The sequence below is a fragment of the Serratia bockelmannii genome (assembly GCF_051803255.1).
In the GTDB taxonomy this organism is placed as follows: Bacteria; Pseudomonadota; Gammaproteobacteria; order Enterobacterales; family Enterobacteriaceae; genus Serratia; species Serratia bockelmannii.
The window spans coordinates 4,142,737-5,065,482 of the sequence record NZ_CP196512.1 but is presented as its reverse complement, the minus strand read 5'-3'; the positions used below and the strand labels follow the sequence as shown (position 1 = coordinate 5,065,482).

Annotated in this window: 830 protein-coding genes, 11 tRNA genes, 7 rRNA genes, 2 other RNA genes, 1 pseudogene and 3 riboswitches (2 of these 854 cut by a window edge); of the genes and pseudogenes, 492 read left to right on the top strand and 359 right to left on the bottom strand. The window is 59.8% G+C overall.

The annotated features are described in order from the left end of the window. Together ACSJLU_RS23995 and metF are read left to right on the top strand one after the other, a co-directional pair. Positions 1-1,654, top strand: the 3' portion of a protein-coding gene (locus tag ACSJLU_RS23995; protein ID WP_043140969.1) for a bifunctional aspartate kinase/homoserine dehydrogenase II. 782 nt of this gene lie to the left of the window's left edge; the window shows 1,654 of its 2,436 coding nt (coding positions 783-2,436); the start codon falls outside the window, past its left edge; its stop codon occupies positions 1,652-1,654. A gap of 229 nt (positions 1,655-1,883) precedes the next feature. Next, positions 1,884-2,780: a methylenetetrahydrofolate reductase gene (metF, locus tag ACSJLU_RS23990; RefSeq protein ID WP_004931071.1), complete on the top strand. Its 897-nt coding sequence runs from the start codon at positions 1,884-1,886 to the stop codon at positions 2,778-2,780. Positions 2,781-2,886: 106 nt separating this feature from the next. Here the strand turns inward: metF and ppc are convergent, their stop codons facing one another. Both ppc and argE read right to left on the bottom strand, forming a co-directional pair. Then, on the bottom strand, positions 2,887-5,523 hold the full coding sequence (gene ppc, locus ACSJLU_RS23985; RefSeq protein WP_025304657.1) for a phosphoenolpyruvate carboxylase: 2,637 nt from the start codon (positions 5,521-5,523) through the stop codon (positions 2,887-2,889). A 257-nt stretch (positions 5,524-5,780) separates the two neighbouring features. Next, complete coding sequence (argE, locus tag ACSJLU_RS23980) at positions 5,781-6,926, bottom strand: acetylornithine deacetylase (protein ID WP_342096783.1); 1,146 nt, start codon at positions 6,924-6,926, stop codon at positions 5,781-5,783. Positions 6,927-7,142: 216 nt separating this feature from the next. On the opposite strand from argE, the gene argC reads away from it, so the two are divergent. From argC to argH, 4 genes are all read left to right on the top strand, one after another. Beyond that, the gene (gene argC, locus ACSJLU_RS23975; protein WP_025304655.1) at positions 7,143-8,147 is read left to right on the top strand and encodes an N-acetyl-gamma-glutamyl-phosphate reductase; all 1,005 of its coding nucleotides are present in this window, start codon (positions 7,143-7,145) and stop codon (positions 8,145-8,147) included. Positions 8,148-8,167: 20 nt separating this feature from the next. Continuing rightward, positions 8,168-8,941, top strand: a complete 774-nt coding sequence (gene argB / locus ACSJLU_RS23970) for an acetylglutamate kinase (protein WP_016929723.1) — start codon at positions 8,168-8,170, stop codon at positions 8,939-8,941. 25 nt (positions 8,942-8,966) lie between these two features. Then, positions 8,967-10,187, top strand: a complete 1,221-nt coding sequence (locus tag ACSJLU_RS23965) for an argininosuccinate synthase (RefSeq protein ID WP_019452247.1) — start codon at positions 8,967-8,969, stop codon at positions 10,185-10,187. A gap of 69 nt (positions 10,188-10,256) precedes the next feature. Then, positions 10,257-11,630, top strand: a complete 1,374-nt coding sequence (gene argH / locus ACSJLU_RS23960; protein WP_342096782.1) for an argininosuccinate lyase — start codon at positions 10,257-10,259, stop codon at positions 11,628-11,630. Between the two features lie 36 nt (positions 11,631-11,666). Here the strand turns inward: argH and ACSJLU_RS23955 are convergent, their stop codons facing one another. The 3 genes from ACSJLU_RS23955 to ACSJLU_RS23945 all read right to left on the bottom strand — a co-directional run bounded on the left by ACSJLU_RS23955 (position 11,667) and on the right by ACSJLU_RS23945 (position 14,655). Beyond that, positions 11,667-11,993, bottom strand: coding sequence for a type II toxin-antitoxin system HicB family antitoxin (locus tag ACSJLU_RS23955; protein WP_019452249.1), 327 nt, complete (start codon positions 11,991-11,993; stop codon positions 11,667-11,669). Positions 11,994-12,402: 409 nt separating this feature from the next. Continuing rightward, positions 12,403-13,851, bottom strand: a complete 1,449-nt coding sequence (locus tag ACSJLU_RS23950) for a dihydrolipoyl dehydrogenase (RefSeq protein ID WP_049294990.1) — start codon at positions 13,849-13,851, stop codon at positions 12,403-12,405. Between the two features lie 72 nt (positions 13,852-13,923). Then, entirely contained in the window at positions 13,924-14,655 is a 732-nt protein-coding gene (locus ACSJLU_RS23945) for a glutathione peroxidase (RefSeq protein ID WP_015379403.1), read from the bottom strand. 151 nt (positions 14,656-14,806) lie between these two features. Between ACSJLU_RS23945 and oxyR the strand changes: the two genes are divergently transcribed. Beyond that, positions 14,807-15,724 (top strand): DNA-binding transcriptional regulator OxyR, encoded by a 918-nt coding sequence (gene oxyR / locus ACSJLU_RS23940; protein ID WP_025304651.1) that lies wholly within the window; start codon positions 14,807-14,809, stop codon positions 15,722-15,724. On the opposite strand, the gene sthA is transcribed toward oxyR, so the two are convergent. After that, a complete protein-coding gene (gene sthA / locus ACSJLU_RS23935) occupies positions 15,707-17,104 on the bottom strand; it encodes a Si-specific NAD(P)(+) transhydrogenase (protein WP_004931047.1) in 1,398 nt (465 codons plus the stop codon). The two genes, oxyR and sthA, sit on opposite strands and share 18 nt — an antisense overlap. Before the next feature lie 218 nt (positions 17,105-17,322). Here sthA and fabR point away from each other — a divergent pair, with 218 nt between their 5' ends. Together fabR and ACSJLU_RS23925 are read left to right on the top strand one after the other, a co-directional pair. Further along, positions 17,323-17,955: an HTH-type transcriptional repressor FabR gene (fabR, locus tag ACSJLU_RS23930; RefSeq protein ID WP_004931044.1), complete on the top strand. Its 633-nt coding sequence runs from the start codon at positions 17,323-17,325 to the stop codon at positions 17,953-17,955. A gap of 15 nt (positions 17,956-17,970) precedes the next feature. Next, positions 17,971-18,342, top strand: coding sequence for a YijD family membrane protein (locus tag ACSJLU_RS23925; RefSeq protein ID WP_025304650.1), 372 nt, complete (start codon positions 17,971-17,973; stop codon positions 18,340-18,342). 34 nt (positions 18,343-18,376) lie between these two features. Here the strand turns inward: ACSJLU_RS23925 and trmA are convergent, their stop codons facing one another. Then, positions 18,377-19,480, bottom strand: coding sequence for a tRNA (uridine(54)-C5)-methyltransferase TrmA (trmA, locus tag ACSJLU_RS23920; RefSeq protein WP_342094093.1), 1,104 nt, complete (start codon positions 19,478-19,480; stop codon positions 18,377-18,379). Positions 19,481-19,595: 115 nt separating this feature from the next. Next, positions 19,596-19,815, top strand: a riboswitch (cobalamin riboswitch). Between the two features lie 69 nt (positions 19,816-19,884). Between trmA and btuB the strand changes: the two genes are divergently transcribed. From btuB to ACSJLU_RS23875, 9 genes are all read left to right on the top strand, one after another. Then, positions 19,885-21,762, top strand: a complete 1,878-nt coding sequence (gene btuB / locus ACSJLU_RS23915) for a TonB-dependent vitamin B12 receptor BtuB (protein ID WP_169541030.1) — start codon at positions 19,885-19,887, stop codon at positions 21,760-21,762. Further along, on the top strand, positions 21,707-22,570 hold the full coding sequence (gene murI, locus ACSJLU_RS23910) for a glutamate racemase (protein ID WP_025921004.1): 864 nt from the start codon (positions 21,707-21,709) through the stop codon (positions 22,568-22,570). The genes btuB and murI overlap by 56 nt, the downstream gene beginning before the upstream one ends. 373 nt (positions 22,571-22,943) lie before the next feature. Beyond that, positions 22,944-24,485, top strand: a 16S ribosomal RNA gene (locus ACSJLU_RS23905). 75 nt (positions 24,486-24,560) lie between these two features. Beyond that, a tRNA-Ile gene (locus ACSJLU_RS23900) sits at positions 24,561-24,637 on the top strand. 38 nt (positions 24,638-24,675) lie between these two features. Further along, positions 24,676-24,751: transfer RNA gene (locus ACSJLU_RS23895), tRNA-Ala, on the top strand. A 206-nt stretch (positions 24,752-24,957) separates the two neighbouring features. Beyond that, positions 24,958-27,865, top strand: a 23S ribosomal RNA gene (locus ACSJLU_RS23890). A 99-nt stretch (positions 27,866-27,964) separates the two neighbouring features. Beyond that, positions 27,965-28,080, top strand: a 5S ribosomal RNA gene (gene rrf, locus ACSJLU_RS23885). Together the 16S, 23S and 5S rRNA genes with 4 tRNA genes alongside form the textbook arrangement of a ribosomal RNA operon. A gap of 94 nt (positions 28,081-28,174) precedes the next feature. Continuing rightward, positions 28,175-28,251, top strand: a tRNA-Asp gene (locus ACSJLU_RS23880). 51 nt (positions 28,252-28,302) lie between these two features. Continuing rightward, positions 28,303-28,378 (top strand) — tRNA-Trp (locus ACSJLU_RS23875). A 268-nt stretch (positions 28,379-28,646) separates the two neighbouring features. On the opposite strand, the gene hdfR is transcribed toward ACSJLU_RS23875, so the two are convergent. Beyond that, positions 28,647-29,474, bottom strand: coding sequence for an HTH-type transcriptional regulator HdfR (gene hdfR, locus ACSJLU_RS23870; RefSeq protein WP_025304646.1), 828 nt, complete (start codon positions 29,472-29,474; stop codon positions 28,647-28,649). 119 nt (positions 29,475-29,593) lie between these two features. Here hdfR and ACSJLU_RS23865 point away from each other — a divergent pair, with 119 nt between their 5' ends. Next, entirely contained in the window at positions 29,594-29,932 is a 339-nt protein-coding gene (locus ACSJLU_RS23865) for a DUF413 domain-containing protein (protein ID WP_004929946.1), read from the top strand. A gap of 27 nt (positions 29,933-29,959) precedes the next feature. Here the strand turns inward: ACSJLU_RS23865 and ACSJLU_RS23860 are convergent, their stop codons facing one another. Further along, complete coding sequence (locus tag ACSJLU_RS23860) at positions 29,960-31,483, bottom strand: YifB family Mg chelatase-like AAA ATPase (protein ID WP_164068708.1); 1,524 nt, start codon at positions 31,481-31,483, stop codon at positions 29,960-29,962. 341 nt (positions 31,484-31,824) lie between these two features. On the opposite strand from ACSJLU_RS23860, the gene ACSJLU_RS23855 reads away from it, so the two are divergent. The 10 genes from ACSJLU_RS23855 (at position 31,825) to ACSJLU_RS23810 (ending at position 42,198) form a co-directional block, all read left to right on the top strand. Next, the gene (locus ACSJLU_RS23855) at positions 31,825-33,057 is read left to right on the top strand and encodes an MFS transporter (protein WP_060435232.1); all 1,233 of its coding nucleotides are present in this window, start codon (positions 31,825-31,827) and stop codon (positions 33,055-33,057) included. Positions 33,058-33,190: 133 nt separating this feature from the next. After that, the gene (gene ilvL / locus ACSJLU_RS23850) at positions 33,191-33,289 is read left to right on the top strand and encodes an ilv operon leader peptide (protein ID WP_013814970.1); all 99 of its coding nucleotides are present in this window, start codon (positions 33,191-33,193) and stop codon (positions 33,287-33,289) included. A 142-nt stretch (positions 33,290-33,431) separates the two neighbouring features. Continuing rightward, positions 33,432-35,078, top strand: a complete 1,647-nt coding sequence (ilvG, locus tag ACSJLU_RS23845) for an acetolactate synthase 2 catalytic subunit (protein WP_049209496.1) — start codon at positions 33,432-33,434, stop codon at positions 35,076-35,078. Further along, positions 35,075-35,332, top strand: coding sequence for an acetolactate synthase 2 small subunit (ilvM, locus tag ACSJLU_RS23840; protein WP_004929955.1), 258 nt, complete (start codon positions 35,075-35,077; stop codon positions 35,330-35,332). The genes ilvG and ilvM overlap by 4 nt, the downstream gene beginning before the upstream one ends. A gap of 23 nt (positions 35,333-35,355) precedes the next feature. Beyond that, positions 35,356-36,282, top strand: coding sequence for a branched-chain amino acid transaminase (locus ACSJLU_RS23835; RefSeq protein WP_016930475.1), 927 nt, complete (start codon positions 35,356-35,358; stop codon positions 36,280-36,282). 106 nt (positions 36,283-36,388) lie between these two features. After that, complete coding sequence (ilvD, locus tag ACSJLU_RS23830; RefSeq protein ID WP_015379395.1) at positions 36,389-38,239, top strand: dihydroxy-acid dehydratase; 1,851 nt, start codon at positions 36,389-36,391, stop codon at positions 38,237-38,239. A 5-nt stretch (positions 38,240-38,244) separates the two neighbouring features. Then, positions 38,245-39,789: a threonine ammonia-lyase, biosynthetic gene (gene ilvA, locus ACSJLU_RS23825; protein WP_049294983.1), complete on the top strand. Its 1,545-nt coding sequence runs from the start codon at positions 38,245-38,247 to the stop codon at positions 39,787-39,789. 112 nt (positions 39,790-39,901) lie between these two features. Beyond that, positions 39,902-40,897 (top strand): hypothetical protein, encoded by a 996-nt coding sequence (locus ACSJLU_RS23820; protein ID WP_025304642.1) that lies wholly within the window; start codon positions 39,902-39,904, stop codon positions 40,895-40,897. Beyond that, on the top strand, positions 40,897-41,475 hold the full coding sequence (locus ACSJLU_RS23815; RefSeq protein ID WP_342094104.1) for a hypothetical protein: 579 nt from the start codon (positions 40,897-40,899) through the stop codon (positions 41,473-41,475). The genes ACSJLU_RS23820 and ACSJLU_RS23815 overlap by 1 nt, the downstream gene beginning before the upstream one ends. A 21-nt stretch (positions 41,476-41,496) precedes the next feature. Continuing rightward, the gene (locus ACSJLU_RS23810) at positions 41,497-42,198 is read left to right on the top strand and encodes a DUF2461 domain-containing protein (protein ID WP_048326462.1); all 702 of its coding nucleotides are present in this window, start codon (positions 41,497-41,499) and stop codon (positions 42,196-42,198) included. 9 nt (positions 42,199-42,207) lie between these two features. Here ACSJLU_RS23810 and ilvY read toward each other — a convergent pair whose 3' ends face one another. Continuing rightward, positions 42,208-43,098 (bottom strand): HTH-type transcriptional activator IlvY, encoded by an 891-nt coding sequence (gene ilvY, locus ACSJLU_RS23805; RefSeq protein WP_004929971.1) that lies wholly within the window; start codon positions 43,096-43,098, stop codon positions 42,208-42,210. 168 nt (positions 43,099-43,266) lie between these two features. Here ilvY and ilvC point away from each other — a divergent pair, with 168 nt between their 5' ends. Further along, positions 43,267-44,742: a ketol-acid reductoisomerase gene (gene ilvC / locus ACSJLU_RS23800; protein WP_025304638.1), complete on the top strand. Its 1,476-nt coding sequence runs from the start codon at positions 43,267-43,269 to the stop codon at positions 44,740-44,742. A 47-nt stretch (positions 44,743-44,789) separates the two neighbouring features. Here ilvC and ACSJLU_RS23795 read toward each other — a convergent pair whose 3' ends face one another. Together ACSJLU_RS23795 and ACSJLU_RS23790 are read right to left on the bottom strand one after the other, a co-directional pair. After that, positions 44,790-45,491 (bottom strand): LuxR family transcriptional regulator, encoded by a 702-nt coding sequence (locus tag ACSJLU_RS23795; RefSeq protein WP_099817033.1) that lies wholly within the window; start codon positions 45,489-45,491, stop codon positions 44,790-44,792. Between the two features lie 235 nt (positions 45,492-45,726). Continuing rightward, positions 45,727-46,662, bottom strand: coding sequence for a sugar kinase (locus ACSJLU_RS23790; protein ID WP_167324677.1), 936 nt, complete (start codon positions 46,660-46,662; stop codon positions 45,727-45,729). 238 nt (positions 46,663-46,900) lie between these two features. Between ACSJLU_RS23790 and pdeH the strand changes: the two genes are divergently transcribed. Both pdeH and ACSJLU_RS23780 read left to right on the top strand, forming a co-directional pair. Next, positions 46,901-47,692: a cyclic-guanylate-specific phosphodiesterase gene (pdeH, locus tag ACSJLU_RS23785; RefSeq protein ID WP_025304635.1), complete on the top strand. Its 792-nt coding sequence runs from the start codon at positions 46,901-46,903 to the stop codon at positions 47,690-47,692. Between the two features lie 90 nt (positions 47,693-47,782). Then, on the top strand, positions 47,783-49,822 hold the full coding sequence (locus tag ACSJLU_RS23780) for an AsmA family protein (RefSeq protein WP_049205996.1): 2,040 nt from the start codon (positions 47,783-47,785) through the stop codon (positions 49,820-49,822). On the opposite strand, the gene ACSJLU_RS23775 is transcribed toward ACSJLU_RS23780, so the two are convergent. The 3 genes from ACSJLU_RS23775 to yhjD form a co-directional block, all read right to left on the bottom strand. Then, a complete protein-coding gene (locus tag ACSJLU_RS23775) occupies positions 49,823-50,590 on the bottom strand; it encodes a CDP-diacylglycerol diphosphatase (RefSeq protein ID WP_025304633.1) in 768 nt (255 codons plus the stop codon). 100 nt (positions 50,591-50,690) lie between these two features. Next, positions 50,691-52,013 (bottom strand): MFS transporter, encoded by a 1,323-nt coding sequence (locus ACSJLU_RS23770; RefSeq protein WP_016930463.1) that lies wholly within the window; start codon positions 52,011-52,013, stop codon positions 50,691-50,693. Between the two features lie 328 nt (positions 52,014-52,341). Further along, the gene (gene yhjD / locus ACSJLU_RS23765) at positions 52,342-53,361 is read right to left on the bottom strand and encodes an inner membrane protein YhjD (protein ID WP_025304632.1); all 1,020 of its coding nucleotides are present in this window, start codon (positions 53,359-53,361) and stop codon (positions 52,342-52,344) included. Between the two features lie 341 nt (positions 53,362-53,702). Between yhjD and ACSJLU_RS23760 the strand changes: the two genes are divergently transcribed. Continuing rightward, positions 53,703-54,569, top strand: coding sequence for a crotonase/enoyl-CoA hydratase family protein (locus ACSJLU_RS23760; RefSeq protein ID WP_025304631.1), 867 nt, complete (start codon positions 53,703-53,705; stop codon positions 54,567-54,569). A 16-nt stretch (positions 54,570-54,585) separates the two neighbouring features. On the opposite strand, the gene pdeR is transcribed toward ACSJLU_RS23760, so the two are convergent. Continuing rightward, on the bottom strand, positions 54,586-56,580 hold the full coding sequence (gene pdeR / locus ACSJLU_RS23755) for a cyclic di-GMP phosphodiesterase (protein WP_025304630.1): 1,995 nt from the start codon (positions 56,578-56,580) through the stop codon (positions 54,586-54,588). A 536-nt stretch (positions 56,581-57,116) separates the two neighbouring features. Here pdeR and spy point away from each other — a divergent pair. Continuing rightward, on the top strand, positions 57,117-57,608 hold the full coding sequence (gene spy, locus ACSJLU_RS23750) for an ATP-independent periplasmic protein-refolding chaperone Spy (protein ID WP_025304629.1): 492 nt from the start codon (positions 57,117-57,119) through the stop codon (positions 57,606-57,608). Between the two features lie 94 nt (positions 57,609-57,702). On the opposite strand, the gene ACSJLU_RS23745 is transcribed toward spy, so the two are convergent. Continuing rightward, entirely contained in the window at positions 57,703-58,920 is a 1,218-nt protein-coding gene (locus ACSJLU_RS23745) for a Tm-1-like ATP-binding domain-containing protein (protein WP_089196345.1), read from the bottom strand. Positions 58,921-59,271: 351 nt separating this feature from the next. Between ACSJLU_RS23745 and ACSJLU_RS23740 the strand changes: the two genes are divergently transcribed. The 4 genes from ACSJLU_RS23740 to ACSJLU_RS23725 all read left to right on the top strand — a co-directional run bounded on the left by ACSJLU_RS23740 (position 59,272) and on the right by ACSJLU_RS23725 (position 67,855). Further along, positions 59,272-59,823 carry a TetR/AcrR family transcriptional regulator gene (locus ACSJLU_RS23740; protein WP_439041091.1) on the top strand — a complete coding sequence of 184 codons (552 nt, stop codon included), beginning with the start codon at positions 59,272-59,274 and terminating at the stop codon, positions 59,821-59,823. 478 nt (positions 59,824-60,301) lie between these two features. Next, positions 60,302-63,325 (top strand): autotransporter outer membrane beta-barrel domain-containing protein, encoded by a 3,024-nt coding sequence (locus tag ACSJLU_RS23735; protein WP_439041047.1) that lies wholly within the window; start codon positions 60,302-60,304, stop codon positions 63,323-63,325. Between the two features lie 118 nt (positions 63,326-63,443). Beyond that, positions 63,444-66,548, top strand: a complete 3,105-nt coding sequence (locus ACSJLU_RS23730; RefSeq protein WP_439041046.1) for an autotransporter outer membrane beta-barrel domain-containing protein — start codon at positions 63,444-63,446, stop codon at positions 66,546-66,548. Positions 66,549-67,003: 455 nt separating this feature from the next. Then, on the top strand, positions 67,004-67,855 hold the full coding sequence (locus ACSJLU_RS23725) for a helix-turn-helix domain-containing protein (protein WP_025304624.1): 852 nt from the start codon (positions 67,004-67,006) through the stop codon (positions 67,853-67,855). Here the strand turns inward: ACSJLU_RS23725 and ACSJLU_RS23720 are convergent. The 3 genes from ACSJLU_RS23720 to ACSJLU_RS23710 form a co-directional block, all read right to left on the bottom strand. Then, positions 67,845-69,629 (bottom strand): ATP-binding response regulator, encoded by a 1,785-nt coding sequence (locus ACSJLU_RS23720; protein ID WP_025304623.1) that lies wholly within the window; start codon positions 69,627-69,629, stop codon positions 67,845-67,847. The genes ACSJLU_RS23725 and ACSJLU_RS23720 overlap by 11 nt on opposite strands. Next, positions 69,626-70,120, bottom strand: a complete 495-nt coding sequence (locus ACSJLU_RS23715) for a molybdopterin-dependent oxidoreductase (protein WP_049205620.1) — start codon at positions 70,118-70,120, stop codon at positions 69,626-69,628. The genes ACSJLU_RS23720 and ACSJLU_RS23715 overlap by 4 nt, the downstream gene beginning before the upstream one ends. 161 nt (positions 70,121-70,281) lie before the next feature. After that, positions 70,282-71,631 (bottom strand): PLP-dependent aminotransferase family protein, encoded by a 1,350-nt coding sequence (locus ACSJLU_RS23710; protein ID WP_301481143.1) that lies wholly within the window; start codon positions 71,629-71,631, stop codon positions 70,282-70,284. Between the two features lie 138 nt (positions 71,632-71,769). Here ACSJLU_RS23710 and ACSJLU_RS23705 point away from each other — a divergent pair, with 138 nt between their 5' ends. The 3 genes from ACSJLU_RS23705 to ACSJLU_RS23695 all read left to right on the top strand — a co-directional run bounded on the left by ACSJLU_RS23705 (position 71,770) and on the right by ACSJLU_RS23695 (position 73,869). Beyond that, positions 71,770-72,399 (top strand): LysE family translocator, encoded by a 630-nt coding sequence (locus ACSJLU_RS23705; protein WP_127146856.1) that lies wholly within the window; start codon positions 71,770-71,772, stop codon positions 72,397-72,399. A 33-nt stretch (positions 72,400-72,432) separates the two neighbouring features. Beyond that, the gene (locus tag ACSJLU_RS23700) at positions 72,433-73,284 is read left to right on the top strand and encodes a PhzF family phenazine biosynthesis protein (RefSeq protein ID WP_127146857.1); all 852 of its coding nucleotides are present in this window, start codon (positions 72,433-72,435) and stop codon (positions 73,282-73,284) included. A 66-nt stretch (positions 73,285-73,350) separates the two neighbouring features. Next, complete coding sequence (locus tag ACSJLU_RS23695) at positions 73,351-73,869, top strand: DinB family protein (RefSeq protein WP_127146858.1); 519 nt, start codon at positions 73,351-73,353, stop codon at positions 73,867-73,869. A gap of 77 nt (positions 73,870-73,946) precedes the next feature. On the opposite strand, the gene gorA is transcribed toward ACSJLU_RS23695, so the two are convergent. Both gorA and ACSJLU_RS23685 read right to left on the bottom strand, forming a co-directional pair. Beyond that, positions 73,947-75,299 (bottom strand): glutathione-disulfide reductase, encoded by a 1,353-nt coding sequence (gene gorA, locus ACSJLU_RS23690; protein ID WP_025304617.1) that lies wholly within the window; start codon positions 75,297-75,299, stop codon positions 73,947-73,949. A gap of 130 nt (positions 75,300-75,429) precedes the next feature. Next, positions 75,430-76,272, bottom strand: coding sequence for a 23S rRNA (adenine(2030)-N(6))-methyltransferase RlmJ (locus tag ACSJLU_RS23685; RefSeq protein ID WP_004931012.1), 843 nt, complete (start codon positions 76,270-76,272; stop codon positions 75,430-75,432). Between the two features lie 135 nt (positions 76,273-76,407). On the opposite strand from ACSJLU_RS23685, the gene ACSJLU_RS23680 reads away from it, so the two are divergent. From ACSJLU_RS23680 to rsmJ, 4 genes are all read left to right on the top strand, one after another. Next, positions 76,408-76,812 carry an ASCH domain-containing protein gene (locus ACSJLU_RS23680; RefSeq protein WP_025304616.1) on the top strand — a complete coding sequence of 135 codons (405 nt, stop codon included), beginning with the start codon at positions 76,408-76,410 and terminating at the stop codon, positions 76,810-76,812. Positions 76,813-76,828: 16 nt separating this feature from the next. Beyond that, entirely contained in the window at positions 76,829-77,290 is a 462-nt protein-coding gene (locus tag ACSJLU_RS23675) for an HIT family protein (RefSeq protein ID WP_049209146.1), read from the top strand. A 118-nt stretch (positions 77,291-77,408) separates the two neighbouring features. Beyond that, positions 77,409-79,451: an oligopeptidase A gene (prlC, locus tag ACSJLU_RS23670; RefSeq protein ID WP_193402973.1), complete on the top strand. Its 2,043-nt coding sequence runs from the start codon at positions 77,409-77,411 to the stop codon at positions 79,449-79,451. Between the two features lie 8 nt (positions 79,452-79,459). Next, positions 79,460-80,206, top strand: coding sequence for a 16S rRNA (guanine(1516)-N(2))-methyltransferase RsmJ (rsmJ, locus tag ACSJLU_RS23665; RefSeq protein ID WP_049209145.1), 747 nt, complete (start codon positions 79,460-79,462; stop codon positions 80,204-80,206). A 28-nt stretch (positions 80,207-80,234) separates the two neighbouring features. Here the strand turns inward: rsmJ and ACSJLU_RS23660 are convergent, their stop codons facing one another. The 10 genes from ACSJLU_RS23660 to ACSJLU_RS23615 form a co-directional block, all read right to left on the bottom strand. After that, positions 80,235-80,834 (bottom strand): KpsF/GutQ family sugar-phosphate isomerase, encoded by a 600-nt coding sequence (locus ACSJLU_RS23660; protein WP_049294970.1) that lies wholly within the window; start codon positions 80,832-80,834, stop codon positions 80,235-80,237. Then, positions 80,834-82,471 carry an FGGY-family carbohydrate kinase gene (locus ACSJLU_RS23655; RefSeq protein WP_025304611.1) on the bottom strand — a complete coding sequence of 546 codons (1,638 nt, stop codon included), beginning with the start codon at positions 82,469-82,471 and terminating at the stop codon, positions 80,834-80,836. Before ACSJLU_RS23655 ends, ACSJLU_RS23660 begins: the two co-directional genes overlap by 1 nt. A gap of 10 nt (positions 82,472-82,481) precedes the next feature. Further along, positions 82,482-83,435 carry an ABC transporter permease gene (locus ACSJLU_RS23650; RefSeq protein WP_049294968.1) on the bottom strand — a complete coding sequence of 318 codons (954 nt, stop codon included), beginning with the start codon at positions 83,433-83,435 and terminating at the stop codon, positions 82,482-82,484. Position 83,436: 1 nt separating this feature from the next. Continuing rightward, positions 83,437-84,426 carry an ABC transporter permease gene (locus ACSJLU_RS23645; protein ID WP_015379367.1) on the bottom strand — a complete coding sequence of 330 codons (990 nt, stop codon included), beginning with the start codon at positions 84,424-84,426 and terminating at the stop codon, positions 83,437-83,439. After that, positions 84,419-85,918, bottom strand: coding sequence for a sugar ABC transporter ATP-binding protein (locus ACSJLU_RS23640; protein WP_025304609.1), 1,500 nt, complete (start codon positions 85,916-85,918; stop codon positions 84,419-84,421). Before ACSJLU_RS23640 ends, ACSJLU_RS23645 begins: the two co-directional genes overlap by 8 nt. 105 nt (positions 85,919-86,023) lie before the next feature. Beyond that, positions 86,024-87,010 (bottom strand): autoinducer 2 ABC transporter substrate-binding protein, encoded by a 987-nt coding sequence (locus ACSJLU_RS23635; protein ID WP_025304608.1) that lies wholly within the window; start codon positions 87,008-87,010, stop codon positions 86,024-86,026. 329 nt (positions 87,011-87,339) lie between these two features. Beyond that, positions 87,340-88,683 carry an NADP-specific glutamate dehydrogenase gene (gene gdhA, locus ACSJLU_RS23630; protein ID WP_021505207.1) on the bottom strand — a complete coding sequence of 448 codons (1,344 nt, stop codon included), beginning with the start codon at positions 88,681-88,683 and terminating at the stop codon, positions 87,340-87,342. 199 nt (positions 88,684-88,882) lie between these two features. Beyond that, entirely contained in the window at positions 88,883-89,320 is a 438-nt protein-coding gene (gene uspA, locus ACSJLU_RS23625) for a universal stress protein UspA (protein ID WP_004930988.1), read from the bottom strand. Positions 89,321-89,587: 267 nt separating this feature from the next. After that, the gene (locus ACSJLU_RS23620) at positions 89,588-90,496 is read right to left on the bottom strand and encodes a LysR family transcriptional regulator (protein WP_025304607.1); all 909 of its coding nucleotides are present in this window, start codon (positions 90,494-90,496) and stop codon (positions 89,588-89,590) included. A 103-nt stretch (positions 90,497-90,599) separates the two neighbouring features. Next, positions 90,600-91,373, bottom strand: coding sequence for an SDR family oxidoreductase (locus tag ACSJLU_RS23615; RefSeq protein ID WP_103774473.1), 774 nt, complete (start codon positions 91,371-91,373; stop codon positions 90,600-90,602). Positions 91,374-91,807: 434 nt separating this feature from the next. Here ACSJLU_RS23615 and uspB point away from each other — a divergent pair, with 434 nt between their 5' ends. Then, on the top strand, positions 91,808-92,143 hold the full coding sequence (gene uspB / locus ACSJLU_RS23610) for a universal stress protein UspB (RefSeq protein WP_016930435.1): 336 nt from the start codon (positions 91,808-91,810) through the stop codon (positions 92,141-92,143). Positions 92,144-92,216: 73 nt separating this feature from the next. Here the strand turns inward: uspB and pitA are convergent, their stop codons facing one another. Continuing rightward, complete coding sequence (pitA, locus tag ACSJLU_RS23605) at positions 92,217-93,719, bottom strand: inorganic phosphate transporter PitA (protein WP_025304605.1); 1,503 nt, start codon at positions 93,717-93,719, stop codon at positions 92,217-92,219. A gap of 300 nt (positions 93,720-94,019) precedes the next feature. Here pitA and ACSJLU_RS23600 point away from each other — a divergent pair, with 300 nt between their 5' ends. After that, complete coding sequence (locus tag ACSJLU_RS23600; RefSeq protein WP_043139059.1) at positions 94,020-95,219, top strand: NAD(P)/FAD-dependent oxidoreductase; 1,200 nt, start codon at positions 94,020-94,022, stop codon at positions 95,217-95,219. A 17-nt stretch (positions 95,220-95,236) separates the two neighbouring features. On the opposite strand, the gene ACSJLU_RS23595 is transcribed toward ACSJLU_RS23600, so the two are convergent. The 5 genes from ACSJLU_RS23595 to ACSJLU_RS23575 form a co-directional block, all read right to left on the bottom strand. Continuing rightward, positions 95,237-95,464, bottom strand: a complete 228-nt coding sequence (locus ACSJLU_RS23595; RefSeq protein WP_197770977.1) for a hypothetical protein — start codon at positions 95,462-95,464, stop codon at positions 95,237-95,239. A 361-nt stretch (positions 95,465-95,825) separates the two neighbouring features. Then, the gene (locus tag ACSJLU_RS23590) at positions 95,826-96,242 is read right to left on the bottom strand and encodes a VOC family protein (RefSeq protein ID WP_038629998.1); all 417 of its coding nucleotides are present in this window, start codon (positions 96,240-96,242) and stop codon (positions 95,826-95,828) included. A gap of 143 nt (positions 96,243-96,385) precedes the next feature. Further along, positions 96,386-96,802 carry an SRPBCC family protein gene (locus tag ACSJLU_RS23585; protein WP_025304601.1) on the bottom strand — a complete coding sequence of 139 codons (417 nt, stop codon included), beginning with the start codon at positions 96,800-96,802 and terminating at the stop codon, positions 96,386-96,388. Positions 96,803-96,838: 36 nt separating this feature from the next. Then, positions 96,839-97,636: an SDR family NAD(P)-dependent oxidoreductase gene (locus ACSJLU_RS23580; protein WP_043139048.1), complete on the bottom strand. Its 798-nt coding sequence runs from the start codon at positions 97,634-97,636 to the stop codon at positions 96,839-96,841. Positions 97,637-97,689: 53 nt separating this feature from the next. Then, on the bottom strand, positions 97,690-98,700 hold the full coding sequence (locus tag ACSJLU_RS23575) for an aldo/keto reductase (RefSeq protein ID WP_025304599.1): 1,011 nt from the start codon (positions 98,698-98,700) through the stop codon (positions 97,690-97,692). 141 nt (positions 98,701-98,841) lie between these two features. Here ACSJLU_RS23575 and ACSJLU_RS23570 point away from each other — a divergent pair, with 141 nt between their 5' ends. Next, complete coding sequence (locus ACSJLU_RS23570) at positions 98,842-99,741, top strand: LysR substrate-binding domain-containing protein (protein WP_025304598.1); 900 nt, start codon at positions 98,842-98,844, stop codon at positions 99,739-99,741. 32 nt (positions 99,742-99,773) lie between these two features. Here the strand turns inward: ACSJLU_RS23570 and ACSJLU_RS23565 are convergent, their stop codons facing one another. From ACSJLU_RS23565 to ACSJLU_RS23555, 3 genes are read right to left on the bottom strand one after another with little or no spacing between them, the layout of a single operon-like run. Then, entirely contained in the window at positions 99,774-101,966 is a 2,193-nt protein-coding gene (locus ACSJLU_RS23565; RefSeq protein WP_148123813.1) for a virulence factor SrfC family protein, read from the bottom strand. Beyond that, entirely contained in the window at positions 101,963-104,908 is a 2,946-nt protein-coding gene (locus ACSJLU_RS23560) for a virulence factor SrfB (RefSeq protein WP_380827200.1), read from the bottom strand. The genes ACSJLU_RS23565 and ACSJLU_RS23560 overlap by 4 nt, the downstream gene beginning before the upstream one ends. After that, positions 104,908-106,146: an SrfA family protein gene (locus ACSJLU_RS23555; RefSeq protein ID WP_380827176.1), complete on the bottom strand. Its 1,239-nt coding sequence runs from the start codon at positions 106,144-106,146 to the stop codon at positions 104,908-104,910. The genes ACSJLU_RS23560 and ACSJLU_RS23555 overlap by 1 nt, the downstream gene beginning before the upstream one ends. Before the next feature lie 297 nt (positions 106,147-106,443). Between ACSJLU_RS23555 and ACSJLU_RS23550 the strand changes: the two genes are divergently transcribed. Then, the gene (locus ACSJLU_RS23550; protein ID WP_049205608.1) at positions 106,444-107,358 is read left to right on the top strand and encodes a DMT family transporter; all 915 of its coding nucleotides are present in this window, start codon (positions 106,444-106,446) and stop codon (positions 107,356-107,358) included. Here the strand turns inward: ACSJLU_RS23550 and ACSJLU_RS23545 are convergent. The 9 genes from ACSJLU_RS23545 to ACSJLU_RS23505 form a co-directional block, all read right to left on the bottom strand. Beyond that, entirely contained in the window at positions 107,355-108,848 is a 1,494-nt protein-coding gene (locus tag ACSJLU_RS23545) for a PLP-dependent aminotransferase family protein (protein WP_197813141.1), read from the bottom strand. The genes ACSJLU_RS23550 and ACSJLU_RS23545 overlap by 4 nt on opposite strands. A 79-nt stretch (positions 108,849-108,927) precedes the next feature. Then, entirely contained in the window at positions 108,928-109,551 is a 624-nt protein-coding gene (locus ACSJLU_RS23540; RefSeq protein WP_043139025.1) for a helix-turn-helix transcriptional regulator, read from the bottom strand. A gap of 109 nt (positions 109,552-109,660) precedes the next feature. Next, positions 109,661-110,197, bottom strand: a complete 537-nt coding sequence (locus ACSJLU_RS23535; RefSeq protein ID WP_025304591.1) for a fimbrial protein — start codon at positions 110,195-110,197, stop codon at positions 109,661-109,663. Positions 110,198-110,215: 18 nt separating this feature from the next. Beyond that, positions 110,216-111,220 carry a fimbrial protein gene (locus ACSJLU_RS23530; protein WP_043139022.1) on the bottom strand — a complete coding sequence of 335 codons (1,005 nt, stop codon included), beginning with the start codon at positions 111,218-111,220 and terminating at the stop codon, positions 110,216-110,218. A 14-nt stretch (positions 111,221-111,234) separates the two neighbouring features. Next, positions 111,235-111,846, bottom strand: a complete 612-nt coding sequence (locus ACSJLU_RS23525; protein WP_043139018.1) for a fimbrial protein — start codon at positions 111,844-111,846, stop codon at positions 111,235-111,237. Positions 111,847-111,857: 11 nt separating this feature from the next. Continuing rightward, positions 111,858-112,604, bottom strand: a complete 747-nt coding sequence (locus ACSJLU_RS23520; RefSeq protein WP_261464618.1) for a fimbrial biogenesis chaperone — start codon at positions 112,602-112,604, stop codon at positions 111,858-111,860. 24 nt (positions 112,605-112,628) lie between these two features. Next, on the bottom strand, positions 112,629-115,130 hold the full coding sequence (locus ACSJLU_RS23515; RefSeq protein WP_380827171.1) for a fimbria/pilus outer membrane usher protein: 2,502 nt from the start codon (positions 115,128-115,130) through the stop codon (positions 112,629-112,631). Between the two features lie 71 nt (positions 115,131-115,201). Continuing rightward, a complete protein-coding gene (locus ACSJLU_RS23510) occupies positions 115,202-115,753 on the bottom strand; it encodes a fimbrial protein (protein WP_025304586.1) in 552 nt (183 codons plus the stop codon). Positions 115,754-115,844: 91 nt separating this feature from the next. Continuing rightward, the gene (locus ACSJLU_RS23505; RefSeq protein WP_015379342.1) at positions 115,845-116,375 is read right to left on the bottom strand and encodes a fimbrial protein; all 531 of its coding nucleotides are present in this window, start codon (positions 116,373-116,375) and stop codon (positions 115,845-115,847) included. Positions 116,376-117,170: 795 nt separating this feature from the next. Between ACSJLU_RS23505 and ACSJLU_RS23500 the strand changes: the two genes are divergently transcribed. The 5 genes from ACSJLU_RS23500 (at position 117,171) to fetB (ending at position 120,650) form a co-directional block, all read left to right on the top strand. Next, complete coding sequence (locus ACSJLU_RS23500; RefSeq protein WP_373275267.1) at positions 117,171-117,545, top strand: hypothetical protein; 375 nt, start codon at positions 117,171-117,173, stop codon at positions 117,543-117,545. A 29-nt stretch (positions 117,546-117,574) separates the two neighbouring features. After that, positions 117,575-118,696: an FKBP-type peptidyl-prolyl cis-trans isomerase N-terminal domain-containing protein gene (locus ACSJLU_RS23495; protein WP_439041045.1), complete on the top strand. Its 1,122-nt coding sequence runs from the start codon at positions 117,575-117,577 to the stop codon at positions 118,694-118,696. Positions 118,697-118,733: 37 nt separating this feature from the next. Beyond that, on the top strand, positions 118,734-119,021 hold the full coding sequence (locus tag ACSJLU_RS23490; protein ID WP_004930885.1) for a FaeA/PapI family transcriptional regulator: 288 nt from the start codon (positions 118,734-118,736) through the stop codon (positions 119,019-119,021). A gap of 191 nt (positions 119,022-119,212) precedes the next feature. After that, a complete protein-coding gene (gene fetA / locus ACSJLU_RS23485) occupies positions 119,213-119,890 on the top strand; it encodes an iron efflux ABC transporter ATP-binding subunit FetA (RefSeq protein ID WP_049205592.1) in 678 nt (225 codons plus the stop codon). Further along, complete coding sequence (gene fetB, locus ACSJLU_RS23480) at positions 119,877-120,650, top strand: iron efflux ABC transporter permease subunit FetB (protein ID WP_025304582.1); 774 nt, start codon at positions 119,877-119,879, stop codon at positions 120,648-120,650. Before fetA ends, fetB begins: the two co-directional genes overlap by 14 nt. A gap of 35 nt (positions 120,651-120,685) precedes the next feature. On the opposite strand, the gene ACSJLU_RS23475 is transcribed toward fetB, so the two are convergent. Further along, complete coding sequence (locus tag ACSJLU_RS23475; RefSeq protein ID WP_025304581.1) at positions 120,686-121,522, bottom strand: TIM barrel protein; 837 nt, start codon at positions 121,520-121,522, stop codon at positions 120,686-120,688. Positions 121,523-121,553: 31 nt separating this feature from the next. Beyond that, complete coding sequence (locus ACSJLU_RS23470) at positions 121,554-122,996, bottom strand: sugar porter family MFS transporter (protein ID WP_025304580.1); 1,443 nt, start codon at positions 122,994-122,996, stop codon at positions 121,554-121,556. A gap of 556 nt (positions 122,997-123,552) precedes the next feature. Between ACSJLU_RS23470 and ACSJLU_RS23465 the strand changes: the two genes are divergently transcribed. Beyond that, positions 123,553-125,058, top strand: coding sequence for a CoA-acylating methylmalonate-semialdehyde dehydrogenase (locus ACSJLU_RS23465; RefSeq protein WP_380827163.1), 1,506 nt, complete (start codon positions 123,553-123,555; stop codon positions 125,056-125,058). Between the two features lie 77 nt (positions 125,059-125,135). Further along, positions 125,136-125,957: a 5-deoxy-glucuronate isomerase gene (gene iolB / locus ACSJLU_RS23460; protein ID WP_025304578.1), complete on the top strand. Its 822-nt coding sequence runs from the start codon at positions 125,136-125,138 to the stop codon at positions 125,955-125,957. A gap of 38 nt (positions 125,958-125,995) precedes the next feature. On the opposite strand, the gene ACSJLU_RS23455 is transcribed toward iolB, so the two are convergent. Together ACSJLU_RS23455 and ACSJLU_RS23450 are read right to left on the bottom strand one after the other, a co-directional pair. Further along, positions 125,996-126,832, bottom strand: coding sequence for a MurR/RpiR family transcriptional regulator (locus ACSJLU_RS23455; protein WP_004930856.1), 837 nt, complete (start codon positions 126,830-126,832; stop codon positions 125,996-125,998). Positions 126,833-127,035: 203 nt separating this feature from the next. Beyond that, entirely contained in the window at positions 127,036-128,967 is a 1,932-nt protein-coding gene (locus ACSJLU_RS23450; protein WP_025304577.1) for a bifunctional 5-dehydro-2-deoxygluconokinase/5-dehydro-2-deoxyphosphogluconate aldolase, read from the bottom strand. A gap of 545 nt (positions 128,968-129,512) precedes the next feature. On the opposite strand from ACSJLU_RS23450, the gene iolD reads away from it, so the two are divergent. The 4 genes from iolD to iolE are packed head-to-tail and all read left to right on the top strand — an operon-like array spanning position 129,513 to position 134,389. Then, complete coding sequence (iolD, locus tag ACSJLU_RS23445) at positions 129,513-131,453, top strand: 3D-(3,5/4)-trihydroxycyclohexane-1,2-dione acylhydrolase (decyclizing) (protein ID WP_342096662.1); 1,941 nt, start codon at positions 129,513-129,515, stop codon at positions 131,451-131,453. A 41-nt stretch (positions 131,454-131,494) separates the two neighbouring features. Continuing rightward, positions 131,495-132,517 (top strand): Gfo/Idh/MocA family protein, encoded by a 1,023-nt coding sequence (locus ACSJLU_RS23440; RefSeq protein ID WP_342096663.1) that lies wholly within the window; start codon positions 131,495-131,497, stop codon positions 132,515-132,517. Positions 132,518-132,548: 31 nt separating this feature from the next. Further along, positions 132,549-133,433, top strand: a complete 885-nt coding sequence (locus tag ACSJLU_RS23435; protein ID WP_049205585.1) for a sugar phosphate isomerase/epimerase family protein — start codon at positions 132,549-132,551, stop codon at positions 133,431-133,433. A 59-nt stretch (positions 133,434-133,492) separates the two neighbouring features. Beyond that, complete coding sequence (iolE, locus tag ACSJLU_RS23430) at positions 133,493-134,389, top strand: myo-inosose-2 dehydratase (RefSeq protein WP_019455194.1); 897 nt, start codon at positions 133,493-133,495, stop codon at positions 134,387-134,389. Between the two features lie 61 nt (positions 134,390-134,450). On the opposite strand, the gene ACSJLU_RS23425 is transcribed toward iolE, so the two are convergent. Together ACSJLU_RS23425 and ACSJLU_RS23420 are read right to left on the bottom strand one after the other, a co-directional pair. Continuing rightward, positions 134,451-135,632 (bottom strand): P1 family peptidase, encoded by a 1,182-nt coding sequence (locus ACSJLU_RS23425; RefSeq protein WP_049205584.1) that lies wholly within the window; start codon positions 135,630-135,632, stop codon positions 134,451-134,453. Beyond that, positions 135,625-136,140, bottom strand: coding sequence for a GNAT family N-acetyltransferase (locus tag ACSJLU_RS23420; protein ID WP_049209126.1), 516 nt, complete (start codon positions 136,138-136,140; stop codon positions 135,625-135,627). Before ACSJLU_RS23420 ends, ACSJLU_RS23425 begins: the two co-directional genes overlap by 8 nt. Before the next feature lie 390 nt (positions 136,141-136,530). On the opposite strand from ACSJLU_RS23420, the gene ACSJLU_RS23415 reads away from it, so the two are divergent. The 4 genes from ACSJLU_RS23415 (at position 136,531) to gntK (ACSJLU_RS23400) (ending at position 140,801) form a co-directional block, all read left to right on the top strand. Next, positions 136,531-137,226, top strand: coding sequence for a pirin family protein (locus ACSJLU_RS23415; RefSeq protein WP_025304570.1), 696 nt, complete (start codon positions 136,531-136,533; stop codon positions 137,224-137,226). A gap of 293 nt (positions 137,227-137,519) precedes the next feature. Next, on the top strand, positions 137,520-138,515 hold the full coding sequence (gene gntR, locus ACSJLU_RS23410) for a gluconate operon transcriptional repressor GntR (protein WP_025304569.1): 996 nt from the start codon (positions 137,520-137,522) through the stop codon (positions 138,513-138,515). Between the two features lie 340 nt (positions 138,516-138,855). Further along, the gene (gene gntT, locus ACSJLU_RS23405; RefSeq protein WP_016930400.1) at positions 138,856-140,172 is read left to right on the top strand and encodes a gluconate transporter; all 1,317 of its coding nucleotides are present in this window, start codon (positions 138,856-138,858) and stop codon (positions 140,170-140,172) included. Positions 140,173-140,273: 101 nt separating this feature from the next. Next, complete coding sequence (gntK, locus tag ACSJLU_RS23400) at positions 140,274-140,801, top strand: gluconokinase (protein WP_016930399.1); 528 nt, start codon at positions 140,274-140,276, stop codon at positions 140,799-140,801. A 30-nt stretch (positions 140,802-140,831) separates the two neighbouring features. Here the strand turns inward: gntK (ACSJLU_RS23400) and ACSJLU_RS23395 are convergent, their stop codons facing one another. Then, complete coding sequence (locus ACSJLU_RS23395; RefSeq protein ID WP_004930825.1) at positions 140,832-141,425, bottom strand: YhgN family NAAT transporter; 594 nt, start codon at positions 141,423-141,425, stop codon at positions 140,832-140,834. Between the two features lie 318 nt (positions 141,426-141,743). Between ACSJLU_RS23395 and asd the strand changes: the two genes are divergently transcribed. From asd to glgP, 6 genes are all read left to right on the top strand, one after another. After that, on the top strand, positions 141,744-142,847 hold the full coding sequence (gene asd / locus ACSJLU_RS23390; RefSeq protein ID WP_016930397.1) for an aspartate-semialdehyde dehydrogenase: 1,104 nt from the start codon (positions 141,744-141,746) through the stop codon (positions 142,845-142,847). A 443-nt stretch (positions 142,848-143,290) separates the two neighbouring features. Then, positions 143,291-145,477, top strand: coding sequence for a 1,4-alpha-glucan branching enzyme (gene glgB / locus ACSJLU_RS23385; protein ID WP_025304568.1), 2,187 nt, complete (start codon positions 143,291-143,293; stop codon positions 145,475-145,477). Further along, the gene (glgX, locus tag ACSJLU_RS23380; protein WP_342096664.1) at positions 145,474-147,456 is read left to right on the top strand and encodes a glycogen debranching protein GlgX; all 1,983 of its coding nucleotides are present in this window, start codon (positions 145,474-145,476) and stop codon (positions 147,454-147,456) included. Before glgB ends, glgX begins: the two co-directional genes overlap by 4 nt. A gap of 15 nt (positions 147,457-147,471) precedes the next feature. After that, positions 147,472-148,749 (top strand): glucose-1-phosphate adenylyltransferase, encoded by a 1,278-nt coding sequence (glgC, locus tag ACSJLU_RS23375; protein WP_025304566.1) that lies wholly within the window; start codon positions 147,472-147,474, stop codon positions 148,747-148,749. Between the two features lie 135 nt (positions 148,750-148,884). Then, positions 148,885-150,315, top strand: a complete 1,431-nt coding sequence (gene glgA, locus ACSJLU_RS23370) for a glycogen synthase GlgA (protein WP_025304565.1) — start codon at positions 148,885-148,887, stop codon at positions 150,313-150,315. Positions 150,316-150,456: 141 nt separating this feature from the next. Then, on the top strand, positions 150,457-152,904 hold the full coding sequence (gene glgP, locus ACSJLU_RS23365) for a glycogen phosphorylase (RefSeq protein ID WP_025304564.1): 2,448 nt from the start codon (positions 150,457-150,459) through the stop codon (positions 152,902-152,904). Positions 152,905-152,971: 67 nt separating this feature from the next. On the opposite strand, the gene glpD is transcribed toward glgP, so the two are convergent. The 5 genes from glpD to malT form a co-directional block, all read right to left on the bottom strand. Further along, on the bottom strand, positions 152,972-154,480 hold the full coding sequence (gene glpD / locus ACSJLU_RS23360) for a glycerol-3-phosphate dehydrogenase (protein ID WP_043138961.1): 1,509 nt from the start codon (positions 154,478-154,480) through the stop codon (positions 152,972-152,974). Between the two features lie 245 nt (positions 154,481-154,725). Continuing rightward, complete coding sequence (locus tag ACSJLU_RS23355; protein WP_004930797.1) at positions 154,726-155,484, bottom strand: DeoR/GlpR family transcriptional regulator; 759 nt, start codon at positions 155,482-155,484, stop codon at positions 154,726-154,728. A 50-nt stretch (positions 155,485-155,534) separates the two neighbouring features. Then, positions 155,535-156,371, bottom strand: coding sequence for a rhomboid family intramembrane serine protease GlpG (gene glpG / locus ACSJLU_RS23350; RefSeq protein WP_043138958.1), 837 nt, complete (start codon positions 156,369-156,371; stop codon positions 155,535-155,537). A gap of 172 nt (positions 156,372-156,543) precedes the next feature. Continuing rightward, positions 156,544-156,870 carry a thiosulfate sulfurtransferase GlpE gene (gene glpE / locus ACSJLU_RS23345; protein ID WP_004930790.1) on the bottom strand — a complete coding sequence of 109 codons (327 nt, stop codon included), beginning with the start codon at positions 156,868-156,870 and terminating at the stop codon, positions 156,544-156,546. Positions 156,871-156,952: 82 nt separating this feature from the next. Then, entirely contained in the window at positions 156,953-159,667 is a 2,715-nt protein-coding gene (gene malT / locus ACSJLU_RS23340) for an HTH-type transcriptional regulator MalT (protein ID WP_060435144.1), read from the bottom strand. 460 nt (positions 159,668-160,127) lie between these two features. Here malT and malP point away from each other — a divergent pair, with 460 nt between their 5' ends. Together malP and malQ are read left to right on the top strand one after the other, a co-directional pair. Further along, positions 160,128-162,533 (top strand): maltodextrin phosphorylase, encoded by a 2,406-nt coding sequence (malP, locus tag ACSJLU_RS23335; RefSeq protein ID WP_380827147.1) that lies wholly within the window; start codon positions 160,128-160,130, stop codon positions 162,531-162,533. 9 nt (positions 162,534-162,542) lie between these two features. Continuing rightward, on the top strand, positions 162,543-164,633 hold the full coding sequence (gene malQ, locus ACSJLU_RS23330) for a 4-alpha-glucanotransferase (protein WP_151429168.1): 2,091 nt from the start codon (positions 162,543-162,545) through the stop codon (positions 164,631-164,633). A gap of 184 nt (positions 164,634-164,817) precedes the next feature. Here malQ and nfuA read toward each other — a convergent pair whose 3' ends face one another. Together nfuA and gntX are read right to left on the bottom strand one after the other, a co-directional pair. Further along, positions 164,818-165,393: a Fe-S biogenesis protein NfuA gene (gene nfuA, locus ACSJLU_RS23325; protein WP_025304558.1), complete on the bottom strand. Its 576-nt coding sequence runs from the start codon at positions 165,391-165,393 to the stop codon at positions 164,818-164,820. 58 nt (positions 165,394-165,451) lie between these two features. Next, positions 165,452-166,135 carry a DNA utilization protein GntX gene (gntX, locus tag ACSJLU_RS23320; RefSeq protein ID WP_380827143.1) on the bottom strand — a complete coding sequence of 228 codons (684 nt, stop codon included), beginning with the start codon at positions 166,133-166,135 and terminating at the stop codon, positions 165,452-165,454. A gap of 40 nt (positions 166,136-166,175) precedes the next feature. Here gntX and bioH point away from each other — a divergent pair, with 40 nt between their 5' ends. Next, a complete protein-coding gene (gene bioH / locus ACSJLU_RS23315; RefSeq protein ID WP_025304556.1) occupies positions 166,176-166,946 on the top strand; it encodes a pimeloyl-ACP methyl ester esterase BioH in 771 nt (256 codons plus the stop codon). A gap of 270 nt (positions 166,947-167,216) precedes the next feature. After that, positions 167,217-167,501 (top strand): YdgH/BhsA/McbA-like domain containing protein, encoded by a 285-nt coding sequence (locus ACSJLU_RS23310; RefSeq protein ID WP_004930765.1) that lies wholly within the window; start codon positions 167,217-167,219, stop codon positions 167,499-167,501. Positions 167,502-167,542: 41 nt separating this feature from the next. Here ACSJLU_RS23310 and ACSJLU_RS23305 read toward each other — a convergent pair whose 3' ends face one another. The 5 genes from ACSJLU_RS23305 to greB form a co-directional block, all read right to left on the bottom strand. Next, entirely contained in the window at positions 167,543-167,782 is a 240-nt protein-coding gene (locus ACSJLU_RS23305; protein ID WP_025304555.1) for a FeoC-like transcriptional regulator, read from the bottom strand. Beyond that, entirely contained in the window at positions 167,782-170,097 is a 2,316-nt protein-coding gene (gene feoB, locus ACSJLU_RS23300) for a Fe(2+) transporter permease subunit FeoB (RefSeq protein ID WP_049208839.1), read from the bottom strand. Before feoB ends, ACSJLU_RS23305 begins: the two co-directional genes overlap by 1 nt. A gap of 62 nt (positions 170,098-170,159) precedes the next feature. Next, positions 170,160-170,384 carry a ferrous iron transporter A gene (gene feoA / locus ACSJLU_RS23295; protein WP_043139125.1) on the bottom strand — a complete coding sequence of 75 codons (225 nt, stop codon included), beginning with the start codon at positions 170,382-170,384 and terminating at the stop codon, positions 170,160-170,162. A gap of 606 nt (positions 170,385-170,990) precedes the next feature. Next, the gene (locus ACSJLU_RS23290; protein WP_043138931.1) at positions 170,991-173,324 is read right to left on the bottom strand and encodes a Tex family protein; all 2,334 of its coding nucleotides are present in this window, start codon (positions 173,322-173,324) and stop codon (positions 170,991-170,993) included. A gap of 157 nt (positions 173,325-173,481) precedes the next feature. Further along, complete coding sequence (gene greB, locus ACSJLU_RS23285; RefSeq protein ID WP_025304551.1) at positions 173,482-173,955, bottom strand: transcription elongation factor GreB; 474 nt, start codon at positions 173,953-173,955, stop codon at positions 173,482-173,484. Between the two features lie 230 nt (positions 173,956-174,185). Between greB and cbpA the strand changes: the two genes are divergently transcribed. The 4 genes from cbpA to envZ all read left to right on the top strand — a co-directional run bounded on the left by cbpA (position 174,186) and on the right by envZ (position 177,803). Next, a complete protein-coding gene (gene cbpA / locus ACSJLU_RS23280) occupies positions 174,186-175,148 on the top strand; it encodes a curved DNA-binding protein (protein ID WP_025304550.1) in 963 nt (320 codons plus the stop codon). Between the two features lie 5 nt (positions 175,149-175,153). Then, positions 175,154-175,459: a chaperone modulator CbpM gene (locus tag ACSJLU_RS23275; protein ID WP_004930739.1), complete on the top strand. Its 306-nt coding sequence runs from the start codon at positions 175,154-175,156 to the stop codon at positions 175,457-175,459. A gap of 257 nt (positions 175,460-175,716) precedes the next feature. Continuing rightward, entirely contained in the window at positions 175,717-176,436 is a 720-nt protein-coding gene (gene ompR, locus ACSJLU_RS23270; RefSeq protein WP_004709363.1) for an osmolarity response regulator transcription factor OmpR, read from the top strand. After that, positions 176,433-177,803, top strand: coding sequence for a two-component system sensor histidine kinase EnvZ (gene envZ, locus ACSJLU_RS23265; protein WP_015379311.1), 1,371 nt, complete (start codon positions 176,433-176,435; stop codon positions 177,801-177,803). Before ompR ends, envZ begins: the two co-directional genes overlap by 4 nt. Before the next feature lie 32 nt (positions 177,804-177,835). On the opposite strand, the gene ACSJLU_RS23260 is transcribed toward envZ, so the two are convergent. From ACSJLU_RS23260 to ACSJLU_RS23230, 7 genes are all read right to left on the bottom strand, one after another. Next, positions 177,836-178,315, bottom strand: a complete 480-nt coding sequence (locus tag ACSJLU_RS23260) for a type II toxin-antitoxin system VapC family toxin (protein ID WP_016930378.1) — start codon at positions 178,313-178,315, stop codon at positions 177,836-177,838. Continuing rightward, on the bottom strand, positions 178,312-178,575 hold the full coding sequence (locus ACSJLU_RS23255) for a FitA-like ribbon-helix-helix domain-containing protein (protein WP_004930730.1): 264 nt from the start codon (positions 178,573-178,575) through the stop codon (positions 178,312-178,314). Before ACSJLU_RS23255 ends, ACSJLU_RS23260 begins: the two co-directional genes overlap by 4 nt. Positions 178,576-178,701: 126 nt before the next feature. Next, positions 178,702-180,321: a phosphoenolpyruvate carboxykinase (ATP) gene (pckA, locus tag ACSJLU_RS23250; protein ID WP_043138920.1), complete on the bottom strand. Its 1,620-nt coding sequence runs from the start codon at positions 180,319-180,321 to the stop codon at positions 178,702-178,704. Positions 180,322-180,515: 194 nt separating this feature from the next. Then, positions 180,516-181,394: an Hsp33 family molecular chaperone HslO gene (gene hslO, locus ACSJLU_RS23245; RefSeq protein WP_025304548.1), complete on the bottom strand. Its 879-nt coding sequence runs from the start codon at positions 181,392-181,394 to the stop codon at positions 180,516-180,518. 25 nt (positions 181,395-181,419) lie between these two features. Further along, positions 181,420-181,827 (bottom strand): ribosome-associated heat shock protein Hsp15, encoded by a 408-nt coding sequence (hslR, locus tag ACSJLU_RS23240; protein ID WP_025304547.1) that lies wholly within the window; start codon positions 181,825-181,827, stop codon positions 181,420-181,422. Then, complete coding sequence (gene yrfG, locus ACSJLU_RS23235) at positions 181,824-182,504, bottom strand: GMP/IMP nucleotidase (RefSeq protein ID WP_025304546.1); 681 nt, start codon at positions 182,502-182,504, stop codon at positions 181,824-181,826. Before yrfG ends, hslR begins: the two co-directional genes overlap by 4 nt. A gap of 99 nt (positions 182,505-182,603) precedes the next feature. Then, positions 182,604-184,739, bottom strand: a complete 2,136-nt coding sequence (locus tag ACSJLU_RS23230; RefSeq protein WP_261456855.1) for an intracellular growth attenuator family protein — start codon at positions 184,737-184,739, stop codon at positions 182,604-182,606. 445 nt (positions 184,740-185,184) lie between these two features. On the opposite strand from ACSJLU_RS23230, the gene nudE reads away from it, so the two are divergent. Continuing rightward, positions 185,185-185,739, top strand: a complete 555-nt coding sequence (nudE, locus tag ACSJLU_RS23225) for an ADP compounds hydrolase NudE (protein WP_015379304.1) — start codon at positions 185,185-185,187, stop codon at positions 185,737-185,739. 51 nt (positions 185,740-185,790) lie between these two features. Here nudE and mrcA read toward each other — a convergent pair whose 3' ends face one another. Continuing rightward, positions 185,791-188,349, bottom strand: a complete 2,559-nt coding sequence (gene mrcA / locus ACSJLU_RS23220; RefSeq protein ID WP_025304544.1) for a peptidoglycan glycosyltransferase/peptidoglycan DD-transpeptidase MrcA — start codon at positions 188,347-188,349, stop codon at positions 185,791-185,793. 121 nt (positions 188,350-188,470) lie between these two features. Between mrcA and pilM the strand changes: the two genes are divergently transcribed. From pilM to trpS, 12 genes are all read left to right on the top strand, one after another. Beyond that, positions 188,471-189,304 carry a type IV pilus biogenesis protein PilM gene (pilM, locus tag ACSJLU_RS23215; protein ID WP_060435129.1) on the top strand — a complete coding sequence of 278 codons (834 nt, stop codon included), beginning with the start codon at positions 188,471-188,473 and terminating at the stop codon, positions 189,302-189,304. Then, complete coding sequence (locus ACSJLU_RS23210) at positions 189,304-189,843, top strand: PilN domain-containing protein (RefSeq protein WP_049208842.1); 540 nt, start codon at positions 189,304-189,306, stop codon at positions 189,841-189,843. The genes pilM and ACSJLU_RS23210 overlap by 1 nt, the downstream gene beginning before the upstream one ends. After that, positions 189,836-190,330 (top strand): hypothetical protein, encoded by a 495-nt coding sequence (locus ACSJLU_RS23205; protein WP_060435126.1) that lies wholly within the window; start codon positions 189,836-189,838, stop codon positions 190,328-190,330. The genes ACSJLU_RS23210 and ACSJLU_RS23205 overlap by 8 nt, the downstream gene beginning before the upstream one ends. Continuing rightward, on the top strand, positions 190,323-190,685 hold the full coding sequence (locus tag ACSJLU_RS23200) for a HofP DNA utilization family protein (protein WP_060435124.1): 363 nt from the start codon (positions 190,323-190,325) through the stop codon (positions 190,683-190,685). The genes ACSJLU_RS23205 and ACSJLU_RS23200 overlap by 8 nt, the downstream gene beginning before the upstream one ends. Further along, positions 190,682-191,926: a DNA uptake porin HofQ gene (gene hofQ, locus ACSJLU_RS23195; RefSeq protein WP_380827125.1), complete on the top strand. Its 1,245-nt coding sequence runs from the start codon at positions 190,682-190,684 to the stop codon at positions 191,924-191,926. The genes ACSJLU_RS23200 and hofQ overlap by 4 nt, the downstream gene beginning before the upstream one ends. A gap of 349 nt (positions 191,927-192,275) precedes the next feature. Next, entirely contained in the window at positions 192,276-192,797 is a 522-nt protein-coding gene (gene aroK / locus ACSJLU_RS23190; protein WP_004391482.1) for a shikimate kinase AroK, read from the top strand. Between the two features lie 106 nt (positions 192,798-192,903). After that, positions 192,904-194,004 carry a 3-dehydroquinate synthase gene (aroB, locus tag ACSJLU_RS23185; protein ID WP_380827123.1) on the top strand — a complete coding sequence of 367 codons (1,101 nt, stop codon included), beginning with the start codon at positions 192,904-192,906 and terminating at the stop codon, positions 194,002-194,004. A 156-nt stretch (positions 194,005-194,160) separates the two neighbouring features. Further along, positions 194,161-195,174: an SPOR domain-containing protein gene (locus ACSJLU_RS23180; RefSeq protein WP_049206049.1), complete on the top strand. Its 1,014-nt coding sequence runs from the start codon at positions 194,161-194,163 to the stop codon at positions 195,172-195,174. 84 nt (positions 195,175-195,258) lie between these two features. After that, complete coding sequence (gene dam / locus ACSJLU_RS23175) at positions 195,259-196,071, top strand: adenine-specific DNA-methyltransferase (protein WP_025304536.1); 813 nt, start codon at positions 195,259-195,261, stop codon at positions 196,069-196,071. Positions 196,072-196,121: 50 nt separating this feature from the next. Continuing rightward, complete coding sequence (gene rpe, locus ACSJLU_RS23170) at positions 196,122-196,799, top strand: ribulose-phosphate 3-epimerase (protein WP_004930320.1); 678 nt, start codon at positions 196,122-196,124, stop codon at positions 196,797-196,799. Beyond that, the gene (locus tag ACSJLU_RS23165; protein ID WP_043138894.1) at positions 196,792-197,490 is read left to right on the top strand and encodes a phosphoglycolate phosphatase; all 699 of its coding nucleotides are present in this window, start codon (positions 196,792-196,794) and stop codon (positions 197,488-197,490) included. The genes rpe and ACSJLU_RS23165 overlap by 8 nt, the downstream gene beginning before the upstream one ends. Before the next feature lie 2 nt (positions 197,491-197,492). After that, positions 197,493-198,500 carry a tryptophan--tRNA ligase gene (gene trpS / locus ACSJLU_RS23160; RefSeq protein ID WP_025304534.1) on the top strand — a complete coding sequence of 336 codons (1,008 nt, stop codon included), beginning with the start codon at positions 197,493-197,495 and terminating at the stop codon, positions 198,498-198,500. Positions 198,501-198,551: 51 nt separating this feature from the next. Here the strand turns inward: trpS and cysG are convergent, their stop codons facing one another. The 4 genes from cysG to nirB are packed head-to-tail and all read right to left on the bottom strand — an operon-like array spanning position 198,552 to position 203,696. Next, entirely contained in the window at positions 198,552-199,955 is a 1,404-nt protein-coding gene (cysG, locus tag ACSJLU_RS23155) for a siroheme synthase CysG (RefSeq protein ID WP_342095315.1), read from the bottom strand. A 51-nt stretch (positions 199,956-200,006) separates the two neighbouring features. Further along, positions 200,007-200,807, bottom strand: a complete 801-nt coding sequence (gene nirC / locus ACSJLU_RS23150; protein WP_043138885.1) for a nitrite transporter NirC — start codon at positions 200,805-200,807, stop codon at positions 200,007-200,009. 16 nt (positions 200,808-200,823) lie between these two features. Further along, positions 200,824-201,150, bottom strand: coding sequence for a nitrite reductase small subunit NirD (gene nirD / locus ACSJLU_RS23145; protein WP_038878129.1), 327 nt, complete (start codon positions 201,148-201,150; stop codon positions 200,824-200,826). Further along, the gene (gene nirB / locus ACSJLU_RS23140; RefSeq protein ID WP_380827112.1) at positions 201,147-203,696 is read right to left on the bottom strand and encodes a nitrite reductase large subunit NirB; all 2,550 of its coding nucleotides are present in this window, start codon (positions 203,694-203,696) and stop codon (positions 201,147-201,149) included. Before nirB ends, nirD begins: the two co-directional genes overlap by 4 nt. A 303-nt stretch (positions 203,697-203,999) precedes the next feature. Here nirB and ACSJLU_RS23135 point away from each other — a divergent pair, with 303 nt between their 5' ends. After that, complete coding sequence (locus ACSJLU_RS23135; protein WP_038629982.1) at positions 204,000-205,268, top strand: cytosine deaminase; 1,269 nt, start codon at positions 204,000-204,002, stop codon at positions 205,266-205,268. A gap of 54 nt (positions 205,269-205,322) precedes the next feature. Here the strand turns inward: ACSJLU_RS23135 and tsgA are convergent, their stop codons facing one another. From tsgA to ACSJLU_RS23115, 4 genes are all read right to left on the bottom strand, one after another. Continuing rightward, complete coding sequence (gene tsgA, locus ACSJLU_RS23130) at positions 205,323-206,507, bottom strand: MFS transporter TsgA (RefSeq protein ID WP_025304528.1); 1,185 nt, start codon at positions 206,505-206,507, stop codon at positions 205,323-205,325. 191 nt (positions 206,508-206,698) lie between these two features. After that, the gene (locus ACSJLU_RS23125) at positions 206,699-207,679 is read right to left on the bottom strand and encodes a LacI family DNA-binding transcriptional regulator (protein WP_049294942.1); all 981 of its coding nucleotides are present in this window, start codon (positions 207,677-207,679) and stop codon (positions 206,699-206,701) included. A gap of 70 nt (positions 207,680-207,749) precedes the next feature. Continuing rightward, complete coding sequence (locus ACSJLU_RS23120) at positions 207,750-209,057, bottom strand: 6-phospho-beta-glucosidase (RefSeq protein ID WP_025304526.1); 1,308 nt, start codon at positions 209,055-209,057, stop codon at positions 207,750-207,752. Next, positions 209,054-209,392, bottom strand: coding sequence for a PTS lactose/cellobiose transporter subunit IIA (locus ACSJLU_RS23115; RefSeq protein WP_025304525.1), 339 nt, complete (start codon positions 209,390-209,392; stop codon positions 209,054-209,056). Before ACSJLU_RS23115 ends, ACSJLU_RS23120 begins: the two co-directional genes overlap by 4 nt. Before the next feature lie 353 nt (positions 209,393-209,745). On the opposite strand from ACSJLU_RS23115, the gene ppiA reads away from it, so the two are divergent. From ppiA to argD, 6 genes are all read left to right on the top strand, one after another. Then, a complete protein-coding gene (gene ppiA, locus ACSJLU_RS23110; RefSeq protein WP_025304524.1) occupies positions 209,746-210,315 on the top strand; it encodes a peptidylprolyl isomerase A in 570 nt (189 codons plus the stop codon). A 155-nt stretch (positions 210,316-210,470) separates the two neighbouring features. Beyond that, positions 210,471-212,156: a sensor histidine kinase gene (locus tag ACSJLU_RS23105; protein WP_043138870.1), complete on the top strand. Its 1,686-nt coding sequence runs from the start codon at positions 210,471-210,473 to the stop codon at positions 212,154-212,156. Next, positions 212,156-212,881, top strand: a complete 726-nt coding sequence (gene btsR, locus ACSJLU_RS23100) for a two-component system response regulator BtsR (RefSeq protein WP_025304522.1) — start codon at positions 212,156-212,158, stop codon at positions 212,879-212,881. Before ACSJLU_RS23105 ends, btsR begins: the two co-directional genes overlap by 1 nt. 151 nt (positions 212,882-213,032) lie before the next feature. Beyond that, entirely contained in the window at positions 213,033-214,556 is a 1,524-nt protein-coding gene (locus tag ACSJLU_RS23095) for a helicase HerA-like domain-containing protein (protein WP_033645261.1), read from the top strand. A gap of 72 nt (positions 214,557-214,628) precedes the next feature. Next, entirely contained in the window at positions 214,629-215,204 is a 576-nt protein-coding gene (locus ACSJLU_RS23090) for an aminodeoxychorismate synthase component II (protein WP_025304520.1), read from the top strand. Positions 215,205-215,335: 131 nt separating this feature from the next. Then, positions 215,336-216,553: a bifunctional acetylornithine/succinyldiaminopimelate transaminase gene (gene argD / locus ACSJLU_RS23085; protein ID WP_148123793.1), complete on the top strand. Its 1,218-nt coding sequence runs from the start codon at positions 215,336-215,338 to the stop codon at positions 216,551-216,553. Positions 216,554-216,593: 40 nt separating this feature from the next. Here the strand turns inward: argD and ACSJLU_RS23080 are convergent, their stop codons facing one another. Together ACSJLU_RS23080 and crp are read right to left on the bottom strand one after the other, a co-directional pair. Beyond that, positions 216,594-218,672 carry a YccS/YhfK family putative transporter gene (locus ACSJLU_RS23080; RefSeq protein ID WP_380827095.1) on the bottom strand — a complete coding sequence of 693 codons (2,079 nt, stop codon included), beginning with the start codon at positions 218,670-218,672 and terminating at the stop codon, positions 216,594-216,596. Between the two features lie 50 nt (positions 218,673-218,722). After that, positions 218,723-219,355 carry a cAMP-activated global transcriptional regulator CRP gene (gene crp / locus ACSJLU_RS23075; RefSeq protein ID WP_004090925.1) on the bottom strand — a complete coding sequence of 211 codons (633 nt, stop codon included), beginning with the start codon at positions 219,353-219,355 and terminating at the stop codon, positions 218,723-218,725. 382 nt (positions 219,356-219,737) lie between these two features. Here crp and ACSJLU_RS23070 point away from each other — a divergent pair, with 382 nt between their 5' ends. Further along, positions 219,738-220,145: an OsmC family protein gene (locus tag ACSJLU_RS23070; RefSeq protein ID WP_025304517.1), complete on the top strand. Its 408-nt coding sequence runs from the start codon at positions 219,738-219,740 to the stop codon at positions 220,143-220,145. Between the two features lie 38 nt (positions 220,146-220,183). Here the strand turns inward: ACSJLU_RS23070 and ACSJLU_RS23065 are convergent, their stop codons facing one another. The 3 genes from ACSJLU_RS23065 to ACSJLU_RS23055 form a co-directional block, all read right to left on the bottom strand. Continuing rightward, positions 220,184-221,053 carry a phosphoribulokinase gene (locus ACSJLU_RS23065; RefSeq protein ID WP_025304516.1) on the bottom strand — a complete coding sequence of 290 codons (870 nt, stop codon included), beginning with the start codon at positions 221,051-221,053 and terminating at the stop codon, positions 220,184-220,186. A gap of 151 nt (positions 221,054-221,204) precedes the next feature. Further along, positions 221,205-221,438: a YheU family protein gene (locus tag ACSJLU_RS23060; protein ID WP_004930376.1), complete on the bottom strand. Its 234-nt coding sequence runs from the start codon at positions 221,436-221,438 to the stop codon at positions 221,205-221,207. Beyond that, positions 221,435-222,415 (bottom strand): hydrolase, encoded by a 981-nt coding sequence (locus ACSJLU_RS23055; protein WP_025304515.1) that lies wholly within the window; start codon positions 222,413-222,415, stop codon positions 221,435-221,437. The genes ACSJLU_RS23060 and ACSJLU_RS23055 overlap by 4 nt, the downstream gene beginning before the upstream one ends. Positions 222,416-222,533: 118 nt before the next feature. Here ACSJLU_RS23055 and ACSJLU_RS23050 point away from each other — a divergent pair, with 118 nt between their 5' ends. From ACSJLU_RS23050 to tauD, 6 genes are all read left to right on the top strand, one after another. Further along, the gene (locus tag ACSJLU_RS23050) at positions 222,534-223,136 is read left to right on the top strand and encodes a LysE family translocator (RefSeq protein ID WP_025304514.1); all 603 of its coding nucleotides are present in this window, start codon (positions 222,534-222,536) and stop codon (positions 223,134-223,136) included. A 10-nt stretch (positions 223,137-223,146) separates the two neighbouring features. Then, on the top strand, positions 223,147-223,929 hold the full coding sequence (locus tag ACSJLU_RS23045; RefSeq protein ID WP_025304513.1) for a PhzF family phenazine biosynthesis protein: 783 nt from the start codon (positions 223,147-223,149) through the stop codon (positions 223,927-223,929). 114 nt (positions 223,930-224,043) lie between these two features. Continuing rightward, positions 224,044-225,039: a taurine ABC transporter substrate-binding protein gene (tauA, locus tag ACSJLU_RS23040; protein ID WP_049208851.1), complete on the top strand. Its 996-nt coding sequence runs from the start codon at positions 224,044-224,046 to the stop codon at positions 225,037-225,039. 9 nt (positions 225,040-225,048) lie between these two features. Beyond that, entirely contained in the window at positions 225,049-225,816 is a 768-nt protein-coding gene (gene tauB, locus ACSJLU_RS23035) for a taurine ABC transporter ATP-binding subunit (RefSeq protein ID WP_025304511.1), read from the top strand. Continuing rightward, complete coding sequence (gene tauC / locus ACSJLU_RS23030) at positions 225,813-226,649, top strand: taurine ABC transporter permease TauC (RefSeq protein WP_033631937.1); 837 nt, start codon at positions 225,813-225,815, stop codon at positions 226,647-226,649. Before tauB ends, tauC begins: the two co-directional genes overlap by 4 nt. Continuing rightward, positions 226,646-227,494, top strand: coding sequence for a taurine dioxygenase (tauD, locus tag ACSJLU_RS23025; protein WP_043138862.1), 849 nt, complete (start codon positions 226,646-226,648; stop codon positions 227,492-227,494). Before tauC ends, tauD begins: the two co-directional genes overlap by 4 nt. A 3-nt stretch (positions 227,495-227,497) precedes the next feature. Here the strand turns inward: tauD and ACSJLU_RS23020 are convergent, their stop codons facing one another. Then, positions 227,498-229,411, bottom strand: a complete 1,914-nt coding sequence (locus ACSJLU_RS23020) for an ABC transporter ATP-binding protein (protein ID WP_043138860.1) — start codon at positions 229,409-229,411, stop codon at positions 227,498-227,500. Between the two features lie 129 nt (positions 229,412-229,540). Here ACSJLU_RS23020 and kefG point away from each other — a divergent pair, with 129 nt between their 5' ends. The 7 genes from kefG (at position 229,541) to ACSJLU_RS22985 (ending at position 236,678) form a co-directional block, all read left to right on the top strand. After that, positions 229,541-230,092, top strand: coding sequence for a glutathione-regulated potassium-efflux system ancillary protein KefG (gene kefG / locus ACSJLU_RS23015; protein ID WP_025159909.1), 552 nt, complete (start codon positions 229,541-229,543; stop codon positions 230,090-230,092). Between the two features lie 2 nt (positions 230,093-230,094). After that, positions 230,095-231,903 carry a glutathione-regulated potassium-efflux system protein KefB gene (gene kefB / locus ACSJLU_RS23010; protein WP_049206069.1) on the top strand — a complete coding sequence of 603 codons (1,809 nt, stop codon included), beginning with the start codon at positions 230,095-230,097 and terminating at the stop codon, positions 231,901-231,903. 14 nt (positions 231,904-231,917) lie between these two features. Continuing rightward, a complete protein-coding gene (locus tag ACSJLU_RS23005; protein ID WP_015379274.1) occupies positions 231,918-232,121 on the top strand; it encodes a YheV family putative zinc ribbon protein in 204 nt (67 codons plus the stop codon). 112 nt (positions 232,122-232,233) lie between these two features. Beyond that, positions 232,234-232,821, top strand: a complete 588-nt coding sequence (gene slyD, locus ACSJLU_RS23000) for a peptidylprolyl isomerase (protein ID WP_439041044.1) — start codon at positions 232,234-232,236, stop codon at positions 232,819-232,821. A 92-nt stretch (positions 232,822-232,913) separates the two neighbouring features. Then, entirely contained in the window at positions 232,914-233,942 is a 1,029-nt protein-coding gene (locus ACSJLU_RS22995; protein WP_380827086.1) for a LacI family DNA-binding transcriptional regulator, read from the top strand. A gap of 122 nt (positions 233,943-234,064) precedes the next feature. Beyond that, the gene (nhaC, locus tag ACSJLU_RS22990; protein ID WP_025304505.1) at positions 234,065-235,504 is read left to right on the top strand and encodes a Na+/H+ antiporter NhaC; all 1,440 of its coding nucleotides are present in this window, start codon (positions 234,065-234,067) and stop codon (positions 235,502-235,504) included. 1 nt (position 235,505) lies between these two features. Beyond that, complete coding sequence (locus ACSJLU_RS22985; protein ID WP_025304504.1) at positions 235,506-236,678, top strand: MalY/PatB family protein; 1,173 nt, start codon at positions 235,506-235,508, stop codon at positions 236,676-236,678. A gap of 15 nt (positions 236,679-236,693) precedes the next feature. Here the strand turns inward: ACSJLU_RS22985 and ACSJLU_RS22980 are convergent, their stop codons facing one another. Continuing rightward, positions 236,694-236,921, bottom strand: coding sequence for a SlyX family protein (locus ACSJLU_RS22980; RefSeq protein WP_025304503.1), 228 nt, complete (start codon positions 236,919-236,921; stop codon positions 236,694-236,696). A 356-nt stretch (positions 236,922-237,277) separates the two neighbouring features. On the opposite strand from ACSJLU_RS22980, the gene fkpA reads away from it, so the two are divergent. From fkpA to ACSJLU_RS22770, 42 genes are all read left to right on the top strand, one after another. Beyond that, entirely contained in the window at positions 237,278-238,117 is an 840-nt protein-coding gene (fkpA, locus tag ACSJLU_RS22975; RefSeq protein WP_025304502.1) for an FKBP-type peptidyl-prolyl cis-trans isomerase, read from the top strand. Between the two features lie 373 nt (positions 238,118-238,490). Then, positions 238,491-239,213, top strand: a complete 723-nt coding sequence (locus ACSJLU_RS22970) for a helix-turn-helix transcriptional regulator (RefSeq protein WP_004930418.1) — start codon at positions 238,491-238,493, stop codon at positions 239,211-239,213. After that, positions 239,213-239,602 (top strand): sulfurtransferase complex subunit TusD, encoded by a 390-nt coding sequence (gene tusD / locus ACSJLU_RS22965; protein ID WP_033636259.1) that lies wholly within the window; start codon positions 239,213-239,215, stop codon positions 239,600-239,602. Before ACSJLU_RS22970 ends, tusD begins: the two co-directional genes overlap by 1 nt. A 7-nt stretch (positions 239,603-239,609) precedes the next feature. Then, entirely contained in the window at positions 239,610-239,969 is a 360-nt protein-coding gene (gene tusC, locus ACSJLU_RS22960; RefSeq protein WP_025304500.1) for a sulfurtransferase complex subunit TusC, read from the top strand. Positions 239,970-239,978: 9 nt separating this feature from the next. Next, entirely contained in the window at positions 239,979-240,266 is a 288-nt protein-coding gene (gene tusB, locus ACSJLU_RS22955) for a sulfurtransferase complex subunit TusB (protein ID WP_025304499.1), read from the top strand. Between the two features lie 143 nt (positions 240,267-240,409). Further along, the gene (rpsL, locus tag ACSJLU_RS22950) at positions 240,410-240,784 is read left to right on the top strand and encodes a 30S ribosomal protein S12 (RefSeq protein WP_004930426.1); all 375 of its coding nucleotides are present in this window, start codon (positions 240,410-240,412) and stop codon (positions 240,782-240,784) included. A gap of 96 nt (positions 240,785-240,880) precedes the next feature. Beyond that, positions 240,881-241,351: a 30S ribosomal protein S7 gene (rpsG, locus tag ACSJLU_RS22945; protein WP_004956203.1), complete on the top strand. Its 471-nt coding sequence runs from the start codon at positions 240,881-240,883 to the stop codon at positions 241,349-241,351. A gap of 93 nt (positions 241,352-241,444) precedes the next feature. After that, on the top strand, positions 241,445-243,559 hold the full coding sequence (gene fusA / locus ACSJLU_RS22940; protein ID WP_025304497.1) for an elongation factor G: 2,115 nt from the start codon (positions 241,445-241,447) through the stop codon (positions 243,557-243,559). A gap of 70 nt (positions 243,560-243,629) precedes the next feature. Beyond that, positions 243,630-244,814 (top strand): elongation factor Tu, encoded by a 1,185-nt coding sequence (gene tuf / locus ACSJLU_RS22935; protein ID WP_015376315.1) that lies wholly within the window; start codon positions 243,630-243,632, stop codon positions 244,812-244,814. Between the two features lie 132 nt (positions 244,815-244,946). Next, positions 244,947-245,141 carry a bacterioferritin-associated ferredoxin gene (bfd, locus tag ACSJLU_RS22930; RefSeq protein ID WP_015379266.1) on the top strand — a complete coding sequence of 65 codons (195 nt, stop codon included), beginning with the start codon at positions 244,947-244,949 and terminating at the stop codon, positions 245,139-245,141. A gap of 73 nt (positions 245,142-245,214) precedes the next feature. Further along, positions 245,215-245,694: a bacterioferritin gene (gene bfr, locus ACSJLU_RS22925; RefSeq protein WP_060424586.1), complete on the top strand. Its 480-nt coding sequence runs from the start codon at positions 245,215-245,217 to the stop codon at positions 245,692-245,694. 385 nt (positions 245,695-246,079) lie between these two features. Continuing rightward, the gene (gene rpsJ / locus ACSJLU_RS22920) at positions 246,080-246,391 is read left to right on the top strand and encodes a 30S ribosomal protein S10 (RefSeq protein ID WP_001181005.1); all 312 of its coding nucleotides are present in this window, start codon (positions 246,080-246,082) and stop codon (positions 246,389-246,391) included. Positions 246,392-246,423: 32 nt separating this feature from the next. Next, positions 246,424-247,053 (top strand): 50S ribosomal protein L3, encoded by a 630-nt coding sequence (gene rplC, locus ACSJLU_RS22915; RefSeq protein WP_015379265.1) that lies wholly within the window; start codon positions 246,424-246,426, stop codon positions 247,051-247,053. Between the two features lie 10 nt (positions 247,054-247,063). Continuing rightward, positions 247,064-247,669, top strand: coding sequence for a 50S ribosomal protein L4 (gene rplD, locus ACSJLU_RS22910; protein ID WP_004929779.1), 606 nt, complete (start codon positions 247,064-247,066; stop codon positions 247,667-247,669). Next, positions 247,666-247,968: a 50S ribosomal protein L23 gene (rplW, locus tag ACSJLU_RS22905; RefSeq protein ID WP_004951179.1), complete on the top strand. Its 303-nt coding sequence runs from the start codon at positions 247,666-247,668 to the stop codon at positions 247,966-247,968. The genes rplD and rplW overlap by 4 nt, the downstream gene beginning before the upstream one ends. An 18-nt stretch (positions 247,969-247,986) precedes the next feature. Then, on the top strand, positions 247,987-248,811 hold the full coding sequence (gene rplB, locus ACSJLU_RS22900) for a 50S ribosomal protein L2 (protein ID WP_004929775.1): 825 nt from the start codon (positions 247,987-247,989) through the stop codon (positions 248,809-248,811). 14 nt (positions 248,812-248,825) lie between these two features. Beyond that, the gene (gene rpsS, locus ACSJLU_RS22895; RefSeq protein ID WP_004929772.1) at positions 248,826-249,104 is read left to right on the top strand and encodes a 30S ribosomal protein S19; all 279 of its coding nucleotides are present in this window, start codon (positions 248,826-248,828) and stop codon (positions 249,102-249,104) included. A gap of 14 nt (positions 249,105-249,118) precedes the next feature. After that, positions 249,119-249,451, top strand: a complete 333-nt coding sequence (gene rplV / locus ACSJLU_RS22890) for a 50S ribosomal protein L22 (RefSeq protein WP_002223844.1) — start codon at positions 249,119-249,121, stop codon at positions 249,449-249,451. A 17-nt stretch (positions 249,452-249,468) separates the two neighbouring features. After that, complete coding sequence (gene rpsC, locus ACSJLU_RS22885) at positions 249,469-250,167, top strand: 30S ribosomal protein S3 (protein WP_004929766.1); 699 nt, start codon at positions 249,469-249,471, stop codon at positions 250,165-250,167. A gap of 12 nt (positions 250,168-250,179) precedes the next feature. Further along, positions 250,180-250,590 carry a 50S ribosomal protein L16 gene (gene rplP / locus ACSJLU_RS22880; protein ID WP_004929764.1) on the top strand — a complete coding sequence of 137 codons (411 nt, stop codon included), beginning with the start codon at positions 250,180-250,182 and terminating at the stop codon, positions 250,588-250,590. Further along, on the top strand, positions 250,590-250,781 hold the full coding sequence (gene rpmC, locus ACSJLU_RS22875; protein ID WP_004929762.1) for a 50S ribosomal protein L29: 192 nt from the start codon (positions 250,590-250,592) through the stop codon (positions 250,779-250,781). The genes rplP and rpmC overlap by 1 nt, the downstream gene beginning before the upstream one ends. Then, positions 250,782-251,036: a 30S ribosomal protein S17 gene (gene rpsQ / locus ACSJLU_RS22870; protein WP_004929760.1), complete on the top strand. Its 255-nt coding sequence runs from the start codon at positions 250,782-250,784 to the stop codon at positions 251,034-251,036. Positions 251,037-251,208: 172 nt separating this feature from the next. After that, the gene (gene rplN / locus ACSJLU_RS22865) at positions 251,209-251,580 is read left to right on the top strand and encodes a 50S ribosomal protein L14 (protein ID WP_000613954.1); all 372 of its coding nucleotides are present in this window, start codon (positions 251,209-251,211) and stop codon (positions 251,578-251,580) included. A gap of 9 nt (positions 251,581-251,589) precedes the next feature. Continuing rightward, positions 251,590-251,904 (top strand): 50S ribosomal protein L24, encoded by a 315-nt coding sequence (gene rplX, locus ACSJLU_RS22860; RefSeq protein ID WP_004929758.1) that lies wholly within the window; start codon positions 251,590-251,592, stop codon positions 251,902-251,904. A 14-nt stretch (positions 251,905-251,918) separates the two neighbouring features. Next, positions 251,919-252,458 (top strand): 50S ribosomal protein L5, encoded by a 540-nt coding sequence (gene rplE, locus ACSJLU_RS22855; RefSeq protein ID WP_004929756.1) that lies wholly within the window; start codon positions 251,919-251,921, stop codon positions 252,456-252,458. Between the two features lie 13 nt (positions 252,459-252,471). Continuing rightward, positions 252,472-252,777 carry a 30S ribosomal protein S14 gene (gene rpsN, locus ACSJLU_RS22850; protein ID WP_004929754.1) on the top strand — a complete coding sequence of 102 codons (306 nt, stop codon included), beginning with the start codon at positions 252,472-252,474 and terminating at the stop codon, positions 252,775-252,777. Between the two features lie 30 nt (positions 252,778-252,807). After that, the gene (gene rpsH, locus ACSJLU_RS22845; protein WP_004929753.1) at positions 252,808-253,200 is read left to right on the top strand and encodes a 30S ribosomal protein S8; all 393 of its coding nucleotides are present in this window, start codon (positions 252,808-252,810) and stop codon (positions 253,198-253,200) included. 14 nt (positions 253,201-253,214) lie between these two features. Beyond that, complete coding sequence (gene rplF, locus ACSJLU_RS22840) at positions 253,215-253,748, top strand: 50S ribosomal protein L6 (RefSeq protein ID WP_004929751.1); 534 nt, start codon at positions 253,215-253,217, stop codon at positions 253,746-253,748. 9 nt (positions 253,749-253,757) lie between these two features. After that, positions 253,758-254,111: a 50S ribosomal protein L18 gene (gene rplR / locus ACSJLU_RS22835; protein WP_004929748.1), complete on the top strand. Its 354-nt coding sequence runs from the start codon at positions 253,758-253,760 to the stop codon at positions 254,109-254,111. 14 nt (positions 254,112-254,125) lie between these two features. Further along, entirely contained in the window at positions 254,126-254,626 is a 501-nt protein-coding gene (gene rpsE, locus ACSJLU_RS22830; RefSeq protein WP_004929747.1) for a 30S ribosomal protein S5, read from the top strand. Positions 254,627-254,632: 6 nt separating this feature from the next. Beyond that, complete coding sequence (rpmD, locus tag ACSJLU_RS22825) at positions 254,633-254,812, top strand: 50S ribosomal protein L30 (RefSeq protein WP_048232028.1); 180 nt, start codon at positions 254,633-254,635, stop codon at positions 254,810-254,812. Positions 254,813-254,815: 3 nt separating this feature from the next. Then, positions 254,816-255,250 (top strand): 50S ribosomal protein L15, encoded by a 435-nt coding sequence (rplO, locus tag ACSJLU_RS22820; RefSeq protein WP_004929742.1) that lies wholly within the window; start codon positions 254,816-254,818, stop codon positions 255,248-255,250. 7 nt (positions 255,251-255,257) lie between these two features. Continuing rightward, on the top strand, positions 255,258-256,589 hold the full coding sequence (gene secY, locus ACSJLU_RS22815) for a preprotein translocase subunit SecY (protein ID WP_004929740.1): 1,332 nt from the start codon (positions 255,258-255,260) through the stop codon (positions 256,587-256,589). Between the two features lie 33 nt (positions 256,590-256,622). Continuing rightward, positions 256,623-256,739 carry a 50S ribosomal protein L36 gene (rpmJ, locus tag ACSJLU_RS22810; RefSeq protein WP_002227352.1) on the top strand — a complete coding sequence of 39 codons (117 nt, stop codon included), beginning with the start codon at positions 256,623-256,625 and terminating at the stop codon, positions 256,737-256,739. A gap of 148 nt (positions 256,740-256,887) precedes the next feature. Next, positions 256,888-257,244, top strand: a complete 357-nt coding sequence (gene rpsM, locus ACSJLU_RS22805) for a 30S ribosomal protein S13 (protein WP_004929734.1) — start codon at positions 256,888-256,890, stop codon at positions 257,242-257,244. 16 nt (positions 257,245-257,260) lie between these two features. Then, positions 257,261-257,650: a 30S ribosomal protein S11 gene (rpsK, locus tag ACSJLU_RS22800; protein ID WP_004929731.1), complete on the top strand. Its 390-nt coding sequence runs from the start codon at positions 257,261-257,263 to the stop codon at positions 257,648-257,650. Between the two features lie 30 nt (positions 257,651-257,680). Then, a complete protein-coding gene (rpsD, locus tag ACSJLU_RS22795; protein WP_025304496.1) occupies positions 257,681-258,301 on the top strand; it encodes a 30S ribosomal protein S4 in 621 nt (206 codons plus the stop codon). 25 nt (positions 258,302-258,326) lie between these two features. Next, entirely contained in the window at positions 258,327-259,316 is a 990-nt protein-coding gene (locus ACSJLU_RS22790) for a DNA-directed RNA polymerase subunit alpha (RefSeq protein ID WP_002919219.1), read from the top strand. Positions 259,317-259,356: 40 nt separating this feature from the next. Continuing rightward, a complete protein-coding gene (rplQ, locus tag ACSJLU_RS22785) occupies positions 259,357-259,746 on the top strand; it encodes a 50S ribosomal protein L17 (protein WP_004929726.1) in 390 nt (129 codons plus the stop codon). A 148-nt stretch (positions 259,747-259,894) separates the two neighbouring features. Further along, on the top strand, positions 259,895-260,269 hold the full coding sequence (locus ACSJLU_RS22780; protein WP_049208531.1) for a DUF1992 domain-containing protein: 375 nt from the start codon (positions 259,895-259,897) through the stop codon (positions 260,267-260,269). After that, complete coding sequence (gene zntR / locus ACSJLU_RS22775; RefSeq protein WP_016930321.1) at positions 260,269-260,700, top strand: Zn(2+)-responsive transcriptional regulator; 432 nt, start codon at positions 260,269-260,271, stop codon at positions 260,698-260,700. Before ACSJLU_RS22780 ends, zntR begins: the two co-directional genes overlap by 1 nt. 74 nt (positions 260,701-260,774) lie before the next feature. Further along, positions 260,775-260,981, top strand: a complete 207-nt coding sequence (locus tag ACSJLU_RS22770) for an alternative ribosome-rescue factor A (protein WP_025304494.1) — start codon at positions 260,775-260,777, stop codon at positions 260,979-260,981. Between the two features lie 57 nt (positions 260,982-261,038). On the opposite strand, the gene mscL is transcribed toward ACSJLU_RS22770, so the two are convergent. From mscL to def, 5 genes are all read right to left on the bottom strand, one after another. Further along, positions 261,039-261,455 (bottom strand): large-conductance mechanosensitive channel protein MscL, encoded by a 417-nt coding sequence (gene mscL, locus ACSJLU_RS22765; RefSeq protein ID WP_049208534.1) that lies wholly within the window; start codon positions 261,453-261,455, stop codon positions 261,039-261,041. Between the two features lie 137 nt (positions 261,456-261,592). Further along, positions 261,593-262,969: a Trk system potassium transporter TrkA gene (trkA, locus tag ACSJLU_RS22760; protein ID WP_004929716.1), complete on the bottom strand. Its 1,377-nt coding sequence runs from the start codon at positions 262,967-262,969 to the stop codon at positions 261,593-261,595. Between the two features lie 55 nt (positions 262,970-263,024). After that, positions 263,025-264,314, bottom strand: coding sequence for a 16S rRNA (cytosine(967)-C(5))-methyltransferase RsmB (gene rsmB / locus ACSJLU_RS22755; RefSeq protein ID WP_099817689.1), 1,290 nt, complete (start codon positions 264,312-264,314; stop codon positions 263,025-263,027). Positions 264,315-264,386: 72 nt separating this feature from the next. Beyond that, a complete protein-coding gene (gene fmt / locus ACSJLU_RS22750; RefSeq protein ID WP_025304491.1) occupies positions 264,387-265,331 on the bottom strand; it encodes a methionyl-tRNA formyltransferase in 945 nt (314 codons plus the stop codon). Positions 265,332-265,348: 17 nt separating this feature from the next. Continuing rightward, a complete protein-coding gene (def, locus tag ACSJLU_RS22745; protein WP_015379260.1) occupies positions 265,349-265,858 on the bottom strand; it encodes a peptide deformylase in 510 nt (169 codons plus the stop codon). A 133-nt stretch (positions 265,859-265,991) separates the two neighbouring features. Between def and dprA the strand changes: the two genes are divergently transcribed. From dprA to aroE, 5 genes are read left to right on the top strand one after another with little or no spacing between them, the layout of a single operon-like run. Continuing rightward, complete coding sequence (gene dprA / locus ACSJLU_RS22740; RefSeq protein ID WP_043138824.1) at positions 265,992-267,113, top strand: DNA-protecting protein DprA; 1,122 nt, start codon at positions 265,992-265,994, stop codon at positions 267,111-267,113. Further along, entirely contained in the window at positions 267,085-267,558 is a 474-nt protein-coding gene (gene smg / locus ACSJLU_RS22735) for a DUF494 family protein Smg (RefSeq protein ID WP_025160381.1), read from the top strand. The genes dprA and smg overlap by 29 nt, the downstream gene beginning before the upstream one ends. A gap of 25 nt (positions 267,559-267,583) precedes the next feature. Beyond that, complete coding sequence (locus ACSJLU_RS22730; protein ID WP_025304489.1) at positions 267,584-268,129, top strand: DNA topoisomerase family protein; 546 nt, start codon at positions 267,584-267,586, stop codon at positions 268,127-268,129. A gap of 7 nt (positions 268,130-268,136) precedes the next feature. Next, a complete protein-coding gene (tsaC, locus tag ACSJLU_RS22725) occupies positions 268,137-268,706 on the top strand; it encodes an L-threonylcarbamoyladenylate synthase type 1 TsaC (protein ID WP_043138821.1) in 570 nt (189 codons plus the stop codon). Positions 268,707-268,717: 11 nt separating this feature from the next. Continuing rightward, the gene (gene aroE / locus ACSJLU_RS22720) at positions 268,718-269,536 is read left to right on the top strand and encodes a shikimate dehydrogenase (RefSeq protein WP_089181393.1); all 819 of its coding nucleotides are present in this window, start codon (positions 268,718-268,720) and stop codon (positions 269,534-269,536) included. A gap of 36 nt (positions 269,537-269,572) precedes the next feature. Here aroE and ACSJLU_RS22715 read toward each other — a convergent pair whose 3' ends face one another. After that, on the bottom strand, positions 269,573-270,115 hold the full coding sequence (locus ACSJLU_RS22715; RefSeq protein WP_025304486.1) for a gamma carbonic anhydrase family protein: 543 nt from the start codon (positions 270,113-270,115) through the stop codon (positions 269,573-269,575). Between the two features lie 506 nt (positions 270,116-270,621). Here ACSJLU_RS22715 and ACSJLU_RS22710 point away from each other — a divergent pair. The 9 genes from ACSJLU_RS22710 (at position 270,622) to aceK (ending at position 282,374) form a co-directional block, all read left to right on the top strand. Continuing rightward, a 16S ribosomal RNA gene (locus ACSJLU_RS22710) occupies positions 270,622-272,163 on the top strand. Positions 272,164-272,369: 206 nt separating this feature from the next. Then, positions 272,370-272,445: transfer RNA gene (locus ACSJLU_RS22705), tRNA-Glu, on the top strand. Positions 272,446-272,679: 234 nt separating this feature from the next. Further along, positions 272,680-275,587 (top strand): 23S ribosomal RNA (locus ACSJLU_RS22700). A gap of 99 nt (positions 275,588-275,686) precedes the next feature. Beyond that, positions 275,687-275,802 (top strand): 5S ribosomal RNA (gene rrf, locus ACSJLU_RS22695). 4 nt (positions 275,803-275,806) lie between these two features. Beyond that, positions 275,807-275,916, top strand: a 5S ribosomal RNA gene (rrf, locus tag ACSJLU_RS22690). Between the two features lie 382 nt (positions 275,917-276,298). Beyond that, positions 276,299-277,228 carry a homoserine O-acetyltransferase MetA gene (metA, locus tag ACSJLU_RS22685; RefSeq protein WP_063988506.1) on the top strand — a complete coding sequence of 310 codons (930 nt, stop codon included), beginning with the start codon at positions 276,299-276,301 and terminating at the stop codon, positions 277,226-277,228. Between the two features lie 374 nt (positions 277,229-277,602). Next, positions 277,603-279,201, top strand: a complete 1,599-nt coding sequence (gene aceB, locus ACSJLU_RS22680; RefSeq protein WP_049296303.1) for a malate synthase A — start codon at positions 277,603-277,605, stop codon at positions 279,199-279,201. A gap of 41 nt (positions 279,202-279,242) precedes the next feature. Beyond that, positions 279,243-280,550: an isocitrate lyase gene (gene aceA, locus ACSJLU_RS22675; RefSeq protein ID WP_025304483.1), complete on the top strand. Its 1,308-nt coding sequence runs from the start codon at positions 279,243-279,245 to the stop codon at positions 280,548-280,550. 69 nt (positions 280,551-280,619) lie between these two features. Then, positions 280,620-282,374: a bifunctional isocitrate dehydrogenase kinase/phosphatase gene (aceK, locus tag ACSJLU_RS22670; protein WP_142591247.1), complete on the top strand. Its 1,755-nt coding sequence runs from the start codon at positions 280,620-280,622 to the stop codon at positions 282,372-282,374. Between the two features lies 1 nt (position 282,375). Here the strand turns inward: aceK and ACSJLU_RS22665 are convergent, their stop codons facing one another. The 5 genes from ACSJLU_RS22665 to iclR all read right to left on the bottom strand — a co-directional run bounded on the left by ACSJLU_RS22665 (position 282,376) and on the right by iclR (position 287,941). Beyond that, positions 282,376-283,017: a bifunctional 4-hydroxy-2-oxoglutarate aldolase/2-dehydro-3-deoxy-phosphogluconate aldolase gene (locus tag ACSJLU_RS22665; protein WP_049296301.1), complete on the bottom strand. Its 642-nt coding sequence runs from the start codon at positions 283,015-283,017 to the stop codon at positions 282,376-282,378. Between the two features lie 54 nt (positions 283,018-283,071). Continuing rightward, on the bottom strand, positions 283,072-284,886 hold the full coding sequence (gene edd, locus ACSJLU_RS22660) for a phosphogluconate dehydratase (RefSeq protein WP_380826476.1): 1,815 nt from the start codon (positions 284,884-284,886) through the stop codon (positions 283,072-283,074). A 98-nt stretch (positions 284,887-284,984) separates the two neighbouring features. Continuing rightward, positions 284,985-286,322 carry a gluconate transporter gene (gntU, locus tag ACSJLU_RS22655; RefSeq protein WP_099816678.1) on the bottom strand — a complete coding sequence of 446 codons (1,338 nt, stop codon included), beginning with the start codon at positions 286,320-286,322 and terminating at the stop codon, positions 284,985-284,987. Then, on the bottom strand, positions 286,319-286,858 hold the full coding sequence (gene gntK, locus ACSJLU_RS22650) for a gluconokinase (RefSeq protein ID WP_004936645.1): 540 nt from the start codon (positions 286,856-286,858) through the stop codon (positions 286,319-286,321). The genes gntU and gntK (ACSJLU_RS22650) overlap by 4 nt, the downstream gene beginning before the upstream one ends. A 252-nt stretch (positions 286,859-287,110) precedes the next feature. Continuing rightward, complete coding sequence (gene iclR, locus ACSJLU_RS22645) at positions 287,111-287,941, bottom strand: glyoxylate bypass operon transcriptional repressor IclR (protein WP_380826473.1); 831 nt, start codon at positions 287,939-287,941, stop codon at positions 287,111-287,113. Positions 287,942-288,137: 196 nt separating this feature from the next. Here iclR and metH point away from each other — a divergent pair, with 196 nt between their 5' ends. Further along, complete coding sequence (gene metH, locus ACSJLU_RS22640) at positions 288,138-291,833, top strand: methionine synthase (protein WP_380826470.1); 3,696 nt, start codon at positions 288,138-288,140, stop codon at positions 291,831-291,833. Positions 291,834-291,871: 38 nt separating this feature from the next. On the opposite strand, the gene ACSJLU_RS22635 is transcribed toward metH, so the two are convergent. Next, positions 291,872-292,582, bottom strand: coding sequence for a UTRA domain-containing protein (locus ACSJLU_RS22635; protein ID WP_025304477.1), 711 nt, complete (start codon positions 292,580-292,582; stop codon positions 291,872-291,874). Between the two features lie 193 nt (positions 292,583-292,775). Here ACSJLU_RS22635 and ACSJLU_RS22630 point away from each other — a divergent pair, with 193 nt between their 5' ends. The 6 genes from ACSJLU_RS22630 (at position 292,776) to ACSJLU_RS22605 (ending at position 299,157) form a co-directional block, all read left to right on the top strand. Then, positions 292,776-293,837, top strand: a complete 1,062-nt coding sequence (locus ACSJLU_RS22630; protein ID WP_164099895.1) for an ABC transporter substrate-binding protein — start codon at positions 292,776-292,778, stop codon at positions 293,835-293,837. Positions 293,838-293,848: 11 nt separating this feature from the next. Continuing rightward, positions 293,849-294,658, top strand: coding sequence for an alkaline phosphatase family protein (locus tag ACSJLU_RS22625; protein WP_025304476.1), 810 nt, complete (start codon positions 293,849-293,851; stop codon positions 294,656-294,658). After that, complete coding sequence (locus tag ACSJLU_RS22620; RefSeq protein WP_380826466.1) at positions 294,655-295,500, top strand: ABC transporter permease; 846 nt, start codon at positions 294,655-294,657, stop codon at positions 295,498-295,500. The genes ACSJLU_RS22625 and ACSJLU_RS22620 overlap by 4 nt, the downstream gene beginning before the upstream one ends. Before the next feature lie 17 nt (positions 295,501-295,517). After that, a complete protein-coding gene (locus ACSJLU_RS22615; RefSeq protein WP_025304475.1) occupies positions 295,518-296,303 on the top strand; it encodes an ABC transporter permease in 786 nt (261 codons plus the stop codon). A gap of 4 nt (positions 296,304-296,307) precedes the next feature. Then, positions 296,308-297,300, top strand: coding sequence for an ABC transporter ATP-binding protein (locus tag ACSJLU_RS22610; RefSeq protein ID WP_025304474.1), 993 nt, complete (start codon positions 296,308-296,310; stop codon positions 297,298-297,300). A gap of 207 nt (positions 297,301-297,507) precedes the next feature. Then, positions 297,508-299,157, top strand: coding sequence for a Na/Pi cotransporter family protein (locus tag ACSJLU_RS22605; protein ID WP_380826463.1), 1,650 nt, complete (start codon positions 297,508-297,510; stop codon positions 299,155-299,157). A 47-nt stretch (positions 299,158-299,204) separates the two neighbouring features. Here ACSJLU_RS22605 and ACSJLU_RS22600 read toward each other — a convergent pair whose 3' ends face one another. The 5 genes from ACSJLU_RS22600 to ACSJLU_RS22580 all read right to left on the bottom strand — a co-directional run bounded on the left by ACSJLU_RS22600 (position 299,205) and on the right by ACSJLU_RS22580 (position 310,733). Beyond that, entirely contained in the window at positions 299,205-304,031 is a 4,827-nt protein-coding gene (locus ACSJLU_RS22600) for a hemagglutinin repeat-containing protein (RefSeq protein WP_380826456.1), read from the bottom strand. 45 nt (positions 304,032-304,076) lie between these two features. Beyond that, entirely contained in the window at positions 304,077-305,756 is a 1,680-nt protein-coding gene (locus ACSJLU_RS22595) for a ShlB/FhaC/HecB family hemolysin secretion/activation protein (protein ID WP_043139641.1), read from the bottom strand. A 385-nt stretch (positions 305,757-306,141) separates the two neighbouring features. Continuing rightward, positions 306,142-307,059 (bottom strand): ketopantoate/pantoate/pantothenate transporter PanS, encoded by a 918-nt coding sequence (gene panS / locus ACSJLU_RS22590; protein WP_025304471.1) that lies wholly within the window; start codon positions 307,057-307,059, stop codon positions 306,142-306,144. Positions 307,060-307,201: 142 nt separating this feature from the next. After that, entirely contained in the window at positions 307,202-308,569 is a 1,368-nt protein-coding gene (lysC, locus tag ACSJLU_RS22585; protein ID WP_164067762.1) for a lysine-sensitive aspartokinase 3, read from the bottom strand. Between the two features lie 108 nt (positions 308,570-308,677). Continuing rightward, positions 308,678-308,872: riboswitch (Lysine riboswitch) on the bottom strand. Positions 308,873-308,924: 52 nt separating this feature from the next. Continuing rightward, positions 308,925-310,733: a cation:proton antiporter gene (locus ACSJLU_RS22580; protein WP_025304469.1), complete on the bottom strand. Its 1,809-nt coding sequence runs from the start codon at positions 310,731-310,733 to the stop codon at positions 308,925-308,927. Positions 310,734-310,962: 229 nt separating this feature from the next. Here ACSJLU_RS22580 and pgi point away from each other — a divergent pair, with 229 nt between their 5' ends. Next, the gene (gene pgi / locus ACSJLU_RS22575) at positions 310,963-312,609 is read left to right on the top strand and encodes a glucose-6-phosphate isomerase (protein WP_004936690.1); all 1,647 of its coding nucleotides are present in this window, start codon (positions 310,963-310,965) and stop codon (positions 312,607-312,609) included. Positions 312,610-312,669: 60 nt separating this feature from the next. On the opposite strand, the gene ACSJLU_RS22570 is transcribed toward pgi, so the two are convergent. Further along, positions 312,670-314,106, bottom strand: coding sequence for a capsule assembly Wzi family protein (locus ACSJLU_RS22570; protein ID WP_025304467.1), 1,437 nt, complete (start codon positions 314,104-314,106; stop codon positions 312,670-312,672). Between the two features lie 225 nt (positions 314,107-314,331). Between ACSJLU_RS22570 and psiE the strand changes: the two genes are divergently transcribed. Further along, complete coding sequence (gene psiE, locus ACSJLU_RS22565) at positions 314,332-314,739, top strand: phosphate-starvation-inducible protein PsiE (RefSeq protein WP_015379238.1); 408 nt, start codon at positions 314,332-314,334, stop codon at positions 314,737-314,739. A gap of 208 nt (positions 314,740-314,947) precedes the next feature. Here the strand turns inward: psiE and malG are convergent, their stop codons facing one another. The 3 genes from malG to malE are packed head-to-tail and all read right to left on the bottom strand — an operon-like array spanning position 314,948 to position 318,678. After that, positions 314,948-315,838 (bottom strand): maltose ABC transporter permease MalG, encoded by an 891-nt coding sequence (gene malG, locus ACSJLU_RS22560; RefSeq protein ID WP_025304466.1) that lies wholly within the window; start codon positions 315,836-315,838, stop codon positions 314,948-314,950. An 11-nt stretch (positions 315,839-315,849) separates the two neighbouring features. Then, complete coding sequence (malF, locus tag ACSJLU_RS22555; protein WP_025304465.1) at positions 315,850-317,427, bottom strand: maltose ABC transporter permease MalF; 1,578 nt, start codon at positions 317,425-317,427, stop codon at positions 315,850-315,852. Between the two features lie 57 nt (positions 317,428-317,484). After that, entirely contained in the window at positions 317,485-318,678 is a 1,194-nt protein-coding gene (malE, locus tag ACSJLU_RS22550) for a maltose/maltodextrin ABC transporter substrate-binding protein MalE (protein ID WP_025304464.1), read from the bottom strand. 357 nt (positions 318,679-319,035) lie between these two features. Here malE and ACSJLU_RS22545 point away from each other — a divergent pair, with 357 nt between their 5' ends. From ACSJLU_RS22545 to malM, 4 genes are all read left to right on the top strand, one after another. Beyond that, positions 319,036-320,007 carry an alpha-amylase family glycosyl hydrolase gene (locus ACSJLU_RS22545; RefSeq protein ID WP_049296322.1) on the top strand — a complete coding sequence of 324 codons (972 nt, stop codon included), beginning with the start codon at positions 319,036-319,038 and terminating at the stop codon, positions 320,005-320,007. Next, positions 320,000-321,109, top strand: coding sequence for a maltose/maltodextrin ABC transporter ATP-binding protein MalK (gene malK, locus ACSJLU_RS22540; RefSeq protein ID WP_025304462.1), 1,110 nt, complete (start codon positions 320,000-320,002; stop codon positions 321,107-321,109). The genes ACSJLU_RS22545 and malK overlap by 8 nt, the downstream gene beginning before the upstream one ends. 32 nt (positions 321,110-321,141) lie before the next feature. Beyond that, a complete protein-coding gene (locus ACSJLU_RS22535) occupies positions 321,142-322,431 on the top strand; it encodes a maltoporin (protein WP_025304461.1) in 1,290 nt (429 codons plus the stop codon). Positions 322,432-322,531: 100 nt separating this feature from the next. After that, positions 322,532-323,437, top strand: a complete 906-nt coding sequence (gene malM / locus ACSJLU_RS22530) for a maltose operon protein MalM (RefSeq protein ID WP_025304460.1) — start codon at positions 322,532-322,534, stop codon at positions 323,435-323,437. A 55-nt stretch (positions 323,438-323,492) separates the two neighbouring features. On the opposite strand, the gene ACSJLU_RS22525 is transcribed toward malM, so the two are convergent. From ACSJLU_RS22525 to ACSJLU_RS22515, 3 genes are read right to left on the bottom strand one after another with little or no spacing between them, the layout of a single operon-like run. Then, positions 323,493-324,476 (bottom strand): nucleoside hydrolase, encoded by a 984-nt coding sequence (locus ACSJLU_RS22525; protein WP_043139664.1) that lies wholly within the window; start codon positions 324,474-324,476, stop codon positions 323,493-323,495. A gap of 21 nt (positions 324,477-324,497) precedes the next feature. Beyond that, positions 324,498-325,499 (bottom strand): LacI family DNA-binding transcriptional regulator, encoded by a 1,002-nt coding sequence (locus ACSJLU_RS22520; protein WP_025304458.1) that lies wholly within the window; start codon positions 325,497-325,499, stop codon positions 324,498-324,500. Between the two features lie 24 nt (positions 325,500-325,523). Further along, the gene (locus ACSJLU_RS22515; protein WP_025304457.1) at positions 325,524-326,906 is read right to left on the bottom strand and encodes an MFS transporter; all 1,383 of its coding nucleotides are present in this window, start codon (positions 326,904-326,906) and stop codon (positions 325,524-325,526) included. A 392-nt stretch (positions 326,907-327,298) separates the two neighbouring features. Here ACSJLU_RS22515 and ubiC point away from each other — a divergent pair, with 392 nt between their 5' ends. Next, complete coding sequence (gene ubiC / locus ACSJLU_RS22510) at positions 327,299-327,814, top strand: chorismate lyase (protein ID WP_033651214.1); 516 nt, start codon at positions 327,299-327,301, stop codon at positions 327,812-327,814. Positions 327,815-327,832: 18 nt separating this feature from the next. Next, positions 327,833-328,705 carry a 4-hydroxybenzoate octaprenyltransferase gene (ubiA, locus tag ACSJLU_RS22505; protein ID WP_025304455.1) on the top strand — a complete coding sequence of 291 codons (873 nt, stop codon included), beginning with the start codon at positions 327,833-327,835 and terminating at the stop codon, positions 328,703-328,705. A 66-nt stretch (positions 328,706-328,771) separates the two neighbouring features. On the opposite strand, the gene plsB is transcribed toward ubiA, so the two are convergent. After that, a complete protein-coding gene (plsB, locus tag ACSJLU_RS22500) occupies positions 328,772-331,237 on the bottom strand; it encodes a glycerol-3-phosphate 1-O-acyltransferase PlsB (RefSeq protein ID WP_049208287.1) in 2,466 nt (821 codons plus the stop codon). 148 nt (positions 331,238-331,385) lie between these two features. Here plsB and ACSJLU_RS22495 point away from each other — a divergent pair, with 148 nt between their 5' ends. From ACSJLU_RS22495 to ACSJLU_RS22480, 4 genes are all read left to right on the top strand, one after another. Then, entirely contained in the window at positions 331,386-331,754 is a 369-nt protein-coding gene (locus tag ACSJLU_RS22495; protein ID WP_015379225.1) for a diacylglycerol kinase, read from the top strand. A gap of 102 nt (positions 331,755-331,856) precedes the next feature. Beyond that, complete coding sequence (gene lexA, locus ACSJLU_RS22490) at positions 331,857-332,465, top strand: transcriptional repressor LexA (protein ID WP_025160136.1); 609 nt, start codon at positions 331,857-331,859, stop codon at positions 332,463-332,465. 103 nt (positions 332,466-332,568) lie between these two features. After that, on the top strand, positions 332,569-333,906 hold the full coding sequence (gene dinF / locus ACSJLU_RS22485; protein WP_025304452.1) for an MATE family efflux transporter DinF: 1,338 nt from the start codon (positions 332,569-332,571) through the stop codon (positions 333,904-333,906). 315 nt (positions 333,907-334,221) lie between these two features. Then, positions 334,222-334,431, top strand: coding sequence for a CsbD family protein (locus ACSJLU_RS22480; RefSeq protein WP_380826433.1), 210 nt, complete (start codon positions 334,222-334,224; stop codon positions 334,429-334,431). A gap of 102 nt (positions 334,432-334,533) precedes the next feature. On the opposite strand, the gene zur is transcribed toward ACSJLU_RS22480, so the two are convergent. After that, on the bottom strand, positions 334,534-335,046 hold the full coding sequence (gene zur, locus ACSJLU_RS22475; RefSeq protein WP_015379223.1) for a zinc uptake transcriptional repressor Zur: 513 nt from the start codon (positions 335,044-335,046) through the stop codon (positions 334,534-334,536). Between the two features lie 245 nt (positions 335,047-335,291). Here zur and ACSJLU_RS22470 point away from each other — a divergent pair, with 245 nt between their 5' ends. Then, positions 335,292-335,864, top strand: a complete 573-nt coding sequence (locus ACSJLU_RS22470) for a sugar O-acetyltransferase (protein ID WP_049296288.1) — start codon at positions 335,292-335,294, stop codon at positions 335,862-335,864. Between the two features lie 4 nt (positions 335,865-335,868). Here ACSJLU_RS22470 and ACSJLU_RS22465 read toward each other — a convergent pair whose 3' ends face one another. Then, positions 335,869-336,414 carry an RNA polymerase sigma factor gene (locus ACSJLU_RS22465; RefSeq protein WP_197813173.1) on the bottom strand — a complete coding sequence of 182 codons (546 nt, stop codon included), beginning with the start codon at positions 336,412-336,414 and terminating at the stop codon, positions 335,869-335,871. Positions 336,415-336,432: 18 nt separating this feature from the next. Beyond that, positions 336,433-336,966 (bottom strand): tetratricopeptide repeat protein, encoded by a 534-nt coding sequence (locus tag ACSJLU_RS22460; protein WP_043139672.1) that lies wholly within the window; start codon positions 336,964-336,966, stop codon positions 336,433-336,435. 202 nt (positions 336,967-337,168) lie between these two features. Here ACSJLU_RS22460 and dusA point away from each other — a divergent pair, with 202 nt between their 5' ends. Together dusA and pspG are read left to right on the top strand one after the other, a co-directional pair. Then, complete coding sequence (gene dusA, locus ACSJLU_RS22455; protein ID WP_019453217.1) at positions 337,169-338,179, top strand: tRNA dihydrouridine(20/20a) synthase DusA; 1,011 nt, start codon at positions 337,169-337,171, stop codon at positions 338,177-338,179. A gap of 157 nt (positions 338,180-338,336) precedes the next feature. Beyond that, positions 338,337-338,555 carry an envelope stress response protein PspG gene (gene pspG / locus ACSJLU_RS22450; protein ID WP_025304448.1) on the top strand — a complete coding sequence of 73 codons (219 nt, stop codon included), beginning with the start codon at positions 338,337-338,339 and terminating at the stop codon, positions 338,553-338,555. 299 nt (positions 338,556-338,854) lie between these two features. Here pspG and ACSJLU_RS22445 read toward each other — a convergent pair whose 3' ends face one another. Next, positions 338,855-339,838, bottom strand: coding sequence for a quinone oxidoreductase (locus ACSJLU_RS22445; protein WP_049296286.1), 984 nt, complete (start codon positions 339,836-339,838; stop codon positions 338,855-338,857). Positions 339,839-340,011: 173 nt separating this feature from the next. Between ACSJLU_RS22445 and dnaB the strand changes: the two genes are divergently transcribed. Beyond that, positions 340,012-341,436, top strand: a complete 1,425-nt coding sequence (gene dnaB, locus ACSJLU_RS22440) for a replicative DNA helicase (protein ID WP_025160134.1) — start codon at positions 340,012-340,014, stop codon at positions 341,434-341,436. A 17-nt stretch (positions 341,437-341,453) separates the two neighbouring features. Next, positions 341,454-342,533: an alanine racemase gene (gene alr / locus ACSJLU_RS22435; RefSeq protein WP_025304446.1), complete on the top strand. Its 1,080-nt coding sequence runs from the start codon at positions 341,454-341,456 to the stop codon at positions 342,531-342,533. A gap of 44 nt (positions 342,534-342,577) precedes the next feature. On the opposite strand, the gene ACSJLU_RS22430 is transcribed toward alr, so the two are convergent. Further along, positions 342,578-343,345, bottom strand: a complete 768-nt coding sequence (locus ACSJLU_RS22430) for a transporter substrate-binding domain-containing protein (RefSeq protein ID WP_025304445.1) — start codon at positions 343,343-343,345, stop codon at positions 342,578-342,580. Positions 343,346-343,560: 215 nt separating this feature from the next. Between ACSJLU_RS22430 and ACSJLU_RS22425 the strand changes: the two genes are divergently transcribed. The 5 genes from ACSJLU_RS22425 (at position 343,561) to maa (ending at position 346,918) form a co-directional block, all read left to right on the top strand. Then, positions 343,561-344,034, top strand: coding sequence for an Lrp/AsnC family transcriptional regulator (locus ACSJLU_RS22425; RefSeq protein ID WP_038874314.1), 474 nt, complete (start codon positions 343,561-343,563; stop codon positions 344,032-344,034). 80 nt (positions 344,035-344,114) lie between these two features. Next, positions 344,115-345,308, top strand: a complete 1,194-nt coding sequence (locus ACSJLU_RS22420; protein ID WP_089181383.1) for an amino acid aminotransferase — start codon at positions 344,115-344,117, stop codon at positions 345,306-345,308. A gap of 126 nt (positions 345,309-345,434) precedes the next feature. Then, positions 345,435-345,851 carry a secondary thiamine-phosphate synthase enzyme YjbQ gene (locus ACSJLU_RS22415; protein ID WP_004936779.1) on the top strand — a complete coding sequence of 139 codons (417 nt, stop codon included), beginning with the start codon at positions 345,435-345,437 and terminating at the stop codon, positions 345,849-345,851. Positions 345,852-345,855: 4 nt separating this feature from the next. Further along, positions 345,856-346,209, top strand: a complete 354-nt coding sequence (locus tag ACSJLU_RS22410) for an MmcQ/YjbR family DNA-binding protein (RefSeq protein ID WP_025304442.1) — start codon at positions 345,856-345,858, stop codon at positions 346,207-346,209. 151 nt (positions 346,210-346,360) lie between these two features. Further along, the gene (maa, locus tag ACSJLU_RS22405) at positions 346,361-346,918 is read left to right on the top strand and encodes a maltose O-acetyltransferase (RefSeq protein WP_025304441.1); all 558 of its coding nucleotides are present in this window, start codon (positions 346,361-346,363) and stop codon (positions 346,916-346,918) included. Positions 346,919-346,949: 31 nt separating this feature from the next. On the opposite strand, the gene ACSJLU_RS22400 is transcribed toward maa, so the two are convergent. Continuing rightward, complete coding sequence (locus ACSJLU_RS22400) at positions 346,950-348,002, bottom strand: NAD(P)-dependent alcohol dehydrogenase (RefSeq protein ID WP_043139692.1); 1,053 nt, start codon at positions 348,000-348,002, stop codon at positions 346,950-346,952. Positions 348,003-348,231: 229 nt separating this feature from the next. Next, positions 348,232-351,060: an excinuclease ABC subunit UvrA gene (gene uvrA, locus ACSJLU_RS22395; protein WP_049208298.1), complete on the bottom strand. Its 2,829-nt coding sequence runs from the start codon at positions 351,058-351,060 to the stop codon at positions 348,232-348,234. Positions 351,061-351,337: 277 nt separating this feature from the next. On the opposite strand from uvrA, the gene ssb1 reads away from it, so the two are divergent. Further along, a complete protein-coding gene (ssb1, locus tag ACSJLU_RS22390) occupies positions 351,338-351,871 on the top strand; it encodes a single-stranded DNA-binding protein SSB1 (protein ID WP_025304438.1) in 534 nt (177 codons plus the stop codon). Positions 351,872-351,956: 85 nt separating this feature from the next. On the opposite strand, the gene ACSJLU_RS22385 is transcribed toward ssb1, so the two are convergent. The 4 genes from ACSJLU_RS22385 to bhsA all read right to left on the bottom strand — a co-directional run bounded on the left by ACSJLU_RS22385 (position 351,957) and on the right by bhsA (position 354,770). After that, positions 351,957-353,021 (bottom strand): cyclase family protein, encoded by a 1,065-nt coding sequence (locus ACSJLU_RS22385; RefSeq protein WP_225735543.1) that lies wholly within the window; start codon positions 353,019-353,021, stop codon positions 351,957-351,959. Between the two features lie 113 nt (positions 353,022-353,134). After that, complete coding sequence (locus ACSJLU_RS22380; RefSeq protein ID WP_004936800.1) at positions 353,135-353,347, bottom strand: DUF1471 domain-containing protein; 213 nt, start codon at positions 353,345-353,347, stop codon at positions 353,135-353,137. Positions 353,348-353,610: 263 nt separating this feature from the next. Continuing rightward, positions 353,611-354,360, bottom strand: a complete 750-nt coding sequence (locus ACSJLU_RS22375; RefSeq protein WP_043139701.1) for a 3-oxoacyl-ACP reductase family protein — start codon at positions 354,358-354,360, stop codon at positions 353,611-353,613. A 149-nt stretch (positions 354,361-354,509) separates the two neighbouring features. Then, complete coding sequence (bhsA, locus tag ACSJLU_RS22370) at positions 354,510-354,770, bottom strand: multiple stress resistance protein BhsA (RefSeq protein ID WP_025304435.1); 261 nt, start codon at positions 354,768-354,770, stop codon at positions 354,510-354,512. 195 nt (positions 354,771-354,965) lie between these two features. Here bhsA and ACSJLU_RS22365 point away from each other — a divergent pair, with 195 nt between their 5' ends. The 5 genes from ACSJLU_RS22365 (at position 354,966) to ACSJLU_RS22345 (ending at position 360,055) form a co-directional block, all read left to right on the top strand. Further along, the gene (locus tag ACSJLU_RS22365) at positions 354,966-355,409 is read left to right on the top strand and encodes a lipocalin-like domain-containing protein (RefSeq protein ID WP_025304434.1); all 444 of its coding nucleotides are present in this window, start codon (positions 354,966-354,968) and stop codon (positions 355,407-355,409) included. Beyond that, entirely contained in the window at positions 355,406-356,074 is a 669-nt protein-coding gene (locus ACSJLU_RS22360) for a glutathione S-transferase family protein (RefSeq protein WP_043139706.1), read from the top strand. The genes ACSJLU_RS22365 and ACSJLU_RS22360 overlap by 4 nt, the downstream gene beginning before the upstream one ends. A gap of 47 nt (positions 356,075-356,121) precedes the next feature. Then, positions 356,122-356,529, top strand: coding sequence for a VOC family protein (locus tag ACSJLU_RS22355; RefSeq protein WP_025304432.1), 408 nt, complete (start codon positions 356,122-356,124; stop codon positions 356,527-356,529). A 317-nt stretch (positions 356,530-356,846) separates the two neighbouring features. Further along, positions 356,847-358,208: an NCS2 family permease gene (locus tag ACSJLU_RS22350; protein WP_025304431.1), complete on the top strand. Its 1,362-nt coding sequence runs from the start codon at positions 356,847-356,849 to the stop codon at positions 358,206-358,208. Between the two features lie 197 nt (positions 358,209-358,405). After that, positions 358,406-360,055: a Na+/H+ antiporter gene (locus ACSJLU_RS22345; protein ID WP_033636184.1), complete on the top strand. Its 1,650-nt coding sequence runs from the start codon at positions 358,406-358,408 to the stop codon at positions 360,053-360,055. 76 nt (positions 360,056-360,131) lie between these two features. Here ACSJLU_RS22345 and ACSJLU_RS22340 read toward each other — a convergent pair whose 3' ends face one another. Beyond that, entirely contained in the window at positions 360,132-361,019 is an 888-nt protein-coding gene (locus ACSJLU_RS22340; RefSeq protein ID WP_025304429.1) for a LysR family transcriptional regulator, read from the bottom strand. Between the two features lie 140 nt (positions 361,020-361,159). On the opposite strand from ACSJLU_RS22340, the gene ACSJLU_RS22335 reads away from it, so the two are divergent. The 3 genes from ACSJLU_RS22335 (at position 361,160) to ACSJLU_RS22325 (ending at position 380,655) form a co-directional block, all read left to right on the top strand. Next, the gene (locus tag ACSJLU_RS22335) at positions 361,160-361,582 is read left to right on the top strand and encodes a CidA/LrgA family protein (RefSeq protein WP_004936830.1); all 423 of its coding nucleotides are present in this window, start codon (positions 361,160-361,162) and stop codon (positions 361,580-361,582) included. After that, positions 361,575-362,264 (top strand): LrgB family protein, encoded by a 690-nt coding sequence (locus ACSJLU_RS22330; protein WP_004936833.1) that lies wholly within the window; start codon positions 361,575-361,577, stop codon positions 362,262-362,264. Before ACSJLU_RS22335 ends, ACSJLU_RS22330 begins: the two co-directional genes overlap by 8 nt. Positions 362,265-362,874: 610 nt before the next feature. Next, the gene (locus ACSJLU_RS22325) at positions 362,875-380,655 is read left to right on the top strand and encodes an amino acid adenylation domain-containing protein (RefSeq protein ID WP_380826400.1); all 17,781 of its coding nucleotides are present in this window, start codon (positions 362,875-362,877) and stop codon (positions 380,653-380,655) included. A 42-nt stretch (positions 380,656-380,697) separates the two neighbouring features. On the opposite strand, the gene ACSJLU_RS22320 is transcribed toward ACSJLU_RS22325, so the two are convergent. From ACSJLU_RS22320 to lpxO, 3 genes are all read right to left on the bottom strand, one after another. After that, positions 380,698-381,396, bottom strand: a complete 699-nt coding sequence (locus tag ACSJLU_RS22320; RefSeq protein WP_380826396.1) for a CTP synthase C-terminal region-related (seleno)protein — start codon at positions 381,394-381,396, stop codon at positions 380,698-380,700. A gap of 113 nt (positions 381,397-381,509) precedes the next feature. Further along, positions 381,510-382,430: a kdo(2)-lipid IV(A) palmitoleoyltransferase gene (lpxP, locus tag ACSJLU_RS22315; protein ID WP_016930250.1), complete on the bottom strand. Its 921-nt coding sequence runs from the start codon at positions 382,428-382,430 to the stop codon at positions 381,510-381,512. 303 nt (positions 382,431-382,733) lie between these two features. Then, a complete protein-coding gene (gene lpxO, locus ACSJLU_RS22310; RefSeq protein ID WP_025304427.1) occupies positions 382,734-383,639 on the bottom strand; it encodes a lipid A hydroxylase LpxO in 906 nt (301 codons plus the stop codon). 248 nt (positions 383,640-383,887) lie between these two features. Here lpxO and ACSJLU_RS22305 point away from each other — a divergent pair, with 248 nt between their 5' ends. Next, entirely contained in the window at positions 383,888-384,229 is a 342-nt protein-coding gene (locus ACSJLU_RS22305) for a hypothetical protein (protein ID WP_016930249.1), read from the top strand. Between the two features lie 451 nt (positions 384,230-384,680). Here the strand turns inward: ACSJLU_RS22305 and fis are convergent, their stop codons facing one another. From fis to acuI, 11 genes are all read right to left on the bottom strand, one after another. Then, complete coding sequence (gene fis, locus ACSJLU_RS22300) at positions 384,681-384,977, bottom strand: DNA-binding transcriptional regulator Fis (RefSeq protein WP_000462905.1); 297 nt, start codon at positions 384,975-384,977, stop codon at positions 384,681-384,683. Beyond that, entirely contained in the window at positions 384,959-385,963 is a 1,005-nt protein-coding gene (gene dusB, locus ACSJLU_RS22295; RefSeq protein WP_025304426.1) for a tRNA dihydrouridine synthase DusB, read from the bottom strand. The genes fis and dusB overlap by 19 nt, the downstream gene beginning before the upstream one ends. Positions 385,964-386,356: 393 nt before the next feature. After that, complete coding sequence (prmA, locus tag ACSJLU_RS22290) at positions 386,357-387,238, bottom strand: 50S ribosomal protein L11 methyltransferase (RefSeq protein ID WP_016930246.1); 882 nt, start codon at positions 387,236-387,238, stop codon at positions 386,357-386,359. A gap of 11 nt (positions 387,239-387,249) precedes the next feature. After that, positions 387,250-388,695: a sodium/pantothenate symporter gene (panF, locus tag ACSJLU_RS22285; protein ID WP_084827484.1), complete on the bottom strand. Its 1,446-nt coding sequence runs from the start codon at positions 388,693-388,695 to the stop codon at positions 387,250-387,252. Beyond that, on the bottom strand, positions 388,685-388,927 hold the full coding sequence (locus tag ACSJLU_RS22280) for a YhdT family protein (RefSeq protein ID WP_025304424.1): 243 nt from the start codon (positions 388,925-388,927) through the stop codon (positions 388,685-388,687). The genes panF and ACSJLU_RS22280 overlap by 11 nt, the downstream gene beginning before the upstream one ends. Before the next feature lie 151 nt (positions 388,928-389,078). Next, entirely contained in the window at positions 389,079-390,428 is a 1,350-nt protein-coding gene (gene accC / locus ACSJLU_RS22275; protein ID WP_019453177.1) for an acetyl-CoA carboxylase biotin carboxylase subunit, read from the bottom strand. Between the two features lie 12 nt (positions 390,429-390,440). After that, positions 390,441-390,908 carry an acetyl-CoA carboxylase biotin carboxyl carrier protein gene (gene accB / locus ACSJLU_RS22270; RefSeq protein WP_004936889.1) on the bottom strand — a complete coding sequence of 156 codons (468 nt, stop codon included), beginning with the start codon at positions 390,906-390,908 and terminating at the stop codon, positions 390,441-390,443. 32 nt (positions 390,909-390,940) lie between these two features. Then, positions 390,941-391,393: a type II 3-dehydroquinate dehydratase gene (aroQ, locus tag ACSJLU_RS22265; RefSeq protein ID WP_004936891.1), complete on the bottom strand. Its 453-nt coding sequence runs from the start codon at positions 391,391-391,393 to the stop codon at positions 390,941-390,943. A 287-nt stretch (positions 391,394-391,680) separates the two neighbouring features. Beyond that, a complete protein-coding gene (gene msrQ, locus ACSJLU_RS22260) occupies positions 391,681-392,280 on the bottom strand; it encodes a protein-methionine-sulfoxide reductase heme-binding subunit MsrQ (protein WP_016930241.1) in 600 nt (199 codons plus the stop codon). Beyond that, positions 392,281-393,282, bottom strand: coding sequence for a protein-methionine-sulfoxide reductase catalytic subunit MsrP (gene msrP / locus ACSJLU_RS22255; RefSeq protein ID WP_151428192.1), 1,002 nt, complete (start codon positions 393,280-393,282; stop codon positions 392,281-392,283). It abuts the gene before it with no gap. 156 nt (positions 393,283-393,438) lie between these two features. After that, positions 393,439-394,416, bottom strand: a complete 978-nt coding sequence (gene acuI, locus ACSJLU_RS22250; RefSeq protein ID WP_004936902.1) for an acrylyl-CoA reductase (NADPH) — start codon at positions 394,414-394,416, stop codon at positions 393,439-393,441. A gap of 204 nt (positions 394,417-394,620) precedes the next feature. On the opposite strand from acuI, the gene csrD reads away from it, so the two are divergent. From csrD to ACSJLU_RS22200, 10 genes are all read left to right on the top strand, one after another. Then, entirely contained in the window at positions 394,621-396,555 is a 1,935-nt protein-coding gene (gene csrD, locus ACSJLU_RS22245) for an RNase E specificity factor CsrD (RefSeq protein WP_025304421.1), read from the top strand. A 413-nt stretch (positions 396,556-396,968) separates the two neighbouring features. Next, positions 396,969-398,012, top strand: coding sequence for a rod shape-determining protein MreB (gene mreB, locus ACSJLU_RS22240; RefSeq protein WP_003855260.1), 1,044 nt, complete (start codon positions 396,969-396,971; stop codon positions 398,010-398,012). Positions 398,013-398,106: 94 nt separating this feature from the next. Further along, positions 398,107-399,123 carry a rod shape-determining protein MreC gene (gene mreC / locus ACSJLU_RS22235; protein ID WP_025304420.1) on the top strand — a complete coding sequence of 339 codons (1,017 nt, stop codon included), beginning with the start codon at positions 398,107-398,109 and terminating at the stop codon, positions 399,121-399,123. Continuing rightward, positions 399,120-399,608 carry a rod shape-determining protein MreD gene (gene mreD / locus ACSJLU_RS22230; protein WP_004936918.1) on the top strand — a complete coding sequence of 163 codons (489 nt, stop codon included), beginning with the start codon at positions 399,120-399,122 and terminating at the stop codon, positions 399,606-399,608. Before mreC ends, mreD begins: the two co-directional genes overlap by 4 nt. A 10-nt stretch (positions 399,609-399,618) precedes the next feature. After that, on the top strand, positions 399,619-400,203 hold the full coding sequence (locus ACSJLU_RS22225; RefSeq protein WP_004936921.1) for a Maf family protein: 585 nt from the start codon (positions 399,619-399,621) through the stop codon (positions 400,201-400,203). A 38-nt stretch (positions 400,204-400,241) separates the two neighbouring features. Continuing rightward, positions 400,242-401,711, top strand: a complete 1,470-nt coding sequence (gene rng, locus ACSJLU_RS22220) for a ribonuclease G (protein WP_342096550.1) — start codon at positions 400,242-400,244, stop codon at positions 401,709-401,711. 88 nt (positions 401,712-401,799) lie between these two features. Next, complete coding sequence (yhdP, locus tag ACSJLU_RS22215; protein WP_281041842.1) at positions 401,800-405,603, top strand: AsmA2 domain-containing protein YhdP; 3,804 nt, start codon at positions 401,800-401,802, stop codon at positions 405,601-405,603. Continuing rightward, entirely contained in the window at positions 405,600-406,442 is an 843-nt protein-coding gene (nit1, locus tag ACSJLU_RS22210) for a deaminated glutathione amidase (protein ID WP_038629939.1), read from the top strand. Before yhdP ends, nit1 begins: the two co-directional genes overlap by 4 nt. A gap of 25 nt (positions 406,443-406,467) precedes the next feature. Further along, positions 406,468-407,913, top strand: a complete 1,446-nt coding sequence (tldD, locus tag ACSJLU_RS22205; protein ID WP_169540443.1) for a metalloprotease TldD — start codon at positions 406,468-406,470, stop codon at positions 407,911-407,913. A 105-nt stretch (positions 407,914-408,018) separates the two neighbouring features. Continuing rightward, complete coding sequence (locus ACSJLU_RS22200; protein ID WP_043142154.1) at positions 408,019-408,783, top strand: CDP-diacylglycerol diphosphatase; 765 nt, start codon at positions 408,019-408,021, stop codon at positions 408,781-408,783. A gap of 60 nt (positions 408,784-408,843) precedes the next feature. Here ACSJLU_RS22200 and ACSJLU_RS22195 read toward each other — a convergent pair whose 3' ends face one another. Together ACSJLU_RS22195 and uriH are read right to left on the bottom strand one after the other, a co-directional pair. Further along, complete coding sequence (locus ACSJLU_RS22195; protein WP_313244118.1) at positions 408,844-410,526, bottom strand: PglL family O-oligosaccharyltransferase; 1,683 nt, start codon at positions 410,524-410,526, stop codon at positions 408,844-408,846. A 694-nt stretch (positions 410,527-411,220) separates the two neighbouring features. After that, positions 411,221-412,162, bottom strand: a complete 942-nt coding sequence (uriH, locus tag ACSJLU_RS22190; RefSeq protein WP_025304397.1) for a uridine-preferring nucleoside hydrolase UriH — start codon at positions 412,160-412,162, stop codon at positions 411,221-411,223. Between the two features lie 207 nt (positions 412,163-412,369). Here uriH and ACSJLU_RS22185 point away from each other — a divergent pair, with 207 nt between their 5' ends. Together ACSJLU_RS22185 and ACSJLU_RS22180 are read left to right on the top strand one after the other, a co-directional pair. Then, complete coding sequence (locus tag ACSJLU_RS22185; protein ID WP_025304396.1) at positions 412,370-412,645, top strand: zinc ribbon domain-containing protein; 276 nt, start codon at positions 412,370-412,372, stop codon at positions 412,643-412,645. Next, positions 412,642-412,986 (top strand): hypothetical protein, encoded by a 345-nt coding sequence (locus tag ACSJLU_RS22180; protein WP_342096551.1) that lies wholly within the window; start codon positions 412,642-412,644, stop codon positions 412,984-412,986. The genes ACSJLU_RS22185 and ACSJLU_RS22180 overlap by 4 nt, the downstream gene beginning before the upstream one ends. On the opposite strand, the gene aaeR is transcribed toward ACSJLU_RS22180, so the two are convergent. Further along, entirely contained in the window at positions 412,977-413,888 is a 912-nt protein-coding gene (aaeR, locus tag ACSJLU_RS22175; protein ID WP_025304394.1) for an HTH-type transcriptional activator AaeR, read from the bottom strand. The genes ACSJLU_RS22180 and aaeR overlap by 10 nt on opposite strands. A 314-nt stretch (positions 413,889-414,202) precedes the next feature. Here aaeR and aaeX point away from each other — a divergent pair, with 314 nt between their 5' ends. The 5 genes from aaeX to ACSJLU_RS22150 all read left to right on the top strand — a co-directional run bounded on the left by aaeX (position 414,203) and on the right by ACSJLU_RS22150 (position 418,369). Further along, positions 414,203-414,406, top strand: a complete 204-nt coding sequence (aaeX, locus tag ACSJLU_RS22170) for a p-hydroxybenzoic acid efflux pump operon protein AaeX (RefSeq protein ID WP_004936952.1) — start codon at positions 414,203-414,205, stop codon at positions 414,404-414,406. A 7-nt stretch (positions 414,407-414,413) separates the two neighbouring features. Further along, positions 414,414-415,349, top strand: a complete 936-nt coding sequence (gene aaeA, locus ACSJLU_RS22165; RefSeq protein ID WP_033644462.1) for a p-hydroxybenzoic acid efflux pump subunit AaeA — start codon at positions 414,414-414,416, stop codon at positions 415,347-415,349. Next, positions 415,349-417,316 (top strand): p-hydroxybenzoic acid efflux pump subunit AaeB, encoded by a 1,968-nt coding sequence (gene aaeB / locus ACSJLU_RS22160; protein ID WP_342096552.1) that lies wholly within the window; start codon positions 415,349-415,351, stop codon positions 417,314-417,316. The genes aaeA and aaeB overlap by 1 nt, the downstream gene beginning before the upstream one ends. Positions 417,317-417,596: 280 nt before the next feature. Next, positions 417,597-418,064, top strand: a complete 468-nt coding sequence (locus ACSJLU_RS22155; protein ID WP_025304391.1) for a ribonuclease — start codon at positions 417,597-417,599, stop codon at positions 418,062-418,064. A 5-nt stretch (positions 418,065-418,069) separates the two neighbouring features. Further along, positions 418,070-418,369, top strand: coding sequence for a barstar family protein (locus tag ACSJLU_RS22150; RefSeq protein ID WP_004936963.1), 300 nt, complete (start codon positions 418,070-418,072; stop codon positions 418,367-418,369). 30 nt (positions 418,370-418,399) lie between these two features. On the opposite strand, the gene yjgA is transcribed toward ACSJLU_RS22150, so the two are convergent. After that, on the bottom strand, positions 418,400-418,948 hold the full coding sequence (gene yjgA / locus ACSJLU_RS22145) for a ribosome biogenesis factor YjgA (RefSeq protein WP_004936968.1): 549 nt from the start codon (positions 418,946-418,948) through the stop codon (positions 418,400-418,402). 179 nt (positions 418,949-419,127) lie between these two features. Between yjgA and pmbA the strand changes: the two genes are divergently transcribed. Together pmbA and cybC are read left to right on the top strand one after the other, a co-directional pair. Next, entirely contained in the window at positions 419,128-420,468 is a 1,341-nt protein-coding gene (gene pmbA, locus ACSJLU_RS22140) for a metalloprotease PmbA (protein WP_151428194.1), read from the top strand. Positions 420,469-420,606: 138 nt separating this feature from the next. Then, positions 420,607-420,993: a cytochrome b562 gene (gene cybC / locus ACSJLU_RS22135; protein ID WP_016930224.1), complete on the top strand. Its 387-nt coding sequence runs from the start codon at positions 420,607-420,609 to the stop codon at positions 420,991-420,993. Between the two features lie 4 nt (positions 420,994-420,997). Here cybC and ACSJLU_RS22130 read toward each other — a convergent pair whose 3' ends face one another. Beyond that, positions 420,998-421,780: an AraC family transcriptional regulator gene (locus ACSJLU_RS22130; protein ID WP_025304388.1), complete on the bottom strand. Its 783-nt coding sequence runs from the start codon at positions 421,778-421,780 to the stop codon at positions 420,998-421,000. Between the two features lie 283 nt (positions 421,781-422,063). Here ACSJLU_RS22130 and ACSJLU_RS22125 point away from each other — a divergent pair, with 283 nt between their 5' ends. From ACSJLU_RS22125 to ACSJLU_RS22115, 3 genes are read left to right on the top strand one after another with little or no spacing between them, the layout of a single operon-like run. Beyond that, positions 422,064-423,518 (top strand): FAD/NAD(P)-binding protein, encoded by a 1,455-nt coding sequence (locus tag ACSJLU_RS22125; RefSeq protein ID WP_025304387.1) that lies wholly within the window; start codon positions 422,064-422,066, stop codon positions 423,516-423,518. Continuing rightward, complete coding sequence (locus ACSJLU_RS22120; protein ID WP_043141942.1) at positions 423,515-424,396, top strand: formyltransferase family protein; 882 nt, start codon at positions 423,515-423,517, stop codon at positions 424,394-424,396. Before ACSJLU_RS22125 ends, ACSJLU_RS22120 begins: the two co-directional genes overlap by 4 nt. After that, positions 424,389-425,177 (top strand): sulfite exporter TauE/SafE family protein, encoded by a 789-nt coding sequence (locus tag ACSJLU_RS22115; RefSeq protein ID WP_151428195.1) that lies wholly within the window; start codon positions 424,389-424,391, stop codon positions 425,175-425,177. Before ACSJLU_RS22120 ends, ACSJLU_RS22115 begins: the two co-directional genes overlap by 8 nt. A gap of 37 nt (positions 425,178-425,214) precedes the next feature. On the opposite strand, the gene rnk is transcribed toward ACSJLU_RS22115, so the two are convergent. Continuing rightward, positions 425,215-425,625 (bottom strand): nucleoside diphosphate kinase regulator, encoded by a 411-nt coding sequence (gene rnk / locus ACSJLU_RS22110; protein ID WP_004936993.1) that lies wholly within the window; start codon positions 425,623-425,625, stop codon positions 425,215-425,217. 423 nt (positions 425,626-426,048) lie between these two features. Here rnk and ACSJLU_RS22105 point away from each other — a divergent pair, with 423 nt between their 5' ends. The 10 genes from ACSJLU_RS22105 to ACSJLU_RS22060 all read left to right on the top strand — a co-directional run bounded on the left by ACSJLU_RS22105 (position 426,049) and on the right by ACSJLU_RS22060 (position 434,875). Beyond that, positions 426,049-426,396, top strand: coding sequence for a glycine dehydrogenase (locus ACSJLU_RS22105; RefSeq protein ID WP_025304384.1), 348 nt, complete (start codon positions 426,049-426,051; stop codon positions 426,394-426,396). 36 nt (positions 426,397-426,432) lie between these two features. Continuing rightward, positions 426,433-426,798 (top strand): glycine-rich SFCGS family protein, encoded by a 366-nt coding sequence (locus ACSJLU_RS22100; protein WP_004937000.1) that lies wholly within the window; start codon positions 426,433-426,435, stop codon positions 426,796-426,798. Beyond that, entirely contained in the window at positions 426,798-427,094 is a 297-nt protein-coding gene (locus tag ACSJLU_RS22095) for a DUF4312 family protein (RefSeq protein ID WP_004937003.1), read from the top strand. The genes ACSJLU_RS22100 and ACSJLU_RS22095 overlap by 1 nt, the downstream gene beginning before the upstream one ends. A gap of 30 nt (positions 427,095-427,124) precedes the next feature. Next, positions 427,125-427,901 (top strand): DUF4311 domain-containing protein, encoded by a 777-nt coding sequence (locus ACSJLU_RS22090; protein WP_049296278.1) that lies wholly within the window; start codon positions 427,125-427,127, stop codon positions 427,899-427,901. 11 nt (positions 427,902-427,912) lie between these two features. After that, positions 427,913-428,563: a DUF4310 family protein gene (locus tag ACSJLU_RS22085; RefSeq protein ID WP_004937013.1), complete on the top strand. Its 651-nt coding sequence runs from the start codon at positions 427,913-427,915 to the stop codon at positions 428,561-428,563. 63 nt (positions 428,564-428,626) lie between these two features. Beyond that, positions 428,627-429,766 carry an amidohydrolase/deacetylase family metallohydrolase gene (locus ACSJLU_RS22080; protein ID WP_342096553.1) on the top strand — a complete coding sequence of 380 codons (1,140 nt, stop codon included), beginning with the start codon at positions 428,627-428,629 and terminating at the stop codon, positions 429,764-429,766. Further along, a complete protein-coding gene (locus ACSJLU_RS22075) occupies positions 429,750-430,868 on the top strand; it encodes a DgaE family pyridoxal phosphate-dependent ammonia lyase (RefSeq protein ID WP_261464290.1) in 1,119 nt (372 codons plus the stop codon). Before ACSJLU_RS22080 ends, ACSJLU_RS22075 begins: the two co-directional genes overlap by 17 nt. Further along, complete coding sequence (gene dagF / locus ACSJLU_RS22070) at positions 430,865-431,605, top strand: 2-dehydro-3-deoxy-phosphogluconate aldolase (protein WP_025304381.1); 741 nt, start codon at positions 430,865-430,867, stop codon at positions 431,603-431,605. Before ACSJLU_RS22075 ends, dagF begins: the two co-directional genes overlap by 4 nt. An 87-nt stretch (positions 431,606-431,692) precedes the next feature. Next, complete coding sequence (locus tag ACSJLU_RS22065; protein WP_342096554.1) at positions 431,693-432,907, top strand: lactonase family protein; 1,215 nt, start codon at positions 431,693-431,695, stop codon at positions 432,905-432,907. A gap of 51 nt (positions 432,908-432,958) precedes the next feature. Beyond that, positions 432,959-434,875: a BglG family transcription antiterminator gene (locus ACSJLU_RS22060; protein ID WP_342096555.1), complete on the top strand. Its 1,917-nt coding sequence runs from the start codon at positions 432,959-432,961 to the stop codon at positions 434,873-434,875. Positions 434,876-434,915: 40 nt separating this feature from the next. Here ACSJLU_RS22060 and npr read toward each other — a convergent pair whose 3' ends face one another. The 11 genes from npr to ACSJLU_RS22005 form a co-directional block, all read right to left on the bottom strand. Next, positions 434,916-435,188 (bottom strand): PTS phosphocarrier protein NPr, encoded by a 273-nt coding sequence (npr, locus tag ACSJLU_RS22055; RefSeq protein WP_004937034.1) that lies wholly within the window; start codon positions 435,186-435,188, stop codon positions 434,916-434,918. Next, positions 435,185-436,039 (bottom strand): RNase adapter RapZ, encoded by an 855-nt coding sequence (rapZ, locus tag ACSJLU_RS22050; RefSeq protein ID WP_015379177.1) that lies wholly within the window; start codon positions 436,037-436,039, stop codon positions 435,185-435,187. Before rapZ ends, npr begins: the two co-directional genes overlap by 4 nt. Positions 436,040-436,168: 129 nt before the next feature. Then, on the bottom strand, positions 436,169-436,630 hold the full coding sequence (ptsN, locus tag ACSJLU_RS22045; protein WP_016930212.1) for a PTS IIA-like nitrogen regulatory protein PtsN: 462 nt from the start codon (positions 436,628-436,630) through the stop codon (positions 436,169-436,171). A gap of 155 nt (positions 436,631-436,785) precedes the next feature. After that, positions 436,786-437,073 (bottom strand): ribosome hibernation promoting factor, encoded by a 288-nt coding sequence (gene hpf / locus ACSJLU_RS22040; protein WP_004937038.1) that lies wholly within the window; start codon positions 437,071-437,073, stop codon positions 436,786-436,788. Positions 437,074-437,096: 23 nt separating this feature from the next. Further along, positions 437,097-438,530, bottom strand: coding sequence for an RNA polymerase factor sigma-54 (rpoN, locus tag ACSJLU_RS22035; RefSeq protein ID WP_043141961.1), 1,434 nt, complete (start codon positions 438,528-438,530; stop codon positions 437,097-437,099). A 52-nt stretch (positions 438,531-438,582) separates the two neighbouring features. Further along, entirely contained in the window at positions 438,583-439,308 is a 726-nt protein-coding gene (lptB, locus tag ACSJLU_RS22030) for an LPS export ABC transporter ATP-binding protein (protein WP_004937040.1), read from the bottom strand. Between the two features lie 6 nt (positions 439,309-439,314). Then, positions 439,315-439,854 (bottom strand): lipopolysaccharide ABC transporter substrate-binding protein LptA, encoded by a 540-nt coding sequence (gene lptA / locus ACSJLU_RS22025; protein WP_025304377.1) that lies wholly within the window; start codon positions 439,852-439,854, stop codon positions 439,315-439,317. Further along, positions 439,823-440,401, bottom strand: a complete 579-nt coding sequence (lptC, locus tag ACSJLU_RS22020; RefSeq protein ID WP_004937047.1) for an LPS export ABC transporter periplasmic protein LptC — start codon at positions 440,399-440,401, stop codon at positions 439,823-439,825. The genes lptA and lptC overlap by 32 nt, the downstream gene beginning before the upstream one ends. Beyond that, entirely contained in the window at positions 440,398-440,952 is a 555-nt protein-coding gene (gene kdsC / locus ACSJLU_RS22015; protein ID WP_141999028.1) for a 3-deoxy-manno-octulosonate-8-phosphatase KdsC, read from the bottom strand. The genes lptC and kdsC overlap by 4 nt, the downstream gene beginning before the upstream one ends. Positions 440,953-440,969: 17 nt before the next feature. Then, entirely contained in the window at positions 440,970-441,956 is a 987-nt protein-coding gene (kdsD, locus tag ACSJLU_RS22010; RefSeq protein WP_141999026.1) for an arabinose-5-phosphate isomerase KdsD, read from the bottom strand. Positions 441,957-441,972: 16 nt separating this feature from the next. Continuing rightward, positions 441,973-442,950: a calcium/sodium antiporter gene (locus tag ACSJLU_RS22005; protein ID WP_033644493.1), complete on the bottom strand. Its 978-nt coding sequence runs from the start codon at positions 442,948-442,950 to the stop codon at positions 441,973-441,975. Positions 442,951-443,253: 303 nt separating this feature from the next. Between ACSJLU_RS22005 and mlaF the strand changes: the two genes are divergently transcribed. From mlaF to murA, 7 genes are all read left to right on the top strand, one after another. Next, the gene (gene mlaF, locus ACSJLU_RS22000; protein ID WP_043141965.1) at positions 443,254-444,069 is read left to right on the top strand and encodes a phospholipid ABC transporter ATP-binding protein MlaF; all 816 of its coding nucleotides are present in this window, start codon (positions 443,254-443,256) and stop codon (positions 444,067-444,069) included. A gap of 4 nt (positions 444,070-444,073) precedes the next feature. Beyond that, positions 444,074-444,856 (top strand): lipid asymmetry maintenance ABC transporter permease subunit MlaE, encoded by a 783-nt coding sequence (gene mlaE / locus ACSJLU_RS21995; protein ID WP_004937059.1) that lies wholly within the window; start codon positions 444,074-444,076, stop codon positions 444,854-444,856. A 4-nt stretch (positions 444,857-444,860) separates the two neighbouring features. After that, complete coding sequence (gene mlaD, locus ACSJLU_RS21990; protein WP_025304373.1) at positions 444,861-445,409, top strand: outer membrane lipid asymmetry maintenance protein MlaD; 549 nt, start codon at positions 444,861-444,863, stop codon at positions 445,407-445,409. A 14-nt stretch (positions 445,410-445,423) separates the two neighbouring features. After that, positions 445,424-446,053, top strand: coding sequence for a phospholipid-binding protein MlaC (gene mlaC, locus ACSJLU_RS21985; protein ID WP_380826353.1), 630 nt, complete (start codon positions 445,424-445,426; stop codon positions 446,051-446,053). After that, positions 446,053-446,355 (top strand): lipid asymmetry maintenance protein MlaB, encoded by a 303-nt coding sequence (gene mlaB / locus ACSJLU_RS21980; RefSeq protein ID WP_025304371.1) that lies wholly within the window; start codon positions 446,053-446,055, stop codon positions 446,353-446,355. Before mlaC ends, mlaB begins: the two co-directional genes overlap by 1 nt. 140 nt (positions 446,356-446,495) lie before the next feature. Continuing rightward, a complete protein-coding gene (ibaG, locus tag ACSJLU_RS21975) occupies positions 446,496-446,750 on the top strand; it encodes a BolA family iron metabolism protein IbaG (RefSeq protein WP_025304370.1) in 255 nt (84 codons plus the stop codon). A 55-nt stretch (positions 446,751-446,805) separates the two neighbouring features. Further along, positions 446,806-448,065: a UDP-N-acetylglucosamine 1-carboxyvinyltransferase gene (murA, locus tag ACSJLU_RS21970; RefSeq protein ID WP_004937068.1), complete on the top strand. Its 1,260-nt coding sequence runs from the start codon at positions 446,806-446,808 to the stop codon at positions 448,063-448,065. 71 nt (positions 448,066-448,136) lie between these two features. Here the strand turns inward: murA and degS are convergent, their stop codons facing one another. The 3 genes from degS to zapG form a co-directional block, all read right to left on the bottom strand. Then, positions 448,137-449,195 (bottom strand): outer membrane-stress sensor serine endopeptidase DegS, encoded by a 1,059-nt coding sequence (gene degS, locus ACSJLU_RS21965; RefSeq protein WP_025304369.1) that lies wholly within the window; start codon positions 449,193-449,195, stop codon positions 448,137-448,139. Between the two features lie 88 nt (positions 449,196-449,283). Further along, complete coding sequence (gene degQ / locus ACSJLU_RS21960) at positions 449,284-450,654, bottom strand: serine endoprotease DegQ (RefSeq protein ID WP_025304368.1); 1,371 nt, start codon at positions 450,652-450,654, stop codon at positions 449,284-449,286. Positions 450,655-450,828: 174 nt separating this feature from the next. Next, positions 450,829-451,230 carry a Z-ring associated protein ZapG gene (gene zapG, locus ACSJLU_RS21955; RefSeq protein WP_004937074.1) on the bottom strand — a complete coding sequence of 134 codons (402 nt, stop codon included), beginning with the start codon at positions 451,228-451,230 and terminating at the stop codon, positions 450,829-450,831. Between the two features lie 231 nt (positions 451,231-451,461). Between zapG and zapE the strand changes: the two genes are divergently transcribed. From zapE to sspB, 5 genes are all read left to right on the top strand, one after another. Next, positions 451,462-452,589, top strand: a complete 1,128-nt coding sequence (zapE, locus tag ACSJLU_RS21950) for a cell division protein ZapE (RefSeq protein WP_439041043.1) — start codon at positions 451,462-451,464, stop codon at positions 452,587-452,589. A 275-nt stretch (positions 452,590-452,864) separates the two neighbouring features. After that, a complete protein-coding gene (gene rplM / locus ACSJLU_RS21945; RefSeq protein WP_004937079.1) occupies positions 452,865-453,293 on the top strand; it encodes a 50S ribosomal protein L13 in 429 nt (142 codons plus the stop codon). 15 nt (positions 453,294-453,308) lie between these two features. Continuing rightward, positions 453,309-453,701 carry a 30S ribosomal protein S9 gene (gene rpsI, locus ACSJLU_RS21940; protein ID WP_004937080.1) on the top strand — a complete coding sequence of 131 codons (393 nt, stop codon included), beginning with the start codon at positions 453,309-453,311 and terminating at the stop codon, positions 453,699-453,701. 325 nt (positions 453,702-454,026) lie between these two features. Beyond that, positions 454,027-454,668, top strand: a complete 642-nt coding sequence (sspA, locus tag ACSJLU_RS21935; RefSeq protein ID WP_025304366.1) for a stringent starvation protein SspA — start codon at positions 454,027-454,029, stop codon at positions 454,666-454,668. 5 nt (positions 454,669-454,673) lie between these two features. Further along, the gene (gene sspB, locus ACSJLU_RS21930) at positions 454,674-455,174 is read left to right on the top strand and encodes a ClpXP protease specificity-enhancing factor (RefSeq protein ID WP_025304365.1); all 501 of its coding nucleotides are present in this window, start codon (positions 454,674-454,676) and stop codon (positions 455,172-455,174) included. A gap of 61 nt (positions 455,175-455,235) precedes the next feature. Here the strand turns inward: sspB and ACSJLU_RS21925 are convergent, their stop codons facing one another. From ACSJLU_RS21925 to gltB, 3 genes are all read right to left on the bottom strand, one after another. Beyond that, positions 455,236-455,715 carry a hypothetical protein gene (locus ACSJLU_RS21925; RefSeq protein WP_380826347.1) on the bottom strand — a complete coding sequence of 160 codons (480 nt, stop codon included), beginning with the start codon at positions 455,713-455,715 and terminating at the stop codon, positions 455,236-455,238. Between the two features lie 164 nt (positions 455,716-455,879). Further along, positions 455,880-457,298 carry a glutamate synthase small subunit gene (locus tag ACSJLU_RS21920; protein ID WP_043141970.1) on the bottom strand — a complete coding sequence of 473 codons (1,419 nt, stop codon included), beginning with the start codon at positions 457,296-457,298 and terminating at the stop codon, positions 455,880-455,882. 14 nt (positions 457,299-457,312) lie between these two features. Continuing rightward, complete coding sequence (gltB, locus tag ACSJLU_RS21915; protein WP_380826343.1) at positions 457,313-461,773, bottom strand: glutamate synthase large subunit; 4,461 nt, start codon at positions 461,771-461,773, stop codon at positions 457,313-457,315. Positions 461,774-462,464: 691 nt separating this feature from the next. Here gltB and ACSJLU_RS21910 point away from each other — a divergent pair. The 4 genes from ACSJLU_RS21910 (at position 462,465) to mtgA (ending at position 467,454) form a co-directional block, all read left to right on the top strand. Then, positions 462,465-463,403: a TIGR01212 family radical SAM protein gene (locus ACSJLU_RS21910; protein ID WP_060448033.1), complete on the top strand. Its 939-nt coding sequence runs from the start codon at positions 462,465-462,467 to the stop codon at positions 463,401-463,403. A 92-nt stretch (positions 463,404-463,495) separates the two neighbouring features. Continuing rightward, positions 463,496-465,835, top strand: a complete 2,340-nt coding sequence (arcB, locus tag ACSJLU_RS21905) for an aerobic respiration two-component sensor histidine kinase ArcB (RefSeq protein ID WP_025304360.1) — start codon at positions 463,496-463,498, stop codon at positions 465,833-465,835. A gap of 237 nt (positions 465,836-466,072) precedes the next feature. Next, positions 466,073-466,726 (top strand): isoprenoid biosynthesis glyoxalase ElbB, encoded by a 654-nt coding sequence (gene elbB / locus ACSJLU_RS21900; protein ID WP_043141979.1) that lies wholly within the window; start codon positions 466,073-466,075, stop codon positions 466,724-466,726. After that, positions 466,723-467,454, top strand: a complete 732-nt coding sequence (mtgA, locus tag ACSJLU_RS21895; protein WP_025304358.1) for a monofunctional biosynthetic peptidoglycan transglycosylase — start codon at positions 466,723-466,725, stop codon at positions 467,452-467,454. The genes elbB and mtgA overlap by 4 nt, the downstream gene beginning before the upstream one ends. A 39-nt stretch (positions 467,455-467,493) precedes the next feature. Here the strand turns inward: mtgA and dolP are convergent, their stop codons facing one another. Genes dolP through ACSJLU_RS21875 form a run of 4 tightly spaced genes read right to left on the bottom strand, consistent with a single transcriptional unit; the run spans position 467,494 to position 471,110 of the window. After that, on the bottom strand, positions 467,494-468,069 hold the full coding sequence (dolP, locus tag ACSJLU_RS21890; RefSeq protein WP_004937101.1) for a division/outer membrane stress-associated lipid-binding lipoprotein: 576 nt from the start codon (positions 468,067-468,069) through the stop codon (positions 467,494-467,496). Between the two features lie 9 nt (positions 468,070-468,078). Then, a complete protein-coding gene (diaA, locus tag ACSJLU_RS21885; protein WP_004937103.1) occupies positions 468,079-468,669 on the bottom strand; it encodes a DnaA initiator-associating protein DiaA in 591 nt (196 codons plus the stop codon). 51 nt (positions 468,670-468,720) lie between these two features. Continuing rightward, positions 468,721-469,074 (bottom strand): YraN family protein, encoded by a 354-nt coding sequence (locus tag ACSJLU_RS21880; RefSeq protein ID WP_015379164.1) that lies wholly within the window; start codon positions 469,072-469,074, stop codon positions 468,721-468,723. After that, a complete protein-coding gene (locus tag ACSJLU_RS21875; RefSeq protein ID WP_043141990.1) occupies positions 469,071-471,110 on the bottom strand; it encodes a penicillin-binding protein activator in 2,040 nt (679 codons plus the stop codon). The genes ACSJLU_RS21880 and ACSJLU_RS21875 overlap by 4 nt, the downstream gene beginning before the upstream one ends. A gap of 62 nt (positions 471,111-471,172) precedes the next feature. Between ACSJLU_RS21875 and rsmI the strand changes: the two genes are divergently transcribed. Together rsmI and rnpB are read left to right on the top strand one after the other, a co-directional pair. After that, positions 471,173-472,036 (top strand): 16S rRNA (cytidine(1402)-2'-O)-methyltransferase, encoded by an 864-nt coding sequence (gene rsmI, locus ACSJLU_RS21870; protein ID WP_004937108.1) that lies wholly within the window; start codon positions 471,173-471,175, stop codon positions 472,034-472,036. 41 nt (positions 472,037-472,077) lie between these two features. Continuing rightward, positions 472,078-472,455: RNase P RNA component class A (gene rnpB, locus ACSJLU_RS21865), an RNA gene on the top strand. A 58-nt stretch (positions 472,456-472,513) separates the two neighbouring features. Here rnpB and ACSJLU_RS21860 read toward each other — a convergent pair. Further along, entirely contained in the window at positions 472,514-473,215 is a 702-nt protein-coding gene (locus tag ACSJLU_RS21860; protein ID WP_025304356.1) for a pirin family protein, read from the bottom strand. 107 nt (positions 473,216-473,322) lie between these two features. Here ACSJLU_RS21860 and ACSJLU_RS21855 point away from each other — a divergent pair, with 107 nt between their 5' ends. Further along, positions 473,323-474,219, top strand: a complete 897-nt coding sequence (locus ACSJLU_RS21855; protein WP_025304355.1) for a LysR family transcriptional regulator — start codon at positions 473,323-473,325, stop codon at positions 474,217-474,219. Positions 474,220-474,269: 50 nt separating this feature from the next. On the opposite strand, the gene ACSJLU_RS21850 is transcribed toward ACSJLU_RS21855, so the two are convergent. The 11 genes from ACSJLU_RS21850 to ACSJLU_RS21800 all read right to left on the bottom strand — a co-directional run bounded on the left by ACSJLU_RS21850 (position 474,270) and on the right by ACSJLU_RS21800 (position 481,804). Beyond that, a complete protein-coding gene (locus ACSJLU_RS21850) occupies positions 474,270-475,256 on the bottom strand; it encodes a glutathione S-transferase family protein (protein ID WP_049208330.1) in 987 nt (328 codons plus the stop codon). A gap of 70 nt (positions 475,257-475,326) precedes the next feature. Beyond that, entirely contained in the window at positions 475,327-475,722 is a 396-nt protein-coding gene (locus tag ACSJLU_RS21845) for a DoxX family protein (RefSeq protein ID WP_004937119.1), read from the bottom strand. A 295-nt stretch (positions 475,723-476,017) separates the two neighbouring features. Further along, positions 476,018-476,305: a YqjK-like family protein gene (locus ACSJLU_RS21840; RefSeq protein ID WP_004937121.1), complete on the bottom strand. Its 288-nt coding sequence runs from the start codon at positions 476,303-476,305 to the stop codon at positions 476,018-476,020. Then, complete coding sequence (locus tag ACSJLU_RS21835; protein ID WP_015379160.1) at positions 476,302-476,703, bottom strand: phage holin family protein; 402 nt, start codon at positions 476,701-476,703, stop codon at positions 476,302-476,304. Before ACSJLU_RS21835 ends, ACSJLU_RS21840 begins: the two co-directional genes overlap by 4 nt. Positions 476,704-476,705: 2 nt before the next feature. Continuing rightward, the gene (locus ACSJLU_RS21830) at positions 476,706-477,011 is read right to left on the bottom strand and encodes a DUF883 family protein (protein ID WP_004937125.1); all 306 of its coding nucleotides are present in this window, start codon (positions 477,009-477,011) and stop codon (positions 476,706-476,708) included. A gap of 164 nt (positions 477,012-477,175) precedes the next feature. Then, positions 477,176-477,547, bottom strand: coding sequence for a DUF1090 domain-containing protein (locus tag ACSJLU_RS21825; RefSeq protein WP_025304353.1), 372 nt, complete (start codon positions 477,545-477,547; stop codon positions 477,176-477,178). Positions 477,548-477,789: 242 nt separating this feature from the next. Further along, positions 477,790-478,164 carry an EnvZ/OmpR regulon moderator MzrA gene (gene mzrA / locus ACSJLU_RS21820; RefSeq protein ID WP_094460793.1) on the bottom strand — a complete coding sequence of 125 codons (375 nt, stop codon included), beginning with the start codon at positions 478,162-478,164 and terminating at the stop codon, positions 477,790-477,792. Next, positions 478,161-478,841 carry a DedA family protein gene (locus ACSJLU_RS21815; protein ID WP_025304352.1) on the bottom strand — a complete coding sequence of 227 codons (681 nt, stop codon included), beginning with the start codon at positions 478,839-478,841 and terminating at the stop codon, positions 478,161-478,163. Before ACSJLU_RS21815 ends, mzrA begins: the two co-directional genes overlap by 4 nt. Positions 478,842-478,977: 136 nt before the next feature. Further along, positions 478,978-479,424, bottom strand: coding sequence for a hypothetical protein (locus ACSJLU_RS21810; protein WP_025304351.1), 447 nt, complete (start codon positions 479,422-479,424; stop codon positions 478,978-478,980). Between the two features lie 186 nt (positions 479,425-479,610). Further along, positions 479,611-480,387, bottom strand: coding sequence for a transcriptional regulator ExuR (gene exuR, locus ACSJLU_RS21805; RefSeq protein ID WP_033636102.1), 777 nt, complete (start codon positions 480,385-480,387; stop codon positions 479,611-479,613). Positions 480,388-480,505: 118 nt separating this feature from the next. Further along, complete coding sequence (locus ACSJLU_RS21800; protein WP_336064588.1) at positions 480,506-481,804, bottom strand: MFS transporter; 1,299 nt, start codon at positions 481,802-481,804, stop codon at positions 480,506-480,508. 284 nt (positions 481,805-482,088) lie between these two features. Here ACSJLU_RS21800 and uxaC point away from each other — a divergent pair, with 284 nt between their 5' ends. Both uxaC and ACSJLU_RS21790 read left to right on the top strand, forming a co-directional pair. Next, a complete protein-coding gene (gene uxaC / locus ACSJLU_RS21795) occupies positions 482,089-483,501 on the top strand; it encodes a glucuronate isomerase (RefSeq protein WP_336064589.1) in 1,413 nt (470 codons plus the stop codon). 20 nt (positions 483,502-483,521) lie between these two features. Then, positions 483,522-485,009, top strand: a complete 1,488-nt coding sequence (locus tag ACSJLU_RS21790) for a UxaA family hydrolase (RefSeq protein ID WP_342096562.1) — start codon at positions 483,522-483,524, stop codon at positions 485,007-485,009. A gap of 52 nt (positions 485,010-485,061) precedes the next feature. Here ACSJLU_RS21790 and sstT read toward each other — a convergent pair whose 3' ends face one another. From sstT to ACSJLU_RS21765, 5 genes are all read right to left on the bottom strand, one after another. Further along, the gene (gene sstT, locus ACSJLU_RS21785) at positions 485,062-486,297 is read right to left on the bottom strand and encodes a serine/threonine transporter SstT (RefSeq protein WP_025304346.1); all 1,236 of its coding nucleotides are present in this window, start codon (positions 486,295-486,297) and stop codon (positions 485,062-485,064) included. Positions 486,298-486,559: 262 nt separating this feature from the next. Next, on the bottom strand, positions 486,560-487,528 hold the full coding sequence (locus ACSJLU_RS21780) for a TerC family protein (RefSeq protein ID WP_025304345.1): 969 nt from the start codon (positions 487,526-487,528) through the stop codon (positions 486,560-486,562). Positions 487,529-487,780: 252 nt separating this feature from the next. Next, a complete protein-coding gene (locus tag ACSJLU_RS21775; RefSeq protein WP_380826323.1) occupies positions 487,781-488,512 on the bottom strand; it encodes a glutamine amidotransferase in 732 nt (243 codons plus the stop codon). Position 488,513: 1 nt separating this feature from the next. Further along, positions 488,514-489,494, bottom strand: a complete 981-nt coding sequence (locus ACSJLU_RS21770; protein ID WP_439041041.1) for a Gfo/Idh/MocA family protein — start codon at positions 489,492-489,494, stop codon at positions 488,514-488,516. A gap of 50 nt (positions 489,495-489,544) precedes the next feature. Further along, the gene (locus ACSJLU_RS21765) at positions 489,545-490,051 is read right to left on the bottom strand and encodes a M48 metallopeptidase family protein (protein ID WP_004937154.1); all 507 of its coding nucleotides are present in this window, start codon (positions 490,049-490,051) and stop codon (positions 489,545-489,547) included. 149 nt (positions 490,052-490,200) lie between these two features. On the opposite strand from ACSJLU_RS21765, the gene rlmG reads away from it, so the two are divergent. Next, positions 490,201-491,340 (top strand): 23S rRNA (guanine(1835)-N(2))-methyltransferase RlmG, encoded by a 1,140-nt coding sequence (rlmG, locus tag ACSJLU_RS21760; protein WP_043142033.1) that lies wholly within the window; start codon positions 490,201-490,203, stop codon positions 491,338-491,340. 34 nt (positions 491,341-491,374) lie between these two features. On the opposite strand, the gene ACSJLU_RS21755 is transcribed toward rlmG, so the two are convergent. Continuing rightward, the gene (locus ACSJLU_RS21755) at positions 491,375-493,396 is read right to left on the bottom strand and encodes an NADPH-dependent 2,4-dienoyl-CoA reductase (RefSeq protein WP_342096565.1); all 2,022 of its coding nucleotides are present in this window, start codon (positions 493,394-493,396) and stop codon (positions 491,375-491,377) included. Between the two features lie 424 nt (positions 493,397-493,820). Here ACSJLU_RS21755 and ACSJLU_RS21750 point away from each other — a divergent pair, with 424 nt between their 5' ends. Continuing rightward, complete coding sequence (locus ACSJLU_RS21750) at positions 493,821-495,440, top strand: ABC-F family ATP-binding cassette domain-containing protein (protein WP_238968727.1); 1,620 nt, start codon at positions 493,821-493,823, stop codon at positions 495,438-495,440. Between the two features lie 13 nt (positions 495,441-495,453). Here ACSJLU_RS21750 and ACSJLU_RS21745 read toward each other — a convergent pair whose 3' ends face one another. Further along, positions 495,454-496,944: a PLP-dependent aminotransferase family protein gene (locus ACSJLU_RS21745; RefSeq protein ID WP_049204393.1), complete on the bottom strand. Its 1,491-nt coding sequence runs from the start codon at positions 496,942-496,944 to the stop codon at positions 495,454-495,456. Positions 496,945-497,065: 121 nt separating this feature from the next. On the opposite strand from ACSJLU_RS21745, the gene ACSJLU_RS21740 reads away from it, so the two are divergent. The 3 genes from ACSJLU_RS21740 to ACSJLU_RS21730 are packed head-to-tail and all read left to right on the top strand — an operon-like array spanning position 497,066 to position 501,098. Beyond that, positions 497,066-498,331, top strand: a complete 1,266-nt coding sequence (locus ACSJLU_RS21740; RefSeq protein WP_049208350.1) for a 4-aminobutyrate--2-oxoglutarate transaminase — start codon at positions 497,066-497,068, stop codon at positions 498,329-498,331. Positions 498,332-498,343: 12 nt separating this feature from the next. Further along, a complete protein-coding gene (locus tag ACSJLU_RS21735) occupies positions 498,344-499,798 on the top strand; it encodes an NAD-dependent succinate-semialdehyde dehydrogenase (RefSeq protein WP_342096566.1) in 1,455 nt (484 codons plus the stop codon). A gap of 58 nt (positions 499,799-499,856) precedes the next feature. Beyond that, positions 499,857-501,098 carry an aromatic amino acid transport family protein gene (locus tag ACSJLU_RS21730; RefSeq protein ID WP_042785408.1) on the top strand — a complete coding sequence of 414 codons (1,242 nt, stop codon included), beginning with the start codon at positions 499,857-499,859 and terminating at the stop codon, positions 501,096-501,098. Positions 501,099-501,170: 72 nt separating this feature from the next. Here ACSJLU_RS21730 and yfcF read toward each other — a convergent pair whose 3' ends face one another. Then, positions 501,171-501,806 (bottom strand): glutathione transferase, encoded by a 636-nt coding sequence (gene yfcF, locus ACSJLU_RS21725; protein WP_127146322.1) that lies wholly within the window; start codon positions 501,804-501,806, stop codon positions 501,171-501,173. Between the two features lie 170 nt (positions 501,807-501,976). Between yfcF and ACSJLU_RS21720 the strand changes: the two genes are divergently transcribed. Further along, complete coding sequence (locus ACSJLU_RS21720) at positions 501,977-502,693, top strand: HPP family protein (RefSeq protein WP_025304335.1); 717 nt, start codon at positions 501,977-501,979, stop codon at positions 502,691-502,693. A gap of 13 nt (positions 502,694-502,706) precedes the next feature. Here ACSJLU_RS21720 and ACSJLU_RS21715 read toward each other — a convergent pair whose 3' ends face one another. The 5 genes from ACSJLU_RS21715 to ACSJLU_RS21695 form a co-directional block, all read right to left on the bottom strand. Then, positions 502,707-503,456, bottom strand: coding sequence for a helix-turn-helix transcriptional regulator (locus ACSJLU_RS21715; protein WP_197538603.1), 750 nt, complete (start codon positions 503,454-503,456; stop codon positions 502,707-502,709). A gap of 148 nt (positions 503,457-503,604) precedes the next feature. Continuing rightward, positions 503,605-504,246, bottom strand: coding sequence for a YbhB/YbcL family Raf kinase inhibitor-like protein (locus ACSJLU_RS21710; RefSeq protein WP_025304333.1), 642 nt, complete (start codon positions 504,244-504,246; stop codon positions 503,605-503,607). Between the two features lie 289 nt (positions 504,247-504,535). Next, the gene (gene aac(6'), locus ACSJLU_RS21705) at positions 504,536-504,976 is read right to left on the bottom strand and encodes an aminoglycoside 6'-N-acetyltransferase (protein ID WP_147823201.1); all 441 of its coding nucleotides are present in this window, start codon (positions 504,974-504,976) and stop codon (positions 504,536-504,538) included. A gap of 138 nt (positions 504,977-505,114) precedes the next feature. Beyond that, positions 505,115-506,017, bottom strand: a complete 903-nt coding sequence (locus tag ACSJLU_RS21700; RefSeq protein WP_049208357.1) for a pirin family protein — start codon at positions 506,015-506,017, stop codon at positions 505,115-505,117. 148 nt (positions 506,018-506,165) lie between these two features. Next, positions 506,166-506,774: an FMN-dependent NADH-azoreductase gene (locus tag ACSJLU_RS21695; protein ID WP_049204404.1), complete on the bottom strand. Its 609-nt coding sequence runs from the start codon at positions 506,772-506,774 to the stop codon at positions 506,166-506,168. Between the two features lie 96 nt (positions 506,775-506,870). Between ACSJLU_RS21695 and ACSJLU_RS21690 the strand changes: the two genes are divergently transcribed. After that, positions 506,871-507,275 (top strand): winged helix-turn-helix transcriptional regulator, encoded by a 405-nt coding sequence (locus ACSJLU_RS21690; protein ID WP_025304329.1) that lies wholly within the window; start codon positions 506,871-506,873, stop codon positions 507,273-507,275. Between the two features lie 272 nt (positions 507,276-507,547). On the opposite strand, the gene ACSJLU_RS21685 is transcribed toward ACSJLU_RS21690, so the two are convergent. Next, positions 507,548-508,582, bottom strand: coding sequence for a phage integrase (locus ACSJLU_RS21685; protein ID WP_273890118.1), 1,035 nt, complete (start codon positions 508,580-508,582; stop codon positions 507,548-507,550). Between the two features lie 3 nt (positions 508,583-508,585). Then, positions 508,586-509,170, bottom strand: a complete 585-nt coding sequence (locus ACSJLU_RS21680; protein ID WP_048321973.1) for a phage repressor protein CI — start codon at positions 509,168-509,170, stop codon at positions 508,586-508,588. A 109-nt stretch (positions 509,171-509,279) separates the two neighbouring features. Between ACSJLU_RS21680 and ACSJLU_RS21675 the strand changes: the two genes are divergently transcribed. From ACSJLU_RS21675 to ACSJLU_RS21630, 10 genes are all read left to right on the top strand, one after another. Next, on the top strand, positions 509,280-509,501 hold the full coding sequence (locus ACSJLU_RS21675) for a hypothetical protein (RefSeq protein ID WP_048321972.1): 222 nt from the start codon (positions 509,280-509,282) through the stop codon (positions 509,499-509,501). Positions 509,502-509,531: 30 nt separating this feature from the next. After that, complete coding sequence (locus ACSJLU_RS21670) at positions 509,532-510,041, top strand: phage regulatory CII family protein (protein WP_208060609.1); 510 nt, start codon at positions 509,532-509,534, stop codon at positions 510,039-510,041. A gap of 10 nt (positions 510,042-510,051) precedes the next feature. Continuing rightward, entirely contained in the window at positions 510,052-510,231 is a 180-nt protein-coding gene (locus ACSJLU_RS21665) for a phage filamentation protein Fil family protein (protein WP_208060608.1), read from the top strand. Positions 510,232-510,242: 11 nt separating this feature from the next. After that, positions 510,243-510,545, top strand: coding sequence for a hypothetical protein (locus ACSJLU_RS21660; RefSeq protein ID WP_197774275.1), 303 nt, complete (start codon positions 510,243-510,245; stop codon positions 510,543-510,545). Positions 510,546-510,609: 64 nt separating this feature from the next. Then, complete coding sequence (locus tag ACSJLU_RS21655) at positions 510,610-510,903, top strand: DUF2732 family protein (protein ID WP_208060607.1); 294 nt, start codon at positions 510,610-510,612, stop codon at positions 510,901-510,903. After that, on the top strand, positions 510,903-511,127 hold the full coding sequence (locus ACSJLU_RS21650) for a TraR/DksA C4-type zinc finger protein (protein ID WP_208060606.1): 225 nt from the start codon (positions 510,903-510,905) through the stop codon (positions 511,125-511,127). The genes ACSJLU_RS21655 and ACSJLU_RS21650 overlap by 1 nt, the downstream gene beginning before the upstream one ends. 121 nt (positions 511,128-511,248) lie before the next feature. Beyond that, a complete protein-coding gene (locus tag ACSJLU_RS21645) occupies positions 511,249-512,010 on the top strand; it encodes a DNA cytosine methyltransferase (RefSeq protein ID WP_197749932.1) in 762 nt (253 codons plus the stop codon). Further along, a complete protein-coding gene (locus ACSJLU_RS21640) occupies positions 512,007-514,223 on the top strand; it encodes a replication endonuclease (protein ID WP_439041038.1) in 2,217 nt (738 codons plus the stop codon). The genes ACSJLU_RS21645 and ACSJLU_RS21640 overlap by 4 nt, the downstream gene beginning before the upstream one ends. Positions 514,224-514,303: 80 nt before the next feature. Further along, on the top strand, positions 514,304-514,483 hold the full coding sequence (locus ACSJLU_RS21635) for a hypothetical protein (RefSeq protein ID WP_164095384.1): 180 nt from the start codon (positions 514,304-514,306) through the stop codon (positions 514,481-514,483). Between the two features lie 283 nt (positions 514,484-514,766). Continuing rightward, entirely contained in the window at positions 514,767-515,822 is a 1,056-nt protein-coding gene (locus ACSJLU_RS21630; RefSeq protein ID WP_164095383.1) for a DNA cytosine methyltransferase, read from the top strand. A 72-nt stretch (positions 515,823-515,894) separates the two neighbouring features. Here the strand turns inward: ACSJLU_RS21630 and ACSJLU_RS21625 are convergent, their stop codons facing one another. Then, positions 515,895-517,853, bottom strand: coding sequence for a BbrUII/HgiDII family restriction enzyme (locus ACSJLU_RS21625; protein WP_439041037.1), 1,959 nt, complete (start codon positions 517,851-517,853; stop codon positions 515,895-515,897). A 477-nt stretch (positions 517,854-518,330) separates the two neighbouring features. On the opposite strand from ACSJLU_RS21625, the gene ACSJLU_RS21620 reads away from it, so the two are divergent. Then, a complete protein-coding gene (locus ACSJLU_RS21620; protein ID WP_439041035.1) occupies positions 518,331-518,585 on the top strand; it encodes a type II toxin-antitoxin system HicA family toxin in 255 nt (84 codons plus the stop codon). Then, positions 518,582-518,926: a type II toxin-antitoxin system HicB family antitoxin gene (locus tag ACSJLU_RS21615; protein WP_439041034.1), complete on the top strand. Its 345-nt coding sequence runs from the start codon at positions 518,582-518,584 to the stop codon at positions 518,924-518,926. The genes ACSJLU_RS21620 and ACSJLU_RS21615 overlap by 4 nt, the downstream gene beginning before the upstream one ends. 44 nt (positions 518,927-518,970) lie before the next feature. Here ACSJLU_RS21615 and ACSJLU_RS21610 read toward each other — a convergent pair whose 3' ends face one another. Beyond that, entirely contained in the window at positions 518,971-520,005 is a 1,035-nt protein-coding gene (locus tag ACSJLU_RS21610) for a phage portal protein (RefSeq protein ID WP_164095380.1), read from the bottom strand. Further along, complete coding sequence (locus ACSJLU_RS21605) at positions 520,005-521,777, bottom strand: terminase ATPase subunit family protein (protein ID WP_164095379.1); 1,773 nt, start codon at positions 521,775-521,777, stop codon at positions 520,005-520,007. The genes ACSJLU_RS21610 and ACSJLU_RS21605 overlap by 1 nt, the downstream gene beginning before the upstream one ends. A gap of 142 nt (positions 521,778-521,919) precedes the next feature. On the opposite strand from ACSJLU_RS21605, the gene ACSJLU_RS21600 reads away from it, so the two are divergent. From ACSJLU_RS21600 to ACSJLU_RS21515, 18 genes are all read left to right on the top strand, one after another. Then, positions 521,920-522,735, top strand: coding sequence for a GPO family capsid scaffolding protein (locus tag ACSJLU_RS21600; protein ID WP_273890126.1), 816 nt, complete (start codon positions 521,920-521,922; stop codon positions 522,733-522,735). A 42-nt stretch (positions 522,736-522,777) separates the two neighbouring features. After that, on the top strand, positions 522,778-523,956 hold the full coding sequence (locus ACSJLU_RS21595) for a phage major capsid protein, P2 family (RefSeq protein ID WP_439041033.1): 1,179 nt from the start codon (positions 522,778-522,780) through the stop codon (positions 523,954-523,956). Positions 523,957-523,958: 2 nt separating this feature from the next. Continuing rightward, positions 523,959-524,618: a terminase endonuclease subunit gene (locus tag ACSJLU_RS21590; RefSeq protein ID WP_439041032.1), complete on the top strand. Its 660-nt coding sequence runs from the start codon at positions 523,959-523,961 to the stop codon at positions 524,616-524,618. A 93-nt stretch (positions 524,619-524,711) separates the two neighbouring features. Continuing rightward, a complete protein-coding gene (locus ACSJLU_RS21585) occupies positions 524,712-525,200 on the top strand; it encodes a head completion/stabilization protein (protein WP_273890129.1) in 489 nt (162 codons plus the stop codon). Next, positions 525,200-525,403 carry a tail protein X gene (locus tag ACSJLU_RS21580; protein WP_015379118.1) on the top strand — a complete coding sequence of 68 codons (204 nt, stop codon included), beginning with the start codon at positions 525,200-525,202 and terminating at the stop codon, positions 525,401-525,403. The genes ACSJLU_RS21585 and ACSJLU_RS21580 overlap by 1 nt, the downstream gene beginning before the upstream one ends. Positions 525,404-525,407: 4 nt before the next feature. After that, the gene (locus tag ACSJLU_RS21575) at positions 525,408-525,617 is read left to right on the top strand and encodes an HP1 family phage holin (protein WP_273890130.1); all 210 of its coding nucleotides are present in this window, start codon (positions 525,408-525,410) and stop codon (positions 525,615-525,617) included. Beyond that, positions 525,601-526,113: a lysozyme gene (locus tag ACSJLU_RS21570; protein WP_439041031.1), complete on the top strand. Its 513-nt coding sequence runs from the start codon at positions 525,601-525,603 to the stop codon at positions 526,111-526,113. The genes ACSJLU_RS21575 and ACSJLU_RS21570 overlap by 17 nt, the downstream gene beginning before the upstream one ends. After that, positions 526,110-526,538 carry an Rz-like lysis system protein LysB gene (lysB, locus tag ACSJLU_RS21565; protein ID WP_273890132.1) on the top strand — a complete coding sequence of 143 codons (429 nt, stop codon included), beginning with the start codon at positions 526,110-526,112 and terminating at the stop codon, positions 526,536-526,538. Before ACSJLU_RS21570 ends, lysB begins: the two co-directional genes overlap by 4 nt. After that, positions 526,432-526,662, top strand: coding sequence for an Rz1-like lysis system protein LysC (gene lysC, locus ACSJLU_RS21560; protein ID WP_273890133.1), 231 nt, complete (start codon positions 526,432-526,434; stop codon positions 526,660-526,662). The genes lysB and lysC (ACSJLU_RS21560) overlap by 107 nt, the downstream gene beginning before the upstream one ends. Continuing rightward, entirely contained in the window at positions 526,634-527,110 is a 477-nt protein-coding gene (locus tag ACSJLU_RS21555) for a phage tail protein (RefSeq protein WP_337061427.1), read from the top strand. Before lysC (ACSJLU_RS21560) ends, ACSJLU_RS21555 begins: the two co-directional genes overlap by 29 nt. Then, a complete protein-coding gene (locus ACSJLU_RS21550) occupies positions 527,097-527,543 on the top strand; it encodes a phage virion morphogenesis protein (RefSeq protein WP_273890135.1) in 447 nt (148 codons plus the stop codon). The genes ACSJLU_RS21555 and ACSJLU_RS21550 overlap by 14 nt, the downstream gene beginning before the upstream one ends. Before the next feature lie 72 nt (positions 527,544-527,615). Continuing rightward, on the top strand, positions 527,616-528,245 hold the full coding sequence (locus ACSJLU_RS21545) for a phage baseplate assembly protein V (RefSeq protein ID WP_060453228.1): 630 nt from the start codon (positions 527,616-527,618) through the stop codon (positions 528,243-528,245). Positions 528,246-528,260: 15 nt separating this feature from the next. Further along, positions 528,261-528,527, top strand: coding sequence for a hypothetical protein (locus ACSJLU_RS21540; RefSeq protein ID WP_273890136.1), 267 nt, complete (start codon positions 528,261-528,263; stop codon positions 528,525-528,527). Next, positions 528,524-528,874, top strand: coding sequence for a GPW/gp25 family protein (locus ACSJLU_RS21535; protein ID WP_048321956.1), 351 nt, complete (start codon positions 528,524-528,526; stop codon positions 528,872-528,874). Before ACSJLU_RS21540 ends, ACSJLU_RS21535 begins: the two co-directional genes overlap by 4 nt. A gap of 4 nt (positions 528,875-528,878) precedes the next feature. Beyond that, positions 528,879-529,787, top strand: coding sequence for a baseplate assembly protein (locus tag ACSJLU_RS21530; protein WP_273890137.1), 909 nt, complete (start codon positions 528,879-528,881; stop codon positions 529,785-529,787). Then, the gene (locus ACSJLU_RS21525; RefSeq protein WP_439041030.1) at positions 529,780-530,313 is read left to right on the top strand and encodes a phage tail protein I; all 534 of its coding nucleotides are present in this window, start codon (positions 529,780-529,782) and stop codon (positions 530,311-530,313) included. The genes ACSJLU_RS21530 and ACSJLU_RS21525 overlap by 8 nt, the downstream gene beginning before the upstream one ends. 9 nt (positions 530,314-530,322) lie before the next feature. Further along, the gene (locus tag ACSJLU_RS21520; RefSeq protein ID WP_439041029.1) at positions 530,323-532,857 is read left to right on the top strand and encodes a phage tail-collar fiber domain-containing protein; all 2,535 of its coding nucleotides are present in this window, start codon (positions 530,323-530,325) and stop codon (positions 532,855-532,857) included. 1 nt (position 532,858) lies between these two features. Beyond that, positions 532,859-533,383, top strand: coding sequence for a tail fiber assembly protein (locus tag ACSJLU_RS21515; RefSeq protein ID WP_060418390.1), 525 nt, complete (start codon positions 532,859-532,861; stop codon positions 533,381-533,383). Between the two features lie 168 nt (positions 533,384-533,551). Here ACSJLU_RS21515 and ACSJLU_RS21510 read toward each other — a convergent pair whose 3' ends face one another. After that, the gene (locus ACSJLU_RS21510; RefSeq protein ID WP_049278484.1) at positions 533,552-533,836 is read right to left on the bottom strand and encodes a biofilm development regulator YmgB/AriR family protein; all 285 of its coding nucleotides are present in this window, start codon (positions 533,834-533,836) and stop codon (positions 533,552-533,554) included. A 660-nt stretch (positions 533,837-534,496) separates the two neighbouring features. On the opposite strand from ACSJLU_RS21510, the gene ACSJLU_RS21505 reads away from it, so the two are divergent. The 8 genes from ACSJLU_RS21505 (at position 534,497) to ACSJLU_RS21470 (ending at position 541,480) form a co-directional block, all read left to right on the top strand. Continuing rightward, positions 534,497-535,666, top strand: coding sequence for a phage tail sheath protein (locus tag ACSJLU_RS21505; protein ID WP_439041028.1), 1,170 nt, complete (start codon positions 534,497-534,499; stop codon positions 535,664-535,666). Between the two features lie 15 nt (positions 535,667-535,681). Next, positions 535,682-536,191, top strand: a complete 510-nt coding sequence (locus tag ACSJLU_RS21500) for a phage major tail tube protein (RefSeq protein WP_023447563.1) — start codon at positions 535,682-535,684, stop codon at positions 536,189-536,191. A 54-nt stretch (positions 536,192-536,245) separates the two neighbouring features. Further along, positions 536,246-536,527: a phage tail assembly protein gene (locus ACSJLU_RS21495; protein ID WP_015379104.1), complete on the top strand. Its 282-nt coding sequence runs from the start codon at positions 536,246-536,248 to the stop codon at positions 536,525-536,527. 32 nt (positions 536,528-536,559) lie between these two features. Then, positions 536,560-536,682 (top strand): GpE family phage tail protein, encoded by a 123-nt coding sequence (locus tag ACSJLU_RS21490; protein ID WP_026142543.1) that lies wholly within the window; start codon positions 536,560-536,562, stop codon positions 536,680-536,682. Further along, positions 536,675-539,524: a phage tail tape measure protein gene (locus ACSJLU_RS21485; RefSeq protein ID WP_439041027.1), complete on the top strand. Its 2,850-nt coding sequence runs from the start codon at positions 536,675-536,677 to the stop codon at positions 539,522-539,524. Before ACSJLU_RS21490 ends, ACSJLU_RS21485 begins: the two co-directional genes overlap by 8 nt. Beyond that, positions 539,524-540,009, top strand: a complete 486-nt coding sequence (locus tag ACSJLU_RS21480; protein WP_015379102.1) for a phage tail protein — start codon at positions 539,524-539,526, stop codon at positions 540,007-540,009. The genes ACSJLU_RS21485 and ACSJLU_RS21480 overlap by 1 nt, the downstream gene beginning before the upstream one ends. After that, on the top strand, positions 540,006-541,166 hold the full coding sequence (locus ACSJLU_RS21475) for a phage late control D family protein (RefSeq protein ID WP_439041026.1): 1,161 nt from the start codon (positions 540,006-540,008) through the stop codon (positions 541,164-541,166). Before ACSJLU_RS21480 ends, ACSJLU_RS21475 begins: the two co-directional genes overlap by 4 nt. Before the next feature lie 83 nt (positions 541,167-541,249). After that, on the top strand, positions 541,250-541,480 hold the full coding sequence (locus ACSJLU_RS21470; protein WP_033644586.1) for a DNA-binding transcriptional regulator: 231 nt from the start codon (positions 541,250-541,252) through the stop codon (positions 541,478-541,480). 201 nt (positions 541,481-541,681) lie between these two features. Here ACSJLU_RS21470 and ACSJLU_RS21465 read toward each other — a convergent pair. After that, positions 541,682-541,757: transfer RNA gene (locus tag ACSJLU_RS21465), tRNA-Ile, on the bottom strand. A gap of 146 nt (positions 541,758-541,903) precedes the next feature. Between ACSJLU_RS21465 and mug the strand changes: the two genes are divergently transcribed. Then, on the top strand, positions 541,904-542,392 hold the full coding sequence (gene mug, locus ACSJLU_RS21460; protein WP_260515689.1) for a G/U mismatch-specific DNA glycosylase: 489 nt from the start codon (positions 541,904-541,906) through the stop codon (positions 542,390-542,392). A 74-nt stretch (positions 542,393-542,466) separates the two neighbouring features. Here mug and rpoD read toward each other — a convergent pair whose 3' ends face one another. The 3 genes from rpoD to rpsU form a co-directional block, all read right to left on the bottom strand. Then, entirely contained in the window at positions 542,467-544,308 is a 1,842-nt protein-coding gene (gene rpoD, locus ACSJLU_RS21455) for an RNA polymerase sigma factor RpoD (protein WP_043142056.1), read from the bottom strand. 157 nt (positions 544,309-544,465) lie between these two features. Beyond that, on the bottom strand, positions 544,466-546,214 hold the full coding sequence (gene dnaG, locus ACSJLU_RS21450) for a DNA primase (RefSeq protein ID WP_025304325.1): 1,749 nt from the start codon (positions 546,212-546,214) through the stop codon (positions 544,466-544,468). Positions 546,215-546,350: 136 nt separating this feature from the next. Continuing rightward, on the bottom strand, positions 546,351-546,566 hold the full coding sequence (gene rpsU / locus ACSJLU_RS21445) for a 30S ribosomal protein S21 (RefSeq protein WP_001144069.1): 216 nt from the start codon (positions 546,564-546,566) through the stop codon (positions 546,351-546,353). Between the two features lie 325 nt (positions 546,567-546,891). Here rpsU and tsaD point away from each other — a divergent pair, with 325 nt between their 5' ends. Then, a complete protein-coding gene (gene tsaD, locus ACSJLU_RS21440; protein WP_025304324.1) occupies positions 546,892-547,905 on the top strand; it encodes a tRNA (adenosine(37)-N6)-threonylcarbamoyltransferase complex transferase subunit TsaD in 1,014 nt (337 codons plus the stop codon). 30 nt (positions 547,906-547,935) lie between these two features. On the opposite strand, the gene plsY is transcribed toward tsaD, so the two are convergent. Continuing rightward, positions 547,936-548,580, bottom strand: a complete 645-nt coding sequence (plsY, locus tag ACSJLU_RS21435; protein ID WP_144334731.1) for a glycerol-3-phosphate 1-O-acyltransferase PlsY — start codon at positions 548,578-548,580, stop codon at positions 547,936-547,938. Between the two features lie 107 nt (positions 548,581-548,687). Between plsY and folB the strand changes: the two genes are divergently transcribed. Both folB and bacA read left to right on the top strand, forming a co-directional pair. Continuing rightward, positions 548,688-549,047, top strand: a complete 360-nt coding sequence (gene folB / locus ACSJLU_RS21430; RefSeq protein WP_004937203.1) for a bifunctional dihydroneopterin aldolase/7,8-dihydroneopterin epimerase — start codon at positions 548,688-548,690, stop codon at positions 549,045-549,047. 132 nt (positions 549,048-549,179) lie between these two features. Beyond that, positions 549,180-550,004 carry an undecaprenyl-diphosphate phosphatase gene (gene bacA, locus ACSJLU_RS21425; RefSeq protein WP_004937204.1) on the top strand — a complete coding sequence of 275 codons (825 nt, stop codon included), beginning with the start codon at positions 549,180-549,182 and terminating at the stop codon, positions 550,002-550,004. 39 nt (positions 550,005-550,043) lie between these two features. Here the strand turns inward: bacA and ACSJLU_RS21420 are convergent, their stop codons facing one another. Together ACSJLU_RS21420 and ACSJLU_RS21415 are read right to left on the bottom strand one after the other, a co-directional pair. Further along, positions 550,044-551,288, bottom strand: coding sequence for a multifunctional CCA addition/repair protein (locus tag ACSJLU_RS21420; protein WP_089181360.1), 1,245 nt, complete (start codon positions 551,286-551,288; stop codon positions 550,044-550,046). Positions 551,289-551,410: 122 nt separating this feature from the next. Continuing rightward, positions 551,411-552,031 carry a TIGR04211 family SH3 domain-containing protein gene (locus ACSJLU_RS21415; protein ID WP_016930153.1) on the bottom strand — a complete coding sequence of 207 codons (621 nt, stop codon included), beginning with the start codon at positions 552,029-552,031 and terminating at the stop codon, positions 551,411-551,413. A 278-nt stretch (positions 552,032-552,309) separates the two neighbouring features. Here ACSJLU_RS21415 and ACSJLU_RS21410 point away from each other — a divergent pair, with 278 nt between their 5' ends. The 3 genes from ACSJLU_RS21410 (at position 552,310) to hldE (ending at position 558,008) form a co-directional block, all read left to right on the top strand. Next, positions 552,310-553,617, top strand: coding sequence for a CYTH domain-containing protein (locus ACSJLU_RS21410; RefSeq protein WP_025304321.1), 1,308 nt, complete (start codon positions 552,310-552,312; stop codon positions 553,615-553,617). 45 nt (positions 553,618-553,662) lie between these two features. Next, entirely contained in the window at positions 553,663-556,500 is a 2,838-nt protein-coding gene (gene glnE / locus ACSJLU_RS21405; protein ID WP_049208361.1) for a bifunctional [glutamate--ammonia ligase]-adenylyl-L-tyrosine phosphorylase/[glutamate--ammonia-ligase] adenylyltransferase, read from the top strand. Positions 556,501-556,577: 77 nt separating this feature from the next. After that, positions 556,578-558,008 carry a bifunctional D-glycero-beta-D-manno-heptose-7-phosphate kinase/D-glycero-beta-D-manno-heptose 1-phosphate adenylyltransferase HldE gene (gene hldE / locus ACSJLU_RS21400; protein ID WP_019453075.1) on the top strand — a complete coding sequence of 477 codons (1,431 nt, stop codon included), beginning with the start codon at positions 556,578-556,580 and terminating at the stop codon, positions 558,006-558,008. A gap of 61 nt (positions 558,009-558,069) precedes the next feature. Here hldE and ubiK read toward each other — a convergent pair whose 3' ends face one another. Further along, positions 558,070-558,345, bottom strand: a complete 276-nt coding sequence (gene ubiK, locus ACSJLU_RS21395; protein WP_025304319.1) for a ubiquinone biosynthesis accessory factor UbiK — start codon at positions 558,343-558,345, stop codon at positions 558,070-558,072. A gap of 147 nt (positions 558,346-558,492) precedes the next feature. Beyond that, positions 558,493-558,653, top strand: a riboswitch (FMN riboswitch). A gap of 109 nt (positions 558,654-558,762) precedes the next feature. Between ubiK and ribB the strand changes: the two genes are divergently transcribed. Further along, complete coding sequence (gene ribB / locus ACSJLU_RS21390) at positions 558,763-559,416, top strand: 3,4-dihydroxy-2-butanone-4-phosphate synthase (protein WP_004937218.1); 654 nt, start codon at positions 558,763-558,765, stop codon at positions 559,414-559,416. Positions 559,417-559,469: 53 nt separating this feature from the next. On the opposite strand, the gene ACSJLU_RS21385 is transcribed toward ribB, so the two are convergent. Next, a complete protein-coding gene (locus tag ACSJLU_RS21385; protein ID WP_197822514.1) occupies positions 559,470-561,002 on the bottom strand; it encodes an alkaline phosphatase in 1,533 nt (510 codons plus the stop codon). A 325-nt stretch (positions 561,003-561,327) separates the two neighbouring features. Here ACSJLU_RS21385 and ygiD point away from each other — a divergent pair, with 325 nt between their 5' ends. Then, positions 561,328-562,110 (top strand): 4,5-DOPA dioxygenase extradiol, encoded by a 783-nt coding sequence (gene ygiD, locus ACSJLU_RS21380; RefSeq protein ID WP_025304317.1) that lies wholly within the window; start codon positions 561,328-561,330, stop codon positions 562,108-562,110. Between the two features lie 47 nt (positions 562,111-562,157). Here ygiD and ACSJLU_RS21375 read toward each other — a convergent pair whose 3' ends face one another. Beyond that, the gene (locus ACSJLU_RS21375) at positions 562,158-563,318 is read right to left on the bottom strand and encodes a glutathionylspermidine synthase family protein (RefSeq protein ID WP_025304316.1); all 1,161 of its coding nucleotides are present in this window, start codon (positions 563,316-563,318) and stop codon (positions 562,158-562,160) included. 3 nt (positions 563,319-563,321) lie between these two features. Then, positions 563,322-563,984, bottom strand: a complete 663-nt coding sequence (locus ACSJLU_RS21370; RefSeq protein ID WP_025304315.1) for a DUF1190 family protein — start codon at positions 563,982-563,984, stop codon at positions 563,322-563,324. Between the two features lie 353 nt (positions 563,985-564,337). Between ACSJLU_RS21370 and ACSJLU_RS21365 the strand changes: the two genes are divergently transcribed. Genes ACSJLU_RS21365 through dhaM form a run of 4 tightly spaced genes read left to right on the top strand, consistent with a single transcriptional unit; the run spans position 564,338 to position 568,644 of the window. Then, entirely contained in the window at positions 564,338-565,438 is a 1,101-nt protein-coding gene (locus ACSJLU_RS21365; RefSeq protein ID WP_049296259.1) for a glycerol dehydrogenase, read from the top strand. Positions 565,439-565,489: 51 nt separating this feature from the next. Then, entirely contained in the window at positions 565,490-566,560 is a 1,071-nt protein-coding gene (dhaK, locus tag ACSJLU_RS21360) for a dihydroxyacetone kinase subunit DhaK (protein WP_025304313.1), read from the top strand. Between the two features lie 9 nt (positions 566,561-566,569). After that, positions 566,570-567,202: a dihydroxyacetone kinase subunit DhaL gene (dhaL, locus tag ACSJLU_RS21355; RefSeq protein ID WP_043142078.1), complete on the top strand. Its 633-nt coding sequence runs from the start codon at positions 566,570-566,572 to the stop codon at positions 567,200-567,202. An 11-nt stretch (positions 567,203-567,213) separates the two neighbouring features. After that, positions 567,214-568,644 (top strand): dihydroxyacetone kinase phosphoryl donor subunit DhaM, encoded by a 1,431-nt coding sequence (dhaM, locus tag ACSJLU_RS21350; RefSeq protein ID WP_167324616.1) that lies wholly within the window; start codon positions 567,214-567,216, stop codon positions 568,642-568,644. Here dhaM and dhaR read toward each other — a convergent pair. Then, complete coding sequence (dhaR, locus tag ACSJLU_RS21345) at positions 568,641-570,590, bottom strand: dihydroxyacetone kinase operon transcriptional regulator DhaR (RefSeq protein WP_049208371.1); 1,950 nt, start codon at positions 570,588-570,590, stop codon at positions 568,641-568,643. The genes dhaM and dhaR overlap by 4 nt on opposite strands. Before the next feature lie 150 nt (positions 570,591-570,740). Further along, positions 570,741-572,258, bottom strand: a complete 1,518-nt coding sequence (gene hasF, locus ACSJLU_RS21340) for a multidrug efflux transporter outer membrane subunit HasF (RefSeq protein ID WP_089181357.1) — start codon at positions 572,256-572,258, stop codon at positions 570,741-570,743. 347 nt (positions 572,259-572,605) lie between these two features. Here hasF and nudF point away from each other — a divergent pair, with 347 nt between their 5' ends. The 6 genes from nudF (at position 572,606) to ACSJLU_RS21310 (ending at position 578,022) form a co-directional block, all read left to right on the top strand. Next, positions 572,606-573,238, top strand: coding sequence for an ADP-ribose diphosphatase (nudF, locus tag ACSJLU_RS21335; protein WP_043142088.1), 633 nt, complete (start codon positions 572,606-572,608; stop codon positions 573,236-573,238). Next, complete coding sequence (locus ACSJLU_RS21330) at positions 573,238-573,663, top strand: DUF1249 family protein (protein ID WP_380826290.1); 426 nt, start codon at positions 573,238-573,240, stop codon at positions 573,661-573,663. The genes nudF and ACSJLU_RS21330 overlap by 1 nt, the downstream gene beginning before the upstream one ends. 27 nt (positions 573,664-573,690) lie before the next feature. Further along, complete coding sequence (cpdA, locus tag ACSJLU_RS21325; protein WP_060434581.1) at positions 573,691-574,518, top strand: 3',5'-cyclic-AMP phosphodiesterase; 828 nt, start codon at positions 573,691-573,693, stop codon at positions 574,516-574,518. Continuing rightward, positions 574,518-575,102, top strand: a complete 585-nt coding sequence (gene yqiA / locus ACSJLU_RS21320; RefSeq protein ID WP_025304306.1) for an esterase YqiA — start codon at positions 574,518-574,520, stop codon at positions 575,100-575,102. Before cpdA ends, yqiA begins: the two co-directional genes overlap by 1 nt. Before the next feature lie 46 nt (positions 575,103-575,148). Beyond that, entirely contained in the window at positions 575,149-577,044 is a 1,896-nt protein-coding gene (parE, locus tag ACSJLU_RS21315) for a DNA topoisomerase IV subunit B (protein WP_025304305.1), read from the top strand. 81 nt (positions 577,045-577,125) lie between these two features. Next, positions 577,126-578,022 (top strand): LysR substrate-binding domain-containing protein, encoded by an 897-nt coding sequence (locus ACSJLU_RS21310; RefSeq protein ID WP_025304304.1) that lies wholly within the window; start codon positions 577,126-577,128, stop codon positions 578,020-578,022. A gap of 8 nt (positions 578,023-578,030) precedes the next feature. On the opposite strand, the gene ACSJLU_RS21305 is transcribed toward ACSJLU_RS21310, so the two are convergent. Both ACSJLU_RS21305 and ACSJLU_RS21300 read right to left on the bottom strand, forming a co-directional pair. After that, positions 578,031-578,339 (bottom strand): putative quinol monooxygenase, encoded by a 309-nt coding sequence (locus ACSJLU_RS21305; protein ID WP_439041025.1) that lies wholly within the window; start codon positions 578,337-578,339, stop codon positions 578,031-578,033. Positions 578,340-578,372: 33 nt separating this feature from the next. Further along, entirely contained in the window at positions 578,373-578,954 is a 582-nt protein-coding gene (locus ACSJLU_RS21300; protein WP_049204421.1) for an NAD(P)H-dependent oxidoreductase, read from the bottom strand. 325 nt (positions 578,955-579,279) lie between these two features. Between ACSJLU_RS21300 and parC the strand changes: the two genes are divergently transcribed. The 3 genes from parC (at position 579,280) to ftsP (ending at position 584,082) form a co-directional block, all read left to right on the top strand. Beyond that, positions 579,280-581,553 carry a DNA topoisomerase IV subunit A gene (parC, locus tag ACSJLU_RS21295; RefSeq protein ID WP_025304301.1) on the top strand — a complete coding sequence of 758 codons (2,274 nt, stop codon included), beginning with the start codon at positions 579,280-579,282 and terminating at the stop codon, positions 581,551-581,553. A 246-nt stretch (positions 581,554-581,799) separates the two neighbouring features. After that, on the top strand, positions 581,800-582,534 hold the full coding sequence (locus tag ACSJLU_RS21290; RefSeq protein WP_025304300.1) for a 1-acylglycerol-3-phosphate O-acyltransferase: 735 nt from the start codon (positions 581,800-581,802) through the stop codon (positions 582,532-582,534). Positions 582,535-582,666: 132 nt separating this feature from the next. Continuing rightward, positions 582,667-584,082: a cell division protein FtsP gene (gene ftsP / locus ACSJLU_RS21285; protein ID WP_025304299.1), complete on the top strand. Its 1,416-nt coding sequence runs from the start codon at positions 582,667-582,669 to the stop codon at positions 584,080-584,082. Positions 584,083-584,099: 17 nt separating this feature from the next. Here ftsP and ACSJLU_RS21280 read toward each other — a convergent pair whose 3' ends face one another. Continuing rightward, positions 584,100-585,011, bottom strand: coding sequence for a LysR family transcriptional regulator (locus ACSJLU_RS21280; protein WP_043142098.1), 912 nt, complete (start codon positions 585,009-585,011; stop codon positions 584,100-584,102). Positions 585,012-585,147: 136 nt separating this feature from the next. Between ACSJLU_RS21280 and xapA the strand changes: the two genes are divergently transcribed. Both xapA and ACSJLU_RS21270 read left to right on the top strand, forming a co-directional pair. Then, complete coding sequence (xapA, locus tag ACSJLU_RS21275; RefSeq protein ID WP_049204424.1) at positions 585,148-585,969, top strand: xanthosine phosphorylase; 822 nt, start codon at positions 585,148-585,150, stop codon at positions 585,967-585,969. An 81-nt stretch (positions 585,970-586,050) separates the two neighbouring features. Further along, complete coding sequence (locus tag ACSJLU_RS21270) at positions 586,051-587,301, top strand: nucleoside permease (protein ID WP_025304296.1); 1,251 nt, start codon at positions 586,051-586,053, stop codon at positions 587,299-587,301. A gap of 34 nt (positions 587,302-587,335) precedes the next feature. On the opposite strand, the gene ACSJLU_RS21265 is transcribed toward ACSJLU_RS21270, so the two are convergent. Together ACSJLU_RS21265 and ACSJLU_RS21260 are read right to left on the bottom strand one after the other, a co-directional pair. Next, a complete protein-coding gene (locus tag ACSJLU_RS21265; protein ID WP_164099827.1) occupies positions 587,336-588,268 on the bottom strand; it encodes a PfkB family carbohydrate kinase in 933 nt (310 codons plus the stop codon). Continuing rightward, positions 588,265-589,662, bottom strand: a complete 1,398-nt coding sequence (locus tag ACSJLU_RS21260; RefSeq protein WP_147823214.1) for a purine-cytosine permease family protein — start codon at positions 589,660-589,662, stop codon at positions 588,265-588,267. Before ACSJLU_RS21260 ends, ACSJLU_RS21265 begins: the two co-directional genes overlap by 4 nt. 657 nt (positions 589,663-590,319) lie before the next feature. Here ACSJLU_RS21260 and ACSJLU_RS21255 point away from each other — a divergent pair. Together ACSJLU_RS21255 and ACSJLU_RS21250 are read left to right on the top strand one after the other, a co-directional pair. Continuing rightward, on the top strand, positions 590,320-591,054 hold the full coding sequence (locus ACSJLU_RS21255; RefSeq protein ID WP_043142111.1) for a GntR family transcriptional regulator: 735 nt from the start codon (positions 590,320-590,322) through the stop codon (positions 591,052-591,054). An 80-nt stretch (positions 591,055-591,134) separates the two neighbouring features. Next, positions 591,135-593,303, top strand: a complete 2,169-nt coding sequence (locus tag ACSJLU_RS21250; RefSeq protein WP_025304292.1) for a YgiQ family radical SAM protein — start codon at positions 591,135-591,137, stop codon at positions 593,301-593,303. Positions 593,304-593,366: 63 nt separating this feature from the next. Here the strand turns inward: ACSJLU_RS21250 and ACSJLU_RS21245 are convergent, their stop codons facing one another. The 3 genes from ACSJLU_RS21245 to yqhD all read right to left on the bottom strand — a co-directional run bounded on the left by ACSJLU_RS21245 (position 593,367) and on the right by yqhD (position 596,390). Beyond that, positions 593,367-593,972 (bottom strand): transglycosylase SLT domain-containing protein, encoded by a 606-nt coding sequence (locus ACSJLU_RS21245; RefSeq protein ID WP_025304291.1) that lies wholly within the window; start codon positions 593,970-593,972, stop codon positions 593,367-593,369. Positions 593,973-594,115: 143 nt separating this feature from the next. Further along, positions 594,116-594,940, bottom strand: a complete 825-nt coding sequence (dkgA, locus tag ACSJLU_RS21240; RefSeq protein ID WP_016930128.1) for a 2,5-didehydrogluconate reductase DkgA — start codon at positions 594,938-594,940, stop codon at positions 594,116-594,118. A gap of 286 nt (positions 594,941-595,226) precedes the next feature. After that, positions 595,227-596,390 (bottom strand): alcohol dehydrogenase, encoded by a 1,164-nt coding sequence (gene yqhD / locus ACSJLU_RS21235; protein ID WP_089181352.1) that lies wholly within the window; start codon positions 596,388-596,390, stop codon positions 595,227-595,229. Between the two features lie 226 nt (positions 596,391-596,616). On the opposite strand from yqhD, the gene ACSJLU_RS21230 reads away from it, so the two are divergent. Beyond that, positions 596,617-597,504, top strand: a complete 888-nt coding sequence (locus ACSJLU_RS21230; RefSeq protein ID WP_227255625.1) for an AraC family transcriptional regulator — start codon at positions 596,617-596,619, stop codon at positions 597,502-597,504. 7 nt (positions 597,505-597,511) lie between these two features. Here the strand turns inward: ACSJLU_RS21230 and ACSJLU_RS21225 are convergent, their stop codons facing one another. Beyond that, positions 597,512-598,540 carry a zinc-dependent alcohol dehydrogenase family protein gene (locus tag ACSJLU_RS21225; RefSeq protein ID WP_043142117.1) on the bottom strand — a complete coding sequence of 343 codons (1,029 nt, stop codon included), beginning with the start codon at positions 598,538-598,540 and terminating at the stop codon, positions 597,512-597,514. Positions 598,541-598,647: 107 nt separating this feature from the next. Between ACSJLU_RS21225 and ACSJLU_RS21220 the strand changes: the two genes are divergently transcribed. After that, positions 598,648-599,568: a LysR family transcriptional regulator gene (locus tag ACSJLU_RS21220; RefSeq protein WP_025304286.1), complete on the top strand. Its 921-nt coding sequence runs from the start codon at positions 598,648-598,650 to the stop codon at positions 599,566-599,568. A 10-nt stretch (positions 599,569-599,578) separates the two neighbouring features. Here ACSJLU_RS21220 and ACSJLU_RS21215 read toward each other — a convergent pair whose 3' ends face one another. Together ACSJLU_RS21215 and metC are read right to left on the bottom strand one after the other, a co-directional pair. Next, on the bottom strand, positions 599,579-600,241 hold the full coding sequence (locus ACSJLU_RS21215; protein ID WP_025304285.1) for a DedA family protein: 663 nt from the start codon (positions 600,239-600,241) through the stop codon (positions 599,579-599,581). A 145-nt stretch (positions 600,242-600,386) separates the two neighbouring features. Continuing rightward, entirely contained in the window at positions 600,387-601,583 is a 1,197-nt protein-coding gene (metC, locus tag ACSJLU_RS21210; protein WP_380826269.1) for a cystathionine beta-lyase, read from the bottom strand. A gap of 431 nt (positions 601,584-602,014) precedes the next feature. Here metC and exbB point away from each other — a divergent pair, with 431 nt between their 5' ends. Then, positions 602,015-602,992: a tol-pal system-associated acyl-CoA thioesterase gene (exbB, locus tag ACSJLU_RS21205; protein ID WP_072269874.1), complete on the top strand. Its 978-nt coding sequence runs from the start codon at positions 602,015-602,017 to the stop codon at positions 602,990-602,992. A gap of 3 nt (positions 602,993-602,995) precedes the next feature. Further along, positions 602,996-603,418 carry a TonB system transport protein ExbD gene (gene exbD / locus ACSJLU_RS21200; RefSeq protein ID WP_004937307.1) on the top strand — a complete coding sequence of 141 codons (423 nt, stop codon included), beginning with the start codon at positions 602,996-602,998 and terminating at the stop codon, positions 603,416-603,418. Between the two features lie 55 nt (positions 603,419-603,473). Here exbD and ACSJLU_RS21195 read toward each other — a convergent pair whose 3' ends face one another. The 8 genes from ACSJLU_RS21195 to ACSJLU_RS21160 all read right to left on the bottom strand — a co-directional run bounded on the left by ACSJLU_RS21195 (position 603,474) and on the right by ACSJLU_RS21160 (position 614,484). Continuing rightward, complete coding sequence (locus ACSJLU_RS21195) at positions 603,474-604,517, bottom strand: substrate-binding domain-containing protein (RefSeq protein WP_025304281.1); 1,044 nt, start codon at positions 604,515-604,517, stop codon at positions 603,474-603,476. A gap of 21 nt (positions 604,518-604,538) precedes the next feature. Continuing rightward, positions 604,539-605,948 (bottom strand): glycoside hydrolase family 32 protein, encoded by a 1,410-nt coding sequence (locus ACSJLU_RS21190; protein ID WP_127146379.1) that lies wholly within the window; start codon positions 605,946-605,948, stop codon positions 604,539-604,541. Then, the gene (locus tag ACSJLU_RS21185; RefSeq protein ID WP_043142125.1) at positions 605,948-607,318 is read right to left on the bottom strand and encodes a sucrose-specific PTS transporter subunit IIBC; all 1,371 of its coding nucleotides are present in this window, start codon (positions 607,316-607,318) and stop codon (positions 605,948-605,950) included. Before ACSJLU_RS21185 ends, ACSJLU_RS21190 begins: the two co-directional genes overlap by 1 nt. 63 nt (positions 607,319-607,381) lie before the next feature. After that, positions 607,382-608,791, bottom strand: a complete 1,410-nt coding sequence (locus ACSJLU_RS21180; RefSeq protein WP_025304278.1) for a carbohydrate porin — start codon at positions 608,789-608,791, stop codon at positions 607,382-607,384. Positions 608,792-608,988: 197 nt separating this feature from the next. Beyond that, complete coding sequence (locus tag ACSJLU_RS21175; RefSeq protein WP_025304277.1) at positions 608,989-609,915, bottom strand: aminoimidazole riboside kinase; 927 nt, start codon at positions 609,913-609,915, stop codon at positions 608,989-608,991. 177 nt (positions 609,916-610,092) lie between these two features. Continuing rightward, complete coding sequence (abgT, locus tag ACSJLU_RS21170; protein WP_025304276.1) at positions 610,093-611,619, bottom strand: p-aminobenzoyl-glutamate transporter; 1,527 nt, start codon at positions 611,617-611,619, stop codon at positions 610,093-610,095. A 100-nt stretch (positions 611,620-611,719) separates the two neighbouring features. Then, positions 611,720-613,171, bottom strand: a complete 1,452-nt coding sequence (locus tag ACSJLU_RS21165) for a M20 family metallopeptidase (protein WP_025304275.1) — start codon at positions 613,169-613,171, stop codon at positions 611,720-611,722. Beyond that, a complete protein-coding gene (locus tag ACSJLU_RS21160; RefSeq protein WP_197836178.1) occupies positions 613,168-614,484 on the bottom strand; it encodes a M20 family metallo-hydrolase in 1,317 nt (438 codons plus the stop codon). The genes ACSJLU_RS21165 and ACSJLU_RS21160 overlap by 4 nt, the downstream gene beginning before the upstream one ends. Before the next feature lie 272 nt (positions 614,485-614,756). On the opposite strand from ACSJLU_RS21160, the gene ACSJLU_RS21155 reads away from it, so the two are divergent. Further along, positions 614,757-615,653: a LysR family transcriptional regulator gene (locus ACSJLU_RS21155; protein ID WP_025304273.1), complete on the top strand. Its 897-nt coding sequence runs from the start codon at positions 614,757-614,759 to the stop codon at positions 615,651-615,653. Between the two features lie 28 nt (positions 615,654-615,681). Here ACSJLU_RS21155 and ACSJLU_RS21150 read toward each other — a convergent pair whose 3' ends face one another. The 16 genes from ACSJLU_RS21150 to ACSJLU_RS21075 form a co-directional block, all read right to left on the bottom strand. Then, entirely contained in the window at positions 615,682-617,805 is a 2,124-nt protein-coding gene (locus ACSJLU_RS21150) for a TonB-dependent receptor family protein (RefSeq protein ID WP_380826260.1), read from the bottom strand. Between the two features lie 160 nt (positions 617,806-617,965). Next, a complete protein-coding gene (locus ACSJLU_RS21145; protein WP_025304271.1) occupies positions 617,966-619,102 on the bottom strand; it encodes an ABC transporter substrate-binding protein in 1,137 nt (378 codons plus the stop codon). Between the two features lie 86 nt (positions 619,103-619,188). Beyond that, positions 619,189-621,333 carry a phosphocholine-specific phospholipase C gene (locus tag ACSJLU_RS21140; protein ID WP_261438990.1) on the bottom strand — a complete coding sequence of 715 codons (2,145 nt, stop codon included), beginning with the start codon at positions 621,331-621,333 and terminating at the stop codon, positions 619,189-619,191. A gap of 122 nt (positions 621,334-621,455) precedes the next feature. Continuing rightward, positions 621,456-622,295, bottom strand: coding sequence for an NADPH-dependent 7-cyano-7-deazaguanine reductase QueF (queF, locus tag ACSJLU_RS21135; RefSeq protein WP_043142166.1), 840 nt, complete (start codon positions 622,293-622,295; stop codon positions 621,456-621,458). Further along, positions 622,273-623,169, bottom strand: a complete 897-nt coding sequence (locus tag ACSJLU_RS21130; RefSeq protein WP_004937338.1) for a queuosine precursor transporter — start codon at positions 623,167-623,169, stop codon at positions 622,273-622,275. Before ACSJLU_RS21130 ends, queF begins: the two co-directional genes overlap by 23 nt. Next, the gene (locus tag ACSJLU_RS21125) at positions 623,170-623,784 is read right to left on the bottom strand and encodes a helix-turn-helix domain-containing protein (RefSeq protein ID WP_025304268.1); all 615 of its coding nucleotides are present in this window, start codon (positions 623,782-623,784) and stop codon (positions 623,170-623,172) included. 530 nt (positions 623,785-624,314) lie between these two features. Continuing rightward, positions 624,315-625,616: a cytosine permease gene (locus ACSJLU_RS21120; RefSeq protein ID WP_025304267.1), complete on the bottom strand. Its 1,302-nt coding sequence runs from the start codon at positions 625,614-625,616 to the stop codon at positions 624,315-624,317. A 20-nt stretch (positions 625,617-625,636) separates the two neighbouring features. Next, positions 625,637-626,326: a helix-turn-helix transcriptional regulator gene (locus ACSJLU_RS21115; RefSeq protein ID WP_025304266.1), complete on the bottom strand. Its 690-nt coding sequence runs from the start codon at positions 626,324-626,326 to the stop codon at positions 625,637-625,639. 27 nt (positions 626,327-626,353) lie between these two features. Next, the gene (locus ACSJLU_RS21110) at positions 626,354-626,764 is read right to left on the bottom strand and encodes a GNAT family N-acetyltransferase (protein ID WP_019453029.1); all 411 of its coding nucleotides are present in this window, start codon (positions 626,762-626,764) and stop codon (positions 626,354-626,356) included. 427 nt (positions 626,765-627,191) lie between these two features. Then, positions 627,192-628,106: an alpha/beta hydrolase gene (locus tag ACSJLU_RS21105; protein WP_025304265.1), complete on the bottom strand. Its 915-nt coding sequence runs from the start codon at positions 628,104-628,106 to the stop codon at positions 627,192-627,194. A 617-nt stretch (positions 628,107-628,723) separates the two neighbouring features. Further along, positions 628,724-629,608: an ATP-grasp fold amidoligase family protein gene (locus ACSJLU_RS21100; RefSeq protein ID WP_025304264.1), complete on the bottom strand. Its 885-nt coding sequence runs from the start codon at positions 629,606-629,608 to the stop codon at positions 628,724-628,726. Between the two features lie 50 nt (positions 629,609-629,658). Then, positions 629,659-630,954, bottom strand: coding sequence for a lysine N(6)-hydroxylase/L-ornithine N(5)-oxygenase family protein (locus tag ACSJLU_RS21095; RefSeq protein ID WP_380826255.1), 1,296 nt, complete (start codon positions 630,952-630,954; stop codon positions 629,659-629,661). A 929-nt stretch (positions 630,955-631,883) separates the two neighbouring features. Then, the gene (locus tag ACSJLU_RS21090) at positions 631,884-632,744 is read right to left on the bottom strand and encodes a hypothetical protein (RefSeq protein ID WP_225735547.1); all 861 of its coding nucleotides are present in this window, start codon (positions 632,742-632,744) and stop codon (positions 631,884-631,886) included. Between the two features lie 36 nt (positions 632,745-632,780). Continuing rightward, positions 632,781-633,263, bottom strand: coding sequence for an Hcp family type VI secretion system effector (locus tag ACSJLU_RS21085; protein WP_025304261.1), 483 nt, complete (start codon positions 633,261-633,263; stop codon positions 632,781-632,783). Between the two features lie 47 nt (positions 633,264-633,310). Next, on the bottom strand, positions 633,311-633,793 hold the full coding sequence (locus tag ACSJLU_RS21080; RefSeq protein ID WP_025304260.1) for an Hcp family type VI secretion system effector: 483 nt from the start codon (positions 633,791-633,793) through the stop codon (positions 633,311-633,313). 1,032 nt (positions 633,794-634,825) lie between these two features. Next, positions 634,826-634,901: transfer RNA gene (locus tag ACSJLU_RS21075), tRNA-Phe, on the bottom strand. A gap of 706 nt (positions 634,902-635,607) precedes the next feature. On the opposite strand from ACSJLU_RS21075, the gene speF reads away from it, so the two are divergent. After that, positions 635,608-637,791: an ornithine decarboxylase SpeF gene (gene speF / locus ACSJLU_RS21070; RefSeq protein WP_342096863.1), complete on the top strand. Its 2,184-nt coding sequence runs from the start codon at positions 635,608-635,610 to the stop codon at positions 637,789-637,791. On the opposite strand, the pseudogene ACSJLU_RS21065 reads toward speF, so the two are convergent. The 4 genes and pseudogenes from ACSJLU_RS21065 to mutY all read right to left on the bottom strand — a co-directional run bounded on the left by ACSJLU_RS21065 (position 637,772) and on the right by mutY (position 641,639). After that, a pseudogene (locus ACSJLU_RS21065) lies at positions 637,772-639,017 on the bottom strand (IS3 family transposase). The gene speF and the pseudogene ACSJLU_RS21065 overlap by 20 nt on opposite strands. Positions 639,018-639,129: 112 nt before the next feature. Further along, a complete protein-coding gene (gene mltC, locus ACSJLU_RS21060) occupies positions 639,130-640,206 on the bottom strand; it encodes a membrane-bound lytic murein transglycosylase MltC (protein WP_380826942.1) in 1,077 nt (358 codons plus the stop codon). Between the two features lie 63 nt (positions 640,207-640,269). Beyond that, the gene (locus ACSJLU_RS21055; protein WP_004937404.1) at positions 640,270-640,542 is read right to left on the bottom strand and encodes an oxidative damage protection protein; all 273 of its coding nucleotides are present in this window, start codon (positions 640,540-640,542) and stop codon (positions 640,270-640,272) included. Continuing rightward, positions 640,539-641,639 carry an A/G-specific adenine glycosylase gene (mutY, locus tag ACSJLU_RS21050; RefSeq protein WP_197832256.1) on the bottom strand — a complete coding sequence of 367 codons (1,101 nt, stop codon included), beginning with the start codon at positions 641,637-641,639 and terminating at the stop codon, positions 640,539-640,541. Before mutY ends, ACSJLU_RS21055 begins: the two co-directional genes overlap by 4 nt. Before the next feature lie 177 nt (positions 641,640-641,816). Here mutY and trmB point away from each other — a divergent pair, with 177 nt between their 5' ends. From trmB to ACSJLU_RS21020, 6 genes are all read left to right on the top strand, one after another. Next, the gene (gene trmB, locus ACSJLU_RS21045) at positions 641,817-642,536 is read left to right on the top strand and encodes a tRNA (guanosine(46)-N7)-methyltransferase TrmB (protein WP_049204213.1); all 720 of its coding nucleotides are present in this window, start codon (positions 641,817-641,819) and stop codon (positions 642,534-642,536) included. Next, positions 642,536-642,862 carry a YggL family protein gene (locus ACSJLU_RS21040; RefSeq protein WP_004937412.1) on the top strand — a complete coding sequence of 109 codons (327 nt, stop codon included), beginning with the start codon at positions 642,536-642,538 and terminating at the stop codon, positions 642,860-642,862. Before trmB ends, ACSJLU_RS21040 begins: the two co-directional genes overlap by 1 nt. Before the next feature lie 215 nt (positions 642,863-643,077). After that, positions 643,078-644,001 (top strand): glutaminase B, encoded by a 924-nt coding sequence (gene glsB, locus ACSJLU_RS21035; RefSeq protein ID WP_004937414.1) that lies wholly within the window; start codon positions 643,078-643,080, stop codon positions 643,999-644,001. 30 nt (positions 644,002-644,031) lie between these two features. Further along, the gene (locus ACSJLU_RS21030; RefSeq protein ID WP_025304254.1) at positions 644,032-644,754 is read left to right on the top strand and encodes a DUF2884 domain-containing protein; all 723 of its coding nucleotides are present in this window, start codon (positions 644,032-644,034) and stop codon (positions 644,752-644,754) included. Between the two features lie 95 nt (positions 644,755-644,849). After that, positions 644,850-645,092, top strand: coding sequence for a DUF4160 domain-containing protein (locus ACSJLU_RS21025; protein ID WP_004937418.1), 243 nt, complete (start codon positions 644,850-644,852; stop codon positions 645,090-645,092). Beyond that, on the top strand, positions 645,076-645,324 hold the full coding sequence (locus ACSJLU_RS21020; protein ID WP_025304253.1) for a DUF2442 domain-containing protein: 249 nt from the start codon (positions 645,076-645,078) through the stop codon (positions 645,322-645,324). The genes ACSJLU_RS21025 and ACSJLU_RS21020 overlap by 17 nt, the downstream gene beginning before the upstream one ends. Positions 645,325-645,360: 36 nt before the next feature. Here the strand turns inward: ACSJLU_RS21020 and hemW are convergent, their stop codons facing one another. Genes hemW through ACSJLU_RS20990 form a run of 6 tightly spaced genes read right to left on the bottom strand, consistent with a single transcriptional unit; the run spans position 645,361 to position 649,528 of the window. Continuing rightward, positions 645,361-646,503 (bottom strand): radical SAM family heme chaperone HemW, encoded by a 1,143-nt coding sequence (gene hemW, locus ACSJLU_RS21015; RefSeq protein ID WP_380826946.1) that lies wholly within the window; start codon positions 646,501-646,503, stop codon positions 645,361-645,363. Next, positions 646,496-647,089, bottom strand: coding sequence for an XTP/dITP diphosphatase (locus tag ACSJLU_RS21010; RefSeq protein WP_043141349.1), 594 nt, complete (start codon positions 647,087-647,089; stop codon positions 646,496-646,498). Before ACSJLU_RS21010 ends, hemW begins: the two co-directional genes overlap by 8 nt. A gap of 17 nt (positions 647,090-647,106) precedes the next feature. After that, entirely contained in the window at positions 647,107-647,397 is a 291-nt protein-coding gene (gene yggU, locus ACSJLU_RS21005; protein WP_004948014.1) for a DUF167 family protein YggU, read from the bottom strand. Next, positions 647,394-647,948, bottom strand: a complete 555-nt coding sequence (locus ACSJLU_RS21000) for a YggT family protein (protein WP_025304250.1) — start codon at positions 647,946-647,948, stop codon at positions 647,394-647,396. The genes yggU and ACSJLU_RS21000 overlap by 4 nt, the downstream gene beginning before the upstream one ends. A 31-nt stretch (positions 647,949-647,979) precedes the next feature. Beyond that, positions 647,980-648,801, bottom strand: coding sequence for a pyrroline-5-carboxylate reductase (proC, locus tag ACSJLU_RS20995; protein ID WP_025304249.1), 822 nt, complete (start codon positions 648,799-648,801; stop codon positions 647,980-647,982). 19 nt (positions 648,802-648,820) lie between these two features. Beyond that, complete coding sequence (locus ACSJLU_RS20990) at positions 648,821-649,528, bottom strand: YggS family pyridoxal phosphate-dependent enzyme (RefSeq protein WP_025304248.1); 708 nt, start codon at positions 649,526-649,528, stop codon at positions 648,821-648,823. 20 nt (positions 649,529-649,548) lie between these two features. Here ACSJLU_RS20990 and ACSJLU_RS20985 point away from each other — a divergent pair, with 20 nt between their 5' ends. Continuing rightward, entirely contained in the window at positions 649,549-650,571 is a 1,023-nt protein-coding gene (locus ACSJLU_RS20985; protein ID WP_380826950.1) for a type IV pilus twitching motility protein PilT, read from the top strand. On the opposite strand, the gene ruvX is transcribed toward ACSJLU_RS20985, so the two are convergent. From ruvX to ACSJLU_RS20955, 6 genes are all read right to left on the bottom strand, one after another. Next, entirely contained in the window at positions 650,568-650,990 is a 423-nt protein-coding gene (gene ruvX, locus ACSJLU_RS20980) for a Holliday junction resolvase RuvX (protein WP_025304246.1), read from the bottom strand. The two genes, ACSJLU_RS20985 and ruvX, sit on opposite strands and share 4 nt — an antisense overlap. Then, the gene (locus ACSJLU_RS20975; RefSeq protein WP_004937452.1) at positions 650,990-651,553 is read right to left on the bottom strand and encodes a YqgE/AlgH family protein; all 564 of its coding nucleotides are present in this window, start codon (positions 651,551-651,553) and stop codon (positions 650,990-650,992) included. The genes ruvX and ACSJLU_RS20975 overlap by 1 nt, the downstream gene beginning before the upstream one ends. 146 nt (positions 651,554-651,699) lie before the next feature. After that, positions 651,700-652,650, bottom strand: coding sequence for a glutathione synthase (gene gshB / locus ACSJLU_RS20970; protein ID WP_043141334.1), 951 nt, complete (start codon positions 652,648-652,650; stop codon positions 651,700-651,702). Positions 652,651-652,660: 10 nt separating this feature from the next. Next, positions 652,661-653,392, bottom strand: a complete 732-nt coding sequence (gene rsmE / locus ACSJLU_RS20965; protein ID WP_380826954.1) for a 16S rRNA (uracil(1498)-N(3))-methyltransferase — start codon at positions 653,390-653,392, stop codon at positions 652,661-652,663. Positions 653,393-653,461: 69 nt separating this feature from the next. Further along, a complete protein-coding gene (gene endA / locus ACSJLU_RS20960; protein ID WP_193402431.1) occupies positions 653,462-654,157 on the bottom strand; it encodes a deoxyribonuclease I in 696 nt (231 codons plus the stop codon). A gap of 101 nt (positions 654,158-654,258) precedes the next feature. Further along, positions 654,259-654,771 (bottom strand): SprT family zinc-dependent metalloprotease, encoded by a 513-nt coding sequence (locus ACSJLU_RS20955; protein WP_004937462.1) that lies wholly within the window; start codon positions 654,769-654,771, stop codon positions 654,259-654,261. Positions 654,772-655,120: 349 nt separating this feature from the next. On the opposite strand from ACSJLU_RS20955, the gene fumA reads away from it, so the two are divergent. Both fumA and ACSJLU_RS20945 read left to right on the top strand, forming a co-directional pair. Beyond that, positions 655,121-656,767 (top strand): class I fumarate hydratase FumA, encoded by a 1,647-nt coding sequence (gene fumA / locus ACSJLU_RS20950; RefSeq protein ID WP_025304241.1) that lies wholly within the window; start codon positions 655,121-655,123, stop codon positions 656,765-656,767. Positions 656,768-656,917: 150 nt separating this feature from the next. Beyond that, positions 656,918-657,784, top strand: a complete 867-nt coding sequence (locus ACSJLU_RS20945) for a helix-turn-helix domain-containing protein (protein ID WP_043141326.1) — start codon at positions 656,918-656,920, stop codon at positions 657,782-657,784. On the opposite strand, the gene ACSJLU_RS20940 is transcribed toward ACSJLU_RS20945, so the two are convergent. Both ACSJLU_RS20940 and ACSJLU_RS20935 read right to left on the bottom strand, forming a co-directional pair. After that, a complete protein-coding gene (locus ACSJLU_RS20940) occupies positions 657,708-658,760 on the bottom strand; it encodes an XdhC family protein (RefSeq protein ID WP_043141323.1) in 1,053 nt (350 codons plus the stop codon). The two genes, ACSJLU_RS20945 and ACSJLU_RS20940, sit on opposite strands and share 77 nt — an antisense overlap. 8 nt (positions 658,761-658,768) lie before the next feature. Beyond that, positions 658,769-659,353 carry a nucleotidyltransferase family protein gene (locus ACSJLU_RS20935; RefSeq protein ID WP_380826960.1) on the bottom strand — a complete coding sequence of 195 codons (585 nt, stop codon included), beginning with the start codon at positions 659,351-659,353 and terminating at the stop codon, positions 658,769-658,771. Between the two features lie 208 nt (positions 659,354-659,561). Here ACSJLU_RS20935 and ACSJLU_RS20930 point away from each other — a divergent pair, with 208 nt between their 5' ends. The 3 genes from ACSJLU_RS20930 to ACSJLU_RS20920 are packed head-to-tail and all read left to right on the top strand — an operon-like array spanning position 659,562 to position 664,134. Continuing rightward, the gene (locus tag ACSJLU_RS20930) at positions 659,562-662,351 is read left to right on the top strand and encodes a xanthine dehydrogenase family protein molybdopterin-binding subunit (RefSeq protein WP_380826962.1); all 2,790 of its coding nucleotides are present in this window, start codon (positions 659,562-659,564) and stop codon (positions 662,349-662,351) included. After that, the gene (locus ACSJLU_RS20925) at positions 662,348-662,902 is read left to right on the top strand and encodes a (2Fe-2S)-binding protein (protein ID WP_025304236.1); all 555 of its coding nucleotides are present in this window, start codon (positions 662,348-662,350) and stop codon (positions 662,900-662,902) included. The genes ACSJLU_RS20930 and ACSJLU_RS20925 overlap by 4 nt, the downstream gene beginning before the upstream one ends. Further along, positions 662,899-664,134, top strand: coding sequence for a c-type cytochrome (locus tag ACSJLU_RS20920; RefSeq protein WP_060448065.1), 1,236 nt, complete (start codon positions 662,899-662,901; stop codon positions 664,132-664,134). Before ACSJLU_RS20925 ends, ACSJLU_RS20920 begins: the two co-directional genes overlap by 4 nt. Positions 664,135-664,196: 62 nt before the next feature. Here ACSJLU_RS20920 and ACSJLU_RS20915 read toward each other — a convergent pair whose 3' ends face one another. After that, complete coding sequence (locus ACSJLU_RS20915; protein WP_025304234.1) at positions 664,197-665,573, bottom strand: amino acid permease; 1,377 nt, start codon at positions 665,571-665,573, stop codon at positions 664,197-664,199. 630 nt (positions 665,574-666,203) lie between these two features. Here ACSJLU_RS20915 and pdhR point away from each other — a divergent pair. From pdhR to yacL, 6 genes are all read left to right on the top strand, one after another. Further along, a complete protein-coding gene (gene pdhR, locus ACSJLU_RS20910) occupies positions 666,204-666,968 on the top strand; it encodes a pyruvate dehydrogenase complex transcriptional repressor PdhR (protein WP_004937490.1) in 765 nt (254 codons plus the stop codon). A 165-nt stretch (positions 666,969-667,133) separates the two neighbouring features. After that, positions 667,134-669,797: a pyruvate dehydrogenase (acetyl-transferring), homodimeric type gene (aceE, locus tag ACSJLU_RS20905; protein WP_025304233.1), complete on the top strand. Its 2,664-nt coding sequence runs from the start codon at positions 667,134-667,136 to the stop codon at positions 669,795-669,797. Between the two features lie 13 nt (positions 669,798-669,810). Beyond that, a complete protein-coding gene (gene aceF / locus ACSJLU_RS20900) occupies positions 669,811-671,694 on the top strand; it encodes a pyruvate dehydrogenase complex dihydrolipoyllysine-residue acetyltransferase (protein WP_043141312.1) in 1,884 nt (627 codons plus the stop codon). A 233-nt stretch (positions 671,695-671,927) separates the two neighbouring features. Further along, positions 671,928-673,352, top strand: a complete 1,425-nt coding sequence (lpdA, locus tag ACSJLU_RS20895; protein WP_004937500.1) for a dihydrolipoyl dehydrogenase — start codon at positions 671,928-671,930, stop codon at positions 673,350-673,352. Between the two features lie 515 nt (positions 673,353-673,867). After that, positions 673,868-676,465, top strand: a complete 2,598-nt coding sequence (gene acnB, locus ACSJLU_RS20890; protein WP_038872455.1) for a bifunctional aconitate hydratase 2/2-methylisocitrate dehydratase — start codon at positions 673,868-673,870, stop codon at positions 676,463-676,465. A gap of 139 nt (positions 676,466-676,604) precedes the next feature. Next, positions 676,605-676,967, top strand: coding sequence for a protein YacL (yacL, locus tag ACSJLU_RS20885; protein ID WP_004937507.1), 363 nt, complete (start codon positions 676,605-676,607; stop codon positions 676,965-676,967). A gap of 32 nt (positions 676,968-676,999) precedes the next feature. On the opposite strand, the gene speD is transcribed toward yacL, so the two are convergent. The 3 genes from speD to ACSJLU_RS20870 all read right to left on the bottom strand — a co-directional run bounded on the left by speD (position 677,000) and on the right by ACSJLU_RS20870 (position 679,158). Then, on the bottom strand, positions 677,000-677,794 hold the full coding sequence (gene speD, locus ACSJLU_RS20880; RefSeq protein WP_004937510.1) for an adenosylmethionine decarboxylase: 795 nt from the start codon (positions 677,792-677,794) through the stop codon (positions 677,000-677,002). A gap of 27 nt (positions 677,795-677,821) precedes the next feature. Beyond that, positions 677,822-678,685: a polyamine aminopropyltransferase gene (gene speE / locus ACSJLU_RS20875; protein ID WP_089181282.1), complete on the bottom strand. Its 864-nt coding sequence runs from the start codon at positions 678,683-678,685 to the stop codon at positions 677,822-677,824. 125 nt (positions 678,686-678,810) lie between these two features. Continuing rightward, positions 678,811-679,158 (bottom strand): YacC family pilotin-like protein, encoded by a 348-nt coding sequence (locus tag ACSJLU_RS20870; protein WP_004937515.1) that lies wholly within the window; start codon positions 679,156-679,158, stop codon positions 678,811-678,813. A 217-nt stretch (positions 679,159-679,375) separates the two neighbouring features. Here ACSJLU_RS20870 and cueO point away from each other — a divergent pair, with 217 nt between their 5' ends. Next, positions 679,376-681,019, top strand: a complete 1,644-nt coding sequence (cueO, locus tag ACSJLU_RS20865) for a multicopper oxidase CueO (RefSeq protein ID WP_049208399.1) — start codon at positions 679,376-679,378, stop codon at positions 681,017-681,019. A gap of 98 nt (positions 681,020-681,117) precedes the next feature. Next, complete coding sequence (hpt, locus tag ACSJLU_RS20860) at positions 681,118-681,654, top strand: hypoxanthine phosphoribosyltransferase (RefSeq protein ID WP_141966685.1); 537 nt, start codon at positions 681,118-681,120, stop codon at positions 681,652-681,654. A 37-nt stretch (positions 681,655-681,691) separates the two neighbouring features. Here hpt and can read toward each other — a convergent pair whose 3' ends face one another. Beyond that, on the bottom strand, positions 681,692-682,348 hold the full coding sequence (gene can, locus ACSJLU_RS20855; protein WP_380826970.1) for a carbonate dehydratase: 657 nt from the start codon (positions 682,346-682,348) through the stop codon (positions 681,692-681,694). Positions 682,349-682,558: 210 nt separating this feature from the next. Here can and ACSJLU_RS20850 point away from each other — a divergent pair, with 210 nt between their 5' ends. The 3 genes from ACSJLU_RS20850 (at position 682,559) to ACSJLU_RS20840 (ending at position 685,707) form a co-directional block, all read left to right on the top strand. Then, positions 682,559-683,482 carry an ABC transporter ATP-binding protein gene (locus ACSJLU_RS20850; RefSeq protein WP_015379030.1) on the top strand — a complete coding sequence of 308 codons (924 nt, stop codon included), beginning with the start codon at positions 682,559-682,561 and terminating at the stop codon, positions 683,480-683,482. Beyond that, positions 683,479-684,249, top strand: coding sequence for an ABC transporter permease (locus ACSJLU_RS20845; protein WP_004937535.1), 771 nt, complete (start codon positions 683,479-683,481; stop codon positions 684,247-684,249). The genes ACSJLU_RS20850 and ACSJLU_RS20845 overlap by 4 nt, the downstream gene beginning before the upstream one ends. A gap of 177 nt (positions 684,250-684,426) precedes the next feature. Further along, complete coding sequence (locus ACSJLU_RS20840) at positions 684,427-685,707, top strand: polysaccharide deacetylase family protein (RefSeq protein ID WP_049208402.1); 1,281 nt, start codon at positions 684,427-684,429, stop codon at positions 685,705-685,707. Positions 685,708-685,741: 34 nt separating this feature from the next. Here ACSJLU_RS20840 and panD read toward each other — a convergent pair whose 3' ends face one another. From panD to panB, 3 genes are all read right to left on the bottom strand, one after another. Next, positions 685,742-686,122: an aspartate 1-decarboxylase gene (gene panD / locus ACSJLU_RS20835; protein ID WP_004937544.1), complete on the bottom strand. Its 381-nt coding sequence runs from the start codon at positions 686,120-686,122 to the stop codon at positions 685,742-685,744. A 145-nt stretch (positions 686,123-686,267) separates the two neighbouring features. Next, positions 686,268-687,122, bottom strand: a complete 855-nt coding sequence (panC, locus tag ACSJLU_RS20830) for a pantoate--beta-alanine ligase (RefSeq protein ID WP_049296228.1) — start codon at positions 687,120-687,122, stop codon at positions 686,268-686,270. 23 nt (positions 687,123-687,145) lie between these two features. After that, a complete protein-coding gene (panB, locus tag ACSJLU_RS20825; RefSeq protein WP_025304226.1) occupies positions 687,146-687,940 on the bottom strand; it encodes a 3-methyl-2-oxobutanoate hydroxymethyltransferase in 795 nt (264 codons plus the stop codon). A gap of 166 nt (positions 687,941-688,106) precedes the next feature. Between panB and qseB the strand changes: the two genes are divergently transcribed. Both qseB and qseC read left to right on the top strand, forming a co-directional pair. After that, positions 688,107-688,769, top strand: coding sequence for a quorum sensing response regulator transcription factor QseB (gene qseB, locus ACSJLU_RS20820; RefSeq protein ID WP_004937550.1), 663 nt, complete (start codon positions 688,107-688,109; stop codon positions 688,767-688,769). Then, positions 688,766-690,124, top strand: a complete 1,359-nt coding sequence (qseC, locus tag ACSJLU_RS20815; RefSeq protein ID WP_380826974.1) for a quorum sensing histidine kinase QseC — start codon at positions 688,766-688,768, stop codon at positions 690,122-690,124. Before qseB ends, qseC begins: the two co-directional genes overlap by 4 nt. Positions 690,125-690,129: 5 nt before the next feature. On the opposite strand, the gene folK is transcribed toward qseC, so the two are convergent. The 6 genes from folK to thpR all read right to left on the bottom strand — a co-directional run bounded on the left by folK (position 690,130) and on the right by thpR (position 695,108). Next, entirely contained in the window at positions 690,130-690,630 is a 501-nt protein-coding gene (gene folK, locus ACSJLU_RS20810) for a 2-amino-4-hydroxy-6-hydroxymethyldihydropteridine diphosphokinase (protein WP_025304224.1), read from the bottom strand. Next, entirely contained in the window at positions 690,630-692,177 is a 1,548-nt protein-coding gene (gene pcnB / locus ACSJLU_RS20805; RefSeq protein WP_071826146.1) for a polynucleotide adenylyltransferase PcnB, read from the bottom strand. The genes folK and pcnB overlap by 1 nt, the downstream gene beginning before the upstream one ends. Positions 692,178-692,238: 61 nt before the next feature. Then, positions 692,239-693,150: a tRNA glutamyl-Q(34) synthetase GluQRS gene (gluQRS, locus tag ACSJLU_RS20800; RefSeq protein ID WP_025304222.1), complete on the bottom strand. Its 912-nt coding sequence runs from the start codon at positions 693,148-693,150 to the stop codon at positions 692,239-692,241. Between the two features lie 72 nt (positions 693,151-693,222). Beyond that, a complete protein-coding gene (dksA, locus tag ACSJLU_RS20795) occupies positions 693,223-693,678 on the bottom strand; it encodes an RNA polymerase-binding protein DksA (RefSeq protein WP_004937569.1) in 456 nt (151 codons plus the stop codon). 183 nt (positions 693,679-693,861) lie between these two features. Then, entirely contained in the window at positions 693,862-694,569 is a 708-nt protein-coding gene (sfsA, locus tag ACSJLU_RS20790) for a DNA/RNA nuclease SfsA (protein ID WP_004937572.1), read from the bottom strand. Then, positions 694,566-695,108, bottom strand: coding sequence for an RNA 2',3'-cyclic phosphodiesterase (gene thpR / locus ACSJLU_RS20785; RefSeq protein WP_025304220.1), 543 nt, complete (start codon positions 695,106-695,108; stop codon positions 694,566-694,568). The genes sfsA and thpR overlap by 4 nt, the downstream gene beginning before the upstream one ends. A 189-nt stretch (positions 695,109-695,297) precedes the next feature. On the opposite strand from thpR, the gene hrpB reads away from it, so the two are divergent. From hrpB to ACSJLU_RS20750, 7 genes are all read left to right on the top strand, one after another. Beyond that, a complete protein-coding gene (gene hrpB, locus ACSJLU_RS20780) occupies positions 695,298-697,736 on the top strand; it encodes an ATP-dependent helicase HrpB (RefSeq protein WP_351165743.1) in 2,439 nt (812 codons plus the stop codon). A 118-nt stretch (positions 697,737-697,854) separates the two neighbouring features. Beyond that, positions 697,855-700,347, top strand: coding sequence for a bifunctional glycosyl transferase/transpeptidase (gene mrcB, locus ACSJLU_RS20775; RefSeq protein WP_025304218.1), 2,493 nt, complete (start codon positions 697,855-697,857; stop codon positions 700,345-700,347). 251 nt (positions 700,348-700,598) lie between these two features. After that, positions 700,599-702,791, top strand: a complete 2,193-nt coding sequence (gene fhuA / locus ACSJLU_RS20770; RefSeq protein WP_043141280.1) for a ferrichrome porin FhuA — start codon at positions 700,599-700,601, stop codon at positions 702,789-702,791. Positions 702,792-702,838: 47 nt separating this feature from the next. Then, positions 702,839-703,636, top strand: a complete 798-nt coding sequence (gene fhuC, locus ACSJLU_RS20765; RefSeq protein ID WP_099817512.1) for a Fe3+-hydroxamate ABC transporter ATP-binding protein FhuC — start codon at positions 702,839-702,841, stop codon at positions 703,634-703,636. Then, positions 703,636-704,544 (top strand): Fe(3+)-hydroxamate ABC transporter substrate-binding protein FhuD, encoded by a 909-nt coding sequence (gene fhuD / locus ACSJLU_RS20760; RefSeq protein ID WP_049296224.1) that lies wholly within the window; start codon positions 703,636-703,638, stop codon positions 704,542-704,544. Before fhuC ends, fhuD begins: the two co-directional genes overlap by 1 nt. Further along, on the top strand, positions 704,541-706,529 hold the full coding sequence (gene fhuB, locus ACSJLU_RS20755) for a Fe(3+)-hydroxamate ABC transporter permease FhuB (protein ID WP_025304214.1): 1,989 nt from the start codon (positions 704,541-704,543) through the stop codon (positions 706,527-706,529). The genes fhuD and fhuB overlap by 4 nt, the downstream gene beginning before the upstream one ends. Positions 706,530-706,834: 305 nt before the next feature. Further along, positions 706,835-706,987 (top strand): Hok/Gef family protein, encoded by a 153-nt coding sequence (locus tag ACSJLU_RS20750; RefSeq protein ID WP_004937610.1) that lies wholly within the window; start codon positions 706,835-706,837, stop codon positions 706,985-706,987. 123 nt (positions 706,988-707,110) lie between these two features. Here the strand turns inward: ACSJLU_RS20750 and metK are convergent, their stop codons facing one another. Beyond that, on the bottom strand, positions 707,111-708,265 hold the full coding sequence (metK, locus tag ACSJLU_RS20745; protein ID WP_016926681.1) for a methionine adenosyltransferase: 1,155 nt from the start codon (positions 708,263-708,265) through the stop codon (positions 707,111-707,113). A 907-nt stretch (positions 708,266-709,172) separates the two neighbouring features. Between metK and speA the strand changes: the two genes are divergently transcribed. The 12 genes from speA to ACSJLU_RS20685 all read left to right on the top strand — a co-directional run bounded on the left by speA (position 709,173) and on the right by ACSJLU_RS20685 (position 721,395). After that, the gene (gene speA / locus ACSJLU_RS20740) at positions 709,173-711,149 is read left to right on the top strand and encodes a biosynthetic arginine decarboxylase (RefSeq protein WP_004937600.1); all 1,977 of its coding nucleotides are present in this window, start codon (positions 709,173-709,175) and stop codon (positions 711,147-711,149) included. 818 nt (positions 711,150-711,967) lie between these two features. After that, entirely contained in the window at positions 711,968-712,459 is a 492-nt protein-coding gene (locus tag ACSJLU_RS20735) for a fimbrial protein (RefSeq protein WP_049208784.1), read from the top strand. Between the two features lie 133 nt (positions 712,460-712,592). Continuing rightward, the gene (locus tag ACSJLU_RS20730) at positions 712,593-713,105 is read left to right on the top strand and encodes a fimbrial protein (protein ID WP_197837559.1); all 513 of its coding nucleotides are present in this window, start codon (positions 712,593-712,595) and stop codon (positions 713,103-713,105) included. A gap of 99 nt (positions 713,106-713,204) precedes the next feature. Next, on the top strand, positions 713,205-713,879 hold the full coding sequence (locus tag ACSJLU_RS20725) for a fimbrial biogenesis chaperone (RefSeq protein WP_025304211.1): 675 nt from the start codon (positions 713,205-713,207) through the stop codon (positions 713,877-713,879). Positions 713,880-713,926: 47 nt separating this feature from the next. Further along, on the top strand, positions 713,927-716,455 hold the full coding sequence (locus tag ACSJLU_RS20720) for a fimbria/pilus outer membrane usher protein (RefSeq protein ID WP_025304210.1): 2,529 nt from the start codon (positions 713,927-713,929) through the stop codon (positions 716,453-716,455). A 10-nt stretch (positions 716,456-716,465) separates the two neighbouring features. Beyond that, positions 716,466-717,386 carry a fimbrial protein gene (locus ACSJLU_RS20715; protein ID WP_080271271.1) on the top strand — a complete coding sequence of 307 codons (921 nt, stop codon included), beginning with the start codon at positions 716,466-716,468 and terminating at the stop codon, positions 717,384-717,386. A gap of 11 nt (positions 717,387-717,397) precedes the next feature. After that, the gene (locus tag ACSJLU_RS20710; RefSeq protein WP_197826615.1) at positions 717,398-717,931 is read left to right on the top strand and encodes a fimbrial protein; all 534 of its coding nucleotides are present in this window, start codon (positions 717,398-717,400) and stop codon (positions 717,929-717,931) included. Positions 717,932-717,971: 40 nt separating this feature from the next. Continuing rightward, positions 717,972-718,511, top strand: a complete 540-nt coding sequence (locus ACSJLU_RS20705) for a fimbrial protein (protein ID WP_197826614.1) — start codon at positions 717,972-717,974, stop codon at positions 718,509-718,511. Positions 718,512-718,859: 348 nt separating this feature from the next. Beyond that, positions 718,860-719,255, top strand: a complete 396-nt coding sequence (gene relB, locus ACSJLU_RS20700; protein WP_380826986.1) for a type II toxin-antitoxin system RelB family antitoxin — start codon at positions 718,860-718,862, stop codon at positions 719,253-719,255. Further along, complete coding sequence (locus tag ACSJLU_RS20695; RefSeq protein WP_380826988.1) at positions 719,252-719,590, top strand: hypothetical protein; 339 nt, start codon at positions 719,252-719,254, stop codon at positions 719,588-719,590. The genes relB and ACSJLU_RS20695 overlap by 4 nt, the downstream gene beginning before the upstream one ends. 396 nt (positions 719,591-719,986) lie before the next feature. Further along, a complete protein-coding gene (speB, locus tag ACSJLU_RS20690; protein ID WP_004937606.1) occupies positions 719,987-720,907 on the top strand; it encodes an agmatinase in 921 nt (306 codons plus the stop codon). A 335-nt stretch (positions 720,908-721,242) separates the two neighbouring features. Next, positions 721,243-721,395, top strand: a complete 153-nt coding sequence (locus ACSJLU_RS20685; RefSeq protein ID WP_004937610.1) for a Hok/Gef family protein — start codon at positions 721,243-721,245, stop codon at positions 721,393-721,395. 110 nt (positions 721,396-721,505) lie between these two features. Here the strand turns inward: ACSJLU_RS20685 and ACSJLU_RS20680 are convergent, their stop codons facing one another. Then, positions 721,506-722,747 carry an MFS transporter gene (locus ACSJLU_RS20680; RefSeq protein ID WP_380826990.1) on the bottom strand — a complete coding sequence of 414 codons (1,242 nt, stop codon included), beginning with the start codon at positions 722,745-722,747 and terminating at the stop codon, positions 721,506-721,508. 398 nt (positions 722,748-723,145) lie between these two features. Between ACSJLU_RS20680 and ACSJLU_RS20675 the strand changes: the two genes are divergently transcribed. The 14 genes from ACSJLU_RS20675 (at position 723,146) to ACSJLU_RS20610 (ending at position 736,251) form a co-directional block, all read left to right on the top strand. After that, positions 723,146-723,463 carry a non-heme iron oxygenase ferredoxin subunit gene (locus ACSJLU_RS20675; protein WP_004937614.1) on the top strand — a complete coding sequence of 106 codons (318 nt, stop codon included), beginning with the start codon at positions 723,146-723,148 and terminating at the stop codon, positions 723,461-723,463. A 2-nt stretch (positions 723,464-723,465) separates the two neighbouring features. Next, positions 723,466-723,774, top strand: coding sequence for a recombinase-like helix-turn-helix domain-containing protein (locus tag ACSJLU_RS20670; protein WP_004937617.1), 309 nt, complete (start codon positions 723,466-723,468; stop codon positions 723,772-723,774). A 20-nt stretch (positions 723,775-723,794) separates the two neighbouring features. Then, positions 723,795-724,838: an aromatic ring-hydroxylating dioxygenase subunit alpha gene (locus tag ACSJLU_RS20665; RefSeq protein WP_336843799.1), complete on the top strand. Its 1,044-nt coding sequence runs from the start codon at positions 723,795-723,797 to the stop codon at positions 724,836-724,838. Further along, a complete protein-coding gene (locus ACSJLU_RS20660; RefSeq protein WP_025304203.1) occupies positions 724,835-725,590 on the top strand; it encodes an SDR family oxidoreductase in 756 nt (251 codons plus the stop codon). The genes ACSJLU_RS20665 and ACSJLU_RS20660 overlap by 4 nt, the downstream gene beginning before the upstream one ends. Positions 725,591-725,626: 36 nt before the next feature. Then, on the top strand, positions 725,627-726,421 hold the full coding sequence (locus tag ACSJLU_RS20655) for an IclR family transcriptional regulator (RefSeq protein WP_025304202.1): 795 nt from the start codon (positions 725,627-725,629) through the stop codon (positions 726,419-726,421). A 109-nt stretch (positions 726,422-726,530) separates the two neighbouring features. Further along, positions 726,531-727,472 carry a VOC family protein gene (locus tag ACSJLU_RS20650; RefSeq protein WP_197759595.1) on the top strand — a complete coding sequence of 314 codons (942 nt, stop codon included), beginning with the start codon at positions 726,531-726,533 and terminating at the stop codon, positions 727,470-727,472. After that, the gene (locus ACSJLU_RS20645) at positions 727,469-728,680 is read left to right on the top strand and encodes an NAD(P)/FAD-dependent oxidoreductase (protein WP_060434493.1); all 1,212 of its coding nucleotides are present in this window, start codon (positions 727,469-727,471) and stop codon (positions 728,678-728,680) included. Before ACSJLU_RS20650 ends, ACSJLU_RS20645 begins: the two co-directional genes overlap by 4 nt. Positions 728,681-728,703: 23 nt before the next feature. Further along, complete coding sequence (locus ACSJLU_RS20640) at positions 728,704-729,960, top strand: MFS transporter (protein WP_049208796.1); 1,257 nt, start codon at positions 728,704-728,706, stop codon at positions 729,958-729,960. A 168-nt stretch (positions 729,961-730,128) separates the two neighbouring features. Then, positions 730,129-730,653: a cupin domain-containing protein gene (locus ACSJLU_RS20635; RefSeq protein WP_004937634.1), complete on the top strand. Its 525-nt coding sequence runs from the start codon at positions 730,129-730,131 to the stop codon at positions 730,651-730,653. Next, complete coding sequence (locus ACSJLU_RS20630; protein ID WP_046687779.1) at positions 730,653-731,471, top strand: alpha/beta fold hydrolase; 819 nt, start codon at positions 730,653-730,655, stop codon at positions 731,469-731,471. Before ACSJLU_RS20635 ends, ACSJLU_RS20630 begins: the two co-directional genes overlap by 1 nt. After that, on the top strand, positions 731,468-732,262 hold the full coding sequence (locus ACSJLU_RS20625) for an SDR family oxidoreductase (RefSeq protein WP_043141245.1): 795 nt from the start codon (positions 731,468-731,470) through the stop codon (positions 732,260-732,262). Before ACSJLU_RS20630 ends, ACSJLU_RS20625 begins: the two co-directional genes overlap by 4 nt. 15 nt (positions 732,263-732,277) lie before the next feature. Next, on the top strand, positions 732,278-733,072 hold the full coding sequence (locus ACSJLU_RS20620; protein WP_043141242.1) for an aspartate dehydrogenase: 795 nt from the start codon (positions 732,278-732,280) through the stop codon (positions 733,070-733,072). A gap of 16 nt (positions 733,073-733,088) precedes the next feature. Beyond that, positions 733,089-734,558 carry an aldehyde dehydrogenase gene (locus ACSJLU_RS20615; RefSeq protein WP_025304195.1) on the top strand — a complete coding sequence of 490 codons (1,470 nt, stop codon included), beginning with the start codon at positions 733,089-733,091 and terminating at the stop codon, positions 734,556-734,558. A gap of 52 nt (positions 734,559-734,610) precedes the next feature. Continuing rightward, the gene (locus tag ACSJLU_RS20610) at positions 734,611-736,251 is read left to right on the top strand and encodes a thiamine pyrophosphate-binding protein (protein WP_193402448.1); all 1,641 of its coding nucleotides are present in this window, start codon (positions 734,611-734,613) and stop codon (positions 736,249-736,251) included. Between the two features lie 41 nt (positions 736,252-736,292). Here ACSJLU_RS20610 and ACSJLU_RS20605 read toward each other — a convergent pair whose 3' ends face one another. Beyond that, entirely contained in the window at positions 736,293-737,045 is a 753-nt protein-coding gene (locus ACSJLU_RS20605) for a M48 family metallopeptidase (RefSeq protein WP_016930039.1), read from the bottom strand. Positions 737,046-737,283: 238 nt separating this feature from the next. Between ACSJLU_RS20605 and tkt the strand changes: the two genes are divergently transcribed. Continuing rightward, the gene (tkt, locus tag ACSJLU_RS20600) at positions 737,284-739,278 is read left to right on the top strand and encodes a transketolase (RefSeq protein WP_089180484.1); all 1,995 of its coding nucleotides are present in this window, start codon (positions 737,284-737,286) and stop codon (positions 739,276-739,278) included. A gap of 69 nt (positions 739,279-739,347) precedes the next feature. On the opposite strand, the gene brnQ is transcribed toward tkt, so the two are convergent. From brnQ to ACSJLU_RS20585, 3 genes are all read right to left on the bottom strand, one after another. Then, positions 739,348-740,670 carry a branched-chain amino acid transport system II carrier protein gene (gene brnQ / locus ACSJLU_RS20595; protein ID WP_025304192.1) on the bottom strand — a complete coding sequence of 441 codons (1,323 nt, stop codon included), beginning with the start codon at positions 740,668-740,670 and terminating at the stop codon, positions 739,348-739,350. Between the two features lie 213 nt (positions 740,671-740,883). Beyond that, a complete protein-coding gene (locus ACSJLU_RS20590) occupies positions 740,884-741,765 on the bottom strand; it encodes a 2OG-Fe dioxygenase family protein (RefSeq protein ID WP_025304191.1) in 882 nt (293 codons plus the stop codon). Between the two features lie 30 nt (positions 741,766-741,795). Further along, positions 741,796-742,128, bottom strand: a complete 333-nt coding sequence (locus tag ACSJLU_RS20585; RefSeq protein WP_025304190.1) for a tRNA-binding protein — start codon at positions 742,126-742,128, stop codon at positions 741,796-741,798. A 290-nt stretch (positions 742,129-742,418) separates the two neighbouring features. On the opposite strand from ACSJLU_RS20585, the gene ACSJLU_RS20580 reads away from it, so the two are divergent. The 4 genes from ACSJLU_RS20580 (at position 742,419) to ACSJLU_RS20565 (ending at position 747,506) form a co-directional block, all read left to right on the top strand. Continuing rightward, on the top strand, positions 742,419-743,336 hold the full coding sequence (locus ACSJLU_RS20580; protein ID WP_380826998.1) for a DMT family transporter: 918 nt from the start codon (positions 742,419-742,421) through the stop codon (positions 743,334-743,336). A gap of 164 nt (positions 743,337-743,500) precedes the next feature. Next, a complete protein-coding gene (locus ACSJLU_RS20575; RefSeq protein WP_043142713.1) occupies positions 743,501-744,589 on the top strand; it encodes an ABC transporter substrate-binding protein in 1,089 nt (362 codons plus the stop codon). An 84-nt stretch (positions 744,590-744,673) separates the two neighbouring features. Continuing rightward, positions 744,674-746,443: an ABC transporter permease gene (locus ACSJLU_RS20570; protein ID WP_025304187.1), complete on the top strand. Its 1,770-nt coding sequence runs from the start codon at positions 744,674-744,676 to the stop codon at positions 746,441-746,443. Then, positions 746,436-747,506, top strand: a complete 1,071-nt coding sequence (locus tag ACSJLU_RS20565; RefSeq protein ID WP_025304186.1) for an ABC transporter ATP-binding protein — start codon at positions 746,436-746,438, stop codon at positions 747,504-747,506. Before ACSJLU_RS20570 ends, ACSJLU_RS20565 begins: the two co-directional genes overlap by 8 nt. 30 nt (positions 747,507-747,536) lie before the next feature. Here the strand turns inward: ACSJLU_RS20565 and ACSJLU_RS20560 are convergent, their stop codons facing one another. The 5 genes from ACSJLU_RS20560 to ACSJLU_RS20540 form a co-directional block, all read right to left on the bottom strand. Continuing rightward, on the bottom strand, positions 747,537-748,502 hold the full coding sequence (locus tag ACSJLU_RS20560) for a PDR/VanB family oxidoreductase (RefSeq protein WP_164064143.1): 966 nt from the start codon (positions 748,500-748,502) through the stop codon (positions 747,537-747,539). Positions 748,503-748,543: 41 nt separating this feature from the next. Beyond that, positions 748,544-749,992, bottom strand: coding sequence for an NAD-dependent succinate-semialdehyde dehydrogenase (locus ACSJLU_RS20555; RefSeq protein ID WP_380827002.1), 1,449 nt, complete (start codon positions 749,990-749,992; stop codon positions 748,544-748,546). A 46-nt stretch (positions 749,993-750,038) separates the two neighbouring features. Further along, positions 750,039-751,163, bottom strand: coding sequence for an aromatic ring-hydroxylating oxygenase subunit alpha (locus ACSJLU_RS20550; protein ID WP_025304183.1), 1,125 nt, complete (start codon positions 751,161-751,163; stop codon positions 750,039-750,041). Positions 751,164-751,189: 26 nt separating this feature from the next. Continuing rightward, on the bottom strand, positions 751,190-752,800 hold the full coding sequence (locus tag ACSJLU_RS20545) for a BCCT family transporter (RefSeq protein WP_380827006.1): 1,611 nt from the start codon (positions 752,798-752,800) through the stop codon (positions 751,190-751,192). A 364-nt stretch (positions 752,801-753,164) separates the two neighbouring features. Then, complete coding sequence (locus ACSJLU_RS20540) at positions 753,165-754,250, bottom strand: tartrate dehydrogenase (protein ID WP_049296204.1); 1,086 nt, start codon at positions 754,248-754,250, stop codon at positions 753,165-753,167. Between the two features lie 82 nt (positions 754,251-754,332). Between ACSJLU_RS20540 and ACSJLU_RS20535 the strand changes: the two genes are divergently transcribed. From ACSJLU_RS20535 to fbaA, 4 genes are all read left to right on the top strand, one after another. Then, positions 754,333-755,292 (top strand): LysR substrate-binding domain-containing protein, encoded by a 960-nt coding sequence (locus ACSJLU_RS20535; RefSeq protein ID WP_269149643.1) that lies wholly within the window; start codon positions 754,333-754,335, stop codon positions 755,290-755,292. A gap of 311 nt (positions 755,293-755,603) precedes the next feature. Continuing rightward, the gene (gene epd / locus ACSJLU_RS20530; protein WP_004931582.1) at positions 755,604-756,620 is read left to right on the top strand and encodes an erythrose-4-phosphate dehydrogenase; all 1,017 of its coding nucleotides are present in this window, start codon (positions 755,604-755,606) and stop codon (positions 756,618-756,620) included. Between the two features lie 70 nt (positions 756,621-756,690). Then, entirely contained in the window at positions 756,691-757,854 is a 1,164-nt protein-coding gene (pgk, locus tag ACSJLU_RS20525) for a phosphoglycerate kinase (protein WP_439041023.1), read from the top strand. 116 nt (positions 757,855-757,970) lie between these two features. Then, positions 757,971-759,050: a class II fructose-bisphosphate aldolase gene (fbaA, locus tag ACSJLU_RS20520; protein ID WP_025304179.1), complete on the top strand. Its 1,080-nt coding sequence runs from the start codon at positions 757,971-757,973 to the stop codon at positions 759,048-759,050. A gap of 55 nt (positions 759,051-759,105) precedes the next feature. Here fbaA and ACSJLU_RS20515 read toward each other — a convergent pair whose 3' ends face one another. Beyond that, on the bottom strand, positions 759,106-759,774 hold the full coding sequence (locus tag ACSJLU_RS20515; protein WP_025304178.1) for a DUF1345 domain-containing protein: 669 nt from the start codon (positions 759,772-759,774) through the stop codon (positions 759,106-759,108). A gap of 205 nt (positions 759,775-759,979) precedes the next feature. Between ACSJLU_RS20515 and mscS the strand changes: the two genes are divergently transcribed. Beyond that, entirely contained in the window at positions 759,980-760,846 is an 867-nt protein-coding gene (gene mscS, locus ACSJLU_RS20510; RefSeq protein ID WP_342096829.1) for a small-conductance mechanosensitive channel MscS, read from the top strand. Positions 760,847-760,928: 82 nt separating this feature from the next. Here the strand turns inward: mscS and ACSJLU_RS20505 are convergent, their stop codons facing one another. From ACSJLU_RS20505 to ACSJLU_RS20495, 3 genes are all read right to left on the bottom strand, one after another. Continuing rightward, a complete protein-coding gene (locus tag ACSJLU_RS20505; protein WP_049206153.1) occupies positions 760,929-762,278 on the bottom strand; it encodes an MFS transporter in 1,350 nt (449 codons plus the stop codon). A gap of 187 nt (positions 762,279-762,465) precedes the next feature. Then, a complete protein-coding gene (locus ACSJLU_RS20500; protein WP_025304175.1) occupies positions 762,466-763,497 on the bottom strand; it encodes a methionine synthase in 1,032 nt (343 codons plus the stop codon). A gap of 25 nt (positions 763,498-763,522) precedes the next feature. Continuing rightward, positions 763,523-764,500 carry a DUF1852 domain-containing protein gene (locus tag ACSJLU_RS20495; RefSeq protein WP_025304174.1) on the bottom strand — a complete coding sequence of 326 codons (978 nt, stop codon included), beginning with the start codon at positions 764,498-764,500 and terminating at the stop codon, positions 763,523-763,525. A 317-nt stretch (positions 764,501-764,817) separates the two neighbouring features. Between ACSJLU_RS20495 and ACSJLU_RS20490 the strand changes: the two genes are divergently transcribed. After that, a complete protein-coding gene (locus tag ACSJLU_RS20490; RefSeq protein ID WP_033635867.1) occupies positions 764,818-765,357 on the top strand; it encodes a DUF2058 domain-containing protein in 540 nt (179 codons plus the stop codon). Positions 765,358-765,364: 7 nt separating this feature from the next. Here the strand turns inward: ACSJLU_RS20490 and ACSJLU_RS20485 are convergent, their stop codons facing one another. The 12 genes from ACSJLU_RS20485 to ACSJLU_RS20430 form a co-directional block, all read right to left on the bottom strand. Continuing rightward, positions 765,365-766,063, bottom strand: a complete 699-nt coding sequence (locus ACSJLU_RS20485; RefSeq protein ID WP_060434966.1) for an RluA family pseudouridine synthase — start codon at positions 766,061-766,063, stop codon at positions 765,365-765,367. A 142-nt stretch (positions 766,064-766,205) separates the two neighbouring features. Then, the gene (gene araD / locus ACSJLU_RS20480) at positions 766,206-766,901 is read right to left on the bottom strand and encodes an L-ribulose-5-phosphate 4-epimerase (RefSeq protein WP_342096828.1); all 696 of its coding nucleotides are present in this window, start codon (positions 766,899-766,901) and stop codon (positions 766,206-766,208) included. Beyond that, complete coding sequence (locus tag ACSJLU_RS20475) at positions 766,895-767,755, bottom strand: L-ribulose-5-phosphate 3-epimerase (protein WP_043142677.1); 861 nt, start codon at positions 767,753-767,755, stop codon at positions 766,895-766,897. The genes araD and ACSJLU_RS20475 overlap by 7 nt, the downstream gene beginning before the upstream one ends. A gap of 1 nt (position 767,756) precedes the next feature. Then, positions 767,757-768,413: a 3-keto-L-gulonate-6-phosphate decarboxylase UlaD gene (gene ulaD / locus ACSJLU_RS20470; protein ID WP_025304169.1), complete on the bottom strand. Its 657-nt coding sequence runs from the start codon at positions 768,411-768,413 to the stop codon at positions 767,757-767,759. Continuing rightward, positions 768,410-769,900: an FGGY-family carbohydrate kinase gene (locus tag ACSJLU_RS20465; RefSeq protein WP_301480051.1), complete on the bottom strand. Its 1,491-nt coding sequence runs from the start codon at positions 769,898-769,900 to the stop codon at positions 768,410-768,412. Before ACSJLU_RS20465 ends, ulaD begins: the two co-directional genes overlap by 4 nt. Next, positions 769,900-771,195, bottom strand: coding sequence for an MFS transporter (locus ACSJLU_RS20460; RefSeq protein WP_141966750.1), 1,296 nt, complete (start codon positions 771,193-771,195; stop codon positions 769,900-769,902). The genes ACSJLU_RS20465 and ACSJLU_RS20460 overlap by 1 nt, the downstream gene beginning before the upstream one ends. 125 nt (positions 771,196-771,320) lie before the next feature. Beyond that, positions 771,321-771,791: a YhcH/YjgK/YiaL family protein gene (locus ACSJLU_RS20455; protein WP_342096827.1), complete on the bottom strand. Its 471-nt coding sequence runs from the start codon at positions 771,789-771,791 to the stop codon at positions 771,321-771,323. A 13-nt stretch (positions 771,792-771,804) separates the two neighbouring features. Beyond that, positions 771,805-772,803, bottom strand: coding sequence for a 3-dehydro-L-gulonate 2-dehydrogenase (gene yiaK / locus ACSJLU_RS20450; protein ID WP_025304165.1), 999 nt, complete (start codon positions 772,801-772,803; stop codon positions 771,805-771,807). A gap of 256 nt (positions 772,804-773,059) precedes the next feature. Further along, the gene (locus ACSJLU_RS20445; RefSeq protein ID WP_173888423.1) at positions 773,060-773,935 is read right to left on the bottom strand and encodes an SMP-30/gluconolactonase/LRE family protein; all 876 of its coding nucleotides are present in this window, start codon (positions 773,933-773,935) and stop codon (positions 773,060-773,062) included. Beyond that, the gene (locus tag ACSJLU_RS20440) at positions 773,932-775,032 is read right to left on the bottom strand and encodes an ABC transporter substrate-binding protein (protein ID WP_025304163.1); all 1,101 of its coding nucleotides are present in this window, start codon (positions 775,030-775,032) and stop codon (positions 773,932-773,934) included. The genes ACSJLU_RS20445 and ACSJLU_RS20440 overlap by 4 nt, the downstream gene beginning before the upstream one ends. A 14-nt stretch (positions 775,033-775,046) precedes the next feature. Next, the gene (locus ACSJLU_RS20435; protein WP_016930014.1) at positions 775,047-776,129 is read right to left on the bottom strand and encodes an ABC transporter permease; all 1,083 of its coding nucleotides are present in this window, start codon (positions 776,127-776,129) and stop codon (positions 775,047-775,049) included. Then, positions 776,122-777,675 (bottom strand): sugar ABC transporter ATP-binding protein, encoded by a 1,554-nt coding sequence (locus ACSJLU_RS20430; protein WP_342096826.1) that lies wholly within the window; start codon positions 777,673-777,675, stop codon positions 776,122-776,124. The genes ACSJLU_RS20435 and ACSJLU_RS20430 overlap by 8 nt, the downstream gene beginning before the upstream one ends. A 374-nt stretch (positions 777,676-778,049) precedes the next feature. On the opposite strand from ACSJLU_RS20430, the gene ACSJLU_RS20425 reads away from it, so the two are divergent. The 3 genes from ACSJLU_RS20425 to ACSJLU_RS20415 all read left to right on the top strand — a co-directional run bounded on the left by ACSJLU_RS20425 (position 778,050) and on the right by ACSJLU_RS20415 (position 780,463). Then, positions 778,050-778,868, top strand: a complete 819-nt coding sequence (locus ACSJLU_RS20425) for an IclR family transcriptional regulator (protein ID WP_025304160.1) — start codon at positions 778,050-778,052, stop codon at positions 778,866-778,868. Between the two features lie 124 nt (positions 778,869-778,992). Beyond that, positions 778,993-779,610 (top strand): arginine exporter ArgO, encoded by a 618-nt coding sequence (gene argO, locus ACSJLU_RS20420; RefSeq protein ID WP_025304159.1) that lies wholly within the window; start codon positions 778,993-778,995, stop codon positions 779,608-779,610. Positions 779,611-779,731: 121 nt separating this feature from the next. Then, a complete protein-coding gene (locus ACSJLU_RS20415) occupies positions 779,732-780,463 on the top strand; it encodes an oxidative stress defense protein (protein WP_025160209.1) in 732 nt (243 codons plus the stop codon). A 48-nt stretch (positions 780,464-780,511) separates the two neighbouring features. Here ACSJLU_RS20415 and ACSJLU_RS20410 read toward each other — a convergent pair whose 3' ends face one another. Beyond that, a complete protein-coding gene (locus ACSJLU_RS20410; RefSeq protein ID WP_025304158.1) occupies positions 780,512-781,405 on the bottom strand; it encodes a LysR family transcriptional regulator ArgP in 894 nt (297 codons plus the stop codon). 204 nt (positions 781,406-781,609) lie between these two features. On the opposite strand from ACSJLU_RS20410, the gene rpiA reads away from it, so the two are divergent. Then, a complete protein-coding gene (gene rpiA / locus ACSJLU_RS20405; RefSeq protein ID WP_025304157.1) occupies positions 781,610-782,266 on the top strand; it encodes a ribose-5-phosphate isomerase RpiA in 657 nt (218 codons plus the stop codon). 292 nt (positions 782,267-782,558) lie between these two features. Beyond that, positions 782,559-783,797, top strand: coding sequence for a phosphoglycerate dehydrogenase (serA, locus tag ACSJLU_RS20400; RefSeq protein ID WP_025304156.1), 1,239 nt, complete (start codon positions 782,559-782,561; stop codon positions 783,795-783,797). A gap of 47 nt (positions 783,798-783,844) precedes the next feature. Here the strand turns inward: serA and ACSJLU_RS20395 are convergent, their stop codons facing one another. From ACSJLU_RS20395 to zapA, 3 genes are all read right to left on the bottom strand, one after another. After that, positions 783,845-784,453 (bottom strand): 5-formyltetrahydrofolate cyclo-ligase, encoded by a 609-nt coding sequence (locus tag ACSJLU_RS20395; RefSeq protein WP_261127876.1) that lies wholly within the window; start codon positions 784,451-784,453, stop codon positions 783,845-783,847. A gap of 52 nt (positions 784,454-784,505) precedes the next feature. Next, positions 784,506-784,688: non-coding RNA, 6S RNA (gene ssrS, locus ACSJLU_RS20390), on the bottom strand. A gap of 40 nt (positions 784,689-784,728) precedes the next feature. Next, a complete protein-coding gene (zapA, locus tag ACSJLU_RS20385) occupies positions 784,729-785,058 on the bottom strand; it encodes a cell division protein ZapA (protein WP_004931621.1) in 330 nt (109 codons plus the stop codon). A 319-nt stretch (positions 785,059-785,377) separates the two neighbouring features. On the opposite strand from zapA, the gene ACSJLU_RS20380 reads away from it, so the two are divergent. From ACSJLU_RS20380 to ACSJLU_RS20345, 8 genes are all read left to right on the top strand, one after another. Beyond that, positions 785,378-785,956, top strand: coding sequence for a YecA/YgfB family protein (locus ACSJLU_RS20380; protein ID WP_025304154.1), 579 nt, complete (start codon positions 785,378-785,380; stop codon positions 785,954-785,956). Positions 785,957-786,011: 55 nt separating this feature from the next. Next, positions 786,012-787,328, top strand: coding sequence for a Xaa-Pro aminopeptidase (gene pepP, locus ACSJLU_RS20375; protein ID WP_025304153.1), 1,317 nt, complete (start codon positions 786,012-786,014; stop codon positions 787,326-787,328). Position 787,329: 1 nt separating this feature from the next. Then, positions 787,330-788,508, top strand: a complete 1,179-nt coding sequence (ubiH, locus tag ACSJLU_RS20370) for a 2-octaprenyl-6-methoxyphenyl hydroxylase (protein ID WP_049206143.1) — start codon at positions 787,330-787,332, stop codon at positions 788,506-788,508. A 78-nt stretch (positions 788,509-788,586) separates the two neighbouring features. After that, entirely contained in the window at positions 788,587-789,789 is a 1,203-nt protein-coding gene (gene ubiI / locus ACSJLU_RS20365; RefSeq protein ID WP_025304151.1) for an FAD-dependent 2-octaprenylphenol hydroxylase, read from the top strand. Between the two features lie 506 nt (positions 789,790-790,295). Then, on the top strand, positions 790,296-791,393 hold the full coding sequence (gene gcvT / locus ACSJLU_RS20360) for a glycine cleavage system aminomethyltransferase GcvT (protein WP_004931631.1): 1,098 nt from the start codon (positions 790,296-790,298) through the stop codon (positions 791,391-791,393). Positions 791,394-791,439: 46 nt separating this feature from the next. Then, the gene (gene gcvH, locus ACSJLU_RS20355) at positions 791,440-791,826 is read left to right on the top strand and encodes a glycine cleavage system protein GcvH (protein WP_025304150.1); all 387 of its coding nucleotides are present in this window, start codon (positions 791,440-791,442) and stop codon (positions 791,824-791,826) included. 92 nt (positions 791,827-791,918) lie between these two features. Next, positions 791,919-794,798 carry an aminomethyl-transferring glycine dehydrogenase gene (gcvP, locus tag ACSJLU_RS20350; RefSeq protein WP_043142647.1) on the top strand — a complete coding sequence of 960 codons (2,880 nt, stop codon included), beginning with the start codon at positions 791,919-791,921 and terminating at the stop codon, positions 794,796-794,798. Positions 794,799-794,906: 108 nt separating this feature from the next. Beyond that, positions 794,907-795,872: a quinone oxidoreductase family protein gene (locus ACSJLU_RS20345; protein ID WP_025304148.1), complete on the top strand. Its 966-nt coding sequence runs from the start codon at positions 794,907-794,909 to the stop codon at positions 795,870-795,872. 9 nt (positions 795,873-795,881) lie between these two features. Here the strand turns inward: ACSJLU_RS20345 and ACSJLU_RS20340 are convergent, their stop codons facing one another. Genes ACSJLU_RS20340 through ACSJLU_RS20330 form a run of 3 tightly spaced genes read right to left on the bottom strand, consistent with a single transcriptional unit; the run spans position 795,882 to position 798,491 of the window. Beyond that, positions 795,882-796,409 carry a GNAT family N-acetyltransferase gene (locus tag ACSJLU_RS20340; RefSeq protein WP_342117223.1) on the bottom strand — a complete coding sequence of 176 codons (528 nt, stop codon included), beginning with the start codon at positions 796,407-796,409 and terminating at the stop codon, positions 795,882-795,884. Further along, a complete protein-coding gene (locus tag ACSJLU_RS20335) occupies positions 796,409-797,827 on the bottom strand; it encodes an ATP-binding protein (RefSeq protein ID WP_342094623.1) in 1,419 nt (472 codons plus the stop codon). The genes ACSJLU_RS20340 and ACSJLU_RS20335 overlap by 1 nt, the downstream gene beginning before the upstream one ends. Positions 797,828-797,831: 4 nt before the next feature. Continuing rightward, positions 797,832-798,491: a response regulator gene (locus ACSJLU_RS20330; RefSeq protein WP_025304145.1), complete on the bottom strand. Its 660-nt coding sequence runs from the start codon at positions 798,489-798,491 to the stop codon at positions 797,832-797,834. 189 nt (positions 798,492-798,680) lie between these two features. Between ACSJLU_RS20330 and ACSJLU_RS20325 the strand changes: the two genes are divergently transcribed. The 4 genes from ACSJLU_RS20325 (at position 798,681) to ACSJLU_RS20310 (ending at position 800,437) form a co-directional block, all read left to right on the top strand. Beyond that, positions 798,681-798,914 (top strand): hypothetical protein, encoded by a 234-nt coding sequence (locus ACSJLU_RS20325; protein ID WP_025304144.1) that lies wholly within the window; start codon positions 798,681-798,683, stop codon positions 798,912-798,914. Between the two features lie 96 nt (positions 798,915-799,010). Continuing rightward, positions 799,011-799,757, top strand: a complete 747-nt coding sequence (locus tag ACSJLU_RS20320) for an SDR family oxidoreductase (protein WP_025304143.1) — start codon at positions 799,011-799,013, stop codon at positions 799,755-799,757. A 76-nt stretch (positions 799,758-799,833) separates the two neighbouring features. Beyond that, a complete protein-coding gene (locus ACSJLU_RS20315; protein ID WP_071883578.1) occupies positions 799,834-800,157 on the top strand; it encodes a BrnT family toxin in 324 nt (107 codons plus the stop codon). Next, positions 800,120-800,437, top strand: a complete 318-nt coding sequence (locus ACSJLU_RS20310) for a BrnA antitoxin family protein (RefSeq protein ID WP_033639455.1) — start codon at positions 800,120-800,122, stop codon at positions 800,435-800,437. Before ACSJLU_RS20315 ends, ACSJLU_RS20310 begins: the two co-directional genes overlap by 38 nt. 224 nt (positions 800,438-800,661) lie before the next feature. Here the strand turns inward: ACSJLU_RS20310 and ACSJLU_RS20305 are convergent, their stop codons facing one another. Continuing rightward, entirely contained in the window at positions 800,662-801,306 is a 645-nt protein-coding gene (locus ACSJLU_RS20305) for a GntR family transcriptional regulator (RefSeq protein WP_169540627.1), read from the bottom strand. Positions 801,307-801,468: 162 nt separating this feature from the next. Here ACSJLU_RS20305 and ACSJLU_RS20300 point away from each other — a divergent pair, with 162 nt between their 5' ends. The 12 genes from ACSJLU_RS20300 to rbsK all read left to right on the top strand — a co-directional run bounded on the left by ACSJLU_RS20300 (position 801,469) and on the right by rbsK (position 813,804). After that, the gene (locus ACSJLU_RS20300) at positions 801,469-802,182 is read left to right on the top strand and encodes a DUF2848 domain-containing protein (protein WP_025304139.1); all 714 of its coding nucleotides are present in this window, start codon (positions 801,469-801,471) and stop codon (positions 802,180-802,182) included. Beyond that, positions 802,182-803,528 (top strand): amidase, encoded by a 1,347-nt coding sequence (locus ACSJLU_RS20295; RefSeq protein WP_197770960.1) that lies wholly within the window; start codon positions 802,182-802,184, stop codon positions 803,526-803,528. Before ACSJLU_RS20300 ends, ACSJLU_RS20295 begins: the two co-directional genes overlap by 1 nt. Positions 803,529-803,577: 49 nt before the next feature. Continuing rightward, a complete protein-coding gene (locus ACSJLU_RS20290; RefSeq protein WP_043142626.1) occupies positions 803,578-804,231 on the top strand; it encodes a DUF4286 family protein in 654 nt (217 codons plus the stop codon). Next, positions 804,228-805,553, top strand: a complete 1,326-nt coding sequence (locus tag ACSJLU_RS20285; protein ID WP_380827049.1) for an MFS transporter — start codon at positions 804,228-804,230, stop codon at positions 805,551-805,553. Before ACSJLU_RS20290 ends, ACSJLU_RS20285 begins: the two co-directional genes overlap by 4 nt. 311 nt (positions 805,554-805,864) lie before the next feature. Continuing rightward, positions 805,865-806,683, top strand: a complete 819-nt coding sequence (locus tag ACSJLU_RS20280; RefSeq protein WP_033644759.1) for a DeoR/GlpR family DNA-binding transcription regulator — start codon at positions 805,865-805,867, stop codon at positions 806,681-806,683. A 48-nt stretch (positions 806,684-806,731) separates the two neighbouring features. Next, positions 806,732-807,715, top strand: a complete 984-nt coding sequence (locus tag ACSJLU_RS20275) for a substrate-binding domain-containing protein (RefSeq protein ID WP_025304134.1) — start codon at positions 806,732-806,734, stop codon at positions 807,713-807,715. 2 nt (positions 807,716-807,717) lie between these two features. Further along, on the top strand, positions 807,718-809,235 hold the full coding sequence (locus ACSJLU_RS20270) for a sugar ABC transporter ATP-binding protein (protein ID WP_043142616.1): 1,518 nt from the start codon (positions 807,718-807,720) through the stop codon (positions 809,233-809,235). Beyond that, a complete protein-coding gene (locus ACSJLU_RS20265) occupies positions 809,228-810,214 on the top strand; it encodes an ABC transporter permease (protein ID WP_049208215.1) in 987 nt (328 codons plus the stop codon). Before ACSJLU_RS20270 ends, ACSJLU_RS20265 begins: the two co-directional genes overlap by 8 nt. Before the next feature lie 10 nt (positions 810,215-810,224). Further along, positions 810,225-811,259: an ABC transporter permease gene (locus tag ACSJLU_RS20260; protein WP_380827054.1), complete on the top strand. Its 1,035-nt coding sequence runs from the start codon at positions 810,225-810,227 to the stop codon at positions 811,257-811,259. A gap of 31 nt (positions 811,260-811,290) precedes the next feature. After that, positions 811,291-811,962: a D-allulose 6-phosphate 3-epimerase gene (alsE, locus tag ACSJLU_RS20255; protein ID WP_380827056.1), complete on the top strand. Its 672-nt coding sequence runs from the start codon at positions 811,291-811,293 to the stop codon at positions 811,960-811,962. Between the two features lie 10 nt (positions 811,963-811,972). Further along, positions 811,973-812,881 (top strand): allose kinase, encoded by a 909-nt coding sequence (alsK, locus tag ACSJLU_RS20250; protein ID WP_089196234.1) that lies wholly within the window; start codon positions 811,973-811,975, stop codon positions 812,879-812,881. Next, on the top strand, positions 812,878-813,804 hold the full coding sequence (gene rbsK, locus ACSJLU_RS20245; protein WP_025304128.1) for a ribokinase: 927 nt from the start codon (positions 812,878-812,880) through the stop codon (positions 813,802-813,804). The genes alsK and rbsK overlap by 4 nt, the downstream gene beginning before the upstream one ends. Positions 813,805-813,843: 39 nt before the next feature. Here rbsK and ACSJLU_RS20240 read toward each other — a convergent pair whose 3' ends face one another. Then, complete coding sequence (locus ACSJLU_RS20240; RefSeq protein WP_025304127.1) at positions 813,844-814,452, bottom strand: HD domain-containing protein; 609 nt, start codon at positions 814,450-814,452, stop codon at positions 813,844-813,846. A 183-nt stretch (positions 814,453-814,635) separates the two neighbouring features. Here ACSJLU_RS20240 and trhA point away from each other — a divergent pair, with 183 nt between their 5' ends. Both trhA and ACSJLU_RS20230 read left to right on the top strand, forming a co-directional pair. Next, positions 814,636-815,310, top strand: a complete 675-nt coding sequence (gene trhA / locus ACSJLU_RS20235; RefSeq protein WP_033639467.1) for a PAQR family membrane homeostasis protein TrhA — start codon at positions 814,636-814,638, stop codon at positions 815,308-815,310. Between the two features lie 150 nt (positions 815,311-815,460). Further along, positions 815,461-815,958 (top strand): DUF2165 family protein, encoded by a 498-nt coding sequence (locus tag ACSJLU_RS20230; protein WP_025304125.1) that lies wholly within the window; start codon positions 815,461-815,463, stop codon positions 815,956-815,958. A 38-nt stretch (positions 815,959-815,996) separates the two neighbouring features. Here ACSJLU_RS20230 and ygfZ read toward each other — a convergent pair whose 3' ends face one another. Beyond that, complete coding sequence (gene ygfZ / locus ACSJLU_RS20225; protein ID WP_025304124.1) at positions 815,997-816,989, bottom strand: tRNA-modifying protein YgfZ; 993 nt, start codon at positions 816,987-816,989, stop codon at positions 815,997-815,999. 320 nt (positions 816,990-817,309) lie between these two features. On the opposite strand from ygfZ, the gene sdhE reads away from it, so the two are divergent. From sdhE to creD, 5 genes are all read left to right on the top strand, one after another. Continuing rightward, positions 817,310-817,576 carry an FAD assembly factor SdhE gene (gene sdhE / locus ACSJLU_RS20220; RefSeq protein WP_004931679.1) on the top strand — a complete coding sequence of 89 codons (267 nt, stop codon included), beginning with the start codon at positions 817,310-817,312 and terminating at the stop codon, positions 817,574-817,576. Next, positions 817,557-817,979 carry a protein YgfX gene (locus tag ACSJLU_RS20215; protein ID WP_025304123.1) on the top strand — a complete coding sequence of 141 codons (423 nt, stop codon included), beginning with the start codon at positions 817,557-817,559 and terminating at the stop codon, positions 817,977-817,979. Before sdhE ends, ACSJLU_RS20215 begins: the two co-directional genes overlap by 20 nt. Further along, positions 817,979-818,674 carry a two-component system response regulator CreB gene (gene creB / locus ACSJLU_RS20210; protein ID WP_025304122.1) on the top strand — a complete coding sequence of 232 codons (696 nt, stop codon included), beginning with the start codon at positions 817,979-817,981 and terminating at the stop codon, positions 818,672-818,674. Before ACSJLU_RS20215 ends, creB begins: the two co-directional genes overlap by 1 nt. Then, positions 818,671-820,089 carry a two-component system sensor histidine kinase CreC gene (gene creC / locus ACSJLU_RS20205; protein ID WP_025304121.1) on the top strand — a complete coding sequence of 473 codons (1,419 nt, stop codon included), beginning with the start codon at positions 818,671-818,673 and terminating at the stop codon, positions 820,087-820,089. Before creB ends, creC begins: the two co-directional genes overlap by 4 nt. A gap of 80 nt (positions 820,090-820,169) precedes the next feature. Continuing rightward, positions 820,170-821,534 carry a cell envelope integrity protein CreD gene (gene creD, locus ACSJLU_RS20200; RefSeq protein ID WP_025304120.1) on the top strand — a complete coding sequence of 455 codons (1,365 nt, stop codon included), beginning with the start codon at positions 820,170-820,172 and terminating at the stop codon, positions 821,532-821,534. Between the two features lie 37 nt (positions 821,535-821,571). Here creD and fldB read toward each other — a convergent pair whose 3' ends face one another. Continuing rightward, complete coding sequence (gene fldB, locus ACSJLU_RS20195) at positions 821,572-822,090, bottom strand: flavodoxin FldB (protein ID WP_025304119.1); 519 nt, start codon at positions 822,088-822,090, stop codon at positions 821,572-821,574. Between the two features lie 85 nt (positions 822,091-822,175). Between fldB and xerD the strand changes: the two genes are divergently transcribed. From xerD to ACSJLU_RS20155, 8 genes are all read left to right on the top strand, one after another. Then, positions 822,176-823,096, top strand: coding sequence for a site-specific tyrosine recombinase XerD (gene xerD, locus ACSJLU_RS20190; protein WP_154747450.1), 921 nt, complete (start codon positions 822,176-822,178; stop codon positions 823,094-823,096). 26 nt (positions 823,097-823,122) lie between these two features. Further along, positions 823,123-823,839, top strand: a complete 717-nt coding sequence (gene dsbC, locus ACSJLU_RS20185; RefSeq protein WP_025304118.1) for a bifunctional protein-disulfide isomerase/oxidoreductase DsbC — start codon at positions 823,123-823,125, stop codon at positions 823,837-823,839. Between the two features lie 6 nt (positions 823,840-823,845). Further along, positions 823,846-825,579 carry a single-stranded-DNA-specific exonuclease RecJ gene (gene recJ / locus ACSJLU_RS20180; protein WP_016929971.1) on the top strand — a complete coding sequence of 578 codons (1,734 nt, stop codon included), beginning with the start codon at positions 823,846-823,848 and terminating at the stop codon, positions 825,577-825,579. Between the two features lie 166 nt (positions 825,580-825,745). After that, positions 825,746-826,844 (top strand): peptide chain release factor 2 gene (gene prfB / locus ACSJLU_RS20175; RefSeq protein WP_096242572.1). Its coding sequence is split into 2 segments (ribosomal slippage): positions 825,746-825,820 and positions 825,822-826,844, totalling 1,098 coding nucleotides; the frame shifts between segments, so codons are not numbered across the junction. Between the two features lie 9 nt (positions 826,845-826,853). Beyond that, the gene (gene lysS, locus ACSJLU_RS20170) at positions 826,854-828,371 is read left to right on the top strand and encodes a lysine--tRNA ligase (RefSeq protein ID WP_004931697.1); all 1,518 of its coding nucleotides are present in this window, start codon (positions 826,854-826,856) and stop codon (positions 828,369-828,371) included. Positions 828,372-828,518: 147 nt separating this feature from the next. After that, positions 828,519-828,592, top strand: a tRNA-Gly gene (locus ACSJLU_RS20165). Between the two features lie 174 nt (positions 828,593-828,766). After that, a protein-coding gene (locus ACSJLU_RS20160) for an IS3 family transposase (protein ID WP_103682169.1) occupies positions 828,767-829,887 on the top strand; the annotation gives its coding sequence in 2 pieces (ribosomal slippage) (positions 828,767-829,025 and positions 829,025-829,887; 1,122 coding nt in all). A gap of 134 nt (positions 829,888-830,021) precedes the next feature. After that, on the top strand, positions 830,022-830,483 hold the full coding sequence (locus ACSJLU_RS20155; protein WP_342096821.1) for a hypothetical protein: 462 nt from the start codon (positions 830,022-830,024) through the stop codon (positions 830,481-830,483). A 23-nt stretch (positions 830,484-830,506) separates the two neighbouring features. Here the strand turns inward: ACSJLU_RS20155 and ACSJLU_RS20150 are convergent, their stop codons facing one another. From ACSJLU_RS20150 to ACSJLU_RS20125, 6 genes are all read right to left on the bottom strand, one after another. Next, entirely contained in the window at positions 830,507-831,004 is a 498-nt protein-coding gene (locus ACSJLU_RS20150) for a hypothetical protein (protein ID WP_342096820.1), read from the bottom strand. A gap of 17 nt (positions 831,005-831,021) precedes the next feature. After that, a complete protein-coding gene (locus ACSJLU_RS20145; protein ID WP_342096819.1) occupies positions 831,022-831,567 on the bottom strand; it encodes a hypothetical protein in 546 nt (181 codons plus the stop codon). A gap of 51 nt (positions 831,568-831,618) precedes the next feature. Then, entirely contained in the window at positions 831,619-832,158 is a 540-nt protein-coding gene (locus tag ACSJLU_RS20140) for a DUF4760 domain-containing protein (RefSeq protein WP_342096818.1), read from the bottom strand. A 377-nt stretch (positions 832,159-832,535) separates the two neighbouring features. Further along, positions 832,536-832,775 carry a helix-turn-helix transcriptional regulator gene (locus ACSJLU_RS20135; RefSeq protein ID WP_115116517.1) on the bottom strand — a complete coding sequence of 80 codons (240 nt, stop codon included), beginning with the start codon at positions 832,773-832,775 and terminating at the stop codon, positions 832,536-832,538. A gap of 611 nt (positions 832,776-833,386) precedes the next feature. Next, the gene (locus ACSJLU_RS20130) at positions 833,387-834,697 is read right to left on the bottom strand and encodes an MFS transporter (RefSeq protein ID WP_197769869.1); all 1,311 of its coding nucleotides are present in this window, start codon (positions 834,695-834,697) and stop codon (positions 833,387-833,389) included. A gap of 87 nt (positions 834,698-834,784) precedes the next feature. After that, positions 834,785-835,735, bottom strand: coding sequence for a 2-hydroxyacid dehydrogenase (locus tag ACSJLU_RS20125; protein ID WP_342096817.1), 951 nt, complete (start codon positions 835,733-835,735; stop codon positions 834,785-834,787). Between the two features lie 582 nt (positions 835,736-836,317). Between ACSJLU_RS20125 and tnpA the strand changes: the two genes are divergently transcribed. The 5 genes from tnpA to ACSJLU_RS20100 all read left to right on the top strand — a co-directional run bounded on the left by tnpA (position 836,318) and on the right by ACSJLU_RS20100 (position 841,495). Then, positions 836,318-836,776 carry an IS200/IS605-like element IS1541B family transposase gene (gene tnpA, locus ACSJLU_RS20120; RefSeq protein ID WP_141997679.1) on the top strand — a complete coding sequence of 153 codons (459 nt, stop codon included), beginning with the start codon at positions 836,318-836,320 and terminating at the stop codon, positions 836,774-836,776. Positions 836,777-837,017: 241 nt separating this feature from the next. Then, on the top strand, positions 837,018-837,488 hold the full coding sequence (locus ACSJLU_RS20115; protein ID WP_380827935.1) for a YhcH/YjgK/YiaL family protein: 471 nt from the start codon (positions 837,018-837,020) through the stop codon (positions 837,486-837,488). Between the two features lie 376 nt (positions 837,489-837,864). Then, on the top strand, positions 837,865-838,452 hold the full coding sequence (locus tag ACSJLU_RS20110; protein WP_043142578.1) for a sugar dehydrogenase complex small subunit: 588 nt from the start codon (positions 837,865-837,867) through the stop codon (positions 838,450-838,452). Continuing rightward, positions 838,449-840,101, top strand: a complete 1,653-nt coding sequence (locus ACSJLU_RS20105; protein ID WP_049208193.1) for a GMC family oxidoreductase — start codon at positions 838,449-838,451, stop codon at positions 840,099-840,101. Before ACSJLU_RS20110 ends, ACSJLU_RS20105 begins: the two co-directional genes overlap by 4 nt. Continuing rightward, positions 840,098-841,495, top strand: a complete 1,398-nt coding sequence (locus tag ACSJLU_RS20100; RefSeq protein WP_141998899.1) for a c-type cytochrome — start codon at positions 840,098-840,100, stop codon at positions 841,493-841,495. Before ACSJLU_RS20105 ends, ACSJLU_RS20100 begins: the two co-directional genes overlap by 4 nt. A 120-nt stretch (positions 841,496-841,615) precedes the next feature. Here the strand turns inward: ACSJLU_RS20100 and ACSJLU_RS20095 are convergent, their stop codons facing one another. The 3 genes from ACSJLU_RS20095 to ACSJLU_RS20085 form a co-directional block, all read right to left on the bottom strand. Then, entirely contained in the window at positions 841,616-842,608 is a 993-nt protein-coding gene (locus ACSJLU_RS20095; RefSeq protein WP_025304110.1) for a LacI family DNA-binding transcriptional regulator, read from the bottom strand. A gap of 295 nt (positions 842,609-842,903) precedes the next feature. Beyond that, positions 842,904-844,136 (bottom strand): cysteine desulfurase-like protein, encoded by a 1,233-nt coding sequence (locus tag ACSJLU_RS20090; RefSeq protein WP_089196227.1) that lies wholly within the window; start codon positions 844,134-844,136, stop codon positions 842,904-842,906. After that, the gene (locus ACSJLU_RS20085) at positions 844,133-844,747 is read right to left on the bottom strand and encodes a 2OG-Fe dioxygenase family protein (RefSeq protein ID WP_225735536.1); all 615 of its coding nucleotides are present in this window, start codon (positions 844,745-844,747) and stop codon (positions 844,133-844,135) included. Before ACSJLU_RS20085 ends, ACSJLU_RS20090 begins: the two co-directional genes overlap by 4 nt. 607 nt (positions 844,748-845,354) lie before the next feature. Here ACSJLU_RS20085 and ACSJLU_RS20080 point away from each other — a divergent pair. Both ACSJLU_RS20080 and ACSJLU_RS20075 read left to right on the top strand, forming a co-directional pair. Continuing rightward, the gene (locus ACSJLU_RS20080) at positions 845,355-846,080 is read left to right on the top strand and encodes a hypothetical protein (protein WP_141998895.1); all 726 of its coding nucleotides are present in this window, start codon (positions 845,355-845,357) and stop codon (positions 846,078-846,080) included. A gap of 73 nt (positions 846,081-846,153) precedes the next feature. Next, entirely contained in the window at positions 846,154-847,413 is a 1,260-nt protein-coding gene (locus tag ACSJLU_RS20075; protein ID WP_141998893.1) for a glycoside hydrolase family 75 protein, read from the top strand. Positions 847,414-847,471: 58 nt separating this feature from the next. Here ACSJLU_RS20075 and ACSJLU_RS20070 read toward each other — a convergent pair whose 3' ends face one another. Next, the gene (locus tag ACSJLU_RS20070) at positions 847,472-848,041 is read right to left on the bottom strand and encodes an HdeD family acid-resistance protein (protein ID WP_141998891.1); all 570 of its coding nucleotides are present in this window, start codon (positions 848,039-848,041) and stop codon (positions 847,472-847,474) included. A gap of 127 nt (positions 848,042-848,168) precedes the next feature. Beyond that, positions 848,169-849,035 (bottom strand): LysR substrate-binding domain-containing protein, encoded by an 867-nt coding sequence (locus tag ACSJLU_RS20065; RefSeq protein WP_161781787.1) that lies wholly within the window; start codon positions 849,033-849,035, stop codon positions 848,169-848,171. Between the two features lie 189 nt (positions 849,036-849,224). On the opposite strand from ACSJLU_RS20065, the gene ycaC reads away from it, so the two are divergent. Next, the gene (gene ycaC, locus ACSJLU_RS20060; RefSeq protein WP_025304103.1) at positions 849,225-849,854 is read left to right on the top strand and encodes an isochorismate family cysteine hydrolase YcaC; all 630 of its coding nucleotides are present in this window, start codon (positions 849,225-849,227) and stop codon (positions 849,852-849,854) included. A gap of 188 nt (positions 849,855-850,042) precedes the next feature. Next, positions 850,043-850,792 carry an amidase activator ActS gene (actS, locus tag ACSJLU_RS20055; RefSeq protein WP_049206129.1) on the top strand — a complete coding sequence of 250 codons (750 nt, stop codon included), beginning with the start codon at positions 850,043-850,045 and terminating at the stop codon, positions 850,790-850,792. 34 nt (positions 850,793-850,826) lie between these two features. Here actS and ACSJLU_RS20050 read toward each other — a convergent pair whose 3' ends face one another. Beyond that, complete coding sequence (locus ACSJLU_RS20050) at positions 850,827-851,684, bottom strand: AraC family transcriptional regulator (protein ID WP_043142553.1); 858 nt, start codon at positions 851,682-851,684, stop codon at positions 850,827-850,829. 181 nt (positions 851,685-851,865) lie between these two features. On the opposite strand from ACSJLU_RS20050, the gene ACSJLU_RS20045 reads away from it, so the two are divergent. Further along, a complete protein-coding gene (locus ACSJLU_RS20045) occupies positions 851,866-853,635 on the top strand; it encodes an ABCB family ABC transporter ATP-binding protein/permease (protein ID WP_060448450.1) in 1,770 nt (589 codons plus the stop codon). 9 nt (positions 853,636-853,644) lie between these two features. Here ACSJLU_RS20045 and betI read toward each other — a convergent pair whose 3' ends face one another. Further along, a complete protein-coding gene (gene betI / locus ACSJLU_RS20040; protein WP_025304099.1) occupies positions 853,645-854,241 on the bottom strand; it encodes a transcriptional regulator BetI in 597 nt (198 codons plus the stop codon). Between the two features lie 158 nt (positions 854,242-854,399). Between betI and ACSJLU_RS20035 the strand changes: the two genes are divergently transcribed. Then, positions 854,400-855,944, top strand: coding sequence for a BCCT family transporter (locus tag ACSJLU_RS20035; RefSeq protein ID WP_049208178.1), 1,545 nt, complete (start codon positions 854,400-854,402; stop codon positions 855,942-855,944). Between the two features lie 6 nt (positions 855,945-855,950). Here ACSJLU_RS20035 and ACSJLU_RS20030 read toward each other — a convergent pair whose 3' ends face one another. Together ACSJLU_RS20030 and ACSJLU_RS20025 are read right to left on the bottom strand one after the other, a co-directional pair. Next, positions 855,951-856,382, bottom strand: coding sequence for a VOC family protein (locus tag ACSJLU_RS20030; protein WP_049296182.1), 432 nt, complete (start codon positions 856,380-856,382; stop codon positions 855,951-855,953). A gap of 158 nt (positions 856,383-856,540) precedes the next feature. After that, entirely contained in the window at positions 856,541-857,458 is a 918-nt protein-coding gene (locus tag ACSJLU_RS20025) for a TIGR03571 family LLM class oxidoreductase (RefSeq protein WP_025304096.1), read from the bottom strand. A 717-nt stretch (positions 857,459-858,175) separates the two neighbouring features. Here ACSJLU_RS20025 and ACSJLU_RS20020 point away from each other — a divergent pair. Next, positions 858,176-859,393, top strand: a complete 1,218-nt coding sequence (locus ACSJLU_RS20020; RefSeq protein WP_043139766.1) for an MFS transporter — start codon at positions 858,176-858,178, stop codon at positions 859,391-859,393. Positions 859,394-859,428: 35 nt separating this feature from the next. After that, complete coding sequence (locus ACSJLU_RS20015; RefSeq protein WP_038629879.1) at positions 859,429-860,238, top strand: MoaF C-terminal domain-containing protein; 810 nt, start codon at positions 859,429-859,431, stop codon at positions 860,236-860,238. Between the two features lies 1 nt (position 860,239). On the opposite strand, the gene lldD is transcribed toward ACSJLU_RS20015, so the two are convergent. The 3 genes from lldD to ACSJLU_RS20000 all read right to left on the bottom strand — a co-directional run bounded on the left by lldD (position 860,240) and on the right by ACSJLU_RS20000 (position 864,249). Next, on the bottom strand, positions 860,240-861,379 hold the full coding sequence (gene lldD, locus ACSJLU_RS20010; protein ID WP_380827947.1) for an FMN-dependent L-lactate dehydrogenase LldD: 1,140 nt from the start codon (positions 861,377-861,379) through the stop codon (positions 860,240-860,242). A 42-nt stretch (positions 861,380-861,421) separates the two neighbouring features. Then, positions 861,422-863,005: an L-lactate permease gene (locus tag ACSJLU_RS20005; RefSeq protein ID WP_380827949.1), complete on the bottom strand. Its 1,584-nt coding sequence runs from the start codon at positions 863,003-863,005 to the stop codon at positions 861,422-861,424. Positions 863,006-863,328: 323 nt separating this feature from the next. Further along, the gene (locus ACSJLU_RS20000; RefSeq protein ID WP_049208175.1) at positions 863,329-864,249 is read right to left on the bottom strand and encodes a LysR family transcriptional regulator; all 921 of its coding nucleotides are present in this window, start codon (positions 864,247-864,249) and stop codon (positions 863,329-863,331) included. Between the two features lie 178 nt (positions 864,250-864,427). On the opposite strand from ACSJLU_RS20000, the gene ACSJLU_RS19995 reads away from it, so the two are divergent. Together ACSJLU_RS19995 and ACSJLU_RS19990 are read left to right on the top strand one after the other, a co-directional pair. Continuing rightward, entirely contained in the window at positions 864,428-866,080 is a 1,653-nt protein-coding gene (locus ACSJLU_RS19995; protein WP_025304090.1) for a multidrug ABC transporter permease/ATP-binding protein, read from the top strand. Between the two features lie 388 nt (positions 866,081-866,468). Further along, entirely contained in the window at positions 866,469-866,582 is a 114-nt protein-coding gene (locus ACSJLU_RS19990; protein WP_049232362.1) for a YmiA family putative membrane protein, read from the top strand. A 183-nt stretch (positions 866,583-866,765) separates the two neighbouring features. Here ACSJLU_RS19990 and ACSJLU_RS19985 read toward each other — a convergent pair whose 3' ends face one another. Then, on the bottom strand, positions 866,766-867,986 hold the full coding sequence (locus tag ACSJLU_RS19985; RefSeq protein WP_342096778.1) for a CynX/NimT family MFS transporter: 1,221 nt from the start codon (positions 867,984-867,986) through the stop codon (positions 866,766-866,768). Between the two features lie 503 nt (positions 867,987-868,489). On the opposite strand from ACSJLU_RS19985, the gene agaR reads away from it, so the two are divergent. From agaR to agaF, 6 genes are read left to right on the top strand one after another with little or no spacing between them, the layout of a single operon-like run. Further along, positions 868,490-869,263, top strand: a complete 774-nt coding sequence (agaR, locus tag ACSJLU_RS19980; RefSeq protein WP_004931804.1) for a transcriptional repressor AgaR — start codon at positions 868,490-868,492, stop codon at positions 869,261-869,263. Positions 869,264-869,286: 23 nt separating this feature from the next. Next, positions 869,287-870,570, top strand: a complete 1,284-nt coding sequence (locus tag ACSJLU_RS19975; protein ID WP_043139785.1) for a D-tagatose-bisphosphate aldolase, class II, non-catalytic subunit — start codon at positions 869,287-869,289, stop codon at positions 870,568-870,570. A gap of 1 nt (position 870,571) precedes the next feature. Next, positions 870,572-871,048 carry a PTS N-acetylgalactosamine transporter subunit IIB gene (gene agaV, locus ACSJLU_RS19970; protein ID WP_019455696.1) on the top strand — a complete coding sequence of 159 codons (477 nt, stop codon included), beginning with the start codon at positions 870,572-870,574 and terminating at the stop codon, positions 871,046-871,048. Between the two features lie 14 nt (positions 871,049-871,062). Then, positions 871,063-871,842 (top strand): PTS N-acetylgalactosamine transporter subunit IIC, encoded by a 780-nt coding sequence (gene agaW / locus ACSJLU_RS19965; protein WP_019455697.1) that lies wholly within the window; start codon positions 871,063-871,065, stop codon positions 871,840-871,842. Then, positions 871,832-872,725 carry a PTS system mannose/fructose/sorbose family transporter subunit IID gene (locus ACSJLU_RS19960; protein ID WP_025304087.1) on the top strand — a complete coding sequence of 298 codons (894 nt, stop codon included), beginning with the start codon at positions 871,832-871,834 and terminating at the stop codon, positions 872,723-872,725. The genes agaW and ACSJLU_RS19960 overlap by 11 nt, the downstream gene beginning before the upstream one ends. A gap of 10 nt (positions 872,726-872,735) precedes the next feature. Then, positions 872,736-873,170 (top strand): PTS galactosamine/N-acetylgalactosamine transporter subunit IIA, encoded by a 435-nt coding sequence (agaF, locus tag ACSJLU_RS19955; protein ID WP_025304086.1) that lies wholly within the window; start codon positions 872,736-872,738, stop codon positions 873,168-873,170. A gap of 36 nt (positions 873,171-873,206) precedes the next feature. Here agaF and ACSJLU_RS19950 read toward each other — a convergent pair whose 3' ends face one another. Beyond that, a complete protein-coding gene (locus ACSJLU_RS19950; RefSeq protein WP_025304085.1) occupies positions 873,207-874,934 on the bottom strand; it encodes an ABC transporter ATP-binding protein/permease in 1,728 nt (575 codons plus the stop codon). Positions 874,935-875,139: 205 nt separating this feature from the next. Here ACSJLU_RS19950 and ACSJLU_RS19945 point away from each other — a divergent pair, with 205 nt between their 5' ends. Then, positions 875,140-875,847, top strand: a complete 708-nt coding sequence (locus ACSJLU_RS19945) for a tetratricopeptide repeat protein (protein ID WP_261456824.1) — start codon at positions 875,140-875,142, stop codon at positions 875,845-875,847. 28 nt (positions 875,848-875,875) lie between these two features. Here the strand turns inward: ACSJLU_RS19945 and ACSJLU_RS19940 are convergent, their stop codons facing one another. Both ACSJLU_RS19940 and ACSJLU_RS19935 read right to left on the bottom strand, forming a co-directional pair. After that, complete coding sequence (locus tag ACSJLU_RS19940) at positions 875,876-876,523, bottom strand: DsbA family protein (RefSeq protein ID WP_043139796.1); 648 nt, start codon at positions 876,521-876,523, stop codon at positions 875,876-875,878. Between the two features lie 68 nt (positions 876,524-876,591). After that, positions 876,592-877,476 carry an MBL fold metallo-hydrolase gene (locus ACSJLU_RS19935; protein WP_049296175.1) on the bottom strand — a complete coding sequence of 295 codons (885 nt, stop codon included), beginning with the start codon at positions 877,474-877,476 and terminating at the stop codon, positions 876,592-876,594. Positions 877,477-877,584: 108 nt separating this feature from the next. Between ACSJLU_RS19935 and ACSJLU_RS19930 the strand changes: the two genes are divergently transcribed. Then, positions 877,585-878,493, top strand: a complete 909-nt coding sequence (locus ACSJLU_RS19930; protein WP_025304081.1) for a LysR family transcriptional regulator — start codon at positions 877,585-877,587, stop codon at positions 878,491-878,493. Positions 878,494-878,520: 27 nt separating this feature from the next. On the opposite strand, the gene ACSJLU_RS19925 is transcribed toward ACSJLU_RS19930, so the two are convergent. Then, on the bottom strand, positions 878,521-879,444 hold the full coding sequence (locus ACSJLU_RS19925; RefSeq protein ID WP_049208169.1) for a LysR family transcriptional regulator: 924 nt from the start codon (positions 879,442-879,444) through the stop codon (positions 878,521-878,523). A gap of 133 nt (positions 879,445-879,577) precedes the next feature. Here ACSJLU_RS19925 and lysA point away from each other — a divergent pair, with 133 nt between their 5' ends. Further along, complete coding sequence (lysA, locus tag ACSJLU_RS19920; RefSeq protein ID WP_089196221.1) at positions 879,578-880,840, top strand: diaminopimelate decarboxylase; 1,263 nt, start codon at positions 879,578-879,580, stop codon at positions 880,838-880,840. A gap of 27 nt (positions 880,841-880,867) precedes the next feature. On the opposite strand, the gene ACSJLU_RS19915 is transcribed toward lysA, so the two are convergent. The 3 genes from ACSJLU_RS19915 to galR form a co-directional block, all read right to left on the bottom strand. Next, positions 880,868-881,170: a helix-turn-helix domain-containing protein gene (locus tag ACSJLU_RS19915; protein WP_025304078.1), complete on the bottom strand. Its 303-nt coding sequence runs from the start codon at positions 881,168-881,170 to the stop codon at positions 880,868-880,870. Positions 881,171-881,175: 5 nt separating this feature from the next. After that, positions 881,176-881,520 (bottom strand): type II toxin-antitoxin system RelE/ParE family toxin, encoded by a 345-nt coding sequence (locus ACSJLU_RS19910; RefSeq protein WP_049206122.1) that lies wholly within the window; start codon positions 881,518-881,520, stop codon positions 881,176-881,178. Between the two features lie 158 nt (positions 881,521-881,678). Beyond that, on the bottom strand, positions 881,679-882,698 hold the full coding sequence (gene galR, locus ACSJLU_RS19905; protein WP_028127674.1) for an HTH-type transcriptional regulator GalR: 1,020 nt from the start codon (positions 882,696-882,698) through the stop codon (positions 881,679-881,681). Between the two features lie 220 nt (positions 882,699-882,918). Here galR and ACSJLU_RS19900 point away from each other — a divergent pair, with 220 nt between their 5' ends. Further along, positions 882,919-885,201: a molybdopterin guanine dinucleotide-containing S/N-oxide reductase gene (locus ACSJLU_RS19900; RefSeq protein ID WP_380827961.1), complete on the top strand. Its 2,283-nt coding sequence runs from the start codon at positions 882,919-882,921 to the stop codon at positions 885,199-885,201. Here the strand turns inward: ACSJLU_RS19900 and ACSJLU_RS19895 are convergent. From ACSJLU_RS19895 to ACSJLU_RS19880, 4 genes are all read right to left on the bottom strand, one after another. Next, the gene (locus tag ACSJLU_RS19895; protein ID WP_025304075.1) at positions 885,173-885,727 is read right to left on the bottom strand and encodes a hypothetical protein; all 555 of its coding nucleotides are present in this window, start codon (positions 885,725-885,727) and stop codon (positions 885,173-885,175) included. The two genes, ACSJLU_RS19900 and ACSJLU_RS19895, sit on opposite strands and share 29 nt — an antisense overlap. Before the next feature lie 25 nt (positions 885,728-885,752). Further along, complete coding sequence (locus ACSJLU_RS19890; protein WP_380827963.1) at positions 885,753-888,164, bottom strand: fimbria/pilus outer membrane usher protein; 2,412 nt, start codon at positions 888,162-888,164, stop codon at positions 885,753-885,755. Between the two features lie 8 nt (positions 888,165-888,172). Next, entirely contained in the window at positions 888,173-888,883 is a 711-nt protein-coding gene (locus tag ACSJLU_RS19885; RefSeq protein WP_167324571.1) for a fimbria/pilus periplasmic chaperone, read from the bottom strand. Between the two features lie 112 nt (positions 888,884-888,995). Then, positions 888,996-889,685, bottom strand: a complete 690-nt coding sequence (locus ACSJLU_RS19880; RefSeq protein WP_154219762.1) for a hypothetical protein — start codon at positions 889,683-889,685, stop codon at positions 888,996-888,998. Between the two features lie 929 nt (positions 889,686-890,614). Here ACSJLU_RS19880 and aas point away from each other — a divergent pair. Together aas and lplT are read left to right on the top strand one after the other, a co-directional pair. Continuing rightward, entirely contained in the window at positions 890,615-892,768 is a 2,154-nt protein-coding gene (aas, locus tag ACSJLU_RS19875) for a bifunctional acyl-ACP--phospholipid O-acyltransferase/long-chain-fatty-acid--ACP ligase (RefSeq protein WP_151428124.1), read from the top strand. Next, entirely contained in the window at positions 892,768-893,952 is a 1,185-nt protein-coding gene (gene lplT / locus ACSJLU_RS19870) for a lysophospholipid transporter LplT (protein WP_025304070.1), read from the top strand. Before aas ends, lplT begins: the two co-directional genes overlap by 1 nt. A gap of 33 nt (positions 893,953-893,985) precedes the next feature. Here lplT and ACSJLU_RS19865 read toward each other — a convergent pair whose 3' ends face one another. The 4 genes from ACSJLU_RS19865 to mutH form a co-directional block, all read right to left on the bottom strand. Further along, a complete protein-coding gene (locus ACSJLU_RS19865) occupies positions 893,986-895,026 on the bottom strand; it encodes an NADP(H)-dependent aldo-keto reductase (protein ID WP_025304069.1) in 1,041 nt (346 codons plus the stop codon). Between the two features lie 205 nt (positions 895,027-895,231). Beyond that, on the bottom strand, positions 895,232-895,450 hold the full coding sequence (locus ACSJLU_RS19860) for a YgdI/YgdR family lipoprotein (protein ID WP_016929923.1): 219 nt from the start codon (positions 895,448-895,450) through the stop codon (positions 895,232-895,234). 155 nt (positions 895,451-895,605) lie between these two features. After that, positions 895,606-896,322 carry a TerC family protein gene (locus tag ACSJLU_RS19855; protein WP_025304068.1) on the bottom strand — a complete coding sequence of 239 codons (717 nt, stop codon included), beginning with the start codon at positions 896,320-896,322 and terminating at the stop codon, positions 895,606-895,608. Between the two features lie 100 nt (positions 896,323-896,422). Next, positions 896,423-897,109 carry a DNA mismatch repair endonuclease MutH gene (mutH, locus tag ACSJLU_RS19850; RefSeq protein ID WP_025304067.1) on the bottom strand — a complete coding sequence of 229 codons (687 nt, stop codon included), beginning with the start codon at positions 897,107-897,109 and terminating at the stop codon, positions 896,423-896,425. Positions 897,110-897,805: 696 nt separating this feature from the next. On the opposite strand from mutH, the gene rppH reads away from it, so the two are divergent. From rppH to recD, 12 genes are all read left to right on the top strand, one after another. Then, entirely contained in the window at positions 897,806-898,333 is a 528-nt protein-coding gene (rppH, locus tag ACSJLU_RS19845; protein ID WP_004931849.1) for an RNA pyrophosphohydrolase, read from the top strand. Positions 898,334-898,345: 12 nt separating this feature from the next. Beyond that, positions 898,346-900,592 (top strand): phosphoenolpyruvate--protein phosphotransferase, encoded by a 2,247-nt coding sequence (ptsP, locus tag ACSJLU_RS19840; RefSeq protein ID WP_043139841.1) that lies wholly within the window; start codon positions 898,346-898,348, stop codon positions 900,590-900,592. 223 nt (positions 900,593-900,815) lie between these two features. Then, on the top strand, positions 900,816-901,688 hold the full coding sequence (gene lgt / locus ACSJLU_RS19835; protein WP_016929919.1) for a prolipoprotein diacylglyceryl transferase: 873 nt from the start codon (positions 900,816-900,818) through the stop codon (positions 901,686-901,688). A 7-nt stretch (positions 901,689-901,695) separates the two neighbouring features. Beyond that, positions 901,696-902,490, top strand: coding sequence for a thymidylate synthase (thyA, locus tag ACSJLU_RS19830; RefSeq protein ID WP_025304065.1), 795 nt, complete (start codon positions 901,696-901,698; stop codon positions 902,488-902,490). Positions 902,491-902,664: 174 nt separating this feature from the next. Beyond that, the gene (locus ACSJLU_RS19825; RefSeq protein ID WP_380827971.1) at positions 902,665-903,168 is read left to right on the top strand and encodes a prepilin peptidase-dependent protein; all 504 of its coding nucleotides are present in this window, start codon (positions 902,665-902,667) and stop codon (positions 903,166-903,168) included. Then, positions 903,162-903,740 (top strand): prepilin peptidase-dependent protein, encoded by a 579-nt coding sequence (locus tag ACSJLU_RS19820; protein WP_043139850.1) that lies wholly within the window; start codon positions 903,162-903,164, stop codon positions 903,738-903,740. Before ACSJLU_RS19825 ends, ACSJLU_RS19820 begins: the two co-directional genes overlap by 7 nt. Next, on the top strand, positions 903,737-904,183 hold the full coding sequence (locus ACSJLU_RS19815; RefSeq protein ID WP_043139853.1) for a YgdB family protein: 447 nt from the start codon (positions 903,737-903,739) through the stop codon (positions 904,181-904,183). The genes ACSJLU_RS19820 and ACSJLU_RS19815 overlap by 4 nt, the downstream gene beginning before the upstream one ends. Then, positions 904,176-904,529 carry a prepilin-type N-terminal cleavage/methylation domain-containing protein gene (locus ACSJLU_RS19810; protein WP_043139856.1) on the top strand — a complete coding sequence of 118 codons (354 nt, stop codon included), beginning with the start codon at positions 904,176-904,178 and terminating at the stop codon, positions 904,527-904,529. Before ACSJLU_RS19815 ends, ACSJLU_RS19810 begins: the two co-directional genes overlap by 8 nt. Before the next feature lie 32 nt (positions 904,530-904,561). Further along, positions 904,562-907,933 (top strand): exodeoxyribonuclease V subunit gamma, encoded by a 3,372-nt coding sequence (recC, locus tag ACSJLU_RS19805; RefSeq protein ID WP_346421841.1) that lies wholly within the window; start codon positions 904,562-904,564, stop codon positions 907,931-907,933. Between the two features lie 231 nt (positions 907,934-908,164). Beyond that, positions 908,165-911,053 (top strand): pitrilysin, encoded by a 2,889-nt coding sequence (gene ptrA, locus ACSJLU_RS19800; RefSeq protein WP_197769888.1) that lies wholly within the window; start codon positions 908,165-908,167, stop codon positions 911,051-911,053. After that, positions 911,050-914,601 (top strand): exodeoxyribonuclease V subunit beta, encoded by a 3,552-nt coding sequence (gene recB / locus ACSJLU_RS19795; protein ID WP_380827975.1) that lies wholly within the window; start codon positions 911,050-911,052, stop codon positions 914,599-914,601. The genes ptrA and recB overlap by 4 nt, the downstream gene beginning before the upstream one ends. Continuing rightward, positions 914,598-916,448 carry an exodeoxyribonuclease V subunit alpha gene (recD, locus tag ACSJLU_RS19790; protein ID WP_261464564.1) on the top strand — a complete coding sequence of 617 codons (1,851 nt, stop codon included), beginning with the start codon at positions 914,598-914,600 and terminating at the stop codon, positions 916,446-916,448. Before recB ends, recD begins: the two co-directional genes overlap by 4 nt. A 38-nt stretch (positions 916,449-916,486) precedes the next feature. On the opposite strand, the gene argA is transcribed toward recD, so the two are convergent. Then, complete coding sequence (argA, locus tag ACSJLU_RS19785) at positions 916,487-917,812, bottom strand: amino-acid N-acetyltransferase (protein ID WP_025304056.1); 1,326 nt, start codon at positions 917,810-917,812, stop codon at positions 916,487-916,489. A 241-nt stretch (positions 917,813-918,053) separates the two neighbouring features. On the opposite strand from argA, the gene amiC reads away from it, so the two are divergent. Beyond that, entirely contained in the window at positions 918,054-919,307 is a 1,254-nt protein-coding gene (gene amiC / locus ACSJLU_RS19780) for an N-acetylmuramoyl-L-alanine amidase AmiC (RefSeq protein WP_004931882.1), read from the top strand. Between the two features lie 90 nt (positions 919,308-919,397). Here amiC and ACSJLU_RS19775 read toward each other — a convergent pair. The 3 genes from ACSJLU_RS19775 to ACSJLU_RS19765 form a co-directional block, all read right to left on the bottom strand. Next, positions 919,398-919,474: transfer RNA gene (locus ACSJLU_RS19775), tRNA-Met, on the bottom strand. A gap of 65 nt (positions 919,475-919,539) precedes the next feature. Continuing rightward, positions 919,540-919,616, bottom strand: a tRNA-Met gene (locus ACSJLU_RS19770). Between the two features lie 57 nt (positions 919,617-919,673). Beyond that, a tRNA-Met gene (locus tag ACSJLU_RS19765) sits at positions 919,674-919,750 on the bottom strand. A gap of 216 nt (positions 919,751-919,966) precedes the next feature. On the opposite strand from ACSJLU_RS19765, the gene mltA reads away from it, so the two are divergent. Both mltA and tcdA read left to right on the top strand, forming a co-directional pair. Beyond that, positions 919,967-921,103 (top strand): murein transglycosylase A, encoded by a 1,137-nt coding sequence (mltA, locus tag ACSJLU_RS19760; protein ID WP_025304054.1) that lies wholly within the window; start codon positions 919,967-919,969, stop codon positions 921,101-921,103. Positions 921,104-921,187: 84 nt separating this feature from the next. After that, entirely contained in the window at positions 921,188-921,994 is an 807-nt protein-coding gene (gene tcdA / locus ACSJLU_RS19755) for a tRNA cyclic N6-threonylcarbamoyladenosine(37) synthase TcdA (protein ID WP_025304053.1), read from the top strand. On the opposite strand, the gene csdE is transcribed toward tcdA, so the two are convergent. Next, on the bottom strand, positions 921,985-922,419 hold the full coding sequence (gene csdE / locus ACSJLU_RS19750) for a cysteine desulfurase sulfur acceptor subunit CsdE (protein ID WP_049206161.1): 435 nt from the start codon (positions 922,417-922,419) through the stop codon (positions 921,985-921,987). The genes tcdA and csdE overlap by 10 nt on opposite strands. A gap of 19 nt (positions 922,420-922,438) precedes the next feature. Next, positions 922,439-922,746, bottom strand: partial view of a cysteine desulfurase CsdA gene (gene csdA, locus ACSJLU_RS19745; RefSeq protein ID WP_025304051.1) — the end only. The gene runs 898 nt beyond the window's last position; 308 of the gene's 1,206 nt are visible here — the last part of the coding sequence; its start codon lies beyond the right edge, outside the window; it ends in the stop codon at positions 922,439-922,441.

Below are 922,746 nucleotides of genomic sequence, written 5' to 3'. Positions count from 1 at the left end.
GGCGCGTCTGGCTGCGCCGGTGTTGCACACCCGTACCCTGCAGCCGGTCTCCGGCAGCGATATCGATCTTCAGCTGCGCTGCAGCTACCAGCCGGAGCAGGGCTCGACGCGCATCGAGCGCGTATTGGCGTCCGGCACCGGCGCCAAGATTGTCACCAGCCACGATGACGTGTGCCTGATTGAGCTGCACGTCGCCGCTCAGCATGACTTCAAACTGGCGCAGAAAGAGTTGGATCTGGTGCTCAAACGCGCGCAGATCAAACCGCTGGCGGTGGGCATCCATCCTGACCGCAATCGGGTGCAGCTGTGCTACACCTCCGAGGTGGTCAACAGCGCACTGGCGATCCTGCAGGCCTCGGCGCTGCCGGGTGAACTGCATCTGCGTGAAGGGTTGGCGCTGGTGGCGATGGTCGGCGCCGGGGTATGCAAGAACCCGCTGCACAGCCACCGTTTCTATCAGCAACTGAAAGATCAGCCGGTCGAATTTATCTGGCAGGCGGAAGATGGCATCAGCCTGGTGGCGGTATTGCGCCAGGGGCCGACCGCGCTACTGATTCAGGGGCTGCACCAAAGCCTGTTCCGCGCCGAGAAGCGCATCGGTCTGGTGCTGTTCGGCAAGGGCAACATCGGGTCGCGCTGGCTGGAGCTGTTCGCCCGTGAACAGACCAATATCTCCGCGCGCAGCGGCTTCGAATTTATCCTGGCGGGGGTGGTGGACAGCCGCCGCAGCCTGCTGAACTATGACGGGCTGGACGCCAGCCGCGCGCTGGCATTCTTTGAGGACGAAGCGCAGGAGCTGGATGAAGAATCGCTGTTCCTGTGGATGCGCGCGCACCCGTTCGACGATCTGGTGGTGCTCGACGTGACCGCCAGCGAAGAGCTGGCTGGGCAGTATCTGGATTTCGCCAGCTACGGTTTTCACGTGATCAGCGCCAACAAGTTGGCGGGGGCCTCGTGCAGCGACAGCTATCGCCAAATACGCGACGCCTTCGCCAAAACCGGCCGCCACTGGCTGTATAACGCCACCGTCGGCGCCGGGCTGCCGGTCAACCATACGGTGCGCGATCTGCGCGACAGCGGCGACAGCATTCTGGCGATCAGCGGCATCTTCTCCGGCACGCTTTCCTGGCTGTTCCTGCAATATGACGGCACGGTGCCGTTCACCGAGCTGGTGGATCAGGCCTGGCAGCAGGGGCTAACCGAACCGGATCCGCGGGTCGATCTCTCCGGCCAGGACGTGATGCGCAAGCTGGTGATCCTGGCGCGCGAGGCGGGCTACGACATCGAACCGAACCAGGTGCGGGTCGAGTCGCTGGTGCCGGCGGGCTGCGAGCTGGGCTCCGTCGATCAGTTCTTCGAGAACGGTGAGGCGCTGAATCAGCAGATGCAGCAGCGCTTTGAGGCCGCCAGCGAAATGGGCCTGGTGCTGCGTCACGTGGCGCGTTTCGACGCCAACGGCAAGGCGCGGGTCGGTGTGGAGGCGGTGCGCCCTGAGCACCCGCTGGCCTCGCTGCTGCCGTGCGACAACGTGTTTGCCATCGAAAGCCGCTGGTATCGCGATAATCCGCTGGTGATCCGCGGGCCGGGCGCCGGCCGCGACGTGACCGCCGGCGCTATCCAGTCAGACCTTAACCGTTTGGCGCAGCTGCTTTAATCCTCTGCGGGCGCGGGCTCACCGCGCCCCTTTGCTTTTCCTGCCATACTTATCTTTGCCGCGATCATGAAATTCCCTCGTTGAGCGGGTGAGGATTAATCATCTTATTCCCCTCATTTTCCTGTTGACTCTTTAGCCAACATGCGGCATTTTCTATCTAGACGTCTAAACGTATAGACGCTCATCAAGATGAAATAAAAACAGTGATCGATAAAGAGGTGAGCAGGGTATGAGTTTTTTCCACGCAAACCAGCGGGAAGCGCTGAATCAGAGTCTGGCGGAGTTGAACGGCCAGATTAACGTATCATTCGAGTTCTTCCCGCCACGCACCAGCGAGATGGAAGAGACCCTGTGGCAGTCGATCGATCGTCTGAGCATCCTCAAACCTAAATTCGTTTCCGTCACCTACGGCGCCAATTCCGGCGAGCGCGATCGCACCCACAGCATCATCAAGGGGATCAAGGAGCGCACCGGCCTGGAGGCGGCGCCGCACCTGACCTGCATCGACGCCAGCCCGGCGCAGCTGCGCGACATTGCGACCGATTACTGGAACAGCGGCATCCGCCATATCGTGGCGCTGCGCGGCGATCTGCCGCCGGGCGGCGGCAAGCCGGACATGTACGCGACCGATCTGGTGGCGTTGCTGAAAGACGTGGGTGACTTCGACATTTCCGTCGCCGCCTACCCGGAAGTGCACCCGGAGGCGAAAAGCGCCCAGGCCGATTTGATTAACCTGAAACGCAAGATCGATGCCGGCGCCAGTCGCGCCATTACCCAGTTCTTCTTCGACGTTGAGAGCTACCTGCGCTTTCGCGACCGCTGCGTTGCCGCCGGCATCGACGTGGAAATCGTGCCGGGCATTCTGCCGGTGTCCAACTTCAAGCAGCTGCAGCGCTTCGCCACCATGACCAACGTGCGGGTGCCAAGCTGGATGACCAGCATGTTCGAAGGGCTGGACGACGATGCGGAGACCCGCAAAATGGTCGGCGCCAACATCGCCATGGACATGGTGAAGATCCTGAGCCGCGAAGGGGTGAAAGATTTCCACTTCTATACGCTGAACCGTGCAGAGATGAGCTACGCGATCTGCCACACGCTGGGCGTGCGCCCGGTGGCCGCCGCCTGACAGGCTTGTTCCATTGAAAAGGGCGTCGCTTTACCGCGGCGCCCTTTTTTTGTGGGGGAAAGGCATAAAAAAACGGCCCCGATAAACGGGGCCGCGATGAGGCTCACTAGCCGGTGTTGCGCATCCCGGCGGCGACGCCGGCGATGGTGACCATCAGCGCCTGCTCCACTCGGGCGTCCGGCTGCTCCTGCTGACGCGAACGGTGCAGCAATTCGGCCTGCAAGACGTTCAGCGGGTCGGTGTAAACGTTGCGCAGCGCGATGGATTCAGCGATCCACGGCAGGTCTTCCATCAGGTGCGCATCGTTGGCGATGGTCAGCACCACCTTGATGTCGCTTTCCAGCTGATCGCGCAGCTGTTGACCCAGCGGCCACAGTGCTTTATCCACCAGGCGCTGATCGTAGTATTCCGCCAGCCACAGGTCGGCTTTGGCGAACACCATTTCCAGCATGGCGATACGGGTGGAGAAGAACGGCCAGTCGCGACACATCGCTTCCAGCTCCGCCTGTTTGCCGGCTTTCACCGCTTCCTGCAATCCGGCGCCGGCGCCGAGCCAGGCCGGCAGCATCAGGCGGTTCTGCGTCCAGGCGAAGATCCACGGAATGGCGCGCAGGCTCTCTACGCCGCCGTTCGGCTTGCGCTTGGCCGGGCGTGAACCCAGCGGCAGTTTGCCCAGCTCCAGCTCCGGCGTGGCCGCGCGGAAGTAAGGCACAAAGTCCGGGTTTTCACGCACGTAGCCGCGATACATCCGGCAAGAGGTCTCGGACAGATCGTCCATCAGCGCCCGCCATTCTTTCTTCGGTTCCGGCGGCGGCAGCAGGTTGGCCTCGAGGATCGCGCCGGCATACAGCGCCAGGCTGCTGATGGTGACTTCCGGCAGGCCGAACTTGAAGCGGATCATCTCGCCCTGTTCGGTGACGCGCAGGCCGCCCTTCAAGCTGCCCGGCGGCTGAGACAGCAGAGCCGCATGCGCCGGTGCGCCGCCGCGGCCGATGGAGCCGCCGCGGCCGTGGAACAGCGTCAGCGCTACGCCGGCCTTTTCACAGGTTTTGATCAGCGCGTCCTGCGCGCGGTACTGCGCCCAGGAAGCGGCCATCACGCCGGCGTCTTTCGCCGAGTCGGAGTAACCGATCATCACCATCTGTTTGCCCTGGATGAAGCCGCGATACCAGTCGATGTTCAGCAACTGGGTCATCACGTCGTCGGCGTTGTTCAGGTCGTCGAGGGTTTCGAACAGCGGGGCGACCGGCAGCGCGAACGGGCAGCCGGCCTCCTTCAGCAGCAGGTGCACCGCCAACACGTCGGAAGGCGTGCGCGCCATCGAAATCACGTAGGCGGCGATCGAACCCTGCGGCGCTTCGGCGATCACCCGGCAGGTTTCCAGCACTTCCTGCGTATCGGCGCTCGGTTGCCATTTCAGCGGCACCAGCGGGCGTTTGGAGTTCAGTTCGCGGATCAGGAACGCCTGCTTATCGGCTTCCGACCAGCTTTCATAATCGCCCAGCCCCAGATAGCGGGTCAGCTCGGCGATGGCTTCGGTATGGCGGGTGCTTTCCTGGCGCACGTCGATACGCACCAGCGGCACGCCGAAGCAGCGCACGCGGCGCAGGGTATCCAGCAGTTGACCATTGGCGATGATGCCCATGCCGCAGGCCTGCAGCGACTGGTAGCAGGCATACAGCGGCTCCCACAGCTGCTCGTTGTTCACCAGCAGGTCGTGCGGTTTCAGCACGCGCTCGCCCTTCAGGCGACCTTCCAGATAGGCCTGGGAGCTCATCAGCTGGCTGCGCAGCTGCTTCATGATTTCGCGGTAAGGCTCCTGCACCTCATCGCCGCCGGCGCGGGCGCGCAGCTCAGGGGTGCACTCGGTCATCGACAGCTCGGAGACCAGCACTTGGATATCGCGGGTAAACAGGTCGCAGGCTTTCCAGCGGCTGAGCAGCAGCACATGGCGGGTAATTTCGGCGGTGACGTTCGGGTTGCCGTCGCGATCGCCGCCCATCCAGGAAGTGAAGCGCACCGGCACCGCTTCTACCGGCAGGCTGTAATCGATGGAGTTTTCCAGCTGTTCGTTGAATTCGCGCAGGAACGCCGGCACGCCTTCCCACAGGCTGTTTTCCACGACGGCAAAACCCCATTTGGCTTCGTCGATCGGAGAAGGGCGGTGTTTGCGAATTTCATCGGTGTGCCACGACTGGGCTACCAGCTGACGCAGGCGGCGCATGATCTTGTTGCGCTCGTAGTCGGCCAGATCGTTGTGATCGAGCTGGCTGAGGCAGGTGTTGACCTCCACCAGCTTGTGGATCAGGGTGCGGCGGGTGATCTCCGTCGGGTGTGCCGTCAGCACCAGCTCGATGGAGAGTTGCGACACCGCGTGCTGCAGCTCTTTGTCGCTGAGCTTTTTGTCTTTGAGGCGGCTGAACAGTTGAGCCAGCGCTTCCGGATTGCTGGCGGCTTCGCCGTTGGGCGAAATGCTGTGGTACTGCTCGGCGACGTTGGTCAGGTTGAGGAACTGGCTGAAGGCGCGCGCCACCGGCAGCAGCTCGTCGTTGGACAGGTTCTGCAGGGTGGAGAGCAGCTCCTGGCGATGCGCTTCGTTGCCGGCGCGTGAGGATTTGGAAAGCTTACGGATGGTCTCAACGCGATCGAGAATATGCTCGCCCAGCGCTTCTTTGATGGTATCGCCGAGCAATTTGCCGAGCATACTGACATTACTGCGCATTGCCGAATATTGTTCGTTCATATAACCCCTGACCCAGTTCTGTATGATTTTTATCTTGTAAATAAATTTCACGCGTCAGGCGCAGACCGCCTGCCTGATCACATCGCGTTCCTGTCCAATCGTCAATTGACACTATTTTTAGCAAAAAAACATCAAAATCGGCGCATTTTCTGAAATTTAATTACGCCTCGTGGGTTATCAGCGTGGCTTATTTCGCTGCCTTCTACTTATTTTGAGTTAGGGGAAGCATAAAGCATTTCCCCTGCTAAATGTCGGGTTTATTGCTGGCAAAAGTGATTGAGCAGCTGGCCCAACAGTTTGCGCGTCGGTTCGATAAACGCGGTGTCGATGTATTCGTCCGGCTGGTGGGCCTGATCGATGGAACCGGGGCCGAGCACCAACGTCGGGCAGACCTGCTGAACGAACGGCGCTTCGGTGCAGTAGTTGACCACCTGCGTGCGGGTGCCCAGCAGTTCCTCGATCACTGCCACCATGCGGTGGTCGGTCGGGCATTCGTAGCCCGGTACCGACGCGTGCAGCTCTTCGATGGTCAGGCGGCCTGGCCAGCGTTGGCTCATCGGCTCCAATGCCTGATGCATCAGTTCGTTGATGTTGTCGAGCGTCATGCCGGGCAGCGGGCGGATATCCAGGTGCAGCTCGCAGCAGGCGCAGATGCGGTTGGCCGCGTCGCCGCCGCTGATATGGCCGAAGTTCATGGTGGGATAAGGCACGGCGAACGCCGGGTTGTTGTAGCGCTCCTGCAGGGTTTTGCGCAGCTCCATCAGGCGGCCGATGGATTCGTGCATCAGATCGATGGCGTTGACGCCGCGTGCCGGATCGCTGGAGTGACCGGACTGGCCGACGATGCGAATGGCGTTGGCCATGTGGCCCTTGTGCGCGCGCACCGGCTGCAGCGAGGTCGGCTCACCGATGATGGCGAAATCTGGACGAATGGCGGTAGAGGCGGCGAAGTAACGCGCGCCGGCCATCGTCGTTTCTTCATCTGCGGTGGCTAAAATGTATAGCGGCTTGGTCAATTTGCTCGCGTCGATATCGCGCACCGCATCCAGAATAAAGGCGAAGAAGCCTTTCATGTCGGCGGTGCCTAGCCCGTAGAGCTTGTTGTCGTGCTCGGTCAGGGTGAAGGGATCGCGCGTCCAGCGGCCTTCGTCGTAAGGCACCGTATCGGTGTGGCCGGCCAGCAACAGGCCACCGCTGCCTTCGCCGATGCTGGCCAGCAGGTTGAATTTGTGGCGCGACTCCGGCACCGGCTGTACGTCGACGCGAAAGCCCAGGTCGGCAAACCATCCGGCCAGCAAGTTGATTAACGCCTCATTGCTCTGATCGAGGCCGGCATCGGTGGCGCTGATTGACGGAGTGGCGATCAACGCCCGGTACAGCTCAATAAATGGAGGTAATTTCATCTTCACTGTTGACAGCCTTTGGTTAGGATAGTATCAATATTCATGCATTTATTTTGAATAAAAATACAGTAAGCCGACGCGTAAGGGAACCCGATACCCGGATGTTTATAAAAGCATCAACGCCTGGCTCCGTGGGTGAACGGCGCAACAACGCTGGCTAGCCCTGTTACCTGGGTCGCAAGCGACCGCACGTCAGTTTAGAAGGTGAAAGGCCACATGTTGAATACGCTGATCGTTGGTGCCAGCGGTTACGCCGGAGCGGAGCTCACGGCTTACCTGAATCGCCACCCACACATGAACATAACCGCTTTAGCGGTTTCAGCGCAAAGTGCAGATGCAGGAAAGTTGCTTTCCGATCTCCATCCCCAGTTGAAAGGCATCGTCGATCTGCCGCTGCAACCGTTGACCGACGTTGCCAAGGCGGCGCAGGGCATCGACGTGGTGTTCCTCGCCACCGCCCATGAAGTCAGCCACGATATCGCACCGGCCTTCCTGGCGGCGGGCTGCGTGGTGTTCGATCTGTCCGGCGCCTTTCGCGTGCAGGACGCCGGTTTTTATAGCCAGTACTACGGTTTCGAGCATCAGCATGGCGCCCTGCTGGAGCAGGCGGTGTACGGCCTGGCGGAGTGGCAGAGCGACAAGATCAAACAGGCGCAGCTGATTGCCGTGCCGGGCTGTTACCCGACGGCGGCGCAGCTGGCGCTGAAACCGTTAATCGAAAAACAGCTGCTGAACCTCGACCAGTGGCCGGTGATCAACGCCACCAGCGGCGTTAGCGGCGCCGGTCGCAAGGCCAGCATGACCACCAGCTTCTGCGAAGTGAGCCTGCAGCCGTACGGTATTTTCACTCACCGGCACCAGCCGGAGATCGCCGCGCACCTGGGCGTGCCGGTTATCTTTACGCCGCACCTGGGCAACTTCCCGCGCGGCATCCTTGAAACCATCACCTGCCGCCTGAAGGCCGGCGTGACCGCGCAGGACGTCGCGGCCGCCTATCATGCCGCCTATGACGACAAGCCGCTGGTGCGGTTGTACGACCAGGGCGTGCCGGCGCTGAAAGCGGTGGTGGGGTTGCCGTTCTGCGATATCGGTTTTGCGGTGCAGGGCGAGCATCTGATCGCCGTCGCGGTGGAAGACAACCTGCTGAAAGGCGCGGCGGCGCAGGCGGTGCAATGCCTGAATATCCGTTTCGGCTTCCCGGAAACCCAGTCACTCCTTTAAACCAGCGTGAGTAAACAGCAATGAACCCGTTAATTATCAAGTTAGGTGGCGTGTTATTAGACAGTGAAGAAGCGCTGGAGCGTCTGTTTACCGCGCTGGACAGCTACCGCCAGCAGCATCAGCGTCCGCTGGTGATCGTGCACGGCGGCGGCTGCGTGGTGGACGAACTGATGAAGCAGCTTGCTTTGCCGGTGGTGAAAAAGAACGGCCTGCGGGTCACGCCGGCCGATCAGATCGACATCATCACTGGGGCGCTGGCCGGCACCGCCAACAAAACGCTGCTGGCGTGGGCGATTAAACACCAAATCAACGCCGTCGGCCTGAGCCTGGCGGACGGCGGCAGCGCGGTCGTGACCCCGCTCGATCCGGCATTGGGCCACGTCGGCAACGCGCAGCCCGGTTCGCCCGCGCTGCTCAATACCCTGCTGGGCGCCGGCTACCTGCCGGTTATCAGCTCCATCGGCATCACCGCCGAAGGGCAGTTAATGAACGTGAACGCCGATCAGGCGGCGACGGCGCTGGCGGCGACGCTGGGGGCGGACCTGATCCTGCTGTCGGACGTCAGCGGCATCCTCGACGGCAAGGGGCAACGCATTGCGGAAATGACGGCGCAAAAAGCGGAACAACTGATCGCGCAAGGCATCATCACCGATGGTATGGTGGTGAAGGTGAATGCGGCGCTCGACGCCGCCCGCACCCTCGGCCGCCCGGTGGATATCGCCAGCTGGCGCCATGCCGATCAGCTTCCTGCTTTGTTTAACGGCGTGTCGATTGGCACCCGGATCCTCGCTTAATTTTAGAATTAGAAAGGAATAGATCATGCAAAACCAAGGCATCAAAAAAATCGTTCTGGCGTACTCCGGCGGCCTGGATACCTCGGCCATCATTCCATGGCTGAAAGAGAACTACGGCGGCTGTGAAGTGGTGGCGTTCGTGGCGGACATCGGCCAGGAGCGCAGCGATCTGGAAGGCGTGGAGCAAAAAGCCCTGCAGTCCGGTGCCTCTGAATGTCACGTGGTCGATCTGCGTGAAGAATTTATCCGCGATTACGTTTATCCGGTGCTGCAGACCGGCGCCCTGTACGAGGGCAGCTACCTGCTGGGTACCTCGATGGCGCGGCCGATCATCGCCAAGGCGCAGGTCGAGCTGGCGTTGAAAGTGGGCGCCGATGCGCTGTGCCACGGCGCGACCGGCAAAGGCAACGACCAGGTGCGTTTCGAGACCACCTACACCGCGCTGGCGCCGCAGCTGAAAGTGGTGGCGCCGTGGCGCGAGTGGAACCTGCGTTCCCGTGAAGCGCTGCTGGATTACCTGAAAGAGCGCAACATCCCGACCACCGCGTCGCTGGAAAAAATCTATAGCCGCGATGAGAACGCCTGGCACATCTCCACCGAAGGCGGCGTGCTGGAAAGCCCGTGGAACGCGCCAAACAAGGATTGCTGGGTATGGACCGTCGATCCGCAGGAAGCGCCGGATCAGCCTGAGCAGGTGACCGTTACCGTTGAGAAAGGCCGCGTCGTGGCGGTTAACGGTAAAGCGCTGTCGCCGTACCAGTGCCTGGAAACCCTGAACGCGCTGGGCGCCAAGCACGGCGTCGGCCGGATCGACATCGTGGAAAACCGCCTGGTGGGCATCAAATCCCGCGGCTGTTATGAAACCCCAGGGGGCACCATCATGGTGGCGGCGCTGCGCGCCGTCGAGCAGCTGGTGCTGGATCGCGACAGCTTCAAATGGCGCGAGCAGCTGGGCCTGGAGATGTCCTATGTGGTGTACGACGGCCGTTGGTTCGCGCCGCTGCGCCGCTCGCTGCAGGCCTCTGCCGAAGCATTGGCTGAAGAGGTGAACGGCGAAGTCGTGCTGCAGCTGTACAAAGGTCAGGTGACGGCGACTCAGAAGAAATCCGCCAACAGCCTGTACTCCGAAGAGTTCGCCACCTTCGGCGAAGACGAAGTTTACGATCATAGCCACGCGGGCGGCTTTATCCGCCTGTTCTCTCTGTCTTCACGCATCCGCGCGTTGAACGAGAAAAAGAATAAATAACCGATTGGCGTGACTCTGCAAGGGCGCAGCATGCTGCGCCCTTTCGCATAAAAATTCAGGAGTAAAGGTATGGCACTTTGGGGCGGACGGTTCACTCAGGCGGCGGATCAGCGGTTCAAGCAACTCAACGATTCGCTGCGGTTCGATTATCGCCTGGCGGAGCAAGATATCGTGGGCTCGGTGGCCTGGTCGAAGGCGCTGGTGACCGTTAACGTGTTGACGGCAACGGAGCAACAGCAGCTGGAGCAGGCGCTGAATGCCTTGCTGACGGAAGTCCAGGCCGATCCTTTGGCGATCGTCCAAAGCGATGCCGAAGACATCCACAGCTGGGTGGAGCAGAAGCTGATCGAGAAGGTCGGTGACTTGGGCAAGAAGCTGCACACCGGCCGCAGCCGCAACGATCAGGTCGCGACCGATCTGAAGCTGTGGTGCAAACAGCAGATCGGCGATCTGCATCAGGCGATCGTCCAGCTGCAGCAGGCGCTGGTGGAGACCGCCGAAGCCAATCAGGATGCGGTGATGCCGGGGTATACCCACCTGCAACGCGCGCAGCCGGTGACTTTCGCGCACTGGTGCCTGGCCTATGTCGAGATGCTGGCGCGCGATGAGAGCCGACTGCAGGATACCCTGAAACGGCTGGACGTCAGCCCGCTGGGCAGCGGCGCGCTGGCCGGCACTGCGTATCCTATCGATCGCGAGCAACTGGCCGGCTGGCTGGGCTTCGCCTCGGCGACCTGCAACAGCCTGGACAGCGTATCCGATCGCGATCACGTGCTGGAGTTGCTGTCCAACGCCGCCATCAGCATGGTGCACCTGTCACGCTTCGCCGAAGATCTGATCTTCTTCAACAGCGGCGAAGCGGCGTTTGTCGAGCTGTCTGACCGCGTGACCTCCGGCTCTTCGCTGATGCCGCAGAAGAAAAACCCGGACGCGCTGGAGCTGATCCGCGGCAAGTGCGGCCGCGTACAGGGCGCGCTGACCGGCATGATGGTGACGCTGAAAGGCCTGCCGCTGGCGTACAACAAAGACATGCAGGAAGACAAAGAAGGGCTGTTCGACGCGCTCGACACCTGGATGGACTGCCTGCAGATGGCGGCGCTGGTGCTGGACGGCATTCAGGTGAAGCGCCCGCGCTGTCAGGAAGCGGCGGAGCAGGGCTATGCCAACGCCACCGAGCTGGCGGATTACCTGGTCGCCAAGGGCGTGCCGTTCCGCGAAGCGCACCATATCGTCGGTGAGGCGGTGGTAGAGGCGATTCGCCAGGGCAAACCGCTGGAAGCGCTGCCGCTGGCGGATTTGCAGCAGTTCAGCGCGACGATTGGCGACGACGTCTATCCGATCCTGGCGTTGCAATCCTGCCTGGACAAACGTGCGGCCAAAGGCGGCGTCGCGCCGCAGCAGGTGGCCGCGGCAATCGCCGCAGCGAAACAGCGTTTAGCTTGAGGACGATAAGGGCGGCCTGGTGCCGCCCTTGCACCTCTACCCCGCCAGGCGTGCGCACAGATAACGGTTCAGGCTCACGCCTTCCTCCATCGCGCCGATCGCCAGCCGGCGATGCTGTTCCGGCGTCATGCGTAACACCAGTTTTCCGCTGAAGTTCTTTTCCGCCAGCGCCTGCGGCGGCGTTTCACCTTGCGCCAGCATGTCGGCGATCGTTTCGCTCACGACTTTTTCGATACCCTCCAGTGCGCCGGTACGCGTGGCGGCCAGCCAGGACAGCGAGGGGAATTCGGCGCACAGCCCGACATATTCACGATCTTCCGCTGACCAGGTGATGCGATAGGTATAGTGTTCATGCTTTTCCATGTTCTTCCTCCATTCTGGCCAGTGCGGCGATGACCTGCTTAACCTGATATGCCTTGACCGCGCCGTTGTTGCCGCGTTGGATATTGATGCGCGGATCGCCTGGCCAGGGCATGCGATAAACGTGATGGCTGCTACCGTTTATGCGCGGCGGCCCAAACCATCACACGCAGACTTTCGCTAACTCGGCGAATTTGATGCTGTTCTGCCGCTGTTGCAAATCAGCGATGTCATCCCTGATCTCGTTCATGCTGCCTCCATTTTAGTATCGTTATTGGTATCACTTCAATGCCAAAGCATAAAAAATGAGCGCGGGCGGGCCGTGAGGCAAGCGGAGGGAGGAAATTGTGGAAAGTGCTGCGCAAAAAAACCGGGCCTGAAGGCCCGGTGGATATAAACGGAGAATAAGAGGTTACTCACCCGGACAGCGCTGGCAGCGCTCGATTTCGGCCGTGCCGAGTTTGAGCTTCGCCTGCAGATCGCGCAGCGCGGTGCGCAAGCCTTCTTCGATCACCGGATGATAGAACGGCATGTCCAGCATCTGATCGACGGTCATCTGCTGTTGGTGCGCCCAGGCTAACAGGTGCGCAATGTGTTCGGCGTCGGGGCCGATCATTTCCGCGCCGAGGAAACGGCCGGTGCCTTGCTCGCCGTAGACGTGCAAAATGCCCTTATTGCGCAGCATCACCCGCGAGCGGCCCTGATTCTCAAACGAGACTTTGCCCACTTCAAAGCAGCCGCAGGCGCTGAACTTCTCGCTCAGCTCGCGGAAAGTCGAGCCGACCATGGCGATCTGCGGATCGGAGAACACCACCGAAATCGCGCTGCGGCGCAGACCTGGATTGATCTCCGGGAAGCTGCCGGCGTTGGCGCCGGCGATGCGCGCCTGATCGCTGGCCTCGTGCAACAGCGGCAGCTGGTTGCTGGCGTCGCCGGCGATAAAGATATGCGGCACGCTGGTTTGCATCGTCAGGCGGTCGGCCAGCGGCACGCCTCGAGCGTCGAGCTGCAGGTCGGTGTTTTCGAGACCCAGCCGATCGACGTTGGGGCGGCGGCCGGTGGCGGCCAGCACGTAGTCCACCAGGATCTCCTGCGACTGGCCCTGCAGATCCTGATAGCGGATAAATACGCGGTCGCCTTCGCGCTGCATCATCTCCACTTTCACGTCGGCGTCGAGGTAGAACTCTTCTCCCAACGCCTTCGCAGCGTAATCGCGCACGGCGCTGTCGGTCAGCGGCCCGACGGCGCCGCCGATGCCGAAGACCTTGGTGTCGACGCCGAGGCGGTGCAGCGCTTGCCCCAGCTCCAGCCCGATGACGCCGGGGCCGAATACCGCCACGGACTGCGGCAAGTCATCCCAGTTGAACAGATCGTCGTTGACGATCAGGCGATCGCCCAGTTCGTTCCACGGCGCCGGCCAGCTGGGGCGAGAGCCGGTGGCGATCACGATGCGCTGCGCCACGATGCGCGTATGGTCATCGACCTGCAGCGTGTTGTCGTCGATAAAGCGGGCATAGCCCTGAATTTTGTCGGCGGCCGGGATCTCGTCCACGCCTTCCAGCACGAAGCCGACGAAACGATCGCGTTCGCGTTTGACGCGCGCCATCACCTCGCGTCCGTCGATGCGGGTTTTACCGGCTGGGTGCACGCCAAAGCCCGGCGCGCGTTCGATTTGATGCACCGCTTCGGCGGCGGCGATCAATAATTTGGATGGCATGCAGCCAACGCGCGCACAGGTGGTGCCGTAAGGCCCGCCTTCAATCATCACCACGCTGGGGGTAGACAGTTTGGCCGCGCGATAGGCGCCGAGCCCTGCGGTGCCGCCGCCGATGACCGCAACATCAACGTTCAACAGTTTCATATCCGCTCCTGAAAGGTAAAAAAAGGGCGGGCCGTAGCCCGCCAAAGTTCACGTTGGCTTTGTTATTACTTATTAAGCTGACAGGAAAGTTTCCAGATCGTCGCTGCCGCCAATGTGACGGCCGCCGATGAACACCTGCGGCACCGTGGCGCGGCCGCTGACGGCGCGCAGGCTGACGGTGGTGGCGTCTTTGCCCAGGACGATCTCTTCATACTGAATGCCGCGCTCTTGCAGCATCTGTTTGGCTTTGGCGCAGAATGGGCAACCCGGTTTGGTGAACAGGGAGACCGATTCCTGCACTTTGAATTCCGGCGCCAGGTATTTCAGCATGGTGTCGGCGTCGGACACTTCAAACGGGTCGCCCGGCTTGTTCGGCTCGACAAACATTTTCTCGACCACGCCGTTGCGCACCAGCATCGAGTAGCGCCATGAACGAGGGCCAAAGCCCAGGTCCGCTTTCTCGACCAGCATGTTCATGCCTTTGGTGAATTCACCGTTGCCGTCCGGTACGAAGGTGATGTTTTCCGCATGTTGGTCAGCTTTCCAGGCGTTCATCACGAAGGTGTCGTTCACGGAGACGCAAAGAATGCTGTCGACGCCGTGCTGCTTGAATACGCTGGACAGTTCGTTGTAGCGCGGCAGGTGGCTCGAAGAACAGGTCGGCGTGAACGCGCCCGGCAGCGAGAAAACAATGACGGTTTTGTTTTTGAACAGGTCATCAGTGGTCACATCAATCCATTGGTCGCCCTGACGGGTGTGGAAAGTAACCTGAGGAACTTTCTTGCCTTCTTGACTGGTAAACATTGATTAACCCCTTAATTAGGAAAAGTAATTTTTAGCATTTAGCGCGATATCGCTTCGTTGGGACACATTATTGTCGCTGGGGCTTGATAGATCTAATCGCTCATTGCTATCTTATCTATCGCCATGAGCTATCATGGAATGGAGGGAAACAATGAATATTCGTGATTTAGAGTATCTGGTCGCCTTGGCCGAGCACCGGCACTTCCGCCGCGCGGCCGATTCATGCCATGTAAGCCAACCCACGCTGAGCGGGCAGATCCGCAAGCTGGAAGACGAGTTGGGCGTCATGCTGCTCGAACGCACCAGCCGCAAGGTACTGTTCACCCAGGCGGGTCTGTTGCTGGTGGAGCAGGCGCGCACCGTGCTGCGAGAAGTGAAAGTATTGAAGGAGATGGCCAGCCAGCAGGGCGAGGCCATGTCCGGGCCGCTGCACATCGGTCTGATCCCGACCGTGGGGCCTTATCTGCTGCCGCAGATCATCCCGACGCTGCACAAAACCTTCCCGAAACTGGAAATGTACCTGCACGAAGCGCAAACCCACCAACTGCTGGCGCAACTCGACAGCGGCAAGCTGGACTGCGCCATTCTGGCGCTGGTGAAGGAAACCGAGGCGTTTATCGAAGTGCCTCTGTTCGATGAACCGATGAAGCTGGCGGTGTATTCCGATCACCCGTGGGCGCAGCGCGAGCGCGTGGCGATGCCGGATTTGGCGGGAGAAAAGCTGCTGATGCTGGAAGATGGCCACTGCCTGCGCGATCAGGCGATGGGCTTCTGCTTCCAGGCGGGCGCGGACGAGGATACCCACTTCCGCGCCACCAGTCTGGAAACGCTGCGCAATATGGTCGCGGCCGGCAGCGGCATTACCCTGCTGCCGTCCCTGGCGGTGCCGCCGCAGCGCGAGCGCGATGGCGTCTGCTATCTGGATTGCTACAAGCCGGAGCCGAAGCGCACCATCGCGTTGGTGTATCGCCCCGGTTCCCCACTGCGCAGCCGTTATGAGCAGTTGGCCGAAGCGATCCGCGAGCACATGCAGGGCTACATCGACAACGCGTTAAAACAGGCGGTTTAAGCCGTTAAGCGCTGCCACCCGGTAGGCTTCGGCCATGGTCGGATAGTTGAAGGTCGTATTAACGAAATACTCGATAGTATTGCCTTCACCTTTCTGTTCCATGATCGCCTGACCGATGTGGATGATCTCCGCCGCACGTTCGCCGAAGCAGTGGATCCCGAGGATCTGCAGGGTGTCGCGATGGAACAGGATCTTCAGGCTGCCGACGTTCATCCCGGCGATCTGCGCACGCGCCAGATGTTTGAACTGGGCGCGGCCCACTTCATACGGCACCTTCATCGCCGTCAGTTCCTGCTCGGTTTTGCCGACGGAGCTGATTTCCGGAATGGTGTAGATGCCGGTCGGGATATCTTCGATTAAGTGACCGCTGGCTTCACCGGAGGCGATCGCCTGCGCGGCGATGCGGCCCTGATCGTAGGCGGCGGAAGCCAGACTCGGATAGCCGATGACGTCACCGACCGCATAAATGTGCGACAGCGCGGTTTGATACATGCTGTTCACTTTCAGCAGCCCGCGGCTGTCCGACTCCAGGCCGACGTTCTCCAACCCTAACGAATCGGTATTACCGGTACGGCCGTTGGCGTACAGCAGGCAGTCCGCTTTCACCTTCTTGCCGGACTTTAGGTGCACGATCACGCCGTCTTCGGTGCCTTCGATCTTCTCGAACTCTTCGTTGTGGCGGATCACCACCCCGTTGTTCCAGAAGTGGTAAGAGAGCGAATCCGACATCTCCTGATCGAGGAACGCCAGCAGACGGTCGCGGGTGTTGATCAGATCCACCTTGACGTTCAGGCCGCGGAAGATAGACGCATATTCGCAGCCGATCACCCCGGCGCCGTAAATGATCACGTGGCGCGGTTCATGGCTCAGCTCGAGAATGGAATCGCTGTCGTAGATGCGCGGGTGATTGAAATCGACGCTGGCCGGATGGTAAGGGCGCGAGCCGCAGGCGATCACGATGTGATCGGCGCGGATGGTGTCCTGGGTGCCGTCCATGTAGCTGACGCTGACGGTGTTGGCGTCGATGAAGCGCGCGTCGCCGGCGAACAGTTTGCACTGGTTCCGCTCATAGAACCCTTGGCGCATGCGGGTCTGCTGGCTGATGACGTTATCGGCGTGGCGTAAAATGTCAGGGAAGGTCGCGCTGAGCGTGCGCGAGTTGTTGTAAAGCGGGTTCTGGTTGAATTCGATAATGCGGCTGACGGCGTGGCGGAGGGCTTTGGAAGGGATGGTGCCCCAGTGGGTACATCCGCCGCCTACGTTGTTGTACCGCTCGATAACGGCCACGCGGGCGCCCTGTTTCACCAGCCCCATGGCGGCACCTTCACCACCAGGGCCCGAGCCAATCACAATGGCATCAAATTGATAGTGCTGTTGCATGTAGGAGAGACCTGTTTTTTTATACAAGATTACAACGGTATCTTAACATCATAGCGCTGCTCACCCAATCACCATTAGGCTTTTTGAGTCAAAGCACAATCGGCTCAGGGCGGAAGTGTGATAGAGCGCGTTAGTATAAATGCTGTTGCAATAAAATTTGCTATATTGCCGAGTCTAGGGCGTTAGACTGAGAAAATGGAACCTATCCGGATATGCATATGGGCGTCAGAGCACAACAAAAAGAACGGACTCGTCGTTCCCTGATCGAAGCCGCTTTCAGCCAGCTGAGCGCCGAACGCAGCTTCGCCAGCCTGAGCCTGCGGGAAGTTTCACGCGAGGCGGGCATTGCGCCCACGTCGTTTTATCGCCATTTCCGCGATGTGGACGAGTTGGGGCTGACCATGGTGGACGAAAGCGGCCTGATGTTGCGTCAGTTGATGCGTCAGGCGCGCCAACGCATCGCCAAAGGTGGCAGCGTGATCCGCACCTCGGTATCCACCTTTATGGAATTTATCGGCAACAACCCGAACGCCTTCCGCCTGCTGCTGCGTGAGCGCTCTGGCACGTCGGCGGCATTCCGTGCGGCAGTGGCGCGCGAGATCCAGCATTTCATCGCTGAACTGGCGGACTACCTCGAATTGGAAAACCACATGCCGCGCAGTTTTACCGAAGCGCAGGCGGAAGCGATGGTCACCATCGTGTTCAGCGCCGGCGCGGAAGCGCTGGATATCGACGTCGAGCAGCGGCAGCAGCTGGAAGAACGGCTGGTGCTGCAGCTACGGATGATCTCCAAAGGGGCGTATTACTGGTATCGTCGCGAACAAGAAAAAGCTTCTGTGTCCCACGTATAAAAAAGGTAAAAAATGATGGAAAAACCAGGCCGTGAAAATGGCACCTTACTGCTGGCGTTAATTGCCGGCCTTTCGATCAACGGTTCCTTTGCTGCGCTGTTCAGCTCGGTGGTGCCGTTTTCGATCTTCCCGCTGATCGCGTTGGTGCTGGCGGTGTACTGCCTGCATCAGCGTTACCTGAACCGCGCCATGCCGGACGGTATGCCGAAGCTGGCGGCGGCCTGTTTCCTGCTGGGGCTGCTGCTGTACAGCGCCATCGTGCGCGCCGAATATCCGCAGATCGGCTCCAACTTCCTGCCGTCGGTGATCTGCGTGGCGCTGGTGCTGTGGATCGGGATGAAACTGAAGGCGCGCAAGGCGCCGGATGCGCCGACTCAAGAATCGTAATGAAACGGGGCGCCATCATGGCGCCCCTGTCGTATCAGCGATGCTTTTCCAGCAACACACCGCATTCCATGTGATGGGTATACGGGAACTGATCGAACAGCGCCAGGCGGCTGACCCGGTGGGTGGCCTGCAGCGTTTCCAGGTTGGCATACAGCGTTTCCGGATTGCATGAAATATACAGAATGCGCGGGTAAGCCTGCACCATCTTCACCGTTTCCTCGTCCAGCCCGCTGCGCGGCGGATCGACGAAAATCGTCTCGCAGTTGTAGCCGCTCAGATCGATGCCTTTCAACCGGTTGAATTCGCGTACTCCGTTCATCGCCTGAGTGAAGTCTTCTGCCGCCATGCGGATGATTTGCACGTTGTCGATATGGTTGGCGGCGATGTTGTACTGCGCCGCCGCCACCGACGGCTTGGCGATCTCGGTCGCCAGCACGCGCTCGAAATTGCGCGCCAGCGCCAGCGAGAAGTTGCCGTTGCCGCAGTACAGCTCCAGCAAATCGCCTTTGGAACCGGCGGTAACCGCCAACGCCCACTCCAGCATCTGCACGTTCATGGCCGCGTTGGGCTGCGTGAAGCTGTTTTCCACCTGACGATAGATCATGTCGCGGCCGGCGACCGGCAGCACTTCGTCAACATAATCCTGGTCGAGCATGATCTTGGTCTTCGACGCCCGGCCGATCAGCTGCAGGTCGAAACCCTGAGCGCGCAGCTCGTCGCGCAGCTGCTCGGCTCGCTGTTGCCAAACGTCATCCAGCTTGCGGTGATACAGCAGCGAAGCGATGATTTTGCCGCTTCGCGTCGACAGATAATCGATCTGGAACAGCTTGTGGCGCAGGATCGGCTCCGGTTTCAGCGCGGCGATCAGGGCGGTCATCAGGCGGTTGATCAGCTCGCTGGCCGCCGGGAACTGGTCGACGCGAATACGCTGCTTGGTCTGTTGATCGAACATGATGTGATACATGTCATCCGCGTCGTGCCAGATGCGGAATTCGGCGCGCATGCGGTAGTGGTCGACTGGCGAGCGGAACACTTCCGGCTCGGGCGCCGCGAACGGTGACATCAACGTCTTCAGGCGGGCGACTTTCTCCGCCAGTTGGTCATCGTAACGTTCAATAGGCAAATTCTCGGGCGTCATGTGTGTCTTCTCGTCAGGCAAATTTGATCAGCGGGGATTGTAGGGAATCAGCCCGTGAAGTCCAGTTTTGTCGCGTTTATTATTTGTAACATTAGTAGCAGTCTAGACATCTATTTTCATTGATCGTAGCATTGCCGTCCGGCCTCAAGCAGCGAGTGAAAAGGGAATCCGGTGTGAATCCGGAGCTGACGCGCAGCGGTAAGGGGAAGTCACGGCGATAGCGTTTCGACGCAGACACTGTCCACTGCAGGATGGGAAGTCATCGCCCGTTGCTGGTCGCGCCCCGCGGCCCGCAAATCCCAAGCCCGAAGACCTGCCGGTGTTACGTCGCAATGTCCGTGGCCGTCGCGAACTACCGGCCATGATCCTGCGGCATCCGCCAATTAAGTTTGGATGCTTTTCTCATGACAATTACAAAAAATACGCTGCTGGCGGTGGTCTCCTCCGTCACGGCTTTTTCTGGATGGGCGCAAGACAACACCACAGCCACGTATGGCGATAACCTGGTGGTGACCGCCAACCGTTTCCCGCAGCCGGTTTCTTCCGTGCTGGCGTCGACCTCCGTCGTCACCCGCAACGATATCGATCGCTGGCAGGCCAAGAGCCTGACCGACGTGATGCGCCGTTTGCCAGGCGTGGACGTTGGCCAAAACGGTGGATTGGGACAAAAGAGCTCGCTGTTTATTCGCGGCACCAATTCCAGCCATGTGCTGGTGTTAATTGACGGTATTCGCCTTAATCAGGCGGGCGTCAGCGGCTCTTCCGATCTCAGCCAAATCCCGATTTCGCTGGTGCAGAAAGTCGAATACATTCGCGGCCCGCGCTCGGCGGTGTACGGTTCCGACGCCATCGGCGGCGTGGTCAACATCATCACCACGCGTGAAAAGAACGGCACGACGCTGGCTGCCGGCGTCGGCTCCAACGGCTATCAATCCTATGACGCGTCGACCCAACAACAACTGGGTGACAGCACCGTGGCGACGGTGGCGGGGAATTACACCTATACCAAAGGGTATGACGTGGTGGCTGAAGGTAATACCAGTATTCCTCAGCCCGATCGCGACGGCTTTATGAGCAAATTGCTCTACGGCGCATTGCAGCACCAATTTAACGAGCAAATCAGCGGTTTTGTGCGTGGTTATGGTTACGATAATCGTACAGGCTACGATGGATTCTATTCTTACGATAAAGACTTCAATATTACCGGCCTGCCCGATACCCGTAAGCTGTACAGCCAAACATGGGACACGGGGTTGCGCTATCAGGAAGGGATTTACGCCACGCAGCTAGTGGGGAGTTACAGCCACAGCAAAGACTACAATTACGATCCGCGCAAAGGCCAGTATGCGATCTCCTCCAGTTTGGATGATTCGGAACAGTACAATCTGCAGTGGGGCAACACGTTCAAGGTTGCCCAAGGCACCATTAGTGCGGGCGCAGATTGGCAGGATCAACAAATCAAACCGGGTACCGCGTCCGTCAGCAGCGAGAGAAGCCAGCGCAATACTGGCATCTATCTGACTGGGCAACAGTTGGTGGGACCGGTGACGCTGGAGGCTGCTGCGCGTGGCGACGACAACTCGGAGTTCGGTTGGCACGGCACCTGGCAAACCAGTGCAGCCTGGGAATTCATCGAGGGGTATCGTTTCATTGCCTCTTACGGTACCGCGTTCAAAGCGCCAAACATGAACCAGTTGTTTAGTACCACTTACGGCAACAATAATTTGAAACCGGAAGAAAGCAAGCAATGGGAAGGCGGTTTTGAAGGCTTGACCGGGCCTGTGACCTGGCGTATTTCCGGTTATCGCAATGACATTGATAATCTTATCGACAGCGATCCGGTGAGTTACCGCTATTATAATATCGGTAAGGCGACCATTAAAGGTGTAGAGGCCACGGCTTCTTTTGAAACCGGCCCGCTGACGCATCAGATTGGTTACGATTATGTCGACCCGCGCAATGCTAAAACCAACGAAGTGCTGCTGCGCCGCGCTAAACAGCAGGTGAAATACGAGCTGGATTGGCAACTGTACGACTTTGATTGGGCAGTGACCTATCAATACCTGGGTGAGCGCTACGACAAGGATTATGGCGTTTATCCTAGCCCGACGGTTAAACTCGGCGGCGTGAGCCTGTGGGATCTCGCAGTTTCGTATCCGGTCACATCTCATCTGACAGTTCGTGGTAGAATTGCCAACCTGTTTGATAAAGATTATGAGACGGCCTATGGCTACGCTACTCCAGGAAGAGAATACTACCTCACTGGAAGCTATACCTTCTAACAGCACCGCCACACCTCGCCCGACGGTGCTGGTTTTCGATTCCGGCGTCGGCGGGCTGTCGGTGTATCAGGAGATTCGGCAGTTGCTGCCGGATCTCCACTATATATACGCTTTCGACAACGTGGCGTTCCCCTACGGCGAGAAGTCCGAAGAGTTTATCGTTGAGCGCGTGCTGGAAATTGTCGGCGCGGTACAGCAACGTCATCCTCTGGCGATTGTCGTCATTGCCTGCAACACCGCCAGCACCGTTTCCTTGCCGGCCTTGCGCGAGCGTTTCAGTTTCCCTGTCGTGGGCGTGGTGCCCGCCATCAAACCGGCGGCCCGTCTTACCGTTAATGGCATTGTCGGCCTGTTGGCGACCCGCGGTACCGTACAGCGCAGCTACACCCACGAACTGATTTCCCGTTTCGCCACCGACTGCAAGATTGAACTGCTGGGCTCTTCAGAGCTGGTGGAGCTGGCGGAGGCCAAGCTCCATGGCGAAGCCGTGCCGCTGCCGGTGCTGAAGAAGATCCTGCATCCGTGGCTGAGCATGCGCGAGCCGCCGGATACCGTCGTGCTGGGCTGCACCCATTTCCCTCTATTAGCTGAAGAGTTGATGCAGGTGTTGCCGGAAGGCACCCGGCTGGTGGATTCCGGCGCGGCGATTGCCCGCCGCACCGCCTGGCTCATCTCAACGCAGGAAAATCTGGTCTCGAGCCAGGAAGAGAATCTGGCGTATTGCATGGCGTTAAATGAAGATACTGACGCTTTATTGCCCGTTTTGCAGGGTTATGGCTTTAAATCGTTGAAAAAACTGCCGCTTTAACGGTGTTTTGGTTAAACATTCAACGGTCGGAAAAAATATTGAAAATAGGGGTTGCGGCCTGCCGAGAACTCCCTATAATGCGCCTCCACTGACCGGGAACAACGACTGACAAGCCGCCGGGTCAGCGAGAAGAAAGCGAAATAAACGCTTGACTCTCAGGGCGAAAAGCGTAATATACGCAGCCCGCGCCGATGAGTTTCTCGGCACTGCTCTTTAACAATTTATCAGACAATCTGTGTGGGCACTCCACAAGACGATATCCAGCATCTTCGGATGCAAAAAAATATCAAGTCTTGAAGAGTGACTAACTGAAGTAAAATTCATGCAGTAAATCTTTGAGCATCGCTTCTCGAGTGGAAGCAAATCAAGCTTTTAATTGAAGAGTTTGATCATGGCTCAGATTGAACGCTGGCGGCAGGCTTAACACATGCAAGTCGAGCGGTAGCACAAGGGAGCTTGCTCCCTGGGTGACGAGCGGCGGACGGGTGAGTAATGTCTGGGAAACTGCCTGATGGAGGGGGATAACTACTGGAAACGGTAGCTAATACCGCATAACGTCGCAAGACCAAAGAGGGGGACCTTCGGGCCTCTTGCCATCAGATGTGCCCAGATGGGATTAGCTAGTAGGTGGGGTAATGGCTCACCTAGGCGACGATCCCTAGCTGGTCTGAGAGGATGACCAGCCACACTGGAACTGAGACACGGTCCAGACTCCTACGGGAGGCAGCAGTGGGGAATATTGCACAATGGGCGCAAGCCTGATGCAGCCATGCCGCGTGTGTGAAGAAGGCCTTCGGGTTGTAAAGCACTTTCAGCGAGGAGGAAGGTGGTGAGCTTAATACGCTCATCAATTGACGTTACTCGCAGAAGAAGCACCGGCTAACTCCGTGCCAGCAGCCGCGGTAATACGGAGGGTGCAAGCGTTAATCGGAATTACTGGGCGTAAAGCGCACGCAGGCGGTTTGTTAAGTCAGATGTGAAATCCCCGGGCTCAACCTGGGAACTGCATTTGAAACTGGCAAGCTAGAGTCTCGTAGAGGGGGGTAGAATTCCAGGTGTAGCGGTGAAATGCGTAGAGATCTGGAGGAATACCGGTGGCGAAGGCGGCCCCCTGGACGAAGACTGACGCTCAGGTGCGAAAGCGTGGGGAGCAAACAGGATTAGATACCCTGGTAGTCCACGCTGTAAACGATGTCGATTTGGAGGTTGTGCCCTTGAGGCGTGGCTTCCGGAGCTAACGCGTTAAATCGACCGCCTGGGGAGTACGGCCGCAAGGTTAAAACTCAAATGAATTGACGGGGGCCCGCACAAGCGGTGGAGCATGTGGTTTAATTCGATGCAACGCGAAGAACCTTACCTACTCTTGACATCCAGAGAACTTTCCAGAGATGGATTGGTGCCTTCGGGAACTCTGAGACAGGTGCTGCATGGCTGTCGTCAGCTCGTGTTGTGAAATGTTGGGTTAAGTCCCGCAACGAGCGCAACCCTTATCCTTTGTTGCCAGCGGTTCGGCCGGGAACTCAAAGGAGACTGCCAGTGATAAACTGGAGGAAGGTGGGGATGACGTCAAGTCATCATGGCCCTTACGAGTAGGGCTACACACGTGCTACAATGGCATATACAAAGAGAAGCGACCTCGCGAGAGCAAGCGGACCTCATAAAGTATGTCGTAGTCCGGATTGGAGTCTGCAACTCGACTCCATGAAGTCGGAATCGCTAGTAATCGTAGATCAGAATGCTACGGTGAATACGTTCCCGGGCCTTGTACACACCGCCCGTCACACCATGGGAGTGGGTTGCAAAAGAAGTAGGTAGCTTAACCTTCGGGAGGGCGCTTACCACTTTGTGATTCATGACTGGGGTGAAGTCGTAACAAGGTAACCGTAGGGGAACCTGCGGTTGGATCACCTCCTTAACCTAAAGATATTAGTTCGAGTGGCGTGCTCACACAGATTGTCTGATAGAAAGTAACGAGCAGAAATACCTTTATAGGCTTGTAGCTCAGGTGGTTAGAGCGCACCCCTGATAAGGGTGAGGTCGGTGGTTCAAGTCCACTCAGGCCTACCACTTCTTCGAAGTGGAAAAGGTACTGCACGTGACTGTATGGGGCTATAGCTCAGCTGGGAGAGCGCCTGCCTTGCACGCAGGAGGTCAGCGGTTCGATCCCGCTTAGCTCCACCATATAGTCCGGTATTTAATACTTCAGAGTATATTGGCGACAGTATGCTGCGAAGTATTTTGCTCTTTAACAATCTGGAACAAGCTGAAAATTGAAACATGACGGCTGAAATTTATCCCTCCGTAGACGTATTGGGATGAAGAGTAACCTGTCATAGAGTCTCTCAAATGTTTGCAGCACGAACGATGGAAACATCTTCGGGTTGTGAGGTTAAGTGACTAAGCGTACACGGTGGATGCCTAGGCAGTCAGAGGCGATGAAGGGCGTGCTAATCTGCGAAAAGCGTCGGTAAGGTGATATGAACCGTTATAACCGGCGATACCCGAATGGGGAAACCCAGTGTGTTTCGACACACTATCATGTCATGAATACATAGTGGCATGAGGCGAACCGGGGGAACTGAAACATCTAAGTACCCCGAGGAAAAGAAATCAACCGAGATTCCCCCAGTAGCGGCGAGCGAACGGGGAGGAGCCCAGAACCTGAATCGGCTTGTGTGTTAGTGGAAGCGTCTGGAAAGTCGCGCAGCAAAGGGTGATAGCCCCGTACACTAAAATGCACAGGTCGTGAGTTCGATGAGTAGGGCGGGACACGTGACATCCTGTCTGAATATGGGGGGACCATCCTCCAAGGCTAAATACTCCTGACTGACCGATAGTGAACCAGTACCGTGAGGGAAAGGCGAAAAGAACCCCGGCGAGGGGAGTGAAATAGAACCTGAAACCGTGTACGTACAAGCAGTGGGAGCACCTTCGTGGTGTGACTGCGTACCTTTTGTATAATGGGTCAGCGACTTATATTTTGTAGCAAGGTTAACCGTATAGGGGAGCCGTAGGGAAACCGAGTCTTAACTGGGCGATTAGTTGCAAGGTATAGACCCGAAACCCGGTGATCTAGCCATGGGCAGGTTGAAGGTTGGGTAACACTAACTGGAGGACCGAACCGACTAATGTTGAAAAATTAGCGGATGACTTGTGGCTGGGGGTGAAAGGCCAATCAAACCGGGAGATAGCTGGTTCTCCCCGAAAGCTATTTAGGTAGCGCCTCGTGAACTCATCTTCGGGGGTAGAGCACTGTTTCGGCTAGGGGGCCATCCCGGCTTACCAAACCGATGCAAACTCCGAATACCGAAGAATGTTATCACGGGAGACACACGGCGGGTGCTAACGTCCGTCGTGAAGAGGGAAACAACCCAGACCGCCAGCTAAGGTCCCAAAGTCATGGTTAAGTGGGAAACGATGTGGGAAGGCATAGACAGCCAGGATGTTGGCTTAGAAGCAGCCATCATTTAAAGAAAGCGTAATAGCTCACTGGTCGAGTCGGCCTGCGCGGAAGATGTAACGGGGCTAAACCATGCACCGAAGCTGCGGCAGCGACGCTTAGGCGTTGTTGGGTAGGGGAGCGTTCTGTAAGCCGTTGAAGGTGGCCTGTGAGGGTTGCTGGAGGTATCAGAAGTGCGAATGCTGACATAAGTAACGATAAAGCGGGTGAAAAGCCCGCTCGCCGGAAGACCAAGGGTTCCTGTCCAACGTTAATCGGGGCAGGGTGAGTCGACCCCTAAGGCGAGGCTGAAAAGCGTAGTCGATGGGAAACAGGTTAATATTCCTGTACTTGGTGTTACTGCGAAGGGGGGACGGAGAAGGCTAGGCTAGCCGGGCGACGGTTGTCCCGGTTTAAGCGTGTAGGGGGTGTGACCTGGTAAATCCGGTTGCATATTAACCCTGAGGCGTGATGACGATGCACTACGGTGCAGAAGTAGTTGATGCCCTGCTTCCAGGAAAATCCTCTAAGCATCAGGTAACATTAAATCGTACCCCAAACCGACACAGGTGGTCAGGTAGAGAATACCAAGGCGCTTGAGAGAACTCGGGTGAAGGAACTAGGCAAAATGGTGCCGTAACTTCGGGAGAAGGCACGCTGGCATGTAGGTGAAGTCCCTCGCGGATGGAGCTGAAGCCAGTCGAAGATACCAGCTGGCTGCAACTGTTTAATAAAAACACAGCACTGTGCAAACACGAAAGTGGACGTATACGGTGTGACGCCTGCCCGGTGCTGGAAGGTTAATTGATGGGGTCAGCCGCAAGGCGAAGCTCTTGATCGAAGCCCCAGTAAACGGCGGCCGTAACTATAACGGTCCTAAGGTAGCGAAATTCCTTGTCGGGTAAGTTCCGACCTGCACGAATGGCGTAATGATGGCCAGGCTGTCTCCACCCGAGACTCAGTGAAATTGAACTCGCTGTGAAGATGCAGTGTACCCGCGGCAAGACGGAAAGACCCCGTGAACCTTTACTATAGCTTGACACTGAACATTGAGCCTTGATGTGTAGGATAGGTGGGAGGCTTTGAAGCGTGGACGCCAGTCTGCGTGGAGCCATCCTTGAAATACCACCCTTTAATGTTTGATGTTCTAACTCGGCCCCATAATCTGGGGTGAGGACAGTGTCTGGTGGGTAGTTTGACTGGGGCGGTCTCCTCCCAAAGAGTAACGGAGGAGCACGAAGGTTAGCTAATCACGGTCGGACATCGTGAGGTTAGTGCAAAGGCATAAGCTAGCTTGACTGCGAGAGTGACGGCTCGAGCAGGTACGAAAGTAGGTCTTAGTGATCCGGTGGTTCTGAATGGAAGGGCCATCGCTCAACGGATAAAAGGTACTCCGGGGATAACAGGCTGATACCGCCCAAGAGTTCATATCGACGGCGGTGTTTGGCACCTCGATGTCGGCTCATCACATCCTGGGGCTGAAGTAGGTCCCAAGGGTATGGCTGTTCGCCATTTAAAGTGGTACGCGAGCTGGGTTTAGAACGTCGTGAGACAGTTCGGTCCCTATCTGCCGTGGGCGTTGGAAGATTGAGAGGGGTTGCTCCTAGTACGAGAGGACCGGAGTGAACGCACCACTGGTGTTCGGGTTGTCATGCCAATGGCATTGCCCGGTAGCTAAGTGCGGAAAAGATAAGCGCTGAAAGCATCTAAGCGCGAAACTTGCCTCAAGATGAGTCTTCCCTGGGCCTTTAAGGCCCCTGAAGGAACGTTTAAGACTAAGACGTTGATAGGCTGGGTGTGTAAGTGCAGCGATGCATTGAGCTAACCAGTACTAATGATCCGTGAGGCTTAACCTTACAACACCGAAGGTGTTTTTAGAGAGATTTTCAGCGAAGTTCCGAGATTGGTTCTGATGGCTTCATGGAAGTGAGGCGGTTGGAATGAAACAGAATTTGCCTGGCGGCAATAGCGCGGTGGTCCCACCTGACCCCATGCCGAACTCAGAAGTGAAACGCCGTAGCGCCGATGGTAGTGTGGGGTCTCCCCATGCGAGAGTAGGACACTGCCAGGCATCAAATAAACGTTATCAGTGTGACGACTGGTAATGCGCAAATCGCAAAGCGCGAATTTGCCGGCATCGAGAGATGCAACGTAAAAGAATCGGTGGAGCGGTAGTTCAGTTGGTTAGAATACCTGCCTGTCACGCAGGGGGTCGCGGGTTCGAGCCCCGTCCGTTCCGCCACTTATTTAATTATGCCTGCTTTATTAGCAGGCATAATGTTAAGCGAGATTTAGGGGCGTAGCTCAGTTGGTAGAGCACCGGTCTCCAAAACCGGGTGTCGCGAGTTCGAGTCTCTCCGCCCCTGCCATATTAAGAACCCTTTGCGAAAGCAAAGGGTTTTTTTTTACCTATTATCCCTTCCCTTAGTGCATTCCCGCTTTGGAAAAGAGCGCTTTTGACGCTATATGCCGAGGTTTGCCCGATCCTGGCTGCTTCATGTTCTTCCGAGCTTTACCCTGCACGCCTCCGGATTCTCTTATCGTTTTGCATTATCTTCTCTCAGAAGGCGATGGGCGGCTTTTGGCATGATAGACAGTCATTACCACGATGACGGCATTTAAGGCCGCCATAATGCTTTAGGCTGCGGTATTTAAAGGTATTTTAAGTAATTGCCGAATCAAAGGCTGTTGATCGCTGTTTTGCAACCAGACGGCATACAGTGGGCGGATAATCGGCGGGATCTCAGTAGTGGCCACCAGCTGCGGATACTCCTTTTCCCACTGGCTGGGCAGGAAAGCGCATCCGCCCGTGGTTTCCAGCAACTGACGCGTCAGATGAGCGGAGGTAGTCGTGAGGACTGGCACGTTATCACCTTCCAACATGCGGCTTTCCTGTTGGTGGAAGTCGGCTCCCCATTCCAGCTTGATGTAGGGCATTGGGGCCTGTTTGTCACGATACGCGGATGAGAACAGGCGTAATGAGAAATTGCTCAGCTGTTGGCTGGCCAATTCGTCCATCTTCGGCGGTTCGGTGGTGATCAGTAAATCGAGCTGCCTTTCATGCAGTTGTTTTACCAAAGAGTGCCTTAATGCCACCCTGGCTTCGAGCTGCAGCGCCTCGCGTTGTTGATAGAGCGCCTGCAACCAAGGGGTCAGATAGGCCTCCCACAGCGAAGCGGTAGCGCCGATCGACAACTCGGTGTGTTGCAGCGAACGCACGACCTCCTTCTTCGCCAACTGCCAGGTGTTCATCAGGCTTTCGGCATAGGGCAGAAGCCGCTCACCGGCAGGCGTCAGGCGGATATTATTGCGATGACGGGTAAATAAATTTGCGCCCAGCTGGTTTTCTAACTGACGGATGCGGAAACTGACCGCGGACTGCGTTAAGTACAAAGATTCTGCGGCTCTGCCAAAGTGACGCGTTCTACTGACCTCCAAAAAGGTTTTCAGTAATTCGGTATCCACACCTATCTCCAAAAAAATTTGTCGTTAAGATTTAAATGTTTTGTTTTACACGCTGTCAAGCCTATCTAATACTCCGCGCCATAAACAGCACGGCCATAAGAGAATTAGGAGCGTGTCAGATGGCGGATAGCTTCACCACGACCAATCGTTTTTTTGATAATAAACATTACCCTCGCGGGTTCTCCCGTCACGGCGATTTCACCATTAAAGAGGCGCAATTGCTAGAGCGTTTCGGCTACGCGTTTAACGAGCTGGACTCGGGTAAACGCCAGCCAGCGACTGAAGAAGAACAGCTGTTCGTCGCAGTGTGCCGAGGTGAGCGCGAAGCGGCTACCGAGCAGGAAAAAGTATGGGCTAAATATCTGGCGCGCACACGTCGCCCGAAGAAATTCCATACTCTGTCCGGCGGTAAACCGCAGGCTGACGCAGTGGAAGATTACAGCGACAGCGAAGACTAAAGACGATGGGGCCTGCGGGCCCCATTTTCATTCCAGACTACGATGCAGCTGTAACAACAGACGGTCCATACTGCGATAGCCCAGCGCTTCGCTGAGGTGGCGCCTGTCGAGCTCAGTATCTCCCGCCAAATCCGCCAGCGTGCGAGCCACTTTCAGGATGCGCTGCCAGGCGCGTACCGATAGCCCTAACGCGTTTAATGTCGCTTCCAGAAACTCGGCGTCTGCCGGCTGCAACACGCAATCCCGTTCTACTTCGCGGTTGCTCAACAGCGCATTGACTTTACCGGCGCGTTCGAGCTGGCGGGCGCGTGCCAGTTGCACTCTTTCCTGAACCAGCTCACTGCTTTCTCCCTGCGTTTGCCGCTTACTGAGCGTACCCGGCGGCAACAGCGGCACTTCGATAGACAGATCGAAACGGTCGAGAAAAGGCCCTGACAGCCGAGCCAGATAGCGCAACACCTGCTGCGGCGAGGCGCGGTTGTGCAACCCCTGATAATGCCCTGTCGGGCTGGGGTTCATTGCCGCGATCAACTGTACTCTGGCAGGGAAACAGACCTTGGCGTTGGCGCGTGAAATCACGATCTCGCCGGATTCCAACGGCTCGCGCAGCGCATCCAGGACCTTACGCTCGAATTCCGGTAGCTCATCCAGAAACAGCACGCCGTTATGCGCCATCGAGATCTCGCCCGGACGCGGCAGTGAGCCGCCGCCGACCAATGCCGCCATCGATGCGCTGTGATGCGGCGCGCGAAACGGCCTCTGGCGCCATGGCAGAGCGCTAAGAACAGGGTGTTGCAAGCTGGCGATCGCCAGGCTTTCCAGCGCCTCAGGCTCCGTCAGCGGCGGCAGTAAGCCCGTCAGTCGGCTGGCCAGCATGGTTTTGCCTGTGCCCGGCGGCCCAATCAGCAGCAGGTTATGCCCGCCGGCGGCGGCGATCTCCAGCGCCCGCTTGGCCTGCTCCTGGCCGATGATGTCGCGCAGATCGGCGTTTTCGTACGCATTGCCGGCTGCGGGGGGTGTGACGGCCACCGGCAGTTCGCCCTGGCCGAGTAAAAAAGCACAGACCTCCAACAGGTGTTGGGCGGTATGGGATTGTGACTGTGCGATCAGGCCGACCTCGGCGGCGTTGTCCGTCGACAGGATCAATTGTCGCCCGGCGTCAGCCGCCGCCAGTGCCGCCGGGATGGCGCCTCTGACCGCACGCAGTGCGCCGGACAGCGCGAGCTCGCCAAGAAACTCGTAGCGTGCCAACGGTGCGAGGGGCAGTTGCTCGGAGGCGGCGAGGATCGCCAGCGCTATCGGCAGATCGTAACGCCCGCCTTCTTTCGGCAGATCGGCCGGTGCCAAATTGACGGTGATGCGCCGGGCGGGAAAGGTGAAACCGTTGTTGATCAGGGCGCTGCGCACCCGATCGCGCGCCTCTTTTACCGTGGTTTCCGGCAGACCGACCAGCGTCAGGCCGGGCAGACCATTGCTGATATGCACCTCCACCGTCACGGAAGGGGCCTGAACGCCGATGATGGCGCGGCTATAGATTACCGCCAGTGACATATCGCTCTCCTTGCTGAGGGCGGCATGATGCGCGATTTATCCAGGTACCGCGCGGCGTTCTTGGCATTTTTTCCATGAGACTCGCAGCATAATCACTGATTTTCATCGAATTGAACGAGATTGTGCGAACCACCTCGCAACCTGCGGCAATACCCATTAACAATTCGCTGAAGGCTGCAACACATTAGCGGCCCATACGCATTGCAACCATAGGGTTAACGGGTGTATTTAACAATTGATTAAAAGAAAAATCACTTCTTTAACACACTCCGACCGCCGCCGCAGTCTGCCCGGCAGCCGCTAAACCTCCTGACTTCGTACTCTACGGTAGGGATAACACTATGTTTGGTTGGACCCCGCTGCAACGCAACGCGGCAATTGCCAGTTTTTCAAGCTGGACGCTCGACGCTTTCGATTTTTTCGTGCTGGTATTTTTACTCAGCGACATCGCGCAATCTTTTCACGTCGGTCTGGAACAGGTCACGTTGGCTATTCTGCTCACGCTGGCGGTGCGGCCGATCGGCGCGCTGATCTTCGGGCGTGCGGCGGAAAAATATGGCCGCAAACCGATCCTGATGCTGAATATCGTCTTCTTTTCGGTGTTTGAGCTGCTCTCCGCCGCCGCGCCCTCGTTGACGGTCTTCTTGCTGTTACGAGTGTTGTACGGCGTTGCGATGGGCGGTATCTGGGGTGTGGCGTCGTCATTGGCGATGGAAACCATACCGGACCGCTCGCGCGGCCTGATGTCGGGCATTTTCCAGGCCGGCTATCCGTTCGGTTATCTGCTGGCGGCGGTGGTGTACGGCCTGCTGTTCGAAACGGTCGGCTGGCGCGGAATGTTCGTTATCGGCGCGGCGCCGATCCTGCTGCTGCCGTTTATTTATTATTGCGTGCAGGAGTCGCCGGTGTGGCTGGCGGCACGTGAGCGCAAAGAAAGTACGGCTTTATTGCCGGTGTTGAAGAGCCACTGGAAGCTATGCTGCTATCTGGTGCTGCTGATGGCGGCGTTCAATTTCTTCTCTCACGGCACGCAGGATCTGTATCCGGTGTTTCTGAAAGTTCAGCACGGTTTCGACCCTAAAACCGTCAGTATCATCGCCATTAGCTACAATATTGCGTCAATTATCGGTGGCGTTTTCTTCGGTTCATTATCGGAAAAAATCGGTCGTAAAAAAGCGATCATTATCGCCGCGTTGCTGGCCTTACCGGTGATCCCATTGTGGGCATTTTCCAGCGGTTCGCTAATGTTGGGGATCGGCGCTTTCCTGATGCAGTTCATGGTGCAGGGTGCCTGGGGCGTGATACCGACCTACCTGACCGAACTGGTGCCGGCCAACACCCGCGCGGTGCTGCCGGGGTTCGTGTATCAGCTGGGCAACCTGATCGCCTCGGTCAACGCTACGCTGCAAGCCACCATCGCCGAGCATCATGGGCATAATTACGGCTTGGCGATGGCGATCGTTGCCGGTACGGTGGCGGTGGCGATCGCCCTGTTGGTGTTCTTCGGCAAGGATACGCGCGGCAAGGCGATCACCGACGCGGTGAGAAATCCGGGCGTGCGCGCCAACGTGTGAAAGAGAGGCGATTCGCGTGAGGTATGACCAGATTGCGCCGAATAATAACGCAAAAAAAGTGTTGTCATGTCGCGCGCGGCTGTGGTACCTCTGTAAGCATTAGTTCTGAATGAGCACAGTGAACAAACCCATTATGAAAGCCTTTGCCCAAGTGATTAGCCTAGTCGTGATTAGCGTGGTGGTGATTATTATCCCACCGTGCGGGGCTGCACTTGGACGAAGAAAGGCTTAGTAAACAAGCCGGAATCGCAAGAGAACCCCCGCACCGTCAGGTCCGGGGGTTTTTTATTGGCAAGAGAAAAGTGGAGCAAGGGGCAGAGCATGAAAAACAGAACAAAATCCTGCAGTTGTCGAAGTAAGGCGGGGAAATAACCATGAATGGCGCTCAGTGGGTAGTTCAAGCGTTGCGTACGCAGGGGGTGGATACCGTATTCGGCTATCCGGGCGGGGCAATCATGCCGGTGTACGATGCGCTGTACGACGGCGGCGTGGAACACCTGCTGTGCCGCCATGAACAGGGCGCCGCCATGGCCGCCATCGGCTACGCCCGCGCCACCGGCAAAGTCGGTGTCTGTATCGCCACTTCCGGCCCCGGCGCCACCAACCTGATCACCGGCCTGGCTGATGCGCTGCTCGATTCCGTTCCCGTTGTCGCCATCACCGGTCAGGTGGGGTCCGCGCTGATCGGCACCGATGCCTTTCAGGAGATCGATGTTCTCGGCCTGTCTCTGGCCTGCACCAAGCACAGCTTCCTGGTGGAATCGCTGGACGCCTTGCCGGGCATCATGGCGGAAGCGTTCGCCATCGCTGCCGGTGGCCGCCCTGGCCCGGTGCTGATCGATATCCCGAAAGACATCCAGCTGGCGCAGGGCGACTTGCACCCGCACCTGATGCCGGTCGACGAAGCGCCGGCGTTCCCGGCGGCGGCGTTGGCAGAGGCGGCTGAGCTGCTGGCGCAGGCGCACAAACCGATGCTGTACGTCGGCGGAGGCGTGGGCATGGCGCAGGCGGTGCCGGCGCTGCGTGAATTTATCGCCGTGACCCGCATGCCGAACGTCGCCACCCTGAAGGGGCTGGGCGCGCCGGATGCGCAAGATCCGCTGTACCTCGGTATGCTGGGCATGCACGGCACCAAGGCTGCCAACCTGGCGGTGCAGGAGTGCGATCTGTTGATCGCCGTCGGCGCGCGTTTCGATGACCGCGTGACCGGCAAGCTGAACGCCTTCGCGCCGCACGCCAAAGTGATCCACATGGATATCGACCCGGCGGAGATGAGCAAGCTGCGCCAGGCGCATGTCGCCCTGCAAGGCGATTTGAAAACGTTGCTGCCGGCGTTGCAGCGCCCGCTGAACATCGCCGCCTGGCAGCAGCAGGTGATAGCGCTGAAAGCCGAGCACGTCTGCCGCTACGATCACCCCGGCCAGCCGATCTACGCGCCGCTGTTCTTGCGCCAGCTGTCCGCCCGCAAGCCGGCCAACAGCGTGGTGACCACCGACGTCGGCCAGCACCAGATGTGGAGCGCGCAGCACATGACGTTCGAGCGCCCGGAGAATTTCATCACCTCCAGCGGCCTCGGCACCATGGGGTTCGGCGTGCCGGCGGCGGTCGGGGCCCAGATCGCGCGTCCGCAAGATACGGTGATCTGCGTCTCGGGCGATGGTTCCTTCATGATGAACGTGCAGGAACTGGGCACTATCAAGCGCAAACGGCTGCCGCTGAAGATCGTGCTGCTGGACAACCAGCGTCTCGGAATGGTGCGCCAATGGCAGCAGCTGTTCTTCGACGGCCGCTACAGCGAAACCAACCTGTCTGATAACCCCGACTTCCTGATGCTGGCCGCCGCCTTCGGCATTCCCGGCCAGCGCATCAGCCGCAAGGATCAGGTGGAGGGCGCGCTCGAGGCGCTGTTCAATACCGAAGGCCCTTATCTGCTGCAGGTCTCTATCGACGAACTCGAAAACGTCTGGCCGCTGGTGCCGCCGGGCGCCGGTAACGAAACCATGTTGGAGGAAATATCATGATGCAGCATCAACTCTCGATCCAGGCGCGTTTTCGCCCCGAAATGTTAGAGCGCGTATTGCGGGTCGTGCGTCATCGCGGCTTTCAGGTTTGTGCTATGAATATGGTTTCCCCGGCCAACGCCGACAGCATCAATATCGAATTGACCGTTGCCAGCCCGCGCCCGGTCGCCCTGTTGTCATCTCAATTAAGCAAACTGATGGACGTCTCCTGCGTCGAGATCCAGCAGCCAACATCACAACAAATACGCGCCTGAGGCGCTGAGAAGGATAAATAACAATGACTAAGAAAGCCGATTACATTTGGTTCAATGGTGAGATGGTGCCTTGGGCCGAGGCCAAAGTGCACGTGATGTCGCACGCGTTGCATTACGGCACGTCGGTGTTTGAAGGCGTACGCTGCTATGACTCGCACTTGGGGCCAGTGGTATTCCGTCATCGCGAGCATATGCAGCGCCTGCACGATTCGGCGAAAATCTACCGCATGCCGGTGTCGCAAAGCGTCGACGAGCTGATGGAAGCCTGCCGCGCCACGCTGCGCAAGAACAACCTGGTCAGCGCGTACATTCGCCCGCTGGTGTTCGTCGGCGATGTCGGCATGGGCGTCAACCCGCCGGCCGGTTACAAAACGGACGTGATTATCGCGGCGTTTCCTTGGGGCGCTTATTTGGGTGAAGAAGCGCTGGATCAAGGCATCGATGCGATGGTCTCCTCCTGGCACCGCGTCGCACCAAACACGATCCCCACTGCGGCCAAGGCCGGCGGCAACTATCTTTCTTCCCTGCTGGTGGGCAGCGAGGCGCGCCGCCACGGCTATCAGGAAGGCATTGCGCTCGACGTGCACGGTTACATTTCCGAAGGGGCGGGCGAGAACCTGTTTGAAGTGAAAGACGGCGTGCTCTATACCCCGCCGTTCACCTCGTCGGCGCTGCCGGGCATCACCCGCGACGCGATCATCAAGCTGGCGAAAGACATGGGCTTCGAGGTGCGCGAGCAGGTGCTGTCGCGCGAATCGCTGTACCTGGCCGACGAAGTGTTCATGTCTGGCACCGCGGCGGAAATCACGCCGGTGCGCAGCGTGGACGGCATTCAGGTCGGCATCGGCAAATGCGGCCCGGTGACCAAACAGATCCAACAGGCGTTCTTCGGCCTGTTCAGCGGCAAGACCGAAGACAAATACGGTTGGCTGGATCCGGTAAACCCGTAACGACAAGGCTCGCCGCGCCGCGTGGCGGACGACAAGACAGACAAGATAAGAATATCCAGGCGGTTCGTTCGCCGCCTGTCATAAATACATTTGGAGTGAAAAGAGCATGCCTAAGTACCGTTCCGCCACCACCACCCATGGCCGCAATATGGCGGGTGCCCGCGCATTGTGGCGCGCGACCGGGATGACCGACGCCGATTTCGGCAAGCCGATCATCGCCGTGGTCAACTCCTTTACCCAGTTCGTGCCGGGCCACGTGCATCTGCGCGATCTGGGCAAACTGGTCGCCGAACAGATCGAAGCCTCCGGCGGCGTGGCCAAAGAGTTCAACACCATCGCGGTGGATGACGGCATCGCCATGGGCCACGGCGGCATGCTCTATTCCTTGCCGTCGCGCGAGCTGATCGCCGACTCGGTCGAATACATGGTGAACGCCCACTGCGCCGACGCGATGGTGTGCATCTCCAACTGTGACAAAATCACCCCAGGCATGCTGATGGCGGCGTTGCGCCTGAACATTCCGGTGATCTTCGTTTCCGGCGGCCCGATGGAAGCCGGCAAAACCAAACTCTCCAACCAGATCATCAAGCTGGATCTGGTGGACGCGATGATCCAGGGCGCGAACCCGAACGTCAGCGACGCCGACAGCGAGCAGATCGAGCGTTCCGCCTGCCCGACTTGCGGCTCCTGCTCCGGCATGTTTACCGCCAACTCGATGAACTGCCTGACCGAAGCGCTGGGCCTGTCGCAGCCGGGCAACGGCTCGCTGCTGGCCACCCACGCCGATCGCAAGGAACTGTTCCTCAACGCCGGCAAGCGCATCGTCGAGCTGACCAAACGCTATTACGAGCAGGATGACGAAAGCGCGCTGCCGCGCAATATCGCCAACAAGGCGGCGTTTGAAAACGCCATGACGCTGGACATCGCCATGGGCGGCTCGACCAACACCGTGCTGCACCTGCTGGCTTCGGCGCAGGAAGGCGAGGTGGACTTCACCATGGAAGACATCGATCGCCTGTCGCGCAAAGTGCCGCACCTGTGCAAGGTGGCGCCGAGCACGCAGAAATATCACATGGAAGACGTGCACCGCGCCGGCGGCGTGATCGGCATCCTTGGCGAGTTGGATCGCGCCGGCTTGCTGAACCGCGAGGTGAACAACGTGTTGGGGCTGACCCTGCCGCAGACGCTGGAAGCTTACGACGTGATGCTGACCCGCGACGAAAGCGTCAAGAAAATGTACTCCGCCGGGCCGGCCGGTATCCGCACCACGCAGGCATTCTCTCAGGATTGCCGCTGGGATTCGCTGGACACCGACCGCAAGGAAGGCTGCATCCGCACCCGTGAGCACGCCTACAGTCAGGACGGCGGGTTGGCGGTACTGTACGGCAACCTGGCGGAAAACGGCTGCATCGTCAAAACCGCCGGCGTGGACAAAGAAATCCTCACCTTCCGCGGCCCGGCCAAAGTGTATGAAAGCCAGGACGACGCGGTAGAAGCGATCCTCGGCGGCAAAGTGGTGGCGGGCGACGTAGTGGTGATTCGCTACGAAGGGCCGAAAGGCGGGCCGGGCATGCAGGAAATGCTTTACCCAACCACCTACCTGAAATCGATGGGGCTGGGCAAGGCGTGTGCGCTGATCACCGACGGGCGTTTCTCCGGCGGCACCTCCGGGTTGTCCATCGGCCACGCTTCGCCGGAAGCGGCTAACGGCGGCCTGATCGCCCTGGTGCAGGACGGCGACATGATCGCGATCGACATTCCTCATCGCGGTATCCAGCTGGATGTCAGCGAGCAGGAGTTGGCGGCGCGGCATGAGGCGGAACTGGCGCGCGGCGACGCGGCCTGGACGCCGAAAAATCGTGAACGTCAGGTGTCCTTCGCGCTGCGCGCTTACGCCTCGTTGGCCACCAGCGCCGACAAAGGCGCGGTGCGCGACAAGAGCAAACTGGGGGGATAAGCAGCATGGCGGTCTCTCAACCCCTACCCAGCGCCCCCTGCGGCGCGGAATATCTGCGAGCTGTACTGCGCTCGCCGGTTTACGAGGTGGCGCAAGTCACCCCGTTGCAGGCCATGAGCAAAATCTCTTCGCGCCTCGGCAACACCATTTTGGTGAAGCGCGAAGATCGCCAGCCGGTGCACAGCTTCAAGCTGCGCGGGGCCTATGCGATGATCGCCGGGCTGGATGAAGAGCAGAAGGCGCGCGGCGTCGTGACGGCTTCGGCCGGCAACCACGCGCAGGGCGTCGCCTTCTCCGGTAAACGGCTGGGGATCAAAACGCTGATCGTGATGCCGGTGTCCACCGCGGACATCAAGGTGGATGCGGTGCGCGGCTTCGGCGGCGAAGTGTTGCTGCACGGCGCCAATTTCGACGAGGCCAAAGCGAAGGCAATCGAGCTTTCCCATCAGCAAGGCATGACTTTCGTGCCGCCGTTCGATCACCCGACGGTGATCGCCGGGCAGGGCACGCTGGCGATGGAGCTGTTGCAGCAAGACGCGCATTTGGATCGGGTCTTCGTACCGGTCGGCGGCGGCGGCTTGGCCGCCGGGGTGGCCGTGCTGATCAAACAGCTGATGCCGCAGATCAAAGTGATCGGCGTCGAAGCGGAAGACTCCGCCTGCCTGCGCGCGGCGCTGGATGCCGGCCATCCGGTGGATCTGGCGCGCGTCGGGCTGTTCGCCGAAGGCGTGGCGGTGAAGCGCATCGGCGACGAAACCTTCCGCCTGTGCCGTGAGTATCTGGACGACGTGATCACCGTGGACAGCGACGCCATCTGCGCGGCGGTCAAAGATCTGTTCGAGGACGTGCGCGCCATTGCCGAACCTTCCGGCGCGCTGGCTTTGGCGGGGCTGAAAAAGTACGTCCAGCAGCACAATATTCAGGGCGAGCGTCTGGCGCACGTGCTGTCCGGCGCCAACCTCAACTTCCACGGGCTGCGCTACGTTTCCGAGCGCTGCGAACTGGGCGAACAGCGCGAAGCGCTGCTGGCGGTGACCATTCCGGAACAGCAGGGCAGCTTCCTCAAGTTCTGCCAACTGCTGGGCGGCCGCTCGGTGACCGAATTCAACTACCGGTACGCCGATGCCGACAACGCCTGCATTTTCGTCGGCGTGCGGCTGACGCGCGGCCACGCCGAACGGCGGGAGATCATCGACGAACTCAACGCCGACGGTTACCAGGTGGTGGATCTGTCGGACGACGAGATGGCCAAGCTGCACGTGCGCTACATGGTGGGCGGGCGTCCGTCGAAGCCGCTGCGCGAACGGCTGTACAGCTTTGAGTTTCCGGAGTCGCCGGGCGCGCTGCTGAAGTTCCTGCAAACGCTGGGCACGCACTGGAACATTTCGCTGTTCCACTATCGCAGCCACGGTACCGACTTCGGCCGGGTGCTGGCGGCCTTCGAACTGGCGCAATCCGAGCCGGAATTCGAGCGGCACCTGCAGGCGCTGGGCTACGATTGCCACGATGAAACCGACAACCCGGCGTTCCGCTTCTTTTTGCAGGGGTGAGTCGGATTGATAAGTAACCGTGACGCATGAGTCAGTTTATGGGTTGCGCGGTTGTGATTTTGTCGTGCATTTTTATACTGCCAAAACTTCTGACGTATAGGGATGCACGACAATGAAAACTGCTTTTTCTACGCCGTTCGGTTCTCCCGAAGACGATTTGACCAACGCCGAGTTTGCCCGCCTGTTGGGCAATACCGGCGTACAAGAATTCTATCGCGATATTAATCTGCAAGCCTTGCAGGACTCGCTGGACTGCAGCCTCGCCTTTCATGGCGTGGGAATTATTTTTTCCGACGGGCAAAACTCATTTTTAGTCCGCCCGACGCAGCACACCGGTTACTCGAACGCTTCGCAGGTTACCCACGTGGTCATCAGCAAAACGGTGGCTCATACCTCGCGCGTTGCCGCGACCAATACGCTGTCGGAAGCGTTGAGCAAACCCAGCGTCAGCAAAGAGCTGGCCTCGGCCGCGCTGTCGTGTGGAACGCTGCTGGTATCGGTCTTTTTACTGGCGTCGGGCAGCGTCGCCGTGCCATTTACCGGCGGTACCAGCTCAGCGGTGGCTTATCTGGGCTATGCCGGCATGGCCGCCAGCGCGTTGCAGTGCGGTAATGGGCTGTACCGCGTCAACAAGCTTTATGACGGGAAAGGCGATGAATTGGCTCAGCTCGATTCAGAGCAGTGGTATATCGCCACCAGTACCGTGCTCGATGTGATCTCGCTGGCCAGCGCCGGGGCTGCCCTGAAGGAAGCGACGATGACCTATCGCGCCATGCGCCGCATTTCGGCGCGCAAGGCGACGGAGTGGCTGAAAAGCATGCCCCGCAGCGAAAGGAAGCGACTGACCGAAAACATCATTCGGGCGGAAAATCCGGGAATTTCCAACAACGTCTTGAAAGAGATGGTGAAGAACGGCCTGTACCCGAAACGCTACCCGACGGAAGCGATCCAAAACGGGCTGCGCCAGCAATTGCACTCGGCGCTCAATAACGCGTTGACGTTTGTCGGCAGCGGCATCAGCGGCACCCTGTCGGCGCCGGTGAATGTGAAAACCACCGGGCAGTATTTTGTGGGCATTATGCAGAAATTGCCGCAGATGGTGAGGTAATGGCGGAGTGGATGATTAAACGCCTGATCGTGCAGGGTCGGGAGATGGAAAGCCAAATCGCGGCGCGCGATCGCGCACTTTTCGCCGGTGTGGATGCGCAGCTCGAGCAGCATTTCATGACGCCGGGCCAGCGGCTGTCGCCGCCGGGCGTCGGCAATGTCATGTTGCTGATGGTGTGCCTGACGCTGGGGCTGGCGGGCGTGATGGGTCTGGTCACGGATGTGGCGGCCGCCTGGAGCGGCAAGACCTCCGCCGCCGTGTTGATGGGCTGCGGCGCGATCGTGGCGGTGTGGATGACGTTGATCCTGTTCCAACTGGTGCAGGGTAAAAACAGCGGGGTGGTATTGTTGCAATATTACCTTGGCATGCTCGGTCTGTGTTGCCTCGGCGCCGCGGCGGCGTGGGCGGCGGGCATGACCGGGATCGCCACCGGCGCCCTGCTGCTGGGGGGCGTGGTTGGCGGTGCGCTGTTCAGCAACCGGGCGGCGTTCTACCTGTATGTCGCCTATTTCCGCACGCGTCGGCGCGTGTTTATCAAACGCCGTTGGCAGAGGGAAGATCTGCGCAACACCCGATAAACCGTCAGAACGGAAAAACTTATGACGCAACCTTTCTCCGGCTTTAGCCAGCAGGGCCTGAATTTCCTGCAGCAGGTGCGGATCGAGAACGATAAGGCGTGGTTCGACGGCAATCGCGACATCTACGATCGCGAGCTGCTGGCGCCGTTTCGCGCGCTGGTGGAGCAACTGGCTCCCGGCATGCTGGCGATCGACCCGCAGTTCGAGACCCGCCCGGCGATCGGCAAAACGCTGTCGCGCATTCATCGCGATACGCGGTTTTCTCACGATAAATCGCGCTACCGCAGCCGCATGTGGCTGACGTTCAAGCGCCCGAGTAAAGACTGGAAAGACGCGCCGGTCTACTTTTTCGAACTGGGGCCGGACATGCTGCGCTATGGGCTCGGCTACTACAGCGCCAACAAGCCGACCATGGATCTGTTCCGCCATACGCTGAGGCAGCGGCCGCAGCCTTTCCTGGAGGTGGCCGCCTGCTGCCGGCCGCCGTTCGAGCTGGTGGGCGAGAGCTACAAGCGCCCGCTGGTGAAGGAACAGGCGGCTGAGATCGCCACCTGGTACAACCGCAAGTCGTTTGCGGTGATGGTGACGGACAGCGAAGTGGAAAAGCTGTTCAACGCCGATCTGGCGCCGCTGCTGGCCGGGGCATTTTTGCAGCTTGAGCCGCTCTACCACTGGTTGATGCAGGTAGAGACGATGAAGCAGATCGATCCGGCGGACCTTTGAAACCCCGCGTCAGCGAGGATGCAGCAACCGCCAAAAGGCGTCGATCAACGGATCGCTGAGGCGCTTTTTCTGAACGCAGACCCCCAGTTCAAACGGTTCGACCATCGAGATGTTATCCAGCTGCGAGATGCGGTTACGTACCGGCTCCGGGCTGTTGTCCACCACCACGCTTGGGATCAGCGCGATGCCGCAGCCCAGGGCCACCATCGACACGATGGCCTCGTGGCCGCCGACGGTAGCGTAAATCAGCGGATTGCTGATGCGATGGCGGCGGAACCACAGCTCGATGCGTTTTCGCGAGGGGCCGTGCTCCGGCAGGATGAACGGGATCTCGGCCCAGTCGGGCTTGTCGGCGAACGCCTGGCTGCGCACCGCACAGGGCAGCGCCGGCGCGATCAGCACTAGCGGAATTTCGCCGATTTTGGTGAACGCCACGCTGGCGGGCAGCGTTTCCGGCCGGCCGGCGATGCCGAGATCGGCCTCGTTGGATTGCACCTTGTCGACCGCGTCGGCGGCGTCGCCGGTGGTCAGCTTGATCTCTACCAGCGGGTGCTGCGCGCGGAAGCGGTCGAGGATCGGCGGCAGGTGGCTGTACGCCGCGGTCACCGAGCAGAACAGCCGCAGTTCGCCGCTCAGCGAAGGGCCGTGCTGGCCGAGCGAGTGCTTCAGCTGCTGATACTGCAGCAGCGTTTGCTGGGCGAATTCTTTCAGCTGTTCGCCGGCGTCGGTGAGCTGCACGGTGCGGTTATCGCGCAGGAACAGCGGCTGCCCGAGGATCTCTTCCAGCCGCTGGATCTGGCGGGAGAGCGTCGACGGGCTGACGTGCATCGCCTTGGCGGTGCGCCCGAAGTGATGGCTTTCGGCCAGATGCAGGAACAGCTTTAAATCACGTAAATCCATATCGATACGCTCGCAGTGAGAGTGTTGCAAAAATTGCAATGTCACGTTCTCAATATATCAATTTAAGCAACGCATTTCCTGTTATACATTGAGTTTAACGAATCTCCGCACAGACAGGGCGGGGAATGAAAATAACAATGCAAGACAACATCAAACCGGAGTACCACCATGGCTAACTATTTCAACACATTGAACCTGCGTCAGCAGTTGGCGCAATTGGGTAAATGCCGCTTTATGGCGCGCGACGAATTTGCTGACGAAGCCGGCTACCTGAAAGGTAAAAAAGTGGTGATTGTCGGCTGTGGCGCCCAGGGCCTGAACCAGGGGCTGAACATGCGCGATTCCGGTCTGGATGTCGCCTATGCCCTGCGCAAAGAAGCGATCGACGAGAAGCGCGCTTCCTGGCGCAAGGCGACCGAAAACGGCTTTAAGGTCGGCACCTACGAAGACCTGATCCCGCAGGCGGATCTGGTGGTCAACCTGACGCCGGACAAGCAGCACTCTTCCGTAGTGCGTGCGGTGCAGCCACTGATGAAAGACGGCGCGGCGTTGGGTTACTCCCACGGCTTCAACATCGTTGAAGTGGGCGAGCAGGTGCGCAAAGACATCACCGTGGTGATGGTCGCGCCGAAGTGTCCGGGCACCGAAGTGCGTGAAGAGTACAAGCGCGGCTTCGGCGTGCCGACCCTGATTGCGGTTCACCCGGAAAACGATCCGAAAGGCGAAGGCATGGCGATCGCCAAGGCCTGGGCGGCGGCGACCGGCGGCCACCGCGCCGGCGTGCTGGAGTCTTCCTTCGTCGCTGAAGTGAAATCCGATTTGATGGGCGAGCAGACTATTCTGTGCGGCATGCTGCAGGCGGGTTCGCTGCTGTGCTTCGACAAGCTGGTTGCTGAGGGCACCGATCCGGCTTACGCCGAGAAACTGATTCAGTTCGGCTGGGAAACCATCACCGAAGCGCTGAAGCAGGGCGGTATCACCCTGATGATGGATCGCCTGTCCAACCCGGCCAAGCTGCGTGCCTATGCGCTGTCCGAACAGCTGAAAACCATCATGGCACCGCTGTTCCAGAAGCATATGGACGACATCATCTCCGGCGCTTTCTCCAGCGGCATGATGGCCGACTGGGCGGAAGACGACGTGAAACTGCTGACCTGGCGCGAAGAGACCGGCAAAACCGCGTTCGAGAATGCGCCGCAGTTTGAAGGCAAGATCGGTGAACAAGAGTACTTCGATCATGGCGTGCTGATGGTGGCGATGGTGAAAGCAGGCGTCGAGCTGGCGTTCGAAACCATGGTCGATGCCGGTATCATCGAAGAGTCGGCTTACTACGAGTCACTGCACGAGCTGCCGTTGATCGCCAACACCATTGCGCGTAAGCGTCTGTATGAAATGAACGTGGTCATCTCCGATACCGCGGAGTACGGCAACTACCTGTTCGCCAACGCGGCGGTGCCGTTGCTGAAAGACTTCATGACCACTCTGCAGGCGGGCGATTTGGGCAAAGCCGTGGCGGGTACGGCGGTGGACAACGCGCAACTGCGCGACGTGAATGAAGCGGTGCGCAGCCACCCTATCGAAACCGTTGGCCGTAAACTGCGTGGCTACATGACTGACATGAAACGCATCGCCGTCGCGGGCTGATTTTCCGCAAGGCAAAGCACAAAGAGCCGGCAGCGATGCCGGCTTTTTTATGCTTCCGGCGGTGCGATAAGCTGCCGCTCGAGACAGCGCCGGATCGCGTGTTTGGCGTTCGTGACCCCCAGCTTACGCACCGCATTGCCGATGTGAAACTTCACCGTACGGGTTTTGATCCCCAGGATCAGTGCGATCTCATGGTAGGTTTTGCCCTGGCTGGCCCAGTAGAGGATCTCCCCTTCGCGCGGCGAGAGCCGGTCTGTCCGGCTCGCCTCGGCGCTGGCCAAGGCCAGGGCGTGCTGGTGGGTATCGACCAATACCATCTGCAGGCTGGCCCTCTCGTCTTCCATCAGCTGCCGCAGATCGGCGTCATCGGCCGCCGTGGCGCTGATCGACAGGATCGCCAGGTTGTTGTCGTGATCGTGCAAAACAAAGCTGCAGCCGTGCACGATGTCGTATTCCCGCGCCTGGCTGAAGATCTTCCGGTAATGCCGATCCTCGGTGGTGACGGGGGTGTCGTGCCACATGAAGGGCGCGCAGCGGCTATGGGCGGCGCGCACGACGGGATCGATGCGCTGATAACGATTGGCGCTGTAGATGTCCAGCCATTCTTGCGGGTAGCTTGAGACCAGCAGATGGCGATCGGGACGGTGTTTATTGAAGGTCAAATAAGCGTATTTGAATTGGCTGAAGGCGTGCAGTCGGCCGTCAAGATGCAGTCTTGCGGCGACGGCGTTGGCGAATGCGACGGCCATCGGTAACCTCCCTGTCGTTCGGCGATTCAGCCCGACCTGCACCAAAGTCCAGCTAGTCAGTGCGGCGGATTGAAATTTATACTCGGCTAATAAATTCAAAAAGTCGGCAATGCCAAGACCTGAGCTTAGCAGTTCTGGGTATCAATAAGCCAACGCCAGGGAAATTCTTCAATCATCCTCTCATCAATACGTCTGGGAGCCATCGCGCCGGCGGCGAGGTCACCTCGCCGTCGTCTTATTGGTTGGGCATCGCTGCTGCGGGAATGATGGCGCCGCGATGTTGGATCACCGATGCGGCGAGCAGATGGCCGCGCTGCGCCGCCTGCTGGGCGCTGCCGCCGTTCAGGCGTACCGCCAGGTAACCGGCGCTGAAAGAGTCGCCTGCTGCGGTGGTATCCACCACGCGCTCCGGCGGCAGTGCGATCGCCGGTACCTCAAGCCGCTCTCCCTCCACGCTGAACACCAGACAGGCATCCGCGCCGCGTTTGATAACGATCTCGCCGACGCCGAGCGCCTGTGTGCGTGCCACCACCTGTTCAACCGGCTGTGCTCCCCACAGCAACGCTTCGTCATCCAGCGTCAGGAAGGCGATGTCGGTGCAGGCCAGCACCTCGCGGTAGGCCAGCTGCGTTTCCTCACGGCTTTGCCACAGGCGCGGACGGTAGTTGTTGTCGAAGATAACCTGGCCGCCGTTGGCGCGGCAGCGGCGCAACAGCGCCAGCAGCTTCGTGCGGTCGGCAGGCGCGAGGATCGCCAGGCTAATGCCGCTGAGATACAGGTAATCGAACTGCGCCAGCCGGGCACACAGTGCGTCGGCCTGCGGTCCCGCAAGCCAATACCGGGCGGCGGCGTCGTTGCGCCAGTAGTAAAAGGTGCGTTCGCCGGCGGCGTCGGTTTCGATCACGTACAGGCCCGGCAGTTTGTTGTCCAACTGCTGAATCAACCCGGTTTCGATGTTCTCCTGCCGCCAGGCCAGCAGCATCTCGCCGCTGAAGCTGTCGGTGCCGAGTGCGGTGACGTAATGTACCTGCAGCGTCTGTTCCGGCATTTGGCGGGCAAGGTAGACGGCGGTGTTGAGGGTATCGCCGCCAAAGCCGCGCGTCAGCTGTGCGCCCTGCTGTGACAGCTCGATCATGCATTCGCCGATCACGGCGAGATTTCGGATAGTCATCGTCAATAAGCCCTGGCTAAAGAAGAAGCAACAGCCGCCAGTCTCCACGTAAGGCGGTCAGGGAGTCAATAAATTAAAACAGTGTTTTAATTTTTTATGATCGCGATCGACCAACGCCAACAGGGTGAAGAGGAAAGCCTGCGGTAATTCGTGCTTAAAGTTTTACGCGGCGCGGCCGATAAGCTGGGTAAAGAAACAGCGGCAGCGCTCTCACTTCCCCGCCACGGCGATAGTACCGATGATAACCAACCTGATCTCGGGTCTGCTGGCGCCCTGTTTTGCCCTCTATGCCTGCGCCAAATCGCGGCGCTACTGGCGGCAATGCCGGCGCTTGTATACCTTCCAGCCGATTTATCGCACCAGCGGCGCGTTGCTGGCGGTGGAACTGCTGACGGCGGTGTATCACCCAAATGAGCCGGGCAAACGGCAATCCCCGGAACAGTATTTTGCCTCGCTCGGCGTCGCCCAGCGTTTGCGGGTGATCCAGGAGCAGTTGGCGCTGTTGCAGCGCTGGCAGGCGTTGTTCATTCGCCACGCGGTGATGGTGTCGGTCAATATCGATGGTATGGCGCTGCAAGCGTTGCAGCGTCATGACGCGTTGCAACGGCAGATCGCCGAGATGCCCTACCTGCGCTTCGAGCTGGTGGAGCAAGCCGCAACGGCGTCAAACCGCCCGTTACAGCAGATCGTCGGCGGCGAACGGTTGTGGCTGGACGATTTCGGCAGCGGGCTGGCCAACTTCTCCGCCGTCGGCGCCTGGCGCTATCAATACATCAAGGTGGCGCGCGAATTGTTCACCTTGCTCAAACAGTCGGAAGAGGGCGTACAGCTGCTCGGCACCCTGATCAAGATGATGAACCAGCACAGCGACGGGGTGATCGTCGAAGGCGTGGAAACCGAGCAGGAATGGCGGCTGGTGCAGCGTTCCGGCGCGTTGGCCGCGCAGGGCTACTATCTTTCCCGCCCGGCGTGCTTTGAAACTTTACACAGCGTACCGACGCTGTTTGCCGCGCCCGGCGCGCCGGCGTGAACTCCGGCCTATCCTCAGCTAGGCTTAAACGGGGCTGCTCATTCCTTTTCCTTTCATTCGGCAGCCCGGTTTATGTGCTGAGGGAGCCCTATGACAAGAACAGGAAAGGTTTTCAGCTGGCTGGGCGGCATTGTGCTGCTGGTGCTCGCCGCGCTGGCGATCTTCATCGCCACCTTCGACTGGAATCGACTCAAGCCTACCATCAACGACAAGGTGTCGGCCGAACTGCGGCGGCCCTTCGCCATCCGCGGCGATCTGGGCGTCGACTGGTCGCGTAACCCGGATGAGGGCGGCTGGCGCGCCTGGGTGCCCTGGCCGCATATTCACGCCGAAGACGTGTGGTTGGGTAATCCGAAAAACATCCCCGGCGACAGCATGGTGACGCTGCAGCGCGTCGACGCCAGCATCGCACCGCTGGCGCTGCTGAGGAAAGAACTGCTGATCCCGCGCATCTGGCTCAAGCAGCCGAATGCGTCGTTGCAACGCCTGGCCAACGGCGACAACAACTGGACGTTTGACCTGGCCGGCGGCCAGGATCCCAAGCAGCCGCCTTCCGCCTGGTCGTTCACTGTGCACGATATCGTGTTCGACAAGGGACAGATCGCCTTTAAAGACGCCACGCTGAAGGCGGATTTCCGCGCCGTTATCGATCCGCTCGGCAAACCGCTGCCGTTCAGTGAAGTGACCGGCAAACAGAGCGGCGGCAAGGTCGCTACACCCGATTATGTTTTCGGCTGGCAAGTGAAAGGCAAATATAACGGCGAACCGCTGAGCGGCAGCGGCAAGATCGGCGGCATGCTGTCACTGCAGAGCGCCGATCTGCCGTTCCCGCTGCAGGCCGACGTGCGCTCCGGCAGCACCCGGGTGGCGGTGGCGGGCACCTTGTCCGATCCGCTGAACCTCGGCGGCCTGGACGTGCAGCTGAAATTTTCCGGTGAAAGCCTGGGCAATCTCTATGGCCTGACCGGCGTGCTGCTGCCGAACACGCCGCCGTATGCGACCGATGGCCATCTGATTGCCCGCCTGCACCAGCCGGGCGGCGCCGTGTTCGAATATCAGAAATTCGACGGCAAAATCGGCGACAGCGACATTCATGGCGACTTGAAATACGTTGCCGCTAAACCGCGGCCGACGCTGAGTGGCGCGGTGAGCTCCCGGCAGCTGAGGCTGGCGGATCTGGCGCCGCTGATCGGCGCGGATTCCAACGCTGCCAAAGCCGGCCGCGGCGAGAAGAGCCGCCAGCCGGCGGATAAGGTGCTGCCGGTTGAACAGTTCGATACGCAAAGCTGGAGCAAGATGGATGCGGACGTGAAGTTTGCCGCCGCGCGCATCGAGCGCGGCAGCGATTTACCGCTGAGCGATCTGGCCACGCACCTGAAGCTGAACAATGGCGAGTTGCGTCTGGATCCGCTGCGCTTCGGCATGGCGGGCGGCAGCCTGAACGCCGTGGTGCGCCTCGACGGCGGCAAAAAGCCGATGCGCGGCCAGGTAGATATGCACGCGCGCAAACTCCAGCTCAAACAGCTATTGCCTAACGTGGCGGCGATGAAGCGCAGCCTCGGGCAGATGAACGGCGACGCGAGGCTGACGGGCAGCGGTAATTCAGTGGCCGAGCTGCTGGCGACCAGCAACGGCGATCTGCGCCTGCTGATCAATAACGGGGTGATCAGCCGTAGCCTGATGGAGATCCTCGGTCTGAACGTCGGCAACTATCTGGTGGCGCAATTGTTCGGTGACGACGTGGTAGGCATCAACTGCGCGGCGGCGGACGTCGGCATCCGCAGCGGCGTCGCCGCGCCGCGGCTGTTCGTGTTCGACACCGAGAACGCGGTGATCAACATCACCGGTAACACTAACCTCGCCACAGAGCGGCTGGATTTATCCATCGATCCGGAAAGCAAGGGGATGCGCGTGCTGACCCTGCGATCGCCGCTGTACGTGAAAGGCACCTTCAAGCACCCGGACGCCGGGGTGAAAGCCGGGCCGCTGATCGCGCGCGGCGCGGCGGCGGTGGCGTTGGGGGCGGTGCTGACGCCGGCGGCGGCGCTGCTGGCGCTGGTCTCGCCCAGTGAAGGCGGCGAGGAGAACCAGTGCGGGCAGATCCTGCGGGAGATGAAAGGCAAAAAATAATCAGGCGCGCGGCGGTGGCGTAAGCAGCCGGCAGTCGTGATCCTGGATCTCTTCCGCCGAGGCCAGGGTGAACGGCAGCAGGCTGCGCTCGGTCGCCAGCAGCAGGAAATCGCCGTCCGGCAGCGCGGTCATCGCCAGGCCGAAGCTGCCCATGCGCCCGTCGGCGCGCGGCAGGCCGGCAGCCAACAGGCGGAAGGCGCCCTGTTGCTCCAGCTCGGCAGGGGTTACCCGCCGCCCCAGATAGTCATGTCCCAACAGGCCGCCGGGCAGCGGTTGCCATTGCTCGATGAAATCGGGGCCGATCTGCGCCAAGCGCTGTTTTACCGCCGGCAACAGGCAGGAGATATGAATGTGCAGCTGGTTTTGCGTGCGGCCATATTCCGAATTGATGGCCAGTGAAATATCACCGTCGTCGATGGGTTTGCCATAGCGTTCCGCCATCACGTGGCGCGCGCGCCAGGCCTGGGCGAAGAAATTCGGCGTGGCGGCATCCAGCACCGCCGGGCTTTCTATCCCGGTGATTTTGGCGCTGGGCATCAGCAGGTATTGCAGCGGTCCGTTGCGATCTTTAAACACCACGAAGCCGGCCTGCACATCCACCTGCTTGCAGGGCGCCGGGTTGTCATGCGCTTGCTGATTGGGCAGACATTGCTGGCTGACGATGCGCCACAGCGCATCGGGATGGTCGGGCTTCAACCCGTAATAGAGCGCGATGGCGAGAGCCGCCAGCAGCGCAACGCAGACAAATACCCCACGACGCAGAGACATCGGCCGATCCTGTTACCGAGATAAACATCCAGCATAGCCCGGTTTTATGACAGGAAACGAACAACGCGTGCGGCCCCCGCAGTGAGGGGGCCGCAGGGGATCACAGCGACTGGTGGCGGGTTTCTTTCATCAACAGCAGAGCCAGTAGCGTCAACCCGGCCATTGCCGCCAGGTACATGCCGACGTAGAACAGCCCGTAGTGGGCCGCTAGCCAGGTGGCGATATAAGGCGCCACGGACGCGCCGAGAATAGACGCGACGTTGTAGGAGAACGATGCGCCGGTATAGCGCACTTCGGTCGGGAACAGCTCCGGCAGCAGCGCGCCCATCGGGCCAAAGGTCAGCCCCATGATGCTCAGGCCGCACAGCAGGAAGCCCATCACCAGCGCCTGGTTGCCGGAACCCAGCAGGGTCGGGAACAGGAACGCGAAGCCGATCATCAGCAGGGTAATGGCGATCATGGTCTTGCGACGGCCGAACGCGTCCGCCAGCAGGCCGGCGATGGGCACCATCACGCCGAAACCGATCACCGCCACCATCAGCATCCACAGGAAGCTGTTGCGGGAGTAACCGAGCCCCAGCGGCTGCGGCGCAGTGCCGTAGGTCATCGAATAGACCGTCATCAGATAAAACAGCGTGTAGGTCGCCAGCATGATGAAGGTGCCGAGGATGGTGGCTTTCAGATGCTTGCTCAGCAGCGTGCCGAGCGGCACTTTCACCTGTTTGCCGGCCTTGGCCGCTTTGGCGAACACCGGCGTTTCATGCAATGACACCCGGACGTACAGGCCAATCAGCACCAATGCGGCGGAGAGGATGAACGGCACGCGCCAGCCCCATTCCATAAATTGCTGGTCGCTCAGCAGCCACGAGAGCAGCAGGAAGGTGCCGTTGGCGAAGAAGAAGCCGATCGGGGCGCCCAACTGGGGGAAGGAGCCGTACAGCGCACGTTTTTTGGCCGGCGCGTTCTCCGTCGCCAGCAAGGCGGCGCCGCCCCATTCGCCGCCCAGCCCCAGGCCCTGCCCGAAGCGCGCCAGCGCCAGCAGGATAGGGGCGAAGATGCCGATGGTTTCATAGCTCGGCAGCAGGCCGATCAGCACGGTGGAAATCCCCATGGTCAGCAGCGAGGCGACCAGCGTCACCTTGCGCCCCACGCGATCGCCGAAGTGGCCGAACAGCGCAGAGCCGATAGGGCGCGCGACAAAGGCGACGGCGAAGGTGGCCAGCGACTGCAGCGTCGCGGTGGTCGGGTCGCCCTGCGGGAAGAAGATGTGCGGGAACACGATCACCGCGGCGGTGGCGTAGATGTAAAAGTCGAAGAACTCGATGGCGGTGCCGACCAGCGAGGCGACGATGACTTTCCCGCGGGAATTCACCGGTGTAGACGCGTCGTCGGCGTCGAGTGGGGGTGCGATGGTGGCTTGCATAATATTTCTTATTGTTGGAAGGGGTAAAAATCCATCTTAGTGACAGCATTCGGCCTTTTCAACGCGGGAACTTTGGGCTGCGCCGCCACTAACCGGTTAAAAAGACTAATGTTTTACCGGGCTTCTTTTCTGCAGCGTTAAACGTTGAGAAATGGGTTTCATACAGAGGGAATGGCTGTAAAAACGGGAAAGAAAAGTGAATGGGTAGTTTGTTATGCTGGTTTTCCGAATGCCATGCCGCATGATTTAGAGGGATTGACTGGATTTTTGCTTATTAACCAGAGGAAAGTGCCGGCGTGTGCGATAACACCGGCACGATTGCATGGCTTCAGGGGGCCGGTGGCTCGCGTTCCGGCAAGGCTTTGTCGCCTTTGTAGTCGGCGGTAGCGATCCAGGCGGCACAAAACAGCGTCAAACGGGCGAAGAAGTAGAAGAACGCCATCAGCCCGATCACCGAGCCGAAGGCCGCGCCGGAAGGCGATTTCGCCACCTGCGGCAGCGTCATCGTCATCACGAACTTGATCACCTCAAATCCGATGGCGGCGAGCAAGGTACCGCGCAGCAGCGCTTTTTTCTTCGGTTTGTGGCGCGGCAGCATCCAGAAAATCCACAGGAACAGCAGATAGTTGGCGAAAATCGAGATCGACAGCGCGATCGTCGTCAACGCCGGCCGCAGCCATTCGATGCCGTCCAACCCCAGCGCGTTGACGATCGCCGCCTGTGCCGATCCGGCGACCGAGGTCAGCGACAGCGTAATGATCAGCGCGACCACCAGGCCGGTCAGCGAGATGAAGTCGCGGGTGTACTTGAAATAGATTTTCTCCTGATCCTGCGGATTGCGCTCCCAGACGTCACGCGACTGTGCGCGGATCGCCTCGCGCAGGTTGCCCATCCAACTGATGCCGGAATAGAGCGCCAGCGCCAGACCGGTCAACCCCACGGTGGTACGCTGCTGAATGGCGGTGTTGACGGTGTTCTTCAGCGTGCTGGCCAGCGTCGGATCGCTGATGCTGCCGACGATCCGGTTGATCAATCGGGCCAGCAGATCCGGGTTGGAGGCCAGCACGAAACCGGCGGCGGCGAATGACACCATCAGGATCGGGATCAGCGAGAGGAATGAAAAATAGGTGATGGCGGCGCCGAACTGGCTACCCAGCCGATCGTTAAAGCGTTCGGCCGCGCGCAGCAGGTGCGCAACGCTCGGCCAGGCTTTGATGCGTTCAATCAGACGTGAAAAACCACCAATGCGGCGGTCGAGGGTCTCATGGCCGGTCTTGATGGCGATAAGCGGCTTCGGCGGCGTGTCTTGTGCGGGCTGGCGGCGTTCCTGGTCTGGTCCTGTAGGCATTACTTCACGATTTCCTTAACGTTAAACGGCATGTATCCGTATTGATTATAGCCAAAGCCTCGCGGCGTTTTGAGCGCCGGGACGGCAAACGGTCAATTTCCGAGCTTAACGCGTTAGCGCCTGGCATGAAATGCCGACGATGGCGCGATAGGTAAAATTCCTATGAAAAGCCCGTGGCGCCTCGGTTTTTTTCACTTCCCTACCTCCAATTTTTATCTGTTTCGTCGGCGAGAAAGCGTTTACTCATGATGTGGCGTCGCGCTTTACCGACCGCCGCTCCGCTGCAGCCGTAGGGGCTGGAACGGTCTCATCCGTCATCAACAGAAAAACTGGAAGGTCTTATGAAATTGCTTAATCACCCCACCTGCCGTCCGTTTACCGAAGCGGGCAATCTGTCGCAGCTTTCCGCCTACTATGAAGAGGAGAGGCATATCATGTGGATGCTGCTGCGCGCTGCGCCGCGCCCCTGCTTCAACCAGGCGCTGATCGAAGACATCATGACGCTGGCGCAGGCGGCGAAGGAGTCTTCGCTGCGATTCGATTTCTGGGTCACCGGCTCGCTGGTGCCGAACATGTTCAACGTCGGCGGCGATCTGCAGTTCTTCGCCGAAGCGATCAAAAACCGCAGGCGCGAGGCGATGATGGCCTACGCACGGGCCTGCATCGACTGTGTGCATGCCGCTGCGCGCGGTTTCGACACCGGCGCGGTCAGCATTGCCATGGTTGAAGGTAGCGCGCTGGGCGGTGGCTTTGAAGCAGCGCTGGCGCACCATTTCGTGTTGGCGCAGAACAATGCGCGCATGGGGTTCCCGGAGATCGCGTTCAACCTGTTTCCCGGCATGGGCGGTTACTCGCTGGTGGCGCGCAAGGCGGGCATGCGCTTGGCTGAGGAGCTGATTTGGGGCGGCGAGTCGCACACCGCAGAGTGGTTCGAGAGCCGCGGGCTGGTGGATCAGCTGTTCCAGCCCGGCGATGCCTATATGGCGACGCGCACTTTCATCGATACCATCCGGCCGAAGCTCAACGGCATGCGCGCCATGCTGCGGGCGCGTCAGCGCGTATTGCAACTGACGCGTTCCGAGCTGATGGATATTACCGAGGATTGGGTCCACTCGGCCTTCACCATTGAGGAAAAAGATCGCGCCTACATCGAGCGGCTGGTGATGTTGCAGGATCGCCACACCCTGAACCTGCGTCGTGCCGGCTAACGTTAACGCGCCCGACTCACGCGGAAGGTGAGCGCGGGCGATAGGACTGCAGCCAATGCTCCAGCTGTTCCGGGAGCATTGGCCGCGCAAACAGAAAGCCCTGCTTTTCGTCCACGCCGACCTCGTCGAGGAAGTGGTTTTCGCTCTCGGTCTCCACCCCTTCGGCGATCACCCGGAAGGCCAGCGCCTCCGCCGCCGCGACGATCGCGCGTACCAGGGATTGCGATACCGGATTGAAATTCACCCCGCGCACGAAGCTTTTATCCAGCTTGATGGCGTCCAGAGGTATACGCGCCAGCTGCGCCAGTGACGAATAGCCGGTGCCGAAGTCGTCGAGATGCACCTGCGCGCCCAGTTCGCGTAGCCGGGTGATCAGCGCGCGCGCGCGGTTCTCGTCTTCAATCAGACTGCTTTCGGTCAGCTCGAAGTCCAGCAGACAGGGGGCCATGCGATGGTGGCGCAGCACCCCGAGCAGGTCGTTGACGATGCCGTCGTCGGCCAACTGCCGGGCGGAGAGGTTGACCGCTACCCGCAGGTTCAATCCCTGTTCTTGCCACTGCGCTGCCTGGCTGGCGGCGGTCTGCAGCACCCATTGGCCCAGCGGGCCGATCAGGCCGGACTCCTCGGCGTAGGAGATGAACTGCAGCGGCGGGATCAGGCCGCGCTCCGGCGAATCCCAGCGCACCAGCGCTTCCACGCTGTGCACTTCGCCGCTGCGCGCGTCGATTTTAGGCTGGTAATACAACACCAGCTGATTTTGCTCCAGCCCTTTACGCAGATTGGTGTCCAGCCACATGTATTCGGCGACGCGTTTGTTCATCTCCGGCGAGAAGACGGTATAGGTGCGTTTGCCGTGCTCCTTGGCGACGTACATGGCGGTATCGGCGCTGCGGATCAGGCTGTCGAGATCGTTGCCGTGCTCCGGGCACAGCGCGATGCCGATCGAACAGCCGGTATACACCTCAATCAGGCCGATGCGGAAAGGGGTTTTCAGCCTGTCGATAATGCGCTGCGCCAGCGTTTGCAGGCGCTCGCGATCGGTTTGCGGCGCCAGCACCAGAAATTCGTCGCCGCCGAGGCGGGCGAGCACCTGATCCGGGCTCAGGCAGCCGAGGATCGCCAGCGCGACTTCGACCAGCAGCCGATCGCCGAACATATGGCCGTAGGCGTCGTTGACCTTTTTGAAGTTGTCGAGATCGAGGTACACCAGGCCGAAGCTCTCTTCGCTGCGCGTAGCGATGGCGTGGTTGATCTTATCCTGGATAGCGTTACGGTTAGGCAGGCCGGTGATAAGATCGGTGTTGGCCAGCACCCGCAGCCGTTCCTGCGCACGGCGTTCTTCGGTGATGTCGGTGCCGGAGCAGATCAAAAACACCTCGTTCTTGCCGCTGCCGCTGTGCACGAACTTATTGCGGAACAGAAACAGCCGTTCGCCCTTGACCGTCTTTACCCAACGCTCCACCTCATAAGACGATCCGTTGCGGAAGAAGCCGGCGATGTTGCGCCGCGAGGCGGCGGCTTCTTCCGGGCTCATAAACAGCTGGAAAACGTTTTTGCCGATCACCTCGTGTTCGTGCAGCCCGGTGTACTCCTCGCTCAGCCGGTTGAAACGCTGAATGCGGCCGTGCTGATCGACGATCACGATCACCGAGTTGGCTTCGGACACCACCTGCTCGGCAAAGGAGAGGCCGTGCACCAGATCGCGCGCCACGGATGGGGTGTCGCTGAAGGCGGAAGCGGTGCCCGCCCATTCGAGGTTGTTGACGCGGCGCCCGACCAGATGCAGATGCAGCGGTTCGCCGGCCAGCGTAATGGTCAGCTCAAGGCTGGCGGTTACGCCGGTTAGACGGCGAATTTTCGCCGCGTCCATGGCGCTGAGTGCCACCGCGACGTGGGCTTTGCCCTTAACGGCGGACAGCTCCAGGGCATTGCTGTCAAACGCCAGCCGCCAGTGGGGGCTTTGGGTGCCGAAGTGGGCGTTAAGAAGCTCAGGGCCTTGGTCTGCGGGCATGATGATTCCTCAAAAGAGCACGGGCGGCCGGTCGGCGCAGCTCCGGGCAGCCTGTTGGCCCGAAAGCGATCGCCGTACGCATCTGTGCATCATATAACAGGTTTTTGCAGGCGGGACGGGTGATGGAAACTATTATATAAGCAATGATTAGTTTTGCGGTGTAAACGTCGCCCGGCGGCCGCTTGCCTTAAAGTGTAGGAGAACATCGGATCCTATGATGCTTGTACTGACTTCCCCCTGCTATCGGAAAACGGTTGAGGCAAGATTGCCGTGCTGGCGAGTAAATTATAGCGGTGAGGGGAAAGCGGAAAAATAACTCCACCGGGGGGATTTTTGCCGAGAAATTAAAATTTCCATCAAATAAACGCCATCTTCATAGTTTTCTCATAATTGGTGAATAAATCCGAGACGGGTTTTAAAAAGTTTACACACCCTCGCATTACTTGAATTTTATCAGCCTATTATTATCTCCGACGACGAATGAGCCTGTTAACGTACAGCGCTCCTGATGAAGAAAAACTTTTAAGGAAATGATTATGCGTAAATTGACGGCTTTATTTATTGCTTCCACGCTGGCTCTGGGTTCTGCTTCCGCGGCGTTCGCCGCCGATACGGTGGCTGCCCCGGCGGCGGATGCCGCGCCGATGAAAATGATGCATCACAAGGGTGAAGGTAAAGGCGGCCCGTTCGCCGGGTTGAACCTGACCGAGCAGCAGCGCCAGCAGATGCGCGATATCATGAAAGAGTCGCACCAGAAGCGCGGGCCGGGCATGAAAGAAGAACGCCAGGCGCTGCACAATCTGGTCGCTTCCGACAGCTTTGATGAAGCGAAGGCGAAGGCGCAAATTGACGCGATCGGCAAAGCACAATCCGAACGCATGCTGGAACGCGCCAAAGCGGAAAATAAAATGTATAACCTGCTGACGCCTGAGCAGAAAAAACAATACAATGAGAATTATCAGAAACGCGAGCAAAAGATGATGGACCACATGAATAAAATGAAGGAGCAGATGTCCTCCGGTCAGTAATATCCGCTCGCGGTGAGTAAAAAAGGGCCAGGCTATTTGTCTGGCCCTTTTTCTATTTGGCGTTATCGCCGGCAGACTTTGTCGTGAGTGATAATCATTCTCCGCCGACAATGTGCTGGAAATGTTCGGCAACGGCCTGCGCAAAGCACGGGTCGTTAATATGATAAGGCGTTTTTATCAACCGGCGTTTGTCGGTGGCGTGCACCGTTTCTTCCAGCGCCTGCGTAAAGGCGGCCAGCGCCGCCGGATCCCAGAACGGTTGCCCGGGCGCATCCAAAGCCGATACGCCGCCCGTCGGGATAACGAAACGCACTTCGCCCGCGCAGGCGTTGATTTTTTCGCCCATCCAACGCCCCATTAACGCATTCTCCCGCGCGCTGGTACGCACCAGCGTCACTTGCGGGTTGTGATGGTGACGCAGACGGTTGGCATAGCGAGCCGGCACCGTATTCGGCGCGCCGAAGTTGATCATGTCTATCGCGCCACAGGAGAGCACGCACGGGATGCCGGTACGCGCGATGGCACCGAAACGATCCATATCGCAGGGCAGCACACCGCCAAACAGGTAATCGGCCATTTCGGTGGTGGTCAAATCGATGGCGCCGTGCAGTTGGCGGTTATCGATCAGTTTTTCCAACGACCTGCCGCCGCTGCCGGTCGCATGAAACGTCAGACAATCCCATTGTGTTCCCAGTTCGGCCACCAACGCCTGAACGCAGGGCGTGGTGACGCCAAACGTCGTCAGGCCGATCGCGGGTTTGTTGTCGTGATAGTCGACGGCGGCGAAGTGCACTGCGCCGGCTATCTGGCGTGCCGCGTTGCCTAGCACCTGTCGCGAGATGCGGTTAAGACCGGCGAGATCGGTGACCGAATACAGCATGTTGATATCGCTGGCGCCGACATAGGCGGAAACGTCTCCTGCCGCCATGCTTGAGACCATTATTTTCGGCAGGCCAATCGGCAGCTGCTGCATGGCCGGCGTGATGATGGCGGTGCCGCCGGAGCCGCCCAGACCCAGCAAGGCGGCGATATCGCGGCGCGTCAGGATAAAACGTTCGAAAGCGGTCGCCATAGCGGCGATCGCCTGGCCGCGACTGGCGCAAAAGACCGCACCGGCGCCTGCCGGATGGTGGCGAGCAACGTCCTCTGGACCGATATCGGCCGGGGAGTCAAACGGCAAGCGACGAGTGGAAAGATCGACGGTTCGCGTGGGTAAATTCAGGGCAGCGATTAGCCGCCGTACATACTCCAACTCTTGTCCTTTCGTATCTGCTGTGGTAGCAATATAGACAAAATTTGAAGTTTCTTTCATGTGTCTTCCTGGGGTGTTTCTAATTTTTATTTAAAAATCATTTTATTATATTTTTTAGGGTGCCCTGGTGTTGGCATTTAAATTAAATTGATTAATGTATTTATATAATGAGACGGTAGTATCATTTTTGCAAGGGCAGCTCAGTGCAAAATGGGACTCCTGTCTCATTTTTGAGCTTTTCAACGTGGCCGGCGCTTTGCCGGCAGCCAGTCGACAGAGGCGCATCCTCTGTTGCGCAAGCGTGTGCAGATGTATGAGGTTTAAGTGCCGATAAATGCTTTTCCCACCCCGTTCGATCCTTCACTGACTTCCACACGGGCAAAAACCTACCGTTTGTTGCTGGCCAGCGCGATGGCGCTGTATGACGAAGGGGCGTTTCCTTCGATCACCGAGCTGGCGGCGCATGCCCAGGTATCGCGCGCGACCGCCTACCGTTATTTTCCGACCCAGAGTGCGCTGATTAGCGCCGTGGTGGCGGAAAGCCTGGGGCCTATTCTGGAATGGCGCCCGCAGGACGACGATGCCCTGAAGCGTATCCAGCAGTTGCTGACCTTCGCCTATCCTCAGATGGAACGGCACGAGGGAGCATTGCGTGCGGCACTGCAGCTCTCTTTGCAGCAGTGGGCGCACGCCACGCCGGGCGAAAAATTCGTGCGCGGCAACCGCAAGCGTCTGTTGGCGCTGGCGGTAGAACCGTTGCAGGGCAAACTGCCGCCGGATTCTCTACAGAGAGTGATTCATGCTTTCTCGCTGATTTACGGCTCGGAGGTATTCCTGGTGTTGAAAGATATCTGGGGGCTGGAACTTGAGGGCATTCAGGACGTCACGCAATGGATGGCCAAAGCCATCCTGCGTCAGGCGAAAGAGGACGCGACGAACCGCAAAAAAACATCAGCAGGATAATCCAATTTTTGCCGATGACCGAGTGAAAAACCAGCATAATTCACTGAGTGAATATTGGCAAAATTTATAATTAAAAGTGATAAAAGACGCCTGTTAAGCACTTTTCAGGCGGCCATCTCCTTCATTCGATCTTTGTTTATATTTTTATTTATCAGCGTATTAAGGTTTTTCCTCTCACTTTTTATCGCCGCTTCGCTACCGGCAAACGTCATTGCCATTTCTTATTGGCGTTGGCCTGATTCACCCCTGAAACGTTCTCTCCCCCCGCCGAACTGCCGAGTGACACATTAAGCGCACTTGAGATTGTTGTGCTTTATTTATTTGGTGTTACCAAACTGTTACACAAAAAATCTTATAAAACATTTGCAAACAACAACGGACGGTATCTGGGATGGAGAAGAAACTTAGAGGAGTCAAATCCGCTCGGGCGGCCTTCGGCTGGCCTGAAATCGGAGTTCATCGCGCACAATGGAGCGCGATGCTGATCTGCCTGACGGCGATCGGCGGGGCGCAGGCCTCCAGCTATATAGAGAACGGCAAAGCGGGCGATCCGGCCAGTTGGCGCAGCAGTGAGTTCAACGCGGAATGGGGGCTGGGAGCGATCCACGCCGACCAGGCCTACGCCGCCGGTTATACCGGAAAAGGCATCAAACTCGGTATTTTCGATCAGCCAGTCTACGCCAAGCACCCCGAATTTTCCGGCCCAGATAAGGTGATCAATCTGGTTACCCATGGCACTCGCGAATACACCGATCCCTATATTCCAGTGAAAAAAGGCGATGATTTCCGCTATGACGGTACGCCAAGCACCGACTCCAGCGGCAAATTAGGCTCGCACGGCACCCACGTGGGCGGCATCGCCGCCGGCAGCCGCGACGGTGGCGCCATGCATGGGGTGGCATTCAACGCGCAGATCATCAGCGCAGAAAACGGCGACCCCGGCCCGGAGGACGGCATTGTGCTCGGTAACGACGGCGCGGTTTACCAGGCCGGCTGGGAGGCGCTGGTGGCCAGCGGCGCGCGCATCATCAATAACAGTTGGGGCATCGGCATCACCGAGAAATTCGATGAAGGCGGGTATGACCCGGCTTATCCGCACTTCACGGTGAACGATGCGCAAAAGCAGTTCGATCAGATCAAAACGATCCTGGGCACCAAGCCCGGCGGCGCCTATCAGGGCGCGATCGACGCGGCGCGCAGCGGCGTGGTCACCATCTTCGCCGCCGGCAACGACGGTAACCTCAACAACCCGGATGCCATGGCCGGCCTGGCCTATTTCGTGCCGGACATCGCGCCGAACTGGCTGTCGGTCGCCAGCCTGCAGGATCCCAACAATACCGGCGATTACAGCATCAGCACCTTCTCTTCCCGTTGCGGCTATACCGCCAGTTTGTGCGTCTCGGCACCGGGTACCCGGGTGTACAGCTCGGTGATCGCGGGCACCGGTGTGGACGACCTGACGACCGGCTATGCCAATAAAAGCGGTACCTCGATGGCGGCGCCGCACGTGGCCGGCAGCGTTGCGGTGCTGATGGAGCGTTTCCCGTATTTGAATGGCGCGCAGGTGGCGGAAGTGCTGAAAACCACCGCCACCGACATGGGCGCGCCGGGCATCGACGCGCTCTACGGCTGGGGGATGATCAACCTGGGCAAGGCCATCAACGGCCCGGGCATGTTGGTGACCGCTGAGGATATTCCCGAAGAGTTCCGCATCCCGGATCCGACGGGCGTGGCTTATGGCCCGACCCAGTTCGTGGTCGATCTGCCGGGCGTCGGCGCGGTGCTGGACAAGGGTAAACCGACCGAGCGCGTCTGCAGCAGCGATCTTTGCGGCCTGGACTTCTGGAGCAACGACATCTCCGGCCACGGCGGCCTGACCAAGCAGGGCATCGGCACCCTGGTGCTGACCGGTAACAACACCTATGCCGGCCCGACGCTGGTCAATCAGGGGCGGCTGGCGATCAACGGCTCGGTCACCTCGGCCGTCAGCGTGCAGAGCGGCGGTATTGTCGGCGGCAGTGGCACGGTCGGTTCGCTGACCGCCCGTGATGGCGGCACCGTGGCGCCGGGCAACTCGATCGGCACCCTGAACGTGGCCGGCAACGTCAGCTTCGAGCCGGGCTCGCGCTACGCGGTGGAAGTGGGCCCGAACGGCCAGAGCGATCGGATCCAGAGCAGCGGATCGGCGACGATCGGCGGCGGTGAGGTGGCGGTGACGCTGGAGAACAGCCCCAACCTGCTGACGCAAAGCGAGGTGCGCAGCCTGCTGGGCCAGCAGTACACCGTCCTGAGCGCGCAGCAGGGGGTCAGCGGGCAGTTTGACGCGGTGGTGCCGAACTACCTGTTCCTCGGCACCGGGCTGAGCTACCAGCCGACCGGGGTGACGCTGAGCGTCGGGCGCAACGGCACGAGCTTCGCCAGCGTGGCGCAGACCTCGAACGAGCGGGCGGTGGCGGCGGCGGCGGATGCGCTGGCGGCGGGCAACCCGGTGTACGAGAGCCTGCTCAACAGCGGCACGGCGGGCGAAGCGCGGCAGGCGTTCCGTCAGCTGTCGGGGCAAATCCATGCGGATATCGCCTCGGCGCTGGTGAACGACAGCCGCTACCTGCGTGAGGCGCTGAACGGGCGTCTGCGTCAGGCGGAAGGGCTGGCGAGCTCGTCGGCCATCAAGGCGGACGAGGACGGCGCCTGGGCGCAGCTGCTGGGGGCGTGGGACCACGCGTCGGGCGACGCCAACGCCACCGGCTATCAGGCCTCGACCTACGGGGTGCTGGTGGGGCTGGACTCGGCGGTTGCGGGCGACGGGCGACTGGGGGTGGCGACCGGCTACACCCGCACCTCGCTGCACGGCGGTTACGGGTCGAAGGCGGACAGCGACAACTACCACCTGGCGGCGTACGGCGACAAGCAGTTCGGGGCGCTGGCGCTGCGCGGCGGGGCGGGCTACACCTGGCACCGCATCGACACCAAGCGGTCGGTGAACTACGGGATGCAGTCGGACCGTGACACGGCGAAGTACAGCGCGCGCACCGAACAGCTGTTCGCGGAAGCGGGCTACGGCGTGCAGGGTGAATGGCTGAACCTGGAGCCGTTCGTCAACCTGGCGTACGTGAACTTCGAAAACAACGGCATCGCGGAAAGCGGCGGCGCGGCGGCACTGCGCGGCGACAAGCAGCATACCGACGCGACGGTGTCGACGCTGGGGCTGCGTGCAGACACCGCGTGGCAGGTGAGCCCGGGCACGACGGTGGCGCTGCGCAGCGAGCTGGGGTGGCAGCACCAGTACGGTGGGCTGGACCGTGGCACCGGGCTGCGGTTCAACGGCGGCAATGCGCCGTTCGTGGTGGACAGCGTGCCGGTGTCGCGTGACGGCATGGTGTTGAAGGCAGGGGCGGAAGTGGCGGTGAACGAGAACGCCACGCTGTCGCTGGGCTACGGCGGACTGCTGTCGCAAAACCATCAGGACAACAGCGTCAACGCCGGTTTCACCTGGCGCTTCTAAGCAACATCGACTCAATCCTTGTACGGGAACCGTCTGCGGGCGGTTCCTTTTTCACATCCTGCTAATGAGAACCCGGCGCACCTGGGGCGTCGGCCAATAACAAGCAAAAGGTAAGGAAATGACAACAACAATGGGTTTTGATAGCAAAGGAAACGCTCGCCGCTCGCCGTGGCGGCTGAACGCGTTGGTCTGCTGCATGGCGCTGGCGGGGTATGCACAGGCGGCGCCGCACGAGGTGAACGGCCAACCCGGCGATCCGGCCAGCTGGCGCAGCGCCGAATTCAACGCCAACTGGGGGCTGGGGGCGATCCACGCCGATGAGGCCTACGCCGCCGGCTACACCGGCAAAGGGCAGAAGGTGGGCATTTTCGACACTCCGGTCAACCGTCATCCCGAGTTCGCCGGTGACGGCAAACTGATCAACGTCGTCACCGAGGGCTACCGCGCCTATACCGATCCACACCGGCCGGGGATTAACGCCGGCGATCGTTTTTACTTCGACGGCACCTTCCACTTCTACAGCGGTTCGCAGGGCATGCTGAGCAATCACGGGGTGCACGTCGCGGGGATCAGCGCGGCGAACCGCGACGGCATCGGCATGCACGGCGTGGCCTTCGATTCGCAGGTGATTAGCGTCGATAACGATAACGACGGCCCGGCCTACGGCGAATTCCTCGGCCTGGACGGCGCCGTCACCAATGCCGGCTGGCAGGCGATGATCAACAGCGGTGCACGGGTGATCAACAACAGCTGGGGCGTCAGTATTCCCGATTTCCTGTCCGACGGCGGCCGCGATCCTAACGCGCTGCACTTTGAGCTGAAGGATGCGCAGGAACAATTCGATCAGGTCAAACCGCTGCTCGGCAGCCTGGCCGGCGCAGGCTATCAGGGCGCGATCGATGCGGCGCGCAAAAACATTCTGGTGCTGTTCGCCGCTGGCAACGACGGCAACTACAACCAGCCGGATGTGATCAGCGGGCTGGCCTACTTCGTGCCGGACATCGCGCCGAACTGGCTGTCGGTCGCCAGCGTGGCGCAGGATGCGGCATCGACCAACAGCGTGCCTTACACCATCAGCAGCTTCTCTTCCCGCTGCGGCTATACTGCCAGCTTCTGCGTCTCGTCGCCGGGCAGCAAAATCTACAGCACCGTGGCCAACGGTTCCGATCCGGCCAATCTGGTGTCGGACTACGGCAATAAAAACGGCACCTCGATGGCGACCCCGCACGTGACCGGCGCGGTGGCGGTGTTGCTGCAGCGCTTCCCGTACATGAACTCGGCGCAGATTGCCGACGTGCTGAAAACCACTGCCACCGACATGGGCGCGCCGGGCATCGACGCGCTCTACGGCTGGGGGATGATCAACCTGGGCAAGGCCATCAACGGCCCGGGCATGTTCTATACCGTCGAAGATATTCCTGCGGAGTTCCGCATCCCGGATCCGACGGGCGTGGCCTACGGCCCGACCCAGTTTGTCGCCAATATTCCGGGGATGGGCGCCGAGGTGGATGCCGGCACGCTACACGCCAGGAAATGTGATGATGTCCACTGTGGATGGGAAATCTACTCCAACAACATTTCCGGTCACGGCGGCCTGACCAAAGAGGGCGCGGGAATCCTGGAACTGACCGGTGCCAACACCTATGCCGGCCCGACGCTGGTCAATCAGGGGCTGCTGGCCGTCAACGGCTCGGTCACCTCGGCCGTCAGCGTGCAGAACGGCGGCATCGTCGGCGGCAGCGGCACGGTCGGTTCGCTGATCGCCCGTCAGGGCGGCACCGTGGCGCCGGGCAACTCGATCGGCACCCTGAACGTGGCGGGTAACGTCAGCTTCGAAACGGGCTCGCGCTACGCGGTGGAAGTGGGGCCGAACGGCCAGAGCGATCGGATCCAGAGCAGCGGAGCGGCGACGATCGGCGGCGGTGAGGTGGCGGTGACGCTGGAGAACAGCGCCAACCTGCTGACGCAAAGCGAGGTGCGCAGCCTGCTGGGCCAGCAGTACACCATCCTGAGCGCGCAGCAGGGGGTGAGCGGGCAGTTTGACGCGGTGGCGCCGAACTACCTGTTCCTTGGCACCGGGCTGAGCTACCAGCCGACCGGGGTGACGCTGAGCGTCGGGCGCAACGGCACGAGCTTCGCCAGCGTGGCGCAGACCTCGAACGAGCGGGCGGTGGCGGCGGCGGCGGATGCGCTGGCGGCGGGCAACCCGGTGTACGAGAGCCTGCTCAACAGCGGCACGGCGGGCGAAGCGCGGCAGGCGTTCCGTCAGCTGTCGGGGCAAATCCATGCGGATATCGCCTCGGCGCTGGTGAACGACAGCCGCTACCTGCGTGAGGCGCTGAACGGGCGTCTGCGTCAGGCGGAAGGGCTGGCGAGCTCGTCGGCCATCAAGGCGGACGAGGACGGCGCCTGGGCGCAGCTGCTGGGGGCGTGGGACCACGCGTCGGGCGACGCCAACGCCACCGGCTATCAGGCCTCGACCTACGGGGTGCTGGTGGGGCTGGACTCGGCGGTTGCGGGCGACGGGCGACTGGGGGTGGCGACCGGCTACACCCGCACCTCGCTGCACGGCGGTTACGGGTCGAAGGCGGACAGCGACAACTACCACCTGGCGGCGTACGGCGACAAGCAGTTCGGGGCGCTGGCGCTGCGTGGCGGGGCGGGCTACACCTGGCACCGCATCGACACCAAGCGGTCGGTGAACTACGGGATGCAGTCGGACCGTGACACGGCGAAGTACAGCGCGCGCACCGAACAGCTGTTCGCGGAAGCGGGCTACGGCGTGCAGGGTGAATGGCTGAACCTGGAGCCGTTCGTGAACCTGGCGTACGTGAACTTCGAGAACAACGGCATCGCGGAAAGCGGCGGCGCGGCGGCATTGCGCGGCGACAAGCAGCACACGGATGCGACGGTGTCGACGCTGGGCCTGCGTGCGGACACCGAATGGCAGGTGAGCGCGGGCACGACGGTGGCGCTGCGCAGTGAGCTGGGGTGGCAACACCAGTACGGCGGGCTGGAGCGAGGCACCGGGCTGCGGTTCAACGGCGGCAACGCGCCGTTCGTGGTGGACAGCGTGCCGGTCTCGCGTGACGGGATGGTGCTGAAGGCGGGAGCGGAAGTGGCGGTGAACGAAAACGCCACGCTGTCGCTGGGCTACGGCGGGCTGCTGTCGCAGAACCATCAGGACAACAGCGTCAACGCCGGTTTCACCTGGCGCTTCTGACCTTCAACGGTCATCACAATGACAACGGAGCCGGCATGCCGGCTCCGTTTTTATTTGCGGCTGCGAGGTGAGTCCGTATGATGGCGCGGCGCCAGGGCAATAAAAAACCGGGACCCTGACGGATCCCGGCTCAAAAGTGGGTAAAACAGATTAGCGCTAAAGGCTCAAGCCCCGTTTTGCTTGTGCAGTCCGAGCGATGTGATCATCGTCTCAGTAGCGGCAACGGAACAAATTTTCCCTGGTGTTACTATGGTTATTATTAAAAAACGTGCTGGTGTTATTTTTTATAGTGTATTGCTGTATGTCTCTTTTGATACCATGTTTGACGATGCAACATGGTATGTCAAGCAACGTTTTTAACGCATAATTGCATCAGATGCTAGTTTTAGATGTGGCTTTTTCAGCGGAAATAATCAAAACGACTGATAAATCAGTAAAAAAAATCGAAGGAACAAATGGATAACAATCACCAAAAATTCGATTCACAGTCGATTGCCAATCGGGTCAGGGAGCTGTTTTTACATTACGGGATTGGAAAACGTCAGCATGCCCGCGAGCTCAGCCGCATCTTGGATCTGAGTTTTTCACATGCGCACCGCAAACTGAAAGGGCAAAGCCCCTGGACGCTGGAACAGATCAACAGCGTCGCGGCCGCGCTCGGAGAAACGCCGGCGGCGATCGCCGATTTGAGCGCCGAACACGAGACTCCCGAGCCAAACATGGCGCGCGATGCCATCTTTGTCGTGGCGGGGGTGGCGATACCTTGCGTCGGGCACATCGGCGACGAGCTTCCTGCCGGGCGGCCGGCGGAATTTGTGGCGCTGCGCGTGGAAGGGCAGTGGCATATCTATCGCACCGATGAGGCGCCGGCAGGCCCGCGTTACGGCGTCGATCTGATCGAAATCCGGCCCGGCTTCGGCGACGACGAGCGGCTGAGCATCGCGGTATTGGACGATTCGCATCAGGCGGCCGATGAACTGGCCAAGTATCTGGGTGGCTGCGGGTTCAACGCGGTGGCGTTTTACGACGTCGACAGTTTCTGTCAGGCGTTGCAGCAAAGCCTGTTCGACGGTTACGTGGTGGACTGGTTGATCGGTGAGGAAACGGCGGATCGCTGTATCGCTACCATCCGCGCCTCCGACAATCCGGACGCGCCGGTACTGGTGCTGACCGGTGAACTGGGCACCGACCGACGCGAATCGGAAATCGCTCAGGCGATGCGCGAGTACGACGTGCTCGGCCCTTATGAAAAACCGGTGCGGCTCCATGTGATCGAAGCCGCACTGCAACGCTGTTTTAATCTTTAGCGGGGAACACCTCGGCCAGCGCGCTCGACAGCGCATCCAGTCGAACCGGCTTCATCAGGTAGTTATCGAACAGGGCGCGCTGATCCGCCGTTAACTGCTCCGGCGTGTAGGCGCTGATGCCGATGATCGGCACATGGCGGTTGGGGCCGCGACGGTTGCGCAACTGCCTGGCCAGAGCAGCGCCGTCGATGCCCGGCATCTGCAAATCCAGCAACAGCGCATCGTAAGGACGTCTGAGCAGCTTCTGCAGCGCGCGTTCCGGCGAGTCGCACAGTTCGTGCTGGTAACCCAGCTTGTCCAGCAGCGCCGCAAAGGCGTCACCCACCGACTTGTTGTCATCCACCACCAGAACCTGCTGCGGCTTATGCTGCAGAGAGGCATTGGCAGCGGCGGGCTCGTCGGCACGTTCGTCTTCACTGATCTGCACCGGAATGCTGACGATAAAGGTGCTGCCCTTCTTGATTTCGCTGTACACCGTGATGGTGCCGTTGAGCAACGTCACCAGGCCGTGCACGATCGCCAACCCCATCCCCACGCCGGCATACTGCTTGGTATGCGACTGATCCAACTGGGTAAAGGGCTTGAAGATCTGATCGAGCTGGTCTTTTTCGATACCGATGCCGGTGTCAGTCACTTCGATAATCAACGAACTGCCGCCCGGTTGGCGGCGCAGGCAGCTGTGCAGCGTAATGCTGCCGCTTTCGGTGTACTTGTAGGCGTTGGTCAGCAGGTTGACGATAATCTGCCGGATGCGCAGCGGATCGGAGTGCACCAGCAGGTGGCTGCATTCCACTTCACAGCTGAGTTTGACCTGTTCTTTGCGGGTCAGGGTGGCGATTTCGTTGGCGGTCTCCGCGATCAGCTTCTGCGCGTCGAACGGTACGATGCGCAATTCCATCATGCCGCTGTCGAGGTGCGCGTAGTCGGTCAGATCTTTCATCTGGCTTTCGATTTGCTGCGCGGCGGTCTCCAGCCGCTGGAAGGTGTCCGCATGCTCTGCCGACACCCGGGTATTCACCAGCACGTCGATGGCCGACATCACGCTCTGCAATGAGGTGCGCAGCTCGTGGCCAATAGCGCCGAGGAAGGCGTTTTTGGTGCGCGTCGCTTTCTCCGCCTCAATCGCCTTGGCCTGTTGGCGAATGGTCAGCCGCTGCTGGCGGAACACGATCAGGGTGATGGCGATCAGCGCGATCACCGAGAACATGACGATCACCAGCCCATAGAAAATAATGTGCCGCTTCTCGATGTAGTCCTCATAGGCGGCGGTGCGCTGCTTCACCTCGGCATGGTCGGTCAGGTTGGCCATTTCGATGGAGTAAGGCTTGATGGCCTTCATGGCTGCGAAAACCTGGTCGAAGTCGATTTTCGGGCTGTCCAGCAGCTTATCGATGCGATCCATCTGCAGGCGCATCTGTTTGACCACTTCCGGGTAGCCCGGCTCGGCGTACAGCGGCTGGGTCGATTCGGAGACGGTTTCCAGCACGTAAAAACGCGAATAGAGGATTTCGAACCGCAGCCGCAGGTTGTCGTTGTCCACCTGCGGCGCGTGACTTTGCTGTTCGACCAGCGTGTCGAACTCCGCCAGCTTGATGGAGAACTTGGCGATCGACCAGGAGTAGTTCTCCTGCGTGCCGGCGATGGCATACAGCCCTTTCTTCGACAGGGTGGCGCTGTAGTAATAGAGCGTGACGGTTGAAGCCACTAAAAACAGCGCGGCAAAGATGGCCGGGATCGCCAGCCTGCTGCCGTTCTTAAAGGTCGTCAGCTTCATTTGATCACGATCCTGTCGACTTGCCAGATAAAGCGTGAATTGTACAACGGCGAGTTCAGTTCAGGCCCGGCGGCGTCACGCGGGTACACCAGGAACAGCGGGCCGAAGTTTCTGAGCTTCAGCATTTCCCCGTCCATCTTGTAGGCCAGGATCATGTTGTATTTCGTGACGTCGGACAGCGGCACGTCGATGTAATAATCGTTCAGCGCGTAGAAGGTCAGCGTCTCGCCCTTGGCGCCGACGCGCTCCAGGATATCGGCCACCGAAATCCCTTCGAATTTTCTCTGCGGCGTCCAGGACGTGGAGGTGGTGATGCTGCGCACCGGCATCGCCAACAGTTGTTTATCGGTGAACAGATAGCTTTTGTTGACCGGGTCGGTCACGTTGTCGATCTTGCCCGCCACTTCCAGGGTAAAGCTGAGGGCGCTGCTCTGGGCGATAATCAGGGCCACGCAGGCTATCGCAAGGGTTTTGCATAGTTTGAACAGCATCGGTGTTCTCCAGAGGCGCGGGGAGGTTGTATCAGTCCCGCTAATTTATCAGGCAGAATAATGGCAGAAAAAGCAGGCGGGTGCGAAGGGAATAGTAAACCGCACAAAAAGAACAGGTCTGGGTCGGTCGGCCCGTGCGCGTAACCTTTCCCTTCCGTTTGTCAGCCGTTCCGATGTGCTTTCAACAGCTGGGCCAGCTGCGTCAGGCCTGCCGTTAGCTCGTCCAGTGAGGGGGAACCCAGGCACAGGCGAATGCCCGATTCACTTTCGCCGTCATTGACCATGACCGCGGCCGGCGGCGTGACTTTAACGCCCGCCAACGCGGCGGCGGCGGCCACAGACTCGGCGGTTTCGCGCGGCATCGGCAGCCAGACATGGTAAGCGTCGGGATGCGATACGCATTCGTCGGCATCGAATATCGAGGTAGCCAGATGCACTCTTCGCTGAGCCTCATGGCGCAACGCTTGCGGTATCGCCTCGATCGCGCCGCTGGACAACCACTCCCCCACCACGACGCAAGACAGTGGCGAAGGTGCGAAGGGAATATCTTGCAAGGCTTCTTCCGCCGCGGTTTGCATGTCGGGCGGTAGAGTCAGCATACCGATCCGCAACCCCGGGCCGAGCGTTTTCGACAGGCCATTGACATGGAACACCCGCTCGGGTGCCAACGTCGCGAGCGCAGGCACTGCTGAATGCCCTAGGGCATACACGCCATCCTCGATGATCCAGACATTCGCCTGCCGGCATATCTCGACGATAGCCCGCCTGCGCTCGGCGCTCATGGTGGCGGTCGTCGGGTTATGCAGCGTCGGTGTCAGATAGACCGCAAGATGGCCGGAGGAGACACGCTCGAGCGCGCTCGCCAGCGCCTGCGGCACCATGCCTTGCGCATCGATCTCCACGCCGATCAGGCGATGGCCTTTACGTCGGGCCAGCGCGATCGCGCCGGGGTAGGTCAGCCTCTCGGTCAGTATCGTCCCGCGTGGCCCGCAGGCCAGGTCAAATGCCAACGAAATCGCCTGACGGGCATTGCTGGTCAGCGCCAGGTGCGACGGTTCGATCGTGACGCCGGCGTTTTCCAGCCAGCGGGCCAACAGACGCCGATGTTCCAAGTGCCCGGTCGGAGGGGAATAGAGGTTCAGATGATCTGCATCCATTTTCCGTGCGATGCCGGCCAGCGTGCGTGCCAGCAAACGGTCAGTCAGCATCGCCGGCGGCGCATTGGACGAGAGATCGATTTCACGTTCTTCACGGGCGCGGCGGATCGCCACGAACATCCCGCGCCCCTTCACGCTGCGGACCAGCCCGCGTCGTTCCAGGATGGCGTAGGCTTTGGTCACCGTGCCCAGACCGATCGCCAATTGCCAGGCGAGGGGGCGGTGTGCCGGCAAACGATCGCCTCCTTGCAGCTTGCCCTCGATAATGTCGTCAGCCAACGCCAGCACCAGCCGTTCGACGGTAGTGGCTTCCACGTTGGCCAGGCGGGGTTGCCAGGGGGATTGAAGCCGCATGGTCGCTCTCGGAGAAAGAATATAGTGTCACGTGACACTATTTAAATAGGCGAAAAGTGTAACACATACTATGTTGGTGAGGAGTCCCGGCGTTTTCAACAACGGCTCGGCCGTAAGGCGGGCCAGCGGAGTTTTTCCATGATGGTCAGTCAGCTTGCGTTGGTTTACGGCGCCTATCTCCTCGCTACCGCCAGCCCCGGCCCCAGCAACATGGCGATCATGGGCGTGGCGATGCGTGACGGCCGCAGGCCCGCATTGGTGCTGGCCGCCGGCGTGGTGACCGGATCGCTGTGCTGGGCGATGTTGGCCGCGACCGGCCTTTCCGCCGTGTTGGCCACGTATGCGCAAGCGCTGTGGACCATCAAAATCGTTGGCGGCGTGTATATGCTGTATCTGGCGCTGCGCGCCGGAAAGTCCGCGTTACAGACGTCCGCCGCGACGCCGGGCATGGCCGCGGGGCGCGATGCGCGGCCTTATCGGGCGCTTTATCGGCAGGGTGTGCTGATGCATCTCGGCAATCCCAAGGCCATCATGTCCTGGATGGCGATCATGTCGCTGGGATTGCGGCAAGGCGCGCCTGAGCAGGTTTTACCGGCAATTATTGGCGGTTGCGCGCTGCTCGGCGTGACGATTTTCGGGGGGTATGCCCTGCTGTTCTCAACGGCGCCGATGATCGCGTTTTACACCCGGGTGAGGCGCTGGATTGAAGGAACGCTTGCGCTGCTGTTCGCTTTGGCGGGCCTGGAGCTGTTGATATCGCGGGGGTAATGAACGCCCGGCGTTAACCTGAGGAGAGAAGCGATGGTTTTTGGCATGCAGATGGTGGATGTCTTTGGCGCCGGGCCGCTCGCCGGCAATCCGTTGGCGGTGATCACGGGCGCCGAAGCGTTGTCGACGGAGGACATGCAGCGTTTGACGCGTTGGTTCAACCTGTCGGAGACGGCCTTTTTGCTGCCGCCGACGCACCCCCAGGCGGATTACCGGGTGCGGATATTCACCCTGGATCGTGAAATGCCATTTGCCGGACACCCGACGCTGGGCAGTTGTCATGCCTGGCTCACTGCGGAGGGGATGCCGCGCAATAGGGCGGAGATCATCCAGGAATGCGGGGCGGGCTTGGTGAGCATTCGCCGCGAGGCAGGACGGCTGTGTTTTGCCGCGCCGCCGTTGATTCGCTCCGGGGCGCCCTCAGAAGAGACGTTGGCCGACGCGCTGCAGTTTTTAGGTATCGCGCCTGAGGAGGCGCTCGATGCCGCCTGGATCGATAACGGTCCGGGGTGGCTGGGGATCCGGCTGGCCAGCGCTGAGCGGGTACTTTCCCTGACGCCGGCGAGAAGCTGGCCGCGCAGAGTGGACATTGGCGTCGTCGGCCCACATGCCGATGGTGACGCAGCCTTCGAAGTTCGCGCCTTTTTGAGCGATCATCTTGGCGCTATCGTCGAAGATCCGGTCACCGGCAGCCTCAATGCCTCGCTGGCCCAGTGGTTGTTCGCAAGCGGCGTGGTCAGCGGTGGCTATATCGCCGCCCAGGGCCGCTGCCGTGGGCGCAACGGGCGCGTGCATATCACCCACGACGAGAGCGGCCGGATTTGGGTGGGCGGCAATACGCGCACTCAGGTCGAAGGGCGGCTGCAAGGGATTGGCACGGCGTAGAAAGCGTCGCCGCACTGTGTGCGGCTGAACGGAATATCGATTTTCATCCGATAAGGAGTGAGCAGTATGTCTGCAACGGCCATCGATACCTTGAAAATGCTGGTGCGTTACAAAGCCTGGGCGAACGCCTTGACCTTTGACACCGTGATGTCCTTGCCGGCCGGTGAAGCCTTACGGCAGCGGCCGACCCGTTTTGGCAATATGGTGCATACCTTAAATCATGTGTATGTGGTGGACGATATCTTCAGGCACCATCTGCAAGGTCGCAAGCATGGCTACCTCGCGCGCAACACCGAGCAAACGCCTGCGCTTGACGACTTGCGGTGTGCGGTGGAGGAAATGGACCGCTGGTATATCGAACAGGTGGACAACTGGTCACCCGAGGCGCTGGCGCAGGTGGTACATTTCGAGTTCGTCGGCGGGGGGGAAGGCCGGATGACGCGCCAGGAAATCGTGCTGCATGTCGTCAACCACGCTACCTATCATCGCGGTTTTGTCGGCGATATGCTCTATCAAGTACCCTTCGCCTCGCCGGCGAACGATTTGCCGGTGTTTCTTCGCGATCATTACCGCCAGGCGCGGTGAGGCGAGCGAGAGAAATAAAAAAGCCAGACGCTTTCGCGCCTGGCCTGTTACGCGCCGAAACCCGGCGAAGTTGCGCCTCAGCGCATGGTGACGAACTCTTCCGCCGCGGTCGGGTGGATCGCCACGGTGTTGTCGAAGTCCTTCTTGGTGGCGCCCATCTTCACTGCCACCGCGAAGCCCTGCAGGATTTCATCCATGCCGAAGCCGATGCCGTGCAGGCCGACGATCTTCTCTTCTTTACCCGCGCACACCAGCTTCATGCGGCACGGCTGGCGGTGCTGCGTCACGGCGCTGTACATGGCGGTGAAGGAGGATTTGTACACCTTCACGTTGTCCGCGCCGAATTTCTCGATGGCTTCCGGCTCGGTCAGGCCGACGGTGCCGATCGGCGGGTGGCTGAATACCACGGTGGCGATGTTGCTGTAATCCAGGTGCTCGTCCGGCTTGTTGTTGAACAGGCGCTCGGACAGGCGGCGGCCGGCGGCCACGGCGACCGGGGTCAGCTCTACCGCGCCGGTGTTGTCGCCCACCGCGTAGATGCCTTTGACGTTGGTGTTCTGGAACTTATCGACGTCAATGTAGCCTTGCTCGTTGGTTTTCACTCCGGTGACGCCGAGGTTCAGGTTGTCGGTCGCCGGTTCGCGGCCGATGGCCCAAATCAGGCAGTCGACGGTGAATGCTTTGCCGTTTTCCAGCTGCAGCGTCAGGCTGCCGTCGGCGTTCTTGACGATCGCTTTCGGCACCGATTCGGTGTGCAGGCTCGGCCCCTCGGTGTTCATTACTTCCACCAGGGTTTCGACGATCATCGGATCGAAGCTGCGCAGCGGCGCGTGCTTGCGCACGAACAGGTGCGTTTCCGCGCCGAGCGCGTTCAGCACGCCGGCGATCTCCACGGCGATATAGCCGGCGCCGACTACGGCGACGCGTTTCGGCATGGCGTCCAGCTCAAAGAAGCCGTCGGAGTCGATGCCGTATTCCGCACCCGGAATAGCCGGATGGCTCGGGCGGCCGCCGGTGGCGATCAGGATGTGGTCGGCGGTGATGGTCTCGCCGTTCACCTCCACGGTGTGCGCATCCACGAAGCGCGCGAAGCCTTTGATCACGTCGACCTTGTTCTTGCCCAGCACGTTATCGTAGGAGTTGTGAATGCGGTCGATATAGGCGGTGCGGTTGGCGACCAGCTTCTTCCAGTCGAAGGCGTTGACGGTGGTGTCGAAGCCGTAGTCCGGGCCGTACTGATGGATGGCCTCGGCGATCTGCGCCGCGTGCCACATGACTTTTTTCGGTACACAACCCACGTTTACACAGGTGCCGCCCAGCTCTTTGGCTTCAATCAGCGCACACTTTTGGCCATACATGGCTGCCCGGTTGATCGATGCGATACCGCCGCTGCCGCCGCCAATTGCTAGATAATCGTAATGTTTCGTCATCTGGGATTTCCATGAGTTGTGAATTTGAAGAGGGTAAGAGTTTAACGCCTGACCGGGGTTTGTCGCAAAGATTGCGTCGATGGCTGCGATAGGTGGACGCAGGGCGCGGCAAACCGCGCCCTGATGGGGATTATTCCGGTACCACCCAGTTCACCAGATGGTGACCGATGCCCGACGGCACCAGCACCTTGTGCAGCCACGGCAGCACGTTTTTCATCTGCTGTTCCAGCTTCCACGGCGGATTGATGACGATCATGCCGGAGGCGGTCATACCGCGCTGATCGCTGTCGGGTTTCACCGCCAGCTCGATCTGCAGGATGCGGCGAATGCCGGTGGCTTCCAGATCGCGCAGCATGCGTTTGATCTGCTGGCGCATCACCACCGGGTACCACAGCGCATAGGTGCCGGTGGCGAAACGCTTGTAGCCTTCCTGAATGCCTTTGACCACGTCCTGGTAATCGGTCTTCATTTCATACGGCGGGTCCATCAGGATCAGGCCGCGGCGCGACAGGGGCGGCAGCTGGGATTTCAGCTGCTGATAGCCGTCGGCGCGCTGCACTTTGGCGCGCTCGTCTTTCTGGAACTCGCTGCGCAACAGCGGGTAGTCGCTCGGGTGCAGCTCGGTCAGGTGAATTTTGTCCTGTGGGCGCAGCAGCTGGCGGGCGATCAGCGGCGAGCCGGGATAGTAGCGCAGCGTGCCGGAACGGTTAAAGTTGTGCACCACGCTCATGTAGGCCGCCAGCTCTTCCGGCAGATCGTCGCGTTGCCACAGCAAGCCGATGCCTTCCAGGTATTCGCCGGTGCGCTCGGCGTGTTCGCCGCTGAGCTGATAACGGCCCGCGCCCGAGTGGGTATCCAGGTACAGGAACGGCTTCTCTTTTTCCTTCAGCGACTCGATGATCAGGCTCTGAACGGTGTGTTTGAGCACGTCGGCGTGGTTGCCGGCGTGGAAACTGTGGCGATAACTTAACATGACGGGTGGCGGTTCCTTGTGCTCCGCAGACGGAGCATTCAATGCAATAAGGCTTATAATCTGCACAGTATAAACTGTCTGGCCGGGAAAAACCGGACTCCGTTGCCGCAGACGTTAACAGAAAGGGACAGGACGATGAGCAAACAGGCGATTTTGGCGAATTACCCCGACGCGGCGCGCTGGGCGTTCGGCGACGGCCCGGCGTTAGCCGACGAACTGCTGGGATTGGTGCTGAGCGGGGATAAAACCGCCACCTGCAGTTCCTATGCGAGCTATCGTCGGGAACAAACCCCGCGGATCGGCGATTACAGCATCGTTCTCGATGGCCGCGGCGAACCGGCCTGCGTGATCAGAACCCTGGCGCTGCGCCTGGTGCGCTACGACCAAGTGACCGCCGAGATGGCGGCCAAAGAGGGCGAAGGCGACAAAAGCCTGGCGTTTTGGCGCGAGGGGCATCAGGCATTCTTTACCCGCGAGGGGAGCTTTGCGCCGGACATGTGGCTGGTGTTCGAAGAATTCGAACGGGTTGAAACGCTGTGAATCACAAGGAGAAAGGATGAGCTGCATTTTTTGCGACATCGTGGCGGGCAAGGCGCCGTGCCATAAAATCTGGGAAGACGACGACCATCTGGCGTTCCTGTCCATCTTTCCCAACACCGACGGCTTCAGCGTGGTGATCCCCAAGGCGCACCACCCGAGCTACGCCTTTGACCTGCCGGACGAGGTGCTGAGCGCGTTGATGCTGGCGACCAAGCGTGTGGCAAAGCAGCTGGATCGCGCGTTCGACGACGTCGGCCGCTGCGGCATGGTCTTCGAGGGCTACGGCGTTGACCATGTGCATGCCAAACTGATCCCGCTGCACGGCACCGCGTCGCTGGATCAGTGGCGGCCGATCGAATCGACCTCGCCGAAGTTTTTCGAACATTACGAGGGCTACATTTCCTCCCACGACGCCGCGCGCGCCGACGACGAACAGCTGGCGGCGCTGGCCGCACGCATTCGCCAACGCGCCGTTTAAGGCACGAACGATCAACGCCGGGCATTGATTTTCCTGTTGCCTGGCTCCATGTTAGAGATTCATACGCATTTTAAGGCTCGCCCCCGTGGCGGGCCCCAACGCTAATCAGGACTGCCCTATGACAAATCCGTTGCTGACCCCGTTTTCCCTGCCGCCGTTCTCGGCGATCCGCCCTGAAGATATCGTGCCTGCGGTGCAATCCGCGCTGGCGGACTGCCGCGCCGCGGTAGAGCGCGTGGTCGCGCAGCCGGGGCCGTTCACCTGGGACAATTTGTGTCAGCCGTTGGCGGAGTCGGACGATCGCCTGTCGCGCATCTGGTCGCCGATCGGGCACCTGAACTCGGTGAAAAACAGCCCGGAGCTGCGCGCCGCCTATGAGCAGGCGCTGCCGCTGCTGTCCGAGTACGGCACCTGGGTCGGCCAGCACGAAGGGCTGTACCAGGCCTACCGCAGCCTGAAAGAGGGCGCGGCGTTCGAGGCGCTGAGCGTGCCGCAGCGCAAGGCGGTGGACAACGCGCTGCGCGACTTCGAGCTGTCGGGCATCGGCCTGTCGGCGGACAAACAGCAGCGCTACGGCGAGATCGTCGCGCGCCTGTCCGAGCTGGGTTCCACCTACAGCAACAACGTGCTCGACGCCACCATGGGCTGGAGCAAACTGATTACCGACGAAGCCGAGCTGAGCGGCCTGCCGGAAAGCGCGCTGGCGCAGGCCCAGGCGATGGCGCAGGCCAAAGAGCAAGACGGCTGGCTACTGACGCTGGACATGCCGAGCTACCTACCGGTGCTGACCTACGCCGACAACCGCGCGCTGCGCGAAGAGATGTACCGCGCCTTCGCCACCCGCGCCTCCGATCAGGGGCCGAATGCCGGCAAATGGGACAACAGCGAAGTGATGGCGGAAACGCTGGCGCTGCGCCATGAGCTGGCTCAGCTGCTGGGCTTTGACACCTACGCCGACAAGTCGCTGGCGACCAAGATGGCGGAAAGCCCGGAGCAGGTGATCGGCTTCCTGAGCGATCTGGCCAAGCGCGCCCGCCCGCAGGCCGAGCAGGAGCTGGCACAGCTGCGCGCCTTCGCCAAACAGCACTATGGCGTGGACGAGCTCGACGCCTGGGACATCACCTACTACGGCGAAAAACAGAAGCAGCACCTGTTCTCCATCAGCGACGAGCAGCTGCGCCCGTACTTCCCGGAACAGCGTGTGGTGGAAGGGCTGTTCGAAGTGGTGAAACGCATCTACGGCATCACCGCCAAAGAGCGTAAAGACGTGGAGACCTGGCATCCGGACGTGCGCTTCTTCGATCTGTTCGACGCCGACGGCGAGCTGCGCGGCAGTTTCTACCTCGATCTGTACGCCCGCGAAAACAAACGCGGCGGCGCCTGGATGGACGACTGCGTCGGCAGCCTGCGCAAGGCTGACGGCACGCTGCAAAAACCGGTCGCTTACCTGACCTGCAACTTCAACCGTCCGCTGGGCGACCAGCCGGCGCTGTTCACCCATAACGAAGTGACCACGCTGTTCCACGAGTTCGGCCACGGTCTGCACCATATGCTGACGCAGATCGATACCGCCGGCGTCTCAGGCATCAACGGGGTGCCGTGGGATGCGGTCGAACTGCCGAGCCAGTTTATGGAAAACTGGTGCTGGGAGCCGGAAGCGCTGGCGTTTATCTCGGGCCATTACCAGAGCGGCGAGCCGCTGCCAAAGGCCATGCTCGACAAGCTGCTGGCGGCCAAGAATTACCAGGCGGCGCTGTTCATCCTGCGCCAGCTCGAGTTCGGCCTGTTCGATTTCCGCATGCATTTCGAATACAGCCCGGAAAAAGGCGCGCAGATCCTGCCGACGCTGGCGGAAGTGAAGAAAATGGTGGCGGTGGTGCCTTCGCCGAGCTGGGGCCGCTTCCCGCACGCCTTCAGCCACATCTTCGCCGGCGGCTACGCGGCGGGTTACTACAGCTACCTGTGGGCGGAAGTGCTGTCGGCCGACGCCTACTCGCGCTTCGAAGAAGAGGGGATTTTCAACGCCGAGACCGGCAAATCCTTCCTCGACAACATCCTGTCGCGCGGCGGTTCGGAAGAGCCGATGACGCTGTTCAAACGCTTCCGTGGCCGCGAGCCGCAGCTGGATGCTATGCTGCGCCATTACGGCATTAAAGGATAACCCGACACGTGAGCGTGTGTTTATTGTGTGAAGCAGGCGCCGATCCCGGCGCCTTGTCTGTTTTGGCGCAGCGCTGGCAGCTGGTGTCCGATGACGATGCGCCGATGGCGCTGGTACTGACGCCGGAACGGCTGGAGCTGCGTAAGCGCGACGAGCCGAAGCTCGGCGGGATCTATGTCGACTTCGTCACCGGCACCATGGCGCACCGGCGCCGTTTCGGCGGCGGCCGCGGCGAGGCGGTGGCCAAGGCGGTCGGCATCAAGGGCAGCTACCTGCCGGACGTGGTGGACGCTACTGCCGGGCTGGGGCGCGACGCCTTCGTGCTGGCGGCGCTGGGCTGCCGGGTGCGGATGCTGGAGCGCAATCCGGTGGTGGCGGCGTTGCTGGACGACGGACTGCAGCGCGGCTATCAGGATGCGGAAATCGGCCCGTGGCTGCGCGAGCGCCTGACGCTGTTGCACGCCTCCAGCCTGACGGCGCTGGCGGATCTCAGCCCGCGCCCCGAGGTGGTGTATCTCGATCCGATGTTCCCGCACAAGCAAAAAAGCGCGCTGGTGAAGAAAGAGATGCGGGTGTTTCAATCGCTGGTGGGCAGCGACGATGACGCCGACGGCCTGCTGGAGCCGGCGCGCCGCCTGGCGACCAAGCGCGTGGTGGTGAAACGCCCGGACTACGCGCCGCCGCTGGCCGACGTGCCGGCGCACGCCGCCACGCTGACCAAAAGCCACCGTTTCGATATCTACATGCCGCTGTAATGTCAGCCGGGCCCGCCGTGTCGGGCCCTCAGTTTTCCTCCCGCAAACTTTTCCCCACGCCGCCGCCCGGATGCACCGCCAGCAGGGTCTCCTTGTCGTAACCGCTGCGCGCCATCAGGCAGGCGCAGGCGGCGTCGAAGATCGCCAGCACCAGCACAATTGAGGTGGTGGCCAGCATGTTCAGCGGATCTATCTCCTTTTGCACCCCGGTGGCGATCGTTAGCTGCGCCGCCTGCGCGATGGCGGAGTGCGGGTTTTCCGTCACCGCGATCAGCGTCACCCCCTTGGCCTGCAGCGTCGGCAGCAGGCGGGTCAGCTCGTCGGAATTGCCGCCGCGCGAGATCAGGATCAGCAGATCGTCGGCGCGCAGAAAACCCAGATCGCCGTGCGCCGCGCCGGTGGCGTCGAGGTAGACCGCCGGCCGTTCCACGCAGGCCAGCATGTGGGCTATCTTGCGCGCCGCAATCCCCGAGGTGCCGACGCCGGTGACGGCGATTTTACCGCGGCAGTCGGTCAGCAGCGCCAGCAGCCGTTGCCAGGTGCGCGCGTCGAGACGCTCGCCCAGCTGCGCCAGCTCCTGGCTGTAGGTTTGCCAACCCTGCACGGCCTGCCGCCATTCCTGCTGCATCACGCCTCCTCCTGCATCAGCTGGCGGTATTTCATGTGGTCGTTGTACAGCTCATGGAACACCCGGTATTTGCGGTCGTAGTAGCTTTTTATCTGGTTGGTCTGCGGCGTCACCGTCTTGCCGATGCGGCTCATGGCGCTCATCGCCTCCGGCAAGGTGTCGAACACGCCCGCCGCCACGGTGCCCATCATCGCACCGCCGAGCAGCATCGCTTCGCTTTCCTCCGGCAGCAGCATGGCGCAGCCGGTGGCGTTGGCGTGCTCCTGCACGAAGATCGGGTTCTTGGTGCCGCCGCCGCTGGCCATGATGGTGTCGATGCTGTAGCCGCTGTGGTTCATGGTTTCGATGATGTGGCGGGTGCCGAGCGCGATGGCCTGAATGGTGGCCAGGTAGTGCAGCGCCATATCCTCCGGCGTGCGCGACAGCTTCAGCCCGGTCAGGATGCCGGTCAGCGTCGGGTTGGCGCGCGGCGAGCGGTTGCCGTGGAAGTACGGCAGCATGTGAATGTCCTGCGTCAGGAAGGCGATATTCTCCGGCTCGCCGGCCATGCGGCGCAGAATGGCGTTCAGCACCTCATAGATGGTCTGCCCCTGGGTTTTCGCCTGCGCCAGCAGCTCCGGGTAGCACGGGTGCGACTGGATGACGTGGTCGATCAGCGCGCCGGTGGCAGACTGGCCGCCCTCGTTCAGCCAGTATTCCGGCAGGATCGCCGAGTAATACGGCCCCCAGACGCCGCCGATAAAGCGCGCGGTGCGCGACATCGCCATATGACCGGTGGAGGTGCCGCCGATCAGCGCGACGCGGCGGTTGAAGTCGGCCACCTCACCGGAGACGCCGGTGGCGCCCAGCGTGCCGAGGGTGCCGGCGTGGGCATCGATTATCGATACGCTCACCGCCGTGCCGGCGATAAGCCCCATCTCGCTGGCGGCGCGCTGAGTCAGGCCGTGGCCCAGCGGCTCGCCCATCATTTTAACGTCGCTGCCGATCTTGGCCGCGTCGTGTTCCAGCACGTCTTCCAGCCCGATCTGCTGGAAGTAGCTCTTGTCCCAACGCTGCTCGTGGCCGAGATAGGTCCACTTGCACACCGTCGAGCACAGCGAACGGGTGGCGTCCTGGGTGGCGCGCCAGGTGAGGAAGTCCGGCAGATCGAACAGGTAGCCGGCGTTGGCCCAGGTGGTGGGCATGTGCTGTTTCAGCCACAGCAGTTTCGGCGTCTGCATCTCCGGCGAGATAATGCCGCCGACGAAGTCCAGCACCCGGTGTTTGGTGGCGTTGATGCGCTCGGCCTGGGCGATCGCCCGGTGATCCATCCACACGATGATGTTCTGTTCGGTACGGCCGGAGGGGCTGACGGTCAGCGGCTTGCCCTCTTTATCCAGCACCACCAGCGAACAGGTGGCGTCGAAGCCCAACCCCTTGACCTGGATCGGGTTGATGTCGGCCTGGTTGACCGCGTCGCGCACCGCATTGCACACCGCCTGCCAGATGTTATCCGACGACTGCTCGACGAAATCCGCCTTCGGCCGGTACAGATCGATGGCCCGGCTGGCCTGGCCGACCATGCGGCCGTTGAGATCGAATACGCCTGCGCGCGCGCTTCCGGTGCCCACATCTACGCCAATAAAATAGCTTGCCATTATTTTCTCCTCAGGCTTTTCGATTCTGTAACGCGATAAACAGGATCAGCACGCCGCCCCACAGGGCCATGGTCAGGTAGCTGCTGACCCCCAGCAGATTGAGGCCGCTTTCCAACATTTGCAGCACGATCAGCGCCAGCACCAGCCCCAGAATACGGCCGAAACCGCCGTCCGGGTTAATGCCGCCCAGCACCGAGGCCAGAATGGTCACCAGCAGATAAGATTCGCCGTAGCCGGCCTTGGCCGAGTTGAACTTGGCCATCATCAGCAGCGCGGCGCCCCAGCCGAGCAGCGCCGACAGGATATACACCGCGATCTGCACCCGCGCGGTGTTCACGCCGCTGAAGCGGGTGGCCTGCTCGTTGGAGCCGATCAGGTACAGGCTGCGGCCCAGCGTGGTGTGCTCCAGCAGCAGCCACAGCCCGACCGCTACCAGCAGGAACAGGATCAGCGCCACCGGCACGCCGAGTACGGCGCCATTGCCAAGAAATTGAATCGCCGCCGGGAAGCCGGAGATCACCGCGCCGTTGGACAGCAGGATATTCAGGCCGGTGATCAGGGTCATGGTGCCGAGCGAGGCGAGGATGGGCGAGACGCCGATCCAGGCCACCAGCACCCCGTTCAGTGCGCCGATTGCCACCGCCACCAGCAGGCCGGCCAACAGCGCCAGTGCCAGGAACAGCGGCTGGTCGGGATGGCTGACGATGATCGCCGCCATCACCAGTGAACAGGCGTTGGCGCCGGCGATGATCGACAGATTGATGCCGCCGGTCAGCATGGTGATGCCCATGCCGAGCGCCAGCAGGCCGAGGATCGGCAGCTGCGAGGCGATCGACTGGAAGTTGCCAAGGCTGAAGAAGCGCGATCCGAGCAGACCGGCGAACAGCAGCGCCACCGCGATGATGATCGCGCCCTGCAGACGAATGATCCGATCGCTTGGGATCAACCGAGTTAACTGCGTCATGTCAGATCTCCTTGAGCAGCTTGCGTTTTTCGTTCCAGGCGGTGGTGCTGATGCTGATCAAAATGATCGCGCCGCTGAACACCTGGTGCCAATAGGCCGAGACGCTGAGCAGCGTCAGCCCGTTTTGCAGGAAGGCCAGCAGCACCACGCCGAGCAGGGTGCCGGTCAACGATCCGCGGCCGCCGCTCATGCTGGTGCCGCCCAGCACCACCGCCGCCAATACCGTCAGCTCGAAGCCGAGCAGCGAGTTGGGCGCCACCGACTGGGTGATCTGCGCCTGCACTACCGCCGCGACGCCGGCCAGAATGCCCATATAGCCGTAGACGCAGAAGTGCAGCCGCAGCAGGTTCAACCCCAGGCGCGACGCCGCGTCGCGGTTGCCGCCCATGGCGTAGATCTGGCGCCCCAGCCGGGTGCGGTTCATCAGCACGCCGGTGACGACGATGGTCGCCAGCAGGCACAGCAGCGGCAGCGTCAGGCCGTAGTCGTAACCGTCGGCGCCCTGGAACGAGAACCAGTTGATGCCGTTCATGAACCAGTCCGGGAAGCCGTACAGCCAGGTGCCGTTGGTGGCGTACACCAGCAGGCCGTAGAACAGGTTGAGGGTGGCGATGGTGATGATGATCGCCGGCACCTTCAGCCAGTACACCAGGAAACCGTTCACCAGCCCGAGCAGCAGGCCGACGCCAATCGCCAGGGCGAACGCCAGCGGGAAGCTGCCGCCGTGCTGGATCACCCAGCTGGCCATCACGTATTGGGCGATGGCGGTGACCGCCGGGAACGAAATGTCGATGCCGCCGGCGATCAGCACCACGAACAGGCCGCAGGCCAGAATGCCGAGAATGGCGTAGCTGGTGGCGACGTCGGTCAGGTTGCCGAGCGTCAGAAACTCATCGGTGCCGGCGCTCAGGCCGATCGCCAGCAGCAGCACCAACAGGCCGAGATAAAACTCGTGCCGCCCGGCCAGGCGGGCCAATAATGACTTATCCATTCACCACCTCGGCGATCTGTTGTTCGGTACTCTGGTGCGGCGCGAATTCGGCGATCAGTTCGCCTTTGCGCATCACCATCACCCGATGGCTGTTGTAATAGGCTTCTGGGATCTCGTCGCAGATCATCAGCACCGCCATGCCCAGCTGCGCCAGATCGCGGGCGATCTGGTAGATCCCCTCTTTGTTGGCGATGTCCACGCCGACGGTGGGCGAGTCGAGGATCAGGATCTTCGGCTGGGTCGCCACCCACTTGGCGATGGCGATGCGCTGGGCGTTGCCGCCGGACAGGGTTTTCACCGGCAATGCGCTGTCGGACACCTTGATGTTCAGATCGCGGATCAGCCGGTTGACCAGCTCGGTCGCCTTGGCGTGATCCAGCAGCCCGAGCGAGGTATGCAGCCGATCGAAGACGGTGACGATGGTGTTGTCGTAGATCGATTGCTCCATGATCAACCCCTGCGTCAGGCGATCTTCCGACACATAGCCGATGCCGTGGCGCACCGCTTCGCGGTTGTTGTGCAGCTGCACCGTGCGGCCCTCGATGCGGATCTCGCCGCTGTCCGGCCGCGTCATGCCGAACAGGCTGAGGCACAGTTCGGTGCGGCCGGCGCCGAGCAGGCCGACGATCGAGACGATCTCGCCGCCGCGCAGCGCCAGATTGACGTTGCGGTATTTTTCGCCGCGGCTGAGGTTGCGCACCTCGAGCAGCGGCGCTTGTTCAGCCGGCGGCAGCGGGGGCAGCGGGCTGTAATGGAAGCGTTGGCCGGTCATCAGGAACGCCAGTTCATGGCTGTCCAGTTCGCTGGCCGGCCAGGTGCCCACCAGCTTGCCGTCGCGCATTACGCTGATGCGATCGGCGACTTCCATCACTTCATCCAATCTGTGGCTGACGAACACCACGCAGATGCCGGCCGCCTTCAGTTCGTTAACCACCCGCAGCAGGCCGTCGACTTCCTGGCGGGTCAGCGAGGCGGTCGGTTCGTCCATGATAACCAACCGCGCTTCGGCGGCGATGGCGCGGCAAATCGCCACCAGCTGCCGATCGGCGATCGACAATTTTTCCACCTTTTTATCGGGATCGATGTGTACGCCGACCCGTGCCATGGCGTCCAGCGCCGTCTGGCGCATCACCCGCTTGCGCACCCAGAAGTGGCCGCCGGGCAGGTAACGGTGGATAGCGATGTTTTCCGCCACCGTCAGGTTAGGGAACAGCGACAGGTCCTGGTAGATCACCTGTATGCCGTAATAACCGGACAGCTGCGGCGTCAGGGCGTGGAAGAGTTTGCCTTCCAGCGAAATGTTGGCGCCTTTTTCCGGCTGATAGACGCCGGAGATGATTTTAATAATGGTGCTTTTGCCGCAGCCGTTTTGCCCGGCCAGGCAGTGCACTTCGCCTTTATTCAGCGTCAGGTTGATCTGGTCTAATGCCAGCACGCCTGGGAATCGCTTGCTGATATTCTCCAGGGTGATAAATGCGGGGGAGGCTGTCATAACGTTAACCTGTGCTTGCGTAGCGGCCGAAGCCCTGGGCGCAGCAACGCTGCGCCCCTACGAGGGTTTAACTTCTTTCCCGGTGTGGCGAAATTACGCGAAAAATCAGAATCCGAGCGATTTGGCGTTGTCTTTGGTCACTTCCAAAATCTTATTAAACCGAATCACTTTGTGTTCCATATCGACGTCGGCCTTACCGAGGCCCTCAATCGACAGGTCCTTATTCACTTCCTTGCCCTGCAACAGCTGGTCGGCCACCGTCACCAGCGCATAACCGGCGTCTTTCGGATCCCACAGCAGCGCTTTCTTGATGTCGCCACGCATCAGGTAAGGGGCGGCCTGCGCCGGCATGGCGATGCCCACCACTGCGATTTTGTCCTTGGCGCGTTTCTTGGCCACCGCCTGGCCGGCGCCGATCGGGCCGAGCGAACCGAAGCCGATGATGCCCTTCATCTGCGGATAGGTTTTCATCAGATCCAGCGTGGTGGCGTAGGATTTGTCGATGCTTTCCGCCACCGGCAAGCGCGAGGTGACTTCAAACATGTCCGGGTATTTTTCTTTCTGGTATTTGATGGCGAAGTCGGCCCAGGCGTTGTGCAGCGGCACGGTCAGCGAACCGACGTAGATCGCGTAGCCGCCTTTGCCGCCCATGTCTTTCGCCAGCTCATCGACGTTGGCCTGCGCGTATTTCTCGCTGTCGATGGTCTCGATGTCCCACTGGCCGATCTGCTGGTCCGGGGATTCATGGGTCAGCACCACGATGCCTTTGTCGCGCGCTTTTTTCAGCACCGGCTCCAGCACCTTGGCGTCGTTCGGCACCACGATGATGGCGTTGACGTTCTTGGCGATCAGATCCTCAATCACCTTGACCTGCGCGGCCGGATCCGGCGTAGAAGGGCCGGTCTGGTAGGCGTTGACGTCGAGTTTTTTCGCCGCTTCGTTGACGCCCACCTCCATGCGGTTGAACCACGGGATGCCGGTCACTTTGGCGACCACGGCAATCTCATACTTATCAGCGGCGAACACAGGTGTTGTCGATAACATGCACGCAGAAACCACACATGCATTTAATAATGCGAGGTTAAATTTCATTAGCTGTACCTTTTTTTATCTGTAGGGGTGGCGGTTTTTCCACCGCTGCAGATTACAAAGGAATGGAAGAGGGGGCGTAGCTGAAGTTAATGAAATGTGATCTGCGCACATTTAAGTAAAATATTGGCGTATTTAGTGTTAAATAAATGTTTAATTATCTGGTGGTGGTAAATTTACTACCAATTAAATGGCATTAATTAACTATTTATTAACTTTTATTTAACTAGATTGCATCATTCTGATGGCGTGAAGGCATAAAAAAATGCCGGCGCAGAGGCCGGCATTGAAGCATTTAATCGATGTGTGAACAAGATCACCTTTACGACGGATTACAGCACGCCTTGGGCCAGCATCGCCTCCGCGACCTTGACGAAACCGGCGATATTCGCGCCGTGTACATAGTGGGTTTGCTTGCCCTCACCGCCGTATTCCACGCAGGCATGGTGAATATCCGCCATGATATGTTGTAAACGTACATCCACTTTTTCCGCCCGCCAGCCGATGCGCGCGGCGTTTTGCGCCATCTCCAGCCCCGAGGTGGCCACGCCGCCGGCGTTGGCCGCCTTGCCGGGCGCGAACAGCACCCCGGCGTCGAGGAAGGCGTCGGTGGCCTGGATGGTGGTCGGCATGTTGGCGCCTTCCGCCACCGCTTTCACCCCGTTGCGGATCAGCGTCTGCGCCGCCTCGAGATCCAGTTCGTTCTGGGTGGCGCACGGCAGGGCGATATCCACCGGCACGTTCCACGGCTGCTGGCCCGCCAGGTAGGTCAGGCCGCGTTCGCGGGCGTAGTCCGCCACCCGGCCGTAACGCTGGTTTTTGATCTCCGCCAGGTGCGCCAGCTTCTCGGTGGTGAAGCCGTCTTCGTCCACCAGGGTGCCGCCGGAATCCGACACGGTGATCACGCGCGCGTCCAGCTCCAGCGCTTTCTCGATGGTGTACTGCGCCACGTTGCCGGAACCGGACACCGCCACCCGCATCCCCTCAAAGCCCAGGCCGTGGCGCTGCAGCATGGCGTCGGTAAAGTACACCAGGCCGTAGCCGGTCGCCTCGGGGCGGATCAGGCTGCCGCCGAAGGAGAGCCCTTTGCCGGTAAACACGCAGGCGGTGTTGTTGGACAGTTTCTTCATCATGCCGGCCATAAAGCCGACTTCACGGCCGCCGACGCCGATGTCGCCGGCCGGCACGTCGGTGTCCGGCCCCAGATGGCGGTACAGCTCGGTCATCAACGCCTGGCAGAAACGCATGATCTCGCCCTGGCTTTTGCCCTTCGGATCGAAATCGGAGCCGCCTTTGCCGCCGCCCATCGGCAGGGTAGTCAGCGCATTCTTGAAGGTCTGCTCAAAGCCGAGGAACTTCAGGATCGACAGGTTTACCGACGGGTGGAAGCGCATGCCGCCCTTGTAGGGGCCGATGGCCGAGTTGAACTGGACGCGGAAGGCGCGGTTGACCTGCACCTGGCCGCGATCGTCCACCCAGCTGACGCGGAACTGAATGATGCGCTCGGGCTCCACCAGGCGTTCCAGCAGCGCCTGTTCGCGATAGCGCGGGTTGCGCTCGATAAACGGCCACAGCGAGGTGAACACTTCGCGCACCGCCTGCAGATATTCCGGCTGGTGGGGGTTATGGCGTTGTAACGAGGACAGGAAAGACTCTACCGATACGGCATATTCCATGGATAACTCCTTTTCGCATTAAATTTCCCCCGCTATTTCTTATAGATTTGGGTGTCGATGATGCCCGGGGGAGGATGTTGTGTCTTTAGCGACTATATCATCGGAGGGCGGTTGATTATCAAGCGATTAATCGGCGTGGTGGCATGAAAAACGCCCGCAGGGCGCGGGCGTTGGGCAGTTAAGTTAGCAAGCGCTTACTTTATTCGTCTTCTTCGTCGCGCAGCGGCACGATCAGCATATCGATGTGCACGGTATTGATCAGCTGGCGAGCGGAAGACATCAGCTTGCTCCAGAAGTCCTGATGGTGGCCGCACAGTACCAGGTCCATGTCGTATTTCTTGATGGCATCGACCAATACCTGCGCCAGATCGCCGCTGCCGCTCAGGGTCTCGGTGATCGGGTAGCCGGCGTTCTGCGACAGCTCGGTCAGCGCCTGATGGGTTTCCTCAGAGATGCGTTTTTGCATGTCGCCGAGATTGACGTCGATCAGGCCAGTATAGAGGTCGGAATAGTTGACATCGACGTGGATCAGAGAAACTTTAGCGTTGTACGGCCGCGCCATCGAGACGGCTTTTTCTACCAGGATCTTGCTTTCCGGGGATAGGTCCACCGCGATCAGTATGTGTTTGTAAGCCATAAGAATACTCCTTCCATAAACATGCCGATTAAAAAGGGTTAGCAGGCGTTCCGTTTACCCGCCTGGCGCTTTTGGTTCCATAGTATCATTCGGATAACGCAATGATATGTTGGGGCGATCACACTGCGCCGCATCGAAAATCTCTCCGCCCGATACCTTTCGTTGTACACCCGCGCGGCGTAAAAGCCTATGGGTTATGCGGGCTTTAACGGTCTGACCGCTTGAATTATAAGCGTTATTAAACAAAGTATAGCGCTAAATGTGCAATCAGCGCTCCAGATGCGGCTGCAGCAGGCTTTCAAACCACTCATGAAACACCGCCAGGCGGCGCGATCGCTGGCGGCGATGGGGGTAGATCAGGGCGATCGGCATGGAGGCGGCGCGGTAACCGGGCAGGACTTCCACCAGTTCACCGGCGTCGAGCAGGTGTTGCACGTCGTAGCGCGGGATTTGCATCAGCCCCAGCCCGGCGCGGCAGCAGGCGATATAGCTTTCGGCGTTGTTGACCACCACCCGGCTGGGCAGTTCGAGGCGTTGCGTATGGCCGTCGTCGGTCAGGTATTCCCAGGGGGATTCGCGGCCGGTTTTGGGCGAGGCGTAACCGATGCTCCAGTGCCCCTCAGCGAGGTCGGCGGGCTGGCGCGGATGGCCGAATTCGCTCAGGTAGGCGGGGCTGGCGCAGTTGATCAGCGCGATATGGCCGAGCGGGCGCATCACCAGGCTGCTGTCGTGCAGATCGCCGACGCGCACCGCGCAGTCGACCCCTTCCTGCACCAGATCGATGGCGCGATCGGCGGAGCCGAGCACCAGTTGCAGATGAGGGTGGCGCCGCAACAGGCTAGGCAGCGCCGGGGCGATCAACCGGCGAGCGATGCGGCTCGGCACGTCGACGCTGAGCCGCCCGGAGGCCTGCCGTTGGCTGGCCTGAAACGACTGATCGATGTCTTCCACCTCGGCCAGCAGCGGGCGCAGCCGCTCGAGCAGCTGTTCGCCGTCGGCGGTCAGCCGCACTTGCCGCGTGGTGCGGTGCAGCAGGCGCACGCCCAGCTGCGTTTCCAGTTGTTGCACGGCGGCGGACACCGAGGCGCGCGGCACCTCCAGCGCGTGGGCCGCCCGGATAAAGCTGCCCATTTCTGCCACCTGTACGAATACGCGGTATTGATTGAATCTGTCCATCTCGTGACCTGCTGTTCCTTGGCGCCGTTTCTGACAGAGAGTGTAGCCGTATGACGCGGTTGCGCGCGAGCAGGTGCGGGGGCATCTCCGTCCCCCGTCGAACTTATTTGGTGGTGTAGCCGCCGTTGATCAGGATGGTTTGGCCGGTTACCCACCAGCCGTCGCTGACCAGATGGCGGATGAACGGCACCACGTCTTCGATATCGGTCAGGCCGGTTTTGCTGAACGGCGACAGCGCCGCCGCCGTCTTGTGGTAGGCCACGGCGTCCGCACCCTCAGCCGGGTAGAAGAATGGGGTGTCCATCGGGCCGGGGCCGACCGCCGTCACGGAGATGCCACGCTCGCCGAACTCCTTGGCGGCGGCGCGGGTGAAGTGCTCCACCGGCGCTTTGGTGCCGGCGTAAGCGGCGTAAAACGGCGTGAAGGCGCCGAGCAGCGAGGTGACCAGCGTGCAGATTTTACCGTTGTCGTTAAGGTGCTTGCCCGCTTCTTTCAGGAAGAAGAACGCGGTTTTGGCGTTGACCGCCGTCATCTCGTCGTACTCGGCTTCGCTGATGTCGACCATCGGCTTTTTCAGCACTTTGCCGACGGTATTGATGGCGATATCCGGCTTGCCGACGGCGGCGACCGCATCGGCGAACAGCTTCTCGACCGCGCCCGCGGTGGTCAGATCGGCCTGCAGCGCGACGCCTTGCGCACCGGCGGCCTGAATGGCGGCGACGGTTTTATCCGCTTCGGCCTTGGAGGCGGCGCTGTTGTAGTGGATCACCACCGCTTTGGCGCCTTGCTCAGCCAAATCGCGCGCGATCAGCCCGCCGAGGTTCTTGGCGCCGCCGGCGATGAGGACGGTTTTTCCCTTGATTGAATGGTTTGCCATAACAGTTTCCTTGGATGAACGTAACGGAAACCTGAGTCTAGCCAGCGTGGGAAGAAAGATCAGCGGCGCGGCGCGGGATAGACTATCCAGAAAAACCGCCTAATCGAAAACGGGCGGTTATCGCTTATAACGTCCCGGCAGGTGACTTTTCGGCACAGGGCGGTAAATTTTATCCACTGCTCAGGCCAGTTTGCGTTTCATTAACCTACAATGATGGATATGGGCCTCATCATTTCCCCTCTGAGTGGAACCACGCCGTGCAAATCTCTCTGTGCGGTGCGGTAACGTCTCCGGAGGCGGTGGGTTATGGGCATGGCCCGTGCAGGCAAAAAAAGGGGATGAGAGCGGTAAGCTCCAGCAGAGTATCGGGTAATGAGGTAGGGCGGTTGGACCCGGCGGAAGGCCGCGGATAACAACGCCTTGAGGGGGTAATCATGATCAGTACCGTCGCGCTGTTTTGGGCCTTATGTGTGGTGTGTGTGGTAAACATGGTGCGGTATTACTCTTCTCTGCGCGCGTTGCTGGTGGTATTGCGCGGCTGTGACCCGTTGCTGTACCAGTACGTCGACGGCGGCGGTTTCTTCACCGCCCACGGGCAACCCAGCAAGCAGCTGAGGCTGGTGCGCTATATCTTCGCGCAGCGCTATGTCGAGCATCACGATCCGGAGTTTATCCGCCGCTGCGAGCGGGTGCGCGGGCAGTTTATGCTGACCTCGGCCCTGTGCGGCCTGGTGGTCATCAGCCTGATAGCGCTGATGATCTGGTATTAATGCCTTTCTGTTTCCCTTGATGCAGGCAAAAAAAAGGCGGCCCAGTGGCCGCCTTCCTCATGATGCTTATCGCTTAGATCAGCTTCAACGCAACCCAATACAGCGCACCGGAAAGCAGGATCGAGATTGGTAGGGTCAGTACCCAGGCCAACAGGATGTTCTTCACGGTTTTGCTCTGCACGCCGCCGCCGTCCACGATCATCGTCCCGGCAACCGCCGAAGAGAGGACGTGGGTGGTGGAGACCGGCATGCCGGTATAACTCGCCACGCCGATAGACAGCGCTGCGGTCATCTGGGCCGATACGCCCTGGGCGTAGGTCATGCCTTTCTTGCCGATCTTCTCGCCGATGGTGGTGGCCACGCGTTTCCAGCCCACCATGGTGCCGAGCGACAGCGCCAGCGCGACGGCGACGATGATCCACATCGGCGCGTACTCGACGGTCTGCAGCAGATCCTGACGCAGGTTCTTCAGGAAACGCTGGTCGGCGGATGAGGTTTCCGGCAGCTTGGCGACTTTATCCGCCGTGTCGGTCACGCACATCAGCAGGCGGCGCAGGTGGCTGCGCTGGTCAACCGTCAGCTGATCGTAGCTTTGCAGGTTGGTCAGCATGCCCTGAGCCAGCTCGATCGCCGGCATGGCGCGCGAACTGTCGCAGTGGAACTCGGCAGGCTTGCCAGGCGCGGCTTCGTCATCCGGGCTTGGCACCAGCGGCGTCAGCGACACCGCATGCGACAGCGCGTCGCCGTGCTGCTGGTAATATTGCTGCAGGTGGGTCACGGCATCACGCGTACGGGTGATGTCATAACCGGTTGCATTCATATTGACCACGAAGCCGGCCGGCGCAACGCCGATCAGCACCAGCATGATAAGGCCGATACCTTTCTGGCCGTCGTTGGCGCCGTGCGAGAAGCTGACGCCAATCGCCGACAGGATCAGCGCGATACGGGTCCAGAACGGCGGCTTGCGTTTGCCGTCGACCTTTTCACGTTCCGCAGGGGTCATGTGGATACGCTGGCGTTTCTTGGTGCCACTCCAATAGCGGCGCAAGGCGAACACCATCACTCCCGCCACCATCATGCCGACCAGCGGCGAGAACAGCAGAGAAAGGAAAATGCCAATCATTTTCGGGACGTTAAGCGCATCCACGACCGAGGTGTGGGTCATCAGGGCGTTGGTTAAACCGACACCGATGATTGCGCCTATCAGCGTATGGGAACTGGAGGCCGGCAGACCGAAATACCAGGTGCCGAGGTTCCAGATGATTGCCGCCAGCAGCATGGAGAAGACCATGGCTAATCCGTGTGCTGAACTGACGTTCAACAACAGATCGGTAGGCAGCAAGTGGACGATGGCGTAAGCAACACTCAAACCGCCGAGCATTACGCCAAGAAAGTTGAACAAACCTGCCATCACGACCGCAAGTTGCGAGCGCATGGCGCGGGTATAAATAACTGTAGCGACCGCATTGGCCGTATCATGAAAACCGTTGATGGCTTCATAAAACAACACGAACAACAATGCGAGAATTAACATCAGGCCGGTATGGAAATCCAGGCCAGCGAACAAATGCAGCATAAGCGTTACGCCAGTTTGTGGACATGAACGCCGCGCATTATCAGTGACAACCGGTGCCGGGGAAAAGGAAAATATGACGTTTTTTTGATTTGGACATGACGAAACGATGACGCGCCTATAACAAAAATATGGAATATCAACGCGTTAATCTGCTCTGACCTCTGTAATATTTTCTTACTATGGCGTTGGCGCCGCCGGGGCTTTACAATCTGCCGCCGTGAATTTGGCGGTGACCGGCGGCGAAACGGCGTAATATGGCGCTCTTTTGTCGCGATTGTGGTTTTGATAAGTGAGGCTCAGGTGGAACAGTTTGATGTCGTAGTGATTGGGGCGGGCGCCGCCGGCATGTTTTGCGCCGCGCAGGCGGGGCAACTCGGTTGCCGCGTATTGCTGCTCGACAACGGCAAAAAACCGGGCCGCAAGATCCTGATGTCCGGCGGTGGGCGCTGCAACTTCACCAACATGTACGCCGAACCGGCGGCCTATCTGTCGAACAACCCGCACTTCTGCAAGTCGGCGCTGGCGCGCTACACCCAGTGGGACTTCATCGATCTGATCAACCGTTACGGCATCGCCTACCATGAAAAAACGCTGGGGCAGCTGTTCTGCGACGATTCGGCGCAGCAGGTGGTGGATCTGCTGGTCAAAGAGTGCGAGCTGGGCCAGGTGACGATGCGCCTGCGCAGCGAAGTGCTGGACGTAGAGAAAACCGAGAATGGCTACGCGCTGGCGCTGAATGGTGAAAAAGTGAGCGCTCGCTCACTTGTGGTGGCCAGCGGCGGATTATCCATGCCGGGGTTGGGCGCGTCGCCGTTCGGTTACAAACTGGCTGAGCAGTTCGGTCTTAAGGTGCTGCCGACGCGCGCCGGGCTGGTGCCGTTTACCCTGCATAAACCGCTGTTGGAGCATGTACAGACGCTGTCCGGCGTCTCGGTGCCGGCGGTGATCACCGCCGAGAACGGCGTCAGCTTCCGTGAAAGCATTCTGTTTACCCATCGCGGCCTGTCCGGCCCGGCGGTGCTGCAGCTGTCCAGCTACTGGCAACCGGGTGAGTATGTGAGCGTTAACTTACTTCCTGAGCTGGATCTGGCGGGCTTCCTGGATGAACAACGCTTGCAGCACCCGAACCAAAGCCTGAAAAATACCCTGGCGCTGCACTTGCCGAAGCGGCTGGTGGAGTGCTTGCAGACCCTGGGACAATTGCCGGAGGCGACGCTGAAGCAGCTGAATGCGCCGCAGCAGGCGGCGCTGGTGGATCTGTTGCAGAACTGGCGCGTGCAGCCGAACGGCACCGAAGGCTACCGCACGGCGGAAGTGACGCTCGGCGGCGTCGACACCAACGAACTTTCTTCCAAGACGATGGAAGCCCACAAGGCGCCGGGGCTCTACTTTATCGGCGAAGTGGTGGACGTGACCGGGTGGTTGGGCGGTTACAACTTCCAGTGGGCCTGGAGCTCGGCCTGGGCCTGCGCCCAGGCACTGGCAGCGCAGGGGCGTTAACGTTCAGCAGTGACGGGTTAGGTCGATTTTTTTGGCATAAAACGCAGACACAACCCCGCGACAGCGGCATAAAGCATTAGCAGGCAGGTTGTCGAAAGCGCTTGCGGATCGCCGAGACCCCATTCATTAGACTTGTGAACCATTTCCCACGCCATGTCCGGTGTCAGCAGCAGCCGAGAGGGAATGATGTTCGGCAAGACAGCGAATACCAGGACAAAAATCACCGAGGCGATCGGTTTTCTCATATGGGGCAGCGCCTCTCATAGCCAATGACATTGATAGAACCATAAGCTAGCAGCTTATTGTTGGTGCGTGGAACACCTACCCGTGGCGTTCAAACAGATGGGGCCGATAAGGCTCCATTATCTATGCAATGCCGCTCACTTAAGCCTGAGTGGCATTTTTTTATCCAGCCTCTGGGCGTTCTGTGCAGGGGAATTGCCGTAAATGTCCCGCATTTCTCTGTGGCCAATATGAACGGCAATTGGAGGGGCCGAGGTGCGTGAGCCACATGGGGCATCTCACTTTTATCGACCGAAAATGTCACGAACGCCTGCAGAAAAACGCTAACTGATCAGCATTGCCATTTTCTATGGCACGTTAATCTCATCCCGCCGGCCCTTTCAATTCCACGCGATTACCGTCCGGATCGCTGAAATAAATGGACGGCCCGTCGCCTTCCGCCCCATAGCGCGATTCGGCGGGATCAACGCCGATCCCCTGCGATCGCAGATAGGTCAACAGCGCCTCTTCGTTGAACGGATCGATGCACAGGCAGACGTGATCGACATTTTGCCTATGAGGATCGGGCGCTTCGCCGCCTTTTTTCCCCAGCACGCCGTTGACGTCCACCAGGTCGATCATGGAGGCACCGGCGCGCAGGTGCACCAGCCCCAAATCCGGCCGCTGTTTGGCGATATCACAGCCGACGATCTGGGTATAAAAACGCAGGCTGTTCTGCATATCGCGCACGCGCAGAACCACATGATCCAGCCGTTGCAAGTTGAAGGGGCGCACGGTCATCTCCTCAAATGAGCATCTCCTTTACAGCATAAGCGGCGATGACGGATTTATCCTGCTTCGCGGCGTGCCCGTTCGTGCGCCCAAACCCAAAAAAAACGGCCGATGGGTGCAGCCATCGACCGTGGGGCTTAAGCGTTCAAGCGTTAACGAGGGAAGTTGTCGCTCAGCGCATCCAGGCCGCCCTGGTAGATGCCGCTGAACAGGGCGATGGCCTCGTCGTCGCTGATGTTGACCGGCGTGAAGCTGCCCGACCATTCCACGCGCGCCACGTTGGCGTCGTCGGTGGCGTGCACTGACAGGGTGGACAGGTAATTCACCACCGGGAACGGCGCTTGCATGATGGAGTAGCTGTAGCTGCGTTGACGGTTGTCGAACGCTTCCAGCCGCTCGATGACGGTGCCGCCGTCGGCGGTGGTTAAGGTACGCACGCGGCCGCCTTCAGAAACGACGCTTTTCGGGATGAACGGCAGCCAGTCAGGCAAGGCGTCGAAGCCGCCGATCAGTTGCCATACGGTGTCGGCAGATGCCGGGATGTCCATAGAGACGGATGTAGTAGCCATTTTCTTTCTCTCTTAATATCGGTTTCGGGTACAGGGTTACATTGCCAGCGTATCTACGACGCCACCGTCAACGCGCAGCGCCGCGCCGGTGGTGGCCGAAGACAGCGGAGAGGCGAGGTAAACGGCCAGGTTGGCCACTTCATCGACGTCCGCCGCGCGCTGAATAATGGAGCTTGGGCGTTCGGTTTTAACGAACTCGTCGGCCTGATCGCGTGCGCTGCGCCCGGATTTGGCCGCCGCATCCGCCAGCATTTCTTGCAGGCCTTCGGTAAAGGTTGGCCCCGGCAGAATGGCGTTGACCGTCACACCGGTGCCGGCGAGGCGTTTCGCCAGGCCGTGAGACACCGCCAGGTTGGCGCTTTTGGTGACGCCGTAGTTGATCATGTCCGCCGGGATGGCGACGCCGGATTCGGACGACACGAAAATAATGCGTCCCCATCCCTGCTCGGTCATGCTCTGCGCATAGTGGCGCGCCAGACGCACGCCGGAGAGGACGTTGACGTTATAGAAGTGCATCCACTCGCTGTCGGGCACGGTAAAGAAGTCTTTATCGTTGAAAATGCCCAGGTTGTTGATCAGCACGTCGGCTTTCGGTTCCGCGGCGAACAGGGTAGCAGCCCCTTGTTCCGTCCCGAGATCCGCGACCACGCCGCGCACCTGCGCGCCGGGCACGTTGGCGCTGATGTCGGCGATAGCGTTATCGACCCCGGTTTTCTGACGGCCGACGATCACGACGGTGGCGCCCGTTTTGGCGAGCCCACGCGCGATGCCGAGGCCGATGCCGGAGGTGGAGCCGCTGACGACGGCGACTTTGCCTGATAGATCCAGTTTCATCATGTATCTCATCGAGTTAATGGGGGTAATGGGGCCATGCGGCCCCATAAAACTTAACGAATCGGCAGCGGCGCGTTGTCGGCCACCAGTTTCTGACGGCGCATTTCGGCCCAGAATTCAGCCGGGATAACGGCGTCCAGCGCAGCCAGATCTTCGGCCATGCGGCCAGGGCGGCTCGAACCGGGGATCACGGCGGCGACCGCCGGGTTAGCCAGCGAGAACTGCAGCGCGGCGGCTTTGACGTCGACCTGGAAGCGAGCGGCGATCGCCTTGATTTGCGCTACCTTTGCCAGCACCGCCGGGGACGCTTTCTGGTATTCGTAGTGCTCGCCGCCGGCCAGCACGCCGGAGTTGTAAGGGCCGCCGACGACGATGTCGACGTTGCTCGCCAGGGCTTCCGGCATCAAACGCTGCAGGGCGCGTTCATGATCCAGCAGGCTGTAACGGCCGGCCAGCAGGAAAGCGTCCGGCTGCGTTTCGCTCAGGCCCAGCGCCAGTTCACAAGGTTCGACGCGGTTGACGCCGAGGCCCCAGGCCTTGATCACCCCTTCTTCACGCAGACGGGTCAGCGCGCGGAAAGCGCCGGTGCGAGCGATGTTGAACTGCTCAATCCAGTTGTCGCCGTAAAAGTCCTGGGCCGGATCGTGGATCCAGACGATGTCCAGACGGTCGGTTTTCAGGCGCTTCAGGCTGTCTTCAATGGAACGCAGCGTGGCGTCGGCGGAGTAGTCGTTGACGATCTTGTTCTTCAAACCGTGTTCGAACAAACCGCCTTTCTCACCCAGATCGCGGGCGGAGGTGTCTTCTTCTTCGTCCAGCATGATGCGGCCCACTTTGGTGCTCAGCACATACTCGTCGCGTGGGTATTGCGACAGCACTTCACCCATGCGGATTTCCGACAGGCCGGAACCGTAGAGCGGTGCGGTGTCGAAGTAGCGGATGCCCAGATCCCAGGCGCCGCTGACGGTGGCTTGCACGTCCTCTTGCGGGATGTTGCGGAACATATTGCCGAGCGGCGCGCCGCCCAAACCGATCTTGCCGGGTAAAATATTTTTGATGCTCATAGTCGATCCTCAATACGTTATCTTTTCAGGGAAACTTATGGGGCTCATACCTGTCTGCCCCGTCACGAGGCTAAAGATAACGTGGCAAGTTGTGACTTGATAGGACATAATTCGTCTAAGTTAAGTCCTTTGAGGTCTCACATGATCGATTTACGTCAGTTGAAATACTTTGTCGCGGTGGCGGAAGAGGAGCACGTCGGCCGCGCCGCCGAACGGCTGCACATTTCCCAGTCCCCGCTGAGCAGGCAGATTTCCCAGCTTGAGGAGCGCCTCGGGTTGATGCTGTTTGAGCGCAATCAGCAGCGCATCCGCCTGACGGCCGACGGCCAGACGTTTCTGGCCGAAACCCGCGCGCTATTGACGCACGCCAACCGGCTTGAGTCGCTCGGGCGCCGCCTGGGACGGGGGGAAGACGGCGGGCTGTGCATCGGCTATATCGAAAATGCGATGCACTCCGGCGTTTTGTCGAACGCATTGCGGGCGCTGCGGGTGTCCCGGCCGGATGTGCACATCGTGCTTTACAGCCAGCCTTCTTCCATGCAGCTCGAAGGGCTGCGGCAGCGTAGCCTGGACGTGGCGCTGGTCAATACGGCGCCGGATCGCGACGATCAGGATTTGGACTATACGCAGGTGTTGGACGATCGCATGCTGCTGGCCCTGCCGCAGACGCATCCGCTGGCTGAAAGGGAGACGCTGCAGCCGGCGGATCTCACCGATCAGGCCTGGATCTCGGTGATCCACAAAGAGGATGCCCATTCGCGCGACGACTTCGTGGCGGCCTGCGTGAAGGCCGGGTTTGATCCGGATATTCGGCTGGAAGCGGGCGAGCCGCTGACCGCGCTGGGGCTGGTCGCCGCCGGGTTGGGGATGACGCTGATCCAGCACAGCCTGCGGCATAACGCGCCGCAGGGCGTGGTGCTGCGCGAGCTGCCCTGGATGCAATACACCACGCAGCTGTGGGCAGTGTGGCACAAGGCCAACCTGCGCCCGCTGGTCACCCATTTTCGCGAAGTGATGTCGGCCGGGCCGGCCTGCCACTGATCGCCGGCGGCGCCCGGCCCGGATTGCGCCTGCTACGGCACAGCGCGCAGGGTGGCGACGATCGCCGCCAGGTCGGCGCGCTGCTCGTCTGCCAGCGCGGGCTGCGCCTGCGCGGCATTCTCCGCCAGCAGGGTTTGCAGGCCGATCAGCCAGTCATAGATATAAAACGCGGTATTCTTGGTCGGCGTCGGCGCCAGCCGGGTTAGCCGCTGCTGGCCGCTCCAATCCACCGCCGGCTGCGGCGGCGGGGTAAAGATCGGCTGGCCGGGATTGACGCGGCTTTCGGGGCGCGTTGCCACATCGCGCCGCGGGAAGCCGAGCCAGGCGACGAAGTCGCCCAGTAGCGCCAGCGCCTGACTGATCTGCCGATCTTCACCCTGTTCCGGCAGGCCCCCGGCGCACAGTGCACGCTCCAGTTCGTCGTCGAGCTGCAGGCGGCAGGCGGCGCCGATCAGCGCATCGACCAGCAATTCCAGGTGTGGTTTCTCGACGCCGAGCAGATCCAGCAACCGGCGGCTGTCCGGCAGCGCACGCAGATGATTGACCCAGTCTGCGAAGATCCGTGCGGCAAAAGGCGATGCGGGCTGCTCGCCGGGCGCCGCAGGGTCTTGCTCGCCGAACAGATCGATATCCAGCCCGAACGGTGAAGGCGCCATCGTCGGAGCCGGTGCGGTGTGCTGCTGTTGCTGATAAAGCTGGCGCAGCGTATCGCGCTGGGGTAGCAACCGCTCCAGCAGTTCGCCGTGGCGGCCGGCCTGTGCCTGCAGTGCGCGCAGCAGCTGTTGCGCGCGTTGCTGCGTCGCGTGCGGATCGGCGGCGGTGAGCCAGTTGCCGAGCAGGCTTTCCGTCAGCTCGCGCTGCAATTCCTCACGCTGTTCGAGCAGGCGCGCTTGCTTGTGGGCCGGACGCGCCTGAGCGGCCAGGTAGTTCACCATGCGGCGACAGTCCTGTTCATCCAGCGCCAGCAGCGTGGCCCAGCTGTCGCCGGGCTCGCCGACCTGACGCTGGACGGCGTCGTCGGGCCGCGCTTTGCCTTCCTGACGCGAGTCGAACGGCGTGATTGCCCAGATTAAACCGGGCTTGCGGCGTTGGCGCAGCGCCGGGGTTTCCCCCTGGGTGTGGTTGACCCAATCGCCGAGCGCCTGGCCGACGCGCGCAGCGTCCTGCGGCGTGGCGGCGGCATCGGTTACCAGCAACAGATTGGCGTGCAGGCCGTCCGAGCAGCGGGTCAATAAATGGGCGCGCTTTGCCTGTTGCAGACGCTGCGCCGGCTCCGCCTGCGGACAGCTGCGGCTGCCGGGCAGGTCGATCAGCGCCACCTCGGCGGGCAGGCCCGCCTGCGCCGTCTGCGGCAGAACGGTGGTCACTTCGGCGGTCAGCCAGGCCAGATCGCTCAGTGCGATCTCCCGTTCATCGCCGTTTTCGGTCATGACGGCGATCGTGGCGTTTTCCGGTACGGCGTTTGCGGTCAGCAGCGCCAACGCGCGGCGCGGGGCATGAACCTGTCGGCTGCCGCCGAGGGTATGCAGCGCGTGCGCCAGCTGGCGATAACGCGCCGTCAACGTCGCCTCCTCTCCCCACAGCGGTGCAAACAGGCGCGCGCGATCGTCGATGCTCAGCTGCGGCGCCAGCGCCACGGCCTGCGGCCAGAAGTGCCTGTCGAGCGTGGGTTGCTCTTTGCCGCCGTGGCGGCGTTGGTTGTCCCACAGCGCCAGCACGGCGTTGCCATCGAGGCCATCGAGGGCGACGGCTTGGCGGTGGCGCGCCAACGCTTGCAAATGGCCGGCGATGGCGCGGGCGTCCCAGTCCGGGCGAAAGCCGCGCATCGCGGCGGCGTCGATCGTGATGGCCAACCACTGCGCTTCGTTGAGCAGCGCGAGGGCGATCGGATAATCGGCGGGCCCCGTTTCGGCCGCCGTGCAGTAGCGCACCGCGAGCGACAGGTCCGCGTTGAAGCGTTTGGCGCCAGGCGCCAGCGCCGCCAGCAGATGGGCCTTGGCGGCGGCGTTGTGGCCATACAAACCGATGGCGACCTGCGCAGGCCGGGTGTTTTCCAACTGGACGGCGCGGTTATGGCAACCGCGCAGACGCAGCGTCAGGCGATCGGCTTCCCGCTCCAGGCGGGCGGATTGTCGGCGTGTGGCGTCCACCCAGTCGATCGCCTGCACAATGCCGGCGCTGAGCGCGTTATTCGGAGCCGCTGGGGCAAAGGTGTGCGTTTTCATCGTGGGTAAATGCTCCCGCTGTCTATCCAGTAGTGGGTCGCACCGGAGGCGCTGGCAGCCAGGGTATTGAGTTTCAGTTGCAGGTGGTGAGCCGGGACGGGGCTGCCGTCGGCCAGCACCGCCTGCGCGATCTTGACGCTTTCGGCGCCCTGTTCGGCGCTGGCGGTGATGGCCAGACGCAGGCCGATCACCGCGTCGCCGGCCAGCTTGCGCGCCAGCTGGGCGTCATTGATGGTCAGCGTATAGAGCGGGGAGGCCGGCCAACGTTCGTTGTCCAACTGGCGGAAGCCCAGACGCAGTGGGCCGCGCAGCTGAAAGCTGACGGCGGGATCGAGCGCGAAATCGGCGCGATCCAGATCGATGTCGCGGTAATAGACGTTATCGTCCGCCAGCATATTGTTGCCGTCCAGCATGCCCAGATAGCGAATGGTGGAGTAGGGCTGGAAATCGCCGACGTTGAAGTAAAAGCTCTCCAGCCGCAGATCGATCGCCAGCAGGCACAGCATGGCGCCCACGGCAGCGGTGGATTTAGGGTTGTCGATGCGGCCGCGTTTGTTGAACGGGTACCAACTGCGGGTGTGGTAGCCCTCGAGCGGCAGAATGCGGCTGGCGGGCAGCGGCTGCAGGTGGCGCAGCAGCGCCTGCACGCCGGGGAAACGCGCCGGGCGGCCGGTCAGCAGCAGCACGTCGCAGGTATACAGCGCCACCACTTCGGCCAGCAGGCGCAGGCAGCGGCCGATGCCGATGCGATCGGACAAGAAGGCGGCGTGCAGATCGGCCAGGCGGGTCACCAGCGGGGTGTGCAGAATATCGAAGGCGTCGCTGTCGGCTTCGCGCTGCACTTCGCCGTTGATAAACGCCAGCACCTGCGGCGTCGGCGGCTGCGGCAGCAGATCGCCGAGGTTGGCGGCGATTTCCGCCCGGCTGTCCAGCGGATCGTACTGCTCATAGGCGGCGAGCAGCGCGCGTCCGGCGGGCATGAAGATCTGCAGCGCGGCCTGCTGACGCAGGGTGGAAAGCCCGTCCATGCGCCCTTCGTTGCCGAACAGTTTGTCCATCAGTGCCGCGGCGGCGCTCACGCCGGCGGCCTCGAACGCCTGTTGCACGGCGGGCAGGACAAACTGCTGGATGATGTCCAGCAAGATATCGTCGCCGGCGACCTTAAAGCCCTCGCGGAACAGCAGGCGCGGGTTGATTTTGATGTTGTTGCCTACGCCGTCATCGAGCGAGTAGTGCGTGATCGCCAGATCGGTGGTGCCGCCGCCGATGTCGATGGAGGCGATGCGCAACGTCTTGCCGGGCTGTTCACCCGGCGCCAGCGGCCGATCGGGCCGCGCCATGGCGGCGAAGAAGGCGTCGGTGCGGCCGGCGAAGTTCACCTGGGTTTCGTTGTACAGATAGACCATCTGGCCGCAGGTGGCTTCGTCCCACTCGATCTGCACTTGCGGCGCCGGGAAGCGGGTGTGCTCGCCGTTGAACGGCGCATCCTGCGGGTGCCAGCCGAGGGCTTTCCATACCAGCCCAATCGCTTCCTGCATGCGGCGGCGGAAGATCTCGCGCTCCGGCTTCGGCATCGCCGAAGGCAGCGTCAGGATGATGGCGCGTAAACGGCGCGGGGCGGCGGCGTTCGGCATGCGGCTGCGTTGGGCGATGCTGTTGATCTGCATCAGCGCCTGCGCCAACAGCTCGCTCAACATCAGGCTCATCACCGCACTGCGGCTGTAATGGGCGGCGAACACCGGCAGCCGTTCGGCCGTCGGCAGGGCGGACAGCGGCACGCCCTCATCGTTGATCAGGGTGGTCAACGGCGCGGCTGCGGCCATCGGCTCGTGCCGCTCGTTGAAGCGCCAGCCGGGCGCATAGCGCTCTTCGTCCCACAGATAACGCCGTGGGCTGGAGATGCCGGTGGTGCCTTCATGCCCTTCGCGTCGCTGCGCCAATTGCGCGGCTTCACGGCCGACGCGGGTGATGGACGGCCATTGGAAGGCATCGTCGCGTCCGCTCTGGAAGGACAGATGCGGCTTGCCGAACGCGGCCCGAGAAAACTCCACCCGGCTCTCGAACAGTTCGTTGTAGACCTGATGCGGTTCGGACAGCGAGCGCAGCTGCAGCTCATAGGTTTGCTTCAGGCCGTTGCTCTCTTCCGGATGGTCCTCGACCAGCACGCCGCAGGTGTGAGAATTGCCGACGTCCAGCACCAGATCGACGTCGATCGCCGGTTGTTGCAGCGTCGCCGTCACCATTTTTATCTGCGGCACCGTTAGCTGATGGCCGAGCATGTGCAACAGGTTGAGGTAGTGCGCCTGATACTCGAAGGTTTTCAGCCCGGCGTTGATCTCCGCCTCGGCGCGCTGTTCCCGCTCGGTGGCGCGCTGGCTGAACGCCTCGCGCAGCCAGCCGTCCACCCAGGTCAGATCGAGGAACTCGCCCAGCTCGTGGTTGCGGTGCGCCAGCGTGAAGTTCAGCCCGGTGCCGAGATCGCTTTCGCCCGGCGCCAATGCTTCCTGGCCGGGCGCGGCGGCGCGGGTGTCGAAGGCCAGCACCACGCGCAGCAGGTTACCGTCCTGATCCGGCTCATCCAACTGCACCACCTGCAGACGTGCCCAGTTATCCGGGCCCGATAAAAACATTCCCGAGGTGGTGTAGCGCAGGAACGGCAACGGCAGCCAGAGCTTATCCAGCAGGCGCAGCGACTGCTGCAGCGGGTAGCTGAACTCCGGCCGTACCACTTCGGCGGCCTGGTCGCCCACGGCCGGCAACTGGTATTTGCCGCTCTCGGCCTCCCATTGCAGGCGCAGCAGCGGGCCGCTGGCGGTCTTGCGCACGAATTTGCCGGGAAACTCGGCGTCCAGCCGCGGCGTCAGGGCAAAGTCCAGAAACTGAATGCCGCTGTCCTGAATCAGCGTAACGCCGTGTTTGTAGTCAGTAAGGGGGGCCAGCATCATTTACTCTCGCGCTTGAACGTCATGGGATAGGTGGTGTCCGCATCGTAGCGGCCGGTGCACTCCGCCGCGCCGGTCTCGCCTTGGCGGCAGACGATTTCCGGGATCTGATAGCGGCTGCCGTCGCTGCAGCGCGCCTTGGTGCGGCTGTTGATCACCAGATTGCCGGACTGCATCAGGCCGGATTCGACCGCGACCCGACAGGTGACGCCGTCGCCGTAGGCGATGATGGCGTTGCCTTTGCCCGCGTTCAGGCGGTATTGCAGGCTGGGGCGTTTGCCGGTGATCGGATCTTTCAGCGCCACCGTGGCGCGCCATTTGCCGTTAAGGAAACGGGTGGAGCCAGCCTTCACCGCCTCGGGTGGCAGCACCAGCGCATTTTTGTCCAGCGGTTGCGGGATGGTCGGCGCTGGGGGCGGCGGCATCAGCGTGGCGTGCGCCAGCGGCAAGCGCAGCTTAGGCAATGGCGCGGCGGTTTTTTCCGGTGGTGCCGGAGGGTGCACCTCAGCCGGCATCGCCGGTTGCGGCGGCGGTGAGCGGTGCAGCCAGGCGGCCAGCGCCGCACTGCCTAACAGCAGTACCGGTAACAGCCACAGCGCGTGGCGCCGACGCGGGCGCACGACGGCAGGGGATTTGACGGGGGCCGCCGGAGCGAGCACCGGTTCAGGCTCGGTGGCCGGTGTTGGTTTTGCCGGTTCAACAACGGCCGGCTTGCGTGGTGCGGCGGCGATCGGCGCCGGTTTTTCCACTTCCGATTCGAGCGGGCGCAGGCAGGCTAACGGATCGTCCGGGCTCTGCGCCTGCGGTTTGATAAAGCCCCAAAAGGTCAGCACCGGTCGGTCGTCTACCAGGTAGACATGGTTGGGATCGGGAATATGCATCGCTTTGGCCAGCAGCGCGCCGAACAGGCGGTGGCTGGGATGATCGGTCGCCCGGGTCTGTTCCGTCAGGCTGCGGAAGGTCGCCAGACAGTGTTCCAGGTGGCGCACCGCCTGCGCGCGCTGGGCGTCGCTTGCCGCCAGCCAGGAGGTCACCTTTCCCGGGAAGGGCGCATACCAGTCGATGCGGGTGCCGCTTTCGTTCGGCTGGGGGATCGCCAGACAGTCGGCGGCCTGCGGCTGCCGGCGAAGACGCAGGGTTTCCCGCAGCTGCTGCGCGCAGGCGTAGATCGGTTGCCCGTTCTCGCCTAAAGCGAGCACATCATCCAAACTGCCACTGCGTAAGAAGGGTTTCACCACGGCACCGCACCTTGTCCTGTTCTGCAAAAACGCATAAAAGTCCATGATACCCCGCAGGCGGCGGCGCCAAACGGCCAAGGACAGCCCGAAAAACGCCCTTCTTCGGCGTTAGCGATGCGCTTTGGCAACCGGCACAGTGAAAATCTCGCTATCTGGACCTGTCCGTGAGCCGCTTTATCTGAAAAAGAGAACGCAACCCCGGCAAGCGACGCCGGGGAATGCTGTTCTCTTTCACTATGACCTCGCCTCGCGGGTTGCCGATTTCGGTATGCCTCAGGCGTGCGGAGCGTTCGCATCATGGACAGTCAGTCTGAAAAAACTCTCGTTGTTACCCCCGCTCATCCCGTTGTCGGACATTCCGCTCAGGGCTGGATGAACGGCTTCCTCGGCATGATTATCTTCAGCGGCTCGCTGCCCGCCACGCGGGTGGCGGTGCTGGAGCTCGATCCGCTGTTTCTGACGGCAGTCAGGGCGGCGATCGCCGCCTTGCTGGCCCTGTGCGCGTTGCTGATCACCCGCCAGGCGCGGCCGACGCGGGCCGATTTGCCGCCGCTGCTGTTTGTGGCGCTCGGCGTGGTCATCGGCTTCCCGCTGCTGACGGCGCTGGCGCTGCAGCACACCACCTCGGCGCATTCGCTGGTGTATATCGGCCTGCTGCCGCTGGCGACCGCCGGTTTTGGCGTCTTGCGCGGCGGAGAGCGGCCCAAGCCCGCTTTTTGGGCCTTTTCCGGTATCGGGGCCGCGCTGGTGGGGGCGTTCGCGCTGAGCCAGGAAAGCGGCGGTGCCTGGCAGGGGGATGCGCTGATGATCGGCGCGGTGCTGCTGTGCGGTCTGGGTTATGCCGAAGGGGCGGTGCTGTCGCGCCGGATCGGTGGCTGGCAGGTGATCTCCTGGGCGCTGGTGGTCGCCTTGCCGTTGACGCTGGTGGCGGCGTGGTGGGCGGCGCCGGCCACTTGGCCTGCCGTCAGCGGTGCCGCCTGGCTGTCGCTGGTGTACGTCTCGGTGTTCAGCATGTGGATTGGGTTTATCTTCTGGTATCGCGGCCTAGCGCAGGGCGGCATCGCCGCCGTCGGGCAGCTGCAGCTGCTGCAGCCGTTCTTCGGCCTGATGCTGGCGGCCTGGCTGCTGCAGGAAACCGTTCAGCCGATGATGATCGCCGTGATGGCCGGCGTGGTGGTTTGCGTGTTCGGCGCCAAGCGTTTTTCCCGCTAGGCGCCGCTGCCGGCGCAGGCCAGGATCACTTCGCCGAGCCGTTTCACCGCCTGCTGTACCTGGCGATCATGGTAACCGCCCAATCCCAGCACCAGACCCGGCTCACCGTGGCCGGGCGCATACATCGGCGACACCGCCCGCAGCGCCAACCCGGCTTCGTTGGCGCACTGGGCGACCCGCACGTCATCGAGATCTTTCCTCAGCCACAGCACCATGTGCATGCCCTGATCGCAGGGCTGCACTACCGCCAAATCGGCGGGGATATGCGTGTTGATCGCCTCGATCAGCACCCGGCGTTTCTCGGCGTAGACGCCGCGCATTTTGCGGATATGCCGGTCGAGATACCCTTCGGCGATAAAGGCGGCCAGTACGTGTTGATCCGCGCTGGGCGGGTGACGATCCATCAGGATCCGCGCGCCGCAAAAGGCGTCGACCAGCGGCGGCGGCACGATGGCGTAACCCAGCCGCAGCGAAGGGAACAGCACCTTGCTGAAGGTGCCGAGATAAAGCGTCCGCTCGGGCGCCAACCCTTGTAGCGAGGGGAACGGGTGGCCGGCGTAGCGCATCTCGCTGTCGTAATCGTCTTCCACGATCCAGGCCTGCCGCTCTCGGGCCCAGGCCAGCAGGGCGCTTCTTTTCGCCATGCTCATCGGCATGCCCAGCGGGTATTGATGCGACGGCGTGACAAAGGCGGCTCGGGCGTCGGCGGCCAGGCGCACGCCGGCGGCGACGTCGATGCCGTCGTTAGCGACGGGTACCCTGATCATGTGCCGATCGCGAAACAGGCTGTTAAAAAGGGCGGTGATGCCGGCGTAGGCGGGGTCCTCGACCCAGGCGCTGTCGCCGGCGTCCAGCAGGATCTGCGCGGCCAGATACAGTCCTTGCTGGGTGCCGGCGGTGATGAGGATTTGCTGCGGCGTGCAATTTACCGAGCGGGAACGGCGCACATAGTCGCAGATGGCTTCGCGCAGCGGCAACGCGCCCAGCGGATCGCCGTAGCCCGACGGGGCGCCGGGGCCGCGCGCCCGGATGCGGTTGCCGAGCCGCCGCCAGATATCGTCGGGCGCGGTATCGCCGATCGGCACCGAGACGGTGAACGGCACCGGCGGCAGCGCCCGCACCTGGGCGGCGAAGCGCGCCAGATGCTGCGCCTGTGAAGAAAGCGGAACCGCTACCGCCGAACTCGCCTGTACCGTGGCGCGTGGCGTGCGGCGCGGCGCCTGATAGTGGGCAACCCGGGTGCCGGAACCGGGCTGCGGTTCGAGAAAGCCTTCCGCCGTCAGCTGAGCAAAGGCCTCCAATACCGTGCCGCGCGCCAGATTCAGCGCCGCCGACAGCCGGCGCGTCGAAGGCAGCAGATCGCCCGCTTTCAGATCGCCTTTGTGGATAGCCCGGCGCAGGGCCTGCGCCAGCTGGTGGCTAAGCTGCCCCGCCTGGCGGTCAATCTCGCCGAGGGCGGGGACGTCAACGACTTGGGCTGTTCTGGGCATGTATTCCGGCTCGCTTTGCAGTACAAAAATGAGTATTCAGAGTAAACCACTCTGATATCACTCGCGAGCCTGTTGTCGCTCAGCTTAGCCCCCGCTGATTCAGCAGCACCTTATTCAACTCGCTGTTTTTACGCACGTTAAGCTTGCGCATCGCCGAACGCTTATGGGCGCTGATGGTTTTCTGGCTGCGCTGCAGCAGGCCGGCGATGCTGCAGGCGGACATGCCGCTGCTCATCAAACCCAGCACCTTTTTTTCGCAGTGGCTGAGCGCGGCGATGCGGCAGGCCTGGCATTTCCACAGGCCGGCGGCGTGCAGCGCCACCCACGGATGCTGGATGAACTTTTCCAGCGCCATCTGCAGCTTGAGACGGATGGCATAGGCCGAATCGCGCCGATGGATGCTGAACAGCGGCGGCAGGTTTTTCACCTGTTGCTGGGTCGTGTCGTCGAGGATCAGCAGGGTCAGCTGCCGCTGGCGCGGGATGCCGTAGGCGCTCTGGTAGCAGCAGGCGCAACCCCAGCGCTCTTCCGGCGTGCGAAACACGATTTCGATGTTATCCAACGCCTGCAGCGCCAGCGGCGAGAACTGCGGGTACAGACGCTGGCATTCGTTCAGGGAGTGCAGATAGTCCTGCAGCAGCAGACGCAGCCCCTGCTGGTAGAAGTTATCGCTGTCGAACAGCGTGAAGCGAATATCTGGCATGGGTGGCTCCTTAAAAGGGCCGTGGCACCGCGCCGGAGCGAACGGTGACGGCCCATTGCCGGCGTTCGCGCGCCGGTCGTTTTCCTGATTTCCCTGGGGCGGTGCAGGCTTATTGGTACGCCAGCACAAAATTGGCGACGGACGTGAATTCGCCTTCGGTAATGCTTTGGTTCTGGATCGCGCTCGGCTGCCCCTGCACATAGGCGGTGAAGTTCAGGCTGTTGGGGCCGTTTTGCAGCGCGACGGCACTGGTGGCCTTATTCAGGTCGATGTCCGCTCCCTGATGATCGAACAGGGCGATGGCGGCGCCGTTCGCGCCGTTGTTGATCGCCAGCTTGCCCGGCAGCTCTCCGTCTTCGGTGCCGCTGAAGGTCACGCTGACGGATTTGAACACCGTGGTCTTGCAGTCGGTCAGCTTGATGCTGAACGGCACCGGCGTGGTGTGGCCGTAGCGGTACAGGGTTTTGACGATCACCGTGCCCATCTCCACCAGCTGATCGGCGGACTGCGGTTCGATATTGCACGGGCGGCTCACCACGGTGCCGTGGAACTGCACCGGCGCGCCGATAAGCTCGGTGTTCGCCGCCGCCGGTATGGCAACCCACCAGGGCGCGCAGCTCAGCAGCGCTAAAGCGCGTAGACGCATTTTCCGTTCCTCCCTCGGTTACTGGAATGCCGCCACGATGGTGGCCGATGCGTTGAATTCCCCTTCGCCGATCTCTGCGCCGCCGTTGGCGAACGGCGCCGCCACCAGGTTCCAGGAGCCGCCGTTGCCGATGTTCGGCACCGGGTAAAACTCATTCGGGATAACCAACTGGCCGTTGTGCGTCAGCCGGATGCCGAGATCGTTCTTGTCGGTTTTGAACACCTCGTTGCTGAAGGCGGCCGCCGTGCCCGACACCGCCAGCTTGATGTTCAGCGTGCCGTCTTCGAAGCTGCCGCCCTCGCACTGGAAGCGCACCGGAATGCTCTGCGGATAATTCGAGCCGTTGAGATCGCTGCCGCCGATCTCGCCGAACTCGACGTTGATCAGCTGGCCTTCGTTCACCACGCATTTATCCGGTACATAGAGGATCGCGGACTGGATAAACACCTGCGCCATCGGATTGGGGCCGAAACCGCCGTCGGTCGAGCCGAGGCGGCCGTACATCTCGATGATCTGCCGATCGTTAATCTCGACGCCGTTAATGATCTTTTTGCGCACCCGGAAGGTGATCTTGCCTTTGGAACCGCTGCCGTAGTTGTTGACCTGTAAGTACGGCGGCTGGCAACGGTGTTGGCTCAGCAAATTCGATTCGTTGTAAAAAGGCACGGTGACGTAGGCATTCTTGTTGCCGGCAATCCACACCTCGGCTTTTAAATCCAAAAAGTCATTCAGTTTTAAATAGCCGTTGCCGTAGTCGGAGGGGGGCAACGCCGAATCCGACTTGTAAAAGTGCGGGCTGGTGGGAATAGGGGTATCGCAATACACCTTGCCGGTATAGGTGCCGCCCAGATCATAGGGAAACAGTTTGGTGAACCCTACCTGGTTGGTGATGTTGCTTTGATTGAGGTCGATATAGAACTGTTTGGGGCCGCCGTCCGGCGTGACGTAGCCGTTGGCCCAGGCGGCGGGGGCCGCCAGTGCGATCGCCAGCGGCAGGCAGAGTTTGGTCAGTTGTGTTTTCATCGCGTTCTCGAGCCTCACAGGTAAATCACCTGAATGTGCGCCACGGCGGCGAACCCGGCGGCCATCACCGCCCGCTGGGTGGATTCCACGCTGGCGCTGAACCACAGAGTGTTGCTGCCGGGCTGCAGAATGTAAGGGCGGCTGCGCTGATTCAGCTCCAGCACCTGGCCCTGCTGGTCTTGCAGCCGCAGGCCGATGCCCTGTACGCCGCCGTTCAGCTTCAGCAACGACGGGTTGTCGACGTCGCTTTCGCCAAGAAATACCAGCGTGGCGGCCTGCTCACCCTGCAGGTAGAGGCGGCCGGCGTCGCCGTTGCGCGGGCCGGCCGGGTTATCCGCCAGCGCGCGCGCGCCCAGCAGGCAGTTGCGGAACGAGAGGCGAAAACGCACCGGCGCGCTGCGATCGCCGGCGTTGCGGAAGTCGCGTGCGCTGACGTCGCCCAGATCGACGGACTGATCCCGGCTGTCCGGCGTCAGGCTGCAGGGGGAGCTGAGCAGGCCGCCGTGAAAGCTGACGGTGCCGGTGGTGCCTTCGATCACGCCCAGCGGCGTTGCCGCCATCGCGCTGCCGCCGCACAGCAGTGCGCCGAGCAGCAGCGGGCGCAGTCGATCGGTGAATTCAGCCATGCTGGACCTCCTTATTTTTTCTCGGGCACGGCGGTGCAAACGCTGCCGTTGCAGGCGAAGCGCAGTTCGGGGTGGCCGCCGTAGTCGTTGATGTAGGTGATGACGAAGCTGTTCATGCCGGTATCGTGCAGCTTGAGGCTTTCGCTGGATTTCGGCTTCAGCATCAGCGGCTGAAAACCGCCGATCGCGCCGCCGCCCTGTTTTTGCGTCTGCCGCGTCATGCCGGTCAGGGTGATGTAAAACGGCGTCGGGTTATCGACGGAGATAGCGCCGCCGCTTTTACGGAACACCAGCTTTTCCTGCCACACCTGGCCCTTGGGCGCGACGATGGCCTTCGGCCGGTAGAACAGCTTGATCTGCGTTTGCAGCGCCAGCTGCATCACGTTGGTTTTGGTGCTTTTCGGCGGAATTTCGCGCAGGTTGAAGTAGAACACCGACTCGCGATCCTGCGGCAGGCGATCCGCCTCCGGCGTCTTGGTGATGCGCACTACGCTGCGCTCGCTTGGCTCCACGCGCTGCAACGGCGGCAGCACCACCAGCGGCGAGGTGATTTTCTGGTGCTGCTCGTTCTCCAGCCAGGACTGCGCCAGGAAGGGCATCTCTTTGTTTTCATTGACGATATTCAGGCTGATCGATTTGGCGTCGCTCACATAGACGGCGCGCGTGCGATCCAGCGATATCGCCGCGTCGGCGGTGGGCAGTACGGCGCTCAGGGCCAGGCCAGCGGCGGTCAGTAGCGTTATCGGGTGTGTGTTCATGTCATTATTTCTCAGCGTTACGGATTACAGGGTGGCGCACGGCAGCAGCAGCTGGTCCAGCGGCTTGGCGGCGCCCGGGATCACGATGCGGCAGCGGCGTTGGCCTTCCCAGGCGACGTCCAGTTTTTCCTCCGGCTGCACGCCGGTCAGGTAGACCGAGCCGCCGTCGTTGACCACCGCGACCTCGCGGCCTTTCTCGCTCAGCACCGCGGCGCCGAACGGCGGTTCGCTGCCGTCCGCGAGGCGAATGGTGGCCAGCAGCTTGCTGCCTTTCACCACCTCGAAGTGGCGGTAACCGATGGCGCCTTCTGTCAGCGTGCCTTGCACCACGGCGCGGGTGGCCTCGACGTCGTCTGCCAGCTTGTTGACGTCGATGCGGGTGTCGGTGTTGTAGTAGCTGGTGATGTCGGAAATCACCGCCAGCCCGAAGCGGTTGCTGTAAGCGCGGCCGTTGTTGATCGGCACGCCGGCGATGCCGTCGGTGTCGAGCATCATGCGGCTGCCGCCGTTGCTCGAGTTCTGGTGCGCCGCGATACCGTGCCGGGTGGCGGTGAGGCCGCCGCGGAACGAGCCGCCGATCGACGAGTAGTTGTCCTGCTGGTAAGAGGCGCTGGCGTTCAGCGAGCCGAACGAGGCGTTGTGGGTGTAGTACCCGCGCGCCAGCGATTTGCCGGACTGATTAAAGCCGCCGCTGACCTGCCAGGTATTGTCCGGATCGCTGTAGTCGTTGTACGACGCGGTCTGCGTGACGTCGCCGTTGTTGGTTTGCAGCGCATAGCCGACGCGCCGACGATCGCCGATCGGCACGGTGAAGTTGAGCATCACGCTGTCGTCGGTGCGGCCCTGGTAGTAAGTGCGGTAAGCCGACAGCGAGGCGGTGATGTTGCTGATATCCCCAATGCTGAACAGCTTGCTGGTCGACAGGCCGTAACGATCCTGGGTTCGCGCGTCCCAATAGGTTTGGTGCGAGTAGGTCAGATAGGTGGTGATCGCCTTGGCGCTGTCTTCCGCCATAAAGGTTTTGCTGGCGGTGATGGTATACAGCTCTTTCTGACGGCCGTTGTAATTCTTGTCGTAATCGCCGTAGCGCTCCTGCAGATACTGCGACATGTTCATGAACTTGCGCTGCGAGAAGCGGTAGCCGGCGAAGGTAATCTGGCTGTTCAGCTCATCGAAGCGTTTGGCGTAGTTGAGCTTGAACGACATGCCGCTGGCGGTCGGCTCGCCGGGCAGACGGGCGATCGACTGGGTGACGTCCAGCGACATGGCGCCGAACACGTTCAGATCGCGGCCGAGGCCGAGCGCCCAGGCGTTATAGTCGCCGCCGAGCAGCGCGCCGCCATACAGCGACCAGGCGTTGCTCAGCCCCCAGGAGAAGTCGCTGGCGGAAAACAGCGGCCCTTGGGTGCGGTGGTCGTAGGCCGAGGTTTTACCGAGCGCCACGTTGTAGCGCACGTAGCCCGGTCGGGTCAGGTACGGAATGGTGGCGGTATCCACCTGGAAGGTCGAAACGGTGCCGTCCTGCTCTTCCACCTTGACGTCCAGCTTGCCGCGCACCGAGCTGTTGAGGTCCTGAATGGCGAACGGCCCGGCGGGCACGGTGGTTTCGTACAGCGTGCGGCCTTCCTGCGAAACGGTGATCTTGGCGTTGCTCTTGGCGATGCCGCGCACTTCCGGCGCGTAGCCCTGCAGATTGGGCGGCAGCATGCGTTCGTCGCTCGCCAGATTGAGGCCGGTGAAGCGATAGGCGTCGAACACCCCGGAGTCGAGATAGATCTCACCCAGCGTCAGTTTGGCGGCCTGCATCGGTAGCGCGCGATAGGCGTAGATTTGGTTCCAGTCGAAACCGGTGCTGCGATCGCCGGCCTGCTGATTGTAATTGGCTTGATAGTCCGCGCGCAGGCGCCAGGCGCCCATATTGGCGCCCAGCGTGCCGTAGCTGCTTAGGTTCTGGGCGGTGTTGTTGTTGTGATTCTGCTTGCCTAACTGGCCGCTCAGGTTGTAGTCCAGCAGCAGACCGGGAATGCCGTCGTCCCACTGTTCGGGCGGCGTCCAGTCGGGATCGGAGTATTTCATCCACGCCTGCGGGATGGTGATCGCCAGCACGCCGCCGCCGATGCGATCGGAGAGGGTCGCGCCTTTGATGCCGCGAATGTCGGCGCACTGGTTGTCGTGCCACAGGGTGACTTTTTTGGCCGCTTCTTCTTTCAGCGCCATTTTTTCCACCAGGTCAGGCGGCAGGCACACCTGGCTACCGCTCTTGTTATCCGGTGACGGGAAATACTGAATGCTGCGCTGAGGCAGCGTTTTCTGGTTGATCTTGATGTCCAGCAAGTAAGCGCCGGGCATGACGTAGTCGGCGTCGGAGAAGCGCGAAAGGTCCACTTTGCTGCGCTCACCGATGTCCAGGACGTCGGTATTGAATTCCGTGGCGGAAAATGCCGGACGTACCCAGAGGAAAGATAGAATGACGAGGAGAGGTAGGTGTTTCCGTGTCAGTAATGACGTCATAGCATAATCACTCATGGCAAGTCCGCGCCCAATAGCAGGTCATCCGTACGACCTGAATACGTAATGCTGTGCAGCGCCCGCCGGCGCTAGAGATAAGACAGGGTGAATTTGGCCAGAGAGCTGAAGCCGCCTGCCCGCGCCTTGTCAGGATGCAGGCGCAACTGCGCGCCAAAGCGCAGCGTGTTGTCGCCGGCGACGATCTGGTAATCCGCCGTCGTGCTGCCGAGCGGGATTGGGGTGCCGGCATCGGTCAACAGCTCGATAGCCACGCCCTGCGCCTCGCCGTAAACGCCGAGCAGGGAAGGATCCCCGCTGTCGGCAGTGCCGTCGAACGTGACGTTGGCCGCGCGATAGATGAAGTCAGGTTTCACCTGACTGGCCAGCTCGCAGTTCACCAGTTTGATCGTGAAATGGCGGCGGCTGCCGATCAGCACCGATTGCCCGTCCTGCGAGGCGTCGGTCATGGAAATCAGACCGAAATCGACGGTTTGATCCAGGCTGTCGCTGGCGATGCCGCACGGCGTTTCAACGATGGTGCCGCCCAGGCTGACTTTGCCGTGGCCCTGATTTTTCGCTGCCGCCGCCGCGCTGCCGACGCTGAGCGCGATGAGCAACAGGCCGCAAAGGCGGATAGTCATGCTGGCGTCTCCCTGTCTTTCCCTGTTCCCTTGCCGGTATCCGCGGCATGCAATAAAGCGGGGGATGCCCTGAGACATCCCCTGTGGGGTATTACAGGTAAGCCAGGGTGAAGTTCGCCACGCTGGTGAAGTCGCCTGGTACCACGGCGCTTGAGGCGCTGCTGCCCTGCAGGTAAGCGGCGAATTTCAGCGAGTTGTCGCCGTCGTTCAGGCCCTGACCGTCGGTTGCGGTGCCCAGTTCCACTTCTTTGGAGTGCAGGTTGTCGTAGATCACGATGCCGGCGCCGGTTGCCGTGCCGCTCAGGGCCAGCAGTTTGTTGTTGACCGGATCAGGCGTGCCGGTAAAGGTCACTTTGACGTTTTTCATGGTGGAGATGGAGCAATCTTTCAGTTCGATGTTGAAAGGCTGCATGCTGGATTTACCCTGGTTGGCCAGGATGCGGCTGCTGATCTGGCCCATCGGCACGGTTTGGTCAACGGATTCCGGCGCGACGCTGCATGGCGCATCGATAATTTCGCCGGTAAAGGTGACTTTACCGCTGCCCTGATTAGATGCGGCATGAGCAACAGAGGCGGAAGCGAAAGCAATCACGGTTGCCAGCATTAATTTATTCAGTTTCATTTCTCAGGTTCCTGTAGAGAGTTTTTAAATAAAAGAACAGCACATCTAAATCCCCCGCGGCGGCGGCAACGCCATGTCGCCGTCCGTGCGGTTGGAGCCAGATCCTTTTGCTCTGGGCAATACGCCGACATCCGTTATTTATGAGAAATAACGAGATTTGGAAAATCGACAATGGATTTTCTGGTAAATAAAATACGAGTTTTACGTGTGGCGTGTTGCTGGGAATATTCTTGCAAATAATAGTATTGCTTGGAAATAGATTTTATTAAATTAAGTCAAATTCAGAATATAAAACCAAAAGGAAAAAGAAACATATTTGCTTTAAAATCAATAGATCGTATACAAATATTATCCAGTATAAATCACTATATAAATAACGATATGCGAGATATTAGATCGGGGGAAATAGGGTGATACCTACAATTCACAATATTGTTTTGCTAATATCGCCCTTAGGCAGCAGATGATGCATTTCCCTTTAGAAACAAAATATAAAACATAATTCATTGTTTTTATTGTTGTTTCATGGTTTTTTGTTCACGAGAGATTGGGTTTCTTATTCGCGTTTAGTTCGCGTTTAAGCCTAATTGATTAACAATTAAATAACAATTACACCGGTAGTGAATTATCCTATCGCATTGCGGTATAGGGATTTTTCACCGCCTAACCCATTTTGATTAATCAAATTAAGGCATGTGCTGCTGCCGTTCGCCACATAATGATGACCTAAGTGACAATTAAAGGATTATAAACGGAATGATAACGATGATTAATGCTTGCAGCGGGCGCCGCTGGATGGGTTTGGCTATATTTCTGCTGTCTTTTATGGCGCTTTCTGGCTGTGCGGGCGGGAGCAAGACAAAACTGAATTCCGTGAAAAAAATCTCACAGAATAATCCTAATGATAAATCCGATGAGCAACGCATCGCACTTTGTCAGCAACGGGTTAATTCATTAAAGAATATTAATCCGCAAAGTTACCAAAAACGCATCGCCTATTTTAACGGCCTTCTTTCCAACGCCTCCGGATATGCCGGGGTACGCGGCAACGTGGATGAGAGTACCCGTAAAGCGATAGATGCTCTTTATCAATATAAAACCGAGAAGTTCTGCGCCGACGTCGAGCATGAGCTGATGTCCGATCTGTCCAGCCGGGTTGAGAATCTGTAGCCATGAAGCGATGCGCGCAGGGATGGGCGATGGTTCTTTTGCTGTTAGCGGCGAGCGGGGCCGCTTGCGCCGCCGATGACGGCATTCCCGCGCTGTTGAAGTTTGCCGAACAACGGCAGGCACCACCGGCCGCGCCCAGGGAAGAAACCGTGCGTAAATCGGCGCCCGCACCGGTCACCAAACCGGCCACCAAACCGGCCGCCATCGTCGGGGCAGACAGCGTTCGTTTAACGTCGCTGAAGCAGTCTTTGCAACAACAGGCGGAGAAAATCCGTCAGTTGGAGCGGCAGTTGGCGGCGGCTCAGGCCGCGGCGGCGGCGAAACGGGAGCGGGTCGTCGTCGATATTCGGCCGCTGGCCGATGCCCTGAAGGGATTGCGGCAAGCCGTTGCGCCGGTGCCAGAGGTGGGCGCATTGGCCGCTTCGCTCACGCGGGCCGAACAGCGCAGCGCAAGTTTGGCGGCGCAACTGGCACAGCAGCAGCAGCGGGTAGAGACCTTGCTGGCCGAACGGCAGCAGGCGGCCAAGCCACCCGTGCTGGCCAGTGAGGCGGACAAGCTGGCATATGCCGCCGGCGTGTCGCTCGGGCGCGACATTCTGCATCTGCAGCAGGAGAACCGGCGCGCGGGGCTGGAGGCGGAGAGTCCGCTGTTGTTGGCGGGCATCGCCGATACCCTGGCCGGGCGGTTGCGGCTGGATGAGGCCGCCATCGACAGCGCGCTGCGCACGGCGCATCAGCGCTTGCAGCAGGCGCAGCAGGCGCAGGCTCCGCCTCTGGACGGTAAAGACTATCTGGCCGCTTTTACCCGTCAGGAGGGCGTCAAGCAGGATGCGCTCGGTTTCTACTACCGGGTGGACTATGCCGGCAGCGGGGCGATCGGCGCCGACGATCGGGTAGATATCGTGGTGCGCGAAAGCCTGACCGACGGGCGGGTGGTCAAAGACATGGAGCTGGCGGGGACGGTGATCTCGCAGCCGTTGACGCGCTATCCGCCGCTGTTTCGCGCCGCTATCGAGAAGCTGCAGCGCCACGGCTCGATCACGCTGGTGGTGCCGCCGGCGCTGGCGTACGGCAAACAGGGCAGCCCGCCGGCGATCCCCCCGAATGCCACCATGATTTACACCCTGCGCATCGCTGACGTGCAGCCGTGAGCGGGGTGCTCAGCAGTAACCACTCAGGAGGAATGCTATGGCCAAGGCGCCGAAAACGTTTGAAAGCAGAAAATCGCTGATGCTGAATGTGTTGCAAGGGTTGTGCAGGGAGCGTGTGGAAGGATCCGGGGGCCATCATCCCCCGCCGGAACAGTGGCCGAAGACGCGCGAGCTGGCGGATAAATGCGGCGAAAATATTTATACCACCCGCACCCTGCTGCTGGCGTTGGAAAAGGAGGGCAAGGTTCACTGCACCCACCGCAGCATCAACAATTCTCTCCGTTGGTACAGCTGCGACGAACAGGCAGCGATAAAAAAAGAGTGATTCGACCTTGGTGGTCGCTTTTGACTATTCCCACAGCTAATCATTAATTAAATTTATCATTTGACGGGGCGTTTCGCTCCGTCAATCCTCCCTCTTCGTTCACTGCCATCCGCACAGCCATTGCTAAGATGTTTTTTGCGGCCATATACTTATCGCTCAGACGGAAACAGGTGTAGGGAGCCGGCATCGTAATGAAGGAAAAGAAAGACATACTGAGATTGGATGATATTCATTATCAAATAGACAGCCAGGTGATCCTGGATTCCGTCTCTTTCACGCTGGGTGAAGGCGAGTTCAAACTGATCACCGGGCCTTCCGGCTGCGGGAAAAGCACCCTGCTGAAAATCATCTCTTCCTTAATGGATCCGACCAGCGGAAAGCTCTATTTCGACGGCCAGGCGATCGACGAGATGTCGCCGGAGGCGTATCGCAAGCAGGTCTCTTACTGCTTCCAGACGCCGTCACTGTTCGGCAATACGGTTTACGACAATCTGGCGCTGCCCTACCAGATCCGTCAACAGCCGCCGGCCGAGCGAAAAATGAAGGCCGATCTGGCGCGTTTCGGCCTGCCGGAGGCGATGCTGACCAAAAGCATCAATGAACTGTCCGGCGGGGAGAAGCAGCGCGTGTCCCTGATCCGCAACCTGCAGTTTATGCCGCGGGTGCTGTTGCTCGATGAGATCACCAGCGCGTTGGACGAGGAAAATAAGCGCAACGTCAACGAAATAGTGCATCAACTGGTGGCGGAACACCGGCTGGCGGTGCTGTGGGTGACGCACGATACCGAAGAGATAGCGCATGCGGACGAGGTGATCACCCTGCGCGCGCATGGCGCCGAGCAACAGGAGCAACAGCATGAATCAGCATAACATCACCAACGAATCCTTGGGCTTGTCGATGGTGCTGGTGGTGGTCGCCATCCTGATCAGCCACCGGGAAAAACTGGCGCTGGAAAAGGACATTATCTGGAGCATCTGCCGCGCGGTGGTGCAGCTGATCATCGTCGGCTACGTGCTGAAGTATATTTTCGACCTGGATAACGCCGTTCTCACCGTGTTGATGGTGCTGTTCATCTGCTTTAACGCGGCCTACAACGCCAAGAAACGCAGCAAGTACATCGAACACGCGTTCGTGACGTCGTTTATCGCCATTACCACCGGCGCGGTGCTGACGCTGGCGGTGCTGGTATTGACCGGCTCCATCGAATTTACGCCGATGCAGGTGATCCCCATCTCCGGGATGATCGCCGGTAACGCCATGGTGGCGGTGGGGCTGTGCTACACCAACCTCGGCCAGCGTTTCAAAGGCGAGCAGCAGAAGATTCAGGAGATGCTCAGCCTGGGGGCGACGCCCAAGTTCGCGTCGGCGGCGCTGATCCGCGACAGCATCCGCGCTTCGCTGATCCCGACCGTGGACTCGGCGAAAACCGTTGGGCTGGTCAGCTTGCCGGGCATGATGTCCGGGCTGATCTTTGCCGGTATCGATCCGGTGAAAGCGATCAAATACCAGATTATGGTGACCTTCATGCTGCTTTCTACTGCCAGCCTGTCAACCATCATCGCCTGCTATTTGGCCTACCGTAAGTTTTACAACGAGCGCCACCAGCTGGTGGTCGGCAACCTGAAGTAACGCCATGAAAAACGGCCTCCGCGGAGGCCGTTTTTTTACCCTTGCAGCAGGGCGATGCTCTGGCGGATTTCCCGTTCGATATCCGCCTCGCTCCAGCCGTCCAGTTGTGAAGAGAAGGGCTCGAAGGCATAGACGCCGGTGTAGCCCAGGCGTTCGAGGTTCTGTACCTGGCGGCGGCTCTCTAGCCGATCGCCCTCGCTCAGCATAATGCGCTCTTCGTCGCTCAACGTGCCTTTATCCCGCCCGTCCTCCACGCCGGACAGATGCACCAGGCCGATCTGCGCCACCTGGATCTGCGCGTCGAAGTCGGCTTGCGTCACGCCGCTCAGATAGTGGTGGAACGTATCGAGCACGATACGGTACGGCGCGCCCGAGTCGCGGATGAGCGCCTGGGTCAGCAGCGACGATCGCAACGAGCTGATGCCGAAGCCCAACGGTTCGACGTATCCCTGTACGCCATAGCGCGCAAACAGCGGTGCCAGCAGCCGCAACGCGGCGAGGGTGTCGTCGCGTTTTTGCTGCTCGCTGCGCGTGTCGTCGGCGCTGCAGTGCGGGCACAGCACCAGCGCCCGGCTGTGGATGGCCTGCGCCTGCGCCAGCAACGCTTCGGCGCGCTGCTGCAGCGCCGCCGGGTCATCCATCAGATTGAACATGCCGAGGGCGTTGATCGTGACGATTTCAATGCCGTATTGCGCGGCGAGCGCGTTGAGCTGCGCGTCGCTCAGATCGTCGGTCACCTTGCCGCTGGGCATGTCGTTGCGCAGCTCAACTTTGCTGAGCCCGCAGCGTTTCACCAGGCGGAAAAAATGGTCCAGATTGAGATTCGGCGCGATCTTGCGGTTAATGCAGAAGCGGTCCAGCGCAATGTTCATGGGCATGACTCCAGCGGTCAGGGTTGAGAGATCAGGATTTGCCGTTTTCCAGCGGCAGCGGCTTGCCGTCGGGCAGGGATTGGCGGTGGCGTTTGGCCATCACCACCTGCTCCATTTTTTCCAGTGAGACGCCTTTGGTTTCCGGAATATAGCGGCCGATAAACCAGTAGCTGAACAGACAGCAGGCGGCGAAGATCCACATCGGGAAGGCGCCGTGGAAATGCGAGAACAGGTAAGGGTGGTCGTTGATCATCGGGAACGACTGCGACACCGCGAAGTTGGCGACCCACATGCAGCCGACGGCGATGCTCATCCCCTGCGCGCGCATGCGGTTCGGGAAGATTTCCGACACCAGCACCCAGGCGCCGACGCCCCAGGACAGCGCATAGAACACCATGAAGAACAGCATGCCGAACAGCGCGAAATAGCCGGTGGCCTGCGTGTAGAGCGCGTACGAGGTGAGCAGCAGGCCGGCGATGGCGCCCAGCGTGCCGTAACGCATCAGCGGAATGCGGCCCATGCGATCCATCAGCATGGCGCCGATGACCGAACCGACCAGCTGCAGCACGCCGATCCAGATGGTCTGGAACAGCGCTTCCTGCGCGTTTTCGGTGACGGTTTTCAGCACCACCGGCGCGTAGTACATCATCACGTTGACGCCGGTGACCTGCTGTAACATGGCGATCATGCAGCCGACGAACAGGATAAACCGCACCCGCACATCGCCGTAGTTCAGCTTCCGGTGCTGCTGCTGTTGATCCTGCTGCAGCGAGTCTTTGATTTCTTTCAGCAGATTCTGCGCGTGGGCGGCGTTGGAGACCTTGGTCAACATCGCCAGCGCCTGATCGTCGCGGCCCATCATCACGTTCCAGCGCGGCGATTCAGGAATGACGAACACCAGGATGCAGAACAGAATGCAGGGGATCACGCCCGAGGCGAACATCCAGCGCCAGCCCATTTCCACCAGCCAGGCTTCGCTGGCGATGCTGGCGATTTTGAAGTTGACGTAGAAAATCACGATCTGGCCAAAGACGATGGCGAATTGCTGCATGCTGAGCGCCCGCCCGCGCATGTCTTTCGGCGACACCTCCGACATGTACATCGGCGACACGGTGGCGGCAATGCCGACCGCCAGCCCGCCGATGATGCGGTAGATGACGAACCAGGTGAAGGTCGGGGCCAATGCGGCGCCGACGGCGGACACGGTGAACAGCAGCGCCGCCAGCATCAGCGCCTTTTTGCGGCCCCAGCGCGCCGCCAGCGGCCCGGCGGCGAAGGCGCCGACCACGCAGCCGATCACCACGTTGGAGACGGCCCAACCGGTTTCGGCCGGGCTGAGATCGAAATAGGTTTTCAACGCTTCGATCGCGCCGGAGATCACGGCGGTATCGTAGCCGAACAGAATGCCGCCCAGGGCGGCGATGCCGCAAATTCGCAATATGTAGCCGGTATTGTGCTTACGCTGATATGACATGTGTTGCTCCGATTTTTATCCTGGCTTCCGTCCGCACGGTCGGGGTGTCGGGAAGAGGGCGAGCGGAAGGGTGTGAACCGTGCCTGTCATCAAGGCGATGTCGTCGATAAATGCTGGAACAAACAAGAACATTTATTTCATAATTAGTGAATAATGGAATATTGATTTTTAGATCCAGTTCAAAAAAAACCGTCACCTCTGCGCCAGGCGCCTTGGGCGTTCGGGGGCGGACGGTAACGACGGCAGAGCAGGCTCAGTGCGGGTTTTCTGTAGCAAAGTCAGTGTGTATTAGCTCTGTTTTCTCCGCCGCTGTTGTGCTTTCCCTGGCACGACAATGAAAGCGCCAATCCGATCGACACCGCAAAATTGCGACCTCACGCACTAAAAACAAATTTTTCAAAACAATTTATTTGAAACTTTTTTTTCAATGAAATAGAGTTTGCTGCATCCGGTCAGGATTTAGCCGGCTTGCCGACGGAGTTTGGCGAGCGGGACGATTAACGCCGCGCCGCCTGTGAGTGGCCTGGCGATAGCGGACTTGAAAAGAGGGCGTGACATGAAAACCGTGGGTAATTTTATTGACGGGCAGGTGTGCCTGAGCAGCAGCAATCAAACCATCGACGTGCACAACCCAGCCAGCGGGCAGGTTGAGCGGCGCGTCACGCAGAGCACCGCCGCCGAAGTCAAACAGGCCATCGACGTGGCGCATCGGGCGTTCGCCGACTGGTCGCGCACCACGCCGCTGCGCCGTGCGCGCATCATGTTCAATTTCAAGGCGCTGTTGGAACAACACCGCGACGAGCTGGCCGAGCTTATCGTCAGCGAGCACGGCAAAGTGTATTCGGATGCGCTGGGCGAACTGACGCGCGGCATGGAAGTGGTCGAATTCGCCTGCGGTATCCCGCATCTGATCAAGGGAGAGTATTCGCCGGACGTCGGCAGCGGCGTCGACAGCTTCTCGCTGATGCAGCCGCTGGGTGTGGTGGCGGGCATTACCCCGTTCAACTTCCCGGCGATGGTGCCGATGTGGATGTTCCCCATCGCACTGGCCTGCGGCAACACCTTTATCCTCAAGCCGCCGGCGCTGGTGCCTTCGGCCTCGGTGCGCCTGGCGGAGCTGCTGAAAGACGCCGGCCTGCCGGACGGCGTGTTCAACGTGGTGCACTGCGCCAATGAAGATGCGGCGCAGCTGTGCACCGATCCGCGCATTCAGGCGGTGAGCTTCGTCGGTTCCTCCACCGTGGCGGAACATATCTATACCACTGCCAGCGCGCACGGCAAGCGGGTACAGGCCTTCGGCGCGGCGAAAAACCAGGCGATCGTCATGCCGGACGCCGATCTGGACGCCACGGTCAACGCGTTGATGGGCGGCGCGTTCGGCTCCGCCGGTGAGCGTTGCATGGCGCTGCCGATCGCCGTGGTGGTCGGTGACGATACCGCCGACAAACTGATCGCCAAACTGAAGCCGCTGATCGCGCAGCTGCGCGTCGGGCCGGGCTTGCAGCAGGGTGGCGAAGAGAATGAAATGGGGCCGCTGGTGTCGTCTGCCCACCAGAAAAAGGTGCTGGGCTACATCGATCTGGGCGTGGAAGAAGGCGCAACCCTGGTGGCCGACGGCCGCAATTATCAGGTGCCGGGCTACCCTGAAGGCTACTACGTCGGCGGCACGCTGTTCGACCATGTGAAGCCGAATATGCGCATCTACCGCGAAGAGATCTTCGGGCCAGTGCTGGGCATCGTGCGGGTGCCGGACTATCGCACCGCCATCGACACGGTCAACGGCCATGAGTTTGGCAACGGCAGCGCCATCTTTACCGGCAGCGGCCACTACGCGCGTCAGTTCGTGCAGGAAGTGCAGGCCGGGATGGTCGGCGTCAACGTGCCGGTGCCGGTGCCGATGGCGTTCCACAGCTTCGGCGGCTGGAAGCGCTCGGTGTTCGGCGCGTTGAACGTGCACGGCACCGACGGCGTGCGCTTCTACACGCGCATGAAGACCGCCACCGCACGCTGGCCGGCCGGGCAGCAGACGGTGTCCGAATTCAGCATGCCGACGCTGGGTTAAGCGCTGTCATATTCAGGCCAGGCCGTTGCTCCTTCGGGGCAGCGGCCTTTGCACGGGTCATTAACAGGAGAATCGAGATGTCTTCACTGCTTGCCAAATGTCAGACGCCGAATGCCGAGGGGCGTATTCAGCACGTGACGCCGGAAAATGCCGGTTGGCGCTATGTCGGCTTTGACGTTTACCGCCTGGCCGCCGGGCAGTCGCTGCAGCTGGAATGCGGCGACCAGGAACTGTGCCTGGTGCTGGTTGCCGGTATCGCCTCCGTCGCCACGCTGCGCGCCGAATACCCGCATATCGGTAAACGCATGAGCCCGTTCGAACGTACGCCGCCTTACGCAGTGTATGTGCCGCACCACGATCGCATCGACGTGCGGGCAGAAACCGATCTGGAGCTGGCGGTGTGCAGCGCGCCCGGCAGCGGCCACCTGCCTTCACGGCTGATTACGCCGGCGGATATCGGCGTGGAGCGGCGCGGCAAGGGGCGTAACCAGCGGTTGGTGCATAACATTCTGCCGGACAGTGAGCCGGCCGACAGTCTACTGGTGGTGGAGGTTTACACCGACGAGGGCAATACCAGCTCCTACCCGAGCCACAAGCACGATCAAGAAGACTCACCGCACGAAACCTATCTCGAAGAGACGTACTATCACCGCATACAGCCGGAGCAGGGGTTCTGCATGCAGCGCGTCTATACCGACGATCGCACGCTCGATGAGTGCATGCCGGTCTACAATCGTGACGTGGTGAAAGTGCCGCGCGGTTATCACCCCGTGGCGACGCTGGCGGGTTACGACAACTATTACCTCAACGTGATGGCCGGGCCGGTGCGGCAGTGGAAATTCACCTGGGAAAAAGACCACGCCTGGATTAACGGCGACGGCTATCCCGCCGCGCAATAAGCGCCTGAGGCCCGGCTTGCCGGGCTTTTTTGTCAGCCTTACTCGTCCCGGGCGTTATTCAGCGCCAGCGAGACCGCCAGCGTCTGCGCCAGGCACATCGAAGCCACCTGCGAGCGGAACCCGTCCACCTGCGCTTCGCGCACCACGAAACAGACGTCGCTGAAGGCGGCCAGCGGGCTGACCTGGCTGTCGGTGATGGCGATCTGCTGCGCGCCGCGCTTGGCGCCCAATTCCACCAGTTCCACCGCCTCGCGGGCGTATGGCGAATAGCTGATGGCGATCACCACGTCCTTCGGTTTCACCATGCTCAGCTGTTCGGTGAACATCCCGCCCAGGCCGTCGATCAGAAACGCGCGGCGCTCCAGATGGCGCAGCGCATAAGTGAGGTAGGAAGCGACGCTGAACGAGCGGCGCAGGCCGATCACGTAGATGTTTTCAGCGTTGTTGAGCAGCTCGACGGCGCGATCCAGCTGCTCGGGAGCGATCTGCATCGCCAGCTGCTGCAGCGCCTGCGCGTTGACCATGGTGAATACGTTGAGAATCTCCGCCGGCTTCTCTGGCGCGACGTTGTCGTCGGTGGAGGTTTGGCGGAACAGGCGCGCGCGCTCGGTATAGTTCACCGTCTCTTCCATCAGATGCTGACGGAACACCTGCTTCATTTCGTTGAAGCCGCTGAAACCGAAGGCGTTGGCGAAACGGATCAGGGTGGAAGGCGGCACGCTGGCCTGTGCGGCGATGGAGGCAACGGTATCGAAAGCGATGCTGTTACTGTTATCCAAAATATAGCGCGCCACCTGTTTCAAACGCTTGCTCAGCGTTTCATAACGGTGGCGGATCTCGTCCTGTAACAGCGAAAGTTGAGTTGGGTTGTTCATCCATTCGGCTCGCAGTGGGGTGAAGGCGCATTGGCCTGACGCCTGAAATATTGACAGGGTATTTTAACAGACGGAGCGGAAATTTCATTTCCTCAAAAAGCGATTTATTCGATCGCACATTGCGCGACTTCACAGAAAATGGGCAAAAAAATCCCCTTAAAGCGGCGAAATGGCCTTAAGGGGACGTGAACCTGCTCTCGCTGTCAGTGCGTGCCGCCCGCCTGTGGACGGTACTGGCGCCAGAAACCGATCAGCGTCAGGTATTTTTGTTTCACCTGCTCGATCAGGGCCGCGTCGTCGATTTCCCCCTGCAGCCAGCGGCGCGAAGGTTGGCCGAAAATAGTGCGGCCGACGGCGAAACCTTTCACCCAGCGCGCATCTGCGGCGGCGGCAAAGCCCGCCTTCAGCACCGCCTCTGGGGAATCGAGCCCCAGGATCAGCACGCCGCGGCAGTCGGGATCGTAGGCGTCGATCAGCGCACCGACCTGCTGCCAGTTTTCCGCGCTCAGCGGCGGCAGTTTCCACCAGTCCGGCTGAATGCCCAACCGGTAGAAGTGTTCAATCATCTCCAGGTAATAGCGCTCGTCCTTGTCGGCGTTGCCGTCCGGCAGGATCACTTCCAGCAGCAGCTCATGGCCGGATTTGCAGCAGCCGCGGTAGACGTCGGCGATCAGCTCATCCTGTTCGCGGCGCAGTTCTGCCGCGTCGTGCGGATGATAAAACACCAGGCACTTCACCACGTGCTCCTGCGGCCAGTCGATCAATTGCGAACCGATGTTGCCGTGCTCCAGGCGCAGCGGGCGCGAGCTGGGCAGCTCCACCGGCCGGCCAATCCACCATCCCTGACCGGTGATTTCGTTCAGCGCCGCCTGCCCGTAGGTGGTGTCGGCCAGAATGCCGCTGTTGCCGTTGAGGCCGGCCTGCGCGGCAGCCTGTTGCGCCGCCGTTAACAGCAGGGTTTTCAGGCGCGGAATGCGTTCCTCGCTGACGCCGGCTTCGCGCGCCATGTCCGCCAGCTGCTTGCGGTGATCGAAGGCGAATACGCACAATTCCGGCCACTGTTGCTTGCGGGTGGTGACCCGGTGCAGGTGATTCAGGCGTGCGTCGCGGTCCGGGCGCGTGACCTGTTGTTCACGCTGCAGATAGTCATCCAGCTCCCGTTTGGTCGGCATGGCCGGGGCGCAGCCGTGACGCGAGACCACCAATGCGCCGCAGGCGTTGGCGTAGCGGCAGGCCTGATCCCAGCCCTCATCGTTCAGGTAGCCGCGCAGCAGGCCGGACATAAAGGCGTCGCCGGCTCCCAGCACGTTCAGCACTTCCACTCGCACACCAGCGTGCAGCTTCACCTGTTCCCAGTCGTCGGCGATGTCATCTTCGAACACCGAACAGCCCTGCGCGCCGCGCTTGCACACCAGCGTGGCCGCCGTGGCCCGGCGCACGTTTTTCAGCGCCGTCAGCGTGTCGGTGCTGCCGCCGGCGATATGAAATTCCTCTTCGGTGCCGACGATCAGATCGAAATGGTGCAGCACCTCTTGTAGCTCGCGCGTTACCTGATCCGATTCCACAAAGCGGGTTTCGCCGTCGCCCAGCGACGTCAACCCCCACAGCACCGGGCGGTAATCGATGTCCAGCGCGGTGCGCAGGCCGTGGCGGCGCGCGTATTCCAGCGCCTTCAGCACCGCGGCGCGGGTGTTCGGGTGCGACAGGTGCGTGCCGGTGATGGCCAGCGCGCGCGCGGAAGCAATGTAGGCCTCGTCGATGTCGTCGGGCGTCAGCGCCATGTCCGCGCAGTTTTCGCGGTAGAAGATCAGCGGGAAGGTTTCCTGATCCTTGATGCCGAGGATCACCAGGCCGGTTAACCGACGTTTGTCGGTGATCAGGCAGCGAGTATCGGCCCCGACGCGCTGCAGCTCTTCGCGCAGAAAGCGGCCCATGTGTTCATCGCCGACGCGCGCCAGCATGCCGGATTTTAACCCCTGAATGGCGGTGCCGTAGGCCACGTTGCCGGAAGATCCGCCGAGGTACTTGGCGAATGTGCCGGCGTCTTCCAGCCGCGCGCCGATCTGCTGAGCATAGAAATCGACGGCGATGCGCCCGAGACAAATGACATCAAGCTGTTTTTCTTGTGTAGCCATACCCGTTTCCTTCTGTTTAAGCAAAACTCCGGCGGCGGCCCGAGCGTGGCGCCCTGCAGGAAGCATGGGGATAGTATGGGGAATGAAAATTTCAATTTCAATATAGAATGAAATTTACACCCCGAAAATGTGATGCGTTTAAAACATCGACAGGAGAACGGGAAAAGCCGATGAAGCGGCCATAAGACGGCGACCGGGCGCGCGCAGAAAAGGGGGTTAGATCAGGATAAAAGGCTGTCAGCCCGTGTGGTAACGGTTGTTATCGGCCGGTGCGCGGCGCGAAGCCAGTAAAGGCTGAATCACGAGATGAAACGGGCTTTTCATGTAATATGCGATCTTTATCGCAAAATGAAATGTTTCTTCTGTAATGTGATTTTATGAAAAATATATTTGTTTATAATCGCTTCACGTTTCAGGTTGTCGACTTCGTGAGCAGCGGGCATCGCCTGCTCAAGATAATAGCTGCCGCCGCGTAATACAAACACGGGATTGTCGGCTCGGCGCGAGCCCTTTCCGGGGCGGCCCTCAATCTAAAGGGTGAGTAAATGGGCAAGATCAGGCTAACCATGGCGCAGGCGCTCGTCAGATTTCTCGATAACCAGTATCTGCTGGCCGACGGGGTGGAAACCAAATTCGTCGCGGGTATTTTCGCGATTTTCGGCCACGGCAACGTGCTGGGGCTGGGGCAAGCGCTGGAACAGGATAGCGGCGATCTGCGGGTGCATCAGGGCCGCAACGAGCAGGGGATGGCCCATGCGGCGATCGGCTTCGCCAAACAAAAACTGCGCCGGCAGATCTACGCCTGCACTTCATCGGTCGGCCCCGGCGCCGCCAATATGATCACCGCCGCGGCCACCGCCACCGCCAACCGCATTCCTTTATTGCTGCTGCCGGGCGACGTTTACGCTTCCCGCCAGCCCGACCCGGTGCTGCAGCAAATCGAACAGTCTTACGATCTCAGCATCAGCACCAACGACGCGTTCCGCGCGGTGAGCAAATACTGGGACCGCATCGTGCGACCGGAACAGCTGATGAGCGCCTGCATCAATGCGATGCGCGTGTTGACCGATCCGGCGGAAACCGGCGCGGTGACGCTGTGTCTGCCGCAGGACGTGCAGGGGGAAGCCTACGACTACCCCGACTATTTCTTCCAAAAACGCGTGCACCGGCTCGATCGCCGTCCGGCGACCGACGGCATGTTGGCGGACGCGTTGGCGCTGCTGACGGCCAAACGCAAACCGCTGCTGGTGTGCGGCGGCGGCGTGAAATACTCGCAGGCCGGGCGGGCGCTGCGCGAATTCGCCGAGCGCTTCGGCATTCCGTTCGCCGAGACCCAGGCCGGCAAAGGCGCGGTGCCGAGTGACCATGGGTTCAACCTCGGCGGCATCGGCGAAACCGGCTGCCTGGCGGCCAACACGCTGGCCCGTCAGGCCGATCTGGTGATTGGCGTCGGCACCCGTTACACCGATTTCACCACCTCGTCTAAATGGCTGTTTCAACACCCGGACGTCAGCTTCCTCAATATCAACGTCAGCGCCTTCGACGCCGGCAAGCTCGACGGCGTGCAGGTGCTGGCGGACGCCCGCGAGGCCCTGAGCGAACTGGGCGCGCTGCTGACGCAAACCGAGTACCGCGCCGGCTGGGGCGACGCCATCGCCGCGGCGCGCGCTGCCCAGCATGAAGAGACCGAGCGGGTTTACGCGGTGGAATACAGCGGCGCAGGCTTTGTGCCAGAGATCGACGATCACCTCGATCGCGAGCGGGTGTTCGCCGAATTTATCGCTCAGACCGACTCGGCGATGACGCAAAGCCGGGTGCTGGGGGTACTGAACCGCGAGCTCCCGCCGGACAGCGTGATCGTGGCCGCCGCCGGCAGCCTGCCGGGCGATCTGCAGCGGGTGTGGCATAACCGCGGCGAGCACGGTTATCACGTGGAATACGGCTACTCCTGCATGGGGTACGAGGTGAACGCCGCATTGGGGGTCAAGCTGGCCGAGCCGCAGCGTGAGGTGTACGCGATGGTGGGCGATGGCGCCTTCATGATGCTGCATTCCGAACTGGTCACCTCGATTCAGGAAGGTTGCAAGATCAACGTGGTGCTGTTCGACAACATGACCAACGGCTGCATCAACAACCTGCAGATGGAACACGGCATGGACAGCTACACCACCGAATTCCGCTTCCGCAATCCAGAGGGCGGCAAGCTCGACGGCAAACTGGTGCCGGTCGATTTCGCCATGCTGGCGGCGGCTTACGGCTGTAAAACCTATCGCGTCACCACCGAGCAGCAGCTGCTCGATGCGCTGGCCGACGCCCGCAGGCAGACCGTGTCCACGCTGCTGGACATCAAGGTGCTGCCGAAGACCATGGTGCACAAGTATCTCAGCTGGTGGCGCGTGGGCGGCGCTCAGGTGGCCGACAGCGAGAAAATCGTCGCAGTGGCGCGCAAGCTGCAGGAAAACATCGATAAGGCGCGCGATTACTGATTCGTTTTCGAACACAACACACTTTCCAGAGGGTAGCGAAAATGACATTGAACATTGGGGTTATCGGCACCGGCGCCATCGGCCGCGATCATATCCGTCGCTGCAGCAAAGTTTTGCAGGGCGCCCGCGTCGTGGCGGTGAACGACATCAATCGCGACAACGCCGCCAAGGTGGTGAGCGATCTGCAGCTGGATGCGCGGGTGTATGACAACGGCCACGATCTGATCAAGGCCGCCGACGTGCAGGCGGTGCTGGTCACCTCCTGGGGGCCAAGCCACGAAGAATTCGTGCTGGCGGCCATCGCCGCCGGCAAACCGGTGTTCTGCGAGAAGCCGCTGGCGGTGACCGCGCAGGGCTGCAAGAACATCGTCGATGCCGAAGCGAAGCACGGCAAGCGGCTGGTGCAGGTCGGCTTTATGCGCCCCTATGACCAGGGCTATCGCGCGCTGAAACAGGTGCTGACCAGCGGCCAGATTGGCGAACCGCTGATGTTGCACTGCGCGCACCGCAACCCGACGGTCGGCGAGGCTTACACCACCGATATGGCGATCACCGACACCCTGATCCACGAAATCGACGTGCTGCGCTGGCTGCTCGACGACGACTACGTGTCGGTGCAGGTGGTGTTTCCGCGCAAGAGCCCGAAGGCGTTCCCGCACCTGAAAGATCCGCAGATTGTGCTGTTCGAAACCGCCAAGGGTACGCGCATCGACGTCGAAATTTTCGTCAACTGCCAGTACGGCTACGACATTCAGTGTGAAGTGGTGGGGGAAACCGGCATCGCCAAACTGCCGGAGCCGTCCTCGGTGCAGATGCGCAGCGGCGCCCGCCTGTCGACCGAAATCCTGACCGACTGGAAAGATCGCTTTATCGACGCCTATGACGTCGAGCTGCAGGGGTTCATCAATGACGTGGCCGCGGGCAAGCTGACCGGGCCTTCCGCTTGGGACGGCTACGCCGCCGCGGTGACCGCCGACGCCTGTGTGGCGGCCCAGCTCAGCGGTGAGATCGTACCGGTGACCCTGCCGGCGCGCCCGGCGTTTTACAACAAGCCATCGGCTTGAACCCCGTACCCATGATTGCAGAGGAGTGACCATGAAGATCGCTTTTGATGTCGACGTTATCCGGGATTTGGGCGTGACCAAAATGGTTCAGCAGGTGGCGGACTGGGGCTATAAATACATCGAGCAGTCGCCGCACCCGCAGATCAACCCGTTTTACAAGCATCCGAAGGCCAGCCGCGAAATCATGGCGGAGTATAAAAACGCCCTGAAAGCGACCGGCGTGGAGATCTCCTCATTTATCGTGGTGTATCGCTGGTCCGGGCCGGGCGAAGATCGCCGCCAGGCGGCGGTCAAAAACTGGCGACGGATGATCGAGATCGCGGTGGAAATGGGCGTGCAGGTGATCAACACCGAACTGGCCGGCAACCCCAACGAGCCGGAGATCTGCGAGGAGCTGTGGTATCGCTCGATGGAGGAGCTGCTGCCGATCATCGAGCGTGAAGGTATCCGTATGGAGATCCAGTCGCACCCGTGGGACTTCTGCGAGCTGAGTAACGAAACCGCCGATCTGGTGAAATCGCTGCGCAGCGACCACGTCAAATACCTCTACAGCGTGCCGCACACCTTCTACTACGACAAGGGGCAGGGCGATGTGGCCGGCATGTTGCAGTACGCCGGGGACGATCTTTCCCACGTGCTGATTGCCGACACCATGAATCACACCAAGCATTGCCGTTATATCGTCAATCCGCCGGGCGTTGACGCCGCGGTGCATCAGCACGTCGGCATCGGCGAAGGTGAGGTGAATTTCGACGCCCTGTTCCAGACGCTGCGCGACATGGAATTTGCCAACCGCAGCTTCAAGGCCGGCGGCGAATCGATCATCTGCACCTCGCTGTTCGGCTATCCGGAAAAGATGCCGAGCCAGGCGGTGGCGACCAGAGAGCGCATCGAAAGAGAGCTGTTGGGCAAATAATCTTATTTGGCTCGCCGGCGTCATTTGCACCGGCGGCCCTCCAAGGACCGAGGCAGACCATGAATAAAGACAACGTGAAATTGGCCATCGCGCCAATCGGCTGGACCAACGACGACATGCCCGATCTGGGCAAGGAAAACACCTTCCAGCAGTGCGTCAGCGAAATGGCGCTGGCCGGTTTCACCGGCAGCGAAGTGGGCAGCAAATACCCGCGCGATCCGGCGGTGCTGAAACCGATGCTGGATATTCGCGGCATTCAGATCTGCAACGCCTGGTTCAGCACCTTTTTCGCCGACGGCCAAAAAGACAAAACCATCGATGAATTTATCAACCACATGAATTTCCTGCATGCCATGGGCGCCAGGGTGATTGGCTGCTCCGAGCAGAGCAAGAGCATTCAGGGCACCACCAAAGGCGTGTTCGAAGAGAAGCCGTATTTCAGCGATGAAGAGTGGCAGCGCGTGGCCGACGGTTACAACGAGCTGGCGAAGATCGCCGCCGGCAAAGGCATGCAGGTGTGTCTGCACCACCACATGGGTACTGGCATTCAGACTACCGCCGAAATCGATCGCTACATGAGCATGGTCAACGACGACGTTTACCTGTTGTTCGATACCGGGCACGCCTACTATTCGGAAGGCAGCCAGCAGGCGATGATGGCGATCCTGGAGAAGTATCTGCCGCGCATCAACCACGTCCATCTGAAGGACGTGCGCGATGAGGTGGTGGCGGAAGTGAAGGCCAACAAGCTGAGCTTCCTCGATGGCGTGAAGAAGGGCACCTTCACCGTGCCGGGTGATGGCGTGATCGACTTCAGGCCGGTGTTCAAGCTGCTGGACGAGCGCGGTTACAAGGGATGGATGGTGGTGGAGGCCGAGCAGGATCCGGCGCTGGCCAACCCGTTCGAGTATGCGGTGAAAGCGCGCCGCTATATTCGGGAAACCGCCGGTATTTAAGCGGTAAGGGTGAATAAAGATCGAGGGGCGCTGCCAGCGCCCCTTTTTTGATGGCGGCGCGTTAGCCGCCGAGCGTTTGCCAGGTTGCGACCTGGCTGCCTGGCCATGGTGTGGCGGCATGCACGCCACGGGCGATCGCCCGAGCGAGGGTATCCGCCGCCAGCGCGCCGATTTGCAGCACCGCCAGTTCGCGGCTGCCCTGTACCTCGCGCTGCCCGGTGGACAGGGCGAACACCACGTCGCCGTCAAACGGGCTGTGCAGCGGGCGAATAGCGCGCGCCATACCGTCTTGCGCCATGATGGCCACCCGTTTCAACTCCACTCGCGTCAGCGCCAGGTCGGTGGCGATGCAGGCCAGGGTGGTGTTCTTTCTGCCGCCCTGCGGCTCTTGCACCATCCCGTCTTCACCCTGCGCATGCAGTTGCGCCAGCGCCGCCGCGCCGCCGTTGCCAAATTCACCGTTAATTTCATAAGGCGTCGCCCAGAAGGCGCGGGTGCCGGGTGCGACCACCGCACCCAAACTGTTGACCGCCACCAGCGCGCCGACGGTAGCGCCGTTGGTGGCCACGATCGACGCCGAACCGAGGCCGCCTTTCAGCTTGCCCATGCCGGTCATGGCGCCGTAGCCGGCCCCGACGGTGCCCAGCGGAAAGTCCAGGCCGGCCTTGCCGACCGCCTCGATGCCCAACTGGCGATACGGCGGCGTGAGCTGCCAGTTTTTGTCGCCGCCGTTGGCCAGATCGTACAGGCAGGCGGTGGGCACGATAGGGGAGACCGGCACGCCGGGTGCTGGGCGCAGTGCGTAGCCTTTACCCTGTTGCCCCAGCCAGGCTGCGACGCCATCCGCCGCCGCCAGACCGTAAACCGAACCGCCGCTGAACGTCAGCGCATCGATGGTCTGTACCAAATTGTCCTCACCGAGCGCGTCGGTTTCCCGGGTGGCGGGGCCGCCGCCGCGCACGTCCACGGCGGCAATCGCCGGGCTGTCCGGCAGGATCACCGTCGCGCCGGTGCGCACTCGGCTGTCCTGCGCCACGCCGACCTTCAGGCCGGGCACATCGGTAATCAGGTTGCGGGAGCCTGGACGCCCGGCGGCGGAAGTTGGCATAGCGGCACCTAATGGGGTGAGAGGAGAGAATATGCCGACGGCGGCGGTCAGGCCGGCCAGCGCGTGTAAAAAGGTTCGGCGGTTGATATGCAGGGGCCGGCACAGCGGCCCCTGCGGGTGGGGAATATTACGCATCGCCGTGCGGCTGCCCGGAACGCAAACGCGCCATATGGTAGGCGTCGACCAGCACGCCATCGCGCATGGCATAGCCGCGGCTGGTGCCCTCTATCTCGAAGCCGAACTTGCGGTATAGCGCGATGGCGGCCGGGTTGTCGGTGAACACCGTCAGTTCGATGCGCTCGATGGCGGCCCAGTTGTCGCACAGGTCGATCATCGCCCGCATCAGGCGGCTGCCGACGCCTTTGCCGTGGTAGCGCGGATCGACGCCGATGCCGAAGGTGGCGACGTGGCGGCGGCGAACGCGCTGATTCAGCATCACAACCAACTGGCCGGCAAGCTGCCCGTCGATTATGGCCGCCAGGTTATGCGTGCCCGGTTCGGGATTGGCGAGTCGCTTCTGCCAGGACTCGACGGACGGTAGCGGGAGCTGCAGCGTATCGCGGTAGACGGGCGTCTGCGAATAAAGATGATGCAGGGCTTGCGCATCCGTTGTTTCCACGTGGCGTATCACGATCTCGCTCATGTCGCTGCTCCTTTTGCTTACCGGTTGAATAACCTCTGAATTTATCCGTTTACTGCCTTGAGTCAATATTATTTCAACGGGTCAAAAAAAACGCTTTACAGGTGCGAATGATAATGATTATTATTGCGATGCGTTCCGGGGAGGGCATCAACCCTTGATACTCTCGCTGCGAAGGCACGACATTGCTCACATTGCTTCCAGTGTTTACTTAGCCAGCTCGGGTGCTGGCTTTTTTTTTGCCCTTTTTTCAGCCGTTTCCGCCTTCAACAAATCCGCTGCCCATCCGCTGTTTCATTCCATCGAAATTTTTGAACAGAGGCATGAGTTTTTTACGCTTTCTTATTCTTCTGGCAGGACTAGACTGTAAAAAAACATTGAGGAGAGTTGAATATGATTTATGTACGTAAAGCGGAAGACCGCGGCCACGCCAATCATGGCTGGCTGGATAGCTGGCACACCTTCTCATTTGCCGATTACTACGATCCGAACTTTATGGGATTCTCGGCGCTGCGGGTGATCAACGAAGATATGATCGATGCAGGGCAGGGTTTCGGTACTCACCCGCATAAAGACATGGAAATCCTGACCTACGTGCTGAGCGGCACGGTGGAACATCAGGACAGCATGGGCAACAAGGAGCAGATCCAGGCCGGTGAATTCCAGATCATGAGTGCGGGCACCGGGGTGCGTCACTCCGAGTACAACGCCAATCAGGATCGTCCGTTGCACCTGTACCAGATTTGGATCATCCCGGATCAGGTCGGGCTTGAGCCACGCTATGAGCAGCGCATGTTCGACGCGCCGCAGGGCCGTCAGCTGGTGCTGTCGCCGGATGCGCGTGACGGCTCGCTGAAGGTGTTCCAGGATATGACGCTGTCGCGTTGGGCGCTGAATAAAGGCGAGCAGGGGGAATGCCCGATCGCCGCCGGCCGTCGCGTTTGGATCCAGGTGGTGCGCGGCAAGGTCTCGGTCAACGGCCAGACCGCCGGCATCAGCGACGCGTTCGCGGTGTGGGATGAATCGGCACTGACGATCCAGGCCGACGAAGAGAGCGAAATCCTGCTGTTCGATCTGCCGCCGGTGTGATTAAGCGGTAAATATCAAGGGCTCACGGTGTGAGCCCTTGAGGTGAGTGATTCGCCTGCCGACGTTGCCTGACTTAACGCCGGCAAAACATATAAAAACAAGGAAAATCAATTTATTGATTTTCGGTTGATCGTCACAAAGGGGGAGAAACCACGCTTTTTCCCCTTTGTCTGCGTATGAAGGGCTCACTATGTGAGCCCTTTTTGCGTTGGCCGTCGCATAACCGACAATATCGGCCCGCCGTTTTTTTTGCTAAAATGACTGCCCATTCATGGTTAGTCAGTTCATTGATAATGAAGAAAAAACGGCCGGTACTCCAGGATGTGGCGGACAAGGTGGGCGTGACCAAGATGACGGTGAGCCGTTATCTGCGCAATCCCGACCAGGTTTCCGTCGCCCTGCAGCAAAAAATCGCCGTCGCGCTGGATGAGCTGGGCTACATCCCCAACCGCGCGCCGGACATCCTCTCCAACGCCACCAGCCGGGCGATTGGCGTGCTGTTGCCGTCGTTGACCAACCAGGTGTTCGCCGAAGTGCTGCGCGGCATCGAAAGCGTGACCGACGCGCACAACTACCAGACCATGCTGGCGCACTATGGCTACCTGCCGGAGCGTGAAGAAGAACGTCTGACCTCGCTGCTGTCTTACAATATCGACGGCCTGATCCTGTCTGAGCGCCATCACACGCCGCGCACCCTGAAAATGATCGAGGTGGCGGGCATTCCGGTGGTGGAGCTGATGGACTGCGTCTCGCCGTGCATCGATCTGGCGGTGGGCTTCAACAACTTCGAGGCGGCGCGCCAGATGACCCAGCAGATCATCGCGCACGGCCACCGTCACGTGGTCTATTTCGGCGCCCGTCAGGATGAACGTACCATCATCAAGCAGCAGGGGTATGAGCAGGCGATGCGTGAATCCGGCCTGGAGCCGTACAGCATCATGACCGCGCGATCTTCCTCCTATTCCGCCGGCGGTGAACTGCTGCGCGTGGCGCAGCGCGACTATCCGCAGATCGACAGTATCTTCTGCACCAACGATGACCTGGCGATCGGCGCGGCCTTCGAGTGCCAGCGGCAGGGGCTGTCGATCCCGCAGGACATGGCGATCGCCGGCTTCCACGGCCATGACATCGGCCAGGTGATGGTGCCGAAGCTGGCCAGCGTGCTGACGCCGCGTGAACGCATGGGGCAGATCGGCGCCGAGCGCTTGCTGGCCCGGCTGCGCGGTGAAACGGTATGCCCACGCATGGTGGACGTCGGTTTCACCGTGATCCCCGGTGGCAGTATCTGAGCCATTTTAACGTTCTGTTTTAACACCCTTTCTTTTTGCAGCGCGCCCTGAGGCGCGCGGGTTATCCCGCCTGTAAGCCCGCCGCTCGTTGCCGACATAAGTTTGATCTCTGTCCCAGAACGCGAATTTTAGCCGCTTACCCGGTTCCGGCGCTCATGTTGTTACCGGTATCATGATACCGGTAACAACGAGTGTGCGGTCATCTTGCTGCAAGACTGAACCTCTGACTCAACAACACCTACAGCTCTTCTTAAACACCGGGAAAGAGCCTAAAAATAAAACAACCGCACGCTTTACGCCTATCGTAAAGAGAGTCGCGATAAAAGGTTGGAGAAAAACTATGCCATTAGTGATTGTTGCAGGCGGCGTAGCGCTGCTGCTGCTGCTGATGATCCGCTTCAAGCTGAACGGCTTTATCTCTCTGGTTCTGGTTGCCCTGGCGGTCGGGATTGCACAGGGTATGCCGGTCGATAAGGTCATCGGCTCCATCAAGGCCGGCGTGGGCGGTACGCTGGGCAGCCTGGCGCTGATCATGGGCTTCGGCGCCATGCTCGGCAAGCTGCTGGCGGACTGCGGCGGCGCACAGCGCATCGCCACCACGCTGATCGACAAGTTCGGCAGAAAACACATTCAATGGGCGGTGGTGCTGACCGGCTTCACCGTCGGCTTCGCGCTGTTCTACGAAGTGGGCTTCGTGCTGTTGCTGCCGCTGGTGTTCACCATCGCCGCCTCCGCACGCATTCCGCTGCTGTACGTCGGCGTGCCGATGGCCGCCGCGCTGTCGGTGACCCACGGCTTCCTGCCACCGCACCCAGGCCCGACCGCCATCGCCACCATCTTCCATGCCGACATGGGTAAAACCCTGTTGTACGGCACGCTGCTGGCGATCCCGACGGTGATCCTGGCCGGTCCGGTCTATGCCCGCTTCCTGAAAGGCATCGACAAGCCGGTGCCGGAAGGCCTGTACAACCCGAAAACCTTTACCGACGCGGAGATGCCGAGCTTTGGCGTCAGCGTTGCCACGTCGCTGGTGCCGGTGATCTTGATGGCGCTGCGCGCGGTCGCTGAAATGGTGCTGCCGAAGGGCCACAGCCTGCTGCGCTTCGCCGAGTTCTTCGGCGACCCGGTGATGGCGACCCTGATCGCCGTGCTGATCGCCATCTTCACCTTCGGCCTGAACCGTGGCCGCACCATGGATGAAGTGATGGGCACCATCACCGACTCGATTAAAATCATCGCGATGATGCTGTTGATCATCGGCGGTGGCGGCGCCTTTAAACAGGTGCTGGTGGACAGCGGCGTCGAGCAGTACATCGCCGGCCTGATGGAAGGCAGCAACGTTTCGCCGATTCTGATGGCCTGGTCAATCGCCGCCGCGCTGCGTCTGGCGCTGGGTTCCGCCACCGTGGCGGCAATCACCGCCGGCGGCATCGTCGCGCCGCTGATCGCCACCACCGGCGTCAGCCCTGAGCTGATGGTGATTGCGGTCGGCTCCGGCAGCGTCATCTTCTCGCACGTCAACGATCCGGGCTTCTGGCTGTTCAAGGAGTATTTCAACCTGAGCATCATGGAAACCATCAAATCCTGGTCGGTGCTGGAAACCATCATCTCGGTGTGCGGCCTGGTGGGCTGTCTGCTGCTGGCGACGGTCGTATAATCTTTATCCGGCGCCCTGCGGGGCGTCGGCGTTCCAGAGTATCTTTATCAGTTGGGACGCATTTGGCGCGCTCGCGCCAGTTCCCATAGGGGCATGACACAATGAGCAATCCGCAGAATCACGTATTTATCCTGATGGGCGTATCCGGCAGCGGCAAATCCGCCGTAGCCAGCACTGTCGCCCACGAGGCCGAGGCCGCCATGCTGGACGGCGATTATCTGCATCCGCGCGCCAACATTAACAAAATGGCTGCCGGGCACGCGCTGGACGACAACGATCGCGCCCCGTGGCTGGCGGCCTTGAACGACGCCATCTTCGCCATGCAACGCACCAATCCCGTGTCGCTGCTGGTCTGCTCGGCGTTGAAAAAAAGCTATCGTGACCGCCTGCGCGAAGGGAATAGCAACCTGCATTTCCTCTACCTGAAAGGCGACAAGGCGGTGATCGAGGAGCGCCTGAAGCAGCGCAAAGGTCACTTCTTCAAACCGCAGATGCTGGTTTCGCAGTTCGCCACGTTGGAAGAGCCGGGCGAGCAGGAGCCGGATGTGCAAGCGATTGACATCAACCAGCCGCTGGACGGCGTGGTCGCCGATACGCTCGCCTATATTCGCCGCGTTACCGCCCGCTGAGCGCGGGCCGTTGTCGGCGCCGCCAGGCGCCTACAGCTTCATGTAAGCCCGCACGCCGTCCAGGAACATCTGGGTCGACAGCATCACCAGAATCAGCCCCATCAACCGCTCCAGCGCGCTGACGCCTTTGCTGCCCAGCAGGCGCAGGAACAGGTTCGACATCAGCAAAATGGCCGCAGAGAGACCCCAGGCGATCAACAGCGCTGCCACCAGATGGGGCAGCTGATGCGGATACTGGTGCGACAGCAGCATCAGCGCCGCCAGAATCGATGGCCCGGCCACCAGCGGGATCGCCAGCGGCACCAGGAACGGCTCCTCGCCGGCGGACAGCCCGGAGCTGTTCCCCTCCTGCGTGGGGAAAATCATCTTGATGGCGATCAGAAACAGGATGATGCCGCCGGAAATGGAGACGGTTTCGGTACGCAGGTTGAGGAACGCCAGAATTTTCTCGCCGGCGAACAGGAAGATCAGCATCAGCAGCAGGGCGATCAGCAGCTCGCGGATCAGCACCACCCGGCGGCGGCGCGGTTCCAGGTGCTTGAGCACCGACATGAAAATCGGCAGGTTGCCCAGCGGATCCATAATTAAAAACAGCAATACCGTAGCGGAAATCATCTCTGTCATGGTGACCTCGTGATCGGGAAAACGCCTCGGCCTTTTCGGCCGCGTCCTTGCCTATACCTATGGATTTCAAATTGCAGCTAGGCGCCCAGCGATCGCATCCCCAGGAGCTTACTCAAGTAAGTGACTGGGGATGCGATCGTGCAGGTAACAACGCTGCAGTTTGAAAGACGACGGGTATATAAGAAGGATTGCTGAGAAATCCTCAGCCATCGAATAAATTCACTTTGCGCCCGCGCCGACATTTTGTAAGGTGAGGAGATATTGCACACAACTCGTTATCACCTACATAAGCCCTTATCCGGGCGGGATACAGATATTATGAAAAACGTTGGTTTCATCGGTTGGCGCGGAATGGTCGGCTCGGTTCTCATGCAACGCATGACGGAAGAGCGCGATTTCGACGCCATTCGCCCGGTCTTTTTCTCCACCTCGCAGCACGGTTCTGCCGCGCCGGCCTTCGGCGGCCAGCAAGGCACGCTGCAGGATGCGTATGACATCGACGCACTGAGCGCGCTCGATATCATTATTACCTGTCAGGGCGGCGATTATACCAACGAAGTCTATCCTAAGCTGCGCGCCAGCGGTTGGCAGGGTTACTGGATCGACGCGGCCTCGTCGCTGCGCATGCAGGACGACGCCATTATCATCCTGGATCCGGTCAACCACGCGGTGATCCAGCAGGGCCTGGACAAAGGCATCAAAACCTTCGTCGGCGGCAACTGCACCGTCAGCCTGATGCTGATGTCCCTCGGCGGCCTGTTCGCTAACGATCTGGTGGAGTGGGCGTCGGTCGCCACCTACCAGGCGGCCTCCGGCGGCGGCGCGCGCCACATGCGCGAACTGTTGACCCAAATGGGTATGCTGCACGCCGACGTGGCGAAAGAGCTACAGGACCCGGCTTCCGCCATTCTGGATATCGAGCGCAAGGTGACCGAAGCCACCCGCAGCGGCAAACTGCCGACCGATAACTTCGGCGTGCCGCTGGCCGGCAGCCTGATCCCATGGATCGACAAGCAGCTCGACAACGGCCAGAGCCGCGAAGAGTGGAAAGGCCAGGCGGAAACCAACAAGATTCTGAACACCGGCAGCGTGATCCCGGTCGATGGCCTGTGCGTGCGCGTGGGCGCGCTGCGCTGCCACAGCCAGGCGTTCACCCTGAAGCTGAAAAAAGACGTGTCGCTGCCGGAAATCGAGCAGATGCTGGCGACGCACAACGACTGGGTGCGCGTGATCCCGAACGACCGCGAGCTGACCATGCGCGAACTGACGCCGGCGGCGGTGACCGGCACGCTGAATACGCCGGTCGGCCGTCTGCGCAAGCTGAACATGGGGCCAGAGTACCTGTCGGCGTTCACCGTGGGCGACCAGCTGCTGTGGGGCGCGGCCGAGCCGCTGCGCCGCATGCTGCGCATCCTGTTGTAAACCCGCACTTCCTGGGGGCTGGCTGATTTCAGCCCCCTAAAGCCTTATTTTCCGCCTTTTTGTTCGCCGCGCACCGCGTCGGACAACGTCACCGCAAGCCTCGTTTCACTGGGCTCCACCCCGCATATCGCCTCGTCGGCCGCCGCATTCAGACGCCGCCGGGCTGGCAGTTTTCTTAATGAAGAATTTTCCTGAGCAATGCTGAGCAGTTTTTAACAGACATTGGCTATGCTTAACGCATGGGTGAACACTTTTTCACCATGACTGAAATATTTCAAAAAATAAGCATAAAGAGCGAAATTCAGGTCGGCAGAGTAAAGATTGGTCAATAACCGACCGCAATCACGCTTTAGAGTCCGAATGCATTGCATGATGACCAAAACGGCCAAGGAATAACCAACAAGCCGTGCTTAGATCATGCTGTTAATCTAAGGAAGAAGACTATGCCTGTACTTCCCGATCGTGACGTGATTGATCAGATCATCTCCGGCCATTACGCCGACCCTTTTGCTCTGCTTGGCATGCATGCGACCGATAACGGTCTGCAGGTGCGCGCGCTGCTGCCGGACGCCGGCGCAGTCTGGCTGGTAGAACAGCAAACCGGCCGGCGGCTGGTGCAGCTGAACTGCGACGATCCGCGCGGTTTCTTCAGCGCCGTGGTGCCGCGGCGAAAAAATCCTTTCCGCTATCAGCTGCAGGTCAGCTGGCGCGATCACCAACAGACTGTCGACGATCCCTACCGGTTTGGCCCGCTGCTGCAGGATATCGACAGTTGGCTATTGGCCGAGGGCACGCATTTGCGTCCCTATGAACGGCTGGGCGCCCACCTCGTTACGCTGGATGGCATCGACGGCGTCAGTTTTGCGGTCTGGGCGCCCAACGCCCAGCGCGTCTCGGTGGTGGGGGAGTTCAACTTCTGGGACGGCCGCCGCCATCCGATGCGTCTGCGGCGTGAGAACGGCATTTGGGAGCTGTTCCTGCCCGGCGTGCGGGCCGGCCAGCTGTACAAATATGAAATCGTCGATTGCTACGGCAATACCCAGCTGAAAGCCGATCCTTACGCCTTTGAGGCGCAGATGCGCCCGGATACCGCCTCGCTGGTGGCGCCGCTGCCGGAGGGGGTGCCGTCGACGCCGGCGCGTCGCCGCGCCAACGATTTTGACCAGCCGATCGCCATCTACGAGGTGCATCTCGGCTCATGGCGCCGCCACACCGATAATCACTTCTGGCTTAGCTATGGCGAGCTGGCGGTGCAGCTTATCGACTATGTGAAGGACATGGGATTCACCCATATCGAGCTGTTGCCGATCAACGAGCACCCGTTCGACGGCAGCTGGGGCTATCAGCCGCTGGGGCTGTATGCGCCGACCCGTCGCTTCGGCACGCCGGCCGATTTCAGGGCGTTCGTGGCGGCGGCGCATGAGGCGGGCATCAACGTGATCCTTGACTGGGTGCCGGGGCACTTCCCGAGCGACGCCTACGGCCTGGCGAATTTCGACGGCACCGCGCTGTACGAATACGCCGATCCGCGTGAGGGCTACCACCAGGACTGGAATACGCTGATCTACAACTACGGCCGTCACGAGGTGCGCAACTACCTGGCGGGCAACGCGCTGTATTGGCTGGAGCGTTTCGGTATCGATGCGCTGCGGGTCGATGCGGTGGCGTCGATGATTTATCGCGACTACAGCCGCGCCGACGGCGAGTGGGTACCGAATTACTACGGTGGCAACGAGAACCTGGAGGCCATCGCCTTCCTGCGTTATACCAACCAAACCATTGGCCAGGCGCAGCCGGGCGCGGTGACGCTGGCGGAGGAGTCCACCGACTATCCCGGCGTCACTCTGCCGCCGGACGCCAACGGCCTGGGGTTCCACTACAAATGGAACCTCGGCTGGATGCACGACACGCTCAATTATATGAAGTGCGATCCGGTGCACCGCAAATATCACCACAACCAGATGACCTTCGGCATGCTGTATGCCTATACCGAGAACTTCGTGTTACCTATCTCGCACGATGAAGTGGTGCACGGCAAAAAATCGGTCCTCGACCGCATGCCGGGCGACGCCTGGCAAAAGTTCGCCAACCTGCGCGCCTATTACGGGTTTATGTGGGCGCATCCGGGCAAAAAGCTGCTGTTTATGGGCTGCGAATTCGCGCAGGGGCGCGAGTGGAATTTCGATACCAGCCTCGACTGGCATTTATTGGAAGGGTTGGATAACTGGCATAACGGCGTGCAGCGGCTGGTGCGCGATCTGAACCACTGCTACCGGCAGCAGGCGCCGCTGTACGAGCGCGACTACCGGCCGGACGGCTTCGAGTGGCTGGTGGTCGACGATCACGATAACTCGGTGTTCGCCTTCGCGCGCTACGATTCGCAGGGCAATGAGCTGATCGCCATCAGCAACTTTACCCCGGTGCCGCGCTACCGCTACCGCATCGGCCTCTCGCGCGCCGGTGACTACCGCGAGATCCTCAATACCGATTCGCACCACTATCACGGCAGCAACGCTGGCAATCAGGGGCGGGTCTCTTCCGAAGCGGTCGGCAGCCACGGCCGCGACTTCTCCATCTGCGTAACGCTGCCGCCGCTGGCGACCATTTATCTGCTGCGGGAGGCGCCATGACGGAGCTGACGGCCGGCCTCGCCGCGCCGCTGGGCGCGCATTACGACGGCGAAGGCATCAACTTTACCCTGTACTCGGCGCACGCCGAGCGGGTGGAGCTGTGCCTGTTCGACGGCCAGCAGCGCGAAGTACGCCTGCCGCTGCCGGCGCGCAGCGGCGATATCTGGCATGGCTATTTGCCGGGCGGCAGGCCGGGGCAACGTTACGGTTACCGGGTCTACGGCCCGTTTGACCCGGCGAACGGACAGCGTTTCAACCCCAACAAACTGGCGCTCGATCCAGCCGCGCGCGCGGTGGAAGGGCCGGTGGGGGACCACCCGCACCTGCACGGCGGTTACGAGCAGCCGGACCCGCACGACAGCGCAGAGCTAATGCCGAAATGTGTGGTGGTGGACGAACGGTATGACTGGCAGGACGATCGCCCGCCTGCCACGCCCTGGGGCCAGACGGTGATTTATGAAGCGCACGTGCGCGGCCTGACGCTGCTGCACCCGAAGATCCCGCCGGCGCTGCGCGGCAGCTTCGCCGCATTGGGGCACCCGGCGATGATCGCCCACTTCAAACGCCTCGGCATCACCGCGCTGGAACTGCTGCCGGTGCAGCAACATACCTCCGAACCGCGCCTGCAGCGGTTGGGGCTGATCAACTATTGGGGCTATAACGTGCTGGCGCCCTATGCGCCGGACAACCGCTACGCCAGCCTGAGCACCGAGGGCACGCCGCTGAACGAATTCCGCGATGCGGTCAAGGCGCTGCACCAAGCCGGCATCGAGGTGATCCTCGACGTGGTGTTTAACCACAGCGCCGAGCTGGACAGGGACGGGCCGATGCTGTCGCTGAGCGGCATCGATAACCTGAGCTACTACTGGCTGACGCCCGAAGGGGACTATGTCAACGACACCGGCTGCGGCAACACGCTGCGGTTGGATCAGCCGCAAGGCGTGGCCTGGGTGATGGATTGCCTGCGTTTTTGGGTACGGGAGTGCCACGTCGACGGCTTCCGTTTCGATCTGGGCAGCGTGCTCGGCCGCACGCCGGAGTTCGATCGCGATGCCCCGCTGTTCCAGGCGATGCTGGCGGACGATGTGCTGTCGCGCTGCAAGCTCATCGCTGAACCCTGGGACGTTGGCCCCGGTGGCTATCAGGTGGGGGCGTTTCCCGGCCGCTTCGCCGAATGGAACGACCATTACCGCGATGACATGCGCCGTTTCTGGCTGCAGAGCGGCGTGTCGCTCGGCCAGTTCGCCCGGCGTTTTGCCGCTTCCAGCGATCTGTATAACCAGCGCGGGCGAGCGCCTTACGCCACCGTCAATATGCTGACCGCCCATGATGGTTTTACCCTGCAAGACGTGGTCAGCTTCAATGAGAAACACAATCAGCCCAACGGCGAGGGCAACCGCGACGGCAGCGATCGCAATTTCAGCAACAACCACGGCGTCGAAGGCCTGGTGGCCGACGACGCCATTGTGCAACGCCGCAGGGCCAGCCAGCGGGCGATGCTCGGTACGCTGTTGCTGTCCCAGGGAACGCCGATGCTGCTGGCCGGCGATGAACAGGGACACAGCCAGCAGGGGAACAACAATGCCTATTGTCAGGACAACGCCACCACCTGGCTCGATTGGGCCACGGCGGACGATGCGCTAACCGATTACGTCGCGGCGCTGATCGCGCTGCGCCGCCAGATCCCCGCGCTGCAGCAGGACCGCTGGTGGCAGCAGGATGACGGCAGCGTGCAGTGGCTGAACGCGCAAGGGCAGGCGCTCGACGCGCAGCAGTGGGAGCAGGGCGAGCCGCTCATGCAGATCCTGCTGTCGCAGCGCTGGCTGCTGCTGATCAACGCCACGCCGCAAACGACGGAGATGAGGTTGCCGGAAGGCGATTGGCAGGTTGTCGCCCCGTTCACTCAGGAAGACTCACGGGCGGTATTGCCCGCCTGGCACCAGGCCGCGCGCTCGCTTTGCGTACTGGTACGGAAATAATAAAAGGAGTCCGCTATGGTTAGGTTTGAAAATAAAGACCCCCTGATGTTGGCGCGCCAGTTGCCGATTAAATCCGTAGCGCTGATCCTGGCCGGCGGCCGCGGTTCACGTCTGAAAGATTTGACCTCCACCCGCGCCAAGCCCGCCGTCCACTTTGGCGGCAAATTCCGCATCATCGACTTCGCCTTGTCGAACTGCCTGAACTCCGGCATCCGCCGCATCGGCGTGATCACCCAATACCAGTCGCACACGCTGGTGCAGCACATTCAGCGCGGCTGGTCGTTCCTCAACGAGGAGATGAATGAGTTCGTCGATCTGCTGCCGGCCCAGCAGCGCCTCAGCACCGAGCATTGGTACAAGGGCACCGCCGACGCGGTGTACCAGAACCTGGATATCATCCGCCGCTACGAGGCCGAATACGTGGTGATCCTGGCGGGCGATCACATCTACAAGATGGATTATTCGCGCATGCTGATCGACCACGTCGAGAAGGGCGCTCAGTGCACTGTGGCTTGCCTGCCGGTGCCGCGCAGCGAGGCCGGTGAATTCGGCGTGATGAAGGTGGATGAAAGCGATCGCATCATCGAGTTTCTGGAAAAACCCACCGATCCGCCGGCGATGCCGGGCAACCCGGATATGTCGCTGGCCAGCATGGGCATCTATATTTTTAATGCCGCCTACCTGTTCCAGCTATTGGAGGAGGATATGTCGACCCCCGGCTCCAGCCACGACTTCGGCAAGGATCTGATCCCGAAAATCACCGCGCAGCAGGCGGCGTGGGCACATCCGTTTACCTTATCCTGCGTGACGTCCAACCCCGACTTGCCGCCGTACTGGCGCGACGTGGGCACGCTGGACGCCTACTGGCGCGCCAATCTCGATCTGGCGTCGGTGACGCCGGAGCTGGACATGTACGACCGCGCCTGGCCGATCCGCACCCACATGGAACCGCTGCCGCCGGCCAAGTTTGTGCAGGATCGCTCCGGTAGCCATGGCATGACCATGAATTCGCTGGTGTCCGGCGGTTGCATCGTGTCCGGGTCGGTGGTGGTGCATTCGGTGCTGTTCCCGCGCGTGCGAGTGAACTCGTTTTGCACCATCGACTCTACCGTATTGTTGCCGGACGTGAACGTCGGCCGTTCCTGCCGCCTGCGGCGCTGCATCATCGACCGCGCCTGCCACATTCCGGAGGGCATGGTGATCGGGGAAAACGCCGATGAGGACAGCAAGCGTTTTTATCGCTCGGAAGGCGGCATCGTGCTGGTGACGCGCGAAATGTTGTCAAAATTGTGAGTTAACGTGGGCGGCAGAACGATAGCCTGCCGCCCGATGAACGGTTCGATGGCTTGCGCAACGCGGCACACATAACAGCGGCAAGCCTGCTTTATTTCTTATCCAGAGGCCTTCGGCCGACTTTCAGGAGTGATAATGCAGGTCTTACACGTATGTTCTGAAATGTTCCCCCTGCTGAAAACGGGCGGACTCGCAGACGTGGTTGGCGCACTGCCGGCGGCGCAAATCGCCGAAGGCGCCGATGTTCGGGTGCTATTGCCCGCTTTCCCTGACGTACGCAACGGCATTCCGGACACCGTGCTGGTGGCGGAAATCGATTCGTTCGCCGGCCGGGTGGGCCTGCGTTACGGCACCTATCATGGCGTGGGCATTTACCTGATCGATGCGCCCTGGCTGTATGACCGGCCGGGCAGCCCGTACCACGATCAGTCCATGTACGCCTACCCCGACAACCACCGGCGCTTTGCGCTGCTGGGCTGGATGGCCTGCGAGCTGGCCAAGGGGCTGGATCGCTACTGGCGCCCGCAGCTGGTGCACGCCCACGACTGGCACGCCGGTCTCAGCTGCGCCTATCTGGCCGCCAACGGCCACCCGGCGCGTTCGGTGTTCACGGTGCACAACCTGGCCTACCAGGGGCTGTTCTCCGCCCATCACGTGACCGAGCTGTGGCTGCCGGCGTCGTTTTACAACGTCTATGGCCTGGAGTTCTACGGCCAGATGTCGTTCCTCAAGGCCGGGTTGTTTTATGCCGACCACGTGACCGCCGTCAGCCCGACCTATGCGCGCGAGATCACCCGGCCGGAGTTCGGCTACGGCATGGAGGGGCTGCTGCAGGAGCGGCAGCGGCAGGGCAGGCTGAGCGGCATCCTCAACGGCGTGGACGACAAGATTTGGGATCCGGCCCACGACCCGCGGCTGAGCGCCCGCTATGACGCCGACGATCTGAAAAGCAAGGTCAAAAACAAGCTGCATCTGCAAAAGGCCATGGGGCTGAAGGTGGACGAATCGCTGCCGGTGTTCGCGGTGGTGAGCCGATTGACCAACCAGAAAGGCCTCGATCTGGTGCTGCAGGCGTTGCCCGAATTGCTGGCGCAGGGCGGGCAGTTGGCGCTGCTGGGCGCCGGCGACGCGGTGCTGCAGCAGGCGTTTCTGGCCGCCGCCGCCGACTACCCTGAGCAGGTCGGCGTGCAGATCGGTTATCACGAATCCTTCTCCCACCGCATCATCGGCGGCGCCGACGTCATTCTGGTGCCGAGCCGCTTCGAGCCCTGCGGCCTGACGCAGCTCTACGGTCTGAAGTACGGCACGCTGCCGCTGGTGCGTCGCACCGGCGGGCTGGCGGACACGGTGGTGGACTGCGCGCTGGAGAACCTGGCCGACGGCACCGCCAGCGGCTTCGTGTTCGACGATTGCGACGCCGTCGCGCTGGGCAACGCCATCCGCCGCGCCATGGTGCTGTGGAGCCGGCCGAAACACTGGCGCCACGTTCAGCGCCACGCCATGAGTGTGGACTTCGGCTGGCCGGTGGCGGCGAAAGAGTATTTATCGCTTTATCAACGCTTGTAGCCCGCGTTTCGCGTCTCGGGTTGACGCACGGCGGGCAGCCGTAAGGGTAGATTGTCGGGGCGCGGTGTACCGCGTCCATGTTCAGCGGAGCCCGCTATTCCGCGGCGAATGGCGGGGCTCCCTACAAGGGATTAAAAAGCCATGACTTCACCGTTTAGTTACACCTCACCTACGGTCAGTGTGGAAGCGCTGAAACACTCCATCGCCTATAAGCTGATGTTTATCGTCGGCAAGGATCCGGCTATCGCCAACCGGCACGATTGGCTGAACGCCGTACTGTTCGCGGTGCGCGATCGCATGGTGGAGCGCTGGCTGCGTTCCAACCGCGCCCAGCTGTCTCAAGACGTGCGGCAGGTGTATTACCTGTCGATGGAGTTCCTGATCGGCCGCACCCTGTCTAACGCGCTGCTGTCGATGGGCATCTATCAGGATATCGACAATGCGCTGAATGAGATGGGGCTGAACCTGGCGGAGCTGCTGGAGGAAGAGAACGACCCCGGGCTCGGTAACGGCGGTCTGGGCCGGCTGGCGGCCTGCTTCCTCGACTCGCTGGCCACGCTGGCGCTGCCGGGGCGCGGCTACGGCATTCGCTATGAATACGGCATGTTCAAGCAGAACATCGTCAACGGCCAACAGATGGAATCGCCGGACTACTGGCTGGAGTACGGCAATCCGTGGGAGTTTCCGCGCCATAACACTCGCTACAAGGTGCGCTTCGGCGGCCGCGTGCAGCAGGAGGGCGCCAAGGCGCGTTGGCTGGAGACCGAAGAGGTCGTGGCCATCGCCTACGATCAGGTGATCCCCGGTTTTGACACTGACGCCACCAACACGCTGCGGTTATGGGGCGCGCAGGCCAGTAACGAGATCAACCTCGGCAAGTTCAACCAGGGCGATTACTTCGCGGCGGTGGAAGATAAAAACCATTCGGAGAACGTGTCGCGCGTGCTGTATCCGGACGATTCGACCTCCTCCGGGCGCGAACTGCGGCTGCGGCAGGAGTATTTCCTGGTGTCGGCCACGGTGCAGGATATCCTCAATCGCCATTGGCTGATGCACAAAACCTTCGACAACCTGGCGGACAAAATCGCCATTCACCTCAACGACACTCACCCGGTATTGTCGATTCCCGAGCTGATGCACCGGCTGATCGACGAGCACAAATTCAAGTGGCTCGACGCCTGGGAAGTGGTGGAGCAGGTGTTCTCTTACACCAACCACACGCTGATGAGCGAGGCGCTGGAAACCTGGCCGCTGGACATGATAGGCCGCATCTTGCCGCGCCACCTGCAGCTGATTTTCGAAATCAACGATCACTTCCTCAAGATGGTGCAGGAAGTGGCGCCGGGCGACAACGATCTGCTGGCGCGGGTCTCGATCATCGACGAAACCAACGGCCGCCGGGTGCGCATGGCGTGGCTGGCGGTGGTGGCCAGCCACAAGGTCAACGGCGTTTCCGCTCTGCATTCCGAACTGATGGTGCAGTCGTTGTTCGCCGACTTCGCCCGGCTGTTCCCGACTCGTTTCTGCAACAAAACCAACGGGGTAACGCCGCGTCGTTGGCTGGCGCTGGCCAACCCGCCGCTGGCGGCGGTGCTGGACGACTGCATCGGCCAAACCTGGCGCACCGATCTCAGCCAGCTGAGCGAGATCCAGGCCAATATCGACTACCCGAGCTTCCTGCAGGCGGTACAGCGCGCCAAGCGGCAGAACAAGGAGCGGCTGGCGCTGTATATCGCCAAAACGCTCAACGTGGTGGTTAACCCGGATGCGTTGTTCGACGTGCAGATCAAGCGCATCCACGAGTACAAACGGCAGCTGCTCAACGTGCTGCACGTCATCACGCTGTATAACCGTTTGCTGGACGATCCGGAGATCGAGCGCGTGCCGCGGGTGGTGATCTTCGCCGGCAAGGCGGCCTCGGCCTACTATGCCGCCAAGCAGATCATCCGCTTGATCAACGACGTGGCCAAAGTGATCAACAACGATCCGCGCGTGCATACCCAACTGAAGGTGGTGTTCATTCCGAACTACGGCGTCAGCCTGGCGCAGATCATTATCCCGGCGGCGGATCTGTCCGAACAGATCTCGCTGGCGGGCACCGAGGCCTCAGGTACCAGCAATATGAAGTTCGCGCTGAACGGCGCGCTGACCATCGGCACGCTGGACGGCGCCAACGTCGAGATGCGCGAGCACGTGGGGGAGGAGAACATCTTTATCTTCGGCAATACCGCCGAGCAGGTCGAGGAGCTGCGCCGCAACGGTTACAACCCGCGCCAGTACTATGAGCAAGACCCGGAGCTGCATCAGGCGCTGACGCAGATCGCTACCGGCGTGTTCAGCCCGGAAGAGCCGAAACGCTATGGCAATCTGTTCGACTCGCTGGTCAACCTCGGCGACCACTATCAGCTGTTGGCGGATTACCGCAGCTATGTGGACACGCAGGACAAGGTGGACGAGGTCTATCTCAATCAGGACGAATGGACGCGGCGCGCGGTGCTGAACATCGCCAACATGGGCTACTTCTCCTCCGATCGCACCATTCAGGAATACGCGGACGAAATCTGGCACATTCAGCCGGTGAAGCTGTAAAGCGGGGCAGGAAAAAAGCAAAGGGCCGGATAACCGGCCCTTTTTCGTTTTTTCGTTACGCTGCGGCTCAGGAAGCCAGAGACAGCGCTTTCGTTTTCGCGTGTTCTGCCAGCCAGGCTTTCACTCGCGCCTGCTGCGCTTCGTCCAGCCACATACCCAGCTTGGTACGGCGCCAGATGGCGTCGGCCAGTTCTACGACCCACTCTTTCTCGGTCAGGTAGCGCAGCTCGGCTTCATACAGACCGTGGCCGAAATCTTCGCCCAGATCGGCGAGGCCGTTGGCGCCGGCCAGGATCAGCTCGCTCTGGCTGCCGTAGGTGCGGGCATAGCGGCGCGCCAGGGCTTCCGGCAACCAGCCGTGCGCACGGCGCAGTTTGGCCGCGTAGCCGTCGCGGTCGCCGTCGATGTCACCGCCCGGCAGCGTGGCGTTTTTGGTCCACGCCGGGCCGCAGCCTGGGTAGTAGTGGGCCAGTTTTTCCATCGCATGCTCGGCCAGCTTGCGGTAGGTGGTCAGCTTGCCGCCGAAGACCGACAGCAGCGGCGCTTTGCCCTGCTCATCGTGCACGTCCAGCGTGTAATCGCGGGTGATCGCCTGCGGTGAATCGGACTCGTCGTCGCACAGCGGACGCACGCCGGAGTAAGTCCAGACGATGTCGTCGCGGCCCAGCTGCTTCTTGAAGTGATCGTTGTACACTTTCAGCAGATAAGCGATTTCGTTCTCGTCGATCTTCACGTCCTTCGGATCGCCTTTGTACTCCACGTCGGTGGTGCCGATGATGGAGAACTCGTCATTCCACGGGATCACGAACACGATGCGGTGGTCTTCGTTCTGCAGAATGTAAGACTGCGGCTGATCGTGCACGCGCGGCACCACGATGTGGCTGCCTTTGATCAGACGGATGCCGTAAGGTGATTTCAGCTTCAGGCCGTCGTCGAAGAAGTTTTTCACCCACGGGCCGGTGGCGTTCACCAGGCCTTTGGCGCGCCAGGTGAAGGTTTTGCCGCTGTCGATATCGACCGCTTCCACCATCCACAGGCCGTTTTCACGCCATGCGCGGGTCACTTTGGTGCGGGTGCGCACTTCGCCGCCGCGTTTTTCCACTTCCTGCGCGTTCAGCACCACCAGGCGAGCATCGTCAACCCAGCAGTCGGAATATTCGAAACCGCGCTTCAGTTCAGGCTTCAGCACCGACTCTGGTCCAAAGCGCAACCCCTTGCTGCCCGGCAGGCTGGTGCGTTTGCCCAAGTGATCGTACAGGAACAGGCCGATACGGATCATCCAGGCCGGACGCAGGTGCGGCTGGTGCGGCAGGCGGAAACGCATCGGGAACGCGATGTGCGGTGCCAGCTTCAGCAGCACTTCACGCTCGGCCAGCGCTTCGCTCACCAGACGGAATTCGTAGTGTTCCAGGTAGCGCAGGCCACCGTGGATCAGTTTGGAACTGGCGGAAGACGTAGCACAGGCCAAGTCTTGCGCTTCCAGTAGCAGTACCGACAGCCCGCGCCCGGCAGCATCCGCCGCGATGCCGGCACCGTTGATGCCGCCACCGATAACGATCAAGTCTTTGGTTTCCACGTCATCTTCCTCCAGATGTTCGAAATAGCTCTTTCATGTTCGTTTTCGCTCATGATTGTAATCAAAAACCAACAAGCAAGCCAAGACTTAACCAAACAAAAACATTTAGGCGTGATAGAGGTAACAGTTTGGTGATGATAGTCACATAAATGATGTGGATATGGCGCGAGCGCGCAAACGGCTGTCGGTAAGGGAGGCGGGGGTGGAAAACGGGGCGGCGGCGCGCCCCGCAGGTTAAGGCCGAATCAGCACAGCTCCAGCTGCACGTCGTACTGTTCGATGATTTTCATCACGCTCGGCGGCGGCAGCTGGTCGGTAAACAGGTAGTCGATCAGGTTCATGTTGCCCAGGTTGACCATGGCGTTGCGGCCGAATTTAGAGTGGTCGGTCACCAGCATCACGCAGCGGGAATTTTCGATAATCGCGCGTTTGGTGCGCACTTCGTGATAGTCGAATTCGAGCAGCGAGCCGTCCATATCGATGCCGCTGATGCCGAGAATGCCGTAATCGAGGCGGAATTGAGAGATGAAGTCCAGGGTGGCTTCGCCCATGATGCCGCCGTCACGGGTGCGCACTTCGCCGCCGGCCAGGATCAGGCGGAAGTCTTCCTTGGCGGTCAGCAGGGTGGCGACGTTGAGGTTGTTGGTGACCACGCGCAGGTTCTTGTGGTTCATCAGCGCATGGGCCACCGCTTCCGGCGTGGTGCCGATATCGATGAACAGCGTGGCGCCGTCCGGGATCTGGCTGGCGACGCGCTGCGCGATGCGGGCTTTCTCTTCCGACCACATCACCTTGCGATCGTTATAGGCAGCGTTGACCGAGCTGGAAGGCAGCGCCGCGCCGCCGTGGTGACGCTGGATCTTGTTCTGGTCGGCCAGGTCATTCAAATCGCGGCGAATCGTTTGCGGGCTGACGTCAAAATGTTCCACCAGCTCTTCCGTGCTGACGTAACCCTGCAGGCGCACCAGCTCGATAATTGCGTCATGACGCTGTGTTTGCTTCACGATAATCCCCTAAAACGCCCGCCATGCCCGCTGGGCACAGCTCCCGGCTGTTATTGTTCGTTGTGTGCGCGATGACGCGTATCCCAAAATGCCATCAATAACCCTAACACTAAACCGGCTACGTGTGCCGCGTTGGCGATCGACATTCCTAAAATATCGAAATATCCGGCCACCAGCCACAGCACCGAGAACACCATCAGGCCGCGTGGCAGCATCAGGCCGCGCTCCGGCGCCCGTTCCCCCGTCAGCCACACATAGCCCATCAGCGCATAGACCACGCCCGACAGCCCGCCGAACAGCGCGCCGCTGAACAGCGATTGCGCCCAGCCGCTGAAGAAGGCCGACACCACCGCCAGCACGAACAGCTTACCGGCGCCGAGGCGTTTTTCCATCTGGCCGCCGAGATACCACCACCACATCAGGTTAAACAGGATATGCAGCAGGGAGAAATGCAGGAACGCATGGCTGACCCAGCGCCACAGCTGCGTGTATTGGCTGCTGTCTTGCGGCCAGGAGAGCCAGTACATCACGGTATCGTCACCCAGCACCTGCATCAGGATGTAGACCGCGATGCACAGTACCATCACGCCGAGCGTCAGCGGCCCGGCCTTGCTGCGCAGGGTGTGCAGGTAGGATTCGCTCTGATAGTGCAGGCCGGCGTCGGTATGGCCGGTCTGCCAACTGGCGGCCTGATAACGGCGGTTGAGCGGATCGACCAGAAACTGCTGCAGCTCGTGTTGCACCTGCTCGAGGTGGCTGTCGTCGGCCAGCCAGATTTCCGCCGCCTCGCCGCTGTTGCGCAGCTCAAGCCGGATGCCCTGGGTCGCCATATAGTCGACAAAGGCCAGCGCCAGGCGCGGGTTGGATATGGCGATTACTCTAACCATTGCTCTTCCGTCGTAAGTGAATGATTTTGGCCGCGGCTTGCTCGCCGATGACCCTGACGGCCGATTATAACGTCGAAATCCTGAGCGCTGGCAAACGGATCTGCGAAAAACCCGCGAAAACGCGCATAAAATCGAAGGGAAAAGCCCGCCGATGCGCAGCGGGCGGCGGGGATCAGGCAGAGGTTTCCACGTCTTGCGGGTACTGGCGGGCCCAGGCTTCGAAACCGCCGTCGATGCTGTAGACCGCGTCGAACCCCTGGTGCAGCAGGTATTGCGCCGCGCTGCGGCTGCTGTTGCCGTGGTAGCACATCACCATCACCGGCCGCTCGAAGTCGTTTTGCTGCATAAAGGCCGACAGGGTGGCGTTGGTGAGGTGAAAGGCGCCCGGCGTATGCCCGGCTTCAAAACTTTGCGGATCGCGGATGTCGACCAGGGCGGCGCTGCCCTCTTTCCAGCGGGTGTACGCCTGCTCAACGTTGATCGCTTCGAACTGTTCCATACTGCTGACTGCCTCGTTATTGGGGGACGCCGCTATTGTAACCAACTCGGCGGCGTTTAAGACCAGAGGGATATCAGGGTTTTTACGCGCCGTACCCCATCATCTTCAACAGCTGCTGCGCTTGCTGCACTGCCTCCTGGCGATGGGCCACGCCCAGTTTCTGATACAGGTTGCGGATATGGGTCTTGATGGTGGTGGCCGCCACGTCCAGCTCGCCGGCGATCTGGTCGTTGCTGTAGCCGGAATAGATCAGCCCCAGCACCTGCCATTCGCGCTGGGTGAGCGGGCTGGTGCGGATCAGCTCCGGCACCTGCGGGTGGGTCAGCAACTTATCGACGAAGTTCTCGTCGAAATGCGCGAATTTGTGCCGATGATGCTGGTTGATGTCGCGCAGGATACGCTGGGCGCGATGCTGCTCCAGCTCCGGCAGCGTGTTGAGCTGGATCAGCTGGCGCAGCTGCTGCGCCATCGCTTCGCCTTCGATGACGAAGTGGCTGATAAAGCCGGTGCGGTTAGCCAGCGACAGTGCTTCGATCAGCGCCTGCTGCGCTTCGCCCTTGCGCTCCTGCAGCCAGTAGAGCTGGTTGCTGAGCAGCAGGTTGCGGTTGAGATCGCTCACCAGCCGCAGGCGGCGGGCGTTCTCGTTCAGTTCATCCAGCACCACCCCGGCCTCTTCGTACTGGCCGAGCAGGATTTGCACCCGCGCGATGTTGCGCCATTGGCCCTGCGTGAAGTGGTTGTCCGCCATACCGGGTTTTTCGGTGTGGCGCAGCCACTGGGCGGCGGCGGCGGTGTCGCCGGTCATCTGCCAGTGGATCACCCGCGATTTGTCGGTGTTGGTCAGCCAGTCGCGATGATAATGAGCGCCGTGCAGCAGGGCTTCGCACCGCTGCAGATGGGTATTGGCGTTGTCCAGATCGCCGCGCGCCAGCGAGCATTTTGCTAACATGGCGATGCACTGCAGCTGCTGTTGCGGTTGGTAGTTCGCCAGAATTTTCAGCCCGGCGCGCGCCGCGTCTTCCGCTTCGTCCAGCCGTGACCACGACCACAGGATCTGCGCGCGAATGCGCAGCAGGAATTCGTGCATCGGCAGCTGTTCCAGGTGCTGTTCGCGGATCAGTTCGAAGGCCTTATCCTGGGTTTCGTAAGCGGCCTGCAGGTAGCCTTGGGCGATAAGAATTTCGCTCTGCTGCAGCAGCGCCCAGAGCGCGTAATGGTTGGCCTGATGACGACGCGCCATCTGTTCGGTTTGCTGCATCATCGGCAGCGCGCGCGCCAGCTCGCCCTTGCAGTGGTGCACTTCGCCGGTCACCGAGGTGGCGACGATGCGGCTGTAGTAGCTGGACAGCGGCAGGAATTTCAACGCTTCGGTCGCCAGCCGCTCGGCTTCTTCCGGTTTGCCGGCGTTGATCGCCACTTGGGCGCGCAGGGCGTCGAACTCGGCGTGCAGCGTTTGGTCTATCTCGATTTTCTGTTCGCGCATGGTGCGCTCGGCACGCTCCAGCAGGGTATTGACCTCGCTGTAGCGGTGCTGGCTCTGCGCCAGCCAGGCCTGCAGCAGCGCCAGCTTGGGGTTTTGGATCAGGCGCTCATAGGGCAGCGCGTTGAGGCACTCCTCCAGCAAGGCCAGTTCGCTGTGGTGGAACAGCGACCAGGCGTGTTGCAGCAGGATGTCGCGCAGCATGCTGACGTCGCTGGCCGCCAACGCGTGGTGAATGGCCTCCGCCGGATACCCCAGCGCCAGCCAGCCCTCGGCGGCGGCGCGGTGCAACCCCGGCAGCTCCAGCGCCAGTTCCCACTGGCAACGCTGGCGCAGGAAAGAGGCGAACAGCGGGTGGAAGTTGAACCACTCGCCGGTGTCGTCCATGCGGTGGATAAACAGCCCCTGGCGCTCCAGCTCCTCCAGCCGCTGCTGGCCGTTGTCTTCGCCGGTCAGTCGCACGATCAGCGCATCGTTCATCGAACGCAGCACCGAACAGCGCAGAAGGAAAGCGCGCGCATCGGCATCGACGTGGTCCAGCACTTCGTCTACCAGGTAGTCGGACAGGTGACTGGCGTTCAGCCCCGCCAGGCGCTTGGCCGACAGCTGAGCCGACGAGGCGGACTGGCGGGCCGACAGCGCGATCAGCTGCAGCGCGGTGGCCCAGCCTTCGACTTCGTCGCACAGGCGGCTGCTGTCCTGCTGTTCCATCGGCGCCGCCAGGCGGCAGTCGAAGAACTGTTTGGCTTCCTGGTGGGTGAATGCCAGCTGCTGCGTGCCCATTTCCAGCAGCTGATCGCGCACCCGCAAATTGGCGATGCCGAGCGGCGGCAGGGTGCGTGAGAGCAGGATCAGCGTCAGGTTTTCCGGCTGATGGCGCAGGAAGAAGCGCATGGCTTCGTGGATGGCGTCGTTGGTGATCAGGTGGTAGTCGTCGATCACCAGGTACAGCGGCTGGTGCCAGTCGGCCAGCTCGATAAACAGCTGGGCGAACAACGCCGACAGGCTGGCGTACTGGTGTTTCTGGCTCAGCACCTCGCTCTTGACGCAGCGGCCGCCGCTGGCCTGCTGCAGCGCGGCAATCAGGTAGCTGGCGAAGCGCTCCGGCTGGTTGTCGCTCTCATCCAGCGAATACCAGCCCAGATCGGCCTTGCCGGCCGCCCATTGGGCGATCAGCGTGGTTTTCCCGTATCCCGCCGGGCAATTGACCAGTGTCAGGCGATAGTTGCCCGCGCTGGCCAGTTTGGCCAGCAGGCGATCGCGGATCACGGTATTTTGCAGCCGTACCGGGCGGCTCAGTTTTGATGGGATCAGCATAGTATTCCAGGGTATAAATCGCGGTTCCCGCCGGGATTGGAGTGGCGCTAATTATTTTATGGTTCGTAATTAATAGCTCCCCCTAACTTCTGCCAACCCTAAACGTATTGCAACAAGCTTCCGCATCGGCTTGGAGTTAAGTTGCTATTGATCACACTTTTTTACGTTTGGCGCCGGCGCGCGGCGATGCGGTCGCGGATCGCATTTCCGGCCATGGACAAAACTTCAGCAGCGCGAATACTTGTGCTAACGTCATGGTTAACGTTCTCAGTGCTCGCCGCACGAGTTGGCGGGCTTTTTTGCATCGTTGCAAGGGAGTCAAACAGTGCCTGAGATCACAATTCCAGCTACGCCCCAATCCTCCTCCCCAGCTAATCCCCAGGCGGGATGATGCCGTCAGGCTTTCTCACCGGCACGATAGCGGCAATTTGACCCACTTACTGGATAGAGAGTTTTCCTTATGTCACAGCCTACGCTCAAGAAGGATGCTTTTCTGGCGGCGCTCGCCCGTCAGTGGCAACGGTTCGGCCTCAGTTCCGCACAGCAGATGACGCAACATCAATGGTGGGAAGCCGTCAGTGCGGCGCTGGCCGAGCAGCCGGCCGCACAGCCAGCGCCGCGCAAAAGCGCCAAATCTCTGCGCCACGTGAACTACATCTCGATGGAGTTTCTGATCGGCCGGCTGACGGCGAACAACCTGATCAACCTGGGCTGGTACGACACCGTCGAGCAGGCGCTGGCCGAGCAGAACGTCAAGCTGGCGGATTTGCTGGAGCAGGAAACCGATCCGGCGCTGGGCAACGGCGGGCTGGGGCGTCTGGCGGCCTGTTTCCTCGACTCGATGGCAACGGTGGAGCAACCGGCCACCGGCTATGGGCTGAATTACCAGTACGGGCTGTTCCGCCAGTCGTTCCGCGAAGGGCAACAGCAAGAGGCGCCGGATAACTGGCAACGCGAGAGCTATCCGTGGTTCCGCCACAACGCCGCGCTGGCGGTGGACGTGGGCATCGGCGGCAAGCTGGAAAAGCAGGCCGACGGCCGCGAACGGTGGCGCCCGGCCTTCACCCTGCGCGGCGAAGCCTGGGATCTGCCGGTGCTGGGCTATCGCAACGGCGTGGCGCAGCCGCTGCGCCTGTGGCAGGCGACCCATCAGCATCCGTTCAACCTGAGCGATTTCAACGACGGCAAATTCTTGCAGGCGGAGAAGCAGGGCGTAGAAGCCGACAAGCTGACCAAGGTGCTTTACCCGAACGACAACCATAAGGCCGGCAAGCGCCTGCGCCTGATGCAGCAGTATTTCCAGTGCGCCTGCTCGGTGGCGGACATTTTGCGCAAGCACCATCAGGCCGGCCGCAAGATTGAAGAGCTGCCGAAGTACGAAGTGATCCAGCTGAACGACACCCACCCGACCATCGCCATTCCGGAAATGCTGCGCATTCTGCTGGACGAGCACCAGCTGGAATGGGAGGCGGCCTGGGCGATCACCAGCAACACCTTCGCCTATACCAACCACACCCTGATGCCGGAAGCGCTGGAGTGCTGGGATGAAAAACTGGTGCGCAGCCTGCTGCCGCGCCATTTCTCCATCATCAAACAGATCAACGCCAGGTTTAAAAAATTGGTGGATAAGCACTGGCCGGGCGACGAGGCGGTGTGGGCCAAACTGGCGGTGCACCACAACAAGCAGGTGCGCATGGCCAACCTGTGCGTGGTCAGTGGCTTTGCGGTCAATGGCGTGGCGCAGCTGCATTCGGATCTGGTGGTGAAAGATCTGTTCCCGGAATATCACCAGCTGTGGCCGAACAAATTCCATAACGTCACCAACGGCATCACGCCGCGCCGCTGGCTGAAACAGTGCAACCCGGCGCTGTCGGGCCTGATCGACGAGACGCTGAAGGTGGAGTGGGCGAGCGATCTCGACGCGCTGCGCGGGCTGGAAAAATTCGCCGACGACGCGGCGTTCCGCCAGCGTTATCAGCAGATCAAACGCGACAACAAGGTGGCGCTGGCCCATTACGTACACGGCGTAATGGGGCTGACACTTGACCCGGACGCGATCTTCGACGTGCAGATCAAGCGTCTGCACGAGTACAAACGCCAGCACCTGAACCTGCTGCACATCCTGTCGCTGTATCGTCAGCTGCGCGACAACCCCAACCTGGACATCGTGCCGCGCGTCTTCCTGTTCGGCGCCAAGGCGGCGCCGGGCTACTACCTGGCGAAGAACATCATCTACGCCATCAATCAGGCGGCCGAGAAGATCAATAACGATCCGTTGGTGAAAGATCGCCTGAAAGTGGCGTTCATCCCTGACTACCGCGTGTCGGTGGCCGAACTGATGATCCCGGCGGCGGATATCTCCGAACAGATCTCCACCGCCGGCAAAGAGGCCTCCGGCACCGGCAACATGAAGCTGGCGTTGAACGGCGCGCTGACGGTCGGCACGCTGGACGGCGCCAACGTCGAAATCGCCGAGCAGGTGGGCGAAGACAATATCTTTATCTTCGGCAATACCGTGGAGCAGGTGAAGGCGATAGTGGCGAAGGGTTACGATCCGCTCAGCTACCGCAAGAAAGACAAGCACCTGAAGGCGATTCTGGACGAGCTGGCGAGCGGCACCTTCAGCCACGGCGACAAGCACGCGTTCGACATGATGCTGCACAGCCTGCTGGAAGGCGGCGATCCCTACCTGGTGCTGGCGGACTTTGCCTCGTACTGCCAGGCGCAGCGCCGGGTCGACGAGCTGTATCGCGATCGGGACGAATGGACGCGGCGGACTATCCTTAACACCGCGCGCGTCGGCATGTTCAGCTCGGATCGCTCGATCCGCGATTACCAGCAGCGTATCTGGCAAGCCAAACGTTAAGGAGAGCGAATGGATCGCAAGCGTATCGATCAGGCGGCAGCGCAGGCGGGGATCGCCGCCGATTTCATCAATGCCCACGGCAAGCGGCAGGCGATTGAACCGCAGACCAAGCGCAAGCTGCTGGCGGCCATGAACCGAACCGATGTCGAGCAGGAAGGAGCGGCGCCGCCGTTACCGGCGGTCAAGGTGTTCTATCAGGGCGCGCCGCTGGCGCTGACCCCGGCGGGCGAAGGCGAGTACCTGTGGGCGCTGCAACGTGAAGACGGCGAATGCCTGCAGGGGCGCATCGGCGCGCGCAAGACCCTGACGCTGCCCGGCGATCTGCCGGTGGGTTACCACCAATTGACGCTGAGCCAGGGCGAGCAGCAGTGGCCATGCCGGCTGATCGTCGCGCCGAGACGCTGCTTCGAGCCGGACGCCTTGCTGACCGGTAAGAAGCTGTGGGGCGCTTGCGTTCAGCTGTATACGCTGCGCTCCGATCGCAACTGGGGCATCGGCGATTTCGGCGATCTGCGTCTGATGGTGGAGCAGGTGGGGGAGCGCGGCGGCGCCTTCGTTGGCCTCAACCCGATCCATGCGCTGTATCCGGCTAATCCGGAGAGCGCCAGCCCTTACAGTCCCTCGTCGCGCCGCTGGCTGAATCTGGCGTATATCGACGTCAACGCGGTGGAGGATTTCCAGCGCAGCGATGCGGCGCAGCGCTGGTGGCAGAAGCCGGCGACGCAGAAGCAGCTGGCCAAGGCGCGCGCCGCGGAGTGGGTGGATTACACCGCCGTGATGCAGCTGAAGCTGGCGGCGCTGAAGCTGGCGTTTCCGCTGTTTCAGGCGCGCAAGCCAAACGACGGGCAGCGTCAGGCGTTCGAACAGTTCGTCAGCGAGGGCGGCGACAGCCTGTATCAGCAGGCGGCGTTCGACGCGCTGCATGCCCATCTGGCGGCCAAAGATGCCCACCAGTGGGGCTGGCCGGCCTGGCCAGAGCGCTATCGGCAGGGGCAGAGCGAAGCGGTACGGCTGTTCTGCTCCGAACATCAGGACGCGGTCCGCTTTTACCTGTGGCTGCAGTGGCTGGCGGCCACGCAGTTCGCGCAGTGTTTTGACCAGAGCCGGCAGCAGCAGATGCCGATTGGCCTGTATCGCGATCTGGCGGTCGGGGTGGCGGAAGGCGGGGCGGAAACCTGGTGTGACCGCGAACTGTACTGCCTGAAAGCGTCGGTCGGGGCACCGCCGGATATTCTGGGGCCTCTGGGGCAAAACTGGGGCCTGCCGCCGATGGATCCGCACGTGATGGCGGCACGCGGGTACCAGCCGTTTATCGATCTTTTGCGCGCCAACATGACCAACTGCGGCGCGCTGCGCATCGATCACGTCATGGCGCTGCTGCGGCTGTGGTGGATCCCGTATGGCGAAACCGCCGATCGCGGCGCCTACGTCAAATACCCGGTGGACGATCTGCTGGCGGTGTTGGCGCTGGAAAGCCAGCGCCACCGTTGCATGGTGATCGGCGAGGATCTCGGCACGGTGCCGGTGGAAATCGTCGGCAAGCTGCGCGACAGCGGCGTCTATTCCTACAAAGTGCTCTATTTCGAAAGCGACGGTGAACACCATTTCCGCGCGCCGCAGGCCTATCCGGTGCAGGCGATGGCGACCATCACCACCCATGATCTGCCGACGCTGCGCGGCTACTGGCAAAGCGACGATCTAACGCTCGGCAACCGGCTGGGTCTTTACCCGGACGCGGAGATCCTGCGGGCGCTGTTCGCCGATCGGGAACGCGCCAAGCAGGGGCTGCTGGATGGATTGCATCGTTATGGCTGCGTGCCGCAGAAGGTGGGCAAGAAGGCAGCGCTGCTCGGCATGAGCCCGCTGCTCAACCGCGGCCTACAGCGCTATGTCGCCGACAGCGCCAGCGCCTTGCTCGGCCTGCAGCCGGAAGACTGGCTGGATATGGCCGATCCGGTCAATATTCCCGGTACCAGCGATCAGTACCCTAACTGGCGGCGCAAGCTGACCCAGACGCTGGAGGAGATGTTTGCCGACCCGCACATAAACCGCTTACTGAAGGATTTGGACAAGCGGCGCCGCAAGGTGTCGGTGGGGTGACGATGAGGTGTCGTTGTATTAGGTCAAAGGACGAGAACTTTAGTCCCATCCAAATGACGGATACCCGAATTAATTGGAGTTGCAGCTAGGCGGCAAGTGCGTAAATCCCCAGGAGCTTACTTAAGTAAGTGACTGGGGTGCGCGCATGCGGCCAACAACGCTGCAACTTCAAGTAAGAAGGGTATCAATAGTAGGAGTGCTCGCCGCGCTGGTGCTCGGTCAGGTCACGCACGCCTTTCAGCTCCGGGAATTTCTGCAGCAGCTCTTTCTCGATGCCTTCTTTCAGCGTGACGTCGACCATCGAACAACCGTTGCAACCGCCGCCGAACTGCAGGATCGCCATGTTGTCGTCGGTGATCTCCATCAGCGTTACGCGGCCGCCGTGGCCCGCCAGCTGTGGGTTGATCTGCGACTGCAGCACGTATTCCACGCGCTCCATCAGCGGCGCGTCGTCATCGACCTTGCGCATTTTGGCGTTTGGCGCTTTCAGCGTCAGCTGAGAACCCAGTTGGTCGGTCACGAAGTCGATTTCGGCGTCTTCCAGATACGGCGCGCTCAGCTCATCGACATAGGCGGACAGTTTGTCGAACTTCAGTTCGGTATCCGTCGCTTCTACCGCGTCCGGCGGGCAATAAGAGACACCGCATTCGGCCGTCGGCGTGCCCGGGTTGATCACGAATACGCGGATTTGGGTGCCTTCTTCTTGATTTGCCAGCAGTTTGGCAAAGTGTTCCTGTGCAGTATCTGTTATACGGATCATAGCATTAGCTCAATAGTTGACTTCTATAGTCGGTTATAATACGCCCATTGCCGTGGCACTACAACGTGCGGCAAATGCACCATATCTGCACCGAGGCGGCGCCTTGCCGCTGCAGCAGCGCCGCTATCTGCGCGACGGTGCTGCCGGTGGTCACCACGTCATCCACCAGGGCGATATGCCGGCCGGCGACCGATGTCACGCAAACGAACGCGCGTTGCAGATTGCGCCTGCGTACCCCGGCGCTCAGCCGCTGTTGCGGGGCGGTTTTGCGCACCCGGCGCAAGGCGGCGGGCTGATAGGTGCAGCCCAGCCAGCGCGCCAGCGGCCGGGCCAACAGATCGCTCTGGTTATAACCACGGTGCCAGCAGCGTGTTGCATACAAGGGTACCGCTAAAATCAGGTCGGGTCTGTTCAGATACTGCTCTCTGCGCGCCTGCTGCCACCGCAACAACATCAGGCGCGCTAGCGTCGGCGCCAGCTCGGGCGCGCGGTGGAACTTGAACCTTTTTACCAGTTGGCTGAGGGGCGCAACGTAGTCGCCGACGAACACCAGCCGTTGCCAGGGCGGTGGCCGTTGCAGGCAGCGGCCGCAGGGCGTTCGCGTCTTCCCGGCGGGCAATCCGCAGCACGGGCAACACGGCGGGTGGGCCGGCAGATGACGCAGGCAACAGCTGCAGATGCCATGACGGATCAGGCTCAACGGTTGTCGGCATAGCCAACAACGGCTGCGGATTGATAGCATAGCGTCTCCGTGACGGATAAGTATGAAAGGACAATAACCAATGACAGCGCTGTACTGGCAAACAATAGGCGAAGGCGAACGCGATCTTGTGCTGCTGCACGGCTGGGGATTGAACGCCGAAGTGTGGAGTTGCATTCAGGCGCGACTGACGCCGCATTTTCGCCTGCACCTGGTCGATCTGCCGGGGTACGGCCGTAGCCAGGGGTTCGGCGCCCTGTCGCTGGAGCAGATGACGGAAATCGTGCTGGCGGCTGCCCCGCCGCAGTCCTGGTGGCTTGGCTGGTCGCTCGGTGGGCTGGTGGCCAGCCAGGCGGCGCTGATGCAGCCCGAGCGAGTCAAGGGGCTTATCACCGTAGCCTCCTCGCCGTGCTTTGCCGCCCGCGATGAGTGGCCGGGGATCCGCCCGGACGTGCTGAGCGGTTTCCAGCATCAGCTGAGCCTGGATTTCCAGCGCACCGTCGAGCGTTTTCTGGCGCTGCAGACGCTGGGCACCGAGAGCGCGCGTCAGGATGCGCGCCAACTGAAAGCGGTGGTGCTCAACCAACCGACGCCGAGCGTCGAGGTGCTGAACGGTGGGCTGGAGATCTTGCGCACAGCCGATCTGCGTGCACCGCTGGCGGAGTTGACGCTGCCGCTGCTGCGGATCTACGGCTATCTGGACGGGCTGGTGCCGCGCAAGGTCGCCGAGCTGCTCGACGCCGACTGGCCGAACTCTACGTCGCAGATCGTGGCCAAAGCCGCCCATGCGCCATTTATCTCTCATCCCGATGAATTTGTGACGATGATCGAAGCGTTTATTGCAGCACATTGAATGCAGCGTGAAAACGCACGATAGAGCGCGAAAAAAAACGCCGCCGGGTGGATAAAAGACAAAGCTGTTCAATACTTAGTGAGTCAATGCGTTGGCTGCAAAATGAAAAGACCGCGTGCGGCGATTTTCATTTTGGCGTTTCGTCTCTGGGAAACAGGCCCCGTCAGGGAAAGCAACGAGGCCTGAGGATGTCGCGGCAGCCTGCGGTACTACGCATGGATCCTTGACGGCTTTCATAACAGATAAATTATCCATTGAGAGGTTAGTGTCATGAAATCATTGAAGATGATTATTGCAGCGGCAGTGCTGGGTTCGGTGTCTTTCGGCTCCATGGCGGCAACCCTGCTGACCAAGGAAGATCTGGATAAGAATCCGGGTAAATACGAGAAGATCGGCACCGTCACCACGACGGCGGAAACCACGTCACCGATGGATGCCAAGGAAGAGCTGTCCAAACTGGCAGACGAAAAGGGCGGTCAATACTACGTGATCCTGGCGGGCCGCGAACACGGTAAATTCAGCGCCATCGCCGAAGTTTACAAAGACAAGCAATAAGCCTTGAATGGCAAGGGGCGCCGCTGCGGCGCCCCTGATCGTCAGGCCTTCAGCCGGTAGAACACCGTGCTGCATCCCTGGCCCTGCGGGCAGCTTTTGCAACTGCCGCTCAGACAGGCGCCGCCATCCTGTTCGATACGTTCCACTTTCCCCATTGCCGTCAAACGATCCAGCATCGCCTGCACCAGCGGCAACGGCGTCGCCAGCGATTGGCTGAGCTGCTGCGCCTGGGCGCTGCCGCGCAGCGCCAGCGCATCGCGCACCTGCAGCAGCCTGGCCATCAGTGACAGCTCCCTTTGGCGCTCTGGCAACAGGCCGCCGGCGTGGCGTTGCCCAGGCGCACCGTGACGCGGCTGCGTGCCCGGCGCAGGCCGAACAGCACCAGCAGGTTCACCAGCACCACCGCCAGGATCGCCGTCAGGCTGTACTGCGGGTGTTGGTTGAAGGTCGCCGCCTGATAGAACAGCGTCGCCAGCGAGTAGGCCACGTTCAGCCCCCACAGGATAGAGAAGGTCATCCAGCCGCGGCTTGATTCACGTGCGATGGCGCCCATCACCGAAACGCAAGGCACGTACAGCAACACGAAGATCAGGTAGCTGTAGGCGGAAATGCCGGAGCCGAATTTGCTGCTCATCACGCCCATCGAACCGACGCCCATCTCGCCGTCGCCCTTGCTGGCTTCGATCGGGTTGGAGAGCACGCTCAGGCTGAAGGTATTTTTCAGGCCGTCCCAGGTTTCCTGCAGCGCACCGCCCAGCTCATCGAGCAGGTTGAAGTTGGCGGCGTCGAACGCCTCTTTGTTGATGTGCTCGGCGGTATACAGCGTATTCAGCGTGCCGACCACCACTTCTTTCGCCATCGCGCCGGTCACCAGACCGACGGTGGCCTGCCAGTTATCGCTGTGGACGCCCATCGGCTGCAGCAGCGGCGTCAGCACCTTGGAGACCGAAGCCAGCGCGGAGTCGTTGATGTTGTCGACCGTTTTGCCGCTGAACGAGAAGCTGTTCAGGCCGCCGATGAATATGCTGGCTACCACGATCACCTTACCGGCGCGCAACACGAAGCCTTTCAACCGCTGCCAGGTTTGCAGCAGCAGGCTTTTCAGGTGCGGCACGTGGTAAACCGGCAGCTCCATGACGAACGGTGAGGCTTCGCCGCGCATGAGGGTATATTTGAGTACCAGGCCGGTCAGGATCGCCACCGCGATGCCGAGCATGTATAGCGAGAACACCACCCCAGCACCGTCCTGGCCGAAGAAGGCGGCGGCGAACACCGCGAAGATCGCCAGACGGGCGCCGCACGACATGAACGGCGCCATCATGATGGTGATCAGGCGCTCGCGCTGGGCGTCCAGCGTACGGGCGCCCATGATGGACGGCACGTTGCAACCGAAGCCGACGATCAGCGGCACGAAGGATTTGCCCGGCAGCCCGAGCGCCTGCATCAGGCGATCCATCACGAACGCCGCGCGCGCCATGTAGCCGGAGTCTTCCAGGAATGACAGGAACAGGTACATCATGCCGATCTGTGGCACCAGCGGCAGCACGGTGTTGATGCCGCCGCCGACGCCCTGCGCCAGGAATACGGTCAGCCAGCCGGGGAAGTGCAGGGTGTAGCCGAGCCACTGAATGCCCTGAATGAAGATCGCCGCCGAGCCGATATCGAAGATCGGCTGCAGCGCGCCGCCGATATTGATCGCCAGCAGGAACATCAGGTACATCACCAACAGGAAAATCGGCACGCCCAGCCAGCGGTTGAGGATCACTTTATCCAGCATATCGGTCAGGCGGTTGGGCATCGCCTGCTGCGAGTTGCTGACCGCGTCGCTCAGGGTGGCGATAGACTGGTAGCGCGCGTCGGCGATCACCAGCGCCGGGTCTTCTTGCTCCTGCTGTTGCAACGTCTGAATGGCCGCAGGCAGCAGCGCGACGGCGGGACCGGCCAGCCGGTGGCTGTAGATGTCGCCCTCCAGCATCTGCAATGCCAGCCAGCGGCGTTGCACCGCCGGCAGCGTTTGCGGCATGGCGTCGCTTAGCGTGGCGACCGCTTTCAGCAGCAACGGCGGGTAGTTCACCAGCGCCTGCTGCTCGTTGATGCGATGATTGTCGATCATCTGTTTCAGCACGCCGATGCCGTCGGCGCGGGTGGAGATCATCGGTACTACCGGGCAGCCGAGGCGCGCCGACAGCGCGGCGACGTCGATATCGATATGCTGGCTTTTGGCGATGTCGAGCATGTTCAGCGCCACGATGCAGGGGATGCCCAGCTCCAGCAATTGCAGCGTCAGGTAGAGGTTGCGCTCCAGGTTGGAGGCGTCGACCACGTTGATCAGCAGATCGGCGTCGCCGCTCAAAATGTAATGGCAGGCGATCTGCTCATCGAGCGACGTTTGCTCTGAAATGGTGGTCAGGGAGTAGGTGCCGGGCAAATCGACTAGCCGCACGTCGGACTGCGGGGTGGTGAAATGGCCTTCTTTGCGTTCGACCGTCACGCCCGCCCAGTTGCCGACCCGTTGGCGTGCGCCGGTCAGCTGGTTGAACAGCGTGGTTTTGCCGGAGTTCGGGTTACCGATTAAGCCGATGGTGAGTTTTTTCATAGTTCAGCGTGTCGTCTTCAAGGAGAACAGCGCCGGCGCAAGAGCGCGTCGGCAAACGGAGGTCAGGGCTGGCCGTCGAGCTGCAGCAGCGCCAGATCCTTCTTGCGCAGCACCAGGCTGACGCGGCGAGTTTTAATTTCTATCGGATCGCCCAGTGGCGCGACGCGCACTACGTCGAATGAAGAGCCAGGCAGCATGCCGAGCGATAACAATTTCTGGCGGTAGGCCGGCGCAATTTCACCGGAAAAGCCGACAATCTTATACGTGCGTTTAGGTTGAAGCTGCATGTGATTAACCTTCCGGGTGCCGATGAACATCGGGCTGATGATAATTGGACGTTGCCGGCGAAAATGCCACGCCGTCGGCGGTATTCATCCATAAGGTCATGCAATAAAGTAAGCGCAAATAATAGTAATTATCATTATCGCGTTCAATACAAAAAGTAAGGGTATTGTAACCAATTATTATGGTGACGGCAGTTTTTAATGGCGTTGTCTTGATTAACGATGTTTTATCACTGCTTGCACTTGGGAACAAATGAGAATGGCGAGTTAAATCAGTTACGTATTTGTAGCCGAGTTTTCTCGTTTGCAAATATCGATGGCTTTTTCCCTTTATTTATTTCCGCTGAAAGGCAATTCGATAACATTATTCCACCGTAATGCGAGCGGTAACCATTTGTGTTTCTCTCACAATTCGCGAGATGAAAAATGCGTGTTAACGGAGTTGTTAATAAATGGCTGCAGAAGGCATTTTTGTTGCCTGAATAATGGGAGGGTGGTCACGCAGGAACGGGAAATAAAAAGATGATGGTTTATTGAGACGGGTCAAGAAATGCAGCAAGTTTTATTCATCAGAAAGGGCGGAGCAGGCTCCGCCCTATTGGCTCTGACTTAGCGTTTCTTGCCGAATGCCGCCGCCAGCGCGTCGCCCATGGCGCTGTTGCCGGCCGGCGCCGCATTGCGCGGTTTGGCCTTGTTGCCGCCTGCCGAACGGTTGGCGTTGTCGCGTGCCTGTGCCGGCGCGTTGCCGCCGCGGCGCGGTGAACCTTCGCCCGGTTGCTCATCCAGGCGCATGCTCAGCGCGATGCGTTTACGCTGCAGATCGACTTCCATCACCTTCACTTTGACGATGTCGCCGGCCTTCACCACGGTGTGCGGATCTTCGACGAACTTGTCCGCCAGCGAGGAGATGTGCACCAGGCCATCCTGATGCACGCCGATATCCACGAAGGCGCCGAAGTTGGTGACGTTAGTGACCGACCCTTCCAGGATCATCCCCGGCTGCAGATCGTTGAGGGTTTCCACGCCTTCGGCAAAGGTGGCGGTTTTGAACTCCGGACGCGGGTCGCGGCCCGGCTTCTCCAGCTCTTTCAGGATGTCGGTGACCGTCGGCACGCCGAACTTGTCGTCGGTGAAATCGACCGCTTTCAGGCTGCGCACCGCCGAGGCGTTGCCCATCAGGTCCTGCAGCGCCTGCTCGGTGGCGGCCAGGATGCGCTGCACCACCGGGTAGGCTTCCGGGTGAACGGTGGAGGCATCCAGCGGATTGTCGCCGTGGTTGATGCGCAGGAAGCCGGCGCACTGTTCGAAGGCCTTCGGCCCCAGACGGCTGACTTTCAGCAGCTGTTCACGGTTGCTGAAACGGCCGTTCTCGTCGCGCCAGTTGACGATGTTCTGCGCCATCATGCGTGTCAGGCCGGCCACGCGGGTCAGCAATGGTACCGATGCGGTGTTCAGATCGACGCCGACGGCGTTCACGCAGTCTTCCACCACCGAATCCAGCTTCTTCGCCAACTGGCTCTGGCTGACGTCGTGCTGATACTGGCCGACGCCGATGGATTTCGGATCGATCTTCACCAGCTCCGCCAGCGGATCCTGCAGGCGACGGGCAATGGATACCGCGCCGCGCAGCGACACGTCGAGATCCGGGAATTCCAGCGCCGCCAGTTCTGACGCGGAGTACACCGATGCGCCCGCTTCGCTGACGATCACTTTCTGCGCCCGGACGTCGCTGAACTGCTTTTGCAGGTCGAGATAGAAACGCTCGGTCTCACGCGAAGCGGTGCCGTTGCCGATGGCCACCAGCTCTACATTGTGTTTGATGCACAGCGCCGCGACGATGGCGGCGGCTTTGGCCGCTTGCCCGGTGTGCGGATAGACGGTGTCGGTGGCCACCAGTTTACCGGTCGCGTCGACCACGGCGACTTTCACCCCGGTGCGCAGGCCTGGATCGAGGCCCATGGTGGCGCGCATGCCGGCCGGCGCGGCCATCAGCAGATCATGCATGTTGCGGGCGAACACGTTGATCGCTTCGTCTTCCGCGCGCTCGCGCACCGTGCCCATCAGCTCGGTTTCCAGGTGCAGCAGCACTTTGATACGCCAGGTCCAGTTGACCACCGCCTTGCGCCAGGCATCGGCCGGGGCGTTATTCAGACGTAGGTTGAGGTGATTGATGATGATCAGCTCCGCCTGGCTTTCGCGCGGCGCTTCCTCAAATTGCGGATCGGCGTTCAGCGCCAGCTGCAGCACACCTTCGTTGCGGCCGCGGAACATCGCCAGCGCGCGGTGCGAAGGCACCTGGGAAATCGGTTCGTGGTGATCGAAGTAGTCGCGGAACTTGGCGCCTTCGTCTTCCTTGCCCTCGACCACTTTGGACACCAGATGGGCGTTTTTCCACAGGTAGTCGCGCACCTTGGCCAGCAGCGCGGCGTCTTCGGCGAAGCGCTCCATCAGGATATAGCGCGCGCCGTCGAGGGCGGCTTTCACGTCCGCCACGCCCTTGTCGGCGTCGACGTAGCGTTCAGCCAGCTGTTCCGGCTGCTGTTGCGGATCCTGCCACAGCGTGTCCGCCAGCGGTTCCAGACCGGCTTCGATGGCGATCTGGCCACGGGTGCGGCGCTTCGGTTTGTACGGCAGGTAGAGGTCTTCGAGTTCGGTCTTGCTCAGCGTGGCGTTGATCGCCCCCGCCAGCTGTTCGGTCAGTTTGCCCTGTTCATCGATCGACTTCAGGATGGTCTGACGACGATCTTCCAGTTCACGCAGATAACCCAGGCGGGTTTCCAGCTGGCGCAGTTGGGTGTCGTCCAGGCCCCCGGTGACTTCCTTACGATAGCGTGCAATAAACGGCACGGTATTACCTTCATCCAGCAGACGGATGGCGGAGTCGACTTGCTCCGGCCGGGCCTGCAGTTCTGTTGCAATAATGCGGCTCAGTGGGTCATTCATAGGTCTGGTATCTGTATTGAGAACGGTGAATAAACAGGGGACAGTTATACGGATTGATCGCGGAAAATGCCAGTGGAGCGGGCCGCCGCCGCGCGGCCGCGGCGTGGAGAACAGCTCAGGCGGCGGCGTTGGCGGCGGTTCGGAAAAAGCTGAAAGCTTACTTCGGGTAGTTTATCTCATTTACGTACCACTGTGCCTCGCCCAGCGGCGTATTGACGGTGGCGATGTCCCCGACCTCTTTTTTCAGCAGGGCGCGCGCCATCGGCGCATCGATGGAGATGTAATCCTTGCGGCCGAAAATCTCGTCGTAACCGACGATGCGAAAGCGTTTGGTCTCGCCGTCGTCATTCTCCACCTCCACCCAGGCACCGAAGAACACCTTGCCTTCCTGCTGCGGGGAGTAATCGACGATCTTCAACTGCTCCAGGCATTTGGTCAGATAGCGGACGCGGCGGTCAATTTCGCGCAGCCGCTTCTTGTTGTACTGGTAGTCGGCGTTTTCGCTTCTGTCGCCCAGGCTGGCGGCCCAGGTCACTTTTTTGGTCACCTCGGGGCGCTCTTCACGCCAGAGGTAATCCAGCTCTTGTTTGAGCTTGTCATACCCTTCACGGGTTATCAGTTGAGTTCTCATCGTGATTTATCTTTATGGGGCCACCGCCACAGTGTACGTGAATGCGGGGGGCTTTAGAAATGGCGCGCGGGCCTGCGCCTTGTCGCACGGTTTTTATTCAGTTTGCGCAGCTTTTAACAATCGGGAGTATGCTTAGCGATAGCGGAAAAGGAATGTGACGAAAGGAGGATATCTGGCGAGAGAGACAAGGAATTTTGGCGCACAACCCAACACATTGAAGGTATTACCGCATGGAATTTAAAGATTACTACGCCACGATGGGCGTTGAGCCCAACGCCGATCTGAAAACCATCAAAACGGCCTACCGCCGGCTGGCGCGTAAATATCACCCTGACGTGAGCACTGAAGACGACGCCGAGAGCAAGTTCAAGGAGCTGGCCGAAGCCTATGAGGTGCTGAAGGACGACGAGCGCCGCGCCGAGTACGATCAGATCCGGCTGCACCGCAACGATCCGAACTTTGGCCGCCAGGCGCGCGGCGATCACGGCGGCTATCAGCAGAGCGCTTCATGGCACGGCGGCGGCGCCGACGCGCAAGACTTCTCCGACTTCTTCGAGAGCATGTTCGGCGGGCGTGCGGCGGGCGGGCACCGCTCCGCTTCGCACTCGCACGGCGGGCATGGCTTCCGCGGCCAGGATCTGGAGATGGAGGTGCCGCTGTTCCTCGAGGAAACGCTGCATGGCCAAAGCCGCGAGATCTCCTATACGCTGCCGGTGTATGACGAGCTGGGGCGGCAGGTGAGCGAAGCCAACAAAACGTTGAACGTGAAAATCCCGGCCGGCGTGGGCGATGGCGAGCGCATTCGCCTCAAGGGGCAGGGCGTTGCCGGCGTGGGCGGCGGCCAAAACGGCGATCTGTATCTGGTCATCCGCCTCGCGCCGCACCCGCTGTTTGAGATAGATGGCCACAACCTGAGCATCGTGGCGCCGCTCGCTCCGTGGGAAGCGGCGCTCGGCGCCAGCATTGAGGTGCCGACGCTGACCGGCAAAATCGCGCTGACCGTGCCGGCCGGCAGCCAGAGCGGCAAACGGCTGCGGGTCAAAGGCAAAGGGCTGGCGGGCAAGAAAGAGCCCGGCGATCTGTATGTCATTCTCAAGGTGGTGATGCCGCCGAAGCCGAACGAGAAGGCCAGCGCCCTGTGGCGAGAGCTGGCTGAACAGGCGGCGTTCAACCCGCGCGCGGAATGGGAGTAAAGCACATGATGAAGAAAGAGATCACATTCACCGTGGTGGAGCTGTGTCAGCGAGTGGAGATTTCAGAGGATGAGCTGGTCGAGATCGTCGGCCTGGGCGTGATCGTGCCGTTGGAGCCGGCGCAGCCGCGCTGGGAGTTCGATTATCCGGCGCTGAGCCATCTGCAGCGCGCGCGCAGGCTGCGGGCCGAGCTGGATCTGGACTGGCCGGGGATCGCCATGGCGCTGACGCTGCTCGATCGGGTTGATGCGCTACAGCAAGAGAACCGGCAGCTGCGTAGGCAGCTGGCACGTTTCCTGCAGACCTCCTGACCCGACAGCTGAACGCCACCGGGCGCTTCCCCGGTGGCGAAATTGCACAAAATTGGGCCGCTGCCCCACATTGCGCCGATAAAGGGCGAAATTTTGACGAACCCCCGTCGACATTCACTGAAAATTGTTGATAAATGGGGAAAAGAATAAGCTTTGTAACAATTTCGTCTAGAATACATACCATTAAACGCTGTCTCAAATGGCAAGGTTTTCTAACAATATTCGAGTCAGGCAATAAAGCCTTTGGGAGTAATACCATGCAAGAGAATCATAAGATCCTGGTTGTCGATGATGACATGCGCCTGCGCGCGCTTTTAGAACGTTATTTAACCGAACAGGGCTTCCAGGTTCGCAGCGTTGCCAACGCTGAGCAAATGGATCGCTTGCTGACCCGTGAATCCTTCCATTTGATGGTGCTCGATCTGATGTTGCCGGGCGAAGACGGCCTGTCCATCTGCCGCCGTCTGCGTAGCCAGAGCAACCCGATGCCGATCATTATGGTCACCGCGAAGGGCGAAGAGGTCGATCGCATCGTGGGGCTGGAAATCGGCGCCGACGACTACATTCCTAAACCGTTCAACCCGCGTGAGCTGTTGGCTCGTATCCGCGCGGTGCTGCGCCGCCAGGCGAACGAACTGCCGGGCGCGCCTTCGCAGGAAGAGGCGGTGATCGCTTTCGGCAAATTCAAACTGAACCTCGGCACCCGCGAGATGTTCCGCGAAGACGAGCCGATGCCGTTGACCAGCGGCGAATTCGCGGTACTGAAGGCGCTGGTCAGCCACCCGCGTGAACCGCTGTCGCGCGATAAGCTGATGAATCTGGCGCGTGGCCGCGAATACAGCGCCATGGAGCGCTCCATCGACGTGCAGATCTCTCGTCTGCGCCGCATGGTTGAAGAAGATCCGGCGCATCCGCGTTATATCCAGACCGTGTGGGGTCTCGGCTACGTCTTCGTCCCGGACGGCAGCAAGGCATGAGGCGATTGCGCTTTTCACCGCGTAGCTCGTTTGCCCGAACCCTGTTGTTGATCGTCACTTTGCTGTTCGTCAGCCTGGTGACGACCTATCTGGTGGTGCTGAACTTCGCCATCCTGCCCAGCCTGCAGCAGTTCAACAAGGTACTGGCTTACGAAGTGCGTATGCTGATGACCGATCGGCTGCAGCTGGAGGACGGCACGCTGTTGGAAGTGCCGCCAGCGTTCCGTCGTGAGATCTACCGCGAGTTGGGCATTTCTCTCTACACCAACTCGGCGGCGGAGGAGAGCGGCCTGCGCTGGGCGCAGCACTACCAGTTCCTCAGCCAGCAGATGGCGCAGCAGCTCGGCGGGCCGACCGATGTGCGGGTGGAGGTGAACAAGAACTCCCCGGTGGTGTGGCTGAAAACCTGGCTGCAACCCGATATCTGGGTGCGCGTACCGCTGACGGAAATCCATCAGGGCGACTTCTCTCCGCTGTTCCGTTATACGCTGGCGATCATGCTGCTCGCGATCGGCGGTGCCTGGCTGTTTATTCGTATTCAAAACCGCCCGCTGGTGGAGCTGGAACATGCGGCGCTGCAGGTGGGCAAAGGGATTATTCCGCCGCCGCTGCGCGAGTATGGGGCTTCCGAAGTGCGGTCGGTGACTCGCGCATTCAATCAGATGGCGTCGGGCGTCAAGCAGCTGGCGGACGATCGCACCTTGCTGATGGCCGGGGTCAGCCATGATCTGCGCACGCCGTTGACGCGTATCCGGCTGGCGACGGAGATGATGAGCGCCGAAGACGGTTATCTGGCCGAGTCGATCAATAAAGACATCGAAGAGTGCAACGCCATCATCGAGCAGTTCATCGATTATCTGCGCACCGGGCAGGAGATGCCGACCGAAAGCAGCGACCTGAACGCCATTTTGGGCGAGGTGGTTGCGGCGGAGAGCGGTTATGAGCGGGTGATTGAAACCGCGTTGTCACCGGGCGAACTGATGATGAACGTGCACCCACTGTCGATTAAGCGGGCGGCGGTGAACATGGTGGTGAACGCGGCGCGTTACGGCAACGGCTGGATCAAGGTCAGCAGCGGCCGCGAGCTGCAGCGCGGCTGGTTCCAGGTGGAAGATGACGGCCCGGGTATCAAGCCGGAAGAGTTGAAGCACCTGCTGCAGCCGTTCGTACGCGGTGACAGCGCGCGCAGCACCAGCGGCACCGGTCTGGGGCTGGCGATCGTGCAGCGTATTATCGACGCGCATGACGGCGAACTGGATATCGGCACCAGCGAGCGCGGCGGGCTGTTGATCCGCGCGTATATTCCGTTGCCGATGGAGAAAAAAGAGTCGACCAACGGTCATCAAACGGCCAGGGAAAACGCCTGACCTCTGATGTGGGCCGCGCCGCTGCGGCCCCGTCAGGACTTTCTGCTCATCACGTAGTATTCCGCCGCATCCTCATGCAACCGGCGGCCGGTCGGCGCCTGCCACGGATCGATTAATTCGATACCGCAGTGGAGGAAGTCTTTGGTATTGCGGGTGGCCAGGGCGGCACCGTAATGCAGGCAGGTGGCGGCGATTTGGGTATCCGGCACGCTCATCGCTTTACCCAGCAGCCGATTCCTTGCCGTCAATTCCGCGTATTGCATCGCGCACAGCCCATCAAACGGCAATATCTGCCCCTCGAACTTCAATTCAATGGCGTCCGCCAATTTCAGCTTGAGATCCCGCTGGCGCTTGCCGTCAGGCATGCAGGCGACGCCGCTGAACAGTTCGGCGAGGACAATGGCGCTGAGATAGAGCTCGTCATTGTCCTTTTCATTTAACCAGTTAATGACGTTGTAGTACGGGCTGGGACGCAGCGTTTCTGAAATGACGTTGGTGTCGATAATGATCATGCGTTGTCATCTTCATCATCAAAGGTGACGATGCGTGGCGGCACGGCGTCACGCGGTGGGATCTCCAGCTCAACGCCGCCGAATTCGGCGAAGTGCTGATGCATCCAGGTACCCAATCCATAGCGCGGCGGCTTTTTCACCAGCGCCTGTTTCAGGATCATGCGCGCTTCCTCTTCCATAGAATGGCCGTTTTTCGCCGCTGAGATACGCAGCAGCTCTTTGATTTCGTCGTCCAGATTTCTGACGGTGATAGTCGCCATTTAAACCTCCTTTGCTATCAATGATTGCATTGACTTATTTTCTCGCCTTGCTGGTTAAAAAGCAATCGATGAAAATAAAAAAAGGCGCGGGATCCGCGCCTTAGCTGAAGAGGTAACGCTACCGAATTACAGCTTCGGGCCGGCGCTAACCAGCGCGGCGCCCGCAGGCGTATCGGTGTATTTGTCGAAGTTGGTGATGAAGCGCTCGGCCAGATCCTGCGCTTTTTCCTGCCACTGCTCGAGGCTGGCGTAGGTATTGCGCGGATCGAGGATCTCTGGGTTCACGCCCGGCAGCGCGGTCGGCATCGCCAGATCGAAGATTGGCAGGGTAACGGTTTCCGCCTTGTCGATTTCACCGCTCAGGATGGCGTCGATGATGCCGCGTGTATCTTTGATCGAGATGCGTTTGCCGGTGCCGTTCCAGCCGGTGTTGACCAGGTAAGCCTGGGCGCCGGCGGCCTGCATGCGTTTCACCAACACTTCGGCGTACTGCGTCGGGTGCAGTGACAGGAACGCAGCGCCGAAGCAGGCGGAGAAGGTTGGCGTTGGCTCGGTTACGCCGCGTTCGGTGCCGGCCAATTTGGCGGTGAAACCGGACAGGAAGTGATACTGAGTCTGGTTGGCGGTCAGACGCGATACCGGCGGCAACACGCCGAAGGCGTCGGCGGTCAGGAAGATCACTTTGGTGGCGTGACCCGCTTTGGACACCGGCTTGACGATGTTTTGGATATGGTAGATCGGGTAAGAAACGCGGGTGTTCTCGGTTTTCGAACCGTCGTTGAAGTCGATGCTGCCGTCGGCCAGCACGGTGACGTTTTCCAGCAGCGCGTCGCGTTTGATGGCGTGATAGATGTCCGGCTCGGCTTCTTCAGAGAGCTTGATGGTCTTGGCGTAGCAGCCGCCTTCGAAGTTAAACACGCCGTCGTCGTCCCAGCCGTGCTCGTCATCGCCGATCAGCTGACGCTTAGGATCGGTGGAAAGGGTGGTCTTGCCGGTACCGGACAGGCCGAAGAACACCGCCACGTCGCCTTTCTCGCCCACGTTGGCCGAGCAGTGCATCGAGGCGATGCCTTTCAGCGGCAGCAGGTAGTTCATCATCGAGAACATGCCTTTCTTCATTTCGCCGCCGTACCAGGTGCCGCCGATCAGCTGCATGCGCTCGGTCAGGTTGAAGGCGACGAAGTTCTCCGAGTTCAGGCCTTGCTGCTGCCAGTTCGGGTTGGTGCATTTGGCGCCGTTCATCACCACGAAGTCCGGCTCGAAGTCAGCCAGCTCGTCGTCGCTTGGGCGGATGAACATGTTTTTCACGAAGTGCGCCTGCCAGGCCACCTCGGTGATGAAGCGCACTTTCAGGCGCGAGTCGGCGTTGGCGCCGCAGAAGGTATCCACCACGAACAGGCGTTTGCCGGAAAGCTGCTCGGTGACCAGGTGTTTCAGATCGGCCCACACTTCCGGGCTGAGGGGTTTGTTGTCGTTTTTGCCTTTGCCCTGATCGGCCCACCACACGGTATCGCGGGTAATGTCGTCGCGGACGATGTATTTGTCTTTCGGCGAACGGCCGGTGAAGATGCCGGTATCGACGGAGACGGCACCCAGCTTGGTGACTACCCCACGCTCAAAACCTTCCAGAGATGGGTCTGTTTCTTCCTTAAACAGCAGTTCATAGCTCGGGTTGTGAACGATTTCGCTAACGTCGTGAATGCCGTAAGCGGCCAGATCCTGAGGGGTTATACCTTTAACGCGCATGTTACTACTCCTTGGTCACAGAATTTCTGGCGGCAATTGTAGGGATCTAACGGTGCGTAACCGCGATGGGTATCAAATATTTAACGTTTTAGGCGGTATTTCGTTACGATCTGAGAGATAGCACACGGAAAAAAGCAAACGTGCAAACGGCGGGCGTTGGCGGGCGCTGGGCGCACCCGCCGAGGGAGTGTAACTTAGTGCAACTGGTCGCTTTCGCCGGTATTACCCGCATACAAAGCGGCAACATCAACCGGGTCAAAGACATAGTGGCTGCCACAGTAGTCGCAGTGCATGTCGATATTACCGTCCTGCTCCAGCATGTCCGCCACTTCGTCGGTCGGCAGGGTCATCAGCGCGTCGGCGCAACGCTGGCGCGAACAGGTGCAACGGAACTGCACGTCCTGCGGTTCGTACAAGGTGACCTCTTCCTGATGGTACAGGCGGTACAACACTTCGTTGGCCGGCAGGCCGAACAGCTCTTCGCTTTTGACCGTGTTGGTCAGTTGCACCAGATGATCGAAATCATCGAGGTTGCCGTCCTGCGCCGGCAGCACCTGCAGCAGCATACCGGCTGCTGCGGCATTGCCTTCCACTTCGCCGGTGCGGATGAACAGGCGGGTTGGCAGCTGCTCGGACTGGCGGAAGTAGGCTTCCAGGCATTCTGCCAGGGTTTCACCTTCCAGGCCGACCACGCCCTGATAGCGCTCGCCTTCCGTCGGGGAAATGGTGATGACCATGACGCCGTTGCCGATCATCTGATGCAGGGTGCTGTCGTCGGCGATAGGCGCCTGGGTGCGCGCAACGCCACGCATCTCCTGGCGGTTGTTGCCGTTGATCACGGCCAGCTTCAGCGGGCCGTCGCCCTGCAGCTGCACGGTGATGTCGCCGTCGAACTTCAGGGTTGCGGTCAACAGACTGGTGGCGACCAGCAGCTCGCCCAGCAGTTTTTGCACCGGTGCCGGGTAATCGTGGTTGTTCAGGATCTGCTGATAGGTTTCGCTGACGGTAACCAGCTCGCCGCGCACCGCGTAGTTTTCAAACAGGTAACGGTGCAATTGGTCATGGTTGGACATAATCTTCTCTCATTACGGTGAGGGGTTATTCCGGCTCACCAAATTTAAATTTCATCAGGTCGCGCCGCTCCTTTTTGTCCGGACGACGGTCCGGATGCGGCATGGTCAACGCGTTCATCTTGCGCGCCAGCGCCATTTTTTCGCGGTTGGCGATGCTGGCTTCGGTTTCCTGATACATTTGCTGCGCCTCGTTGGCACCGCGGCGTTGGCTGGTCAGCGCCAGCACGATCACCGTACGCTCTTCGTTGCCCTGCCGCAGCTTAAGCTCGGCATTGAGTTCGACAATCTTGCTCGGTTTGCCGCGCTGGCCGTTGTAATGCACCTTGCCGCCGTCGATCATTTCGCGCGCCAGCGCGCGAGTCTTATAGAAGCGTGCGGCCCACAGCCACTTATCCAGCCGGACCGCGTCGTCGCGCGTCGCTTTTTCCTTCATGCTTCCCCCTTGGCCAGCGCCGGTATCAGCAGACGGTAGTCGCGCATCGACGGATGGCGCTGGAAGCTTTTTTCCGCCGTGCTGGAGTCCGGGTTTTGCACGCCCAGGCAGTAACGAATGCCGAAAGTGCGCGCCGCGTCGAGGATAGGCTCGCCGTCGTCGACGAACAGCGTGCGCTGCGGGTTGAATCCGGTGTGCTGCTGCACCGCTTGCCACAGACGCTGATCTTCTTTCGGATAACCAAATGTGTGGGTGGAAAACAATAAATCAAGGTGCCGATCGAGGCCGGTATGCTCGATTTTCACCGCCAGGCTGTGCGGATGGGCGTTGGTCAGCAAAATGGTTTGCAGACCGGCGTCGCGCAGCGCCCGTAAAAACGGCTCGGTGTCTTCGCGCAGCCGCGCGCGGCTACCGACTTCGCTGGTCATGCGGTAGATGTCCAGATCCAACCGCTCGCTCCAGTAATCGAAGCAATACCAGTTCATGGTGTGCTGCACCGCCTGATATTCCCGTTCAATGATATGACGGGCTTCGTCGAACGGAATGGCGCGCCTTTCGCTCAGCGCTTGCGGCACCAGGCTGAGCCAGAAGTGGCTGTCGAACTCCAGATCCAGCAAGGTGCCGTCCATATCCAGCAGCACGGTATCGATCTGCGGCCAATCAAACTCGGGAACCATAAAAACTCCATGGGCGGACCGACGGGCGGTCCGCAGATGAGAATAATAGCGTTAGCGTAGCATAAGCAGATGACAGGGCGGAGACCCCCGGCGTCAGGTTCAGGCCATCGGCCGCATTGACATCGGATTGAGCTGCGGATTGAAGCAGCTGTCGTAGTAACGCTGGATATCGGCGACGCGGTGCTGATTGATGCGCCGACGCTGTACCAGCCGCCAGGCGTTATAGCCCAGGCTGACGACCACCGCCAGCAACAGCAGGCTGGTACCGAGGTAGCGCCACAGGGTGATCATGTCCGGTTCGCTGTGCAGCGCCACGTGGCGGGTGCCGTTGGCATCGACGCTGAGGCTGGTGATCACCCCCTGCGCCTGGAATGGGGTATGCAGCAGCAGAGTGGAAAGGCGCTGCAACTCATTCCACTGGTCAAGAGCGTTGTATTCGCTCTGCGGCGCTGAGGATTGCGGATGGCTGACCAACTGTCGACCTTCATCGCTGCGGATCAGGAAACCGCCCGGCGGCGGGCTGTTGAGCGCCGCGGCGGCCAGACGCGTTTCATTGAAGATGAACGACGACGTGGCCACTTTGGTCAGGCTTTCCAGCGACTCGGCGCTTACCGGGCGCAGCAGGACGTTGACGCCTTGCAGCGCGCCTGATCTGGCGCGTTTCACCAGGCCGCTCCAGTTTTTGGCGTTGCCCAGGTTGACCAGCGCGTTTTTCAGCCGCATACAGTCGTTTTCTGCCTGGCATAAATCCTGTGTTTTCAAAACGATATCAGAAAAGTCATCCAACAGGATCATGCCGGATTTCTCGATGGCGCTGGCCAGCTGCGGGTTGATCTTCTGATCGGTACCGCTCGGATGCAGCTGGCTGTTGACCGTGGCCAGCAGGGCCGTCGCTTTGTCTATGACTTCTGATTCCGGCTGCGGCAGTGGGGCGGCGTTGTTCCAGTAAATGCCGGAGCAATCGAACGGCGCAAAATTGACGGCGCCGCCACCGTTGGCCGGCGGCGGCACATAGCACATGCCGCTGCCGCGCACCTTCAGGGTGTCGCCGATGCGCAGCGGCGTAGCTTCCAGCGCCTGTACGCTGGTCACTTCCACTTTTTGCGCGCCTTGCAGCCAGGCCATGCTGAGGGTCAGCGGCAGATTGAGCGGGATATAGATCAGCAACAACAGCAGTACCAGTGCCGAACTGGCGACCAGCACCGCGTTGCGGCCCCACTGCTGCAGCGGAAAATTCTTCACTTCGTCATGCAGCGAGAGGAAACGGCCCTGGCGCACCACCTGCCGATTGAGGTAGACGTCCACATCGGTGGTCTTGCCCAAGTCTTGCGTCAGGTACGGCTGCCAGTGCGGCGGGTAGATAAGATCGATGATGCCGAGTGAAATGTTGCTGATCTGTCCCTGGCCGGATTCGCCGAACAGGCCCCAGCGCTTCGGCGTGCCGCGCAGGCAGTGGATCTCTTTCAGCTCGCGTGACGCCGGACGGCGGAACAGGTTCCAGCATCCCCAGGCGATCATCAGCACCGCCACGAAAATCATCCACGGGATCACCAGCACCGGGCTGATCAGGCTGAAGAACAGCAGCAGCAGCGCGGCGGAGATGATGACGGCTTCACGGATGCCGTTCGGCCGGTTCAGCGCATGCTCTTCCGGCGTTTCCTTACGAATGTTCACCAGCTCGACATGTTCGCTCTCTTCCTTGCGGATGGAAGCGTTTTTGGTCGGCGCGGCGGTCACCACCGGCGGCTGCGGCCGGTCGTGAATATGATCTTTCAGCGAGTGCCCGTTGAGCGAAATCACCAGCGGCAGCGTCTGGGTTCGGATCACTTCCACATGGTTGTCGGCGGTGATGTAGGGTTCCCAAAACGGCGGCAGATGTACCTCTTCGGCATCGAGGTAATAGCGCCATTTATTGGGATCGTCGCTGGCCAGACCGTAGCGGGTGATGGCGTGCGTGACGGGATAAACGTTATCGCTTTGCGGGGTGAGCGCCAGTTTGGCTGCGGGCAGCGTAGCGCCACCGCCGGGCAACAGTTTGTTGCTCAGCTTGTTTTGCTGATTGAGGTAGAACTCGACCGCGGCGCGCTCTTCATCGGTCAGCTTGCGGTGAGCAGGCTTGATAAACGGCAACGCGTGCGCCAGCGCCGACGGGTTGCGGGTCTTGAACCACAGGTACAGGCCGGCGGCAATCAGGCAGACAAGCACTAAGGCCAATATCAACACTATTGTGCTCATGCAATCCCCATCTCACACCCGTGAATTTCGCCAACCTGATGAAAAGCTGAATATTATACGGAGTAAACCGCCAGGAGGCACCCAGAACTAATGAGGGAACAAACAGATTCTCGCTCTGGATCTCATTCCTTCATGACGCAAGGCCATTTTATCACTGATTCTTGCCTGCGTGATACTAGCAACCGGCCTCTGCCGTCGATATCGGCATTATCCTATTTTCATGCGTGCTGTTTGCTGAATCAGTACGGAAAATCGCCCGCCGCTGGCTACGCTTGTTAAAAGAAAGTAAATTACTGTTCATGCTCGTTGCGGCGGAGCTTGCCCTTAACGCACAATGTGATCAGGATTGAGTTTGGTCAGAATTTGAGCACCAACGAGCCGTGCGTTACGCCAATCATTATTTCGGTTGCCCCGTCCACGCCTGGGTAACCTCTTTGAGGCAATCATGGATAAACACCTGCAAAAACCTAAAATTCTGAAAGTGGAAACGGTCGCGCGTTCGCGTTTGTTCAACGTCGAGTCGGTCGATTTGGAATTCAGCAACGGGGTTCGGCGGGTGTATGAGCGCATGCGGCCTTCGGATCGTGAAGCGGTGATGATCGTGCCGGTGATTGGCGATGACCTGCTGCTGATCCGCGAATATGCGGTGGGCACTGAATCCTATGAGCTGGGTTTCCCGAAAGGGTTGATCGATCCCGGAGAGGGCGTGCTGGAAGCGGCCAACCGCGAGCTGATGGAAGAGGTGGGATACGGCGCGAAGCGCTTTGATTTTCTCAGTAAGCTGACGATGGCGCCATCCTACTTTTCCAGCAAAATGAATATCGTGCTGGCCCACGATCTCTACCCGCAGAGCCTGGAAGGGGATGAACCGGAGCCCTTGCCGCAGGTGCGCTGGCCGATCGCCAACATGATGGCGTTGCTGGCGGAACCGGATTTCCGTGAGGCGCGCAACGTCAGCGCGCTGTTTCTCTCCGAGGCGTTTTTGCGCGCGTCGCGCTGATACGCTTCGCGCCGAATAAAAAAAGGGCCAGATTTCTCTGGCCCTTTTCGATCAGAACAGCTCGTGGCTTTCACCGCCCGGATCGGTCAACGTGGTGCCGGTATCGCGCGATGGGTAGTCCGTCGGCTGCGTCCCTTCGATAAAGTACTCGGAACGGCTGCCGCCGCCACCGCCGGAGAGCTTGCCGCTGCTTTTGTCGATGGTGACGCTGATGATGCCTGGCGGCGGCGTGACTTTCTGCTCAGGAATGCCTTCCAGCGCGGTCTTCATGAAGTCGTCCCACGCCGGCTGGGCGCTCTTGGCTCCGCCTTCACCGCCGGAAATCTGATCCGGGATAGCGCCGGATACCGTCGAACGGCCCAGATCGCGGCGGTGATCGTCGAAACCGATCCACACCGACGTCACGGTATCCGGGCCATAGCCGGAGAACCAGGCGTCTTTGGAACTGTTGGTGGTACCGGTTTTGCCGCCGATATCATGACGTTTCAGATCGCGCCCGGCACGCCAGGCAGTGCCCATCCAACCCGGTTCGCCGAAGATGTTGCTGTTCAGCGCGTCGTGGATCAGGAAGGCCAGCGGCGTGCTGATCACGTGCGGCGCATACTGTTGGTCACCGTCCTGCTGCACCTGAGCCGGGGTAACCTGCTCCAGCTGTGGCATCGGCACCGTGCTGTTGCTGCCTTCCTGCGAGGTGGCGACGTTTTCGATGTTGTCGTCGGACAGCACCGCCGAACGGTGGGTGTCGCCGTAGATCACCGGCAGGTTGCAGCTGCTGCACACCACTTTCGGTTTAGCTTCGAACACCGTATTGCCGTTGTCGTCTTCAATCTTGGTGATGAAGTACGGGTCAACCAGGTAACCGCCGTTCGCCAGCACCGCGTAGCCGCGTACCAGCTGCATCGGGGTGAAGGAGGCGGAACCTAGCGCCAGCGATTCGGTATGCACGATGTTCTGTGCCGGGAAGCCGAAGCGCTGCAGATATTCCGCCGCGTAGTCGACGCCCATCGCACGCATTGCGCGCACCATCACCACGTTCTTCGATTGCCCCAGCCCCTGCCGCAGGCGAATCGGGCCGTCGTAGGTCGGCGGTGAGTTCTTCGGCCGCCAGTCGGTGCCGGCGCCGGCATCCCAGCGGGTGATCGGCAAATCGTTCAGGATGGTGGCCAGCGTCAGGCCTTTATCCATCGCGGCGGTGTACAGGAACGGTTTGATGTTTGACCCCACCTGACGCAGGGCCTGCGTCACGCGGTTGAACTTGCTCTGGTTGAAGTCGAAGCCGCCGACCAGCGCTTTCACCGCGCCGTCGTTCGGGTTGATCGAGACCAGCGCCGAGTTGACGTCCGGCACCTGCGACAGCCACCAGGCGTCGTTCACTTTACGCACCCATACCTGCTGACCTGTCTGCACCACGTCAGTGACGCGTTTCGGCGTTGGGCCTTGCTGAGTGTCTGAACGGTACGGCCGCGCCCAGCGCATGGTGGCCATCGGCAGGGCAATGCTGCTGCCGTCGGCCAGCATCGCCGTCGCTTCCTGCGGGTTAGCAGCGGTGATGACCGCCGGCGCCAGTGGGCCGTAGCTCGGCAAGTTTTTCAGCGAGTCGACAATCTGTTTGCGATCCCAGGCCGCTTCGCCGACTTTCCACAACACGTTGGATGGGCCGCGGTAGCCGTGGCGCATGTCATAGGCCAGCACGTTGTTGCGTACCGACTCCTGCGCCGCCAGCTGCAGCCGTTTGGTGACGGTGGTGTAAACCTTGTAACCGTCGGTATAGGCGTTTTCACCGTAGCGCTTGATCATCTCCTGACGCACCATCTCGGAGAGATACGGCGCGGAGAAGCTGATTTCCGGCGCATGGTAGTTGGCGACCAGATCTTCGGCGCGCGCCTGATCGTACTGCGCCTGCGTGATGTAATGCTCGTCCAGCATGCGCGACAGCACCACGTTGCGGCGGGCAACGGCGCGATCGTGCGAATAGAGCGGGTTGAAGGTAGACGGGGCTTTCGGCAGGCCGGCGATGGTCGCCATCTCGCTCAGGGTGAGCTGGCTGACGTCTTTGCCGAAATAGACCTGTGCGGCGGCGCCCACGCCGTAGGCGCGGTAACCCAGATAGATCTTGTTCAGATACAGCTCAAGGATTTCATCCTTGGTGAGCATCTGCTCGATGCGTACCGCCAGGAAAGCTTCCTTGATTTTACGCATCAGGGTGCGTTCCGGGCTTAAGAAGAAGTTACGCGCCAGCTGTTGGGTAATGGTACTGGCCCCTTGCGAAGCGTGGCCGGAGACCAGCGCGATTGAGGCGGCGCGGAAGATGCCGACCGGATCGACGCCATGGTGATCATAGAAGCGGCTGTCTTCGGTGGCGATAAATGCGTGCACCATCACCGGCGGAATTTGATCCAGTTTCAGCGGAATGCGGCGCTTCTCACCGTATTGGGCGATCAGTTCGCCATCGGCGCTGTAAACCTGCATCGGTATCTGCAGCCGTACGTCTTTCAGCGTTGCGACGTCGGGCAGCTGCGGCTCGACATATTTGTACAAGCCGAAAATCGAGGCTGCTCCCAGCACGATGCAACATACTGCAAGGATTAGTAAATACTTTACGAACTTCACCTGAGATTTCCCATTTCTAAGTCATTTGGGCAGTTTATAAACAACCGCGCGGTAGTATAAAGGCAAGCCTGCGACATGGATATGTTCTTTTATCATCTGATGTTATGGAGGCTTGCGAAACATGTTCCCTCAAGCATGGCAGGTGGGGCTGGATATACAAATCGACTGCGTGCGCGCGGTGGCGGCCCAACGCCGCCGCAATGGCTGGCAGTTGCGCCACTGGTGGCAGCAGGCGCTGCCGCAGGCGGTTTTACGCGATGGCTGCCTGGAACCTTCCGAATTCCTGATCCGGGCGCTGCGGCAATGGCGCGTTCAACTGCCGCGACATATTTCCTTACGCATTGCTCTGCCGGCGCAGCGCGTGTTGCAGCAGCGCATGGCGCAGCCGGACGCGCGGCTGCGCGAGCCGGAACGCAGCGACTATATCGGTGGCCACGGTTTGAAGCAGTTTCCGCTCGATGGCCAGACGCTGGCGCTCGACTATCGCACCGCGCCGGCGGATGAGGCGGCGCTGTTGCTGACCGCCGCGCGGCGGCAGGAGCTGCAGCAGTGGCTGCATTGTTTGCGTCAGGCTGGCCTGCATCCGCAAGCGGTCGATATCACCCCTTGTGCGCTGCGGATGATGGCGACGGCGGCAGGCGTACCGCCCGCTGCGGGGCTGATGCACCGTCTCGAACGAGAATGGCTGTGGGTGGCGCCGGCTGACGGCGCGTTCGCCTTTGGTCTGGCGCCGGGCGACGATGACGCGCAGGCGCTGCGGGCGCTGCAAGCCCAGATGCCGGCGGGCGACGATCGGCCGGTCTATGCCGGCAGCGTGCTGGCAGGTGCCTTGCCCGCCGGTTGCCTTGCCTGGTCGCCGCTCAGCGCCTTCACGCAGTTGCGCCCACCGTTGCCTGCGCATCCTGCGGCGTTCGCATTGGCCGGTGGTCTGGCGCTGCGCGAGGAGGATCGCTGATGTATCAGGTCAACTTTCTGCCCTGGCGACAGCGCCGCGATCGGCGGCGCGGCTGTTTCTGGCTGGGTGCGCTGCTGTTGCAGGTAACGCTACTGCTGCTGGCGCTGTTTCTGGTTGCCGGCCAACTGCGTCACCAACAGGCGCAGCGGCAGGCGCGGCTAACGATGCTGGGTGAAGAGCTGGCGGCCTTGACGTTGCTCGCCCATCAGCAGCAGCAAGAGCGGGCGCAGCGAGCGCTGCACAGCGCCCGCGCCGAACGGCAGGCGCGCAACGGCCAACATAACCGGCGTTATTTGCAGTTGCTTCAGCAATTGTCCTTCAGCATTCCTCCACCGCTGTGGCTCACGGCGCTGGACAGCGATGCGACGAACGGTCTGCGGCTGCGTGGATTGAGCCGCTCTCCTGCGGCCATCACGCAGTTCGAACGGCGGCTGGCGGGGATGCCTGCGTTGCCACGGCTGCGTTTGGCTGAGGTAACGCAACGGGACGACGGTCTGTATTCCTTTCATCTGGCGGCGCAGTGGGGGCGTGATGGATAGCCGTTTGTCATCCGGGCTGCGCTTTTGGCTGAACTTGCCGGGCTGGCTATTGCTGGTGGCGCAAGGGCTGGGCATCGGCACGCTGGCGCTGTTGGGCGGCGGTTGGCTGCTGCAAGACGAATGGCGTCAGCGGGAAAACGCGGCGGAGCGGCAACAGCGCCTGTTGCAACAGATTTCCATGGTACAGCACCAACTGGACGAGGCGCCGGAAGCCCCTATGCCGCCAACGCCGATCGGTCCGACCACCGCCGGCGATCTGGCGAACGTGCTGCAACAAGCGGGGGGCGCCTTGTTGCGCTGGCAGCGGCAGGAAAAACCGCTGCGGCAAACGCTGAGTTTGCGCATTGATTATGCCGGTTTGTTGGCGCTGTTGGAGGCGCTGCCCGCCAATTTGCGTCTCGAACAATTGAGTGTGGAAACGCCGCCGCAGGGCATGACGGCGCGGTTGGTGTTGCAGGATGCCGCCGAGGAGCAGGCCGATGAGTAAAAGACCGGGCCGTTGGTGGTGGCTGCTATGGCCGTGGGCCTTGTGTGCAGAACCGCGCGATCCGTTTGCGCCGCCTCCGCTGCCTGTTTGTGCCCATCAGGAGGCATCGCCAGCGGGTTGGCGACTGAAAGGCGTCATCGGGCAACCGCCGCTGCGCTATGGCTGGGTGGTGACACCGGCAGGGCAGTGGTTGCGCCTGCGGCCGCAGCAGTGGGTGCTGGACGCGCGTTGGCAGGTGGCGCAGGTGCGGGCGCGCAGCCTGACGTTAACGGCGCTGGCGGCCGAACCGGATTGTCCGGCGAGCCAGGGCGATATCTCGCTCATGATGGACAACAACAAGGATGGCAAACCATGAAAGGACTCGCTGGATTGGGCGTGGCGTTGTGGTGTCTGTCGCTCGGCATCGTCCAGGCGCAGGATAAACAGCAGGTTTCCCTGGAGTTCCAGGATGCGCCAGTGACGGTCATCCTGCAGGCGCTGGCGGATTATCGGCAGATGAACCTGATCGTCTCGCCCGGCGTAAGCGGCAACCTGACGTTGCGGCTGGAGAATGTGCCCTGGCCTCAGGCGCTGGCGCTGACCCTGCGTATGGGCAAGCTGACGATGACGCGGGAGGGGAGTGTGATGCTGGTCGCCCCGGAGCCGGACGCGCAGGAAAAAAAACAGCAGCGAGAAGCGCTGGCGCAGCGGCAGCCTTTGCACAGCCTGACCCTGACTTTACAAAACGGCGATGCGGCGGAGATTGCCGAAAGCCTCAATGCTCAACGCGGCGCCTTGCTCAGCGAGCGTGGCAGCGTGCTGGCGGATAAGCGTACCAATACGCTGTTACTGCGCGACACGGCGCCAATCCTGGCGCAGTTGAAAAAAAGGGTGACGGAAATGGACGCGCCACTGGCACAGGTGCAGCTGGCGGCGCATATCGTGACCATCAACAGCGAAAGCCTGCGTGAACTTGGCGTGCGTTGGGGATTGGCGGCCGACGAAAAACCGACGCGGCCGCTGCGGCCGGGCAATCTCGGCGTTAATCTGCCGTTGGAGCGCAGCGCGGTGAGCGCCGGTTTCCATTTGGCGCGCATCAGCGGGCGTTTGCTGAGCCTCGAGCTGACGGCGCTGGAGCAGGAGAATCAGGTGGAGATCATCGCCAGCCCGCGTTTGCTGACGGCGCACCTGCAAACCGCCAGCATCAAACAGGGGACGGAGATCCCTTATGAAGTGTCGAGCGGCGCCAGCGGTGCGACCGCGATTGAGTTCAAAGAGGCGGTGCTGGGCATGGAGGTGACGCCGAAAGTGTTGCCGGACGGGCGCATCACGCTGACGTTGCACATCAGCCAAAATATGCCGGGGCGCGCCATCAGCCGCGGGGCGGGGGAGGCATTGACCATCGATAAACAGGAGATTAAGACGCAGATCACGGTGAAAAGCGGTGAAACCCTGGTGCTCGGCGGTATTTTTCAACGGCATAGCGGCAAGACGGCGGACAAGGTGCCGGGATTGGGAGATGCACCACTGCTGGGGGGCTTGTTCCGGCAAAGTGGCGCACAACAGAAAAAACGCGAGCTGGTGATCTTCATTACGCCGACCTTGATTAAGGGATAAGCGGCTGCCTGTCGGCTGGGCGGCAAATCTCCTAAAGTTGATGAGCAGATACACTTTTTTATCCCCTTGGGGGGATCTGCGTTTGACGCTGCGGCCGATTTAGCTTACAAGGGTTACCGAATTGAGCACCGAGGTTTTTTGTTAGCGTCAAGACGCCGTTAAAAACATATGGTTTCCCTCCCGCGGCGTGGATTGCGATTTATTCGGTTGCCAAACTACCAAGAGTGTTGAGATAATTTTTCGTCTGATCTCGCACTATCGCTCATGAGGTTTCAGTTTAGGTCCCGCCGCTGATTTGATTGGCGGGGCGGGTTAACATTAACGAATTGTCTTAGTAATACCGAAAAACATGGCAGAGAAACGCAATATCTTTCTGGTTGGGCCTATGGGTGCCGGCAAAAGCACTATTGGCCGTCAGTTAGCTCAGCAACTCAATATGGAGTTCTTCGACTCCGATCAAGAAATTGAGCGACGTACCGGAGCTGACGTGGGCTGGGTATTCGACGTGGAAGGGGAAGAAGGTTTCCGCGATCGTGAAGAAAAAGTCATTAATGAACTGACGGAAAAACAAGGGATTGTGTTGGCGACCGGCGGCGGTTCGGTGAAGTCGCGCGAAACGCGCAACCGTCTGTCCGCGCGCGGCGTGGTGGTCTATCTGGAAACCACGATCGAGAAGCAGCTGGCTCGCACTCAGCGTGATAAAAAACGCCCGCTGCTGCAGGTTGATTCTCCGCCGCGTGAAGTGCTGGAAGCCTTGGCGAAAGAACGTAATCCGTTGTATGAAGAGATTGCCGATGTCACCATCCGCACCGACGATCAGAGCGCTAAAGTGGTTGCTAACCAGATCATCAACATGCTGGAAAGCAACTGATTGCCAATTTTCGCGTTCGCCGTCGGCCAATGCGAAAAACTGATTTGTGTTCCCCGCTGTTGCGGGGATCAACCACCGCCGCACCATACAGAGAACTGAGCGCGACATGGAGAGAATTACTGTAACGCTTGGGGAGCGCAGCTACCCGATTACCATTGCCGCCGGATTGTTTAACGATCCGGCTTCTTTTATGCCGTTAAAGGCGGGTGAGCAAGCGATGTTGGTCACCAACCAGACCCTGGCGCCGCTCTATCTCGAGCGTGTCCGGCAGGTGCTGGAGCAGAGCGGCGTCGTGGTGGATCAGGTGATTCTTCCCGATGGTGAGCAGTACAAATCTCTGGCGGTGTTGGAGCAGGTGTTTTCGGCGCTGCTCGAAAAACCGCACGGTCGCGATACCACGCTGATCGCCCTCGGTGGCGGCGTTGTCGGCGATCTGACCGGTTTTGCCGCCGCGTGTTACCAACGCGGCGTGCGCTTCATTCAGGTTCCCACCACGCTGTTGTCGCAGGTGGACTCCTCCGTAGGCGGCAAGACCGCCGTCAACCACCCGCTCGGCAAAAACATGATCGGCGCTTTCTATCAACCCGCTTCGGTGGTGGTTGATCTGGATTGCCTGAAAACGTTGCCGATGCGTGAACTCTCTTCCGGCCTGGCCGAAGTCATCAAATACGGGATCATCCTCGATCGCGAGTTCTTCGTCTGGTTGGAAAATAACATCGATGCGCTGATGGCGTTGGATATGCAGGCGTTGGCCTACTGTATCCGCCGCTGCTGCGAACTGAAGGCCGAGGTGGTGGCCGCCGACGAACGCGAAAGCGGTCTGCGCGCCCTGCTGAATCTGGGCCATACTTACGGTCATGCTATCGAAGCCGAGATGGGCTACGGCGTGTGGCTGCACGGTGAAGCGGTGGCTGCAGGCATGGTGATGGCGGCGGAAACCGCGCACCGTCTCGGCCAGTTCTCTGTTGAAGACATCGAACGTATCAAAGCGCTGCTGCTGCGCGCCGGCTTGCCGGTCTGCGGGCCGCAGGAAATGACGCCGGAATCCTATCTGCCGCACATGTTGCGTGACAAGAAAGTGCTGGCGGGTGAACTGCGTCTGGTGCTGCCGACCATGATCGGTGCGGCGGAAGTGCGCGGCGGCGTAGGGCATGAGCTGGTGCTGGCGTCGATCGCCGCCTGCTTGCCTGAGCAGCAGTGTAATTAAATCGGACTAAGTAACAGTGGCTTAGCCGCCATTTGCATCTATATTAATACAGTGAGCAGAGCACGACGGGTGTCGCTTTGCCATCATCGGGTTAATCTGCCCGTGCCACGGTAGGTCTACGGTGGTGGGCTTTTGCCTCTAGTTGGAGGGTTTCAGATGGACGAGTTTAAACCGGAAGACGATCTCAGACCTGATAGCAGCGATCGTCGTCCTACGCGTTCGCGCAAGCCGGCCGCCGCGCCGCGCTTCGCCGTTTCGCGCCAGCATTTGATGATTGGCATCGGCATTTTGGTGCTGTTGCTGCTGATTATCGGCATCGGTTCCGCCCTGAAGGCGCCAACCAAACATGAAGCGGCTCAGGAGAGCGGCGCGCAAAACGGCGCGGCCCGCGATATCAACCTGTCCGGTTCTTCGTCGCTGACCACCGCCAATAACGGCGTGCCGGGCGGCACGACGGATACCCACGATAACAACGGCGTGAGCGCGACTCAGCCGCAGCAACCGCAGAACGTCAGCGTTCCGCCGATCTCCGGCACACCGACCGAAGCGCAAACGCAGCCTCAGCAGGGCGGCGCGCAGCAGCGCGTCGATTTGCCGGGCAACATGGCGGATGCGCTGTCGCAGCAGCAGGGGCAGGTGGATGCCGCGACTCAAGGCATGACCGGCGCAGCGTCGACGCTGCCGACCGCACCGGCGACGGTGATGAGCGGCGCCGCGGCGCGCGAAGCGACGCGTCCTGTGCAGGGCACCGCACCGCAACAGCATAAAACGCCGGCGAAAACCGCCGCCACCAAACCGACCGCGACGCAGCATAAATCACCGACCACGGTGTATACGCCGCCGGCCAAGCCGTCTTCCACCGCGAAAGCGGGAGCGGTCGCCAGCAGCGGCAGTTCACTGCAGTCTGCGCCGGGCAGCCACTATACCTTGCAGCTGAGCAGCGCTTCGCGTTCCGACACGCTGAACGCCTACGCCAAACAGCAGAAGCTGCAGAACTACCTGGTGTACGCCACCAAGCGTGACGGCAAACCGTGGTACGTGCTGGTGAGCGGCAACTATGCGTCTTCTGCGGAAGCGAAGCGCGCCATTGCTTCGTTGCCGGCGGATGTGCAGGCGAAAAAACCGTGGGTCCGACCTGTACACCAAGTGCAGCAAGATCTTAAAAAATAAATCATTTAAATTTGTGCGCTGATGTGCTGTCTGAAACAGAGTACAATCCGCCGCTCTGAATTGTATAAGTAGCTAATTGACGGCATGAAGAAAAACCGCGCTTTTTTAAAATGGGCTGGTGGAAAATACCCGCTGGTAGATGAGATTCGTCGCCATCTGCCGGCGGGAGACTGCTTAATCGAGCCCTTCGTGGGTGCGGGATCCGTCTTTCTGAATACGGATTACGACGCCTACATTCTCGCCGACATCAATAGCGATCTTATCAACCTGTATAACATCGTTAAGCTGCGCACGGATGACTTCGTGCGCGATGCCCGCACGCTTTTCGCCGATGAATTCAATAACTCGGATCAGTTTTACCTGCTGCGAGAAGAGTTCAATACTAGCACCGAGCCTTACCGCCGGGCGCTGCTGTTCCTGTACCTGAACCGTCACTGCTATAACGGCCTGTGTCGCTATAACCTGCGCGGCGAGTTCAACGTGCCGTTTGGCCGGTACAAGAAACCGTACTTCCCGGAAGAAGAGCTCTACTGGTTTGCCGAAAAATCGCGCAATGCCACTTTTGTCTGCGAGCATTACCGCGATACCATGGCGAAGGCCGTGGCCGGTGCCGTGGTGTATTGCGATCCGCCTTATGCGCCGCTGTCGGCGACGGCGAATTTCACCGCTTACCACACCAACAGCTTCAGCATCGCCGATCAGCAGAGCCTGGCGCAACTGGCGCACCAGCTCTCGGTAGAGAGCCAGGTACCGGTATTGATCTCCAATCACGATACCGAGCTGACGCGCGACTGGTACCAGAATGCTGCGCTGTATGTGGTGAAAGCGCGCCGCACAATCAGCCGCAACATTCTCGGCCGCAGCAAAGTGAACGAGCTTTTGGCGCTGTATCGCTAAGCCGGGGCACCCCGGCGCATAACAACTCGACCCTACGTTTGGAGAAGCGGATGAAAAAGTTTTTGATTGCCCCGTCCATTCTGTCGGCAGATTTTGCCCGGTTAGGTGAAGATACCGCTAACGTGCTGGCTGCAGGCGGCGACGTGGTGCACTTCGACGTGATGGATAACCACTACGTGCCCAATCTGACCATCGGTCCGATGGTGTGCGAAGCGCTGCGCAACTACGGCATTACTGCGCCGATTGACGTGCACCTGATGGTCAAGCCGGTGGACCGCATCGTGCCTGATTTCGCCAAGGCAGGCGCGTCTTATATCTCTTTCCACCCTGAAGCTTCCGAGCATGTCGATCGCACCATTCAGCTAATTAAAGAGCACGGCTGTAAAGCCGGCCTGGTGTTCAACCCGGCGACGCCGCTGAGCTACCTCGATTACGTGATGGATAAAATCGACGTGATCCTGCTGATGTCGGTCAACCCGGGCTTCGGCGGCCAATCGTTCATCCACGGTACTCTGGACAAGCTGCGCCAGGTGCGCAAATTGATCGACGACAGTGGTCGAGATATCCGCCTGGAAGTCGACGGCGGTGTGAAGGTGGATAACATCGCTGAAATCGCCGCCGCTGGCGCCGATATGTTCGTCGCCGGTTCCGCCATCTTTGGCCAGCCGGACTACCGCAAGGTGATCGACGAGATGCGCAGCGAGCTGGCGAAGGTTACCCATGGCTGATTTCGGCGCGATCCGCGCATTGGCCTTCGATTTGGACGGCACGCTGGTCGACAGCGCGCCGGGTCTGGCGGCGGCCATCGATATGGCGCTGGAAGAGACGGGCCTGCCGCAAGCGGGTGAGGAACGGGTCGGCACCTGGATCGGCAACGGCGCCGACGTGCTGGTGCAACGCGCGCTGCGCTGGGCTGAAGCGGAAGGCACGCCGGCGCAGTGCAGCCGGCTGCGTGAGCGTTTCGACCATTTCTACGCGCAGACCGTTGACAGCGGCAGCCGCCTGTTCCCGCAGGTGCAAGAGACGCTGGTCCGCCTGGCCGCACACGGTTACCCGATGGCGCTGGTGACTAACAAGCCGACGCCGTTCGTGGCGCCGCTGCTGGCATCGTTGGGCATTGGCGATTATTTCTCGCTGGTGATCGGCGGCGACGACGTGACGGAAAAGAAACCGCACCCGGCACCGCTGTACCTGGTGCTCGGCAAGCTTGGGCTGCGTGCGCATGAACTGCTGTTCGTTGGCGACTCGCGCAACGATATTCAAGCCGCACAGGGCGCCGGTTGCCCGAGCGTCGGCTTTACCTACGGTTATAACTACGGTGAATCGATCGCCCTGAGCCACCCCGATCGGGTGTTGGAGCGCTTCGCCGATTTGTTGCCCGCTCTTGGGCTGTCATCTTTAGAGAATCAGGAAATTTAAACATGAGTAAGCCCATCGTATTTAGCGGCGCGCAGCCGTCCGGCGAACTGACCATCGGCAACTACATGGGTGCGCTGCGTCAGTGGGTGCAGATGCAGGACGACTACGACTGCATCTACTGCATCGTCGATCTGCATGCCATCACCGTTCGCCAGGACGCCGAGAAGCTGCGCAAGGCCACGCTGGATACGCTGGCGCTGTACCTGGCCTGCGGTATCGATCCGGAAAAAAGCACCATCTTCGTGCAGTCGCACGTGCCTGAGCACACGCAGCTGAGCTGGGTGCTGAACTGCTACACCTATTTCGGTGAACTGAGCCGCATGACGCAGTTCAAGGACAAATCCGCGCGCTACGCCGAGAACATCAACGCTGGGTTGTTCAGCTATCCGGTGCTGATGGCGGCGGATATTCTGCTGTATCAAACCAACCAGGTGCCGGTGGGCGAAGACCAGAAACAACACCTGGAGCTGAGCCGCGACGTGGGCCAGCGTTTCAACGCGCTGTACGGCGACGTGTTCAAAGTGCCGGAGCCGTTTATTCCTAAATCCGGCGCGCGCGTGATGTCGCTGCAGGAACCGACCAAGAAGATGTCCAAGTCGGACGACAACCGCAACAACGTGATCGGCCTGCTGGAAGATCCGAAAGCGGTGACCAAGAAGATCAAACGCGCAATGACCGACTCGGAAGAGCCGCCTGTCGTGCGTTACGACGTGGTTAACAAAGCGGGCGTCTCCAACCTGCTGGATATCCTCGCCGGTGTGACCGGCAAGAGCATTGCTCAGTTGGAAGCCGAGTTCGAAGGCCAGATGTACGGCCACCTGAAAGGCGCGGTGGCGGAAGCCGTCTCCGGCATGCTGGGTGAGCTGCAGGAGCGCTACCATCGCTTCCGCAACGATGAAGCCTACCTGCAGCAGGTGATGCGCGACGGCGCCGCCAAAGCCCGCGCACGCGCGCAGGAAACCCTGGCGAAGGTCTATCAGGCTGTCGGTTTCGTACCGCCGCAGGCATAACGCCGGCGCAAATAGAAAAAGCGGCCACAGGCCGCTTTTTTTACGTCGGTCTTACGCCATTTGCGCCAGGCTGGCAGGCGATTCTTCGCTGGCGAACCAATTGAGCTTGCTGCGCAGACTGACCACGCTGCCGACGATGATCAGGCTGGGGCTGGTGGCCTGAAGGGACAAGGCGCCCAGTTGGCGGAGCTCCCCTTCGATCACCCGTTGGCGGCAAGAGGTGCCGTTTTCCACCAGTGCCACCGGCGTGGCGGCTGGCAACCCGTTAGCGATCAGCTGGCGCTGGATTTCAGCCGCTTGCGACAGCCCCATATAGAACACCAGCGTCTGTTGCCCGGCGGCCAGCGTCACCCAGTCCAATCCGCCGTCGGCCTTGGCGTGGCCGGTCACCAGGCGCACGCTCTGCGCATGGTCGCGGTGGGTAAGCGGGATACCGCTGTAGGCGGAACAGCCGGAGGCGGCGGTAATGCCCGGCACCACCGAGAACGGCACGTTGGCGTCCGCCAGCGTTTCCAGCTCTTCGCCGCCGCGGCCGAAGATAAAGGGATCGCCCCCTTTCAGGCGCACCACGCGTTTGCCTTGCTGCGCCTGCTGCAGCAGGATTTGATTGATCTGCTCCTGCGGCACGCAGTGGTGGCCGGCGCATTTGCCGACGAAGATACGCTCGGCGTCGCGGCGCACCAGCGTCATGATCTCTTCGGAGACCAGCCGGTCGTAAACCACCACGTCGGCCTGCTGGATTTGTTGCAGCCCTTTCAGCGTAAGCAGGCCGGCATCGCCCGGCCCGGCGCCCACCAGAACCACTTCACCGCGATCTGCCGGCTGTTCGCTGAACAGCTGCTCGAGCTGGCGTTCAGCCAGCGCGGCGTCGTCGTTGGCCAGCGACTGCGCCAGCCGATCGTGAGCGAACAACCGTTCCCAGAAGCGCCGACGCGCGCCGAGGCTGCTGAAGCGTTGTTTTACCCGCTGCCGCAGCGAGCCGCCCAGTTGGGCCAGCTTGCCGAGGTGCTGTGGCAGCATCGCTTCCAGCTTCTCGCGCAGCAGCCGCGCCAACACCGGTGCTTTGCCGCCGGAGGACACCGCGACCATGATCGGCGAACGGTCGATAATCGACGGCATGATAAAGCTGGCGCGTTTCGGATCGTCCACCACGTTGCAGAACACCCGCTGCTGGTTGGCGCACTGATACACCCGTGCGTTGACCTCTAGCCGGTCGGTAGCGGCGATCACCAGCCATTTTTCCACCAGCAGGGCCGGGCTGAATTCGCCTTCGGCCAGCGTCAGCAGGCCTTCTGCCGCCCACTGGCGGAACTGCGGGGTGAAGTCTACGGCGTTGACGGTCAGCGCCGCACCGGCGTCCAGCAGCAGGCGCGCCTTGCGTTCGGCGATCTCGCCGCCGCCGACCAGCAGGCAGGCTTTGTGTTGCAGTTGGCAGAAAATCGGCAGGTAGTCCATCGGCACTCCTCGGGGGTAATCAGTGTGGGGGCGAAATGCGCCCCCGAAAACTCAGGCGGTCTGACGTACGGCGGCTTTCGCCGCCTGCGGGCGTTCGGCGCGCGGCGTGGCGTACCAATACCCCAGACCCATTAGCACCGAGCCGGACAGGATGTTGCCCAGCGTCACCCACAGCAGGTTGTGGCCGATGCCGGCGAGGGTGTAGGCCTCGCTGTGGTTGCCGAACCAGGAGAGGGCAAACAGCGTCATGTTGGCGACGGAGTGTTCGTAACCCGAGGCGATAAAGGCCAGCAGACACCACCAAATGGCGATGAACTTGGCGGCGCCTTCTACGCGGATCGCCATCCAGATCGCCAGGCAAACCAGCCAGTTGCACAGCACGCCCTTGAAGAACAGCACCTCGGCCGGCGCGGTGGTTTTTGCCAATGCGGCGCTGTGCACCAGACTGGTATCCACTGGCAGCAGGCTACCGCCGCCGTAGTAATACATCAGCGCCACCAGCACCGAGCCGAGCAGGTTGCCGAACCAGGTTTGCGGCAGCACTGCCCACATCTGGCTTTGGCGGATGGTGCCGGCCTTGACGCCGAGCGTCAGGAACATCGTATGGCCGGTGAACAGTTCGGAACCGGCGATGATCACCAGCGTCAGCGCGATGCCGAAGGTGGCGCCCATCACCAGCGGCCGCACGCTTGGGTCGGCCAGGTTGCCGAGGGTGAAGATCAGGATGATGCCGAGGCCGACGTAGGCGCCCGCCATCGCCGAGCTGATCCAGAAGCCGAGCGGGCTCTCCTTCGCCAGGCGGACGATGCGCGCCGCGTTGGCGGCGCATTTGTTGATCGTGTCGGTAAACATGTTGCCTCCCGAAAGGTTATGCCGCGACTTGCACGATGCCGTCGACCACCCGGCTGGTGAAGCTGGCGACGGAACGGCTGTCATCTTCCAGACAGTGACCGTCGTACAGGCGGAAATGCTGTTTCTTCAGCGGGCTGGCGACCCACAGTTCGCCCTGATGCTCGGCGATCAGCCCGCGTGACAGCACGCTGGCCTGGGCGAACGGGTCGATATTGCTGATGGCGAACACCTGTTCGTCGGCATAGGGGCGGAACACCGCCACCTGCCGATCGCCGATCAGGGCACATACGCCGGTGCCGGGCAGAATGTCGGCGACGGGACAAACGGTAATCCACTGGCTCATGCTTGGCTCTCCTCGGTATCGATCAGGGTGACGGGAATGCGCTCGTCAGGGCGCGCCGGGCGGTGCTGGTCGCGTTCGGCCACCACCTGCACGTTCGGATCGCGCAGCGGGCTGTTGATGAAGTGAGCGAAGCGAAGCTGCGTTTCCGGATGCTCGACGGTCTCTTTCCACTCGCAGACCACCGCGTCGCGCAGGCGGGCGATCTCCGCTTCCAACTGCTCGTTGATGCCGAGCTTATCGTCGACGATCACCTTGCGCAGGTAATCGATGCCGCCTTCCAGGCTCTCCAGCCACACCGAGGTGCGCTGCAGCTTATCGGCGGTGCGGATATAGAACATCATGAAGCGGTCGAGGTAGCGCACCAGGGTCTCGCGATCGAGATCGGCGGCCAGCAGGTCGGCGTGGCGCGGTTTCATGCCGCCGTTGCCGCAGACGTACAGGTTCCAGCCGTTCTCGGTGGCGATGATGCCGACGTCCTTGCCCTGCGCCTCGGCGCATTCGCGGGTGCAGCCCGAGACGCCGAACTTCATTTTGTGCGGGGTGCGGATGCCTTTGTAGCGATGTTCCAGCGTGACGCCGAAGCCGACGCTGTCGCCGACGCCGTAGCGGCACCAGGTGCTGCCGACGCAGGTTTTCGCCATGCGTAGCGCCTTGGCGTACGCGTGGCCGGTTTCAAAGCCGGCGGCGAGCAGCTTGCTCCAGATGGCCGGCAGATCGTCTTTCTGCGCCCCGAACATGCCGATACGCTGCGAGCCGGTCATTTTGGTGTAGAGGTTGTACTCCTTGGCGATCTGGCCGATGGCCAGCAGGCCATCCGGGGTGATTTCGCCGCCGGCGGAGCGCGGGATCACCGAGTAGGTGCCGTCTTTTTGGATATTGCCGAGGAAGTTGTCGTTGGTATCCTGCAGCGGCGTATGCTGCGGCTTGAGGATGTACTCGTTCCAGCATGAGGCCAGCAGCGAGCCGACGGTCGGTTTACACACTTCGCAGCCGTAGCCTTTGCCGTATTTGGCCAGCAATGCCTCGAACGACTTGATGCCTTCGACGCGGATCAGGTGGAACAGCTCCTGGCGTGAATAGGCGAAGTGTTCGCACAGGTGGTGGTTGACCTCGATGCCTTGCTTGCTCAGCTCGGCGTTCAGTACCTGGGTGAGCAGCGGGATGCAGCCGCCGCAGCCGGTGCCGGCCTTGGTTTCGGCCTTCAGCGCCGCCACGGTGTGGCAGCCTTTGTTGACCGCCTGGATGATGTCACCTTTGCTGACGTCGAAGCAGGAGCAGATCTGCGCGCTTTCCGGCAGCGAATCTACGCCGATGGCCGGTTTGCTGCCCGCATGGGCCGGCAGGATCAGGCCGTCCGGGTTTTCCGGCAGCTCGATGCCGTTCAACGCCAGCTGCAGCAGGTTGCCATAATCGCTGGTGTCGCCTACCAGCACCGCGCCGAGCAGGGTTTTATTGTCGGCGCTGACCACGATACGTTTGTAGACTTCTTTGCTTTCATCCAGATAAACGTAGCTGCGGGCGCCTTCGGTGCGGCCATGGGCATCGCCGATGCCGCCGACGTCCACGCCCAGCAGCTTCAGCTTGGCGCTCATGTCGGCGCCCTGGAAGCCGTTTTCGCGGTCCAGCAGGTGATCGGCGGCCACCTGCGCCATTTTGTACCCCGGTGCCACCAGGCCAAAGGTGCGATCGCGCCAGGCGGCGCACTCACCGATGGCGTACACGTCCGGATCAGACGTTTGGCAGCTGTCGTTGATGGCGATGCCGCCGCGGCGGCCAACCTCCAGCCCGCACTGACGCGCCAGCTTGTCCTGGGCGCGGATGCCGGTGGAGAACACGATGAAGTCCACTTCCAGCAGGCTACCGTCGGCGAAATGCATGGTTTTGCGCGCCGTGCCGCCGCCGTTGACGATCTCCTGGGTATTTTTGCCGGTGTGAACCTTGACGCCCATGCGCTCGATCTTGCGGCGCAGCTGGTCACCGCCCATCGGGTCGAGCTGTTCGGCCATCAGTACCGGAGCGAACTCGATCACGTGCGTTTCCACCCCCAGGCTTTTCAGCGCGCCGGCGGCTTCCAGCCCTAACAGCCCGCCGCCGACTACCGCACCGCGTTTGCTGCGGCGCGCGCAGGCTTCGATGGCGTTCAGGTCTTCGATGGTGCGGTAAACGAAGCAGTCCTGGCTATCCGAGCCCTTAATCGGCGGGATCCACGGATAGGAACCGGTGGCCATGATTAGCTTGTCGTAATAGACGGTGCGGCCGGTGTTGGAGTGGATCACTTTCTCGTCACGATTGATGGTGATAGCGCGTTCGCCGACCAGTACCTTTACGCCGTGTTTTTCGTAAAAGCCTTCGCGCACCAGCGACAGCTCTTCGGCGGTGTGGTGAGAGAAGTAGGAAGAGAGGTGCACGCGATCGTAAGCGATACGCGGCTCTTCGCAAAATACGGTGATTTCGAACTGGTCTTTGTCTGCTTTATCCAACAGATCTTCGATGAACCGGTGGCCGACCATGCCATTGCCGACGACGGCAAGTTTGACTCTGCTCATTATTGCCTCAAAATTCTGGTTTCCTAGGGTTACCTTATCCCTCCCGATGAGCAATTTATTGATGCAAATCAATCACACTCCCATATACCTCCAATGTGGTATATAAATGATTTTTCACGTTTTTTGATAAGTTGCGGATTTTATTCATCTTTAGCTGAAGCGAGTCAGTTTGCAGGTAAATTACCCCGCAGGGAGTAAACGCAAGGGGTAGGCATGGCACGGCGACTTTGTCAGCGCGATCCGCTGCCAGTATGATGAAGAAAACCAGCGCAACGGCAGAGGTGAAGGGTGGCGAAACGTCCATTGAAGTTTATCGACAACCTGCGTTTAAGCGGGCATGAAGGATTGTGGCAACTGGCAATCGAGCAGGGGCGCATCGCGCATCTGGTGCCACAGCCGGAAGGACAGGAGTGGCGCAGCGACGTGCTGGATGCGCAGGGCGGGTTGGCGTTGCCGGCGTTCGTCGAACCGCATATCCACCTGGATACCACGCAGACCGCCGGTCAGCCGGCCTGGAACCAGTCCGGCACGCTGTTCGAGGGCATTGAGCGCTGGGCTGAACGCAAAGCGCTGCTGACTCATGAAGACGTCAAACAGCGCGCCTGGCAAACGCTTAAGTGGCAGATCGCCAACGGCGTGCAGTATGTGCGCACCCACGTCGACGTTTCCGATCCCACGCTGACCGCGCTGCGCGCCATGCTGGAGGTGAAGCAGGAAGTGGCGCCTTGGGTGACGCTGCAGATTGTCGCCTTCCCGCAGGAGGGGATCCTTTCCTACCCCAACGGCGAAGCGTTGCTTGAAGAAGCGTTGCGGCTTGGGGCCGACGTGGTGGGTGCCATTCCGCACTTCGAATTCACCCGCGAGTACGGCGTGGAGTCGCTGCATAAGGCGTTCGCGCTGGCGCAAAAATACGATCGGCTGGTGGACGTGCACTGCGATGAAATCGACGACGAGCAATCGCGCTTCGTCGAGACCGTGGCGGCGCTGGCACTGAAGCTGGAGATGGGAGCGAAAGTCACCGCCAGCCACACCACGGCGATGCACTCTTACAACGGCGCTTACGCCTCGCGGCTGTTCCGTCTGTTGAAGATGTCCGGCATCAACTTCGTCGCCAATCCGCTGGTGAACATTCACCTGCAGGGCCGTTTCGACAGTTACCCGAAACGGCGCGGCGTGACCCGAGTGAAGGAGATGCTGGAGGCGGAGATCAACGTCTGTTTCGGCCATGACGACGTGTTCGATCCTTGGTACCCGCTCGGCACCGCCAACATGCTGCAGGTGCTGCACATGGGGCTGCACGTGTGCCAGCTGATGGGCTATGGCCAAATCGACGACGGACTGAAGCTGATCACCCACCATAGCGCGCGCACGCTTAACCTGAGCGACTACGGCCTGGCGGCCGGCAACAGCGCCAACCTGGTGATCCTGCCGGCGGAAAGCGGCTTCGACGCGGTGCGTCGCCAGACGCCGGTGCGTTATTCGATTCGCCAGGGTGCGGTGATCGCCGAAACGCGGCCGGCGGAAACCACGCTGCATTTGCAGCAGGAGGAGACGGTGGATTTTCGGCGCTAAGGCGCAAAAAAAGGGCGCCTTGCGGGCGCCCTTGATGTATTTGATGCGAAGAAATCAGTGCGTCACGTGACCGTGGCTACGGTGCTTGGTCACGAAGCCCAGCAGCAGACACATCACGAACACCGCCAGATACAGGCCGTTAGCGGTGGTCAGCGCCGCATGTGCGCCGCCTTTCGCCACGATCGGGCCGGTGACCACGAAGGTCAGCATGGTGCCGATGGTACCGCAGGTCAGGATAAAGTTGACCAGCTTCGGCGAGGAGACCTTGGTCTGCAGCGAGCCGAGGGTGATCAGCGTGGTGTAGATGGCGCTGGAAACGAAGCCCAGGGCCATGATGTAGTAGCCCAGGTGCTCCGGATTGTCGGTGCTGACGAACAGGTACATCGCGCCGGTGGCCAGCGCGGCCAGCACGGTGACGATGCGCTGCAGATCGAAGAAGCGCAGGATGAAGCTGAACACCCACATGCCGACCATGTATGAGGTCCAGAAGTCGCTCACCAGCTTACCGGCCTGGCCGATGTCCATGTTGAACGACTTGGTGGCGTACTCAGGCACCCACTGAATGAAGCCCAACTGGCCGAGGATGTAGCACAGCGCGGCGATCGACAGGAACAGCACGCCGATGCCCCATTTTTCTTTCTCGACTGGTTGACCGGCATCGGCGCCTTTCTTGCCCAGCACCGGGAAGTCGGAGCACAGGGTCAGCACGAAGATCCCCACGTACAGCAGGCCGATGCAGGCATAAACCCAGTACCAGCCGATATGGCGGGCCAGCAGCATCGCGGCGACGATCGGGAAGATCATCCCGGCCATGCTGAAGAAGGAATCGGTGAACAACAGGCGCGAACCGCGCTGGCGGCCGGCATACATGTGGGTGATCAGGAAGGTGCCGATCGACATGGTGATGCCGCTCACCACGCCGAGGATAAACATGCACAGCGAGAACATGGTCAGGCTCTTGCCGAGCATCAGCCCTGCGACCGCCAGCACCATCAGGACAAAGCCGAAGATCAACTGACGCTTCAGCGGGATGATTTCCATCAGCCAGGCATTGAGGAAGATCGAAATCAAAATACCGGCGTTGAGGAAAGTAAAGGTGTTACTCATGCTGGAAACCGGCAGATTAAAGTATTCTGCAATGTTTCCCATCACCATCCCTGTGACGATCACTAAAGCACCGGTCAGCGCGTACGAAAAGAAGCTGATCCAGGTAAGCCGTATGCGGTTACTGTCATTCATTGTATAGGCCTGAATATGTCTGTTAGAGGTTTTAAAGCTGGCATAAGGCCGCTGGCTTTTCCTGGCAAACGCAGAAAAAAGTCCCGATCAGGCCACCAGGGGGCGGATCCTAGCACAGACAACGGGATTTTTTGTGATGGCTGTCGATTTTTTGATGCAACCCATGAAGGGATGATACGCATTATTGTGATCTATTTGCGTACCGTCACAATGGAATCACGGTTGATGATCGTCGGCTCAAACCGGTGCGCCGGGGTGGCAGGGTCGATCAGCCTGCGCGCCGCGTATTGGGCCATTTCGCTGATGGGAAAATGTACGCTGCTCAACGCCGGGCGCACGAAAGGTGCGCGTTCGCCGCTGTCGTAACAGATCAAGGAGATATCCTGCGGTACCCGCAGGCGGTGCTCGTTGATCGCCAGCAGCGCGCCGATCGCCATCTCTTCGTTGCAGCAGTAGATGGCGCTGGGCCGTGCGGTTTGCTGCAGCAGATGATCGGCGCAGCGGTAACCGCTTTCCAGATCGTAGACGCCCTCCAGACAGGCTACCGGCTCGATATTCGCCGCCTGCATCGCCTCTTCAAATCCTTGCAGCCGCAGGCGGCTCGACGGGCGCTCACGCGGGCCGCTGATGCAGGCGATGCGCCGGTGCCCGGCGTCGAGTAACTGCTGCGTCGCCATGCGGCTGGCAAGCGGGTGATCGAAGGTGACGCAGCGGTCTTCCAGCCCCGGCACCAGACGATCGAGCAACACGAAATCACGTTGCTCCGCCGCCAGCTGGCGCAGCCGATCGTCGCTGAGAAAACGCACGTGCAGGATCACGCCGTCGCAGCGCAGGCTGAACAGCCGCTGCACCGCCTGCCATTCGTTTTCGGCACTGTTGCGGCCCTGGGTCACCAGCAGCTGCTTGCCGTGGGATTCGGCCTCGGTCTGCACGAAGTCCATCAGCGCGCCGAAGAAGCCACCGCGGTACGACGTCGTGACCAACCCGAGGGTATTGCTGTGGCTGGAGGCGAGTGCACGGGCCGCCGGGTTGGGGGTATAACCGAGCTGGGCGACGGCGCGTTCAACCTTCTCGCGGGTCGGCGCCTTGACGTTGCTGTCGCCGTTCACTACCCGCGATACGGTGGCGCGCGATACGCCCGCCAGTGCCGCGACATCTTCCAGTGTCACCATCGTCCAACTCCTGATTACGGCTAAAAAAATGGGTTCGGCGTGCCGAACCCCTGTCATACCGCGCCGGCGCTTACCTGAACTGCGGCAAGTACGGCGCGTTTATCGTCAACACCTCGTCCAGCAACGGCTGTGCCAGGTTGGCGTTGCCCACCAGCGGGTTGGCGATCAGCGCCAGCAAGCCGCTGCGGCGATCGCCGTGCACTGCCGCCTCGATGGTCAGGCGCTCGTAGGCTTTTACCTGCTGCGTCAGCGCCTGCATCGGTTCCGACAGCGGGCCGAACGTCAGCGGATGCGCGCCCTGGGCATCGACGATACAGTTGATTTCTATCACAGCATCGTCCGGCAGGCCATGGATTGCGCCGCGGTTTGCGGTGTTGACCACTAATTGCGTGCCGAGATTATTATGGATAGCACGGATCAGCTCCAGCGCAACTTCGGAATAGAAAGAACCGCCGCGGAAGCTGAGTTGCTCCGGTTTACTGTTCAACTGCGGATCGGCATACAGCTCGAACAGCTCTTTTTCTACCTGCATCACCTGCTCGGCGCGGGTGCCGCGCTCGCCGGCGGCAGCCATCTCTTCCGCCAGCATCTCGCGGGTCTGGTAAAAATAGCGGTGGTACGGGCAGGGGATGGCGCCGAGCGCGCGCAGGAAGTCCGGCTGCCAGGGCTCTTCCTTGATGTTGTTCATGGTCAGCGCCGCGCCGTCGCACAGCATGTCGATCACGTTGCCGGTGACGTCGCGCCCCTGCTGCGTGACCTGATGCACCCAGACCATGTGATTCAAACCGGCGAACCGCAGCTGCACGTCGGCGTAAGGCGCCTGCAGCATGTTGGCGATCATGTGATGCATGCTGATCGGTACGTTACACAGGCCGATGATCTTCGCTTTGGTAAAGCGGGACACCGCCTCGGTGACGATGCCGGCCGGGTTGGTGAAGTTGATGATCCAGGCGTCCGGCGCCAGCTTTTCCACCCGACGGGCGATATCCAGCATCACCGGAATGGTGCGCAGCGCCTTGGCGAAGCCGCCGACGCCGGTGGTCTCCTGGCCGAGCAGCTGGTATTTCAGGCCCAGCCGTTCATCGGCGGCGCGCGCCGGCAGTTGCCCGACGCGGAACTGGGTCAGCACGAAAGCGGCGCCGTGAATGGCGTCGTCCAGCGCGAAGTGCACGCTGACCTTCACCTGTTCCAGCCCGTGGCGCGCCAGCATACGGCGGGTCAGGGCGGCGATGGTTTCCACTTTTTGGCGGCCTGGCTCGACGTCCACCAGCGCCAGTTCGGTGACCGGCAGCTCATCGATGCGTTGGATCAGCCCATCGACCAGTTCGGGAGTGTAGCTGCTGCCACCGCCAATCACCGCGATTTTGAGCGTGTTCATGAGCGGCCCTCCGTCTGTGACTGACGGCGATAGAGCTCGATCATGTCGTCGGCCAGATCCTGGATGACCATGGCGTTCATCAGATGATCCTGCGCATGCACGGTGATCAGGTTGATCGCCAGCTTGCCGCAGCCTTCGTCCAGGCCGATCAGCTCGGTCTGGATCAGGTGCGCCTTCTTCACCCACTCTTTGGATTCGACCATGTGTTTGGCCGCGGCGGCGAAGTCACCGGCGCGCGCTTGCCGCAACGCCATCAACGCATTACTGCGCGCGCTGCCGGAGAACACCAGCAGTTCCATGATGGTGCTTTCAAACTCGGGGCTGACTTCAGTCATCAATTCACTCACGTCATTTCTCCAGGGGTTGCGCGGCTACGCCGCCGTGGGATACCTCAGTATCCGTTCTTTTTATAATGAGAGCGCTCTCATTTATATAGGGTAACGGCAACGGGTGTGCAAACTGGGAGGTAGATCGCAAAAAACGCCCCGGGGCGGCGCTGGGCAAAAAATGCGTGACGCGGTTGGCAAAAAAGCCTTCTGCGCCCATACTTTCCGCAGCAAAATTCAGGGCCGCCTAGGATATGTCCCGTAATTGGGTAAATATAGGTAAATGGCTGGTACTTGCCGATACAGCTCTTTAGAATCAAAGCGCTTTTCCGTTGTTTGTCTCTCAGAGAAAGGACCCGTTAATGTTCAAACGTACTTTAGTGACCTTCGTCGCGCTGTGTTCCCTGACAGCGATGGCGCCAGCGGCGCTCGCTGCCGGTGAAACCCACGTCATGCTGACCACCTCGGCAGGGAATATCGAGTTGGCGCTCGACAGTCAGAAGGCACCGGTTTCCACCCAGAACTTCGTCGATTACGTGAACAGCGGGTACTACAACAACACCATTTTCCATCGCGTGATCCCGGGCTTTATGGTTCAGGGCGGCGGTTTCACCGCTGACATGCAGCAGAAATCCACCAAGGCGCCAATCAAGAACGAAGCCGACAACGGCTTGCGCAACCTGCGCGGCACCATTTCGATGGCGCGCACCGCCGACAAGGACAGCGCCACCAGCCAGTTCTTCCTGAACGTGGCGGATAACGCCTTCCTGGATCACGGCCAGCGCGATTTCGGCTACGCCGTGTTCGGCAAAGTGGTGAAAGGCATGGACGTCGTGGACAAGATCGCTCAGGTGCCGACCGGTAACGTCGGCCCTTACCAGAATGTGCCGACCAAACCGGTGGTGATTCTGTCGGCCAAGGTGTTGCCGTAAGTTTTTTGGCCGATCCCGCCGGGGTCGGCCGTCCTTCCTCACGAAGCCTTGCCTTCATCACTGTTTTCTCCCGTGCCCCATGCTCTAATCGGCAGACAATAACCAGACCGGAAATCCGGCGTTCGCCCTTTGTTGTCTCTGGATGAGTTGCTGCCATGTATGAATTTAACCAGGTGCTGTTGCTGTTGCAGCAGATGTGCGTCTATCTCGTCATCGCCTATCTGCTGAGCAAAACCCCGCTGTTTATCCCGCTGATGCAGGTGACTATTCGCCTGCCGCACAAGCTGCTGTGCTACGTGATCTTCTCGGTGTTCTGCATCATGGGCACCTATTTTGGGCTGCACATTCAGGATTCGATCGCCAACACCCGCGCGATAGGCGCGGTCCTGGGCGGGCTGCTGGGCGGGCCGTCGGTGGGCTTTCTGGTCGGGCTGACCGGCGGCCTGCACCGGTATACGCTCGGCGGCATGACCGACGTGGCCTGCGCGATTTCCACGGTGTCGGAAGGCCTGGTCGGCGGCATCGTACACAGCATCGCCATGCGCCGCGGGCGCATCGAGCTGCTGTTCAATCCGCTGTTCGTCGGCGGCGTGGCGCTGGTGGCGGAAGTGCTGCAGATGGCGATCATCCTCGCGGTGGCGCGCCCCTACGACGAAGCGTTGCAGCTGGTAGAGCACATCGCGCTGCCGATGATGATCGCCAATACCGTCGGTGCGGCGATGTTCATGCAAATCCTGCTGGATCGGCGCGCGATGTTTGAGAAATACACCAGCGCTTTCTCTTCCAAGGCGCTGAAGATCGCCGAGCGCACCGAGGGCATCCTGCGCCAGGGCTTCGATCAAGAAAACAGCATGAAGGTCGCCCGGGTGATTTATCAGGAGCTGGGTATCGGTGCAGTGGCGATCACCGATCGTGACAAGCTGCTGGCGTTTATCGGCATCGGCGACGATCACCACCTGCCGGGCACGCCGATCGCCTCGGTGCATTCGCATCGCGCCATCGACAACAACGAGGTGGTGTACGCCGACGGCAATCAGCTCTCTTACTGCTGCTCGATCAATCCGGCCTGCAAGCTGGGATCGACGCTGGTGATCCCGCTGCGCGGCGAAAACCAGCGGGTCATCGGCACCATCAAGCTGTACGAACCGAAAAGCCAGCTGTTCAGCACCATCAACCGCACGCTGGGCGAAGGCATCGCCAGCCTGCTGTCGGCGCAGATCATGGCCGGACAGTACGAGCGCCACAAGCAGCTGCTGGCGCAGTCGGAGATCAAGCTGTTGCATGCGCAGGTCAATCCGCATTTCCTGTTCAATGCGTTAAATACGCTGGTGGCGGTGATCCGCCGCGATGGCGAACGCGCCTGCGATCTGGTGCAGTCCCTCTCGACTTTCTTTCGTAAAAACCTCAAACGTTCGGATGATGAAGTCAGCCTGGCGGACGAGATTGAGCATGTGAACGCCTACCTGCAGATTGAGAAAGCGCGCTTCGCCGATCGGCTGGAGATCGCGGTATCGCTGCCGGAGGCGCTGCTGGCGGCGCGGCTGCCGGCGTTTTCGCTGCAGCCGATCGTCGAGAACGCCATCAAGCACGGCACCTCGCATCTGTTGGGTGTGGGCCGCATCGAAATCGGCGCCTGCTGCGAAGGAGAGCATCTGCTGCTGCAGGTGACGGACAATGCCGGGCTGTTCCAGCCGAAGCCGAACTGCAGCGGGCTGGGGATGAACCTGGTGGATAAGCGCATTCGCGTGCGCTACGGCGAAGGCTATGGCGTGCGGGTGGATTGCCGGCCGGACGCCTATACCCGCATTACGCTCAATGTTCCCATGGAGAGGGCCGCCTGATGTTAAACGCACTGATTGTTGACGATGAGCCTTCCGCGCGCGACAACCTGCGCCATCTGCTGGAGGCCGAAGCGGGGATCACGATCATCGGCGAATGCGCCAACGCCATCGAAGCCATCAGCCAGATCCACCGGCTGCAGCCGGACGTGGTGTTTCTCGATATCCAAATGCCGCGCATCAGCGGGCTGGAAATGGTCGGCATGCTGGATCCCAACCGCATGCCGCACATCGTGTTTCTGACCGCCTACGACGAATACGCGGTGCAGGCGTTCGAGGAGCACGCCTTCGACTATCTGCTGAAGCCGGCGGAGCCGAAGCGGCTGAGCAAGACGCTGCAACGCCTGCGGCAGCGCAGTGCGCCGCAGGACGTGACGGCGCTGGATGAGAGCGCCGGCTACCTGAAATACATTCCCTGCACCGGCCACAGCCGCATCTATCTGCTGCGGTTTGACGAGGTGTTGGCGATCCGTTCCAAACTGAGCGGGGTATTCGTGGTGCGCAGCGACGGCATGGAGTGTTTCACCGAATTGACGCTGCGCACGCTGGAAAGCCGTACGCCGCTGGTGCGCTGCCATCGACAGTATTTGGTCAACCTGGAGCAGGTGCGCGAGATCCGCTTCGAAGAAGGCGGCGCGGCGGAGATGATCATGTCCGCCGGCGATCCGGTGCCAGTCAGCCGGCGCTATTTGAAAGCGCTGAAGGAGCAACTGGGGCTGCGGGGGTGATGCAGGTCTTAGGGGGATTCTGAAAAGACAGGCATCATGGGCGTCCCGACGGCGCCCATTTTGTTTGTCCTTGACGGGGTTACGCGGCGCTTATAGCTTTATTGCATCAACAGGCGCGTTTCGCGCCGCGTCAGCGTCAAAGGAACAGAAAATGAGTGAACCACGGATTATCGCCAAAGCGATGAAAGACGGAAAACCGGAACAGGATCTGGTGATTTTGCCGGCGTTGGCCAACCGCCACGGGCTGATCACCGGGGCAACCGGCACCGGCAAGACGGTGACGCTGCAGAAAATGGCCGAGCAGTTCTCGCGCATCGGCGTACCGGTGTTCCTGTCGGATGTGAAGGGCGATCTGTCTGGCATCGGCGCCGAGGGCGTACCGTCCGAGAAGCTGCAGGCGCGCCTGGCGGCGATCGGCGTCACCGACTGGCAGCCGCAGGCCTGCACCATTATCCCGTGGGATATTTACGGCGAAAAGGGCCACCCGATCCGCGCCACGATTTCCGATCTCGGGCCGCTGCTGCTGGGGCGTCTGTTGGATCTGAACGAAGTGCAAAGCGGCGTGCTGCAGCTGGTGTTCAAAATTGCCGATGACAACGCGCTGCTGTTGCTGGACATGAAAGACCTGCGCGCCATGGTGCAGTTCGTCGGCGATAACGCCAAACAATTCCAGACTCAGTACGGCAACATCTCTGCCGCGTCGATCGGCGCCATCCAGCGTGGGTTGCTGACGCTGGAAGAGCAGGGCGCCAACCAGTTTTTCGGCGAGCCGATGCTGGACATCAACGATCTGATGAAAACCGACGCCAACGGCCATGGCGTGATCAACCTGCTGGCGGCGGACAAGCTGATCAATCAGCCGAAGCTGTATTCAGTGTTCCTGCTGTGGCTGCTGGCCGAGCTGTTTGAGCACCTGCCGGAAGTGGGCGACCCTGAACAGCCGAAGCTGGTGTTCTTCTTCGATGAAGCGCACCTGCTGTTCAACGACGCGCCGGCGGCACTGTTGACCAAGATTGAACAGGTGGTGCGCCTGATCCGCTCCAAAGGCGTCGGCATTTACTTCGTCACCCAGAACCCGCTGGATATCCCGGACAGCGTGCTGGGCCAGTTGGGCAACCGCGTACAGCATGCGCTGCGCGCCTTCACGCCGCGCGATCAGAAGGCGGTGAAGACGGCGGCGCAAACCCTGCGCGCCAATCCAGCCTTCGATGCCGAAACGGCGATCACCGAGCTGGGCGTGGGCGAAGCGCTGGTGTCATTCCTCGACGAGAAGGGCCGGCCGAACGTGGTGGAGCGGGCGATGGTCATCGCGCCGGAATCCAAGATGGGCATGCTCGGCGCGGAAGGGCTGAACAGCGCGATCAACAAGTCGCCGCTGTATGGCCGCTATGAAGACATGATCGACCGCGAGTCAGCTTACGAGAAGCTGTCGTCGGGCGGCTTCGCCACCGTCGGCACTGCGCAGCAGGGGCAGCAACCGCAGGCGCAAGCACAGCAACAGACGGGCGGCGGCCTGATGGACGGATTGAACGAGCTGCTGTTCGGTTCCACCGGCCCGCGCGGCGGCAAACGCGACGGCATCGTCCAGACCGCCGCCAAGAGCATGGCGCGCGATCTCGGCCGGCAGATCCTGCGCGGCGTACTGGGCTCGATCACCGGCGGCCGTAAAAAGTAAGCGGAAATTATCGTCGGCAGCGGCGGGTTAAATCAGTAAACTATGGCGGCGTTTTTCTCTGCCGGACCTAACATGCTGCTGCTGATCGATAACTACGACTCCTTTACCTATAACCTTTACCAGTACTTCTGCGAATTGGGCGCCGAGGTGCTGGTGAAGCGCAACGATGAGCTACAGCTGGCCGATATCGCGCGGCTGGCGCCGCAGCATCTGGTGATTTCCCCCGGCCCTTGTACCCCGAACGAAGCGGGTATCTCGCTGGCCGCCATTCGTCATTTCGCCGGCAAGCTGCCGATCCTCGGCGTATGCCTGGGGCACCAGGCGCTGGGGCAGGCGTTCGGCGCCGAAGTGGTGCGCGCCCGCGCGGTGATGCACGGCAAAACTTCGGCGATTCGCCATCTGGGCGTCGGCGTGTTTCGCGGCCTGAACGATCCGCTGACCGTGACCCGATATCACTCGCTGGTGCTGAAAGCCGATACGCTGCCGGATTGCTTTGAAGTGACCGCCTGGAGCGAACGCGACGGCGTGCGCGACGAGATCATGGGCATCCGCCACCGCACGCTGGCGCTGGAAGGGGTGCAGTTCCACCCGGAAAGCGTGCTCAGCGAGCAGGGCCATCAGCTGTTGGATAATTTTCTCAGGCGTTAATCCCTTCGCGTTTTTTTCGCCCGTCAGGCGTTTTGCATTTGCGCTTTAGTGTTTTTTTATGCATATTTCGTGATTATATTTTCACTATAACATCGCGATAGCGCTGAAAAACCTTCAGGGTGGAGCCGAAAATGACTGACAAATCCGCAGTGAGCCGCAGCACCTTTGACCAGGTGATCCTGCCTGTTTATGCACCCGCCCAGTTTGTGCCGGTGCGCGGCAAAGGCAGCCGGGTCTGGGATCAGCAGGGAAAAGAGTACATCGATTTTTCCGGCGGCATCGCGGTGACGGCGCTGGGACACTGCCACCCGGCGCTGGTCGAGGCGCTCAAACGCCAGGGCGAAACCCTGTGGCATACCAGCAACGTCTTCACCAATGAACCGGCGCTGCGTTTGGCGAGCAAACTGATCGACGCCACCTTCGCCGACCGGGTGTTCTTCGCCAACTCCGGCGCAGAGGCCAACGAGGCGGCGTTCAAACTGGCGCGTCATTACGCCATCACCCGCCACAGCCCGTACAAAACCAAAATCATCGCCTTCTATAACGCGTTTCACGGCCGCACGCTGTTCACCGTGTCGGTGGGCGGGCAGGCCAAATATTCCGACGGGTTCGGGCCGAAGCCGGCCGACATCGTGCACGTGCCGTTCAACGATCTGGCGGCGGTGAAAGCGGTAATGGACAACCACACCTGCGCGGTGGTGATGGAGCCGATTCAGGGCGAGGGCGGCATTACGCCGGTCGACGCCGACTTCCTCAAAGGCGTGCGCAAACTGTGCGACCAACACCAGGCGCTGCTGGTGTTCGACGAAGTGCAAAGCGGCATGGGGCGCAGCGGCAAGCTGTTCGCCTATATGCATTATGGCGTGATGCCGGACATTCTCACCACCGCCAAGGCGCTGGGCGGCGGTTTCCCGGTCAGCGCCATGCTGACCACCGAAGAGATTGCGTCGGTGATGCAGGTGGGCACTCACGGCACCACCTACGGCGGTAACCCGCTGGCCTGCGCGGTGGCGGAGGCGGCGCTGGATGTGATCAATACGCCGGAGGTGCTGAGCGGCATCGAGCAGCGCCACGCGCTGTATGTGCAGGCTTTGCAGGATATCGGCGATAAATACGGTATTTTCACCGCCATTCGCGGCATGGGGTTACTGATCGGCGCCGAACTGACGCCGCATTACCACGGCAGAGCGCGCGATTTTCTCACCGCCGCCGCTGCGCGTGGGTTGATGATCCTCAATGCCGGGCCGAACGTGATCCGCTTCGCGCCGTCGCTGGTGGTGGAGCCGCAGGACATCGAGGCCGGCATGGCGCTGTTCGAGCTGGCGGTGCAGGATGTGATCAACGCCTGAAGCCCGTGTGACGAATAACGGGGCGCGGCATGCCGCGCCCTTATTGATCGCGGAGTTTGCGCTTGAGCCAAATGCCGTGGTGCGGGCGTTGGCGCCAGGCCAGCGACGAAATGGTGTGCATCACGCTCAGGTGCGACAGAATACGCCGCAAATGACGCTCCATCTCGGTAACGGGCATCTCCGGATGCAGATCCGGCGGCTGCATGATGCCGCTGCTGCCGCTGCTCGGGCCGTCGTACTCCAGGCGTTGCTGGCAGCTCTGCAGCGCAATTTCACAGGTTTGCAGATACGTTTCCGCCAGCTTCGGCGTCAGCATATAGTGCTCGCGCGCCAAAATGGTCATGGCATTCAGGTGTTCGACGATAAACTGGCTGTGAGTGACCCATAAACGCATATCCGCCAGATAGTTCGACGCGAATCCCGGCTCCTGCATCGCCTGATTGAGCGAGGTGAACAGCGCGTTGTGCGCCTGGTTGACCTGCATGCGGGCATAGGCCAACGCGGTGGCGTCCGGCTCCGGCTGTTCCAGCATCAGCCGCAGCGCGGCTTGATCGTTTTCCAGTGCCTGATGGGCATTCTTGCGCAGCAGCCCGCTTTGCCACTGCGGCCATAGCCAAATGGTGCCGCCGAACGCCAGCACGCAGCCGATCAAGGTATCAATCAGACGAGGCACCAGAAAATGCGAGCCGTTCAGCGCCAGCAGCTGCAAGGTGTAAACCGCCGTCACCGTAAAGCCAATCACCGATAGCCCGTAGTTCTTGCGTGAAACCAGGTAGGCTAGCAGCGTGATCACCAGCATGATGCTCAGCGTTTCGCCTTCCGGTAACTGCAGCTGCAGCAGCCCGGCCGCCAGCAACAGCCCGGCAATCGTGCCCAGCGCACGGTGCTGAATACGCACCCGGGTGGCGTTATACCCGTTTTGGCTCACCAGCATGATGGTGAGCAGGATCCAGTAAGGCTTCGGCAGGTTGAACACCGCCCCCAGACTGCTGCCGACCGCCAGCGTCACCCCCAGCCGCGCGGCGTTGCGCAGGGCGGTAGATTTGAACGACAGATAGCTGGCTAGCGCCGGCCAAAACGGCAGGCGGTGCTGGCCGGGCATCAGATCGCGGCGGTACAGCGGATGCTGGGTGCGCAGCAGGCGGGCGATGCGGCTGAAGTGGTAATAACAAAACTGGCCGACCGGGTTATCGGGATGCTGCGCCGCCATTTTTTCCAGCGCCGCCAGCTCGTGGGCCATGGAAAAGCGCTTCGAATGTTGATGGTAGAGTATATCGTGCGCCACCACGCGCAGCCGGGCGGCGATCACCTGAGCGTTGCGGCGAATGATCGCTTCGGCCTGGCTCTGCTCCACCAGTTTTTGCACTTCCTCCGGCAGATGCAGGCTGACGGTGATGTGCTCCTGCAGATCCATCGCCACCTGAAAGGCGCGCTGCAGTCGCTTTTGATCGAGGTTGTTGGCGTGCGGCAGGAAATTAAGCTGTTGGTACAGCAGGCTGATCAGATCCATCACCTTTTGCTGGCGCACCAGCAGTGGCGGCAGCGCGGTCTGCGGATCGGTGTGCTGAGTCAGCAGGGAGTATTTGGCTTCGAAGTAGTCCGCCAGTTCCAGATAGAGCTGGCTGAGCGTCTCGCGCATCGGTTGCTCTTTCCACAGCCGGAACCAGAACCAGGTGAATAAGCCGTACCAGACGGTGCCGATCGCGTACAGCAGCGGCGCCTGCCAGACAGGCACCGTGCCGGCCGTGCTGAGAGCGAAGATGGCGGCCACCAGCGCCGCCGGCAACAGCCGGGCGTGCAGCGGGCTGATTTCGCCGGTAACGCCGAGCAGCAGCGCCAGGCCCAGCATCAGCGCCGGCAGCGGCACGTGCCACAGCAGTGCCTGTTGCAACAGCACGCTGCTGAAGGCGAACAGCGAGCCGCCGACGATCAGCCGTTTAAAGAAGCGCTTATGCGGCGTGTCCAGACCGGCGATATTGCAGCAGGCGGGCACCAGAGAGAACATCAGGCCGAGCTGCAGCTGGCCTATCAACAAGCCAAACAGCACCGGTAGGCACAACACCAGCGTTTGTCGCAGTGCGTAGTTGATTTCCGGGTGGTAGATCAGGCGGCGCCACATGGCAGAGAGCAGACAAAAAAACGGCGCAGATTGCGCCGTTTCTTCAGGGATTAACGGGTGCCGTAGACGACAATGGTTTTGCCGTGGGCGGAAATCAGGTTTTGATCTTCCAGCATTTTCAGAATACGGCCAACGGTTTCACGCGAGCAGCCGACGATCTGGCCGATCTCCTGACGGGTGATCTTGATCTGCATGCCGTCCGGGTGAGTCATGGCGTCGGGTTGCTTCGCCAGATTCAGCAGGGTTTGCGCGATGCGGCCGGTCACGTCCAGGAAGGCGAGGTTGCCCACTTTTTCGGAGGTAACCTGCAGGCGGCTCGCCATTTGGGCGGACAGGCGCATCAGGATGTCCGGGTTCACCTGGATCAGCTGGCGGAATTTCTTGTAGGAAATTTCGGCCACTTCACAGGCGGTTTTCGCGCGAACCCAGGCGCTGCGCTCCTGGCCTTCTTCGAACAATCCGAGCTCGCCGATGAAATCCCCCTGGTTGAGGTAGGACAGGATCATCTCTTTACCTTCTTCATCCTTGATCAGCACCGCGACGGAGCCTTTCACGATGTAGTAAAGCGTTTCGGCCTTTTCACCTTGGTGAATCAGCGTACTCTTCGATGGATATTTGTGGATATGGCAATGAGACAGGAACCATTCGAGAGTAGGGTCTGTTTGCGGTTTGCCGAGAACCATTCGCTGTTATCCTCTGTTGTTATCGCTGCCTTGTGTCACAGGGGTCAGAGTTCCCTGTAAAACCCGCCTGTAGCCGCAGTCATGAGCGAGGGCTACCGGCAAGTTTTGAGGCGTGTCATAAAAATACGCTGTCGCTCTAGCATATTAACTTGCCGTAAGCGCTGCAAGCTACATTCTGTTAACATACCGGTAAAGGAGCCTTTCTCTGGGCGTTTCCCTGAAATTCAGTGTCCCGGAAAGATTTATTGCGGCTCTGTTTGTAGCACAGAGTAAGGCGGGTGTCTCGTGTTGTCTCGCTTCAGCATGATTAGCATCAGGTTACGTTGCCTGTTTCTATGCGAAAGCGTACTCTGATTTTAAGAAATTAACCGGAGTGACCAGAATGCAGGCAAGAGTTAAGTGGGTGGAAGGGTTAACGTTTTTGGGTGAATCGGCCTCCGGCCACCAGGTGCTGATGGACGGCAACGCCGGCGATAAAGCGCCGAGCCCGATGGAAATGGTGCTGATGTCGGTGGGCGGCTGCAGCGCGATTGACGTGGTGTCCATCCTGCAAAAAGGGCGCAACGACGTGCGCGACTGCGAGGTGAAGCTGACCTCCGAGCGCCGTGCAGAAGCCCCGCGGTTGTTCACCCATATCAATCTGCACTTCATCGTCACCGGTCAGGATCTGACTGACAAAATCGTAGAGCGTGCGGTGAACCTGTCGGCGGAGAAATACTGCTCGGTGGCGCTGATGCTCAACAAGGCCGCCACGGTGACCCACAGTTTCGAGATCCGCCAACCGGCGTAATCGAGACGGAGCGCGGCCCGCCGCCGCGCTCAACGCATTTATTCGATCTTCTTGCCTTCCAGCAATCGCTGCACCAGCGGCGCCATGATCAGCTCCATCGCCAGCCCCATCTTGCCGCCCGGCACCACTAACGTATTGATGTGCGAGATAAACGAGCCCTGCAGCATCGCCAGCAAATAGGGGAAGTCAATCTGATCCAGCCCGCGGAAGTGGATCACCACGAAGCTTTCATCCAGTGAGGGAATGGCTTTGGCGGCGAACGGGTTGGAAGTGTCCACCGTCGGCACGCGCTGGAAGTTGATGTGGGTGCGCGAGAACTGCGGCGTGATGTAGTTGATGTAATCTTCCATCGAACGCACCACCGAATCCATCACCGCCTCGCGGGAGTGGCCGCGCTCGCCGGTATCGCGGATCAGCTTCTGGATCCACTCCAGGTTGACGATCGGCACCACGCCGACCAGCAGATCGACGTGGCTGGCCACGTCATGGTGTTCGGTGACCACACCGCCGTGCAGCCCCTCGTAGAACAGCACGTCGGTCGGCGCCGGCAGTGGCTCCCATGGGGTGAAGGTGCCCGGCACCTGATTGTAGGGCACCGCTTCGTCGTAGGTGTGCAGGTACTTGCGCGAACGGCCGGTGCCGTTTTTGCCGTACTCGATAAAGCTCTGCTGCAGCAGGCCGAAGTCGTTGGCCTCGGGGCCGAAATAGCTGATGTGTCTGCCCAGATCGCGCGCCTTGCGGATCGCCGCGTCCATTTCCGGCCGGGTGTAGCGGTGGAAGCTGTCGCCCTCCAGTTCGGCGGCGCGAATGTTGAGCTGTTGGAAGATTTTGCGGAACGCCACGCTGGTGGTGGTGGTGCCGGCGCCGCTGGAACCGGTCACCGCGATAACGGGATGTTTGGCAGACATGGTGGTTGTCACTCCGTGTTGAATGCGCCGGCGTCAGGGGATTATTGTGGCTCTTGTTGACGCTCTCTATGTCAGGAAAAAATGGCGCTCGCTGGTTTGCAATGTCCCATTGTTACCTGATTTTTTCCGTCAGTCATAGAACCGAACGCCACTAAATTTCTTCCTGCCCGGCGCGGAACTGGCCGCGCGGCATGATGTTGACGCTCTCATGCAGTTCTGACCATACCAGCACCACCTCGCCGTTTTTCAGCTGGCGGCGCACGTCCTCCACCTTCTGTTCCAGCGATCGTTCGTGCTCGCCGTAATCGGTGCCTTCGCGCAGCACAAAGGATTCGATCAGGCTGTTCAGGGTGTCGGTTGCCAGTTCTTGCCAGGGAATGATCACGTCGGGATGTCCAGATAAGGGGAAAGCCAGGCCGGAATGCGATGCTCCAGCCACATGTGCGGTTTTTTCAGCGTGCCGCCGACAAAGCCGACGTGGCCGCCGAACTCGGTCAGCTGATATTCGATATTGCGCGGCAGGCCGGCGACGTCGGGGATCACCTCATGGGTCATGAAGGGATCGTCCTTCGCATGGATGATCAGCAGCGGCGTTTGGATCGCCGGCAACAGCGGCAGAGCGCTGCAGCGGCGATAATAGTCGGTGGCGTCGCTGAAGCCGTGAATGCGCGAGGTGATGGCGTCGTCGAACTCGCGGATGCGCCGCAAACCGTTCAGCTGTGACAGCTTGAGCGGCAGGGTGTCCGGGTAGTGCAACAGTTTGCGGGTGGCGTTTTGTTTCAGTTGCCCCAGCAAATAGCGCTGATAGACGCGGGAGAAGCCTTGCTCCATGCGGTAGGCGCAGGGTTCCAGCATCAGCGGCGCTGAGACCACCACCGCCGCCTGCAGCAGGCTGTCGGCGCCTTGCTGCGCCAGATAACAGGCCAGCATGTTGCCGCCGAGCGAAACGCCTACCGCCGCGGTTGGCACCTCGCCGTAGCGGTCGCGCAGCCAGCGCAGGAAGAAGCGCGCGTCTTCGGTTTCGCCGGAGTGGTAGATGCGCTGTTTGCGGTTGGGCACGCCGCTGCAGCCGCGAAAGTGCATCACCACCCCGAGCCAGCCACGTTCGCGCCAGGCGTTGAGCAGGCCATGCGCGTAGGGGCTGTAGAAGCTGCCCTCCAGACCGTGGAACAGCACCGCGCGCGGTTTATCGCGCGCCTGCGCCGGATCCTCGCTCCAGGCAAGATCGACGAAGTCGCCGTCGGGCAATTCCAGCCGTTGCCAATGCGGTTTCAATAACACGCGGCGGCGCACCAGCCGCGGCAACAGCGTTTGCAGGTGCGGGTTACTGGCCCCGGTCAGGGGGCGAAAGGTGTTAGGCATAGGCTGAGTAAAATGTTGTGGGCGGCTATTGTGAGATCCCTAGCGCACTGTTAGCTTCAATACCAAGAATTAACAATGATACTGCAAAAAAGCGCCTTGGGTGAGGAGCACCCGTGCCATGGAACCGAGTTTATTCCTTTCGATGCTGGGCTTCCTGTGGGTCGCCGCCATCACGCCAGGCCCCAATAACCTGCTGCTGACCACCTCCGGTGCTAACTTCGGCTTTATGCGTTCGCTGTGGCTGATGATTGGCATCATGCTCGGCATGCAAAGCATTTTGCTGCTGGTGGCCTTCGGCGTCGGCAGCCTGATCCTGGTTTACCCGTCGCTGCACCTGATCCTGAAAATCCTCGGCAGTTTGTACCTGCTGTGGCTGGCGTGGAAAGTCGCCACCGCCGCCTATGAAAAGCTGGAAACCGACGTGGCGCCGCCGCAGCCGGTGCGGCTGTATCAGGGCTGGCTGCTGCAGTTCCTCAACCCGAAAGCCTGGCTGATGGCGCTGGGCGCGGTGGCGAGCTTCAGCCTGGCGGGCGATAAGTACAACGGTTCCATCGCGGCGATCGCGCTGGGCATTTTGGCGGTAAACATCGTCGCCGGCGTTATCTGGCTGGCGTTCGGTACCCTGATCGGCCGCCTGCTGCGCAGCAAAAAGGCCTGGGTTATCTTCAACGTTTCCATGGGGTTGTTGACCGCAGCCTGTGTGTTACTGATCTGGCATTAAGGAGTGAACGATGGCGGAAAATTATTATCACGTGGTTGCTTTTACCGGCAAAGGGCTGCGCGGCAACCCGGCCGGGGTTTGCCTGCTGACGCAGCCGCTGCCGGCGGAGCGGTTGCAGGCGATCGCCAACGAGATCGGCCTGCCGGAAACCAGCTTTGTTTGGGATGACGGCGACATGACCGCCATTCGCTGGTTTACCCCGGAGCGTGAGGTCGATCTTTGCGGCCACGGCACGCTGGCGGCGGCGCATGTGATGTTCAGCGCGGTTAACCCGGCGCTGAAGGATATTCGCTTCCGTTCGGCCGGCGGCGAGCTGTTCGTCAAGCGCGATGAGCGGGACGGGGAGCGGCTGGTGCTTGATTTCCCCGCCAGGCCGCCGCAGAAAGTCGCCGAACCGGCGGGCCTCGCGGCGCTGCTGGGCGTGCAGCCGCAGGAAGTGTGGCAGGCGAAAGCGCTGCTGGTGGTGGTGGAAAATGAGGCGCAGGTGCGCGCGCTGCGCCCGGACATCCCGGCGCTGATCGCATTGGCCGGCCGCGCGGTGATCGTCACCGCGCCGGGTGACACCGTGGACTTCGTTTCGCGCTATTTCACGCTCGACGGCGGCGAGGATCCGGTGACCGGCTCCGCGCATTGCACGTTGATGCCTTACTGGACGGCGCGCCTCGGCCGCCATCGGCTGCATGCGCAGCAGATCTCGGCACGTGGCGGCGAACTGTTCTGCGAACTGCAAGGGGATCGCACGCTGCTCGGCGGCTATGCTCATGTGTTCCTGCACGGAAGTATCGCGCTGTAATCTGCGGTTATATTACTCAAGGTAATAAAGAAGACTTTTTTATTCTTTTATCGCCCGTCATCGCTCAGATAAAACTGTCAGCAACTGAACAGATTTTTATCAACGGAGCGGAACATGGCGGGCAAACTCTTTTCCTTACGTAACGTGGCGCTGCTGGCGTTGTCGCTCAGCGCGGCCAGCGCCTACGCGGTGGACGTGACCGTGGCGTACCAGACGTCGGCAGAACCGGCCAAGGTGGCGCAGGCGGAAAACAGCTTCGCCAAACAGTCCGGTGCGACCGTCGACTGGCGTAAGTTCGACAGCGGCTCCAGCGTGCTGCGTGCGCTGGCCTCCGGCGATGTGCAGATCGGCAATATCGGCTCCAGCCCACTGGCGGTGGCCGCCAGCCAGAAACTCCCCATCGAAGTGTTCCTCATCGCCTCGCAGCTCGGCAGTTCTGAAGCGCTGGTGGTGAAGAATGACATCAAAAACCCGCAGGATTTGATCGGCAAGCGCATTGCGGTGCCGTTTATTTCTACGACTCATTACAGCCTGCTGGCCTCGCTCAAACATTGGGGCATCAAGCCTGAACAGGTGAAGATCCTCAATCTGCAGCCGCCGGCCATCGCCGCCGCCTGGCAGCGCGGCGACATCGACGGCGCCTACGTCTGGGCGCCGGTGGTCAACGAACTGGCCAAACAGGGCAAGGTGCTGACCGACTCCGCGCAGGTGGGCGAGTGGGGTTCACCGACGCTGGACGTGTGGGTGGTGCGCAAAGACTTCGCCGAGAAACATCCCGACGTGGTGACCGCCTTTGCCGCCAGCGCTCTGCAGGCGCAAAAGGCCTACCTGACGGCGCCGGAACAGTGGCTGAAAGATCCGAGCCATCTTAGCACCTTGGCGCGCTTGAGCGGCGTACCGGAAGCGCAGGTGCCGGAACTGGTGAAGGGGAACCGTTATCTGCCGGTGGCCGATCAGGTTGCCCAGCTCGGCCAGCCGGTGGACAAGGCAATCCGCGATACCGCCGAATTCCTCAAGCAGCAGGGCAAGATCCCGCAGGTCGACAGCGACTACAGCGCTTACGTCACCGACCGTTTTGTGAAACAGGTGCAGGCTGCGCCGCAGTCGTAAGGAAGCAGGATGCTAAACGTCAATCATCTTTCAGCAGAGTATCAGGGGCGGCCCGCGCTGCGTGACGTGTCGTTCCAGATCGCCGCCGGGCAACTGGTGGTGGTGCTCGGCCCATCGGGCTGCGGCAAGACCACGCTGCTGAATTTGATCGCCGGGTTTATCGAGCCTTCAGCTGGCAGCATCACGCTGGATGGAACGCCCGTTCACGGCCCGGGCGCTGAACGGGGCGTGGTGTTCCAGCATGAGGGTTTACTGCCGTGGCGTAACGTGGTGGACAACGTCGAGTTCGGTCTGCAGCTGGCCGGCGTCGGCAAGGCGCAGCGCCGCCAGGTGGCGGAGCAGATGCTGCAGCGCGTCGGTCTGGCCGGTTACGAGCGGCATTTCATCTGGCAGCTTTCCGGCGGCATGCGCCAACGCGTCGGCATCGCCCGCGCCCTGGCCGCGGATCCGCGCCTGCTGTTGCTGGATGAACCGTTCGGCGCGCTGGACGCGTTTACTCGCGAGCAGATGCAGGAGCTGTTGCTGACTATTTGGCGCGATACCGGCAAGCAGGTGCTGCTGATCACCCACGATATCGAAGAGGCGGTGTTCCTCGCCAGCGAGCTGCTGCTGCTGTCGCCGGGGCCGGGGCAGGTGGTAGAGCGATTGTCGCTGAACTTCGGCCAACGCTATGCCGACGGCGAAGCCTGCCGCTCGATTAAGTCCGATCCTGAATTTATTGCGCAGCGCGAATACGTGCTGGGCAAAGTTTTCCAACAGCGCGAGGCCTTGCTATGAGCCTGCATTCCACGTTAAAGGCCGCGGCGCAGCCGCAGGGCAAAGCGGCGCGCCGTTTCAGCGTGCCGCGCAACGTTTGGTTGAGCGGCGCCACGCTGTTGACGGTGTTGATCGTCTGGTGGGGCGTGACGGCGCTGCAGCTGATCAGCCCGCTGTTCCTGCCGGCGCCGCAGCAGGTGCTGCATCAACTGATCACCATCGCCAGCCCGCAAGGCTTTATGGACGCCACGCTGTGGCAGCATCTGGCGGCCAGCCTGGGGCGCATTTTGGTGGCGCTGCTGGCGGCGGTGATCGTCGGCATTCCGGTGGGCATCGCCATGGGGCTGAACGACACGGTGCGCGGCATCCTCGATCCGCTGATTGAGATCTATCGTCCGGTGCCGCCGTTGGCGTATTTACCGCTGATGGTAATTTGGTTCGGCATCGGCGAGACCTCGAAAATCTTGTTGATTTATCTGGCGATTTTCGCGCCGGTGACGCTGTCCGCTGTGGCCGGCGTGCGCAGCGTGGCGCAGGTGCGGGTGCGCGCCGCCCGCGCGCTGGGCGCCACGCGTTGGCAGGTGCTGCGTTTCGTGGTGCTGCCGAGCGCGCTGCCGGAGATCCTGACCGGCATCCGCATCGGGCTGGGCGTCGGCTGGTCGACGCTGGTGGCTGCCGAACTGATCGCCGCCACGCGCGGCCTGGGATTTATGGTGCAATCCGCCGGTGAGTTTCTGGCGACCGACGTGGTGCTGGCCGGCATCGGCGTGATTGCGGTGATTGCATTTGGGTTGGAGCTGGGGCTGCGCGCCCTGCAGCGCCGATTGACCCCGTGGCATGGAGTACAGCAATGAACGAACGTCTGAATATCACCCCGCTGGGGCCTTACATCGGGGCGCTGGTGGAAAACGTCGAGTTGGCCCGGCCGTTGGGCGATGGCCAGTTTGAACAGCTTTATCATGCGCTGCTCAAGCATCAGGTGCTGTTCTTCCGCAACCAGCCGATCACGCCGCTGCAGCAGCGCGATCTGGCCGGCCGCTTCGGCGATCTGCACATCCATCCGGTCTATCCGCACGCCACCGACGTGGAAGAGATCATCGTGCTCGATACCCACGACGACAACCCGCCGGACAACGACAACTGGCATACCGACGTGACCTTTATCGAGAACCCGCCGCTGGGGGCGATCCTGGCGGCCAAGACCTTGCCTTCCACCGGCGGCGATACGCTGTGGGCCAGTGGCATCGCGGCCTACGAGGCGCTGTCGGCGCCGTTCAGAACGCTGCTCGCGGGGCTGCGCGCGGAACATGACTTCACCAAGTCGTTCCCGGAGTACAAGCATCGCGGCAGTGAAGAAGAACACCAGCGTTGGCAACTGGCGGTGCAGAAAAATCCGCCGCTGCTGCATCCGGTGGTGCGTACTCATCCGGTCAGCGGCCGGCAGGCGCTGTTCGTCAATGAAGGGTTCACCACGCGGATCGTGGATGTGGCGCCGAAGGAGAGCGACGCTTTACTGAACTTCCTGTTTGCTCACATCACCAAACCGGAGTTTCAGGTGCGCTGGCGCTGGCAGGAAAATGACGTGGCGATCTGGGATAACCGCGTGACGCAGCACTACGCCAACGCGGATTATCTGCCGCAGCGGCGCATCATGCACCGCGCGACCATTCTGGGGGATAGGCCTTTTTACAAGGACTGAGGCTTAGGCTTCGAACGCCTGCGTTAACTGCTCCAGCTGTTCCTGTGCATCCAGCCAGGTCATTTCCGTCTCTTCGAGCGCGGATTTGGCCTGGCTTTGCTTTTGCAGGTAGTCGGTCAGTTCGGCCTTGCGGCTGATGTCGTACAGTGCGGGATCCGCCAACTGCTCTTCCACCGCCGCCAGTTCGGCGCCCAGTTTTTCCATCTGCTGTTCCAGCTTGGCGATCTGCTTGCGCAGCGGTTGGGTCTGCGTACGGAACTCCGCCTCGCGGCGTTTTTGGTCCTTGCGCGCCTGCGCGCTGTTGCCGCCGCTCTCTTTTTCCGGTGCATCCTGCTGGTTTTCCTGGCGCTGCAGGTCGACAAGCCACTGCTGGTAGTCGTCGAGATCGCCCTCGAAAGGCTCGACCTGGCCGTCATGCACCAAGTACAGATCGTCGGTGGTGGAGCGCAGCAGGTGACGGTCGTGCGAGACCACCACCAACGCGCCTTCGAAATCGATCAGCGCCTCGGTCAGCGCCTGACGCATGTCGAGATCCAGGTGGTTGGTCGGTTCATCGAGCAGCAGCAGGTTCGGGCGTTGCCAGACGATCAGTGCCAGCACCAGCCGCGCCTTCTCGCCGCCGGAGAAACGTTCGGTCACTTCGCTGACCTTGTCGCCCTGGAACCCGAAACCGCCCAGGTAATCTCGCAGCTGCTGCTCCAGCACCCGTGGCGCGATGCGGCTCAGATGCTGCAACGGCGATTCGTCGGCGCGCAGGAATTCCAGCTGGTGCTGGGCGAAGTAACCCAGCTTGATGCCTTTCGCCAGGCCGATCTCGCCGCTCAGCGGTTCCAGGGTGCCGGCCAGCAGTTTGATCAACGTCGATTTACCGGCGCCGTTGCGGCCGAGCAGGCCAATGCGTGAACCGGGTACCAGGTTCAGCTTGATTGACTTCAAGATCACTTTATCGCCATATCCGGCGCTGACTTTTTCCATGCGCAGCAGCGGGTTCGGCAGGCTTTCCGGCGGGCGGAAGCTGAAGGTGAACGGGTTGTCGACGTGCGCCGGGGCGATCAGCTCCATGCGCTCCAGCATCTTGATGCGGCTCTGCGCCTGCTTGGCCTTGGAGGCCTTCGCCCGAAAACGGTCGATATAACTTTGCAGGTGCGCCACTTTTTCTTGCTGATGCTGATACAGCGACTGTTGCTGCGCCAATTTGGTGGCGCGCTGGCGTTCGAACGACGAGTAGTTGCCGGTGTATTCGTTCAGGGTCTGCTGTTCGATATGCAGGATCTTGTCGACAATCGGATCGAGGAAGTCGCGGTCATGCGAGATCAGCACCAGCGTGCCGGGGTAGCTTTTCAGCCAGCGCTCCAGCCAGATCACCGCATCGAGATCCAGGTGGTTGGTCGGTTCGTCGAGCAGCAGCAGGTCGGAACGGCACACCAGCGCCTGCGCCAGGTTGAGACGCATGCGCCAGCCGCCGGAAAAGTCGCGCACCGGGCTTTGCAGCTGTTCGTTGGAGAAGCCGAGGCCGTGCAGCAGGCTGGCGGCGCGGGAACGGATGGTCCAGGCGTCGATGGCGTCCAGCTTACCGTGCAGGGTGGCGATGGCGTGGCCGTCGTTGCGGTCGTTGGCGGCCTGCAGTTCGGCTTCGAGCTGGCGAAACTCGCGGTCGCCGTCGATAACATACTCGATCGCCGGCACGTCCAGCGCCGGCGTCTCCTGGTTGACCCAGGCCAGCGCCCAGTTGCCGGGGAAGGTAAAGCTGCCGCCATCCGCCGCGATCTCGCCCTTCAGCAGCGACAGCAGCGTGGATTTGCCGCAGCCATTTTTGCCCACCAGGCCGACCTTCTGACCTGGATTAACCGTCGCCGTGGCGTTGTCCAGCAGGACGCGGATGCCGCGTCGGATTTGTAGCGAGGAGAATACAATCATAAAGCGCCGTATGTTCAGAGTATGTTAAATTATCATTAAGGTAACAGAACGCGCACCGCGCGCTGTTTTTGTCTTTGCGATGCATGGTAGCGGAAAACCGCTACTCTGACGACGCTTTGGAGGGGAATGATGTCGCAGCCGCCCAAGGTCTTGCTGCTGTATGCCCATCCGGAATCCCATGACTCGGTGGCGAACCGGGTTTTGCTTCGACCGGCGCAGCAGTTGGAACATGTCACCGTGCACGATCTCTACGCGCACTACCCTGATTTTTTTATCGATATTCATCACGAACAACAGCTGCTGCGTGAGCATCAGGTCATCGTGTTTCAGCACCCTCTGTATACCTACAGCTGTCCGGCGCTGCTGAAGGAGTGGCTGGATCGCGTGCTGTCGCGCGGCTTCGCCAGCGGGGTGGGCGGCAATGCGCTGGCGGGCAAATACTGGCGCTCGGTGATCACCACCGGTGAGCCGGAAGGCGCCTACCGCACCGGCGGTTATAACCACTATCCGATGGAAGATATCCTGCGGCCGTTCGAGCTGACCGCCGGGATGTGCCATATGCACTGGCTGACGCCGTTCGTGGTCTATTGGGCGCGGCGGCAGAAGCCGGAGGTGTTGCGCAGCCATGCAGACGCCTACGGCGAGTGGCTGAGCCACCCGCTGCCGCACGGAGGGCGGTGACCATGGAAGGATCGACCTTACTGACCGCCATTTTGCTGTTCCTGTTTGCCGCGGTGGTGACGGTGCCGATCGCCCGTCGCCTGGGGATCGGCGCGGTGCTGGGCTATCTGATCGCCGGCATTGCCATCGGCCCTTGGGGATTGGGCTTCATCCGCGACGTTGACGAGATCCTGCACTTCTCCGAGCTGGGCGTGGTGTTCCTGATGTTCATCATCGGTCTGGAGCTGAACCCCAGCAAGCTGTGGGAACTGAGGCGCTCGATTTTCGGCGCCGGCGCCGGCCAGGTGTTGCTCACCGCGGCGGTGCTGGGCGCGTTGCTGTACCTGACGCACTTCGCCTGGCAGGCGGCGGTGATCGGCGGTATCGGCCTGGCGATGTCTTCCACCGCCATGGCGCTGCAGCTGATGCGCGAAAAGGGCATGAACCGCAACGAAGGGGGGCAGCTCGGTTTCTCGGTGCTGCTGTTCCAGGATATGGCGGTGATCCCGGCGTTGGCGTTGATCCCCATTCTGGCCGGCGCCGGCGGCACCAGCGACGACTGGGCGAAGATCGCGCTCAAGGTCGCGGCGTTCGGCGGCATGCTGATCGGCGGACGCTTTCTGCTGCGGCCGCTGTTCCGCTATATCGCCGCCTCCGGCGTGCGCGAGATTTTCACCGCCGCGGCGCTGTTGTTGGTGCTCGGCTCGGCGCTGTTTATGGAGGCGCTCGGCCTGTCGATGGCGCTCGGCACCTTCATCGCCGGGGTGCTGTTGGCGGAGAGCGAATATCGCCACGAACTGGAGATCTCCATCGAGCCGTTTAAAGGGCTGCTGCTGGGGCTGTTCTTTATCTCGGTGGGCATGGTGTTGAATATCGGCGTGCTCTACACCCACCTGGCCGAGGTGTTGATCGGCGTTCTGGCGCTGGTGGCGGTCAAATCCGGCGTGCTCTATGGCGTGTCGCGTCTGTTCGGCCTGCGTAGCTCGGTGCGGCTGCAGTTTGCCGGGGTGCTCAGCCAGGGCGGTGAGTTTGCCTTCGTGCTGTTTTCGGCGGCGGGGGCGCAAAAGGTGCTGCAGCCGGATCAACTCTCTTTGCTGCTGGTGGTGGTGACGCTGTCGATGATGACCACGCCGCTGCTGATGCAGGTCATCGACCGCATTTTGGCGCGCCGCTATAACGCTAAAGGCGAAGACGAGGAAACGCCGTACGTAGAGGATGACGATCCGCAGGTGATCATCGTCGGCTTCGGGCGTTTCGGCCAGGTGATCGGCCGCCTGTTGATGGCCAACAAAATGCGCATTACCGTACTGGAGCGCGACGTCAGCGCCGTCGGCGTGCTGCGGCGTTACGGTTACCAGGTTTATTACGGCGACGCCACCGAGCTGGAGCTGTTGCGCGCGGCGGGCGCCGAAAAGGCCAAGTCGATCGTGATCACCTGCAATGAGCCGGAAGACACCATGGAGATCGTGCGGCTGTGCCAACAGCACTTTCCGAACCTGAGCATTCTGGCGCGCGCGCGCGGCCGCGTGGAGGCGCATGAGCTGCTGCAGGCGGGCGTGAAACAGTTCAGCCGCGAAACCTTCTCCAGCGCGCTGGAACTGGGGCGCAAGGCGCTGATGGAGTTGGGCATGCACCCGCATCAGGCTTTCCGCGCCCAGCAGCATTTCCGCCGCCTGGATATGCGCATGCTGCGTGAGCTGATGCCGCCGCATCAGGGCGACGTGGCGCAAATTTCCCGCGTGAAAGAGGCGCGGCGCGAGCTGGAAGAGCTGTTCCATCGCGAAATGCAAAAAGAAAGTCGCCAGTTCGACGGCTGGGACGAATACGAATAAGCGGGAGCATAACGATGTCTGCAACACGTAAGAGATTTATCGCCGGGGCGGTGTGCCCGAGCTGTAGCGCTATGGATACGTTAGCGGTATGGCGGGAGGATCAGGTGGAAGTGGTGGAGTGCGTCAAGTGCGGACACCATCAGCGCCAGACCGAACAACAGGTGGAAAAACACGTTCGCCCGCAAGAGCAGGTGATCGGCATTTTCCAGCCGAAGTAGCGTTTTTTTATCCCGGAGGGTACAGCGAGGCAGATTTCCGTTACAATCTGTCCGGAAAAGGCGCGCATCCCGATAACGGTGCGCGTCCTAGTAGCCAACGGTAGGAGATATCATGAAAGTAGCAAAAGACTTGGTGGTCAGCCTGGCTTACCAAGTACGTACAGAAGACGGTGTTTTGGTTGATGAGTCTCCGGTGAGCGCACCGCTGGACTATCTGCACGGGCATGGTTCTCTGATCGCAGGTCTGGAAAAAGCACTCGAAGGCCACGACGTTGGCGATCGTTTTGACGTTCACGTCGGCGCGAACGACGCGTACGGCAACTACGACGAAAACCTGGTGCAGCGCGTACCGAAAGACGTCTTCATGGGCGTTGACGAACTGCAGGTCGGCATGCGTTTTCTGGCTGACACCGATCAGGGCCCGGTACCGGTTGAAATCACCGAAGTTGACGGTGACCACGTCGTGGTTGACGGCAACCACATGCTGGCCGGCCAAAACCTGAACTTCAACGTGGAAGTTGTCGCGATCCGCGAAGCGACCGCAGAAGAGCTGGCGCACGATCACGTACACGGCGAGCACGACCATCACCACGAGCACGGTGAAGGTTGCTGCGGCGGTCACGGCCACAGCCACGATCACGACCATGGTCACGACCACGGTAAAGGCGGTTGCGGTAACGGTGGTTGCGGCTGCCACTAAGCAGAACGCAATCCCGAGACAAGAGGGCGGCCATTGGCTGCCCTTTTTTATGCGCGGCGCACCAGGCGCCGAACGGCACAACAGGACATGCCATGGCCACCATGAAAGACGTTGCGCGCCGCGCCGGCGTTTCCACGGCCACCGTCAGCCGGGTGATCAATAATACCGCCTACGTTGAACCGGTGACCCGCGAACGCGTCGAGAAAGCGATGCGCGAGTTCAATTACCACCGCAACGCCGCCGCGCTGGCACTGGCGAAAAGAAGCGGCAATATGCTGGGGTTGCTGACCGGCAACCTCGACGATCCGTTTTTCTCGCGCCTGGCGCGGGGCGTGGAAGACATCACGCGGCAGGCTGGCGTGCGTTTGATGTTGTGCAGCGGCGGGCATCAGGCTGAACTGGAAAAAAGCGGCCTCGACTTTCTCATCAATCAGGGATGCGAAGCCATTGTGGCGCACGTCACGCGCATGGGAGAAGAGGAGCTGCTGCGCTACGCCGCCCACACGCCCGCGCTGGTGCTGATCAATCGCTACCTGCCGGCCATCGCCAATCGTTGTATTTGGCTCGACAATGCCAAGGCGGCACAGGCGGCGACCGAGCTACTCATTCGCCAGGGGCATCGGAGAATCGCCTGCGTGACGACGGATTTGCCGATCGACGACCGCGCACAGCGGTTAGCGGGTTACCGCAAGGCCATGGCCGCCGCTGGTATTGAGGTGCCCGGAGCCTGGATCATCAGCGTGCCCTTCAACGAGAAAGGGGGCGAGTTGGCGGCCGAGCGCGTGCTGGCCAGCGACCCACGCTTCACCGCCGCAGTGACGTTCAACGACGTGATGGCCGCCGGCATGATGCGCACCTGCCATCAACGGCACATTCAGTTGCCCGAGGCGCTGTCGATCGTTGGCTTTGACGACATTGCCCTGGCGAAATATCTCCACCCTTCGCTGACCACTGTGCATTACCCCATCGAGAAAATGGCCCGACGCGCCGCGCGCCTCGCGCTGCAGATCCACAGCGGCAGCGACGTCGCGCCGCAGAACAACCGCTTTTCGGCCGAGCTTATCCTGCGAGACTCTGTCACCGATGGCGAGCCGCATGAGCAAAGCAAGCGCGGCGAATGAGAGACAAGTCACACAATGTGAGCGCATGAAACCGATTACATGGCCGGTTGCCTGCGCTCACATCCTCCGATTATCGAAGCCATTACGCTGTTGCAGTACCCCATCTTCAACAGGAGCCGTATATGGATAATAAGAAAACGCTCAACCTTGGGTTGGCGACGCTGCCGATTGTGGCCATGCTGTTGCTGCTCATCATCGGCTATGGCCAGTTTGGCCTGCGCATTGAACCGCTTCTGCTGGTTTCCGCCGCCATCACCGCCGCGCTGGCCTGGTGGCAAGGTTACCGCTGGGACGACATCATCGAGGCCATCGTGGCCAAGCTGGCGAAGGCCATGCCGGTGATCATGATCCTGATCTGCGTAGGTGGCCTGATCGGCACCTGGATGATCAGCGGTACAATCCCTTACATGGTGTATTGGGGGCTGAAGCTGATCAGTCCGCAATATATTCTGATTGCCGCGTTCTTCATCACCAGCGTGATCTCGGTGTGCACCGGCACCTCGTGGGGGGCAGCCGGCACCGTGGGCGTGGCGCTGATGGGCGTGGCCGCCGGTTTAGACGTGCCGCTGGCCGCCGCGGCTGGGGCGGTGGTGTCCGGCGCCTACTTCGGCGACAAAATTTCGCCGTTGTCCGATTCGACGAACTTCGCGGCTATCGTTGCGGATACCGATCTCTACAGCCATATCCAGCATCTGATGTACACGACGTTGCCGAGCTTCATCCTGGCCGCCGTGGTGTACCTGATCGCCGGCCACACCGGCGCGGTGGGCAGCGTGGCAACGCCGGAAAAAGTGACCGAAATCGTCAGCGCGCTTGAGGGGCTGTACCATTTCAACCTGCTGTTGATCCTGCCACCGGTGCTGGTGCTGTGGGGCGCGGTGACCAAACGGCCGGTGATCCCTGTCATGCTGGCCGCCTGCGCGCTGGCGATCGCCATCGGCGTCGCGCTGCAGGGTTTTAGCCTGCAACAGGGGCTGAATGCGTTGATGGACGGCTTCAATCTGTCGATGTTCGCCAGCCAGGGCCATCACGTCGAAGGGATCGTCGCCGATGTGCCGCGCCTGCTGAACCGCGGCGGCATGTTCTCGATGATGAGTACGATCCTGCTGGTGTTCTGCGCCTTTTCCTTCGCCGGCGCCCTGACGCTGACCGGCGCCCTGACGGTGATCATCAGCCGGCTGCTGCACGTGGTGCACACCACCGGCCAACTGATCGCCGCCACCGTTGCCACCACGATCCTGGTGACCGGCGCGACCAGCGACGGCAAGCTGGCGCTGCTGATCCCAGCGGAGCTGTTCAAAGGGGCCTATCGGCGCATGGGGCTGGACAACAAAAACCTGTCGCGCACCGTCGAGGATGCGGGCACCGTTATCGAGCCGCTGATCCCGTGGACGGCCGCCGGTATTTACATGGCGACCACGCTGGGGGTCAGCACGCTCGATCTGCTGCCGTGGGCGATCCAATGTTATGCCGCGGTGGTGTTCGCCCTGATTTATGGGTTCACCGGCTTCGGTATCGCCAAACTTCAACCTCAGAACGATTTGCAGCGTAAGGAAGCCTGACATGACGAGTCATTTCAACGCCATCATCGATCGCCACAACACCAGCTCCGTGAAGTGGGACTTCATCGACCGCTATCTGCAACTGGATGGCAGCGAACTGTTGCCGATGTGGGTGTCCGATTTCGATTTTCCATGTCCGCCAGAGGTGCAACAGGCGCTGCATCAGCGGGTGGACCACGGGGTCTTTGGCTACAGCGAACGTGACGACGCCTACTATCAGGCGGCGATCGACTGGTTCGCCAAACGGCACGACTTGCCGCTGCGGCGTGAGTGGTTTACGTCGATTGAGGGGGTGGTGCCCGGATTGGCGATGCTGATCCAACTGCTCAGCAAGCCGGGGGACGGTGTGGTGGTGCAGGGGCCGTATTATGGCTCGTTCGCCAAGATAGTCACCATGAATGGCAGAGAGGTGCTTGAGAATCCTCTGTTGAAAACTCCGCAGGGATATCGGATCGATTTCGACCAGTTGGCTGCCTGTCTGGCACAGCGTAAACCGCCGCTGTTGTTGCTGTGCAATCCGCACAATCCGACAGGCCGTTGCTGGCGCCGCGATGAACTGGAGCGGCTCATGGCGCTTTGCCATACCCACGACGTTACGGTGATCTCCGATGAGATCTGGGCCGATCTGCTGCTGCCCGGCGAGACGTTTACGTCGGTGTTGCATCTGGACAAGAAATATCGCGAGCGAGCGATTGCGGCGACGTCCGCCAGCAAAACGTTCGGCCTTTCCTCGCTGCGCATTTCGAATTTCCTGATCCCCAACGCTCGGCTTCGGCAGGCGTTTGTCGATCGGCTGAATGCCCACGGGCTGGATGTGTTCAACGCGCTATCGATGACGGCGGCGACCGCGGCCTATCAACGGGGTGCTGTCTGGCTTGATGAGCTGCTCAGCTACCTGGCGGAGAATCGGCGTTGGTTTGAACGGGCGCTGGCGGCCGCCGCGCCCTGGTGCACGATGACCCAGGCAGAAGGGACCTATCTCGCCTGGCTGGATTGCCGTGCACTGGGTTTGAGCGATGCTGACTTACAGCAGGCGCTGGTGGCGGTGGCAAAGCTGGCTCCGTCGATGGGCAGCGGTTTCGGCCCGCAGGGGAGCGGTTTTATCCGCATCAACCTGGGGTGCCCGCGCCGGTATCTCGAGCGTGCCGTCGATGGGTTGGCACGCCTGAAATAACCGCGCAACGGACCCTCAATAGTGCGGCGGAGGGGTTTCTTCCGATTGCGAGGCGATCATTGAGGTTTGGGTCGAGCGCAGCTTGTCGGTCAACATGCGCAGGTGTTCGCGCATCTTCAGCATTTCCATTTGATGCTGGGTAACGGTCTGGTTGAGCTCTTCGATGGTGAGCTCTTGGAAAGCCTGGCGGCTCTCCAGTTCTTCAAGCCGCTGTAGCAGGCGTTGAATGTCGGCGTTGTGCATGAGGCTACCTCTGACGCGATAAAATCCTGATTCGGCGCTATGGTAACAGCTGGCGCCGGGTTTGCTCGCGCTATTTCTTCAGACGGCGCGCAACGTTGCGATCGGCAGTGTAAAGTGCTGAAAAGTTGCGCGCCCGATACGCCGTTTTTTGCTAACCTCGCCGAATATTCTGCAAGAAAAATCTGATTTATCATACGAGTAGCACGCAGGGGGAAACTTCTCGGCAAAGTGGGAGTCACACTTTGACTCGATTGGTTACCTGTGCGACTGTTTTGTTTTGTTTCAGGCAGCTATAGTAGCCCGGTTATCTTACCTAATGATTGTTTGGGGCATTGCTTCAGACACTGGAGAAATGGATGAAATCTTTGTTTAAAGTCACGCTTCTGGCAACCACCATGGCTTTTGCTCTGAATGCGACCCAGGTCATGGCAGCCGATGCCGCCAAACCGGCAGAAGCCGCTAAACCAGCGGACGCGGCAGCAGCGCCAAGCACCGGCAAGTTCAAAAACGACGACGAGCAAGCGGCTTACGCACTGGGCGCCTCTCTCGGCCGTTACATGGACAACTCTCTGAAAGAGCAAGAGAAGCTGGGCATCAAGCTGGACAAAGATCAGCTGATCGCCGGCGTTCAGGACGCGTTCGCCAACAAGAGCAAGCTGAACGATGCCGACATCGAGAAGACCCTGCAGGGCTTCGAAGCGCGCGTGAAGGCTTCCGCTCAGGCGAAGATGGAGCAGGACGCCAAGGACAACGAAACCAAAGGCGCCAAGTATCGCGACAGCTTCGCTAAAGAAAAAGGCGTGAAGAAAACCGAATCCGGCCTGCTGTATCAGGTAGAGAAACCGGGCGCGGGTGAAGCGCCGAAAGACAGCGACACCGTGGTGGTGAACTACAAAGGCACCCTGACCGACGGTACCGAGTTCGATAACTCCTATACCCGCGGCGAGCCGCTGTCGTTCCGTCTGGACGGCGTGATCCCTGGCTGGACCGAAGGTCTGAAGCACATCAAGAAAGGCGGCAAAATCAAGCTGGTGATCCCACCGGCGCTGGCCTACGGCAAAACCGGCGTTCCGGGCATCCCAGCTAACTCCACGCTGGTCTTCGACGTTGAGCTGCTGGACGTGAAAGCGGCGCCGAAAGCCGACGCTAAAGCCGAAAAACCGGCTGATGCGAAAGCCGATACCAAAGCGAAATAATCTCGTCGCTTTGTTTGCCACCGCCGCGGATGCCCTCCGCGGCGGTTTTCATTTTGGCCGCCGCCGCCTCTCTCGCCATTGAACGCTTGACGCCTGCCGGGCATCGGGCTTAACGTCAATACCACGCGCAAACGCAAGGACTTTGCTCCGGCCGCTTTGCTAGACTAATAATTCTGACTTATCAGTCATGCGTCTGCCCCTTAGGGCGTGTACCTAAAATTGTTCCCGGCCGCCTCGCCCGCGGATGTCATCGTGCCGTTTTATGCGGCTCTCAGCCAGCCGCGCGGCGGCATGCCGACGACGGCAGCGATCCGGTCCGAGCGGTTTTAGCTGCGCCCCCTGGCACAGGCGATCTATGAGGGTGGTATCTTCGATGTCGAATTCGCTTTTATCCAGCGAAGCCAGCGAACTTGATTTGCTGAATGAACGTCCGTTTACTCAAACGGATCATGAAATCCTGAAATCCTATGAAGCGGTGGTCGACGGGCTGGCGATGTTGATCGGCGGCCACTGTGAGATCGTATTGCACGCGCTGGAAGACCTGAACAGCTCGGCGGTGCGCATCGCCAACGGGGAACACACCGGGCGCAAAATCGGCTCGCCGATCACCGACCTGGCGCTGCGCATGCTGCACGACATGGCCGGCGACGACAGCAGCGTGTCGAAAGCCTACTTTACCCGCGCCAAGAGCGGCGTGTTGATGAAATCGGTGACCATTGCCATTCGCAATCGCGAGCAGCGGGTGATCGGCTTGCTGTGCATCAACATGAACCTCGACGTGCCGTTCTCGCAGATCATGCAGACTTTTATGCCGCCGGCCACGCAGGACGTGCCGTCGTCGGTGAATTTCGCTTCTTCCGTCGACGATCTGGTGGCGCAGACGCTGGAGTTCACCATCGAAGAGGTGAACGCCGACCGCTCGGTGTCCAATAACGCCAAGAATCGCCAGGTGGTGCTCAACCTCTATGAGAAAGGCATCTTCGATATCAAGGATGCGATCAATCAGGTGGCGGATCGCCTGAATATCTCCAAACACACCGTGTATCTGTACATCCGCCAGTTCAAGAGCGGCGATCTGTTGGGAAGCGACCGTTGATGCTCGATTATTGTCTGTTGGTCACCGGCCCGGCTTACGGCACTCAGCAGGCCAGCAGCGCCTATCAGTTCGCTCAGGCTTTGCTGGCGAAAGGGCACCGGCTTTCCAGCGTTTTTTTCTACCGTGAAGGGGTGTTGAACGCCAACCAACTGACCGCGCCGGCCAGCGACGAATTCGACCTGGTGCGCGGCTGGACGCAGCTGGCGCAGCAACACGGCGTGGCGCTCAACGTCTGCGTTGCTGCCGCGCTGCGCCGTGGCGTCACCGACGAGCAGGAGGCGGCGCAACAGGGGCTGGCAAGCGCCAACCTGCAGCCCGGCTTTACCCTGAGCGGGCTGGGTTCCCTGGCCGAAGCGTCGCTGAGTTGCGACCGTCTGGTGCAGTTCTGAGGATATGATGAAACGAGTCGCTTTTGTTTTCACCCACGGGCCGCACGGCGGTGCCGGCGGCAGGGAAGGGCTGGATGCGCTGCTTGCCACATCGGCGCTCAGTGAGGATTTGGGGGTGTTTTTTGTCGGCGATGGCGTATTGCAGCTGTTGCCGGGCCAGCAACCGGAAAAAATCTTGGCGCGCAATTACATCGCCACCTTCGGCGTGCTGCCGTTGTATGACGTGGAGCGCTGCTATCTATGCCAGGCTTCGCTGCAGGAGCGTGGGCTGAGTCAGGTGACCGATTGGGTGCTGGATGCCGAAGTGCTGGCGCCGGATGAATTGCGCCGCCAATTGGCCGGTTACGACGCCGTGATGACGTTTTAGGATCTTCTGATGCTGTATACCCTGAGCCATTCGCCAAACCAATGTGACTTACCTGCGCTGCTGCGCCTGGCGGCGGAGGGCGACGCGCTGTTGCTGCTACAGGACGGCGTGCTTGCAGGCCTTGCCGGCAGCGCTCATCTTGAATTGCTGCTCGCCGCCCCCATATCCCTTTATGCGCTGCAGGATGACCTGGAAGCCCGGGGATTGGTTGGTCATTTTTCGCACAAAATCACTGTCATCGGCTATAATCACTTCGTTGAATTAACCGAACAACACCGCAGCCAAATGGCCTGGTAATGAGAGTGATGTTGTATATTTCTTGACACCCATACTGGTCAGCCCTAAAATTCTGCGTCCTCGTACTCTGCCAATAGTGCATACGAGGGGATTTATCACATGTTTACGAAGCTAGTACGAAGCAAAAACCAGGAGCTTTTTTAATGGCAACAATTAACCAGCTGGTTCGCAAACCACGCTCTGTGAAGGCTGCTAAAAGCAACGTTCCAGCGCTGGAAGCCTGCCCGCAGAAACGTGGCGTATGCACCCGCGTATATACCACTACCCCGAAAAAACCAAACTCCGCACTGCGTAAAGTTTGCCGTGTGCGTTTGACCAACGGTTTCGAAGTGACTTCCTACATCGGTGGCGAAGGCCACAACCTGCAGGAACACTCCGTAATCCTGATCCGTGGCGGTCGTGTAAAAGACCTGCCAGGTGTGCGTTACCACACCGTCCGTGGTGCACTTGACTGCTCCGGTGTTAAAGACCGTAAGCAAGCTCGTTCCAAGTACGGCGTGAAGAAGCCAAAGGCTTAATGGTTCTCCGTTAAGTAAGGCCAAACGTTTTAACTTTAATGTCAAAATAAACTCGTAGAGTTTTGGACAATCCTGAATTAACAACGGAGTATTTCCATGCCACGTCGTCGCGTAATCGGCCAACGTAAAATCCTGCCAGATCCTAAGTTCGGATCTGAGCTGCTGGCCAAATTTGTAAATATCCTGATGGTAGACGGTAAAAAATCTACTGCAGAAGCAATCGTCTATACCGCGCTGGAGACCCTGGCTCAGCGTTCTGGTAAAGATCACCTGGAAGCTTTCGAAGTCGCTCTCGACAACGTTCGCCCGACTGTAGAAGTTAAGTCGCGTCGCGTTGGCGGTTCTACTTATCAGGTACCAGTTGAAGTCCGCCCGGTTCGTCGTAATGCTCTGGCAATGCGTTGGATCGTTGATGCTGCACGTAAACGCGGTGATAAATCCATGGCTCTGCGCCTGGCGAACGAGCTGTCTGACGCAGCAGAGAACAAAGGTTCTGCTGTTAAGAAGCGTGAAGACGTTCACCGTATGGCCGAAGCCAACAAGGCGTTCGCCCACTACCGCTGGTAATCACCTGGCTGTAGTCATGCTAACCAAGCGGGCGCGTCAAATCGGCCCGCTTGGGTTAACTGAACTTGAACGCCCTAGGAATAGAGGAATCAAATGGCTCGTACAACACCCATTGCACGCTACCGTAACATCGGTATCAGTGCTCACATCGACGCCGGTAAAACCACCACTACCGAACGTATTCTGTTCTACACCGGTGTAAACCACAAAATCGGTGAAGTTCATGACGGCGCTGCCACCATGGACTGGATGGAACAGGAGCAGGAGCGTGGTATTACCATCACTTCTGCAGCGACTACTGCTTTCTGGTCTGGTATGGCCAAGCAGTTCGAACCGCATCGCGTAAACATCATCGACACCCCAGGGCACGTTGACTTCACCATCGAAGTAGAACGTTCCATGCGTGTGCTGGATGGCGCGGTAATGGTTTACTGTGCTGTTGGTGGTGTTCAGCCACAGTCTGAAACCGTATGGCGTCAGGCTAACAAATACAAAGTGCCACGTATCGCGTTCGTTAACAAAATGGACCGTATGGGCGCTAACTTCCTGAAAGTTGTTGGCCAGATCAAATCTCGTCTGGGCGCTAACCCTGTTCCTCTGCAGCTGGCTATCGGCGCAGAAGACAAATTCACCGGCGTTATCGACCTGGTGAAAATGAAGGCGATCAACTGGAACGAAGAAGACGCAGGCGTAACCTTCGAATACGAAGACGTCCCGGCTGACATGATGGATCTGGCTGAAGAATGGCGCCAGAACCTGATCGAGTCCGCTGCGGAAGCTTCCGAAGAGCTGATGGAAAAATACCTGGGCGGCGAAGAGCTGACCGAGGAAGAAATCAAAGCAGCTCTGCGTCAGCGCGTACTGAACAACGAAATCATCCTGGTTACCTGTGGTTCTGCGTTCAAGAACAAGGGCGTGCAGGCGATGCTGGATGCGGTAATCGAATACCTGCCGGCACCAACTGACGTTCCTGCGATCAACGGTATCCTGGACGACGGTAAAGACACTCCGGCTGAGCGTCACGCAAGTGATGACGAGCCGTTCTCTGCGCTGGCGTTCAAAATCGCTACCGACCCGTTCGTAGGTAACTTGACCTTCTTCCGCGTGTACTCCGGCGTTGTTAACTCCGGCGACACCGTGCTGAACTCCGTTAAGTCTGCGCGCGAGCGTTTTGGCCGTATCGTTCAGATGCACGCCAACAAGCGTGAAGAGATCAAAGAAGTTCGCGCAGGCGACATCGCCGCTGCGATCGGTCTGAAAGACGTGACCACCGGGGACACCCTGTGTGATCCAGACTCTCCAATCATCCTGGAGCGTATGGAATTCCCTGAGCCGGTAATCTCTATCGCCGTTGAACCGAAAACCAAAGCTGACCAAGAAAAAATGGGTCTGGCTCTGGGCCGTCTGGCTAAAGAAGACCCGTCGTTCCGCGTATGGACTGACGAAGAGTCTAACCAGACCATCATCGCCGGTATGGGTGAACTGCACCTCGACATCATCGTTGACCGCATGAAGCGTGAATTCAACGTTGAAGCTAACGTGGGCAAACCTCAGGTAGCTTACCGCGAAGCGATTCGCGCGAAGATTACCGACGTTGAAGGTAAGCACGCCAAGCAGTCTGGTGGTCGCGGTCAGTACGGTCACGTTGTGATCGACATGTACCCACTGGAGCCGGGCTCTAACCCGAAAGGTTACGAGTTCGTCAACGACATCAAAGGTGGTGTAATTCCTGGCGAATACATCCCTGCCGTTGATAAAGGCATCCAGGAGCAGCTGAAGTCTGGTCCGTTGGCTGGTTACCCGGTAGTAGACATGGGTATTCGTCTGCACTTCGGTTCTTACCACGACGTTGACTCCTCTGAACTGGCGTTTAAACTGGCCGCGTCTATCGCCTTTAAAGAAGGCTTTAAGAAAGCGAAACCAGTTCTGCTTGAGCCTATCATGAAGGTTGAAGTTGAGACTCCAGAAGAGAACACCGGTGACGTTATCGGTGACTTGAGCCGTCGTCGCGGCATGCTGCGCGGTCAGGAATCTGAAGTGACTGGCGTTAAGATCCACGCTGAAGTACCGTTGTCCGAAATGTTCGGCTACGCAACTCAGCTGCGTTCTCTGACTAAAGGTCGCGCATCATACACCATGGAATTCCTGAAGTATGATGATGCACCGAACAACGTCGCTCAGGCCGTAATCGAAGCCCGTGGCAAATAAGCCGCAGGGTTAAAACCAAAGTCCCGTGCTCTCTCCAGAAGGGGAGAGCGCTATAGTAAGGAATATAGCCGTGTCTAAAGAAAAATTTGAACGTACAAAACCGCACGTTAACGTTGGTACTATCGGCCACGTTGACCACGGTAAAACTACCCTGACTGCAGCGATCACCACCGTTCTGGCTAAAACCTACGGCGGTTCTGCACGTGCTTTCGACCAGATCGATAACGCGCCAGAAGAAAAAGCTCGTGGTATCACCATCAACACCTCTCACGTTGAGTATGACACCCCGACTCGTCACTACGCGCACGTTGACTGCCCAGGGCACGCCGACTACGTGAAAAACATGATCACCGGTGCTGCTCAGATGGACGGCGCGATCCTGGTAGTAGCTGCGACTGACGGCCCAATGCCTCAGACTCGTGAGCACATCCTGCTGGGTCGTCAGGTTGGCGTTCCTTTCATCATCGTATTCATGAACAAATGCGACATGGTTGATGATGAAGAGCTGCTGGAACTGGTAGAAATGGAAGTTCGCGAACTGCTGTCCGCGTACGACTTCCCAGGCGATGACCTGCCAGTGATCCGCGGTTCCGCGCTGAAAGCGCTGGAAGGCGAAGCTGAGTGGGAAGCGAAAATCATCGAACTGGCCGAAGCCCTGGACAGCTACATCCCAGAGCCAGAGCGTGCTATCGACAAGCCGTTCCTGCTGCCAATCGAAGACGTATTCTCCATCTCCGGTCGTGGTACCGTTGTTACCGGTCGTGTTGAGCGCGGTATCATCAAAGTTGGCGAAGAAGTTGAAATCGTTGGTATCAAAGACACCGTTAAGTCTACCTGTACTGGCGTTGAAATGTTCCGCAAACTGCTGGACGAAGGCCGTGCTGGTGAGAACGTAGGTGTTCTGCTGCGTGGTATCAAACGTGAAGAAATCGAACGTGGTCAGGTACTGGCTAAACCAGGCTCCATCAAGCCGCACACCCAGTTCGAATCTGAAGTGTACATCCTGAGCAAAGATGAAGGTGGTCGTCACACGCCATTCTTCAAAGGTTACCGTCCACAGTTCTACTTCCGTACTACTGACGTGACCGGTACCATCGAACTGCCAGAAGGCGTAGAGATGGTAATGCCAGGCGACAACGTGAACATGGTTGTCACCCTGATTCACCCAATCGCGATGGACGACGGTCTGCGTTTCGCAATCCGTGAAGGCGGCCGTACTGTAGGCGCTGGTGTTGTTGCTAAAGTTATCGCTTAATCGCGAATAATTTTTCGACACAAAAAAGGGGCACTTCGGTGCCCTTTTTTTATGCAATTTGCTCAAATCTTAATTGAAATAAAAACCATTCCTATTTAGACTCAATGCATTGGTTAAGAAGTGAGTCTCTCTATGTATGTATGTCTGTGTAATGCGGTGACTGACAAAGCGATCCGTAATGCGGTGCGTCAGCACAATCCCCATACCATGAAGCAGCTGCGTGAACTTGTGCCGATTGGTACCGATTGTGGAAAGTGCATTCGTCAGGCAAGACAGATTATGGTGGAGGAACGCGGAACTATCATCCCAATGCATGAAGTTGCCTAACAAAGGGTAAGGTTATTTTTGACTCTTGGCTTACAGGTTCTACACTTTTAGAACTGGCCAGGAGGAGTTACCTATGAAAGGCGATAAAAAGATCATTGCTCACCTCAACAAGCTGCTCGGCAACGAGCTGGTTGCCATCAATCAATATTTCCTGCACGCCCGCATGTTCAAGAATTGGGGCTTAATGCGCCTCAACGACAAGGAATACCACGAGTCGATCGACGAAATGAAACATGCCGATCGCTACATCGAGCGTATCCTGTTCCTGGAAGGGCTTCCTAACCTGCAAGATCTCGGCAAGCTGAACATCGGCGAAGACATTGAAGAGATGCTGCGTTCCGATCTGGCTCTGGAGCTGGCTGGTGCCAAGAACCTGCGTGAAGGTATCGCCTATGCCGATTCTATTCACGATTATGTCAGCCGCGATTTGATGATCGATATCCTGGCCGATGAAGAAGAACATATCGACTGGCTGGAAACCGAGCTGGACCTCATCGCTCGCCTCGGTATTCAAAACTATGCCCAGGCGCAGGTTTTGGAGCGCAAAGAGTAAAGCCTTCAGCCTATTCGCCATTGCCTCTCCTGCCGGCGGCCGTTTTCACGGCGGGGCAGGGGAGAGCTCAACCCGCCCTAAGCATAATTCATTCCCTGCTCACCGTGCTAACCCACAAACTGACACTGAACGCGCAAAAATGACGATTTCCTGAGCATATTTCCAACTGCGGCTTGCTTCCTGGGCCATTTTGCGTATAATGCGCGGGCTTACCTAATCTTGGTAAGCCTGATTTTAGCGAATCAGTCGATTGGCAGGCCTTTTTTGCCTTTCGAACAATACTCCCGATATGGGGGTTATATGTTGACGATTACACTCCCCCATCAATCGAAATGGGTGTGAGGAGTAATTATTTACGTTTATAAATAATTGGAGCTCTGGTCTCATGCAGAACCAAAGAATCCGTATCCGCCTGAAAGCGTTTGATCATCGTCTGATCGATCAATCAACCGCGGAAATCGTCGAGACTGCAAAGCGCACTGGTGCGCAAGTCCGTGGTCCGATCCCGCTGCCAACTCGCAAAGAGCGCTTTACCGTTCTGATCTCTCCGCACGTCAACAAAGACGCGCGCGATCAGTACGAGATTCGCACTCACAAGCGTCTGGTTGACATCGTTGAGCCAACCGAGAAAACCGTTGATGCTCTGATGCGTCTGGATCTGGCTGCCGGTGTAGACGTGCAGATCAGCCTGGGTTAATCAGGTCATTGAGCGATTGAGAGGTTGAAACAATGATTGGTTTAGTCGGTAAAAAAGTGGGTATGACCCGTATCTTCACTGAAGATGGCGTTTCTATCCCAGTAACCGTAATTGAAATTGAAGCGAACCGCGTGACTCAGGTTAAAAGCCTGGACACCGACGGTTACCGTGCCGTTCAGGTTACCACTGGTAGCAAAAAAGCTAACCGTGTAACCAAGCCGGAAGCGGGCCATTTCGCTAAAGCTGGCGTTGAAGCTGGCCGTGGTCTGTGGGAATTCCGCCTTGAAGAAGGTCAAGAGTTCGCTGCAGGTCAGGAAATTAGCGTAGAAATCTTCGCTGACGTTAAAAAAGTCGATGTTACCGGTACTTCTAAAGGTAAAGGTTTTGCTGGCACTGTTAAGCGCTGGAACTTCCGTACCCAAGACGCTACCCACGGTAACTCCTTGTCTCACCGCGTTCCGGGTTCTATCGGTCAGAACCAGACTCCGGGCAAAGTGTTCAAAGGCAAGAAAATGGCTGGCCACCTGGGTGATGAGCGCGTAACCGTTCAGAGCCTGGACGTAGTACGTGTTGACGCTGAGCGCAACCTGCTGCTGGTTAAGGGTGCTGTACCGGGCGCAACCGGTGGCAACCTGATCGTTAAACCAGCTGTGAAGGCGTAAGGGGATAGCAATGGAATTAGTATTGAAAGACGCGCAAAGCGCGCTGACTGTTTCCGAAACTACCTTCGGTCGTGATTTCAACGAAGCGCTGGTACACCAGGTTGTTGTTGCTTATGCAGCAGGTGCCCGTCAAGGTACTCGTGCTCAGAAGACCCGTGCTGAAGTAACTGGTTCCGGCAAAAAGCCATGGCGTCAGAAAGGCACCGGCCGTGCGCGTTCAGGTTCTGTAAAGAGCCCGATCTGGCGTTCAGGCGGCGTGACCTTTGCTGCTAAGCCACAGGACCACAGTCAGAAAGTAAACAAAAAGATGTACCGCGGCGCGCTGAAAAGCATCCTGTCCGAGCTGGTACGTCAAGATCGTCTGATCGTTGTCGAGAAGTTCTCTGTAGAAGCGCCTAAAACTAAGCTGCTGGCACAGAAACTGAAAGATATGGCTCTGGAAGACGTGCTGATCGTGACCGGTGAACTGGATGAGAATCTGTTCCTGGCAGCTCGCAACCTGTACAAGGTTGACGTGCGCGATGTAGCAGGTATCGATCCGGTTAGCCTGATCGCCTTCGACAAAGTGGTTATGACTGCTGATGCTGTGAAGCAAGTTGAGGAGATGCTGGCATGATCCGTGAAGAACGTTTGCTGAAAGTGCTGCGTGCACCGCACGTATCTGAAAAAGCATCCGCTGCGATGGAAAAAAGCAACACCATCGTTCTCAAAGTTGCCAAAGACGCGACCAAAGCAGAAATCAAAGCTGCAGTGCAGAAACTGTTTGAAGTCGAAGTCGAAGACGTGAACACCCTGGTAGTTAAAGGGAAAGTGAAGCGTCACGGTCAGCGTGTTGGTCGTCGTAGCGACTGGAAAAAAGCTTACGTCACCCTGAAAGAAGGCCAGAATCTGGACTTCATCGGCGGCGCAGAGTAAGTCGGAGGAGTAAGAACAATGGCAATTGTTAAATGTAAACCTACATCTCCGGGTCGTCGCCACGTTGTTAAAGTGGTTAACCCTGAGCTGCACAAGGGTAAACCTTATGCCCCGCTGCTGGAAAAACTGAGCAAAAGCGGTGGTCGTAACAACAATGGCCGTATCACCACCCGTCATATCGGTGGTGGCCACAAGCAACATTATCGTCTGGTTGACTTCAAGCGCAACAAAGACGGTATCCCTGCTGTGGTTGAGCGTCTGGAGTACGATCCGAACCGTTCCGCGAACATCGCGCTGGTTCTGTACAAAGACGGCGAACGCCGTTACATCCTGGCGCCGAAAGGCCTGAAAGCTGGTGACCAGATTCAATCTGGCGTTGATGCTGCAATCAAAGCGGGCAACACCCTGCCGATGCGCAACATTCCAGTTGGTTCAACGGTTCACAACGTAGAAATGAAACCAGGTAAAGGCGGCCAGATGGCTCGCTCCGCTGGTGCCTACGTTCAGATCGTTGCTCGTGATGGTTCCTACGTAACTCTGCGTCTGCGCTCTGGCGAAATGCGTAAAGTTCCAGCTGATTGCCGCGCCACCCTGGGTGAAGTCGGTAACGCTGAACACATGCTTCGCGTTCTGGGTAAAGCAGGTGCTGCACGTTGGCGTGGTGTTCGTCCTACCGTTCGCGGTACGGCGATGAACCCGGTAGATCACCCGCACGGTGGTGGTGAAGGTCGTAACTTTGGTAAGCACCCGGTAACTCCGTGGGGCGTTCAGACCAAAGGTAAGAAGACCCGTAGCAACAAGCGTACTGATAAGTTCATCGTACGTCGCCGTAGCAAAAAATAATTAGAGGATAAGCCATGCCACGTTCTCTCAAGAAAGGTCCTTTTATTGACCTGCACTTGCTGAAGAAGGTAGAGAAAGCGGTGGAAAGCGGTGACAAGAAGCCTTTGCGCACTTGGTCCCGTCGTTCAACGATCTTTCCTAACATGATCGGTTTGACCATCGCTGTCCATAATGGTCGTCAGCACGTACCAGTGTTCGTTTCCGATGAAATGGTCGGTCACAAACTGGGTGAATTCGCGCCGACTCGTACTTATCGCGGCCATGCGGCTGATAAAAAAGCTAAAAAGCGCTAAGGTAGGAGGAAGAGATGGAAACTATCGCTAAACATCGCCACGCTCGTTCTTCTGCTCAGAAGGTTCGCCTTGTTGCTGACCTGATTCGCGGTAAGAAAGTGTCGCAAGCTCTGGAAACTCTGACCTACACCAACAAGAAAGCTGCTGGTCTGGTTAAGAAAGTGCTGGAGTCTGCCATTGCTAACGCAGAACACAACGATGGCGCTGACATCGATGATCTGAAAGTTACGAAAATCTTCGTAGACGAAGGCCCAAGCATGAAGCGCATTATGCCGCGTGCGAAAGGTCGTGCAGATCGCATCCTGAAGCGCACCAGCCACATTACTGTGGTTGTGTCCGATCGCTGAGACTCTGGAGACTAGCAATGGGTCAGAAAGTACATCCTAATGGTATTCGCCTGGGTATTGTCAAACCTTGGAACTCTACTTGGTATGCGAATACCAAAGAATTCGCTGACAACCTGGACAGCGACTTTAAAGTTCGTCAATTCCTGACTAAGGAACTGTCGAAAGCTTCCGTTTCTCGCATCGTTATCGAGCGTCCTGCGAAGAGCATCCGTGTGACCATTCACACTGCTCGCCCAGGCATCGTTATCGGCAAGAAAGGTGAAGACGTCGAAAAACTGCGCAAGGTCGTAGCGGACATCGCTGGCGTTCCTGCACAGATCAACATCGCCGAAGTCCGTAAACCGGAACTCGACGCTAAATTGGTTGCTGACAGCATCACTTCTCAGCTGGAACGTCGCGTTATGTTCCGTCGTGCTATGAAGCGTGCAGTACAGAACGCAATGCGTCTTGGCGCTAAAGGTATCAAAGTTGAAGTAAGCGGCCGTCTTGGCGGCGCTGAAATCGCACGTACCGAATGGTACCGCGAAGGTCGTGTTCCATTGCACACTCTGCGTGCGGACATCGACTACAACACATCTGAAGCGCACACCACTTATGGTGTAATCGGCGTTAAGGTATGGATCTTCAAAGGTGAGATCCTGGGTGGTATGGCTGCAGTTGAACAACCGGAACCGGCTGCTCAACCTAAAAAGCAGCAGCGTAAAGGCCGCAAGTAAGGAGAGTCGCTGATGTTACAACCAAAGCGTACAAAATTCCGTAAGGTGCACAAGGGCCGCAACCGTGGTCTGGCGCAAGGTACGGATGTTAGCTTCGGCACTTTCGGTCTGAAAGCTGTTGGCCGTGGCCGTCTGACTGCTCGTCAAATCGAAGCAGCTCGTCGTGCAATGACTCGTGCAGTTAAGCGTCAAGGCAAGATCTGGATCCGTGTATTCCCGGACAAACCGATCACCGAGAAGCCGCTGGAAGTGCGTATGGGTAAAGGTAAGGGTAACGTGGAGTATTGGGTTGCCCTGATCCAGCCTGGTAAGGTCCTGTACGAAATGGACGGCGTGCCAGAAGAGGTTGCCCGCGAGGCATTCAAACTGGCAGCAGCGAAACTGCCGATCAAAACCACCTTTGTAACTAAGACGGTGATGTAATGAAAGCACAAGAGCTGCGTGAAAAAAGCGTTGAAGAGCTGAATGCCGAGCTGCTCAACCTGCTGCGTGAGCAATTCAACTTGCGCATGCAGGCGGCCAGTGGCCAGCTGCAACAAACTCACCTGTTGAAACAAGTGCGTCGTGACGTCGCACGCGTTAAGACTTTACTGACTCAAAAGGCGGGTGTGTAAATGACTGAAGTTATCCGTACCCTGCAGGGTCGTGTTGTTAGCGATAAAATGGAGAAATCCATCGTTGTTGCTATCGAACGTACTGTGAAGCACCCGATCTATGGGAAATTCATCAAACGTACGACCAAGCTGCACGTACATGACGAGAACAACGAATGTGGTACCGGCGACGTGGTGGAAATCCGCGAATGCCGCCCACTGTCCAAGACTAAGTCCTGGACGTTGGTTCGCGTTGTAGAGAAAGCGATTCTGTAATAGAGTAGCTGGCTCTCACTTAATAAACGGCTCAGAAAATGAGCCGTTTATTTTTTCTACCCATACCAAGTAAGCGGTGTTATAATGCTGCGCCCTCGGTTATGGGGCTTTTCAACGGCCTAATTTTTACTTGGGTCTTTAAAGTAGTAGTTGACATTAGCGGAGCACTAAAATGATCCAAGAACAGACTATGCTGAACGTCGCCGACAACTCCGGTGCACGTCGCGTAATGTGTATCAAGGTTCTAGGTGGCTCGCACCGTCGCTACGCAGGCGTCGGCGACATCATCAAAATTACCATCAAGGAAGCAATTCCTCGCGGTAAGGTGAAGAAAGGCGATGTTCTGAAGGCGGTAGTGGTGCGCACCAAGAAGGGTGTACGTCGCCCGGACGGTTCTGTCATTCGCTTCGATGGCAATGCATGCGTTATTTTGAACAATAACAGCGAGCAGCCTATCGGTACGCGTATTTTTGGGCCGGTAACTCGTGAACTGCGTAATGAGAAGTTCATGAAAATTATCTCTCTGGCACCAGAAGTACTCTAAGGAGCGAACATGGCAGCGAAGATCCGTCGTGATGACGAAGTTATCGTGATTACCGGGAAAGACAAAGGTAAGCGCGGTAAAGTAAAAAATGTCCTGTCTGCTGGCAAGGTCATTGTTGAAGGCATCAACCTGGTTAAGAAACACCAGAAGCCGGTTCCGGCTCTGAACCAACCAGGCGGCATTGTTGAAAAAGAAGCTGCAATTCAGGTTTCTAACATTGCTATCTTCAACGCGGCTACCGGCAAGGCTGACCGTGTAGGCTTTAGATTCGAAGACGGCAAAAAAGTCCGTTTCTTCAAGTCTAACAGCGAAACTATCAAGTAATTTGGAGTAATACGATGGCGAAACTGCATGATTACTACAAAGACGAGGTAGTCAAACAACTGATGTCTCAGTTTGATTACAACTCTGTCATGCAAGTCCCTCGGGTCGAGAAGATCACCCTGAACATGGGTGTTGGTGAAGCGATTGCTGACAAGAAACTGCTGGATAACGCCGCAGCGGACCTGGCAGCTATCTCCGGTCAAAAACCGTTGATCACCAAAGCCCGCAAATCTGTTGCAGGCTTCAAAATCCGTCAGGGCTATCCGATCGGCTGTAAAGTAACTCTGCGTGGCGAACGCATGTGGGAGTTCTTTGAGCGTCTGATCTCCATTGCTGTTCCACGTATCCGTGACTTCCGTGGCCTGTCCGCCAAGTCATTCGATGGCCGTGGCAACTACAGCATGGGCGTGCGTGAGCAAATCATCTTCCCAGAAATCGACTACGACAAAGTCGATCGCGTTCGTGGTTTGGATATTACCATTACCACTACTGCGAAATCTGATGATGAAGGCCGCGCGCTGCTGGCTGCTTTTAACTTCCCGTTCCGCAAGTAAGGCAGGGTTACTGATGGCTAAGCAATCAATGAAAGCACGCGAAGTCAAGCGCGTGAAATTAGCTGACAAGTTCTTTGCAAAACGCGCTGAACTGAAAGCTATTATCTCTGATGTGAACGCATCCGATGAAGATCGTTGGAATGCCGTTCTCAAGCTGCAAACTCTGCCGCGTGATTCCAGCCCGTCTCGTCAGCGTAAACGCTGCCGCCAAACTGGCCGTCCACATGGTTATGTGGGCAAATTCGGGTTGAGCCGTATTAAGCTTCGTGAAGCCGCTATGCGCGGTGAAGTACCAGGCTTGAAAAAGGCTAGCTGGTAATTACCAATTGAATCACGGGAGTAAAGACAGATGAGCATGCAAGATCCGATCGCGGATATGCTGACCCGTATCCGTAACGGTCAAGCCGCGAACAAAGTTGCGGTCACCATGCCTTCCTCCAAGCTGAAAGTGGCAATTGCCAACGTGCTGAAGGAAGAAGGTTTTATTGAAGATTTCAAAATCGAAGGCGACGCCAAGCCTGTTCTGGAACTGGTACTGAAGTACTTCCAGGGCAAAGCTGTGGTAGAAAGCATTCAACGTATCAGCCGTCCAGGTCTGCGCATCTACAAGAAAAAAGATGAGCTGCCAAAAGTTATGGCCGGTTTGGGTATCGCTGTTGTTTCTACCTCTAAAGGTGTTATGACCGATCGTGCAGCTCGCCAGGCTGGTCTTGGTGGCGAGATTATCTGCTACGTAGCTTAATTCGGGAGGAAAGAATGTCTCGTGTTGCAAAAGCACCCGTCGTCATTCCTGCCGGCGTAGAGGTAAAACTCAACGGTCAGGTTATTTCGATTAAGGGTAAAAACGGCGAGTTGACTCGTACTATCCACGACGCCGTTGAAGTGAAGCAAGAAGCTAACGCACTGACTTTCGCTCCGCGCGAAGGTTTTGCTAACGCATGGGCTCAAGCGGGTACCACGCGCGCTCTGCTGAACGCAATGGTTGTTGGTGTTACCGAAGGCTTCACCAAAAAGCTTCAACTGGTAGGTGTTGGTTATCGTGCTGCCGTTAAAGGCAACGTGGTGAATTTGGCCCTGGGCTTCTCTCACCCTATCGATCACCAGCTGCCGGCAGGTATCACTGCTGAATGCCCAAGCCAAACTGAAATCGTGCTGAAAGGCGCTGATAAGCAGGTTATTGGCCAGGTAGCAGCAGATCTGCGCGCTTACCGTCGTCCTGAGCCTTACAAAGGCAAAGGTGTTCGTTACGCCGACGAAGTCGTGCGTACCAAAGAGGCTAAGAAGAAGTAAGGTAACACTATGGATAAGAAATCTGCTCGTATCCGTCGTGCGACCCGCGCACGCCGCAAGCTCCAAGAGCTGGGTGCAACCCGCCTGGTGGTACATCGTACCCCGCGTCATATTTACGCACAGGTGATTGCTCCAAACGGTTCTGAAGTACTGGTAGCCGCTTCTACTTTAGAAAAAGCTATCGCGGAGCAACTGAAGTATTCCGGTAACAAAGACGCAGCAGCAGCCGTAGGTAAAGCTCTGGCTGAGCGCGCGTTGGAAAAAGGGATTGCGAAAGTATCCTTTGACCGTTCCGGTTTCCAATATCATGGTCGAGTCCAGGCACTGGCAGATGCTGCCCGTGAAGCTGGCCTTCAGTTCTAAGGAAGAGGTTTAAGATGGCTCACATCGAAAAACAAGCTGGCGAACTGCAGGAAAAGCTGATCGCGGTAAACCGCGTATCTAAAACCGTAAAAGGTGGCCGTATTTTCAGCTTTACCGCACTGACTGTAGTTGGTGATGGTAACGGTCGCGTTGGTTTTGGCTACGGCAAAGCACGCGAAGTTCCAGCAGCGATCCAGAAAGCGATGGAAAAAGCCCGTCGCAACATGATGAACGTCGCGCTGAACAGCGGCACCCTGCAGCACCCTGTTAAGGGCGCTCACACGGGTTCTCGCGTGTTCATGCAGCCTGCTCATGAAGGTACCGGTATCATCGCGGGTGGTGCAATGCGCGCCGTTCTCGAAGTTGCTGGGGTGCACAACGTATTGGCTAAAGCTTATGGTTCCACCAACCCGATCAACGTGGTTCGTGCAACTATCGACGCTCTGGCGAATATGAAGTCTCCTGAAATGGTCGCTGCTAAGCGTGGTAAATCCGTTGCCGACATTCTGGGGTAATTGACCATGGCTAAGACTATTAAAGTTACACAAACTCGCAGCTCAATTGGCCGTCTGCCGAAGCATAAAGCTACTCTGCTCGGTCTGGGTCTGCGTCGTATTGGTCACACCGTAGAGCGCGAGGATACTCCTGCTGTTCGCGGTATGGTCAACCTGGTTTCCTACATGGTTAAAGTTGAGGAGTAACAGATGCGTTTAAATACTCTGTCTCCGGCTGAAGGTGCCAAGCATGCGCCTAAGCGTGTAGGTCGTGGTATTGGTTCTGGCCTGGGTAAAACCGGCGGCCGTGGTCACAAAGGTCAGAAGTCTCGTTCTGGCGGTGGCGTACGTCGTGGTTTTGAAGGTGGTCAGATGCCTCTGTACCGTCGTCTGCCGAAATTCGGCTTCACTTCACGCAAAGCGATGATCACGGCAGAAGTTCGTCTGTCTGAACTGGCTCTGGTTGAAGGCGATGTTATCGACCTGAACGCGCTGAAAGCCGCTAACGTAGTTGGTGTCCAGATCGAATTCGCGAAAGTTGTACTTTCTGGCGAAGTCGCTCGTCCGGTAACCCTGCGTGGTCTGCGTGTCACCAAAGGCGCTCGTGCTGCTATCGAGGCTGCTGGCGGTAAAATTGAGGAATAAGTAGCAGATGGCTAAGCAACCAGGATTAGATTTTCAAAGTGCTAAAGGCGGGCTCGGCGAGCTGAAGCGCAGACTTTTGTTTGTCATCGGCGCGCTGATTGTCTTCCGCATCGGCTCTTTCATTCCGATTCCTGGTATCGATGCCACTGTGCTTGCCAAATTGCTTGAGCAGCAGAGAGGCACTATCATTGAAATGTTTAACATGTTCTCTGGTGGTGCCCTCAGCCGTGCTTCTATCTTTGCTCTGGGGATCATGCCGTATATCTCGGCATCGATCATTATCCAGCTGCTGACGGTGGTTCATCCAGCGTTGGCGGAAATCAAGAAAGAAGGGGAGGCTGGCCGTCGCAAGATTAGCCAGTACACCCGTTACGGTACGCTGGTATTGGCCATATTCCAGTCGATTGGTATTGCTACCGGTCTGCCGAATATGCCTGGTATGCAGGGCCTGGTGTTAAACCCAGGCTTTGCATTCTACTTTACTGCGGTTGTGAGCCTGGTAACCGGGACAATGTTCCTGATGTGGCTGGGTGAGCAGATTACTGAGCGCGGTATCGGCAACGGTATCTCGATCATTATCTTCGCGGGTATTGTAGCGGGGCTCCCGCCGGCAGTGGCCCATACTATCGAGCAAGCGCGGCAAGGCGACCTGCACTTCCTCCTGCTGCTGTTGGTTGCAGTATTGGTGTTTGCAGTAACCTTCTTCGTTGTTTTCATCGAGCGTGGTCAACGTCGTATCGTCGTTAACTATGCGAAGCGTCAACAAGGTCGTCGTGTTTATGCAGCACAGAGTACACATTTACCGTTGAAAGTGAACATGGCGGGTGTTATCCCGGCGATTTTCGCTTCCAGCATTATTCTGTTCCCGGCCACGATTGCATCATGGTTTGGGGGCGGTACCGGTTGGAACTGGCTGACTACGATTTCGCTGTATTTGCAGCCAGGGCAACCGCTTTATGTGTTACTCTATGCGTCTGCAATCATCTTCTTCTGTTTCTTCTACACGGCGTTGGTTTTCAACCCGCGTGAGACAGCAGATAACCTGAAGAAGTCCGGTGCCTTCGTACCAGGAATTCGTCCGGGAGAGCAAACGGCGAAGTATATCGATAAAGTAATGACGCGTTTAACCCTGGTGGGCGCGATGTACATTACTTTCATCTGCCTGATCCCGGAGTTCATGCGTGATGCAATGAAAGTACCATTCTACTTTGGTGGTACCTCGCTACTGATCGTGGTTGTCGTCATCATGGACTTTATGGCTCAAGTGCAAACTCTGATGATGTCAAGTCAGTACGAGTCTGCATTGAAGAAAGCAAATCTGAAAGGCTATAACCGCTAGTCAGATTCGTTTGAGAAGTTACGGAGAGTAAAAATGAAAGTTCGTGCTTCCGTCAAGAAATTATGTCGTAACTGCAAAATCGTTAAGCGTAACGGTGTCGTTCGTGTGATTTGCAGCGCCGAGCCGAAGCATAAACAGCGTCAAGGCTGATTATCTCGCATATTTTTCTTGCAAAGTTGGGTTGAGCTGGCTAGATTAGCCAGCCAATCTTTTGTATGTCGCACTGCAACATTATTTGAGTATCCTGAAAACGGGCTTTTCAGAATGGTGTTGCTGTATAAAATAGTAGGAGTGCATAGTGGCCCGTATAGCAGGCATTAACATTCCTGATCATAAACATACCGTTATCGCCTTAACGTCGATCTTCGGTATCGGTAAAACCCGTTCACAGGCTATCTGTGCATCCACGGGTATTGCTGAAAATGTTAAGATCAGTGAGCTGTCTGAAGAGCAAATCGAAAAGCTTCGTGATGCAGTTGCCAAATACACCGTTGAGGGTGATTTGCGTCGTGAAATTACCCTGAGCATCAAGCGTCTTATGGACCTTGGTTGCTATCGTGGTTTGCGTCATCGTCGTGGTCTGCCGGTACGCGGTCAGCGCACCAAGACCAACGCTCGTACCCGTAAGGGTCCGCGCAAGCCGATCAAGAAATAATCGGGGTTATTGAATAATGGCAAAGGCACCTGTTCGTACACGTAAGCGTGTAAGAAAGCAAGTCTCTGACGGCGTGGCTCATATCCATGCTTCTTTCAACAACACCATCGTTACCATCACTGATCGTCAGGGTAATGCTTTGGGTTGGGCAACAGCCGGTGGTTCCGGTTTCCGTGGTTCTCGTAAGTCCACTCCGTTCGCAGCACAGGTTGCAGCAGAACGTTGTGCCGACGCAGTAAAAGAATACGGTATCAAGAACCTGGAAGTTATGGTTAAAGGACCTGGTCCTGGTCGTGAGTCTACTATCCGCGCTCTGAACGCGGCTGGTTTCCGCATCACTAATATTACTGATGTGACTCCGATCCCTCATAACGGTTGTCGTCCGCCGAAAAAGCGCCGCGTGTAACGCAGCTTTTAGGATTGTTGGAGAAAGAAAATGGCAAGATATTTGGGTCCTAAGCTCAAGCTGAGCCGTCGTGAGGGCACAGACCTGTTCCTTAAGTCTGGCGTTCGCGCGATCGATTCCAAGTGTAAAATTGAACAAGCACCTGGTCAGCACGGTGCGCGTAAACCGCGTCTGTCTGATTACGGTGTTCAGTTGCGTGAGAAGCAGAAAGTTCGCCGTATGTACGGCATTCTGGAGCGTCAATTCCGTAACTATTACAAAGAAGCAACCCGCCTGAAGGGCAACACCGGTGAAAACCTGTTGCAGCTGCTGGAAGGTCGTCTGGACAACGTTGTTTACCGTATGGGCTTCGGCGCTACTCGTGCAGAGTCACGTCAGCTGGTTAGCCACAAAGCAGTTATGGTAAACGGTCACGTTGTTAACATCGCTTCTTATCAGGTATCTCCGAATGACGTAGTCAGCATCCGCGAGAAAGCTAAAAAGCAGTCTCGTGTTAAAGCTTCTCTGGAGCTGGCTGAGCAGCGTGAAAAGCCGACTTGGCTGGAAGTTGATGCTGCTAAGATGGAAGGCGTGTTCAAGCGTATGCCTGAACGTACCGATCTGTCTGCGGACATTAACGAACACCTGATCGTCGAGCTTTACTCCAAGTAAAGCTTAGTACCAAAGAGAGGACACAATGCAGGGTTCTGTGACAGAGTTTCTAAAACCGCGCCTGGTAGATATCGAGCAAGTCAGTTCGACGCACGCCAAGGTGACCCTTGAGCCTTTAGAGCGTGGCTTTGGCCATACTCTTGGCAACGCACTGCGCCGTATTCTGCTTTCATCTATGCCGGGTTGCGCGGTGACCGAGGTTGAGATTGATGGTGTACTGCATGAGTACAGCACCAAAGAAGGCGTACAGGAAGATATCCTGGAGATCCTGCTCAACCTGAAAGGGCTGGCGGTGAGAGTTCAAGGCAAAGACGAAGTTATTCTTACCCTGAATAAATCTGGCATTGGCCCTGTGACCGCTGCCGACATCACCCATGATGGTGATGTCGAAATCGTCAAGCCTCAGCACGTGATTTGCCACCTGACTGATGAGAACGCGGCTATCAGCATGCGTATCAAAGTTCAGCGCGGTCGCGGTTATGTGCCGGCTTCTGCCCGAATTCATTCGGAAGAAGATGAGCGCCCAATCGGTCGTCTGTTGGTTGACGCCTGCTACAGCCCTGTAGAGCGTATCGCCTACAATGTTGAAGCTGCGCGTGTAGAACAGCGTACTGACTTGGATAAGCTGGTCATCGAGATGGAGACCAATGGCACGATCGATCCTGAAGAGGCGATCCGCCGTGCGGCCACCATTCTGGCTGAACAACTTGAAGCTTTCGTTGACCTGCGTGATGTACGTCAGCCGGAAGTTAAAGAAGAGAAACCAGAGTTCGATCCGATCTTGCTGCGCCCTGTTGACGATCTGGAATTGACTGTCCGCTCTGCTAACTGCCTCAAGGCAGAAGCTATCCACTACATCGGTGATCTGGTACAGCGTACCGAGGTTGAGTTGCTGAAAACGCCAAACCTGGGTAAAAAATCTCTTACCGAGATTAAAGACGTGCTGGCCTCACGTGGTCTGTCTCTGGGCATGCGCCTGGAAAACTGGCCGCCGGCAAGCATTGCTGACGAGTAACCGGATCACAGGTTAAGGTTTTACTGAGAAGGATAAGGTCATGCGCCATCGTAAGAGTGGTCGTCAACTGAACCGTAACAGCAGCCATCGCCAGGCTATGTTCCGTAACATGGCCGGCTCTTTGGTTCGTCATGAGATCATCAAGACGACCCTGCCAAAAGCAAAAGAGCTGCGTCGCGTTGTTGAGCCGCTGATTACTCTTGCCAAGACCGACAGCGTAGCTAATCGTCGTCTGGCATTCGCCCGTACTCGTGATAACGAGATCGTGGCAAAACTGTTTAACGAGCTGGGCCCGCGTTTCGCGAGCCGTGCCGGTGGTTACACTCGCATTCTGAAGTGTGGCTTCCGCGCAGGCGACAACGCGCCGATGGCATACATCGAGCTGGTTGATCGTGCTGAGTCTCAAGCAGAAGTGGCAACTGCAGAGTAATCTGTAGACGCGTAAAAAAACCGGGCTTGCCCGGTTTTTTTACGTCCAAATCCAGCCAAATGTGCGCAATTCCCCCGCTGTGCTTAAGATCCTCGCCCCTATCCGCTATGCTAAGGCTTAATCATTAGGCTAACCGAGGCTGTTTGCCATGGGGTTGCTCGATCAATGGGCGGAACGTCATATCCTTGATGCCCAAGATAAAGGCGAGTTCGACAATTTGCCCGGCCAGGGACAACCATTAGCGCTGGAAGACGATAGTGCGGTGCCGGCTGAACTGCGCGCGGGTTACCGTCTGCTGAAAAATGCCGGTTACTTGCCACCGGAACTGGAAGATCGCAAAGAGGCGCTAACCGTTGCTCGCTTACTGCAAGGGATCAACAGTGAGCACCCAGACTATGTCGATCTCAGCAAGCGCATGTTGCTGTTGGAACATCGATTGCGTCAGGCTGGGATGAGCACGGATTTCTTGCATGGTGAATATCAATGCGCACTGGATGGCAAGTTCACCCGAGAGGAGCAGTAATGTTCAAGATAGGTCAGTTGGCCAAGCTTGCCGAAGTAACGCCTGATACCGTGCGTTACTATGAAAAGCAGGGCATGATGGATCACAATGTCCGCACCGAGGGCGGTTATCGACTCTACACCGAGCAGGATCTTCAACGGCTGCGCTTTATTCGCTATGCTAAGCAGTTGGGATTTACTCTGGAAACGATCGCTGAGCTGCTGTCGATCCGCGTCGATCCTGAGCATCATACCTGCCAGGAGTCAAAGTCGATCGTTGATGCGCGCCTGAGCGAAGTGGAAAGCAAGTTGGCTGAGCTGACGCGTATGCGTGAATCGTTGAAGCGGCTGAGCGACGCCTGCTGCGGCACTGCCCATACCAGCAATTATTGTTCGATCCTGGAAGCTTTGGAACAGGGCGCCAGCGATGACAAAGGCAAAAAAGGTTGCTGACGGCACTTTAATTTTTATATCGCCGGCAGTATTATCACCCCGTTTTATCCCTCATATTTTACAGGAGCATTATCATGACGAAATATCGTCACACCAAAGGCCAGATTCAAGATAACGCCATTGAGGCGCTGCTGCATGATCCTCTATTCCGTCAGCGGGTAGAAAAGAATGTGAAAGGTAAAGGCAGCTATCGGCGTAAAGAAAAACACAACAAAGGCGGTAACTGGGAGGCCAGTGGTAAAGTATCAAGCGATAATTTACCACTGGCCTTCTGGTTTTAAGTATTAAAAAAGCCACCTTCATCAGGTGGCTTTTTATTGGCATAACCAAACGCTGTCTTACAGTTTTGGCTGCTGTTGCTGGCTCAGCAAATCACGGATTTCCGTCAGCAGTTTCTCTTCTGCGGTAGGTGCCGGCGGCGCTGCGGGCACTTCTTCTTGTTTGCGGCGCATTTTGTTCATCAATTTAATCGCCAGGAAGATGGCGAAGGCGACAATCACGAAGTCGAATACGGTTTGGATGAATGAACCGTAGTTCATTACCACCGCCGGTACGGCGCCCTGAGCTTCACGTAATACCAGATGGAACTGTTTAAAGTCGACGCCGCCGATCAGTAAGCCCAGCGGTGGCATGATGATATCAGCCACGAAGGACGAAACGATCTTGCCGAATGCGGCACCGATAATCACACCGACGGCCAGATCGACCACGTTGCCACGCATGGCAAATTCGCGAAACTCTTTCAACATACTCATAGAACGCACCCCTTGCAGAATTAATAACTCAAGTTTAACAAAGCAATTTCCCTTTGCCACAAAAGGAGAGAAGTTTTATCTCCTCCCAAGGCAGAGAACAACCACGCGATTATAGACCATAGCCAAATAAATTCGTTCTACAAGAAGAACGGGCTCGGTTGGAACAAGCGTTCAACGTCAGGCACGAATTTCTTGTCGGTAATAAACATGATGACGTGATCGCCCTGTTCGATTTTGCTGTTGCCGTTGGCAATGATCACGTCGTCGCCACGCACGATCGCACCGATGGTCGTCCCCGGTGGCAACTTGATATCTTCGACGATGCGGCCGACCACTTTGGACGTGCTTTCATCGCCGTGGGCAATCGCCTCGATCGCTTCCGCCACGCCGCGGCGCAGCGACGAAACGCTGACGATATCCGCTTTGCGCACGTGCCCCAACAGGGCGGAGATGGTCGCCTGCTGCGGCGAAATGGCGATATCAATCACGCTGCCCTGCACCAGATCGACATAGGCGCGGCGCTGGATCAATACCATTACCTTCTTGGCGCCCATGCGCTTAGCCAGCATGGCGGACATGATGTTGGCCTCATCGTCGTTGGTGATGGCGATGAAAACATCCACCTGCTCGACGTGCTCTTCGGCCAGCAGTTCCTGATCGGAGGCATCGCCGTAGAACACGATGGTATCGTGCAGCTGTTCGGCGAGTTCGGCGGCGCGTTGCTGATTCCGCTCGATCAGTTTGACGTTGTAGTCTTTTTCCAGCTTGGCGGCCAGGCCGGCGCCGACGTTGCCGCCGCCGACGATCATGATGCGCTTATACGGTTTTTCCAGCCGCTGCAGTTCGCTCATCACCGCGCGGATGTGCTGTGAGGCGGCGACGAAGAACACTTCATCACCGGCTTCGATAATGGTCGAGCCTTGCGGACGGATCGGCCGATCCTGGCGGAAAATAGCGGCGACGCGGGTGTCAATATGCGGCATGTGTTCGCGCATTGAAGAGAGCGCATTGCCGACCAGCGGGCCGCCGTAATAGGCTTTAACCGCGGCGATGCTGACCTTGCCTTCGGCGAAGTTAACCACCTGCAGTGCCCCGGGGTACTCAATCAGCTTGTAGATATAGTCAATGACCAGCTGCTCCGGCGAAATCAGATGGTCGATTGGCACCGCTTCCGGCAGGAACAGTTTCTCCGACTCGCGGATGTATTCCGGCGCGCGGATGCGGGCGATACGGTTGGGAGTATTAAACAGAGAATAGGCGATCTGGCAGGCGATCATGTTGGTTTCGTCGGAGTTGGTGACGGCGACTAGCATGTCGGCGTCTTCTGCGCCGGCTTCGCGCAGCACCCGAGGATGGGAGCCATGTCCCTGAACCACCCGAAGATCGAATTTATCCTGCAGCTGACGTAACCGACCGGAATCGGTATCGACGACGGTGATGTCGTTGTTTTCACCCACCAGGTTTTCCGCCAGCGTCCCGCCAACCTGACCGGCACCAAGAATAATTATTTTCATCGTGTTCTCTGCTTCACACTGAAAGACTCAGGGCGCGCGAGCACGCCCTGAAGAATTACATTTTAATCAGCTTAGCGTAAAAGAAGCCATCGCCGTCCTCGGGATGCGGGATATTCTGCCGCCCTGGCCGCTGCGCATCGCCGGTTTCAACCAGCTTGGCATCGGCGTGGCGCTGCAAGAACGCGGCGATCTGGCTGCTGTTTTCATCCGGCAGGATAGAGCAGGTGGCGTAAACCATCACGCCGCCCGATTTCAGATGCGGCCAGACGGCTTCCAGGATCTCGGCCTGAAGCGCGGCGAGTTCGGCGATGTCGCGATCGCGGCGCAGCCATTTGATGTCGGGGTGACGGCGGATCACACCGGTAGCGGAACAAGGCGCGTCCAACAGGATACGGTCGAACTGTTTGTCACCGCACCATTGTTGCGGAGTGCGGCCATCGCCCAGCTTAACTTCTGCGTGCAAACGCAGGCGCTGCAGGTTTTCCTTCACCCGTGCCAGACGCTGTTCGTCGATATCGACGGCCATGACGTGCGCTTTCGGCGCCGCTTCCAGAATATGCGTGGTTTTGCCGCCAGGAGCGGCGCACAAATCGAGGATCTGTTCGCCGTCTTGCGGATCCAACAGATCGACACAGCCCTGGGCTGAGGCATCTTGCACGGTGACCCAGCCGTCGGCGAACCCAGGCAGATCGGCCACGGCGCAAGGCGCCAGCAACCGCACTGCGTCGGCATAGTCTGCATGAGGCTCCGCGGCGATGCCGGTGTCGGTCAACAGCTGCAGGTAAGCTTCGCGGCTGTGATGCAGGCGGTTGACGCGCAGCCACATTGGTGGCTTCTGGTTATTGGCGTCGACGATCTGTTCCCAGTTGGCGGGATAAGCTTGTTGAATGCGTTTCAGCAACCAGCTCGGGTGCAGATAGCGGCTGTCGTTGTTGGCCGCGCGCTGTAGCAGCTCTTCCTGCTGGCGCTGGAACTGCCGCAAGACACCGTTAATCAGGCCTTTCAACTGCGGGCGTTTCAGCGCTACCGCGCCTTCCACGGTTTCTGCCAGCACGGCGTGCGCCGGGATACGGGTATACAACAGCTGATACAAGCCGACCATCAGCAAATAGTGCAGCGTACGCTGCTTGCCGGTCAGCGGCTTGGCCATCAATTGTTGAATACACCATTCAAGCTGCGGCAGTACACGTAACGTGCCGAAGCACAGTTCCTGCAGCAACCCGCGGTCTTTATCGCTGATGGAGGTTTGCAGTGCCGGCAGGACAGTGCTTAGCGACTGCCCTTGATCCAGTACCTGGCCGATGGCTTTGGCAGCGATGCTGCGGAGATTGTAATTATTTTTCATAGGCTGAAGCTGATAACGATCGGCATTAAGAAAATAACGGCCCGACGATGAACGGCCGGGCTGTGGGGTGACTTACAGCCGGTTACCCGGGGTAAACCATTCACGACGTGAATTTAATAGGTCTTGCGCCAACATCGGTTTCTTGCCGGCGGGCTGCAGTTGGATCAGGTTGAGGATACCGTCGGCAGTCGCCACCTGAATACCGTGCTTGTCGGCATGGACAACGGTGCCTGGCTCCGCGTTGGCGCTTTGCGCCAGTACGCTGGCCTGCCACACTTTCACCGGTTGATCGTCGATGGTGAAATAGCTGACCGGCCAAGGGTTGAAGGCGCGGATGCAGCGCTCCAGCTGTGCGGCGGACAGTGTCCAGTCCAGACGAGCTTCTTCTTTGCTCAGTTTCTCGGCGTAGGTGACCAGCGCTTCATCCTGAACTTCGCGGGTGGCGCTGCCGTCTGCCATTTGGTGCAGCGTAGTCAACATGCCCTGCGGGCCGAGCTGTGCCAGCTTGTCGTAGAGACTGGCGCTGGTATCGCTGCTCTCAATCGGGCAAGCAATCTTGTGCATCATGTCACCGGTATCGAGACCGACGTCCATCTGCATGATGGTCACGCCGGTTTCGCTGTCACCGGCCCAGAGCGAACGCTGGATCGGCGCCGCGCCGCGCCAGCGAGGCAGCAGCGAGCCATGTACGTTGATGCAACCGAGACGCGGCATATCCAGCACCGCCTGCGGCAGGATCAGCCCGTAGGCCACTACCACCATCACGTCGGCGTTGAGATCGGCCACCAGGCGCTGGTTCTCTTCGGGACGCAGCGATTTGGGCTGAAATACCGGCAGTTGGTGCTGCTCGGCCAGCACTTTGACCGGGCTGGGCGTCAGCTTGTTGCCGCGGCCTGCCGGGCGGTCGGGCTGGGTAAAAACGCCGACAATCTGGTGCTCAGATGACAACAGCGCGTCAAGATGACGCGCTGCGAAGTCTGGTGTTCCGGCGAAAATAATCCGTAAAGAGTCAGACACGTTGATTTCCTGATCGGTTAGGCGCGGGCTTGAAGCTTGGCCATTTTTTCCAGTTTCTGACGAATGCGCTGACGCTTGAGCGGCGACAGGTAATCGACGAACAGTTTGCCCATCAGGTGATCCATCTCGTGCTGGATGCAGATCGCCAACAGGTCGTCCGCTTCCAGTTCGAAAGGTTTGCCTTCACGATCCAGTGCGCGGATCTTCACCTGCGCGGCGCGCGGCACTAACGCACGCTGCTCGGGAATGGAAAGACAGCCTTCCTCGATGCCGGTTTCGCCGCTTTTTTCCAGCAGCTCCGGGTTGATCAGCACCAGGCGCTGATCGCGATTCTCGGAGACGTCGATCACGATAATGCGCTGATGGATATCCACCTGAGTCGCAGCCAAGCCAATGCCTTCCTCTGCGTACATGGTTTCAAACATATCATCCACGATGCGCTGGATATCTGCATTGACTTCTTTTACCGGCGCTGCGACTTTGCGCAGACGCTCGTCTGGGAAATGTAATACCTGCAAGACTGACATATATCTTTAGATCTGTATCCGAGTAATGAACGAGGTTTAACCTCTATTCTAGACATTTCCCGACCTGATTGACAGCATTGTGCACCAATTGCTCAGATTGGTAATACCACCGTTTTTGCTGAGGGAACAGACGATGCGGCCGGAAGAGATCGCTTTACGGATGCGAGGGGTAACGGGGCTACAGACCGTCGTGGCCAGCCGGATCGTGCAGCAGCTATCGCAAATGGGTTGCGAGCCTCGCCGCGTGCTGCATGAGCTGGGATTGAACGAACGGCAGCAGACGCAGTTCAACCAGTTGGATCCCGGTTATCTGTCGGCCAGCCTGCGTTGGTTGGAGCTGCCGGCGCACCGTATGCTGAACTATGGGGCGGCCGGCTATCCCGAACGCCTGGCCCAGATCGACGATGCGCCGCTATTTTTGCTGATCGAGGGCGATCCTCAGGCGTTGTTGCACCCGCAGCTCGCCATGGTTGGCAGCCGGCAGTTCAGCCACTACGGCGAACGTTGGGCTAACCATTTTGCCGAGGAATTGGCGCGTTGCGGTTTCACCATCACCAGCGGTCTGGCTATCGGCATCGACGGTATTTGCCATCGTGCGGCGCTGGCGGCCGGTGGCTGCACGATTGCGGTGTTGGGTAGCGGGCTGGGCAATATCTATCCGCGCCGGCACCGCCGGCTCGCGGAGCAGATAGTCGAGCAGGGCGGCGCTGTGATTTCAGATCATTTAGTCACCGACTTGCCTCTGGCCGACCATTTTCCTCGCCGTAACCGTATTATCAGCGGGCTCAGCCTGGGCGTTCTGGTCATAGAGGCTTCGCTGCGCAGCGGTACCTTGGTGACGGCTCGCTATGCGTTGGAGCAGGGGCGTGAGGTGTTCGCCTTGCCTGGGCCATTGGGAAACCCGATGAGTGAGGGTACGCATTGGTTAATCCAGCAGGGTGCGCATCTGGTCACCGGGCCGAAAGATATCGCCGAATTGCTGGGAAGCGGCCTTCAATGGCTGTCACTGAACGAAAATACAACTATTTGTGCGTCGCAGGCTGAAGTTGAATTGCCATTTGCCGATGTGTTGGCTAACGTAGGAGATGAGGTGACACCTGTTGACGTCGTCGCTGAACGTGCCGGCCAACCTGTGCCAGTGGTGGTAATCAAGTTACTCGAACTGGAGTTAGCAGGGTGGATCGCAGCTGTACCCGGCGGCTATGTCCGAATAAGGAGGGCAAGCCATGTTCGACGTACTCATGTACTTGTTTGAAACTTATATCCACAATGAACCAGAGATGCGCGTCGATCAGGATCAACTGACCGATGATCTCGCTCAGGCGGGGTTTCATCGGGATGATATCTACAACGCGTTGAATTGGCTTGAGAAGTTGGCTGACCTGCAAGAAGGTCAAAATGCCCCTTACTTTATGGATGCCGATCCGCTGGCAATGCGGATCTATACCGAAGAGGAAGGTGCGCGTTTGGACGCCGGCTGCCGTGGTTTTCTCCTGTTCCTGGAACAGATTCAGGTATTGAACCTCGAAACCCGTGAAATGGTTATCGATCGCGTTATGGCTTTGGATAATGCGGAATTCGATCTCGAAGATCTGAAATGGGTCGTGTTGATGGTGCTGTTTAATATCCCCGGATATGAAAGCGCCTATCAGCAAATGGAAGAACTGTTGTTTGAAGTGAACGAAGGTTATCTGCATTGAGCCGATAACGCGCATAGAAGACGTTATGACAAAAAACGCGATTTTTGCCGCCAGGCAAAATGAACCCTGCCCGGAATGCGGGGCCGAGCTGGTGATCCGTAGCGGTCGCCACGGCCCCTTCCTCGGCTGTTCCCAGTATCCTGAATGCCAATATATTCGCCCGCTGAAAGCGCAGGCCGATGGGCATATCGTCAAAGTGTTGGATGGGCAACCGTGCCCGAAGTGTCAGGCGACGTTGGTGCTGCGCCAGGGGCGCTATGGCATGTTTATCGGATGCAGCGATTATCCGCAATGCGATCACACTGAAGTGATCGATAAGCCTGATGAAACCGCCATTACCTGTCCGCAGTGCGGCCAAGGCAAACTGCTGCAGCGCAAGTCGCGTTACGGCAAGGTTTTTCATTCCTGCGATCGTTACCCGGAATGCCAGTTCGCCCTCAATGTTAAACCTGTCGCCGGTGAATGCGCCTATTGCCATTATCCGCTGCTGATGGAAAAGCGCACGGCAAAAGGGCCCGTCCTGTGCTGCGCCAGCAAGCTGTGCGGAAAACCCGTCGCGACTACAGAATAATCACATCATGAACTCAGAATTAAGCCCGAACCTTTTATCTATCATCGATGCTTTGCATCAACAGCAGGTGATTGCCTATCCTACCGAAGCCGTATTCGGCCTGGGTTGCGATCCCGACAGCGAACAGGCGGTCAATGCATTGCTGGCGCTGAAACAGCGGCCGTGGGAAAAGGGGCTGATCCTGATCGCCGCCGACTATGCGCAGCTTAAACCTTATATCGACGACAGTGCGCTCAGCGAACAGCAGCGCATGACGATGTTTGCCAGCTGGCCTGGGCCGGTAACCTGGGTGTTGCCTGCTCGCCCGGAGACGCCGCGTTTGTTGACCGGGCGTTTCAGCTCGCTGGCGGTGCGCGTCAGCGATCATCCGTTGGTGCAGCTGCTGTGCCGGCAGTACGGCAAGCCGCTGGTGTCGACCAGCGCCAATCTCAGCGGGCTGGAGCCGTGCCGCAGTGCGGATGAGGTCACGCGGCAATTCGGCGAAGCTTTCCCAGTATTGGCCGGCGAGGTGGGCGGCCGTCTTAATCCTTCCGAAATCAGAGATGTTCTGACCGGCGAACAGATCCGTCAGGGCTAGAGGTAATAGGCATGGAGAAGTTTGCGGTATTTGGCAACCCTATCGGCCACAGCAAGTCGCCGCGAATTCATGCGCTGTTTGCTGCCCAGACCGGCATTGAGCATCCTTATGGAACAGTGCTGGCGCCGCTGGACGGTTTTGAAACCAGCCTGCAGGCGTTTATTCATGCCGGAGGGCTGGGGGCGAACGTCACGGTGCCTTTCAAGGAGCGAGCTTATTCGGCCGCTTCTGAGCTGAGCGAGCGCGCAGCGATGGCTGGTGCGGTCAATACTCTGAAGGTGTTGCCGAATGGCGATCTATTGGGGGATAACACCGACGGCATCGGTTTGCTGACCGATCTGCAGCGTCAGCAATTGATCCGGCCGCAGGATCGCATTCTGCTGGTGGGCGCCGGCGGTGCGGCGCGCGGTGTGATCCTGCCGCTGCTGTCTTTCGGCTGCTGGTTAACAATCACCAACCGTACCTTCAGCCGGGCCCAAGAGTTGGCCGACGCTTTCCGGCATCTGGGGGAGATCTCGGCGGCGCCGATGGATCAATGTGATCAGCAAGCGTTCGATCTGGTGATCAATGCGACGGCGTCCGGCATCAGCGGGGAGGTCCCGGCGTTGCCTGCGGGCGTAGTTAACGCGCAAACCCGTTGCTATGACATGTTTTATCAGCAGGGCGTCACGCCGTTTCTAGCCTGGGCGCAGAAGCAGGGGGCAACGGAATATGCCGATGGGCTGGGTATGCTGGTGGGGCAGGCGGCGCATGCCTTCCTGCTTTGGCACGGCGTAATGCCAGAGATCGAGCCGGTATTGCGCCAGCTGCGCAGCGAACTGGCGGCATAAATCCCGCCCGTTCTCTTTATAGGGAACGGGGGGCTGTCAGATGTCTTCCGACAGGTATTCATCTTTCCAGCGTACATAGTTGTTCGAAGAATAAAGCAACCCTTCCAACTCGGCGGCGGTTAACGGCCGAATCTGGCGTGCCGGGCTACCCATATAGAGATAGCCGCTGGCCAGACGTTTGCCCGGCGCCACTAAACTGCCGGCGCCAATCATCACGTCGTCTTCTATTACTGCACCGTCCAACAGGATTGATCCCATACCGACCAGCACTCGGTTGCCGATGGCGCAGCCGTGCAGCATCGCTTTATGGCCCACGGTCACGTCTTCTCCAATCAGCAGGGGATAACCGTCAGGGTTATGTTCGGAGCGATGAGTCACGTGCAGTACGCTGCCGTCCTGAATATTGCTGCGTGCGCCGATCTTTACCGCATTGACGTCGCCGCGGATGGCGACCAGCGGCCAGATACTGACGTCATCCGCCAGATCGACGTCGCCGATGACGACGCTGGAAGGATCGATCAGGACGCGCTGACCGAGTTTAGGGGTGTATTGAAGATAAGAACGTACTGCATCGGACATAGTGCTGCCTCACCTCGGGATCATATTTACCGGCAATACTAGACTCTGACGATGGAATTACAACCAATCTCAGCGCCGGATCCTGCGGAAAATGGCCCTGATCGCACAAGATCCACCCGGAAGGGCTGAAAAGTGTGCAAACAGAAAGAAAAGATCAAAAAAGGGGTTGTGCAAAAAACTCGGATCCCTATAATGCGCCTCCATCGACACGGCGCAAGTGATTCACTTCACACAGCGGCCGGGAAGAAAGAGAAAAAATCCTGAAAATTAGGGTTGACTCTGAAAGAGGAAAGCGTAATATACGCCACCTCGAGTTAGCAAGCGAAAGCGCCTAACTCACTGCTCTTTAACAATTTATCAGACAATCTGTGTGGGCACTCCACAAGACGATATCCAGCATCTTCGGATGCAAAAAAATATCAAGTCTTGAAGAGTGACTAACTGAAGTAAAATTCATGCAGTAAATCTTTGAGCATCGCTTCTCGAGTGGAAGCAAATCAAGCTTTTAATTGAAGAGTTTGATCATGGCTCAGATTGAACGCTGGCGGCAGGCTTAACACATGCAAGTCGAGCGGTAGCACAGGGGAGCTTGCTCCCTGGGTGACGAGCGGCGGACGGGTGAGTAATGTCTGGGAAACTGCCTGATGGAGGGGGATAACTACTGGAAACGGTAGCTAATACCGCATAACGTCGCAAGACCAAAGAGGGGGACCTTCGGGCCTCTTGCCATCAGATGTGCCCAGATGGGATTAGCTAGTAGGTGGGGTAATGGCTCACCTAGGCGACGATCCCTAGCTGGTCTGAGAGGATGACCAGCCACACTGGAACTGAGACACGGTCCAGACTCCTACGGGAGGCAGCAGTGGGGAATATTGCACAATGGGCGCAAGCCTGATGCAGCCATGCCGCGTGTGTGAAGAAGGCCTTCGGGTTGTAAAGCACTTTCAGCGAGGAGGAAGGTGGTGAACTTAATACGTTCATCAATTGACGTTACTCGCAGAAGAAGCACCGGCTAACTCCGTGCCAGCAGCCGCGGTAATACGGAGGGTGCAAGCGTTAATCGGAATTACTGGGCGTAAAGCGCACGCAGGCGGTTTGTTAAGTCAGATGTGAAATCCCCGGGCTCAACCTGGGAACTGCATTTGAAACTGGCAAGCTAGAGTCTCGTAGAGGGGGGTAGAATTCCAGGTGTAGCGGTGAAATGCGTAGAGATCTGGAGGAATACCGGTGGCGAAGGCGGCCCCCTGGACGAAGACTGACGCTCAGGTGCGAAAGCGTGGGGAGCAAACAGGATTAGATACCCTGGTAGTCCACGCTGTAAACGATGTCGATTTGGAGGTTGTGCCCTTGAGGCGTGGCTTCCGGAGCTAACGCGTTAAATCGACCGCCTGGGGAGTACGGCCGCAAGGTTAAAACTCAAATGAATTGACGGGGGCCCGCACAAGCGGTGGAGCATGTGGTTTAATTCGATGCAACGCGAAGAACCTTACCTACTCTTGACATCCAGAGAACTTAGCAGAGATGCTTTGGTGCCTTCGGGAACTCTGAGACAGGTGCTGCATGGCTGTCGTCAGCTCGTGTTGTGAAATGTTGGGTTAAGTCCCGCAACGAGCGCAACCCTTATCCTTTGTTGCCAGCGGTTCGGCCGGGAACTCAAAGGAGACTGCCAGTGATAAACTGGAGGAAGGTGGGGATGACGTCAAGTCATCATGGCCCTTACGAGTAGGGCTACACACGTGCTACAATGGCATATACAAAGAGAAGCGACCTCGCGAGAGCAAGCGGACCTCATAAAGTATGTCGTAGTCCGGATTGGAGTCTGCAACTCGACTCCATGAAGTCGGAATCGCTAGTAATCGTAGATCAGAATGCTACGGTGAATACGTTCCCGGGCCTTGTACACACCGCCCGTCACACCATGGGAGTGGGTTGCAAAAGAAGTAGGTAGCTTAACCTTCGGGAGGGCGCTTACCACTTTGTGATTCATGACTGGGGTGAAGTCGTAACAAGGTAACCGTAGGGGAACCTGCGGTTGGATCACCTCCTTACCTAAAGATATTGCTTCGAGTGGCGTGCTCACACAGATTGTCTGATGAAAAAGTAATGAGCAAACAAAACCTTGTGGTATAGGTAAGTGCCGGGAGATTTGTGACTGTCCAGTGCAGTGACAAACGACAATGGCGCTCGATTTTTCACGAAAAATCTCACCTTTACCCGAAATTATCGAATCGGTGATTCGATAAGCCAATTTCGGGTCCCCATCGTCTAGAGGCCTAGGACACTGCCCTTTCACGGCTGTAACAGGGGTTCGAATCCCCTTGGGGACGCCATTCCGATAATGAGTGAAAGACATTATCACCGGTTAGCGATAACCGAAAAAATCTTAAAGATGACTTGCGAGTCATGTTTAAGATATTGCTCTTTAACAATCTGGAACAAGCTGAAAATTGAAACATGACGGCTGAAATTTATCCCTCCGTAGATGTACTGGGATGAAGAGTAACCTGTCATAGAGTCTCTCAAATGTTTGCAGCACGAACGATGGAAACATCTTCGGGTTGTGAGGTTAAGTGACTAAGCGTACACGGTGGATGCCTAGGCAGTCAGAGGCGATGAAGGGCGTGCTAATCTGCGAAAAGCGTCGGTAAGGTGATATGAACCGTTATAACCGGCGATACCCGAATGGGGAAACCCAGTGTGTTTCGACACACTATCATGTCATGAATACATAGTGGCATGAGGCGAACCGGGGGAACTGAAACATCTAAGTACCCCGAGGAAAAGAAATCAACCGAGATTCCCCCAGTAGCGGCGAGCGAACGGGGAGGAGCCCAGAACCTGAATCGGCTTGTGTGTTAGTGGAAGCGTCTGGAAAGTCGCGCAGCAAAGGGTGATAGCCCCGTACACTAAAATGCACAGGTCGTGAGTTCGATGAGTAGGGCGGGACACGTGACATCCTGTCTGAATATGGGGGGACCATCCTCCAAGGCTAAATACTCCTGACTGACCGATAGTGAACCAGTACCGTGAGGGAAAGGCGAAAAGAACCCCGGCGAGGGGAGTGAAATAGAACCTGAAACCGTGTACGTACAAGCAGTGGGAGCACCTTCGTGGTGTGACTGCGTACCTTTTGTATAATGGGTCAGCGACTTATATTTTGTAGCAAGGTTAACCGTATAGGGGAGCCGTAGGGAAACCGAGTCTTAACTGGGCGAATAGTTGCAAGGTATAGACCCGAAACCCGGTGATCTAGCCATGGGCAGGTTGAAGGTTGGGTAACACTAACTGGAGGACCGAACCGACTAATGTTGAAAAATTAGCGGATGACTTGTGGCTGGGGGTGAAAGGCCAATCAAACCGGGAGATAGCTGGTTCTCCCCGAAAGCTATTTAGGTAGCGCCTCGTGAACTCATCTTCGGGGGTAGAGCACTGTTTCGGCTAGGGGGCCATCCCGGCTTACCAAACCGATGCAAACTCCGAATACCGAAGAATGTTATCACGGGAGACACACGGCGGGTGCTAACGTCCGTCGTGAAGAGGGAAACAACCCAGACCGCCAGCTAAGGTCCCAAAGTCATGGTTAAGTGGGAAACGATGTGGGAAGGCATAGACAGCCAGGATGTTGGCTTAGAAGCAGCCATCATTTAAAGAAAGCGTAATAGCTCACTGGTCGAGTCGGCCTGCGCGGAAGATGTAACGGGGCTAAACCATGCACCGAAGCTGCGGCAGCGACGCTTAGGCGTTGTTGGGTAGGGGAGCGTTCTGTAAGCCGTTGAAGGTGGCCTGTGAGGGTTGCTGGAGGTATCAGAAGTGCGAATGCTGACATAAGTAACGATAAAGCGGGTGAAAAGCCCGCTCGCCGGAAGACCAAGGGTTCCTGTCCAACGTTAATCGGGGCAGGGTGAGTCGACCCCTAAGGCGAGGCTGAAAAGCGTAGTCGATGGGAAACAGGTTAATATTCCTGTACTTGGTGTTACTGCGAAGGGGGGACGGAGAAGGCTAGGCTAGCCGGGCGACGGTTGTCCCGGTTTAAGCGTGTAGGGGGTGTGACCTGGTAAATCCGGTTGCATATTAACCCTGAGGCGTGATGACGATGCACTACGGTGCAGAAGTAGTTGATGCCCTGCTTCCAGGAAAATCCTCTAAGCATCAGGTAACATTAAATCGTACCCCAAACCGACACAGGTGGTCAGGTAGAGAATACCAAGGCGCTTGAGAGAACTCGGGTGAAGGAACTAGGCAAAATGGTGCCGTAACTTCGGGAGAAGGCACGCTGGCATGTAGGTGAAGTCCCTCGCGGATGGAGCTGAAGCCAGTCGAAGATACCAGCTGGCTGCAACTGTTTAATAAAAACACAGCACTGTGCAAACACGAAAGTGGACGTATACGGTGTGACGCCTGCCCGGTGCTGGAAGGTTAATTGATGGGGTCAGCCGCAAGGCGAAGCTCTTGATCGAAGCCCCAGTAAACGGCGGCCGTAACTATAACGGTCCTAAGGTAGCGAAATTCCTTGTCGGGTAAGTTCCGACCTGCACGAATGGCGTAATGATGGCCAGGCTGTCTCCACCCGAGACTCAGTGAAATTGAACTCGCTGTGAAGATGCAGTGTACCCGCGGCAAGACGGAAAGACCCCGTGAACCTTTACTATAGCTTGACACTGAACATTGAGCCTTGATGTGTAGGATAGGTGGGAGGCTTTGAAGCGTGGACGCCAGTCTGCGTGGAGCCATCCTTGAAATACCACCCTTTAATGTTTGATGTTCTAACTCGGCCCCATAATCTGGGGTGAGGACAGTGTCTGGTGGGTAGTTTGACTGGGGCGGTCTCCTCCCAAAGAGTAACGGAGGAGCACGAAGGTTAGCTAATCACGGTCGGACATCGTGAGGTTAGTGCAAAGGCATAAGCTAGCTTGACTGCGAGAGTGACGGCTCGAGCAGGTACGAAAGTAGGTCTTAGTGATCCGGTGGTTCTGAATGGAAGGGCCATCGCTCAACGGATAAAAGGTACTCCGGGGATAACAGGCTGATACCGCCCAAGAGTTCATATCGACGGCGGTGTTTGGCACCTCGATGTCGGCTCATCACATCCTGGGGCTGAAGTAGGTCCCAAGGGTATGGCTGTTCGCCATTTAAAGTGGTACGCGAGCTGGGTTTAGAACGTCGTGAGACAGTTCGGTCCCTATCTGCCGTGGGCGTTGGAAGATTGAGAGGGGTTGCTCCTAGTACGAGAGGACCGGAGTGAACGCACCACTGGTGTTCGGGTTGTCATGCCAATGGCATTGCCCGGTAGCTAAGTGCGGAAAAGATAAGCGCTGAAAGCATCTAAGCGCGAAACTTGCCTCAAGATGAGTCTTCCCTGGGCCTTTAAGGCCCCTGAAGGAACGTTTAAGACTAAGACGTTGATAGGCTGGGTGTGTAAGTGCAGCGATGCATTGAGCTAACCAGTACTAATGATCCGTGAGGCTTAACCTTACAACACCGAAGGTGTTTTTAGAGAGATTTTCAGCGAAGTTCCGAGATTGGTTCTGATGGCTTCACGGGAGTGAGGCGGTTGGAATGAAACAGAATTTGCCTGGCGGCAATAGCGCGGTGGTCCCACCTGACCCCATGCCGAACTCAGAAGTGAAACGCCGTAGCGCCGATGGTAGTGTGGGGTCTCCCCATGCGAGAGTAGGACACTGCCAGGCATCAAATTGCAACGCGGTGGTCCCACCTGACCCCATGCCGAACTCAGAAGTGAAACGCCGTAGCGCCGATGGTAGTGTGGGGTCTCCCCATGCGAGAGTAGGACACTGCCAAGCATCAAATAAAACAACAAGCCTCATGCGAAAGCATGGGGCTTTTTGTTTTGTCTGTTATTTGGTGTTCTGCTCGAGCATGGGCATGCGAAAGGCCCGTCGGGAACGGGCCTTAACGCCGCTTGCGGCGGCCCCGCAGGGGAGAGTCTCAGGATGAGACGAATACTGTAGGACACTGCCAAGCACCAAATAAGCCAAGAGGCCATCCGAAAGGATGGCCTTTTTGCTTTCAGTACCTCTCATCCTCCCTGCCAAAGATCCTGACGCAGTTCGCGCAATGAAACATTTTCACCTTTCCGCTGAATGCTCGACAGCGACGGAAAAAAACGCTATCTTCGGGCATCTAGAAGTCTAAACGTATAAATGGATGTGTGAGGATTAAGCAATGCCGATTCGTGTTCCTGATGAGTTACCTGCGGTCAATTTCTTGCGCGGTGAGAATGTCTTCGTGATGACATCCTCGCGGGCAAAAACACAGGAAATCAGGCCGCTGAAAGTGCTGATCCTCAACCTGATGCCAAAGAAGATCGAAACGGAAAACCAGTTTCTGCGTCTGTTGTCCAACTCGCCGCTGCAGATTGATATCCAGCTGCTGCGCATCGACAGCCGCGAATCGAAGAACACGCCGGCCGAGCATCTGAACAACTTCTACTGCGACTTCGAGGATATCCAGAATGAGAACTTCGATGGCCTGATCGTCACCGGCGCGCCGCTGGGGCTGGTTGATTTTTGCGATGTTGCCTACTGGCCGCAGATCGAACGGGTCATTGACTGGGCCAAAAACCATGTTACCTCCACGCTGTTCGTGTGCTGGGCGGTACAGGCGGCGTTGAATATTCTGTACGGCATTCCCAAGATGACGCGTGAAGTGAAGCTCTCCGGGGTTTATCCGCACCAAACGCTGCAGCAGCATGCGTTGCTGACGCGCGGCTTCGACGAAAGCTTCCTGGCGCCGCATTCGCGCTATGCCGATTTCCCGACCGAGGTGATTCGCCAATATACCGACCTGGACATCTTGGCCGAATCCGAACAGGCCGGAGCCTACCTGTTCGCCAGCAGGGATAAGCGCCTGGCGTTCGTCACCGGCCATCCGGAATACGATACGTTGACCCTGGCAGGAGAGTATTGTCGCGACAACGAAGCTGGCCTCGATCCTGCCGTACCGCTCAACTATTTCCCCGATGACAACCCCGCACTGACACCGAAAGCCACCTGGCGCAGCCATGGCCACCTGCTGTTTTCCAATTGGCTCAACTATTACGTCTACCAGATCACGCCTTACGATCTGCGCCATATGAATCCGACGCTCGACTGATCTTTTCTGCCTGCCGGCGGCTGAATCGAGGCCGCCGCACTGCTCATCCTCTGCCCGATCCTCTTTTTACCCGTCAATTTTCCTAAAAAACCATTGCCTAACAAAGCGTTAGTTCGTCTTTGCAATTCTATTGGAACCGATTTCCTTACCTGTTTATCGTGTTATTTATCCTAACCAATTGATAATAAAGTGTTAATAAAATATTTAATAATAAAATGGAAATGGTTTTTGATTTTTATTTTTTGTTGAGTATTCTTAGAGCTATCGGGATGAGATCTGACCAGTTGAGGATCGTTTCATCCGCCCTGATCCACAGTGATTTCTGATGAAAATGCGCCGGTCGCGCGGGTGCAACGATGGGAAGGAGCAAGGTCATGACGCAACAGATAGCAGGCACGGAGTTAAGGTTTACGCAGGGTTTCGCCGCTGCGGAGCGCCAGGTGTTAACGGACGAAGCGGTTGAATTCCTGGCGGACCTGGTGGGGAAATTCACGCCGCGGCGCAACGAGCTGCTGGCGGCGCGTGTCCGCTGGCAACAAAATATCGATCGCGGTGAACTGCCGGGATTTATTTCGGAAACCGCTTCCATTCGTGAAGGTGACTGGCAAATCCGCGGCATTCCGCAAGACCTGCGTGACCGCAGGGTCGAGATCACCGGGCCGGTCGAGCGCAAGATGGTGATCAATGCGCTGAACGCCAACGTAAAAGTGTTTATGGCGGACTTCGAAGACTCGCTGGCGCCAAGCTGGGACAAAGTCATCGACGGTCAAATCAACCTGCACGATGCGGTTAACGGCACCATCTCCTACACCAATGAAGCCGGCAAGATCTACCAGCTGAAACCGAATCCGGCGGTGTTGATCGCTCGCGTGCGCGGCTTGCACCTGCCGGAGAAACACGTCTTGTGGCGTGATGAAGCCATCCCCGGCGGCCTGTTCGATTTCGCGCTGTACTTCTACCACAACTATCGCCAGCTGTTGGCCAAGGGCAGCGGCCCGTATTTCTACCTGCCGAAAACCCAGTCCTGGGAGGAAGCGGCCTGGTGGAGCGATGTCTTCAGCTTTACCGAGGATCGTTTCGATCTGCCGCGCGGCACCATCAAGGCGACCGTGCTGATCGAAACCTTGCCGGCGGTGTTCCAGATGGACGAGATCCTGTATCACCTGCGCGATCACATCGTCGGTCTGAACTGCGGCCGTTGGGATTACATCTTCAGCTACATCAAAACGCTGAAGAACCACGGCGATCGCGTGCTGCCGGATCGTCAGTCGGTGACCATGGAAAAACCTTTCCTCAGCGCCTATTCGCGCCTGTTGATCAAAACCTGTCATAAGCGCGGCGCGTTCGCCATGGGCGGCATGGCGGCGTTTATCCCGAGCAAAGACGCCGAAAAAAACGCCTGGGTGCTGAACAAGGTACGGGCGGACAAAGAGCTGGAGGCCAACAATGGCCACGACGGCACCTGGGTGGCGCACCCGGGCTTGGCGGACACGGTGATGGAGGTGTTCGGCAACGCATTGGGCGATCGTCAAAACCAGCTGGACGTGCTGCGTGAGCAGGATGCGCCGATCAGCGCCGCACAGCTGCTGGAACCGTGCGACGGCGAACGCACCGAAGCAGGGATGCGCGCCAATATCCGCGTGGCGGTGCAGTACATTGAAGCCTGGATCTCCGGCAACGGCTGCGTGCCGATTTACGGTTTGATGGAGGATGCGGCGACGGCGGAGATCTCCCGCACGTCTATCTGGCAGTGGATCCACCACGAGAAGAGCCTGAACGACGGGCGCCCGGTCACCAAGGCGCTGTTCCGCCAGATGCTGCAAGAAGAGATGTTGGTGGTGCGTGAAGAAGTAGGGGAAGCGCGCTTTAACGCCGGCCGGTTCGAAGAGGCGGCGAGCCTGATGGAGCGCATCACCACGCAAGATGAATTAATCGATTTCCTGACGCTGCCCGGCTATGAGCTGCTGGCCTGAATTTTCCCAATCAACCCTACATGACTGAAAGGATAAAAATTATGTCTACCTCTCGCTCTCAACAGATCCAGCAGCTGGAACAGGAATGGAAATCGGCCCGTTGGGAAGGCATTACCCGCCCCTATAGCGCCGAAGACGTGATCAACCTGCGCGGTTCGGTCAACCCGGAATGCACCCTGGCGCAAAACGGCGCCGCCAAACTGTGGGCATTGTTGAACGGCAAGGCGCGCAAAGGCTACGTGAACTGCCTGGGCGCGCTGACCGGCGGCCAGGCGCTGCAGCAGGCCAAAGCCGGCGTCGAGGCCATCTACTTGTCCGGTTGGCAGGTGGCGGCCGACGCCAACAGCGCGGCGGCCATGTACCCTGACCAATCGCTGTATCCGGTGGACTCGGTGCCGAAGGTGGTCGAGCGCATCAACAACACCTTCCGCCGTGCCGATCAGATCCAATGGGCGAACCAGATTGAGCCGGGCAGCAAAGGGTACACCGATTATTTCCTGCCGATCGTCGCCGATGCGGAAGCCGGCTTCGGCGGCGTGTTGAACGCCTTTGAGCTGATGAAAGCGATGATTACCGCCGGCGCCGCCGGGGTGCACTTCGAAGATCAGCTGGCGGCGGTGAAGAAATGCGGCCATATGGGCGGCAAAGTGCTGGTGCCGACGCAAGAAGCGATCCAGAAACTGGTCGCCGCGCGCCTGGCGGCCGACGTGCTCGGCGTGCCGACGCTGGTGATCGCCCGTACCGACGCCGATGCGGCCGACCTGCTGACCTCTGACTGCGATCCGTATGACAGCGCCTTCGTCACTGGCGAGCGTACGGCGGAAGGCTTCTTCCGCACCCATGCCGGCGTCGAACAGGCGATCAGCCGCGGCCTGGCCTATGCCCCTTACGCCGATATGGTGTGGTGCGAAACCTCAACGCCGGATCTGGATGCCGCCCAGCGCTTCGCCGACGCCATCCACGCCAAATATCCAGGCAAGCTGTTGGCCTACAACTGCTCGCCATCGTTCAACTGGAAGAAGAACCTCGACGACCAGACCATCGCCCGCTTCCAGCAGGCGCTGTCGGACATGGGCTACAAGTATCAGTTCATCACGCTGGCGGGCATCCACAGCATGTGGTTCAACATGTTCGACCTGGCGCACGCCTATGCGCAGGGCGAGGGGATGAAACACTACGTCGAGAAGGTGCAGCAGGCGGAGTTCGCCGCGGTGGATCGCGGTTACACCTTCGCGTCGCACCAGCAGGAGGTGGGTACCGGCTACTTCGACAAGGTCACCACCGTCATTCAGGGCGGCGCCTCTTCGGTCACCGCGCTGACCGGTTCGACGGAAGAACAGCAGTTCTGATGCGGCAAGCTTGAAGACGTTTCACCCGGAGCCTGCATGCGCAGGCTTCTTTTTCTGGCGGGGGTAAGGATGGCGGCAAAACTGGAGTTGTTGATCGCACAGACGATCCTGCAGGGCTTCGATGCGCAGTACGGCCGCTTTCTGGAAGTGACCGCCGGCGCGCAGCAGCGCTTCGAGCAGGCGGACTGGCCGGCGGTGCAGCAGGCGATGAAAAAGCGCATCCATCTGTATGACCATCACGTCGGCCTGGTGGTGGAGCAGCTCAAATGCATCACCGGGCAGAAATACTTCGATGCCGACTTCCCCAGCCGGGTTAAAGCGGTTTATATCGACCTGCTGCCGGACTATCCGCGTTTCGAGATCGCCGAAAGCTTCTTTAACTCGGTCTATTGCCGGCTGTTCAAGCACCGCGATCTGACGCCGGACAAGCTGTTCGTCTTCAGTTCGCAGCCGGAACGGCGCTTTCGCGACATACCGCGTCCGCTGGCGCGCGATTTTACCCCCAATGGCGATCTGCCGGCGATGCTGCGCAGCGTGCTGAGCGATCTGCCGCTGCGGCTGCCGTGGGAGGACTTGGCGCGCGATATTCGCGACATCACTCAGGCGCTGCAACGCGCCTTCAGCGCACCGCAGCTGGCGGGCGCAACCTTCCAGATAGCCAACGAACTGTTCTATCGCAACAAGGCCGCCTGGCTGGTCGGCAAGCTGCGCCTGGCCGACGGTGTTTATCCGTTCTTGCTCCCGATCCACCACAGCGAGTCGGGCGCGCTGTTTATCGATGCCTGCCTGACCGGAAAGGCCGAGGCCAGCATTGTCTTCGGCTTCGCCCGCTCTTATTTCATGGTCTACGCGCCGCTGCCGGCGGCGATGGTGGAGTGGCTGCGCGAGATCCTGCCGGGCAAAACCACCGCCGAGCTGTACATGGCGATCGGCTGCCAGAAGCACGGTAAAACCGAATGCTATCGCGAATACCTGACCTTTATGGCGCAGTCGCAGGAGCAATTTATCATCGCGCCGGGGGTGAAGGGCATGGTGATGCTGGTGTTCACCCTGCCGTCCTTCGATCGGGTGTTTAAAGTGATCAAGGATGAGTTCGCCCCGCAAAAAGAGGTGACGCAGGCGCAGGTGATGGCTTGCTATCAGCTGGTGAAAGAGCACGATCGCGTCGGGCGCATGGCGGATACCCAGGAGTACGAGAATTTCGTCGTCGACAAGGCGCGCCTCAGCCCGGAGCTGTTGGCGGAGCTGCGGCGCGAAGTGCCGGGCAAACTGGAAGATCTCGGCGATCGCATCGTGATCAAGCATCTGTATATGGAACGGCGCATGACGCCGCTGAACCTGTATCTGGAGCAGGCCAACGACCAGCAGATGCGCGATGCGATTGAAGAGTACGGCAATGCCATCAAGCAGCTGGCCGCCGCCAATATCTTCCCCGGCGACATGCTGTTCAAAAACTTCGGCGTGACGCGCCACGGGCGGGTGGTGTTCTACGACTACGACGAGATTTGCTACATGACCGAGGTTAACTTCCGCGACATTCCGCCGCCGCGCTATCCGGAGGACGAATTGGCCAGCGAGCCGTGGTACAGCATCGCGCCCAACGACGTGTTCCCGGAAGAGTTCCGCCACTTCCTGTGCGGCGATCGGCGCATTCGGCAGGTGTTTGAGGAGCTGCACAGCGATCTGTTTACCGCGGAGTATTGGCGCGGGTTGCAGCAGCGCATCCGCGAGGGGCATGTGGAAGACGTGTTCGCTTATCGCAAGAAGCAGCGGTTCAGCCAGCGCAGCGGGGCGGCGCTGCCGGCCGCCACCGCTGCGATGTAACTCAGGCCTGGGCGCCCGCGACGGCGGTGCGCGCCAGTTCGGTAATGCGCGCGTAGTCGCCGCTTTCGAGCGCATCCGCCGGCACCAGCCAGGAGCCGCCGATGCACAGCACGCTTTTCAGCGCCAGATAGCTGCGGTAATTGTCCGGCGAGATGCCGCCGGTCGGACAGAAACGCACCTGCGGGAACGGGCCGCCGATCGCCTGCAGCGCTTTTACGCCGCCGTTGGCTTCCGCCGGGAAGAATTTAAACTCGCGCAGGCCGTAATCCATGCCCTGCATCAGTTCGGAAACGGTGCTGATGCCCGGTATAAGGGGAATGGAACCGGCGGTGGCGGCTTTGAGCAGCTCGTCGGTCAGCCCCGGGCTGATGGCGAACTGCGCGCCGGCCTCGGTCACTTCCCGCAGCTGCTGCGGATTGATCACCGTACCGGCGCCGATGATCGCTTCCGGCACCTCTTGGGCGATGGCGCGAATGGCGTCCATGGCGCAGGCGGTGCGCAGCGTCACCTCCAGCACCCGTACGCCGCCGGCGACCAGCGCTTTCGCCAACGGCACCGCATGTTCCAGCTTGTTGATCACGATGACCGGCACCACCGGCCCCGCCGTCAGGATCTGCTCGGCGCTTGTTGTCCACTTGTTCATGCTGACGTTCTCCTCTGTGGCCGCCGCCAAGCGGCGATGCGGCCAGGCTATCGATTAAAATTTGATGCAGCAGGCGCCCTGCTCGGCGCCTGACAGCTGGCTGCGCAGCGCGCCGAACAGCTCGCGGCCGCAGCCGATGTGTTCCGCGCTCAGATCGGGTTGGCAAGGCGCGCGCCGCGCCAGCTCGTCGGCGTCGACCAGCACCTGCAGCTCGCCGCTGCGGCCGTTGACGCGGATCGGATCGCCGTCGCGCACTTTCGCCAGCAGGCCGCCGCTATAGGCTTCCGGGGTGACGTGGATGGCGGAAGGCACCTTGCCGGAGGCGCCGGACAGGCGGCCGTCGGTCACCAGCGCCACTTTGAAGCCGCGATCCATCAACACGCCCAGCGGCGGCATCAGCTTGTGCAGCTCCGGCATGCCGTTGGCCTGCGGCCCCTGGAAGCGCACCACCACCACGCAATCGCGATCCAGCTTGCCGGCTTCGAACGCCGGCACGATATCGTGCTGGCTGTCGAACACCACCGCCGGCGCTTCGATGATCTGGTTATCGGCGGGCACCGCCGAGGTTTTCATCACCGCGCGGCCCAGATTGCCGGCCATCACTTTGGTGCCGCCATGATGTTCGAACGGCTGGGCCACGCTGGCGATCACGCTGGCGTCGAGCGAGCCGGCCACGCCTTCGCGCCATACCAATTGGCCGTTGTCCAGCCACGGTTCCTGGGTGTAGCGGTGCAGGCCGAAACCGGCCACGGTGTGCACGTCTTCGTGCAGCAGGCCGTGTTGCAGCAGCTCGCGCACCACCAGCGGCACGCCGCCGGCGGCCTGGAATTGGTTGATGTCGGCCGGGCCGTTCGGGTAGATGCGGCACAGCAGCGGCACCGCCTCCGACAGCTCCGAGAAATCGTCCCAGGTGATGATGATGCCCGCCGCCCGCGCCATCGCCACCAGATGCATGGTCAGGTTGGTGGAGCCGCCGGTGGCCAGCAGCGAGACGATGCCGTTCACCACCACTTTCTCGTCCACCAGGCGGCCGATCGGCAGGTAGTTGCCGGCGGTATCGGTCAGTCGGGTCACCTGGCGCGCGGCGGCATCGTTCAGCGCGTCGCGCAGCGGCGTGTCCGGATGGACGAAGGAGGCGCCCGGCAGATGCAGACCCATCACTTCCATCACCATCTGGTTGGTGTTGGCGGTGCCGTAGAAGGTGCAGGTGCCGATGCCGTGATAAGAGGCCGCCTCGGCCTCCAGCAGCGCCAAACGGTCGGCCTTGCCCTCGGCGTACAGCTGGCGCACGCGCACTTTTTCCTTGTTCGGCAGGCCGCTGCTCATCGGGCCGGCCGGCACGAACAGCGCGGGCAGGTGGCCGAAGGAGAGGGCGGCCATCACCAGCCCCGGCACGATCTTGTCGCAGATGCCGAGGAACAGCGCGCCGTCGAACATATTGTGCGATAGGCCGACGGCGGCCGACATGGCGATCACGTCGCGGCTCATCAGCGACAGTTCCATGCCGTCCTGCCCCTGCGTCACCCCGTCGCACATCGCCGGCACGCCGCCAGCCACCTGGCCCACGGCGCCGACCGCTTTCAGCGCCTGCTTCAGCCGCTGCGGGTAGTGTTCGTACGGCTGGTGGGCCGACAGCATGTCGTTGTAAGCGGTGATGATGGCGATATCGCTGCGCACCATGTTTTTCAGCGACGCCTTGTCATCGGGCTGACAGGCGGCGAAGCCGTGGGCCAGGTTGCCGCAGGCGAGCTGCGCGCGGTGGACGGTTTGGGCGCGGGCCGCCTCGATACGCGCCAGATAGGCGGCGCGGCTGGCCTGGGAACGGTCGATGATGCGCTGTGTGACACGGGACAAGGTTGGATTAATCATGCCTTCCTCACATTGCTGTTGTTATAGTCGCCGCCTGTGGCGGTGCCCCCGGGGGTGATTTGCAGCCCTGGTGTGCAAGGCCGGGGGCGATTTAGGATTTAAAACATCGTGAATGCAATCATGCCGATGGCGCCGCCGACGCTGCCCAGAATGGTTTCCATCACCGTCCAGGTTTTCAGCGTTTGCAGTTCGTTGGCGCCTGTGAATTTGCCGAACAGCCAGAAGCCGGCGTCGTTGACGTGGCTCAGCACGATAGAGCCGCCGGCGATGCAGATGGCCAGCGCGGCCAGTTGCCCGCCGTTCAGACCGAGCTGACTGGTGACCGGCAGCACCAGACCGACGGTGGTCAGGCAGGCGACGGTGGCCGAGCCCTGAATCACCCGCACCATGGCGGACAGCGCGAAGGCGGCCACGGCGATCGGCAGGCCGGCGCCGATCATGGCGTCACCCAACGCCGGCCCGACGCCGGAATCCACCAGGATCTGCTTGAACACCCCGCCGGCGCCGGTCATCAGCAGGATGATCCCGGCCGGCTGCACGGCGGCGGAGCAGATGGCCAGGGTCTGTTCGTTGCTCATGCCGCGCGGTTTCGCCAGACCGTAAATCACGATCAGGCAGGCCAGCAGAATGGCGGTGAACGGGTGGCCGATAAACTCCAGCCACTGCTGCAGCTGCGAGCCGGGAGTGACCAGCCGCGCGCCGATAGTCTTCATGCCGACCAGTACCAGCGGGCACAGCACCAGCGCCAGGCTGAAGCCGAACGACGGCAGATTGCCCTTGGTCAGCGTCGGCTCGTTCTCTTCCGGCGGCATTGGCCAGTTGACGAAGCGGCTGATAAAGCTGCCGTACAGCGGGCCGGCGATCAGCATGCCGAGCACGGCCGCCACCAGGCCGATGGCGATCATCCAGCCGAAATCGGCCTTCATCTGCGATGCCAGCAGCATCGGCACCGGCCCCGGCAGCAGGAAGGAGGCGGCAGCGGCCACACCGGCGAACAGCGGGATGGCCAGTTTGACGATATTGCCGTCGGTGCGGCGCGCCACGGCGAACACGATGCCGATCAGCAGCACCACCGCCACGTCGAAGAACAGCGGCAGCGCGCAGATCAGGCCGGCGATGCCGAGCGCGTAGTGCGCCTTGCTTTGTCCGAATCGTTTCAGTAATTGCGCCGCAATTTGATCGAGCGCGCCGACCTCATGCAGGATCTTGCCGAACATCGCCCCGAGCGCCACCACGATCGCCAGGAAGCCCAGCGTGTCGCCCATGCCTTTTTGCATGGTGTCGGCGATGTGTTCCAGCGGCATGCCGGAGAAAATGCCGGCGGCGATGGACACCAGCATCAGCGCGACGAAGGCGTGCATGCGTGCCTTCATCACCAGGAATAACAGCAGTAAAACCGAGCCGACTGCGGTACCGACCAGCGTTACGGTACTCACGCGCACACGTCCTGCGGCAGGAAGCTCTGGATATGGCGCACGGTATCGGCGATCACCGCGTCCAGCGGCTGATTGATGTCGATCGCCATCACGTCGTTCTCGTCGGCGCCCGGTTGCTCCAGCGCGGCGAACTGGGTGACCAGCATCTGCGGCTTGAAGAAGTGGCCGTTGCGCGCCGCCAGGCGGGATTCGATCACCGGGAACTCACCGTGCAGATAGATGAAGGACAGGTTGCCGTTGCCGGCGCGCAGGCGGTCGCGATACTGCTTTTTCAACGCCGAACAGACGATGATCGACACGTTGTTGGTGCGCTGCATGGCGAAGGCGGCGTCGTTGAGCGCGGCCAGCCACGGCGCGCGATCGTCGTCGTTCAACGCTTCGCCGGCGGCCATCTTCAGGATATTGCTGCGCGGGTGCAGGAAGTCGCCGTCGAGGAAGCCGGCGGAGAGTTGGCGGGCCGCGGCGGCGGCGACGGCGGACTTGCCGCTGCCGGAAACGCCCATAACGACGTAAATGCGATTTTGATTGTTGGTCATGGCTTGGCTCCAAAACACCGGGTGACGTTACCTTCGTTCAGTCTGATTGTTACCGGTAACATGTTATCGGTAACATTGTCGAAGGAAGTGTGAGCGGTTGCAATGGGCTTTCGCCGTGAGGATCGTTAACTGTGATCGGCTTCAAGCTTTTTGCCTGTGTGCTAAACAGGATGCCGACAGCCTGTTACATGCTGACAACAGAGCATGGCAGGGGAGCAGGGGCGCGCTGGGGCGCCCCTCGGATGGGCTGGATCAGCGCACGCCGCCGTAGGTCAGGCTGATCTCTTTCGCCGCGTGGATCACCAGCGCGCCCAGCTCGATCACGCGATCGTCGGTGATGCGCGACACCGGGCCGGAGATGGAAATGGCGGCGAAGGCTTCGCGGTGCTCGTCGAAGATGCAGGCCGCCACGCAGCGCAGGCCGAGCGCGTGCTCTTCGTCGTCAAAGGAGAAGCCCTGTTTGCGGATCTGCGCCAGCCCCTCTTTCAGGTTGTGTGGCGTCAGGGTATGCGGCGTGTAGGTGTGCATGCCTTTCTTGTGCAGCAGTTTGGTCACCTGATCGTCCGGCAGGGTGGCGAGGAACGCTTTGCCGGCGCCGGAGGCGTGCATCGGCAGTTTGCCGCCGATCGGCGCCGACATGCGCATCAGCGCCGTGCACTGCACCTGATCGATGATGATCGCCTGGTACTCGCTGGTATCCAGCACCGCCAGGTTGACGGTTTCGCCGGACTCCTCCATCAGGCGGCGCAGCGTCGGATGCACCATCGCCAGCAGGTTGCGGCTTTGCAGGAAGCTGCTGCCGACCACAAAGGCGTGCGAGCCGATGGTCCACAGGCCGAGATCGCCGACCTGACGCACGAATCCCTGCTGCTGCATGGTGGTGAGCAGGCGGTGAGTAGTGGAATTCGGCAGGCCGGCCTGCTGGGCCAGATCGGTCAGCGCCACGTTGCCCTGGGCTTCCGAAATGTATTCCAACAGTTTCAGGCCACGGGTCAACGATTGTACCTGACCGGTCGCCGCACTGGCGGCGGGGGCTGCTGCGCGGGGCTTCTTGCCGCGCTTGGCGGGAGCAGGGGTGGCCATGGGTGAGATTCCTTTTTCCGTATGATGGAATTCATTTTCGTTTTTTGTCGATGAATTGCAAGCCGCAGTCAGCTCATCGGAGGTGTTGACGCACAACCTGAAAAACTCTCAATTGTCGCCTGGCCCTTTGTCCTTACAAGCTGTGCTAGGATGACTCGTTGGTTTTTGCGGCAGTTGAGCAATGGGCTGGATGGCAATGGAAGGGGTTACAGTGACGAATCGAGTAGAACAACTGCGCCGCCAGTTAGCGCAGCGCATTTTAGTGTTGGACGGCGGCATGGGCACCATGATCCAGAGCTATCGCCTGGACGAGCGCGATTTTCGCGGTGAGCGTTTCGCCGACTGGCGCAGCGATCTGAAAGGCAATAACGATCTGCTGGTGCTGACCAAGCCGGAAGTGATCACCGCCATTCATTACGCCTATCTTGAGGCGGGCGCCGATATCCTTGAGACCAATACCTTCAACTCCACCTCCATCGCCATGGCCGACTACCATATGGAGTCGCTGTCCGCCGAGATTAACTATCAGGCCGCCTGTCTGGCGCGCGCCTGCGCCGACGAATGGACGGCGCGCACGCCGGAAAAACCGCGCTACGTCGCCGGGGTGTTGGGGCCGACCAACCGCACTGCGTCCATCTCGCCGAACGTCAACGATCCGGCGTTCCGCAACATCTCGTTCGATGAACTGGTGGCGGCTTACCGCGAATCGACTCGCGCGCTGGTGGAAGGCGGCGTCGATCTGATCATGATCGAAACCATCTTCGACACCTTGAACGCCAAGGCCGCTGCTTTTGCGGTGGAAACCGAATTCGAAGCGCTGGGGGTGGAACTGCCGATCATGATTTCCGGCACCATCACCGACGCCTCCGGCCGCACCCTGTCCGGCCAGACCACCGAAGCGTTTTACAATTCGCTGCGCCACGTCAAGCCGCTGACCTTCGGCCTGAACTGCGCCCTGGGCCCGGACGAGCTGCGCCAGTACGTCGCCGAGCTGGCGCGCATCTCGGAGACCTACGTCACCGCACACCCGAACGCCGGTTTGCCGAACGCCTTCGGCGAGTACGATCTGGATGCGGCCGAGATGGCGCGCCAGGTCGGGGAGTGGGCGCAGGCCGGCTTCCTCAATATTATCGGCGGCTGCTGCGGCACCACGCCGGAACATATCGCCGCGATGGCCAACGCGGTCGAGGGCGTGCCGCCGCGCCGGCTGCCGGATATCCCGGTCGCCTGCCGCCTGGCCGGTCTGGAGCCGTTGACCATCGACGCCAACACCCTGTTCGTCAACGTCGGCGAGCGTACCAACGTCACCGGCTCGGCGCGTTTCAAACGCTTGATCAAAGAAGAGAAATACAACGAGGCGCTCGACGTGGCGCGCCAGCAGGTCGAGAGCGGCGCGCAGATCATCGATATCAACATGGATGAGGGGATGCTCGACGCCGAAGCGGCGATGGTGCGCTTCCTCAACCTGATCGCCGGCGAGCCGGATATCGCCCGGGTGCCGATCATGATCGACTCCTCCAAGTGGTCCGTTATCGAGAAAGGCCTGAAGTGCATTCAGGGCAAGGGTATCGTCAACTCGATCTCGATGAAGGAGGGCGAAGAGGCCTTTATCCACCACGCCAGGCTGGTGCGCCGCTATGGCGCTGCGGTGGTGGTGATGGCGTTCGACGAAGTGGGCCAGGCGGACACCCGCGAGCGCAAGTTCGAGATCTGTCGCCGCGCCTATAAAATTTTGACCGAACGCGTCGGTTTCCCGCCGGAAGACATCATTTTCGACCCGAACATCTTCGCCGTCGCCACCGGCATCGACGAGCACAACAACTACGCCGTCGACTTTATCGAAGCCTGCGCCGACATCAAAACCCACCTGCCGCACGCGATGATCTCCGGCGGGGTGTCCAACGTGTCGTTCTCGTTCCGCGGCAACGATCCGGTGCGTGAAGCAATCCACGCGGTATTCCTGTATCACGCCATTCGCAACGGCATGGACATGGGCATCGTCAACGCCGGGCAGCTGGCGATTTACGACGATCTGCCTGGCGAGCTGCGCGAGGCGGTAGAAGACGTGATCCTCAACCGTCGCGAGGACGGCACCGAACGCCTGCTGGAACTGGCGGAAAAGTACCGCGGCAGCAAAGACGGCGAAGCGGCGGTGCAGCAGGCGGAATGGCGCGGCTGGCCGGTGGAGAAGCGGCTGGAATACTCGCTGGTGAAGGGCATCACCGAGTTTATCGAACTGGACACCGAAGAAGCGCGGCAGCAGGCCGAACGCCCAATCGAAGTGATCGAAGGGCCGCTGATGGCCGGGATGAACGTGGTCGGCGATCTGTTTGGCGAGGGCAAGATGTTCCTGCCGCAGGTGGTGAAATCCGCCCGCGTGATGAAGCAGGCGGTGGCCTACCTGGAACCGTACATCGAGGCCAGCAAGCAGCAAGGCACCTCCGCGGGGAAAATCCTGTTGGCGACGGTGAAGGGCGACGTGCACGACATCGGCAAGAACATCGTCGGCGTGGTGCTGCAGTGCAACAACTATGAAATCGTCGATCTGGGCGTGATGGTGCCGACGGAGAAAATCCTGCGCACCGCGCGCGAGGAGAACGTCGACATCATCGGCCTGTCGGGGCTGATCACGCCGTCGCTGGACGAGATGGTCAACGTGGCCAAAGAGATGGAGCGCCAGGGCTTTACGCTGCCGCTGCTGATCGGCGGCGCCACCACCTCCAAGGCGCACACCGCGGTGAAAATCGAGCAGAACTACAGCGGCCCGACCACCTACGTGCAGAACGCTTCGCGCACCGTGGGCGTGGTGTCGGCGCTGCTGTCCGCCACCCAGCGCGACGAGTTTGTGGCGCGCACCCGCAAAGAATATGAAACGGTGCGCATTCAGCACGCGCGCAAAAAACCGCGCACGCCACCGGTCGATTTGCAGAAGGCGCGCGCCAACGCCATGGCGCTGGACTGGGCCGATTATCAGCCGCCGGCGCCGCGGCAGCTCGGCGTGTTTCCGGTGGCGGCCGGCATCGAGACGCTGCGCCACTATATCGACTGGACACCGTTTTTCATGACCTGGTCGCTGGCGGGCAAATACCCGCGCATCCTGGAGGATGAGGTGGTGGGGGAAGAGGCCAAACGCCTGTTCCACGACGCCAATCAGATGCTGGATCGGCTGGCCGCCGAGCGCAGCCTCAACCCGCGCGGCGTTTACGGCCTGTTCCCGGCCAACCGTGTCGGCGATGACGTGGAAGTATACCGCGACGAACGGCGTGACGAGGTGCTGGCGGTGAGCCGCCATCTGCGCCAGCAGACGGAAAAAACCGACTTCCCGAACTACTGCCTGGCGGACTTCGTGGCGCCGAAAAGCAGCGGCAAAGCCGACTACTTCGGCGCCTTCGCGGTGACCGGAGGGCTGGAGGAGGACGCGCTGGCGGCGGCGTACGACGCGCAGCATGACGATTACAACAAAATCATGGTCAAGGCGCTGGCGGATCGTTTGGCGGAGGCCTTCGCCGAATACCTGCATGAGCAGGTGCGCAAGTTACACTGGGGCTATGCCGCCGACGAGAGCCTGAGCAACGAGGAACTGATCCGCGAGAACTATCAGGGCATCCGGCCGGCGCCGGGCTACCCGGCCTGCCCGGAGCACACCGAAAAAGCGACCATCTGGCAGCTGCTGGACGTCAACCGCCACACCGGCATGGAACTGACGGAGTCCTTCGCTATGTGGCCGGGAGCGGCGGTATCCGGCTGGTACTTCAGCCATCCTGAGAGCAAGTACTTCGCGGTGGCGCAGATCCAGCGCGATCAGGTGGAAGACTACGCGACGCGTAAAGGGATGAGCGTGAGCGAGGTCGAGCGCTGGCTGGCGCCAAACCTCGGCTACGACGCCGACTGACTTTCCTCTTCAAGGGCGCAGCGATGCGCCCTTGTCATTTACAGCGCTTCCACGTCGATGTGCAGCGCGTCGTACCGCCAATATTCCAGGTCGCAATCGATCACCCTGTCGTGCTGATCGCGATTCACCCGCGTAATGAACAGCGCCGGGCTGCCGTAGGTCACCTTCAGCATGGCGGCGGCCTGCTGCGGCAGCAGGGTGGGCAGCATGTCGAAACGCACCCGCCCGTAGTGAATGCCGTAGCGCGCGGCGTACAGCGCGGTCAGCGACTGGGTCAGATCTTCGTCCAGAATGCCGGGGAAATAGGCCGGATTGAGGTAGTGCTCGCAGTACAGCACCGCACGTCCGTCGATGTAGCGCAGCCGGCGAATGCGATAGGCCTCGGCGCCGGGGGGCAGCGCCAGGCGGCCGGCCAGCGGCGCGTCGAGCGTGACGACCGCGCTGTCGATCGCTTCGGTATGGGCGGCGCGCCCCTGCTGCTGCGCCATGGCGTGAAAATGGCTGCGCTGCAGCGGGTTGTAGATCAAACGTGGAGGCGAGATGAACCAGCCGCGCCGCACCTGGCGGTAGATGACGCCCTGCGCCTCCAACTGGCCGAGCGCCTCCTGCAAGGTAATGCGGGTGGTGGCGAACTGTTCGCTCAGGGCGCGTTCGGAGGGCAGCTTGCCGCCCACGGCGAACTCGCCGGCGGTAATGCGGGCGCTCAGCGTTTGGCAGATGGTGGCGACGGTCGTCGGTGCTTCACTCATACAGCGGGTGTCCCGTTTCAGTGCGTTTGGCCTTCCTTAAGGTAGACCAGCGTCGCGTTTTCGCCGTTGCAACGGGTGATAAAACTGTCGCTTTTTTAAGCTGACATATAATTATCACATTCGTCCGTTAGATTGGTTTGGTCCTTGCTGGACTAGTCCAGCCATCCCCACACTACCACCTGGAGCATCAGTTATGAAACGTTTGTGCGCTTCTGTGTTAACCAGTGCCATCGTGTTATCCAGCCAGATGAGCTGGGCCGCGGATACCGATCTGGCGGCGCTGGAGCAGGCCGCGAAGAAAGAAGGCGAAGTCAACAGCGTCGGCATGCCGGACAGCTGGGCCAACTGGAAAGGCACTTGGCAAGATCTGTTGAGCAAGTACGGCCTGAAGCATGTCGATACCGACATGAGCTCCGCGCAGGAGATCGCCAAATTCGATGCGGAAAATAACAACGCTACGGCGGACATCGGTGACGTCGGCGCGGCCTTTGGCCCGGTGGCGGTGCAGAAGGGCGTAACGCAGCCCTACAAACCCTCTACCTGGGATCAGGTGCCGGACTGGGCGAAAGACAAAGACGGGCACTGGGCGCTGGCTTACACCGGCACCATCGCCTTTATCATCAATAAACAGCAGGTGAAAGACATCCCGCACAGCTGGGCCGATCTGCTCAAGGGCAGCTATCAGGTCACCATCGGCGACGTCGGCACCGCGTCGCAGGCGGCCAGCGGCGTGCTGGCCGCCACCTACGCCATGGGCGGCAACGAGAAAAACCTCAAGCCGGGCCTGGAATTCTTCGGCAAGCTGGCCAAGGCCGGCCGCCTGAGCCTGAGTAACCCGGTGATCGCATCGCTGGAGAAAGGGGAAGTGCAGGTTGGCGTGGTGTGGGACTTCAACGGCCTGAACTACCGCGATCAGATCGACAAAACCCGTTTTGAAGTGCTGATCCCGTCGGACGGCTCGATCACCTCCGGCTACACCACCATCATCAATAAATACGCCAAGCACCCGAACGCCGCCAAGTTGGCGCGCGAATACATCTTCTCCGACGCCGGCCAGATCAACCTGGCGCGCGGCTATGCCCGCCCGATCCGCGCCGAACATCTGACGCTGCCGGACGACGTCAAGGCCAAGCTGCTGCCGGCCGAGCAGTACAAGAATGCGCACCCGATCGCCGATCCGGCGGCCTGGGAACAGAGCGCCAAAGCGCTGCCGCGCCTGTGGCAGGAAAACGTCATTATGTTTATGCAGCAGTGAGTTAACGCACCATGAAAACGATCCTCGTGCTGCTGGACGGCCTCAACTACCGGGTGGCGCATGACGCCATGGGGTATCTGCAGGCCGAATGTGCGGCGGGACGCGGGCGGTTGTACCTGCTGGAGAGCGAGTTGCCCTCGCTCTCCCGGCCGCTGTATGAATGCATCCTCACCGGCGTCACGCCGGTGGAGAGCGGCGTGGTGCACAACCACGTCTCGCGCCTTTCTCATCAACAAAGCGTGTTTCATTACGCGCGCGCCGCCGGGCTGACCACCGCCGCCGCCGCGTATCATTGGTTCAGCGAATTGTATAACCGCACGCCGTTCGACGCCGCGCGCGACCGCCACACCGACGCTCCCGAGCTGCCGATTCAGCACGGCCATTTCTATTACGACGACGGCTATCCCGACAGCCATCTGTTCGACGACGCCGAAAGCCTGCGCCAGCGTCATCAGCCGGATTTCCTGCTGATCCACCCGATGAACATCGACGACGCCGGGCACCGCTTCGGCCTCTCTTCGCCGCAGTACCGCAACGCGGCGCGGCGCGCCGACGGCTCGCTGTCGCGCTACCTGCCCGAGTGGCTGGCGGCCGGTTATCAGGTGCTGATCACCGCCGACCACGGCATGAACGACGATCGCAGCCACGGCGGGGTGTTGCCGGAAGAGCGCCAGGTGCCGCTGTTCGTGTTCGGCGCGGGCTTCAGCCTGGACGACGCCGATCCGCAGCAAACCGAGCTGTGCGGCACGATCTGCGATCTGCTGCAGGCGGCGCATGACAAGCCGCGCTGCCGGGCGCTGCTGGCGCAGGATGCGCGATGAACAGCAAAACCAAATGGATCGCCGCGCTGTGCCTGCTGCCGTTTATCGTGCTGTTCGGCGCGTTTCAGATCACCCCGCTGGTGTGGATCGCGGTTCACAGCTTTTTCAGCGAGACCGGCGGCTGGGGATGGGGCAACTATGTCGATATCCTCACGTCGCCGTTCTACCTGCAGGCCTTTCAGTTCTCGCTGGAGATCTCGCTGTGGTCGAGCGTCTACGGCTTGCTGATTGCATTAGTGGGCAGTTACTCACTTCGCCAGCTCGGCCAGACCCGCTTTCATGACTTCGTGATGTCGTTCACCAACATGACCAGCAACTTCGCCGGGGTGCCGCTGGCGTTCGCCTTCGTCATTCTGTTGGGGTTGAACGGCTGCCTGACGCTGCTGCTGCGCAAATACGGTTTGATGGAGAGCTTCAACCTCTATTCGAAGAGCGGCCTGATCGTGCTGTATACCTACTTCCAGATCCCGTTGGGCGTGCTGTTGCTGTATCCGGCGTTCGATGCACTTCGCGCCGATTGGCGTGAGTCGGCGGCGCTGCTCGGCGCCGGCCCCTGGCGCTACTGGCGGCATATCGGCCTGCCGGTGCTGGCGCCGGCGCTGATGGGCACCTTCGTCATCCTGCTGGCCAACGCGCTGGGCGCCTATGCCACGGTGTACGCGCTGACCACCGGCAACTTCAACGTGATCCCGATCCGCATCTCGGCGTTGGTGGCGGGGGACATCTCCCTCGATCCGAACCTGGCCAGCGCGCTGGCGATGCTGCTGGTGGTGATGATGGCGTTTATCACGGTAATCCACCAATGGATGCTGCGCAGGAGCTACCTCAATGCGCGCTCATAATCGGATGGAGAATGCTCATGTCGCGTGCTGAACGCCTCTATCACCGCACGGTGACCGGCCTGCTGCTGCTGATCCTGCTGCTGCCGCTGGCGGCGACGCTGATTTATGCGCTGGCCACCCAGTGGGGCGCCACCATTTTACCGGACGGTTTTACCCTGAAGTGGCTGACGGCGCTGTGGAGCGACCCGCGCTTTTTGCAGGCGCTGTGGCACTCGCTGCTGATCTGCTTCGGCACGCTGCTGCTGTCGGTGGTGGTGATCCTGCCGGCGATGTTTGTGATCGCTTACTACTTTCCCAAACTGGACGCGGTGATGAACGTGCTGATCCTGCTGCCGTTCGCCGTGCCGCCGGTGGTGTCGGCGGTGGGGCTGATGCAGCTGTTCGCCGCCGATCCGCTGCCGCTGCTCGGCACCCCCTGGATTTTGGTGGGCTGCTATTTCACCATCGCGCTGCCGTTTATCTACCGCGCCATCAGCAACAACATGCAGGCGATCAACCTGCGCGATCTGATGGACGCCGCGCACCTGCTCGGCGCCAGTACCTGGCAGGCGGCGCTGTGGGTGGTGCTGCCGAACCTGCGCAAGGGCGGAACGATCGCCGTGCTGCTGTCGTTCTCGTTCCTGATCGGCGAGTTCGTGTTCGCCAACCTGCTGGTGGGCAGCCAGTATGAAACGCTGCAGGTCTACCTGTTTAATATGCGCAACGGCAGCGGGCATTTCACCAGCGCGCTGGTCATCTCCTATTTCGCCGTGGTGCTGCTCGTCACCTGGCTGGCGAACTTGCTGAATAAAAACAAGGGCTAACCCGATGGCTTATCTCAACGTCACCCGCCTGAACAAACACTATGGCCAGACCCAGGTGTTTCAGGATATCGATTTCACCGCCGAAGAGGGGGAGTTCGTCACCCTGCTGGGGCCGAGCGGCTGCGGCAAATCGACGCTGCTGCGCTGCCTGGCCGGCCTGACACCGGTCGACAGCGGGCAAATTTTATTGCAGGGCCAGGATCTGGTACCGCTGGCGCCGCAAAAGCGCGGCATCGGCATGGTGTTCCAAAGTTATGCGCTGTTCCCCAATATGACGGTGGAAGGCAACGTGGCCTTCGGCCTGAAAATGCAGAAGCTGGCGGCCGGGCAGATCGGCCAGCGGGTGCAGGAGGTACTGGCGCTGGTGGAGCTGAGCGATCTGGCAAAGCGCTATCCGCATCAGCTGTCGGGCGGCCAGTGTCAGCGCGTGGCGCTGGCACGATCGCTGGTCACTCGCCCGCGTCTGCTGCTGCTCGACGAACCGCTGTCGGCGCTGGACGCGCGTATCCGCAAACACCTGCGCGAGCAGATCCGGCGCATTCAACGCGAGCTGAACCTGACGGCGATCTTCGTCACCCACGATCAGGAAGAGGCGTTGACCCTATCGGATCGCATCGTGCTGATGAACAAGGGGCAGATCGTGCAGAGCGGCGACGCGGAAACCTTGTATACCCAGCCGGCGGACGCCTTCGCCGCCGGATTTATCGGCAACTATAACCTGTTGACCGCCGAACAGGCCGCCCAACTGACCGGGCGCAGCTATGTCGGCAAGGTGGCGATCCGCCCCGAGTCTATCGGCCTGTTGCCGGCCGGACAGGGGATCGGTGGGGTGATCCTGGGTCACAGTTTGCTCGGGAATGTGGTACGGTATCGGATTCAGGTTTGCGAGATAGAATTGCTGGTTGACGTGCTCAACCGTTCGGTGGCCGACCTGCGGCCCGACGGCGCGGAAATTGGGCTACACTTGGAACCTGTTGTATTGCGGGAAGTTGCATGATTTCGCAGCGCGGCGCCGGGGCCTTCCCGCCGCCGCATTAACCCTTCTCTTCTGCGGTCTGCCGCCCGCCCGCTGTCCTGCCAGACCCACGCCCGGCAGGCGGGACCGCGCGCTGTACCCGTCATCCTTTGGCTCGCCTCTCTGCGTCGCGTGACAAGCATCGGGTATCAGCCTCCTTTGGCCGGGCGTTAATGGAGCGTATCTTCCGTGCTGACCCTTCTTCACCTGCTTTCGTCCGTGGCGCTGTTGGTGTGGGGTACCCACATCGTGCGCACCGGGATCATGCGGGTTTACGGCGCCAATCTGCGGCGCGTGTTGAGCGACAGCGTTGAGAAAAAACCGCTGGCGTTCGTTTCCGGCATCGGCGTGACCGCGCTGGTGCAAAGCAGCAACGCCACCGCGCTGCTGGTGACCTCTTTCGTCGCGCAGAGGCTGGTGGGGCTGGCGCCTGCGCTGGTGATCATGCTGGGCGCCGACGTCGGCACCGCGCTGATGGCGCGCGTGCTGACCTTCGATCTTTCCTGGCTGTCGCCGCTGCTGATCCTGGTCGGCGTCTTCCTGTTCCTCAGCCGCAAGCAAATGCGGATCGGCCAGATCGGACGCGTCCTGATCGGCCTTGGGCTGATCGTGCTGGCGCTGGAGCTGATCGTCGCCGCCGCCACGCCGATCACCCAGGCGGCCGGGGTGAAAGTGCTGTTCTCGTCGCTGACCGGCGACGTGATGCTGGACGCCCTGACCGGCGCGCTGTTCGCCATCGTCAGCTACTCCAGCCTGGCGGCGGTGCTGCTGACCGCCACCCTGACCGCCACCGGCGTGATTTCTCTGAAGGTGGCGCTCTGTCTGGTGATCGGCGCCAACCTCGGCAGCGGCCTGCTGGCGATGATCAACGCCAGCGGGCAGAACGCCGCCGGGCGGCGCGTAGCGCTCGGCAGCCTGCTGTTCAAGCTGGTGGGCTGCATACTGGTGCTGCCGTTCGTCTCCTATCTGGCGGATTTGATGGCTCAGCTGCCGGGCGGCAGCGAAGAGCTGGTGATCTATTTCCACGTGTTCTACAACCTGATCCGCTGCCTGGTGATGATCCCACTGGCCGGGCCGATGGCGACGCTGTGCGAGCGGCTGATCGTCGACGAAGCGGCCGACGATCCGCGCATGCGGCCGCGCCATCTGGACGCCAGCGCGCTGGACACGCCGACGCTGGCGCTGGCCAATGCGGCGCGCGAAACGCTGCGCATGGGCGACGTGGTGGAACACATGATGATCCTGCAACGTGAAGTGCTGCACGGTAAGCAGGGGGTCGATAAAGAGGTGCGGCGCCTCGACGATGACGTCGACGTGCTGTACACCGCCATCAAGCTGTATCTGGCGCAGATCCAGAAGGAAGATCTGGGCGAGGAAGACTCGCGCCGCTGGGCGGAGATCATCGAAATGGCGCTCAACCTGGAACAGGCGGGCGACATCATCGAGCGCATGGCCGGCGACGTGGGCGCCAAGTCGCACGCCGCGCGCCGCGCCTTCTCGGCGGAAGGGTTGGCGGAGCTGGACGGGCTGCACGAACGGCTGATCGGCAACCTGCGCCTGGGGCTGTCGGTGTTCCTGTCCGGCGACGTCACCAGCGCCAAACGCCTGCGCCGTTCCAAGCACCGCTTCCGCATTCTGGATCGCCGCTACGCGCACGCGCACGTCGATCGTTTGCACCAGCAAAACGTGCAGAGCATCGAGACCAGTTCGTTGCATTTGGGATTGTTGGGGGACATGAAGCGCCTGAACTCGCTGTTCTGCGCGGTGGCTTACAACGTGTTGGATCAGGATGCCAAGGACGACGATCGCGACTGGGAAGACACCCCGAGCACGCTGTAAAAAAACGCCCCCGGTTTTAACCGGGGGCGTTGTGCAGGAAAGGCGCGTTATTTGCCGCTGAACACGCCGGCTTTGGCATCCGCCTGTTTTGTTGAGGCATGGCCGCTGACGAACGGCACGTTGCCGTCAACGCCCTGTTTCGCCGCACCGGCGGCCAGGCCGCCAACCGTGGCCGCCGCATCGACGCGGCCGCCGCCCTGATAGCGTTGGCCGTTGACGTCCTGCTGGCTGACCTGGCTACCGCCCAGTTCCACCTTGCCTTGCTGGCTGCGGATCTCGCCGCCGGTCAGTTGGGTTTGGCCGCCGACCTGCAGCGCCACGCCGTTCTTACCGGTGATCGCCGATTGCTCGCCGACCGCGTTGTTGTTCACCACGTCGGCATTGACCTTGAGGTGCCCCTGGCGACCGGCCGGCCCGGTGATGCTGTCTTTCACCGCGCCGCCGACGGTGCGTGCGCCGCGATCCCACAGCGGGCCTTGCGGTTTTTCGCCGGTCGGCGTTGCCGGCAGCGTGACTTTGCCGTCGGCCTTGCTGAAGCTGACCGCGCCGGTGGTGTCCTGCTGCGGATCGAGGCGACGCGCCACGCTGTTGTACTTGTCGGTGGTGGCGTCGGCCACTTTGTTCACTCCGGCCTCCAGTTTCTCTTTCACCTTACCGGCGTAACGCGGTGTGCCGACCTTCGACAGCTTGGAGGTGATGCTGCTGCCCGGATCGTTGCTGTGGCTCAGGCCGGCATCCACATCGACCTTCACACCGTTCTCAACGTCTTTGCGGCTTTCAACGTGCAGATTGCCGCCCACCTTGCCTTGTACGCTGTCGGCATCGACACGCGCGCCGGCGAGACGGGTGTCTTTGCCGCTGTTGATCGCCACGTCGCCCGCGGTGATGCCGGTGTTGGCGTGGGTGGTTTTATCCTGCTGTTCCACGCCGACCTTCAGACCGGCACCCAGCGTGTGGGTATCTTTGCCAGTGTTCGGATCGACCTTGCCGCCGGCGTCCTTGTTGAAGGTTTGGCCGCCTTTGGCGTTGGCTTTGATGCCCAGGCTCCAGTTGTCCTTATGCTGCTCGTTTTTGGCGGACTCCAGCAGGATGCCGCCGTTTTTCGCCTCGAGCGCGGCGCTGCCGCCGCTGACTTTGGCCCCCTGCAGATGCAGTGCGTCATCGCCTTTGCCGTTGGCGGACAGGGTGACCTTGCCGTCTGAGGCGATAGTGGCGCCCTGACGCTCGGTTGTGGACTCATTCACCTTGGCGATGTCGAAGGCGCCGCCGGCGGAGAGGTTGCCGCCGGTTTTTTCCTTGCTGTCGCTGCTGCCGGCGCCCAGATCGATATTGCCGGACAGCTTGCTTTCCTTACGCGTTTGGGTCGATTCCGCCGCCTGCAGTGCGACCTTGTTACCCGCGCTCAGGCTGACGTCGCCCTGGCTCTTGACGTTGGTGCCCTGCAGCGTCAGATCGCGGCCCGCCTTCAGCTCAACGCCCTGTTGGCCACTAACGTTGCCGACCTGCGCGGTGCTGCTGCTGCTTTCGCCGTTGTGGGTGCCGCCGCCGAACCCGGCGCCGAAGTTTTTACTGTCGGCGGTGAAACCGCCCTTGGCGGAGGCTTTGACGTTAAAGCCGCTGTGGCTTTCGCTCTGCTTGTCGCTGGCCTGATCAAGGCGGATATCGCCGCCGGCGTTGACGGCGGTTTTACCGCTGCCGCCGTTCAGCGCGGTGCCCTGATAGACCGCGTCTTTTTTCACGTTGACGTTGATGCCGTTGGCCGCGTCGATCGAGCCGGTCACTGCCTGGCTGGCGCTGCTGTTGCTGCGCTGGGTGCCGCCTTCGCCCTTGGCGTCCACGGTCAGATCGCTGCCGGTGGAGGTGTAGACGCGCACGCCGGCGCTGCCGCGGGTATCGCGGCTCTGCTCTTCCTGACGATTTGTCGCAGCTTCGCTGCGGTGGCTGTCCGCCGTCAGCGTGACCGCGCCTTTGTTGGCTTGATATTGCGTGCCCTGATCGCGCACTTTGCCTTTGGCGTTGATGTCGATGCTGCCGGCTTTCACCGAGCTGACGACCGCCTGCGAGCTGCTGCTGCGTTTTTCGCTGCTGCCGCCCTGTGCGCCGATATCCAGGCCGACGTTAGGCGCGCCGATGCCGCCGATGTCGTTGATGACGCCCGTGGCGTCCAGCTTGGCCGCCTTGCCGACCGCACGCTCGACCGGACGGGTCACGGCGCTGTAATCGACGTTGGCACCGATGTTCACGCCGACGTCGGTTTTGGTGGTGTTGCTGCTGGTGGTGTCGGCAGCGGCCAGGTGATCGACGTCCGCGGCGTTTTCTTGATAGGTGCCGCCGACGCTGTGTTGCGCACCTTGCTGGGTCAGCTTGTCACGGGCGTTGACAGTCAGGTTGCCTTTGACGTCGCTGCCGGAGGTGACGGCCTTGCTGCTCTGCGCCTGTGTTTTGCTGTTCTCGTAGCCGGCCTCCACACCGCTGCCGAGCTTGTCGATGCCGCCGGTGTAGTAGAAACCACCGCCGACCTTGGTCTGCTCGGTATTCGAGGTGGTTTTGTCGTCCGCCGCCAGGAACGAAACCTTATTGCCGCTGACGCTGGCGTCGCCTTTGTCGGCGACCAATTTGGATCCGCTGAAGGTCACGTTCTTATCCGCGTCGAGTTTCACGCTGCCGCCGCTGAGGGTGGCGCCGCGGTTCTCGGTGCGGGTGGTTTTCTCGCTGTCGCGGGTGTGTTCGATGCGTAAACCGGCGCGGTATTGCTTGTCGCCGGCTTCTTTGGCGTAGCCGTTGACGGTGAGCGCGGTTTTCTGCTCGTCGATGTTCTGCTGCTGCTCGGCGGCCTTGACGTTGATATTGCCGGTCTGCGACGTGACGCTCAGCTCGCCGCCGCTGGCGACCTGGCTGCCGATCACGTCGGTGTCCTTACGGCTGACCAGCTTCAGGTTGGTGTCGGACTTCAGCTCGCTGGCGGTGCTGCTCTGATAACTGTTATCAGCCTTGTGCGAACTGCTGGTGATGTTGAAGGCGGTGCCGGTACGCGCGTCGATTTTGTCCACGGTGGTGCTCAGCGCGTTGTCGATGCGCAGGCCGCCGTGGGTGGCGGTGACTTCGCCGCCTTTCTGGCCGCGCGCCTTGCTGCCGGTAATGGTGACGCCTTGCTGACCGTTCAGGCGCAGGGTGCCGCCGCTGGTCAATTCGGAAGCGTGGCTGACTTCGCGGCGATTGCTGTTGTTCTTGTTGTCGCCGCCGCCGATGCCGCCCCAGGAGGTTTTGTCATCGCGCACCGCTTTGGCGTTGGCGGTTTTCTGCACCCCGACCTGGATTTGGTTATCTGCGTCGATCGTCAGATCGCGCTGGGCGTGGACCTTGGCACCCTGAGTCGAGACATTGCGGCCGGCTTTCACCGTCAGTTCGCCCTGGCTGCGCAGTTCACTGGCCTTCAGGCTTTCGCTTTCGTCGCTGCTGCTCCAACTGCCGGTGCGCAGGCTGGAGGTGTGGTTGCGCTGATAGCCGCGTTCGCTGGACTTATCTTTCTCCACCAGCCCGGCGAGGTGCACATCGCGCGCCGCTTTGACGCTCAACGCCCGGTCGGCGCTGACGCTGGCGCCCAACAGGTTCACGTCTTCCCGAGTACTGACGAGTTTGGCGTTGCCGCTGGCGGCGACGGTGCTGCCCGCCTGCTGCAGTTGCTCGCGTTCGCGGGTGACGTCGTATTGCCAGGAATAGAACCAGCGGTCGTCGGTGTGACCTTGAGTTTGCTTCAACTGCTGGCCGTCGAGCGTCAGCTTGCCGCCCTGCAGGGTGATGTCTTCGCCGCGAATATCGGTGGCGGTGAGGTGCGCGTGGTTATCCGCCACCAGGCTGATGTTCTTGCCTTTCAGCTCGGTGCGGGTCAGCTTCTGGCTGCTGCTGCGATCGTTGACGTAGATGCCGCCACGGTAATTTTGATAGTTATCGCCGCCGTTTTTGTTGCTGCTGGCATCTTCAATGCGGCTTTCGCTGCGAATATCGTAGGCTTTCACCTTGAGTTCGTCGCCGGCAGCCAGCGTGCCGGCCAGCTTCACGCCGCTGCCTTGCGCGGTGTTGATGATGTTGATGCGCCCGGCCTGCATGCTGCCGAGGTAGTAGCTGTCCAGCGCGGTCGTCGGCTGTTCGCTGGCCAGCACCTTGCCGTCGCGCGCCACGCGGTTAAGGCCGCTGATGGCGTTGATCGCCGCCGGCGTCACTTTGCCGTTGCGGTGGGTGAAGTCTTGTACGATCACGTCGCCGCGGCTGTCTATCTTCGGTGCGATCAGATCCAGCACGCCGCCGGCATTCAGGGTGCCGCTGAGGCTCAGGGTATTGCGGTTGCCCAGGGTGCTGTAGCCCTGCAACAGGCCGTTTTCCACCAGCGGGTTGCCGACCACCAGCGAGGAGCGGCTGGTGTTGATGAACCCGCAGCCCTGGCAGCTGATGCCGTTCGGGTTGGCCAGCACGTAGTCGGCCGCCATGCCGAAGATCTCTTGCTGGCCGTGCAGCAGCGACGGGTTGCGGCCGATCACTTCATTGAGGATCACACTGGCTTCGCGTCCGCCCAGATTCGGGTTGGCACCCAGTTGCCCGGCCAGCTGCGACAGCCCCGCCTCGCGGGAGTTGTTCAGCACCGCGCCGGGTTGGTTGACGTTGAAGTCCTGGTATTGGTTATGCGACAGTCCGCTGCCGTTCGGCGCGACGATGTCGACCACCTGGGCGCCGGTGGCGGCGGTGGAAACGCCGGGGCCGTTGGCGCCGTTGGCCGCGACGATCTCTCCGGCGTAGGCGCCGGCGGAAGCGGCGAGAATTATCGCCAGCGCGGCGGCCAGTTTGCCTGCCGCCGAAAGTCTGAAGTTATTATTTTTCATCCATGTATCTCCGTATATTGCCGTGGGGTCCTGCAAAACTGCTGATTAAAAGGTGTAAGAAAAGCGCGCCAGCACCTGAACCGGATCCTCGGGCGTGGCGTGGTTCGACAAGATCCAGCCGCGGCTGACCTCCAGATCGACCAGCGCCTGGCGGTAGCGTAACGTGGCGCCGCTGCTCAGCCCGGCGCTGCTGCGCCAGCCCGAGTTATCCTGACGCGGCAAAATGCGGCCGACGTCGGCGCCAAGGCGCGGCGTCAGCGTGGCGGCGCCTAAATTGAAGCTGCGCGACAGCGTATTCTGCAGATACCAGCCGTTGTCGCCGGACTGGGTACTGCGGCTGAAGCCGCGTACGGCGCTGCGATCGGTGAGGCTCAGCCACTCCACGCCGGGCAGCGGGTCGCGGCTGTACTGGCCATAGAACAGGTTGTTGAGCTGATAGGTGGCGTCACCCAGCTTGAGACGCTGGCTGAGGTTGGCGAACAGCTTGCCTTTGGTGAACTGGCTGTCGAGGTGCACCGAGCTCGGGTGGCGATCGGCGCCCAGCCATGGCAGGCCCTGTTCGACGCTGAGGTTGGCGCTGAACACCCCGTTGGGCAGAATCTGCAGGTGGCTGGCGCTCAGCTCGGCCAGGGTCAGCGTGGGGCTGCTGACCTCGAGGCGCACGCTTTCGAAGTAGTTGTCGATGCGCTTGTAGGTCAACTGGCCGCTCAGGCTGTCTATCTGATCGTGATCGCGGTAAAACACGTAGTCGCTGCGCAGACCGTACTGTTGGGTCTGGCCGTGCAGTTTGACCACGTTGTGCGGCAGCTGCTGGTGGTTCTCATAGGACGAGAAGCTGGCGAACCCGCTGAAGGTGAACGCGCCGTACGGCAGCGAATAGAGCAGGGTATAGGCGCGATTATAGCGGTGAGCCGGGTTTTCCAGCGTGCTGTTGGCGTTCAGGCTGACGAAGTCCGACAGGCCGAACGGGCTGTCCAGCGTGGCGGTGGCACGTGCCAGCCACTGGCCGGTGCTTTTTTGGCCGTAATTATCCGTGCCGGCGGTAATCAGCCAGGGCTTGGCATGCTGGTTGCGCAAACGAATAACCGAACCGCCAACCTGATGGCCGGGCAATATATCCAGCTTGGTGGTATTCGATTGCAAACGGTTGGCCTGATCCAATCCCTGGTCGAGTTCGGTTAATTTCAACGGCTTGCCTTCCAGCCCCGGAAATAATAAACGACTGTTGACCCAGCGATCGCCGCCTTCTATTTTCTCGATAAATCCTTCGGTGACGCTTAACCCCAATTCTCCTTGTGAATTAGGGCGAACAATTTGCACGCGCGCGGTGATATAGCCCTTTTGCACATAAAGACGCGTTAATTCACGGGTCAGGCGATTGATATCGTTGCTGCTGATGCACTGTTCCGGCAACGCGCTCAGGGCGGATAAATCGCTCGGCGAGAGCAGGGTGACGCCCTGCAGATAAACGCCGGCGATCGGCAGGCACTGCGCGGACTGCGGCAGGGCGGGCGCGGCCGGCTCCGGCTCCGCCAGCAGGCGTTGCTGCTTCAGCTGCTGGTAACGGCGTTGCTCAATCAACTGGTTGACTTCACGCGTGCTGTCTTGCAGCGCGCGGCGCGACTCGCCCATCGACATATCCCGCATCATGTGGGCATCCGGCAGGGTTTCGGCGGAAAGGGCCGTGCTGACCAACAGCGTCAAGGCGGTGATTTTTTTTATCATTGTAATCCATTATGAGAGGCCGCCGGGGCAGCCAGCCCAATCCATGAGGTTAACCACGGGCGGCCGAGGGCCGGCCCGAAATAATGAGCGACATGCACATTGCGAGGTATCTTGATTTGCCGCAGCAAATAAGACGGTGGGTATATATCTAAATAATAATTAGGCTGCTTCTTTTGTGGCGGGCAACCCTGGTGACTTAATTAATTAAAAAAAGTAGAACGTCTCTTCCTCTTGCCAACATTATCGGCATGGATAGGAAGAATCTGAATTTTTATTTTTCACGGATGATAGGGGATGAGGGAAATTATGACAATCCGACCAGTGGGAAATACGAAATTTCGCAGGGAAGAAACGGGACGCAATTGTTTGCGTCCCGACAGGCGGTTTATTTTTTCTTGATAGGGCGGCCGGACCAATACCCTGCCAGCAGCGAACCGGAGAGGTTGTGCCAGACCGAGAACAGCGCGCCCGGCAGCGCGGCCAGCGGCGAGAAATAGATTTTGCCCAACGTGGCTGCCAGCCCGGAGTTCTGCATCCCGACTTCGATCGCCAGCGTGCGGCAGGTGGACTCGTCGAAGCCGAACAGTTTGCCGCCCCAGTAGCCGCTCAGCAGGCCGATGCCGTTGTGCAGGATCACCGCGACGATCACCACCAGACCGACCGAGGCGATATGGCTTTGGCTGCCCGCCACCACCGCGCTGATGATGGCCAGAATGCACACCATCGACAGCGCCGGCAGCAGCGGCTCGATGCGCTTCACCGTTTTGGTCAGGGTATGGTGGACGATCAGGCCCAGGCCGATCGGGATCACCACGATCTGCAGAATGCTTAACAGCATGCCCATGATATCGACGCTGATCTCGGCGTCGACGTACAGGCGGGTCAGCAGCGGCGTGGCGAACACCCCCACCAGCGTTGAGACCGCCGAGATGGTCACCGACAGCGCCACGTCGCCCTTGGCCAGATAGATCATCACGTTGGAGGCGGTGCCGCTGGCCACGCTGCCCACCAGCACCATGCCGGCGGACAGATCCGGCGGCATGCGAAACAGCATCGCCAGGATCCAGGCCGCCAGCGGCATGATCAGATAGTGCAGGAAGATGCCGGCCGCCACCGGGCCGGGGCGCGCCAGCACGCGTTTGAAGTCGTCCAGTCGCAGCGTGACGCCCATGGCGAACATGATCAGCATCAGCAGCGGGCTGACGTAGGGGCCGATGCCGGTAAAGGTGGTCGGCGTGTAATAGGCGGCGACGGACAGCAGTATCGCCCACAGGGGGAAGAGACGCGTGAGTAGAGCCAACATGCAGTTTTTCCTTAGCCAGATTGAGAACGATGGGGGTGGTTGTGTTTTTTGCGGGTTCAACAGGCTGAACCCCTGCAGGTTTTGAACGGATTTTTTAGACGCAGGGGCGCAGCATGCTGCGCCCGCAATCAGGGATAATGACTTATTCGAACAGGTTGTGATGCAGGGTACGCACCACCTGTTCGGCTTCTTCGCCCGGCACCAGGAAGCACAGGTTATAGCTGCTGGCGCCGTAGCAGATCAGGCGGATATTGAACGGATCGAGCACGCCGAACACCTCTTTGCCCACGCCGCAGGCGCGCGACAGCTGGTTACCGATGATCGCCACCAGCGCCAGGTTTTCCTCCACTTCCACCCGGCACAGCGACGACAGTTCGGTCAGCAGTGAGGTGGTCAGCAGGCTGCCGCCGACGGAGGTGGCGCCGGTGGTGTCCATGGTCAGCGCGATGCTGACTTCCGAAGTGGTGATCAGATCGACGGAGACATTATGGCGCGCCAGGATGTTGAACACCTCGGCCAGGAAACCGCGCGCGTGCAGCATGTTCAGGCTGTGCAGCGTCAGCAGCGTTTGCTTGCGGCGCAGCGCCAGCGCGCGGAACAGCGGCGGATTCTCGGTGGTGTTGCACACCAGCGTGCCGCCGGCCGCCGGATCCTTGCTGGAGCCGACGAACACCGGAATGTCGCTGCGCACCGCCGGCAGCAGGGTGGCCGGATGCAGCACTTTGGCGCCGAAGGTGGCCATTTCCGCCGCCTCTTCGAAACCGATTTTGTCGATGCGCTTGGCCGCCGGCACCACCCGCGGATCGGTGGTGTAGATGCCCGGCACGTCGGTCCAGATATCTACCCGGCCAGCGCCGAGCGCCTCGCCGAGCAGCGCGGCGGTATAGTCGCTGCCGCCGCGGCCGAGCGTGGTAGTGCGGCCTTTCGGCTCGCTGCCGATAAAGCCCTGGGTGACCACCAGCGCTTTCTGCAGGCGCGGCTGCAACTGCGTCCGGGCCAGTTCGCTGAGCGCGGCGCTGTCCGGCACGGCGCGGCCAAAGTGATCGTCAGTGCGCATCACTTTACGCACGTCGAACCATTCGGCCTGCACGTTGCGGGCGCGCAGGATTTCCACGAACAGCAGGGTGGACATCAGCTCCCCATGGCTGACCAGCTCGTCGGTCAACGCCGTCGAGGTGGCCAGCGACGCGGCCTCCGACAGCATGGCGATGTTTTCCAGCAGGCGGTCTATCTCGTCGCGGATCACCGCAGGCGCCGCGAGGCGATCGAGGATGGCGTACTGGATGCGACGAATTTCATCAAGCTGGTAGTTGCGCTTGTCGGCCTCGCAGCCTTCGGCCAGGGCGACCAACAGGTTGGTGACGCCCGCCGAGGCGGACAACACCACCAGGCGGACCTGCGGGTTGGCCAGCACGACGTCGGCGCTGCGGTTCATGGCTTCAAAGTCGGCGACGCTGGTGCCGCCGAACTTGGCTACCACGGTGGAATTCTGGGGTACTGCTTGGTTCATGTAGAAACCTCGTGTCAGGGATGCCCGTTTGGGGGCACTGTAATTCCATAGCCTTGGCACAAGGGGAGAGCGGTAAACAGGGGGCAGGCGTAGAGGTCAGGCTACGATACACCCAGAAGCGCCCCACCTTGTCGATCGCCCTGTGGGCGATCCCCTGGTGACAACCCAGGGGATTCAGCCCCTGTAGTCGATACGATAATGGCCGGCCATTATCGTACCTCGGCGTCGCTCCCCCTCGGGTGCCGTCAACGGAGAAACGGCTCCTCTGACACTCTACCTGGGCGACGCGCCTCTTCTGGCTTGCGCACCGGGTGCGCAAGTAGGCTGTTAGGAATAGCCGGTTATCGCCATTCTGTCAACGTACAGACGGTGAGGGATTTTCATCTTGTACCAGCGCGATAAGCGTACAGGGCATCGTGGGCGTGGAACCGGCGCCAATCGGGTGCAGAGAACCGTCCTCCTTTTGGCTGAATAACGGGATAACGCCCTGATGTTTCTCCAAATACTCCAGCCAACCGAAATTTTCATTCAATTTGGTTGCTTTGATGGTGGCCCCCCTGGCGAGCAGGCTGCTCAGGCGGCCGTAGGTGGCTTCCTGATTAAATAAAATTTCATGCCGGCGGAAACGCGAACTTTCCGCGCTGGCACCGCGCCCTTTCAGCGGCGCCCCCGAACGGATGGCAAACACGTGATCCTCGCCGAAGAGATGGCCGAAGTGGTAGACCGCCAGCGCGTTCTGGTGGCGATTGGGCGACAGCGCCAACACCTGGGCGATATTGCTCAGATCGAGGTAGTTCTCGGCGTGTTCGGAGTAGGCGTGGCCATAATAGGCCGGAATGCCGTCCATACGCGCCTGACGGTAGTATTCCCAACTGCTGTCGGTGACTATCACCGGCACGTTCAGCTTGATCAGCGCCTGTGCCAGCATGCGCGCCACGCTGTTGGCGCCGACGATCAGTACGCCGCGCGGCTTTTGCTGCTGCACCCGCAGCCAGCGCGCCATCATGCCGCTGGTCAGGCTTTGCAACACCACGGTACCGATGATGATGGCGAACACCACGGTCACCAGCCGGTCGGCGCCCTGATAGCCGCTGCGCTGCAGCGTCAGCGCGAACAGCGAGCTGACCGCCGCGGCCACGATGCCGCGCGGGGCGATCCAGCACAGCAGCAGCCGATCGCGCCAGTGCAGGGAAGAGCGCCAGGTCGAGACCGCGATGCACAGCGGCCGGGCGATAAACTGCACCGCCAGCAGCAGCAGGAGCAGCGGCCAGCCCATATTCCACAGCGCCTGGATGTCGAGCCGCGCCGCCAGAATGATGAACAGCGCCGAGATCAGGATCGCCGACAGTTCTTCTTTGAACGCCAGAATATCGCTGGTATCGACGTCGCGCATGTTGGCCAGCCAGATGCCCATCACCGTGACGGTCAACAGGCCGGATTCGTCGGCGATGGCGTTGGAAACGCCGAAGGCGGTCAGCATGATCGCCAGCACCGCCAGGTTCTGCAGGTAGCGTGGCAGCCAGACGCGGCGCAGCGCCAGGCCGAGCAGGTAGCCGAACAGCGCGCCGGCGATAAGGCCGACGGCGGCAGTCACGCCCAGCGTCCAAAACAGGTGGGTATAGGACTCCGCATTCTGCTTCAGTACGATGAACTCGAACACCAGCAGGGTGAAGATGGCGCCAACCGGATCGATGACGATCCCTTCCCAACGCAACACCTGGTTAATGTTGGCGTTCGGTCGCACCACGCGCATCAGCGGAGCGATCACCGTCGGCCCGGTCACCACCGTCACCGCGCCGATCAGCGCCGCCAGCTCCGGCGGGAAATCCAGCAACCACCAGCTGGCGAGGCTGATGACCAGAAAGGTGACCAGCATGCCGACGGTGACCAGATTACGCACCACGCCGCCGAGGCCGCGTATCTCCTCGAAGCGCAGCGTCAGCGCCCCCTCGAACAGGATGATCGCCACCGACAGCGACACCAGTGGAAACAGCAGATCGCCGAACAGCAGATCCGGCTGCACCAGATGCACCGTCGGGCCGAGCACGATGCCGAACAGCAGCAACGGCAAAATGGCCGGCAGACGCAGCAGCCAGGCCAGCCACTGCGCCAGCAGCGACGCCAGGCCGATAAGCACCAACATAAGCGGGGCGGATAATTCCATAAGCGAGATCCCTTTCAAATGACGAAATAAGTAACGATGACACAGCCTGATGACAATTCGGCAACCCCGATAACAGGCCGTTAGCCAAAAGTATAGAGTGAAAGCTGAAACGAGGCGGCAATGCGTTGACAGTTAGCGCCTATCGCAAGAAAAGCGATCATAATCACAGTCGAACAGGCTACAATCGGACAAACGCGTCATTTTTATTCTCAAGCCTAAGAGTGTTGCTATGAAAAATATCAATCCTAGTCAAACCGCTGCTTGGCAAGCCCTGCAGCAACATTATGCACAGATGAAAGACGTACGGATCGCCGACCTGTTCGCCGAGGACAGCGATCGTTTCTCCAGGTTCTCCGCGACCTTCAACGATCAAATGTTGGTGGACTATTCCAAGAATCGCATCACGCAGGAAACCCTGGAGAAGCTGCAGGCGCTGGCGAAAGAAACCGATCTGCAAGGCGCCATCAAATCGATGTTCGCCGGTGAGAAGATCAACCGCACCGAAGATCGCGCGGTGCTGCATATTGCCCTGCGCAATCGCAGCAACAGCCCGATCCTGGTCGACGGCAAAGACGTGATGCCGGAAGTGAACGCGGTGCTGGCCAAGATCAAACAGTTCTGCGCGCGCGTCATCGGCGGCGAGTGGAAAGGCTACACCGGCAAGCCGATTACCGACGTGGTGAACATCGGCATCGGCGGTTCGGATCTCGGCCCTTACATGGTGACCGAAGCGCTGCGCCCGTATAAAAACCACCTGAACATGCACTTCGTCTCCAACGTTGACGGTACCCACATCGCCGAAACGCTGCAGCCGCTGAATCCGGAAACTACGCTGTTCCTGGTGGCGTCCAAAACCTTCACTACTCAGGAAACCATGACCAACGCCCACAGCGCGCGCGACTGGTTCCTGAGCAGCGCCGCCGATCAACAGCACGTGGCCAAGCACTTCGCTGCGTTGTCCACCAACGGCAAAGCGGTGGCCGAGTTCGGCATCGATACCGACAACATGTTCGAGTTCTGGGACTGGGTAGGGGGCCGTTACTCCCTGTGGTCGGCGATCGGTCTGTCGATTGCGCTGTCCATCGGTTACGACAACTTCGAGCAGTTGCTGAGCGGCGCGCACGCCATGGACAAGCACTTCGCCGAAACGCCGGCGGAGAAAAACCTGCCGGTGCTGTTGGCGCTGATCGGTATCTGGTACAACAACTTCTTCGGCGCCGAAACCGAAGCCATTCTGCCGTACGATCAGTACATGCACCGTTTTGCCGCTTACTTCCAGCAGGGCAACATGGAATCCAACGGCAAGTACGTCGACCGCAACGGCAATCCGGTGGATTACCAGACCGGCCCTATCATCTGGGGCGAGCCGGGCACCAACGGCCAGCATGCGTTCTACCAGTTGATCCACCAGGGCACCAAGCTGGTGCCGTGCGATTTCATCGCGCCGGCCATCAGCCATAACCCGCTGGGCGATCACCACGCCAAACTGCTGTCCAACTTCTTCGCGCAGACCGAGGCCCTGGCGTTCGGCAAGTCGCTGGAAGTGGTGGAGGCGGAGTTCGCGGCGCAGGGTAAAACCCCTGAGCAGGTTAAACACGTGGCGCCGTTCAAAGTGTTTGAAGGCAACCGTCCGACCAACTCGATCCTGCTGCGTGAAATCACCCCGTTCAGCCTGGGTAGCCTGATCGCGCTGTACGAGCACAAGATCTTTACTCAGGGCGCGATCCTGAACATCTTCACCTTCGATCAGTGGGGCGTGGAGCTGGGCAAACAGCTGGCTAACCGCATCCTGCCGGAGCTGGCGGGCAGCGAGAAAATCAGCAGTCACGACAGCTCGACCAATGCGCTGATCAACCGCTTCAAGGAATGGCGCTAATCGCCTGATCTGAAGCCAATAAAAAACCCGCCGCGGCGGGTTTTTTTACGTCTGCGAAAGTTACAGATTGATTGGCACTTCGAAGCTGACGCCCGCGCCCACGTCATCGGCGGTGCTGTGATCGTTGTCGGTGTACCACAGGCTGGTATCAAACTTAACCTGAGACGGGAAGGTGTAACCCCAGCCGACCTGAATGCCCTTCAGCGTATCGGATTTTGGGAAGGCCTGGTTAATGCTTTGGCTCAGCGGGTTCACCTTGGCGTAAACTACGCGGGTGCTCCAACGCTGGCTGTCGTCCAGCACTAGCTCGACGCGGCCGGACAACATCTGGCCGTCGCCGCCCATCGCATGCCCCAGCGGGTAACCCTGTTGGTAGTAGCCGCCTTTGTAAGTGTAGTGAGTGTACACATAGTTTTTACGGCTCATATCCGAACGGGTGTCTGACCCTTCGATATACCAGTTGATGGTGGTCGGGCCCCATTCCGGGTGGCCTTCCAGACCGAGCAGATAGGTATTTTGCGACGGCAGATAGCCCGCCTCATCTTCACCCACCAACTGACCGTACAGGCTAACCGGCAGGCCGATCAGCGGCTGCATTTTCAGCTTGAAGTCGAAACCGGCGAGCTGGTTGCCCGGATCGTTGCCTTTACCTGAATCATCGTTATCTTTGCCGGTAAATCCATCCCAGAACGAGCTCCATGACTGCGGACGGCCTTCACCACCCCACATCATGATACGCGACGCCCCCAATTCCAGGAAGTCAGTCGGCATCATGGTGAAACGGCCGCCGATCAGTTTGGTGTGCGGTACAGAACTGTACTGCGACAGCTGGCCGGCGGACAATTGATATTGCCAGCGGCCGATCCACGACAGCCACGGGGTTTCAAACGGTGATTGGTCGGCGCGCTGCAGCATAAAGCCGGCCACCGGGCGCGCGGCGTCGGAGCGGATCAGGCTGCCGTCGTAACCCGGTCCCCACCACTGGGAAACCTCGCCGAAGGAGAGCCACTGATTCCAGATTTTCACCGCGCCGTAGGAGCCGTTCATATTGAATTTGGAACCGTCGCTGACGCGCTGATCGCCTTCCACCGAGCCCTGCAGACGCACGTCCCAGAACTCGCCGTTGGCGCCGGCGCCGATGGTCAGGCGATCGTCGGCGTACTCGTTTTGGCCGAAGCCCTGCGGGGTGCCGGGTTTATCGGTCGACGCGTAACCGCTGACGCGGATGTTGGCTTTCAGGGCATCGACACGACGTTGTACGCGGTCAATGACGTTTTTCTCAGTGTTGGTCACCGGCTTGGCCTGCGCGATAACGGAACTGATCTCTTCTTGACTCAGCGGCCAGGTGGACAGGCTGACGTTGATAACGCCGCGGTCAGACAACCAGGCGAGATCGTTACGCAGATCGTTGTCAGGGGCTACCAGGCCGGCGGCGTGGCCGGACAATGCACAGGTAAACAGGCCCGCAGCGACCAGTCCGTTAAGTTTAGCGCGCATAAAGAATTCCCTTGTTAATTCGAGGTTATTGGTTTTATGTAAAGATCTCTGTGACCCATGATAGTTGACATTTCGATTTGCTACAAATCTATAAGCCAGAAACATCTTATTATAACTTTATGAATTAAATGGGGTTTAAAGTGCTTTCGCGCGGGGCATAATTTTTAAGACAATGCCTATATTGGCACGGTTGAATCATATAAGCGGTATTCAGAGAGAGGTTTTATGGCAAAAACGTCGCGTTCGATAATGATAGCGAAAGGACTGCAGCGAGTGCTGAACGTGGGCTTGTTGCTGCTGGCGGCAATTCTGGTGGTGTTTCTGGTCAAGGAAACCATCCATCTGGCGAAGGTGTTATTTATCAACAGCGAAGAGTCGTCTTCTTACCTGTTGATTGAAGGTATCGTGATTTATTTCCTGTACTTTGAATTTATCGCCTTGATCGTCAAGTATTTTGAGTCGGGTTATCATTTCCCGTTGCGCTATTTTATTTACATTGGCATTACCGCGATTATTCGTTTGATTATCGTGGACCACAAAAACCCCATCGATACCCTGATCTACGCCGCGGCGATATTGGTGCTGGTGGTGACGCTCTATCTGGCCAATACCGACCGGCTGAAACGGGAGTAGCGATAAAAATGGCGGCCAAAGGCCGCCAAAGACACAGGATATAATTACCCGTCGTCTTTCAAGCGACAGCGTTGTTGACTGCACTCGCTAACCCCAGTTACTTACTGAAGTAAGCGCCTGGGCTTAGCGAGCTGGTCGCCTAGCTGTAACTTGAAATCCATAGGGTAAAAGATAAGGAAAAACATCAAACGCACTGCAGTGGCACAAATTACCCCTTCACGCCGCCGGCCGTCAGGCCGCCCACCAGCCAGCGCTGCGCCAGCAGGAACACGGCGGTAATCGGTATCGCCGACAGCACCGCGGCGGCGGCGAAATCGCCCCACAGGTAGTTCTGCGGGTTGAGATATTGCTGCATCCCCACCGCCAGCGTGTAGCTGTTCACATCGCGCAGCAGCAGCGACGCGACCGGCACTTCGGTGATGGCGGCGATAAACGACAGAATGAACACCACCGCCAGAATCGGTACCGACAGCGGCAGCAGCACCAGACGGAATGCCTGCCACGGCGTGGCGCCGTCCAGCGCTGCCGCTTCTTCCAGCGAGTTGTCGATGGTTTCGAAATAGCCCTTGATGGTCCAGACGTGCAGCGCGATGCCGCCCATGTAGGCGAAGATCACGCCGCCGTGGGTGTTCAGGCCGATAAACGGAATGTACTGGCCCAGGCGATCGAACAGGGCGTACAGCGCCACCAGCGACAACACTGCCGGGAACATCTGGAAGATCAGCATGCTTTTCAGCAACGTGCTCTTGCCGCGAAAGCGCATACGGGCGAAGGCGTAGGCGCAGGTGGTGGACAGCGTCACGATGCCGATGGCGGTGATCGCCGCGATCTTGATGGAGTTCCACAGCCACAGCAGCACCGGGAACGGCGGCGGCGTCACGCTGCCGTCGGCGTGGGTGACGCTGAAGCCGAGCGCCAGCCGCCAGTGATCCCAGGAGAGGGTTTCCGGTATCAGGCTGCCGGTGGCGAAGTTGCCGGCGCGCAGCGAGATGGCGACCACCATCAGCAGCGGGAACATGATCAGGGCGATAAAGCACAGCATCAATATATGGGTGATCCACAGGCGCAGGCGCTGGGATTTGGGTTGAACCATGGCCATCGTTATTCTCCCTAATCGAAGTTCATCTTGCTGGCTTTTAAATTCAGGATCGCCAGCGCGCCCACCAACAGGAAGATCAGCGTGGCGATGGCGGCCGCCAGCCCGAAGTCTTGCCCGCCGCCGCCTTCGAAGGCGATGCGGTAGGTGTAGCTGACCAGCAGATCGGTATAGCCGGCCGGCGTGGTGGTGCCGATCATGTCCGGGCCGCCGTTGGTCAGCAGTTGGATCAGCACGAAGTTGTTAAAGTTGAAGGCGAAGCTGGCGATCATCAGCGGCGTCAGCGGCTTGATCAGCAGCGGTAAGGTGATGCGGAAGAAGTTTTGCCACGGGTTGGCGCCGTCCATCGCCGAGGCTTCGTACAGATCGTCCGGGATCGCCTTCAGCAGCCCCATGCACAGGATCATCATGTAGGGGTAGCCGAGCCAGGTGTTGACGATCAGGATCATGCTCTTGGCGGTGAGCGGATCGCTGAACCAGGCCGGTTTGATGCCGAATAGATGGCTGAGCATCATGTTGATCTCGCCGAAGCTTTGGTTGAACAAGCCTTTGAAGATCAGGATCGAGATGAATGACGGCACCGCATAGGGCAGGATCAGCAGCACGCGGTAGATCGCCTTGCCTTTCAGCGCCTCCCACTGCACCACGCAGGCCAGCACCATGCCGACCGCCACGGTGAGGATCACCGTCATCACCGAGAACACGATGGTCCAGATGAAGATCGACACGAACGGTTTCTTAATGCCCTCGTCCTGCAGCACCCGCAGGAAGTTTTTCCAGCCGGTGGTGACGGTATAACCCGGGCTCAGGGTTTCCTGCGCCCAGCCGCCGTCGGCGTTGATCGCCTGATAGAAGCCGGTGTCGCCGTTTGGCCGGTAGCGTACCTGGGTCTGGTTGTTGGTCAGCGTGCTGCCGTCTTTGTCCAGCGCATACAGCGGGCGGGTGCCGGAGAACTGGCGCAGGGAGCTCATGCGCAATTCCCCGCCGTCGGGCAGTTGCGCCACCAGCTGGCTCAGCGCCTGCCGGTTCTGGGTAATCACCCGCAGCGTGGCGCGTTCGCCCTGCGGCGCGGCGTTCTGCGCCGTCAGTTTCAGGGTTTGCGGCGCGGCGGCGTCGAGGCGGAAAGGCTCGGAGATCAGCGGCTGTTCACTGTCCGGTGGCGTCAGCTGCAGGCGCCACTGCTGGTTTTCCGCCGGGTAGAGGCCAAAGGTAAAGGTTTGGCCGCTCTGGAACTGGCGCTGCATCAGCACCGATTGCGCGCGTTCAAAAGTCAGCTGGTTGGTGCTGCTGTAGTTGGTGAAAGCGATGGCGATGGTGCAAATCAGCGGGAACAGGACGAACAGCCCCATGCCGGCGACGCCGGGATACACATAGCGCCAGGCGTAGGCGCGGCGGTTGGCGAAGACGTAAAGCCCGGCGCTGACCAGGATTAGCGTCAGGATGGCGAACAGGTATTCACCCTGTGCATACATCAACACAATCAGGTAGCAGGTCACCAGGCTGAACAGGCCGACCACCAGCCATTTCAGCGCGTCGCTTTGCCACCACTTCGATTTTTTACGCGCGGGCGTCCCGGCGTGAGCGAATTGCATAGGGCGTTCCTTTCTGTGAAGCAACGGCGGGGCACCGTGGCACCCCGCACGACGTCGTTACTTGGTGATACGGGTCTGCACGTCGTCCAGCGCGGCTTTCACCGTCTGACGGCCGCTGACGGCGTTGATCACCGCGCTGCGTTCGGCGTACCAGAAGGCGCTCATCTGCGGGATGTTCGGCATGATTTCCCCGTTTTGCGAGTTCTGCATGGTGGCGGCGATCTTCGGATCTTTGGCCAGCGCTTCCTGGTAGGACTTCAGCGCCACCGCGCCCAGCGGTTTGTCTTTGTTGACGTCCGCCAGCCCTTCGTTGGTCAGCAGGTAGTTCTCGAGGAACTCGGTCGCCAGCTCTTTATTCGGGCTGGCGGCGTTGATGCCGGCGGTTAGCACGCCGACGAACGGCTTGGACGGCTTGCCTTTGAAGGTCGGCAGCAGCGTCACGCCGTAGTTGATTTTGCTCTGCTCGATGTTGTTCCAGGCCCACGGCCCGTTGATGGTCATCGCGGTCTGGCCTTTGTTGAACGCGGCTTCGGCGATCGAGTAGTCGGTATCGGCGTTGATGTGTTTGTTTTTCACCAGATCGACGATGAACTGCAGACCGGCCTGCGAACCGGCGTTGGCGACGCCGACATCCTTGATGTTGTATTTGCCGTTTTCATACTTGAAGGCATAACCGCCGTCGGCGGCGATGATAGGCCAGGTGAAGTAGGGTTCCTGCAGGTTCCACATGATGGCGCTCTTGCCGTTGGCGCGCAGCTGTTTGTCCAGCGCCGGGATTTCTTCCCAGGTCTTCGGCGGCTGTTTGACCAGGTCTTTGTTATAAATCAGCGACAGCGCCTCGACGGCGATCGGGTAGCCGATCAGCTTGCCGTCATAGCGCACGGCGTCCCAGGTGAACGGGAACAGCTTGTCCTGGAAGGCTTTGGACGGGTGGATTTCGGCCAACAGGCCGGACTGCGCATAGCCGCCGAAGCGGTCGTGGGCCCAGAAGATGATGTCAGGGCCGTCACCGGTGGCGGCCACCTGCGGGTATTTCTCTTCCAGCTTGTCCGGGTGCTCGACGGTGACTTTGATGCCGGTGTCTTTTTCGAATTTCTTGCCGACTTCGGCCAGGCCGTTATAGCCCTTGTCGCCGTTGATCCAGATAACCAGTTTGCCTTCCTCGATCTTGGCGAAGGCGGAAGAAGAGAGCACCAGGGTGGCCAGTGCCGAGAGCGCCAGCGTGCGGGCGAGGGTAATGCTGCGAGTCATAATCCAGTCCTTCTTTTTGTGGGCACATAAATCAAGGAGAGACGTTTCGCGGTAATAGTGGGTCACAACGCGACATATTCTCATCCTCCCCCCTCTACGCCCCTGAGATGAGGAGTGTGATCCAGTTAACGTTGCGCTCTATTCTGTGGCGTCAGGCACAAAATGGGGGGGCGATTTTTGCCAGCCGGATCACAGAATTGCCTTAAGCGCGGAACTTCTCATCGCCGCGGTCGTTCTCTCATCCTCCCGCCTCCTCCCCCATGAAAAATCTTGTTACGGATGATTACCCTTTCCGGCGACTCCCGCACTATCGGCCCATTGATTTTCAACGCCACGCGCAGCAGGGATACCGGATTTATGTCGTCAATGCCTATCGCTACTCAGCCCACCCTGTACCGGATCCATCCGGCCAGTTTCCGTGACGGAAACGGGGACGGCGTGGGCGACGCGCACGGCATGCTGGCGGCGCTGCCGTATCTGAAAGCGCTGTCGATCGACGGCCTGTTGCTGCCGCAGACGCTGGCGCCGGGGGCCGAGGCGACGGTGACGGGCGAAGGGCTGACGCTGTGGTACGGCGATGAAGCCAACCGCGTTCGCAATGCCGTCGCGCCGCGGCGGTTCGCCCACGGTGCGCTGGCGCTGGACGTGATGCCGTTCAGCGCGGAGACGCTGGTGGCGGTGCTGCACGCCCGTCGTACCACATTGGCGGACAGCCTGTGGAGCACCGGGGACGCCGATCAGCCCCGGGTGGTCAGCCGCTGGGGGCAGGGCGACCTGCGTTCCGCCGCCGCCTTTCTGACGCTGCTGGCGATGCTACCGGCGCCAATCTGCCTGTATCAGGGCGAGGAGCTGGGGCTGCCGCATGCCGCCGGCCTGCAAGATCCGCGCGGCGCGCAAACGCCGATGCCGTGGCACGAAGCCCCCGAACAGGTCACCGCCGGCGAAATCAGCTGGTATCAACAGGTGGCGATCGAACACCGCGCATTGGCCATCAGCCGCCAACAGCACGACAGCCACTCCACCTTACGTTACTGCCAGGCGCTGTTGGCCCTGCGTCGTTCGCCGCTCATCCAACACGGCGAACTGAACGAAGTCAGCCAGCGCGATGGCGTGGTGCGCTTACTTATTACCCATCAGGATCAATGCCTTGAAGCGCTGATAAACCTGCAGCCTTATACTCAGGCGGCCGCGCCGTCTGAGGCGACCTTGCCGTTGGCATGGCAGCACGGCGCGCAGCAAGAGGGTCATCAATGGGTTTTGGCGGGCTTTGCCTCCGCCATTTTCACACGACATGTTAACTGCGAAAGCAGGGGAGTAACGCATGGCTAGCGTGACACTGCGCAGCGTTTATAAGGCCTTCGGTGAGGCCGTGATTTCCAAAGACGTCAATCTGACCATCGAAGACGGCGAGTTTGTGGTGTTTGTCGGGCCTTCGGGCTGCGGTAAATCGACGCTGCTGCGCATGATCGCCGGGCTGGAGGACATCACCTCCGGCGAACTGCTGATCGGCGAGAAACGTATGAATGAGGTGCCGCCTTCCGAGCGCGGCATCGGCATGGTGTTCCAATCTTATGCGCTGTATCCGCACCTGTCGGTGGCGGACAACATGTCGTTCGGCCTGAAGCTGGCCGGCGCCAAGAAAGCGGAAATCAATCAACGGGTGAACCAGGTTTCCGAGGTGCTGCAACTGGCGCACCTGCTCGACCGGCGGCCGAAGGCGCTGTCCGGCGGGCAGCGTCAGCGCGTGGCGATCGGCCGCACGCTGGTGGCCGAGCCGGACGTATTTCTGCTTGACGAACCGCTGTCCAACCTCGACGCCGCGCTGCGGGTGCAGATGCGCATCGAGATCTCCCGTCTGCACAAGCGCCTGCAGCGCACCATGATTTACGTCACCCACGATCAGGTCGAGGCGATGACGCTGGCCGACAAGATCGTGGTGCTCGACGCCGGTCGCGTGGCGCAGGTCGGCAAGCCGCTGGAACTGTATCACTACCCGGCCAACCGCTTCGTCGCCGGGTTTATCGGCTCGCCGAAGATGAACTTCCTGCCGGTCAAGGTGACCGCGGCGGAGCCGCAACAGGTGCAGGTCGAACTGCCCAACCGCCAGCTGGTGTGGCTGCCGGTGGAAGGCGCGGGCGTTCAACCCGGCGCCAACCTGTCACTGGGCATTCGCCCTGAACATCTGCTGCCCGGCGAAGCCTCAGAAGTGCGGCTTACCGGCGACGTACAGGTGGTGGAGCAGCTCGGCAACGAGACGCAAATCCACATCCAAATCCCGGCCATCCGTCAAAACCTGGTGTACCGCCAGAATGACGTGGTGCTGGTAGAAGAAGGTGCCACATTCGCCATCGGCCTGCCGCCTCACCGCTGCCACCTGTTCCGTGAAGACGGTACGGCATGTAAACGGCTGCACCAGGAGCCGGGCGTTTAAAGCATCAAAGTCGGTATAACAGGAGAATAATGATGACTACTCTGCGCAAACTTCCTCTGGCACTGGCTGTCGCCGCCGGTGTTCTCTCTACTCAGGCGCTGGCCGTGGATTTCCACGGTTACGCCCGTTCCGGCATCGGCTGGACCGGCAGCGGCGGTGAGCAACAGTGTTTCAAGGCCACCGGCGCCGCGAGTAAATACCGTCTCGGCAACGAATGCGAAACCTACGCCGAACTGAAACTGGGGCAGGAAGTGTGGAAAGAAGGCGACAAGAGCTTCTATTTCGACACTAACCTGGCCTATTCGGTCTCGCAGCGTTCTGACTGGGAAGACGTGACCCCGGGCTTCCGCGAAGTCAACGTGCAGGGTAAAAACCTGATCGAGTGGCTGCCGGGCTCCACGCTGTGGGCCGGTAAGCGCTTCTATCAGCGTCATGACGTTCACATGATCGACTTCTACTACTGGGATATCTCCGGCCCGGGCGCCGGTCTGGAAAACATCGATCTGGGCTTCGGCAAGCTGTCCGCTGCCGTGACCCGCAACTCGGAGTCCGGCGGCTCTTACGGCTACCTGGATAACGAATGGAAACAGCGTCCAACCGTCAACGACACCTTCGACGTGCGCTTGGCCGGGCTGGAGCTGAACCCGGGCGGCACCCTGGAGCTGGGCGTGGACTACGGCCGCGCCAATGCGCAGGATAACTACCGCCTGGCCGACGGCGCCAGCAAAGACGGCTGGATGTTCACCGCCGAACACACGCAGAGTATCCTGAACGGTTACAACAAGTTCGTGCTGCAGTACGCCACCGACTCGATGACCTCGCAGAACAACGGCCGCAACGAAGGCGCCACCATTGATAACAACGGCAAGATGATCCGCGTGTTGGATCACGGCGCCATCGACTTCAACGATCAGTGGGCACTGATGTACGTCGCCATGTTCCAGGACATCGACCGCGACAACAACAACGGCACCACCTGGTACACCGTGGGCGTGCGCCCGATGTACAAGTGGACGCCGATCATGAGCACCCTGCTGGAAGCCGGCTATGACAATGTCAAATCCCAGCGCACCGGCGATCGCAACGGCCAGTATAAAGTGACCCTGGCGCAGCAGTGGCAGGCCGGCAACAGCATCTGGTCGCGTCCGGCCATCCGCCTGTTCGCCACCTACGCCAAGTGGGACGAGAAGTGGGGCTACGCCACCGGCGATGACACCGGGTATAACGCCGGCACCGCTTACAACGACACCAGCATGCATACCTTCAGCCGCGGCAAGGATGACGAAGTCACCTTCGGCGCCCAGATGGAAATTTGGTGGTAACGACGACAGGACGGGGAGGGCCGCCGGCTCTCTCCCAACCGCATTCGCCGCGGCCGGATCTCTTGCCTGATCCGCCGCGGCGCTGAAAGAGGATATAACGATGAAAAAGAATCTGCTGTCACTCTGCCTGTCGCTGGCGCTGACCGTCGGCGCGCCTCTGGCGGCCAACGCCGAGACGCCGGCTAACGTTTCCGTCGCGCCGGCCATCAGCGCCGCCACGCTGCAAAGCCTGCCGTGGCAGCCGCTGCAGCCGCCGGTGTCGCAAGAAGTGAAGCTCGACGCCGTCAGCCCGCAGCTCAATCAGGGCGAGATCCAGGGGGCGATCGCCGCCTATACGCTGCCGGCCGATCGCGGCTCGCTGGAGGTGACGCTGAGCAGCCTCGCTAAAAACAATTCGCTGTACGCGCCGAGCGTGCTGGTGCTGGACGAGCATCTGCGCCCGGCGGCGTATTACCCGAGCAGCTATTTCCCTTACCAGCCGCCGGGAGCAATGTCCTCCGATCGCCTCGAAGGCACGTTGAAACTGACGCCGGCGCTTGGTCAAAAACAGATTTACCTGCTGGTGTACACCACTCGGCAGGACTTGGCGAAAACCACGCAGTTGACCAATCCGGCCAAGGCCTATGCGCAGGGCGTGGGCAACGCGGTGCCGGATATCCCGGATCCAATCGCCGGCCACGCGACGAGCGGCACCCTGAAGCTCAAGGTGACCGCGGAACAGGGCACCGGCAACGTGATGATCGGTATGCTGCAGCCTGCGCCGACCGTGGCGCCGGTGGTGGTAGGATCAACCGCACCGGCCGCTGTGGCGGCGCCGGCACCGACCCCGGAGAAACCGGCGGAGCCGATGCTCAACGATACCGAAAGCTACTTCAATAATGGCATCAAGCAGGCGGTGAAGGCGGGCGATATCGACAAGGCGCTGAAACTGATGAATGAGGCCGAGAAGTTGGGCTCGACCACTGCGCGTAAAACGTTTATCAGCAGCGTTAAAGGCAAGGGGTAACACCCAGCGCTGCCGATGCTGGCTCGATGATTGGTGCGCCTTGGCGCACCTTTTTTCATCCGCGCGCCAGCGTTGCGCCGATCAACGCCAGTAGACGGGCGTTATCGACCTGCTGCATGATGCGCACTGGCTTGCCCTGCGGCGGCGGCATGCCGACCGTCAGGCGTAGGCTGTCCGGCCGCCAACGGCGTGAGCTGCCGCGCGTCAACGCCCCTTCCAGCGCCACATCCACATGGAACATTTCGGTCGTGACCAACTGCGGTTCCAGCAGCCAGGCGATCACCAGCGCATCATGGATCCAGCAGCCCGGCAGGCGCCGCGTATGGCGCGAATAGTCGATCCACGGCTGCGTGGTGGCGCGCAAATAGCGGCACAGCGGCGTGTCCGGCTGCGTCAACGCGGCCAGATCCGCCTGGGTCAGCATGGTCTGGGTGGTGACATCCAGCGGCGCCAGCGTGATAGCGGCGCCGCTGTTCAGCACCAGCCGTGCCGCTTCCGGATCCAGGCCGAAATTGGTGTCCTTGATGTACCCGTCGACGTTGAATACGCCACCCATGATTACGATCTCTTTCACCGCCTGCGCCATCTGCGGGTAAAGCTGCATGGCGTGCGCAACGTTGGTCAGCGGGCCGATCGCCGCCAGCGTGATCTCGCCGGGATGGCGGCAGATCAGCTCGCCGATGGCGATGGCGGCGTCCGGTGCGGGCGCGTTGGCGAGTGAGGGCGCGGGCAAGTCGCGCCACAGCGCTGCCAGCTTGGGATCGGCGATCGGGCGGTCCAGATGCGCGCGCCACGGCTCCGGCGGCTCACTCAGGGCGCGCGCCGCGCCGAGGGCGACAGGAACCTGATAGCCGCTCTGCGCCAGCAGATCGGTGGCGACGGCGAAGCCCACTTCGCGCGGGGTGTTGCCGGCCACGATGCTGATCAGCTCCAGCTGCAGCTGCGGTTTGGCCGCCAGCGCCAGGGCCAGCGCCAGCCCGTCGTCGACGTTGGCGCCGGGGACGCCATTGCCGGGATCGCAATCAATGATTAAACGCATATAAGGTGTCCTGAAAACCCGCTAACAGCCGCATGAATGGCGGATGCGCAGTTGAAAAGCGAATTCATGCAGCTCGGCGGGCGCGGCACCGGCGGCCAGCATGGCGATGGCCCGCTTGGCCATGGCGTCGATCGGCTGCTCGACCGCGCTGAGCGGCGGCACGCTGAATTCGGATTGCTGCGTGCCGTTAAAACAAATCAGCGCCAGATCGTCCGGTGCGCGCAACCCATGCTCTGCCAGCGCCGACAGGCAGCCGAGCGCCTGCTGTTCGTTAGAGGTGAAAACGGCGCGTGGGCGTGGGCCTTGCACCAGGCACTGGGTGGCCTGGTAGCCGCCCTGGCGGGTGTAGGGCACCTCGAAAATCCACTCGTCGCGCGGCGCAATGCCCGCCTCCAGCAGCGCATCGCGCCAGCCGTTCAGGCGATCCTGCGCGTTGAGCATGGTCAGCGGGCCGATAAAAATGCCGATGTCGCGATAGCCGTGCTGCAGCAGATGGCGGGTCGCCTGGCAGGCGGCGTCGCGCTCGTCGACGCGGATGGCGCAGACGCCGGCCTGGCTGTCGATGGTGTCTATCATCACGCAGGGCGTGCCGGAGGCGCGGATCAGCTCGAACCACGGATGGCGATCGACGCTGGTGTACAGCAGGCCGTCGACCTGGCGGCGCAGCAGGTTGTTGATCAGCTCATACTCACGCTGCCGGTCATCGCCGGCGTCACCCAGCAGCAGCACGCGGCCGCGGCTGAAGGCCTCTTGCTGCAGTGCCCGCGCCAGCGTGGCGAAGAACGGGTTGGAAATATCCGGCACCACCAGCCCGTAGGTTTGCGTGCTGCCGGAGGCCAATGCCCGCGCGATGTCGTTAGGCCGGTAGCCGGTCTGCTCGATCGCCGCCAGCACGCGCAGCCGGGTGGCTTCCGCCACCGGGCGTGGGCCGTTGTTGATCACATAGCTGACCACGGCGACGGAGGTGCCCGCTACGCGGGCCACGTCGGCGCGGGTAACGCGTCGCGCGGAGTGATTATCCAAATTGGGTTCCTGTTCGCCTTCTCGCTACGCGGCATCCTGCGGCAGGTTGAGATCGCGGCCGCGGGTTTCGGGAGCAAAGAAGGTGGTGATTAAGCCGATGGCCGCCATTACAACAAAATAGCAGGCGACAGGCCACCAGTGACCGAAACCGGACAGCAGCGCGGTGGCGATCAGCGGCGCGGTGCCGCCGGAGAGGATCGAACCGAGCTCTTTGGCGAACGCCATCTTGGAGTAGCGATTCTTCACGCCGAACAGTTCGACGCCGTAGGCCGCCTGAACGCCGAAGATCCCCAGCGACGCGATGCACATGCCGACCACGATCACCGAGATGACGATCGCCGGTTCACGGCTGTCGAGCAGCCAGAACGCCGGGAAAGCGTACAGCACCAGCAGCAGGCAGAACCAGCGGTAGGTGATGCGGCGGCCGAAGCGATCGGACAGCCAGCCGGCCAGCGGGATCACCAGAAAACCGCACAGCGAGGCGATCAACACCGCCAGCGCCGGCACCGATTTATCGACCATCAGCACCTTGGCGACATAGCCGACGATAAAGCCCTGGCACAGGTAGGAAGGGCCGTTTTCGCCGATGCGCAGGCCGAGCATCACCCAGAACGCCTTGGTGCGCTGCAGGTAGCTGCGCGTATCCGGCGCGGCCTGGGCGGCGTCCAGCATGCGCTGGTGGTTTTGTTGCAGCTCGCGTTCGAAGACCGGCGTTTCCCGCACGTGGCGACGCAGGTACAGCGCCGCACCGGCGATCAGAATGCTGGCGAGGAACGGGATGCGCCAGCCCCAGCTCATCAGATCTTCCTTGTCCAGCTGCAGTACCAGCAGCCATACCAGCGACGCCAGCAGAGTGCCGCTGTTCGAGCCAATGGCGATGATCGACGCCACCAGCCCGCGCCGTTTGGCCGGCGCGTATTCCGCCAGCATCACCGCGCCGCCGGACAGTTCCGCACCGGCGCCGAACCCCTGCGCGAAGCGCAGGATCACCAGGCAGGTAGGCGCCCAGACGCCGATTTGCGCATAGGACGGGATCAGGCCGATCAGCGTGGTGGAGAGGCCCATCAGCGCCACGGTGGTGATCAGCACCACGCGGCGGCCTTTGCGATCGCCGATCCAGCCGAACACCAGCGCGCCGATCGGCCGCGCGACGAAGCCGACGGAGTAGGTGGCGAAACTGGCCAGCAGCGCCACCAGCGGCGTGGCTTCGGGAAAGAACACGTCGCCGAACACCATGCCGGCCGCCAGGCCGTACAGCGCGAAGTCGACGTATTCCATGGCGGTACCGAGCCAGCAAGAGAAGGTGGCGCGCCAAAATTGGCTACGCCCCTCTTTGGTTGCCAGGCGTTCATCGGCCGCCAGCGCGGCGTCGGCGGTCTGTGAAGGGGCAAGCGTTGTTTCGCTCATGGCAGTGCTATCCTCTTTTGTTCTGCGCCTGGAGGGGCGCGGCTAAAGATGGTTTCCCTGGTGCCGGCAACAAAGGTGTGCCGACAAATCATGTCGGACGCATGGCGATTCAACGCTGCTGTATCAGGGTATCTACGCGCGTAGATAACACAACGCGAGGAAGCTGAAACTTTGCGGGCGATCACAGAATCGTCAGCGCGCCGGGAAATGAAGATAGAGAAGGCGGATGGCAAAAAGATGACAGAACCCCGGTTTTTCCGGCCGATAGGCCTGCCGTTTTCGCCACGAATCAGCCTGCCGCTTTCGCATTTCTGCGCTACAATGGGGGCCTGTTAACAGTTTGTATCGCCTGGCGCGCCACACCGGCCGCGGTTCAGGCGAGGAGTAAAACAATGTCTGGCATCAGGGATTCCATCCTGCCGCCGCTGGAGTGGTTGTCCGAACAGGATCCTCCGGCGCCCGCCGCCGTCAGCGACTGGCTGATGGAGTTAGGCTCCATGACCCGCCGATTTGAACGCCATTGCGCCCAGGTGCGCGTCGAACCGCAGCGCGAATGCTTCGTCACGCGCGAGGCGCTGGGCGACGAGGCGAACCACCTGCCCGACAGCCCGCGCTACTGGCTGCGCGAAGTGGTGCTGCTGGGCGACGACCAGCCCTGGCTGCTTGGGCGCACGGTGATCCCGGAACATACGCTGACCGGCCCCGATCAGGCGTTGGTGGATCTGGGCACGCTGCCGCTCGGGCGCTATCTGTTCAGCAGCGGCGATCTGACCCGCGACTATATCCATATCGGCCGGCAGGACGCGCTGTGGGCGCGTCGTTCACGGCTGCGGCTGGCGGGCAAGCCGCTGTTGCTGACCGAACTGTTTTTACCGGCTTCGCCGCTGTATTCAGCGGTCCCCGCATAAAGAGAGGAGAGCAAGACGTTGGAGGGAAGCGTGACTCAAAGTAAATGGCGGGCTTACAGCCATTTGATGCGCATTGATAAACCGATCGGCACGCTGTTGCTGTTGTGGCCGACGCTGTGGGCGCTGTGGCTGGCCGGGAAAGGCGTGCCGCCGCTCTCGATTCTGGTGGTGTTCGTGCTCGGCGTGTTCCTGATGCGCGCCGCCGGCTGCGTGGTGAATGACTACGCCGATCGCGCGGTGGACGGCTACGTAAAGCGCACCGCCGGGCGGCCGATGCCGAGCGGTCGGGTGAGCGCGAAAGAGGCCAAGGTGCTATTCGTGGTGCTGGTGCTGATCTCCTTCTGCCTGGTATTGACGCTGAACGCTATGACCATCTGGCTGTCGCTGGCGGCGCTGGCGCTAGCCTGGGTGTATCCGTTTATGAAGCGGGTGACCAACCTGCCGCAGTTCGTGCTGGGTGCCGCGTTCGGCTGGGGCATTCCGATGGGCTATGCGGCGGTCAGCGAATCGCTGCCGCTCAGCTGCTGGCTGCTGCTGCTGGCCAACATCTGCTGGACGGTGGCCTACGACACGCTGTATGCGATGGTCGACCGCGACGATGACCTGAAGATCGGTATCAAATCTACCGCTATCCTGTTCGGGCGCTATGACAAGCTGATCGTCGGGTTGCTGCAGTTCGCGACGCTGCTGCTGCTGGTGTGGGTCGGTTATCTGGCGCAGCTCGGCGGCGCGTTTTACTGGTCGCTGTTGCTGGCGGGCGCGCTGTTCATTCACCAGCAAAAGCAGATCGCCGGGCGTGAGCGCGAAGCCTGCTTCAAGGCCTTCCTGCAGAACAACTATGTCGGGCTGGTGGTGTTTATCGGCATCGCGCTGAGTTATCTGCCTGCGTAACGGTTTCCTGCAGCAAGAAAAAAGGCACCTCTCGGGGTGCCTTTTGTGTTTCCGCGCCGGACGAAATCACTCGTCTTGCTCTTCTTGCGCATCGGTTTGCGGCAGAGCGTTGGTCTCTTCCGGCATGTTGACGCTTTCGATGGTCAGCTTGATTTCCGGTGTGATCAGATCGCTCAGCATGTTGTACACCTCGAGGGTGTGCTCGCGGATCGCATCGCCGCTGTCGTTGATATAGCCTTCTTCGCGCAGCGTCGCCACCAGGGTGGAGAATACCGCTTTATCGAAGAACTCCGGCGCGTTGATGCCGTGCAGCACCGACAGACGCTGCGCCATGATGCGGCTTTCTTTCTCCAGCGCGCCGCGGTTGATGCTCGGGTTAGCGCTGAGGATCGACATAGTGATGGCGTAGCGTTGCAGGGTTTCGCGCACCCCGGCGGCCAGCAGCTGCAGCGGGCGAATGCGCGCCGGGTTCAGCACCAGCTCGTCGCCTTTGTCGCAGATAAGCTGTTGGCGGATCAGCTCGTCGATCATCGGCCGCAGCACGTCCGGCAGCTGTTCCTTGTCGTTATGCAGGAACAGCTCGGCTTTCAGCATCGGGTAGATCATGCCGATCTGGCGCAGCAGTTCGGCGCGCGATACCCGGCGATGATGCATGACGATGCTGGCGATCAGCGACGGCAACACCAGCAGGTGGTGGATGTTGTTGCGGTAATAGGTCATCAGCACCGCCTGCTCGCGCGGCAGGATGATGATGTCGCCGATGTTGTCCTTTTCCACCTCGAACTTGTTCATGTTCAGCGCGTGATCCAGCAGCTCGTCCGGCGTCTGCGTCGGTACGGTGACATCATGGGCGTAAGGCGCGTTGCGCATCAGCTGCAGGTAACACTCGAGCTGCTCGAGCAGCTGTTCGCGGGTCAGCGAACGCTGGCGCGAGGCCAGCAGCGCGGTGGAACACAGGTTCATGGCGTTGGCCGCGGCGGCGTTGTTGATGCGCACCATGATCTGGCCGGCCAGATCGTTGACCGTCGGCGTCAGCCAGCTTGGGCGTTGAGCTTCGATCGGATCGATCGACTCGCGCCACTGCGGCACGTGCTGGTTGAGGTAAGCGGTCAACGGCAGCGGTTCGCCGAAGTTGACGTAACCCTGGCCCAGATTGCGCAGCTTGCGCAGGCCGCGCAGCATCTGCAGCAGGCTCTCTTTTTCCTTGGTGGCGCCGCGCAGCTCTTTGGCGTAGGTGCCCACTTCCATCACATGCTCGTAGCCGATGTAGATCGGCACCAGCGTGATCGGACGGGCGCCGCCGCGCAGCATCGCCTGGATGGTCATCGACAGGGTGCCGGTTTTCGGTTCCAGTAGACGCCCGGTGCGGGAACGGCCGCCTTCCACGAAATATTCCACCGAGTAACCGCGAGTGAACAGCTCGCCGAGGTATTCGCGGAACACCGTCGAGTACAGCTTGTTGCCTTTAAAGGTGCGGCGGATGAAGAACGCGCCCAGGCGACGGAAGATCGGGCCGGCCGGCCAGAAGTTGAGGTTGATGCCCGCAGCGATGTGCGGCGGCACCAGGCCCTGGTGATACAGCACGTAGGACAGCAGCAGATAGTCCATGTGACTGCGGTGGCAGGGCACGTAGACGATCTCGTGGCCGTCCTGCGCCAGCTGGCGCACGCGCTCGGCGTTGGTGACGTTGATGCCCTGATACAGCCGGTTCCAGGTCCAGCTCAGCACGCGGTCGGACAGACGCACGGTTTCGTAGGAGAAATCGGCGGCGATCTCTTCCATCAGCGCGATGGCGTTCTGCTGGGCCTTCTCGTGCGAGATCTTCTTGCTGCGCGCTTCGTCCTCGACCGCTTTTTCGATCGCTTTGGACGCCAACAGCTTGTTGAACAGGTCCTGACGGGCCGGCAGGCTCGGGCCTACCGCGGCCAGGCGCTGACGCGAGAAGTGCATGCGCGCCACGCGCGCCAGTTTCTGCGCGATGGTTTTATCCGTGCCGTGTTCGGTAGCCATGCGGCGCAGCGAAACGGTGTTGGAGAAGCGCACGAAGCTGTCGCGGCCGAGCCACAGCACGGCGAAGAATTTTTGCACGCCGTTCAACAGACGCAGGTGCGGCGTGCCGTGGCCTTCGCGGCCCGGCGAGCGGCCGAACATGACCGAAACCGGCAGCATCTGAATGTCGAGATCGGGATTGCTGCGATGCAGATCCAGGTAGTCGTGGAACAGCTTTACCGACTCTTCTTTCGGGGTGTAGTAGCGGAACACGCGCGGGCCGTCGTGAATGAACACGTAGCTCGGCAGCACGGTGCCGTCGATCTCCAGCGCGTTGAGCGGATCGGGCAGATCCTGCGCCAGGCACTGGGTGCGCAGCGTCAGCAAATCCGCCTTGGAATTGTAAGGTAAAACATACAAAATCGGCCGTGAGGGATCCAACCCTAGCTCGGTGACCGGATCTGAAGGGATGACCTTACTTCTTACCAACAATTTAAGTGGTAAATTCAATATTTTATAATAAATTTTACGCCAACCTGACATAACAACGTGAAGCCTCTTGTTAGCAATGCGCCGCAAGCATACCAGAAACCGGGTAGCAGATCTGTGGTGTTCGAAAACCGAGAGCCGTCAGCGCGGACTGTTCTAGACTCTTTTTATTATGACCGACCTCTGAGAAAGGCACGAAAACATGGCAAACCAAGCAACCGGATTGACCCGCATCATTAAGGCCGCCGGCTATTCTTATAAAGGGCTTTCCGCCGCCTGGCAACACGAGGCGGCGTTCCGCCAGGAACTGGTGGTGACCCTCCTGGCTATCATACTGGCTGTCTGGCTGGACGTGGGTGCGATAGCGCGCATTTTATTGATCGGATCGGTGGCGCTGGTGATGATCGTCGAGATCCTGAACAGCGCGATCGAGGCGGTGGTGGATCGCATCGGCAGCGAACACCATGAGCTGTCCGGGCGGGCCAAGGACATGGGATCGGCGGCGGTGTCGCTGGCGATCGTGCTGGCGCTGTTCGTTTGGGGCACGGTCTTGTGGCAGCATTTTGGCTGACGAAAGTCGCCTACTGACTGATTTTTATTTATTCTTCGGTTCCCAATCCGCGCTTACCTGTATATACTCACAGCAAGACTGTATAAACAAACAGGGGGCGGAATGAAAGCACTAACTACCAGACAGCAAGAGGTCTACGATCTGATTCGCGATCATATTTCGCAAACGGGCATGCCGCCAACGCGTGCCGAGATCGCGATGCGTCTGGGGTTCCGTTCGCCTAACGCCGCCGAAGAGCACCTGAAGGCGCTGGCACGCAAAGGCGTGATCGAAATCGTCTCCGGTGCGTCGCGCGGTATCCGCCTGCTGATGGAAGAAGAAGAAGGGCTGCCGCTGATCGGCCGCGTCGCCGCCGGCGAGCCGCTGCTGGCGCAGCAGCACATCGAAGGGCACTACCAGGTGGATCCTTCCCTGTTTAAACCGAGCGCCGATTTCCTGTTGCGGGTGAACGGCATGTCGATGCGCGACATCGGCATTCTGGACGGCGATCTGCTGGCGGTGCACAAAACGCAAGACGTGCGCAACGGCCAGGTCGTGGTCGCGCGCATCGAAGACGAAGTGACGGTCAAGCGCTTGAAAAAGCACGGTAACGTGGTTGAGCTGCTGCCGGAGAACAATGAATTCCAACCGATCGTGGTCGATCTGCGCCAGCAGAATTTCACGATCGAAGGGCTGGCGGTCGGCGTGATCCGCAACGGCGACTGGATTTAATCGCCGCGCCATCACCGCCGCTCCCTGTATCAATCGCCCCTGTTTTGGGGCGTTTTTGTTTCTGACCTCGCCCTTCGTCACTCTGTCACAGGAACATCCCATCATGCGCCTGATTTCCGCCTTCACCAGCGACACCGATAAAGCCCTGTGGCGCCTCGCCCTGCCGATGATTTTCTCCAATATCACCGTGCCGCTGCTCGGGCTGGTGGACACCGCGGTGATCGGCCACCTCGACAGCCCGATCTATTTGGGAGGCGTGGCGATCGGCGCGGTGGCGACCAGCTTCCTGTTCATGCTGCTGCTGTTCCTGCGCATGAGCACCACCGGCCTCGCGGCGCAGGCGCTGGGAGCGAAGAACCCGCAGGCGCTGGCACGCGCCTTTATGCAACCGCTGCTGCTGGCGTTGTTGGCCGGGGGGGCGATCGTCCTGTTGCGCTACCCGCTGATTGAACTGGCGCTGCGGATCGTCGGCGGCGATGGCGAGGTGCTGGAGCAGGCGCGGCGTTTTCTTGAGATCCGCTGGTTGAGCGCACCGGCGGCGCTGGCCAACCTGGTGCTGCTGGGCTGGCTGCTCGGCGTGCAGTACGTGCGTGCGCCGGTGATCCTGCTGATCGTCGGCAACCTGCTGAACATCGTGCTGGATATCTGGCTGGTGATGGGCCTGGGCTGGAACGTACGAGGGGCGGCGGCGGCCACCGCCATCGCCGAATATGCCACGCTATTGCTCGGCCTGTGGCTGGCGTGGCGAGTGATGCGTCTGCGCGGTATTACCCTGGCGATGCTGCGTCAGGCCTGGCGTGGCGATCTGCGCCGCCTGCTGGCGCTCAATCGCGACATCATGTTGCGCTCATTGCTGCTGCAGCTGTGTTTTGCGTCGCTGACCATTTTCGGCGCTCGCCTGGGGAGCGATGTGGTGGCGGTTAACGCGGTGTTGATGAACCTGCTGACGTTTACCGCCTATGCGCTCGACGGCTTCGCTTATGCGGTGGAGGCCCATTCCGGCCACGCCTACGGTGCCCGGGACGGCAGCCAACTGCGTAAGGTGTGGCACGCGGCCTGCAGGCAGGCTGGGCTGGTCGCGTTGGCTTTCGGCCTGGCGTATGCCGTTACCGGCCAGCAGATCGTGGCGGCGTTGACCTCCTTGCCGGAGCTGCGTGCGTTGGCCGCCCACTATTTACCGTGGCAGGTTATTCTGCCGCTGGTCGGGGTGTGGTGCTATTTGCTGGACGGCATGTTTATCGGTGCCACGCGCGGCGCCGAGATGCGTAACAGTATGGCGGTGGCCGCGGCAGGATATGGTCTGACGCTGTTCAGCGTGCCGCTGCTAGGCAACCACGGGCTCTGGCTGGCGCTGGCGGTGTTTCTGACGTTGCGTGGCGTGGCGCTGGGTTGGATTTGGCACCGTCATCAGGTGCGCGGCAGCTGGTTTGCTGCACGTTAGACCGGACGCTTTGTTGGGTTAATTATTAATTTATCTTATGTTTTTATTCATGTTTGCTTACATGTTTTCAGCCTGAATATTTCCGGTTTAGTTCGTTGTTTGTTAGCGTTTTTTGTGTTTATTTTTCTTTTTAATGGTTTTTTATTCTGATGTTTGGCTTTTTTATTTCCATGTTTAACTAGAATGAATCATGTGGCTGGTGAATGAAGGGGAGCGGTGCTTCTTAAGGTGAAGGGAGTATCAACCAGAAAAACTTCTGTTTAACCCCGGCCGGCGACAGGGATCACTGATTCACCACAGGTTAACGGAGAGACTATGAATAAAGATCAAGCCGACGGTAACTGGAAGCAGCTGAAAGGCAAAGTGAAGGAAAAATGGGGCAAGCTGACCGATGACGATCTGACGGTCATCGAAGGGAAACGCGAACAGCTAGTCGGTAAAATCCAGGAGCGCTACGGTTACCAGAAAGAGGCGGCCGAGAAAGAGGTGAAAGCCTGGGAAGGTCACACCAAACACCGCTGGTAACACGCAGGGCCGCCACTGACGGCGGCCGGCAACAGCGCAGGCCGGCGTCGCTCCATCCTCTGGCGCCCCGGCTGCAGGTACAGGGAAGTACCTGACTTCGTATTATTTCTTCTTGATGGCGATGCTGTGATCGTGTTCGGCGCAATCATGCTTGCTGTCACAAGCCTCAACTTCAACGCAACCGGCGCACAGACCGTGCGCTTCCACCACGCTGTGCCGCAGCGCAAATCCGGCTTCCTGCGCCAGCTTCTGCAGCGTTTCTTCCACGCCTTCGGTGGTGCGTTCGGTCACCTGGCCGCAGCGGTCGCAGATAAACAGCGCGGACGTATGCATCGGCTGTTCGAAATGGTGGCACAGCACGTAGCTGTTGGCCGATTCCACTCTATGGATAAACCCTTGCTCCAGCAGAAAATCCAGCGCGCGGTAGACCGTCGGCGGCTTGGCCTGCGGTTCGGCGACGCGCAGCAGATCGAGCAGGTCATATGCGCTGATTGCACCGGGTTGCTGAGTCATCAGACGCAGCACTTCCAGCCGTTGCGGCGTCAATCGCACATTGCGTTGCTGGCAGAGGCGTTCAGCCTGCGCCAGCAGCTTTTCCTGGGTGGTTGAGTTCATCGCAAATATCCCGGTACGTAAAAAAGCCGATTTTACCATGATTACGGCGAATCGCCGAGAGTTGCCCCCTTTTCCCCTGAGGATAGCGCAAGGAAAAGCGCGCCGATCGCGCGAAAAGAGAGTTGCATCACAACTTTTCCCCGCCGTCGGGCGGCAAATCAACGTTGCCGGTTTTAGCGCTGGAGAACGGGGGACGAGAGCGGTATAACGCCTTTCACCCGCGTGATGAGCAGGAGCCCTGTGTGATGACGGAAAGAGAGAAGCTGTTAGGCGGCCTGGAGTACAACAGCCGCGATGAAGAACTGATCGCCCTGTACCATCGAGCGAGGGCGTTGACCAAAAGCCTGGGGGCGCTGGACTCGCATCAGGCGGACGAGAAAAACCGCCTACTCGGTGAGCTGTTCGGTGCTTGGGGTGAGGCGAGCTGGATTGAAACACCGTTCTGGTGTGACTACGGGCAGCATGTCCGCATCGGTAAAAACTGTTTTATCAACGTCAATGCGGTGTTCCTCGATTGTAATACCATCACCATCGGCGACAACACGCTGATCGGCCCCAACGTGCAAATCTATACGCCGAGCCACCCGCTGAAGGCCGCAGAGCGCTTCACCGGCGATCCGGATTTCCCTTTCCGCACCTCGGCGCAGCCGGTGTCCATTGGCAACAACGTCTGGATCGGCGGCAACGTAGTGATCCTGCCGGGAGTGACCATCGGCGACGGCACGACCATCGGCGCGGGCAGCATCGTCACCGGCGACATCCCGGCCAACGTGCTGGCGCTGGGGCAGCCATGCCGGGTTATCCGCTCGTTGGAATAGGGCGTTATCGACGAGCAGGAGGCAAGGGGGCGGGATGGCTCTCTTTGCGGTGCGGGCCGTCGTTTGCCAACGGGCGGTCATCGGCCAACGCCAAGCGTGCGGCCGCCAGGCGGCTCATGACGGTGCCGATTGGCACCGCCAGCACTTTCGCGGCCTCCCGATAGGATAGCCCTTCGATATACACCAGAAACAGCGCGTTGCGCTGAGCCGCCGGCAGCCGGCTGACGCGTCGCATCACTTCATGGAGCCAGACCGGCTGTTCACCGTTGTCCGCATCGCCCAGCTCTTCCGCCGCCATGCAGCCTTGCCCCTGGCGAAGATGTTGGGCGCGAACTTCATTGAGCCAGATGGAGTGCAGGATGGAAAACAACCAGCGATCCAGGTGCGAACCGGGAGTGAATTGCGCAGCGCGCTCCAGCGCACGCAGGCAGGTCGCCTGCACCAGATCGTCGGCGATATCCCGCCGGTGCGAAAGCACCAGCGCATAGCGCCACAGGCGGGAGATATAGTGGCCGAGTTCATCGCGTATCGCATCGCCGCTGATAGTCACCTCCGCAGGCGCGTCGGATCAAGATTCCGGGTGGCGGTCGATGGCCGCCGCCAAATCGCGGTACTCCTCGCATTTGGTGCCGCACAGCGACTGGATCACCTGCAGCTGCTGGCGCGCCAGATCGGGTCGGCCTTTCAGCATGTAGGCTTCCCCCAGGTACTCGCGCACTTTAGGGTATTTCGGATCGAGAGCTACTGATTTTAAATAATAGCCGATACCCTCATCGGTGCGGCCAAGTTTGCGCGTGGCGTAGCCGCGATAGTTCAGCGCAACGGCGGTGTTGGGATCTTTTAGCGTGTTGAGCATATCGAGCGCTTCCTGATAGCGGCCGCTTTTCGCCAGCGCATAGGCGTAGTTAGTGCGGTCGACGTCGTCGACCTTGCCGCTTTTATCCACCATGCAGGTCTGAGTTTTGCTGTCGTAGACCTGGCCTTTCGGGCAGGTCGGCGGGGTTTGGCTGCTGCCGTCGCCGCCCATCGCCAGCGCCGTGCCGGAAAACAGCAGGCAGCCGGCAATGGCCGATGCCAGCAGGCGTTTAATGAAGCTGTTCATGGTTGTGTCCTCAAGGCAGAGGCGCCGTGCGCGCCCGTAATGAGATAACACCTGAACGAGTGGGTTTATTCGCCTTGTCTCCGCTTATTTTTGCCGGCGGCAAGCGGGTTTTCCCAACGGCGCCGATTGTCGTTATAATAGCCGTTTGCGGCCGCGCGCCGTTCGTTGAACCCAGACAGACTCAGGTAGCCAGTAACTCAGCATGACGAAAGACAACCACGCCCCAACCTACGCCGCCAATCGTTTCTCCATCGCGCCGATGCTCGACTGGACCGATCGTCATTGCCGTTACTTCCACCGCCTCTTGACCAAGGAAACGCTCCTGTACACCGAAATGGTGACCACCGGCGCGATCATCCACGGCAAGGGCGACTATCTGGCCTACAGCGAAGAAGAGCATCCGGTGGCGCTGCAGCTGGGCGGCAGCGATCCGGCCGCGCTGGCGCATTGCGCCAAGCTGGCGGAGCAGCGCGGTTATGACGAGATTAACCTCAACGTCGGCTGTCCGTCCGATCGCGTGCAAAACGGCATGTTCGGCGCCTGCCTGATGGGCCAGGCGACGCTGGTCGCCGACTGCATCAAGGCAATGCGCGACGTCGTATCGATACCGGTGACGGTGAAGACCCGCATCGGCATCGACGATCAGGACAGCTACGCCTTCCTGTGCGACTTTATCCAGACCGTCGCCGGGCGCGGCGAGTGCGACATGTTCACTATCCACGCTCGCAAAGCCTGGCTCTCCGGCCTCAGCCCGAAAGAGAACCGCGAAGTGCCGCCGCTGGACTACCCGCGCGTTTATCAGCTGAAGCGGGATTTCCCGGCGCTGACCATCGCCATTAACGGCGGAGTGAAAACGCTGGAAGAGGCGCAGCAGCATCTGCAGCATCTGGACGGTGTGATGATGGGGCGCGAGGCGTATCAGAATCCGGGTATCCTGGCGCGGGTCGACAGCGAACTGTTCGGCGCGCAGACCGCGGTGCCGGACAGCGTGGCGATCGTCGAAGCGCTGTATCCGTATATCGAGCGCGAGCTGTCCAACGGCACCTATCTCGGCCACATCACCCGTCACATCCTCGGTTTGTTCCAGGGCGTGCCGGGCGCGCGCCAGTGGCGTCGCCACCTGAGCGAGAACGCCCACAAGCCGGGCGCCGATGCGCGGGTGGTGGAGCAGGCGCTGGCGCTGGTGCGTCAGCCGCGCGTCGAAATGGCGTAACCCGCAAAAAATTTGACCAACAGTTAGTGTTTTTCGCCAGGCATTCGGTGAGTTACCGGATGCCTGTCCTATTTTTTCAATAGGTTAGCCCTTCCGCCATTCTGGCACGCTTCTTGTAATCCACTCTGCAGATACGTTGTATTGCAAAGGAGCAATCATGTTGGAAATCTTCTTTCTCATTGGCTTTGTGGTGATGCTGATGGTGACCGGCATCTCGCTGCTGGGGATCTTCGCCGCGTTGTTGGTGGCGGCGGCGTTCATGCTGTTGGGCGGGTTGTTCGCGGTGGTGATTAAGCTGCTGCCGTGGCTGATTTTGGCGGTGGTCGGGGTATGGATTTACCGTTCGATGCAGAAACCGCAGGCCAGGCGTTACTGATTTTTTGCTGAATAATCAGTCAGTCGCGATGAAACTTGCATAACTGCCCGCCACGCTAATGCGGCAGCGATCACAGCTTGGCAGTTTTCCCCGGCGGTGTGGCACATAAAGCGTGTTTTTTGCCGGACGGGGCTGTTAGGATGTGGGTCGATGCAGTGATGCGACTGATTTCATCACCGTGAGAGACAACCAAAATTCGTGTTGCTAAAGCAACCCCTGTCTCTGGCGGACTCTGCTCTACCCCTACAAAACGCAGTAACAGAAAGGGCTCCGCAAGGAGCCCTTTTCTTTGGCCGCGATCAGGGGATCAGCAGGCTGGAACCGCTGGTGCTGCGGCTTTCCAGCACCTGGTGCGCACGCTGGGCGTCGGCCAGCGCGAATTTCTGCTCGTCTCTCACCTCCACCCGAATGGCGCCGCTGCCGATCAGCGAGAACAGCTCGTTGCTGGCGTACTGCAGCTCGGCGCGGTTGGTGATATAGCCGTTGAGGGAAGGGCGGGTGACGTACAGCGAGCCCTTCTGATTCAGCAGCGCCAGATCGACGCCGGTCACCGGGCCGGACGCGTTGCCGAAGCTCACCATCAGGCCGCGACGCTTCAGGCTGTCGAGCGAGGCCAGCCAGGTGCTTTTACCCACCGAATCGTACACCACGCCGACCTTCTCGCCCTGCGTCAGCTCGGCCACCCGCTGGGCGATATCCTCTTTGTGGTAGTTGATGGTGGCCCAGGCGCCGGCCTGTTTCGCCAGCGCGGCCTTCTCGTCGGAACCGACGCTGCCGATCAGGCGCGCACCCAGCGCTTTCGCCCACTGGCAGGCGATCAGCCCGACGCCGCCGGACGCGGCATGGAACAGAAACACTTCACCCGGTTGCACGTCATAGGTCTGGCGCAGCAGGTAGTATACCGTCAGCCCTTTGAGGAAAGAGGCTGCACCCTGTTCAAAGCTAAGGTTGCCCGGCAGCAGCGCCACGCGTTCTGCCGAGACGTTGTGGATCTCGCTGTAGGCGCCGAGCGCCGATTGCGCATACACCACCCGGTCGCCCGGTTTGAGGACGCTGACCCCGGCGCCGACCTTGGTCACCACGCCGGCCGCTTCGGTGCCGAGGCCGCTCGGCAGGCTGGCCGGCGCGTACAGTCCGCTGCGCACATAGGTGTCGATGTAGTTGATGCCGATCGCCTTGTTCTCGATCTGCACTTCGCCGGCAGCCGGATCGAGCGGTGTAAAATCAACGTATTGCAAGACTTCCGGCCCGCCGGTGGCGGAGAATTGAATGCGCTTGGCCATGTTCTACCCTCATTTGGTTATCTGAATTCACCCTATGCCTTTTGGCTGTGGAGATCTAGCCTGCCCGTGCGCCAGCCTGTGGCAATTATGCGGCGGAATCGTGCGGAAAAATCACGTATACTCTTGCGTCAGCAGCCTCACCCTCATTCGCAACCGGATAAAGACTACGTTTCATGGCAGGAAAAAAACCAACCAACAAAACAAACGCGGACGAAACCAGAGAGCGTTCCAGAGATCGTCAGATGGAAGGGCTGAAGATGCCGCCGCACTCGCTGGAGGCCGAGCAGTCGGTGTTGGGCGGTTTGATGCTGGATAACGAGCGCTGGGACAACGTGGCGGAGCGCGTGGTCGCCAACGACTTCTTCAGCCGCCCACATCGCCTGATCTTTACCGAGATGCAGCGTCTGCTGGAGATGAGCAAGCCTATCGACCTCATCACCCTGTCCGAATCGCTCGAGCAGAAGGGTGAACTGGACTCGGTCGGCGGCTTCGCCTACCTGGCCGAGCTGTCGAAAAACACCCCGAGCGCCGCCAACATCGGCGCCTACGCCGACATCGTGCGCGAGCGCGCGGTGGTGCGCGAAATGATCTCGGTGGCTAACGAAATCGCCGACGCCGGCTACGATCCGCAGGGGCGCAGCAGCGAAGACCTGCTCGATCTGGCGGAATCCCGCGTATTCCAAATCGCCGAGAACCGCGCCAGCAAAGACGAAGGCCCGAAGGGCATCGAACGCATCCTGGAAGACACCGTCTCGCGCATCGAACAGCTGTATCAGCAGCCGCACGACGGCGTGACCGGGGTCGATACCGGCTATCAGGACCTCAACAAGAAAACCGCGGGCATGCAAAAGTCCGATCTGATCATCGTCGCCGCCCGTCCATCGATGGGGAAAACCACCTTCGCCATGAACCTGTGCGAAAACGCCGCGATGACCCAGGAAAAACCGGTGCTGATCTTCAGCCTGGAGATGCCCGGTGAGCAGATCATGATGCGTATGCTGGCGTCGCTGTCGCGCGTGGATCAGACGCGCATCCGTACCGGCCAGCTCGACGACGAGGACTGGGCGCGCATTTCCAGCACCATGGGCATCCTGCTGGAGAAGCGTAACATGTACATCGACGACTCCTCCGGCCTGACGCCGACCGAGGTGCGCTCGCGCGCGCGGCGCATTTTCCGCGAGCACGACGGGCTTAGCCTCATCATGATTGACTACCTGCAGCTGATGCGCGTGCCGGCCCTGTCCGACAACCGTACGCTGGAGATCGCCGAGATTTCGCGCTCGCTGAAGGCGCTGGCGAAAGAGCTGCAGGTGCCGGTGGTGGCACTGTCGCAGCTGAACCGTAGCCTGGAGCAGCGCGCCGACAAACGCCCGGTTAACTCCGACCTGCGTGAATCCGGCTCTATCGAGCAGGACGCCGACCTGATTATGTTCATCTATCGTGATGAGGTGTATCACGAGAACAGCGATCTGAAAGGGATCGCGGAAATTATTATCGGTAAGCAGCGTAACGGCCCGATCGGTACCGTGCGCCTTACCTTTAACGGCCAGTGGTCGCGTTTCGACAACTACGCGGGGCCACAATACGATGACGAATAATCAGCTAAGGAACTGAAATGAAAGCGGCAACCGCTGTAATCGACCGCCGCGCTCTGCGACATAATCTGCAACAGGTGCGCCGCCAGGCGCCGCAAAGCCGCCTGATTGCCGTTGTGAAAGCAAACGCTTATGGACATGGCCTGCTGGAAACAGCACACACCCTGCAAGACGCCGATTGCTACGGCGTGGCGCGCATCGGCGAGGCGCTGATGCTGCGCTCCGGCGGCATCGTCAAGCCGATCCTGCTGCTGGAAGGCTTCTTCAGTGCCGAAGATCTGCCGGTGCTGGTGGCGAACAACATCGAAACCGCGGTGCACTGCATCGAACAGCTCGAAGCGCTGGAGCAGGCCGAGCTGGCGCGCCCGGTGCCGGTGTGGATGAAGCTCGATACCGGCATGCATCGGCTGGGGGTGCGCCCCGAACACGCGGAGGCGTTTTATCAGCGCCTGTGCGCCTGCCGCAACGTGGCGCAGCCGGTCAATATCATGAGCCACTTCAGCCGCGCCGATGAACCGGAGTCCGACACCACGTTGAAACAGATCGCCTGCTTCGAGCAGTTCGCGTGCGGCAAACCGGGCCAGCGCTCGGTCGCCGCCTCCGGCGGCACGCTGCTGTGGCCGGACGCCCACAACGAGTGGGTGCGCCCCGGCATCATTCTGTACGGCGTGTCGCCGCTGGATAACGGCAGCGGCGCCGAGCATGGTCTGCAGCCGGCGATGACCCTGAAATCCAGCCTGATCGCGGTGCGCGAGCACAAGGCCGGCGAAGCGGTCGGCTACGGCGGCACCTGGGTCAGCCCGCGCGATACCCGGCTGGGCGTGGTGGCGATGGGATACGGCGACGGTTACCCGCGCAGCGCGCCGACCGGCACGCCGATCCTGATCAACGGCCGCGAAGTGCCGATTGTAGGCCGGGTGTCGATGGACATGATTTCGGTCGATCTCGGGCCGGATGCCGCCGATACGGTGGGGGATGAAGCGATGCTGTGGGGGCCGGCATTGCCGGTCGAGCGTATCGCCGCCTGCACCGGCATCAGCGCTTATGAACTGATCACCAAGCTCACGCAGCGCGTGGCGATGGAATACATCGGCGACTGATGCGCCGCAGGGGCCGACGCGCGTCGGCCCCGTTTCTCAGCGCGTTACTTCTTTACCGCCAACCACTTGTCGATAACCTTCTGATACTCGCCGGTCGCCTTGGCCAGGTGCAGCCACTGATCCACATACAGTTTCCAGCTCAGATCGTCGCGCGGCAGCATGTAAGCCTTCTCGCCGTACTGCATCGGTTTGGTCGGATTCACCGCGCACAGCTTCGGATAGCGCTTCTGCTGGTACAGCGCCTCGGAAGCGTCGGTGATCATCACGTCCGCCTTGCGATCCACCAACTGCTGGAAAATGCTCATGTTGTCGTGCGTCAGCGTCAGTTTGGCCTTCGGCAGATAGGCGTGCACGAAGGCTTCGTTGGTGCCGCCCGCCGGTTCCAACAGACGCACCGACGGCTTGTTGATCTGTTCGATAGTGCGGTATTTCTTCACGTCGGTGCAGCGCACCAGCGGGATTTTGCCGTCGGTATCCAGCTTGTCAGCGAAGAACACCTGTTTTTGCCGCTCCAGCGTGACGGAGATGCCGCCCATCGCGATGTCGCACTTGCCGGAGGCGAAGTCCGGCGTCAGGGTTTTCCAGCTGGTTTTCACCCACTTCACATTGGCGCCCAGGCTCTTGGCCAGCGATTGCGCCATGTCGATGTCGATGCCTTCATAGCTGCCATCTTCCTTGAGGAAGGTATAGGGCTTGTAGTCGCCGGTGGTGCAGACCTCCAGGGTCTTTTGCTGCAGCACTTTGTCCAGGTGGGATTGCGCGCTGGCGCTGCCGGCGCCGAGCAGCAGCGCGAGGGGGAGTAGCTTTTTCATCTGGCGTCCTTTTTATACATTCGTGGTTTTATGCGTTACTTCGCCGTTAATTGTCGTTTGTCTGCATGAGTTAGCCGTTTTTTATGCCGCTTACCGGCGAAAACGCCGGGCGTTGCTGCTGTACGCGATTCAAGCGCCAGGGTGTGACGTCGGCAACGGTAAAAAAACTGGTAGGCTGTAACGTCAACATTTATTAACACAGTTTACAGGTGGCTATGTACAACATTGACGATTTTGATATGAAAATCCTGACGCTGTTACAGGCCAACGGCCGTCTGACCAATCAGGAGCTGAGCGAGCTGGTCGGGCTCTCCGCCTCCCAATGTTCGCGGCGGCGCATCAGCCTGGAGCAGGCGCAGCTGATCCGCGGCTACCACGCGCGGCTGGCGCCCGAGGCGGTCGGCCTGGGGCTGGTGGGGCTGATTGAAGTTAGCCTGATCACGCACGCGCAGGAGCAGATCGACAGCTTTCATCAGATGCTGGAGGACGTGGACGCGATCCTTGACGCATACAAGACCACCGGCGACGCCGATTACCTGTTGAAAGTGGCGGTGGCAGACCTGCCGGCGCTGAGCGAATTCATCAGCCAGACGCTGTCGCCGCACAAAAGCGTGGCGCATATCAAAACGGCGGTGGTGCTCAATCGCATCAAGGAAAACGGTTTATTGCCGGTGGCGCGAGAAAGCTAAAACCGAATGCGGTTTTCCGTCTATATTAGGAACGTAACGCTGTGCCCAAACCACAATAAATAAACCAGGAGAAAAACCCCGTGTTCCAGAACGTTGACGCCTATGCCGGCGATCCCATTCTGTCGCTGATGGAAAAATTCAAACAAGACCCGCGCGCGCACAAGGTAAACCTGAGTATCGGCCTGTACTACGATGCGCAGGGCATCATTCCGCAGATGCGGGCGGTCGCCGCGGCGGAAGCGCAGTTGAACAGCGTCGAGCACGGCGCCTCGGTATACCTGCCGATGGAAGGGCTGCAACCCTATCGCTCCGCCATCCAGCAACTGCTGTTCGGCGCGCAGCATCCGATGCTGCAGCAAGGGCGCATCGCCACCATTCAGACCGTCGGTGGTTCCGGCGCGTTGAAAGTGGGCGCCGACTTCCTGAAAAGCTACTTCCCGGATTCGCAGGTGTGGGTCAGCGATCCGACCTGGGAAAACCACGTCGCCATCTTCAGCGGCGCCGGTTTCAAAGTGAATACCTATCCGTATTTCGACAGCGAAAGCCTGGGCGTGAAGTTCGACGCCATGCTCGCCGCGCTGAAACAGCTGCCGAAGCACAGCATCGCGCTGCTGCATCCGTGCTGCCACAACCCGACCGGTTCCGACCTGACCCCTACCCAGTGGGATGAGGTGGTCAAGGTGATCGCCGAGCGTGAAATCATTCCGTTCCTCGATATCGCCTACCAGGGTTTCGGCGGCGGCATGGAGCAAGACGCCTACGCCATTCGCGCCATCGCGGCGGCCGGCCTGCCGTGCCTGGTGAGCAACTCGTTCTCGAAGATCTTCTCGCTGTACGGCGAGCGCGTCGGCGGCCTGTCGGTGGTGTGCGAAAGCGAAGAGGCGGCCGGGCGCGTGCTGGGCCAACTGAAGGCCACCGTGCGCCGCAACTACTCGAGCCCGCCGAACTTCGGCGCGCAGCTGGTGGCCAAGGTGCTGAACGACGCCCAGCTGAAAACCCAGTGGCTGGACGAAGTGGAGAGCATGCGCACCCGCATCCTCGAGATGCGTCACGCGCTGGTGGACACCCTGAAGAGCGCGCTGCCGCAGCGCAATTTCGATTACCTGCTGGCTCAGCGCGGCATGTTCAGCTACACCGGCTTCAGCGCGGCGCAGGTCGATCGCCTGCGTGAAGAGTTTGGCGTCTACCTGATCCACAGCGGCCGCATGTGCGTGGCCGGCCTGAACCACAACAACGTGCGTCAGGTGGCCGAGGCGTTTGCCGCGGTGCAGTAACGCCTGTTAGTCTGAACGGACGTTCATCGGGGAGCGATAGCGATATCGCTCCTTTTTTATTGCCGGTGCGCCGCCGAAGTTGCCGCAAACCGGAGAGAGAATATACTGATTGAGGGGCGCTCACTCATGTGGCATCAGCAAACGCTAATCCTCAGCGCAAAAGCGCGTGGCTTTCATCTGGTTACCGACGAGATCGTCAACCAGTTAACCCACTTACACCGCCTGCAAACCGGCCTGCTGCATCTGTTGCTGCAGCATACCTCGGCCTCGCTGACGCTCAACGAGAACTGCGATCCCACGGTGCGAGCCGATATGGAGCAGCATTTCCTGCGCCAGGTGCCGGAAAACGCACCCTATCAACATGACTACGAAGGGCCGGACGACATGCCGGCGCACATCAAATCCTCGTTGCTGGGCGCTTCCTTGACGCTGCCCGTCAGGCACGGGCGGCTGATGTTGGGCACATGGCAAGGCATCTGGCTGGGGGAGCACCGCATCCACGGCGGAGCACGCCGTATTGTGGCCACATTACAGGGGGAATAACCCAATGAATAACAGCGCATTGCTGGAGTACTGTATGGCGAAGCCGGGCGCGGAGCAGAGCGACCAGAACCAGTGGCAGGCCAGCCAGATCAAGGTGGGCGACGTGATGTTCGCGATGGTGTGCGAGGTCGAAGGGCGGCCGGCGCTGGCAATCAAGTCCAGCCCGGAGCTGGCGGAAAGCCTGCGCGAGCACCACCCGGAGATCGTCGCCTGCGACGGCCTGAACAAGGCGCACTGGAATACGGTGTTTCTTGACGGCAACCTGCCGAACTCGCAGTTTTATACGCTGATCGACAGCTCCTATCAGCTGGTGGTGGAAGGCCTGCCCGAACACGTGCGCCAGGAACTGCGCGCCTGATTGCCGGGCGGCGGCACCGCCCGTTTTTCTCCTGCTTTTTCGTGTTAAATCGTGATCGCGGCTTTAAATTGGGAACGTTCCCTTTTTGTCGTCAGGAAAAAACGGCTACGCTTGGGCATTCAAGAAACGCGATAAGATTAAGGAGGCCGACATGGCCATCAGCGAAGAAAAGCGCAAGATGATCGCCGGGGAGCTGTACGACGCCGGTGATGACCTGCTGCGCAGCGAACGTCGGCGCGCGCGCCAGTTGACGCATCGCTATAACCACTCCTCGCCGGAAGAGGGCGAGCTGCGCAAACAATGGCTGGACGAGCTGCTGGGCGGCTATCAGGGCGGCACCATCGAGCCGACCTTCCGCTGCGACTACGGCTATAACATCTATCTCGGCAAGAACTTCTACGCCAATTTCGACTGCGTGATCCTCGACGTGTGCGAGGTGCATATCGGCGATAACTGCCTGCTGGCGCCGGGCGTGCATATCTACACCGCCACCCATCCGCTGGACGCCGAGACCCGCGTCGGCGGCGCGGAGTTCGGCAAGCCGGTCAAGATTGGCGACAACGTGTGGATCGGCGGGCGCGCGGTGATCAATCCGGGCGTGACCATCGGCGATAATGCGGTCGTGGCCTCCGGCGCGGTAGTGACCAAAGACGTGCCGGCCAACTGCGTGGTGGGCGGCAACCCGGCCAGGGTCATCAAGCAGCTATAAAAAAACGGGCGCCGCCGGGCGCCCGCTGTCATCAGGCTCGCAGCGAGTCGATATCCACCACGAAGCGGTACTTCACGTCACTTTTCAGCATGCGCTCATAGGCCTCATTAATTTGCTGCATCGGGATCAGCTCGATATCGGACGTGATGCCGTGTTGGCCGCAGAAGTCCAGCATCTCTTGCGTTTCCGCGATGCCGCCGATCAGCGAACCGGCGATACGGCGGCGCTTCATGATCAGGTTGAACACCTGCGGCGACGGATGATCGTGCTCCGGCGCGCCGACCAGCGTCAGGGTGCCGTCGCGGCGCAGCAAGTTGAGGAACGGGTTCAGATCGTGCTGAGCCGCTACCGTGTTGAGGATGAAGTCGAAGCTATTAACGTGCTGCGCCATTTCATCCGGGTTGCGCGAAATCACCACTTCATGGGCGCCGAGGCGCTTGGCGTCTTCGATTTTCGACGGCGAGGTGGTGAACAGCACCACGTGCGCGCCCATCGCCCGCGCCAGTTTGACGCCCATGTGCCCCAGCCCGCCGAGGCCGACGATGCCGACCTTTTTGCCTGGCCCCGCGCCCCACTGGCGCAGCGGCGAATAGGTGGTGATGCCGGCGCACAGCAGCGGTGCGACCCCGGCCGGATCGAGATTTTCCGGCACGCGCAGCACGAAGTCCTGATCTACCACCAGATTGGTGGAGTAGCCGCCATAGGTGACGGCGCCGGTCTGGCGATCCTGGCCGTTATAGGTGCCGGTAAAGCCGTTCTCGCAATACTGTTCCAACCCCTCATCGCAGCTCGGACAGCTGCGGCAGGAATCCACCATGCAACCGACGCCGACCAGATCGCCGACCCGGTAACGCGAGACATGGCCGCCGACGGCGCTGACGCGCCCGACGATTTCATGGCCCGGCACTACCGGGTAAATCGTATTGCTCCATTCGTTGCGAGCCTGATGCAGGTCCGAATGGCAGACACCGCAGAACAACACCTGAATTTGCACATCGTGGTCGCGCAGGGCGCGGGGTGGGTAATCGAAAGGCACCAGCGCAGACTTCGCATCATGCGCGGCATAGGCATGGGTAATGTTCATGGTCGCTCCAGTTATCAATGTAGGGGGGACAACGCTTGGCCGGCAGCGGAGTGCCGGTGAGATGCGGCCTGAATCAGACAGGGCGGCCGCCGAGGGAACATTGATGATAAAAGCGGTGAGTGCGGAGGGAAATGCCTGAAAATGTCGAAATCTTGCCCGTTTCTGTTTGATTGCAATGAAACGGGTCAGCGTGCGGGTCGCCTGAACGACGGCCCGCACGTTGGCGATATTACTTGTTCAACAGCGGTTTCAGGAAGCGCGCGGTGTGCGATTTTTCACACTCGGCCACGGTTTCTGGCGTGCCGGCGACCAGGATCTCGCCGCCGCCGCTGCCGCCTTCCGGCCCCAGATCGACGATCCAGTCGGCGGTCTTGATCACGTCCAGGTTATGCTCGATGACCACGATGGTATTGCCCTGATCGCGCAACTGATGCAGCACCGCCAACAGCTGTTGGATATCGGCGAAGTGCAGGCCGGTAGTCGGTTCGTCGAGAATATACAGCGTCTGGCCGGTGCCGCGTTTCGACAGCTCGCGCGCCAGCTTGACGCGCTGCGCCTCCCCGCCGGAGAGCGTGGTGGCCGACTGGCCGAGGCGGATGTAGGACAGGCCGACATCCATCAGGGTCTGCAGCTTGCGCGCCAGCGCCGGCACTGCGTCGAAGAAGTCACGCGCTTCTTCGATGGTCATCTCCAGCACTTCGTGGATGCTCTTGCCTTTGTACTTCACTTCGAGCGTTTCGCGGTTATAGCGTTTGCCCTTGCACTGGTCGCACGGCACGTAGATGTCCGGCAGGAAGTGCATTTCGACCTTGATCACCCCGTCGCCCTGGCAGGCTTCACAGCGCCCACCCTTGACGTTGAAGCTGAAGCGGCCCGGCGTATAACCGCGGCTGCGCGATTCCGGCACGCCGGCGAACAGCTCGCGCACCGGGGTGAAGATACCGGTGTAGGTGGCCGGGTTGGAGCGTGGCGTACGGCCGATCGGGCTCTGATCGATGTCGATCACCTTGTCGAAATGTTCCAGGCCGGTCACTTCGCGGAACGGCGCCGGCTCGGCGATGGTGGCGCCGTTAAGCTGGCGCTGGGCGATCGGGAACAGCGTATCGTTGATCAGCGTCGATTTGCCGGAGCCGGACACGCCGGTGATGCAGGTAAACAGACCGACCGGCAGCGTCAGCGTCACGTCCTTCAGGTTGTTGCCGCGCGCGCCGCTCAGCTTCAACACTTTGGTCGGATCGGCCGGCACACGCTGCGCGGGAATGGCGATCTCGCGCTTGCCGCTGAGGAACTGGCCGGTCAGCGATTCCGGCTGCGCCATGATGTCGTCGACGGTGCCTTCTGCCACCACCTGGCCGCCGTGCACGCCGGCGCCGGGGCCGATGTCGATCACGTGGTCGGCGGCGCGGATGGCGTCTTCGTCATGCTCCACCACGATCACCGTGTTGCCGAGGTTACGCAGGTGGATCAGCGTTTCCAGCAGGCGCTCGTTATCGCGCTGGTGCAGGCCGATCGACGGCTCATCCAGCACGTACATCACGCCCACCAGGCCGGCGCCGATCTGGCTGGCCAAACGAATACGCTGCGCTTCACCGCCGGAGAGCGTTTCCGCCGACCGGGACAACGACAGGTAGTTCAGGCCGACGTTCACCAGGAATTTCAGGCGATCGCCGATCTCTTTCAGCACTTTCTCGGCGATCTTGGCGCGCTGGCCGCTGAGCTTCATGTTCTGGAAGAAGGTCATCGCATGGCCGATGCTCAGATCGGAGATTTCCGGCAGCGTGGTGTCTTCGACGAACACGTTGCGCGCTTCTTCGCGCAGACGGGTGCCGTGACACGAGGCGCAAGGGCGGTTGCTGATGAACTTCGCCAGCTCTTCGCGCACCGCGCTGGATTCGGTCTCTTTATAGCGGCGCTCCATGTTGTGCAGCACGCCTTCGAACGGATGGCGGCGCACGGTGGTGTCACCGCGATCGTTGATGTATTTGAATTCGATCGACTCTTTGCCGGAGCCGCTCAGCACCGCCTTCTGTACGTCGGCGCTCAGGGTGTTGAACGGCGCTTCGACGTCGAACTTATAGTGCTCCGCCAGTGAACGCAGCATCTGGAAATAGTAGAAGTTGCGGCGATCCCAGCCGCGGATCGCGCCGCCGGCCAGCGATAGCTCGGGGTTTTGCACCACGCGATCCGGATCGAAGAACTGTTGCACGCCCAGGCCGTCGCAGGTCGGGCAGGCGCCGGCCGGGTTGTTGAAGGAAAACAGGCGCGGTTCCAGTTCGCGCATGCTGTAGCCGCAGATCGGGCAGGCGAAGTTGGCGGAGAACAGCAGCTCGTCCGCTTTTTCGTCGTCCATGTCCGCCACCACCGCGGTGCCGCCGGACAGCTCCAGCGCGGTTTCGAACGATTCGGCCAGGCGCTGCGCCATGTCGTCGCGCACCTTGAAACGGTCGACCACCACTTCGATGGTGTGTTTTTTCTGCAGCTCCAGCTTCGGCGGATCGGACAGATCGCACACTTCACCGTCGATGCGCGCGCGGATATAGCCCTGAGCGGCCAGGTTTTCCAGCGTTTTGGTGTGTTCGCCCTTGCGATCTTTCACCACCGGCGCCAGCAGCATCAGGCGCTTGCCTTCCGGCTGGCTCAGCACGTTGTCGACCATCTGGCTGACGGTTTGCGCCGCCAGCGGCACATGGTGATCCGGGCAGCGCGGCTCGCCGACGCGGGCGAACAGCAGGCGCAGGTAGTCGTGGATCTCGGTGATGGTGCCGACCGTGGATCGCGGGTTGTGCGAGGTGGATTTCTGCTCGATGGAGATCGCCGGCGACAGACCTTCAATATGGTCGACGTCCGGCTTTTCCATCAGCGACAGGAACTGGCGCGCATAGGCGGAGAGTGATTCGACATAGCGCCGCTGCCCTTCGGCGTACAGCGTATCGAAAGCCAGCGAAGACTTGCCGGAACCGGACAGGCCGGTGACGACGATCAGTTTGTCACGCGGGATGATCAGGTTGATGTTTTTCAGATTATGGGTTCGAGCACCACGAACTTCGATATTGTCCATTTACACTTCCCGTCTTGATGATACACCGCGCCTGTCGCGATTTTTGCGGGGGATTTTGTGATGGATCTCGCAAAAAACCGGCACAGCCTGGTCGAAACGCATAATTATGACACAAAAAAACCTGAATGAATATCCAGTATGAGAATGCAACAAGGTCGATCGAAAAGACAATTCTGGAATGCAATTCGCACTTATCAACACGGGTGTGGTTTCGTACTCAGCGTGGTAAACTGACGCGTTTATACTGTGTAGAAATCAATCATCGGGAGAAGTGCTCATGGCCAGCAGAGGCGTAAACAAAGTAATTCTGGTCGGGAATCTGGGTCAGGATCCAGAAGTCCGTTACATGCCGAACGGCGGCGCAGTGGCCAACATTACCCTGGCGACCTCCGAAAGCTGGCGTGACAAGGCGACCGGCGAACAGAAAGAGAAGACCGAGTGGCACCGCGTCGTGCTGTTCGGCAAACTGGCCGAAGTGGCGGGCGAATACCTGCGTAAAGGCTCTCAGGTCTACATCGAAGGCTCCCTGCAGACGCGTAAATGGACCGATCAGTCCGGCGTGGAAAAATACACCACCGAAGTGGTGGTTAACGTTGGCGGTACCATGCAGATGCTGGGCGGCCGTCAGGGCGGCGGCGCACCGGCCGGTCAATCTGCCGGCGGCCAGGGCGGTTGGGGCCAGCCTCAGCAGCCACAGGGCGGCAACCAGTTCAGCGGCGGCCAGCAGCAGTCTCGCCCGGCGCAGAGCAGCGCTCCGGCGGCCAGCAGCAACGAACCGCCAATGGATTTTGACGACGATATCCCGTTCTAAGCCTGGCGACAGTGCTAAAAAAACCCCGCTCAGGCGGGGTTTTTTGTGGGCGCTCGCTGCCGATTTTCTGCGGCGGTGTCGCCAATCAGTAAATTGCTACCGGGTTGATGTTGACCTGCGTTGAACCGACATACAGCGGTTGCCCCAGCACGAACAGGAATTCCCAGGTTTTCGTGCGCACCAGTGGGCGGCTGTCGATCAGTTCCAGGTTATAGACGCCGCGCTTGGCCAGCAGGTATTGGTTGACCGGGAACTCTTCGTCATTTTTCGGGTTAGGGTACACTTCGGAGGCCCAGGTATCACCGCCAAAGGCCACGATGCCTTGGTCAGCCAGCCACTTCGCCGCTTCCATGCCGATACCCGGTTCGACCTCCAGGAATTTTTTATTGTCCTTACCAATCAGCTCCAGCCAACCGGTATTAAATAAAACAACGTCGCCTTTTCTTAAGCTAATGCCCTGCTTCTTAAGCACCGCTTGAATATCCGCAACGGAAAATTCGGTGCCGCCCGGAACGATGTCTTTATGATAATAAGCCGTCATATCGAGCACCACGCCGCGGGTGACCATGGGCGGCACTTTTTCCACGCCCAATTTTTTCACGCCATCTACGGTGACGAAGTCCGCCGCCTTATTGCCGTTATAATAAACGTTGTCGATGCCGATATGGCCTATACCGTTCAACTGGGTGCCGACGCCGGTCCAGGCATTCACCAATTCATCATTAAAGGTGAATTTATTTGGGCCAAGCGTTTTGCCGTCCTGCTGACCAGGCTGAATATTATATAAACGGAAGCTACGGTGGCGGAACGCCGGGAAATCTTTATCGACGGGAACCGCCAATGACAATGTCTTGCCCTGTTTTACCAGTTGCACGGACTGTAGTACCCCTTCCGGCGTGAGCAGGTTGGCGGCGCCGATTTCGTCTTTTGCACCGTAAACAGAAGGGTACCAGTCTGACGGCTGAGCGGCGGACTCTGCGGCCTGTGCAGGCACTGTGGCAAGCAAAGGCAGCAAGAGGGAGAGGCGATACAATGATTTCATCAGTGACTCATCCTTATAACGACGTAGTGCAGGGTGAATGAAAATGAACCGTCCGGACATAGGCGACGTCAGGCCGCCGAATAATAACCGGTGGAGAAAGAGGCTCATTTTTAGTACGCGGGTGCTTTAGCGTAATGCTTTATAAAGCGTGGCGAATAACCACCCGACGATGACTTCCTTATGCGGAAATAAATAACGCCGTGCGAGCGGCGTCATTGATATTATTTTTTCAGCTCTGCACTCATGGTGACGAAATTGCCCATGTAGGCGCTGGTGATTTTGTAGCCGCTTGCACCGGCCTCTTGCGCTTTTTTAGCGATGAGAGCTTCGGTGGAGTCCAGCGTTCTACCGGTTGCGGTAACGCTTTCTGCTGCGGCGTTAAACGACAACATGGAAAACAGAGCGAGTGAAATAACGGTGGTCATGGTTTTCATATCTTTATCCTGTGTTCGACAATTCGAAAAATAAGGGTGTCCGGTACGACACGATGGAGCGAAGGATAAAGGGGACGGTGAGGTGAATAAATAACAGAATCGTCAATAAACTATTCCGTTTTTGTACATAAACTGATTCGATTGTTGTCTTTCAAGCGGTATTGGTGGGGTATAGCGGGGGTGGCGAACGGGTATGTATCGATCTTCAGGCTTACACTCCGCGACAGGCGAATAAATAAAAAGCCCCTTACGGGGCTTGGACGTTACGCCGAGAAACCGCCGTCTATGCTCAGGCTGGCGCCGGTGATGTAACCCGCCTGCGGGCCGGCGAGGTAGGCGACGAAGCTGGCGATCTCTTCATCTTTGCCGTAGCGGCCGATCGCCATCAGCTGCTTGAGTTGATCGGCGAATTCGCCGGCGTCCGGGTTCATCTCGGTGTCCACCGGGCCGGGCTGCACGTTATTGACGGTGATGCCGCGCGGGCCGAGATCGCGCGCCATGCCTTTGGTCAGGCCGATCAGTGCCGATTTGCTCATCGCATACACCGCCGCGCCGCCGAACGGCACGCGCTCGGCGTTGGTGCTGCCGATGTGGATGATGCGCCCGCCGTCATTCATGTGGCGCGCCGCTTCCTGGCTGGCGACGAACACGCTGCGCACGTTGACCGCTAGCATGCGATCCAGATCGTCCAGCGCCAGCGCTTCGGTGCTGCCCAGTGTAAACACCCCGGCGTTGTTCACCAAAATATCCAGGTTGCCGAAGTGGCTGACGGCCTGACGCACCGCCTGCTGCAGCGCCGCCGCATCGGCGCTGTCGGCCCTGATGGCGAGGGCTTTGCCGCCGGCGGCGGTAACGGCGCTTGCCACCGCTTCGGCGCGATCGGCCGAGGCGGCGTAGGTAAAGGCGACCGCGGCCCCTTCACTCGCCAACCGTTTCACGATGGCGGCGCCGATGCCGCGTGAGCCGCCCTGGACGAATGCGACTTTGCCTTGCAGAGGATGTGCTGTGGTCATGTTATTTCTCCAAAGTGGGTGAGGGTAAGGCGTTATTCCCAGTATCGGTGAAATGTCCGGCGGCCACTGTTCACAAAGAGCTTTGCCTGCCCACAACGAGAAAAGCCCCTTGCGGGGCTTCTTTCTTCCGTCGGTTGGCTGTTCGACGATCAGTTGAAGATTTCTGCGGTGCCGTACAGTTTGTTCTGGCCACCGGCGGCGACGATGCGGTAGGAACTGGCGCCCGACGCGGCGGCTTTGCTGGCCAGTTCGCTTTCCAGCGCGCTCAGGTTGGTGGCGCCGCTAACGGAGACTACGCCGATTTTTTGGGCGTCTGCAGCGGGTTGGCTGGAAGGCAGGTCAGCGGCGAAGGTAGCGAAAGAAGCGGTAGCCAGCAGCGCAGCGGTAGCAAAAATTTTGACGTTTTTCATGATGTGTTCCTCAGAGTATTTGTTAGGTGAGAGCCCGTTGCCTCTCGATGTGTTAAATAATAGTGCACCGGGTGTGAATAAAAAATCGGAGAGTTTTGAGTATCTCTGTCAAATAAACTGATTGTTTTTCACCCGCTGGCGCGCGGTAAAAATCGCCACTACCCTTTACAGAGGATCTTTAACCGGAGAAGCGTAATGACGGTAAACGCGTTTATCGGCAGCTGGGCGCTGGTGTCGTCGGTGTTCAAAAACCAGAACGGCGAGCTGAATTACCCGCTGGGCGAGCAGGTGTTGGGGCGCATCCACTATGAGGCCAACGGCACGATGGCGGCGCAGCTGTATAGCGCCGTGCGGCCGCGTTTCGCCGCCGACGATTTGGCGCAGGGGTCTGAGCGGGAGATCCGCGCCGCCTTCATCAATATGATTTGCTACTTCGGCCACTATCAGGTGGAGGAAAGCGAACAGCGGGTGGTGCATCAGGTCGAAGGCTGTTCGTTCCCCAATTGGGTAGGCAGCCGTCAGGTGCGTTTTTACGCTTTCAGCGGCGATCGGCTGACGTTGCGCACGGTGCCCTTGCAGCTCGGCAACGGCGTGCAGGTTGGCGAACTGGTGTGGCAGCGGACAGAGGCTTCGTCATGATCATTGTTCATCATCTCAACCACTCGCGATCGCAGCGCATTCTGTGGTTTTTGGAAGAGCTGGGTGTGCCCTATCAGGTGCAACGCTACGAGCGCGATCCGCAGACCCTGCTGGCGCCGGCGGCGCTGAAAAAGATCCATCCGCTGGGCAAATCGCCGGTGATCGTCGACGGCGATCTGACGCTGGCGGAATCCGGCGCCATCATCGAATACTTGCAGGAAGCCTATGACGCGCAGGGCATGTTCATGCCGACCGACTTCCACGCGCGCCAGCAGTATCGCTATTGGCTGCACTACGCCGAAGGATCGCTGATGCCGCTGTTGGTGATGAAGCTGGTGTTCAGCCGCCTTGGCCAGCCGCCGATCCCCTGGCTGCTGCGGCCGGTGGCCGGCGCGATCGGCAAGGGCGTGCAGCGCGAATACCTCGACAAACAGATCGCGCCGCACTGCGAATACCTCGAACAGCACCTGAACAAGGGCAGCTGGTTTGTCGGCAACGATTTCAGCGCGGCGGATATTCAGATGAGCTTTCCGCTGGAGGCGATGGCGGCGCGCGGCGCGTTGGACAATTGCCCGAAACTGCGCGGCTTCCTGCAGCGCATTCATGCCCGGCCCGCCTACCAGCGGGCATTGGAGCAGGGCGGCCCTTACAACCTGCTGAGTTAAGCGGATGGGCTATACTCGATGGGGTCATTCTTCATCGGAGGTAGCCCATGGCTACGCAAATCTTCGTTAACCTACCCGTACGCGATCTGCCCGCGTCGATGGCGTTTTTCACCCACCTGGGGTTCGCTTTCAACCCGCAATTTACCGACGATACCGCCGCGTGCATGGTGGTCAGCGACACGATTTACGTGATGCTGCTGACCCATGACAAATTCAGGATGTTTACCCCGAACCCGATCGGCGACGCCAAACAGGCCACCGAGGTGCTGGTGTGCCTGTCGCAACCCAGCCGGGCGGCGGTGGACGAACTGGTGCGCAAGGCGATCGCCGGCGGCGGCAACACTTATCATCAGCCACGCGACTACGGCATGATGTATGGCCATGGCTTTCAGGACCTGGACGGCCATATCTGGGAATTGATGTATATGGATCCCGCTGCGGTACAGGCGCAATAATCTCGCCGGGGCGTCCGTCGCCCCGGTTTTATCGTGCAGACGCCATTCCCGCCACTTTCTGCATAAATTGCCGCGATCTTTAGTTGATTAGACGCCATGGAAGGCAGGATAATCGTTTGCCTTGAATAAACCACCATAAATTACCCGTACCGCGCGCTGCGAGTTAAACGTTTGCCTTGGTGCGCATTGCCGTTGGCGATGCGACGGAAGGGCAAGGAAGCGGAACGTGACGTAAACGATTACGTGGCGATCGGGCGCGGGCGAGATGACAGGCCTGCTGTGACGGGCCGATTAATGAAACACAGGGGAAGTAACCTATGTCGAACTCTCAAGCGAACCACGCCGCAAAACCAACCGGCGGGCTTGATGGCTATTTTAAAATTTCCGCGCGCGGCAGCAGCGTGCGACAGGAAGTGGTGGCGGGGCTGACCACCTTCCTGGCGATGGTGTACTCGGTGATCGTGGTGCCGAGCATGCTGGGCAAAGCGGGCTTCCCGCCGGCGGCGGTGTTTGTCTCTACCTGCCTGGTGGCCGGGCTGGGCTCGCTGCTGATGGGGCTGTGGGCTAACCTGCCGATGGCCATCGGCTGTGCGATCTCATTGACCGCTTTCACCGCCTTCAGCCTGGTGCTGGGTCAGCACATCAGCATTCCGGTGGCGCTGGGCGCGGTGTTCGTGATGGGCGTGCTGTTTACCGTCATCTCGGTCACCGGCATCCGCGCCTGGATCCTGCGTAATCTGCCGATGGGCGTGGCGCACGGCACTGGCATCGGCATCGGTCTGTTCCTGCTGCTGATCGCCGCCAACGGCGTTGGCCTGGTGGTGAAAAACCCGCTGGATGGCCTGCCGGTGGCGCTCGGCGCCTTCACCTCTTTTCCGGTGGTGATGACGCTGGTCGGCCTGGCGGTGATCTTCGGCCTGGAGAAACTGCGCGTGCCCGGCGGCATTCTGCTGGTGATCATCGCCATTTCCATCATCGGCCTGATCGTTGACCCGGCGGTGAAATACCAGGGGCTGTTCGCCATGCCGAGCCTGGCGGACGCTGACGGCAAATCGTTGATCTTCAGCCTGGATATCATGGGCGCGTTGCAGCCGGTGGTGTTGCCGAGCGTGCTGGCGCTGGTGATGACTGCGGTGTTCGACGCCACCGGCACCATCCGCGCGGTGGCCGGGCAGGCCAACCTGCTGGATAAAGACGGGCAGATCATCAACGGCGGCAAGGCGCTGACCTCGGATTCCCTGAGCAGCATCTTCTCCGGCCTGGTGGGCGCCGCGCCCGCCGCGGTCTACATCGAGTCCGCTGCCGGCACCGCCGCGGGCGGCAAAACCGGCCTGACCGCCACCGTGGTCGGCATCCTGTTCCTGCTGATCCTGTTCCTGTCGCCGCTGGCCTATCTGGTGCCGGTCTACGCCACCGCGCCGGCGCTGATGTACGTCGGCCTGCTGATGCTGAGCAACGTCACCAAGCTGGACTTCAACGACTTCGTTGACGCGATGGCCGGCCTGCTGTGCGCGGTGTTCATCGTGCTGACCTGCAACATCGTGACCGGCATCATGCTGGGCTTCAGCTCGCTGGTCATCGGCCGCATCTTCTCCGGCGAATGGCGCAAGTTGAACATCGGCACCGTGCTGATCGCCGTGGCGCTGGTGGCGTTCTACGCCGGGGGCTGGGCGATTTAAGCCCCTTGGGTCTCCCTCGCCCGCCGGGCGGGGGAGCCTGTGACGGCAATTCCCTTCTTAAGATAAGTCTTCTTCTGCTCTGCACCGCGTTTTGAAAGGCACAACAAGCTTTAACGGCTGTAAAAAAAGTGATCTACTATCGGGACCAACGCAGGCCCTGAGCCGATGTCGTCTGAATCGTAGAGTCTAAGGAAAGCATGGAAATCTTTTTTACAATCCTCATTTTGATCCTGGTGGTCTCCCTGTCCGGGGTGGTGACGCGCATGTTGCCGTTCCAGGTGCCGCTGCCGCTGATGCAAATCGCCATCGGGGCCCTGTTGGCCTGGCCGCATTTCGGGCTGCACGTCGACTTTGATCCCGAACTGTTCCTGGTGCTGTTCATCCCGCCGCTGCTGTTCGCCGACGGCTGGAAAACGCCGACGCGCGAGTTCTTGCATCACGGGCGTGAAATTCTCGGCCTGGCGCTGGTGCTGGTGCTGATCACCGTGGTCGGCGTCGGTTATCTGATCTACGCCATGGTGCCGGGCATTCCGCTGGTGGCGGCCTTCGCGCTGGCGGCGGTGCTGTCGCCGACCGATGCCGTGGCGCTGTCCGGCATCGTCGGCAAAGGGCGGATTCCCAAGCCGATCATGGGCGTGCTCGAGGGCGAGGCGCTGATGAACGACGCGTCCGGCCTGGTATCGCTCAAATTCGCCATCGCGGTGGCGATGGGCACCATGGTGTTCACCGTGGGCGGCGCGACCCTCGAGTTCCTCAAAGTGGCGATCGGCGGCCTGCTGGCCGGCGTGGCGGTCACCTGGACCTACAGTAAATCGCTGCGGGTGATGAGCCGCTGGAGCGGCGACGATCCGGCGACCCAAATCGTATTCCTGCTGCTGCTGCCGTTCGCTTCTTACCTGATCGCCGAACACATCGGCGTCTCCGGCATCCTGGCGGCGGTAGCGGCGGGGATGACCATCAGCCAATCCGGCGTGATCCGCAACGCGCCGCTGGCGATGCGCCTGCGCGCCAACAGCGTATGGGCGATGCTGGAGTTCGTGTTCAACGGCATGGTGTTCATCATGTTGGGCCTGCAGCTGCCGGGCATTCTTGAAACCTCTATCCTGCAGGCGGAGCTGGATCCGACCATCCAGACCTGGTACCTGTTCGCCGACGTGGCCACTATCTACGCCGCGCTGCTGGTGCTGCGTTTCACCTGGCTGTGGGTGATGAAGAAGGCCAGCAACCGCTTTATGAAAAAGCGCCCGCTGCAGTTTGGCGACTACAGCACGCGTGAGCTGTGGGTGGCGTCGTTCGCCGGGGTGCGCGGGGCGATTACCCTGGCCGGCGTGCTGTCGATACCGCTGTTGCTAAGTGACGGCACCGCCTTCCCGGCGCGCTATCAGCTGGTGTTTATCGCCGCCGGGGTGATCCTGCTGTCGCTGATTGTCGGCGTGCTGGCATTGCCGCTGCTGCTGCGCGGCGTGCAGGTGGCCGACAAGAGCGCCAGCAAGCAGGAAGAGCGCATGGCGATCGCCATGGCGGCCGAGGTGGCGATCGAAAGCGTGAATAAAATGGAAGAGCGCCTGGTTGCCGATACCGAAGAAAACCTCGACCCGCAGGTGTTGAAAGAGGTCAGCTCGCGGGTGACGGGCATGCTGCGGCGGCGCATCGCGTCGAAAGACGATATCGAGAATGCGTTGGCGATGGAAAACCTCGAGCGGCGTTTCCGCCTGACGGCGCTGCGCGCCGAGCGCGGCGAGCTGTACCATCTGCGCGCCACGCAGAAAATCAGCAACGAGACGCTGCAAAAACTGCTGCACGATCTCGACCTGCTCGAAGCGCTGCTGATCGAGCGCGAAGGCTAAACCTCAGAGGAGGAATTAACGTTTTTCCTCTTTATTTCTGTTCTGAAGGGCCGCCTGTGCGGCCCTTGTTTTTTGGCTACTTGAGCGGCGGCCAATAGTCGCGGCAGCAGGCGATCCAGGCCTGCGCGCTGTGCGACAGGTAGCTGCCCTGACGCCAGATCAGGCCGATTTTCCACTCCATGCGCGGCTCCAGCGGCAGCCAGACCAGGTTTTCCTTGTCCAGCCAGCGGCAAACCGGCTCCGGCAGCATGGCGATGCCCACGCCGGCCTGCACCATCGAGGCGAGGAAGTCCCATTGGCCGCTGCGCACCGCGATTTGCGGTTCAAAACCGGCCTGGCGAAACGCCTTCATCAGCATCTTGTAAAGCGCAAAGTCTTCGTTATAAATCAGGATCGGGCTGTCGGCCAATTCGGCGATATTGATGCGGGTGCGGTTGAGCCACTGCGGCGTGCGCGGCGCCACTACGCACATCGGATGGCCCAGCAGCGGCAGAAAGGTCAGCGGCTGTTCCGAATCGAAGGGTAACACCGTCATCGCCAGATCCAGTTCGCCGGACATCACCGCCTGTTCGACCGACAGCCCGCCCAGCTCGGAAATCTTCAATTCGATACCGGGGTAGGTTTGGCGAAAGCGGCGGATCAGATCGGCGATCTGCCTGCCCACCATTGGCGGAATGCCCAGCCGCAGCACGCCCTTTTTCACCGAGCTGATGTCTTCCAGCTCCGCCTCCAGTTGCCGGAATTCGTCGAGGATCGTCAGGCCGCGCTGATACACCGCCTGGCCGCTGTCGGTCAGGCGCAGCTTGCGGCCTTCGCGGATCAGCAGCGTGCACTCCAGCTCCTCCTCCAGATGCCGCAGCATCTTGCTGATGGTGGGCTGGGTGACGAACAGTTTTTCCGCGGCGCGGGTGAAGCTTTGCTGGCGCACCACTTCAACGAAGTAGCGCAGGGTGCGGACATCCACGTTAGGGTTCTCCTTGGGGACGCTACCGGCGGGAAACTATTCCCGGACGGCATGATGTCGATAATTTTAATTCATTTCAGGCGTGGTTTCCCGGCTGCGTATACTGTAGGCCGTTAATTTATTGTTTGAGGTCATCTTTCATGTCTCTGGCGTTACGCCGCGTTGCCCCCTCCCTGCTGACCCGCTTGCAGGTGCCGATTCAGGTGGCGTTGTATGCGGCGCTGTTCCTGATCGCCGATCGTCTGGTGCAACAATTCCACCTGCCGCTCCCCGCCAATATCGTCGGCATGTTGATGCTGCTGGCGCTAATCCTGCTGCGCATTCTGCCGCTGAGCTGGGTTAAGGCCGGCTCCCGCTGGCTGCTGGCGGAAATGCTGCTGTTTTTCGTGCCGGCGGTGGTGGCGGTGGTCAACTATGCCCAGCTGTTGATGGTCGAGGGCTGGAAGATCTTTTTGGTGATCGCGGTCAGCACCATGCTGACGTTGGGCGCCACCGGGCTGGTGGTGGACAGGGTGTATCGGCTGGAGATTTGGCTGCAGCGTCGGAAGCAGCGTCATGAATGATTTTATCCTTAGCTTGGCCTGTTTTCTGGCGACGCTGGCGCTGTACTTCGCCAACAAGAAGCTGTATCGCCGCCGGCGCACGCTGTTGCTGATGCCGCTGGTGCTGACGCCAATGATCCTGGTGCTGCTGCTGGTGGTCACCCACATCTCCTATCAGGACTATATTGGTGAAACTCACTGGCTGCTGTGGCTACTGGGGCCGGCAACCATCGCTTTCGCGGTGCCGGTGTATGAGAACCTGCATATCATCCGCCGCCACTGGCTATCGCTGACCGCCGGCGTAACGACCGCGGTGCTGGTGGCGGTGTACAGCTCGGTGTGGCTGGCGCGCCTGCTGACGTTGCCGGAAGAGGTGCAGCGCAGCCTGGCGGTGCGGTCGATCACCACGCCGTTCGCGCTGGAGGCCGCCAAACAGATGGGCGGGCAGCCGGATCTGGTGGCGCTGTTCGTGGTGATCACCGGGGTGTTCGGCATGGCGGTGGGGGATATTTTGTTTTTGCGGCTGGCGGTGCGCAGCCGTCTGGCGAAGGGCGCCGGATTTGGCGCCTCGTCGCACGGTGCCGGCACCGCTCGCGCTTATGAGCTGGGGCCGCAGGAGGGCGTAGTGTCGAGTTTGGTGATGATGCTGGCCGGCATCATTACGGTCGTGGCCGCGCCATTGATCGGCCGGCTGATGTGGTAAGACCTCTCGGGGCGGGCTCTGCCGCCCCTTTTACGTTATCTGTCGTTGGGAACGGTGCCGTTGATGGACGCCAGAAAAAACGAAGAAATTTTTCAGCATAATTTTTCCCATCGTTATAACAAAAAACGATAGATGCGCCGCAGGCAAAATCGCCGCCCATTTTAAATGGCAATGAATTAATTAATAGGTAAAATATTTTTATTGAAACAATAAAGTATAACTTATTGATATGGAGAGGCTCTTATCGTAAGTATTGTTGCACATTAACTGTGGTGAATAATACAAAAGAATATGAATTTCTCTCTAATTATATCGGATTAATACAAGAGGAATTCGCTCGTCATCCCTGAGTAATATCGGGGAAATAAAATGGTCATTTATTCCCTTTCGCACATTTCGCCAAAAAAAATATCCTCTCCTATACTTCACAGCTCTACAAATTGAGGCACAGGGGGGAACCTCTGGATTAACCATTTCATTCTTTCTTAGTTGGGGGAGACCCAGCTTTTCTACGGTTTTTTATTCTGACTTGAACTGTCGGACGGCCAGGCTTTGCCTAAATCCGGACGGTCCCTTTCATTAACGTAATGAAAACGTGCTAGAGAATATTATGAACAAACAAACTGATGTGAAGAGTGGGGAATTCCGTACGGGTGCTCATATTTCGTTGGAAAAAGTCGAACTGCATGAAATTACCACCGCTCAGCGCGAGCTTTGGCTGAGCGCCAGCATGTCTGAAGGCTTGCCATTCAATATGTGGGGATACGGCACGATACAAGGGCCGTTGCAGATAGCCCTGCTGCGCCAGGCGATAGACGCGATCATTGAAGAAACGCCGGCGATGCAGGCCCATTTCACCGAACAAGACGGCGAGCTTTATCAATACCGTGCGGCGCGCAGTCATGACCCGCTTTCCGTGCATGACTTCAGCAGCCAGGAATACCCTGAGCTGGCGGCGCAGCGCTGGATGCGGCAAGATGCCGATCGCGTGATCTCCGCGCTGGATCAGGACCTGTTCGGTTTTGCCTTACTGACGTTGGCGCCGGGCAACTATATCCTCTACCGACGTTTTCACCACATGCTGGTGGATGGCCGCAGCGCCGAAGAGTTTATGCGTCGTATCGCGCTGTATTACAACGCATTGGCTGAGAAAAAAAACATTCCTGAATTCAGTAATTGCAGTTTTACCCGGCTCTATGAACACGACCTGCAGTACCGCGATTCTTCCCGCTTCGCCACCGATAAACAGTTCTGGCAAGGCTATACGCTCGCCGCGCCTCATAGCCTGACGCGTCAGGAGAAACTCGTCCCTTATTCGTCCATGCAAATCAGCAATCACACATTAAAAATAAATGAGATAGCGGCGATTGATCGGGGGGCGGAAAAAGCCGGCGTACATCGCGCTCATATATTGGCGGCGGCCGTCGCATTATGTTTCCATAGTATTACTGGTCAGACCTTATTGAATTTCAGCCTGCCGGTGACCGGTACGCGAGAGCGAAACAGTATTGGTATGACTGCGAATGTGGTGCCACTGATTTTAGCTATTAACCCTGAAAGTCGTCTGGCTGATTTTGCACAACAGGTCGCTGCGGAAATAGCCAAAGTGGTTCGTCGGCAATTATATCGCGGTGAGGATATTCGTCGCGATCGCAGCACCATGAGTTCATCCTGGTTTGGTCCCGCCATCAATATCGTTTCCTTCGATCATGGCGATCCGTTTTGGGGATGTAAGACACGTTGGTACTACGGTGGCAACATCGCCGTCAGCGATATGCAAATTCTATTTTACGAAGATCAGCAGGCGCAAGAGTTGGACGTCATGTTTGCCGATGCGCCGCATGCCCATTCATTAAGCCAGCTTGAGAGTTTACAACGGCGTTTCCAATTTATTCTGCGGCTCCTCTCTGAACAACCTGAAGGCAGCATTGCCCAGGTGATGCAACAGATCTCTGCGCAGCCTGAAGCGGACGTCAGCGGCAGTTTCTATGATCTCCGTCGACTGCCGCCGGCCGCCGGCTTCATCCGCTGGGATCGCCCTGCTGCTGAGCTGGTGCGCCTCGCGACGTCACTCGGCCATCCTGCGGGGAATTGCCCGCTGAAAATCCTGTTGGCCGACCGGGCGCTGGGCGTTGGGCGCCTGGAAATGCTGCCTGACGCCGACAATGCGCCACCCGGTACGCTGCTCTGCGTCGACGATGCGGGTTGGAATATCGCCACGGCGGAAGGGGCGGTGCGGATCGGGGGCTGGTTCACCGCCGAAGGCGAGCTGACGGCGGGGGAAGCGCTGGCGCAGCTGCACGGTTTGACGGTGGGCGAGCCGTTACCGTTGCTTGATCCTTCGCAGGCGAAACGATTGGAGGAGCGACAGGCGGCCGGTGGGCATCATGCGGCCTTCTGGCAACCGCGATTGGCGCAGTTTGCCCCGGCGGCGTTCCCGGTGGCCTGGCAGCGCGAAGCCCGGCCGGCATGGCAGGCTACGGCCTGGCAACACGCGGGCAAGATCGAGGTTGAAGCGGTGTTGACCGGGCTGGCGCTGTATCTGGGATTGATGGGCGGCGAAAGTGATTTCCAACTTGGCTGGCTGAACGCGACGGACGACGTCATCGGCGAACCGGGCCAGGTTTGGACACTGCCGCTGCAGATCTCGCTGAATCCGACGCTGGGTTTCGCCGAGGCGCAGGTGCAGATGCGACGCGAATGGCAGCAGGCGCGCGCGCGTCGCGCCTACCATCCGGCATTGCTCGGCCTGGACACGCGTTCGCGCGCCTGGTCAACCGTCGTGACGCTATTGCGCCGCGACACCTCGCCGGGATTCGACGACAGTCAGGAGGGCGCAGCGGCGGTGAAACGCTCCGGCGCTCGGGCAGTGCTGCAAATCTGTGAAAGCAACGCCGCTTTCCGTTGGGTGTACGACAGCGCCGCGGTGGGGGACGAGCAGATGCTGCGTGCCGCGCAGCATCTGCTATTGCTGCTCCGGCAGGCCGCTGCGGCGCCGAATGCGCCGGTGCGAGGCGATCGTTTACTGAGCCAGGCGGAGCGAGAGCTATTGCTCAACGTGCGCAACCGCACGCACCGGGCTTTCCCGCAGGCGTCGAGCGTGTCGGCCCTGTTTGAAGCGCAGGCGCGGCGTACGCCGACGGTGCCGGCGCTGTCTCAGGGGGCGATGTCGCTGAGCTATGCGGAATTGAACGCGCGCGCCAACCGGCTGGCGCATTACCTGACGGCACGCGGCGTAGGGCCGGAAAGCCGCGTAGCGGTCTGCGCCGCGCGCAGCCCAGAGATGATCGTCGCACTGCTGGCGATCCTGAAAGCCGGCGGCGCCTATGTGCCGCTGGATCCGGCTTATCCCGCTGAGCGTCTGCACTATATCGTGCAGGACTGCGCGCCGGCGCTGCTGTTGGCGGATAGTACCGGCCGCGCCGCGCTGGGGGCGGTAGCAGCGCCGTTGTTGGCGCTGGAAGACGCGCTGCCAGAGCAGGATCACGACCTGCCGCCGCGCGCGCAGCCAGGCAGCCTGGCGTATGTGGTTTACACCTCGGGCTCGACCGGCAAACCGAAAGGGGTAATGGTGGAGCAGGCGCACCTGATCAACCTGATCATGTGGCACTGCGAAGCGACCGGTTTGCAGGCTGGTGAGCGAACGACCAGCATGGCGGGGTTGGGTTTTGACGCCAGCGTTTGGGAAATCTGGCCGACGTTGACGCAGGGGGCGACGCTGCTGCTGCCACCGGCAGAGGCGGCGGGCAATGGCGAAGCGCTGCTGCAATGGTGGCGCGGCAGCGGTGTGCAGGTCGGGTTTATGGTGACGCCGCTGGCTGAGATCGCACTGATGGGCGAGATGCCTGCCGATTTGCGGATGCTGCTGATCGGCGGCGACAGCATTCGCCGCTGGCCGCTGCCGGCGCCGCCTGGCGTAACCATTGTGAATAACTATGGGCCGACGGAGACGACCGTGGTAGCGACTTCGGGCGAGCCGGCGGTCGGTACGGCGATGCCGTCTATCGGCCGGCCTATCGCCAACGGCCGGGCGTACTTGCTGGATGACGATGGCCAGCCGGTGCCGCTGGGCGCCGTGGGTGAACTGTATATCGGCGGCGCGCAGGTGGCGCGCGGTTACCTGAACCAGCCGGCGCTGACGGCGGAGCGTTTCCTGGCCGATCCTTTCGCGCCGGGCGGCCGCATGTACCGCACCGGCGATCTGGCGCGCTATATGCCGGATGGCAGCCTGGAGTATCTGGGCCGCAACGATCTGCAGGTAAAAATTCGCGGCTTCCGCATTGAATGCGGTGAAATCGAGTCGCAGCTGGCTATGCATGCCGCCGTGCGCGACGCGGTGGTGGATGCGCTCACGGATGGCGAAGGCGACAAACGTCTGGTGGCCTGGGTCGTGCCGCAGCCGGAGGCGGAGCGTGAGGCGCTGGCGCAGACGTTGCGCCGGGCACTCGCTACAACGTTGCCAGATTATATGGTGCCGACGGCCTTTGTGTGGCTGGAGGCGCTGCCGCTGTCGCCGAACGGCAAACTGGATCGGCGCGCGTTGCCGGTACCGGCGCCGGATGCCTCTATGCGCGAAGCCTATGTCGAGCCACAGGGGGAAACCGAAACGCTGCTGGCTCAGATTTGGCAGGGGTTGCTGAGCGTTGAACGCGTGGGGCGTCACGACAACTTCTTCGAGTTGGGCGGCCATTCGCTGCTGGCGGTGAAGCTGATGGCGCAGCTGCGCCAGGCCGGGCTGTCGGCGAGCGTTCAGGCGCTGTTCTCCACGCCAACGCTGTCGGCTCTGGCGCAAACGCTGGTGTCGCAGCAGCGGATTCAGGTGCCGGAAAACGTGATTGCGCCGGGCTGCCGTGCAATCACGCCGCAGATGCTGCCGCTGGCCGATCTGACTCAGGCGGAGATCGATCAGATCGTCGACGGTGTGGAGGGGGGCATCGACAACGTACAGGATATCTACGCCCTTTCCCCGTTGCAGGAAGGGATCTTGTTCCACCACATGCTGGCGGAAGAGGGCGACCCCTACCTGCTGTCGGCACTGCTGCGTTTCGACAGCCGGGCGCGTTTCGATCGCTGGCTGGCGGCGATGCAGCAGGTGGTGGAGCGTCATGACATTTTGCGCACGGCCTTTGTCGGTGCGGGGCTGTCCGAACCGGTACAGGTTGTCTGGCGTCGGGCGCGTTTAGCGGTGATCGAGCTGGCGCTGGATCCGGCCGAGGGGCCGGTCGGCCGTCAGCTGGAAGCGCGCTTCGATCCCCGACGGATCCGGCAGGATCTGACGCGGGCACCGCTGCTGTATTACGTTATCGCCGAAGAGAGCGACGGCAGCTGGTACGTCTTGCAGCAGTGGCACCACCTGATTGGCGACCACTCGACGCTGGCGATGATGGGAGAAGAAGTCAACGCCATTCTGGCCGGGCGAGGCGATACGCTGGGCTGCGCGCAGCCGTTCCGCAATGCGGTGGCGCAAGCGCGTTTGGGGCTCAGCGAACAGGAACATGAGCGTTTCTTCCGCGGCATGCTGGCGGACATCGACGAACCGGTACTGCCGTTCGGGCTCGGCAACGTACACGGCGACGGACAGTGCGCCAATACCGGCCGTCTGGCGCTGGCGCCTGCGCTGAATGCCGACCTGCGTCGACAGGCGAAGCGGCTGGGCGTCAGCCTGGCCAGCCTGTGCCATCTGGCCTGGGCGCAGGTGTTGGCGCGCACCAGCGGGCGTGATGCCGTGGTGTTCGGCACGGTGCTGCTGGGCCGCATGGAATCGGGCGAAGGCGCCGACCGGGCGCTGGGGCTATTCATCAATACGCTGCCGCTGCGGCTGGATATGGACGGGCGCAGCGTTGAGGCGTCGGTGCGGCAGGCGCATGCGCGCCTGAGCGGCTTGCTGGCGCATGAGCACGCCTCGCTGGCGTTGGCGCAGCGCTGCAGCGGCGTGAAAAGCGGTGCGCCGCTGTTCAGTGCGCTGCTGAACTACCGCCACAACGACGGGGAAGCCTTGGCACTGCCGGAAGGGGTCAGCCTGATCGGCGCGGACGAACGCACCAACTACCCGTTCGTGCTGTCGGTGGACGACGGCATGGATTCGCTGGCGTTGACGGCGCAGGTCATCGACCCCATTGAAGCCTCGCGGGTGTGCCGCTATATGCAACAGGCGTTGACCGCTCTGGTGAATGCGCTGGAACACACGCCGGAAATGCCGGTGCGTGAACTGTCGATTCTGCCGGACGACGAGTACGCCTTGCTGATCAATGGTTGGAACGCAACGGCACAGCCTTATCCGCAGGACGTTTGCCTGCATGGGCTATTTGAAGCGCAGGTGCGCCGCACGCCGGACGCCGTGGCGCTGGTTTGCGGCGACGCCGAACTGAGCTACGTCCAACTGAACGCGCAGGCCAATCGCCTGGCGCACGCGCTGATGCAGCGCGGCGTCGGGCCGGATTGCCGGGTGGCGGTGTGCGCCGAGCGCAGCCTGGCGATGGTGACGGCATTGTTCGGCATCCTCAAGGCCGGCGGCGCCTATGTGCCTCTGGATCCGGCTTATCCGGGCGAACGTCTGCAATATATCCTGCAGGACGCCGATCCGGTGCTGCTGCTGGCGGACGCCGCCGGCCGCGCGGCGCTGGGCGAACACGCGGTGCCGCTGCTGGCGCTGGATGAACCGTTGCCGGACGATCTGAACGCCGATAACCCGGCGCCGCGCGCGCAGCCCAATCATTTGGCTTACGTGATTTATACCTCCGGCTCGACCGGAAAACCGAAAGGCGCGATGAATGAGCATCGCGGCATCGTTAACCGCCTGATCTGGATGCAGCAGGCTTATGGATTGACGCCGGCGGATACGGTGCTGCAGAAAACGCCGTTCGGCTTCGACGTCTCGGTGTGGGAATTCTTCTGGCCGTTGATGTATGGCGCGCGCCTGGTGATGGCGCGCCCGGAAGGCCACAAGGATCCGGAGTACCTGAGCCGCGCCATTGAACAGTATGGCGTGACAACGCTGCACTTTGTGCCGTCGATGCTGCAAAGCTTCCTGCTGTATGAAGGCGCGAGCCGCCGCTGTGGGCAGGTGGTGCGCGTCATGTGCAGCGGCGAGGCGCTGCCCGCCTCGCTGGTGGCGGAGTTCTACCGCCAGATGCCGCATGTCGAGTTGCATAACCTCTATGGTCCGACCGAAGCGGCGGTGGACGTGACCGCCTGGCACTGCACCCGCCAACCCGGGCTGGTGTCGGTGCCCATTGGGCGGCCGGTGGCCAATACGCGGATCTATCTGCTTGATGAACAAGGGCAGCCGGTGCCGCTGGGGGCGGTTGGCGAGCTGTATATCGGCGGCATCCAGGTAGCGCGCGGCTATTTCAACCGGCCTGAACTGACGGCGGAGCGCTTCCTGGCCGATCCGTTCGATGCCGGCCACGGCGGCCGCATGTACCGCACCGGCGACGTGGCCCGCTACCTGCCGGACGGCAATATCGAGTATCTGGGCCGCAACGATCAGCAGGTGAAGATCCGCGGTTTCCGTATCGAATGCGGCGAGATAGAGGCGGCGCTGGCCGCGCATCCGCAGGTGCGCGAAGCCGTGGTGGATGCGCGCGGCGGCGACGGCGGTGAGAAACGCCTGATCGCCTGGGTGGTGCCGCAGCCAGGTGCCGATGAGGCGTCGCTGGCGGAGGTGCTGCGCCGGCATTTGGCCGACAAACTGCCGGATTACATGGTGCCGGCCGCTTGCGTGCTGCTGGAGGCGCTGCCGCTGTCACCAAACGGCAAGCTCGATCGCCGCGCATTGCCCGACCCGTCGGGCGAGGCCTATCGTCGTGAAGCCTACGAGGCGCCGCTGGGGGACGTCGAGCAGCGTCTGGCTGCGCTGTGGGAAGAACTGCTGGGCGTGGATCAGGTTGGCCGCAACGACAGCTTCTTCGCCCTGGGCGGCCATTCGTTGTTGGCGGTGCGTTTGGCCAACCGCCTGCAGCAAAGCGGGTTGCCGCTGTCGCTGCAGGCGCTGTTCGCCAACCCGGTCCTGCAGGCGCTGGCGCGCCAGATCACGCAGGCGGAAAGCCTGCCGCCGATTCTGCCTGCGCCGCGCGATGCGGCCTTACCGCTGTCGTTCGCTCAGCAGCGCCTGTGGTTCCTGACCCAACTGGACGGCATGAGCGAAATTTACCACATGCCGCTGGCGCTGCGGTTGCGTGGGCCGCTGAATCTGGCCGCCTGGCAGAGCAGCCTCGACGCGCTTTATGCGCGCCACGACGCGTTGCGCACCGTCTTTATCAGCCGCGACGGCCAGCCGCAGGCGCTCATTTTGCCGATCGCCGGTTTGCCGCTGACAATCCACGATCTGCGCGGCGTCGCGGATGCGCAGGCGCGCGCCGCCATGCTGATACGGGAAGAGGCTGCGGCGCCCTTTGATCTGGCCGGGGGCCCGCTGTTGCGCGCCAGCCTTATCCGGCTGAGCGACGAGGAACAGCTGTTCGCGTTGACCTGCCACCACATCATTTCCGATGGTTGGTCGAACGGCATATTGCTGCGGGAGCTGGGTGCGTTGTATGGCGCGTTGTGTCGCGGCGAACCATCGCCGCTGCCGCCGCTGGCGTTGCAATACGCGGATTACGCCCACTGGCAGCGGCAATGGCTGCAGCCGGCGCGCTTGTCGAAGCAGGCCGATTATTGGCGCCAGACGTTGGGCGATGCGCCAGCGCTGTTGACGCTGCCGACCGACCGTCCGCGCCCGGCGGTGCAGTCATTCGCCGGGGATCGGGTGGCCGTCTCGCTCGATGCCGAACTGACTGCAGCGCTGAGGCAATTCAGCCTGCGTCAGGGATGCACGCTGTTCATCACGCTGTTGACGGCGTGGAGCGTCGTGCTGTCCCGTTTGTCGGGGCAGCGCGATCTGGTGATCGGCACGCCGGAGGCCAACCGTCGCCGGCTGGAAACGGAACCGATGATTGGCTTCTTCGTCAGCACCTTGGCGCTGCGCATCGATCTGTCCGACGATCCGGATTTGTCGACGTTGGCGCTGCGCGTGCGCGATACGCTGCTGGCGGCGCGCGATCATGGCGATCTGCCTTTCGAGCAGGTGGTTGAACAGGTGAACCCGCCGCGTCATCGTGGCCATACTCCGTTGTTCCAGGTGATGCTGAGCTGGCAGGACGGTTCGGTGCACGACATCGGCCTGCCGGGGCTGCAGGCGGAAGCGATCGATGCCGGCTATGCCGCGGCGAAATATGACATGACGCTGGATCTGACCGAGATCGGCGAAGAGATCGCCGGTTCGCTGTATTACGCCACGGCGCTGTTCGATCGTGAAACCGCCGAGCGCTACGGGATCTATCTGCGCCAGGTGTTGCAGAGCATCGCGTTGGCGGCGCCGCAGCCGGTTTCGCAGCTTGCGCTGTTGCCGCAGAACGAACGGCAGCGGTTGTTGCATGGCTGGAACCGGACGCCGGACGAACCGCAGGCGGATCTCTGCCCGCACCATCACCTGGAGCGGCTGGCGCTGCGCACGCCAGAGGCGATCGCCGCGGTGTGCGGAGAAGAACGCCTCAGCTATCGGGCGCTCAATGAACGAGCCAACGCGTTGGCGCAGGTGTTGATCGCGCGCGGCGTCGGGCCCGATCGTCTGGTGGCGCTGTGTGCGGAGCGCAGCACGCCGATGCTGGTCGGGTTGCTGGCGATCCTGAAAGCGGGCGGCGCTTATGTGCCGCTCGATCCGGCTTATACCGGCGAACGCCTGGAGTACATTTTACACGATGCCCGGCCGGTGTTGCTGCTGGCCGACGCCGCAGGGCGTTCGGCGCTGAGCGGGGCCGATGTGCCGACGATGGCGCTGGAGGAAGACTGGGGCACCGAGGCCGCCAATCCGCAGGTTGCGGGGCTGACGGCGGCCAATCTGGCCTATGTGATCTATACCTCCGGATCGACCGGTAAGCCGAAAGGCGTGATGGTGGAACACCGTCAGGTTGAGCGCCTGTTTACCGCGACCGACGCCGGGTTCGGCTTTGACGCCGGGGATGTCTGGTGTCTGTTCCACTCGTTCGCCTTCGATTTCTCGGTATGGGAAATCTGGGGCGCGTGGCGCCACGGCGGCCGGTTGGTGATCGTGCCGCAGGAAACGGCGCGCTCCGCCCCCGCGTTCTATCAGCTGGTTTGTCACCAGGGCGTGACGGTGCTGAATCAGACGCCAAGCGCCTTTAAAGCGTTCATTCAGGCTCAGGACGACACGCCGCATCGGCTGCGCTACATCGTCTTCGGCGGCGAAATGCTGAATCCGGCCGATCTGGCGCCGTGGTATGCCCGTAATCGGCCGGACGCGCCGCGGTTAATCAATATGTACGGCATAACGGAAACGACGGTGCACGTCACCTACCGGGAAATGTCTCCGGCGGACATCACCGGCAGCGGCAGCCCGATCGGCCGGCGCATCCCGGATCTGCGCCTGTATCTGCTTGACGAACACGGTCAGCCGGTGGCGCAGGGCGCAGTGGGTGAGCTGTATGTCGGCGGGCTGGGCGTGGCGCGCGGCTACCTGAATCGGCCGGAGCTGAATGCGCAACGTTTCCTCGACGATCCTTTCGTGGCGGGAGAACGGATGTATCGCGCCGGCGATCTGGCGCGCTATCTGCCGAACGGTGAGCTGGAGTACCTGGGGCGCAACGACCAGCAGGTGAAAATTCGCGGTTTCCGCATTGAGTGCGGTGAGGTGGAGGCGGCGCTGCTGGACCATCCTGAGGTCCGCAGCGTGGCGGTTGACGCCTGGCAGGACAACGGCGGCGACAAACGTTTGGTGGCCTGGGCGGTGCCGGGCGAAGGGGGAGATCGGGAAACGCTGGCGCTGCGGCTGCGCCAGCATCTGGCCGGCCGTCTGCCGGACTATATGGTGCCGACGGCCTTTGTGTGGCTGGACGCGTTGCCGCTGACCACCAACGGCAAACTGGACAAACGCGCGCTGCCGGCGCCTGAGCTGGGGGCCGCCGCGCGCGCTGTTTATGAAGCGCCGGCCAATGAACGAGAACGCCTGCTGGCGTCCATCTGGCGTCAGTTGCTGAATGTTGAACGCGTAGGTCGTCATGATGATTTCTTCGCTCTGGGCGGACATTCGCTGCTGGCGGTACAGTTGGCCAATCGGGTACAGCAGGCCGGCTGGCGGCTGCCGCTGTCGGCGCTGTTCGCTGCGCCGGTGTTGCAGGCGCTGGCGCAGTGGCTGGAACGGGAGGGGGCGGCGCAGCCGACGGCCATCGTGCCGACCCCACGTCACGACGCATTGCCGTTGTCGTTTGCCCAGCAGCGGCTGTGGTTCCTGAGCCAAATGGGCGGGATCGGCGAGACTTACCATATCCCGCTGGCGTTGCGCCTTGACGGCGACCTGGATGCGCCGGCGTTCCAACGCAGCCTCGACGCGCTGTATGCCCGCCACGAAGCCTTGCGCAGCGTGTTTGTTTGCCAGGATGGGCAACCTCAGGTGCGGATCTTGCCGGAGGCGGCCATGCCGCTGGCGCATCACGACTTGCGCGGCGAGCGTCATGCGGAGCAACGTTTGCACGCGCTAGCCGAAACGGCGATGAAAGCGCCGTTCGATCTGGAAAGGGGGCCGCTGGTGCGGGCTTGTTTGCTGCAAGTGAGCGAGCGGCGGCATCTGTTCCTGCTGACCTGCCACCATATCGTTTCCGACGGCTGGTCTACCGGGATCCTGATGCGGGAGTTGAGCGCATTGTATGGCGCCTTCCAACGCGGTGAACCGTCTCCGCTGCCGCCGCTGGCGGTGCACTATGTCGATTATGCCGTTTGGCAGCGCCAGTGGCTGACGCAGGAACGGTTGGCCGAGCAGGCGGCGTTCTGGCGCCAGACGCTGGGCGATGCGCCGGCGCTGCTGACGCTGCCGACCGATCGGCCGCGTCCGGCGATGCAGTCGTTCGCCGGCGGCGAGGTGCCTCTGGTTATCGACGCGGCGCTCACCGACGCGCTGCGGCGGTTGAGCCGCCAATACGGCGGGACGCTGTTCATGACGGTGCTGGCCGCCTGGAGTTTGGTGTTGTCCCGCATGGCCGGCCAACCGCAGGTGGTGATTGGCACCCCGGAGGCCAACCGCAGCAGGCTGGAAATCGAACCGCTGGCCGGCTTCTTCGTTAGCACGCTGGCGATGCATGTCGATCTGCGCGGTGAGCCGACGCTGAAAATCTTGCTCGAACGCGTGCGCGAGACGGTATTGGCGGCGCGGGAAAACGGCGATCTGCCGTTTGAACAGGTGGTGGAGGTGGTCAATCCGCCGCGCCAGCTGGACGCGACGCCGCTGTTCCAGGTGATGCTGGCCTGGCAGGACGGCTCGGTGCGCGATATCGCATTGCCGGGCCTGCAAACGACGGATGCCGGGCTGAGCTATGACGTCGCGAAATTCGACATGACGCTCGAGTTGGCGGAAAGCGGCAGCGGCATTGTCGGCTCGTTGAACTACGCCAGCGCCTTGTTCGATCGCGACACGGCGGTGCGCTACGGCGCGTATCTGCAGCAGGCGCTGCGAGCGATGGCGGCGGATCTTGACCAGCCGGCGGCGCGCGTCGATCTGCTGCCTGCGGCCGAACGTCAGCTGCTGCTGCACGAGTGGAACCGCACCGAGCGGGCGTATCCGGCGCAGGCGTGCGTGCATCAACTGTTCGACGAGCAGGCGCGGCGCACGCCGCAGGCGACGGCGTTGGTCGATGGCGAGCAGCTTATCTGCTACGCACAGTTGGCGGAGCACGCCAATCGGCTGGCCTGGCGCCTGATTAAGGCGGGCGTGGAGCCCGGCCAGCGCGTGGCGGTCCGGTTTGAGCGCAGCGCTGCCCTGGTGATCGCCCAATTGGCGATCCTTAAGGCCGGTGCTGCCTATGTGCCGGTTGATCCGCAGCTGCCGGCCGGCCGCCAGAACTGGATCATCGCCGACAGCGGTGCAGTACTGTTGCTGAATGGCGGCGAGGACGACGCGCAGATCGGCGTCGGCGTCGCTCGTCTGCCTCAAAGCGATGACGCGGACCTGCCGTCCGATGCGCCGATATTGGCGAGCAACAGTCTGGATCTGGCCTACATCATGTACACCTCCGGCTCAACCGGTAAGCCGAAAGGCGTGATGGTGCCGCATCAGGGGATCAACCGACTGGTGATCAATAACGGTTATGCGGAGTTCAGCGACTCGGATCGTATCGCTTTCGCCATCAACCCGGCGTTCGATCCGGCGACGCTGGAAGTTTGGGGAGCCTTGCTGAACGGCGCCGCGCTGGTGGTAGTACCGCCGGCGGTCTTGCTGGACGCCTCGGCGTTCGCCGATTTGCTGACGCGCCAGGCGATTACGGTGCTGGTGCTGCCAACCTCGCTGTTCAATCAGCATGCGCATAGCATTCCCGCGACGTTAGCGGGGCTGAAATACCTGATCAGCGGCGGCGAAGCGGCGGATCCTCATGCCTATACCCGGGTGCTGAAGGAGGGGGGCCGGGTGCAGCTGATCAACGGATACGGCCCGACGGAAGCCACCACTGCCGCTACCTCGGCGCACATCACCGTGGCGGCGGGGCGGCACCGTTTGCCGATTGGCCGGCCGATCGGTAATACGCGGGTGTATCTGCTGGACGAACATCGCCAGCCGGTGCCGCTGGGCGCGATCGGCGAGCTGTATATCGGCGGCGTGGGCGTGGCGCTGGGTTACCTGAATCGCGAAGACCTCACGGCCGAGCGTTTCCTGGCGGATCCGTTTAACGAGGGAGGCCGCATGTATCGCACCGGCGATTTAGCGCGCTATCTGCCGGACGGCAACCTCGATTACTGCGGACGCAACGATCAGCAGGTGAAGATCCGCGGCTTCCGCATCGAGTGCAGCGAGATTGAAGTCCTGCTGGAAACGCACCCGGCGGTGCGCGAAGCGGTGGTTGACGTGCGCGGTGCGCATCCTGCGTTGATCGCCTGGATCGTGCCGCAAGCCGAGGCCGAGGGCCGCGATCTGACCGACGAGCTGCGGCGGCATTTGGCGGCGCAGCTGCCGGACTACATGGTGCCGGCGGCCTGTCTGATGCTTGCCGACTTGCCGTTGACCCCGAATGGTAAAGTGGATCGCCGCGCGTTGCCGACGCCACAGGCCGGCGATTTTGCGCGCGTGGGCCATGAAGCGCCTCAGGGCGACACGGAAACCCTGTTGGCGGCGATCTGGGGCGAATTGCTCGGTCTGCCGAATGTCGGCCGACATGACAATTTCTTCGAGTTGGGCGGGCATTCGCTGCTGGCGGTGAAACTGATCGCGGAGCTGCGTCGCTACGGCCTGACGGCGAACGTGCAAACGCTGTTTACCGCCCCGACGCTGGCCTCGCTGGCGGAGGCGCTGGAGGCGCGCTGCGAAATCGAGATCCCCGAGAACCTGCTGCGGCCGGATAGCGCGCGCATCACGCCTGAGTTGCTGCCGCTGGCCTCGCTGAACCAGGTTGAGATCGACAGCATCGTGGCGCGCGTGCCGGGCGGGGTGGCCAACGTGCAGGATATCTATGCGTTGTCGCCGTTGCAGGAGGGGATTCTGTTCCACCACCTGTTGGCGGAACGGGGCGATCCGTACCTGCTGTCTACGCTGTTGCGCTTTGAGAACCGCGAGCGTCTGGATCGTTGGCGGGCCGCGATGCAACAGGTGATCGATCGCCACGATATTCTGCGCACGGCGTTCATCAGTGAGGCGATCCGCGAGCCGGTACAGGTCGTTTGGCGCGCCGCCGCGCTGCCGTGGACTGAGCTGACGCTCGATCCGGCGCAGGAGGCGATTGGCGATCAACTGCTGGCGCGCTTCGATCCGCAGCATGCGCGTCTGGATCTCAGCCGTGCGCCGCTGCTGAACGTCGTGGTGGCGCAAGATAGCGATGGCGGCTGGTGGATGCTGCAGCAATGGCATCATTTGGTGGGGGATCATTCCACGGCGGCATTGATCGAAGAAGAGATCGCCGCGATCCTCGCCGGCAAAGGCGCCGAGCTGGGCGCCGCGCCGCCGTTCCGCAATGCGGTGGCGCAGGCGCGTTTGAGCGTCAGCGCGCAAGAACATGAAACCTTCTTCCGCGCCATGCTGGCGGACATCGAAGAGCCGGTGCTGCCGTTCGGGCTCGGCAACGTGCGCGGCGATGGCAAGGGCGTCACCACGGCGCACCAGCCTATCGACAAGGCGCTGAACGAACGTCTGCGGCATCAGGCCAAACGGTTGGGCGTGAGCCTGGCCAGCCTGTGCCATTTGGCCTGGGCGCAGGTCTTGGCCCGCACCAGCGGCCACGACCGCGTGGTGTTCGGTACCGTGCTGCTGGGACGCATGCAGGCGGGGGAAGGCGCCGAGCGAGCGATGGGGCTGTTTATCAATACCTTGCCGCTGCGCCTCGACATCGGCGATGACGATGTGGCGACGGCGGCGCGCCAGGCCCACGCGCGGCTGAGCGGGTTGCTGCAGCATGAGCACGCGCCGCTGGCGCTGGCGCAGCGCTGCAGCGGCGTGGCGGCGGGGATGCCGCTGTTCAGCGCGTTGCTCAACTATCGCCACAACAACGGCAGCGAGCTGGTGTTGCCGGAAGGCATGACGCTGTTGAGCGCGCAGGAGCGCACCAACTATCCGTTCGTCCTGTCGGTGGAAGACGGCGGCGACTCTCTGGGGCTGACGGCGCAGGTCAGCGAACCGGTGCCGGCGGCGAGGATCTGCGGCTATATGCAACAGGCGCTGGCCTCATTGGCGCAGGCGTTGGAAAGCCAGCCGACCCTGCCGGCGAGCGAGCTGGAGATCCTGCCGCCGTCTGAGCGCCGGCTGCTGCTGGAGGAATGGAATCAGACGACGGCGCCTTATCCGGCAGAGCTTTGCGTGCATCAGCTGTTTGAACGCCAGGCGCAGCGTGCGCCGCAGGCTGTCGCGATCGTGCAAGGCGACCGTCGGATCGGCTATGCGGCGTTGAATGCCCAGGCTAACCGGCTGGCGCATGCTCTGATCGCCCACGGCATTCAACCGGGCGAGCGCGTGGCGACGCGTCTGACGCGCAGCATCGATCTGGTGGCGACGCAGCTGGCGATCTTCAAGGCCGGCGCGGTGTATGTACCTATCGACCCGCAGCTGCCAGCGGCGCGTCAGCAGTGGATCCTGGAGGACAGCGGCGCGCGCCTTATCGTCGGTGAAGCGACGGACGGGGATACCTTGCCGCTGCTGCGGCCGGCAATCTCCGGCGGTGACGAGAACGACCCGGCGCTGTCGCTGTCGAGCGCTGAGGTGGCATACATCATGTACACGTCCGGCTCCACAGGGCTGCCTAAAGGCGTGATGACGCCGCACCAGGGCATCACTCGGTTGGTGATCAACAACCGTTATGCGGCGTTCGATGCGACCGAACGGGTGGCTTATGCCGCTAACCCGGCCTTCGACGCCGCGACGATGGAGGTGTGGGCGGCGTTGTTGAACGGCGGCGAACTGGTGGTGATCCCGGCGGAAACCGTGATGGATGCGGCGCGCTTGAGCGCCGCATTGACGCAGCATCGCGTGACGACGCTGTTCCTGACGACCGCGTTGTTCAATCAGTATGTGTACAGCATGGGCGCGACGCTCGCCCAGCTGCGCTATCTGATCTGCGGTGGGGAAAAGGAGGAGCCGAGCGCCTTCGAACGCCTGCTGCAGGAAGCGGGGCCGGTACAGCTGATCCATGCCTATGGGCCGACGGAAGCGACGACCTTCGCCACGACGGCGGCGATCGCCGAGGTGCAAGGCGCCATGCGTTTGCCGATCGGTAAACCGATCGGCAACACCCGCGCCTATGTGCTGGATGCGCGCGGCCGACCGGCGCCGCTGGGCGTGATTGGCGAGCTGTATATCGGCGGCGTCGGCGTGGCGCTGGGGTACCTCAACCGGCCGGAACTGACCGCGGAACGTTTCCTGAACGATCCGTTTAACCCGGGCGGGCGCATGTATCGCACCGGCGATCTGGTGCGTTACCGGGCGGACGGCAACCTCGAGTATCAGCGACGCAACGATCGTCAGGTGAAAATTCGCGGCTTCCGTATCGAGATGGGAGAGATAGAGGCGCGCCTGGCGGCGCACCCGGCGGTGAACGAAGCGGTGGTCGATGCCTGCTGCGTCGGTGCGGATACGCGGTTGATCGCCTGGATCAGCGTGCGTGAGAACGTGGCGAGCGACGGGTTGGCCGGTGAGCTGCGTCAGCACCTGGCGGCGCAGCTGCCGGACTATATGCTGCCTGCGGCCTTTGTCTGGCTGGCGGCGATGCCGCTGACGCCAAACGGCAAGATTGATCGGCGGGCTCTGCCGGCGCCGGAGATGGCCACCGCCGCAGGCGAAGCCTACGAAGCGCCGCGCGGCGATACCGAGACGCTGTTGGCGCAGGCGTGGGCGGAGTTGCTGGGGCTGCCGCAGATCGGCAGACACGACAACTTCTTCGAACTGGGCGGCCATTCGCTGCTGGCGGTCCGTCAGGCCAGCCTGGCGCAGCAGTGGGGGATCGCACTGCAGGTGCAGGCGATCTTTGACCACCCGGTGCTGGCGGATCTGGCTGCGCATGTCGAGCAGCGCACGGGCGGACAGCCGCTCAGGGCATTACCGGCGCGCCGCAGCGGCCAGCGCCCGCCGGTCTTCTTCATGCCGACCGGTTATGGCGATCACTCCTATGTTTATGAGATAGCCAAAGAGATCGATGCGGACTTCCCGATTTATGCCGTGCCGTGGCCAGAGATGACCGACACGCCGCCGGCAACGATGGAGGCGATGGCGGAGATCGTTGCCGGCGTCATCCGGCAGGTGCAAGCCAGCGGGCCGTATCACCTGTTCGGTTACTCTTCGGGCGGGATCTTGACCTACATGGTGGCGGAACGGCTGCAGGCGGAGGGGGAAGAGGTGGCGCTGGTGGGCCTGCTCGACACCATGCGGCCGCAGCAGGCGATGCGCGATGCGACACAGCTATTCCTCAGTTGGCTGGAGGTGGAACATCCGACGCTGGAGGCGCCGCTGTTCTCCCGCCTGCAGCCGCTGTCGGTGGAGGAGGCGTTGGCGGTGCTGCACGGCCAGGGCATCAGCACTTTCCTCGACGATCCGCTGAAGGAAGCCGCGTTATGGCGCAAGCGTTATCACTATGCGACCCTGGTCGGCGCCAGCGTCATCCGGCCGCTCGGCCTTAATCTGCACCTGTTTAAAGCGGTGGAGGAGATGCCCGGCTTGCTGAACGACGATCTGGAAGCCTACTGGCAGCGCATCAAGCCGGCGGGTTACAACCGCCGCGACGGCTCGGCACTCGGCTGGGAGGGGCATTTGCCGGCGTCGGCGGTGACGGTCAACCTGGTTGATGGCGATCATGTCACCATGATGTCGGAAGCCGTGAACCGGCGCGGCTTAGGGGAGCGCATCAGCGCCGTGCTGAATTCGCTCGTCCGACGCTGACCGCGTTGCTTGTCAATGAAGCCCTCGCAGGAGGGCTTTTTTTTACCCGTTGGCGGCTGTTTTGACGAGTTCCACCACCAGCGGTGAAAGCTCGCCGCGCAGCGCGGCGCGTTCCGACTGGAACAGCGTGGCGACGTAAAAACGCCGGCCCGGCAGTTCGATGGCGCGCACGTCGCCTTCGCTGTCGTGGCCGCTGATGATCAGCGGGAAGCGCTCAAGATCGGCGACGAATTCCGGATTCACGCCAAAATTGCAGTGGTAGCCTTCATGGGTGTTCAGGCTGCCGTAGGCCTGTGCGACGCGGGTGTCGGGCTGAAAAACGATGTCGCCGGTTTTTTCCACCAGCGAGCAACTCAGCGGGGCGATCACCAGCCGGCCACCGCTGTCGGTTTCCGCATGGCCGGCGTCGTGCCAGCCCATCACGTTGCGGGCGTATTCGACGATGGCGTATTGAAAACCACCGCAGGAGCCGAGGAACGGCACGTCGTTTTCCCGCGCATTACGGATCGCCATAAAGGCGCCGTCGTCGTAACGATACGGGCTGCCTGGCACCACCCAGATGGCGTCGAAATTTTGCAGCGTTTCGGGGGAGATCAAGGTTTCGGTCGGTAGCCACTGGGGCTGCACGTCAATATCGAGATGGGCGGCGGTGAGCTGGAGCGCCACGGGGATGGCCTGATGGGCCACGGCTTGCGGGTTGTAATCACCGACCAGAGCAATGCGAACTTGAGCTTTCATCATTTCCGTTCCTGTGCGGGTAAAGAAGGAGATTACAGGAAAGTAGAGTGTCGAGCCGCCGTTTTTTAAAGGTGGCGCACAAAAAAGCCCGGCATTGGCCGGGCTGAAAAAAAAGGTCAGTACAGCGAGGGCGCACCAGCCGGTCGGGTTTTGAAACGGCGGTGCAGCCACATGTATTGCTCCGGCGCTCGCATGATCTCTTTCTCGATCACTTTGTTCATGTAAGCCGCCGCCGCCTGTTCGTCGCTGAGTGGATAGTCTTCCAGGGCCGGCTGGATCAGCAGGTCGTAGCCGCGGCCGCCTTCGCGGCGGATCAGCACTACCGGCACCAGCGCCGGGTTGGCCATGCGCGCCAGCATAAAGGTGCCGCTGGTGGTAGCGGCCTGATCGACGGCGAACAGCGGGGCGAATACGCTGCCGCGCGGGCCGTAGTCCTGATCCGGCGCGAACCATACCGCCTCGCCGCGCTTGAGCGCGTGCACCATGCCACGCAGATCTTTGCGGTCGATCATCGCCTTGTTGGAACGCATGCGGCCTTTGGTCTGCGCCCACTCCATCGCTTTATTGTTGTGCGGACGGTACATCGCCATCATCGGCTGGCACAGGCCCATTGCCCGGCCGCCCAGCTCCAGCGACATGAAGTGCACGCCGATCACCAGCACGCCGCGATCGTCGCGCTGCGCCATTTTGAGGTGGTTGATGCCGGAGACGTTGAACCAGCGTTTGACGCGTTTATCCGACCAGAACCAGGCCATGCCGGTTTCCAACAGGCCCATGCCGAGCGATTCGAAGTTGCCCACCACCTTGCGCTCGCGCTGCGCTTCGTCCATCTCGGGGAAACACAGCTCGAGGTTGCGACGAGTGATGGTGACGCGGCGTTTGAGAAATCGCATCGAGGTACGCCCCATCCACACTCCCAGCCGATTGAGCAACGGGTAGGGGAGCTGGACCAGCAGGAACAGCAGGGCGAGGCCGAACCAGGTTAACCAGTAGCGCGGGTGCAGCAAGGCCAGTTGAAATGCTTTGGCTGATTTCATAGAAACTCTTTTTATACGTTAAAAGGGGCAGCAAGCTGTAACGCATATAAAGGTTCCACTCGATAGCGATACGACTACTCAGACACCCAGGTACGGCCAGGGTTTAGTCGGAATTCCATAATTGACTAAACATTTACATTCGAAGGGCGGTTTGCGCTGCTATCAGGCTTCGGAGGGATAGCTGTTGGCCAGCGGAGGCGGCTCTAGGAACGTGTATGTTAACACAGGGTACGGGGTGTGGCGGAAGAGGGGCATGCGAATATTCTCATTCGCGTTGCCCCTGTGTTGACGATTGGCGACGGTTTACAGGCTGGGGAGGATGATGGCGGCGAAAATAGCGACGATCACCAGCCACTTCAGCAGGTAGTAACCACGGCGGTTGCGCGCTTTCAGGCGTTGGCCGGCATCGCGCACTGCGTTGACGTACTTGAAGATGCGGTTGATGCCGCCGGTGCGGTCCTGATCGTCGTTCGGCGAGCTGGCTGCCGACATCAGCGTGGCGCCGACCCAGTGGTTGACCGCCTGCGCCCAGCGCCATTTCATCGGCCGTTCGACGTCGCAAAACAGAATGATGCGCGTCTGATCGGTGGCGTTCTGCGCCCAGTGCACGTAGGTTTCATCAAAGATCACCGCCTCGCCGTCACGCCAACTGTGCTGCTCGCCATCGACCTCGATGAAGCAGCGATCGTCGTTGGGCGTCATCAGCCCCAGATGGTAGCGCACCGAGCCGGCGTAAGGATCGCGGTGTTTACCTAAATGGCTGCCGGGCGGCAGCTCGGCGAACATCGCGGCCTTGACCGACGGGATGCGGTTGAGCAGCTCGACGGTTTTCGGGCACAGCGTTTGCGCCGAAGGGTGGCTGTCGCTGTACCACTTCAGATAAAAACGTTTCCAGCCGCGCTTGAAGAAGGTGTTGAATCCGGCGTCGTTGTGCGACTGCGCCTTTTTGATGTGATCCTGCAAGCGCACGGCTTCCTCGCGGATCACCTGCCAGTTGTCGGTCAGCGTCTGCAGCTCCGGGAAGCCTTTTTCGTCGAAATAGGGCTGTTTGGCGGGCAAACGGGAGAAGCCGGTCATAAACATGTTGATCGGCCCCATAAAGGTGGAGTGATCGAACAGTTGGCGGGTAAGCTTTTGTTTCTCTTTGCCGCGGGAGTGTGCGTAGAGGAAGCTGATGATAAAAATGCCGATGATGATCGCGGCAACCATAGAATCCATCCCTGTTGGTGCTTGTTAAAAATTCGTACAAATTATAGTTTTGTGACAGGAAAAATTTAACTTTTTCGTGCGCTTTACCCGCTCATACTGCTTGGTGGCATAAAAAATCAATAAAACCGTTGGTAATAAAATTTTGTATCGATTTTTTTGGTTTTAGTCCTATTCTTAAATCGTTCAAGGGGCATTTCATGCCATCTTGTTTCATGACGAATGGCACGTATCTGAGAAAAGAGGGACTTATGAAGAAATCAATCATTGCCTTGTCTGCACTGCTGCTCGCTTCCCCGGTGTTCGCTGCTGAAACTGCGACCGACACCGCCGCTCACGCCAGCAACGAGGTCGTCGCTGAGGCGCATAAAGGGGCGGATACCGCCAAAGAAAAGCTGCACCAGTCTCAGGACAAGGGTGAAGAGCTGAAGCTGAAAGCCAAGCACGCCGCCGAAGGCAAGAGCGACAGCGTCGGCAGCAAAGTGAGCGAAGGCTCGCAAAAGGCCTGGCACTCCACCAAACAGGGTACGGAGAAGGCTTGGGACAAGACCAAGCAAGGGGCGGAAAGCCTCAAGAACAAAGCGACCGAATAAGGTCTCCGCTTTACCCCAAGGGCCGCGCTGCGGCCTTTTTTATTGCCCGCAAACCAGAGCCTATGCCCCCGCTTTGTCGCCCCGAGTAAAACGTGAGAGTATTCTTCATCGATTGGCGACTCAATCGTAAGCAAGGAGGAAGCTCTATGAGATCCCACTGGGTAAGGCGTTTATTGACACCCTCACCAACCTGGACAGGCAGAGCATCGGTTATCTTGGGTCTGCTGGTGTTTGGGGTGTTGAGCGGGCTGGATAGCCTGGGTGTGGAGTTGGACGGGTGGAAGCGCTCCGTGATGGTCGCGGCCGTGGCGGGTATTTGCTATTTCATTGCCGGATATATTGATAAGCGCATTCCGCGCAAAGCCCCGCCAATGTAGGCATAAATCAGACAAAGAAAAAGGCGCTTATCAAATGAGATAAAGCGCCTTTTCAACACGTTAACTGACTAGTATCAGTTCATGCCGTATTTTTTCAGCTTCTTGCGCAGCGTGCCGCGGTTGATGCCCATCATCAGGGCTGCGCGGGTTTGGTTGCCACGGGTGTATTGCATCACCATGTCCAACAGTGGCTGTTCAACTTCAGCCAGTACCAGCTCATACAGGTCATTTACGTCTTGACCGTTCAGTTGAGCAAAATAGTTCTTCAGTGCTTGTTTAACCGAGTCACGCAGAGGCTTTTGAGTCACCTGATCTTGTGAGTTAACGGTAGAAACGGTCAGTACGTCAGAATTTACGCGTTGTTCGAACATAGTTCTGTCAGCTCTTTTTTTACGCTAAGATTTTCGAAATATGCCTCCAACGCCTCCAGCTGTTCGCTGGCATCCTCTATGGCGTTGAATGTGCGCCGAAACTGGTCATTCGGAGCGTGTTCCTGGAGATACCAGGACACGTGCTTACGAGCAATCCGGAATCCCTTGCCTTGGCCATAAAAGCCGTGCAATTCCCGAATGTGCCCAATCAACAAGCGCTTCACCTCGCCAAGCGGCAGCGGCGGCAGCAACTCCCCAGTGTCCAGATAATGCTGGATTTCCCGGAAGATCCAGGGTCTCCCCTGAGCAGCGCGGCCTATCATCAGGGCATCGGCCCCGGTGTAGTCGAGCACTGCTCTGGCTTTATGCGGGTCAGTAATATCCCCATTCGCGATAATCGGAATGGAAACACTCTGCTTAACTGCCCGAATGCTGTCGTATTCCGCGTTGCCGTTAAACAGACAGGCGCGGGTTCGGCCGTGAATCGTCAGGGCCTGAATACCACAGTCTTCGGCCAGTTGGGCAATCTCTACACAGTTACGATGCTCTGGCGCCCAGCCGGTGCGAATCTTCAGCGTTACCGGCACATCCACTGCGTCAACCACCGCGTGGAGGATCCGTTTAACCAGATCCGGGTACTGCAACAAAGCGGACCCGGCAAGCTTCCGGTTCACTTTTTTGGCCGGGCATCCCATATTGATATCGATGATCTGCGCGCCGCTGGCCACGTTGATACGCGCGGCGGCGGCCATATCATCAGGATCGCATCCGGCAATCTGCACGGAGCGGATCCCTGGTTCATCGCTATGCACCATACGCAGACGCGACTTATCCGTCCGCCACACCTCCGGGTTGGAGGAGAGCATTTCGGATACAGCCATCCCAGCACCCATTGCATGACAGAGGGTTCTGAACGGGCGATCTGTAATACCGGCCATCGGGGCCGCAATCAGGCAATTAGTAAGCTGGTGGTGTCCAATGCGCATAGACAAAGAGTGACCATACTGTGTCCGCAAGGGCGCGTATATTACGCATTTTTGCGTCGAGATGAAAGGCCAAACTTTAACCAATTGGCCCTGTATTAGGGCGAAAAATGCGCTACGCGGCGATTCATAAAAATATTATATATATTTTACAATAAGTTGACGAAAAGTGCTTATTTTGTGTGCGGCAAAATATTCGCCTTTGTGCAGAATATTATCTGCATTCGCCCGCTATTTTTGCTGGTATAGCCTGCCTGGAAGGCGCATTGTCAGGGCGATCCGTCGTTGAACGGCAAAAAATTGCATAAAATTTTGTCTCGTCCGTCTGGCGATCGCCGGACAAAAAAAATCCACCGGCGCAGGGCCGGTGGATGAGGAGGCAATAGACCGTGACGCTTACTTGCGGCGGCCGGTGATACGGCACCACTCTTCGCGCTCGGCGACCGGATCGAGCGTGAACTTCTCTTCGTAGGCTTCCGCTACGCTGCTCGCCTGGCTGGCCAGCACGCCGGACAGCCCCAGATGACCGCCGGCCTTCGGCAGGCAACCAATCAGCGGCGCCAGCTCGCGCAGCGGGCCGGCGAGGATGTTGGCGACCACCACGTCCGCCAGCAGGTCCGCCGGCTGGTCTTTCGGCAGATACAGCTCCAGACGCTCTGAAACGCCGTTACGCTGTGCGTTATCGCGGCTGGCCTGAATGGCCTGGGGATCGATGTCGATGCCGATAGCGCGCGCCGCACCCAGCTTCAGCGCGGCGATCGCCAGGATGCCGGAACCGCAGCCGAAGTCGATGACGGTTTTGCCCGCCAAATCGAGGCCGTCCAGCCACTGCAGACACAGCGCGGTGGTCGGGTGGGTGCCGGTGCCGAACGCCAGGCCCGGATCGAGCATCACGTTAACCGCGTCGGGATCGGGAACGTCGCGCCAGCTCGGGCAGATCCACAAGCGCTCACCGAAGCGCATCGGGTGGAAGTTGTCCATCCACTCGCGCTCCCAGTCCTTGTCTTCCAGCTGTTCTATCTTGTGGCGGAAACCGGCGCCCAGCAGCGGGTGCTGTTCCAGCATCGCCACCACCTCGGCCATATCGGTTTCGGCGTCGTACAGGCCGATCACGTCGGTATCGCCCCACAGCAGGGTTTCACCCGGCAGCGGTTCGAACACCGGGTTGTCGTGGGTGTCCTGGAAGGTCACCGACACGGCGCCGCTTTCCACCAGCGCGTCGCTCAGGTCTTCCGCCTGGCTGCCGGTGGTGTTCAGTTTGAGTTGGATCCAAGGCATAGCAATTCTCTTTAAGAGGGTAATGATGACGCCGCCCGGCGCTTTTCGCCGACGACGTTACCGAGATAAAACGCCAACAGGCTGAGCAACAGCGAAGGCACGATAGGATGCAGCCCCGCCGGTTGCAGGTTGAAGCTGGCCAATAGCGTATAGCATACCGCACCCGACACCATTGAGCTAAGCGCTCCCTGAGCATTGGCGCGTTCCCAATACAGGCCCAGCACCAGCGGCCACAGGAAGACCGCCTCCAACCCGCCGAAAGCCAGCAGGTTGAGCCAGATGATCATCTCTGGCGGCCGCCAGGCCGCCAGCAGCACCAGCAGACCGAGGATCAGCGTGGTCAGGCTGGAGAAGCGCTTGATCAACCGCTCGTTGTGGATCTGCTGTGGGCGTACGCCCAGATAGAGATCCTTGATGATGGTGGCGGAGGATTGCAGCAGCTGGGCGTTGATGGTCGACATGATCGCCGCCATCGGCGCCGCCAAAAAGATCCCGGCGGCGTACGGCGGCAGCACGGTGATCATCAGCGTCGGGATCACCTGATCGGGGATCTTGAGGTCCGGCAAGACCGCGCGGCCGAGCGCGCCGGCCAGGTGCATGCCGAACATCAGCACCGCCACCACCACGGTGCCGAGCAGAATGCCGCGATGCACCGCCTTGCTGTCTTTGTAAGAGATGCAGCGCACGGCGGTGTGCGGCAGGCCGATCACCCCGAAGCACACCAGGATCCAGAACGACGCCATAAACGGCAGGCTGAGGATTTGATCGCCGCCCTGCGGCGACACCAGCGCCGGATCGATCTGCTGCAGCTTGTTCACCGCGCTGTCCAATCCGCCGGCGGCGTGGATCACCGCCACCAGCAGCAGCACGGTGCCGAGCAGCATCACCAGCCCCTGCATGGCGTCGTTCAGCACGCTGGCGCGGAAGCCGCCGAAGGCGGTGTACAGCGCGATGCTGATGCCGAAGATCAGCAGGCCGGTGTCGTAGGGAATGCCGGCGGCGGTCTCCAGCAGGCGGGCGCCACCGATAAACTGCACCGTCATGGCGCCGAGGAACGCCACCAGCAGACTGAGGCTGGCCAGCCACACCAGCAGGCGGCTCTGGTAGCGGCCATACAGCATGTCATTGAGGGTGATGGCGTTGTAGCGCCGCGCCAGGATGGCGAATTTCTTGCCCAGCACGCCGAGCGACAGCCACACCGCCGGTAGCTGGATCATCGCCAGCAGCACCCAGCCCAGGCCGTATTTATAGGCGGCGCCGGGGCCGCCGATAAACGAACTGGCGCTGATGTAGGTGGCGGTCAAGGTCATCGCCAGCACAAAGCCGCCCATCGAGCGGTTGCCGAGAAAGTATTCGCTGAGGAAATTCCCGCTCTGGCGGCGGCTGTAGGCATACACCGACAGGCCGAATACCAGCAACAGGTAGGCGACCAGCGGCAGGATCACTTCAGTTTGCATCGCTGTCCTCCAGCGAAATGTCGCGGAACACCGTGCGCACCATCAGCCAGCACAGGCCGGTGAACAGCAGCGGGACCAGCAGGCAGGCCATTTCGAACCAGTGCGGCAGGCCGGTGACGCCGATGGCGCTGTCCGGCAGGTAGGCCGCCAGCCCCCAGGCCAGCAGGTAGAGCAGCGTCAGCCCCAGCGCCCAGCGCGCTTCGCGGTGCGCCTGAATAAAGCGTTTGTCCATCCGTGTCTCCCATAGGTTTACGGTGATGGATTCATCAAAGGTAGGGAATTTTACGGCATGACGGCGTTTTGCCAAGCCGTTACTGGCGCAGCGCCAAAGAAAAAGGCCGGTGATTAACCGGCCTTTCGTCAGACGATGCTGCGTGGCTGCCTTAGGTTTCCTGCAGACCCAGCTTCTTCTCCAGATAGTGGATGTTGGTGCCACCGTGCTGGAAGTTTTCGTCGTTCATGATCTTCTGCTGCAGCTCAACGTTGGTTTTGATGCCGTCGATGATCAGTTCAGCCAAGGCGTTTTTCATGCGGGCTATCGCCACGTCACGGTTTTCGCCGAAGGTGATCAGTTTGCCGATCATGGAGTCATAGTACGGCGGTACGGTATAACCGGCGTAGATATGAGATTCCCAACGCACGCCGAAACCGCCTGGCGCGTGGAAGCGGGTGATCTTGCCCGGGCTCGGCAGGAAGGTGTTCGGATCTTCGGCGTTGATGCGGCATTCTACCGCGTGGCCGTGGATCTTCACTTCTTCCTGTTTGATCGACAGCGGCTGACCGGCAGCGATGCGCAGCTGCTCTTTGATCAGATCCACGCCGGTGATCATTTCGGTAACCGGGTGTTCTACCTGAATACGGGTGTTCATTTCGATGAAATAGAACTCGCCGTTTTCATACAGGAACTCGAAGGTGCCCGCACCGCGGTAGCCGATTTCCACACAGGCTTTCGAGCAGCGCTCGCCGATGTAGCGGCGCATTTCGCTGGTGATGCCCGGCGCCGGCGCTTCTTCGACCACTTTCTGGTGGCGGCGCTGCATGGAGCAGTCGCGCTCGGCCAGATAGATGGCGTTGCCCTGGCCGTCGGCCAATACCTGAATCTCGATGTGGCGCGGATTCTCCAGGTATTTTTCCATGTACACCATGTCGTTGTTGAAAGCCGCTTTGGCTTCCGCTTTCGTCATGTTGATGGACTGCTCAAGGTCTTTGTCGCTGCGCACGACGCGCATGCCGCGACCGCCGCCGCCGCCGGAGGCCTTGATGATCACCGGATAACCGATGCGCTTGGCGAAGGCACGGTTTTTATCCATGTCGTCGGTCAGCGGGCCGTCGGAGCCCGGTACGCAGGGCACGCCGGCTTTTTTCATGGCGTTGATCGCGGAAACCTTGTCGCCCATCAGGCGGATGGTTTCGGCTCTCGGGCCGATGAAGATGAAGCCGGAGCGTTCAACCTGCTCGGCGAAGTCGGCGTTCTCCGACAGGAAGCCGTAGCCCGGGTGGATCGCCACGGCGCCGGTGATTTCCGCCGCCGAGATGATGGCCGGGATGTTCAGGTAGCTTTTTACCGATGGCGCAGGACCGATGCAGACGGTCTCGTCGGCCAGCAGAACGTGTTTCAGATCGCGGTCGGCCGCGGAGTGAACCGCAACGGTCTTGATGCCCAATTCTTTACAGGCACGCAGGATGCGAAGCGCGATCTCGCCGCGGTTGGCGATAACAATTTTATCAAGCATGGGGGCGCCTCGTTATTCGATGACGACCAGCGGCTCGTCATATTCGACCGGCTGGCCGTTTTCCACCAGGATGGCTTTCACGACGCCGGACTTGTCCGCTTCGATCTGGTTCATCATTTTCATGGCTTCAACGATGCACAGGGTATCGCCGGCGTTCACTTTCTGGCCCACTTCCACGAAGGCTTTCGCGTCCGGGCTTGGGGTGCGGTAGAAGGTGCCTACCATTGGGGAACGAACGACATGGCCACTCACGGCCGCCGGTGCTGCAGGGGTTTCTGCCGCAGGCGCGGTGGCAACGGCGGTAGCCAGGGCTGGCTGCTGCTGTGCCGGCATCGCGTAAGCCTGCTGCATGACGGGATAAGCCTGCGCCGGTGCGGCACGGCTGATGCGAACCGATTCTTCGCCTTCAGAGATTTCCAGTTCAGAAATACCTGATTCTTCAACCAGTTCGATCAGTTTCTTGATTTTACGAATATCCATGAGTGTGATTCCGTACTCTTTTTGTGGAGCAATTAGTGGGTTTTCGACAGACGGTTAACCGCTGCCTGTAAAGCGAAAGCGTAGCCATCCGCGCCGAGGCCGCAAATCACGCCTACCGCTACGTCTGAGAGATAAGAGTGATGGCGGAAAGGTTCGCGGGCGTGCACGTTGGACAGGTGGATCTCGATGAACGGGATCTGCACCGCCAGCAACGCATCGCGCAGCGCCACGCTGGTATGCGTGAACGCCGCCGGGTTTATCAGAATGAAATCGGTGTTGCCGCGCGCCTGATGAATGCGATCGATCAGCTGATGCTCGGCGTTGGATTGCAGATGGCTCAGGGTAATATCCAATGCGGATGCCTGGTTTTCCAATCCGTTAACAATCTCTGTCAGCGTCGTGCTGCCGTACTTCTCCGGCTCACGCGTCCCCAGCAGATTGAGATTGGGGCCGTTCAGAAGCAAAATGTGAAACTTATCCGCCATTGTGCTGGTATCTCCGGCAATAAAACCATCATCGTAGAAAATAACCCGATGTTACCGATTTGTCACCTGTTAAGGGGCAAATTCACCCTGAGAACAGAAACAAGGTCGGGCATTATAACGATATCGTAGCAATTCGCAGCTAAATACTGGTCTTATCAGCGAAGATATTCAACCCCAAATCGAGGAACTGGGGGATCCGTGACAGGAATATGAGCGCTGGAACACAGAAAAAGTTCCCGCCGGCGGCGCGCGTTTTTCCGCGCCAATAACGCGCACCGCCGCGCGATTCAGCGCCACCAGGCGCGGAATTTCTTGTAACGCAGGCCCAACAGCGCCACCGCCAACAGCGCGTAAATGAACGGCTGGGGGGAGAATGTTTTGACCGACCACAGGTAGTGGATGGGGGCGAGGATCGCCGCCAGATAGACGAAGTTGTGCAACGTTTGCCATTTGGCCCCCAGCTTGCGCATTGCCCACAGCGTTGACGTGGCCGCCAGCGCCAGCAGGATCAGCCAGGTGAGGATGCCGAGCGTCAGATAAGGGCGGTTCACCAGCTCGCTGCCCAGCAGGCCGAGATTGCTCAGCCCCAGCTCCAGCGTGGAGTAGCTTATCAGGTGCAGCGTGCCCCAGGCAAAGCACCACAGCCCCACCAGACGGCGACAGCGGATCAGCAGCGGCTGACGGGCATAGCGCGCCAGCGGGGCGATAGCCAGCGTGGCCAGCAGCAGTTTCAGCGTCATCCTGCCGGTAAAATGCTGGATGTCCTTGGACGGATCGGCGCTGAACCAGCCCTGATCCACCGCCAACACCAGCCAGAGAAAGGGCAAAAACGCCGCCAGATGCAGGGCGGCTTTCAGCCATTTGATATGAACAGGCGTCAGGCGCACTTAGAAATTCTCCCGCAGGTCCATGCCGTGATACAGCGACGCCACCTGATCGGCATAGCCGTTAAACAGCAGAGTCGGTTGGCGTTTGACGTCGAGTATGCCGCCGGCGCCGATGAAACGCTCGGTGGCCTGCGACCAGCGCGGGTGATCGACGTGCGGATTCACGTTGGCGTAAAAACCGTACTCGTTCGGCGCAGATTGGTTCCAGGTGGTCGGCGGCTGATCGCGCACCAAACGGATATGTACGATCGACTTGATGCCTTTGAAGCCGTATTTCCACGGCGTAATCAGCCGCAGCGGCGCGCCGTTTTGCGGCGGCAGGGTTTTGCCGTACACGCCGACGGTCAGCAGCGCCAGCGGATGCATCGCCTCGTCCAACCGCAGCCCTTCGACATAGGGATATTTCAGGCCGCCGCCGATAAAGCGATCTTTCTGGCCGGGCATCTGTTCCGGATCGTACAGCGTCTGGAAGGCCACGTAGCGCGCGTTGCTGTTCGGTTCGGCCAGCTTGAGCAGCTTGCCCAGTTCGAAACCGATCCACGGCACCACCATCGACCAGGCCTCGACACAGCGCATGCGGTAAATGCGCTGTTCCAGCGGGAAACGCTTCATCAGATCGTCGATGTCCAGCGTGATCGGCTTCGCCACCTCGCCGTCGATGCGCACTTTCCAACCTTCGGTCTTGAGCCCGCCGGCGTTGGCGGCCGGATCGGCTTTGTCGAGGCCGAATTCATAGAAGTTGTTGTAGCCGGTGACCTTGTCTTCCGGCGTCATTGCCAACTGCGCCTGCCAGGCGGCCGGTTTGCTGAATTCCAGCGCTTTGCCCGGCGGCGCCTTGGGGCGATCGTTGCCCTTGAACCACGACAGCAGGTCCGCCTGCGCGCCGGTAGGCAGCGCCAGCGTGGCGGCGGTGATGCCGAGCGCCTGCAGCACCTTGCGCCGCTGGTGGAACACGCTCTCCGGCGTGACGTCGGCCTCGGTTAATTTCGGGTGTTTGTTCATGCTTATGTTCTCCGCGACTGATGCCCGCCGCCCGCGAGCGGTTAACGGGGCTTTATGAAATAAGCATGGCGCTAAAGCCGGCCGGAAGCGAGGGGACGCGGGAAAATATGAAATTTCGCAGATGCGGGCGAACCCCCCGTTGCCGGGGGGAGAAGGTCAGCGGATTTTCACCAGGGTGCGGCCGGTGATTTGGTTGTTCAGCAGCGCGGCGGCGGTGGCCGGCGCCTGCTCGAGGGCGATTTCATGCGTGGCCTGCTGATAGAAGCTGTCCGGCAGAATGCCGGCCAGCCGTTCCCAGGCGGTTTGGCGGCGGTGCAGCGGCGTATGCACCGAATCCACGCCCTGCAGGCGCACGTTGCGCAGAATGAACGGCATCACGGTGGTCGGCAGTTGATAACCGCCCGCCAGGCCGCAGGCGGCGACGGTGCCGTTATAGTTCATCTGCGCCAGCACCCGCGCCAGCAGTTTGTCGCCGACGGTGTCCACCGCGCCGGCCCACAGCTGTTTCTCCAGCGGACGCGGCGTGTCGATATAGCCATCGCGCGACATGACCTCTTTGGCGCCGAGCGCTTTCAGGTACTCGGTATTGCTGTCGCGGCCGCTGATGGCGGTCACCCGGTAACCCAGCGCCGCCAGCAGGGCGATGGCGGTGCTGCCCACGCCGCCGCTGGCGCCGGTGACCAGGATATCGCCGTCGTCCGGGTGTACGCCGCCTTCTTCCAGCGCCATCACGCACAGCATGGCGGTAAAGCCGGCGGTGCCGATGATCATCGCCTTGCGCTCATCCAGGCCGTTCGGCAGCGGCACCAGCCACTCACCGGAGACGCGCGCCTGCTCGGCCAGGCCGCCCCAATGGTGTTCGCCCACGCCCCAACCGGTGAGCACCACGCTTTGCCCCTCTTTGAAGCGATCGTCGCGGCTGTGGCGCACGGTGCCGGCGAAGTCGATGCCCGGCACCATCGGGAAGTTGCGCACGATCTTGCCTTTGCCGGTGATCGCCAGCGCATCTTTATAGTTCAGGCTTGACCAGTTGATGTCGACGGTGACATCGCCTTCCGGCAACCGATCGCTGCCGATATCTTTGATATGAGCCAGAGTTTGGTCGTCTTGTTGTTCCAATAACAGTGCACGCATGTCACTCTTCCTCTCGTTTACACTTTTCTATCAATGGCTGAATCACATTTATTTGACTATATGCATAATAAGCGGCCCAAGTCCTGATAAAGGACAAAAACGGCGCTTGCAGGTTTAATTCCTCGGCAAGGCTTGTTAGGGTTGGACGGCCCCTTTTAGCTAAAGGGTGAACACTCACTTAACCATAGCGGACAAGGCACAGGGATGCGATTTACCACCAAACTCTCTGCATTGATCACTCTGTTGGTCGCGCTGGCGATGTTTTTGATGCTGATGGGATGCTCATACAGCTTCTTTTACGTTACCCAGGATCGCCAGGAGCGCCGCTTTGATTCGCTGGTCACCTCTCTCGATCAAGCCATGTTGCAGGAATCGCCGCGCGATCAGGAGAAATGGTTGCCGATTGTCATGCGTCCGCTCGGCATTGTGTCGATCCGCGTAGAGGCCGGTACCAGCAAGCTCCTCGACTATAAATTGCCGACGCTGAAAAAAGAGCCCTGGGATGCGCTGAATGGCTATCGTCAGGTCTCGCGAACTCTGTTGCAGCACCCGGGCAGTACGCTGCACATCACCTACCTCGATCCCTTCGCCAGCGACGTGCGCACGCTGCAATCCACCGCCGCCGTCACGCTGTCGATCGTCGTCATGGTGGTGGTTTTGCTGTTCAGCCTGCGCTGGCTGCGTGAGCAGGCCGACGGCGAAGATCGTCTGGAACGCCGTGCGCGGCGCATTCTGAACGGCGAGCGTGAAAACGTCATGCAGGGCGACGTGCGTGAGTGGCCAGCCAACGTCAGCGGCGCGCTCGACCGCCTGCTGGCCGATCTGGCGGAAGCGCGGGAAGAGCGCAGCCGGGTCGATACGCTGATCCGCGCCTTCGCCGCGCAGGATGCCAAAACCGGGCTGAATAATCGCCTGTTTTTCGATAATCAATTGACCACTCAGTTGGAAGATGAAGGCTCGCACGGCATCGTGATGATGGTGCGGCTGCCCGACTTCGAGACCCTGCGCGAGACGCACGGCAGCATGGCGGTGCAAGAGCTGATGTATTCGCTGGTCAACCTGCTGTCTACCTTCGTGATGCGCTACCCGTCGGCGCTGCTGGCGCGCTACTTCCACAGCGATTTTACCGTGCTGTTGCCGCATCGAACCCTGAAGGAAGCCGACGGCATCGCTTCACAGCTGGTCAACGCCATCGATGCCTTGCCTTCCACGGCGCTGATCGATCGCGAGGCCTTCCTGCACATCGGCATCGTGGCGTACCGCAGCGGTCAAACCACCGAGCAGGTAATCGACTATGCGGAGCAGGCGACGCGCCACGCTACGCTGCAGGGCGAAAACGGGTGGTATGTGTACGACAGCCAGGTGCCGGAAAAGGGGCGCGGCAGCGTCAAGTGGCGCACGCTGCTGGAACAGGTGCTGGCGCGCGGCGGCCCGCGGCTGTATCAGAAACCGGCGGTGACCGTGGAAGGCGAGGTGCACCATCGTGAGATCATGAGCCGGATCTATGACGGCACCCAGGAATTGCTGCCGGCGGAATATATGCCGCTGGTGCAGCAGTTGGGGTTGGCGGAGAGTTACGATCGCCAACAGGTGAGCCGCATCATTCCCTTGTTGGCGCAGTGGCCCGAGGAAACGCTGGCGTTTCCGCTGTGCGTGGACTCGATTTTGCAGCGCTCTTTCCAGCGCTGGCTGCGCGATACGCTGTTGCAATGCGAAAAAAGCCAACGTCGGCGAATTCTGATTGAACTTGCGGAGGCAGATGTGTGTCAACATATCGACCGTTTGCGTCCGGTGCTGAGGCTGTTGTCAGGGCTGGGCTGCCGTCTCGCGGTGTCCAAAGCGGGTTTAACCGTGGTCAGTACGTCCTATATCAAGTCGCTGCAGGTGGAGATCGTCAAGCTCCACCCGGGGCTGGTGCGGAGCATCGATAAGCGGGACGAAAACCAGCTGTTCGTGCAGAGCCTGACCGGCGCCTGCGCGGGCACGCGTGCTCAGGTGTTCGCGGCCAGCGTACGTACGCGCAACGAATGGCAGACGCTGAAAGAGCGGGGGATCCACGGCGGGCAGGGCGACTTTTTCGCATCGCCGGAACCTATCGACGCGGGGCGTAAAAAATATTCACGTCGTTATCGTGTTTAAGCTGATTGCCGGACAAAAATTGACGTAGAATGAGCGCCGGATCCATCTGGGCCATGTCACCCGTCATTTTGGAGTTTTCTCCAATCTGCCTGCGACAACGACGCCTATTTGAGATAGGCTCTTGTCAGCTTTTATCTGGTTGGCGTTGGTAGGTGCTTACCATCGGCGGCAATCAGGGAATATGTTAGATTTTATGAGCTGTGTTACGCCGTTTCGTGCGTTGACAGGGTGGTAAACTGAGCCTTTGTTCAGGGAATTCAGGCCTCATCCAATTTCCGTGCATTCGAGCAGAAACAATACAGACTATTTTTCACCGAAGTAGAACGTTTTTGCGCCTTGTCGCTGCTTCGTGTGGTTGGTAAAGTAGGCGGATTTTATTTTCCGCCCCCAGCTTGCAGGATTATCCTTTCGTTATGTTTAAGAAATTTCGTGGCATGTTTTCCAACGACTTGTCCATCGACTTGGGTACCGCCAATACCCTGATTTATGTTAAAGGGCAAGGCATCGTACTGAATGAACCTTCGGTGGTTGCCATTCGTCAGGATCGTGCCGGCTCCCCAAAGAGCGTCGCGGCCGTCGGTCATGACGCCAAACAGATGCTGGGCCGCACCCCCGGCAACATCGCGGCTATTCGCCCGATGAAAGACGGCGTGATCGCCGATTTCTTCGTGACTGAAAAAATGCTGCAGCACTTTATCAAACAGGTTCACAGCAACAGCTTTATGCGCCCAAGCCCGCGCGTGCTGGTCTGTGTGCCGGTCGGCGCGACCCAGGTTGAACGCCGCGCTATCCGCGAGTCCGCCCAAGGGGCCGGCGCGCGTGAAGTGTTCCTGATTGAAGAGCCGATGGCGGCGGCGATCGGCGCAGGTCTGCCGGTCTCCGAAGCGACTGGCTCCATGGTGGTGGATATCGGTGGCGGTACCACTGAAGTGGCGGTGATCTCGCTGAACGGCGTGGTGTACTCTTCTTCCGTGCGCATCGGCGGTGACCGCTTCGATGAAGCCATCATCAATTATGTGCGCCGCAACTACGGCTCGCTGATCGGCGAAGCCACCGCAGAGCGCATCAAGCACGAAATCGGTTCTGCCTACCCGGGCGACGAAGTGCGCGAAATCGAAGTGCGCGGCCGTAACCTGGCTGAAGGCGTACCGCGCGGCTTTACCCTGAACTCCAATGAAATCCTCGAAGCCCTGCAAGAGCCGCTGACCGGTATCGTCAGCGCGGTGATGGTTGCGCTGGAGCAGTGCCCGCCAGAATTGGCCTCCGACATTTCCGAACGCGGCATGGTATTGACCGGCGGCGGCGCGCTGCTGCGCAACCTCGATCGCCTGCTGATGGAAGAAACCGGCATTCCGGTCGTGGTGGCGGAAGATCCGCTGACCTGCGTGGCGCGCGGTGGCGGCAAGGCGTTGGAAATGATCGACATGCACGGCGGCGATTTGTTCAGCGAAGAATAGTCAGCCCCAGGAAGGAGGAATCGTATCGGATGAATGCGCACAGCGAAAATCGGGTACGGTTCCTCTTTCTGTTGTCGAGGAACTCGCATAATTTATGAAGCCGATTTTTAGCAGGGGGCCTTCCCTGCAACTGCGACTTTTTTTGGCGGTGATTGCGGCCATTGGCCTGATCGTTGCCGACAGCCGGCTCGGCACGTTCGTGAAGATACGCAACTACATGGACACCGCAGTCAGCCCTTTCTATTTTCTGGCCAACGGGCCACGTAAAGTTTTGGACAGCGTGTCAGAGACGCTGGCCACCCGCCAACAGCTGGAGCTGGAAAACCGCGCTCTGCGGCAGGAACTGCTGCTGAAAAACAGCGATATTCTTCTTCTTGGCCAATTCAAGCAGGAAAACGCCCGCTTGCGCGAGCTGCTGGGTTCTCCGCTGCGCCAGGACGAACACAAGATGGTCACCCAGGTGATCTCCACCGGCTCCGATCCTTACAGCGATCAGGTCGTTATCGACAAAGGGTCGGACAACGGCGTCTATGAAGGCCAGCCGGTGATCAGCGACAAGGGCGTGGTTGGCCAGGTGGTGGCGGTGGCGAAAGTCACCAGCCGCGTGCTGCTGATCTGCGACGCCTCGCACGCGCTGCCGATTCAGGTGCTGCGTAACGATATTCGAGTGATCGCCGCGGGCAGCGGCTGCGCCGACGATCTGCAACTGGAGCATCTGCCGAACAACACCGATATCCGCGTTGGCGACGTGCTGGTGACCTCCGGCCTCGGCGGCCGCTTCCCGGAAGGCTATCCGGTGGCGGTCGTTTCCTCGGTCAAGGTCGACAATCAGCGCGCTTACACCGTGATTCAGGCGCGGCCGACCGCCGGTCTGCAGCGCTTGCGCTACCTGCTGCTGCTGTGGGGCGCCGATCGCAACGGCGACATGCCGCTGCCGCCGGACGAAGTGCACCGCGTCGCCAATGAGCGCCTGATGCAGATGATGCCGCAGGTGTTGCCGCCTGCCGGTTCCGTTGGGCCGCAGCTGCCCGCACCGGCCACCGGCGTGGCGCCGCAACCCGCCGGCGCTACGCCATCGGCTCAGCCTGCCGCGGCGGGAGTGGTGCAATGAACAGTTACCGCAGCCACGGGCGCTGGATCATCTGGCTGTCGTTCCTGGTGGCGTTGGTGCTGCAAATCATGCCGTGGCCGGAGCAGATCTACATGTTCCGGCCTTCCTGGCTGGTGCTGATCCTGATCTACTGGGTAATGGCCTTGCCGCATCGTGTCAACGTCGGTACCGGCTTCGTGCTGGGGTTGATTATGGATCTGATCCTCGGCTCTACGCTGGGCGTACGCGCGCTGGCGCTGGGCATCATCGCCTATCTGGTGGCGTTCAAATTCCAACTGTTCCGCAATATGGCGCTGTGGCAACAGGCGCTGATCGTCGTGCTGCTGTCGCTGTCGATGGATGTGGTGGTGTTCTGGGCTGAGTTTTTAGTGATCAACGTCTCTTTCCGCCCAGAGGTATTCTGGAGTAGTGTGGTAAACGGCATTTTGTGGCCGTGGTTATTCCTGTTGATGCGCAAAATCCGCCGTCAGTTCGCCGTACAGTAAGGGTATATCAATGACTTCGCTTTATCTGGCCTCCGGCTCCCCACGTCGACGTGAACTGTTGACCCTGTTGGGCGTGTCGTTTGACATTCTGCTGACGCATACCGAAGAGCAGCGCCGGGAAGGCGAAGCCGCAGAGGCCTATGTGCGCCGTCTGGCGCAGGACAAGGCCAAGGCGGGCGTGGCGCTGGCGCAGGAAGATCGGCCGGTGCTGGGCGCAGACACCATCGTGGTGCTCAACGGCCGGGTGCTGGAGAAGCCGCGCGACGAAGCCCATGCGGCGGACATGCTGGCGGCTCTGTCGGGCAAACAGCATCAGGTGATGACGGCGGTGGCGATCGCCGATCGCCACGACGTGCGCTGCCAGCTGGTGGTGACCGACGTGACGTTCCGCAGCCTGTCACAACAGGATATCCGCGACTATATTGCTACGGGCGAACCGATGGATAAAGCGGGCGCCTATGGAATTCAAGGAAAGGGTGGTTGTTTCGTCAGAACGATAACCGGGAGTTATCACGCGGTGGTCGGTCTGCCGCTGGTCGAAACACATGAGCTGCTCAGTAATTTTGTCGCATTACGTGATGTAAGAACCGGTTGATGGGCGCTGCCATTATCGACCGGCTCTGAGGAGAAGGCATGACAGCTGAGCTACTGGTTAATATCACACCGTCTGAAACGCGGGTCGCCTATATCGATGGCGGCATTCTGCAAGAGATTCATATCGAACGCGAATCCAAACGCGGCATCGTCGGCAATATCTATAAAGGGCGCGTCAGCCGCGTCCTGCCGGGGATGCAGGCGGCGTTCGTCGACATCGGCCTGGACAAGGCCGCCTTCCTGCACGCCTCCGACATCATGCCGCATACCGAATGCGTCGCCGGCGACGAGCGGAAAAACTTCCACGTGCGCGACATCGCCGAGCTGGTGCGCCAGGGGCAAGACCTGATGGTGCAGGTGGTGAAAGATCCGCTCGGGACCAAGGGCGCGCGTCTGACCACGGATATCACGCTGCCTTCGCGCTATCTGGTCTTCATGCCGGGCGCGGCGCACGTCGGCGTTTCGCAGCGCATCGACAGCGAAGCCGAGCGCGAGCGCCTGAAGTCCATCGTTGCGCCGCACTGCGACGAGCTGGGCGGCTTTATTATCCGCACCGCGGCGGAAGGCATCGGCGAGGAAGAGCTGGCGCAGGATGCCGCGTTCCTCAAACGCCTGTGGACCAAGGTGATGGAGCGCAAGAAGCGCAACCAGAGCAAATACAAGCTGTACGGCGAGCTGGCGCTGGCGCAGCGCATCTTGCGCGATTTCGCCGGCGCGGCGCTGGATCGCATTCGCGTCGATTCGCGGCTGACGCACGATCTGTTGGTGGAGTTTACCGGCGAGTACATCCCGGACATTACCAACAAGCTCGAACTCTACACCGGCAGCCAGCCAATTTTCGATCTGTACGACGTGGAAAACGAAATCCAGCGCGCGCTGGAGCGCAAGGTTGAGCTAAAGTCCGGTGGCTATCTGATCATCGATCAGACCGAGGCGATGACCACCGTCGATATCAATACCGGCGCCTTCGTCGGCCACCGCAACCTCGACGAAACCATCTTCAATACCAACATCGAGGCGACGCAGGCCATCGCGCGCCAGCTGCGGCTGCGCAACCTGGGCGGCATTATCATCATCGACTTTATCGATATGAACAACGAAGAGCATCGCCGCCGGGTGCTGCACTCGCTGGAGCAGGCATTGAGTAAAGATCGGGTAAAAACCACGATCAACGGCTTCTCTCAGCTAGGCTTAGTTGAAATGACGCGTAAACGCACGCGTGAAAGCATTGAACATGTGCTCTGTCACGATTGTCCTACTTGCAATGGGCGCGGCACCGTGAAAACGGTGGAAACCGTGTGCTACGAGATCCTGCGCGAGATTGTACGCGTGCACCATGCTTACGATTCCGATCGCTTCCTGGTGTACGCCTCCGCAGCGGTTGGCGAAGCGCTGAAGAGCGAAGAGTCGCATGCGCTGGCCGAAGTGGAGATCTTCGTCGGCAAACAGGTGAAGGTGCAGATCGAACCGTTGTACAGCCAGGAGCAGTTCGACGTCGTCATGATGTAGCCCGCCCGACATCGGTAGGGGCCCGGCACGCCGGGCCCGTCAGTGCATAGATATTCCCGTTGCCAGGCAGCGGAGCAAGGAGAACTGCGTGAGGCGACTGCCTGGGATTCTGTTAGCAACAGGCGCCACCCTAATCGTGATTGTGGCGCTGCTGATCAGCGGGCTGCGCCTGATGCTGCCGAAGCTGAACGACTATCGTCCCCAACTGCTGGCGCAGGTGGAGAAGCTATCCGGTGTGCCTGTGCAGATGGATTTCCTGCAGGGCAGTTGGGAAACGTTCGGCCCACAGCTTGAAGTGCGCAACCTGAGCGTTACGCTGCCCAAAAGCGATGTGCATATCGAACGCGTGACGCTGGCGCTGGACGTGTGGCAGTCGCTGCTGCACTGGCGCTGGCAGTTCCGCGATCTGACCTTCTATCAATTCCGCCTCGATCTGAACGCCACGCTGGGCGGCGATCGTGAGGGCGACGGCCTTGAGCCCGGTAAAATCAGCGATCTGATGCTGCGCCAGCTCGACCACTTCGATCTGCGCGACAGCCGTATCTCGTTCCTGACGCCCGCCGGCGCGCGCGCCGAATTCGACATTCCCCAACTGACCTGGCTCAACGGCCGCGATCGCCACCGCGCCGAGGGGCAGATCAGCCTGTCGACGCTGAACGGCCAGCACGGTGTGGTGCAGCTGCGCATGGACCTGCGCGATAATCAGGGCCTGCTGGACACCGGCACGGTCTATCTGCAGGCCGATAACATCGACATGAAACCCTGGTTTACCCGCTGGCTGCGCGCCAACACCGGGCTGGAAAGCGCAGACTTCAGCCTGGCAGCCTGGCTGCAGGTGCAAAACGGCGAGATCGCCGGCGGCCATGCGTTGCTCAAGCAGGGGGCGGCCAACTGGAATACCGGCGCCGCGCAGCACCGGCTGGACGTAGACAATCTGGCGCTGTCGCTGCGCCGCCAGGGCACCGGTTGGCAGCTCGACGTGCCGCAGCTGCGGTTGAGCACCGACGGCCAGGCCTGGCCGCAGGGCGCGCTTTCTGCGCTGTGGCTGCCGGAAAACACCGAATTTATGGGGCCGGCGCAGAATGAAGAGCTGCGGGTGCGCGCGACCCATCTTCAGTTGGAGCGTCTATCGGCGCTGCTGCCGACCTTCTCGTTCCTCAGCCCGGACGTGCTCGATCGCTGGAACGATCTGCAGCCGCAGGGGAAGATGGAAGCGCTGGCGCTGGACATCCCGCTCAAGCAGCCGGAAAAGAGCCGTTTTCAGGCGCTGTGGCGCGATGTCAGCTGGCAGCGTTGGGAACTGCTGCCGGGCGTCAACCACTTCTCCGGCGCGTTGAGTGGCGGGGTGGAGAACGGCCGCCTGACGCTGGGGCTCACCGACAGCACCCTGCCTTACGGCGACATGTTCCGCGCCCCGCTTGAAATCAGCAGCGCGCGTGGCGCGCTGACCTGGCGTTACAACGATCAAGGCTGGGAGCTGGCGAGTCAGGGGCTGGACGTCAAGGCGAAGTCGCTGTGGGTCAACGGCGATTTCCGTTATCAGCAGCCGGCCAAGGGCGATCCGTGGCTGAATATCCTGGCGGGCATCCGCCTGTATGACGGCGCCGACGCCTGGCGCTATTTCCCGGAACCGCTGATGGGCAAGCATCTGGTGGACTACCTGGGCGGCGCCATTCAGGGCGGCCAGGTGGATAACGCCACGCTGATTTATTCCGGCGATCCGCAGCATTTCCCGTACCGCAAAAACGAAGGGCAGTTCGAAGTCTTCGTACCGCTGCGTCACGCCACCTTCCAGTTCCAACCGGGCTGGCCGGCGCTGACCGATTTGGCGATCGATCTCGATTTCGCCAACGAGGGGCTGTGGATGCATGCGCCGCAAACCCGCTTGGGCAAGGTGGCGGGCAAAAATATCAGCGCTGTGATCCCGGATTACCTGAAAGAGCGGTTGCTGATCGACGCCGAAGTCGCGGGTGCGGGCAGCGACGTACATGACTACTTCATGCAGACACCGTTGCATGATTCGCTGGGGGCGGCGCTGGATCAGCTGCAGATTGGCGGTGATGTCAGTGGGCGCTTACATCTCGATATCCCCCTGGACGGCGAGCAGGTCAGAGCCACCGGTGAAGTGGCGCTGAACAACAATTCGTTGCTGATAAAACCGCTGGAAAGCGAGCTGCAGAAGCTCAGCGGCAAGTTCCGCTTCGACAATGGCAATCTGGAGAGCGATACCCTGTCGGCCAACTGGTTCGGGCAACCGGTGGCGGTCAATTTCACTACGCAGGAAGGCGAGCGTGACTACAAGGTCAACGTCGGCCTGAAAGGAGACTGGCAGCCGGGCAAGTTCCCCGGCCTGCCGAAAGAGGCCGCCGATGCGCTCAGCGGCAGCGCATCCTGGCAGAGCCAGGTGGCCATCACGCTGCCGCATCAGGGCTCGGCCAGCTACGATATCGGCCTTGACGCAGACCTGAAGAAAGTGAGCAGTCACTTACCTTCGCCACTGGACAAGGCGTCGGGAGAGGCGCTGCCGGTGAACGTCAAGGTCAAAGGCGGTTTGAACGGCTTTATGTTGACCGGCAGCGCGGGCAAACAGAACCGCTTCAACAGCGAATGGAACTTCGATAAAAAACAGGTGAACCTGGCGCGCGCCGCCTGGCAAACCAACGGGGGCGGCACCCCGCCTCTGCCGGCCGGCAAGTCGATGACGTTGAACCTGCCGGCGCTGGACGGCGAGCAGTGGCTGGCGCTGTTGGCACCGGCGCTGAAACAGGGCGGCGGCAGCGGTCAGGTGGGCGGTTTCAGCTTCCCCACCACCGTGGCGCTGACCACGCCGCAGCTGCTGTTGGGCGGCCAGGCCTGGCATAAGCTGACGCTGTCGGCCGAGAAACAGCTTGGCGCTACCCTGGTGAGCGCCAAGAGCGACGAAGTGGATGGTAGCCTGCGGGTGGCCGATCGCGGGCCGTGGCGCGCCGATATCAACTACCTGTATTACAACCCGCAGTTCGCAGAGACGAAAAACGCGGCGGGCACGCCGCCGCCGTCGACCGAGAACGTTTCCTTCCGCGACTGGCCTTCGTTGATGCTGCGCTGCAAATCGTGCTGGGTGCTGGGGCAGAACCTCGGCAGGGTCGAGGCGGATCTGACCAATCGGGGCGATACCCTGACGCTGGATCACGGCCTGGTCGATACCGGCAAAGGGCGCATGACCGCCACCGGCCTGTGGAAACAAAATGCGCAGGAAGAGCGCAGCTCGCTGAAAGGCAAGCTGCTTGGCGGCAAGATCGATGAAACCGCCGCCTTCTTCGGCATCACCATTCCGCTTAAAGGCGCGCCTTATGACGTGGATTTCGATCTGTACTGGCATGGCACGCCGTGGCAGCCACGGGTCGATACGCTGAGCGGTGCGCTGCAGGTCAAGATGGGCAAGGGTGAAATCGACAGTATGGGCGGTGGCCGTGCCGGTCAGCTGCTGCGGCTGGTCAGTTTCGATGCCCTGCTGCGCAAGCTGCAGTTCGATTTCAGCGATACCTTCGGCAAAGGCTTCTACTTTGATTCCATCCGCAGTACCGCCTGGCTGAAAGATGGCATAATGCATACAGATAATCTATTGATCGACGGCCTGGCGGCGGATATCGCCATGAGCGGCCAGATCGATCTGGCGCGCCGTCGCATCGATATGGAGGCGGTGGTGGCGCCGGCGATTTCGGCGACGGTCGGCGTGGCCACGGCGTTTGTCGTCAACCCGATCGTCGGCGCGGCGGTATTTGCCGCCTCGCAGGTGCTGGGGCCGCTGTGGAGCAAGATTTCGCTGATTCGCTACCATATCAGCGGCGATCTCGACCAGCCGAAGATCAATGAGGTACTTCGTAAGGCAAAGGAGGATAAGGCGTCATGAGGAATGCTAACGTTGCGTTGTTGCAGTTGTGCAGTGGCGATCAGGTGCGCGATAACCTGGCCCAGATTGAACAGCAGATCAAGCAGCTCAATGCCGGGGTAAAACTGGTCATGACGCCGGAGAACGCGTTGTTGTTCGCCAACTCCGCGGCCTATCGCCAACAGGCGGAAAAACAGGGCGATGGTCCGCTGCAGAATGCGGTGCGCGAACTGGCGCGCCGTTATGGCGTGTGGTTGCTGGTGGGCTCGATGCCGCTCGTCAGCCGTGAGAACCCGGAGCTTATCACCACCAGCAGCCTGTTGTTCGACGAGCAGGGCGAGATCCGCGCCCGCTACGACAAGCTGCACATGTTCGATGTGGACATCAACGACGCGCACGGCCATTACCGCGAGTCGGATACCTACCAGCACGGGCAGCACCTGACGGTGGTGGATACGCCGGTCGGGCGTTTGGGCATGACCATATGTTACGATCTGCGCTTCCCTGCGCTGTTCCAGGCGCTGCGGGCGCAGGGCGCCGAACTGATTTCGGTGCCGGCTGCCTTTACCCGGGTGACCGGCGAGGCGCATTGGGAAATCCTGCTGCGCGCCCGGGCGATCGAAAACCAGTGCATGATTCTGGCGCCGGCGCAGGTGGGGCGCCACGGGCCGACCCGCCGCACCTGGGGCCACTCGATGGCTGTCGACGGCTGGGGCAAGGTGTTGGCCGAGAACGCGGACGCCGTGGCGGCACTGAAGGTGCGTGTGGACGCCGCAAGCCTGAAAAATATTCGTGCGCAGATGCCGGTGCTGCAGCACAACCGATTCCAGACGTCGCTGACGGCGCCGTCTGACAAGTAATCCTCCAATCAAGAGTGAAACCATTATGAGCCTGACGTTTGTCAGTGAGCAGTTACTCGCTACCAACAAGCTGAGTCATCAAGACCTGTACAGGGTACTGGGTCAACTGGCAGAACGCCGTATCGACTACGCCGATCTCTATTTCCAGTCCAGCTATCACGAAGCCTGGGTGATTGAGGACGGCATCATCAAGGATGGCTCTTACAATATCGACCAGGGCGTCGGCGTGCGCGCCGTCAGCGGCGAGAAGACCGGCTTTGCCTATGCCGATCAGATCACCCTGAATGCGCTGCAGCAAAGCGCCCAGGCGGCGCGCAGCATCGTGCGCGAGCAGGGCGACGGGCAGGCGCATACTCTGGGCGAAATCGGTTATCAGGCGCTGTACCCGCTGCTCGATCCGTTGCAAAGCCTGCCGCGCGAAGAGAAAATCGCCCTGCTGCACCGCGTCGACAAGGTGGCGCGCGCCGCCGATGCGCGGGTGCAGGAAGTGAACGCCAGCATCACCGGCGTTTACGAGCAGGTGCTGGTGGCCGCCACCGACGGCACGCTGGCGGCGGACGTTCGCCCGCTGGTGCGCCTTTCCGTCAGCGTGCTGGTGGAGCAGGACGGCAAGCGTGAGCGCGGCTCCAGCGGCGGCGGCGGCCGTTTCGGCTATGACTACTTCCTGGAAGCCGTCGACGGCGAGGTGCGCGCCGATATCTATGCCCAAGAGGCGGTGCGCATGGCGCTGGTCAATCTTGGCGCAGTGGCGGCGCCGGCCGGCAATATGCCGGTGGTGCTGGGGGCCGGTTGGCCAGGCGTACTGCTGCACGAGGCGGTGGGCCACGGCCTGGAAGGCGACTTCAACCGGCGCGGCACCTCGGTGTTCAGCGGCCATATGGGCGAGCTGGTGGCGTCCGAGCTGTGCACCGTGGTGGATGACGGCACCCTGCAAGGGCGCCGCGGCTCGCTGGCGATCGACGACGAAGGCGTGCCGGGCCAGTACAACGTACTGATCGAAAACGGCGTGCTGAAAGGCTACATGCAGGACAAGCTCAACGCGCGGCTGATGGGCGTTGCGCCGACCGGCAACGGCCGCCGCGAGTCCTATGCGCATCTGCCGATGCCGCGCATGACCAACACCTACATGCTGGCGGGTAAATCGACGCCGGAAGAGATCATCGCCAGCGTCGAGTACGGTCTGTACGCGCCGAACTTTGGCGGCGGCCAGGTGGACATCACCTCCGGCAAGTTCGTGTTCTCCACCACCGAAGCCTATCTGATCGAGAAAGGGCGTATCACCAAGCCGGTGAAGGGGGCGACGCTGATCGGCTCCGGCATCGAGGCGATGCAGCAGATTTCGATGGTCGGCAACGATCTGGCGCTTGATAAAGGCGTGGGTGTGTGCGGCAAGGAAGGCCAGAGTGTGCCGGTGGGCGTCGGCCAACCGACGCTGAAACTGGACACGCTGACCGTCGGCGGCACGGCGTAATTTTTCCTCAAGGGGCCGCATTGGCCCCTTGTTCATTCCCCATTTTGAGTTTTCTCTCGCCCGCGCAAAGAGTGCTGTGCGGCGATGATGCCGAGAAAGATGACGATGGCGTGCTTTGGTGTGTCTACCCGGCGTTGGCTGCTGGTGCTGGGGGTTCTCTCCTTGACGGGGTGCGCCCGTTCCGATGCGCTGTGGGGCGTGGTCGATAAGCTCTGCATGGCCAACTATCAGCAAAAGCGCGATCCTGCCCCGTGTGAGCAGATTTATATGCCGCAGGGGAAAGCGCAGGGCTTCAGCGTGCTGCAAAACCCGCGTTATCCCTATCACTTCATCCTGGTGCCGACGGCGCCGCTCTCCGGTATTGAAAGCCCGCAGCTGCTGGCCGGGGAACGGACGGACTATTTTGGCTATGCATGGCTGATGCGTTACCGGTTGGCCGCCGAGTATGGCGGGCCGGTGCCGGATGATATGTTGGGCATGGCGATCAACTCCGCTTACGGCCGTAGCCAGAACCAATTGCATATTCACCTGACCTGTCTGCGCGAAGATGTTCGGCGTCAATTGCAGGCGGAACGCCCCTACATACAGGAACAATGGCGGCCTTTGCCGGATAAGCTGTTGCGCCACACTTACTATGCCCGACGCGTGATGCAGCCAACCGCGATGGGCATTTACCCGATTAAGGATCTGGCGGGTTATTTCCATCTGTCGCCGCAGCAGCTGGCGGAATATGGCGTGGCGTTAGTGCCCACCACGTTTGCCGGCCAACGGGGTTTTATCTTGCTGGCCTCGAAGCGCGGCTGGGACGTTGGCAACCGCGCTTCGGTAGAGTCGCTGCTGGATAAAGAGTGCGCGATATTGCCGCGTTGATTTTACTACATAAAATGACACAGGTGAGAGCGACGAGGCATCGCTCTCACCTTGTTGTCCCTACCTAAACCGCGCATCCCGAGAAAACAGAAAAGCGGCTTCCCGCAGGCGAGCCTCGGCTTGTGCCTGATCCCCCTGATAGCGCAAGATCATGATCAGCGTGGCGTAGACGTTGGCGTCGATACGGCGCTGCAGATAGGCATTGGCCCACTGCCGATAGTCGGTCAACAGGGCATCATCGCGCGTTTGGTTATAGACCAGCAGCGCGTGAGATTGCTCGTCGAACGTTTTGCGCTCCCGATAGATCCAGGCGGCCGGCGGCGGCATCTGCTCGATGCTGTCGATGGTGGCCAGCATCGTGCGCTCCGATTGGGTGAGCGCCATGCGCCCTTGCCAGGCGAAGACCGCCATCACTAACACGCCGAGCGCCGCCATTGCTACAGGCAGACTTAGGGCTTTGGCTAACGGCAGCGGGCGTGGGGCGCCGGTTTGGCCGTCCAACAGTGCCAGCAGCAGCAGAAACGCCAGCCAATGCGGCGCAGACAGATAGAAAGGGTATTCCAGTTGGGTGTGTATCAACATTGGCAGCAGCACCAGAAACAGCCCGACGCGCGCACCGGCCGGCGCTTCGCGATCCCGTTGCCAGGCGCGTTTCAGCAGCAGCGCGCCGGCGACGATGACGATAGCGATACCTGCCAGCGCCGGCAGGCCGCCCTCAACCCACCACAGCAGGATTTCATTGTGCGGATGCCCGGCGACTTCCAGCACTTCTCGCCAGGGCATTGTCTGCAGGCGGAAGTGCGCGAAGCTGTATTCAAAGCCGCCATAGCCCCAGCCCAGCAGCGGTTTGGCGAAAATCATGGCGACGGTGTCTTGCAGCATGGTCAGACGTGAATAATTAGAGCCTTCGCGTGCGATGAGACCTGCGCGGCCATCCAGGCCAAAGCCGGTGAACAGCACCGTCAGACCGATCGCGGCGCCCAGCAGCAGCGCGCCACCCGCCCAGCGGCTTTCGAGCGTGCGGTGGCGGGCAAAGCGCCACAGCAGTAGCAGCGCCGCCAATGCGGCCCCCAACCAGGCGGCGCGCGACTGGATCAGTACCAGCAGGGCTGAGAAAGCGGCCAGCAGCGCGAGCAGCGGGATTTGCCGCCGCCGCGTTGGCGCAGAGAGGGGAGCCAGCAGCTGCCAGAGCGCCAAAGCCAACCCGGTGGCGATAAAGCTGCCCAGCACGTTCGGTTGCTGAAAGACGCCGTAGACCCGGCTGCCGTTAGGGGATACCCAAGCCAGCGCGGGGGCGAACAGTTGCAGAGCCGCCAGCAGTGCCTGAACGCCGACGGCGAACAGCAGACCGTACAGCAACAGGTTGCGCTGCCTGGGGGTTAGGCGCAGCTGCAGGCAGGCGACATAGAAAAGCCAACCACCGAGCAGACCGGCGCAGCGCCACAGGGCGTCTTCGCGCCACTCGGAGCGAGTATACAGCAGCGGCAGCGCCAGCACGGCGATGCCGAGCAGCAACAGGCGTGCGGTGGGGGTCAGCGAAAGACGGGTACGGCCAAGGCAAACGGTGAACGTCACTATCAGCGTGGTGAGCGCCATGACGGCCCAGGCCAGAATGTTTTGCGGCAGCGCCAGACCGTCGCCGCCCATATTGGGGTAATAAATCGGCAGGATCACCGTCATCCAGATCAGCAGCAGGGGCAGCACGGCGATGGTCGCTGCGTTAGCGGGAGATTTATCGGCCATGGTTAACCTGCCATGGCCTGATAGCGTTTATTGAATGCATGTTTTTATTATTCCCTTTCCTTTGTCCTGATATTGAAATGCGTGTAATGTTCAATTCGCAAATGTCTCACGGGAAATTTAAACCGTCTTTATGGTGAAGCGATAAATAATGTTTGCCTTGAGAATGCGCGAGGCTGTGTACCCAAAGAAAGTTTAAGCCGTATTTTTCACCCGCAAAAGGTATGTTTGTTGTTTGCAAAAACAGACGCGCCATTTTCTCAAATCTATTGTGATTCAGTCAATTCATAATCTAATTCTTGTTTTTATCAATTTAAATCAAATGGTTGATTGTGATTCCTGCGTGCGCGAATATCGTGGGGTATCCCGGCAATGGCCTATATTGGCAGGCCCTGTGAAGAATAAAAGAGGTATCTGCTTTTTTAATTGATGTCGTCAGTGTCGGCGCGACGGCGGAAATTTACCTCATCGTTTCTCATTGCTGATTTTTAAATTCAATGTGATTTTCATTTTATTATTTTTATTAGGATTCTTCTTGTCTTTATCTGTTTTTTTAAATTTTCATGAAATGATTTATTATTAGGATTGTTATGCTGCATTGGAAATAAAAGCAGTTATGACTTGAGCCTCCCCGTTGCCGCGGCAGAATACAGACTAACGCGCCTGCCCAAGCGCGTTAGTCTCGTCTCTTGTGCGCTTACTCCACGTCGCCGATCCGTTCCAGCGCATCCACCACCAGATCCCAGAATTTATCCTGATCCAGTTTGACCGCGACCTGGGTGTGGCAGTCCGGCGGCGGCGGCGCGCGGAAGTCCGCGACCGTCATGCCCAACGTCAGGGTGCCGGTCAACTCGATATCCACCGGCGCTTTGCGCACCGACATGACGCTCGGATCGATCACATAGGCCACCGCGCAAGGATCGTGCACCGGCGGGGCACTGAAGCCCTGCGCCTGCCGGTACATACGGCCAAAGAATGCCAGCAGTTCGCCGACGAAGGCGGCCGGCCGGGTGCCGAGGGCGGCGATGCGTTCGCAGACTGCCGGCGTGGCCAAAGCCTGGTGAGTGAGATCCAGCCCGACCATGGTCAGCGGCCATTTTTCGTTAAATACAATGTGCGCCGCTTCGGGATCGATTTTGATATTGAACTCCGCCACCGCGCTCCAGTTGCCCACATGGTAGCCGCCGCCCATCAGCACCACTTCCTTGACCCGCTCGGCAATGCGCGGCTCTTTACGCACCGCCATGGCGATATTGGTCAGGCCGCCGGTAGGCACCAGCGTCACGCTGCCGGGCGGGTGGGCCATCACGGTCTCGATGATCAGATCCACCGCGTGGCGCGAGTCCAGCTGCAGGTGGGGTTCCGGCAGCACCGGGCCATCGAGGCCGGAATCGCCGTGAATGTCGGGCGCCACTTCGATATTGCGCACCAGCGGGCGCGGGCAGCCGGCGGCGAAGGGTACGCCGGTGATATTGGCGATGCGGGCCACCGCCAGCGCGTTGCGCGTCACTTTGTCCAGCGTTTGGTTACCCACCACGGTGGTGACCGCCAGTAGGTCGATCTGCGGATTGCCCCAGGCCAGCAACAGGGCGATGGCGTCGTCATGCCCCGGGTCACAGTCCAGTATGATTTTTTTCATGGTTATTCCTGATGCAGGGAGAGGTTTCCGCAGCATAACGCAGCGCGGTGGCGTGGGATAATGCCGATGGTGCTTTTGTTAACGGCATCAAAGCCTTGCCACTTTTACGATGTAATGAAACGTAAATCCTTCTCGTCGGGCTTTACCCTGGAGTTTACTCCAGGGTTTACAGTGAGGTTCAGCGTCAATGCACAGAGGAGAGGCGGGATGAGCTTACTGAAACGGTTGTTGGGGCAAGGCGGTATTAACGGCGGTCATCTGCGTGCGAGCCACGGCGGTGGGCATCATGGCAACCGCTATAACCAGCATGGCGAGCCGGGGCCGCAGTGTCCGGAATGCCGGGCCGTGAATAAATCGGGCGCCCGTTATTGCCACCGCTGCGGTCAGCCGTTTGCCGCGGCGAGCGCCACCTGCGGACAGTGCGCCGCGCCGCTGCCGCCGGGGAGCCGCTTTTGTCCGCAGTGCGGCGGCGGTGTGCCGTGAACCGGGGCGGTTGGACACTCGCGCTGCTGCTGGGTGCCATGGTGCTGTGGACGCTGCTGGCCTGGGGCGTCGCCGGGGGGCTGGCCTGGCTCCCGACGTTGGCGGAGGCAGCCGGGAAAGCATCGTTGCCGGTGAACGGTGCGCTGAGCCTGGTGCCGCAGGCGGTGTTGGACGTCTGGCTACCGTGGCTGAAACAGCTGGCCAGCGGGCTGGCGAGCTATTTTCCTCTGCTGCTGACCTGGGCGGGCTACGCCGTCTGGCTGTTGTGGGGCCTCGGTATGTTGGCGCTGACGCTGCTGGGTGCGCTGGCGCACCGTTATTTGAGCACGGCTCAGCGATAGCCCTGATAGACTGCCGCGACGCGTTCGAAATAGTCGGTTAAATAATTGATGCACACCTGCACCTTCAGCGGCAATTTGTCCTTCTCGGTATAGAGCGCGTAGATCGGCCGCGGATCCGAATGGTAGCTTTTGAACAGGATCTCAATTTCGCCGCGTTTGATCTCTTCGATCACCCACATCAGCGGAGCGTAGGCGATGCCGGCGCCGTTTTTCAGCCAACGGATCATGGTGGAAGAGTCGTTGGTGACGAAGCGCCCCTGCGGGGAAATGCGCGTGGTGATGCCTTCCGGCGACATCAGTTCGAATTCGCTGTCGGGCCGCACGCTGTACTCCAGCCAGGAGAAGTTGACCATGTCGCTCGGCTTCTGCGGCGTGCCGTGTTGGCTCAGGTAGCTTTTGGCGGCGCACACCACCATCGGCATCTGCCCCAGGCGGCGGGAGAACAGGCTGGAGTCCTGCAGCGCCCCGGTGCGGATCACCAGATCCAGCCCGTCGGTGATCAGATCCGGCGCCGGAATGCCGGTCACCAGGTTGACCGTCAGACCCGGGTACTCTTTCATCATCTCGGCGGTCATGTTCGCCAGCACGTTTTGCGCCATGGTGGATGAGCTGCCGATGCGCAGCGTACCGGCGGGCGTATTGTTAAACGCGTACAGCTGCTCATGCACTTCGCTGACTTCCTGCAGCATGCGTCGGCAGCCCTGATAGTAGATTTTGCCGGCCTCAGTCAGGCCGATGCTGCGCGTGCTGCGGTTCAACAGCTTGACCTGCAGCTCATTTTCCAGTTTCGAGACGGTTTGGCTGATCGATGAAACGCTCATGCCGAGTTGGCGCGCGGCCGCGGTAAACGACCCGAACTCAACCACTTTGGCGAATACCGACATCCGTTTTAATCTTTCCATTATTCACTCTGGCTTAAAAGTGATTTAGATCACAGATTGTTGATGCCTTGATAGTAAGCAGGCTAATATAACGTGGTCGGGTGAATAGACCTTACCAACGTGCGAGAGCGATCGGCGACGTAATCCTGCCGCTCCTCCGGCACCCTCGCAATCCCTGTCGTGGACGTCTGCCCCAAAGTTTAACCTTTTTTCGGGTTCGTGACCTGGACAAGCTGTCTGGTCAAGATTTGTGGCGCGCGCACGCTAAAATGTAAAGAGAATGTGAATGGCGAGATGTGTCTTTCCCCGGCGCAGTGAACAATAAGGAAAAAGTGATGAGTTTGCTTCCGGTTATGGTCATCTTCGGACTGTCGTTTCCGCCGGTGTTTTTCGAGCTGCTGGTGTCGCTGGCGCTGTTTTTTCTCTTGCGCCGCCTGCTGCAGCCGACGGGGATTTACGATTTTGTCTGGCATCCGGCGCTGTTTAATACCGCGCTGTATTGCTGCTTGTTTTATCTGATTTCGTGTCTTTTTGTTTGAGGTCGCTGTGAAAAATTTTTCGATAAAAATAACCCGAATCGCGATCACTTTGATTCTTGTGCTGCTGGGCATTGCCGCGGTATTCAAGGCCTGGGTGTTCTACACCGAGTCGCCGTGGACGCGTGATGCCAAGTTCACCGCCGACGTGGTGGCGATCGCGCCGGACGTCAGCGGCCTGCTGACCGACGTGCCGGTGGTGGACAACCAGCTGGTGAAGAAAGGTCAGGTGCTGTTCGTGGTCGATCGGCCGCGTTATGAGCAGGCCTTGGCGGAAGCCGGCGCCGACGTCGCCTACTATCAGACGTTGGCGGCGGAGAAACGGCGTGAGGCCGGCCGCCGCGTGAAGTTGGGCGTGCAGGCGATGTCGCAGGAAGAGATTGACCAGTCGAACAACTCGCTGCAGACCGTGCAGCACCAGCTGGCGAAGGCCATTGCGGCGCGCGAGCTGGCGCAGCTGGATCTGGAGCGCACCACGGTGCGCGCCCCGGCCGATGGCTGGATCACCAACCTCAACGTACACGCCGGTGAATACATCACCCGTGGGTCGGTGGCGGTGGCGCTGGTGAAGAAAGATTCCTTCTACATCCTGGCGTACCTGGAAGAGACCAAGCTGAACGGCCTGAATAAGGGCGATCGCGCGGAGATCACTCCGCTCGGCAGTAACCGCATCATGCACGGCACCGTCGACAGCGTGGCGGCGGCGGTGAACAACAGCAGCAGCACGGTGAACAACAAAGGGTTGGCCTCGATCGACAGCAACCTGGAGTGGGTGCGCCTGGCCCAGCGCGTGCCGGTAAAGATCCTGCTGGACGCCAAGGACCAACAGCATCCGTACCCGGCCGGCACCACCGCCACCGTGGTGATCGTTGGCAAAAACGATCGCAATGCCGACAGCGGCTCACCTTTTGTGCGCCTGATGCACCGGCTGCGTGAGTTCGGCTAATGAGCAGCCCAACCTTTATCCGGCTGAGATTCGCCTTCAAACTCAGCTTCGCGATTGTGTTTGCGCTGTTCGTCGGCTTCCATCTCAATCTGGAAACCCCGCGCTGGTCGGCGATGACCGCCGCCATCGTCGCCGCCGGCCCGGCCTTTGCCGCCGGCGGTGAACCCTTCTCCGGCGCCATCCGCCACCGCGGCTGGCTGCGTATCATCGGCACCTTTATCGGCTGCTTCGTCGGCTTGATCATTATCATCACCACCGCCCGCGCGCCGGTGGTGATGCTGCTGCTGTGCTGCATCTGGGCCGGTTTCTGCACCTGGCTTTCTTCACTCATCAAGGTGGAGAACTCCTATGCCTGGGGGCTGGCCGGATATACCGCGCTGATCATCATCGTGACGGTCGCTACCAGCGAGTCTCATCTGCTGGAAGCGCCGCAGTTCGCCATCGAGCGTTGCAGCGAGATCGTGCTGGGGATCGTCAGCGCCGTGTTGGCGGATCTGCTGTTCTCGCCGCGTTCGATCAAACAGGACATCGATCGGGCGGTGGATCAGCTGCTGGTGGCTCAATACCGCCTGATGCAGATGTGCATCAGCAACGCCGACAAAGAAGACATTGATCGCGCCTGGAGCAATCTGGTCAAGAGCACCACGGCCCTGGACGGCATGCGCAACAACCTGATGATGGAGTCCTCGCGCTGGCAGAAGGTCAATCGACGGGTGAAGGCGCTGCATACACTGTCGCTGACGCTGATCACCCAGGCCTGCGAAACCTATCTGATCTTGTTGAATCACCCGGAGGCACTGAAAGACAGCCTGCGGGAGCAACTGATGGTCCCGGCGGAAACCCCGCAGGAGATCCACAAGCGCATGAAGCTGTTGCGCCAGGTGCTGACCACGCATCGTTCCGAGGAAACGCTGCCGACCATCACCGGCTGGGTCGGCGCGGCGACGCGCTACCTGTTGCTGTCGAAAGGCGTGCACGCCAACTGCAGCATCAGCGCGGTGGAAGAGGGAGTGTTGAGCAACGAAACCGTGGTCAAACCGACTTCGGCGGAAGGGCATCACGCGATGATCAACGGCTTGCGTACCTTTGTGGCGACGGCCTTCGGCAGCCTGCTGTGGCTGTGGACCGGCTGGACGTCCGGCAGCGGTTTTATGGTGATCATCGCGGTGATCACCTCGCTGGCGATGCGCACCCCGGCGCCGCGCATGGTGGCGATGGATTTCGTGCTGGGCATGCTGGCGGCGATCCCGGTCGGTTCCCTGTTCTTCATGGTGATCCTGCCGGCGACCCAGCAGAGCATTTTGCTGCTGTGTCTCAGCCTCGGCCTGCTGGCGTTTTTCATCGGCATCGAGGTGCAGAAGCGGCGGCTCGGTTCGCTGGGGCTGCTGGCGGGGACCATCAACATTCTGGTGCTGAGCAACCCGATGGAGTTCAACGTGACCCAGTTTCTCGATGGGGCGCTGGGCCAGTTCCTCGGCAGCTGCGTTGGGCTGATGGTGCTGCTGCTGATCCGCGATAATTCGCGCGAACGCACCGGCCGCACGTTGCTCAACCAGTTCGTCAGCAGCGCGGTGTCGGCGCTGACCACCAAGGCGGCGCGCCGTCGGCAAAACCACCTGCCTGCGCTGTATCAGCAGCTTAATCAGCTGCTGATGATGTTCCCGAACGACATCGCCAAGTATCGTCTGGCGCTGAACCTGATCATCGCCCACCAGCGCATGCAGCGAGCGGAAATTCCGGCCAGCGAAGAGCTGTCGGCCTTCCACCGCCAGATCCGCAGCACCGCCGATCGGGTGGTCTCCGCCAAGAACGACGTCAAGCGCGCCTATTACTACGATCGCTTGCTGGGTGAGATGAATGAGTACCAGCAGAAGCTGGTCGACAATCAGGCACCGCTCATCGTCACCGGGCCCGTGAAACGCCTGGCCGATATGCTGCATCGCTATCGTCACGCCTTGATCGATTGATGCGTTCCCTCCTGTTGCGCCGCGTTGTGCGGCGCCTTCCCTGACTATACTGAAAGCAGTGCCCGATCTGGCGGGCCGTCTCATAAGAGGCGGCCCGTTTTCAGAGAGACTCCGAGTGCCAGAACGGCTGGAAAGTGGCATCATTGTCATGAATGGATGAAACGCTTACCGCCGCGAAAACGTGACGTGCCGGTCATCTTAGTTTCATCCAGGTCGACTATATACCTAACTAGCCTGGGGGAGCTGCGGCGCCTTCGGCGGCATAATTTCAGGGAATGTCATGAACAAGCGGATTCTGTTGGCGATTGTCATCGCCGTGGTCATCGCCGTCTTCAGCGCGCTGCGCGGCAACGAGCACCGTGCGATCGACGGCAATCCGGCGAGGGTGCCGGCACCGGCGGGCCAGCAGCAGAGCATCGACCGGCTCACGCAGCAGCAAACGGTGGTGAGCTACCTGCAGCAGCATCAGCGGCTGCCGGACTATTACGTCACCAAGAAGCAGGCGCGCGAGCAGGGCTGGGATCCGCGTTCAGGCAACCTCTGTGCAGTATTGCCGGGCAAGGCGATTGGCGGCGATCGATTCTCTAACCGTGAAGGGCAACTGCCGAGCGCCGGCGGCCGGGTCTGGCGCGAAGCGGACATCAATTACCAGTGTGGCCGGCGCGGCGCCGATCGCCTGTTGTATTCGAGCGACGGTCTGATCTTCGTCACGCGCGACCATTACAAAAACTTCATTCGTGTGGAGTGAGTTTGATGGCAAAAGTAGAGTTTGATTTTGAGCAGATCCAGGACGTGCCAACCTTCTACCGCGATTTCGCGCACAAGTTTGCGCTGGACGAGGGGTTTGGCGCCAACCTCGACGCGCTGTGGGACGTGGTGACCGGCGATATCGGTCTGCCGGTGGAAATCGAGTTCACCCACCTCAATGCCCGCAGCAAGCGTCGTTTCGGCGCAATCATTCTGCTGTTTGAAGAAGCGGAAGAAGAGCTGGAAGGCAGCCTGCGCTTCAATATCCGCGAAAGCAGCGGCGAACCGGCGCATCACCGGGGATGAAACGGGTTCATCCCGGGACGGCGGCGGCGCTTAGTCAGCCGCTTCGGCCAGCTCGCGCAGGTATTGGAAGATCTGGCGGTAAGCCTTAGGCGGCTTGTTGGCGGCCTTCTCTTTCTGCGCGTTGCGCACCAGTGAACGCAGCTGTTGACGATCGGCTGCTGGATACAGATCCAGGATCGACGGAATGACGTCATCGCCTTCTTCCACCAGGCGGTCGCGCAGCGCTTCCAGCTTATGGAACAGCGAAACCTGCTGGTTGTGGCGGTTTTTCAGCTTGTCGAGCGCGGTCTGGATCGGCTCGATATCGCGGGCGCGCAGCATCTTGCCGATCAGCTGCAGCTGACGGCGACGGCCTTCTTTCTTGATCTTCTGCGCCAGCTCGATGGCGGCGCGCAAATCTTCATCCAACGGAATGCGATCCAGCGCGTTTTTGCCCAGATCGACCATTTCGGCCCCCAGGTCTTTCAGCGCTTCGGCATCACGTTTAATTTCACTTTTACTGACCCAGATAATCTCGTCATCGTCCTCGTTTTCATTCTCCGGGACATCGTCGAGCCAGTCTTCAGGCTGTTTGTTCATGGTAGGCTCCGTTAAAAAGAGGCTAATCCTAACAGGTTGCCGGCTTTATGCGAAATTCAACGCGGTTCCTGTTAGACTCAACGGCAGAGCTCTCAGGATTTTTGCGCGCCGCTCCGCGTGCACAACTACGCCGCTCCGGCACTTTTCTCAACGATTTTCTGATTAATTATGGCAGATTGATGAAAGTAGTCACTCAAGTTGCAGAACAGCGCAAGGCGCTGGAACAGGCCGTTTCTCAGGCGCTGGAGCTGGCCCGCGCCGGTTCCGACGCGGCGGAAGTGGCGGTCACCAAATCGACCGGCATCAGCGTCAGCACCCGCTTCGGCGAAGTGGAAAACGTCGAGTTCAACAGCGATGGCGCGCTGGGCATCACCGTGTATCACCGCCAGCGCAAAGGCAGCGCCTCTTCCACCGATCTCAGCCCGGACGCCATCGCCCGCACCGTACAGGCTGCGCTGGACATCGCGCGCTACACCTCTGAAGATCCCTGCGCCGGCCCGGCGGAGAAAGATCTGCTGGCGTTCGAGGCGCCGGATCTCGATCTGTTCCACCCGACCGAGCTGGACGCCGAGCGCGGCATCGAGCTGGCGGCGCGCGCCGAGCAGGCTTCGCTGGCGGCGGACAAACGCATTACCAATACCGAAGGCGGCAGCTTCAACAGCCACTACGGCATCAAGGTGTTCGGCAACAGCCACGGCATGCTGCAAAGCTACTGTTCCAGCCGCCACTCGCTGTCCAGCTGCGTCATTGCGGAGCAGGACGGCGATATGGAGCGGGATTACGCTTACACCATCGGCCGTGCGATGGGCGATCTGCACAGCCCCGAGTGGGTGGGGCAGGAGTGCGCCCGCCGCACGCTGGCACGTCTTGCGCCGCACAAACTGTCGACCATGAAGGCGCCGGTGCTGTTCGCCTCCGAAGTGGCCACCGGGCTTTTCGGCCATCTGGTGGGCGCCATCAGTGGCAGCAGCGTCTACCGTAAATCCACTTTCCTGCTGGACTCGCTCGGCAAACAGATCCTGCCGGAATGGTTGACCGTCGAGGAGCATCCGCACCTGCTGAAAGGGCTGGCGTCAACGCCGTTCGACAGCGAGGGCGTGCGCACCCAGCGGCGCGATATCATCAAGGACGGCGTGCTGCAGACCTGGTTGATGACCAGCTACTCGGCGCGCAAGCTGGGCCTGCACAGCACCGGCCATGCCGGCGGCATCCATAACTGGCGCATTGCCGGGCAGGGCGCGGACTTCGCCGGCATGTTGAAACAGCTTGGCACCGGCCTGGTGGTCACCGAGTTGATGGGCCAGGGCGTCAGCGGCGTCACCGGCGATTACTCGCGCGGCGCCGCCGGTTTCTGGGTGGAAAATGGTGAGATCCAGTACCCGGTTAGCGAGATCACCATTGCCGGCAACCTGAAAGACATGCTGCGCAACATCGTCAGCGTCGGCAGCGATATCGAAACCCGCAGCAATATCCAGTGCGGTTCGGTGCTGCTGCCGGAAATGAAGATCGCCGGTCAGTGATCCTCTGCGCGGCCGGCGCCCGCCGGTCGCGCGTTATCCCGTCTCAACCTTGCTTACAAATCTCCGGTTTCGGTTTTGCCCGGCCTTGCCTATGGTAACGGTGGGTTAATTAAAACAATAACTGGAAGGTGAGCAAACATGCAGAATACCCTGAAAGCGCTGGCGGCGTTGACGCTGCTGGCAGCCAGTTCGCTGGCGGTCGCTGCCGATCTGGGCGACGATATGGACACCCTGGCGGAAAACTATAAAACGGTGCTGAATACCGATTCCGCCGCTACCCTCACACAGAGCCTGCAAAACATGCGCGCCGCCGCGCAGGATGCCAAACAGGGCACTCCGCCGAAGCTGGAAGACAAAGCCGCCGACAGCCCGGAGATGAAAGATTTCCGCAGCGGGTTGGATACCCTGATCGGCCAGATCGATCAGGCGCTGGCCCTGGCCAATCAGGGCAAAGTCGCCGAAGCGAAGCAGCTGGCGCAGGGCTTCAAGCAAACCCGCGACGCCAACCACAAGAAATTCCGCTAATCCGTCAACCGTCGCGCCCGTCTTCCGTCAAATAGGAGGAGGGCGCCTGCCCGAGCACGCGGCGAAACATGGTTGAAAACGCCGCGCTGCTGTCATATCCCATTTCCATCGCCACCTGCGTTACGCTGCGCCCTTCGGCCAGCAGCGCCAACGCCAGTACCACGCAGGCGCGCTGGCGCCATTGCGAAAACGGCAGGCCGGTCTGCGCGCGAAAGAAGCGGCTGAAGGTGCGAATGCTCATGTACAGACGAGGCGCCCACCGCTGCGCGGAGTCGTGGGCGTCGGGGTGCTGCAAAAAGGCGCGGCACAGCTCGCCTAACCGAGGATCGGCGGGCAGCGGGATGTGCAACGGCAAGGGCTGCAGCCTGGCCAGCTCATGCAGCAGCAGTGTTGCCAGCGCTCCGTCGCGCCCCTCTTGTTCATACTCCAGCGGCATATCCACCGCCGCCATCAACAGCTGGCGCATCAGCGGAGTGACGCTGACCACCTGGCATACCTGCGGCCGTTCGGCGGGCAACGCGCCGGGTTCGAGGTATAGGCTGCGGGTGGTGACGCCGACCATCCTCACCGCGTGCGGCATCTGCGGCGGCAGCCATACCGCGTGCTGCGGCGGGACGACCCAATTGCCTTGCTGCGTGAAAACGTGCATGACGCCGGTGGCGCCGTACAGCAACTGCGCGCGCCGGTGGCTGTGCATCGGCAGCAGGTGTCCCGGCGGATAATCGGTGCCGATGGCGATCACCGCGCGCGTTACGTGGTCGATGTCATCAATGCGGACGTTGCGCATGTGTTTCCTTTGGCGGGCAGATTGGCCGAAACGCAATGATAGTTGGCCTTTCATATAAAGCAAGCCAGCGGTCGCCGCCCTACTATCGGGGCAGAAAAATAATGCTTGTTCGCGGTGCCGTTATTTTATCGGCCATAAAGCCCGTGCAAGATTTCACACCGGGGTGGGACGAAGGTTTTCGTTCTCGCAATACAAGAAGTTAATAAGGAATAAAGCGTCATTTTATTCCAACACCTGAAGCAATAGTTCTTAGCGCAGTTCAATGACTATAAGGTGATATTTCATGTATAAGTTCGGTGTGGTTGGCGGCGGAGCCGCCGGGATCGCTTTTGCGTATAACTTTATAAAAAATAAGTCGGTTAATCATTGCAAAAGGCCGCTTTCCCTGACGGTGTTCGACAAGCAGGGCTTCAAGGGCGGAATGGCATACAGCAGCGATTTTGACAGCCATATATTAAATATGACGCCGGAAAATATGTCGGCGGATATTTTCGACGACACGCACTTCGTTGATTGGATCGCCATGCATTTCCCGCAGTTTTGCCAGGATCGTTATCCGCCGCGCTGGCTGTATCGGGAATATCTCGATTTTATTCGCGACATGACGATTTATATGGCGGCGGACAGTAACGTCGCGCTGAATTTCGTGACCGCCGAAGTAAATGCCATCGCGCCGCTCGAAGCCGGCTACCGGCTGACCACCACCTGTGGCAGCGCCGAACAGATGAATGCGCTGGTGCTGTGTTCGGGGCACAACCCGCCGGAATGTCTCTATCCGGTGGATGGCGTGATCGCTTATCAGGCCCACCAGGATCTGCCGCCGATCAACCCTTATTCGAGCATTGGCGTGATCGGCTGCAGCCTGACGGCGATTGACGCCATCGTTGAGCTGATGGAGCGCCTGGGGGCGACCGACATCTGTGCCCTGTCGCGTTCGGGCCTGTTCCCCAGCGTGCAGCCGGCGCTGATGCGTCCGCCGCCGGAAGCGTTTGTTGAGGCGCTGCGGCGCTTTGTCGCCGGCCGCGATTTTATTGACGCGCATCAGCTGGTACATGCGATCAATGCCGCGCTGGCGCGCCACTATCCGGGGCCGGAGCGGCTGACGGTGCTCTCGGCGCTGGGGGAAAGGCGCGATTGCTATCGCGATCTGGCAGACAGTCTCGATCGCGCGCGTTTTGCCCGGGAGCATATCTGCAGCTATCTGGCGGCGATCCACCCGGCGGTGTGCGCCGCCTGGGTCAAGATGGATGCCAACAACCGGCAGGTCTTCATGCGCTTTTACAACTCCTCCTGGATGCGCAATCGACATGCCATGCCGCTAAAGAACGCCAGCAAGATCGTGGCGGCGCTGGAGAGCCAACGCTTGCGTGCCTGCGGCGGCCTGGTGGATATCAGTAAGGGGGCGGACGGGTTTATCCTTCGTTGTCATGAGACGCGGGTGCATGCGCAGTATCTGTTCAACTGCACCACGCCTTCTTATCAACTGCCGCCCAACCGCCTGAGCCATCAGCTGCTGCAAGACGGGCTGGTGCAAGAGAACCTGTTCGGCGGCGTGAAGTGCAACCCGCACACGCTGAAAATCGCCGACCGACGCGGCCGTGAGCAGCATCTCTACTCGCTTGGCGCGCCCGCCAAGGGCGATCTGTTTTACACCTCGGCGATGGAATCCATCACGCGGGATATCAGCAAGATCGTGTTCAACAACCCTATTTTCAATGCAAAGAAGGCTGAAGTATGAAAAACGTAGCGCTCTTTGTCGGCAACGACATTTTCTCCTGGCTGGTGTGTCAGGATTTGATCGCCGCCCTGAGGGACGAGTGTACTTTTACGGTGTATTTTCCCCTGGCGAAAAGCGCCGGGCGCACGCAGGAGCCGGCGGTTCGCCGCCTGGGGCTGTATGAGCGCGAGGTGCTGAATGATTTCGTGTTCCCGTTCGTTGGCCGCAACGCCGCCGCCTGTGAGGGCGCCTATCAGCCGCCGGCTCTGTTCCTGGCCGCCGCCGGGGTCAAAGCGCATCGCGTTCTCGACATCAATGACGCCGCGTTTATCAGCAGCCTGGGCCATATGGACGGGGTGATCTCTTTACGCTGTTATCAGAAATTTTCCGCCGACTATGTGCGCGCCTTCAGCCGACGCGGCAAGCTGCTGTGGAACCTGCATCCGGGAGATTTGCCACGCTATCGCGGGGTGATGACGCTGTTCCGCGCGATGATGAACGGTGACAGGGACTGTGCGGTAACGCTGCATGAAATGGATGAGCACTGGGACGCCGGCCCGGTGATCGCCCGTCTGCCCGCCGAGCTGCGCCACGATCTGTCGTTCCTGGAAAACATGATGTTGCTGGGCGTACAAAGCGGCACCTTTTTGGCGCGCCAGCTGATGCGGGCGGAGCACAGCGAAGCGATAACGGCGGAAAAGCAGGGCGATTCGCGCTACTGGGGTTTCCCGGATGCGCAGACGCTGGCGCAGGCGGAACAGGCGGGCATTGAGCTGGTGGACCATGACGCCGTGCGTGAGCAGTATCTGGGGCTGTTCGTCGGCGATCGCTTCCACCCGCTGGCGGGGCAGTTCTGCGCCGGGTTCGACGACTTCGTGCGGGCGCACGGCCATGATTGAAACGTTGATTGTACTGGGGGCCGGTTTTCTGACCGGCATCACCACCATTCTGTTCGGCTTCGGCGGCGGCTTTGTAGTGGTGCCTTTCGTCTATCACTTGATCTCTGTGTCGGGCGAGCAGCCCGGCCAGGCGATGCATATCGCGGTGGCAACCTCGACGGCGGTGATGATCCTCAACGCGAGTTACGCGACGCTGACCAACTGGCGCAGCGGCAACCTGCTGCGCGAAACCATCGTGCCGCTGATCTTTTTCATCGGCATCGGCGCTGCGCTGGGCGCGTTTGCCTCCTCGCTGCTGGCGGACGGCGTGATCCGCGTGCTGTTCGTGGCCTATATGGCGGTGACCATCGCCGACTGTCTGTTCCGCCGGGGGTTCCTGACCAAACCGGCACGCGCTGAACTTTCCCCTGCCACGCTGTGGGGCGGCGGGCCGCTGATCGGCGGCATCGCCACGCTGCTGGGGGTGGGCGGCAGCGTGATGACGGTGCCGCTGCTGCGCCGCCACGGCTACGACATGAAATATTGCGTCAGCGCCGCCAACCCGCTGTCGATCCCGGTGGCGGTGATCGGGGCGCTGATGTATATCGTGTTGGGGTGGCACGAGATGAGCGGGCCGCAGTATCTGGGCTACGTCAATCTGAACATTCTGGGGTTGTTGGTGGTCGCGGGGATTGCGGGGATCGTGTTTGCCAGGCGCTGTTTGCCGAAGGTGAGCGATGCGCTGCATGCCAAAATCTACGTGCTGCTGCTGATCGCCGTGCTGATCGCTATCTGCCTCTGAGACAGAAAGGGCGGCCGGATGCCGCCCTGAAAACCGCTTAACGGTGGTATTCGCCCGCCGCTTCCGGCTGGTACAACAACTCCAGCACTTCAATCCGCGCTTCTTCACCGTTCGGCAATTGCCAGGAGATCTGCTTGCCGACGTGCATGCCAAGCAGCGCTGCGCCCAGCGGCGCCATCACCGACAGCTGATCGTGGCTGTCTTTCAGCGATGCCGGGTAAACCAGCGTGCGCACGTGCTCTTCATCGGTGTGCAGATCGCGAAAACGCACGCGGCTGTTCATGGTCACCACGTTGGCCGGCATTTTCTCCGGCGGCAGGATTTCCGCGCGATCCAATTCGTCGTTCAGCGCGGCGGCGACGTCGGTATTGGCAAAGGCCGGTTGTTCCAATAGCGCATCCAGGCGTTCCGCATCCAGCTCATTAATAGTAATGATGGGTTTGGTCATTCCACTCTCCAGTCAAATCAAAGGGCGCCAGTCTGTGCACCCATAAATTCGGAAAAACAACACAAAGCAACACCCCCGCGCCAGAGGAGCGGGGGTGTGGGTAATGTCGATTTGTCCTATTGATAGTAGGCGGTTGGGGCGAGAAAAGAAAGAGATCCCGATCACGAAGGCTTTTATCGTCAATCGAGGCAAAAAAAACCGTTAGCCGGGTTATGTAATTGTTATCTCATTCACTTTTTCGCCGCAGCGCCGTTTTGCGAAATGGATCTCCGCGCGTCATTCGATTTCCACTTCGAACTGGAAAAAACCGGTCTACACAGAAAATCCTACCGGGAGTAGGGTAAAGACATCACAGAAAGCGGGTTATTCAGGTGATGCGCTTTACGGCTTACTGATTAATGTGGGATCTAGGGGTACTGAAAAGTGAATGATGGATCTGCTTCGATAAAAGAAATTGAACAATCCGATGTCAGCGAAGCCGGGGCGATCACCGCTCGGGTGTTGGCGGATATTACCGCGATGCTGAATGCTGAAAATATTTATACCAATGCGGTGCAGCAACAGATGCTGGAATCGCATATTCGTGCCATGGTGCTGCGTTCAATAACCGGCGAGCCGTTGCCGGAGGTAGATAAATCATTGTTCGACGAAATCTCCGCCGAATCCATGCAAATGGCGGAGCGCGTGGTGGATCAGTTTGACACATTGCCTATCGAAGAAGCCTATTTATTGTCAGTGCACTTCGAAGTGGCGAAAGATAATAACGCATAGCGGTTAATGCATCGATTTAAATCAGGAGAATATAACATGGGTCAAATTACCGTAGTGATCGGCGATCGTTTGGGCAAAGGGCAAAAAGTCGGCCAGGGCGTTGAAAACGCAGGCGGAAAAGCGGTGGTTATCCCCGGCGTGGCGGCGGACATGAAGCTGGGCGACGTCATGAAAGCGGAAAACGCGCAGCTGGGCATCTCTTTTTGCGGCAGCGGTGGCGCCGGCGCGATTACCGCGCAAACCAAATACGGCTACAAAGCCAAATACGGCATGCGTTCGGTGGAAGAGGGCGTGACGGCAATTAATGAAGGCTGCAACGTGCTGGGTTTCGGCTTTATGGATAAAGAAGAGCTGGGCCAGAAACTGGTGGAAGCCTACGTCAAAAAACATGGCAACCCATAATGAAAGAGCAATATACCACATCGGTAAAGGTGGAGGGTAAAGGCGACAGCAAAGCGAAAGCTTTTGCTTCCGCTTTGGCTAATGTGCAGGGCGCGGTATTAAAGTCCACCAACAATATTCTGCTGCGCATCGAGCCGCAGGACGTCAGCGTGGTGAAAGCGGAAGAGAAAATAACAAAAGAGAAATTTCTTTTCTTCTTTTTGCCGCGTGAAAGAAAGAGCTATGCCGTTTCTCTGGAAATAACCGTGAACGTAACCATTATCAATACCGAGAAGGTTGTCTTCGTCACGAAATAAAAACGTTAGCATAAATGAAAGGGTATACTGATGTTTTTAATCATCTTATTTAAATCGATTATTATCGGTGGGCTGGTGGGAGTCGGCGTAGGGGCCGGCGCCGCACGCATGTTCCACGCACCGACAACACAGGGCATGGGGGCGTTTCGCACCCTGGGCGAGCTGAACTCCTGCGAGGGCGATCCGGCTTCCCACTTCTCATTCGGTCTGGGCTTCTTCTTCAACGCCTGGGCGTCTTCCGTAGCGGCGGGTTCCTTCACGCAGGACGTCGATCACCGCATCATCCCGCACTGGGGCGCGTCGGCCCTGATGGTCAAGAACCGCAATCTGGCGCAAACGCTGCACGATCCGAAAAAAATGGCCATCGCCTGCGGCATCATCGGCATGCTGGTGGTGGCCTTCCTCAATACCACCGCTTCCGCCGTGCCTGCCGCGCTGCAGGTCACCGCGATCAAGGTGCTGGTGCCGGCGGCCAACCTGCTGGTGAATACCGTGATGCCGGTGATCTTCTGGCTGGCGGCGATCGACGCCGGGCGCCGTTCCGGCTTCTGGGGCACCATCTTCGGCGGCCTGGCGCAGCTGATCATGGGCAACGCCGTACCGGGCCTGGTGCTGGGCATTCTGATCGGCAAAGGCGTGGAAGAGAGCGGCTGGAACAAGATCACCAAGATCATGATGGCGGTGATCGTGCTGCTGTTCGTGCTGAGCGGCTTCTTCCGCGGCTTCGACATGAAAGTTCTCGAGTCCTTCAGCCTCGGCGTGCCGGGCTGGCTGGACGCCATTCACAATACCCTGAGCGGTAAATAAGGAGCGGGATGATGGAAGAACAAACCCAAAAAGGCTTCTGGTACGCCGACTGGTCATTCCCGATTTTTGTTGGCCTGCTGTCCTCCGGCGTGTTCGCCGGGACGCACATGTACTACCTGTACGGCATCGGCGCCTTTAACGAAGTGGCGTTCGTTTCCATGCTGCGGGCGGGGATGGATACCGGCGTGTATGGCGCGGTGGCGGCGTTCGGCGCCAGCTTCCTGTTCGCGCGCATCATCGAAGGCTCGCTGGTGGGCATCCTGGACATCGGCGGCGCGATCCAGACCGGCGTCGGGCTGGGCGTACCGGCGCTGCTTTTGGGGGCCGGCATCGTGTTCCCGGTCGCCAACTTCGCCGCTTCGCTGGCCACCGGCCTGATCATCGGCCTGGCGATCGGTTATGTGATCATTCTGGCGCGAAAATTCACCATCAATCAAAGCAACTCCACCTACGGGGCGGACGTGATGATGGGGGCGGGCAACTCCTCGGGCCGCTTCCTCGGGCCGTTGATCATCCTGTCGGCAATGACCGCCTCGATCCCGATCGGCATCGGTTCGCTGCTCGGCGCGCTGCTGTTCTATATCTGGGGTAAACCGATCACCGGCGGAGCGATCCTCGGCGCGATGATCCTGGGGGCGATCTTCCCGGTAGCCATTTCTTAAGAGGCCTGCGCCAGGCGCCGCCCGATGCTGCGGCGGCGCCCGGGCTAACAGGAGCAATGCGGTATGTATGACTTAGTAATCAGAGGCGCCAGACTGGCGGACGATACGCTGATCGATCTGGCGGTGAAAGACGGCAAAATAGCCTCGGTGGGGCGGCTGGCGGCGGACATCAGCGCCGTTCGCCAGCTGGATCTGGCGGGCAACTGCCGCCTGAGCGCCGGTTGGATCGATGCGCACGTGCACTGCTATACCGAATCGCCGATTTATCATGACGAGCCGGATCGGGTCGGCGTCGCCAGCGGCGTCACCAGCGTGGTCGATGCCGGCAGCACCGGCGCCGACGATATCGACGCCTTTTATCAACTGACGCGCAGCGCCAAAACCAACGTTTTCGCCTTCCTCAATATCTCGCGCATCGGCCTGCTGCGGCAGAACGAGCTGGCGGAGTTGACGGACATCGACAAGCGCGAGGCCGGCCAGGCCATCGCCAACCATCCCGGTTTCATCATCGGTATCAAGGCGCGCATGAGCAGCAGCGTGGTGGGCAAGAACGGCACCCGCCCGCTGGTGTTGGCTAAAGAGATCCAGCAGGAAAACCGCCAGCTGCCGCTGATGGTGCATATCGGCAATAACCCGCCGGATCTGGACGAGATTGCCGATCTGTTGACCCGTGGCGACATCATCACCCACTGCTACAACGGCAAACCGAACCGCATTCTGACGCCGGCGGGCGCGCTGCGCGAGTCTATCCAGCGCGCGCTGCGGCGCGGCGTATTGCTCGACGTGGGGCACGGCACCGCCAGCTTCAGCTTCGAGGTGGCGCGCCAGGCGATCACGCTGGGTATTTTGCCGCACACCATCAGCTCCGATATTTACTGCCGCAACCGCATGAACGGACCGGTACACAGCCTGGCGACGGTGATGTCCAAATTCTTCAGCGTCGGCCTGACGCTGCCGCAGGTGATCGCCTGCGTGACGGAGAACGCCGCGTCGGCGCTGCAGCTGAGCGGCAAAGGGCGGCTGGAGCCGGGCTATGACGCCGATTTCACGCTGTTTGAGCTGCGCCGCGAACCGCAGGTCTTCGCTGACGCCGAAGGGCAAACCGCCGAGGGCGAACGGCTGCTGGTGCCGCTGGCTGCGGTGGTGGCCGGGGAAATCCTATTAACCGAACAAGGGGAGGCAAGCCATGTCTTCGATTTATGAAAAATACGGTTTGAAGCAGGTGATCAACACCTCCGGCCGCATGACCATTCTCGGCGTTTCCACGCCGCGCCAGGACGTGATCGACGCCGTTGATTACGGCCTGAACCACTATTTCGAAATCAAGGATCTGGTCAACAAGACCGGCGCCTACATCGCCGATCTGCTCAACGTGGAAGATGCGGTGATCGTCTCCTGCGCCTCGGCGGGCATCGCCCAGTCGGTGGCGGCGGTGATCGTTAAAGATAACGCCAATCTGCTGGTGAACCTGCACTCGATGCCGGTGACCGTGCCGCGCGAGATCGTGCTGCCGCGCGGCCACAACGTCAACTTCGGCGCGCCGGTGGACACCATGGTGGCGCTGGGCGGCGGCAAGGTGGTGGAGGCGGGGTACGCCAACGAATGTTCGCCGGAGCAGATTGAAGCCTGCATCACGCCGCAGACTGCGGCGATCCTGTACGTCAAATCGCACCACTGCGTGCAGAAAAGCATTTTGTCCGTCGAACAGGCGGCGGTGGTGGCGCGCAAGCATAACCTGCCGCTGATCGTCGACGCCGCGGCGGAAGAAGATCTGATGTGTTACTACCAGATGGGGGCCGATCTGGTGATCTACAGCGGCGCCAAAGCCATCGAGGGGCCGACCAGCGGTCTGGTTGTCGGCAAGAAACAGTACGTCGAGTGGGTGAAGTTGCAATCCGGCGGCATCGGCCGGGCGATGAAGGTCGGTAAAGAGGGCATCCTCGGCCTGACGCAGGCGATTGAAAGCTATCTGACGCTTGAGAAAACCACCGGGCAACAGATGGTGGAGCGGATGACGCCATTCCTCAACAGCCTCAACACCCTGACCGGCGTCAGCGCCAAGACCGTCTGGGACAGCGCCGGCCGCGATATCGCCCGCGCCGAGATCGCCTTTGACGAAGCGGTGCTGGGGCGTTCGACCTATGACATCGTCCAGGCGTTGAAAACCGGCGATATCGCCATCTACTTCCGCGGCTATAAGGCCAACGAGGGCAAGATTGAGGTCGACGTGCGCAGCGTCGACGAGCAACAGCTGATGATCGTCTTTAGCTGTATCAAAAACCTGTTTACGGAGAAACAAGCATGAAGCTGCAGCCTAACTACTATCGCGACCGCGTCTGCCTGAACGTGCTCGCCGGCTCCAAAGCCAACGCGCAGGACATCTACGCCGCGGCGGAAGGCCATGTGCTGGTGGGCGTGCTCTCCAAGAACTACCCGGACGTCGACAGCGCGGTGACCGACATGCTGCGCTATGCGCGCCTGATCGAAAACGCGCTGTCGGTCGGCCTGGGCGCCGGCGATCCGAAGCAGTCGGCGATGGTCAGCCTGATCGCTCAGCAGGTGCAGCCGCAGCACGTTAACCAGGTGTTTACCGGCGTCGGCGCTAGCCGCGCGCTGCTGGGCCAGAACGACAGCGTGGTCAACGGCCTGGTGTCGCCGACCGGCCGCGTCGGTTGGGTGAAGATTTCTACCGGCCCATTGAGCGCCGCGGCGCCGGACGGCATCGTGCCGGTGGAAACCGCCATCGCCTTGCTGAAGGACATGGGCGGCAGCTCCATCAAGTATTTCCCGATGGGCGGCCTGAAGTGCAAGGACGAATACCAGTACGTCGCCAAGGCCTGCGCCGAGCATGACTTTATGCTGGAGCCGACCGGCGGCATCGATCTGGAGAACTTTGAGCCGATCGTCGAGATCGCGCTGGCGGCCGGCGTGAAACGCGTGATCCCGCATATCTACAGCTCGATCATCGACGCCGCCAGCGGCGACACGCGTCCGCAGGACGTGAAAACCCTGCTGGCGATGACCAAAAAGCTGGTGGGCTGAACGCACAATGGGATGAGGTAAACGCTGGGAGGCGAAGGTTTTCCCGTGGCGCGGCATGCCGCGCCGTTACCTATACAGAGGACTACTATGCGAAACTGGCAGGCTCCAACCCGACGCACCGCGTTGTTCCTGGCGCTGCTGGCCGTGACCGGCCCGGCGCTGCATGCTGAGGATGCAATGAATTCCACGTCATCTCATTTCGCCTATATTGGCACCTACAATCCCAACGGCGAAGGCGTTTACCGGGTGCAGGTCGATCCGGCCAGCGGCGCGCTGAGCCACGCCACGCTGGTCAGCAACGTGCCGAATCCGGCGCAGCTGACGCTGGGCGTCGGCGGCAAAACGCTGTATGTCGCCAGCGAAGTGGCCGATTTCAACGGCGGTAAGCACGGCGGCATCACCGCCTACCGGGTCAATCCGGCCGACGGCGGCCTGACGCAGCTCAACCAGGTGGATTCGCAGGGGGCGGGGCCGGTGTATCTCTCATCGACGCCGGACGGGCGGCATCTGCTGGTGGCGAACTACGTCAGCGGCAGCGTGGCGGCTTTCCCGATCGAAGCGGACGGCCGCCTGGGCACCGCCAGCTCGGTGCAGCAACAACAGGGCCCGGCGGGCGCGGCCAAACCGGCGGCGGCGGTGAACGGCAGCTTCGCCATCAGCGATCACAACGGCCCGCATGCCCATATGATCGCCAGCGATCCAAGCGGCAAGTTTGTGTTCTCTACCGATCTGGGATTGGATCGCATCTACCAATGGCGCTTTGACGCCGCGAGCGGCCGGCTGACGCCGAACGATCCACCGTGGATCGCTGCCTCGTCCGCCGGCGCCGGCCCGCGCCACTTTGTGTTTCATCCGGACGGCGACACCGTGCTGCTGGTGAACGAAGAGGCTTCGACGTTGACCAGCTACCGTTTTGATCGCCAAAAAGGTACTCTGAAACAACTGCATGCAGTTTCCGCGCTGCCCGCCGACTATCAGGGTACCAGCTTCGCTTCGGGGCTGGCGCTCAGCAAGAACGGCGACACGTTGTACGTCGCCAACCGGCTGCATAACAGCATTGCCCAGTTCAGCGTGGGCGCCGGCGGCAAGTTGAAACCGGTGGCGGAAACCTGGACGCGTGGCGATTATCCGCGTTCGCTGGCGCTGAGCCCGGATGGCCGCTATCTGTATGCGTTGAACCAGCGCAGCGATAACGTCACCCGCTTCAGCGTCAACCCGACGGATGGCAAACTCAGCTTTGTGGGCGGCTATCTGCCGATCGGCAGCCCCTCGCAAATGGCGTTCCTGCCGCCGCCGAAGTAACCCGTGGCCCGCCCGGTTCACCGGGCGGGTTGCCTGATTGACGGACACAGAATGGTGCGATTTCCTTACCCGCGTTTGGCTTACTTGTTCGATGCTTTACAAACCGAGACTTTGCCGCAGGATGAGCTGGCGAAGCGTTTCGCCGTGTCTACCCGCACGGTGCGGGCGGATATCACCGCGCTGAACGAGATCCTGGATAAATACGGCGCGCGTTTCGTGCATAACCGCGGGGCCGGCTATCGCCTGCAGGTCGATAACGCCGCGCTGTTCAGCGCCCTGCAGCATCAGGAGCGCCGCAAGCATGCTACCCCGCGCAGCGCGCAAGAGCGGGTGCATTATCTGCTGGTGCGTTTTTTGACCTCAGCCTTCTCCCTTAAACTGGAAGATCTGGCCGACGAATGGTTCGTCAGCCGCGGTACGTTGCAAAACGACATGGCTGAGGTGAGGGAACGTCTGGCGCACTATCAATTGACGATCGAAACCAAACCGCGCTACGGCATGAAGCTGTTCGGCGCCGAGATGGCGATCCGCGCCTGCCTCACCGATCTGCTGTTCCAGCTGCAGCTGGCCGATGCCGAGAACCCGCTGCTCAACAACGAGATCCTGCTGCAGCCGCAGGTAGCGGCGTTCGCCGGATTGCTGCATCCGCTGTTGTCGCAATATGCCATTCGCCTGACCGATGAGGGCGAACAGTACCTGATTTTCTACTGCGCGGTGGCGCTGCGGCGCATCAACGACGGCTATCCGCTGCCGGACTTCGAGGTGGAGGACGGCGACGACGCGGTGCGCCAGGTGTCGACCCGCCTGGCGGCGGAGCTGCGTGCGGCCTCCGGCAAAGAGATCTCGATGGCCGAAGAGGCCTATCTGCGGGTCAACATCGCCGCGCGCCGCGTGCAGGACGTGCAACCGACCGAGATCAATGCCGACGATGAAGAAGCGTTGGTGGACTACATCCTGTCCTACATCAACGCACACTATAACTACAACCTGCAGGGCGACGAGCAGCTGCGGGCCGACCTGCTCACCCATATCAAAACCATGATTACGCGGGTGAAATACCAGATCAATATCCCCAATCCGCTGTTGGCCAATATCAAGCAGCACTATCCGATGGCTTACGACGTGACGCTGGCGGCGGTCTCCAGCTGGGGCAAATACACCCCCTATACCCTGAGTGAGAACGAGATAGGCTATCTGGTGTTACATATTGGCGTGGGGCTGGAGCGGCATTACAACATCGGTTATGAACGCCACCCGCAGGTGATGCTGGTGTGCGATACCGGCAACTCAACGGTGCGGATGATCCAGGCGCAGATTGCGCGCAAGTACCCGCAGCTGGTGATGACGCGCATCGTCTCGCTGCGCGATTACGAGATGCTTGCGCACATCGACGAAGACTTCGTGATTTCCAACGCCCGCATCGGCGAAAAGAACAAGCCGGTGGTGGTAATGTCGCCGTTCCCGACCGATTATCAGCTGGAGCAACTGGGCAAGCTGGTGCTGGTGGATCGCACCAAACCGTACATGCTGGAGAAGTTTTTCGACGCCGAGCATTTCATGGTGCTCAACGAGCCGCTGACGCAGGCGGAGCTGTTCAGCCGGGTGTGCGGCCAGCTGGAGCAGGAAGGGTACGTCGGCGCGGACTTTTATCCGTCGCTGGTCGAACGTGAGGCGATCGTCTCCACGCTGCTGGGTGAAGGCATCGCGCTGCCGCACTCGCTGGGGCTGCTGGCGAAAAAGACCGTGGTAGTGACGCTGCTGGCGCCGCAGGGGGTCGCCTGGGGGGAAGGTGAGATCGCGCACGTGATTTTCCTGCTGGCGATCAGCAAGAGCGACTATGAAGAGGCGATGGCGATCTACGAGCTGTTCGTCACCTTCGTGCGTGAACGCTCAATGAGCCGCCTGCTGGGCAGCGACAGCTTCGACAGCTTCAAAGCGGTGGCGCTGGACTGCCTGAGCCGGAGTTGAGGGGCATGTGAGTGATTGGGCGCAGAAGTGCCCTCAGCGACTAATCTTCATCAAACCCGGAGTTGAACAGCTCGACCACCGCCGCCAGCGCGTTGACTTCATCGGGGCCGGTCGCTTCGACTTCGATGTGCCGACCTTGGGCGGAGTCCAGCATCAGCAGCGCGATGACGCTGCTGGCTTCGGCTTCGGTGCCGCTTTCGTTGCGCAGCATCACTTCGGCGTCGAAGCTTTGCACCAGTTCGAACAGTTTCATCGCCGGGCGCGCGTGCATGCCCAGCTTGTTTTTGATTTCAACCGTCTGTTTGACCGTCATTGCTTGCGCTTTTCCAGCGTGCGGTGGCGCGATTGCACGTTCTTGCCGCGCGAGCGGAAGTAATCGGCCAGCTGTTCCGCCACGTACACCGAACGGTGTTTGCCGCCGGTACAGCCGATGGCGACCGTCAGGTAGCTGCGGTTGTTGGTTTCCAGCATCGGCAGCCATTGTTCCAGGTAGCTGCGGGTCTGGTAGATGAAGTTGTGCACTTCGGTATGGCGATCGAGGAACGACGCTACCGGCTTGTCCAGACCGGTCATCGGCCGCAGCTTCGGATCCCAGTGCGGGTTCGGCAGGAAGCGCACGTCGAACACGTAGTCGGCGTCGATCGGAATACCGTGCTTGAAGCCGAAGGATTCGAACACCATGGTCAGTTCGCGTTCGCGCTTGCCGAGCAGGCGGGTGCGCAGCATTTCGGCCAGTTCGTGCACCGACATTTCCGAGGTGTCGATAATCAGGTCGGCCCGGGAGCGCAGCGGTTCGAGGAGATCGCTCTCTTCGTCAATGGCGCTTTCTAGCGACAGGTTTTTGCTGGAGAGCGGGTGCAGGCGGCGGGTGTCGCTGTAACGGCGGATCAGCGTGTTGCGATCGGCGTCGAGGAACAGCAGCTGCGGCGAGAAGCTGTCCGGCAGTTGAGTCATCGCGTATTCGAACACTTCCGGCGATTCCGGCATGTTGCGCACGTCGATGCTGACCGCCGCGGAGATATTGCGTTCCGCCAGCGTATTGGCGAGCTGCGGCAGCAGAACCACCGGCAGGTTGTCAACGCAGTAAAAACCCATGTCTTCCAGCGCCCGCAAGGCGACGGATTTTCCGGAACCGGAACGGCCGCTGACAATCATCAGCACCATGTGGCAACTCCCCTGGCATCGCGGCGGCGTTCATCGCCACCGGTGTAAACTTTGTTATTCCGGCCGAGGCCGGATCCATCATCGTGAAACAGTAACGTTATCCGGGCTGGAAGTCACGCCGACCGGGTATCACTCGGTGATGATTTGGTAAAGTTCTTCGTCGCTTTGCGCGGCGCGCAGGCGGCGGCATACGGTTTTGTCGGCCAGGCGTTTGGCGACCAGCGACAGGGTATGCAAATGGGTTTTGCACTGATCGGCAGGCACCAGCAGCGCGAACAGCAGGTCGACCGGCTGGTTGTCGATAGCGTCGAAAGCGATGGGTTGGTCGAGACGGATAAACACGCCAACGGCCCGCAGTGTGTCCTCTTCCAGTTTGCCGTGGGGAATGGCGATACCGTTGCCGATACCGGTGCTGCCCATGCGTTCCCGGGTGAGAACCGCGTCAAACACCACCTGCGAAGGCAGATTGAGCTGTTTGGCGGCCAGTTCGCTGATAATTTCCAAAGCCCGCTTCTTGCTGGTGCAGTGTACCGAGCTTTTGGTGCACTCGATGTTTAACACCGAGCTTAATTGCATATATTCGTTGTTCATCTCATCTTCACTTAAAACCGCGCCGCCGGGCGCACCCGGCAAGGCGGTTTTTCGTCGGTTTTAACCCTGATTACCGTTCGGCGCGTCACCCATGCGGGTCACGCGCCGAAGGGCGAGGCTGCGACGGAGGCAACCTCACGGAATGGGTTAGGGTGTCAGTGTTGCTTCAATTTGTCTTTATGTTTGTTCAATTGACGTGCCAATTTATCGATCAGCGTATCAATTGCGGCATACATATTCTCGTCTTCCGAGGTGGCGTGCAACTCGCCTCCATTCACGTGCACCGTTGCTTCCGCAATTTGCTGCACTTTTTCCACACTTAATACAACATACACCTGATTGATGCGATCAAAATACTGTTCGAGTTTGGCGAACTTGTTGTTCACGAACTCGCGCAACGGATCGGTGATTTCGATGTGGTGTCCGGTAATGTTGAGCTGCATAGTGTCTTCCTTCTCAATAGAGGTCAAACCAACTGTTTACGCTGGTTCGACGGCGGGATGGACAAAGACTCTCGGTACTTGGCGACGGTGCGCCGGGCCACGATGATCCCCTGATCGGCGAGCAGGGTGGCCAGCTTGCTGTCGCTGAGTGGTTTGGCGGGGTTTTCCGCCGCAATCAATTTCTTCACCAACGCGCGGATCGCCGTCGAGGAGGCTTCGCCGCCGCTGTCGGTATTCACGTGGCTGGAGAAGAAATATTTCAATTCGAAAATGCCGCGCGGGCTGTGCAGAAACTTCTGCGTGGTAACGCGCGAGATCGTCGATTCATGCATCTCCACGGCCTGGGCGATATCCGCCAGCACCATGGGTTTCATAAACTCTTCGCCTTGCTCGAAGAACGCCTGCTGCTGGCTGACGATGCAGCGGGTGACCTTCAGCAGCGTTTCGTTGCGGCTCTCCAGGCTTTTAATCAACCACTTGGCTTCCTGCAGGTTGCTGCGGATAAACTGGCCGTCGGCTTCGCTGCGGGCGCTGTTGCCCAGCGCGGCGTACTGCTGATTGATCTTCAAACGCGGCACGCTGTCGCCGTTGAGCTCGACCGTCCATTTGTTCTGCGTCTTGCGTACCAGCACGTCCGGAATCACATATTCCGATTCACCGGTATTGATCGACTGCCCCGGGCGCGGATCGAGCGACTGAATCAGCAGCATCGCTTCTTTCAGTGTATCTTCTTTTAGCCGGGTTGATCGCATCAGGCTGCGAAAGTCATGGTTGGCCAACAGATCCAGATGCTCGCTGATGATCAGCCGCGCTTCGGCCAGATAAGGCGTATCTTTGGCGTATTGGGAGAGCTGCACCAGCAGGCAATCGCGCAGATCGCGCGCGGCGACGCCGATCGGATCAAAACGCTGCACGCGCTTCAGCACCGCCTCGACTTCCTCGAGGGTCACGTTCTCGTCGCCCAGGCTTTCCAGAATGTCTTCCAGCGGGACGGTGAGATAGCCGGTGTCATCCACCGCGTCGACGATGGAAGTGGCGATGGCGGCATCGGTATCGGAAAACGGCGTCAGATCCACCTGCCACATCAGATAATCCTGCAGCGTTTGGGTGGTTTCGCCCTGATAGACCGGCAGCTCGTCGTCGCTGTAGTCGGTGCCGGTGCCGGACGGTGTGCCGGCGGTGTAGATCTCATCCCAGGTGGCGTCCAGCGGCAGCTCTTCCGGCATGTCTTTCTGTTCCAGCGCCTCGCGGGTATCGAGCCCCTCGGTCTCCTGGGTTTCTTTGGCGTCGATTTCGTCGTGCAGATCGGTCTGTTCAAGCAGCGGATTGCTCTCCAGCGCCAGCTGGATCTCTTGCTGAAGCTCAAGCGTGGACAACTGCAGCAGGCGGATCGCCTGCTGGAGCTGAGGTGTCATGGCCAGCTGTTGGCTGAGCCTGAGTTGCAAACCTTGCTTCATAGTTTTCTGTCTACTTCCGTTAACGGTGTCGCCCCGCAGGGCGCGCCGGCGCTTAGAGGCGGAACTCTTCGCCCAGATAAACGCGTTTAACCTGCTCGTCGGCCAGAATAGCATCCGGCGTGCCGTGGGCAATCAGTTTGCCCTGGCTGACGATGTAGGCGCGTTCACACACGTCCAGCGTCTCGCGCACGTTGTGGTCGGTGATCAGCACGCCCAGGCCGCTGTCACGCAGGTGCTCGATGATTTTCTTGATATCGATAACGGAAATCGGATCCACCCCGGCAAAGGGTTCGTCCAGCAGAATGAATTTCGGGTTGGCCGCCAGCGCGCGGGCGATTTCGACGCGGCGGCGTTCGCCGCCGGACAGCGCCTGGCCGAGGCTGTCGCGCAGATGGGAGATATGGAACTCTTCCATCAGCTCTTTGGCGCGGTCTTCGCGCTGTTCGCTGGTGAGATCGGGACGGATCTCCAGCACCGCCATCAGGTTGTCGTACACGCTCAGGCGGCGGAAGATCGACGCTTCCTGCGGCAGATAGCCGATGCCGCGGCGCGCGCGGGCGTGCAGCGGCAGCAGGCTGATGTCTTCTTCGTCGATCACGATGCGCCCGGCGTCGCGCGGCACGATGCCGACCACCATGTAGAAGGTGGTGGTTTTACCGGCGCCGTTCGGCCCGAGCAGGCCGACGATCTCGCCGGATTTCACTTTCAGGCTGACGTCTTCGACAACTTTACGGCCCTTGTAGGCTTTCGCCAGGTTTTCTGCGATGAGTGTTGCCATAAGTGATTAGTTACTCTTTTTTTGCCCGTTTTTGTCTTGCAACTGCGACGGTACCAGAACCGTTGTCACGCGTTTGCCTTTGTCGCTAAACGCCTGCATTTGCTGCTGTTGCACCAGATAGGTGATGCGATCGCCTTTCACGTTGCTGTCGAGCTGCTCCAGATAGGCGTTGCCCGTCAGGGTCACCAGCTGGGTCGCCACGTCGTAGCGCACTTTTTGCGCGTGGCCTTTGACCGGCTTGCCGCTGTCCTGCATCTGGTAGAAGGTTACCGGGTTGCCGAACGCTTCAATATAGGTCTTATTCTGATCTCCGCCCGGGCGGGTGACGACCACCTTGTCGGCGCGAATATCGATGGTGCCCTGTTTGATCACCACGTTGTCAGTGAAGGTGCTGACGTTGCTTTGCATGTCCAACGACTGCTTGAGCGAGTCGATGCTGACCGGCTGGCTGGAGTCGGATTTCAGCGCCAGAGCGGGGGCGCTGGCGGCCAAAACTAAGCTGCCGAGCAACAGGTTACGGAGTTGGTTTTTGGTTCTGAATTTCATAGTTGGTCTTAACCTTATCAATCAGCTCAGCGGTTTTGGTCCGCAGGTTCCCACGCATTTTCATGCCGTTAGAGGTAAAATTGGTCCCGTAAAGCGTGACTTCGTCATCGGAGGTGACGTCCTGGGTGACCAGGTTTACCTGAGCGTTGTCCGTCTTAATTTTTTCCAGCTGCGAGGTGGTGGTCAGGCTGTTAACCTCGACGTGACCATACAGATACAGCATCCGGTCTTTAGTCAGTTTGGCGCGATCGGCGCGAACTGACCAGGTGGCCACCGCATTCTCATCGAACAGCGTCATCACCGGCTGGGTGAACCAGCTCAGCTCGCCGGCGGTGTAATACTTCGCGTCTTCCGCCACCAGTTTATAATTCAGCTTGCCGGCTGGGTTGTACACCACGGTGACCGTGTGCTGGCTCTGGTAAGTCGGATCCTGATCGTTGACCGGGCCCGGGGCCGTGTCGTCGCTGAAGTCCGTCATGTTCCAGCCGATCAGCGCCAGAACGATCACCGTCAACAGGATGGTGATCCACAGTTTGGTTTTACTCATATCGACAGCCCTTTGGCGTCCTCCAGCTTATTTTGAGCCAAAAGAATGATGTCGCACAGTTCGCGTACCGCACCGCGGCCGCCGGCAATGCGGGTGACGTAGTGGGCGCGCGGCGTCAGCAGCGGGTGGGCGTCCGCCACCGCGACCGCCAGGCCGACCTGCGCCATCACCGGCCAGTCGATCAGGTCATCGCCGATATAGGCGACCTGATCCGCCGTTAACGACAGTTTATCCAACAGTTCACGGAAGGCCAAAAGCTTATCGGATTGCCCCTGATACAGATGGGTGATACCGAGCGTTTGCGCACGGTCTTCCAGCAGCTTGGCGGAGCGTCCGGTAATGATTGCCACCTCGATGTCCGAGGTTTTCAAGCAGCGGATGCCGTAGCCATCGCGCACGTTGAACGCCTTCAGTTCTTCACCGTTGTTGCCCATGAAGATCAGGCCGTCCGACAGCACGCCGTCAACGTCGCAAATCAACAGGCGGATGTTACCGGCACGCGCCATAACCTCTTGTTCTACCGGCCCGTAGCAGGTTTCTACCATACTCATTTTGTTCTATTCCTTAATTAAACGACGCCGGCGCGCAGCATGTCATGCATATGTACCACACCCAGCAGTTGGTCGCCATCGGCAACCAGCAGCGCAGTGATGTGGCGTTGTTGCATCAGGTTCAATGCATCGACCGCCAGGATGTTGGGGCGCACCCGCACGCCGCCCGGCGTCATGACATCGGCGATCTTCGCTTCGTGCAGGTTGATGCCCATGTCGAACACCCGGCGCAGGTCACCGTCGGTGAAGATGCCGGCGATTTTCATCAGATCGTCGCAGACAACCGTCAGGCCCAGATTTTTACGGGTGATTTCCAGCAGCGCGTCGCGCAACGAGGCGTCGGTACTGACGTGGGGCATTTCGTCACCGCTGTGCATGATATCGCTCACCCGCAGCAGCAGTTTACGGCCGAGTGCGCCGCCCGGATGCGACAGCGCGAAATCTTCCGGCGTGAAACCGCGCGCCTTCAGCAGCGCGACGGCCAGCGCATCGCCCATCACCAGCGTGGCGGTGGTGCTGGTGGTCGGCGCCAGCCCCAGCGGGCAGGCCTCCTGCGGCACCTTGATGCACAGGTGGATATCCGCTGCTTTGCCCATCGAACTTTCCGGATTGTTGGTCATGCAGATGAGGGTGATCTGTTGGCGTTTCAACACCGGGATCAGCGCCAGGATCTCACTGGACTCGCCAGAGTTGGAGATGGCGAGCACGATGTCCTGCGGGGTGACCATGCCCAAATCGCCATGGCTGGCTTCCGCCGGGTGAACGAAGAATGAGGGGGTGCCGGTGCTGGCGAAGGTCGCGGCGATCTTACAGCCGATATGGCCGGATTTGCCCATGCCCATCACCACCACTTTGCCGCCGCAGGCGGCGATCGTTTCGCAGGCGCGAGTGAAGTCCGCGTTGATATAGCTGTCGAGCTGAGCCAGCCCTTCACGCTCTATCTGAAGCACTTCTTTGCCGGCCTGTTGAAAATCGAAGCCCGGTTGCAACTCAATGTTCGACATACTCATTCCCGTCGGTTTAGCCGAAAGTACTGAAAGGGTTAAAGAACAGCACCGCAAGATACGCAATAAAGCCGCATAATAACAGCGCGCCCGCCAGGTGGCCGATGCGATGTTTGCGGCCAATGCACAGCACGCTCAGCAGCACGCTGGCCGCCAGCATCACCCAGTAATCGCGCTGGAAGGCGGCGGCATCCACGCTGCCCGGCGACAGCAGGGCGGGTACGCCCAGCACGATCACCGTGTTGAAAATATTGGAGCCGATGATATTCCCAATCGCCATATCATCCTCGCCCTTCAGCGCCCCGGCGATGGAGGTGGCCAGTTCGGGCAGGCTGGTGCCGATGGCGATAATGGTCAAACCGACCACCAGTTCGCTCAGGCCGAAATAGTGTGCAATCACCGTCGCATTATCGACCACCATTCTGGAAGAGAGCGGCAGAATGATAAACGCCAGCACCAGCCACAGCACCGCCACGGTATTGCTGCTGTCCTGCGGCAGTTCGGCGATCTGCTCCATAGTCAGGCTGTCGCTTCCCTCGCGCTGCGCCAGCCGCGCGATTTTCAGCATCAACAAGATGAAGCCGGCGGCGGCGGTCAGCAGCAGCACGCCGTCCAGCCTGCTCAGGGTACCGTCCATCAACACGAAACCGCACAATACTGTGACCGCTAACATCAGCGGCAGTTCGCGCCGCAGTATCTCGGAGCGCGCGGCCAGCGGGTGAATCAGCGCCGCCACCCCCAGGATCAATAAGATGTTGGTGATGTTGGACCCTAATACGTTGCCAACGGCCATATCTATCTGCCCGTTCAACGCGGCGGTGGTGGACACGATCAGCTCCGGCAGCGACGTGCCGATGCCGACGATGGTCATGCCGATGATCAACGGCGGTACGCCGAGCGAGCGGGAAATCACGGCAGCACCATAAACTAAGCGGTCTGCACCATACACCAGTAGAAATAAACCAACGATTAATAATGCTATCGCGAGAAACATGCAGGGTCCTTTGTCGGGTATTATCCCGGTTCGTTGGTTAAAGCCGTCAATGCGGCGGTATTGCTTGCCCTCCGTTGCGCGCGTTTGAGCCGCAGCAACGGTTTTTCCCGGCTAATTGTTGAACAGTTTCGTTTTTTTTCGTTATGGCGCCAATTTTGACCGGGTGGCGCGGAAAAGTAAAACCAATGGCACCATTGGTTGCGAAATGGCAGTAAGTTTTTGTAAAGATGAGACGGATTGCGCCCATTGCTTTAACATCACGGGTAGATTCAGCAAAAGATGAGTCGTAAAGGGTCCATTAACATGCTCCAAAAGGCAGATAATTTGGTCGAAGTGCGCGACATGAGCTTCTCGCGCGGCGACCGACGGATATTTGAAGACATCAACCTGACGGTGCCTCGCGGTAAGGTCACGGCGATCATGGGGCCATCGGGCATCGGCAAAACCACGCTGCTGCGCCTGATAGGCGGCCAGCTGGCGCCGGACAGCGGGGAGATTTGGTTCGACGGCGACAACATTCCCGCGTTGTCCCGCCGTCAGTTATACGACGCGCGCAAAAAGATGAGCATGCTGTTCCAGTCGGGCGCGCTGTTTACCGATTTGACCGTATTCGAAAACGTGGCTTACCCGCTGCGCGAGCACAGCAACCTGCCGGAGCCTTTGTTGCGCAGCACGGTGCTGATGAAGCTGGAAGCCGTGGGGCTGCGCGGCGCGGCTCAGCTGATGCCCAATGAGCTTTCCGGCGGTATGGCGCGCCGGGCGGCGTTGGCGCGTGCGATCGCGCTGGACCCGGAAATGATCATGTTCGACGAACCTTTCGTTGGCCAGGATCCGATCACCATGGGGGTGCTGGTCAAGCTGATCGACGAGCTGAACCATGCGCTGGGCATTACCTGCATCGTGGTGTCGCACGACGTACCGGAGGTGCTGAGCATCGCTGACTACGCTTACATCGTGGCCGATCACCGGGTGATCGCTGAAGGCACCACGCAGCAATTGCAGAACAATCCTGATGCGCGCGTGCGCCAGTTCCTGGATGGTATAGCGGATGGGCCGGTGCCGTTCCGCTATCCGGCCGGGGATTATCAGGCCGAACTGCTAGGCTTAGGGAGTAAATAAGCTCATGTTATTAAGAGCGTTAGCGTCGTTGGGGCGCAGTGGCATCAACACCAGCGCCAGCTTCGGCCGCGCCGGGTTGATGCTGTTCAACGCGTTGATTGGCCGGCCGGAACCCGGCAAGCAGTGGCCGCTGTTGTTGAAACAGCTCTACAGCGTCGGCGTGCAGTCGCTGCTGATCATCATGGTTTCCGGGCTGTTTATCGGCATGGTGCTGGGCCTGCAGGGCTATATCGTGCTCACCACCTACAGCGCCGAGGCCAGCCTCGGCATGATGGTGGCGCTGTCGCTGCTGCGCGAACTGGGGCCGGTGGTCACGGCGCTGCTGTTCGCCGGCCGCGCCGGTTCCGCGCTCACGGCGGAAATCGGCCTGATGAAGGCGACGGAGCAGATCTCCAGCCTGGAAATGATGGCGGTCGATCCGCTGCGGCGCATCGTGGCGCCGCGCTTCTGGGCGGGGCTGATCAGCATGCCGCTGTTGACCATCATTTTCGTGGCGATCGGCATTTGGGGCGGCTCGGTGGTCGGCGTGGACTGGAAAGGCATCGACAGCGGCTTCTTCTGGTCGGCGATGCAGGGCGCCGTAGAGTGGAAAAAAGATCTGCTCAACTGCCTGATCAAGAGTGTGGTATTCGCCATTACCGTAACCTGGATTGCCATTTTCAACGGGTACGACGCCGTGCCTACCTCTGAAGGGATTAGCCGGGCGACGACGCGTACCGTGGTGCATTCGTCACTGGCGGTGTTGGGATTGGATTTCGTGCTGACAGCACTGATGTTTGGGAATTGATTCGATGCAAACGAAGAAGAGTGAAATCTGGGTTGGGGCATTTATGCTGATCGCGCTGTGCGCCATCGTGTTTATCTGCCTGCAGGTGGCGAACCTTAAATCGATCGGCAGCGAGCCGACCTACCGCATTTACGCAACGTTCGACAACATCGGCGGCCTGAAACCGCGTTCGCCGGTGAAGATTGGCGGCGTGGTGATCGGCCGCGTGGCTGACATCGAACTCGATTCGAAAACCTACACGCCGCGCGTGGCGCTGGATATCCAGAAAAAGTACGACCAAATCCCAGATACCAGCTCGCTGGCGATCCGCACCTCCGGCCTGCTGGGCGAGCAATATCTGGCGCTTAACGTGGGCTTTGAAGATCCTGAGATGGGCACCACCATCCTGAAAGACGGGGGTACCATTCAGGACACCAAATCAGCCATGGTTCTGGAAGACCTGATCGGCCAGTTCCTGTATAAAAGCGGCGGTCAGGACAGCGCCAAATCGGGAGACGCGGCCGCTGAGCCGGCTGCCGGCGCCGCACCGCAACCCGCTGTTCCAAATCATTAAGAGAGGATACCTGCATGTTTAAACGTTTACTGATGGTGGCTCTGCTGGTGGTTGCACCGCTGGCGAGCGCAGCCGACCAAACCAATCCTTACAGCATGATGCAAGACGCGGCGCAGAAGACTTTCAGCCGTTTGAAGAACGAACAGTCGAAGATCAAGCAGGACCCGAACTACCTGCGTGCCATCGTGCATCAGGAACTGATGCCGTTCGTGCAGGTGAAATACGCCGGCGCGCTGGTGCTGGGGCGTTACTACAAAGAGGCAACGCCTGCGCAGCGCGAAGCTTACTTCACCGCCTTCCAGGCTTACCTGGAGCAGGCTTACGGCCAGGCGCTGGCGATGTATCACGGCCAGACTTACCAGATCGCGCCTGAACAGCCGCTGGGCAATGCCGACATCGTGGCTATTCGCGTCACCATCATCGACAACGGCGGCCGTCCGCCGGTGCGTCTGGATTTCCAATGGCGCAAGAACAGCAAAACCGGCTACTGGCAGGCGTATGACATGATCGCCGAAGGCGTCAGCATGATCACCACCAAGCAGAACGAGTGGGCGTCTACGCTGCGTACCCAGGGCATCGACGGCCTGACCAAACAGCTGCAGGCCGCCGCCGCGCAGCCTATCACGCTGGACAAGAAAAACTGATGTCGGCAGCGCTCAGCTTCGAATCAGAGCAGCAGACGCTGATCCTGCGCGGTGAACTGGATCGGGAAACGCTGCAGCCGCTGTGGCGGCAGCGCGACGCGCTGATGGCGGATAAAACCGCGATCGACGTGGCGCAACTGCAGCGCGTGGACTCCGCCGGGCTGGCGCTGTTGCTGCATCTGCAGGAAGAGCAGCGCCAACGCGGCGTAGCGCTGAAAATTTTCGGCGCCACCGAGCGCCTGAAAACGCTGATCGCGCTCTACAACCTGCAGGCGATAATGCCTGTCGATACCGTCGGTTAGCGGCGTTTTACGCCGCCATTGCGTGGTAAAACGATACAAAGCCCCTGTTATGCAGGGGCTTTTTCTTTAGTTTAAGAAAACATCGTATTCCACTAAGATACTAGGCTGTTTATGATCCTTTAGCGGCAGAACTGGATACTATGGAAACCAACGAGATTAAAGACGTGCTGATGCAGGCATTGGCACTGGATGAAGCACATGTGACGGGCGACGGCAGCCATTTTCAAGCGATCGTGGTCGGTGAACTGTTCGCCGGCATGAGCCGCGTCAAAAAACAGCAGACGGTTTACGCACCGCTGATGGAATACATTGCTGACAACCGCATTCATGCCTTGTCTATCAAGGCGTACACCCCTGAAGAGTGGCAGCGAGACCGCAAACTCAACGGATTTTAAGGCTGTTTGCCCTGCTGGGCGGGCAGCTTCAGATTAGATAACAGAGAGTAGTCAGATGGATAAATTTCGTGTGCAGGGTCGGACCCGCCTGAGCGGTGAAGTGTCTATTTCCGGGGCCAAAAACGCCGCCCTGCCGATCCTGTTCGCCGCCCTGTTGGCGGAAGAGCCGGTCGAGCTGCAGAATGTCCCTAAGCTGAAGGACATCGACACCACCATTAAACTACTCAACCAGTTGGGTACCAAGATTGAGCGCAACGGTTCGGTCTTCGTGGACGCCAGCGGCGTGAACGAGTTCTGCGCCCCTTACGATCTGGTGAAAACCATGCGCGCTTCCATCTGGGCGCTGGGGCCGCTGGTGGCGCGCTTCGGCCGCGGTCAGGTTTCCCTGCCGGGGGGCTGCGCGATCGGCGCGCGTCCGGTCGATCTGCACATCACCGGCCTGGAGCAACTGGGTGCCGAGATCAAGCTGGAAGAAGGCTACGTCAAGGCGTCCGTCGAGGGCCGTCTGAAGGGCGCGCACATCGTCATGGACAAGGTGAGCGTGGGCGCGACCGTAACCATCATGAGCGCCGCGACTCTGGCGACCGGCACCACCGTTATCGAGAACGCCGCACGTGAGCCGGAAATTGTCGATACCGCCAACTTCCTCAATACGCTGGGCGCGAAGATCAGCGGCGCCGGTAGCGACAAGATCACCATCGAAGGCGTCGAGCGTCTGGGCGGCGGCGTGTATCGCGTGCTGCCTGACCGCATCGAGACCGGGACCTTCCTGATCGCCGCCGCGGTTTCCGGTGGCAAAGTGATGTGCCGCAACACCCGCCCGGATACGCTGGATGCGGTGCTGGCCAAGCTGCGTGAAGCCGGTGCCGATATCGAAGTGGGTGAAGACTGGATCAGCCTGGACATGCACGGCAAACGCCCGAAAGCGGTCACCGTGCGCACCGCGCCGCACCCGGGCTTCCCGACCGACATGCAGGCCCAGTTCAGCCTGTTGAACCTGGTGGCGGAAGGCACCGGCGTTATCACCGAGACAATCTTCGAAAACCGCTTCATGCACGTGCCGGAATTGATCCGCATGGGCGCACACGCGGAAATCGAGAGCAATACCGTGATCTGCCATGGCGTTGAGCAGCTGTCCGGTGCTCAGGTGATGGCGACCGATCTGCGCGCTTCCGCTAGCCTGGTGATCGCCGGCTGTATCGCCGACGGCGTGACCGTCGTCGATCGCATCTATCACATCGATCGCGGCTATGAGCGTATTGAAGACAAGCTGCGCGCGCTGGGTGCGAACATCGAGCGTGTGAAAGGCGAGTAAGGCATTAGCGCCGGCGCGGCTGCGTCGGCAGGATGAAAATCAAAGGGCCGGCTATCAATGCCGGCCCTTTTTTAATTGCTGTCTTCCGGGAATTCACCCACCGTCATTTTCAGCGTAATGCGTTTGCCGTCGCGCAACACGATGACCGGTATCTCGGTGCCCGGTCTGATCTCCGCTACCTGATCCATGGTTTCCAGCACGGACACCGCCGGTTTGTTATCCACGTTGATGATGATGTCGTTGATCTGGAAACCGGCGCTGCTCGCCGGGCCGTTCGGCGTAATTTCGGTCACGATGATGCCCTGCAGGCGATCGATGCCGGAATTGGAGGAGCGCAGCGGAATGATCTCTTTGCCCTGAATGCCGAAATAGCCACGGATCACGCGGCCGTCGCGGATCAGCTTGTCCATGATTTTGGTGGCCAGCTCGATCGGAATGGCAAAACCGAGACCCTCCGGCGTTTCGCCGTCGGTGATTTTGTCATAGGTCAGGGTATTGATGCCGATCAGCTCACCCAGCGAGTTGACCAGCGCGCCGCCGGAGTTGCCGCGGTTGATTGAGGCGTCGGTCTGCAGGAACGTCTGGCGGCCGGTGGTGCTCATACTGATGCGCCCGGTAGCGCTGAGAATGCCCTGAGTCACGGTTTGCCCCAGGTTATACGGGTTGCCGATTGCCAGCACCACGTCGCCGACGTGGGCAACGCGATTTTTATTGGTCGGGATCACCGGTAAATTGCCGGGATCGATCTTCAGCACCGCCAAATCGGTCAGGCCGTCGGAGCCGACCAACAGTGCTTCGTAGCGGCGGCCATCCTGCAACACCACGGTGATCTGCTGAGCGTCTTTGATCACGTGGCGGTTGGTGATGATATAGCCGCGTTCGTTCATGATCACGCCGGAACCGAGCGACAGCACGTTGGCGGCGCCGTTCAGATTGCGGTTGTAGATGTTCACCACGGCGGGCGCGGCGCGGCGCACCGCCTTGTTGTAGCTCACCGGCGTTTCGTCGCTGGTATTCTCGGTTTTCTCTGCAAACAGGCCGTTGGAAGAGCGCAGCATGGGCAGAGCGACCAACAGCAGGCCGGCAACGATGAGACCGATAACGACAGAACGCAAGAGCTTAGCAAACATGGAGTTTTCGTGGTGTGGTGAACGATGTTCGGAGGATAGCATGAGTTAACCGGGCGCAGTATGTCACCGAGCCCGGTTTTTGCACAAATTAACGCAGTAGCAGATAAATGGTTTCGTTACCGCGCACGATATTGAGCGCCATCACCGGTGGCTTGGCCTCCAGCACTTTGCGCAGCGTAGTGATGTTGTCCACGCGCTGACGGTTGACGCCGATGATCACGTCGCCTTTCTGCAGGCCGATCTGCGCCGCCGTTGACCCTTTATCCACGTTCTCCACCTTCACACCCTTGTCACCGCTCGGCAACGCGCCGTTACTGAGGGAGACGCCCTGCAGCGCCGGCGACAGCGTTTCGGCATTGGTCGAGGCGCTCTCGCTGTTGTCCAGCGTGACCGAGACTTCCTGCGGTTTGCCATCGCGCAGCAGGCCCACCTTGAGGGTTTTGCCCGGCGCGGTGGTGCCCACCTTGGCGCGCAGTTCGGCGAAGCTGCTCACCGGTTTACCGTCGACGGAGACCAGGATATCCCCAGCCTTGATGCCCGCCTTGGCGGCGGCGGATTTCGGCAGCACTTCGCTGACGAAGGCGCCGCGCTGCGCGTCGGTGTTAAAGGCTTTGGCCATATCCGGGGTCATTTCGCTGCCCTTGATGCCCAGCAGGCCGCGTTTCACTTCGCCGAATTCAATCAGCTGCTGGCTCAGGTTCTGCGCCATATTGCTCGGAATGGCGAAGCCGATGCCGACGTTGCCGCCGCTCGGCGCCAAAATGGCGGTATTGATGCCGATCAGCTCGCCATTCAGATTAACCAGCGCGCCGCCGGAGTTACCGCGGTTGATGGAGGCGTCGGTCTGAATGAAGTTTTCCAGCCCTTCCAGATTCAGGCCGGAACGCCCCAGCGCCGAGATAATGCCGGAGGTGGCGGTTTGGCCCAGGCCGAACGGGTTGCCGACCGCGACGGCAAAGTCGCCGACGCGCAGCTGATCGGAGTCGGCCATCTTGATGGCGGTCAGATTCTTGGTGTCACTGAGCTGCAGCAGGGCGATGTCGGATTGCTCATCGCGGCCAACCAGCTTGGCGTCCAGCTCGCGCCCGTCGTTCAACTGCACGCGAATTTTATCGGCGTTGTTGATGACGTGGTTGTTGGTCAGCACGTAGCCTTTGGCGGCGTCGATGATCACGCCGGAACCCAGCCCCTCAAACGGGCGGGAGCTCTGCTGTTGGCCGGGGAAGTTAGGGCCGAAGAAGCGTCTGAACTCTTCCGGCAGCTGTTGACGCTGCACCTGAGTGCCGGCGACATGCACGCTCACTACGGCCGGCAAGACTTTTTCCAGCATCGGCGCCAGGCTCGGCAGCGGCTGCCCCTGAACGGCGACGGGCAGGGCCGCGTTGGCCACCGGTACGGAGCTGAGCGTCAGGCCGAGGCTCATTGCCAATGCACTAAGAATTAACGACTTTTTCTTCATTGATTATAACTCTCTCAATACCTGCCGATGAAAATTTGATGATAAGGCAATCACCTTGTCATAGTGAAGGGTAAGACCGTGAATTTGCGTGCAAAGTTCAGTAAAGGTAATGCGAGGGAAGGTCAAGACGGTAAACGCGAGGAAGCCCGCGGGTGGCCCCGCGGGCGAAGGGGATCAGTCGCGGCGCGCGCTTTGCCCGCGCAGCAGGCCGGAGGCACCTTCCGAATAGTCGCGCGGCATTTCCACCGGCGCTTGATCGTTGTCTGCTTCCGCTTCGGTCAGGCGATAGCGGAACGGATTTTCCTGCATCGGCAGATCCGGCAGCAGGTTGTTCGAGCTTTTCGCCATGTGCTGATACAGCTGACGATAATCGCGCGCCATGTTGTCCAGCAGCTCGGCGCTGCGGGCAAAGTGGCCGACCAGCTCCTGACGGTACTCTTCCAGCTCGGTTTTGCTCTTGTCCAGCTCGTTCTGCAGGACTTGTTGTTGACGTAATTTACGGTTGCCAAAACGCATCGCCACCGCACCAATCACGATACCGACGACCAAACCAATCAGCGCATACTCCCAGGTCATGATGACTCCTATTTTGACTTCGTTGTTCCGCAGGGATTTTTCACTTAATAATATCCACTATAACCGTTAACCTTGTCCGAGTGGAATCCTGATGCGCTTCCACCTAATTTTTACAGGGTTTTCAGCGGCGCCCGCAGCGGGCATTTGTGGCGATAACGGTGCGAATCGGCATCAACTTGCCGCCAACGTTGGCTAAATAATTTCTAAGCGTTCTTAGGGAACATCGAACAGATGCAGGCACTATCACCGTTATCTCGCTACCAGCAGGCGCTGGATGCGGGCGAATATCAGGCCGATGAGGTTCAACGCCGGGCCGTGACTCAACTGGATCGCATTTATCAGGCTCTGCTGCAAAAGCCGGCGGCGAGCGCGCCTGCCGGCGGGCTGCGCGGCAAGCTCAGCCGCTTGCTGGGCAAGGGCGGCGACACGGCGCCACAGCGCCCGGTGCAGGGGCTGTATATGTGGGGCGGCGTCGGGCGCGGCAAAACCTGGTTGATGGATATGTTCTTCCACAGTTTGCCGGGCGATCGCAAAATGCGTCTGCACTTTCACCGCTTCATGCTGCGGGTGCATGAAGAGCTGACCGAGTTGCAGGGGCGGGAAAACCCGCTGGAAATCGTCGCCGACGGCTTTAAGGCCGAGACCGACGTGCTGTGCTTCGACGAATTCTTCGTGTCCGACATCACCGACGCCATGCTGCTGGCCACGCTGCTGCAGGCGCTGTTCGCGCGCGGCATCACGCTGGTGGCCACGTCGAACATCCCGCCGGACGATCTGTACCGCAACGGTCTGCAGCGGGCGCGTTTCCTACCGGCCATCGATCTGATCAACGAGTACTGCGACGTGATGAACGTCGACGCCGGCATCGACTATCGTCTGCGTACCCTGACCCAGGCGCACCTCTACCTGACGCCGCTGAGCGACCAGACGCGCGAGACGCTGGATCGGATGTTCGTCAAGCTGGCGGGCAAGGCGGGGGAGGACGCGCCGGTGCTGCAGATCAACCATCGGCCGCTGCAGGCGACCCGTTCGGTGGACGGCGTGCTGGCGGTGGATTTCCACACGCTGTGCGAAGAGGCGCGCAGCCAACTGGACTACATCGCGCTGTCGCGGCTGTATCACAGCGTGATCCTGTATAATGTGCAGGTGATGGGGCCGCTGAAAGAGAATACCGCGCGCCGTTTCCTGGCGTTGGTGGACGAATTCTACGAACGGCACATCAAGCTGGTGATCGGCGCCGAAGCGTCGATGTTCGAGATCTATCAGGGGGTGCAGCTGAAATTTGAATTCCAGCGCTGCCTGTCGCGCCTGCAGGAAATGCAGAGCGAAGAGTACCTCAAGCTGCCGCATCTGCCCTGAGTCTGCCGGGCTTGCCGCCGCCATATCGCCGGTTGTCCGCCGCCGGCGATAAATTTATTTTCCATTCAAAAACCGTTCGATCTTTGTGAGCGACTTCTCTATAATCTTGCGACCCCACGTTACAACAAAGTTTTTTTTCCCAAAAACTTTATAGTGCCGGCAATGGCTATTCGAAGGGGTAGGTTTGCTGGACTTGTATGGTCGTGTGAGCCTCAACTGTTTTCGAGCGTTTGGGTGTTCACCAACGTGTAACTAATTATTGGGTAAGCTTTCTAATGAAAACTTTTACAGCTAAACCAGAAACCGTAAAACGCGACTGGTACGTTGTTGATGCAGATGGTAAAACTTTAGGCCGTCTCGCTACTGAACTGGCTCGTCGCCTGCGCGGCAAGCATAAAGCGGAATACACCCCGCACGTGGATACCGGTGATTACATCATCGTTCTGAACGCTGACAAAGTTGCTGTAACCGGCAACAAGCGTACAGACAAAGTGTACTACCACCACACCGGCCACATCGGTGGTATCAAGCAAGCGACCTTTGAAGAGATGATTGCCCGCCGTCCTGAGCGCGTGATTGAAATCGCGGTTAAAGGCATGCTGCCAAAGGGCCCGCTGGGTCGTGCTATGTTCCGTAAACTGAAAGTTTACGCGGGCACCGAGCACAATCACGCGGCACAGCAACCGCAAGTTCTGGACATTTAATCGGGATTAATGGCAATGGCTGAAAATCAATACTACGGCACTGGTCGCCGCAAAAGCTCCGCCGCTCGCGTCTTCATCAAGCCGGGCAACGGTAACATCGTTATCAACCAGCGCAGCCTGGAACAGTACTTCGGTCGCGAAACTGCCCGCATGGTAGTTCGTCAGCCGCTGGAACTGGTCGACATGGTTGGCAAACTGGATCTGTACATCACCGTTAAAGGTGGTGGTATCTCCGGTCAAGCTGGCGCTATCCGTCACGGTATCACCCGTGCACTGATGGAGTACGATGAGACTCTGCGTTCTGAACTGCGTAAAGCTGGCTTCGTCACCCGTGACGCTCGTCAGGTTGAACGTAAGAAAGTCGGTCTGCGTAAAGCACGTCGTCGTCCGCAGTTCTCCAAGCGTTAATTTTCGCTGCTTCGGCAGTGCGATTTACGCAAAAAACCCGGTGCTTCACCGGGTTTTTTTATGCCTGAAATCCGCCGTCCTCGACTAAAATCTGTGGCATATCAGACAATTCAACATGAATTCGCCGCACCGCCCCCACAAAACAAGCAAAATCTGGTAAACTATCACCCACTTTTGCGCCTGTTCGCCGTGCAGTTGACCTCCTGGGCCGGTTTTTTATGGGTTCGGGTCGCGCTGCGTGCTGCCGGCCTGCGGCAAGATTATTCAGGATAGCAGCCTGTCAGTTGGCTATTCGCAGTATTTTCTAGATAACTTGGAGGTTTTCATGGCTGTCGCTGCCAACAAACGTTCGGTAATGACGCTGTTCTCTGGCCCGACCGACATTTTTAGCCATCAAGTACGTATCGTACTGGCGGAGAAAGGTGTCAGCGTCGAGATCGAGCAGGTCGAAATGGATAACCTGCCGCAAGATCTGATTGACCTCAACCCTTATCAGACGGTGCCTACGCTGGTCGATCGCGAACTGACCCTGTATGAATCCCGCATCATCATGGAATACCTGGATGAGCGCTTCCCGCACCCGCCGCTGATGCCGGTTTACCCGGTTGCCCGTGGTGAGAGCCGTCTGATGATGCTGCGCATCGAGAAGAACTGGTACTCGCTGATGGACAAGATCGAGAAGAGCAGCGGTCAGGAAGCGGAATCCGCCCGTCGTCAGCTGCGTGAAGAGCTGTTGGCGATCGCGCCTATCTTCGGCCAGACGCCGTATTTCATGAGCGAAGAGTTCAGCCTGGTGGATTGCTACCTGGCACCGCTGTTGTGGCGTCTGCCGCAGCTGGGCATCGAATTGAGCGGCGCCGGCTCTAAAGAGCTGAAAGGCTATATGACCCGCGTCTTCGAACGCGACGCTTTCCTGGCTTCCCTGACCGAAGCCGAGCGTGAAATGCGCCTGCAAACCCGGGGTTAAGCGCGATGGACATGTCTCAGATGACGCCGCGTCGCCCGTATCTGCTGCGGGCGTTCTACGACTGGTTGCTGGATAACCAGCTGACGCCGCACCTGGTGGTCGACGTGACTCGCCCGGATGTTCAGGTGCCGATGGAGTTCGCGCGTGATGGCCAGATCGTGCTGAATATCGCGCCGCGCGCGGTAGGCAACCTGGCGTTGGGCAACGAAGACGTGCAGTTTAACGCACGTTTCGGCGGCGTGCCGCGTCAGGTTTCGGTGCCGATGGCAGCCGTACTGGCGATTTATGCGCGTGAAAACGGCGCCGGCACGATGTTCGAACCGGAAGCCGCCTACGACGAGAGCGAAGGCGTGTTCGAAGGTCTGGACAATGAGACGATCCCTTCGGAAACCCTGATGTCAGTGATCGACGGCGATCGCCCGGATACCGCGGAAGATGACGGCCCGGACGACGAACCGCCGCAGCCGCCGCGCGGTGGCCGCCCGGCGCTGCGCGTGGTGAAATAAGCCCGCGTGAACAAACGAAAAAGCACCCCGTGGGGTGCTTTTTTTGCCCGGACGAAGCGGATCAGCCTTTCAAGGCGGCAATGCAGGCATCGCGCGGCGCGCTGAGATCGCCTACGCGCACGGTGGACAGCGCGTGGGCTGCACGCTCACGGAAGCTGGTGATGGCGGTGTCGCCTTGCACTTCCGGTGGCGCGGTGCAGATGTCATTGAGCGGCAGATCGTTGCCTTTGTTGAGCGCCTGCAATACCGCTGCCGGGTTGTAGATCAGGGCCGCGGAGAGGGCAGATTTAATGCCGGCGGTAAATCCGGCATTGCCGCCGCCGGCCAGCTTGGGCGCCAGAGCAATCCAGTTGTCGTCCCCCAACCGGATGCCGTTTTCCACGGCGCTGAACTGCCCGGCCTTGCCCAACTGCGCCACGACCGGCCGCGCGCCGCGCGCTTCGATATTGTAACCGACCTCCTGCGAATCCAGCGCCAGGGCTGAGGCGCTGAAACTGACGGCCAGCAGCGCGCCGGCCAACAGGGAAATGGAGCATTTCATGTTCGCTATCCTTATCTCGGTGTCAGGCGCAGCCGCGCCCTGCAATGGTGCTAACTCAATACTATAGCGCGTTGAGGCGGTGGGGAGAGGGGAGGTTGTTACAAAGCGTGGCCGGTTAAAACAAAGGCCCGGCAACGCGCCGGGCCTTTGGCGGTACGGAAGGTTTACACTTCCAGGTAGTTCATGATGCCGTCTGCCGCTTTGCGGCCTTCGGCGATCGCCGTCACCACCAGGTCGGAGCCGCGGACCGCGTCGCCACCGGCGAAGATTTTCGGGTTGCTGGTCTGGAATGCGTTGTCGCTGCCTTCCGGCGCCACGATGCGGCCCTGTTTATCGAGCTGCACGTCGTGCGCCGCCAGCCAGTCCATACGGTGTGGGCGGAAGCCGAACGCCATCACCACCGCGTCGGCGTCGATAACGTGTTCGGAACCCGGTACCTGCTCCGCCGCCTGACGGCCGTTGGCATCCGGTGCGCCCAGCTGAGTGCGCACCATTTTCACCCCGGCCACGCGGCCGGCGCTGTTCAGTTCGATGCTCAGCGGCTGCAGGTTGAACTGGAAGTCCACCCCTTCTTCCCGCGCGTTCTTCACTTCGCGCTTGGAGCCCGGCATGTTGGCCTCGTCGCGGCGGTAGGCGCAGACGACCTGCGTCGCGCCCTGACGCACCGAGGTACGCACACAGTCCATGGCGGTATCACCGCCGCCCAGCACCACTACCCGCTTGCCTTCCATGCTGACGTAAGGCTCGTGCTGCTCGGTTTCATAGCCCATCAGCTGCTTGGTGTTGGCGATCAGGAACGGCAGCGCGTCGTACACGCCCTGCGCTTCCTCATTCTCCAGGCCGCCGCGCATCGACTGATAGGTACCGACGCCGAGGAACACCGCATCGTACTCGCTCAGCAAGGTCTCCATGCTGATGTCTTTGCCCACTTCGGTGTTCAGCTGGAACTCGATGCCCATCTCGCTGAAGATGCCGCGGCGTTTGACCATCACTTCCTTTTCCAGCTTGAAGGCCGGGATACCGAAGGTCAGCAGGCCGCCGATCTCAGGATGACGGTCATACACCACCGCTTTGACGCCGTTGCGGGTCAGCACGTCGGCGCAGGCCAGCCCGGCAGGGCCGGCACCGACGATCGCCACGCGCTTGCCGGTCGGCTGCACGTGCGACATGTCCGGCTTCCAGCCCATTTCGATGGCCTTATCGCTGATGTAGCGCTCGATATTGCCGATGGTGACCGCGCCGAACTCGTCGTTCAGGGTGCAGGAGCCTTCGCACAGGCGATCCTGCGGGCATACGCGGCCGCACACTTCCGGCAGGCTGTTGGTCTGATGCGCCAGGTCCGCCGCTTCCATGATGCGGCCTTCGTTGGCCAGTTTCAGCCAGTTCGGGATGTAGTTGTGCACCGGGCACTTCCACTCGCAATACGGGTTGCCGCAGGACAGACAGCGGTCCGCCTGGGCCTTGGCCTGGGTTTCCGAAAACGGTTCGTAGATCTCGACGAACTCGATTTTGCGGATCTTCAGCGGTTTCTTTGGCGGATCAACACGCTGCAGGTCGATAAATTGATAAACGTTCTGGCTCATTAATGACCTACCTCTTACTGCGCCTGCACCCGCAGCTCGGCTGCGGAGCGGCTACGGTGACCCAACAGCGCTTTGACATCGCTAGACTTCGGTTTGACCAGGGCGAACTTTGGCGCCCACTCCGGCCAGTTGGCCAGGATCTCTTCCGCGCGGGAAGAGCCGGTCGCCTGCACGTGTTCGGTGATCAGGCCGCGCAGGTGCTCCTCATGGATCGCCAGCTGATCGACATCCAGCACTTCCACCAGCTCCGGATTCACGCGCTTGCGGAACTCGCCATCTTCGTCCAACACGTAGGCAAAGCCGCCGGTCATGCCGGCACCGAAGTTGATGCCGGTTTTACCCAGCACACAGACGATGCCGCCGGTCATGTATTCGCAGCCGTTGTCGCCGATGCCTTCCACCACGGTGATGGCGCCGGAGTTGCGCACCGCGAAGCGTTCGCCCGCGCGGCCGGCAGCGAACAGCTTGCCGCCGGTGGCGCCGTACAGGCAGGTGTTGCCGACGATACTGGCTTCATGGCTGCGGAAGGCGGAGCCGATCGGCGGACGCACTGCGATGCTGCCGCCGGCCATGCCTTTGCCGACATAGTCGTTGGCATCGCCGGTCAGGGTCAGCTCGACGCCGCCGGCGTTCCAAACGCCGAAGCTCTGCCCGGCGGTGCCGGAGAAGTGCGCCTTAATAGGATCGGCCGCCATGCCCTGATCGCCGTGCACGTCGGCGATCGCGCCGGACAGCATGGCGCCCACGGAGCGGTCGGTGTTGCGAATGTCGAAGTAGAAGGTTTTACCCTGCTTCGCTTCGATGTACGGCTGCGCCTGCACCAGCAGCTCTTTGTTCAGCAGGCCCTTGTCGAACGCCGGGTTGCTGCTTTCGGTGCAGTACACCGCTTTGCCCGGATGCGGCGTGGCGGTTTTCAGCAGCGGCGACAGATCCAGCTTGTTCTGCTTGGCGGAGATGCCGTCCAGCTCGGTCAGGAACTCGGTGCGGCCGATCAGATCCACCAGTTGGCTCACGCCCAGTTGGGCCATGATCTCGCGGGTTTCACGCGCGATAAACTGGAAGTAATTCGTCACGCGTTCTGGCAGGCCGTGGTAGTGATCGCGGCGCAGCTTGTCGTCCTGAGTCGCGACGCCGGTCGCGCAGTTGTTGAGGTGGCAGATGCGCAGGTATTTGCAGCCCAGCGCCACCATCGGCCCGGTGCCGAAGCCGAAGCTTTCCGCGCCCAGGATCGCCGCTTTGACGATGTCCACGCCGGTTTTCAGGCCGCCGTCCACCTGCAGGCGGATCTTGTGGCGCAGGCCGTTGGCCACCAGCGCCTGCTGGGTTTCCACCAGGCCCAGTTCCCACGGACAGCCGGCATATTTCACCGAGGACAGCGGGCTGGCACCGGTGCCGCCGTCGTAACCGGCGATGGTGATGAGATCGGCATAGGCTTTCGCCACGCCGGTGGCGATGGTGCCCACGCCCGGCTCGGACACCAGTTTCACCGAGATCACCGCCTTCGGGTTGACCTGCTTCAGGTCGAAGATCAGCTGCGCCAGATCTTCGATCGAGTAGATGTCGTGGTGCGGCGGCGGGGAGATCAGCGTCACGCCCGGCACTGAATAACGCAATCTGGCGATGTACGGAGTGACTTTGTCGCCCGGTAGCTGGCCGCCTTCGCCCGGCTTGGCGCCTTGCGCGACCTTAATTTGGATCACGTCGGCGTTCACCAGGTAGGCCGGCGTCACGCCGAAGCGGCCGGAGGCCACCTGTTTAATGCGCGACACCTTGTTGGTGCGGTAGCGCGCCGGATCTTCGCCGCCTTCGCCAGAGTTGGAGAAGCCGCCGAGACCGTTCATGGCGATCGCCAGCGACTCGTGCGCTTCCGGGCTCAGTGCGCCGATCGACATCGCCGCGGTGTCGAAGCGTTTGAACAGCGACTCCGCCGGTTCGACCTGATCGACCGGGATCGGTTCACCTTTCGGCGTGATGGCCAGCAGATCGCGCAGCATGGCGATCGGCCGCTCGTTCACCAGCTTGGCGTAGGCCTGGTAGTCGCTGTACTCGCCGCTGTGCACCGCTTTTTGCAGCGAGTTCACCACGTCCGGGTTGTAGGCGTGGTATTCGCCGCCGTGTACGAACTTCAGCAGGCCGCCTTGCTCCAGCGGTTTGCGTTTCAGCCAGGCGCGCTTGGAGAGGTTCTGCAGATCCTGCTGGAAGTCGCTGAAGCTGGCACCGCCGATGCGGCTGACCACGCCCTGGAAGCACAGATCCGCCAGATCGCGGTGCAGGCCGACCGCTTCGAACAGCTTGGAGCAGCGGTAAGAGGCGATGGTCGAGATGCCCATCTTGGACATGATCTTGTACAGGCCTTTGTTGATGCCGTTGCGGTAGTTCAGCATCACGTCGCGGTATTTCTTGTCGATCGCCTGGCTGTCCACCAGTTTGGCCAGGGTTTCATAGGCCAGATACGGGTAGATGGCGGTCGCGCCGAAGCCGAGCAGCACGGCGAAGTGGTGCGGATCGCGGGCGCTGGCGGTTTCAACGATCAGGTTGGCGTCGCAGCGCAGGCTTTTCTCCACCAGGCGGGTTTGCACGGCGCCAACGGCCATCGGAGCCGGTACCGGCAGGCGGCCGGGCGCGATGGCGCGGTCGGACAGCACCAACAGCACTGCGCCTTCGCGCACCTTGCGTTCCGCTTCGTCGCACAGGGCGCGAATGGTCTGCTCCAGATCCTGCTGCTGCGGATCGAAGGTCAGATCGAGCGTCTCGGCGCGATAGTATTCGCCTTCCAGCGTGGTGAGCTGTTTGAAATCGGAGTACAGCAGGATCGGCGATTTGAAGCTCAGGCGGTGCGCCTGGCCTTCGGCTTCGCAGAACACGTTCATTTCACGGCCGATGCTGGTGGCCAGCGACATGACGTGCGCTTCGCGCAGCGGATCGATCGGCGGGTTGGTGACCTGCGCGAACTGCTGGCGGAAGTAGTCGTAAACGATGCGCGGCCGGCTGGAGAGCACGGCGAACGGGGTATCGTCGCCCATCGAACCGGTGGCTTCCTGGCCAATCTCGCCCAGCACGCGGATCACCTGATCCAGCTCTTCGCTGCTGTAGCCGAACTGTTTCTGGTAGGTTTCGAGCTGCGCGTCGTCGAGCTCGCGGCTGCCGACCTGATCGTCCGGCAGATCTTCGAACGGCACCAGGCGTTTGACGTTTTTCTCCATCCACTCTTTATACGGGTGGCGGCTTTTCAGATCGTTGTCGGTTTCCGCTGAGTGCAGGATGCGGCCGCTGCGGGTGTCGATTACCATCAGCTCGCCGGGGCCGACGCGGCCTTTTTCCACCACTTCATCCGGCTGGTAATCCCAGATGCCGACTTCGGAGGCGCAGGTGATCAGCTTGTCTTTGGTGATCACGTAGCGCGCCGGGCGCAGGCCGTTGCGATCGAGGTTACAGGCGGCGTAGCGGCCGTCGGACATCACGATGCCGGCCGGGCCGTCCCACGGCTCCATGTGCATCGAGTTGAAGTCGAAGAAGGCGCGCAGATCGCCATCCATGTCCGGGTTGTTTTGCCAGGCCGGCGGCACCAGCAGGCGCATGGCGCGGATGAGATCCATCCCGCCCGCCAGCAGCAGCTCCAGCATGTTGTCCAGCGAACTGGAGTCGGAGCCGGTTTCGTTGACGAACGGCGCGGCGGCCTGCAGATCCGGGATCAGCGGCGTTTGGAATTTGTAGGTACGGGCGCGCGCCCATTGGCGGTTGCCGGTGATGGTATTGATTTCGCCGTTGTGCGCCAGGTAGCGGAACGGCTGCGCCAGCGGCCAGCGCGGCACGGTGTTGGTGGAGAAGCGCTGGTGGAACAGGCAAATGGCCGACTCCAGGCGCAGGTCCGCCAGATCGAGATAGAAGCGCGGCAGATCCGCAGGCATGCACAGGCCTTTATAGATCGTCACCAGGTTGGAGAAGCTGCAGACGTAGAAGCTGTCGTCCTGCACGCGTTTCTCGATGCGGCGACGCGCCACGAACAGGCGGCGCTCCATATCGCGCGGGCGCCAGCCGGCCGGGGCATTAACGAAGATTTGCTCGATGCGCGGCAGGGAGGAGAGGGCGATTTCACCCAGCACGTCCGGGTTAGTCGGCACTTCACGCCAGCCGACGATCGACAGCGTTTCGTTTTGCAGCTCTTCTTCCACGATGCGGCGGCTGAGGCGCGCTTCCTCTTCATTCTGGCTGAGGAACATCATGCCGACGGCGTAGTTCTTGGCCAAACGCCAGCCGCGCTCTTCCGCCACCATGCGGAAGAAGCGATCGGGTTTTTGCAGCAACAGGCCGCAGCCGTCGCCGGTCTTGCCGTCGGCCAGGATCGCGCCGCGGTGCTGCATGCGGGCCAGCGCGTGAATGGCGGTGCGCACCACCTTGTGGCTAGGTTCGCCTTCTATGTGGGCGATCAGGCCGAAACCACAGTTGTCCCTCTCTTGGGATTTATCGTACAACATATCGTGAACCTCCCCAGGCTCTGCGTGACTCTCACAACCTACTGCGAGGGGGCTTCCCAATTTCAGGCAGAAGTCCAATCAGCAAGTTAACCCCGCCAATCTGCTTTTCCGCCCTCCATCAATGGCCTCTCGTGACGGTCTCACAAGTGGTATAGGACTTGTTTTAAGAGGGAGTCTTCAATTACTGCATAAATATGACGAGACGTTTGCCCGTCCAGAAAGCTTCCAGCGGACTTCCAACTTAGCGAGAAAGAATTCGCAGGTCAAATGTGGGCTTAAGATAGATCCTTATCGAATTAATGATGTTTATTTATTTGATAAATAAGTAATTTAATGCATTTTTGCACTGTCGTGGGGCAACACCGATCCCCGCAGAAGTGTGAGCTGTCTCACTATAGTGCAACCCCTTAATCTCTGCACCATGCTAGTGCGGGGGTTAATGCCAGAATTTTATTCTATAAGATATTGCCTGGCTGATGTTTATGACTATTTTTCACCGTGTTGTCATATTGCCGTTAACGGTTGCGTGACGATTAGAATAATTCATCAGAATTATAGTGAATTGATTTGCGTTTATGATGAATAGTTATGCCTGGTGGCGCCTTGCGGGGAAAGCGTTGATCTCTGTCATCGCGGGAAAAGCCGTTTCTTATTAGCATCGCGGCTTTGAACACAGAGAATCACCAAGATTATGCAGTTGCCGCAATTAGTCAATATGTTTGGCGCAGATCTCCAGCGCCGCTATGGCGAAAAGATCCATAAACTCACGCTGCACGGCGGATTCAGCTGCCCTAACCGCGACGGCACGTTGGGGCGCGGCGGCTGTACGTTCTGCAATGTCGCCTCGTTCGCCGATGAAGCGATGCAGCGCCAGAGCATCGACGAACAGCTGGCGCAGCAGGCCGCGCGGGTCGATCGGGCGCGGCGCTATCTGGCCTATTTCCAGGCCTATACCAGCACCTATGCGCAGATCGAACGGCTGGCGTCGATGTATCGGCAGGCGTTGGCGCAGAGCGCCGTGGTCGGCCTGTGCGTCGGCACCCGGCCGGACTGCGTGCCGCCCGCCGCGCTGGATCTGCTGGCGGGATACCGCGAGCAAGGCTATGAAGTGTGGCTGGAGCTGGGGCTGCAGACGGCGCACGATAAAACGCTGAAGCGCATCAATCGCGGCCATGATTTTCGCTGTTATCAGCAGACGGCGCGGCTGGCCCGGCAGCGCGGGCTGAAGGTGTGCTGCCATCTGATCGTCGGGCTGCCGGGAGAAAATCAGCGCGATCATCTGCTCACGCTGCAGCGGGTGGTGGAGACTGGCGTGGATGGCATCAAACTGCATCCGCTGCACGTCGTGACCGGCAGTACCCTGGCCCGCGCGTGGCGCGCCGGGCGCTTGTCCGAACTGGCGTTGGAGGACTACGCCGTCAGCGCCGGGGAGATGATCCGCCACACGCCGGGCGAGGTGGTGTATCACCGTCTTTCCGCCAGCGCCCGTCGGCCGACGCTGCTGGCGCCGCTGTGGTGCGAAAACCGCTGGAGTGGCATGCAGGCGGTCGGTGCTTATCTGCAACAGCGCGGTGGGCAGGGCAGCGCGCTGGATGAAAAGTGGCGCTACCACCCTGGAATGCCGTTCTGAAGTGCAATCTTTGCCACACTTCGGCGTTTGCCGCCTTATCTCACCGCGGTTTTACGGTATGATTCAAAAGATTGTGTCTGATGGGAGCCGCTATGAAGCAAATCCGGGTGTTGGCCCAGTACTACGTTGATTTAATGGTGAAACTGGGGTTGGTGCGCTTCTCGCTGCTGCTGGCCTCGGCGCTGGTGGTGCTGGCGATGGTGGTGCAGATGGCGGTGACCATGCTGCTGCGCGGCGAAGTGGAAAGCATCGACGTGGTGCGTTCGATCTTCTTCGGCCTGTTGATCACCCCGTGGGCGGTCTATTTTCTCTCGGTGGTGGTGGAACAGTTGGAAGAGTCGCGCCAACGGCTGGCGCGGCTGGTGGACAAGCTCGAAGAGATGCGCCACCGCGATCTGGAGCTCAATCAGCAGCTCAAAGACAATATCAGCCAGCTGAATCAGGAGATTGCCGACCGTATCAAGGCGGAAGAAGAGCGCCTGCAGGTGATGGAAAAGCTGACCGAAGAGATGGAACAGCGCGAGCTGGCGCAGATTGAGCTGGGCCAGCAATCGGCGCTGTTGCGTTCCTTCCTCGATGCCTCGCCGGATCTGGTCTACTACCGCAACGAAGACAAAGAGTTCTCCGGCTGCAACCGCGCGATGGAGCTGCTGACCGGCAAAAGCGAGAAGCAGCTGATCGGCCTGACGCCGTTCGACGTCTACGGCCAGGAGATCGCCGAAAAGGTCATTGAGACCGACGAGAAGGTGTTCCGCCACAACGTTTCGCTGACCTACGAACAATGGCTGGTGTATCCCGACGGCCGCAAGGCCTGTTTCGAGCTGCGCAAGGTCCCGTTTTACGACCGGGTGGGCAAACGCCACGGGCTGATGGGCTTCGGCCGCGATATTACCGAGCGTAAGCGCTACCAGGACGCGCTGGAGAACGCCAGCAGGGAGAAGACCACCTTTATCTCCACCATCAGCCACGAGCTGCGTACGCCGCTTAACGGCATCGTCGGCCTGAGCCGCATCCTGCTCGATACCGAGCTGAATGACGAGCAACTGAAATACCTGAAGACCATCCACGTCAGCGCCATCACCCTCGGCAATATCTTCAACGACATTATCGAAATGGATAAGCTCGAGCGGCGCAAGGTGCAGCTCGACAACCAGCCGGTGGACTTCACCGGTTTCCTGGCAGATCTGGAGAACCTCTCCGGCCTGCTGGCGCAGCCGAAAGGGCTGCAGTTCATCATGGATCCGCAGACGCCGCTGCCGCAGCAGATCGTGACCGACGGCACGCGCCTGCGGCAGATCTTGTGGAACCTGATCGGCAACGCGGTGAAATTTACCCAACAGGGGAAAATCGTGGTGCGCGTGCGGCGCGAGGCGCAGGAGAAGTTGGTGTTCGAGGTGGAAGATTCGGGCATGGGCATCCCGCAGGACGAGCAGGACAAGATCTTCGCCATGTATTACCAGGTGAAAGATCAGCGCGGCGGCCGTCCGGCCACCGGCACCGGTATCGGGCTGGCGGTCTCCAAGCGGTTGGCGCAGAGCATGGGGGGTGACATCACCGTGCGCAGCGAACAGGGGCACGGTTCTTGCTTCACTCTGACCATCCAGGCGCCGGCGGTGCAGGAAGCCGTCAGCGAGGTATCGGAGGAAGAGGAGCTGCCGTTGCCGGCGCTGCACATCCTGCTGGTGGAGGATATCGAACTGAACGTGATCGTGGCGCGATCGGTGCTGGAGAAATTGGGCAACAGCGTCGATGTGGCGATGAACGGCCACGATGCGCTGGCGATGTTCGACCCGGACGAGTTCGATCTGGTACTGCTGGACATCCAACTGCCGGACATGACCGGGCTGGATATCGCCCGGGCGCTGCGCGAACGCTATGCCGGGCAGGCGCTGCCGCCGCTGGTGGCTTTGACCGCCAACGTGCTGAAAGACAAAAAAGAGTATCTCGAGGCGGGCATGGACGATGTGCTGAGCAAGCCGTTGTCGGTGCCGGCGCTGACCCAGGTCATCAAACACTATTGGGATCATCAACCTTCTCACACTTCAAAGAAAACGGAGCACAAGGCGATGCAGATTAATGAGTCGTTACTCGATACCGCGATGCTGGAACAGTACATGGATCTGGTTGGCCCGCAGCTGATCCACCAAAGCCTGGAGATGTTCGAACAGATGATGCCGGGCTACCTGGCGGTGCTGGACTCCAACATGACGGCGCGCGATCAGAAAGGCATCACCGAGGAAGGGCACAAGATCAAGGGCGCCGCCGGTTCGGTCGGTCTGCGCCATCTGCAGCAGCTGGCGCAGCAGATTCAAACGCCGACGCTGCCGGCCTGGTGGGATAACGTGCAGGATTGGGTGGATGAGTTGAAACAAGAGTGGCGCAACGATGTGCAGGTACTGCGGGCTTGGGTTGAGAACGCTGAAAAAAAATGACCCCGACCTAAGCCGGGGTGCGCGAATATTGCGCCAACACCAGGGAAATTGTGAACCTGCGTATTGGTTTCAGTGTTCTGGTCGAGCAGGTTGTTGCGAATTCCTAAACATCATACAGCCAACAACATAGCAAATGTAAGCGCTCTTGTTAGAAGATTCATTAAAATGTGTGATGTAGATTAGTGTTTGTCAACTCAGAGCACGAACCAGTTGACAGCAGCGACAGGAGTAAGAGTGATGAAAAAGGTGGGTGTAGTCCTCAGCGGCAGCGGCGTTTATGACGGTACGGAGATCCATGAAGCGGTGCTGACGTTGCTGGCGTTGGACCGTGCCGGCGCCCAGGCGGTGTGCTTTGCGCCTGATAAACCACAATGCCATGTTATTAATCACTTATCGGGTGAGGAGATGGCGGAGTCGCGCAATGTCCTGATTGAATCGGCGCGCATTGCCCGCGGGGCAGTGCAGCCGCTGGCGCTGGCGGAAGCCGCCCAGCTGGATGCGCTGATCGTGCCCGGTGGCTTTGGTGCCGCCAAGAATCTCAGCAATTTCGCCGAAGCCGGCGCGGAATGTTGGGTCGATGAAGATTTGGCGCGTCTGACGCGCGAGATGCATAAGGCCAACAAACCAATTGGCCTGATGTGCATCGCGCCGGCGCTGTTGCCGAAACTGCTGGATCAACAAGCGCGGCTCACCATTGGTAACGATCCGGACCTGGGGGAAGTGATTGACGCCATGGGCGGCGAGCCGGTGATTTGTCCGGTGGACGACATCGTGGTGGACAGCGAGCACAAGATCGTGACTACGCCAGCCTATATGCTGGCGCCGTCGATCGCGCAGGCGGCCCTCGGCATCGATAAGCTGGTGGCGCGGGTGCTGGAACTGTCTGAATGAGAAAATCGCTCGGCGGATGGCGGCGGCTGCGCCCGTGGTATTGGCTGAAGCGCGGTGTCATCGCGATTATCGGCCTGTGGGTGTTGGGCATTGTGCTCTTTGCCTTCCTGCCGGTGCCGTTTTCCGCCGTGATGGTAGAGAGGCAAGTCAGCGCCTGGCTGAGCGGCGACTTCGGCTACGTCGCCCATTCGGACTGGGTGTCGATGGACGATATCTCGCCGCAAATGGCGCTGGCGGTGATGGCGGCGGAGGATCAGAAGTTTCCAGACCATTGGGGCTTCGATGTGGCGGCCATTGAAAAGGCGCTCAGCCACAACGAGAAGCGCCCGACGCGCATCCGCGGCGCGTCCACGCTGTCGCAGCAGACCGCTAAAAACCTGTTTCTGTGGGATGGCCGCAGCTGGCTGCGCAAAGGGCTGGAGGCCGGGCTGACGTCGGGCATCGAGCTGGTGTGGACCAAGCGACGTATTCTGACGGTGTATCTGAACATCGTCGAGTTCGGCGACGGGGTGTTCGGCGTGGAAGAGGCTTCACAGCGCTTTTTCCATAAGCCGGCCAAACGTCTGAGCGCGGCCGAAGCGGCGCTGCTGGCGGCGGTATTGCCGAATCCGCATCGCTTCAGGGCCGATGCGCCGTCCGGCTATGTGGTGCAGCGTCAACAATGGATTATGCGCCAAATGCGGCAACTGGGCGGGGAAGCGTTTTTACGCGAGAACAAGCTGGATTAAACGGGCGGGAGCGGCACGGTGCCGCTCCCGCCAAGCGGTTTATTTCACATAGGTAAAGGCGGTAGTGACGTGCTTCACGCCGCTGACCTGGCTAGCAATCTGCGCCGCTGACTGCCCTTCCTGCTGCGTGACCAGGCCCAGCAAGAACACTTCGCCGTTTTCGGTAGTAACCTTCACGTTGGACGATTTCACCGTATCGCTGGTGAGCAGCTGCGAACGCACCTTGGTGGTGATCCAGGTGTCGGAGGACGCGGTGCTCAGGCTGACCGGCGTGCCCTGACGGATCTCGTTATACACTTCGGTCGTGCCTTCCACGCCCATGGCGATCTGCTTGGCGCGCGCGGTGAGATCGGCGTTAGGCGACTGGCCGGTCAACAGCACCTTGCCCTGATAGGCGGTGGCGACCACCCGGGCATCTTTCTTCAACTGCTGGTCTTTGCTCAGGGCGCTTTCGACCCTGGCTTCCAGCGTGCCGTCATCCACCTGGGTCCCGACGCTGCGCGGGTCGGTGGCGGTTTTGGTCGCGACGGCCGCACTGCCGACGACGACGCCGGCGATACAGCCTTGCAACAGCAGGGCGCTGGACAGCACTGCAAATGTGGCTTTTAGCTTCATCTCAGTTCCTTAATCGTCCTGGTGGGGGAATAACGTATTGTCTATCAGGTCGCACAGGCAGTTTACGGTCAGCATATGCATTTCCTGAATGCGCGAGCTGCGGTGCGACGGGATGCGGATCTCGACATCCTGCTGGCCGAGCAACCCGGCCAGTTCGCCACCGTCGTAGCCGGTGAGCGCGACGATGGTCATATCGCGGGTCACGGCCGCCTCGACCGCTTTCACAATATCACGGCTGTTGCCGCGGGTGGAAATCGCCAGCAGCACGTCACCGGTGTGCCCAAGTGCGCGCACCTGCTTGGCGTACACTTCGTCGTGCAACCGATCGTTGCTGATCGCCGTCAGCACCACGTTGTCGGCGTTGAGGGCGATGGCTGGCAGGCTGGGGCGCTCGGTTTCAAAACGGTTGATCATGCTGGCGGCGAAGTGCTGCGCGTTGGCCGCCGAGGTGCCGTTGCCGCAGCACAGGATTTTGTTGCCGTTGAGTAAGGATTGAACCAGCGTCATCGCAGCGCGGGAAATGGCGTCCGGCAGTGCTTCCGCCGCCGCGATCTGGGTTTGGATGCTTTCGGTAAAACAGACTTTAATTCTATCCAGCACGTTGTATTAATCCACTAAGTCAAAGGGCCGGTCTGCGCCGCAAAACCCCAATTAATCCGCATTGAAGGCGTTGGGTATCCATTCTAACTGGCTACCGGTAATGGCCAAAACATCAAAACGGCAAGATGATGTGTCAAAACTGGCTCCGCGCCCCGCCAGCCAGACGGCGGCGGCGTGCAGCAACCGCTGTTGTTTGCGAAAGGTGACGCTGGCGGCCGCGCCGCCGAAGGCGTCGTTGCGGCGGTAGCGCACTTCGACGAATACCCAGGTAGTGCCGTCGCGCATGATGAGGTCGAGCTCACCGCCGCGCACCGCGACGTTGGCGGCGCAGAAGGTGAGCCCGGCGTGTTCCAGGTGACGGCGGGCCAGTAACTCGTAGCCCGCCCCGGAGGCGCGTGGGTTCAAGAGACCGGAACGACCGTACCCTGACGGTATTGCAGCCAAGGCAGCTTGCGGTTGATCACGCAGTTCGGCGATGCGCTCAGCGTACCGGTGGTGCCGGAAACCTGGAAACCCGGCAGCTGGCGCATTTCAGCAAAGTGGTTGGCCAATGTCCAGGCATCCATCCCCATTGCATACAGGCGCACCAGCGAGTAATCGTTGCGGAAGCGCGCGCTGGCCTGCTGCAGCAGCTGAGGGTTTGAGCCGGCCAGCAGCGGGATATCGCTGAACTGCAGGCCTTCCATTTCCAGACGGAAGTCCGGGCCGGCGCCGGCCTGGTAGCTGCGCGAGCTGGCGTACATCGCCGGTTTGCCGCGCGAGCTGGTGGCCATGTCGATCATCGGTTTGATCAGCGTCAGTTGGGACTGGGTAGCGACGATATACACCGCGTCGACGCTGCCGCCGGTGGCGGCGGGCACGTCGCTCGGCGGCGCAGGAATGGTCAGCCCGGCGATGGTGACGCTCTGCGGCGCCGGGGCGCTCGACATCGGCGTGCCGGTCATGCGGATGCCGCCGCTGTTCACCATCTGGCGCAGCTCGCCGGCAGAGCCGATGTCCTGACGCAGCACGGTTTGCCCGCCTTGCTTCTGCCATTCCTGGTTAAAGGCCTTGGCGACGCGATCGCCGAAGGCGCCGCGCGGCACCAGCAGCAGCGGTTGACGCTTCTGCTGTTCCCAGATGTGGCGGGCGGCGTCGCGCGCTTCATCTTCCGGCGACAGGGCGAAGTAACAGATGTTCAGGTTGTCCTTCGGCGTTTCCGGCTGGTTGAGCGCCAGCACGTTCAGCGTGGTGGTGCTGGCGGACAGCTGATCGACGTTCTCTTTGAGCAGCGGCCCGACCACCAGAGTAGCGCCATCCTGCTGCGCCTGGCTCAGCAAGGCGGCCAGCGGCTGGCTGGTGGTGTCGTACACTTTGACCTGCGCATTAGCGGCCTGCAGCGGCGTTATCGGCGCGCTGGACGGTGCAGCGGGTTGCGCGGCGGTCACGGCCGGCTGGCTCTCTTGCGCCGAAGGGCTGACGGCGCCGTTGGCGTTGATGTCACCCGCTGCGGCCTGATCGGCCGGCGCCGTTTGGGCCGGTGCGCTGGCAGGTTGCGCGGCTTGAGGTTGCGGCGCCGGCATGGAACCGCCGTTTTTCGCCGCTTCGAAGCCTTGCTGGATGGCGTCGGCGAACACTTTCGCCTGGCCGTTCAACGGCAGCAGCAGGGCGATTTTCGAGGTGGAGGCCTGAGTGAAGTTCAGCACCTGGTTCAGGCGAGCCGGCAGCGTTTTGGCTGCCGGGTTCTTCGGATAACGGTTCTGCCAATCTTTGATGCCGGCCTTCAGCAGATCGGGATCCTGCTTGTTGTCCTGATAGACGCGCAGCAGATCCAGCCAGCCTTGCAGCACGTTCTCGTCGGCGTTGATCACCAGGCTGTTCATCTCCTGCGGCGTCAGCTGCAGCAGGGCCTGCCAGGTTTGATCCAGATTGTCCTGGTGCGGTTTGCCGGTCAGCAACGGCTCCTGAGCGATATAGGCGCGGATCAATGGCAGCGACGCTTTGCCTTGATTGGCGGCGATCTGCGCCTGGTAGTAGCGCACCTTCTGATTCGGCGACAGCGCACCGCTGTCCAGGTGGCCCAGCGTGCTGCGGGCGCTGACGTAGCTCTTGTTGGCGATCTGCAGTTCGGCGGTCAGCAACTGGCGCTCAGTCTGCTGTGCGCCGCTGAGGTTTTTCGGCAGCTGATTCAACTGGTCGCCGGCCTGCGGCAGTTTTCCTTCGCGCAGCAAGGCGCGAATAGCAAGTAATTGCCAGTCAGCCTTGTTATCATCGCTGCTTTGCTGCAACTGCTGCAGGTAGTAATCGGAGCTGGCGCTCGCTTCGTCCTGTATATTGGCGGGCGGCGTTTGCGGGGCCCGACTTGGACAGCCTGCCAGGAAAAGGGCGGCCGCGATGACTGCGGTAAGTCGGACAGGCTTGGAACGCCCTGCTTTGGTACGAACGAATGTTGAGGAAAGCATACTGTATCCAGTGATGTTTTTTTCAAGATGCTCAATATTAAATCGGCAACCCGGATGAAACAATGAATCAACACCAACAATCAGTCATTTCTGCATCAACGCTGTATGTGGTGCCCACCCCCATCGGCAATCTGGGCGATATCACTCACCGTGCGTTAGAGGTACTGAAAAGCGTTGATCTGATCGCGGCGGAAGACACGCGCCATACCGGATTGCTGCTGCAACACTTCGCGATCAACGCGCGTCTGTTCGCGCTGCATGACCACAACGAACAGCAAAAGGCCGATCAGCTGCTGGCGAAACTGCAGGAAGGCCAGAGCATCGCGCTGGTGTCCGACGCCGGCACGCCGCTGATCAACGATCCCGGTTATCACCTGGTGCGCCGCTGCCGCGAGGCCGGCATTCGCGTGGTGCCGCTGCCGGGCGCCTGCGCCGCCACCACCGCGCTGTGCGCTGCGGGTGTCGCTTCCGACCGCTTCTGCTACGAAGGCTTCCTGCCGGCGAAAACCAAGGGGCGCAAGGATACGCTGATGGCTCTGGCGGAGGAACCGCGCACGCTGATTTTCTACGAATCCACTCACCGTCTGCTGGAAAGTCTGCAGGACATGGTCACCGTTTGGGGCCCGCAGCGTTATGTCGTGCTGGCGCGCGAGCTGACCAAAACCTGGGAATCTATCCACGGCGCGCCGGTGGGCGAGCTGCTGGCGTGGGTGCAGGAAGATGAAGTGCGCCGCCGCGGTGAGATGGTGCTGATCGTCGAAGGCCACAAAGCGCAGGAGGATGCGTTGCCGCTCGAGGCGCTGCGCACGCTGGCGCTGCTGCAAAAAGAGCTGCCGTTGAAAAAGGCGGCGGCGCTGGCGGCGGAAATCCACGGCGTGAAGAAAAATGCGTTGTATAAGCACGCGCTGGAGCAACAACAGCCGTAAAGCGGTTGACCTGCCGCCGCCGCAACGCTACTATCCGCGCCGGAGTTGACCAGACAGTCGCCGCTTCATTGCCGTCCTCTTCGGGGAGACAGATGGAGGGGAGGAAAGTCCGGGCTCCATAGGGCAGGGTGCCAGGTAACGCCTGGGAGGCGCAAGCCTACGACTAGTGCAACAGAGAGCAAACCGCCGATGGCCCGCGCAAGCGGGATCAGGTAAGGGTGAAAGGGTGCGGTAAGAGCGCACCGCGCGGCTGGCAACAGTTCGTGGCACGGTAAACTCCACCCGGAGCAAGGCCAAATAGGGGTTCACATGGTACGGCCCGTACTGAACCCGGGTAGGCTGCTTGAGCCAGTGAGCGATTGCTGGCCTAGAGGAATGACTGTCCACGACAGAACCCGGCTTACCGGTCAACTCCCTCGACAAAAGAAAACCCCGCGCAACTGGCGTTGCGCGGGGTTTTTCGTTTTCCGGCCGGCCTTACACCGGCAGGTCAATCAACAGCGCGCGCAGCGGCGTCTCGGCGCGGATCGTCAGGCGGTTCTCCTCGCGCACGAAGGCGCCGTCGCCGCAGGTCAGGCGCTGTTCCTCGTGGCGCTCGCCGGTGGCGGCGATGGTACCGTGTATCGACTGCAGATAAGCGCGCGGCCCATTAATCGTCAGCGTGTGTTCTTCGCCCGGCTGCAGATCGAGATGATGGATCCAGACCTGCTGGCGCAGCTGCAGGCTGCCCTGCGCGCCGTCAGGCGAGGCCAGCAGCAGGTTGCCTGCCGCCGGCAGCGTCAGACGCTGCACCCGCTCGTTGTTGCGTTCCGGGCAGGCATCCAGCCACAGCTGCAGGCGGGTCAGCGGCGTATCGCTGCTGACGTTCTGTTCGCTGTAGCTCAGGCCTGGCTGGGTGGCCAGCAGCAGCGCTTCGCCGGCTTTGGCGCGCGCGGCGTTGCCGTCGCTGTCGCGGTATTCCGCCTCGCCCTGCAGGATCAGGTTCAGGATATCCACGCTGGGATAGGTGCGCGGCTGGAACGACGCGCCCGGCGCCAGCACCTCCTGATTCAGCACCCGCAGCGACGCGTAGCCCATCAGTTTGGGATCGAAGTAGTGACCAAAGGAAAAGGTGTAGCGAGCCTGCAGCCAACCAAAGTCAGCTTGCCCGCATTGTTGTGCTGTTCTGCATGTAATCATGGCAATCGGCTCTCTAAATTCATTATCCAAATGGTAAGCATCTGGACGTCGGATTGTTAGCCAGTTAATCTGGTCGGCATATTCAAATTTCCTGACAGAGGGATGCGATGGCCAGAGATCGGGCGCTCACGCTTGAGGCACTAAGGGTGATGGATGCAATCGACCGGCGCGGCAGTTTCGCCGCGGCCGCCGACGAATTGGGCCGGGTGCCGTCGGCACTCAGCTACACCATGCAAAAATTGGAAGAAGAATTGGACGTGGTGCTGTTCGACCGTTCGGGCCACCGCACCAAGTTCACCAACGTGGGGCGCATGTTGCTGGAACGCGGGCGGGTGCTGCTGGAAGCGGCCGACAAGCTGACCACCGACGCCGAGGCGCTGGCGCGCGGTTGGGAAACTCACCTGACCATCGTCAGCGAAGCGCTGTCGCCGCCGAGCCTGCTGTTCCCGCTGGTGGACAAGCTGGCGCTGAAGGCCAACACCCAGGTGTCGATTTTCACCGAGGTGCTGGCGGGCGCCTGGGAGCGGCTGGAGCAGGGGCGCGCCGACATCGTGATCGCGCCGGACATGCATTTTCGCGCGTCGTCCGAGATCAACACCCGCAAACTGTATAAGGTGATGAGCGTTTATGTCGCCGCGCCGGATCATCCTATCCACCTGGAGCCGGAGCCGCTTTCCGAAGTGACCCGCGTGAAGTACCGCGGCATCGCGGTGGCGGATACCGCTCGCGAGCGCCCGGTGTTGACCGTACAGCTGCTGGATAAGCAGCAGCGTCTGACGGTGAGCACCATTGAAGACAAGCGTCTGGCGCTGCTGGCCGGGTTGGGGGTGGCGACCATGCCGTATCCGATGGTGGAGAAAGATATCGAGGCCGGGCGGCTGCGCGTGGTGGGGCCGGAATACAGCCGCGAAGCCGATATCATCATGGCCTGGCGGCGCGACAGCATGGGGGAGGCGAAAGCCTGGTTCCTGCGCGAAATTCCGCGCCTGTTCGCGCAGCGTTAAGTCGGTTGGATGACATCCCCTTGCCGGGCGGCAAGGGGATTTTTTTCGCCTTAACCGAAGCGCTGGTCGCGGCCGTGCGGCTCGTCCAGATCCTGCGCCGGCCCGATGGAAATGATGCCGTGCGGGTTGATGGTGGCGTGGCTGCGGTAGTAGTGGTTGCGAATGTGCGGCAGGCTGACCGTCTCGTCGATGCCCGGCATCTGGTAGATGTCGCGCAGGAAGCCGTACAGGTTGAGGTAGTCGCTGATGCGGTGTTTATCGCACTTGAAGTGGGTGACGTACACCGGATCGAAACGCACCAGCGTGGTCCACAGACGCAGGTCGGCTTCGGTCAGCCGATCGCCGGTCAGGTAGCGATGCTGCCCCAGGATCTGCTCCAGGCGCTCCAGCGCGTTGAATACCCCGTTGACCGCTTCGTCATAGGCTTCCTGGCTGGTGGCAAAACCGGCTTTGTACACGCCGTTGTTCACTTGATCGTAAATCCAACCGTTCAGCTCATCGATCTTGCCGCGCAGCGCGGTCGGGTAGTAGTCGCCTGCCCGAGCGCCGACGCCGTCAAATGCGCTGTTGAACATGCGGATGATGTCGGCGGATTCATTGCTGACGATGGTTTGCCGCTGTTTATCCCACAGCACCGGCACGGTCACGCGCCCGCTGTAGTGCGGATCGGCCCGCAGGTAGATCTGGTACAGGAAGTCGGCGTGATACAGCGGATCGCCGGTGGTTTCCGGAAAATCCTGGCCGAAGGTCCAGCCGTTTTCCAGCATCAGCGGGTGCACCACCGAGACCGGAATGATCTGCTCCAGCCCTTTCAGTTTGCGCATCAGCAGCGTGCGATGCGCCCAAGGGCAGGCGAGAGAAACATAAAGGTGATAACGGCCCGCTTCGGCCTGGAAGCCGCCCACGCCGTGTTCGCCCGGCTGACCGTCGGCGGTCACCCAATTGCGAAACTGAGCGGTTGAACGTTTGAAACGGCCGCCGGTAGATTTGGTGTCATACCAGATGTCTTGCCAAACGCCATCGACGAGTTGTCCCATGGGAATCTCCTTGGTGTCCGAGTGAAAAACGACAGGGCCCGGCATGCCGGGCCCTGAATGACAGTTTAGATTACCATTTCTTGTTCAGAAGACGGTCGATGCTGAAGCCGCCTGGGCCTGCGACCGCCAACACGATGAAGCCGCCGGCGATGGTCAGGTTTTTCATGAACATCAGCTGGTTTACGCCTTCCGCAAAGTCAGTGTGGAACAGCAGCGCGGTCAGAATGGTGAAACCGGCAGTGAACAGCGCCACGGTGCGGGTCAGGAAACCGAACAGGATCGCCAGACCGCCGCCAAATTCCAGCAGGATGGTCAGCGGCAGCAAGAAGCCAGGCACGCCCATCGATTGCATGTACTGTTGGGTACCGGCATAAGCGTCACCCATTTTGCCGTAGCCTGCCACGATAAACAGGATTGGCATCAGAATACGAGCAACCAGCAAACCTGTATCTTCTAATTTTTTCATCATCTACTCCAAAGTGTTTTTGTGCGCCTGTTCGGCGGTAGTCATATCAACGGGCGGTGTAGCGGGTTTCTTACCCTGTCCGCTCCGTCTCGAATTGATGGAGTGAATGTTAAGCGGGAAGTGCTCAGGTTGTTAGCAAGTAAAACTGTCGTAATTTTTCAAAAAATCTGAATCTTTAGCGTGCTAATAAAATGCCGCCGATCAGCAGGTTGCCCGGCCCCGGGGTTGGACGCGTTGTATCAAGGGAGAAAATGCGGGCAGAGCAACAGGAGGTTTGAAGGAAAGACTAAGCGGCTTACTTGGCGGAAAACGTCTTTTTAAACAGACGGATAGCGCTCCATGCGCCGAAAGCGCGACGCGACCAGCGGATCATCTTGCTGGGATGGCGGATGCCGTACAGCGCCATGACGCTGGAACCGAGCACCAGATAGCGGCGCAGGCCAAACACCGTTTGCCAGCCGCGGTCGATGCGTTCGGTCTTTTCCAGCCACAGAGACTTGTGTTCGGCCAGATCCAGACGCTGTTGCTGGATCTGCCGAATCAGCCTCTCTTTTTTCCATTCCAGATAGCGGCGGCGGCTCATGGCTCGCGCTCCAGTTCGGCGCGGTCGAGTTCCAGCTGTTTGCGCGTGGCACCGAGCAGCGTGGTGCGACGGGCCTTGACCAGCGTCCAGATGGTGCCGACCACGGCGAGGAACAGCAGCACGCCGGTTGTCGCGCCCAGCGCCACCAGCCGGTAGACCGGATCGATGGCCCAGAAGATCAGGATCAGCAGGCTCATCAAACCGAAGGCGGTGAACAGCAGCGTCATGCCGGCCATGATCAGCAGCTGAATGAGGTTGGCTTTCTCCTCTTCCAGCTCGACTACCGCCAGCCGGACGCGGGTTTCCACCATGCCGACCAGGATCGTGATGATGCGCTGACCGATATCCAGGACCCCTTTAGCGGGGCCCTGCGCGCGCACTTGCGGTTGTTCAGCCATGATTAACGACGCGCGAGCAGCACGCCCAACACGACGCCGACCGCCGCGCCGATACCGATGCCGGTCCACGGGTTGTCGCGCACGTAGTCGTCGGCCTGGCCGGCGATCTGCTTGGTTTGCGAAGCCAGCTTGTCACCGGCGTCGCTCAGGCGAGCGCGGGTCTCTTTCAGCGCGCCTTCCGCTTTCGAGCGCAGCTTCTCCAGCTCGGCTTTCGGCTTGTCGGTGGAGGAGTTCAGCACTTCCTCCAGCGTATCGGCTAAGGACTTCAGTTCAGCGCGTAAGTTTTCTGCATTTGAATCATGTGCCATGTGATTATTCCTTAACGTTTATTTCGACAGACTTTTAACATAGCGGATTTTTTCGCCGGAGCAAAGGGGTGATGGCCAGCAGATAACACCAGACATCAATTTCATATGCTTAAGAAATCCCGTGTGATGGGGCTCTCATCGATAAATCCGCTGGTGTGAAAAAATTATTCCGCCTGGGCGCGTTTCAACTCAGCTTGCGCTTCCGCCAGCTTTTGCTGCTTCTTGGCGACCTTGTCCAGCTTGCCGGTTTGCTGCGTTTCTTTCAGTTCCTGCCGGCGCTCGTCGACCTTGCGCTGTTTCTCTGCGATGTTTTTTTGGCGTTCGGCCTGCAGGCCGGCTTCGGTGCAGTGAGTCTGCACTTCGCTCAGCGCTTTTTTTAGCCCGTCCACGCGGTGGGTGTTACCGTGCTGGGTGGCGTAGTCGATTTGCTGTTGGATGTTTTGCGCTTTGGCGGCACAACCGCCCTCAGCGGCCGCAGCGAGGGCCGGCAGCGTGCAGAGAGGCAACAGCAGTAACAGGGAGTGGCGTAATTTCATCTTTCAGTTCCTTTTCATGGGGTACCTGAACAGGCACCCGCTTTCCTGGCTGCCGAAGGCGGCAGCGCGAGAGGAGGGCGTTCATCGCCGGCTGAAGTTATCCTTCAGCATAGTCATGAAACCGGCGTGCCCCCAAAGAATCAGCCGTGACTCAGTGCTGACTGATTAATTCTTGAGCTAATCGGTGCGAATGAAAATGAAGATAATGGCAGTGAAAGGAAACCCCTTCATCTGAAGGGGGATTATCCCAGATTGAGTGGGGAACGCGCAAATTCGCGCACCCAATGCGATGGCACGGGGGATTCGCTCAACGCGATGTGGTAACCGGGCGGCAGGATGGTTTGCAGCGCTTCGCGCGCCAGCAACTGCTGCTCCGGCGAATCCAGACGGATGACCAGGCCATCACCTTCCGGCGTGATGCTTTTGATGCGGATGCCGCGCTCATCCAGGCGCTGGTAGACGTAAAAGCCGTCGGGCAGCGACAGCCCTTGCTGGTTGGCGCGAATGCGCAGCTCGCTCTCGGTGCGCACCATACAGGGCACCAGCAGCGTCGCCAACGCCAGTAGGGCGAGCGCGATCATCAAGACGTATTGCCAGCGCGGGCGCTTTGCTGTCACGCCCCTTTCCCCGGGTTCTGGCCGCTGGCGCGTTTCTTGCGCCACAGCACGATCAGTGAGCCGACCAGCCCAACCACCAGCAATACCAGCGGCAACATCATCAGGCAGAACATCAGCTGATCTTCATACTTGCGGAACACCGGGGTTTTCCCGAGGGCGAAGCCCAGCGTCGTCAGGATCAAGACCCACAGCAGGCCGCTCATCCAGTTGAAGAACTGGAAGCGCGCGTTGTTCAGGCCGGACAGACCGGCGATGGTTGGCAGCAGGGTGCGCACGAAGGCCAGGAAGCGGCCGACCAGCAGGGCGGAAAGGCCGTGGCGGTGGAACAGGTTGTGGGCGCGCTGATGGTAGTGAGCCGGCAGATGCGAAAGCCAGCCTTGCACCGTTCGCGTATTGCCGAGCCACCGGCCCTGTATATAGCTGACCCAGCACCCCAGGCTGGCGGCGACGGTCAGGATAACGATGGTCAGCGGGAAGCCCATGGTGCCTTTGGCGATCAGCACGCCGACCAGGATCAGCAGGCTGTCGCCCGGCAGGAAAGCGGCCGGCAGCAGGCCGTTCTCCAAAAACAGGATCATGAACAGCAGGATGTAGAGGGTCCACACCAGCGAAGGGTTCGCCAGCGTCTCAAAATCCTGCTGCCACAAGGCATGTATCAGTTCTTTAATGATATCCATCCGGTGTTCCTAAAACGTCATTGTTTATTTTTATCTCAGCGGTGGAACGGGCGTGGGCTGAAAACGCGCGGCGATCCTGAATGCTGATAACGATGAAACGGCGTTGCTTTAAGGTTTCTTAGCGGTGCGACACCGGTCATAGGTGGTAAGTCAGCGTGCCACGGTACTGCATGTTACTTTCTTTCCAGCCGGCCTGCCGACTCTGTTGCCTGGAGGCATCCAGCATCCCGTCGACCTGGGCAAGCCGGTTGGGAGCCGGCGTGTCCTGGCGGGGGAAGCGAATTCGGTAGCCCGGCTCTGCGGCCAGGGTATAGACCGGCACCGGCAGGGAGGAGGCGAGCAGCGAGCCGGAGAAAGAGTGCGCTCTGGGCAGCAGCAGCGGCAACTTGCCGGGGGCTTTGCGGCGCGCTTCGGCCGGCGCCCGATACACCTGATCATAGGGGGAAAGCGCCGGCTCCGCCAACAGCGGCAGGCTGCTCAGCGCGCTGGGGGTGGGCTTGGGTGACGCCACGCATAGCTGTGGGCCGGAGACCGAACCGGTCCAGCAGAAAACAGCAATCAGCATGGCAAACAACCAGCGCATTTATTCGCGTCCCGCCCCCGCAGCAATGGGTAAAAAAGTGGGCTAACTCTACCAAAATAGCACGATTGGCAACAGGGAAATCTACGTTGCCGACGGCGAAATAGTACACGGCAAACGGCGGTTCCGGCATCGATTCAGCGGATTTTACATTACCTGACATAAGCCGACGTTTTTTGACCGCCGTGGCTATTTCGGCTCGTGGCTCACGCCATCCAGATGCACCACCGGATTCTCGGCGAACAGGTAGCGATCGGCGTTGTATTCGAAGTCGTCGCTGGTGGCGTTGAACAGCATCTGCTTGGTGTTTTCCAGGTGCTGCCACATCGCCAGTTTGGCGGCGTAAGGATCTTTGCGCATCAGCGCCTTGAGGATCTGATCGTGATCGTCGCACCAGCTGGCGATCGAACGTTCGTCGATATGCTCGTGCAGTTTCTTCCAGTAAGGGTTGTTGACCCGCTGCACCCACATTTTTTCCACGATGGTGGCCATGGCGGTGTTCTGGGTGGCCAGCGCCACCTGCACGTGGAACTTCAGATCCCACTGCGAGTCGCGGAAACGATCCTCTTTGCGGGCATGCTCCTGGATCTCCATCAGTTGCACGATATCCTGCTTGGTCACCTGGGTGGCGGCAAATTCGGCGATGTTGCTTTCTATCAGCTGGCGCGCCTGCAGCAGCTCAAACGGGCCGGCGGTGGCGAACTCGATGCTGTCGCCCGGCACCACCAGGTGTTTTTGCTGGTTGGACACCACGTGGATCCCAGATCCCTTGCGCACGTCCACATAGCCTTCGACTTCCAGCATGATGATCGCCTCGCGCACCACGGTGCGGCTGACATTCATCTCTTCGGCGATGTATCGCTCGGCCGGCAGCTTGTCGCCTACCGGATAACGGCCGCTTTCGATGCGTTGCTTCAGCTCGGCGGCCAGTTGCTGATACAGGCGTCTGGTTTCAGTGAATTCCATAGTGAATGCTCTATACGGTGCGGTGGGAAGGGGCGCGTGGCCATCGGATTTGTTATACCACTTATTCGGCACCGCTGCCAGAGGAGCAAGGGGCCCGGCGCAGCGGCCGGGCGGGGGATCAGCTGCGCGCCGGGGTGGGCTGCAGCGCGGCGGGTTGCGGTTCGGCGGCCGGGCGGTTTTGCAACACCGTCCAGATGACGATGGCGCCGAGAATGTCGAAGACCGACAGCGCGGCGAACAGCGGGCTGAAGCCGAGGGTGTCCGCCAGGGCGCCGACCACCAGGGCGAACAGCGTGCTGGCGGTCCAGGCCGCCATGCCGGTCAGCCCGTTGGCGGTCGCCACCTCATTGCGGCCGAACACGTCGGAAGAGAGGGTGATCAACGCGCCGGACAGCGCCTGATGGGCGAAGCCCCCGACGCACAGCAGCGCGATAGCCGCGTAAGGGCTGGTGAACAGGCCGATCATGCCGGGGCCGATCATCAACACCGCCCCCATCGTCACCACCAGCTTGCGTGAGACGATCAGGTTGACCTTGAAATATTTCTGGAACAGCGGCGGCAGATAACCGCCGACGATGCAGCCGAGATCGGCAAACAGCATCGGCATCCAGGCGAACATGGCGATCTCTTTCAGGTTAAAGCCGTAGGCCTTGAACATGAACAGCGGGATCCAGGCGTTGAAGGTGCCCCACGCCGGCTCCGCGAGAAAGCGCGGCAACGCGATGCCCCAGAACTGGCGATTGCGCACGATCTGCCAGGCGGACATCTTTTTGGCATTAGAGGTCTGGTGCTGCGCTTCCTGGCCTTCGAGGATGTAACGGCGTTCTTCCAGGCTCAGTTTCTTCTGATCTTTCGGGTGTTTGTAGAACAGCAGCCAGCAGATGGCCCAGATCAGGCTCAGCACGCCGGTGATGATGAACGCCATCTCCCAGCTGTGCGCGACGATGGCCCATACCACCAGCGGCGGGGCGATCATGCCGCCGATCGACGAGCCCACGTTGAAATAGCCGACGGCGATCGAACGCTCTTTGGCCGGGAACCATTCGCTGCTGGCCTTCAGCCCGGCGGGGATCATTGCCGCTTCCGCCATGCCGACCGCGCCGCGCGCCAACGCCAGCCCGCCCCAACTGTTGGCCAGTGCGGTGCCCATGCAGAACAGCGCCCACAGAATGGCGAACATGGCGTAGCCGACCTTGGTGCCCAGCACGTCCAGCACGTAGCCCGCCACCGGTTGCATCACGGTGTAGCACGCGGAGTAGGCGGCGACGATATAGGAATACTGTTGGGTGGTGATGTGCAGCGTATCTTCCAGCGTCGGCGCCGCCACGGCAATGGCGTTGCGGGTCAGGTAACCCAGCACGGTGCCGATGGTCACCAGTCCGATCATGTACCAGCGTAACCCTTTAATTTTACGCATCCGAAGTGTCTCCCCGTTTGAAGGTGTGGCCGTCGATGCGGCTGGCGAGACAATAACCTGTCATACAGGTTTAAAAGTTGAGTGATATCACAAAAGGAATTATTCGCCTGAGCAATACTGTTGCCGGTGAAACAGGGCATTTTTGCCGGTAAATTGAGCGAAAAAGGGCGTAGAGAGAGGATGAACGGCAGACCTCGGGAAAAATCTGCTGGACGTTAGTAAAAATTGGTGTGATAACTTTTGTGATTCGAACCCCGTGCCGCACGGCAAGTAAGGAGCCCGAGATGGCGACGTTTTTGAGCGAAGATTTCCTGCTGGACAGCGAATTTGCCCGGCGCTTGTATCACGATTACGCGGCGCAGCAGCCGATTTTTGATTATCACTGTCATTTGCCGCCGCAGCAGATTGCGGAGAATACCCGCTTCAGCAACCTGTACGATATCTGGCTGCGGGGCGATCACTACAAATGGCGGGCGATGCGCACCAACGGCGTGGCGGAGCGGTTGTGCACCGGCGATGCGGGCGATCGCGAGAAATTCGACGCCTGGGCCGCCACGGTGCCGCACACCATCGGCAACCCGCTCTATCACTGGACGCATCTGGAGCTGCGCCGGCCGTTCGGCATCACGGATACGCTGTTGTCGCCGGCCACGGCGGATGAAATCTGGCAGCGCGGCAATGCGCTGCTGGCGCAGGATGCGTTTCGCGCACGTGGCATCATGCAGCAAATGAACGTGAAAATGGTCGGCACCACCGACGATCCGATCGACGATCTGCGCCATCATCGGGCGATCGCCGAGGATCATAGCTTCGATATCAAGGTGCTGCCGAGCTGGCGGCCGGACAAAGCTTTCACTATCGATGCGTCCGGCTTCAACGACTATCTGCGGCAGCTGGAGGCGGCGGCGGACACCGCCATCGGCCGCTTCAGCGCGCTGTGCGACGCCCTGTACAAGCGCATGGATCACTTCGCCGCTCACGGTTGCAAAGTGGCCGATCATGCGCTGGACGTGGTGGTGTTCGGCGAGGCCGATGAAGCGGCGCTGGATGCGATCCTGCTGCGTCGCCTGAACGGCGAGCTGCCGACGCCGGAACAGAGCGCCCAGTTCAAAAGCGCGGTGCTGCTGTTTTTGGCCGGCGAATACCGGCGCCGAGGCTGGGTGCAGCAGTATCACATCGGCGCGCTGCGCAATAACAACAGCCGCATGTTGGCCGCCGTCGGGCCGGATATCGGCTTCGACTCGATCAACGACCGGCCGCTGGCGGAACCGCTGTCGCGGCTGCTGGATGCTCAGGCGCGGCAGGGCGGTCTGCCAAAAACCATTCTCTATTGCCTCAATCCGCGCGATAACGAAGTGATCGGCACCATGATCGGCAATTTTCAGGGGGAAGGCACGCCGGGCAAGATGCAGTTCGGCTCCGGTTGGTGGTTCAACGATCAGAAGGACGGCATGCAGCGCCAAATGACGCAGCTGGCCCAGCTCGGGTTGCTGAGCCGCTTCGTCGGCATGCTGACCGACAGTCGCAGCTTCCTGTCGTATACGCGGCATGAATACTTCCGCCGCATCCTTTGCCAGATGATCGGCCGTTGGGTGGCGGACGGCGAAGCGCCGGCGGATATCGCGCTGCTGGGCGAGATGGTGAAAAACATCTGCTTCGACAACGCCAAAAACTATTTCGCCATCGAACTGGCGTAGCCGTTATCCGGGACTGGTTTATGCAAAGTACGATAAAGATTCACGAGCAGGATAACGTGGCGGTGGCGCTGCGCGATCTGGCCGCCGGAGAAATGCTTGAGTTGGACGGGGAGCGCATTCAGCTGGCGCAGCCGGTGGCGCGCGGGCACAAGTTTGCGCTCGGCCCGATCGCCGAGGGCGAAGACATCATCAAATACGGCCAGCCGGTCGGCCATGCGCTCGCGGCCATTGCGCCTGGGGAGCACATTCATTCGCAAAACGTCAAAACCAACCTGAGCGATCTGGACAGCTACCGTTACCAGCCGCAGTTCCCAACGTTGCCGCCGCAGGCGGCGGATCGCGAGGTGCAGCTGTACCGCCGGGCCGGCGGCGAAGTGGGGATCCGCAACGAGCTGTGGATCGTGCCGACCGTCGGCTGCGTCAACGGCATCGCCCGTCAGATCCAACAGCGCTTTTTGCAGCAAACGCAGGCGGACGGGATCGACGGCGTGCACCTGTTCAGCCATCCGTTCGGCTGCTCGCAGCTTGGGCAGGATCATGCCAACACTCGCATCATGCTGCAAAATCTGGCGCGCCATCCCAATGCCGGCGCGGTGCTGGTGATCGGGTTGGGCTGCGAGAACAATCAGGTGGATGCCTTTCGCGCCACGTTGGGGATAGAGGACGAGCGGCGGCTGCGCTTTATGGTGTGCCAACAACAGGACGACGAGGTGGAAGCCGGGCTGGCGCTGTTGCACGAGCTGTACCGGGAGATGCGCCACGATCGCCGCGAGCCGGGCCGCCTGAGCGAGTTGAAGTTCGGCCTGGAGTGCGGCGGTTCGGACGGATTGTCGGGTATCACCGCCAACCCGCTGCTGGGGCGCTTTTCCGACTATGTGATAGCCAACGGCGGCACCACGGTGCTGACCGAAGTGCCGGAGATGTTCGGTGCCGAGCGCATTCTGATGAGCCGCTGCCGCGATGGGGAGACCTTCGAAAAAACCGTCGATATGATCAACGATTTCAAACGCTATTTCATCGCCCATCAACAGCCTATTTATGAGAATCCGTCGCCGGGCAACAAGGCCGGTGGCATCACCACGCTGGAGGAGAAGTCGCTTGGCTGCACCCAAAAGGCGGGGTTAAGCCAGGTGGTAGACGTGCTGAAATACGGCGAGCGGCTGCGTGTGCCGGGGCTGAATCTGCTCAGCGCGCCGGGCAACGATGCGGTGGCGACCAGCGCGCTGGCCGGTGCCGGCTGCCATATGGTGCTGTTCAGCACCGGGCGCGGCACGCCGTACGGCGGCTTTGTGCCGACGGTGAAGCTGGCGACCAACAGCGAGCTGGCGGCGAAGAAACCGCATTGGATCGATTTCGACGCCGGCGGCCTGGTTCACGGCGTGGCGATGGAGACGCTGCTCAGCCGCTTCATCGATCTGATCGTCGAGATCGCCAACGGCCGCCCGGCGCGCAATGAAGCCAACGATTTCCGCGAGCTGGCGATCTTTAAAAGCGGGGTGACGCTCTAAAGCTGACAAAAAAGGCGCTCGAGGGAGCGCCTTTTTATGAAGCAACTTGCGATTAACGCACCTTCAGCGGGTCTTCGTTCGCCAGCCGTTGATCTTCCGCCTGGCAGGCGGCGGCGGTGAACAGCACGTCGGTGGAGGAGTTGAGGGCGGTTTCCGCCGAATCCTGCAGCACGCCGATAATAAAGCCGACCGCCACCACCTGCATCGCCACGTCGTTCGGAATGCCGAACATGTTGCACGCCAGCGGGATCAGCAACAGCGAGCCGCCGGCCACGCCGGAGGCGCCACAGGCGCACAGGGCGGCCACCACGCTCAGCAGCAGAGCGGTCGGGACGTCCACCGCGATGCCCAGCGTGTTCACCGCCGCCAGCGTCAGCACGGTGATGGTGATCGCCGCGCCGGCCATGTTGATGGTGGCGCCCAGCGGGATGGAAACCGAGTAGGTGTCCTCATTCAGGTTCAGCTTCTTGCACAGCTCCATGTTCACCGGAATGTTGGCGGCTGAGCTGCGGGTGAAGAAGGCGGTCACGCCGCTCTCGCGCAGGCAGGCGAACACCAGCGGATACGGATTGCGGCGGATTTTCCAGTAAACGATCAGCGGGTTGAGTACCAGCGCCACCAGCAACATGCAGCCGAGCAGCACCATCAGCAACTGGGCGTAGCCCCACAGCACACCGAAGCCGGTTTCCGCCAGCGTGGAAGCCACCAGGCCGAAGATGCCAAGCGGCGCACAGCGGATCACCGCTCGCACCACCAGCGTAACCGCATGGGACATGTCGTTGATCAGCCCTTTAGTGGTTTCGGAAGCGTGGCGCAGCGCCAGCCCCAGCCCGACGGCCCACGCCAGAATACCGATGTAGTTGGCGTTAATCAGCGCATGGAACGGGTTGGCCACCACGCTCATCAACAGACCCTTCATCACCTCCACAATGCCGCCCGGCGGGGTAATGTCCGTCGCGCCGGTGGTCAGCGCCAGCGTAGAAGGGAAGATAAAGCTGACGACGACCGCCACCAGCGCGGCGGCAAAGGTGCCCAGCAGGTAGAGGAACAGGATCGGGCGAATGTTGGTCTTCTGCCCCTGTTTATGGTTGGCGATCGAGGCCATCACCAGAATCAGCACCAGCACCGGCGCCACCGCTTTCAGCGCGCCGACGAACAGGGAACCGAGCAGGCCGACGGCTGCAGCGGCCGCCGGCGAAACCAGCGCCACCAGAATGCCGGCCACCAGGCCGACCATGATTTGTTTGACCAGGCTACCCTGCGTGATCCTTTGTAATAGTTTTTGCATAGTGCTTTCTTCCTGATGTTATCTGGCCGCCACGGCGGGAACGACGTCGGGCAGCTTTATATGATTCTGTAACTAAGTGTGTTTGCCGAATTAGTATTCAGCAATCGAATGAGGTTGGAAAGAGGCGAGGGTGAAATTCTGAGCGCGGATCAACACTTGATAACATACTGGTTACATTTGTGTGATCGCAATAACGTTTGGCGTTTTGGGGGAATTGCCAAACAATCGCGGGGCGACTAGCGCCCCGGATAACAGATTATGGTTATTTCTTCGCCAGGCGATCGTTGCGGCGATTGACCCAGGCGTTGATCAGCAAAGTGAGCGTCAGGATGCCCGCCACCACGCCGAGCGAGATGCCGATCGGGATGTGGAAGAAGTCGATAATCAGCATCTTGATACCGATAAACACCAGGATCACCGACAGGCCGTATTTCAGCATCGAGAAACGTTCCGCCACGTTGGCCAGCAGGAAGTACATGGCGCGCAGGCCCATGATGGCGAACAGGTTAGAGGTCAGCACGATGAATGGGTCGGTGGTCACGGCGAAGATCGCCGGAATGCTGTCCACCGCGAAAATCACGTCGCTCAGTTCCACCAGGATCAGCACCAGCACCAGCGGGGTGGCGAACAGGATGCCGTTGCGGCGCACGAAGAAACGCTCGCCTTCCAGGCTGTCGGTCATGCGCAGGCGGCTGCGCAGCCATTTCACCAGCGGCTTGTCGCCGATCGCCGAATCATCTTCCTTCGCCAGCGCCATCTTGATACCGGTGAACAGCAGGAAAGCGCCGAACAGATACAGCAGCCACTGGAACTGGCTGACCAGCCAGCTGCCGGCGAAGATCATGATGGTGCGTAGCACGATCGCGCCCAGCACGCCGTAGATCAGCACCCGCCGTTGCAGGTTGGCCGGCACGGCGAAGTAGCTGAACAGCATCAGCCAGACGAACACGTTATCCACCGCCAGCGCTTTTTCGATCAGGTAGCCGGTCAGGAAGGCCAGCGCCTGGGTATCGGCGACGGCGCGCCCGGCGGTTTCATTCAGGTAGTACCAGAAACCGAAATTGAACAGCAGAGAGAGGCTGACCCACACCAGCGACCAGCTGGCGGCCTGCTTCAGGGTCATGGTGTGCGCGCCTTTACGGCCCTGCAACAGGAGATCGATTGCGAGCATCACGACTATGACGGCGGCGAAGCTGCCCCATAACCACGGTGTGCCAACGGAATTCATCATCAGAGGTATCCTTCAAAAACAAAAACGGCCAACGTCGGAAGACGCCAGCCGCTCTGTGAACGCTGCAAGCAAACCTCGCCTTCCGGCAAGGTCTCACTTACAACGTTGATGAAGGTGATTACACCTTTGACATCAGGTTGCCCGGTAACCGGATGCTTGCGCATCGTAATGACGATTGACCGGCAATGAAGTTACTCCCCTTTGCAGAGCAGAAAGTAATGCAAAATGTGTCGGCGGTCAACGTGAATCGCGTTAGCCGGCCATCGCTTTTTGCGCGCCGAGGCTGACGACGAATCCCTGCAGCAGCAGGCGGCTGAACGGCGTGCCGCTAACCTGTTGTTGTTGCTGGTGGTAGCGCGCTTGCTGCTCGGGATGCAGCTCGCCGAGCCACTGCAGATACTGGCTCATCACCGCGCCGTTGAATTCCGGGTGGAACTGGGTGGTCAGGGCATGATCGCCATAGCGCAGGATCTGGTGCGCATCCTGCTGCGAACGCGCCAGCGTCTGCGCGCCGACGGGCGGCGTCAGCACGCTCTGCGAGTGGATCAGGTTGGCTTTGAAGCGCGGCGGCAGCAGGGCGAGCCGCCGGTCTTCGGCCGCGGCGGGCAGCAGTTCGATCTCCAGCGTGCCGACCTCCATGCCCTGCGGGTGGTAGCCCACTTCGCCGCCGAGCGCGTAGGCCAACAGCTGGTGGCCGTAGCAGACGCCGAACAGCGGCAGTTTGATCGCCATCGCCTGGCGCAGCCACTCGGCCGCCGCCTCGCTCCACGGCAGCCGTTCGGTCACCATCGCCGGCGAGCCGGTGATGACCACGCCGCAATAGGCGGCCGGCGGCAACGGCCGCTCGCCGGCGGGCAGATGCACGATGTGCGCGCGTTCGGCGTCGATGTTGCCCTGTTGCAGAAACATGCCTTCAAAGTTGGCCAATTCCTGACGAATGGCCTGCGGCGCGTCGCCGGTTTGCATCACGAGCAGCGGTTTCATCTCATTCTCCGTCGGCGGGGAAGACGATGCCGGTCTGGCGGCGGATGTCGGTCAGCAGGCGGGCGACGATCAGCGAATTCTCCAGCCCTGGATGTTCCACCTGACGCTTCTCAACCAACTCGGCGAAGGCCAGCGCCTCATACAGCATGGTGTTGATGTGCTGCGGCTGGCCCAGATCCTGGCGGTTGCCGCCGCGCGGCGTCAGCGCCACGCCCTGGCACTCGGAAATCTTGTCGATAATCAGCGTGCCTTCCTCCCCCTGGATCTCGCTGGGGATCGCCGAGTCGCTGACCTTGGAATGGGAAAGCGTGACGTCGAAATCGCCGTAGTTCAGGCAGACGGTGCCGTGGGCGTCCACGCCGGTATCGAGCAGCGTGGCGCTGGCGAGCACCGACTGCGGCGCGCCGAACAGCGCCACCGCGCTGGCCAGGCAGTAGTAGCCGATGTCCATGATGGAGCCGTTGGAGAACTGTGGATTAAAGGTGTTGGGGTTCTCGCCGGCCAGGTAGCGCGGGTAGCGCGAAGAGTATTGGCAGTAGTTGATGAAGGCTTTGCGCAGCCGGCCGATTTTCGGCAATGCCTGTTGCAGCGCCAGAAAATTCGGCAGATAGGCGCTTTTGAACGCCTCGAACAGCACCACCTGATTTTCCCGCGCGCAGGCTACCAGCTGTTCCGCTTCGCGCTGGTTGGAGGCCAGCGGTTTTTCGCAGATCACGTGCTTTTTATGGCGCAGGAACAGCAGCGATTGCGGGCAGTGCAGGGAATTGGGGCTGGCGATATACACCGCGTCTATGGCGTCGGACTGGGCCATCGCCTCGAGAGAGTCGAAAAACTGCGTGACCTGATAGTTGGCGCCAAACGCCTGCGCCTGTTCCAGCGAGCGTGAATACACGGCGCTCAACTTGAGTTTGTCGCTTTCATGGGCGGCATCGATAAAACGTTCCGTAATCCAGTTGGTGCCGACGACGGCAAAGCGAATCATGGCGAGCTCCGGTCCAAGCTTAAAACCGCAGATTATCACGCCCTCACTCGCTATGCATACAGCTCGCCGAACAGCGAAAGGTGCGTCAGATACAGCCGGGTATCGAATTCCAACTGGTGGTAATCCGGCTCCATATGGCAGCACAGACTGTAGAATGCCTTGTTGTGATCTTTCTCTTTCAGGTGCGCCAGCTCATGCACCACGATCATGCGCAGGAACGGTTCGGGCGCGACCTTGAACACCGTCGCCACGCGGATTTCCGCCTTGGCCTTCAGCTTGCCGCCCTGCACGCGCGAGATAGCGGTATGCAGGCCGAGCGCGTGCTTCATGACGTGGATCTTGCTGTCGTAGGCCACCTTGCTCAGCGGCTGGGCGTTGCGCAGATACTGGTTTTTCAGATCGACGGTAAACTGATACAGCGATTTGTCGGTCGTGCAGTCGTGCACCTGCGGATAGCGCTGCAGCAGCACGTCCCCCAGCCGATTCTGATGGATCAGTTGTTGCACCTGGCTTTGCAGATGCGTTGGGTAGCCTTGCAGGTAGGTCAATTCAGACATTCTTGTTCCGTATCAACGGCCATTCAGCCGGTCATTCTATGCTGTTTTTTCGCTCAAATCCTGACATACGCAATTTATCCGAAAAAACATTTTACTGACGGGCGTTTTTAGGGGATAAACAGCCCAAATTTTATCAGTCAGGAGGGGCAATGAGCCAACTCGATCTGGGAACACAGCAACTTGAGCTGGAGCGTTATCCCCAACAGGAAGAATCCACCCAGTTGCAGGCGTGGGAAGCGGCGGATGAATATCTGCTGCAACAGCTTGAAAACGTAGATATCGGCGGACGCCCGGTGCTGATTTTCAACGATAACTTCGGCACCCTGGCCTGTGCGCTGCACGCGCATCGCCCTTACAGCGTCAGCGACTCGTACATGAGCCAGCTGGCGACGCGTCACAACCTCAAGCTCAACGGTCTGGATCCTGAGCAGGTCACGCTGTTGGACAGCCTCGCCGAGCTGCCGGCGGCGCCGGCGGTGGTGCTGATTCGCGTGCCGAAAGCGCTGGCGCTGCTGGAACAGCAGCTGCGCGCGCTGCGCCACGTTGTGACCGAAGACACGCTGATCGTCGCCGGCGCTAAAGCGCGCGATGTGCATACCTCGACGATGCAGCTGTTCGAAAAGGTGCTGGGCCCGACGCGCACCAGCCTGGCGTGGAAGAAGGCGCGCCTGATCTTCTGCCAGGCGGCGGACATCGTCCCGCCGGCGGCGGCGGAAACCACCAACTGGACGCTGGACGGCACCGATTGGCTGATCCACAACCACGCCAACGTCTTCTCGCGCGGCAGCCTGGATATCGGCGCGCGCCTGTTCCTGGATCACCTGCCGCGTGGCCTGAACGGCCATATCGTCGATCTGGGCTGCGGCAACGGCGTGATTGGCCTGGCGGCGCTGGCGCAAAACCCGGAAGCGCAGGTGACCTTCGTCGATGAATCTTACATGGCGGTGGCCTCCAGCGAGCTGAATGTGGAGCACAATCTGCCACAAGAGCTGGATCGCTGTCAGTTTGAGGTGAACAACGCGCTGGCGGGCATCGAGCGTGAAAGCGTGCAGGCGGTGCTGTGCAACCCACCGTTCCACCAGCAACACGCCATTACCGATCACACCGCCTGGCAGATGTTCTGCGACGCCAAGCGCTGCCTGCAGGTGGGTGGCGAATTGCGCATCGTCGGCAACCGTCACCTCGACTATCATCAGAAACTCAAGCGCCTGTTCGGCAACTGCACGCTGGTGGCCTCGAACAAGAAGTTCGTGATCCTGAAAGCGGTGAAATCCGGCGCGCGTCGCTGAGCGTGAATAACCAGGGGCGCCGGGCGCCCCTTTTTTACAGTGACATCGCCAGCCGCGTGCCCTGATCGATCGCACGGCGGGCGTCCAGCTCGGCAGCCACGTCGGCGCCGCCGATCAGGTGCACGATTTTCCCCATCGCCAGCAGCGGTTGCTGCAGCTCGCGGCGCGGTTCCTGCCCGGCGCAGACGATCACCGTGTCCACCGGCAGGCAACTTTCCTGCTCGGCGCGGGTGATGTGCAGCCCTTCATCGTCGATCAGCCGATAGTTGACGCTATTGAGCATCTTCACGCCGCGCATCGCCAGGCTGGCGCGGTGGATCCAACCGGTGGTTTTCCCCAGGCCTTCGCCTACCTTGCTGGTTTTACGTTGCAACAGGTAGATCTGCCGCGCGGCGCGTGGCGCCTGAGGGCCTTGCGCTGCAAGCCCGCCGCGTTGCTCAAGGCGACCATCGATGCCCCATTCGCGGTTGAATTCCGTCTGATCCAGGCTGCTGGACATGCCGTGCTGGCTAAGGTACTCGGCGGTGTCGAAGCCGATGCCGCCGGCGCCGATGATCGCCACCCGCTGGCCGACCGGTTTTTTATCGCGCAGTACGTCCAGATAGCTCAGCACCTTGGCGTGCCCGATGCCGGGGATGTCCGGGGTGCGCGGCACGATGCCGCAGGCGAGGATCACTTCGTCGAATTCGCTTAAATCCGCCGCCTCGACCTTGACGCCCAACCTGACCGTCACTTCGCGCAGCGCCAACTGGCGGCGGAAGTAACGCAGGGTTTCATGGAATTCTTCCTTGCCGGGGATTTGTTTGGCGATGTTGAACTGGCCGCCGATCTGCTCGGCGGCGTCGAACAGCGTCACCTGATGGCCACGGCTGGCGGCGGTGGTGGCAAACGCCAGCCCGGCGGGGCCGGCGCCGATCACCGCCAGCTTTTTCGGTTTCTCCGCCATCGTCAGCGGCATTTCGGTTTCGCGGCAGGCGCGCGGGTTGACCAGGCAGGAGGTCAGCTTGCCTTCAAATATCTGGTCGAGGCAGGCCTGGTTGCAGCCGATGCAGGTATTGATCTCGTCGGCGCGCCCCTCGGCGGCTTTCTGCACAAAGGCGGCGTCGGCAAGGAACGGGCGCGCCATCGACACCATGTCGGCACAGCCGTCCGCCAGCACCTGCTCGGCCACCGCCGGATCGTTGATGCGGTTGGTGGTGATCAGCGGGATGCTGACCTTGCCCATCAGCTTGCGGGTTACCCAGCTGAATCCGGCGCGCGGCACCATGGTGGCGATGGTCGGGATGCGTGCTTCGTGCCAGCCGATGCCGGTATTGATGATCGTGGCGCCCGCCTGTTCGACCGCCAGCGCCAGCTGTTCGATCTCCTGCCAGCTGGAGCCGTCCTCCACCAGATCGAGCATCGACAGCCGGTAGATCAGAATGAATGCCGGGCCCACGGCCTGGCGCACCGCCCTGACGGTCTCGACGGCGAACCGCATGCGGTTGGTGAAGCTGCCGCCCCATTGGTCGTCGCGCTGATTGGTGCGAGTCGTCAAGAATTGGTTGATCAGGTAGCCTTCGGATCCCATCACCTCAACGCCGTCATAGCCGGCCTGCTGCGCCAGCGCCGCGCAGCGGGCGAAGTCGGCGATAGTCTGTTCAATGTCTGCCGTGCTGAGCGCGCTCGGCGTAAACGGGTTGATCGGCGCCTGCAGCGCGGAAGGGGCCACCAGCTTGGGTTGATAGCTGTAGCGGCCGGTGTGCAGGATCTGCAGCGCAATTTTGCCGCCCGCCCGGTGGACGGCCTCGGTTACCGGGCGGTGGTGAGGCAATTGCGCCTCGCTGTTGAGGATCGAACCGCCGCGAAACACCACGCCCTGTTCGTTCGGGGCAATGCCGCCGGTGACGATCAGCGCCACGCCGGCGGCGGCGCGCTCGGCATAGAACGCGGCCAGGCGCTGCGGGCCGTCGGGCAGCTCTTCCAGGCCGGTATGCATCGATCCCATCAGCACCCGGTTTTTCAGGGTGGTGAAGCCGAGATCCAGCGGCGCCAGCAGGTGAGGGTAATTGCTCATTGCACTCTCCATCGTTCATCCCCCGCCTCTTTCAACCTGCAGCGTTGTTGCCTGCGTTCGCTCGCCCCAGTCACTTACTTGAGTAAGCTCCTGGGAACGCCCGAACTTGCCGCCTAGCTGCAGGTTGAAAGCGATTGGGGATGAGCATCTGTTATTATTATGTGAACACAAGTGGTCGGATGAGATAAATCTAGCCGTTGTCATGCCGCTTGGGAATCTGCGTTGCGCCGAATGTGATAGACGTCATGAATCTCAGACTCTGTTTGCATAACGAACAAAAGATCGGTTAACCTTTGCGCGTTGTAAATTCCTTCTCTCTGCGGAGCCATAACCGAAAATGAACACCCACACCTGTTGATATCTGGTCCCACGCTGTGCGCTCTTGCGCCCTGTGGGGATGTTTTGATCTCATTCAGGAGTGCTTATGGCTCATTTTGCGCAGTCCCCTTATTTCGTTTTACATCAACTGACCTGCCAATTTGCTGACGGCGAAACGCTGTTCGGCCCGCTGGATCTCGCTTTCGATCGGCAGCGCTGTGGCCTGGTGGGACGCAACGGCGTCGGCAAAACCCAGCTGCTGCGCCTGATCGCCGGGTTGGATCGGCCGGGTAACGGTCACGTCGAATCCCATGCCGCATTGGCTTACGTTGCGCAGCAGCCGGAGATCGCCGCGGACACCACGCTGGCCCAGCTGTTGGGCTATGGCGAGGTGTTTGCCGCGCTGGCGCGTCTCGAGCAGGGGCGGCCGCTGGCGGACGATATCGATCGTCTGGAAGGGCGATGGGATCTCAACGATCGCCTGCAAAACGCCTTCGCCGCCGCCGGGCTGCCGGCCTTCGATCCGTTGCGATCCGCAAGCTCTCTGAGCGGCGGCGAGCGGATGCGCGCGGCGCTGTGCGGCGCGTTGCTGGGCGAAGCGGATTTTCTGCTGCTGGACGAACCGACCAACCACCTCGACAGCGTCGGGCGTGCCTGGCTGTATCAGCAGCTGGATCAGTGGCGGGGCGGGTTGCTGATCGCCAGCCATGACCGGCAGCTGCTGGCGCGCATGGCGCGCATCGTCGAACTGACGCCCGGCGCGCTGCGCAGCTACGGCGGCAACTACGATGACTACCGGCGCCAGCGCGACACGGAACAGCAGGCGGCGCGCGCCGATCTGGAGCATGCGCGCGAGGAGCGCCGCCGCACCCGCGCCCGCCAGCAAAAAGAGCACGACATGAGCCAGCGGCGCTCGGCGCAAACGCTGCGCGTCGTCGATACGCTGAATATCGCCTCTTTTGAGCGGGTGGCCTACAAGTCGGCGGCGAAGGAGAGCCTCGGTACGCTGCGCAAACAGCATCAGGATCAGCGCGACAGCCTCGATGCGGCGGTGCGCGAAGCCTATCAGCGGGTGGAAGAGGAACAGCCGGTGTTGCTGGCACTGCCCGGCAGCGAAGTGAGCGCGAACAAGCAGGTGCTGGTGCTCGAGCGGCTGCAGCTGCCGTTCGTCAGCGCGCCGCCGCTCGATCTGCGTATCGACGGCCCGATGCGCGTGGCGTTGACCGGCCCCAACGGCTGTGGCAAGTCCACCTTACTGAAGACCGTTCTCGGTCAGCTGACGGCGCTTTCCGGCCATTGTCATTGCCCGCTGTCGACGGCCTACCTCGATCAAACCCTGTCGCAGCTCGACCCGAATCTGTCGGTGATGGAGCATCTGGGGCTGCAGGATTCGCCGCTGGCGGAAGGCGCGTTGCGCACCCGGTTGGCGCAGCTGCAGCTTGGCGCAGATCGCATCGCGCTGCCGCTGGGCTCGCTGAGCGGCGGTGAACGGCTCAAGGCGGCGTTGGCCTGCGCGCTGTGGCGACAGCAACCGGCGCAGCTGCTGTTGCTCGACGAGCCGACCAACCACCTGGATCTGGCGTCGTCGTTGGCGATCGAAACTGCGCTGGCGGATTTCCCCGGCGCGATGCTGGTGGTGTCGCACGACGAAGACTTCCTGCAGGCGCTGCGGCCGACGCACCGCCTGCACCGGCAGGCGGATGGCTGGCGGCTTCAGGCCTGGTAATGCGTAGGCGACCTTAAGGAGCCGCCTTTTTTATTGCAGGTACGTTGATGCACGCCAGCAACTGGGTGAAGGCCGCGGCCATCTGTTCTTCCGGCACGCAGGCAAACCCCATCAGCAGGCCGCGCCGGCGGTTGGGCAGCATGTAGTAGCGCGACAGCGGCCGCACCAGCACCCCCTGCGCGCCGGCGGCGGCGGCGATCGCCACGTCGTCGGCCTCGTCCGGCAGGTTGAGGATCAGGTGCAATCCGGCGTTGCTGTTGAATTCGCTGAGCGCCTGTTTGCCGAGGTGCTGTTCGATCAGGCCGGTCAGGAAGGCGCGCCGCCGGGCGTACAGCAGCCGCATGCGGCGGATGTGCGCGGTGTAGTGCCCCTCTTGGATGAATTCCGCCAGCGCGCTCTGGATCAGCAGGTGCCCGCCGCGATACAGCTCGGCGTGGGCGGTTTTCAGCGGCTGCACCAGCGGCGGCGGCAATACCACATAGCCGAGGCGCAGCGCCGGGTAGAGCGTTTTGCTGAAGGTGCCGATGTAGATCACCGGCGCGTCGGCCTCCAGCCCTTGCAGCGCCGGGATCGGTTGGCCGGAAAAGCGGAATTCGCTGTCGTAGTCGTCCTCGACGATCCAGCCGCCGGCGTTGCGCGCCAGCGCCAGCAGCCGTTGGCGGCGCGCCAGGCTCATCACCGAGCCGAGCGGATACTGGTGCGACGGGGTGACGAAAATCAGGCGGGGTGGCGTCGTTGGCTGCTCCGGCGGCACCAGCCCGGCCTCGTCCACCGCCAGCGGGCAGATGTTCAACGCATTGATGCGCAGGATATTGCGGATCCCCCAATAGCCCGGTTCTTCGATCCAGGCGTCATCCCCCGGATTGCACAACATGCGCGTCACCAGATCGATCGCCTGATGGATGCCTTCAGTGATCAGGATCTGTTCCGGCGAGCAGCGCACCGAGCGCGCCACCCGTAAATACTCCACCAACGCATGCTGCAGCTCCGGGCTGCCGCCCTGATTGCTGTAGGTCAGCCGCTGCGGCGCCGGGCGGCGGCTGAGGCGCGCCTGGATCTTGCTGAACAGCTGATGGGGAAAGGCGTTGACGTCGGGGACGCCGGGAATGAATGCCCCCCACTGTTTGGGGCTGGCGCTGGCGTGGTGCAGCAGCGTGGCGCCGCGCTCCGACAGTTCGACGCGCCGCGGTTGCCCGCTGCCGTCCGCCGGAGCGCCGCCGGTGGATAGGCAGCTGTCCGGCACCGTGTCGGCGACGAAGGTGCCGCTGCCGGCGCGCGCCGATACGTAGCCTTCCGCCAGCAGTTGTTCATAAACGGTTAATACGGTGTTGCGGGACAGGCTGAGCTCCTGCGCCAGATCGCGCGAGGCGGGTAGGCGGCTGGAGGGCGGCAGGCTGCCGTCGAGAATGCTGGTGCGGATCGCGTTGTAAAGCCGCTTGTGCAGCTTGTCATCGGGCTGTTCGCCGAGGCGCTGCAGCAACAGATCACCACTCAATGAGCGCAATTGGATCCCTCAATTATTCGTAACTGGCACTCGATTATAGGGCCACATCCTGTGTAAATAAACGGCATTGTTTCACGAATGTGAACGAAACGTGTAACTGGCACCGACCGGAGAGAACAGCATGAAAAACGCAGAATTGAACCAACGCCGTCAGGACGCCACCCCGCGCGGAGTGGGCGTGATGTGTGGTTTTTACGCCGAGCGCGCAGAGAACGCCACGCTGTGGGATGTGGAAGGCAAAGAAGTGATCGACTTCGCTTCGGGGATCGCCGTGCTGAACACCGGGCATCGCCACCCGAAAGTGATCGCCGCAATTGAAAAGCAGCTGCAGGCCTTCACCCACACCGCCTATCAGATCGTTCCTTACGAAAGCTATGTCTCGTTGGCGGAGCGCATCAACCAGCGCGCGCCGATCGCCGGTCCGTGTAAAACCGCTTTCTTCACCACCGGCGCGGAAGCGGTGGAAAACGCGGTGAAGATCGCCCGCGCTTACACCGGCCGTCCGGGCTTGATCACCTTCGGCGGCGGCTTCCACGGCCGCACCTATATGACCATGGCGCTGACCGGCAAAGTGGCGCCTTACAAACTGGGCTTTGGCCCATTCCCCGGCTCGGTGTTCCACGGCCAGTACCCGAACGCGCTGTACGGCGTGACCACCGAAGACGCGATGAACAGCCTGGATCGCCTGTTTAAAGCGGATATCGATCCCAAGCAGGTGGCGGCCATTGTGCTGGAGCCGGTGCAGGGCGAGGGCGGTTTCAACGTGGCGCCGGCCGATTTCATGCAGGCGCTGCGCGCGCTGTGCGACCAGCACGGCATCCTGCTGATCGCCGACGAAGTGCAGACCGGCTTCGCCCGTACCGGCAAGCTGTTCGCCATGGAGCACTACAGCGTTAAGCCCGATTTGATCACTATGGCGAAAAGCCTGGCGGGCGGCATGCCGCTGTCGGCGGTGGCGGGCCGCGCCGAGGTGATGGACGCGCCGGCGCCGGGCGGGCTGGGCGGCACCTACGCCGGTAACCCGCTGGCGGTGGCCGCCGCGCACGCGGTGCTGGACGTGATCGACGAAGAGCAGCTGTGCCAGCGCGCTCAGCGCTTGGGTCAGCACCTGGTGGAAGTGTTGCAGCAGGCGCGCAAAACCAGCCCGGCGATCGCCGATGTGCGCGCGCAGGGATCGATGGTGGCGGTGGAGTTCAACGATCCGGCTACCGGTAAACCTTCAGCCGATATCACCCGTCAGGTGCAGCAGAAGGCGATGGCGGAAGGGCTGCTGCTGCTGAGCTGCGGCGTGAACGGCAACGTGATCCGCTTCCTCTACCCGCTGACCATCCCGGACGATCAGTTCACCAAGGCGATGGGCATTCTGTCCCGCGCGCTGGCCCACTAAGGAGCGAACGGCATGAAATTGAACAATCCCGAGCTGCTGCGCAGCCAGTGTCTGATCAACGGCGAATGGTGCGATGCCCTGAGCGGCAAACGCGAAGCGGTGATCAATCCGGCCACCGGTGCCGAACTGGCCAGCATTCCGCTGGTCAGCGAAGAGGAAACCCAGCAGGCGATCGCGGCGGCGCAGCGGGCGCAAAATGACTGGAAACAGCTGACCGCCAAGCAGCGTTCTGCGCTGCTGTTGGCCTGGGCCGACAAGGTGTTGGCCGCGCAGGAAGATCTGGCGCAGCTGATGACCGCCGAGCAGGGCAAATCGCTGGCGGAAGCGCGCGGCGAAGTGGCGTACGCCGCGTCGTTCATCACCTGGTTCGCCGAAGAGGCCAAGCGGGTGGACGGCGCGGTATTGCAGGCGCCGCAGGCTTCGCAGCGCCTGGTGGTGGTGAAGCAGCCGATCGGCGTGTGCGCGGCCATCACCCCGTGGAATTTCCCGGCGGCGATGATCACCCGCAAGGTGGCGCCAGCGCTGGCGGCCGGTTGCGCCATCATCGTCAAACCGGCCGAGCAAACGCCGCTGACCGCGCTGGCTCTGGCCAAGCTGGCGCAGGACGCCGGCATTCCCGCCGGCGTTTTGCAGGTGGTGACCGGCGAAGCGGCGCAGGTGGGCAAGGTGCTGTGCGACAGCCCGGTGGTGCGCAAGCTGAGCTTTACCGGCTCGACCGAGGTCGGCCGCATCCTGATGGCGCAGTGCGCACCGAGCATCAAGAAACTGTCGCTGGAACTGGGCGGCAATGCGCCGGTCATCGTGTTCGACGACGCCAATCTGGACGCGGCGGTGGCGGGCATCATGGCCTCCAAGTTCCGCAACAGCGGCCAGACCTGCGTCTGCGCCAACCGCATCTACGTGCAGGACGGCATCTACGAGCGGCTGGCGGATAAACTGGTGGCGGCGGTCGAGCAGTTGAACGTCGGCGACGGCAGCCAGGAAGGCACCACCCAGGGGCCGCTGATCGACAGCGATGCGGTAGCGAAGGTGCAGAGCCATATCGACGACGCGCTGATCAAAGGGGCACAGATCGCCACCGGCGGCCAGCCGCACGCGCTCGGCGGCACTTTCTTCCAGCCGACGGTGGTGACCGGCGTGACGCAGAAGATGCGCTTCGCCAAAGAAGAAACCTTCGGGCCGGTGGCGCCGCTGTTCCGCTTCCATGACGAGGCGGAAGCCATCGCCATGGCCAACGACACCGAATTCGGCCTGGCCGCCTACCTGTTCACGCAGAACGCCGCGCGCCAGTGGCGCGTGCCGGAGGCGCTGGAGTACGGCATGGTCGGCATCAACACCGGGCTGATTTCCAACGAAGTGGCGCCGTTCGGCGGCGTGAAACAGTCAGGGCTCGGGCGTGAAGGATCGCGCTACGGGATAGAAGAATATCTGGAGCTGAAATACCTGTGTATCGATGTGAGCTGTTGAGCGTCAGGACGTTAACCCATCCCGGCGGCCAGCGTCGCCGGGCGATAAAGGATGATGCATGTCTGATAATATCTCTGTTTCTCCGGCGCTTGCCGCCGGGGTGCGAGCACCTGCACCCGCCAAATCGTTAAGTTTCCTCGAAGGGGTGGCGATGATCGTCGGCACCAACATCGGCGCCGGCGTACTCTCCATCGCCTACGCCTCCAGCAAGGCCGGTTTCCTGCCGCTGCTGTTTTGGCTGGTGCTGGTGGGGAGCCTGACCACCATCACCATGCTGTACGTTGCCGAATCTACGTTGCGCACCCGCGCGCATCTGCAGCTGAGCGGGCTGGCGAAGCGCTACGTCGGCGGCCTGGGCGCCTGGCTGATGTTCGCTTCGGTGTGCGTCAACAGCGTTGGGGCGCTCACCGCCTATATGACCGGCAGCGGCAAGCTGCTGCAATCGCTGTTCGGTATCTCGCCGGCGCTGGGCAGCCTGCTGTTCTTCGTGCCCGCCGCCGGCGTGCTGTACCTGGGGTTGAAAGCGATCGGCCGCGGCGAGAAGTTCATCAGCATCGGCATGGTGGTGATGTTGACCGCCCTGGTGGCGGCGACGCTGCTGAAAGACACCACCCAGATGCGCAACCTGCTGGACGGCGACTGGCGCTATATGGTGCCGGTGTTCAACGTGGTGGTGTTCTGCTTCTCGGCGCAGTACATCGTGCCGGAAATGGCGCGCGGCTTCGCCGACAAGCCGGAGCAGTTGCCGAAGGCGATCATCGTCGGCATGGTGGTGACCTTCATTTTGCTGGCGGCGGTGCCGATGTCGGTGATCGCGCTCAGCGGGCTGGATGACATCTCCGACGTGGCCACCATTTCCTGGGGCCAGGCGCTGGGGCAGTGGGCGTTCTTCTCCGCCAACATCTTCGCGCTGTGTGCGATGCTGACCTCGTACTGGGGATTGGGCGGCAGCTTCCTGACCAATATTTTCGACAAGTTCCGGTTGGGCAACGACGAGCTGCCGCTGCGCCGCTTCGGCGTGCTGCTGCTGGTGGTGGTGCCGCCGTTCGTGCTGGCCTACAGCGGGCTGGTGTCGTTCGTCAACGCGCTCTACTTCGCCGGGGTGTTCAGCGGGGTGATCCTGTCGATCATGCCGATGCTGATCCTGCGCGGCGCGCGCAAACACGGCGACCAAACCCCGCGCTGGCAGTGCAACTGGATCACGCACCCGCTGCTGCAGATCAGCATTGTGTTGCTGTACCTGGCCAGCGCGGTGTACGCCATCGCTTCATTGTTAGGCTATCTGCCCTCTGGATGGTGATTTGCCTTCCCTCAAGCAGTGATGTTGTTTCTCGGCATTGAGAACGGCGGCGTCGTGGCCGCCGATTTTTTTTCAGGCGCGCCGTTTTTCCGACAATGCCAGCCACGCCTGCACCGACGGGCGCTGCCACTGCTTGTGCGCATAGTGGCGCACGCGCTCCGGTACCGGATCGCCGTGCATCACCAGCCGGTTAAGCATCAGCGCCAGATCGGTGTCGGCGATGCACCACTCCCTGAACAGATTATCCTGCCCGTGGCTCAGCAGCTTTTCCACGGCGGCGATCAGCTTGCGCGCGGCCTCTTGCGCGGCTTCGGACAGCGGCGGGAACTTGCTGTTGTTGAACACCACCTCGGTCGAACGCTCGGCGCGGATCGGCAGCAGATCGCTGCGCAGCCAGGCCTGGATCTCGCGCGCTTTGGCACGCAGCTTCACGTCGCGCGGGTACACGGCGTGGGCCGGGTGGATGTCTTCCAGGTATTCGGCGATCGCCGAAGACTCCGAGAGCTGGAATTCGCCGATCGCCAGCGTCGGCACCCGGCGGGTGAGCGACAGCGCCGCGTAGGCCGCCTCTTTGTTCTCTTCCTTCGCCAGATCCACCGGCTTCACGGTGAACGGAATGCCTTTTTCCGTCAGCACGACAAAGGCGGACATGGCGTACGGGCTGAAAAATTCACTGTCGGTATAAAGCTCGGTGATCGGTTGAGACATCGGCGGTTCCTCGGGGTTAAAGGGGGAACATTCATCATTGTCGAGGGGAGGCTAAAAATCAATCTGTTAGCTAAAAGTTCTTGGGCGGCGCGGTTTACGGCGCCGTGAGTTCCTTCAGGATGATGTGATATATTTGTTGCCAACAAGTGAATTGAGCCGTATTGGGTAACATGAAGACGCAGTGGATTGAACGGGTAAAAGTGGGAGTTGCGCGCCTGTGGCCGCACCCGCTGGCGGTGGGCAAGCGAGAGATGCTGATTTCCAGCGTCGGCGCCGGTTTGGGGCTGATGCTCGCCGGTTGGATCAGCCACTTTATTTTGGGCGAGGTGAACCTGTGGTTTATCGCGCCGATGGGCGCTTCGGCGGTTCTGCTGTTCGGCGTGCCCAACAGCCCGCTGGCGCAGCCCTGGTCGATCGTCGGCGGCAATGCGCTGGCGGCAACGGTGGGCGTCAGCGCCGGTCTGCTGATCCCCGATCCGGGCCTGGCTTGCGGCGCGGCGGCGGCGGTGGCCATCGGCCTGATGTTCAAGCTGCGTTGCCTGCATCCACCCGGCGGCGCGGTGGCGCTGACCGCCATCCTCGGCGGCCCCGGCATTCACCAGATGGGCTATGACTTCGTACTGTATCCGGTGCTGCTGAACTCGGTGCTGCTGGCGGCGCTGGCCATTCTGTTCAATAACCTGGCCGGGCGACGCTACCCGCATGCGCTGGCGCCGGCGGAGGCCAAACCGGCCAATCTGCCGATCGATGCCGTTTCCATCACCCGCGCCGATCTGCACGAGGCGCTGATGGAGGGGGATCTGTTCGATATCGACGAGGACGATCTGCAGGAGATCCTGCTGCGCGCCGAGCAGTTGGCGCATCAGCGGCAAAGCAAGATCGCCTGATCAGCCCAGCGTTTTATCGGATGGCGGAAGGCGCGTAACCAAAACGCTTTTGAAAGCGTTCGCTAAAACGCGCTCTGGATTTGTAACCGCAGGCCTCTGCAATGCGGGTCATATCCCATCGGGTGGTTTGAAGCAACATCATGGCGTGATGCATACGGACGTCTATCAGCAAGTCTTCGAAGCGAGTCTGTTCGGCGGCAAGGCGCCGCCGCAACGTTGCCGGGCTCATCGCTAACGTTTTTCCCGCCGTTTCTGCCGTCCAGTTTTGTTCCGGAGCCTCAAAAATCAAAGTGCGCAGGCGCTGTGATGGGCTATCCAATGGTAAATGCGTAAAAACATGTCCCCGTTCGGCCAGCGCGGTCAAAAAGTCCAGAAGGCGGTATTGCAGGCGAATATCACTGATTTCCTGTTTTTCCACGCTTTCAATCACGTGATAAAACGTCGCCGACAGGTCTTCGTCCAGAGGCAGCGTTTTCCACGCGTCATCTTTCGGGGGAATAGGGGGTGAAGCCTGCCGGGTTCGGTGAAAGACATCCAGCAGTTCTGCCGACAGCGTCAGGAGTATCGAGCGAAAAGGCCGATCGATATCGCCCGGCGTTTTGACTAAATCTGCGCGGGTGTTGGGGGGGACCAGGAGCAGTTCGCCGGGGGTCTCCAGAGACAAATGTTGTGAAGCCGATGTGATACCGAGTTGGCCCGCCACGATCAGCAAGACCGTCGCTTCATGGAAGACGAACTGCGGCGTGTGCAGCTGGCGTTTCAATGTCGGCTGGCACACCCCGCACAAGCGGCGCCTCAACACCGGAGCCCCCGACGGAGAGTGCCAGTGCAAAAGTTTCGCACCCTGCTCGCGTCTGGTTCGCACTGATCCGAAGGAACCGGTCCGGCTCATATTTGACTCCTTTATGCGATTATTTCGCCGTTGATGCTACGTTAGGGTTCAGGCTGTAAAGGCCTGTCAGGCTCGCCTGGGCTAACACCGGCGCTTCCGCCAGGGCAGCATTCACATTAGCCCCTGTCCAAGGCCCTTGTACATCCAAACCGGGGGTAGCAAGCGCATAAACCGTGAAAATATAATGATGAACTAACGTATCGTTCCACGGTGGGCATGGGCCATCGTAACCGTAGTATTCCCCCTTCATCTGCTCGTCGGCGGCAAACCAACCGGTATAGTCATTGATGCCGTGGCGATAGGCCGAAGGGGCGTTTGGCCCGGCTTTGCCACGCGGCGTTACGCCGTCCGATTGAGAGCCCGCCGCAATTTCCACGGTACTGGCCGGAATATCCAGCAGCAGCCAGTGAAAGAAATCAACGCGCGGCAACGATGCGGGCACAACCCGACCCTCTTGATTCACATCATCACCACGGCTTGGCACGTCGGGATCATGGCAGACGATCACGAAAGACTGCGTGCCTGCAGGCACTTCACTCCAGGCCAGATGGGGGTTGCGATTTCTCGATAAAGCGACATGGTTAGCGGCATCGGGGATAGCGAAGGCGAACTCACCGGGAATGAACTCTCCTTCTTTAAAGCTTTGGCTGGTCAGTTTCATAAATGCCAATCTCCTGTTCTATTGAGCGGTATCTGCGGGTATGTGATGTCCCCATTATAAGTTTTTCAAAATAAAGTAAGGCGACAAATCCAATCAAAATAGAACCAATTACGCTCATTGTGATTGTATTTGATGGCCTTATGTCGATGGGCGACCGATACGATTGCTGTGCCGATGAGAGTGCCACGGCGAAAACGCTGGATGAGGAAGGGGGTTGGTTAATATTGGTGGGGAAGAGACTGCTGCGCGCCGAGCCGTTGACGCATCAGCGGCAACGCAAGGTGCCTGATCAGCCCAGCGTTTTGCGGTAAAACACCACCCGCTCCGTTTCGGCAAAGCCCAGCGCCGCATGCAGGCGTTGGGAATCCAGATTAGCGATGTCGGTATCCGACGCCAGCTCGCTGCACCCCTGTTGCTTCGCCCACTCCTGCACCTGCGCGATCAGGCGCGCGGCCCAGCCCTGGCGGCGGGCGCGTTCGGCGGTATAAATCCCTTCCAAAAACGCCACCGGCGACGATTCGCAGCCGTTGACATAATCGTAGCGCAGCGCGACCTCGGCAAAGCCAACGAAAGCGCCGTCCAGCCCCCGCGCCATAAACGCGGTGTGGTGCGGCGAAGCCAATATTTCGCGCATTTCCGCGCGGTGTTCTTCCCGCGGGCAGGTGGGCCACAGCGCCGAGCGCAGAGCCAGCCAGGCATCAAGGTTGTCGTGGTCGCAGTTGACGATCATGCAGGGGCCTTATCTGATGACAGAGAAGTGATGGGGAATAATATCACGTTGCATCGTCAGTGAGCGGCCGGATATGCCGGCACGTGTGATTGGCGTATCCTGGATTTATTGCCACAGAGGGCGACCACACCGTCAACGTCATCGAAAGACGGGGATCGTGCCTGATGCCGTCCGTCGCTCGCCGGCCTCTTTAAGTCTGCGCCCCAGTTCGGCGATGCGGCGTTCACCGGCTTCCAACGCGGATGCTGAGGTATGTACCGAATAGGCGCCGAGGTGCAGCGGATGCGGGTGAGGCACGGCTGAGCCGAGAACGAATACGGCATCTTCATTGCCGGATGCTTCAAGTGCAATGGGCATTTCCCCCGGTTCGAAGACCACCATTTCGCCCGCGTCGACAGGAACGCCGGTGCTGAGACGGCCTTTGGCCAGCGCGAGCCAGCCGACAGAATGATGCGCTGGCGGCCGGTAAGTCCAGCGTTCGCCTGGTTTGAGGGTGACGAGCAAGTAATTGATGCCTTTCTGCGCGGGCACCGGGCTTTGCACGCCTTCATGGTTGCCAATGATGACATGCGCCGGCCCGATTTGGCGCATGTTCTGGGCTTCGATATAACGGCTTTCCTGTTCACCGTTCTCCAGTTCGGCGGGCAAGGCCAACCAGAGCTGGAATCCCTGGATGCGCGGCGTATCCGTGGCGGACAATTCCTTGCCGTGCCACATGCCGCCGCCCGCACGCGCCCATTCCACCGCGCCATAGCCGAGCGTACCGACAGCGCCGCCGGCAGGATCTTCGTAGTGAAAAGCGCCTTCGAGCGGTACGGTCACGGTGGCTATGCCTGAATGCGGATGCAGCGGCATGTTGGCCAGCATTGCCATGGTGCGCTGATCCGCCTCGAACAGATCGAGGAATACGAAAGGTTTAATCACCTGACCCAGGTCGGAAGGGCTCATCAGCCGGGTTATCGGGCCGTGGCCTTGCCCTCGGGTGCGTTGTGTAATACGCCGCGGGTTGGGCGCGGGTGGTGAGGTCAACGTAGTGTTCATGATTGAATCTCCAGTTTATACATCCGGCGCAAACGAATTTCGGGGTACGCGGCACAGGCATACGATTGAGCGGTATTGCATCGCCGGTGGCCAGCCCAAAAACGGGACTGGCCGCGAGCCTGTTATCGCTGTTCCGAACAGGCCCCGATTAAGCGGTCAGGCCGTCAATCTGAGCTGCAGCAGCATCGATGGCGACAGTGCGGTTTTCCGGGCTGAGTGCCAGTCCCTCTGCTCGAATGAAGGTGATGTCCGTAATGCCAAGGAAGCCGAAGAAACTGCGCAGATAGGTTTCCTGATGGTCCAGGAAGGCCAGTGGCGTGCCTTCGCCGTACAGGCCACCGCGGGTGGAAGCGACGATAACGCGTTTCCCCTTGGCGAGGCCTTCAGCGCCGTTTTCCGTATAGCGGAAAGTTCTGCCTGGTACTGCAAGTCGGTCAAGCCAGGCGCGCAGCTGAGTCGGCAACGTAAAGTTATACATAGGTGCACCGACGATAATGCCATCGGCGGCAAGGAAGTCGTCGACGAGTTTGGCGTTGCGGGCAACGGCCTGTTTGACGTGCTCGTCTTGCGGCTCCACGCCCTGGAGAGCCAAAAATTCGGCGCTCGAAAGGTGGTTAATCGGGTCGGCGGCGAGATCGGTGTGGATGATCCTGGCGTCCGGCTCAGCAGCAGAAAGGTGTTTGACGATCGCCGCCGTGAGCTGGCGGCTTACCGACTGTTCGTTGAGAATGCTGGAATCGATATGAAGCAGTGTCATGGTGAAATCCTTAGGTATAAAATGGTAACCAGGGATAACAATATAACCATGCCCTAAAATGGCAGACAATAAGGCACATTAGGAGAACCCGGTATCATGAATGTGACTGATCAACCTCGAGATTTAAGACATGCCGACTGCCAAAAGATCAGTCAGGTATTGGCGCGCGTTGGTGAGAAGTGGAGTGTCCTGATCATTATGTTCTTGGCGAACGGGCCACGCCGATTCACTGAAATAAAGCGTACAATCAATGGAATATCTCAACGGATGCTGACGTTGTGCCTGCGCAATATGGAACGAGATGGGTTGGTCAAGCGGACAGTTATTGCCGTCATGCCGCCGCATGTCGAATATGAATTGACGCCGCTCGGGTGCTCATTAACGGTGCCGGTCATCGCGCTGGGAACCTGGGCGAATGAACATATTGCCGATATTGATGCGGCCAGAACAGCATTCGATGCACAAAATAGCGAGGCCGGTCATGATGCTAATTCACGGTAGAGGCGGCAGAGGGGCATGAGATTTTTGCCCTGTTTCTGAAGTTATGGGGGCTTTAGTTTTATGGCAGTGATTATACAACGCAGTGCCGCAGAAAACGCCAAGGGGCTACGCTGTTGACGTAACCCCTTGAAAATTTGGTGGCCCCTGTTGGGTTTGAACCAACGACCAAGCGATTATGAGAACCATTCTGGTCAACCGAAAAACAATAACTTATTTAAATAACAATGAATTAAAAAATAAATATAGGGCAATATAAGGTAATAAACCTAACTTTATGCGACACTTTTGCGACATTTTGTAAGAGGGTTCAGCCTTACGGCATCTTCAAAATGATCGGGGGCAAAATGGGCGTATCGCATTGTCATTTTTATGTCTGTATGACCGAGTATTCTTTGCAAAACGAGAATGTTTCCACCGTTCATCATGAAATGGCTCGCAAAGGTATGCCGCAAAACATGGGTCATTTGACCGTCTGGCAATACAATGCCAGCCCGTTCAATCGCTGAGCGAAAAGCGTAATAGCAAGGGGTAAACAGAGGGCCATTTCGTTTAGGTAGTTCGTCAGCAAGTACAGGGTCAATCGGTATTGTACGATTTTTCTTTCCTTTGGTTTTAACAAAGGTGATTTTACTTCCCGATACCTGGGAGCTTTTCAAGCTTTCAGCCTCACTCCATCTTGCTCCTGTCACTAAACAGAGCTTTGCAACCATTTCCAGATCCTTAGCTGAGCTTTTGCGACATTCTTGTAGAAGCAAGCCGATCTGCTCATCTGTAAGATAGGCCATCTCGCTCTCGTCAACGCGAAATTGGCGGACGTTTTCAAGTGGATTTGGTTGTATCCATTCACCTAATCTTCGAAGTTCGTTAAACACTGCGAGAAAATACGCAAGTTCAAGGTTTAAGGTGCGGGGGGACACTTTTGCTATTCGTTTTGTTCGAGCAAAATGGCCGCCTAAGCGTTTAGCTCGATAGGCTGTAAAAAGTTGCGCATTAAATTCTGTGGCAAGAGGGAAGCCCATACACTCGGCAGCCCACAGCATAGCACTTCTACGCTTTTCACCATCATTCAAGGTGATGCCATGGCGGCTAAACCACAGCTCGATCAATTCGGTCAGACGGCGTTTTTCTTTTCCTTCCCCGAGCCAAGGGGCTGATTCAATTTGCTCAAGTGTGTAATTTTCAAACGCAAGTGCTTCGCCCTTAGTAGCGAACTTTTTACGAACCCGCTTACCCTCATTACCGTTACTGCGATCAACGGTGTAGAAGTCTGCTATCCAACGACCGTCGGGCAATTTCCTTACTGGCATTGTTTATTCCACCGTCAGCACAATACGTCCAAGTACAGTGATGTCATCAATATCGCAGTCAAAAGCTGCCCCATGACCACTAACACGCACTTTTTTAACAGGTATGCGAGTTAGTGTGCGTATGCCTACTTTTCCCTCTATTTCTACTAGCCATAGACCGTCGTGAACCTCGTCGTATTGCTCATCAACGATGTGCTGAGTGCTGCCGCTGATTAAGCATATAGGGGAGGTAGGGAGATTGTTTGGATCAAGGAATATCCCTTTGTCGAATAGAACGCTATCAGTGTCATGGAGTTGGCCGTTAATTAGTTTTTTTCTAATTAGATTTAGTGTGTCCGGTTTGACATCCCGAAGGCTAACCCCTTGCCCTGTTACCAACCATTCAATGCTGGTTCCTGTTTCCAGCGCGCATTGCAAGACAATATCTGCTGGAAAAACATCACGTTTATACCGAGCTGACAGGCTGCTGGCGGCAATGCCTAAGTGTTCAGCAAGCTGCATTTTCATGCTGAAACCATAGGCGGCCACGACTCTATCAAGAGTTTCTGAAGTTGATTTAGGGAAAGTGAAATTTAGGTGTTTACTCATGTCTGAAGTTGACACTTAGAGTTTATCTAAGTAATCTCCGTGTTGTTTTGAATTAGACTCATATTGCCGGATATTGCCGTATCTGGCGCTAATCAAGGAAGTTTGCCTTATGCGACCTAACATTACAATTGTCATCCCTGAACCCTACCTCCCGCTAGATGAGTATTGCCGCCGTACCCGAACTAACAAAGAAACAGCTAAGAATTTGATTGAATACGGAAAATTGCCTATCAAGCCAAAGGGCAAGCAGAAGAAGGGGCTCATTGAAGTGAACATGGCAGCCCTGACAGTGCAGGCCCTGAGTGAATGTAGCGTTTCTCTTCAGGCTTAATCTATTTTATCGATTAGAGTAGATCTAAACATGTTTGATTACGCCATTTCTAAACATCCGCACTTCGATGAAGCCTGCCGACAGTTTCCAGCACGCCACAATGTGACGGCTCTTGCTAAACAGCTCAGCATGAACGCTCAGACACTGCGCAACAAATTGAGTCCGGGCCAGCCGCATCAACTCACCTGCGCTGAACTGCTGGCGATCACTGACGCTACAGAGGATTCCAGCCTGATTGATGCCTTGCTGGCACAAATCAACTGCATGCCGTCCGTGCCTGTCAATGAGGCTTGCGCCGGGAATATTCCAACCTATGCACTGCAGGCTACGGCCGCAGTTGGCAACGTTGCCGCCGCCGCCGTGCAGGGCGACCACAAAACGCCGGTACGCAAAAGCGCACTACTTGAAAGCGTCAACACGGCGATCCGCCATTTGTCGTTGATCGGCTTGACCGTTCAGAACCGCATCCAATCCACCCCGGCTCTGGCCTCCACCGTTGACGTGATCAGCGGGCTGGGTGCTGTTGCTGGTTTAAGCTGAGGTGATCACCGTGGTTATTTCTATCGCTCCACTGCTGAAACAACAAAGCCCATCGCGGCATTTTGAACACGGTTTTATTGAACTGCCGGGCGGAAAGCGCTGGCGCCCACGTCACGATCAGGCGGCTTTACTGCGTGGCCTGGCAACGGCTAAGCCTGTTTCACCGCTGCGCCGTTTGTTTTGCCGTTAATTGGGGCTGTCATGTTGTTGGCTACTGAAACACAAAAAGCGATCGGTATTAAGCGCATTTCACAGATTAAGCGTGAGCTGTTCCCGTATAAGCGGAATCAGGCGCAAGAGGCTTTTGATAAGTCGCCGGAACATATCCGCAGAACTGTTTGTTTTCATGCCGGGCTGAAAGAGCGGCATATAAAAATGAAGTTTGCAGAAATGAGTTATTCAGAGCGTAAACAAATTGTGTGGGCGCTGAATGACCTGATTGATTTATCAAAAACCTTGCCGCGATTTATCAGTGATGATGATTGTGAATTAAACGTTAATTAACCGCATTGTGTAATTCTGGCGTTAACCCGCCGGGCATCGCTTTGTCTGAAATAAGGAATTTACGATGAAAGAATCTTTGCTTCTTACTCCAACTTTAACCAGCTCGGCAAATAATGCCTTTCAGCGTGGTGTTGTCGCTGGTACCCGCCGCGCGGTTTCTGCCTTAACAAATGAGTTTCAAGATTTGTTAGATAGCGCGCGTGTTGATGAACGTAAAAACCAATCTCAAGTAGCTGCTGCGCGTTTGGTTCGGCTGGCGGCCCACATCACCCAAGAGGGGTTAACAGCGGTCGAGGCTGTGGAGCTGTTGCGCCAAGAGGCTGAAGCCATCGAGCATCAAGCGCAGGAGCTGCACTAATGGCCGACTTGATGGACTACGAACAGGAGCGGCAAGCGCTGGTATTGGAGGCGCAGATTACTAATGCTCGCAAATCCTCCGCGCTGCCTTCTGCTTTCGTTTGCGAAGAATGTGACGCTCCGATTCCTGCCGCGCGCCGCGCTGCCGTACCCGGCGTTGATACCTGCGTAAGCTGCCAGCAGATCCGCGAGAAGCAAAGTCACCTTTACGCGGGGAAGATATGACGGAGTTCTCTTTTTTCTTCGGCCTGCTTGTGTTGCTGGCAGGTCATTTTATTGTGGCTGATTTGAATGACTCAGAATTTTTACTCAGACCAGAAAACCAAAATTACGACTAGGGAATAAAATGAAAAAAGCAATATTCATTTATGATTTTACCGGCCTTATGGCTCAACCCTGGATTGATGCAGGATATGAATGCTGGTGTTTTGATGGGCAGCATGAACCTGGCGTTATTAGAGAGGGGAATCATGTTAAGGTTGGTATATGGTTTAGTGCTTCTGACAAATTAGCTCAAGCCAAGAAAATTACCGACATGGTAGGTGATGGCGTGGAGATCGTGATTGGTTTCCCCGAGTGTACGGATTTGACCGTTGCTGGAGCCAGACACTTTGAGAATAAAAGACAGGTCAATCCGTTATTTCAACTTGAAGCGGCTGAACTGGCCGACCTGGTTCGTATAGTTGGTTTGCTCTGTGATGCGCCATGGGCATTTGAGAATCCTGTCGGTGTTTTGTCGACAATGTATCGCAAGCCGAATTTTTCTTTCAATCCTTGTGACTTTGCGGGCTATTTGCCCGAAGGAGACATACACCCTGTTTATCCAGAGGTTTACCCAGGGCGTGACAGATATAACAAAACCACAAACATATGGTGCGGCGGTGGTTTCATTCAGCCTCCAGTGAAACGTATTGAGCCGGAATTCAAATGTAATCCTGGCTGGAAATTATGTGGTGGTAAATCGAAACGAACAAAAAACATTCGTAGCACGACTCCAAGGGGGTTTGCCAGGGCTGTTTTCGAGGCGAATGCCTGTGGGCCATGCTCTTCATGCAATGAGCGTTACTGCGGCAACTGCGCCCATGCCAACGGCGTGAAAGTGCAATGAGCCAAGCGGCTACCGCCTACGCTTACTCATGGAACGAACCGCGCCCGGCAGTTGCCGGGCCGGTGAGACCGCTTACCCGTGACGAACACGCTCAGGGGCAAGCTGTTTTAACCAATATCCGCCGCCTGCCGCGCTTCCTCAGCGCCATGTTCCTGACACGTTACACCAACTTGCTCAAGAGCAAAGGGCTGCACGATGCCAACAAATGGCTGGTGTTCCAGTTCGATCGCCGCATCTGGCCCCGCCTGCAAACGGTGAGCGCCAAAAATGAAATGAACCTCGCCGCGTCAATGCGGTTTTCTGCTGAAGTTGATAATTACGCTTCACTGCCCGGCATGGATGACAAAGAGTTACGCCGCCTCGCCGATCGGGTGGCCGGTCAACTTCTGCAGAATTATGAAGATTACTGCGATGAGTTTGTGGCGGAGAACGGCGGCGACAATGCCGGGCTTTTCGAAGGTGCCACCCAATCAGAATTTTATGGCCGCATTGCCGGTATGGCGCGCGCCTTCAACATCACCCCTATGCATTGGCGCAAATACCGCAAGGGCAAACTGGATGCCCGGTCAGCGATTGCCAGCCTGTCACGGTTGGTTAATTCCGAGTGGTGGGAACGCCAGTTGAAGGCTCAGCGCACGCGCTGGCGCGAGGCGTTGCTGATCGCCCTGGGTAATGTGAACCGCGGGGCGTCGTCGTATGCCAGTAAGCAGGCTATTCGGGATGTTAAAGCGCGCCGCCAGTCCAATTTTGATTATCTGAACAGCCGCGAGCTTGAGAACGTCGAAACCGGCGAACGCTTCAGCCTCATCGACAAGGTGATGGCAAGTATCTCTAACCCGGAAATTCGTCGTATGGAGTTAATGACGATGATCGCCGGTGTTGAGCTGGCCGCCGCTATCCGTGGCGATAAAGGGATGTTTATCACCATCACCACCCCATCCAAATATCACCCGACGCGCGCCGTCGGCAAGAACAGCCCGAAGGTGCATTTTAATCACAAATGGGATGAAGAGGCGTACACGCCAAAAGACGGCCAGCGCTATCTTGTGAAGCTGTTTAGCAAGATCCGCACAGCGTTTAAAGACGCGGGCCTGCAGGTCTACGGCGTGCGCGTTGTCGAGCCGCACCATGATGCGACGCCGCACTGGCATATGATGCTGTTTACCTCCAAAAAACAGCGCCAGCAGGTGATCGACATCATGCGTCGTTATGCCATGGCTGAAGATGGGGACGAGCGCGGTGCCGCCAAAAACCGGTTTGACTGCAAGCACCTGAACAAAGGCGGTGCGGCGGGCTATATCGCCAAATACATTGCAAAAAACATCGACGGCTACGCGCTGGACGGCGAACGCGATCATGAAACCGGCGAGCTGTTGACTGATACGGCCGCCGCCGTCACCGCGTGGGCGTCAACATGGCGCATCCCTCAATTCCACTTTATCGGCCTGCCGTCGCGTGGCGCATGGCGTGAGTGCCGCAAGATCCGCTCTGTCAGTCTGGCCGATGAGTTTGACGAAACCGTTGAGGCGGTGCGCGCTGCTGCTGATGCCGGTGACTTTGCCGCTTACATTCTGGCGCAGGGTGGCCCTAACGTTGCCCGCGACGATCAGACTGTGCGTGTAGCCCGCCGGGTTGCCGACGAGCGCAACGCCTATGACGAAGAAGTTCAGAAAATTGCGGGGATTTTTGCCCCGCACATCGGCACCGATCGCGTTTATGAAACCCGCACCACGCAATGGCGCATCGTCGCTAAAGCCGTTGCCGTTGAGCCTTTGACTTTGAAAAGCGCCTCCGGCGCGCCTCGGAGTTCTGTCAATAACTGTGGGTTGGACGACAGCGGTGGCGCCGAAAACACGCAGGATGGGGAGCCTGTAGAGGCCGTGGCGGTGATGGAACACCATCCGGACACCCAGATTGACTGGGATGACATGACCGTTGCACGGTCTGTTATGACGCGTTTACGGGCAAATGCCCCGCAGATAAACAGGCAGCAAAGAGGAATTGACCCATATAAGCGCATAGAACCTGCTGCATCGGCCAGATTGACAACCGCCGAGCGCGATCGCGTAACCAGAATTTACTCAGAGCTGGCACTACATGGCATCGAGCCGACTCGCTGGGAACTTGAGGCATTGGCGCGCGGCGCTAAAGTCAAATTTGATGATATTTCAATGCACTATCCAGCGGTTAACGATTGGGCGGGCTTCCAATAATTTCTTGCGCAATTAAATCCGATAGACATATACTGTATACACATACAGTAATTAAGCATCGGAGGGAAAGGGTGCAAGCAGTGGATGAAGTGGTTGTTTTAGAACGTATTGAACTCATCGCCCGCCTGGGGGTTTGTTATGAGAGTAAACCGCAGGATAAAGACATAGCCCTTGTATGGATTTCAGAACTTGCGGGAGAGATAAAAACTTGTGCTAATACAGTAAGTAACGAGATTGACATAGAACGACCTTCTGCCTAGTTTTTAGCTAATTTTAGTCGGAGCTGTTGGTTAGAAGGGGATTTTTTTCCTCCATTTATATCTAGTATTGTTTCTTTCATCTTCGGTAGTAAATGTCGAATTGTTTCAATACAGCATAAATCGGTTATTGATTGAGCAGGCTTACAAAGCTGTCCTTGATTAGCTCAAAAAATGCATTTCTGCATAATGACATGAATGTAAAGGATTTTTTTGATATGAAATCATCATCGAAGTCGATTGGAAAAAGTGGTACAATTTGATGATTCTATAGGGAGGACAGACCTTGATTAGAGTTGTTGATCTTTTTTGTGGAGCTGGCGGTTTAACGCATGGACTTCAAAAGGCTGGTTTAAAAGTAGTCGCTGGCTATGATATTGATGCCACATGTCGTTATGCATATGAGAAAAATAATAGTGCTCTGTTTGTGCAAAAAAGTGTAACTGATCTAGATGATGGTGAGATAGATAAACATTTTCAAGGAGCAACAATAAAAATATTAGCAGGGTGTGCTCCATGCCAGCCTTTTTCAAGTTATACAAATACAGAAAAATCGGATAAAAAAACAAAAGACCACCGATGGCCTCTACTGTATAGCTTCGCTAAGCAAATAAAAATATGTTCACCTGATATTGTTACGATGGAGAATGTTCCTAGAGTTATAAATCATGATGTATTCAAAGATTTTGTTAGCTCATTGGAATCCGAAGGTTATTTCGTTTGGTATGATACTGTTTACTGTCCCGATTATGGGATGGCCCAAAGTCGTTCACGGCTCGTACTATTAGCCTCCAAAATGGGCGAGATAAAATTAATTCCACCAACTCATAGCAAAGGAAATTACAATACCGTTAGGAGTGTAATTGGCAAACTCCCGCCAATAAAGGCTGGTAGTGCTGATAAAAAAGATAAGTTACATTTTGCCTCTTCTCTGTCTCCATTAAATATGGAGCGAATAAAGCATTCTAAGCCAGGTGGGACATGGCGAGATTGGCCGGAATCACTACGAGCTTCATGCCATATAAAAGAATCGGGATCTTCCTATACGGCAGTATATGGAAGGATGAGTTGGGATAAACTAGGCTCGACGATCACAACACAGTGTATTGGTTTTGGCAATGGAAGGTTTGGGCATCCTGAACAAAATCGCGCTATTAGTCTTAGAGAAGCAGCATTGCTTCAATCTTTTCCAATGAATTACGAGTTTTGGCCAAATGACATAAAAATAGAAATAAGGAACGTTGCTCGTTTAATTGGAAATGCAGTGCCAGTAAGATTAGGTGAGGTTGTTGGGAAAAGTATCTTGGAGCATATAAAAGAAAAGCGTAATATTTCTGCATAGCCGATGCAATTAAGATTATAAGTAAAAAAGAAAACCACCACATGCCGTGGTGGTTTTTTTAGATATGGTTTTTTAAATCCCATCAACTATCTGCATTATTCTAGCTGCATCATCTTTTTTATTTTGATACTCAGCATAAGCTTGCTTAGATTGAATAATTAAATCGCTATATGTTAAAACCTTAGCGTTTATTGATTGCAATTGTGAGCGGACAAAATTATCACTGACGCCATCATATCCTTTACCTACAAGAAATACGACGTCGATTGAAGGGATTTTTCCTCCAGGGCAGCTATTAGGGTTGTTCCTAAACCATTGCTCCGTTGCTATAACATATTTTCTGCCTTGGCTTACAAGAGCGTGAATATCAGGGTACACTTTAGGTCTTTTCATTTCAATAATGACGTGCTTTCCTGACACTGTTTTAAATGCTATATCTATCCTTGCACCACTTTCAGTTTCAGGGTCAACCTCTTTGAGTTCTCTTGTTAGAGTTTGCTCCATAACTGTACTACCTGTAACTCTTTCCCACGAAGGATCTAACAGCCATAAATGATCATATAGATATTTTTGTACAGCTCTTTCCAACTCATTGTCATCTGTTATTTTTTGGAATTTTTCGATTACTTTTAAACGCTGAGATGTAATTTCATAGAATAGACTGGCTTCAATATCATTTACAGAAGCAAATACCTCTCTAAAGTGCTCTGAATTCAGATCGCTAATCTTATCCAAAGCTTCAAGGTTATCTTTTATTCTTAACCTTTCAAAGGCGAGAACAGTATTTTTTAATACCGTCTTTTTCGCTGATTTTTGGTTTTCTTCATCTCCAGAAAATCTAAATGTATTAATTTTACCAAGTAACTTTTCAGCACTGTTTCTTTCATGTCTTGACATTGATGCTAGCCATTTGCTAACCGCAGGTGATGTTTGTTTAACTTCATTCAACCCTTTGGCTCTTCTCCATTCGTCCCATTCTTTATCAATTTTCTGTAAGGTTCGCTCTAAAAATCCTTTTATAACAGGATAACGTGGATCATTCTGTTGTAATTTCTGACGAGAAGATGTTGCCATATCAGGTTTTTCATTCTCGTCAAGGAAATCGGCTACAAGCTCTCCTACCAGATAATTTGTAAAAACTTTTGCGCTACCAAACTCAAGCAATATGTCTTCTTCAAAAACACGGCCATTGGATATAACAGTTATTGTATTATTTGATATTTCTGGGTCTTTTTTAAGTTGGGATGGTTTCTCGACACTACCTATATATCCAGTAATTCGATAATCAACACCATCAAAAGAAATTTTATTTTCCAGTAAACTCTTTTTTGATAAATTCTTACAGGCGTCAATTCTTGTACTATCTGAGCTACCAAACTCCCATAAAAATTCCAAATCGGAAAGGAAATCGCGATCTTCTGGTGTTATTTCTGTTCCATTTATTTTGACAATAAAATCGTGCCCTGGGCCAATTATACTGAATCTACGCGCCAATCTTTTCCTTAGATAAGTCTGTGTTCTATCAATGGATTTCTTTAAGTCCTTTAATATTATTGTAGTGCCAAACTCAAAACCCAAAGGAACATCGATAGCTTTGGCTACATAATTTTCACTACTTTTAATACAGCGTTGTAATTCATCAACATCAACCTCAAATCCCTGTGCATCTTCATTTTTTTTGTGAGAGAACACCTGTATTTTATTAGCTAATGAAAACATAGCTAACTTTCCAATACCTTTTCTTCCCATCACTTGTCGTTGCAAACCATCACTCTTGAATCTTCCGCTTTCACGTCTGGCATACCCAACCTTTAAAAACCTGTTGATAATATCGTCTTTTGACATTCCATGACCGTTGTCTTTTATTATGACAGTTTCATTATCAACATCCAAGGTTATATCTACATTCCTTGCATCAGCATCCCATGCATTTGAAATTATTTCTGTTAATACAGCTGGTGTATTGGAATACAAACTCATACCAAGATGATTCAAAACATTCAGGTCTATTTTTATTTCAAAGTCGGACATGTCCTTTTCCTTGCGGTGATTTACACTGTAGATATTCTACAAGTCTATCAAAAATGTATAGAAACTAAACATCCATTTAAAATGGATGTCAAATATTATGACTGAAAATGTAGTATGCATGAATATGCTGCATGAAATTGCATGATGATCCAGTGTGATTTTTATCCCCGCAGCGCCAGTGCTGGCGCGGATCGCGCCGGATCACGCAACTGCATTAAAAGCGACACATGAAGCGGGCAGGCGAGGCGGGGATAGCATTGCGCGCAAGCCGTGTTGAATCCCTCCCAAAAGAGCCGCCCAGCGTCCCGTCACGGCGATTTATCGCAATACTTACATGAGATGGGGTTTGATGTCGTGGCGCCATGGTGGCGCTCTCAGGCGCTTACAGCGCACTGCATAACATCGCCAATCAATGACACCAAAAAATGACACTATAATATTCTTGCGGTGGTGTCATAAAGTGATACTATAAACCCCATGAACAAACGACACCAAAAAACGCTGTCAGATGTGTTTTCCCGGCCTGTCAACGGTTCTATAAAGTGGTCTGATATTGAGGCGCTTTTTACCGCATTAGGGGCGGAGATTCACGAAAGGGAAGGTTCTAGGATCGCGATGCTGTTGAAAGGTGAAAAAAGAGTCTTTCACCGGCCACACCCCAGACCTACCACTGACAAGGGGGCGGTTAACTCCATTCGGATCTGGTTGGATAGCTTAGGAATAAAACCATGATGAATAACACACTGAAAATTGACGGCCATACGGCCGTCATCAACTTCGACCCTGAAATTGAAATGTTCCGGGGCGAGTTTGTCGGGCTGAACGGCGGCGCCGACTTCTACGCCTACAGCGTGGACGAGCTGAAGAAAGAAGGCGCAATCTCACTCGCGGTCTTTCTCGATGAGTGCCCCAAAGACGGCATTGAGCCTTACAAGTCGTACAGCGGCAAAGTAACCACCCGCTTATCGCCGGAACGCCACCAGGCGTTAGCCATTGCCGCACAGGCTACCGGGCAGTCAATTAACGAACTGCTGAATGAAGGTGTTGATCTGGTTATCGAAAAGCATTCCTGATCCAGCACCAACAAAAAAGCCGCCAATCACTGGCGGCTTTTTGCTTATTCGGTCGGCAAATCATACGGCGCGAATCTAATCACTTCTTCCCCGATCCAGTCGTTCACCTCCTTCATGCGCTCTTGCAGCGGTGTTAGCTCGTTGCGTACAAACACCTGAGCGGCTTTTTTCACATCCCCGAAGCCGCCGGTATTGTTCGGGATAATCCCCATCATCTGCGGCGGTACGCGGTGCGCGCTCAGCAGATCGTCGCGGCTGGCATTCTTGATGTTGAAAAAGTCGTCCTTGGTGGCAACCTCGGACAGCGGCAAGATCTTAATGCCGTCCGGTTTGCCATTCGGGGCGTACATGAACAGATTGCGGAAGTTCCCCAAGCCCTTGGTGTCGCGCATGGCTTGGCGCATTCTGTCAACGTCGCTGGTACTCTGCGCCGCGTCGGTCATATACAGGATATAACCGGCGTGCGCCCCGTTCTGGTAATACTTACGGCGGAACAGCGTCGCTGCCTCATTCAGCCAGGCGGAGTTAAGCGCGCTTAGATACTCCGGCAGGCCGTATAGTTCCTGATTGATGTCCGGCTCAATAAGGTGAAAAACGCTGTCAGTCCTGAAGCGGTGCGCCTCTTTCCAGTCCTGAACAAACCAGTAAGCACCGCGTTCCACACCGCGCCGCGTGTACTTGGCAGGGGAGGATTTTAGCTGCAGCGGCGCGCCGAGGCGGTTTTGACGTTCTTCTAAATAGGCGTTGCCGAACACCAGATAATCCAGCGCATAGCGGCTAAACTCCTGCTGACTTAACAGCCGGTGTGGGATAAACGTTGACGCTAAAATATTGCGCTTAACGTACATCGGCGAGCTGTGATGCACGGCGGCGCGCACACTGCGTGCCAGCCCATCGAAGCTGATCGGCGGCTCGTACCACTTGCCATTGGTCGTGCACTCGATGTAATCCAGAATTTCCCGCTTATCCAGCACAGCCGACGGCTCGCCAAAGGTGAACGCCTCAAAATCCTGCTTCTGCTCTGCTGCCGGGGCTGGTGCCGGGGTGGTAAATGCCTTGCGGCCTTTGCGCTTGCTCATCAGTAAAACTCCAAAATGTTCGGGCTGCTGTGGCCACTGCCTGCGGTCAGCGGTTCGTTTAAGAGGGCGTGCATGATTGCCCACGCGACATCGGCGTGGCTGGCTTCTTCGCTGCGGCTGGCGGTGTAGGTGGAGCGCGCACCACTGGCGGTCATGGTTTTGCGGATCGCCATAAAGGCGGCGGTGATGTCGGTGTGGCTCGTATCGTATTCCAGACAGCCGCGCCCGATGGTGTCTTTTGCCTTCAGCACCATGGCGGTTTTGATTTCCGGGGTGTATTTGATCTCCCGCGCGGCCGGGAAGAACTCGCGCACCAACTGGAAAACACCCTGGCCGACGGTGGTCGCATCGATGCCGATGTACTCCACGCAATATTTTTCGGTAAGGTCTTTAATCTTCTGGGCCTGAGCGGCAAAGTTCATGCCCTGCCACTGGTGGCGTTCGAGCACGCGGAACTTGCCCCCGGCCACCATTGGCGGCGCGATCACCGCGCACCCGGCGCTGTCGCCGCCGTTGGCTTCCGATGGGTCGTAGCCGATCCACACCGGGCGATAACCGAACGGTCGCACGGCGTATGGGTTGAAGTCCTCCCACTCTTCCAGCGTATCAACCATGCAGCCTTGCAGCTCGGCGAACGGGAATACCGACGCGGTATCGTCCACAAATTCACACATCAGCAGGTTCTGATACTCTGCCGGGCTGTATTCGAGCGACAGCTGATCGAGGTCAAACAGGTTACAGCCGCCGGTCAGCGCATCCTCAACCGTGACAATCTGGCGCCATTGCCCATCACCGCACAGCACGCCTTTTGACAGGTGGCTGTGGCTGAGGTCGAGCTGAACGTGATCGGTTTTACTGCGGCGGCCTTTGTTAAAGAGTTCCCCCGACCAGAACGGATAAGCGGAGTGCGCCAGACTCGATGGTGTGGAAAAGTAGGTGGTGCGCCACCGCTTGTGCAGCGACATCCCGCTGGCGACTTTCCGCAGCTCCTGGAATTTCGGGATCCAGAAATACTCATCCAGATACAGATTGCCGGTGTAGCTCTGCGCGGTGCGCACGTTGGTGCCGAGGAACATCAGGCGGGCGCCGTTCGGCAGCACCATCGGATCGCCTTTCAGGTCAACCTCGACAAGCCGCGCAAAATCAATGATGTAATTGCGGAATACGTGCGCCTGCGCCTTACTGGCTGACAGGAAAATCTGATTGCGGCCGGTGGTCAGCGCATCGAGTAATGCTTCGCGGGCAAAGAAGAACGTGGCGCCGATCTGGCGCGATTTCAGGATGTTGCGGATACGGTGTTGCAGCCCGGCGCGATACCATCCCATCTGATACTCGAAGGTAGTTTCTGTGAAGATGCTTTGCAGCTTCTCCACGGCGGCCTCGCTGAACACGTTGCGCTCGGCGGGCTTGCGCTCGCCTTTGTTGCGGTTGGCGACGTTCGGGTTTAAGTCCGCCTCGTTGCCGGTCGCCGAATAGCGATTGACCCGCGCCAGCCGTTCAATCTGGCGGCCTAACAGATCGATTTCTTTGAAGTCTTTCCCCTCCTTGACGTCTTTCATGATGAGCTGAATCAACCGCGCTTCCATGCTTTGCTCCACGCGGGAAATGGGCGCGATGTCGTCCCATTTATCGCGCAGTTTCCAGCTCTGCACGGTCGGCCCCTTGAGGTTCAGCGTTTCCGCAATTTGGCGCACAGAGAAGCCCTGCCAGTAGAGCAAGGCAGCCTGGCGGCGCGGATCGCTGATGATGGTTGTTGCCTGTGTCGTATTCATGCCGGCAAGGCTACGAAAGCGCCGGGCGACTCGCATTAAGCCCTTGTTGTGCCTCAGATCTTCCAACCGCAACGCGTTGAGACGCGGCGCCATTCCCCCGAAACTAGCCCCGAACCCAATCACCACAACCGGAGCCGTTTACATGGCAAAGAAAGTTACTAAGTTTTTCCGCATCGGCGTTGAAGGCGACACCGTTGATGGCCGCGAGATCGGCGCTGCGGATATTCAGCAGATGGCCGCGACCTACAGCCCGAAGGTGTACGGCGCCCGCATCAACATGGAGCACATCAAGGGGATTTTGCCTGACGGCTATTTTCGTCGTTACGGCGGCGTGGTTGAGCTGAAGGCCGAAACAATCGACGAGCCGGACGAACCGCTGTTGCACGGCAAATGGGCGCTGTATGCCAGTCTGGCCCCGACCGCCGATCTGGTGTCGATGGTCGGCGCGGGCCAAAAGGTTTTCACCTCGATGGAGATCCGCCGCGATTTCGCCAAAACCGGCAAGTCTTATCTGGTCGGGCTGGCCGTCACCGATGACCCGGCGAGCCTCGGCACTGACATGCTGGAGTTCAGCCGCCGCCACGAGAACGTCGAGTTCTCCGCGCCGCTGGAAGTCCATTTCGATTTTGAGCCGGTCGCTGACCAGGAAACCTCATTCTCTGCCCGCATCAAAGCGATGTTTAGCCGCAAGCAAGCCACCGACGATGTGCGCTTTGGTGAGATGGAAGGCGCCGTGATGACCGTGGCCGAGCAGTTGCAGGAAGCGGACGCCCGCTTTACCGAGAAATTCGCTGCACTGAGCGAGCAGGTAGCCGACCTCAAACAGCAGGTTGAAACCGGCAGCAATGCGTTCAGTGCGCTGAAAGCCCAGCTTTCCACCTCGGAAGACTTCAGCCAGCAGGCACGCCCGGATGCCACCGGCGGCAACAGCGCGCAAGACGTGCTGACCGACTGCTAAGGCAGTCACACCCGATAAAACCGAACAAAAACAGGAAGAAAAATGCGCAAGCAAACTCGTTTTAAATTTAATGCTTTTCTATCCCGCCTCGCCGAACTGAACGGTGTCGCCACCGGCGATCTGGATAAAAAATTCAGCGTTGAGCCGTCCGTTACGCAAACCATCATGACCCGAGTACAGGACTCCTCGACGTTCCTGACCCGCATCAATATCGTGCCGGTTAAGGAAATGAAGGGAGAGAAAATCGGTTTAGGTGTGAGCGGCTCCATCGCCAGCACCACCGACACCGCCGGCGGCGATGAGCGTGAAACGGCTGACTTTGCCACGCTGGATGCTGAAGGCTATTTCTGTCAGCAGGTAAATTACGATTTCCACATCCGCTACAACACCCTCGACCTGTGGGCCCGTTATCAGGATTTCCAGACCCGTTTACGTGATGCGATTGTTGAACGTCAGGCGCTTGACCGCATCATGATCGGTTTTAACGGTACGCATCGTGCGAAAACCTCCAACCGCGTCAAATTCCCGCTGTTGCAAGACATCGGACCGGGTTGGTTGCAGAAGTACCGCGAGAATGCGCCGGGCCGCGTGATGAATAAAGTCGTGGGTGAGGACGGCAGCGTGGTGTCTGAAAAAGTCCGCGTGGGCACCGGTGGTGATTACGCCAACCTCGACGCGCTGGTGATGGATGCCACCAACACCCTGATTGCACCGTGGTATCAGGAAGACCCGGAGCTGGTGGTGATCTGCGGTCGTCAACTGCTGGCAGACAAGTATTTCCCGCTGGTCAATCAGGAACAGCCCAACACCGAAGCGATGGCCGCCGATCTGATTATCAGCCAGAAGCGCATCGGCAACCTGCCCGCCGTGCGTGTGCCGTACTTCCCGGCGGATGCGCTGTTGATTACGCGCATGGATAACCTGTCGATCTACTGGCAGGAAGACACGCACCGCCGCCATATGGTGGAAAACTCGAAGCGTGACCGCATCGAAAACTATGAATCCATCAATGAGGATTATGTGGTGGAGGATTACGCCTGCGGCTGTCTGGTGGAGAACATTAAGCTGTTACCGACGGAACCAAAAAAAGAAGGCATCGCCGAGCTGGCCGAGGCCATTGTCAAGGCGGTCAAAGTTGCCGCTGCGCCAGCGGAACCAGCAGCCGACGTGAAAGCCCCGGAGGAAGCACCGGCAGACGACAAAGCGAAAGGCGGTAAATAACCATGACCAGCCCTGCCCGCCGTCACCTTATGCGCCAGTCAGCGGTCCTGGCCGCGCAGCGGGAGAATGACCCGCTGCGCCACGCCAACGGCTATGAACGGATGATGCTTAAACTCAATGAAGATAAGCGAAAGCTCAAACAGGTGCGCTCACAAGAGCGTAAGGCCGAACTCAAGCGCCAACTGCTGCCGGAGTATGCTCCCTGGGTTGCCGGTGTGCTGGCCGAAGGTCGCGGCGCGCAGGACGCCATTCTGATGACGGTCATGATCTGGCGTCTGGATGCCGGGGACATTCCCGGCGCGCTGGACATCGCCCGCTATGCGCTGCGCTACCAGTTGGCGCCGCCGGGCAATTTCGCGCGCTCCACGCCATACCTCATCGCAGAAGACGTCGCCGAGTCTGCCACCCGCGCCTTTGAGGCCGGGGAGCCGGTCAACATAGACCACCTCATGCAGACAATGGAACTCACCGACGCAGAAGACATGCCCGACCAGGTGCGCGCCAAGTTGCACAAAATCACCGGGTACGTCTTGCGCGCGGCGGGCAGGGCTGAACTGGCATTGAACCACCTTAAGCGTGCGCTGCAGTTGCATAACGGCTGCGGTGTGAAAAAAGACATTGAACGGCTGGAGCGGGCAATACGCACCGCCGCCAGCCGCTGACAGAACGCGCCCCGCGCCGGGCGGCACGACGGCCGCGACAGGTTTCACCTCGTCAACGCCGTCGTCCACCGCCCCCTAACTTTCTGAGGTCATATGAGCACCGTTGTGATTAAGCGGCCACGCCCGGACGCGCCAGCACCGCGCCCGGAGGATGAGCCGATCGTTAAAAACGTCTTTTTCTGGCCGGACATTGACCCGGCGGACGTGCGCGACGTGATGCGCATTGAAGGCACAATCACCGCCCCGCGCCTGCGGCTGGCAATTAAAAGCGCGATCGCGGAGGTCAACGCCGAGCTGTTCACCTTCCGCCGCGACCAGATGGTCGACGGCTACCAGCGGCTTGAGGATGTGCCGGGCGAACAGCTCGACGGCGAAAGCGTGCGGGTGAGCGAGTACCGCAACGCCGTCAGCGCGATGACCATGGCGACGCTCTCGGAGCAATACCGCAGTTTCGACACCACCGCCACCGGCGGCCGCAAGGCTGATGTGGTTGAAGCCTCGATCGGCGAGCTCTGGCGCAACGCCCGCAACGCGATCAGTAACGTGGCCGAGCGTAGCCACTGCATCATCGGGCTGCTCTGATGAGAGTCTACGCCCTGCAGGGCGACACCGTTGACGCGATTTGCTGGCGCTACTACGGGCGCACGCAGGGCGTGGTTGAGCAGGTCTATTCGCTAAATGAAGGGCTGGCCGCTGCCGGGGCGATTTTGCCCCACGGCCACCCGGTCGAGCTGCCGGACGTGACCGCCGCGCCGCAGCGTGAAACCGTCAATTTATGGGATTAGAAACATGGAGCGCATCACCTCATTTTTAGCCTACTCGGTAGCGATGTTCCTCGCGTGGATCGGCAAGTATTCACCGCAGGACATCGCCTTTATGGTCGGCGCCGCCGTGGGCGTCGGCACGTTCCTCGTTAACTGGTACTACCGCCGCAAAAGCTACCAGCTGTTGAACAAGTTGGGCGTCAGCCGGAGGGTTTACGATGAACTCAATCGCTAAACGCTGCAGTGTGGCCGCCGTGCTGGCGCTGGCGGTGCTGTTGCCGCAATTCAGCGCGCTGCAGATCTCTGAGGCCGGGTTGCGCCTGCTGGCTGATTTCGAGGGCTGTCGTTTATCCCCTTACCAGTGTCAGGCGGGTGTCTGGACAAGCGGCATCGGTCACACGGCCGGGGTAAAGCCAGGAGCGGTTATCAGCGAGCGCCATGCTGCCGTTAACTTCGTCGCCGACGTGTATCGCGTGGAGCGCGGCATAGGCCGCTGTATGCCTGTCACGATGCCGCCGCCGGTTTATGACGCGGTGGTGTCCTTTGCCTTTAACGTCGGCGTCACGGCCGCCTGCGGCTCTACGCTGGCCGGTTTCATCAAGCGGCAGGACTGGCGCAACGCCTGCCAACAGTTGCCGCGCTGGGTGTTCGTCAACGGCGTCAAATCGCCGGGGCTGGAACGGCGCCGGGCGGCGGAGCTGGCCCACTGCCTGAGCGGGGCCGCGCCATGAGCAGCGCGATCGGCTGGTTTCTGGTGCTGGCGCTGGTCGTCGCCGGTTGGATGAAATGGCAGGTTGTCACGTTGGGTGAGCGGCTGGAAAGCGCCCGGCAGGAAAATGGCCGGATAGCGGCGGCGCTGACCGATACCCGCGCGGCGATCGACACGCTGCAGGCGGCGGCCGGCCGGTTGGCGGAGGAAGAGGAAAAATTAAGGGGCGACCTAAACGCCGCGCACCGACTGGCGTTGACGCGCGAGCAGAAAATACAGAGGTTACTCAATGAAAATAAGCAATTACGGGACTGGTTTAACACTGTTTTGCCTGCTGACGTTGCCCGGTTGCACCAGCGCCCCGGTTTCACCGGTGCCGCAGATTATCTACGTTGGTTGTCCGAAGGTGAGTCCGTGCCAAATTCCGGCCAGCCGCCCGGCGACTAACGGCGATCTGAGCGCCGATATTCGCCAGCTTGAAAACGCCTTGGCGGCCTGCGCGGTGCAGGTCGATACGATTAAACACTGTCAGGAACAACACGATGTTAAAACCGCAACAGCTCCGCGCTGAGCTGACTAGCTGCCTGCCGTGGCTACAGCGCAACCCTGAAAATCTGCAAGTTCGGGTAGAGCGCGGCAATGTGGCCGCCACGCTTGCCGCCTCGCTGTCCCATGAGTACCGCTATACGCTGAACCTGCTGTTTATGGACTACACCGGCGATCTGGATTTAATCATGGTGCCGATTCAGGCATGGCTACGGGAAAACCAGCCGGACATTATGGCAACGGAGGAAAAGCGCCGCACCGGGATCACCTTTGCGAGCGACTTTAACAACAACGGCTCTTACGATTTCAGCGTGTCGCTGCAGTTGACCGAGCGTGTTTTGGTGAAAGAGCTAGGCGATGGCGCGTTGCATGTTGAGCACCTGCCGGAGCCGCCGTTACCGGAGGACGTGACGCGGCCGATGCAGCTCTTTGTTCACGGTGAATTAGTGAGTGAATGGCATGAGCGAGCTTAACCCCTTTGACACCCGGCTGGCCGGGTTGATTGCCAGGCTGTCGCCGCAGTCGCGTAAGTCGCTGGCCGTTGCCGTGTCAAAGCGACTGCGCGCCGGTCAACAGCAACACATCAAACGCCAGCAAGCACCGGACGGCACACCCTACGCGCCGCGCAAAACTCGGCTTCGCAACAAAAAGCGCCTGCGCGATCGGGCGATGTTCTCCAAGCTGCGCACCGCCCGTTACCTGAAAGCCCAGGGCAACAGCGATGCGGCGGTGGTTGAGTTTGTCGGGCGTGTGAAACGCATGGTAAACGTTCACCATTACGGCCTGCGCGATCGGCCGACGCCGCACAGCGAGGCGGTAAAATATGAGGCTCGTCCGTTACTGGGATTTGGCCCGGATGACGTCAAAATCATAGAAACGGCCGTGATAGAACACCTCGCAGAATAACCCCCTGTTGTGCCTCCGATCTTCCAACCTCATCGCGTTGTCGCCGCCCGCGCCGGGCGGCATCCTTCCAGCATGAACAATCAACACGACATTTTGCGCCTGCTGCGCAACCTGATCCGCATCGGCACCGTGAGCACCGTTGACCTTGATAACGGCCTGTGCCGCGTCGAAACCGGCGGCAATCTTACCGACTGGCTCAACTGGCTAACCTGCCGTGCAGGGCGCACCCGCAGCTGGTCGGCGCCTTCCGTCGGTGAGCAGGTGTTGATCTTTGCGCTGGGTGGCGAACTCGATACCGCGTTTGTGCTGTGCGGCATTTTCTCTGACGACTTCCCGGCCCCGTCTGCGTCGGCGGATGCGTTGCATATCGCATTCCCTGATGGCGCGGTTATCGAGTACGAACCGGAAACCGGCGCGCTGAGCGTGTCAGGGATTAAAACCGCCGACGTGCAGGCGTCGGAGTCCATCACCGCCAGCACCAAAGTGGTGATCGTTACGGCTGACAAAATCACGCTCGATGCGCCGGAGGTGGTTTGCACCAACAAACTCACCACCGGCACGCTGGAAGTGCAAAAAGGCGGGGAGATGCGCGGGAACATCGAGCACAGCGGCGGCTCGTTCTCGTCGAATGGCATTGTTGTTGATAAGCACACCCACGGCGGCGTCCAGACCGGCGGCGGCAAGACTGATGAACCCTCTTAACCATCGGGAAAAACTATGCATACACCACCGAGGAGTCATTTTACTAAAGAGATCGGTTTAACCGGAATTTCCCGTGGACGCCAACAACGGATCACCGGGAAGGTGCTCCTTCAGGTTGAAACGCTGAAAGAACGCGAAACTGAGCAATGCGGGATTGTGACTGACCGGAAGTATTTCACCGTGTGGCGCGATGCTTCATTGGAGGAATCCTTCAAAGTTCAGCACCGTGTGGGGCTTGTTGCCCCTGAACTTGTGGCTAAAGCAAAGGGCCGAGAAGCGTGAACAGTGCCAAATATATCGGCATGAACCGAGGCAATGGCCGCACGCTGACGGACATCGAGCATATTCGCCAGTCCGTGGCGGACATCCTGATCACGCCGCAGGGTTCGCGTCCGATGCGCCGGGCTTATGGCTCGTTGCTCTCTGAGCTGCTCGACCAGCCGCAGAACGACGCGCTGCGCCTGCAGATTATGGCCGCCTGCTACAGCGCGATTTTGGCGTGGGAGCCGCGCGTCAAGCTGACCGGCATCGCTTTTAATACCACCTATGACGGCAAGATGGTGATCGACATCACCGGCACCCGCACCGATGCCCCTGGCGCGCTGTCGCTGTCTGTTCCTGTGAGCTGAAACCATGGCAACGATTGACCTTTCACAGCTGCCCGCGCCGATCGTCGTTGAGGTGCTGGATTATGAAGATATTTTGGCGGAGCGTAAGGCGACGCTGATTTCGCTTTACCCGGAGGAACAGCGGGAGGCCGTCGCGCGCACGCTGGCGCTGGAGTCGGAGCCGATCGTTAAGTTGCTGCAGGAGAACGCCTACCGCGAGGTGATTTTACGCCAGCGTGTCAATGATGCCGCCAAAGCGGTGATGCTGGCGCATTCCACCGGCGAAGACCTCGACCAGATCGGCGCAAACTTTAATACGCCGCGACTGGTGATCACCCCGGCGGATGAAAGCACCATCCCGCCGACACCGGCAGTCATGGAAGCGGATGAAGATTACCGCCTGCGCCTGCAGGATGCTTTCGAAGGCATGAGTACGGCGGGATCGGCCGGTTCCTACCGTTTTCACGCCCGCTCGGCCGATGGCCGGGTGGCCGATGTGACAGCAATCAGCCCATCACCGGCTAACGTGACCGTCACTGTGTTGTCACGGGACGGCGACGGCACCGCCAGCCCCGAACTGCTGCAGGTTGTCCGCGACGCGCTGAATGATGAGGACGTGCGCCCGGTCGCTGATCGGGTCATCGTGCAAGCGGCCAAAATAACCCGATATAGCATTGATGCCACGCTGTTTCTCTATCCCGGCCCGGAGGTTGCGCCGATCCTCACGGAGGCGAAACAACGTTTGCAAAATTATGTACTGACCATGCGCCGCTTAGGCCGCAGTATCCGGCGTTCCGGTATCATCGCGGCGCTGACAGTGGAAGGTGTTGAACGTGTCGAAGTTGCTCAACCGGCCGCCGACATCGTGCTGGATAAAACGCAGGCGGGTTACTGCACCGATGTGAACATTATCCCAGGGCGAGCCGATGACTAACCGTCTATTGCCTGTCGGCTCCTCACTGCTGGAAGTTGCTGCCGCCGCCGCGTGTGCTGAGCTGGCGCGCGTGCCGGTTCCCCTGCGTGACCTGTGGAACCCGAAAACCTGCCCGGTGCATCTGCTGCCTTATCTGGCGTGGGCGTTCTCTGTCGATCGATGGGATGAGGCTTGGCCGGAGGACGTGAAGCGGGGCGTGGTGTCTGCTGCCTTCTACATTCACCGGCACAAGGGCACCATCGGCGCGGTACGTCGCGTGGTGGAGCCGCTCGGCTACCTGATCAACGTTATCGAGTGGTTCCATTCCGACGGCACCGATCCGCCCGGTACTTTCCGGCTCGATATTGGCGTGCTGGAAACCGGCATCACAGAGGAAATGTATCAGGAGATGGAACGCCTGATCGCCGACGCCAAGCCGCTGAGCCGCCACCTGATCGGCCTCAACATTTTGCAGGACATCCCCGGCCGGATTTACACCGGCGCGGCCGCCATTGATGGCGATGTCATTACCGTTTACCCCGGATAAGAGAAAATCATGAGCAAATACAAAGCGATTATTACCACCGCCGGGGCGGCAAAGATTGCCGCCGCCAGCGCGGGCGGCACGCAGTTGAAAATTGTCCGTATGGCCGTCGGCGACGGGAACGGCACGCTGCCGACACCTAACCCGGCCCAGGCCAAGCTGGTCAACGAGAAATACCGCGCGGCGCTCAACGGGCTGACTATCGACAAAACGCTGAAAAATCACATTCTGGCCGAGATGATTATTCCGGCAAACGTCGGCGGCTTCTGGCTGCGTGAGATGGGCCTCTATGACGATGCCGGGACGCTGATTGCCGTCAGCAACATGGCGGAGAGCTACAAGCCGAAGCTGGAAGAGGGCAGCGGCCGCACGCAGACGCTGCGCATGATCCTGATTGTCAGCAGTACCGAGGCGATTCAGGTGATCGCCGGTGGCGACACCGTGCTGGCGACCAAGGATTTTGTGGCCGACGCGATCGCCGCGCATGAGAAAACCCGAAACCACCCGGACGCCAGCACCACGGCGAAAGGTCTGGTACAGCTGAGCAGCGCAACGACCAGCACCGACGAAACGAAAGCCAGCACGCCCAAAGCGTTAAAAGCGGTCAACGATGCCAGCATGAAAAAGGCCGCCAATCTGTCCGACTTGCCCGACAAGGCCGCCGCGCGTGGCAATTTGGCGCTGGGTGATGCCGCGACGCGCAACGTCGGGGTAGAAGGCGGGCAACTGATGGCCGTCGGCGCGTTTGGTCTGGGGGCGGGCGCGCGGGCTTTCGATAACGCTTATTGCAACACTGCGCAAATTTACCGGCTGAATGCGACCTCTGAGAACAAGCCGCCGATCGCTGGAAATATTGCCGCCGGGGTGCTGAGCCTGCCTTGCGATGCCGCACCCTCAACGGGCTATGTCAGCGTGTCGGGGCTGGGGCATGGTTTTATTGGCCGTTCTAACCGTCCTGAAAATGGGGTGGTATGGTCACGGATTTACACCACCGATTACAAACCAACGGCCGCCGATGTCGGTGCATGGAGTAAAACCGAAGCTGACGGCCGTTTTCTGATGCTGTCCGGCGGCACGGTTAAAAAACTGGCTATTAAGCCCGGCAACGCTGAAACGGATGGGGACTCACTGAATATTGAGGGAAACCAGCATACGCCGTTGGTCATGAGCCGCCCTTCAGCACAGAGTAATTTATCAATCGGTTTCCAAGTCGCTGGGAAGGCACTGATGCGTCTTGGTTTGGGGATGGATAACGAGTTGCATTGGGGAACTGAGCCTAATCAGGGGGCAAACCCGCGTATTTATACGACGGCGAAACCGCCTACCGCGCAAGAAACAGGCGCGTTGACGGATGCGCAAGCTATGCAGAAATACGCGCTGCGTTCTATCAAGGTGAACGGCAAACCGTTGAGCGGGGATGTCAATCTGTTGGCCGGTGATGTCAACGCATGGAATAAAACCGAAGCCGACGGGCGCTATGTGAAACGGGCGGGCGACACCATGACCGGGGCGCTTGCGTTGCCGCGCGTGGTTTTCCCCAGCGAAAGCTTGCAGGCCACAAACGCCGACAGCGACCTCACACGGCCGGACGGTTTCACCCTTGAACAGCTCGGCGATAAATCAGTCGGCTATCCACTGACTAAAGGGAATCTCGGTAATTTGATGACGTTCAAACTCAACAAATACCGGCATGTCCAATTTGCGATCGGCTCGGGTAATACGGAGTTTTGGCTACGTTCTCCTCGGGAAGATAATTCGGCGACGGCTAAGGCTTGGGCGCAGGTGTACACGACACACTACAAGCCGACGGCCGCTGACGTTGGCGCGCTGACGGATGCGCAGGCCGCGCAGAAATACGCGCTGCGCTCTATCAAGGTGAACGGTAAGCCGTTGTCCGCTGATGTGAATTTGTTGGCCGGTGACGTTAACGCCTGGAATAAAACCGAAGCAGATGGCCGCTATCTGGCGAAGACCGGCGGGCAGTTAACCGGGACGCTAAAGACCAGCGCGGAGATCCAATCTACCCATATTGATAATTATCGCATGGTCGGCGGCGGGTTCGGTTCCTTCTGGCGCAATGACGGCAATCGGCTTTATCTGCTGCTGACAAACGAAAATGATCAATACGGCACATTCAACGCCCTGCGTCCGTTCTCTGTGGATGTCAGAACCGGCGCCGCCGCTTTTGAGTCGGGTATTCATATCGGCGGTAAATGGCCTGCGATCACCACCTCCAGCGGGACGACGTGGCACCCAGACGGCAACGTTCAAGGCAGTTGCTGGGGCGGCTACCTCAGCAACTGGCTTAATCAAAATATCTCGGCTGCGCAGAACAATGCGCAGAACTGGGCCTATCAGAATCTGGTTCAGGGTGTGCGCATGGCCGGGCGCACGGTTATTGCGGATACCGGCGGGCGCATCGATTTACCGTCGGGCTGTGTTTATACGGGTATGTCCGGCTCAAACTACAACCCCTCAATCTGGGGCGCTTATTCAGCGGTTCAGGTGCTGATTAACGGCACATGGGCAACAATTGGAACGGTGTAAAATGCAACATATTAAGAATTTGAAGAGATACACGCCGGAAGAATTATTCCTCGGCGAGAACGTGATTTATCTTCAGGATGAAAACGGTATTGACTGGTACGCCGCGCAAAAATTGTTTTCGCCGGACACCGTAAAATTGGCTTATGACGAAAGCGGCATTATCTGCGCGATTAACAGTGATGTGTCGATGCTGTGGCCGATTGGCTTATCGGTTATTGAGCTGAACCCGACGAAACTGCCAAAGTGCTGTCTGGCTAATGGTGAGTGGGTGTTTGACGGTAAGAAAGTGAGCCAGCGCATCTATTCCGCCGAAGAAATGATGGCGAGGGCTGAAGCCAGAAAAAATGAATTGCTGGCGAGCGCGGGTAAGGCTGTTGCGCCGCTGCAGGATGCGGTCGATTTAGGGATGGCGATGGAGGAGGAAATCGTGCAGCTCAAGCTCTGGAAAACTTACCGGGTGCAGCTGAGCCGCATCAATCCGCAGAATGCGCCGGATATCGATTGGCCGGTTGCGCCCAGCGTCTAATAAAAAGCCCGCAGCGATGCGGGGCTTTTATTTTGGAAGTTAACGGAAAATGGTCATGGCACCATAGTTGTTACAAAATTCGGCGCACCAATTAGGATGACGAACAGTAGTATGCTTCCTATGGTAATTGCTGTTGCGAGTTCATTCTTCATAGTGGCATTTCCCCGGTTATTTTGAAAGCGTGCCTACAAACTCCAATGTGTCGCGGTATAACTGGAATTCATCGTTATCAGATGCTTTTTCCATTTCTGCGACTATTTGAGAAAGAATATTATCGGTGTTGACTATTTTTTTGCGAACAAGAAGATCAATGACACATCTGCCCAGAACCGTGCCTACCTTTTCCAAGTTCTGCGTTTCACTATCGGTAAGGTAATGAATACTCATAAGGCCTCCAATCAATGATTTTTCGGATTTGGCCGTTAATCCAGATGTCGTCTTTAGAGCAGGCATTCCCATCCTTAGTTTGGTTGAAAGAGCCCACCGAAGCGGGCAAAAATTTGTCTCTGGTGTATCAAGCGTTACAAAGGTTGTTATAAGGGATTGCGAACCCTGAATAACGCTTTTAGGTTAGGAATGTTCTGAAATCATGGCAAGTGATTACGAACGGTAAGAAACGAATTTAGGACAAATATTTAAAAAAATGCCCCACGGCGGGGCGAAATTTGGTGATGATAGCTACATGAACTACTGCATGTGACGACTAGAGGCATGTGTCGTCTATTGGCGACACTAAAGCAGTTTGGCCGGTTGAACAAGCAAAAAATGCTGAAGTGAGAAATCTTAGGAAAAGTGCCATTCGAAAGTCTGCGCTTTCGAAAAGATGTCGTTACCCCCATGAAAAAGCCCGCAGTGATGCGGGCTTTGTGTTTGCGGCTTCCCTGATGTTGCCGCGCTTGACCTCCAGACCTTACCCCGCCCGGCTCTCCGGCGTCCAATTGATTGCGTAGATCAATACAACGTAATTGATCGGCGCGAGCGATCGTTATTCCCTCCAAAATCCCCCAATCCGGCTCGGCCTGTTGTCTGGTCGGCCTTCCAGCACCCACCGCGTGCGGCCCGGCGAGCCGGGCGTCATCATGCCTGCACCTACTCACCACCCGGAGCAAATTAATGGGCGATTATCATCACGGCGTGCGCGTCGTCGAAATCAACGACGGCACCCGCGTTATTTCCACCGTATCGACGGCAATCGTCGGCATGGTCTGCACGGCGGAGGATGCTGACGCGTCGGTTTTCCCGCTCGATACCCCGGTACTGATCACTGACGTGCTGGCCGCTTCCGGCAAGGCCGGTAAAAAAGGCACGCTGGCGGCGTCGTTGCGGGCGATCGCTGAACAGGCGAAGCCGGTCACAGTGGTTGTCCGCGTTGCCACCGGCAAAGACGCGGCGGAAACCACCTCCAACATCATCGGCGGCGCGAACGCTGAAGGCCGCTATACCGGCATGAAAGCGCTGTTATCTGCACAGGCTGAGCTGGGCGTTAAGCCGCGCATCCTCGGCGTGCCGGGGCTGGATAATCAGGAGGTCGCGACGGCGCTGGCCGGGATTTGTCAGCAGTTGCGCGCGTTTGGCTATATCAGCGCCTACGGCTGCAAAACCGTGCAGGAGGCTACCAAGTACCGCGACAATTTCAGCCAGCGCGAGCTGATGCTGATCTGGCCGGATTTTGTCAGCTGGAACACCACCGCCAACCAGAGCGACATCGCCTACGCCACCGCCCGCGCGCTGGGCCTGCGTGCCAAAATCGACACGGAAACCGGCTGGCATAAGACGCTTTCAAACGTCGGCGTTAACGGCGTGACCGGCATCACCGCCAGCGTGTTCTGGGATTTGCAGGCGCCTGGCACCGATGCTGACCTGTTAAACCAAGCGTGCGTCACCACCCTTATTCGCAAAGACGGCTTTAAATTCTGGGGTTCCCGCACCTGTTCCGATGATCCGTTGTTCATGTTCGAGAACTACACCCGCACCGCGCAGGTGCTGGCCGACACCATGGCCGAGGCGCACCTATGGACCGTTGACCGCCCGGTGACGCCTACGCTGGTGCGCGACATGATTGACGGCATCAACGCGAAATTCCGCGAGCTGAAATCCGCAGGGCTGATTATCGACGGTAATTGCTGGTACGACGAAAGCGCCAACACCGTTGAAACCCTGAAGGCGGGCAAGCTGTTTATCGATTACGACTACACGCCGGTGCCGCCGCTGGAAGATTTAACCCTGCGCCAGCGCATCACCGATCGCTATCTGGCGACGTTTGCGGCATCTGTGAACCGCTAAAGGAGACGTTAGAACATGGCACTGCCGAAAAAACTGAAATACCTGAATCTGTTCAACGACGGCTACAGCTACATGGGCGTGGTGTCCTCGCTGACGCTGCCGAAGCTCACCCGCAAGCTGGAGAAATACCGGGGCGGCGGTATGAACGGCGCGGCCTCCATCGATATGGGGCTGGACGATGACGCGCTGGCCGTTGAGTGGTCGATGGGCGGCATTGATGAGCTGGTGTTGAAACAGTGGGGCGCCGTCGATGCCGTGCCGCTGCGCTTTGCCGGTTCCTTCCAGCGTGACGACACCGGCGAGGTGTCCGCTGTGGAAGTGGTGATGCGTGGCCGCCACAAAGAAATCGATTTTGGCGAGTACAAGCAGGGCGAGGATACCGAAACCAAGGTATCCACCGAGTGTACTTACTTCAAGCTGACCGTGGACGGCAAAGAGCTGATCGAAGTCGATACCGTGAACATGGTCGAAAAGGTCAACGGCGTTGACCGGCTGGCCGAGCATCGCAAGGCGATCGGCCTGTAATTTTTGCGCCAGCCCGCCAGGCTGGCCCTTTTCCCCCTGATTTGAGAGAACACCATGAAAGACGCAAAAGAAAATACCGTTACCCTCGACACCCCTATTCAGCGCGGTGAAACCACCATCACCGATGTGCAGGTGATTAAACCGAACGCGGGCGCGCTGCGCGGCGTCGGGCTGGCGGCGATCGCCAATGCCGATGTTGACGCGCTGCTGGTTGTGCTGCCGCGTGTGACCGTGCCGAACCTGACCAAAGAAGAATGCGCGCGCCTGGAATTGCCGGACTTGGTGGCGCTGGCCGGGAAAGTGGTCGGTTTTTTGTCGCCGAACTCGGCGGCGTAATCCCCGACGCCCGACTGGGCGTTGATGACCTGATGGCGGACATCGCGGTGATCTTCCACTGGCCGCCGTCTGAAATGGCCGGAATGACGCTCACTGAGCTGTTGAACTGGCGCCATAAGGCACTGCAACGCAGCGGAGTTAATCACGATGAGTAAAAGCCTGCAGCTACAGGTGCTGCTGAAGGCCGTAGACCAAGCCACCCGCCCGCTAAAGAGTATCCAACAGGCCAGTAAATCACTGGCCGGTGACATCAAAACCACGCAGCAAACCCTCAAGGCTCTGGACGCGCAAAGCGCCCGGATTGAGGGGTTTCGCAAGGCGCAGGGGCAGCTTGCCGTTACCGGCAAGGCACTGAAGAAAGCCAAGGAAGAGGCGGCCACGTTGGCTGTCCAGTTCAAGGCGACGGAAAAGCCCACGGCGCAGCAAGCGCGCTTGCTGGAGGCATCAAAGCGCGCCGCCGCCGAGCTGCAGTTGAAATACAACGGCCTGCGCCAGTCGGTTCAGCGCCAGCGTGACGCGCTCAACGCTGACGGCATCGCTACCCGGAACCTGAGCGCCGAACAGCGCCGGTTGAAGGCCAGCGCCAGCGAAGCCACGACAGCGCTGGGCCGCCAGCGCGGCGAGCTGGATCGCCTGAGCAAGAAACAAGAGCAGGTTAACCGCGTCGGCGCGCGTTACCGTGCCGGGCAATCGGCAACCGCGGCTGTCCGTAATACCAGCGCGGCCGGGCTGGGTATCGCTACCGCCGGGCTGGTCGCTGAAGGGGCGTTTATTGCGCCGGGGGTGCAGTTCGACAGGCAGATGTCAGACACGCAAGCCACGCTCGGACTATCGAAGAATGACCAGCAACTGGCCGCCATTCGCCAGCAGGCGCGGGATATTGGCGCCACGACCGCGTTTTCGCCGACAGATGTCGCGCGCACGCAATCCGTATTGGCGAAATCCGGCTTTAACGGCGATGCCATTCTGAAATCGACAGAATCGACGGTAAATCTGGCGCTGGCCTCCGATCTGGACATCGCCGACGCGTCCGACATCATCACCAACATGCAATCGGCATTTAACATGCCGATAGACGAGATCCAGCGCGTCGCGGACGTGATGACCAAAGGTTTCACCAGCTCGAACAGCAACCTGATGGATTTTGGCGAGGCGATGAAGTACGTCGCGCCGATCGCCGAGGCGGCCGGTGCCAGTATCGAGGACACCACCGCCTTATTGGGCGTGTTGGCCGATAACGGCATCAAGGGGTCTATGGCCGGTACGGCGGCCAGTGCGATGTTTACGCGGTTACAGGCGCCCGTCGGGCAGGCGGCTGATGCGTTGTCAGAATTGGGCGTAAAAACCAAGGACGGCAAAGGGAACATGCTGCCGATCGCGAGCATCCTCAAGAAAGTTAACGGCTCGTTTAAAACCAACAAGCTCGGCACCGCGCAGCAAGCCGAATACCTGAAAGTCATTTTCGGCGAAGAGGCGATGAAAGGCGCTATCAAGCTGATTGACGCCGCCGGTAACGGCAAGCTGAGCGAAAAACACAGCACCGTCACCCAGTCAAAAGGGGCTACGGCCCAGATTGCCCGAGTGAAGGTGGACAACCTCGACGGCGACCTGAAAAACCTGTTTTCCGCCTGGGAGGATGTGCGCATTGAGGTGTTCGACGGCCAGAATTCAGCGCTGCGTAAGCTAACGGTTTCCGCCACCGAATGGCTCACCAAGGCGGGGGCATGGGTGAAAGCCAATCCTGAGCTGGTCGGCACGCTGGTGAAAGTCACGGCGGGCGTCACGGCCCTGATCGGCGGCCTCGCTGCGTTGGGCCTTATCGCATGGCCGGTGATGGCCGGGGTCAATATGTTGATTGCCGGGGCCGGGCTGCTGGGAACGGTCTTTACCACCGTTGGCGCCGGGATTGCGGCCGCATTCAGTGTGATCACCCTGCCGGTGGTCGCGGCGGCGGCGATGATTGCTGGTGTGGCGTTGACTATCCGTAAATATTGGGAGCCTATCAGCGCCTTTTTAACGGGTATCGGCGAAGGCTTCAGCGCCGCTTTCGCGCCGATGCGCGCCGCGCTTGTCCCGCTGGCCGGCGCATTTACGCCGCTGCTGAGCATGGTGCGCAACGTCTGGCAGTGGTTCGGCAAGCTGATCGAGCCGGTGAAATCCTCACAGGCCGAACTCCAGACCGCCGCGCGCTATGGCCGCATGTTTGGTGAGTGGATCGCGGCCGGATTGAGCCTGCCGCTGCAGTTGTTGGGCGGATTGCCCGGCCTGCTGACCGGCATCTGGGGCGTTGCGAGCGGCATTGCAGAGCGTGCCGCCGCCGTCTGGGACACCATCGGCGAGCGTGTTAACGCGGCATGGCTGGCGCTGAGCGCCGCCACGGTTCAGGCATGGGATCGGCTGACCGGCTGGCTTAATGGCAAATGGGAGGGGCTGGTAAACGGGGCTAAAGCGCTGCCGGGACAGTTCAAAGAAGCCGGGATGAACATGATCAACGGGGTCATTGACGGCATTAGCGAGCGCTGGCAGGCGCTGAATGACAAGTTTTCCAGCCTCACGGATATGCTGCCTGACTGGATGAAGTTTGGCGACGATGAAGCGGAGGTTAACCCGGCGATTTCATACAACCGCCCGGCGCCTGAGCTGATGCCGGGGCCGGGCTATGCGGGGGCATTCGACAAGGGCGGCATCATCCCGCGCGGCCAGTTCGGCATCGTCGGCGAGCGTGGCCCGGAGATTGTTAACGGCCCGGCCAACATCACCGGGCGCCGGAAAACGGCGGCGCTGTCGGCGGCGATGTTATCGCTGTCAACGCCGGTGATGGCGTCGGCCCCGGCTGCTGCACCTGCCACGGTGCCAGCCCCGATCACGATTCAGGTGTACGGCGCCCCCGGCCAAGACGCGGCCTCCATTGCGCGCGAAGTCTCGCGCCAGCTCGAGGCCGAACGACGCAAACACGCGGCCGCCGCGCGTAGCCGCATGACTTACGGAGATTCATGATGATGTTAACGCTGGGGCTGTTTGTTTTTATGCTGCAGACGCTGCCTTATCAATCCATGAGCCGCAACGCGGAATATCGCTGGCCGAGCAACGCCCGCGTTGGCCTGCGCCCGGCGGCGCAATTTCTGGGGATGGATGAGGAAAAAATCACGCTGTCCGGGGTGCTGCTGCCGGAGATCACCGGCGGCCGCTGGTCACTGCTGACGCTGCAACTGATGGCCGAGCAGGGCCGGGCGTGGCCGCTGATTGAAGGCACCGGCACGATTTACGGCATGTTTGTGATCGAGTCGATTTCTGAAACGCACTCCGAGTTTTTCGCAGACGGCAGCCCGCGCCGCACAGAGTTCACGCTCAACCTGAAGCGGGTAGATGAATCCCTGTCGGCGATGTTTGGCGATCTGCGCCAGCAGGCCGGGGAACTGTACGATAAAGCCGGAGAGATGGCCGGGAAGGCCGCCGGTGCTATGGGAGGGTTGTTATCATGATCACCGGCGTAAGCCTGCCAGCCGGGGCGCGAGTTGCCCCGGATTTCTCGCTGTTGCTGCAGGATAACGACATCACGCAGAACATCCGCAAGCGGCTGATTTCTCTATCGCTGACGGATAACCGGGGCTTTGAAGCCGACCAGCTCGACATCGAGCTGGACGACAGCGACGGACTGATGGCGATGCCTCAGCGCAATGCGGTGTTGTCGCTGGCGCTCGGCTGGCAAGGTTCGCCATTGACGCCAAAAGGCCAGTTTACGGTCGATGAGGTCGAACACCGGGGCGCGCCGGACACGTTGACTATTCGCGCGCGTAGCGCGGATTTTCGCGGCTCGCTGAACACCCGGCGCGATGAGTCCTACCACGACACTACCCTGGGCGACATTGTGCAGAAGGTGGCCGCGCGCAATAAGCTGAAAGCCTCGCTGGCCGCTGGTCTGGGCACCATCAAAATCAGCCATATTGACCAGACGCAGGAGACGGACGCGGCATTTATTACCCGACTCGCAACGCTCAACGGCGCGGTGGCGGCGGTGAAAAATGGCGCTCTGCTGTTGTTGCGACCGGGGAACGGCGCCACGGTAGGCGGGAAGCCATTGCCGGTGTATACCATCACCCGGCAGGATGGCGATCAGCACAGTTTCAGCATTGCCGATCGGGATGCCTACACCGGCGTGACGGCGAGCTGGCTCAACACAAAACAGCCGAAGCCGAAGAAAGTGAAGCTGCAGCGCAAGCCAAAAGAGCAGCATTTGCGCGCGCTGCAACACCCGAAGGCGAAACCGGGTAGCAGTAAAAAACCGGGGAAACCGGCGGAGGCGGCGAAAGGCGATTATCTGGTGGGAGCTGACGATAACGTGTTTGCGATCACCAAAATTTACGCCACCAAGGCCGCAGCAATGCGCGCCGCACAGGCAAAGTGGGAAAAGCTTCAGCGCGGTGTGGCTGAGTTCTCTCTGTCGCTCGCCATGGGGCGGGCTAACATCACGCCGGAAACGCCGGTACGCGTCAGCGGCTTTAAAGCGGCGATCGATGCACAAGACTGGATAGTGAGCAAAGTCACGCACAATTTGAGTAACGGAGGTTTTACGACGGCGCTGGAGTTTGAGGTTTTGCTGTCGGATGTGATTTATGACGTGCATGACTTCGCTTTATGAATTTGTAAATTAGATTAAAGCTAATTCAAATCCAGATCACAGAGCGTATTATCGCGGCAAGAGCCATTGATGAGGAATTAATAATGTTCCATTGCCCATTATGCCAGACTGCGGCCCATGCCCGCACCAGCCGCTATCTGAGTCAGCACACGAAAGAACGTTATCACCAGTGCCAAAATATCAACTGCGGCCACACGTTTAAAACGATGGAGACCTATGACAGTGCGATTATGACGCCGGGGCAGGTCAGGGCCGTTCCCCCGCATCCGGTTGGCGCTAGTGTGGCAGGCCAACAGCAGGTTATGTGGATGTGATCAGCTGAGAGAGACAAACCCGCTTAATGCGGGTTTTTTATTGGAATGCGTACATTGGGCTGGCAACTATCTTATGTCGGGGTGTGTGATATGGGGAGAGATTCAAAAAAACAGAGCGACACTTTTGCGACACCGATGTTGATGGTAACAAAAAAGCCACCCTGAGATGTGGCTTAATTATATGATTTTAAATCTAAAATTTGGTGGCCCCTGTTGGGTTTGAACCAACGACCAAGCGATTATGAGTCGCCTGCTCTAACCACTGAGCTAAGGGGCCAAGCCGCGAGATTATAGGGAATCCTTAAGCGGCGGTCTACAGTTACCCGCCCGTATGTTGCTTTTCTGCACAGTTCTAGCCTGTTGTAATTGCTGGCGGATTTTGCGATAACCGCAGTAAATCCCTGTAATGGACTCACGACACTCATGGAACTTCTGGCGCCTGACCTGCGGGTGGTGTTTTGCGGCATCAACCCCGGCCTTTCTTCCGCCCATCAGGGCTACCCTTTCGCCAACGGCAGCAATCGCTTCTGGAAGGTGATCCATCAGGCCGGCTTTACCGAGCGCCAGCTGGCGCCGGAGCAGTGGCAGCAGCTGAAGGATAACGGCTGCGGCATTACCGCGCTGGTGGCGCGCCCGACGGTAGCGGCCAGCGAGCTGTCGCGCGACGAGCTGCGCAGCGGCGGCGAGGCGCTGCAAGAGAAAATCCTGCGCTACCAGCCGCGCGCGCTGGCGATTTTGGGCAAGCAGGCGTTCACCACCGCCTTCGGGGTGAAAAACGCGCCCTGGGGCAAGCAGGCGATGATGCTGGGGGAAACCGAGGTGTGGGTATTGCCCAACCCCAGCGGATTGAACCGCGCCACGCTGGAGCAGCTTACCGCCAGCTATCGCGAGCTGTTCCTGGCGTTGCAATGATGCGGCGGGGCATATTCAGGGCATAAAAAAACCCCGGCAAGCCGGGGTTTTTGCTTTTGGTGCGGCAGCCGGACTTAATCGTCCAGGAAGCTGCGCAGCACTTCGGAGCGGCTCGGGTGACGCAGCTTGCGCAGCGCCTTGGCTTCGATCTGACGAATACGCTCACGGGTAACGTCAAACTGCTTGCCTACCTCTTCCAGCGTGTGGTCGGTGTTCATGTCGATACCGAAACGCATGCGCAGCACTTTCGCTTCGCGCGCGGTCAGGCCGGCCAGCACGTCGTGAGTGGCGGAACGCAGGCTCTCTGAGGTCGCGGAGTCCAGCGGCAGCTCGAGGGTGGTATCCTCGATGAAGTCGCCCAGATGCGAATCTTCGTCGTCGCCGATCGGCGTTTCCATCGAGATTGGCTCTTTGGCGATCTTCAGCACCTTGCGGATCTTGTCTTCCGGCATCAGCATGCGCTCGGCCAGCTCTTCCGGCGTCGGCTCGCGGCCCATCTCTTGCAGCATCTGGCGCGAAATACGGTTGAGCTTGTTGATGGTCTCAATCATATGCACCGGAATACGGATGGTGCGCGCCTGATCGGCGATGGAGCGGGTGATAGCCTGACGGATCCACCAGGTGGCGTACGTCGAGAACTTGTAGCCGCGGCGATATTCGAACTTGTCTACCGCTTTCATCAGGCCGATGTTGCCTTCCTGGATCAGATCCAGGAACTGCAGGCCGCGGTTGGTGTATTTCTTGGCGATGGAAATAACCAGACGCAGGTTGGCCTCAACCATCTCTTTCTTCGCGCGGCGGGCTTTCGCTTCACCGATCGACATGCGACGGTTGATGTCTTTGACCTGCTCGATGGTCAGACCGGTTTCTTCTTCGATCTGACGCAGTTTCTGCAGGCTGCGCTGCACGTCTTCGGCAACGTCTTTCAGCTTTTCCGACCATGGCTTGGCCATCGCCACTGCGGCTTCGAACCAGGAATCGCTGGTTTCGTTGCCGGCGAACAGGGTGACGAAGTTTTTCTTCGGCATTTTGCACTGTTCAACGCACAGCTTCATGATGATGCGTTCCTGGGTGCGAACGCGGTCCATCATAGTGCGCATGCTGTTGACCAGGAAGTCGAACTGTTTCGGCACCAGGCGGAACTGCTTGAACACTTCAGACAGCTTCAGGATCTCGTCCGCTGCGCTGGCGTGGCTGCGGCCGTTCTTTTTGATCACCAGACGCGTCGCTTCATACTGATCGCGCAGCTCGGCGAACTTCTGACGCGCCAGCTCAGGATCGATGCTGTTGTCGTCTTCGGTGTCGTCGTCTTCGGCGTCCTCATCTTCTTCGTCGTCGTCTTGCTCTTCGCTCGACAGTTCAGAACCGATGTGGGTCGCGGTAGGGGCGATGTCCTCTTCCGCGTTAGGATCGACGAAGCCGGTGATCAGATCGGACAGGCGCGCTTCGCCCGCTTCGACGCGATCGTACTGCTCAAGCAGGTAAGTGATGGCTTCCGGGTATTCGGCAACCGAGCACTGCACCTGGTTGATGCCGTCTTCGATGCGCTTGGCGATGTCGATTTCGCCTTCGCGCGTCAGCAGTTCGACGGTACCCATTTCGCGCATGTACATGCGCACCGGGTCGGTGGTGCGGCCGATTTCGGATTCCACGCTGGACAGAACCTGTGCGGCGGCTTCTTCCGCATCTTCGTCCGTGCTGTTCGAGTTTTCGGCGAGCAGCAGGTCATCGGCGTCCGGTGCTTCTTCCATCACCTGGATGCCCATGTCGTTAATCATCTGGATGATGTCTTCGATCTGATCGGAGTCGACGATATCTTCCGGCAGATGGTCATTGACCTCAGCATAGGTCAGATAGCCTTGCTCCTTACCACGGGTGACAAGTAGCTTCAGCTGTGACTGCGGGTTTTGCTCCATAAGACGGTATCCACACTTCAGAGTATTTAGGTTGGTGTCGGTCGGCGAAACCGCCAACAATAGCATTTGGGGCGTTTTCGTTATCGCCGCGGCCCACTATGGCGGCACTGTGCAGGGCTCTGCCCTCGCAATTATCGGCACTTAAGCCGTTTGGTATTCAGTTTTTCTTCGCTAAAACCTGGTTGAGAGAACGGACTTCCTCACGTTCCTCCGGGCTCAGGCCGCGCGTTCTGGCCTGGGCGATCAGCGTTTCCAGCCGTTGCTCGAGCACCGAGTCGTACAGGCTGGCCAACGTATCCAAAAAGGTCTGTTCGACCATGTCCTCAACGATCATATGGTTCCATGTCGCCAAGGTTTCAAGCTGCTGGCTGAATTTGTTGTCGCGATACAGCTCCAGCAATTGCCCGGTTGTCAGGCCCGGCTGCGCCAAACAGGTCTGCACCAGTTCGACGAACAGCGGCAATCCCGCCTGTTTGGTCTGCTCCAACCCTTCCAGCGAAGGGATAAGTGTAGCCAACTGCGGATTTTGCACCAGTAACCCTATCAGTATACGCATGGTTGTGCGTTTTAGCTGGGGCGCCTGATAAGGATTCGCATTTTCCGCCTGCTTGGGCATCAGCTTGTCGAGCTGGCTGTCGTCCAGCAGCCCCAGCTTGTTGCCGAGCTCCTGACGCAGGTACAAGCGCAACGTTTCGCCCGGCACCTGAGTAATCAGCGGCAGCGCCAGCGTGCTCAGCTTGGCGCGCCCGTCCGGGCTGCTCAAATCCACCTGCGGCAGCAGGCTTTCGAACAGGAAAGTGGACAGCGGCTGCGCCTGCTCCATTCGCTGTTCGAAGGCTTCTTTGCCTTCTTTGCGCACCAGGGTGTCCGGGTCTTCACCGTCGGGCAAAAACATGAACCGCAGCTGGCGCCCGTCGTTCAGGTACGGCAGCGCGGTTTCCAGCGCCCGCCAGGCCGCTTCGCGGCCGGCGCGGTCGCCGTCGTAGCAGCAAACGACGTTGTCGGTAGCGCGGAACAGCAGCTGAATGTGTTCAGCCGTCGTCGAGGTCCCGAGCGAGGCGACGGCATAATCGATGCCGAATTGCGCCAACGCCACCACGTCCATATACCCTTCCACCACCAGCAGCCGCTGGAGGGTAGGGTGGTTCTGCTGTGCTTCATACAGGCCGTACAGCTGGCGGCCCTTATGGAAAACTTCGGTTTCCGGCGAGTTCAGGTACTTCGGCATACCGTCGCCCAGCACGCGGCCGCCGAAGGCGATCACGCGCCCGCGCTTGTCGCGGATGGGGAACATCACCCGTTCGCGGAAGCGGTCGTACGAACGCCCCTGATCGTTAGTCACCAGCATGCCGGCATCGTTCAATGCGCGGCGCGAGTCGGCATCGCGGCCGAAACGCTTCAGGGCGTTGTCCCATCCCGCCGGCGCGAAGCCGATGGCGAAATGGCGAATAACGTCGTCACTTAATCCGCGCTGCTGCAAATAGCTGCGCGCCGGTGCCCCGGAGGACTGCTGCAGTGACTGTTGATAGAACGCGCTGAGCTGCTCCATCAGTTGGTACAGGCTCTGGCGCTGATGGCGTTCGATCTGGGTCGGCCCGGTGCCCGCTTCGTAAGGCACTTCCAGCCCGTGCATGGTCGCCAGCTCTTCGATGGTTTCGACAAACTCGAGTCGGTCGTAATTCATCAAAAAGTCGACGGCGTTGCCGTGCGCACCACACCCAAAACAGTGATAAAACTGCTTTTCGCCATTAACGGTAAAGGAAGGCGTCTTTTCGTGGTGGAACGGACAGCACGCGTGGTAGTTCTTGCCTTGCTTCTTGAGCTTCACGCGGGCGTCGATCAAATCGACGATGTCGGTGCGAGCCAGCAAGTCATTGATAAATACGCGCGGAATTCGTCCAGCCATAAGCCCTTACTTCATTAGCCTATAAACGAGAACAAGCCGCGCATTCCTTTCGGAAAGCACGGCCTTCGTATGCAACTACTCGGTCTGCGCGATTTTGAAAATCAGAAATTCACGCGGTGGGGTTGCCCCCGAAGAATTAATACAGACGAGTGCGGCGTGCGTTTTCGCGAGCCAGTTTCTTCGCGTGACGTTTCACAGCAGAAGCTTTAGCGCGTTTACGTTCGGTAGTTGGTTTTTCATAAAACTCACGACGACGAACTTCAGCTAAAACACCCGCTTTTTCGCAAGAGCGTTTGAAACGACGCAGAGCAACGTCAAATGGCTCGTTTTCACGTACTTTAATTACCGGCATGTGCCTCTCACCTCAATAAAATTCGGTTTGCTGCTGGCCAAGCGCCAGCCTTTTCAAAATGGTGCGGAATTTTACTCCAATGGATGCTGCTTTGTAAAGCATCACAGCAAATTGAAACCCGCGTCGCTCTGCCGCAACGTGCGCAATTTTGCACCGGGCGCTGATTATAGACTAATCAGAAAAAAATGCTCGTGTTTAATCGCCTGGGCATTTTCTGGATGAATCATCGACATAGGTGCGGGCCGGTGACAAGATGCGCGGCACCGGCGGTAAATGTGGCGGAATGTGGTAGACTGGCGGCCGCACGTGAATGATGGGAAATGTAATGCGAGTACTGGGTATAGAAACGTCCTGCGATGAAACCGGAATTGCAGTGTATGACGATCAAACCGGTTTGTTGGCCAACCAATTATACAGCCAGGTGAAGCTGCACGCCGACTACGGCGGCGTGGTGCCGGAACTGGCCTCCCGCGATCACGTGCGCAAAACCGTGCCGCTGATTCAGGCGGCTCTGAAAGAGGCCAACCTGACTCCGGCCGATATCGACGGCGTGGCTTATACCGCCGGGCCGGGCCTGGTAGGCGCGCTGCTGGTCGGCGCTACCGTCGGGCGTGCGCTGGCGTTCGCCTGGAACGTGCCGGCGGTGCCGGTACACCACATGGAAGGCCACTTGCTGGCGCCGATGCTGGAAGATAACCCGCCGGCGTTCCCGTTCGTCGCGCTGCTGGTCTCCGGTGGCCACACTCAGCTGATCAGCGTCACCGGCATCGGTGAGTATGCACTGCTGGGCGAGTCGATCGACGATGCCGCCGGCGAAGCGTTCGACAAAACCGCCAAGCTGCTCGGCCTGGATTATCCCGGCGGGCCGATGCTGTCGAAGATGGCGCAGCAGGGCACGGCGGGGCGTTTCACCTTCCCGCGGCCGATGACCGATCGTCCGGGGCTGGACTTCAGCTTCTCCGGGCTGAAAACCTTCGCCGCCAACACCATTCGCTCCAACGGCAACGACGATCAGACGCGTGCCGACATCGCCCGCGCCTTCGAGGATGCGGTGGTGGATACGCTGGCGATCAAATGCAAACGTGCCCTCGAGCAAACCGGCTTCAAACGCCTGGTGATGGCCGGCGGCGTGAGCGCCAACCGCACATTGCGTGCCAAGCTGGCGGAGATGATGCAGAAACGCGGCGGGGAAGTGTTCTATGCCCGCCCGGAATTTTGCACCGACAACGGCGCGATGATCGCCTATGCCGGCATGGTGCGGCTGAAGAGCGGCGCCAACCCGGAGCTGAGCGTTTCGGTGCGGCCGCGCTGGCCGCTGGCGGAACTGCCTGCGGTATAAAGCAAAGGGCCGGATAATCCGGCCCTTCTGTTATTCGTCTTCCGGCTGGTCGCCGTTATCCTCATCCGCGTCGTTTTTCTTCTTGCGGAACTTGCCCCAAATCTTGCCTTCCTGGCCGCGCCACAGGCGCTGGATATTGTCGTGATGCCGCATCAGGATCAGGCAGGAGAGCATCGCTACCGGGAAGGTGAACTGCGGTTTGAACCACCAGACGTAGAACGGGGCGATCAGCGCGCTGACGATGGCGCCGAGCGAAGAGTAGCCGCTGAGCAGCACCGTCAACAGCCAGGTGCCGGTCATCAGGCCGGTCAGATCCCAGCCGATAGGCGCGATGGCGCCAAACGCCGTCGCCACGCCTTTACCGCCGCGGAAGTGGAAGAACACCGGATAGATGTGCCCCAGACAGGCGGCGATCGCCGTCAGGCCGAGGTACAGCGGCGGTACATCGAGTTTGTAGGCCAGCCAGACCGGCAACATCCCTTTCAGAATATCGAACACCAGCACCGCCGCTGCCGCCAGCCGGCCGCCGATGCGCAGGACGTTGGTCGCCCCGGGATTTCCTGAGCCATGCTCACGCGGGTCCGGCAGCCTGGCGATCCGGCAAACCAGGATCGCGCTCGAAATCGAGCCGCACAGATACGCGAAGATAATCATGCCAAGCGCGGTAGCACTCATAACGCGGTTCCGTTTAATAATGGTCGTTTTACTCGCAACATCTATGGATAATACGCACATTCCGCTGGAAGTGGTATCCGGCAAGGCCAAAAACAGAGAATGACGTGATGGATATCGTATTTATTGAAGAGCTTACCGTAATTACCACCATTGGCGTTTATGAGTGGGAACAGGGCATTCGTCAGAAGCTGGTGTTCGATATCGAAATGGGCTGGGATAACCGGCCGGCCGCCGCCAGCGACGACGTAACTGACTGTCTGAGCTATGCCGACGTCAGCGATGCCGTGATCCAACACGTGGAGTCGAACCGCTTCGCCCTGGTGGAACGCGTGGCGGAGGAAATATCTGAAATTTTGCTTCAACGCTTCAATTCCCCGTGGGTCCGTATTAAGGTCAGCAAACCGGGCGCTGTAGCACATGCCAATCGGGTCGGCGTGATCATTGAGCGCGGCACTCGTCCCGCATGATTTTATGTCATCTGCTTGCAACGAAAGACCGTTAAGCTGGTCTTAATCCTGAGAATTGTTTTAGCGGCATTGTCTTTAAGCATTGCCGCTTTTTTATGTGATAGCCGTTATTTTATAGGGTGAGCGAAGCACATGGCTGACATGCATTCACTGTTTATTGCGTTTGTTCTTGGGGTTGTCGAGGGGTTAACCGAATTTCTGCCGGTGTCTTCCACCGGGCATATGATTATCGTTGGCGAGTGGCTGGGCTTTACCGGCGACAAAGCCAAAACCTTTGAAGTCATCATCCAGCTGGGGTCGATCCTGGCCGTCGTCGTGATGTTCTGGCGCAGGTTGTTCGGCCTGATCGGCATCCATTTCGGCGGCAAGCCGGTGGAGCACGAGGGTAAAACCAGCGGTCAGCTGAAGCTGGGGCACATCCTGCTGGCGATGATCCCGGCGGTGGTGCTGGGCCTGGCCTTCCATGATTTCATCAAGTCGCTGTTCGCGCCGAAAAACGTGATGTATGCGTTGGTGGTCGGCGGTCTGCTGCTGCTGGCGGCGGAATGGCTGAAGCCGAAGAAACCGAGCGCGGAAGGGCTGGATGACATCACCTACCGCCAGGCGTTCATGATCGGCTGCTTCCAGTGCCTGGCGCTGTGGCCGGGCTTCTCCCGTTCGGGTTCTACTATCGCCGGCGGTATGCTGGTGGGCGTGAACCGCTATGCGGCGTCCGAGTTCTCCTTCATTTTGGCGGTGCCGATGATGATTGGCGCCAGCGGCCTGGATCTGTACAAGAGCCTGCACTTCCTGACCTGGGGCGATCTGCCGATGTTCGCCGTCGGTTTCGTTACTGCCTTCGTGGTGGCGCTGATTGCGATCAAGACCTTCCTGTCGCTGATCAAACGCATCTCGTTCGTGCCGTTCGCCATCTACCGCTTTATCGTGGCGGCCGTGGTTTACATGGTGTTCCTGTAAACCCGATACCAAGAAAAAACCCCGCTCTGCGGGGTTTTTTTATGCCTGATCGTTGAGGATAGTTTGGGTGAGCTTCCACTCGGCCAGCGCCTGCTGGCGGCGGCGTTTGAGCTCGTCGCGGATCGCGGTGCCCTGCAGCCCGCTGGCTACCACCTCTTTAATCGATACCGCGTTCGCCACCTGATACGCCTGGCGCAGATAGTCGCCCTGCGGATAGGGATTCTTCTCAAAGCCTGTGCGTCCGCGCGCGTCCGCTTCGCTGGTCAGGATCATCTGCTCCAGCCTCTGGGGCTTGCGCCAGACGTCGATGGCGTCGAACAGCTTCAATAGGGTCTCCGGCCGCAGCTTGTTCACGGTGTGGATCAGATCATGGTACTCGGCCACCAGCTTGCTCAGATCGCGCACCGGGTTAGGCACCCGCAGCCGCTGGCACAGCGCCTCGACCAGCCGTACGCCCGCCGGGCCGTGGCCGTGGTGATGCGGCCAGAACTCTTTTGGCGTCAACCCTTTGCCGAGGTCATGGCACAGGGTGGCGAAGCGCACGTCCACCTCCGGCGTGAGGCGGGCGGCGATCGCCAGCGCCATCAGCGTGTGCACGCCGGTGTCGATCTCCGGGTGCCACTTGGCGGGGGCCGGCACGCCGAACAGCGCGTCGATTTCCGGGAACAGCACCGCCAGCGCATCGCAATCGCGCAGCACCTGAAAATAGACCTGCGGGCTCTGGCTTTGCAGCGCCTTTTCGGTTTCCTTCCAGACGCGTTCGGCGGTCAGCGCAGCCAGTTCACCGCCGTGCGCCATTTGGCGCATCAGGGCGAGCGTTTCGTCGGCGATGCGAAAACCCAGGTGGGCGAAGCGGGCATTGAAACGCGCCACGCGCAGTACTCGCAGCGGATCTTCGCCGAACGCGTCGGAAACGTGGCGCAGCACGCGCGCCTGCAGATCGGCCACGCCGCCGTAAGGGTCAATCAGCTCCCCTTCGGCGGAACGGGCGATGGCGTTGATGGTCAGATCGCGCCGCAGCAGATCTTCCTCCAGCGTGACGTCCGGCGCGGCATAGCAGGTAAAACCGGTGTACCCTTGGCCGGATTTGCGCTCGGTGCGCGCCAGCGCGTATTCCTCATGAGAATCGGGGTTGAGGAACACCGGGAAATCTTTGCCGACCTGTTGGTAACCCAATGCCAGCAGCTCTGCCGGCGTGGCGCCCACTACCACCCAATCATGATCGACCACCGGAATATTGAGCAGGCTGTCGCGAACGGCGCCGCCGACCAGATAAATCTGCACTGTTGACTCCTGAATATCGTGTAAGGCTCTGTCTATCAGATTACATGAATTGACCGCGGGATGTCGGCACCAATGAAAAGGGCGCCCGCAGGCGCCCATACTCAAACTGAACGATACTGAGATCAGTTCATCCAGCGATTGTTGTTCTTGCGGCGCGGGATCAGGTGCGGCAACAGCAGACCCAACAGCAAACCGACGCCGGCAACGCCGCCGCCGTACATGAACCACTGCAGAATAATGGTGCGCTGTTTATCGTCGAGCTGCAGGTTAACGGCGTTGACCTTCTTCTGCGCCACCACCAGCTGGTTTTTCAGATCCTGGTTTTCCTTCTGCAGGCTGCTGATGGTGCTGTCGCTGCCCGCGACTTTTTCCTGCATTTCCGAGGTGCGCTGGTTCCAGGTGTTATCGATGTTGGCCAGTTTGTCGGTCAGGGTTTTCACCTGCTGTTCCAGCTCGGGCACGCGGGTGCGCAGGCTTGGCGTCTGGCTGAGCTGATCGAGCGGGATCCAGGTGGTGCGGCCTTTGGGATCGCGGATCTGGCCGTAATTGGTGCTGTCGTTGACGCTCAGCAGGGTCACTTCTTCACCGGCGTTCAGAGTGCCGACAATACGGTACTGATTACCTGGGCCGCTATGGACATAAGTGCTTAACTCATCGGAGATATAGCGTTTATCTTCGGCATGTGCGGCCCAAGTGATGCTGAAGCTCAGCGCGGCAAGGAAAATCAGGCGTAATTTCTGCATTAGTTCATCGTTTCTGGGTGAATTTATGGAACGATAGTAGAGGGTTCAGTCTGACGACGCAACGCCAAAACCGGAATGAGAACTATCTTACTGTGGCTGATTCTGTGAGTTGCGCAGCGTTTTATAACGTAACAGGTTTTTTCTACAGTTAGCAGGGTTAAGGCGCCGGGAATCGCGGTAAGATAACGGCAACTGTGCGTCAGTGGGCAGCATACGGCGGGCCGAGCGCGCCGAGCTGAAACCGACGTGAATGCGTAACTTATTGGTGTTAAAGAATTATGACCGTTGAAATTGAACTGAAATTCATCGCCGCGCCGCAAGCGGTGGCCGCACTGCCACACTGGCTCGCCGCCTGGCCGCATCAGCATTCCGCGCCGCAAAAACTGACCAACATTTACTTCGAAACGGCCGACAATTTCCTGCGCCGTCACGACATGGGGCTGCGCATTCGCGGTTTCGACGATCGCTATGAGATGACCATCAAAACCGCAGGTAAAGTGGTGGCCGGCCTGCACCAGCGCCCGGAATACAATGTCGCCATCGCCGAACCGCAGCTGGCGCTGGCGCAGTTTCCTGCCGACATCTGGCCGCAGGATTGCGATATCGCGGCGCTGCAGCAGGCGTTGCAACCGCTGTTCCGTACCGATTTTGTGCGTGAGAAGTGGGTGGTTACTTACGGCCAAAGTGAGATAGAGATTGGCCTGGATCAGGGTGAGGTGCGCGCCGGTGATCTCAGCGAAGCCCTGAGCGAGATAGAACTGGAGTTGCTGAAAGGCAACACCGCCGATCTGCTGGCATTGGCCGGTGAGCTGGCGGCGCACGATGGGCTGCGTCAGGGCAGCCTGAGCAAGGCGGCGCGTGGTTACCACCTGGCGCAGGGCAATCCGCCGCGCGAGGTGCGCTCGCTGCAGGTGCTGAAGCCGGCGGCGAAGGCGACCGTGGAGCAGGGGATGATCGCCGCCTTCGAACTGGCGCTGAACCACTGGCAGTACCATGAAGAGCTGTGGCTGCGCGGCGACGCGCAGGCGCGCGGGGCGGTCATCGAAGCGGTCGGCACGATCCGCCAGGCGCTGGTGATCTTCGGCGGCCTGGTGCCGCGCAAGGCCAGCGCCGATCTGCGCGCCCGTCTGACCGAACTCGAACCATTGTTGGCGGATAAAGCCGCGCAACCAGAGACCCTGTGCTACAGCACAGCTTACCTGCAATGTAAGTTGGCGCTCACATCATGGCTGGTGAGCGGCGCCTGGAGGCCGTTTATCGATGCCAAAGGGCAGACCAAGCTGGACGGTTCTTTCAAACGCTTTAGCGACATCATGCTGGGGCGCAGCGGCGCGGAGCTGAAAGAAGCCTTCAGCCGTACGCTGAACGAAGATGAATATCAGGAACAATTGCCGCGCCTGACGCGTCAGATTTCGGCGCTGATCCTGCTGTCGGGCGCTTACCCCGACGAGCAGACCGGGCCTTATATCGACGCCTGGCGCGAGTTGCAGGCGGCGCTGAGCGAGCGCCGCCAGGGCTGGTATGAAGCCAGCCGCAAACAGGCCTTATCGCATGCGCCATTCTGGTTAAACGGCGCGCTTCGTTAATCCAGTCGGCCCGCCAGCCGTGGGCCGCAGAGCGGGTCATACACTATGTCGCCACTTTCAGCCGCGTTACAGGCTCAGGCACAGCAGGTTGTGCAGCGTTTTCAGGAAGTTCACGGCGCGGACAGCGCCTTTAGCGAGCAGGAGCAGTGGGTGCTGGCGTCGAGCGACTTCGTCAGCGACGCGCTGCTCGCCCAGCCGGCCTGGCTCGCGACGCTGCGCGAGCAGCCGCCGGCGCCCGGCGAGTGGCAACACTATGCCGCCTGGCTGCAGGACGAGCTGGAAGAGGTGCGTGACGAAGCGCAGTTGATGCGCACGCTGCGCCTGTTTCGCCGCGAGACGCTGGTGCGTATCGCCTGGGCGCAGGCGCAGGGGCTGTGTTCGACCGAAGAAACGCTGCTGCAGCTGAGCGGGCTGGCGGAGACGCTGATCGTCAGCGCCCGCGACTGGCTGTACCAAACCTGCTGCCGCGAGTGGGGCACGCCGTGCAATGCCGCCGGCGAACCGCAGCCGCTGCTGATCCTCGGCATGGGCAAGCTGGGCGGCGGCGAACTGAACTTCTCGTCGGACATCGATCTGATCTTCGCTTACCCGGAAAATGGTCAAACCCAGGGCGGGCGGCGCGAGCTGGACAATGCCCAGTTCTTCACCCGTCTCGGCCAGCGGCTGATCAAGGCGCTGGATCAACAGACCATCGACGGCTTCGTCTATCGCGTCGACATGCGGCTGCGGCCGTTCGGCGACAGCGGCCCGTTGGTGATGAGCTTCGCGGCGCTGGAAGATTATTATCAGGAGCAGGGGCGCGACTGGGAGCGCTATGCGATGGTGAAGGCGCGCCTGATGGGCGGGGCGGAAGACGCCTACAGCCAGGAGCTGCGCAAAACCCTGCGGCCGTTCGTGTTCCGCCGCTACATCGATTTCAGCGTCATCCAGTCGCTGCGCAACATGAAGGGCATGATCGCCCGTGAAGTACGGCGTCGCGGCCTGAAGGACAACATCAAGCTGGGCGCCGGCGGCATTCGCGAAATCGAATTCATTACCCAGGTATTCCAGCTGATCCGCGGCGGCCGCGAGCCGGCGCTGCAGGGGCGTTCGCTGCTGCCGACGCTGCAGGCGGTGGGTGAGCTGGGGCTGCTGGAGGCCGAGCAGGTACGGGCGCTGAGCGCCGCCTACCTGTTCCTGCGGCGGTTGGAGAACTTGCTGCAGGCGATCGGCGATCAGCAAACCCAGACGCTGCCGCAGGAGGCACTCGATCAGGCGCGGTTGGCCTACGGCATGGGATTGGCGGATTGGCCGGCGCTGATGGCGGCGCTGGACGCGCACATGCAGGCGGTGCGCGCGGTGTTCGACGACCTGATCGGCGACGATAGCCCGGATGTCGGCGAAGATCCCGATTACCAGCACTACCACAGCCTGTGGCAGGACGCGCTGGAGGAGAACGAGCTGGCGCCGCTGACGCCGCACCTCGATGAAGAGGGGCGCCGACAGATGCTGCGTACCATCGCCGATTTTCGTCACGACGTCGACAAGCGCACCATCGGCCCGCGCGGCCGCGACGTGCTCGATCAACTGATGCCGCGCCTGCTGGCGGAGGTGTGCCCGCGCCAGGACGCGCCGACCGCGCTGGTGCGGCTGGCGCAGCTGCTGCTCAGCATCGTCACCCGCACCACCTACCTCGAATTGTTGGTGGAGTACCACGCGGCGCTCAGCCATCTGATCCGCCTGTGCGCCGCGTCGCCGATGGTCGCCAACCAGCTGTCGCGTTACCCGCTGTTGCTGGACGAACTGCTGGATCCGGCCACGCTGTATCAGCCGGTGGCGCTGGACGCCTACCGCAGCGAGCTGCGCCAGTATCTGCTGCGGGTGCCGGAAGACGACGAAGAGCAAAAGCTGGAGGCGCTGCGCCAGTTCAAACAGGCGCAGCAGCTGCGCATCGCCGCGGCGGATATCGCCGGCGCGCTGCCGGTGATGAAAGTGAGCGACCATCTGACTTATTTGGCGGAGGCGATCATCGACGCGGTGGTGCAACAGGCCTGGAGCGACATGGTGGCGCGTTACGGCCAGCCGACCCATCTGCAGGAACGCGAAGGGCGCGGCTTTGCGGTGATCGGCTACGGCAAGCTGGGCGGTTGGGAGCTGGGGTACAGTTCCGACCTCGATCTGGTGTTCCTGTTGGATTGCCCGCCGGAAGTGATGACCGACGGCGATCGCTGCATCGACGGCCGTCAGTTCTACCTGCGGCTGGCACAGCGGGTGATGCATCTGTTCAGCACCCGCACCTCCTCCGGCATTCTGTATGAGGTTGACGCGCGTCTGCGGCCTTCCGGTGCGGCGGGGATGCTGGTCAGCACCGTCGAAGCGTTCGCCGACTACCAGCAAAACGAAGCCTGGACCTGGGAGCATCAGGCCCTGGTGCGCGCGCGCATCGTGCATGGCGATCCGGCGCTGCATCAGCAGTTTGACGCAATCCGGCGCGAGATCCTGTGCAAAACGCGCGATGCGCAGACCCTGAAGCGCGAAGTGCGCGAGATGCGCGAAAAGATGCGCAACCATCTCGGCAGCAAGCAGCGCGATCTGTTTGATATCAAAACCGATGAGGGCGGCATAACCGACATCGAATTTATCGCCCAATATCTGGTCTTACGCTATGCGCCGGGTGAACCGCGCCTGACGCGTTGGTCGGACAACGTGCGCATCTTCGAGCTGATGGCCAATTACGACATCATGCCGGAAGAGGAAGCGCGCGCGCTGACCCAGGCCTATGTCACCATGCGCGACGAGATCCACCACCTGGCGCTGCAGGAGCATTCCGGCAAGGTCGGCAGCGGGCTGTTTGCCGCCGAGCGCGAACAGGTACGCGCCAGCTGGGCCAAATGGCTGGATTAATACCTTTTTGCGGGTATTCCGGCGGTCTGTGGTAATATCTGCGCCACTAAAATTTTGTTCTTTTTTGGAGTTATCGGATGAAAGTTACGCTGCCTGATTTTCGCCGCGCCGGTGTGCTGGTGGTCGGTGACGTCATGTTGGATCGCTATTGGTATGGGCCGACCAGCCGCATTTCACCGGAAGCCCCGGTGCCGGTGGTCAAGGTCGATACCATCGAAGAGCGTCCCGGCGGCGCGGCTAACGTGGCGATGAACATCGCTTCGCTGGGCGCCACTTCCCGCCTGGTGGGCCTGACCGGCATCGACGATGCGGCGCGGGCGCTGAGCGCCAAGCTGAATGAAGTCAACGTGCGCTGCGACTTCGTCTCGGTGCCGACCCATCCGACCATCACCAAGCTGCGCGTGCTGTCCCGCAACCAGCAACTGATCCGTCTCGACTTCGAAGAAGGCTTCTCCAACGTTGATCCACAGCCGATGCTGGAGCGTATTCAGCAGGCGCTGCCGCAGATCGGAGCGCTGGTGCTGTCCGATTACGCCAAGGGCGCGCTCAGCCAGGTGCAGGGCATGATCCAACTGGCGCGCGCCGCCAAGGTGCCGGTGCTGATCGATCCGAAAGGGTCCGATTTCGAGCGCTATCGCGGCGCGACGCTGCTGACGCCGAACCTGTCCGAGTTCGAAGCGGTGGTGGGCCACTGCAAGGATGAAGCGGAATTGGTGGAACGCGGCATGAAGCTGGTGGCGGATTTCGAGCTGTCGGCGCTGCTGGTTACCCGTTCAGAACACGGCATGACGCTGTTGCAGCCGGGCGTTGAACCGCTGCACTTGCCGACCCAGGCGCAGGAAGTGTTTGATGTGACCGGCGCCGGCGACACCGTGATCGGTGTGCTGGCCGCCTCGCTGGCCGCCGGTAACTCGCTGGAAGAGTCCTGTTTCCTGGCCAACGCTGCCGCCGGCGTGGTGGTGGGCAAGCTCGGTACCTCCACCGTGTCACCGATCGAGCTGGAAAACGCGGTGCGTGGCCGCGCCGAAACCGGTTTTGGCGTGATGACCGAAGCGCAGTTGAAGCATGCCGTCGCGCAGGCGCGTCAGCGCGGCGAAAAAGTGGTGATGACCAACGGCATCTTCGACATTTTGCATGCCGGCCACGTCTCTTATCTGGCCAACGCCCGCAAGCTGGGCGATCGCCTGATCGTGGCGGTGAACAGCGATGCGTCGACCAAGCGCCTGAAAGGGGAAACACGCCCGGTCAACGCGCTGGAGAACCGCATGATTGTACTGGGCGCGCTGGAAGCGGTGGATTGGGTGGTGCCGTTCGAAGAGGACACGCCGCAGCGCTTGATCGCCGACATTCTGCCGGATCTGCTGGTGAAAGGCGGCGATTACAAACCGGAAGAGATTGCCGGCAGTGCGGAAGTGTGGGCCAACGGCGGCGATGTCAAAGTGTTGAACTTTGAAGACGGCCTGTCGACCACCAACATCATCAAAGCGATTAAAGACGGGCGCGGCTAACGCCGGGTAATCTAAAGAACAAGGGCGCGCGGTTCATACAGGTGCGCGCCCTTGGCGGAAATTATTCGTCTTCCTGCTTGGCTGCCGGCGCCGTGCTCAGTTTGCTTTCCAGCTCGGCCATGCGCTGTTCCAACAGCGCCAGCTTCTCGCGGGTGCGCAACAGCACCTGAGTCTGCACGTCGAACTCTTCGCGGTTAACCAAATCCAGGCGGGTCAACTGCGATTGCAGGACCTGACGGATTTTTTTCTCAACGTCTTCCCCGAATTCACGAACGCCTTTAGGCATGGACTCATGAACCTGGCGTGCGATTTGTTCGATTTTTTTCGGGTCAATCATGGCGTATCCCTTTCAGAGTTTAATAGCTGCCGCTTAGTGTAATGCGAGTTGCCCGCCGGATAAACACCATTAAGCGCATTCGCCGCGCGTGGCCGAATTGTGCTTTTGCCAATTGCCCTGTCTATCCATTAGCGTTATAGTCATCTTGCTTATTCTCAGGGCGGGGTGAAAGTCCCCACCGGCGGTAAATCACCTTCTACGGTGAAAGCCCGCGAGCGCTCAGCCAGCCTGTAAAGGCCGGTTAGAGGTCAGCAGATCCGGTGTAATTCCGGGGCCGACGGTTATAGTCCGGATGGGAGAGAGTAACGGTATCTGCCGGGCATGCGCCCGCTTGCGTTATTTTTTTAGCTATTGCTAGCTACTCCTCAAGATCGCCCTGGTTCTGGTAATCCATAATTTTTAATGAGGTTTTTTACCATGAATCAGACGCTACTTTCAGACTTCGGCACGCCGACAGAACGCGTTGAACGCGCGATTGACGCACTGCGCAACGGGCGCGGCGTAATGGTGCTCGATGATGAAAATCGTGAAAACGAAGGTGACATGATCTTCGCCGCGGAAACCATGACCGTTGAGCAGATGGCGCTGACCATTCGCCACGGCAGCGGTATCGTGTGCCTGTGCATCACCGAAGAACGCCGTCAGCAGCTTGAGCTGCCGATGATGGTGACCAACAACTCCAGCCAGTTCCAGACCGCCTTCACCGTGACCATCGAAGCGGCGCAGGGCGTGACCACCGGGGTTTCCGCTTCCGATCGCCTGACCACCATCCGCGCGGCGGTGGCAGACAGCGCCAAGCCGAGCGACCTGAACCGTCCGGGCCACGTGTTCCCGCTGCGTGCGCAGCCGGGCGGCGTGCTGAGCCGTCGCGGCCACACCGAAGCGACCATCGATCTGGTCTCCATGGCCGGTTTCAAACCTGCCGGCGTGCTGTGTGAACTGACCAACGACGATGGCAGCATGGCGCATGCGCCGGAAGTGATTACCTTCGCCAAACAGCACGACATGGTAGTGCTGACCATCGAAGATCTGGTGGCCTACCGCCAGGCGCACGAGAAAAAAGCCAGCTGATAGCCGGCCGCTTTCAACGATAAAAAAGCCGCGTTACGCGGCTTTTTTTGTGGCTACCGCTCTGACAGGCGTTCGCCGATGCGGCTGGCGTAATTCATCACGTGGAAGGTGTAGTTCTCCTCAACCGTACCCTGGAACAGATGCGCCCAGGGGCCGATGGCGTAGATGCCGAGATCTTCCCCGCCGTGCGTCTCGCTTTTCAGCGGCACCAGCGCCGGCTGAATAAAGTCGGGCGCGGTGGTTTGCTCCATGGTCAATGCCGGGCGCTCGGCCAGCGGGATCGCGCCGCCGGGGCCGTTGGCGAAACCGACGGTGGTATAAGGCTTGCCGTCGCTGCCCAGCCGCGGTTTGCCGTCGACGCCGACGGAAATGCCGAGGATAGGATTGCCGCGCTTGGCATAGCCGGCGATGGTCAGCGTGTGGCTGTGATCGCCGGTCACGATCACCAGCGTTTCGTCCAGGTTGACCTTGCCGACGATGGTTTTCACCGCCTCGTTCAGGGCGACCGCGTCGCTCAGCGTGCGGTAGGCGTTGCCGTTATGGCTGCCGTGATCGACGCGGCCGCCTTCTACCAGCAACAGATAGCCTTCGGGATTCCTGGCCAGAATATCGATGGCCTTGCCGGTCATCTCTGCCAGTGAAGGTTCTCCCGCCGCGTCTTGCCGTCGATCGTGCTCGAAGTTCATGTGTGATGGCTCGAACAGGGCCAACAGGTGGTCGACCTTACCCGGCTCGATTTTATCGAACTGTGCCTGATTCCATACGTATTGCCCACGCTCGCCGTAGCGCTGCAGCCAGGCCTGCGTCAGATCGCGGCCATCCTTTCTGGCGCCTGTTTTGGCGGGATATTCCGGATCGCTCACGCTGTCGGGCAGGAAGTTGGCGCGCCCACCGCCCATCGCCACGTTCAGCCCGTTGCCGTACTTCATTTCCACCAGCTGGCGCGCGATGTCGCGGCAGCCTGCGGCCAGGGCGTCCGCCGGCATTTTGGCGTCAGACTCCCAGTCGCGGTTGGCGATATGGGCATAGGTGGCGCCCGGCGTGGCGTGGGTAATGGTCGCGGTTGTCACGGCGCCGGTGGCCATGCCGAGCGTTGCGGCCATCTCCCAGAGCGTGGTGACGGCCTTGGTTTGCTGATCCTCGCAATTGTTGAGGGTGGCCGTATGGTTGAGGCCCATCAGATCGTTGATGGTTTTGACGCCGGTGGTCATTGCCACCGCGCTGGGCGCGGAGTCGGTAATTTGGGCGTCGGCGGAATAGGTTTTGGCCGCCGCCAAATAGGGGAAGGCTTCCCAGGCCAGCACGTTGGACTCGCCATCCACGCCGCGCTGCTGCCCTTCAAAAATGCGGGCGGCGGTCACGGTGGAAAATCCCATGCCGTCACCGACCACCAGAATGACGTTTTTGGCGCGGTTGGTGTTTGGTGTCTGCTTCAGCCGCTGTTGCAGCTGGGCTTGCGCCTGAAGGAAGTAAGGGTCTTCGCGCTGCGTCAGCGGCGCGTTGTCCACCGCGCCGGCGGCGACTGCCCCCGTGGCGAACAAGGTCATGGAAAGCGCCAGGCGGGTTGCCAGTGTGAGTCTGAACATGAATTCCTCCTTGGTGAGACGTGATTCCCGTAGCGCCGACGGGCTGCCAACACCCTGTCGACTGAAGGAGGAGTGTATAGATCGCGTTAACAAAGAGTACATAAATTGTTCACAAATTAGATCTGTGTGGCAGTAATGCCATGGTATTCACGTTGATTATTAATTATTTGAAAAATATGCATTTTTTAACTTTTTGTTTGCCAGTCTATTTTTCCGGCTTTTATTTCAAATTTATTGAATATCTTCATCACGGTTATCCGGCTGTGTTGCTGCGTCAAAGCGCGTAATGTAGCGGCATAGCACAATTTGAACTGAGGATCCCACTATGAACACCTCTCGTATGCCGGCACTGTTTCTTGGCCACGGTAGCCCGATGAACGTGCTGGAAGACAACCGTTACACCCGGGCATGGCGTGCGTTGGGTGAGTCATTGCCGCGGCCGAAGGCGATCGTGGCGGTTTCTGCGCATTGGTATACCCGTGGCACTGCGGTCACTGCGATGGAAAAGCCCAAAACCATTCACGACTTCGGCGGGTTCCCGCAGGCGCTGTTTGATACCCGTTATCCGGCGCCGGGCTCTCCCGCGCTGGCCACGCAGCTGCAGCACATTCTGGCGCCGGTGCCGGTGACGGCCGATCTCGGTGAGTGGGGGTTGGATCACGGCACCTGGGGCGTATTGATCAAGATGTATCCCAATGCCGATATCCCGGTGGTGCAGCTCAGCGTCGACGGCACGCAGCCGGCAGCCTATCACTATGAGCTGGGTCGTAAACTGGCGGCGCTGCGGGATGAGGGTGTGATGATCGTCGCCAGCGGCAACGTGGTACACAACCTGCGCATGGTGAAATGGCAGGGCGATACCAGCGCCTACCCGTGGGCGGAATCGTTCAATAACTTTGTCCGGGATAACCTGCGCTATCGAGGCGACAACCACCCGCTGGTGGATTTCATGCGCCATGAGGGCGCGGCGTTGTCGAATCCGACGCCGGAACACTATTTGCCATTGCTGTACGTGCTTGGCGGCTGGGATGGAAAAGAGGCCATCAGCGTGCCGATCGACGGTATCGAAATGGGGGCGCTGAGCATGCTGTCGGTGCAGGTGGGGTAAATAAAAAACGCCAGTCAGAGACTGGCGTTTTGTCTTCAGCGGGGCGATCAGCCGAGGATGGTGTGCGGATAGAAGCGCGACAGATCCTGCGTGATCAGTTCGCGATCTTCGCGCAGGCCGATGCCGCAGGGTTGATCGTTCACCAGCCAGCTGCCGATCAGCGTGTAGCTGTCTTCGAACTTCGGCAGCGGATGGAACTGCTGCACGATCATGCCTTCTTCACCGTACGGCCCATCGACGCGCGCCACTTCCTGACCGTTTTCGACGATCTGAATATTGGCGCCTTCGCGTGAGAACAGCGGTTTGGTGACGTAATGATCCATCGGCGGATGATCGTCTTGCGCGAAATAAGCCGGCAACAGGTTAGGGTGGTTAGGGAACATTTCCCACAGCAGCGGCAGCAGCGCCTTGTTGGAGATGATGCTCTTCCAGGCCGGCTCCAGCCAACGCACGCCGGCGTCTTCCAGCTTGGTGGAGAACATCTCGCGCAGCATGAATTCCCACGGGTAGAGCTTGAACAGGTTGCCGATCACCTGATCCTGCAGATCGGTGAACTGACCTTTCTCGCCAAGACCAATCTCTTCCATGAACAGGAACTCGGTCGGCAGACCGGCTTCCTGCGCGCAGTCCTGCAGATATTGCACCGTGCCGCGATCTTCTTCGCTGTCCTGGCAGCAGGCCAGGTGCAACAGGCCGAAGCCGTGATGCGCTTTCAGCTCGGCGAAACGCTCGATCAGCTTCTCCTGCAGGCTGTTGTACTGATCCGATTCCGGATCCAGCTTGCCGGCGTTGATCTGGTCTTCCAGCCACAGCCACTGGAAGAAGGCCGCCTCATACAGCGAGGTTGGCGTATCGGCGTTGTTCTCCAGCAGCTTCGGCGGGTTGACGCCGTCGTAGGCCAGATCGAGACGCGAATACAGCGACGGCTGGTTGGTGCGCCAGGAACTGCGCACGAACTCCCAGGTGTGTTTCGGAATGCAGAACTTGGCCATCAGCTCATCGCTGCCGACCACCTTTTCCACCACCTGCAGGCACATCTGGTGCAGCTCGGCGGTGGCGTTTTCGATCTCTTCAATCTGCGCCAGCGTGAACTGGTAATAGGCGTCTTCACACCAGTACGGCTCGCCGTACATGGTGTGGAAACGGAAACCGAACTCGGTCGCTTTTTCACGCCAGTCCGGGCGCTCGGTAATAGCAATACGTTTCATGCATCAACCGCCCATGCTGCGAGAGCCGGAGTTGGAAGTGGCGCTGCTGCGCTGCATGCTGGTCTGCTTGGCCACGGTCTCGCCGAAACCACCGCGGGTCACGGTGTTGGTGACCGCAGGCTTTGGCGCCATGGCGGTTTTCGGCACCGTCATGGTGCGGCCGCCGGCGGTGGCCGGGCCGTAGCTCTTGCCGCTGGCGTCGACAAACTTGCCGTTCGCCGGGCTGGCGGCGTTCTTGGAAGTGAACAGTGGCTGCTGCGCGAAGCCGGAACCGCCCATCAGGCGGCCCATCATGTAGCCCGCCATCAGCGGCATCCAGAAGCTGCCGCTGCTTTGCGATTCCGCCGCCATGCCGGCCTGTGCCGGCGCCTGGGTGCACTGCGCTTCGCCGAACTCGGCGACGCAGTCTTCGCGGGTGGCGTATTTCGGCGCGGTTTTCGCCGCTTCTTGCAGGGCGTTGTTGTAGGAGGTGGTGCACTGCTCGCTCATCGAAGGATTGGCGCGCGAACAGTCATCGGCATTTTGATACAGGGAGACCGTTTCATCGCTCTTCTCACAGCCGGCCAGCATAAAGACGGCGCTGATCGCCAAGGCCACGGGCGCGACACGGTAGCTGCGCCAGGATTTGCGGAACGTCTCTTGGTTGATGTTTTTTGTCCGTTTCATCGTTATCAATCCCATCATGCGGGCTGTTTTCGCCCTTTCCCAGTAGTGGCGCTAAGGATAGGGGAAACATGGTCAAAATTAAAGCTGAAACGCCCGTAGAATCCACTCTTTACGCAGTTATACGTTGGGGTGTGCGCCAGTTCGCTTTCGCGGCGAAAAAACGCGCGTTGGCGTTTCATCATGAAACGTTATCGCTATGATGATGTTCCATAATGGAACAAAAATCGCGAAGCTCGCCAGGCGGGTGGCAGGCGCTCATAGTCGAAGCACAACAACAAGCCGACGGCGAAGTCGGCGCGTCATCACCTGATATCTGAACGTTACCATCGCCAACTCCCTACAAGGATCCGGTTATGTTGAGAATCATCCAGTCACCAGGTAAATACATTCAGGGCGCCAATGCGCTAGCCGTCGTCGGCGAATACGCCAAATCCCTCGCCGATCATTACCTGGTGATCGCCGACGACTTCGTGATGCAGCTGGCGGGCGACACCCTAATGGGCAGCCTGCAGCAGCACGGCGTGAAACATCACGCGGCCCGCTTCAACGGCGAGTGCTGCCGCAAAGAGATAGACCGGCTCGGCCGCGAGCTGCAGGCCCACGGTTGCCGCGGAGTGATCGGCGTCGGCGGTGGTAAGACGCTCGACACCGCCAAGGCCGTCGCCCACTACCAACAGCTGCCGGTGGTGCTCATTCCCACCATTGCTTCCACCGATGCGCCGACCAGCGCGCTGTCGGTTCTCTACACCGAACAGGGCGAATTCGCCGAATACCTGATCTACCCGCGCAACCCAGATATGGTGGTGATGGACAGTTCCATCATCGCCAACGCGCCGGTGCGCCTGCTGGTGGCCGGCATGGGCGACGCGCTTTCCACCTATTTCGAGGCGCAGGCCTGCTTCGACGCTCAGGCCACCAGCATGGCCGGCGGCAAATCGACGCTGGCGGCGCTCAGTCTGGCGCGGCTGTGCTATGACACGCTGCTGGCCGAAGGGGTGAAGGCCAAGCTGGCGGTCGAGGCCGGCGTGGTAACGGAAGCGGTGGAGCGCATTATTGAGGCCAATACGTATTTGAGCGGCATCGGCTTCGAGAGTAGCGGGCTGGCGGCGGCGCACGCCATTCACAACGGTTTCACCGTGCTGGAAGAGTGCCACCACCTGTATCACGGCGAAAAAGTGGCGTTCGGCACCTTGGCGCAGCTGGTATTGCAGAACAGCCCGATGGCGCAGATTGAAACCGTGTTGGCGTTTTGCCATGACATCGGCCTGCCGATCACGCTGGCGCAGATGGGCGTCACCGGCGACGCGACGGCGAAGATGATGGCGGTGGCCGAGGCCAGTTGCGCCGCCGGCGAAACCATTCACAACATGCCGTTCAAGGTCACCCCTGCGGGCGTGCAGGCGGCGATCCTGACGGCGGACAGGCTGGGCGCCGCCTGGCTGCAGCGTCATTGATACCGTTGGGGCGCGGTGCGCCGCGCCCCTGGGCTTACAGAGGAAATCATCGTGAAAAAACTGATTAATCAGGTCGAGTCGGTGTTGGAAGAGCAGTTGCAGGGGTTGGCGGAGGCCCATCCCGAGCTGCTGGTGCACGCGGATCCGGTGTTCGTGACTCGCGCCGACGCGCCGGTGGCGGGCAAGGTGGCGATCCTGTCCGGCGGCGGTAGCGGCCATGAGCCGATGCACTGCGGTTTCGTCGGCGAAGGGATGCTCGACGGTGCCTGTCCGGGCGAGATTTTCACCTCGCCGACGCCGGATAAAATGTACGAGTGCGGTCAGGCGATCGACGGCGGCGCCGGCGTGTTGCTGCTGATTAAGAACTACACCGGCGACGTGCTCAACTTCGAAACCGCCACCGAACTGCTGCACGACAGCGGCGTCGCGGTGGCGACGGTGCTGGTGGATGACGACGTGGCGGTTAAAGACAGCCTGTTCACCGCCGGGCGACGCGGGGTGGCCAATACCGTGCTGATGGAGAAACTGCTGGGCGCCGCCGCGGCGCGCGGCGACGATCTGGACAGCGTGGTGACGCTGGGGCATCGCATCAACAACCACGGGCATTCGATCGGCATTGCGCTGGGTGCCTGTACCGTCCCCGCCGCCGGCAAACCGTCGTTCACCCTGGCGGAGAACGAGATGGAGTTCGGCGTCGGTATTCACGGCGAGCCGGGCATTGCGCGCCGCACGTTCACCACGCTCAACGCGGCGGTGGACGACATGTTCCATACGTTGATCGACCACGGCCACTATCAGCGCACGATCCGCGTCTGGGATCGTCAGCAGGGCGAGTGGCGCGACGAGATGCAGACCAAGCAGCCGCTGACGCGCGGCGATCGGGTGATCGCGTTGGTCAATAACCTGGGTGCCACGCCGCTGTCCGAGCTGTATGGCGTCTACCATCGATTGGCGGAGCGTTGCGCCGAGGCGGGCATCATTATCGAACGCAACCTGGTGGGTTCTTATTGCACCTCGCTTGATATGCAGGGCGTGTCCATCACGTTGTTGAACGTGGACGACGAGCTGTTGTCCTTGTGGGATGCGCCGGTGAAAACGCCTGCGCTGCGTTGGGGTTGCTGAGGAGGAATTATGGCGTTGACCAAACAACAGGTCGTCGATTGGCTGATGCGTTGCGGCGAAGTATTCAACCGGGAGCGCGATTTTCTCACCCAACTGGACACCGAGATCGGCGATGCCGACCACGGTCTGAACATGAATCGCGGTTTCAATAAGGTGGTAGAAAAGCTGCCGTCGGTGGCGGACAAGGATATCGGCTTTATCCTGAAAAACACCGGTATGACGCTGCTGTCGAGCGTGGGCGGCGCCAGCGGTCCGCTGTTCGGCACCTTCTTCATCCGCGCGGCGCAAGCGGCGAACGCCAAGCAAAGCCTGGATCTGGTGGAGCTGCATCAGGTGATGCAGGAAGGGGTGGAAGGCGTGGTGATGCGCGGTAAGGCGGAGCCGGGCGACAAGACCATGTGCGACGTCTGGTGGCCGGTGGTGGAAAGCCTCGGCCAGTCCGCGCAGCAGAACCTGAGCGTGGCGGAGGCGCTGCAGCGCGCCGCCGACAGCGCCGAGCGGGCGGTGGAGAGCACCATAACCATGCAGGCGCGCAAAGGGCGGGCCAGTTACCTGGGCGAGCGCAGCATCGGCCACCAGGATCCCGGCGCCACTTCGGTGATGTTGATGATGAAAACGCTGGCCGAGGTCGCCGGCAGTTAGCAGGAGGCGAGATGATTAATATCGTGGTGGTTTCGCACAGTGCGTTGCTGGCGCGTGGCGTTGAGCAGTTGGCGCGGCAGATGATGCGCAGCGACGGTTGCAAACTGGCGTTGGCGGCGGGCGTGGATGACGAGCAGCACCCGATCGGTACCGACGCGGTCAAAGTGATGGAGGCGATCGAAGCGGTCGCCGACGGCGACGGCGTTCTGGTGCTGATGGATCTGGGCAGCGCGCTGCTCAGTGCCGAAACCGCGCTCGATCTGCTGGACCCGGACCTGGCCGCCAAAGTGCGGCTGTGCGCGGCGCCGCTGGTTGAAGGCACCTTGGCGGCGGTGGTGGCCGCCAACTCTGGTGCTTCGCTGGAACAGGTGGTGGCGGAGGCGCAGGGGGCGCTGCAGGCCAAGCAGGCACAGCTGGGTGAGGCTTCACCGACGGCGAAAAGCGTGGCCTTGCCGCTGGCGCAGGGCAAAAGCGTAACCTGGACGGTGCAGAACCCGCACGGGCTGCATGCGCGCCCGGCGGCGCGGCTGGTCGAGACGCTGGCGCCGTTCAAGGCCGAGCTGGTGCTGGAGAAGCAGGGGCAGTGCGTCGATCCGCGCAGCCTCAATCAGCTGGCGCTGCTGCAGGTTCGTCACGGCGACACCGTTCGTCTGATCGCCGACGGTGCGCAGGCGGACGAGGCGCTGGCGGCGTTCAAAGCGCTGGCGGAACAACATTTCGGCGAGACGGTCTCCGAGCGGCAGCAGCCTTCGCTGCACGGTATCCCGGTGGCGGAAAGCGTCACCAGCGGACCCGTGTTCCAGGCCCACAGCTTCTGGCCGCCAACCGTCGATCGACGGATTGGTGCGGACGAGGTGTTGGGCGAACAGCAACGCCTGCGGGAGGCACTACAGCACACGCTGAGCGATCTGAACCGGCTGGCGGAGCGTACCGGCACGCTGATCGGCAAGCCGCAGGCGGCGATCTTCGGCGCCCACAGCATGCTGCTGGACGATCCGGATCTGCAGCAGGCGGCTTACACCCGCATCGCGCAGCAGCTGTGCTGCGCCGAGCAGGCCTGGCGGCAGGTGCTGGGGGCGATCGCCGAAGAGTACCGTGAGCTGGATGACGACTACATGCGGGCGCGCGAATTGGACGTGCGCGACATGCTGCGCCGCACGCTGTGCCATCTGCAGGGGCTACCGCTGCCGGCCATGGCGCTCGCAGAACCGTCAATCTTGGTGATGGACGAGCTGATGCCCTCGGAGGTGGTGATGCTCGACAGGCGGCTGGTGCTCGGCATCTGCCTGAGCGGCGGCAATGCCCTGTCGCACAGCGCCATTCTGGCGAAGGCGATGGGCATTCCGATGGTGGTCGGCATGCAGGATTGCCTGAGCAAAACCCGCAGCGGGCAGAAGGCGATGCTGGACGCCGCGCGCGGGGTATTGCAGCTCAGCCACTAGGCACGCAGCTTGAACTGGCGGATGTCGATCCCGTGCTGTTTGATCTTCCGCCACAGCGTGGTGCGGCCGATGCCCAGCAGCTGCGCCATCTCCGTCACCTGGCCACGGCTGACGGTCGCCGCGCGCAGGATCGCCTGGCGTTCCATGTCCGTCAGCGTCAACAGCGGTGCGCCGGGCTGCGGATCGCTTTCCAGCAGCGACGGCTGGCCGAGCAGGTGCGCCGGCAGATCCGCCAACTGGATGTGGTGGCCGTGGCAAATCATTGCCGCGCGCTCCACCACCCCTTTCAGTTCCAAATCGTTGCCCGGCCACAGATAAAGCGCCAACTGGGCCATCACCTCGTCATCGACCCGGAAGCGACACTGAAAATGCTGCTCCAGCGTGCGCAAATGGTGTTTGACCAGCAGCGGAATATCGCTCAGCCGCTGGCGCAGCGGCGGGATCAGGATTTCGAACGCCTGCAGGCTGTAAAATAGCTGGCGGCGGAAACGGTTTTGCTGCACCAGCAGCGGCAGATCGGCGGCGCTGCCGGCGATCACACGCACATCGACCGGGATCACCCGGCTGGAATTGAGGCGGATCACCACGCCGGTTTTCAACACCTGCAGTAGCGCCGACTGCATCTCCGCCGGCAGGTATTCGATCTGTTCGAGGTACAGCGTGCCGCCGTTGGCCAATTCGAATTTACTGAGCTGGCCCGCCTCTTCTTCGCTGGCGTCGTTGCCCAGCAGCTCACGTAGCCCCTGCGCCTGCGTCAGCAGCTGGCAGTTGAGGGCGATATACGGCCCGGCGGCGCGTTCGCCGGCGTTGTGGATAGCCTGGCTGAGCAGCTCTTTGCCAACGCCTTCTTCTCCGCGCAACAGGATCGGATGCTGGCCTTTGGCCGCCTGCTGCCCGTAACGGATCAGTCGCCGCATTTCCAGCGAGGTGGAGGGCATCTGTTCGAAGCTGTGGCTGACGCGCCCCAGCTGGCTGCTGACATACTGGCGCAGCCGTTCGAGCGGGTGCAGCAGGGCGATGAAACTGCAGCGATCGCCGTCGAAAATCGGCTTGAGCGTCAGCAATGCGGCGATAAATTGTCGCTGACTTTCGAAGGTGACTTCGACGTGTTGCAGCGGTTGGCGATCGGCGATGGCGCGCTTGAGCAGCGCGGGCAGCGTCAACAGCTGCGTCAGCGGCTTGCCCTGGCTCTGCTGTTCGTCCAGCTTCAGCAGGCCGGCGGCGCGCTGGTTGATGTATTGCAGGTAGCCGCGGTGATCCCAGGCCATGACGCCGTCGTCCACGCCGTCCAGCAGGCCGTAAAGCTGATTCAGATGGCGGTTGGATTCCGCCAGCAGGCCGTCGGCGTTCAGCGAGTTACCGATTTCGCGGGCGATGGCCAGCGTCAGCGACAGATCGCCGGCGGCGCAATCGGGCAGCAGGCAACCCAGGGCGATCGAGCCGCGTTGGCGGCCGCTGTTGTCGTAGACCGGCGTGGCGCAGAACGACCAGCCGTGCAGCGCCTGGCGCACATGCTCTTCACCGCTCACCCGTACCGGGTGGCCTTCCGCCGCCGCCAGCGCCGGAGCATTGGTGCCGATCTGTCCCTCGGCCCAGTAAGCGCCGGGGGCGAATCCCAGTTGCTGCAGATGCTCCCAGGTTTGGGCGTCGCCGCAGCGCCACAGCATGCAGCCGCTCTCGTCGAGGATCATCAGCAGGCAACGCCGCGGCTCCATGTATTCACAGGCGTCTTCCAGAGCCGCCTGGCCGAGCGTCAGCAGATCGTTCTTGCGGCGGCAAATCGATTCGAAGGTGGCGCCCTGCGCACGGTGCGGAGCTTGCCAGACATCGGGCTGCATCAGGCTGCGGCAACGCAGCCAGGAGGCGTAAACGGTTTGTGTCGGGCGCAGCGGCGGCGGCAGTTCACCGTCGTTAATCAGCCGCTGCCAGCGTGAATCGTTGTCCATCGAACCTCATCCAGACTGCGAAAACGAGAGTGAAGATGATACCACCTGGTGTAGCGGCGGCTGTGAGGCGGTGGGCAGAAGCGGGGAAATCGGGGCAAAAAAAACGGGGCGCGGCGCAGGCCGGACCCCGTGTTTATCAACGTGCGCGCATCAGTTACGGAATGGGTTGCCGCTGTGGCGAGCCGGTTGGCTGGTGGTAACGGCCGGCGCGGATGCGCGAGTGGCCGCCGGTGCCGGCGCCGCGGTTTGTTGCATCGGCGCATTGTCCTGATAACCGTCCGCATAGGCGTCCTGCGCGCGGTTTTGCGGTGCGACGGCGTCAGGCGCGGTCGACACCGGTTTGCCCAACGCGCCATTCAGCAGCAGCAGATCGTTCTGGTTCAGCGTGCCGAGCGCCGACTTGATGTTCAGCTGGTTGATCAGATAGGTATAACGCGCGTCGGACAGTTGACGTTTGGCGTTATACAGGGTGGTGGTGGCGTCCAGCACATCGACGATGGTGCGGGTACCGACCTGATAACCGGCTTCCATCGCGTCCAGGGAGCTCTGCGCGGAGATCACCGCCTGTTTGTAGGCGTTGATGCTGCTGATCGAGGCGTTAACGTTGTTGAACGACGAACGCACGGTCTGCACCACGCTGCGGTGGGAGCTTTCCAACTGCTCACTGGCGCCGACGAAGCCGTACTGCGCTTGTTTGACCTGCGAGTTGGTCGCGCCGCCGCTGTATAGCGGCAGGTTGAAGCTGATGCCGACCTTATTTTGGCCCGCATCGGAGTCGCTGTAGCGTGCGGCATTCGCGCCGCCGGTGTTGGAGCCGTTGTATTTGGTATTGCTGATGCCGGTCGACGCGCTGACGTCAATCGTCGGCATATAGCCAGTTTGGGCTGCGCGGATTTGCTCACGCGCCAGATCCTGGCTCAGACGGGCGGACAGCAGGCTCAGGTTGCGCGCTTCCGCTTCTTTCAGCAGGTTGTTCACCGCTTCCGGGCGCTGGGTACTGAAGCGATCGGTATTCAACGAGGCCAGCTCCGGGTAGAAGGCCCCGGTCACCTGGCGCAGCGTTTCCAGCGCGTTATCCAGATCGTTGCGGGCGGAGACTTCGGCCGCCAGCACGGTGTCATAGTTCGAACGGGCGTTCTGCACGTCGGTGATCGCCACCAGGCCCACGTTGAAGCGTTGGGTGGTTTGATCCAGCGTGCGGTAGACCGCGTCTTTCTGCGCCTGGGTATAGGACAGCGTGTCGATCGCTTTCAGCACGTTGAAGTAAGCGGTGGCGGTGTTGAGAATCAGCGACTGCTCTGCGGTCTGGAAGGTGACGTCGGAGATGCCGGCGGTCTTTTCCTGCAGCGTCAGCTGGCGCCATTTCGACATGTCGAAGAGGGTTTGCGTCAATGCCAGCGAACCGCTGGTCACGTTGCTGTTAACGCCATTGCTGTCACGATAACCGTTGGTGTAATCGTAACCTGCGGTTAAACCGAGCTGCGGCAACAGCGGGCTGCGCGCTTCATTGATCTTTTCGAATGCGGCGTCGCGGTCAGCAGCACTTTTGCGCAGATCCGGGTTACTTTCCCTGGCCTGTTTGTAGACCTGCAGCAGGTTCTCTGCCTGGCTCATTGCACTGAAGCCGCCCAGGCTCAGTCCGATAAGAAGGGGGAGCAGTTTCTTCATTTGCATTCCTTGTTGTGCAGCAATATTGCTATGTTAGCGCTGACGATAGACGAAATAGTTGCCGATTCTAGCAGAGTCTGCGGTACGCATCAGGTGGCTGAATGTGCCATCTCACGTAACTTTTACCTTTCAGACCGCCCATTTACCTTGGCGTACTGCCCCGGTCGACTGCAGCTGATATTATGGCTGACAATCCGGATTGTTTCCCGCTATTACCTGCGAGCGCACAAACGTGCCGCATCCGGCGGCGAGAAACAGCCTAACATAAAGCCGCGGCGGAGAGTCCCGCTGTTTCTGTCATCAAAACCGTTTATTTTATCGGCATACTCAAGCAGGAGAATTCGCGCATGAACCGTTCGCAGCCATCGCCCGTTACTTTCGATAAAAAAGATGTAGAAATTATTGCACGCGAGACGCTGTACCGTGGTTTTTTTTCACTCAATTTATACCGGTTTCGCCATCGGTTGTTCAATGGCGAAATGAGCCCTGAAATCACGCGTGAAATTTTCGAGCGCGGCCATGCGGCGGTGCTGCTGCCCTATGATCCGGTGCGCGATGAAGTGGTGCTGATTGAACAACTGCGCATCGCCGCGGTCGATACCCGTAATTCGCCCTGGCTGCTGGAAATGGTGGCGGGTATGATCGAAACCGGCGAAAGCGTCGAAGACGTGTGCCGCCGCGAAGCGCAGGAAGAGGCCGGCGTGGTGGTCGGGCGCTGTAAGCCGGTGCTGAGCTACCTGGCCAGCCCCGGCGGTACCAGCGAACGTTTGTCGATCATGGTCGGCGAAGTGGACGCCCGCACCGCTGAGGGCATCCACGGTCTGGCGGAAGAGCATGAAGATATCCGCGTCCACGTGGTCAGCCGCGAGCAGGCTTACCGCTGGGTAGAGGAGGGCGCGATCGATAACGCCGCATCAGTGATTGCATTGCAATGGCTGGCGTTGCACCATGAATCGTTGAGAAAAGAGTGGGCCAACTAATGAAACAGCGCTATACCCCTGATTTCCCCGAAATGATGAGATTGTGCGAAACCAACTTCGCGCAATTGCGCCGCTTGCTGCCGCGCAACGACGAAGCGGGCGAAACGGTGACTTATCAGGTGAACGGCGCCGGCTATCGTTTGACCATCGTTGAGTCCACGCGTTACACGTCGCTGGTGGAGGTCGAGCAGATCTTTCCGGCGGTCAGCTACTGGAGCCTGCCCGCGATGACGGTGCGGTTGTACCATGACGCCATGGTTGCGGAAGTGTGTTCCAGTCAGCAGATCTACCGCTTTAAAGCGCGTTATGATTATCCTAATAAAAAGTTGCATCAACGCGACGAAAAGCATCAAATTAACCAGTTTCTTGCTGATTGGCTGCGCTACTGTTTGGCGCATGGAGCGATGGCGGTTCCGGTTTGTTAGACAGACTGAAATAACAAAGGACACCATTTGGAAAGCCTGTTTAAACTGCCCGTGGCGAGTGGGGCCGCGGTCAGGATTCTACAAATAACAGATACCCACCTTTTTGCCGGCGAACACGAGACGTTGCTCGGCATCAATACCTATCGCAGCTATCACGCGGTGCTGGACGCCATCCAGGCGCAGCGCCGCGACGTTGATTTGATCGTCGCCACGGGAGATTTGGCGCAGGATCATTCGCAAGAGGCGTACCGCCACTTCGCCGCCGGCATCGCGCAATTGCCGGCCCCCTGCGTGTGGCTGCCGGGTAACCACGATTTCCAACCGGCGATGGTCGACGCGTTGGCCGCCGCCGGCATTGCCCCTTCCAAACAGGTGTTGCTGGGCGACGACTGGCAGGTGCTGATGCTGGACAGCCAGGTGTTCGGCGTGCCGCACGGCGAATTGAGCGAGTATCAGCTCGAGTGGATGGAGCGCTGCCTGCAGGCTCACCCCGAGCGCTATACGCTGTTGCTGCTGCACCATCATCCGCTGCCGTCCGGTTGCACCTGGCTCGATCAGCACAGCCTGCGCAACCCGCATATGCTGGGCGCGATCCTGCTGCGTTATCCGAAAGTGAATACCGTAGTGTGCGGGCACATTCATCAGGATCTGGATCTGGAATGGCAGGGCCGGCGCCTGTTGGCGACGCCGTCCACCTGCGTGCAATTCAAGCCGCACTGCACTAACTTTACCATCGACGACGTCTCCCCCGGCTGGCGTTACCTCGATCTGCTGCCGGACGGCCGCGTCGAGACGCAGGTGTTCCGCCTGGAAAACGACGATTTCCGCCCCGATATGGACTCGGATGGATACTGATGCCTTCGACGCTGCTCTACCTGCACGGTTTCAATAGTTCGCCGCAGTCGGCCAAGGCGGTGGCCTTCAAGGCCTGGCTGGCCGAGCACCATCCCGACATCGAGATGCTGGTGCCGCAGCTGCCGGCCTTTCCGGCGGAGGCCGCCGAGATGCTGGAAAATATGGTGCTGGAACGCGCCGGGCAAACGCTCGGGCTGGTCGGCTCATCGCTGGGCGGCTATTATGCCACCTGGCTGTCGCAGTGTTTTTCCCTGCCGGCGGTGGTGGTCAACCCGGCGGTCAAGCCGTTTGAGCTGCTGGTGGACTATCTCGGCGCCAACGAGAACCCCTACACCGGCCAGCAATATGTGTTAGAGTCTCGGCACGTTTACGATCTGAAAGTGATGCAGATCGATCCCTTGGAGTCGCCGGATTTAATCTGGCTGCTGCAGCAAACGGGCGATGAAATTCTCGATTACGGCCAGGCAGTGGCGTATTACACCGCGTGTCGGCAAACGGTGGAGTCGGGTGGAAACCACGCCTTCGTCGGTTTCGAGCACTACTTCCCCCAGATTGTGGATTTTTTAGGGCTAAACGCGGTCTGACGGACCGTTCCGGCACCTCCCTTTAACCACGAAAAAATAATCAACGATGACTCAATCCAGCTATAACGCTGATGCCATTGAAGTACTCAGCGGTCTAGAACCAGTGCGCCGTCGTCCCGGCATGTATACCGACACGACGCGCCCAAACCACCTCGGCCAAGAGGTGATCGATAACAGCGTCGACGAAGCGTTGGCCGGTCACGCCAAGCGTATCGACGTGATCCTGCACGCCGATCAGTCGCTGGAAGTGATCGACGACGGCCGCGGCATGCCGGTGGACATCCACCCGGAAGAGGGCGTGCCGGCGGTTGAGTTGATCCTGTGCCGGCTGCACGCCGGCGGTAAATTCTCGAATAAAAACTACCAGTTCTCCGGCGGCCTGCACGGCGTTGGGATCTCGGTGGTCAACGCCCTGTCGAAGCGGGTGGAAGTCAACGTGCGCCGCGACGGCAACGTCTACGGCATCGCGTTCGAAAACGGTGACAAAGTGCAAGACCTGACGGTGACTGGCACCTGCGGCAAACGCAACACCGGCACCAGCGTGCACTTCTGGCCGGACGAACAGTTCTTCGACAGCCCGCGTTTCTCGGTATCGCGCCTCACTCACCTGCTGAAAGCCAAAGCGGTGCTGTGCCCCGGCGTTGAGATCTATTTCATCGACAAGGTGAACAACACCGAGCAGCGCTGGTGCTACCAGGACGGCCTGACCGACTACCTGATGGAAGCGGTTAACGGCCTGATCACCCTGCCGGAAGCGCCGTTCGTCGGCAATTTCGCCGGTGATACCGAAGCGGTGGACTGGGCGCTGCTGTGGCTGCCGGAAGGCGGCGAGCTGCTGACCGAAAGCTACGTCAACCTGATCCCGACCATGCAGGGCGGCACCCACGTCAACGGCCTGCGTCAGGGGCTGCTGGACGCGATGCGCGAGTTCTGCGAATTCCGCAACATCCTGCCGCGCGGCGTGAAGCTGTCGGCGGAGGATATCTGGGATCGCTGCGCCTACGTGTTGTCGGTGAAGATGCAGGATCCGCAGTTCGCCGGGCAGACCAAAGAACGTCTCTCTTCGCGTCAGTGTGCGGCCTTCGTTTCCGGCGTGGTGAAAGACGCCTTCAGCCTGTGGCTGAACCAGAACGTTCAGGCGGCGGAACAGCTGGCCGAGCTGGCGATTTCCAGCGCCCAGCGCCGCCTGCGCGCGGCCAAGAAAGTGGTGCGCAAGAAGCTGACCAGCGGGCCGGCGCTGCCGGGCAAGCTGGCGGACTGCACCTCGCAGGATCTGGCCATGACCGAACTGTTCCTGGTGGAAGGGGACTCGGCGGGCGGATCGGCCAAGCAGGCGCGCGATCGCGAATATCAGGCGATCATGCCGCTGAAGGGCAAGATCCTGAATACCTGGGAAGTGTCCTCGGACGAAGTGCTGGCCTCGCAGGAAGTGCACGACATTTCCGTGGCGATCGGCATCGATCCGGACAGCGAAGATCTCAGCCAGCTGCGCTACGGCAAAATCTGCATCCTGGCGGATGCGGACTCCGACGGCCTGCACATCGCCACGCTGCTGTGCGCGCTGTTCGTACGCCACTTCCGTTCGCTGGTGAAAGGCGGCCACGTTTATGTCGCCATGCCGCCGCTGTACCGCATCGATCTCGGTAAAGAAGTGTTCTACGCGCTGGATGAAGAAGAGAAGGCCGGCGTGCTGGAACAGCTGAAGCGCAAGAAGGGCAAGCCGAACGTCCAGCGCTTTAAAGGGCTGGGTGAGATGAACCCGCTGCAGCTGCGCGAAACCACCCTCGATCCGAATACCCGCCGGCTGGTGCAACTGACGGTAGCGGAAGATGATGTCGATCAGACGCTGGCGGTGATGGACATGCTGTTGGCCAAGAAGCGTTCGGAAGATCGCCGTAACTGGCTGCAAGACAAGGGCGACATGGCCGAATTGGCGGTCTGAGCCTGACCCTGGCCCGGTGAACGCCGGGCCTGCTTTCCCGCAGGGCGTTCATGCGGCGCCCGATAACCTGGGCCGAAATGCATGAAGATCACGCTCGAAGAATTGCTGGCGTTCACCTCGGTGGTCGACAGCGGTTCCATCACCTCCGCTGCTGATCGGCTCGGCCAGACGACATCCGGCATCAGCCGCGCGCTCAGCCGCCTGGAGAACAAACTCGATACCACCCTGATGCGCCGCACTACGCGTCGCCTGGAGCTGACCGAAGAGGGGGAAAGCTTCCTGAGCCATGCGCGTACGATCATCAACTCGGTGGAAAATGCCGAAGAACAAATGGCGGTGCGTCGGCAGATGCCGGCCGGGCGGTTGCGGATAAATGCGGCTGCGCCTTTTATGGAGCACGTCATCGTGCCGCTGGTAGCGGGGTTCAGGGAACGTTATCCGCAAATTTCGCTCGAGCTGAACACCGACAACCTGGTTATCGATCTGCTGGAAAAACGCACGGATATCGCTATTCGCATCGGTGCGTTGCGCGATTCGACCATTCATGCGCGCGCGCTGGGCGCCAGCCGGCTGCGCATCCTCGCCAGCCCGGCTTATCTGCAGCAGCACGGCACGCCGCAGAGTGTGGAGGCGTTGCATCGGCATTGTCTGCTCGGTTTTACCCAGCCGGAATCACTGAACCAGTGGCCGTTGCGCTATCGCCAGGCGCCGCATTTCACCATCACGCCAACGATCTCGGCGTCCAGCGGTGAAACGCTGCGGCAATTGGCGCTGCGGGGCGAGGGGATCGTACAGCTGGCAGACTTTATGACCCGACGCGATCGGGAAGCGGGCAAGTTGGTGACGTTGCTGGAGCAGGAGACGCTGGACGTGCGCCAGCCGATTAATGCAGTGTATTACCGCAATACGCAATTGGCGGCGCGCATCACCTGTTTTCTTGACTACGTCAGCGCGCACATCGACGCGCAGACGTTATAAGGCGGGGCTTACAGGGCGTTTTCCAGGATGTAGATCTCGGTGTCCAGCACGCTGTCTTTGAGGGTGTCGCGGTGTTTGAGCATGTGTTCAATGGCCAGATGTTTTTCCAGATGCGCCATGCTTTCCCATTTCTCCAGCATGAACACCGAATCCGGCGACCGCTTCTGCCACAGCGCCTGGGTATTGCTGTCGACCATCGGCGTGTATTCGCCGCAGCCGTCTTCCGCCAGCACCAGCGGCACTAGTTTTTCAATGGCTTGCAGTACGGTGGCGCGGTGGCCGGGTTTCACTTTGATTTCTGCGATTACGGTGATCATGCTTACCTCGTTGATGAGAATGTTCTGCGTCAGTTAAGCAAAAATTTTCGCCAGATGCTCGCGATAACGCGTGATGTCGTCCGCGATATTCGGCTCTTTGATCACATTGTTGCAGATGAAGGTCGGCAGCGCTTCCATCCCCAGGAACTGGTTGGCCTTGTGGAAGTGCAGGTAAACGCCGTCGACGCCGACGCCGTGGAAGAACTGATCGGGATCGGTGAAGGCCTCCAGCGGGGCGTTCCAGGTCAGGCTCAGCAGGTATTTTTTGCCCTGGATCAGGCCGCCGGAGCCATATTTTTTGCTTTCGTCAGAACGAGAGCGGCCGTCGTTGGCATACAGGCTACCGTGGCCGGCGGTGAACACTTCATCGATGTATTTTTTCAGGATCCAGGGTTCGCCCATCCACCAGCCCGGCATCTGATAGATGACCGCGTCGGCCCACAGGTATTTCTGTACTTCGGCTTCGATGTCATAGCCGTCGTCGACCACGGTGACCTGCACATCGTGCTGCAGATCGCGCAGGAAGCTTTCCGCCACGTCGCTCAGGGTTTGGTTGAGTTCGCCGTTGGAATGGCCGAATTGTTTTTTAGCGTTGATAATCAGGATATTGCTCATCTTTCGCGGCTCCCGTCAGAGTTAAGATATGGCATGCTTCCCGCCGAAAAGGCGGAAACCATCTCGCTGGTGACGAGTGTAATCGTTAGTCAGGCAAGTAAAAATGCGATCCGGCGCACAACAGTGTTGACTGCCAGTCAATAAAGAAGCCGCCAGGTAGCGAAATTTTGCATAAACCGCATCGCGGAATTGGCCGTCGCCGGCGATCCTTGCGCCAACTGTGACAGCTACCCCGCAGATGGGTTACTATCGCGGGCAGAATCGACAAGCGATGCCTTTTGTCGTCCAAGGGATTGCCAAGCCACGGTCTGAGGATAATTGAGTAATGAGTGATCTGACTCATGACGGTGTAGAGCGTTTACCGCTGCACACATTCACTGAAAACGCCTATCTGAACTATTCCATGTACGTCATCATGGATCGGGCGTTGCCGTACATTGGCGACGGTTTGAAGCCGGTACAACGCCGTATCATCTACGCCATGTCTGAGCTGGGGCTGAACAACAGCGCCAAATTCAAGAAATCCGCCCGTACCGTGGGCGACGTGCTGGGTAAATACCACCCGCACGGCGACAGCGCGTGTTATGAAGCCATGGTGCTGATGGCGCAGCCGTTCTCGTATCGCTATCCGCTGGTGGACGGCCAGGGGAACTGGGGCGCGCCGGACGATCCCAAGTCGTTCGCGGCGATGCGCTATACCGAATCGCGCCTGTCCAAATACGCCGAAGTCTTGCTGGCCGAACTGGGCCAGGGCACGGTCGACTGGATCCCGAACTTTGACGGCACGCTGCAAGAGCCGAAGATGCTGCCGGCGCGTCTGCCAAACATCCTGCTGAACGGCACCACCGGCATCGCGGTCGGCATGGCGACCGACATTCCGCCGCACAACGTGCGCGAAGTCGCGGCTGCGGCGGTGGCGCTGCTCGACAAACCGGGCGCCTCGCTCGATGATCTGCTCGAGTTCGTGCAGGGGCCGGACTTCCCGACCGAAGCCGAGATCATCACTCCGCGCGATGAGATTCGCAAAATTTACCAGAGTGGCCGCGGCTCGGTGCGCATGCGCGCCGTGTGGAAGAAAGAGGATGGCAGCGCGGTGATCACCGCCTTGCCGCATCAGGTTTCCGGCGCCAAGGTGCTGGAGCAGATCGCCAGCCAGATGCGCGCCAAGAAGCTGCCGATGGTCGAGGATCTGCGCGATGAATCCGACCACGAAAACCCGACGCGTCTGGTGATCGTGCCGCGTTCCAACCGCATCGATCTGGAGCAGGTGATGAATCACCTGTTCGCTACCACCGATCTGGAACGCAGCTACCGCATCAACATGAACATGATCGGTCTGGACAACCGCCCGCAGGTGAAAGGGCTGGTGGAGATCCTCACCGAATGGCTGGCCTACCGTCGTGATACGGTGCGCCGCCGCCTGAACTACCGCCTCGAGAAAGTGCTCAAACGTCTGCATATCCTCGAAGGTTTGCTGGTAGCGTTCCTCAACATCGACGAGGTGATCCACATCATCCGCAGCGAGGATGAGCCGAAGCCGGTGCTGATGCAGCGTTTCGGCATCTCCGATACCCAGGCGGAAGCGATCCTCGAGCTGAAACTGCGTCACCTGGCCAAACTGGAAGAGGTCAAGATCCGCGGTGAGCAGGATGAGCTGGCGAAAGAGCGCGATCAGCTGCAGGCGCTGCTGGCGTCCGAGCGCAAGCTGAATACGCTGATCAAGAAAGAGATCCAGGCCGATGCGCAAACCTATGGCGACGATCGCCGTTCACCGCTGACCGAGCGTGCGGAAGCCAAGGCGATGAGCGAGCATGACTTCGTGCCGTCCGAGCCGGTGACCATTGTGCTGTCGGAAATGGGCTGGGTGCGCAGCGCCAAGGGCCACGATATCGATCCTGCCGGGTTGAGCTACAAGGCCGGCGACAGTTTCCGTGGTGCGGCACGCGGCAAGAGCAACCAGCCGGTGGTGTTCATCGATTCTACCGGGCGCAGCTATGCGCTCGATCCGATGACGCTGCCGTCGGCACGCGGGCAGGGCGAGCCGTTGACCGGCAAGCTGACACCGCCGCCGGGCGCCACCATTGAGCAGGTGCTGATGGCGGCCGACGATCAGAAGCTGCTGATGGCGTCCGACGCCGGTTACGGCTTCGTCTGTACCTTCAACGATCTGGTGGCGCGCAACCGCGCCGGCAAGGTGATGATCACGCTGCCGGACAACGCCAGAGCGCTGCCGCCGATGGAAATTCACGGCGCAGACGATATGCTGCTGTCGATCACCGCCGCCGGGCGCATGCTGATGTTCCCGGTCGCCGATCTGCCGCAGCTGTCGAAGGGCAAGGGCAACAAGATCGTCTCCATTCCGGCGGCGCAGGCCGCAGCCGGTGAAGACAAGCTGGCCTGGCTGTTCGTGCTGCCGCCGCAGGCGTCCGTCACGTTGCACGTTGGCAAACGCAAGCTGACGCTGCGCCCGGAAGATCTGCAGAAGTTCCGCGCGGAGCGCGGCCGCAAGGGGACCCAGCTGCCGCGTGGCCTGCAGCGCATCGATCGCGTCGAAGTGGATGCGCCGGTGCGGGCGTCGGGTGGCGACAGCGAAGAGTAAGCGTTGGCGCTAGCGTTAACGGGCGGTCGCAGCATGCTGTGGCCGCCTTATTTATTTTTGCTGGCGTTTATTTTCCAAATAGTTAACATTTCTGCGCATAAAATTATTGTGCGTACTGCCGCCTGGCAGGAAAATAGCGAGAAATGCGGGCGACATGGGCGTGCTTATCGCCCGGCCGGCAAATAATGAGTAAAGGAATCTGCGCAGCGAAGTAAACTGCGTTGGCAGTGTGCTAATGAGGTTGTTATGTTATTGATTTTGCGTGCCGTTCTCGCCACTCTCTTCTGTATTCTGGTGTGTATTTTCGGTTCTATTTATTGCTTGTTCAGCCCGCGCAACCCCCGCCATGTGGCGACCTTCGGCCATCTTTTCGGCCGCCTGTCGACGCTGTTCGGCATCAAGGTTGAAACCCGCGTGCCGGCCGATGCGGCCAACAACGGCAAGTGCATCTATATCGCCAACCACCAAAATAACTACGACATGGTGACGGCTTCTAATATTGTGCAGCCGCGCACCGTGACCGTCGGTAAAAAAAGTCTGGTATGGATCCCGTTTTTCGGCCCGCTGTATTGGCTGACCGGTAATCTGCTGATAGATCGTGATAATCGCGCCAAGGCGCACGGCACCATCGCCCAGGTGGCGGAGCAGTTCAAAAAGAAAGACATTTCTATCTGGATGTTCCCGGAAGGAACCCGCAGCCGTGGCCGTGGGCTGATGCCGTTTAAAACCGGCGCGTTCCACGCGGCCATCGCCGCCGGCGTGCCGATTGTACCGATCTGTGTATCCACCACCAGCGGTAATATAAATCTTAATCGCTGGAATAACGGGCATGTGATCGTCGAGATGTTGGCGCCGGTGGATACCAGCAAATACGGCAAAGAAAACGTGCGCGAGCTGGCGGCCCATTGCCGCGAGCTGATGGAGGCGAAAATCGCCGAATTGGACGCTGAAGTCGCCCAGCGCAACGCCGCCAAAAAATAAGAGTCTACCGGCTTCAAAGAATAAGGTTTTAATTGGCGTTCAGCGCCGTTAACGCCTGAACGCCTGCTAATCTTGATTGGCGGGCGTTTGGGTTTTGCACACGGTTTAGTTATTGCTTTTCATGGAGAAGATATGTCACTCAGTCGACGTCAGTTTTTACAGGCATCGGGCCTGGCGCTGTGCGCGGGCGCCGTGCCGCTGAGGGCTGAAGCGAGCGGAACGCAGACCCCGTTACCCATTCCTCCGCTGCTGGAGTCTCGCCGCGGTCAGCCGCTGTTCCTGACCTTGCAGCGCGCCCACTGGGCGTTTATGGATAACCGCAAAGCGGCGGTGTGGGGCATCAACGGCATGTACCTGGGGCCGACGGTGCGGGTTTACAGCGGTGACGACGTCAAACTGATTTACAGCAACCGTCTGCAGGAGCCGGTGGCGATGACCATCAGCGGTCTGCAGGTGCCGGGCACCCTGATGGGCGGCGCGCCGCGCATGATGTCACCCAACGTTGACTGGTCGCCGGTGCTGCCCATCCGTCAGGCGGCGGCTACCTGCTGGTACCACGCCAACACCCCAAACCGTATGGCGCCGCACGTTTACAACGGGTTGGCCGGGCTGTGGCTGGTGGAGGATGCCGTCAGCAAAGCGCTGCCGCTGCCCAACCACTATGGCGTCGACGATTTCCCGTTGATCATTCAAGACAAACGCTTCGATAACTTCGGCACGCCACAATACGACGCGCCGTCGCAGGGCGGCTTCGTCGGCGATACGCTGTTGGTTAACGGCGTGCAAAACCCGTATGTCGACGTATCGCGCGGCTGGGTGCGTTTGCGCCTTCTAAATGCCTCCAACGCGCGGCGTTATACCCTGCAGCTCAGCGACGGGCGGCCGTTCAACGTGATCGCCAGCGATCAGGGCTTCTTGCCTGCGCCGGTCGCGGTGCAACAGCTTTCGCTGGCGCCGGGCGAACGCCGGGAAGTGCTGATCGACATGTCGAAGGGCGAGGAGGTGACCATTACCGCCGGTGAAGCGGCGGGCATCATGGATCGCCTGCGCGGCCTGTTCGAGCCGTCGAGCATTCTGGTGTCCACCCAGGTGCTGACGCTGCGCCCGACCGGCCTGCTGCCGCTGGTGACCGACAACCTGCCGATGCGCCTGCTGGCGGATCAGCTGTTGGACGGCAGCGCCAGCCGCACCCGCGATTTCCGCCTGGGTGACGGCGGCGCCGGCATCAACGGCGCGATTTGGGACATGAACCGCATCGACGTACAGGCACAGCAAGGCACCTGGGAACGTTGGAACATTCATGCGGATACGCCGCAGTCGTTCCATATTCAGGGCGTGCAGTTCCTGATCAAACGCGTCAACGGCGCGCAGCCGATGGCGGAAGATCGCGGCTGGAAGGACACCGTCTGGGTCGATGGCGACGTCGAGCTGTTGGTGTATTTCAACCAACCTACCTCCGAACACTTCCCGTTCCTGTATTACAGCCAGACGCTGGAGATGGCCGATCGCGGCACCGCCGGCCAGCTGATGGTACAGCCGACAATGTAACCCGCTCTGCGGGCCGCTTAGGGCGCCCGCAGCATCTCCAGGAAGGCCTGCACCACCGGCGTGACGCTGTCTGCGCGGTAAACCGCGTACAGATCCGCCGGCGGCGCCTGTTGCAGCGAGCAAAAGCGTACGCCGGGCCACGGAATGCGGCCGTAGCTGTCCGGCAGCAGCGTAATGCCGCAGCCTTCCGCCACCAGCGCCAGCAGGGTTTGCGGCTCGTTAACCTGATAAGCGACGTCCGGCAAAAATCCCTGCTGCAGGCACAGATTGTGCAGATACAGCCCCAGGCTGGCCTCATGCGGCGGCAGCACGATGAAGCTATCGTTCTGCAGCGCCGCCAGCGGAATGTTTTCCTGCTGCGCCAGCGGATGATCAAGCGGCAGCACGACGGCGATGCTTTCGCTTGCCAACCGTTGGCAGGTCAACCCCGGCAGCGTCTGTTGCTGTGCCTCTCGCCAGACCCCGATGTCGATATGCCGCTTTTGCAGCGCGATGATTTGCTGGCTGGGCGTCAGCTCGTTCAACGACCAGGTGACGCCGGCGCTCCGCTCGCTGAATCGCCGCAGCGCCGCGATCAGGCCGCCCCAGGCCGAGGTGCCGACCATACCGACCACCATATGGCCGCCTTCGCCACGCCCCATCTGTTGCACCTGATGCAACGCGCTGTCGGCCTGATCCAGCAGCCGCTCGACGTTGCGCAGCAGCGTGCGGCCGGCCGGCGTCAGCGTCATGGAGCGGGTGGTGCGTTTGAACAGCACCACCCCGAGTTGGCTTTCCAGATCCTTGATGTGCTTGCTGAGCGGCGGCTGTGACATATTCAGCCGTCGCGCCGCTTGGGTGAAGTTCATCTCTTCCGCCACCACGCGGAAATAGTGCAGCAGGCGGAAGTTAATCCGGCCGGGATCGGGCAGGGCTTGGGGCGGGTTCATCCGGGGTAACGCCTCCTGTGACGCAGCTCAACTTATAGGTAAATGGAATAAATCGGCCGCCAAGAATGTATTGGTCTCGGCCGCGCCTCGCTCTCTACTATGGGGATTATTATCCCCCGCTGAAAGAGAGAATACGATGTTTAATCAAGAAGATGCTTTTACCTGCGCCGATGTCGTCCGCACCCGTTTGCCGGGCTTCCAGCCGAAAGCGGCCTTGATTCTCGGCTCCGGGCTCGGCGCTTTGGCGGAGGTGATGACCGAAACCGTCACCCTCGACTACGCGGAGCTGCCGGGTTTCCCGGTGAGCGGCGTCGCCGGCCACGCCGGGCAACTGGTCGCCGGCAAGCTGGAGGGCGTGCCGGTCCTGTGCATGAAAGGGCGTGGTCATTTCTATGAAGGACGCGGCATGCAGGTGATGACCACCGCAGTGCGCACCTTCAAACTGCTGGGCTGCGAATTCCTGCTGGCGACCAACGCCGCCGGTTCGCTGCGCCGCTCGGTGGCGCCGGGCAGCCTGGTCGCCATTACCGATCACATCAACTTCATGCCGGAATCGCCGCTGGTCGGCGCCAACGACGAGCGCTTCGGGCCGCGCTTTTTCAGCCTGGCGAACGCCTACGATCGCGATCTGCGCGCCCAATTGGCGGCGGTGGCCGAAAGCGCGGGCATCCCGCTGGCGGAAGGGGTATTCGCTGCCTACACCGGGCCGAATTTCGAAACGCCGGCGGAGATCCGCATGATGCAGACCCTGGGCTGCGACGTGGTGGGCATGTCGATCGTGCCGGAAGTCCTGGCGGCGCGCCACTGCGGTCTCAAGGTGCTGGTGGTGTCCGCGATGACCAACTACGCCGAAGGGCTGTCGGATACGCCTCTTTCCCACGAACAAACGCTCAGCTGCGCGGCGCTGGCGGCGGACGATTTCATGCGCCTTATCCGCGAGCTGTTCAAAACGCTGTAAGACAGCAAGCAAACCGGCGGCGGGCTGCAGGGGGCCTGCTGCACCAATCATCGTTGAAAACATAATAACAAGGTGATGGCGATGGCGATAAAAACACGATTAAAAGTCATGATTTTCCTGCAGTTCTTTATTTGGGGCGCCTGGCTGGTGACGCTGGGCTCCTACATGATCAACACGCTGCATTTCAGCGGTATGCAGGTGGGAATGGTTTACAGCGCCAAGGGTATCGCCGCGCTGATCATGCCGGGGCTGGCGGGCATCATCGCCGATCGATGGATGAAGGCCAACTACCTGTATGCGCTTTGCCACCTGTTCGGGGCGCTGGCGCTGTACTGCGCGGCGCAGGTCGAGCAACCGATGCTGATGTTCTGGGTGATGCTGTTCAACGCCATGGTTTATATGCCGACCATCGCGCTCTCCAACGCCATTTCCTATTTTTGCCTGGAGAAGCACGGCTTTGACACGGTGAAGGACTTTCCGCCGGTGCGGGTGTACGGCACGGTGGGATTCATTCTGGCAATGTGGCTGGTCGGCTTTAGCCAAATCGAGCTCAGCAATCTGCAGCTGTATCTGGCTTCTGCGGCGTCGCTGCTGCTGTCCGCCTATTCGCTGACGCTGCCGCGCTGCCCGACCAACCGCGCGGCCGAGTCGAAGAGCTGGGTGAGCGTGCTGGGGCTGGATGCGCTGGTGTTGTTCCGCCAGCGGCGCATGGCGCTGTTTTTCCTGTTCGCCATGTTGCTTGGCGCGGCGCTGCAGATAACCAATACCTTCGGTAACCCGTTTCTGCACGATCTGTCGCTCAATCCGCTGTATCAGGACAGCCTCAGCGTCAGGTATCCAGCGGTGCTGCTGTCGCTGTCGCAGATCTCCGAAGTGTTCTTTATCCTTACCATTCCCTTCTTCCTGCGCCGTTACGGCATCAAGCAGGTGATGCTGATCAGCATGGCGGCCTGGACGCTGCGTTTCCTGTTCCTGGCGTACGGCACGCCGGTCGGCTTTGGTTTCGTTCTGCTGCTGCTGTCGATGATCGTCTACGGCTGTGCGTTCGACTTCTTTAATATCTCCGGCGCCATCTTCGTCGAGAAAGAGGCCGATCACCGCATCCGCGCCAGCGCGCAGGGGCTGTTCATGACCATGGTGAACGGGTTGGGTGCCTATGTGGGTGCGCTCGCCAGCGGCGAAGTGGTGGATTTCTTCAGTCATGACGGCGTGAAAGACTGGCAGAGCATCTGGCTGGTGTTTGCGCTGTATACACTGGTGCTGGGGATTGTGTTCGCGTTGAGCTTCAACTATCGCCACTCGCCGCAGGAGAGCGCGGCGGCGGCGCACTAAGGCAGAAGGCGCCGAGTGACGGCGCCTTGAAACGTCAGGCCTGAGGGAAGCGCTGTTGCAGTTGGTGCCGGTCCGGCGGATTGGCGGCGCCGAGGCTGGCCACCACGCAAGCGGCGACCCGGTTGGCCAGATCGACCGCCTGCGGCAGCGGCCAGCCGGCGGACAGGCCCGCCAACAAACCGGCGCAGTGGGCATCGCCCGCGCCGATGGTATCGACCACGTCTACCGGATAGGCGGGAATGTGCAGCGGCGGCGTGCGGCCGTCGCAGATCCAGGCGCCGTCGCGATCCAGGCGACAGATCAACGTCAGGTTACGGGCGGCGGCATAGCGCTGCGCGGCATCCACCGCGTCGCCGGCGCCGCACAGCGCGGCCACTTCGTCGCGGTTGAGCGTCAGCAGGGTGTGGCTGTCGCTGAGCATAGCGAAGAAATCTTCGCTGAGCTGGGCGATGCGCGGGCCGGGATCGATCAGACGCGGTTGGTCGAACGGCATGCGCGTCAGCCACTCGCGCAGCGCTTCGCCGTTTTCGCCCGCCAGCTCGTAGCCGCTGGCGTAGATCAGGGTGTGTTCCGTCAGCGGCAGCGTGGCCAGCTGCGCTTTATTCCATTGGCTTTCGCAACCGGAAACCGTGATGAAGGTGCGTTCGCCGTTCGGCTCCACCAGCGCCAGGCACCAGCCGTTGTCCATCTGGCCGTGGCGCAACAGCACCTCCAGCCCCAGTTCGCCCATGGCGGCTTCGACAGCCGCGCCCCATTCGCCGTTGCCAACCGGCATGCCGTTGATCACCGGCACTTCAAGGCGCGTCAGCGCGCGCGCCACGTTGAACGCGCAACCGCCGATTTGCCGCGCCTGCGGCTGGGCTTCGATATCTTCGCCGCTGGTCGGCAGGCGGGGCAGCGTCATCACCAGATCGCCGACCGCGCCCCCAATCACCAGGACAGGTGTTACAGCTTCCCACTCACTCATTGATGTTCTCTGCGTTGGGTCAGGTACAGACCGTAAGCGATCAGACTCACCGCAAACGACACAAACAGCCCCAGGCTGGAATCGGCAAACAAGCCTTTGGCCAGCGGGCCGTCGATAAAACCAGTTTTAGTGACCAGCAGGCCGCACAGGGCGCCGAGGAACCAGCAAAACAGCGGGGCTTTGCGCACGCCGCGGTTCTGGCCATGCAGGCCGTACAAAGCGTTGCCATCATACCCGTGGCGACGGCGCAGGCACAGGTAATCGAGCAGGAAAATCGCCTCCCAGGCCGCCAGGAACACCCCGCAGAACACCAGGAAGGAGATGAACGGCCCCATAAAGTCGCCGGAGATGAACAGCACATACAGGGCGATGCCCAGCACCACGACCGCGTCGATCGATACCGCCAACCACTGTTTGACCTGCACGCCGATGGTCAGCAGGTTAAGGCTGGCTGAATACAGGCTGAGCACCGCGATGGTGACGATGCCGGCGGTGGCGGCCAGCAGATAAGGGATCGCCATCCAGGCGGGCAGCACCGAGCCAATCAGCGCGATGGGGTTGGCGGCGCTGGCCAGATCGGGCAACTGCACGGAAAGCAGAATGCCGGCCAGCATCAGCAGCATCAGCGGCAAACAGGCGCCGCCCATTACCGCGGCGAAAATGCCTTTGCTCGACGAGCTCGGGCTTTGATAGCGGCTGTAATCGGCGCCGGCGATTGCCCAGCTGATGCCAGTGCCGGCGGCGATCACCGATACCGCCGGCAGGAAGCCGGTCAACCAACTGCCGGAAGGCAGCGCCAACACCTGGCTCCACTCGGTGTTGAACAGGATATAGAGCACCACGATCAGCGTCATGGTGCCGAAGATGCGGCTGAACCAGCTTTGCATCCAGACCACGGTATTTTGCCCCAGCAGGCTGACGACGACAGTGAGCCCGCCGAACAGCAGCAGGCTGAGCGCGGTCAGCAGGTGACTGCTCCCTAGTCCGAAGGCCTCGAACAGCGCCGCCAGCGTCAGGGTGCCGGTGATCACGTTGACCGCTTCCCAGCCCATCAGATTGATCCAACTGAACAGGGTGGGCGCCACGTTGCCCTTCAGCCCGAAAATCACTCGCGACAGCGTCAGCGTAGAGGTGCGCCCGCGCTTGCCGGCGAAGCTGGTGAGGCCGACCAGCACGAAGCTGGCGACGCCGACCAGCGCGGCGAGCACCGATTGCAGAAAGGATAAGCCGAAGCCGACGATGATGGCGCCGTACACTACGCCGAGGATGCCGATATTGGCCGCCGACCAGATCCAAAACAGCTCGATGGGCTTGCCGGTCTGCTCCGCGTCCGGCACCCGGTCGATACCGGTGCTTTCTACCTTCCATGCTTCATTGCGATTGATATCGGTCATAGCAAATGATCCCTGTTGCGCAGGGCCGCGAGGGCCGCCGCAGTTGACTGAAAATCGATTCCGTTGGCGCGGTTGAGGCCGGCTATCCCGTGGTCGGGGGACGACGCCGATTCCGCGCAGTGTGTAGCGGCTGAGACCGCCAGGTCTGTCAAAATGAGGGCGGTATCCGCCTTATCGGGTGAGGCACGTCGGCCGCACGGCGCCAATGAGTGTAGCCAAAGAGTGGGTCTGCAGCGGGGGTTGGCGAAGCTGGTACGTTTCTATTTGCCGACATCAGTCCGGTTCGCTCACGCGATAGGATCCTGTGACGCGGCTATGAGCCGTGAGCAAGCTATCCATTAGCTCCGTTGCTTATTATCGGCCGTTTGTGCTGGCAGTATATGCCCGCTGCCGGCCATCAAGGGTATCCTTTAGGGCTGGCAGCGGGTTTTTTATTGTTTTTAAAGTGGGTCCCTGGTGTTGGTGCTATTGATGTATCAACATCAATAAGCACAGATTACGCGCGATCTAGATCCAATGAAAGTCCATTAGGCAAAAATTGTGATGCCACTCTGAAAACATTAGCGATATTTTAGTTAAGGTGAGGGGCTTATCGCCGGACAGGCGATAGGATAAAAATGAAATTCAGACAAATGGCATAAGCAGGAGGGCGGGCGAATGACGGATTTTATGGCCTGGCTGCGTGGCCATCTGGCGCAGGGGGCGGTAGCGCCGCGTTATATTCAGCTGGCGACGGCGATAGAAACTGCAATCAGGCAGCAGGTGTTGGCGGCGGAGGCGTTTTTGCCGCCGGAACGGCAGATGGCGGAAGGCCTGGCGCTGTCGCGCGTCACCGTCAGCAAGGCGATGAAGCTGCTGGAGGAGAAGGGGCTGATTTCGCGGCAGCAGGGCGTCGGTACCCGCGTGGCGATGCACATTGGTTATTCCCTCGATAAGGACAGCGGTTTCACCGCTCAGGCGCTGCGCCACGGCAGCCGCGTCAGCAATCGATGGCTGTTGCGCACCCGGGTCGGCGCACCGGCCAAGGCCGCGGCGGCGCTGGGGCTGGCGGAGGGAGACGAGGTGATTAAACTGCGGCGGTTGCGCTTGCTGAACGGCAGCCCGGTCTCGCTGGAAACTACCTATATACCGCCGCGCTTCCTGCCAGAACCGGGGCAACTGGAACATTCGCTGTATGCGCTATGGCAATCGCGCGGCATCGTGCCTGAAGATAAACACTTTCTGTTGAAGGCGGTATCCTGCAGCGACGAGGTCGCCGAACTGCTCAACGTACCGTGCGGCGCGCCGTTGTTGCACATCATCCAGACCAGCCGCAACGCCCGGGGCGAGGCGCTGGAGTACAGCGATATCTTGTGCCGCAGCGACGTTTATGAATTCGAGGTGAATGGTTAGCGAAATAACCATGCTCTTTTTGTCACTAGTGCGTATAATCGCCGCCCGGCGATTAATTAACCTGTAAAAAGAGCGGCAGAATGAGCACCACCAGCCTGATCCAACCCGATCGTGAACTGTTTTCCTATAAGCCTTATTGGGCTGAATGTTATGGCACCGCGCCATTTTTACCGATGTCGCGAGCCGAGATGGATCAACTGGGCTGGGACAGCTGCGACGTGATCATCATCAGCGGCGACGCCTATGTTGACCACCCGAGCTTCGGCATGGCGATCATCGGCCGCATGCTGGAAGCGCAGGGCTTCCGCGTCGGCATCATCGCGCAGCCGGACTGGAGCAACAAAGAAGATTTCATGCGGTTGGGGAAACCGAACCTGTTCTTCGGCATCACCGCCGGCAACATGGACTCGATGATCAACCGTTATACCGCCGATCGCAAACTGCGCCACGACGATGCTTACACCGCCGGCAACGTCGGCGGCAAACGCCCGGATCGCGCCACCCTGGTCTACAGCCAGCGCTGCAAAGAAGCCTATAAAGACGTGCCGATCGTGTTGGGCGGCATCGAAGCCAGCCTGCGCCGCATCGCCCACTACGATTATTGGTCGGATACCGTGCGCCGTTCGGTGCTGGTGGACTCCAAAGCCGACATGCTGATCTACGGCAACGGCGAACGCCCGCTGGTGGAAGTGGCGCACCGTCTGGCCGCCGGCGAGAAAATCGGCGATATCCACGATATTCGCAATACCGCGGTGATGCGCAAAGAAGCGCTGCCGGGCTGGAGCGGCGTGGATTCCACCCGCCTCGACAAGCCGGGCCGCATCGAACCTATCCCGAACCCGTACGGCGAGGATCTGCCGTGCGCCGACGGCGCCAAGCCGAAAGAGCCGGAAGCCAAGCCTGTCACGGTGCGCGCCGCCAAGCCGAAGCCGTGGGAGAAGACCTACGTGCTGCTGCCGTCCTTCGAGAAAGTGAAGGGCGACAAGGTGCTGTATGCGCACACCTCGCGCATTTTGCACCATGAAACCAACCCAGGCTGCGCCCGCGCGCTGATGCAGAAACACGGTGACCGCTACGTGTGGATCAACCCGCCGGCGATCCCGCTGACCACGCCGGAGATGGACAGCGTCTTTGCCCTGCCTTATCAGCGTGTGCCGCACCCGTCCTATGGCCAGGATCGCATTCCGGCCTATGACATGATCCGTTTCTCGGTGAACATCATGCGCGGTTGCTACGGCGGCTGTTCGTTCTGTTCGATCACCGAGCATGAAGGGCGCATCATCCAGAGCCGTTCGGAAGATTCGATCGTTCGCGAAATCGAAGAGATCCGCGACAAGGTGCCGGGCTTTACCGGCGTGATCTCCGATCTGGGCGGCCCGACCGCCAACATGTACATGCTGCGCTGCACTAACCCGCGCGCCGAGCAGACCTGCCGCCGCGCCTCGTGCGTGTATCCGGAGATCTGCACTTATATGGACACTAACCACGAGCCGACCATCAAGCTTTACCGCCGCGCGCGTTCGCTGGAGGGCATCAAGAAGATCCTGATCGCCTCCGGGGTACGTTACGATCTGGCGGTGGAAGATCCGCGCTATATCAAGGAACTGGCGACCCACCACGTCGGCGGCTACCTGAAGATCGCGCCGGAGCACACCGAAGAAGGCCCGCTGTCAAAGATGATGAAACCCGGCATGGGCAGCTACGATCGCTTCAAGCAGCTGTTTGATCACTATTCGAAGCAGGCGGGCAAAGAGCAGTACCTGATCCCGTACTTCATCTCGTCGCACCCGGGCACCCGCGATGAAGACATGGTGAACCTGGCGCTGTGGCTGAAGAAGAACCGTTTCCGCCTCGATCAGGTGCAGAACTTCTATCCTTCGCCGATGGCCAACTCCACCACCATGTATTACAGCGGCAAAAACCCGCTGAGCAAGGTGGGGTACAAGAGTGAAGACGTGGTGGTGCCGCGCGGCGAGCGCCAGCGTCGCCTGCATAAGGCGCTGCTGCGTTACCACGATCCTGCCAACTGGGCGCTGATCCGCACCGCGCTGGAAGAGATGGGGCTGAAGCACCTGATCGGCAGCCGCCGCGAGTGTCTGGTGCCGGCGCCGAGCATCGACGAGCAGCGCGAGGCGAAACGGCTGCAGCGCCACACCCGGCCGGCGCTGACCAAACATACCGATATTAATCGGCAGCGCACGCCGTCCAACCGGCCGCCGCGCAAGCCGATTCGCAAGGCCAAGCCGTAACGACCACGCCGCGTGCGCAAACAAAAAGGAGAACCCCCGGGTTCTCCTTTTTACTTTAGCTAATTACAACCGTTCGTAAGCGGCTTCCACTTTCATCAAATGGCGCGGCGCCTGCGGTGCGGGATGGTATTTGCGCACGTGCCAGTTAAAGGCTTCTGGCGACAGGTTGTTGATCATCGCGATCGCCTGCTGGCGATTACTGGAGAAGGTGCGCAGCAGCGCGCCGGTGCCGTTGACGTAGGCGATGATGGTGGCGTAGCGCAGCGTGACGGGATTGGCGATCCCTTTAAGCTGTTGTTTTTGCAAGGTGGCCAGATAGGCGGCGCCGAGATCGATATTGGTGTCGGGATCCCGCAGGTCATCGTCGTCCGGGCAGCCGCGTTTGCCTTTGTAGCGGTAGGCATCGCAGCCGGCGGTATCGGCTTTCAGCTGCATCAGGCCGATCGCATTGGATCTGCTCACTGCGGAAGGGTTGAAGCCGGACTCCACCTGGATCATGGCGGTGATCAGCTTGGCGTCCACGCCGTATTCGCTGGCGGCGTCTTTGATGGCGCTATCGAAGGCGTGGCGATCGTAGCTGACGCGCTGTTTCTTGCCGGCGCAACCCGCCAGCACCAGCATGATGCAAAGCATGCCCAGCCGTGACCCGTGTGAGAAAGAGAATTTCATGGTGCTCCGTGCTTGTCTGTTTTTTAACGGCGTTAACCGGTGGCCGGAGCCTCCGGCGTCGTCATCATAACGTCAGGCGGCGCAAAGGAGCAATGTGTGGGAAGGAAAAGCCCCCTCCGGCGGGAGAGGGCTTGAGCGTGGGTTTACAGGGTATCCGGATCCGGCCCCAGGCGGTTGCCGACGTCCAGCTTGGCGATCTCGCCCAGTTCGTCCTTATCGAGTTTGAAATCAAATACCTCGAAGTTTTCGCGAATGCGCGACGGCGTGACGGATTTCGGGATCACGATAAGACCGCTGTCCAGGTGCCAGCGCACCACGATTTGCGCCGGGGTTTTCTCGTATTTCTCGGCCAGGGCCTTGATCAGCGGCTGGTCGAATACCCCTTCACCGCCCTGCGCCAGCGGGCTCCAGGATTCGGTGGCGATATGGTGCGTAGCGTTCCAGGCGCGCAGTTGGCGCTGTTGCAGCAGCGGGTGCAGCTCGATCTGGTTGACGACCGGCGCCACGTTGGTTTCATCCAACAGACGCTGCAGGTGCGGCGTATGGAAGTTGCATACGCCGATGCTTTTCACCAGGCCTTGTTCGCGCAGTTTGATCAGCTCGCGCCAGGCGGAGACGTATTGATCCTGCTGTGGGCGCGGCCAGTGGATCAGATACAGATCCACATAGTCCAGCTTGAGCTTTTCCAGACTGGTTTCCAGCGCCGCCAGCGGATCGCCCTGATCGTCGTTCCACAGCTTGGTGGTGATGAACAGGTCGCTGCGCGGCAGCGCGCTGGACTGCAGCGCGGCGCCGACGCCTTCCTCGTTCTTGTAGATCGCGGCGGTGTCGATGGAGCGGTAACCGATCTCCAGCGCTTTGCTGACCGCGCGGGTGGTCTCTTCAATACTCGCCTGCCAAACGCCGAGACCCAACTGCGGCATCAGATTACCATCGTGGAGTTTGATGATGGGTTGTTGCGTTGTCATGCGCATCTCCTTGTGTACGGATTGCGGCGCCTGCGGCACCGAAACGGCTATAGATAAATTCTAGTTGGCAAAATGGGCGGTTGCCGGGTTTGCCAGCCTAATTTCAGCGGTGGCGGGAGGGCGATTCTCTCCCGCTCTCCCTGCGAATGAGCGGTAAGACGAAGGGTGCGAAACGATCGGCGGCGCGCTGAGGCGCCCGACGGCGCCCGACGATCGGCCGGGCGCCGGATGCGGCGAAAAATGGCTGACGGAGACTAAAGCCTAGCAAAAAATCGCCGTTTTGCGATTAACGCGCCGCTTCATAAATGCGGCGGCTGACGTCCAGGGTGATGTCCTGATGCTCGCCCAGTGCGGTCATGCCGTGCTGATGCAGCTTGTCGAGCAACGCCGGAATGCTGCTGCCGTCGAGCTGATAATCCGCCATACGGGTCGGCACGCCCATCTGTTCGAAGAAGGCGCGGGTGGCGGCGATGGCGCCGTCGATGCGGCTGTCTTCGCTGCCTTCGCGCAGGTCCCAGATGCGGTCAGCGTACTGCAGCAGTTTTTCGCGCTTCTGCGCTTTCTTCTCGTGCAGCAGCGCCGGCAGCACGATGGCCAACGTTTGTGCGTGGTCGAGATCGTGCATGGCGGTCAGTTCATGGCCCAGCATGTGGGTCGCCCAGTCCTGCGGCACCCCGGCGCCGATCAGGCCGTTCAGCGCCATGGTAGCGCTCCACATCACGTTGGCGCGCACCGCATAGTTTTCCGGCTCGGCCAGCGCGCGCGGGCCGTCTTCCAGCAGGGTCAGCAGCAGGCCTTCGGCGAAGCGATCCTGCACCTTGGCGTCGACCGGGTAGGTCAGATACTGCTCCAGGGTGTGTACGAAGGCGTCGACCACGCCGTTGGCTACCTGGCGCGGCGGCAGCGAGTAGGTCACGACCGGATCCAGCACGGCAAAGCGCGGCTGCACCAGCGGCGAGAAGAAGTGCTGTTTGTCGCCGCTGCTCTTCCGGGTGATCACCGCGCCGCTGTTGGACTCGGAACCGGTGGCCGGCAGCGTCAGCACGCAGCCCATCGGCACCGCGTCAGTGATGTGGCTGCCGACGGTCTGCAGAATATGCCAGGCATCGCTGTCGGCCGTATAACGGGCCGCGGCGGCGATGAACTTGGTGCCGTCAACCACCGAACCGCCGCCGACCGCCAGCAGGAAATCGATGTTTTCCGCTTTCACCACCTCGACCGCTTTCATCAGGGTTTCGTAGGTCGGGTTCGGCTCGATGCCGGAGAACTCACGCACGTCACGGCCGGCCAGCGCGCTGTACACCTGATCCAGCACGCCGTTTTTCTTCACGCTGCCGCCACCGTAGGTGATCAGGATGCGTGCGTCCGCTGGGATCTGGCCGGCCACGTCGGCAATTTGGTCCTTGCCGAACAGGATTTTGGTTGGGGTATGCAGAATGAAGTTTTGCATGGTTGATTTCTCTCTTTCTGTCAGGCGGGCGCCAACGCGGCGCAAAGGTGTCTGGCCCGTATTGTCAGGAACCTGGCGGCAACGCACAATGCACATTCCTGTTTGGTTCTTGCCTATTTCTACAACTGCCTGTAGAAATGGAGAGCTTTAAATTATGATTTATGCCGAATCGTTCTGACTGTAAGAGGGTGTTTCCGTGACTGAAATCGATGCGCTGCGCAGCCGCATGGCACGCCAGGCGATGGCTATCGCCACCGGCAACGGCTATACGCCGTCACCGGTGCCGCGGGTGAAGATCCTGTATGTCGATCGCCACTGCCCGCGTCAACCGGTAATGTACGAACCGGGGATCGTCATCATCTTTCAGGGGCATAAGGTCGGCTATTGCGGCAACAAGGTGTTCCAATACGATCCGCGCAACTACCTGCTGATGACGGTGCCGCTGCCGTTCGAGTGCGAAACCTTCGCCAGCCCGGAGTTGCCGCTGGTGGGGTTGGCGGTCAATATCGATACCCAAATGCTGCAGGATTTGCTGATCGACATCGGCGACGACGACTACCTGATGCAGCCGCGGGCGGAGAGCAACGGGGTAAATCTGGCCGAGCTGACGGAAGCGCTGCTGTGTGCCACTGAACGCCTGCTGGACGTGATGGCCAAGCCGCTCGACGCCCGGGTGCTGGGGCCGCAGATCGTGCGCGAGATCCTCTACTATGTGCTGCGCGGCACCTGCGGTGCGTCGCTGCAGGAGCTGGTTAATCGACATACCCACTTCAGCCAGATCGCCAAGGCGCTGCGGCGCATAGAAAATCAGTATGCCGACAATCTCAACGTCGAGCAGTTGGCCAGCGAGGTCAACATGAGCGTGTCGGCGTTTCACCATAACTTCAAGGCGGTGACCAACACCTCTCCGCTGCAGTACGTGAAATCGTACCGGCTGCATAAGGCGCGCCTGTTGATGGTGCATGACGGTCTGAAGGCCAGCACGGCGGCGATCCGCGTCGGTTACGAGAGCGCGTCGCAGTTCAGTCGTGAATTCAAACGGCTGTTCGGCATGACGCCGAGCGATGAAGTCGCCCGGCTGCGCGATGCCAATCCGCTGCTGCTGGAGGGCTGAGCCGCGTTTACGGGGTCAGAACGATCTTGCCGAACGGCCCGCGATCGAGATGATCCAACGCCTGCGGCAGCTGGTCGAAGCGGTATACCTGATCGATCACCGGCTGCAGGTTGACGGCGTCCACGGCGCGCACCAGATCTTCCAGCGCGCGGCGATGGCCGACGCCGATGCCCTGGATCTGCGCCGATTTCAGCAGCAGCAGGCCGGCGGGCGCGGAAATCTCGGCGCCCGCCAGCACGCCGATCACCGAGATGCGGCCGCCCACCGCCACGGCGCGTACTGAGTTGCCGAGATTCGGGCCGCCGACGGTGTCGATCACATGGTCGATGCCGCGATCCTGCGTCAGCGCATAAACCGCCTCCACCCAATCGCCGTTCAGCCGGTTGATGCCGTGACTGGCGCCCAGTGCCCGGGCGCGCGCCAGCTTTTCATCGCTGCCGGAGGTCACGTACACCTCGGCGCCGTGCGCTTTGGCGATCTGCAGCGCGAACAGCGCCACGCCACCGGTGCCTTGCACCAGCACCGTCTCGCCGGCATGCAGTTTGCCTTGCTCTACCAGCGCGAACCACGCGGTCAGCCCGGCGCACGGCAGGGTGCTGGCCTGCGCGTCGTCCAGCGACGTCGGCGCCGCCACCAGCCAGTCTTCATGCAAAATCACGTATTCCGCCAGTACGCCCTGATAGAAGCCGCCAAGGGTGTGGTAAGGCACCTGGCGCGCATCGCCGTACGGTTTTTGCCGGCCGTCGAGCCAGCCGGGGCTGAAGGTAGAGATGACCCGGGCGCCGGGTTGGAACCGGCTGACGCCGGGCCCGACGGCGTTGACCTCGCCGGCCATGTCAGAGGCGGGGGTGAACGACTGCGGCAGCGTCAGCCCCATGCCGCTTTCAATCATCATTTTGTCGCGGTAGTTGAGCGCTACCGCCTTCACTTTCACTCTGATTTCGTGTGGCCCCGGCTGCGGAATCGCTTCGGTGGTCAGCTGCAGGTGTTCACGCCCCAGGGTATCCATCGTCCAGCGTTGCATCGTGTCGGTCATGATGTTCTCCAAAGTCAGCGATTAACGACCTGTCGATAATATCGTTGATAGAGGTTCGCCAGTGGCGATAAGATTTCCGCAGATTGTTTCTTTCAGAGCGACAAATCATGAGCGATCGATTGAGCGGCATTTCGGTATTCGTCACCGCCGTGGAGGCGGGCAGTTTTGCGTTGGCGGCCAGTCGGTTGCACCTGTCGCGTTCGGCGGTAGGGAAAACCATCGCCCGGCTGGAACAGCGGCTGGGCGTGCGGCTGTTTCATCGCACCACCCGCAGCCAGAGCCTGACCGACGACGGTGCGTTGTTCTATGAGCGCTGCCTGCGGGCGCTGGAGGAGATCCGCAGCGCGGAAACGTTGCTGGAGTCGGGCAAGCGGCAGGTCAGCGGCCGGCTGCGGGTGTCGATGCCGGTGCTGTTTGGCCGCATGTGTATTGCGCCGTTGCTGACCGATCTGACGCGTGAGCACCCTGGCCTGGAGCTGGAGCTGTCATTCAGCGATCGGGTGGTGGATCTGATTGAGGACGGTTTCGATATGGCGATCCGTAACGGCACGCTGGCCAACAGCAGCGGGCTGGTGGCGCGTCGTATCGGCGATCACCGCATGACGCTGTGCGCCTCGCCGGCCTATCTGCAGCGGTGCGGCGAACCGCACAGCATTGAGCAACTGGCTCAGCACGAGGCGGTGACCTATATGCGCGCCGGCGCGCGGCGCAGCTGGCGGGTGCTGGACGAGAACGGCAAACCGCAGGACGTGATGCCGAATAACCGGTTGCAGATGGACGATTTGCAGGCGATTGCGGATGCAGCGACGGCGGGTTTCGGCATCGCCTGGCTGCCGTGCTGGCTGGTGCGTGAGCAGCTGTTGAGCGGGGCGCTGGTGCGCTTACTGCGCGATCGGCCCGGCGCCGCCTTTGATGCGCATGCGGTATGGCCACACACGCCCCACCTGCCGCTGAAGGTGCGGCTGGCGGTGGATACGCTGGTGAGCAAGTTGCCCGCCAGTCTGGCGTTGGTCGAGAAGGCGCTGTAGTGCGCCTGGATCAGGAGGAGGAGGCGCGCTTTTTACGCCAGATCACCAGCATGGCGCCCAGCAGGCCGACGAACAGCAGCAACAGCGGCAGCAGCATCAGGCCGGTCATCACCTGGCTTTCGTAGCGTTTCACCAGAGGGATTTGGCTGAACGCGTAGCCGAGGCCGACCAGCGCGCAGACCCAGATCGCCGCACTCAGCCAGTTGAACACCTGGAAGCGCGAACTGTTGAGCCCGGAAATGCCGGCCATGGTCGGCAGCAGCGTGCGCACGAAGCCGAGGAAACGGCCGATCAGCAGCGCCGTCAGCCCGTGGCGATTGAACAGGTTATGAGCGCGCTGGTGATATTGCGCCGGCAATTGCAGCAGCCAGCCTTTCACCAGGCCGGTGTGGCCCAGCCAGCGGCCCTGGATATAGCTCAGCCAACAGCCGAGGCCGGCGGCGGCGGTCAGAATCAACAGGGTGGGGGCAAAGCCCATCACGCCTTTGGCGATCAGCGCACCCGACAGCAGCAGCAGGCTGTCGCCGGGGAGGAAGGAGGCGGGCAGCAGTCCGTTTTCCAAAAACAGGGTGGTGAAAAGCACGGCATAAACCACCCAAATCACGCTAGGATCGGCGAGGGCGATAAAGTCCTGCTGCCAAAGCGCATGAATAATCTCTCGTAATACATCCATTTTATGTCCTGTTGCATGCCGGTTGCGCCCGGGGTCACGTTCTCCAGGATGCGGCGGTTACCGTATCTGACAGTTATCCGGTTAGTGTACCGCTAATAGCTTAAGCCGACATTAAACGAGACGAAGAAAATTACCGGAATCCGCCTTAGCGCACGCCGTTGAGGCGATCGAAACCGGCCGCCAGATCGGCGATCAGGTCTTCGACGTTCTCCAGGCCGATGTGTATGCGCACCAGCGTGCCGGAGAAATCGACGCCGCCCGCCGGCCGGATGGCTTCCAGCTCTTCCGGCTGGTTGGCCAGGATCAGCGACTCGAAGCCGCCCCAGGAGTAGGCCATGCTGAAGTGGCTGAAGTTGTCCAGGTAAGCGGCCAGCTGCGCATCATCCAGCCGCTCTTTCAGCACGAAAGAGAACAGCCCGTTGCAGCCGTTGAAGTCGCGGCGGTAGAACTCGTGGCCCTTGCAGCTGGGCAGGGCTGGGTGATTGACCGTCGCCACCTCCGGCCGTTCGGCCAGCCAGTTGGCGACCTCAATGCTGCTGCGCTCGTGCTGTTTCAGGCGCACGCTCAGGGTACGCAGGCCGCGGCTTGCCATGTAGGCGGTGTCGGCATCCACCATCTGCCCCATCAGATAGGAGTACTCGCGCAGCCGATCCCAACAGCGCGCGTTGGCGACGGCGGTGCCGAGCATGTAATCGGAATGGCCGATCAGGTATTTGGTGCCGGCCTGAATGGAGATATCGATGTCGAAATCCAGCGCCTTGAACAGCACGCCTGCCGCCCAGGTGTTGTCGATCATGATCACCACCTCCGGCGCCACGGCACGAATGGCCTGCACCATGGCCGGGATATCCTGCACTTCCAGAGTGATGGAGCCGGGGGATTCCAGGAACACCACGCGGGTATTGGGTTGGATCAACGTGGCGATATCGGCGCCGATCAACGGATCGAAATAGGTGGTGCTGACGTTCATGCGACCGAGGATGTGAGTGCAGAAATCTTGGGTCGGTTCGTACGCCGAACCGGTGACCAGCAGGTGATCGCCGGCGCCGACGAACGACAGGATCGCATTGGCCACCGCCGCCGCGCCGCAGGGGTACAGCACGCAGCCGGCGCCGCCCTCCAGCTCGACCATCGCATCTTGCAGGGCGAAGTGGGTCAGCGTGCCGCGTCGGCCGTAAAACAGCTCGCCGTGGGCGCGTTGCGCGGTGGCGTGCTTTTTGGCGGCGACGGAGTCGAAGACCAAAGAAGAGGCGCGTTGCGTGACGGGATTGACGGAGCCCTGGGTGTAGCGTTTGCCGCGGCCGGCGCCGATCAGCGTGGTTTCGATGTGTTTTGACGTCATGGTACCTGGCTCACCTCTGGTTGCTCTGCACGTGCCCGTTTACGATAGCCCTTACGTTAGCATGAGTTGATATAGCCATCCAGACGTTTTAACTTCTGGATATAGAAACGGCTATAATTGGCTGTCAGCGGCGCATTTCTCGCCTCATCCTTCTGCCGAGCGGCGAGAGAGAAGCCCATTCATCGGTCGAGACGTCGTTCGGCAGGGTGGTCTTGTTGCACCGTTGTGGGAGAAAAGTAACGAAATAACCCCATAAAAGGAGCGTTTGGCGGTGAACGGGCGCGGATTGGCGCTTTGCCGCGGGGCTGGCTAAAATTTTCGCGTTTATTTGGTAAATAATAATGAGAACTACTATCAATCCCCGGTTGGTTTGATATGATCGCACGCTGAATTATTCCTTAATTTTGATCGGTAATGGGTGGAGGCACAGCGTGAAAACGGCTGGCAAGAATTTAAATCAAGGATCGTTCGGTCAGGGCCGGGCGCAGTGGGGCAAGGCCTTTGGCCGCAGCCTGATGGCTTCTATGGTGCTGGTTGTGGGGCTGGCCGGCAGCGCGCAGGCAGCGCCGGCGGCCAATCCGGCCGTTACCGAAAGCGTTGCGCCGACCACCGCGCCTGCACCTGCAGCCGCTGCGCCGGAAAGCATCACGCCGGTGAACCCGGCACCGACGATCCAGCCACCGGAAACCCGCGGCATGGACCTGTCCATTTGGGGCATGTACCAGCACGCCGACGCGGTGGTGAAAGCGGTGATGATCGGCCTGGTGCTGGCGTCTATCGTGACCTGGACCATTTTGTTCGCTAAAGGCAGTGAACTGCTGCGCGCCAAGCGCCGTCTGCGTCGCGAGCAGTTGGCACTGGCCGAAGCGCGCTCGCTGGATGAAGCTTCCGAGCTGGCGCAAAACTTCTCCCCGGAGAGCGTCAGTGCGGTACTGCTGAACGATGCGCAAAATGAGCTGGAGCTGTCTGCGGAATCCAACGACAACAACGGCATCAAAGAACGCACCGGTTTCCGTCTCGAGCGCCGCGTGGCGGCCTACAGCCGTAACATGGGCCGCGGCAACGGCTTCCTCGCCACCATTGGTGCCATCTCGCCGTTCGTCGGCCTGTTCGGTACCGTCTGGGGCATCATGAACAGCTTTATCGGCATCGCCCATTCGCAGACCACCAACCTGGCGGTCGTGGCGCCGGGCATCGCAGAGGCGCTGCTGGCGACTGCGATGGGCCTGGTAGCGGCGATCCCTGCGGTCGTTATCTACAACATCTTCGCCCGCGTCATCAGCGGCCATCGCGCCCAGGTAGGCGACGTGGCGGCGCAGGTCTTGCTGCTGCAGGGCCGCGATCTGGATCTGGCCGCAACGGCGGAAGCCAAGCGCTCACAGCACGCACACCAACTGCGGGCGGGGTGAGTCATGGCGATGCGCTTAAATGAAGATCTGGACGACAGCGGCGAACTGCATGAAATCAACGTGACGCCGTTTATCGACGTCATGTTGGTGCTGTTGATCATCTTTATGGTGGCCGCGCCGCTGGCAACGGTAGATATCCGCGTCGATCTGCCGGCCTCCTCCGCCAAACCGCAGCCGCGGCCGGAGAAACCGGTGTTCCTGTCGGTGAAGGCCGACAAGCAGCTCTACGTTGGCGATCAGCCGGTGAATGCCGATCAGCTGACTTCGGTGCTGGATCAACGCACTCAGGCGAACAAAGAAACCACCATCTTCTTCCAGGCGGACAAGAGCGTGGACTATGAAACGCTGATGAGCGTGATGGACACCCTGCGTAAAGCCGGTTACCTGAAAGTGGGGCTGGTGGGCATGGAAGGTGCCGCCAAGTAGCGGCAGCACAACGATAAAGGGCGCTCAGGCGCCCTTTTTTATTGATACTGAGATATCACTCCCCGGCTAACAACGCCCGGGAACCGGCATGACGCCAGTGGATACGGCCCGGCAGATAAAGCGCATGCTGTTCCAGCGGCCGCTCGTCGATGAGCGCGGTCACCTGGTCGAAGCTATGCTGCGCCAGCGCCCGGCAGTCTTGCGCGACCGTATCTATCTTCAGCGTCATGCAATCGAACAGGTAGTGATCGTCGAAGCTGCACAGGTGGATATCGCTCTCCATCAGCTGATGCTGCGTCAGATAACGCAACACCCCTTCCAGCAGGCCACAGGCGGCGGTGAACAGCGCTTTGGGCGGACGCCCCAGCTGTGCGCACAGCTGAGCGAACATCTCGTAACCCGAACTGGGGTGGTAGCTGCCGTTGATGATCCATTCCGGTTTGCACGTGATGCCGGCGCGCTCCAGGCCAAGCTGGAAGCCGGCGAGGCGATCGCGGGTCGGCGAAATGCGCGGCTGCCCGCCGAGAAAATAGATCTCATCCGGATGTTGGCGCGCGACCTTTTCCACCAGGTCGGCGGTCGCATTAACCGAGTCGGTGATCACCAGCGGCAGTTCGGAGCCGGCGATCAGGCGGTCCATCTGCACCACCGGTAGCCCGGCGTTGATCTTCTGGTATTCGGCATCGTTCAACTGGCTGGAGGCGACGATCAAGCCGTCCACCTGCCGCTGTACCAGACTGTTCACCGCCATCATCTCCTGCGCCGGGTTTTCATCGGTGCAGGCGATCAGCAGCTGCAGACCGGCTTCGCGGCACAGCGTTTCCAGCTCGCGCGAAATCACCGCAAAGCCGTAGTTGGTCATCTCCGGCACCACCAGCCCCAGCGTGTGGCTGCGGTTGGAGCGCAAAGAGCGGGCGTGGATGCTGGGCTGATAATGGTGTTCGTGCGCCAGCGCCAGAACGCGGTCGCGGGTGTCGTCGGACACCCGATATTCCTTGCTGCGGCCGTTCAGCACCAGGCTGGCGGTCGATTTCGACACCCCGGCCAGCGTGGCGATGTCACTGATGGTAATGCGTTTATTTTTTTTCACTGACGCCATCTGAAGTCATCGGAGGATGCGTCATTCTAGCATGCATGGCGTCAGCGGCCAGTATTCCAACGCCAGCGGCGCGCTTCCGGACAGCCGCAGTTGCGGCTCGCTGGCCGGGAAGTAGCGCGCGCTCATCACCGCCTCGCCGCGGTTGATGAAGATCTCCACGCTGGAACGATCGAACAGCAACTGCAGATGCGTGACCGGGCCGCGCCAGTAACGGTGCTCCGGCTGGCCGTCGGCCAGGGAAGCGCGCGTCAGCTGCAGCCTTTCGCCGTCCCAGTTCAGCGTCATTGCCTCGCCAAACGCGGCGCTGAACGCGCCCTGCGGCGTTAGCTGCAGCTCCGCAGTCCCCAGCGCATAGGCGGGGGCATCATCGGCACGGCCTTGCCAGCCTGCTCGCTCGCCGCGCAGCTGTTGCAGCTCGCGCGCCGGGCGCTGGTGGAGGCGGCCATGCCGCAGCGACAGCTCGCGCGGGCAGGTCATGGTGTGGATCCAGCCGTAACGGCGCGTCGGATGGGCTTCTTCATCTTGCTCGGGCACGCCCATCCAGCCGAACAGCAGGCGGCGGCCATCTTCCGCCAGCGTCGTCTGCGGTGCATAGAACTCGAAGCCGGCGTCCAGCTCGCGAAATTCGCCGTGGCTGAAGGCCGGCTGCAGGTAATCCAGCTTGCCGAGCAGATAGCCGGCCTGATAACGGTTGAGATAGCGTTCCGGCTGCGGCGCCAGCCCCTGCGGGCAGCAGATCAACACGTCGGCGTCGTCCAGCGAGAACAGGTCTGGGCACTCCCACATGTAGCCGAATTCACCCAGGTCGTGCAGGCCGGAACCGGCGATCTCGCCCAGCGGTTGCCAGGCGCGCAGATCGCTGGAACGAAGCAGCAGCACCTTGCCGCGATCCTGCAAGTCACGCGCGCCGAGCACCATGTACCACGCATTCTGATGACGCCACACTTTGGGATCGCGTACGTGCCCGCTGTAGCCGTCCGGCAGCGGCAGCACCGGCCCGAGCTTGCGGTATTCGCCCCGATCGCTTTCCTGAGCCAGGCATTGATAGGCAGTGCGTGAGCCGTCGGGGAATTTCACATTGCCGGTGTAGATCAGCGTGATTTTATCTTCCGCCACCACCGCCGAGCCGGAATAACAGCCGTGGCTGTCGTAACAGGCACCTGGTGCCAGGGCGAGCGGCTGATGCGCCCAACGCAGCAAGTCGGTCGACTGCCAGTGTCCCCAGCACTTGTTGCGATGATCGCAGCCCAGCGGATTCCACTGATAGAACAGGTGATAAACGCCGTTGTGCTGGATGAAGCCGTTGGGATCGTTCAGCAGGCCAACGCTGGGCGCCAGATGCCAGGCCGGGCGGTGCGGATCGCGCAGCGCGCGTGGCTGGCCGTTCATGACCGCCTGCATCGCCTGTTTGATTAAGCTGAGTTCTTCCATCATTGCGCGTCCGTTTTATATTTCAACAGGAGGGAGAGTATGAAGGCGGTGCCAAACGCGATCGCCAGGCCGATGATATAGCTGACCAGCGAACTGGCCTGCACAATCGCCATGCCAGGGATCGCCGTCAGCCCGACCGCGTTCATACCGACGTGATTGGCCACCACCCAGGCGCCGCCGAGCGCGCCGCCCGCCAGCGCTGCCAGGAAGGGTTTCACGAAGCGCAGGTTGATACCAAACAGCGCCGCCTCGGTGATGCCGAGCATGGCGGAAAAGGCGGAAGGCACCGCGATGGCTTTGATTTTGGCGTCGCGGGTTTTGAAATACACCGCCAGGCAGGCGCCGCCCTGAGCGATGTTGGCCATCGACCAGATCGGCAGCAGGAAGTTGACGCCGATAGTGGGGTTGCCGAGCAGCCCGGCCTCTACCGCGTGGAAACTGTGGTGAATACCGGTGATGACGATAGCGGAATAGAGGCCGCCGAACAGCAGCCCGGCGAACCACCCCGCATGGGCGATCAGCGTGCTGAGCACGAAGGAGATGCCGTCACCCAGCGCGCGGCCGGCGGGGCCGATAAACAGCAGGGCGACAAAGCCTGAGATGACCACCGTCAGGAACGGCGTCAGGATCAGATCGAGCGCGTTGGGGATCACTTTACGCAGCCGTTTCTCCAGCAGGCTCATGAACCACACCGTCAGCAGCACCGGGAATACGGTGCCCTGATAGCCGATCATGGCGATGTCCAGCCCGAAGAAGTTCATGGTGTGGAACCCTCCGGCGACGCCCCAGGCGTTGGTCAGCGCCGGATGCGTCAAAATGCCGCCGAGTGTGGCGCCCAGGTAGGGATTGCCGCCGAATTCGCGTGCGGCGGTGAAGCCGATCAGAATCGGCAGGATAATGAACGCCGCCGAGCTGAACATATCCAGCATGATGAACAGCGCGCTGTTGGCATCGGCCCAGCCGTAGGTTTTCACCATGCCGAGCAACCCCATCAACAGGCCGGAAGCGACGATCGCCGGGATGATTGGCACGAAGATGTTCGACAGCAGGCGGGCGATGCGCTGCAGCGGGTTGAGCTTTTTCGCCGCGATATCGGCGGCTTCGGCCTTGCTGGATTCGCTGACGCCCGCCGCCTTGATGAATTCCGCATGCACCTTGTTGACCAGCCCGGTGCCGAAGATTACCTGGATTTGACCGGCGTTGCTGAAGCAGCCTTTGACGCCGTCCAGTTTGCCGATGGCCTCTTTGTCCACCTTGCTGTCGTCCACCAGCACCAGACGCAGGCGCGTGGCGCAGTGGGCGGCGCTGGCGATGTTCTCTTTACCGCCGAGCAGCGGCAACAGCGCGTTGGCGGTTGCGGTAATGTCCATGTTGTCCCCTTGCTAAATAAAAATGCCGCCGCGCAGTTTGCGACGCAGCGTCGTGAATCGATGTCAGAAGAAATACTTGAATCTGGCGCGCATGCCGTAACGTTGATCGTTGTCGCCGTTGGCGATCTTGTTGTCGGCGTTGGCTTCCAGCAGCGACACATAGGCGCCTAAATACAGATTGAAATTCTTCATATTCATAATGTTAGGTATCTGATACGACGCGTGAACGGTATGGATGTCGTAGTTGCCCGGTTCGCTGAGCGGGTTGTGGATATCGGCGGCGATCCCGGCGGTATTGAACTCTTTGATATTGTTATGGGCATAGATATAACCCAGTTCGAAGCGCCGCCACAGCACGTTCACGCCGGCGGTGAAGTCTTGCTCGCCTGAGGCATCCAGATAGGCGGTGCTCAGGTTGGCCACCACGCCGTTATCCGGGTTGGCGGCGCTGTTGTTCCAGCTCATCGTCATGCCGTAACCGTTGCGCTTGGACTGATCGACGAAGCGGCCCTGGCTGTCCTGATACCCGTAGGCGTTATTTACCACGTTGCTTTCCATTGCCGCCGCGATGCTGAAGGCGTCTTTTTTCCAGGCGATCACCGGGCGCAAATAGGCGACGTTTTTCTTATTGTCCAGGGCGTTGCCGTGATAGCGGCTGTCCTGGAACAGCGAAGTGCCGTCCTCCACCAGCGTGTTCAGCTCGAAATAGACATCACCGGCGTATTTGCTCAACATCAGGTTGCCGCCGCTGCTGCTGCGGCCGCGGCCTTCTTTCATCATGTAGATATAGCCGAAGCCGTCGGCGTACAGATCGTTGGCGGTATTGCCTGAGTATTGAATGAAAGTGTCCTGATTCAGCGGGAACATGTCGTAGGCTTCGAAGCGGCCGATTTTGGTTTGCCAGTTCTTTTCATTGCCGAAGAAGAAGGCAGCGTCATCCAGGTTCATTTTGCCGCTCATGTCTGCCAGCGGTTGCACGCTGAAGCCGGAGAAGTTGCCGTCCGGATTGCGGCGGTAGCCGTCCAGCCCGACCAGAATGCGGCCGTTGATATCCCAGCGTTCTTTGTTGCCAGGCTTCCAGTCTTTGTGGTCGCTGCCTTTCAGCGACGTCAGCTGGCCGCTGCGGCTGGCGCCGTCCAGATTGAACTCCACGTCGCCGTACAGTTTCAGATCATTGAATCCATTCAGTTTCAGTGCGCTGATCGGGGCAATTGGCGTTTGCGGCGCGGCGGTATGCTGCGCAATCTGCGCGGTTTGCCGTTCCGTGTTGGCGGTGCGCTGCTCCAGCTGTTGCGCCCGGCGTTCCGCCGCCGTCGCGCGGGTTTCAGCCTGTGCGGCGCGCCGTTCCGCCTGCGCCAGGCGCTGTTCCAGCGCGTTGAGGCGCGCCTCGATGCTGCCGCTGCCCGAGGCCGCTGCATTGGAAGCAGAGAGGAAAAGCCCTGTTGTTATCGCCAAATAGCTGAGTTTTTTCATCATCGTCTATCATCCGGGTAAGGGTTGTTATTATTTTTTGCTAAATTGCTAAACCGGTTTTTCATGGCGAAAGATAATGATCAAGAAGCGGGCTGGCAATCAAGTTTGCTAACCCGATTCAGCTATTGTGATCGAGTGCGCAAATCGTGGGGAGTAAAAGACCACGGCGCCCAGGGGATCGCCGTGGATGCAGGGGATCAGCGCAGAAAAGCGGTGAGCTCTTCGGCGCGGGGCAGGGCGGTCATGGCGCCTTTGGCGGTGGTGGCCAGTGCGCCGCAGGCCTGAGCCTGGGCGATAACCGCCGGCCACTGCGTTTCCTGCGGCAATTCGTGAAGGCGTGCCAGCGCCGCTAACAGCCCGGCGACAAACGCGTCGCCGGCGCCGGTGGTATCGACCGGCACGATCGACGGCGCGCGGAAATGGCGCAGGCGATGCCCATCGTGTACGCAGACGCCGTCGCCGCCCAGCGTCACCAGCAGCAGGCGTGTCGGGTAGGTTTGCATCATCCAGCGGATGCCGTTCTCTACATCGTCAAGGTGGCTGATGAAAGCCAGCTCTTCGCGCGACAGTTTCACCACGTCAGCCAGCAACAGCGCCTTTTGCAGGCAGGGGCGCAGCGCTTCCGGCTGGCGCCAGACCTCTTCGCGGATGTTGGGATCGAAACTGACCCGGCCACCGGCCGCCCGAATGCGTTCCATCGCCGCAAAGGCCGCGCTGCGGCTGGGTTCTTGTGAAAGCGCGATGGAGCAGAGGTGCAGCCATTCGCCCCGTTGGAAAGCCGGCAGATCGTCGGGCTGCAAAAACAGATCGGCGCTGGGCTGCACCATAAACGTGAATGAGCGCTCACCCTGCAGATCGAGATCCACCACCACCGTGGAAGTGTGGTGGTCGGGATCCGGTCTCATATGACCGATATCCACCCCTTCATCGCTCAGTACCTGCTGCAGAAAGGCGCCGAAGCCGTCTTGCCCCACACGCCCGATAAAAGCGCTGTCGCCACCGAGCCGGGCGATACCCACCGCCACATTCGCCGGCGCGCCGCCGGGGCATTTGAGATAACCGTTGGCATTTTCCGGCACCAGGTCGATCACGGCGTCGCCCAGTACCCATACGCGATTCATCATGCTTAATCCCTATTTTTGTCGTTGTCAGATGGTTAGCTAAAATAGAAGAACCGATTTAGCAAGGCAATGAAATAATCCTCAGAGCCGCTTGGGCAGTGAGGAAGATCAATCTTTCTACTGGGCTTGGGGGGAGGGAATCTGCCCCGCGAACCAGCGCGGGGCGAGATAGCAGAGCGTTTAGCCCAGCTTCGGATAGACGCCGGGACCGATTGGCAAGCCTAGCGCATACCAGACCAGCAGCAGCAAAATCCACACGCTGAAGAACACCAAAGGATAGGGCAGGATCAGCACGTAATAGGTGCCGAGCTGCGCGTCTTTGCGGTAGCGCTGCAGGAAGCCGAGGAACAGCGGCAGGAACGGCGACATCGGCGCCAGCGGCAGCACCGCAGAGTCGGCGATGCGAAAGATCATCTGGGCGAACGCCGGGTGGAAACCGAGCAGCATAAACATCGGCACGAAGATCGGCGCTAAAATTGACCAGATCGCCGAGCCGCTGGCGATGAACATGCACAGGAAGGCGGAGAGGAACATCAGGCCGAGAAATGCCGGTGCGCCACTCATGCCGGCGGCTTCCAGCATATCGGTCAGGCCGACGGCCATAAACTTGCCCATGTTGCTCCAGTTAAAGAACGCCACGAACTGCGACAGCGGAAATACCATCACGATAAAACCCGCCATGCTTTTCATCGGATCGAGCAAGTGGTGGGGAATATCGTCCGGCCGACGGATCTGTTTGGTGACTACGCCATAGGTAATGGCGACGGTGAAGAAGAACAGGATGATGATCGGCACGATACCCTTGATGAACGGGGAAGGGATCACCGAACCGGTGTTCGGGTCACGCAGCGGCGCGGCCTCCGGCACCACCAGAGCGGCGATGATGGCGATAAACACCAGCGCGGCGATACCGCTCATCATCAGCCCCCGGTTTTGCAGCGGGGTCAGCGCTGCGATTTTGTCTTCGGCGCTGCCTTGCCACTTCGGCAGACGGGGCTCGATAAATTTGTCGGTGAGCAGCGCACCTGCGATGGTCAGCACGACCACTGAGGTGGCCATAAAGTACCAGTTGTCGATCACGCTGACGTGAACCGCGCCATCCACCGCTTTGGTGGCTTCGGTACTGATACCGGAAAGCAATACGTCGGTGGTGACGATCAACAGGTTGGCGGTAAAGCCGGAGGCGACGCCGGCGATCGCCGCCAGCAGTCCGGCTATTGGGTGGCGGCCCACCGCCACGAACATCAGTGCGCCAAGGGGCGGCATCACCACCAGCGCGGCGTCCGACGATATATGACTGAAGAAGGCGATAAACAGCACCATATAACTGGCGTAGCGGGCGCTGACGCGCGAGGCCATTTTGTACATCAGCGCCTGCAGCAGGCCGACCTTTTCCGCCAGGCCGGCGCCTATCACCAGCGCCAAAATAGCCCCCAGCGGCGCAAAGCTGCTGAAGTTATGGATGATGTTGGGAAATATCCACTGCATGCCCGCCACGCTCATCAGATTATTCACCTTGATGAGCTCGCCGGTGGCCGGATTTTTCACCGCCACGTCGAGCCAGGAAAATAGCGCGGTGGCCAGCATAAGCACCAGGATCAAATAGACGAACAGTAAAAACGGATTAGGGATCTTATTGCCGATGCGTTCCACCCAGTAAAAAACGCGTCCGGGGCTTTTATTGATTGGCGTTGTGGCCTCACTCATGATTTTACCCTCTGTGTTTGCTCTGTTGTGTGATTGTTATTATTTGATTTATTTATAATTATGCTTAGTGGCCCGGTGAACCGGGCCCTGTCTGTTCATGCTATTTCAATGGGGAGGGTTTTACCCCCTGTGGGATAGGGCATCGATACGGCTGTTCGGCGCGTTGGTGCTCAAACTCGCTGCGGCAGCTCGCCAGCAGGGCGCTGTCGCTCAGCAGATCGATGGCGGTCGCCGCCATCACCTTGCCGGCCAGGCACATGCCCTTATGGGCGATAGCGGTGCGGCCCTGCGCCACCAGTTGCCAGGTGTGCAGAGGAGTGCCGAGTGCGAAACAGGGGCTAAAGCATTGGGCGGTTGGCGCCACCCAGCTCACGTCGCCAACGTCGGTAGAACCGTACAGCAGGTCGTCGGACTCCACATAAGGAGCGACCTCGTCCATCAGCACCTTATCTCCCAGCAGTTGTACCCACTCGCGCCCGGCTGCGCCACCGGTGCGGGCTATGTTGAGTTTGGCGTTGCGCAGATCGTCGCGGCTCAGCGTCTGGCGGATTTCCTCGGCGAAGCGGCGTTCGGCGTCGCTGTACTCGGGCAGACCGAAATCACACAGGTTTTGATACATCGCGCGTTCAAGACTGCGGTTCGGCACATAGTTGGAGCAGGCCTTGTCGAAGCGCACGTCCATCTGAGTGTCAGTCATCAGCGCTGCGCCCTTGGCGATGTTAATCACCCGTTGGTAAATGTCCTGCGCCTGGTCGAGCTGCGGCGCGCGGATCAGGTACAACACCTCGGCGTCGGCCTGCACCACGTTGGGGGAGCTGCCGCCGGTGTGGGTGACCGCGTAGTGCAGCCGCGCTTCCTGCACGATATGTTCGCGCAGGAAGTTGGCGCCGGTATTCATCAGCGTCACCGCGTCCAGCGCGCTGCGCCCCAGGTGTGGCGAGTTGGCGGCATGGGCGGCGACGCCCTTAAAGTGAAACGCCGCCTGAATGTTGGCCAGCGTGCTGGTGTTGAACATGCCGCTGAAGCCTTCCGGGTGCCAGGTGAGGGCGGCGTCGACGTCGTCGAACAGGCCTTCGCGCACCATAAAGGTTTTGCCGGAGCCGCCTTCTTCGCCTGGGCAACCGTAGAAGCGCAGGGTGCCGGTCAGCCGGTTCTGCTGCATCCACGCCTTGGCGGCGAAGGCGCCCGCCAGCGCCGCAGTGCCCAGCAGGTTGTGGCCGCAGCCATGGCCGTTGCCGTTTTCCACCAGCGGCTGCGGCGTGGCGCAACCGGACCGCTGGCTCAGCCCGGCCAGCGCGTCGTACTCGCCCAGCAGCGCAATGACCGGGTGGCCGCTGCCGTAGCTGGCGATAAACGCCGTCTCGATGTCGCCCACGCCGCGTTCGACCGAGAAGCCTTCCTGTTCCAGCGCATCGGCCAGCAACGTGGCGGAATAGGTCTCGTTGAAGCGCGTTTCCGGGTGATCCCAAATCGCGTCGCTCAGCGTGCTGAAGCGGGGTTGACGTTGGTCAATGTAGTCGTCGATAAATGCCTGCAGTTCTGAGTTGCTCATGCTCCGCTCCCGAATGTCGGCAGGTTCAGCGCCAGCGACGCCAGCGTTTTCACCGCCACCGCCATCACCTGTTCGTTGAAGTCGAATTTCTCGTTATGGTGCCCGGCGCTCAGCTCGGTGCCGAAAATGACGTATGAGGCCTGGCCGCCGCGGGATTTCACCCGTTCCATCATGTAGGTGGCGTCTTCTGAACCCGCCGCCTGTTCGCGGCGATCGACCACCGAGGTCAGCTCGGTTATCTGCTGCGCCTGGCGGCGGATATAATCCACCCACGGTTGGGTCGGTTTGCTGCTCTGCGCCGCGCCCATCAGCACGATGTCGCAGGCGACGCCGTGCATTTTGGCGGCGCCTTCGATGGCGTTCAGGGCCTGCTGATAGACGAACGTGTTGATCTCATTGGTGGCGCCGCGCGTCTCCACCTTCATAAACGCCCGATCGGCGATCACGTTGCGGCCGGTGCCGGCCTGCAGCACGCCGACATTGATGCGTGAGCTGCCTTCGCTGTGGCGCGGGATGGCGTAAAGCCCTAGCGCAGCCTGCGCCGCCGCCAGCAGTGCGTTGCGACCGTCTTCCGGCTTGGCGCCGGCGTGGGAGGCGACGCCGCGGAAGGTAACGTCCAGCTTGCTGGTGGCCATAAAGCTGTCGCTGCCACATACCAGCTCACCGGCCGGCACGCCGGTGCCGATATGCACCGCGGTGAAGAAATCGACGTCGTCCACCACGCCGGCCTCCACCATCGATTTTGCGCCGCGTGTGCCTTCCTCCGCCGGCTGGAAGATCAATTTGACGGTGCCGCTAAGCAGGGACTCCAGGCTTTTGAACACGTGCGCCAGCCCCAGGCCGATGGTGGTATGGCCGTCATGACCGCATGCATGCATCATGCCGCTGTTGCAAGAGGCGAAGCCTTCACGGAACGGCAGGTGTTCGGGTTCCAGCAATTCGTTGAGATCGAGGGCGTCCATATCCACGCGGTAGGCGATAGTCGGGCCGGGGCGGCCGGTATCGAGCGTTGCGACGATGCCGGCGAAGCCGCCGGAAAAATGCGGCAACCATTTTTCCAACGCGCCCTGATTGCGGGCGCGCAGTTCCTGCGCCTCCAGCTCATCGGACGAGGGCAGTCCCATGCGCGCCTCGGCCTTGATGACCTCGCGGCCTAGCTGCAGGCGGTAACCCAGCCGATCGAGTTCTTCCGCCACCAGGGTGGCGGTGCGGAACTCAAACCAGCCGGATTCGGCATAGCGGTGGAAGTCGCGGCGCCAGGCCTGCAATTGCGGGTACAGATCGGCCACCAACATCGAAAGCGAATTAGTCATAGTGATATCTCATAAGTTATCGCGCGCTGGATCGCTCCAGGCAGCAGTTATGCTCTGAACTGAAATCAGACGGTGATGCTCTTGCAAATAAAAAGGTGTATTTGGTTACTAACTGCCGTGAATGGCGCTTATTGGCGCAGAAAATGCGCTTAATTAAGCGAAATAAGAATTTGGTTATTTATTATGTTTTTTCCGAATGTACACAATGGAATCTGGCTAAATAAGATGCCAATATCTTGCTATTGATAAATAACGGTTATCGCCTTTCGCCTATGCCAGCCTCGATAAAATTGCACCAATTACGTGCATTTGTGGACGTTAGCCGCCAGGGCAGCATCCGCGCCGCTAGCCGTACCTCACGCCTTTCCCAGCCTGCACTGACCAAAGCCATTCAGGAGCTGGAAGAGGTGCTGGGCGCCAAGTTGTTTATTCGCCGTAGCCAGGGTGTGGTATTGACCGACTGTGGCGATAACTTTTTCCAGCATGCCAGCCTGATCCTTGAGGAGCTGCGGGTGGCGCAGGAAGATATTCAGCAGCGGCTGGGGTTGGCGGGCGGCACGGTGAATATCGGCGTTGGTGGCAGCATTGCGCGCACTGTGATGCCGCAGGTGGTCACTCAGTTTCATCGTGAGTATCCCAACGTGAAGGTGCGCATCGTCGAGGGGCAGCTGGTGTCGATGATCCCTGAACTGCGTCAGGGCGAGCTGGATTTTACCGTCAATACCTATTACCCCAGCAGCCTCGACAACGAGTTGCAGTACGAACGGCTGATGGAAAAAGAGTATCGGGTGGTGGTGCGCAAAGGGCATCCGATGGAGGGGGCAACCTCGCTGAAACAGCTGCAGCACTGCGACTGGACCATGCCGACGCCGAAAGGCAGTTATTACCGGCTATTGCACGATCTGTTCGGGGACTTGGGCATGGCGCCGTCGATCAGCGTAACCTGTGAGACCTTTATGGCCTGTACCAGCCTGGTGGCGCAGAGCGATTTTGTTAGCATTCTGTCGGTGGACGTGATTTCGGATCCGATTCTGGGCAAGCATTTGGTGCCGCTTGAGCTGGAAGAGAGTCTGCCGAAAGCGACGTTTTATCTTATCCAACGCAAGGACACCACCCTGACGCCGATGGGCGCGCACTTGGCGCGCCTGTTTCGTCTTTATTGTCGGTGATACCGAGGCCCCATCGGGGGCCTGGGTATCAGAAGGCGATCGACCCCTGCACGAAGAAGGTGCGTGGTTCGCCGACGTACTTGCCGAAGTTATTGTCGTTGGAGCGGGTAAAGTAGCGCTGATCGAACAGGTTTTTTACCCCGGCGCCCAGCGTCAGGTTCGACAGCTGCGGCCCGAAGTTATATTCCCCGCGCATATTCCACACCATGTAACCGGCGATGTTGCCGAACTGGCCATCGGCGCTTTCTGGCGTGATGTACTCCGGCCCGGTGCCCGGCGAATGCTGTTTCGACTGCGCATAACCGTCCAGATTCCATACCCAGCTGCCGGTGGCGTAACGCGTGCCGACGGTATAGACCTGGCGCGAGTAGAACGGCAGATCTTTACCGGCGAAGTCGCCCTTGTCGGTGCTGGCTTTGGTGTAGGTATAGCTGGTGTAGACGCTGGCGCCGTCGAGCGCCCGATTCAGCTCGCTGAGATCGTAGCTGAGCGCCAGCTCGATGCCTTTGTGCTTGGTGGCGCCCATGTTGGTCCAGCCCACGTCGTTGCTGATGTACTGCAGCTGGTTATCGAAGTCGATGTAGAACAGCGTGGCCTCGGCCTTGACCACGGTGTCGTCGTAGCGGGTGCCGAACTCATAGGTGCGCGCTTTTTCCGCCGTCAGCCCCGGCGCCGGCTGGTTGCCGTTGCCGCCTTTGGTCAGTTGGAAATACTGCATGCTGCCGAACGAGGTGTTGGCGTTGGCGAACAGTTTCCAGGCGTCGGACAGGTGGTACATCACGTTCAATGACGGCAGCGGCTCGCTGTAGCTTTTCTCGCGGCTGATGTTGTTGAACGAATCGTCCACGTGGGTGCGAATGCTTTCATAACGCAGGCCCGGCGTGACCGTCCAGTTGCCGACGTTAATGGTGTCGTCGATATAGAACGCGTTGGCTGCGGTACCGCCGGAGGTATGCTGGTAATAGTCCGGGGTATCCGGCGTCGAGCCGATATTCGCCGGATTATACCAGGCGGAACGCGATGCTTTTTCGTCCATGGTTTCATTCAGGTAGCGGTAACCGAGGGTGATCTCGTGCGCCATATTCCAGAAGCGAAACAGCTGCGAATAGCTTGGTTCGATCGCCCAGGTTGAATAGTGGCGCGGATAGGAGACCATGCGCCGCTGGCCCGCGTTTTTGCCGGTGCCTTCCGATTCGATGTTGCTGCCGCGGTAGCTGTCGGTGAAGTAGGTCAACACTTCGAACTGCTTGTCGTCTTCCTGATGTTTGTATTTGAACGACATATCCTTGCGGCGGCCTTCGAACTGATCCCACGGCCGCGTGGACTGGAACGGGTTCTGCGCGTATTGCGCGCTGCTCAGCCCGCCCGGCATGCCGGCTTTGGCGTCGTAGTAGTGGAAATTGGCCAGCAGTTCGTCGCGATCGGTGAACGCATAACGCGTTTTCAGCATGAAATCGTCGATGTCGGTGTTGTCGTTGTTGTCGCGGTAGCCCTGGCCGTGCAGGCCGGAATAGAGCAGCTCGGCGCCGAGGCCGTTGTCTGCGGTGCCGCCCACGGAGGCGCTGGTCAGGGTCTTCAGGCCGCCGTGGCTGGCGCCCTGGGTTTGTACGCTGGCGGTGCCGCCAAACGTTTTGGGAATGTCGCGGGTAACGAAGTTGATCACGCCGCCGACGTTTTGCGGCCCGTAGCGCACCGCACCGCCGCCGCGCACCACGTCCACCGATTGCAGGTTACCGATCGATAGCGGCGCCATCGACAGCTGCGGCTGGCCGTAAGGCGCAACCGCCAGCGGGACGCCATCCATCAGAATGGTGGAGCGCGGAGAAAGACGCGATGTCAGGCCGCGCACGCCGACGTTGAGCGAAATATCGCTGCCGCCGGTGCCGTTGCTGTCGCGCACCTGCACGCCGGGCACACCGCGCAGGCTGTCGGCGATGGTTTGGTCGCCTTGCTCATGCATCTGCTGCTGGGTGACGATGGAACGCGCGCCCGGATGGTTGAGCAGCACCGAACTGGTATCAGGGTTGTCCAGCCAGTTGCCGACGACGGTCACGGTGTCGGTATCGTTCTGAGATGAGTTATCAGTAGCAAGGACAGGGAATGCGATGGCGATGGAAGCCGTCAGCAGGGAAAGCCGAAAAAGAGGTGACATAATAATGCCTTAAGAGTTTCAGACCCGGATGTGTTTTTTTAGAAAAGACAATCTTAATGATAATTATTGGCAAGTAAATAGAATTGTTACGGGATAGTTAAGTGGGTAACTAAATAATGAATGCGGGAAACAGGACCCGACTGGCGGGCCCTGCGGGAGGTTATTGTGGCGTAAGCCAGAAGACGCCGCTGTAATCCAGCGCGGTGAATTTCTGGTGCACCATTTCGATATCCGCTTGCGGATCAATATCTTTAAACAGCGCCGGGTGCAGGAATTTGGCGATCGCTTCAACCGCGATAAAGTTGAGCGGTGTGTCGTAAAATTGATGATAAATCGCCATCACGCGTTTTTCTTTCACCGCTTTCAGCACGTTAATACCGGTACGATCCAGCAGATGCGCCAGTTTCTTTTGGCTGGTGGCCATATCGGTGGTGTAACCCAGCGGTACCGCCAGCGTGCCGCGATGGCCACGGCTCCAGTCGGCACCGGTCAGCAGATAGAAATCCGGGTTGCTGCTGATCACCTGCTCGACGTTCACTTCTCCACCCATGTCTGAAAACAGCTTGCTGCCGATATTGTTGCCGCCGGCGGTATCGATGAACTGGCCGAAGCTGCCTTTGCCGAAGGTGTTGCAGCACTGTTCGCCTTTGATGCCGGCGCTGCGCTCGATGAAGACGCTGGGGCGCTGCTCCGGTTTCAGCGTGGCGACCCGCTGGCGCACCAGTTCGAGGCGTTGCTGATAGAGGCGGATAAAAGCATCGGCGTTGGGCTGCTCGTCAAACACTTTTCCCAACAGCGCCATGCTGGCGACGGTGTTGGTCAGCGGCTGCTGGCGAAAATCGATGATCAGCACCGGGATGCCGACTTTTTCCAGCTGGGTCAGCACGCCGCTGTCTTTCAATTTGCTCAGCAGGCCGATGTCGAAAATGATCAGATCCGGTTGGCGCACCACCGCGCTTTCCACGCTGAAATCACTGGTGTAGGGGTTGTCGAAGGTGGGGATCTGCATGACCTGCGGGAATTTTTTCGCGTAGGCCTCCACCAGATCCGGCGCTTTGACCTTCAGCGAGTTGTCCCAGGCGATGATGTTTTTCAGCGGCTCCTGCGGATGCAGAATATTCAGCGCCAGCAGCGCACGGGCATCGGCCAGGATAACGCGTTTGGCCGGTTGCGGCAGGGTGACCTGGCGGCCGGCGACATCGGTGACGACGATCGGCGCGGCTTGAGCGGTGCCGGCCAACAGCAACACACAGGCGGCCAACCAGCGGCCGGCTTTAGCGATAAGAACAGCGGGCATGAAGATCCTTGGGTAATCGGCGAAGAACGAGAACGCAATGATAAGCGATATCCTTTCGCTTTTTGAACTCCCTTGATGCCGATAGATCATCCCTGGCCCATCAGCGGGTCGCTGACGCTGTGCTCACCGTCCTCCAGCCGCCCCGCCAGGCGACGCAGCCAGCCGGGGCCTCGCAGCGTAAGATCATACCAGCCGCCGTTGGTGCGGGCGTCAAACGTTTGCTGGTGGCTGCCGCCCGCAGGCAGCGTAATAGGCCACGGGCCTTGCTGAGTGTAAGGGCAGCGTTCGAGGGTGACCGCTATCGCTTCGGTGCCCGGATTATTCAACTGCAGCTGCAGGCTGCGGCCCGTTGGGCGCAAACGCACTTCCGGCTGCGGCCGACTCAGGACGCCGCGCAGCTCGCGATGAAAGCCGTTGGGGCCGAGCAGCCATAGATGGTACTCATTGTCCGCCTGCCAGTCGTCGCTGACCGCCTTGCCGGCCTCGACGGTATAGCGGCGCGGGATTTGCGTCAGGTCTCGCCGGTCGTAGACGTGAAATACCGCTCCCTGCTCGCCGGTATTGAACAGGTTCAACGTCACGCGGCGCTGCTCGGTCGCGACGGTGGCCTCGACGTGCAGCTGGTAGGGCAGTGCGCGGGAAGGGCGCGCCAGGCGGCGTTGGTGCGGCAAACGCTGGTGGGCGGGCGATGGCAGCGGCACCTGCGGCAGCTGTTCCTGGCGCTGGCGCAGGCCATCGGCGGCGTGGCGGCTGGTGGCGGGCAGGCTTGGCAGCGCTTCGCCGTTAGGGTCGACAAAGTTGAACGCTGAGGTGAGATCGCCACACACCGCGCGGCGCCAGGCGCTGATGTTGGGTTCATGCACCTGAAAGCGCTTTTCCAGGAATTGCAGCACCGAGGTGTGATCGAAGACCTGCGAATTGACCCAGCCGCCGCGGCTCCAGGGCGATAGCACCAGCATCGGCACCCGCGGGCCGGGGCCGTAGATGCGGCCGTCCGGCGGCGGCTGATCCTGCGAGCCGGGCGGCGCCACGTGCTGGAAGATCTCGGTATCGAACGGCACCGTCGATTTACCGGCGAAGCTGCCGTCTTCGCGCAGCGACGGCGCGGAAGGTGAGGGCATATGATCGAAAAAGCCGTCGTTTTCGTCGTAGTTGACCAGCAGGACGGTTTTACTCCACACCTCCGGGTTATCGGTCAGCGCGTTGAGGATCTCTTGCGTGAACCAGCTGCCCTGCACCGGGCTGGAGGGATCGGGATGTTCCGAATAGGCCGCCGGCGCGATGATCCAACTGACCTGCGGCAGTTTGCCCTGCTGCACGTCGGCACGGAATCCGGCCAGCATGGCGTCCAGATCGTTGCCGTCGGCGGCCGGCAGGGTGTTGCCGTTGCCCTTGTACAGCGGCGCGGTCGCGTTGAGCTCGTCGCGATAAGGTACGAAGGCGTTGAAGCCTTTCGGCGGCCGCGCCGGGTTGCCCACCTGAATGCTGGCGGCGCGGTATTGGCGGAAGCCCGCCAGCGGGTTGTCGGTAAAGTTGTCCGGCAGGAATTGGTACACCTTCCAGCTGACGCCGCTCGCCTCCAGCCGTTCCGGATAGGTTGTCCACTGGTAGCCGATCTCCGCCGGGCCGGGGCTGTCCCACTCGTTGACCACCACCGCCACGTCGGCGGCGGACGGGCCGTTGGTGCCGGTCCAGTGGAACAGCCGGTTGGTGTTGGTGCCGGCGTGGATAGCGCAGTGATAGGCGTCGCACAGGGTAAAGGCGTTGGCCAGTGCGAACTGGAACGGCAGCTCCTGCTGGCGGTAGTAGCCCATCGAGGCCGGCGTTTTGTAGGTGGGCCAGGCGCTCATGCGGCCGTGATCCCAGGCGGCTTGCTCATCCACCCACGAGTGCGGCGTGCCAGTGACGCGCTGTGCGTTGCCGCGTTTGCTGTCCAGATGGTAGGGCAGCACCAGCCGCTCGGCGCCCTGCTGCTGCCAGACGAGGCGATCGCCGGGCAATGGGATGGTAAAGCGATCGCTGAAGCCGCGTACACCCGGCAGGGTGCCGAAGTAGTGGTCGAAAGAGCGATTCTCCTGCATCAGGATCACCACGTGTTCGACGTCGCGCAGGGTGCCGGTGCGGTTATTGGCGGGAATGGCCAGCGCTTTGCGAATCGAGGCGGGCAACAGCGTGAAAGCCGATCCAATGGCGGCGGCCCGCAGTAGGTCTCTGCGAGAAAGGTCAGGCATGCGTCGTTAATCTCCGTCAGTGTGCTTTGAAGATAGCCGCTGACGACGATAATGGCGAAAAATAACAGGGAGATGAAAGCGAGGAAACAATGCTCCCTGGCGGGAGCATTGGGGGGTAACGCTTACTGCCTGATCAGGCGGCCGAGCGCTGGCGCCGTTTCGAAATCGCTGCGGAAGGGGTTGATGTCCAGGCCGCCACGGCGGGTGTAGCGCGCGAACACGCTGAGTTTTTCCGGGCGGCAGCTCTGCTTGATGTCGTTGAAAATGCGCTCGACGCACTGCTCGTGGAATTCGTTGTGCTGGCGGAAGGAGATCAGGTAGCGCAGCAGGCTTTCGCGATCGATTTTGCGGCCTTCATAGTGGATCACCACGCTGCCCCAGTCCGGCTGGTTGGTGACCAGGCAGTTGGATTTCAGCAGATTGGAAGACAGCGTCTCCGCTACGTGCTCCCCTTGATCGGCCGCGCCGCTCAGGTACTCCGGTTTGAAGGCGAAGTCGTCGACCGCGATATCCAGATCGTCGATGTTGATGCCCGGCAGGCGATCGATCTGCGCGGGGTAACCTTCCAGCCCCGGATAGAGTTTGACGGTGACCTGGCCATTGGCCGCCTGCGACAGATCCTTCTGCATGGCGGCGCTCACCTGTTCCACGCTGTCGAAGCGCGTTTGGTTGAAGCTGTTGAGATACAGCTTGAACGATTTCGATTCGATCAGGTTGGAAGAAGAGTGCGGGAAGGTAAATTCGCCGATGCCCACCACCGGTTTGCCCTTGCCGTTGAGCCACGACAACTCGAAGGCGGTCCACAGATCGAAGCCGCTGAATGGCAGCTGCCGCTCGTCCACGCCGATCAGATCGCGGCCGCGCGCGCGCGGCAGGGCTTCGAGCAATGCGGGAGCATATTGATCCGGATAATCGGAGTTCGCGCCAAGATGGGTGATCTTATCTTGCTTTTGGATATGCATATTCATTGCCCTTTGCTTGTTCGGTATTGATGTAGCGGTTAAACAGACTGCGGGTGGCGTAGATCGGCCCGACGCCCAGCAGGGCGTAAACCACCTTGATCAGGAACTGCGACAGGATCATGGTTTTGATGATGTCCCAGCTCAGCACGTTGTAGAACGCCAGCGTACAGAACACCACGCTGTCGATGGCCGACGCCACTACGGTACTGGTGATCACGCGCACAAACAGGTAGCGGGAGTTGGTCAACTCTTTGATTTTGCAGAGCAGGTAGGAGTTGACGTTCTCGGAGATCAGATAGGCCGCCGACGAGGCCACCAGCACCGCCATGATGCTGTGCACGATACCGTTGTAGGTCTCGCTGTACTCCCACTGCGGAATACTCGGCACCAGCGTTGTTACCCAAACCCCCAGGACGAAGGTCAGGTTGGCGATAAACGAGATGATAATCGTGCGCCGTGCCAGCCGCAACCCGTAGAATTCGTTGAGGATATCCACCAGAATGAACGTGAGCGGGTAGATGAAGATCGCCGGCGGCGTGATGAGATTCAGCACCGGGATTTGGATCGGCTTGACGCCGCACAGCGTTGAGAAAATATAAATCACGCTGAGCGCCACGGTAATAATCAGGTAGGCGTACCAGGAGCGTTCGTGGCGATCGCTGAGCTCGTAGGCGGTTTTTTGTTGGTTGTCGCCATAGAGTTTGCGGTACAACGCCTGCAGCTCGTGCCGGCTCAGATCTTCTGATATTTCGCTGTCGGCCAGCTCATTCAGCCCCATGGTAATGGTTTTGCCGGTGGCCAATACCATGACATTGGCCGCGATGGTGCCATGCCGGGTGAAGCCCAACAGCTTGAACTTCTGATTCGGTTCCATTTATAACCTTTCTCCAACGATGTAACCCAGGAATTGCACGGTGTCCTGAGGGCGTTTGTCCATGCTTTCGCTGTCTTTGTCGTCAACCACAAAGAAGCCGCGTTTTCCCGAGTGATACAGCAAAGGTGAATCGCAAATCAGTACCGGCGGCCTTTTGATGATGATGACCTCGCCGGGAATAAATGACCCTTTAATTTCGGTCTCTATTTTCATTGCCAACATGTTCGACTCATCGCCGAAGAAATAAGTCAGAGGAAACTCGGTGACCAGCTGCCCGATCTTGCGCTGCGAGACGGCCAGATAGCGCGACTGGGGGATCACCGGAATGGCGGAAGGGTTCTTGTTGCCTTCGGTGGACAGCGTTTCGTTGAGCAGCTCCAGTTTTTCCAGATCGTAGTCTTCGATCTCTTCACAGGAGACACCGAAGAAGTCGGAGATCCGATTCACGGTGGATTGCTGAACGTTGTTCACTCTTCCGTCAAGAATTTTGTAGAGGGTAGTGCGCGTCAGGCCGCTGCGATTGGAAAAGGAAGCCTTGGTTTCACCGCGGGTACGCATCAGATATTCAATATTTTTAATGATGTTGATTTTGCGCTGTGCGTTGGTGGTTTTCATTGGCTGTCCTTACAAACATTACGCAGGCTTCACTATATCTTACGCATTGGCGTTGTCCAGATAAAAAGGCGCAGACGAACGGGTAACGAACTGATTATTAGCGGTAATTATTGTTTACCGTCAGCCGTTTAGCGCAGTGATGTCAGCGGGGGTAGCCTGCTTCCTCTGCGAGAAAGATAAAGCCGTGCAAATCAATTGATTAGGTTTTACTTATAGAAAAGTGAACACAAAAGCCGGTTTTATGTTTACTTTTATGTTGACCAAAGCCGATTTCATGGGCTACTGTTCATGCAAGCTGAAGTTTTTCTTTACGATCAAAATACGGAAGCCGACAGTTTTTATAATAAAAAGCTCAGAGGGGGCATTGCCACACTCTGAGCATAAATGGATAGCTTGCTACCGACACCAGGGACCCTAAACACCACGGCCGTTTGTCTGCGCGATCGGCCCCATCTTTTGTATTGAATCCCCTTTTCGAGCGTCAAACACTCCCCCGATACCGGAGGAGTGCATTACCGCGTGCGCGAAAATCAGAGAGACTTCTGCGAGGCCAGCGGTTTTTGCGCCCGACTGAAGGCCAGTTTAAGCACCCAATACAGCAGGCTGGCCGCTACCAGGGAATTGATGGTCGGTACGCCCCATTCGGTCGCCAGGCCAACGGCGCCGCCGGCGATGCTGGCGACGATCGCCGCCCAGCCGATGGTTGGCGTTTCGTTCGGCAACTGGCCCGTGCGGCGGCTCTCGTCCAGGATCTTGCGGTGGCTGCGCAGCAGGTAATAGTCCACCAACATGATGCCGATAATCGGCGGGAAGACCACGCCAAGCACCGTCAGGAAGTCGACGAAGCGGTCGAGAATACCCAGCACCGACAGCGTAGTGCCCAGAATCCCGATCACCAACGTGGTGTAGGTGTACTTCAGCTTTTTGCCGGTGATGCCTTCCACCGCGTTGACGATGCCCAGCGAAGAGGAATACAGGTTGAGATCGTTGACGCGCAGGGTGGAGAACACCACTACCAGCAAACCGGCGCCGCCGGCCGCTTGTGACATGATGGTGACTACATCCGCCGTGCCCAGGGTTTTGGCGATCAGGATCGCCAGGCCGTTTACCACGAACTCGCCGGCGATGATGGTGAAGAGCGTGACGCCGAGCACGTGCTTGCCGTTTTTGGAGTAACGGGTCAGATCGGGGGTCATCAGGCTGGCCACGATGGCGCCGCCGACGACGATGGTGATGCCGGCGCTGATGGTCAGCGGTTCACCCGGCGGCGCCAGCTGGATGATCTCCTGCAGGTTATGCCCGGAAAGCGCGGTCACTGAAATAAAGGCCACCAGCATGATGAACATCGGCACCGCGATACGTGCGGCGATGCGCAGCGCCTTGAAACCGAATGCCACCAGGATAGTCAACAGCGTGCCCGAGAGCCCGGCGGCCAAGCCAAAGCCCAGCTTATTGCCGAGCGCGAAGTCGAGCGACTTGGCGAAAATAGCGTTCTGAATGCCGAACCATCCCAGCAGGCTGACGGCCACCACCACGCCGATCAGCACCGAGCCCAGGCGACCGAAGCCGCACCAGCGCGCCAGCAGGCTGCCGGAAATGCCTTCACGCATGCCCGCCAGCCCCAGGCCGTAGGTCACCACGCCGAAGATCAGGCTGCCGACGAAAATGGCGGTGAAAGCGTCAATCAGCGTCATGGAGTTGCCGAGTACGGCGCCGAGCATGAACTGGTCCAGCGCGGTCAACATGCCCATATGCACGATGGCCACGCTTAAAAACGAGACTCTTTTATCCTGCGGCACCCGGGTGAGCGGATAATCTTCGATCTTTATCACGGTGAGATCTTCCTTGCGGTTCAAATAAACTGAATGCCTTTGGTTATCAGGCGATCGGGAATGTAGTTATCCAGATTGGCGTATTTGCAGTATTCCTCAAATTGTTGCTGAGTATGCACGTTGGCCTTCTGGTAAATGTTATAAATGCGGTTTTCGATGGTCTTATTGCTGACGTTATAGATTTTTGCGATCTCTTTTACCGTAAATCGTTGCAGCATAAGAAAAATGACATCGAGTTCGGCACGGGTGAACAGCTCGTTATTGACTTCGGTGGTCAACACGCTGGGTTTTTGCTGATTGATGTATTTCAGCGGTGACAGGCTGTTCATCGGCTTGGCGTTCCAGATCACGCCAATCACCTGTTTGTCATCGTTGTACACCGGTAGCTTTTCGCTGATAAACGGCGTCAGGCTGTCTTTGCCGTACCAGTAGTGGGTTTCTATGACCGTGACCCGATCGCGCGCTGCTTCGGTCATCTTGTCATGCTCGATAAAGTCGGCGGCGGAGTCGGCCCAGTCGGCGGGGAATTCGTGGTCATATTTGCCGGCGACGTCGAAATTCAGCGGCGTATTGGTATAGAGATAAGCGGCACGGTTCATATAGAGGTGGCGGGACAGCTGGTCTTTGATGCCCCAGGGCTCGCTCAGGTGCTCCATCATGGTGATGAGGCCCTTAAAATAAGATTCATTATTTTTATGCGATGAATCCATACCTACCTCTGCGCCGCTCAGGCCGCGTTACAGGCTTTTAGCCAGGTAATGGCGGGTGTGGCGATGCGCGTAGTCGCCCAGCTCGCCGTAGACCCGGTAGCCCAGTTTTTCGTAGAAGCCTCGGGCCTGGAAATCGAAAGTATCGACATAGGCCATATGGCAACCGCGCTTGCGGGCTTCTTCTTCGGCCAGTTGCATCAGCTGGCGGCCGTAACCGCTTTTGCGACATTGATCGCCGACCCACAGATACTGCACTTCCAGGCCGCCCCACCAGGTGCGTGCGACCAGGCCACCGACGATCTGCTGGTTGTCGTCAGTGACGGTCAGGAACAGTGGGTGAATGTCTACTGGCTGGGTTTTATGGTTGTGAGCCCAGAGGCTGTCGATAACGAACTCTTCATCCTGCGGGTTGGGTTTGTCGGTGATATTAATATTCATTTTTAATATAATTCCCTGATTTAATTATTCAAAACTGAACTAGGCGCTTTCGCCCTAACCGCTTCTAATATCACTTTCATTAATGTATTTCAAGGGTGGTTTTCACCCTTTTCCGCCAGGTGAGAGGCCGCTTATAGTAGGTGCCACAGGGAGAAGAAAATAGTGAAACAGGCGGTATTAAAACGCTGAAATGCCCTGCTAACACCATCTTTTCCTACTTGCGCCTCACCAGGGCCCCACCGGGAAAACTGCAGTACTGTATGGCTCCACCGGATAGAGCAAGCTCACTTGCCGACGGGGGAGCCACTTTGTTTTTTGACGCCCCCACCCGCGCCCGCCATTCTCTGTCTCAGATAGTAAACACTCTTCTTATCAGAAGATATGCGCCGCAGATGAAAATATGGCCGATAGCTTCTGATCCGCTGATTTAGTCCTCTGCAATGACGCTGCCCAGCGCCGGCTCGATGGCCGCACCCAGCATGGCGCCGTGTCCCAGGGCAGGCCATTCGCGATAGCCGACGGTGAGACCGTCGAGCTGTGCCAGGTGTTCGGCCAATAAACGCGTTGCGTCCGCCGGCAGAGCGGGGCTCTTCACGCCGGGCGGGGCAGCCCGATCGCGTTCTGCCAGGCCAACCCACAGTTGCAACCTGGCCGCCGGCGCCGCGCGCCGTTCTGTCATCTGCTGTGCTTCTTGCAGGATCATGCCGTCGCCCCACCACAGCGAGGGTTCCACGGCGATGTAGCGCTGAAAGGCGGTGGGATGGGTGAACAACGTATGCAGAACGAAGAGCCCGCCGTAGGAGTGCCCCCACAGCGTTTGCCGCTGAGGATCGACCGCCAGTTTGGCGGCGATCGCCGGTTTGATCTGGGTCTCAATCAATTGCAGGAACGCATCCGCGCCCCCGACGGCCCGCGGCGGTTTCTTCATGCCTGCCGGCAGAGGGAGCGTATAGTCGTAGGTGCGGCCGGCGGCATCGATGCGCAGATCGTTGTCATAGCCGATCATCACCAGCACCGGTGGCCGCTTCGTTGCTGCCAATTTGGCCAGTAAGGCGGCGTTCAACTCCATCAGCACCGCATTGCCGTCGAGGAAATAAACCGTTGGATAGCCGTCTGGCACAGGCGCCTGACGCGGTTGGGCGATGCGAACACGATAATGCCGTTGGCCATCGGCGGAGGTGAATCGCAGATCGCTGAAGCGGTAATCCGCAGTATCGCTATCGGCTACGGTAGTGCCGATCTTGCGTTCCAAATCGGGCCTGGCCATCACGGAGCCCGGCAGCCAAAGGCCGATGGCGAGCGCCAGAAGCGCGGAGATAAAATGCCGGTTGGACAATAACATGCGGATCAACATCCTCGAAAAAGGCCGATAGTAGCATCCGTTCGCGCCCGGTAAAAACCTACCTTTAGGGCGGGCATTCCGGTCGCGAAGCGCTGCCAGCCGTTGCTTTGCCAGGTTAATAGCAACTCATTGTTATTATTGGTAAGTCAGGAATAAGAGGGATTACAATTAATTAGAAATGGTTATGGTTTTTATGGAGGGGGAAATGGTGAAGGTAGGTAAAAACACACGGTTATCAACGATTTTTAGCGAAAAAAGCCCTATAAAATAGGGCAAAGACACACAACAACACCAGGGAAACTTTCCTGTATCTTATATTATAGCTTCCTATACATATAGAACATTTTATTATAAATATGTAAGTGATTCTTATTAATCATTTAATACCATTGTTTTTCAAATGGTTATGTGATCTGACTGGCGTATTGCACTTGGGTCGGGTGTGGGCTGCCAGGGATAGGCAGCAGAGATTTTGCTGTAACGGTGGCATGAACAGGCGAGGTCATCGGCCCGATATCCCTCAGGGCAATACCGGCCCGCGGGCTGCAAAAAGGCCGGCCGGTATTTATCCTCAGGCGCAGCCGATCTTCACTGTGGGATGTGGGACCAGGTGAAAATCAGTGCTGTTGCAACGTCAACATCTCGCCAAGCAAAACATCGGTTGGCGGCAGAATATCCGTATCCAGCCCGGCGGATGGGGTAAAGGTCAATTCGCCGAAAATGATCTGGCCTTTGGAGATGTAGAAATCAACGCGAACAAACTCGAAGGGCGCGGACAAGCGTGAGGCGTACTCAAACAGCTCATCGTAGCCTTCTGGCTTCACGAAGGCGTCTATTTCTTCCTGGCTCAAGGCCAGGCAGTCATCGCTGTAGCACAGAAACTTGAAATCTTTGTCAAAGAAGTAATACTTCGGCGACCCGGTTTCTCTGCCGACACACAGCAACGTGCAGTAAGGTACACCGCGGAAACAATAGATTTTATAGTCTTCAGGTCCGTGACCATTGGCCGATTCGATATATTTCTCCCCAATGATCTTTTTTTGTATCCCTTTGTAGTTGAGCTCTACATAAGTTTTCCAATAATCGTCTTTCATCCAAGCGTCGATCAATTTTTTTGCGCTCTTGATATTCAGCAATTTTTTATTCTGGCAAATCAGGTTATACCCGGAACCGTGATTCCCTTTGATCACAAACTTATCCGGCAATGCGTCCCACGGAATATCGTTTACTGAATCACAGGCAAAGTACAATTCATTAAGGATCTCTTCGCACCCTTGATCTTTGATGTACTGTCTTACCGCATATTTATCTGCACACTGCTTCACCAACGCATTGTGACTATAGCCATTCAATTTCAGGTGATTGATCTTTTCATTCCAGGTGGACGGCGCCTGCAAGTTTAACGGTTTGCCAAATGCTTTTTTGTAGAGCAATCTGGCCTTGAATTCGGGGGCCAATACGGCCAGCTGCTTCGTAATAAATTTAATGACTTGTCTTTTCATATACGTAATTCCATCAAAGCGTAGTGACAATGATTAAGTCGTTCTTGTATTTAAAACGCGGGTGGTGCGCTTTCACTGCGCCATTGAATGGCTGTCGACGTTGTTCCCAGATCAAATGGCTTGTGGTCTAACGCCCGATTAAGAATGCGAGCCGACCGCCACGCCATCAGGCTCAACTGCGGATCGGCAATGCCGTGATTGTGCATACTGGCGTTCATGGCGAATAAGCAGTTCTCCGCCGGGCCTTCCCACTCAAAGGTAAAGTCTGGGGCGATGCGGTATTCGCCCTCCGCAGTGGTTAGTAAGCGGTGGGCCAAAGGTTCAAGGAACTCTGGCGTGGCCGATTGATAACCGGTGGCAAAGATCACCACGTCCGCCTTGAAGGTTTCTTCGCCGTGATCGAGATGATGACGCGTTTCGAGTTGGTAGGCGTTATCCAGCGTGTGTTTCACGGCCGTCAGCGAACGGCTGGGCAGCAGGCGCACCCATAATTTCTCGCGCAGGACGTCGAAGCGGTGGTACATGGCGCGATAAATCGCTAGCAGCGACTCACTGGTGATGCCGTCTGAGGTCATTTTCTGTTCGGCCAGCATATGCCGTTTGGCCGCGCTATCCAGTGAGTAAAAGCTCTCGACGTAATCGGGCGTGAAGTATTCGTTGGCAAAGGCCGCTTCATCGAGCGCATTATAGTTGTTGCGGCGCGATATCCAGTCGAGCTGCTCCGGTTGCCCCCATTCCCCTTTAAAAATATTGAGGAACAGGTCTGCGCCGCTCTGGCCGCCACCGACGATCGCCACGCGTTTGCCGGTCAGATCGGGGTTGCGCAGCATCATTTCGCTGGCGTGGAAACAGCGATCGCTTTGCGTTGTCACGCAATCAGGCAGCTTTATTTTCTTGCCAATACCGATACTTACGTGCCTGGCGTGGAAGACCTTATTCGAGGTGGTCACCACGAACTGGCGCTGCCGATCGTCAAATTCGACCCGCTGAACGTCTTGATTGAATGCCAATGATCCCATCCCGGCGGCGGCCCAGGTGAGGTAATCGGCGAACTCTTCGCGCGATGCGGTGCGCTGCTCCGTCGTCAGGAAACGATAAAATTTTCTGTTTTTTACCAGATAGTTGAGAAAGCTGTAGCGATTGGTTGGGGCAACCGCGCTCACTAAATCTTTTAAAAAGTTGGTCTGCATACTGCAGTCCGCCAGGATCATCCCTGGGTGCCAGGAGAAATGAGGTTTGCGTTCAAGGAATTGTCCCGTAAATCCCTCTATTTCACTTCCTAAGGCTGCCAGGCTAAGATTCGACGGGCCAAGGCCAATACCGATGATATCCAAATGCTGATTCATTAATAAGCTCCAGTATAATGAGAATAATACCCAGAAATACGGCCGCAGATAGGGTGGCTTATAGCAACCAGGCTGCCTTTTTCTTATAAGTAAGCTTCACGAATTAAATGTAATTAAACGGTGTGCTGGCCAAAAATACCGCACTTTTAAATGCCCGTTTAGAATTCGGTAGCGCATTAGGTAAAGGCTACGGGTGTATTTCTTTCCATGAAAATTCCTATGAAGGTTTTGCGCGTGTATTTAATGAATATTCCTAAGTAAAAATCCGATCTCTCCCTGATTCATCAAGCCATGAAAACGGCCACCAGGGAGGATGCCCACCGTATGAGTTCTTATCTGCTTTTCTGGTGTCTATGCCATTGCATTGCCGGGATCGGTGTATTCGTTGCTTAGAATAGCCTTAAAATAGGCACGGGGAAGGTGAAATAACGTGATATTAGAGGCAGGATGCTTTTTGCAAAGATGAAATCGGAAGTGAAATTATGAAATCTGCGCGTTGTGATTTAGTTTTTATCATTAAATTCAATGTGTTATTTTGTTTTTTGCGGCAGGGTATCACACTCTTTCACTAAGGTGATACGCACACTTCTGTACCTTTATCTCTTCTTGTTGCCCCCCGAACGGCAATATTTTACCCCGAGTTGCATCACCCTATGGGCGCGGATGGTTCGCGTTAACTACCGGTGTTAGGGTTCGTTTAATTAATGCCGGGCAAAGGCTGGCCGGAGAGGACGCTTGCTCGAGGCGAGTGTGAAAAACCTGGCCACGCTGGCGCAACGGTTGAATCCGATCCGGCAATCTGCCTTGTCATCATCATTGACCATTCTTACCGACAATAAAAATCTTTTGGTCAGCTCGAGGCATTTTTGCCCCCTGGACTGAATGGCTACCGTTGCGCCACAAGCGTGAAGACCTGCCAGGTTGATCAATCACGGGAGCTTCAAATTGCTGAGATAGTCATACTGGGCTTTCGAAATGTCCAGTTCCCCATCGCTGAAAAAAACTTTTATAAACATATCGCCCTGGCCGACGATATCTACACGCTCGTAGGTTCCCGTTACAAAACGGCGCACGATGGCCTGAATGGTCTCGGCATAGTTAGCAGGAACTGCATTATTATCCGTGACTTTTTGTTCAAATGTAATAGGGTACTCTGCTTGAGGATCGGGGCTGTATTGTGCGCGTTTGGCTGCGCTTTCAAACTTGAAATCATTAAAGGCATTGTGGGTAGAGTTAAACATATCGGCAAGGTTTTTGATATGCGCCGCCATCTGATTCACGACCATGGTTTTATTGGTCACGAAGCGTTTACCCAAATAAGTACCTGTCACTACAGCGAGCTGGGCGGCATTTCGGCCTAAAATGCTGCCAACGCCAGAACCGGCTCCCGTCCATAATCCCGCGATCAAAACCAGACCGGCCCCGCCTACGGTACTCGATGCGATATTCTCAAAATGCTGAACACGGGCTCCCATTTGCCATGAGGTTCCGGGAAAAGAGACATTAATTCGGTTATCCAGGTGATTAATTCTTCCGCCTGGTCGTTGTCCTGACTCAATAGTATTGGCTGTCAACCGGCGGTTGTTTTCATCTTTGAGTTCACCCAGCGTAAACGCGATCTGGCCGGTCTCCGTTTTTGTTAATCGAAAGACTTCTTCTGGTGACAGAGACCTGACGAGGATCAGCGCCTCATTTAAAATCTCGCGGGTCAAAAAGTTGGCCGACACCCGATTATTCGATTCGTGTTGCGATGTCAGAGCTAAAATTTCATGTGACTTAGGAAATGCCATAATGCCCCCGTCATTACGATATGCACCGTAATGTGATTAGCTTTCTTTATTTTGCTTAATATCCCAGCCCATCTGCACCGAAGCCCCTTTATTACCTTGCTTCGCTTGCTCCCAGTATTCCATCGACACTTTACCGGCCTGAAAAGAGTACTCAATGCCTAGCGTGGAACCGTGCTCGACACCGATGAAGTCGGTATGAGTCACCAATACATCTTCCAGGGTAATGCGGGTATATTCCACTTCCTGCCCACCGGCTTTGCAAAGAGACAACTGCACCTTGGCGAGATGTTTACCGGCCGAGCAGTATTTCAATAAGGCAGGTGTTGCTTTATCTATCAGAGCCTGTACGGTCAGATCGCGAAAGTTCACTTTACCCGCACCGCCGCCGCCGCCAACGGCCATATTGCCAGGCTGTCGCGCGCCCCAGTTAAAGGAAAAGACATCGATCCATTGCTTGTGATTCGCATTTTTCGATTCACCATTAATGCCTTCAACTTTTAAAAACATATCCATTGCCATGATTTTATCACCCGATCATTAACGTATTGTTAGGTGCCAGAATGCGCTTAGCTCTCTTTATTCTGCTTGATATCCCAACCAGATTTGCTTTCCGCGCCTTTAGTGCCGCTGCTGCCTTGTTCCCAGTAACTCATGGTGACTTTTGACGCCTGGAAGGCGTAATCAACCACGATCGCATCATTTTGGCCTACACCGTTAAAATCAGTTTGCGTCACCAGAACGTCTTCGAGAACGATTTTGGAATACTCCACCTGGTTGCCGCCCGCTTTGCATACGGAAAGCTCGATTTTCGCGACATGTTTTCCACTGGAACAATATTTGAGAATAGCGGGCGTAGATTTGTCGATAAGGGCTTGAATACGGAGGTCTTGATAATTCACTTTTCCGGAGCCACCCCCGCCGCCAACAGCCATATTTCCTGGCTGTGAAGCGCCCCAGTTAAACGAAAGTACGTCGGTCCATCCTTTATGATTGCTGTCTTGGGACTCGCCCGTCATTCCTTCAACTTTCATATACATATCAATGGCCATTGTCGCCGGATCCTCCATTATTTCGTGTTGGCAGCGGAATAGGTTAAAAATGCCTTATCAATGGGTAAAATTCAGCATAGCCCCATATGAATGAATTGACAGTAATGTCGTTTTTATTCGGAATGTTCCTAGTTTTTGTGCAATATATTATTATTTAACAATGGGATGCGGTTATATGTTCGTAACTGTCTCCCATCACCGTTCGACAATAAAACACTCAATAAACACGGAATATGAGCGCGTTCGTTTGACGTTCGGGTAGTTGGGGATTAGGGGCGCTCTTTCGAGAGAGTCCACCTGTAATGCGAAGTTACACCCCATCGGATGAAGCGATGGGGAATCCGTACCCCAGAAAGCGAAAAACCCGCCATAGGCGGGTTCTTCTTAATAGGGCGACCGGACTCGGACAACCGGCGCTGGCGCCGTGTTGAACAACGCTTTAGCGCTGGCCCGCAGGGTGAGGTCTCAGACCGAATAATCGAACGCAGTTCGATGGAGAGTCCGTACTCCAGAAAGCGAAAAACCCGCCATAGGCGGGTTCTTCTGAATAGGGCGACCGGACTCGGACAACCGGCGCTGGCGCCGTGTTGAACAGCGCTTTAGCGCTGGCCCGCAGGGTGAGGTCTCAGACCGAATAATCGAACGCAGTTCGATGGAGAGTCCGTACTCCAGAAAGCGAAAAACCCGCCATAGGCGGGTTCTTCTGAATAGGGCGACCGGACTCGGACAACCGGCGCTGGCGCCGTGTTGAACAGCGCTTCAGCGCTGGCCCGCAGGGTGAGGTCTTCAGACCGAATAATCGAACGCAGTTCGATGGAGAGTCCGTACTCCAGAAAGCGAAAAACCCGCCATAGGCGGGTTCTTCTGAATAGGGCGACCGGACTCGGACAACCGGCGCTGGCGCCGTGTTGAACAGCGCTTCAGCGCTGGCCCGCAGGGTGAGGTCTTCAGACCGAATAATCGAACGCAGTTCGATGGAGAGTCCGTACTCCAGAAAGCGAAAAACCCGCCATAGGCGGGTTCTTCTGAATATGGTGCCCGGACTCGGAATCGAACCAAGGACACGGGGATTTTCAATCCCCTGCTCTACCGACTGAGCTATCCGGGCAACGGGGCGCATTAAACCGTATTGGCCGGATGGCGTCAATCGCTTTCTGTCACAAAGCCGATCGGTTGCTCTATTTTCAGGCAGATAACCAAAAAGGGAGTGGCGCAGGGAGCCAACGCTACTCAATAAATATGCATATAAAACGTGTATTTATACCACTTTAAAATGCGTGATTTCTTGTTTTTAAATTAAATAACAATTAGTTATGCTTGGTTCAATAGGCGTTCAATCAAGACGATTCTTGCTTGAACCCCGCAACGAATCATGCAATCATTGCGCAAATTTTAGCACTCTCCGTTCCCTGACGGTGTTCCCGCTTCTTATAAGCCAGAGGGTTATTGGCATGACTGGTTTTGTTGCTCAAGCGCTGCTGCGCACCAGACATCTGACGCCGTCACCGTTCCGTCGTTGTTTCCTCCGCACGCCCTCCGCCCGAATACGCCTGCCGGCCATGCGGTAAGGCCGCCTGATGCTCGCTGTTAGGCATGCGTAAAGCCAGCGCTTCTGCCCTGATTTTACTGATGCCTGTCGGATGCTGCCAAGACCAGTTCCCCCGATAGCCGCCTGATGATCCCCCGATCATGAGCCGGTCACGCACGCCGCTTATGCTGCCGTGCCCGGGTATCGCTTTTACCGGGATAACCGCGTTATCTCATTACCGTGCCGGTGGCACACCCTCATCCTTCACCGTTTGAGAGTCAGCATGATGAAAGAATTGAAAATCGCGACCAGCGCCAGCCTGGTCGCCACCATTGAGACGCTGCGCCAGATCGTGCGCGTAGAGCAGACGGACTACACTGACGTGGCGGCGGTGGTGGTGTCGGTCGCCGACGTGGACGCCGGCATTCTGGCGCGCTTGCAGGCGACGGGGTTCGATATTCCGACCTTCGTGGCGGTGGAAGGGGACGAGCATCTTTCCCCGGATTATCTGCCGTTTGTCAGCGGGGTCTTCGCGCTGCTGGCCGGCGCCAGCAAGCCATTCTACATGGCGCAGCTGGAGGCCGCCGCCGACGCCTACGAGCAGGCGCTGCTGCCGCCGTTCTTCAAAACGCTGAAGACCTACGTCGAGATGGAAAACTCGACCTTTGCGTGCCCGGGGCATCAGGGCGGAGAGTTCTTCCGCAAACACCCGGCCGGTCGGCAGTTCTTCGATTTCTACGGTGAAACCCTGTTCCGTTCCGATATGTGCAACGCCGACGTCAAGCTGGGCGATCTGCTGATCCACGAAGGATCGGCCAAGGATGCGCAAAAGCACGCGGCGCGGGTGTTCAACGCCGATAAAACCTACTTCGTGCTCAACGGCACCTCGGCGGCCAACAAGGTGGTGACCAACGCGCTGCTGACCCGTGGCGATCTGGTGCTGTTCGATCGCAACAACCACAAATCCAACCACCACGGGGCGCTGATCCAGGCTGGGGCCACGCCGGTCTATCTGGAAACCGCCCGCAACCCGTTCGGCTTTATCGGCGGTATCGATGCGCACTGCTTCGATGAACGCTACCTGCGCGAGCAGATCCGCGAAGTGGCGCCGGAGAAAGCCGCAGCGGCACGGCCGTTCCGGCTGGCGATCATTCAGCTCGGTACCTACGACGGCACGATTTACAACGCTCGCCAGGTGATCGACACCATCGGCCACCTGTGCGATTACATCCTGTTCGACTCCGCCTGGGTGGGCTACGAAGGCTTTATTCCGATGCTGAAAGAGTGCTCGCCGCTGCTGCTGGAGCTGGACGAGCACGATCCGGGCATTTTTGTCACCCAGTCGGTGCATAAACAGCAGGCGGGGTTCTCGCAGACCTCGCAGATCCACAAGAAAGACGACCATATCAAAGGGCAGAAGCGCCACTGCAACCATAAGCATCTGAACAATGCGTTCATGCTGCATGCGTCGACCAGCCCGTTCTATCCGCTGTTCGCCGCGCTGGACGTCAACGCCAAGATGCATGCCGGCGCCGCCGGACGTCGCATGTGGATGGACTGCGTCAAGCTGGGCATCGAGACGCGTAAACAGCTGCTCACGCGCTGCTCGCAGCTGAAGCCGTTTATTCCGCTGCAGGTGGCGGGCAAGGACTGGCAGGATTACGATACCGATCTGATTGCCAACGACGCGCGTTTCTTCACCTTCGTACCGGGGGAAACGTGGCACGGCTTCGAAGGCTATGCCCAGGATCAGTATCTGGTGGATCCGTGCAAGTTGCTGCTGACCACGCCGGGGATTGACGCCGCGACTGGCCAATACACCGAGTTCGGCGTGCCGGCCACCATTCTGGCCAACTTCCTGCGCGAGAACGGCATCGTGCCGGAGAAGTGCGATCTCAACTCGATCCTGTTCCTGCTGACTCCGGCGGAAAACCCGGCCAAGATGGAACAGCTGGTGGAGATGCTGGCGCAGTTCGAGCGCTATGTTGCAGAAGACGCGCCGCTGAGCGTGGTGCTGCCAACGGTGTACCGCAAGAACGAGCAGCGCTATCGTGGCTACAGCATTCGCCGGCTGTGCCAGGAGATGCACGATCTGTACGTCAGCTTCGACGTCAAGCAGCTGCAAAAAGAGATGTTCCGCCAGGATCATTTCCCGCCGGTGGTGATGAACCCGCAGGACGCCAACGTGGAGTTTATCCGCGACAACGTCGAGCTGGTGCCGATCGGCCAGGCGGAAGGGCGCATCGCGGCGGAGGGGGCCTTGCCGTACCCGCCGGGCGTGCTGTGCGTGGTGCCGGGCGAAGTGTGGGGCGGCGCGGTGCAGCGCTATTTCCTGGCGTTGGAAGAGGGCATCAACCGCCTGCCGGGCTTCTCGCCGGAGCTGCAGGGAGTCTACATCGAGAAAAAAGATCACGGCTGGAAGCGCATCTTCGGCTATATGATCAAGCTGACTAGTCCTGATATAGGTTGACACTTTTCAACCGGATAACGCCCGATGAACCTCATCGGGCGTTTTGTATTTCAGCGACAAGTGCGGCCGCCGCGTGTTGTAGAGGTTCACCGACTCCCTGACCATCTTTCTTGCCTGCGCGATATCTTCTGGCCTGCCGAGCAGGTATTCCGTTTTGAGTATCCCGTTTATCCGTTCCGCCAGCGCGTTCTGATAACAGTCATACCCGTCCGTCATCGAGCAGATGACGCCATACTGCTGATGTAACGCCTGATATTCCTGCGAGCAGTACTGGATACCCCTGTCCGAGTGATGCACCAACGGCAACGCCGTGCGTCTGCCGGCCAGTGCCATTTTGAACGCGCAGGCGACATGCCGGGTATGCAGACTGTCATGCACGTGATATCCCACGATTTTTCTCGACCAGGCATCCGTTACCAGGCTGACATACGCCGTCCCCGTTCTCAGCGGCAGGTAGGTGATATCCGCCACCCATACCTGTTCCGGACGGCTGGCTATTACTTGATTGTCTCCCGCTTTTAGCAGGTTGGGATGGCGATAAAAACGATGATGGCTGTGCGTCGTCTTGTGATATGCCCGTTTAGGCATCACCAGTAACCGCGCGCAGCGCAGGATACTGAACAACCGGTCACGGCCCACATGCAACGCCGGTTCGGGGTGTTGCCGCAACAGGTGATGCAGCTTACGTGTCCCCAGTCGGGGTTGGTGCAAGCGGATGGCCGTCACCTGTTCGACGAGATGCCGGGCCTGCTCCTCTTTGCCTGCTTCACGCTGCAGGGACTGATACCACGCTTGTCGGCTGATGCCCATCCATCGGCAGGCCCGCGTTACTGTGAGTCCCGGTACTTGTGTTTGCGCGATAAGGCGGTTAGCTGCTTTTTTGTCAGCGTGGCGCCAAAGTCGGTGTTCATCACTTTGACGACAGCTTCGAAGAACTGGGCTTTGACTTCAGATTCAGCCAGTTGCTGCTCAAGTTCTTTAATACGCTGTTCGGGTGTCAGGGGGAGTTTGGGCATGTTGTCTCCGCACGTTCTGGTGGAAGGAGAAGTTCGCCAGTCAAGTTGACCGTATTTGCGCAGCCAGTTCATGACAGTCTGGCTGCCTTGGATACCGTAGCGATCTTGCGCCTGGCGGTATGTCATCTCGCCTTTTTCGACCTGTTCGACGACAGCCAGTTTAAAGGATAGAGAGTAATCGCGTTGTGTGCGTTTAATATACTGGTTCATCACATTTTCCTCTGTGCGTGAGTAAAATGTGTCAACGCTATTCAGGACGGGTCAAGCCATAGAAAAAGGGCCGGTTCGCACCGGCCCTTCTCATTTATCCACGCGGGAAGCGTTACTTTCTGCGGTAGCTCTTCTGCGCGGTATTTACTTTCACCAGATAGCGGCGCGACTCGGCGGCCGGGTGCTTGGTGGCCAGCGTTTGGTACACGTCGCCCGGCTGCATGCCGTTGATGATGCCCACCGCACGCGTTCTGTCGCTGGAGAACACCCGCAGCACGCTGCCTGCGCCGCCGTTGTAAGCGGTGATCACCGCATAGCGGCGCGAGGTCGGGTTCTGAATGCCGCCCAGGTAGTTGTTCTGCAGGATAGCCAGATAGGCGGTGCCGGTGTCGATGTTGTTCTCCGGATCGAACAGGTAGCTGCGGCTCGGGGTGCCCCATTTGCCGCGCATCTGGAACACATCCTTACCGGCGGTGTGCTGCACCACCTGCATCAGGCCCAGCGCGTCCGAACCGCTCACCGCATACGGGTTGAAGCTCGATTCGGTCTGCATGATAGCCAGGATCAGCGACTCGTCCACGCCGTATTTTTCCGACGCCTTGCGCACCATCGGCAGGTATTTGTGCGCACGTTTGTCCAGGTGGTTCGGCACCAGCTGGATGGTGACCGAGTAGATCACGTGCAGGCCGGAGGTGCGTTTTTGCAGCTTGGTCTGCAGCAGGTAATCGGCGAAGTGCGCCGCGCGCCATTCCCAGCGGATCGGCGCGCCCTTGTTATCCAGCACCTGGCCGTACAGGAACGGCTCTTTGCTGATCTGGATATCGTTGGCGTCGGAATAGAGGTCGATCGAACCCGGATCGTCACCCATCAGCAGCGTGCTGATGATCGCCTGGCGCAGGTGCGCAGCCGGATCGGTGGTGGCGATGGTCTCGATGGTAATGGCGCCGGTGTCGAAGTTGATGTGGCTGCGGGTTTGGTATTGGTCGGTATATTTAACGTAGTCTTTCGGCCCGGCGATCAGAACTTCATTCAGACCCCAGATGTTCTCGATGTTGTGGGCAAATTGGCCCATCAGAATGTCGAAGCCGTTGGTATCTTTGATCCAGGCTTCGTTGATTTCTTCACTTTTTTTGCCGGAACAGGAGATCAGCAAAGGCGCTATTACGAGCAAAGCTAAAATTTTCTTCATCTTAAAGCCGTTTGGAAGAAGTATAAGAGGATTGAAGCGGGCCAGCGCCTGGCCCCAACAGCATTATTCGCTCGGCGGCGTATAGCCTTCGATGTGTACGTCGTGCCCTTCGAACAGGAACTTGATCATTTCCTCTTCCAGCAGCTTGCGGTCATCCACGTTCATCATGTTCAGCTTCTTCTCGTTGATCAGCATGGTCTGCTTCTTCATCCACTCGCCCCAGGCTTCCTTGGAGATCTCGTTGTAGATGCGCTTGCCGACGTCGCCGGGATAAAGCTGGAAGTCCTGGCCTTCGGCGTCGCGCTGCAGGAAAGTACAAAAAATGGTGCGGCTCATGCTAATTCCTCATCGATGGCGCTATCGCCATATAAGTTTTGTTGGATCGGGGGCTGCTTCGCCAGCTGTTGCAACAGGCGGTCCACCGGCGCTGCCAGCCCGACCGATGGCGGCTGCGCTAAGTTATACCAGAGACCCGCGCCCTCATCCATGCCACTGCCCGCCGCGTCGAGCGACAGCCACATCGGCACGATATCGAGATGGAAATGGCTGAACGTGTGGCGAAACGCGGTCAGCTGTTCCAGGCGCTTGCCTTTCAGACCGCGCTGCTGCAGCCAGAGTTCCAAATCCACGCGCGCGCTGAACTGCGGGAAGCAGAACAGGCCGCCCCACAGGCCCACCGCCGGGCGCTGCTCCAGCCACACGCGGTCGCCGTGCTGCAGCAATAAGAAGTAGGCGCTTTTTTCCGGCAGGGTCTGCTTGGGCTTCTTGCCGGGGTAGTTGGCCCAGTTGTGGTTGGCGTAAGACAGGCAGCCGACGTTGAGCGGGCAGAGTTCACACTTGGGCTTGGAGCGGGTGCAGACCATGGCGCCCAGATCCATCATCGCCTGGTTGAACTGGCCGACGCCCTGGGCCGGGGTGACTTCTTCGCTGATTTTCCACAGCCGGTTTTCGATTTCTTTCTTGCCCGGCCAGCCTTCCACCGCGTAGCAGCGGGCCAGCACGCGCTTCACGTTGCCGTCGAGGATCGGATAGTGTTGGCCCAGCGCCAACGACAGCACCGCGCCGGCGGTAGAGCGGCCAACGCCCGGCAAATCGGCGATTTCTGCGAAGGTTGTCGGGAACTCGCCGCCGTGCTGTGCGACAATGGTCTGCGCAGCCTTGTGCAGGTTACGGGCGCGGGCGTAATAGCCGAGACCGGTCCACAGATGCAGCACTTCGTCCAGCGGGGCCTCCGCCAGCGCGCGCACGTTAGGAAAACGGGCCATAAAGCGCTGAAAATAAGGAATGACGGTGGCAACCTGGGTCTGTTGCAACATCACCTCGGAGAGCCATACTTGATAGGCGGTTTTCTCCAGCTGCCATGGCAGGGTCTTGCGGCCGTAGCGCTGGTACCAGTCAAGCACCACCTGTGCGAATTGTTGTGCTTGCATCATGAGCAGCGTCGTTATCCGGCAGAAAATGAAGCGAGATTGCAGCATAGAGTCATGATGCTGTAAACCGGAACTTTCCGACGCCGCACGGCGGGTACAGAAGATGAACACTTGCTAAACCAATGTATCTTTGCATAATGCGCGTTTCCCTAATTGGCAGCCAAACAGACAGAAAGCACTATGATTAATGACGTCATCTCCCCGGAATTTGATGAGAACGGCCGCGCGATGCGCCGTATCCGCAGTTTTGTCCGCCGCCAGGGGCGGCTGACCAAAGGCCAGCAGCACGCGCTGGAGAACTATTGGCCGGTGATGGGCGTGGAGTATCAGACTGACGCTGTCGATCTCGCTGCGCTGTTTGGCCGCGAAGCGCCGACGGTGCTGGAGATCGGTTTTGGCATGGGTGCCTCGCTGGTGACCATGGCGGGCAACAACCCGCAGCAGAACTTTTTAGGGATCGAAGTGCACTCGCCGGGCGTGGGTGCCTGCCTGGCCGACGCCCACGAGGCGAAGTTGAGCAACCTGCGCGTGATGTGCCACGATGCGGTTGAAGTGCTGGAAAACATGATCCCGGACGGCTCGCTGGACATGGTGCAGCTGTTCTTCCCCGATCCGTGGCACAAGGCGCGCCACAACAAGCGCCGCATCGTGCAAACGCCGTTTGTCGAACTGGTGCTGCGCAAGCTGAAGACCGGCGGGGTCTTCCACATGGCCACCGATTGGCAACCTTATGCGGAACATATGTTAGAGGTTATGAACGGGGTCGCAGGCTACCGTAATCTTTCCAGCGATAATGATTATGTGCCGCGTCCGGATTCGCGCCCACTGACGAAATTTGAATTACGCGGCCAGCGCCTGGGACATGGCGTTTGGGACTTGATGTTTGAGAGGAAAGAATAATGGCTAAGAACCGCAGTCGTCGTTTACGTAAAAAGTTGCACATTGAAGAATTTCAGGAGCTGGGTTTCTCCGTAGCCTGGCGCTTCGCCGAAGGCACGTCGGTGGAAGATATCGACAGCACGCTCGATACCTTCATCGATGAAGTGATCGAGCCGAACGGTCTGGCGTTTGACGGCAGCGGCTACCTGCAGTGGGAAGGTCTGATCTGCCTGCAGAAGATCGGCCACTGCACCGACGAGCATCGCGAACTGGTGAAAAACTGGCTGGAAGCGCGCAAACTGACCGACGTGAAGGTCAGCGATCTGTTCGATATCTGGTGGGATTGATCGCGTTTGCCCGATGAGCGCGGCTTCGCGCCGCTTATTTCCCCCTAAATAATTGGATTTGCATCACGGCGGCAAGAGTGTGAGTCCCCAGGAGCTTACTTCAGTAAGTGACTGGGGTGAGCGCTCGCAGCCAACACAGATGCGGATTCAAGTATGACGGGGATGGATTTAAGGTGCCTTAACGGCGCCTTTGTTTTGCCCGGAGTGTGACCGAGGTGGTAACAACATTGGATAACGCGTTGCTGGAAGAGATCCTGCAACAGGTGCGCCCGCTGATTGGCCAGGGAAAAGTGGCCGACTACATCCCGGCGTTGGCGGAAGTGCCCGCCGATCGGCTGGCGATCGCCGTCTGCACGGTGGATGGCGAACTGTTCCAGGCCGGCGACGCCGCGGAGCGCTTCTCCATCCAGTCGATCTCCAAAGTGCTGAGCCTGACGCTGGCGCTGACGCGCTATCAGGAGCCTGAGATCTGGCGGCGCGTCGGCAAAGAGCCTTCTGGCCTGCCGTTCAACTCGCTGCTGCAGCTGGAGATGGAGCAGGGCAAACCGCGCAATCCGTTTATCAACCCCGGCGCGCTGGTGGTGTGCGACATGCTGCAAACCCGGCTCAGCGCCCCCAAACAGCGCATGCTGGAGGTGGTGCGTCAGTTGGCCGGTGAAGACGACCTGGCCTATGACCTGCGGGTGGCGCGCTCCGAGTTCGAACACTCCGATCGCAATGCGGCCATCGCCTATCTGATGAAGTCGTTCGGCAACTTCGAGAACGATGTGATTACCGTGCTGCAAACCTATTTCCACTACTGCGCGCTGCGCATGAGCTGCGTGGAACTGGCGCGCAGCTTCGTCTATCTGGCCAATCACGGCCGCGATCTCAGCGGCGAGGCGGTGATCAGCCCGCTGCAGGCCCGGCAGATCAACGCCCTGATGATGACCAGCGGCATGTACGACGGCGCCGGCGAATTCGCCTATCGGGTGGGGATGCCGGGCAAGTCCGGCGTGGGCGGCGGCATCGTGGCCATCGTGCCGGACGAACTGTCGATCGTCGTTTGGTCGCCGGAACTGGATGCTTCCGGCAACTCGCTGGCGGGAACTGCGGCGCTGGAACTGTTGTCTCAACGTATCGGTCGTTCGATTTTTTAATCCCAATCTGGATGGGAGTCAGGAGAAGCTATGTTGAAGAAAACCGGGTTAGCCTTACTGCTGCTGGCGGCGACTGCCGCACAGGCCCACGCTGAGTACCAATGCAGCGTTAAACCCCAGGATGATGTGATCATCAGCCCGCAGAGCGTGCAGGTGAAAGGCGCCAGCGGCGACCTGCAAATTTCGCCGGATGGCGACGTGATCCGCAACGGCCAGGCGCTGAGCCTGAGCGACAGCCAGCGGCAGAAAGCCTTCAGTTACCAGAGCGCCTTGCGCAAGCAGCTGCCGTGGATCGACGACGGCGCGCAGAAGCACCTGGAGAAAGCCCGCTCGGCGCTGGATAAGGTGATCGTCAAAGAGCTGGGCAGCAACAGCAACGTGCGCAACCGGCTGACCACCCTGAACGGCCAGCTGAAACAGCAGATGAACCGCATCATCGAACACCGCAGCGACGGTCTGACCTTCCACCACCAGGCGATTGACCAGGTGGAACAGGACGGCCGCAACATCGTGCAGCAGAGCATGGGCGGGGTGCTGCAGGACAGCCTGAACGAGATGGGCGTCAAACAGGCCGCCAACAGCGGCGGCAACCCGCTGCAGGCGATCATGGGCAACCTGGGCGGCTTGCAGAAGGCGATCCAGAACGAATGGAACAACCAGGAGCAGGACTTCCAGAACTTCGGTCATGACGTGTGCAACCGCGTCACCGCACTGGAAACCCAGCGCAAGGATTTGCTGAAGGCGTTGAAGTAACGGATAGGCATAGCCGCCGTGCGTTCTTTGACCTCACGACGGCTATCTGAGAAACTGGCTAAACTATAATCAATCGGCAAAAGGATTTTGCATTGATGCCAGTGATATTCCGTTATAAAGGCTATAGGTTCTTTTTTTATTCAAATGAGGGTGACCCGCTTGAGCCGCCGCATGTTCATATCAGAGACGCTGAGGCTGAAGCGAAATTTTGGTTGGTTCCTGGCGTGCAGTTGGCGCGTAATGATGGCTTTAACGCCAGAACGCTAAAAGAGTTGGCTGGTCTGGTTGATACCTATCAGGCATTGTTTTTGGAGGCTTGGCATGAGTATTTCGGCTAAACGCGTCAGCTTTGACGATACGACGATGTGGGTCGAACTAAGTGACGCCAGAATTATTGGCGTGCCGCTGGCCTGGTTTCCCCGTTTGTTGAACGCGACGGAAGAACAGCGGGCGGGGTATGAGCTCAGCGCTCGCGGCATCCATTGGGACGCGTTGGACGAGGATGTTTCCGTTGAGGGATTGCTGAAGGGGCGTGGCGACGTGACGCACCGCCCTCATAATGCCGCCTGAACATGAAAAAAAGCGCTGATCATTCAGCGCTTTTTTTTATTCGTCGTCCGCCAGGAACAGTTCCAGCAGCGAGTTGAGGAACAGTTTGCCCTTCTCGGTAATTTGCCAATGCTCCGCGGTTTCTTCCAGATAGCCTTTGGCCAGCGCTTCGTCCAGCTGCGGGCGAATGACGCTTTCCGCCAGCCCGGTGTAGTTGACGAAGTCGGCGCGCGGCGCGGCTTCCAACAGGCGGAAGCGGTTCATGAAGAACTCGAACGGCCGATCCGCCGCCGCCACCTCATGCTGCTTGTCCATGTAGTCGCCGCGCATAAAGCCGCGCGGGTGCTTGGTCTTGGCGGTGCGCAGGATGCGCCCGTCGCTGAAGGTCACCTTGCCGTGCGCGCCGCAGCCGATCCCTAGGTAGTCGCCGAAGCGCCAGTAGTTGAGGTTGTGCTGGCATTGGAAGCCCGGCTTGGCGTAGGCCGAGGTTTCATACTGTTGATAGCCGGCGGCGCTCAGCAGCTGGTGGCCGCGTTCGAAGATGTCCCACAGCGCGTCGTCGTCCGGCAAAACCGGCGGGCGCGAGCTGAACAGGGTGTTCGGCTCGATGGTCAGCTGATACCACGACAGGTGCGGCGGATTGAGGGCGATAGCCTGGCGCAAATCGTCCAGCGCCTCTTCCAGCGACTGATCCGGCAGGCCGTGCATCAGATCGAGGTTGAAGCTGCGCAGGCCGAGGCCGGTCGCCAGCGTCGCCGCGCGTCTGGCCTCTTCCGGGCCGTGGATGCGCCCCAGGCGGGTCAGCTTCTCGGCGCTGAAGCTTTGCACCCCAATGGAGATGCGGTTGACGCCGGCGCGCTGGTAGCCGCTGAAGCGATCGGCCTCGACGGTGCCGGGGTTGGCCTCCATGGTGATTTCGGCGTCGTCGGCGACGTGAATGCGCGCCCGCACGCCGTCCAGCAAGGCTTGCATCGCCTCGGCGCTCAGCAGGCTGGGGGTGCCGCCGCCGATGAAGATGGTGCTTATCTCCCGGCCGCCTGCCAGCGGCAGGTCGGCATCCAGATCCGCCAACAGATGATCGACGTACTCCTGATGCGGCACGTCACCCTTCAGCGCATGGGAGTTGAAGTCGCAGTACGGGCATTTCTGCACGCACCACGGGATGTGGATGTAGAGACTCAGCGGGGGCAGCTTAAGCATTGCGCATGGCTTCCAACATCAGCTTCAGCGCCTTGCCGCGGTGCGAAATCGCCCGCTTCTCGTCGCGGCTCAGCTCGGCGGCGGTGCGGCCCAGCTCCGGTACGTAGAAGACAGGATCGTAACCGAAGCCGCCTTCACCGGCGGCCTGTTCGGTGATTTCGCCGGCCCAACTGCCGTGGAACACCAGCGGCGTCGGGTCTGCCGCATGGCGCAGATAGACCAGCACGCAGTGGAATTGCGCGCCGCGCTTGCCCAGCGCCACGTCTTTCATCGCCGCCAGCAGCTTGTCGAGGTTCTGCCGATCGTCGGCGTCTTCACCGGCGTAGCGTGCGGAGTAGATGCCCGGCGCGCCGCCCAGCGCGTCGACCGCCAGACCGGAGTCGTCGGCGATCGCCGGCAGGCCGGTGACCTGTGCCGCATGGCGCGCTTTCAGAATGGCGTTTTCGATAAACGTCAGGCCGGTCTCTTCGGCGGATTCCACGCCCAGATCGGTTTGCGCGACCACGTCCAGGCCGAAATCGGCCAACAGGTCGGCAAGTTCGCGCACTTTGCCCGGGTTACCGGTGGCAAGAACGACTTTTTGCATAATGACTACCTTGAAAATTATTCGATGAGCGCCGCGACCACGGCGGGGATCTGTTGCGGATTCACGATGCGTAACTGTTTATGCCGCCCCAGTTCGCCTTTCTCGATGGTGACGTTGCTTTTCGCCACTTTGAACTGCTTGGCGATAAACTTGATCAAATGGGCGTTGGCTTGGCCGTCGACCGGCGGGGCGGTGATGGCGACTTTTAGTTCGTCGCCATGCAAGCCGATAATTTGGTCGCGGCTGGCTTTCGGCTGAATATATAGCCTGATCGCCAGCCCGTCCAGCACCGGAGTGACGGCACTCACAGCAGGAACCAGATCTCGCCGAACAGATCCATGCCCAGGTAGTTGATCAGATAGAGGATCAGGATCACCACCATGGCGGAAAAGTCGATACCGCCCATCGCCGGAATGATGCGACGGATCGGCGCCATCAACGGTTCGGTCAGCTGGTACATCACGTAGTCGATCGGGCTGCGGCCCTGGCTTACCCAGCTCATCAGCGCACGAATGATCATCACCCAGAAGATCAGGTAGCCGGCGGACTTGACCAGCGAGATCAGGCCGAACAGCAGGTTATACGGGCTGAGCGATATCGCGCCGCCCTGGATCAGTAGCAGCAGCGGGTACTTGATGGTCATCAACAGGAACGCCAGCAGCAGAGAAGCGCTGTCGATAGGCCCCAGCGATGGGATGATGCGGCGCAGCGGGCCGACCACCGGTTGGGTGATCTTCACCACAAACTGCGAGAACGGGTTATAAAAATCGGTGCGCGTCCATTGCATCCAAATGCGCAGCAACAGCACCATCACGTACAGATCAATAACGGTCTTGACCAGGAAAGTCAGCGTTAGCATGAAGTGGTCCTTCTCCTTAACTCATGGTTATTTAAAATAATTTTTCCATTTCTTGCGCACGAGAAACGGCGGCCTGCATTGCTTGCGCCACGGTTTCCGGCAGTTGGCGTTCGTTGAACACCCGCAGCGCTTCGGCGGTGGTGCCGCCTTTGGAAGTCACCTGCTCGCGCAGCGTGCCCAGCGGCGTATCCGGGTTGGCTTCCACCAAGGCGGCAGCACCGGAAGCGGCCTGCTGCACCAGATCGCGCGCGGTCTGGCTGTCGAAGCCCATGCGTTCGGCCTCTTTTTGCATCGCTTCCATAAACAGGAAGAAATAAGCCGGGGCGCTGCCCGCGGCGGCGATCACGCCGTTGATGCCATTTTCGTCATCTACCCAGCAAACTTTACCGACCGACGCCATTAAATCGCCGGTGTAGTCGCGATCCTGTTGGCTGACCTGCGCCGGCGCGTACAGCCCGCTCATGCCCTTGCCGACCAGCGACGGGGTGTTGGGCATGATGCGCACGATGTCCAGTTGGTCGCCGAGCAGCTGATAGAAACGGCTGACCTGAATACCGGCGGCGATCGACAGCACCAGTTTGCCGCCGAAATCGACCTGTTCGCGCAGCGGCTGACACACGTCGGCCATCATCTGCGGTTTGACCGCCAGCACCACCACCTCGGCTTCACGCGCGCAGGCGACGTTGTCGCCGCTGCTGACGATGCCGTAGTCCGCCGCCAGCGCGTCACGGTTTTTCGCCGAAGGGGCGCAGACGCTGATGGATTTGGCCGGATAGCCGCCCGCCACCAGGCCGGCGATGATTGCACGCGCCATGTTGCCGGCGCCGATAAAGGTAATCTTGCGATGTTGCATCAAATCCCTCGTCTGTTTGTCAGGCCTGCGAGTAGTCGCGGGCGCCAAAAATTGCGGTGCCGATGCGCACCAGGGTGCTGCCTGCGGCAATCGCTGCCGCCATATCGTCCGTCATGCCCATCGACAGCGTATCGGCCTGCGGATAACGCTGGCGCAGGGCGAGAAAGGCGTCGTTCATCTGGTTGAATACCGCCAACTGCCGCTGGTAATCCGCTTCCGGCGCCGGGATGGCCATCAGGCCGCGCAGCGTCAGGTTCGGCAGCGCAGCGAGCGCCTCGGCCAGCGCTGGCAGTTCGCTTAATGCAATGCCGGATTTGCTCTGCTCATCGCTGATGTTGATTTGAATCAGCACGTTGAGCGGCGGCAGGTCGGCCGGGCGCTGATCGCTCAGGCGCTGGGCGATGCGCAGCCGATCCACGGTATGACACCAGGCGAAATGTTCCGCCACCAGCCGACTCTTATTGGATTGCAGCGGGCCGATAAAGTGCCACACCAACTCACCGCCCTGCGGCGACTCGGCGAAATGCCGGATCTTGTCTACCCCTTCCTGCACGTAGTTCTCGCCGAAGGCGCGCTGGCCGGCGGCGATGGCTTCTTCGATCGCCGCCACAGGTTTGGTTTTGCTGACTGCAAGCAGAGCAACTTCTTCCGGCGCCCGTGCGCAGTTTTGCGCGGCGGCCGCGATGCGGTTTCTGACATCCTGCAGGTTCTGTTGGATAGTGCTCATTATTGACCCGGGAGAGTGATATGGATATCGATGAATTCGTGGCCCTTAGTGTAAAGCATAATGCTTCCGATCTGCACCTTTGTGCCGGTCATCCGCCGATGTTGCGCATCGACGGTGAACTGCAGCCGCTGGCGGCGGCGCCAACGCTGACGGCACAAGGCGTGCAGGCCCTCTGCGACGGATTGCTGAATGCGCAGCAGCGCGAGAGCCTGCGGCGGCTGGGGCAGGTCGATCTGGCGCTGCACAGGCCGAGTGGAGAGCGGCTGCGTGCCAACGTTTTTCAGCAAAGCGCGGGGATGTCTCTCGCGTTGCGGCGCATCGCCGGGCAGTCGCCCTCGCTTGCCGAGCTGGCAGCGCCGGCCATCGTCCCGGCGCTGCTGCGGCGCGCCGACGGATTGATCCTGGTCACCGGCGCCACCGGCAGCGGCAAGTCCACCACGCTGGCGGCGATGATCGACGAGATCAACCGGCACCAGCAGCGGCACATTTTGACGCTGGAGGATCCGATTGAATTCCTGCACCGCAGCCGGCGATCGCTGATCCAGCAGCGGGAGATCGGCCGCGACAGCCACAGCTTTGATGCGGCGTTGCGCGCCGCGCTGCGCGAAGATCCGGATGTGATCCTGCTGGGCGAGCTGCGCGATACCACCACCATCCGGCTGGCGCTCACCGCGGCGGAGACCGGCCACCTGGTGCTGGCGACGCTGCACACCCGCAGCGCGTCGCAGGCAGTGGAACGGTTAGTGGACGTGTTTCCGGCGGAAGAAAAACCCTATGTGCGCGCCCAGCTGGCCGGCAGTCTGCAGGCGGTGATCGCGCAAAAGCTGATGAGGCGGCCCGGCGGCGGACGCGTGGCGATCTTCGAAGTGCTGACGGCGACGGCGGCGGTCAGCAACCTGATCCGCGAAGGGAAAACGCATCAGTTGGCGAGCGTGTTGCAAACCGGCGCACAGTCCGGCATGCAAACCTTTGAGCAAGGTTTGCAGCAGCGGATTGACGCCGGTGTGTTGGGGGACTGTGCGGGGGAGGGAACGGGTGTTTAGCCCAGCTGCCGTTCGAACCAGCTCTCGAGGATCACTACCGCGGAGGCGGAATCCACGCTGCCTTTATCAAGGGCGCGGAAGCCGCCGCGGTCGAACAGGTTGGCGCGCGCTTCCACGGTGCTCAGGCGCTCGTCATGCAGATCGATCTGGATGCCGAAGCGGCCGTGCAGGCGGTTGGCGAACTTGCGCGCCTGGGCGGTAACGGGTTGTTCGGTGCCGTCCATGTTCAGCGGCAGGCCGACCACCACCAAATCCGGCTGCCACTCCTTCAGCAGTTTTTCAATTTTCAGCCAGTCCGGCGAGCCGTCCTGCGCTTTGAAGGCCGGCAGGGCGCGGGCGCTGCCGGTCAACTCCTGGCCGATGGCCGCGCCAATGCTTTTGGTGCCGAAGTCGAAGGCGATAATGGTGCGGTTGCTCATCAGGCGTGTCCTGCGTGGTTGGCGATGCTGCGAATGTCGATACCCAATAGGTTCCCCGCCTCGCGCCAGCGGCTGGCGATCGGCGTGCGGAACAAAATGTCGGTGTTGGCTTCGATGGTCAGCCAGGCGTTTTCCAATACTTCCTGCTCCAACTGGCCCTTTTCCCAGCCCGCATAACCCAGCGCCACCAGCACGTCGTCCGGTTGCTCTGGCGTGCCGAGCGTTTCCAGCACGTCTTTTGAGGTGGTGATCATGGTGTTGGGCGAAATTTGAATGCTGGCGCCGAAGCCGTGGCGCGGCGTATGCAGGATAAACCCGCGATCGTCCGCCAGGGGGCCGCCGGCGAACACCGGCTTGTCCAGGCTGATGGCCGGATCGCGCGCAGGCGGCATGATCTTCAGCTTGCTCAGCACCGTGGCTACCGTGAACTGCTCCACCGGTTTATTGATCACCAAACCCATGGCGCCTTCTTCATTGTGCTCGCAAATGTAAATCACCGAGCGCTTGAAGCGAGGATCCTGCAGCGTTGGCATGGCGATCAGAAAATGGTGCTGTAAATTCATGGCGTTAGTATAAGGTAATCAATGGGTGAGAAAATAAACAGCCGCCAGTATGCGGCTATACCCGCCGCCTTTCAAGCCGTTGCCGAAAGGCGCGCTTTGGCGGGCGCGATACAGGATAGCGGGCGGCATGCCGCCCGCATGACGCATTACTTCGCCGCCAGGCGCTTTTCAATCGCGTCCATCAGCATGCCGGTAATCGAGATAGGGAATGCCGCCTCGATCTCGCGTGCGCAGGTTGGGCTGGTCACGTTGATCTCGGTCAGGCGATCGCCGATCACGTCCAGGCCGACGAAGATCAGCCCTTTCTCTTTCAGCGTCGGGGCGACGGTACGGGCGATTTTCCAGTCGCTCTCGCTCAGTGGACGCGCTTCGCCGCGGCCGCCGGCCGCCAGGTTGCCGCGGGTCTCGCCCTGCGCCGGAATGCGCGCCAGGCAGTAAGGCACCGGCTCGCCGTCCACCACCAGGATGCGCTTGTCGCCGTCCTTGATCGCCGGCAGGAAGTTCTGCGCCATGCAGAAACGGCTGCCGTGTTCGGTCAGGGTTTCGATGATCACCGACAGGTTAGGATCGTCCTGCTTCACGCGGAAGATAGACGCGCCGCCCATGCCGTCCAGCGGTTTCAGGATGATGTCGCCGTGCTGCTGGTGGAATTTGCGGATGTGTGCGGCGCTGCGGCTGACCAGCGTATCCGGCGTCAGTTCCGAGAACCAGGCGGTGAACAGCTTCTCATTGCAGTCGCGCAGGCTTTGCGGCTTGTTGACCACCAGCGTGCCTTTGACTTCGGCGCGTTCCAGAATGTAGGTCGCGTAGATGTATTCGGTATCGAACGGCGGATCCTTGCGCATCAGGATCACGTCCAGATCGTGCAGCGCCAGATCCTGCTCGGCGCCGAAGCTGAACCAGCTCTCCTTGTCTTCCTTCACGCTCAGCAGGCGGGTACGGGCGCGCCCGTCGCCGGCGTGCAGATAGAGATCGTTCATCTCCATGTAGTGCAATTCGTAACCGCGGCGCTGTGCTTCGAGCAGCATGGCGAAGCTGGTGTCTTTCTTGATGTTGATGGAATCGATAGGATCCATCACGATGCCGAGCTTAATCATCTTTTCTCCTTTAACCCAGGTCGCCGAAGTGGACCTGCAGAGCGGTAATGGCGGTGAGCGCTGTGGTTTCGGTACGCAGAACGCGTGGTCCCAGCAGAATATCAGTAAATCCGTGGTCGGTGGTCATGGCGATTTCGTCGGCGGACAAACCGCCTTCCGGGCCGATCAGCAGGCGGACGCGGTCTACCGGCTGCGGCAGCGTGTTGATGCTGTGGCTGGCGCGCGGATGCAGGTTGAGCTTCAGGCTGCCGTCCTGCTCGGCGCACCAGGCCTCCAGCGACATCGCCTCGCGGATTTCGGGAATGCGGTTGCGGCCGCACTGCTCGCAGGCGGCGATGGCGATCTTTTGCCATTGCTGGATTTTCTTCGCCAGACGCTCGCCGTCCAACTTGACGCCGCAGCGCTCGGAAAACAGCGGGGTGATGACGTTGACGCCCAGCTCGATGGATTTCTGGATGGTGAACTCCATCTTCTCGCCGCGCGAGATCACCTGGCCCAGATGCAGGTTGAGCGGCGATTCGATGTCCTCCACGCGGCCGTCGTCGAGGCGCACCAGCACGCTCTTTTTGTCCACCCGGACTATCTCGGCGTCGAACACCTGGTTGCTGCCGTCGAACAGCTGCAGCGCCTGGCCGGCGCTCATGCGCAGCACGCGCCCGACGTGGTTGGCGGCGTCCTCGCTGAGGGCGATCTCCGCCCGATCGGTCAACGGCTGCGGATGGTAAATGCGGGGTATGCGCATGGGTAGTCTGATCCTGACGAAACGGCGCCGCGGGTTGGCGGCGCCATGAAAGATAAAGGCTATAGTAGGTTAGCTTTTCCGCTGCTGACAAGCCTGTTGAATATAGGGGTTGTGGTTGCCCTGCACCTTGGCGATACGTGCTTCACGCTGACATTCCCATTGGCTCACCGGATATTGCCGGTTCCACACCTCGAACAGCTGGGTTTGCTGGCGTGACAGCCGCAGCTGGTAGCGATCGCGCATGTAGAAGTAGGTGCGGGCAATGGCGCCGCGGGCGCGGGCGGGCGGCTCCGCCTGTTTATTCTTGAAGTCCACCTTCATTGGGCATTGCCCGTACTGGCCTGCACCGCCGTTCCATTGGCTGTACATGAAGTTGTTGCGGTCGCCGTTCACTTCGCCGATCGCCGGCTGCAGGTTGTGCAGATCGGTTTCTATCTGGCGATAGGTGGCGTCCTTGTTGCAATTTTTGCGCCCGCCGTCCTGCCAGCACTGCAGCTGGTGACCGAACTGCCAGGCCGGCACTACGTGTTCCCATTCGATGCGCTGTGCGCGCTGGACGTTTTTACGCACCTGATAGCCGCAGCCGGCGAGATCCGGGATGCCCTTCTTGCCCTGCCAGTCGATGCGGCAGCCGCAGTAAAAGCTGCCCGGCGCATCCTGATTAATCTTGACCGCCGCCGCTTTGGCCTGAGAGAAGTTATTGATGCCGTGCGCCTGTACGGCGCCTGCGGCGAAAACCGCCATAAACAAAATTCTGCGAAGCATATTCCAAAACAGCTCAAAATTGGAAAAGCAGGCAGGGTAACGGAACTTGCCGGCAGTGGCAAATGGCGATATTTGCTTGTTTTAACGTATAAATCGTTTAACTAAAGGTTCTCGCTAGCAAGAAATTTCAGTTTTTCGCCGCACCGGCGGCAGCGGTATTCACTTTCGCCGCGCAGCACGCGGTTATGGCGGCGAATGGTGAGCTGGTGCTGCCCGCAGCCGCAGCGGTAGGGGAAGGTTTTGCTTTGCACCGAGGCGGTTTCGAAACGGTGAGTGCGGCTGGCGGGGGTCAGTAGCACGCTTTCCATCATCCAGCGCCATTCGCGGCCGTGCGGCGCCACACGGCCGAATTGGCGAAACACCAGCAGGTGCGCCAACTCATGCGGCACCACCTCATCGATAAACGGCTGTTGGTTTTCCAGCAGCAGCACCGGGTTCAGACGGATTTCCCAGCTTTGCAGCCAGGCGGTGCCCGCGCTGGTGCCGCGTTGCTGATAGACGATGCTGGGTTCGGGGAACTCGACGGCAAAATGCTGGCGTGCCAACTGCAGCTTTTCTCGCAGGCAGCGCATCACCGCTTGTTGCAGCGCGATGGGGATTCTTGGTTTGTTCATTGCGGCTAGCTTAAGCAATGGCACGGCGGCTGACAATATGCTCCGACGCAAATCCGCATCCGCGTTTTTTCGCCACATTGATAAAGCGATCGCCGTCGATGGATTGTAATCAATGTGTTAACTGCGGGATAATAAAGCGTGCATGATGAGCCTGTACCCGCAGTTCTCACCGAGCAAGGTTGAAACGCCGCCTGTGGTAATCCCTTACGCAAAGAGCGGTTATTTTGCGATTTGGCGCAATAACTGACTGATTAAAAATACGTAAGGTGGAGGCAGTTTTTTGACAAGGCGCCGCCTCGCGCGCCACAAGTGTGAATTTAACGCAGCTGATGTTGCAAGTGAGAGATCAATGTCGAATAAACCGTTCCACTATCAAGATCCGTTCCCGCTGAAGAAAGACGATACCGAATATTATCTGCTGAGCCGCGACCACGTTTCCGTGAGCGAGTTTGAAGGCCAGGAAATACTGAAAGTTGCCCCTGAAGCGTTAACCCTGCTTGCCCAGCATGCGTTCCACGACGCCTCGTTCATGCTGCGCCCGGCGCATCAACAGCAGGTGGCCGATATCCTCGACGATCCGGACGCCAGCGAAAACGACAAGTACGTTGCGCTGCAATTTCTGCGTAACTCAGAAATCGCCGCCAAGGGTATTTTACCGACCTGCCAGGATACCGGCACGGCGATCATCGTCGGCAAAAAGGGCCAGCGCGTCTGGACCGGCGGCGGCGATGAAGAAGCGCTGTCGCGCGGGGTGTACAACACCTACATCGAAGAGAACCTGCGCTATTCGCAGAACGCCGCGCTGGATATGTACAAAGAGGTCAATACCGGCAGCAACCTGCCGGCGCAGATCGATCTCTACAGCGTGGACGGCGAAGAATACAAATTCCTGTGCATCGCCAAGGGCGGTGGTTCTGCCAACAAAACCTATCTGTATCAGGAAACCAAGGCGCTGCTGTCGCCGGGCAAGCTGAAAAACTACCTGGTCGACAAGATGCGCACGCTGGGCACTGCGGCCTGCCCGCCGTACCACGTGGCGTTCGTCATCGGCGGCACCTCGGCGGAAGCGACGCTGAAAACTGTCAAACTGGCCTCGACCAAGTATTACGATGGCCTGCCGACCGAAGGCAACGAGCATGGTCAGGCGTTCCGCGATCTGGAACTCGAAGCGGAATTGCTGCAAGAAGCGCAGAACCTGGGGCTGGGCGCGCAGTTCGGCGGCAAATACTTCGCGCACGATATCCGCGTGGTGCGCCTGCCGCGCCACGGCGCGTCCTGCCCGGTCGGCATGGGCGTTTCCTGCTCGGCAGACCGCAACATCAAAGGCAAGATTAACCGCGACGGCATCTGGCTGGAAAAACTGGAGCACAATCCGGGTAAATTCATTCCTCAGGAGCTGCGCCAGGCCGGGGAAGGCGAGGCGATCAAAGTCGATCTCAACCGTCCAATGGCCGAGATCCTCAAACAGCTGTCGCAGTACCCGGTTTCCACCCGCCTGTCGCTGAGCGGCACCATCATCGTCGGCCGCGATATCGCGCACGCCAAGCTGAAAGAGCGCCTGGATCGCGGTGAAGGCTTGCCGCAGTACGTCAAGGATCACCCGATCTACTACGCCGGCCCGGCCAAAACGCCGGAAGGCTATGCGTCCGGTTCCTTGGGGCCGACCACCGCCGGGCGTATGGACTCCTACGTCGATCTGCTGCAATCCCACGGCGGCAGCATGATCATGCTGGCGAAAGGCAACCGCAGCCAGCAGGTGACGGATGCCTGCCACAAGCACGGCGGCTTTTACCTCGGCAGCATCGGCGGCCCGGCGGCGGTGCTGGCGCAGCAGAGCATCAAGAGCCTGGAGTGCGTGGAGTACCCTGAGCTGGGCATGGAAGCGATCTGGAAAATCGAAGTGGAAGATTTCCCGGCGTTTATCCTGGTGGATGACAAAGGCAATGACTTCTTCCAGAAGATTCAGGCCGGTCAGTGCTCCAGCTGTCTGAAATAATCGCTGCCCCCTTCGCCGCCCGCGGGCGGTGAAGGGGAGTGTGTAAAGTCCTGTAGCTTGCTGGACGTCGAGTTTTAACCTGTATACCCTACGCGGGTAGCACTAAAATTCGACTAATGGAATATCGGCAACAGAAGGTTCGGCAAGCACATGGGAACGCAGGAAAGTCACATCAAGGAATTGCTGGTCTGGATTGAAGATAACCTGACCAATCCGCTGTCGTTGGATATCGTTTCTGCCAAGTCAGGCTACACGAAATGGTACCTGCAGCGCATGTTCAAAAAGCAGACCGGATTATCGTTAGCCTCGTATATCCGCGCTCGCCGCCTCTACCTCGCCGCCTTCGCCTTGCGCTTCACGCAGAAGAGCATTCTAGACATTTCGGTTGAATATCAATTCGATAATCAGCAGACATTCTCGCGCTGTTTCAAAAAGCACTTCGCCGAATCGCCCAGCGTGTATCGCCATGCCCGCAAGCAGGACTTCAGCAATCTGGTGCGTTCGCTGGCGGCCAGCCAGCCCGGCGATATTCAGGTCGAACGCGTCAGCATCGCCAGAGGGCAATATGCCTTTCACGGCAAACATTACGCGTACCATCTGGATATCGAGAAGCTGGACAAGTCGCACCTGCCGCAGCGCAGCGCGCTTCGGGCGCAGTTCTACACCTTGTTGGGCGAGCGCCCGGCACAAACCTATTCGTTTACCCAACTGGTGCCGGACGGCGAGCGGGTCAGGGTCGACTATACCCTGGGCGTGACGACGGACTACCCGCTGCGCGAAGGCGTGGCGCTGGAGCCGCTGCCGGAGATCCACGGCGAGTTTTGCCGTTTTCGCTATTCCGGCAAGCCGGTGGCGCTCAACGACCACATCATTAAAATTTACACGCAGGTGCTACCCGAAATGGGGCTGGCCCGCGGTGACGGGCCGGACATGACGGTGTTCAGCTATTCGCTGAGCGGGAAAGAGGAGCTGTATCTGGAGCTGCAGCATCTGGTGCCGGTGGTGCCGTTGCACTGATCCCGTCGGCGGCCGGCCGCCGGTTTTTCTGCTGCACGATCGCCGCCATCACTGCCAGGGCGATCTCCGCCGGGGTTTTGCTGCCCAGCGGCAGGCCGATCGGCGCATGAATGCGTTCCAGCTCCTGCGGCGTGAATTCGGCAATCTGCTGCAAACGCTGGCGCCGCCGCGCGCTGTTTCTGAGCGAGCCCATGGCGCCGATGTAAAACGCCGGGGTGTGGATCGCTTCCATCAGCGTCAGGTCGTCCATGCGCGGATCGTGGGTCAGCGCCACGACGGCGGTATTGGCGTGGCAACCGCCGTCCTCAATGAACTTGGCCGGAAACTGGCGCAGCAGCGTCACGCCCGGTTTCAGCTCGGCGGCGAAGTTATCCAGCGCCTCCGGGCGGCTCTCGCACACCAGCACCTCAAACCCCAGCGCCACGGCGAAGTCGGCGCAGTACAGCGCCACGCTGGACAACCCGGCGATCAGCAGGCGTGGCGCGGCCGCGATGTGCAGGGTGATCTGCTCGAGCCGGCGTTCGACCTGGGTGGCGCTGGTGAAGTGGCTCTGCTCAAGGCTGTGGCAGGCGTGGGGCAGCGTCAGGCGTTTGATCAACGCGTGATGCCCTTCCAGCGCGCCGGCGATGCGTTGCAGATAAGCGACGCTGGCTTCTCCCGCCGGCAGATACTCGATCAGCACGTCCAGCACGCCGCCGCAGGGCAGCGCCACGTTGGGCGTCATGCCGCCTTCGCCATAACGGATCACCTGGCTGGGCGCCTGATACTCCCCGGCGGCTACGCGCCGTAGAAAGTCCTCCTCCACGCACCCGCCCGACAATGAACCGCTGTAGCGGCCGTCTCGGGTCGCGGCCATCAACGCGCCCGGCGACCGCGGCGAAGAGCCGTAGGTACTGAGCACGGTGCATAACCAGACCGGCTGTTGCTGCAGCCAGCTTATCGCCTGGCTGACCACGGTGACATCAAGATGTTGCATAGGTGAGTTTACTCGCTGGCCGGGAGTTGCGATGGAAGATCAATATCCTGCACGACGCCGGGGTACTCAAGCGGCAGCAGGTGTACCGCCGCGCCTTGCAGCAGTTCACGCGCGCCATTATCGCCGCGCAGTTGGCAAAGCGGTTTGCGCAATCGGGCGGAAAAGCCGACCGGGTGACCGGGCTGTTGCGCATAGCAGGGGCGCACGATCGAGTGCTGCCGTAAGGCATCCGCCACCTGTCGGAAAACGTCGGCGCCGACGAACGGCATATCGGCCAGGTGGATCAGCCAGCCCTGCCAGTGCGGCGTGGCCGCAACGCCCGCGGCGATCGAGTCGCCGAGGCCCGCGCTGGCGAGCAGGGTGACCGGCACTTGCTTGGCGGCGCAGGCTGCCAGCACCGGCAGATTATCCGGCCGGGTTACCACCTGTACCGGCAGGCCGGAAGCCAGCGCCTGGCGCAGAGTGTGTTCGAACAGCGATCGCTGCTCGCCCGCTGCATCGGCGAATCCGGCGTTCAATTTGTTGCCCTGGCCGCCGGCCTGGATAAAGCGCTCCCCGCGTCCGGCGGCGGTAATGACAATGCCCGTGGTCATGCTTGAAGTCCGCGTTTGCGCAAATTATTTATTAGCCTACAAACTACCTGTGTTTTGCAAATGTTTTTTTGTTGAAAACAGCCTGTTAATCATCACATAATTTTAGTTATAAGCATATGCTTATGACGTCTACGGCAAGGTCGTCAGCGTTTGCGCAACAACACCGCGAACAAAAACCAATTACAAGAAAGACGTGAAGGACTTATTTATGAGCAATTTCAACCCGTCGCGGCGCCGCTTTATCAAAAGCGCCGTGATTGCGGGGGTGTCTGTGTATCTCGCCCCCCTGTACAGCCGCGCCTACGCCGCGCTGTTCGAGCAAAAAATCCTCCAGTCGCCCAACTGGGATCCGCAGACCAAACGCGTCCGTTTCCGCATCGATGGCCGCGCCAAGGTCATGGGGCAGAAGGTGTTCGCGCGCGATATCCGCGCGGTGGACATGCCGCACTGGCCGCAGAAACAGGCGCACGCCTTCATTCTGCGCGTCACCAAAGCCGACCGGCTGTTCGAAGGGGTCGATCTGTCGCTGTTGGGGGACGACCTGCAGCCGGATCGCCTGGTGACGGCGGAAGATCTGGCGCGCGATGGCCTGGCCTTCCCGGCGTTCTACGGTGACGACATGCTGCTGCCGAGCGGCAAAACCCCGGCCTACCTCGGCCAGGCGGTGGCGATCCTGATCTATCACGACTTCGCCCGATTCCGCTTTGCCAAGGACAAGCTGAAATTCCGTGAAGAGACCATCAAATTCGGCGCGGTCACCGGCCCGCTGGAGCGCGATCCCTGGGGCAGCTTCCGCTATGTGCGGGTGGGGGGCGATCAACCGTTCGACGACGATCGCTTCTCCAGCCTGAAGGACACGCCAATCTTCCCGGTATCGATGAAAAAGCACCTGCCGGTGTGGCCGGAAGGGCGCGAGGGCGGCAAGCTGGATCAGGAAGGCATGCGCTATGCGGGCCAGATCGCCGACGAGATGGCCAACCCGCCGGCCGACTGGCTGGTGATGTCACGCCGCTACACCACGCAGTCGATCGATACCTCGGCGCTGGAGCCGGACAACGCCAACGGCTGGTTCGACGCGCAGACGCAAACCCTGCATCTGGTGGTGCCGACCCAGTCGCCGCAGGAAGTGGCCGACGAGATGCCGCGCATGCTGGCCAAGCGCAACCCGCCGGTGAAACAGCTGATCCTGCACCCGTGCTACACCGTGGGCTACGGCTCGAAAGATCACTACAACTTCCCCTATTACGGCGCAGTGGCGGCGATGTACGGCGACGGCCACCCGGTGCGCCTGGCCAATGACCGCTTCGAGCAGTTCCAGACGGCGCTGAAGCGCCACGCGTTCGACATGAACTATCGCATCGCGGTGAATCGCCAGACCGGCGTTATGCAGTCGTTCCTCGGTGACATGACGGCGGACGGCGGCGGCCGCAGCAACTTTACCCCTTCGGTGGTGATGGTTGGCGCGACCGCCGCCCAGTCGATTTACTACTTCCCGAAAAGCGATCTGTCGTCGGTCGGGCTGGCCTCACGCGCCATCGACGCCGGATCGGCGCGCGGTTACGGCACGCTGCAGAGCATGGCCGCCACCGAGATGATGGTGGATGAGCTGGCCGCCGAGCTGAAGATCGACCCGATCGAGTTCCGCCTGCGCAACGTGCTGAAATCCGGCATGAAAAACACCCAAGGGGCGATCCCGGCCGGTGCGATCCGCGCCGATGAAGTGCTGGTGAAGGCGGCGAAGCATGAGATGTGGCTCAAGCGCGCCGAACGCAAGGCCGAGTTTGAGAGCCGCTATCCCGGCAAGCGCTATGGCGTTGGCTTCGGCTGCGTGCAGAAAGACTTCGGCACCGGGGCGGAAACCTCGTTCGCCCGGGTGGAGCTGAGCGAAGACGGGCGCATCACCCTGCATCACAGCGGCGCGGAGATGGGCACCGGCATGTCGACCTCGCAGTCGGTACTGTGCGCGCAGTGGCTGGGCAAACCGGCCGACGAAGCGCACTTCTCGGTCACCGACTGGTCGGTACTGCCGATGGTCACCAGCGGCGATCCTTACCTGATGTCGCAAGAAGAGCAGGACAAGCTGCAAACCAACCCCAACTGGACGCCGAGCTACTGTTCGCCGTCGAGCGCCAGCAATTCGGCCTATTACTTCTCGCACAGCACCCGCGAAGCGGCGCGCCTGATCTTCGATCACGGCCTGTGGCCGGCGGCGATGGCGCTGTGGCAGGCCGGTATCGGCGGCGGCCAGGCGGCGCCGCTGGTGGTGCGGCGTGAAGATGCGCGTTGGGTCGAAGGCGGCCTGACGGCGGCGGGCATGTCGGTGCTGAGCCTCGCGCTGTTGGCCAAGACGGCTTATCAGATGGGCGGCGTCACCGGCGCTGCGGTGCACGTGTTCAACCGCTGGCAGTGGGCGGAGGCCGATTTCACGTTGAACGGCAAAAGCGAGCGCCTGCCGGTCGACGGCATGGCTCTGCGCAACGCCGGCGGCGAATTCAAACCGCTGGCGCGCGGGCAGGTCTATTATCCGCCGACCCAGCGCAACAATGCGGCGGTGACCTACTACAGCGCCGTTGGCACGCTGGCGGAAGTGGCGGTGGATATCGCCACCGGCCAGGTGGAATTGCTGAATCACCACTCGATCATGGAGTGTGGCAACCTGATCGTGCCGGAACTGGTTTCCGGCCAACTGCAGGGCGGGCTGGCGATGGGGATCGGCCATGCGCTGCACGAATATTTACCGCTGTACGAAGACGGCCCGGGCAACGGCACCTGGAACTTCAACCGTTACCACCTGCCGCGCGCTAGCGACGTGGCGGTGTGGAAGCAGAGCGGCGACATCCTGCCGGCGCTGTCGGAAACCGATCCGCCGAAAGGCATGGCGGAGGTGGTGATGATCCCGATCGTGGCCGCGCTGGTCAACGCCATCGCCGACGCCACCGGCCACCGTTTCCGTGATTTGCCCGTTCGTGCAGAAAATATTCGTGAGGTATTACAATGAGCATTAAAACCCAGCCGATCTCCCTGACCATCAACGAGAAGCAATACGGCCCGATCGAGGTGCCGGAAGGCTTGATGATGATCGATTTCCTGCACGAGTACCTTGACCTGACCGGTTCGCGCCTCGGCTGCGGGCAGGGCATTTGCCACGCCTGCGTGGCGATCGTCGATCACCCGAGCGGCACTAGCGAAGAGGTGCGCACCTGCATCACCGGCGCGCATTTCTTCAACGGCAAGAAAGTGCGTACCGTCGAAGGCCATGCCAAGGTGGACGAGCAGGGCGAGGTGGTTGAACTGTCGCCGATCCAGCAGGCGTTTCTGGAGCACTACAGCTTCCAGTGCGGCTACTGCACGCCGGGCTTCGTCAACGCCGCCACCATTTTCGTGGAAAAGCTCAAGCGTGAGCCGATCGCCCGCGAACAGCTGGAAAACGCCATCGAGCAGGCGCTGGACAGCCACATCTGCCGCTGCACCGGCTACGTGCGCTACTACGAAGCGGTGCGCGACGTGGTGCTGAAAACGCCGGGCCTGCTGAAGGAGACGGCGCAATGAAAAAACGTCTCGCAGTGTTGATTGTGCTGGTGGCGATCGTGGTGATTGCGCTGCTGTGGTGGCGGGAAAACCGCCGTTACGACGGCCCGGTGCAGCAGGTGACCGCCAGCGCCGAACAGATCGCGCGCGGCCGCTATCTGGCGCAGGCCGCCGACTGCGCCGCCTGCCATACCGCCAGCGGCGGGGCGCCGTTGGCCGGCGGCTATCCGCTGGACACGCCGTTCGGCACGATTTACGGCAGCAACCTGACGCCGTCGGCCGACCACGGCATCGGGCGCTGGAGCAAGGACGACTTCTTCCTGGCGCTGACGCAGGGCGTGGCGCCGGGCGGACGGCACCTGTACCCGGCGATGCCTTACACCTCGTACAAGGGCATGTCGCGTCAGGACGCCGACGACATCTACGCTTACCTGATGACGCGCCCGGCGGTGGACGTGGCCATTCCGGCCAACGAGATGCCGTTCCCGTTCAACCAGCGCATGGCGCTGATCGGCTGGAACCTGCTGTTCCGCAGCCAGGATCCGCTGCCGGCCAGCTCACAGGGCAGCTCGTCGCAATGGCAGCGCGGCCGCTATCTGGCCGACGTGCTGGGCCACTGTGGCGAATGCCACACGCCGCGCGGCGCGCTGGGGCAGATGGATCTCGGCAAGCCGATGCAGGGCGGCGATCTCGGCCGCTTCATGGCGCCGGACATTACGCCGCACGGACTGGCGCAGCGCGGCTGGACGCCGCAGGACGTCAGCCGCTTCCTCGGCACCGGCCTCGCGCCGCAGGGTTCGGCCTTCAGTGAGATGCATATGGTGGTGGATCTCAGCACCCGTCATTTGACGCCAGAAGACCATCAGGCGCTGGCGCTGTATCTGATGGGCGAGCAGCCGCCAGCGGCGGTGCCGGTGAAAATGGGGCAGGGCAGCGATGCCGGGCGCATGACCTATCTGGATCAGTGCGCCGGCTGTCATGCGCGCGAAGGCGAAGGCAAACCGCACGTCGCACCGGCGATGCGCGATAACGCCACGCTGCGCCAGGCGGACGGCAAGAACCTGATCGTGTCGGTGCTGGACGGCCTGCCGGCCCAGCAGTTCCCGAACGGTGAAAGCATGCAGAGCATGCCGGGCTTCGGCGAGCGTCTGAGCGATGCCGACGTGGCGGAACTGGTAAATTACCTGCGGGTGACCTGGGGCGGTTTGCCGGCGGACGTCACCGCCGAGCAGGTGAAAGCGCTGCGCAAGTAAGCGGCGTTCAGACGAAAAAATGGCCCGCATCTGCGGGCCATTTTATTGCGCGGTCACGGGATTCAACGGCTGGTGACGCCGTCGACGCGTTGGCTGCGCTGTTTGATGGCGTAACCGACGGCCAGGATCGCCACCCATACCGGGATCAGCAGCACCGAGATTTGAATGCCCGGCGTCAGGTACATGATCACCAGGATGCCGGCCATGAACAGCAGGCACAGGTAGTTGCTGAACGGGTACCAGAACGCTTTGAACTTCGGCACCACGCCTTCGCGGTTTTTGGCGGCGCGGAACTTCAGGTGCGCCAGGCTGATCATCGCCCAGTTGATCACCAACGCCGATACCACCAACGCCATCAGCAGTTCGAAGGCACGGCCCGGGATCAGGTAGTTAATCAGCACGCACAGCGCGGTGGCGAGGGCGGAGATGCCGATGGCCACCACCGGCACGCCGCGGCCGTCGACCTTCAGCAGGCTTTTCGGGCCGTTGCCCTGCTGCGCCAGACCGTACAGCATGCGGCTGTTGCAGTAGACGCAGCTGTTGTACACCGACAGCGCGGCGGTGAGCACCACGACGTTCAGCACGGTCGCCACCAGGTTGCTGTTCAGCGCGTGGAAGATCAGCACGAACGGGCTGCCGCCTTCGACCACTTTGCCCCACGGGTACAGCGACAGCAGAATGGCCAGCGAACCGATATAGAAGATCAGGATGCGGTAGATCACCTGATTGGTGGCTTTCGGAATGCTCTTTTGCGGGTTGTCGGCTTCGGCGGCGGTGATGCCAACCAGTTCGAGGCCGCCGAAGGAGAACATGATCACCGCCATCGCCATCACCAGGCCCATGACGCCGTTCGGGAAGAACCCGCCCTGCGCCCACAGGTTGGTGACGGTGGCTTCCGGGCCGCCCATGCCGCTGAACAGCAGGTAGGCGCCGAACACGATCATGCCGATAATCGCCACCACCTTGATGATGGCGAACCAGAACTCCATCTCGCCGTAAACTTTAACGTTGGCGAGGTTGATGGCGTTGATCGCCAGGAAGAATACCGCGGCGGAGACCCAGGTCGGGATCTCCGGCCACCAGTACTGCACGTAGATGCCGACCGCGGTCAGCTCCGCCATCGCCACCAGGACATACAGCACCCAGTAGTTCCAGCCGGAGGCGAAGCCGGCGAAGTTACCCCAGTATTTGTAGGCGAAGTGGCTGAAGGAACCGGCGACCGGCTCTTCCACCACCATTTCCCCCAGCTGGCGCATGATCAGAAACGCGATGAAGCCGCCGATGGCGTAGCCGAGAAGCACTGACGGGCCGGCCATTTTTATTGTTTGAGCGATACCGAGAAATAACCCGGTACCGATTGCGCCACCTAAGGCGATGAGCTGAATATGGCGGTTTTTCAGGCCGCGTTTCAGCTGGTCACCCTGCTGTTGACCATCCATCAATCTAACCCTCTGTCGTTGTGAATGCCATCTGCCTGTAAAGCAGTGGTTACGATGTGTGTTTTGTTTTATTTACGGCGTTATAGCTATTAATTCCACGGCGCCGCTACCGTTTGGCAGAGAATAATGTTATGAGCGTCGGTTTGCACCTGCTTTGTCGTGTGAGTGATTAAGATTGCAGCAGTTTAGGAAACAAAATGCGGGTTGTGTGACGGCGGGGGGGATTCAGTGCATGAAATAAGCAACAAATCACATAATGCGCAAAAATAACGTAGATCTGAACGGTGGGGTGCGTTCAAATAATGAACGAACCGCCGTTGCGCTGCTCGCCAAATAGCCATTCATTAAAGCGTCATAACCATGCAATAAAACTCGGGCAAAAAGTTTGCACTCTGCCTTGCGTAAGGTTTGGTAAAAGTTAAATCCCAAACCCATCGCGTAAATGGTAATACCATCACGGCGTTACCGGTTTGCAGCGGGGTTTTCAGCGGGGTGTTAAAATGTGCGGGTAACCTGATTTCGATCAAGGCCCGTATGGACAGGAGGTGAATACTTTGTTACTTTACCGTCACGTTTTTGAAATTGGTATTACCAATTGACTCCGCGCCATTCGCAGAGAAGAATTCACTCATGGCCTACAGCAAAATCCGCCAACCCAAGTTGTCAGATGTTATCGAGCAACAGCTCGAATACCTGATCCTCGAGGGGACACTGCGCCCAGGCGAAAAACTGCCTCCGGAGCGCGAGCTGGCGAAACAATTTGATGTCTCCCGTCCTTCTCTGAGAGAGGCCATTCAGCGCCTTGAAGCGAAAGGGCTGCTCCTGCGCCGTCAGGGCGGCGGCACCTTCGTGCAAACTAATCTGTGGCAGAGCTTCAGCGATCCGCTGGCCGAGCTGCTGGCCGACCATCCCGAATCACAGTTCGATCTGCTGGAAACCCGTCACGCGCTGGAAGGCATTGCCGCCTATTACGCGGCGCTGCGCGGCACCGATGAAGATCTGGCGCGCATCCGCGATTGCCACATCGTGATTCAACAGGCTCAAGACAGCGGCGATCTCGACGCCGAGGCCGATGCGGTCATGCAGTATCAAATCGCCGTGACTGAAGCCGCTCACAACGTTGTGTTACTTCACCTGCTACGCTGCATGGGGCCGATGCTGGAACAGAACGTGCGTCAGAACTTTGAATTGCTCTACTCGCGCCGTGAGATGTTGGCAAAAGTGAGCAGCCACCGCGCCGGAATTTTTGAGGCGATTGTGGCACGCGAGCCGGAAAAGGCCCGTGAAGCCTCGCATCGCCACTTGGCGTTTATCGAGGAAATCTTGCTGGATCTCAGCCGGGAGCATACTCGGCGCGAGAGATCGCTACGGCGTCTCCAGCAACGCAAGGATTAAGAGCTGTCCTCTTCAGGGTACACCAGCCTGCGGGGGTTAAGTTCGAGGTACTTAGTTAAGTACTTAAGCGGCAACTAAACTGATGGGCCTGTCTTCGTGTGTTTTTGCACAGAGCACAGGAAGACAGGCTCCAAACAAACCATTAGACAGATAAGGAATACCACCATGTCAGAACGTTTAAACAATGACGTGGATCCGATCGAAACCCGCGACTGGCTGCAGGCGATCGAATCGGTCATCCGTGAAGAGGGTGTTGAGCGAGCTCAGTTTCTGATTGATCAGGTATTGGGAGAAGCCCGCAAAGGCGGCGTTAACGTTGCGGCCGGTGCTGCAGCGCACAACTACGTCAACACCATCGCGGTAGAAGACGAACCGGCCTACCCAGGCAACCTGGATCTGGAACGCCGCATTCGCTCTGCGATCCGTTGGAACGCGATCATGACCGTTCTGCGCGCATCCAAAAAAGACCTGGAGCTGGGCGGCCACATGGCTTCCTTCCAGTCTTCCGCGACCTTCTATGAAGTCTGCTTTAACCACTTCTTCCGCGCACGCAACGAGAAAGACGGCGGCGACCTGGTGTACTTCCAGGGCCACATCTCTCCGGGCGTTTACGCGCGTGCCTTCCTTGAAGGCCGCCTGACCGAAGAACAGATGAACAACTTCCGTCAGGAAGTGCACGGCAACGGCCTGTCCTCTTACCCGCATCCTAAGCTGATGCCGGAATTCTGGCAGTTCCCGACCGTATCCATGGGCCTGGGCCCAATCAGCGCCATCTATCAGGCGAAGTTCCTGAAATACCTGGAACACCGTGGCCTGAAAGACACCTCTGAGCAGACCGTTTACGCCTTCCTGGGCGACGGTGAAATGGATGAGCCGGAATCCAAAGGCGCCATCACCATCGCGACTCGCGAGAAGCTGGACAACCTGGTGTTCGTCATCAACTGCAACCTGCAGCGCCTGGACGGCCCGGTCACCGGTAACGGCAAGATCATCAACGAACTGGAAGGCATCTTCTCCGGCGCAGGCTGGCAGGTGCTGAAAGTGATCTGGGGCGGCCGTTGGGACGAGCTGCTGCGCAAAGACACCAGCGGTAAACTGGTTCAGCTGATGAACGAGACCCTGGACGGCGACTACCAGACCTTCAAATCCAAAGACGGCGCTTACGTGCGCGAGCACTTCTTCGGCCGTTACCCGGAAACCGCGGCGCTGGTCAAAGACATGACCGACGACGAAATCTGGGCGCTGAACCGTGGTGGTCACGATCCGAAGAAAATCTTCGCTGCACTGAAAAAAGCGCAGGACACCAAAGGCAAACCGACCGTTATCCTGGCCCACACCATCAAAGGTTACGGCATGGGTGAAACCGCGGAAGGTAAAAACATCGCTCACCAGGTGAAGAAAATGAACATGGAAGGGGTTCACCACTTCCGCGATCGTTTCAATGTGCCGGTTGCCGATGCTGACATCGAAAAACTGCCGTACATCACCTTCGAGAAAGAGTCCGAAGAGTACAAATACCTGCACGAACGTCGCCAGGCGCTGAAAGGCTACGTGCCAACCCGTCTGCCGGAGTTCACCCAGAAGCTGGAAATGCCGGCGCTGGAAGATTTCAGCTCGCTGCTGGAAGAGCAGAACAAAGAGATCTCCACCACTATCGCCTTCGTGCGTGCCCTGAACGTGATGCTGAAGAACAAGTCGATCAAAGATCGCCTGGTGCCAATCATCGCCGACGAAGCGCGTACTTTCGGTATGGAAGGTCTGTTCCGTCAGATCGGTATCTACAGCCCGAACGGCCAGCAGTACACCCCGCAGGACCGTGAGCAGGTTGCTTACTACAAAGAAGACGAGAAAGGTCAAATCCTGCAGGAAGGCATCAACGAACTGGGCGCAGCCTCTTCCTGGCTGGCCGCAGCGACTTCCTACAGCACCAACGATCTGCCGATGATTCCGTTCTACATCTACTACTCGATGTTCGGTTTCCAACGTATCGGCGACCTGTGCTGGGCAGCGGGCGACCAACAGGCGCGTGGCTTCCTGATCGGCGGGACCTCGGGCCGTACTACCCTGAACGGCGAAGGTCTGCAGCACGAAGATGGCCACAGCCACATTCAGTCTCTGACCATCCCTAACTGCATCTCTTACGATCCGGCTTACGCGTACGAAGTGGCGGTGATCATGCACGACGGTCTGGTGCGCATGTATGGCGACAACCCAGAAAACGTGTACTACTACCTGACCACGCTGAACGAAAACTACCACATGCCTGCGATGCCGCAGGGTGCGGAAGAAGGTATCCGCAAGGGTATCTACAAGCTGGAAACGCTGGAAGGCAGCAAAGGCAAGGTACAGCTGCTGGGCTCCGGCGCTATCCTGCGCCACGTGCGCGAAGCTGCGCAGATCCTGGCGAAGGACTACGGCGTGGGTTCCGACACCTACAGCGTGACCTCGTTCACCGAACTGGCGCGCGATGGCCAGGATTGCGAGCGTTGGAACATGCTGCACCCAACCGAAACGCCACGCGTGCCTTACATCGCTCAGGTGATGAGCGACGCGCCAGCGGTAGCGTCTACCGACTACATGAAACTGTTCGCTGAACAGGTTCGTACTTATGTGCCGGCCAGCGATTATCGCGTACTGGGCACCGACGGCTTCGGTCGTTCGGACAGCCGCGAAAACCTGCGTCACCACTTCGAAGTCGATGCATCTTACGTGGTGGTTGCTGCTCTGGGTGAACTGGCTAAACGCGGTGAGATCGAAGCTTCTGTGGTTGCTGATGCAATCAAGAAATTCGACATCAACCCGGAAAAAGTTAACCCGCGTCTGGCCTAAGAGGTACTGAATAATGTCTATCGAAATCAACGTACCGGACATCGGTGCAGATGAAGTCGAAATCACCGAGATTCTGGTGAAGGTCGGCGATAAAGTTGAAGCGGAACAATCGCTGATCACCGTGGAAGGCGACAAGGCCTCCATGGAAGTGCCATCCCCTCAGGCGGGCGTGGTGAAAGAGATTAAAGTGGCGGTCGGCGATAAAACCGAAACCGGCAAACTGATCATGATCTTCGAAGCGGCAGGCGCAGCGGAAGCTGCACCGGCGGCGAAAGCGGAAGAAAAACCGGCGGCAGCAGCAGCTGCCCCGGCTGCCGCTGCGGCCAAAGACGTTGCTGTGCCGGACATCGGCGCCGACGAAGTCGAAGTGACCGAGATCCTGGTGAAAGTGGGCGACAAGGTGGAAGCCGAGCAGTCCCTGATCACTGTGGAAGGCGACAAGGCTTCCATGGAAGTCCCTGCGCCGTTCGCGGGCACCGTGAAAGAGATCAAGATCGCGACCGGCGACAAAGTGAAAACCGGTTCCCTGATCATGGTGTTCGAAGTGGCTGGCGCCGCTTCCGCTGCCGCCCCGGCTGCGGCTGAAGCTCCTGCCGCCGCTGCAGCGCCTGCGGCCTCTGCGGCCAAAGACGTCGCCGTGCCGGATATCGGCGGTGACGAAGTCGAAGTGACCGAGGTGATGGTTAAGGTGGGCGACAAGGTTGCCGCCGAGCAGTCTCTGATCACCGTGGAAGGCGACAAGGCCTCCATGGAAGTGCCAGCGCCGTTCGCGGGTACCGTGAAAGAGATCAAGATCGCGACCGGCGACAAAGTGAAAACCGGCTCCCTGATCATGGTGTTCGAAGTGGAAGGCGCTGCGCCTGCCGCTGCCGCCGCTCCAGCCGCTAAAGCGGACGCTGCGCCGGCGCCGGCCGCCGCTAAAGCCGCCGCTCCGGCTGCGAAAGCTGACGACAAAGGCGAGTTCGCCGAGAACGCGGCATACGTGCACGCGACCCCGGTCATTCGTCGTCTGGCGCGTGAATTCGGCGTTAACCTGGCGAAAGTGAAAGGTACCGGTCGTAAAGGCCGCATCCTGCGCGAAGACGTTCAGACTTACGTGAAAGACGCGGTGAAACGCGCTGAAGCAGCTCCGGCTGCTGCTGGCGGCGGTCTGCCAGGCATGTTGCCATGGCCGAAAGTGGACTTCAGCAAGTTCGGCGAGATCGAAGAAGTCGAAATGGGCCGCATCCAGAAGATCTCTGGCGCGAACCTGAGCCGCAACTGGGTGATGATCCCGCACGTGACTCACTTCGACAAAACCGACATCACCGATCTGGAAGCGTTCCGCAAGCAACAGAACGAAGAAGCGGCCAAGCGCAAGCTGGACGTGAAGTTCACGCCTGTCGTGTTCATCATGAAAGCCGTTGCTGCCGCTCTGGAGCAGATGCCGCGCTTCAACAGCTCGCTGTCCGAAGATGGCCAGAAGCTGACGCTGAAGAAATACATCAACATCGGCGTGGCGGTAGATACCCCGAACGGCCTGGTGGTTCCGGTGTTCAAGGACGTGAACAAGAAGAGCATCACCGAGCTGTCTCGCGAACTGATGGCCATCTCCAAGAAAGCGCGCGACGGCAAGCTGACCGCGGGCGAGATGCAGGGCGGCTGCTTCACCATCTCCAGCCTGGGTGGCATCGGGACGACTCACTTCGCGCCGATCGTCAACGCGCCGGAAGTGGCTATCCTGGGCGTCTCCAAGTCTGCGATGGAGCCGGTCTGGAACGGTAAAGAGTTCATGCCGCGCCTGATGATGCCGATGTCGCTGTCCTTCGACCACCGCGTTATCGACGGTGCCGATGGTGCGCGCTTCATCACCATCATCAACAACATGTTGTCCGACATTCGCCGTCTGGTGATGTAATGCAAAAGGGGCGCAGCATGCTGCGCCCCTGATGATTCTGTAGCAGTTTTGTCGGATTTTGCACAACTCGACAAAATTGTTGAGACACGGGTCACTCGAACACGCTTTGCAGATTATTAACAATTCTGTAAACTGCTCGCGGTGTAAGCGTCCCGGTGGATGAAGGGCGTTATGAGATCGATTAGCAATAAAAATGACGTCTGACCCGCCGGACAATCAATTAAGAGGTCATGATGAGTACTGAAATTAAAACTCAGGTCGTGGTACTTGGGGCGGGCCCGGCAGGTTACTCTGCAGCCTTTCGTTGCGCTGACTTAGGTCTTGAAACCGTTCTGGTTGAACGTTATTCCACTCTGGGCGGGGTTTGCCTGAACGTGGGATGTATCCCTTCCAAAGCACTGCTGCACGTTGCCAAAGTGATCGAAGAAGCCAAAGCGCTGGCCGAACACGGCATCGTTTTCGGCGAGCCGAAAACCGACATCGACAAAGTGCGCGTCTGGAAAGAAAAAGTCATCACTCAGCTGACCGGCGGTCTGGCTGGCATGGCGAAAGGCCGTAAAGTGAAAGTGGTCAACGGCTTGGGCAAGTTCACCGGCGCTAACACCCTGGTTGTGGAAGGCGAAAACGGCCCAACCACCATCAACTTCGACAACGCCATCATCGCTGCAGGTTCTCGTCCGATCCAACTGCCATTCATTCCTCATGAAGATCCACGCGTGTGGGATTCCACCGATGCGCTGGAGCTGAAAACCGTCCCAGAGCGTCTGCTGGTTATGGGCGGCGGCATCATCGGCCTGGAAATGGGCACCGTATACCATGCACTGGGTTCACAGATCGACGTCGTTGAAATGTTCGATCAGGTTATCCCGGCGGCGGATAAAGACGTGGTGAAAGTCTTCACCAAGCGTATCAGCAAGCAGTTCAACCTGATGCTGGAAACCAAAGTGACCGCGGTAGAAGCCAAAGAAGACGGCATCTACGTCACGATGGAAGGTAAAAAAGCGCCGGCAGAACCACAGCGTTACGACGCGGTGCTGGTGGCGATCGGCCGCGTGCCGAACGGCAAACTGCTGGATGCCGGCAAAGCCGGTGTTGAAGTTGACGAGCGTGGCTTCATCAACGTCGACAAACAGCTGCGTACCAACGTGCCGCACATCTTCGCTATCGGCGACATCGTCGGTCAGCCGATGCTGGCGCACAAAGGCGTGCACGAAGGCCACGTTGCCGCAGAAGTTATCGCCGGCATGAAGCACTACTTCGATCCGAAAGTGATCCCATCCATCGCTTACACCGAGCCGGAAGTGGCATGGGTGGGTCTGACCGAGAAAGAAGCGAAAGAGAAAGGCATCAGCTACGAAACCTCCACCTTCCCGTGGGCGGCTTCCGGCCGTGCGATCGCTTCCGACTGTGCAGACGGCATGACCAAACTGATCTTCGACAAAGAAACTCACCGCATCATCGGTGGCGCGATTGTCGGCACCAACGGCGGTGAACTGCTGGGTGAAATCGGTCTGGCTATCGAGATGGGCTGCGACGCGGAAGACATCGCGCTGACCATCCACGCTCACCCGACCCTGCACGAATCCGTGGGCCTGGCGGCGGAAATCTACGAAGGCAGCATCACCGACCTGCCTAACCCGAAAGCCAAGAAGAAGTAATTCTGCTGGTTTGACCGGTTAACAAGCGGCTCCTGAGAAGGGGCCGTTTTTTTTTGCTCAGATGCACCAAGCGGTATTTTTGTGGCCGCTGCGCCAAATTCCGATCCTTATGCTTATATCCATTTTAATTGTATGGATATAATGCCCTGCTAGTCCGGCAGCCGATTACGCTGCGCTCAACGATTCAGCAAAGATTTAATGTTGCTTTTATGTGAACGAATTAACAACCGTTTCAAATCCTGATATGCTGGCTGAGCGGAACCGGGCACTGTACCTTACAGTCCAGGACATCGACAGCAGTGCCCCGTCAGGATAGATGGCATCAATATCGCCGTGCGCTCTACCCATCAGTCTTTCATGCTGTAACGCTGTTTGACCGTGCTTGTTTGCCCCAATCACCGTTTCGGGGCCTTTACGGGCCGATCGCCTAGCCACAGAGTGAAACCCCAAGGGTATAAACCCGGTTTGCATATACGCCAGGCACAATAAATGACAATGAGAGCGAGGAGAACGTCGTGCTAGAAGAATACCGTAAGCACGTAGCCGAGCGTGCTGCTGAGGGCATCGCCCCTAAGCCGCTAGACGCCACCCAAATGGCCGCGCTGGTCGAACTACTGAAGAATCCGCCAAAAGGCGAAGAAGAATTCCTGTTAGACCTGCTGATTAACCGTGTTCCACCGGGCGTCGACGAAGCCGCCTACGTTAAAGCAGGTTTCCTGGCGGCCATCGCCAAAGGCGAAGCGACATCCCCCCTGGTTACCCCCGAGAAAGCCATTGAACTGTTAGGCACCATGCAGGGCGGTTATAACATTCATCCGCTGATCGATGCCCTGGACAACGAAAAGCTGGCGCCTATCGCCGCCAAAGCGCTGTCCCACACGCTGCTGATGTTCGACAACTTCTACGACGTGGAAGATAAGGCCAAGGCCGGTAACCCGCACGCCAAGCAGATCATGCAGTCCTGGGCCGATGCCGAATGGTACCTGTCGCGCCCTGAGCTGGCGGAAAAGATCACCGTCACCGTGTTCAAAGTCACCGGCGAAACCAACACCGATGACCTTTCTCCGGCGCCGGACGCCTGGTCGCGTCCTGACATCCCGCTGCACGCGCTGGCGATGTTGAAAAACGAACGTGAAGGCATCGTGCCGGATCAGCCGGGCAGCGTTGGCCCGATCAAACAGATCGAGCTGCTGAACAAGAAAGGCTTCCCGCTGGCCTACGTCGGCGACGTGGTCGGCACCGGTTCCTCCCGTAAATCCGCCACCAACTCGGTGCTGTGGTTCATGGGTGATGACATCCCGCACGTGCCGAACAAGCGCGGCGGCGGCGTGGTGCTGGGCGGCAAGATTGCACCTATCTTCTTCAACACCATGGAAGATGCTGGCGCATTGCCGATCGAAGTGGACGTGTCCGAGCTGAACATGGGCGACGTGATCGACGTTTACCCGTACAAAGGTGAAGTACGCAACCACGAGACCGGTGCGCTGATCGCCAACTTCGAGCTGAAAACCGACGTGCTGCTGGATGAAGTGCGCGCCGGCGGCCGTATCCCGCTGATCATCGGCCGCGGCCTGACCACCAAGGCGCGCGAAGCGCTCGGCCTGCCGCACAGCGACGTGTTCCGCATCGCCAAACCGGTTGCCGCGAGCAGCAAAGGCTTCTCGCTGGCGCAGAAAATGGTCGGCCGCGCCTGCGGCGTCGCCGGTATTCGCCCTGGCGAATACTGCGAACCGAAGATGACCTCCGTCGGTTCTCAGGACACCACCGGCCCGATGACCCGTGATGAGCTGAAAGACCTGGCCTGCCTCGGCTTCTCCGCCGACCTGGTCATGCAGTCGTTCTGCCACACCGCCGCGTACCCGAAACCGGTCGACGTGACCACGCACCACACGCTGCCTGACTTCATCATGAACCGCGGCGGCGTCTCGCTGCGTCCGGGCGACGGCGTGATCCACTCCTGGCTGAACCGTATGCTGCTGCCTGACACCGTCGGCACCGGCGGCGATTCCCACACCCGCTTCCCGATCGGCATCTCCTTCCCGGCCGGTTCCGGCCTGGTGGCGTTTGCCGCCGCGACCGGCGTGATGCCGCTGGATATGCCTGAGTCGGTGCTGGTGCGCTTCAAAGGCAAAATGCAGCCGGGCATCACCCTGCGCGATCTGGTGCACGCCATCCCTTACTACGCGATCCAGCAGGGTCTGCTGACCGTCGAGAAGAAGGGCAAGAAAAACATCTTCTCCGGCCGCATTCTGGAGATCGAAGGCCTGCCGGATCTGAAGGTCGAGCAGGCGTTTGAGCTGACCGATGCGTCCGCCGAACGTTCCGCCGCCGGTTGTACCATCAAGCTGGATAAGGCGCCGATTGAAGAGTACCTGAACTCCAACATCGTGCTGCTGAAGTGGATGATCTCCGAAGGCTACGGCGATCGCCGTACGCTGGAGCGCCGTATTCAGGGCATGGAAAAATGGCTGGCGGATCCGCAACTGCTGGAAGGCGATGCGGATGCGGAATACGCAGCGGTGATCGACATCGATCTGAACGAGATCAAAGAGCCGATCCTGTGCGCGCCGAACGATCCTGACGACGCACGCCTGCTGTCCGACGTGGCCAACAGCAAAATCGATGAAGTGTTCATCGGTTCTTGCATGACCAACATCGGCCACTTCCGCGCGGCCGGCAAGCTGCTGGATCAGCACAAGGGCCAGCTGCCGACCCGTCTGTGGGTGGCGCCGCCAACCAAGATGGATGCGGCTCAGCTGACCGAAGAAGGCTACTACAGCGTCTTCGGCAAGAGCGGTGCGCGTATCGAGATCCCGGGCTGCTCGCTGTGCATGGGCAACCAGGCGCGCGTGGCGGACGGCGCGACGGTGGTCTCCACCTCGACCCGTAACTTCCCGAACCGTCTGGGCACCGGTGCCAACGTCTATCTGGCGTCTGCCGAACTGGCCGCGGTAGCGTCCCTGTTGGGCCGCCTGCCGACGCCGGACGAGTACCAGACCTATATGGCGCAGGTCGACAAGACGGCGGCGGATACCTACCGCTACCTGAACTTTGACCAGCTGGGGCAGTACACCGAAAAAGCCGACGGCGTGATCTTCCAAACCGCCGTGTAAGCCGCTATATTGCGCAACTGTTTAACGGGAGGCCTTGGCCTCCCGTTTTATTTTGCTCAGTTGCCAACTTTGCGAGCGCTCACTGAGTTAGTCCGCCATTTATGTTTACACTAAGAAAAAGGGCTCAGGAGGGCATGCTATGGATTACGAATTTCTGCGTGACGTCACCGGTCAGGTGATCGTCAGATTTTCGATGGGGCATGAAGCGATTGGCCACTGGATCAACGAAGAAGTTAAAGGCGATTTCAACCTGCTGGACCGGATTGAAGCCGGTGCGGCCGAGGTCAAAGGCAGCGAGCGTCAATGGCAGCTGGAAGGCCATGAATATACGCTGCTGATGGATGGTGAAGAAGTGATGATCCGCGCCAATCAGCTGGAGTTTGAGGGCGATGAAATGGAAGAGGGGATGAACTACTACGACGAAGAAAGCCTCTCATTCTGCGGCGTTGAGGACTTCCTGCTGGTGTTGAAGGCCTATCGTTCTTTCATGCTGAAGTACTAAGCATCAGGGCGCGGCGTGCCGCGCCCTTTCCATCACAGATGCGGAATATTGCGGCCGTAATAGATTTCCTGCATCTCTTTCCATAACAGATCGGTGATCTGCTTGCGTTCGGCTGCGCTCAACGCCTCCGGCTCCGCGTTAAACAGGTAGTGTTTCAGATCGAAATCTTTCAGCAACATCTTGGTATGGAAGATATTTTCCTGGTAAACGTTCACGTCCATCATGTGGTACAGCGCCTTGATGTCTTCCGACATAAAGTTCTGGATCGAATTGATCTCGTGATCGATGTAATGTTTCACGCCGTTCACGTCGCGGGTAAAACCGCGCACGCGATAGTCCATGGTGACGATGTCGGATTCCAGCTGGTGAATTAAGTAGTTCAGCGCCTTGAGGGGCGAAATGACGCCGCAGGTCGAGACCTCGATATCGGCGCGAAAGGTGCATAGCCCGCCTTCCGGATGGCTTTCCGGGTAGGTATGTACGCAGATATGGCTTTTGTCCAGGTGCGCGACGACCGTATTCGGCAACGGGCCTGGGTGTTCCGACGTATCGACGTCTTTCGGATCGATGGGCTCTTCGCTGACCAGGATGGTGACGCTGGCGCCCTGCGGCTCGTAGTCCTGACGCGCGATGTTCAGAATATTGGCGCCGATGATCGAGCAGGTCTCGCTCAGGATCTCGGTCAGCCGGTTGGCGTTATATTGTTCGTCTATGTAGGCGATATAGCCGTCGCGATCGTCCGCGGTTTTGGCATAACAAATATCGTAAATACAAAAACTCAGGCTCTTGGTCAGGTTGTTGAAGCCGTGCAGTTTTAGCTTATGCAATTTAGGCCACCTCCTTTATCTTCTCGCTTAACGTGTTACGTTCAGGGCATTGAGCAAATATTGCGGCAGGGCAAAGCTGCCGACGTGAATTGCCGGGTTGTAATAACGGCAGTGTAGGCCGCTTTGGTTAAAGCGTTGTTGCAGAGTCGGCAGATCGATCTGGCGCAGTGCCGGGTTCTGGCTCGCCCAGGCAAAGGTCATGATGCCGCCGTAATAGGTCGGGATCGCTGCCTGATAGAAGCTGACGTCGGTAAAGTAGCGGTTCAGTTTGGCGTGGCTGTTGACCGCCTCATCCTGTTGCAGGAAGCAGACGCCGTTCTGCGCAACGAAAATGCCGCCCTCATTCAGGCAGCGGGCGCAGCCTTCATAAAACGCCGAGGTGAACAGGCTTTCGCCGGGGCCGATCGGATCGGTGCAGTCGGAGATGATCACATCGAACGTTTCGTCGGTTTGATTCACGAAGTTGACGCCGTCGTCGATCACCAACTTGAAGCGCGGATCGTCATAGGCGCCGGCGCTGTGGTTGGGCAGGTATTGGCGGCAGAACTCGACGACACCGGCGTCGATCTCGACCATGGTGATCTGCTCCACGCCAGGATGCCGGCTGACTTCGCGCAGCATGCCGCCGTCGCCGCCGCCGATGATCAGCACTTTCTTCGCCTGGCCATGCGCCAGAAGCGGCACGTGGGTCAGCATTTCGTGATAGATGAACTCGTCACGCTCGGTGGTTTGCACCACGCCGTCGAGCGCCATCACGCGCCCCAGGACCGGGTTCTCGAAGATCACCAGATCCTGATGATCGGTCTTCTCGCGGTACAGCACCTTCTCTACCGAGAAATACTGGCCGAAGCCCGTATGCAGCGTTTCGTACCAAATTTCTTTCTGGGTCATGTGCGGGAAACTCCGTAATAACAGCCATGAAAAATCGGCGCAACATCATAGCTAACTCTGTCTGGCGATGCACGGTTGAATTTCAGACAGAGAGAGCGAAAGGCGGGTGGGGGAGAGGGGCGGAATTAGTTGGCGTAGGCCAGCAGGCTCAAAGAGTCGCGCGCCAGCGATTTGCACTTCTTAGGCGTTGGAATGGCGATGCCGCTGAGATCGCGATAGCTGTCTTCGCCCAGCGCCTTCATGTTAAAGCTGTTGTAGTTGCTCAAATCCCAGCGGTTTTGTTGCGCGAAATAGACAATGGCGCGTTTGATTTGCGCATTTGGCAAATCGTTGTAGCCGCAATCATTTTTCAAATAAATAAATACCGCCGTCAGATCGGCCAGATCTTCCGCCTCGGATTCATTCAGCGCCAGACTGGCGTTGGAGAAGCCCAGCATCGCCAGCAACAGCATCGATAACGTTGTTTTTTTCATCATGAAATAGGCCTGTTTGTCGTCTGCTGACGTTACCACACTTGCCTGTAAAGGCACCAAATTTTATTGCTGCCGGGCCGGCGTCGCGCGTGCCGGTCATACTCTCTTGATTGTGAGGCATAGCTTAAAATACCGCCAGGAAAGGCTTGACCTTCCGCCTGGGGGAAGGTTTAGGCTGACGGCATTGAGTTATGTCACTGAGAAAAGGGAGTCAGCGATGTTACGCCGTGATTTTATTAAATTAACCGCTGCGCTGGGCGCGGCGAGCGCATTGCCGTTATGGAGCAGGGCCGCTTGGGCGGCCGATCGGCCGGCCTTGCCGGTACCGCCGCTGTTGATGCCGGACGCGCAGGGAAAGATTGCGCTGGCGCTGCAGGCGGGTGAAACCCGCTGGTTGCCCGGTGCCGCCACCAAAACCTGGGGATTCAACGGCGCGCTGCTCGGGCCGGCGGTGAAGCTGCAGCGTGGCCAGCCGGTGACGGTCGATATCAAAAACAGCCTGGCGGAGGCCAGTACCGTCCACTGGCACGGGCTGGAAATTCCCGGCGACGTCGATGGCGGCCCGCAGGCGCTGATCCACCCCGGCGCGACGCGCACGGTGAATTTCACCGTCGAACAACCGGCCGCTACCTGCTGGTTCCACCCGCACACGCACGGTAAAACCGGCAGCCAGGTGATGATGGGGCTGGCGGGGTTGGTGCTGCTGGAAGACGATGAAAGCGCCAAACTGCCGCTGCCGAAAACCTGGGGGCAGGATGATATTCCGGTGATCCTGCAGGATAAGCGGCTGGGCAAAGACGCGCAGATCGAATACCGCCTGGACGTGATGAGCGCGGCGGTGGGCTGGTTTGGCGATCGCATGTTCACCAACGGCGCGCAGTATCCGCAACATCTGGCGCCGCGCGGCTGGCTGCGTCTGCGTTTTCTCAACGGTTGCAACGCCCGCTCGTTGAATCTGGCGGCCAGTGACAACCGTCCGCTGTATGTTATCGCCAGCGACGGCGGTTTCCTGGCTGAGCCGGTGAAGCTGACCGAGCTGCCGATGCTGATGGGCGAACGCTTTGAAGTGCTGGTGGATGCCTCCGACGGGAAAGCGTTCGATATCGTGACGCTGCCGGTGAAACAGATGGGCATGACGCTGGCTCCGTTCGATCAGCCGCTGCCGGTGTTGCGCATTCAGCCGTCGTTGGCACAGGGTATCAAAACCATGCCGGACAGCCTGGTGAAGCTGCCGACATTGCCTGCCACCACTGGTATCCAGGAGCGTTGGCTGCAGCTGATGATGGATCCGCAGCTGGATATGCTCGGCATGCAGGCGCTGATGGATCGTTATGGTCACCAGGCGATGGCTGGCATGAGCATGAATCATGGCGCGACGGGCGCTGGAGACATGAAAGGCATGGAGAAGGGCGGCATGCAGGGCATGGACCACGGCAACATGAAGGGCATGGATCATGGCAAGATGGCCGGGATGGATCACGGCGGCGCGCAGAGCAAAGCCAAACCGTTCGATTTCAGCCACGGCAACATGATCAACGGCAAGGCCTTCGACATGAACAAACCGATGTTTGCCGCCAAACGGGGCCAGTATGAAAAATGGACCATTTCCGGTGAGGGCGACATGATGCTGCACCCGTTCCACATTCACGGCACCCAGTTCCGTATCCTTTCGGAAAACGGCAAACCGCCGGCGGCGCATCGCAGCGGCTGGAAGGACACGGTGCGCGTCGAAGGTTGGCGCAGCGAAGTGCTGGTGCGTTTCGATCATCCGGCAAGCAGCGAACATGCGTATATGGCCCACTGCCACCTGTTGGAGCATGAAGATACCGGCATGATGATGGGCTTTACCGTCGCCGATTGATCGCGGCCCGGTGCTCAAGCGGTGGCGCGCTCGCGTCGCCACCGGCGAAAGGCTATGCTAAACTCTGCGCCTTTCTTCCGGCAACTGACCTGAATACTATGAAACACACTGTAGACGTAATGATTTCCGAGCAGGAAGTTAAGACCCGTATCGCCGAACTTGGCCGCCAGATCACCGAACATTACCGCGAAAGCGGCAGTGACATGGTGCTGGTCGGGCTGCTGCGCGGCTCCTTTATGTTCATGGCCGATCTCTGCCGCGCGATCGACGTGCCGCACGAAGTCGACTTTATGACCGCCTCCAGCTACGGCAGCGGCATGTCCACCACCCGCGACGTGAAGATCCTCAAGGATCTGGACGAAGACATTCGCGGCAAAGACGTGCTGATCGTGGAAGACATCATCGATTCCGGCAACACGCTGAACAAAGTGCGCGAGATTTTGGCGCTGCGCGGGCCGAAATCGCTGGCGATTTGCACCTTGCTGGACAAACCTGAGCGCCGTGAAGTGCAGGTGCCGGTCGAATATGTCGGTTTTTCGATCCCAGATGAGTTCGTGGTGGGGTATGGCATCGACTACGCTCAGCGCTACCGTCACCTGCCGTACGTCGGCAAAGTGGTGCTGCTGGACGAGTAATCGATGTGGGGCGCGGCAAGCCGCGCCCGCGGCGTGATTATACGCCTTTATCCTGCTTCAGTTTGGCTATCGCTTTGCGGTAGCCCATCTCCAGGCTCTCGCGGCTGGTCGCCAGCACTTCCATATCGCGCAGACGGCCGTCCTGAATGCCGTACACCCAACCGTGGATCATCACCTTCTGGCCGCGCTTCCAGGCGGACTGCATGATGGTGGAGTGGCCCAGGTTGTACACCTGCTCAATGACGTTGATCTCGCACAGCATGTCGAAACGCTGTTCCGGCGGCACCTCGCCCAGCAGCGAGCTGTGCTTGTACCACAGGTCGCGAATGTGCAGCAGCCAGTTGTCGATCAATCCCAGCTCCGGGTTTTCCACCGCCGCCTGCACGCCGCCGCAGCCCAGGTGGCCGCAGATGATGATGTGTTCGACTTCCAGCACATCTACCGCATACTGCACCACCGACAGGCAGTTAAGATCGGTATGGATAACGAGGTTCGCCACGTTGCGATGGACGAACAGTTCGCCCGGCTCGAGGCCGGTCAGGCGTTCGGCGGGAACGCGGCTGTCAGAGCAACCAATCCATAAGAAGCGGGGCTTTTGCGCCTGGGCTAAACGTTCAAAAAATTCCGGGTCTTCCTGACTGATATTGGCCGACCAGGCCTGGTTGTTGGCGATAAGCTCTTCGATTTCTTTCATGAAGGTGATTGACCCGTAACGAACAGATTGCGTTGGAGTAATATAGGGTAAGCGTCACAATTTGGAAATCGGAACAGTGGTGCAACCTCATTTACCGCACGGATTCGACGCAGTGAAAACGCCGTCGATGCTAGGATTATTGTTAGTGTTTCAAGCCTCGCAAACAGGGGCGCGGCGGCATACTCATCGTCATAAGGTACTATTTTACATATGAATTATGCACTGGAATTAGCGCAGCTGACCAAGACTTACGCCGGTGGCGTCAAGGCGCTGCGCGGCATCGACCTGAGCGTCGAGGCGGGGGATTTTTATGCTCTGCTGGGGCCAAACGGCGCCGGAAAGTCCACCACCATCGGCATCATCAGCTCGCTGGTGAACAAAACCGCCGGCAGCGTGCGGGTGTTCGGTTATGACATCGATAAAGACATCGTCAACGCCAAGCGCCAGCTCGGCCTGGTGCCGCAGGAGTTCAACTTCAACCCGTTTGAGACCGTGTTGCAGATCGTGGTGAACCAGGCGGGTTACTACGGCGTCACGCGGCGTGAAGCGATGGCGCGCGCCGAGAAATACCTCAATCAGCTGGATCTGTGGGGCAAGCGCAACGAGCGCGCCCGTATGCTGTCCGGCGGCATGAAGCGCCGTCTGATGATCGCCCGCGCGTTGATGCATCAGCCGAAGCTGCTGATCCTCGATGAGCCGACCGCCGGGGTGGATATCGAACTGCGTCGCTCGATGTGGGGCTTCCTGAAAGAGCTGAACGCCCAAGGCACCACCATCATCCTCACCACCCACTATCTGGAAGAGGCGGAAATGCTGTGCCGCAACATCGGCATCATCCAGAACGGGGAACTGGTGGAAAACACCTCGATGAAAGGGCTGCTGGCCAAGCTGAAGTCGGAAACTTTCATCCTCGATCTGGCGGCGAAGAGCCCGCTGCCTAAGCTGGACGGTTACCACAGCCGCCTGACGGATACCTCGACGCTGGAAGTGGAGGTGATGCGCGAGCAGGGGCTGAACGGCCTGTTCGCCCAGTTGAGCGCGCAGGGCGTGCAGGTGCTGAGCATGCGCAACAAGGCGAACCGCCTGGAAGAGCTGTTTGTCACCCTGGTTAACGGCAATGGAGAAAAAGCATGACGCGTTTGTATTGGGTGGCCTTACAAAGCATCTGGGCCAAAGAGGTAAACCGCTTCGCGCGCATCTGGATCCAGACCCTGGTGCCGCCGGTGATCACCATGACGCTGTACTTCATCATCTTCGGTAACCTGATCGGCTCGCGCATCGGCGATATGCACGGCTTCAGCTACATGCAGTTCATCGTGCCCGGCCTGATCATGATGGCGGTGATCACCAACTCCTATGCCAACGTCGCCTCGTCGTTCTTCAGCGCCAAGTTTCAGCGCAACATTGAGGAACTGCTGGTGGCGCCGGTGCCGACCCACGTGGTGATCGCCGGCTATGTCGGCGGCGGCGTGGCCCGCGGTATCTGCGTCGGCGTGCTGGTGACCATCATCTCGCTGTTCTTCGTGCCGCTGCAGGTACACGCCTGGTGGGTGATTGCGCTGACGCTGTTGCTGACGGCGATCTTGTTCTCGCTGGCGGGGCTGATCAACGCGGTGTTTGCCACCACTTTCGATGATATCAGCCTGATCCCGACCTTCGTGCTGACGCCGCTGACTTACCTGGGCGGGGTGTTCTACTCGCTGTCGCTGCTGCCGCCATTCTGGCAGGCGGTGTCCAAGCTGAATCCGATCGTCTATATGATCAGCGGCTTCCGCTACGGCTTCCTCGGCATCAACGATGTGCCGCTGGCGTTCACCATGGCGGTGCTGGTGGCGTTTATCGCGGTGTTCTATCTGCTGTCCTGGTATCTGATCGAGCGCGGCCGCGGCCTGCGCAGCTGATCATATCGCGCTCCCGCTTTCCCGGCGGGAGCGCCTTTCTTGATTTGGCGCAGGCGGCGCGTAAATCAATAGAATTGCTCAAATAACCGCTAGTTCCCCGCTGTTTAAATCGTGCTATGCTGGCGCTCCACATTTCCTTCACTTTTGTCATTACGCACTCGTAAGCAGAACATCATCATGCGGTCTCAATACACGTTAACGGCTGGGTTACTCGGCATTCTGATGTCGTTGGTTTCCCCTGTGAGCCTGGCTAATCTGCTGTCGGAAGACGGCGCGGTTAAATCTGAATACATGGAAGCGCAGCGCGATAGCGAAGTCTATGCGTTGGTGGGCGAGCATGTGATCCCGGTAGGGGAAGTGAAGCGCGGGCAGCTGATCCAAGTCTTCCCGGCGGATGCGGAATACTACGAATTCAAATTCGGGCACGGTACCGGCTTTATCGATAAAGACGACGTGCGTGAATTGAAGAAGTCGCGCAAGGTGCAAGACGATTTGGGCGAGCTGAACAAACCGCTGACCAACCAGAATCTGATCACACAAAAAACGATAGACGTATACACCGCAGCGGACAAGGACAGCGAGGTCTTGGGCACGCTGGAAGGCAACCTGCGCTATCCCATCATCGGCAAGCTGAAAGATCGCCTGAACAACACCTGGTACGAGGTCAACATCGGCGAGCGGCTGGGGTTCATTAATGAGTTGGACTGCGAGATCGATAACGGCATACCGGTGCTGACTTACCACCACCTGCTGAAAAACGAAGAGAACAAACGCTTCCGCCACACCTCGACCACCACCTCAGACGTGGCGTTCAGCAACCAAATGACCTATCTGAAGCAGGCGGGCTACGACACCATTTCGCTGTATCAGCTGGAAGCCTACCTGAAAAATCAGATCAACCTGCCGGGCAAGGCGATCGTGCTGACCTTCGACGACGGGCTGAAGTCGGTTTATCGCTACGCTTACCCGGTGCTGAAGGATTACGGTTTCCGCGCCACGGCGTTCATCATCTCTTCGCGCATCAAACGCCACCCGCAGAAATGGAACCCGGACTCGCTGCAGTTTATGAGCGTTTCGGAGCTCAAGCAGATTCAGGACGTGTTCGACGTGCAGTCGCATACCCATTTTCTGCACCGCACCGATGGCAACCGCCAGCCGATTTTGCTGAGCCGTTCGTTGCACAATATCGAGTTCGATTTTGAGCGCTCGCGCCGCGCGCTGTCGCAGTTCAACCCGCACGTGCTGTATCTGTCTTATCCGTTCGGCGGTTATAACCAACGGGCGATTCAGGCGGCGCAGGACGCCGGGTTCCATCTGGCGGTGACCACGGTGCAGGGCAAGGTGAAGCCGGGGGATAACCCCTATACGCTGAAGCGGCTGTATATTCTGCGCACCGACTCGATCCAGACCATGGCGGATCGGATAGCCAACAAGCCGGGTACGGTGGTGGTGCAGTAGGGAAGAACGGGCGCGTAAGGCGCCCGTTTTATTGTCAGGCGACCTGAACCGGCACGGCTTTCGCCTTGCGCTGCAGGTTGTTGTCACCTTCGAAATAGGCGACTTTCGGGTGGTGCTGGCGGGCGTCGGCGTCGGTCATTTGCACATAGGAGCAGATGATCAGTTTGTCGCCCACGCAGGCGCAGCGCGCGGCGGCGCCGTTGACCGAAATGATGCGCGAACCGCGCTCGGCGGCAATGGCGTAGGTGGAGAAGCGCTGGCCGTTATCCACGTTGTAAATATCGATCGCTTCATATTCCAGAATGCCGGCGGCTTCCAGAAAATCCTGGTCGATGGCGCAGGATCCTTCATAGTGCAAGTCAGCCTGAGTGACTTTGACGCGATGCAGCTTGCCTTGCAGCATAGTACGTATCATAGCTTTACCTAACTGAATATCGGCCTTCACAGGCGCTGGGGTTGAACATCTCTCCTGCATCCCTGCAATCTCTATCGTCACCGATTGCTCCGCCATTGTCTACCAATGGCCAAGGCTTCAGGGTGACGACAGTATAAAAAACGGCTTATAGCGTCAGGTCAACCTGCTGGTTGTCGATAAGACGCGCCTTGCCCAGCCAGGCGGCCATCAGCACCACCGCCCGCTGGCTATCTACCGTCAGCGGCTGCAGGCTATCGGCGTCGCGAATAAACAGCTCATCCGGCGTAAAGCCGGCGGCGCGCAGTTGCTCGGCGGTCTGCTCCAACAGCGTTTCAACATGGCGTTCGCCATTGGCCAACTGCTGCGCCAGCGCGTTCATGATCTTGCTCAGCTGCGGCGCGATCTTGCGCTCTTCGGCGGTCAGGTAACCGTTACGCGAGCTGAGGGCCAGGCCGTCTTTGGCGCGCACGGTCGGCACGCCGACGATATCGATGTCGTAACCCATGTCCGCCACCATTTTGCGGATCAGCGCCAGCTGTTGGTAATCCTTCTCGCCGAAGCAGGCCAAATCAGGCTGCACCAGGTTGAACAGCTTGCTGACGATGGTGGAAACGCCGCGGAAGTGGCCCGGCCGGCTTGCGCCTTCCAGGATGCTGGAGATGCCGGGCACGTCGACGTAGGTCTGCTGCTCCAGCCCCTGCGGATAGACCGCGGCCGGGGCCGGCGCGAACACCAGATCGACGCCGCGGCGGGTCAGCTTCTCGCTGTCTTCCTGCAGCGTGCGCGGGTAGCGCGCCAGATCGTCCGGCCGATCGAACTGCATCGGGTTGACGAAGATGCTCACCACCACCACGTCGGCGCGGGCACGCGCTTCATCGACCAGCGTCATGTGGCCGTCGTGCAGGTTGCCCATGGTCGGCACCAGCGCGATGCGTTTGCCTTCCTGGCGCCAGCGGCGGATCTGCTGACGCAGCATCGGCAGGGTTTCGATAATAATCATTGGGTGACTCCTGGAACCATCGCTTAGTTAAAAGAGTGTTCAGCCGCCGGGTAGAGGCCTTGCTCCACTTCCTGAATGTAGTGCTGCACCGCCGTGCGGATATCGCCGCTCTGCGCCAGGAAGTTCTTGGCGAACTTCGGCGTGTGGCCGCCGGTAATGCCGAAGGCGTCGTGCATCACCAGGATCTGGCCGTCGGTGCCGCTGCCGGCGCCGATGCCGATGACCGGAATGGACAACGCTTCGGTGATCTGGCGCGCCAGCTCGGTCGGCACGCATTCCAGCACCAGCAGCTGAATGCCGGCCAGTTCCAGATTCTGCGCGTCCTGCAGCAGCTGTTTGGCGGCCAGTTCGTCGCGCCCTTGCACCTTATAGCCACCGAACACGTTGACCGACTGCGGCGTCAGGCCCAGGTGGCCGCACACCGGCACGGCGCGCTCGGCGAGCATTTTCACCGTGTCGCACAGCCAGCTGCCACCTTCCAGTTTCACCATGTTGGCGCCGGCGCGCATCAGCTCGGCGGCGTTGGCGAAGGTCTGTTCCGGGGTGGCGTAACTCATGAACGGCAGATCGGCCAGCAGCAGGCAGGCCGGCGCGCCGCGGCGCACGGCGCGCGTGTGGTAGGCCACGTCGGCGACGGTGACCGGCAGCGTGGAGTCGTGGCCCTGCAGCGTCATGCCCAGCGAATCGCCCACCAACAGGACTTTGATGCCTTGCTCTTCAAACAGTTTGGCAAAGCTGGCATCGTAGGCGGTAAGGGTAGCAAACTTGCGCTGCTCCTGTTTCCACTGGCGCAAATGGGTCACGGTGGTGGGTTTCATCACAACGTCTCCTGAAACGGGCCGTGCGGCTTACGCAGGCCCAGGCTGCAAAAAAGTGCAGCCATTCTACTGTAACCCGATCGGGGTGGGTAGCGCGGATCGCCATGCTTAAGCGGTTCTTAAGAACCTTGTGGTGCAATGGCGCCAAGACTCAAAAGGGATACTCATGCGAATTCTGTTGATCGAAGATGACAAACTGATCGGTGACGGTATCAAGGCCGGGCTGACCAAACTCGGCTTCAATCTGGACTGGTTCACCGACGGCGCCGTCGGCAAAAATGCGCTGGACAGTGCGCCGTACGACGCGGTGATCCTCGATCTCAGCCTGCCGGGCCTCGACGGCCTGGATCTGCTGCGCCAATGGCGCCAGGCGGGGCAGGACGTGCCGGTGCTGATCCTCACCGCCCGCGATGCGCTGGAGCAGCGGGTTAGCGGGCTGCAAAGCGGCGCCGACGATTACCTGTGCAAGCCGTTCGCGCTGGCCGAAGTGGCGGCGCGCCTGCAGGCGCTGATCCGCCGTCGCCACGGCCAACTGATGCCACAGCTGACGCACGGCAACGTGGTGTTCGACAGCGCCACCCGCAGCGTGAGCTGCAACGGCGAGCCGGTGACGCTGACGCCGCGCGAATTGGCGGTACTGGAGCTGTTTCTGCACAACAAGGGGCGGGTGCTGGCGCGGCCGTTGATCCAGGAGAAGCTGTACAACTGGGATGACGAGGTGAGCAGCAACGCGGTGGAGGTACATATTCACCACCTGCGGCGCAAGCTGGGCAACGGCTTCATCCGTACCATCCACGGCGTGGGTTACACGCTGGGGGATGCGCCGTGAAGCGTCTCAGCCTGCGGCTGCGCCTGATCCTGATCTTCAGCCTGCTGGCGCTGCTGACCTGGAGCACCGCCAGCGTGGTGGCCTGGGTGATGTCGCGCAACACCATCAACGAAGTGTTCGACACCCAACAGATGCTGTTCGCCAAACGGCTGGCGACCGCCAACCTCGGCGATCTGCTGGCCGATGAAAGTGCGCGCAGCCTGCCGAAAACCAAGAAGCTGGTGCATCATGGCAAGCGCGGCGAGCAGGACGACGACGCGCTGGCGTTCGCCATCTTCGATCGCGACGGCAAGATGCTGCTCAACGACGGTGAGAACGGCGCTGATTTCCTGTTTGACGGGGAGCGTGAAGGTTTTACCGACGGTGAGCGCAAAGGCGATGATGACAGCTGGCGCCTGGTATGGTTGACCAGCCCCGACGGGCGCTATCGCATTGTCGTGGGGCAGGAGTGGGATTACCGGCGCGATATGGCGCTGGGCATGGTGACGGGCCAGCTGGTGCCCTGGCTGGCGACGCTGCCGGTGCTGATGCTGCTGATCGCGCTGATGGTTGGGCGCGAGCTGCGGCCGCTGCGTGCGGTGGCCGCCGGTTTGCGTCGGCGTGCACCCGATGACGCCACGCCGCTGGATGCGCGCCAGGTGCCGACCGAGGTGCGCCCGCTGGTGGATGCGCTCAATGCGCTGTTCTCTCGCATCAACGCTTTGCTGGTGCGAGAGCGACGCTTCACCTCCGATGCCGCGCACGAATTGCGCAGCCCATTGGCGGCATTGCGGGTGCAGACCGAAGTGGTGCAGTTGGCGGGGGATGATGCGCCGATGCGCGAGCACGCGCTGGACAATCTGACGGTCGGCATCGATCGCGCGACCCGGCTGGTGGATCAACTGCTGACGCTGTCGCGGCTGGATTCGCTGTCGGATCTGGCCGAGCTGACGCCGATCGACTGGAACGATCTGGTGACGATGACCCTGGCGGAACAGGATCGGCAAGCCCATGCGGCGGGTGTGACGCTGCGCTATGAACATCGGGGAACGCCACCGCCGCGTCAGGGGGAAACCTTGCTGTTGTCGCTGCTATTGCGCAACTTGCTGGACAACGCGGTGCGCTATACCCCGCAGGGCGGCGTCGTCACCGTGACGCTGAGCGAACGTTCGCTGACGGTAGAGGACGACGGTCCGGGGGTGACCGCGGAGCATCTGGCGCGGCTGGGAGAACGTTTCTATCGCCCGCCGGGACAGGAACAAACCGGCAGCGGGCTGGGGTTATCTATCGTGCAGCGTATTGCCGGCTTGCATGGTTTACAGATCAGTTTCGCCAATCGCTCGGCGGGGGGATTCGTTGCGCGGTTGGCGCTGTAGGTAGGTCAGGATTTCGGTTTTGGCGAGTGCCACAGCGCCATGCCGTTTTCCGGCACGCGCTTGAGGCAGCTGGCGAGCGGTTCGCCATCAGGGAAAATCAGCTCGGGGGCGATTTCCGCCAGCGGGTAGAGCATGAATTCGCGCTCTTTCAGGCCGTAATGCGGTACGGTCAGGCGATCGGTATGGATCACCTTGTCGCCGTACAGCATGATGTCTAAATCGAGCGTGCGCGGCCCCCAGCGTTCATCCTTGCGCACGCGCCCCTGATTGCGTTCTATTGCCTGGGTATGGTCGAGCAGCTGTTCGGGCGGCAACAGGGTATCCAGCGCCACCACCGCGTTGAGAAAGTCCGGCTGGTTTTGCGGCCCCAGCGGCTTGGTGCGGTAAAACGAAGAACAGGTGACCAGCCGGGTGCGCGGGAGATGCTCCAGCGCCTCCAGCGCGGCGTTAACCTGTTGCAGCGGCTGCGCCAGGTTGCTGCCCAGCGCGATATAAACGCGGATCATTATGCCCCTTCTTTACGCGGTGCCCGGCGACGAGGACGGCGTTGACGCGCGCGGCGCGGCGCCGGATCGTCACCCAGGGTGCTCAGCATGGCTTTCTGCCGCGCCGGCGTGGCGTCTTGGAACTCACCCCACCACTCGGCCAGACGCAGCATCTCCTGATTGTCTTCCACTTCCGCACGCAGCGCCAGCAAATCATAGGCGGCGCGGAATTTCGGATGTTCCATCAGTTTGTGCGCGCGTTTGCCCTGACGGCGGGACAGGCGCAGCTGCAGCTGCCAGATATCGCGCACCAGCGTGGTGATGCGTTTCGGGATCGCCAGCGAGCGGCACTGCTCGTCGAGTACGTCGTTCATCGCCAGCGCGAAGGCGTCGTAGTACGCCAGGCCGCTTTCCTGCGCCAGCTTCTGCGCGTGCTCCAGCAGCGGGTACCACAGCATGGCGGCAAACAGGAAGGCTGGGTTGACGCGCATGTCGTTCTGCAGACGGTGATCGGTGTTCTTCAGCACCTGCGCCAGAATGCGCTCCATCGGCGTATCGTGGTTCGGCGTGAAGTTGCGGGCGATCAGCGGGAACAGCGGTTGGAACAGCTGGTATTCGCACAGCTTCAGGTAGGTCTGGAAACCGTAACCCGCCTGCAGCAGCTTGAGGGATTCTTCGAACAGGCGCGCCGGCGGGATCTCGTGCAGCAGCGAGGCCAGGCGCGGGATCGGCTCGGCGGTCTCTTCGCTGATGCGCATATCCAGCTTGGCGGCGAAGCGCACCGCGCGCAGCATGCGCACCGGATCTTCGCGGTAGCGGGTTTCTGGATCGCCAATCAGGCGGATCACGCCTTGCTTCAGATCGTTCAGGCCGCCGACGTAATCGCGCAGGGTGAAATCCGCCACGCCGTAGTACAGGCTGTTGATGGTGAAATCACGGCGCTGGGCGTCCTCCTCGATCGAACCGAAGATGTTGTCGCGCAGCAGCATGCCGTTTTGCGCCTGCTGAGACGAGTTCTTGTCGGATTCCTGATTCTGTTCGTGGTGACCGCGGAAGGTGGCCACTTCGATGATCTCCGGCCCGAACATCACGTGCGCCAAGCGGAAACGGCGGCCGACCAGGCGGCAGTTGCGGAACAGCTTGCGCACTTGCTCCGGCGTGGCGTTGGTGGTGATGTCGAAGTCTTTCGGCTTTTTGCCGAGCAACAGATCGCGCACCCCGCCGCCGACCAGATAGGCCTCGTAGCCGGACTTGTTCAGGCGATAAAGCACTTTCAGCGCATTTTCGCTGATGTCTTTACGGGAGATCGAGTGCTGTTCGCGCGGGATCACGGTCATCGAGTCGTTGCTCTCGGCGATAGGAAAAGGCGGACGCTTGCGCGGCGTTGAGCGGCGGGCAGGGGCGTTGCTGCCGTTATCGGCGGCGCGCGGCTGCGGCGCAGGGCGGCTTGGCGCCGCGGCACGCTCTTCGCGGACTACGTTTTTATCGCCGGCCGCCGCGTCGTCGCGGGGCAGCTTGTCATCGCGGGTCAGTACCTTACGACAGAAGTTGGCTACTCGGGTAAAAATGGTACACCTCGATAGTGACTGATAAAAATGGAGCTAACAAAAAATAGCGGCTAATCATAGCTCACCATGGCTCCTTTGAGAATGCCGGCGTGTTTTCATCCAGAGGGATAGCCTCCTGACGCGGCACGTTTTCCAACCGCCAGTGTTCGATCGCCCAGCTCAATAATAATGGCAGGTCAAGATCTTGCCAGCTTTCCGGCAGCGGTTGGCGCAGAAATTTCAGCGCGGCGATCAGCACCGGCCGCGGATCGCCAGCGGGCAATGCCGGCGCATGGTTTTGCTTCGACAGCTTGATGCCGTTGGCACCCAGCGCCAGCGGCAGATGCACATAAGTGGGCACCGGCGCCTGCAGCTGGCGGTAAAGGGCAATTTGGCGCACCGTCGGTTCGATCAGATCGGCGCCGCGGACAATCTCGGTCACGCCCTGAAAATGGTCGTCGATCACCACCGCCAGATTGTAAGCGAACAGCCCGTCGCGGCGGCGAATGATAAAGTCTTCCCCCGCCAGCGCCGGATCGGCGTGCAATTCTCCCTGCAGGCGATCGTGGAACCGGTAAACGGGGGCGGTCTGACGCAAGCGGATGGCGGCACCCTGCGGGCCGAGCTGCAAATCGCGGCAGTGGCCGTCGTACAATCCGCCGATGTGCTGGATGCGGCTGCGGGTGCAGGTGCAGTAATAGCTGAGCCCCTGGCGCTGCAACAGATCCAGCGCGGCGCGATAGGCGTCGTGACGTTGGGATTGATAGATAACCTGGCCGTCCCAGTGGAGACCATAATGTTCCAGCGCGGACAGGATGCGAGCGGCGGCGCCGGGGACTTCGCGCGGCGGGTCGATATCTTCGATGCGAACCAGCCACTGCCCGCGTTGGGCGCGAGCCTGAAGGTAGCTTCCCAGAGCGGCAATCAGCGAACCGAAATGCAAATCCCCGGAAGGCGATGGGGCAAAGCGCCCCACATAATGACTTTCTTGCATATCAGAGGGGAGAGGTTCCCTTTTCTCTGTGCGGCGCACGCAGGTGCGCACGCCGCAGCGGTAACAACGGTATTAGCCGGCCATCTGCTTTTCGCGGATCTCAGCCAGTGTCTTGCAGTCGATGCACAGATCGGCGGTCGGACGCGCTTCGAGGCGACGAATGCCGATCTCCACGCCACAAGATTCGCAGTAGCCGAAATCATCGTCTTCCACTTTCTTCAGCGTTTTCTCGATCTTTTTGATCAGTTTGCGTTCACGGTCACGGTTACGCAGTTCAAGGCTGAACTCTTCTTCCTGGGTAGCGCGGTCGGCCGGATCAGGGAAGTTGGCTGCCTCTTCTTGCATATGCGATACAGTACGGTCCACTTCGTCCCTGAGCTGGTTGCGCCACGCTTCAAGAATGCGCTTGAAATGCGACAACTGGGCGTCGTTCATGTACTCTTCGCCCGGCTTCTCTTGGTACGGCTCCACCCCAGCGATGGCGAGAATGCTCAAGGACGAGGTTTTACGGTTTTGCCCTTCTTGCATGTTGCTTCTCCTACATACACACGCACTATCGAATCCCCAATGCGGGGGAAAAACAGGCCGCTATAAATAACAGAAGGAAGGTAGGTTGGCAATTATTCCTGTCGCCCGCTTGACAATCGTGTGAAGGAGGGCGTATTTGGCGATCGTGCTGGCCGGTTGTCTATTTATAGGGACCCGACTGCGCTAATCGATAAAAAACGGCAGCTTATCGCAGAGATAAATACCGTCAGGTGATAATTTTGCCCCATAGCAAACCACTTCCACTCCCAACTGCCGGACCTGTGCCAACAGCGCCGCATAGCGCTCATCTATATGATGTGCCGGTGCGACCTGCTCAATACCGCTGTGTAACACGGCAAAGAACAACACCGCCCGTTGCCCGCTTTCAACCACGCTGAGCAACTCACGCAGGTGCTTTTGCCCTCTGAGCGTTACCGCATCAGGAAAGTAACCACGTTGTTGTTGCAGTAATGTGACTGACTTAACTTCAATATAGCAGTTAACCCGATTTTCTGCCTGTAATAACAAATCGATACGGCTGTTTTCACCGCCGTATTTCACTTCGCCACTAATTTTACTGTAACCGGATAATTCATTGATTAAATTGTGTTCAATCGCCTCGCGCACCAGCGCGTTGGCGCGCAGGGTGTTGACGCAGATCCAGTGTCCCTGTTGGGTATGGGTCAGCTCCCAGCTGTGGGCATATTTACGTTTGGGGTTGTCCGAGGTGGAGTACCAAACGGTATCGCCGGGCGTGGCGCAGCCGGTCATGGCGCCGGTATTGGCGCAGTGCAGCGTAAAGGTTTCCCCTTCCGGGGTGATCACGTCCGCCAGAAAGCGCTTGTAACGTTTGATCAGCGTGGCGGAACGCAGCGGTGGAGAGAAAATCATGCGGATGCCTGCTTGGCCAGCGGCCACTGTTCGAGGTGTTGATAGCGGGTGCGGCCGTTTTCGAACACCGACTCATATAAGGAAAAGGCGTCGGCGCTGAACGCCCAGCCCGGCGTCGCCGGCGGGATGGCTACCGGCTGGGTGGCGGCGCGCAGCAGCGTGATGTGCGGATGGAACGGCAGCGCGCTTTGGTGGCAGCCGCTGCGGGCGGCCTGCGAACGCAGCAGCTCGGCCAGCTGCAGCAGCCCGCGCGGTGCGCGGCGGGTGCCGAGCCAGACTACGCCGGGGCGCGGCCAATGGCCGAGATCGTCGAGCCGCATGCTGAAGCCGGGTTGAACGATGCGGCCGGCCAGTTTGCGCAGCGCCAGCTCTTTCTGCGCGGTGACCTCGCCAAGAAACGCCAGCGTCAGGTGCAAATTGGCCGCCGCCACCGGTCGGCCGGCCTCCGGCGCAAACGCCTCGGCGCGCCAGCGGATCACCTGCTGTTGCAGGGCATCAGGCAAAGACAGGGCGAAAAACAGGCGGCGCGAATTGGACATGGGGGCTCGGTAAATAATGACAAATCCGTCAGGAACAGACTTGAATGCGGTTTGCAACGGTCTCGCGCGAAGCGGGGCGCATGGATGAGCTCCGTACTATAGCTAACGACGCCGCAGTTTGAAAGGCTACGGGGGCAAAGCTAATGCTACACTGTACGCCGTTTAACGTTAACCACCACGGAGAGTTCAGTGTCTTCATTGCCCGTCAGCGCGGTGCTTGATGAGTTGCTGGCTGCGCTGCAGTCCGCTCCTCAGGTGCTGTTGCACGCCCCGACCGGCGCCGGTAAATCCACCTGGTTGCCGCTGCAGATCCTGGCTAAGGCCGGATTGCCGGGGCGCATTATCATGCTGGAGCCGCGGCGGCTGGCGGCGAAAAACGTCGCTTACCGCCTGGCACAGCAACTGGGGGAGGAGCCCGGCCAGACCGTGGGCTACCGCATGCGCGCCGAAAGTAAAAGCGGGCCGCAGACCCGGCTGGAAGTGGTGACGGAAGGCATTCTCACCCGCATGCTGCAGCAGGATGCCGAGCTGCAGGGCGTGTCGCTGGTGATCCTCGATGAATTTCACGAACGCAGTCTGCAGGCCGATTTGGCGCTGGCGCTGCTGCTCGACGTGCAGCAAGGGCTACGCGACGATCTGAAACTGCTGATCATGTCGGCCACGCTGGACAACGTCCGTATGACGCAGCTGTTGCCGCAGGCACCGGTGGTGGTGTCAGAGGGACGCAGCTTTCCGGTTGAACGTTTATATCAGCCGTTGGCCAGCCATCAGCGGCTGGAGGATGGCGTAGCGGCGGCGGTGAAGCGTCTGCTGGCCGAACAGCCGGGGTCTTTGCTGTTGTTCCTGCCGGGCGTAGCGGAGATCAATCGGGTGCTGGAGCGATTGACCGGCGAGGTGGCGAGCGATACCGATCTTTGCCCGCTGTATGGTGCCCTGCCTTTGGCGCAACAGCAAAAAGCGATTCAGCCGGCGGCGCCTGGCCGCCGCAAGGTGGTGCTGGCGACCAACATCGCCGAAACCAGCCTGACGATCGAGGGCATTCGGCTGGTGGTGGACAGCGGCCTGGAGCGCGTGGCGCGTTACGACGTGCGCAACGGTTTGACGCGGCTGGCGACGCAGCGCATCAGTCAGGCCTCGATGGTGCAGCGCGCCGGGCGCGCCGGGCGCCTGGAGCCGGGCCTTTGCTGGCACCTGTTCGCCAAAGAGCAGGCGGAGCGTGCGGCCGAACATACCGAACCGGAAATTTTACAGAGCGATCTCACCGGCTTCTGGCTCGAATTGCTGCAATGGGGGTGCCATGATCCGGCGCAGCTGACCTGGCTTGATGCGCCTCCGACGGCGGCATTGGCAGCGGCCAGGGCACTGTTGCACCGGCTGGGAGCCACGGATGACGGCGGCAAACTTACCGCGCCGGGGCGCCAGATGGCCGCGCTGGGGTGCGAGCCGCGGCTGGCGGCGATGCTGGTCGCCGGGGCGGCACTGAGCGCCGACGGCCTGGCGACGGCGGCGTTGCTGGCGGCATTGCTGGAAGAACCGCCGCGCGGCGGGCAGATGGATATCGGCTACTGGCTGAGCCGCCCGCAACCGAACTGGCGGCAGCGCGCCGCGCAGTTGACCAAACGCCTGCCGCAACGTGCGGGGCAAGTCGACGTCGAGCTGGCCCCGCGCCTGTTAGCGCAGGCGTTTACCGATCGCATCGCCCAGCGCCGTGGCCAGGACGGCCGCTACCTGCTGGCCAACGGCCTGGGCGCGGCGATGAACCAGGACGAGGCGCTGTCGCGCGCCCCCTGGCTTATCGTTCCCAGCCTGTTGCAGGGCCACAACAGCCCCGATGCGCGTATCCTGCTGGCGCTGCCGGTGGACATCGAAGCCCTGGCGGCGCAGCTGCCGGCGATCGTCACGCAGCGCACGGCGGTGGAATGGGATGAAGAGAAGGGCACGCTGCGCGCCTGGAAGCGCCAGCAGATCGGTCGTCTGACGCTGCGCGCTCAGCCGCTGGCCAAACCGGCGGACGAAGAGCTGCAGCAGGCGCTGCTCGACTGGGTGCGCGCACAGGGGTTGGCGGTGCTCAACTGGGAGGGGGCCGCTGAACAATTGCGGGTGCGCCTGCAGTGCGCGCAAGCCTGGCTGCCGGAGGCGGAGTGGCCGGCGATGGATGAAGAGCCGCTGCTGGCGGCGCTGGAGCAGTGGCTGTTGCCGTCGCTGAACGGCGTGCGCGATCTGCGCGGATTGAAGCAGGTCAACATCGCCGAGGCGCTGTCCCGTCTGCTGGACTGGCAGCAAAAGCAGCGGCTGGATAATGCGCTACCCACTCATTACACTGTGCCGACCGGCAGCCGCTTACCGATCCGTTATGAGGCGGGTAAACCGCCGGCGCTGGCGGTGCGTTTGCAGGAGGTGTTCGGCGAGCAGCGCAGCCCGATGTTGGCGGAGGGTCGCATCCCGGTGGTGCTTGAGTTACTCTCACCGGCGCACCGGCCGTTGCAAATCACCGGCGATCTGGCGGCCTTCTGGCAAGGCGCCTATCGCGAGGTGCAAAAAGAGATGAAGGGCCGCTACCCTAAACACGTTTGGCCGGACGATCCGGCCACGGCGGTACCGACGCGCCGAACGAAGAAATATCAGTAGGTCGCGATCATTTAAGGTTTGGAATTCAGATGTTTCTTCTGGTCAGCGCTGCGGCGTAGGCACAGATTAAGCGACTAATCATGGCCGGCAGTGTCGGCAAGCTCGGAGAACAACAGCCATGGCTGGGGATGACCGCGAGCCCATCGGGCGCAAAGGAAAACAACCAAAAAGCACCGCGTCGCGCAAGCCGCCGCGCCGTCGCCGAGACGACGATTATGACGATTACGAAGAAGACGAGTATGACGATGATGAGTATGAAGAGGAGGAGGAACGCATGCCGCGTAAGGTAAAAGCGACTCCGCCGCGTAAAAAACGCCGTTGGCTCGGCCTGTTTATCAAACTGATCCTGGTGATCGCCGTCTTGTTGGCAATCTATGGCGTCTACCTGGACTCGCAGATCCGCAGCCGCATCGACGGTAAAGTCTGGCAGCTGCCGGCGGCGGTGTACGGCCGCATGGTCAACCTGGAACCGGGTATGCCGTACAGCAAGAAGGAGATGGTCAACCTGCTGGAAGGCATGCAGTATCGCCAGGTCAGCCGCATGACGCGCCCGGGCGAGTTTACCGTGCAGGCCAACAGCATCGAAATGCTGCGCCGCCCGTTCGACTTCCCGGATGGTAAAGAAGGGCAGATCCGTGCCCGCCTCGATTTCCAGAACAACCGTCTGGCGAAGATCGAAAACCTGGACAGCGGCCGTAGCTTCGGCTTCTTCCGCCTCGATCCGCGTCTTATCACCATGCTGCAGTCGCCTAACGGTGAACAGCGCCTGTTCGTGCCGCGTTCCGGTTTCCCGGATCTGTTGGTAGACACGCTGATCGCCACGGAAGACCGCCATTTCTATGAGCATGACGGCATCAGCCCGTACTCCATCGGCCGCGCGGTGCTGGCCAACCTGACCGCTGGCCGTGCGGTGCAGGGCGGCAGTACCCTGACGCAGCAACTGGTGAAGAACCTGTTCCTGACCAACGAGCGTTCGCTGTGGCGTAAGGCCAACGAAGCCTATATGGCGCTGTTGGTGGATTACCGTTACAGCAAAGACCGCATCCTGGAGCTGTATCTGAACGAGGTGTACCTCGGCCAGAGCGGTAGCGACCAGATCCGCGGCTTCCCGCTGGCCAGCCTGTATTACTTCGGCCGTCCGGTGGACGAGCTGAGCCTCGATCAGCAGGCGTTGCTGGTCGGCATGGTCAAGGGCGCGTCGCTGTATAACCCGTGGCGCAACCCGAAACTGGCGCTGGAGCGCCGCAACCTGGTGCTCAAACTGTTGCAGAACCAGGGCGTGATCGACGGCGAGCTGTATGACATGCTGAGCGCGCGTCCGCTGGGCGTGCAGCCGAAAGGCGGCGTCATTACGCCACAGCCGGCGTTTATGCAGATGGTGCGTCAGGAACTGCAAACCAAGCTGGGCGATAAGGTCAATGACCTGTCCGGCGTGAAGATCTTCACCACGCTGGATCCGGTGTCGCAAGACGCGGCGGAAAAAGCGGTCGAAGACGGCATCCCGGCGCTGCGCGCTGCGCGTCACCTGCAGGATCTGGAAGCGGCGATGGTGATCGTCGATCGCTTCAGCGGTGAAGTACGCGCCATGGTCGGCGGCGCCAACCCGCAGTTCGCCGGCTTCAACCGCGCCATGCAGGCGCGCCGTCTGGTAGGCTCGCTGGCCAAGCCGCCGACGTACCTGACCGCGCTGTCCGAACCGGATAAATACCGCCTCAACACCTGGCTGGCGGATGCGCCGCTGTCGCTGAAACAGCCGAACGGCGCCGTCTGGCAGCCGAACAACTATGACCGTAAATTCCGCGGTCAGGTGATGCTGGTGGATGCGTTGGCCAACTCGCTGAACGTGCCGACGGTGAACCTCGGCCTGTCGGTCGGGCTGGATCAGATCAGCGCCACGCTGCAACGCCTGGGGATCCCGAAAGCGGAGATCAATCCGGTGCCTTCGATGCTGCTGGGGGCGATCGGCCTGACGCCGATGGAAGTCGCGCAGGAGTACCAGACCATCGCCAGCGGCGGTAACCGTGCGCCGCTGTCGGCGGTGCGTTCGGTGATCGCCGAAGACGGCACGGTGCTGTACCAGAGCTTCCCGCAGGCGGAGCGCATGGTGCCGGCGCAGGCCGCTTACCTGACGCTGTACGCGATGCAGCAGGGCGTGGCGCGCGGGACCTCCCGCTCGCTGTCGGTGAAGTTCCCGAACTACAACCTGGCGGCGAAAACCGGTACCACCAACGATCTGCGCGACAGCTGGTTCGCCGGCATCGACGGCAAGGAAGTGGCGATCGCCTGGGTGGGGCGCGACAACAACGGCCCGGCCAAGCTGACCGGCGCCAACGGCGCGTTGACCCTGTATCGCCGCTATCTGGAAAACCAGACGCCGCTGCCGCTGATGCTGCAGCCGCCGGAAGGCATAAACCAGATGAGCATCGACTCTGCCGGCAACTTTATCTGCGGCGGCGGCAGCTGGCGCACCATCCCGGTCTGGACCGACAATCCGCAGGGATTGTGCCAGGCCAGCCAGGCGGCGGTGCAGCAACAGCAGCAACCGGCGGCGGGTGAGCAAAAAGATGGCGATGGCGTCGCCGGCTGGATCAAGGATATGTTCGGTCAGTAATCGCTACCGGGGCGTCGGCCCCGGTGAAAATTTTTTCTTTGTTATTAGGCCCGTAACCTTGGTTGCGGGCTTTTTTGTTTTTCCGCTCGTTTTATTTCCCTGTTAACTACATGGCTAAGCGCCTAATCCTTAACCTATTTGCCCTATGAATTCGGCTTGCAGTTTAATTTGGCTTCTGCATAAAATGCGACGCTTATAATAATTATTATCGTTTACATTCGTCATTTAATAATTCATCAGAGAAATAAATCATGCCGACCAAGCGTCTTTCATCATCCGCGGCCAAGCAGGGCCGTCTCCCCGTCAGCGCGTTAGCGATCACCGTCGCTGCGGCGTTAGGCACGCTGGCGATGCCGGCTTTTTCCGCCGACGCCAAGCCGGCCGCCAAGGAAGACACGATTACCGTTGTGGGCGGCAGCAATTCCGCCCAGCAGGAAAGCGCCTGGGGGCCGGTCGGCACCTATGTCGCCAAACGTAGCGCCACCGGCACCAAAACCGATACGCCGATCGAAAAGAACCCGCAGTCCGTTTCCGTGGTGACGCGTGAAGAGATGGACATGCGCCAGCCGGATACGGTGAAAAGTGCTCTGGCCTATGCGCCGGGCGTATTCGCCAGCCGCGGCAGCTCCACGACCTATGACGCGGTGGCAATCCGCGGCTTCCCGGCTACCAACACCACCCAGTATCTGGATGGCCTGCGGTTGCTGGGCGACAACTACAGCGAAGCGTCCATCGATCCTTATTTCCTCGAACGCGCCGAGCTGCTGCGCGGCCCGGTCTCGGTGCTGTACGGTAAAAGCAACCCGGGCGGTTTGGTCTCGATGGTCAGCAAGCGGCCAACCACCGAGCCGCTGCGCGAAATCCAGTTCAAAATGGGTACCGATAACCTGTTCCAGACCGGTTTCGATTTCAGCGACGCGCTGGACGATCAGGGCATCTATTCCTATCGCCTGACCGGCCTGGCGAAAGACAGCGATACGCAGCAGAACATGAGCAAAGAGAAGCGCTATGCGATCGCGCCGTCCTTTAGCTGGCGCCCGGATGACAAAACCAACTTCACGCTGCTGGCCAACATTCAAAACGATCCCTATACCGGTTATTACGGCTGGTTGCCGAAGCAGGGCACGCTGATCCCATTGCCGGACGGCAGCAAACTGCCGACCGATTTCAACGAAGGCGAAGCCAGCAACTATATGGCGCGCAAGCAGCGGATGATCGGGTACAGTTTCGAACACGCCTTCAACGATACCTGGGCGGTGCGCCAGAACCTGCGTTATATGCAGGTGGACACCGATATGAAGAGCATCTATGGATTCGGCTTATCATCACCGACGACGATCAATCGCGCTTACGTTCAGTCGAAAGAGCACCTGAACAATTTTGCGGTTGATACTCAGGCGCAGGCGAAGGTGAAAACCGGCGATATCGACCATACGCTGTTGTTTGGCGTAGATTATTCGCGTATGCGCAACGATATCAATTCCGACTATGGTTCCACAGACGGCCTGAGCATGACCCGGCCGCAGTATGGCAATGATGTGGTCAATATCAACTTCCCATACAAGTACTTGAACCGTCAGGAGCAAACCGGTTTGTATGTGCAGGAGCAAGGGGAGTGGAACCAGTGGCTGTTGACGCTGGGCGGGCGCTATGACTGGGCGAAAACGTCGGCCAATAACCGCGTTCTCGGGTACACCAACGAACGCTCCGATGGGCAGTTTACCTGGCGCGGCGGATTGAATTACCTGTTCGACAACGGCGTGACGCCGTATTTCAGCTACAGCGAGTCGTTTGAACCGACCCTCGATACGTCAATCAATGGCCAGACCTTTAAGCCCTCGATCGGCAAGCAGTATGAAGCCGGTGTGAAATACGTGCCGAAGGATCGCCCAATCGTGCTGACTGGTGCGTTGTATCAACTGACCAAGAACAACAACCTGACGCCGGATCCGGATAACGCGCAGTTCAGCGTGCAGAGCGGCGAGATCCGTTCGCGCGGTGTGGAGCTGGAAGCCAAGGCGGCGTTGAATGCCAACGTCAACCTGATCGCCTCCTATACCTACACCGATGCGAAATACACCAAGGACAACACCTATCAGGGCAAACCGACCGTCGAAGTGCCGAAACACATGGCGTCGCTGTGGGCGGATTATACCTTCCACGAAACGGCGGTGAGCGGTTTGACGCTGGGTTCCGGTGTGCGTTACGTCGGCTCCAGCTCGAGCTTCAACAGCGATAACACCACCTTCAAGGTGCCGGACTACACGCTGGTGGACGCCACCATTAAATACGATCTGGCGCGCTTTGGCCTGCCGGGCTCGTCCGTGGGCGTCAACATCAACAACCTGTTCGACAAGACCTACGTGTCGAGCTGCTACCGCGACTACGCCTGCTACTGGGGCGCAGAACGCCAGGTGGTCGCCACCGCAACCTTCCGTTTCTAACCGGATAGCCGGGGCGGCGCCGCGTCGCCCCGGACAAAGCAGGATCTATGCAGGACAAACTTCTTAATCCCGGCGCGGCCTTTGCGCTGGATAACGCCAGCTTCGCCGTCCCCGGCCGGGTGCTGCTGCAACCGCTGTCGCTCAGTTTTCCCCAGGGCAAAGTCTGCGGCCTGATCGGCCATAACGGTTCCGGTAAATCCACCCTGTTGAAACTGCTCGGGCGGCACCATGCGCCCAGCGGCGGCCAGGTCTTGCTCAATCGGCAGCCGTTGGCGCAGTGGGACAGCAAATCCTTCGCCCGCCAGGTGGCCTACCTGCCGCAGCAGTTGCCGGCGGCGGAAGGCATGACGGTGCGCGAGCTGGTGGCCGTCGGCCGCTATCCGTGGCATGGCGCGCTGGGGCGTTTTGGCGCCAACGATCGTCAACAGGTGGAAGAGGCCATCGCGCTGGTGGGCTTGAAGCCGTTCGCCAATCGGCTGGTGGACAGCCTGTCCGGCGGCGAGCGCCAACGCGCCTGGCTGGCGATGATGGTGGCGCAGGACAGCCGCTGTCTGCTGCTTGACGAACCGACGTCGGCGCTGGATATCGCGCATCAGGTTGAGGTGCTGGCACTGATCCAGCGCCTGAGCCGCGAACGCGATCTCACGGTGATCGCCGTACTGCACGACATCAATATGGCGGCGCGCTACTGCGACCATTTGGTGGCGCTGCGCGGCGGTGAAATGATTGCCCAGGGCGGCCCGTTGGAACTGATGCAGGGGCCGGTGCTGGAGCAAATTTACGGTATTCCTATGGGCACGTTGCCGCATCCGAGCGGCGGCGCGCCGGTGAGTTTTGTCTACTGATGTCCTCTGCATTCACTTCTTCTCACGATCCGCTGCGCCGCCGTTTGTTGATGGCGCTCGCGCTGTCGCCGCTGTTGGGTTCGTTGCCCGGGCGGGCGGCGGAGGCGCCGCCGGATATCGCGCGCGTTGCGGCGCTGGAATGGCTGCCGATCGAGCTGCTGTTGGCATTGGGCGTGACGCCGCTAGCGGTGGCCGATGTGCATAACTACAACCTGTGGGTGGCGGAGCCGAAGCTGCCGGCGACGGTGGTCGACGTCGGCCAGCGCACCGAACCGAATCTCGAACTGCTGCAGCAGCTCCAGCCTTCGCTGGTGTTGCTGTCGCAGGGCTATGGCCCGACGCCGCGAAAAATCCAACCCATCGCGCCAACTATGAGCTTCGGCTTCAACGACGGCAGCGGCAAACCGCTGACCGTCGCCCGCCAGTCGCTGCTGGCGCTGGGCCAGCGGTTGGGCATAGAAAGCCGGGCGGTAAACCATCTGGCGCAGTTCGACCGCTTTATGCAGGACGCGCGTCAGCGCCTGCAAAGCTACACCCGCCAACCGTTGCTGCTGTTTTCCCTGATAGACACGCGCCATGCGTTGATCATCGGCCAGAAAAGCCTGTTCCAGGAAGCGATGGACCAACTGGGCATCCGCAATGCCTGGCAGGAGCCAACCGACTTTTGGGGCACGGCGGTGGTGGGGATTGAACGGTTGGCCACGGTGCGTAACGCCCGAGTCATCTATCTCGATCACGGCAATCAGGCGATGATGGACAAGGTCAGCGCGACGCCGCTGTGGCAGTCATTGCCCTTCGTGCGGCAAAACCAGCTGCGGCAGGTGCCGGCGGTGTGGTTCTACGGTGCTACGCTGTCGACGATGCGGTTTTGCCGCCTGTTGGCACAGGCTCAGGAGAGTGCGGCATGAATGCTGGCATCCGGAAATTACCGCTGACGCTGATCCTGCTGTTGCTGGCGGCGGCAGGTGGCCTGACGATATACAACCTGACGCAGCAGCTGCCGCCGGCGCAATGGGCACGGGCGCTCAGCGCGCCGGACATCGACGACGTGCGGCAAATGCTGTTCCATTACAGCCTGCTGCCTCGGTTGACGGTGTCGCTGTTGGCCGGCGCCGGCCTGGGGTTGGTCGGCGTGCTGTTCCAGCAGGTGTTGCGCAATCCGTTGGCGGAACCGTCGACGCTCGGCGTGGCCGCCGGTGCGCAGCTCGGCCTGACCATCGCCACGCTGTGGGTGCTGCCGGGGGGCGAATTTACCCGCCAGCTGGCCGCTATGGTGGGTGCGATTGTGGTGGGCGGGCTGGTGTTCGGCGTCGCCTGGGGCAAGCGGATGTCGCCGGTGACGCTGATTCTGGCCGGGCTGGTGTTGGGACTGTACTGCGGCGCGGTCAACAGCTTGTTGGCGCTGTTTCATTACGATCAGCTGCAGGGCATGTTCCTGTGGGGCACCGGCGCGCTGAACCAACAGGATTGGAGCGCCGTACAGTTCCTCCTGCCGCGTTTGCTGGTGGCAGGCCTGCTGGCGGCGCTGTTGCTGCGCCCGCTGACGCTGCTGGGGCTGGACGACGGCGTGGCGCGCAACCTGGGGTTGGGGCTATCGATGGCGCGCTTCTGCGCCTTGGGGCTGGCCATTATCTTCAGCGCCATGTTGGTGAGTGCGGTGGGCATTATCGGCTTTATCGGCCTGTTTGCGCCGCTGATGGCGAAGATGCTGGGCGCGCGCCGCCTGGCGCACCGCATGATGTTGGCGCCGTTGCTGGGGGCGCTGCTGCTGTGGCTGACCGATCAGGTGATGCTCGGGGTGACGCAGGTGTGGCGTGAGATCCCGACCGGCGCGGCCACTGCGCTGTTCGGCGCACCGCTGCTGCTGTGGCTGTTGCCGCGTTTGCGCAGCGCCACCACGCCGCCGCCGATGAACCTTGGCGACAAGGTGCCTGCCGAGCGCGGGAATCTGCCCGGCTGGATCCTGCTGGGTGGCCTCGTATTGCTGATCGGTCTGACGCTGGCGCTGATGCTGGGCAAAAATGCCGGCGGTTGGCACTGGAGCCTGGGTGCGGAGCTGGATTCCCTGCTGCCGTGGCGCTGGCCGCGGGTGCTGTCGGCGCTGGCGGCGGGCATGATGCTGGCGGTCGCCGGCACGTTGATCCAGAAATTGACCGGCAACCCGATGGCCAGCCCGGAAGTGTTGGGGATCAGCTCCGGCGCCGCTTTTGGCGTCGTGATGATGCTGTTTATGGTGCCGGGCGACGCCTTCGTTTGGCTGCTGCCCGCCGGCAGTTTGGGAGCGGCCGCTACGCTGCTGATCATCATGATCGCCGCAGGCCGCGGCGGTTTCTCGACGGAACGCATGCTGCTCGCCGGTATCGCGCTCAGCACCGCCTTTACTACCGTCATCTTCCTGCTGTTGGCCAGCGGCGATCCGCGTATGGGGGGCTTGCTGACCTGGCTCTCCGGTTCGACCTATTCGGTGGAGCCGGCGCAGGCGCTGCGTACCGCTCTGGTGGCCGCCGGCCTGATGGTATTGGCGCCGCTGTGCCGCCGTTGGTTGACCATCCTGCCGCTCGGCGGCGCCACCGCCCGCTCGGTGGGCATTGCGCTGACGCCGGCGCGGTTGACCATTTTGTTGCTGGCTGCCACCCTGACCGCCATGGCGACCCTGACCGTCGGGCCGCTGAGCTTTGTCGGGCTGATGGCGCCGCATATGGCGCGTATGCTGGGCTTCCGCCGCGCGCTGCCGCAGATGGTGATCGCCGCGCTGCTGGGCGGCTTGCTGATGGTGTTTGCCGACTGGTGCGGGCGTATGCTGCTGTTCCCGTATCAGATCCCCGCCGGGTTATTGGCGACCTTTATCGGTGCGCCGTACTTCGTTTATCTGTTGCGTAAGCAGACGTCGTAAGCTTCAGCCCTACTTTGCTTTCTCCGCCCTCAATGGCCCTGCGTTGCTGGGCCTTTTTTCAACGCTTTGCAAGGCGTTGCGTGCCGCTGCGCAAGAAAGACATTTAACGTGAAAAGGAACGCGGGAAGAGAGGGGGAGGTGAATATACTGCGGGCGGGTGCTCTGGATCTTTGTCTCTGGAGCCTGCGTGAAAGATACAAAGAGAAAAGCCCCGAGTCGATATCCATCAACCCGAGGCCTACTCTAACGCACGACAACGTTAAGTTAGCCTCTTACCCGCCGCGAGGCAAGGAGAAGAAGGCATGATGCCGAACAAACGGAGCCTGTTAAAATTGGTGGTTATTTGTGCCACGGTAATATCACTGGCATGGATAACCCGCAGCACGCTGTGTGAGCTGCGTATCCGATCGGGCACTACGGAGGTTGCGGCCATTTTGGCTTACGAATCCGAACGGTAAGGCAACCCGGCGGCGGGGGCTTTGCCTCCGCTGGCCGGCAGTCGATGCGTTGATCCAGGAGCACCCATCTGCTCAAAAAAAACGGCGAGCCCAGGCTCGCCGTTTTCATGTTGATGTCGGGGCTTATTTCAGGCCGGCGGCATCGCGCAGCAGTGCGGCTTTGTCGGTCGCTTCCCACGGGAAGTGCTCGCGGCCGAAGTGGCCGTAGGCGGCAGTTTCGCGGTAGATCGGCTGCAGCAGATCCATCATCTGGATCAGGCCGTATGGGCGCAGATCGAAGAATTCGCGCACCAGCAGCGTCAGCTGTTCGGTTGGCACTTTCTCGGTACCGAAGGTTTCCACCATGATGGAGGTCGGTTCCGCTACGCCGATAGCGTAAGACACCTGAATCTCGCAGCGATCGGCCAGGCCGGCGGCAACGATGTTTTTCGCCACGTAGCGCGCCGCGTAAGCCGCGGAACGGTCAACCTTGGACGGATCCTTACCGGAGAAGGCGCCGCCGCCGTGGCGAGCCATGCCGCCGTAGGTGTCGACGATGATCTTACGGCCGGTCAGGCCGCAGTCGCCCATCGGGCCGCCGATAACGAAACGGCCGGTCGGGTTGATGTGGTATTTGGTGCCCGCCGTCAGCCATTCCGCCGGCAGTACCGGCTTGATGATCTCTTCCATCACCGCTTCTTGCAGATCTTTCAGCGAGATGTCTTCTGAGTGCTGGGTGGACAGCACCACGGCGTCGATGCCGACGATTTTGCCGTCGTCGTACTGGAAGGTCACCTGGCTCTTCGCATCCGGGCGCAGCCACGGCAGGGTGCCGTTTTTGCGCACTTCGGACTGGCGCTGCACCAGACGGTGCGCGTAGGTGACCGGTGCAGGCATCAGCACGTCGGTTTCGTTGGTGGCGTAGCCAAACATCAAGCCCTGATCGCCGGCGCCCTGCTCGAGAGGATCGGTACGGTCAACGCCCTGATTGATGTCCGGGGATTGTTTGCCGATGGCGCTCAAGACTGCACAGGAGTTGGCGTCAAAGCCCATGTCCGAATGAACGTAGCCGATCTCGCGCACGGTCTTGCGGGTAATCTCTTCGATATCGACCCAGGCACTGGTGGTGATTTCACCGCCGACCAGCACCATACCGGTTTTCACGTAAGTTTCGCAGGCGACGCGCGCTTTCGGATCTTGTTCCAGGATGGCGTCGAGGACGGCATCGGAGATCTGGTCGGCGATTTTATCGGGATGTCCTTCGGAGACGGATTCGGACGTGAAGAGGTGTTTAGCCATTGTGTTCTTTACCTTGCATAAGACGGGTTAGAAATTACTGCACAGCGCTGGAGATCCGGCATCGAAGCGAAGGGTCTTCCGCTGATGGCGCGAGATGCATCCTGCAACGCCCCTCAGGCAAAGCCGTTAAGCAGTTTATCAGTTAACCAGTATAGATGGATTAACATCTGGACGTCTATTTTAGGTCAGGGTTTAGCCAGATTGCCAGTAATTTTTTGCGCTTTCGCTCTTTTACGCAAACGGGTTGGCGCCATTTTCATCGCTTGAAACAGTTTTCGGCGAATTTTCATTTTGCTTTTTCACCTTCTTACCGGTATAAACTGCGCGCGCGGTTCATTTGCTGCACAGTACGGCGATTGGCGCTGGGGAAGGTGTGATAAACTTCCGCTTTGCATTCGCCGGCGTTGCGCTATTATCCGTCGCGGGCGTTCGCCGTGGCGCCGCCGCTTCATCGAACGGTCACGTTCTTACACTATTTTAGAGGCTGGGTCGTTCACTGTGAACGGCGCGCGTGGAGGTGGTTGGATTAATGATCCGTTGTCTACCGGTTGTTGGTTCCCAACAGCAGTGCCGTTCTGGCGCACATTCTTCTGCTATTTCCCGTCTTGTCTCTCTGTCACTTACCAGGTGCGATAAACACTTGGCCGCTACTCAGGATTCTCGGGCCGGCTAACGGTCGTCTGAAGAACTGAACAAGGGTAGCCTGCAGCCTTCCTGTGGGATGTTTCTTGGCCCGATTCACGAGGTTTGAACAGGGTGTCTTACAATTATATGAGTGATAAACCGATCGCTGACCGCGAACGGCAGTTCTCTTCGCTGCCGCCGGCGCGGCTTGTTGGGTTGTTCTCGCGGGTTGTAGCTGCGATAGTGGCTGACGGTTTCGTCAGTGCGGAATGTGAGGCGAACCATGTCTGATGATCTGTTGATTCACCGCCCGCCGGTTGCGGGCGAGTCTTTATCTTTGCGCTCCATGCAGGAGGTTGCCATGAATGATCGTAATGCCAGCAAGATGCTGCGTACTTATAACGTCGCCTACTGGGGCAACAATTACTATGACGTCAACGAGCTGGGCCATATCAGCGTGTGCCCGGACCCGGATGTCCCGCAGGCGCGCGTCGATCTGGCAGAACTGGTGAAAACGCGCCAGCAAGACGGCCAACGTCTGCCGGCGCTGTTCTGCTTCCCGCAGATCCTTCAGCATCGCCTGCGCTCTATCAACGCCGCGTTCAAACGCGCGCGTGAATCCTTCGGCTACCAGGGCGGTTATTTCCTGGTGTATCCGATCAAGGTGAACCAACACCGCCGCGTGATTGAATCGCTGGTGAACTCCGGCGAACCGCTGGGGCTGGAAGCCGGCTCCAAGGCCGAACTGATGGCGGTGCTGGCGCATGCCGGCATGACCCGCTCGGTGATCGTCTGTAATGGTTATAAAGATCGTGAATATATTCGTCTGGCGCTGATCGGGGAAAAGCTGGGGCACAAGGTGTACCTGGTGATCGAGAAGATGTCCGAGATCAACCTGGTGCTGGAAGAGGCCGAGCGGCTGAACGTCATACCGCGCCTGGGCGTGCGTGCGCGTCTGGCATCGCAAGGCTCCGGCAAATGGCAGTCGAGCGGCGGCGAAAAATCCAAGTTCGGTCTGGCGGCGGTGCAGGTGCTGAAGCTGGTGGAGACCCTGCGTGAAGCGGGCCGCCTCGACAGCCTGCAGCTGCTGCACTTCCATTTGGGTTCGCAGCTAGCCAATATTCGCGACATCGCCACCGGCGTGCGCGAATCGGCGCGCTTCTACGTTGAGCTGCACAAGTTGGGCGTCAACATTCAGTGCTTCGACGTGGGCGGCGGCTTGGGCGTCGACTACGAAGGCACCCGTTCGCAGTCCGATTGCTCGGTCAACTACGGCCTGAACGAATATGCCAACAACGTGATTTGGGGCATCGGCGACGCCTGTAACGAACACGGCCTGCCGCACCCGACGGTGATCACCGAGTCCGGTCGCGCCGTGACCGCGCACCACACGGTGCTGGTCTCCAACGTGATTGGCGTCGAGCGCAACGAGTTCAGCGAACCGCAGCCGCCGGAAGCCGACGCGCCGCGCGCGCTGGAAAGCATGTGGGAAACCTGGCTGGAAATGAACGAGCCGGAGAACCGCCGCTCGCTGCGCGAATGGCTGCACGACAGCCAGATGGATCTGCACGACGTGCATACCCAATACGCGCACGGCATGCTGGACCTGACCAAGCGCGCCTGGGCCGAGCAGCTGTATCTGAACATCTGCAACAAGATCCAGCAGCAGCTCGATCCGAGCAACCGCGCGCACCGTCCTATCATCGACGAACTGCAAGAGCGCATGGCGGACAAGTTCTACGTCAACTTCTCGCTGTTCCAGTCGATGCCGGATGCATGGGGCATCGACCAGCTGTTCCCGGTGCTGCCGCTGGAAGGGCTGGATAAGCCGCCGGAAGGCCGTGCGGTGCTGCTCGACATCACCTGCGACTCCGACGGCACCATCGATCATTACGTCGACGGCGACGGCGTGGCGACCACCATGCCGATGCCGCCGTACGATCCGGAGAACCCGCCGGCGTTGGGCTTCTTCATGGTCGGCGCGTACCAGGAGATCCTTGGCAACATGCACAACCTGTTCGGCGACACCGCCTCGGTTGACGTGTACGTGTTCCCGGACGGCAGCGTCGAGACCGAGCTGTCTGACGAGGGCGATACCGTGGCGGACATGCTGGAGTATGTGCAGCTCGATCCGAGCGCGCTGCTGTCCAAGTTCCGCGATCAGGTCAAAGAAACCGATCTGGACAGCGAGCTGCAGGCGCAGTTCCTGGAAGAGTTTGAGGCCGGTCTGTACGGTTATACGTATCTGGAAGACGAGTGATGAAATGAAGAAAGGCCGGGCGTCGTTAAGGCGCCTGGCCTTTTCTTTTCTGTTGCACGACTATGTTACGGATGGCGTGTAGGTTGCAGACAGCTATGCTGCCGTTCGAACGGCGGCGCAGAGCGTACCGGGCTTTTGCCGCCCTGATACCACGCCTAACTCTGCAGCAGTGAGCTCAACGCGTTACGAAAAGTCTGTTTTCTTTCATCTTTTTTATTGAAGTTATCCTTCCAATAAATTCACTTCCTAAATACAAGAAATCTCTGAAATTAACCTTTTCATTCACAAATTAGATTTTTAAATTAAAAAATATAATCAATATTAGTTATTGGTATTCATTATAAATACGATAATTGATCAGTTTATCTTTCATTATTTGTTGTACTTGTGATGGTTTTAATTTTTTAATTCATTATGCATATGGTTTAGTCTTTTTGTGAGCGATGCTAATCTCCTTGTTTTATAGTGAGTTGTATTTTTTCTATATTTAGGTGTTCCTGTTGATAGGGCATGATTCTGATTTTTTAAAAAAGTAAATTCGTTAATTATGATGTGCGGTCCTGTTTTCTGTTCATTTTTTATTTTTGGTTGAATTCATTTTTTAAAATGTCTTAGTATCCTTGGTGGGCTTCTGAGTACTAATGACATTCCTTAGGTTTTATAATGATGACTTCATGCATGGCGCCCATATTATCGTGCGTGATGCATAATATATTGCCATCGGTAATAGCGATGCGCAGTAAGCGTGGTGTTCACGCCACGATCAATTATGTATATCGACATATAACTTAGTGGTTTAAATAATATAAGGGACTTATATGAAAAAGTATCTGGTAGCTTCCGCACTGGCCTGTGCGGCGATCTCTTCCTCGGCGTTTGCCGCTGATGGCGTGATTAACTTCACCGGTAAAATCATCGATAACGCCTGTGTGGTTAACCCGACGCTGAACGTGCAGATGGGGGATGTGGCGGCGGCGGCGTTTAAGAATGTGGGAGATGAATCCGGTGCCCGGAAATTTGATCTGGAGCTGAAAGATTGCCCGGCTAACCTGAGCAGTGCCAAAGTGACCCTGGACGGCGCGGCGGACGACAACAACACTGAGCTGTTCAAACTGAATGACGGCGGTGCAACTGGCCTGGCGCTGCGTATTGCTGCGCCAGGTGAAAGGATGGGGCCGGGCAGCACCAAGGAATTCAAGCTGTATGAGGGTGACAATGTATTGACATTCGAGGCGGCTTATAAATCAACGGATAAAGTCACCGCCGGTGATGCTAACACGACTATTCAATTCAGCGTTGCGTATAACTAATTTTCTATCCGGCGTTAATTTACCGGTGAAACACGTTTTCGCCGGTAATTCGTTAAATTCTCATCGGGCGGAAGGCTTTTGCGGGTGAGGAGTGGGGTATTTGAAAAACAAAAATGTGTTTTAGGGGACTTCGATGAAAAAGTATCTGGTTGCTTCTATGCTGGCGTGTACGGCGCTCTGCTCCTCTGCGTTTGCTGCCGATGGTGTGATTAACGTTACTGGAAAAATTGTTGATAACGCTTGTGTGGTGAGCCCAACTCTGGATGTGCGTCTGGGGGACGCGGCTGCGGCTGATTTTGAACACGTGGGAGATTGGGGTTATGCAACAGCGTTCTTCTTGGAGCTTAAAGATTGTCCGGCAAATACCAAGGTGGCTACTGTACAGCTGGATGGCGAGGCAGATTCCAACAATAAAAATCTATTCCAACTTATCTCTGGCGGCGCCACTGGTATAGCCTTAGAACTTATTGCAATAAGTGAGAGTGGTTGGGGAAAACAATCGATTGTACCTGGTGGTACTTCGGAGAAATTTTCGCTGAATGAGGGTGAGAATCGCCTGTCTTTTGCGGCACGCTACAGATCAACAGATAAAGTCACCGCCGGTGCGGCTAACGCCACTATACAATTCAGCGTTTTGTATAACTAATCTATCTGACTTGGCTTTATTGATCGACGGAATACGCATTCTGTGGCGGTAACTTGTTAATAGAACGACTTAATCACAACATCAAGGGAATGCACAATAATGAAGGCTGTCTATTTGGCGCTGTGCGCCGCGCTGTTAATCAATAGTTTTCAGGCTGCTGCTGGCGTGGTGATCGGCGGCACCCGGTTGGTGTATCCCGGCGGCAAGAAAGAAGCGACCATCACGGTAAAAAATCCGGACGACATCCCTTACTTAGTGCAATCGTGGGTCAATGCGGATCTGGAAGGCAACGTCAAGGCGCCGTTCCTGGTCACGCCGCCGCTGTTTCGCCTGAACGGTGGCAAAGAGAATACGCTGCGGGTGGTGAAAACCGCCCAGCCGCTGCCGGAGGATCGCGAGTCGGTATTCTGGTTCAGCGTCAAAACGGTGCCACCGGAGGCGGAAGGCAAAGGCAACCACCTGCAAATCGCGGTGCGTACCCGCATCAAACTGTTCTATCGCCCGGCGTCGCTGCCCGGCTCGCCGGAAGAGGCGGCCGGGAAAGTGCGCTGGGAGCGCAGCGGCAACACGCTGAAAGCGATCAATGATTCCCCCTACTACCTGAGTTTCTCTACGGTCTCGGTCGCCGGTGAAAAAATCAAGGAGCCGCAGATGGTGGCGCCGTTCGCCACGCTGGCCTATACCCTGCCGCCTTCAGCCACCGGCAAACAGGTGAGCTGGCAGGTGATCAACGACTACGGCGGCCTGAGCGCTCAGCACCAACAAGCGTTGTGATGGCTCGGTTGATAGCCAGGGGCGCGGTGTGAACAGGGATGTGAAACATGAACAGCAAAACAGCGCGCTGCCTATCTGGGCGGCGCAGCGAATATCGGCTGACGCCGTTGGCCTGGCAACTTGCCGGCCTGCTGATGTACAGCGGCGTAGCGCAGGCGGAATACCGTTTTAGCTCGGCTTTATTGCAGATAGGCAATACGCCGCAAACCGAAGTGGATCTGGCGCTGTTCACCGATGAGGAGAAACAGCCGCCGGGGGAGTATCGCGTTGATCTGTTCCTCAACGAGCAGCGGCTGGATACCCGCACGCTGGCCTTTTCTCTGCAGCCGGACGAACAGGGCAAAGAACGTCTGGTGCCTTGTCTGAAATGGGAAGATCTGCAGGGCTTTGGCGTGGATCTGGCCGCCTTTCCCGCGCTGCAACCCTCCGATGCGTGCATCAACTTGCCGCAGGCCATTCCCGGCGCCCGAACGGAACTGCTGTTCGAGCAACAGCAGTTGAAGCTGAGCATCCCGCAGGCGGCGTTAAAACGCCAGGCGCGCGGCTATGTGCCGCCGGAGCAGTGGGACAGCGGCATTCCTGCATTGCTGAGCAACTATACCCTGCGTGGGGCGCACGATCGCAGCCGGCAGAGGGGCGGCAATGAAAGCAGCTATTTCGTCAACCTGCGCAACGGCGCCAACTGGGGCGCCTGGCGGTTGCGGCATGACGGCGTGTGGAACCGGAACGGTCAGGGAGAGGCGCACTGGCGCACGTTGAACAGCTATGTACAGCGAGACATCACCCCGCTGAACGGGCTGTTGACGCTGGGCGATGCCACTACGCCGGGCGATATCTTCGATTCGCTGCCGCTGCGCGGCGTACAGCTGGTCTCGGTGGAAGAGATGTACCCGGACAGCCTGCGCGGCTACTCGCCGGTGGTGCGCGGCATCGCCAAAAGCAATGCGGAGGTGATCATTCGCCAGAACGGCGTGGTGGTCGATCAGCGCTATGTGCCGCCGGGCGCCTTTGAAATCAGCGATCTGTATGCGGTTTCCGGCAGCGGCGATCTGGATGTCACCATCAAGGAAAGCGACGGTACGGAACAGCGCCTGCTGGTGCCGTTTGCCTCGCTGCCGGTGCTGCAGCGCGAAGGGCGGCTCAGCTACGGCCTGGCCGCCGGGCAATACCGTGCGCAGGACGCGAGCGCCGATGACGAGAAGTTTATGCAGGGCACGCTGATCTACGGCCTGCCGCTCGGCGCCACGCTGTATGGCGGTGGCCAATGGGCCAATCGTTACCGTTCGCTGGCGCTGGGCGTGGGGCAAAACCTGGGCCGCGCCGGCGCGTTGTCGCTGGATATGACGCAAAGCTGGGCCCGGCGGCCGGAGGAGGCCGTTCAGGGGGACGATCGGCAGGGCAACATGTGGCGCCTGCGCTATGAAAAAAGCTTCCCGCTCACCGGCACCCAGCTGAGCCTGGCCGGTTATCGCCATGCCAGCGAAGGCTACACCACGTTGCAACAGGCGATGCAACCCCGCGATAGGACAAGCAACAGCGCGACCCGCAGCCGTAGAGAACTTTCGCTGCAGCAGGGATTGGGGCCGCTGCCAGGCTCACTGTTCTTGAGCCTGGCGGAAGATCGGCGCTGGGGGGAACAAGGCAAGCGCCAGTCCGTCAGCCTGGGCTACAACGGCAGCATCAAAGGGGTGAGCTATGGCCTTAACTACAGTCAGAACCAGAGCTATCAGGCTCAGACCGATCGCGTCGTGGCGCTGAATGTCAGCATTCCACTGAACCTGTGGGCACACAACACCTGGGCCGGTTATGGCATCAGCAATAGCAACAACGGCAAAACGTTGCAGACGCTGGGGCTGAACGGCACCGCGCTGGAAGGCGACAACCTGAACTGGGGGATAACCGGCGGCTATGGCAATCAGGGCGAAGGCGAGAATGGCAATCTGACGCTGGGTTATCGCGGCAGCAAGGCGCTGCTCGGCGCCGGGCTGAGCCACGACGGCCAGCGCCAGCGGCTGAATTACGACGTTCAGGGCGGGGTGTTGCTGCATGCCGGCGGGGTGACGCTGTCGCAACCGCTTAACGATACGGTGGCGCTGGTGCGCGCGCCGGGTGCCGGCGGGGTCAGCGTGGTGAATCAGGTGGGGGTGAAAACCGATAGCCGCGGCTATGCGGTGGTGCCTTACCTCTCCGCCTATCGCCAGAACGCGATTGCACTGGATCCGACCACCCTCGCGGACGACGTGGAGCTGGGGCTGACCAGCCAGACGGTGATCCCGACCCGCGGCGCGGTGGTGCTGGCGGATTATCAAACCAAGGTCGGTGCACGGATGATGATGACGCTGACGCGCGCCGACGGCCGGCCGGTGCCGTTTGGTGCGATCGCCACGCTGGCAGGCGCAGGCGGTGACGGCAGCATCGTCGGCGACGGCGGGCAGCTGTTCCTGGCCGGCATGCCGGCCAACGGCATGCTGCACGTGCAGTGGGGCAAACAACCGGACCAGCAATGCCAGGTCGTCTACGGCCTGCCGGAAACGGCCGGCCCGGAGATCCCAGAGATAGCGGCCGAGTGCCGTTAAGGAGCAAAGGATGAAAGCGGGAGTATGGATGCTCGGCCTGTGCGGGCTGTGGGCGGCGGGCGGCGCCTGGGGAGCGGAATGCCTGCCGGCCGGCAACCCGGAACGGCTGCTGTTCGACATTCCGCCGCAGACGCTGCAACGCGATCTGCCGGTCGGCAGCGTGGTGTGGCAGGGCACGCGCCAGGTGCAGCAGGCCGCGTCGCTGGCGCCCTGCGCGGAGGCGAAGGACGCCCGGCTGAATCTGCAGGGCGGCGACAGTGGGTTGAAAAGCGGCAACAGCGCGGTCTACGGCACCACGATTAGCGGGCTGGGCTATGCGCTGGATACCGATGCCGCTTTCAGAGATGGCTGGCCGGCGAGCGGCGCCATTGCCGCCGGAAAACGGCAAATCAGCCTGCGGCTGGTGGTGACCGGGCCGCTGGTCTCCGGCGTGTTGACGACGGAAACGCTGGCTCGGCGCACGGTTAATGGGCTGCCGGTGCTGGATATCGCCCTGCAAAAACCGGTCGCTATTACCCGGTTGGCCTGCGAGCTGCAGGGCGGCCGCCATCGCACGGTGGCATTGGGCGAGGTGGCGCGCAGCGATTTTCGCGGCGTGGGCAGCACGCGCGGCGAGCAGCCGTTCCTGCTGGATCTGGCCTGCGACGCCGGCGCCCGGGTCAATGTTCAGTTCGACGGCATCGCCGCAGGCGGCGACGCGCCCGGAGTGCTGGCGTTGACCCACCCCGAAGCGCAGGAGAGCGCGCGTGGTGTGGGGGTGCAGCTGCTCTACCGCGGCGCGCCGCTGGCGCTGGGGGAACGGCTGGCGCTGGAAACCGCCCCACAGGGGCTGCGCAGCTACCCGTTCAGCGCCCGTTATTACCAAACGCAACCGCAGATCGCCGCCGGCGAGGCCAACGCGGTGGCGACCTTTAGCCTCACCTACCAATAAGGATGAAGATAATGATGAGAAAAATAGCACTGCCCTTGACGCTGCTCGGCGCCGCCATGCTGGCACCGCCGCTGCAGGCGGCGGATGGGAATATTAATGTGACTGGTCAGGTACGGGAAGGAACGTGCCGGGTAGACGATGAGTCCAAGAGTATCATCGTAGATTTTGGTACACGGCTGGGTAATTCTATATCGGGTTTCGCTTCCTCGTCAGAAGAGAAGACGATTAAATTATGGGACTGCCCTGTGGATTCTGTGCGTATTAAATTTGAAGGTAATGCTTCATCTTATGATGGACGGTATTTTGTACCGGACAATCATGATCAGCCTGGCGCAGCGAGTAATGTAGCGTTTTATATATATGACAATAAGAATTATCAATATGTTAGACCTAATGAATATTTACAAGCGACTGGACTAAAAACAGGAGTGGGGAGTAGAAGTGATATTCTATTTGGTATTGCAGTTACTCGCCTGGAGAAAAATAAAGTTATTACAGTTGGGAAGGCTAATGTCAATATCCAGCTTTCTGTTGCATATAACTAATTTATTCTAGATGGTGTAACTACACTGTAAGGGGGCTATAATGAAAAAAGTAATTTACGGTTTGTTGTTAAGCTGCTTCGGAGCAGTATTCTCTGCCTGGGCTTCAGATGCTACATTAAAAGCTGAGGCAACATTTATTCATGCTAGTTGTAATTTGACAGGCGAGAGTAAAACAATGACCGTACCATTAGGGAATGTTCACCGGAATGATGTTATTCATTCATCATATGTTTATCCAACTTTATATTTTAAGCTTAAGGCTACTGGATGTCCGACAGATGGTAGTGCTCGTGTTGGTATTCGCTTTGATGGTTCTGGGTTGAATTCTATATATGGACAATATTTTTATTTAGATAAGGAATCCACGGCGAAGGGAGTTCATATCGTCATAGGTACCTATGATGAATCTGGGTATTTTAACCGAATAGGCCCTGGGGAGGAAAGGGCTGGATTTGTCCCTGACTCTTTAGGTGAGGCTACGTTAGGGTTTTATACGGGGTATTATACTTCGGGATCCAATAGGGATATTGTTCCTGGTAGCGCTAATGCTACCGTGCAGATTAGTCTTGTCTATAGGTAGGTAACGTGGAGTTAGGGGGGAGAGGTTTAAATCCATCAATATGTAGGGGTTATGGTGCTGGGTTTAAGTGTTACTTACTGTTTTTCTGAGCGATAAAGTGACGCCCTGTACGGCCAGTCTGACTACCCAAACTGACTTGTATTACCAGTGAGTTACCCGGCCCGATGGCGTAAAAACTGTCGGGCTGATGTTATTGATAGCAAAGTAAAACTACCTAAAATAATTCGCGCCACAGCGCGGCGGCAACGGAGCGAGTTGCCAGACGCCTACTCCAGTAAGTGACTGGGGGAGGGGGGGCAGAACAGGCTATTCTGGTTAAAACTTCAGCAGCATAAGGAGTCAGGCACAATGATAACCAAGCTGTCCCTCATCGTGTCAGAATTTGAGACGCAAGAGAGGGTAGATAGTTACGACAGTTGGTTTCGCGCCAAAGTACAGGCGGCATTGGACGAGCCACGTCCTGGTATCCCACATGATGAAGCGATGGCAGAGATCATTGATTATATTGACCAATATAACCCAGCTGCGAGTAGAAAGTTGCACAGCCAAATTGTACATGCTTCGAGAATCTGCCTCAGCACCCTTATCTTTATCGCTTTGGCAGGGGGACTGGTTCACGGGAAATTATTATTCACCCTAACTATATTATTATTTACCATGTCAATGAGTTGTAAATGGAGATTTTACGTGTGCTACATACTCACCGGGAATATCCTTAAGTCATACAAAGAGAGATCAAAATGAAAAATACTGTAATTGGTATGTTTGCTCTGTTAGGTTTCACGGGGCCAGTCGTTGCAGCCTGCCAAGACGGAAATACAGTGGTGACTAAATCAGGATACTATGCCGCGCTCAACGCTGAGTCTTATAGAAAAATGACCTCTATTATCGAATCTGGAAATACATCGGAATTATCTCCTTTATTATCAGAGCATTCTGTCATTGCACTTCCTGCCGGCATTGAGGTTTCTATCACTGATAGAAGGAAAGGATTCCAGCAATATCGAAAACACATAACTATCCCTAATAAACCTGGTGCTTATTGGGTGCCTGATGCGGCATTGAACGAGATTGAGTAAACGCCTGATGTCTCTTCAATAGAAATCGTTGACCCGATTCGTTCTTGCCGACTAGGCGTGAGCCGGAAAAACATAAACGCATGTCTGTTTCAACAGCGCAAAGCTGTAGTCGCTACAGGGATGGGAGTCTGGAGTGGTCCGCGAACAACGTCACCATTTTATGGTCCCTGCATAAAGTGGAGAACTGCGCAAGCAGCGTTCCGCATCTGTTCTTGGGCACGAAGCTATGCCCCCTTGAAGCATGAACAAAATGCGGCCATAATCTGCCGTATCGGTAGCACCGAAACACACATCGAACAAATCCCTTTCTCGTCGGGCTAACGACGCGGGAGGGATTTTTTTTTGTCACGGCCCGGCGTCTGCGCCCGGCAACTTGTTGAACTACGAGGGTTTACTATGAGCACCTTAGGCCATCAGTCCGATAATTCATTAGTGTCCAACGCCTTTGGTTTCCTGCGCTTTCCGCTGAACTTCATGCCTTACGACAGCGATGCAGAGTGGGTCATCACCGGCATTCCGTTTGACATGGCGACCTCCGGTCGCGCCGGCGGCCGCCATGGCCCGGCGGCCATCCGTCAGGTGTCCACCAACCTGGCCTGGGAAGGCAACCGTTGGCCGTGGAGCTTCGATCTGCGCGATCGCCTGAACGTGGTTGACTGCGGCGACATCGTGTTCAACTTCGGCGATGCGCAGGACATGAGCGACAAGCTGCAGGCGCACGCGGAGAAACTGCTGAAAGCCGGTAAGCGCATGCTCTCGTTCGGCGGCGACCACTTTGTCACCCTGCCGCTGCTGCGTGCGCACGCCAAGCATTTCGGCAAGCTGGCGCTGGTGCACTTCGACGCCCATACCGATACCTACGCCAACGGCAGCAAGTTCGACCACGGCACCATGTTCTACCATGCGCCGAACGAAGGCCTGATCGACCCGCATCATTCGGTGCAGATCGGCATTCGCACCGAGTTCGATCACGACAACGGCTTTACCGTGCTGGACGCCGCGCAGGTGAACGATCGCAGCGTGGACGACCTGCTGACCCAGATCAAGGGCATCGTCGGCGATATGCCGGTGTACCTGACCTTCGACATCGACTGCCTGGATCCGGCGTTCGCACCGGGCACCGGCACGCCGGTGATCGGCGGCTTGACCTCCGATCGCGCGCTGAAACTGGTGCGCGGCATGCAGTCGCTGAACATCGTCGGCATGGACGTAGTGGAAGTGGCGCCGGCGTATGACCAGTCCGAGATCACCGCGCTGGCCGCGGCGACGTTGGGTCTGGAGATGCTGTACCTGCAGGCGGCCAAGAAACACGCCTGACGCTTGGCCACGCCTCGTTGAAAAAGCGGCTCCCATCGTATGGGGGCCGCTTTTTTTATTTCATTTTTCGCCATCCATGCGGCGATTTTCAGTCTGTTGCAACGCCTTTGCGCAATTTTGCGCAGAAATGAAACGGAGTCAGTAAAAAGGAATCGGGATAACGGGGAGGATGAATATACTGCGCGCGGGTGCTCTGGATCTTTGTATCTAGAGCCTGCGTGAAAGGTACAAAGAGAAAAGCCCCGAGTCGATATCCATCAACCCGAGGCCTACTCTAACGCCAGCAACGTTAAGTTAGCCTCTTACCCGCCGCGAGGCAAGGAGAAGAAGGCATGATGCCGAACAAACGGAGCCTGTTAAAACTGGTGGTTATTTGTGCCACGGTAATATCACTGGCATGGATAACCCGTAGCACGCTGTGCGAGCTGCGTATCCGATCGGGCACTACGGAGGTTGCGGCCATTTTGGCTTACGAATCCGAACGGTAAGGTAACCCGGCGACGGGGGGTGTCCCCCGTCTGCTGGTTGTTGGCGTCCAGATCCATGAGCACCCTCTCAACGCTTTCGGTTTGCCGCCGTAGAACACGGTGAAACGGATTTATGCCCGCTTCACCTGGCGAGCCAGCAACATGCGGCTAAACAGCGCGCCGCCCGCCAGCAGCGTCAGCAGCTGTGAGGCAATCAGTACCGCAAAGCCCGAAGACACCTTGCCCTGGCTGGCCATCACCATGCCCATCGCCATCGGCACAAACGCCGAGAACAGATTGCCGATGCCGTTGATCAGCCCATAGGCGCTGCCGACCGCCTCCGGCCGCGCATAATGCTGCAGCAGAGTGGGGATTGCCGCGCCCTGTGCGCCCCAACAGGCGTTGGCCGCCAGCAGGAAGAAGGCGATCCAGCCAAGCTGATGACTGTTCATTACGCCATAGATGCACAGTGCGGTCGCCGCGCCGCCAAAGACGAAGATCAGTGGCGCCTGATAGGGGCGGATACGATCGAGCAGCACGCCGCCGAGGTATTTTGAGGCGATGCTGACGATGAAAGGCAGTGCGGCCATCCATCCCATCTGCTTGATGGAGAATCCTTTTTCATCAGTCAGGTAAGCCGGCAGCCAGGTGCTGGATCCCCACAGGTAGCTGAGCGTGGCGATCTCGATCAGCAGGATCCAACCGAGCATCGGTGTGCGCCAGGCCAGCGCGAAGGTGTGCCAGACGCGGCTCAACACCGGCTGAGGATCGGCGGGGCGTGAAGATGAGGGTAAGGCGAGCGGATGAACGAACAGCCGCACCAGCGCCAGGCCCAACAGCAGGTTGAGCAGTGCCAGCAGGTGAAACGACATCGCCCACCCGAAGTGCGCCATCAGAAAACTCACCAGCGGAAAGCCGATCACCAGCCCCAACGAGACGCCCAGCGCGCTGACCGCGTTGGGTTTGCCACGCTCGTCGGCGGCGAAATGATCGCTGATGTACATGGTCTTCAGCGAGAACAGCGGCCCTTCGCTGACGCCAAGCAGCGCGCGCACCGCGCACAGCAACAGCAGCGATCCCGCCAGCGGCGACGCGGCGGTGAGCAGCGCCCACAGCACGACGCTCAGCGTCAGCGCGCGGCGGTAACCCATCAGCGTTTCTAGAAACGGCGTCAGCAACATGGCGGACAGGCCGTAACCGAGTAAAAACACCGTCATCAGCGTGCCCTGATGGGCGCGGTCACCGCCGAGTTGAAAGTGTTGCAGGAAGTCGGGATTGACCAACATCACGGCGATATTAACCCGATCCGCATAGGCGATAACGATCAGAAACAGCAGGGCGATCACCCCAAACCAGCGTTGACGTTGTTGCACGGCGCGTTCCTCAGTGCGAGCGGTTGACGAATTCAGGCAGCAGTAAACTCGCCCGCGGAGGCCATTACGCGTAAACGCGGGGGACGAGGCTGATTAATGTAAATTAATTGTTATTAAATTGAGTGTAAAAGACAGTGAGAAAACACTTTTACGCGCAATGCGCCGCCGGGATCAACGCATTTTTTGCCATAAATTAGCGGAAGAGCGCACAACTGACATAGGTTTTTCATATCCGTGCATGATTTCGTGATCCCTCCCGCATTTGTCATTTTTAAACAACCTTTCATTAACATTTGCCGTTCCGCTCGCTTGACGAAAGTTTCGCCAGACTTATAGTGGCTGTATTAAATAAGAAACTGAGTTTCATATATGAAACAATCAGATAGAGGATAAAAGCAATGAGCTGGAAGAATGTGTGCGAAGTGTCTCAGGTGAAAGAAGATTTTCCTTTCTCCGGCAAAGTGGAAGGAAAAGAGATCGGGGTGTACCTGCTCGACGGTAACTACTACGCGCTGGAAGACGTCTGCCCGCATGCTTATGCCTTGCTCAGCCAGGGGTTTGTAGACGACGGCAAGGTTGAGTGCCCGCTGCACGAAGCGCTGTTTGACGTGCGCACCGGCCAGTGCCTGCGCGAGCCAGGCGGCCGCGATCTGCAAACCTATCCCACCCGGGTGGTCGACAACCAAATCCAGATCACCTTTATCGCGGAGGAGTAATCATGCAGCACATCACCGATTTCAATCCCTGGCTGCCGGACACCCAACAGGTGACGCCGGCCCGCGAAGGCGGCAACGGCCAAATCCATCAGCCGGGCCAGTTCCGCAATGTCATCTGGCAAAACCGCGCCCGGGTGCCGGACGGTTTCGAAACCGCGCTGGTGGCGGCGCTGGAAACGATCTTCGATCAGGGGGCGGAAGAGCTGGAGCAGATCGTCAGCGCGTTGAATCAGCGCCGCCTGTTCGATCGCAGCGGCCAACCGTGGAATGAGGCGACGTTCCGCGAATTCCTTCACGTTAACGGTTTCTGAGCCACATCCGGGAGAAGACAATGACAGCAAACACAACATCCTCCGAACAGAGCCTGCAGGACTATCTTGACCAGGGATTGCGCGGCATGTGGTATCCGGTGCTGGCCAGTTGGGAAGTGGGCAACAACCCGGTCGGCATCACCCGCCTCGAGCAGCAAATCGTGGTGTGGCGCGACGGTGAAGGCCAGATCCACGCGTTGGAAGATCGCTGCCCGCACCGCGGCGCGCGGCTTTCCATGGGGTGGAACCTCGGCGATCGTATCGCCTGCTGGTATCACGGGGTGGAAGTCGGCGGCGACGGGACGGTGAAAGACGTGCCGGCGGTGGATCGCTGCCCGCTGGTGGGGCAAAAATGCCTGCGGTCTTACCCGGCCAAAGAAGCCTACGGCGCAGTGTTTCTCTATTTCGGCGTGACGGCGGATGAAGCGCCGGCGGCGCTGACTTTCCCGCAAGAGCTGGCGGACGAAGCGTCGTACAGCCACTTCCTGTGCACCGCCAGCTGGGACTGCAACTACCAGTACGCGTTGGAAAACGTGATGGATCCGATGCACGGCACCTACCTGCACTCTTCCTCACACTCGATGGCGGAAGGGGATCGCAAGGCGGATATGGGGCTGGAGCCGACCGACAGCGGGTTTATCTTCAAGAAAAACGGCCAGATCGGCGTCAACTTCGACTGGGTGGAATTCGGCAGCAGCGGCGCGTATTGGATGCGCCTGTCGATCCCGTACAAGAAGCGCTTTGGGCCGGGTGGTCACTTCTGGATCATCGGCATGGTGGTGCCGGAAGACAAGGATCACTGCCGGGTGTTCTTCTGGCGCATCCGTAAGGTCAAAGACTGGCAGCGCGACATGTGGCGCTTCATGTACCGTAATCGCCTGGAATCGTTGCATTGGGACGTGCTCGAGCAGGATCGCATCGTGCTCGAGAACATGGCGCCTAACGCCCGCGGCCGCGAATACCTGTACCAGCACGACGTCGGTCTGTCGCGCCTGCGCCGCCTGATGCAGAAAGAGGCGCAGAAACAGCTGGCGACGCTGCGCGAGCGGGAGGCGGCGCAGTGAACGGCTTGCTGGACGGCAAGCGCATCGTGGTCACCGGTGCGGCGCGCGGCCTGGGCTACAGCTTTGCCGCCGCCATCGCCGCAGCAGGCGCGCAGGTGGTGATGTGCGACATCTTGGCGGATGAGCTGGCGGCGAGCGGCGCCGCGCTGCGCGAGCAGGGCGCTCGGGTGGAAACGCAGACGATCGATCTGGCCTCACCGGATTCGATCCGCTTGGCGTTCGAGAAGATCGCCGCTGGCGGCGGGATCGACGGTCTGGTGAACAACGCGGCGCTGGCGACCGGCGTCGGCGGTAAAACCATGATGGAATACGATATCGATCTGTGGGATCGCGTGATGCAAGTCAACGTGCGCGGCACCTGGCTGGTGAGCCAGGCGGCGGTGCCGCTGCTGGCGCGCAATCCGCACGCCAAGATCGTCAACGTGGCGTCGGACACCGCGCTGTGGGGCGCGCCGCGCCTGATGGCCTATGTCGCCAGTAAAGGCGCGGTGATCGCGATGACCCGATCGATGGCGCGCGAGCTGGGCCCGCAGGGTATCTGCGTCAACGCCATCGCGCCGGGCCTGACGCGAGTGGAAGCCACTGAGTATGTGCCCGCCGAGCGCCATCAGCTGTACGAGCAGGGGCGCGCGCTGGCCGGGGCGCAGCATCCGGACGATGTGAACGGTACGGTGCTTTATCTGCTGTCGTCGCTGGCGGATTTCGTCACCGGCCAACTGCTGCCGGTCAACGGCGGCTTCGTATTCAACTGAGGCCCGCAGGGCTGGCGCACAGCGCAGGAGCGAGAGATGGCGGACGAGCAAGCATGTAAGTATCTGATCCCGGGACTGGATCGCGGGTTGCAGTTGCTGCTGGCGTTTGGCGAGCAGCATAAGGAAATGACTTTTGCCGAGTTGCATCGCCTAGTCGATATGCCGAAGGCCACCGCCTACCGCGTGGTGCAGACGCTCGAGCACCTGGGCTTTCTGGAGCGCAATCCGCGCACCAATACCTTCGCGCTGGGCATCAAGGTGCTGCGTCTCGGTTTTGAATACATCGCGTCGTTGGACGTCGCGCAGGCCGGCCAGCCGGTGATCGAGCAGTTGCGCGATCGCAGCCAGTGCAGCAGCCATCTGGCGATCCGCGACGGGCGCGACGTGATCTATATCGCCCGCGTCAGCGCCGCCGGTTCACAGATCAATCAGGTCAGCGTCGGCACCCGCTTGCCGGTGCACCAAACCTCGCTCGGCCGCATGTTGTTGACCAGCGCCACCCGCAGCGAGTTCGAACAACTCTATCCGGACGCGCAGCTGCCGGGCAACGCGCCGGGCACCCCGGCGGATCGCGAAATGCTGTGGCAGATGGTGCAGCAAGACAAGGCGCGCGGCTATGTGATCGGCGAATCGTTCTTCCGCCACGGCATCTCCTCGATCGTCTACCCGATCTTCAACCGTGAGCAGCGGGTCGAGGCGGTGGTCAGCATCATGGTGCCGTCCGATGAGATCCCGAAAGCGGATCGCGAGCGGCTGCGCATGGAAGTGCGCGATGCGGCGGAGAAAATTTCTGGCTTCCTCGGCGCGCCGCCGCAGGCCAACGTCGGCTAACCGACAGGACCGACTCTTTCACTCAGGCAGGGATAAGGCCCACAGCAAACAGGGGCCGGGGTTCACTCATGCCTGAAAACCGTATGCAGCGAGAACGTGAGGCTGAACAATGAGCGTAATCGGAATCGAAAAACTGGAATTTGGCGTCGAAGATCTGCCAACCTGCGAAAAATTCATGCAAGACTTCGGCCTGCAGCCCGCCACGCAACATTGGGGCGAACCGCAGCGCGAATTCACCACCCTGAGCGGGGCGCAGGTTGTCCTGCACCCGTTGCAAAGCGCGGCGCTGCCTGCGGCGTTTGAAGGCGGTTCTACCCTGCGCCGCATGACCTGGGGCGTGGCCTCGCCCGCCGATCTGGCGCGCCTGCAGCCGCGTTTGGCGTTGATGCCCGGCTTCCGTCAGGTGGGAGAAGAGCTGGAATGCCTCGATCCCAACGGCATGACGCTGCGCTTCGTCGTCAGCCGCCAGCAGGCGGTTGAGGTGCCGGTCACGCCGATCAACCAATGGGGCGACGTGCGCCGCATCGATCAACCCAGCCCGGTCTATTCGCAGGCGCAACCGATCAATATTGGCCACGTAGTGTTCTTCGTTGACGATCTGGCGGCGACCGAGCGTTTCTATCGCGAGCTGTTGGATTTCCAGGTTTCCGATCGCTATATCGATCGCGCCGTCTTCCTGCGCACCCAGGCGCGCGGCGGCCACCATAATCTGTTCCTGCTGAAGCTGCCTAACCGCCCACGCGGCCTGAACCATGTGGCGTTCACCGTGCGCGATATCCACGAAGTGATTGGCGGCGGCATCGCCATGAACAAAGAGCAGTGGAGCACCTTTATCGGCCCCGGCCGCCACCCGATCTCCTCGGCCTATTTCTGGTACGTCAACAGCCCGACCGGCGGCGCGTTCGAGTATTACACCAACGACGATTATCTGACGGAAAACTGGCAGCCGCGCGAGCTGGAGCATTCGCTGGTCTCCTTCACCGAATGGGCGGTAGAGGGCGGCATCGATCACGATACGCGCCGCCAGCATAAAAAGGCGCAAGCGTTATGAACCGGCCAGAACAGACGGGCATCGTCATCGTCGGCGGCGGCCAGGCCGGCGGCTGGGCGGCCAAGACGCTGCGCGACCGCGGTTACAGCGGCCGGCTGACGGTGGTCAGCGACGAGCCCTACGATTTTTACGAGCGGCCGCCGCTGTCGAAAGCGGCGCTGCTGGATGCCGCGGCTCCCCTCAGTCGGCTGTTCAGCGAACAGGCGGTGGCGGAGCTGAATATCGACTGGCGTCGCCCGCTGCGCGCCGAGTCCATCGACGCTGAACAGCAAATCGTCACGCTCAGCGACGGGCAACGGCTGCAGTTCGAGCAGCTGCTGATCGCCACCGGCGGGCGGCCGCGTGTGCCGGGCGCCGCCTGGGCGCAGCATCCGCGCGTGATGACGCTGCGTTCCTGGGACGATGCGGCCCGGTTGCGGCAGGGCCTGCAAGGTTGCCGCCGTCTGGCGATCGTCGGCGGCGGTTGGATCGGGCTGGAGATCGCCGCTTCTGCGCGTCGTCTCGGCGCCGAGGTGACGGTGTTTGAACGCCAGCCCGCGCTATGCATGCGCAGCGTCGGCGCCGATGTCTCGCAGGCGTTGCTCGAACTGCATCGCCGGCAGGGCGTTACGGTGTTGTGTGGCTGCGGCGAGATCTCGCTGGAAGATCGCGACGGCGCCGCCTGGATCGGCAGCGAAGTCAGCGATCCGCAGGCCTTCGATCTGGTGGTGGTGGGGATCGGCGTCGAGCTGAATCTCGAACTGGCGCGCAGCGCCGGGCTGGCGATCGAGTCCGGCATCGTGGTCGACGGCCAAGGGCGTACCAGCCATCCGGCGATCTTCGCCGCCGGCGACGTGGCGCGCCACCCGACGCTTGGCCTGTGCCTGCAGTCCTGGGCCTACGCGCAAAATCAGGCCATCAGCACCGCCTGCGCGATGCTCGACGCCTTTGCCGCTCCGTATGACGACGTGGCCTGGCTGTGGTCGGATCAATATGACGTCAATATCCAGATCCTCGGCGTGCCGAGCGGCGGCGTGCACCATGTGGTGCGCCGCACGCCGCAGTCGCAGGTGTTCTTCACGCTGAACGCCGATCGGCAGCTGGTGCAGATGGTGGCGTTCAACGACGCGCGCACCATCAAGCTCGGCAAGCGCTGGTTGGCGAGCGGCCGGGTGCTGGATCCGCAGCAGCTGGCGGATGCGGAGTTTTCTTTGATGGCGTTGAAATAACGCCCGAACCTCGGGAGCGTTTTATGACTACGCAAGACATTGACGCCCGCGCTGGACGGGCGGGGGAAGCCGTTGCCGAAAATCCGCAGCAACGGGTGCGCTGGTCGGTGCCGATCGCGCTGTTCGCCTGCGTGCTGCTGGCGTTTTTCGACAAGATCAGCATCGCGGCGCTGTTTTCCGACGCCGAGTTTCAGCAGGCGTTAGGGATCGGCTTTGACCCGGCGCGGCTGGGCTTGCTGATGAGCGCGTTTCTGTTCTCCTACGGCATCTCCTCGATGCTGCTCAGCGGCATCGGCGATCGGCTTAACCCGGTAAAAGTATTGATTGGCATGATGGTGGTGTGGGGCGTGCTGATGGTATTGATGGGGCTGGTGCGTTCCTATCACGCCATGATGACGCTGCGCATTCTGCTCGGCATCGCCGAAGGGCCGCTGCTGCCGATGGCCTACGCCATTATTCGTCAGGCCTTTCCGCCGCAGCTGCAGGCGCGCGCCACCATGCTGTGGCTGCTCGGCACGCCGCTCGGGGCCGCGCTCGGCTTCCCGGTCACCCTGTACATCCTCAATACCTTCGACTGGCAGACCACCTTCTTCTTTATGGCGTTTCTGACGCTGCCGGTGATGTTGCTGGTGCTGTTCGGCATGCGCCACCTGAACGTCTCGCGCCCGGCGGCGGCGGCCAAGCCGGCGGTGTCCGAACGCAAACAGCACCGCCGCGAGCTGCTGCGCAGCCCGCATTTCTGGATGATTTGCCTGTTCAATATCGCCTTCCTGACCTACCTGTGGGGCATGAACGGCTGGTTGCCGAGCTACCTGATCAAGGGCAAAGGCATTCATCTGGAGCATGCCGGTTACCTCTCTTCGCTGCCGTTCATCGCCATGCTGCTCGGCGAAGTGCTGGGCGCCTGGCTGTCGGACAAGCTGGATCGGCGCGCGCTGGCCTGCTTCCTGTCGCTGTGCGGCGCGGGCCTCGGCCTGGCGGTGGTGCTGCACCTGCAGGGCACCTACAGCGTGATTGCGGCCATGGCCTTCAGCACCTTTATGTGGGGCGCCGGCGCGCCGAATATTTTCGCGCTGTTGGCGAAGGCGACCAGCAGCAAGGTCAGCGCCACCGCCGGCGGCATTTTCAACGGACTGGGCAATTTTGCCGGCGCGCTGGCGCCGGTGCTGATGGGGGCGTTGATCGCCGCCACCGGCAATATGGATAACGGCCTGCTGTTCCTGGTGGTGATGGCGTTCGTCGGCTGCCTCATTCTGCTGCCGTTGCTGAGAAAGTACTGAATTAACAATTGCTAAGCCCAATGGATTTCATGCTGTGGCTAGGCGGCAAGTTCGTGAGTCTCCAGGAGCTTACTGCGGTAAGTGACTGGTGTGAACGAATGCAGCCAACAACGCCACAGCGTGAAAGACGAAGGGGATAACCATTTGATTCAACAGAGGAGTGACAACATGTCTCAGGTTGAGAACAAAGCCGGCGTTAAGCCGCAGGATCTGTCGATGGAAAACTGGGTAGAGTCGCGCATCGCCCGTTTCGAGGGCCGCAAATACGACTGGAACGCGCTGAAATTCCAGGCCGACTTTGACCCGAAATACCGCCGCGCGCAGATGCGCTACATCGGCACCGGCGCCACCGGCGTGGCAAGCGACGCCAACACTATTCCGGCGGGCAACTTCACCTTTTCCACCATGGTGCTGCCGTCGAAGTGCGAGGGCCCGTTGCACCTGCACGACGACGTGGAAGAAGTGTTCTTCATGCTGAAAGGCAGCATCACGCTGATGATCCAGGATGGTGAAGAGTATTACGAAACCAGGCTGAAAGAGCGCGATCTGATCTCGGTGCCGGCGGGCGTGTACCGCGGCCTGTTCAACCACGGCGAGGAAGAGGCGCTGATGTGCGTGATGCTCGGCACCGCCAAGCCGGAGATCCCAACCTATCCGGCGGATCACCCGCTGTCCAAAGTGAAGCGCAACTGATGAACGGCCTGGCGCAACGCCAACGGGCGCGCTGCGGGGCGTACACCCTGAGCTGGCGCGAGGCCGGGCAGGGGCGGCCGGTGGTGTTGCTGCACGGCATCAGCTCCGGATCCGCCTCGTGGATAAAGCAGTTTAACGACAGCGGCCTGACGGACGGTCATCGTCTGTTGGCGTGGGACGCGCCGGGCTACGGCGGCAGCCTGCCGTTGGCGGATCCGCAGGCTGACGCCGCCGGTTATGCGGCGGCGTTGGCGGCGCTGATTGATGAACTGCAGCTGGCGCAGCCGCTGATCGTTGGCCATTCGCTGGGGGCGCTGATCGGCAGCGCCTACGCCGCCGGCTATCCGGACGGGCTATGTGGGCTGGTGTTGGCGGATCCGGCGCAGGGCTATGCCGCGGCGCCGGAGGAAAAACGCCGGCAGGTGTACGGCCAGCGCCAACAGATGATGGAGACGCTGGGGCCGGTGGGCTACGGCGAGCAGCGGGCGGCGGCCTTGCTGCGCGAAGGGGCGGATCCGCAGGACATCGCCTGGGTGCGCAACGGCATGCAGCAGCTCGATCCCGACGGTTTTCTGAGTGCCGCCTGGATGCTGGCTAACGACGACATCGGCCGCTATCTGGCGCGCTATCGCGGCCCGCTGGAAGTGTGGTGCGGTGAACAGGATCGCATTACGCCGCCGGAGAAGGCGGCCGAGCTGGCGCGTGAGCAAGACGCGACGCTGCGTCTGATCGCCGCCGCCGGTCACGCCAGCTATCTCGATGCGCCGGCGTGTTTCAACCGCTATCTGCGGGATTTTACGGGAGCAATCCAACGATGAATTTTCAGCTTGAGGATCGGGTGGCGGTGGTGACCGGCGGCTCGTCGGGCATCGGTTTCGAAACTCTGAAGCTGCTGCTGGCCGAAGGGGCGAAGGTGGCGTTCTGCGGCCGCGATCCGGACAAACTGGCCGGCGCGGAGGCCAGCCTGCGCGCGGACTTCCCGCAGGCGGAGATCCTGGCGCTGCGCTGCGACGTGCTGGATGCGCAGCAGGTGGCGCAGTTCGCCGCTCAGGTGACGGCGCGTTTCGGCGGCGTGGATCTGCTGATCAACAACGCCGGTCAGGGCTTCGTCGCCCATTTTGACCAGACGCCGCGCGAGGCCTGGCTGCATGAGGCCGAGCTGAAGCTGTTCGGCGTGATCAATCCGGTGCAGGCGTTCTTACCGGCGCTGGAACGATCGGCGATCGCGTCTATCACCTGCGTGAACTCGCTGCTGGCGCTGCAGCCGGAAGAACACATGATCGCCACCTCGGCGGCGCGTGCCGCGCTGCTCAACATGACGCTGACGCTATCGAAAGAGCTGGTGGACAAAGGTATTCGCGTTAACTCGATCTTGCTGGGGATGGTGGAGTCGGGTCAGTGGCGCCGCCGTTTCGAAGAGCGCAGCGATAAAGATCAAAGTTGGGAGCAGTGGACGGCGGCGATCGCCGAACGGCGCGGCATCCCGATGAAGCGCCTGGGCAAGCCGCAGGAGCCGGCGCAGGCGCTGCTGTTCCTCGCTTCGCCGCTGGCTTCTTTTACCACCGGTGCGGCGCTGGACGTTTCCGGCGGCTTTAACCGCCATGTGTAGCAGGGGCCGAAAAAGATGAAGAAGATCATGATGATTGGCTACGGCGCGATGGCGAAGGAAGTGATCGCCCGTTTGCCGGAAGGCGTGGAGGTCGGTTGGATCCTGGCGCGCGCAGCTCATCATGCGGCGATCGCCGAGGCTTTTGGCGGGCGGGTGCAGGCGCTGGCCCATCCTGGGCAGTGTTCGCAGCAGCCGGATCTGGTGCTGGAGTGCGCCAGCCAGCAGGCAGTGGCGGAGTTTGGCGAAGCGGTGCTGCAGCGCGGCTGGCCGCTGGCGCTGATCTCGACCGGCGCGCTGGCGGACGCCGCATTGCAACAGCGGCTGCAGCAGGTTTGCCGCCGCCATCACGGGCAGCTGATCGTGCTGTCCGGCGCGGTGGCGGGGATGGACGGGCTGGCGTCGGCGCGCGAAGGCGGGCTGGAGAGCGTGACCTATCAGGCCAGTAAAAGCCCTGCCAGCTGGCGCGGCAGCCCGGCGGAACAGTTGATCGATCTCGATGCGGTGAGTGAAGCGCAGGTGTTTTTTGAAGGTTCGGCGCGTGAAGCGGCGCGTTTGTTCCCGGCTAATGCCAACGTGGCGGCCACCATTGCGCTCAACGGCCTGGGGATGGACGCCACCCGGGTACGCCTGCAGGTCGATCCCGCCACCCGACGCAATACCCATCGCCTGCAGGTGTGCGGCGATTTTGGCGAGTTTCACATCGAGCTGAGCGGCACCCCGCTGGCGAGCAATCCCAAAACATCAACCCTGGCGGCGCTGAGCGCGGTACAAGCCTGCCGCCGTCTGGTGGACGGCGGTTTTATTGCCTGAACGGCAGGAGCGGAGCATGGAACGATTGAATATTTTTGTCGCCGGACGCTGGCGCGAAGGGCGTGGCGAAGAGATGGCTTCGGTATTCCCGGCCGACGGCAGCGTCAACGCGCGGCTGCGTGCCGCTAACGTCGAGGACGTGAATGAGGCGGTAGAGGCAGCGGAACGCGCCTGGCGCGCGCCGGAGTGGCGTGGGTTGGTGCCGCACCAACGCGCCTCGATCCTCTACCGCGTCAGCAACCTGATCCTGGCGCAGCAGGAACAGCTGGCCGAGCTGCAGACCCGCGACAACGGCAAGCCGCTGGCGGAGACCCGCGGGCTGGTGGCCAGCGCAGCGGCGACCGCGCGCTACTTCGCCGCCGCCTGCGAAGTGTTGGAAGGCGAATTGCCGACCCCGCGCAGCGCCGAGGTGATGACGCTCAGCCAGTATCAGCCGATGGGGGTGATCGCCGCCATCACGCCGTGGAACTCACCGATCGCCAGTGAAATGCAGAAGGTGGCGCCGGCGCTGGCGGCGGGCAACGCGGTGGTGCTCAAACCGGCCGAAGCCACGCCGCTGATGGCGCTGAAGCTGGCCGAGCTGTTCGAACAGGCGGGCCTGCCTGCCGGGCTGCTCAGCGTGCTGCCGGGCAAAGGTTCGGTGATCGGCGAGGCGTTGGCGCGCCATCCGCGGGTGAAAAAGATCTCCTTTACCGGTGGGACCAGCACCGGGCGCCATTTGGCGCATATCGCCGCCGACAAGCTGATCCCCACCTCGTTGGAACTGGGGGGCAAATCACCGACCATCGTGCTGGAGGACGCCGATCTGGAACAGGCGGCGCGCGGTATCTGCTACGGCATTTTCAGCTCCGCCGGCCAGGCGTGCATCGCCGGATCGCGGCTGTTCGTGCATCGTTCGCTGTATCAGCCGCTGCTGGCGCGCTTGACCGAACTGACGGCGGGGCTGCGCATCGGCAACCCGCTGGTGCCGGGCGTGCATCTTGGCCCACTGATCAGCGCCAAACATCGGCAAAGCGTGGCGGACTACGTGGCGCTGGCGCGGCAGGAGGGTGGCCGGGTGATCATCGGCGGCGAAGCGCCGGCCGATCCGCAACTGGCGAGCGGTAGCTATTACCTGCCGACCATTATTGAAGGCTTGAACAATGACGCCCGCGTGTGCCAGGAGGAGATCTTCGGCCCGGTGCTGGTGGCGCTGCCGTTCGACGACGAGCAACAGCTGATCGAACAGGCCAACGACTCGGTGTACGGCCTGGCGGCCGGCATCTGGAGCCGCGATTTCCCGCGGGCGATGGCGCTGGCGGAGCGGCTGGAAACCGGCACCGTCTGGATCAACACCTACAAAACGTTCTCGATTTCTACACCGTTCGGCGGTTTCAAGGAAAGCGGGCTGGGCCGCGAAAAGGGCCTGAACGGCATCAAGGCCTACATGCAGCAGAAAAGCGTGTATCTGGCGCTGAGCCATCAGGTGAACCGCTGGAGCGACTAGGCCGACACCTCTACGCATAACCCTAATAACGACTACCCTAAGAAGGCAGATGATGAGCGATAAAATCACGGTTGGCGAGGCGATAGCCCGGACTCTGGAACAGTACGCGGTGTCGGCGATGTACGGCATCATTTCGATTCATAATCTGCCGATCGCCGATGCGGTGGGGCAGCGCGATAAAATTCGCTTCGTGCCGGCGCGCGGCGAAGCGGGTGCGGTCACCATGGCCGACGCGCACGGGCGCTTCTCCGGCCTGGGCGTGGCGTTGACCAGCACCGGCGCCGGCGCTGGCAACGCGGTGGGGGCGATGATTGAGGCGCTCAACGCCAACACGCCGCTGCTGCATATCACCGGCCAGGTGGAAAAAGCCTATCTGGACGCCGACGCCGGTTTTATTCATGAAACCCGCGATCAGCTCGGCTTCCTGCGCGCCTGCTCCAAGCGCGCTTACCGGGTCAATTCGCCGGAGCAGGCGGTGGCGGTGATCCAGCGGGCGATCCTGGATGCGCAAACCGTGCCCTGTGGCCCGGTGGCGGTCGAGATCCCGATCGATATTCAAAGTAGCCTGGTTTCCCGTTCGGTGCTGACCGAAGCGTTGGCGCCGGCGCCGCTGCCGAAGGCGGACGATGCGGCGGTGGAGCGGCTGCATCAGCGGCTGAAACAGGCCAAGCGTCCGCTGCTGTGGTTAGGCGGTGGCGCCTTGGCCTGCGGCGACGCGGTGCGCAAGCTGGCGGACGCCGGCGTGGCGGTGATCTCCAGCACCCACGGGCGCGGCATTCTACCGGACAGCCATCCGCGCAGCCTGCGGGCGTTCCACAACTCGCCGAGCATCGAGGCGATCCTGACGCAGTGCGACCTGACGCTGGTGGCCGGTTCACGGCTGCGCAGCAATGAAACCCGCACCTGGACGCTGCCGCTGCCGCGCCCGCTGGTGCAGATTGACATCGATCCGGCGGCGGCCAACCGCAACTATCTGGCCGATGAGCAGATCAACGGCGACTGTGCGGCGTTGCTGGCCGCGCTGGCGGCGCGACTGGCCCCCGGCGAGAAGGTTAACGCCGAGTGGGATGCCGAGATCGCGGGGGCGGTGCAGCAGGCGGAGAGCGCGTTGCGTCAACAGTCCGGCGAATACGCCAAACTCAACGACGCCATCGACGCCGCGTTGCCGCAGGACGGATTGCTGGTGCGCGATATCACCGTTTCCGGCAGCGTCTGGGGCAGCCGTTTGTTCCGCGCGATCTCGCCGCTGTGCAACATTCACTCGCTGGCCGGTGCTATCGGCATGGGGCTGCCGATGGCGATCGGCACCGCGATCGCCAACCCGCAGCGCAAGGTGGTGGGGCTGGTGGGCGATGGCGGTCTGGCGCTGGGCCTGGGGGAACTGGCGACCATGGCGCAGGAACAGGTGAACATCACCCTGCTGATCATGAACGACGGCGGTTATGGCGTGATGCGCGGCATTCAGGACAAGTATTTCGCCGGGCGCCAGTATTACAACGAGCTGCATACGCCGGCCTTTACTCAAATAGCCGAAGCGATGGGGCTGAAAGCCTGGAAGGTCGAGGCGGCGGCGCAGTTCAACGGCGTGCTGGCCGAGGCGATCAACTACCCGGGGCCGTCGGTGGTCGAGGTGGACATGAAGCAGGTCGGGCCGCTGACCTTCGCCGGGCCGCCGCAGAAAACCCTGTATTGAGACGATAAAAAACGCCCGGCGGTTGCCGGGCGTTCTCGTTGTTACTTCTCTGCCGCGATGCGATCGCGAATGTGCTGCGCGCGCGCTTGGGAAGACGGGTGATCGTCGAACATGCTGCTCTGACGGCCGGCTTCCATTTGGGCCAATTTTTCGAAGCTGGTGGCCAGGCCGTTCGGATCGATGCCGCGCTTTTTCAGCAGATCGAACGAGTAATCATCCGCTTCGCTCTCCTGCTTCTGCGAGAACTGGGCGCTGACCAGTTTCTCGCCGATGTCCGCCAGCTGCGACTGCGACAGCGAGCCGATGACGCCGCCGGCGGAGGACGCCGCGGTGCGCAGCGCCACGGTGCCGTAAGCCACCTGCATCGCTTTACGGGTGTGGCCCAGCGCCACGTGGCCCATTTCGTGGCCCAGCACGCCTTCCACTTCGTTGTCGTTCATCATGTCCATCAGGCCGCTGTAGACGCGGATACAGCCGTTGGCCATCGCCCAGGCGTTGACGTCTTTGGTCACGTAGACCTTGTAGTTGGCCGGGGTGCCGTTGATGTTGTCGCCCAGCGCCGCAGCGATTTTGTTGAGACGCTTGGCGTAGGTGCTGCCGGCCGGCGCGATTTGTGCCTTGCTGTCCATCTCGGCGCAGGATTTATCACTCAGGGCCTTAACGTCGTCGTTGCTCAGGGTCGCCGCCTGGAACGCCTGCGCGCCGGACTGCATCAAGGTTTCGGTATTCAGGTTTTGACAGCCGGTTGCCAAGGTGGCAATGCCCAACGCAATCAAAGAGGTACGGATCTTCATAACGCCATCTTCCTGTGAAGGTAACAAGGTAAAAGAGTCATTTTGCTTTGAGGAAATCTTGTCGCAAGAGCCTAGTGTACGCCAGCTAAGGCGAGAATAGTGTTATTCCGAAAAAGCGTCCAATCGTGCTAATAAGTGGTGAACTCGCTCTCATTTGGCATTAGGGATTGCCGTTGTGATGTGGAGTCTGAGAAAATAGGGAACTTGACTGCTTTTTTTATCCGACCTGGAGTAAAACATGTCCTCTCGTAAAGAGCTTGCCAACGCCATCCGCGCACTCAGCATGGACGCCGTACAAAAAGCAAATTCCGGCCACCCGGGGGCCCCTATGGGCATGGCGGACATCGCCGAAGTCCTGTGGCGTGACTACCTCAACCACAACCCGACTAACCCGCACTGGGCTGACCGCGACCGTTTCGTGCTCTCCAACGGCCACGGCTCCATGTTGATTTACAGCCTCCTGCACCTCACCGGCTACGACCTGCCGATGCGCGAGCTGGAGAACTTCCGTCAGCTGCATTCCAAAACCCCGGGGCACCCGGAGTACGGCTACACCCCAGGCGTTGAGACCACCACCGGCCCGCTGGGCCAGGGTATCGCCAACGCCGTCGGCTTCGCCATCGCCGAACGCACCCTGGCGGCGCAGTTCAACCGCCCTGGCCACGACATCGTCGACCACCACACCTACGCCTTCATGGGCGACGGCTGCATGATGGAAGGTATCTCGCACGAAGTCTGCTCCCTGGCCGGCACCCTCAAGCTCGGCAAGCTGACCGCCTTCTACGATGACAACGGCATCTCCATCGACGGCCACGTCGACGGCTGGTTCACCGACGACACCGCCCTGCGTTTCGAAGCCTACGGCTGGCACGTGGTGCGCAACGTCGACGGCCACAACCCGGACGCCATCAAGGCCGCGATTGAAGAAGCCCGCAAGGTGACCGACAAGCCGTCGCTGCTGATGTGCAAGACCGTTATCGGCTTCGGTTCGCCGAACAAGGCCGGCACCCATGACGTGCACGGCGCCGCGCTGGGCGCCGCCGAAGTGGCCGCCACCCGCGAAGCGCTGGGCTGGAAATACGCCGCCTTTGAAATCCCGCAGGACATCTACGCCCAGTGGGACGCCAAGGAAGCCGGTCAGGCCAAAGAAGCGGCCTGGAACGACAAGTTCGCCGCCTACGCCAAGGCCTTCCCGGAACTGGCTGCCGAGTTCAAGCGCCGCATGAACGGCGAGCTGCCGGCCGACTGGAAAGCCGACGCCAAAGCGTTCGTGGAAAAACTGCAGGCCAACCCGGCCAACATCGCCAGCCGCAAGGCGTCGCAGAACGCGCTGGAAGCGTTCGGCAAGGTGCTGCCGGAGTTCCTGGGCGGCTCCGCCGACCTGGCGCCGAGCAACCTGACCATGTGGTCCGGCTCGAAAGCGCTGAACGTTGACCCGGCGGGCAACTACATTCATTACGGCGTGCGCGAGTTCGGTATGACCGCCATCACCAACGGCATCGCGCTGCACGGCGGCTTCCTGCCGTACTCGGCGACCTTCCTGATGTTCGTGGAATACGCCCGCAACGCGGTGCGCATGGCGGCGCTGATGAAGCTGCGCAACGTGTTCGTCTACACCCACGACTCCATCGGTCTGGGCGAAGACGGCCCGACCCACCAGCCGGTGGAGCAGCTGGCGAGCCTGCGCGTGACCCCGAACATGAGCACCTGGCGCCCGTGTGACCAGGTGGAATCGGCGGTGGCGTGGCAGTACGGTATCGAGCGCAACGACGGCCCGACCACCCTGGTGTTCTCGCGCCAGAACCTGACCCAGCAGCCGCGCAGCGCAGAGCAGCTGGCGAACGTGTACCGCGGCGGCTACGTGCTGAAAGACTGCGCGGGCACGCCGGACGTCATCCTGATTGCCACCGGCTCCGAAGTGGGTATCACGGTGGAGGCGGCGGACACGCTGACCGCAGCGGGCCGCAAGGTGCGCGTGGTGTCGATGCCGTCGACCGACGCGTTCGACAAGCAGGATGCGGCGTACCGCGAGTCGGTGCTGCCGGCGGCGGTAACGGCGCGCGTGGCGGTGGAAGCGGGTATCGCGGACTACTGGTACAAGTACGTGGGCCTGAACGGCGCCATCGTGGGCATGACCACCTTCGGTGAGTCGGCGCCGGCGGAGCAGCTGTTCGCCGAGTTCGGCTTCACCGTGGACAACGTGGTGGCCAAGGCGCAGGCGCTGCTGAAGTAAGCGGCCGGGCGCAAGCCGATAAAAAAGCCGGTCATTATGACCGGCTTTTTTTATGGGCGGAAACCGCGTTTACGACGCGGTCTTGATGCTTTCGGCGCTGCGCAACCGGTCGTAAGCCGCCGCCAGCAACAGCACCAGCAGCGTAGGCTGCAGCCAGACCAGACCCTGTTCGGCCAGCGGCAGCTTATCGAACCAGACGGGCAGCAGGCTGCTGAAGCTGGAGGCTTTCAGGCCGTCGGCGAGGCCAAACACCAGGCTGGTAGCGATCACCGGCGCGAAGACGCGCTTGGCGCTGCGCCAGCGGTTCTGGCTGAAGCTGAGCAATACCAGCGCGATGCAGGGCGGGTAGATCGCCGTCAGCACCGGCAGCGAGACGCGGATCAGATTGGCCAGCCCCATGTTGGAAACCAGCATGGCGAAGAGGGCGAGGATAACCACCAGCGTGCGGTAAGAGAGCGGCAGGTAGCGGGAGAAGAAGTCCGCGCAGGCGCAGGTCATGCCGACCGCCGTCACCAGGCAAGCGATGAACATCAGCACCGCCATAAAGACGCTGCCCAGATCGCCGAAGGTGTGCTGCACATAGGCGTGCAGGATTGCCGCGCCATCCTGAGCATCGTTCCCGACCAGGCTGCCGCTGCCGGCGCCGAGCTTGAACATGCAGATATAGACCAGCGTCAGGCCGACGCCGGCGATCAGGCTGGCCCAGAGGGTGTAGCGCAGCAGCAGGCCGCTGTCGCTGACGCCGCGCGAGCGGGCGGCGGTGACGATAATCGAGCCGAACATCAACGCCGACAGCGTGTCCATGGTTTGATAACCCTGAACGAAGCCGGTGGAAAACGCCGCGGCCTGATAGCTGCCGACGGCGGAGACCGGCGCACCGGCGGGCCAGACCAGGGCGGCGATGCCGAGCGCGGCCAGCGCCAGAATTTTCAGCGGCGCCAGAATATGGCCGACGTTGTCGAGCAAGCGGCCGGGATACAGCGACACGACCATCGCCAGGGTAAAGAACAGCAGGCTGTAGATGAACTGCGGCAGGGCGCCGTCGCCGGTGAAGGGCGCGATGCCGAGGGCGAAAGAAACATTGGCGGTTCGCGGGGTGGCGAACAGCGGGCCGAGCGCCAGATAGCAGACGGTCGCTAACAGCAGGCCGGCTGTGCGGCCGATGGGGCCAGTCAGCAGGCTGATGCTGCCGCCGACGCGCGCCAGCGCGATCACGGCAATCACCGGCAGGGCGACGGCGGTCACCATAAAACCGAGGGCGGCCGGCCACAGATGCTCACCGGACTGCAGCCCCACTAGCGGGGGGAAAATGATGTTGCCGGCGCCGACAAACAGGGCGAAGGTCATAAAGCCCAGGGCGATAATGTCTTTCGGGGATAAACTCTTGGTCATAACGGTATGGCACTGCCTGTATTCATGAAATAAACGGCCTGGCTGCGGAATGAAGCACTGCAGGAGGAGGCGCGTGGGGCAGCGTAAGCCCGCAAAAATTTTCGTCCGGCAGGATATAATAATTCGGCGACAAAAACCTGATTAATCCAGCGCTGTTTACCCCGGCGTGAACCGGCCGCACAGAGGGATCCTGGCGGCCGGCCCGGCAGCGCGTTAGCTCGCGCGCGCCACCATGTCTATCGACAGCGGGATTTCGATATGCGGTTTAAAAGAGTCATACGCGAAGGAGACGTGGCCGTCTTCGACCGGTTTACGGGTGAAAAAGATCAGCATATCACGGGTCGAATGCCGGCGTTTGTCCTGCGCTTCCACCGGTGAGAGGCTGTGTTTGCGCTCATGGTCGACAATCAGCAGGGTATCGAGGAAATGCCGATGCTGTATTTCGCCCAAAATCCATTCCGGCCGGGCGCGATCGAATTTGATCCCGCTGGTTTCGCGCATATCGTGAATAAAGGTCTTGGCGCTGTCGTCGGTCATGTTGTCGCAGCCGAGGAAGGTCGTCATGGTGTGGTCGACGCCGTCGCTGTGTACGCCTTCCAGCGCCGGTTCGCCCAACATCTGCGGCGTGGTGACGGTGCGCAGGTTGAACACCGTGCAGACGAATTTGTTGATCTCCTGATTAAGCCGGGGGCGCGGCGTCACGCTCACGCCATCGATCACGTAGGCTTTGAATTTCATCAGTGCCTGAAATGCCGTATTCAACTGCAGATCGTCGTTGATGCCGCGGAAATGGCGCACCTTTCCCGAATCGTAGCGGATGAAGTCTTCCTCGACCGAGAGCACGAAAGGCTGGAACTCCAGCCGCTCAATCTGGGCGCGATCGAAGTCGAAGCAGAAGCGGCCGTTTCTGGACTTGCGGAAAGGCAGTGTGGGATCGTCCGCCAGATTGGCGCTGACCTGCTGCAGCCTGGCGAAATCTTCCGGCCGCGCGCCCAGCGCCAGCAGGATCGCTTGCATGGTGGCGCCGGGGATAAAGGCTGAACGGTGTTCCTGGTACGCCTTCTTAACTTCATCAAGCAGGGATAACTGTCGCATTTCTCGGTGGCCTCACGAATGATGTGGCGATTATAAAATCTTGCTGCCGATCTCCACGTCGACATCGGGTTTCAGCAAGACAGTGCCTTGATCCCGGGTGACCGCGGCAAGTACCAGCACTTCAGATTTAAATCCGGCAACCCGCCTGGCGGGGAAATTAACGACGGAGATGACTTTTTTTCCAAGCAGATCATCTTCCTGATAGTTTTCGCATAATTGCGCCGAGCTGTTTTTAATGCCAATTTCTTCGCCGAAATCAATGCGCAGCTTATAGGCGGGTTTTAATGCCTTGTCGTTATATTCCACGGAAATAATTTCGCCAATACGCATATCCAGTTTCATAAAATCAGTGATTTCGGCCATGAGTCAGTCCAGTTAATTAAGTGGCTTCAGGAAGGCTAGCAAAGGGGAATTATTCCGACAATGCCGCCAGGAGGGGAATAGTTATACCGGATGTAGCAATTAATTTACATTATCGTAACGTGGTGGAATTAATTATAAGCTTGGTGAATTATATAAGATTGAAACTTCATTATTTCCCGCAATTATGTTCACCACGCCTGCTTGGTGCCAGCGTCGATACTGTTAAGCCCGTGTTAAATTGGTTAGTATGCTCTGCATTAATTCATCAACGGCATTTTTTAGGTAGTGATATGGAAATAACCCAGCGCGAAAAACGCGATCGGCGAAAGGCATTGATTGCGCCGTTTTTCCTGATATTAATTTGGTCGACCGGTTTTATTGCCGCGCGGGCGGTGGCGGATCATGCCGATCCCAACCTTTTCCTGACCTTTCGCTTTTTGATCGCCGCGGCAGTATTCGCTCTGCTGGCGCTGCATTGCGCCTGGCCCAAGGGGCGACAGTTCGTAATGCACCTGCTGACCGGCATGTTGATGAACGGTGTTTACCTTGCCGCAAGCTGGTGGGCGGTGGCGAACGGCCTGGCAGCCGGAGTGATGTCGCTGATCGGCGGATTGCAGCCGCTGTTTACCGCGCTGATTTTCGCGCTGGTGCTGCGTAAGCCGATCGGGTTACGTTCCTGGGCCGGGCTGGCGGTCGGTTTTATCGGCGTTGCGCTGGTGCTCTCCCCGCGGCTGACCGGCATCGACGTCGGCAATATGGCGCTGCTGCCGATCCTGATGGGGTTTGGCAGCATCGTTGCGCTGACGATAGGCATCATGGTGCAGAAGTCTTCGCTGGCAGCGGCCGATCTGCGGGCGGCAGGCGCCATTCAGCACCTCGGCGCGGCGATCGTGACCGGCGTACTGGCGGCCGTAATGGGCTCAGGCGCCTGGGACAATTCGCCAACGCTGTGGTTCTCGCTGCTGTGGTCGGCCGGCGTGTTGTCGCTGGGCGGCACCGCGCTGTTCATTTGGATGGTGCGCAACGGCGATTTGACTCGCATTACCGCGCTGATGCTGCTGGTGCCGCCGGCGGCGGCGCTGCAGGCTTACGCGCTGTTTGGTGAGGCGTTGTCGCTGGTGCAGCTGGCGGGATTTGTTCTGACGCTGCTGGGGGTTGCCATCGTACAGCGAATTCGCCTGCTGCGGCGCTCTCACCTGGCCGAATAGTCTGCGATAGGAAGTGCTGTAAAGCCCGTGCTGCCGGGCTTTTTATTGGCTGAAAAACGTCCAACCTCACAAAACCGAAAGATAACAAGCAACGCCGTTGCCTCGTCATAAATATTAACTGTATGTTAATTTTTGGTTTATTAAATGTGATCAGGGGATGGATGATGATGAAAAAAATCAGCGCGACCGTAGCTGCTATCACCTTACTGGGCTCCGTTTCCGCCTATGCGGCCTTCCCGGCGGGCTACCCTGCCGACTATCAGAAACTGGTCGACGGCGCGAAGAAAGAAGGCAAGGTGGTGATTTATTCAACCACCGACACCAAGGCGGCGGCGCCGCTGATCCAGGGGTTCGAGGCGTTGTATCCGGGCATCAAGGTCGAATACAACGACATGAACAGCACCGAACTGTATAACCGCTTTATCAGCGAGCAGGCGGCCGGCGGCACCAGCGGCGACCTGGTGTGGAGTTCGTCGATGGACACCATTTTGAAACTGGCGGGCGATTACGCGCAGGAGTATGCCTCTCCGGAGCGGGCTCAGCTGCCAAAATGGGCGGTATGGCAAGATAAAGTGTATGGCACCACCTATGAGCCGGTGGTGTTTATCTATAACAAACGGCTGATCCCGCAGGGCGATGTGCCGGATTCACACGCGGCGCTGGCTAAACTGATCGCCGGCCAGACGGACAAATTCAAGAAGAAAGTCACCACCTACGACATCGAAAAATCCGGCGTCGGCTTCATGCTGTCGGTGCAGGACTTCAAGGCCGATCCTAACTACTTCAAAACGCTGGCCGACGTGGCCAAGGGCGGGCTGGCGGTGCAATCTTCCACCGGCACCATGATGGAGCGCGTCTCCTCCGGTGAAAACCTGATCGGCTTCAATATCCTCGGTTCATACGCCGAGGCCCGCGCCAAGAGCGATCCGTCGCTCGGCATCGTCTATCCGAAAGACTATACCCTGGTGCTGTCGCGCGTGAGCTTCATCAGCAAAGAGGCCGGCAACCCTAATGCCGCCAAGCTGTGGTTCGACTACGTGCTGTCGGAGAAAGGGCAAAATATTCTCGCCAATCAGGCGGATATCCCCTCGATCCGCAACGACATCGAAGGCAAGAACGACATCGATGGCATGACCAAGCTGTTGGGTAACGCGCTCAAGCCGATCCCGGTCGATGACAGCCTGCTGGAATATCTGCAGCCGGCCAAGCGTCTCGACTACATCAAACAATGGCGCGCCGCCGCGGCGAAATAACAGGGACTGCATTCGGACGCGCGCCTGTCGCACGGGCACGGGCGCGCGCCCTTTGGTCGTCGTTTACAACCATAGGGAGCATTTATGCAAGCATGGCGCAGAAAGTGGCAGAGCCTGCCGCGCGGCCTGGTGGTGTTGATAACCGCGCTGGTTATCTATGTCCCCCTGTCGTTTATCATCATTCAAAGCTTCCTCTCGGCACCGTTTTTCTCTCCCTCCAAGGTCTTCAGCCTGGAGGCCTTCGAGTTCATCTTTACCGATCCGGATTTCTACAAGGCGCTGAAAAGCGGCTTTATTCTGGCATTCGGCCTGGTGATTATCGCCATCCCGCTCGGCGGCATTTTGGCCTTCCTGATGGTGCGCACCGATCTGCCGGGGCGGCGGATCATCGAACCGCTGATTTTGGTGCCGATCTTCGTGTCGCCGATGGTGCTGGGTTTCGGTTACGTGGTGGCGGCGGGGCCGGTCGGCTTCTTCTCGCTGTGGGCGGAGGCGCTGCTGGGTTTCGTGCCGTGGAACATCTATTCGATGGCCAGCATCGTGGTGATAGCCGGGTTGACGCACGTGCCCCACGCGTATCTGTACATCTCCTCGGCGCTGCGCAGCGTGGGCTCCGACGTTGAAGAAGCGGCGCGCACCGCCGGCGCTACGCCGCTGCAGGTGATGACCGCCGTCAGTCTGCCGATGGTGCGGCCGTCTATCTTGTACGCCGGGGTGCTGCTGTTCTTCCTCGGGCTGGAGGTGTTCGGCCTGATGCTGGTGCTGGGCGATCCGGAAGGCAACCTGGTGCTGGCGACCTACCTGTATCAGTTGACCAACAAGCTGGGTACGCCTTCTTACCACCTGATGGCGGCGGTAGCGGTGGTGCTGATCTGCATCACCATTCCATTGGTGATGCTGCAGCGCAGGCTGATGCGTACCGCCAACCGTTTCGTCACCGTCAAGGGCAAAGCCTCGCAGGCGCGCGCGCTGCCGCTGGGCAAATGGCGCTGGGTGGCCGGCGCGGTGGTGATGTTCTGGCTGACCGTGACCATCGGCGTGCCGCTGATCGGCGTAGTGCTGCGCGCCTTTATCTCCAACTGGGGCGTGGGCGTGTCTGTCTGGGACGAACTGTCGATCAACACCTTCCGCACCATCTGGGCGCAACCCAACCTGCTGCGCGCCATCGTCAACTCGATGGCGATCGGGGTGATCGGCGGGGCGCTGGCGGTGGCGTGCTATCTGTTTATCGGCATTGCCATGCACCGCAAGCCGGATGGCGCCACGCGCTTCCTCGACTACAGCGTGCTGGTACCGCGCGCGGTGCCGGGGCTGCTGGCCGGCCTGGCGTTCCTGTGGGTGTTTCTGTTCCTGCCGATGTGGCTGGACAAATCGCTTAAGGAAGGCTGGCTGTCCGTGCTGCCGATGGCCGAGTGGCTGCGCGAGAACGTGATCGTCTGGCTGCGTTCGCTGCGCAGCACCATCTTCAGCGTGTGGCTGGCCTACACCGTGGTGTGGATGGCTTACGGCCTGCGGCTGATCTCTTCCACGCTGCTGCAGGTGGGGCCGGAGCTGGAGGAGGCGGCGCGCAGCGCCGGCGCCAGCCGCGGCCAGATCACCCGCCACGTCACCATTCCGCTGTCGCGCTACGGCCTGATCGGCTCCTGGTTGCTGATGTTCCTGATCTTTGAACGCGAATATTCCACCGGGGTGTATCTGCTGTCTCCGGGCACGGAAACCATCGGCTCGATGCTGGTTTCCCTGTGGGCCGCGGGCGCTATCGATATCGTCGCCGCGCTGTCGTTCATCAATATCCTGCTGGTGGTGTTGGGGCTGGGGATCGCCTTGCGCTTTGGAGTGAAATTACATGATTGAACTTTCGGTAGAGAATCTGCATTTGACCTATGGCGACAACCCGGTGTTGAAAGGGGTGTCGATGGATCTGAAACGGGGCGAAGTGGTCTCGCTGCTGGGCCCGTCGGGCAGCGGCAAAACCACGCTGCTGCGGGCGGTAGCCGGGCTGGAGAAACCGAGCCAGGGGCGGATCGTCATCGGCAACAGCGCGGTGTACAACGGCAGCGCACGCAGTGAAATTCCCGCCGAAGAGCGCAATCTGGGGCTGGTGTTTCAGTCCTACGCCCTGTGGCCGCATAAAACGGTGTTTGAGAACGTCGCTTACCCGCTGAAACTGCGTAAGACCGCCTCGGCGGAAATCGCCCAGCGGGTGCAGGCGGTGCTGGATCAACTCGGGCTGGGGCATTTGGCCAAACGCCATCCGCACCAGCTCTCCGGCGGCCAGCAGCAGCGCGTGGCGATCGGGCGCGCGCTGGTCTACAACCCGCCGGTGATCCTGCTGGATGAGCCGCTGTCCAACCTCGACGCCAAGCTGCGCGAAGAGGCGCGGGTATTCCTGCGCGAGTTGATCATCAAGCTCGGTCTGTCGGCACTGATGGTGACTCACGATCAGAACGAGGCGATGGCCATTTCCGATCGCATCCTGCTGCTCAATAACGGCAAAATCGAACAGCAGGGCACGCCGCAGGAGATGTACGGCTCGCCCACCACGCTGTTCACCGCCGAGTTCATGGGCAGCAACAACCGGTTGCCGGGCAAGGTCGTCGCGCTGGAAGGCGATCGGGCGCGCATCGAAGGTAAGGATTGGGCGCTGTGGGGCAAAGCGGGCGAAGGCGTGCAGGTCGGGCAGGAGGGCACGGCGGTGATCCGCGTCGAGCGCGTGCGGTTGGGCGAAGATCCGCAGGGCAACCAGCTTGAGCTGCCGTTGCTGACCAGCATGTATCTCGGCGATCGCTGGGAATACCTGTTCCGCACCGTGGCCGAAGATTTCGTGGTGCGTGCCTATGGCCACGAGGCGCGCGATCGGGCGCTGTGCCGGCTCTCCCTGCCGGCCGAGCATCTGTGGATATTCCCGAAAGCCTAACCAGGACGCCCGCCGATGCGGGCGCTCCGTTTACAAATCCAGCACCAGCCGGCTGCCTTTGGCGCGCGAGCAGCAGATCAACAGGGTCTGCTGCGCCGCGCGCTCTTCCTCACTGAGATATTGATCGCGGTGATCGGCTTCCCCTTCGACGATGCGGGTTTCGCAGGTGCCGCAAATGCCTTCGCGGCACAGGCACTCGACCCTGGCCGCCTTGCTGTTTTCCAGCGCCTGCAGGATGGTCATGTCTTGCGCCACTTCAAGCTCAATGCCCGATCGAGCCAGCACCAGCGTAAAGGCGCCGCCCGCTGTGTCTTCGGCGGCGAAGGCTTCGCTGTGCAAGCGACCGGCATCGATACCCCGTTCGGCGGCGATCCGGTAGACCGCTTCATTTAGCGCCGCCGGGCCGCAGACGTAGATATGGGCGCCGGGTTCCACATCGGCCAGCGTGCGCGCCAGATCCAACCGGCCGCCAAGGCTGGAGACATGGCAACTGACGTTGTCTGCGAACGGCGCTTGCATCAGCTGCTGCTGGAAGGCGTTGTGTTCCTCGCTGTGGAAGCAGTAGTGCAGATGGTAGCGTTGGCCGCTGCGTTGCAGCTCATGCAGATGGGCCATAAACGGCGTGATGCCGATGCCGCCGGCGATCAGCACGTGATGTTGCGCCTCCGGCGCCAGCGCGAACAGGTTATTCGGGGTGCTGATGGTCAGCGTATCGCCGACCGCCAGCCGGTCATGCATGAAGTCGGAACCGCCTTTGGAAGGGGACTCACGGCGCACGGCGATCTGGTAACGGTCGAGCTCGAACGGTGAGCTCAGCAGCGAATAGGCGTTGCTGTAGCGCTGCTCGCCGTCCTGCATTTGCACGATGATGTGGCTGCCGCCGCTGAAGGCGGGCAGCGGGCGGCCTTGCGGATCCGCCAGGGTAAAGCGCTTGACCTGTGCGGTGACGGTTTCGATGTCGACGACGCGAACATCAAGCATCTGATAGCTGGTCATTCATTGGCTCCAAAGCGCGGGCGTCCCCGCGCATGAAAAAGTTATACCGCCTGGCACAGGTATTTGAGCTCCAGATAGTCTTCGATGCCGTATTCGGAGCCTTCACGCCCCAGCCCCGACTGTTTCACCCCGCCGAACGGCGCCACCTCGTTGGAGATAAGCCCGGTATTGATGCCGACCATGCCGTACTCCAGCTGTTCCGAAACGCGCCAGATGCGCGCCGCATCGCGGGTGTAGAAGTAAGCGGCCAAGCCGTAGATGGTGTCGTTGGCCTGACGGATCGCCTCGGCTTCGTCATCGAACACTACCAGCGGCGCGACCGGGCCGAAGATCTCTTCTTCCAGCAGCAGCGAGCCGGGCTGCACGTCGCCCAGCACCGTCGGCGTGAAGAAATTGCCGCCCAGCGCGTGCGGCGTGGCACCGGTCAGCACCTGAGCGCCTTTGCTCAGCGCGTCATCGAGCAGCTCCAGCACCTTGTCGCGTGCCTTGCGGTTGATCAGCGGGCCGATCTGCACGCCGGCTTCGAAGCCGTTGCCGACCTGCAGCGCCGCCACGCGGGCGACAAACTTCTTGGCGAACTGCGGGTAAACGCCGCGCTGCACGTAGAACCGGTTGACGCAGACGCAGGTCTGCCCGGCGTTGCGGTATTTGGCGATCAGCGCGCCTTCCACCGCGGCATCGATGTCCGCATCGTCAAACACGATGAACGGCGCGTTGCCGCCCAGCTCCAGCGACACTTTCTTGATGGTGTCCGCGCTCTGGCGCATCAGCAGCCTGCCCACCGGCGTGGAGCCGGTAAAGCTGAGTTTGCGCACCTGCGGGTGGCGAGTCAGCTCGGCGCCGATCGCCTGTGAATTGCCGGTCACCACGTTGAATACCCCGGCGGGAATGCCGGCGCGTTCGGCCAGCTCGGCCATCGCCAGCGCCGAATAAGGGGTTTCGTTGGCGGGTTTGACCACCAGCGTACAGCCGGCCGCCAGCGCCGGCGCGGCCTTGCGGGTGATCATCGCCGCCGGAAAGTTCCAGGGCGTGATCGCCGCGCACACGCCGATGCCCTGTTTCAGCACCATCAGGCGTTTATCGCTGCTCGGCGACGGAATGATGTCGCCGTTGGCGCGCTTGGCCTGTTCGGCGAACCATTCGATAAAGGAGGCGGCGTAGCGGATCTCACCCAGCGATTCCGCCAGCGGTTTGCCTTGCTCCAGCGTCATCAGGTTGGCCAGATCCTGCTGGTGCTCCAGCATCAGTTCGAACCAGCGGCGCAACAGCTGCGCGCGCTGTTGCGCCGGCAGCGCGCGCCAGCCTTCCAGCGCCTGCTGGGCGGCGTCGATCGCCTGTTCGGTTTCGGCCGTCGCCATGTTGGGCACTCTGCCGATTGGCCGGCCGGTGGCGGGATCGCTCACCGGCAGGGTTTCCTGGTTGTCGGCGTCGCGCCATTGGCCGTTGATATATGCCTGTTGGCGGAATAGCGCCCGATCGGAAATTTTCACAAGAACCTCACAAGTCAGGGGAAAGGGGCCCGCGGGCCCCGTCGCATCAAGGTTGATAAACCTGCGCCAGCAGGTTGTGGAAGTGGGCGATGCCGTGTTCGCTGACGCCGCTGCCGGCGCCGTCGGCCATGATGCGCCCCTGGCCGCGATAGCCGCGCGACTTCAGGCCTTTTTGCACGCTTTCCACCAGCCGCAAATCTTCCGGGCGGAACACGTCGCGGTACCAGTCGATCAGTTTGAGCTGTTCGTCGCTCAAATCGGTGTTGGTGAAGTAGATGTCGTAGTGCTGCAGGGTGGTTTCCGCATCGACCGGGAACTCATAGATCACCGTCATCATGCCTTCCAGCGGCGGCATGTTGAACATGGTGCACGGCCACAGCCAGATGCCGTGGAAGCTGGATTCTTTGCCCTCTTCAAACTTGAACGACTGCTCGGAAGGGCGGGCGTAGCCGAACTGCAGCGTCCAGTTGCCGTGCAGGGTGTGCCAGTAGCGATCGACCTGCACCGAGTCGGCGAAGCCGGGGTGTGCCGGGCCGCAGTGGTAGCACTCGAGGTAGTTGTCGACGATGTTCTTCCAGTTGGCCGGAGTGCGGGTGACGAAGCGTGCCGCCAGCTTGAGATCGTCGACCTGCGGGCAGGCCTCGCGCACTTTGGCGCCGAGGCCCGGCAACTGGTCTTCCACCGTGCCGGCCTGCGAGTCCAGATTGACGTAAATAAACCCGGCGTACTCTTCGACCCGCACCGGCATCAGGTGCGAGTTTTCCTTATCAAAGTTCTGCACGTTTTCGCAGTTGCGCGCGTGCGCCAGCTCGCCGTCCAGCTTGAACGCCCAGGCGTGATAAGGGCAAGTGATGACGTTCTTCGCCCGGCCGTCGCCCGCCAGCAGTTGGTGGCCGCGGTGCGGGCAGACGTTGTAAAAGGCGCGCAGCACGTTGTCGCGGCCGCGCACCACCAGAATGTTTTCACCGATGATCTCGCGGGTGATGTAGTCGTTCGGTTGGGCAAGCTCGCTGCGGTGCGCCACACAAATCCAGCTGGTGGCGAACACCTGCTCTTTTTCGTGCTCGAACGCCGCCTGGTGGGTATAGAACCGGGCTGGAATGGTGTAAGCCTCGCGGGCGTCGGCGCAGAAATCTTTCGGTAAGGTAAATTCAGGGATCAGAGTGCTCATAAGTTAACCTTCCTCTTTTCTTATTGTCATTTCGCCATAGGGCGCGGTTGATACGACGATGGAGCGGGGAGTTCGGCGGCCGCCGGTGCTTCGGGCAGCGCCGGCGGGCTGCTTTCGGTCAGGTGCGCCGGGATGGCCGCGTAGTCCTGCTTTAGCCAGCGGGCAAAGCCGTAGGTTTTCACCAGCAGCACCAGCAGGAACGGCAGCGCGGTCAGGATCACCGTGGTTTTCATGGTGTCCAGCGAGGCGCCGGTAAACAGGATCGACAGCGGGATCAGGGTGATCACCACGCACCAGAACAGGCGCAGCATCGGACTGGGATCTTGCCCCTCCTGCAGGTTGCGGGTGCTGGTGGCGGCCATGGTGTAGGCCACCGCGTCCATGTGCGAGGCCAGGAAAATGATCATGATGAACAGATAGGCGGCCAGGAACAGCTTGCCGAGCGGCAGCGCCGTCAGCAGCATCTGCACGGCGGTTTCGCCACCCTGGGTGCTGAGGATCTCCGGCACGTTGAGCTGCCCGCTGATGAACTGGTGCATGGCGTAGCTTTCCAGCGAGCCGAAGAAGAACCAGCAACCGAGGGTGCTGCCGAGCAACAAGGCCCAGATCACCTCTTTAATCTTGCGGCCGCGCGAGACGCGGGTGACGAACATCGCCACGCCCGGGGTATAGGAGATCCACCACAGCCAGTAGAACACCGTCCAGCTGCGGCTGAAGCTGCCGTCGCCCATCGGATCGGTGAACAGGCTCATCTGCAGGAAGTTTTGCGCCGTCAGGCCGATGGCGTTGATGGTGTTGTTGATGGTGAACTCGGTCGGGCCGACCAGCAGCACCAGCCCGGCGAAGGCGAAGGCACCCCAGCCGACCATTTTGCTCAGGCGCTGCATGCCGCCGTCGATGCCGATGTAAGAGCTGAGACAGAAGATCACCGCGGCCAGCAGGATCACCGTCGCCTGCACCACGAAATTGTCCGGGATGCCGGTCAGTGCCGTCAGCCCACGGGTAAAGGTAGAGGCCGTCAGCACCAGTGAAATGGTGAGGGCGCCGACGGTGGCGACCAGGAAGATCAGATCCACCAACCGCCCGATCGGGCCGTTGGCGCGCACACCGGTGATGGCGGAAATGATCCCCGATAGGCTGAGCCCTTTGTTCTTACGCACGTGGAAGTGGTAGGCCATGATCAGCGAGGCGAGGGCATAGGTCGCCCAGGCGCTCAGGCCCCAGTGGAAGAAGGAGTAGCTGATGCTGTATTCCAGCGCCTTCGGGGTGCGCGGCGCGATGTTCAGCCCCGGCGTCTGGTAATAATACGCCCATTCCATCACCCCCCAGTACAGGGTGGACGAGCCCAGGCCAGCGCAGATGAACATGAACAGCCAGGCTAACGTGGAGTACTGCGGTTTGCCTTCGCCGAGGCGGATGTTGCCGTATTTGCTCAACGCCAGATACAGCACCACCAGCAGGGCGATCAGCACCAGGATTTGAATGGTTGAGCCGAACAGCCGGGTGACGCCGTTGAAAATGGTGTTGGCGATAAGCGCGGATTGAGCTGGAAAGAGCATCAGGCAAATGGCGATCAGCGCAATACTGCACAGGCTGATGGCGATGAGCGTGACATCCTTTTTAGGGGTGCTCTGCATGGGAGTGAACTCCTGTTATCGGTGGTGGGCCGGTGCGCGAAGCGTAGGGTGCGCCCGGGCCTTATTGGTTTGAACCCTTTGTTTTGTTACACCGCGAGGAGCAACCGCCCCGGCAGAACGCCACCGGAAATGTTTACTCTTCATTAACATTTTTGAGTGTGCACAAATTACGGGAGGGCCACAATTGGGGCATCTGTAAAAGGATAAAACACAGTATGTAAACAATTTGTTGTGATCTTGGCCGGGGTATTGGCGTGCTTTCTGCGGTGGTTTTCAACGGATTTGCGGCGGCGATCGAAGCGGAAAAGCGGACATGGCAAAGCAGGGCGCGAAAACGCGCCCTGCGCAGGAAAATCAGCGGTGTTTAGCGTTGCAGCAGGGCGGCGATCGCCTGGCCGACTTGCTGAGTGGAGGCATCGCCGCGCATATCCGGCGTGCGCGGCCCGTCGGCGATGATGCGCTCGATCGCCTGCAGGATGCCGTCGTGTGCCTGGCGGTAACGGGCATCGCCGTCGCCGAGGAAGTCCAGCATCATCGCGCCGCTCCAGATCATGGCGATCGGGTTGGCGATGTTTTTGCCGAAAATGTCCGGCGCCGAGCCGTGCACCGGCTCGAACAGCGACGGGAAGTTGCGCTCCGGGTTCAGGTTGGCCGACGGCGCAATGCCGATAGTGCCGGTGCAGGCCGGGCCGAGATCAGACAAAATATCGCCGAACAGGTTGGAGGCCACCACCACGTCGAAGCGTTCGGGGGTCAGCACGAAGCGCGCGCATAGAATATCTATGTGCTGCTTGTCCCAGGCGATGTCCGGATACCGGCGCGCCATCTCCGCCACGCGCTCATCCCAGTACGGCATGCTGATGGCCATGCCGTTGGACTTGGTGGCTGCGGTCAGGCGCTTGCGCGGGCGCTGTTGCGCCAGCTCAAAGGCGTACTTGAGGATGCGGTCCACGCCCTGACGGGTGAAGACCGATTCCTGGATCACCATCTCGCGTTCAGTGCCTTCGAACATCCGTCCGCCGAGCGAGGAGTATTCCCCTTCGGTATTTTCGCGCACCACGTAGAAATCGATATCGCCCGGCTGTTTGTTCGCGAGCGGGCAGGGCACGCCGGGAAACAGCCGTACTGGGCGCAGGTTGACGTACTGCTCGAAGTCGCGGCGGAATTTCAACAGCGACCCCCACAGCGAAATGTGATCGGGCACCGTATCCGGCCAGCCGACGGCGCCGAAGTAGATGGCATCGAAGCCCTTGAGCTGCTCAAACCAATCGTCCGGCATCATCTGGCCGTGGTGCTGGTAGTAGTCGCAGCTGGCCCACTCGAAAGTGTCGAATTCCAGCGACAGATCCCAGCGCGCCGCCGCCGCTTGCAACACTCGTATGCCTTCCGGCAACACTTCCCGCCCGATACCGTCCCCGGGGATGGCGGCAATTTTATAGGTTTTGCTCATACAGAGGTCTCATTTGTAGGTAGGGGAGATTGACAACACTCTTATCCTATAATTGACTAACTGTTAATCAACCCTGAAAACGGTGAAACATAAAACACGAATCATGAACAATATGCCGATCCTGAGTGACCTGCGGGTGTTCGTGCTGGTGGCGCGCCGCGCCGGGTTTGCCGCCGCCGCCGAAGAGCTGGGCGTGTCGCCGGCCTTTATCAGCAAACGCATTGCGTTGCTGGAAAAAGCGCTGGACGTGTCGTTGCTGCACCGCACCACGCGGCGAGTGGCGATCACCGAAGACGGCGAACGCATCTACGAATGGGCGCAGCGCATTCTCAACGACGTCGATCAGATGATGGACGAGCTGTCCGAGGTGCGTCAGGCGCCGCAGGGCATGCTGCGCGTGGTCAGCAGCTTCGGCTTCGGCCGGCGTTTCGTGGCGCCGGCGCTGTCGGCGCTGGCGCGGCAGTACCCGCAGCTGGAGCTGCGGCTCGACGTGTCCGATAGGCTGGTGGATCTGGTCAGCGAAGGGTTCGATCTGGATATCCGCATCGGCGACGATATCGCCCCCAATTTGATTGCGCGCAAGCTGGCGGACAATCAGCGCATCTTGTGCGCTTCGCCGGCGTACCTGCAGCGCCACGGCGTGCCGAAAAACCCGGCGGAGCTGGCGGGCCGCACCTGTTTGGTGATCAAGGAACGCGATCACCCGTTCGGGCTGTGGCGGCTGCAGGGGCCGGGCGGCGAAGAGACGGTGAAGGTGACGGGGGCGCTGGCGTCGAACCACGGCGAGATCGTGCACCAGTGGTGCCTGGACGGGCAGGGCGTTGCGCTGCGTTCCGCCTGGGACGTAAAAGAGAACATCGACAGCGGCAGATTGGTGCACATCCTGCCGGAGTATTATCAGCCGGCCAACATCTGGGCGGTGTACGTTTCCCGGCTGGCAACGTCGGCGAAAGTGCGGGTGACGGTCGAATTTTTGCGCGACTATTTTCGTGAGCACTACGGCGAAACGGGGCCGGCGAGCGAAAATTCGTCGCGGTCTTGAGGCCAAAAATGTGCGCCAGATCATCTTATGCTCGTAAAACTCCCGTCCGTTACCTGAGGAACTGTCGCACCTGTTCCTTTTGCCAAAACTTTGGTTTATGCTCAGCTGAAGCGTTTCAGTTGAAGCACTCTTCAACAGAAATGCCGATGTGACGGCGGTGAAAAACCGCTGAAGCGCGGGAATAATGCAAACTCGGCGATTCACAGCGGGCGGTACGATCCACTACTCTATGCGGGTTAGTGAGACAACCAGTCAGCGCCGGGCGGCGCCGGTGAGTCACCCGGCGTGGACGGCCCTTTTTCAGGAGCAGCATGACCATCCGCATAGCGATAAACGGCTTTGGCCGCATCGGCCGCAGCGTATTGCGCGCACTGTACGAATCGGGACGACGGGCGGAAATCTCCGTCGTGGCGATCAACGAGCTGGCGAACGCCGAAGGCATGGCCCATCTGCTGAAGTACGATTCCAGCCACGGCCGCTTTGCGTGGGATGTGCGGCAAGAGTGCGACACGCTGAGCGTCGGAGACGACGCGATTCGCCTGTTGCACCAGCCGGCGGTGGAGCAGTTGCCCTGGGGCGAGCTGGGCGTCGACGTGGTGCTGGACTGCAGCGGCGTGTACGGCAGCCGGGCGGATGGCGAAGCCCATCTGGCGGCGGGGGCGAAGAAAGTGCTGTTCGCCCATCCGGGCGGCAACGATCTGGACGCCACCATCGTGTTTGGCGTCAACCATCAGACGCTGCTGGCGGAACACCGCATCGTGTCCAACGCCTCGTGCACCACCAACTGCATTATTCCGGTGATCAAGCTGCTGGACGACGCCTACAGCATCGAGTCCGGCACCGTGACCACCATTCACTCGGCGATGAACGATCAGCCGGTGATCGACGCGTATCACGCGGATTTGCGGCGCACCCGCGCGGCGAGCCAGTCGATCATTCCGGTCGATACCAAGCTGGCCGCGGGCATCACCCGCATCTTCCCGCAGTTTTGCGATCGCTTCGAGGCTATCTCGGTGCGCGTGCCGACCATCAACGTGACGGCTATCGATCTTAGCGTCAGCGTGAGCGCCGCGGTGAAGGTGGCGGAGGTCAACCAGCTGTTGCAAAAGGCCGCACGGGAATCATTTCGTGGTATAGTTGACTACACGGAATTACCATTGGTCTCGATTGATTTTAACCATGACCCGCACAGCGCTATCGTCGACGGTACGCAGACCCGGGTCAGCGGGCAGCACCTGATAAAGACCTTGGTCTGGTGCGACAATGAATGGGGCTTTGCCAATCGGATGTTGGATACAACACGGGCAATGGCCGCCAGCGGTTTCTAGTACGGCGGCGCCGGCGTGATTGGCGCGCTGCTCAGGCAATTTTATAGAGATTCAATAAAGAGGGTTCACCATGTCTGTAATTAAGATGACCGATCTGGATCTGGCGGGTAAACGCGTACTGATCCGCTCCGATCTGAACGTGCCGGTAAAAGACGGTAAAGTGACTTCCGACGCGCGTATCCGCGCTTCCCTGCCGACTATCGAAGCTGCGCTGAAGCAAGGCGCCCGCGTGATGGTAACCTCCCACCTGGGTCGTCCTACCGAAGGCGAGTACAACGAAGAATTCTCCCTGCTGCCTGTGGTCAACTACCTGAAAGATCATCTGAAATCCCCAGTGCGTCTGGCGAAGGATTATCTGGATGGCGTCGACGTCGCCGAAGGCGAACTGGTGGTGCTGGAAAACGTCCGCTTCAACAAGGGCGAGAAGAAAGACGACGAAACCCTGTCCAAGAAATACGCGGCGCTGTGCGACGTGTACGTGATGGACGCGTTCGGCACCGCGCACCGCGCGCAGGCTTCCACCCACGGCGTGGGCAAGTTCGCGCCTGTCGCCTGTGCCGGCCCGCTGCTGTCCGCCGAGCTGGAAGCGCTGGGCAAGGCCCTGGGCAACCCGGCCCGTCCGATGGTCGCCATCGTGGGCGGCTCTAAAGTCTCCACCAAACTGACCGTGCTGGATTCCCTGTCCAAAATCGCCGATCAGCTGATCGTCGGCGGCGGCATCGCCAACACCTTCGTGGCGGCGCAGGGCAACAACGTGGGCCAGTCCCTGTACGAACCGGATCTGATCCCGAACGCGCAGAAACTGCTGGAAACCTGCGACATCCCGGTTCCGACCGACGTGCGCGTGGCGACCGAGTTCTCTGAAACCGCGACCGCGACCGTGAAGCAGGCCAACGAGATCCAGGACAACGAGCAAATTCTGGATATGGGCGACGTCTCTGCCGAGCGTCTGGCCGTTATCCTGAAGAACGGCAAGACCATTCTGTGGAATGGCCCGGTTGGCGTATTCGAGTTCCCTAACTTCCGTAAGGGCACCGAAATTGTCGCCCGCGCGATCGCCGATAGCGACGCTTTCTCTATCGCTGGCGGCGGCGACACTCTGGCAGCCATCGATCTGTTCGGTATCGCTGACAAAATTTCCTACATCTCCACCGGCGGTGGCGCATTCCTGGAATTCGTTGAAGGGAAACCGCTGCCTGCAGTCGTGATGCTGGAAGAGCGCGCTAAGCAGTAATTCAGACAACGGGAGGCGAAAGCCGCCCGTTTGTTTTATACCGCGCGGCTCACGCTGCGCGGCGTGAAAACATCGATTTACATCCATCTACGGCCGACGAAACAGGACAAAGTAACATGTCTAAAATTTTTGATTTCGTAAAACCGGGTGTCATCACGGGTGATGACGTTCAGAAAGTCTTCGCAGTTGCTAAAGAGAACAACTTTGCGCTGCCAGCGGTAAACTGCGTGGGTACCGACTCCATCAACGCAGTGCTGGAAGCCGCGGCTAAAGTGCGCGCGCCGGTTATCGTTCAGTTCTCCAACGGCGGCGCCGCGTTCATCGCCGGCAAAGGCGTGAAGACCGATGTGCCTCAGGGTGCAGCGATTCTGGGCGCTATCTCTGGCGCACATCACGTTCACCAGATGGCTGAACACTACGGCGTGCCGGTGATCCTGCACACCGACCACTGCGCGAAGAAACTGCTGCCATGGCTGGACGGCCTGCTGGACGCCGGCGAGAAGCACTTCGCCGCTACCGGCAAACCGCTGTTCTCTTCCCACATGATCGATCTGTCTGAAGAATCTCTGGAAGAAAACATCGAGATCTGCAGCGCCTACCTGAAGCGCATGGCCAAAATCGGCATGACGTTGGAAATCGAACTGGGCTGCACCGGCGGTGAAGAAGATGGCGTGGACAACAGCCATATGGACGCTTCCGCACTGTACACCCAGCCGGAAGACGTGGCTTACGCGTACGAAAAACTGAACGCCATCAGCCCGCGCTTCACCATCGCAGCCTCCTTCGGTAACGTGCATGGCGTGTACAAGCCAGGCAACGTTAAGCTGACTCCGACCATCCTGCGCGATTCTCAGGATTACGTGTCCAAGAAATTCAACCTGCCGCACAACAGCCTGAACTTCGTGTTCCACGGCGGTTCCGGTTCTACCGACGCAGAGATCAAAGAGTCTGTGGGTTACGGCGTGATCAAAATGAACATCGACACCGACACCCAATGGGCGACCTGGGATGGCATCCTGCAGTACTACAAAGCGAACGAAGCTTACCTGCAGGGCCAGCTGGGCAACCCGAAAGGCGCCGATCAGCCGAACAAGAAATACTACGATCCACGCGTATGGCTGCGCGCAGCGCAGACCAGCATGGTGACGCGTCTGGAGCAGGCTTTCAAAGATCTGAACGCGGTAGACGTTCTGTAATCTTCGGCACCTGTTGCACGTGCATAAGGCTCCCTGCGGGGAGCCTTTTTCGTTTTCAGCCCAGCAGGCCGGCACCGACGTTGATCGACAGGCCCAGGATCAGCATGTTGAACACGAACGAAATAACCGACTGCACGAGCGCGATTTTACGCACCTCCGCGGCGCCGACCGCCACGTCGGCCGTTTGCGACGCGACCGCGATGGTGAAGGAGAAGTAGGCGAAGTCCAGATAGGTCGGCTCGGTGAGATTGCCGGGAAACAGCAGCGGCAAAGGATCCTGCTGTGCGCCCTGACGGTAAAACTGATGGGCATAGTGCATGGTGAAGGCGGTCGGCAGCAGCAGCCAGGAGACTGCCAGCGTTGCGCCGGTTAACGCCAGATGTAGCGTTTTCAGCGAGTCGCTGGCCTGTTTGGCGCTGCTCAATTCGAACAGGATCGCCAGAATGCTCACCAGACAACCGAAACTGACCAGCGCCAACACCGTGCTGGCGCTTTCATCCTGTCGCCGAGCGATCTGGCGAATGTGCTGCGGTGTGCTGACCAGCATCAGCCGCCAGAGAAACAGCAGATAGAGCCAGGCCAGCGTATTCCAGCCGATCATTAGGCGCTGCAGCAACGAGAGCTGGGCGGGCAGCAGCAGAAAGCACAGCAGCCCGGCGCCGACGGAAAACAGCAGCCTGGGCCGCACTTGCCAATAGTGTTTGAGCGAAGAGCGAATGTGCATGAAGAACGGATCCCTTGTCGTGAAATAGCCAACGCGCTGTTTTCAGCATAGAAGACGCGGCGGGCGGTTTCGGCTATTTTTAACGCTGACGGTTGGCATGAGCCTTTAATGTTGGTTACCCTTAGGCGGTGGTTTCCTACTGGCTGCCGAGGCCAGTGTATTTTTGCGAGTTTCTCCCGTTAGGGACTGAGTTAGGACGACACGAATGAAAGATTTGAATGTAGTAGACGGCATCAACGGTGCCGGCAACTGGTTGGTGAAGAACCAGGATCTGTTGATCCAGTACGCGGTGAATATCGTCGCCGCCATCGTTATCCTGATCATCGGTTCGATCGTGGCCCGCGTGGTCGGCAATGCGCTGAACCGCGTGATGAAACTGCGCGGCATCGACGCCACGGTGGCAGACTTCCTGTCGGCGATCGTACGTTACGGCGTGCTGGCGTTCACCTTCATCGCGGTGCTGGGGCGCGTCGGCGTGCAGACCACCTCGGTGATCGCCGTGCTGGGTGCCGCCGGTTTGGCCGTCGGTCTGGCGCTGCAAGGCTCGCTGTCTAACTTCGCCGCCGGCGTGCTGCTGGTGATCTTCCGCCCGCTGCGCGTGGGTGAATATGTCGATCTGGGCGGCGTGGCCGGTACCGTCGATCAGGTGCAGATTTTCTCCACCACCCTGCGCACCGCAGACAACAAAACCATCGTGGTGCCGAACGGTAAAATCATCGCCGGCAACATCATCAACTACTCCCGCGAGCCGAACCGCCGTGTGGATATCGTGGTAGGCGTGGCCTACAACGCCGATATCGACGTGGTGAAGAAGGTGCTGGGCGATGTGATCGCCGCCGACAAGCGCATCATGCACGCTAAAGGCGTGACCGTGCGACTGAACGAGATGGCGCCATCTTCCCTGAACTTTGTGACCCGTTCCTGGACCACCAATGCGGAATACTGGAACGTGTACTTCGATCTGATGGAAAACTTCAAGCGCGCGCTGGATGCCAACAACATCGGCATTCCGTTCCCGCAAATGGACGTGCACCTGTATCGCACTGAAGACGCTTCCGCCAAGGCGGAATAACACAGAAGGGGGCCTTGGCCCCCTTTTTTTACTGCAGGCCGAGACGCTACCGATGGCGTCTCGGCCTTTTCTTTTAGGGCGGTCAGATGTCCGCTGCCGGCTCCGTGAGCGGCACGCGGCGGCGCAGGCTGAGGCGATAAAGCAGGAAGATGGCGGCGGCGCCCAACAGCGCCGGCAGCGCCAACCAGAGGAAGAACACCTCCGTCGAGCCGGCGGCGGTCATCATCCAGGCGCCGAGCATTGAGCCGACGATCGAGCCAAAGCGGCCATTGGCCATGGCCCAACTGACGCCGGTCACGCGGGCTGCGGTCGGGTAAAGGGTGGCGGAAACCAGGTTCAGGCCGTTCTGCGCGCCGGCCACGCCGAAGCCGATAAGGAACACGACGGCGGCCAGCGTGTAGACGTCGCCCATCAGATACCCGGTGGCGCCAATCACCAGCGCGGCACCCAGGTAGGAGACGGCCAGCACGCGGTAGGGCCCGACCCGATCCATCAGCAGCGCCATCAGAATGGCGCCCAGGGTGCCGCCGAGCGGCACCATCGCGCCGATGCGCGAGGCGTGGGCGATATCGAAACCGGCGTCTTTGAGGATCGTCGGCAGCCAACTGGTGAGCAGGTAAAACACGAACAGCGAACAGAAGAATGCCGCCCACAGCAGCAGGGTGCGCACGGCGCGCCCTTCGATAAACAGGTGCGAGATCGGTGATTTGATCTGCGCCGGACGCTCGTCATCGACAATCGTCACACCGGCCCAACGCTGGCCGGTGATACGCTCGACCACCCGGCGCAGCCGATCGGCATGTTTGGCGCTGGCGGCCATAAAGCGTACTGATTCGGGCATCTGCCAGGCCAACAGCGGCAGCAGCGCCAACGGCGCGATGCCACCGACCAGCAGCAGGCCGCGCCAGCCGAACGCCGGGATGATCTGCCCGGCCAGCAGGCCGCCCAGGGCTAACCCAGCGGTAAAGCCGCTCCAGCTCAAGGTGACCATCAGCATGCGGCGGCGCGCCGGTGAGTACTCCGAGCTGAGGGTGATGCAAGTTGGTATTGCGCCCCCGAGGCCAATGCCGGTGATGAAGCGCAGCAGGGTCAGGGATTCGATCGAATGCGTATAGGCCGAAGCCAGGGTGCAGCCGCCAAACACCAGCACCGCGACGAGCAGCACGCGTTTGCGGCCGAAGGCGTCGGCGATCGGCCCGAACAGCAGGCTGCCGATCAGCAGGCCGAACAGCCCCGCACCGAAGGCGGGAGAGAGCTGAGCGGGCAGCAGATCCCACTCTTCGCGCAGCGCCGGGGCGATATAGCCGATGATGGCGGTATCGAAACCGTCCAGCAGGGCAATGAGGAAACACAGGGTGAGGATCAGGATTTGGTAGGGGGAGATCCTGGCGCGATCGATGATTTCGCTGATGCGAGCGGTATTTGGGCTCATGGTTATTCCACTGTTATTCGGCTGGTGTGGGCTGGCTGAGGGCTGTTCAGGCCAGGCCTGAACCAAAACCGCTGTGGCTGGCATCGCGTAGAAATCCGAGTATACACCAGAGCGGGGACGTTGCGGGGAGGGGGAATTGATGATAATCGCCCGCCACAGGAGGTGCCTGTGGCGGGCGCTGGCAAGGTTATTTGGCTAACAGCTCTCGGCGCACGATCTCGGCACCTGCGCTTAACGCATTCAGCTTGCCGCGGGCGACCTGACGGGGCAGGGGGGCCATGCCGCAGTTGGTCGACGGATAGAGCTTGTCGGCATCGACAAACTGCAGCGCTTTGCGCAGCGTAGCGGCCACTTCTTCCGGCGTCTCAACGGCATGATTCGCTACGTCGATGGCGCCGACCATCACCTTTTTGCCGCGGATCAGTTCAAGCAGATCCATCGGCACGTGCGAGTTATGGCACTCCAGGGAGATGATATCGATGTTGGACGTTTGCAGTTTCGGAAACGCCTCTTCATATTGCCGCCATTCCGAGCCCAGCGTCTTTTTCCAGTCGGTATTGGCTTTAATCCCATATCCATAGCAGATATGTACGGCGGTTTCACACTTAAGCCCTTCAATGGCTCTTTCCAGGGCGGCAATGCCCCAGTCATTTACCTCGTCAAAGAACACGTTAAATGCGGGCTCATCAAACTGAATAATGTCGACGCCGGCGGCCTCGAGCTCTTTAGCTTCCTGATTGAGGATCTTGGCGAACTCCCAGGCCAATTTCTCGCGGCTTTTATAGTGGTTGTCATAAAGCGTGTCGATCATGGTCATCGGCCCCGGCAGGGCCCATTTAATCGGCTGCTTGGTCAGCTGGCGTAAAAATTTGGCGTCTTCAACGAAAACGGGTTTTTGGCGCGAGACCGCCCCCACAACGGTTGGCACGCTCGCCTCGTAGCGATTGCGGATTTTAACCACTTCGCGTTTCTCGAAATCGACGCCGCTGAGGTGTTCGATAAACGTCGTGACGAAGTGCTGGCGCGTTTGCTCGCCATCGCTGACGATATCAATGCCAGCCTGTTGTTGCTCTGCCAGCGACAAACGCAAGGCGTCCTGTTTCCCTTCGATTAATTCTTCATTCTGCAATTTCCAAGGCGACCACAGGGTTTCCGGTTGGGCCAGCCAGACAGGTTTGGGCAAGCTGCCGGCGGTCGACGTAGGGAGCAATATTTTCATAATAGATGACCTGTATTTGAGTGAATCAAAGCGCGTAGTGAGCAGACCATTGCTCAAGAAGAGGTTTGTAGGGTTTGATAAATTGCTCTTCCGTAAATTTCCCCTGCTCAATCGCTAACTGGCTACGCTCTTCGCGATCGTAAACAATCTTGGTTAATGAATGATCCTGGTTATTCAGGCTTGGCTGATAGCATTGCCCCGCCGCCGAGTTGGCATTGTAAATTTCAGGCCGATAAATTTTCTGGAAGGTCTCCATCGTGCTGATGGTGCCGATCAGTTCCAGATCGGTGTAATCGCTCAGCAAATCCCCGGGGAAATAAAACGCCAGGGGCGCGACGCTATTTTTCGGCATGAAGTAGCGCACCTGCAGGCCCATTTTTTTAAAATACCGGTCGGTCAGCGAAGCGCCGTCTTGCCGATACTCGTCGCCCAACACCGGGTGTTGATTGCCCGTCCGATGGTAGGTGTCTTTGCTGGACACGCTGAGGCAGATCACCGGCGGTTTGCTGAAATTTTCATGGTATTCGTTTGAATTGACGAAGTGCTTAAAGATATTGCCGTGCAAATCGCCGAAATCATCCGGAATGGTAAATTCCGCCGTGTTTTTATTGTGCGCCGGCAGCAAGACGCTAAAGTCGTAGTCGCGCACGTAAGAGGAGAAATTGTTCCCAACGATGCCCTCGATACGCTTTTGCGTTTTTTTATCAATGATGTTGGTTTTCAGGATTTCGATCACCGGGAAGCTGGCACCCTGATCTTCAACGCGCATCTCAACCGAAATGATTTCAAGTTCGACCGAATAGCGGTCGGCCTTGGGGTTATCCCAATGCGCCAACGTATTGAAGCGGTTGTTAATCATCACCAGCGTATTGCGCAGGTTCTCCCGGCGGTTTTCCCCTCTGGCCAAATTGGCGAAGTTGGTGGTGATACGCGTACTTTCAGAAGGGTTATAATCTTCATCGAAAGAACTGCTCTTAATCGTAAAGGTAAAGTCTCTATTCATCGTCTTATAGCATCCTGTTATATGGTATGACGGCTGGATTTATCCATTTTTTTCAATGGGTTGTTTTTCTCTTTTTTTCATTCAGCCGATTTCATATTGTCTGTCGTTAATGAGGTCTATTTTTGCCAGAGTCCCGCAGGGAGTGAAAGAGACTTAATTTCATTACCACATGAGCGCTATTCATGATCTGGCGTTCGGGTCGGTTTATCGCCGTTGCCCTGCAGCGCAAACCGCCAACGTACCGGGCCGGCAACCTGGTGCAGCCTGAAAAATTACGGGTATAATCCCCCCATGATCCCACGGCTTCAGACACGAACATGACAAAACTCACCTTACAAGAGCAGATGCTCAAAGCGGGCTTGGTAACCAGCAAGAAAATGGCCAAAGTCCAAAGAACGGCTAAAAAATCACGCGTTCAGGCCCGTGAGGCCAGAGAGGCGGTGGAAGAGAATAAAAAGGCGCAGCTTGAGCGCGATAAGCAGTTGAACGAGCAGCAAAAGCAAGCCGCGCTGTCCAAAGAATACAAGGCGCAGGTGAAGCAACTGATCGAGATGAACCGCATCGTTCTGGCGAAAGGTGATATCGGTTTCAACTTCACCGACGGCAACCTGATCAAGAAAATCCTGGTGGATAAGGCGACGCAGACTCAGCTGATCAATGGCCGCCTCGCCATTGCCCGCTTGGTGGTCGAGAACCGGGAAGAGTGTGAATACGCGATTATCCCCGCGAGCGTCGCCGATAAAATCGCGCAGCGCGATGCGGCGAGCATTGTGCTGCACAGCGCGCTGAGTCAGGAAGAACAGGATGAAGACGATCCGTACGCCGACTTTAAAGTGCCCGACGATTTGATGTGGTAATCCGCGTTCAGAACGGCGCGGCGTGACGAGCGGCGATCCGCTCTCCGCTGATGGGGTGCATAAAGTCCAGCTCGCTGGCGTGCAGCATCAGCCGCGGCGTCTGCTCGGTACCCGGCAGCAGGCGCCCGCCGTAAAGATCGCAGCCTAAAATAGGGTGGCCCAACTGCCGGCTGTGAATACGCAGCTGGTGGGTGCGCCCGGTCTCCGGGGTGAGCTGCACCCGCGTCAGCGGCAGCGAGATCCCGCCTTCCGTTTCACGATAAAAACGCTCGACGACCCGATAGCGGGAGCGGGCGGGCTTGCCGTGAAGGGCGCAAATCGACATCAGCGGGAACAGCGCCGGATCTTTGGCGATCGCCGCGTCTATGACTCCTTCGTTATCCGCCAGATGGCCGCAAAGCAGCGCGCTGTACACTTTGCTGACGGTGCGCTCGCTGAACTGCCGGCAGAGCGCGGCGTTGGCGGCCTTGTTGCGGGCCACCACCATCAACCCGGACGTGCCGAAATCCAGGCGGTGCACCAGGGCGCAGCCGGGGAAGATCTGTACCAGCCGGTGGTGTACCGAATCGAGATTCTGCGGATTCTTGCCCGAGAGGCTGAGCAGCCCGGCCGGTTTATTGATCAGCGCCAGATGATCGTCCTGATAGAGGATCTCTATTGGGTCATGGCATGGCGGGGCAATAAAGGTATCGGTGATCGTAGACATCGGGCGGCCGGCTGGTGGGTGGGGGCGGATGATAGCGAATTTCGCGTCGATGAGCGAATGCGGTTTTCGTTACACTGCGGCTCATGCCCGTTGGCACCCGATGCGGCAAAGCATCGGGTGCCACGGTTAAGTCCCCGGCGCTCTACTGCCCGTAGTAGGCGTTTTGGCCGTGTTTGCGCAGGTAGTGTTTGTCCAACAGCTCGCGCTGCATGCTGTGAATGCCCGGCGTCAGCTGGCGCGAGAAAATGCCCATGTAGGCGATCTCTTCCAGCACCACCGCATTATGCACCGCGTTGTGGGCGTCTTTGCCCCAGGCGAAGGGGCCGTGGGCATTGACCAGTACCGCCGGGATCGCGTTGGGATTGATATCGCGCTGGCGGAAGGTTTCGATAATCACGTTGCCGGTTTCCAGTTCGTAATCGTGCTCAATTTCATCCTGGGTCATCAGGCGAGTGCAGGGGATAGCGCCATAAAAATAGTCGGCGTGGGTGGTTCCCCAGGCGGGGATGTCCAGCCCGGCCTGCGCCCAGATGGTGGCGTGGCGCGAATGGGTGTGGACGATGCCGCCGATATCGGCAAATTCGCGGTACAGCGCCAGATGGGTGGCGGTGTCCGACGACGGTTTTTTTGCCCCCTCGACGGTGCGGCCGCTGGCCAGATCGACCACCACCATATCCTCCGCCGTCATATGCTCGTATTCAACGCCGGAAGGCTTGATCACCACCAGACCGCGTTCGCGATCCACCGCGCTGACGTTGCCCCAGGTAAAGGTCACCAGCTTATGGCGCGGCAGATCGAGATTGGCCTCCAGCACCCGTTGTTTTAACTGAGTCAGCATGTCATGCCCCCTTGTTGCATTTTCTGTTCGATCCAGCGGCGGGCCTGAACGATCTCGGCCACCGGCTCCTCGGCTTTTTCGGTCCACATCTCAATCAGGAATGCGCCGCGGTAATTGAGGCGCTGCAGCGTGCGAAACACCTCGACGAAGTCGACGCAGCCTTCGCCAAACGGCACGTCGCGGAATTGCCCCGGCGAAGTGGCGGTGACCGGGTAGGTGTCTTTCAGGTGAATGGCGGCGATGCGATCGATGCCCAGCTCCAGCTCGCGCGGCACGTCATTGCCCCAGGCGCTGAGGTTGCCGACGTCTGGATACACCGAGAACCACGGCGAGGCCAGCAGGGCGTCCCAGGCTTTCCATTTAGCGATCGAGTTCATAAAGGCGGTGTCCATAATTTCCACCGCCAGCATCACCTGGGCGGCGGCGGCACGGTCTACCGCCCACTGCATGCCTTCGCTAAAGCGCGCCAGCGTCCCCTCGTCCTGCTCTTCGTAATACACGTCGTAGCCGGCCAGCTGGATCGTCCGGATACCGACATCTTTGGCCAGCTGAATGGCCTGTTCCATCACGTCGAAGGCGCGCTGTCGCAGCGCCGGATCGTGGCTGCCAAACGGAAAGCGCCGGTGGCCGGAGAGGCACATCGACGGAATGCGGATGCCGGTTTCCAGCATGGCGTCCACCAGCGCCAGGCGCTGCGCCTTGCTCCAGCTCAGGCGCGCCAGACGTTCATCGCTTTCGTCCACCGACATTTCGACGAAGTCGAAGCCGCAGGCCTTGGCCAGCGCCAGGCGTTCGGGCCAGCTCAGGTGTTTCGGCAGCGCTTTCTCGTAAATTCCCAACGGGTGCTGACGCATATCATGATCTCCAGATGTCATCGATGGCGGTGCGGAACTGCCTGGCGGCGGCCGGCGGATCGCCGGCCTCGGCCAGCGCGCGGCCGGCGATAAAGGCGGTGACGGCGATTTCTTTAAACAGCGGCAGGTCGGCGGGCGTGATGCCGCCGGTCACCGACAGCTCGATGCCCAGATCGGACAGCGCCTTCATCCGATCCAGATCCTGCCGGCCCCAGGTTTGCCCGCTGGCCTGCGCGTCGCGGCCGCGGTGATAGATCGCCTGACGAATGCCGAGGCCGCGCCATTGCCGCGCATCCTCCAATGTCCAGCGGCCGAACAGTTCGATCTGGATTTCACCGCCGTGACGCTCGGCGACCTCCCGCGCGCTGGCCATGGTGGCCAACGGCGCGGCGCAGATCACCGTCATCCAGTCCGCGCCCTGGCCGAAGGCCTGATCGGCCAGTGTCGCACCGGCGTCGGCCACCTTGAGATCGGCCACCAGCGTGTGCTGCGGACAGCGCTCACGCAGCGCGCTAACCGCCTGAATACCGGCGCTGATGCACAAAATGGTACCGGCCTCGATGATGTCCACATGGGGGCTGAGGGTCTCGGCGGTGCGCAGCGCCGTATCCAAACGGGTTTGATCGAGCGCCAGCTGCAGGCGCGGTTTCGTGCTCATGGGGCCTCCTTGTTGGCGGGCTGCAGATGTTGCAATGCAGCAATCAGCGCCTGATAACGTTGGTGTTTGTGGTCGTAAGCTTCGGCGGCGGCCGCATCAGGCAGCAGCCGCTCGATACGCGGCGCCAGCCGGTGCTGGGCGGCGGTGAAATCGTTGAAGACGCCGCTGCCGACCATGGCCGCCATCGCCGCGCCCAGACAGCCGGTTTCTTCCACCTGCGGCAGCTCAACCGGCAGGCCGCTGACGTCGGCGAACATTTGCATCCAGGGGCGGGATTTGGCGGGGCCGCCGGTCACGCGCAGCGCCTGCGCCTCAGGGAAACGCCGGCGCATACGGTTAAGGTGCGTCATGTGGCAGAACACCACGCCTTCGTAGATCGCCTGCACCAGGTGCTCGCGCTGGTGGAAGGCCTGCAGGCCGTAGAAGCTGGCGCTCAGCCCCAGGCCGGCGTTGGAGCCATACAGGAAAGGGGCGAACAGCAGATCGCCGGCGGCTTTCGGCAGGGCGGCGACCCAGCGGTTAAGCTGGTCGTAGTCCTGCAGCCCCCATTGGTGACAGAACCATTCCAGGTTGGCGGCGGAAGTGGGGCTGGCTTCGTGCACGATGTATTGGCCGTTTTCGGCGTGGCGGCCATAGACAAAGGGATGATCGAAACCCTCGATGATGGCGTCGGTGATGCCGCTGGTGACCGACCAGGTCCCCATCACCGCGTTGAGCCGGGTTTCGTCCTGCAGGCCGGCGCACAGCGCGGTGGACACCACGTCGAACAACCCGCCGACCACCGGAGTGCCGGTTTGCAGGCCGGTGATGGCCGCGGCGTTTGCCTCGACGCGCCCGGCGATCTCGGCCGAACCGACAATCGTCGGCAGGGCGGGCATGATGTCGCCGATACCCAGCAGCTGCGCCAGCGCCGGGTCATAGCGTCCGCTGCGCATCTGATACAGGTTGGATTCGGAGATATTGGTTTCTTCGCAGGCCAGCTCGCCGGTCAGGCAATAGCGCAGGTAGTCGTGCGCCATCAGCACGCTGCCGATGCGGGCGTAACGTTCCGGCTGATGCCGCTTCAGCCAGCGCAGCAGCGAGACCGGGTGCCCGGTCCACAGCGTTTGGCGCGTTTGCGGATACAGCGCCTGCGGCACGCCCTGTCGCTGCCATTCCTGCACCAGCGCCAGCGCACGCTGATCGGAAGAGAGCATGGCGTTGCCCAGCGGCTGCCCCTGCTTATCCAGCAGAAACGCCCCCTTACCCTGCGCCGAGATGCCGATGGCCTGGATGGCGCCGGCAGCGACGCCGCTGGCGGACAGCACTTCACGGATCACGTCGGCGGCGGTGCGCCACAGCGATGCCATATCGCGCTCGGCCCAGCCGGGCTGCGGCGCGACGATCGCCAGATTGCGCCGCGCAACGCCGTGTTCATGGCCGCTGCGGTCGTATAATCCCGCCTTGATGAAGGTACCGCCGCAGTCGAGTCCCAGCCAATATTCCATCATTCGCTCCTCGCGCTGTGGTCGCATTTATTGGGCAGCATCAACGCCAGCACGGAGGCGATCGCCAACGAGGCCGCCAGACTGTAGACGCCGACATCCTTGTTGAACAGGCTGATCAGGACGCCGACCATATACGGGCCGCAAAAGCCGCCGAGGTTGCCCAGCGCATTGATCACGCCACGTGCGCCGCCGGCCACTTCGGCGTTGAACAATTTGGGTGGGATGGTCCAGAACACCCCGGCCGCCGCCTGAATGAATACGCCGCAGCCGACCAGCGCAGCGTAAGACCACCAGATGTGATCCTTCAGCAGCACCGACAGCGCCATGCAGGCGGCAAAGCAGGCCAGCGGCAGGGCGACGAAGACTTTGCGTTTGCCGGTGCGATCGGAGAGGGTGGAGATGATCATCATGCCGAAGATGGCGCCGATATAGGGCAAGATAGCCAGCAGGCCCACTTGCTCCATATCGCCGTGGGTCAGCCCTTTCAAAATGGTCGGCAGCCACAGGGTGTAGCCGTAGATACCGGTCTGGTAGAAGAAATTCACCAGGATCAGCTGCCACATGATCCGGTCGCCCAGCACCCGGCGCAGCGAGGCGTTGCGCACCGTTTTTCCTTTGATCAGCAGTTGTTCGTCGTGCAGGGTCTTTACCAGATACTCTTTTTCCGCCTGTGAGATCCATTTGGCTTCCTGCGGCCGGTTGCTGATGGTGAAATACCACAGCGCCATCACCACCAGCGACAGAGCGCCCTCCACCAGGAACAGCATGCGCCAGTCCCAGGCGGTGATGATCCAACCCGACAGCGGGGCGGTGAGAATGCCGGCGATCGGTACGAACATGATGACGATGGCGTTGGCGCGGCCGCGCTCCTTATCCGGGAACCAGTTGCTGATCATGGTCAGCACCACCGGCAGCATGCCGCCTTCGGAAACGCCGAGGGCGAAGCGCAGGAACAGCAGCTGGTACTGGTTGGTGACCAGCCCGGTCAACACCGAGATCACCGCCCAGGCCAACAGTGACCAGCCGATGAATTTCTTGCCGTTGCCGTATACCGCCAGCTTGCCGCCGGGCACCTGCAGAAACAGGTAACCGATAAAGAAGATGCCGCCGGCCAGCCCGGCCATCGAGGCGGTGATGCCGAGTTCGTCATCCATGCCACCGGGCATGGCGAAGGCGATGTTGACCCGATCCATGTAAGAAATGATGCAGGTGATGAGGATCGGCGGCACGATCCTCAGCCAGCGTAGCTTGGGGATAGCCTGGCTTTGGCTGACGGAAACGGAGGCTGTATTCATAAGGACCTCTTTCGATGTTCGCTTTTTTGTAGGGTCGGGCGTTATTGTTTTGCTTGATTTGGGCGCAAGGGCGCCCGCACAGGCCTCATGGACCGGTGTTGTTATCGTTACGGGTGTTGCGTTTATCAGGCGCTAAACGACGCCAGCGGTATCTTCACCACCACCTTGCGTATCGCGCAGGGGCGTTGGTTAATGCAGGCCGGGCGATGCACGTCCTGCGGAAAAAATACCGCGAAGTTGCCGGGCCGCATCGTGAGCCAGGATTCGTCGGCCACGTCCTGATAAAACAGGATGTCGCGCTGCGCCAGCAGCTCCTGATGAATGGCGTTGTCGCCGTTGTCCGCCGCTACGCCGATAAGCTCGGTACCGCTGACCAGAAACTGCACGTCGACGTTTTGCCGGTGGACTTCCGGGCGTAGCGCATCCGGTGGTTGGGTATGCAGATCCAGCACTTGCACCACGTAGCCGGTGGCGGGATCTTCATAGCGCCCTGCGGGCAAGACGCTGAAATCGGTGCGCTGCAAATAGGCGACGGCGTTGGCGACCGGCGTCGGGTACTGCTCGGGCGCGGTGTTGGCGATGTGGCCGAATATCATGATGATCCTCCCGTTACAGCGCCTGAATGCGCGCCCAGACTCGTTCGTCAACCGGAATGCCGTCGCGCAGGTTTTCTTCCAGAATGCGCGGGAACTTGTGGCCCGGCAGGCGAATGGCGACGTCGGGGTTGTCCCGTTCGGCGCTGGTGACGTAATCCATGATGCGCTGCAGTTTTTGATCGCGGCTGTCGCCGTCGATCAACCGGTCTATCTCAATCGCGATGAACACCTGCGAGACGCCGTATTCGTCGCGGTGATCTTCCGTCACTTCCGCCACCGAGGCGCCGCCGGACAGCAGGGTGGCGATCATGTCCAGCACGATCGACAGCGCCGATCCTTTCCAATACCCCATTGGCAAAATGCGCCGGTTCTCTTCGATGGTGGCCGGATCGCGGGTCAGGCGGCCATCGTTGTCGAAGCCGCCGTCCACCGGCAGGGTTTTGCCCGCCAGCCGGTTCAGCTCCAGCGCGCCGTAGGAAAACATTGACATCGACATGTCCACCATGGTGATCGGGTTGCCGGGCACGGCGACGATCAGCGGGTTGGTGCCGATACGGCACGTTTTGGCGCCCCACGGTGGCATCACGGCGATCGAGTTGGTCCAGCAAATGCCGATATAGCCTTTCTCCGCCGCCTGCCAGCCGTAACCGCCGCCGCGCATCCAATGGTTGGCGTTGCGCAGCGCCACCAGGCCGATGCCATGCTCGTCGGCTAACTGCATGGCGCGATCCATCATGCGGCGGGCGGTAAGGTTGCCGATGCCCTGGTGCGCATCCCATTGCTCGATCGCCCCCAGAGACAACAGTTTGCTGGGTTCGGCGTCCGGCACGATATCGCCGGCGTCCAGCTGCTGAATAAAGCGCGGAAAGCGGTTAACGCCGTGGGAGTAAACGCCGCTGGCGGTGGTGTCGGCGAACATGCCGGCGCAGTCGTCGGCGAGATGTTCCGCCACGCCGCGCGCCAGCAGCACGCGTTTGAATTGCTGTTTTAACTCGCTGTAACTCACTCTCATGCCGGTTCTCCGCCTGTGCGAATCGTCTGTTTTTGGTTCGCTAAATTTCAATATGCGAAATTGCATTTCAAATAAATGCTATCCCGGTGATTCAGGGAAGTCAAAGCAAGGGGGAGTAAAATTATTCATGAAAAACATGATGTTAAAATTGAGTGGTGATTTTGTGATCGTCGCCACGTTTTGGTGGAGATGGCGTGCTTCAGACGTGACAAAGCAGGGCGGATCGAAACCCACCCTGCGTCTTGCGAGACCCCGGCTAACCGCGGGTGTTCAGCACCATGCGGTAGAGCGAGGTGGTGGCGGTGATATAGAGCTCATCGCCGTTCGGGCCGCCGAAGGTACAATTGGAGACGCGTTCCGGCACGCTGATTTTGTCGATCTGTCGCCCCTGTGGATCAAAGACCAGCACGCCGTCGGCGCAGCTGCAAAACAGATTGCCGGCCCGATCGACGCAGAAGCCGTCCGGGAACCCGGGTTCCACGGTTGCAAAACGGCGGCCGGCTTCCAGCTCGCGACCGTTGACCGCATAGACGCGCAGCTCGCGGCGGCCCAGCGTCGGAAAATCCACGATCGACATGTCTGCAACGTACAGCCATTTTTCATCCGGTGAAAACGCCAGGCCGTTCGGGCGCTGCAGGTCGCAGGCGGCGATGGTCAGCGAACCGTCGCGCGGATCGAAGCTGTAGAGATAGCAGCCGATCACCTGGCTTTCTGATTTGTAACCCTCTTCGTCGCCGATGATGCCGTAGGGCGGATCGGTGAACCACAGGGTGCCGTCGGAACGCACCGCCACGTCGTTCGGCGAGTTAAAGCGCTTGCCGTCGACGCGGTCGATCAACAGGCGCACTTCGCCATCGCTTTCGGTGCGGCTGATGCCGCGCCGCCCGTGTTCACAGCTGACCACGCGCCCCTCGCCGTCGCGCGCATTGCCGTTGGCGTAGTGCGACGGCGAGCGGTATAGGCTTAGCTCACCCCGGCGCGACCAGCGGAACATGCGATTGCCTTTCACGTCGCTGAACACCACCGCATCCTCCTGCGGCAGCCAGACCGGTCCTTCGGCCCAAATCGCCGGTGAGCACAAGCGCTCGAGCTGAGCATGCGTGCGCAATGAATGCCGAATGCCGCCGTTCACTTCACGCCCCAGATCGCTTTGTAATGGCCCTGGTAATCGTTTTGCGGGTCATACAGGTTATTGGCGCCGCCGTCGGCGGCGATATTGTCGCGGGTGACCAGATGCGCCGGGGTCACGTAGCCGGAAGGCGGCTGCTTGGCGAAGGCGCGGTTGAATTCGTCCAGCAGCTGCCAACCGTGCAGTTTCAAGGGCTCCGGCACCGTCGCCGACTGGCTGTCGCCCGATCGGATACGCTGGTAAGCGGAGATTGAACCGTCGCCGGCCGACACGTTGTAAGGCGCGTTCTTGCCGCCTTTGCCGGCGGTTTTCAGCGCCGGCGCCATAAAGTCGAAATACAGATCGTTGATTGCCAGCGCATATTGGAATTTGTCGCCGTACTTCTGCAGCAGGCTGAAGGTCATCGCCGGCATGCGGTTGGCGGTATCTGCCAGCGGCGTGTCGATGAATTCCAGCAGCGTACAGCCGCTGCATTTGGCGATCTCTTCTTTCATGACGTTGGCCTTGTCCAAGGCGATTTGGTACAGCGAGTCGGTGAAGATCAACACGCTCGCCTTGCCGCCGGACTGCACCACCGCGTATTGCGCGGCGATGCGCGCCACTTCGTTGGAATCCGACGTGACGTTATAGAACACATTGTATTTGGCGATGGGGCCCGGTTCCGGCACCGCATGCCAGGCGGTCAGCACGATGCCCTGCTGTACGGCCTTTTTCAGCGGGATCTTGGCGACGTTAGGGTTCCAGCCGCCGATCACGATGCCGTCTGGTTTCTGGGCGATGGCCTGATTGAGCGATGCCAGCTGATCTTTCACCGAGCCGCCGCCGTCGAGCGTTTCCAGCTTCCAGCCGGCGGCTTTCGCCGCTTCGCTCAACCCCTGTTGCACCCCTTGCACGCCGCCGTTCTTCATGTCGGAGGCGATAAAAATGATCTTCTTGTTGGCCTGCAGCTGCGGGCCGCTGGTGGGGCCGTCCCACTGGGTGGCGCTGGCGGTAGCCTTCGCCACGGCGGCGGTGGCCTGATCGAGATAGGCGTCGGCCCAGGCCGGCGATGCGGCGAGCAAGAATGTGGTGAACCCCGGTAACAGCCAAATGCGTTTCATGGTGTGCTCCTGGTTTAAGGGTGAGTCGCTGTCTGATTGTTGTTGTCAGCCGGCGTCGCCTGGCTGCGTTGTACCGCTTTCTGATTGAGCAGCCGGCGGCGTTGGGCATAGCCGGCCAGAGTGATCGACAGCAACAGCGTCGCGCCGTTGAACAGCGGCTCGACCCAGAATTCGCCGCCGAACTGCTGGATGCCGGCGATGCCGATAGCCAGAATGGCGATGCCGACCACGGTGCCCCAGACGTTGACGCGCCCTGGGCGAATGGTGGTGCTGCCGAGGAAGGCGCCGACCAGCGCTGGCAGCAGATAGTCCATGCCGACGCTGGCCTGGCCGACGCCCTGTTCGGCGGCGATCAACACGCCGCTGAAACCGGTGAGCACGCTGGAGGCGATGAAGGCGCCGATGGTAAAGCGGTTGACCGAGATGCCGTTCAGGCGCGCCGCCGCCGGGTTGCCGCCCACCGCATACATGCAGCGGCCGAGCGGGGTGTGTTCGGTGATGAGCCACAGCACCACCGCGACGATCAGCACGTAAAATGCCACGATCGGAATGCCGGCGATCTCGGTGTGGTGCAGCGCGATGAAGGCATCCGGCAAGTCGCCGACGATCTGCCGCCCGCCGGAGTGCCACAGGGCAATGGCGTACAGTACGGTGCCGGAGCCGAGGGTGGCGACGAAGCTGTCGATATCGGCCAGCGCCACCAGAATGCCGTTCAGCAACCCGTACAGCGCCGAGATCGCCAGCACCGTCAGCACCGCCATCTGCCAGGAGAAGCCGTATTCCACCTGCAGCGTGATCGCCAGAATGTGCCACAGCACAATGCCGAAACCGACGTTAAGATCGATCTTGCCCACGATCATCGGGATGGTCGCCGCCAGCGCCAACAGGGCGATTTTGGCCTTGCTCGACAAGATAGCCTGAAGCGTCAGCATTGATGCGAAGGAGGGGGTGAGCAGTGAGAACAGCACGACCAGCGCGATGCACAGCAGCAGCAGGCCATAGCGGGTGAGAACCTGCATCAGCCACGGGCCGGCGCCGTCCTGCGCCAGGCTGACGCGCTGCTCCAGTGCGGTTGATTTAACGGATGTTTTAGACATGGCCTACCTCGGATTCTGACGTGATTGCGACGTTTTCCCCGGTGCTGGCAGAGGCCAGCTCCAATAAATTGGCGAATGACACCTGCTGATTTTTCAGCTCGCCGACCACTTTCCCGCGGTTGAATACCAGTGCGCGGTTGCAAATATGGGCGATCTCCTCGAAATCGTTGGAGATAACCAGCACTGCCACGCCTTCCGCCAGGGATTTATTCAGCAGATGGTAGATTTCCGCGCGCGCGCCGACGTCCACGCCGGCGGTGGGATCTTCCAGGATCAGCAGCGGCGCCCCCAGATGCATCCAGCGCGCCATCACCACCTTTTGCTGGTTGCCGCCGGACAGCGCGCTGATATCGATATTGACGTCCTTGGGGCGTACGTCGAACAGCTGCACCTTCCACCAACTGGCGCCGATCTCCGCTCGCCGCCCGTAGCGGGAGAGCAGCCGGTGGCCGCTGGCGCAGGGGTTGATAAACAGGTTTTCACGCACGCTCATCGACATCACCAGGCTTTCGCCGGTGCGATCGCCCGCCACCAGCGAAACGCCGCAGGCCATCGCCTGCTGCGGGGTGCTCGCCTGATAGGGCCGATCGCGAAATCGAATCGCGCCACCGTCGGCCTGGCGCAACCCGAACAGCAGCCGGCCAATCTCTTCTTGCCCGGCCCCGCGCAGGCCGGCCAGCGCCAGCATCTCGCCCGGCTGCAAGTCGAAGCTCACCGGGCCGATGTCGCCCACCGTGACGCTATCGAGCTGTAGCACCGGCGGACGATGTTCCGGCAGCGGTTCGCGCTGATCGTCCGCCATCGCTTCGCCGACGATGGTTTGCACCAGATCGCGCAGCGAGTAGTCGGCGGTGCGACCGCCGGCGACATAGCGCCCGTCGCGTATCACGCAGATCCGATCGGCGATTTCGATCACTTCGTCCAGACGGTGGGTGACATAAATCATGCCGACCTTTTTGGCGCGCAGCCGGTTGATCACGGCGAACAGATGACGCACGTCGTTGGCGGGCAGGGAGGCGGTCGGTTCATCCAGCACCAGCAGCTCGGCGTTGACCGCCACCGCGCGAGCGATCGCCAGCAGCGATTTTTCGGTGCGCGACAGTTCGAAGACGCGCGCATCGGGATCGAGCGCGATGCCGACGTCTTGCAGCGCCTGCGCCGCCCGGCGGCGAATGGCGCGCCAGTCGATCAGCCCAAAGCGGCGGGGAAACCCCATCACCAGCGCCATGTTCTCCGCCACCGTCATCCATTCGATCAGGCCGAGATCCTGATGAATAAAGGCGATCGGCTGGCGGCTGGTGCTTTTTATCGCGGCGGCGGAGGCGATGCTTGCGCCCTGAAAGCGAATATCGCCGCCGTCGCGCGGGTAGACGCCCGCCAGCACTTTGATCAGCGTCGATTTGCCGGCGCCATTTTCGCCCAGCAACGCCAGAACTTCGCCCGGCATCACCTGCAGGCTGACGTCGTTGACCGCCACGTTGCCGCCAAATCGTTTGACGATGTGGTTGAGGGTAAGGATGGGTTGTGCCGCATTATCCATAGTCATGTGATGCGCCCCTGGTGTCGTGCCCGTGCGAAGATGTCGGGCAAATTAGCCAAACTGCTGGTGAGTATCTGGTCTTTAAATTTCAATATGCGAAATTCAATTTCAAAAATAATATGACGTTCGTTGCGCTAAATCAAAGGCGGTGAGGTTTTAATTATTGTTATTAAACAATGAGTTATTTTTTACTTTGCGGAAGTGTGACCGATGGCTCACTTCAACACGGGGGAAATATTGCGAATTTTTATCCCGCTGCGGACAATGAAACGGCGTTCCGTCTTCACCTGATGCGGGCCTTGGGGTAACATGCCCGGCAAAGAGCCTGCTGACTTTGCCGCAGCGCCGGTTGGCGGTTCGACACTGGAGAGATTTTCGCTATGAGCCTGAAAGCCGTCGACGAGAAAGATGACAAGAAAGACAAACCGCTGGGCAGCCAAAGCCTGTTCCGCGGTTTGCAGTTGATTGAGATCCTGAGTAATTTCCCCAACGGATGTCCGCTGGCGCATTTGTCCGAGCTGGCCGGCATGAACAAGAGCACGGTGCACCGCCTGCTGCAGGGGTTGCACACCAGCGGCTATGTGACCCAGGCGCCGTCGCCGGGCAGCTACCGCCTGACCACCAAGTTCATTTCCATCGGCCAGAAGGCGCTGTCGTCACTCAACATCATTCACGTGGCCGCGCCGCATTTGGAACAGCTGAATCTGGAAGTGGGGGAGACGGTCAACTTCTCCAGCCGCGAAGACGACCACGTCATCCTGATCTACAAGCTGGAGCCGACCACCGGCATGATGCGCACCCGCGCCTATATCGGCCAGCATATGCCGCTGTACTGTTCGGCGATGGGTAAAATCTTCATGGCTTACGGCAACGATGATTACCCGGCTCACTACTGGCAGACTCACCAGCAAGAGATTCAGACGCTGACGCGCAATACCATTACCGAGCTGCCGAAGATGTATGAGGAACTGGCCGATATTCGCCAGCGCGGCATGGCGATGGATCGCGAGGAAAACGAGCTGGGGGTCTCCTGCGTGGCGGCACCGGTGTTCGATATTCAACAGCGCGTGCCTTATGCGGTGTCGGTTTCTCTGCCGACCGCCAAGCTGCAGCAGATCGGCGTCAAAAGTTTGATTAAACCGGTGCTGGCCACCGCGCAACGCATCTCTCAGGAGCTGGGGTTCGTCACGCCGATTTAAGTATTAGCATCTCTGATACTGGATTAGAAACATCAATTTCACCTAATGATCGCTTCCTCGTATGATGCGCGTGTTGACCGACACGCGCCCTCGTCCGGCGCCTTTTATCATTCGAGGAATCCCCATGTTAGCCGTCTTCCTGCAGGGCTTTGCCCTGAGCGCCGCCATGATCCTGCCGCTGGGCCCGCAGAACGTATTCGTGATGAACCAGGGCATTCGCCGCCAGTATCATTTGATGATTGCCTCGTTGTGCGCGTTGAGCGATATCGTGCTGATCTGCGCCGGTATTTTCGGCGGCAGCGCATTGCTGACCCGCTCGCCGTTGCTGCTGGCGCTGGTCACCTGGGGCGGGGTGGCGTTTCTGCTGTGGTACGGCTGGGGCGCGTTCCGTTCCGCCTTCAGCCCGCAACCTGCGCAGGCCGCGGCGCAGGAGCTGGCGCAGAGCCGCTGGCGCCTCGTGGTCACCATGCTGGCGGTCACCTGGCTGAACCCGCACGTCTATCTGGATACCTTTGTGGTGCTCGGCAGCCTGGGCGGGCAGCTGACGGCGGACGTGCGTTCCTGGTTCGCGCTTGGCGCGGTCAGCGCGTCGGCGGTGTGGTTCTTCGGGTTGGCGCTGCTGGCCTCCTGGCTGGCGCCGTGGCTGAACACGCAGCGGGCGCAGCGCATCATCAACGCGCTGGTCGGGCTGGTGATGTGGGGCATCGCGCTGCAGCTGGCCTGGCAGGGGGCAAATTTATAAGAATTTGTCACTAATCCGAATTCAAAACGCCGCGCGATATGCTACGTTTGATGCCAGGAAACCGGCGGTTCTCACAGGGAAAAGCCGGCGATCAGAGACAGCCTGTCATTAAGGAGACACTGTGAAGCTAAAAGCATTGGCTATGGCCGCAATGGTCGGATTAGGGACGTTACCGATGGCGCTGCAGGCGGCTGAAGTGCCTGAAGGGCCGCACGTCGTCACCTCCGGCACCGCCAGCGTGGACGCCACGCCGGATATCGCCACCCTGGCGATCGAAGTGAGCGTCTCCTCCAAAGACGCCGCCCAGGCGAAGAAGCAGGTAGACGAGCGCGTGGCGCAGTACTTTGATTTCCTGCAGAAAAACAACATCGAGAAGAAAGACATCAGCGCCGCCAACCTGCGCACCCAGCCGGAATACGATTACCTGAAAACCGGCGAGTCGGTGTTGAAGGGCTACCGGGCGGTGCGCCAGGTGCAGGTGACTCTGCGTCAGCTGGACAAGCTGAACGAGCTGCTGGACGGCGCGCTGAAATCCGGCCTGAACGAGATCCGCGCGGTGGAGCTGGGCGTCGCCAAGCCGGACGTGTATCGCGAGCAGGCGCGGCAAAAAGCGATCGAGAACGCGACTCAACAGGCCGAATCCCTGGCCAAAGGCTTCCACGCCAAGCTGGGGCCGGTGTACAGCATTCGCTACCGGGTCGCCAACTACCAGCCGATGCCGGTGGCGCGGATGTATAAGGCGGCCGGTGCGGCGGCGGAAAGCGACGCGGCGCAAACCTATGAACAGCAAAGCATTCACTTCGACGATCAGGTGGACGTGGTGTTCGAGCTGCAGCGTAACGCCGCGCAGTAAGGTTATCGTATTGAAGAAAAGGTTCGCTGCGGCGAACCTTTTTTCGTTTTAATCCTGACGCAGCACCAGATGACCGTGTTCCAGCAGCGCGTCGGTCACTTTGCGCATCATGCGGCTTTCCGGCGCGAAACGGTGCCAGTACAGCATGCGGCGCTGGTATAGCCCGGGCGTCAGATCGATCAGTTCACCGGATGCCAGCTCCTTTTCGATCTGCAGATGCGGGATCATACAGCAGGTGGTGCCCTGACGCGCCAGCTGCACGAAGGCTTCCGATGAGTTCACGATGTGGCAGGGCACGCTGCCCGGCGACAGATCGAAGTTCTGCTGCAGAAATGCCTGATGCATGTCGTCGAGATGATCGAAAGCCACCGCCGGCGCTTTCAGCAGCGCGGAGCGGGTGACGCCGTTCGGGAAATAGCGCTCGGCGAAGCCGCGGGAGGCCACGAACAGGTAGTCCAGCGCCCCCAGCCGATCCACCAGGCAGCTCGGCAGCGGCTGCGGCTGAATACTCACCGCGCCCACCACCTCACCGCGGCGCAGCCGCTCCTGGGTGCGGGTTTCATCTTCCACCTGCAGATTCAGGCGAATGGGGGAGTCCGCCAGCACCGGCTTCAGCGCCGGCAGCAGCCAGGTTGCCAGACTGTCGGCGTTGACCGCCAGCGACAGCAGCAGCGGCGTATCGACGCCGGTGTCATTGCCGAGCCACTCTTCCTCCAGCAGCTCCACCTGATGCAGCAGCGCCAGCAGCTTTTGCCCTTGTTCGGTCGGGCGCGGCGGCACGGTACGAACCAGCAGCGGTTGGCCGAACAGGTTTTCCAGCTGTTTGATGCGTTGGGATACCGCCGATTGCGTGATACAGAGTTTTTGCGCGGCGCGCTCGAAGCCGCGCTCACGGATCACCGCGTCCAGCGCTTGCAGCGTACGATAGTCTGGGCGTTTCATCGGAAAGATATCCCTTAAATTAGAATGATACCGGCACTATGCCACATTTTGCGCACGGCGCAGGTGGAAAAATCACGCCCCCAGCTCGCCGCCAAGCGGGTAAAAATGCGGGCTGCGGTAAATAAGTGTGATCCTGCCGGCGTGAAAAATAGCGTTTTACCCTATAATACGCACACGTTTTCGTACAGAGGCAAGGGACATATTATGACGCAGGATGAACTGAAAAAAGCGGTGGGCTGGGCGGCGCTGGAATACGTGACGCCGGGCACCATCGTCGGGGTCGGCACCGGTTCTACCGCCGCCCACTTTATTGACGCGCTGGGCTCCATCAAGCACCAGATCGAAGGCGCGGTGTCCAGCTCAGACGCCTCCACCGCCAAGTTGAAAAGCCTCGGCATCCACGTGTTCGACAGCAACGAAGTGGACTCGCTCGATATCTACGTGGACGGCGCGGACGAAATCAACGGCCATATGCAGATGATTAAGGGCGGCGGCGCTGCGCTGACGCGCGAGAAGATCATCGCCGCCATCGCCAAGAAATTCATCTGCATCGTCGACGCCAGCAAGCAGGTCGACGTGCTGGGCAAGTTCCCGCTGCCGGTGGAAGTGATCCCGATGGCCCGCTCTTACGTGGCGCGCGAGCTGGTGAAACTCGGCGGCCTGCCGGAGTATCGTCAGAACGTGGTGACCGACAACGGCAACGTGATCCTCGATGTGCATAACCTGAGCATCACCGACGCCATCGCGCTGGAGAACAAGATCAACGGCATCGCCGGCGTGGTGACCGTGGGGCTGTTCGCCAATCGCGGCGCGGACGTGGCGCTGGTCGGCACCCCGGAAGGCGTGAAAGTGGTCAAATAAGCCTCCGCCGTCTGTGGCCCGGTAGCGCCGGGCCGCATAATTCTTCGGTTAAAATATCTTTTCTGAAAAACGGCAAATTTGGTGACTTATGTCACATTGTGAAAGCTGACTCCCCAAAGCTTCTGCTGAAAACTTTCCCTATGGCATTTTCTGCCGTAAACCGCCATCAACGCTGCGCCTTGTCCTGCCGGGCAGGCAATCGTTTGTATTGCCGCCCGCGTTATTTTTGTTATGTTGGATGGGAGCTGTGTCGTCACAGCCGCTTCTGAAGTCTGAACATAGGGTCGGGTAAATGGCAAAAGTATCATTGGAGAAAGACAGGATTAAATTCCTGTTGGTGGAAGGGGTTCATCAGAGCACGGTCGATAATTTACGTGCCGCCGGTTATACCAACATCGAATACCACAAGGGTGCGTTAGACACCGAATCGCTGAAGGCATCCATCCGCGATGCACACTTCGTCGGCATCCGATCGCGTACGCATCTGACCGAAGAGGTGTTCGCCGCCGCAGAAAAACTGGTGGCGGTGGGCTGCTTCTGCATCGGCACCAACCAGGTTGATCTGAAAGCGGCGACCAAACGCGGTATTCCGGTCTTCAACGCCCCCTTCTCCAATACCCGATCCGTGGCCGAAATGGTGCTGGGCGAGCTGCTGTTGATGCTGCGCGGCATTCCGGCCGCCAACGCCAAGGCGCACCGCGGCGTGTGGCACAAATTGGCCGTGGGCTCTTATGAGGCGCGCGGCAAAAAGCTGGGCATCATCGGCTACGGCCACATCGGCACCCAGCTGGGCATTCTGGCCGAAGGGCTGGGCATGAAGGTGTTCTTCTACGATATCGAGAACAAGTTGCCGTTAGGTAACGCGCAGCAGGTGCGCCATCTGTCCGATCTGCTCAATATGAGCGACGTGGTGACGCTGCACGTGCCGGAAACGCTGGCCACCAAGAACATGATGGGGGCGGAAGAGCTGGCGCTGATGAAGCCGGGCGCGATTCTGATCAACGCCTCGCGCGGCACCGTGGTGGATATTCCCGCGCTGTGCGACGCGCTGGCCAGCAATCACCTGGCGGGCGCGGCGATCGACGTCTTCCCGGAAGAGCCGGCGACCAACAGCGATCCGTTCAACTCGCCGCTGTGCGAGTTCGATAACGTGCTTCTGACGCCGCACATCGGCGGTTCCACGCAGGAAGCGCAGGAGAACATCGGCGACGAAGTGGCCGGCAAGCTGGCGAAATACTCCGACAACGGTTCGACTCTGTCCGCCGTCAACTTCCCGGAAGTGTCGCTGCCGGCGCATGGTCCGAACGCCAGCCGCCTGCTGCACATCCACGAAAACCGTCCGGGCGTGCTGACGCAGATTAACCAGATCTTCGCCGAAGAGGGGGTTAACATCGCCGCGCAGTATCTGCAAACCGGGCCGGAAATCGGCTACGTGGTGATCGACATCGAAGCGGAAACCGCGCGCGCCGACGCCGCGCTGCAGCGTATGAAGGCCATCGACGGCACCATTCGCGCCCGTCTGCTGTTCTGATTCGGCGGCTCGCCGCAACGAAAAAGGCCGGAGCGATCCGGCCTTTTCTATTTGGGCTCGTGCCACGCCCAGCTGCAGAGCGGGGTGAGGATTTCCGGCAGCGGGATATCCCAGTGCTCGGTCGGCAGGTGCTCCACCTGCTGGCAATCATGGGCCAGGCCGATGGGATAGGGGCCGCCGCTGCGCCAGTTTTGCAGGGTGCGATCGTAAAAACCGCCGCCCATGCCCAGACGCTGTCCGGTATGATCGAATGCCACCAGCGGTGTCAGCACCACCTCCAGTTCGCCCAGCGGTAACACCTGGCGCACATCGAGCCGCGGCTCGAGAATATTGAAGCGGTTGCGCACCAGCGGTGTTTCCGGCGCATAGCGCAGAAACAGCAGGTGTCCTGAACTGAACGGATGCAGTACCGGCAGGTAAACCTGTTTGCCGAGCGTCCACAGACGCTCGATCAGCGGCCCGGTGTCGAGTTCGCCGTCAAACGACAAAAATACCGCGATGTTGTGCGCGGCCTGAATACGTGTGTGCGCGGCGAGGCGTTCGGTTATCTTGTCTGCGGCAAAGCGTTGCTGGCCCGACGTAAGCTCGCGCCGACGTTGGCGAATGAGTTGACGAATGGCTTGGCGCTGCTGCGCGAATTGGGGTTGAAAAGACATCGTATCAGGCTTGCTCAGTGTGGCGTTCAGCACACATAAACCGCTGAGAAGGGGAATCTCCGAGATGCCGTCGCAGGCTGTAACCCTTGAACCCATGGTTCAAGGTGAACGTGCCGTCGCAATCTTAAGGCTTCTCGGCGCACCGAGCGTGCTCACCGATCGCGGAGCAACACATTCTGTTTGTACTAAATATCGGCTCAGGGGACTGGCCCGCTGGCGAACATCTCAGAGAAATTTTGTACTCGTTGCTGAAACTTTGATTTCAACAACTTAAGTTATTCGAATTGTGCATCCTGACGTTCAGAGATGCGACCTTGTTCAAGCAGCGCTTGTTCAATGGTCTGCTGCAGCATCCGTATGCGTTGTTCCATATTGGACGCATAGTCACGGGTTTTCAACCGTTCTTGAGCAAGTTCGTGACAGACGTTCAATGCCGCGATGAAAACCAGTTGCTCAGTATTGGAGACTCTAGTGCGAACTTTAAGATCTTGCAACCGTTGGTTAAGATCGTCCGCCGCCATATTCAACGCATCTTGTTGTTCTGGCGGGCAATTGACTCTTAACGAGCGGCCAAAAATTTGAATATCTACCGGTTGTGCAGACATGCCACCTTCCTGCCTAAATTTCGCGCCAGCCTTGTCCGCCCTGGCCGGGCCGTCAAAGCGGGCGCCACTATATATACCTCGGTACCAAGATACAACCCCTTTTTCAGTACCTGGTTGTAATCTACTGTGGCGCACATTGCCAGTCAAAAAAGGGTTTCAAAATGCGTATTTACCGCACTTTCGTCACCCGCCGGCGCAGTGTGAAACCTGCCACATCGCGATTATAACTAGCCACTGAGGTGTCGCGCTTATCTGGTATAGCGACGGACCTTGGTGGTAGCATAACACGAACTTATCCTGCCAACGATGACGAATGCGCATGTCTATACAGAATACATTTCCAAGTTACCAATCTTTGACCGTGGCCCTCAACCAGCAGTCGGTGGCGCTGACCGCGGCAGAAATGCACGGCCTGATCAGCGGCCTGCTGTGCGGCGGCAGCCGTGACGCCGGCTGGCAGGCGCTGGTGCACGATCTGACCAACGAAGGCGTCGCCTTCCCGCAGGCGCTTAGCCAACCGCTGCAGCAGCTGTATGAAGTGACGCGTGACACGCTGGAAGATGACGAATTCCTGTTCCAACTGATGCTGCCTGAAGGGGAGATCGTCAGCGTGTTCGATCGCGCCGACGCGCTGGGCGGTTGGGTCAACCACTTCCTGCTCGGGCTGGGCATGATGCAGCCGAAGCTGGCTCAGGTGAAAGACGAGGTCGGTGAAGCGATCGACGATCTGCGCAACATCGCGCAGCTGGGCTACGACGAAGACGAAGATCAGGAAGAATTGGAACAGTCGTTGGAAGAAGTAGCGGAGTATGTGCGGGTTGCCGCCATCATGTGCCACGGCGAATTCACCCGTCAAAAACCGACGGCGCCGGAAAATATCAAACCGACGCTGCACTAAACGTTCTATCGCCCCTCCGCCGGCGGTGCGGATGGCATGATTTCAGGAGAAGGTAATGACTCAGCAGGAATTCAACAACCGCCGCCAGGCGCTGTTGGCGAAAATGGCGCCGGCCAGCGCGGCGGTTATTTTCTCTGCGCCGGAAACGACGCGCAGTGCAGATTCAGACTATCCCTATCGGCAGAACAGCGACTTTTGGTACCTGACCGGCTTCAATGAGCCGGAAGCGGTGCTGGTGCTGATTAAAAGCGACGAAACGCACAACCACAGCGTGTTGTTCAACCGGGTGCGCGATCTGACGGCGGAAATCTGGTTTGGCCGCCGCCTGGGGCAAGACGCCGCGCCGGCGAAGCTGGGCGTGGATCGCGCGCTGCCGTTCGATGAAATCAATGACCAGCTGCACCTGCTGCTCAACGGCCTGGACGTGGTCTACCACGCGCAGGGCGAATACGCCTATGCCGATCAGATCCTGTTCGGCGCGCTGGACAAGCTGCGCAAGGGGTTCCGCCAGAGCCTGCAGGCGCCGGCCACCGTTACCGACTGGCGGCCGTGGCTGCATGACATGCGGCTGTTCAAGTCGCCGGAAGAGCTGGCGGTGATGCGCCGCGCCGGTGAGATCAGCGCGTTGGCGCATACCCGCGCGATGGAAAAATGCCGCCCGGGCATGTTCGAATACCAGCTGGAAGCGGAAATTCATCATGAATTCACCCGCCTCGGCGCCCGTTACCCGTCTTACAACACCATCGTCGGCAGCGGCGAAAACGGCTGTATCCTGCACTACACCGAGAACGAGAGCCAGATGCGCGACGGCGATCTGGTGCTGATCGACGCCGGCTGCGAGTACCAGGGGTACGCCGGCGACATCACCCGCACCTTCCCGGTCAACGGCAAGTTCAGCCGGCCGCAGCGCGCGGTGTACGACATTGTGCTGGCGTCGCTGCAGCGCGCTTTGGAACTGTTCAAACCCGGCACCAGCATTCGCGAAGTCAATGACGAAGTGGTGCGCATCATGGTGGTCGGGCTGGTGGAGCTGGGCGTATTGAAAGGTGAAGTCGACTCGCTGATCGCCGAGCAGGCGCACCGTCAGTTCTTCATGCACGGGCTGAGCCACTGGCTGGGTCTCGATGTGCACGACGTTGGCCACTACGGCACGCCGAGCCGCGATCGGCTGCTGGAGCCGGGCATGGTGCTGACCGTGGAGCCGGGGCTGTACATTGCGCCGGATGCGGACGTGCCGGCGGAGTACCGCGGCATCGGCATCCGCATCGAGGACGACATCGTGATCACCGCCGACGGCAATGAAAACCTGACCGCCACCGTGGTGAAAGACGCCGATGCCATCGAGGCCTTGATGGCGGCGGCAAGGTCGTAGCATGAGCGTTATTATCGTTGGCGGCGGTATGGCGGGCGCGACGTTGGCGCTGGCCATTTCGTCGCTCACTCAGGGAAGAATGGCGGTGGATCTGGTCGAGGCGACCCGGCCGGATGACCGCAGCCACCCAGGTTTTGACGCCCGCGCCATCGCATTGGCGCAGGGTACCTGCCAACAGCTGGCGCGCATCGGCGTTTGGCCGGCGCTGCGCGATTGCGCTACGCCGATCACTCAGGTGCACGTCAGCGATCGCGGGCACGCCGGCTTCGTGAATCTGCAGGCGCAAGATTATCAGGTCGATGCGCTCGGCCAGGTGATCGAACTGCACGACGCCGGGCAGCGGCTGTTCGCGCTGCTGGCCAAGGCGCCGGGTGTCACGCTGCACTGCCCGGCGCGGGTGGTGGACGTGATCCGCACCGCAGAGCGGGCGGAGGTGCTGCTGGACAACGGCCAGCGTCTGCGCGGGCAGCTGCTGGTGGCGGCCGACGGTTCGCGCTCTGCGCTGGCGCAGGCCTGCAACGTGCAGTGGCGGCAGGAGGACTATCCGCAGTTCGCCACCATCGCCAACGTCACCACGGCGGAAGATCCGCAGGGGCGCGCCTTTGAGCGCTTTACCCGCTATGGGCCGCTGGCGCTGTTGCCGATGTCGCAGGGGCGCAGTTCACTGGTGTGGTGCCATGCGCGTGAAGATCGCGCCCAGGTGGATGCCTGGGACGACGAGCGCTTTATCGCCGAGCTGCAACAGGCTTTCGGCTGGCGGCTGGGGCGTATCCTCAAGGCCGGTAAACGGCACAGTTATCCACTCGGGCTGCTGACCGCCGATCGCCATGTCAGCCACCGGCTGGCGCTGGTGGGCAACGCGGCGCAAACGCTGCATCCTATCGCCGGGCAGGGGTTCAACCTTGGCCTGCGCGACGTGATGTCGCTGGCGGAAACGCTGGCGGAAGCGGCAGACAGCGGCGAAGACGCCGGCGGTTACGCACTGCTGAGCCGTTATCAGCAGCGGCGGCAAAACGATCAACAGGCGACGATCGGCGTGACCGACGGGTTGATTCATCTGTTCGCCAACCGTTATGGCCCGCTGGTGATTGGCCGCAATCTGGGGCTGATGGCGATGGAACGTTTGCCGGCGATACGCGATGCCTTCGCCAAGCGTACGCTGGGCTGGGTGGAACGTTAGAGACATGGTCGGGCGCTTTAACGCGCCCAAAGCGCGGCGCGGCAAGGCGTCGCGCGTTATTTAAGGAAATCGAGCAGCATGCAATCATTTGACGTGATTATCGCCGGTGGCGGTATGGTGGGGCTGGCGTTGGCCTGCGGCCTGCAGGGCAGCGGGCTGCGCGTGGCGGTGCTGGAGCAGCGCCAGCCGGAGATGGCGCCGCCGTCGGAACAGCCGGCCCTGCGCGTCTCCGCCATCAATGCCGCCAGCGAGCGTTTGCTGCAGCACATCGGCGTGTGGGACGACATTCTCCAGCTGCGCGCCAGCGCCTACAATGCGATGGAAGTGTGGGATCGCGACAGCTTCGGCAAGATTGCTTTCCGCGGCGACGAGTGCGGCTTCAGCCATCTCGGCCACATCATCGAAAATTCGGTGATCCAGCAGGCGCTGTGGAAACGCGCCGAAAGCCTGTCGGACATCACGCTGATTACCCCGGCCGCGCTCAAGCAGGTAGCATGGGGCGAAAATGACGCCTTCGTCACGCTGGAGGACGGGCGCATGCTGACCGCCCGGTTGGTGATCGGCGCCGACGGCGCCCAGTCGTGGCTGCGCCAGCATGCCGATATCCCGCTCACCTTCTGGGATTACCGTCACCACGCGCTGGTGGCCACCGTTCGCACCGAAGAACCGCATCAGGCGACGGCGCGGCAAATTTTCCACGGCGACGGCATTCTGGCGTTCCTGCCGTTCAGCGATCCGCATTTGAGCTCTATCGTCTGGTCGGTGACGCCGGAAGAAGCCGAACGGCTCAAACGGCTGGAACCGGAGCAATTCAACCGCGAACTGGCGATGACCTTCGACATGCGCCTGGGGGCTTGCAGCCTGGAAAGCGAACGGCTGGCGTTCCCGTTGACCGGCCGCTATGCGCGCAGCTTCGCCGCGCACCGCCTGGCGCTGGTGGGAGATGCGGCGCATACCGTGCACCCGCTTGCCGGGCAGGGCGTGAACCTGGGCTTTATGGATGCCGCCGAGCTGATTTCCGAACTGCGCCGCCTGCAGCGGCAGGGCAAGGATATCGGCCAGCACCTCTATCTGCGCCGCTATGAGCGCCGCCGCAAACATGGCGCGGCGGTGATGCTGGCCAGCATGCAGGGTTTCCGCGAACTGTTTGACGGCAACCACCCGGCCAAAAAGCTGCTGCGCGACGTGGGCCTGCGGCTGGCGGACAGCCTGCCGGGCGTCAAGCCTAAGCTGGTGCGTCAGGCGATGGGCCTGAACGATCTGCCCGAGTGGCTTGCCTGATCCCTTCCTTCTGCGGGCCCGCACCGGGCTCGCGCTTCTCGCCTTATTCCATCGCTTTTCCTTATATAACCCTTCATTTGAAATAATCTAATTTCAGCCGCTTTTTATCATTACTTTTTCTAATTCCATGTTCGGTTATCAAAAGTCGGGATCCCATGCGCGGCCATCTGTTTGTTATATAACTTCGGCGTTTTACCGCTTTAATTGTTAATTTTGTGCCTTAAGGCGCATTTTTCCAGTGAAAAACTCTGCACACTACCCCGGCATTTTACCGCCCGGGAACGGCGATGAGCCTATTTTAACTTATGGTTAATGTGGTCGTTCGGTGATAAGTTCGAGGGAAAGGTATCGTTTGCGTCACGGCGGTTACACGCAGTTTCCGCCCGTCCCGGCGCAGCATTTGTGTTGAGCAGTCAGTGCGCCATGGCGATCGGGCCGCGAGCCAGGCTCCGCCGCATTGCGTGGCAGCACCCTAACTTCTAGCGACGAGTGGAAAGAGGGAAAAGATGGCAAAGCAAACCCCACTGTACGACCAGCACGTGGCGTGCGGTGCGCGCATGGTAGACTTTCACGGCTGGATGATGCCGCTGCACTACGGCTCGCAGCTCGATGAGCACCACGCGGTGCGTCAGGATGCCGGCATGTTCGACGTGTCTCACATGACCATTGTAGATCTGCACGGCGCCCGCACCCGCGAGTTCCTGCGCTACCTGCTGGCGAACGACGTCGCCAAACTGACCCAACCCGGCAAAGCGCTGTACACCGGCATGCTGAATGCCTCCGGCGGCGTGATCGACGACCTGATCGTTTATTTCCTCACTGAAGACTATTTCCGCCTGGTGGTGAACTCCGCCACCCGCGACAAAGACCTGGCTTGGATCGAAGAGCACGCCGCGCCGTATGGCGTCGCGCTGACGGTGCGCGACGATCTGGCGCTGATCGCAGTGCAGGGCCCGCAGGCCAAAGAGCGTGCCGGCACCCTGTTCACCCCGGAACAAAAAAGCGCGGTCGAGGGCATGAAGCCATTCTTCGGCGTGCAGGCCGGCGAGCTGTTCATCGCCACTACCGGTTACACCGGCGAGGCCGGCTATGAGATCGCGCTGCCGAAAGAGCAGGCGGCGGATTTCTGGCAAAAATTGCTGGCCGCGGGTGTCAAGCCGGCCGGTCTGGGCGCGCGCGACACGCTGCGTCTGGAAGCGGGCATGAACCTCTACGGGCAAGAGATGGATGAAGGCGTTTCGCCGCTGGCCGCCAACATGGGCTGGACCATCGCCTGGCAGCCGGAAGATCGCCGTTTCATCGGCCGCGAAGCGCTGGAGCAACAGCGCGAGCAGGGCACCGAGCAACTGGTCGGCTTGATCATGACGGAAAAAGGCGTATTACGTAATGAGCTGCCGGTGCGTTTCACCGACGCGGCGGGGCAAACCCACGAAGGCGTGATCACCAGCGGCTCGTTCTCTCCGACGCTGGGCTTCAGCATCGCGCTGGCGCGCGTGCCGGCAGGCATCGGCGAGCAGGCTATCGTGCAGATCCGCAACCGTGAAATGCCGGTCAAAGTGACCAAGCCCGGTTTCGTTCGCGCCGGCAAGCCGCTGACAAATTGATTTTTTATTGATTGATTCTTTTATTTCTTCGAAGGAGTAACCGGCGATGAGCAATGTGCCAACAGAATTGAAATACGCATCCTCCCACGAGTGGGTTCGTGCAGAAGGTAACGGCGTTTACACCGTAGGCATCACCGAACACGCGCAGGAACTGCTGGGCGATATGGTGTTTGTCGATCTGCCGGAAGTGGGCCGCAGCGTCGCCGCCGGTGAAGATTGCGCCGTGGCGGAATCCGTCAAGGCGGCGTCGGACATTTACGCGCCAATCAGCGGCGAAATCGTGGCGGTGAACGGCGAGCTGGAAAGCTCCCCGGAGCTGGTGAACAGCGAACCTTACGGTGACGGCTTCCTGTTCCAGATTAAAGCCTCCGACGAAGGCGAGCTGGCGAACCTGCTGGACGCCGCGGCTTATCAGGCCTCGATCGACGAGTAATCGTGACCGCGCCCCAGGCCTCTCGGCCGGGGCGTTTTAGTTACCGTTCAAGCTATATCCCGTATCACGCAAGCATTCAGGAATTTGTAGCAATGACTCAGACACTCAGCCAACTCGAACACAGCGAAGCGTTCATTGAACGCCACATCGGCTCTTCTGCGGAACAACGCCAGGAGTTGCTGGCAGCGGTGGGCGCTCGCTCGCTCAGCGCGCTGATCCAACAGATCGTGCCGGCGGACATTCAGCTGCCGGGGCCGCCGCCGGTCGGCGACGCGGCGACCGAACACCAGGCGCTGGCTGAGCTGAAGGCGATCGCCTCGCAAAATCAGCGCTACAAATCCTATATCGGCATGGGCTACAGCGCCGTGCTGACGCCGCCGGTGATCCTGCGCAACATGCTAGAAAACCCGGGCTGGTACACCGCTTATACCCCTTATCAGCCGGAAGTGTCGCAGGGCCGCCTGGAAGCGCTGCTGAACTTCCAGACCGTGACCCTCGATCTGACCGGCCTGGATCTGGCTTCCGCGTCGCTGTTGGATGAAGCGACCGCCGCCGCCGAAGCGATGGCGTTGGCCAAACGCGCCAGCAAACTGAAAGACGCCAACCGCTTCTTCGTGGCTGACGACGTGCATCCGCAGACGCTGGACGTAGTGCGCACCCGCGCCGAAACCTTCGGCTTCGACGTCATCGTCGATAAAGCGGAAAAAGTGCTGGAGCTGGACGGCGTGTTCGGCGTGTTGCTGCAGCAGGTGGGCACCACCGGTGAACTGCACGACTACAGCGCGCTGCTGGCCGAATTGAAATCGCGTAAAATCATCACCAGCGTGGCCGCCGACATCATGGCCCTGGTGCTGCTGACCGCGCCGGGCAAGCAGGGCGCCGACGTGGTGTTCGGCTCTGCGCAGCGTTTCGGCGTGCCGATGGGCTACGGCGGCCCGCACGCCGCCTTCTTCGCCTGCCGCGACGAGTTCAAGCGTTCGATGCCGGGCCGCATCATCGGCGTTTCCCGCGATGCCGCCGGCAACACCGCGCTGCGTATGGCGATGCAGACCCGTGAGCAGCATATCCGTCGCGAGAAGGCCAACTCGAATATCTGTACCTCGCAGGTGCTGCTGGCCAACATCGCCAGCCTGTACGCGGTGTACCATGGCCCGCAAGGGCTGCAGCGCATCGCCGGGCGTATCCACCGCCTGACCGACATTCTGGCCGCCGGGCTGCAGAAGGCCGGCCTGACGCTGCGTCATAACACCTGGTTCGACACCCTGACCGTTGAAGTGAAAGACAAGGCTGCCGTGCTGGAACGTGCGCTGAGCTTCGGCATCAACCTGCGTACCGACATTCACGGCGCCGTGGGCATCACGCTGGATGAAGCCACCTCGCGTGAAGACGTGCAAACGCTGTTTGCACTGCTGGCCGGCGACAACCACGGCCAGGACATCGACGCGCTGGACGCGGCGGTGAGCAAGAACAGCGCATCGATCCCGGCCGCCATGTTGCGCCAGGACCCGATCCTGACCCACCCGGTATTCAACCGCTATCACAGCGAAACCGAGATGATGCGTTACATGCATCGTCTGGAGCGTAAGGATCTGGCGCTGAACCAGGCAATGATCCCGCTGGGCTCTTGCACCATGAAATTGAACGCTGCGGCGGAAATGATCCCGATCACCTGGCCTGAATTCTCCGAACTGCACCCGTTCTGCCCGCCGGAGCAGGCTGCCGGTTACCAGCAGATGATCGGCCAACTGTCTCAGTGGCTGGTGCAGCTGACCGGCTATGACGCGGTGTGCATGCAGCCGAACTCCGGCGCGCAGGGCGAATACGCCGGCCTGCTGGCGATCCGTCGCTACCACGAAAGCCGCAACGAAGCGGGCCGCCACGTCTGCCTGATCCCGAGCTCGGCGCACGGCACCAACCCGGCCTCTGCCCAAATGGCGGGCATGAGCGTGGTGGTGGTCGCCTGTGACAAGAACGGCAACATCGATCTGCACGATCTGCGCGTCAAGGCGGAGCAGGCAGGTGAAGAACTCTCTTGCATCATGGTGACCTACCCGTCGACCCACGGCGTGTATGAAGAAACCATCCGTGAAGTGTGCCAGATCGTGCATCAGTTCGGCGGTCAGGTATATCTGGACGGCGCCAACATGAACGCCCAGGTGGGCATCACCACGCCAGGCTACATCGGTGCCGACGTTTCGCACCTCAACCTGCATAAAACCTTCTGCATCCCGCACGGCGGCGGCGGCCCGGGCATGGGCCCTATCGGCGTGAAAGCGCACCTGGCGCCGTTCGTACCGGGCCACAGTGTCGTGCAGATCGACGGCGTAACCACCCAGCAGGGCGCGGTCTCCGCGGCGCCGTTCGGCAGCGCCTCCATCCTGCCGATCAGCTGGATGTACATCCGCATGATGGGCGCGGAAGGCCTGAAGCAGGCCAGCCAGATGGCAATCCTGAATGCCAACTACATCGCAACCCGTCTGAAAGACGCGTATCCGATTCTGTATACCGGCCGCGATCACCGCGTGGCGCACGAATGTATCCTCGATATTCGTCCGCTGAAGGAAGAGACCGGCATCAGCGAAATGGACATCGCCAAGCGCCTGATCGACTTCGGCTTCCACGCGCCGACCATGTCGTTCCCGGTAGCGGGCACGCTGATGGTCGAGCCGACCGAGTCGGAAAGCAAAGTGGAGCTGGATCGCTTTATCGATGCGATGCTGGCGATCCGCAGCGAGATCGACCGCGTCGCCAAAGGCGAATGGCCGCTGGAAGACAACCCGCTGGTGAATGCGCCGCACGTGCAGGCGGAGCTGGTCAACGACTGGCAGCACCCGTACAGCCGCGAGCTGGCGGTGTTCCCGGTGGCCGGCGTGCGCGAGAACAAGTACTGGCCGAGCGTTAAGCGTCTGGACGACGTGTACGGCGACCGTAACCTGTTCTGCTCTTGCGTGCCGATGAGCGATTACGAATAACACGTTCGGCAAAGTTTGTGTTTGGGGGACACCGCATCATGCGGTGTCCCTTTTTATTTTATAGCGGCCTATTCTTTCCTGTACGTTCCCACGATTTAAGGAGTCACCATGCAAGCGGCAATCGTAACAGCGCTGGGGCAAGCCCCGGTTTTCGGCACTTTTGAGGAGCCCCAGGCGCAGGCGAATGAAGTGCCGATCGACGTTCTGGCGGCCGGCATCAAACAGCTGGATCGCGCCACCGTCGCCGGCACCCACTATTCCAGCCCGAAGCAATTGCCAATTGTGCCCGGTACCGACGGCGTGGGCCGTACGGCGGACGGAAAACGGGTGTACTTTGCCTCCTTCCGCCGTCCTTACGGTGCGATGGCTGAGCGCAGCGTCGCGTCATGGACGGTGCCGGTACCGGAGGCGGTGGATGACGCCACGGCGGCAGCGCTGATCAATCCGGCCTTCGCCGCCTGGCTGCCGTTGCGCTGGCGAGCGGATCTGCAGCCCGGTGAAACGGTGCTGATCATCGGCGCCACCGGCACCTCAGGCAAACTGGCGGTTGCCGCGGCGCGTCAGGCAGGGGCTGGGCGTATCGTTGCCGCCGGCCGTCGGCTGAGCGTGCTGGAGGCATTGGGCGTGGATGCCACGGTGGATCTGAGCCTGCAGGGCGAGGCGCTGACGCAGGCCTTCGCGGTAGCGGCGGGGCCGGGCGGTTATCAGGTGATCGTCGATTACATCTGGGGGCCGGCGACCGAAGCGCTGCTCGCGACGCTCAATAATCACGATCTCTCGTCTTACGCCGGCGGACGCGGCATTCGCCTGGTCAACGTCGGTTCGATGGCCGCGCCGGACATCCGGCTGCCGGCGGCGGTGCTGCGCAGCAACCAGCTGCAGATCCTCGGCAGCGGCACCGGCAACTTCCCGCCGATCCCGGAGATGCAGCGCTACGCGGCCGAGATTTTGGCGCTGGCGGCGACCGGAGCGCTCACTATCGAGACGCAGGAGCACGCGTTGGCGGAGATCGCCGAGGTGTGGGATCTGAACAAGAAAAGCGACGTGCGTTCGGTGATGCGCATCGCCCGTTAACCCCGGCCGCTAGCGGCAAGGGCAGACCAGATGAATGTCTTCCGGCTCACGGGCGAACAATTCGGTATCCGGTTGTTCGATGAGCCGGCAACCCTGCGCCAGATAGAAGTCTACGGTGCTTTTGTTGGGAATGGAGGAGACATACAGCCCGGCGGCGCCGTCTTGCGCCGCCTGACGCAGGCAGAGTTGGAACAGCTGCCTGCCTAACCCCTGGCCGCGTTTGTGCGCGCTGACGTAAAAGAACAGCAACTGGCGCAGATCCCGCTGTGGGCCGCGCGGTTCGGTGTCCAGCGCCGCCGCCGCCACGATCTCCTCGCCTTCGAACAGCGCGAAGAACGCGCCGCCGCGATCGAAGCAGGCTTCGTGGATCGGCGTATAGGTTTCCCGATCGTGCGGATCCCAGCCGCGCACGTCGTAGTAGTCCGGGTAGGCTTGCAGCTTGCCGTCCTGCAGGCGATACAGAGTGTCGATAATTTCGCTGCGGTCGATATCCCATAGCCGGTCGAGTTGCTGCCGTTGCAGCAGAACAGGGGCGATCATGGTCGTTGTTCCCTCTCAGTCTGCGGCCGATAACTTTCCGGCAAATCGATGATGAAGCCGATGCCGCGATCGTCAAGGCCTTCGGTGACGCGCAGCTGCGCGCCGATTTTGTCGGCCAGGTTTCGGGCGATGGCCAAGCCGAGCCCGCTGCCGGTTTGCTGCGTACCGGGCACGCGGTAAAAGCGCTCAAACAGGCGGGAACGGTGTTCTTCGCTCACCCCCGGGCCGTTGTCGCGCAACGTAATATAGCAGCCGAGCGGCGCCAGCGAGCGGATATTGGCTTCGATACGGCTGCCGGGGGGCGCGTACTTGAGCGCATTGTCCAGCAGGTTGGTGAAGATGGCGATCAGCGCATGGCGATCGGTACTCACCACCACGTCCTCGCTGCCGTCGAGCGAGAGTTCCACATCCTTTTCCAGCGCATAGGGGACGTGCTGCGCGATGCATTTGCCGATCTCTGCGTAGATGTCCACCGCCTCAATTTTCAGTGGAAAATCCTCCGCCTCCAGCTTGGCCAGATTGATCAGCTGGCGCGACAGCGATGCCGCGCGATCCAGCCCCTGTTGCATGTCGGCGATGATCTCCCGGCGCTCCTGCTGCTCGCTGACCTGGGTCAGCAGGTGCAGCTGCGCCAGCACGGCGGCGATCGGCGTGCGCAGCTCGTGCGCCGCATCGGCCATAAAGCGCTTCTCGCGCTGATTGGCGGCGTCGATGCGCGCCATCAGCTTGTTGACCTCCACCACCACCGGCCGGATTTCCTGATACTGCTCGCTGACGTTGATCGGCGACAGGTTGCCAGGCTGGCGATCGGAGATGGTGCGGGCGATCTGGCGCAGCGGCCGCAGGCTGAAATAGGCGGTAAACAGCAAGGTAACGATGATGGCTGCCAGAATGCCCAGCAGCGGTACGGCGGTGCTCTCCGCCGGGTTGCCGAACAGCGTGGTGCGATCGTTGAACGATTCGCCGACGATCACCCGGTACTGGTGCTTTTCGCTCCAGCTGCCGGCGAGATGCCAGTTGGCACCGGCGTAATTGACGGAGCCGGACAGCACCGAAGGCGGCAGGCGCAGCGGTTCTCCCTGCGTTTGCGAACTGTAAAGCACCCGGCTGTCCCGATCGTAAACCACAAACAGCGGGTGATAGTCGATTTCATCCTGCATGCCGTTATTGATGGAATCAATGTACATGCCTTCAATGGTCTTGATGATGCCGCGGTAATCGATATTGTCAGTGCCGGTTTCGTCGAGAATATTGGCGATGCCTGCAGCGACGATGCGTTGCTGGTTATCGAAATATTTCTCCATGTCGGGGTAATACCAATATTTCACCCAGGCGACGAGGATCCCCCACAATAATAAAATGGCCAGCACCTGAAAAATAATGGTACGCATAAAGAAGGATTTGAAACCGATCATTCCGCTACTCTTTCTTCAGCAAATAGCCAATGCCGCGTACGGTAATCACTCTTTCTTTACCGATTTTGCGCCGTAAATTATGCATGTGCACTTCCAGCGAGTTACTTTCCACGCTGTCGCCGTGGCCGAACAGCCGCTGTTCCAACACCGCTTTGCGCACCACGGTGCCGGCGCAGCGCATCAGTTCGTGCAGCAGGTGATACTCTTTTTTCGACAGCATCAGCAGTTCGTTATCCAGCATGACCTGATGGTTGACCGGATCGAGATACAGCGCGCCGAGGCTCCAGGTTTGAGAAGCGAAGCCCGCCATGCGCCGGTTAACCGCTTTGACGCGCGAGATGAGTTCGGGCAGCGCAAAGGGTTTGGCCAGAAAGTCGTCCGCGCCGGAGTCGAGGCTGTTCACCAAGCTTTCGATGCGGTCGCGAGCGGTCAGGATGATGATCGGAATATTTTGCCCGGCGGCGCGCCAGGCGATCAGCTTCTGCAAACCGTCGCCGTCCGGCAGCGTGAGATCCAACAGCATCAAATCGAACCCGCCGGGTGAAAGTTTATTTTCCGCGTCGGTGAGCAGGCGCACCCAGCACAAATTAAAGCCGGCCAGCTCCAATGCGCGGCACAGCGCCTTGCCTAATTGCAGGTCGTCTTCCACCAACAGTATGTTCACGTTATTTCCGCTGAGAGCCTTGAGTCGCGCTTATCTAACTATAACGCTGACGGGAAGACAACGGGGAAAACCGCTCTGCCTGCGCGTTCTTAAGCAAACCTTAATCTGGCTTTAATGTCGCGTTAAGGGAGCGGGGGGGAATTTCAGTTATTTTGCTGCCATTCGAAATTATGGCTGGGGGAGCGAAACATGCAGACTGAAGGTTTCCCGAACGCGGGCGCCTCGCGGCGGCTGATGTATGTAGGCGTGGCGACGTTGCTCGTTTTGTTGCTGTTGTCTTTTCGCGGCGATGCGCAGAGCCATAGCCACGGCGGCCATCATGCTTCCGCTTTGCAGCGGGTGCATCAGGCGGCGGCGACGGATGCTTACGGCTGCGCCAAGTCGCGCATTAAAAAGCAGCTGCGCCGCCTGGCTCAGCTTTGAAGCGGTTTTTAGGGAGCCGCTCTATACTCTGACGGGCATACGGGGCGCCTGCGCGCAGGCCGCTGTGTTGATATCGCTAACCAGAGAAAAAACAGTATGACGAAAGTGGCATTGGTGACCGGCGCAAGCCGGGGGATTGGCCGCGCGACCGCCTTGCTGCTGGCCCGGCAGGGCTATGCGGTGGGTGTGAATTACCTGCGTGACGAAAATGCGGCGCGCCAGGTGGTGGCGGAGATCGAGGCGCAGGGCGGTAAGGCGCTGGCGCTGCAGGCCGATGTGGCCGATGAAGCGCAGGTGATGGCGATGTTCAGGGCGCTGGATGCCGGGCTGGGCACGCTCAGCGCGCTGGTCAACAACGCCGGCATTCTGTTCCAGCAGGCGAACATTGAACAGTTGACCGCTGAGCGCATCAATCAGGTGCTCGGCACCAACGTCACCGGTTACTTCCTGTGTTGCCGCGAGGCGGTGAAACGCATGGCGCAGCGCCATGGCGGGCAGGGCGGCGCTATCGTCAACGTTTCCTCCGCGGCGTCCCGGTTGGGGGCCGCGGGGGAATACGTCGATTACGCTGCCTCGAAAGGCGCCGTCGATACCCTGACCATCGGGTTATCGCGCGAGGTGGCGGCGCAGGGCATCCGCGTCAACGGCGTACGGCCCGGATTCATCTATACCGAGATGCACGCCAGCGGCGGCGAGCCCGGCCGGGTGGATCGCGTGAAGGACAGTTTACCGATGCAGCGCGGCGGGCAGCCGCAGGAAGTGGCGGAGGCGATCGCTTGGCTGCTGTCTGACGCTGCGTCTTACGTGACCGGTACTTTTATCGAGGCAGCAGGCGGGCGTTGAATGCATGAGGGGGTTTTGACATCCCGTCGTGCGGAGTGTATTTTGATTAAATAACAATCAAAATGTAGTTACAAAAATGTATTTTTATTTTGAATGGAATCAGGATAAAAATCACAGCAACCAGCGTAAACACCGTGTCAGTTTTGAGATAGCGCAACGGGTTTTTCTGGATCCCAACCATTTGGCTGTGCTGGAAAGGATCGAGGATGGAGAAGAACGTTGGCAAACGATCGGTATGGTCGGATCCTGTTTGCTGTTGCTGGTGGCACATACGACGATCGAAACGGATGTCGAAGGCGATACCGTCGAGATCGTGCGTATCATTTCAGCACGCAAGGCCGATGCCAAAGAGAGGGGAAGATATGAAGCGCAAAAATTCCGCCAAAAATCTGGCCCATAGCGTACTCCCGCCGTTGACGGAGGAGCAGAAAGCGCAAATTGCTTCACTGAATGCGTTGCCGGACGAGGACATCGATTATGCCGATGCGCCGGCGCTGGGGGAAGAAACGTGGCAGACTGCGGTGCAGGGGCGTTTTTATAAGCCGATGAAAGTATCAAAAACCATCCGAATCGATGCGGATGTGTTGGCTTGGCTTCAGCGGCCAGGCAAAGGCTATCAGAAACGCCTGAACGCCGTGTTGCGTGAGGCGATGTTGAAAGAGCATGAGCACGAAGAATAATGTGTGTCAGGCGGCTAACGATCCGGTGAGATTCTCACCGGATTTTTTTGCTGTTTTTTAAGGCAACGCCTACCAACGTCGGCCACTTCTCGATGGAGCTCGATCAAAACTATAAAAACGGTCATTCCGCGGAGCGTGAAATGTGACCGTTTACCGTTTATCTCCTGCTCATCGGCAGAACAGGGTCATCATAACTATTCCCGGTAATATCCTGCGCCGCGGGGTTACCCGTCGTGCAGCAGCGCAGTGCGGAATGACAGGATATGCGCCTGCGCGGCCTCGGCGGCGGCGGCGCTGTCTTGTGCGGCCAGCGCGGCGATAATTGCCCGGTGTTCGTCGATCACTTCGCGCATATGCCCTTCCCGCGACAGGGTGCTGGCCCAAAAACGCTGCGCCCTGGCGTGCAGTACACTCAGGATATCCGCCAGCATGTTATTGCCGGCGATCTGCGCCAGTTCCTGGTGAAATTCATGATCGAGTGTCATCATGCGCACCCTATCTCGCTCCTGGCTCGCGGCTTCGATTTGCCGATTGAGTTCGGTCAGCGTTGCTATCTGCCTCTCGGTAATCTTCTGGCTTGCCAGCCGCATACACAGCATCTCGTTAGCCAGCCTTACTTCGATCAATTCCAACGCATCGTCCATCGACAACGGTGAAACCATCACGCCCTTGCGCGGGATGACCTGCAATAACCCCTCGTTGGCCAAGCGGTGGATTGCCTGATTGATCGGCGTTCTCCCCATATCCAGGTCGTTCATCACCTGCGCGGTATTGAGATATTCGCCCGGCTTGTAGCTGAGTGTGACCAGCGCCTGTTTGAAACGCCGGTAGGCCAGCTCGTTCAGTGACACGCCGGCTTCTTCCGTCATCGGGCGCTGCGGGCTTTCTGCGTCAACAGTCTTCACGTTTTGCTCCTGCAAGAAGAAAGTTTTTAGACATAGTACACAAAAACATGGCATGGAAATCGCTTATTTGGTAACTAAAGATATAGTGAAATTTCACAGTGTTTTAACAAAAGGGGCGAAACTGCCATGAGACTGACCTTCACTTTACCTGAATCCTGCGGCGCGGCGACGTTGAATGTTGAGATTGATCATCTGGTGATCGCCGGTTGGACCGGACGCGATCGCGAGGCGATCTTGCACCATATTCGTGAATTGGCCGAGCTGGGCGTGCCCCAGCCCAGTGCAATCCCCCTGTTTTACCGCGTTGCCGCCAATCAGTTGAGCCAGCAAGAGACCATTGAAGTCATTGGCAACGCGACGTCCGGCGAAGTGGAACCGCTGATTTTTGCCCACCGCGGCGAACTGTTCGTGTCATTGGCGTCCGATCACACCGATCGTCAACTCGAAGCGCACAGCGTGGCGCTGTCGAAACAGATTTGCGTTAAACCGGTGGCGCGAGCCGCCTGGCCGCTCCAGGAGGTGTTGGAACATTGGGACAGTTTGATCTTGCGTTCGTGGATCAGGGAAGAGGGCGAATGGCGATTGTATCAACAGGGCTGCCTTGCCGCGTTGCGTACGCCCGGTGATTTGCTGGAACGTTACTTCACCGGTATGCAGCCGCCGGAGTGCGGGCTGGCGCAGCCGCAAACGCCCGACGGGTTGGCGATGACTTGCGGCACGGTGGCGGCGATCGGCGGCATTCGACCGGCTGGCGAGTTTCGCATGGAACTGGTGGACGACGTGCTCGGGCGAACCATCAGTCATCGCTACCGCAGCATCGAACTGCCGGTGGTGGCGTAATGAAAAAGCTGACTTTGATGCAGGCCACCGCCGGGCTGGCTAGCGGTGAGTTCACCGCAGTGCAACTCACCACCGCCGCTTTGGCGCAGATCGTCGATGAGCGGGGAGAGGGGGGGCGCGCGTTTACGCGAACATACACCGAGTGGGCGCAACGGCAAGCGCAGGCCTCCGATCGGCGACGCGCCGCCGGCTCGCCTCTGTCGGCGCTGGATGGCGTGCCGATCTCGGTCAAGGATCTGTTTGACGTGGCCGGTGAGGTGACCACGGCCGGTTCGCGCGTATTAGCGGACGCGCCAGCCGCTGAAAAACACGCTGCGGTAGTGGAACGGCTGTTGCAAGCCGGCGCGGTGGTGGTTGGCAAAACGACGATGACGGAGTTCGCCTATTCCGGTCTGGGCATCAATCCGCATTACGGGACGCCGGCCAATCCTTGGGAGCGCCAGGCGGCGCGCATTCCCGGCGGCTCCTCTTCCGGTGCGGCGGTGGCGGTGGCCGACGGCATGTGCCTGGGCGCGATTGGCAGCGATACCGGCGGGTCGGTACGCATTCCCGCCGCGCTGTGCGGGTTGACCGGTTATAAACCCACTGCACGGCGCATCAATGACGCTGGCTTACTGCCGCTGTCGCCTTCGCTGGATTCGATCGGCGTGATCGCTCATGACGTCGCCAGCTGTATTGCGCTGGATGCACTGATTGCCGGCTGTCCGCTGCGGGTGCCGCAAAAAACGTTGGCGCAGGCGCATTTTGCCGTGCCGCAAGCGGTGGTGCTGGATGAACTGCAGCCGGAAGTTGCCGGGGCGTTCCAGCGCAGCCTGCAATGCCTGAGTCAGGCAGGCGCACGTATTGAATTGATCCCCGCCACGGCGTTCGCCGAGCTGGCGGCGATCAATGCCGATGGCGGTTTCACCGCGCTGGAGTCCTGGCGCTGGCATCAAGCGTTGATCGCTGAACGGGCCGATGGCTATGACCCAAGGGTGCTGTCGCGCATTCGCCGCGGTGCATCCTTGGGCGATGCTGAGCTGCAGCTGTTGCAGCGACAACGTGCCGACTGGCAGCGGCGAGTTACGGCGGCGCTGCAGAGTTTTGACGCTTTGCTGATGCCGACCGTGCCGCTGATTGCGCCAACTATCGGCGAGCTGGCGGCGGATGATGCCTACTTCCGTTGCAACGGACTGATGCTGCGCAATCCCGCGATCATCAATTTCCTCGACGGTTGCGCGTTGTCCTTGCCTTGCCAACAGCCAGGAGAGGCGCCGGTCGGACTGATGCTGGCTGGGTTGCCGATGCGTGATGAGGTGTTGTTGGGGTGGGCGCTGGCGATCGAACGCTGCCTCGCCGACGCGTGATTTTCCGGTGGGCGCAGGCCTGCCTTTTGAGATGACCAGGAGAATATTCATGAACGATTCCCAGAACGGAATGCTGTTTGTCGCGACGGATGTCGCCACGCAGGATGATGCGGATTTTAATCGCTGGTATGACCGCGAACATGTGGAGGAGCGAGTGCGGGTGCCCGGCTTTTTATCCGGCACACGCTATCGGGCATTGCAGGGGGGGCGTCAATATTTGGGGTTGTATAAAACCGAATCGTTGGCCAGTTTTACCTCCGAAGCCTATCGCGCCGCGTTTCAACACCAAACGCCATGGTCGGTGGCGAGCCTGGAGAAAATGCGAGATCCAATGCGCAGAGTGTGTGCGGTGGAGGCGGTCACTGGCCAAGGGTGCGGCAGTCATCTCTGTATCTTCGTGCTGCCGTCGGCGGCATCGGAAGCGCTGCATGCCCGCATCTTGCAACTGGGCGCGCAGCTGGCTGAACAGCCTGGATTCGTGCGCAGCAGCCTGTTGACGCCGGATGCCGAACTCAGTTCCCCGCTGCCGAAAGAATCGCGAGAAAACCGCCGAATGTTGCCGATGCTATTGATCGAAAGCAGCGACGCCGAAGCCGGCCTGCGTTTAAGCGAGCAGGCCGCTGAAGCGCTGAACATGCCCGCCGCCGATGCCTGGCATTATGCCCTTGGCTGGCAACTGACTGCACAGGAGCTGACATCATGAATGCATACACCACTGAAACGGCACAGGTTGCCGCACCGGCCGCAGAAAGTGCCGCCGCAACGCCCAATACCGGCAAACTTGCGGCGGCCAGCTCGATCGGTACGGCGCTGGAATGGTACGATTTCACCGTCTACAACATCATGGCAGCGTTGATTTTCAACCATGTATTCTTCCCATCGTTCGATCCACTGGTGGGCACGATTCTGGCTTTCTCCACTTACGCGGTGGGCTATGTTTCCCGGCCGATCGGTGGCATCTTATTCGGCCACCTTGGCGATGTGTTGGGACGGCGCTTTGTACTGGTCACCACGCTGGTGATCATGGGCGTGACCACGGCGTTGATGGGGTTGCTGCCCGGCTACGCCAGCTGGGGGATTTGGAGCCCACTGCTGCTGGTGACGCTGCGCTTTATTCAGGGCATTGCGCTGGGCGGAGAATGGGCGGGTGCGGTACTGTTGTCGATGGAACACGGTAAGCCGCATCAGCGCGGGCGCAACGCGTCCTTTGCTCAGGTAGGGCCGTCCTGCGGTTCGTTGATCGGCACAGGCCTCATTACGCTGGTGACGTTGGCGATGTCGGCGGACGATTTTCAGCAATGGGGCTGGCGGATTCCGTTCCTGCTGAGTCTGGTGCTGGTCATTTTCGGTTTGTGGCTGCGCCGGGGTGTGGGTGAGACGCCGGCATTTTTGCAACTGGAGGCGTCGAAAGATGTTACGCAGTCGCCGGTGCGCGAAGTCTTCACGCAGCACATGCGTCCGCTGCTGATCGCCGGCGGATCGCGTATCGGCTCTGACGTGCTCTATGCGTTGGTGGTCGTGTTCACGTTGACCTACGTCACCACCGTGCTGAATCTGCCGCGCCCGCTGGCGCTGGGTGCCACCATGCTGGGGGCGATAGGCAACGCCGTCGCAGTACCGCTGTTTGGCGCGTTGTCGGATCGCTTCGGCCGTCGTCCGGTGTATATCGGCGGTGCATTGGCGGCGATAGTGTGGGCGTTTGCGTTCTTCGTCCTGCTCGACAGCAGTCAACCGGTGTTGATCTGCATGGCTGTGGTGATTGGGCTGTTGATCCATGCGGCGATGTATGGGCCACAGGCGGCATTCATCACGGAACAGTTCCCGACACGGGTGCGTTATGCCGGCTCTTCGTTAGCCTATACCTTGGCGGGGATTATCGGTGGCGGCTTTGCCCCGCTGATCATCACTTCTCTGTTTAAATCTTACGCCAGCACGCTGGCGATTTCCGCCTATGTTGCGTTGGCTCTGCTTATCACACTTTGGGCGGTATGGGCGGCGCGGGAAACGGCGCATAAGCCGCTGTAAATAGAACGCCGGGCTACTTTGGGGCCGGCGCTCGGTCAAAACCACACAAACGGTCATTAACGGTCATGCTGCGGAACGTGGAATTGTGACCGTTTACCGTTTCTCTCCTGTCTGCCTCAGGCGGTCGTGCATCATAACTGTCTGTTACTCCACACTTTCGTAATTATTCATTTCATTTCCTTCCCGATTTTTTTGACAACTATCACAGCGCGATCGTTGACCGACCGCGGGGCGATGCGCTTTGCGTCTGCGCGCAAAACGCGGCGCGGCAAATCGATATCGTAATCATCGTCGTGGAGGAGAAAAGAAACATGCTGCCTGTAGAACGTCATCGCTTTATTACCGAAGTCTTGAGCCAGCGCGGCCGCGTGATGGTGCAGGAGGTGGCGCAGCTGTGCCACATCTCTATCGAGACGGCGCGGCGTGATCTGGCCCTGCTGGAACGGCGCGGCCTGCTGCTGCGCAGCCACGGCGGCGCGGTGTTCGTCGAGCCGCCGGCGGTGGAAAAAACCTATGTGCCTGCCGAGATAGATCAGGGGGAGTCCTTCCGCCAGCGCAGCAATGAGTCGCCGGAGCAGAAGACGCGCATCGCCAAACGCGCGCTGGAGTTTATCGCGCCCGGGGATTGCCTGCTGCTGGACAGCAGCTCCACCAGCTGGTTTTTGGCGCGCCAGCTGCCGGATATCTCGCTGGTGGTGCTGACCAACTCGCTGCACATCATCCAGACGCTGGCCTGCAAGGCCAACGTACGCACCATCGGGCTGGGGGGCGAGTATTCCGCCAAGTACGAGGATTTTATCGGCGTGCTGGCGGAGCAGATGCTGAAAGAGTTCGTGATCAACAAGCTGTTTTTCTCCTGCCACGGCATTTGCCAGGACGGCGGCATCCGCGAGAGCAATGAGCACCATGCGCGGCTGAAGCAACAGATGCTGCTGGCCTCGGAGCGCAAGTTCCTGCTGGTGGACAGCAACAAGTTCGGCCGCCGCTCGTTCGCCCGCATTTGCCATTACCGGGAAATAGATACGCTGATCACCGACAGGCTTGGCGACGACGAGTTTCGTCAGGAATTGGCCTGGAATAACGTCGACGTGATTGAAGTTTCACCCGCCGCGAAAAGGGCGGCGCGATAACAACAACGAAAACCTTTTATTACAGCCAACACTTGTGGAGAGAGAACAATGAAAAAATCCGTACTGGTCGGTCTGTTTGCCTCGCTGCTGCTGTCGGTCTCCGCGCAGGCGGCGGACAAGCTGAAAATGGGCGTGGTGGTGAAGATCGGCGGTATTCCCTGGTTCAACGCCATGGAGGCCGGTATCAAAAGCGAGAGCGCCAAACGCGGCATCGACGCCTGGATGGTCGGGCCGACGGCGGCGGATCCGGCGCTGCAGGTGCGCGCCATCGAGGATCTGATCGCGCAGAAGGTGGACATTATCGGCGTGGTGCCGAACGACGCCCGGGTGCTGGAGCCGGTGCTCAAGCGCGCGCAGGAAGCGGGCATCAAGGTGATCGTGCACGAATCCCCCGGCCAGAAGTACGCCGACTGGGATTTTGAGCTGGTGGACGCCTCGCAGCACGGGGTCAACCACATGAAAGCGCTGGCCGCCTGCATGAAAGAGCAGGGCAAGTATGCGGTGTATGTCGGCAGCCTGACGGTGCCGCTGCACATCACCTGGTCGGACTCGGCCATCAACTACCAGAAGCAGCACTACCCGAACATGCAGCTGGTGGGCGACAAGTTCGGCGTGGGGGAATCGCTGGATGACAGTGTGCGCACCACCAACGATCTGATGGCCAAATATCCCGATCTGAAAGGCGTGCTGGCGTTCGGTTCGCAGGGGCCGATCGGCGCCGGGCGCGCGGTGCTCAACCGCGGCAAAAGCAACGATATCTGCGTCATTGGGCCGTTCAGCCCAGGCCAGGGCGCTTCGCTGGTCAATCGCGGCGCCATCAAGGGCGGTTATATCTGGAATCCGATGGTGGCCGGCGAAGTGTTCGTGCGCATCGCCGACATGATGCACAAAGGAGAAAAAATCACCGATGGCATGACCATCGAGGGCATGGGCAAGGTGCAGGTGGATGCGCAGCAGCACACTATTCTCGGCAACGCCACCGAAAGCCTGGATAAGCAAAACCTGCCGAAGCTGGTGAAAATGGGGCTGTAATCATGGCGATTTCCGGCAATACGGCAACGCAGGGTGCACCGCTGATCGCGTTGCAACAGCTGTCGATGACCTTCGGCGGGCAGCGAGCGCTGAACGATATCTCACTGGCGCTGATGCCGGGGGAGGTGCACTGCCTGGCCGGTACTAACGGCTGCGGCAAGAGCACGCTGATCAAGGCGATCGCCGGCGTGTATCAACCGGATGACGGCAGCCGCATTACCCTCGATGGGCAAACCTTCGGCCGGCTGTCGCCGGATCAGGCGCGCGCCTTCGGCATTCAGGTGATCTATCAGGATCTGTCGCTGTTTCCCAACCTGACGGTGGCGGAAAACATCGCCTTCGAGCACAACCTGCGCGGGCTGTTGGGGTGGCACCGGCCGGCGCGGCTGCGGCGCACCGCCGAGCGCCTGCTGCAGGAGCTGAGTTTTAATCTCGATCTCGACAAACGGGTGGCGGAGCTGCCGATTGCCCAGCGCCAGCAGGTGGCAATCTGTCGCGCGCTGGTGGCGGAAGCGCGGCTGGTGATCATGGATGAACCGACCGCCTCACTGACCCGCACCGAGGTCAATCAGCTGCTGCGCACGGTGGATTACCTGAAAGCGAAAGGCATCTGCGTGGTGTTCGTCAGCCACCGGCTGGACGAGGTGCTGGAGATCTCGGATCGCGTCACGGTGATCCGCGATGGCAACAAGATCGGCACCTGGCCGGCGGCGGAGATCACCGGCGATCGCCTGACCGAGTTGATGACCGGCTTGAAGCTGGATTATCGCCTGAAGTCACCGAGCATGAATAAGGATCGGGTGATGCTGGAGGCGGATCGTCTCAGCCGCGCCGGGCAGTATCAGGACGTGAGCTTCCGCCTGCATCAGGGCGAGGTGCTCGGGCTGTGCGGATTGCTCGGCTCCGGGCGCACCGAGCTGGCGCTGAGCCTGTTCGGCATGACCCGGCCGGACAGCGGCAAGCTTTATCTCGACAGCAAACCGGTACGCTTTCGCGGCCATGAGGACGCGATCAAGGCCGGCATCGGTTACGTCTCGGAGGATCGCCTGACGCTGGGGCTGGTGCAGCAACAGTCGGTGGCGGATAACGCGGTGCTGACCATTCTCGATAAGCTGCGCGGGCGTTTTCGCCTGATCGACGATTACCGCAAGAATCGCATCGTCGCGGAGTGGATCGCCAAACTCGGCGTGCGGGTGGCGGATCCGGATCAGGCGGTTTCGACGCTGTCCGGCGGTAATCAGCAAAAGATCGTGCTGGCCAAGTGGGTGCTGACCCAGCCGCGGATCCTGATCCTCGATTCGCCGACCGTTGGCGTCGACGTTGGCGCCAAGGCCAGCATCTACCAACTGATCCATCTGTTGGCGCAGGAAGGGATCGCCATTCTGCTGATCTCCGATGAAGTGCCGGAGGTGTATTACAACTGCGATCGGGTGCTGCACTTCAGCGGCGGCAGCGTGATCGGCGAATACCTGCCGGGGCAGGTGAGCCAGCAGCAGCTGGCGGAGGCGGTCAATGCGTAGATTCAGTCTGAAACCGCGCGGCAACGAAGGCTATCTGGCCTGGGTACTGCTGCTGACGGTCATCGTCTTTTCGCTGCTCAGCGATCGGTTTTTGACGGTGCAGAACCTGCTCGATCTTAGTGAAAGCTACGCGGTGAGCGGCATTTTCGCCCTCGGCCTGTTCGTGGTGCTGGTGACCGGCGGCATCGATATCTCCTTCGCCGCAGTCGCCTCGGTGGTGCAGTACCTGATCGCCACGCTGGCGACGCATTACGGCCTGGCCAGCCCGGCGGGCAGCATTTTGCTGGCGTTGGCGATCGGCGCCGCGCTGGGCATGGTCAACGCGCTGCTGATCTACTGCCTTCGCATCGTCTCGATCATTGTCACCATCAGCATGCAGGCGTTCTTGTTCGGCATGCTGATGTGGCTGACCAACGGCCGCAGTCTGTACGCCTTGCCGGACTGGTGGACGCTGCCGCGCAGCGTGCTGCCGTTCCAACTGGGTGAGCAGAGCTATCAGCTCGGTTTGCCGACGCTGGTGATGCTGGCGGTGGCGCTGTTGACTTGGCTGCTGCTGAACAAAACGCACCTCGGGCGCCAGCTGTTTGCCGTCGGTGGCGATGCGGAATCGGCGCGGCGCATCGGCATCCGCGTCGGCCTGCTGCATCTGTTCGCCTATGGCTATCTGGGCGCGATGGCGGCGATCGGCGGCCTGGTGCAGGTGTACCGCATGGGGGAGGTGGTGCCCAACGCGCTGGTGGGCGGCGAGCTTGACGTGCTGGCGGCGGCGGTGCTGGGCGGCGCCAGCCTGAACGGCGGCAAGGGCAGCGTGGTCGGCACGCTGATGGGCGTGTTCCTGATCGGCGTGCTGAAAAACGGCCTCAACCTGATCGGCGTGTCCAGCTACTTCATGAACGTGGTGATCGGTCTGGTGATCGTCGCGGCGATCACCGTCACTCACTACAAGAAACGCAAAGAAACCGACGTCGGTTTCGCCTGAGGAGCACCTGATGGGCAACAACCTGAAATTTCGTCCAGACGGGGTCGCCGTCGGTTTGCTGGCCTTGCTGTTGGCGGTGGTGCTGGCCTTCAGCCTGCTGATGCCGGGGCGCTTCTTCAGCGGCGCCACCTTCACCAGCGTGGCCTTCCAGTTGCCGGAGCTGGGCCTGCTGACGCTGGCGATGTTCATCCCGATCCTCAGCGGCGGCCTGAACCTGTGCATTATCGCCAGCGCCAACCTGACCAGCCTGCTGATGGCCTGGCTGTTCATCAGCTATCTGCCGGCGGACGCCGGGCTGGGCTTGCAGGCGCTGTGGCTGGTGTTGGCACTGGCGGCGGCGATGCTGCTGGCCGGGCTTATCGGCGCGGCGACCGGCGCACTGGTGGCGTACGTCGGTGCACATCCGATTCTGGTGACGCTGGCCACCATGACCACGGTCAACGGTATCGGCATCTACCTGACGCGCGGCGCGGCCCTAAGCGGCATGCCGGAGATCGTGCGGTTTATCGGCGCTGAGAGCGTGCTGGGCGTGCCGGTACCGCTGTGGATCTTCCTGGTGGTCGCCGCGTTGCTGGCGCTGTTCTTGCAGAAAACCCGGCTCGGCAAATGCATCTACATGAGCGGCAGCAACATCAACGCTACCCACTTCAGCGGCGTGAATACCCATCGGGTGCTGATCGCCATTTACACCCTCTCCAGCCTGCTGTGCGTCATTGCCGGGCTGGTGATGATGGCGCGCTTCAACTCGGCGCGCATGGGCTACGGCGACTCTTACCTGCTGCTGACGGTGCTGGCGATCATTCTGGGTGGCACCGATCCATTCGGCGGTTTTGGTCGGGTCAGCGGCGTGGTATTGGCGCTGATCGTGCTGCAGGTGATCGCGACCGGTTTGAACCTGATGAACGTCAGCCCGCATTTCAGTCTGGCGATGTGGGGCGCGGTGCTGATCGCGGTGCTGGCGATGAAGTTTTTCCGGCATCGCTATCGGCAGCGGCGGGCGATGCGCCGCAGCGCGGCCCAGGCCAGAACCGCGGCGGGCCACTGATCCCTTTTCCCTTTTGCGCAGGATAACGCTAATGAAATACCAGATTTCACCTTCACTGATGTGCATGAACCTGATGGATATCCGCCAGCAATTGGCGGTGCTGAATCGCCGCGCCGATATGCTGCATATCGACATCATGGACGGGCACTACGTTAAAAACATCACGCTGTCGCCGTTCTTTATCGAACAGATCCGCCCGCACACCCCGTTGTTGCTGGATGTGCATTTGATGGTGGAGAACCCGACCGATTTCATCGACCCGATCGCCCGCGCCGGCGCGGACTTTATCTGCCCGCACGCCGAAACCATCAACCGCGACGCGTTTCGGGTGATCAATCAAATCCGCGCGCTGGGCAAAAAAGTGGGGGTGGTGCTGAACCCGGCCACGCCGGTGGAGTTTATCCGCCACTACCTTCACCTGCTGGACAAGGTCACCGTGATGACCGTCGATCCGGGCTATGCCGGGCAGCCGTTCATTCCCGAAATGCTGGAAAAGATCCGTCAGTTGCGCGATCTGAAATGCCAGCAAAATCTGCGCTATCTGATCGAGATCGACGGATCCTGCAATCAGCGGACCTACCGCGATCTGATGGGCGCCGGCGCGGAGGTGTTGATCGTCGGCAGCTCCGGGTTGTTCAACCTCGATCCGGATCTGGAGACGGCATGGGAAAAAATGCTGGATCAAATGCGGCAGGCGGCCTGAGGCGGGGGACATGATGCGGCATTTTCTTGGCGTTGACGTCGGCGGCACCAATACCCGCCTGTTGTTGATGAATGATGACGGCGAGTTCAGCGGGTACCGCAAGATAGCGACCGCCGACTGGGCGCAGCAGGCCGATCCGCTGGCGGCGTTGGGCCGCCTGATCGCCGGGCATTGCGAGGATCGTCAGGTGGCGCAGGTGATGCTGGGGCTGCCGGGGATCCTCAGTCGCGATCGCTCGCGGGTGCTGTCGCTGCCGTTTATTCCGGCGCTGGACGCCCAGCCGGTGGCGGCGCTGTTGGTCGATTTGTTGGCGTTGCCGGTGCGAATGGACAAGGACGTCAACCATCTGCTGTGGTGGGATTTGCAGCAGCTGCCGGCGCTGCCGCAGGTGGCGGTGGGGCTGTATCTGGGCACCGGCATGGGCAACAGCCTGTGGCTGAACGGCGACTTTTATCACGGGGCGCACGGCGCCGCCGGCGAGCTGGGTCACATTCCCTGGCCCGGCCATCAGGGCGAGTGCCCGTGCGGTAAACGGGGCTGCGTCGAGAGCCTGACTTCCGGCCATTGGCTGACCGGCTGGGCGCGCGCCAACGCGGCACAAACGCCGTTCGACCGGCTGTTTGAGCGCCACGGCGATCATCCGGATCTGCGGCGCTTCGTCGAACGATTGGCGCAGACCATCGCCATCGAAATGAACGTGCTCGATCCCCAGCGGCTGATCCTGGGCGGCGGCGTGATCGCCATGAGCGGTTTCCCGTTGGCGCACCTTGAGCAAGAGATCCGCCGCCATTTACGCGGGCCGCAGCCGGCGCAGGGGCTGGCGATCTCCGTCAGCCGCCTGACCGATGAAACCGGCTGCAAAGGCGCCTGCCTGGCCGCCCGGCGCCACCTCCAATTGAGCAGGGAGTACCCGCAATGAAAGGCAAAGTCTGCGTGTTCGGTTCGTTCAACCTGGATATCGTCGCCGGCATGGCGCGCTTTCCGCAGCCCGGTGAATCGCTGATCGCCCGCAACAGCATGATGGGCGCGGGCGGTAAGGGCGCCAACCAGGCCACCGCCGCGCTGCGCGCCGGGGCGCGGGTGCATTATATCGGCAAGGTGGGGCGCGACGACTTCGGCACCTTCGCCCGGCGCCACCTCGCCGCCGCCGGTTTCGATGCGGTGACGCTGTTTTCGACCGGCGATTGCCCGACCGGCAATGCGCTTATCTATGTTGCCGGCGAGGAGGCGGAGAATATGATCGCCGTCGATCCCGGCGCCAACCTGACGGTCAGCGAAGACGAGGTGCGCCAGTGCCGCCCGGCGATCGCCGCGGCGGATATTCTGTTGACCCAGTTGGAGAACAACCTGCCGGCGATTGAGCAGGTGATCGCCATCGCCCGCGAAGCGCAAACGTTCATCATACTCAACCCGGCGCCGTTTCAGCCGGTGCCGGACAGCCTGTTGGCGCAGGTCGATCTGCTGACGCCCAACGCCACCGAGTGCACGTTGCTGACCGGCGTGCCGGTGCGCGATGTGGCTTCGGCACGCCAGGCGGCGCAGGTGTTGCACGCTAAGGGCATTCGTTTGCTGATCGTGACGTTGGGCACGCAGGGGGCGTTGTTCTCGGACGGGGAAAACAGCGAGCTGATCCCGGCGTTTCCGGCGCAGCCGAAAGACACCACCGGCGCGGGCGATGCGTTTAACGGCGCCCTGGCGGCGCAGCTGGCAAATCAGGTGCCGTTAGCCGATGCGGTGCGCTTTGCCGCCGCCTACGCATCGGTCTGCGTGGAACGGGCCGGGGCGGCGGGATCGATGCCGAGCTATGAGGAGGCGTTGGAACGCCAGCAGGCGTTCGCTTGACGAAGACGGGCTGCGGCCAAGAAGCGGCAGCCCGGTCCCTTACTTCAACCAGCCTTTGCGCTGCGCATCCCGCAGGTGTTGCTCCATATGGTGCCACAGCTCGGGGTGTACGTCGGCGATCGATGCATTGCGCGCCAGCACCTGCTCCAGGCTGATGCCGTTTTCCACCCAGCTCTGGCCTTCATTGTGCAGGTTCATCAGCATCGGCATGGTGCGATCCAGCAGCAGAGCGAAGCGTGCATCGGCGCTTTCGCCATCTTCATACTCCTGCCATAAAGCGGTGAAATACTCGCGCTGAGCCTCCGGCAACATGCCGAATAGACGACGTGCCGCCGCCACTTCCTGATCGTGGATCGCTGCGCGGGCCGCCAGATCGTAGACCAGCACGTCGCCGGCGTCGATTTCTACGATGTCATGCAGCAGCGCCATCTGGATCACGCGCTGAATGTCTACGTCATCACCGGCGTAGGGCGCCAGGCTCATGGCGGCGATGGCGAAGTGCCAACTGTGTTCGGCGGAGTTTTCCTGGCGCTGGGTGCCCAGCACTTTGGTGCGGCGTTGAACACCTTTCAACTTATCGATTTCCATCAGGAATTGGATGACTTGGGTCATTGAGCCGAAATCTAACGCGGGTACAGCGGATGACATGGTGTAAACCTCAAGGTGGGTGGGTTGAAGCCTGACGATTGTAGACCACCGGGCGGGGGATTTCGATGGTTACACGCGTTCACATTTTTATTTTAGCGTACACGTGTACACTGGAATTATTCTCAGTTAAGCTGCTTTGCGTTAATTTCGAACAAAGCAGGGCATTTTGAGGGGTTGCGCGTTATGGGGAAAACGGACGTAGTGAAAGCCGGGAGCAATAAGATTGTCGCCGCGGCTTATCCGTGGGCGGAAGAGATCGCCAACAGCATCAGCCACGGCATCGGGCTGGTGTTCGGCATCGTCGGCCTGGTGTTGCTGTTGGTGCAGGCGGTGAATACCGGCGCCGATGCGACGGCCATCACCAGTTACAGCCTGTACGGCGGTAGCATGATCCTGCTGTTTCTCGCTTCCACGCTCTACCATGCGATCCCGCATCAGAAGGCCAAGCATTGGCTGAAAAAATTTGACCACTGCGCCATTTATCTCCTGATTGCCGGCACTTATACCCCGTTTTTACTCGTGGGGCTGGATTCGCCGCTGGCGAAGGGCCTGATGGCGGTAATCTGGGGATTGGCGCTGCTCGGCGTGCTGTTCAAGCTGGCCTTCGCCCACCGTTTTGAAGCCCTGTCGCTGGTGACCTACCTGACGATGGGCTGGCTGTCGCTGATCGTAATTTATCAGTTGGTTACGCGGCTGGAGGCCGGCGGCGTCACGCTGCTGGCGATCGGCGGGGTGGTCTATACCCTGGGCGTGATTTTCTACGCCTCCAAGCGCATTCGCTTTGGCCACGCCATCTGGCACGCCTTCGTGCTCGGCGGCAGCGCCTGCCATTTCATGGCGATCTACCTCTACGTCTAAGCGTTCCCGCTACGTCTGAATGCGTATTGAACTGGCGCCTCTTTTGTTTTAAAAAAGAGGCGCTTGCTTCTTTCGGGTATCCAGCAAGCCCGTTCCTTCATTTCTGAGCCCGCATACCGTTTCTTTAACCTCTGTTCAGGACTCACCAAGATGATCGTTCGCTTATCCAAAGCGCTGCTGGTCTGCGCTATCGCCTTGTTCGCTTCGCTGGTCGCCTTCGGCAACATCACCGACTACGGTTCCAACTTCGCCTTCGTGCGCCACGTCTTTATGATGGACACGATTTTCCCCGACGCCACCATCGGATACCGCTCGATACAGACGCCGTGGCTGCATCACGCCGGTTATATTTTCATCATCGCGCTGGAAAGCCTGACCGCGCTGCTGTGCTGGATCGGCGGCCTGCGTTTGTTGGGCGGCCTGAAACTGCCTGCGCACGCCTTTAACGGTCGGAAAAAGCTGGCGGTAGTGGGGCTGACGCTGGGCTTTCTCACCTGGCAGGTCGGCTTTATGTCGATTGGGGGCGAGTGGTTTGGCATGTGGATGTCGAAGCAGTGGAACGGCGTGCCGGATGCGTTTCGCTTCTTCGTCACCATCATTCTGGTGCTGATTTATCTGGTGCAGCGCGACGGGGAATTGGACGAGTAATGAAGATGGCCGCAGGCAGGGCGCCTGCGGCCGACGGATTATTTCTCTTCGGCCAGCGAGTAGGGCAACGGTTTGATCGCCAGTTGGCTGGCGGCATCGTCGCGCACCCGCAGCTGGCTATCGGCATCCAAATCGTTGTTCATCACCACCTGTACCCACAGCGTGCCGTCGGCCAGTTGGCTCGACGCCAATACGGTGCCGGTGCGGCGCCAGTTTTCACCCAGTTGGAGCTCCAGATCTTCCGCCGCCTGCGGGGCGCGGGCCGCTTTACCTTCCAGCCAGTAGAGCGCCCGCTTGTTGGCACCGCGGAATTTGGCGCGCGCCACCATCTCCTGACCGGTATAGCAGCCCTTGCTGAAGCTGATGCCTTCCAGCGCCTGCAGGTTGGTAGCCTGCGGGATCAGCTGTGCGCTGTTGGCAGCGTCGATAACCGGATAACCGGCTTCGATCTCCAGCGCCAGCCATTGGCTGCTGTCATTCAGCTCTGCCTGGTCATGCAGCTTGCCGATCAGCTGTTCGGCCACGGCGGCGCGGGTCACCAGCAGAAAACGTTCCGCCGGCGTAGCGAAGTGCAGAATCGTGGTCTCGCCGTCCTGCACCACTGGGTGCTCGGCGTCCGGCAACGTGGCGAACAGGCCCGTCAGCGCGGCGCGCGCCTGGAAACCGGCGACGCCCAGCAACACCGCGTCATTATCGGCGGCGATAGTGACTTTGGAGAACACCGCGTATTTTTTGATTTCAGCCAGCTGGCTGTCTAGCACGCTGCGGCGTTCCAGATAGGCGAAGCCTTCGCCACGGTGGAACAGACGCAGGTTGCTCCACATTTTGCCCTTGGCGTCACAGTGGGCGCACAGCACGTGCTGATCGGCCGCCAGCGCGTCGATGTCCGCCGTCACCTGGCCCTGAAGATATTTCACTGTGTCCGGCCCGTTCAACGTCACCAGCGCCCAATCTTCCAGCGAGATCAGCGTCAGGGGGAGATGGGTGGAAGCGGAGGGCTGACGGGGTGGGAATGGAATGTTATGCGCCATAGTAAGTTCCTGCTCAACGTTTAGCTTACCTGAAGGGTATTGAACCCATGGTAAAAGAGGCGGCGGGCTTTGCAAACTGTTATTCGCGCCGTGGGACCGGGGGGCGCTTTTTTTGGCATTTTGCGCTTTATTACGTTTTCCGCAGCAAAGCGCCTTCCCGGCGTGTATGTCAAATTGTTACTCTATAGGCTTGCGGCCAGGGCACCCTTGCAGACAGATCCCCGGCTGATGGAATTATATTGCGACGGCGTTGCCATACAGTGTGTCATTTGAACCCTGCGCTGGCGCTGCCGCGCTGAAAAGAGGTGAGTCATAACAACATGGATATTAACAACAAAGCACGTATTCACTGGGCTTGCCGTCGTGGCATGCGCGAGCTGGACATCTCCATCATGCCGTTCTTCGAATACGAATACGACAGCCTGAATGACGCGGACAAGGCGCTGTTTATCCGCCTGCTGGAGTGTGACGATCCCGATCTGTTCAACTGGCTGATGAATCATGGCGCGCCGCAGGACGGCGAGCTGCAGAGAATGGTGACCCTGATCCAAACGCGAAATAAAGACCGTGGCCCAGTGGCGATGTGATATCCGCATTTCCTGGCGCACCCAGCTTTTTTCCCTGTTGACTCATGGCGTTCTGATCTTGCTGATCCTGATTTCGCCCTGGCCGGAAGGTTATGGCCCGCTTTGGCTGGTGCTGCTGACGCTGGTGGTGTTTCAGTGCATTCGTAGCCAGAAGCGCATCGCCGCAGTGCAGGGCGAGCTGCGGCTGCTGGCGGACCGGCGTTTCAGCTGGCACGGCCGAGAATGGCGGCTGGCGAAAAAGCCCTGGATGCCGGGCTACGGCCTGCTGCTGACGCTGCAGCCGATGGAAGGCAAAAAGCGCCGCCGGCTGTGGCTGGCTTCCGACTGCATGAGCAAAGAGGAGTGGCGCCACCTGCGGCAGCTGTTGCTGTATCCGCCGGCGGGTAACGGCGAGGAACCCTGATGAAACCCGTGCTCTGGTTGGTGGAGGATGAACCCAGCATTGCCGATACGCTGGTTTACACGCTGGAGAGCGAAGGCTTCGAAGTACGCTGGTTCGAACGTGCGGAACCGGCGTTGCAGGCGCTGGCGCAAGGCGCGCCAGCGCTCGCTATCCTCGATGTCGGTTTGCCGGATATCAACGGTTTTGAATTGTGTCGCCGCCTGCTGGCTCAGGCGGCTGACCTGCCGATTCTGTTTCTTACCGCCCGCAGTGATGAAGTGGATCGCCTGATCGGGCTGGAGATCGGCGCCGACGACTATGTCGCCAAGCCGTTCTCCCCTCGCGAGGTCAGCGCCCGGGTGCGCACCATTTTGCGCCGCCTGCATAAGCAGCAGCGCCTGCAACAGAGCGCGCGCTACCATTTCGGCGCTTTCACGCTTGACGAAGACGCGGCCACCATCTCCTACCATCAGCGGCCGCTGCCGCTGACCCGTTACGAATACCTGCTGCTGAAGACGCTGTTGTTGGCGCCTGGACGGGTGTTCTCGCGGCAGCAACTGATGGAAAGCGTTTGGGCGCAGGCGGAAGAAAGCCTGGATCGCACCGTCGATACCCACATCAAAACCCTGCGCGCCAAGCTGCGTGCGGTTGAGCCCGGTGAGCCGCCCATCCACACCCACCGCGGATTGGGCTACAGCGTGAGCCGCCAGCCATGAAAATTGGCCTGCGCCTGCTGCTGGGATATTTTCTGATCGTGGCGGTGGCCGGGTACTTCGTGCTGAGCATTTTCGTCCAGGAAGTGAAGCCCGGCGTGCGGCGCGCTACCGAAGGCACGCTGGTGGACACCGCCAACCTGTTGGCGCAAATCGCCCGTCAGGACATGCAGCGCGGCGATGCGGCGCATGGCCAACTGGCGCAGGCGTTCACGCAGCTGAACCGGCGGCCGATCGGCGCCAATATCTCCGGCATCCGCAAGGATCGCAGTGAATACCACGTCTATCTTACCGATGCCCAGGGCCGGGTCATTTTCGATTCTGCCGGCCGCGCGCAGGGGCAAGACTACTCGCGCTGGAATGACGTTTATCGGACGCTGCGCGGCCAGTACGGCGCCCGCAGCACCCGTAGCGATCCAGAAGATGAAAACAGTTCGGTGATGTATGTGGCCGCGCCGGTGATAGAACAAGGGCGTATTATCGGCGTGCTCACCGTGGGCAAACCCAACAGCACCATGGCGCCGGTGATCAAACGCAGCGAACGGCGCATTCTATGGGCCGGCGCGTTGCTGCTGGGGATTGCGTTGCTGATCGGCGCGGTATTCGTCTGGTGGATCAACCGTTCGATAGGCCGGCTGGTGCGTTATGCCGACGGGGTGGCGCAAGGGGAAAGCGCGCCGCTGCCCAAAGTGGGCGGGCGGGAATTGACGCAGCTGGCGCAGGCGTTGGAGAGCATGCGACTGAAGCTGGAAGGTAAAGCTTATATCGAACAGTATGCACATACCCTGACGCATGAGCTGAAAAGCCCGCTGGCGGCGATCAGGGGCGCGGCGGAGCTGTTGCAGGAGCTGCCACCGCCGGATACCGCCCGGCGTTTTCTCACCAACATCGAGCAGCAAAGCGCACGCATCCAGCAGCTGGTGGACAAACTGCTGGTGCAGGCGCGGCTGGAGAGCCGGCCAGACATGGAGACCGCGCCCATCGCGATCGCGGCGCTGGTCAGCCAGACGATGGCGGGCAAAGAGGCGCAGGCGATGCAGCGCGGCGTCAGATTGCAACTGGAGGCGTTGGCGGAGGTGACGCTGAACGGCGATGCGTTGCTGATCAGCCAGGCGTTGACCAACCTGCTGGACAACGCGATCGACTTTACCCCGTCGGGCGGGTGCGTCAGCGTGCGAGGCGAACGGCGGGAACAGCATTACTGCATCAGCGTCTGTGACGACGGCAGCGGCATTCCTGACTACGCCCTCGATAAAGTGTTCGAACGTTTTTATTCGCTGCCGCGCGCCGAACGGCCGAAAAGCAGCGGGCTGGGCCTGAACTTCGTGCAGGAAGTCGCCCGTCTGCATCATGGCGGCATTCACCTGCGCAACCGCCGGCCGCACGGGGTGGAAGCGACTTTCATGTTATCGCTGTGACTTCACCTTCCCTTCACATAACCACATTCTGATTTCACTTGCGGGTTTTATCGTGGCCTTATTACCTACGAGGAGCGAGCATGATGAAATCGGTACTTTTCTGGAAAATAACCACGCTGCTGGGATTGATGGTGGTGATGTTGATCCCCATCGCCCAGCTGATGAGCGTGATCGACGAACGCAGCGGCTATCGGCAAAGCGTGGTCGGGCAGGTGAGCGAAAGCACCAGCGGGGCGCAGCGCGTGCTCGGTCCGTTGATTGTCATTCCCTATGTCGAACGCGAAGAGAAGAAAGACGAGAAAGGACAAACGGTAGTGCAGCGGGTGCAGCATTACCGCTATTTGCTGCCGGAGTCGCTTCAGGTACAGGGCGCGCCGAATGTGGAGGTGCGCAAGTTGGGCATTTATCAGACGCAGGTTTATCAGGGGCCGCTGAACTTCAAGGTGCGTTTCGGCCAGCCGGAGCTGACGGATTTGCAACGCGCCAACGTGACCGTCGGTCAGCCGTTCCTGCTGGTGGCGCTGAGCGACTCTCGCGGCATCAAGCGCATTTCCCCGCTGGCAATGCCGCAGCCGGTGGCGTTTGAACCGGGCACCGGCGTGGGATCGTTGCGCCAGGGGATCCACGCCCCGCTGACGCTGGCGATGCTGCAACAAAAAGAGGGGCTGAACGCCGACTTCACCCTGACGTTGGCGGGCACCAGCAGCCTGTCGCTGGTGCCGTTGGGGCGCAGCAGCGAGCTGCAGCTGCAAAGCAACTGGCCGCACCCGAATTTCCTCGGCAACTTCCTGCCGGACGAACGCAAGGTGACGGAGCAAGGGTTTAGCGCTCGCTGGCGCAGCACCTGGTTTGCCAACAACATCAACAGTGCGTTCTATTACGACGATGCCATTATCGACGAGGACAAGCTGCCGGCCTTCAGCGCCAGCCTGGTCGAACCGGTCGATCACTATCAGCTGACCGAGCGCGCGGTCAAATACGCGCTGCTGTTTATCGGGCTGACGTTTATGGCGTTTTTCCTGTTCGAAACCCTGACCGGGCTGCGGGTGCACCCGATTCAGTACCTGCTGGTCGGCGCGGCGCTGGTGTTGTTCTACCTGATTTTGCTGGCCTTCTCCGAACACCTGGGATTCGCTCTCGCTTATCTGGCGGCCAGCATCGCCTGCAGCGGGCTGATCGGTTTCTATCTGAGCGCCGTACTGCGCGGCAAGCTGCGCGGTGCGCTGTTCGCCGCGAGCCTATTGTTGTTGTACGGCGTGCTCTATTTGCTGTTGCAGTCGGAGGACAATGCGTTGGTGCTGGGAGCCGGGCTGCTGTTCGCCATTCTGGCGGGCATTATGCTGTTGACGCGCAAACTGGACTGGTATCAGGTGGCCGATCCGGCGCGTTTGACCAAGGAAACACCGGTCGGGGAAGATGAGCCACGCTTCCGGCTGTGGAAATAAGCGAGGGGAATCGGGCGCGCTCAGCGCCCGATAGCGGCTACAGCAGCGGCTCCATCTCCAGCAGGATCTGTTCGCACCATTGCTGCAGGCGCTCTTCGCTCAGATCGTATTGGTTGACCTCATCGAGCGCCAGGCCGACGAAGTGTTTGCCGTCGGCGCTCAGCGGTTTGGGGCTGGTGAACTCGAAGCCCTCAGTTGGCCAGAAGCCGATGAACTGCACGCCCAGCGGCGCGATGTGATCGTGCAACATGCCCAGCGCGTCAAGGAACCACTCACCGTAACCGAGCTGATCGCCCATGCCGTACATGGCGACGATCTTGCCTTTCAGATCCAGCTCTGGCAACTGCGGCCAGATCGCTTCCCAGTCTTCCTGCAGTTCGCCGAAATCCCAGGTCGGGATGCCGAGGATCAGAATGGAATAGTCCTCCATCAGCTTGGGCGAGACGTCTTTCAGGTTGTGCAGGTCGACCAGGTCTTCACCCAGAATCTCACGGATTTTTTCTGCCGCCATCTCGGTGTAGCAGGTGCTGGAGCCGTAAAACAGACCAATCTTCATGTGTAAACCGTTACGTTGCTGTTTAGAGAATTGCAGCGAGTATACCTGATTTGCGTCGGCTTAAGGCATAATGGCGCGGGTGGAAATGCAACAAAGAGAGGACCGCGTGCAACAGCAAGACAATGCGCTGATTGAACAATTCCTGGATGCGCTGTGGCTTGAGCGCAATCTGGCGGAAAATACGCTGGCCTCCTACCGGCTGGATTTGCAGGCCCTGGGCGCCTGGCTTGGCCAGCAAAATACCACCTTGCTGCAGGCGCAGGCGTTGGATTTGCAGGCGTTTCTCGCCGAGCGGGTGGACGGCGGCTACAAGGCCACCAGCTCCGCGCGTTTGTTGAGCGCCATGAGGCGCCTGTTTCAATATCTGTACCGCGAGAAGCTGCGCGCCGACGATCCCACCGCGCAACTGGCGTCTCCCAAGTTGCCGCAGCGTTTGCCGAAGGATCTGAGCGAGGCGCAGGTCGATGCGCTGTTGCAGGCGCCCTGCGTCGATCAACCGCTGGAGCTGCGCGACAAGGCGATGCTCGAAGTGTTGTACGCCACCGGGCTGCGGGTTTCCGAGCTGGTGGGGTTGAGCATCAGCGACGTCAGCCTGCGCCAGGGCGTGGTGCGGGTGATCGGCAAGGGCAACAAGGAGCGGCTGGTGCCGCTGGGCGAAGAGGCGGTCTACTGGATCGAAAATTACCTGGAGCACGGCCGCCCATGGCTGGTCAATGGCCAGACGCTGGATGTGCTGTTCCCCAGCACCCGCTGCCAGCAAATGACCCGACAGACGTTCTGGCATCGCATCAAACACTATGCCATCCTTGCGGGCATCGACAGCGAGCGTCTGTCGCCGCACGTGTTGCGGCACGCGTTCGCCACCCATTTGCTGAACCATGGGGCCGATCTCCGTGTCGTACAGATGTTGTTAGGGCACAGCGATCTCTCGACCACGCAAATTTATACACATGTAGCGACCGAACGACTGAAACAGCTACATCAACAGCATCACCCGCGCGCCTGAGCGGCGGGTTCGAAAGGATTGGAACAATGAAAAAAGGTTTAATGCTGCTCTCTCTGCTGGTGGCTTCGGTGGCCGGCGCCGCCCATGCCGATGACGCGGCGATCAAAAAAGCGCTCGCCAGCCTGGGTATCCAGCAGGCGGACGTGCAGCCTTCACCGGTCAACGGCCTGAAAACCGTGCTGACCGACAGCGGCGTGCTATACGCCTCCGAAGACGGCAAGCACATCCTGCAGGGCCCGCTGTTTGACGTCAGCGGCAAAGAGCCGGTCAACGTGACCAACCAACTGCTGGGCACCAAGATGGACGCGCTGAAAGATCAGATGATCGTTTACAAAGCGCCGAAAGAGAAACACGTGATCACCGTGTTCACCGATATCACCTGCGGTTACTGCCACAAACTGCATCAGCAGATGAAAGAGTACAACGATCTGGGCATTACCGTGCGTTACCTGGCATTCCCGCGCCAGGGGTTGGCTTCCCAGGCTGAAAAAGACATGCAGTCGATCTGGTGCACCGCCGACAAGGCCAAGGCGTTCGACGCCGCCATGAAGGGCGATGCCGTTTCTCCGGCGACCTGCAAAACCGACATCAGCAAGCATTACGAGCTGGGCGTGCAGTTCGGCATTCAGGGCACGCCGGCCATCATCCTGGAAAACGGCATGATGATCCCGGGCTATCAGGGGCCGAAAGAGATGGCCGCCATGCTGGATGCGCACCAGGCCGCCACCAAAGCCGGTGGTTAATCGCCGGTGAGTATCAAAACGCAACTACGCCGCCGCCCGGCGGCGGACGACACGCATCTGCCCGCCAGTTTGCCGCCGCTGCTGCGTCGGCTTTACGCCCTGCGCGGCGTGCAGGCTGAGCAAGAGCTGGAACGCGGCGTCAAGGGCATGCTGCCCTGGCAACAGCTGGACGGCATCGACGACGCCGTCGGCCTGCTGCAACAGGCGCTGGCCGACGGCCGCCGCATCATGGTGGTGGGCGATTTCGACGCCGACGGCGCCACCAGCACCGCGCTGACGGTGCTGGCGCTGCGCAGCATGGGCGGCGCAGCCGTCGATTATCTGGTGCCTAACCGTTTCGAAGACGGTTATGGCCTGAGCCCCGAAGTGGTGGAGCAGGCGGCGGCGCGCGGCGCAGAACTCATTGTCACCGTCGATAACGGCATCTCCTCCCACGCCGGCGTCGACGTGGCGCACGCCAAGGGCATGCAGGTGCTGGTGACCGATCACCACCTGCCGGGCGAGACCCTGCCGGCGGCCGAAGCGATCGTTAACCCCAACCTGCGCGGCTGCGCCTTCCCGTCCAAATCGCTGGCGGGGGTTGGTGTCGCGTTCTACCTGATGCTGGCGCTGCGCGCCCGCCTGCGGGACAGCGGCTGGTTCGAGCAGCGCGCGCTGGCGATGCCCAATCTGGCGGAGCTGCTGGACCTGGTGGCGCTCGGCACCGTGGCCGACGTGGTGCCGCTGGATGCCAACAACCGTATTCTGGTGTATCAGGGGTTAAACCGCATCCGCGCCGGCAAATGCCGACCGGGCATCCGCGCGCTGCTTGAAGTGGCTAATCGCGATGCCCGCCAACTGGCGGCCAACGATCTCGGTTTCGCTCTCGGTCCGCGCCTCAATGCCGCCGGCCGGCTGGACGACATGTCTATCGGCGTGGCGCTGCTGCTGAGCGACGACATTGCGCAGGCGCGTATGCTGGCCAACGATCTCGATGCGCTGAACCAGACGCGACGCGAGATAGAGCAAGGCATGCAGGTGGAAGCCCTGCAGCTGTGCGATCAGCTGGAGCGCACCAGCACCGAGCTGCCTTACGGGCTGGCGATGTATCACCCGGAATGGCACCAGGGCGTGGTGGGCATCCTCGCTTCGCGCATCAAAGAGCGTTTCCACCGCCCGGTGATCGCGTTCGCACCGGCGGGCGACGGCATACTGAAAGGCTCCGGCCGTTCGGTGCCCGGCCTGCACATGCGCGATGCGCTGGAGCGGCTGGATATGCTGAACCCCGGGCTGATGATGAAGTTCGGCGGCCACGCGATGGCGGCCGGATTGTCGCTGGAAGAGGCCAAATTCGACGAGTTCCGCCAGCGTTTCGGCGAGTTGGTGGGTGAATGGCTCGATCCGGCGATGTTGGAAGGGGTGATCTGGTCCGACGGCGAACTGGCGATGCAGGAGCTGTCGCTGACAACGGCGGAGCTGCTGCGCGAGGGCGGCCCGTGGGGCCAGGCGTTCCCGGAACCGACCTTCGACGGCAAGTTCCGCATCCTGCAGCAGCGGCTGGTGGGCGAGAAACACCTGAAGCTGATGGTGGAGCCGCTCGGCGGCGGCCCGTTGCTCGACGGCATCGCGTTCAACGTGGACACCACGCTGTGGCCTGACAGCAGCGTGCGCGAGGTGGAACTGGCCTACAAGCTCGACGTCAACGAGTTTCGCGGCAACCGCAACGTGCAGCTGCTGATCCAGCATCTTTGGCCGCGCTGAGGCGAAATTGAACACAATTCGGGGATTGGGCTCTCCAATCCCCTGCATCCTTCCCGATCGCCACAAAAACTGACCAACTCGCTATAAACTGCCGCCCGGATCCGTTAGAATTAGCGGTTCCAATGGCATTCCGCCATCGACGACATCAACGTAAAAGAACGAAACCATGTTTGAAATTAACCCGGTAAAAAACCGAATTCAGGACCTGTCCGAGCGGACTGCGGTTCTTAGGGGGTATCTTTGACTATGATGCCAAGAAGGAACGCCTAGAAGAAGTCAACGCCGAGCTGGAGCAGCCGGACGTTTGGAACGAGCCGGAGCGCGCACAGGCGCTTGGCAAAGAGCGCGCCGCGCTGGAAGCCATCGTTGAAACCATCGATCAGCTGGAGCAGGGCGGCGAAGACGTCGGCGGGCTGCTGGAACTGGCGGTGGAAGCCGACGATGAAGAGACCTTCAACGAAGCGGTCGCCGAGCTGGATCAACTGATGAGCAAGCTGGATCAGTTGGAATTCCGCCGCATGTTCTCCGGCGAATACGACAGCGCCGACTGCTACCTGGATATCCAGGCCGGTTCCGGCGGCACCGAAGCGCAAGACTGGGCCAGCATGCTGCTGCGCATGTACCTGCGCTGGGCCGAAGCCAAGGGCTTCAAGACCGAAGTGATCGAAGAATCCGACGGTGACGTCGCGGGCCTGAAATCGGCCACCATCAAGATCATCGGCGACTACGCGTTCGGCTGGTTGCGCACTGAAACCGGCGTGCATCGCCTGGTGCGCAAGAGCCCGTTCGACTCCGGCGGCCGTCGCCACACCTCGTTCAGCTCGGTGTTCATCTACCCGGAAGTGGACGACGATATCGATATCGAAATCAACCCGGCGGATCTGCGTATCGACGTGTACCGCGCCTCCGGTGCGGGCGGTCAGCACGTCAACAAAACCGAATCCGCCGTACGTATTACTCACCTGCCAACCAACATCGTGGTGCAGTGCCAGAACGATCGTTCTCAGCATAAGAACAAGGATCAAGCGTTTAAACAGCTGCGAGCCAAGCTGTACGAGTTTGAGATGCAAAAGAAAAATGCTGATAAGCAGACGATGGAAGACAACAAGTCCGACATCGGCTGGGGCAGCCAAATCCGTTCTTACGTGCTGGATGACTCCCGCATCAAGGATTTGCGCACCAACGTCGAAACGCGTAACACGCAGGCCGTACTGGATGGCGACCTGGATAAATTCATTGAGGCAAGTTTGAAAGCCGGGTTATGAGGAATAGAAATGTCTGAACAACAAGTACAGGGCGCCGATCAGGCGCTGGATCTCAATAACGAACTGCAGTCCCGCCGCGAGAAACTGGCCGGCCTGCGTGAGAACGGCATTGCGTTCCCGAATGACTTCCGTCGCGATTCCACCTCCGACAAACTGCACGCCGCGTACGGCGATAAAGACAACGAAGAGCTGGAAGCGCTGGGCGTAGAAGTGACCGTCGCCGGCCGCATGATGACCCGCCGCATTATGGGCAAGGCATCCTTCGTCACGCTGCAGGACGTGGGCGGCCGCATTCAGCTGTACGTCGCGCGCGACGATCTGGCTGAAGGCGTGTACAACGAGCAGTTCAAGAAGTGGGACCTGGGCGATATCCTCGGCGCGCGCGGCAAGCTGTTCAAAACCAAGACCGGCGAACTGTCGATCCACTGCACCGAGCTGCGTCTGCTGACCAAAGCGCTGCGCCCGCTGCCGGACAAATTCCACGGCCTGGCAGATCAGGAAACCCGTTACCGCCAGCGTTACCTGGATCTGATCGCCAACGAAGAGTCGCGCAACACCTTCAAAGTGCGTTCGCAGGTGATGTCGGCTATCCGTAACTTCATGGTGGAACGCGGCTTCATGGAAGTCGAAACCCCAATGATGCAGGTGATCCCGGGCGGCGCGTCCGCGCGTCCGTTCATCACGCACCACAATGCGCTGGATATCGACATGTACCTGCGCATCGCGCCGGAACTGTATCTGAAGCGTCTGGTGGTCGGTGGCTTCGAACGCGTGTTCGAAATCAACCGCAACTTCCGTAACGAAGGCGTTTCTCCGCGTCACAACCCAGAGTTCACCATGATGGAACTCTACATGGCTTACGCGGATTACAAAGACCTGATCGAGCTGACCGAGACCCTGTTCCGCACCCTGACCGAGAAAGTGTTGGGCACCTCTCAGGTGCAGTACGGCGACGAAGTGTTCGACTTCGGCAAGCCGTTCGAGAAGCTGACCATGACCGAGGCGATCAAGAAATACCGTCCGGAAACCGATCTGGCTGACCTGGCCGACATGGGCAAAGCGGTAGCCATCGCCGAATCTATCGGCATCAAGGTTGAGAAGAGCTGGGGTCTGGGCCGCGTCGTGACCGAGATCTTCGAAGAAGTGGCAGAAAGCCATCTGATTCAGCCGACCTTCATCACCGAGTACCCGGCTGAAGTGTCGCCGCTGGCGCGCCGCAACGACGTGAACCCGGAAATCACCGACCGCTTCGAGTTCTTCATCGGCGGCCGTGAAATCGGCAACGGCTTCTCCGAGCTGAACGACGCCGAAGACCAGGCGCAGCGCTTTGCCGATCAGGTGAACGCTAAAGATGCCGGCGACGACGAAGCGATGTTCTACGACGAAGACTACGTCACCGCGCTGGAGCACGGCCTGCCGCCGACCGCCGGTCTGGGCATCGGTATCGATCGTATGGTGATGCTGTTCACCAACAGCCACACCATCCGCGACGTAATTCTGTTCCCGGCGATGCGCCCACAGAAATAATTCCGTTTAGCGTGAAACCACCGGTGCAGGCAACTGCGCCGGTTTTTTTTCGCCCGCCGGACCTAACCGCTTAAAACATCGACAGTTACGCGCCATCTCCGCTTGCCCGCCGCCGATAACCGGTTATAATGCCTGTCGCACACCGATGCGGGTGTAGTTCAATGGTAGAACGGCAGCTTCCCAAGCTGCATACGAGGGTTCGATTCCCTTCACCCGCTCCAAACACACTTCTCCTAACGTCCATCAAAGCCTACTAAACCCAGTAACGACAAGTATCCCGGTAAAATCTGGTTATTCCAACGTCTACGCACATCTATCTAAATCTGACCTGCTCCCCGTTGATTAATACACCGCGATGTTAGTAATGTCTTCATAAGCCACATGAGGACATCCCCATGAAGAAGCGTTTTTCCGACGAACAGATCATCAGTATCCTCCGCGAGGCTGAAGCCGGGGTTTCTGCCCGTGAGCTCTGCCGTAAGCACGCCATTTCCGACGCCACCTTTTACACCTGGCGTAAGAAGTATGGCGGTATGGAGGTGCCCGAGGTTAAGCGCCTGAAGTCGCTTGAGGAAGAGAACGCCAGGCTCAAGAAGCTGCTTGCCGAAGCCATGCTGGATAAGGAGGCGCTTCAGGTGGCTCTGGGGCGAAAGTACTGACGACAGGCCAGAAGCGGGAAGCCGTGGTGTTGATGTGTGATGCGACCGGTCTGTCGCAACGTCGTGCCTGCCGGCTTACAGGTTTGTCCCTGTCGACCTGCCGTTATGATGCTCAGCGTCCAGCTGCTGATGCACATTTATCAGGGCGTATTACTGAGCTGGCGCTTGAACGCAGACGTTTTGGTTATCGGCGCATCTGGCAGTTGCTGCGTAGGGAGGGCCTTCACGTCAATCACAAGCGGGTATACCGTATTTACCACCTTAATGGACTGAGCGTAAAACGCAGACGACGCCGTAAAGGGCTGGCGACCGAACGGTTTCCGCTTCTGCGCCCGGATGCACCGAACCTTACATGGTCGATGGATTTCGTTATGGATGCACTGGCCAACGGTCGCAGGATCAAGTGCCTGACCTGTGTGGATGATTTCACGAAGGAGTGTCTGACGATCACCGCTGCTTTCGGTATTTCAGGCGTTCAGGTCACGCGTATTCTGGACAGCATCGCGTTGTTTCGGGGGTATCCGACGACAATAAGAACCGATCAGGGCCCGGAATTTACCTGCCGCGCGCTCGATCAATGGGCCTTTGAGAATAGTGTGGAACTACGGCTTATCCAGCCAGGTAAGCCAACGCAGAACGGATTTATTGAGAGTTTTAACGGACGCTTTCGCGATGAGTGTCTGAATGAACACTGGTTCAGCGATATTCTCCATGCCCGGAAAACGATTAATGACTGGCGGCAGGATTATAACGAGTGCCGTCCCCATTCATCGCTGGATTACCAGACACCAGCTGAATTCGCAACGGACTGGCGAAACAGGAAATATGAAGAAAAACCAACCGACATTACTAACTGAAGGTTGTATCTAATCCTGGGGGCAGGTCACTGGATCTCTGGAGCGATATCGCCAGCGGGTAGAAAAAGAACAGGGGAACACCTTCATTGTTCCACCGTCTCAGTTTATGCTTGGAAAATAGTCAAGGAGGAGCAGTGGCAATATATACAGATAACCCCACGACTGGGGGCAATCAGTCCTTATGTAGTATGCAGCCATCCTTCAGTGAGGTATTCACCGCTTCATTATCATCTGGATGGCATGATAGTGCTTTAGTTTCATACTTTAGAAATTTAAAGTTAGACGACATAGCAGCAAAAAGTAGTTCTGAATTTGTTGATGAAAGTATAGCTGAGCAAGCTTTTATGCACTATGGGGTTGGTCATGTCAACATACCAGAACATGGTATTAAGAAAGATGTTTTTAATGCAATTATAGATGATAGAACATCACAAATTTATAATGAACAAATTCTTTGCGGTGTTGTAGATGGAACTCCGATGTCCTATCTATCTACTACGACTGGATTTATATCATCCCCAGTGACTTTGATTGTAATCATACTAATTGCATTCATTTTATTAAGGGTGAAAAGTACTAACAAAAAAGCATTCTAAAACCAAGCCCCGCAAGGGGCTTGTTAAATAGAGAGTATTTTTCTTTCGAAATCATCCAATGCCACGATAGCTTTGTTATATGAAATGATTGCGGATTTTTTCGTTAAGCCACTTATAGCAATGCTTACATCAGTATAACCTTCTGAGGTATATTTTCTAAGTGTTTTTACCTCGTCATTCAAAAATGAGTTTGAAGGTGACAGCCCTTTACTTAGCTCATTCTTAATTAGTGGGAAATAAATTTCAACGCACATATTGATATTTCTTATTGTATGTCGCCAACTGTTATCTAGGTCATCAATATCTGTTTTTGATACAATTCTTTTTGAAAATAGCAGGTGATATTTCTCTAGCAGGACGCTAGTATCATATACTGACAAGTATAACTCTTCTTTTTTTTGTTTTAATAACTTAATGTTTTCATGATTCTTATTTGAAAAATAGGTAATGACAGATGTTGCTATAGCGCCTGCAATCGCAGCTCCGCCACCAATCAACGCCCCGAGAAGTGTACTGTCCATACTATATCTCTACTTGATTATCTGTATTTTTGAGTGTTGATTACAATATCGATAAAACTCTGTGTTTCATTTAGTAGCTCACTTAGTTTTTTAACGGCTTCATCTTTGTTTATATTTGTATTCACACTTTTACCATCCAATGAATTTATTCTTGTTTCACGAATTTTATTTTTAAGTTCAATGCACTCATTGTTGTATTTTTTGTTCTTTTCTTCAATTGATTTTGAGTGTTTAATTAGATCTTTAAAATAAAGACTGCAAATTATTTTTATTGATGATAGTGCGCTTGGTGTTGTTATTTCATTTATGTGACTTTCAGTTATTACTCTGCTTTCAAAATGCTCTTCATTACTCATTTCTGCTTCTTTAAAAACAAGTAATAAATTCTTTGTTGTTGAGTATTTAAACGCCTCTAAAGATTTAACTAACTCTTCTCTTTTTGTTGCCACCAGTTTTTCATTCTCTAATTTCCTGTTTGATTTTACCGTCCATATCACGGTTCCGCATGCAACGACGATAGAAGCCGATGCAGGAATAACTAATTCCAATAATGTTGCAGCCATTTATTTTTCCTTAAATAATTCAATAGGCGACAAAAAGCCCGCCTGGCGAGCTTACCATATCTTATACCATGCTTCATTTTCTTTCAGTGGGCACTTCTTCCAGCGCTTGGCCAACCACTCATATTCTTTGAAATATGTTGTTTTATTTTCCTTCTCCCTTATTGCTTTAATTAAAGGATCGGAGATGTCGTGATTATTAACAACCGAGTTATAAAAAACTTCCTTTATCATTTTTTCATCGTAGGTTTTGTTTTTTACACTAACTGCCATTCTTTCGTAAAAACCAAGGCAATATATTATCTCCCTTTTCTCTTTTTTTTCATCATCAGTCAAGTCTGCCTGTCCGTTGCTTGGATACATGTATGATCGAAATGCCTTATTTGATTCGTGAATTCGCCTCATTGTTGAAAGGCCTTTTTTATAATCAATGTCGAACCTGCTTTCGCCCAAAAAAACAGAAGTGTGGACTTTCCTTGCAGTTTTAACGTTATAAACAATAGTGATCACGGCAATAATAAGTCCAATTGATACAGCAACAGCGCTTACGATTTGAGCAACAGCAATCGCAAACTGCATATCATCACTTAACAAAGACAACCTCCGTATATGAAAACGGGGCCTGAGGCCCCGTTTTATAATGAATATTAAAAATTAACCTTATACGCCTTCGTATTCGTCAAATTTTTTCATAGTTCACTCCTTAGGTTACCGGGCAAGTCTCCTTACCGGGTTAGGGAATCGGCAGTAAAGCGGATTACCTTAATGGTAATGTTACTCAAATTTGAGCAAACCTCAAGCGGTATCGTGAAACGAGATGAAGTGTAGTGAACCAGAGTGAAACGAGATGAAGCGCCGGCAGAGCACCGGCGCGGTGTGGGTTACTGTACCTTAGTCTGCTGCGCGATGAATGCCGCGTGCGTGGCGATCGCTGCCATGTTCTTGGCGCACTGCAGGATGTAGTAGTCAACTTAGCGTACTGACCTGCATTTGCGCTGGCGGACGTCAGGGGAATAATCCGGCGTGCGTCCGGTGTTCTCGGCCTGTCGCTTATCGAGCCAGGCTTCTACTTCATCCAAGTTCCAGGCCACGGTGCGGTTGGTCAGAGCAAAACGCTGCGGGAACTCGCCCGCCTTTTCCAGTTTTGTGATCTGCGACTCCGACATGGGAACCATCGCCAGGAGTTGGGGTTTTCGAATTGCTGCTTTCATTGTGCTATCTCCTTACTTGCGGTTAATTCCGCAGTGGTATAGACAGCGGCAAGTTACAGTCTTCTGATGAATTGACGGGCCTTATGGTATCGCTTGAGTGAAACGTTGCATGGGCAATGAACCAACATCTCTCTGGGATGAACCAACATTTTTTTCGCGTGTGTTGGTTCAGTCAAACCCAGTCGTGGTAAGGGCTAGATGCCTGTGAACCAACTGAACTGACACAGTTTCTGTATATATACACATTTTGCCAATTCAGATCTTACCCGCTATGGCCATTGAGACAGGGAAGACGTGGGAGCAGAGGCCCAAGCAAAAACTAATGTGTATAGTTTGGTTTTTGTAAAGTCAGTATTTCCCGGTTTTACTGGGTTTTTGATGATGGGTTCTACTCCCTTCACCCGCTCCAAAAACTCCCTAAGCATCACTCCATTGAGCTATAACCGTTTTCAAAAAAGCTGATTCTCAACGATTGCATCACCGTTTGGTGTGGGTTGACGTGTGAGACGATTAAGCCGTTGGCCTGACATCTTACCGCGATAACACAACGCGCCACCCAATCCTGATGCGGGTGTGAGCCACCGTTGCTGCCCACTCCACGCCATTGCCGCTCAACTCCATTTCTGTTTGGCCCCGGAGGGGAGGAGATTGTCCGTTTCTTCGCAGGCGCGATCGCATTCTTTCGGCAGCAGGAAGGTGATACTTCCCGCCAGCAACAGCGATGCCGCCAGCGCGCAAACCGCGACGTTCTGTCCGTACACATAAATCATGACGCCTACCAGATAGGGGCCGCAGAACCCACCGAGGTTGCCCAGCCCGTTGATCACTCCGCGTGCGCTGCCCGCCACTTCTGCCGTCGCAATGCGACCGGGAATTGACCAGAAGGGGCTGGTCGCCGCTTTAAGGAAGAAGCCGCACACCACCAACGAGATATAGGCGGCCACCACGTGCTCATGCAGGATCACCGAGGCTATCAGCGCCGCCGCAAAACAGTACAGGGAGATCCTGACCCACAAACGGCGGTTACCGCTGCGATCGCTGAACATCGAAATCACATAAATCCCCGCCAGAGTGGCAACAAACGGCAGGATCGCCAATATCCCAACATTGGCCATGCTGCCACCGGTCAGATTTTTCAAGATGGTGGGCAGCCACAACGTATACCCATAGTCACCGGTTTGGTAGAAGAAATTCAGCACGACCAGGCGCATCAATCCCTTGTTGCGGAACACCGCTTTTAGCGGCGCTTTGGCCGCCGGCGCCATCCCTTCTCGCGCTTTGCGCTCCCGGGCCAGCTCGGTCAATAAATAGTCGCGTTCCTTCGCCGGCAGCCAACGCGCTTCTTCCGGGCGGTCACTGATCACCAGCCACCAAATGGTCAACACCACGATCGACAATAAGCCTTCGATAATGAACAGCCAGCGCCAGTCGAGGGCGGCAATAATCGCGCCGGAAACCGGGGCGGTCAGCATCCCTCCTAGTGGGGCAAACATCATGACAAAGGCATTGGCCCGGCCCAGTTCTTTTTCCGGGAACCAATTGCTGACCATGGTCAGCACGACGGGCAACATTCCCCCTTCGGAGATCCCGAGAATAAAACGCAGCGCGAGCAACTGATATTCATGGGTGACGAAGCCGGTAGCGATAGACACAATCGCCCAGGCCACGAGCGACCAGGCAATAAAACGTTTTCCGCTACCGTAAACCGCCAGCCGTCCGCCGGGGATCTGCAGAAATAAATAACCAATAAAAAAGATACCGCTGGCCACGCCAGCCATTTGGCTGGTAATGCCTAAATCCTGTTCCATGCCGCCCGGCAGAGCAAAGCTGATATTAACGCGATCCATAAATGAAATAATGCAGGTGATAAGGATCGGCGCGATAACCCGCAGCCAGCGAGTTCCTGGTATTTTATCGGTCATAGTAACGCCTCGATGATATCCGCCACGATAAGCGGATATTTTGTTAGGCTGAATAAAAATGATGGTTCGCTATTCAGGCGATCATTTTTATTGAATTAAGCCAGGAATATCCTGATGGGAAAAATAACCTGCGAGATTATCCAAAACGGATTGGCTCATTCCCTGGCGGGTTTCTACGGTAGCGCTGGCCACATGGGGCTGCAGCAGAACATTCTCGAGCGCCAAGAGCGCCGCCGGTACATGGGGCTCGTTTTCAAACACGTCCAGAGCGGCCCCGGCGATAACATGATTTTGTAACGCCGTTATCAGTGCCGGTTCATCGACCAGGCTGCCGCGGGCGATATTGATAAGCCAGGCACGATCGGGCATGGCGTCAAATACGCTGGCATCAATAATCCCGCGGTTTTCCGCACTGCCAGACGCTGCGATCACCAGGAAATCACTCTGCGCGGCGAGCGTGTGCAGATCGGCGCACCACGGGTAATCCAGGTCGTCTTTGCGCCGGCGGTCAGTATACAGGATGGTCATATCGAAGCCTTTTGCCCGGCGGGCGATGGCTTGGCCAATGTTCCCCATGCCAAAAATGCCGATGCGTTTGCCGCTCACTTTGGTCGCCAGCGGCGGCGGCGTCGTTTCCCAGCGGCCTTCACGCACAAAGCGATCCCCTTGGCACAGGCGGCGGCTGGCGGACAGCAGCAGCCCCATCGCCAGATCGGCTACATCATCGGTCAGCACGCCGGCGGTGATCCCGACGCTGATATGGCGCTCCCGGGTGTAGTTGAGGTCGATAGCGTCGGTTCCCACGCCAAAGACAGCAATCATGCCCACCTGTGGCAGTTGCTCCAGCGTCTCCCGGGTTACCCCCACGTCGCCACGGGTAACTATCGCCTGAACGTCTGCGCCATGGCGAACCAGGAAGGCTGGAATATCTGATTGTTCATAGAGACGGAATACCCGGTAACTGGCGTCCAACGCGGCCTGTAAAGCATCCATCACCGGCGCGATAAGTAAAACGGTAGGTTGAGTGTCAGTATGCATCGTTGCGATCCTGTCTGAAAACAATAGGGGATATCCTGTATCAGACGTTTTTTTACCGCTTATTATTGCGATCTACATCACGCCAAAGAGTGTTAAAAAAGCATGTTACTGTTGGCGTGATCTCGTGTGCAATTTCGTGGTTTCAGTCGGTCATTATCGGGGCAGATAGCCTATTATGCCTGTACGAGGAGAGTGCGAAACCGGTCGATGCTGGTGAAAACGGTGAATTTCCAGTGATTTTCTGCCGTGGATCACAGGATAAGTAACGCCGTTTCGTAACACTTAATTAAGTGATTTTTGTCACGGTTTTAAACGGCTAAAAACCGTGAGATAGGTCATGACTTATTTCAGCATGTCGAATAGCTTTTTAGGTGGAGTTTACTCACAGCGGTGATAGGTTGTAAACATTAGAAACAAAGAGGTTTGCTTTGTTGTTTATTGTATGCAAAAACCCCCAGCTAGGCTGGGGGTTCCGTAAAGCTTTCAGCTTTGAGCCAGTTATAAAGACCCCTTTTGATTTGTTAAAACAGTTTGCGGTCTGGCAACTGCGAACGTTCAACAAGAAATCAAAAGGGGGTCCCTATGAGGGACGAAAAGAGCTTAGCGCACACGCGCTGGAACTGTAAATATCACATAGTATTTGCGCCGAAGTACCGAAGACAGGTGTTCTACGGGGAAAAGCGCAGAGCAATTGGCAGTATCTTAAGAAAGCTTTGTGAATGGAAAAGCGTGAATATTCTGGAGGCGGAATGTTGTGTGGATCACATCCATATGCTTCTGGAAATTCCCCCCAAGATGAGTGTATCGGGGTTTATGGGGTATCTGAAGGGCAAGAGCAGCCTGATGCTTTATGAGCAGTTTGGGGATTTGAAGTTCAAATACCGTAACAGGGAGTTTTGGTGTCGAGGGTATTACGTTGATACGGTGGGTAAAAATACAGCCAAGATACAAGAATACATAAAGCACCAACTGGAAGAGGATAAGATGGGTGAGCAGTTGTCGATCCCCTATCCAGGTAGCCCGTTTACGGGTCGTAAGTAACCGATAGAAGCAAATGTCAGATCGCGATGCGCCTGTTAGGGCGCAGCTGGCAAGAGAGCCTTATAGGCGTATATGAAAAACCTCCGGCTATGCCGGAGGATATTTATTCATAGTGACGCCCGTAGAACGATCTAATAGTGATTCTGCCGTAATTACGCCGAGATTGCGTGTTGCCATAACACTATCCAACCATTGTTTTTGTCGGTGAAATACCGAGCCGATATTGACCAGAGAAAATATTATGATTATTGATGCTTTAACCACTGCCGTAAATAATAGGTTCTATCCGGCGGCCATCCGTAAAATGCTGGCCAGTATTATTGAAAATGAGCCGTACAATTTACCTGTCGGGCACTATCAGGTGCAGGGTAAACAGATGTTCTTTAACGTCGTTGAAGGGGAAACCAAACTATTGGCCGACCAGAAGCCAGAGTTTCATCGCCAGTATCTGGATATCCATCTTGTCCTGGAAGGGAAAGAAGTGATTGGCGCCGGGGTTCTGGGGCTACTTCTGCCCCTGAGTGAGCCGTTTAACGAGGCGCACGATCTTGGGTTTAGCCCGGCGATCCCCGGTGAGACTCTCATCCACCTGCAACCCGGTGAACTGGCTGTTATCTTCCCGGGTGAGTTGCACCGCCCGATGAGTACCTGCACGGCACCGGCAGCTCTGCGTAAAATTGTGGCGAAAATCGACTGCGCCCTGCTGACGTAGCAAGACGTTCAGCGGCGGCTGGTATCGCGACTTCAGGCTGCCCGGCGGAAAGCCTCGCTCATCCGCTGTCTGCAGCGATTCCGAAGAATACGTCTTTCCCGTCAAAGCCATAGCCCCTAATTTTTAAAGATTGAGTTGGGTTGAATAAATTTACGGCAGAGATTACGCCGTATTATTTACAGGGATATTTTCTTCAGGTTCACATTACATCCTTAAAGGCCGTGAGTTTACCTCTGTAGTCGATGTAGCCAATCTCATAACGCCTTGATCTTTTAATGCGGTTCCTCCCCATTGGCACAATTTTTTATTTTGGTTTGCCTGCGTTCTGATAGATATTAAAAAAACTATATAAAAATAAATTATTTCGGAGCTAACAATGTCGTTGCAAATCGTGCTTACCCGCAGGGAGGCGCTGGGAAAAATGGTGGGCGTCATCGTCGCCGCCAGCCTGTTGCCTTATTCAAATATAACCTATGCCGAACGGGCACAAATTGCCGCCTCGCCCGTTGAATACGCGCAATTTTTGCAAATTTCGAGAAAAATTACCGAGTTTGACGATTTGGACGTCACCCTCTCCGCCCGCTTTTTTTCCGCACTGCGCGAACATTTTCCGCAGTTGAACTCGCAACTCAACGCCCTGTTCACCCTGAGCCAGCAAGCTACCGATGCGGAAACCTTGAACCGACATGCGATTGAACAGGGGCAGAGGGAGCTTATTCAGGCCATCGTGACCGCGTGGTATACCGGAACCGTAGATCCTTCAAGCGCCGAGCAGGGTCAGTTGATTACCTATAAAGAGGCACTGATGTATCGCACGGTTCAGGATGCCCTGATCGTGCCGACCTGGTGCAATTTTGGCCCGCTGTGGTGGACCGGCCTGCCGCCGGGCGTTACCCGCCAACCTTCCATTCCCGCAACAGATTTGCCTGCCGTAGCCGATAAAAAATATGAGGACCGCGTGTGAAAAGCCCAATAATTAATGCTTCCGGCGATGCAGAGGCCGATGTCGTCATTGTCGGTTCCGGTATTGTGGGTGGTCTGATGGCGGATGCTTTGGTGAGCCAGGGCTACTCGGTGCTGGTACTTGAGGCAGGCCCGCGGATTGAGCGCGCACAGGCTGTGGAAAACTGGCGCAATATGCCACTGCACAATCGTGCGGGGTCGGATTTTCAGGGGCTTTACCCGCAATCGGAGTACGCCACCGCGCCGCTCTATTTCCCGGAGAACGACTATATCAAACTGACCGGCCCCAATGGCTCTGGCTTTAAACAGGGCTATTTGCGTGTGGTGGGGGGAACCACCTGGCACTGGGCCGCTTCTTGCTGGCGCAACCATCCCAATGATTTTCGCATGAAATCTCTCTATGGCGTGGGGAGAGACTGGCCTATTTCTTACGAAGATATCGAACCGTGGTACGCGAAAGCCGAAGAGGAAATAGGCGTTGCCGGCCCGAATAATCCGGAGTGGCAGTCCCCTGCGGAACGCAGCGGGCCTTACCCGATGGACATGGTGCCCTGGGCCTACGGCGACAGACGCATTGCTGAGATTGTTAATCCTCACGGTTTTAAATCGGTGCCCATTCCGCAAGGCCGCAGCACCCGGCCCTGGAATGGACGGCCCACCTGCTGCGGCAATAACAATTGCCAGCCGATTTGCCCGATCGGGGCGATGTACAACGGTATTCACCACGTTGAACGGGCCGAACACAAGGGGGCGAAGGTGATCCCTGAAGCGGTGGTGTACAAAATTGACACCGACGACAATAACCGCGTCACCGCCGTTCACTGGTATGACACGGCGCACAACTCCCATCGGGCGATCGGTAAAACGTTCGTTCTGGCCTGCAATGGGATTGAGAACCCGCGCTTGCTGCTGCTGGCGGCCAACGAAAAGAACCCGAACGGCATCGCGAACAGCTCGGATCAGGTGGGACGCAACATGATGGATCACTCGGGCCTGCACTGCTCCTTCCTGGCGCGAGAGGCCCTGTGGGTTGGCCGCGGCCCGGCGCAGAGCAGCTGCATGGTGGGGTATCGTGACGGCGTGTTCCGCAGCGACCACTCCGCCAACAAGATCATCATCAACAACATCAACCGGGTGATCCCTTCCGCCCTTGAAGTCCTGAAAACGGGCAAGGTCGGCAAGGCGCTGCAGGATGAAGTGCGCGATCGCGCCAGCCGCTCGGTGGATCTCTCCATCAGCCTGGAACCGCTGCCGGACCCGAACAACCGTCTGACCCTGAGCCCCACTCGCAAAGACAAGCATGGCCTGGCCTGCCCGGACATCCACTACGACGTCGGCGATTACGTGCGCAAAGGGCTGGAAGTGGTCAAAACCCAGCTACGGCAGATTGGCGACTTGTTCGATGCGCAAGAGTTTGTGATTAACGACAAGCTGAATGCCAACAACCACATTATGGGCGGCACGATCATGGGCAGCGACCCCACGAACTCGGTGGTGAACGGTAATTGCCGCGCTCACGATCACGACAACCTTTGGATCCCGGGTGGAGGCGCCATGGTTTCAGCCAGCGTTGTCAACACCACGTTGACGATGGCGGCGCTTGGACTCAAGGCGGCCAATGACGTACTTCGAGCCCTGGAGAGCAAATGAATAAAATCACCCACGCGCTGGCAGCGACGCTGCTGCTGGGAAGCGGTTTTGCGGCGCATGCCCAGGACGGCGATCTGATCGCTAAAGGGCAAGCGCTGGCTATCGCCTCGGACTGCATGGCCTGCCATACGAATACGCAGCAGCAGGGTAAACCTTTTGCCGGGGGGTACGGCATCGCTTCCCCCATGGGCACTATCTACGCCACCAATATTACTCCATCGGTAAAATACGGTATCGGCGGCTATTCCGAAGCGGCGTTTGCCGACGTGCTGCGCGCCGGGATCCGGAAAGATGGGGCGTATCTCTATCCGGCCATGCCCTACACCGCCTACACCCGTCTGAGTGATGACGAGATCCACGCTCTGTATACCTATTTCATGCATGGCGTTGCCCCGGTCGATGAGCCGGCCAAGCACCAAACCGATCTGCCGTTTCCGTTCAACATCCGCCTCTCCATGGCGGTGTGGAACAGGCTTTATTTGGACAATCGGCGCTTCACCCCGGATCTGACGAAAGGTGAGGCGTGGAACGAAGGGGCCGCGCTGGTGCAGGGCCCGGCTCACTGCGGAACCTGTCATACGCCGCGTAATGTGCTGATGGCGGAAGACAATTCGCGCTTCCTGATGGGGGCATCGTTGGGCTCTTGGTACGCGCCGAATATCACCGCAGATCGCCAAGAAGGGATCGGTGGCTGGAGCGAGCAGGAGTTAGTGGCCTACCTGAAAACCGGTCGGGCGGAAGGGCGCGCGCAAGCGGCGGGGCCAATGGCTGAAGCCGTTGAGCACAGCTTCCAATACCTGACCGACCGGCAGCTGCAGGCGATAGCGACTTACCTGAAGACCGTGCCGTCACAGGGCGATGAGCGCCAGGGCAATAGCTTTAGTCAAGCGCATTACAACGTTGAGCACCATCTCCGCGGCATCAATTCGCCCAACGCCAACCACACGCTCAATAGCGGCGAGGCGCTCTACAGCGGCTACTGCGCCAGTTGCCATCAGCCGGACGGCAGCGGCAGTTTGAACCAGGCCTACCCTTCGCTGTTCAACAACTCCACCACGGCCGCGAGCAATCCGTCAAACCTGATTGCCGTCATTTTGCAGGGGGTTGATCGCCGGGTTGACGGTAAGCACGTCCTGATGCCGAGTTTTGGCGACGGTTCCTATGTCGGAGAGCTGACGGATAAGCAGGTTGCCGATATCGCTAACTTCGTGCTGCAGAACTACGGCAACAGCACGCTGAGCGTGAGCGAGGCTGACGTGAGTGAGGTGCGCGCCGGGGGCCCGAAACCGCTGTTGGCGCGCGCACAGCCGATGATTCTGCCTGGCATGGCCGTCGCGGCGGTCGTCATTATTCTGCTGGTCCTATTCTGGCTCCGCCGCCGCAAGGCACGTTAAGGGGGCGTTCGGTCAGGTGGGTGGCGCCATCTGGCCGAATCTCTGGCCGGGATAACGAGAGATGGTCTTCTGGCGAAGCGGGCAGTGATGGCCAATGATAAAGTCACTGGCAGGGGCAAGCTATATTGTCTCCCCCATTGACAGGCGGAAGTGGAGATCGACACGTTCAATGGTCGGCAGCCCTTTAATTTTTTTTATTATGATTTCTGTCGCCACTTTCCCCATCTCATACCGTGGCGTCAGTACGCTGGCTAACCGAGGAGTAATGATCTGCCCGATCTCAAGACCGTGAAATCCGGCAATGGCCATTTGCGCTGGCACGCTGATACCGTTTGCCAGACATTCCTGTAACACGCCCACGGCCAGATCGTCGTTGGTACAGAGAATCCCATCCATATCCGGATACATCTGGCTCGCAAGCGTCATCATGCCTGTTCCAATCGAAATGGAAGAGATCTTATTGGGGGAGATACGACCGGTAGGTAAATCATGGTTAGCCATTGCCTGACAGTATCCCGTATAACGCTGTTCATCGCGGATATCAGACATTGAACCAAAATAGATAATGCGTTTTTTACCGCTGGCCAGCAGCATGGTGGTCATATCGTAGCCGGCTTTCACATTATCAAAACCCACGTTAATTCGATCTGTATTGCCTGACAGCCCCATGATTTCAGCAACGGGTATTTTTGCCGTCTTCAGGAATTTTTCCGCCCGCAGACTATGGACCGACTCGGTCAGCAGCAGCCCTTTTATCTTAAAAGCCAGGATCGCGGCAATTTGCTCCTCTTCGCGTTTGCTGTTGTAGTCATAATTGACGACCAGCGTCTGATAACCCTGTATAGACGTCACGGATTCAATGCCGGCGAGGACATCAGCAAATATCAGATTGTTAAAAGAAGGAACCAGAACGCCGATGAGGGGAGGGCTATTGGAATAGAGGGCGGGATTGTCGGGATCGGCCTGATAGCCGACTTCCTCGATAACGGCGGCAATGCGCGCAGCTGTTTCCGGTTTAACCCTGTCCGGCGTGCGCAGATAGCGACTGACCGTCATTTTGGTTACACCCGCCAGTACAGCAATGTCATTTAACGTAATTCGCTGCGACTTCACCATTCATACTCATCTGACCCAGACCGTGTTTGTCATTATGCCCACTGCTGAGTCAAAAGAGAATGCGTGCAATGCGCTACCTCCGGCGTATCCGGTGACAACCGCACGATGCGCCGATCCCGGCTTCTTTTGCCGTTCCAGCATGAGTATGTTCATTATCCCCGCATTTCGTAACGGAGTGAAAGAAAGGCACGCATCAGCGTGCCGTGGACTCTCATGGAAGAAAAGGCGGGCAGTTTGATTCCTTTTCGCCCGCTCAACCCGATCAATAAGGTGAGCGGGCGATGTGGCCGGGTTAACTGAGAATATCTTCGGCGATCACGTTGAACAGCGTATCGATCTCGCCTTGAGTGTTGTAGTGCATCATGCCGATGCGCAGCACGCCGCCGTCCTGCAACCCTAGCTGTTGCACCAAGCCCAACGCATAGAAATGCCCGCTGCCGGCGCAGATGTTGTGCTGCCCGAGGCGGCGGGCGATTGCGTCAGGCGTATGGCCGCTGAAGGTCAGGGCGAAGGTCGGTGTGCGGCGCGCGCTGTCCGCCTGGGGATTGCCATAAAGCCGCACCCCGTCGAGCTGCTGCAGCCGCTGCAGGAAGTGGCGGCACAGCGCCTCTTCATGCTGGTGGTAGGCGGCGAAGCTCTCCTGCAAACGCTGCCTTAACGGTGCGCCCGGCGTCCCCCACTGCGCCAGATATTCGACAGCGGCCGCGACGCCGGCCAGCGCTTCGAAACTCTGAGTACCGGTCTCGAAACGGCCGGGGCCGACGTCGGTGGCCGGCTCGACTTTGTACGGACGCAGGCGCTGCAGCCACTGCGGCGCGATGTAGGCCATGCCGACGTGCGGGCCAAAGAACTTGTAGGCGGAGCACACCAGGAAATCACAGCCCAGCGCCTGTACGTCGATCAGGTTATGCGGGGCGTAATGAACGGCGTCGACATACACCTGCGCACCGACCCGATGCGCGGCTTCGACGATGGTTTTGATATCGACAATGCTGCCGGTGACGTTGGAGGCGTAGCTGACCGCCACCAGGCGGGTGTTGGCATTGATGCGCTCACACACTTTCGCGGCATCCAATGCGCAGTCGGCGCTCTCGAGCGGTATCTGATGCACCACGGCCCCTCTGTCGGCAGCGGCCTGCTGCCAGCTGGAGACGTTGGCGTAGTGATCCAGCGCGGTGACGATGACCTCATCGCCGGCCTGCCAGTCGCGGCTGATGATGCGGCTGAGATGAAAAGTCAGCGTGGTCATGTTCATGCCGAAGACGATGGTGTCGGCCGACGGGGCATTTAACAAGGCGCGCACCGATTCCCGCGCCTGGCCCATCACCTCGCCGGTGACTCGGCTGGAGAAGTAGTGGCCGCCCAGGTTGGCGTTGTATGCCCCCAGGTAATCCGTCATTTTTTCCAGCACGCCCCGTGAAACCTGCGCACCGCCGGGGCCGTCGAAAAAGATCGCCGGTTTGCCGTCGATTAGCTGGGACAGGGCGCTGAACTGGCGGCGGGCGAGCTCGGGAGTAAAGGTCATGCTTTCTCTCCCCGCGCGGTGAGGACGAAGAGGTCCAAATGGCCTTCTTCTGTTGGGCTCACGGCGTTGATCGGCGTGGCGTTGTGCCACAGTTTGCTGTCCGCCAGCAGCACGGCTTCGCCGTCCGCCAGCGCTTTTTTAAAGAAGGGATCGTGGTGACTGTCGTCATACAGCATGATTTCACCGCCGACGATGTTGTGCCGGTGAATGGCGATCATCGCGATGTGGTCGAAACCGTCCTGGTGAATGCCTTCCGGCGCCACCTGGGTGTCTTTCTCGATGGCGACCACGCGCATCTGGTGGATCTCTATCTCGGCGCCTTCCGGCAGTTCGTTGCTTTCTGCAAACAGGTTGCACATCTCTGCCATGCCGGCGCTCTGCAACACGGCGCTGTCGATAGGTTCGAAGCGGCGCACCACGTTGCCCTGAAAGTGGTTGATCTGATCCGACTGCATGAAAGTGCGCGGCCCCACTTCGGCGACGTTGGGGTTGAGGTATTTGACGACCGAGTAACGGCGCAGGCGATATTTTCCGTCGGCGTGTTGCGTGTGGGGCAAGGAGGAGAACGATGGCATCAGCTGTTGGGTGGCTTGCGGGCTTAGTACAGTCATACTTATTACGTTTTCGTGTTTCTGTAACATAATCACCTCTAATAATAATAATTTCTGATGTTGTAGGGGGTAATTCGATTGAATTGTAGACGACTCTATAACCAACGCAATTTGGCGGTGGCGAGGTGTGACGGCGGTCGTAAAGTGGGGTGAACAATAGAGAGGGGCGGTTGCATCAACGCGTTTTTCGGTGGTAATGAGAGGCAAACGTCATTTTTACAAGAGCATCCCAATCAAGCCTGGTTTACACCTGGCTAAGGAGTGGAGGCATGATAGAACACTACCTGTCAGATGAGGGGGTAGGGATAAGAGGACATATTATCGAATGCTGTGCACAATACTATCATATCTATTGGCGATTTTCCGTCAGGGCAGAGGTCTGCTTTATTATATTGAATGTTTTAACTTTAGTGAAAAGGAGCGGTGGTCAAAGATATTCTATCCAAGATTTTTATGCATAGGTAAACCATTGTTAAGAACAAAATATCAGACGATCGTTGATTTCTTAGATTTAAATTTCAAACTAAAAGTCTATAACTAGAAAAGTGGAGGAAAAAAAGTACTGAGCTATTTTTATAAATAAGTGTCTGTGTTGTGAGCTTAGAATATGAATAATCTATTAGCTTCATTATCATTAGCGTGGATGCTTTCTGGCTGTACTAGTCCTTATCCGATCCCGGTAGAAACACCTCGGCCCGCACCGTGGCCGGTCGAGGCAGAAAAAAAACCTAAGATTGATAACATTAAAAAAATCGCTTTGGTTTATCGGAATTTATGGCGAGAAAAATACATAAGTCTTTATCAGCAAACTTATGGATATAATGAAGTGGGTTTTTTTGGTACTCTCGTTGCTGTGATTTCGGCCGCAAGTGGTTCAGTGACCACTGCGATGTACAGTGGCGGCATTGCAGCTGGCGCTAATATCTTTCCCGGTCATTATAATTATGCAACGCAAATCTATAATTACAAGACGGCTGCGGCATCGGCTAATTGCATGTATGAAGCCGTTAACCTTTTAGATCAGGATATTGCGTTAATTATTAATGCTAACAAGGCATACTATACTGATATTGGAAATTATCTCTACCAGAATCTGGAGGATTTGGCCTATGAATTGGAGATCAGGCAGGCGGGTGTTGAATTAATCACGCCTAATCTTGATGCGTTGGCGGAAGCCATTAAAAAAGAACAACAAAATAAAGAAAGATTGCTGAGTGTCACAATGAGTCAAGGGAGTAAATTTTACAGTAAAGAAGACAAAGAGTTGGTGGTCGCATCTGTTAAATCGAAGATAAAACTCTGCCGAATTAATATGGCCGACAAGCCGTCATAATGTATCACGTATATCTTTTTGCTTGTCGGTAATATATATCGGTTGGTGCCATCCTTTCACCGAGGGTAACATTATGTCAAATATCATCTCCCACCCATGGAAAAATAACCGGACTTCCCCAGATGAGCCGGTCATGCCAGATCCTGTAGTTATGATTAAAGATGATGGCCATATTTTAATTATTGCCGATGCGGATACGGATGCCGATGGCAGTCCTGATGCCGAGGAAATCGATCCGACAGGGCAAAAGGAAACCAGCTTAAGAAGAGGGAATGGTTGGCGAGGTGAGGGAGATTATGTTAATGCACGTATTATTCCATATTTTGTTATTCCAGGTAATTGGAAGAAGATCACCGGGGTCGCTGTGAATATGGGAGATATGGCTAAAATAAATTATAAAAATAATCATATCTATGCAATCTGTGCAGACGTCGGTGGAAAAGATTCTATCGGAGAGGCCTCCATTGCCGCAGTCGAAGCGCTTGGCGTTAACCCATGGAGTAAAAATAAGAAAAAAATAATCAGGGGGATCGGATATGGCGTGACCTATGAGGTCATTGCAGGTTCTGCAAGCTTGGGGGCAACGGTGAGTTTTGAAACGATCCAGGCATATGGTAGAGAGTTATTCAAGGAAAACTTGCCTTTTAGTTTGCCGATGAAAATCGAAGATATCTCCGGTGTTATGTTAGGTAGTAATGGAAAGGGAACTCCGACGGTAGTTATCTCGTCGAAATCGGGAGAAAGTCATGTTAAAGAATATAGTGATACTCAGGAGCTCGCTCTGATACTGCAACTACTGCCCAAAACAAAGGTCACGATAGATGCACCGTTTGTTGTGCAACTGGCTGATGCCATGGTGTGGAATGATCAATTTCCCAGTAATGCTGAACGGTTTGTCGGGATGTTTAAAGAAGATTACCGTTCAATCAGGGAAGCAGTAGAAGACTGGTTTGTGCCGGAATACAGCCCTACCGCGACAAGTAATGCCTGTGTTGCACACCAGGTCAGTTGCCTTAAACTTTGTGACCTACCTTATCCGCAACTTGGCAGCATGCAGTCTATCAATGTTGATTATTTCGTTGAATGGGCTCTGGAGCAGGGATGGCAGAAGATAACCCACCGTGCGAGTTTGGCGCCGGGAGATATTTGTGTCTCTGGGCCGATTGGCCACCTCAAGGAATTTGACCATGTTTATTGCTTTGTCTCGTTTTCTGCCGAGCAGGTCGGCTATGCGGCTATTTTTGATAATCAATATTTTGGTATCCACCTACGTTCTCTCGATGGTATAGGTTCAACGATTGGGGAATGGCGTTACGCAATAAGAATGCCCTAGGGAATTTTTATTGGCGTGTTATTCAAAGCCGCCGCTCAAGGGAGTGGCGGCTACCGAGTTAGCTTTTTCTAAACAGATTCGCCGCCTGGAACAGCGCAAAGGAACTGACCAGCATCTCGATGCCGACGATCGCCGTCACCAGCGTGACCGACGCCGCCGGGCCTGAACCGATCAGCATCCAGGAGATGATCAAATCGAGCACGCCGATAACGAACTGCAGCCAGTTGCCCGGCAATCCGCGGCGCATATAGCCAGCCGCCAGGCGGGCGATGCCGCCGAGCGCGAACAGCACGGCGAGGTACACTGCCAGCGCCAGAATGCCCGCCAGCGGGCTGGTGATGAACACATAGCCGATAATCAGGTAGGCCACACCCAGCAGAATGCCGCCGATCATCGGCCAAGTATTCTGCGCTCGGTTGGCGATCATGGCGATAATCAGCCCGGCGCCGCTCAACAGCAGCAGGACGCCGACCACGATGCTCAGCGCCGCGCCGGAGGCGAAAGGATTAACCAGGCACACTATACCGCCCGCCAGCAGCAGGAAGGCGATGATCAGCAGGGTGGTGCGTTGCTTTTTGAGCAGTTCTTCGCTCAGGAGGGGCAGATTATTGCGATCAAGGTTTAGCATGTTACAGCTCCATTCTCTTTGTTGCGATCCTCGGGGGCACTCTATTTTTCCGAGCGCTCTATTATAGTAGTCACTTTTTAATCACTGCGGTAAATCCGGCGTGGCGTTTATGCTTGGTAGCGGCGTGTTATTCGGCCAGTTCATCAACGATGAAATCAATCAGCGCCCTTACCGAAGGGGGGAGTCCTTGTCTGGAAGGGTAAAACGCGACAATCTTGTGTTGTTCCAATGTCCAGTCGTCGAGCAGCGTTTTCAGGCTGCCGTCGAGCAGTTCCTGGCGGGCTAATTTCAGCGGCAGGCAGCCAACACCGACGCCTTTTACGATCGATTCCTTGATCAGGCGAATGTCATCGCACACCATGCGCGACTCGTTGTTTATTTTGACTTCGCGATCGGCTTGTTGAAACGTCCAGGCGGCCTGAAGATGGGTCGATAACCACCCGACCGTTGGCAAACTGGAGAGATCTTCGGGCGTATTGATACTTTGGTACTGAATAGTTGCAGAGGGGGCGACCATAAATGCGGTGGGCACAGCGCAAATTCGACGCATCACCAAGTTGCTGTTTTTGGGCTCATCGGCGATGAGTTTTAATGAGAGGTCATACCCTTCAGAAATAATATCCACGTTGCGATTAAATATTTTTACATGCAAACTGACCTTAGGGTATTGCAGCATGAATTTCGCCAGGACTTCCGTTAGGCCAAGATCCAGGAGAATGTTTGAGCAGGTTAGTTTTATTTTTCCAGTGGGTTTTTCGCTTTTGTTAATAATGAGACATTCCGCTTTCTCTGCGGTGCTAATCATCTGCAGGCAGTACTGATAATATTCTTTTCCTATATCGGTGACCATGAGGTTTCGCGTTGAACGCTGAATAAGTCTGACATTGAGCCTTTTTTCCAAATTGGATATTCGTCTTGATAGCGTCGATTTGGGTATACCAAACTTCTTACTGGCGGAAAGAAATCCACCGCATTCAACTACTCTGGCAAACATAACCATCTCATTGAAATCTATCATATAAAGTTGACCTTCCCAGTGGTGAGATACTCATTCCCAATAATCGTTCTATTTACCCGGCTGGTTCATTGCTAGCCTGATGTCGGAGCGTTTGAAAGCATGCTACATGCTTGGAATGCATGGGGCGATCGGAATTTGATGATTTTGATGATAAAGGAGAAGGGAATGACTTTTAAATATAACCGATTAGATAAGGCACAGGCCGCCGTGTTATTAGTCGATCATCAGACGGGGCTACTGTCCCTGGTTAGAGATCAGGATCCGGATAAATTCAAAAATAATGTTTTGGCGCTGGCCGATCTGGCTAAATACTTCAATTTACCGACGATACTGACCACGAGTTTTGAAAACGGACCGAACGGCCCTTTGGTGCCAGAGCTAAAGCAAACTTTCCCTGACGCCCCCTATATTGCTCGTCCCGGCAATATCAATGCCTGGGATAATGAAGATTTCGTCAAGGCGGTAAAGGCCACGGGCAAGAAACAACTGATCATCGCCGGCGTGGTGACCGAGGTTTGCGTGGCGTTTCCTGCGCTCTCTGCGTTGGAAGAGGGGTATGAGGTTTTCGTCATCACCGACGCATCCGGCACGTTCAATGCGATTACGCGCGATGCGGCTTGGGATCGCATGTCCCAGGCCGGCGCGCAGCTGATGAGTTGGTTTGGCGCGGCGTGCGAATTGCACCGCGATTGGCGAAATGATATCGAAGGGTTGGGGAACCTGTTCTCTCAACATATCCCTGACTATCGCAATCTGATGACCAGCTTCAGTTTGCTGACCTCAGGTAAACAGTAACCCCGGCATCGCTGCATGATTTGGCGCCTTATGGCGCCATTTTTCCTCCCGCCGATCGTGCCGCAGCGGCCTCCGTGCCAGTTGTTTTCCGATAGTTGCCTCTTTCCCGCTTTTTGACTGACCCGGCGCAAATGTTACACTGTGCGGCTGACGCGTATCAGAACCGAAAAGACGATTGGGGACAGGATTTGAGCACAGGAAGCAAGCTGGCGAGGTGGCGCCGCATCGCGGTGTGTCTGACATTGGGGCTATTGTTGGCCGGGTGTTCGGGTAAAAATACCTACAACCGTGACTACGACAAACTGCCGAAGGGCAGCTACACCGGCAAGTCTTACACCGTCAAACGGGGCGATACGCTGTACTACATCGCCTGGATCACCGACAGCGAAGTCAGCGATCTGGCCAGAATCAACAAGATACGCCCGCCTTATAGCCTGGAAGTGGGGCAAAAGCTGCGGCTGAGCGGCGGCGCACCGACCAAAACCGCCGCCACGCGCCGTAAAACGTCTTCCTCCGCTATCGCCAAGCAAACGCCACCGCCGGGCGCCGCACGTTGCTGGCGCTGGCCGACCAGCGGCCGGATCGTGCAGGCGTACTCCAATGCCGATGGCGGCAACAAGGGCATCGACATTGCCGGTAAGCGCGGCCAGCCGATCTATGCTTCCGCCAAGGGCAAAGTGGTGTACGTCGGCAACCAACTGCGCGGCTACGGCAACCTGATCATGATTAAGCACGGCGAAGACTTTATTACCGCCTACGCGCACAACGACACCACGCTGGTGCGCAACGGCCAGGATGTGAAAGCGGGGCAGAAGATTGGCACCATGGGCAGCACCGGCACCGATTCGGTGTTCCTGCATTTCCAGATCCGCTACCGCGCCACCGCGCTCGATCCACAGCGCTATCTGCCGCCGCAGGGATCGTCGCCGTCCTGTTAACATTAATCCGGCTCCTTACGGGGCCGGATGTCAGCTATTTCAGCGGCAGGTAAAGATCGGTCACCAGTTCATATTCCGCCACCTCGTGCACGAAGTTGTGGTAGTGGAAATAGAGCGGAAAGTCACGCAGCTCCTCGCCGCTGGCCGGCAACCACTCGCGGTACAGATAGTGGGCACTTTCCGAGAGCCCATCCAGCGAGCCGTGATGGCGCAGCACCGCGCAGCGTCCGGCCGGCAGCGTGCCGTTCACCACGCCAGAGGCGTTGTCCTCCGGGATCGGTGCAGTGACCTCGCCGCAAATGAAGAAGTGGAAGTCTTGCGCGTCGGTGGTGGCCGGATCGTGCGGTGCGATGCCGTAAGTGCGGCTGCTTCTGACCGGCGACAGGCCGCTGGTTTTGCGCCACTCGATAAAGCGTGCGGCGGTTTCGTTGACCAGCGCGGGCGGGCCGCTATGTTCGATCATCGCCACTGGCGTGGCCGGGAAATCGACAATGTCTACCTTCATGGGTTGTTTCCTTTTGTGTTTCGGCTCGGGAAAGCGCTGCTGCCAATCGATCCAGGCCGGCTGTTTGCGAAACTGGCTCGGCGTTTGGCTGAACGCCTGTTTGAAGGCGCGGCTGAAGGACTCCGGGTTTTGAAAACCGGCGTCCAGCGCGATGTCAATCACCGGCTCCAGCGGGTTATACGCCAGGCGGTAAGAGGCGCGTTTAAGCCTCATCCACTGGATATAACGCCACACCGAGATGCCGCAATACGCGCTAAACTGGCGTTGAAAGTGAAAGCGCGAAAAATGGGCCACTTCGCTCAGCGTGTCGACGGTAAGCGCCTCGTCCAGGTGGCGGTCGATATAGTCAAAGACCTGCGCAAAGCGCTTTGCATACGTCTGGGTCATGTGATTGTCTCCTCCATGCCTGAACTTTGCCCGAGTCGCTGCTGCTTCTCCTGACGGATGATGCTGAGTTGCCACCGCAGGAAAACGGAATGGCTGCGGCGTTCGCCGCCGGCCAGGCCAAACTCATAACCCCCGCGCGGCCATGCGCCGCGAGCCCGACCGAGAAGATGAATATTACATGATGGACCGTTCCCGTTTGCTGAAATTCCTACTGCCCTACCTGTGGCCGAAAGACAACCCGCGGCTGCGGGGGTATCTGGTGGTGGCCTTCGTGTTTATGGTGGCGGCCAAGGTCAGCACCACGCTGGTGCCGCTGGCCTACAAAGCGATGGTCGATGCGCTGAGCGGCGAGACGGCGAAAATGCTGGCGGTGCCGCTGGGGCTGATTATCGCCTACGGCGTGGCGCGGGTGGGCGGTGCGCTGTTTGAGGAGCTGCGCAACGTGATGTTTATCCACGTCAGCCAGAACGCCACGCGCCTCTTGGGCGTGCGGGTGTTTCGCCAGCTGCATGCGCTGAGCCTGCGATTTCATCTGGAGCGCCAGACCGGCGGGCTGTCGCTGTCTATCGAGCGCGGCACCCAGGCGGTGTCCACGGTGCTGTCGCGGCTGCTGTTCTCCATCGTGCCGATCCTGTTCGAACTCTCGCTGGTCACGGCAATCATGTGGCATATGCTGAACGGCTGGTTTGCGCTGGCGATCCTGACCACGGTCGGCTGCTACATTCTGTTCACCGTGCTGGCGGTGAGCTGGCGCACCCGTTTTCGCCGCGAGCTCAACAAGGCCAACGCCGACGCCAACAGCAAATCCATCGACAGCCTGCTGAACTATGAGACCGTGAAGTACTTCGGCAATGAAGCGTTCGAGGCCGAGCGTTTCGATCTGTCGCGCCGGCTGTACGAATACGCCGCCATCAAGAACCAATTCAGTTTTACCGCGATCAACCTGGGGCAAACCGCCATTATCTCGATCGGGCTGATCGTGATGATGGCCATGGCGGCACAGGGCATTACCCAGGGGACGATGACGGTCGGCGACTTCGTGCTGGTCAACGCCTACCTGCTGCAGCTGTATCAGCCGCTGAACTTCTTCGGCTTTATTTATTCCGAGGTGCGCCAGGCGCTGATCGACATGGAGAATATGTTCGATCTGCTGCAGGAAAAGCGTGAGATCGTCGATAGCCCGGATGCGCAGCCGCTGCGCCTCGATCGCGGCGAAGTGCGGTTCGACGCGGTCAGCTTCGGTTACGACACGCGCCGACCAATCCTCAAGCAGGTGAGTTTTACCATTCCGGCAGGCCACACGGTGGCGGTGGTCGGCGCCTCCGGCGCGGGCAAGTCCACGCTGTCGCGCCTGCTGTTCCGCTTCTACGACGTGCAGGGCGGCGCCATTACCCTCGACGGCCAGGACATTCGCCAACTGACCCAGGCCAGCCTGCGGCAGGCGATCGGCATCGTGCCGCAGGATACGGTGCTGTTTAACGATACGTTGCGCTACAACATCGGTTACGGCAAAACCGGCTCCAGCGATGAAGACATCGAGCGGGCGGCGCGGCTGGCGCATATCCATGATTTTATCGTCGGCCTGCCTGACGGTTACGACACCCGGGTGGGTGAGCGCGGGCTGAAGCTGTCGGGCGGTGAAAAGCAGCGGGTGGCGATCGCGCGCACCATCCTGAAAAATCCGGCCATCCTGGTGTTCGACGAGGCGACCAGCGCGCTGGATACCCAGACCGAGCGCGAAATCCAGGGGCATCTGCGCGAGGTGAGCCGCAACCACACCACGCTGGTGATCGCCCACCGGCTCTCCACCGTGGTGGATGCCGATGAGATCATCGTGCTGGAGGCGGGGGAGATCGTCGAGCGCGGGGGGCATGAGGCGCTGTTGGCGGCGAACGGCCGCTACGCTGCCATGTGGCAAACCCAGTACAGCGAAGAGCAGGAACCGCGCTGACGCTGCCGTTCACTCCGCCGATGGCGCGGCCCTGAGCCGTTGTATCACGTAGTCGCAGGCGATGCGGTAATCCTGCTGCAGATCGGTGTCATCCCCGGCCAGGCTACCGCGCAGCCAAAGCCCATCGATCATCGCCGCCAGCCCGCGCGCCGCGTCGCGCGCCTGCTGCAGCGGCAGCTCGCGGCGGAACTGGCTGCAAATATTGGAATAGAGCCGCCGATCGTTGGCGCGCTGTAGGCGGCGCAGCACCGGCTGGTGCATGCTGGCGGCCCAGAAGTCGAGCCAGGCGCGCATGGAAATAGCGTTGGTTTGGCTGGGGTGGAAGTTGCCCTGAATGATGGCGCACAGCTGCGACTGGCTGTCGCTTGCCGCCTGAGCGCGGCACTCGGCCACCGCGTCGCGCAGATCGCGCAGGATCTTGCGCATGGTCGCGCTCAACAATCCTTCTTTATCGCCAAAATAGTGGCTGACGATGCCGGTCGACAGCCCGGCCTCTTTCGCCACCTGAGAGAGGGTGACGCCGGCCAGCCCCACCACGCTGATGGTTTCGAAGGCGGCATTAATCAGCTGCTCCTTGCGCTGCTCAGGAATGTCTCTGCGGTACATATTTTCCCCAACTGATAGGCAAATCACACTTTGAATTTGATTGATTGAACGGTCAATCAATACTCTATATGCTGCGAAAATGTCAAATAAATGACGATAAGATGTTAACTGAAGGTTGCATTTAAATCGTCTGTCTTTCGCATCATGGAAGCCTGCCAATGACAATGAAAACTCCCCCATCGCTTGACGAAGAACCTGTCAGATTAAATGTCCCGGTATTTTTCGGTTCAGCGGCAGTGATCCTGCTGCTGGGATCGCTGGTCGTGCTGTTTCCCGCCGCCAGCAAACAGTGGTTGAATGTTGCGCAAAGCTGGGTGGCCGATGTGTTCGGCTGGTATTACATGCTGCTGATGGTCGCCTGCATGGCGTTCGTGTTCTGGCTGGCGCTGTCGCGCTTTGGCCATATTCGCCTGAGCCAGGATGACGAGCCGCCGCAGTTCAGCTACCCCTCCTGGGTGGCGATGCTGTTCTCGTCGGGCATCGGTATTGCGCTGGTGTATTACGGCGCCTATGAGCCGCTGGATCACTTCCTGTCGCCACCGGAAGGCAGCGGCGGCAGCGTGCCGGCGGCGCGACAGGCGATGGCGCTGACCTTTTTGCACTGGGGGCTGCACGGTTGGGCGCTGTACGCGTTGATCGCCACCGCGCTCGCCTATTTCGCCTATTGTCGCGGTTTGCCGCTGGCGCTGCGTTCGGCGCTGTACCCGATCTTCGGCGAGCGTATCCACGGTGGCGTCGGCCATCTGGTGGACAGCTTCGGCATTCTGGTGACGGTTATCTCGATGGTGACCAACCTGGGGATCGGCGCGCTGCTGGTGAACTCGGGGCTGTTTTACCTGTTCGACATCCCGCAAAGCACCGGCGTATTGCTGGCGCTGATCGTGGTGATGATGGTGGTGGCCACGCTGGCGGCGGTCACCGGCGTCGAGAAGGGCATTGCCATGCTGTCGAACATCAACGTCGGCTTCTTGTGCCTGCTGCTGCTGTTCGTGTTTCTGGCTGGCCCGACGCTGAACCTGCTCAACGGCATGTTGCAGAACCTCGGGGATTATCTGACCTCGCTCGTCAGCCGCAGCTTTGATATGTATCTGTACGGCAAGGCGCGCCAATGGCAGGGTGCCTGGACGCTGTTTTATTGGGCCTGGTGGGTGGCGTGGGCGCCGTTCGTCGGGCTGTTTATCGCACGCATTTCCAAAGGCCGCACCATCCGTGAACTGATCTTCGGCGTGTTGCTGATCCCGCTCGGGTTCACGCTGGCGTGGCTGTCGATCTTCGGCAATACCGCCATCAGCCTGGTGCTGGAAGGTGGGCAGGCGATCCTGGGGCAGGTAGCGCAAAGCGATCCGCCGATGGCGGTGTTCAAGCTGTTCGAATACCTGCCCTATACCCAGCTGACCGCCGGTTTCGTGGTGGTGATAAGCTTTGTGCTGTTCCTGACGCCGGTCGACTCCGGCACGCTGATGATAGCTAACCTCTCCTGCCAGGGCGGTTCCGCGCACGATGACGCGCCGGCCTGGCTGCGAGTGTTCTGGGCGGCGGTCACCACGCTGGTGTGCGCCGGGTTGCTGTACGCCGGCAGTTTCAGCGCGATGCAGACCGCAGTGGTGCTGTGCGGCCTGCCGTTCTCGGCGGTGATCGTGCTGTACATGGTCAGCCTGCGCAAGGATCTGCGCGGTTACGCCATGACGCCGGCGATCCCCTGAGGCGGTTTATTCGTCCGCGCGCGGCCGATGATGCACGTACTCGACAATCGTGCCGTCCGGTAGGCGCGCATTGAAACAGGCGCCGGTGGGCACTTCCACCGGGCCGAAGAAGATCTCGGCTCCGGACGCCAGCAGCCGCTGGTGGTAAGGGTAAATGTCATCGACCAGCAGCGTGCCGACGGTGCTGCGAAAAGGGCGCAGGTTTTCTTCCGCGCCTTCCAGGATCAGAAACGGTCCTACCGCTGCCAGCACCAACCGATGCTCGGGAAAGTCGAAACGCATATCCGCTTCCACGCCGTGCAGCTGCTCGTAAAACGCGATGGCGCGGTCAATCTCGCCTTCGTCGACGTAGACCCGGATCAGCACGCGCGGCTCGCGCAGCGATGAAGAGTCGGCGGTTTTGCGCCAAAAGCCCGCTTCTGTCAGTTTTGCCGTCATTGCTCATTCCTCATGGTGGCTCGTTTCCCCGTCATCATGCCGCCGTTTGGCCGCAGGGATTAGACTGAGTTGTTATGAACTAGCAGCGGCGGAAATAAAAAAGCCCCGGTAACGGGGCAAAGACCAGCTCAGGTCGGAATAGCGGGCTAAAGCGGGCGTCAGGCGCGATGGAATTCCGGTAACACCAGTTGGCCGATCTCCTGCATCGTCTCTTCCAGCGGCCGCTGGTTGCGGCGGAAATGCAGGCCGATGTGGTTGACCCCGGCGTCACGCATGGCGCTCAGTTCCTGAATCAACCCATTGCGGCCGCTCTTGATGCCGAAGCGATGGCGCTGAATCGGCGCGTCGGCGTTATCTGTGAGGTCGAGATGAATAAAGCTGACGTAGGGTTTGTCACCGGCCACGTTACGCCAGAGTTTGACCCGCGAAACGTGGTCCGCAGGCGTGCCGGGATACGACAGCCAGCCATCCATATTTTTTCCCACCCACTCAGGCGTTTGTTGCGCCAGCCCGGCGACCAGCAGCGGCGGCGGCGGCGTGGCCGGCAGCAGGCGCAATCCAGGCTGGAGCGCGCTGTCGGCTTCCCCTTTGAGAATGCCGACGCTGGTGCGAAAGCGTTCACCGCGCGCGGCGTAATCGGCGCCGAACAGCGGGTATTCCACAGGGCGATCGCCGCTGGCGACGCCGAGCAGCAGACGATCGCCGCTCAGCGTTTGCAGCGTGGAAGCCGCTTTGCGTACCAGCCACGGCTGGCGCAGCGGCAGCACCACGGCCGCGGTGCCCAGCAGAATATTGCGCGTCAGGCTGGACAGGTAGCCGAGGTAGGTAAAGGTCTCAAACACCTGCGCGGCGTCGCCGAAGTCCGGATCGTACAGCGGCACGTCGCGAACCCAGGCGGCGCGAAAGCCGAGCTCATCGGCCAGCTTGATGCGCGCAGCGTGTTCGCTCATGTCCGGCACGCCGAACGGTCGCCCATCCTGCTGGCGTTTCAGCTGCCCGCTGGTGGACCAATCATTGTCCAACGGCAGCTCAATACCGATGGAAAGCGGCTCCCGGGTTAGTTTTTCGATGCTCATGTGTCACTCCGTCTCAGGCCTTGCGGCGCGGTGTCGAACGATGGCACGAAGTGTTGCATGGCGATTAATTGAGATAAACAGCCCTAATCGCAATAGATAATTGCTGTTGCGAGCACAATGACTTTGCAGGATACGGCATGATTGCCGTGATTTACGTCACGCTCTGCGCTTTTGTTATTGTCCAGATGAAATGATGTAACCCTGCCAATAGCCTTTCCCTCGTAAGAGTTATTTTGTTGTGCGGCCATGAAACAAAACGAAATGATTCAATAGATAAAAACGAATCCGAATGTTGCCTATAGCTCACTGAAAGCGGATGACCAATTAATAAACCTAAAGAGTGAATGATGAGATTATTCGCCGCTGGCGTGAAAATGGGCGTTTTTAACCGCGGGAAAATACCCGTTATTATTTTATTGTCTGTAAAAACAAAGGAATAAAATATCTGATTGTGATAATGCAATTTTAAAATAGTACCGGATAAAAACTTCATTCGTCTCTAAGAACGCGCCGGTTGACAGACCGTCGGCTTACGATAATTTTATGTCATTAACATGTTAATGAGTTGTTGTCGTGACGGAGGGCCAATTTCTCTCTTGGCCGAGCGCTTAACATACTTATGCCATGGCGGCTTGCCATTCATAAGTTAACTTATGGACAAATGACGCTATGAATACATCGCCAGGGCCTCGCCGCGCATTAAGTGAAGAGAACCGGTTGCTGATTATTTTATTTTTTGTCTTCGGCTGCGTGTTCGTCGATCGTCTGACCATCTCGTTTCTGTTTCCGATGATTGCCGCCGACCTCAAGCTCAGCAACGTGCATCTCGGCACGCTGTCGGCGGTGCTGGCATTGACTTGGGCGCTATCCGGCGCGGGGCTGGGGGCGATAGCCGATCGCTTTAATATCCGTAAACCGATGTTGATCCTGTCGATCCTGGTGTTTTCACTGTTCTCCGCACTGTCGGGGCTGGTCAGCGGGTTTGCCATGCTATTGATCTTCCGTGCGCTGATGGGGATCGCCGAAGGGCCGGTTTTGCCGATCGCGCAATCGTTGATGGTGGAAAAATCGCAGCCGCAGCGCCGCGGTTTCAACATGGGATTGATCCAGGGCGCGGCGCCGGGGCTGCTGGGCGGCATTATCGCGCCGCCGCTGATCATCTATCTGGCGCAGAAGTGGGGCTGGAGCATGGCGTTTCACCTGACCGCCGTGCCGGGCATCATTCTGGCGTGGTTGATCTATCGCCATGTGAACGGCAAAAAAGATCCCGCCTTTATCGCCGCGCCGGCGACCGGTAAGGCGGCGGGCAAAGCCGCTTACGGCGAGCTGTTCAAAATCAAGAACGTGGCGCTGTGCATTCTGATTTCCTGCGTGTTCGTCACCTGGTTCATGATCATCATTACCTTCACCCCTAACTTTTTGGTGACCGACCGTGGCTTCGGTGAAGGCACGATGGGCGGCATCATGAGCGCCATCGGCGCCGCCTGGGTCTTCTGGGGCGTGGCGGTACCGGCGATCTCCGATCGCCTTGGGCGCAAACCGACGCTGATTTTCTTTTCGCTGCTGGCGGTGTGCTGCCCGCTGTTCCTGAGCTACGTCGACAACCCGTGGCTGCTGGGCGTGCTGGTGTTCCTGTCTTATACCGGCCTCGGCTGCTTCACGCTGTTTATGGCCACCATCCCGTCTGAAACGGTATCGCCAGCCCGTATTGCCACCGCATTAGGGCTGGTGATGGGGATCGGCGAGGTGATTGGCGGCTGCCTGGCGCCGTTTATCGCCGGGCTGATCGCCGATCGCTATGGCCTGGTCAGCGTGATGTGGCTGGCGGCTGCCGGCGCGGTCTGCGCCGGCGTACTGAGCTGTTTTCTCGATGAAACTGCACCCGCGGTGGTGAGCCGCAGAACGGTGAAACCGGCGAGCGTCGCCGACGTGTAAGACGGTTTTATCCCATTCAATCAAGGAGAGCGAAGATGTCAGCAGAACAATCCGTACTGAATCAAAATGCCGAACCGGACTGGAAGAATTACGACGATTTCGCACGCGGCATCGACACCAACCGGCTGCCGGGCACCCAGGACTGGCGCGGCAAAACGTTGCAGATCGCCTTTGAAGACGGCGGGGACTTCACGCTGCGTTTCAGCGCCGATCGGCAACGGGTGCTCTGGGCCTGGGGCGGGGAGAGCGGCGAGGACGCTTACGAAGAGGTGCAAACCTCCGCCGCACGCTATTTCTTCAATATTCCGCTGCAGTCGCCGGGCAACGAATGCCTGACGCTGGTGCTCAACCGCGACAGCGGCCGGGCGCTGCTGGTGCGCAGCACGCTACTGCCTGAACATGCGGTAGAAAAGGGGTCTCGCCTCAAGCAAAGCTTCCACGTTGGGCTGATTGCAGGCGTCACGCCGGGCGGCATCGCACCGCATTTGACCCGCGAGCTGATCGGCTATCGCACGCTGAACGTCTACAGCCCCAACCATTACTACGAGCACTTCTACGTCAACACCGAGCGCTACGCCTGGCAAAACCTGCGCGGCGAACAGTTCGGCCACGGCGACATGGACTACGCCACTTACTACAAGTTTGAGGATGAGATGTTCCTGTTCACCTTCCGGGAAAAGATTATCCCGGTGTGCTCGGTGTTCTTCTTCGACTTTATCTCCGGACGCTGCACCGGCACCTTCCTCGGGCTGGACGCCGCCGGCCGGGTGCTGGTGTCACCGGCCGGGGCATTCATCAGCAAGATGAGCTACAACGCGTACCCGGAGGGCGTGCAGCCGCTGTGAATCAGGCGTTTCTGACCAGCGATCCGGCGTTGATCTCCGTGATGGATTTCGCGCCGGTGAGCGTCATAGCGACGCGCATTTCCTTGTCGATCAGATCCAGCAAGTTGGCCACCCCGGCTTCGCCCGCCGCCGCCAGCGCATAGACGAAGGCGCGCCCCAGCAGCACGCTGTCGGCGCCCAGCGCGATCATGCGCACCACGTCCAGCCCGCTGCGGATGCCGGAGTCGGCCAACAGGGTAATGTCGCCTTTCACTGCGTCGGCGATCGCCGGCATGGCGCGCGCGGTCGACAGCACGCCGTCCAGCTGGCGGCCGCCGTGGTTGGAGACGATGATGCCGTCGGCGCCGAAGCGCACCGCGTCTTTGGCGTCTTCCGGATCCAGAATGCCTTTGATGATCATCGGGCCGTCCCAGAATTCGCGGATCCACTCCAGATCTTTCCAGGAAATCGACGGATCGAAGTTGGCGCCCAGCCAGCCGATGTAGTCTTCCAGGCTGGTCGGTTTGCCGCGGTAGGCCGAGACGTTGCCCAGATCGTGCGGCTTGCCGAACAGGCCGACATACCAGGCCCACTGCGGATGGGTAAACGCCTGCAGCACGCGGCGCAGGGCGGCGTTAGGGCCGCTCATTCCCGAGTGGGCGTCGCGGTAACGGGCGCCGGGCACCGGCATGTCGACGGTAAACACCAGCGTTTTCACGCCGGCGGCCTTGGCGCGCTCCAGTGCGTTGCGCATAAAGCCGCGATCTTTCAGCACGTAGAGCTGGAACCACATCGGCCGATCGATCGCCGGCGCTACCTCTTCGATCGGGCAGACCGACACGGTGGACAGCGTGAACGGAATGCCTTTTTTGGCCGCGGCACGCGCGGCCTGCACTTCGCCGCGGCGGGCGTACATGCCGGTCAGCCCCACCGGCCCCAGCGCTACCGGCATCGCCAGCTGCTCGCCGAACAGCGTGGTCTCCAGGCTGAGTTCGGACATATTGCGCAGCACGCGCTGGCGAAGGGCAATATCGGCCAGATCTGCGGTATTGCGCTTCAGCGTATGCTCCGCGTAGGCCCCGCCGTCGATGTAGTGAAACAGAAACGGCGGCAGTTTGGCCTGGGCGGCGGCCCGGTAGTCGGTTGACGCGGAGATGATCATAGTGTTTACCTTCTTGTCTTGCTTGCGATAACGAGTGTTCAGTCAGAGCGTGAGGATCGCTGCCATACCGGCCGCAATCCCGCCGTACGCCAGCATCGGCAGCACGGTCTTTCTGATGATTTTGCCTTCGGCGTTACCGATCCCGAGGATCGAACAGACCGCGATAATGTTGTTCAGGCACACCATGTTGCCCATGGCGCCGCCGACGGACTGCAGAGCCAGCGTCAGATTGATGTCAAGGCCGCTGCTCTGGGCGATCGATTGCTGAATACCGCCGAACGTCAGGTTCGAAACGGTATTGGAACCGGAGAAGAACGAGCCCAGCGCACCGAGGAACGAAGAGAACAGCAGCCAGCTCTCGCCGGTCAGCGCCGCCAACGCTTTCCCGATCAGGATCACCGGCGCGTTGTCGCCGCCCTGCATCATCAGGTTGACCATCACCAGCGCGCCGAAAAGCGCGATAAAGGGCCGCGCGATGCGCCCGCCGGTTTCGCTGAACATTTGCCGCACCTGGCCGCCATTCAGACGGAACAGCGGAATACACAGCACCACCACCAACAGGAACGGGATCAGCGCCGGGACATACAGCGTTTTGTAGCCGGCGGCGGCGGAGGTGCCCAGTACCTGCTGCAGTTCGACGATCAGCGCCTGACTAATGCGCAGCTCCCCGAGCCAGCCGAGGTTTTCCTGCCACAGCAGCGTGGTGTTGTTGAGCAGCGCCTTCAGGCCCAACTGATGCACGCGCGTCACTATCAGAATAGCAATCAGTAGCAGGGTCGGGGTCATGGCCTTGACCACCTGCAAGAACGGCACCGCCTGCCCGGCGTTCTGCAGTTTGTCGCTGCGGGCGAGACCGATGCCGCCGCGTGCCAGCAGCACCGAGAGCGCCAGGCCGATGGCGCCGCCGACCAGCGCCGGGAACTCATAGTTCACCTGGGCCAGCAGCAGATAGGGCAGGGTGCAGCTCAGCACGCTGAGCAGGATAAACGGCAGGTTACGGCGGATATCCTGCCAGGAAACGATAAAGCGCAGCGCCAGCAGAGGAATAACGAAGCCGGCGATGAAGTGGATCAGCGCGGTTTGCCGGCCGATCTCCAGCAGGCTGGCGTCCGACAGGCCGAGATTGGCAAAGCCGAACCAGGTGGGGGTGCCCACGGCGCCGAAGGAGACCGGTACCGAGTTCATTACAAGCGTCAGCAGGGCGACGCGCAGCGGGTTGAAGCCCAGCCCGACCAGAATCGGCGCGGCGATGGCGGCCGGGGTGCCGAAGCCGCTGGCACCCTCGATCATAAAGGCGAATGCCCAGCCGATAATCATCAGCTGAGCCACGGGATTGGGGCTGATGGTTTCCAGCCAGCGCCGCACCACGTTTTCCGCGCCGCTTACCTGCATCAGTTTGTTGAGCAGGATGGCGCCGGCGATGATGGTGATCGGCGTCAGCGTCGACACCAGCGCGGTGATGATATTCGCATGCAGCAGCCGCAGCGAGGCATCGAACCACAGGAGCTGTACGGCATACACCGCGGCGGCCGTCAGCGGCAGGGCGAGATAAGAGGGCACGCCATTCCTTTTGGTCATCATCCAAATCAGTAGGACGATGGGCGCAATACTAAAAAGCAGGGGCATAAGATCCTCAGGGTTATTATTTTTATGGGCAGAGATATGTAGCTGAAAGGTTAATTACCGCAACATTTTCATTCTAATCACAACGTTGGTGACGATGCCATGCGGTAATTTTTTAACATCGGCGAACGGCGTCGGCGGTGAGAAAATCGCCGGTAGAAGGGGTTAAATTAATTGATTTAAAATCAGTGTGATAGGGATCTTTGCTGTGTGATGAGTGCGCGAGCTCACATTAATTAGGCGCTAATGTTCAATAGATTATGTCCAAAAATGCCGTAATCCCCGCGGTCTTTTGCGGCAGCGGGGAAATAATCAGAGAGGACCATTCAGAAGTAGTGGCTGATATTTTGGTAGGAACCGATGATATGTTCGATCAGCAGGCGAGTTTTTAACGGCAGATTGCGGGTGTAAGGATAGACGGCGTAAATGCCCAATACCTTGCCGCAGTGGCCGGCCAGGATCTCCGTCAGTTTGCCGTCCTGCAAATCCTCATACACCATGCAGCGCGGCACCATGGCGATGCCGTGGCCGCCGATCACCGCTTTGCGGATCGCCCGCGCATTGTTGGCCGACAGGTTGCCGTTAACCTGCAGCTCGTAGATTTCGTTGCGCCCCGGCCGTTTCATCAGCCAGTTGGCGGTGCCGCTCTCCTGGTAGGTGTAGGTCAGGCAATTGTGGCCGAGCAGGTCTTCGGCGCTGCGTGGTTCCGGGTGGCTTTCCAAATAGCCCGGCGAGCAGACGATCACCCAGCGGGAATCGAAGATCGGCCGGGCAATCAGGCTCGAATCTGGCATAGTGCCGGTACGGATCGCCAGATCGATGCCTTCTTCCACCAGATCGACGAAGCGGTTTTCCAGCCGCATTTCGACCTTTAGACTGGGATGCAGTGCGCAAAACTCCGCCACGCTCTCGCTCAGCAGCAGCTCGCCCGAAATGGTCGGCACCGACATGCGGATGGTACCGGTTAATTCTTCGCTTTTTTCGCTGACGGCGTACAGTGCCTCCTGCACTTTGGCGCCGATCTCTTTGGCCTGTTGGTAGAGCGCCTGGCCGCTTTCGGTCAGCGTCAGGCTGCGCGTGGTGCGGTACAGCAGCCGGGCGCCCAGGGATTTCTCCAGCCGCCCGATGCGTTTACTGACCACCGAACTGGTGATGCCGGCGCTCTCCGCGGCCTTGCTGAACGAGCCGTAGTCGACAATCAGGGCGAACAGAATCAGGTCGTTGGCGTATTCGTGAGTGGCGAGCATAATCGGCTGTTCCCTTCAGCGGATAGAGGCGTCAGTGTAAGTCTCTCGTTTCAATAAGCAATCATCAAAATGTCCTTGGCGTCGAAATCAGAGGCTGCGCGAGCAATGAGAATTCGTCTTGATCTCATTCTCGTGCCGCTTACAATGCCTGCCAGATCGCGACTTCAGAGGTTTTTTCATGGAACTGCTACGGGTGGTTTATCACCAGTATCGTTGGCCATTTCTGGCGGTTATGGCATTGACCATGACCAGCGCCGGCTTAGGCATCGGTATTATTGCGTTTATCAATCAATACCTGATGGACGCCGGCGGCGATGCGTTGGCCGTACTGCCAATGTTTCTCGCCCTGCTGGCATTGCTGATGGCGGTCACGCTGGGATCGCAATTGGCGCTGACGACATTGGGCCATTACTTCGTCTACCGCCTGCGCGGGCAGTTAGTGAAGCGCATCCTGGATACCGATATTGAACGCCTTGAACAGTTAGGCAGCGCCTCATTGTTGGCGAGTCTGTCCAGCGATGTCCGCAATATCACCGTCGCCTTCGTGCGCTTGCCCGAACTGGTGCAAGGGGTGATTTTAACCTTGGGGTCGGCGGCCTATCTGGGGTGGTTATCGCCGAAAATGTTGGCGGTGACGGCGGTGTGGGTCGCCGTCACCGTGGTGGGCAGCGGCTGCCTGGTCTCGCGGGTTTATCGCCATATGGCCAGTTTGCGCGAGTCGGAAGAGCGTCTCTATCATCATTACGAATCGGTGATTGACGGTCGCAAGGAACTGACGTTAAACCGCAAGCGAGCGCAGGCGCTGTACGAACAGACCTATCAACCCGATGCGCAAGCTTACCGCCACCATATCATTCGCGCCGATACCTTCCATTTGAGTGCGCTCAACTGGTCAAATATCATGATGTTAGGCGCGATTGGGCTGGTGTTCTTTATGGCTAACAGCCTGGGATGGGCGGACTCGGCGGTGGCTGCCACCTATTCCCTGACGCTGCTGTTCTTGCGCACGCCATTACTGCAGGCGGTGGGGGCGTTTCCGACGCTGGTCAGCGCCGAAGTCGCCTTCAACAAGCTGAAGACGCTGCACTTGGCCGAGTACCAACCGGCGTTCCCTGTCGCCGCCTGCCGTTCCTGGCAGACGCTGGAGCTGCGTGACGTGGTTTTTCACTATGCAGATAAGGAACAGCAGCCCGGTTTTGCCGTCGGGCCGCTTAATCTGACGCTGCGGCGTGGCGAGCTGGTCTTTTTGATCGGCGGCAACGGCAGCGGCAAGTCAACGCTGGCGATGCTGTTGACCGGATTGTACCGACCGGTGAGCGGCCACATCGTGCTGGATGGCGTCGCCCAGACCGCGGCGGATATGCCGGACTACCGCCGGCTATTTTCGGCGATTTTCACCGATTTTCATCAGTTCGATCGTTTACAAGGGCCGGAAGGCGGTGAACCCGATGCGAAGCTGGTCGCCGCCTGGCTCGAGCGGTTGAATATGAAAAGCAAACTGCAGTTCGACGGCACCAGGGTGACCAATCCGCAACTGTCGCAGGGGCAGCGCAAGCGTCTGGCTTTGCTGCTGGCGGTGGCGGAACAACGCGATATCTTGCTGTTGGATGAATGGGCCGCGGATCAGGATCCGCAATTCCGGCGCATTTTCTATCGTGAACTATTGCCAGAACTGCGTGCGCTGGGCAAAACGGTGTTTGCCATCAGCCATGACGATCACTATTTCGAATACGCCGATCGGTTGCTTGAGATGCGCTCGGGTCATTTACGTGAGCTGACCGGCAGCGAGCGTGAACATGCCAGCCGGGATTCCGTCAGCAGAATCGGTTAACTCACGCCGGCCCGGGCGAGACCAAAGCGGGCCGGTGCTTCTCTTCGTATGATCCCAGTATGTCGTTTCATTTTATCCCCCGCCTTTAGCGCTGTCTGTTGTCGATTTGGCTTACGGCCAGTCAAATAATTGATAGTTGAATTATTTACTAGTGGTTTAATTTTGACCTTTCAAGGTATGACACACTGCACGTTCGTTCGCCTATCAATTCAAGTTATCGCCTGCCGATAACAGTGATATCCACGGTGCCGTTCTTACCAGGGCGGTAATGCAGATCTATGGCTAGCAGCTGTTTTTTAAATTTCCATAGGAAAAAACGACTTTATTGATCGTTAAAACAGATCGATAATTAATGTTTGAATGGTTTAATCTATTGGTTGAGGGCGCTGTGGTGAGCAAGGATGGATCTGATATCAAACGTAGAGCATGGCTGTGTGTGTTTATCGGTAGCGGGCTATTCTGGCTGTTAACCGCCGCCGTGATTTACTGGTTACTGAGTTAGCAGGTTAAGCAGGAAGGCGATTCGTGAACAAAAAGCAGGCTAAAAACCGTGAGGGCGCTGAGCGTCGCGCACCGTCCAAAATTCCGCCGTCATGGGTGCTGAGCGATGAGCAGCGCGCCTTTATTGAAGATTTATGGCAGGACACCGACTCTGAGGCGGCGCGGCCCCCATCGCGCCGCAGCGTTAGCTGATCACGCGGCTGCGGCCGGCCAACGCGCCGAACAGCATTTGCAAGACGGTCAGGCACAGCAGGGCGATCAACGGCCAGCGCCAGCCTTCCGTCAGATCGTGCAGTAAGCCAAATAGGGTGGGCCCCAGCGCCGCTAACAGATAACCGACGGATTGCGCCATACCCGACAGCAGCGTCGCCTGATGATGATGCTGACTGCGCAATCCAAAGAACGACAGCGCCAGCACCAGCGAACTCCCCGCCCCCAACCCGGCAAACGTCAGCCACACCAGTGAACTGGCGGGTTGCACCAATAATCCCCCGACGCCGATGAAGATCAGCAGCGAGCTGCCCAACGCTATTGCCCGCTGATCGCGCGCACGCGGCAAAATCACCACCATGACAAAGTTGGCGACGATTGCCACCACCTGGTAAACGAACAGTTCGAAACCCGCCTGCTGAGCGGAGGTGCCGTGGCTGGCGGCAAAGGCGCTGAACCAGCCGATGATGGTGTAGAAGGCGATCGATTGCAGCCCCATGAACATCGCTACTTGCCAACCCAGTGCGCTGCCCCAGGGAGAGCGATAGCGTTGCAGCTCTGTTGGCTGCGGCTCTTTGGCGACGGGGGTGGCGGAGCGCCGCAGCTGCGGCAGCCACACCAACAGCGCCAGCAGCGCGGGCAAACCCCAACACAGCAAAGAGAACCGCCAGCCGAGGTTGGCCAGGGAGGCCAGTGGCACGGCCAGGCCGGAAGCGATGGCGGCAACCAGTGACATCACCGCCGCATAGGCAGCGATCATCGCGGCGGCGCGATGTGGGAAATCTCTTTTCACCAGCGTTGGCAGCACCACGTTGGCGAAGGCGATGGCGGCGCCGATCAGGACGCTGCCCGGCCAGAGCATGGCGTCTTGCGGCAGGGAACGTAGCACGATACCGCAGACCAGCAGCGCGAGGGCCAGGCCCAGGGTGCGCTCGATGCCGATGCGTTTCGCCAGCGCTGGGGTCAGCGGCGAGAGAATGGCGAACAGGATCAGCGGCAGTGAGTTGATCAGGCCGGCGGCGGTGGCGGACAACGCCAGCTGTTGCTGGATCTGCTCCAGCAGCGGGCCGACGCTGGTCAGGGCGGCGCGCAGGTTGGCCGCGATCAGCATAATGCCGACGATCAGCAAAATAGGGCAGTGTAACCGGCGACGCGGGGTCGCGGTGGACGCTGGGGATGAAGCGGGTTGCGGCATGGGTTCCTCGCACCAGGGCATGCAGTCAATCAGCGCTGCATGGCGTGATGCGTTGATTGACGTTAACGCTTACGTACCGACAAGGGGCCGATATCTGATCGCAAGTGTAGGGAAGATGGCTCGTACTGACAAGGGGATGGCCCGGCGGGATGGTGGCGGTTAATGCCCGCCGGCCGCAGGATAATTATCATTATGTGATCCTGGTCACTGAGTGAACTAAAAGTCATGGCGTGGGGCGCACCATGCGCCGCTTTCGCTTTCCGTGCAGCCCACGTCTCAGCGCTCCGGGGGTTAGCGCTCGTCATGGCATTTCATTTTTCTCCCATTCCACTTTTTGCTTTTCGATTCGTTTCGATTCGAAAGGTTTTTTGGCGGTTTTTTTGCTAAAACGGGGCTGTAAGCCCGATCACAATTTCATTGCTTTCGCTTTGCTGTAATGCCAGCGCAGTAGAGCGAAAGCCATCTTCTCCCCGGCGTTGCCGGAAACCTGAGGACCGCAGCTCATGCCAGTGAATACCGCAAAGCGACGTGAACACATCATCGATCTGTTATGCGAGCACGGCAGCGTGCGCGTGGAGCAGCTCAGTAAGCAGTTTGCGGTATCCACGGTGACGATCCGCAACGATCTGCGCTTTCTGGAACGAAAAGGGTGTGCGCTGCGCGCTTACGGCGGCGCAATGCTCAATCAGCAATTCGCTTTCGATCGGCCGTTACGGGACAAAGGGCGGTTGAATCGCGACGTCAAAACGCTGATCGCCAACGCGGCGGCCGGCTATGTGCGCGATGGCGATGCGTTGATCCTCGATTCCGGTTCCACCACCGCGCAGATCGTGCCGTTCCTGAAGGGGCGGCGCGATCTGGTGGTGATGACCAATGCGCTGAACATTGCCTACGAGCTTTCGGGAAACGACGGGGTGGAAGTCATGGTGCTGGGGGGCAGCGTGCGCCGCAACTCTTACTCGCTCTACGGTCCGGCTGCCGAGCAGCAATTGCGTCAGTACCGCTTCGACAAACTGTTTTTGGGCGTCGACGGGTTCGATCTGAGCGCCGGCATCACCACGCCTCACCCCGGTGAGGCGCACCTCAATCGCGTGATGTGCGAGGTGGCGCGCGAGATTATCGCGGTGGCGGATGCCAGCAAATTCGGTCGCAAGAGCTTTTGCATGATTCGCGAAGCCGGACAAATCCATCGGCTGATCACCGACAGCCGTCTTCCGGACGATTACGAGCGGGCGTTAACCGAGCTGGGCGTGGAGGTCATCATCGCCGATCGGTAGCAGGGCGCCTGCATGGGGGCTTCATGCAGCAGTTGTTACAGCTTGTCGAGCAGCACAAGGCCGGTATGCCGGTCGGGATCTTTTCCGTCTGTTCCGCCCATCCCTGGGTTCTGAAGGCCGCGCTGCGGCAGGCCAAAGCGCGCGGCACGCCGGTATTGGTGGAGGCGACGTCCAACCAGGTTAATCAATTCGGCGGCTATACCGGCCAAACGGCGGCCCAGTTCCGCGATGCGCTGTGGCGCCTGGCGGATGAAGTGGGCCTGGCGCGCGAGCGCGTGTGGCTGGGTGGCGATCACCTGGGGCCCAACGCTTGGCAAGATCGCCCGGCTCAGGAGGCGATGGCGCTGGCGGAAACCTTGATCGACGATTACGTTCGCGCCGGATTTCGCAAAATTCACCTCGATTGTTCCATGTCGTGCGCCGGCGATCCCTCGCCCCTGGGGGATGCCACGGTCGCCGAGCGTGCGGCGCGCCTGTGCGCGGTGGCGGAGCGGGCCTGGGCGCAGAGCGGCGGCGAAGCGCCGGTCTATGTAATCGGCACCGAAGTGCCGGTCCCGGGCGGCGCGCAGGAGGCGCTGGCGGGTCTGCAGGTCACCACGCCGCAGGCGGTGGCGCAAACGCTGGAAACGCACCGCATCGCCTGGCAAAAAGCCGAGCTGAACGATGCCTGGCAGCGAACTATCGCGCTGGTGGTACAGCCGGGCGTCGAGTTCGATCACCACAGCGTTGAGCATTACCAACCGCAGCGCGCCGACGCATTGAGCCACTTCATCGAAAGGCAGCCGGGCATGATCTATGAGGCGCACTCTACGGACTACCAACCACCGCAGGCCTACCGCCAACTGGTGCGCGATCACTTCGCCATCCTGAAGGTGGGGCCGGCGCTGACCTTCGCGCTGCGCGAAGCGCTGTTCGCCCTCGATCGCATCGAGCGTGAATGGCTGGGGGAACGCCAGTCGGCGCAGCTGTGCGCCACGCTGGAGCAGGTGATGCGCGAGCAGCCGCAGCAGTGGAGCCGCTATTACCACGGCACGCCGCACCAGCAGTATCTCGATCGCCACTACAGCCTGAGCGATCGGGTGCGTTACTACTGGCCGCAGCCGCAGGTGCAGCAGGCCGTCGACGGGTTGCTGGACAACCTGCGCCGCAGCCCGGCACCGCTGGCGCTGCTCAGCCAGTACCTGCCGGATCAGGCGCGGGCGCTGAACGCCGGCGAATTAAGCGCCGATCCGCAGGAGTGGGTGCTGCATAAAGTGACGCAGGTGCTCGACGATTACCATGCCGCCTGTTACCCGGAGGGCCGCTGACATGCCGAACATTTTAATGACCCGCATCGACAATCGCCTGGTGCACGGCCAGGTGGGTGTGACCTGGACCAATACCCTCGGCGCCAACCTGGTGGTGGTGGCCAACGACGAGGCCGCCGCCGATCCGGTGCAGCAGAACCTGATGGACATGGTGGTGGCGGAAGGGGTGCAGACCCGCTACTTCACGCTGCAGAAAACCATCGACGTGATCCACAAGGCGGCGGACAGGCAGAAGATTTTTCTGGTGTGCAAAACACCGCAGGACGTGTTGACGCTGGTGCGCGGCGGGGTGCCGATCCGTTTCGTCAACGTCGGCAATATGCACTTCGCCGAGGGGAAGCGGCAGGTGCACAAAACGGTGTCGCTGGACGACGGCGACGTGGCCGCGTTCCGCGCGCTGGCGGCGCTGGGCGTGGAGTGCGAAGTGCGCCGGGTGCCGGATGAGGCGGGTGAGGCGATCGGCAAATTGCTCTTTTGAGCCTGGGGGGAAGCATGTTGACGGATGCGTTATTGATTGCGCTGTTGGCCGGATTGGCGGGGGTTGACCTGTTCGACGGTCTAACCCACTTCCACCGGCCGGTGGTGATGGGGCCGCTGGTGGGGCTGATTTTGGGTGACGTCTACACCGGCTTGCTGGTGGGCGGGACGCTGGAGCTGGTGTGGATGGGGATGGTGCCGCTGGCGGGCGCCCAACCGCCGAACGTGGTGATCGGCGGGGTGATCGGCACCGCGTTCGCCATTCTGACCAAGGCCGATCCTAAAGTGGCGATCGGCGTGGCAGTGCCGTTCTCGATTGCGGTGCAGGGCTGCATCACGCTGCTGTTTACGCTGTTCTCACCGATGATGCACCGCTGCGATCGCATGGTGAAAGAGCTGAACTGGCGCGGCATCGAACGGGTGAACTATCTCGGCATCAGCATCCTGTTCATCTTCTATTTCGTGGTGGCGTTCCTACCGATTTACTTCGGCGCCGACGCGGCCAGCGCCATGGTGCAGAAAGCGCCGGGCTGGCTGCTGGACGGGCTGGCGGTGGCGGGCGGCATGATGCCGGCGATCGGTTTCTCGCTGCTGATGAAGGTGATGATGAAAAAAACCTACGTGGCCTATTTTATCCTCGGTTTCATCTCGGTCACGTTCCTCAAGCTGCCGATCCTGGCAGTGGCGCTGGGCGCCCTGGCGATCGCTTTGATTGATTTCTTCAACACGCAACGCGGCGCGGCAGAGGCGACCGCCCGGCCCGCTCCGCAGGAGGACGCCGAAGATGGCATTTAACGATTCCGACGATCTGCTGGCGCAAAAGGCCGAGCAGCGCATGGCGCAGGCGCTGGCCACCAGCCAGGTGGAGCAGGACGACTATCTGGACAGCCAGCCCGCCGAGGCGCTGACGCGCGGCGACATCAACCGTATGGCCTGGCGTTCGCTGCTGCTGCAGGCGTCGTTCAACTATGAACGCATGCAGGCGGGCGGCTGGCTGTATCAGCTGATCCCCGGGCTGCGCAAGATCCACCGCAACCCGCAGGATCTGGCCAACTCGATGAAGATGCACATGGAATTTATCAACGTGCACCCGTTCGACGTCACCTTCCTGTCCGGCCTGGTGCTGGCGATGGAGCAGAACAAGGAGAAAATCTCCACCATTCGCGCGGTGAAAGTGGCGCTGATGGGGCCGCTCGGCGGTATCGGCGACGCGCTATTTTGGCTGACGCTGCTGCCGATCTGTGCCGGGATAGGCGCTTCGCTGGCGTTGGAAGGGAGCTTGTTCGGGCCTATCGTCTTCCTGCTGCTGTTCAACCTGTTTCATTTCGGCCTGCGTTTTGGGCTGGCGCACTACGGCTATCAGGCCGGCACCAGCGCGCTGGCGCTGCTGAAGACCCACACCCGGCGCATTTCTCACGCCGCGTCGATCGTTGGCATGACGGTGATCGGCGCGCTGGTGGCGTCGTATGTGCACCTGTCCACGCCGCTGGTAATGCATGCCGGCAAGGCCAGCGTGGCCTTGCAGACCGACGTGCTGGACAAGTTGATGCCCAATTTATTGCCGCTGTGTTTCACGCTGCTTATTTTCTTCCTGATGAAGCGCGGATTCTCACCGGTGAAGCTGATAGGCGTCACCGTAGCGATTGGCGTAGTGGGCAAATTTATCGGCATTTTGTGAGGAGCGAGCGATGCCAGGCATTGTGATTACCGGCCACGGCGGTTTTGCCACCGGGCTGTTGCAGGCGGTGGAACAGGTGGTGGGGCCGCAGCGGCACTGCGCGGCGGTTGATTTCCCCGAACAGATGAGTACCGCGCAGCTCAGGGACGCCCTACGCTCGGCGCTGGCTGCGGTGATGCAGCCGGACGGCGTGGTGTTCCTGACCGATATGCTCGGCGGTTCGCCGTTTCGCAGTGCCTGCGAACTGGCGGATGAGCAGGGCGATTGCGAAGTGCTCACCGGCGTCAATATGCAGCTGGCGGCGGAAATGATGCTGGAGCGCGACGGGTTGAGCCTGGATGAGTTTCGCGAGGTGGCGCTGGCGTGCGGCAAACGGGGCCTGACCAGCCTGTGGCATGAGCGCCGCCGAGTGAAGTGCGAAGACGTGCAGACCGACGGCATCTGAACGAACGCCGGGCGCAGTAGCGCCCGGCTCTGCGGGTTATACCGGCAGCGGGCTCAGCGCCAGGCGCGCCGGTTGATCTTCGCTGCGGCTGAAGCGCCAGCAGGTCTGGTGGTACTTCGCCACGCTGTTGCGGTGCGCCACGCTGATCAGCGTCACGTCCGGCAGTTCATCCACCAGCAGGCAGTACATCAGTTGCTCGGTTTCGTCGTCCAGCGCGCTGGTGGCTTCGTCGAGGAACAGGATGCTCGGGCGAATCAGCAGGGCGCGGGCGAACGCCAGCCGCTGTTGCTCGCCCGGCGACAGGCGGTGGCTCCAGTTGGCGGCGGTATCCAGCCAGCGCTGCAGGTGCTTCAGGCGGCAGTTTTCCAGCACCCGCATCAGCTGCTCGTCGCTGTATTGTGTCGCCTGGCTCGGGTAGCTCAGCGCCTCGCGCAGCGTGCCGATCGGAATGTAGCTGCGCTGCGGCAGGAACAGGGTATTGGCGTTGGCCGGCAGCCCGATGGCGCCCGCGCCGTAAGGCCAAATGCCGGCGATGGCCCGCAGCAGCGTCGATTTGCCGCAGCCGGAAGGGCCGACGATCAGCAGGCGATCGCCGCGTTGCAGCGTCATCTTGGCGCCGGCCAGCAGCGGCTGGCCGTCGGGTAAGTTCAGGCTGAGATTATCCAGCGTTAACGGATGGGCGGCCTCTTCCCGCAGCTGAATGCCGCGCGGCTGATGGTGAACCTGATCGACGGCGGCGTTGAAGCCGGCCAAACGGTTAACGCAGGCTTTCCAGGTCGCCAAGTCGTTAAACGCGTCGATAAACCACGACAGCGCCCCCTGTACCTGACCGAAGGCCGAGGCGATCTGCATCAGGCCGCCCATCTGAATGGCGCCGGAGAAATAGCGCGGCGCGGCCACCAGCAGGGGAAACACGATGGCGAACTGGCTGTAGAAGTTGGTGGCAATGTTCAGCCGCCGGGTGATGCGCATAATTGCCCACCAGTTGCTGCGAATGGTGTCAAAACGATCGCCTAGCTGCTGTGCCTCGCGCGGTTCGCCGTGGTACAGCGCGATGGCGTCGTTGTTTTCGCGGATGCGGATCAGGCCGAAACGGAAGTTCGCCTCGTACCGTTCCTGGTTGAAGCCCAGCATGACCAGCGGTTTGCCGACCCACCAGATCAGCAGCGATCCCAGCACCGCATACAGCAGCGCGAACCACACCATATAGCCGGACAGCGTGATGGCGTGCTGACCGAGCGCGAAGGTCATCGGCCCGCTGACGTGCCATAAAATGTCGATAAAGGAAAACAGCGTCACCAGGCTGGAGAGCAGCCCGAGTGACAGCGACAGGGTATATTGGGTCAATACGTTGAGATCTTCCGCGATACGCTGATCGGGGTTATCGACGATCTGTTGCTGCTCGGTGTGATAATACGCCTGGTGCGCCAACCACTTCCCCATGAACTTTTCCGTCATCCAGCGCCGCCAGCGCATCTGGAGCCCCTGGGTGAGGTAGATCTTGTAGACCGCCAACACGATAAAAATCAGCGCCAGATAGGTAAAGCGCCACAGCTGCGCCTTGAACACCGGGTAGTTTTTGTTCTGCAACGCATCGTAGAACACCTGGTTCCACTGGTTGATCAGCACGCTGATATAGACCAGGCCGAGTGACAGGATGACGATGGCGATCAGCATCATCCAGGCGCGCCATCGTTCCTCCGACACCCAAAAGGGTTTGATCAGCTGCCACACGGCGTGTTTCTGCAAGGGGGTTGCGTTCATAACGGCTCGATAATTGCGGTATTTCGTTCAGCATGGGCTGCGGGCCGGTAACAAACAAACCGTGACTGTAAGCAGTTTTAACTCCGCTAACCGTTTGAAATAAAGCGGCTGAATCGCCGGCAGCGTGCAGCTGGGCGCAATTGCGGCATACACTCCGGCGCCGGGCGGTTATACTGGCGCCGAATTTTTGCAGAAAGGATAAACGATGAAGGCTTGGTTTCCTCTGTTGCTGACCTGCGGCGTCTTCGCCAGCGCCCGGGCCTGGGCGCACATTGACGAGCCGGACATCGCCGCCGACTGCCAAAAGGTGGCGAGCTACGCCGAACTGGGAAAAAAGGCCTATCAGCGGCAGGATTACGCTAAAGCCGCCGACATCTTTCGCGATCAGGCGGCCTGGAGCGAGTTTTGCGGCCTGAGCGAGCAGGCTGTCGCCACGGCTTACAACAACGTGGCGTTGTCGCTGATGCACGCCGGCGAATTGCTCAAGGCGCAGGCCTATCTGGCGCTGGCGCCGCACGATGACAAATCGCAGCACAACATGAGCCTGTTGCGCCAACGCCTGGCGCAGTGGCCACAGCCGCAGGGGCCGGCCGGCGTGTATTGGCAATACGCCGGGCGCGGCGTGTGGAGCGAAGTGACGGTGAAGCCGCAGGGCGAGCGGTGGTTGATTGATTTTTCCGGCTACGCCATGCCGCAGATGGGGTTGTATTACGGGCCGAACATGGGCGATTTCACCGCCGAGCTGCCCATTGAGCACGGCAAAGCCGTCTACCATCAGCATGACTCGGAAAGCGCGCAGGTCTGCGACGTCATGCTGGAGTTTGGCGAGCAAGCGCTGGAGATGCACACGCGGGGGGATTGCGGGTTCGGTCACAACGTGCGGGCGGAAGGGCGGTTCGTGCGGGTCGAATGACCCGCCCCGGCGATCGGGGCGAGAAGGGTTACGCCAGCGCGGCGGCGCCCAGCAGGTTTTTCCAGGCTTCCACGTTACCCAGATAGTTGCCGGCCGGCAGCAGATGCAGGCGGCCTTCGCTGTCCTGCAGCGCAAAGGTCGGGAAGCCCTGGCCTTGCACTTTGGCCAGCAGCGCCCGGCTTTCCGCGATGTGTTGCGCGGTCGGCGCGCCGCTGCTAAAGCGCATTTCGGCGATAAACGCCGCCGAAGGCAACCCCAGCTCTTTCGCCAACGCTTCCAGCACCGGCGTGTCGGCGATGCGCCGGCCTTCCTGGTAGTGCGCCCGCTGAATGCGGTGCAGCATGTCCAGCCCGCGTCCCGCCAGTTTCTCCGCCGCCAGGATAGCGGTGATCGGCGGCTCGGAATCCATCACTGCCGTGGTGTCGCGCAGCAGGCCGTTGAAATAGGCTTCGCCAAAAGGCTGGCCCGTCATCTCGGCGATACGTTTGTCGTGCGGAATGACGTAGTTGCGCCATTCGTCGGTGATTTGACGACGGTTGTTGCCGGTCATCATGCCGCCGGCGTGCGGCACGACCTTCAGCCCGGGGAGGCTCTGAGCCGCTTTCACCAGCGGCGTGGCGCCGTAGCACCAGCCGCACAGCGGATCGAAAATATAATGCAGAGTGGTTTCGGTCATTTTTACTCCTCGCTTGGCGCGCGGCAGTTCACCGCGGCGCCAGGGCTGGTTCAATCACGCAGGGGCGCTTATTGCGGCCACTTCATCTCGCCTTTCAGCACTTTTGCGCTCAGTTCCAGACTCGATTCGTCTTTCAGCGTCGGGTAATGCTTTTTCATCGCTTCAATCAGCGCGGCGGAATCCTTGGCCTTCGGCAGTTCGGCTTCCAGCGTGGTCAGGTATTTTTGGGTAAAGTGCACCGATGCCAGCGTTTGCGCGGCGCCCGGCAGGAAGTGGCCCGGCACGACGACCTGCGGCTTAAGCGCTTCGATATTTTTCAGCGTCTGCTGCCAGTGCTGGCGCGATTCCACGGTCTGGTTGTCGGCGATCCACGGATGGATATTGTCACCGGCGACCGCGACGCCGCCCACGACCGCTTTCAGCGCCGGGATCCACACGAAGGTGCGATCGGGGGTCGGGCCGTTCAGGCCTTTCACTTCCACTTTCTGGCCGTCGATGGTGAAGCTATCGCCTTGCAGCGGCTGCGGCACGATCACGGTTTTTGGCGCGTTGTCTTTCAGGATCGGGCCCCAGTAGGCAACTTTACCGTCTTTGGTCGCATTGATGTCTTTGATGGTGCCAGGCGAAGCGATGATTTTCGCCTCCGGGAAGGCCGCCTTGATCACGTCCAGACCGAAATAGAAATCCGGGTCTGAGTGGCTGATATAAACGGTGGTCAGCTTCTTGCCGGTCGCCTTGATCTTTTTCACCAGCTCTTCAGCATCATTACGCTGGAACTGAGCGTCGATCAGCGCCACTTCGTGTTTGCCGCTGACGATTTCGGAAGACACCGGGAACACGCTTTTTTCGCCCGGGTTATACACTTCCATGGTCAGGGTATCGGCAGCGGTGGCATAAGTGCTCAGGGTGGCGACGCCGGTGAAGGCCAGAGTTAACAGTGATTTCTTAAACATGGGCAGAGGTCCTTAGGTATCGGTTAATGTTGTAATGATGTTAGGTTGCATAAAGCGATAGAAAAACCGGATAATAAGCAATTATTCGTTGCATAAATCGGACTAATCATGGATCGCATTACCGCCGCTGAGGTTTTTGTCACCATCGTCGATCGCGGCAGCATGATCGCCGCCGCGGAAACGCTGGAGATGTCGCGCGCGATGGTCACGCGCTACCTGGCGCAGATGGAGCAATGGGCCGGGGCGCGTTTACTGCACCGCACTACCCGTAAGCTTAGTCTGACCGACGCCGGGGAGCGTACTTTGGAGCGCTGCCGACAAATGCTGGCGCTGGCGGGGGAAATCGATCTGGTGGAGGAAGGGCAGAGCGACGAACTGCGCGGCCTGCTGCGCATCACCTGTTCGCAATCGCTCGGGCAAACGGCGCTGGTGGGGGCCGTCGCTCAGTATCTGAAGCGCCACCCGCAGGTGGCGGTCGATCTGCAGATGAACAACCGGGCGGTGAACCTGGTGGAGGAGCGCATCGATCTGGCGCTGCGCATCACCAACGAGCTGGATCCCAACCTGATCGCCCGGCCGCTGTCCACCTGTGCATCGGTGGTGTGTGCCGCGCCGGCGTATCTGGCGGCGCACGGCACGCCGCGCCAGCCGCAGGATCTGGCGTTGCACAACTGCCTGACTTATTCCTATTTCGGCAAAAGCCTGTGGCACTTTGACGCTCAGGGGGTGAAATCGGCGGTGGCGGTCAGCGGCAACCTGAGCGCCAACGAGTCGGTGGTGCTCATGGCCGGCACGGTGCAGGGCGCGGGCATTTCCATGCAGCCCTACTATTCGGCGGCGCCGCTGCTGGCCAGCGGCGAATTGGTGGAGCTGCTGCCGGGTTACCGGCCGCAGTCGATGGGCATCTACGGCATCTACACCTCGCGCCGCCAGATGCCTGCCACCTTGCGTACCATGCTGGACTTTCTGGTGGAGTGGTTCGCCAGCGATCCGCAGTGGCAGGCGACGCTGCGCTGAGGCTTCGGCAACATTCCCACGCCGTTTTCACCGCTTGACGGCAGCGGCCAGGCGAGCGGAGAACAGTGCGGCCTGTTGATGCAAATGGTCGATAAAGGCCGTCACCAGCGCCGACGAAGGGCGGTGTAGCGGCCGTATCAGGCTGACGGTGAACGGTACGTCGATGCTGAAGGATCGCACGTGCACGCCGTTGCCGGCATAGTCGAGCGCCGTCAGCGGGTTAACGATTGACACCCCCACGCCGGCCCTCACCATGGCGCACACCGACGCCGCGCTGTGCGTTTCCATCACCATGCGGCGCTCGACGCCCTGCTCGGCGAACAGCGCATCGAGCAAGTGGCGATAGCTGTCGGTGCTCGACAGGCTGATAAAGTTCTGCCCGGCGAAATCCTGCGGCGTCAGTGGGTCTTTCGCCAGCAAAGGATGGCCCGCCGGCAGCACGCAGACTTCATTCAACGTCATCAGCGTTACCCGCTCGGTGCCCGCCGGCGTCAGGGTGGTTTCCGTCAGCCCGAGATCGTGGCGCTGGGCCGACAACCACTCTTCCAGCAGCGGCGACTCTTGCGGGATCACGCTGAAGCTGACTTCCGGGTAACGTTCGATAAAGGGCCGGCACACCGCCGGCAGCAGCGATTGGGAAAATACCGGCAGGCACACGATCGACAGCTGCGCCTGCTGAAACTGGCGGATGCCGGCGGCGGCGTTGACGATGCGATCGAGGCCGTAATAGGAGCGTTGCACCTCTTCGAACAGCCGTAGGCCCTGTACCGTGGGGGACAAGCGCCCACGAACCCGGTCGAACAGCTGCAGCCGGATCAGCTTCTCAAAGCGCGCCAGCTCGCGGCTGACGGTCGGTTGCGAGGTTTGCAGCAGGGCCGCCGCCTCGGTCAGGTTGCCGGTGGTCATCACCGCCCGAAAGATTTCTATCTGCCGCAAAGAGATGCTGTGCATGGCAAGGCCGCTCGACTGTAGAGAAAGCCATATCATAAATGAATAGACTGCGGCTAAATAGATATTTTCCACCCAATTCAGCGTGCGGCACTATGGCTCTATCTGCCGTCATTTTCGAATTGGGAATATCGCCATGCCTCGCTCGTTGCACGACACCTCCACCGCGTTGAATGCCGCTAACCTGCTGGCCTTGCCGCAGCGTTTCGGTTGCCCGGTCTGGGCCTATGATGCGGACATCATCAGCCAGCGCATCGCTCAACTGCGCCACTTCGACACCATTCGTTTCGCACAGAAGGCCTGTTCGAACATTCATATTTTGCGTTTGATGCGCGAGCAGGGCGTGAAGGTGGATTCGGTGTCGCTGGGCGAGATCGAACGGGCGCTGCAGGCTGGTTTTCAGCCGGGCGGCGAACCGAGTGAGATCGTGTTTACCGCGGACGTGTTGGATCATGCCACGCTGGCGCGCGTCAGCGAATTGAAGATCCCGGTTAACGCCGGTTCCATCGACATGCTGGATCAGCTCGGCCAGGTTTCCGCAGGGCATCCGGTGTGGCTGCGCATTAACCCGGGATTTGGCCACGGCCATAGCCAGAAAACCAACACCGGCGGCGAAAACAGCAAGCACGGCATCTGGTATGCCGATCTGCCGCAGGCGGTGGAGAAAATCCGCCGCTACGGCCTGAAACTGATCGGCGTGCATATGCACATCGGTTCCGGCGTCGATTACCAGCATCTGGAGCGCGTCTGCGATGCGATGGTGCAGCAGGTGATCGATCTCGGTCATGACATCAGCGCCATTTCCGCCGGCGGCGGCCTGTCTATCCCGTATCAGTACGGCGAAGAGGCGATCGATACCGAACACTATTTCGGTTTGTGGAACCGGGCGCGTGAGCGCATCGCCGCGCATCTGGGGCACCCGGTGCAGCTGGAGATTGAACCCGGGCGTTTCCTGATGGCGGAAGCGGGCGTCTTGGTGGCCGAGGTGCGGGCGGTGAAAAACATGGGCAGCCGCCACTTTGTGCTGGTGGATGCCGGTTTTAACGATCTGATGCGCCCGGCGATGTACGGCAGCTATCACCATATTTCGCTGTTGCCGGCCGATGGGCGTGACACCTCGGGGCAACCGCTGCGCGACACGGTGATCGCCGGGCCGCTGTGCGAATCCGGCGACGTCTTCACCCAGCAGGCGGGCGGCGGCGTGGAAACCCGTGAGCTGCCGCCGGTGCAGATCGGCGATTATCTGGTGTTCCACGATACCGGCGCCTACGGCGCATCGATGTCCTCCAACTACAACAGCCGTCCGCTGTTGCCTGAAGTGCTGTTCGAAAACGGCGAGCCGCGCTTGATCCGCCGCCGCCAAACCATCGAAGAACTGATCGCGCTGGAGCTTATCTGATCAGCGGGCGGGCGCCTGGCGCCCGCTTCACAGCGTCATGCGGCGGTGCTGGCCATTGGGCAATTGCACATCCAGCGATAGCGTGCCGCCCATCGCCTCGATATAGCGTTTGAGCGACGACAGCTTTATTTCGCTGCCGCGCTTTTCCAAATTGGCGACGGAGGGTTGGCTGATGCCGAGCCGCTTCGCCAATTCAACCTGAGAGACCGCCAGCTCTTCCCTCAGCATTGCCAGCCGCAGTTCGAAAATTTCCTTGTCCGCTTTTTGCCTGGCGGCGGCAACGACGGCGGGATCGAGTTTATCGATCAGTTGGGATAAAGGTTTGGCCATCTGTACTACCTCCGGGTTGCCAGATAATGTGAAAACTCCATGGCGGCGATGGGCAACATGCGCTGGTAAAAGCGTTTGTCGCCAGTTTTATCGCCGCCGCACAGCAATACCGCTTGCCGCTGTGGGTCAAAAGCGAAAAACCCTCTGAAAGGGCGCCCGCGATGTTGAACGCGCAGCTCCTTCAACTGCCGGGCCGCGTCGGAAAAATGCAGCGTATCGGCGTGCGGCCGCGCCAACTGCGGGCCGAACGTCTGTAATTTGAAGATCGCCGCCAGGATGCTGGTTTGCTGGGCGTTGTTCAGCGCTAAAAACCAGTCGTCGAACCGTTCGACGGTCACCACTTGCCACATGATGTGCTCAGAATATAGCGTTTATGCTATATAGCGTAAAGGTTATTGTTCGATCAATATGCACGAACGCAGGGAGCGGAAAAAATCCAAAAGCGGGAAATGCGGCGGGCTACGCAATATGAACGCATGGGTGACTGCTCACCCATGCAGCGATGTCATTACGGCTGTTCGTGCGCGTTGTTGAGGGTGGCGACCGAGTGGCGGCGCACCAGCGTCGGGCTGAACATGTTGGTGATTTCCGGCAGCGGTTGCCGGTTGGCCAGCGCCAGGGCCAGCTCTGCCGCCTGGGTGGCCATCGCGACGATAGGGTAGCGAATGGTGGTCAGGCGTGGGCGCAGGTAGCGCGAAATCAACACGTCGTCGAAACCGATCAGCGAAATTTCCCCCGGTACGTCGACGCTGTTATCGCTCAGCACCGACAGCGCGCCGGCGGCCATCGGATCGTTATAGCAGGTAATGGCGGAGAACGAACGGCCGCGGCCGAGCAACTCGGTCATCGCCTGTTCGCCGCCGATCTCGTCCGGTTCGCCATAGGCGATCAGCTTTTCATCCACCGCGATACCGTGTTCCCGCAGCGCGTCGAGATAGCCCTGCAGCCGGTCGGTAGCGTCGGAAATCTGGTGAGTGGAGCAGATGATGGCAATGCGCTGATGCCCTTGCTGGATCAGATGACGGGTCGCCAGCCAGGCGCCGTAGCGATCGTCGAGCGCCACGCAGCGTGTTTCGAAGCCCGGCAGCGTGCGGTTGATCAGCACCATGCCCGGGATCTGTTGCATCCAGCCGCAAAGTTCCTGATCGCTCAGCCTTTTGGCGTGCACCACCAGCGCTTCGCAGCGGTGCCGCACCAGCTGTTCAATCGCCTGGCGCTCTTTTTCGGCGTCGTGGTAACCGTTGCCAATCAGCAGAAAATTATGGGTGGCGTAGGCCACCTGCTCGACCGCTTTGACCATTGCGCCGAAGAAGGGATCGGAAACGTCGGAGACGATCAGGCCCAGCGTCTCGGTGGATTGCTGCGCCAGCGCCCGTGCGTTGGCGTTAGGGTGATACTGCAGTTGTTCCATGGCGGCCAGCACCGCGGTGCGCGACCCTTCGCTGGCCTTGGGGGAATTGTTTATCACGCGGGATACCGTGGCCACGGAAACACCCGCCAGCCTGGCAACATCCTTTATCGTAGCCATATCAGTCAACACATCCTGGGTAATCGCTTACATCCCCCAGTTTTGCGGAAAAAAACCGGGGCTGCAAGCGGTCTCGTGCGCAACTTGTGGCGGCCGTTGCAGAATCTCTTCGAGTCTGTACGCATAACCATCGACGACCGAACGATAGCGCAATTTGTACGTTGGCACTGGCGCCGGGCTGAGGTAACGTCTGTGCATTCCGATTTGCGCCGAGAATGCCATGTCCATTAAACGCTATCCGCAGCTCGCCCATTGGGGCGCTTATACCGCCGTGGTTGAAGACGGTCGGCTTATCCGTTGTGAACCCTTCGTCGACGATCCCGACCCTTCGCCGCTGCTCGATTCCATCGTCCCGATGGTCTACTCCGACAAACGCATTCGCAAACCGGCGGTGCGCCGCTCGTGGCTGCAAAAGCGCGAGGGCAGCGACCGTACGCTGCGCGGCAGGGAAGATTTCGTCGAGGTGGACTGGGAGTTAGCGCTCGATTTGGTGGCGGAAGAGAATCGCCGGGTGCGCGATCGCTACGGCGCCTCCGGGCTGTTCACCGGTTCTTATGGCTGGTCGTCGGCCGGGCGGCTGCACCATGCACGCTCGCTGGTGCGGCGGTTCTACTTCGGCGGCGGCGGCGGGGTCGATCAGCAGGGCAACTACAGCTGGGGCGCGGCGCAGTTCTTTCTGCCGTATGTGATCGGCACTTTCTCGCCCTTGACCGGGCGCGTCACCAGTTGGCCGAGCGTGGTGGAGCATTGCGAGTTGTTTGTGGCGTTTGGCGGGCTGGCGCTGAAAAACGCTCAGGTTTCTTCCGGCGGCGCGGCGGAACATGCGCTCAAACCCTGGCTGCAAAAGCTGGCGCATAAGGGCACGCCGGTGATCAACATTAGCCCGATGCGCGACGACTGCCCCGCGTTCGTCAACGCGGAATGGATCCCGATCCGGCCGAATACCGACGTGGCGCTGATGCTGGCGCTGGCTTATGAAATCCAGCGGCTGGGCGCGCAGGATGAAGCCTTCCTGCACAGCCACTGCGTGGGCTATCAACAGTTGGCGGATTACCTGAACGGCGCCGGTGACGGCGTGGCGAAAACCCCCGACTGGGCCAGCGACATTACCGGCATTCCGGCGGCGCGTATTGCGCTGCTGGCGCGGCAACTGATCGGCGTGCGCAGTTTCATCACCTGCTCCTACTCCGTGCAACGCGCACATCGGGGGGAACAACCGTACTGGATGATGATCGCGCTGTCGGCGATGCTGGGCCAGGTGGGGCTGCCAGGCGGCGGCTTCTCGTTCGGCCACGGCTCGATGAACGGCGTCGGCAACCCGCGCGTGGATACCCCCGCGCCGACCATGCCGGTAGGCGAAAACCCGGCCGGGCTGGCGATCCCGGTGGCGCGCATCTGCGACATGCTGTTGCACCCCGGCGAAGCCTATCAATTTTGCGGCGAGACGCGGCATTATCTGGATATCCATTTGGTGCACTGGGCCGGCGGCAACCCGTTCCATCATCATCAGCAGTTGAATCGGCTGGTGGAGGGGTGGCAGAAGCCGGACACGGTGATCGTTCAAGATATCTGGTGGACGGCGGCGGCCAAAATGGCGGACATCGTGCTGCCGGTCACCAGTTCGCTGGAACGTAACGACATCGGCGGCTCGTCGCGCGATCGCTACGTGTTGGCGATGCATCAGGCCATTGCGCCGCAGCATCAGGCGCGCAATGATTTCGATATTTTCGCCGATCTGGCGGAGCGCCTCGGCTATCGTGAGCGCTTTACCGAGAATCGCGACGAGCGGGCCTGGATCGAAGCTATCTACCGGCAATGCGGCGCAGCGCAGCAGCGCGCCGGCGTCGCCTGGCCCGAGTTTGAGGATTTCTGGCGCCGGGGCTATGTCGAACTGCCCGCGCCGGCCAAAGAGTTCGTCTTTTTTGAGGCGTTCCGCGCCGATCCGCAGGCTAACCCGCTGCAAACGTCCAGCGGCAAGATAGAGCTGTTCAGCGAGCGGATCGCCGGCTATCGCTACGAAGATTTCGCGCCGCATCCGCAGTGGCGGCCGCCGGTGGAGTGGCTGGGCGCGCCGCAGGCCAAAAACTGGCCGCTGCACCTGATCTCCATTCAACCGAGCGATCGCCTGCATAGCCAGATGGATCCGGCGCCGCTGGCGCAGGGCAACAAGACTGCCGGGCGCGAAACCTTGTACATGCATCCGGACGATGCGGCGCCGCGCGGCGTGGCGGACGGCGCCGAAGTGCTGGTTAGCAACGCACGCGGCAGCTGTCTGGCGGGGGTATCGCTCACCGATGGCGTGACGCGCGGCGTGGTGCTGATGGCGACCGGCGCCTGGTTCGAGCCGGGTTACGACGCGCAGCTCCGGCCGGTCGAGCAGGCGGGCAACCCGAACGTGCTGACGCTCGATATCGGCACCTCGCCGCTGACGCAGGGGCCGAACGCCATGAGCTGTCTGGTGGAGGTCAGCGCATTCACCGAACGTCGGGATCAAGATAGTTAGCGCTGACCAGCAATTGGGTCGACAGCGGGATGTTATCGCGTTGCTGCTGACGCAGTTGTGTCGCGGCCGCGGCGAAACTGGAGACTGTTAATGACAGTGTGAAGTGTTGCCCAACCTCGTTATCCGGTACAAGGATGTGTAATGCTTCCCGATCGACGGATAAACGATAGTTGGGTAGATGTCTTTGGCGTGGTTGCCCGGGGGCGAGTGAAAAGGAAAGGGGCTCACCATCATCGTTGCGTAATTCATCAACCGTGAGGCTGAGATAGCTAGAAGCATCGGTTGCGCCGCCTCCTTCTGCCAGGTTTCTATTCTCCCGCAGAGTGAACCCCTGCAACTGCACGGGCTCATCGCAAGTCAACCGATACTGCAATGGGGCGCTGTGCAGCAGAGTGGATTGCTGAGACAGTGTCCCAATATTGTGCTCCCCCAGATAAATGCTGTTTTGTGTGGTCGTTAGCGTGCAGTTAGCGTTAGCCCCAAAACTGATGGCTATGGCTGCCAACCCATAATAAATCACTTTCATGTGTTCTCCTGATATCGATGAACGTTTAGCGACACACGGCTTCGGAGTGGCTGATGCCGGCACGATTGCGGGAAGAGGTGTCTGCAGCAATTGCGAAATAACATGCCTGTCCCGACGAGTTTTTCATGCTGAAACGTTGTGAAGACGCCTCGTTCTTCGCGTGGTGCGCTTTCTGATGTTCAATGAAGGCTGCGCCCTGATCATTGGTAAAAGCGACCACTCGTTGTTGTTCATCCAAAATCATGCTGCCGATAGCGGGTTTTGTGCCGTCTGCATAGCTAATCTGGACAATGGCCCGCAATGTATTAATGGCACCGATATTGATACGTTTAACGCTGCCACGTGCCAGATTGATCTTGCGCACGCCGTTATCGATATCGGCGCCGGGGGGTAAGGTGCTGGTGTCTACGTTAATCAGACTTGGTTGATACTCACGCAGCCTTGGGATGACCGCCTTACCTTGCTTGCCATAGGTTTTCACCTTTCCGCCTGGCGTAGACACGCTGATTCCGGCGAGGCCCGGTATCGTCAAGACGCCGAAGGTATCGCCGATTTTCTGTGGTGAGAGCGTTAGCCCGCTGCTGTCTGCCACCAGGGAGCCAGAGGCACTGTAGTAAAATGCCTGCTGATTTTCTGACAGATGGCTATAGCTGCCGGAAAGCGTTGTGAACGGACTCAAATAGTTCACATTGCCTGAGTAGGTGCCGTTGTTGGATTGGGTGCCCTGTGTTGCATTGAGTCCATAAGCCAGATCGCCATTCAACGCTTGGCCGGAAAGCGAATTGCTGATGCTACGATGTCTTCCGTTGCTTATCATATTGGCGCTATAACGTCGGTTTTTTCCCAGAGGCAATGAAAGGGTGGCGAACACCCTGGTATCGTTATCGCGAACCTCGCGGCTGCGCTCTTTTTCCAGGCTAACGCCAACGGTGGCGGCGCCAAATTGACGGTTCCAGAAGGCGTAGACTCGTTGATTTTGTTGCTTATCTCCCCCTTCAGCGCGTGTAACGCCTAAAGATAGATTTCCAATGTATTTATGGTGCCAGCCTAGGCCCAGGCTGTAGCTTTGACGTTGGTGTGAAGATGATGCGCCGTGCGATACAGGCCAATAAGTTCCTTCGCCGTCATCTTTACGTGGAGAACGAAGCTGTGTGGGCGAACGGTATCGCTCTGACTGGATGCTGTAACCGGCGTTCAGCTTAAGGTTTTTTATCAGGGGCAATGCACTATTCAGCTGCAGCTTGGTGCCCTTTCCACTTGGCGACTGCGCCACGTGGCTCAAGGCTGTAAAACGATAATCGCTATTGGCAACGCTATAACCGGCGGCGATGCCGCGATAATCGCGGCTGAGGAAACTTCCCCCTCTCACTTGGTGGTGGTTGAGCCATGGCAAAGAGAATGAGCCAGTGATGAAAGGCATTTCTGTACTTTTTTCCAGGCTGTGAGTGCGCCCGAGAGCAAGGGAGTAACTGCCCTGGCGGGGAGTAGCGCGTCCTGAGGTCGTCAGATAAGGGACGATGAATTGTTTGCGGCTACCGTTACTTTCCGTGACGGTGACGGACAAATCGACTGCGTCGAACTGCGCAGGGATATCGGTCAGGCGGAAAGTGCCCGGCTGCACCTGCGTAGCGTAAACTAATCTGCCATTCTGAAAAATCTCAACCTTGGCTTGGCTCTCGGCGATACCTTCGACTACCGGCACATCACTGCGTTGACTCAATGACAACGACGAGTCAGGCAGCCATTGCAGGCCATCTAAGGTAATGCCGCTGTAAAGCGAATCTGATAACGTCGCTCGTCCCAAACGCATCATGGCGTCGTGGTTCGTCAATGTCCGCTGCAGATAACTATTGTAAGGCGTGTACCCTTGATGTCGTTCTGACTTGTTATAGGTGCCATTATGGCGAAACAGCCAATTATTGCTGTTAAAGCCGGTTTCCAACGCCGCGTAATCACTGCTGTGATTTTGGCTGTCGAATCGGCTCGCGGTATAATTCAGCATCAGGGCATGGCCGCCAAATTCATAGTCCGCCGGTTGTCGACGGATATAGCGCTCGGGCAACAGCAAAATCAATTGATTATTACCGGTTTCATTGTCGATGCGGCTGCCTTGATAACATTGGCTCATCAGCATATCTGCCTGAGTGTTGAGCTTGCAGGGGTATAACCCTAGGCTTTCTACGAGTTCAGCGTCGTATTGCCATTCGCCTTGTTTGTCTATGTTGACTTCATGTCGTCCATGATTTTGTCCGTTGACGTTGATGAATAGCGCTTGTTTTCCTGAGGGGAATTTCGCTCCAGAGGAAAAGTAATCAGCAATCTCACTGGGTAATCCAAGTGCGCGCATCATTTCAATATCGTAGTCAGCCAGGCTGGTCGAGGCATAGCCTATAGGCAGACAAAACGCCAGCAGACGTAGCGGTATATGCAATTTCAAAGGCTGCCTCACTGGATTGGGGCAAGGTTGACCGTGATATCGGGTATGGCGCGCCCCGTGTTACTGATTGGCGTGAAGTGCAAACGGGAGGGGGGGCTGGTAAGCCTATCGCTCTTACGTGTACCGATCGTTTGCCCAGGCAGCAAATAAGGTTGTTCTAAAACAAACTGCTGGTTACTGGGTTGTACGGTGATGGAAGGGGCTAACCTGATAACGTAAGGGCTGAGATTTTTGACTTGTATAGAATGCCCATTTTGTTGCCAATGCAAGGTTTGCCAGGGAGATTTGTTTTCCACCAGCGCGGAGGGTGTGGCGATAGCGACGACCCGATGCCGAGTATTCACCTTAAGCTGGTTGCTTTTTTCTCCCATATCGGGAATTTCCTGGAAATAGATATGGCGCATTTGCTGACGGGTTTTATCAAGTCCCGGGGGATCGGCAAGCATGACGCGTACCAGCTGAGATTTACCCGGATCAATACGCGCGGCTGGCGGAGAAAGAATGAATAAGGGATCTTCTCCTTGCTTGCTTAATGCATTTTTAACAACGGATGAGAATAGCAATACAGGATAATTACCGATATTATCGACTCTTACCGTTGTCTCTCCTTTCTCTTGATTGACCAAAAGGCTTATTTTTTCCAGTTTAATGGTTGCTTGGCCATAAAATGGAGTAAGCAATATAAATATTGCGGTGAGATAATGGATGAGACCTTTCATTTTATTTCCTGAATAGCGGAGAATAACGAACTCTAGTCAAAGGACGTTAAGGTATTTTGCCAAACAAAGAGGCTGAAATAAGTGGGGACAGCGAAGTGTCCCCACCTGGTGATTACAGGTAGTGAACCGAAAGATTCACAGAAGCTTGCAATGCAATGCTGTCTTGCATTTGGATGCTTTTATCATCAATGTAGCTAAGCGGGGTAAGGAATGAACGGTAGTTGAATGTGCCGCTCAGGTTCTGACCGATCGCCATGTTGTCGTAATTAGCATCTGATGTGACCGCAAAGCGATTACCTGAGGCAACAGAGAAAATAGCCTTTTCGTGATCTGCACCGTCAGTTACATTGGTCAAATCAAAAATATCATCGCCTTCAGGAATCAGCGCCGCACGCACGGTTTCACCATCCATAGCGATATCTGACAGTGCAAGGCCCAGCACGGCGATATCTTTATTGCTGGCGTCTTTTGCCAGCGATGCGGTGAAGCTTCTGTCCATATATTGATAATCGGCATCGCCGCTGGCGCTGGTAACTTCAATGCCCATGCTGGTCGGTGCCGTGCAGTTTACGGTGAACGGGATGCTGCCCATGCCGTTGCCTTCCAACTGGACAGGATTTACTTTATCAAAAGCTTCGCTGGAATGGCGGCCAAGATCAATGCTATTGGTGTTGGCAGCAATACTGCAGCTGGTGTTATTGTAAATTTCTCCGGAGAAATCTACAGACGTACTGGCTGTTTTTGCGGCCAGTACGCTCGTGCACGACAGAGGTAGCAGGGCTAAAAATAAATATTTCTTCATTCAGGTTTCCTTCTGAGAATATGCCACTAAATAAATACAAGTCGTATTGCTTGAAAATATAAAGCAAGGATGTCGCAATTTTTTACTAGAGATTCAATGCAGGGTTATTTTATTTTTCAATCTCAATTCTTGCAATATTCTGCTAAAAATTTACATCAAAATAGATTTATATTCTGATTTATTGGTTTTTATTATTCAGTTTTAATTATTAATTCTGTTTGGTTGTTAGTGCATAGGTTTTATTGCTTGCGGTTTTTTTAATTATTAATAATTAATTATCCTCGGAGCGCACTTTTGCCGTGAGATCACGATAACAGCAAGGTCTGGAGGTGGCTCTGTTGTTAGCTAGCGCTTTTTGACTTTGTCTTTTTATTGTTACCGTGCTTGAAAAGCAAGAAAACGCATTGCATACGTTGATCAAAATGACACGTTGGATATCACGTCTAATTTGGCTCTTGCGTTTGAAAATAGTTTTCGTAATTGATTTCTTTAGCGTGGATGATACAAGAGGGATTAAAGGATCTGCTTCAGTCTCGATTAGGCCGAACCCTCATGTGCTGCACTTACCTGCATATGCGCATGGTCTTTTTGCTCCCCTCACTCGCTTCCTGCGGATGACGCATCATTATTGATCTTTCCGTCGTGAGGATTATTTAAGTTTCATTGAGTTATTACAACAGAACGCGGGAAATTTACAGCTGGTTGCATTTGGAGCAGAACTCTTGCGATTCGGCGGTAGTTTCCTGCACGACATCTCTCTAGAGTAGGTGATCCCAGAGGTATTGATTGGTGAGAAATCAGCATACTCTGTATGTTGAAGCCATTTTCAATTGCACCAACCTACGCGGATGCGTAGGTTTTTTTTTGCCTGCCATATAGTATTCTTTTCCCTACAACGATTTACGCCTCCATGGCCAAGGGAGAAGGGCATGATCTTTTCACTGCTGCGCGCGCTGTTTCGCCTGTTGTTTCGGGTTCGGGTCGAAGGGGACGTCCAGCACTTCGAACGGCAAAAATTACTGATTACGCCGAACCACGTCTCTTTCCTCGACGGCGTGCTGTTGGCGCTATTCCTGCCGATAAAACCGGTGTTTGCGGTTTACGCCAGCATCGGCGAGAGCTGGTTTATGCGCTGGCTGCGGCCTTACATCGATTTTGTCTCGCTCGATCCTACCAAGCCGATGGCCATCAAGCAGCTGGTGCGGATGGTCGAACAGGGACGGCCGATCGTGGTGTTCCCTGAAGGGCGCATCACCGTGACCGGCGCGCTGATGAAAATCTACGACGGCGCGGCGTTTATCGCCGCCAAATCGGGCGCCACCGTGGTGCCGGTGCGGATCGACGGCCCCGAATTCAGCCCGTTCGGCCGTATGGCTGGGGTGTTCAAGATCCGCTGGTTCCCGCAAATCAACATTCGCATCTTGCCGCCGACCACGCTGCCGATGCCGGAGGCGCCGCGTGCGCGCGATCGCCGGGCGTTGGCGGGCGATCGGCTGATGCAGATTATGATGCGGGCGCGGATGGACACGCGCGAACCGCAGACGCTGTTCCATGCCTTGCTGGCGGCGCAGCACCGCTATGGGCGCCGAAAACCATGTATCGAAGACATCGCTTTCAAAGAAGACAGCTACCAGACGCTGATCAAAAAATCGCTGGGTGTCAGCCGCATTCTGCAACGCTTTACCGCCGAAGGGGAACACGTCGGGCTGCTGTTGCCGAACGCCACTATCACCGCGGCGGCGATCTTCGGCGCTTCGCTGCGCAATCGCATTCCGGCGATGCTCAACTACACCGCCGGCGCCAAGGGCCTGAACAGCGCGATGACGGCCGCCGGTATCAAGACCATCGTCACCTCGCGCCAGTTTCTGGAGAAGGGCAAGCTGACCCACCTGCCGGAACAGGTGCCGCAGGCTAACTGGGTGTATCTGGAAGATCTGAAAGACACTGTCACGCTGGCGGATAAGCTGTGGATCCTGCGTCACTTGCTGCAGCCGCAGCGCGCGGCGTTGCCGCAACGTCCGGAGGACGCGGCGCTGATCCTGTTCACGTCTGGATCTGAAGGCCACCCCAAGGGCGTGGTGCATTCGCACGCCAGCTTGCTGGCCAACGTAGAACAAATTCGCACCATCGCCGATTTCACGCCGCGCGACCGCTTCATGTCGTCGCTGCCGCTGTTCCATTCGTTCGGCCTGACGGTGGGGCTGCTTACGCCGCTGCTCACCGGCAGCCGCATTTTCCTCTACCCCAGCCCGCTGCACTATCGCGTGGTGCCGGAGCTGGTGTATGACCGTAACTGCACGGTGCTGTTCGGCACGGCGACCTTCCTTAACAACTATGCGCGCTTCGCGCATCCGTATGATTTTGCCCGCCTGCGCTATGTCGTGGCCGGCGCGGAGAAACTGGCGGACAGCACCAAACAGATCTATCAGGACAAATACGGCATCCGCATTCTGGAAGGCTATGGCGTGACCGAGTGCGCGCCGGTGGTCTCGATCAATGTGCCGCTGGCGACCAAGGTGGGCACCGTCGGCCGCATCATGCCGCAGATGGAGGCGCGCCTGATCGCGGTGCCGGGTATTGATAACGGCGGCCGTCTGCAGCTGAGGGGGCCGAATATCATGAAAGGCTATCTGCGGGTTGAGCGCCCCGGCGAACTGGAGCCGCCGGCGGCGGAAGATGCGAATGGTGTACTGCAGCCGGGCTGGTATGACACCGGTGATATCGTCAGCCTGGATGAGCAGGGTTACTGCACCATTCGCGGCCGCGTGAAACGCTTCGCCAAGCTGGCGGGTGAGATGGTGTCGCTCGAGAGCGTCGAACTGCTGGCGCAACGGCTGTCGCCGGAAAAGCTGCATGCCGCCACGGTCAAAAGCGACAGCAGCAAGGGGGAGGCGTTGGTGCTGTTCACCACCGATCCCGCCATTACCCGCGAGGCATTGCTACGGGTGGCGCGCGAGCTGGGCAGCCCGGAGCTGGCGGTGCCGCGCGATATTCGCCTGTTGAAAACGCTGCCGGTGCTCGGCAGCGGCAAACCCGATTTCGTCACCCTGCGTCATATGGCCGAACAGCCGGAGAGTGCCTGATGAATCCTTCGACCGAATCCCCTTTGTTGTCACGCGGCATGATCGCGGTGATCAGCGCGCAGTTCCTCTCGGCGTTCGGCGACAATGCATTGCTGTTCGCCACGCTGGCGTTGATCAAGCAGCAGCTGTATCCGGACTGGAGCCAGCCGATCCTGCAGATGGCCTTCGTCGCCACCTATATCATTCTGGCTCCGTTTGTCGGCCAGGTCGCCGACAGCTTTGCCAAAGGGCGGGTGATGATGTTCGCCAACGCCCTGAAATTGGCGGGGGCGTTGGCGATCTGTTTTGGGGGGAACCCGTTCCTGGGTTACAGCCTGGTCGGCGTGGGGGCCGCCGCATATTCACCGGCCAAATACGGCATTCTGGGCGAGATCACCAGCGGCGAGAAACTGGTCAAGGCTAACGGCCTGATCGAAGCCTCGACCATCGCGGCCATTCTGACCGGTTCGGTGGCCGGCGGTATTCTGGCGGACTGGCATGTGGTCGCGGCGCTGGCGGCCTGCGCCTTGGTTTATGCGGGGGCAGTGGTCGCCAACCTGTATATTCCGCGTCTGGCGGCAGCGCGCCCGGGGGCTTCATGGCGGCCGCGGGCCATGACGAACAGTTTCTTTACCGCCTGCGTTACGCTGTGGCGCGATGGGCAGACGCGTTTCTCCTTGATTGGCACCAGCCTGTTTTGGGGGGCCGGCGTGACGCTGCGTTTTCTGTTGGTGCTGTGGGTGCCGGTGGCGCTGGGTATTGCCGATAATGCCACGCCGACGCTGCTGAACGCCATGGTGGCCGTCGGCATCGTGGTGGGCGCCGGCACCGCCGCGCGCTTCGTCACGCTGGAGACGGTGAAACGCTGTATGCCGGCCGGGATCCTGATCGGCGTCGCGGTCGCGGTATTTGCGCTGCAAACGACCATGCTCAATGCCTACGTCTTGCTGGCGATCATCGGCATGCTGGGAGGCTTCTTCGTCGTACCGCTCAATGCGTTGCTGCAGGAGCGGGGCAAACATTCGGTCGGCGCCGGCAATGCGATCGCGGTGCAAAACCTGGGTGAAAACGCCGCCATGTTGCTGATGCTGGGCCTGTATTCTTTGGTCGTGAAGCTGGGCGTGCCAGTAGTGGGCGTCGGCGTAGGGTTTGGCGTGGTGTTTGCGCTGGCGATTTGCGCGTTGTGGTGGTCGCAGCGGCGGTGAAACGGGGCGCAGCCTGGCTGCGCCCTCAGGGTATTAAGGTGCCGGAATGGTAAAACGGGTGTGGATTTCTTCGAGCGCCTGCAGCACTTCCTCATCCAGAATCACGTCGAGGCTGTCGAGGTTGATTTTCAACTGCTCCACCGAGGTGGCGCCCAACAGGGTGCTGGCGACGAACGGCTGTTGACGCACGAAGGCCAGCGCCATCTGCGAAGGGTCCAGCCCGTGTTTTTTGGCCAGCGCCACGTATTCGGCGATCGCCAGCTGGGTTTGCTGCCCTGAATAACGATTGAAGCGGGTGAACAGCGTATTGCGCGCACCGGCCGGTTTAGCGCCGTTGAGGTATTTACCGCTCAGCGTACCGAACGCCAGGCTGGAATAGGCCAGCAGTTCTACCCCTTCGTGCTGGCTGATTTCGGCCAGGCCAATCTCAAAGCTGCGGTTCAGCAGGCTGTACGGGTTTTGGATCGACACGATGCGCGGCAGCTCGTGTTTCTCCGCCAGCTGCAGATAGCGCATCACGCCCCAGGGCGTTTCGTTGGAGACCCCGATATAGCGAATTTTACCGGCGCGCACCTGCTCGGTCAGCGCCTCCAGGGTTTCCAGCAGCGTGACCGTGGCTTTGTCATCGGTATATTGATAGTTGAGTTTGCCAAAGCAGTTGGTGGCGCGCTGCGGCCAGTGCAATTGGTAAAGATCGAGATAATCGGTGTTCAGCCGCTTGAGGCTGGCGTCCAGCGCGGCGCGGATGTTTTTGCGATCGAGCGCCTGCTGCGGGCGGATGCTGCTGTCAGTGCCGCGCACCGGGCCCGAGACTTTGCTGGCCAGGACGATTTTTTCGCGATTGCCGCGCGCTTTGATCCAACTGCCGATATAGCTCTCGGTCAGGCCCTGGGTTTCCGGGCGGGGCGGCACCGGATACAGTTCGGCGGTGTCTATCAGGTTCACGCCTGCGGCCAATGCATAGTCCAGTTGCGCATGGGCGTCGGCTTCGCTGTTCTGTTCGCCAAAGGTCATGGTGCCCAGTCCCAGCACGCTCACTTCTAAAGAACTGTGGGGAATACGGTGGTATTGCATTAACGGCCTTCCTTTCTTGTTAGCGCTGACGGGCCGTGCGGCCCGGTGAAACAGGAGCCCAATTCAGAAGACGGCGCAAAGTCCGTCGGGCGGCGATGTCGCCTTTCCTGACTATAACCAAGCGGTGAAGATGGGGGAAGCGGATTCCGTGCGGACACGAATGAGGGCTACCGCGCTCGAGCGGGCGATAGCCGGCGGGCGGTGATTAGCGTTCGATAACCTGGGAAACCTGATCGCCGTTGATCTGGCGGTGGTTGCCTTTCTCATCTTTATAACTGATGAGTCCGGTGTCTGTGTCGATCTCTGGTTTGCCTTGCGTCAGGATCATGTTGCCGTCTTTGGTCGCCATGACGTAGTCGCTGGAACATCCCGCCAAACCGGCGGCCATCACCAGCGCAGACACTGCCATTACCCACTTTTTCATCCTGCGGATCCTCGATTATGCAGAAAACAATGTTCTTTCAAGATTAGCAAACTCTTGGCCGGGGGCGTCTCAGATAAGTCTTTATCTGATAAGAAAAAGTGAAATGAGGGGGCAACGAAACGGCGGAAGCCGCCGATGGCGGCCTCCGCGTAGGGTTATTCCGGCGAACGGTTTTTCTTGCTGCGCATCAGATTGAGCGCCTCTACCGACATGGAGAAGAACATGGCGAAGTAGATGTAGCCTTTCGGCACGTGCACCTGGAAGCTTTCCAGCATCAGCGTGAAGCCCACCAGGATCAGGAACGCCAGCGCCAGCATTTTTACCGACGGATGGCGATTGACGAATTCGCCGATCGGCCGGGCGGCGAACATCATCACGCCGACGGCGATCACCACCGCCGCCATCATGATGAACAGATGGTCGGAGAGGCCCACGGCGGTAATCACCGAGTCCAGACTGAAGATGATATCCAACAGCATGATTTGCACGATCGCGCCGAAGAAGCTGTGCACCTTGGTGTGGTGCTCTTCTTCCGACCCCTCGATGGTTTCGTGGATCTCTTTGCTGGCTTTCCAGATCAGGAACAATCCCCCCAGCAGCAGGATCAAATCGCGGGCGGAAATAGAGTGATCCAGCACGGTGAACAGCGGGTGCGTCAAGCGGATCACCCAGGCTATGGAGGCCAACAGCGCCAGACGCATAATCATGGCGGCGGCCAGCCCGAGCCGGCGAGCTTTGTTCTGTTGCGCTTTGGGCAGCTTGGCCACCACCAGCGACAGAAAAATGATGTTATCAATACCCAGTACGATCTCAAGAATGGTTAGCGTACCTAACGCTAACCAGGCATTGGGATCCATAATCCATTCGAACATTGCCCGACACACCTTAATACTAAATAAATGCAAAGTGTGAATTATACGCGTTTATCGCGGCGCTGACAGGGTTAGCTAAACCAGAGTTAAACGAAATCGCCTAGATTGAGAAATGTCTTGCCAGCAGCGCGCCGGTAAAACCCTTTTTCAGATAGAAACCGCGCGGCAGCGTCATGATAGGTTGCCCCTGTTCGCCGATGGCTTCGGTGAGCGCCTTGTTGTTGGCCGCTTTGGGGCGCAGTTGCAGCACTTCGCCGTGGCGCGCGGTGATGCGTTCTACGTGACCGAGCACGATCAGATCCATCAGTTCTTCCCAATCGCGGCGCAACCTCTCTTCTTCTGCCGCGCTCGGGCTCCACAGCAGCGGCGAACCGACGCGGCGCTGGGCTAGCGGGATCTGCCGTTCGCCTTCTACCGGTATCCATAACACGCGCGCCAGCTTGTGGCGAACGTGGCTGCTGGCCCAGGTGACGCCGCTGTTGCCGGTGAGCGGGGCGACGCAGACAAACGTGGTTTCCAGCGGTTTGCCGGCGGCGTCGACAGGAATGGTTTTCAGCTCAATGCCCAGCTCGGGAAAATCCTGTTCCGGTTTGCTGCCGGCCATGGCGCCGAGATACAGCTCCAGCAGCATGCCCACCCAACCCTTATCGCGTTTCAGATCCTTGGGGATCGGCAATTGCGCACGGGCGGCCAGTTCACCAAAGCTGAAGCCGGCCAGCGCCTGAGCGCGCTCGAACAGCTGCCGTTCATTTTCCGGCGGGGGCGGCAAAGGGGATAAAAATGCCATAAATCAAGCCTGTCGAATTTGGTTGAAAAATGTACTGCAATTATACGCGGCGAGCGATAACCGCTGTCGCCTGGGGAAAAGAATAATAGTAGCATGATTTTACATGACTTTTTTTCTTTCCTTACGTGGCCGACAATACACTCACGGGGCTTGTTCACCTGAAGCCACCGACAATAAACAGGATCTTACACCTATTTATCCACAGATTTATGGGATAACCCAAATTTTTGCCGATCACTGGTTCAATTTACAGCCTTGACTCAGGCGGTTTTTTACGAATTTGTCCGTTTTGTGCGTAACTTGCCCGCATAATCTGTGGATAAAAACGGCGTTGGTGGATCTTTCGCCAGGGTAAGATCCTTACCGTGCATAGATCACATTTTTGACCTGTTCACCATTGCGTGTTGTTGGTTAATTATATGTTTTTAAAGTAAATGTGTATTTTTCGGTATGAGGGGATATTTGAGGGTGTGAGAGTTTTACCGGCTTATCCCTCGAGTTCTGCACACACCTATCCACAGAAAAAGTGAATAAAACCGGCTTAAAAGGCTGGGGTATGTTTATAACTTTGCCTATATCTGTGAGTTATCCCAATGTTATCCGGCCCGCAGCACCGTAAAGCAGTGGTTTACCGCCTGTAGCTTGTGTGAAACAATCAGGACATCTATGCGAATTTAAGCTTATCGAGGTAGTCCGGTGATCGATGATGATGGCTACCGCCCGAATGTTGGTATCGTAATCTGTAATCGTCAGGGGCAGGTCTTATGGGCCCGCCGTTACGGTCAGCACTCCTGGCAGTTTCCCCAAGGTGGGATTAACCCTGGCGAAACTGCGGAGCAGGCGATGTACCGTGAGCTGTTCGAAGAAGTGGGGCTGAGTAAAAAGGATGTGCGCATCCTGGCTTCGACCCGCAACTGGTTGCGCTATAAATTGCCGAAACGTTTGGTGCGTTGGGACACAAAGCCGGTTTGTATCGGCCAAAAGCAAAAATGGTTTTTGTTGCAGCTACTGTGCAATGACGCTGATATCAACATGCAGCGCAGCAGCACGCCGGAGTTCGACGGTTGGCGCTGGGTGAGCTTCTGGTATCCGGTGCGCCAGGTGGTGTCGTTTAAACGCGACGTCTACCGCCGGGTGATGAAAGAATTCGCCGTGACCGTGATGCCGATGCAAGAGCAGGCGGCGCCGCGGCAGGCCCCCGCTTATCGCCGAAAGAGAGGTTAAGTTAAGCCGACTATGCTCACGCGCTTGCGAGAAATTGTAGAGAAGGTGGCCGCGGCGGCCAGTCTGACGGATGCGCTGGATCTGCTGGTCAATGAAACCTGTCTGGCGATGGATACCGAAGTGTGTTCCATCTACCTGGCGGACAACGATCGCCGCTGTTATTACCTGATGGCCACGCGCGGGCTGAAAAAGCCGCGCGGGCGCACTATCGCATTGGCGTTTGACGAAGGCGTCGTCGGGTTGGTCGGCCGCCGGGCCGAGCCTATCAACCTGGCCGATGCCCAAAGCCACCCCAGTTTCAAATACGTTCCGCAGGTGAAAGAGGATCGTTTTCGATCCTTCCTCGGGGTGCCAATCATTCACCGGCGCCAGCTGCTGGGCGTGCTGGTGGTGCAGCAGCGCGAGCTGCGCCAGTTCGACGAAAGCGAAGAGTCTTTCATGGTCACTCTGGCCACGCAGATGGCCGGGATCCTGTCACAGTCACAGCTCAACGCCATTTTCGGCCAGTACCGCCAAACGCGCGTGCGCGCGCTGGCGGCCTCGCCCGGCGTGGCGGTGGCGGAAGGGTGGCAGGACAGCAGCCAGCCTTCGCTCGATCAGGTTTACCGCGCGTCGACGCTGGACACCGCCAGCGAGCGCGAACGCCTGACGTTGGCCTTGGAAGAGGCCGGCGCTGAATTTCGCCGCTTCAGCAAGCGTTTTGCCGCCAGTTCGCAAAAAGAGAGCGCGGCGATCTTCGATCTTTATTCTCACCTGTTAAACGATGCCCGCCTCAAGCGCGAACTGTTCGCCGAAATCGACAACGGTTCGGTGGCGGAATGGGCGGTGAAGCAGGTGATAGAAGCCTTTGCCGAACAGTTCGCCAAACTGCAGGACACCTATATGCGCGAGCGCGGCAGCGACCTGCGCGCGCTGGGCCAGCGCCTGCTGTTCCACCTCGACGACACCACTCAGGGCGCCACCCAGTGGCCGGCGCGTTTTGTGCTGGTGGCGGATGAACTGACCGCGACATTGCTGGCAGAAGTGCCGCAGGATCGCCTGGTCGGCGTGGTGGTGCGCGACGGCGCCGCCAACTCGCATGCGGCGATTTTGGTGCGGGCGATGGGCGTGCCGACGGTGATGGGCGCCGACATCCAGCCTTCTCTGCTCAGCCAGCGGCTGCTGATCGTTGATGGGTATCGCGGCGAACTGCTGGTCGATCCTGAGCCGGTGCTGGTGCAGGAATACCAACGGCTGATCAGCGAAGAACAGGAACTGAGCAAGCTGGCGGAAGACGACGTCGAACAGCCGGCGCAGTTGAAAAGCGGCGAACGCGTTCAGGTGATGTTGAACGCCGGCCTCAGCCCGGAACATGAACAGCTGTTGGGCGGCCGGGTGGACGGCGTGGGATTGTACCGCACTGAAATTCCGTTCATGTTGCAAAGCGGTTTCCCTTCCGAAGAAGAACAGGTCGCGCAGTATCAAGGTATGTTGCAGCTTTACCCCAACAAACCAGTCACGTTGCGCACGCTAGACATCGGCGCCGACAAGCAACTGCCCTACATGCCGATCAGCGAAGAAAATCCCTGCCTGGGCTGGCGCGGCATTCGCATCACTCTGGACCAGCCGGAGATCTTTTTGATACAGGTGCGCGCCATGCTGCGCGCCAATGCCGGCACCGGCAACCTGGGCATTTTGCTGCCGATGGTCACCAGCCTGGAAGAGGTCGATGAGGCCAAGCGCCTGATTGACCGCGCCGGGCGCGAGGTGGAAGAGGTGCTTGGCTACGCGATCCCGAAACCGAAAATCGGCGTGATGTTGGAAGTGCCGTCGATGATTTTCCTGATCCCGCATTTGGCCGGGCGCGTCGACTTCATCTCGGTAGGCACCAACGATTTGACCCAGTACCTGCTGGCGGTGGATCGCAACAACACGCGGGTAGCCTCGCTGTACGACAGCCTGCATCCCGCGATGCTGCAGGTGCTGAAGCTGATCGCCGAACAGGGGAAAGCGGCCGGGCTGCAGCTTAGCCTGTGCGGTGAACTGGCCGGCGATCCGATGGGCGCGCTGTTGCTGGTGGGCATGGGCTATCGCAATCTGAGCATGAACGGCCGCAGCGTGGCGCGCATCAAATACCTGCTGCGACATATCGACCTTGCCGACGCGGAAGTGTTGGCGCTCCGGGTGTTGAACACCCAAATGACCACGGAAGTGCGCCATTTGGTGGCGGCGTTTATGGAGCGACGCGGCATGGGCGGGTTGATTCGCGGCGGCAGATAATCGCCGCGCGATGTGATTTTTTTTACAGAACTTTTCCCGCGCTGCCGGCCCGGACCGCGCTAAGCCTATGTTATGATGCGCAACCTCAGCGCGACGCATGTTCGTCGTCTTGCAAACCGCAGCGGCCAATGCTGCCGTTTGCAAGGCGCGAGGTAATGTCCGTCGCCGTTTGGCACCTGCCGCCCCCGCATGGGGAAAAATAACAGACATGTTGTGGTGATAGATGAGCAATAGCTATCTGGCGTTTCCTAAATTTGATCCGGTCATTTTCTCCATTGGCCCGGTTTCTTTGCATTGGTACGGCCTGATGTATCTGGTCGGCTTCGTTTTTGCCATGTGGCTGGCGGTGCGCCGCGCCAACAAGCCGGGCAGCGGCTGGACCAAAGACGAAGTGGAAAACCTGCTCTACGCCGGTTTCCTGGGCGTATTCGTCGGCGGCCGCGTGGGCTATGTGCTGTTCTACAACCTGCCGTTGTTCCTGGATAATCCGCTCTATCTGTTCAAGGTCTGGGATGGCGGCATGTCGTTCCACGGCGGTTTGATGGGGGTGATTCTGGTGATGTTCTGGTTCGCTCGTCGTACCAAACGCACCTTCTTCCAGGTTTCCGATTTTATCGCGCCATTGATCCCGTTCGGTTTGGGCGCCGGCCGCCTCGGCAACTTCATCAACGGTGAACTGTGGGGCCGCGTGACTACCGACACCCCTTGGGCGATGCTTTTCCCAAGCTCGCGCAGCGAAGACGTGGCCCTCGCCGCCGCCGATCCTTCTCTGCTGCCGCTGCTGAACCAGTACGGCGTGCTGCCGCGTCACCCGTCCCAGCTGTATGAACTGCTGCTGGAAGGCGTGGTGCTGTTTATCATTCTGAACCTGTTCATCCGCAAGCCGCGGCCGATGGGTGCCGTATCGGGCCTGTTCCTGATCGGTTATGGCGCATTCCGCATTATCGTCGAAGCGTTCCGCCAGCCGGATGCCCAGCTTGGCCTGTTCGACGGCGTGATCAGCATGGGGCAGATCCTGTCCATCCCGATGGTGGTGGCCGGTATTATTATGATGATTTGGGCGTACCGTCGTCGCCCGCAGCAACAACTGTCGTGAGGGACAAATGAAACAGTATCTGGATTTGATGAACAAGGTGCTCGCCGAGGGCACTCCTAAAGCCGACCGTACCGGCACTGGCACGTTGTCGATTTTCGGCCACCAGATGCGTTTCAATTTGCAGGATGGCTTTCCGTTGGTGACCACGAAAAAATGTCACCTGCGTTCGATCATTCATGAGCTGTTGTGGTTCCTGAACGGCGATACCAACACCGCCTACCTGCGTGACAACAAGGTCACCATTTGGGACGAGTGGGCCGATGAAAACGGCGATCTCGGCCCGGTGTACGGCAAGCAGTGGCGCGCCTGGGGGGCGGCGGATGGTCGTCAGATCGATCAGCTGAGCAACGTGCTCCAACAGCTGAAGCAGGATCCGGATTCGCGCCGCATCATCGTTTCCGCCTGGAACGTCGGTGAGCTGGACCAGATGGCGCTGGCGCCGTGCCACGCGTTCTTCCAGTTCTACGTGGCGGACGGCAAGCTCTCTTGCCAGCTGTACCAGCGTTCCTGCGACGTGTTCCTGGGCCTGCCGTTCAACATCGCCAGCTATGCGCTGTTGGTGCACATGATGGCGCAGCAGTGCGATCTGGAAGTGGGTGATTTCGTCTGGACTGGCGGCGATACCCACCTGTACAGCAACCACATGGAACAGACGCGGCTGCAGCTGACGCGTGAACCGCGTCCGTTGCCGAAACTGGTGATCAAACGCAAGCCGGCTTCGCTGTTCGATTACCGTTTCGAAGACTTCGAGATCGAAGGTTACGATCCGCATCCGGCCATCAAGGCGCCGGTCGCGATCTGACCTTAACCGCATCACACCAGGGGCGCAGCGATTGCGCCCCTTTTTTTATCCGCATTGCGCACTGCGCCGCATTTTATTGTCGCCACTTGTCACTACTGAGAAAACATTGCGCAGCTTGCCGCAAGGCTTGCGCATACGGCTTTACCGCTTTGTTACGGCCCTTACACTGGCCGCATGAAAGACAAGACTCTCTCGAACATTGATGACCGCCAGCGTGGCATGACGCTGATTGAACTGTTAGCGGCGATATTGATCGCCGGCATGCTTACCGGCTGGGGCGTCGGGCAATGGCGCTATCATCAGCAAGCGCTGCGGCTGGAACACACGGCCCAACAACTGCTGGCGTTTTTGCTGCGATTGCAGGCGGACGCCAACTGGCGTAACCGCACGACGCTGCTGTGGTTCAAGAGCGGCACGCCTTGGTGTCTGGGCGGTGGCGTGCCGCCGCCGGATTGTGGTTCAGCCGAAGGCCCCGTTTTTTCACCGTTTTATCGCGACGTTGCGCTGAGCGGTTATACCGACAAAGAAATCGGGTTTTACGGTTTGCGCAATACTGCGCAGGCGGGGCATATCCAGCTCAGCAATGAGGCAGGCGGCCTGCGGCTAGTGCTGTCTGCCCGAGGGCGGCTGCGTTTATGCAGCGAAGGGCTCCGGATAAGGGGGAGCGCGCCATGCTGACTGTCGAACGCGGTTTTACTCTGCCGGAGGTCATGTTGGCGCTGGTGTTCGGCAGCGTGATCGCGCTTGGCGCGGCAAAAACTTACCCGCTGTTACGCCAGCAGAACGTGGCCGTTGGTCAGCACTTTCGGCTGGAGTCAACGCTGCGACAGCTGGCGTTCGGCATTGAGAAAGATCTGCGCCGCGCCGGTTTTTGCGCCGGGCAGTGCGCAGGCCGTCCGTTGCTGATCGGCCAGGCATCGGGAGAAGCGGCGGGCAGCTGCGTTATCGTCGCTTACGACATCACCCGCAGCGGGCAATGGCCCACCTCGGGCGAGGATGCAGGCTATTTCGGTTATCGGCTGCGCAATGGCGGCTTGGAAGGGCAGCGCGGCGTAAGCCAATGCGATGGCGGCGGCTGGGAGCGGCTGCTCGATCATGACGAAGTGCGCATTGAGCGGTTTCATGTGGCGATAGAGCGGGGCGATCACGGCGCAGCGTTGGCTCGTCTGACGCTGACGGGGCGCTCCACCAGCGATACGCGTATCAGGCGCAGTCTGAGCGGGAGCGTCGAAATGGCGGCGCTGCCATGAAGCGGCGCACCCAGCGAGGCGGTAGCACCCTGGCGGCGGTGATGTTGCTGCTGGCGCTGGGGCTGATGTTGCTCAATGCTCAGCATCGGCAATTGGATAACGCGCTGTTACTGGCCGCCGATCAGCAGCGTTACCTTCAGGCTTACAATCAGGCCGCTTCGGCGCTGAGTTGGGGGATGAGCCAGCGCTGGCCGCGCGCCGAGCTGAGTGCAGCGGCCTGGCTATGCAGGCAGCGCGTGGAATTGACGGCCTGCGCCCGGCTGTCTACCAGAGCGGGGGTGGTGACGGTACGCGGCCTTGGTGAGATGCACGGGGGGGAGCCGCTTTGGCTGTATCAATGGGGCGTGTTTGACGATGCAGAGGCTGCTGGCAAGGTGCAAGCTCAGCCAGGGGGGCGGCTGGATTTTTGCCCCGAGAAAAGGCTGGCTGACTGCGATGGCTAACGCTCGCGCAGGGCGGCTATCCCGCAACGGCTTCAGCCTGCCGGAGGTATTGGTGGCAGCCTTGCTGTTCTCGGTGTCGCTGCTTGGCTTGTTACAGTATCATCAGGTGCTGTTGCAGTCGTTTCAGCGCCAGTGGCACTACCGGCAAGCCTGGGCGCTGGCGCACCAGCAGTTGGAAACGTTCGCCGTCACCGGGCGGCTCGATGCCGAACCACCGCTGGATGGCTGGCGACGTGAGGCGGCGCTTGACGATGCGGAGAGTGATTGCCGTCGATTGACGGTCAGGGTTCAAACGCCGCAGCGGCAGTGGGCAACGCTGAGCCGTTGGTATTGCACCCGTTTTTGAGCCGGTATGTTTTTTGTTTTAAAGGAGCGTTCATGTTCACGGTTTATCATTCCAATCAGCTGGATTTATTGAAGACGCTGACCAGCGCGCTGATAGCCAGAGATCCGTTGGCCGATCCTTTTCAACAGGAAGTGGTACTGGTGCAGAGCCCCGGCATGGCGCAATGGCTGCAGATGCAGCTGGCGGAACAGTTCGGCATCGCCGCCAATGTCGCGTTTCCGCTGCCGGCGACCTTTATTTGGGACATGTTCACCCGGGTGCTGCCGGATATCCCGAAAGAGAGCGCCTTCAGCAAGGACGCCATGACCTGGAAGCTGATGTGGTTGTTGCCGGAGATGCTGACCCAGCCGGCGTTTGCGCCACTGCAGCACTATCTGACCGATGACGGCGACAAGCGCAAGATCCACCAGTTGGCCGGCCGGGTCGCCGACCTGTTCGACCAATACTTGGTTTATCGCCCGCAGTGGCTGGAGAGCTGGCAGCGCGTTGAGCGCATCGACGGTCTGGCGGAGGCTCAGCAATGGCAGGCGCCGCTCTGGGCGCGGCTGGTAGAGTACACGCGTGAACTGGGGCAGCCGGAATGGCACCGCGCTAATCTGTACAGCCGCTTTATCCACGCGCTGGAGCAGGCAAAAACGTGCCCGCCCGGTTTGCCGCCGCGGGTGTTTATCTGCGGCATCTCGGCGTTGCCGCCGGTCTATTTGGAGGCGCTGCAGGCGCTGGGACGGCATATCGATATCCACCTGATGTTCACCAACCCCTGTCGTTATTACTGGGGCGACATTCAGGACTACGCTTTCCTGGCCCGCTTGCAGAGCCGTAAACGCCGTCACTACCACCAGGCTCGTGAGCAGGGGCTGTTCCGCGAGCCGGATGACGCGGCGCGCCTGTTTGACGCCGAAGGCCAGCAGCAGCTCAGCAACCCGCTGCTGGCCTCCTGGGGCAAGCTGGGGCGCGATCACCTCTATCTGCTGTCGCAGATGGAAGGGGCGCAAGAGGTCGACGCCTTTGTCGATATTCCGGCCGATACCATGCTGCACGCCGTTCAGCGCGACATGCTGGAGTTGGAAGATCATGCGGTGATCGGTATTACCGCGGAAACGCTGGAAAGCAGCGTCAGCAAACGCCCGCTTGATGAGAATGACCGCTCCCTCAGCCTGCACGCCTGCCACAGCCCACAGCGGGAAGTGGAGGTGCTGCACGATCAACTGCTGACCATGCTGGCGCAGGATCCGTCGTTGACACCGCGCGACATCATCGTGATGGTAGCGGATATCGACAGCTACACGCCTTATATTCAGGCGGTGTTCGGCAACGCCCCCGCCGAGCGCTACCTGCCGTTCGCCATTTCTGACCGTAAAGCGCGGCAGGCGCATCCGGCGCTGCAGGCGTTCATTTCACTGCTCGATTTGCCGCAAAGCCGCTTTACCTCGGAACAGGTGCTGGCGCTGCTGGAGGTGCCTGCCCTGGCTACCCGTTTCGCCATCGGCGAAGAGGGGCTGCGCCTGCTGCGTCACTGGGTTGGTGAATCCGGCGTTCGCTGGGGCCTGGACGACGATAACGTGCGCGAACTGGATCTGCCCGCCACTGGCCAGCATACCTGGCGCTTCGGCATTACGCGCATGCTGCTTGGCTACGCGATGGACAGCAATGCCGGCGATTGGCAGGGCATTTTACCTTACGACGAATCGAGCGGGTTGGCCGCCGAGTTGGCGGGGCAGTTGGCAGACCTGCTGGCGCAGCTCAGCCACTGGCGGCAAATCTTGAGCGAAGCGCGCCCGCTCGAGGCGTGGCTGCCGTTGTGCCGGCAACTGCTGGATGCCTTCTTCGCCGCGGACAGCGACACCGAAGTCGTGCTGGCGCTGATCGAACAGCAGTGGCAGCAGGCCATCAATTTTGGCCTGGCGGCGCGCTATCCCGACGAGGTGCCGTTGACCATTCTGCGTGACGATCTGGCGGCGCGCCTCGATCAGGAACGCATCAGTCAGCGCTTCCTCGCCGGGCAAATCAACTTCTGTACGCTGATGCCGATGCGTTCCATTCCGTTCAAGGTGGTGTGCCTGCTGGGCATGAACGACGGCGTGTATCCGCGCACGCTGCCGCCGCTGGGGTTCGATCTGATGGCGCAGCAGGTCAAACGTGGCGACCGTAGCCGTCGCGATGACGACCGCTATCTGTTCCTGGAAGCGATTTTGTCCGCTCAGCAGCGGCTGTATATCAGCTTCATCGGCCGTTCCATTCAGGACAACAGCCCGCGCTATCCTTCGGTGCTGGTCACCGAGCTGCTGGAGTACCTGGAGCAAAGCTATTGTCTGCCGGGAGACGAGGAACTTAGCGCAGACGACAGCGCCCGCCGAGTGGGCGAGCACTTGCTGAAGTGGCATGCGCGCATGCCGTTCGCCGCCGAGAATTTCTTGCCGGGCTCGGAGGCGCAAAGCTATGCCGCCGAGTGGCTGCCCGCCGCCGATGGTCGCGGTGCGGCGCATCCGGCGTTCAACCAGCCGCTGCCCGCCGAAGCGCTGCAGCAAATAGCGTTGGATGAGCTGCTGCGGTTTTATCGCCATCCGATTCGTGCCTTCTTCCAGCTGCGCTTGGGCGTCAGTTTTATCCTGGAAGAGACCGAGTTGCCGGACGAAGAACCCTTCACGCTGGATAACCTCAGCCGTTACCAGTTCAACAGTCAACTGCTGAATACGCTTATCGACGGCGACGATCCCGAGCGGCTATTCCAGCGGGTGCGCGCCGCCGGTGGGTTGCCCTATGGCGCCTTCGGCGAAATTTATTGGCAAAAGCAGCAGGAAGAAATGAGCGAACTGGCCGAGCAGGTGCGTGCGGAACGGGCGCAGAGCCATAGCCTGGAGCTGGATATCGATATCGCCGGCGTGCGCCTCAGTGGCTGGCTGCACCAGGTGCAGGATGACGGCCTGTTGCGCTGGCGGCCCGCTACGCTGTCGGCGGTGGACGGCATATTGTTGTGGCTGGAGCACCTGGTGTATTGCTGTGCCGGCGGCACCGGCGAGAGCCGCATGTATGGCCGCAAGAACTCCGCCTGGCGCTTTGCCGCGCTGGCGCCAGAAGAGGCGCAGGCACAGTTGGCGGAGCTGCTGGCGGGCTATCAACGCGGTCTGTGTGAGCCGCTGCTGTTGCTGAACAAGAGCGGCTGGGCGTGGCTGAGCCAGTGCTATCTGCCGGAAACGCAGCAAATCGACTGGGAGGAAGACGCGCAAATTAAGGCCTGCGCCAAATTGCTGCAGGCCTGGCAGGGCGATCAGCGCATTCCCGGAGAAGGGGAAGATCCCTACGTGCAGCGAGTATTCCGCCAATTGGATAATGAATACTTGGCGCAAATTCTGGCCGAAACAGAGCGTTATCTGCTGCCGGTGGCGCGGCATAACCTGGGGTAACAATCCCCCGGTGGTGCTGTGCAGCGGGAGGTGGTAAAAATAACGAAGGTTATATTCAACCATTGGGGTAATTCCCGGTCTGACATAACGTACAGGCATATACCCGCCGTGTTCGGACCGCCACATTGGCGAAGAACCCGGCGAGTACCGATTTGGTTATGTGGTTTTGATGCACGTCGCCAACGTCAGGGAGTGGGCGTAGCGACGTCAGAATAGGGGTTTATTTTGGATATGCGCAGACAGTTGGCCCGTATCGCCGGGCTGGTATTATTGGCTATGTGTTGGGCACCGTTGAGTTGGGCCGCGCAAGGATGGCAACCGCTGGCGGAGAAGATCAACAAGAGCGAACACGATCCGCGTCAGTACGAGGCGATCAAGTTGGCTAACGGCATGACGGTGTTGCTGGTGTCCGATGCCCAGGCGCCGAAATCGCTGGCGGCGCTGGCATTGCCGGTCGGGTCGCTCGAAGATCCGAACAGCCAACTGGGCTTGGCGCACTATCTGGAACATATGGTGCTGATGGGCTCCAAACGCTATCCAGAGCCGGAAAACCTGTCCGAATTCCTGAAAAAGCACGGCGGCAGCCATAACGCCAGCACGGCCTCTTATCGCACCGCCTTCTATCTGGAAGTGGAGAATGACGCGCTGGAGCCGGCGGTCGATCGCATGGCCGACGCCATTGCCGAGCCGCTGCTGGATCCGGGCAATGCCGATCGTGAGCGCAACGCGGTGAACGCCGAATTGACGATGGCGCGTTCGCGCGACGGTATGCGCATGGCGCAGGTCGGCGCGGAAACCCTTAACCCGGCGCACCCGAGCGCGCGCTTCTCCGGCGGCAATCTCGATACGCTGAAAGACAAGCCGGACAGCAAGTTGCATGATGAACTGACCGGCTTCTATAAACGCTACTACTCCGCCAACCTGATGATGGGCGTTTTGTACGGTAATCAGCCGCTGCCGCAGTTGGCGGATATTGCGGCGAAAACCTTTGGCCGCGTGCCGAATCACGACGCCAGCGTGCCGCCGATCACCGTGCCGGCCGTGACGCCGGAACAGCAGGGAATCATCATTCACTATGTGCCGGCGCAGCCGCGCAAGCAGCTGAAGGTCGAGTTCCGCATCGATAACAACAGCGCCGCGTTTCGCAGCAAAACCGATACCTACATCAGCTACCTGATCGGCAACCGCAGCAAAAACACCCTGTCTGACTGGTTGCAGAAGCAGGGGCTGGCGGATGCCATCAATGCCGGCGCGGATCCGATGGTCGATCGCAACGGCGGCGTCTTCGCCATCAGCGTTTCACTGACCGACAAAGGTCTGGCCAAACGCGACGAGGTCGTCGCCGCCATTTTCAACTACCTGAAAATGCTGCGCAGCGAAGGCATCAAGCAGAGTTATTTCGACGAAATCTCGCACGTTCTGAATCTGGACTTCCGTTATCCGTCGATCACGCGCGACATGGACTACATCGAATGGCTGGTGGACACGATGCTGCGTGTGCCGGTTGAGCATGCGCTGGACGCACCCTACCTGGCCGATCGTTATGATCCCAAGGCGATCGCTGAACGTCTGGATGCCATGACGCCGCAAAATGCGCGCATCTGGTTCGTCAGCCCCGATGAGCCGCACAACAAGACGGCCTATTTCGTCAACGCGCCTTACCAGGTCGACAAAATCACGCCACAGCGCTTTACGCAGTGGCTGCAGCTGGGCAGCGGCATTTCTCTGTCGTTGCCGGCGCTCAACCCGTACATTCCGGATGATTTCACCCTGACCAAACCGTCGCACGAGTTCAAAAAGCCGGAAATGGTGGTGGATAAACCCGGCCTGCGCGTGCTGTATATGCCGAGCCGTTATTTCGCCGACGAGCCGAAGGCCGACGTCACCGTCGCTTTCCGCAACGCCAAGACTATGGACTCCGCGCGCAACCAGGTGCTGTTCTCGCTGACGGATTATCTGGCCGGCCTCGCACTGGATCAACTGAGCTATCAGGCGTCGGTCGGCGGGTTGAGTTTCTCGACGTCGCCTAACAACGGCCTGATGTTTAACGCCAATGGCTTTACCCAGCGTTTGCCGCAGTTGTTGACGGCGCTGATCGAGGGCTATTCCAGCTTCACGCCGACGGAAGATCAGCTGGCGCAGGCCAAATCCTGGTACCTGGAGCAGTTGGACGCCGCCGAGAAGGGCAAAGCGTTTGAGCTGGCCATTCAGCCGGTGCAGATGGTTTCCCGCGTGCCGTATTCCGAACGCAGCGAGCGCCGCGAAGTGCTGAAGACGCTGACGCTGAAAGACGTGCTGGCCTATCGCGACAGCCTGCTGGCCGAGGCCACGCCGGAGCTGTTGGTGGTGGGCAACATGAGCAAGCAGCAGGTCGACACGTTGGCGTCGACGTTGAAACATCGTCTGGGCTGTACCGGCATCGAATGGTGGCACGGCGAAGACGTGGTGGTGGACAAGAATCAGCTAGCCAACCTGCAACAGGTGGGCAGCAGCACCGACTCGGCGCTGGCGGCGGTCTATGTGCCGACCGGCTACGACGAAGTGACCGGCATGGCCTACAGCTCGCTGCTGGGGCAGATCATTCAGCCGTGGTTCTACAGCCAGCTGCGCACTCAGGAGCAATTGGGGTATGCGGTCTTCGCCTTCCCGATGTCGGTGGGCCGCCAGTGGGGCGTGGGCTTCCTGCTGCAGAGCAACAGCAAACAGCCGGCCTACCTGTACCAGCGCTATCAGGATTTCTACCCGAAAACCGAGAAGCGCTTGCGCGACATGAGCGAGGCCGATTTTGAGCAGTACAAACAGGCGCTCATTAATGAGCTGAAGCAGCGGCCGCAAACCCTCAGCGAAGAAGCCAGCCGGTTCGCCAACGATTTCGATCGCGGCAATTTCGCCTTCGATACCCGTCAGAAGCTGATTGCGCAGGTGCAACAGCTGACGCCGGCCAAGCTGGCGGATTATTTCCACCAGGCGGTGATCCAACCGCAGGGGCTGGCGGTGCTGTCGCAGGTGAGCGGCAGCGGGCAAGACAAGGCGGATTACGCGGCGCCTAAGGATTGGGTTACCTATCCGAACGCGTCTGCATTGCAGCAGATCCTGCCGCGCAAAGTGGCGACGCCATGACGGAAGTTGCCCCGCAAAGGCTGGAGCCGCTGACGTTACCGTTGTTCGGCGAACGCCTGATCGAGGCGTCGGCGGGCACCGGCAAAACCTTTACCATCGGCGCGCTGTACCTGCGTTTGCTGCTGGGGTTGGGCGGTGAAGCAGCGTTTCCCCGGCCGCTGACGGTCGAAGAAATCCTGGTGGTGACCTTTACCGAGGCCGCCACCGAGGAGCTGCGCGGGCGCATCCGCGACAATATCCACGGGCTGCGCATCGCCTGCGTGCGCGGTATCAGCGCCAACCCGCTGTTTTCGGCGCTGATGGAAGAAATTGACGATTTGACCGACGCCGCCTCGCAGTTGCTGGCGGCGGAGCGGCAGATGGACGAAGCGGCGATTTACACCATCCACGGCTTTTGCCAACGAATGTTGACGCACAACGCCTTTGAGTCCGGCATGCTGTTTGAACAAACGCTGGTGCAGGATGAACTGCCGCTGCGGCGGCAGGCCTGCGCCGATTTCTGGCGTCGCCACTGCTATCCGTTGCCACTGGGCGTGGCGCGTGCGGTCAGCCAGGAGTGGAGCGGCCCGGAAGCGTTGCTGGCCGATCTTTCCGGTTATCTGCACGGTGAAGCGCCGGCGCTGCGTCGGCCGCCGAAGGACGAAGAAACCGTCCTGATGCGCCACGAGCAGATCGTCGCGCGCATCGACGCCATCAAGGCGCAATGGCGGGCGGCGGCGGGCGATCTGGAGGCGTTAATCGCCCAGTCCGGTGTCGATAAGCGCAGCTACAGCAGCAAACACCTGCCGAACTGGCTGAACAAGGTCGGCGAATGGAGCGGGCAGGAGACTCAGGACTACCAGCTGCCGAAGGAACTGGATAAATTTCGCCAGTCGGTGCTGCTGGAGAAGACCAAGAAAGGCGAGCCGCCGCGGCATGCGCTGTTCACGGCGATCGACGAGCTGTTTGATGAACCCTTGACGCTGCGCGACCTGATCATGGCGCGCGCGCTCAGCGAGATCCGCACTTCCATTCAGCAAGAAAAGCGCCAGCGCGCCGAGCTGGGGTTTGACGACCTGCTCAGCCGGCTGGACGGCGCCTTGCAAAGCGGTGGCGGCGAACAGCTGGCACAGGCGATCCGCCAGCGTTACCCGGTGGCGATGATCGATGAATTCCAGGATACCGATCCGCAGCAATACCGCATTTTCCAAAAACTTTACGTCGGCCGGCCCGATTGCGGCCTGCTGCTGATCGGCGATCCCAAGCAGGCGATTTACGCCTTTCGCGGTGCCGACATCTTTACCTACATGCGGGCGCGCTCAGAGGTGAGCGCCCACTATACGCTGGAGACCAACTGGCGCTCGTCGCCGTCGATGGTCGCCAGCGTTAATCACCTGTTTTCTCAGGTAGAAAAGCCTTTCCTGTTCGGCCAAATCCCCTTTATCGAGGTCAGCGCGGCGGAAAAGAACCAAGGGCTGGCGTTTGAATTGCACGGCAAGCCGCAACCGGCGATGCAGTTCTGGCTGCAGCAGGGGGAAGGCGCCGGTGTAAGTGATTACCAACAGCTGATGGCGCGCCTGTGCGCCACGCAAATTCGCGACTGGCTCAGCGCCGGGCAGCAGGGCCAGGCGTGGCTGCAGGGCGGCAAGATGCCAAGGCCGTTACAAGCCTCCGATATCACGGTGCTGGTGCGCAGCCGCAATGAGGCGGCGTTGGTGCGCGATGCGCTGAGTGCGCTTTCTATTCCGTCGGTGTATCTGTCCAACCGCGATAGCGTGTTCGACACCCCGGAGGCCAAAGACCTGCTGTGGTTGTTGCAGGCGGTGTTGGCGCCGGAACAAGAGCGCACGCTGCGCAGCGCCATGGCCACCGGGCTGATGGGGCTGGACGCGCCGACGTTGGACGGCCTGAGCCGCGATGAGCGCGCCTGGGACTCGCTGGTTAATGAATTCGACAGTTACCGTACGCTCTGGCTGCGCCGCGGCGTGTTGCCGATGCTGAGTGAGGTGATGAAAGCGCGCCAGCTGGCGGAGAACCTGCTGGCCAGCGCCGGCGGCGAGCGTCGCTTGACCGACGTGCTGCATCTGGGGGAGCTGTTGCAAGAGGCTGCGGCGCAGCTCGACAGCGAGCATGCGCTGGTGCGCTGGCTGGCGCAGCAGATCGCCCAGCCTAATCGTCAGTCCGATAATCAGCAGTTGCGGCTGGAGAGCGACCGGCATCTGGTGCAGGTGATCACGATTCACAAGTCTAAGGGGTTGGAGTTCGATCTGGTGTGGCTGCCGTTCGTCGGCAACTTCCGCCAGCAGCAACAGGCGCTGTATCACGATCGCCACAGTTTCCAGGCGTTGCTGGATCTCGACGCCAATGAAGAGAGCCAGGCCTGGGCGGAGGAGGAGCGATTAGCGGAAGACCTGCGTCTGCTGTATGTGGCGCTGACCCGCTCGGTGTACCACTGCAGCATCGGCATCGCACCGTTGTTCCAGGGCACGCGCAAGAAACAGGGCGATACCGATCTGCACCGCAGCGCATTGGGTTATCTGGTGCAGGGCGGGCAAGCCGGTGACGCCGTGTATCTGCAGGAGCGGCTGCAGCAATTAGCGGGCGGCGGTATCGCGCTGTCGCTGGTTGAACCGCCGGATGAAGAACCCTGGCACCCCCAGGCTTCGCTAACCGAGGCGTTGGAGGCGAAAAGCTTTACCCGGCGGATCCAGGATTTTTGGCGGGTGACCAGCTATACCGGTTTGCAACAGCACGGCGCGAGCCTGATGCAAGATCTGCTGCCGCGTCTGGATGTCGACGCGGCCGGTGAGCGTGGGGAAGAAAGTGAGCCAGCGCTTACACCGCATACCTTCCCGCGCGGCGCAACGCCCGGCACCTTCCTGCACAGCCTGTTTGAAACGCTGGACTTCACCCAGCCGCTCGACGAACAGTGGCTGCTGGAACAGCTACAGCAGCAAGGGTTCGCCGAACACTGGCAACCGATTCTGCTGGCGTGGATGCAGGTGCTGCTCAATACGCCGCTCGATGACAGCGGCGTGACGCTGGCGGCGCTGACGCCGCAGCATAAGCAGGCAGAGCTGCAGTTCTATTTACCGATTAATCGGCTGTTGCAGGCGAAGGAGCTCGATTCCCTGGTGAAGCGTTACGATCCGCTTTCCGCCCGCTGTCCGGCGCTGGATTTTCACCAGGTGCAGGGCATGCTGAAAGGCTTTATCGACCTGGTGTTCTGCTGGCAGGGCAAATACTACCTGCTGGACTACAAGTCCAACTGGCTAGGAGAGGACAGCAGCGCCTATACCCGGCCGGCGATGGAGCAGGCGATGGCGGAGCATCGTTACGATCTGCAATACCAGCTGTACACGCTGGCGTTGCATCGTTATCTGCGCCATCGGTTGCCGGATTATGATTACCGACGCCATTTTGGCGGGGTGATTTATCTGTTCCTGCGCGGCGTGGATGCGGCGCACCCGGGCAATGGCATTTTCACCTGTCTCCCCGAGTTTGAGTTGGTGGAGGGGATGGATCGCTTGTTCAGCGGCGAGGCTGCGGCGGCGGAGGAAGGATCATGATCGCACTGCTGGAGCAGGCGGTGGCGCTTGGCGCGCTGCGCCCGCTGGACGTGCAGTTCGCCCGCGTGGTGGCGAACGAAGACGAGCCTGATATTTTGCTGGCCGCCGCCTGCCTGAGCGCAGAGGCGGGGGCCGGTCATGTCTGCCTGATGCTGGAGCAACTGCAGGCGGACACGCTGTTTGAAGGGCGCCAACCAGCGCTGGCGTTGGCGGTGTGGGAGGCGGTCGGACGACCGGATAGCGCGCGTTGGCAGCAGCGTTTGGCGGCCAGTGCGGCGGTTGGGGATGGCAGCGGCGCAACGCCGCTGGTACTGCGCGGGCCGCGTTTATACCTGCAGCGCATGTGGCAAAACGAAGGTGAAGTGGCGGCGTTTATCGGCGGCGAAGGTGAGACGCTGGCGGTGCCGGAGGCTGAGCTTCGCACCATTCTCGACCGCTTGTTCGGCACGGCGAGTGACGAACCCGACTGGCAGAAGATCGCCGCCGCGGTGGCGGCTACGCGGCGTATCGCGGTGATTTCCGGCGGGCCGGGCACCGGTAAAACCACCACCGTCGCCAAGCTGCTGGCGGCGCTGGTGCAACTGGATGAAAGCGCGCGCTTGCGAATTCAGCTGGCGGCGCCGACCGGCAAGGCGGCGGCGCGCCTGACGGAGTCGCTTGGCAGCGCCAGCCGTCAGTTGGCGTTGACCCCGGCGCAGCAGGCGTTGTTCCCGACGGAGGCGGCGACGTTGCACCGTCTGTTGGGGGCGCAACCGAACAGTCAGCGCATGCGCTATCACCGCGGCAACCGGCTGCATTTGGATGTGCTGGTGGTGGATGAGGCCTCGATGGTCGATCTGCCGATGATGGCGCGCCTGATTGCCGCGTTGCCCGATCGGGCTCGGGTTATTTTCCTTGGCGACCGCGATCAGCTGGCTTCGGTAGAGGCCGGCGCGGTGCTGGGGGATATTTGCCGTTTTGCCGAGCAGGGATACAGCGATGCGCGTGCCGCAGAGCTGAGCCGCCTGACCGGCTGTTCGATCGAAGGGCGGCAGGCCGACGCGGAAGCGGCGGTGCGCGATAGCCTGTGTCTGCTGCGCAAGAGCTACCGTTTCGATGCCCGTTCCGGCATCGGCCAGCTGGCGTTGGCGGTCAACGCCGGCGCGGGGGATCGCGCACTGGCGGCACTAAACGGCAGTTTCGGCGATGTCGCGGGCTATGCGCTGGCGACGAGCGAAGAGTATCAGGCGCTGTTGGATGCCTGCGTGGCGGGCTACCGCGACTATCTGCGGCTGACGGCCGAAGGGGCGGACGCGGCGACGGTGCTGGCGGCTTTTGGCCGTTTCCAGGTGCTGTGTGCGCTGCGTGAAGGGCCGTTCGGCGTCGCCGGCCTGAACGAGCGCATTGAGCTCGGGCTGCAGCGTGCGGGCCTGATCGACCGCAAACCGGGCGTGCTCGGCCGCTGGTACCGGGGGCGGCCGGTGATGATCGGCCGCAACGACAGCGCACTGGGGCTGTTCAATGGGGATATCGGCATTACATTGCCGGATGAGCACGGCGATCTGCGCGTGCATTTCCAACTGCCCGACGGCAGCATCAAGTCGGTACAGCCAAGCCGTTTGCCGGCGCATGAAACCGCTTATGCCATGACGGTGCACAAATCACAGGGATCGGAGTTTGACCATACGGTTCTAGTGTTGCCGAACCATTTCCTGCCGGTGCTGACGCGTGAGCTGGTCTATACCGCGATCACTCGTGCGCGTAAGCAGCTCTCACTGTACGCTACGGAGACGGTACTGCTGCGGGCTATTCGCACGCCGACCCAGCGCCGCAGCGGATTGGCTGAACGGTTGCAGGCAACGGAATAAGCGATGAACGGGCGCGGCAACGGCCGCGCCCACTGTGATTACAGATCCGCCAGCAGAATTTTGGAGCGGCGCTGGTAGTTGTACAACGCCTGTTTCTGCATCGGCAGCACGTCGACCTCCGCCGGGGTAAAGCCACGTTCCTGGAACCAGTGGATGCTACGGGTGGTCAGCACGAACAGCTTCTTCAGCCCCATCTGCCGCGCCTGGTTTTCTACCCGCTGCAGCAGCATCTCGCCGCGCGAAGAACTGCGGTAATCGGGATGTACCGCGACACAGGCCATCTCACCGATTTTTTCCTCCAGGAACGGGTACAGCGCCGCACAGGCGATGGTCAGGTTGTCGCGTTCGATAATGGTGAACTTGTCGATCTCCATCTCCAGCTGTTCACGCGAACGGCGCACCAGAATACCCTGTTGTTCGAGCGGCCGGATCAGTTCCAGGATGCCGCCGATGTCGTTGATCGTCGCCCGGCGCACCTGCTCGGCGCTTTCCATCACGATTTGGGTGCCGATGCCGTCGCGCGAGAACAGCTCTTGCACCAGCGCGCCATCCTCCTGATAGCTGATCAAGTGGCTGCGGCGCACGCCGCTGCGGCAGCCTTTCACCGCGCCGCGCAGGAAGCGCACGGTGCCGGAATGGTAATCGCCGCCTTCCTCCAGTTCTTCAAGGCGCTTTTGCGCGTCGTTGGGGAACAGTTCGGAAAGGATATTGCCTTCTGCATCGGTCACGCCCTGTGAGGAGCAGAAACCGATCATTTTTTCCGCTTTCAGTTTGATCGCCAACTGGGTGGCCACTTCTTCCGAAGTCAGGTTGAAACTCTCGCCGGTGACTGAGACCGCGACCGGACCGATCAGCACGATGGCGTTGCTGTCGAGTTGGCGATGGATCGCTTCTTCATCGATGCGGCGAATGCGGCCGCTGTGGCAATAGTCGATGCCGTCATCGATACCCAGCGGCTGAGCGATGATGAAATTGCCGCTGACCACGTTAATGTGCGCGCCCTGCAGCGGCGTGTTGTTGAGGCTCATCGACAGGCGGGCGGTGATGTCCAGCTGCAACAAACCGGCGGCCTGCTTGACCAGTTCGAGCGTATGGGCGTCGGTTACGCGCGTGTGCTTGTGGTAGATCGGCTCAGAGTTATGCTGCGCCAGGTTGGCGTCGATCTGCGGCCGTGCGCCGTAAACCACTACCAGGCGGATGCCCAGACTATGCAACAGCCCGATATCGTTGACGATGTTGGAGAAATTCTCGTGTTCGATGGCTTCCCCGCCGAGCATGATGACAAACGTCTTGCCACGGTGGGCATTGATATAAGGGACTGAGTGACGGAATCCTTGCACCAGCTCTGTACTACGTTCCTTCACGGGCAAACCTCTTGTGAATATTTATACGATATTTTTGTATTTTTATTCTTTTATGGCGCTAATGGCAAGTGGGAAATCGTCATGAAGAGCGAGCTAAGGGTGCTAAATCGTTAATAAATTGAAAAACCATAAAAAGATTTTCTGATGACAGGGCTGGCATGATTGGTTAAAGTTTTTCGGCACCCCCATTTTATTGGTGTTTTTTTAATCTGTTGTAAACAGCTATTACTGCCGGAGCCGCATGCCAAACGCTAATCACAATCTGGGCCGCCGTCGTTTATTACAGGGCGTTGCCGCCAGCTGGTTGCTGAGTGTGAGTCGTACGGGCTTCGCCGCGTCGTCGCACGTGATTGCCGTGCGCGTCTGGCCATCCTCCACTTATACCCGCGTCACGCTGGAATCCAACGTCGAGCTGAAATACAAGCAGTTTGCCCTGACCAATCCCGATCGCGTGGTGGTGGATATCGAAGGCGTACACCTCAACAGCGTGCTGAAAGGCATTGCCGGGCAGGTGCGTGCCGACGATCCGTATCTCAAGCAGGCGCGCGTCGGCCAGTTCGATCAGAATACCGTGCGGCTGGTGCTGGAGCTCAAGCAGAGCGTCAGCCCGCATATTTTCACGCTGGCGCCGGTGCCGGAGTATCGCAACCGTCTGGTGATGGATCTCTACCCGACCAAGGGCGGCAGCGGCGGTGAGGAGTATGATCCGCTACTGGCGTTACTGGAAGATTACAACAAGGGCGATCTGGAGCGCACGCTGCCACCGGAAGCGCCGCAGGCCGGCAAAGCGGGGCGCGATCGGCCGATCGTCATCATGCTGGATCCTGGCCACGGCGGCGAAGATCCCGGCGCGATCGGCAAGTACAAGACGCGCGAGAAAGACATCGTGCTGCAGATTGCCCGCAAGCTGAGCGCTATGATCAAGCGCGAGCCGAACATGAAGGTGTTCATGACGCGCAACGAAGATGTGTTTATCCCGCTCAAGGTGCGTGTCGCCAAGGCCCGCAAGCAGCGCGCCGATCTGTTCGTTTCGATTCACGCCGACGCCTTTACCAGCCGTGCCGCGCGCGGTTCATCGGTGTTCGCGTTGTCCACTAAAGGCGCCACCAGCTCGGCGGCCAAGTTCCTGGCGCAGACGCAGAACGCGTCGGACCAAATCGGCGGCGTCAGCAAGAGCGGCGACCGCTATCTCGACCATACCATGTTCGATCTGATCCAGACCGCGACCATCAACGACAGCCTGAAGTTCGGCAAGGAAGTGTTGAATCGGATGGGGAAAATCAACCGGTTGCACAAGAATCGCGTCGATCAGGCCGGTTTTGCGGTGTTGAAGGCGCCGGATATCCCGTCGATCCTGGTAGAGACGGCATTTATCAGCAACATCGAAGAGGAGCGCAAGCTGCGCACCAGCCATTTCCAGCAGCAGGTGGCGGAGTCGATTCTGGCGGGGATCAAGGCTTATTTCGCCAACGGCGGCGCGCTGGCGAGCCGATAAAAGCAGGGCCGGGCGAGAGTCCGGCTATTTTTGCGGATTGCAGATACAAAAAAACACCCGGAAGGGTGCTTATCTGTTGTCATCAAGAGTTGGTTGCGGAGGCCGGATTTGAACCGACGACCTTCGGGTTATGAGCCCGACGAGCTACCAGGCTGCTCCACCCCGCGTCCGTCTTGATGCTGTATTACTACGAAACCACCGTTCATGTTATGCCGCTGGTACGACATTCGGTTGGTTGCGGGGGCCGGATTTGAACCGACGACCTTCGGGTTATGAGCCCGACGAGCTACCAGGCTGCTCCACCCCGCGTCCGTATAATACTTTGTTATCGAAGCCAAACGCAAATACCGCCAATGCGGCATCGGTTGGTTGCGGGGGCCGGATTTGAACCGACGACCTTCGGGTTATGAGCCCGACGAGCTACCAGGCTGCTCCACCCCGCGTCCGATGGATGCGCACTATACTCTCCGTGCGTTTTGTTGCAAACCCTTTTTGCATTTTATTGGCCTAAACCCGTTTTTCTGCTGGATTTGCCCGCAATTTGCCTTCTTTTTCATCACCATCCTCCGTGCGGCTTTTTTTATTTGCAGCGATTCCTTTATCAATGAGCGTTTGTTATCGTTCAGCCGGTAGATCATATCAGTTTGAGAGTGTGCGCGATGAAAGGACGTTGGGGCAAATACCTGCTGGGCGGGTTGTTGGTGGCGGTGTTGGCGGGCTGTTCGTCCAAGCCGACCGATCGGGGTCAGCAATATAAAGACGGCCGTCTGGATCAATCGCTGGAGCTGGTCAATCAGCCCAACGCCAAAGGTTCGCCGGTCAACGCCAAGGATTATTCGGATCAGCTGATGGAGATCAAGTACGCGTCGCCTTCGCTGTTTAACCGCAACAACAGCACCTATCAGGCGGTGCAAAGCTGGATGGCGTCCGGCGCCGACACGCGCATGCTGAGCCAGTACGGCCTCAGCGCTTACCAGATGGAAGGTGTCGACAATTACGGCAACGTGCAGTTTACCGGCTACTATACGCCGGTGGTGCAGGCGCGCTATACCCAACAGGGCGAGTTCCGCTATCCGCTGTACCGCATGCCGCCGAAGGGCAGAGGCCGCTTGCCGGATCGCGCGGGCATCTATTCTGGCGCGCTTGACGATCGCTATATCATCGCTTACACCAACTCGCTGATGGACAACTTCATGATGGAAGTCCAGGGCAGTGGCTATGTCGACTACGGCAACGGCCAGCCGCTGGTGTTCTTCGGCTACGGCGGTAAGAACGGCCACGCCTATCGCAGCATCGGCAAGGTGCTGATCGATCGCGGTGAAGTGGCCAAGGCGGACATGTCGATGCAGGCGATCCGTCAGTGGGCGGATACCCACAGCGCCGCAGAGGTGCGTGAGCTGCTGGAGCAGAACCCGTCGTTCGTGTTTTTCCGTCCGGAAGCTTTTGCGCCGGTGAAGGGCGCCAGTGCGGTGCCGCTGATCGCCAAAGCCTCGGTGGCCTCCGACCGTTCGCTGATCCCGGCGGGCACTACGCTGCTGGCCGAAGTGCCGCTGCTGGACAACAAGGGTAAATTCACGGGAAAATACGAGATGCGTCTGATGGTCGCACTCGACGTGGGCGGGGCCATCAAGGGCCAGCATTTTGACATGTATCAGGGCATCGGGCCGGATGCCGGCCACTCGGCGGGATACTACAACCACTATGGCCGCGTCTGGGTGCTGAAGAACAACGGTGGCGGTCAGTTGTTCAGCGCCAATCAGTCAAACGGCGGCGGTTCGTTGCTGGCCACTCGGTAAACGCATACGACGTGAAAAGATTGACCCGCAAGGGCCGGATTTTCCGGCCCTTATCATTTGCATTACGAAGGTAATTAAAGCGTTATGAGCACAGCTTATTCGGAAGCCTATCTGCAGCGTTTCGGCGGCACGGCGCGATTGTACGGCCAGCAGGCGCTGGCGGTGTTCGCGCAGGCGCACGTCTGCGTGATCGGTATCGGCGGCGTGGGTTCCTGGGCGGCTGAGGCGCTGGCGCGCACCGGCATCGGCGCCATCACCCTGATCGACATGGATGATGTCTGCGTTACCAATACCAACCGCCAGATCCACGCGTTGCGCCAGCATGTCGGGCAATCGAAAACCGAGGTGATGGCGGAGCGTATCCTGGCGATCAACCCGGAATGCCGGGTGACCTGCATCGACGATTTCATCACCCCGGACAACGTCGCCGAGCTGCTGGACCATAACTTCAGCTACGTCATCGACGCGATCGACAGCGTGCGGCCGAAGGCGGCGTTGCTGTCATACTGCCGCCGCTTCAAGATCCCGGTGGTGACCACCGGCGGCGCCGGCGGTCAGGTCGACCCGACCAAAATCGAAGTGGCCGATCTGGCCAAAACCATCCAGGATCCGCTGGCCGCCAAGCTGCGCGAGCGGTTGAAGCACGATTTCAACGTGGTGAAAAACGGTAAGGGTAAGCTGGGCATCGACTGCGTCTTCTCCAGCGAACCGCTGGTTTACCCGCAGCCGGACGGTTCGGTGTGCGCTTCGCGCAGCACGGCGGAAGGGCCAAAAAGAATGGATTGCAGCGCGGGGTTCGGTGCGGCGACCATGGTTACCGCCACCTTCGGTTTCGTCGCCGTATCGCACGCGCTGAAAAAGATGGTGGCGAAGGCGGCGCGTCAGGCGTAACGGGCGGCGATCGCCTTGACGGCGGAGCCCAAGGCCGCCAGGCCGCTGGCGCGGGTGGCGCTCAGCTGCGCGCGCAATGCCAGACGGTCGAACAGCGCCAGCGGATCCAATGCGGCGATCTGCTGCGGCGTTTTTCCTTCCACTTCGGTCAGCAGCACCGCCAGCAGGCCGCGCACGATGCGGCCCTCGCTGTCGCCATAGAAGTGCAGCGTGCCGTCTTCCAGCAATTGGTGCCCTAACCAGACACGGTTTTCACACCCGCTCAACGCCATTTCTTCACTGCGCAAGGCCTCCGGCAGCGGCGGTAGCCGTTTCGCGAGCATGATCAGCTGGCGGTAGCGGTCTTCCCACTGTTTCAGCGCGCTGAAGGTAGCGATCAAGGCTTCGGCGGTGATCTCTCGGCCAAAAGGATGGGGGGCGAGCATAGTGTCTCCGGAAATCACGTCAGTCGGCCAGCAGATCGAGGGCGTGAGTCAACGCGCTGACCAGCGTATCGACATCCTGTTGTGTATTGTAGGGGGCGAACGACGCGCGCAGCGTGCCGCTGACGCCTAATGCCGCCATCAGCGGCTGCGCGCAGTGCTGGCCGGCGCGCAGCGCAATGCCTTGCTCCGCCAGCAGCGTGACGATGTCGCTGTGGTGTACGCCGGCGATATCGAACGCCAGCAGGCTGGAACCGGAACTGCGGAAGCTGCGAAAGCCCGGCAGCTGCGCCAACTGCTGTTCCGCCCGGTCAGCCAGCTCGCGGCTGT

Coding starts and splice junctions, on each gene's coding strand:
- ygfZ (WP_025304124.1), bottom strand. CDS start 816,989: ATGGCGCATAACATTCCATTCCCACCCCGTCAGCCCTCCGCTTCCACC.
- gntK (WP_004936645.1), bottom strand. CDS start 286,858: ATGACCAACAATCAAAATCGCATTTACGTCGTTATGGGCGTTTCCGGC.
- glpG (WP_043138958.1), bottom strand. CDS start 156,371: ATGGTTAGAGTAATCGCCATATCCAACCCGCGCCTGGCGCTGGCCTTT.
- ACSJLU_RS21790 (WP_342096562.1), top strand. CDS start 483,522: ATGCAAAGTACGATAAAGATTCACGAGCAGGATAACGTGGCGGTGGCG.
- fetB (WP_025304582.1), top strand. CDS start 119,877: ATGAATCAGCATAACATCACCAACGAATCCTTGGGCTTGTCGATGGTG.
- rplQ (WP_004929726.1), top strand. CDS start 259,357: ATGCGCCATCGTAAGAGTGGTCGTCAACTGAACCGTAACAGCAGCCAT.
- murI (WP_025921004.1), top strand. CDS start 21,707: ATGGCTACGCTACTCCAGGAAGAGAATACTACCTCACTGGAAGCTATA.
- ACSJLU_RS21195 (WP_025304281.1), bottom strand. CDS start 604,517: ATGGCGTCAGTGAAAAAAAATAAACGCATTACCATCAGTGACATCGCC.
- ACSJLU_RS22630 (WP_164099895.1), top strand. CDS start 292,776: ATGAAACGTTTGTGCGCTTCTGTGTTAACCAGTGCCATCGTGTTATCC.
- ACSJLU_RS23230 (WP_261456855.1), bottom strand. CDS start 184,739: ATGAGCACAATAGTGTTGATATTGGCCTTAGTGCTTGTCTGCCTGATT.
- tsaD (WP_025304324.1), top strand. CDS start 546,892: ATGCGAGTACTGGGTATAGAAACGTCCTGCGATGAAACCGGAATTGCA.
- ACSJLU_RS23595 (WP_197770977.1), bottom strand. CDS start 95,464: ATGAGAAAACCGATCGCCTCGGTGATTTTTGTCCTGGTATTCGCTGTC.
- ACSJLU_RS22445 (WP_049296286.1), bottom strand. CDS start 339,838: ATGGCCAAGCGCATTCAATTCTCCGCCACCGGCGGGCCGGAAGTCTTG.
- ACSJLU_RS20150 (WP_342096820.1), bottom strand. CDS start 831,004: ATGGACAGTACACTTCTCGGGGCGTTGATTGGTGGCGGAGCTGCGATT.
- malT (WP_060435144.1), bottom strand. CDS start 159,667: ATGCTGATCCCATCAAAACTGAGCCGCCCGGTACGGCTGCAAAATACC.
- nirC (WP_043138885.1), bottom strand. CDS start 200,807: ATGTTTACCGACACGATCAACAAATGCGCCGCCAACGCGGCGCGCATC.
- ACSJLU_RS22615 (WP_025304475.1), top strand. CDS start 295,518: ATGTCGCGTGCTGAACGCCTCTATCACCGCACGGTGACCGGCCTGCTG.
- ACSJLU_RS20430 (WP_342096826.1), bottom strand. CDS start 777,675: ATGACTATGGATAATGCGGCACAACCCATCCTTACCCTCAACCACATC.
- ACSJLU_RS22580 (WP_025304469.1), bottom strand. CDS start 310,733: ATGGAATTATCCGCCCCGCTTATGTTGGTGCTTATCGGCCTGGCGTCG.
- gntT (WP_016930400.1), top strand. CDS start 138,856: ATGCCATTAGTGATTGTTGCAGGCGGCGTAGCGCTGCTGCTGCTGCTG.
- mlaE (WP_004937059.1), top strand. CDS start 444,074: ATGTTATTAAGAGCGTTAGCGTCGTTGGGGCGCAGTGGCATCAACACC.
- ACSJLU_RS20015 (WP_038629879.1), top strand. CDS start 859,429: ATGTCAGCAGAACAATCCGTACTGAATCAAAATGCCGAACCGGACTGG.
- csdE (WP_049206161.1), bottom strand. CDS start 922,419: ATGCTCGCCCCCCATCCTTTTGGCCGAGAGATCACCGCCGAAGCCTTG.
- ACSJLU_RS20065 (WP_161781787.1), bottom strand. CDS start 849,035: ATGTTTGCCAGAGTAGTTGAATGCGGTGGATTTCTTTCCGCCAGTAAG.
- agaW (WP_019455697.1), top strand. CDS start 871,063: ATGTTGACGGATGCGTTATTGATTGCGCTGTTGGCCGGATTGGCGGGG.
- secY (WP_004929740.1), top strand. CDS start 255,258: ATGGCTAAGCAACCAGGATTAGATTTTCAAAGTGCTAAAGGCGGGCTC.
- rpsU (WP_001144069.1), bottom strand. CDS start 546,566: ATGCCGGTAATTAAAGTACGTGAAAACGAGCCATTTGACGTTGCTCTG.
- ACSJLU_RS21720 (WP_025304335.1), top strand. CDS start 501,977: ATGAAGACGCAGTGGATTGAACGGGTAAAAGTGGGAGTTGCGCGCCTG.
- bfr (WP_060424586.1), top strand. CDS start 245,215: ATGAAAGGCGATAAAAAGATCATTGCTCACCTCAACAAGCTGCTCGGC.
- ACSJLU_RS20565 (WP_025304186.1), top strand. CDS start 746,436: ATGATTGAACTTTCGGTAGAGAATCTGCATTTGACCTATGGCGACAAC.
- ACSJLU_RS19960 (WP_025304087.1), top strand. CDS start 871,832: ATGGCATTTAACGATTCCGACGATCTGCTGGCGCAAAAGGCCGAGCAG.
- ACSJLU_RS23645 (WP_015379367.1), bottom strand. CDS start 84,426: ATGGATAAGTCATTATTGGCCCGCCTGGCCGGGCGGCACGAGTTTTAT.
- uxaC (WP_336064589.1), top strand. CDS start 482,089: ATGGCGACGTTTTTGAGCGAAGATTTCCTGCTGGACAGCGAATTTGCC.
- msrP (WP_151428192.1), bottom strand. CDS start 393,282: ATGAACAAACACCCGAAATTAACCGAGGCCGACGTCACGCCGGAGAGC.
- fhuB (WP_025304214.1), top strand. CDS start 704,541: ATGAATGCTGGCATCCGGAAATTACCGCTGACGCTGATCCTGCTGTTG.
- ACSJLU_RS20490 (WP_033635867.1), top strand. CDS start 764,818: ATGACAAAACTCACCTTACAAGAGCAGATGCTCAAAGCGGGCTTGGTA.
- glgX (WP_342096664.1), top strand. CDS start 145,474: ATGACGGAGCTGACGGCCGGCCTCGCCGCGCCGCTGGGCGCGCATTAC.
- aroE (WP_089181393.1), top strand. CDS start 268,718: ATGGAGAAGTTTGCGGTATTTGGCAACCCTATCGGCCACAGCAAGTCG.
- ACSJLU_RS21490 (WP_026142543.1), top strand. CDS start 536,560: ATGGCGGACATCGCGGTGATCTTCCACTGGCCGCCGTCTGAAATGGCC.
- gcvH (WP_025304150.1), top strand. CDS start 791,440: ATGAGCAATGTGCCAACAGAATTGAAATACGCATCCTCCCACGAGTGG.
- ACSJLU_RS19895 (WP_025304075.1), bottom strand. CDS start 885,727: ATGAAAGTGATTTATTATGGGTTGGCAGCCATAGCCATCAGTTTTGGG.
- rplX (WP_004929758.1), top strand. CDS start 251,590: ATGGCAGCGAAGATCCGTCGTGATGACGAAGTTATCGTGATTACCGGG.
- ACSJLU_RS23835 (WP_016930475.1), top strand. CDS start 35,356: ATGACTAAGAAAGCCGATTACATTTGGTTCAATGGTGAGATGGTGCCT.
- ACSJLU_RS22320 (WP_380826396.1), bottom strand. CDS start 381,396: ATGATGAAAGCTCAAGTTCGCATTGCTCTGGTCGGTGATTACAACCCG.
- ACSJLU_RS20265 (WP_049208215.1), top strand. CDS start 809,228: ATGCGTAGATTCAGTCTGAAACCGCGCGGCAACGAAGGCTATCTGGCC.
- ACSJLU_RS20635 (WP_004937634.1), top strand. CDS start 730,129: ATGTCTCAGGTTGAGAACAAAGCCGGCGTTAAGCCGCAGGATCTGTCG.
- metC (WP_380826269.1), bottom strand. CDS start 601,583: ATGACGTCAAAACACATCGAAACCACGCTGATCGGCGCCGGCCGCGGC.
- iolE (WP_019455194.1), top strand. CDS start 133,493: ATGAATAAAGACAACGTGAAATTGGCCATCGCGCCAATCGGCTGGACC.
- kdsC (WP_141999028.1), bottom strand. CDS start 440,952: ATGAGTATGGTAGAAACCTGCTACGGGCCGGTAGAACAAGAGGTTATG.
- ACSJLU_RS20670 (WP_004937617.1), top strand. CDS start 723,466: ATGCAGCACATCACCGATTTCAATCCCTGGCTGCCGGACACCCAACAG.
- glgB (WP_025304568.1), top strand. CDS start 143,291: ATGCCTGTACTTCCCGATCGTGACGTGATTGATCAGATCATCTCCGGC.
- plsB (WP_049208287.1), bottom strand. CDS start 331,237: ATGTCAGGTTGGCGTAAAATTTATTATAAAATATTGAATTTACCACTT.
- folB (WP_004937203.1), top strand. CDS start 548,688: ATGGATATCGTATTTATTGAAGAGCTTACCGTAATTACCACCATTGGC.
- recB (WP_380827975.1), top strand. CDS start 911,050: ATGACGGAAGTTGCCCCGCAAAGGCTGGAGCCGCTGACGTTACCGTTG.
- ACSJLU_RS23695 (WP_127146858.1), top strand. CDS start 73,351: ATGTCTGCAACGGCCATCGATACCTTGAAAATGCTGGTGCGTTACAAA.
- mutY (WP_197832256.1), bottom strand. CDS start 641,639: ATGATGCAAGCACAACAATTCGCACAGGTGGTGCTTGACTGGTACCAG.
- rpoN (WP_043141961.1), bottom strand. CDS start 438,530: ATGAAGCAAGGTTTGCAACTCAGGCTCAGCCAACAGCTGGCCATGACA.
- folK (WP_025304224.1), bottom strand. CDS start 690,630: ATGATCCGCGTTTATATCGCGCTGGGCAGCAACCTGGCGCAGCCGCTG.
- ACSJLU_RS20610 (WP_193402448.1), top strand. CDS start 734,611: ATGAGCGATAAAATCACGGTTGGCGAGGCGATAGCCCGGACTCTGGAA.
- rbsK (WP_025304128.1), top strand. CDS start 812,878: ATGAAAGGCAAAGTCTGCGTGTTCGGTTCGTTCAACCTGGATATCGTC.
- recC (WP_346421841.1), top strand. CDS start 904,562: ATGTTCACGGTTTATCATTCCAATCAGCTGGATTTATTGAAGACGCTG.
- ACSJLU_RS23570 (WP_025304598.1), top strand. CDS start 98,842: ATGATCGATTTACGTCAGTTGAAATACTTTGTCGCGGTGGCGGAAGAG.
- ACSJLU_RS22345 (WP_033636184.1), top strand. CDS start 358,406: ATGGAAATCTTTTTTACAATCCTCATTTTGATCCTGGTGGTCTCCCTG.
- ACSJLU_RS23760 (WP_025304631.1), top strand. CDS start 53,703: ATGAAATTGCTTAATCACCCCACCTGCCGTCCGTTTACCGAAGCGGGC.
- ACSJLU_RS20540 (WP_049296204.1), bottom strand. CDS start 754,250: ATGAGCAAAACCTATAAAATTGCCGCCATCCCCGGGGACGGTATCGGG.
- trmB (WP_049204213.1), top strand. CDS start 641,817: ATGATTAATGACGTCATCTCCCCGGAATTTGATGAGAACGGCCGCGCG.
- nfuA (WP_025304558.1), bottom strand. CDS start 165,393: ATGATCCGTATAACAGATACTGCACAGGAACACTTTGCCAAACTGCTG.
- ACSJLU_RS22350 (WP_025304431.1), top strand. CDS start 356,847: ATGTCGAACTCTCAAGCGAACCACGCCGCAAAACCAACCGGCGGGCTT.
- zapA (WP_004931621.1), bottom strand. CDS start 785,058: ATGTCTGCACAACCGGTAGATATTCAAATTTTTGGCCGCTCGTTAAGA.
- ACSJLU_RS21100 (WP_025304264.1), bottom strand. CDS start 629,608: ATGAAAAGACAAGTCATTAAATTTATTACGAAGCAGCTGGCCGTATTG.
- ACSJLU_RS21495 (WP_015379104.1), top strand. CDS start 536,246: ATGAAAGACGCAAAAGAAAATACCGTTACCCTCGACACCCCTATTCAG.
- panF (WP_084827484.1), bottom strand. CDS start 388,695: ATGCAAACTGAAGTGATCCTGCCGCTGGTCGCCTACCTGTTGCTGGTA.
- ACSJLU_RS20230 (WP_025304125.1), top strand. CDS start 815,461: ATGATCGTTCGCTTATCCAAAGCGCTGCTGGTCTGCGCTATCGCCTTG.
- ACSJLU_RS21660 (WP_197774275.1), top strand. CDS start 510,243: ATGTTGTTGGCTACTGAAACACAAAAAGCGATCGGTATTAAGCGCATT.
- ACSJLU_RS20730 (WP_197837559.1), top strand. CDS start 712,593: ATGAAAAAGTATCTGGTTGCTTCTATGCTGGCGTGTACGGCGCTCTGC.
- ACSJLU_RS23425 (WP_049205584.1), bottom strand. CDS start 135,632: ATGCGTAATATTCCCCACCCGCAGGGGCCGCTGTGCCGGCCCCTGCAT.
- ACSJLU_RS21300 (WP_049204421.1), bottom strand. CDS start 578,954: ATGAGCAATATCCTGATTATCAACGCTAAAAAACAATTCGGCCATTCC.
- argD (WP_148123793.1), top strand. CDS start 215,336: ATGACTGACAAATCCGCAGTGAGCCGCAGCACCTTTGACCAGGTGATC.
- ACSJLU_RS21835 (WP_015379160.1), bottom strand. CDS start 476,703: ATGGCTGAACAACCGCAAGTGCGCGCGCAGGGCCCCGCTAAAGGGGTC.
- ACSJLU_RS20410 (WP_025304158.1), bottom strand. CDS start 781,405: ATGAAACGCCCAGACTATCGTACGCTGCAAGCGCTGGACGCGGTGATC.
- bfd (WP_015379266.1), top strand. CDS start 244,947: ATGTATGTATGTCTGTGTAATGCGGTGACTGACAAAGCGATCCGTAAT.
- ACSJLU_RS20050 (WP_043142553.1), bottom strand. CDS start 851,684: ATGACCCAGACGTATGCAAAGCGCTTTGCGCAGGTCTTTGACTATATC.
- ACSJLU_RS20915 (WP_025304234.1), bottom strand. CDS start 665,573: ATGGATGGTCAACAGCAGGGTGACCAGCTGAAACGCGGCCTGAAAAAC.
- ACSJLU_RS21540 (WP_273890136.1), top strand. CDS start 528,261: ATGCATACACCACCGAGGAGTCATTTTACTAAAGAGATCGGTTTAACC.
- pdhR (WP_004937490.1), top strand. CDS start 666,204: ATGGCCTACAGCAAAATCCGCCAACCCAAGTTGTCAGATGTTATCGAG.
- ubiK (WP_025304319.1), bottom strand. CDS start 558,345: ATGATTGACCCGAAAAAAATCGAACAAATCGCACGCCAGGTTCATGAG.
- zapE (WP_439041043.1), top strand. CDS start 451,462: ATGCAGGCACTATCACCGTTATCTCGCTACCAGCAGGCGCTGGATGCG.
- ACSJLU_RS20030 (WP_049296182.1), bottom strand. CDS start 856,382: ATGACGGCAAAACTGACAGAAGCGGGCTTTTGGCGCAAAACCGCCGAC.
- ACSJLU_RS21180 (WP_025304278.1), bottom strand. CDS start 608,791: ATGAAAAAACTCAGCTATTTGGCGATAACAACAGGGCTTTTCCTCTCT.
- ACSJLU_RS21860 (WP_025304356.1), bottom strand. CDS start 473,215: ATGATTACATGCAGAACAGCACAACAATGCGGGCAAGCTGACTTTGGT.
- ACSJLU_RS20985 (WP_380826950.1), top strand. CDS start 649,549: ATGGATATCGATGAATTCGTGGCCCTTAGTGTAAAGCATAATGCTTCC.
- ACSJLU_RS20590 (WP_025304191.1), bottom strand. CDS start 741,765: ATGCGACAGTTATCCCTGCTTGATGAAGTTAAGAAGGCGTACCAGGAA.
- ACSJLU_RS20280 (WP_033644759.1), top strand. CDS start 805,865: ATGCTGCCTGTAGAACGTCATCGCTTTATTACCGAAGTCTTGAGCCAG.
- ACSJLU_RS23700 (WP_127146857.1), top strand. CDS start 72,433: ATGGTTTTTGGCATGCAGATGGTGGATGTCTTTGGCGCCGGGCCGCTC.
- parE (WP_025304305.1), top strand. CDS start 575,149: ATGACTCAATCCAGCTATAACGCTGATGCCATTGAAGTACTCAGCGGT.
- ACSJLU_RS21190 (WP_127146379.1), bottom strand. CDS start 605,948: ATGGAAGAACTCAGCTTAATCAAACAGGCGATGCAGGCGGTCATGAAC.
- ACSJLU_RS21160 (WP_197836178.1), bottom strand. CDS start 614,484: ATGACTAATTCGCTTTCGATGTTGGTGGCCGATCTGTACCCGCAATTG.
- rpsQ (WP_004929760.1), top strand. CDS start 250,782: ATGACTGAAGTTATCCGTACCCTGCAGGGTCGTGTTGTTAGCGATAAA.
- ACSJLU_RS19915 (WP_025304078.1), bottom strand. CDS start 881,170: ATGGCCAAACCTTTATCCCAACTGATCGATAAACTCGATCCCGCCGTC.
- ACSJLU_RS20135 (WP_115116517.1), bottom strand. CDS start 832,775: ATGAAAGCAGCAATTCGAAAACCCCAACTCCTGGCGATGGTTCCCATG.
- ACSJLU_RS22715 (WP_025304486.1), bottom strand. CDS start 270,115: ATGTCCGATGCAGTACGTTCTTATCTTCAATACACCCCTAAACTCGGT.
- ilvA (WP_049294983.1), top strand. CDS start 38,245: ATGGCGGTCTCTCAACCCCTACCCAGCGCCCCCTGCGGCGCGGAATAT.
- aaeX (WP_004936952.1), top strand. CDS start 414,203: ATGAGTTTGCTTCCGGTTATGGTCATCTTCGGACTGTCGTTTCCGCCG.
- ACSJLU_RS21105 (WP_025304265.1), bottom strand. CDS start 628,106: ATGTTATTGTCCAACCGGCATTTTATCTCCGCGCTTCTGGCGCTCGCC.
- ACSJLU_RS21550 (WP_273890135.1), top strand. CDS start 527,097: ATGAGCGAGCTTAACCCCTTTGACACCCGGCTGGCCGGGTTGATTGCC.
- metK (WP_016926681.1), bottom strand. CDS start 708,265: ATGGCTAAACACCTCTTCACGTCCGAATCCGTCTCCGAAGGACATCCC.
- ACSJLU_RS21150 (WP_380826260.1), bottom strand. CDS start 617,805: ATGTCACCTCTTTTTCGGCTTTCCCTGCTGACGGCTTCCATCGCCATC.
- ACSJLU_RS23090 (WP_025304520.1), top strand. CDS start 214,629: ATGCTGCTGCTGATCGATAACTACGACTCCTTTACCTATAACCTTTAC.
- ACSJLU_RS21185 (WP_043142125.1), bottom strand. CDS start 607,318: ATGGACATTACCGCAACCGCCAACGCGCTGTTGCCGCTGCTCGGCGGT.
- ACSJLU_RS21575 (WP_273890130.1), top strand. CDS start 525,408: ATGGAGCGCATCACCTCATTTTTAGCCTACTCGGTAGCGATGTTCCTC.
- argC (WP_025304655.1), top strand. CDS start 7,143: ATGTTGAATACGCTGATCGTTGGTGCCAGCGGTTACGCCGGAGCGGAG.
- yhjD (WP_025304632.1), bottom strand. CDS start 53,361: ATGCCTACAGGACCAGACCAGGAACGCCGCCAGCCCGCACAAGACACG.
- ACSJLU_RS22995 (WP_380827086.1), top strand. CDS start 232,914: ATGGCCACCATGAAAGACGTTGCGCGCCGCGCCGGCGTTTCCACGGCC.
- ACSJLU_RS21780 (WP_025304345.1), bottom strand. CDS start 487,528: ATGATGAATTCCGTTGGCACACCGTGGTTATGGGGCAGCTTCGCCGCC.
- ACSJLU_RS20315 (WP_071883578.1), top strand. CDS start 799,834: ATGTATTTTTATTTTGAATGGAATCAGGATAAAAATCACAGCAACCAG.
- ACSJLU_RS23050 (WP_025304514.1), top strand. CDS start 222,534: ATGGAACCGAGTTTATTCCTTTCGATGCTGGGCTTCCTGTGGGTCGCC.
- ACSJLU_RS22060 (WP_342096555.1), top strand. CDS start 432,959: ATGGTGCGATTTCCTTACCCGCGTTTGGCTTACTTGTTCGATGCTTTA.
- ACSJLU_RS20260 (WP_380827054.1), top strand. CDS start 810,225: ATGGGCAACAACCTGAAATTTCGTCCAGACGGGGTCGCCGTCGGTTTG.
- ssb1 (WP_025304438.1), top strand. CDS start 351,338: ATGGCCAGCAGAGGCGTAAACAAAGTAATTCTGGTCGGGAATCTGGGT.
- ACSJLU_RS21615 (WP_439041034.1), top strand. CDS start 518,582: ATGATGAATAACACACTGAAAATTGACGGCCATACGGCCGTCATCAAC.
- ACSJLU_RS21025 (WP_004937418.1), top strand. CDS start 644,850: ATGCCAGTGATATTCCGTTATAAAGGCTATAGGTTCTTTTTTTATTCA.
- ACSJLU_RS20085 (WP_225735536.1), bottom strand. CDS start 844,747: ATGACTGTACTAAGCCCGCAAGCCACCCAACAGCTGATGCCATCGTTC.
- gdhA (WP_021505207.1), bottom strand. CDS start 88,683: ATGGAATATGCCGTATCGGTAGAGTCTTTCCTGTCCTCGTTACAACGC.
- ACSJLU_RS22185 (WP_025304396.1), top strand. CDS start 412,370: ATGAGCTTACTGAAACGGTTGTTGGGGCAAGGCGGTATTAACGGCGGT.
- glgC (WP_025304566.1), top strand. CDS start 147,472: ATGGTTAGGTTTGAAAATAAAGACCCCCTGATGTTGGCGCGCCAGTTG.
- ACSJLU_RS22730 (WP_025304489.1), top strand. CDS start 267,584: ATGACAAAAAACGCGATTTTTGCCGCCAGGCAAAATGAACCCTGCCCG.
- ACSJLU_RS22415 (WP_004936779.1), top strand. CDS start 345,435: ATGTGGCATCAGCAAACGCTAATCCTCAGCGCAAAAGCGCGTGGCTTT.
- tkt (WP_089180484.1), top strand. CDS start 737,284: ATGTCCTCTCGTAAAGAGCTTGCCAACGCCATCCGCGCACTCAGCATG.
- mlaD (WP_025304373.1), top strand. CDS start 444,861: ATGCAAACGAAGAAGAGTGAAATCTGGGTTGGGGCATTTATGCTGATC.
- yrfG (WP_025304546.1), bottom strand. CDS start 182,504: ATGGTTCCCGAGTTTGATTGGCCGCAGATCGATACCGTGCTGCTGGAT.
- ACSJLU_RS23470 (WP_025304580.1), bottom strand. CDS start 122,996: ATGTCATATCAGCGTAAGCACAATACCGGCTACATATTGCGAATTTGC.
- malQ (WP_151429168.1), top strand. CDS start 162,543: ATGGATCGCAAGCGTATCGATCAGGCGGCAGCGCAGGCGGGGATCGCC.
- ACSJLU_RS22595 (WP_043139641.1), bottom strand. CDS start 305,756: ATGATAAAAAAAATCACCGCCTTGACGCTGTTGGTCAGCACGGCCCTT.
- ACSJLU_RS19950 (WP_025304085.1), bottom strand. CDS start 874,934: ATGAACGCAACCCCCTTGCAGAAACACGCCGTGTGGCAGCTGATCAAA.
- ACSJLU_RS21580 (WP_015379118.1), top strand. CDS start 525,200: ATGAGAGTCTACGCCCTGCAGGGCGACACCGTTGACGCGATTTGCTGG.
- dolP (WP_004937101.1), bottom strand. CDS start 468,069: ATGAAGCTAAAAGCCACATTTGCAGTGCTGTCCAGCGCCCTGCTGTTG.
- dagF (WP_025304381.1), top strand. CDS start 430,865: ATGAAGCTGCAGCCTAACTACTATCGCGACCGCGTCTGCCTGAACGTG.
- ACSJLU_RS20695 (WP_380826988.1), top strand. CDS start 719,252: ATGAAAAATACTGTAATTGGTATGTTTGCTCTGTTAGGTTTCACGGGG.
- ACSJLU_RS20850 (WP_015379030.1), top strand. CDS start 682,559: ATGAATTATGCACTGGAATTAGCGCAGCTGACCAAGACTTACGCCGGT.
- ACSJLU_RS23820 (WP_025304642.1), top strand. CDS start 39,902: ATGAAAACTGCTTTTTCTACGCCGTTCGGTTCTCCCGAAGACGATTTG.
- fumA (WP_025304241.1), top strand. CDS start 655,121: ATGTCGAATAAACCGTTCCACTATCAAGATCCGTTCCCGCTGAAGAAA.
- ACSJLU_RS21145 (WP_025304271.1), bottom strand. CDS start 619,102: ATGCCCGCTGTTCTTATCGCTAAAGCCGGCCGCTGGTTGGCCGCCTGT.
- ACSJLU_RS23290 (WP_043138931.1), bottom strand. CDS start 173,324: ATGAATGACCCACTGAGCCGCATTATTGCAACAGAACTGCAGGCCCGG.
- ACSJLU_RS20110 (WP_043142578.1), top strand. CDS start 837,865: ATGTCGTTGCAAATCGTGCTTACCCGCAGGGAGGCGCTGGGAAAAATG.
- tauA (WP_049208851.1), top strand. CDS start 224,044: ATGGCGGGCAAACTCTTTTCCTTACGTAACGTGGCGCTGCTGGCGTTG.
- ACSJLU_RS20650 (WP_197759595.1), top strand. CDS start 726,531: ATGAGCGTAATCGGAATCGAAAAACTGGAATTTGGCGTCGAAGATCTG.
- ACSJLU_RS21555 (WP_337061427.1), top strand. CDS start 526,634: ATGTTAAAACCGCAACAGCTCCGCGCTGAGCTGACTAGCTGCCTGCCG.
- feoA (WP_043139125.1), bottom strand. CDS start 170,384: ATGCAGCTTCAACCTAAACGCACGTATAAGATTGTCGGCTTTTCCGGT.
- pdeR (WP_025304630.1), bottom strand. CDS start 56,580: ATGCCCGCAGACCAAGGCCCTGAGCTTCTTAACGCCCACTTCGGCACC.
- tnpA (WP_141997679.1), top strand. CDS start 836,318: ATGAGGGACGAAAAGAGCTTAGCGCACACGCGCTGGAACTGTAAATAT.
- ACSJLU_RS19860 (WP_016929923.1), bottom strand. CDS start 895,450: ATGAAAAAGTGGGTAATGGCAGTGTCTGCGCTGGTGATGGCCGCCGGT.
- ACSJLU_RS19855 (WP_025304068.1), bottom strand. CDS start 896,322: ATGTTCGAATGGATTATGGATCCCAATGCCTGGTTAGCGTTAGGTACG.
- pdeH (WP_025304635.1), top strand. CDS start 46,901: ATGATAACCAACCTGATCTCGGGTCTGCTGGCGCCCTGTTTTGCCCTC.
- ACSJLU_RS19930 (WP_025304081.1), top strand. CDS start 877,585: ATGGATCGCATTACCGCCGCTGAGGTTTTTGTCACCATCGTCGATCGC.
- lptA (WP_025304377.1), bottom strand. CDS start 439,854: ATGAAATTCAGAACCAAAAACCAACTCCGTAACCTGTTGCTCGGCAGC.
- alsK (WP_089196234.1), top strand. CDS start 811,973: ATGATGCGGCATTTTCTTGGCGTTGACGTCGGCGGCACCAATACCCGC.
- rpsD (WP_025304496.1), top strand. CDS start 257,681: ATGGCAAGATATTTGGGTCCTAAGCTCAAGCTGAGCCGTCGTGAGGGC.
- uspB (WP_016930435.1), top strand. CDS start 91,808: ATGATCAGTACCGTCGCGCTGTTTTGGGCCTTATGTGTGGTGTGTGTG.
- mreB (WP_003855260.1), top strand. CDS start 396,969: ATGTTTAAGAAATTTCGTGGCATGTTTTCCAACGACTTGTCCATCGAC.
- ACSJLU_RS21475 (WP_439041026.1), top strand. CDS start 540,006: ATGATCACCGGCGTAAGCCTGCCAGCCGGGGCGCGAGTTGCCCCGGAT.
- parC (WP_025304301.1), top strand. CDS start 579,280: ATGAGTGATCTGACTCATGACGGTGTAGAGCGTTTACCGCTGCACACA.
- agaV (WP_019455696.1), top strand. CDS start 870,572: ATGCCGAACATTTTAATGACCCGCATCGACAATCGCCTGGTGCACGGC.
- ACSJLU_RS22635 (WP_025304477.1), bottom strand. CDS start 292,582: ATGAGTGAAGCACCGACGACCGTCGCCACCATCTGCCAAACGCTGAGC.
- ACSJLU_RS21375 (WP_025304316.1), bottom strand. CDS start 563,318: ATGAAACGTATTGCTATTACCGAGCGCCCGGACTGGCGTGAAAAAGCG.
- ACSJLU_RS22535 (WP_025304461.1), top strand. CDS start 321,142: ATGACTACTCTGCGCAAACTTCCTCTGGCACTGGCTGTCGCCGCCGGT.
- ACSJLU_RS20285 (WP_380827049.1), top strand. CDS start 804,228: ATGAATGCATACACCACTGAAACGGCACAGGTTGCCGCACCGGCCGCA.
- ACSJLU_RS23560 (WP_380827200.1), bottom strand. CDS start 104,908: ATGCTGGCCCCCCTTACTGACTACAAACACGGCGTTACGCTGATTCAG.
- zapG (WP_004937074.1), bottom strand. CDS start 451,230: ATGACCTGGGAGTATGCGCTGATTGGTTTGGTCGTCGGTATCGTGATT.
- tsaC (WP_043138821.1), top strand. CDS start 268,137: ATGAACTCAGAATTAAGCCCGAACCTTTTATCTATCATCGATGCTTTG.
- ACSJLU_RS20645 (WP_060434493.1), top strand. CDS start 727,469: ATGAACCGGCCAGAACAGACGGGCATCGTCATCGTCGGCGGCGGCCAG.
- ACSJLU_RS23095 (WP_033645261.1), top strand. CDS start 213,033: ATGAGTGAACCACGGATTATCGCCAAAGCGATGAAAGACGGAAAACCG.
- ACSJLU_RS23775 (WP_025304633.1), bottom strand. CDS start 50,590: ATGTCTCTGCGTCGTGGGGTATTTGTCTGCGTTGCGCTGCTGGCGGCT.
- ACSJLU_RS21625 (WP_439041037.1), bottom strand. CDS start 517,853: ATGTCCGACTTTGAAATAAAAATAGACCTGAATGTTTTGAATCATCTT.
- asd (WP_016930397.1), top strand. CDS start 141,744: ATGAAAAACGTTGGTTTCATCGGTTGGCGCGGAATGGTCGGCTCGGTT.
- ACSJLU_RS20035 (WP_049208178.1), top strand. CDS start 854,400: ATGACAATGAAAACTCCCCCATCGCTTGACGAAGAACCTGTCAGATTA.
- rlmG (WP_043142033.1), top strand. CDS start 490,201: ATGAGCCAACTCGATCTGGGAACACAGCAACTTGAGCTGGAGCGTTAT.
- feoB (WP_049208839.1), bottom strand. CDS start 170,097: ATGAAAAAACTCACCATCGGCTTAATCGGTAACCCGAACTCCGGCAAA.
- ACSJLU_RS22120 (WP_043141942.1), top strand. CDS start 423,515: ATGAAAAACGTAGCGCTCTTTGTCGGCAACGACATTTTCTCCTGGCTG.
- ACSJLU_RS23395 (WP_004930825.1), bottom strand. CDS start 141,425: ATGACAGAGATGATTTCCGCTACGGTATTGCTGTTTTTAATTATGGAT.
- dam (WP_025304536.1), top strand. CDS start 195,259: ATGAAGAAAAACCGCGCTTTTTTAAAATGGGCTGGTGGAAAATACCCG.
- aceE (WP_025304233.1), top strand. CDS start 667,134: ATGTCAGAACGTTTAAACAATGACGTGGATCCGATCGAAACCCGCGAC.
- ACSJLU_RS19815 (WP_043139853.1), top strand. CDS start 903,737: ATGAAGCGGCGCACCCAGCGAGGCGGTAGCACCCTGGCGGCGGTGATG.
- ACSJLU_RS20750 (WP_004937610.1), top strand. CDS start 706,835: ATGCCGAACAAACGGAGCCTGTTAAAATTGGTGGTTATTTGTGCCACG.
- lysS (WP_004931697.1), top strand. CDS start 826,854: ATGTCTGAACAACAAGTACAGGGCGCCGATCAGGCGCTGGATCTCAAT.
- ACSJLU_RS21055 (WP_004937404.1), bottom strand. CDS start 640,542: ATGAGCCGCACCATTTTTTGTACTTTCCTGCAGCGCGACGCCGAAGGC.
- ACSJLU_RS21810 (WP_025304351.1), bottom strand. CDS start 479,424: ATGCGCTGGTTGTTTGCCATGCTGATTGCTGTTTTCTGCTGGACCGGT.
- dhaR (WP_049208371.1), bottom strand. CDS start 570,590: ATGGACAACGATTCACGCTGGCAGCGGCTGATTAACGACGGTGAACTG.
- ACSJLU_RS20625 (WP_043141245.1), top strand. CDS start 731,468: ATGAATTTTCAGCTTGAGGATCGGGTGGCGGTGGTGACCGGCGGCTCG.
- ACSJLU_RS21130 (WP_004937338.1), bottom strand. CDS start 623,169: ATGGAACCGAATCAGAAGTTCAAGCTGTTGGGCTTCACCCGGCATGGC.
- ACSJLU_RS21525 (WP_439041030.1), top strand. CDS start 529,780: ATGACTAACCGTCTATTGCCTGTCGGCTCCTCACTGCTGGAAGTTGCT.
- rpe (WP_004930320.1), top strand. CDS start 196,122: ATGAAAAAGTTTTTGATTGCCCCGTCCATTCTGTCGGCAGATTTTGCC.
- ACSJLU_RS21250 (WP_025304292.1), top strand. CDS start 591,135: ATGAGCACCACCAGCCTGATCCAACCCGATCGTGAACTGTTTTCCTAT.
- panD (WP_004937544.1), bottom strand. CDS start 686,122: ATGATACGTACTATGCTGCAAGGCAAGCTGCATCGCGTCAAAGTCACT.
- gntK (WP_016930399.1), top strand. CDS start 140,274: ATGAGCAATCCGCAGAATCACGTATTTATCCTGATGGGCGTATCCGGC.
- yacL (WP_004937507.1), top strand. CDS start 676,605: ATGGATTACGAATTTCTGCGTGACGTCACCGGTCAGGTGATCGTCAGA.
- ACSJLU_RS23620 (WP_025304607.1), bottom strand. CDS start 90,496: ATGGACAGATTCAATCAATACCGCGTATTCGTACAGGTGGCAGAAATG.
- npr (WP_004937034.1), bottom strand. CDS start 435,188: ATGACGGTCAAACAGACGGTTGAAATCAAAAACAAGCTGGGCATGCAC.
- bacA (WP_004937204.1), top strand. CDS start 549,180: ATGGCTGACATGCATTCACTGTTTATTGCGTTTGTTCTTGGGGTTGTC.
- ACSJLU_RS21585 (WP_273890129.1), top strand. CDS start 524,712: ATGAGCACCGTTGTGATTAAGCGGCCACGCCCGGACGCGCCAGCACCG.
- rapZ (WP_015379177.1), bottom strand. CDS start 436,039: ATGGTGCTGATGATTGTCAGCGGCCGTTCCGGTTCCGGAAAATCCGTC.
- xapA (WP_049204424.1), top strand. CDS start 585,148: ATGTTTAATCAAGAAGATGCTTTTACCTGCGCCGATGTCGTCCGCACC.
- ACSJLU_RS22385 (WP_225735543.1), bottom strand. CDS start 353,021: ATGAGCCTCTTTCTCCACCGGTTATTATTCGGCGGCCTGACGTCGCCT.
- fabR (WP_004931044.1), top strand. CDS start 17,323: ATGGGCGTCAGAGCACAACAAAAAGAACGGACTCGTCGTTCCCTGATC.
- ACSJLU_RS23545 (WP_197813141.1), bottom strand. CDS start 108,848: ATGCCCAGAACAGCCCAAGTCGTTGACGTCCCCGCCCTCGGCGAGATT.
- sthA (WP_004931047.1), bottom strand. CDS start 17,104: ATGCAACAGCACTATCAATTTGATGCCATTGTGATTGGCTCGGGCCCT.
- cysG (WP_342095315.1), bottom strand. CDS start 199,955: ATGGACTACCTGCCGATTTTCTGCCAACTGCAACACAAAGCCTGCCTG.
- ACSJLU_RS20270 (WP_043142616.1), top strand. CDS start 807,718: ATGGCGATTTCCGGCAATACGGCAACGCAGGGTGCACCGCTGATCGCG.
- malP (WP_380827147.1), top strand. CDS start 160,128: ATGTCACAGCCTACGCTCAAGAAGGATGCTTTTCTGGCGGCGCTCGCC.
- ACSJLU_RS22080 (WP_342096553.1), top strand. CDS start 428,627: ATGTATGACTTAGTAATCAGAGGCGCCAGACTGGCGGACGATACGCTG.
- ACSJLU_RS21080 (WP_025304260.1), bottom strand. CDS start 633,793: ATGGCCATTGATATGTATATGAAAGTTGAAGGAATGACGGGCGAGTCC.
- ACSJLU_RS23715 (WP_049205620.1), bottom strand. CDS start 70,120: ATGCTGTTCAAACTATGCAAAACCCTTGCGATAGCCTGCGTGGCCCTG.
- ACSJLU_RS21505 (WP_439041028.1), top strand. CDS start 534,497: ATGGGCGATTATCATCACGGCGTGCGCGTCGTCGAAATCAACGACGGC.
- ACSJLU_RS22400 (WP_043139692.1), bottom strand. CDS start 348,002: ATGAACATTACCCATGCCTATGCCGCGCATGATGCGAAGTCTGCGCTG.
- kefB (WP_049206069.1), top strand. CDS start 230,095: ATGGAAGGATCGACCTTACTGACCGCCATTTTGCTGTTCCTGTTTGCC.
- rpsH (WP_004929753.1), top strand. CDS start 252,808: ATGAGCATGCAAGATCCGATCGCGGATATGCTGACCCGTATCCGTAAC.
- ACSJLU_RS21620 (WP_439041035.1), top strand. CDS start 518,331: ATGAACAAACGACACCAAAAAACGCTGTCAGATGTGTTTTCCCGGCCT.
- dnaG (WP_025304325.1), bottom strand. CDS start 546,214: ATGGCTGGACGAATTCCGCGCGTATTTATCAATGACTTGCTGGCTCGC.
- ilvD (WP_015379395.1), top strand. CDS start 36,389: ATGCCTAAGTACCGTTCCGCCACCACCACCCATGGCCGCAATATGGCG.
- ACSJLU_RS23725 (WP_025304624.1), top strand. CDS start 67,004: ATGGATAACAATCACCAAAAATTCGATTCACAGTCGATTGCCAATCGG.
- rplR (WP_004929748.1), top strand. CDS start 253,758: ATGGATAAGAAATCTGCTCGTATCCGTCGTGCGACCCGCGCACGCCGC.
- ilvY (WP_004929971.1), bottom strand. CDS start 43,098: ATGGATTTACGTGATTTAAAGCTGTTCCTGCATCTGGCCGAAAGCCAT.
- ACSJLU_RS19940 (WP_043139796.1), bottom strand. CDS start 876,523: ATGACCGAAACCACTCTGCATTATATTTTCGATCCGCTGTGCGGCTGG.
- ACSJLU_RS21910 (WP_060448033.1), top strand. CDS start 462,465: ATGCAGTTGCCGCAATTAGTCAATATGTTTGGCGCAGATCTCCAGCGC.
- ACSJLU_RS20940 (WP_043141323.1), bottom strand. CDS start 658,760: ATGCAACATCTTGATGTCACCGTGGTCAGCCAGGCGATAAGCTGGCTG.
- ACSJLU_RS19820 (WP_043139850.1), top strand. CDS start 903,162: ATGCTGACTGTCGAACGCGGTTTTACTCTGCCGGAGGTCATGTTGGCG.
- ACSJLU_RS21270 (WP_025304296.1), top strand. CDS start 586,051: ATGGCGATAAAAACACGATTAAAAGTCATGATTTTCCTGCAGTTCTTT.
- ACSJLU_RS21485 (WP_439041027.1), top strand. CDS start 536,675: ATGAGTAAAAGCCTGCAGCTACAGGTGCTGCTGAAGGCCGTAGACCAA.
- uvrA (WP_049208298.1), bottom strand. CDS start 351,060: ATGGACAATATCGAAGTTCGTGGTGCTCGAACCCATAATCTGAAAAAC.
- ACSJLU_RS23260 (WP_016930378.1), bottom strand. CDS start 178,315: ATGATCATTATCGACACCAACGTCATTTCAGAAACGCTGCGTCCCAGC.
- ACSJLU_RS23450 (WP_025304577.1), bottom strand. CDS start 128,967: ATGGCTACACAAGAAAAACAGCTTGATGTCATTTGTCTCGGGCGCATC.
- speE (WP_089181282.1), bottom strand. CDS start 678,685: ATGACCCAGAAAGAAATTTGGTACGAAACGCTGCATACGGGCTTCGGC.
- envZ (WP_015379311.1), top strand. CDS start 176,433: ATGAGGCGATTGCGCTTTTCACCGCGTAGCTCGTTTGCCCGAACCCTG.
- dprA (WP_043138824.1), top strand. CDS start 265,992: ATGCGGCCGGAAGAGATCGCTTTACGGATGCGAGGGGTAACGGGGCTA.
- ACSJLU_RS21740 (WP_049208350.1), top strand. CDS start 497,066: ATGAAAAACGCAGAATTGAACCAACGCCGTCAGGACGCCACCCCGCGC.
- speB (WP_004937606.1), top strand. CDS start 719,987: ATGAGCACCTTAGGCCATCAGTCCGATAATTCATTAGTGTCCAACGCC.
- pspG (WP_025304448.1), top strand. CDS start 338,337: ATGTTGGAAATCTTCTTTCTCATTGGCTTTGTGGTGATGCTGATGGTG.
- edd (WP_380826476.1), bottom strand. CDS start 284,886: ATGATTAATCCAACCTTGTCCCGTGTCACACAGCGCATCATCGACCGT.
- ACSJLU_RS23965 (WP_019452247.1), top strand. CDS start 8,967: ATGCAAAACCAAGGCATCAAAAAAATCGTTCTGGCGTACTCCGGCGGC.
- ACSJLU_RS21260 (WP_147823214.1), bottom strand. CDS start 589,662: ATGACCGATATCAATCGCAATGAAGCATGGAAGGTAGAAAGCACCGGT.
- def (WP_015379260.1), bottom strand. CDS start 265,858: ATGTCAGTCTTGCAGGTATTACATTTCCCAGACGAGCGTCTGCGCAAA.
- ACSJLU_RS22430 (WP_025304445.1), bottom strand. CDS start 343,345: ATGAAAAAGCTACTCCCCCTCGCGCTGCTGCTCGGCGCCGGCAGCGCC.
- gshB (WP_043141334.1), bottom strand. CDS start 652,650: ATGATTAAGCTCGGCATCGTGATGGATCCTATCGATTCCATCAACATC.
- ACSJLU_RS23435 (WP_049205585.1), top strand. CDS start 132,549: ATGAAGATCGCTTTTGATGTCGACGTTATCCGGGATTTGGGCGTGACC.
- fhuC (WP_099817512.1), top strand. CDS start 702,839: ATGCAGGACAAACTTCTTAATCCCGGCGCGGCCTTTGCGCTGGATAAC.
- uriH (WP_025304397.1), bottom strand. CDS start 412,162: ATGAAAAAAATCATACTGGACTGTGACCCGGGGCATGACGACGCCATC.
- yfcF (WP_127146322.1), bottom strand. CDS start 501,806: ATGTCTCAACCGATCACCGAGCTTTATACCGACAGTGAATTTTTCAGC.
- ACSJLU_RS19825 (WP_380827971.1), top strand. CDS start 902,665: ATGAAAGACAAGACTCTCTCGAACATTGATGACCGCCAGCGTGGCATG.
- ACSJLU_RS22570 (WP_025304467.1), bottom strand. CDS start 314,106: ATGCGCGCTAAACTTAACGGACTGGTCGCTGCGGGCCTGTTTACCTGT.
- ACSJLU_RS21010 (WP_043141349.1), bottom strand. CDS start 647,089: ATGCAAAAAGTCGTTCTTGCCACCGGTAACCCGGGCAAAGTGCGCGAA.
- ACSJLU_RS23855 (WP_060435232.1), top strand. CDS start 31,825: ATGTTTGGTTGGACCCCGCTGCAACGCAACGCGGCAATTGCCAGTTTT.
- ACSJLU_RS22365 (WP_025304434.1), top strand. CDS start 354,966: ATGACGGTAAACGCGTTTATCGGCAGCTGGGCGCTGGTGTCGTCGGTG.
- ACSJLU_RS21825 (WP_025304353.1), bottom strand. CDS start 477,547: ATGAAATTACGCCACTCCCTGTTACTGCTGTTGCCTCTCTGCACGCTG.
- rplP (WP_004929764.1), top strand. CDS start 250,180: ATGTTACAACCAAAGCGTACAAAATTCCGTAAGGTGCACAAGGGCCGC.
- ACSJLU_RS21600 (WP_273890126.1), top strand. CDS start 521,920: ATGGCAAAGAAAGTTACTAAGTTTTTCCGCATCGGCGTTGAAGGCGAC.
- rplD (WP_004929779.1), top strand. CDS start 247,064: ATGGAATTAGTATTGAAAGACGCGCAAAGCGCGCTGACTGTTTCCGAA.
- ompR (WP_004709363.1), top strand. CDS start 175,717: ATGCAAGAGAATCATAAGATCCTGGTTGTCGATGATGACATGCGCCTG.
- ACSJLU_RS20090 (WP_089196227.1), bottom strand. CDS start 844,136: ATGACCTTTACTCCCGAGCTCGCCCGCCGCCAGTTCAGCGCCCTGTCC.
- ACSJLU_RS23520 (WP_261464618.1), bottom strand. CDS start 112,604: ATGAACACACACCCGATAACGCTACTGACCGCCGCTGGCCTGGCCCTG.
- pckA (WP_043138920.1), bottom strand. CDS start 180,321: ATGCGCGTTAAAGGTATAACCCCTCAGGATCTGGCCGCTTACGGCATT.
- ACSJLU_RS19935 (WP_049296175.1), bottom strand. CDS start 877,476: ATGTTTAAGAAATCACTGTTAACTCTGGCCTTCACCGGCGTCGCCACC.
- ACSJLU_RS22425 (WP_038874314.1), top strand. CDS start 343,561: ATGTACAACATTGACGATTTTGATATGAAAATCCTGACGCTGTTACAG.
- mtgA (WP_025304358.1), top strand. CDS start 466,723: ATGAGAAAATCGCTCGGCGGATGGCGGCGGCTGCGCCCGTGGTATTGG.
- ptsN (WP_016930212.1), bottom strand. CDS start 436,630: ATGAACAACGAATATATGCAATTAAGCTCGGTGTTAAACATCGAGTGC.
- ACSJLU_RS22305 (WP_016930249.1), top strand. CDS start 383,888: ATGAAGAAATCAATCATTGCCTTGTCTGCACTGCTGCTCGCTTCCCCG.
- ACSJLU_RS19975 (WP_043139785.1), top strand. CDS start 869,287: ATGCAGCAGTTGTTACAGCTTGTCGAGCAGCACAAGGCCGGTATGCCG.
- rpsG (WP_004956203.1), top strand. CDS start 240,881: ATGCCACGTCGTCGCGTAATCGGCCAACGTAAAATCCTGCCAGATCCT.
- abgT (WP_025304276.1), bottom strand. CDS start 611,619: ATGAGTGAGGCCACAACGCCAATCAATAAAAGCCCCGGACGCGTTTTT.
- hldE (WP_019453075.1), top strand. CDS start 556,578: ATGAAAGTTACGCTGCCTGATTTTCGCCGCGCCGGTGTGCTGGTGGTC.
- rpsN (WP_004929754.1), top strand. CDS start 252,472: ATGGCTAAGCAATCAATGAAAGCACGCGAAGTCAAGCGCGTGAAATTA.
- ACSJLU_RS21875 (WP_043141990.1), bottom strand. CDS start 471,110: ATGCTTTCCTCAACATTCGTTCGTACCAAAGCAGGGCGTTCCAAGCCT.
- creC (WP_025304121.1), top strand. CDS start 818,671: ATGAAAATTGGCCTGCGCCTGCTGCTGGGATATTTTCTGATCGTGGCG.
- fhuD (WP_049296224.1), top strand. CDS start 703,636: ATGTCCTCTGCATTCACTTCTTCTCACGATCCGCTGCGCCGCCGTTTG.
- arcB (WP_025304360.1), top strand. CDS start 463,496: ATGAAGCAAATCCGGGTGTTGGCCCAGTACTACGTTGATTTAATGGTG.
- cueO (WP_049208399.1), top strand. CDS start 679,376: ATGTTACGCCGTGATTTTATTAAATTAACCGCTGCGCTGGGCGCGGCG.
- ACSJLU_RS23810 (WP_048326462.1), top strand. CDS start 41,497: ATGACGCAACCTTTCTCCGGCTTTAGCCAGCAGGGCCTGAATTTCCTG.
- ACSJLU_RS20435 (WP_016930014.1), bottom strand. CDS start 776,129: ATGTCTAAAACATCCGTTAAATCAACCGCACTGGAGCAGCGCGTCAGC.
- queF (WP_043142166.1), bottom strand. CDS start 622,295: ATGCATATCCAAAAGCAAGATAAGATCACCCATCTTGGCGCGAACTCC.
- ACSJLU_RS22610 (WP_025304474.1), top strand. CDS start 296,308: ATGGCTTATCTCAACGTCACCCGCCTGAACAAACACTATGGCCAGACC.
- glpE (WP_004930790.1), bottom strand. CDS start 156,870: ATGGAACAGTTCGAAGCGATCAACGTTGAGCAGGCGTACACCCGCTGG.
- bhsA (WP_025304435.1), bottom strand. CDS start 354,770: ATGAAAAACGTCAAAATTTTTGCTACCGCTGCGCTGCTGGCTACCGCT.
- zntR (WP_016930321.1), top strand. CDS start 260,269: ATGTTCAAGATAGGTCAGTTGGCCAAGCTTGCCGAAGTAACGCCTGAT.
- ACSJLU_RS22525 (WP_043139664.1), bottom strand. CDS start 324,476: ATGCGTTTAATCATTGATTGCGATCCCGGCAATGGCGTCCCCGGCGCC.
- ilvC (WP_025304638.1), top strand. CDS start 43,267: ATGGCTAACTATTTCAACACATTGAACCTGCGTCAGCAGTTGGCGCAA.
- ACSJLU_RS23580 (WP_043139048.1), bottom strand. CDS start 97,636: ATGAAACTGGATCTATCAGGCAAAGTCGCCGTCGTCAGCGGCTCCACC.
- ACSJLU_RS23575 (WP_025304599.1), bottom strand. CDS start 98,700: ATGAGCATCAAAAATATTTTACCCGGCAAGATCGGTTTGGGCGGCGCG.
- sspB (WP_025304365.1), top strand. CDS start 454,674: ATGGACATGTCTCAGATGACGCCGCGTCGCCCGTATCTGCTGCGGGCG.
- aas (WP_151428124.1), top strand. CDS start 890,615: ATGATCTTTTCACTGCTGCGCGCGCTGTTTCGCCTGTTGTTTCGGGTT.
- ACSJLU_RS22375 (WP_043139701.1), bottom strand. CDS start 354,360: ATGACCACAGCACATCCTCTGCAAGGCAAAGTCGCATTCGTCCAGGGC.
- ycaC (WP_025304103.1), top strand. CDS start 849,225: ATGACTTTTAAATATAACCGATTAGATAAGGCACAGGCCGCCGTGTTA.
- ACSJLU_RS23705 (WP_127146856.1), top strand. CDS start 71,770: ATGATGGTCAGTCAGCTTGCGTTGGTTTACGGCGCCTATCTCCTCGCT.
- ACSJLU_RS22515 (WP_025304457.1), bottom strand. CDS start 326,906: ATGAGCGAAACAACGCTTGCCCCTTCACAGACCGCCGACGCCGCGCTG.
- rpsI (WP_004937080.1), top strand. CDS start 453,309: ATGGCTGAAAATCAATACTACGGCACTGGTCGCCGCAAAAGCTCCGCC.
- ACSJLU_RS22495 (WP_015379225.1), top strand. CDS start 331,386: ATGGCAAACCAAGCAACCGGATTGACCCGCATCATTAAGGCCGCCGGC.
- ppiA (WP_025304524.1), top strand. CDS start 209,746: ATGTTCAAACGTACTTTAGTGACCTTCGTCGCGCTGTGTTCCCTGACA.
- ACSJLU_RS22770 (WP_025304494.1), top strand. CDS start 260,775: ATGACGAAATATCGTCACACCAAAGGCCAGATTCAAGATAACGCCATT.
- trkA (WP_004929716.1), bottom strand. CDS start 262,969: ATGAAAATAATTATTCTTGGTGCCGGTCAGGTTGGCGGGACGCTGGCG.
- ulaD (WP_025304169.1), bottom strand. CDS start 768,413: ATGAGCACGAAACCGCGCCTGCAGCTGGCGCTCGATCAAACCCGTTTG.
- accC (WP_019453177.1), bottom strand. CDS start 390,428: ATGCTTGATAAAATTGTTATCGCCAACCGCGGCGAGATCGCGCTTCGC.
- ACSJLU_RS23495 (WP_439041045.1), top strand. CDS start 117,575: ATGGTTCTTTTGCTGTTAGCGGCGAGCGGGGCCGCTTGCGCCGCCGAT.
- aaeR (WP_025304394.1), bottom strand. CDS start 413,888: ATGGAAAGATTAAAACGGATGTCGGTATTCGCCAAAGTGGTTGAGTTC.
- trpS (WP_025304534.1), top strand. CDS start 197,493: ATGAGTAAGCCCATCGTATTTAGCGGCGCGCAGCCGTCCGGCGAACTG.
- ACSJLU_RS21675 (WP_048321972.1), top strand. CDS start 509,280: ATGCGACCTAACATTACAATTGTCATCCCTGAACCCTACCTCCCGCTA.
- metA (WP_063988506.1), top strand. CDS start 276,299: ATGCCGATTCGTGTTCCTGATGAGTTACCTGCGGTCAATTTCTTGCGC.
- creB (WP_025304122.1), top strand. CDS start 817,979: ATGAAACCCGTGCTCTGGTTGGTGGAGGATGAACCCAGCATTGCCGAT.
- ACSJLU_RS20665 (WP_336843799.1), top strand. CDS start 723,795: ATGACAGCAAACACAACATCCTCCGAACAGAGCCTGCAGGACTATCTT.
- ACSJLU_RS20240 (WP_025304127.1), bottom strand. CDS start 814,452: ATGTCATCCGCTGTACCCGCGTTAGATTTCGGCTCAATGACCCAAGTC.
- ACSJLU_RS19865 (WP_025304069.1), bottom strand. CDS start 895,026: ATGCAATACCACCGTATTCCCCACAGTTCTTTAGAAGTGAGCGTGCTG.
- uspA (WP_004930988.1), bottom strand. CDS start 89,320: ATGGCTTACAAACACATACTGATCGCGGTGGACCTATCCCCGGAAAGC.
- ACSJLU_RS22980 (WP_025304503.1), bottom strand. CDS start 236,921: ATGCACAACGCCGACATTCAACGCCTGCTACAGCGGCTTGAAGAACTG.
- ACSJLU_RS23210 (WP_049208842.1), top strand. CDS start 189,304: ATGTATCAGGTCAACTTTCTGCCCTGGCGACAGCGCCGCGATCGGCGG.
- ACSJLU_RS21230 (WP_227255625.1), top strand. CDS start 596,617: ATGGCACGCCAGGCGATGGCTATCGCCACCGGCAACGGCTATACGCCG.
- ACSJLU_RS20425 (WP_025304160.1), top strand. CDS start 778,050: ATGAGCCTGAAAGCCGTCGACGAGAAAGATGACAAGAAAGACAAACCG.
- ACSJLU_RS23795 (WP_099817033.1), bottom strand. CDS start 45,491: ATGGCCGTCGCATTCGCCAACGCCGTCGCCGCAAGACTGCATCTTGAC.
- ACSJLU_RS21165 (WP_025304275.1), bottom strand. CDS start 613,171: ATGAGCAACTCAGAACTGCAGGCATTTATCGACGACTACATTGACCAA.
- qseB (WP_004937550.1), top strand. CDS start 688,107: ATGCGAATTCTGTTGATCGAAGATGACAAACTGATCGGTGACGGTATC.
- ACSJLU_RS21125 (WP_025304268.1), bottom strand. CDS start 623,784: ATGAAAACCACCAACGCACAGCGCAAAATCAACATCATTAAAAATATT.
- ACSJLU_RS20325 (WP_025304144.1), top strand. CDS start 798,681: ATGCAGACTGAAGGTTTCCCGAACGCGGGCGCCTCGCGGCGGCTGATG.
- argH (WP_342096782.1), top strand. CDS start 10,257: ATGGCACTTTGGGGCGGACGGTTCACTCAGGCGGCGGATCAGCGGTTC.
- ACSJLU_RS20920 (WP_060448065.1), top strand. CDS start 662,899: ATGAAAAAACGTCTCGCAGTGTTGATTGTGCTGGTGGCGATCGTGGTG.
- psiE (WP_015379238.1), top strand. CDS start 314,332: ATGGCAAAAACGTCGCGTTCGATAATGATAGCGAAAGGACTGCAGCGA.
- gcvT (WP_004931631.1), top strand. CDS start 790,296: ATGGCAAAGCAAACCCCACTGTACGACCAGCACGTGGCGTGCGGTGCG.
- xerD (WP_154747450.1), top strand. CDS start 822,176: ATGCAACAAAGAGAGGACCGCGTGCAACAGCAAGACAATGCGCTGATT.
- ACSJLU_RS22330 (WP_004936833.1), top strand. CDS start 361,575: ATGAATGATTTTATCCTTAGCTTGGCCTGTTTTCTGGCGACGCTGGCG.
- ACSJLU_RS22545 (WP_049296322.1), top strand. CDS start 319,036: ATGTCGTCAATGCCTATCGCTACTCAGCCCACCCTGTACCGGATCCAT.
- metF (WP_004931071.1), top strand. CDS start 1,884: ATGAGTTTTTTCCACGCAAACCAGCGGGAAGCGCTGAATCAGAGTCTG.
- nirD (WP_038878129.1), bottom strand. CDS start 201,150: ATGAGCCAGTGGATTACCGTTTGTCCCGTCGCCGACATTCTGCCCGGC.
- ACSJLU_RS23730 (WP_439041046.1), top strand. CDS start 63,444: ATGACAACAACAATGGGTTTTGATAGCAAAGGAAACGCTCGCCGCTCG.
- ACSJLU_RS21645 (WP_197749932.1), top strand. CDS start 511,249: ATGAAAAAAGCAATATTCATTTATGATTTTACCGGCCTTATGGCTCAA.
- ACSJLU_RS23105 (WP_043138870.1), top strand. CDS start 210,471: ATGTATGAATTTAACCAGGTGCTGTTGCTGTTGCAGCAGATGTGCGTC.
- rng (WP_342096550.1), top strand. CDS start 400,242: ATGACAGCTGAGCTACTGGTTAATATCACACCGTCTGAAACGCGGGTC.
- aceF (WP_043141312.1), top strand. CDS start 669,811: ATGTCTATCGAAATCAACGTACCGGACATCGGTGCAGATGAAGTCGAA.
- ACSJLU_RS23685 (WP_004931012.1), bottom strand. CDS start 76,272: ATGTTAAGTTATCGCCACAGTTTCCACGCCGGCAACCACGCCGACGTG.
- exbD (WP_004937307.1), top strand. CDS start 602,996: ATGGCGATGCGCTTAAATGAAGATCTGGACGACAGCGGCGAACTGCAT.
- ACSJLU_RS23500 (WP_373275267.1), top strand. CDS start 117,171: ATGGGTTTGGCTATATTTCTGCTGTCTTTTATGGCGCTTTCTGGCTGT.
- oxyR (WP_025304651.1), top strand. CDS start 14,807: ATGAATATTCGTGATTTAGAGTATCTGGTCGCCTTGGCCGAGCACCGG.
- ACSJLU_RS23945 (WP_015379403.1), bottom strand. CDS start 14,655: ATGTTTACCAGTCAAGAAGGCAAGAAAGTTCCTCAGGTTACTTTCCAC.
- ACSJLU_RS21730 (WP_042785408.1), top strand. CDS start 499,857: ATGTCTGATAATATCTCTGTTTCTCCGGCGCTTGCCGCCGGGGTGCGA.
- rpmJ (WP_002227352.1), top strand. CDS start 256,623: ATGAAAGTTCGTGCTTCCGTCAAGAAATTATGTCGTAACTGCAAAATC.
- ACSJLU_RS20515 (WP_025304178.1), bottom strand. CDS start 759,774: ATGCACATTCGCTCTTCGCTCAAACACTATTGGCAAGTGCGGCCCAGG.
- gcvP (WP_043142647.1), top strand. CDS start 791,919: ATGACTCAGACACTCAGCCAACTCGAACACAGCGAAGCGTTCATTGAA.
- rplN (WP_000613954.1), top strand. CDS start 251,209: ATGATCCAAGAACAGACTATGCTGAACGTCGCCGACAACTCCGGTGCA.
- ACSJLU_RS23310 (WP_004930765.1), top strand. CDS start 167,217: ATGAAATCATTGAAGATGATTATTGCAGCGGCAGTGCTGGGTTCGGTG.
- ACSJLU_RS21815 (WP_025304352.1), bottom strand. CDS start 478,841: ATGGATATCATTAAAGAACTGATACATGCCTTGTGGCAGCAGGATTTT.
- dusB (WP_025304426.1), bottom strand. CDS start 385,963: ATGCGCATTGGACACCACCAGCTTACTAATTGCCTGATTGCGGCCCCG.
- ACSJLU_RS19900 (WP_380827961.1), top strand. CDS start 882,919: ATGTCCATTAAACGCTATCCGCAGCTCGCCCATTGGGGCGCTTATACC.
- epd (WP_004931582.1), top strand. CDS start 755,604: ATGACCATCCGCATAGCGATAAACGGCTTTGGCCGCATCGGCCGCAGC.
- ACSJLU_RS21510 (WP_049278484.1), bottom strand. CDS start 533,836: ATGCCTGCTCTAAAGACGACATCTGGATTAACGGCCAAATCCGAAAAA.
- ACSJLU_RS23045 (WP_025304513.1), top strand. CDS start 223,147: ATGGCGGAAAATTATTATCACGTGGTTGCTTTTACCGGCAAAGGGCTG.
- ACSJLU_RS22100 (WP_004937000.1), top strand. CDS start 426,433: ATGGGTCAAATTACCGTAGTGATCGGCGATCGTTTGGGCAAAGGGCAA.
- endA (WP_193402431.1), bottom strand. CDS start 654,157: ATGCTTCGCAGAATTTTGTTTATGGCGGTTTTCGCCGCAGGCGCCGTA.
- ACSJLU_RS21775 (WP_380826323.1), bottom strand. CDS start 488,512: ATGAAACCGCTGCTCGTGATGCAAACCGGCGACGCGCCGCAGGCCATT.
- ACSJLU_RS20585 (WP_025304190.1), bottom strand. CDS start 742,128: ATGGCCGAAATCACTGATTTTATGAAACTGGATATGCGTATTGGCGAA.
- ACSJLU_RS20620 (WP_043141242.1), top strand. CDS start 732,278: ATGAAGAAGATCATGATGATTGGCTACGGCGCGATGGCGAAGGAAGTG.
- ACSJLU_RS23680 (WP_025304616.1), top strand. CDS start 76,408: ATGAGCAAACAGGCGATTTTGGCGAATTACCCCGACGCGGCGCGCTGG.
- gltB (WP_380826343.1), bottom strand. CDS start 461,773: ATGTTGTACGATAAATCCCAAGAGAGGGACAACTGTGGTTTCGGCCTG.
- ACSJLU_RS20955 (WP_004937462.1), bottom strand. CDS start 654,771: ATGAACAAACCAAGAATCCCCATCGCGCTGCAACAAGCGGTGATGCGC.
- sspA (WP_025304366.1), top strand. CDS start 454,027: ATGGCTGTCGCTGCCAACAAACGTTCGGTAATGACGCTGTTCTCTGGC.
- lysB (WP_273890132.1), top strand. CDS start 526,110: ATGAGCAGCGCGATCGGCTGGTTTCTGGTGCTGGCGCTGGTCGTCGCC.
- lplT (WP_025304070.1), top strand. CDS start 892,768: ATGAATCCTTCGACCGAATCCCCTTTGTTGTCACGCGGCATGATCGCG.
- ACSJLU_RS21765 (WP_004937154.1), bottom strand. CDS start 490,051: ATGTCTGAATTGACCTACCTGCAAGGCTACCCAACGCATCTGCAAAGC.
- ACSJLU_RS21650 (WP_208060606.1), top strand. CDS start 510,903: ATGGCCGACTTGATGGACTACGAACAGGAGCGGCAAGCGCTGGTATTG.
- ACSJLU_RS23535 (WP_025304591.1), bottom strand. CDS start 110,197: ATGCGTCTACGCGCTTTAGCGCTGCTGAGCTGCGCGCCCTGGTGGGTT.
- accB (WP_004936889.1), bottom strand. CDS start 390,908: ATGGATATTCGTAAAATCAAGAAACTGATCGAACTGGTTGAAGAATCA.
- ACSJLU_RS20380 (WP_025304154.1), top strand. CDS start 785,378: ATGTCTATACAGAATACATTTCCAAGTTACCAATCTTTGACCGTGGCC.
- ACSJLU_RS22985 (WP_025304504.1), top strand. CDS start 235,506: ATGACGAGTCATTTCAACGCCATCATCGATCGCCACAACACCAGCTCC.
- ACSJLU_RS22200 (WP_043142154.1), top strand. CDS start 408,019: ATGGCGTGCTTTGGTGTGTCTACCCGGCGTTGGCTGCTGGTGCTGGGG.
- aceA (WP_025304483.1), top strand. CDS start 279,243: ATGTCTACCTCTCGCTCTCAACAGATCCAGCAGCTGGAACAGGAATGG.
- ACSJLU_RS23740 (WP_439041091.1), top strand. CDS start 59,272: ATGGCGCTGTATGACGAAGGGGCGTTTCCTTCGATCACCGAGCTGGCG.
- nit1 (WP_038629939.1), top strand. CDS start 405,600: ATGAGGAATGCTAACGTTGCGTTGTTGCAGTTGTGCAGTGGCGATCAG.
- ACSJLU_RS20500 (WP_025304175.1), bottom strand. CDS start 763,497: ATGAAAATATTGCTCCCTACGTCGACCGCCGGCAGCTTGCCCAAACCT.
- speA (WP_004937600.1), top strand. CDS start 709,173: ATGTCTGATGATCTGTTGATTCACCGCCCGCCGGTTGCGGGCGAGTCT.
- yjgA (WP_004936968.1), bottom strand. CDS start 418,948: ATGAACAAACAGCCTGAAGACTGGCTCGACGATGTCCCGGAGAATGAA.
- ubiH (WP_049206143.1), top strand. CDS start 787,330: ATGAGCGTTATTATCGTTGGCGGCGGTATGGCGGGCGCGACGTTGGCG.
- ACSJLU_RS22780 (WP_049208531.1), top strand. CDS start 259,895: ATGGGGTTGCTCGATCAATGGGCGGAACGTCATATCCTTGATGCCCAA.
- ACSJLU_RS21020 (WP_025304253.1), top strand. CDS start 645,076: ATGAGTATTTCGGCTAAACGCGTCAGCTTTGACGATACGACGATGTGG.
- ACSJLU_RS21175 (WP_025304277.1), bottom strand. CDS start 609,915: ATGATGAATCGCGTATGGGTACTGGGCGACGCCGTGATCGACCTGGTG.
- ACSJLU_RS22085 (WP_004937013.1), top strand. CDS start 427,913: ATGGAAGAACAAACCCAAAAAGGCTTCTGGTACGCCGACTGGTCATTC.
- rpsL (WP_004930426.1), top strand. CDS start 240,410: ATGGCAACAATTAACCAGCTGGTTCGCAAACCACGCTCTGTGAAGGCT.
- ACSJLU_RS23205 (WP_060435126.1), top strand. CDS start 189,836: ATGGATAGCCGTTTGTCATCCGGGCTGCGCTTTTGGCTGAACTTGCCG.
- ACSJLU_RS23585 (WP_025304601.1), bottom strand. CDS start 96,802: ATGGCTACTACATCCGTCTCTATGGACATCCCGGCATCTGCCGACACC.
- ACSJLU_RS21920 (WP_043141970.1), bottom strand. CDS start 457,298: ATGAGCCAGAACGTTTATCAATTTATCGACCTGCAGCGTGTTGATCCG.
- panB (WP_025304226.1), bottom strand. CDS start 687,940: ATGAAACCCACCACCGTGACCCATTTGCGCCAGTGGAAACAGGAGCAG.
- ACSJLU_RS21750 (WP_238968727.1), top strand. CDS start 493,821: ATGGCTCATTTTGCGCAGTCCCCTTATTTCGTTTTACATCAACTGACC.
- ACSJLU_RS21415 (WP_016930153.1), bottom strand. CDS start 552,031: ATGCAGAAATTACGCCTGATTTTCCTTGCCGCGCTGAGCTTCAGCATC.
- rplB (WP_004929775.1), top strand. CDS start 247,987: ATGGCAATTGTTAAATGTAAACCTACATCTCCGGGTCGTCGCCACGTT.
- ACSJLU_RS22065 (WP_342096554.1), top strand. CDS start 431,693: ATGCGAAACTGGCAGGCTCCAACCCGACGCACCGCGTTGTTCCTGGCG.
- amiC (WP_004931882.1), top strand. CDS start 918,054: ATGCCAAACGCTAATCACAATCTGGGCCGCCGTCGTTTATTACAGGGC.
- ACSJLU_RS21845 (WP_004937119.1), bottom strand. CDS start 475,722: ATGAAAAAATTAGAAGATACAGGTTTGCTGGTTGCTCGTATTCTGATG.
- ACSJLU_RS21245 (WP_025304291.1), bottom strand. CDS start 593,972: ATGAAATTCTCTTTCTCACACGGGTCACGGCTGGGCATGCTTTGCATC.
- thpR (WP_025304220.1), bottom strand. CDS start 695,108: ATGTCCAATTCGCGCCGCCTGTTTTTCGCCCTGTCTTTGCCTGATGCC.
- ACSJLU_RS23650 (WP_049294968.1), bottom strand. CDS start 83,435: ATGACGCAGTTAACTCGGTTGATCCCAAGCGATCGGATCATTCGTCTG.
- gntR (WP_025304569.1), top strand. CDS start 137,520: ATGAAGAAAAAACGGCCGGTACTCCAGGATGTGGCGGACAAGGTGGGC.
- fis (WP_000462905.1), bottom strand. CDS start 384,977: ATGTTCGAACAACGCGTAAATTCTGACGTACTGACCGTTTCTACCGTT.
- ACSJLU_RS20570 (WP_025304187.1), top strand. CDS start 744,674: ATGCAAGCATGGCGCAGAAAGTGGCAGAGCCTGCCGCGCGGCCTGGTG.
- ACSJLU_RS23865 (WP_004929946.1), top strand. CDS start 29,594: ATGGCGGATAGCTTCACCACGACCAATCGTTTTTTTGATAATAAACAT.
- argB (WP_016929723.1), top strand. CDS start 8,168: ATGAACCCGTTAATTATCAAGTTAGGTGGCGTGTTATTAGACAGTGAA.
- ACSJLU_RS23420 (WP_049209126.1), bottom strand. CDS start 136,140: ATGAGCGAGATCGTGATACGCCACGTGGAAACAACGGATGCGCAAGCC.
- fkpA (WP_025304502.1), top strand. CDS start 237,278: ATGAAATCTTTGTTTAAAGTCACGCTTCTGGCAACCACCATGGCTTTT.
- ACSJLU_RS21225 (WP_043142117.1), bottom strand. CDS start 598,540: ATGACCGACACGATGCAACGCTGGACGATGGATACCCTGGGGCGTGAA.
- ACSJLU_RS23925 (WP_025304650.1), top strand. CDS start 17,971: ATGGAAAAACCAGGCCGTGAAAATGGCACCTTACTGCTGGCGTTAATT.
- ACSJLU_RS23660 (WP_049294970.1), bottom strand. CDS start 80,834: ATGCAGCAGGAATGGCGGCAGGCCGTGCAGGGTTGGCAAACCTACAGC.
- tldD (WP_169540443.1), top strand. CDS start 406,468: ATGAGCCTGACGTTTGTCAGTGAGCAGTTACTCGCTACCAACAAGCTG.
- ACSJLU_RS23770 (WP_016930463.1), bottom strand. CDS start 52,013: ATGCAAGCCACCATCGCACCCCCACTCGACGCCGACGACGCGTCTACA.
- ACSJLU_RS20735 (WP_049208784.1), top strand. CDS start 711,968: ATGAAAAAGTATCTGGTAGCTTCCGCACTGGCCTGTGCGGCGATCTCT.
- ACSJLU_RS21800 (WP_336064588.1), bottom strand. CDS start 481,804: ATGCGTAAAATTAAAGGGTTACGCTGGTACATGATCGGACTGGTGACC.
- ACSJLU_RS23590 (WP_038629998.1), bottom strand. CDS start 96,242: ATGACCGTGCGCCCCTTCAACTTGCAACGGCTGGATCATGTGGTTCTG.
- ACSJLU_RS22150 (WP_004936963.1), top strand. CDS start 418,070: ATGGCAAAAGTAGAGTTTGATTTTGAGCAGATCCAGGACGTGCCAACC.
- lldD (WP_380827947.1), bottom strand. CDS start 861,379: ATGATCATCTCCGCGTCAACCGACTACCGGGCCGCCGCCCAGGCCAAA.
- mreC (WP_025304420.1), top strand. CDS start 398,107: ATGAAGCCGATTTTTAGCAGGGGGCCTTCCCTGCAACTGCGACTTTTT.
- ACSJLU_RS20275 (WP_025304134.1), top strand. CDS start 806,732: ATGAAAAAATCCGTACTGGTCGGTCTGTTTGCCTCGCTGCTGCTGTCG.
- ACSJLU_RS21280 (WP_043142098.1), bottom strand. CDS start 585,011: ATGAACCCGCCCCAAGCCCTGCCCGATCCCGGCCGGATTAACTTCCGC.
- lysA (WP_089196221.1), top strand. CDS start 879,578: ATGCCTCGCTCGTTGCACGACACCTCCACCGCGTTGAATGCCGCTAAC.
- rpiA (WP_025304157.1), top strand. CDS start 781,610: ATGACGCAGGATGAACTGAAAAAAGCGGTGGGCTGGGCGGCGCTGGAA.
- degQ (WP_025304368.1), bottom strand. CDS start 450,654: ATGAAGAAAAAGTCGTTAATTCTTAGTGCATTGGCAATGAGCCTCGGC.
- ACSJLU_RS23080 (WP_380827095.1), bottom strand. CDS start 218,672: ATGTGGCGCCGCCTGATCTACCACCCGGAAATCAACTACGCACTGCGA.
- ACSJLU_RS23305 (WP_025304555.1), bottom strand. CDS start 167,782: ATGGCCAGGCTGCTGCAGGTGCGCGATGCGCTGGCGCTGCGCGGCAGC.
- kdsD (WP_141999026.1), bottom strand. CDS start 441,956: ATGTCGAACATTGAGTTGCAACCGGGCTTCGATTTTCAACAGGCCGGC.
- argE (WP_342096783.1), bottom strand. CDS start 6,926: ATGAAATTACCTCCATTTATTGAGCTGTACCGGGCGTTGATCGCCACT.
- lpxP (WP_016930250.1), bottom strand. CDS start 382,430: ATGAAATCAGCCAAAGCATTTCAACTGGCCTTGCTGCACCCGCGCTAC.
- sfsA (WP_004937572.1), bottom strand. CDS start 694,569: ATGATTTTCTCTCCACCGCTGCGTTCCGCCACGCTGATCAAACGTTAC.
- hemW (WP_380826946.1), bottom strand. CDS start 646,503: ATGCTTAAGCTGCCCCCGCTGAGTCTCTACATCCACATCCCGTGGTGC.
- ACSJLU_RS21590 (WP_439041032.1), top strand. CDS start 523,959: ATGACCAGCCCTGCCCGCCGTCACCTTATGCGCCAGTCAGCGGTCCTG.
- tauB (WP_025304511.1), top strand. CDS start 225,049: ATGCTAAACGTCAATCATCTTTCAGCAGAGTATCAGGGGCGGCCCGCG.
- ACSJLU_RS20685 (WP_004937610.1), top strand. CDS start 721,243: ATGCCGAACAAACGGAGCCTGTTAAAACTGGTGGTTATTTGTGCCACG.
- exuR (WP_033636102.1), bottom strand. CDS start 480,387: ATGGAATTCACTGAAACCAGACGCCTGTATCAGCAACTGGCCGCCGAG.
- ACSJLU_RS21385 (WP_197822514.1), bottom strand. CDS start 561,002: ATGTTCAGACTCACACTGGCAACCCGCCTGGCGCTTTCCATGACCTTG.
- ACSJLU_RS22075 (WP_261464290.1), top strand. CDS start 429,750: ATGTCTTCGATTTATGAAAAATACGGTTTGAAGCAGGTGATCAACACC.
- ACSJLU_RS20575 (WP_043142713.1), top strand. CDS start 743,501: ATGATGAAAAAAATCAGCGCGACCGTAGCTGCTATCACCTTACTGGGC.
- agaF (WP_025304086.1), top strand. CDS start 872,736: ATGCCAGGCATTGTGATTACCGGCCACGGCGGTTTTGCCACCGGGCTG.
- dhaM (WP_167324616.1), top strand. CDS start 567,214: ATGATTAATATCGTGGTGGTTTCGCACAGTGCGTTGCTGGCGCGTGGC.
- ACSJLU_RS22970 (WP_004930418.1), top strand. CDS start 238,491: ATGTCGAATTCGCTTTTATCCAGCGAAGCCAGCGAACTTGATTTGCTG.
- ACSJLU_RS22325 (WP_380826400.1), top strand. CDS start 362,875: ATGAACAAACAAACTGATGTGAAGAGTGGGGAATTCCGTACGGGTGCT.
- ACSJLU_RS23415 (WP_025304570.1), top strand. CDS start 136,531: ATGATTTATGTACGTAAAGCGGAAGACCGCGGCCACGCCAATCATGGC.
- ACSJLU_RS22665 (WP_049296301.1), bottom strand. CDS start 283,017: ATGAACAAGTGGACAACAAGCGCCGAGCAGATCCTGACGGCGGGGCCG.
- ACSJLU_RS21655 (WP_208060607.1), top strand. CDS start 510,610: ATGAAAGAATCTTTGCTTCTTACTCCAACTTTAACCAGCTCGGCAAAT.
- rplC (WP_015379265.1), top strand. CDS start 246,424: ATGATTGGTTTAGTCGGTAAAAAAGTGGGTATGACCCGTATCTTCACT.
- pitA (WP_025304605.1), bottom strand. CDS start 93,719: ATGCTGCATTTGTTCGCTGGCCTGGATTTCCATACCGGCCTGATGTTA.
- pmbA (WP_151428194.1), top strand. CDS start 419,128: ATGAAAGTAGTCACTCAAGTTGCAGAACAGCGCAAGGCGCTGGAACAG.
- ACSJLU_RS20655 (WP_025304202.1), top strand. CDS start 725,627: ATGGCGGACGAGCAAGCATGTAAGTATCTGATCCCGGGACTGGATCGC.
- mltA (WP_025304054.1), top strand. CDS start 919,967: ATGAAAGGACGTTGGGGCAAATACCTGCTGGGCGGGTTGTTGGTGGCG.
- ACSJLU_RS23735 (WP_439041047.1), top strand. CDS start 60,302: ATGCTGATCTGCCTGACGGCGATCGGCGGGGCGCAGGCCTCCAGCTAT.
- can (WP_380826970.1), bottom strand. CDS start 682,348: ATGAAAGAAATCGAAGAGCTTATCGCCAACAACCAGGCCTGGTCGGCC.
- aceB (WP_049296303.1), top strand. CDS start 277,603: ATGACGCAACAGATAGCAGGCACGGAGTTAAGGTTTACGCAGGGTTTC.
- sdhE (WP_004931679.1), top strand. CDS start 817,310: ATGGATATTAACAACAAAGCACGTATTCACTGGGCTTGCCGTCGTGGC.
- rpsC (WP_004929766.1), top strand. CDS start 249,469: ATGGGTCAGAAAGTACATCCTAATGGTATTCGCCTGGGTATTGTCAAA.
- rsmE (WP_380826954.1), bottom strand. CDS start 653,392: ATGCGCATACCCCGCATTTACCATCCGCAGCCGTTGACCGATCGGGCG.
- mreD (WP_004936918.1), top strand. CDS start 399,120: ATGAACAGTTACCGCAGCCACGGGCGCTGGATCATCTGGCTGTCGTTC.
- trhA (WP_033639467.1), top strand. CDS start 814,636: ATGGGGAAAACGGACGTAGTGAAAGCCGGGAGCAATAAGATTGTCGCC.
- ACSJLU_RS21085 (WP_025304261.1), bottom strand. CDS start 633,263: ATGGCAATGGATATGTTTTTAAAAGTTGAAGGCATTAATGGTGAATCG.
- nudE (WP_015379304.1), top strand. CDS start 185,185: ATGGATAAACACCTGCAAAAACCTAAAATTCTGAAAGTGGAAACGGTC.
- ibaG (WP_025304370.1), top strand. CDS start 446,496: ATGGAAACCAACGAGATTAAAGACGTGCTGATGCAGGCATTGGCACTG.
- ACSJLU_RS20630 (WP_046687779.1), top strand. CDS start 730,653: ATGAACGGCCTGGCGCAACGCCAACGGGCGCGCTGCGGGGCGTACACC.
- sstT (WP_025304346.1), bottom strand. CDS start 486,297: ATGCAAAAACTATTACAAAGGATCACGCAGGGTAGCCTGGTCAAACAA.
- ACSJLU_RS23525 (WP_043139018.1), bottom strand. CDS start 111,846: ATGGCTGAATTCACCGATCGACTGCGCCCGCTGCTGCTCGGCGCACTG.
- alr (WP_025304446.1), top strand. CDS start 341,454: ATGAAAGCGGCAACCGCTGTAATCGACCGCCGCGCTCTGCGACATAAT.
- ACSJLU_RS23255 (WP_004930730.1), bottom strand. CDS start 178,575: ATGGCGACTATCACCGTCAGAAATCTGGACGACGAAATCAAAGAGCTG.
- ACSJLU_RS20495 (WP_025304174.1), bottom strand. CDS start 764,500: ATGAATAGAGACTTTACCTTTACGATTAAGAGCAGTTCTTTCGATGAA.
- ACSJLU_RS20455 (WP_342096827.1), bottom strand. CDS start 771,791: ATGATATTCGGCCACATCGCCAACACCGCGCCCGAGCAGTACCCGACG.
- ACSJLU_RS21040 (WP_004937412.1), top strand. CDS start 642,536: ATGGCTAAGAACCGCAGTCGTCGTTTACGTAAAAAGTTGCACATTGAA.
- malE (WP_025304464.1), bottom strand. CDS start 318,678: ATGACTCGCAGCATTACCCTCGCCCGCACGCTGGCGCTCTCGGCACTG.
- ACSJLU_RS21370 (WP_025304315.1), bottom strand. CDS start 563,984: ATGAAACGGACAAAAAACATCAACCAAGAGACGTTCCGCAAATCCTGG.
- tcdA (WP_025304053.1), top strand. CDS start 921,188: ATGAGCACAGCTTATTCGGAAGCCTATCTGCAGCGTTTCGGCGGCACG.
- ACSJLU_RS20310 (WP_033639455.1), top strand. CDS start 800,120: ATGAAGCGCAAAAATTCCGCCAAAAATCTGGCCCATAGCGTACTCCCG.
- serA (WP_025304156.1), top strand. CDS start 782,559: ATGGCAAAAGTATCATTGGAGAAAGACAGGATTAAATTCCTGTTGGTG.
- iolD (WP_342096662.1), top strand. CDS start 129,513: ATGGGCAAGATCAGGCTAACCATGGCGCAGGCGCTCGTCAGATTTCTC.
- degS (WP_025304369.1), bottom strand. CDS start 449,195: ATGTTTGCTAAGCTCTTGCGTTCTGTCGTTATCGGTCTCATCGTTGCC.
- ACSJLU_RS23020 (WP_043138860.1), bottom strand. CDS start 229,411: ATGATTGTATTCTCCTCGCTACAAATCCGACGCGGCATCCGCGTCCTG.
- ACSJLU_RS21685 (WP_273890118.1), bottom strand. CDS start 508,582: ATGCCAGTAAGGAAATTGCCCGACGGTCGTTGGATAGCAGACTTCTAC.
- ACSJLU_RS21695 (WP_049204404.1), bottom strand. CDS start 506,774: ATGACACTGCTTCATATCGATTCCAGCATTCTCAACGAACAGTCGGTA.
- aceK (WP_142591247.1), top strand. CDS start 280,620: ATGGCGGCAAAACTGGAGTTGTTGATCGCACAGACGATCCTGCAGGGC.
- ACSJLU_RS20550 (WP_025304183.1), bottom strand. CDS start 751,163: ATGAGCACTCTGATCCCTGAATTTACCTTACCGAAAGATTTCTGCGCC.
- tauD (WP_043138862.1), top strand. CDS start 226,646: ATGAACGAACGTCTGAATATCACCCCGCTGGGGCCTTACATCGGGGCG.
- rplO (WP_004929742.1), top strand. CDS start 254,816: ATGCGTTTAAATACTCTGTCTCCGGCTGAAGGTGCCAAGCATGCGCCT.
- ACSJLU_RS20990 (WP_025304248.1), bottom strand. CDS start 649,528: ATGAGCACTATCCAACAGAACCTGCAGGATGTCAGAAACCGCATCGCG.
- ACSJLU_RS21410 (WP_025304321.1), top strand. CDS start 552,310: ATGACCGTTGAAATTGAACTGAAATTCATCGCCGCGCCGCAAGCGGTG.
- ACSJLU_RS22280 (WP_025304424.1), bottom strand. CDS start 388,927: ATGGACAAACGCTTTATTCAGGCGCACCGCGAAGCGCGCTGGGCGCTG.
- ACSJLU_RS21305 (WP_439041025.1), bottom strand. CDS start 578,339: ATGATCACCGTAATCGCAGAAATCAAAGTGAAACCCGGCCACCGCGCC.
- tusD (WP_033636259.1), top strand. CDS start 239,213: ATGCTCGATTATTGTCTGTTGGTCACCGGCCCGGCTTACGGCACTCAG.
- ACSJLU_RS22005 (WP_033644493.1), bottom strand. CDS start 442,950: ATGTTTCTCGCGATAGCATTATTAATCGTTGGTTTATTTCTACTGGTG.
- ACSJLU_RS23070 (WP_025304517.1), top strand. CDS start 219,738: ATGCAGGCAAGAGTTAAGTGGGTGGAAGGGTTAACGTTTTTGGGTGAA.
- lexA (WP_025160136.1), top strand. CDS start 331,857: ATGAAAGCACTAACTACCAGACAGCAAGAGGTCTACGATCTGATTCGC.
- ruvX (WP_025304246.1), bottom strand. CDS start 650,990: ATGAGCAACCGCACCATTATCGCCTTCGACTTCGGCACCAAAAGCATT.
- ACSJLU_RS21365 (WP_049296259.1), top strand. CDS start 564,338: ATGTTGAGAATCATCCAGTCACCAGGTAAATACATTCAGGGCGCCAAT.
- mltC (WP_380826942.1), bottom strand. CDS start 640,206: ATGAAGAAAATTTTAGCTTTGCTCGTAATAGCGCCTTTGCTGATCTCC.
- lgt (WP_016929919.1), top strand. CDS start 900,816: ATGAGCAATAGCTATCTGGCGTTTCCTAAATTTGATCCGGTCATTTTC.
- rpsE (WP_004929747.1), top strand. CDS start 254,126: ATGGCTCACATCGAAAAACAAGCTGGCGAACTGCAGGAAAAGCTGATC.
- ygiD (WP_025304317.1), top strand. CDS start 561,328: ATGAACACCTCTCGTATGCCGGCACTGTTTCTTGGCCACGGTAGCCCG.
- maa (WP_025304441.1), top strand. CDS start 346,361: ATGGCCATCAGCGAAGAAAAGCGCAAGATGATCGCCGGGGAGCTGTAC.
- ACSJLU_RS23275 (WP_004930739.1), top strand. CDS start 175,154: ATGATGAAGAAAGAGATCACATTCACCGTGGTGGAGCTGTGTCAGCGA.
- aroK (WP_004391482.1), top strand. CDS start 192,276: ATGGCAGAGAAACGCAATATCTTTCTGGTTGGGCCTATGGGTGCCGGC.
- ACSJLU_RS23675 (WP_049209146.1), top strand. CDS start 76,829: ATGAGCTGCATTTTTTGCGACATCGTGGCGGGCAAGGCGCCGTGCCAT.
- ubiC (WP_033651214.1), top strand. CDS start 327,299: ATGTCTGGCATCAGGGATTCCATCCTGCCGCCGCTGGAGTGGTTGTCC.
- ACSJLU_RS23780 (WP_049205996.1), top strand. CDS start 47,783: ATGACAAGAACAGGAAAGGTTTTCAGCTGGCTGGGCGGCATTGTGCTG.
- ACSJLU_RS20075 (WP_141998893.1), top strand. CDS start 846,154: ATGTCAAATATCATCTCCCACCCATGGAAAAATAACCGGACTTCCCCA.
- crp (WP_004090925.1), bottom strand. CDS start 219,355: ATGGTTCTCGGCAAACCGCAAACAGACCCTACTCTCGAATGGTTCCTG.
- ACSJLU_RS22625 (WP_025304476.1), top strand. CDS start 293,849: ATGAAAACGATCCTCGTGCTGCTGGACGGCCTCAACTACCGGGTGGCG.
- proC (WP_025304249.1), bottom strand. CDS start 648,801: ATGCAACATCGCAAGATTACCTTTATCGGCGCCGGCAACATGGCGCGT.
- ACSJLU_RS20710 (WP_197826615.1), top strand. CDS start 717,398: ATGATGAGAAAAATAGCACTGCCCTTGACGCTGCTCGGCGCCGCCATG.
- btuB (WP_169541030.1), top strand. CDS start 19,885: ATGACAATTACAAAAAATACGCTGCTGGCGGTGGTCTCCTCCGTCACG.
- ACSJLU_RS21330 (WP_380826290.1), top strand. CDS start 573,238: ATGAAACAGCGCTATACCCCTGATTTCCCCGAAATGATGAGATTGTGC.
- ACSJLU_RS21700 (WP_049208357.1), bottom strand. CDS start 506,017: ATGAACACTACGTTGACCTCACCACCCGCGCCCAACCCGCGGCGTATT.
- ACSJLU_RS23440 (WP_342096663.1), top strand. CDS start 131,495: ATGACATTGAACATTGGGGTTATCGGCACCGGCGCCATCGGCCGCGAT.
- ACSJLU_RS23180 (WP_049206049.1), top strand. CDS start 194,161: ATGGACGAGTTTAAACCGGAAGACGATCTCAGACCTGATAGCAGCGAT.
- lysC (WP_164067762.1), bottom strand. CDS start 308,569: ATGAACCAAGCAGTACCCCAGAATTCCACCGTGGTAGCCAAGTTCGGC.
- ACSJLU_RS20335 (WP_342094623.1), bottom strand. CDS start 797,827: ATGATCGGTTTCAAATCCTTCTTTATGCGTACCATTATTTTTCAGGTG.
- glgA (WP_025304565.1), top strand. CDS start 148,885: ATGCAGGTCTTACACGTATGTTCTGAAATGTTCCCCCTGCTGAAAACG.
- ACSJLU_RS20125 (WP_342096817.1), bottom strand. CDS start 835,735: ATGCATACTGACACTCAACCTACCGTTTTACTTATCGCGCCGGTGATG.
- yiaK (WP_025304165.1), bottom strand. CDS start 772,803: ATGAGAGTGAGTTACAGCGAGTTAAAACAGCAATTCAAACGCGTGCTG.
- ACSJLU_RS20345 (WP_025304148.1), top strand. CDS start 794,907: ATGCAAGCGGCAATCGTAACAGCGCTGGGGCAAGCCCCGGTTTTCGGC.
- ACSJLU_RS22115 (WP_151428195.1), top strand. CDS start 424,389: ATGATTGAAACGTTGATTGTACTGGGGGCCGGTTTTCTGACCGGCATC.
- alsE (WP_380827056.1), top strand. CDS start 811,291: ATGAAATACCAGATTTCACCTTCACTGATGTGCATGAACCTGATGGAT.
- ACSJLU_RS20870 (WP_004937515.1), bottom strand. CDS start 679,158: ATGAAAAAAACAACGTTATCGATGCTGTTGCTGGCGATGCTGGGCTTC.
- ACSJLU_RS23125 (WP_049294942.1), bottom strand. CDS start 207,679: ATGGTGACACTGGAAGATGTCGCGGCACTGGCGGGCGTATCGCGCGCC.
- dusA (WP_019453217.1), top strand. CDS start 337,169: ATGACGAAAGACAACCACGCCCCAACCTACGCCGCCAATCGTTTCTCC.
- araD (WP_342096828.1), bottom strand. CDS start 766,901: ATGCTGACTCAGTTAAAACAACGGGTGCTGGAGGCCAATCTCGATCTG.
- ACSJLU_RS20130 (WP_197769869.1), bottom strand. CDS start 834,697: ATGACCGATAAAATACCAGGAACTCGCTGGCTGCGGGTTATCGCGCCG.
- dkgA (WP_016930128.1), bottom strand. CDS start 594,940: ATGACAACGCAACAACCCATCATCAAACTCCACGATGGTAATCTGATG.
- prmA (WP_016930246.1), bottom strand. CDS start 387,238: ATGCCTTGGATCCAACTCAAACTGAACACCACCGGCAGCCAGGCGGAA.
- ACSJLU_RS20545 (WP_380827006.1), bottom strand. CDS start 752,800: ATGCAGAGCACCCCTAAAAAGGATGTCACGCTCATCGCCATCAGCCTG.
- ACSJLU_RS20115 (WP_380827935.1), top strand. CDS start 837,018: ATGATTATTGATGCTTTAACCACTGCCGTAAATAATAGGTTCTATCCG.
- ftsP (WP_025304299.1), top strand. CDS start 582,667: ATGTCACTCAGTCGACGTCAGTTTTTACAGGCATCGGGCCTGGCGCTG.
- ACSJLU_RS21140 (WP_261438990.1), bottom strand. CDS start 621,333: ATGCCTGACCTTTCTCGCAGAGACCTACTGCGGGCCGCCGCCATTGGA.
- mlaF (WP_043141965.1), top strand. CDS start 443,254: ATGCTCCAAAAGGCAGATAATTTGGTCGAAGTGCGCGACATGAGCTTC.
- hslR (WP_025304547.1), bottom strand. CDS start 181,827: ATGAAGGAAAAAGCGACGCGCGACGACGCGGTCCGGCTGGATAAGTGG.
- ACSJLU_RS22470 (WP_049296288.1), top strand. CDS start 335,292: ATGACGGAAAGAGAGAAGCTGTTAGGCGGCCTGGAGTACAACAGCCGC.
- metH (WP_380826470.1), top strand. CDS start 288,138: ATGGAAGGGGTTACAGTGACGAATCGAGTAGAACAACTGCGCCGCCAG.
- ACSJLU_RS20930 (WP_380826962.1), top strand. CDS start 659,562: ATGAGCAATTTCAACCCGTCGCGGCGCCGCTTTATCAAAAGCGCCGTG.
- greB (WP_025304551.1), bottom strand. CDS start 173,955: ATGAGAACTCAACTGATAACCCGTGAAGGGTATGACAAGCTCAAACAA.
- ACSJLU_RS23505 (WP_015379342.1), bottom strand. CDS start 116,375: ATGAAACTGAATAAATTAATGCTGGCAACCGTGATTGCTTTCGCTTCC.
- lpxO (WP_025304427.1), bottom strand. CDS start 383,639: ATGGTTGCCGCGATCATCATCGGCATTTTTATCATCAGCTTCCTCTAC.
- ACSJLU_RS21670 (WP_208060609.1), top strand. CDS start 509,532: ATGTTTGATTACGCCATTTCTAAACATCCGCACTTCGATGAAGCCTGC.
- ACSJLU_RS19995 (WP_025304090.1), top strand. CDS start 864,428: ATGGAACTGCTACGGGTGGTTTATCACCAGTATCGTTGGCCATTTCTG.
- rpsK (WP_004929731.1), top strand. CDS start 257,261: ATGGCAAAGGCACCTGTTCGTACACGTAAGCGTGTAAGAAAGCAAGTC.
- ACSJLU_RS21570 (WP_439041031.1), top strand. CDS start 525,601: ATGAACTCAATCGCTAAACGCTGCAGTGTGGCCGCCGTGCTGGCGCTG.
- tusB (WP_025304499.1), top strand. CDS start 239,979: ATGCTGTATACCCTGAGCCATTCGCCAAACCAATGTGACTTACCTGCG.
- betI (WP_025304099.1), bottom strand. CDS start 854,241: ATGTACCGCAGAGACATTCCTGAGCAGCGCAAGGAGCAGCTGATTAAT.
- cybC (WP_016930224.1), top strand. CDS start 420,607: ATGCAGAATACCCTGAAAGCGCTGGCGGCGTTGACGCTGCTGGCAGCC.
- bioH (WP_025304556.1), top strand. CDS start 166,176: ATGACAGCGCTGTACTGGCAAACAATAGGCGAAGGCGAACGCGATCTT.
- relB (WP_380826986.1), top strand. CDS start 718,860: ATGATAACCAAGCTGTCCCTCATCGTGTCAGAATTTGAGACGCAAGAG.
- pilM (WP_060435129.1), top strand. CDS start 188,471: ATGTTCCCTCAAGCATGGCAGGTGGGGCTGGATATACAAATCGACTGC.
- ACSJLU_RS20300 (WP_025304139.1), top strand. CDS start 801,469: ATGAGACTGACCTTCACTTTACCTGAATCCTGCGGCGCGGCGACGTTG.
- galR (WP_028127674.1), bottom strand. CDS start 882,698: ATGGCTACGATAAAGGATGTTGCCAGGCTGGCGGGTGTTTCCGTGGCC.
- ACSJLU_RS21710 (WP_025304333.1), bottom strand. CDS start 504,246: ATGAAACTGACCAGCCAAAGCTTTAAAGAAGGAGAGTTCATTCCCGGT.
- creD (WP_025304120.1), top strand. CDS start 820,170: ATGATGAAATCGGTACTTTTCTGGAAAATAACCACGCTGCTGGGATTG.
- gorA (WP_025304617.1), bottom strand. CDS start 75,299: ATGACGAAACATTACGATTATCTAGCAATTGGCGGCGGCAGCGGCGGT.
- ACSJLU_RS21220 (WP_025304286.1), top strand. CDS start 598,648: ATGAGCGATCGATTGAGCGGCATTTCGGTATTCGTCACCGCCGTGGAG.
- slyD (WP_439041044.1), top strand. CDS start 232,234: ATGAAAGTAGCAAAAGACTTGGTGGTCAGCCTGGCTTACCAAGTACGT.
- aroQ (WP_004936891.1), bottom strand. CDS start 391,393: ATGGCGGATAAGTTTCACATTTTGCTTCTGAACGGCCCCAATCTCAAT.
- ACSJLU_RS21115 (WP_025304266.1), bottom strand. CDS start 626,326: ATGGATTCATCGCATAAAAATAATGAATCTTATTTTAAGGGCCTCATC.
- hpt (WP_141966685.1), top strand. CDS start 681,118: ATGAAACACACTGTAGACGTAATGATTTCCGAGCAGGAAGTTAAGACC.
- rplW (WP_004951179.1), top strand. CDS start 247,666: ATGATCCGTGAAGAACGTTTGCTGAAAGTGCTGCGTGCACCGCACGTA.
- ACSJLU_RS22090 (WP_049296278.1), top strand. CDS start 427,125: ATGTTTTTAATCATCTTATTTAAATCGATTATTATCGGTGGGCTGGTG.
- nudF (WP_043142088.1), top strand. CDS start 572,606: ATGAACCGTTCGCAGCCATCGCCCGTTACTTTCGATAAAAAAGATGTA.
- ACSJLU_RS21030 (WP_025304254.1), top strand. CDS start 644,032: ATGTTGAAGAAAACCGGGTTAGCCTTACTGCTGCTGGCGGCGACTGCC.
- ACSJLU_RS22195 (WP_313244118.1), bottom strand. CDS start 410,526: ATGGCCGATAAATCTCCCGCTAACGCAGCGACCATCGCCGTGCTGCCC.
- glgP (WP_025304564.1), top strand. CDS start 150,457: ATGACTTCACCGTTTAGTTACACCTCACCTACGGTCAGTGTGGAAGCG.
- ACSJLU_RS20005 (WP_380827949.1), bottom strand. CDS start 863,005: ATGCCCCTGCTTTTTAGTATTGCGCCCATCGTCCTACTGATTTGGATG.
- ACSJLU_RS23540 (WP_043139025.1), bottom strand. CDS start 109,551: ATGCCAGATATTCGCTTCACGCTGTTCGACAGCGATAACTTCTACCAG.
- ACSJLU_RS23055 (WP_025304515.1), bottom strand. CDS start 222,415: ATGCCTAACACCTTTCGCCCCCTGACCGGGGCCAGTAACCCGCACCTG.
- pgk (WP_439041023.1), top strand. CDS start 756,691: ATGTCTGTAATTAAGATGACCGATCTGGATCTGGCGGGTAAACGCGTA.
- ACSJLU_RS20100 (WP_141998899.1), top strand. CDS start 840,098: ATGAATAAAATCACCCACGCGCTGGCAGCGACGCTGCTGCTGGGAAGC.
- rplM (WP_004937079.1), top strand. CDS start 452,865: ATGAAAACTTTTACAGCTAAACCAGAAACCGTAAAACGCGACTGGTAC.
- iolB (WP_025304578.1), top strand. CDS start 125,136: ATGTCTTCACTGCTTGCCAAATGTCAGACGCCGAATGCCGAGGGGCGT.
- rpsJ (WP_001181005.1), top strand. CDS start 246,080: ATGCAGAACCAAAGAATCCGTATCCGCCTGAAAGCGTTTGATCATCGT.
- ACSJLU_RS23860 (WP_164068708.1), bottom strand. CDS start 31,483: ATGTCACTGGCGGTAATCTATAGCCGCGCCATCATCGGCGTTCAGGCC.
- ACSJLU_RS22460 (WP_043139672.1), bottom strand. CDS start 336,966: ATGAACAGCTTCATTAAACGCCTGCTGGCATCGGCCATTGCCGGCTGC.
- ACSJLU_RS21735 (WP_342096566.1), top strand. CDS start 498,344: ATGAAATTGAACAATCCCGAGCTGCTGCGCAGCCAGTGTCTGATCAAC.
- ACSJLU_RS20505 (WP_049206153.1), bottom strand. CDS start 762,278: ATGAGCCCAAATACCGCTCGCATCAGCGAAATCATCGATCGCGCCAGG.
- malF (WP_025304465.1), bottom strand. CDS start 317,427: ATGCAATTCGCTCACGCCGGGACGCCCGCGCGTAAAAAATCGAAGTGG.
- ACSJLU_RS23815 (WP_342094104.1), top strand. CDS start 40,897: ATGGCGGAGTGGATGATTAAACGCCTGATCGTGCAGGGTCGGGAGATG.
- ACSJLU_RS20675 (WP_004937614.1), top strand. CDS start 723,146: ATGAGCTGGAAGAATGTGTGCGAAGTGTCTCAGGTGAAAGAAGATTTT.
- ACSJLU_RS19910 (WP_049206122.1), bottom strand. CDS start 881,520: ATGTGGCAAGTGGTGACCGTCGAACGGTTCGACGACTGGTTTTTAGCG.
- trmA (WP_342094093.1), bottom strand. CDS start 19,480: ATGACGCCCGAGAATTTGCCTATTGAACGTTACGATGACCAACTGGCG.
- nirB (WP_380827112.1), bottom strand. CDS start 203,696: ATGAGCAGAGTCAAACTTGCCGTCGTCGGCAATGGCATGGTCGGCCAC.
- ACSJLU_RS21855 (WP_025304355.1), top strand. CDS start 473,323: ATGGCCAGAGATCGGGCGCTCACGCTTGAGGCACTAAGGGTGATGGAT.
- ACSJLU_RS19885 (WP_167324571.1), bottom strand. CDS start 888,883: ATGAAAGGTCTCATCCATTATCTCACCGCAATATTTATATTGCTTACT.
- rnk (WP_004936993.1), bottom strand. CDS start 425,625: ATGACCAAACCCATCATTACTATTAATGAGCTGGATGCGGAACGCCTG.
- fusA (WP_025304497.1), top strand. CDS start 241,445: ATGGCTCGTACAACACCCATTGCACGCTACCGTAACATCGGTATCAGT.
- ACSJLU_RS22225 (WP_004936921.1), top strand. CDS start 399,619: ATGACTTCGCTTTATCTGGCCTCCGGCTCCCCACGTCGACGTGAACTG.
- ACSJLU_RS20305 (WP_169540627.1), bottom strand. CDS start 801,306: ATGACGGAAGAAGCCGGCGTGTCACTGAACGAGCTGGCCTACCGGCGT.
- ACSJLU_RS21690 (WP_025304329.1), top strand. CDS start 506,871: ATGAATGTGACTGATCAACCTCGAGATTTAAGACATGCCGACTGCCAA.
- ACSJLU_RS21215 (WP_025304285.1), bottom strand. CDS start 600,241: ATGGATGTATTACGAGAGATTATTCATGCGCTTTGGCAGCAGGACTTT.
- ACSJLU_RS19985 (WP_342096778.1), bottom strand. CDS start 867,986: ATGCCGCAACCCGCTTCATCCCCAGCGTCCACCGCGACCCCGCGTCGC.
- pgi (WP_004936690.1), top strand. CDS start 310,963: ATGAAAAATATCAATCCTAGTCAAACCGCTGCTTGGCAAGCCCTGCAG.
- cbpA (WP_025304550.1), top strand. CDS start 174,186: ATGGAATTTAAAGATTACTACGCCACGATGGGCGTTGAGCCCAACGCC.
- ACSJLU_RS20705 (WP_197826614.1), top strand. CDS start 717,972: ATGAAAAAAGTAATTTACGGTTTGTTGTTAAGCTGCTTCGGAGCAGTA.
- malG (WP_025304466.1), bottom strand. CDS start 315,838: ATGGCCATGGTTCAACCCAAATCCCAGCGCCTGCGCCTGTGGATCACC.
- malK (WP_025304462.1), top strand. CDS start 320,000: ATGGCTAGCGTGACACTGCGCAGCGTTTATAAGGCCTTCGGTGAGGCC.
- ACSJLU_RS21290 (WP_025304300.1), top strand. CDS start 581,800: ATGTTATTGATTTTGCGTGCCGTTCTCGCCACTCTCTTCTGTATTCTG.
- ACSJLU_RS22355 (WP_025304432.1), top strand. CDS start 356,122: ATGGCTACGCAAATCTTCGTTAACCTACCCGTACGCGATCTGCCCGCG.
- ACSJLU_RS20080 (WP_141998895.1), top strand. CDS start 845,355: ATGAATAATCTATTAGCTTCATTATCATTAGCGTGGATGCTTTCTGGC.
- ACSJLU_RS22620 (WP_380826466.1), top strand. CDS start 294,655: ATGAACAGCAAAACCAAATGGATCGCCGCGCTGTGCCTGCTGCCGTTT.
- ACSJLU_RS20975 (WP_004937452.1), bottom strand. CDS start 651,553: ATGAATTTACAGCACCATTTTCTGATCGCCATGCCAACGCTGCAGGAT.
- ACSJLU_RS23005 (WP_015379274.1), top strand. CDS start 231,918: ATGTCTGCAACACGTAAGAGATTTATCGCCGGGGCGGTGTGCCCGAGC.
- ACSJLU_RS20045 (WP_060448450.1), top strand. CDS start 851,866: ATGGACCGTTCCCGTTTGCTGAAATTCCTACTGCCCTACCTGTGGCCG.
- ACSJLU_RS21770 (WP_439041041.1), bottom strand. CDS start 489,494: ATGATTCGCTTTGCCGTCGTCGGCACCAACTGGATTACGGAACGTTTT.
- rpsS (WP_004929772.1), top strand. CDS start 248,826: ATGCCACGTTCTCTCAAGAAAGGTCCTTTTATTGACCTGCACTTGCTG.
- yqhD (WP_089181352.1), bottom strand. CDS start 596,390: ATGCAAAACTTCATTCTGCATACCCCAACCAAAATCCTGTTCGGCAAG.
- ACSJLU_RS20290 (WP_043142626.1), top strand. CDS start 803,578: ATGAACGATTCCCAGAACGGAATGCTGTTTGTCGCGACGGATGTCGCC.
- ACSJLU_RS23955 (WP_019452249.1), bottom strand. CDS start 11,993: ATGGAAAAGCATGAACACTATACCTATCGCATCACCTGGTCAGCGGAA.
- yqiA (WP_025304306.1), top strand. CDS start 574,518: ATGCCTTCGACGCTGCTCTACCTGCACGGTTTCAATAGTTCGCCGCAG.
- ACSJLU_RS23120 (WP_025304526.1), bottom strand. CDS start 209,057: ATGAACACGCTCAAAATCGCGGTGATTGGCGGTGGCAGCAGCTACACT.
- ACSJLU_RS20070 (WP_141998891.1), bottom strand. CDS start 848,041: ATGCTAAACCTTGATCGCAATAATCTGCCCCTCCTGAGCGAAGAACTG.
- ACSJLU_RS21110 (WP_019453029.1), bottom strand. CDS start 626,764: ATGAATATTAATATCACCGACAAACCCAACCCGCAGGATGAAGAGTTC.
- ilvG (WP_049209496.1), top strand. CDS start 33,432: ATGAATGGCGCTCAGTGGGTAGTTCAAGCGTTGCGTACGCAGGGGGTG.
- mlaB (WP_025304371.1), top strand. CDS start 446,053: ATGTCGGCAGCGCTCAGCTTCGAATCAGAGCAGCAGACGCTGATCCTG.
- ACSJLU_RS23565 (WP_148123813.1), bottom strand. CDS start 101,966: ATGAAAACGCACACCTTTGCCCCAGCGGCTCCGAATAACGCGCTCAGC.
- rpmC (WP_004929762.1), top strand. CDS start 250,590: ATGAAAGCACAAGAGCTGCGTGAAAAAAGCGTTGAAGAGCTGAATGCC.
- aaeB (WP_342096552.1), top strand. CDS start 415,349: ATGAGCAGCCCAACCTTTATCCGGCTGAGATTCGCCTTCAAACTCAGC.
- ACSJLU_RS22380 (WP_004936800.1), bottom strand. CDS start 353,347: ATGAAAACCATGACCACCGTTATTTCACTCGCTCTGTTTTCCATGTTG.
- ACSJLU_RS22125 (WP_025304387.1), top strand. CDS start 422,064: ATGTATAAGTTCGGTGTGGTTGGCGGCGGAGCCGCCGGGATCGCTTTT.
- malM (WP_025304460.1), top strand. CDS start 322,532: ATGAAAAAGAATCTGCTGTCACTCTGCCTGTCGCTGGCGCTGACCGTC.
- ACSJLU_RS21480 (WP_015379102.1), top strand. CDS start 539,524: ATGATGTTAACGCTGGGGCTGTTTGTTTTTATGCTGCAGACGCTGCCT.
- argO (WP_025304159.1), top strand. CDS start 778,993: ATGTTAGCCGTCTTCCTGCAGGGCTTTGCCCTGAGCGCCGCCATGATC.
- ACSJLU_RS23710 (WP_301481143.1), bottom strand. CDS start 71,631: ATGCGGCTTCAATCCCCCTGGCAACCCCGCCTGGCCAACGTGGAAGCC.
- rplF (WP_004929751.1), top strand. CDS start 253,215: ATGTCTCGTGTTGCAAAAGCACCCGTCGTCATTCCTGCCGGCGTAGAG.
- ACSJLU_RS22335 (WP_004936830.1), top strand. CDS start 361,160: ATGTCTCTGGCGTTACGCCGCGTTGCCCCCTCCCTGCTGACCCGCTTG.
- rplE (WP_004929756.1), top strand. CDS start 251,919: ATGGCGAAACTGCATGATTACTACAAAGACGAGGTAGTCAAACAACTG.
- btsR (WP_025304522.1), top strand. CDS start 212,156: ATGTTAAACGCACTGATTGTTGACGATGAGCCTTCCGCGCGCGACAAC.
- ACSJLU_RS20715 (WP_080271271.1), top strand. CDS start 716,466: ATGAAAGCGGGAGTATGGATGCTCGGCCTGTGCGGGCTGTGGGCGGCG.
- ACSJLU_RS20000 (WP_049208175.1), bottom strand. CDS start 864,249: ATGCTCGCCACTCACGAATACGCCAACGACCTGATTCTGTTCGCCCTG.
- ACSJLU_RS21595 (WP_439041033.1), top strand. CDS start 522,778: ATGCGCAAGCAAACTCGTTTTAAATTTAATGCTTTTCTATCCCGCCTC.
- ACSJLU_RS23455 (WP_004930856.1), bottom strand. CDS start 126,832: ATGAACAACCCAACTCAACTTTCGCTGTTACAGGACGAGATCCGCCAC.
- agaR (WP_004931804.1), top strand. CDS start 868,490: ATGCCAGTGAATACCGCAAAGCGACGTGAACACATCATCGATCTGTTA.
- mrcB (WP_025304218.1), top strand. CDS start 697,855: ATGGCTGGGGATGACCGCGAGCCCATCGGGCGCAAAGGAAAACAACCA.
- ACSJLU_RS22155 (WP_025304391.1), top strand. CDS start 417,597: ATGAACAAGCGGATTCTGTTGGCGATTGTCATCGCCGTGGTCATCGCC.
- dksA (WP_004937569.1), bottom strand. CDS start 693,678: ATGCAAGAAGGGCAAAACCGTAAAACCTCGTCCTTGAGCATTCTCGCC.
- ACSJLU_RS22790 (WP_002919219.1), top strand. CDS start 258,327: ATGCAGGGTTCTGTGACAGAGTTTCTAAAACCGCGCCTGGTAGATATC.
- ilvM (WP_004929955.1), top strand. CDS start 35,075: ATGATGCAGCATCAACTCTCGATCCAGGCGCGTTTTCGCCCCGAAATG.
- ACSJLU_RS21830 (WP_004937125.1), bottom strand. CDS start 477,011: ATGGCACATGATTCAAATGCAGAAAACTTACGCGCTGAACTGAAGTCC.
- ACSJLU_RS22410 (WP_025304442.1), top strand. CDS start 345,856: ATGAATAACAGCGCATTGCTGGAGTACTGTATGGCGAAGCCGGGCGCG.
- recD (WP_261464564.1), top strand. CDS start 914,598: ATGATCGCACTGCTGGAGCAGGCGGTGGCGCTTGGCGCGCTGCGCCCG.
- ACSJLU_RS22360 (WP_043139706.1), top strand. CDS start 355,406: ATGATCATTGTTCATCATCTCAACCACTCGCGATCGCAGCGCATTCTG.
- ACSJLU_RS21680 (WP_048321973.1), bottom strand. CDS start 509,170: ATGAGTAAACACCTAAATTTCACTTTCCCTAAATCAACTTCAGAAACT.
- ACSJLU_RS21850 (WP_049208330.1), bottom strand. CDS start 475,256: ATGGGACAACTCGTCGATGGCGTTTGGCAAGACATCTGGTATGACACC.
- ptrA (WP_197769888.1), top strand. CDS start 908,165: ATGCGCAGACAGTTGGCCCGTATCGCCGGGCTGGTATTATTGGCTATG.
- tsgA (WP_025304528.1), bottom strand. CDS start 206,507: ATGAATGACAGTAACCGCATACGGCTTACCTGGATCAGCTTCTTTTCG.
- brnQ (WP_025304192.1), bottom strand. CDS start 740,670: ATGACCAAGAGTTTATCCCCGAAAGACATTATCGCCCTGGGCTTTATG.
- pepP (WP_025304153.1), top strand. CDS start 786,012: ATGACTCAGCAGGAATTCAACAACCGCCGCCAGGCGCTGTTGGCGAAA.
- ACSJLU_RS20725 (WP_025304211.1), top strand. CDS start 713,205: ATGAAGGCTGTCTATTTGGCGCTGTGCGCCGCGCTGTTAATCAATAGT.
- ilvL (WP_013814970.1), top strand. CDS start 33,191: ATGAAAGCCTTTGCCCAAGTGATTAGCCTAGTCGTGATTAGCGTGGTG.
- glnE (WP_049208361.1), top strand. CDS start 553,663: ATGTCGCCACTTTCAGCCGCGTTACAGGCTCAGGCACAGCAGGTTGTG.
- ptsP (WP_043139841.1), top strand. CDS start 898,346: ATGCTCACGCGCTTGCGAGAAATTGTAGAGAAGGTGGCCGCGGCGGCC.
- ACSJLU_RS23515 (WP_380827171.1), bottom strand. CDS start 115,130: ATGAGTGATTATGCTATGACGTCATTACTGACACGGAAACACCTACCT.
- ACSJLU_RS20295 (WP_197770960.1), top strand. CDS start 802,182: ATGAAAAAGCTGACTTTGATGCAGGCCACCGCCGGGCTGGCTAGCGGT.
- ACSJLU_RS20840 (WP_049208402.1), top strand. CDS start 684,427: ATGCGGTCTCAATACACGTTAACGGCTGGGTTACTCGGCATTCTGATG.
- mug (WP_260515689.1), top strand. CDS start 541,904: ATGGAACTTCTGGCGCCTGACCTGCGGGTGGTGTTTTGCGGCATCAAC.
- rplV (WP_002223844.1), top strand. CDS start 249,119: ATGGAAACTATCGCTAAACATCGCCACGCTCGTTCTTCTGCTCAGAAG.
- hslO (WP_025304548.1), bottom strand. CDS start 181,394: ATGTCCAACCATGACCAATTGCACCGTTACCTGTTTGAAAACTACGCG.
- ACSJLU_RS20440 (WP_025304163.1), bottom strand. CDS start 775,032: ATGAAACGCATTTGGCTGTTACCGGGGTTCACCACATTCTTGCTCGCC.
- rpmD (WP_048232028.1), top strand. CDS start 254,633: ATGGCTAAGACTATTAAAGTTACACAAACTCGCAGCTCAATTGGCCGT.
- ACSJLU_RS21520 (WP_439041029.1), top strand. CDS start 530,323: ATGAGCAAATACAAAGCGATTATTACCACCGCCGGGGCGGCAAAGATT.
- ACSJLU_RS21255 (WP_043142111.1), top strand. CDS start 590,320: ATGACGGATTTTATGGCCTGGCTGCGTGGCCATCTGGCGCAGGGGGCG.
- ACSJLU_RS21265 (WP_164099827.1), bottom strand. CDS start 588,268: ATGAGTGAGTGGGAAGCTGTAACACCTGTCCTGGTGATTGGGGGCGCG.
- ACSJLU_RS20845 (WP_004937535.1), top strand. CDS start 683,479: ATGACGCGTTTGTATTGGGTGGCCTTACAAAGCATCTGGGCCAAAGAG.
- ACSJLU_RS23465 (WP_380827163.1), top strand. CDS start 123,553: ATGAAAACCGTGGGTAATTTTATTGACGGGCAGGTGTGCCTGAGCAGC.
- ACSJLU_RS22130 (WP_025304388.1), bottom strand. CDS start 421,780: ATGCGCAACGTCCGCATTGATGACATCGACCACGTAACGCGCGCGGTG.
- aroB (WP_380827123.1), top strand. CDS start 192,904: ATGGAGAGAATTACTGTAACGCTTGGGGAGCGCAGCTACCCGATTACC.
- ACSJLU_RS23615 (WP_103774473.1), bottom strand. CDS start 91,373: ATGGCAAACCATTCAATCAAGGGAAAAACCGTCCTCATCGCCGGCGGC.
- speF (WP_342096863.1), top strand. CDS start 635,608: ATGAAAGAATTGAAAATCGCGACCAGCGCCAGCCTGGTCGCCACCATT.
- ACSJLU_RS22095 (WP_004937003.1), top strand. CDS start 426,798: ATGAAAGAGCAATATACCACATCGGTAAAGGTGGAGGGTAAAGGCGAC.
- ACSJLU_RS20460 (WP_141966750.1), bottom strand. CDS start 771,195: ATGAATACAGCCTCCGTTTCCGTCAGCCAAAGCCAGGCTATCCCCAAG.
- ACSJLU_RS23550 (WP_049205608.1), top strand. CDS start 106,444: ATGGACAGTCAGTCTGAAAAAACTCTCGTTGTTACCCCCGCTCATCCC.
- ACSJLU_RS20025 (WP_025304096.1), bottom strand. CDS start 857,458: ATGAGCATCGAAAAACTAACCCGGGAGCCGCTTTCCATCGGTATTGAG.
- ACSJLU_RS22600 (WP_380826456.1), bottom strand. CDS start 304,031: ATGAAAAATAATAACTTCAGACTTTCGGCGGCAGGCAAACTGGCCGCC.
- ACSJLU_RS20720 (WP_025304210.1), top strand. CDS start 713,927: ATGAACAGCAAAACAGCGCGCTGCCTATCTGGGCGGCGCAGCGAATAT.
- kefG (WP_025159909.1), top strand. CDS start 229,541: ATGTCGCAGCCGCCCAAGGTCTTGCTGCTGTATGCCCATCCGGAATCC.
- zur (WP_015379223.1), bottom strand. CDS start 335,046: ATGAACTCAACCACCCAGGAAAAGCTGCTGGCGCAGGCTGAACGCCTC.
- elbB (WP_043141979.1), top strand. CDS start 466,073: ATGAAAAAGGTGGGTGTAGTCCTCAGCGGCAGCGGCGTTTATGACGGT.
- ACSJLU_RS20145 (WP_342096819.1), bottom strand. CDS start 831,567: ATGGCTGCAACATTATTGGAATTAGTTATTCCTGCATCGGCTTCTATC.
- fldB (WP_025304119.1), bottom strand. CDS start 822,090: ATGAAGATTGGTCTGTTTTACGGCTCCAGCACCTGCTACACCGAGATG.
- gntX (WP_380827143.1), bottom strand. CDS start 166,135: ATGCTATCAATCCGCAGCCGTTGTTGGCTATGCCGACAACCGTTGAGC.
- ACSJLU_RS21530 (WP_273890137.1), top strand. CDS start 528,879: ATGGCAACGATTGACCTTTCACAGCTGCCCGCGCCGATCGTCGTTGAG.
- ACSJLU_RS21090 (WP_225735547.1), bottom strand. CDS start 632,744: ATGGCATTTCCTAAGTCACATGAAATTTTAGCTCTGACATCGCAACAC.
- ACSJLU_RS21545 (WP_060453228.1), top strand. CDS start 527,616: ATGAACAATCAACACGACATTTTGCGCCTGCTGCGCAACCTGATCCGC.
- ACSJLU_RS20320 (WP_025304143.1), top strand. CDS start 799,011: ATGACGAAAGTGGCATTGGTGACCGGCGCAAGCCGGGGGATTGGCCGC.
- hpf (WP_004937038.1), bottom strand. CDS start 437,073: ATGCAGCTCAACATTACCGGACACCACATCGAAATCACCGATCCGTTG.
- hasF (WP_089181357.1), bottom strand. CDS start 572,258: ATGAAGAAACTGCTCCCCCTTCTTATCGGACTGAGCCTGGGCGGCTTC.
- ACSJLU_RS21925 (WP_380826347.1), bottom strand. CDS start 455,715: ATGAAATGCTCCATTTCCCTGTTGGCCGGCGCGCTGCTGGCCGTCAGT.
- ACSJLU_RS20475 (WP_043142677.1), bottom strand. CDS start 767,755: ATGCGTCAGCACCCGTTGGGAATTTACGAGAAAGCGCTGCCGAAACAC.
- ACSJLU_RS21840 (WP_004937121.1), bottom strand. CDS start 476,305: ATGAGCCGCCGCCGCTATCTGGAATGGAAAAAAGAGAGGCTGATTCGG.
- ACSJLU_RS20580 (WP_380826998.1), top strand. CDS start 742,419: ATGGAAATAACCCAGCGCGAAAAACGCGATCGGCGAAAGGCATTGATT.
- rpoD (WP_043142056.1), bottom strand. CDS start 544,308: ATGGAGCAAAACCCGCAGTCACAGCTGAAGCTACTTGTCACCCGTGGT.
- lpdA (WP_004937500.1), top strand. CDS start 671,928: ATGAGTACTGAAATTAAAACTCAGGTCGTGGTACTTGGGGCGGGCCCG.
- thyA (WP_025304065.1), top strand. CDS start 901,696: ATGAAACAGTATCTGGATTTGATGAACAAGGTGCTCGCCGAGGGCACT.
- ACSJLU_RS20560 (WP_164064143.1), bottom strand. CDS start 748,502: ATGACCAGCTATCAGATGCTTGATGTTCGCGTCGTCGACATCGAAACC.
- ACSJLU_RS19925 (WP_049208169.1), bottom strand. CDS start 879,444: ATGCACAGCATCTCTTTGCGGCAGATAGAAATCTTTCGGGCGGTGATG.
- ACSJLU_RS21640 (WP_439041038.1), top strand. CDS start 512,007: ATGAGCCAAGCGGCTACCGCCTACGCTTACTCATGGAACGAACCGCGC.
- ACSJLU_RS21155 (WP_025304273.1), top strand. CDS start 614,757: ATGCCAGCCTCGATAAAATTGCACCAATTACGTGCATTTGTGGACGTT.
- ACSJLU_RS20465 (WP_301480051.1), bottom strand. CDS start 769,900: ATGGAATATTGGCTGGGACTCGACTGCGGCGGTACCTTCATCAAGGCG.
- ACSJLU_RS23510 (WP_025304586.1), bottom strand. CDS start 115,753: ATGACTATCCGCCTTTGCGGCCTGTTGCTCATCGCGCTCAGCGTCGGC.
- ACSJLU_RS20615 (WP_025304195.1), top strand. CDS start 733,089: ATGGAACGATTGAATATTTTTGTCGCCGGACGCTGGCGCGAAGGGCGT.
- lptC (WP_004937047.1), bottom strand. CDS start 440,401: ATGAGTAAAACCAAACTGTGGATCACCATCCTGTTGACGGTGATCGTT.
- ACSJLU_RS21515 (WP_060418390.1), top strand. CDS start 532,859: ATGCAACATATTAAGAATTTGAAGAGATACACGCCGGAAGAATTATTC.
- ACSJLU_RS23065 (WP_025304516.1), bottom strand. CDS start 221,053: ATGTCTGCCAAACATCCCGTTATCGCGGTGACCGGTTCCAGCGGCGCC.
- mlaC (WP_380826353.1), top strand. CDS start 445,424: ATGTTTAAACGTTTACTGATGGTGGCTCTGCTGGTGGTTGCACCGCTG.
- ACSJLU_RS20945 (WP_043141326.1), top strand. CDS start 656,918: ATGGGAACGCAGGAAAGTCACATCAAGGAATTGCTGGTCTGGATTGAA.
- ACSJLU_RS19945 (WP_261456824.1), top strand. CDS start 875,140: ATGAAGGCTTGGTTTCCTCTGTTGCTGACCTGCGGCGTCTTCGCCAGC.
- ACSJLU_RS23720 (WP_025304623.1), bottom strand. CDS start 69,629: ATGAAGCTGACGACCTTTAAGAACGGCAGCAGGCTGGCGATCCCGGCC.
- ACSJLU_RS21470 (WP_033644586.1), top strand. CDS start 541,250: ATGTTCCATTGCCCATTATGCCAGACTGCGGCCCATGCCCGCACCAGC.
- ACSJLU_RS20640 (WP_049208796.1), top strand. CDS start 728,704: ATGACTACGCAAGACATTGACGCCCGCGCTGGACGGGCGGGGGAAGCC.
- fhuA (WP_043141280.1), top strand. CDS start 700,599: ATGCCGACCAAGCGTCTTTCATCATCCGCGGCCAAGCAGGGCCGTCTC.
- ACSJLU_RS23640 (WP_025304609.1), bottom strand. CDS start 85,918: ATGACAGCCTCCCCCGCATTTATCACCCTGGAGAATATCAGCAAGCGA.
- ACSJLU_RS23950 (WP_049294990.1), bottom strand. CDS start 13,851: ATGAAACTGTTGAACGTTGATGTTGCGGTCATCGGCGGCGGCACCGCA.
- plsY (WP_144334731.1), bottom strand. CDS start 548,580: ATGAGTGCTACCGCGCTTGGCATGATTATCTTCGCGTATCTGTGCGGC.
- ACSJLU_RS22480 (WP_380826433.1), top strand. CDS start 334,222: ATGAATAAAGATCAAGCCGACGGTAACTGGAAGCAGCTGAAAGGCAAA.
- ACSJLU_RS21610 (WP_164095380.1), bottom strand. CDS start 520,005: ATGAGCAAGCGCAAAGGCCGCAAGGCATTTACCACCCCGGCACCAGCC.
- panS (WP_025304471.1), bottom strand. CDS start 307,059: ATGTTGGCTCTACTCACGCGTCTCTTCCCCCTGTGGGCGATACTGCTG.
- ACSJLU_RS23635 (WP_025304608.1), bottom strand. CDS start 87,010: ATGAAATTTAACCTCGCATTATTAAATGCATGTGTGGTTTCTGCGTGC.
- ACSJLU_RS20925 (WP_025304236.1), top strand. CDS start 662,348: ATGAGCATTAAAACCCAGCCGATCTCCCTGACCATCAACGAGAAGCAA.
- mscS (WP_342096829.1), top strand. CDS start 759,980: ATGAAAGATTTGAATGTAGTAGACGGCATCAACGGTGCCGGCAACTGG.
- hofQ (WP_380827125.1), top strand. CDS start 190,682: ATGAAAGGACTCGCTGGATTGGGCGTGGCGTTGTGGTGTCTGTCGCTC.
- ACSJLU_RS21095 (WP_380826255.1), bottom strand. CDS start 630,954: ATGAATCAGCATTTGGATATCATCGGTATTGGCCTTGGCCCGTCGAAT.
- ACSJLU_RS23655 (WP_025304611.1), bottom strand. CDS start 82,471: ATGGCAAGCTATTTTATTGGCGTAGATGTGGGCACCGGAAGCGCGCGC.
- ACSJLU_RS20935 (WP_380826960.1), bottom strand. CDS start 659,353: ATGACCACGGGCATTGTCATTACCGCCGCCGGACGCGGGGAGCGCTTT.
- csrD (WP_025304421.1), top strand. CDS start 394,621: ATGCGATTTACCACCAAACTCTCTGCATTGATCACTCTGTTGGTCGCG.
- ACSJLU_RS23475 (WP_025304581.1), bottom strand. CDS start 121,522: ATGAACATTGCGCTGGACCGCTTCTGCATTAACCGCAAGATCGCGCCG.
- smg (WP_025160381.1), top strand. CDS start 267,085: ATGTTCGACGTACTCATGTACTTGTTTGAAACTTATATCCACAATGAA.
- nhaC (WP_025304505.1), top strand. CDS start 234,065: ATGGATAATAAGAAAACGCTCAACCTTGGGTTGGCGACGCTGCCGATT.
- iclR (WP_380826473.1), bottom strand. CDS start 287,941: ATGGCCACCCCTGCTCCCGCCAAGCGCGGCAAGAAGCCCCGCGCAGCA.
- murA (WP_004937068.1), top strand. CDS start 446,806: ATGGATAAATTTCGTGTGCAGGGTCGGACCCGCCTGAGCGGTGAAGTG.
- tusC (WP_025304500.1), top strand. CDS start 239,610: ATGAAACGAGTCGCTTTTGTTTTCACCCACGGGCCGCACGGCGGTGCC.
- prlC (WP_193402973.1), top strand. CDS start 77,409: ATGACAAATCCGTTGCTGACCCCGTTTTCCCTGCCGCCGTTCTCGGCG.
- ACSJLU_RS23790 (WP_167324677.1), bottom strand. CDS start 46,662: ATGACTATCCGAAATCTCGCCGTGATCGGCGAATGCATGATCGAGCTG.
- ubiI (WP_025304151.1), top strand. CDS start 788,587: ATGCAATCATTTGACGTGATTATCGCCGGTGGCGGTATGGTGGGGCTG.
- ACSJLU_RS21310 (WP_025304304.1), top strand. CDS start 577,126: ATGAAGATCACGCTCGAAGAATTGCTGGCGTTCACCTCGGTGGTCGAC.
- ACSJLU_RS20395 (WP_261127876.1), bottom strand. CDS start 784,453: ATGTCTTTTCAACCCCAATTCGCGCAGCAGCGCCAAGCCATTCGTCAA.
- ppc (WP_025304657.1), bottom strand. CDS start 5,523: ATGAACGAACAATATTCGGCAATGCGCAGTAATGTCAGTATGCTCGGC.
- ACSJLU_RS20485 (WP_060434966.1), bottom strand. CDS start 766,063: ATGTCTACGATCACCGATACCTTTATTGCCCCGCCATGCCATGACCCA.
- panC (WP_049296228.1), bottom strand. CDS start 687,122: ATGATTATTATCGAAACCCTGCCGATGCTGCGTCAGCAGATCCGCCGC.
- ribB (WP_004937218.1), top strand. CDS start 558,763: ATGAATCAGACGCTACTTTCAGACTTCGGCACGCCGACAGAACGCGTT.
- rsmI (WP_004937108.1), top strand. CDS start 471,173: ATGAATCAACACCAACAATCAGTCATTTCTGCATCAACGCTGTATGTG.
- fbaA (WP_025304179.1), top strand. CDS start 757,971: ATGTCTAAAATTTTTGATTTCGTAAAACCGGGTGTCATCACGGGTGAT.
- dhaL (WP_043142078.1), top strand. CDS start 566,570: ATGGCGTTGACCAAACAACAGGTCGTCGATTGGCTGATGCGTTGCGGC.
- ACSJLU_RS21500 (WP_023447563.1), top strand. CDS start 535,682: ATGGCACTGCCGAAAAAACTGAAATACCTGAATCTGTTCAACGACGGC.
- dnaB (WP_025160134.1), top strand. CDS start 340,012: ATGGCAGGAAAAAAACCAACCAACAAAACAAACGCGGACGAAACCAGA.
- mutH (WP_025304067.1), bottom strand. CDS start 897,109: ATGGCATTTTTATCCCCTTTGCCGCCCCCGCCGGAAAATGAACGGCAG.
- fetA (WP_049205592.1), top strand. CDS start 119,213: ATGAAGGAAAAGAAAGACATACTGAGATTGGATGATATTCATTATCAA.
- ACSJLU_RS21755 (WP_342096565.1), bottom strand. CDS start 493,396: ATGAGCAATTACCCTCACCTGCTGGCGCCGCTGGATCTCGGCTTCACC.
- ACSJLU_RS21000 (WP_025304250.1), bottom strand. CDS start 647,948: ATGCTAACGCTGACTTTCCTGGTCAAGACCGTTATTGATCTGTACGTG.
- gluQRS (WP_025304222.1), bottom strand. CDS start 693,150: ATGCAAGAAAGTCATTATGTGGGGCGCTTTGCCCCATCGCCTTCCGGG.
- ACSJLU_RS23530 (WP_043139022.1), bottom strand. CDS start 111,220: ATGAAAACACAACTGACCAAACTCTGCCTGCCGCTGGCGATCGCACTG.
- ACSJLU_RS23165 (WP_043138894.1), top strand. CDS start 196,792: ATGGCTGATTTCGGCGCGATCCGCGCATTGGCCTTCGATTTGGACGGC.
- dinF (WP_025304452.1), top strand. CDS start 332,569: ATGCGCCTGATTTCCGCCTTCACCAGCGACACCGATAAAGCCCTGTGG.
- ACSJLU_RS21605 (WP_164095379.1), bottom strand. CDS start 521,777: ATGAATACGACACAGGCAACAACCATCATCAGCGATCCGCGCCGCCAG.
- ACSJLU_RS23115 (WP_025304525.1), bottom strand. CDS start 209,392: ATGACTGAAGTCAGCCCCGAGTTTGAAAGCACCATCATGGAACTGCTG.
- tauC (WP_033631937.1), top strand. CDS start 225,813: ATGAGCCTGCATTCCACGTTAAAGGCCGCGGCGCAGCCGCAGGGCAAA.
- ACSJLU_RS20605 (WP_016930039.1), bottom strand. CDS start 737,045: ATGAAGATCCGTACCTCTTTGATTGCGTTGGGCATTGCCACCTTGGCA.
- ACSJLU_RS23745 (WP_089196345.1), bottom strand. CDS start 58,920: ATGAAAGAAACTTCAAATTTTGTCTATATTGCTACCACAGCAGATACG.
- ACSJLU_RS23490 (WP_004930885.1), top strand. CDS start 118,734: ATGGCCAAGGCGCCGAAAACGTTTGAAAGCAGAAAATCGCTGATGCTG.
- spy (WP_025304629.1), top strand. CDS start 57,117: ATGCGTAAATTGACGGCTTTATTTATTGCTTCCACGCTGGCTCTGGGT.
- mscL (WP_049208534.1), bottom strand. CDS start 261,455: ATGAGTATGTTGAAAGAGTTTCGCGAATTTGCCATGCGTGGCAACGTG.
- acuI (WP_004936902.1), bottom strand. CDS start 394,416: ATGCGTGCACTGTTATTGGAACAACAAGACGACCAAACTCTGGCTCAT.
- ACSJLU_RS19880 (WP_154219762.1), bottom strand. CDS start 889,685: ATGAAGAAATATTTATTTTTAGCCCTGCTACCTCTGTCGTGCACGAGC.
- lptB (WP_004937040.1), bottom strand. CDS start 439,308: ATGGCAACACTCATCGCAGAAAACCTGGCGAAAGCCTACAAGGGCCGT.
- rsmB (WP_099817689.1), bottom strand. CDS start 264,314: ATGAAAAATAATTACAATCTCCGCAGCATCGCTGCCAAAGCCATCGGC.
- dsbC (WP_025304118.1), top strand. CDS start 823,123: ATGAAAAAAGGTTTAATGCTGCTCTCTCTGCTGGTGGCTTCGGTGGCC.
- ACSJLU_RS19810 (WP_043139856.1), top strand. CDS start 904,176: ATGGCTAACGCTCGCGCAGGGCGGCTATCCCGCAACGGCTTCAGCCTG.
- ACSJLU_RS23200 (WP_060435124.1), top strand. CDS start 190,323: ATGAGTAAAAGACCGGGCCGTTGGTGGTGGCTGCTATGGCCGTGGGCC.